Genomic DNA, 915070 nt, shown 5'->3' on the forward strand with positions numbered 1-915070 from the left:
TGGCCGAGCCTGCGGGCGGCGTCCACCATGGCCGCGATCGGCGTCAGGCCGTCCGACCATTCGCTGTGGCTGTGCAGATCGCCGCGCAGGGCCGCCCGCAGCGCCGAGGGACCCACCACGCCGGCCTTCTCGCGCAGCGTCGCCAGATACGCCGGCACCTCGCCGGCCAGCGCCTCCTGGATGACGCGGAACGTGGAATCGCCGATGCCCTTGCGCCGGCGCAGTCCCGGATCGCGCAGCTGCGCGTCGTCGAGCCCGGCGATGGCGTCGGCGGCGGAGCGGAAGGCCTTCGACTTGTACCGGCTGGAACGCTCGCGCTCGAGGAGATACGCGATCTCGGTGAGGGCGTCGAGCGGGTCCATGTCAGCCCGCCAGCTCCTGCGTGGTCCTCGCCCACTCGTCGAGCTTCGCCGCGGCCCGCCCGCCGTCGACCGCCGCCGCCGCCTCGTCGCGGGCCTCCGCCAGCCGCTCCACGATGGGGCGCTGTGCTTGGCCGGGGTCGCGGAACAGGCGATAGGCGACGATGCCCGCCGCGGCGTTGAGCAGCACGATGTCGCGGACCGGCCCGGCCTCTCCTCCGAAGACGCGCCGCACGATCCCGGCGTTGTGGGCCGGGTCTCCGCCGAGGAGATCGTCGATGTCGGCCAGCGAGATCCCGAGGTCGCGCGGATCGAGGTCGTGCTCGTGGACGTCGCCGAGGCTGATCTCCCACAGCCGGCTGTGGCCCGTCGTGGTCAGCTCGTCCAGCCCGTCGTCGCCGCGGAACACCAGGGCGGTCGCCCCCCGCGTCCGGAAGACGCCGGTGATGAGGGGGACGCGGTCGAGCGACGCGACGCCGACGGCGTTCGCCTCCGCACGGGCGGGGTTGCACAGCGGTCCGAGGAAATTGAAGACGGTGGGCACGCCGAGTTCGGCCCGCGTGGGTCCCGCGTGGCGGAAGCCCGGGTGGAAGGCCGTCGCGAAGGCGAAGGTGATGCCGGTGCGCGACAGGGTCTCGGCGACCGCCTCCGGGCCGAGGGTCAGATCGATGCCCAGCGCGGCGAGCACGTCCGACGAGCCGGAGGCGGAGCTGGCTGCCTTGTTGCCGTGCTTGACGACCGGGATCCCGGAGGCCGCGGCCACGACCGCGGCCATGCTGGAGATGTTCACGGTGCCGTAGCGATCGCCGCCCGTGCCGACGATGTCGAGCACCTCGGCGGGGACCGGAAGCGGCAGCGCCGCCTCGAGGATCGCGTCACGGAAGCCGACGATCTCGTCCACGGTCTCGCCCTTGGCGCGCAGGGCGATGAGGAAACCGCCCAGCTGCGAGGGGGTCGCCTCCCCGTTCATCACGCGCCTCATGGCCCACGTCGACTCCGAGACGCTGAGGTCCTGCCCCTCCAGCAAGGTCGTGAGAATCTCGGGCCACGCATACCGCTCCGCCATGGTGCGATCCTATCGAGCGGGCGCGAAGCGCCTCCGGCCGAACCCACTGGGCGACCTCGCGGCGGACTTCCCGGCGATTCTGAGACCCCACTTAGTTCGATGCCAGGGATATCGGGCAGGGCGTTGCCGAAAGGATGCCCCGGCATCGGCCATAATGGTTGGTGTGACGACGCCAGCGACTTACCCCCAGGCCCTCCGGTCCGTGAAACGGCCCGATCCGGTGGCCGTCGGCACCATCGTCTGGCTCGGCAGCGAAGTCATGTTCTTCGCGGGCCTGTTCGCGATCTACTTCACCCTGCGCAGCACATCACCCGAGCTGTGGGCCGAAGAGTCCTCGCTTCTGAACATCCCGTATGCCACGGTCAACACGATCATCCTCGTGCTGTCCTCGGTGACCTGCCAGATGGGTGTCTTCGCCGCCGAACGATTCCAGCCGTACCGCACCGGCGCGAGCCCGCTGAAGTGGGGAATGGTCGAGTGGTTCTTCCTCACCTTCGCCCTCGGCGCGATCTTCGTCTCGGGTCAGGTCTGGGAGTACGCGCAGCTGGTGGCCGAGGGCATGCCCATCACGGCCAACCCCTACGCATCCGCGTTCTACCTGACCACCGGCTTCCACGCCCTGCACGTGACCGGCGGCCTCATCGCGTTCCTTCTCGTCATCGGCCGCGCCTACGCGGTGAAGAACTTCGGACGCAAGGAGATGACCACCTCCATCGTGGTGTCGTACTACTGGCACTTCGTCGACGTGGTGTGGATCGCCCTGTTCCTCGTCATCTACTTCCTGAAATAGAGCGGAGCTGCACCTCGACATGGCACGTGAGAAGAAGCGTCGCTCCAACGGCCGCCGCAGTCCCCTGGCGGCCGCGGCCCTGATCGGCATCGGGCTGCTCCTGACCGGCGGCATCTACGCCGGCGCCACCGCCGCCATCGCGGCGACGGAGGACGAATCGTCCACCACCTCGACCCTGACGGCCGAAGACGGCAAGAAGCTGTTCCAGGCCAACTGCGCCACCTGTCACGGCCTCGACCTGCAGGGAACGGAGAGCGGCCCGTCGCTGTACGGCGTCGGCGAGCTGTCGGTGCACTTCCAGGTGTCCACCGGCCGCATGCCGCTGCAGGCTCAGGCGCCGCAGGCGCCGCAGAAGCCGGTGCAGTTCACCGACGAGCAGATCGAGGCCCTCGCCGCGTTCGTGCAGTCGACCGCTCCCGGACCGACCTTCCCCTCGGAAGAGGTCCTCGACGGCGAGGGCGACGTCGCCCACGGCGGCGAGCTGTTCCGCATCAACTGCGCGATGTGCCACAACGTCGCCGGCGCGGGCGGTGCGCTGACGGAGGGCAAGTACGCCCCCAACCTGCACACCACGAGCCCGCTCAACATGTACGCGGCGATGGTCACGGGTCCGCAGAACATGCCCGTGTTCAACGACCTCAACCTCACGCCCGAGGACAAGCGCGACGTCATCTCCTACCTGATGTTCCTGCAGGAGAGCGAATCGCCCGGCGGGTACGCGCTCGGCTCCCTGGGCCCCGTCTCGGAGGGTCTGTTCATCTGGATCTTCGGGATCGGCTCGCTCATCGCGCTGACCGTGTGGATCACGGCGAAATCCAACTGATCGACCGCCGACAACGGCATTCCGGAACGTACGAGGAGCACCATGGCACACGAGGACGACGCGCTCGAGCACGAGAGGGCTTCCTGGAAGCCGTCCTCCGGGCTCGCGGTCGCGGTGACCGACCCCGTGAAGAGCCCGGAGCTGCCGCCGCACCGTGAGCGCGTGACCGACAAGGACCCCCAGGCCATGCGCCGTGCGGTCCGCACCGTGTACACGCTGTTCTACCTCTCGGTCGCCGCCAGCGTCTGGGCGATCGCGGCATACATGATCTTCCCGATCGAGTCCGGCGCGCTGATCGACATCCGCTACAACAACCTCTTCATCGGCCTGGGCATCGCGCTCGCGCTGCTGGCGATCGGCGTGGGCGCGATCCACTGGTCCAAGGCCGTGATGAGCGACAAGGAGTTCATCGAGCCGCGTCACGCCACGCGCGGTCGCGATGAGACGCGAGCGGGCGCCGTGCAGGCGTTCGCCGCCGCCAACGAGGAGTCCGGCTTCGGCCGGCGGACGATGATCCGCAACTCGCTCTTCGCCGCGCTGGCCGCCTCGATCCTGCCGGGCATCACCCTCTTCCGCGGGCTGGCCCCGGAGAGCACGCCGGAGCACCCGCACGCCGGCGACCCGGTCTACCGCCTCGAGCACACCATGTGGAAGGAGGGCATGCGTCTCGCGCACGACCCTTCCGGCCGTCCCATCCGCGCGAGCGAGGTGACTCTCGGTTCGGCGTTCCACGTCATCCCCGAGGAGCTGGCGGGTATCACGCACCACGACGGCTACCTCGAGGAGAAGGCCAAGGCCATCGTGCTCCTCATGCGCCTGCTCCCCGAAGACCTCAACGAGCCCGAGGACAAGAAGGACTGGTCCTACGACGGCATCGTCGCCTACTCCAAGGTCTGCACGCACGTCGGATGCCCGGTCGCGCTGTACGAGCAGTTGACCCACCATCTCCTGTGCCCCTGCCACCAGTCGCAGTTCGACGTCGCCAACGGTGCGGCCGTCATCTTCGGCCCCGCCGCCCGTCCCCTGCCGCAGCTTCCGATCACCGTGGACGACGAGGGCTACCTCGTCGCACGCAGTGACTTCCACGAGCCCGTCGGCCCGAGCTTCTGGGAGCGCCATTGAGCACCGCGACTCATCCCACTGAGAACGTCACCTCCGAGCCGGCGTCGCACACCGACCCCGTCCCGGCCGGTCGCGACGGCAAGCCGCTGGGCGGACGTTTCGTCGGCGCTGCGGCGAACTACATCGACGAGCGCACCAGCATCTCCGGTTTCGTCAAGGAGCTCGGCCGCAAGATCTTCCCCGACCACTGGTCGTTCATGCTCGGCGAGATCGCGCTGTGGAGCTTCGTGGCAGTGCTGCTGTCGGGCACCTTCCTCACGTTCTTCTTCCAGGCGTCGATGGTCGAGACGCATTACGACGGCGCCTACGAGCCGATGCGCGGCGTCGCGATGTCGTCCGCCCTCGAATCGACGCTGCACATCTCCTTCGACCTCCGCGGTGGCCTCCTGGTCCGCCAGATCCACCACTGGGCGGCGCTGGTGTTCATCGCGGGGATCGGCGTGCACATGTTGCGCGTCTTCTTCACCGGGGCGTTCCGCAAGCCGCGCGAGCTCAACTGGGTGATCGGCTTCGTCCTGTTCATCCTCGCCATGGGCGAGGGCTTCACGGGCTACTCCCTCCCCGACGACCTGCTCTCCGGCAACGGCCTGCGCATCATCGACGGCATGATCAAGGGCATCCCCCTCATCGGCACGTGGACGTCGTTCCTGCTCTTCGGCGGCGAGTTCCCCGGCACCGCCATCGTCGGTCGCCTCTACACGCTGCACATCCTGCTGCTGCCGGCGATCCTCGTCGGGCTCCTCGTCGTGCACCTGATGCTGATGATCGTCAACAAGCACACGCAGTTCGCGGGGCCCGCCCGCACGAACAGCAACGTCGTGGGCTATCCGATGATGCCGGTGTACATGTCGAAGATGGGCGGGTTCTTCTTCATCACCTTCGGTGTGATCGTGCTGGTCGCCTCGCTGTTCACGATCAACCCGATCTGGAACTACGGCCCCTACGACCCCTCGCCGGTGTCGGCCGGTACCCAGCCCGACTGGTACATCGGCTTCGCCGACGGGATGCTGCGCCTCATCCCGCCGCACCTGGAGAGCGTGTTCTGGGACCGCACCTGGTCGTGGAACATCCTCATCCCCGTCGGCGTGCTGGTGCTGTTCATCCTGCTGGTCGCGATCTACCCCTTCATCGAGGCGTGGGTCACCGGCGACAAGCGCGAACACCACATCGCCCAGCGGCCGCGCAATGCCGCCACCCGCACGGCCATCGGCGCGGCCGGCGTGACGTTCTACGCCGTCATGTGGGCCGCGGCCTCGTCCGACATCATCGCCACGCACTTCTGGCTCACGATGGAGGGCGTCATCCACACGCTCCAGGCGCTTCTGATCGTCGGCCCGATCATCGCCTACTTCGTCACCAAGCGCATCTGCATCGCGCTGCAGAAGAAGGATCGTGAGATCGTCCTGCACGGATACGAGTCGGGCCGCATCGTCCGACTCCCCGGCGGCGAGTACATCGAGGTGCACCAGCCTGTCGACGAGTACGACCGCTGGAAGCTGGTCGACATCGACACCTACGAGCCTCTCGTCGTACGCCCGAACGCGCAGGGCCGCATCCCGTGGCACGAGCACCTGCGCGCGTCGCTGTCGCGCTGGTTCTTCGAAGACCGCCTGTCCCCGATCACGCAGTCCGAGCTCGACGCGGCCTCCGCTCACGCCCACCACGATCTCGAGCACGTCGAGCACGAGGCCGTGGCGGAGCTGGCGGCCTCCGACGAGCGCGCCGAGGCGGAGGGACGCCCCGTCGCCGCCGGGCACGACGAGCGCGCCGTGCCGGAGCCCCCGGCACCGAAGGGCCTCGAGGAGCGCAACCGCCCGACCGGCGGCGAGACCGCGTAGATCCGTCCATGTCACGCGAAAGAGCCCCGACCGCACGGTCGGGGCTCTTTCGCGAGATGGCAGGATTCGCGCGCCGGTAGGCCCGCGACCGGCTCGGCCGTATCCGGTGCCGGCCATAGCCTCGATGCATGAGCGAACTCGTGGACTTCTACCGCGCGCGGCTGGCCGCGGAGACCGACCCCTCCGACGTGTACGCCGCGCAGAAGGCGGGCGAGAGCCTGGTGCTCGTCGACGTCCGATCGGCGGAGGCCTGGGACCAAGGCCACATCGTCGGGGCCGTCCACCTGCCCTACCGGGAGATCGCCGAGCGCGCGCCGCAGGAGATCCCCGCCGACACGCCGGTGGTCGTCTACTGCTGGAGTCCCGGATGCAACGCCGGCGTGAAGGGGGCGCTGGAGTTCGCCCGGCTCGGCTACGCCGTGAAGGAGATGATCGGCGGCTACGAGTACTGGGTGCGGGAGGGACAGCCCGTCGAGAGCCTCGAGGGACCGCTCCCCCGCACCTTCGACCCGCTGACGATGGTCGTGCGGACCGATTCCGTACCGGCGTAACCCGCCGCGCCCTCGCTGTCCACCCCGTCGCCACCTCCCCCTCGGCGCCGGACCGTGGGGGGATGTCCCGCACGAACCGATCGACCCAATCGCCGGCCACCGTACCCGCGGGGAGTGCACCGTCGCGAGGACGGGTCCGCATCGCGTGGTCCGGCGTGCTGTTCGGCGTCGGCCTGATCGCCTTCCTCGATGAGGCGGTCTTCCATCAGCTGCTTTCCTGGCACCACTTCTACGACCGCGGTACGACCGCGATCGGGCTCGTGTCCGACGGGGTCTTCCACGCGTTCTCCTGGTTCGCCACCATCGCCGGCCTGTTCCTCCTCGCCGATCTGCGCCGTCGCGGGGCACTCCGGTGGGCACGCTGGTGGGGCGGTGCTCTGACGGGCGCGGGTGCCTTCCAGCTGTACGACGGGCTCATCAACCACAAGGTGCTGCGCGTCCACCAGATCCGCGCGTCGCACTGGCGGCCGCGTCGGTCGCCGGCCCCCTCGCATCCGCCGCCCACGACAGCTTCGCCGGGCACATGCACACCCACCTTCTCGCCGGCATGATCGCGCCCGTGCTCCTCGTGCTGGCGGCCCCCGCGACACTCGCCCTGCGAAGTCTGCCTGTCAGATCCGCCCGACGCTTGACCGCGGCGCTGCACTGGGCCCCCGTGCGGGCGCTGTCGTCACCGCTCTTCGCGGGGGCGCTCAGCGCCGGCGGCCTGTGGCTCCTGTACCTCACGCCGCTGTTCGCCCTCCTGCGGGAAGGCGCGTTCGCCCACGTGCTCGGAATGATCCACGTGCTCGCTGTGGGGTATCTCCTCACGTTCGCCCTCATCGGACGCGATCCCGCGCCGCGGCCGCGGCGCCGCCTGGTCGCCGCCGCGGTGCTCGTGGCGACGCTGGCCTCGCATGCCATCCTCGCGAAGTACCTGTACGCGAACCCTCCCGCCGGGGTGTCTCCCGCCGACGCGCGGGCGGGGGCGCAGTTCATGTACTACGCGGGAGCATGGGTGGAGGCCCTCGTGGTGTGCATCTTCTGCGCCGACGGGTACCGCTCGGCCGGCAGGCGCCTTTCCCGCCGCGTTCAGGCGGTGTCGACGTCCTCCGCGAAGTAGGACGCCGCCGACCCGGAGAACACCGGACCCGAGGGGGCGCCGGCATCGGCCATGACGTCGGTGACGACCGCGGTCACATTGTCAAGGGTGCCCGCCTCCACCGCCAGGGCGACGAGCGCGGCCGCCGCGTCGCGCGGCTCGTCCGTCTGCGCCAGCAGACGAGCGATGTCGGCCTCGGGCAGATAGTCGGTGACCCCGTCGCTGCACAGCAGCCAGCGGTCGCCCACGAGAGCGTCGCGCTCCGTCACCGAGACGATGTCGTCCTCGCCGCCTCCCAGCGACGCCGTGATGAGGTTTCGTCGCGGATGCGACGCCGCCGCCTCGGGCGCGAGGAGCCCGGAGTCCACGAGAGCCTGCACATACGAGTCGTCACGGGTCTCGCGGCTGAACCAGCCGTCGCGGAGCAGATACCCCCGCGAGTCCCCCGAGTGCGCCAGCAGCAGCGTCTGGCCGCGACCGCCGACGAACAGCCCGGTGAACGTCGTGGCCATGCCCTGCAGCGCCGGGTCGCGCCGGACGTGCGCGCCGAGGTCCCAGTTCGCCTCTCGGATGCGGACGAGCAGCTCCTCTGCATCGGGCGCCGTCTCGCCGCCGGCGACGAGCCGGTGCACGAGCGCCGCCGACGCGAGGTCGCCAGAGGGGCCACCCCCCACGCCGTCGGCCACGGCCGCGCCCCAGGACGCCGTGAAGGCGGCGTCCTGGTTCGTGCTGCGGTGCGGGCCGATGTCGGAGACCGCCGCCGCTCTCAGCCGGATCGGCACGCGAGGAGTCAGCGGGCGAAGTATCCGCGGTAGTACTCGTACACCCAGCCGACGATGGCGACGAGGAACACACCCAGGCCGATCGGCACCATCCAGGTGCCCACGGCCAGCCCGATGACTCCGAGGGCGGCAGAGAACGCGAGCACGATGGGCCACCACGACCACGGGCTGAACTCACCCATCTCGGGGTCGCCGTCGTCGATGTCGGCGGTCGCGATGTCTTCGGGCAGGTCGCCCCGCTGGGCCTTGTGCACACGCTGCACGTAGAACGCGATGAGCGCCGACATGAACGCCAAGAACAGCAGCGCGATGGAGCCGACCCACTCGATCCGCGTGACGATGTCACCGGTGTAGAAGATGATCGCCCACACGGTGTAGATCACCGCGACGACGAAGCTGAAGGCCGAGAGCAGCCACCACAGTCCGACGCTCGTGCGCATTACTTGACCTCTCCCTCAGCCGCGTCCACCACGGGCGCCTCGGGGGCGTCCTTCGCCGGCCCGACGCCCACCGGGATACCGGCCTCAGGATGATTGAGGTCGAAGGCCGGACGCTCGCTGCGGATGCGCGGGATCGAGGTGAAGTTGTGCCGCGGGGGCGGGCACGACGTCGCCCACTCCAGCGACGCGCCGTATCCCCACGGATCGTTCACGGTGATCTTCGGCGCCTTCCGCGCCGTGATCCACACGTTGAACAGGAACGGGATCATCGAGGCGCCGAGGATCATTGCACCGATCGTGGAGACCTGATTGCCCCACGTGAAGCCGTCCTCCGGCGAGTAGTCGGCGTACCGGCGCACCATGCCGTCGACGCCCAGCCAATGCTGGATGAGGAACGTCATGTGGAAGCCGATGAACAGCATCCAGAAGTGGATGTAGCCCAGGCGCTCGTTCAGCATCCGACCCGTCCACTTCGGCCACCAGAAGTAGAACCCCGCGAACATCGCGAACACGACCGTGCCGAAGACGACGTAGTGGAAGTGCGCCACGACGAAATAGCTGTCGGAGAGGTGGAAGTCCAGCGGCGGGGAGGCGAGGATCACGCCGGTGAGACCGCCGAAGACGAACGAGATGAGGAAGCCCAGCGCGAACACCATCGGGGTCTCGAAGGTGACCGACCCCCGCCACATCGTGCCGATCCAGTTGAAGATCTTCACGCCCGTGGGAACGGCGATCAGCATCGTCATGAGCGCGAAGAACGGCAGCAGGACGGCGCCGGTGACATACATGTGGTGGGCCCACACGGCCACCGAGAGGGCGGCGATGGCGATGGTCGCGTAGACCAGCGTCTTGTATCCGAAGATCGGCTTGCGGCTGAAGACCGGGAAGATCTCGGAGACGATGCCGAAGAACGGCAGGGCGATGATGTAGACCTCTGGATGACCGAAGAACCAGAACAGGTGCTGCCACAGCAGCACGCCGCCGGCAGCGGGGTCGTAGATGTGCGAACCCAGCACGCGGTCGGCGGCGGCGGCGAGGATCGCCGCGGCGAGCACCGGGAAGGCGAGCAGGATCAGGATGCTCGTGATCAGCGTGTTCCACGAGAAGATCGGCATGCGCCACATGGTCATGCCGGGCGCGCGCATCGTGATGATCGTCGTGATGAAGTTCACCGCGCCGAGGATCGTGCCGAAACCGCTCATGCCGAGCCCGAGCATCCAGAGGTTGCCGCCCACGCCGGGTGAGAACGTCGCGTTCGCAAGGGGTTGGTAGGCGAACCACCCGAACCCGGCGGCACCGGCGGGGGTCAGGAATCCGGCGACAGCGATCGTGGAGCCGAAGAGGAAGAGCCAGAACGCGAAGGCGTTCAGTCGCGGGAACGCGACATCCGGCGCGCCGATCTGCAGCGGCAGGATCGCGTTGGCGAAGCCCGCGAACAGCGGCGTCGCGAACATCAGCAGCATGATCGTGCCGTGCATCGTGAAGAGCTGGTTGTACTGCTCTTTCGTGGGCACGATCTGCATGCCCGGCTCGAACAGCTCTGCGCGGATGATGAGGGCCATGACGCCGCCGAGCATGAAGAACATGACGGAGGCGATCAGGTACATGTACCCGATGGTCTTGTGGTCGGTGGAGGTGATCCACTTGACGACGATGTTGCCCTTTTGCTCCACTCGGGACGAGCTCAGCAGAGCCGCCTGACGCGGGGGAAGCGTGGTCGGACGGCCGGGAGCCGTCTCCTGCGGGGGAACCGTGGTGGTCATCAGCCCTTGCCCTCCTCCGCACGGCCGAACCCAGTGTTCTTCTGGAGTCGGTCGTACGCTTCGTCGATGTCGCCGGTGTTTCCCTCTTCGCGCAGCGACTCGAGGTAGTTCTCGTACTCGTCCTCGCTGACGACCTTCACGTTGAACAGCATCGCGGAGTGGTACTCACCGCACAGCTCGGCGCACTTGCCGGCGTAGGTCCCCTCGCGGGTGGGCGTGAACGACCAGTAGTTGTCGCGCCCGAGGTACATGTCCTTCTTGTAGAGGAAGTCGATGATCCAGAAGGAGTGGATCACGTCGCGCGACTGCAGCTCGATCTGCACGGTCTTGTTGACCGGCAGGTAGAGGGTCGGAAGCGCTTCCTGGTCGACGGTGCCGTCACCGGCGGGCTCGGCCTGAACGCCCATGGTCCACACGGCGTCGGAGTTGTCCTCGTCCTCGCCGTTGTACTGGAAGTCCCACGCCCACTGCTTGCCGTAGGCGGTGATCGAGACGTCGGGATCCTCGTACTGCGTCTCGAGGATCTGCTGGTCGCGCGCCGTGAAGGCGAAGAATCCGACCACGAGGATCAGCGGCACGATCGTGTAGAAGATCTCGATCGGCATGTTGTAGCGCAACTGCACCGGGAGCCCGGTCTGTCCCTTGCGCCGGCGGTAGGCGATGACCGCCCACAGCATCAGGCCCCACGTGACAAGTCCCACCGCGAGCAGGACGATCCAGGAGTTGACCCAGAGGCCGGCGACCATGTCGACGCGGTCGGTCGCGGGGACGCCGTCCTCCTGGAAGCCGGGCAGGAAGCCGTGCAGCTGCGACGGGGTGCACCCGGCGAGCACTGCTGCCGTTGCGATCCCGACCGGGAGGATGGCCCAGCGGAGGCGGCGTTTCGAGGGCACGGTGCACCTTTCCGGGACAGAGATATTGCTCCCCCCAGTCTAGGGCAAGCTCTCATGCTTCTCAGGCCAAGCACTCAGCCGCGAGACAGCGAAAACCCGCGGGACGAGGCGAAATCCGCCCCGCGGCCCGCGGGTCTTGGCGTGTCGAGAAGGCTCAGTGGAACGAATCCCCGCACGCGCAGCTGCCTGCCGCGTTGGGGTTGTCGATCGTGAAGCCCTGCTCGGAGATCGTGTCCTTGAAGTCGATGGTGGCCCCGTCGAGGTAGGGCACGCTCATGTCATCGACGATGACCTCGACACCGTCGAAGTCGACGGCCTTGTCGCCGTCGAGGTAGCGCTCGTCGAAGTAGAGCTGGTAGATCAGTCCGGAGCATCCGCCGGGCTGGACGGCCACGCGCAGACGCAGGTCGTCGCGGCCTTCCTGGTTGAGCAGGTTCTTGACCTTCTCGGCGGCGGCGTCGGTGAGTGCGACGCCGTGTTCACGGACGGTCTGATCGGTCGTCAGCGCGGTGTCGGTCATGACATCCCCTCTCGGTCTGAAGTGTCGCACGCAGCGACGAGCCGATTCTACGCCGGTGCGGCCCCGGTCGGCTCCGTTGCGAGCGTCCGCGCGTCCAAAGCCTCCAACAGCAGCGCCTCGGATGCGATCGCGGCCCGGAAGGTGTCGAGGTGCAACGACTCGTTCGGGCTGTGCGCGCGGGAGTGCGGATCCTCGACGCCGGTGACGAGGATCTGCGCCTGGGGGAAGTCGCGCACCAGATCGGCGATGAACGGGATCGACCCGCCGACGCCTACGTCGACGGGATCGACGCCGTACCCCTCGGCGAAGGCGCGACGAACCTCGCCCACCGCCCAGCCCGCGGTGTCCACGAGGAAGCCGTCGCCGTTGTCGATGTCGGAGAACGTGAGCTCCGCCCCGAACGGCGCGTGCGCACGCAGGTGTCGTTCGATGGCGTCGTAGGCCTCGCGGGCGTCCTGACCCGGCGCGACGCGCGCGCTCACGACGACAGTGACCTCGGGCGCGAGGGTGTTGGAGGCGGCGTCGACGCTGGCGAAGTCGATGCCGGTGACCGTGATCGACGGCTGGTTCCAGATGCGGCTGAGGATCGTCCCCCGCCCGATCGGGCTGACCCCGTCGAGGAGCCCCGCTTCACTGCGGAGCGTCTCCTCGGTGTAATCCGGCGTCGCCGCGTCCCGCGCGGTGAGCCCGTCGACGGCGACCGCGCCGTCCTCGTCCCACAGGGTCGCGAGGAGCTTGATGGTGGCGAGCATCGCGTCGGGGACCGCTCCCCCGAACATCCCCGAATGGGATGCGTGCTCGAGTGTCCGTACGCCCAGCGTGAACCGGGCGTTCCCGCGGAGGGTCACCGTGAGCGCGGGCGTCCGCTCGTCCCAGTTCCCCGAGTCGGCCACCACGATGACATCCGCCCGCAGCGCGTCGGCGTGGTCGGCGAGGAACGAGGCGAAGGAGCGGGAGCCGTACTCCTCCTCACCCTCGATGAACACCGTCACCCCGAGATCGACGTCTCGCCCGAGGGCGTCGGTCAGCGCGCGCAGCGACGCGACGTGCGTCATCACCCCGGCTTTGTCGTCGGCGGCGCCGCGGCCGTAGAGCCGCCCGCCGCGGACCGTCGGCTCGAAGGGCGGCGACTCCCACAGCGACTCATCCCCGACCGGCTGCACATCATGGTGGGCGTACAGCACCACGGTGGGCCGCCCGTTGCGGGCCCGACGCGTCGCGAGGACCGCGGGCTGACCCTGCTCATCGGTGCCGGGGATCGCCGAGGACGTGACCTCGACGCTCTCGAAGAAGTCGAGCCCTCGGAGGAGGTCCGCCACCGCCTCGGCGCTTCGCCCCACCTGGGTCTGATCGAACGCCGGCCAGGCGATCGAGGGAATGCGCACCAGGGCGCCCAGGTCGGCGAGGGCGGCGGGCAGAACGGATGCCGCGGCAGCGCGCACAGCATCCCGGCGGGACGGGTCGGAGGTCATGCGGGTAATCTTAAAAGGCCCGCATCCGCTTGCTCTCGAGGTTCCCGTGGCCAAGACACCCGCTCCCGCACCCAACGACGCTCCCGTCGAGCCCTCCCGGCCCGGCAGCACCAAGGGACGCGCCACTCCGTCGCGTGCCGAGCAGGAGGCCGCCCGAAAGCGCCCCCTCGTCGCCGACACGAAAGAGGCGAAGGCCCGCGCTCGCGCGGAGCTCGCCGCCGCCCGGGAGAAGGCGCGCGCGGGGATGGCCGCCGGCGACGAGCGCTACCTCCCCGTCAAGGACAAGGGTCCGCAGCGCCGGTTCGCGCGGGACTTCGTCGACGCCGGCTGGCACCTCGGCGAGGGCGTCATGCCCTTCATGGTGATCGTCATCGTGGCCACCCTCATCCCGGTGCCCGAGTTCCAGTTCTGGGCCTTCATCGCGCTGTGGGTCTACATCCTCTTCGTCGTCGGCGACATGATCATCACGTCGATCCGGATCAAGCGCCTGGCGCGAGAGAAGTTCGGCGACGGGCGCATGGAGAAGGGCCTCGGCTGGTATGCCGCGATGCGCACCGTGCAGATGCGATTCATGCGCCTGCCCAAGGCTCAGGTCAAGCGCGGTCAGTACCCCGCCTGATCCGCGAAACGCCATCTCCGCCACGAGACAGCCGACGTCGTACGCTGTCTCGGCGCGCAGATGGAGTCTCGCGGTCGGCGCGAACCTCAGCGGCGGGCCAGCGCGCGGTTGATCTGCCGCGCCCACAGCGGACCGCGGTACAAGAACGCGGTATAGCCCTGCACGAGCGTCGCACCGGCGGCCAGCCGCTCCCCCACATCGGATGCGGTCTCCACGCCCCCCGCGGAGATCACGACGAAATCCGCCGGCACCGCTTCGCGAACCAGGCGCAGCACCGCCATCGCCCGCAGCTTCAGCGGCGCACCCGACAGCCCGCCGTCCCCCGCCGCCGCGACGATCGGGCCGGGGGTGCGCAGTCCCTCGCGTGAGACGGTGGTGTTCGTGGCGATGAGCCCCGACAGTCCGAGTTCGACGGCGAGCCGCGCGACGGCCTGGACGTCATCGTCGTCGAGGTCGGGCGCGATCTTCACCAGCAGCGGCGTCGCGCCCGCGGCGTCGCGCACGGCTTCCAGCAGCGGACGCAGGGTCTCGACCGCCTGGAGCCCCCGCAGCCCCGGCGTGTTCGGCGACGACACGTTGACGACGAGGTAGTCGGCGAGAGGCGCGAGCAGACGCGTGCTGCGGACATAGTCCGCGGTCGCCTCGGCGACCTCGACGACCCGGCTCTTGCCGATGTTGACGCCGATCACCGGGCGGATGCGGCGGCGGCGGAGACGCTGCAGCCGTGCGGCGGCCGCCTCGGCGCCGGCGTTGTTGAAACCCATCCGATTCACCACCGCGCGATCGGGGACGAGGCGGAACAGGCGCGGGCGCGGGTTCCCCGGCTGAGACAGCGCCGTGACGGTGCCGACCTCGACGTGCCCGAAGCCCAGCGCCCGCAGACCCCGCACCATCTTGACGTCCTTGTCGAAGCCCGCCGCGACGCCGAAGGGCGAGTCGAAGACGAGCCCGAGAGCCTCCGTGCGAGAGGCCGCGTCGGGGGATGTCAGCCGGCGAGCGGCCCAGGAGAAGGGCGGCACGCCGAGGAGCCGGATGACCGGGACGGCGAGATGGTGCGCCCGCTCGGGGTCGAGCCGCGAGAGAACCAGGCGGAACAGCAGCGGATACATCCCCGCCAGCCTAGGGGACGGCGCGAGGGCTACTCGGCGGCGTCGGCCAGGTCGGCGGGCTCCGGCCGGCGCTCGGAGTGGTCGGCGCGCAGCTGCCCGATGGCCGACTCGAAGTCCTCGAGGGACTCGAAGGCCTGGTACACGCTCGCGAAGCGCAGGAAGGCGACCTCGTCGAGCTCCCGCAGCGGTCCCAGGATCGCCAACCCGATCTCGTTCGCCTCCACTTGCGAGGCGCCGGTCTGGCGCACGGCCTCTTCGACGCTCTGAGCGAGCATCGCGAGATCGCCCTCGGTGACGGGCCGGCCCTGGCAGGCCTTGCGCACTCCCGACATCACCTTCTCGCGGCTGAAGGGCTCGATGACCCCCGACCGCTTGATGACGTTGAGGCTCGCCGTCTCCACCGTCGAGAACCGCCCACCGCACTCCGGACACTGACGGCGACGACGGATGCTGAGCCCGTCGTCGCTCGTGCGGGAGTCGATGACGCGGGAATCGGGGTGGCGGCAGAACGGGCAGTGCATGGCTCCGACAGACTACGCCTCGAATCGGGCGACCACGGCCTCGCCGTGGGCGGGGAGGGCCTCGGCGTCCGCGAGAGCGACGATGCCGTCGCGCACCTGGGCCAGAGCCGCGCGATCGTACGCGATCACCTGCTGCGGACGGAGGAAGGTCGCCGCCGACAGGCCCGGCGCGTACCTCGCCTGGCCGCCGGTCGGGAGCACGTGGTTGCTTCCGGCGAGGTAATCGCCCAGGCTCACGGGAGAGTACGGGCCGACGAACACCGCACCGGCGTGCACGAACATCTCCGGCTTCGGATCGCTCAGGTGGAGTTCGAGGTGCTCGGGGGCGTAGGCGTTGCTGAAGGCCGCGGCGGCGTCGAGGTCGTCCACGAGGACGATCGCCGATTGCGGCCCCCGGAGCGCTGCCGCCACCCGCTCGCTGTGCCGCGTTCGCGCCGCACGGTCGGCCACCGCATCCGTCACGGCCGTCGCGAGCGTCTCGGACGCGGTCACGAGCACGGCCGAGGCCTGCTCGTCGTGCTCGGCCTGGCTCACGAGGTCGGCGGCCACGAGGAAGGCGTCGGCGCTGTCGTCGGCGACGACGAGGATCTCGGTCGCGCCGGCCTCCGAGTCGGTTCCGACGCGGCCGGCGACGGCGCGCTTGGCGGCGGCGACGAAGTTGTTGCCCGGGCCGGTGACCACGTCGACGGGCTCGAGGCCGAGCGTGGCTACTCCCGCAGCGAAGGCACCGATCGCGCCGGCGCCGCCCATGGCGTAGACCTCCGTCACACCGAGGAGGGACGCCGCGGCGAGGATGACCGGATGCACGCGCCCCTCGAAGTCCCGCTGGGGCGGCGAGGCGAGTGCCACCTGCTCGACACCGGCCACCTGCGCCGGGACGACGTTCATCACGACGCTCGAGGGATACACCGCTTTGCCACCGGGCACGTACACGCCGACCCGCCGCACCGGCTGCCACCGCTGCGTGACCACGGCGCCGGGTGCGAGCTCGGTGGTCACCGGCGCGGGGACCTGGGCGGCGGAGGCGACGCGTACGCGTCGGATCGCCTCCTCGAGCGCCGCGCGGACGGCCGGATCCAGCGACGTGACGGCCTCCGCCAGGTGGGACGCCGGAACCCGGATGTCGTGCCCGACGGCCCCGTCGAAACGCTCGGCCTGCTCGCGCAGGGCGGTCTCGCCTCGCTCGGCGACATCGGCGACGATCTCAGCCGCTGTCGCGAGAGCTTCGGAGCGGGCAGCGGCGGCGCGGGGCACGGCGGCGAGCAATTCGGCCGTGCCCAGCGCGCGACCGCGCAGATCGATCGTGCGGAGCATGCTCCCAGGCTACCGGGGGGCCTCAGCCGCGCGTGACGCCGCTGGTGTCGTGCAGGTATCCGATACGGCCGTCCTCGTGGCGCACGACGAACACCTCGCCGCGGTCTTCGATCACGAGCGCCCACGCGGAGGGGCCGATGCGGAACAGCGGCGTGCCGTACTCGTCCACGACGTCGCGCTCGACCGGCACGAGCGCCCAGAACGCCTGCTGCGCGGGGGCGGGCGTCGCGGCGTGCGAACCCGAGAGCACGGTGTCTTCCAGGGGCTCGGCGTCCGCGACGGCGACATCGGCCGTGCGATCCCCTGTCAGCGGGGCGAAGACGTCCGTGCCGTACGCGCCCGTGTCGTCGGTCGCGCCGGGAGCTCCGCTCGGAACCGCGTACGCGGTCGTCTGCGGAGCCCCGACCTCGTCGGGGACGGCGGGGGCGGGGGCGCGACGCTCGCGGGGCGGGCGGGCGGTGACGGGGCGCACCGGGCGCGCGTTGCGGTGGGCGGGCACCTCGGGCCGACCCTGGAAGTCCTGCTCGAGCACCGGGATGATCGGGGCGAACACGGTCAGGACGACGCCGGCGAGCATGAGGACGACTTCGATCCACAGCACCCACGAGCGGGTCCAGAAGCCCGTCTCCAGGACGATGGCGACGGTGTCCCACAGCGACGACAACCACACCAGTGCCGCGACGGAGAACGCGACCGAGGCGAACTGATCGATCCCCAGCGAGCCGACACGGCGGATCCCCTGGGGCGACAGCCGGCGGAGGGCGAGGAGGAAGACCGCCACGGTGGGCAGGCCGATGGTCAGGATGAACGACAGCCCCGACACCCACACGTTGGCTCCGCCGAAGAGGGCGCGGGCGTTGCCGTCGACGACGTTCAGGGGCACGAAGGACAGCACGAAGGCGACGAGCCACACCGCACCGAGCGCCACCTCACGGATGGAGAACGGGCCGACGCCGTACTGCGGCGGGTCGTCGCGATCGGCGGGAGCTGCCGCATCCGTCGCGGAAGCCGCGTCGTCGGGGGTGCGGTCGACGAAACTGTCGTCGTGCAGTTCGGGGTTGGTCACGATGTTCCTCTCCAGGGGTGGGCGCGAACGATCCTACTCACGCCACCTCGGCGTCGCAGGGCGGCGACGCCGGTTGACAGACGATGACGGCGGAGCCGGCTACCCGAGGCAGTTCGGACCCAGGAGACCCTTCAGCTCGCCGTACAGATCGGCGGTGACCCGCACCGGATGCGGCACCTCGAAGACCTTCGCCGAACCGCCCTTGTGCAGCTTGAGCGTCACTTCGGTGTCGCCGCGGTGACGGTGGAGGGTCTGCAGAAGCTCGCCGACGAGGTCTTCGCTCGCCCGCTGCTCGGGCATGAGCAGCACAAGGGGCCCGGACTCGTCCATCGCGCCGAGATCGGGCGAGAAGGCCGACTGCGCATGCAGATTGAGACCGTCGTCGCGCCGGGACACGCGGCCGCGCACCACGAGGATCGCGTCGGCTTGCAACGCCGGGGAGAACTCCTGGTACGTCTTCCCCATGAACATCACTGTCACTTCGCCGTTGAAATCCTCGACGGTGATCATGCCGTACGGGTTGCCGCTCTGCTTCGCGACACGATGCTGCACGCTCGTGACGAGGCCGGCGATCGTGACCTGATCGCCGTCCTGCACGTCATCGGATGACAGCAGGTCGTGGATGTTCGTGGACGCGTGCTTGGCGAGGGGGACCTCGAGCCCCGCCAGCGGGTGATCGGAGACGTAGAGCCCGAGCATCTCCCGCTCGAACGCGAGCTTGTCCTTCTTCGTCCATTCCGGGCGTCGCGGGACCTTCGGGGGCGCGACCTCCTCGACGGCGTCGTACAAGCTGTCGAAGTCGAACCCGATGGCGCCCTGGGCCTCGTTGCGCTTGCGGTCCACCGCCGCCTCGGTGGCGTCCTCGTGGACCTCCAGCAGGGCGCGGCGGGTGTCGCCCGTCGAGTCGAACGCGCCGGCCTTGATCAGCGACTCGATCGTCCGCTTGTTGGCGACGTGCATCGGCACCTTGTCGAGGAAGTCGTGGAATGACGCGAAGGCGCCGGCCGCACGCGCCGTCACGATGCCGTCGACGACGTTCGCTCCGACGTTGCGGACCGCGCCCAGCCCGAAGCGGATGTCCTCGCCCACGGCCGCGAAGTACCGGATCGACTCGCTCACGTCGGGCGGCAGCACCCGGATGCCCATCCGGCGGCACTCGTTGAGGTACACCGCCATCTTGTCCTTCGAATCCCCGACGCTCGTCAGCAGCGCCGCCATGTACTCGGCCGGGTAGTGCGCCTTCAGATAGGCCGTCCAGTACGACACCAGCCCGTACGCGGCGGAGTGGGCCTTGTTGAACGCGTAGTCGGAGAACGGCAGCAGGATGTCCCACAGCGCCTTGATCGCCGCATCCCCGTACCCGCGCTCCTTCATCCCGCCGGAGAAGCCCTCGTACTGCTTGTCGAGCTCGGACTTCTTCTTCTTGCCCATGGCGCGGCGCAGGATGTCTGCCTGACCGAGGGAGAAGCCGGCGACACGCTGAGCGATCGCCATGACCTGCTCCTGGTAGATGATCAGGCCGTAGCTCGTGTCGAGGATGTCGCGCAGCGGCTCCTCGAGCTCGGGGTGGATCGGCGTGATCTCCTGCTGCCCGTTCTTGCGCAGCGCGTAGTTGATGTGCGAGTTCGCGCCCATGGGACCGGGCCGGTACAGCGCGATGACGGCGGAGATGTCCTCGAAGTTGTCGGGACGCAGGAGCCGGAGGAGCGAGCGCATCGGCCCGCCGTCGAGCTGGAAGACGCCGAGCGTGTCACCGCGGGTCAGCAGATCGTAGGCCGCGCGGTCGTCGAGCGCGAGGTGCTCGAGGTCGAGCTCTTCTCCCCGGTTCATGCGGATGTTGTCGAGGGCGTCGGAGATGATCGTGAGGTTGCGCAGCCCGAGGAAGTCCATCTTGATGAGGCCGAGCGCCTCGCACGAGGGGTAGTCGAACTGCGTGACGATCTGGCCGTCCTGCTCACGGCGCATGATCGGGATGATGTCCAGCAGCGGCTCGCTGGACATGATGACGCCCGCGGCGTGAACTCCCCACTGGCGCTTCAGTCCCTCCAGGCCCAGAGCCCGGTCGAAGACCGTCTTGGCCTCCTCATCGGTGTCGATGAGGCTGCGGAACTCGCTGGCCTCCTTGAACCGCGGGTGGTCCTTGTCGAACATGCCGGCCAGCGGCATGTCCTTCCCCATCACCGCCGGCGGCATCGCCTTGGTGAGCTTCTCCCCCATGCTGAAGGGGAAGCCGAGGACGCGCCCGGCGTCCTTGAGGGCCTGCTTCGACTTGATCGTGCCGTACGTGACGATCTGAGCGACCCGCTCCGAGCCGTACTTCTCGGTGACGTAGTCGATGACCTCGCCGCGACGGCGGTCGTCGAAGTCGACGTCGAAGTCGGGCATCGAGACGCGGTCGGGGTTGAGGAAGCGCTCGAAGATCAGCCCGTGCTCGAGCGGGTCGAGGTCGGTGATGCGCATCGCGTAGGCGACCATCGACCCGGCACCCGAGCCGCGTCCCGGCCCCACGCGGATTCCGTGGTCCTTCGCCCAGTTGATGAAGTCGGCGACGACGAGGAAGTACCCGGGGAAACCCATCTGCAGGATGATGCCGGTCTCGTACTCGGCCTGCTTGCGCACCCGGTCGGGGATGCCGTCGGGGTAGCGGTAGTGCAGACCCGCCTCGACCTCTTTGACGAGCCAGCTGTCCTCGGTCTCGCCCGCGGGGACCGGGAAGCGCGGCATGTAGTTCGCGCTCGTGTTGAACTCGACCTCGCAGCGCTCGGCGATGAGGAGCGTGTTGTCGCAGGCCTCCGGATGGTCGCGGAAGATCTGCCGCATCTCCTGCGCGGTCTTGACGTAATATCCGTCGCCGTCGAACTTGAATCGGTTGGGGTCGTCCAGCGTCGAGCCCGACTGCACGCACAGGAGAGCCGCGTGGGCGTCGGCTTCGTGCTGATGCGTGTAGTGCGAGTCGTTGGTCGCGACCAGCGGGATGGACAGGTCCTTGGCGAGGCGCAGCAGATCCGTCATCACGCGACGCTCGATCGACAGGCCGTGGTCCATGATCTCGGCGAAGTAGTTCTCCTTGCCGAAGATGTCCTGGAACTCCGCCGCCGCTGCGCGTGCCGCGTCGTACTGGCCGAGACGAAGTCGTGTCTGCACCTCCCCGGACGGACAGCCCGTCGTGGCGATGAGCCCCTTGCCGTAGGTCTCGAGCAGCTCCCGGTCCATGCGCGGCTTGAAGTAATAGCCCTCCATGCTCGACAGGGAGCTGAGCCGGAAGAGGTTATGCATCCCCTCGGTGCTCCGACTCCACATCGTCATGTGGGTGTACGCGCCGGAGCCCGAGACGTCGTCGCTCTTCTGCTCCGGCGTGCCCCACGCGACGCGGGACTTGTCGCTGCGGTGGGTGCCCGGTGTGACGTACGCCTCGAGCCCGATGATCGGCTTCACACCTGCGTTCTTGGCGGCGTTGTAGAACTCGAACGCCGCGAAGGTGTTGCCGTGGTCGGTGACGGCGATCGCGGGCATGCCGTATTCGGCGGCTGCTTGCGTCATCGCCCCGATCTTGGCGGCCCCGTCGAGCATCGAGTACTCGCTGTGGACGTGGAGGTGAACGAAGGAGTCGGAAGCCACGCATCGAGTCTAGGAACGAGCTCCGACGTTGCGGCCCGGCGATCCGCGCGTCCCCGGCGCGCCGCAGCGGAATCGCTTCACCTTCGACCTCAGGGTGAGACTCGACGCCTAGGGTGTCCCCATGCCCACGCCCGAATTCGTCCTGGAGCTGCGCCGCTTCGTCGGCACGCGCCCGCTGCCGCTGGTCGGCGTCACCGCCGTCATCGAGCGCGACGGTGCGGTACTGCTGGGCCGCCGCTCCGACAACGGCGCCCTCACCCCGGTCACGGGCATCGTCGACCCGGGCGAGGAGCCGGCGGATGCGGCGTGCCGGGAGGCGCTCGAGGAGGCCGGCGTTCTCGTGCGGGCGCTCCGGCTCGCGTGGGTCCACCAGATCCCGCGCATCACCTACGCCAACGGCGACCAGAGCGACTATCTCGATCTGACGTTCCGCTGCGCGTGGCTGTCGGGCGATCCCGTCCCGGTGGACGGCGAGATGACCGAGGTCGGCTGGTATCCGCTCGAGGACGCGCTTGCCCGCGTCGATGCCGACATGGCCGCCCGGATCCGCTCGGCGCTGTCCGACGGGCCCGCCGCATTCGAACAGCATCCCTGACCGCGCGGTCGGAGGGTCGGCGCCGGCTCCGGGGAAGGCGTCAGAGCGCGAGGCGCATGAGCACGCGCGGGAACCCGGCGAGCACGGAGGTGGTATCCGCGGCCTTGGTGAACCCCGCGCTCTCGAACAGCCGCCGCGTGCCGACGTAGGCCATGGTCAGATCCACCTTCGCGCCGGCGTTGTCCACGGGGTATCCCTCGATCGCCGGGACGCCGCGTTCGCGCGCATAGTCGACGGCGCCGGCGATGAGCGCATGCATGATGCCCTGTTTGCGGTGACCGGGCCTGACACGGAAGCACCACAGCAACCACACGTCGAGGTCGTCGATGCGGGGGATCTTGCGGTTCTTCGCGAACGACGTGGCGGCGCGCGGATGCAGGGCGGCCCAGCCCACGGGTTCGTCGGCGTCGTACGCGAGGACGCCCGGTGGCGGGTCTTGCGCGCACAGCTCCGCGACGCGCGCAGCGCGCGCCGGGCCCCGCAACGAGACGTTCTCCTTCGACCCGATGCGGTAGCTCAGGCAGAAGCACACGTTCGAGGCGGGGTTCTTCGAGCCGACGACGGCGGCGACGTCGTCGAAGACCACCGCCGGGCGCACCTGGATCACCATGCCCGCCATTGTGCCCGCTCCCGCCGACACGCGATGGATCAGTCGGCGCGGAGGACGTCGAGGGCGTGCTGCAGGTCGGCGGGGTAGGCCGACGAGAACGTCACCCAGTCGCCGGTGGCCGGATGCGCGAACGACAGCTCGCGCGCGTGCAGCCACTGGCGGGTGAGGCCCAGGCGCTCGGACAGGGTGGGATCAGCGCCGTACAAGGGGTCCCCCACACACGGATGCCGATGCGCGGCCATGTGCACGCGGATCTGATGCGTCCGGCCCGTCTCCAGGTGGATCTCCAGGAGGGAGGCGCCGGGAAACGCCTCGAGAGTCTCGTAGCGGGTGACCGAGTCCTTCCCGGCGGGCGTCACGGCGAACTTCCACGAGTGGGTGGGATGCCGCCCGATCGGGGCATCGATCGTCCCGGCGAGAGGATCGGGGTGCCCCTGCACGACCGCGTGGTAGATCTTGTCGACCTCGCGCTCCTTGAACGCCCGCTTGAGGAGCGTGTAGGCGTGCTCCGTCTTCGCCACGACCATGAGTCCGCTCGTGCCCACGTCGAGCCGGTGGACGACGCCGCGCCGTTCCGCGGCGCCCGACGTCGCGATCCGGAAGCCGCCGGCCGCGAGAGCGCCCAGCACCGTCGGCCCCTCCCACCCGACGGAGGGATGCGCGGCCACGCCGGACGGCTTGTCGACGACCACGATGTCGTCGTCGTCGTAGGCGATGCCGAGGTCGGGGACGGCGACCGGCACGATCTCCGGCTCGCGCTTGGCCGTCCAGGTGACGCTCAGCCATCCGCCCGCGCGCAGCCGGTCGGACTTGCCCACGACCCGGCCGTCGAGCTCGACACCGCCGGCATCGGCGATCTCGGCGGCGAAGGTGCGGGAGAACCCCAGCATCTTCGCCAGTGCGGCGTCGACGCGCGTGCCGTCCAGGCCGTCGGGAACGGGGAGGGTGCGAGACTCGCTCATCCGCGCGGCGGGGCCGCGTCGCCGGATGCGCCGTCCCCGGCGGGCGCACCGTCTCGGTCGGCCGACGCGTCGTGCTCGGGGTCGGCGATCGCATCCGGATCGTCATCGTCGTCGGCGGCACGCTTCTCGCGTGTGCCGTCCAGGCGGAGCCCCAGCAGGACCAGCAGCGCCACCGCGATCATCATCGTCACGATGAAGATGTCGGCGACGTTGTAGATGGCCGGCATCATCCACGGCGTGGAGATGAAGTCCACGACGTGCCCGACGGCGAATCCGGGCTCGCGGAAGAGCCGGTCGGTGAGGTTTCCGAGCACTCCGCCGAGGAGCAGCCCGAGGATCACGGCCCACGCGCGCGAGCTGACCCGTGTCACCCCGAGCCACACGATCACGGCGGCCACGACGGCCAACGCGATCGTGAAGATCCACGTGACGCCCTGCCCGAGGGAGAAGGCGGCCCCGGAGTTGCGGATGAGGAAGAACTGCAGCGCCTCGCCGACGATCGGCACCGCTTCCTCGGGCGGAAGACCCTGGATGGCGAGGAACTTCGTCAACTGGTCGGCGGCCAGCACCGTCACCGCGAGAAGCGCGATGAGGGTGCCGGCCGCCGCCTTGCGCAGGGGGGCTCGGCTGCCCACCGAGGCGGCCTAGAGGCCGATCGCCGAGACCGGGGTCGAACCCGACGGCGTGGCGGTGGTGTCGAGGTCGCGGAGCTTGCCCTCGATGTAGCTGCGCAGCTGAGCACGGTAGTCGCGCTCGAACGCGTTGAGCTCGGAGATGCGCGACTCCAGCGCGGCGCGCTCCTTCTCCAGGCGGGCGATCTCATCGCGACCCTTCGCCTCGGCCTCGGCCACGATGGCCGACGCGCGCGACTGCGCCTCGGAGATGAGCTGGTCGCGCTGCGCCTTGCCCTCGGCGACGTGCTCGTCGTGCAGGCGCTGAGCGAGCTCGATGATGCCGGCGGATGCGGCGGCCGGGTCGCCGACCGAGGTCGGAGCGGGCGCCGGGGCCGGGGTCTCGACGGGGGCGGGAGCATCGACCACGACCGGCTCGGCGGGAGCCTCCGCGGCGGCGGCCGGGGTCTCGCCGGATTCGTACGCGGCGAGCTTGGCCTTCAGCTCGTCGTTCTCGGCGATCGTCTTGCGCCACTCGACGACGATCTCGTCGAGGAAGTCGTCGACCTCGTCCGGATCGAAGCCCTCCTTGAACCGGACGTGCTGGAACTGCTTGGTGACGACGTCATCGGGAGTCAATGCCATGGTGGTTCCTCTTTCGAGAGCTGGTCGCGGACCGGGGTCCGGAGACATCCGGGGCGGTGTTGCTGCCAGCAAGCATAGCCGGGCGCTCCGGAGGCTGTCGAAGCCTCCTGCGCGTCGCGGCGTCGCTCACGCAGCGGCGAGAGTGCGCGTCACCCCGAGCAGGACGAAGCACAGCAGCATCGTCAGGGCGAAGGCGAAATCGATCGCAACCGGCCCCACGCGCAGCGGCGGGATGAACCGCCGGAAGAGCCGGATGGGCGGGTCGGTGACCGTGTAGACGAGCTCGGCCGCGACCAGCCCCGCTCCGCGCGGGCGCCACGAACGGTTGAACATGGGGATGTACTCGAGCACGAGTCGCACCAGCAGCACGAGCACGTACAGGAACAGGAGCGCGTTGAGGATCGAGGCGACGACGCTCAGCACGGCCACGATCGGTTACGGCTGGGCGAACGCGACGGACTCGGGGTCCGCCTGGGCCACCGCACCGTCGCCGGACACGGCGATGTTCTCCGGAGAGAGGAGGAACACCTTGCTCGTGACCCGCTCGATACGCCCGTACAGGCCCATCGACAGTCCGCTGGCGAAGTCGATCAGACGCCGCGCATCCGCATCGCTCATTTGCGACAGGTTGATGATCACCGGCACGCCCTCGCGGAAGTTCTCGGCGATGACCTGCGCGTCGCGATACTGCTTGGGGTGCACGGTGAGGATCTCGCTGATCGGCCCGGCAGCGGGCTGACGCACCACCGTGGGACGGTGGATCGGGGTGACCGGAGCCGCCTTCTCCACCGCCTGCGGGCGACGCCCGGCGGGCTGCGGTGCAGGCTCGTCGAAGGTCTCCTCCTCGTCGGCCAGACCCAGGTACACCATGGTCTTCTTGAGCGGGTTCGACATCGCTTTCTCCGTTCGCTCGTCTGTTCCGAGGCTAGCCGTGCACGGGCCGCGGGCCCGTGATTGCCGAGCCGATCCGCAGGTGTGTCGCGCCCATCGCGATCGCCTCCGGAAAATCTCCGGTCATGCCGGCTGAGATCCATGCCGCCTCGGGGGCGACCCTGCGTACAGCGTCGGCCGCTGTCCGCAGACGCTCGAACGCGCGCGCGGGCTCTTCGTCGAGGGGTGCGACGGCCATGACTCCGCGCAACTGCAGGCCGGCGCATCCGGCGATGTGCGCGGCCAGCGCCTCCGCGTCGGCGGGTCCAACTCCCCCGCGCCCGGCGTCGTCGGTGAGGTTCACCTGCACCAGCACGTCCAGCGGCTTCCCGCCGGCGGCCTCCAGCGCGTCCGCGAGCTTCGGCCGGTCCACGGAGTGCACGACGGATGCGGCGGCGCGGATCGCGCGCGCCTTGTTGGTCTGGGCCTGGCCGATGAAGTGCCAGCGGAGCCCTTCCAGACCGCTCAGCTCGTCCGCCTTCGCGGTGAGCTCCTGCTGGCGGTTCTCCCCGACGTCGCGCACCCCGAGCCGGTGCAGGTCGGTGACGAGGGATGCGGGGTGGAACTTCGTCACCACGATGCGCGTGATGCTCCCCGGATCGCGACCGGCCGCGCGCGCGGATGCGGCAATCCGCGCGTCCACGTCCGCCAGGCGATCGGCCAGTGCGCTGCTCACGGTGCTCCTTCATGCGGCCAGCGGCGGAACCGGGGCATGCCGGATCCGCCGCTGGCGGGTGTCTCCCGCTGTCGCCGGCCTACTTGAGGAAGTCGGGGATGTCGAGGTCGTCGTCGCCGAACGCGGAGTCGTACGCCGGCTCGGGAAGGCTTGCCGACACGGGGGCCGGCTCGCGCTTGTCCGTGCGCTCCTCGGGCTCCTCGGCGGCCGGAGCCTCGTCCCAGGATCCGTCGCGCGTGTCGAGGCTCGGGACCGGGGGCAGCCCGGGAAGCGTGGCAGGTCGCTGCGCGGCCCCCACGGCGTCCAGGCGGAGCGACGGCTCCCCGCCGTCGAAGCCCGCCGCGATCACCGTCACGCGCACCTCGTCGCCGAGGGTGTCGTCGATCACCGTTCCGAAGATGATGTTGGCCTCGGGGTGCGCAGCCTCCTTCACCAGCTGCGCGGCGTCGTTGATCTCGAAGATGCCCAGGTTCGACCCGCCCTGAATCGACAGCAGCACGCCATGAGCGCCCTCGATCGACGCCTCCAGAAGCGGCGACTCGACGGCCAGCTCGGCGGCCTTGATCGCCCGGTCGGCGCCGCGCGCCGATCCGATGCCCATGAGCGCCGATCCTGCTCCCTGCATGACCGACTTGACGTCGGCGAAGTCGAGGTTGATGAGTCCGGGAGTGGTGATGAGGTCGGTGATGCCCTGCACACCGGCCAGCAGCACCTGGTCGGCGGTGGCGAACGCCTCGATCATCGAGATGCCGCGGTCGCTGATCTCCAGGAGCCGGTCGTTGGGCACCACGATGAGGGTGTCGACCTCTTCCTTCAGCTTTCCGACGCCGGCCTCGGCCTGGCTCTGCCGGCGGCGGCCCTCGAAGGAGAACGGCTTGGTCACCACACCGATCGTGAGTGCTCCGATGGACTTCGCGATGCGTGCGACGACGGGCGCGCCGCCCGTGCCGGTTCCGCCGCCCTCGCCCGCCGTGACGAAGACCATGTCGGCGCCCGCGAGCGCCTCCTCGATCTCCTCCGCGTGGTCCTCCGCGGCGCGGCGGCCCACCTCGGGGTCGGCGCCCGCGCCGAGCCCCCGGGTCAGCTCGCGGCCGACGTCGAGCTTGACGTCGGCGTCGCTCATGAGCAGCGCCTGCGCGTCGGTGTTGATCGCGATGAACTCCACGCCGCGCAGACCCAGCTCGATCATGCGGTTGACGGCGTTCACGCCGCCCCCGCCGACACCGACGACCTTGATCACGGCGAGGTAGTTCTGGTTCTGGCTCATGCCGGCCTCCATGTTCGAACCGAAAACTTTAAACCTCATCTAGAGGGTTAAAGAATTGCTCGGTATGCAATTCCTGATCTGAAGGTAGGTCGCCCTCCGGCCCGCAGCCGGACCGACGCGGGCGTGTCGCCACATCCCCGGGAGAATCCGCCGCCCCGGCGCTAAGCGGACGACGATCGCCTTCGGGGACGACACGTCGTAGCTCACGACGTCGGCGGGCGGGCGGCTGATCATCGCGCGCTCGAGGACGACCGCCTTCTCGGCGGAATCCTCCGCACTCCCCCAGACGACTGTCGTGTCGGTGCCGCCGAGGGTGAGCGTCACGTCGTCCGCGGTGGTGGCCGAGACCGCGGTCACCTGGAGCCGGATCGGCTCGGGCAGTGAGCGCATCACCATCCCCGCCGCCGTGAAGGCGCGGGAGCCGACCCCTCCCTCGATCTGCAGCATCGGCTGCCCCGACGGCGCTTGCGCTGTCGTGGCGAGCGCCACGCCGGCGGCGTCCACGACGGTGAACCCGGCGCGGGTCTCGAGCACCCCCACCGGTGTGCGCTCGACGATCCGCACGAGGAGGCCGTGCGGCGGCTGGGCCTCCAGCGTGTACGACTCCACGAGCGGGAACTGCACGAGGGCGGCTTTGACCTCGCTCTCGTCGACGAGCGGGAGCGGCGTGCCGACCTGAGCCGCGAGGGCGTCGGTGACCGCCGCGGGGTCGAGCGTGCTCGTGCCGACGACCTCGATCCGCTCGACGGCGAAGAGCGGGCTGTACGCCGCGCCCACGGTCCCGAGGACGAGCAGCACCACGGCGGCGGCGATGCCGAGCCACAGCATCCGGCGGCGGCGCTGGCGGGCGGTGAAGCGGCGGACCTCGGCGCGGAGGGCGCGGCGGCGCGCCCGCGACGCGCGCCAGACGTCGCGCATTCCCACCGGCCCCACCGGCGGCTCGGCACGCGGCGGCTCGGGAGGCGTCGCCTGCGGGGCGGGGGCCGGGTCGATTCGCCGCTCGGGCAGAATCGGGACGACGGGCGCCGGGGCGGCGCCGTCGTCGCGTCCGGGCGCGGGGGGCGGCGGCAGCGGAGAGGGCCGGCGCATCCGGCTCAGCGCTCCGCGGGCTCGGCGCGGGGCGCGTCGGTGCGGGCGAGGGCGTCGAGCACCTGAGGGACGATGAGGTTCACGTTGCCGCAGCCGAGCGTGACGATGTAGTCGCCCTTGCGCGCGACGGATGCGGTGTAGTCGGCCGCGGCCTGCCAGTCGGCCTCGTAGTGCACGTGGCCGGGGTCCGCGAACGCACCGCTGACGAGTTCGCCCGTCACGCCGGGGACGGGGTCTTCCCGTGCGCCGTAGACGTCGAGCACGACGGTGTGATCCGCGTGGGATTCGAGCACGTCGGCGAACTCGCGGAACATCGCCTGCGTGCGGGAGTAGGTGTGCGGCTGGTGCAGCGCGATGATGCGACCCTCGCCGACCACCGTGCGCGCGGCGGCGAGGGCGGCGGCCACCTCGGTCGGGTGATGGGCGTAGTCGTCGTAGACGCTGACCCCGCGCCGCACGCCGTGCAGCTCGAACCGCCGGGCGGTGCCGCCGAACGGCTCGACGGCCGCGGCGGCGCCGGCGAGGTCGTAGCCGAGGGTCAGCAGCACGGCGATCGCACCGGCGGCGTTGACGGCGTTGTGCGCGCCGGGGACGCCCAGCCGCACAGCGGCGCTGACGCCGCGCGCGGTGACGGTGAAGGACACCGGGCCGTCGGTGCGGATGTCGGTCACGCGCACATCGGCAGCGGCATCCGTGCCGAACGTGATGATCCGCGCGTGTTCGAGGCGGTCGCGCACTCGGCGGGCACCGGCGTCGTCGGCGGAGATCACGACAGCTTCGCCGGCTCCCTCGGCGAAGCGCGCGAAGGCGGCATCGAACTCGTCGAACGAGCCGTAGTGGTCGAGATGGTCGGGGTCGACGTTCGTGATGAGCGCGATCGCGGTGTCGTACAGCAGGAACGTGCCGTCCGATTCATCGGCCTCGATCACGAACAGCTCGTCCGAGCCGGTCGCGCTGGACACGCCGTACTCGGCGAGGACGCCGCCGTTGACGAACGTCGGGTCGGCACCGAGCGCGCGCAGCGCCGTGACGATCATCCCCGTCGACGTCGTCTTGCCGTGGGCGCCGGCGACCGAGACGAGCCGCCGCCCGCCGATCAGCCAGTGGAGGGCCTGCGAGCGGTGGATGACGGCGAGGCCCCGCTCCTTGGCGGTGACGTATTCGGGGTTCTCGGGCCAGATCGCGCCGGTGTGGACGACAGTGTCGGCGTCGCCGAGGTGCGCCGCGTCGTGCCCCACGTGCACTGTCGCGCCGAGTTCGGCGAGGGCGCGCAGGCCCGGGCTGTCGGCCCGGTCGGAGCCGGAGACCCGGATGCCGCGCTCGAGGAACATGCGCGCGAGTCCCGACATCCCCGAACCGCCGATGCCGATGAAGTGGGCGGCCTCGATGTTCTCGGGGATGGGCAGGCTCAGGTCGGGGCGAATCATGGCTCGATCATCCTAGGTCGCCGTTCCTGGACGCCGGCTCCGGCACGCGGCACCGCCGCGCGGCCGCGCGCGGTTTGGGGCGCCGGATGTGCTTCGGGGCGACCGTTATGCGCCCCGAAGCACATCGAGCGCCCCGAACCGGGGTCAGCGAGCGGCGAGGACGTCGTCGATCATCGCGACGACGTTGTCGGTCCCGGCGCGCGTGCCGACGGAGGCCGCGGCGGCACGCATCGCGCCCAGGGCGCCGGCATCCCGCAGCAGCGGCACGATGTCGCGGCGGACCGCGTCGGACGTGAAAGCCGCATCCGGGACGAGGCGGGCCGCGCCGGCGGCGACCGCGGATGCGGCGTTGAGGCTCTGCTCGCCGTTGCCGACGGCGTACGGCACGTAGACCGCCGGGATCCCGAGCGCGCTGATCTCGCTCACCGTCGCCGACCCCGCGCGCGAGACGATCGCATCGGCCAGCGCGAAGGCGAGGTCCATCCGGTCGACGTAGCGGACGACCGCGTAGCCGGCGACCCCCGGATCGGGTAGCTCGGAGCGCTCCCCCGTCACGTGCAGCAGCTGCCAGCCGGCGTCGAGGACGTCGCGCCAGGCACCGGCGAACGCCTCGTTGAGCCGCTGCGCGCCCAGAGACCCGCCGAAGACGAGGAGCGTCGGACGGTCGGGGTCGAGTCCGAAGTGCGCGGCCGCCTCGCCGCGACGCGCCGGCACGTCCAGGTCGACGATCTCCCGGCGAAGCGGCATCCCGACCACGCGCGAGCCGCGCAGCGCCGTGCCGGCGAAGGCGACACCCACGCCGGCGGCCCGGCGCGCACCGAGGACGTTCGCCAGGCCCGGCCGGGCGTTGGCCTCGTGCACGACCACCGGCACGCGCTCCCGTCGCGCGGCGACGTAGGCCGGGGCGGATGCGTATCCGCCGAAGCCGACCACCACGTCGGCGGAGTGCTCCCTGATGTGCGCGCGCACCTGTGCGATCGCGCGGCGGAACCGGGCGGGGAACGCCGCGGACGCGCGGTCGAGGCGGCGCGGGAAGGGCACCTTGTCGACGATCAGCAGCTCGTAGCCCCGCTCGGGAACGAGCCGCGCCTCCAGCCCCTCCCGTGTGCCGAGCACCAGGACGGCGGCGTCGGCGTCGCGGTCGCGGAGCGCGTCGGCGACGGCGAGCAGCGGGTTGACATGCCCGGCCGTGCCGCCGCCGGCGAGAAGATACGTCGTCACCGTTCGACCCTAAGGCGTTGCCGCGCGCCCCGCGAAAGCACGGCCGCGCCCCGCCGCGGCGGACGCCCGGTCAGCGCGGCCGGCTCGACCCCCGCCGCATGCACGTACTCAGGCAGAACGCAGGCGCTACAGCCGACCCCCCGCGGAAACGCGCGGATGCGGCACCCGCGCACCGCGGCGGAGCCTGAGTACGTGCATGCACGCGGGAGGAGCGGACGACGCCACGCCTGCGCCCGCAGCCGTCCGCGCGCCTGGGCCAGAGGGCGAGTCCCGGCCGTCAGCGCGGCCGGACGGGCAGGGTACGGGCGAACGACAGCAGCACACCGCACGCGAGCAGCACCGACAGCAGGCTGGTGCCGCCCTGCGACATGAACGGCAGCGGAACGCCCAGCACCGGGAACACCCGCAGCACCACGCCGATGTTGATGAGGGCCTGCCCGACGATCCAGATCGTGATCGCGCCGGCGACCACTCGGATGAAGGGGTCATGCGTCTTGCGGACGATGTGAAAGGCGCCCACGGCGAACAGCGCGAAGAGCGCGAGCACGACCGCGCAGCCGATGAGCCCGAGCTCCTCGCCCACGATCGCGAAGATGTAGTCGTTCGCCGCGGCGGGGAGCCAGTCGTACTTCTCGCGGGAGTTGCCCAGGCCCAAGCCGAAGATGCCGCCGGACGCGAGCCCCCATACGCCGTGGAGCGACTGGTAGCAGGTGTCGTAGTAACAGTCGACGGTGTCGGGGTTGAGGAAGCTGAAGATGCGTGCGCGCCGGTTCTCGCTGCTGAGGGCCAGCGCCGCGACCGCGACGGCTGCGAGCAGGGCCGGGAGGATGAACATCCGCAGCCGCACCCCGGAGAAGAACAGGGCCGCGAGCACGACCAGGAACAGCACCATCGCCGTGCCCAGGTCGCGGCCGGCCAGCACGGTCGCGATGACGGCGCCGCCCACGGGCACGATCGGGATGAACACGTGCCCCCACGAGCGCAGCAGAGCCCGCTTGCGGTAGAGCACCGCCCCCATCCACAGGGCGAGGGCGAGCTTGAGGAATTCGGCCGGCTGGAACTGCAGACCCGCGATCGAGATCCAGTTGCGGTTCCCGTACGACTCGATGCCGAGCGGAGTGAACACCAGCAGCTGGAATGCGGTCGCGCCGATGAGCACGGGCCAGGCCATCCGCCGCCAGAAGGTCACCGGGAGGCGGCTGGCGACGAACATGAGGGGGATGCCGAGCACCGCGAACACGCCCTGCTTGAGAACGTGCTCGAACGGGTTCTGCGCTCCCCCGAGGGCCGAGGTCGCCGAGAGCACCATGACGAGGCCGAACCCCGTCAGCAGCAGCGCCGTCGAGGCGATGAGGAGGAACTCGCTCGGCACCGGCGTGAAGACACGACCGAGCGACACGCGCGCAGCGAGGCCGCGGCGCGCGGGTTCGGAGGGGTCAGGCGCCTGCGTCGGGGGCGGAGTCGTCGTCGTCACGCTCTCCCCCTTGCTCCCGGATCCGTTCCCGCACCGCGTCGGCGAAGCGCCGGCCGCGGTCGGCGTAGGACGTGAACTGGTCGAAGGATGCCGCCGCCGGTGCCAGAAGCACCACGTCTCCGTCGCGAGCGATCTCCAGCGCCAGGTCGACGACCCGTGCCATCACGTTCTCAGTCTCAGCGGCGTCGACCTCGAACACCGGAACCTCGGGCGCGTGTCGCGCGAACGCGGCGCGAACGGCCTCGCGGTCGGTGCCGAGGACGATCGCGGCCTTCACGCCCGACCCCCGCGCGGCGACGAGAGGACCGATGTCGGCGCCCTTGAGGAGACCACCGACGACCCACAGTGCGCCCGGGTACGCCGCCAGCGACGACGCCGCCGCGTGCGGGTTGGTCGCCTTGGAGTCATCTACCCAGGTGATACCGGCGGAGACGGCGACGACCTCGATGCGGTGGGGGTCGAGCGCGAAGTCGCGCAGCGCCGCGCGCAGAGCCGCGGGCGTCACATCCAGCGAGCGGGCGAGGGCGCTCGCGGCGAGGATGTTCGCGACGATGTGCGGGGCATCCAGACCCGCGGCCGCGAGATCGGCGACCGTGGTGATCTCCAGCGCCGACGTGTGCCGGTCGGCGAGGAACGCGCGGTCGACGAGGATCCCGTCGACCACCCCGAGATCGCTCGGCCCGGGCACGCCCAGGTCGAACCCGATGGCACGGGCCCCCTCCACGACATCGGCGTCCTCGACCATCTCGCGGGTTGCGGAGTCGGCCTTGTTGTACACGCAGGCGACCCGCGTGTGCTGGTACACGACGGCCTTGGCATCCCGGTAGGCCGCGAAGGAGCCGTGCCACTCGAGGTGGTCGTCAGCGAGATTCAGGCACACGGCCGCGTGCGGGGAGAGCGGCCGCGGACCCGATTGGAGTCCGAGGTACCACAGCTGATGGCTGGAGAGCTCGACGACGAGCACGTCGAAGCCGCCGGGATCGCGGACCGCGTCGAGCACGGGCGTGCCGATGTTGCCGCAGGGCGCCGCGCGCAGTCCCCCGGCGACGAGCATCGACGCCGTCAGGCGCGTCGTGGTCGTCTTGCCGTTCGTGCCGGTGACGAGCACCCAGTCGGCCGGCGTGCCGTCGGAGCGGAGCACCTTGTCGCGTACCCGCCACGCCAGCTCGATGTCGCCCCACAGGGCGATGCCGCTCGCGCGTGTCCATTCCACGATCGGATGCCGCGGCGAGAAGCCGGGCGAGGCGATCACGACGTCGGGGACGAAGGCCTCGAGCTCCGCGGGCACGGTCGCGAGCGATCCCGTCCACAACCGCGCACCGATGACGGGCAGGAGGCGCTCGTACTCCTCGTCGGCTGACTCGGTGACGACGAGGACGTCGGCCCCGAGCTCCGTCAGCGTGTCGGCGACGGAGAACCCGGTGACCGAGAGCCCCAGCACCGCGACGCGGAGCCCGCGCCAGTCGGCGTGCCAGCTGGTGAGGGCGTCCAGGCGCGAGGCGCTCATGCCCGCGAGAGCCACTCGACGTAGAAGAATCCGACGCCCGAGACGGCGAGCAACCCCGCGATGATCCACATGCGCACCACGATCGTGACCTCCGACCATCCGCGCATCTCGAGGTGGTGGTGGAAGGGACTCATGAGGAACAGGCGCTTGCCGCGCGTGATCTTGAAGTACCCGCGCTGCAGGATCACCGATCCGGGGCCGATCACGAAGACGCCGGCCACGAGCAGGAGGAGAAGCTCGGTGCGCGTGAGGATCGCCATGGCGGCGATGACGCCGCCGATGGCCATGGACCCGACGTCACCCATGAAGACCTTCGCCTTGGGGGCGTTCCACCACAGGAATCCGACGAGCGCCCCCACGAACGACGCCGAGACGATCGCGAGGTCGAACGGGTCGCGGGTGGCGTAGCAGGCGGGTTGGACGGCCTCGGCGACGTTGGTGCACACCTGCTGCACCTGCCAGAAGGCGATGAGGCTGTAGGCGCCGGTGACGAAGATCCCCGACCCCGCCGCCAGGCCGTCCAGGCCGTCGGTGAGGTTGACCGCGTTGCTCGCTGCCACCCCGATGAGGGAGATCCACGCGAGATACAGCAGCCAGCCGAGGATGGGGCCCAGGAAGAACAGCGACAGCAGCGGCAGGTCGCGGAACACCGAGATGTACTCCGACGCGGGCGTCTGGTTGACCCGGTTGGGGAACTGCAGGGCCACGATCCCGAACGGCACGGTCACGAGGATCTGCCCCACGATCTTGCGCCATCCCGTCAGACCGAGGCTCCGCTGACTGCGCACCTTCATGAAGTCGTCGATGAATCCGACGACGCCGAACCCGACCATCATCCACAGGACGAGAAGACCCGAGACGGTGGGCGGATTGTTGCCGGTGTAGCCGCCGACGAGGTAACCCACGATCGTGCCGACGATGAAGATCGTGCCGCCCATCGTGGGCGTGCCGCGCTTCGCGCCGTGCGAGGGGTTACGGATGTCCTCGGGGGTACGGATGACCTGGCCCCAGCCCCAGGCACGGAACAGGCGCAGGAACACCGGGGTCAGGAACAGCGTGAAGGCCAGGGAGATCGCCGCGGATGTCAGGAGGGATCTCACGAGAACGATTCTCCCAGACGATCGCCGAGGAACCGGAGGCCGGCGCTGTTCGACGATTTCACCAGCACGCGGTCGCCGTCGCGAAGCTCGGTGAGGAGGTAGTCGTAGGCGGCGTCGGCGTCGGGGAAGAAGACGGCCTCGCCGTCCCACGAGCCCTGCGCGATAGCTTCGAGGTACATCCGGCGGGCGTCGGCGCCCACCACGACGATGCGCTGGATACCCAGGCGCACCGCGAGCAGTCCGATACGGTCGTGCTCGTCGGCGGCGTACTCGCCGAGCTCGCTCATGGCACCGAGCACCGCGACCGTGCGTTCGTCCGGCCCGGTGATCTGCGCGAGGGTGCGAAGGGCCGCTGCCATGGAATCCGGGCTGGCGTTGTAGGCGTCGTTGAGGATGCGCACGCGATCCGAGCCGAGGGGCTGCATCCGCCACCGCTCGGCGATCTCGACCGTCTCCACGCGCGCGACGGCGTCCTCCGCCCGCACGCCCAGGGCCGTGGCCGCCGCGATCGCGGCCAGCGCGTTGGCGACATGGTGCTCGCCGAGCACCTGCAGGCGCAGCGTCATCCGCACGCCGTCCACCTCGAGCTCCGCGCGCGTCCCCGTCGCGGTGACCTCCACGTCGAGGGCGCGCACCTCGGCCGACGGGCCGCGGCCGAACCAGCGGACCTCCAGTCCGCGCTCGGCGGCGATCGGGGCCATGGCGATCACTCGCGGGTCGTCAGCGTTGAGGACGGCCAGTCCGCCGGGCCGCGCGGCGCGTACGAGCTCGGACTTCGCCGCGAACGTCGCCTCGATACCGCCGAATCCGCCGGCGTGGGCCATCCCGACCATCAGCACGACGGCGATGTCGGGCTCGACGAGAGCGGCCAGGCGCGCGATCTCCCCCGGCCCGCTCGCGCCGAACTCGTTCACGAGGAAGCGGGTGGTCGCCGTCGTGCGCAGCATCGTCAGCGGAGCGCCCACGGCGTTGTTGAACGACGCGCGCGGCGCGACGGTCTCCCCCTCGTCCTGCAGGATGCGGGTGAGGAGGTTCTTCGTGGTCGTCTTGCCGTTGGATCCGGTGATGCCCACGATGCGGAGGTCGCCGGCGACGCGCACGCGAGCGACGACGTCGCGGGCCAGGTCGGCGAGCGACCGGACGGCGTCGGCAACGACGATCTGGCTCACGGATGCGGCGACCGGCCGCTCGACGAGAGCCAGCGCCGCACCACGTTCGACGGCGGCATCGACGAATTCGTGCCCGTCGGTCACCTCGCCCGGCTTGGCGACGAAGATCCCGCCCGGCTCGACGAGGCGCGAGTCGGTCTCGACCACGCCGGAGACGACGGTCGTCGCGGTGTCATCGCCGGCGAGGCGGAGGGAGCCTCCGGCGGCATCGGATATCTGGGCGAGGGAGAGGGGAATCATGGCGGTGTACGGCCGCGGGTCAGCCGAACTTGGGCAGTTCGGGTGTCGTGGATCCGGAGGGCATGACCCGGTACGACTTCAGCACCTGGGTCATGGCCTTCTGGAACGCCTGCGCGTTGGCCGCTGACGACTTTACCGTCGTCGGCTCGTCGAGGGTGACCGCGACCACGTACTTCGGGTCGTCGGCCGGGGCGAACCCGATCATGGTCGTGTAGAACACGCCGTTCTTGTATCCGCCCATGCCGTCGGACTTCTCACCGGTTCCGGTCTTGATCGCGATGCGGTACCCGGGGACCTCGACCTGCTTCTTCAGGCTCCCCTGCGTCGCGACGTTCTCGAGCATGAGGGCGACATCGTCGGCCGCCTTCTCACTCACGACGCGCTCGCCGCCGGAAGCCGGGGCGTCGGTGACCGTGCCGTCCGGGGCGACGCACCCCTCGACGAGAGACAGCGGCAGGTGCACCCCGTCGTTGGCGATGGTCTGGTACGCGTTCACCAGCTCGGGGACGGTGGTGGTGAGGCCCTGACCGAAGTTGACGTTGTAGTACGTCTGCACATCCCACAGCGACGGGTCGCGCAGGTCGCCGCTCGCCTTGTCGCCGAAATCGATGGCGCTTCCCGAACCGATCCCGAACTTCCTCAGGTAGTCGTAACGGGTCTGGGCGTCGACGAGGTCGCCGAACTTGGCGATGCCGACGTTGGACGAGTCGATGAGCACGCCGGTGAGCGTGTAGTTGTTGACCGGGTGCCCGAACGGGTCGTTGACGCGGGCGCCGTTCGGGAAGGTCTCCTTAGACGCGGCGCTCACGGTCGAGGCGGGCGAAGCGCCCCCCGCGTCGATGGCGATGGCAGCGGTCAGCGCCTTGAACGTCGAGCCCGGCTCGAAAGAGCCGCTGAAGATGCGGCTGTAGCGGTCGTCGGGGCCTGCCGCGTCGACGTTGTTGGGGTCGACGGTGGGCCACTCCGCCATTGCACGCACCTTGCCCGTCTCGACCTCCACCACGGTGATGGTCCCCGACAGCGCGCCCATGTTCTGCGCCTGCTCACCGATCAGCTGCTGCAGGTACCACTGCAGATCGCGGTCGATCGTGAGCTGCAGCGTGCCCCCGTCCACCGCCGGCACCTCACTCGAGGTGCCCGGGATGGTGACGCCGTCCTTGCCGCGCTGGAACCGCAGGACGCCGTCGGTCGCGGCGAGACAGTCGTCGTCGATGAGCTCCAGACCGGCGAGCGGATCGTCGGTCCCCATGAAGCCGACCAGGTTCCCCGCGACCGCGCCGTCCGGGTAGGTGCGCGCCGGATGCGGGTCGAACGAGAGGAACGGGATGTCCAGGTCAGCCAGCGCGCGGTACTGGGCGGTGCTGAGCCCGCGCTGCAGGTAGGCGAAGCGGTTGTCGGGGTTCTCCGCGAGAGCGGCGGTGACGATGCCCTCCACCGCGGCCGGCTCCTGGCCCGTGATCGCGGCGATCTGGCCGGCCACCTCCGGCCAGGAGACCTCCACCCGCTCGCCGTCGTCGCCACGGCGGACGACGCCGCTCTGCGCGAGCTTAGGATCGAGCAGGCCGTCGTAACGGAGGATGCTGCCGGCGAGGGTCGCGCCATTCATGTCGACGATCGAGCCGCGCGTGCCGTAGAGCTTGCGCTCTCCCGCGAAGCCGAGCGAGAGCGAGTCGGCCACGTGCTCGCGGGCGTTGACGACCTGGATGTCGACGAGTCGCACCACGAGGGCCGCGATCATCGCGAGGACCACCGCGAGGGCGATCACCGTGCGGCGACGCGGGCTTCTCGTGCTGCGGGTGGTCATGGGGCTATCGTGTCGCGGGAGTCGGGAGACCCTCGGTGATCGGCGGGGGTGTCGCCGAACCGGTCTCCGGGGCGACCTGCTCTTCCGCCACCAGCGGAGCGCCCTGGATCGTCGCATCCGGCGCCGTCACGAGGGGGGTGTCGGTGATGAGGGAGTTCTGCACGGCCGGCCGGTTGAGTGCGTCGACTGTCGACGCCCACGCGGCAGCCTGGCTGGGCCCGAGGATCGCGCCGTCGCTGAGGCGCAGGTAGGACGGCGACTCGTTGATGACCATGCCGAGGGCGGCGGCGTTCGCGGCGAGGTACTGCGGGGAGCTCAGTCCGGCGAGTTCATCGGCGAGGATCTGCTTCTGGTAGGTCAGATCCCGCTGCTGCTGCGTGAGGGCGGCGACTTCGTACGTGCCCTGGGTCGTGAGGATCGACAGGCCCATCTGGGCGAGCGCGATCGCGACGGCGCCGCCGACGGCCACGATGCCGTAGGCCAGCTTCGGCCGGCGACGACGGGAGGGTTCCTCCACGACGCGCAGGCGCCGGTCGGGCGCCTCGGCGGGGAACCGGTGCGGAAGGGCACGAGCGAGATCGGTCACGCCGCCTCCCGGATGCGTTCGGCCGCGCGCAGTCGCACGGGGGTGGCTCGCGGATTGCGCGCGCGCTCGTCGTCGTCGGCGAGCTCGGCGCCCTTCACGAGAAGGCGGAAACGGGGGGCGTGCTCGGGAAGCTCCACGGGAAGCCCGGCCGGAGCGGTCGAGGTGGTCGCCGCAGCCAGCACGCGCTTGACGAATCGATCTTCGAGCGACTGGTACGACAGGACCACGATGCGTCCGCCCACGCGGAGGAGATCGAGCGCGGCCGGCAGCGCCCGGTCGAGCGCGGCGAGCTCACCGTTGACCTCGATCCGCAGGGCCTGGAAGACCCGCTTGGCCGGGTGGCCGGCGTGCGACAGCGCAGCAGGGGTGGCGTCGGTGAGGATCGCGACGAGCCGCCCCGACCGCTCGATCGGGGCCTCCGCGCGCGCGGCCACGATCGCGCGGGCGTAGCGACCGGCGAGCTTCTCCTCGCCGAAGCGTTCGAAGATGCGGCGGAGGTCGCCCTCGCCGTACGCGGCGAGCACGTCCGCCGCCGTCATCCCGCGGGATTGGTCCATGCGCATGTCCAGCGGCGCGTCCTGCGCGTACGCGAAGCCGCGATCGGCCACATCGAGTTGGAGCGAGGACACGCCCAGGTCGAACAGGATGCCGTCGACACGGTCGACCCCGGCGGATGCGACGGCCGCGCCGATGCCGTCGTAGACGGTGTGGAGCAAAGTGGAGCGGTTCCCGAAGCGGGCCAGCCGCTCCCCCGCGATGCGCAGCGCATCCGTGTCGCGATCCAGGCCGATCAGACGGAGGTCGCCGAACCGCTCCAAGAAGGCCTCGGAGTGCCCTCCCATCCCGAGCGTGGCGTCCACGAACACCGCGCCGGGTCGCTCGAGGGCGGGGGCGAGGAGCTCGACGCAACGATCGAGGAGGACGGGGGTGTGGATGTCGGAGCCGGTCATGATGCGGCGGTCCCGGTGATCCGGGGCTCTGATCCCCCTCCGCGTCGACCTGGCGCCGGGGAAGTGCGTCAGGGCGAGCGGCTGGGAATCACAGCCGAGGATCAGAACAGACCGGGGATCACCTCCTGCTCCATCTCGGCGTACGTGGTCTCGTTGCTCTCGGCGTAGGAGTTCCACGCCTCGGCGTTCCAGATCTCCGCGTGCGCTCCCACGCCCGTCACGACGAGCTCCTTCTCCAACCCGGCGTAGCTGCGCAGGGCGGGCGGGATGATGATGCGGTTCTGGCCGTCGGGTTTCTCCGCGCTCGCTCCGGAGAGGAACATCCGCAGGAAGTCGCGGGCCTGCTTGTTGCTCAGGGGCGCCTCACGGATGCGCTCGTGCACCCGCTCGAACTCCGACTCGCTGAAGACGTAGAGGCAGCGCTCCTGGCCTCGCGTGACGACCACGCCGCCGCCGAGGTCATCGCGGAACTTCGCGGGGAGGATGACCCGGCCTTTGTCGTCGAGCTTGGGGGTGTGCGTGCCGAGCAGCATCCGTGCACCCCCTTCGTCCCGGCCCTGCGAAGTACCCCCACTTTACTCCACTCTCCTCCACTTCACCATGCATTACGCGGGAAATCCGAGCGAAAGTGCCTATGGAGGCTCCGGGGACGCAAAAAAGCACCGACTCCGGAGAGTCGGTGCTTCAGTTCGAGCCGGGGGTGTCCCGGATCAGGGAGCGGTCGGTTAGCTGCCGCCCTGGCGGCGATCCCAGCGGTCGTTCATGCGGTCCATGAACGAGGAGCCGGCGCGCGACGCGGTGGCGCGAGGACCGGAGGAAGAGGTCGGAGACGGGACGGAACCCCGCATCGGCGTGACGGCGAGGATCACTCCACCCAGCATCACGACGAACCCCACGACGCCCAGGGTGATGCCGAGGGCGTTCATCCCGAGGGTCACTCCGAAGATCAGACCGCCCAGTCCGACGAGCACGAGAATCGCGCCGTAGACGATATTGCGGTAGCTCAGGGCGCGGCCCTGCGCGGAGACGACGTCGGCGTCGTTGCGCATGAGATGGCGCTCCATCTCATCCAGAAGGCGCTGCTCCTGTTCGGAGAGTGGCATGGAACCCCCTCGGGAATGCTTCGTCGCGACAATTCTACGCGTGCGGTCACTCACTAGGCTAGGCCCGTGTCGCCCTCCCCGGATCCCATTGAGGCTGTTTCTCAGCGACTGAACACCTTCGTCACGGCCCGGCGCGAGGAAACAGCCTCGTGGGGAGCGGAGGCGGAGCTGTTCGTGGCGGCGGCGGCCGATGCGCTCCAGGGAGGCAAACGCCTGCGGGCGCGCTTCTTCCTCACGGGGTGGCGCGCGATCTCGGGAGCGCGCGCCGACGCCCCCCTCACGGCGGAGGCGGTGGGCGGGGCGGCATCGCTGGAGATCTTCCACGCCGCGGCGCTCGTCCACGACGACCTGATCGACAACTCCGACACGCGCCGCGGTCGCCCGTCCTCTCATCGCGGACTCGAGGTGGCGCACGGCTTCCGGCACTGGGAGGGGGATGCCGCCGCCTTCGGGCGCTCCGGCGCGATCCTCCTCGGCGATCTCCTGGTCGCGTGGAGCGACGATCTCCTGGAAGAGGCCCTTCAGCGCGTCCCCGCAGACCGCGCCGCGGCGACCCGGCGCGCCTACGCCGAGATGCGCCGTGACGTGACCCTCGGCCAGTTCCTCGACGTCGCCGAGGAGTCCGCGTATGCGACGGAGCCCGACGCCGAGCACGCCGAGCGCGCGCTGCGGGTCGCGTCGCTGAAGTCGGCGCGGTACAGCATCCAGCAGCCGCTTCTCATCGGGGCATCCCTCGCCGGGGCGGATGCGGCGCAGCTCGATGCCCTCTCGGCGTTCGGGCATCCGGTGGGCATGGCGTTCCAGCTGCGAGACGACGTGCTCGGCGTCTTCGGCGACGCTGCGATCACCGGCAAGCCCTCCGGCGACGACCTGCGCGAGGGCAAGCGCACGGTTCTGGTCGCCTACGCCCGGGAGGCGATGCCGGCCGGTGCCCGCCGGATCTTCGACGAGATGCTGGGCGACCGGACGCTCGACGGAGACCAGATCGCATCCCTGCAGCGCACGATTGTCGACACCGGGGCGCTCGAGCGCGTCGAATCGCTCATCTCCGACTACGCACGGCAGGCCGATCGGGCCCTCTCCGGCGCACGGCTGGACAACGCCGCGGTCGGCGAACTGCGCGATCTCTCCCGCGCGGCCACGAGCCGCTCTGCGTGACGAACCCGCGGCGCGGGCGAGCGGGTTCAGCCCAGCGTTTGCGCCACGCGGCGCACTTCGCTCTTGCGTCCCGCGCGGAGAGCTTCCAGGGGCGCCATCCCGATCGACTCCTCCGGAGCGAACAGCCAGTCGATCGCCTCGTCGTCGGTGAAACCCGCGTCGCGCAGCACGAAGACGGTCCCCCGCAGGGAGGACAGCGGATGCCCGTCGACGAGGAAGGCCGCGGGGACCTTCAGCGGCCCATCCCGGCGTGAGCCGATCAGGTGGGAGTCGTCGATAAGGCGCCGCACGCGGCCGAGCGGCTCACCGATCTCTTCGACGAGTTCGGGGAGGGTCAACCAGGCGGTCGGGAGCGGTTCGGAGCCGGACACGATGCCACTATCTCATCCCTTCCGGCCACTCGCCGCATCGCTCCTGCGCCCCGTCGGTCACACTCTTCTCATATGCAACAACAACCTCATCTGTTGACATCTGTTGACAGCCGTACCCATCCGTGACAGCGTGACCGCACGAGAATGGAGCTTGAGATGCGACTTTCCGGGCGATCCCCCCGCGCCCGCTCGATGACCGCCAGCCTGCCTCTTGCGCTGGCCGGCTCCATCGCGCTGGCCCTCCCGTCCCCCGTCTCGGCGGCCCCCGCGGCCCGCCTGGCGCCGGTCCCGGCCGATGCCGAGGCCGCCACCCGCGCAACCCCGGCGGCGCCGCGCCCGGCCGCGCCGGCGTTCGCGGCGATGGCGCTGTCGGCGCCCGCCGACTATGTCGTCGCATCCGGAGACACCGTCAGCGCCATCGCGGGCAGATACGGCCTCCGGACGGCCGATGTCCTCGCCGCCAACGGACTGGGCTGGTCGTCGATCATCTACCCCGGGCAGGTGCTCCGGCTGGCTCCGCCGGTCGCGGCGGCACCTCCCGTCGCGCCGCCTCCCGCCCCCGCGCCGCCGGCGACGGCGTCGCACACCGTGGTCGCGGGCGACACCGTGAGCGCGATCGCGCAGGCGCACGGACTGAGCACGCAGGCGGTGCTGGATGCGAACGGGCTGACCCGGGCCTCCATCATCTATCCGGGCCAGTCGCTGGCGATCCCCGGGATGGCGGCGGCTGCCGCCGTCGCTCCCGCAGCACCGGCATCTCCGGCCCCACCCCCCGGCGTCGCCGGTCTCGACGCCGAGCAGGTCGCCAACGCGCAGCTCATCATCCGCGTCGGGCGCGAGCTCGGAGTCCCCGACCGCGGCATCACGATCGCGCTCGGAACGGCGATGGTCGAGTCGTGGTTGCGCAACCTCGACTGGGGCGACCGCGATTCGCTCGGCCTCTTCCAGCAGCGCCCGAGCACCGGTTGGGGCACTCCCGCCGAGATCCTCGATCCGGTGCGCTCCACTCGGGCGTTCTTCGGCGGCGGCGGCGACCCGAACGGAACCCGCACGCGGGGGCTGCTCGATATCACCGGGTGGGAGTCGCTCCCCTACGCGGCGGCGGCCCAGGCGGTGCAGATCTCCGCATTCCCCGACCGGTATGCACAGTGGGAGCAGCCCGCCTCCGCGTGGCTCGCCGCGCTCGGCTGACGCTCTGCTACGGCTGTGTAACGCAGGTGAGCCGCTCCCCGGGCTCACAGCACGCGCTCCGTAGACTCTGAGCGTGAGCACGAGTCAGCAGGCCGACCCGCTGATCGGACGTCTGGTCGACGGCCGATACCGGGTGCGCGCGCGCATCGCGCGCGGCGGCATGGCGACCGTGTACGTGGCGACCGACCTCCGTCTGGAACGCCGCGTGGCGCTCAAGGTGATGCACGGTCACCTCAGTGACGACACCGTGTTCCAGAGCCGCTTCATCCAGGAGGCGCGCGCGGCAGCACGACTGGCCGACCCGCACGTCGTGAACGTGTTCGACCAGGGCCAGGACGGCGACATGGCGTACCTCGTCATGGAGTACCTCCCCGGCATCACCCTGCGCGAGCTCATGCGCGAGAACCGCCGCCTGACGATCCCGCAGACGATCACGATCATGGATGCGGTGCTCTCGGGCCTGGCCGCCGCGCACCGCGCGGGAATCGTCCACCGTGATGTCAAGCCCGAGAACGTGCTCCTCGCCGAGGACGGCCGCATCAAGATCGGCGACTTCGGACTCGCTCGCGCGACGACCGCCAACACCGCATCGGGCCAGATGCTGATGGGCACGATCGCGTACCTCGCACCCGAGCTCGTCACCCGCGGCACCGCGGACGCGCGCAGCGACATCTACGCGCTGGGGATCATGCTGTACGAGATGCTCACCGGTGAGCAGCCGTACAAGGGCGAGCAGCCGATGCAGATCGCCTTCCAGCACGCCACCGACTCCGTGCCGCGACCGAGCGTCAAGAACCCGGGCGTCCCTGAGCAGCTGGACGAGCTCGTGCTGTGGTCGACGGAGAAGGTCCCCGACGACCGCCCGCTCGACGCCGACGTGATGCTCACGCGACTGCGGGAGATCGAGCGCGAGCTCGGGGTCGCCCCGCAGGTCGCCCGAGCGGTGTCGGTGGGCACGACCACCTCCGACGACGCCGTCGACTCCGGCGAGCTGACGAAAGTCCTGCCACAGCCGGTGACCGCCCCCACCCCGGTGGAAGACTCCGACAACGGCGCACGCCTGCGTGCCCGCACGAAACGCCGCACGGCGCGGGGCGCGTGGCTCGTGGTGCTCGTGCTGCTGCTGGCCGGTGCCGCCGGTGGCGCCGGCTGGTGGTTCGGTTCCGGGCCCGGTTCGCTCGTCGCTGTCCCGGACGTCGCGGGCACGGCCTCCTTCGCCGAGGCGCAGGCCCGACTTGCACAGGACTCCCTCGTCGCGACAGAGGAAGGGGTCTACGACCTCGACATCCCGGCCGGGACGGTCGTCGGCACCGATCCACCGGCCGGCTCGCGCCTGGAGCGCGACGCGACGGTCGTCGTCCACGTCTCCCTCGGCCCGCGGCCGCAGCAGATCGAGGCGCTCGCCGGCATGTCGGCGGACCAGGCCCGAGGCATCCTGCAGGGGATCAATCTCGAGGTGACCGACCCGGATGCCACGGAGTTCAGCGCCGACGTGCCATCGGGTGCCGTTCTGGCCGCCACGCTGACCCCGCGTGCGGGAGGCGACGCGCTGGACTGCTCGCCCGGATGCTCCGCGCTCGAGGGCGACACCGTCACCCTTCTCGTCTCCCTCGGCCCCGTGCCGGACGTCTCCGGCGACGGCGTGGACCGCGCGACCCAGCGGCTGACGGAGGTGGGCCTGCAGGTGGCCGGGAGCCTGCAGGAGGCCGCCAGCGACACCATCGACAAGGGCGACGTCGTCGGGATCGCCGCTCGCGACGGGGGCGGAAACTGGCGACCGGGCGAGACCGTCACGCTCATCGTGTCCACCGGTCCGCCGCTGTTCGCGGTCCCGAACGTCGTCGGCATGACGCGCGATCAGGCCAAGCGGGCGCTATCGGACGCCGGCTTCACGTGGGAGTACCTGCCCACGTGGGACATCTTCCCGGACGCCGCGACCGAGGTGGAATCACAAGACCCCAAGGCGAACACCATGGTCGTCAAGGGGACCCGTGTCTCCCTGCGCCTCAACGTCTCGGGCTAACCCCCTCCGCGAGAACGCGCAAACGCACACTCTTCACGTGCGCAGAGTGTGCGTCCATGGGTTCTCGCGGAGGGCGCGGGCGATACGCGCGATCAGGGCGCGAGGGTCTGGCCACAGGTCGTCGGTCACCTGGATGGTGCGGTACCCGGCATCCTCGAACAGCTGTAGCCGCGTGAGGTCCTCGCGCCACTGCGCGCGCGATGTGCGGTGGTGATCGCCCTGGTATTCGATCAGCAGACGCACGCCGGGGTAGCCCGGATCGCTGTGACGTCGACCCGCGACGGTGTCGACCGGCAGTTGCACCACCGGCTCCGGCAGACCGTGCAGGATGAGCGCCATCCGCGTGAGGGACTCCTTGGGTGACTGCGGCCCGGCGCGCACGAAGCTCAGTGCGAGCGTCAGCAGTTTCGCCCCGCGCTTGCCCGCTCGCCGGTGCACGGCGTCGATGAGGTCACGGCGCGTGCATAGCGCCGGATGTGCGCGATCTCCGGTGAGAAGGAAGTCGCCGATGGCGACGAGCCACTCCAGCCCGAACGCCCATGACTGCGGCCTCGGCAATGCCGACAGCTGGGCCCATACGTCCGCGGGCGCGACGACGGGGAGCCCCTGCCGTACCGCGCGCCGGAGGCCGCCGGGCTCTGTCTCCCACCCGACGACGCCGGGCCGGCGGACACGACCGCGCGCACCTTCCGAGAGCACATGCAGCGCGCTGTCCTTCGGCAGCCAGGGCAGCGGCATGCCCCACAGCCGGGCGGCAGTCAGGTGACGGAAGCAGTGACGCTCATCGAGCAGCGTCCACAGCGCCTCGCACCTCTCGACGACCGTGACCGCCGGGTCGCCGACCCGATACACGCCGTGGAAGGGATGCTGCATCCCGCGCCGCCGCACCACGCCGCGCGGGATGCCGCCGACTCGCAGGTCGGCGGGTGTGACGAGGCGTCCGGGACGGAGCAGGGGTTCGCGCATTCCCCCACCCTGCCGTCCGCCGCGGCCCGCCTCCCCGAGGTTTCCGGTTCTGTGGACCCCCGCCTCCCGGCGCACCCTGTGCAGAACCGCGAGAACGTACGAACGCACGGTTCCCGGCGCCCGGGACCGTGCGTTCGGGTGTTCTCGCGTGAGCGGAGGCGGGTCAGCGCTTCTCGAGCTCCTCGGCCACCAGGAACGCGAGCTCGAGGCTCTGCATGTGATTCAGGCGCGGGTCGCAGAGGCTCTCGTAGCGGGTCGCGAGGGTGGCCTCGTCGATCATCTCGGAGCCGCCCAGGCACTCGGTCACGTCATCGCCGGTGAGCTCGACGTGGATGCCGCCGGGGAACGTGCCCACGGCGCGGTGCGCCTCGAAGAACCCGCGCACCTCGTCCACGACGTCATCGAAGCGCCGGGTCTTGTACCCGGTCTGCGTCGTCATGCCGTTGCCGTGCATCGGGTCGGTGACCCACAGCGGGGTCGCCCCCGAGGCTTGCACGGCCTCCAGGAGCGGCGGCAGGGCGTCGCGAATCTTCCCCGCGCCCATCCGCGTGATGAAGGTGAGGCGCCCGGGCTCGCGCTCGGGGTCGAGCTTGTCGATGAGGGCGAGCGCGGTCTCGGGCGACGTGGTCGGGCCGAGCTTCACGCCGATGGGGTTGCGGATGCGCGAGAAGTAGTCGATGTGCGCGCCGTCGAGGTCGCGGGTGCGCTCCCCCACCCACAGGAAGTGCGCCGAGGTGTTGTAGGGCGTCCCGGTGCGCGAGTCGATGCGTGTCATCGGGCGCTCGTAGTCCATGAGGAGGCCCTCGTGCCCGGTGTAGAACTCGACGCGCTTGAGCTCGTCGAAGTCGGCGCCCGCGGCCTCCATGAACTTGATGGCGCGGTCGATGTCCGTCGCCAGGCGCTCGTACTGCTGGTTGGCGGGATTCTGCGCGAAGCCGCGGTTCCAGCTGTGCACCTCGCGGAGGTCGGCGAAGCCGCCCTGCGTGAACGCGCGGATGAGATTGATGGTCGACGCGGCGGTGTGGTAGCCCTTGAGCAACCGCGAGGCATCCGCCTTGCGCGACTCCTCCGTGAAGTCGTAGCCGTTGACGATGTCGCCCCGGTAGGCCGGCAGCGTGACCTCGCCGCGCGTCTCGGTGTCGCTGGAGCGCGGCTTGGCGAACTGACCCGCCATGCGGCCCATCTTCACCACCGGCATCGATGCCCCGTAGGTGAGCACCACCGCCATCTGGAGCACGGTCTTGATGCGGTTGCGGATCTGCTCGGCCGTCGCGCCGGCGAAGGTCTCTGCGCAATCGCCGCCCTGCAGCAGGAACGCCCGGCCGGATGCCGCGCGCGCGAGGCGGTCGCGCAGGTTGTCGACCTCGCCGGCGAACACGAGCGGCGGCAGGGTGGCGATCTCAGCGGATGCTGCCGCCACCGCGGACTCGTCATACCACTGGGGCTGCTGCTTGATGGGCAGAGTCCGCCAGTGATCGAGTCCGTCGAGGTGCTGAAGCATCCTCGAAGTCTATCGGCGCGCCGGACCCCGGGATGCCGCGCGGGTGGCCAGCAGACGGTCCTTCACCGTCGACGCGTACACGTCCTCGTACTCCTGCTCCCCGAGCCGCTGGAGGGCCACCATGATCTCGTCGGTGACCGAGCGCAGGATGTACCTATCGCTCTCCATTCCGGCGAAACGGGAGAAGTCGATCGGGTCGCCGATCACGACACCGACCCGCCCGATGCGCGGGATGCGCTTGCCGATCGGCTGGATGGCGTCGGTGTCGACCATGACCACCGGGATCACCGGCACGTGCGCCTCCAGCGCCATGCGGGCGATGCCGGTCCGCCCGCGGTAGAGCTTGCCGTCGGGGCTACGCGTCCCCTCGGGGTAGATCCCCAAGAGCTCGCCGCGCCCGAGGACGCCGAGCCCGGTGTTGAGCGAGGCCTCGGAGGCTTTGCCTCCCGTCCGGTCGATCGGCAGCTGACCCGTCGCCTTCAGGAAAACGCGGGTCGCCCATCCCTTCATCCCCTTGCCGGTGAAGTAGTCGCTCTTGGCGAGGAAGGCCACGCGCCGGTCGATCATGAGCGGGAGGAACACCGAATCGGCGAACGACAGATGGTTGCTGGCGAGGATGGCGGCGCCCTCCGTGGGGATGTTGCGCCGACCCACGATCCACGGCCGGAAGATCGCCTTGAGGAGAGGCCCGATCACGACGTACTTCATCAGCCAGTAGAACATGTCAGCTTCCCCCGCCCGCGAGGTCTGCCACACCGATCAACCCGGCGTCGTTGCCGAGCTGCGCGACCGCGAACTGCGCCACCGGCCGATCGCCGTAGCCGGGGAGCGACGTCTCGTATGCCAGTCGCACGGGCTCGAGGAGCACGTCCCCCAGCTGCGCCACGCCCCCGCCGATCACGAAAAGGTCGGGGTCGAGCACGGCTTGGAAGCCGCCGCACGCCTCGCCGAGCGCGGTCGACACCCGCCGCAGGGCCTCCAGCGCACCGGGGTCGCCGGCGAGCACGAGACGCGAGATCTCGCCGCCGGGAATGGCGCCCGAGGCGTCGCGCGCGGCGGCGAGCTCCCGCCCGATCGGCCTCTCATCCGCGACCGCGGCCGCTTCCCGCTGCAGGGCGCGGCCCGACGCATACTGCTCGAGGCATCCGTTCTGTCCGCATCCGCACGCCCGCCCGTTGCGCTCGAAGCGGGTATGGCCGAGTTCGGCGGCGATGCCGTGGCCGCCGCGATACAGCACGCCGTCGGTCACCACGGCGCCGCCGACGCCGGTTCCCATCGTGAGCATGACCATGTCGGTGGAGCGTTCTCCGGCGCCGAAGCGGAACTCGGCCCAGCCCGCGGCGTTGGCATCGTTCTCGATGAAGACGGGCATCCCCAGCCGTGCCTCCAGCGCCGCCTTCAGCGGTTCGTTCCGCCAGGCGATGTTGGGCGCATAGATGACCGTCGAGCGATCGTGGTCGATGAATCCGGGGGCCGCGACGCCGATCGCGGAGATGTCGTGCCGCGAGCGCAGCTGCACGGTCATGTCGACGACGGCATCCACGACGACGGTGGCGTCCGCCGGCGTGTTCACGCGCAGCTTCTCGACGATCGTGCCGTCCGCATCCACAACGCCGCCAGCGATCTTCGTCCCGCCGATGTCGATTCCGACGTTGAGCACTGCGCACCCTTCCGGCCGACGTCCGCCGACGGCGCCTGAAAGTCTAGTCACGGCGGGGACCGGGACGCGTACGCCTCTGCGGATAGAGTGGGAAGGGTACATTTCGACCTCCACCGGTACCGAAGGAGTTGCCGTGACCCAGTTCGAAGTCCCGCCGATCGTGCCCGCCGATCCGACGGCGAACATCGCCGATCTGCTTGCGATCCGCGTCGCCGAGACGCCCGAGCGACCCCTCTTCGCCGTGCCCGACGGGGACGGATGGCGCGACATCACCGCCGTCGAGTTCGAGCGGCAGGTCATCGCCCTTGCGAAGGGCTTCGTCGCGGCCGGCGTGCAGCCCGGTGACAAGGTCGGCTTCCTCGCCCGTACGACGTACGACTGGACGCTGGTGGACTTCGGCCTGTTCTATGCCGGTGCCGTCATGGTGCCGGTCTACGAGACGAGCTCGCCCGCGCAGATCCAGTGGATCCTTTCGGACTCGGGCGCCACCGCGTGCATCGTGGAGTCGCCCGATCACACCGCGCGCCTGGACGAAGTGCGCGCCGACGTGCCGCTCGTCCGCGAGGTGTGGGAGATGCACCGCGGCGATCTCGACAAGCTCGTCAGCGCCGGGGCGTCGGTGGAGGACGCCGAGATCGAGCGCCGCCGTCAGCTGGCCAACGGGGACGACATCGCCACCCTCATCTATACGTCCGGGTCGACGGGGCGCCCCAAGGGGTGCGTCCTGACCCACAGCAACTTCGTCGAGCTGTCACGCAACTCCGCGAAGGCGCTCCACGAGGTCGTGGAGACGCCGGGCGCCTCGACGCTGCTGTTCATCACGACCGCGCACGTGTTCGCGCGGTTCATCTCGATCCTCTCCGTGCATGCCGGCGTGAAGGTCGGCCACCAGCCCGACACGAAGAAGCTCCTCCCCGCGCTCGGCTCCTTCCAGCCGACCTTCCTTCTTGCGGTCCCGCGGGTCTTCGAGAAGGTCTACAACTCCGCCGAGCAGAAGGCGGAAGGCGGCGGGCGCGGCAAGATCTTCCGCGCCGCCGCCCACGTGGCGATCGAGCACTCGAAGCTCCTGCAGGAAGGCGGGAAGGTCCCGTTCGGGCTCAGGGTGCGCTTCGCCCTGTTCGACCGGCTGGTCTACAGCAAGCTGCGGGCGGCGATGGGCGGGCGCGTGCAGTACGCCGTGTCGGGCTCCGCTCCCCTCGGCGAGCGACTGGGCCACTTCTTCCACAGTCTGGGCGTGGTCATCCTCGAGGGGTACGGCCTCACCGAGACGACCGCCCCCGCGACGGTCAACCTCGCCACGAAGTCGAAGATCGGCACCGTCGGTCCGGCCCTGCCCGGGGTCGGCCTCCGTCTCGCCGACGACGGCGAGATCGAGGTGCGCGGCATCAACGTCTTCAAGGAGTACTGGCGCAACCCCGAGGCGACGGCCGAGGCCTTCTCCGGGGACTGGTTCAAGACCGGTGACATCGGGTCGTTCGACGCCGAGGGTTTCCTCTCGATCACCGGCCGCAAGAAAGAGATCCTCGTCACCGCCGGCGGCAAGAACGTCGCGCCGGCCGCGCTGGAGGACCCCATCCGCGCCAACCCCATCATCGGCCAGGTGGTGGTCGTCGGCGACCAGAAACCGTTCATCTCCGCACTCATCACGCTCGACTCCGAGATGCTGCCCACGTGGCTCGGCAACAACGGACTCCCGGCCGACCTGTCGTTGACCGACGCGGCGCAGAACGAGGCAGTCCGCGCCGAGGTGCAGCGCGCGATCGACCACGCCAACAAGGGCGTGTCTCGCGCGGAGTCGATCCGCAAGTTCACGATCCTCGACACCGAGTGGACCGAGGCGAGCGGTCACCTCACGCCGAAGCTGAGCATCAAGCGCAACGTGATCATGACGGACTTCGCCGATGCGATCGAGGAGCTCTACGCCGCGCCGGCGACGACCACCAACGTCACGCTGCCCTGACCCGGCTCCTCGCGAGAGTGCATCGACCCGCCGAAGCGGCACCGATTTCGGTGCACTCTCGGCGAGACGATGCACGTTCGGTGCGGCCTGGGGCTAGAACCAGTCGCTCTCGCGGATCTGGCGCATCGCCTCGCGGCGGGCGTCGGCCGGAAGCCGCGAGACGAACAGCATCCCGTCGAGGTGGTCGGTCTCGTGCTGCAGGGCCTGGGCCATGAGACCCTCGCCCTCGAGCACGAGCTCGTCGCCGTCGAGGTCGATCCCGACGACCCTGGCGTACGGGTGGCGGAGGGCGTCGTGCCAGACCCCCGGGATCGAGAGGCATCCCTCCCCCGTGGGCACGGGCTCACCCGCGGTCTCCACGAGCACGGGGTTGAGGATGTAGCCGATGACGCCGTCGACGTTGTAGCTGAACGCTCGCAGCCCCACGCCGATCTGCGGGGCGGCCACCCCCGCGCGGCCCGGGGGCTCGACGGTGTCGAGGAGGTCGCGTACGAGCGCGTGCACGCCGTCGTCGATCCGCTCGATCGGAGCGCTCGGCGCGCGAAGGACGGGGTCGCCGAAGAGGCGGATGTTGCGGACGCTCACGGGATCACGCGGCCGGAACCCCAGCGCGCAGACCCTCGACGACCGCCGCGGCGAGCTGCCGGGCCGCCTGACGGGTCCCGGGCTGCAGGTCGCGGAAGGAGATGTCGCTGCCGCCGCCGATGAGCGGGTCGTACGGCATCCGCACGACGGAACGCACACGCGTGCGGAAGTGCGCCTCGAGTTCGCTCTCGCGCACGAGCGGTGTGCCGGGGCGGGCGCTGTTGAGCACCACGACCGCCGCGCGCACCTGCTCGGCGTAGCCGTTCGTCTCCAGCCAGGTCAGCGTCTCGGACGCCAGGCGCGCCTCGTCCACGCTGAGCCCGGCCACCACGACGATCTGATCGGCCAGCTCGAGCGTCGCCCCTGTCACCGAATGGACGATGCCGGTGCCGGTGTCGGTGAGCACGATCGAGTAGTAGTGCGCTGCCACGGCGGCGACGTCGTGATAGTCACGGTCGCTGAAGGCTTCCGACACGCGGGGGTCCGAGTCCGAGGCGAGCACGTCCAGCCGCGTCGCGTCACGCGCCACGATCGTCGAGATGTCGTTGAATCCGGTCACATCGCCCCGACGGCGAGCGAGATCTCGAACGGTGCGCCCGCCGGTGCGGCCGATGCGATCGGCGAGGGTCCCGCGGTCGGGGTTCGCGTCGATCGCGATGACCCGGTCGTCCCGCGCGGCGGCGAGCGCCATTCCCAGGAGCGTCGTGACCGTGGTCTTCCCGACGCCGCCCTTGCGGGAGAGCACGGGGACGAATCGCGCCCCACCGGTGAGCGGCGCTGCGATCCGACGGTCGAGCTCCTTGCGCGCGCGCGCCTTGCGGCTGTCACCGAGGTTCACACGGTGGCGGGTGAGGGAGTAGACGAACTGCTGCCACAACCCCTCGGGTTCGGCGCCGCTGAGCTGACCGCGCTCGAGGAGCCGGTCGGCGGTGAGGAGGTCGGGCGTCTCGCGGTTCGCATCGAACTCCCCCAGCCGCTTGGAGGTGAGGGAGAGCTCGGGCTGCGGCGGATGCACCCGCTCCACGGCGTGCGCGCGTTCGCCACGACCGTGCTCGTCGGCGTGGTGCGCCTCCCGGCGCGTCGACGGGATCGCGCCCGTGAGCGGAACCGGCTCACCGACCGGCACGCGCTCCTGCGCCGTGCCGGCGGACGCGGGCGGGGCCGCGGCGGAACCGGCCGACGACTCGTCGCGGACCGGAGCCGAACCCGAGACGGTGCCCCCGGTCTCCGGCACACCCGACGCCGATGCGACGGGCTCGCCCTCGGACGACGCGGATGCGACAGCCTCGGGCTCGTCCGCGACGACATCGGCGTCGTGCACATCGGCCGAGAGCTCCTCGGGACCGGCCACGTCCTCGAGGATGATGTCGCCGGCGGCGATCTCCTCGATCGGGGCATCGTCGACGGCTTCGTCCTCAGCCGGGTCGTCGTCGTCGGCCGGGAGCGTCAGGCTCACCTGCGCTGTACGCGCGCCGAGGATGCCGATTCCGGCCGTATCCACGCTCGCAGCGTCGGCGAGCAATCCGTGTTCCGACTGCTCGTCGGGGTTGTCGTCGCGTCGATCGGGCGTCACTGCAGGTCTCCAAACGGGGGTCGGGCGCCGAGCGCCCATCCCTCGAGATTACTGCGCGGGGGTGATCACGACCAAAAGGTCACCTGCATCGACCTGCTGCGTGCCGCTGATCGCGATGCGCTCCACGACGCCGTCGACGGGGGCGGTGATGGCCGCCTCCATCTTCATCGCCTCGATCGAGGCGACAGGCTGCCCCGCGGTGACCCGGTCCCCCACCTCGGTCTTGATGGTCACGGCACCCGAGAACGGCGCCGCCACCTGACCGGGCTTGGACGTGTCGGCGCGCTCGGCCGACTTCGTCTCGACCGTGACCGAGCGGTCGCGCACGAACACCGGACGGAGCTGACCGTTGAGCGTGGTCATCACCGTGCGCATGCCCTTCTCGTCGGCGTCGCCGATCGCCTCCAGCCCGACGAACAGCTGCACGCCGCGCTCGATCTCGACGACGTGCTCGGAACCGGGCGCGAGTCCGTAGAGGTAGTCGGCGGTGTCAAGGATGCTGAGATCGCCGTACGCTTCGCGCGCCTCATGGAACGCCCGCGTCGGCGCCGGGAAGAGCAGCCGGTTCAGGCGGCCGCGGCGCTGGGCGGAGGTGCCGGCGAGGTCGGCGGCGTCGTCGTCGGTCAGCGCCGTCACACCGATCTTCACGTCGCGCCCCGCGAGCACCTTCGTGCGGAAGGGCTCGGGCCAGCCGCCCGGCAGGTCGCCGAGCTCGCCGGCCATGAAGGACACCACCGAGTCGGGCACGTCGTACTTGCCGGGGTTCTGCTCGAAGTCCGCGGGATCGGCCTTGACGGCGGCCAGGTGCAGCGCGAGGTCGCCGACCACCTTCGAGGAGGGGGTCACCTTCGGCACCCGCCCGAGGATCTTGTTCGCCGCGGCGTACATGTCCTCTATGAGCTCGAAGTCGTCGGAGAGTCCGAGCGCGATCGCCTGCTGGCGCAGGTTCGACAGCTGGCCGCCCGGGATCTCGTGCCGGTAGACGCGTCCCGTGGGGCCGGGAAGACCCGACTCGAACGGTGCGTACAGGTGCCGGACCGCCTCCCAGTAGGGTTCGAGGTCGGAGACGGCCGACAGGCTCAGGCCCGTGTCGCGCTCGGTGTGCGCGAGGGCGGCGACCAGCGCCGACAGCGAAGGCTGACTCGTGGTGCCCGACATGGGTGCGGAGGCTGCGTCCACCGCATCCGCCCCTGCCGCCGACGCGGCCAGCAGCGTCGCGAGCTGCCCGCCGGCGGTGTCGTGCGTGTGCACGTGCACCGGGAGGTCGAAGCGCTCCCGCAACGCCGTCACGAGCTGAGCGGCCGCCGCCGGGCGCAAGAGGCCGGCCATGTCCTTGATGGCAAGGACGTGCGCGCCGGCGTCGACGATCTGCTCCGCGAGGCGCAGGTAGTAGTCCAGCGTGTACAGGCTCTCACTCGGATCGAGGAGGTCGGCGGTGTAGCAGACCGCGACCTCGGCGACCGAGCGCCCCGTGGCGAGGACGGCATCGATGGCCGGGCGCATCTGGCTGACGTCGTTGAGGGCGTCGAAGATACGGAAGATGTCGATGCCGCTGTCGGAGGCCTCGGCGACGAACGCGTCAGTCACCTCGGTGGGATACGGCGTGTAGCCGACGGTGTTGCGCCCGCGCAGCAGCATCTGGATCGCGATGTTCGGAAGCGACGAGCGAAGGGCGTCGAGCCGCTCCCACGGGTCTTCGCCGAGGAAGCGCAGGGCGACGTCGTACGTCGCTCCGCCCCACGCCTCGACCGAGAGGAGCTGCGGCGTGAGGCGCGCGACGTAGGGAGCGGCCGTGACGAGGTCCTTGGTGCGCACCCGCGTGGCCAGGAGCGACTGGTGGGCGTCGCGGAAGGTGGTCTCGGTCACCGCGAGGGCGTTCTGCTCGCGGAGCACTCGCGCGAAGCCCTGCGGACCCAGCTCCTCGAGGCGCTGCCGCGACCCGGCCGGGGCGGGGGCGAGCACGTCGATGGCGGGGAGCTTCAAACGCGGGTTGACCGTCAGGGGGTTCTCGCCGTTCGGACGGTTGACCGTGGCGTCGACGAGCCAGCTGAGCACCTTGGTGCCGCGATCCTTCGACTCGCGCCCCTTCAGAAGCTCGGGGCGCTCGTCGATGAACGACGTGCTGACGTCGCCCGCGAGGAACGCCGGGTCATCGAGTACCGACTGAAGGAAGGGGATGTTCGTGGAAACGCCCCGGATGCGGAACTCCGCCAGCGCGCGGCGGGCACGCGCCACCGCGGCGGGGAAGTCGCGCCCGCGGCACGTGAGCTTGGCGAGCATCGAGTCGAAGTGCGGGCTGATCTGCGAGCCGGCGGCCGTCGTGCCGCCGTCCAGACGGATGCCGGCGCCGCCGGGTGAGCGATACGTGGTGATCTTGCCGGTGTCGGGGCGGAACCCGTGGGAGGGATCCTCGGTGGTGAGACGGCACTGCAGAGCCGCACCGCGCAGGTGGATGTCGTCCTGCCCGAGGTGCAGGTCGTCGAGGGTCTGCCCGGCCGCGATGCGCATCTGCGACTGGACGAGATCGACGTCGGTGACCTCCTCGGTGACCGTGTGCTCGACCTGGATGCGCGGGTTCATCTCGATGAAGACCACCTCGCCGGTGCGGGGGCCCGCCGTCTCGAGCAGGAACTCCACGGTGCCGGCGTTCTGGTAGCCGATCGATTTCGCGAAGGCGACGGCGTACCCGTGCAGGGCCTGCCGGATGTCGTCGGCCAGGTTCGGCGCGGGAGCGATCTCGATCACCTTCTGGTGTCGCCGCTGGAGGGAGCAGTCGCGCTCGAACAGGTGCACAGTGTGACCGGTGGAGTCGGCGAGGATCTGCACCTCGATGTGACGCGGGCGCTGAACGGCCTGCTCCAGGAACATGCGGGCGTCCCCGAACGCGCTTCCGGCCTCGCGCATCGCCTCGGCCAGCGCCGGCTCGAGCTCGGCCTTGGTCTCGACACGGCGCATTCCGCGGCCTCCGCCACCGGCGACCGCCTTGGCGAACAGCGGGAACCCGATGTCGTCCGCCTGCGCGACGAGGGCGTCGATGTCGTCGGATGCCTCCGTCGAGCGGAGCACCGGGACGCCGGCGGCGACGGCGTGCTGCTTCGCGGTGACCTTGTTGCCGGCCATCTCGAGCACCTTCGCCGGCGGACCGATGAAGGCGATGCCGTTGGCGGCGGCCTTCTCGGCGAGCTCGGGGTTCTCGGAGAGGAACCCGTATCCGGGGTAGATCGCGTCGGCGCCGGCTTCGCGCGCGACGCGGATGATCTCGTCGACGTCGAGGTAGGCCCGCACCGGGTGGCCGCGCTCGCCGATCTGATACGCCTCGTCCGCCTTCAGGCGGTGCAGCGAGAACCGATCTTCGTATGGATACACCGCGACGGTGCGCGCACCGACCTCGTATGCGGCGCGGAAAGCTCGGATCGCGATCTCTCCACGGTTGGCCACCAGGATCTTCTGGAACATGCACACCTCTTCGGGGGCGGCGGGCTGAGTGTGCTCTCAGCCTAGGGGACGGTAACGTAGACGACCGTGCACGTACTCTCGGTGAGCTCCCTCAAGGGCGGCGTCGGCAAGACGACCGTCACCCTCGGGCTCGCCTCGGCGGCCTTCGCCCGCGGGGTGCGGACCCTCGTGGTCGACCTCGACCCGCAGTCGGATGTCTCGACCGGCATGGATATCCAGGTCGCCGGCCGCTTGAACATCGCCGACGTGCTGGCCAATCCCCGCGAGAAGGTCGTCCGCCAGGCGATCACGACCAGCGGCTGGGCCAAGGTCCATCCGGGCACGATCGACGTGCTCATCGGCAGCCCGTCGGCGATCAACTTCGACGGACCGCATCCGAGCGTCCGCGATGTGTGGAAGCTCGAGGAGGCCCTCGCCACGATCGAGGCCGATTACGACCTCGTGCTCATCGACTGCGCTCCGTCGCTGAACGCGCTCACGCGCACCGCATGGGCGGCGAGCGACCGCGTCATCGTCGTGACCGAGCCCGGGCTCTTCTCCGTGGCCGCCGCCGACCGAGCCCTCCGCGCGATCGAGGAGATCCGCCGGGGCCTGTCGCCGCGTCTGCAGCCGCTCGGCGTGGTCGTCAACCGCGTGCGCCCACAGTCGATCGAGCACCAGTTCCGCATCAAGGAGCTGCGCGACATGTTCGGCCCGCTCGTGCTGAACCCCCAGCTGCCCGAGCGCACGTCGCTCCAGCAGGCGCAGGGCGCCGCCAAGCCGCTCCACGTCTGGCCGGGCGACTCCGCTCAGGAGCTCGCCGCCGATTTCGACGCCCTGCTGGACCGCGTGATGCGCACCGGCCGCATCCCGGTTCCCGGCGACTCGACAGCGCGCGTCTGATCCGACCGCTGCCGGATACAGGAACACCGCCCGGAACAGGAGTTCCGCTGCCGATCCGTCCTGTTCTCGGCGAATCGCCTGTTCTCGGCGCGCGCGGACGCTGAGCAACCGCCGCGACCTCCGGACGCTGAGCGAGCGCAGCGAGACGAAGCGGGAGGGAAACGCCCTACGCGGAGCGGCGCGACCGACGCGCGGCGAGCTCGTCCACCGGGTCGGGCGTCGTCGCGTCGAACTCGACGAGCGTCGACTCCACCTCGCGGAGCACCTTTCCCACGGCGATTCCGAAGACGCCCTGGCCGCGGCTGACGAGGTCGATGACCTCATCGTTCGACGTGCAGAGGTAGACGGATGCCCCGTCGCTCATGAGGGTCGTGCCGGCGAGGTCGCGGATGCCGGCGGCGCGCAGCTGCTCGACGGCCGTGCGGATCTGCTGAAGCGAGATGCCGGTGTCGAGGAGCCGCTTGACGAGCTTGAGCACGAGGATGTCGCGGAAGCCGTAGAGACGCTGCGACCCGGAGCCGCTGGCGCCGCGGACCGTGGGCTCGACGAGCTCGGTGCGCGCCCAGTAGTCGAGCTGGCGATAGGTGATGCCCGCGGCACGCGCGGCCTGTGCACCGCGATAGCCGACCTCGTCGTCCATCTGCGGGAGGCCGTCCGTGAACAGCAGGTCGGAGACGAACCGGGGTTCGCCGACAGCGTCGCCAGCGGTCATACCGGATGCCTCCTCACCGGATCGGTAACGTCCACGCTAGACGAGCGATCGCGGTCCGACAACGACATCCGGCTCGGGGCGTCGGCGTGTCGCCGAGTTCCCGAGAACGAGACGCGATCGCTCGAGACCCACAGGCGATCGTCGGCGCCGCTCACGAGAGCACGCGCTCGAGCGCCTCGCGCGTGAACACGGCACGCACGTCGTCGAGTCGGCGCGCCAGCTCGGGAGCGAGCTCGCCCGCGCGGCCGCGGGAGGCCGCATCCGTGCGTCGCAGGAGTGTCGCGAGGGCGGATTCGATGAGCGCTGCCTCGCGCTGCGCGCTCTGGCGGAGCGAGCGCAGGTGACGGGGCTCGATGCCGTGGCGATCGAGGGCCACGAGCGCGCGCAGGAGCGACACGGTCTGCTCGCTGTAAGACTCCGCGCCCGCGATCACCCCGGTGCTGATCGCATCGTTGAGCAGCTGCGGTGCAGCCCCCGCGGCGGAGAGGAGCTCTTCCCTGCGGTAGCGCCGCGGGGCCGGCACGATCGAGGGGACGGCGCTCGGCGGGGCGGGGTTGCGGCCGGCGTCGAGGTCTTCGAGGTACTCGCGGATGACGGTGAGAGGCAGGTAGTGATCGCGCTGCAGGGTGAGGGCGAGGCGCAGCCGGTCGAGGTCGGCCGCGCAGAACTTGCGGTAGCCGGAGTCGGTGCGGGTGGGCGAGACGATCCCCTGCACCTCGAGGAAGCGCAGCTTGCTGGAGGTCAGCGACGGGAACTCGGGTGTCAGCCGCGCGAGCACCTGGCCGATACTGAGCAGACCCGCGGACGTGGCACGACCGCGGGCGGATGATGCCGGCATCAGTCGTCTGCCGCCAGGGGCAGGTCGGCCGGCGAGACGAAGAAGGTCAGCCGGAACTTGCCGATGCGCACTTCGGCGCCGTTCGAGAGCGCTCCGCGGTCGACGCGCTCTCCGTTGAGGTAGGTGCCGTTGAGCGAGCGCTGGTCGACGAGGTCGAACCGCGTGCCTTCGCGCGTGATCTCGGCGTGCCGGCGCGACACCGTCACGTCGTCGAAGAAGATGTCGGCCTCGGGGTGACGCCCGACGGTCGTCACATCGGTGTCGAGCAGGTAGCGGGCACCCGCGGTCGGGCCGGAGCGCACGAGGAGCAGCGCCGCGCCCGACGGGAGGGCGCCGATGGCCTCGACCTCGGCCTCGTTGAGCTCGCTGCCGAACGGGACGAACGACAGGTCGGCGTCGTGGCCGAAGGTCTGCGTGGTGTCGTGCGTGCGCGCCGGCGTACCGGCATCGGCGCTGCGCCGGATGTCATCCGGCTCCGGTCGACGTGTCTCGTCCACGAGTCCTCCTTCCGCGTCCACCCTAGTCGATGGCCGCTCCCGCGTCGGGCCCGAGGGCCCCTCCCGCAACGCTTCGGCGCGGCCGGCGCATGTTGCGCCGTGTGTCGGCCGCCCGGGTCCGCGACGCCGACCCGGCTTAGCCTGGCGGGACTTCGAACCTACTGACAAGGAGTTCCCCGTGTCGAGCCCGTCCCGCCGTCGCCAGCCCCTCGAGGTGCGCGAGCGCGAGACGTGCATGTGCGCGAGCGGCGGACGCTGCACCTCCTTCGCCCGCGGGCACGCGCTGCACCTCATCCAGTTGCGCCTCGCGGCCGCCACGCCGTCGGAGTGGATCGACGCCGTCGTGGAAAGCGCCGACGACGCCACGGGCGAGATCGCGCTGCGCACCCTCGCGGAGGGCTCACCCCTCGTGGTCTGGCACGCCGCCGGAGTGGAGCTCGCGCCCGGCGAGCCTGTCGCGCTGCACCGACGCTACGCCGTGCTGTCGGCGCGCGGCGGCAGCCGAAACGTCGCCGTCCTCGACTGAGCGGCGCCTTTCAGGCAGCCGCCATCATCGAGTCCTTCAGCGCCAGGCAGGCGTCCGCGCACGCCCGGCAGGCCTGAGCGCACATCTCGCACACGGCACTGTGTCCGGCGTGCTCCAGGCACTCGTCCTCGCATGCCTCGCACATGGCGATGCAGGCGTCGAGCATCGACATCATCGCTGCCGGAGTCATCCCCTGCATCCGCAGCATGCTGCGGAGCATCGTGTTGCACATGTCGGCGCAGTTCATGCACGCCGGAGCGCACGACATCTCCTGCGTGGAGGACACCGTGCACGCCTGCTCGCAGGCCGCGCACGCGTCCATACACGCCTGCAACAGCTGTGAATCCATCGTCGACATGCCGGGCATCATCATGGTCTCGCCCGACATCGCGTCCATCATCCGCGCATCCATCCCGCACCTCCGTTTTCTCCGGCAGCGGGCAGGTCCACCCGCCTGCCGCCATGGTAGGGCCGTGGGGAGGCGTGGCATAAGAGGCGGATAGGCTCGAACGGTGACCGTTCCGCGCTCGTTCCCCCGTCTCGTGGCCGCGATCGCCGCCGCCGTCCTCCTCGCCTTCTGCGCCGTCTTCGCCGGGGCGCTACCGGCGACCGCGCACGACCAGCTGCTGGAGACCGACCCGGCCGACGGCGCCGCCGTCGACGCGCTCCCGGCGGAGCTCACCCTCACCTTCAGCGCCGAGCTGCTCAGCGACGGCGGCGGCAACGAGGTTCAGGTGACCGCCGCGGACGGCAGCGCGCTCACCGACGGGCCCGCCGTGGTGGACGGCACGACGCTGATCCAGCCGCTCCTGGCGAGCGAGGCATCCGGGGCGGTGTCGGTGCTGTGGCGCGTGGTCTCCAGCGACGGGCATCCGATCTCAGGCGAGTTCTCCTTCACCGTCGCGGGGGCGCCTGCGCCGACGACGAGCGCCTCGACGCCGTCAGCGGCCGCGTCGACCGAGCCCGAGGCCTCTCCCGAGCCGACGATGACCACCCTGGTCACCTCGGACGAGGAGGCGGGCATGCCGGTGTGGATCTGGGCCGTCCTCGGGGTCGTCGCCGTGGCCATCCTCGGAGCCGTCGTCGCCCTCCTCGTGGCCCGCGCCCGCGGCGACCGGCGCGGTCCCGACACCGGCGCCGAACGATAGGCTGGGAGTCATGCCTCATTACGACGTCGTCATCCTCGGCGCGGGCCCCGGCGGCTATGTCGCAGCGGTCCGCAGCGCACAGCTGGGCCTCTCGGTCGCGGTCATCGAAGAGAAGTACTGGGGCGGTGTGTGCCTGAACGTCGGCTGCATCCCCTCGAAGGCGCTCCTGCGCAACGCCGACCTCGCGCACACCTTCCACGCGCAGGCCGACCTCTTCGGAATCTCCGGCGACGTGGACTTCGACTTCGGCGTGGCGTGGGATCGCAGCCGCAAGGTCGCGGACACCCACGTCAAGGGCATCCACTACCTGATGAAGAAGAACAAGGTCACCGAGTACGAGGGCCGCGGATCGTTCGTCGACGCGAACTCGATCGATGTGACGAAGGCCGACGGCTCGGTCGAGCGTGTCACCTTCGACAACGCCATCATCTCGACCGGATCCACCGTGCGCCTTCTCCCGGGCGTCACCCTCAGCGAGAACGTCGTCACCTACGAGGAGCAGATCCTCAACCGCGAGCTGCCCGAGTCGATCGTCATCGTCGGTGCCGGCGCGATCGGCATGGAGTTCGCGTACGTGCTGGCGAACTACGGCGTGAAGGTCACGATCGTGGAGTTCCTCGACCGTGCCCTCCCGAACGAGGACGTCGAGGTCTCTAAGGAGATCCAGAAGCAGTACAAGAAGCTCGGCGTCGAGATCCTCACCTCCACCAAGGTCGAGAGCGTCGTGGACTCCGGCGACAAGGTCACCGTTACCTACTCCGCCCAGGACGGCACGAAGGGGTCCCTCGAGGCCGACCGCGTGCTGATGTCGATCGGCTTCGCCGCGCGCGTCGAGGGCTACGGCCTGGAGAACACCGGCGTCAAGCTCACCGAGCGCGGCGCCATCGACATCGACGACCACATGCGCACCAACGTGCCGCACATCTACGCGATCGGCGACGTCACGGCCAAGCTCCAGCTCGCCCACGTCGCCGAGGCGCAGGGCGTGGTCGCCGCGGAGACGATCGGCAAGGCCGAGACCCAGACCCTGGGCGACTACCGCATGATGCCGCGGGCCACGTTCTGCAACCCGCAGGTCGCGTCCTTCGGCCTCACCGAACAGCAGGCGCGCGACGCCGGCTACGACGTGAAGGTCGCGAAGTTCCCGTTCTCGGCCAACGGCAAGGCGAACGGCCTCGGCGAGCCCATCGGCTTCGTCAAGCTCGTCGCCGACGCCGAGCACCTCGAGCTCCTCGGCGGCCACCTCATCGGGCCCGATGTCTCCGAGCTCCTCCCCGAGCTCACGCTCGCGCAGAAGTGGGACCTCACGGCCCTCGAGGCCGCGCGCAACGTGCACACGCACCCGACGCTGTCGGAGGCGCTGCAGGAGGCGTTCCACGGCCTCGCGGGCCACATGATCAACATCTGATCCGCGCCTCGCGCTTCGTCTCGTCGCTTCGCTCCTCGCTCAGCGACCGGGGCTCGTCCTCACGCTCAGCGACCGGGGGTCGTCGCCACGCCCAGCGACCGGGGCTCGTCGCCACGCACAGCGACCGCGCCGTCATCCGGACGCTGAGCGAGCGAAGCGAGGCAGCGTCGAGCGCCGGTCAGCGACCGAGGGCGCGGGCGAGCTTGGAGTCGGATGCGGCGGGGCGGCCGCCCGCGGCGGCCACCGCGGCGTCGACGGCGGCGAAGAACGCCGCGCGACCCGCCTCGTCGGCCGGCGCGGCAGGTCCGAGCTCGACCTCCCATTCCCGCCACTCGCTGTCGCGGCCGCGGCGCTCGTTCCGCGCGCGCACGCGGTCGTCGACGAACTCGGCGACGAGGGCCCCCGCCGCGTCGAGGAGCGCGTAGGCCGTGCGGGTGTTGCGCAGGCGCGCGAGCGGCGTGAAGGGCGGTTCGGCCCAGCGGGCGACAGCGTCGACCACGTCCTCGGGGACGTCGTCCGCCTCACCGGCCTCGAGCGGCCACGCCCACTCGTGGCGGCCGTCGGGCGCCGACACCTTCACGTGCCACCCCTCGTCGGGGCCGCCGGTGCGCCGGCGAAGCGCGACACGTGCCCTCGCGAGCGCCGTGTCGCCGGTGTCGAGGTATCGCGCGTCGAGTTCGCGCACCTCGGCGGCACCGACGGACGCGACGCCGGGAAGCCCCGACCAGTCGGGCAGCGGCACGTCCGCGTCGACGTCGTACTTCCGCTCGACCTCGATCGAGCGTGCAGGCTCGGCGGAGCCGGTCAATCCAGCCGGCCCTCGGCATCGGGGTTGATGTCCTCGGTCTCCTCGCCGAACACGAAGGTGGCCTGGGAGGGGCCGTCCCCCTCGCCGGTGTGCTCCAGGACGCCCTGCCGCCGGTAGACCAGCTGCCCCTCGCCGTACGGGACGATGAGGGTGTCGTCGGTGTCGTCGTCCAGAGGGACGACCTGCCCGTCCAGCGGGCCGCCGCTCAGTCGTGCAATAGCCATTCCGACAGCGTAGTCCCGGCCCCCCGCGCCCGGTCCAGGTCGTGGTAACGGTCACATAGAATCGCTCGGGTGAAGGCCCTCCGAACGTTCACCGTCCGTCCTGTGCTCGCCGACTCGCTCGCTCCGCTGGACCGGCTGGCGTCGAATTGGCGATGGTCCTGGTCGCGCGCGACCCACGCCCTGTTCGCCTCGATGGACCCCGACCTGTGGGCTCGCGTCGAGGAGAACCCCTCGCGGATGCTGGGGGCGCTCGGGCAGGCGCGCCTGGACGAGCTTGCCCGCGACGAGGAGTTCGTCGCGCGGGTGCACGACGCGGACGCACGACTGGAGGCCTACCTCACCGGGGACCGGTGGTTCCAGCACCTCGAGGAGCCCAAGCCGCGCGCGATCGCGTACTTCTCCCCCGAGTTCGGCGTCGACGGGTCGCTCCCGCAGTACTCCGGCGGTCTCGGCATCCTGGCGGGCGACCATCTCAAGAGCGCCTCCGACCTCGGTGTCCCCCTCATCGGCGTCGGGTTGTTCTATCGCGCCGGATACTTCCGGCAGGCGATCGGCGAGGACGGCTGGCAGCGTGAGAGCTATCCCGTGCTCGACCCGTACGGGCTGGGCCTCGCCGTGCTGCGGGAGGCCGATGGCACGCCCGTCGAGATCTCGCTCGCCGTCACCGGCGACCGGACGCTCTCGGCCCGCGTGTGGATCGCCGACATCGGCCGCGTGCCGCTCCTGCTCCTGGACTCCGAGACGCCCTCAAACCCCGAAGACCTCCGCCGCGTCACCGACCGCCTGTACGGCGGCGGTGGGGAGCACCGCCTGCTGCAGGAGCTTCTGCTGGGTGTCGGCGGCGTGCGAGCGGTGCGCGCGTGGTGTCGCATCACCGGCGCGCCGGCACCCGACGTCTACCACACCAACGAGGGTCATGCCGGGTTCCAAGGACTCGAGCGCATGTCCGAGCTCATCGGCGAAGCGAGCGTGTCGTTCGACACCGCACTGGCACAGGTGCGCGCCTCCACCGTCTTCACCACACACACCCCGGTGCCCGCCGGCATCGACCGGTTCCCCCGGAGCCTCGTCGCCGACTACCTCGCCACGGGGCTCCTCGGCGGCCTCGACGCGCCGCGCGCGCTCGCCCTAGGGGTCGAGGACTATCCGGGCGGCGACCCCGACGTGTTCAACATGGCCGTCCTCGGCCTCTCCCTCGGGCAGCACGCGAACGGCGTCTCCCTCCTGCACGGGAAGGTCAGCCGGGCCATGTTCGGTGCGCTGTGGCCGGGGGTCGACACCGACGAGGTTCCGATCGGCTCCATCACCAACGGCGTCCACGGGCCCACATGGGTGCACCCGGCGCTCAAGGGACTCAGCGAACGGGCCTTCGGCGACGCCCTCACCACCGAGCACGACTGGCGCGACCGGGAGGTCGTCTCCGACGGCGAGCTGTGGGGCGTGCGGATGCAGATGAAGCAGGAACTCGTCGCCGAAGCGCGTCGGCGCCTGCAGGCCGCCGGCACCACCACCGGGGCGTGGGCCAAGGACGTGCTCGATCCCACCGTGCTCACGATCGGTTTCGCACGCCGCGTCCCGACCTACAAGCGCCTCACCCTGATGCTCCGCGACCCCGAGAGACTGACCCGCCTGCTCACCGACCCCGATCGGCCGGTGCAGCTCGTCATCGGCGGCAAGTCGCATCCGGCCGACGACTCCGGAAAGCTGCTCATCCAGGAGCTCGTCCGCTTCAGCCGCGACCCGCGCGTGCGCGATCGCATCGTCTTCCTCCCGGACTACGACATCACGCTCGCCAAGACCCTCTACCCGGGATGCGACGTCTGGCTCAACAACCCGCTCCGCCCCCTCGAGGCCTGCGGGACGTCGGGGATGAAGGCCGCCCTCAACGGCGCGCTGAACCTGTCGATCCTCGACGGCTGGTGGGACGAGTGGTACGACGGTGAGAACGGCTGGGCGATCCCCACCGCCGACACCGCCGACAACGACGAGGAGCGGGACGACTTCGAAGCCGCCGCGCTCTACGACCTCATCGAGCATCAGCTGGTGCCCGCGTTCTACGAGCGGGAGGGCGACATCCCGCGGGGCTGGCTCGACCGCGTGCGCCACACAATGACCGACCTCGGGACGAAGGCCACGAGCGACCGGATGGTGCGGGACTACGTCACCTCGCTCTACACCCCCGCGTCCATCCACGCCGCAGCTCTCGGTGCCGACGACTTCGCCGTCGCGACCGAACTCGCCTCGTACGTGTCGCGGGTGCGTGCGGGATGGGCGAACGTGCACATCCGCAGCGTCGACTACACCGGCGTTCCGCAGCAGGCACGCGCCGGCGACCGCCTGAGCGTGCGCGCCGAGGTGCAGCTGGGCGGTCTGTCACCGCAGGACGTCGCGGTGCAGCTGGTCTCGGGGCGCGCGGATGCCGACGGCGAGATCACCGGCGACCGGCCCCTCCTCCCCCTGTCCCCGGCCGGCGACGCCGGCGACGCGACGGTCTTCGAGGGGACCCTCGAACTCGACGTCACCGGTCCGTTCGGGTTCGCCGTCCGCGCCGTGCCGCAGCATCCGCATCTCGTCTCTCCGGTGGAGCTGGGGCTCGTCACCTTCGCGTCGTGAGACCGTTCGTCCTGCTGGCCACGCGCGCGGAAGACCTCCCCGCCGATGAGGAGTATGCGCTGTTCCTGCGGTACAGCGGGCTCCGGCCGGAGGAACTGCGGCGGGTGCGGCTCGAGGCCGAGCCGATGCCGCGCCTCGATCCGACGGAGATCTCCGGCATCATCGTCGGCGGCAGCCCGTTCAACGCCTCGGATGCGGCGGCGGACAAGTCGCCCGTGCAGCACCGCGTCGAAGCGGAGTTCGCCGCGCTGCTCGCGCGCGTGGTGGCCGAGGATGTCCCCTTCCTCGGTGCGTGCTACGGCGTGGGAACGCTCGGCACGCATCTGGGCGCGACGATCGACCGCCGGCACGCCGAGCCCATCAGCATCGTCCCCGTCACCCTCACCGACGCCGGCGCCACCGATCCGCTCCTGACCGGGCTGCCGCGCACCTTCGAGGCGTTCGTCGGGCACAAGGAGGCGATCAGCGTCCTCCCGGAGCCGGCGGTGCTGCTGGCATCGTCGCCGGCGTGCCCGGTGCAGATGTTCCGGGTCGGAGACAACGTCTACGCCACGCAGTTCCACCCGGAGCTCGACGTCGACGGGATCACGACGCGCATCCACGCGTACGCGTCGTACGGGTACTTCGCCGCCGACGAGCTCGACGTCACGCTCGAGGCCGTCCGCCGCGTGGCGGTGACCGAGCCGGGCCGCATCCTCCGCGCCTTCGTCGAGCGCTACGCCCGCTGACGCCTCGGAACGCGGACCACGCGGATCGGTCCGGTGACGGCGGGGTGCGAGCGCGCGAGGACGGGCGCCAGGCCGAGATCCACCAGATGTACCTCGCCGGCGAGCCGGGGGCCCTCGCCGCGGACGAGCCCGGCCTTGACGGCACCGAAGGTGACCGTGGTGACTGCCGGGAGCACGACATCGTCGGCCGCGCCGTCGTCCGGGTGCAGACCGCTCGGAAGGTCGACGGCGATCACCGCCGTCTCGGGGGCTCCAGCCAGCGGCAGGAGCGACTCCACGACGGCCCGCGCGACGCCGCGCAGGCGCGCATCGGCGGCGGCGCCGATCCCGAGGATGCCGTCGAGGACGACGGCGTACCCGCCCGGCTTCCGGCACACCTCCGACGCCGCGCGCAGCTGTGCGCCGGCGGACAGGGCGGCTGCGAGAGCCTCGCGGTGCACCCGGTCGGACGTGAGCACGACGTCGACCTCCTGGGCGGGGCCTGCGAGCTCGGCCGCGGCGTAGAGGGCGTCGCCGCCGTTGTCTCCGGCACCGGCGAGAACCAGCATGCGGCCCGGCGACCGCTCGAGACGTGCGCGCACGACGCCGGCCAGCGCCGCGGCGGCCTCCCGCATGAGGGGCTCGCCGGCGGCGAGGAGCGGCGCTTCGGCGGCGCGCACCGCCGCGGCGGTGTACGCCGACGTCAGCGCGGCCTCGGTCATGCCTTCTGCCGTTCCTCGGCCTCCGCCGCGCGCGCGCTGTTCAGCTCGTCACTCGCGGCGAGCACCCCGCGCTCGGCCTGCTGCACGCGGAACTGGGTCAGAGTGGTCGCGCCGTACCGCGCGCGCACGCGATCCTGATCCTCCTCGGCGCCGGTGACGATGAAGGCGGCCGCGAGGAGGATCACCTGGCTCGACAGGTTCAGCCACAGCAGCAGCGCGATGAGGGACGCGAAGGAGGCCAGCAGCGGATTGGACGTGGCGCCGCCCACGAAGAGTCCGGACAGCTGCTGGAGGACGGTGAGACCGAGGCCGCCCAGGGCGGCACCGGTCCACAGCGTCTTGGGGCGCGCTCGCACGCCCGACAGCAGCGCGAACGAGGCCGCGACGACGACGGTGTCGAGGATCAGCACGATGAGCGCCGAGACGAGCCAGGCGACGAAGCCGAGCGCCGGCTGATCCGCCGGGATCCCGAGCCAGTCGGTGAGGATCTCCAGCCCCGCCGTGGCGAGGAAGGTCGCGACGGCCGCGGCCGCGAGTCCCACGCCGATCCCGATGGCGAGCAGGAGGTTCCGCAGCAGCACCCAGATCCACAGCACATCGTCGGTGGCGAGTCCTGCGATGGAGCGCAGCGCATTGCGCAACGACCCGACGGCCCCGATCGCGGCGCCGACGAGACCGACGGCGGAGATGACCCCGGCGATGCTCAGGCCCGCCGGCGCCTGGATCTGGTCGAGGTCGACCAGGTCGAGCAGCCCGGGTATCGCCGCATCGAGCGCCTCCGTCAGTGCCTCCCACGCTTCTCGGTTCCCGGCCAGCCAGAGCGCCGCGACGGAGAACCCCAGAAGAACGCCCGCGAACAGGGAGAACAGCGTCCGGTAGGTGACCGAGTCGGCGAGCATGGGGCCGCGGGCACCGCTGTAGCGGAGGAAGGCGCGAACCAGTCGACGTCGGAGCGCCCAGGCGGTGACGCGGGAGAGAACCGTGCTCGGCATGCGGTCAGGCTACCGGCGGGGCCATCGGCAGCCGCGGGGGCTTGACGTGCATCATGCCTGTCGTCACCGGCCCGACAGCGGAGCCACCGCGGCGAAGAGGGCGAGCCAGGCACCCGCGAGCAGGAACGGGCCGAAAGCGAGGGCGGTGCCGGCGCGCGCCCGCCGGGTCACCACGAGAAGCACGCCGAACACCCCTCCGAGGACGAATCCGGCTGCCGCGCCCAGCAGCACGCTCTCCCACCCGAAGAACCCGAGGTACGCGCCCACGACCCCGGCCAGCTTGACGTCGCCGCCTCCCATGGCGCCCGGTCGGAGCATCCGGAGCAGCAGGTAGAACCCGAAGAGCGCCAGCGCGCCGCCGGCGACCGACCAGAGACGGCCGGGCGCCCCGCCCGCGAGGGCGGAGACGGTCAGCAGCACCGCCGCGATCGGATAGCCGGGCAGGACGTACCGATCGGGAAGGCGATGGGTGCGCACGTCCACGACGGCGAGGACGACCGTCTGCACCGCGAACGTCACGTAGGCGATCCCCGCGGAGACGGTGGCGACGATCAGACCCGGGTCCATGTCACGCGTCGAGCACGTCGAGGCCGATGCGGGCGGTCGTCCCCTCCTCGAGAGACTCCGCGTCGCGGACGGAGCGCTTGAGCGGAAGGGAGTACGCGCCGGAGGAGCCGGGGAAGATCGAGGTGCGCCACGTGGACCCGCCGATCTGCGCCTGCACCCGCACCGCCCCGAAACCTCGGGCGAAGGGCTCGGCGATCTCGCGGATGTCGGCGCTCAGCTCTTCGGGGACCTCCGCGAAGTACCAGGCGGAGTCCTGCCGCGCCTGCCAGCGATAGACCTCGGCGTCGAACTCGATGTGCACGCTACCTCCCGGGCTCCGCGGCGAGATCGCCGTCGTCGGGCCATGCGATGTCGGCTGCCCCGATCGCCGGCGCGCTCTCCTGTTCGCGTGCCCGGTACCACGGCGACCCCTCCGGCCAGCTCGCCGCGAACGTCGGAATCACGCGCCACACGCGGCGCCAGAGGGCGGATGGCCGGGCGAACGGCCGTGACGACACCGGCATCCGCAGGTCGGGGTCATAGCGCACGCCGTCGCTGGGGCGGAGCTGGATGGTCAGGTCGAGGTCGTCGTGGATGCCCGGGTTCGTACGGTCGACGCGGTCGCGGACACGCTCCCAGACGGCCGCGCGCATCGCGAAGTTCGACCCGAAGACCAGCGGTATCCCCAGCCACTGCCGCACCCAGAACGTGCCGCCACCGATGTACCAGTGCGCCCCGAGGTAGTGCACGAGCGGGGTGGCGCCGTAGAACTCCGCTCCCCCGGTGAGAACTCCCAGTCCCGGGTCGGCGACGAAGGCCTGGACGACACGGGAGACCCAGTCCGGATGCGGCCGGGAGTCGGCGTCCAGGCGCGCGATGATGTCGAAGTCGCGGGCCTCGTCGTATCCGCGCGCGGCGGCGGGCCAGATGCCGATGAGCGGCTCGGTCACCACGCTCGCGCCGGCGGCGCGGGCGAGGTCGGCGGAGCCGTCGCTGCTGTCGTTGTCCACCACGATGACGGCGTCGGGCTGCCGCGTCTGCGCCGCAAGCGCCGCCAGGCACGCATCGAGGAACTCGGCATCATTGCGGCACGGAATGACCACAGCGACGCGCGGGACGAGTGACACAGGGATACGCTACTCGCGCCCGGCGCCGGCGCCGGTGCGCCTCGCAGGTCAGCGGATGACGACGGGGGTGCCGGCGGGAACCTGCGCGAGGCGGTCGATGGCCTCGGCGGGGAGGCGCAGACAGCCGTTGGAGACGGGGCCGCTGTGGGTGTCGTGGTAGTGGAACGCTGTCACCGCCACGGAGGTGCCGCCGAACCCGTCGAGCGTCGGAGACTGCACCGACAGGTAGACCAGCGGATGCCCTCGGGTGTAGCCGAGCGACGGCTCGGCGCGCACCATCATCACGAAAGAGCGCCCCCGCGGGGTGGGGGTGGCGTCGGTGCCCCACGCGAAGTCGTCGGCGATCCGCTCGCGGGTGCCGTCGGCGCGGACGATGTCGACGGTGCGCGCGGTCAGGTCGGTCTCCACCGTCACGTCGGTCGGCGAGACTTCGACATCCGCCGCCCGCACCCACCCGGTGAGCTGGGCCGAGCTGCCCGTGGAGGGCACGGCGGCCCGCCCGGTCAGCAGCACGTGCACCCAGTTCTGCTGTCGCTCGATGATGGGGACGGTCGTGCCCTCGTAGAAGTGGTCCCGGGGCAGCGTGGCGACGGGCTCACCGGTGGGATCGGCGAAGACGGGGATCCGCTCGGCGGCGGCCCGCGCGACCTCGCCGGTGAGCGGGCCGTATGGATCGGCGTCGACCGGGAGTGCCGGGATGATCGCGAAGACCTCGACGACGGGGAGCGCATCCAGCGGGTACTCGGCGGTGTCGGCGGGGAACCCGGTCTCGGTGGGCGTCGCCGAGGGAGTCGGCGCGGAAGCGGACGGCGGGGCCGGCGACGGCGCCGGCGCGACGGCGCCGGGGCCGCGATCGGCGAACACCGCGACAGCGACCGCGCCGGTCACGACGATCGCCGCGGCGATCGCCATCGCGATCCAGGGGGCGCGTCGCCTGCGTGCGGAGGAGGGGGATGCCGTCACCGTCCCATGGTGCGTCGCTCGAGCGGACGTGGCAAGCCGAGGGTGTCAGTCGGGGGCGATCTCCACGCGTGCGATACGGTTGCCCACCAGTTCGAACGTGATCGGGCTCGCGCCGTTGTATCCGTCGCCGCTCACCGACAGGGTGACCACGTAGCTGTCCGGGGCGTCGCCGGCGGTGACGTCGACGACCTCGAAGTGCGATTTCTTTCCGATGTTGTCCGTGCGGTCCCACTCGGCGATGCCCTCGCGTCCGTGATACACCCGCCCCCAATCCGACAGCACCGCATCGTCGGTGAACGCCGCGACGAACGCGTCGCTGTCTGCCGCGTTGGTGGCGTCGACGAACGCCTGGATCGGCGCGGGCAGCGGATGCTCCGCCATGGCGGCCTCCTCGGTGGGGAAACGTGGTCCCTCACAGCGTGGCCCCGATCGGGCGACCCGAGCAACCCGCTATCGGATCATCGGATGAGCCCGGCCGCCCGCGCGGGTGCGGCGTAGGCCGCGGCGAGGGTCGCGACGGTGTCATGCGCGTTGAGTCCGCTCGGGTTCGGGACGACCCAGGTCGCAACGCCGCCGATCGCTGCTTCCTGCCGGCCCGCTGCCGCGCGCGGGTAGCCGAACCCCTGGCGGTAGGCGGTGACGCCGACCACCGCCACGACGCGCGGCTGCCATCGGGCGACGTCGGCGTCGACCCGCTCGGCACCGTCTCGAAGCTCCTGGCGGGAGAGCTCGTCGGCGCGCGCCGTGGCTCTGCGGACGAGGCTCGTCACCCCGATTCCCGCGTCGAGGATCATCGCGCGATCGTGCTCGTCGAATCCGCTGGAGAATGCCGGCACCCGCGGCAGGATGCCTGCCTCGGCCAGCGCCGGCCAGAACCGGTTCCCGGGGTGGGCGAACGGAGTCGCCGTAGCCGCCGTCCACAATCCCGGGTTGATGCCGACGAAGATCAGACGCGGATGCTCCGGCATCAGGTCGGGGATCGTCGCGTCTCGGAAGGAGTCCAACTCCGCTCGGGTGAAGCGCACGCCGAGGACCTCCCTCACCACTGCGGGTGGATCGTATCCCGCAGCCGTTCGTCGTACACGCGATGGACGGCCGCGTCGAAGTCGGCCAGGTCGGCGCGCCCGAGAAGATCGGCCGCGTCGGCGTTCGCCCTGGCCTGGTCGGGGTTTCGGGCGCCGGGGATGACGCTCGTGATCCCGGGCTGCGCGGCGATCCAGGCCAGCGTGGCGGCGGGAAGGCTCACGCCGTCGGGAAGGCTCGACGCCAGCTCGGCTGCTGCCTTCACGCCGGTCTCGAAATTCACTCCGGAGAAGGTCTCGCCGCGGTCGAACGCCTCGCCGTGGCGGTTGAAGGTGCGGTGGTCGTTGGCCGCGAACGTCGTCTCGGTCGTGTAGCGACCGGACAGCAGTCCCGAAGCAAGCGGCACCCGAGCGAAGATCGCGACCCCCGCAGCTGCCGCCGCGGGAAGCACCTCGTCGAGCGGCTTCAACCGGAAGGGGTTGACGATGATCTGCACGTTCGTCACGTTCGGGCGCGAGATCGCGGCGAGCGCCTGCGCCGCCGTCTCCACGGAGACGCCGTACGCGGCGATGGCTCCGGCGGCGACGAGTTCGTCGAGCGCCTGGTAGGTCGCGTCGTCCTCGATGACGGCGGTCGGCGGGCAGTGCAGCTGCACGAGGTCGAGCGTCTCGACGCCGAGATTGCGCCGGGAGCGCTCGGTCCATGCTCGGAAGTTCTCCGGCGTGTAGTTGCCCGGCTCCTGCGCGAGGCGGCGACCCATCTTCGTGGCGACGGTGATGCCGGAGTCCGCCCGCGCGGCGAGGAAGCGGCCGATGAGCGATTCGCTGCGGCCGTCGCCGTAGACGTCGGCGGTGTCCAAGAGCGTGACACTGGCGTCCGCGGAGGCCGTCAGCACCGCCAGCGCGTCGTCTTCGCCCACGTCGCCCCAGTCGGCGCCGAGTTGCCAAGTGCCCAGGCCTATCGCCGAGACGGAGCGGCCGGTGCGGCCGAGGGGGCGCTGCTGCATGGGGGATCCTTCCGAGAAGCGACGAGCGTCGCTACGACGATGTCACACCTGGCCGCGGGCGTCACTCGCTCGCGCCGGCCTCGACACGGCGGATGAGCGCGGTGATCTCGTCGCGCGCCTGCGAACGGGAGACGGGGAAGACGGCCGGGCCGTCGGCATCCGCGCCCCACGGCACCAGGACGTCGAACTCGACGTCGCGAAGGGTCCGCAGCGAATCGAGGTAGCTTGTCCGATCGCTCTCCCCCAGGAGCACCACCTGCCACCGGCCGCGGTGCACCCAGATCGTGTCTCCGACGAAGAGGAACCGGTGTGCACCGTCGTCCCACACGTAGGCCGTGGCGCCGTCGGTATGGCCGGGCGTCGGAACGACCTCGATGTCGTCGTCGAGCTTCGCCGGGCCGGCGAACGTGCCGGCGATGGGGAGGGCCCTGGCCGTTCGGGCCCGGTCGTCCTCATGCACCCAGATCGGTACCTCCAGCCGCGGAGCGGGGTACATCGCCTCGTGCCAGTGGTTGATGAGGAGTCGCTCCGGCGCGCCGGCGGCGGAGATGTCGGCGGATGCCGCGTCGATCCCCGGAGCGTTGTACACCAGGAGGTTCCCCCGAGGTCGCCGCAGGAGGAAGGAGCGTACGACGACGCCGGCGAGGAACGGCAGCGGCGCGGTGCCGGTGGCCGACAGACCGCCGAGAACGGGGGTGAGGCCACTCACAGCATCCGCCCCAGGGCGTCGGTGGTGTCGCGGAAAGGCAGGGGCGCAGGCGTGAGAGGTGAGGGGTCGCCGGAGGGCCGCGTGCCGTCGACCACGATCGTGGCGTACCGCCGCCACGCATCCGCGTCGCTGGCGCGGGTGGCGACGGCGACCGAGCCCACCATCACCGCCAGCACTGTCGTGTCCTGCCGCGTGAACCCTGGACGGAGCTCCCCGGCCGCGACGGCCGCGTCGATGAGCGCGTCGGCCGTCGTCGCGAGCTCGTCGAACCGCTCGGCGGAGAATCGCTCGTACCGGCCGGGTCCGAACAGCACGGTGGCCAGGCTCCGGTCCGAGGCGTGAAGCTCGATGATCCCGCGGAGGTACGCGCGGAAGGCCTCGCCCGGCGATCCGATCGCCGCCGCGTCGCGGACGACGCCGAGGATGCCGTCGATCTTGTCGTCGAAGAGCGCGTCGAGGAGCGCCTCCTTATCCGGGTACTTGCGGTAGATCGTGCCCACGCCCACACCGGCCGCGCGGGCGACGTCGTTGAGGGTCGCGCGGGGGCCGTGCTCGGCGAACACGCGCGTGGCGGCATCGAGGATGCGGCGGCGGTTGCGCTCGGCATCGGCGCGGGGACGGCGCTCGGGCGCGGCAGGAGGGCGGGTCATGGACTGATTCTCGCATAAAACGGATGCGGATATTCCGTTTCCGTTTATGCTGTCCTCTGCCGGCGCGCGCCGGTCCGGAAAACGGAGGAGCATCCCATGCCCACACTTCTGATCGTCGGATACGGACCCGGCAACTCCCACGCCCTCGCCCGACGGTTCGGCGCCGAGGGCTGGTCGATCGCCCTCGTCGCACGCAACGAGGAGCGCCTCCGAGACGGCGCCGCGCGGCTGCGCGCGGAGGGGATTTCGGCGCATCCGTTCCGAGCAGACGCCGCCGACCCGGCATCGCTGCGGGAGGCGGTCTCCCGCGTGCGCGACCAGCTGGGGCCGATCACCGCCGCCGCGCTCACCGCCTACCGCAACGTCGCCGTGAGCGATGTCCTCGTCGCGGAGCCGGAAGACCTCGGGGCCGCGATGCGCATCGGCGTCTCGGGACTGGCAACGCTCGTCCAGGCGTCCCTCGACGACCTGCGGGCGGTCGACGACGCGTCGGTGCTCGTCGTCAACGGCGGATTGGGCGCGCCCGGGCGCGACATCGACCGCTTCGCCGTCTCGTTCGACGGGGACGGCGTCGCCCTGGAGAGCGCCGCGAAATCCAAGCTCGTCGGTCTCCTCGCCGAGCGGCTGCGAGGCGACGGCATCTACGTCGGCGAGGTCGTGATCGCCGGCACGATGCAGGGGTCGCCGTACGCGGGCCCGACCGCCATCGACCCCGCCGAGGTCGCCGACCGGCTGTGGACCATGGCGCAGGAGCGCACCGAGGTACGCACCGTTCTCGCCGAGCGCGCCTCGGAGCGGGAATCGGCGCCACCCTCGGTGCGTTCCCTCCCGTGATGCGCATCTCCCTGCTCGACCGCTCCCGCACGCGCGCCGGCCAGTCCGACGCCGAGGCGGTGGCGAGCACGATCGAGCGGGCCGTGCGCGCCGACGAGCTCGGCTTCGACCGCTTCTGGACCGCCGAGCACCACGCCGTCCCGGGGATCGCCAGCGCCGCGCCGACCGTCATGCTCGCGGCGATCGGCGCACGAACGCACCGCATCCGCATCGGAACCGGCGGCGTGATGGTACCGAACCACGCTCCGCTCGTCGTCGCCGAGCAGGCGCTGCTGCTCGAGGCCCTGTACCCCGGTCGGGTGGATCTGGGCCTCGGCGGCTCGCTCGGCTTCACCCCCGCGGTCCGGCAGGCGCTGGGGCGGACGGCGCTTCGCGACGGGGAGTACGCCGCCGAGGTCGACGCCGTGCTGAGCTATCTGGAGGGTCGCGCAGCCATCACCGCGCGCCCGCGCGTGGCGCCGCCGGGGGTGTTCCTGCTCGCCATCCGGGACGGCCTGACGATCGCCGCGCAGCGGCGGCTTCCGGCGGTGGTCGGCGGGCCGCTCCTGAACGATCCGGAGGCGATCGCGCAATACCGGAGCGCGTTCCCCGATGGCGGGGCGCAGCTGATGGTCTCGGTCGACGTCGCCGTCGCCGACACCGCCGAGCGCGCCCGCGACCTGCTGCTTCCGGAGGCTTGGGCCCTCGCCCACTCGCGGCAGGTGGGCGAATTCCGCGCCCTGCAGCCCGTCTCGGAGGTGAAACGGATGCTCGCCGAGGCGCCACCGCGGACGACCGCGGGGGTGCGATCCTGGCTGGACGCTGCCGTGTTCGGCACGCCGGACGAGGTCGAGACCGCGCTACGAGCCCTCGTGGCGCGCACCGGCGCGACGGAGCTCCTCGCCACCGTCAGCACCTACGAACGCGAGGACACTGCCGCGATCGACCGGTTCCTCGCCTCGCTCCGGGAGGGCGGGCCAGCGCTCGTCAACGCGCCGGTCCGAAGTCGCTCCACGACTCGACGATGAACCCGAAGCCCTCGGTCGCACCCTGCCGCAGGCTCGCGAGTTTCTGGTACTCGTCCGAGTAGTACCAGGCCTTCGCCGCGTCGAGATCCTCCAGCTCCACGACCACGGTGAGCTGGATCGGGGGACCCTCGAGCGTCACGGTGTCCGGGCCGGCGAAGAACCGCAGGCCCTCCACCGCCTCCAGATGCGAGACGGCCTCATTCCGGTATGCGAGCAGCTGCTCGAAATCCTTGACCTCGGTGACGGCGAAGACGACGTACGCGGACATCAGAGGCTCCCCTGCGCCGCGGCGGCGGGAACCAGCCCCAGGGTCCGGGCGGCGTCGTCGGGCGACGCGATGGAGAGGTCGAGGGCCCGGGCGAGGGCGACCGCGCGGCGGACCAGAGGGGTGTTGCCCTCCACGGGCTCCCCCTTGCGCAGATAGAGCGTGTCCTCCATGCCGGCGCGCGCGTTCCCCCCGAGCGCGAGGCCGAGCGCCGTCAGCTGCAGGTTGGCCCGGCCGACGGGGATGATCTGCCAGATGGCGTCGTCGGGAAGCCGCTCGACCATCGTCTGCAGGTTCGCGGGCGTCGCCGCCGCACCCCCGCGGACGCCGAGGACGATGCTGAACTGCGGTCGCCCTGCGATCAGGCCCTCTTCGATCAGGCGCAGGCACAGCTCCACGTGGCCGGTGTCGTACACCTCGAGCTCGGGCTTGACGCCGAGTTCCTGCATCCGCGCGGCCAGCCGGCGCACGCCCGGGAAGGGGTTGCTGAACTCATGCTCGCCGAAGGTCATGCTCGCCGGATTCAGGGTGGCCATCTGTGGGCGAAGCTCCACCAGGCGGGCACGATCGTCGAAGTCGACCCCCAGCCCCACGCCCGTGGAGATCTGGATGAGGATGGGACACGCCTCGCGGACGAGCTCGACGGTGCGCTCGGCGATCCCGAGGTCGGCCGTCGGGAGGCCGTCCGCGTCACGGAAGTGCAGGTGCGCGACAGCGGCTCCTTCGGCGTACGCGGCGGCGACCGCATCCGCGATCTCCTCGGGGCTGGTCGGAAGCGTCGGGTTGTCGGCCTTCGTGGCGATGGGGCCGGTGGGAGCGACGGTGATGGTGACGGACATGTGAGACCTCCTTCTCTTCGTCGGTGCCGGGATCAGTCGGATGCTCCGGAGGCGAGGCCCCACACCGGCTCCCACGCACGGCGCATCGACGTGCCGTCGATGCGGGCGAAGCGCTCGTCGATGCCGTCGCGGGCGGTCTGCACCCGCTTCTCGAGCACCTTCCAGTCCTCCCCGACGAGGCGGCCGCCGCGCTTGCGTGCGACCCCGTCGACCCACACGTCCTCGACGTCGTGAGGGTTGGCGTAGAAGATCAGCGCCGACACCGCGTCACGCAGACCCGCCGTGTTCACCGCATCGAGGCGAGTGAGGACGATGTCGGCCTTCTTGCCGGGGGTGAGGCTGCCCACCTGGTCCTCCAGACCCATGCCGACCGCGCCGCCGAGGGTGGCGTACTTCAGCATGTCGGCCGCGGGATAGCGCGTCGTGAAGGGGACCGCGCCCGGGAAATCCCGTTCGTTGTCGCGGAAACGCTGCGCCTGCAGCATCAGGCGCATCTGCGTGAACATGTCGCCGGCGAAGGCAGACACGATGTCCACACCGAGCGAGGGGAGCTTTCCCGATGCCACGACGCGCTCGAGCACGGGGAAGGTTCCCGCCATCTGCAGCTCGGTGTCGGGGGTGCTCGAGACCCACCCTCCCTCACGGGCGAGCAGAGCGAGCTGCGAGTCGGTGAGGCTGTTGCCGTGCGAGAGCAGCAGATCGTCGCCGAGGGCTCCTGCCTCCGACAGATTCTCGATGATGTTGACGTCGTTGAGGCCGAATGCGGCGTGGAAAGTGATACGCGCGGGATCCAGCGTGCGGCTCCAGGCGAGCTCCTCCAGGATCGGCGCCATGTCGGTGAACGTGAAGAACTCGCTGCTGGCGAGCCCGAAGCGTACGAGCCCGTCGTTGTTCGCGAAGTGCTCCTCCCGCACGCGTGCCGCGTTGCGACGATGGAACTCCTCGATCGGTCCGGCGATCTCGGCGATGATCGACGACGGATCGATGTCGTCGCCCGGCGTGTACTTCGGGTTGCGGTACACGCCGTAGCCGAAGATCGCGCGGATCCCCGCGTCCTGCAGACCCTTCACCAGCCCGTCGGAGTGCTCCTCGGTGATCTGCAGGTGCGAGTGATCCATGATCGTGGTGACCCCGGCGTTGATCGCCTCGAGCGCGCCGTAATAGTTGCCGAGGTACGCATCGTCCGGTCCGTAGCAGACCGAGTACATCGTGCGCATCTGCACCACGTACTGGAAGAGGCTCCAGTTCGCTCCGACTCCGCGCAGCAGCGCCTGCCAGTTGTGGCGATGCGTGTCGACGAAGCCGGGACTGGCGACCATGCCCGTCGCGTCGACGACCTCGGCGTCATCGGTCTCGATGGACGGCGCGATGCGCGCGATCCGGTCGTCGACGATGAGGATGTCGCCGACGGGAAGGTCGGCGGTGTCGGGGTCGACAGTTGCCAGGAGGGCGTTCTTGATCAGCGTCTTCTTCATTGAATGGCCTTTCTTCGGGTGGTTCTCTCGGGTGGTGCTAGGAGGCGGATGCGGCGGCCCAGGTTCGTGGCCGGCGAGGGGTCGTGCGAGCCCGTGGCAGCTCGATCGGCTCCACGCCGGGGATGATCCGGCTGGAGAGCGTCCCGATGCCTTCGGCCACGAGGGTGACGACGTCGCCGGGGCGAAGGGGCGGCGGATCGTCTACGCCGGTCCTCCCCCAGTACTCGATGAGCGACCCGGCACCGCACGTGCCCGCTGCCAGGACGTCGCCGGGCTCGAGCTGGGCTCCTCGCGAGGCGTACGCGACGATCTCCTCGAACGACCACGACATGTTCTCGGAGCTGTCGCCGCCCGCGGGCAGGGGCACTCCATTGATCTCGGCGTGCATCTCCAGCGCGAGGCGATCGCCGCGCCGATACGGCTCGAGCTCGTCGGCCGTGACGATCCAGGGGCCGAGGGTGTTGGCGAAATCCTTGCCCTTGACCGGGCCGAGGCCGAGCGGGATGACCGGCGTCATCAGGTCGCGGGCCGACCAGTCGTTGAACAGCGTGTACCCGGCAATGTGATCCGCCGCCTGCTCGGGGGTGAGGTTCTTGCCGGGCTGGCCGATCACGGCCGCCAGTTCGAGCTCGAAGTCGAGGCGGTGCGATCCGGGCGGCACCTCCACCGCCGCATCCGGGCCGATCACCGCGTTCGTGTTGGAGAAGTAGAACACCGGCTGCTCGTACCAGGCGGGGTGCGGCGTCATGCCGAGCCCTCTCATGCTTCCCTCGAGGTGCTCCTCGAACGTGATGTAGTCGCGCAGGGTCTTCGGCAGCACGGGTGCGAGGAGGGTGACGGCGTCGAGCGGGATGGACGTCCCGATGGCGTGGCGCTCGACCAGCACCTCTCGCTCCTCCGGAGACGCCGCGAGGAGCTGCTCGACCTGTATCGCGGCCGCCAGCGGCTGCACGCGGGCGCCGTCGACGATCCCGACCGAGATCTCGCCGTCACGGGCGATCCGGGCGATCTTCATGAGTGTGCTCCCGTCGTCGCCGCGGAAGCGGCGTGGAAGAGGTGTGCCATGTGCGAGAACTGCTCGACACGCGTGGCGCGCGGCCGGTCGGGATCGAGGTGCTCGTAGACGGTGACGACGTTCGCGGCGATGCGCTCGTGCTCGGCCATGTCGGAGAACGGCGAGAGGTCGATCGAGGCGATCGCCTCCTCGACGTCGAGGCCGTCGGCGAAGCGCTGCGTCGCCTCGGTGTCGACGTACGCGAGATAGTCACGCACGCGCTCCACGCCGGTCTTGTCTGTGACGGGACCGTGACCGGGGACGATGGCGGTGACGTCGAGGTCGAGGAGCAGGTCGCACGCGGCGACGCTGCGAGACAGCGGCCCCTCCCACACCAGCGGAGCGGCGCCGACGAACAGGATGTCTCCGGTGTAGACCACGCGCGCGTCGGGCACATGGACGATCACGTCGCCGGGGGTGTGCGCGGGGCCGACTTCGACGAGGCGGACCTCGCGGCCGCCGACGTCCAGCGGAAGCGACCCGGTGAAGGTCCGCGTCGGCCCGGTGGCGGTGATTCCGGACGGGTCGAACCCGCCCGCGACGGTGCGCACGAAATCGCCCAGCGGACCGTCGAGCCGCCAGAGCTTCGCGAGCTCCTCGGCGGCGGCAGGCGTCATGGCGGCCGCCGCTGCCGCGGACGCGACGATCTCGACATCCGGACCGGCCACGAGCTGATTGCCGAACCAGTGGTCCCCGTCGGAGTGGGTGTTCACGAGTGTGCGGATCGGGCGCCCCGCGGTGAGCGCGCTGAAGGCCTCGAGCATCTCCCGGGTGTGGGCGAGGTCGAGGTGCGTGTCGATGAGGAGCGAGGCGTCGTCTCCCCGGACGAGTCCGACGTTGCTCCTCCCCCACTGGCCCTCGGGGATCAGCCAGGCGTGGCAGTCGTGCCCCAGATCGTGGGGTCCGTTCGGATAGGTTTTCATCGCGTCCGCATCTCCATCGATTTCGCGTGGGGATCATTAGCTGCACTTGAGTGCAGTAGATCGGGAATGAGTCTGCACCCGGATGCAGTTAATGTCAAGATCGACCGCGAAGAAGGGACAGACGCCGATGGTGGGGCAGAACCAGCCGGAGCGCCGAGCGGCCACGCGCGACGCCCTGTACGACGCCGCCGTGGCACTCTTCGCCGAGCGCGGCTACGAGAACACGACGATGGCGGACATCGCCGAGCGCGCGCGCACCTCGCGGCGGACGGCGTTCAACCACTTCCCCCGCAAGAGCGACATCCCGATGCTGTGGGTGCGGCGCCTGGCGGATGCCGCCCTCCTCGAGGCCGATCCGGCGATGATCGACACGACCGAGCGCGTGCGCGACTACTTCCGCCGCATCTCCCGCCGGGCGGAGGCGGACCCCGAGGTGTCGCGGCAGATGATGCTCGGCTGGATCAGTGCCGCCGGTCCGGTGGTCTACGAGCTGGAGCCGGTGGTCGACCTCGTTCGGCTGCTGTCGTCCGGCCAGGGCGAAGGTCAGATAGCCCGCGACGTCGATGTGGCAGTGGCGGCGGAGACTCTCAGCGACGCGCTGATGGGCTCGACACTGCGGTGGGTGCGCCTCGCCGGCGAACCCGTGTCCCTGGAGGAGATGGTGGACGCCGCCGTCCGCCTCGTCCTGAGGGGGATGCAGGCGCGCTAACGCGTCTCCGAGCCCGCCGATGCCCTCTTGCGTCGCCGCGGAGCGGCCGATCGTGGCGGCGCATCGCGCATGTGGTCGCGCGCGCGACCGAGGATGTCGGCCAGCGTCTCGATGTCGGAGCGCGAGAGCGACGCGAACAGCAGGTCGTCGAGGATCGCGATGTGCCCCGGGAACACTCGCGCGAGCACGGCACGGCCGTCCCCGGTGAGAGTGACGGTGACGCTGCGCTCATCCTCCGCCGACGACGACCGCGTCACCAGGCCGCGCTTCTCGAGCACCTGAGCCTGATAGGTGAGCCCGCTGCGACTGTAGACCACGCCGTCGGCGAGGTCGGTCATGCGCTGCGTCCCCTCCGGAGAGTCACCGAGGGTCGCCAGGAGCTGGAACTGCACGTAGCTGAGATCCCCCGCGTCGCGCAGCTGCTGCTCCACCGCGTGCTTGAGCAGGCTGCTCGCCTCGATGAGGGCGAAGTACGCGCCCAGCTGGGTGGCGTCGAGCGAGGGTGGCGGGGTGGTCATGTCGGAAGTCTATCAGTGCTTCACATTCGAAGCACTTGCTTCAGATTCGAAGCAGTGTTACGGTCTCCTCAGCTGCTTCGAATCCGAAGCACACGAGCGAAGGAAGACATCATGAAGGCAGTACGTTTCCACCAGTCCGGCGGGCCGGAGGTCCTCCGCTACGAGGACGCCGAGCAGCCCGTTCCGGGGCCCGGCGAGGCGCTCGTGCGGGTTGCGGGCTCGGCGTTCAACCCCGCCGATGCCGGTATCCGCGGCGGTTTCCTCCCCTTCCCGGTCACACTCCCCCACGTCCCGGGCTACGACGTCTCCGGCACCGTGGAGGCTCTCGGCGACGGCGTGGGCAACCTCGCCGTCGGCCAGCGAGTTGTCGGGTTCATCCCGATGGGCGCCGACGGCTCGGCCGCGGAGTTCGTGGTCGCCCCTGCGACCGACCTCGTGTCGGCCCCCGCGCGCATCCCTCTGCCGGATGCCGCCGGGTTGCCCTCGGTCGGGTTGACGGCGTGGCAGGCGCTGTTCGAGGCGGGTTCCGTCGAGGCCGGTCAGCGCGTGCTGATCAACGGGGCCGGCGGACCGGTCGGCGGGTACGCCGTGCAGCTGGCCAAGCGTGCCGGTGCGCACGTTCTCGCGACCGCCAGCCCCCGCAGCAGCGGGGCGGTGCGGGCCGCGGGCGCGGACGAGGTCATCGACCACACGGCGACATCGCTGCGGGCCGCGGTCACCGAACCCGTCGACGTGCTGCTCAACCTCGCCCCAATCACCCCGGAGGGGTTCGCGGCACTCGTTCCGCTGGTGCGCGACGGCGGAGCTGTCGTCTCGACGACGCCGGCCGTGCCGACACCGGGCGACGAGGCGCGAGGCGTGCGTGCAGTGACGATCTTCCTGCACCCGGATGCCGACGTTCTGACGCAGCTCGTCTCGCTCGTGGACGGCGGCGACCTCTCCGTCGACATCGCCGACCGCGTGCCGCTCAGCGAGCTGCCCGCGGTCCATCGGCGGGCGGAGGCGGGAGAGATCCGCGGCAAGGTCATCGCGGTGCCGACCGCCGAGTGAGACGAGCCTGCGCCAGGAACGCGGAAGGCCCGGAATCTTGCGAGAGATTCCGGGCCTTCCGCCGTTGCAGGTCAGCACATCTTCCCGCCGTCATGGCTCGCCCATCAGAGCCGCGGACGAGGACCCAGCCGCGCAAGGTCGCGCGATATCGCGCGAGAGATCGCCACGACCGCCGATTCCACCATATTTCCGTCGAGGGAGCCGCTTGTGCCGAGCACTGAAAGCGCCGCGACGCATTGGCCGACGCGATCGAATATCGGCGCCGCGATCGTGTCCACAGGTTCCGGATGCTCACGAGAGAATCTCCCGAACCCATCGACCACGACTTGGGCCAACAACTCCCGGGTCAGAGCTGGACTGACGGGGGTTCCCTCCGGAAGCATCTGGCGGGGCGAAGAAGTGTAGGCCGCCCGAAAGTCGGCGTCGGCATGCGCGAGAAGCACCGTGCCAAGACCAGAATGATGAAGCGGGACACGAGCGCCGACGTGGTAGAGCACGCGTCCCGCGCGGGGCGCAGAGAGACGCTCGACGATGACGACCGACTCTCCTTCACGGACTGCAAGCTGCACATGCTGTCTGGTAGCTCGGTGCAGGTCCTCCATGTACGGCAGAGCCAATGCACGCAACCCGTGCCCCCGTGGGGCAAGGGCCGCGTACTCGAGCATACGGATCCCTATTGCGTATCTGCCGTCGGGAAGACGCTCAAGCGCACCCGCCTTCACCAGCTGCCTGCACAATCGCAAGGTGGTGCTCGTGGGCAATCCCGAGGCGTGCGCAAGCCGACTCAGCGTGAGTGCGGGGTCCTCCGCGGTAAAGACATCGAGCAACCGGAATGCTCGCTCGATCACGGGAGGGCTCTGGGGCGGTCGCTGCCCTCGTTGATGCCCTCGAGGCGCGGCGCCGGGGATCGTCATGGCCGAAGATTGCCGTCCATTGGCAAAGAACGCAAGTGCATCGTGCATTCCGGGTCCAAGATGGGCGTCGACCACGATCCGAAGGAGCATCGATGTCAGACAACAATCCGATCCCCATCACTCTGTTAGACGGCGCAATGAGCGGTTTCGCTCAGCTGCCCGACAGCCCGAACGACCTCCCCCTGGTCGTGTTTCTCCACGGCGGCGCCTTCAATGCGCTCTCCACAATGATCCCGGGCAGATCACAGCTCGGTCTGGCAGTCGAGCACCGTTATCCGGCGTTCGCGCTCAATCGACCGGGTTACATGGAGAGCGCACCGCTGAACTTCGACGGAATCTCTGACGCCGGGTACTTCGCCGCGTCCGCGGAACGTCTCGACGACGCGCTCCGCGAATTGTGGGACCGATACGGGGACGGTCGGCCTGGAATCATCCTGCACGGCTGCTCGATCGGGGGCGCGGTGACGCTTACGCTTGCGGCACGCTGGAGCGATTCGCTCCGCGCTGGGACCGCGACGTGGCCGCTTCTGGGAGTCGCCGTGGTCGATGTCGGTCACGTCGCACCTTCTTATGTCGCAGCGGCATGGGACTCGTTGCCGGCCGGGGAATTCATCACAGCCGACCCCGACAAGATGTTGTCGGCCCTGCCATCCAGTCCCCCGGCTTGGACTTTGCCACCTTCAGGCGGCCCTTCTCTTCCTCCGCTCCGGGTACCGCGCAACGAACTCCTCGAGATCGCGGGGGGATGGACTCGCGACTGGGAGTCGACGGCGGCAAGGATCACGGTCCCCGTGCACTACCGGATCTCCGAATACGACGTGCTGTGGGACGTCACCCCCGAGATCGTGGACGAGATGGCGAGAGCACTCGAGACCGCATCGCCGTATGTCGACGCAGCGATCGTTCTCGGTGCGAGTCACCCCGTGCACGTCGGCCCGGTCGGACTCTCGTACAACTTCGAGATGATGTCGTTCTTCGAGTTCCTTCGGGCCGCTTCGTCCACTCCCCAGCTTCTGACTGAGCGACGGGATCTCGTCGAGTGACGACTCGGTCCGTGGCCAAGATCGGAGCCGCGGATCGGTGCGGCCGCGATCGCGTCGAGGACGATCGCGGCCGAGATGCAGCGCATCACGGGCGAGCGGATCGGAGTTCGGCTGGGGGTGAGTTGCCTTCTCACACGAATGCGGGCATACCGGTGATGGTTCGGGCGACGATGAGGGAGTTCATTTCATGAGTTCCTTCGAAGGTGTAGATCGCCTCGGCATCGCTGAAGTACCGCGCCACGCCGGTGTCGAGCTGTACGCCGTTTCCGCCCGTGATTTCCCTGCAAAGGGCAACTGTCGCTCGCATGCGGGCGGCTGAGAAGGCCTTGGTCATTGACGCGTGATGGTCCTCGAGGCGACGGGATTCGAGGAGCGCGCTCGCTCGCATGCAGAGGGCCAGCGAAGTGGTGATGTTGGTGGAGATGTCGGCGAACTTCTGCTGAACGAGCTGGAACGAGGCGATGGGGCGTCCGAACTGCTCACGTTCGCGCGCGTAGGCGAGCGCCGCGTCGAAAGCTCCCATCGACGTACCCACGGCGTGCCAGGCGGATTCGAGACGGGTGTGCTTGAGGATCCCCGCGACGTCGCGGAAGCCGTTCGCATGCTCCAGCCGATCATGCTCAGATACGACGACGCCGTCGAGCACGATGTCGGCGTTCTCCACCGCCCGCATGGAGATCTTGCGCTGGATTTTCGTCGCCGAGAACCCGACGGCCGGCGTACGGACGAGAAACCCCTTCACGGAGCCATCGGCGATATCACGCGCCCAGACGACGACGACGTCGGCGAACGTTCCGTTGCCGATCCATCGCTTCGCGCCATTGAGGATCCACTCGTCGCCTCTCCGCTCCGCAACGGTCTCGAGCCCCCGAGCGGTATCCGAGCCGTGCCCGGGCTCTGTGAGGCCGAAAGCTGCAATCTTCTGGCCGGAGGCGAGCAACGGCAACCATTCCGCTCGTTGCTCGTCCGACCCGGTCGCCGCGATCGCTCCCATCGCGAGGCCGGAGTGGACCCCGAAGAGCACGGCCGTGGACGGGTCACACCGAGCGATCTCGAGACTGAGCCAGCCGCGGAACGTCGCGCTGTTTTCGAACTGGCTCGTTTCGGCGAAGGCGCATCCGAAGATGCCCAGTTCGCCACCTCGCTTGAGGAGGTGCCGAGGGCTCTGGCCGCGTTCCCAGTAGTCATCGGCCTGCGGTCGCACCTCCACGTCGAGGAACTCACGCACCTCGGCGATTTTCTCGCTTTCCCGCTCGGTCAGCTCAGATTGGAAGCCGAAAAGATCGGCTTCGAGGAGGGCAGCGGTCGAGGGGGTCATGTCTTCTCCGTATTGATTGATTCGCGGAAGGAGGTGGCGCGTCGGGCAAACCAGTCGAGGGTCTGCGGGTTGACGACTGAGTCCCGGTCAAGCTCTGCCAAAGCCGTTCCGGCGAATAGTCGCTTAACGGCTATCTCGACTCGTTTTCCGGAATGTGTCGTCGGGATCGCCGGAGCGACGACGATCTCGTCGGGAACGTGCCTCGCCGACGCATGGCGTCGAATGGCGTCATTGATTCGTGCTCGGAGAGCGTCATCGAGGGTTGCAGCGTCTGCGAGGGTCACAAACAATGGGAGGTAGTAGCCACCGTTCGGCAGCTCCAACCCGATCACCAATGAATTTCTGACCTCCGGCACACCGGCGAGCGCGCCGTAGATCTCGGATGACCCTAGGCGAACCCCGCCGCGGTTGAGCGTCGCGTCTGCCCTTCCGAGCACTTCGCAGGTACCGTCGCTCGCCAGGAGCATCCAGTCGCCGTGGGTCCACACGTCGTGGTATTGCTCGAAGTAGGCGCCCCGGTAGCGCGAACCGGATCGGTCTCCCCACAATCGCACCGGCATGGCCGGCATCGGTCGCGTGATCACCATCTCTCCGACTGCATCCCGGATGGACTCGCCCGATGAATCGAGCACATCCAGACCGACTCCCAACAAGGCTCCCTGCATCCGCCCCAGACGCACTGGCTCCAAGGGATTGCCGCCGACGAACGCCGAGCACACCTCTGTCCCGCCGCTCGCGTCCGACAGTCGAATCCGGGTTCCGACGGAGCGATGCAGCCAGAGAGCTACGGCGTCCGGCAGCGTCGACCCCGTCGAAGCGACGATGCGCAGTCGCCTGAGGTCGAACGCCGCGCCCGGTTCGCACCCCAGATCATGGACCACCTTCAGGTAGGCAGCACCCGCACCGAAGATCGTGACGTCGTTCTGGGCGACGATTTCGAAGAGTCGATCGGCGCGCGGAAACTGAGGCGAACCGGCGTATGTCACCACGGACGCTCCTGTCATGAGGGCGGACAGAAGCGTGTTCCACACCATCCAAGACGTGTTGGCGGACACGAAATAGCGATCGTCACGGGTCATCTCCAGATGCAGCCCGTGGCTCTTCAGGGCTTCCAGCACCATCCCGCCATGACCATGCACGATGCCCTTTGGCGTGCCCGTCGTTCCTGACGTGAAGAGCACCCATAGCGGGTGGTCGAACGGTACGCGCTCGAAGGACGCGTCGGCTTCCTCCGACAGCAGATCCTCGAAAGCCATGCGACGGGACAGTCGAGGATTTCGAGGCTTGCCGACCTCGACGACGTGCACAACAGTGGGTAGCCCTGCTGCGATCTCTTCGAGGTGGTCCGCCCGATCGATCCATCGACCGTTGTACTGATAGCCCACCGATCCGACGAGGAGCACCGGTTCCAGTTGCGCCAGTCGCGCAAGCGTTGCGGTCGGCGATAGGTCCGGGGAACAGACAGACCAGACAGCCCCCACGCTGGCGACTGCCAACAGAAGGATGAGCGCTTCCGGAGTGTTCGGGAGCACGGCGGCGACGCGATCGCCGATACCCACCCCCAGCCCGCGCAGTCCTTTCGCGGCCGCAGCGACTCTTGCGCCCAGCTCGTGCCAGCTGAGGTCACGTCGAATTCCGCTTTCGTCCACGTCGACAATCGCCACATCGTTCGCAAAGGGACCGCTGGCCCGGCGGAGCAGGTTCTCCGCGTAGTTGATACGTGCGTCGGGGTACCACCGCGCCCCGGGCATCCGGTCGTCGGCGAGAACGGGGCCGGGAAATTCGCCGATGACGGCTGTGTAGCGGCGAAGGACATCCCAAAATGTACGGATGTCGGCGACCGACCATTCCAGCGCGTCGCGATATGAGGTGACGTCACACCCGATCTCTCGAGTGGCAGCCGCAAGGAACGCCGCCATGGGGCCCGGCGGAGCTGACGGGTCCGGCCGCCACAACACTGTTTCTCGATGACGATCGTTGGTCATGCGACGAAGGTGCTCGTGATGGTGCCGATCGGCTCGATCGTCGTCGTGAGCGTGTCGCCTGCCTGCAGTGCGACTCCGCGCGCGGCGCCCACGCCGGCAGGCGTGCCGGTGAAGATGAGATCACCGGGGTAAAGGGTGACCACTCTTGAGAGATCAGAGACTATCCGAGCCACCGAGAAGATCATGTCCGCCGTGTTGCCATCTTGAACCGTCCATCTGCCGTCGTGTTCCGAGGCCGTGGGGCCTTCGACGACAGCGGTGATACGCAGACGCGAGACATCGGAGATCTCGTCGGCTGACACGACGAAGGGGCCGAACGGAGAGAATCCGGGAAATGACTTGGCAAGCCCGAACTGGGGTGCTGGTCCTCTCAGTTGCATGTGACGTTCGCTGAGGTCCTGACCGACGGCGAAGCCGGCAATTGCGGTGTCCGCTTCGACCGCGTCGATGTCATGGACCTCGCGCCCGATCACCGCGACCAACTCCGCCTCCCAGTCCACCGCCCCACGCGGTAGCGCCACGGTCGAGACCGGACCAGCGAGTGAGGACACGAACTTGGTGAAGACGACCAGGGCGTCAGGATGCGCCAGGTTGGACTCCGCCGCATGATCGGCGTAGTTGAGCCCGATCGCGAAGATCTGGCGGGGGCTTGGTACCGGCGCGCCGAGCGCAGCGTAATCGAACTCGTCACCCCTGGGCAACTCGGCCCTGCGAGCCCAATCGAGCACGTCGCTCCACGATTCGAAGACGGATTGTGGATCCGGGCCGAACCTGCCGCTGCTTGCGCCGGCGATATCCACCGCACGACCGTCTGCGACGAGAACCGCTCTGCCCGCGAGGTTGGCGATCCGCAAGTCATGCCTCCTCGGTAGCGGGATATCCAACGCCGTCGAGGAGCGACGGATCGGATGCGATGCGCGAGGGCCACGGATCATCGAACGTCATCACCGTTCGCAGCTGGGCCGGTGGATACTCGCCGGCGTAAGCCCTGCGGTGGATCTCCTCGGGCGAAAGGCCCGCTGCCCGAGCCACCACCAGCGATTCTGGATCGAATTGCGGACCGACTTGGTCTTCAGCGAATTCCTGAGACGCCCACATCCATTCTTTCGACAGCCCCCCGTCACCGAAGACGTCGATCTGGATCTCCACCCCGTTGCCGTCAGGGTCGGCGTAGTACATCGACATCGTCATCCCATGGTCAAGACAAACGACGGGTCGAACGTCTGCGTCACGGAGACGGACGTAGTTGTCCAGCCACTGATCGAACGTCGGATATTCGAATGCGGTGTGGTGAAGGCCGGCGCTATGAGGCTTGTCGATAGGCGGATGGGTCCCCGGGATTCGGAGGAGCGCGATGCGGTGATTGGCTTCGTCATTGGTGAGCCACGCGGCGTGAGCTGCGTAGTACACCGGCTGCAGGCCGACTGCGAGTTCATACCATGCGACCATCGCATCGACATCCATGGTCATGAACGTCGCGTGGTGCAGCTTCGGAGGTTGAATCGGTCGCGGCTTCGGCGTCCGGAAGTACTGACTGTGCTCGAGCGTCATGAGTCTCTCCTTTAGTGAGCAGTAGAAGTGGTCGCACGCCAGCCGGCAGCGAGAGGTATGTCGATGTGAGCCGCCGTGCGCCCTCGACTTGCGATGTGCTGGTCGGGACGAACGAGCAGTATGTGATCCTGAAACGGATATCCGTCTGGCAGGACGACGATCTCGAGGGGGACGCCGTGAACGGCCGCAGATGCGATAAGCGGTTCCCGCTCGCTGTGGATGAGACCGCGGGGAACCAATGCCGTGAATCCCCGACCGAGGACGTCGTACAAAGATCGGCCGTCCGCCAACCGGATATGCGGCAGGCGCCCGCCTGGGTTCGTGGACGGACGGTAGTGAGTCACATCGGCGACGACATCGACCCCGGAAGCGACTACTGGCGAGTCCGCATACTGGTAGCCGAGCGTGAGTCCCAGGGAGTGGAACTCCTCGTTCTTGGCTATGTGAATCTGCCGAGCGCTGACCCCGCGCTGTGCGGCATTGGCAGCCAGGTTGGCCGCTGCCGAGGCGATAGTCACGGCTGCGATCTTCTTTCGCTCGCGCTCGTAGCTGTTGAGGAGTTCGGGGCCGCCCCATCCGTGAAGCAATGCCGCAATTTTCCATGCTGCATTCACAGCATCGCCAACGCAGGTATTGAAGCCATGGCCGCCGAACGGCGGATTCACATGAGCACTCTCGCCCACCAGCAAGACCGGTCCGCTTTGGAACTGATCAGCTGTGAGCATCCGCGCCTCCCACGGATCGACCGCCAGTACCTCGATCGGGGCGTCGTATCCGATCGCCGAATGGATTCGACCGACCAGTTCGGAATGAGGCGTGTCAGGTCCCAGGCCGGCGAACCCGATCCACCAAGTGCTCTCGAGATCGAGACGACCGGCCACCGTGAGGCCGGTCTCCCCGACGACCCAATATTGGACCGCGGGGCCGACTCGCTCGCCCAGCCCGGGCGCTTTGAAAACGGCGTTCAGGAACGGGACCTCCCACGCCGAGCCAATGAGCGTCGCTCCGATCGCGGTGCGGCTGGGGCTGCGTGATCCCTCGCATCCGAGCACGTATCGCGCGTCGATCTCGTAGGAGCCGTTCACTCCCGCGACCGACACGCGCGCAGCGTCCGGCTCCACCTCCACCATCGCCGTCCTGTCCCCGAGCCGAACGTCGATGAGCGGATGAGCGGCCGCCGCCTCCCTGAGAACCTCTTCGACCAGGTACTGAGGCACCTGTTGTCCGCGCTCAGCGACAAGGTCCTCGGGATGGGTGACGAGTCCGAACACGTCGTCGAAAGCAGTGATGGCGTCGCCCGTCAATGTCGAGCAGAACACGACACGATTCGACCAGTCGGGTGACAAGGGCGCCCGCCGACGAATCTCGTCGGCTACACCCCAACGGCGGAAGTGTTCCATCGTGCGAGGACTCGTCGTCTTGGCGCGCGGCCGACTGCGGTCCACGGTGGCTCGGGGCTCGATCAGGATGCTTGCGATGTTGTGATACGCGAGTTCCAGTGCTGCTGACAGCCCGGCTGGGCCGCCTCCGCTGACCACGACGGGGGCGTGTCGACGACGACCGTCGGTCATTCGGCGCATCCTCCGACGCGCGGATCGCGGCGTGATTCCCCAACGTCTCTGGCCATGAACGAACTCCCTTGTTCCAAGAACGCCTTCACATTCGCGGCGCGCTGAAGCGCATTGCGATCTTCCCGGCGGGTGACCGAATCGAATCGGCGCGTTGCCACTCAATGGCAAAGCGAATTCACAACCTGTGAGCTGCCAGCGGTTTATCGGCGGCGGAGGCGGGAGAGATCCACGGCAAGGTCATCGCGGTGCCGACCGCCGAGTGAGACGGTGAGGTCCTGGGCCCGGATGTTCAGCCGAGCTGGTCGGCTTCCGCGGCCCAGGCCACCCCGAGAGCGAAAAGGGTCGAGACGCCGTAGTGGTCCATGGCGGCGGCGACCCGGCGGCGCCCGGTCCTCGGATTCATGCCGAGTGTGCGCGAGGCCGAGTCGAGCGTGATGCCCTGGCGCATGAGCCGCAGGAGGGGCGTCCACGGGTGGACGGCGATTCCGATCGGCTCGGATCGGCGCCACAACTGATCGAAGAGGCTTCGCCCCATGGCGGCGAGCGCGGTGTTGCGCACCCCCAAGACACTCGTCGGCCATCCCTCCCCCCATTCGAACGGCAACGCGAGAGTGTCGCCGTCGATCCACAGCCAGCTCGGCAGATCGTCGGACAGCCGGAACTCCACACCGGAGGAGGCGTAGCGCTCCGACATCTCGACGAGTCGCGGATCCGTCAGCACGGACTTCGGCAGCAGCGCACGCACCGACTCCTTGCGGGAGAAGGCTTCGGCGAATCGCGCGGCGCGCTCGGGGTCGCTCGCCAGGTATCGCTCGACGTTCGGCAAGACCGCCCATGCGCTGGCGGTGGTCTCGCGCGCCACGTCGTACCAGAGGTCCTCGGCTGCGCGGGGGCCGTGTCGGGCGAAGACCGGCGCGAGATCCCCCGACAGCTCACCCACGGACCAGTGTCGGAGCATCGAGGGGAGCTCGGCGAGGATCCCCTCGATGCCCGCCGATGCCTGGGCCGACGACTCCCGGAGGGCGCGGGTGTGGTCTCCGACGACGCCCGCCGCCCAGGATGCCGGATGCGGGTAGCTGAGCATGCCGTCTCGCACCGAAAGGACGCCCTTCGCCTCCAGGCGCAGGACGCCGTCCGCCACGTCGGACTCATCGAGATGCGCGACGGTGGAGAGCTCGGCGATCGTGCCCGGCCGGCTGCGGTAGATCAGTTCGAGCAGTCCGCGATCATCCACGGCGTCACCTCCCGAGCGCTCTCCCCCATTGTGAAGCACGTGGCCGCATCCGGACGACCGGAAGAGGACATGACCGCAAGCGGGTCTTGTCCTGTCCTCTTGTGTCCATTCACACTGGAGCGTAGGGGCGAGGAAGCGTCGGCCCTGCCCGCCTGACTCCGGGGCCGAGCGGCATCGCGACCGCCTCTGCACATAGTCATCGCATCCTCTGACACCGGACGAGCGTCCCCGATCACACTTGGCGGTCCTCTCGTGACTCCTTCCTCTCGCGGCATCCGACGCACTCATCGCGCGACCCTGGCGCTCACCTCGGTGGCGGTGACGGCAGGCCTGCTCGCGGCCTGCGCCGGCCCGCCGGCCGCGGAACCGCCGACGCCGCGTTCGTCAGCGCCGGCCGTCGAGCGACCCGCGGCGCCCGACGGGGAATTGCCCGCCGAGCTGGTATCCGCACTGCAGAAGACGATGCAGGACACCATGGCCGAGTACGGCGTCCCCGGTGCCGCGGTGGGCGTGTGGATCCCCGGGGCGGGGTCGTGGACCGCGGTCGCCGGCGTCGCGGATGTCGAGAACAACGAGCCGGTGACGGCCGAGATGCAGTGGCCCATCCGCAGCATCACGAAGTCGTACACCGTCACGCTGCTCCTGCAGCTCGTGGACGAGGGAGTTGTGAGCCTCGACGACACGATCGACGAGTACGTCGACGGCATCACCGACGGCGACTCGATCACACTGCGCGAACTGGCGGATATGTCCAGCGGCAACTCGGACTACTTCACCGACGCGTTCGTGCAGGACTGGTTGGTGGATGACCCCGACCGGATCTTCACCCTCGACGAGCTGAACGGCTACGTCGTCGACCAGCCGGCGCAGTTCGCGCCGGGTACGGAGAAGATCTACACCAACGCCAACACGAACCTGCTCGGCAAAGTCGTCGAGGTCGCGACCGGCCAGGACTTCGCCGACGTCCTGCAAGAACGCATCCTCGACCCCCTCGGTCAGACCGAGACCGCATACATCACCGACGTGTCGACGTGGACCGAGCCCCACGCCCTCGGATATTCGCCCGCCGAGACCGGCAGCGGCCGCGAGGAGCAGATCGCCAATCTCTCGGTCCTCGGCCCCGCCGGCTCCATGATCACCTCGCTCGACGACGCGCGCGCCTGGGGCGAGATGCTCGCGACGGGCGCCTTCCTCACACCCGCGACCCAGGACGAACGGATGAAGGGCGCTCCGCTGGACGCCGGCCCGCCGTATGACATCTATGCCCTCGGCATGGGACAGACCGACGGATGGTGGGGCCACAACGGTGAGGGTCTCGGATACACCGCCGCGAACTTCCACAACAACGAAACCGGCGCGACCATCGCCGTCTTCTTCAACCTGTCGGACTACGAGCCGAAGGCGCATCCCGCCGATCAGCTCTTCCGCCGGCTCGCCGCGGTTATCGAGAGCGCCCCGTGAACCGGCGATCGGCCGCCGCCGCTTCCTCGCTGATCCTGGTCGCTGCGTCCCTCGCCGCCTGCACGGCGGATGCCGCCTCCGACGGGTCCGCGTCCGATGACCGCAGCGGCATCCCGGAGGCCGCCCTCACTGTCATGGACGAGGAGCGCTACGCGAACGCCCGCTGGCAGATCTACGTCGAGGATCTCGAGACCGGAGACGTTCTGGTCGACTATTTCGGCGACGCGATGGCCGAACCCGGTTCGTTCGTCAAGACGTACAGCGCCGCGGCGGCGTGGCTCGAGTTCGGATCCGACAGCACCGTCACGACCCCGGTCAAGGCGTCGGGGGACGTCGTCGACGGCACGCTCGCCGGTGACCTGATCCTCGTCGGCCAGGGCGACCTCACGATGGGCGGGCGCACGAAGCCCGACGGCACCGTTGATTTCACCAACCTCGATCACAACGACGCGAACCCCCTTCCCGGGGCGACGCTGACCACCGAAGACCCCCTCACCGGACTCGACGATCTCGCCGCGCAGGTCAAGGCCGCCGGCATCGATGCCGTCGGCGGCGAGGTGATCGTCGATGACCGCCTGTTCGTCGGTGAGCTGGCCGGGCAGCCGGTCACCCCCATCAACATCAATCAGAACCTCATCGACGTGCTGATCACGCCGGGCGCGGCCGCGGGCGACCCGGCGACGGGCGAGCTGATCCCCGCCGTCGCCCCCTGGACGCTGACCGTCGACGTCGAGACCGTCGAGGCCGGCGGGAAGACCCAGATCGCAGACCCCGTCGACACCGGCGAGGGGAAGCTGACCGTCACCGGGACGATCGCGGCCGACGCCGATCCGACCCTGAAGGTCTTCGTCTTCGACGACCCCGCGACCTACGCCCGGACCGCGTTCATCGAGGCCCTTCAGCGCGCCGGCGTCACGGTCACGGCTGATCCGATCGCGACGAACCCCGACGCCGCGCTACCGGCCGAGGAGTCGGTCGACGCACTTCCCGCCGTCGCCGAGCTCGAATCGCTTCCGCTGTCCGAGGAAGTGAAGTACGTCATGAAGATCAGCTACAACCGCGGCGCGCAGACGTTCGTCTGCCGACTCGCGGCCGCGCGCGGATCGAAGGACTGCGACGACGGCATGGCGATCGCCGGTGAGATCTGGCGGGAGGCGGGCCTGGACACGACGGGCGCCGCACTCATCGACGGCTCCGGTCTCCCGGGCAACTTCGTCACCGCCGAGAATGCCGCGCAGGTGCAGCGCATCCTCGCTGAGCGCCCGGATGGCGAGCTCTGGCGCGACACACTGCCCATCCTGGGCGTCGACGGTTCGCTGACCACCGTGCAGCCCGACAGCGATGCTGCCGGAAAGGTGTACGCCAAGACCGGGACGCTCGCGGCGTTCGACGATTTCAACACCCGTTTCCGCATCGTAACGAAGACCCTCGGCGGCGTGATCGACGCCGAGAGCGGGCGCACGCTGCTCTTCACGGTGATCATGAACAACGCATTCGCGAGCCCCGAGACCTACATTGACGCCGTCTTTCAAGCGAACGACGACGTGGGAGCGGTGGCGGCGGCCATCCAGCAGGAGTTCTGACCCCCGGCGATCCCTGGAATGACGAGAGGCCCGGATCGCTGCGCTTCTGCAGAAACCCGGGCCTCTCGTTCGACCTTCCGGTCGGGATGACAGGATTTGAACCTGCGACCCCTTGACCCCCAGTCAAGTGCGCTACCAAGCTGCGCCACATCCCGATGCCCGGCGAGCGGACAACTCCCCCATCCTAGCCTCTTCGCAAGAGCCCCGCGAACGGGCCCGTTACTCCCCCTCCCCAACGGCCCTGTCCCGGAGATTCTCCACCGCTTCCCGCAAATTCGAACAAATGTCCGAGGGTGGTGCTGGAATGGAGGTATGACAAGCCCCGTCGACGGACTCCTCGAGACGCTCATCGCGTTGCGGTCGGCGTGGGGCGAGGCGGTGCCGGCGGGCGACGAGCGCGCGATGACGGATGCCGCGCTCCTCGACGTCAACGAGCGACTCGCGGCAGCGCGGCGACTTCTCGACGCGCTGCACGCGCGCGTCGCGGCCGAGATGGCGCTCCGCTCCCGGCCAGAGCAGGGCAAGGACGGTCTTGCGCGACAGGCGGGATTCCGCACCCCGGCGAAGCTCATCGCCGCAGCCACCGGCGGTCACCCCGCTGACGCGGCCCGCCTGATCCAGGTCGGCGAAGCGACGCGCGAGCGCACCCTCCTCACCGGCGAAGCCGCCCCCTCCCGCCACCCGCACGTCGCCCACGCCCTTCGTATCGGCCGGATCAGCGTCCCCGCGGCGGCGGCGATCACCAGTCTGCTCGACCGGATCGAGCTGAGGGTGGAGGAAGAAAAGCGCGACAGCGCGGAACGATCGCTCGTCGTCCATGCGACACAGTTGTCGCTCGAGGAGTTGCAGGCCGTGCTCCGCCGCGCGGAAGCCGTCCTCGATCCCGACGGGCTGGAGCCGGCGGTGGCGGCCCTGCACGCGGAACGGTTCGCGAAGATCGTCGTGGAACCCTCCGGCGCGATCCTCCTCACCGCACGTCTCGATCCGGAGAGCGCCGCGCCCGTCGTGGCCGTGCTCGACGGCATCGTGACCCACCAGCTCCGCGCCTCCCGCGGGCGCAACACCCCCGACGGCGTCAGCGTCGACCGTGCCGGGGCGGCGATGCCCGAGAACCGCACGCTCCCGCAGATGCGCGCCGACGCGCTCGCCGCGATCTGCCGGCACGCCATCGGATGCGACACCGACCGGCTCCCCGGGTCCGCGGCCACCGTCGTCGTCCGGATGAACCTCAGCGACCTCGAGACGGGCACAGGCATCGCCACGATCGACGGCATGGAGCAACCTCTCGATGCCGGCAGCGCTCGCCGGATCGCCGCGGCATCCGGCATCATCCCCGCCGTCCTCGGCACCCGAAGCGAAGTCCTCGACCTCGGACGCACCGCCCGCCACTTCACCCGAGCCCAACGGCTCGCGCTCGTCGAGCGAGACGGCGGGTGCGCCGGGTGTCACCTCCCGCCCGGATACACCGAAGCCCATCACCTTCGCTGGTGGACGAGGGATGCCGGACGCACCGACCTGGTCGAGGGCATCCTTCTGTGCACCGCCTGCCATCACCGGGTCCACGAAGAGGGGTGGGAAATCCGCATCGACGCACCACCGGGCGGGTCGCCGCTCGCCGGCACCGTCTGGTTCGTCCCACCGCCGCACATCGACCCCGCGCGCACCCCGCGGCCGGGCGGGCGGAAACGCTACGACCCTCTCACGTGGGACCTTCTCGGCGAGGGCACCGCCCTGTCGGATGTCGCGACCGCGCGCTAACGTCCCGCTATGAACGTCCGCATCCTCCCCGCGACGACCGACCGCTTCGACGACGTCGAGATCACCCTCACCGGTGGCGGCGACGGCCCGTCCTGCCAGTGCCAATGGTGGACGTTGCCGGCGAAGGAGTTCCAAGCCCGCACCCGGGACGAGAAGGAGCAGCTCCTGCGGGACGAGGTGGGCGAGACCCCCTCCCCGGGACTGGTCGCCTACGTCGATGACGCCGCGGCCGGGTGGGTGCGGATCGGACCACGCACACGGCAACCCCGCCTCCTCCGCACGCGCCTGGTCACCGCCCACACCCGAGAACCACTCGATGACGCCGCCGTGTGGGCGGTGTCGTGCTTCTCGGTGCGCAAGGAGCACCGGCGGGCCGGCCTCATGGCGCCGCTTCTGAGCGCCGCGATCGACCACGCCCGCACGAACGGCGCCCGCGTGGTCGAGGCGTACCCGTTCGATCCGACCGTGAAGAAGCGACCGTCGAACGAGCTGTACCACGGCGTGCTCTCGACGTTCGTCGACGCCGGCTTCGACGTCGTCGCCCAGCCCACGCCCGACCGGGCGTTGGTGGCACTCACCCTCCGCGAGTGATGCCGCGGCCTACGATGGAGCGCGTGGGGGACGCAACGACACCGGCCGGCCGCTCGCGCGCCGTACCGAGGTGGACGTGGGGCTTCGCGCTCTACGCCCTCCTCTCCCTCGTTCACATCGTGGCCCTTGCCGCCGACGCCGACGAGATCGCCGGACCCACCAAGCTGCTGCTGATGCCGGCTCTGGCGATCGGCGTGCTGTGGGGCGGCCGGGGCACGCGCTGGGGCACCCCCGCGACCCTCCTGTTCGCAGCGATCGCCCTGTCGTGGCTCGGCGACGGCGCGTCGTGGTTCTTCCCGATGCTGCCCGAACTTCCCGTCATGCTCGCCTGCTTCGGTCTGGCGCACCTGGCCTACATCTGGCTGTTCTGGCGCGTCATCCCCCGCCGAGCCCTCCCGCCATGGACGCTCGTCTACGCCCTGTGGTGGGGCATCCTGCTCGCAGTCCTCTGGCCGCAGCTCGGCGCGCTCACGGTCGCGGTCGCGGCGTACGGCGTGGTGCTCGGCGGGACGGCGGCAGCGGCAGCGCGGGTCAGCCCGCTCGTGGCCACGGGCGGAGCGCTCTTCCTGGCCTCCGACACGCTCCTGGCCTTCCGCCTCTTCGTCGAGTCCACGCCCGACGCGGTGAGCCCCCTCGTCATGCTCACCTACACCGCGGGTCAAGGACTGATCGCCGCCGGCGTCCTCCAGGAGGTACGGCGACGATGACCTCCCCCTCCGTCCGTATCGACGCCTGGCTGTGGGCCGTCCGCATCTACAAGACCCGCTCCCTCGCCACCACCGCCTGCCGGGCCGGCCATGTCCGCCTCAACGGGGAACGCGTCAAGGCCTCGCAGCAGGTGCGCCCCGGCGACGAGATCCGCGTGAGGATCGCCGGTTTCGACCGCATCCTCGTCGTGCGCGAGACGCTCGCCAAACGCGTCGGGGCGCCACAGGCGGCGCTCGCCCTCGAAGAGCGCACCCCACCGCCGCCACCGCGCGACAGCATCCCCGCGTTCGCGCTCCGCGACCGCGGCACGGGGCGCCCCACCAAGCGAGAGCGCCGCGACATCGAACGCCTCCGCGGCCGCTGAGTCAGTCGAGAAGGTCCCGCAGCCATCCCGCGCCGCGGACCGTTGACCCGAGCGCCGACACGCGCTCGCGAAGCCCCCGGTCGCTTGTGACGACGATCGCCTGATCCGGATGCGGGAGTGCAGCCGTCTGCGCGACGATCTCGTCGTCACCCTCGGACGGGGCCGAGACGACCGTCACGCCGGGGGCCTCATCCGCTGACCGGGCAGCGCCCTCCAGCACGGCCACCAGCGGCGGAAACCAGCGCGTTCCGGGCAGCCCCAGCGCATCGGCCGGGATGCCTCCGCGCGCAAGGTCCGCCAGACGTGCGAGGAGCCGTCCGGCTGCTCCGGCACGATCCCGCCACCACCCGTCGGGAGTCGACCCCATCACGTTCGCGATGTCGACGACGATCGACGGGCGCGCCGGAAGCGCGTCTCGCAGCCGCGGCCAGGCGTCGGCGAACGCCGGATGCAGGGGCAGGTCGTCCACCTCGCCGATCGGCACCCACGCCAGCGCATGGCTCTCCGGATCGCTGATGATCGGCTCGAACGGCGCCACCACGTCGGCGACGAGGGTGCTGTACGTCCACACACCCACGTCCAGCACGCTCTCGAAGCGCGGCGTCACCGCCCCGTCGGGAACGCCCGCCTCCTCGGCAGCCTCGCGCAACGCCCCGTCGCGCGCCGATTCCCCCTCGTGGCGCGCACCTCCGGGGAGGGCCCACGTGTCGCCGAAGTGGCTCCACGACACCCGGTGCTGCAGGAGCACGCCGCGCTGCGGATCGAGCGCCAGAAGGCCCGCCGCCCCGAAGCGCCCCCAGTAGCGTTCGCCGGTGTCGGCCACGACCCACGCATCACCGGGATCACGCGGCCCGGAGGGGCGGCGCGGCTCGCCGGGAGAGGGCGGCTGAATCGTCACCAGCCCAGCCTGTCACAGCAGCCCGCGTCGTCGCGCTGTGCGGCGCACCGTTAAGGCGAGAATGAGCGGATGGAGTACGACCTCGATGACGACCCCCGCCGCCTCGACCGTGACGCCGTCTGGAAGTGGCTGTCGACCGACGCCTACTGGGGACGGTGGCGCACCCGCGATCACGTCGAGGCGCAGTTCGACTCCGCGTGGCGCGTCGTCGGCGCATATCGGCGCGACACCGGAGAGCAGGTGGCGGTGGCTCGAGCGGTCGGCGACGGCGTCGCCTTCGCCTACCTCGCCGACGTGTTCGTCGACGCCGCGCACCGCGGCGCCGGGCTCGGCACGCGCGTCGTGCGAGCGATGATCGACGACGGCCCGGGCGCTTCGTTTCGGTGGACGCTGTTCACGGCCGACGCGCACCCGCTCTACGAGCGGTTCGGGTTCGCTGCGCCGGACACCACGGCCATGGTGCGCCCCGCGGCCCCCGACATGCGCTGATCAGCGCTGACGACGCTCCCGCACGCGCATGTTGAGCACGATCGGCGTGCCCTCGAACCCGTAGATCTCCCGCAGACGCCGCTGGATGAATCGGCGGTAACCGGCGTCGAGGAACCCGGTCGTGAACAGGACGAACGTCGGCGGCCGGGTCGCGGCCTGCGTGCCGAAGAGGATGCGCGGCTGCTTGCCGCCCCGCAACGGATGCGGGTGCTCGGCGACGAGCTCGGAGAGGAACGCGTTGAACTTACCGGTGGGGATCCGCTGATCCCACGAGGTCAGCGCGGTCTCCAGCGCGGGGACGAGCTTCTCGAGGTGCCGACCCGTCCGCGCGGAGATGTTGACGCGCGGAGCCCACGCCACATGGGCGAGGTCCTGCTCGATCTCGCGCTCGAGATAGCGGCGTCGATCGGCGTTCTCGAGCTCGGGGGTGTTGAGCAGGTCCCACTTGTTGAAGGCGAGCACGAGGGCGCGCCCCGACTCCAGCACGAGGTCGATGATCCGCACATCCTGCTCGCTGAGCGACTGCGACACATCGAGCACGACGACGGCCACCTCGGCCTTCTCCAGTGCCGCCGAGGTGCGGAGGGACGCGTAGAAGTCAGCCCCCTGCTGCAGATGCACGCGGCGGCGGATGCCGGCGGTGTCGACGAAGCGCCAGAGCTTGCCGCCGACCTCCACGATCTCGTCGACGGGGTCGCGCGTCGTGCCGGCGAGCTCGTTGACGACGACCCGTTCCTGCCCTGCCGCTTTGTTGAGCAGCGACGACTTGCCCACGTTCGGGCGCCCGAGGATCGCCACGCGACGTGGCCCGCCGATCTCATGCTTGGCGACGGCCGACACGTCCGGCATCACCTTGAGCACCTCGTCGAGGAGGTCGGCGACGCCGCGACCATGGATCGCGGACACGGGGTGCGGCTCTCCGAGGCCGAGGTTCCACAGCGCCGCCGCCTCCGGCTCCTGGCGCGCGTCGTCGATCTTGTTCGCCACGAGGAAGACGGGCTTGCCGCTTCGCCGCAGAAGCCTCACGACGTGCTCATCGGTCGACGTCGCACCCACGCGCGCGTCGACGACGAACAAGACGATGTCGGCGAGGTCGATCGCGATCTCGGCCTGCAGGGCGACCGAGCGGTCGATGCCGCGCGCATCCGGCTCCCACCCGCCGGTGTCCACCAGCGAGAACCGGCGGTCCATCCACTCCGCCTTGTAGGTCACGCGATCGCGCGTGACGCCGGGAGTGTCCTCGACGACGGCTTCGCGCCGGCCGAGGATCCGGTTCACCAGCGCCGACTTGCCGACGTTCGGGCGACCGACGATCGCCACGACGGGCAGCGCCGGAAGGTACTCGATGCCGTCCTCGCCCTCGGCGAGACCGGCGAGGATCTCGGCGTCGTCCTCGTCGAGTTCGAAGTCGTCGAGACTCGCCCGGAGGGCGGCCGCTCGGGACTCGGCGAGCGTCTCGTCGAGATCGGCCATCTTCTCGGCGAGCGCGTCGGGCCCGCCTTCGTACTCGTCTTCAGCGCCCATCGCGGGCTCCCCTCGTGCGAGCGACCACCGCCAGGACGGCGTCGACAGTGTGTGCGAAGTCGAGGTCGCTCGAATCCACGACCTCCACCCCGGGTGCCGCGGTCAGGAAGTCCACCACGGCCGAATCGGATGCGTCGCGCCGGTGCAGCGCGGAGGCCACTGTCGCGGCGTCCTGCGTCGCCAGTTCGGCGCTGCGCCGCGCCGCCCGGATCTCCGCAGCGGCGGTGAGGAGGATGCGCACCGGCGCATCCGGGGCGACCACGGTCGTGATGTCGCGGCCCTCGACGACGACGCCGTCGCGCGCGCACGCGGCGATCAGGCGGCGAAACAGCGCGTTCACGGCCTCCCGCACGGCGGGGACCCGCGCGACGCCGCTGACGGCGTCGGTAACGCGCGGCTCGCGGATGGCGGCGGTCACGTCGGTGTCGCCCACGCACACCCGGTAGTCGTCGGGGTCGAGCGAGATCGCGTAGTCGAAGTCCCCGAGCACCTCCACGACGCCGGTCGCGTCGGACGTGTCGACGCCGCGCTCCAGGGCATGCCACGCGAGCGCGCGGTAGGCGGCGCCGGTGTCGAGGTAGCCGAAGTCCAGCCGACGCGCGACCTCCTTCGACACACTCGACTTGCCGCTCCCGGCCGGGCCGTCCACGGCCACGACGAAGACCTCAGTCATGCGTGCTCGCGATCCGCCAGCCGCGCGCGACCAGCCCCTCGGTCGCGCGTCGCACCGCGTCGGGCACGACGCTGATCTCCGCGAGACCGAACAGGGCGCCCGGCGAATGCTCCAGCCGCAGATCCTCCACGTTGACCGACAGCTCACCGAGCTCGCCGAACAGGCGCCCGAGCTGCCCCGGTGTGTCGTCGATCATCACGACGAAGGAATCGAACCGGCGGTTCTGCCCGTGCTTCCCCGGGAGACGCTCCACGCCATCGTTGCCGCGCCGGATAGTGTCGGCCACCGCGCGGCGTGCGCCCGGCGCATCCGGCGTGCGGAGGGCATCGGCGACGGCGGTGAGGTCGTGGGCCAGGGCGTCGAGCACGTCGACGACGGGCTCGGCATTGGCGCCGAGGATCTGCACCCAGAGCTCCGGTGCGGAGGCGGCGATGCGGGTGGTGTCGCGAACGCCCTGCCCCGCGAGGCCGAGCGCGGCGTCCGGAGCGTCGACGAAGCGCCCGGCCAGCAGGCTCGCCACGAGTTGCGGAACGTGGGAGACCAGAGCGACGGAGCGGTCGTGCTCCTCGGGTGACATCTCCAGCGGCACCGCGCCGAGCTCGAGGGCCAGCGCCTCGACCAGCGCGAGGTCATCCGCCGGGGTGTCGGCGTCGCGGCACACGACCCACGGCCGCCCGACGAAGAGGTCGGCGCGCGCCGAGATCGCCCCGCCCCGCTCACGCCCGGCGAGCGGGTGCGACCCGATGTAGTGCGTCAGATCGATCCTCAGGGCCTGCAGCTCACGGAGGGGTTGCAGCTTGACGCTCGCGACATCGGTGACGACAGCGCCGGGATGGGCGGCGAGCTCCCGCTCGATCACACCCGCCGTGACATCGGGCGGCACGGCCACGACGACGAGGGACGGCGCATCGTCGGGGCGCGCCGCGCGGCCGGCGCCGTAGTCCACGGCGAGGCGCAGTTGTGCGGGCGATGCGTCGTCGAGGGCGACATCCACGCCGCGGCCGGTGAGGGCGTGACCGATGCTCGATCCCAACAGGCCGGCGCCCACGATGCGCACCGTCCCTCGAACGCGCGAGGCCAGCGGTGCGGCCGCGCGTTCGGGAGAAGTCGTCGAGTCGCTCACGGGGTGTCGTCCGGTGCGTGCTCGCGACGCGAGAGGGTCAGGAGCGCACCGCGTTCCAGCTTAGTCAACTCCCGCGCCCGCCCGACCGGGAGGGTTCCCAGGTGAAGCGGCCCGAACTGGCGGCGCACGAGCTCGACGACCGGATGCCCCACCTCGGCCATCATGCGGCGCACGATCCGGTTGCGGCCGGAGTGCAGCGTGAGCTCGACGAGGCTCGACTCGCCCGACGCGTCCAGCAGCCGCGCCTTGTCGGCCGCGATGGGACCGTCCTCCAGTTCGATGCCGCGCGTCAGCCGCGCGATCGTCTGCGCCGTCACCCGGCCGTCCACCTTCGCGATGTACACCTTGGTCACCCCGAAGGAGGGGTGGGCGAGGACGTGCGCGAGATCCCCGTCGTTGGTGAGGACGAGCAGGCCGCTGGTGTCGGCATCCAGGCGTCCGACGTTGTAGAGGCGCTCCGGCCAGTCGCCGGTGAACTCCCGGAGGTCGCGGCGTCCCCGCTCGTCCTTCATCGTGCTGACGACGCCGGTCGGCTTGTTGAGCATCACGTACCGCTTGTCGGCGTCGAGCTGCACGGCGATCCCGTCGACATCGATCAGGTCGCTCTCGGGATCCACGCGGCTGCCGAGCTCCGTGACGACGGCGCCGTTCACGCGCACGCGCCCCTCGACGATCATCTCCTCCGCCACCCGTCGCGACGCGACACCCGCGTTCGCGAGGGCCTTCTGCAGCCGCACGCCGTCGCTCATCGCACGACCTCCGCGTCGAACCCGTCGGCACCGTCGTCCAGCAGCGGCGAGATGCGCGGAAGCTCGTCTAGGGAGTTGATGCCGAGGTTCACCAAGAGCGCGTCGGTCGTCCCGTAATGGATGGCTCCGGTGTCAGGGTCGGTGAAGACCTCGGTGACGAGCCCGCGAGCGAGGAGCGTCCGCACGACCGAGTCGACGTTGACCGCTCGGATCGACGCCACCTGTCCGCGGGTGACGGGCTGCTTGTAGGCGATGACCGCGAGGGTCTCCAGCGCCGCCTGCGAGAGGCGGGAGGGGGCCTGCGTGTTGACGAACTCCGAGACGAGATCGTCATGCTCCGCGCGCACGTACAGCCGCCAACCGCCGCCCACTTCACGCAGCTCGAATCCGCGTCGAGGTCCGCCGGCGCGGCCGTCGTAGTCGTCGACGAGCCCCTCGATGGCCTGGCGCACGGCGGCGACCGGCGCGCCGACCGCGGCAGCGAGGCTCACGAGGCTCTGGGGCTCCTCCACGATGAGCAGGATCGCCTCGAGGCGTCGGGCGACATCGGTGGACGGGTCATCGGTCATAGTCGGCTCCCAAGGTCGCGAGGTTCTCCTCCGACCAGCGTTCGGCGGTCCAGCGGAGCGTCAGCTCGCCGAGCGGCTCCACCTGTTCGAAGCTCAGGGCGGCGTGGCGGTACAGCTCCAGCACGGAGAGGAATCGGGCGACGACGACACCCGTCTGGGCGACGCCGGCGATGAGGTCGCGGAACGTCAGCGAGCCCGCGTTCCGCAGCAGCGTCACGACGACGGCTGCCTGCTCCCGGATGCTGACGAGTGGTGCATGCAGGTGGTCGAGGCCGACGTGCGGGATCTCCTTCGCAGCGAAGGCCAGCAGCGCGAGCGCGGCGAAGTCGTCGGCGCTGAGCGTCCACACCAGGTCGGGGGCGGCGTTGCGGTACTTCTCCTCGAGCCGCACCGCGCGCGTGTGACGCCGATCCTCCGACTGGAGTCGCTCGGCGAACCAGCTCGACACCTGCTTGAAGGCCCGGTACTGCAGCAGCCGTGCGAACAGCAGGTCGCGGGCCTCCAGCAGGGCGACCGATTCGGCGTCGACAAGCTCGCCCTGCGGCAGCAGCCCCACGACCTTCATGTCGAGGAGGGTGGCGGCCACGACCAGGAACTGCGATGTCTCGTCGAGGTGGGCGTCGGGCCCCAGCGCGCGCAGGTACGCGATGAACTCGTCGGTCACCGCACTCAGCGCGACCTCGGTGATGTCGAGCTCACGCTGCGAGATGAGACTCAGGAGCAGATCGAAGGGCCCGTCGAAGACGTCGAGGGAGACGCGGAACCCTTCGTCTCGGCCTTCGGCCTCGCTCAGGGACCGCCCTTCGTCGGACGATGACTCGTCAGGCGACGGCGCCACGGGCGACCAGCTCCCGGGCCAGGCGCAGGTACGCCTGGGCAGCGGCGTGCTCCGGGGCGAACTCGGTGATCGGCACGCCCGAGACCGAGGCATCCGGGAATTTGACGGTACGGCCGATGACGGTCTCGAGCACGTCGTCGCCGAAGGCCTCCACGACACGCTCGAGGACCTCGCGGGAGTGGAGCGTCCGCGGGTCGTACATCGTGGCGAGCACACCGTCGAGGGCGATCGCGGGGTTGAGGCGGTCGCGCACCTTGTCGATCGTCTCGATGAGGAGGGCGACACCGCGCAGGGCGAAGAACTCGCACTCCAGCGGGATGATCACGCCGTGGCTGGCCGTGAGGGCGTTGACGGTGAGCAGACCGAGCGAGGGCTGGCAGTCGACGAGGATGACGTCGTAGTCGTCGGCGACCTTGCGAAGCACCCGCGCGAGGATCGTCTCGCGGGCCACCTCGTTGACCAGGTGCACCTCCGCGGCGCTCAGGTCGATGTTCGCGGGGATGACGTCGAGACCCTCGACCGACGTCTGCACGATCGTCTCGTGCGGGTCGCGCTTGGAGTCCAGCAGCAGGTCGTAGATCGTCGGGATGTCGTGGGTCTGGATGCCCAGTCCCGCCGACAGCGCGCCCTGCGGGTCGAAGTCGATCGCGAGCACCTTGCGGCCGTAGCCTGCCAGCGCGGCGGCGAGGTTGATCGTCGTCGTCGTCTTGCCGACGCCGCCCTTCTGATTGCACAGCGCGATGATGCGCGCCGGTCCGTGACCGTCGAGCTTCGGCGGGGTGGGGAACCCGTGATAGGGGCGACCCGTCGGGCCGAGGGTCACCTCGTCGCCCGAGGACTTCCTCGTGCCCTTCGTCGAGCTGCCCGCCACCGACTCTCCTGACCTCGCCATAACGTGCACCGATTCTAGCCGCCGCATCCGGTCGTCCCCGGGATGCGCGCCGCGGGTCACCGCGCGCGCGGATGCGACGTGGCGTAGACGTCGCGGAGCGCATCGACGCTCACATGCGTGTAGATCTGGGTCGTCGCGACCGAGGCGTGCCCCAGGAGCTCCTGCACGACCCGCACGTCGGCGCCGCCCTGGAGCAGGTGCGTGGCGAAGGAGTGCCGCAGCGTGTGCGGGGACACGTGCGCGGTGAGTCCGGCGCGCTCGGCTGCCCGCTGCAGGATGAGCCACGCGCTCTGGCGTGAGAGCGGCCCGCCGCGCACGCCGAGGAAGAGGCGGGGGGTGGCATGCCCGCGGCGGGCGAGCTCGGGGCGGACGCGCGTGAGGTACGCGTCGACGGCGTCCCGTGCGTAGGAGCCGACAGGGACGATCCGCTCCTTCGAGCCCTTGCCCCGCACGCGCAGCACGTCGCCGGTGGCGAGGTCGTCGACGTCGAGCTGCACGATCTCCGAGACGCGCGCTCCCGTCGCGTAGAGCAGTTCGACGAGCGCCCGGTCGCGAAGACCCGCCAGGTCGCCGGGGACGGCGTCCTGCGGCGCAGGCCCGGCGGCGTCGAGAAGCTGCTCGACCTGGTCGATCGTGAGCGCCTTCGGGAGGCGCTGGGCGGCCTTGGGAGGACGGAGTCGGCGCGACGGGTCGTCGGCGACGATCCCCTCCCGGGCGAGGAAGCGGTGGAGCCCCCGCACCGAGGACTGCAGCCGCGCGAGACTGGCCGGCGCCGGGGCGGGGACGGCGGAGGCTCGCTCGGCCGCGAACGCCGAGACGAGGGCGGCGGTCACGGCATCCGTGTCGTCCGCACCGTGCTCGGCGAGCCACGACGCATATGCGCTCAGGTCGCGCCGGTAGGCCGCGACGGTGTGGTCGGACAGACCGCGCTCGAGAGAGATGTGACGCAGATAGGCGTCGACGGCGCGGTCGAGGTGCACCTCACGCCTCGCGGCGCAGCACCTCGGCCGCTGCGAGGGCTCCCGCGGTGAGGATGCCGTTGGTCAGGCGCCCGTCGAGGATGCCGTCGACGACCTCCGCGAGCGGCACCCGCTCGACGCGGATGTCGGCTTCCTCGTCCTCGCGCGCGAACCTCTCCGGTGCATCCGACAGTCCACGCGCGAGGAAGATGTGCACGACCTCGTCGTTCCCGCCCGGGCTCATCCGCGACGCCAGGAGCGGCTGCCACCGGTCGGCCACGAGGTCCACCTCCTCGGCCAGCTCGCGCTGGGCCGTCACGAGCGGCTCCTCCCCCTCGACGTCCAGCAGGCCCGCGGGAATCTCCCAGTCCCTCAGGCGCACGGGGTGGCGGTACTGCTGGATGAGGACGACGCGCTCGTCGTCGTCGATCGCCACGATGGCCGCAGCCCCCGGGTGATCGATGTACTGTCGCACGATCTCGCCGTCGTTGTACTGGACCGTGTCGGAGCGCACGTCCCACACGCGCCCCGAGTACACCAGGTCGCTGGAGAGGATCGTCGGCTCGACCGGTTCGTCGCGCAGCTGCGGCACGTCAGGCCTGCTCGACGTCGAACAGCTCGCTCGCGCGGTGGCGGTCCAAGGCGGCGCCGATGAGGCCGCGGAACAGCGGATGCGGCTCCGTCGGCCGCGACCGCAACTCCGGATGCGCCTGGGTGGCGATGTAGTACGGGTGCACGTCGCGCGGCAGCTCGACGTACTCGACGAGCCCGAACTCGGGGTTGAGCCCGGAGAACAGCAGTCCGGCGTCGCGCAGCTGGTCGAGGTAGGCGTTGTTGACCTCGTAGCGGTGGCGGTGGCGCTCCGACACGCGCGGTGCCTCGTACACCTCCTCCGCGATCGATCCGGCGAGCAGGTCGGCCGGGTACAGCCCCAGCCGCATCGTGCCGCCGAGGTCGCCGCCGGCGAGGATGTCGACCTGCTCGGCCATCGTGGCCACCACGGGGTGCGGGGTGTCGGGGTCGAACTCCGTCGAAGACGCCCCCTCGATCCCGGCCACCGTGCGGGCGTACTCGATCACGATGCACTGCAGGCCCAGGCAGATCCCGAGCGTCGGGATCCCCTGCTCGCGGGCGAACCTCAGGGCGCCGAGCTTGCCATCGATCCCCCGGATGCCGAAGCCACCGGGGATGACGATGCCGTCGAGGGCGCCGAGCGCTTTGGCCGCGCCCTCGGGCGTCTCGCAGAGGTCCGAGGGGATCCAGGTGATGTTCACGTGCGTCTCGTGAGCGAATCCGCCGGCCTTGAGCGCCTCGGTGACGGACAGGTAGGCGTCGGGCAGGTCGATGTATTTCCCGACGAGCCCGATGGTCACCTCGTGCTTCGGGTTGTGCACGGCCTGCAGCACCCGCTGCCAGCGCGACCAGTCGACGTCGCCGGCGCCGGCGAGGCCGAGAGCCCGGACGATGTACTCGTCGAGCCCCTGTTCGTTGAGCATCGAGGGGATGTCGTAGATGCTCGGCACGTCGACCGCGTTCACGACGGCGTCCTCGTCGACGTCGCACATGAGCGCGATCTTGCGCTTGTTCGACTCGGTGACGGGCCGGTCGCTGCGCAGCACCAGGGCGTCGGGCTGGATACCGATCGAGCGGAGCGCGGCGACGGAGTGCTGCGTGGGCTTGGTCTTCTGCTCGCCCGATGCGCCCATGAACGGCACGAGCGACACGTGGACGAAGAAGACGTTCTGACGTCCGAGCTCGTGGCGGATCTGCCGGGCCGACTCGATGAAGGGCTGGGACTCGATGTCGCCGACCGTGCCCCCGATCTCGGTGATGATGACGTCGGGGCGCGGCTCCTCGGTGGCCTGCAGCCGCATCCGCCGCTTGATCTCATCGGTGATGTGCGGGATCACCTGCACCGTGTCGCCGAGATACTCGCCGCGGCGCTCCTTCGCGATGACCTCGGAGTAGATCTGGCCGGTCGTGACGTTCGCGGCCTGGGTGAGCTCGATGTCGAGGAAGCGCTCGTAGTGACCGATGTCGAGGTCGGTCTCGGCGCCGTCGTCGGTGACGAAGACCTCGCCATGCTGGAACGGGTTCATGGTGCCCGGATCGACGTTCAGATACGGGTCCAGCTTCTGCATCACGACACGCAGTCCGCGCGCCGTGAGCAGGTTTCCCAGGCTCGCGGCGGTGAGGCCCTTGCCCAACGAGGAAACGACACCACCGGTCACGAAGATGTGCTTGGTGGTGTCGTTCGAACTGTCGCCGCGGGGAGAACCGGAAGTCTGCATCACGGGCTTCTATCCTATCAGCCGAGCGGGCGGGGAAGCGGAGGCGCTCGCGAGCAGTTCGCGCGCGTGGGTGATGGCGGCGTCGGAGTCGGGCATGCCCGAGAGGAGGCGCGCCATCTCGGCCTCGCGCTCGGCGCCGTCGAGCCGGCGCACGCTGGAGGCGGTGACGGCGCCGTCGGTGCCCTTCACGACCGACAGATGGTTGCCCGCGAAGGCGGCCACCTGCGCCAGATGGGTCACCGCGATCACCTGCGACGTCTCGGCGAGGCGGGCCAGGCGCCGGCCCACCTCGATGGCGGCCGCGCCGCCGATTCCGGCGTCGACCTCGTCGAAGACAAACGTGGGCACGGGGTCCACGCCCGCGAGGACGACCTCGATCGCCAGCATGACGCGGCTGAGCTCGCCGCCCGACGCGCCGCGCGCGACAGGTCTCGGCTCGGTTCCCGGATGCGGCGCCAGCAGGATCGTGACCTCATCGCGGCCGGTCGCGCTCGGCGGCGCGGGGGCGACCGCCACCCGGAGGGTGGCGTCCGGGAGTGCCAGCGCGTGGAGCTCCTTGGTGACGGCGGCGCCCAGGCGCACCGCCGCATCGACGCGCGCTGCCGTGAGCGCGCCGGCCGCCTGGTCGAGCACGGTCGTCGCCTCGGCGCGCGCGGCGGAGAGGCGCTCTGCCCGGTCGGAGTCGTCGTCGAGCTCGACCAGCCTCTCCGATCCGGTCTGCTGGAGGGCGAGGGCCGCCTCGATGCTCCCGTGAACGCGAACGAGCCCAGCGAGGACAGCTCGGCGCTCCTCGACGGCGGCGAGCTCGTGCGGGCCCGTCTCGTCGAGATCCGCGAGGTAGCCCGACAGCGCTGTGGCGAGGTCCGCGGCCCGGTACCCCAGATCGGCGGCGGCATCCGCGAGGGCCGCGAGGGCGGGATCGGCGCTCCCGGCGCGCTCGAGAGCACGTCGCGCGTCGCCGAGGAGAGCGGAGACGTCGGGAGCGCCGACCTCGGAGGACAGCGCCTCGTGCGCGGTGGCCGCCGCCAGCCGGAGTTCCTCGACGTTCGACAATCGCTCGGCGCGGGCCGCCAGCTCGACGTCCTCACCGGCCAGCGGCGCGGCCGCCTCGATCTCGGCCAGTCGGAGCCTCAGGTCCTCGGCCTCGCGCGCACGCTGATCCCGCTCCTCCTGCAGCGTCGCGATCTCGGCGTCCAGGGCCCGCCACGTCTCGAACGCTGCGCGATACCGCGTCAGCGCTTCGGCGACGACCGCGCCGCCGAAGCGGTCGAGCGCGTCACGCTGAGCGGACGCGGAGCGAAGCCGCAGCTGATCGGATTGCCCATGGACGACGACCAGGTCATCGGCGAGGTCGGCGAGGACACCGGCGGGGGCCGTGCGCCCCCCGACCGTCGCGCGGCCGCGTCCCTCGCTCGAGACGGTCCGTCCGAGGTACAGTTCCGCGCGCCCGGCTCCGATCGGCTCGACGTCGCCCCCTGCCTCCCGGACCCGCTCGACGACGGGGCCCGTCTCGGGGACGAGCCACACTCCCTCGACGGAGGCGGCGTCGGCGCCGGAGCGCACGGCGCCGGAGTCGGCGCGCTGGCCCAGCAGGAGCCCGAGACCGGTCACCACCATCGTCTTTCCGGCGCCGGTCTCCCCCGTGATGGCGGTGAAGCCGGGCCCGATCGGCAGCGTCGCGTCGGCGATGACGCCGAGGTCGCGAAGACGCATCTGCTCGATCATGACCGGGTGCCCTCGGGACCGCGCCACCCCTCCACAGGCAGGCGGAACTTCTGCACGAGCCGGTCGGTGAAGGCGGCCGGATGCAGCCGCGCCAGCCGCACCGGACGACTCGATCTCCGCACCACGACCCGGGCGCCGGGAGGGAGGTCGTGCGAGCGGCGCCCATCGCACCACAGGATCCCGCCGCCGCTCGTGCGCTCGAGCACTTCGATAGCGACGGATGCCTCGGGGTCGACGACGAGCGGTCGCGCGAAGAGGGCGTGCGCCGACAGCGGGACGAACGCGATAGCCTCCACGCTCGGCCAGATCACCGGGCCGCCGGCGGAGAAGTTGTACGCCGTGGAGCCCGTCGGGGTCGCGACGACGACGCCGTCGCATCCGAAGGACGACAACGGGCGCCCGTCGACCTCCATGACGACCTCGAGCATCCGCTCGCGACTGGCCTTCTCGACGGTGGCCTCGTTGAGAGCCCACGTCTCGTACACGACGGCGTTTCCGGCGTCCTTCACGCGGACGGCCAAGGCCATGCGCTCCTCGACCCGGTAGTCGCGCGCGATGACGCGGCGTACGGCGTCGTCCATGTCGTCGCGCTCGATCTCCGCGAGGAAGCCGACGTGTCCCATGTTGACCCCGAGGATCGGAGCCGTTCCGCCCCGGACGAGCTCCGCGGCGCGCAGAATCGTGCCGTCCCCACCGAGGACGATGGCCAGCTCGATGTCATCGAGGGGAACGTCCTCACCGAGCGTGCCGACGCCGCTGAGGTCGAGGACCGTCTCCAGCTGCACGCGGTCTTCGGCCGACAGCACGGGGTGCGCCGACGCCGAACGCAGCTCCGCGATCACGCGACCGGCGGCGTCGATCGTGTCGTCGCGGTGGGCGTGGACGACGAGCAGGATGTGTCGTTCGATCGAGGTCATCGGGTTCCGGCCACTTCGTTCACGGTGCTCGACCATTCTGAGGGATCCGCGCCGCGCAGGGCCGAGAGATGGACGAGGAACTCGCGGTTGCCGTGCGTGCCGAGAATCGGCGAGGGGAGGATTCCCACCGTACGCAATCCCGTGTCCCACGCCGACCACAGCACCCCGCTGACGGCGTCGGCGCGCACATCGGGATCGGTGACGAGGCCGCCGCGCACCGCCGTCCGACCGACCTCGAACTGCGGCTTGACCAGCAGCACCACATCGGCGTCGGCGTCGGCGACGCCGGCGAGGGCGGGCAGCACGTGGGTGAGGGAGATGAAGGACAGGTCTGCGGTGATGACCTGCGGCGCCGTGGCCACCCCGGTGGCGGCGGCGAGGTTCGCCGCGTCCATGTACCGCACGTTGTACCCCTCGACCGCGATCACGTCGGGATCGGCGGCGACAAGGGGCGAGAGCTGGGCGTGACCGACGTCGACGGCGAGGACGGGAGTCGCGCCGCGTTCGCGCAGCACCTGCGTAAAGCCTCCGGTGGAGGCACCCAGATCGAGCGCGGGCCGTCCGGCCACCTCGATGCCGAAGCCGTCGAGTGCCGCTATCAGCTTGTGCGCGCCCCGGCTGACGTAGGCGTCGTCACCGGACACCTCGATCTGCGCGCCCTCCGACACGGCCGTGGCGGGCTTGATGACCGGGGTTCCGTCCACGCTGACTCGACCGTCCGCGATGAGCCGGCTCGCGTGCGTGCGCGATCTCGCCAGCCCTCGCGCAGCCAGAGCGGCGTCGAGGCGAGGAGTCATCCTCGCGCGCCGCCGTCCAGGCTCGGTCCGGACTCGAGCCGGCGCGCGAGCTCGTCCGAAAGGGCGAGGTACGCCTCGGCGCGGTCGGCGAGCGGCTGCTCTTCGATCACCCGCAGGCGCGGGATGAGCTCGCGGTCGGCGTCATCCGCGGAGTCCGGGGCGTCGGGCATGCCGCCATCGTACCGAGCTATACGCGCCAGAACGGGTCGGCATACACGCGTTCGTCGATCCGGAAGCCGAAGATCGCTCGCCCTGAGCTCCAGATGGCCGCGGCGGCCGCGCGGACGAGGTCGATGGGACGCTCCCCCGCCGACACCACCCGCAGGTCGGGACCGTCGATCTCGATGGTCGCGCGTCCCACGCTGGTGCGAGCGCCGGACACGACGGTCGCCGGATACGGCTCGGAGAGCTCGCGCAGGTCGCTCAGGAGGAAATCGGGCCGTGAGTCCGGCGGGGCGGCAAGGACGTGCTTGGGGCGATCGATCCCCGTCAGAACCAGTGCCGAGCGGAGTCCGGCGCGCGATGCGCCCTGGATGTCGGTGTCGAGGCGGTCGCCGAGGAAGAGCGGTGAGGCCGCCCCGAACCGCGCGACCGCCTCGGTGAAGATTGGCGTCTCGGGCTTGCCCGCCACCGTTGCCAGGCGACCCACCGCGGTGTGCACCGCAGACACGAGCGTCCCGTTCCCCGGCGCGACGCCACGCGCCTGCGGAATCGTCCAGTCGGTGTTGGTCGCGATCCAGGGGATCCCGCCCTCCTCTTCGGGAAGCTGGAGCGCGTAGGCGGCCTCGGCCAGCTGCAACCACCCCACCTCGGGAGCGAACCCCTGCACGACCGCCGCCGGCGCGTCCTCGGCGCTGCGGGTGACGGTGTACCCCGCCTTCTGCACCTCGACGACGAGGCCCTCTCCGCCCACGACCAGGATCGTCGCGGGCGGCGGCACGATCTGCCGCAGCAACCGCATGGCGGCCTGAGGGCTCGTGACCACATTGTCGGCGCGCACCGACAGGCCGAGCGATGTGAGATGCTCGGCAACGGACGCATCCGTCCGCGAGGCGTTGTTCGTGATGAAACCGAGCCGCCGACCGTCGTTCGCGGCGGCGTTCAGGCTTTCGACCGCGTGAGGGATCGCGCCAGGGCCGGCGTATACGACGCCATCGAGGTCGGCGAGCACCACGTCGACGCCGTCGAGCGGCGCAGGAGCCGGCTCCGGCCGACGGCGGAGGATCACTCCGGTCGCTCCGGGGCGCCGGCGGCCTCGTCGGCGTCAAGGTCGTCGACGACGAGCGCCTCCTGAGCGGCGAGGCCGGACGCGGCGTCCAAGACGTCGCCGGCGATCTCGGCGCGGCGGTACCACTCGGCAGCCTCTTCGGCGCGTCCGAGCTCCTCGAGGACAGCGGCGCGCGCGTCGAACAGCGCAGGACTCCACTCGAACGCGCGGTCGGGATCGAGCTCGGGGATCTCGAGCTCCTGCAGAGCGCGCTCCGGCTCGCCGAGATCCAGACGCGCGCCGGACATCGCGATCGCCAGCTGTACGCGCACACCCGGCGGGAGAGTGCCACGGTCGACGGAACGGCCGACCTCCAACGCGCGATCCGGCCTGCCCACACCTCGCTCACTGTCCACGAGAAGAGGCAGCTGGTCGTCTCGACCGGAGATGCGGCGGTAGGTGCGAAGCTCCCGCAGCGCCAGGGCGAAGTCGCCCACGGCGTACGCGGTGATGGCTGTCGTCTCGCGCACGACCCCCACACGCCCCGCGCGCCGCGATGCGGCCAGAGCGTGCTCGTGGGCCAGCGCCGGGTCGTCGTCGATGAGTCGCGCGGCCATCGCAAGGTGACGCGCGACGGTGTCGGCATTCTCCTTGCTGAGCGTCTTCAGCTCGTTCCGCGCCGCCGGCGCGAGGTCACGGGCGGTGATCTCCTCGGGAAGGTCCGGCTCCGCCACCTTGGCGCGGCGGGTCTCGTCGTCGCGGGGAGGGCGTGACGCACGGCGGTCATCCGTACGCGCCTGCCCGGCGCCGCCGCGGAAGGGCGGTTTACCGCCGCGGGGGCGATCGGAGCGCTCGGGACGTGCCCCCCGTTCCGGACGAGCTCCTCGGTCGCCCGAGGGCTTACCGCCGGGCCGGCCCTGCGGGCGCTCTCGGCGATCCCGCCGCCCCTCGCCGTCGAACGCTGCCACGTCGTCGATCCCTCCTCGGAAATGTGTCCGTAAACGCGAAATGGCCACCCAGCACTGGGTGGCCATTTCTCGAAAGAAGTCCGGCGGTGTCCTACTCTCCCACAGGGTCCCCCCTGCAGTACCATCGGCGCTGAGAGGCTTAGCTTCCGGGTTCGGAATGGGACCGGGCGTTTCCCTCTCGCTATGGCCGCCGAAACACTATTGATGTTTCAGTCTGCACAACAAAAGTCATTGTCATGCGATTCCCGACCGTACATCGGGAACCACTCAGTGGACGCAAGCACCTCGCAAACGGAAGTGTTATCAAGTCATCGGCTTATTAGTACCAGTCAGCTGCATGCATTACTGCACTTCCACATCTGGCCTATCAACCCAGTAGTCTGGCTGGGAGCCTCTCGCCCGAAGGCATGGAAGTCTCATCTTGAGGCCGGCTTCCCGCTTAGATGCTTTCAGCGGTTATCCATCCCGAACGTAGCTAATCAGCGGTGCTCCTGGCGGAACAACTGACACACCAGAGGTTCGTCCAACCCGGTCCTCTCGTACTAGGGTCAGATCCTCTCAAACTTCCTACGCGCGCAGCGGATAGGGACCGAACTGTCTCACGACGTTCTAAACCCAGCTCGCGTACCGCTTTAATGGGCGAACAGCCCAACCCTTGGGACCTACTCCAGCCCCAGGATGCGACGAGCCGACATCGAGGTGCCAAACCATGCCGTCGATATGGACTCTTGGGCAAGATCAGCCTGTTATCCCCGAGGTACCTTTTATCCGTTGAGCGACAGCGCTTCCACAAGCCACTGCCGGATCACTAGTCCCGACTTTCGTCCCTGCTCGACCTGTCAGTCTCACAGTCAAGCTCCCTTGTGCACTTACACTCGCCACCTGATTGCCAACCAGGTTGAGGGAACCTTTGGGCGCCTCCGTTACTTTTTGGGAGGCAACCGCCCCAGTTAAACTACCCACCAGGCACTGTCCCTGAACCGGATTACGGTTCTAAGTTAGACATCCAGAGTGACCAGAGTGGTATTTCAACAATGACTCCACACGAACTGGCGTCCATGCTTCAAAGTCTCCCACCTATCCTACACAAGCCACACCGAACACCAATACCAAGCTGTAGTAAAGGTCACGGGGTCTTTCCGTCCTGCTGCGCGTAACGAGCATCTTTACTCGTAGTGCAATTTCGCCGAGTTCGCGGTTGAGACAGTTGGGAAGTCGTTACGCCATTCGTGCAGGTCGGAACTTACCCGACAAGGAATTTCGCTACCTTAGGATGGTTATAGTTACCACCGCCGTTTACTGGGGCTTAAATTCTCAGCTTCGCCTTGCGGCTAACCGGTCCTCTTAACCTTCCAGCACCGGGCAGGCGTCAGTCCGTATACATCGTCTTGCGACTTGGCACGGACCTGTGTTTTTAGTAAACAGTCGCTACCCACTAGTCTCTGCGGCCTCCAAACGCTTTCGGAGCAAGTCCTAATACGTCGAAGGCCCCCCTTCTCCCGAAGTTACGGGGGCATTTTGCCGAGTTCCTTAACCACGATTCTCTCGATCTCCTTGGTATTCTCTACCTGACCACCTGAGTCGGTTTGGGGTACGGGCGGCTTGAACCTCGCGTCGATGCTTTTCTTGGCAGCATAGGATCACCCACTTTTCATCCGCATCGTGTCTCAGCCTGTATGAGTGACGGATTTGCCTATCACTCGGCCTACGCACTTGCACCAGGACAACCATCGCCTGGCTTGGGCTACCTTCCTGCGTCACACCTGTTAATACGCTAACCGCACCAGCATGGGGTCGAGCGTTCGCCAAGACGGCTTCACCCCGAAGGGATCCGTCCATTCCTGGTTAGGACTCTTAGCACCACTGGATTAGCTTGGGCGGTTCTTCGCCGGTACGGGAATATCAACCCGTTGTCCATCGACTACGCCTGTCGGCCTCGCCTTAGGTCCCGACTTACCCAGGGAAGATTAGCTTGACCCTGGAACCCTTGGTCTTTCGGAGGACATGTTTCTCACATGTCTTTCGCTACTCATGCCTGCATTCTCACTCGTGTAGCCTCCACGGCTGGTTCACACCGCCGCTTCGCTGGCCACACGACGCTCTCCTACCCATCAACACGGCTGGACCACGAAGGCCTACCAATAATGTCAATGCCACAACTTCGGTGGCGTGCTTGAGCCCCGTTACATTGTCGGCGCGGAATCACTTGACCAGTGAGCTATTACGCACTCTTTCAAGGGTGGCTGCTTCTAAGCCAACCTCCTGGTTGTCAAGGCAACTCCACATCCTTTCCCACTTAGCACGCGCTTAGGGACCTTAGTTGGTGGTCTGGGTTGTTTCCCTCTCGACTATGAAGCTTATCCCCCACAGTCTCACTGCTGCGCTCTCACTTACCGGCATTCGGAGTTTGGCTGACGTCAGTAACCTTTTGGGGCCCATCGGCCATCCAGTAGCTCTACCTCCGGCAAGAAACACGCAACGCTGCACCTAAATGCATTTCGGAGAGAACCAGCTATCACGAAGTTTGATTGGCCTTTCACCCCTATCCACAGCTCATCCCCTCAGTTTTCAACCTAAGTGGGTTCGGTCCTCCACGACGTCTTACCGTCGCTTCAACCTGGCCATGGATAGATCACTTCGCTTCGGGTCTAGGACACGCGACTGAATCGCCCTATTCAGACTCGCTTTCGCTACGGCTACCCCACTCGGGTTAACCTCGCCACGTATCGCTAACTCGCAGGCTCATTCTTCAAAAGGCACGCTGTCACAGCTGCTATGGCTGCTCCAACGGTTTGTAAGCAAACGGTTTCAGGTACTATTTCACTCCCCTCCCGGGGTACTTTTCACCTTTCCCTCACGGTACTTGTCCGCTATCGGTCATCTGGGAGTATTTAGGCTTATCAGGTGGTCCTGACAGATTCACACGGGATTTCTCGGGCCCCGTGCTACTTGGGATACTCTTCGCGCCAAGGGAGGCATTTCGACTACGGGGTTCGCACCCTCTATGACCAGGCTTTCAATCCTGTTCGTCTATACCTTCTTGTAACGCCGGCTGCTCGGCAGAACAGCCAGAAAAGTCCCACAACCCCGAATACGCAACTCCTGCCGGATATCACACGTACTCGGTTTAGCCTGTTCCGGTTTCGCTCGCCACTACTAACGGAATCGCGGTTGCTTTCTCTTCCTGTGGGTACTGAGATGTTTCACTTCCCCACGTTCCCTCTACCCGCCCTATATATTCAGGCGGGAGTCACTAGGTCGGCACGCCGCCCAGCGGGGTTTCCCCATTCGGAAATCCTCGGATCAAAGTGTGCTTATCCACTCCCCGAGGCTTATCGCAGATTGCTACGTCCTTCTTCGGCTCCAGATGCCAAGGCATCCACCGTTTGCTCTTAAAGACTTGAAATCACATGAGTTTGAATCAGAATCGGATCCGGTAAACCGGATCAGAAATTGACTAATGATCTATAAAGATCATCTTGTGAAACGATCCGAAGATCGTCTCTAAGATGCTCGCGTCCACTGTGTAGTTCTCAAAGTACGGGCGGTACCTTCTCCGCGTGCCGCTGCTGCGACATCGAAAAAGGCCCTGAGGTTCAGCTGCGGTTTCCCGCATCCGGTCCCTCAGGACCCAACAGCGTGCATGTGCCGATCGTCTCACCAGGATCTCTTCCAGTCGCAAGCGACGTACTGGGATCCGGATGTTCCGAAAGGCACCTTGTCTAATGTTCCACCCATGAGCTCCCAGCGAAGAACGTGTGTCCTCGATCTGGGTTCTGGAAGGCCGAAGCCTTCAGATGCTCCTTAGAAAGGAGGTGATCCAGCCGCACCTTCCGGTACGGCTACCTTGTTACGACTTAGTCCTAATTACCGATCCCACCTTCGACGGCTCCCTCCACAAGGGTTGGGCCACCGGCTTCAGGTGTTACCGACTTTCATGACTTGACGGGCGGTGTGTACAAGACCCGGGAACGTATTCACCGCAGCGTTGCTGATCTGCGATTACTAGCGACTCCGACTTCATGAGGTCGAGTTGCAGACCTCAATCCGAACTGGGACCGGCTTTTTGGGATTCGCTCCACCTTACGGTATTGCAGCCCTTTGTACCGGCCATTGTAGCATGCGTGAAGCCCAAGACATAAGGGGCATGATGATTTGACGTCATCCCCACCTTCCTCCGAGTTGACCCCGGCAGTATCCCATGAGTTCCCACCATTACGTGCTGGCAACATAGAACGAGGGTTGCGCTCGTTGCGGGACTTAACCCAACATCTCACGACACGAGCTGACGACAACCATGCACCACCTGTATAGAGACCTTGCGGGGCGACTGTTTCCAGCCGTTTCCTCTATATGTCAAGCCTTGGTAAGGTTCTTCGCGTTGCATCGAATTAATCCGCATGCTCCGCCGCTTGTGCGGGTCCCCGTCAATTCCTTTGAGTTTTAGCCTTGCGGCCGTACTCCCCAGGCGGGGAACTTAATGCGTTAGCTGCGTCACGGAAACCGTGGAATGGTCCCCACAACTAGTTCCCAACGTTTACGGGGTGGACTACCAGGGTATCTAAGCCTGTTTGCTCCCCACCCTTTCGCTCCTCAGCGTCAGTTACGGCCCAGAGATCTGCCTTCGCCATCGGTGTTCCTCCTGATATCTGCGCATTCCACCGCTACACCAGGAATTCCAATCTCCCCTACCGCACTCTAGTCTGCCCGTACCCACTGCAGGCTGGAGGTTGAGCCTCCAGTTTTCACAGCAGACGCGACAAACCGCCTACGAGCTCTTTACGCCCAATAATTCCGGATAACGCTTGCACCCTACGTATTACCGCGGCTGCTGGCACGTAGTTAGCCGGTGCTTTTTCTGCAGGTACCGTCACTTTCGCTTCTTCCCTGCTAAAAGAGGTTTACAACCCGAAGGCCGTCGTCCCTCACGCGGCGTTGCTGCATCAGGCTTGCGCCCATTGTGCAATATTCCCCACTGCTGCCTCCCGTAGGAGTCTGGGCCGTGTCTCAGTCCCAGTGTGGCCGGTCACCCTCTCAGGCCGGCTACCCGTCGACGCCTTGGTGAGCCATTACCTCACCAACTAGCTGATAGGCCGCGAGCCGATCCCAGACCGAAGTTCTTTCCAGACGTTGAAGATGCCTTCACGTCTCGTATCCGGTATTAGCAGCTGTTTCCAGCTGTTATCCCAGAGTCTGGGGCACGTTGCTCACGTGTTACTCACCCGTTCGCCACTGATCCAGAGAGCAAGCTCTCTTTCACCGTTCGACTTGCATGTGTTAAGCACGCCGCCAGCGTTCATCCTGAGCCAGGATCAAACTCTCCGTAAAAGAATTTTGCTGCGATCGAACCGGAATGGGTTCGATCGAGCGAGTTTGATCTGACGATCGGATGTCATTACTGACATTTATCCGTTTAATCTCAAAAGAATCTCATCGGTCAGACAAGCTGACCGCGAGGTTTTTTGGCATTTGACAAGTGCACGCTGTTGAGTTCTCAAGGATCGGATGCTCCTGCTGCTCAGCCTCTCAGCTTCGCCCGCAGGGCAACTTCTCTACTGTATCCGATTCGCTCCGCTTGTCAAGTCGACGTTTTCACGCTCCGAATCGGAGCAGGGCGTCGGGGTGACATGGCCGGGGCGGCCGGAAACCCCATCCTAGACCCGGAGGTCGTTCACACTCAAGTGGGTGTGAGGTTGGGGGTGGTTCTCCGCTTGAGAGGAAGCGGGGCCTTTCGGCCTCTCCGCTCTCCCCTGTGGGGCGAACAAGTAATAAGTTACGTGGGATCCGCAGGACGGGCAAATCAGGGCGCATCCCGGGCGTGTCGCGGGCGAGAACCCCGAGATTCCGCGATTTCAGCCTCGAGGCCCGTTAGGCCCTCTGACGGGCGCGGAGGGCTTGTACGAGCACCGCCAGCAACAGGCTCGCGCCTCCCCACGCCGCGCAGGCCGGGGGCAGCACTCGATAGGCGAGGTGGGCGGCGGTGAACTCGTCCGAGAGGGAGCCGGCGACGGCCAGACCCCCCACCCAGGCGAGGATCAGGATCGCCGGCAGCGACACCCACCAGCTCACCCTGACCGCTGCCGGTAGGAGCCGCCTGACCGGCTCGACGGGGCGCCGCGTCAACCAGACGCCCGCCCACACCGCGAGCCCTGCGAGACCAAGCGCGCTGGACAGATGCTGCAGCCACCGGTATCCCGGCAGCGGTCCCCACATCTGGGCGAGCGCGGGAAGCAGGGTCACCCCGCCCCTCCCCTCGTGCGTGAAGAGGTCCCACGCGATATGCGTCACGATCCCCACGGCCAGGGAGACCAGCGTCAACCCGAGCGTCGTCGGGGAGAACCGTCCGCGCCCGACGCCGAGGGTCTCCCGGATCCCGTGTGCGGCACCGGCGTCCCATTCCGCCGGCAGCCGCGCCGCCAGTGCGGACGGGGCGAGTTCGCGGGTGGCCGGGCGCAGCGCGACCCGCCAGATCAGCAGAAGCGCGAGGGCCCAGACGAGGGTGAGCGGGAGCCATGCCAGGTCATGCGTTCGGCCGTAAGCCGGCACGATCGCCCGCACGAACAGCGGCAGATCGGGGGTCATCGCGCCGACGGCGATCGCCGCCGGAATCAGCGGCGTCCGCACGAACGCGAGAGCCACGACGGCGTGACTCGGAGTGAACGGCATGGGCGTTCAGGCGAGGAGGATCCCGGCGAGTGTCTTCTTGCCGCGACGCAGCACCGACACTCCCCCCGGGAGCGAACCGGTCACCACCGCGTCGTCGGCGGCGACCTTCTCGCCGTCGAGTGACACCCCGCCCTGCGAGATGGCGCGCCGCGCCTCACTGAGGCTCGAGACCAGACCCGTCTCCACGAGTGCCTCCACCACCGGCGTCCCCGCCGCCAGACGTGCGTTCGGGAGCTCCTCCAGGGCGCTGCGCAGCGTCGCGGCATCCAGCGCCGCCAGATCCCCTGCCCCGAAGAGCGCCTCGGATGCCGCCGCAACCGCCGCCGCCGCCTCCGGGCCATGCACGAAGGTCGTCACCTCGGCAGCCAGCCTTCGCTGCGCCGCACGCCGGAAGGGCTCCTCGGCCACCCGCCGTTCGTACTCCGCGATCTCGGCGCTCGGGAGGAACGTGAACACCTTCAGTCGTGCGATGACGTCGGCGTCCAGGGTGTTGAGCCAGAACTGGTAGAACGCGTAGGGGCTGCACATCTCGGCATCCAGCCAGATCGCGTTGCCCTCGCTCTTGCCGAACTTCGTCCCGTCCGCGTTGGTGATGAGGGGCGTACCGAGCGCGTGGACGGCTGCGCCCTCGACGCGGTGGATGAGATCCACACCGCTGGTGAGGTTCCCCCACTGATCGCTGCCACCGGTCTGCAGGACGCAGTCGTAGCTGCGGAACAGCTCGAGGTAGTCCAGGCCCTGAAGGATCTGGTAGCTGAACTCGGTGTAGCTGATCCCAGCTTCGGAATTCAACCGCGCTGCGACGGCGTCTTTCTTGAGCATCGTGCCCACGCGGTAGTGCTTACCGATCTCACGGAGGAAGTCGATGGCGCTGAGCGGCGCGGTCCAGTCGAGGTTGTTGACGATGCGCGCGGCGCTGTCGCCGTCGAAACTCAGGAACCGCTCCACCTGGGTGCGCAGCGACCCCACCCACTCCTCCACCGTCTCCCGCGTGTGAAGCGTGCGCTCCGCGGTGGGACGCGGATCGCCGATGAGCCCGGTCGACCCGCCGACTAGTCCCAGCGGACGGTGCCCCGCCAGCTGGAGCCGGCGCATCGTCAGCAGCTGGACGAGGTTCCCCAGGTGAAGGCTCGGCGCGGTCGGATCGAAGCCGCAGTAGAAGACGATCGAAGGCCCGCCCAGGAGCTCGCGCAGCGTCTCCGCGTCGGTGGAGACGTGGACGAGACCTCGCCACTCGAGTTCGTCCCACACGTTGCCGAAGGTGGGATCGTTCGCGGGCGCGAGCGCGTTCAGACCGCTGTCGGACGGGGAAACAGACACGCCTTTCAGGCTATCAGCGGGGTACGCGGCATCCCGCCACGGCTAGGACGCCGCGCCCCACCAGACGAGGAATGCCGCGCCGAGGGCGGCGACCCAGCTCACGAGGCTCCCGACGAGGAAGTACTCGGCCCGGTCGCCGCTCTCGCCGTCGCGCGAGATCTCGGGGAACCGGACGATGCCCTTCGCAGCGAGGACAGCGGCCAGCAGCGTGTAGGCGCCGGCCAGGGTCAGGGCGAAGACCAGCACGCGCTCGAGAGGGCCGATGAGCCGGCCGCCCTTGAGCCCTGACTCCGCCGGCGGGAGGGCCATCTCCCGTCGAAGCGCCGAGCGCACGAGGATGTTGCCCGATTCGAGGAGGAAGACGACGGCGCCCGTGGCTGCCACGAGCGTATCCAGCGGGACGGCGCCGAACGGGCCCGCGGGCTGCCACAGATCCGAGAGCGGCCCGGGTGCCGGCCGGGCGGGCGCCGCAAAGACGGCAGCGGCGCACACGACGGCAAGCACCGCTGCCGCCCAGATCCCCGCGCGCGACGTGCCGTCGGCCTTGACCACGAGCACCCACGCCGTCGCCGCCAGGGCACCGATCACCGCAGCGGGCACCGCATCGAGGGCGGCGGTCGCTCCGAGGAGGATCAGCCCCGCGATGAGGTACACCAGCCAGCGCCGCCGGCGCCCGGCGAACTGGCGCACGAGATCGGCCCCGCCGACACTGAGCAGCACAACGCCGGCGAGGATCATGCGCGCACCCCGTCGAGAGCGTGGAAGCCCTCGACGATCGCGCCGCCGCCGGCGGCGGCGAGCGCCTGCGAGACGGCGGATTGGGTGATGTCCTCGGCGGCGGCGAGGGAGCGCTGCGTTCGTCCGAGACACCGCCCGTAGACCAGACGCCGGGTGCGCTCGCTCATGGTTCCGACGAGCTGATCGCGTGTGAGCAGGTAGGCGTTGGCGAAGGCCACGATGGGTCCCATGGCGGCATTCTCCTCGGGGGCTGCGACCACGCGGACGCGGGCGCTCGGCGCGGCGCGCTGCTGCAGGGCGTGAACGGTCTCGATCGCGGCGCGGGCCGCCCACCACCCCGGCCCGTCGGTGAGATCGGGGGCGCGGGAGGGTATGGAGCCGATCTCCCCCCACCCGATGCCGAAACGGCACTCCACGTCGTCCGGGAGGGCGAGTTGTATCAGGAGCAGACCGGCCAGCGCGTCCTCGAGCGTGGGGTAGACCGCCTGCAGCTCGTCGCCTACGGTCGGAGCGAGCGGACGCTCGGCGCGGGGTTGCTCGGCCTCCACGCGTGCGATGGTCGCCTCCAGCACTTTCTGCGCGGCCCCGCGGTCGCCGAGTCGCCGTGAGCCGACGATGTCGGCGATCACCGCAGCAGAGGACGTCATGGAATAAGTATATAGCTGATCTTCTTCGATTATCAGCTATACCCTTATGTCCTACTCGAGGAGTTCGCGGGAGACGCTCTGCGCCCGCGCGATCAGAGCCCGCCGCTGCTCGGCCACCCGCATCGGCGCCGTGCCGCCCGCCCCCGCGCGGCTGGCGACGGAACCCTCGATCGTCAGCACGTCGCGAACCTCAGGGGTGAGCAAGGGCGACACGTCCGCCAGCACCGCATCCGGCGCATCCGACAGGCCGATCCCGCGTTCCTCGCACGCGCGCACGAGAGAGCCGGAGATCTCATGCGCATCGCGGAACGGCACGCCGCGACGCACGAGCCAGTCGGCCACGTCCGTCGCAAGCGAGAAACCCTCGGGCGCGAGCGCGGCCATCCGATCGGTGTCGAATCGCAAAGTGGCGATCATGCCGGCGAAAGCCGGCAGGACGAGCTCGAGGGAGCGGACGGAGTCGAAGACCGGCTCCTTGTCCTCCTGCAGGTCGCGGTTGTACGCCAGCGGCAGCCCCTTCAGCGTCGCGAGCAATCCGGTCAGATTGCCGATCAGCCTGCCCGCCTTGCCGCGGGCGAGCTCGGCGATGTCGGGGTTCTTCTTCTGCGGCATGATGCTCGACCCGGTCGAGTACGCGTCGTCGAGGGTGACGAAGCCGAACTCGCGCGTGTTCCACAGGATGACGTCTTCGGCGAAGCGGGAGAGGTCCACCGCGATCATCGCCGTGACGAAGGCGAACTCCGCGACGACGTCTCGCGAAGCCGTGCCGTCCAGCGAGTTCTCCGCCGGGCCCGACAGCCCCAGCTCGCGGGCGACCAGCGCCGGGTCCAGGCCCAGCGAGGAGCCCGCGAGCGCTCCCCCGCCGTACGGCGAGACCGCCGCACGTACCGACCAGTCGCGAAGCCGCTCGAGCCCGCGGACGAGCGTCCATCCGTAGGCCTGGAGGTGGTGGGCCAGCAGCACGGGCTGTGCGTGCTGCAGGTGCGTGCGGCCCGGCATGATCGCGTCGGGGTGCGCCTCGGCCTGTGACACGATCGCGTCGATGAGGCGCAGCAGTTCACGGGCAACGGTCCGCGAGTGGTCGCGCAGATAGAGCCGGATGAGGGTGGCGATCTGATCGTTGCGACTGCGGCCGGCGCGGAGCTTGCCGCCGAGGGCCGGCCCGACCTCCTCGATGAGCGCCGTCTCCAGGGCACCGTGGACGTCTTCGTCGTCGGGCCCCGCGACAAGGGTTCCGTCGGCGATGCGCTCGGCGAGGGCGTCGAGACCGGCGTGCATCCTCCGCGCCTCGTCGGCGTCCAGGTAGCCGGCGGCTTCCAGCGCCACGGCGTGCGCGTGCGAGCCGGCGATGTCGTAGAGCGCGAGATCCCAGTCGAAGGCCGTCGACCGGCTCAAAGCGGCGAGTTCGGGCGAAGGGCCACCCGCGAAACGAGCGCCCCACAGGGCACCCTCGTTCGTGCCGTGGCCGCTCGCGTCGCTCATGCACCCAGCCTATCGACGCGCCTCGGCAGGCCCCCGCACCACCGCTCGCGTCAGCCACGCCATCGCCGCCTCCAGCGGGCCGCGGCCGACGAGGATCACCCACAGGGTGCAGGCGGCCGTGATCCCGAGGGTCATCGGCCAGAACGGCTCCAGGCTCCGGAAGGCGTCCAGATGCTCCGTCGTCCCGAACACCGCGACAGCGGCGACCGCCCACACCACGAGCTGAGCCGTGTAGGCGGTCAGGGGCATCGCGCCCACGGCGCGCAGCGGCACCACGAGCCAGCGCAGGACCGTCCGGCACAGCAGGAGGCTGGCCCCGATGACCGCGAGCGCGAATCCTCCGGACCCGACGACCTCGAGAACGCCGCCGGAATGCGCACGCGCCGTCCACACGGCCGCAAGGAGGGAGAGGGGTTCGTCTGTTTCGCTCGATCCCGACCACGCGGCCAGACCGTAGCCTCCCGCAGCGAGCGCGGCTCCGGAGAGCAACAGGACGAACGCCACGCGGGCCGACCGCAGGTTCGTTCGCCCGACGGCCATCCCGGAGAGGAGGAAGGCGATCCAGAGGGGGAACGGGTAGGCCCACCCGATCAGGGCGCCCACGCTCGCACCCTCCGGGGTGTCCCAGAACGGCGATGCGTCCCACACCGCCTGCAGGAACGGCATGACCACCGCCACCGCAGCCGCGATGGCGAACAGCAGGGGCGGGCGCATCCCCAGGAAGGGCAGCGCGAGGAGGAAGAGGATCGCATAGGCCGGCAGGATCACATAGACCGGTACGCCCGTCGCGACCAGCAGGATGCCGAGCACCCACAGCCCACCCGCCCGCACCGCGAGCCGCGCGGATGCCCGCCCGCGCGCGGAGCCGCGCATCGGCGTGCGCCCGCCGGTCACGAGCGCGATGGACACACCGGCGAGGGTGGCGAACAGGATCGACGACCGCCCGTTGACGACGTCGATCCACGTCGCAGGATCGCCGAGGGCGAAGTCGTCGATCGCCACGAGGTGGGCCGCGAGCATCCCGACCACGGCGAGGCCGCGGGCGAGGTCGATGCCGCCCAGGCGCGAGGGCCCGTCGAACCGTCGCCAGCGCGTGAGGAGAGCGGCGTTCAGCCCTGGCGCAACAGCCACACCAGCAGCGCCTTCTGCGCGTGGAGCCGGTTCTCCGCCTCGTCCCAGACGACGCTCTGCGGTCCGTCGATCACCTCGGCGTCGACCTCGTATCCGCGGTCGGCGGGCAGGCAGTGGATGAAGGTGGCGTCGGGCCGCGCGAGGGACATGAGTTCCGTCGTGACCTTGTACGCACCCAGATCGCGCAGTCGCGCGAGCTTCTCCTCCTCCTTGCCCATCGACACCCACGTGTCGGTGACGACGACGTCGGCGCCGGCCGCGGCCTCGTTGGGGTCGGTGAGGAGGGTGACCGACCCACCCGTCCGGGCGGCGATGGCATCGGCATCGGCCACCACGTCCTCGCGCGGCGCATACGACTCCGGCGACGCGACGCGCACGTGCATCCCCGCGGTGACGCAGGCCAGCACGTAGGAGTGCGCCATGTTGCTGCGGCCGTCGCCGAAGAACGACAGCGTGAGGCCCTCGAGCTCGCCGCGGTGCTCCCGGATCGTGAGGAGATCGGCCAGCAGCTGACACGGGTGGAAGTCGTCGCTCAATGCGTTGACCACCGGTACCCGGGTGTCGCGGGCCATCTCTTCCAGCCCCGCCTGCGCGTAGGTGCGCCACACGATGGCCGCGACCTGCCGCTCCAGGACGCGGGCGGTGTCGGACGGCGTCTCCTTGCCGCCGAGCTGGCTGTTCGCGGTCGAGATGATGAGCGGCGACCCCCCGAGGTCCGCGATCCCCACCGCGAACGACACGCGCGTGCGCGTGGAGGACTTGTCGAAGATCACCGCGACGGTCTGGGGGCCCGCGAGCGGCTTGTGCGCCCAGCGGTCCTTCTTCAGCTCGATGGCCAGATCGAGGATCTCGGCCTGTTCGGCGGGGCTGAGGTCGTCGTCGCGCAGCAGGTGGCGGGTCATGCGGTCACTCCCTCGGGGGCGGCGGACTCGTCCAGCAGCAGCGAGTCGGACACGGTGGCCAGGGCCGCGGCGAACAGCTCGACGAACTCGGCGATCTCGGCGTCGCCGATGATCAGCGGCGGGACGAGCCGGATGGTGGCGTCATTGGGTGCATTGACGATGAGGCCGTGCTCCTGCGCGGCGGCGACGACGGCCTTGGCGACCGGATGCGCGAGCGCGACGCCCAGCAGCAGTCCGCGGCCGCGGATGCCGGTGACCAGCGGCGAACGGAGCCCCTCGATCGCTGCGCGAAGCTGCTCTCCGCGCACGCGCGCGTTCTCGACGAGCCCCGCGCGCTCGATCTCCGCGAGCACGGCACCGGCGACGGCGGTGCCGAGCGCATTGCCGCCGAAGGTCGATCCGTGGGTGCCGGGATAGAACAGCTCGCTGGCCGCGCCGAAGGTGATCAGCGCGCCGATCGGGAAGCCGCCGCCGATGCCCTTGGCGACGGTGATGGCGTCGGGGGTGATCCCGGCATGCTGGAAGGCGAACCACGCACCGGTGCGCCCGGCACCGGTCTGGATCTCATCGACGATGAGCAGTGCACCGGCGCGCTGCGTGAGCGCGCGGGTGGCCTCGAGGTAGCCCGCGGGCAGCTCGACCACCCCGGCCTCGCCGAGCACGGGCTCGACCACGAGGGCGGCGACCTGCTCGTCCAGCGCCGCCTCGAGCGCCTCGACCGTCGGGGCGATGTGCTCGACCCCGGGAACCATGGGGAGGAAATCCGCCTGGAGGGCGGGCTTGCCCGTCATCGCGAGAGTCCCCATGGTGCGACCGTGGAATCCTCCCTCCAGGGTGAGGATGCGCGAGCGGCCGCTGTCGCGGCCGTGCAGGCGTGCGAGCTTGAACGCCGCCTCGTTGGCCTCGGCCCCCGAGTTGCCGAAGTACACCCGCCCACCGGGGCCGGTGCCGGCCAGGCGCTTCAGCTGCGCGGCGAGCGCCAGCTGCGGCGGCGTGGCGAAGTAGTTGGAGACGTGCGCGAGGGTGGCTGCCTGCTCGGACACGGCGTTCACGAAGGCCGGGTGGGCGTGACCCAGGGCATCCACGGCGATCCCCGCGAGGAAGTCGAGGTAGCGCCGGCCCTGGCCGTCCTCGAGGTAGGCGCCTTCGCCGCGCACGAACAGCGCCATCCGGTCGCCGAAGCTGCGCACGAGATCGCGGCTCGCGTCGTCCTGCCAGGTGCCGATGTCGTTCATGCGACGACCTCCGTTCCTATCCCCTTGCTGGTGAACAGCTCGACGAGCACCGAGTGCGGGACCCGGCCGTCGATGATGGCCGCCGTGGGGACTCCGCCGTCGACGGCGTCCAGGCACGCCTGCATCTTCGGGATCATGCCCGACTCGAGCCGCGGCATCATCGCACGCAGTTCGGTCGAGGTGAGGTGGGAGACCAGCGAGTCCCGGTTCGGCCAATCGGCGTAGAGGCCGGGGACGTCGGTGAGGACGACGAGCTTCTCGGCTCGGAGCGCTGTCGCCAGAGCCGCAGCCGCCGCATCCGCGTTGACGTTGAGCGAATGGCCGGGGTTGTCGAGGTCGGGGGCGATGCTCGAGACGATCGGGATGCGCCCGGCGGCGAGGTGGTCGAGCACCGGCCGCGGGTCGACCGAGACCACGTCGCCGACGCGGCCGAGATCGTGCTCGACGCCGTCGACGACCACGCCCCGGCGTCGTCCGCCGAACAGACCGGCGTCCTCGCCGCTGAGTCCCGTCGCCAGCGGGCCGTGCGCATTGACCTTGGCCACCAGCTGCGGGTTGATCTGGCCCGTCAGCACCATTCGCACCACCGAGATCGCCTCGGTCGAGGTCACGCGATAGCCGCCCTTGAACTCGCTGGGGATCGCGAGGCGATCGAGCATCGACGAGATCTGCGGACCGCCGCCGTGGACGACGACGGGGAGGATGCCGACGTGACGGAGGTACGCGATGTCGGCGGCGAAGGCGTCCTGCAGCTCGTCGCTGACCATCGCGTTGCCGCCGTACTTGATGACGATCACCCTGTCGCGATAGCGGCGCAGCCACGGGAGCGAGTCGATGAGCGTCGCGGCCCATGAGCTGGCGGCGGCGGGATCGGTGTCCTGCAGGTCGATTCCGGTCATGACGAATAGGCGCTGTTCTCGTGGACGTAGTCGTGCGTGAGGTCGTTGGTCCGGATGGTGGCAGCCGCGTCGCCGACCCGGAGGTCGATCACCAGGTCGGTGGCGCGGGGCGTCAGGTCGACGTCCTCGCGGGGCCGGTCGGGGCCGCCCGCTGTGCACACGCGCACACCGTTCATCCACACGTCCACGTCGTACGGGTCGAACGCGGCATCCGTGGTGCCGATGGCCGCCAGGACGCGTCCCCAGTTCGGGTCGTTGCCGAAGATGGCCGCTTTGAAGAGGTTGTTGCGTGCAACGGAGCGGCCCACCGCGACGGCGTCGTCCTCGCTCGCGGCGGACACGACGCGGATGGTGATGTCGTGACTCGCGCCCTCGGCGTCGCCCTGCAGCTGCGCGGCGAGGTCGTCGCACACGGCGGTGAGCGCGACGGTGAAGTCCACCATTGCGGGCCGGACGCCGCTCGCGCCGCTGACCAGCAGCGTCACCTGGTCGTTGGTCGACATGCACCCGTCCGAGTCGAGTCGGTCGAAGCTCACCCGCGTGGCTGCGCGGAGCGCTGCGTCCGCCTCGGCCGCGTCGAGGACGGCGTCGGTCGTGATCACCACGAGCATGGTGGCCAGGCCCGGCGCGAGCATCCCGGCCCCCTTGGCCATGCCGCCGATCGTCCAGCCGTCGGCGCTTCGGACAGCGCGCTTGGGGCGGGAGTCGGTCGTCAGGATGGCCAGCGATGCGTCCACTCCCCCGTCGGGAGAGAGCGCGATGATCCCCTCCTCGACCCCGGCCAGCACTTTGCCGCGGAAGACCTCGTCGCCCGTGCCGATGAGGCCCGTGGAGCAGACGAGCACGTCCCCGGCGGAGACCCCCAACAACTCGGCGGTCTTTTCGGCGGTCTGATGCGTCGTCTGGAATCCGAACGACCCCGTGAAGCAGTTCGCCCCGCCGGAGTTGAGCACGATCGCCTCGACGACGCCGTCGCGGATGGCCTGCTCGGACCACAGGATCGGGTTGGCCTTGGCCCGGTTCGACGTGAAGACCGCGGCGCCGACCTTCAGCGGGCCGCGGTTGACGACGACGGCCACATCGGGCTTGCCGGTGGACTTCAGCCCGACGGCGACGCCCGCCGCCTCGAATCCGGCGGGGGCGGTGACGCTCACGGTGCCACTCCGTTCACGCTCAGCGCCCGGTCCTCGGGCAGCCCGAGCGCGATGTTCAATGACTGCACGGCCGCGCCGGCCGTCCCTTTCACGAGGTTGTCGACCGCGGCCACGACGACGACGCGGTTCGCGTCCCGATCGATCGCGAGGCCGAGCAGGGCAGTATTGGCACCGACGACGTCGGCCGTCCGGGGGAAAGAACCGGCCGGCAGCAGCTGCACGAACAGCTCCCCCGCGTACGCGCTCTCCCAGGCATCGCGGATCTGCGCGTCGCTGACACCGGGCGTGATCGGCGCGGACGTGGTGGCGAGGATGCCGCGTGCCATGGGGACGATCACCGGCGTGAACGAGATCCGCACCGCGGCCGCATCCGCCCCGGCCGCCACGAGGGCCTGCCGGATCTCGGGGATGTGCCGATGGCTGCCCCCGACGGCGTACGGATTCGCGGAACCGAGGATCTCGCTGGCGAGGAGGTTGGTCTTGAGGCTCTTGCCGGCGCCGCTCGGGCCGACGGCGAGGACGCTGACGATGTCGCTCGGGTCGATCACCCCGGCCGCCACCCCCGGCGCGACGCTCAGCGACACCGTCGAGGCGTTGCATCCGGGGGCGGCGATCCTCGTCGCGCCCCGCAGAGCCTCGCGTTGCTTGCCGCCGCCGACCGGCAGCTCGGGGACGCCGTAGGTCCACGCGCCGGAGTGGTCGCCGCCGTAGAAGCGGGCCCAATCCGCCGGGGACGTCAGCCGGTGGTCGGCGCCCGCATCGATCACGAGCGGCACGTCTGCGAGTGCGTCGGTGTATTGCGCGGACTGGCCGTGGGGCAGGGCGAGCACCACGATGTCGTGACCGGCGAGCACGTCGGGGGTCGTCTCCTGCAGAGTCAGGGCCGCGAGCGAGCGCAGGTGCGGCTGATGCTCGATGAGAGGCTGACCGGCGTTCGAGTGCGCGGTGACCGTGCGGATCTCGACGTCCGGATGGCCCGCGAGAATCCGCAGGATCTCGCCACCGGCATAGCCGGAGGCGCCGGAGACGGCGACCGAAGAGGGCATGACTTCCACCTTATTGTCTGGGACGACGGGGCCAGGAACGGCGACACCGGCCGCAGACGCGTCCCGGGGTCGCCTAGAGTCGGCGGCCGCCGCGCGCACCCGGGAAGCTCATGACGAGCACATCGGATGCGGAAGACATGCCGCGACCCTAGCCCCGCGACCCTCCCGCACGCAAATCCCCCGTTCCGCCGCATCGATCAGCGCACGGAGCATCGAGATTCCCGCGATCCGGTGCGGGTGAGCGGCTCAGGCAGTGCGGACCTGGGCGGCCCACGGCGGCAACTCGGCGTCCAAGGACGCCGGTTGCGCACCGTTGCCGAGCACGACCGGCGCGGCCGACCACTCGGCGAGCACGCCCGGCCAGACCGGCCGGCGCGGATCCGACGAGAGGTTCGCCACCACGAGCATCCGGTCGTCTTTCCAGCGTCGTTCGAACGCGAAGATCGCCGGGTCCCCGGCGTCGATCCGCGCGAAGGATCCGTGCGCGACGACCGGCATCTCGTGGCGGAGTCGCACGAGCGCGCGGTAGTGCGAGAAGACCGAGCGCGGGTCGTCGTACTGCGCGGCGGCGAAGATGCGGTCGGCGTTGGGGTTGACCGCGAGCCACGGGACGCCGGTCGTGAAACCGGCCTGCGGGGCGTCCTCCCACTGCACCGGGGTACGCGCGTTGTCACGGCTCTGCGACGACAGTCCGAGAAGCGCCTCGGCGGGCGAGGATCCGCGCGCGATCTCGTGCGCGAAGTGGTTCAACGATTCGACGTCGCGGAAATCCTCGATGGACGAGAAGACGGTGTTGGTCATCCCGATCTCCTCGCCCTGGTAGATGTAGGGCGTCCCCCGCTGCAGGTGCAGGATCGTCGCCAGCGCCGTCGCCGACTCCCGCCACCACCGGTCGTCGTCGCCGAAGCGACTCACCGGCCGGGCCTGATCATGATTGGCGAGGTAGAGGCTGTTCCATCCGACCTCGGCGAGCGCGTCCTGCCACGACGTGAACGACGCTGCCAGCTCCCCCGGCTCCAGCGTCCGCGTGTGGAACTTGCTCCCCGGTCCGTGGTCCAATCCGACGTGATCGAACTGGAACACCATGTCGACCTCGCGGCGGGCGGGATCGGTGAACAGCACAGCTTCGGACTGCGTGACCCCCGGCGTCTCGGCCACCGTGAGGAGACCGACGCGTCCCGCGAAGACCTCGCGGTGCATCTCCTGGAGGTATTCGTGCAGGCGCGGGCCGGCGGCGTAGTACGGGAAGCCGTCGCCGAACGCGCTGCCCGAGCGCACGGCGCCGTCGGGGAGATCCGGATGCTTCGAGATGAGGTTGATGACGTCCATCCGAAAGCCGTCGATCCCGCGATCGAGCCAGCGACGCATCATCGCGTACACCGCGTGCCGCACCTCGGGGTTCTCCCAGTTGAGGTCGGGCTGCTTGCGGTCGAACAGGTGCAGGTAGTACTCGCCGGTGGGCTCGTCCCACTGCCACGTGGGGCCGGAGAAGAACGATTCCCAGTTGGTCGGCTCGCTTCCTGGGCGGCCAGGCTCGGTGCCCGCACGGGCGGGCCGCCACCAGTACCAGTCCCGCTTGGGGTTGTCGCGACTCGATCGGGACTCCACGAACCAGGGGTGCTCGTCGGAGGTGTGATTGACCACGAGGTCCATCACGAGCTTCATGCCGCGCGCGTGCACGTCCTCGAGCAGCTCGTCGAAGTCGGCCAGCGTGCCGAAGGTCGGGTCGATGTCCTCGTAGTCGCTGATGTCGTACCCGTTGTCGGCCTGCGGCGACCGGTAGACGGGCGAGAGCCAGATCACGTCGACGCCCAGCATCTCCAGGTGGTCCAGGCGGCTGCGGATGCCGCGGAGATCGCCGACGCCGTCGCCGTCGGAATCCTGGAAACTGCGGGGGTAGACCTGGTACACCACGGCGCTGCGAAACCAGTCAGGCCGCTCGATCTCGGGGGGAGTCATCCCTCCCGAGCCTTGCACAGCGTTCGGCGGCTTGCCAGCGCGATGCCGCGTCAGTCGCGGATGCGGGCTCCGAGGCGCTCGGCCGCTACGGCCACCCCGGCGAGCTTGGCGTCGGTGGCCTCCGCCGCCGTGAGGGTGCGGTCGGGGGCGCGGAAGCGCAGCGCGAAGGTCAGGCTCTTGCTGTGTTCGGGGACGCCCGGGCCACGGTAGTCGTCGACGAGGCGCGCGTCCTCCAACAGCGGACCGGCGCCTTCCACGAGCGCGGCGCGCACGTCGGCGGCGGGTATGCCGTCGGTCACGACGAGCGAGACGTCCTGCGTCGCGGCCGGGAAGCCCGACAGCGACTCGGCCACGACGGCGCGGCCGGACAGCTCCAGCAGCCGATCCAGGTCGAGCTCGGCGACGAGGACGCGACCGGGAAGGTCGGCGGCCTGTGCGACGGAGGGCAGGAGTTCGCCGACGTATCCGACCTCGACATCGTCGACCCGCACGCTGCCGGTGCGGCCGGGGTGCAGCGCATGCCGCGCGCCCTGCAGCACATCGGCGCGCACCCCCGCACCCGCGGCGATCGTGCGGACCGCGTCCACGGCGTCGGCGAGATCGGCGGGGACGGCCGGCTGGCCGGGCTGCTTGGTCACGCGCATGCCCGCGAGAAGCACCGCCACGAAACGCCGTTGTCGCGGGATGGCCGCGTTGAGCTCGGCGAGGGTCGCCTCATCCGGTCGCTGGGCGAGGGGCGGAATCGTGTCGGTGCCGTAGACCACTCCCGGCTCGGGGAGGAACACCGTGCCGGTCTCGAACAGCGCCAGGTCGACCAGGCCCCGCGAGACATTGCGGTGAGCCGCGGCGAGCAGCCCGGGTATGAGCGAGCGCCGCAGGAACGGTGCCTGACCGTCGAGCGGGTTGGCGAGTTTCACGCTCGGCAGTGACTCCCCCGTCGCCGAGCCGTGCAGCGTGTTGAGCTCCTCGGTCGTGAACGGGAAGGACGGCGTCTCGACGTATCCCGCTGCGGCGAGCGCGTTCGAGACGCGCCGGCGCCCCTGCTGCGCGGCCGTGAAGCCGCGCCCGGACGGCGGGACGGGCAGCACCGAGGGGATGCGGTCGTAACCCTCGATACGCGCGACCTCTTCGGCCAGCGTCCATTTGTCGGTGAGGTCGGGCCGCCACGACGGCGGGACGGCTCGCCACGGGGACGCACTGTCGTCGACGTCGCATCCGACAAGTCGCAGGGCCGCCGAGACCTCTTCCGCCGTGTAGTCGACGCCGATGAGGCCGGCGACGAAACCGTCGGGGAGCGCGATCGCCTCGCGCTCGTAGGTCGTGCCGAGCGAAGCGCCGAGATCGGTGTCGAGGGTGCCGCCGGCGAGCTCGACCATCAGCTCGGCCACCCGCTCGGCCGCGACGAACGGAACGAGCGGGTCGACGCCGCGCTCGAAGCGGCGCGACGCCTCGGACGGCAGCTTGTGCCGTCGCGCAGTGCGGGCGATCGAGACGGTGTCGAAGGTCGCCGCCTCGATGAGCACGTTGCGGGTGGCGTCGCTCATCTCCGTCGTGCCACCCCCCATGACGCCGGCGAGACCGATGGGACCGGACTCGTCGGTGATGAGCAGGTCTTCCGGATCCAGCGTGCGCACCTGCCCGTCCAGGGTCTCCAGCTTCTCCCCCGCCTCGGCCCGCCGCACGGTGATGCCGCCAGTGAGCCGGTCGAGGTCGTAACCGTGGATCGGCTGGCCGAGCTCGAGCATGACGTAATTGGTGATGTCGATGAGCACCCCGAGGGAGCGGATGCCGCCGAGTGCCAGGCGCGCGGTCATCCACGGCGGGGTGGGGCGCGACGGGTCGACGTCGCGGACGATCCGCACGACGAACTCGCTCGCCCCCACACGGCCTCGGATGGGCAGGCGGTCGTCGACGACGATCGAGAAACCGGACGGCGTGCGGTCCGCGGCATCCGCGTGCCCGGCGCCGGGATCGCGGAAGTTCGCGCCGGTGGCGTGGGCGTACTCGCGCGCAACGCCACGCATCGACAGCGCGTAGCCGCGGTCGGGCGTGACGTTGATCTCCACTGCCACGTCGTCGAGCCCGAGGAGCGCGATCGCGTCGGTGCCGGGCTCGGCGTCGATCCCCAGCTCGGCCAGCCGCAGGATGCCGGAGTGCTCGTTGCCGAGGCCGAGCTCCTTCGCCGACGCGATCATGCCGTCGGAGACATGCCCGTACGTCTTGCGCGCCGCGATCGGGAAGGGCCCGGGAAGGACGGATCCGGGAAGGGTCACCACGACCAGGTCGCCCGCGAAGAAGTTGCCGGCGCCGCACACGATCCCGCGCGGGGCGTCCTCGCCGACGTCGACCTGGCACCAGCGGATGGTCTTTCCGTTGGACTGCGGCTCCTCGACGAACTCGAGCACGCGCCCGACGACGATGGGGCCCTGCAGCTCGAAGCGGTGCACGTCCTCCTCTTCGAAGCCCACCGACACCAGCGCCGCGAGGATGTCCTCGGGCGTCGCCTCCGCCGGGACGTCGACGAACTCGCGCAACCAAGACAGCGGGACGCGCATCAGACCACCATTCCGAACTGCTCGCTGAAACGCACATCACCCTCGGCCATGTCGCGCATGTCCTGCACGTCGCTGCGGAACATCAGGGTCCGCTCGATTCCCATGCCGAACGCGAAACCCGAGTACACCTCGGGGTCGATCCCCGCGGCGCGCAGCACGTTGGGGTTGACCATGCCGCATCCGCCCCACTCGATCCAGCGCGCGCCCCCCTTGAAGGTGGGGTGCCAGAGGTCCAGCTCGGCCGACGGCTCGGTGAAGGGGAAGAAGTTCGCGCGGAACCGCGTCTTGGCCTCCGGACCGAAGAGCACCTTGGCCGCGTGGTCGAGCGTTCCCTTGAGGTGCGCCATCGTGATGCCCTTGTCCACGACGAGCCCCTCGAACTGCGTGAAGACCGGCAGATGCGTCGCGTCGAACTCGTCGGTGCGGTACACCCGGCCCGGGCACAGCACGTAGATGGGCAGGTCGCGTTCGAGCATCGAGCGCACCTGCACGGGGCTCGTGTGCGTGCGCATGACGAGGTGCCGGGCGACGGGATCGACGAAGAACGTGTCCTGCATCTGGCGCGCGGGGTGATCCTCGTCGAAGTTCAGGGCGTCGAAGTTGAACCACTCGTGCTCGAGCTCGGGGCCCTCCGCGATCTCCCACCCCATGCCGACGAAGATGTCGGAGACCTGTTCCTGCAGGAGGGAGATCGGGTGCCGCGCCCCGACGCGGGCGCGCTGCGGGAGGGCGGTCACGTCGACGCGCTCGGCCTCCAGCCGCGCGGCGGTCTCGGACTCGGCGATCTCTCGCTCGCGCGCCGCCAGCGCTTGGTTGACCCGCCCGCGCGCCTGGCCGACGAGCTTGCCGAGCTCGGCCTTGCGCTCGGGGGCGACATCGCGCAGCTTCGCGTTGAGACGCGACAGCGGCGAGGACTCTCCGCTGTGCGCCGCACGGGCGGCCTTGAGCTCGGCGGTGCTGCCGGCCGCGGCGAACGCGGCGAGGGCCGCATCCACGGCGGAGTGGACCGCTGCTGCGCTGATCAACGGCGTGGTGATCTCGGGTGCGTCGGACACGAGAGACGAGTCTACCGAGGGGCGGATGCTCCGCCCGCCGGGTCAGACACTCGTGCTCGTGCCGTCGTGCTTGCCGAGTCCGCGCTGGGCGACGATCAGCTCGGTGTCGGTGACCTCCTGCGTGGGCTGGTTCGCACCCGCCACCCGCACGGTCCGCGGCGATCGGCGCAATCGTCGCTCCGCGAGCGTCGCGACGTAGGAGAGCATCAGGCACAGCGCGATGTAGATGGCGCCGGTGACGATGGTCGCCGGGATGATCGGCGAGCCGATGCTCGACTGCGAGCCGAGGTATTTGGCGTAGAAGAGCAGCTCGGGGTAGGTGATGATGAACCCGAGAGCGGTGTCCTTCAGCGTCACGACGAGCTGGGCGATGATCACGGGCATCATCGCGCGGATCGCCTGGGGAAGCAGGATCAGGCGCATGACACCCGACTTGCGGAGCCCGAGCGCGTATCCCGCCTCCTTCTGCCCCCGCGGAAGCGACTCGACGCCGGCGCGGAAGACCTCTGCGAGCACGGAGCCGTTGTACGCGATCAGCGCGATGACGACGGCCCAGTACGGCTCCATCCGCACCCCGACGACGGGGAGTCCGTAATAGAGCAGGAACATGAACACCAGGACCGGCACGGCGCGCAGCAGCTCGATGACGACGGTGAAAGGCGCCCGCACCCACGCGTGATCCGAGAGCCGTCCGATCGCCAGCAGGAATCCGAGAGCGAGGGCCCCGACGGCCGCGGCGGCGAAGGCGGCGAGCGTGCGAAGCGTCGCCTGGCCGATGTTGACCCACACGTTGGTGTAGGTGAAGGCCGCCCATTTCTGGGCCGTGAACTGCCCCGTCGCGGCAAGCCGCCACAGGAGGAATCCGATCACCGCGGCCACGACCAGCACCGTGAGAACACCGAGGATGCGGTTGCGGGCGATCGCCCGGGGACCGGGGACGTCGTACAGAACGCTGCTCATCGCGCCAGCCTCCAACGGTTCTCGAGACGTCGTTGCGCCCAGGACAGCAGCAGCACCAAGGCGATGAAGATCACCATGACCCACAGGATCACGACGAACTGGTTCTCGCCGCGCTCACTGAGGTAGCTGCGGATCGAGCCCAGGTTGATGACCGAGAACCCGGCGGCGACCGTCGTGTTCTTGAGTAGGGCGATGAATACGCTCATCATCGGAGGGATGACCGAGCGGAACGCCTGCGGCATCACGACCGACCCCATCACCTGCGCGAAGGTCAGCCCCAACGCGCGCGCCGCCTCGGCCTGACCGACGGGGACGGTGTTGATCCCCGACCGGATCGTCTCGGCGACGTAGGTGGCGGTGTAGACGCCCAGCGCGCAGATGGCCAGAGTGATCGAGACCGGCTCGGTCAGTCGCAACCCGAGCAGCGGCGGCAGCGCGAAGGAGAACGCGAAGAACACCAGCGTGAGCGGCGTGTTGCGGATCGTGTTCACGTAGAGCGTGCCGACCGCGCGTGCCACGGGGATCGGCGACACCCGCATCGCGCCGACGATCGTCCCCAGGACGAGGGCGAGCACGCCGCCTCCGGCGAACAGCAGAAGCGTCCCGAGGAGGAACGTCCCCCACAGGTCGAGGTTGTCGGTGATGACTCCCACGGCGGGTCCTTTCCGGGCTGTCGGCAATGGCAGGAAGCGGTGACGGGGACGGCGCGAGAGGCGCCGTCCCCGTCAGCTCACTCGTCGACGGCGGGCTGCTCGCCCTCGATGCCGGCCGGGGCGAGGTGCTGCTCGAACAGCGCGGTCCAGACATCTCCGCCGTCCGTGAACAGCGCGTTGATGTGATCCTTCAGCGCCGTGTCGCCCTTTTCCAGGCCGACGCCGTAGCGCTCCTCACTGAAGGGCTCGCCGGCGATCTTGAGCGCATCCGGCTCCTGTGCGACGTACCCCGCGAGGATCGCCTCATCCGTCGTGATGGCGTCGACCGAGCCCGCCTTGAGCTGCTCGACGCACTGCGAGTACGTGTCGTACTCGACCGTGTCGCCCGGGCTGTACTCATCGCGGATCCGCTGCAGGGGCGTGGAACCGGTGACCGAGCAGACGATCTTGCCCGCGAGATCCTCGGGTCCGCTGATCGAGTCGTCATCGGCGGCCACGAGGAGACCCTGACCGGTGAGGAAGTACGGCCCGGCGAAGTCGATCTGCTCCTTGCGGCCGTCGGTGATGGAGTAGGTGCCGACGTAGTAGTCCACGTCACCGTTGACGATCGCCTGCTCCCGGTTGTTGGAGGGGATCGTGACGTACTCGATCTGGTCCTCGTCGAAGCCCAGGGATGCCGCGATCCACCGGGCGATGTCGACGTCGAAACCGGTCCGCTCGCCGCTGACGGCGTCCTCATAGCCGAGACCGGGCTGGTCGTTCTTGACGCCCACGATGACGCCGTCCCGCTCGACCATGCGGTCGTAGGTCGGGCTGTCGGTGAGGTCGACCTCGGTGGCGACCTCCCACAGTGCTTCGTCGCCGCCGGTCTCCGTGCCGCCGGCGCCGGGGTCGGTGGGCGAGCCGCTGTTACAAGCGCTGAGAGTGATCATGGCGACGGCGGCGAGGCCGATGCCGGTGAGAATTCGGGACTTTCGCATTGGGGGATCTCCTTGTGCGGGAAGGGACGGTGGCGCGATCCGCTGAGCGGACCGGCGGGGGCGTCGAAAGGGTCTGGCGCGGCTCCTCTCCGGTGTCGGTGCTGTGCGGTCAGTGGGTGATGAGCTTGGAGAGGAAGTCCTTGGCGCGATCGGACTGCGGGTTCGTGAAGAACTGGTCCGGCGCGGCTTGCTCGACGATCTGGCCGTCGGCCATGAAGACGACGCGGTCGCCGGCCTTGCGCGCGAACCCCATCTCGTGAGTGACGACGATCATCGTCATCCCGTCGCGGGCGAGCCCGACCATGACGTCCAGGACCTCGTTGATCATCTCGGGATCCAGCGCGCTGGTCGGCTCGTCGAACAGCATGAGCTTCGGCCGCATCGCGAGGGCGCGGGCGATGGCTACGCGCTGCTGCTGACCGCCCGAGAGCTGCGCGGGAAGCTTGTCGGCCTGCGCGCCGACGCCCACCCGGTCCAGGAGCTGGCGCGCCTCGCGCTCGGCCTCGGCCTTCTTGACGCCGCGGACCTTCATCGGGCCGAGGGTGACGTTCTGCAGGATCGTGAGGTGGGCGAACAGGTTGAAGGACTGGAACACCATGCCCACGTCGGCTCGGAGCTCGGCGAGCGCCTTGCCCTCCTTGGGAAGCTCCTTCCCGTCGATCGTGATCGTGCCGGACGTGATGGTCTCGAGCCGGTTGATCGCGCGGCACAGCGTGGACTTGCCCGACCCCGACGGGCCGATCACGACGACGACCTCCCCGCGACCGACCGTCAGATCGATGTCTTTCAGGGCTTGAAAGTCGCCATAATGCTTCTGCACATCCGCGAGAACGACGAGGGGGTCGCCTGAAGCGCGGGAGCCGGGGTTCTCCATGGGTAAACCATAGGGATGCTCTCGGCCCGCGGCCAGGCATTGACCCGCGCCTTTACCGACTTGTGACAGCCGGTGCGGCGCGCGTCACGAACTCGCGCGCTGAGCGAAGGCAGTCTCGTAGAGGCAGACGCTGGCCGCCGTCGCGAGGTTCAGCGACTCCGCACGTCCGTAGATGGGGAGCCGGAGTGCCAGGTCCGCGTGGGCGAGGGCGGTCTCGTCCAGGCCGCGCGCCTCATTGCCGAAGAGCCACGCGGTGGCCTCGGCGAGGAGCTCCCGCGACGCGAGGAAATCGCTGCCGTCGACATCGGCGGCCACGACGCGCAGTCCCGCCTCGTGCGCGCGCTCGACGACGGCGGTCAGCTCCACCCCCACCGTCACCGGCAGGTGGAAGAGCGAGCCCGTGGTGGCGCGCACGACCTTCGGGTTGTACGGGTCGACCGTTCGACCGGTGAGGATCACGGCATCCGCACCCGCGGCGTCGGCCGCCCGGATGATGGTGCCGAGGTTTCCCGGATCGCGCACCTCTTCGCAGATCGCGACGAGCCGCGGGCCCGCGGCGAAGACGTCCTTCAGCGCCGTGGGCGCCTGCCGCGCGACGGCGACGATCCCCTGGGGCGTGACGGTGTCGGCCATCGCAGCCAGCACGTCCTCCGTCGTGAACTGCAGGTCGACGTCGGCGCTTCGCGCGGCATCGCGGATGTCGGTGTGCTTCTCCATCGCGGTGGGGGTGGCGAACAGCTCCACCACCGTGTCGGGGACGTACGAGAGCGCCTCACGGGCGGCCTGCGGGCCTTCGAGCAGGTACAGCCCGGTCTCGGCCCGGGCACTGCGCTTGCTCAGCTTCGCGACGGCGCGCACGCGTGGTGAACGCGGATTCTCCAGCACACGCTCAGTGTATTGACCGCGAGACTCCACGCCCGCCACGAAACAGCATCCGTCGCATGCAGTTTGGTGGTGCGGACGCCGTCTCGCCGAAATGCGAAAGGGGCGCCCTCCGAAGAGGACACCCCATTAAGCCGGATGCGGCGATTACGCGGTCTTCGCGGCGTTGACGTCGCCGGGCAGTGCGCTCTTGGCGGTTCCCACCAGCGACGCGAACACGGCGGGCTCGTTCACGGCGAGCTCGGCGAGGATGCGACGGTCCACCTGCACCCCGGCCAGGTTCAGACCCTGGATGAAGCGGTTGTAGGTGATGCCGTTCTGGCGGGCAGCGGCGTTGATGCGCTGGATCCACAGGCGGCGGAAGTCGCCCTTGCGCTTGCGGCGGTCCCGGTACGCGTAGACGAGCGAGTGGGTGACCTGCTCTTTCGCCTTGCGGTACAGACGCGAACGCTGACCGCGGTAGCCCTCGGCGCGCTCGAGGATGACGCGGCGCTTCTTGTGGGCGTTGACGGCCCGCTTGACTCTAGCCATTTCTTCTATTTCCTAACGTGCGAGGGCGCTCAGATACCGAGCAGCTTCTTGGCGACCTTGGCGTCACCGGGAGCAAGGATCTTGTCCGCGGAGAGGCGGCGGGTGCGCTTGGTGGGCTTGCCCTCGAAGTTGTGGCGGAGGTTCGCCTGCTGCTTCTTGATCTTTCCGCTGCCGGTGACCTTGAAACGCTTCTTGGCACCCGAGTGGGTCTTCTGCTTCGGCATTTCTCTTCCTTCGTTGTCTATCCCGCCGGGCGGGAGTCGTGGGGGCCTTACTCGGCCGGAGCCTCTGCGGGCGCTTCCGCCGCCGGGGCGTCGCCGCGCGCCGAACGCGCAGCTTCCTTGTTAGCGGCGCGCTGCGCGTCGCGCTGAGCGTTCTGCTCGGCCTTCGCGTCGGACTTGTTGCGGTGGGGAGCCACCACCATGACCATGTTGCGACCATCGATGGTCGGGTTCGACTCGACGGTGCCGAACTCGGCGACATCCTCGGCGAACTTGCGAAGCAGGCGCACACCCTGCTCGGGCCGGGACTGCTCCCGACCGCGGAACAGGATCATGGCCTTGACCTTGTCACCGGCCTGCAGGAAGCCCTCGGCGCGCTTGAGTTTGGTTATGTAGTCGTGAGCTTCGATCTTCAGACGGAACCGGACCTCCTTGAGGACCGTGTTGGCCTGGTTGCGGCGAGCTTCCTTCGCCTTCTGCGCAGCCTCGTACTTGAACTTGCCGTAGTCCATGATCTTGACCACGGGCGGCCGCGAATTGGGCGCAACCTCGACCAGGTCGAGGTCCGCCTCCTGAGCCAGACGCAACGCAGCCTCAATGCGGACGATGCCGACCTGTTCGCCGTTGGGTCCGACGAGTCGGACCTCCGGGACGCGGATGCGCTCGTTGGTGCGGGGATCGCTGATGCGGAACTCCTCTTTCTTCGGTGACGGCTCCTGCATCGCGGAAGCGATGGAGGCGGAAGAGGAGTCGCACGCCACCCGAGCACGACGCGAGCGCCGGCTTCTACGCCCGAACGACCCCGGCGAGCGGAGCGGAGCGTGTGGACCCGGTAGCCTGGAGCGGCAAGCGCGGGTGGGATGGAATCCTCTTTCGTTCGGAGGAGAACCCTCCGAAGCCCGCCATAGTCTAGCAGAGAGTACGACGTGGACACGATCTCCGGCGATTCCGCCGCCTCCTCCCCCGATGCCGAACGTCTGTCGCGCTGGGAGGACCAGGAGCGCGCCGCGTCATCCGCGTCCCGCGACATCGCCGACGTGCCGGCCGTCGAGGTGATCACGACCACGGCCGTGCACCTCCTCAGCGCCGCCGCGGTGAAGGTCGGCCTCGCCGACGACCCGGATCATCAGACCGACCTCGACGAGGCGCGCAAGATCATCAACGCCCTCGCCGGGCTCATCACCGCCGGCGCGCCGGAGATCAGCGACATGCACGCGCGGTCCTTGCGCGACGGCCTGCGCTCCGTGCAGCTGGCCTTCCGCGAGGCGTCGGTGATCCCGGATCCGATCGGCAAGGGTCCCGGCGAGAAGTGGACCGGTCCCGTCACCTGATCCTCCCCGTCGACTCGCCAACACACGTCGTGTCTTCGCGCGAAAGTCGACGTATTCTGGCGACTCGACGGGTGGTGGCTACGAGAGCTTCACCGTCAGGGAGTCCACGAGCACGGCGATGCGGTCGTCGGCGGCCCACCGGCGCGCGACGCGGGCGAGCACGGCGTCCAGCTCCTGCTGGTCGAGCCCCTGCATGAGCTGAAGGTGCACGATCAGCTCGGGGCCGCGGAGGCGGCCGGTGGGATCCCCCGGCTCCACGGCCAGATCGAGCACCGCGAGCTCGCCCGCCACGCTCTCCTGCAGGCCCGTGAAGACCTCGGCCGAGAGGTGGCTGGGTTCCCACGCGATCCCCTGGCCGATCGCCCACACCGCCGGGCGGCGCAGCACGAACTCCGTCGCGGAGCCCGGGTCGATCACGATGAGATCCGTGTCGTCGGATGCGGCGGCCAGCGCCGTCCGCACGCCGTCGGCCGGCACGGGCCGCGCCGCCGCATCCCACTGCGCCATCGTCGCCACCGATGTGAACACCGGCAGGACCTTGCGACCGTCGGGAGCGGCGACGGTGACGATCGACAGCTCCTGCGTCTTGTCGACCACCTGACCATGCGGCCCGATGCCCTCGTCGCCGCGGCCCGCGATGAGGGGGATGAGCAGTCGCGCCGACCGGTACGCCTCGACGACGGCCCGCGCGTCGGCGCCCCCCGAGCGGACGGCGAGCAGCGCCGCCTCCAGCGCGGGGTCGGCCGAGCCGTCGTCGGCCGAATGGGCGTTCGGTTCGAACCGGCGCCCCTCCCAGGGCACGCCCGCCGAATCAGCGCGCGCGTCGTCAGTCTCCGGCGACATCCAGCGCCTCGGCCAGCGTGAACGCGCCGGCGTACAGGGCCTTGCCGACGATCGCTCCCTCGACGCCGAGCGGAACCAGCTCGCGGAGCGCAGCGATGTCATCGAGGCTCGACACGCCGCCGGAGGCGATGATCGGTTTCGGCGTGCGCGCGGTCATCTCGCGCAGGAGTTCGATGTTGGGCCCCTGCAGCGTGCCGTCCTTGGTGACGTCGGTGACGACGTAGCGGCTGCATCCGGCGTCCTCGAGACGGTCGAGCACCGTCCACAGATCGCCACCCTCCCGGGTCCAGCCGCGCGCGGCCAGCGTCGTCCCGCGCACGTCGAGTCCGACCGCGATCGCCTCGCCGTACCGGCCGATGACGTCCGCTGCCCATTCCGGGTTCTCCAGCGCCGCGGTGCCGAGATTCACGCGGGCGGCACCGCTTTCCAGAGCGGCCTCGAGCGAGCGGTCGTCACGGATGCCGCCGGACAGCTCGACCTGCACGCCGCGCACCTGCTTGATGACCTTGCGCAGGATGCCGGTGTTGCTCCCCCGTCCGAAGGCCGCGTCGAGGTCGACGAGGTGGATCCACTTCGCTCCCTGCCGCGCCCACTGGGCGGCCGCGTCGACGGGGTCGCCGTAACTGGTCTCGGTGCCGGCCTCGCCCTGCGTGAGGCGGACCGCCTTGCCGTCGGCGATGTCCACCGCGGGAAGCAGGATCAGTTCGGGGGTCGACGCGAAATCGTTCATGGCTCCTCGTGTGCGCGCGGGCGGTCGCCGGCAGCGGGCACAAGCTCAGAGAGTAGCCGTGCCGAGGCCGTCGATCCAATTGGAGAGCAATCGGATGCCGGCCTCCCCCGACTTCTCGGGGTGGAACTGGGTCGCCGACAGCGGGCCGTTCTCCACCGCCGCCAGGAACGGCGTGCCGTGGGTGGCCCACGTCAGGGTCGGCGAGGGGAACGGGGGGTGGACGTCGAGGTCCCACGTGCGGGCTCCGAAGGAGTGGACGAAATAGAACCTCTCGTTCTCGATGCCCGCGAACAGACGCGACTTCTCCCCTACCTGCACCGTGTTCCAGCCCATGTGGGGCAGCACCGGCGCCTCGAGCTGCGTGACGGCACCCGGCCACTCGCCCAGACCCTCGGTGTCGACCCCGCGCTCGACGCCGTGATCGAAGAGCACCTGCATGCCCACGCAGATGCCCAGCACCGGCCGGCCTCCGGCGAGGCGTCGTCCGATCAGCTCGTCCCCGCGGCTGGCGCGCAACGCCTCCATCACCGCGCGGAACGCTCCGACACCGGGGACGACGAGGCCGTCGGCGTCCTGGATCAGTCCGCGATCGGCCGTGAGGCGCGCGTCGGCGCCGGCTGCGATCAGGGCCTTGACGGCGGAATGGACGTTGCCCGATCCGTAGTCCAGTACCGCGACGAGCGGTCTGTCGCTCACAGCGCTCCCTTGGTGCTCGGGATCCCCTCCACGAGCGGATCGAGGGCCTTCGCCTGCCGGAACGCACGCGCGAACGCCTTGTACTCCGCCTCGGCGATGTGGTGCGGGTCGCGGCCCTCGAGAACGCGGATGTGCACGGTGAGACCGGCGTGGAAGGCGATCGCCTCGAAAGTGTGACGTACGAGGGACCCCGTGAAATGACCGCCGATGAGGTGGTGCTCGTATCCGGCCGGCTCCCCGGTGTGCACGAGGTACGGCCGGCCGCTGACGTCGACGACGGCCTGGGCGAGCGCTTCGTCGAGCGGAACGAGCGCGTCGCCGAAGCGCGCGATGCCGGCCTTGTCGCCGAGCGCCTGGCGCAGGGCGTCACCCAGGACGATCGCCACGTCTTCGACGGTGTGGTGCGCGTCGATGTGGGTGTCGCCGGTGGCGCGCACGGTCAGGTCGGTGAGCGAGTGCTTCGCGAAGGCCGTCAGGAGGTGGTCGTAGAAGGGGACGCTCGTGGAGACGGAGCTTCGCCCGGTGCCGTCGAGGTCGAGTTCGAGCTCGACGCGCGACTCGCTCGTCTCGCGGCGAAGCGCGGCCGTGCGCGGTGCAGCAGATCCCCCGGTCATGCCCTCGATCCTACCGAGGCCAGGGCATCGAGGAACGCGGTCGTCTCCTCCTCGGTCCCGGCCGTGACGCGCAGCGCGTGCGGGATGTCGAGGTTGCGGATGAGCACGCCCCGGTCGTACAGCGCCTGCCAGGTCGCGTCGGGGTCGTCGACCCCGCCGAAGAGGACGAAGTTCGTCCAGGATTCGTACGGCTCGTAGCCGAGGGCGGCGACGGTCGCCGAGATGCGGTCGCGCTGGGCGACGATCTCGTCGACCATGGCCAGCATCGTCGGGGCGTGCGCGAGCGCTGCCAGCGCCGCCGCCTGCGTCAGCGCGCTGAGGTGGTAGGGCAGCCGAACGAGGCGCAGGGCGTCGACGAACGCGGGATCGGCGGCGAGATAACCGACGCGGGCGCCGGCGAACGCGAACGCCTTGCTCATCGTGCGCGACACCACGAGGCGCTCACGTCCGGGAAGCAGCGTCAACGCCGAGCGCTCTTCGCGCGGAGCGAACTCGTGATACGCCTCGTCGACGATCACGATCGCGTCCACGGCGTCATAGACCGCCGAGATGACGTCGAGGCTGAGCGGTGTCCCCGTCGGGTTGTTCGGTGAGCAGAGGAACACGACGTCCGGGCGGGCCTGCGTCACCTGTTCGACGGCGGACTCCGGCGAAAGGACGTAGTCGTGTCCGCGCTCACCCGCGATCCACCGTGCGCCCACTCCCCGGGTGAGGAGCGGGTACATCGAGTAGGTCGGGCCGAAGCTGAAGGCGGTGCGCCCGGGACCCGCGAAGGCCTGCAGGATGTGCTGCAGCACCTCGTTCGACCCGTTCCCCGCCCAGATCTGGTCCGCCGTCAGTCCGTGCCCCAGGTACTCGGCGAACGACTCGCGCAGCGCGGTGAACTCGCGGTCCGGGTAGCGGTTCACATCGCGCAGCGCACGGGCGAGGGAGTCGAGGATGTCGTCGGCGACCTCCTGCGGCACGGGGTGCGTGTTCTCGTTGACGTTCAAGGCGACAGGCAGCGGCGCCTGCGGTGCGCCGTAGGGCACCATTCCGCGGAGGTCGTCGCGTAACGGGAGATCGTCGAGCCGGGTCGTCATTCCTCCCATGCTACGGCGCGCGCGGTCACCGAGCGGGCGCGTACTCCGCCGGGATCGCGAGGCGCTGACCGGCCGACACCGTCGCGGACTCGAGCGCGTTGAGACGCGTGATCGCGTCGACGACCTCACGCGGGTCGGCATCGGGCGCGACGTCCTGCGCGATCGACCACAGCGATTCTCCCGACATGACAGTGAGTTCGGCGAACGTGCCGGCGGGCGCCCCGGCGTCCCCCGATGCCAGGGCGGCTCCTCCGCCGAGGACGGCCATGACGATCGCGACGACAGCCGGCAGAGCGGCCAGGCCCGCAAGGACGCGCCGGCCGCGCGCGGTCAGGCGCAGACGGATGGTGGGGGCGGTGCTTGCGAGAGTGGTCATGGCTCCTCCTTGTTCCGGCGTTGCTGCGCCGTAGGTTCGCATCCGGCTCTCGGCCGGGAGAGCCGGATGCGAACCTGTCTTCCGAATCTATCTTCGATACAATCGACGTGTCAACAGCATCCGAATCGGAAACAGATCGAACGCGACACGCGTCGCGCTCCGCGATTCCCGGCTTCGATCCGGATACGGTTTCGACATCGGAAGACCATCACGGACCTCCGACATTCGAAGACCGGTGCCATCGCCGGCACGGGAGGGGAGCACGACATGACCGACGCGACGGCCGACCTGAGCGCCATCTCGAAGCCGCAGACGCGTCGGCGCAAGAGCCTCAGCGACAAGCAGCTCGCCATCCTCGAGGTCATCCAGCGCTCCATCGCGCGTCACGGATACCCGCCGAGCATGCGCGAGATCGGCGACGCGGTGGGGCTGAAGTCGCTGTCGAGCGTCACGCACCAGCTGAACCAGCTCGAACTGAGCGGCTATCTCCGGCGCGATCCCGGCAAGACGCGCGCGATGGAGGTGCTCATCGACCTCCCCGGCACGGCCGCGGAGAATCCGGCCGACACCGCCCCCGCGCTCGGCGACGCGGCCCTGGTCCCCCTGGTGGGGCGGATCGCCGCGGGTGTGCCGATCACCGCCGACCAGCAGGTCGAGGAAATCTTCCCCCTCCCCCGTCAGCTCGTCGGCAGGGGCGAGCTCTTCATGCTCAAGGTCTCCGGCGACTCCATGATCGACGCCGCGATCTGCGACGGCGACTGGGTGGTGGTGCGCTCGCAGGCCGACGCCGAGAACGGCGAGATCGTGGCGGCGATGCTCGACGGAGAGGCGACGGTGAAGACGTTCCGCCGTCGCGACGGACACACCTGGCTGCTGCCGCGCAACTCGGCCTTCGAGCCGATCCTCGGCGACGAGGCCGTGGTCCTCGGTCGCGTGGTGGCCGTCCTCCGTGCCGTCTGACGTATCGCGCTAGCCCAGCGCGATACACGTGACCGCTGCGGCGGCTGCGACGAACCCGACGATCTGCAGCCCGCTGGCGCGCTCGCGCAATCCCACCTGGGCGAGCAGGACGGTCACCGCCGGATAGAGCGCGACGAGGACGGCGGTGATGATGAGGAGCCCCTGCCTGGTCGCCAGCAGGAACAGGATGTTCGCCCCCATGTCCGCCGCGCCCGCGACGATCACCGTGCCGATCGCCGCGCGTGCGGGAACGAGCGCGCGGCGGGCGAGGATGGCGACGACCAGCATGAGCCCGATCGATGCAGCGCGGGCGCCGGCCAGCGGCCACAGTCCGCTGTCGGAGCTCGATTGTGCCAGCAGCACGAAGAAGAGCCCGAAGAGAGCACCGGCCGCCAGCGCGCCGCCGGTCGTCCGGCTTCCGAGGAGCTCGCGCCATGCGGGGAGCCGTCCGCCCTCCGCGCTGACCAGCACGGCCGCGACGAGGGCGATCACGATGCCGACGACGGCCAGGAACGTGGTCCGCTCCCCCAGCACGACGCCGATGAGGACGGGGACGCCGGCGCTCCCGAGCGCGGTCAGCGGCGCCGCGACGCTCATGCTGCCCTCGGCGAGGCTGCGATAGAACAGCAGCAGCGCCACGCCGCCCGCGAGCCCCGCCGCGGCGCCCCACAGCAGCGAGTCGGCACGGAAGACCCCGGGGATCACGAGCAGACCGACCGCGAGCAGGAGCACGCCGAGCGCCTGCGACCACAGGATCACGGTCGTCGCCGGCGTGCGGCGCGCAGCGAGCCCACCGGCGAAGTCGCCCGCGCCGAACAGCACCGCGCTTCCCAGCGCGAGGAGGACGGCGATCATCCGCCCGCACCGCGGGCGGGGACACGATCGGCATCTGAGCGTCTGCGGGGGTGGTCGAACGCCTCCATCCCTGCACCGTATCTTCCGCAATCGAGCCGGGTGCCGCCCTTGACTTCCCGCTACGCGCGCGGATCGGCCCGACGCCGCGCTCCCGGGTGGGGAATCTGCGGCATCGGGCCGATGCGAGGCCCCGCGCGCGTCGTCAGGCCGAAACGGCGACGCGCTCGCGCGTGGCGCGTGTGGCCTCGATGATGTTCTTCAGCGATGCGACAGTCTCGTCATACCCGCGCGTCTTCAGGCCGCAGTCGGGGTTGACCCACACCTGCCGCAGCGGAAGCTCGGCGACGGCACGGTCCAGGAGCTCCCCCACCTCCGCCACGGACGGGACGCGGGGCGAGTGGATGTCGTATACACCCGGGCCGATGCCGTGGGCGAAGCCGGAGGTGCGGATGTCGCCGATCACCTCGCCGCGGCTTCGCGCGGCCTCGATCGAGGTCACGTCGGCATCGAGCGCGGCGATCGCGTCGATCACGACGGCGAACTCGGAGTAGCACAGGTGCGTGTGCACCTGGGTGGCGTCCCCGGCGCCGGCCGTCGCCAGCCGGAACGACCCGACCGACCAGTCGAGGTACGCCGGCTGCGCGTCGCGGTGGAGCGGCAGCAGCTCGCGCAGCGCCGGCTCGTCGACCTGGATGATCTGGATGCCGGCGCTCTCGAGGTCGGAGATCTCGTCGCGCAGCGCGAGCGCCACCTGGTTCGCGGTCTCCCCGAGCGGCTGGTCGTCGCGCACGAACGACCACGCCAGGATCGTCACCGGGCCCGTGAGCATGCCCTTGACCGGCAGCGAGGTCAGCGACTGCGCGTACGTCGCCCAGCGCACCGTGATCGGCGCAGGGCGCGAGACGTCGCCCCACAGGATCGACGGACGCGTCGCCCGCGATCCGTAGGACTGGACCCACCCGTTGCGGGTCACGGCGAAACCGTCGAGGTTCTCGGCGAAGTACTGCACCATGTCGTTGCGCTCCGGCTCGCCGTGCACGAGCACGTCGAGGCCCAGCTCCTCCTGCAGCGAGATGACACGGGCGATCTCCTCGCGCAGGAACCCCTCGTAGGCCGTCTCGTCGATCTCTCCGCGCGTGAAGCGGGCGCGGGCGCGGCGGATGTCGCCGGTCTGCGGGAACGAGCCGATCGTCGTCGTGGGAAGAACGGGAAGACCGAGCGCCTCCTGCTGCGCGGCGTCGCGGACGGCGTACTCGCCGCGCGAGAAGTCGGCGCTCCGCAGCGCCGTCGCGCGCTCGCGCACGGCGCCGTCACTCACTCCCGGAGCACTGCGGCGGTCCGCGAGGGCCGCGGATGCGGCGGCGATCTCGTCGGCGATCGCCTCGGCTCCTTCGCGCAGACCGCGCGCGAGGACGGCGACCTGGCCGATCTTCTGGTCGGCGAACGCCAGCCAGCTCACCAGTCGCGGATCCAGGTCGGGCTCGTCGCCGACGTCGTGCGGCACATGCTGGAGCGATGTCGAGGTGGCAACGGCCACCGCGGCGGCGCCGAGCGCGTCGAGCTCCTCCAGGCGTGCCTGTGCGGCACCGAGGTCGCCCCGCCAGACGTTGCGCCCGTCGATGACCCCGCCCACGAGCGTCTTCTGCTCGAGCCCGGCGGCACTTGAGGGGACGGCTCCGCGCGTGAGGTCGACCGCGAGCGCTTCCACGGGCGCGGCGGCCAGTGTCGCCCACGCGGCGTCGCTCAGCTGTGCATAGGGAGCGGCGACGAGGATCGACGGCCGGTCGGATGCAGCACCGAGCACGGCGTACGCGCGCTCGGCGGCCGCCGCCAGGGCCGCCGCATCCTCGGGCAGGCTCTCGCTGACCAGGGCGGGCTCGTCCAACTGCACCCACTCCGCACCCGCGGCGCGCAGGGTCGTGAGCAGCTCGGCGTACACCGGCAGGAGGTCGTCGAGCCGGTCGAGCGGGCGGAAGCCCTCAGGCGCACCGTCGGCGGGCTTGGCGAGGGCGAGCAGTGTCACGGGCCCGACCACGACGGGGCGGGTCGTGTACCCCTCGGCCCGCGCCTCCGACACGAGGCGGCCGTAGCGGTCGCTGGACAGGCTGAAGACGGTGTCGGGGGCGATCTCCGGGACGAGGTAGTGGTAGTTGGTGTCGAACCACTTCGTCATCTCCAGCGGCGGGTTCTCGCCCGCGCCGCGGGCCGCGGTGAAGTAGGCGGACAGCGGGATGCTGCCGTCGGCGCTGCGCAGGCTCGCGAAGCGCTCGGGCAGAGCCCCGACGGTGATCGCCGCATCCAGCACCTGGTCGTAGTACGAGAAGGTCTCGGGGATGGCGGAGTCGTCGCGTCCGAGGCCCAGCTCCGCGAGTCGCTCGCGCGTCGCGCGCCGCAGGCTCGCCGCCTGCGTCTCCAGCTCGGCCTCGTCGATCGCGCCGGTCCAGTGCGACTCGACGGCGCGCTTCAGTTCTCGGCGCCGCCCGATGCGGGGGTAGCCGAGGATCGTGCCGGTGGGGAATGCGGTCATCTCGCGGTCTCCTTGTGCGGGGTGAGGATGCCGGCGTCGCGGAGGACCGCGAGCACCGTGTCGTGGTTGTTGAAGGCGTAGAGGTGGATGCCGGGGGCTCCGCCGTCGACGACGGCACGCACGAGCTCGGCGGCATAGGCGACACCGACCGCGCGCTGTCCGTCGGCCGTCGGTTCGACCTCCAGGGCGATCGCGAGCTCGGACGGGAGCTCCTCGCCGGTCAGCTGCAGCACGCGCCGAAGCCGGGCCGGTGAGGTGATCGGCATGATGCCCGGGAGGATGGGGATCGTGACCCCCGCCGCGCGGGCGCGCGCGACGAAGCCGAGATAGTCGTCGGGATGGAAGAAGAGCTGCGTGATGGCCAGGGTCGCCCCGGCGGCCTGTTTCGCCAGCAGGGCGTCGATGTGCTCACGCGGATGACGCGAACGCGGGTGGCCGCTGGGGAACGCCGCCACCGCGATCTGCACGTGCGGGCGGCGATCCACCCGCGCGGCTCCCGGAATGCCGGGGATGCCCGACTCGGTGTAGGGCGCGCGTTCGGCCTGCACTCGGTCGATGAGCTGGACGAGCTGCGCCGCGCTTTCGAGATCGCCGAGCTCCACCTCTTCCTCGGGCACACCCGCCGGCGGGTCACCGCGCAGAGCGAGGAAGCTCTCGATCCCGGCGTCGAGGAACTCGCGGATGAGGGCGGCCGCCCCGGCGTAGGTGTTGCCGATGCACGTGAGGTGCGCGAGCGGCTCGACGTCGGTGGTGGTCCGGATGCGGCGCAGGACTTCGAGCGAGCGGCCGCCGGTGGACCCGCCGGCGCCGTAGGTGACCGAGAGGAAGTCGGGACCGGTCTCCGCCAGTCGCGCGATCGTCTCGTGCAGCGCCGCCTCCGAGCTCGCCGAGCGCGGCGGGTACAGCTCGAAGGAGAATGGCACGCGAGCGCGCGATTCGTCGGACATCTGTGGACTCTCGGGGTTTCGGGGCGGCATCCGCGACCGGATGCGGCGCGCACGGCGGCGCAGGCGAACACGGCCGTTTGCCCACGGTAGCCGCTCGCGCCCCCGCCGGGCAGATCGTGTGTCGCTCTGTTGCGCGTCGGCATCCGGAGTCGACGACCTAGGCTGACGGGCATGCGCCGCGCTCTCTCCCACGGTTCCTGGCCCTCGCCCCTCACCGCCGTCGACGTGGCCGCCGCCTCACCCCGGATCGACGGCGCACTGTTCGTCGGAGACGAGATCTGGTGGGGCCAGACGGTCCCAGAGGAGGCGGGCCGGACGACGGTGAAGCGCCGGCTTCCCGACGGCACGATCGACGACATCCTGCCCGCACCGGCGAGCGCCCGCTCACGCGTGCACGAATACGGCGGCGGCGCGTGGACGGCAACCGATGCGGGCGAACTCCTCTACGTGGAGAAGGGCGACCAGCGCGTCCGGGCACTGCGCCCCGGGACGGCGGCGCGACCTCTGACGCCCGACGCGCCAGGAGTACGCTACGGCGGGCTGCGGATGCAGGGCGATCGCCTGCTCGCCGTCCGCGAGAGCGAGGGCGACGCCGCCGTTCCGGTGCGCGACATCGTCGAGATCGACCTGGCCGGCACCGGCCAGGTGCGAAGCCTCGTCGGCGGAAGCGACTTCGTGGCCCAGCCGGCGCTCTCCCCCGACGGCACGCGCCTCGCGTGGATCGCCTGGAACCATCCCGACATGCCGTGGGATCGCACCGAGCTGCGAGTCGGCGAGCTCCGCGGCGGAGTCGTGACCTCGTGGACGGTCGTGGCAGGCGGCGAGGACCGCGCCCCGCTGCAGCCGGAGTGGACCAGCGATGACGAGCTCCTCTTCCTCGACGATCCCACCGGACGCTGGAACGTGTGGTCGGCGCGGGTCGGCGAGGAGCCGCGCCCCGTCGCACCGGCAGACGCCGACACCGGCGGCGGCCTGTGGGTGCTCGGCTCTCGCTGGTTCGCGCCGGTGGCCGGCGGCATCGTGGCCGTGCGCACTCACGGTGCCGATGAGGTCGTCGCGGTGGACGGCGACGGCGATCGCGTCCTCGCGGTGCCGGTCAGCTCCGGCGCGCTCATCGAGGACGCGCGAGGTCGGAACGTGCTCGTCTCCGGTGCGGGCGAGACCACCCCGGGCGGCCTGTGGCTCGTCGATCTCGACGCGGCCGAGGACGGCGCGGTGGTGGTGTCCGGTGGCGCGCCCGTGCTGCCGGGCGAGTGGATGCCGCGCGCTCGCGCCGTGACGGCCGAAGGCTCCCGCGGGCCCGTCCACGCCTTCGCCTACGACCCGAGAAACCCCGACGAGGGAGGTCCGGCGGATGAGCTGCCCCCGTATGTCGTGCTGGTGCACGGCGGACCGACGGCGCACGTCGGACCCGCCGCATCCGCGAAGGTCGCCTACTTCACCAGCCGCGGGATCGGGGTTCTCGACGTCAACTACGGCGGGTCCACCGGGTACGGGCGCGCCTACCGCGAGCGCCTTCGCGGCCAGTGGGGCGTCGTCGACGTCGAAGACGTCGCGGCGGCGGCCGCAGCGCTCGTCGCCGACGGGTCGGCCGACCCGCGGCGCCTCGCGATAGAGGGCGGGTCAGCGGGAGGGTGGACGGTCTTGGCCGCCCTCGTCGATACGGATGTCTTCGCCGCCGGTATAGCGCGCTACGCCGTCGGCGACGCGCGAGCCCTCGCCGCCGAGACGCACGACTTCGAGGCGCGCTACCTCGACGGTCTCATCGGCCCGCTCCCCGAGGCCGAGGACCTCTATCGGCAGCGCTCCCCTCTCCGTCGTCCCGAGCGCTTCCGCGTTCCGCTGCTGATCCTGCAGGGATCGGAGGACGCCGTCGTCCCGCCCGCGCAGGCCGAGGCCATCCGCGATGCCCTCGCCGCGCGCGGGGTCCCGCACGCGTATGTCCTCTACGAAGGCGAGGGACACGGCTTCCGCCGGGGGGACACGATCGTGCACTCGCTGGAGAGCGAGCTGGCCTTCCTCGGCGAGGTGTTCGGCTTCACCCCGCCCGGCGTCCCGCCGATCGTCCTCGCCTGACGTGCACGTCTTGCGTGAATCGGCTGCGAAACCCGCGGATTTGGCAGCCGATTCACGCAAATGGCGGGGGGGGTTTAGGAGACGAACGGCGACAGCTCGGCCGCCAGCCGCTCACCGACGTGCGCGTGCAGGTATGTGCCGTCGGCACGGTGCTCCTGCGCGAGGATGAGGCCGGACTCGTGCGCGGCCGACACGAGATCGCCCCGGTCGTACGGCACGACCGCGCGCACCTCGACGGCGGGCAGCGGGAGCGCCTCCTCGATCGCCGCGCGCAGCTCCTCGATCCCCTCGCCCGTGCGGCTGGAGGCGAACAGCGCCGTCGGCTCGAGGCCGCGCAGCACCAGTCGCGTGTCGGGGTCGATGAGGTCGGCCTTGTGGAAGACCACGAGCTCGCGCGTCGAGCGCGCGCCGACGTCACCCATCACATCGCGCACCGTCGCCAGCTGCGCGGCGGGGTCGGGATGCGACCCGTCCACGACGTGCACGATGACGTCCGCCCCGGCGACCTCTTCCAGCGTCGACCGGAACGCCTCGACGAGCTGATGGGGGAGGTTGCGCACGAAGCCGACAGTGTCGGTGAGCGTGTACACGCGACCGTCCGCGGTCAGCGAGCGGCGCACGGTGGCATCCAGCGTGGCGAACAGGGCGTTCTCCACGAGGACGCCCGCGCGCGTCAGGCGGTTGAGCAGACTCGACTTCCCCGCGTTCGTGTATCCGGCGATCGCGACGGCGGGGATCGTGTTCCGCTTGCGCTCGGCGCGCTTGGCATCACGGGCAGGTGCGAAATCACGGATCTGACGACGCAGCTGCGCCATGCGCGTGCGGATGCGACGGCGGTCGAGTTCGATCTTCGTCTCACCCGGGCCGCGCGAGCCCATGCCGGCCCCGCCCGCACCGACCTGGCCACCGGCCTGCCGGCTCATCGAGTCACCCCAGCCGCGCAGCCGCGGGAGGAGGTATTCGAGCTGGGCCAGCTCGACCTGGGCCTTGCCCTCGCGGCTCTTGGCGTGCTGACTGAAGATGTCGAGGATCACGGTGGTGCGGTCGATGACCTTCACCTTGACGACGTCCTCGAGTGCGCGCCGCTGGCTCGGAGCGAGTTCGGTGTCGGCGATGACGGTGTCGGCGCCGACGGCTGCGACGATGTCGCGCAGCTCCTGCGCCTTGCCGCGCCCGACGTAGGTGGCGGGGTCGGGGTGCGGGCGACGCTGCAGCACGCCGTCGAGCACGACGGCGCCCGCGGTCTCCGCGAGGGCGGCGAGCTCGCGGAGCGAGTTCTCGGCGTCTTCCTGCTCGCCCTGCGGGTGCACGCCCACGAGGACGACGTTCTCCAGCCGCAGCTGCCGATACTCGACCTCGGTGACGTCTTCGAGCTCTGTCGAGAGACCCGCCACGCGTCGGAGAGCGGCTCGTTCCTCACGATCCCACTGCTCGCCGTCGGTGTCGCCGTAGGCGACGGTGGTCTCGTCCTGCAGCGCCTGGGCGGCGCCGAAGACGCGAACCCCTGACCGCGCATCGGCGCGCGCGAGCACGCGGTCCACCGGGTCGACCGGGGATCCGGGGATGCTCGGGGCAGAGGTGTTCTGCCCGTCCTGGGGGGTGGTGTGTTCCGTCATTCGTTCCTTTCGTGATGCCGCCCGGGCGCACCCGGCCGCGGCATCCTTGCACTTTAGCCCTCCCCTGCGAAGGATGTCCTCCGCTACGCTTCCGGCATGGGGAGCGACCACTACTTCAGCGCGTCGCCATCAAGTCCCGCGCAACTGCGCCGCATCCGTGTCACGCTCGCTGGTCGCGACCGCGACGTGACGACGGCGTCGGGGGTCTTCAGTCCCGACAGACTCGACGCCGGCACCGCGGTCCTGCTGTCCAACACACCCCCGCCGCCGTCGGGGGGCCACTTCCTCGATCTCGGCTGCGGTTGGGGACCGATCACGCTGTCTCTCGCGCTGGACGCCCCGCGCGCCACCGTGTGGGCCGTGGATGTCAACGAGCGCGCCCTCGACCTCGTGCGACGCAACGCGGAGGAGTTCGGGCTCTCCAATGTCAACGCCGTGCGCCCCGAGGATGTTCCCGACGACGTCTCTTTTCGCACCATCCGGTCGAACCCGCCCATCCGCGTCGGCAAGAACGAGTTGCACGGGATGCTCGAGCGCTGGATCCCGCGGCTGGACGAGCGCAGCGACGCATGGCTGGTCGTGCAGCGCAACCTCGGATCGGACTCCCTTCAGCGCTGGCTCGCCGCCACGTTCCCCCGCGGCTTCAGCGTGCACCGCGCGGCAACCGGCCGCGGCTATCGCGTGTTGAAGGTCCGCCGACACGGGGCGGCCGAGACCGGAACGATCGCCGTCCCCTGACGCGCGGCGTGCCGCGGTTCAGGCGAGCGCGACCTCGCCGGTGTAGACGAGGCTCGCCGGTCCCGACAACAGCACCGACTCCCCCGACACTCGCACGCCCAGGCGCCCGCCGGGGACGTCGACGATCCACCGATCGGGGGCAGCCGCGCCTGCCCAGTGGCGCACCGCGAGGGCTGCGGCGGCCACACCGGTGCCGCAGCTGAGCGTCTCCCCCACGCCGCGCTCGAACACCCGCATCCGGATCGCGCCGACGCCGTCGCGGACGAGCGGGTCTTCGGGCACGACGAACTCGACGTTGGCCCCCGCGCGCGGCGCGGGATCGAGCAGAGGCTGGTAGGCCAGGTCGAGGTCGGCCAACTCGGAGACGGATGACAGCGCCACGACGACGTGCGGATTCCCGACATCGACCCCGACTCCGGGGCGCGCGACCGGCAGTCCGCGGGCGCGGACGAGCGTCTCGTCGGGAGCGATGGCGAACGGGCCGAGATCGACTTCGAACCCGTCGTCGGAGCGCGTCAGGCGCTTCACGCCCGCTCGCGTGCCGATCGAGAGTCCGTCGTCGATGCCGGCCAGCCCCGTCTCGAGCAGGTAGCGGGCGAAGACGCGTGTGCCGTTGCCGCACATCTCGGCTTTCGACCCGTCGGCGTTGCGGTAGTCCATGAACCACTCGGCCCCGGATGCGGCGGCCGCTGCCCCCTCGTCGATGGCGGTCGAGCGGACAACGCGCAGCATGCCGTCGGCACCGATGCCGAAGTGCCTGTCGCAGAGCGCGGCGACCTGGTCGTCGGTGAGGTCGAGCTCGCCGTCGGGGTCGGCGATCAGCACGAAGTCGTTGCCGGTGCCGTGGCCTTTGGTGAACGGGACGGTGCGCGGCATCCGCCCAGTCTACGGCGCCGTCGCGACCCGATCCCCGCCCTGCGAACCGGTGCGCTCAGCCCGGGAGCCGCGCGAGGTCGGCGGCCGAGGAGGCCCGGGCATCCACCCACGTGACACCGTCGTAACGGCGGAACCACGACACCTGTCGCCGCGCGTACCGGCGGGTGAGCGCCTGCGTCTGTGCGATCGCCTCGGCCTCGGTGACGTGACCGTGAAGCTGATCGAGCGCCTGTGCGTAGCCGATAGCGCGTCGCGCGGTGACGCCCTCCTCCAGCCCGCGTGCGCGCAGTGCAGCGGCCTCGGCGACGAGACCATCCGCCCACATGGTCTCGACCCGGGCGTCCAGGAGCGGCACGAGCTCGCGTCGTTCGATGACCGCCCCGATCATCGTCGTCCGCGGATGCCACCGCTGCGGCCGCTCGGGGAGCGCGGCGCGGTGCGTCGCGGCGCCCTGAGCGATCACCTCCAGCGCGCGCACGATGCGTCGCCCGTTCTTCGGATCGACGCGCGCCGCGGTCTCGGGATCGAGCCGTTCCAGCCGCCCGTAGAGCATCCCGGGGCCGTGCTGTGCAAGCTCGTCCTCGAGTCCGGCCCGCACGGCCGGGTCGCGCGGCGGGAAACGGAAGTCGTGCACGACGCTCGAGACATAGAGGCCGGAGCCGCCCACGAGGACCGCGTCGGCGCCGCGCGCGTGGATCGCCGTGATCGCTTCGCGCGCGGCGACCTGATAGTCGGCGACGGCGGCCTCGTCCGTCACCGCGAGCACGTCGAAGAGGTGATGCGCGATGCCCCGGCGCTCGGCGACGGGGACTTTCGCGGTGCCGATGTCCATGCCGCGATACATCTGCATGGCGTCGGCGTTGACGATCTCCGCTGGCCTGCCCGTGGCGATCAGCGTCTCCGCGAGGTCGAGCGAGAGGCGGGTCTTCCCGGTGCCCGTCGCCCCGACGATGACCCAGAGGCGCGCTGCGCTCACCCGAGACGAAGGGTCGGCAGCCCCAACGAGATCGAGCGGGGTGCGCCGGACTCGCCGACGGGCGCCGGCACCGCGCAGGAGTCGGCCTGCGCACGATCCCAGGCGTCCCCCGCGCGCGTGCGGCGGATGCGCAGCGCTCCGCCGTCGACGCTGTCGGCCAGGAGGTGGAAGGGAGCGGCGTGCGTGATCACGGCGGTCACCACGTCGCCCGGCCGCGGCGTCGGCGAGCCTTCCGGCACCTTCACATGCACGAGCCGGTTGTCCTCGGCGCGACCGGTCAGGCGCCGCGTCGCGGCATCCTTCTTGCCCTCGCCGCTGGAGACGAGCACGTGCACCTCGCGGCCCAGCTGACGCTGATTCTCTTCGAGACTGATGCGCTCTTGGAGCGCCAGGAGGCGCTCGTAGCGCTCCTGCACGATGTGCTTGGGGACCTGGTCCGGCATCGTCGCCGCCGGCGTGCCCTCCCGGATCGAGTACTGGAAGGTGAACGCGCTCGAGAACCGCGACGCCTCGACCACGCGCAGCGTGTCCTCGAAGTCCTCGTCGGTCTCGCCGGGGAACCCGACGATGATGTCGGTGGTGATGGCGGCGTGCGGGATGCGCTCGCGCACGCGGTCGAGGATGCCGAGGAACCGCTCGCTGCGGTACGACCGCCGCATCGCCTTGAGCACCCGGTCGCTCCCCGATTGCAGGGGCATATGCAGGGACGGCATCACCGCGGGCGTCTCGGCCATGGCGGCGATGACATCGTCGGTGAAGGCGGCCGGGTGGGGGCTCGTGAACCGGATGCGCTCCAACCCGTCGATCTCACCGGCGGCGCGCAGCAACTTGCCGAACGCCTGCCGGTCGCCGAACTCGACGCCGTACGAGTTGACGTTCTGACCGAGGAGGGTCACCTCGATCGCGCCGTCGTCCACGAGCAGCTTGATCTCACTGAGGATGTCGCCGGGGCGCCGGTCCTTCTCCTTGCCGCGCAGGCTCGGGACGATGCAGAACGTGCAGGTGTTGTTGCACCCCACGGAGATCGACACCCAGCCGCTCGAGGCGGAGTCGCGCTTGGTCGGGAGGGTCGACGGGAACACCTCGAGGGCCTCGAGGATCTCCAGCTCCGCCTCACCGTTGTGACGTGCGCGCTCGAGCATCCCGGGAAGGGATCCCATGTTGTGCGTGCCGAAGACGACGTCGACCCACGGCGCCTTGGTCAGCACCGTGTCCTTGTCCATCTGGGCCAGGCACCCGCCGACGGCGATCTGCATCCCCTCGCGGGCGTCCTTGCGGGACTTGAGGTGACCGAGCGTTCCGTACAGCTTGCCGGCGGCGTTGTCGCGCACGGCGCACGTGTTGATCACGACGACGTCGGCCTCGCTGCCGAGCTCCGCGCGCACGTAGCCCGCGCTCTCGAGCGAACCCGACAGCCGCTCGGAATCGTGCACGTTCATCTGACAGCCGAAGGTGCGCACCTCGTAGGTGCGACGCCGACCGTCGGCCGCGACGGCGGCGAGGGACGGCGCGATGGTCCGCGGCGATTCGGAGAGCAGAGTCATGATGCGTGCCATTCTACGTTCGCGTTCCCGCGCGGCGGTTCAGTCGAAACGCACGCCTCGGGGTCGCACGCGGGACTCTTCCAGGGCCTGCCTCGCCACGGACAGTGCCCTCGACCCGAACCCGCGGCGAGCCAGCTGACCCGCCAAACGGCGCAGAGCGACGTCGTGGTCGAGATCGGACAGCTGCGGCGCCTTCGCCCGCGCGAACTCCAGCGCGCGATCGACCTCGTCGTCCGGCAGCTCGTCGAGCGCGGCGTCGACGACGTCGCGCGGGATGCCGCGCTGCGCCAGTGTCTGGGCGATCGCCGAGCGACCCTGCGACTTGCGGGACAGCGCCTTGTCGATCAGCTGCTCGGCGAGGGCACGGTCATCGAGGTAGCCGAGCCCGACGAACCGGTCGAGGACCGCCTCGACCTGACCGGGCGCCAGATCGGCCTCCGCCAGGGCAGAGCGCGCTTCGCGCAACGACAACGAGCGCGTGCGGAGCTTGCGCAGCAGCGTCTTCTCCGCCGCGGCGATCAGATCGCTCGGCTCGGGGACCTCCTGCGGAGTGTCGGCGACCCAGGTGGCGTGCCAGCCAGGCACCTCGCCCTCATCCTGCGGCGGGGAGGCGGCGCCGAAGAGCGGGATCACGGGGGCGAGCGCGTCGCGCTCGCCCCCGTTGTGCGAGCTCATCTCAGGCGGGGCGGCGAGCGGCCAGCTCGTCATCCACGGCCACCGCAGCCTGCGGAGCGCCGATACCCAGCTTGTTCTTGATCTGGGTCTCGACCTCGGCGGCGACGTCGGCGTTCTTGAGGAGGAACGTCCGGGCATTCTCCTTGCCCTGGCCGAGCTGCTCGCCCTCGTACGTGTACCACGCTCCGGACTTCTTCACGATGCCGTGCTCGACGCCGAAGTCGATGAGGCTGCCTTCGCGCGAGATGCCGGTGCCGTACAGGATGTCGAACTCGGCCTGCTTGAAGGGCGGCGCCATCTTGTTCTTGACGACCTTGACGCGCGTCCGGTTGCCAACTGCGTCGGAGCCGTCCTTGAGCGTCTCGATACGCCGGATGTCCAGACGCACCGACGCGTAGAACTTCAGCGCCTTACCGCCGGCGGTCGTCTCGGGTGAACCGAAGAACACCCCGATCTTCTCGCGCAGCTGGTTGATGAAGATGGCCGTGGTCTTGGTCTGGTTCAGGCCACCGGTGAGCTTGCGCAGCGCCTGCGACATGAGGCGCGCCTGCAGACCGACGTGCGAGTCGCCCATCTCTCCCTTGATCTCGGCCTCGGGGACGAGGGCGGCGACGGAGTCGATGACCACGAGGTCGATCGCACCCGATCGGATCAGCATGTCGGCGATCTCGAGCGCCTGCTCACCCGTATCGGGCTGCGAGACCAGCAGCGCGTCGATGTCGACGCCCAGCTTCGCCGCGTAGTTCGGATCGAGCGCGTGCTCGGCGTCGATGAACGCCGCGATGCCGCCCGCGCGCTGCGCGTTCGCGATGGCGTGCAGAGTGAGCGTCGTCTTACCCGACGACTCCGGTCCGTAGATCTCGATGATGCGGCCGCGGGGCAGCCCGCCGATGCCGAGGGCGCTGTCGAGGGCGATGGAACCGGTGGGGATGACTTCGACCGGGGCGCGTTCGTCGCTGCCCAGCCGCATGACCGAGCCCTTCCCGAACTGCCGGTCGATCTGGGCGAGGGCCGACTCGAGGGCCTTCTCGCGCTCTGCGGGTGATGGCATGGCATGCTCCTTCAGCTGCACGGTTCCGTCGCCTGTAGGCTGTCGCGCTCCCCTCCGGCGGAGGGGATGCTGCGACAAGGCGTGAGGTGCTTTCCGACGCTTTCCACGGTAGGGAGGGCCTCCGACATTGCGGGGGAACCCGTCGGTCCCGTGGAGAGGACGCCATCGACACCTGCTGTGCAGGAGCCTACGTGGTTCTCGAACGAACGTTCGAAGACACGCCGAGTGAGTGGCGCCGTGTTGTGGAGCCCGTCGAAGAGTCGAGAATGCGCCGGCGCGTCGTCAGCGCCGCTTCGGCTCCACGCGCCCGACGCCGTAGCGCCGCGAGGCGGGCACATCCGTGGCAGCGCACAACGCGAGCCAGACGTCACGAGGCGGGGTGCCTGCCGCCAGCGCGTCGGCGGGAGTGCGACCGCCGAGCTCCGACAGCACCAGATCGCTGATCAGCGACGATCCTCGCGCTCCGAACTCATCCGCGACGGCGCGATCGAACTCCGATCGGCGCACCGTCAGTGAAGGGACAGCTCGGGTTCGACGGAGGCGACGAGGTCGTCGGGGACGACATCGGGGAACGTCTGCAGCCCCTCGAGAACCGAGATGCGGTCACCCACCTCGCGCATAATCGTGGAGATGGGGACGTCGAGGGCTTCGGCCACGGAGGCGAGGATCTCGCTCGACGCTTCCTTCTGTCCGCGCTCGACCTCGCTGAGGTAACCGAGCGCCACGCTCGCGCGGCCCGCCACCTGACGGAGGGTGCGACCCTTCTGCTGACGCAGGTCACGAAGGACTTCGCCGATCTCTTGACGTACCAGGATCATTTCGGGCCCCTCCTCACGCTTCCTCCGCCGTTCGCCGGGTGCACAACGGTACAACACCGACTGCTGCCAATCTAATCCCGCGCGCTGGGGAAAGGGTGGGAATCGCCGAATGTAACGGACACGAAACACCGGCTCTTCGGCCTCGGGTCGGGCGGTCAGAGAGCGACAAGCGCCCGCCTCACCGCGATCCGCGCGGCCTCCGAGCGGATCGCGTCCCGATCGCCGCTGAGGACCACCGAGTCGACCCTGGTGCCCAGCGGCGTCGACACGGCGATGTGCACGGTGCCGACCGGCTGCCCGTCGGGCGAGTCAGGGCCGGCGATGCCGGTGGTGGCGATGCCGATCTCCGCCGGTCGATCCTCCGCGCCGAGGACGTCGCGCACGCCCCTGGCCATCTGCCGCGCCACGCGCGGATGGACGGCGCCGTGCGCCTCCAGCAGTGCGGCGTCGACGCCGAGCACGCGGCGTTTGACGTCGGTGGCGTACGCCACGATCCCGCCGCGCACCACCCGGGAGGCGCCGGGGACGGCGATGAGCGACGCGACGACGAGGCCGCCGGTGAGGGATTCGGCGACGGCGAGGGTCCATCCCAGTTCGCCGACACGCTCGATGAGGTGCGCGGCGCTCTCCTGCGGGTCGCTGGCGAGCGTCTCCTCCAGATCGTCGGGCAACCCGTCGATCATGCGGCGCTCTTGCTTCGAGCGGCGCGGACCTCGGTGACGACGTAGTCGATCCCGCTGGCGATCGTGAGGAGGACCGCTGCCGTCATGGTGACGACGTTCACCCACCACACCGCGCCGTCCCAGACCGGGCTGTCCACGAGCGACGCCAGCGGGGCGAGGGCGAGAGAGAGCGCCACGGCCTGCGCCACGGTCTTGAGCTTGCCCATCCAGGCCGCGGCCAACACGTGATCGCTCACGACGACGAAGCGGTAGACGGTGATCCCGATCTCGCGGACGAGCACGACGATCGTCACCCACCAGGGCAGCTCGCCGAGGATCGACAGCCCCACGAAGGCCACACCGGTGAGGGCCTTGTCGGCGATCGGATCGAGGAGCTTGCCGAGATCGGTGACGATCTCGTATCGGCGTGCGAGGTAGCCGTCGACGCCGTCGGTGGCGATCGCCACGATGAACAGCACCGCCGCCCACCAGCGCAGCGGACCGTCGGTCCCGGCATCGGCGAGCAGCATCCACAGGAACACCGGCGCGCACAGGATGCGGACGATCGTGATGGCATTGGGCAGCTGCCGCGGTACCGCCATCAGTCACGCCCCGTCAGCTGCCACGCATCCTCGCCGCCCTCGTCGTCCTCCACCACGGGCAGGCCGGCGAACTGGGCATCGACGGGGTCGCCCTCGTAGCGGTCGTCGGCGGGAACGTCCTCGCCGCGCAGACGCGCGAGCACGGCGGGCAGCTGCTCGGCCGTGACCAGCACGTCGCGCGCCTTGGACCCCTCCGAGGGGCCGACGATCTCGCGCGATTCCAGCAGGTCCATGAGCCGGCCCGCCTTGGCGAAGCCGACGCGGAGCTTGCGCTGCAGCATCGACGTCGACCCGAACTGGGTGGACACGACGAGCTCGGCCGCCGCGAGCAGGAGCTCGAGATCGTCGCCGATGTCGGCGTCGATCTCCTTCTTCTCCGCGGCGGCGGCCACGTCGGAGCGGTACTCCGGGCGTGCCTGCTGCGTGACGTGGGCGACGACCTTCTCGATCTCGGCCTCGCTCACCCATGCGCCCTGGACGCGCAGCGCCTTGGACGAGCCCATCGGCAGGAAGAGCCCGTCGCCCTGGCCGATGAGGCGGTCGGCGCCGGGCTGATCGAGGATGACGCGGGAGTCGGTGACGCTCGTGACCGCGAAGGCGAGGCGCGAGGGCACATTGGCCTTGATGAGACCCGTCACGACGTCGACGGACGGCCGCTGCGTCGCGAGCACCAGGTGGATGCCGCTGGCCCGGGCGAGCTGTGTGATGCGGACGATCGAGTCCTCGACATCGCGGGGCGCCACCATCATGAGGTCGGCGAGCTCGTCGACCACCACCAGCAGGTACGGATAGGGCTTGAGGACCCGCTCGCTGCCGGCAGGCAGCTGGATCTCTCCGGCCACGACGGCTTTGTTGAAGTCGTCGATGTGGCGGAAGCCGAACGACGCGAGGTCGTCGTACCGCATGTCCATCTCCTTCACGACCCACTGGAGCGCCTCGGCGGCCTTCTTGGGGTTCGTGATGATGGGCGTGATGAGGTGCGGCACGCCGGCGTACGCCGTGAGCTCCACGCGCTTCGGGTCGACGAGCACCATCCGCACCTCGGAGGGTTTGGCACGCATCAGCAAACTCGTGATCATCGAGTTCACGAAGCTCGACTTCCCGGAGCCGGTCGAACCGGCCACGAGGAGGTGGGGCATTTTGGCGAGGTTGGCCACGACGTACCCGCCGCCGACGTCCTTGCCGACGCCGATGGTCATCGGATGCACCGACGACGTCGCCGCCTGGGAGCGCAGCACGTCGCCGAGCGTCACGATCTCGCGGTCGGTGTTGGGGATCTCGACGCCGATCGCGCTCTTGCCGGGGATCGGGGCGAGGATCCGCACCTCGTTGGAGGCGACGGCGTAGGCGATGTTGTTCGTCAGCGCCGTGATGCGTTCGACCTTGACGCCGGGGCCGAGGGCGATCTCGTACTGCGTGACGGTCGGGCCTCGGGAGAATCCGGTGACCCGGGCGTCGACGCTGAACTGCGACAGGACGCTCTCGATCGCCGCGACGACCGCATCGTTCGCCGCCGAGCGCTCCTTGTGGGGGGTTCCCGCGGCGAGGGCGTTCACGGACGGGAGCCGGTAGTTCGCCGCCGGCGGGAGCCCTTGCCCGTCTCCCCCGAGACCGGAGATCCCGGGCAGCTCGTCGTCGCCGGCGTCGGGCGCGTCGTCGCGCAGCGCGGTGCCACCACGGGCCGCTCCGGCAAGGGCCGCGGGGTCGAAGACCTCGGTCAGGGCGTCGGGGGCGGGCACCGGCGGCGGAGGCGGAGGGGTGGGGGTCGCGAACACCTGCTCGAACCCGCCCTCGGTCGTGCCGGGCGAGAGCAGCTCGGTGAGGTCCTGGGACCCGAGGCTGCCGTCGGCCTCCTCCTCACGGCCGGACTTGTTGCGCCGCCACCACGGCAGCGAGGGCTCCGCGTCGTCCGTGATCGCCGCATCCGCGTCGCCGGCTCCTGCGGGACGCTCGGCGCGCTCCATGCCGAACATCCAGTCGTACAGGTCGCCCAGGCGCCGGCCGATGCGGTTGGGCGGGGTCTTGGTGAGGATGAGGATGCTGAGGACCGCGACGAGCGCGAGGACGACACCGCCACCCACGGGCGTGAGAAGCGTCGCGAGCGGCTCGCCCACCATCCAGCCGAACAAACCGCCGGCGGTGCTCAGCTCCGGAAGACCGGCGCTGGGCTGCGGTCGCCCGCCGAGGACGTGGCAGAACCCCGCGACGGCGATCACGAACAGCGCGAACCCGATGCCGATCCGGCCGTTGTCGTGCACGGAGGCGGGATGGCGGAAGAGCCAGCCGGCCAGCAGCAGCAGAAGGACGGGGAAGACGAACGCCTCACGCCCGATGAGCCCTCCCACCGAGTAGGCGCTGATGTTCGCCGCGACGTCGGTGCCGATGAGGAACCACTCCACGACGGCCCCGGCGACGGCGAGCAGGACGAGCAGGAACGGGAAGCCGTCGCGACGCTGATCCTTCTCGAGCGTCTCGGGGCCGAAGGCGCGGAAGACGCCGCCGGCGGCGTGGGCGAGCCCCAGCCAGGCGCGGGCGATCACGGGCGGCTTCTCGGGCTCGCCGACGTACCGCTTGGGCGCGGGAGCCGGCTTGCGCGCGGAGCCCTTCGACGACGCGCGCCCGCTCGTGGACGTGGAAGTGCGGGGCATGCCTTCAACGGTATGCCGCCTCGCCGACGTTTCCGCGGATTGACGCGGGGCTCTCAGCGGAGGCGCTTGACCATGATGTCGCGGCCGATGCCGCTCTGGGTCACCGCGAAGCCCTCGGAGCGGTACAGCGTCGCGGCGAAATTGCCCCGCTCGACGCTCAGGCTGAGCCGGCCGAAGCCGGAGGCTCGCGCCGTGTCGCACAGCTCCTGGAGCAGCTGCCGGCCCACGCCGTGAGAGCGCCAGATGGGGCGGACGCCGATCGTGAGCTCGGGAACGCCGGTTCCCACGTATCCGAAGCCCGGATCGGTGCGCGGGAACATCCGGTACCAGGCCGCGCCGACCGCTTCGCCGCTCTCGATCGTCGCGACCGCTCCGGCGTCGCCGGGACGCATCCAGCCGGCGACGTACCTCTGGTAATCGGCGCCCGCCATCACCTCGTGACGCGGGCGCGCGGCGCCGGGGCGCCAGTTGGCCGCCTCGACGGCCATATCGGCGAGGAACGCCCCATCGGCCTGCGTGGCCGCGCGGACGAGGATCGCCGGCATGGCTACGCCTCGATCACCAGCGGGACGATCATCGGCCGACGGCGCAGGGTCTGGTTGACCCAGCGGCCGATCGTGCGCCGCACGATCTGGCTCAGCGCGTGGCTGTCGCGCACCCCCGACTGGGCGGCTTCGGCGAGCGCGGCGGCGATCTTCGGCTTGACGCTCTCGAAGACGCCGGCGTCCTCGGCGAAGCCCCGGGCGTGGACCTCCGGCCCGGTGATGACGCGTCCGGTGGCGGAATCCACCACGACGATGACGGAGATGAAGCCCTCTTCGCCGAGGATCCGTCGGTCCTTGAGGTCGGCCTCGGTGATCTCACCGACCGACGACCCGTCGACGTAGACGAACCCGAGGTCGAGTTTGCCGACGACCTCGGCGACGCCGTCGCGGAGGTCGACCACCGTGCCGTTCTCCCCGAGGATCGTCCGCTCGGCGGGGATGCCGGTGTCCTGCGCGAGGCGGGCGTTGGCCATGAGGTGACGATATTCGCCGTGGACGGGCAGGACGTTGCGCGGCTGGAGGATGTTGTAGCAGTACAGCAGCTCCCCCGCGGCGGCGTGCCCCGAGACGTGCACCTTGGCGTTGCCCTTGTGCACGACTGTCGCCCCGAGCTTGGTGAGGCCGTCGATGACGCGGTAGACGGCGTTCTCGTTGCCGGGGATGAGGCTCGAAGCCAGGATGACGGTGTCGCCGGGGCCCGGTTCGATCTCGTGGTCGTTGTTCGCCATCCGGGAGAGCACAGCCATCGGCTCGCCCTGCGACCCGGTGGACATGTAGACGATGCGGTCCTCGGGGAGGTCGCGCGCCTTCTTGTAGTCGATGAGCACGCCCGCGGGAACCTGGAGGTACCCCAGCTCCTCGGCGATGGTCATGTTCCGCACCATGCTGCGTCCGAGGAGAGCCACGCGGCGACCGTGCGCGTGCGCGGCGTCGAGCACCTGCTGCACGCGGTGCACGTGGCTGGAGAAGCTCGCCACGATGACACGTCGCGGTGCAGCGCCGATCACCTGCTCCAGAACCGGCCCGATGCTGCGCTCGGTGGGCGTGAATCCGGGGACGTCGGCGTTCGTCGAGTCGACGAGGAAGAGGTCGACCCCCTCCTCCCCCAGCCGGGCGAAGGCGCGCAGATCGGTGATGCGACCGTCCAACGGCAGCTGGTCCATCTTGAAGTCGCCGGTGGCCAGGGCCATGCCGGCAGGCGTGCGGATCGCCACGGCGAGCGCATCCGGGATGGAGTGGTTCACCGCGATGAACTCGAGATCGAACGGACCGAGTTTCTCGCGCTGCCCCTCGGCCACCGTGAGCGTGAACGGCCGGATGCGGTGCTCCTTGAGCTTGGCCTCCACCAGCGCGAGCGTGAGGCCCGAGCCCAGAAGCGGGATGTCGCTCTTGAGCTTGAGCAGATACGGCACGGCGCCGATGTGGTCCTCGTGCCCGTGGGTGAGGACGACACCGACGATGTCGTCGAGCCGATGCTTGATTGGCTCGAAGTCGGGCAGGATCAGGTCGACGCCGGGCTGGTGCTCCTCGGGGAACAGCACGCCGCAGTCGACGACGAGGAGCTTGCCGTCGTACTCGAAGACTGTCATGTTGCGGCCGACTTCGCCGAGGCCTCCCAGTGGAGTCACCCGGAGGGTGTTCGCGGGGAGCTCGGGCGGGTCGTAGACCAGGGTGGACATTCAAGCCTCCTCGGGATGCCGGAGCATCCGCGTAATCCCTCGCGAGCGCGAGGGTGATGTCAACGTGTGGTGCCGTGCACCTTCGGCAACGCTCCGCCTGCGGCAGCGTTGCGGTCGGGGCGGAAGTTGGAGAAGTCGGCGCCGGGGACCTCGGAGACGAGGGCGAGCTCGTCTTCGATGATCGCTGCTTCCCACTCCTCCGGACCGACCAGCGGAAGGCGCACGCGGGGGCTCGCGATGCGCCCCAGGCCGTGCAGGATGTACTTCGCCGCGACCGTGCCCGGCACGTGGGTCATGACCGCGCGCACGAGCGGCTCAACGCGCTGGTGCGCGGCGGTGGCGGCGGCGAGGTCGCCGCGGTTCACGGCATCCACGATCGTGCGGTACGGCGTCGCGGTGACGTTCGCGGTGACGCCGATGAGCCCGGTCGCCCCGATCGACAGGTGCGGCAGGACGTTCGCGTCGTCGCCGGAGAAATACATCAGGTCGGTCTGGTTGAGCACGCGGCTGACCTCGCTGAAGTCGCCCTTGGCGTCTTTGATCGCGAGGATGTTGGGGTGCTTCGCGAGGCGCAGGATCGTCTCGTACCTGATGGGGACGCCGGTGCGGCCGGGGATGTCGTAGAGGATCACCGGGAGGTCGGTGGCATCGGCCACCAGGCGGAAGTGGGTGAGGATCCCCGCCTGCGTGGGCTTGTTGTAGTACGGCGTGACGATCATGATGCCGTCTGCTCCGGCCTTCTCGCTGGCCTTGTACAGCTCGATCGCGTGCGCGGTCTCGTTGGAGCCGCCGCCGGTGATGATCTTCGCCCGGCCGGCCGCGACGTCCTTGCCGACCTCGACGAGGCGGAGCTTCTCGGGGTCGGTGAGGGTGCTGGTCTCGCCGGTGGTGCCGGTGACGACGATGCCGTCCGCTCCCGCGACGATGACATCGTCGATGTGCTTCTCGACGCCGGCCCAGTCGACCTCGCCGTCGGCCGTCATCGGAGTGACGAGCGCGACGAGCACCTGACCGAAGGGATTGCCGGAGTGCGTCATGGTTCCAGGTTATCGGTCGGAGGCAGCGCCCCGGGGCCCGGCCGAGGTCAGCGGCGCTCGCGGCCGCACCTGTGACCGAAAGACTGGCGACAGCGACGAATCGCCGCCGTGACTCCGGTCGCTCGGGGTGCCGGCTCGCGCGGCAGTCTTTTCGGAGGCCAATTCAGAAACCGGCGCGCACGCGACGGCCGAGATCCGATTCATGCAGGCCCCGACTGACGGCGGCCAGGATCGCGGCTTCGACGACCTCCCACTCGTGAAGGATCATCGCGGCGTCGAATCGCAGTGTCACGAACCCGTGGGACATCGCCACAGCATCGCGGATCAGGTCGCGGTGACGGCCATCGCCACCGTGAGTCTGGCCGTCCGCCTCGATGAGAAGACAGTCCCCCACCCCGAGATCCACGACCCCCACGCCCGGGACGGCGATCTGCGTGGCGCAATCGATCCCCCGCAGGTGAAGGCGCAGGCGTATCAGGGATTCCAGTCCGCTGTCGGCGTCGTCTCGAGCGAAATCGACGAGCCAGCGCAGCGGGTGCGGCACGCCTTCCCGGATGAGGCGCCGATCGGCGGCCGACAGCATCCGCTGGCGAAGGGCGGATTCCAGAGCGCAGAAGAACGGCTCACCGCCTCGGCACCACGCGATCTGTACGAGGCAGTGCGCAATACCCACGGTGACGAGATCGCTGTCAGAGCACGCCGCATCGCGGTGCCATGTGCATCCGCATTCGTCGTCGCCGGTGCGGTGGCGCTCGGGATCCGCCCACACGTGGGCGGGAGCATCCGCCCCGTCGTCGAGAGTCCACAATCCGAAGCGTCGTGCCGCGGTCACGCACGCGACCTTGCCGCGATGCGACACCGCCTCCCGGACGGCGGCGGGGGTATCGGGCAGTCCGTACACGCCCTGGCGGAGTCGCAGCAGCTGCCCGGAGGCTACGGCGTCTCTGAGCGCCGCCTTCGACAGACCGCTCGACATCAGCGTCGAGGTGCGGGCCACACCGCCGGCACCACGGCAGGCATCGACGGGACGGGGCGGCATGTCGCCACGCTGGTCCTCCTCGGCGGCCGGGGGCGCACATTCCCATAGATCTGTGGAGGACAGCGACCCCGGGCGGCCTGGGGAGGAACGGTTTCGATCCCGAAACACCGGTTTCTCGTCCGACACCCGACCCACACGGGTCGTGCCCCGGCGGGTCGCCCTCCGGCCAGTCTTTGGGAGAACGGATCGTGTCAGCGACCGCGCTCGGCGGCGCGGACCACCACGGAATCCGGCAGCACCCGCGACAGCGCGGCGAGCGCCTTGTAGCGCGCCGAGGGGATCGAGACGGAGCGGCCGCGGGCGAGGTCGCGCAGCGACTCGCGCACGACGAAGGGCGCATCGAGCCACATCCCGTCGGGGATGCCCTCCTGCCCGGGCGGCATGCCGAGCCGCTCGTGGAAGTTGGTGTGCACGAAGCCGGGGCACACGGCCGTGACGTTCACGCCGCGATCGCGATACTTCACGTTCGCCCAGCGGCTGAAGCTCACGAGCCACCCCTTGACGGCGCCGTAGGTCCCCCGTGGCATCAGCCCCGCGACGGATGCGACGTTCAGGATCTTGCCGCTCCCCCGCGCCAGCATGCCGGGAAGAGCGGCGTGGGCGAGTCGCATCGGGACCTCGACGTGGAGCTGTAGGTGTCGCACCTCGTCTTCGATGTCGTTGCGCTCGAAGGCCAGCGGTAGGCCGTAACCGGCGTTGTTCACAAGCAGGTCGACGGGACGTTCCGAGGTCAGCCGCGCGACCACCCGCTCCCGCTGCCGCGGCTGCAGGAGATCGGCGGCGAGCACCTCCGCCGTCACGCCCGTGTCGCGCCGGATCGACGCCGCCAGGCTCTCGAGCGCTCCCCGATCGCGCGCCACCAGGACCACGTCCATTCCGCGCCCCGCCAGCTGCCGCGCGTACTCGGCGCCCAGACCCGAGCTCGCTCCGGTGATCAATGCCGTCCGCGTCATGGCGTCAGCCTAGACACCGCGCGCGGCTACGGGGCGACCCGGCCGTTGGCGTTGAAGGCGGCGTGGGTGAGCGGCATGAGCTCAGTCCACAGCGCCTCCATCTTCTCCGCGCACATCTCGATCTCGCGCTGCGGGAACGAGGGGAAGTGCGTCCCCTCCACCTTCGTGCGCAGCGACAGGAAGTTCATCAGCGATCGGGCGTTCATCGTCACGTACATCGACGAGTAGATGTTCAGCGGCAGCACGATGCGCGCGACCTCGCGGGCGACGCCGGATGCCAGCATCCGCTGGTACGCGGAGAAGGCGAACTCCGCCGCATCCCGCGTCGCGGTGTCGACGACGGCGTGCTGCTCGGGGCTTCCGGGGAGGAACTCGTAGGCGCCGGGCTTTCCCACCTGGACGAGGTTGCGCTCGGGCGCGGGGACGTAGAAGACCGGGCGCAGCTCACGGTAGCGACCCGACTCCTCGTTGTAGGACGCGACGCGATGGCGCATGAACTCGCGGAAGACGAAGATCGGCGCCTGCACGTAGAACGTCATCGAGTTGTGCTCGAAGGGCGACCCGTGCCGGTCGCGCATGAGGTAGTTGATGAGGCCCCGATCGCGCGCCGTCGCCTCCTGGCCCGCCTGTGCGGACTCGAGCGTCTGCTCGCCCTGCGTGGACACGCGGGCGGCGAAGAGCACATCGGAATCCGAGGCGCTGGAGCGCACCAGCTCGACGGTGACATCACTGCGGAATTCGATCTCGGGGGCGGCGTCGGCGTCAGTCACGGTGCCACCCTACTGCGCACAACCGACGCCGATTGTTACGCGACGCCGCGTCATCTGCGCACTCGCGGCCCGGGGGGTGCCCGCGGATGGGTAGCCTGGTTCGCTGTGACGATTCTCGACGCCATCCTCGTGCTCGCGGCACTCCTCGTCGTCACGATCGTCGTCGGCCTCGTCGTCCGCCGCCAGAGCGCCCGTGTGCGCCGCCACATCCCGCACGAGGTCATCCAGCCCGAGCGGCTCGGCGCCGACGGCCTGGGCGAGACGGCCACCCTCCTGCAGTTCAGCACCGAGATGTGTGCCCGATGCCCGGGCGTGCACCGGATGCTGTCGGCCGTGGCCGCGGACTTCGACGGGGTGCGCCACCTCGACGTCGACCTCACCCACCGCCCCGACATCGCCAAGCACTTCCGCGTGCTGCAGACCCCCACGACGCTGATCCTCGACCACTCCGGCGCGGTGCAGTCGCGCATCGGCGGCGTCCCCGGGCGCGACATGCTCGAACTCGAACTCGTCCGCCTGACCGGAGAGGCAGCCCATGCCTGAGTCACGTGGCCCCCGCGGCATCGACCCCCGCGGACCGCGATTCGCCGCCGGGATCACCGCTGTGCTCCTGGCCGTCGACGTCGTGCTCGCGCTGACCGGCATCTCCACCGCCCGCTCGTTCGGCTGGTTCGCCTATCAGCCCCTGTCCGGCCAGACGTTCGGCGGCGACACGTGGGCACTGTCCGCCGCCTCGATCGGTGCCCGTGTCCTCGACCCGGCGTTCCTCCTGCTCCTCGTCATCGCGCTGCTGTTCCTGTGGGGCGTCGTGTCTCCCCGCACCGCGCCGTGGGGCGCGCTCTATCGCCGGCTCGTCCAGCCCCGCCTGAAGCCCCCGGCCGAGCTCGAAGACCCCCGCCCGCCGCGGTTCGCGCAGGGCGTCGGCCTGTTCGTGACCACGGTCGGTCTGCTGCTGCACCTCATCGGCGTGCCGTGGGCGCTCCCCATCGCCGCGGCGATGGCGTTCGTCGCAGCGTTCCTCAACTCGGTGTTCGGGCTGTGCCTGGGATGCCAGCTCTACCTGCTGCTGCAGCGCGCCGGGATCCTCGGTCGCGAGCGCTCCGCGACCGCGTGAGCGGATAGCATCCGGACCCTCCCCTGTCGAGGAGTGCCGGGCGTCGCCGGGGCCCGTTAGGCTCGCACCGACGCCGCCGCCGGCGGCGCGAAGTCGACCCGGGAGGTCCCTTATGTCCGTCACGAGCGAAGCCACCACCGCCTGGAAGGGAAGCCTGTTCGAAGGCTCCGGGCAGGTCGCCCTCACCACCTCTGGCGTCGGGACGTTCGATGTCAACTGGAAGGCGCGGAGCGAGGGATCCACGTCGGTCACGACCCCCGAGGAGCTGCTCGCCGCCGCCCACTCCGCGTGCTTCAGCATGGCGCTCTCGCACGCCCTGACGCAGAACGGCACCCCGCCGGAGTCCGTCGACGCCACCGCATCCGTGAGCTTCACCCCCGGCACCGGAATCACCGGCAGCCATCTGAACGTCAACGCGGTGGTGCCCGGGATCGACGCGGAGGCCTTCCAGCGGATCGCCGCAGACGCCAAGGCCAACTGCCCCGTGTCCCAGGCGCTCGCAGGCATCGAGATCACGCTCGAGGCCACGCTTGCCTGAGACCGGCAGAGTCGTCGTCGCGGGCGCGTCCGGCCTCATCGGACGCGCCCTCGTCGACAGCCTCCGCGCCGACGGCGTCGCCGTCACCACACTCGTACGCCGGCCCGCCGCCACCCCCGACGAGGTGGAGTGGCTGACCGACGCGACCCCGCTCGACCCCGACGTGCTCGCCGGCGCCGACGCGGTGGTGGGGCTCAACGGCGCGAGCATCGGCCGATTCCCCTGGAGCGCCTCGTACCGCAGCACGCTGCTGTGGTCGCGGATCACGCCCACCCGCACGCTCGCCGCCGCCGTGCGCGCCTTGGGCGCGGATGCTCCGCACTTCATCAGCTCGTCGGCGGTCGGATACTACGGATCGGTGCCGGGCAGGCGCCTTTCGGAGACGGCGCCGCGCGGGGACGGATTCCTCGCCGACGTGTGCGGCGAATGGGAGGCGGCCACCGCAGCCGCCGGCCCCGACGCGCGGATCACCCTTCTTCGCACCGCCCCCGTCGTGCATCGGCAGGGCGTCCTCAAGCCGTTGCTGCTGCTCACGCGGGCGGGGATCTCCGGCCCACTCGGCCGAGGCACGCAGGTATGGCCGTGGATCTCACTCGACGACGAGGTCGCCGGCATCCGTCACGTCATCGACCGCGGCCTCCTGGGCGCCGTGAATCTCTCCGGTCCCACTCGCGCGACCGCCAACGACCTCGGGTTCGCGCTGGCGCGGCGGATGAACCGCCCCTACGCCGTGCGGACGCCGCTGTGGGCCGTGCGGCTGCTTCTCGGTCGCGAGGCGACCGACGCCCTGCTCGCCTCCGACGCCGATGTCGTCCCCGAGGTGCTCGAGCGCTCGGGTTTCAGGTTCCGGCACGCCACGGTGCAAGACGCTGTGGCCGCGGCAGTTCCCGCGGGCTGATCAGGCGCGTCGACGCTCGGCGCTCTCGAGGCGGATCGCGCGGCGGATCGCGTCGCGCGCACGCCGCCGGTCGGACGCGGCGTCGTAGGCCAGGCCGAGGCGATACCAGGTTCGCCAGTCGGTGGGGCGCTCCTCAGCCTCGGCGCGATAGCGCGGGAACACCGCATCCGCGTCTTCCCGCTGCACGCGACCGCTCGGGCGGATCGCGACGTCGTCGTCCGGCAGCCCGCCTTCGCTCTCGAGCCGCGCGCCGAGGCGATCCGCCCGCCACCCGAACCACAGCTCGCGCCCCAGCGCCCACACCGCCAGGAGCGGCAACACGATGAGCGCCACCCCCAGGGCCACGCCGATCGGCTCGCCGCTGGTCAGCAGCAGCCATGCGCGCTGACCGACGAGGACGATGTACAGCAGCAGCGCCACCGCCATGACGGCGACGCCGATGCGCGCACTCATGCCTCGGTCGCCCGGGCGACCTGACCCGACACCGCGCCGTCCTCGATGGGGGGCTGCTCGCGCGGCGCGCGCGTGCGCAGCCCGATGTCGACGAAGCTGTCGAGCCCGACGATGACGCCTCGAGCGTCGCGCGCGGCGGTCAGGGCGAGCCGGATGCCGGGGGCATAGGCCTGTGCGGGGTCGACGGTGTCGTGGACGATCGTGAGAGACTCCCCCGGGCCCGAGAGCACGACCTCCTGCCGCGCCACCACACCGGGGCGGCGGAGGGAGTGGATCGGCACGCTGGCGACCTGCTGGCCGCGCGCCCGCTGGTCGACGTGGGGCGACTCGACCGGGCCTACGGCCGAGCGAGCCCCGGCGATCAGCTCCGCCGTGCGCACCGCCGTGCCGCTGGGCGAATCGATCTTGGTCTCGCGGTGCGCCTCGATGATCTCGATCGAGGGGAACAGAGGCGCCGCTGCGGCGGCCAGGGCGCTTCCCACCACCGAGCCGAGCGAGAAGTTCGGCACGAACACGGCTCCGGTCCCCGCAGCCTCGACGAGGGGCCGCACCAGCGCGATGCGTTCGCTCGACCACCCCGAGGTTCCGATCAGCACGTTGATCCCGCGCTCCACCGCGGCGCGCACGACGTCGATCGAGACGGCCGGGATCGAGGCGTCGACCACGAGGTCGGCGCCGCCGAGCTCGTCCAGGCTCGAGGAGGACGACAGGATCGCGGCGATCTCGAAGCCCGGCTCGTCCTCGATGACACGGCGGATGACGCTTCCCAGCTTGCCGGTTCCGCCTACCAGAGCCACGCGCGTCGTCATGGTTCCAGCCTAGGTGTCCTACCCTCGGAGCATGGTCAGCATCCGCCCGGTGCGCGTGGATTCCCCCGACGCGCACGGCCTCCTCGAGGAGTACTTCGCGCTGCGCGCTTCCGTCTTCCCGGGGGGCGGGTACCGCACGGTGTTCCCTGATCCAGCGGCGTTCGTCGAGCCCGACGGCGTCTTCCTCGTCCTGTACGACGGCGAGGAGCCGGCCGGATGCGCCGGCATCCGCCGCCTGGCCGACGCGTCATCCGGGCCGCGCTTCGAGGTCAAGCACCTCTACGTGTGCGACGCCGGGCGGGGGCGCGGATGGGGCCGGATGCTGCTGGAAGACCTCGAGCGCCGCGCACGCGAGGCCGGCGCCGCCGAGCTGGTGCTGGACACCCACCACACCCTCGATGCCGCGGGCGCCCTGTACGCGCGCTCGGGCTTCGAGGAGGTCGAGCCCTACAACGACAACTCCAACGCGACCCGGTGGTACCGCAAGGCGCTCGGCTGACAACGCACTCCGCGGATTCGGAGATCGACGCCGGATTCGGATGCTGACGCTGCAATCGTCCGAATCTGCGTGCCGTCGCCGAATCTGCGGACGGCGGATGCGGCGACTAGACCGGGCTCGGATCCGGCAGCCCCGTCCGCAGCTCGAACGGGAGGTGGGCCAGGTCGTTGTGGGCGAGCAGCGTCCACGGCCGGCCGGGTTTCTGCGCGATGACCGTGAGGCCGCAGTGCGCCTGATTGAGGGTCATCCAGCGCCAGTCCGGCGCCTGCAGCACCTCGCGCACGAACCATCCGATGACGAAGTTGTGGGTGATGAGGAGCTCGTGCACCTCGCCGGAGCGGCGCGAGAGGAACTCGTTCGTCGCATCCGACATCTGCGCGCGGCCGGCCTCGACCTCGGCCTCCGTGACGCTGCCGAAGAACGGCTCGAACGCCGCCGGCGTCTCCTCGGTCATGCCGGTCGGCACGCAGTCGAACAGCAGTGCCGTCGGCGTGGGAGACACGGCGGGGAGGCGCTCGGCGACCGCCACGGCCGTCTGCTCGGCACGCTGCAGCGGCGAATGCCACACCGCATCGAGCGGGACGCCCGAGAGGCGGTCGGCGACGGCCGCAGCCTGGCGATGCCCGCGCGGAGACAGTGGGCCATCCACCAGTCCGTGCTCCGCGTCGATGTGTTCGCCATGGCGCACGAGGTAGATGTAGTGCGTCACGTCAGCTCGCTTCGTCGTCGGTGGGCGTGCTCGGAAGCACCCTGCCAGCCTACGTCAGCGTCGCGACATCACGCCGTCGCGCGGGCGATGTCGGTCAGCTGCGCGCGGCTGAGCCGCACCCCGACGCCCTGCACGAGCTCTTCGACGTGCTCCGCGGCGAAGGCGTTCACGATCGGAGCGGTGATCACCCGCTGCGCCAGCAGCCAGGCGATCGCGACGGCCGCGACCGGCACGTTCAGCTCGGCCCCGATGGCATCCAGCGCGCGCAGGGTGCGGCTGCCCCGGCGCGTGAGGCTGGCGGCCATCTGCGCCCCCCGCACCGAACGCACTTCGCGGGGCCGGGTACGCTGCGCGCCGGCGAGGAAGCCGTGCTCGAGCGCGTGCGAGGGCGTCACCGCCATGCTCTGAGCGCCGGCGACCAGGCGCAGGTCGCCGTCGAACTCCGTGCGCCGCAGCACGTTGTACGGCACGTCGAGCACCGTGATGCGCGGGTACCCCGCCGAGGCGAGGATGCGGGCCTCGACCAACTGCGCCGCCGAGTATCCGTAGGCCCCGAGGGCACCCACCTTGCCGCTTTCCACGAGCCACTCCGCCGTGGCGAGCGTGTCTTCCAGCGGCACCGTGGCGTCGGACTTCGCGTCGAGGTAGAGCACGTCGATGCGCTCGCTCCCGAGCCGCGTGAGCGAGGCCTCCACCGCGCGGACGAGGTTCACCGCGCCGAGGCCCGGGTTGTCGGGGTGGCGGCCGATGCGCACCGCGACGACCATGCCGTCGCGGGTCCCCCGCGAGCGCATCCACTGCCCGATGATGTGCTCGCTGCGCCCGGCGGAGAAGCTGTCGGCGGTGTGGACCAAGTTGCCGCCGAGCTCGGCGTAGGTGTCGAGGATCGCGTGGCTGACCTCGACATCGACATTCCAGCCGAACTCCGCGCCGCCCAACGCGAGCGGGAACACCTCGAAGCCGGATTCGCCGAGCGGGACGCGCACGCCCTCGCCGATTCCCGGACCCTGCACGGGGATGGGGGCCGACGGATGCAGCGAGTGCTCCGCGCGCAGGCTCGCGGTCTGCTGACCGACGTTCGAGCCCGACATGAGTTGCCCCCCGCATACTGAGCCGGCCAACACGGTTCCTGCTGGAGCCGCGACCCCCGACGCGTACTTCCGAGGGTAAGGGGTCCCCGCCCGGCCCCCCGCGATTGAGACGGCTCGCCGGTAAATATTGGATAACGCTTTTTCCCACGACGAAGCCCGCCCCGCGGATACGGGACGGGCGTCGTCGAATGCGGGTCAGACTTCGGCGGGTGCCTCCGCGAGCTCCTCGGCGGGAGCGGCGGCCTCGGCCGCCTCTTCGCCCACGGGCTCGAGGGAGAGCTTGCCGCGGTCGTCGATCTTGGTGATGCGCACGAGCAGCTTCTGGCCGACCGAGAGCACGTCTTCGACGTTCTCGACGCGCTTGCCCCCGGCGAGCTTGCGAACCTCGCTCACATGGAGCAGGCCGTCCTTGCCCGGCAGCAGCGAGATGAACGCGCCGAAGGTCGCGATCTTCACGACCGTGCCCAGGAACTGCTCGCCCACCTCGGGGTTGGTCGGGTTGGCGATCGCGTTGACCTGGGCGCGGGCTGCCTCCGCGGAGGGCCCGTCCACCGCGCCGATGTACACGGTGCCGTTCTCCTCGATGGAGATGTCGGCGCCGGTGGCGTCCTGGATCGCGTTGATCGTCTTGCCCTTGGGGCCGATCAGCTCGCCGATCTTGTCGACCGGGATCTGCACGCTGATGACGCGCGGCGCCGTGGGCGCCATCTCGTCGGGCGCGTCGATCGCGGAGTTGAGCACGCCGAGGATCGTCAGCCGGGCCTCTCGGGCCTGGGTGAGCGCGGCGGCCAGCACCGACGACGGGATGCCGTCGAGCTTGGTGTCGAGCTGGATGGCGGTGACGAACTCGCTCGTGCCGGCGACCTTGAAGTCCATGTCGCCGAGGGCGTCTTCGGCGCCGAGGATGTCGGTCAGGGCGGCGTAGCGCGTCTGGCCGTCGACCTCATCGGAGACGAGGCCCATGGCGATGCCGGCGACGGGGGCGCGCAGCGGCACTCCCGCGTTCAGCAGCGACAGCGTCGACGCGCAGACGGAGCCCATCGACGTCGAGCCGTTGGAGCCGAGGGCCTCGGACACCTGACGGATCGCGTACGGGAACTCCTCACGGCTGGGCAGCACCGGCACAAGGGCGCGCTCGGCGAGGAAGCCGTGCCCGATCTCTCGTCGCTTGGGGCTGCCCACACGACCGGTCTCACCGGTCGAGTACGGCGGGAAGTTGTAGTGGTGCAGGTACCGCTTGTGGGTCACCGGCGACAGCGAGTCGATCTGCTGCTCCATCTTGAGCATGTTCAGCGTGGTGACACCCAGGATCTGGGTCTCACCGCGCTGGAAGATCGCCGAGCCGTGCACGCGCGGGATGACCTGCACCTCCGCGTCGAGCGGACGGATGTCGGCGAGACCCCGGCCGTCCATGCGCACGCCCTCGGTGAGGATGCGGCTGCGCACGATGAGCTTCGTGACGGCCTTGTACGCGGCCGAGAACTCCAGCGTCGCCACGGCCGGAAGCTCCCCCGCCTCGACGGCGGCGATGAGCTGCGCCTTGACCTCGTCCTTCAGCGCCTCGTCGGCGTCCTGTCGCGCGATCTTGTCGGCGATCTGGTAGATCGGCACGAGCTTGTCGTAGGCGCGACCGGCGACGAAATCGTAGGTCTCCTTGCTGTACGGCAGGAAGACCGGGAACTCCTTGATCTCCTTCGCCGCGGTGTTGGCCACGACGTTCTGCGCGGCCACGAGCTCCTTGAGGAACGGCTTGGCCGCCTCGAGACCCTCGGCGACGACCTGCTCGTTGGGCTTGGTCGCACCGCCCTGGATGAGGTTCCAGCTGCCCTCGGTCGCCTCGGCCTCGACCATCATGATCGCGACGTCGCCGTCGTCGAGCACGCGGCCGGCGACGATGAGGTCGAAGACGGCGTCCTCGAGCTGCGCGGCGGTCGGGAACGCGATCCACTGGTCGGCGGTGTCGCCGGAGCCGGGCATGAGCGCGAGACGCACACCCGCGATCGGGCCGGAGAACGGCAGGCCCGAGATCTGCGTCGACAGCGACGCGGCGTTGATCGCCAGCGCGTCGTAGAACTCGCCGGGCGCGATCGACAGAACCGTGACGACGATCTGCACCTCGTTGCGGAGGCCGTCGACGAACGACGGACGCAGCGGACGGTCGATGAGGCGGCAGACCAGGATCGCCTCGGTCGAGGGGCGACCCTCGCGACGGAAGAACGAGCCGGGGATCTTGCCGGCGGCGTACGAGCGCTCTTCGACGTCGACGGTCAGGGGGAAGAAGTCGAAGCCCTCACGCGGGTGCTTGCCCGCGCTCGTGGCCGACAGGAGCATGGTCTCCTCGTCGAGGTACGCCGCGACCGCGCCCTGCGCCTGCTGCGCGAGACGACCGGTTTCGAAGCGAACCGTACGAGTGCCGAACCGGCCGTTGTCCAAGACGGCTTCGGCGGCGGTGATTTCCGGACCTTCCAAGAGGTCCCTCCTTCTTTGTTTAGACTCGCGGGCGCGTTTCGCTCGCGAGATCGTGCGAAGGAGCAGGAACAGGCAGAAGGGCGCGCGCCGATGGATCGGCGTGGACACCGGGCGACTGGCCACCAGTAGACGACCACCATCCGTTCGAGGATGGGGATCCACCACAGGGGACCAGCGTCTGCCGGCCTGCTCCGCAGCTCATATGAAATTGAGCGAGTGCCGGGATCGGCAACCCGACCCAGCCTACCGCACCACTCCGACGGCAGCCGAGTGCGGATGGCGCGGCGCGGCGGACATCCTCTAACGTGACCTCATGCGTATCATTCGCCACTTCGGTCACATCGGCCTCGCCGGCGTGCTCGCGGTGGCGCTCGCTCTCCCCTCCGCCCCCGCCGCCACGGCGGCGGGACCCACCGTCGGCGACCTGCAGGCGCAGATCGCCGCCGCAGAGGAGGCAGCCGCCACGGCGTCCACCCGCGCGCTGGATGCCGCATCGGCGGCCGCCGCTGCTCGCACGCGCGCAGAGGCGGCGCAGGAGACGCTGGCGGGTCTCGCCGCGCAATCCGCGGAGGCGGCGGTCGCCTGGGACCGTGAGCGGGAACGCTTCGGCACGGTGGCGTCCGGTCTCTATCGCAGTGGCGCCGAAGGACCGCTGTGGGCCCGGCTGCTGACCTCCACCCACCCCGACATGCTCCTCGGCCGCCTGGGCGTGATCGAGCGGGTGGCCGAAGCATCCGCGCGATCGGCGACCGCCGCGCGCGAGGCGGCAGCCCTGCTGGCGTCCCTCGAGGCACAGGCGGAGGTCGCCGCAGCCGAGAGCGAGCGACTCGCCGCCGAGGCGCAGACCGCCGCCACCGCCGCCGCAACCGAGGCCGAGGATGAGAGCGCGGCGGTCGCGGCGGCTCGCGCCGCCCTGAACGACGCGTACGCTCGCCTCGCCGCCGCGAAGGGGACGAGCACCGCACGGGAGAAGCAGACCCACCTCGCCGAGCGCGCGGCCGCGGATGCCGGCGCGGCATCCGGGGCGGCAGGCGGGGGCGGGTCCACTCCGGCGCCGCCGGTGCCGCCGCCGACGACGCCGGTCCCGTCCGGCCCGGCGCTGTCACCGGCACAGGCGCAGGCCCACGCCGGCGGTGCGATCGGCGCGTACGGCTGGGGCGGCGATCAGTTCGCCTGTCTGGTGTCGCTGTGGAACCGCGAGTCGGGATGGCGGTGGGACGCCCTCAACCGTTCGAGCGGGGCGTACGGCATCCCACAGGCGCTGCCCGGCTCCAAGATGGTGTCGGCCGGGGCCGACTGGCGCACGAGCGCGCAGACGCAGATCGCGTGGGGTCTGGCGTACATCCAGGCCCGCTACGGGTCGCCGTGCGGCGCGTGGGATCACTCGCAGCGCACCGGGTGGTACTGACGCTTCGGACTGGCCTGGGTTCGTGGTGGCGCCTAGGGTGAGGGCATGAGTACCGACGACACGTCCGCAGGCGCCGCATCCGATGAGGTGAAGCGCAAGTTCCGCGAGGCGCTGGAGAAGAAGAACGCGACCCAGCGCAACGGGCAGGCCCACCTCGACGGCAACTCGGCGGTCTCCCACACCCATGGCGCGGCGTCGACCAAGCGCGAGTTCCGCCGCAAGAGCGGTTAGAGGACGATCATGACCTTCGATCCGACCTTCCACGAGATCGACGAGGAGGCCGCGGACCTGCCCGACCTCGACGGCGACCTCCCCGAGCCGCAGGACGCCGGCGATCTCCTGGCGGATCCCGAGGCCGACGACCTCCCCGCCGAGGGAGCCTGAGGTCAGACCGCGGCGACTTCGCCGCGCCGCGGCAGCGTGACATAGTCCGCGTGCTTGGCGTCGAGCCCGTCTCCTGCGGCGCGCCCGCGCAGACGTCGCCACACCCAGGGCAGCGCGTCACGCCGGATCCAGCGGACGGCGCCCCGCTCTCCGGCGTGCAACGCGGCATCCAGGTCGCCCAGGACGTCGGCGTCGGGGACGGCGAGGACATCCGCGGCCCGGTAGGCGACGAACCGGTGCCCGCTCGATCCCAGATGCACGCGGTCGTCCGCCCACAGCGGAAGCTCCCGGATCTCCGGCGTCGCCTCCAGGTCGAGCAGCAGGGCGCCGGTTCGCGCCGCGACGTCGCGCAGGCCGGAGTTGAAAGCGGCGAAGCGGGCGGCGAACAGTCTTGCTGCCCGTCGGCGCGGGAGGAACGGCGTCACCAGGAGCACATCGGCGTCGGCCTCGCGAAGCACCCGCACCGCCGCCTCCACGTCGGCCAGGAGCTGCGGGATCACCGGCCGCGGGCCCACGAGGTCGTTGGCGCCGATGAGGATCGACACGAGCTGTGGCTGGAGCTGCCGGGCTCTCGGCAGTTGCTCGGTGATGAGGTCGTGCACGCGACGGCTCCGCACCGCGAGATTGGCGTAGCGGAGCCCCGACGCGCTTCCCTGAGCCAGAAGCTCGGCGAGACGGTCGGCCCATCCGCGGTACTCCCCCGCGGGCATCCGTGACGTGTCGCACAGTCCCTCGGTGAGGGAATCGCCCAGGGCCACGTACCGGGTCCAGGAGCGCGGCGCGGCCGTCGCGACGGGGAGATCGGGGCGGCGCAGGGCGCGGGCGGGGAGCGCCTCGTCGATGCGACGCAGGGCGATCGCCTCACGGTAGTGGCCCAGGAGCTGCTGGCCGAGCGCCTCCCACGTGCGGCCGGCGACCCCCTCACGCGCCGCCGCGCCGAAGGCGCGCCGCTTGGCGTCGTCGCCGGCAAGGTCGGCGACCCGAGCGCGCAGGTCACCGAGGTCGCCCGGGCGATAGAGCCAGCCGTCGATGCTGCTGCGCACCAGGTCGACGGGCCCGCCGACCCCGGTGGCCACGACGGGCACGCCGCTGGACAGCGCCTCCTGGATGCTCTGGCCGAACGTCTCGCTCTCGCCGGGGTGGACGAACACGTCGAAGCCGGCGACCGCCCGTGCCAGCTCGGCGCCCTCGAGGTGACCGGCGAAGGAGGCCGTCGGCAGCATCCGTTCCAGCGCCGGGCGCGAAGGGCCGTCGCCGACGACCACGAGCCGGATGCCGGGGAGGTCGCCCAGCACGCGCAGGTCCTCGACCTGCTTCTCGGGCGCGAGACGCCCGACGTACCCGACGATGACGCCGTCCCCTCCGACGCGGCGCCGCCACGCCTCGTCGCGTCGCGTCGGCGCGAACCGGTCGGCGTCGACTCCTCTGCTCCAGCGGCGCACCCGATCGACGCCCAGCTGCTCCAGTTGACGCTCGGACGCCGACGAGGGCGCGAGGGTCATCGTCGCCCGCCGATGGAGCCTCGTGACGTGACGCGACACCACGGCGGTCGCCGAGGGGACGCCGTACCGGTGCGCATAGGCGATGACGTCGGTCTGGTAGACCGCGACGACCGGGACACCGAGGGCGTTCGCCGCTGCGATCCCCTGCCAGCCGAGGAGGAACGGAGAGGCGAGGTGCACGACGTCGGGGGCGAAGTCCCGCAGCAGCGCCCTCAGATGGGCGGCGCGCGCGAAGACCACGCGCACCTGCGGATACGACGGCAGCGGGACCGAGCGCAGCAGCGCGGTGTGCGCGCCGGAGAGATCCGCGTCGAACTCGCCGGCTCTTGGGGCGATCACGAGGGTCTCGTGCCCGGATGCGGCCAGGTGACGCAGGACATGGAGGACGGAGCCGGTGACCCCGTTCATGTGCGGGAGGAAGGATTCGGCCAGGAGTGCGACTCTCACGCTCCCAGGGTGGGCGCATCCGCAGCCCCCGGCGCGGTGCGACAGGAGGTGGCGCCGAGAGTTCACCCGCCGCATCCCGGCACGTCACCGGAGCAACCGCTCGGCTGCCCGCCGTTCACCCGCGGGTGCCAGGGTCGCGTCGTGATCGAAGACCTGCTCGCCGCGTTCGCGGCGACGCCGTGGGCGCTGCCGCTCCTGGCCCTCCTCGTGGTCGGCGACGCCTTTCTCGTCGTCGTCCCGGGGGAGGTGGCGGTGACCGCCCTCGGCGCCCTCGCGGTGAGCACCGGCTCTCCCGCTCTGGTCGCGGTCATCGTCGTGGCGGCGGCCGCCGCGGTCGCCGGCGATCTCGGATGCTACGCGCTCGGCCGGTGGGTCGGGCTCGATCGGTGGCGATGGATGCGGCGGCCTCGTGCGCAGGCGGCCTTCACCGCGGCCCGCCTCCGGCTCTCGCGGCGGATGGCGCTCGTGCTCTTCACGGCCCGCTTCATCCCGTTCGCGCGCCTCGCGGTGAATCTCTCGGCGGGTGCCTCACGGTTGCCGATGCCGCGCTACGCCGGTCTCGCCGGTCTGGCTGCGCTCGGCTGGGCGGCGTATCAAGCGATCCTGGGCGCGGCGGTGGCGGCGATCGTGCCGGGCGGCCCGGTCGTCGCCGTGCTCGTCTCCGTCGCGATCGCCGTCGGGCTGGGGCTCGCGCTGGATGCTGTCTTCAGCCGGCGCGCGCGCTGAGCGTCACGCCCCCCGTCCGCGCGGCTACTCCCCCGACAGACCGCCGAGGAGATGACCGAACGAGCGGCCCTCGCCGAGGTAGGACGAGGGGTCGTACGGGTCGGATTCGCGCGCCGGCGTGCGCGCAGCGATCGCGGCGGCGAGTTCGCGCGCACCCCGGGCCACCCGGCTGCCGAGCGGCGCCACCTCATCGGCGTGCGCACCCCAGTCGCTCGAGGCGGCGAAGACGCCGGTCGGCACCGGGTTGGCGTGGAGATACGTGAACAGCGGCCGCAGCGCGTAGTCGATGGCGAGCGAGTGCCGCGCGGTGCCCGCGTTCGCGCCGAGGAGCACCGGCACGCCGGCGAGCGCATCGGGGTCGAGGATGTCGACGAACGACTTGAACAGTCCCGAGTAGCTCGTCGAGAAGATCGGCGTGACCGCGATGACGGCGTCCGCCGAGACGACAGTGTTGATCATCGTCTCCAGCGCCGGCGGCGCGAACCCGGTGAGAAGGTTGTTGGTGATGTCGTGCGCGTAGTCGCGCAGCTCGAACACGTCGACCTCCGCGGCGATACCGTTCGGTTCGGCGGGCGTGGAGATCTCCTGCAGCGCCGACACCGTGGCGGCCGTCAGCCGGTCGGCGAGCATCCGCGTGGAGGACGGGTTCGACAACCCCGCCGATACCACGGCGATCCGACGGGCGGTCATCGCACGCCGCCCGTCAGCCCGAAGGCTGCGCCCGCGGGGGCCGGGGCGTCCTGGTACGGCGAGCCCGCGGTGAGGTTGTCGCCGCGGTTTGCGCCGGGCGTGGCCTGACGCGGCGCCGCGGCGCCGTACGTCTTGCGGACGAGGTTCGCGTGCGTGGGGGCATCCGGAACCTCGGCGGGACGGTTCTTGGCGAGCTCCCTGCGCAGCACCGGCACGACCTCTCCGCCGAGGATGTCGAGCTGCTCCAGGACCGTCTTCAGAGGCAGGCCCGCGTGGTCCAGGAGGAACAGTTGCCGCTGGTAGTCGCCGAAGGTGTCGCGCATCGCGGCGTAGCGGTCGATGACCTGCTGCGGCGAGCCCACCGTCAGCGGCGTCATCTCCGTGAAGTCCTCCATGGCCGGGCCGTGGCCGTACACGGGGGCGTTGTCGAAGTACGGCCGGAACTCGCGCACCGCGTCCTGCGAGTCGGCGCGCATGAACACCTGTCCGCCCAGGCCCACGATCGCCTGCTCGGGCGTGCCGTGACCGTAGTGGGCGAACCGCTCGCGATACAGCGTGATGAGGCGCTGGTAGTGCTCCTTGGGCCAGAAGATGTTGTTCGCGAAGAAGCCGTTGCCGTAGTAGGCGGCCTGCTCGGCGATCTCGGGGGTGCGGATCGACCCGTGCCACACGAACGGCGGAACCCCGTCGAGGGGTCGCGGTGTCGCGGTGAAGCCCTGCAGCGACGTGCGGAACTTCCCCTCCCAATCCACGACGTCCTCACGCCAGAGGCGGTGCAGCAGATCGTAGTTCTCGATCGTCAGCGGCAGACCCTGGCGGATGTCCTTGCCGAACCACGGGTACACCGGCCCGGTGTTGCCCCGCCCGAGCATGAGATCGGTGCGACCGCCCGACACGTGCTGCAGCATCGCGAAGTCCTCGGCGATCTTGACCGGGTCGTTCGTCGTGATGAGCGTCGTCGAGGTGGTGAGGATCAGCCGCTCGGTCTGGGCGGCGATGTAGGCGAGCGTCGTGGTCGGCGAAGACGACCAGAACGGCGGGTTGTGGTGCTCGCCCAGCGCGAAGACATCCAAACCCACCTCCTCGGCGTGCCGGGCGATCGTCAGGGTCGCCTGGATGCGCTCGGCCTCGCTGGGCGTTCGACCCGTCGTCGGATCCTCGGTGATGTCGCTCACCGTCATGATGCCGAACTGCATCCCGGGCCAGGTGTTGTCGTCCACGATCTCTCCGTCTCGCACGCCTGCGCAAATTCTATGCGCGTGAATGTAGTTGGGATAACGCGCCTGCGCCGAGGTTATTCCCGACCGGATGCGGCGAAAAGGGTGAGAAGATCGCGCACGAGCTGGTGCGGGGCGGTTTCGCAGGGGCTGTGCCCGGTGTCGTACACGGCGAGCCGGGCGCCGATGCGCGCGGCGTAGCCCGCGTGCTGGGCGACGGGCCACAGATCGTGGGAGCCCGTCGCCACGAGCAGGGGAACGCCGGCGTCGCGGACCGCGGAGGCGATGTCGGGCATCCGCATCATGAGCCCGACGATGTCGTCCACGCTCTCACGGCGCGTGAGCGCGAAGCGCTCCCGGACGAAGGCGAGTCGACGCGGCGGAACGCCGTTGAGGTTGTTGCGGATGCCCCACAGCATGAGTCCGGCCCCCTGCCGAGGCGACGCGAGGAAGCTGAATCGGCCGATGCGCTTGACGCCGCGGAAGACGTTGCCTGTCGCGGGCGGGGTGGACAGCAGCGTGAGCGAGGCGAACAGGTCGGGGCGGCGGGCGAGGGCCACCTCGGCGGCGAGCCCCGCGAAGGAGTATCCGAGCACGTGCGCCGGCGCGGAGCCGTCCGCCAGGAGGGCGATCAGGTCGTCGACGAACAGGTCGTAGTCGTAGTGGGCGCGGGGCGGCTGCAGCCGCTCGGGGCCGGCACGGTAGGACTCGTACTGGCCGGCGAGATCATACGACTCGACGCGATAGCCCGCCTCGGCCAGCAGCGGGAGCATGAGAGTGAAGTCCTCCTTCGACCCCGTCACCCCCGGGGCCAGCACGACCCGCCCCCGCTCCCCCGTGCCCATCGCGACGCGGGCGAGCCCGCCGCTCGGTGCAGCGAACACGTCGCTCTCGGCGCCGACCGGCAGCTCGCGCCAGTCGAGGTCCGACAGCGCCTGATCGCGGGCGACCGCATCGTCCAGGGTTGTCATCGGCCGTACACTATCGCCCGCCCGGATGCCGAGGGGTCGTCGGCACGCGAAGCGAGGGATAAGGTGGCGCCGATATGAGCGACGCCCCTCTCACCCGTGCATCCGGGCCCGCCGCATCCGACCCGGACGTCTCCGCCGGGGCCGCGGCGCGACCCCGGCGACGCGTGCCGTTCTGGGACAACGCGCGTTTCGCGTGCATCGTGCTGGTCGTCCTCGGTCATGCCGTGCAGCGTCTCACCTACGACTCGGACATCGCGCTCGGGCTGTATCTCGTCGTCTACGCGTTCCACATGCCGGCGTTCGCGATGATCTCGGGCTACTTCTCGAAGGCGGGCTCGCCCCCGCGACGCCAGATGGCCCGCGTGATCACCGACATCATCGTCCCCTATGTGATCTTCGAGGCCCTGTGGACCCTCACCAAGTGGCTCGTGGAGGGATCAGCCAATCCCAACCTCACGCAGCCGTCGTGGACGCTGTGGTTCCTCCTCGCCCTCGGGATCTTCCGCCTCGTGCTCCCCTACCTCGCGCTGCTGCGCTGGCCCCTGCTGTGGACGGTGGTCATCTCCGTCGGCGCCGGATACCTGCCCAACATCGACTCCACCTTCGCGCTGACGCGCACGCTCGGGCTGCTGCCGTTCTTCGCCCTCGGGTGGTGGCTGCGCGAGCACGACATCGTCGACCGCCTGCGGCTCCTCCGCCGGCGCCCGTGGTGGGTGTTCGCCGCGGCCGGCGCCGCTTTCGTCGCCGCCGGCCTCATCGCGTGGGCGTTCACCGACGTCTGGCGCGACGTCGACCTGCGCACCTGGCTCTTCTACGACGACGCCTACGCCGATCTCGTCGGCCCGCAGTGGTGGGCGGGGGCGGTGCGCCTGGCGCTGATGGCCGTGGCTCTCGTCCTGTGCACGGCGTTCTTCGCCCTCCTGCCGCGACGGCAGACCTGGTGGACGCACTTCGGGCAGTACACGATGTACGTCTACCTGCTCCACTCGTTCGTGCTGTACCCCTTCCGCGAGTCGGGGATGCTCCGCGACCTCGATCCCACGTGGATCTGGCTCCCGATCGTGGTGGTGGCGAGCGTTCTGATCGCACTCGCGCTCGCGACCCGCCCGGTGCGGCGGATCTTCCGGCCTCTCGTCGAGCCGCGCCCGGGGTGGCTGTTCTCCGACCCGACGCTGGCGGCACGCGAGGGCCGCCGCAACGACCCGACCGGCTCCCGTCGCCCCCGCGACGCGCCCCGATCCCCCGCTGATCCGCGCGGCTGAGAGGCGGGCATTCGACCGGCGCGGGTCGTCCGGCCCCGGATGCCCGCGCCCAGGCCGATGCCCGCGTCCGGTGCGCGCCGGATCAGGCGAACAGCGCCTCGCCGACGAACGACCCCGGCGCGATGCCGCCGGGAATCGCCCACACTCCCGAGCCGACGTGGCGGATGTACTCGTTGAGCGCGTCGGTCGACAGCGACCGCTGCAGCGTGACGAACTGCTCGGGGGTGCGCTGGTACGACAGGAAGAACAGCCCCGCGTCGAGGCGTCCGAGGTCGTTGTTGCCGTCGACGTAGTTGTATCCGCGACGGAGGATGCGGACACCGCCGTTGTGCGCCGGGTGCGCAAGACGCACGTGCGCGGCGTGGTCGATACGCGCCGCGCCCGCCGCATCCGTCGCCTCGAAGTCCGGCGAGGCGAACTCGTCGGAACCGCCGGACAGCGGTGCGCCCTCGGCCTTGTCCCGGCCGATGATGCGGTGCTGCTCGGCGAGGCGCTGACGGTCCCACAGCTCGATGATCATGGCGATCTTGCGGGCGACGAGGTATGAGCCGCCGGCCATCCACGCCGGTCGATCGGATGCCGCCACCCACACGCTCTCGTCGAGGGCGGCGCCGTCGCCGGCGAGGACGTTGGCGGTGCCGTCCTTGAAGCCGAAGAGGTTGCGCGGCGTCTCCTGGGCCGCTGTCGTCTTCGACGTGCGCCCGAAACCCAGCTGCGACCAGCGGATCCGCGCCCGACCGAAGGCGATGCGGCTGAGGTTGCGCACCGCGTGGACGGCGACCTGCGGGTCGTCGGCGCACGCCTGGATGCAGAGGTCGCCGTTGCTGGCCGCGGGGTCGAGGTCGTCGCCGAGGAACGCCGGCAGCCTCGACAGCTCGGGCGGACGCTGCGCCGCGACGCCGTAGCGGTCCACACCCTCGGTCGTCTCGAACAGCGTCGGGCCGAACCCGAAGGTGATCGTGAGCCCGCTGGGCGGCAGCCCGAGTGCTTCCCCGGTGTCGTCCGGCGGGGCTTCGGGATCGCCGCCGACCGCACCGGTCGCACTGACGTCGAGGCCGCGCGTCATCCGCGACGCCGCATAGGTCCAGTCCTGCAGCAGCGACACCAGGTCATCGCGACCGGTCCGGGCCATCATGTCGAACGAGGCGAAGTGCAGATGGTCCTGCACGGGCGTCGTGATCCCGGCTTGGTGCACCCCGAAGAAGTCGTCGGCGGATGCCCCGCCGATGCGCTCTCGAGCCCGCCCGACGGCGACCCCGGCTGTCGCGCCCGCTCCGGCACCGACGGCGAGGCCCGCCGCACCCGCGCCGAACGCGAGCCCGAGGAGACCGCGCCGACTCAGCCCGGCCGTTTCCTCGGACTCATCCGGGGTCGCCGTCGCGCCGGTGGGAGGCTCCGTGCTCGTGGTCACTCCAGAACGGTCGAGGTGAGCTGGGACAGCGGCTCGGCGAGCGCGTTGATGAGATCGGTGAACTCGCGCTTGTCGTCGTCGGTGAGCTCACGATAGTTCCCGAACCCGGCCTCGAGCGATCCGTGCGCGGCGAGCAACGCCTCCAGCTCGGCGTAGCCGGCGTCGATCTCCTCGACGAGCGCTTGGCCCTCTTCGCCCTTCGATGCGGCGAAGTCCCGCGCGAGCGAGAACGCCATCTTCGAGCCTTCGACGTTGGCGGCGAAGTCGAAGAGATCGGTGCCCGACCACCAGTCCTCCTCGCCGGAGATCTTCCCGGTGGCGACCTCGTCCAGGAGCGCGATCGCCCCGTTGGACAGCCCCGCGACGCCCTGCTCGTCCAGCGCGGTCTGGAAGTCGTCGGAGTGCACGTAGTCGTTGAGCTCTGCCACGTCCGCGACGAGCTGGTCGCCGAACGCCGCCCGCTCCTGCGGGGTCGACGGCGCCCAGTCCTGCCACGCCGGCGTCTCTCCGTCGGCGTTGAGCGCGTCCTGAGCCGGCACCCACAGATCCTTCTCGATGCGGTGGAACCCGGTCCAGTCGAGCCCCTCGGCGACCGCGTCGACCTCGCGATAGTCGATGCGCGGGTCGAGGTCGCCGAGCGCCTCGGCCACGGGCTCGATGCGCTCGTAGAACGCCCGCACCTGCGGGAACTGCTGCCGCGCCGCGGCGTCGTCACCGGACTCGTACGCGGTGACGAACTCGTCGGCGGCGGGGGCGAGCTGCTCGACCTGGTCTTTCACGAAGGCCGCGTACAGGTCGACGGCCTGCTGCTTCTGCTCGGCATCCGGTCCCTCGAGGGCGACCGCGTCACCCGACACGGTGAAGGCCGCGCGACCGACCCCCTCGCCGATCATCCCCGGCTTGCAGAGGGTGAAGTACTCGCCGGGCTGTGCGACGACGGTGAGGGTGCGGGAGGCACCGGGGGCGATGTTCTCCACTTCCCCCACGATGCGCAGGCCGTCCTCGGCCAGCAGATAGAACTCCGTGACATCGTCGCCCTCGTTCGCCACCTCGAACGCCAGCGTGCCGCTGGAGGCCGTGGCCGTGGAGACGCTGCAGGCATCGGCGGTCGACGACACCGTCAGCGCATCGGATGCGGCGACATCGGCCTTCGCGACGCAGCCCGCGAGGACGAGGGCTGCCGCGCCGACGGCGGTGAGAGAGGCGAGAGTGCGGGACGGGGTCATGCTGCTCCTTGCTGTGTGGGCACGACGGCGGGGCCGGCGGCGCGGGCATGCGCCGCCGGGCGGGACAGGACGCCGCGGGCGAAGAACGCGCCGACGACGAGAACGTAGACGAACCACGCGATGATCTGCAGCCACGACATCCTCGGCATGAAGCCGAGCGTCGCCTGGAGGACGGCGGCCAACGGGCTGCCGGGGGGGATGGCGGTGGACAGGTCGAACGCCCATCCGAAGGGGAAGGCGGTCCAGCCCACCGCGACGGCGCCGGTGTCGGCGCTCAGCGGCGCGGCCGCGGTGAAGGGTCCGGGAAAGGCACCGGCCTCCTGGAGGTCATGGACGGCGTACGCGAGCACCCCGGCCGCGACGACGACCAGGAAGGCCCCCGTCCACGCGAAGAACCGGCGGAGGTCGAGTCGGAGCATCCCGCGCGCCAGGAACCAGCCCAGCACGACGGCGGCGACCAGACCGAGAAGCGCCCCGAGGAGCGCCCCCGGCGCGTCGCCGAACGACTGCACCATCGACCACAGCAGGAGCGTCGTCTCGATACCCTCACGGGCGACGGAGACGAAGCCCAGCAGGACGAGGGCCCAGATCGTCCCCGAGCGCAGCGCCCGATCGATGCCGCCCTCGAGGGTGGCGCGAAGGGTGCGCGCGGCGCGTTGCATCCAGAAGACCATGGCGGTGACCATGGCGACGGCGACGAGCGACAGGATGCCGCCGATCAGCTCCTGGGCTTCGAAGGTCAGCGTGTACGCACCGAAGGTGAGGACCGCGCCGATCGCGAGGGAGAGGGCGATCGCCAGCGCCACGCCCGACCACAGTCGCGGGAGGGCGTCGCGGCGACCGAGTCGGGTCAGGTAGGCGACGAGGATGCCGACGACGAGCGCGGCTTCGAGGCCTTCACGCAGGCCGATGAGGAAGGTGGCGGGCACGCGGACGTTCCGAGTCGATGGCGGCGACGAGGGGCTCCTCGCCGGCGAGTGAGGTTAGGGTTACCTCACCAAACCGCCACAGTACGCTGTCGGGCTCCGCGCGTCCACTCGAGGCCCGCACCGGCGTCCGCGCCCTCGCGGGCGCCTGCTCATCGCGGTAACGTCCGGCAACATTCGTGCGCGCCCGGATGCGCCGACCTACTCTCGGGGCATGTCCGACCTGAACCTCCCCGTGCTCGACCTCTCCCTCCTGGACGCCGGCCCCGAAGCGGCCGAGCGGTTCCGGCAGGAGCTCCGCATCGCGACGCACGAGGTGGGGTTCTTCTATCTCGTCGGCACGGGCGTGACCCCCGAGCTCGAGGAGCGGCTCCTGGGTGCCGCGAAGCACTTCTTCGCACTCCCCGAGGCGGACAAGCTCGCGATCGAGAACGTCAAGAGCCCACACTTCCGCGGCTACACGCGCGTGGGCGGCGAGCGCACGCAGGGGAAGGTCGACTGGCGGGAGCAGATCGACATCGGACCCGAGCGCACGCCGGTCACCGACCTCGACGCCCCCGGTTATGCGCGGCTCATCGGCCCGAACCTGTGGCCGGCTGCGCAGCCCGAGCTGAAGGAGGTCGTCACCGAGTGGCACGACCACCTCACCGGCGTCGCCCGCAAGCTGCTGCGCGCGTGGGCCGTGTCGCTGGGCGCGGAGGAGTCGTACTTCGACCGGCACTTCGGCGAGCCGTCGACACTCATCAAGATCGTCCGCTACCCCGGCAAAGAAGACCCCACCCCTCAGCAGGGCGTCGGCGCCCACAAGGACTCCGGCGTCCTGACCCTGCTGTGGGTCGAGCCGGGAAAGGGCGGTCTCCAGGTGCAGCGCGACGGCGAATGGGTCGACGCTCCCCCGGTGCCCGGCGCGTTCGTGGTGAACATCGGCGAGCTGCTGGAGTACGCCACGCAGGGCTACCTCACGGCGACGAATCACCGTGTCATCTCGCCGCGCTACCCCGACGAGCGCATCTCCGTGCCGTTCTTCTTCAACCCGGCGCTCGACGCGCAGCTGCCCATCATCGACCTGCCTGCCGAGCTCGCCGCCGAGGCCCGCGGCGTCACGGACGACCCGGGAAACCCCATCCATGCGACCTACGGCGAGAACGCCCTGAAGTCGCGGCTGCGCGCGCATCCGGATGTCGCGGCGCTGCACCACGCCGATCTCCTCGCCGCGCGGTGAGCGAAGCTCGAGCCGAAAGACTGGTGAGGGTCCAGACACGCCGGGCCGCCGGCATCCGTAGCCGGCGTGTCGGAGAACAGGCCAGTCTTTTGGACATGTGAGGGGAAGGTCGCCCGACCCCTAGAACCACGAGATTCCGGGTACACCCGTCCGGGATGCCGGCTCCCCTGCCGACCCGAAAGACTGGTGAGGGTCCAAACACGCCGGGATGCGGCATCCGGAGACGGCGTGTCGGCCGAGGGACCAGTCTTTCGAGCGTCCGGGCACGGCCAGCACCCACTGAGAGGTGAAGGCCTCCCCACACCGTGGGGAGGCCTTCCAAGAATGTTTCGCGCGATTGAACGCTGGGTCGCTGCTCAGCGACGAAGACCGAGACGCTCGATGAGCGAGCGGTAACGGTTGATGTCGATGTCCTGGAGGTAGCCCAGGAGACGACGGCGCTGACCCACGAGCAGGAACAGACCACGACGCGAGTGGTGGTCGTGCTTGTGCTCCTTGAGGTGCTCGGTGAGGTCCTTGATGCGCTGCGTCAGCATTGCGACCTGCACCTCGGGGGATCCGGTGTCACCGGGGTGCGTCGCATACTCTTCGATGATCGCCTTCTTGACGTCTGATTCCAAAGCCATAGAGGGATCCCCTTCCTGCTTGTTGCGCGGCGCCGCACGGCGATTCCGTGGGCTCTCTTTCTCCGCGGCCGATCCAACGGCAACCGCATAAGCCTACCAGTCCTTCGTCCGGCGCCGCTCGCTCAGGCACCGGGGGCGCGCGGGTTAGCCTGGAGCGATGCGCCGCGACTCCCTCATGGATCTGCGGCCGCTGCGCACCCCGGCGTTCGCGCGCCTGTGGGTCGGTTCCACGCTCGCGGGGCTCGGCGGGCAGCTGACCGTCGTCGCGGTCATGCTCCACGTGTACGAGCTGACCGGCGACACTTTCGCGGTGTCGATGATCGCGGTGGCGGGCCTCCTCCCGATGATCGTGGCCGGCCTGTACGGCGGCATGCTGGCGGATGCGTTCGACCGCCGGATCGTCGCCCTGCTGGCCGCATCCGTGACCTTCGCCTCGACGCTCCTGCTGGCGGGACTCGCCTGGGCGGGTGGCGAGACGGTGTGGTGGCTGTACGCCCTGAGCATCGTGAACTCCGCCGCGAACTCCGTCGTCATGGCCAGCCGCGCGGCCATCGTGCCGCGCCTGATCCCCCGCGACCTGCTGCCGGCCGCCGCGGCGCTCCAGGGCATCTCCGCTGGCGTGATGGTCATGGCCGGGCCGGCTCTCGCGGGCGTGCTGGTGGCGTTCACCGGCTACGCCTGGACGTACACGATCGACGTCGTGCTGATGCTGGGCCTGTTCCTCGGACTGTGGACTCTGCCGCCGATCGCCCCGGAGGGCGCGGTGGTCAAGGCGGGGCTGGAATCCCTTCGCGACGGCTGGCGGTTCCTTCGGAAGGCGTCCAACATCCGCCTGCAGTTCGTCCTCGACATCACCGCGATGACCTTCGGTCAGCCACTGGCCCTGTTCCCGGCGATCGGGGCAGTGCTCCTCGGCGGCGGGGCGATCACCACCGGCGCCCTCACCGCGTCGATCGCCGGCGGAGTGCTGATCTCGAGTCTGTTCTCGGGGCCGATCGGACGCGTGCGCCGGCAGGGGCTCGGAATCGCTCGCGCCGTCCAGGCCTACGGCATCTCCATCCTCCTGTTCGGCGGCGTGCTCCTCGCGGCCGCGCTGGGGATGTTCGCCCCCGAGGTCGTGGATGCCGAATCCGCCAACGTGCCGCTGATCGTCGCGGCCATGGTCGCCCTCGCGGTCTCGGGCGGCTCGGACAACATCAGCGCCATCTACCGATCGACGATGCTGCAGGCCGCCGTTCCCGACAACATCCGCGGGCGGCTCCAGGGCGTCTTCATCGTGGTCGTCGCGGGCGGCCCGCGCGTCGGCGCGCTGTATGCCGGCACGCTCGCCACCCTCACGACACTGTGGTTCCCCCCGCTCCTGGGCGGGTTCGCGATCCTCGCGATCGTGGGCGTGCTCGTGCGCCTCAGCCCGCGGTTCCGCCGCTACGACGCCCTGCATCCGCAACCCTGAACGATCGGTTCACGCGCTGACCCCCGCCAGCGCGAGGTCCACCAATCGCTCCGCGAACGCGCCCGGGTCCTGCTGCGTCCGCGCACCGAGCGAGATGGCGTTGAGGTACGACGACGTCTTCGCGCGCTCGAGGGACGGCGCCCTCCGGATCGTCCGCCGCACGCTCCGGATGGTGTCGATGGTCGCGATCGGACCGAACCTCGCCGCCGAGCTCTGACGGTCGGCCGACGGACGATCATCGGCGGATTCCGGCCGTCGCATGGTCGGAACGCCACCGGCGTCCCACCCCGGAGCTATCGTCGGCGAGTGGCCTCCCCCGTACTCGCGCGCACCCCCTCGTCGCTGGCGATCGGCGTGCAGTTCGTCCTGACCGGGATCGTGTGGGGGTCGAGCTTCCTGTTCATCGCCGTCGCTCTGACGGGGATGAACCCGGCGCAGGTCGCGTGGTCGCGCTTGGTGTTCGGCGCTGTGTCGCTCGGGGCGATTGTGCTGCTGCGTCGCGAGCGCCTCCCCCGGTCCCCGCGGGTGTGGGCGCACCTCTCCGTGGTGGCCATGACCTTCTGCGTCGTGCCGTACCTGCTGTTCTCGTGGGCGCAGCAGCACGTCAGCTCGTCCCTCGCGAGCATCTTCAACGCCACCACCCCGATCATGACGGCGATCCTCGCGTGGGCGGTGTTCCGGGTCGAGCGTCTGACCGCCGGGCAGCTCGCCGGGATCGTCCTGGGGATCGCCGGTGTCGTGCTGATCATCGCCCCGGGTGCGGCGGTCGATCTGGGTGAGAGCCTGATCGCCCAGCTCGCGCTCTTGGGGGCCACGGCGAGCTACGGCTTCAGCCTCACGTACATGCGCCGGTTCCTCGCCGGCACGGGGCTCTCGGGTCTCGCCCTGGCCACCGGATACATCGGCGTCGGCGCCGCGATAATGCTCGCGCTCTCCCCGCTGATCTTCCTCGAGCCGGTGCGGTGGGATCCGTGGGTGCTCGGCAGCGTCGTGCTGCTCGGCGTGCTCGGCACCGGGCTGGCCTACGCGTGGAACCAGAACACGCTGGCCGCGTGGGGACCGACGCGCGCCTCCACCGTGACCTACATCACACCGGTGGTCGGGGTCCTCCTGGGCATCCTCGTGCTCGGCGAGACGCTCTCCTGGAACGAACCGGCCGGCGCAGTGGTCGTGCTGCTCGGCATCCTGCTCGTCCAGCAGCGCATCCGGTTCCGTCATCGCCGCGCCGGAGACGACGAAGCGGCGGATGCCGGAGCACCCGCCGCTTCGCGATGATCATGCCTGGAGCGAGCCCTGCAGCTCGAGCTCGAGGGTGACGTCTTTGCCGACGAGCACGCCGCCCGTCTCGAGCGCGGCGTTCCAGGTGAGACCGAAGTCCTCGCGGTTGATGACGCCCTTGGCTGTCGCACCCGCCTTGTAGTTGCCCCACGGGTCGGTGCCGAATCCGCCGAACTCGAAGGCGAAAGTGACCGGCTTCGTGATCCCGCGGATCGTCAGGTCACCGTCGACGAGGAACTCGCCGCCCTCGAGGCGCACACCGGTGGAGCGGAACTCCATCGTGGGGAAGTTCTCGGCGTCGAAGAAGTCGGCCGAGCGGAGGTGCTGGTCGCGGCCCTCGTCCTTCGTGTCGAGCGAGGTCACGTCCACGGATGCCTCGACGCGGGCGTCCAGGGGGTTCTCGGGGGCGATCAGCGTGGCGCTCTTCATGCCGAAGGTGCCGCGCACCTTCGAGATCATCATGTGGCGGACGGTGAAGGTGACCTCGCTGTGAGCGGGGTCGAGCACCCACGTACCGGCTCGGTAGCCGGGGACCTCGATCGGGGTGGCGGTGTCAGTCATGTCTCTCCTTGGAACGGGGACGAATCGTCACGGGGTCCAACGCCCCTTCGCCGGGTGTATTCCCCTGAATACGAAAAAGCCCGGCAGCGATCCGCTGCCGGGCCTCCGCGTCTCTCAGCCGACGGCGAGGAGATCGATGATGAAGATGAGGGTCTTGCCGCCGAGGAAGTGTCCGCCGGCAGGGCCGTAGGCGAGGTGAGGCGGGATCACGAGTTCGCGGCGTCCGCCGACCTTCATGCCCGGGATGCCGTCCTGCCACCCCTGGATGAGCCCGCGGAGGGGGAACTGAATGCTCTCCCCCCGGCCCCACGAGGAATCGAACTCCTCGCCCGAGTCGTATTCGACACCGGCATAGTGCACGGTGACGGTGTCACCGGGTTTTGCTTCGGCGCCGTCTCCGACGATGAGGTCGCGGATGACGAGGTCGGACGGAGCGGGGCCGCTGGGCGCGTCGAACTCAGGCTTGGTGCGATCGGTCATGACTCCATCCAAGCACGCGAGGGGCGCCCAGACGCCTCTTGACAGCCTCACGAACCAGGGGCATCCTAAAATCCAGAGACCAACTCAACGCCCGGGAGACACGCAGGCATCGCCGCGGCACCGGGCGTTGAGTATGTCCGCCGTGGGCGGGCCGGCGATCTCTAGGGGGCGAAGAGTCCGGCCCGGGCGGTCGCCGTCCGCTCCAGAAGGCTTCGCTCGGCCTCGGCCGCCTGGGCATCGCGCCCGCTGAGGGCTCGCTGACGCGCGGCGGCCAGGGCAGTGGCATCCGCGATGAACGTGCGCATGAGCGCGCGGCGATCCCCCCGAAGGCCCCGCGCCCACGTCATCGCCGCCCGGCGCCCCGGGCCGGTCGCCAGCATGTCCACCTCCTGCGTGGTGAACCACCCGGCGTGCGCGTACTCCCCCAGACGCGCGCGGGTCAGCCGTGCCTCCTCGCGGCGGAGCAGCACGATGCCGAGGATGAAGAGCACGAACAGCGGAACCTGCAGGAGGAAATACAGCGAGAAGAAGTCGGCGAAGACCGCCGACCCGTTCCAGAGGGCGTGCAGACCGATCGCACCGAGCAGCCCCACGAATCCGTAGCGGAGCGCACCGCCGGCTCCCAAGGATCGACGGGCGGCGAGCCCGATCGCGAAGCCGGTGAGGCTTGTGAACATGACGTGCGCGAAAGGCGAGAGGACCGCCCGCAGGAAGAACGTCATCGTGACATCCCCCACCCCGCCCTCCAGGAGGCTGACGGCGAAGTACTGGACGTTCTCGGTGAAGGCGAACCCGGCGCCGACCAGCGCACCGTAGACGACTCCGTCGACGGGACCATCGAACGCGCGGCGCGCGGCGACGAAGATGAGGAAGACTCCGAGCCCCTTCGCCGCCTCCTCCACGATCGGCGCCTGCACGACGGCCGAGAGCTCCTCGCCGGTGCCGCCCAGCACCACCGCGAGGACGAGATCCACGCCGAGAGCGATGCCGATCGCGGCGATCGCGCCCCACGCGAGGGCGAAGAGCACGAGGCCGCGGGGTTCCGGCTCCCAGCGGTCGACCAGGCGCACCGCCAGCCACACCCCGACGAACGGCACCGCGGCCAAGAGCACGCCGACCACCGAGGCGCCGGGGCCGAGGAACTGCAGGAAGTAGGCCACCAGCACGAGGAGGACCAGAACGAGGACCGCCCCGACCCAGATGAGTGCGGCGCCCGAGCCGCGGGGGCGCCGCGGCAGGGGCGGAACCGGCGGCGAGGCCGGGGCGGGAGGAATCAGAGCGCCCGACCCGGGGTGCGGCTGCGAGAGCGGTGAGGGGTACGCCATGCGCCCAGCCTAGAGGCGGGTGCGTCGGCGGAGGCGGGTGCTCCGGCTCTTGATGTCGTGGCGTGACATCTGTGTTACCGTCATGTCACGGAGCGACATCAGGTCGCTCCCCACTCTGAGGAGACGAACATGTCCGATCGCTTTCCAGGCCGGGTCGCCGTCATCACCGGCGGCGCCTCCGGCATCGGCCTCGCCGTCGCCACCCGGATCGCCGCCGAGGGAGGACGCGTCGCCCTGTGGGATGTCAACGCCGATGCACTCCACCGTGCCCAGGCATCCAGCGGCGCCGCCTTCACCGAGGTCGTCGACGTCACCGATGCCTCCGCGGTCGAGGAGGCCCATACGGCGACACTCGCCGCGCTCGGTCCGGTGGACATCCTGGTGACCTCCGCCGGCATCATCGGCCCGATGCGCCCCGTCGCCGATCTGCCGTTCGATCTGTGGCGGCACATCCACGCTGTCAACCTCGACGGCACATTCCTCAGCGCGAAGGCTGTCGTGCCCGGCATGCGCGAACGCGGCTACGGGCGTATCGCGACTGTCGCGTCGATCGCGGGAAAGGAGGGCGTGCCCGGCGGCGCCGCCTACGGCGCATCGAAGGCCGGCGTGATCAGTTTCACCAAGACCCTGGCCCGCGAGCTGGCTCCCGCGGGCGTGATCGTCAACACGATCGCTCCCGGTCCGACCGAGACCGGCATGGTGAACGACGTGCCGCCGGAGGCGATCGAGCGGATGCGGTCGATGGTCCCGCTCGGACGGATCGCCGCACCGCAGGAGATGGCCGACCTCATCTGCTTCATGGTGAGCGAGTCCTGCAGCTACACCACGGGTGCGGTGTTCGACGCGTCGGGCGGACGCGCCGACTACTGATAGGGGCCGATCCGCGGGTGGGGCATACCGCCGGCGGGCGTCCGAGCAGCGGAGGACGGCGGGTAGCGTGGAAGCCATGCGCTTCGCCCACATCGTCCCTCCCACATCGCCCGCACCCCGCCTCGTCGTGGTGCGCGAGGAGGAGTGCGCGTTCGTGGGGGATCTGTTCGCCGGGGCGCCCGAGACGCTCGACGCCCTCATCGCGGGCGGCGAGGAGCTGCTCGACCGCGTCCGCGAATCGAGCGCCTCCGCGGCGTGGCGGCCCCTGGCCTCGCCGGTGTTCGCCCCGGCGATCCTCACCCCTCCCGTCATTCTCGCCATCGGCTTGAATTACGCCGCGCACTCGGGCGAGCTCGGCCTGAAGACCGATGCCACGCCCACGGTGTTCGCGCTGTGGCCCAACTCCCTGAGTTCGCACGAGGCCACCACGACGTGGCCGCGGTCGCTCAGCGAGTCGGTCGACTACGAGGCGGAGCTCGGCGTTCTCATCGGCCGCCCCGCCCGCGACGTGGCGGAGGACTCCGCGCTGGACCACGTCTGGGGCTACACCGTCGTCAACGACATCACCGCCCGCGACATCCAGTTCTCCGAGGCGCAGTGGTCGCGCTGCAAGTCGTTCGACGGGTTCACCCCGACGGGCCCGTTCGTGGTGACCGCGGACGAGATCCCCGACCCGCAGTCGCTGCACATCTGGACCGTCGTCGATGGCCGGACCGTGCAGGATGCGACGACGGGCCAGATGGTGCGCCCGGTGTCGACCCTCATCGCCCACCTGTCACGGTCGGTGACGCTGCTGCCGGGCACGCTGATCTCGACGGGGAGCCCCGGTGGGGCCGGCTACTCCCGCGACCCGCAGATCTTCCTCCGCGACCGCTCGACCGTCACCGTCGGCGTCGACGGTATCGGCGAGCTCACGACGCACTGCCGCATTCTGGACTGAATCAGTCGTCCGCGGCGACGACGTTCTCCGCAGGGATGATCGGCAGGGCCTCGGTGATCGCCTCCAAGCCGGAGAGCCGCTTCGGCGACAGCTGCTTGCGCACTTCCTCGCGCGTCATCAGCTCGGCCTCGACCACGAGATCGGCGACGTTGCGGCCCGTGAGCAGCGCCGTCTTGGCCAGCGCGGCGGCGGCGGCGTAGCCGATGAAGGGGGTCAGCGCCGTGATGACGCCGACGGAGTTGCCCACCATCGCGCCGAGGCGCTCGCGGTTGGCCGTGATCCCCTCCACGCAGTTCACTCGCAGCGTCCACATCGCCTGCTGCATCCAGGTGATCGACTGGAAGATCGAATGCGCGATGAGCGGCTCGAACGCGTTCAGCTGGAGTTGGCCGCCCTCGACGGCCATCGTCACCGACAGGTCGGCGCCGGCCACCGAGAAGGCCACCTGATTGACGACCTCGGGGATGACCGGGTTGACCTTCCCCGGCATGATGCTCGAGCCGGCCTGGCGGGGCGGAAGGTTGATCTCCCCGAACCCGGCCTGCGGGCCGCTGGAGAGCAGCCGCAGATCGTTGCAGATCTTGGAGAGCTTGATGGCGTTGCGCTTGAGCGACGAGGAGAACGACATGAACGATCCCGTGTCGCTCGTGGACTCCACGAGGTCGGTCGCCGTCTCGAGGTCGAGGCCCGTGATCTCCCGCAGGTGACGGAGCACTCCGCGGCCGTAGCTCGGATGCGTCGTGATGCCCGTGCCGATCGCCGTGGCCCCCATGTTGATCTCGGTGAGGAGGTAGGCGTTCTCCGTGAGCCGGTTGTAGTCCTCGCCGAGCGTCGTGGCGAATCCGTGGAACTCCTGACCGAGTGTCATCGGCACGGCGTCCTGCAGCTGGGTGCGCCCGACCTTCAGCACGTCGTGGAACTCGCGGGCCTTGTCCAGGAACGCCTGGCGCAGCAGAGCCAGTTCGGACAGCAGGCTGTGGAGGTTCAACGACAGCCCCACCTTGATGGCCGTCGGGTAGACGTCGTTCGTCGACTGACTGCGATTGGTGTCGTCGATCGGCGACAGGAACGCGTAGTCGCCCTTTGCGCGCCCGGCCATCTCCAGCGCCACGTTGGTGAGGACCTCGTTGGCGTTCATGTTGGTCGACGTCCCCGCGCCGCCCTGGATCACCCCCACGACGAACTGGTCGTGGAACTCGCCGTCGATGACGCGCTGCGCGGCGGCATCGATCAGATCAGCCTTTGCGGGATCGAGCACCCCGATCTCGCGGTTGGCCCGGGCGGACGCCTGCTTCACCATCGCGAGGGCTCGCACCAGATCGGGGTACACCGAGATCGGTCGCTTCGAGATCGGGAAGTTCTCCAGCGCTCGGGCCGTGTGGATCCCCCAGTACGCGTCGGCGGGGATCTCCAGCGATCCCAGGGAGTCGGTCTCGGTTCGGGTGCGCATCGTCGCGTCCAGTGCCATGGGGGTCCTCGTGGGTGTGATCACGGCCGTCGGGGGATGCACCGAGCCTACCTCTCGGCGCCGGGTCGGCTGCTGGCCGTGACGTACGGCGATGCCCGGAGAAAGGACCCCGCGTACAGGTCAGCGCGCGGGCGGGCGCTTGCGGGAGAACGCCTCGAGGCGCCCCTCCGGGCTGAGCGCCGCCATCCGCTCGACCCACTCCGCGGAGAAGTACCCGGTCGGCTCGGTCTCGACGACCGGAACGACCGCGTGCGTGAGGGTGTCGTCGTAGACGTGCACCAGGTGGAAGGACTGACCGGCGTCCATGCCGTTGACCTCCACTCCCGGTCGCGCCAGGTCCATCGTGTAGCAGGTGGCCGCGGCCACGCTCACCGGAATGCCGGCGAACGTGCCGCTGGTGGAGTAGTGCAGATGCCCCGCGAGGATGGCGCGCACATCGGTGCCGGCGATCGCCGCGGCGAGTCCGGCCTGATCCCGCAGTTCGAGGATGTCGAAGAACGGGATGTGCGTCGGCAACGGCGGATGGTGAAGGGCGAGGACGGTGCCCAGCGGCGCCGGTTCGGCGAGCACCTCGCGCAGCCATCGCAGCTGGGCGTCGTCGAGATCGCCGTGATGCCAGCCCGGCACTGTCGAGTCCAACGCGACCAGCCGGAGACCGCCGAGGTCCCAGACACCCGTGATGGGCTCCTCGGTGGGCTCCCGATCGAGCAGATGCCGCCTCATCGCCGGGCGCTCGTCGTGGTTTCCCGCCACCCACACCACCGGTGCGCCCAGCCGCTCGGCGACCGGCTCGACGGCGGCGCGCAGCGCCCGGTAGGCTCCCGGCTCGCCGAGGTCGGTGAGGTCGCCGGTGAACACGATCGCGTCGGGGCGCACGCCCAGCGCCTCGACCGCCTCGAGCGTACGCGCGAGGTTCGCCGCGGTGTCGTACACGCCCGCCAGCCGCTCATCACCGGCGAGAAGGTGCGTGTCGCTAACGTGGACGAGGACGCGTCGGGCGGGGGGATGCTGACCGAACTGAACCGCGAGCATGGGACAACCCTAGAGCGGGCCCCCGACCGTCAGTGGCCGACGACGATGAGCACCAGGCCGCCGAGGACGGCCAGCGCACAGACCACGAAGCACCCGTAGGCCGCGAGAAGGGCGATGCCCTTCTGCGCGGGGGTGAGCGGGTTCTTCTTCGCCGCCTTCGCCGCCGCCTTGGCCGCGCGCTTGCGCTGCTTGTCGGTGACCACGGCGATCGCGTCGGTGAACTCCGCCGGCGCCACCACCGGCACCCGGCCGGCACGCACGAGCATGCGCAGCCCCAGCGCGTAGAAGAGGACGACGATCACCGCTCCCGAGAGCGCCGCGCCGAACACCTGCACGAAGGCGAGCCACTCGATGCTCATGCTCCGCTCCCCCGCTCGCCTTCGGCCGACGTCTTCTCCGCCTCGCGCGCCAGCCGCCGCTGGCGCCGTGTGGGCGGCGGATTGCGTTTGACCTTCACCGCCCGCCCCGACACGGCGACCTCGCTCATGGCATTGGACGAGTTGACCTGGTCGCGGCGAGACCGCCAGAAGAGGCCGAGGATGATGGCCAGGGCGAGCACCGCGTCGATCACGATGCCCCATGTCCCCAGCCACACCACGATCAGTGCCGCGAAGGCTCCGACGGCGCCGGCGGCGGGGAGGGTGAGCACCCAACCGATCGCGATCCGCCCGACGGTGCGCCAGCGCACGATCGACCCGCGGCGGCCGAGCCCCGAGCCGATGACCGAGCCGGATGCGACCTGGGTGGTGGACAGCGCGAATCCGAGGGCGCTGGAGGCGAGGATCGTCGAGGCGGTCGAGGTCTCCGCGGCGAAGCCCTGCGCGGGCTTCACCTCGGTGAGCCCCTTTCCGAGCGTACGGATGATGCGCCATCCGCCCATGTAGGTGCCCAGTGCGATCGTGAGCGCGCACGCGACGACCACCCACCACTCCGGCTCGGGATGGTTCTGCAGGCCCACCGTGATGAGGGCGAGGGTGATGACGCCCATCGTCTTCTGGGCGTCGTTGGTGCCGTGGGCGAGAGCCACGAGGCTCGAGGTGAAGATCTGGCCCCAGCGGAAGCCGTCTCGGCCGTCGGGCTTGGAATCGTAGCGGCGGGTGACCGCGTAGGCGATCTTCGTCACGGTGAAGGCGATGATGCCCGCGGTGAGGGGGGCGATGAGGGCGGGGAGGATCACCTTCGACATCACCACGCCGAAGTCGATCGCCGCGACACCGACGCCGACCAGCGTCGCCCCGATGAGCCCGCCGAACAGCGCGTGCGAAGAGCTGGAGGGAAGACCCAGCAGCCACGTGAGCATGTTCCAGGTGATCGCGCCGATGAGCCCGGCGAAGATGACGGCCGGGAAGACGGCCGCGGAGATCTGGTCCTCCCTCACGATCCCGCCGGAGATCGTCTTGGCGACCTCGGTCGACAGGAACGCTCCCACGAGGTTCAGCGAGGCCGCCAGCAGCACCGCGACCTTCGGCTTGAGGGCACCGGTGGCGATGGGCGTCGCCATCGCGTTGGCGGTGTCGTGGAACCCGTTGGTGAAGTCGAAGAACAGCGCCAGCAGGATCACCAGCACGATGACGATGAGGGTCGCGGTCTCCACTGTTCGCTTTCCGTGAGGGGTGGGGGATGCCGCGCGGGCGGCAGTGTGACGAACGAACAGTTCACCGGGTGGCCACGTCCGGTTAACCGGACGCCGGGGAAATCCTGACACCCCCGGGGGCCCCGGTCAACTCGCCCTCGCGCCGGACCCCGGAAGCGCTCGACTACCGTGGAACGGTGACCGAACCCGCCGCATCCGCCGTCGCACCGCGCGCTGTCCGCCGACCCACCCCCCGCAGCCACCATGGCGACACTTTCGACGACCCGTACGAGTGGCTCCGCGCCAAGGACGACGCCGAGGTGACCGCCCACCTCGAGGCCGAGAACGCCTACACCCGCGCGCGCACGGCCCACCTCGAGGGGCTCCGCGACCGGATCTTCGCGGAGATCAAGGGACGCACGCAGGAGAGCGACCTGTCCGTGCCGACGCGGCGCGGCGGATGGTGGTACTACGGCCGCACGCGCGAGGGGAGCCAGTACGGCATCCAGTGCCGCGCGCCGCTGACGTCGGCCGACGACTGGACGCCGCCCGAGCTGACCCCCGAGACCGTCGTGCCCGGGGAGCAGGTCCTCCTCGACGGCAACGTCGAGGCCGAAGGGCACGAGTTCTTCTCGCTCGGGAGCTTCGAAGTCTCCACCGACGGCACCCGGATGCTGTACGGCGTCGACGTCGCCGGGGACGAACGCTACACGCTGCGCGTGCGTGACCTCACGACCGGCGAGAACCTCCCTGACGAGATCCCCGACACCTTCTCCGGCGCGAGCTTCTCGCCCGACGGCCGGTTCGTCGTCTACACGACCGTCGACGACGCATGGCGGCCCGACACGGTCTGGCTCCACGAGATCGGCACTCCGGTCGCCAACGACGCAAAGCTGTTCACCGAGCCCGACGAGCGGTACTGGGTGGGCGCCGGCTTCACCCGCAGCGACCGCTACCTCGCGATCGGCGTGGGTTCATCGATCACGAGCGAGGAGTGGCTGGTCCCCGCCGACGATCTGCGCGCGGAGCCCCGCGTGGTGTGGCCGCGCCGCGAGGGCGTGGAATACTCCGCCTCCCACGCCGTCGTCGACGGCGAGGACGTGCTGTACATCCTGCACAACGACGACGCTCTCGACTTCGAGCTCGTGCGCGTGGCGGCATCCGACCCGCAGGGCGCGCGCGAGACGGTGCTTCCTCACGCCCCCGGGCGTCGGCTGCTCGACCTCGACACGTTCCGCGACTTCGCCGTGGCGGCGTACCGCAGGGACGGGCTCGAACGGCTCGCGATGCTCGACTACGCCGACGGATCGCTGCGAGAGTTGGCATTCGACGAGCCGCTCTACGCCGTCGGCACGGCGGGGAACCCGGAGTGGGCGCCGCCGCTGGTGCGGATCGGTTACGGCTCGTTCGTCACCCCCGGCACGATCTACGACTACAACGTCGCATCCGGCGATCTGCTGCTGCGCAAGCGCCAGCCCGTGCTCGGCGGCTACGACCCGGGCGACTACGGTCAGGCCCGGGTGTGGGCGACAGCGCAGGATGGCACGCAGGTGCCGATCTCGGTGGTGTGGAAGCGGTCGTTCGGGGATGCCGGCGTGGCTCCGCGTCCGCTGCATCTCTACGGGTACGGGTCGTACGAGCACTCGATCGACCCCGGATTCTCCGTCGCACGGCTCTCGGAGCTCGACCGCGGCGTCGTCTTCGCCGTCGCGCACGTGCGCGGCGGCGGCGAGATGGGGCGCCAGTGGTACGAGGACGGGAAGCTGGGCGCCAAGCGCAACACCTTCACCGACTTCGTCGACTGCGCCCTGCACCTCATCGACGCCGGGTACACCACGGCCGATCGGATGGTCGCCGAGGGCGGAAGTGCGGGCGGGCTGCTCATGGGCGCCGTGGCGAACCTCGCCCCGGAGCTGTTCGCCGGCGTCCTCGCCGACGTGCCGTTCGTCGATGCCCTCACGACGATCCTCGACCCGTCGCTGCCGCTGACGGTGATCGAGTGGGACGAGTGGGGCGATCCGCTCCACGACGCCGACGTCTACGCCTACATGAAGTCGTACTCGCCGTACGAGAACGTGCGCGAGGACGTGACGTATCCGCGCATCCTCGCTGTCACGTCCCTCAACGACACCCGGGTGCTGTACGTCGAGCCGGCGAAGTGGGTCGCGCGCCTGCGGGAGGTGGGGGCCGACGCGCTGCTGAAGTGCGAGATGGTCGCCGGACACGGCGGCGTCAGCGGCCGCTACAACGCGTGGCGGGAGCGGGCGTTCGAGCTGGCGTGGCTGCTCGACGTGCTCGGGGTCGCCGACGCCTGAGGCCCGCACGCCGCCCCGCGCAACGACGGGAGGGCATATCACCAGCGGAGGGTGGATGCGACGCATCCGGCACTCCGCTGGCGATATGCCCTCCGCTCGATGCCGCGGAATCGGCGGACGGGCTCAGCCGAAGAGCGCCGCGGCCTCTTCGTAGCGGTAGTACGGCACGGTGTTGAGCTCGCCGAGGGCCTCGGCGAACGGGACGCGCACGATGTCGGTGCCGCGCATCGCGACCATCTGCCCCCACGCGCCGTCCACGAGCGCGTCGGCCGCGTGCAGGCCGAGCCGCGTCGCCAGCACGCGGTCGAACGCCGAGGGCGAGCCGCCGCGCTGGATGTGGCCGAGCACCGTCGAGCGCGTCTCGATCCCGGTGAGCCGCTCGATCTCCGGAGCGAGGATCTCGCTGATGCCGCCCAGACGGGGCCGGTTGAAAGCATCGAGACCCTTGTCGCTGTAGGCCTCTTCCATCCCCTTGAGGGTGAATCCCTCCGACACCACGACCAGCGGCGCGCGGCCGCGATCGTGTGCCCGCGCCACCTGTGCGCAGATCTCCTCGATCGACATCGGCACCTCCGGGATGCAGATGACGTGTGCGCCCGCAGCGATCCCGGCGTGCAGGGCGATCCAGCCCACGTGACGGCCCATGACCTCTGCGACCATGCAGCGCTGGTGCGAGTCGCCCGTCGTGCGGAGGCGGTCCATCGCGTCGGTGGCGATGTTCACGGCGGTGTCGAAGCCGAACGAGTAGTCGGTGGCGCGGAGGTCGTTGTCGATCGTCTTGGGAACGCCCAGCACATTGATGCCGTCCTTCGACAGCCGGTCGGCCGCGGCCAGGGTCCCCTCTCCGCCGATGGCGATGATGCCGTCGATGCGGTGGCCGTAGAGGGTCTTGGAGATGTTCTCCGCTCCCCCGCGCGGGCCCTCGTAGGGGTTCGTGCGGCTGGTGCCGAGGATGGTTCCACCGACCTTGGACAGTCCCTTCACCTCGTGGCGGGTGAGGGGGAAGAAGTCGGCGTCGACGACGCCGCGCCATCCGTCGCGGATGCCGACGAACTCGATGTCGTAATTCGTCGCGCCCTTCAGCACGACGCCGCGGATGACGGCGTTGAGCCCGGGGCAGTCGCCGCCGCTGGTCAGGATGCCGATCTTCATAGCTGGGTCCTCGCTGTATCGGAGAAGGGAGCGGCGACGCTGCCACCCCGACCCTAGCGTCGGAGGGCAGCGGCTGCCAGCGAGCCTCTAGTCGGCGCCGAGCGCCCGGCGGAGCAGATGCGACAGCGCGCTCAACTGCACCGAGTCGCTCGATGTCGGATCGACGGCGACACCGTCGAGAGCCCGCAGCGCGAGGCCCTGCTTGGCGTCGATCAGCTCGGCGATCTTCGTGTCGATCGTGTGCGCCGCGATGATGCGCCACGCCGTCACCGGCTCGTCCTGACCGATGCGGTGCACGCGGTCGATCGCCTGCGTCTGTTCGGCCGCCGTCCAGCTGAGCTCGGCGAGCACGACGTTGGACGCGACCTGCATGTTCACTCCGACGCCGGCGGCCGTGAGGGAGCACACGGCGATCCCGACCGTGGGGTCGTTGTTGAACGCGTCGATCGCGTCCTGGCGCGCCGGAGTGGTCTGGTCACCGCGGATCGACACCGTGCGCACCCCGGATGCGGCGAAGTGGGCCTCGGCCGCATCCATGACGTCGATGTGCTTGGCGAAGAAGACGACCTTGCCCACCGAGCGCTGCAGCTGCACCGCGTAGTCGGCGGCGAGGTGGGCCTTGGCCTGGCCGATACGGCGCACCATCGAGAAGACGTTCTCGCTGCCGTTGCCGGAGGCCTTGGCCTCGTCGAGCTCGTTCTGCGCCACCAGGCGCACGATGTCGTCGTCGATCTCGCCGGGGGCCAGGCCCCGGTCGCCGCGCGCCTCGACGATGCGACGGTACCTCGCCGCGAGACGGTCGGCGAGCTCACGCTCCGCCGCGCGGATGGAGCGGCCGTCCTCGTCGTCGAGCTCGACCGGGAGGTCGGCGATGAGCTTGTCGGGGAGATCGGCGGCGACGTCCTTCTTCTTGCGTCGCACGATGCCCATCGAGATGACGGCGCCACGAGCCTCCGGGTAGAACGCCTTGTCGGCGGGAGTGAGCCCCGTCGCGTCGAGCTTCTCCATGAGCTGAGGGCCCGGCTTCTCGCCGTTGGTCCACCCGAGGAAGCGCCAGATCGCGTCGAAGTCCTCGACGTCGTTGATGAGCGGCGTCCCGGTGAGGGCGAGCAGCAGCGGGTCGCGCACCTGTTCACGGATCCGCGACGCCAGGGCCAGGACGTTCTGCGAACGCTGCGACGTGAGGTTCTTGATGAAGTGCGCCTCGTCGACGACCATGCCCTTCAGGCCGATCGAGCTCAGCCACGCCAGGTGGCGGTCGAGGATCTCGTAGTTGACGATGAAGACGTCGGCGAACGCGTCCATGCCCTCGCCGTCGCCGGAGATGACTGTCGCGCGGCGGTGCGGCGTCCACCGCTGCACTTCGCGCGCCCAGTTCATCTTCACGACGTTGGGGACGACCACCAGGAGCGGGTAGGCGTCGGCGACGGATGCGGCGAGCACCGACTCCGCGGTCTTTCCGAGGCCCGGCTCATCGGCGAGCAGGAACGTGCGGTGACCCTCGCGAACCGCCTCGACGAATCGCGACTGGTGCGGCATGACGTCGAGGCCGCGCGGCGACAGTCGATCGAACTCCGGTACGGGCGGCAGATCCATGGATGCCGCCGAGCCGCCGGCGCCCGTCTCGAACGCCTTGTACAGCGGACCCATGAGCTCCCAGCCGTCCAGACGGCGACGGGGGGTCGGGCCGGTGGAGCGCGCGGCCAGATCGGGGGCAAGGAAGGGGTTCGCCATCTTGCGCGCCTCGATGGCGGGCGGGATGACCTGGCGCTCGGCGAGCGCCGCCGGCACCACCGGTGCGCTCGCGGGGGTCGCGTCAGTGATGATGAGCTCGTCAGGCGGCAGCTCGGCACCGGATTCGAGAAGCCAGTCCCGTCGCATCCGTCGGGCGACCGGCGACGCCGCCTGGTCGGCCTCGAGCAGCTGGATGAGCGAGGTGTCCCGGGCCGCGGTCTTCGCGAGGATCGTCGCGACACCGTCGAGGCGCTTGAGCAGCTCGGCGCGCGCAGCGTCGGCGATCTCGGCGTCGGCCTTGACGCGGGCGCGCTCCTCGCGCACCAGGAACGCGATCACCTGGAACTTCACGCGGTTGGTGGGGCCCAGCTTTCCGCGCTGAGCCTTTGCCTCGACCTCGCGCACTTTGCGCGCGAGGATCGGGATGAGGGGTGCCTCGTCGTCGCGTCGGGCGGACGAGGACTTTCTGCGCCGCTGCACAGAGCCGGAAGCGGCGGTCGCCGTGGTCGGCATGCTCCTCCTGAGCGTGTCTTCCGCATCGCCTCAGGTACGGGCGATCCGGTGGGTTGCGATCCCGAAGGGCGGCAGAGCCGGAACTCCTTCGAGGAGGGTCCGGTACCGGTCGCACGTGCCTCGCGACAGCGAGCTGCGTCCTCGGGAAAGCGGACCCCGCGGCCCATTCTAGCGGTTCGCGGGCCGATCAGCCGCCGACGGTCGCCAGGATGTCCGTCGTGTAGCCCTCGGGGTCGACGTTGAGCCATGAGGTGGCGACCCACAGCCCGTCCCGCAGCGCGTGCGTCTCGCCGCGCGTGAACGGTTCGTCCTCGAGCGACACACCGCGCTGCTCGATCTCGCAGATCATGGCCCCCGAATCGGTCGCGCAGCCGAATCCTGACGCCGCCAGCGCGTCGGAGATCGTCGCGGACTGTTCGGCGTTCACCGCGGCGAGCGTCGTCGCCATGCCCACCTCGCCGGCGGCCCCCCACGTGCAGCGCAGGGAGGGGACGGAATCCAACAGCTCGAGGAGCGCCGCGTTCTGCGTGGAGTACATTGTGAGGCCCGGATCGTTCAGCGGCGGCACCTGGCTCTCGAGGGTGGCCCGCATGCCGGCGCTGTACACCGCGCCGCAATCGGTCGGCAGTGCCGCCGCGGAGGCAGACGGGGTCGGGGTCGATGAGCCGGCGGCACTCGGCGAGGACGACCCGGATGCGCTCGGCGCGGGCGAGTCCGAGATCTGCGGCTCCGGGACGCATCCTGCCAGCGCGATCGACAGCACCAGGGCGCCGAGCGCCGCCGCCGCGGTCAGAACGGATCGGGTCATTCGTACCTCCGAGATCGCTCGACCCTAACCCGGGGCGCGCGCGGCGCCCTGGCGCTCAGCGGGCGCGTCGCAGACGCAGGCTGTTGAGCACGACGAAAACACTCGAGAACGCCATCGCCGCCCCGGCGATCATCGGGTTGAGCAGGCCCAGGGCCGCCAGCGGGAGTGCCGCCACGTTGTAGGCGAAAGCCCAGAAGAGGTTGCCGCGGATGACGCCCATCGTGCGGCGACTGAGCCTGACCGCCGACACGATGGTCGCGGGGTCGCTGCGGACGAGGGTGATGTCGCTGGCGTGGATCGCGGCATCCGTCCCGCCGCCCATCGCGATCCCGAGGTCGGCGGTGGCCAGCGCCGCCGCATCGTTCACGCCGTCGCCGACCATGGCGACCGTCCGGCCGGCGGCGCGGAGGCGTTCGACGGCGGAGACCTTGTCTTCGGGGCTCGCTCCCGCCGAGACCTCGGCGATGCCCACCTCGTCGGCGACGCTTCGGGCGACTCGGGCGTTGTCGCCCGTGAGGAGGCGGACGTCCAGCCCCGCCGCCGCGAGCTCGCGAACCGCGACGGCGCTTTCCGGGCGTACCGCATCCGCGACGACGAAGACGCCCCGAGCCCGCATCGGCTCCGCGGCGTCGCTCCATCCGACGACCACGACAGTCCCGTCCTGCTCTCCCGCAGTCACCGCATCCCCGACGGCCGCCGAAACCTCGGCGCCGAGTTCGCGCGCGAAGCGCGGCGACCCGGCGAATGCGGGGCGCCCGTCGACGGTCCCCGTCACGCCCGCTCCGGCGGAGGAGCGGAAGCCCTCGACGACGGCGTCCCCCGCCGAAGCCGAGGCTACCGCGCGCGCCACCGGATGCTCGGACCGGCTCTCGAGAGCGGCGGCGACGCGACGCACCTCGGCCTCGTCATCGTCGGCGGGGACGCGGACGTCACGCAGGGTCATCGTGCCGGTGGTCACGGTGCCGGTCTTGTCGAGGACGATCGTGTCGATGCGGTCGGCGGACTCCAGCGCCTCGGGGCCGGTGATGAGGATCCCCAGCTGGGCACCGCGTCCTGTGCCGACGAGCAGGGCGATCGGGGTGGCGAGACCCAGCGCGCAGGGGCACGCGATGATGAGCACCGCCACGGCCGCGGTGAACCCGGCTTCCAGCGGTGAGCCGGCGAGGACCCAGACGGCGAGGGTGGCTACGGCCAGCGCGATCACCAGAGGCACGAAGACCGCGGAGATCCGGTCGGCCAGGCGCTGCACGCGGCTCTTGCCCGTCTGGGCGTTCTCGACGAGCCGCGCGATGTGCGCGAGGCGCGTGTCCGCCCCGACCGACGTCGCCCGGATGGTGAGGCGGCCGTCCACCGCGATCGTCCCCCCGGTGACCCTCGATCCCGGGGCGACCTCGACGGGGACCGACTCACCGGTGAGCATGCTCTCGTCCACGGCGGCGGAGCCGGTCACGACCACGCCGTCCGCCGCGATCGTCCCGCCGGGTCGCACGACGAAGATGTCGTCCACCGCGAGGTCCTCGATGCCGATCGTGCCGCCGTCCTCCCGCTCGACGGTCTTCACGCCGAGATCGAGGAGGGCGCGCAGCGCCGCGCCGGCCCGACGCTTCGAGCGCTGCTCGATGAAGCGGCCCAAAAGGAGGAACACCGTCACCGCCGCGGCGACCTCGAAGTACACCAGCGCGCTGGCGTCATGCACCGGCCCGAAGAGCACCACGTCGTGGCGGATGCCGATGCGCCCCGCCGAGCCGAAGAACAAGGCCCATACGCTCCAGAGGTAGGCGGCGAACGTCCCCAGGGTGATGAGCGTGTCCATCGTGGCCGCGCCGTGCCGCGCATTGGCGAAGCTGGCACGGTGGAACGGCCACCCGCCCCACAGCACGATGGGTGTCGCAAGCGCGAGCGAGACCCACTGCCAGCCCGCGAACTGCCACGCCGGCACCATCCCCAGCGCGACGACGGGCACGGCGAGCACGGCGGAGGTCAACAGGCGCGTGCGCAGCGACACGGCCCCCGGGCGGTCCTCGACGTCGTGGTCGTGGCCGCCGTGCCCGACGCCGGAGGCGGGGCGTTCATGCCGGGCCGCCCGGATGCGCGCGTCGTACCCGGCGTCCTTCACCGCCCGCAGGAGAGCGGCGGCCGGGACCGAGTCGGGGTAGCTCACTCGCGCCGACTCCGTCGCGAGGTTCACGGTGGCGTCGACGCCGTCGACGGCACGCAGACGCTTCTCCACGCGAGCGACACAGCTCGCGCACGTCATGCCGTCGATGTCGAGGGTCGCCTCGCGGCGGTCAGCGACGGGATGCTCGGTGTGGGTGGTCATGGTGCCTCCTCTCCGCCCGACAACCACGATACCCCCCTGGGGTATTCCGTCCGCATTCACCCCGGCGGGGTCCGTCCGGTTCTAGGGTGGTCGTCATGCCGACCGCGAAGATGACCCGCGACCAGCGGATGGTTCTGGGCATCGCGATCCTGGCGTCGTTCGTCTCGTTCCTCGACGGGACGGTCGTGACCGTCGCCCTGCCCGCGATCCAGGACGACCTCGGCGGTGGTCTGACGACGCAGCAGTGGGTCGTCGACGCCTACCTCGTCACCCTCGGGGCGCTCATCCTGGTGGCCGGATCCCTCAGCGACGTCCTGGGGCGCCTCCTGGTGCTGCGCGTCGGGTTGATCGGCTTCGGCATCACCTCTCTCGCCATCGCCGCGGCGCCCACGCCGGAATTCCTCATCGCCGCGCGAGCCCTGCAGGGGATCGCCGGCGCCCTCCTCGTGCCGAGTTCGCTCGCCTTAATCACCGCGAACTTCCGCGACGCCGCGCAATCCCGGGCGATCGGCATCTGGACGGCCGCGACGACGAGCGCGATGATCGCCGGGCCGGTGCTCGGCGGCGTCTTCGTGGACCTGCTGTCGTGGCGGCTCGTGTTCCTGATCAACGTCGTGCCGCTCGCCGTCACGCTGTGGCTGCTCGTCCGGCTGGGACATCCCGACGAGCGCCGTGCCGGAGCATCCGTCGACGTGTGGGGGGCCGTCCTGTGCGCGGTGGGTCTGGGCGCCACGGTGTTCGCCCTCATCGAGCAGCCGACCTTCGGATGGGGATCCCCGCTCATCTGGGGCACCCTCGTCTTCGGCGTGGCGTGCCTGGCCGGATTCCTGGTGCGCCAACGGGTGGCGAGGGCACCGATGATGCCCCTCGGGCTGTTCCGGGTGCGCAATTTCTGGACCGGCAACGTCGCCACGGCCTTCATCTACGCCGCCCTCTCGCTGAACGGATTCGTGCTCGGCGTCTACCTCCAGCAGGGCGCCGGGCTTCCCGCCACGCTGGCGGGGCTTGCGACCCTTCCGAGCACGGTGCTGATGATCCTCTTCAGCTCCCGGGTGGGGACGCTGGCCGGACGGTGGGGGCCGCGCCTTTTCATGACGGTCGGCCCGCTCCTCATGGCGGGGGGCGCTCTCCTGCTGCTCACGGTGTCGGCGGACTTCTCCTACTGGTGGCAGGTGCTTCCGAGCGTGCTGCTGTTCGGGATGGGGCTGACCCTCACCGTCTCGCCGCTGACCTCCGCCGTGCTCGGCTCGATCGACAGCGCCCGTTCGGGCATCGCGTCGGCGGTGAACAACGCGGTCGCCCGCGTGGCGGGCCTGCTCGCGATCGCGATGCTCGCCGCCGTCGTCGGGGGGTCGCTCGATCTCGACGGGTTCCATCGCGCCGCGATCGTGACCGCGGTGCTCCTGGCCACCGGCGGGGTGGTCTCCTACGCCGGGATCCGCAACACCCGCCACGCGTAGGCTGGGAGCATGCCCTCCCTCACCGAAGCCGAGCTGGCCGCCGCGATCGACCACGCGATCCTCAAGCCGGAGTTGACGCGCTCGGAGGTCGACGCGGAATTGGACGTCGCCGCGCAGTGGCGCGTGTTCAGCGTCTGCGTGCGGCCCTCCGACATCGCCCACGCTACCGAGCGTCTCCGGGGAACGGGTGTCGCGGTGGGCACCGTGATCGGCTTCCCGCATGGGACCACCTCCTCCGCGGCGAAGGCCGCGGAGGTCAGGCAGGCGCTCGCCGACGGCGCGAGCGAGGTGGACATGGTCCTGAACATCGGATTCCTGCGCTCCGGCCTCGACGCGGAGGTCGAAGCTGACATCCGCGCGGTCGTCGACGCCGCATCCGGGCACGTCACGAAGGTGATCCTCGAGACCTCCTACCTCGACGACGAGCAGATCGCCCGCGGCAGCCGCCTGGCCGAGCGCGCGGGCGCCACGTTCGTCAAGACCTCGACCGGGTTCGCCGGTGGTGGCGCCACGGTCGAGCACGTGCGGCTGATGCGCGCGAGCGTAGGCCCCGACGTGCAGGTGAAGGCGTCGGGCGGGGTGCGCGGGCTCGAGACCGCGCTCGCCATGCTCGACGCGGGCGCGACGCGCCTGGGCACGAGCGCGAGTGCCACGATCCTCGGGGAGATCCGCGCGATCGTCGCCGGCGAGAGCGCGACGGGCGCGCAGGACGACTCGTCCTACTGAGGTTCGCGCTCGGACGCCTCGACCAGCACCGCGCGTACGCGCTCGACGTCGTCCGCCATCTGGATCTTGAGCTGATCGACGCCCTCGAACGCGACCATGCCCCGCACGCGGGAGACGAAGCGCACTTCCACGCGGTGGCCGTACAGGTCCAGGTCCGTCTCGTCCAGGACGTACGCCTCGACCTGCCGCACCGGCACGTCGCCGAACGTCGGATTCACCCCCACGCTGATCGCGGCGGCGTACCGCACGCCCGGGCGGAGGCCGTCGGCTGACGCCTCGTCGATGAGCCACCCCGCGTAGATGCCGTCGGCGGGGACGAATCCCTCCAGGTCGGGTGAGAGGTTCGCCGTCGGGTACCCGAGTTCGCGTCCGCGCTTCTGGCCGTGCACCACCTCGCCCCACACCGACGGTGCGCGCCCGAGGAGCTTGCCCGCCGCGCTGACGTCGCCCTCGGCGAGCAGCTCGCGGATCCACGTCGACGACACTCGGCGATCGGCGTCGATGGCGCGGACGTCCTCGACGACATCGACGCGGAACCCGTACCGCTCCCCCATGCTGCGCAGCAGCTCCGGGTCGCCCACTCCGCCGCGCCCGAAGCGGAAGTCCTGCCCGACGAGGACCGTCCGCACCCCGAGCGCATCGACGAGAACGTGCTCGACGAACTCTTCGGCGGTGAGGCTCGCCAGTGCCTGATCGAAGGTCAGCAGGAGCGTGGCATCCACCCCCGACCGCTCGAGCAGGTCGAGCTTCTGATGCACGCCGATGAGCTCTGCCGGGCAGAGCTCGGGGCGCAGCACCGCGAGCGGATTGCGGTCGAACGTGACCGCTACGATCTTCGATCCTCCCGTGGCGTCCACGCGGGCGCGATCGATGACGGCGCGGTGTCCGGCGTGCACGCCGTCGAACTTGCCGATCGCGACGACCGAGGGGCCGAAGCCCGCGGGGATGTCTGCGGGATCGCGGAACACGATCACGAGGCCACCGCCGCCCGTGCGGGCACGGTGCGGTGCGCGACCAGCCACCACAGACCGAGGAACGGCAGCACCAACGGCACGAAGAGGTAGCCGATGCCGTACAGCGACCAGACGGTCGGATGCTGGAACAGTTCGGGCATCGTGAGGCTGAGCGTGCCGATGACGAGGACTCCGACGAGCTCGAAGCCGATCGCGATCCACGCCACGCGGTACCAGCCGGTGCGCGAGGCGAACACCAGGGCCAGCGTCGCGAGGATGTAGACGACGGCGCTCAGCGCCGACAGCGCGTAGGCGACCGGCGCCTCGTCGAACTCGCGCACGATCTGCACGAACGACCGGCCGGTGGCCGCGAGCGCCATGATGAGGTAGACGATGACCAGCACACGGCCGATCCCGGTCATCCGGCGAGGGTGAGATGTTGGCATGACCTGTTCATCCTAGGCCGGGCGGCGCGGGGTGCCCTGTCGACTCAGGCCAGCTGAACGGTCCAGATGGCGTGCATGCGCCACACCATGACGGCGACGGCGAGCGCGGCCACGCCCATGATGACGGTGCTCCAGCGGCTGCGCTCGACGAGCGCCCAGGCCACCCCTGCCGGGGGCAGCAGCGCCGCCGACACGAGGTAGACCCAGTACTCCAGGAGGCTCCCGGTCGGCGGGTTCCCGGCCAGCGGCGACACGATCCCGACGACGATCTGCGCGAGCAGGAGCACCTCGATGAGCGCGAGGCCGCCGACGGTGACGTCGCCGGGGCGACGGCCGGCGAGTCCGGCCACGATCGCCGCGACGCCGACCAGGCAGGCCAGCGCCACCTGCACGAGGGTGAACCACAGGATCATCCGCGAGCCTCCTCGGGCATGTTCATGATGCTCTTCACGTCGGCTCCCCGCGCCTCCACGACGCCGACGAGCTCGCCCGACGGGTCGATCGCCGCGGATCGGGCGCCCGGCAGCCGGACGGCTGCGCCGGCCAGACGCTTGCCGTGCCGGAGGTCGCGGGCCTCCTCCTCGGTGACGGCGAAGGCGCCGAGCGCGGCCCGCGCGACGAGCGCGGGCGCGCGGAGCCGCTCACGCGACAGATCGTCGACGCCGGTCGCGTCGGCGACAGAGAAGGGTCCCACCCGATCGCGGCGCAGCGCCGTGAGGTGGCCGCCGACACCGAGGGCGCCGCCGAGATCGCGCGCGAGCGCGCGGATGTACGTGCCGCTGGAGCAGTCGACGATCACGTCGAGGTCGATCGACCTCGTGTCGCGGCGGATGGCGAGGGTGTCGAACCGGGAGACGACCACCTCGCGCGGCTTCAGCTCCACAGCCTCGCCGGCGCGCGCGAGGTCGTACGCGCGGCGGCCCTGCACCTTGATCGCCGAGACGGTGCTCGGGATCTGGGCGATCGCGCCCGTGAGGGCGGCGATGCCTCGCCGGAGATCGGCCTCGTCCACCGCGGCCACCGCGTCCGCATCCGCTCGGCTCGTGACGACGCCGTCAGCGTCGTCGGAGTCGGTGCTCTCGCCGAGGCGGATCGTCGCACGATAGGTCTTGTCCGCACCCACGAGGAAGGTGAGCAGGCGCGTCGCGGCGTCCACGCCGAGAACGAGCAGACCGGTGGCCATCGGGTCGAGGGTGCCCGCGTGACCGATCTTGCGCGTGACGAGCGCGCGCCGCGCGCGGGAGACGACGTCGTGACTGGTGATCCCCGCCGGCTTGTCGACGAGGAGGATTCCGCCGGCGGGCATCAGCAGTAGTCCCCGAAGATGCGCGCGGGCACGGCGAGGTCGGAGTTGTCGACGATGGCGGATGCAGCGCGGCGGGGCTCTGCCTCCCGGCGGTAGAGCTCCTGCGCGCCGCGGAGGCGCCGGTTCGACGCGGCGTCCGGGTCGGGGTCGGTGCCGTCGCGCAGCGCCAGGCGCGCGAAGGCGACCGACGGGGGCACCTCCAGCCAGATCGACCAGTTCCACAGCCCCCGCAGTTCCGGTCGCAACAGGAACGCCCCGTCCAGGATGAGGACGGCATCGCGCGGAGCGGTCACCCACTGCGATTCCACGGGCGCATCCCGGCCGGAATCGAAGGCCGTCAGCTGGAAGCCCGTGCTCCCACCGATCCGGAACGGGTCCACCAGGACGCGGCGGAGCGTCGCGAGATCGAAGGTGTCGGCGTAGTAGCCCGCCGGCGACTCGGCTCCGCGGGCCAGGCGTTCGCGGCGGGGACGCGCGAAATCGACGAGCGACGCGCGGAAGGCCGCGGAGCCCTCCTCCGCGAACACCTCCGCGAGCCCGTCTGCGAAGAGCGTCTTCCCGGCGCCGTCGATCCCGTCGACGGCGAGGATGATGCGCCCTGCGGGGTAGAGGTGGCGCACCTCGTCGCGCAGCTCCCGCAGCAGGGCGGTCACGGGGGTGGTGGGAAGGCGCACCTTCCCAGCGTACGGCGCCTGCGCCCGTAGGCTGATCGGGTGCCCGAGCTCGTCGCCACCCTCTCCGGCTGGTACGCGCACGCTGCCCGGGACCTCCCCTGGCGCCGACTGGGCTTCGGAGCGTGGGGGACGCTCGTGAGCGAGTTCATGCTCCAGCAGACCCCCGTGAACCGGGTCATCCCGCATCTGCGCGCGTGGCTGGAGCGCTGGCCCACCCCCGCCGCCCTCGCCGCTTCCGCGCCCGCGGATGCGGTGCACCAGTGGGCGAACCTCGGCTACCCTCGGCGCGCCCTGTGGCTGCACCGCGCAGCCGGCGAGATCACCGAGCGCCATGGCGGCGTCGTCCCGCGCGACGTGGACGCGCTCCTGGCGCTCACGGGCATCGGCGATTACACAGCACGGGCGGTGGCGGTCTTCGCGTACGGCGAGCGCCACCCCGTGGTCGACACCAATACGCGACGAGTGCTGGCCCGGGCGCTGGGGGGTCGCTCTCAGCCGGGCCCGCCGTCGCGCCGCGACCTCGACGCGATGTCGGAGATCCTGCCGGAAGACACGGCAGCATCCGCGGTGTTCAACGCCGCCGCGATGGAGCTCGGGGCCACCGTCTGCACGGCCCGGCGGCCCCGCTGCGGGGAATGCCCGATCACGGCGCAGTGTGCCTGGCGGGCGGCGGGCTATCCCGAGACGGGCGACCTGCGTCGCCGTCAGGCGCGGTACGAGGGCAGCGACCGGCAGGCTCGCGGTGCGGCCCTGCGGATGCTGCGCGAGGCCGCGCCGTCGGCTGTCGCCCTCGACGCGGTGATCGCCGACTGGCCCGATGCCGCCCAGCGCGACCGCGCGATCCACTCCCTCATCGCCGACGGCCTCGCCGAGGCATCTGCCGGCTTCCTGCGCCTTCCCGGCGCCGCGTGAACAGGCGAATCGGTCGGACGCAGCACCCGTCGCCGGGTATTCTCCTGCATCCGGCCGATTCGCCCGATCTCAGCGGTCGGTGTCGTCGTCCGGTTCGGAGTCGTCGTCCGAGTCGGTCGCCTCCTCGTCGACCTCCTCGCGCGGCTTGAGGTACGGATCGGGGTCGCCGGCGTAGCTCCCGGATGCCGCCAGCGCGGCCACGGCCTCGTCCCGCTCCCGCGCCTCACGCAGGAGCGCCGCGATGTGGTCGGCGTTCTCGGGGATGGCGTCCAGGATGAACTCGAGCGACGGCGTCAGGCGCGTGTTCAGGTGCTTGCCCACCTCGGAGCGCAGCATCCCCGTCGCCGACTTCAGCGCGGCGGCCGTGTCGGCCCGCAGCGCCTCATCGCCCATGACGGTGTAGAACACCGACGCGTGCTGGAGGTCGCCGGTCACCTTGACGTCGGTGATGGTGACGAATCCGAGCCGCGGGTCGCGCAGGCCCTTCTCGAGCCGCTCGGCCAGCACCACGCGGATGCGGTCGGCGACGCGCGCTTGCCGTTCGCCTGCCATGATCTTCTCCCTCTGCGAAAGCGTGAGGGACGCCCGCAGGCGCCCCTCACGATCGATGCGGATCAGCCGCGGGGCTTCTCCACCATCTCCACGGTCTCGATCTCGTCGCCGATCTGGATGTCGTTGAACTTGCCCAATCCGATACCGGCCTCGAAGTCGGTGCGGACCTCGGTGACGTCATCCTTGAAGCGACGCAGCGACTCGATGGCGAGGCCATCGGCCAGCACCACGCCGTCGCGGATGACGCGAGCCTTGGCGTTGCGCGTGATCGTTCCCGACCGCACGATGACACCGGCGATGTTGCCGAATTTCGAGGAGCGGAACACCTCGCGGATCTCGGCCACACCCGACTGCACCTCTTCGAACTCCGGCTTGAGCAGGCCCTTGAGCGACTGCTCGACGTCGTCGATCGCGTTGTAGATGACGGAGTAGAACCGCACGTCCACACCCTCGCGGGCGGCACGCTCGCGGGCCTTGGTGTCGGGGCGGACGTTGAACCCGATGACGATCGCGTTGTCGATCGTCGCGAGGTTGATGTCGGACTCCGTGATCGCACCCACACCGCGGTGGATGATGCGCAGCTGCACGCTGTCGTCGACCTCGATCTTGAGGAGCGACTCCTCCAGCGCCTCGACGGCACCGGACACGTCGCCCTTGATGATGAGGTTGAGCGACTCGACCTTGCCCTCTTCGAGGGCGCGGGTGAAGTCCTCCAGCGAGATGCGCTTGCGCGCCTTGGCCAGGGCGGCGTTGCGCTCCGCGGCCTCACGCTTCTCGGCGATCTGGCGAGCCATGCGGTCCTCGTCGGTGACGATGAACACGTCACCGGCGCGCGGGACGGAGTTGAGCCCCTGCACCGACACGGGGCGGGAGGGGTAGGCCTCGGCCACCGCCTCGCCGTTCTCGTCGGTCATGGCCCGTACGCGCCCGTACGCGGTACCCGCGACGATCGCGTCGCCCACGCGCAGCGTTCCGGACTGGATGAGCACCGTGGCGATAGACCCGCGGCCCTTATCGAGCTTCGCCTCGATCGCGATACCGCGTGCCGCCTTGTTCGGGTTGGCCGTGAGGTCAAGGCCCGCGTCGGCGGTGAGCAGCACCGCATCCAGAAGCTCCTGGATGCCGATGTTGTTGCGCGCGGAGACGTCCACGAACAGAACGTCGCCGCCGTACTCCTCCGCGACCAGACCGTACTCGGTCAGCTGCTGGCGGACCTTGGCCGGGTTGGCCTCGGGCTTGTCGATCTTGTTCACCGCGACCACGATCGGCACACCGGCCGCCTGCGCGTGGTTGAGCGCCTCGACCGTCTGCGGCATGATGCCGTCGTCGGCGGCGACCACGAGGATCGCGAGGTCGGTGACCTGCGCACCACGGGCACGCATGGCGGTGAACGCCTCGTGACCCGGGGTGTCGATGAACGTGATGGCGCGCTCGACGCCCTCGTGCTCGGTCCAAACCTGGTACGCACCGATGTGCTGCGTGATGCCGCCGGCCTCGCCCGCCACGACGTTCGTCTGGCGGATGGCGTCGAGCAGTCGGGTCTTACCGTGGTCGACGTGACCCATGACGGTCACCACCGGCGGACGGATCTCGAGGTCTTCCTCGTTCTCGTCCTCGAGCTCCTGCTCCAGGTCGAGACCGAAGCCCTCGAGGAGCTCCTTGTCCTCGTCCTCGGGCGAGACCATCTGGATCTTGTAGCCCAGCTCCTCGCCGAGCACCTCGAACGTGGCCTCGTCGAGCGATTCGGTCGCCGTGGCCATCTCACCCAGGTTGAACAGGATGGTGACGAGCGTTCCGGGCTGCACGGTGTAGCCGCGCAGCGCCTCGAGCTTGTCCGCGAAGTCGGCGATCGAGGCACCACGGCGGAGACGGATGATCTCGCCGTTGCCCTTGGAGACGTTGACGCCGCCGACGACCGGCGCCGACCGCATCTCGAACTCTTGCCGCTTCGCCCGACGCGACTTGCGCTGCTTAGACTTGCCGCCGCCCTTACCGAAGGCACCCGCGGTGCCGCCGCCGGGGCCACGACCGCGACCGCCGCCGCCACCCGGACGACCGGCGAAACCGCCGCCCGCGGGGGCACCGGGACGACCGGCGAACCCGCCGCCGCCGCCGGGGCGACCGGGGCCGCCCGGACGCTGCTGGAACGGGGCTCCGGGACGACCGCCGCCACCGGGGCGACCCGCGCCACCGGGGCGAGGGGCACCCGGACGCGGGGCGCCCGGACGCGGCGCCTGCGGACGCGGGATGTTGCCCGGCGTCGGGCGCTGGCCCATGCCCTGAGCGCTCGCGAACGGGTTGTTCCCGGGGCGCGGGCCGGCGGGGCGCTGGCCCATGCCCTGCGCGGACGAGAACGGGTTGTTGCCGGGGCGCGGAGCGCCACCCGGGCGGGGTGCGGCCGGAGCCGCGGAGCCACCGGGGGCGGGGGCTGCGGGCTTGGACGGAGCGGGGGTCGCCGATGCGGCAGGGCGCGCCTCGCTCGGCGCGGGCGCCGGGGAGGCGGCCGGGGCCGGAGCCGCCTCGGGCGCGCGCGCCGGAGCGGGAGCAGCCGGGGCGGGAGCAGCCGGGGCGGGAGCGGACGCTGCCGGAGCGGGGGCCGCGGGGCGGGCCGGGCCCGGGCGTCCCGCGGGACGCGGAGCGGACGCTGCCGGCTGGTCTGACGGCTTCTTGGCCGTGCCGTCGGCCTCGAGCGCAGCCCGGAGCTTCCGGGCCACCGGAGGTTCGATGGTGGATGAGGGGCTCTTGACGAACTCGCCGAGCTCCTTCAGCTTCGCGAGGGCGACTTTACTGTCGACGCCGAGCTCGGAAGCGATCTCGTGCACGCGTGGTTTTGCCACAATTCTCCTGTCTGGGAGGCCTACCCCGGACAGGGCAGACCGCTAGTTGCGGACGGGTCTCATTTCGAGCCGTTCACTTTGTGTCCATAGCCGTTCAGCCGTTTCGCTGGAGGGTTTGTTGAAAGGTCTGCGTATCGAGCGGACTCGACACACGCAATGCTCGCACGAACGCGCGGCGCCGCAGAGCGGCATCCACGCACCCGTGCGTCTCGTGAACCCACGCGCCGCGCCCCGGCATCCTCGCGCGGTCATCGCGGACGAGGACCGAATCGACGGCCACCACCCGAAGGAGGGCGGCCCGGGGAGCACGCGTGCGGCATCCGACGCACGTTCGTACGGATTCCATTCTACACCTCGGGCCCGGGTCTCGACCGACGCGTCAGTCCTCGAGGATGCTGTCGGGCTGGATGTCGATCTTCGCGCCCGTCAGCTTGGCGGCCAGGCGGGCGTTCTGCCCTTCCTTGCCGATCGCCAGCGAGAGCTGATAGTCGGGAACCAGAGCGCGCACGGCCTTCGTGTTGGCGTCGAGGATGAAGCTCGAGGTCACCTTCGCGGGCGAGAGCGCGTTCGCGACGAACTTCGCCAGGCCCTCGTCGTAGTCGACGATGTCGATCTTCTCGCCACCGAGCTCCTCGGTGACGGCGCGCACGCGGCGTCCCAGCTCTCCGATGCAGGCCCCCTTGGCGTTGATCGTGGGGTCATTGGCCTTGACGGCGATCTTCGTGCGGTGGCCGGCCTCGCGCGCGAGCGACACGATCTCGACCAGACCGCCCGCGATCTCGGGGACCTCGAGTGCGAAGAGCTTGCGGACGAGACCGGGGTGGGTGCGGGAGACCGTGATCGACGGACCCTTAGTGCCCCGCGACACGGAGGTGACGTAGACGCGCAGCCGCGAGCCATGTGCGTAGCTCTCCCCCGGCACCTGCTCTTCGGGAGGGAGAATCGCCTCCACCGTGCCGAGGTCGACATGCACCATGCGCGGGTTCGGCCCCTGCTGGACGACGCCGGCGACGATGTCGCCCTCCTTGCCCCGGAACTCCCCCAGCACCGCGTCGTCGGCGATGTCGCGCAGTCGCTGGCTGATGACCTGCTTCGCGGCGAAAGCAGCGATGCGGCCGAAGTCCTCGGGCGTCTGCTCCTCTTCGCCGATGATGGCACCCTCCTCGTCGAGGACGGGGGTGAAGACGGCGACATGGCCGGACTTGCGGTCCATGTGCGCGCGAGCCCCCTCGGGAACGGCACCGCTGGGCGAGGTGTGCTTGCCGTAAGCGGTCAGGATGGCCTGCTCGATGATGCCGGCGAGCTCGTCGAAGGGGATCTCCTTCTCGCGCTCGATCGTCTTCAGCAGTGCCAGATCGATGTCCACGGTGGGCCTTTCGTATTCAACTGTGGTCGGCGTGGAGACGTGCCGACATCCCGGATACGTTACCGGATGCGCCTGCGCGCCGTCTCAGCCGTCGCTCAGCCGCAGGGCGCACTCGTCCAGACGCTGCGGAGCACGCTCGATCAGGCGCTCCGTCCAGTTCATCAGCACCGGCAGAAAGCGGGACCCGGGGAGGATCGGGCGTAGGTGGTCGTACCCGTGGTACGAGCGCCAGCGCACCTCCTGCCCCTGGTCGCACAGCCCGCGGATGTACCGGTCCTGCAGCTGCGTGGGGATCACCTCGTCGTCCTTGCCCCACACGATCAGCAGCGGCGACCCGGTCGGCCCGGTGGCGGCGTTCTCCGCGAGCCGGCGTCCCAGTGCGCCCTCCGTGAGATCCCCGGTGTACAGCGGCCGATCCTCCGACACGCCCAGCGCGGCGAGCACCGACACCACGACGCCCGGCTCCGTCGGGCAGCGCTGCGTCATCTCGCGCACGATCGATCGCGCGCCCGGGGCGACGTAGTCGTCGAGGTGCACATCGGGATACGTCTCGGCATAGGGGACGAGGACCCACGAGGTGAGCACCGAGAGCATGGCGTTCGCGTCGAAACGCAGCAGTTCGTCGGCCAGCGCGGCAGGGTCGGCGACGGGGGCGATGGCCGCCGTCCCGAGGACGGTGACGCCGGGCGTGTACTCCGGGGCCAGTTGCGTCGTCCACAACGCCGCGTGCCCGCCCTGCGAGTGACCCCACACCACCGTGTCGGGGGACAGAGTCAGGTCGGGCAGCTCCGCCGCCGCCAGCACCGCGTCCAGTGACGACCGGGCCTCGCCTTTGCCGATCAGATAGGGGAAGCGCCCGGGTGCGCCCTGCCCCGAGTAGTCGGATGCCACCACGACCCACCCGGCCGCGAGCGCCTCCTCCAGAGCGGGGATCGACCACCGCGTGGCCGACGCGTCGCGCAGGCTCGGCGCGCAGCCCTGCGCGACACCGGTCGTGCCGTGGTTCCACACGATCACCGGGCGTGGTCCCGGGGGCGGATCGTGGGGGACGATCACCAGCCCGCTTGCGACCGCGGAGCGGCTCACCGCATCCCGTGTCGTGTACAGGATGCGGTGGACATCGCCGTTCTGGGGCGCGCGGCCCTGATAGTCGTCCCAGCGGATCAGGCGGCCGTGACCGTCGGGCAGCCGGTCGGGCGGGTCGTAGAACGCGTCGATCACCGGGGCACCGTCGGCCAGCCAGTCATCGAGCCACCAGCCGGCACCGGCGGAGGCGAGCAGGAGCACCGCGAGCGTGTAACGGCCCGCAGCGCTCCACGCCGTGATGCGCCGAGCGCGCCGGAGATCGGGAGAGCGGGGAACGAGCGGCAGCCCGCGGCGCTCCCGCGCGGCCTCGCGCATCCCGCGTGCGCCGCGGACGACGAGCGACCCGCCGAACACGAGGGTGCGCACTCCGAAGACGAGAGCGACGACCAGCACCGTGACATCCGGCCAGGTGAGGGAGAGGACCCCGAAGGCGACCTGGGCGGCACCGGATGCGGCAGCCAGCACACGCTGACTCGGTCGCCCGCGCGCCGCGGCGTCGCCGAGCGAGGCGAGACCTCCGACGACCAGGAGAACGGCGAGCACGGCGGGAAGAAGATCGAGGCTCCGTCCGAGCCAGACGAGCACCAGGACACCCCCCGCGATCCAGGCCGCGGCGAAAACGCGTGTCCACCACGGCGACGACCGACGCTGGGCGATGAGCTCGACCACGCCGGCCGTGATCGCGCTCAGTCCGACGTAGACGCCCAAAAGCACCAGCGACGTGAGGGGCCGGGTGACGATGAGCGCACCGAGGACGACGACGACGATCCCCACGACCAGCAGCACGCGAGCTGGGGCGCGCGTCAGGAAGACCGGCAGCGCGCTCCAGCGCCGTGACAGCCGCCGAGGGGGGGACATCCGCCCCATGATAGGCGTCGTCGCCCTCGCGTTCGGACGCCGCCGCCGGCCGGTAGGGTTCCGGCATGGCCGACGAGGTACGTTCCGTCGCACGCAGCGCGGAGCACAGTCCGCTCCTGCGGGCGCTCGCTCGCGCGGGGTACGTCGCCAACGCGCTGGTGCACGCTCTCGTGGGAGTCGTCATCCTGGTGGCCTCGCTCGGAGGCGGGGGCGAGGCCGATCAGACGGGCGCCTTCCGGGCGGTCGCGGCGGCGCCGTGGGGCTTCGTCTTGCTGTGGGCGATCGCGATCGGTCTTCTCGCCCTGGCGCTGTGGCATGTGGCAGCGGCCATCGGGGCCCGGCGGGCGGACCGCGCGAAGAGGCTCGGGATCCTGGTGGCGGAGATCGGCCAGGCGAGCGCGTTCGCGGTGATCGGCGTGGTGGCCGCTGCCGTGGCGATCGGCGCACGTCCCAGCGCCGAGCAGACCGCCGAAGACGCCAGCCGCGGCATCCTCACCGTGCCGGGCGGGGCGGTCCTCCTCGGCGCCGCCGGAATCGGTGTGGCCGTCGCTGGCATCGTCTTCGTCGTGATGGGCGTGCGGCGCTCGTTCCGCAACAAGGTCGACTTCCCCGAGAGCGGATGGGGCCACGCGCTCAGCGCGGTGGGCGTGGTCGGATTCGTGGCCAAGGGCGTGGCCCTCGGCATCATCGGGGTGCTGCTGGTGATCGCCGCCGTCCGGGTCGACCCCGACACCGCCGGCGGTCTGGACGGCGCGGTGGAGGCGCTGCTGCGCCTCCCCTACGGTCCGCTGCTCGGCGCCGCTGTCGGCGTGGGATTCCTTTTCTACGCCGTCTTCACGGTCTTCCGGGCGCGGTTCGCCCGGCTGCGCATCTGACCTGCCGCGACCGCACCGAGGCGCGGGGAACGGCGGATACCGCGGACGTCAGGCGGTGAGGCGGGCGACCGCCTCGGCGACGGGGACGGTCTCCCGCTCCCCCGTGCGGCGGTCCCACAGCTCGACCTGACCGTCCGCCGCCGCGCGGCCGACGATGACGATCTGCGGGACCCCGACGAGCTCGGCGTCGCCGAACTTCACCCCGGGCGAAACCTTGGGACGGTCGTCGTACAGCACGTCGCGTCCCCCCGCCTCGAGGTCGGCGGCGAGGCGCTCCGCCAGCTCGTAGGCCACCGCATCCTTGCCGGTCGCCACGACGTGCACGTCGAAGGGCGCGACGGAGGCGGGCCAGATCAGACCCTTCTCGTCGTTGTTCAGCTCGGCGAGAATCGCGAGGATGCGGGTCACGCCGATGCCGTAGGAGCCCATGGTGACCGTCACCAGCTTGCCGTTCTCGTCGAGCACCTTCAGTCCGAGGGTCTCGGCGAAGAAGCGACCGAGCTGGAACACGTGGCCGATCTCCATGCCGCGGGCAAGCTCCACCGGGCCGGAACCGTCGGGGGCCGGGTCGCCGGCGCGGACGCTGGCGACCTCCACGAAACCGTCGGACGTGAAGTCGCGGCCGGCGACGAGAGAGTGCACGTGCTTCTGATCGACGTTGGCTCCCGTGATCCACGACGTGCCGTCGACGACCCGGGGGTCGAGGAGGTAGCGGATGTCGGTGGCCGAGTCCTCGCCGAGCACCGGTCCCGTCGGCGACCACGGACCGATGTACCCCTTCACCAGGAACGGGTGCCGTTCGAAGTCCGCCTCGGTCGCGGGTTCGACCTCGGCGGGCGCGAAGGCCACCTCGACGCGCTTGTCGTCGACATCGCGGTCGCCCGGGATCCCGACGATCACGAGCTCGCGGGTGCCGTCGATGTGGGTGAGCGCGAGCACGACGTTCTTGAGGGTGTCGGCGGCGGTGTACTCCCCCTCGAGCACGGCGTTGGCGTGGTCGACGAGGGTCTGGATGGTCGGGGTGTTCGGCGAGTCGAAGATCACCGGCTCGGGGAGCCCGTCGAATCCGATCGCCTCGGGGACCACCGTGGTGAAGGCCTCGACGTTCGCCGCGTACCCGCCGCCGGAGCGGACGAAGGTGTCTTCGCCGACCGTGATCGGGTGCAGGAACTCCTCCGACTTCGCGCCCCCCATGAGGCCGTTGTCGGCGTTGACGATGACGTACTCCAGGCCGAGGCGGGTGAAGATGCGCTCGTACGCGTCGCGCTGCGCCTGGTACGAGGCATCCAGCCCTTCGTCGGTGTAGTCGAAGGAGTACGCGTCCTTCATGGTGAACTCGCGCCCGCGCAGGAGGCCCGCGCGCGGCCGCGCCTCGTCGCGGTACTTGTCCTGGATCTGGTAGATCGTCAGCGGCAGGTCCTTGTACGACGAGTAGAGGTCCTTCACGAGAAGGGTGAACATCTCCTCGTGCGTCGGGGCGAGGAGATAGTCGGCGCCCTTGCGGTCCTGCAGCCGGAAGATCCCGTCGCCGTACGACTCCCAGCGCCCCGACTCCTCATACGGCTCCCGCGGCAGCAGCGCCGGGAAGTGCACCTCGAAGGCGCCGGCGTTCGCCATCTCCTCGCGGATGATGGCCTCGATCTTCGCCTTGACCTTCAGCCCCAGCGGCAGCCACGCGAAGATCCCCGGGGCGTTGCGCCGGATGTAGCCGGCGCGCACCAGCAGCCGGTGACTCGTGACCTCGGCATCGGCCGGGTCTTCGCGGAGGGTGCGGAGGAAGAAGGTGGAGAGACGTGTGACCACGAGCGTCAAGTCTAGGCGCGCGGCTGCCGCCCCTCAGCGCGCCGCCCGTCGGGGGCACGCGGCCCCCGCACCTCGCGAGGGGTCGCGTCCGGCGATTCCGGTGCACCCCATGCCGCATCCCAGGACCCTTCGCGGAGGTGGGTGGGTCACGCGTGCCCGATCGGGGGCGCGGAGGAACGATGCCACGACCCGCCGACCCGATCCCCCACAAGCTCCCCGCCCGCGGGCAGCGTGTGGACGACGCCGAGGGCGGCGTCGTTCCCGGTGAAGTGGAAGGTGCGCGCGCGCCCATTCCTCGAGACCGTCGCGGTGCTCGCCGCGGCCGCGGGTAAGGAGGGTGTCGCCTTCCGCGCGAGGGGTCGCGACACGCGGCTGCCGGCGCATCACAAACCGCCGTTTGCGACCCCTCGCGAGGGGCGCGATGGTCAGCGGCGACCCGTGTGAAGAAGGGTCCGGACGACGAGCCCTGCCACGAGCGCCCAGAAGGCGGCGCTGACCCCCGCGACGGCGATACCGGATGCCGCGACGAGAAAGGTCACGACCGCCGGCAGGCGCTCCCCCGGGTCGTCGATCGCCTGCTGCACGGCCGAACCGAAGGCGGCGAACAGCGCCACGCCCGCCACGGCCGGGATGACCGCCTCCGGCGCGACCACGACGAGCCCGACGAGCACCGCGGACAGCCCGCCGAGGACGATCGCCGACACGCCGGTCGACACGCCGGCCACCCAGCGCCGCTTCGGATCGGGGTCGGCGTCGGGTGCCGCGGCCAGCGCCGCGCTGATCGCGGCGAGATTGATGACGTGGCCGCCGGCGGGCGCCCCGATGGCGGAGCCGAGGCCCGTCACGAGCATCGACGCGCGCCATGGCACGGTGTAGCCGAAGCTGCGCATGATCGCGACGCCCGGGACGTTCTGCGACGCCATCGTGACGAGGAACAGCGGCAGCGCGAGGCCCACGATCGAGCCGAGCGTGAAGGTCGGCATGGTCAGCTCGATCCGCGGCACCAGCGCCGCGGGGTCGAGTCCGCCGCCGCGAACCGCCACGTGCACTCCGACGATCACGGCCGCCACGGCGAAGGCGACCGGCGCCGCCCATCGCGGCGCGAGGCGCATGCAGACGAGCCACGCGAGCAGGATCGGCGCGACCTCCCAGGGATTGGCGACCAGCCCCCCGATCGGCGCGAGACACAGGGGCAACAGCACTCCGGCGAGCATCGCCTGCGCGATCGACGGCGGGATGCGCGCGATGAGCCGGCCGAGCTGCGGCCACGCGGCGGTCAGCAGAATGAGCGCTGCCGTGACGAGGAACGCGCCGACGGCGGCGGGCCAGCCGCCCTCCACCGCGCCGGTGGCGGCGAGTACCGCGGCGCCGGGGGTCGACCACGCGACGGTGATCGGCATCCGGTATCGCCACGCCAGCGCGATGGATGCCACGCCCATCGTCACGCACAGCGCGAGCAGGCCGCTCGCCGCCTGGCCCGGGGTCGCGCCCACGGCATCCAGCGCCGTCAGCACGACCGCGAAGGTGCTGGTCACCCCGACGAGCGCCGTGACGATGCCGGCGACGATCGGCCGCGAGAGCGGCGCGGGAGGGAGCGGGGTGTCGGTCATGAGATTCCCGACGGTAGCGGATGCCCCGCATCGCCCCGGGATGCCACCGGCGAACGCGTGGCCATGCCCTCGCTGCACGCGACACGGCCGCCGCGTCGCAGGGGCCCCCGGGTCAGGCGGTGACGACCTGGGCGGTGCCGAGGGGGGCACCGGGGCCCATCTCGGCGGCGATGCGGTTCGCCTCTTCGATGAGCGTCGCCACGATCTCGGCCTCGGGCACGGTCTTGATGACCTGGCCCTTGACGAAGATCTGGCCCTTGCCGTTGCCGGAAGCCACGCCGAGGTCGGCCTCGCGAGCCTCGCCCGGGCCGTTCACGACGCAGCCCATGACGGCCACGCGCAGCGGCACGGTCATGTCCTTCAGTCCCTCGGTGACGTTGTCGGCGAGCGAGTAGACATCGACCTGCGCGCGCCCGCACGACGGGCACGACACGATCTCGAGCTTTCGTTCCCGCAGGTTGAGGGACTGCAGGATCTGGTGTCCGACCTTGACCTCTTCGGCCGGCGGCGCCGACAGCGACACCCGGATGGTGTCGCCGATGCCCTCCGACAGCAGGATGCCGAACGCCGTGGCGCTCTTGATCGTCCCCTGGAACGCCGGGCCGGCCTCGGTGACGCCGAGGTGGAGCGGCCAGTCGCCGCGCTCGGCGAGCAGCCGGTAGGCCTTCACCATGATGACGGGGTCATTGTGCTTGACCGAGATCTTGAAGTCATGGAAGTCGTGCTCTTCGAACAGCGAGGCCTCCCACACCGCGCTCTCCATGAGCGCCTCGGGGGTGGCTTTGCCGTACTTCTCCAGAAGACGCCTGTCGAGCGATCCGGCGTTGACGCCGATACGCAGCGACACCCCGGCCGCCTTCGCGGCAGCGGCGATCTCGCCCACCTTGTCGTCGAACTGCCGGATGTTGCCGGGGTTGACCCGCACGGCGGCGCAACCGGCGTCGATCGCCTGGAAGACGTACTTCGGCTGGAAGTGGATGTCGGCGATCACCGGGATCTGGCTCTTCGCCGCGATGATGTGGAGCACGTCCGCGTCATCCTGGGAGGGCACGGCGACGCGCACGATCTCGCACCCGGATGCGGTGAGCTCGGCGATCTGCTGCAGCGTCGCGTTGATGTTCGTGGTCGGCGTCGTCGTCATCGACTGGACGCTGACCGGGGCGTCGCCACCGACCAGGACCTTGCCGACTCGGATCTGCCGGCTCTTCCGCCGCGGGGCGAGGACTTCGGGGATCTTGGGCATCCCGATGTTCACAGCTGGCACGTCTGTCAGCCTACGCCGCCCGCCTGCGAGGAGGCTCGATACACCGATGTGGTAGGTTCGCCGCATGTCCGCGAACCGCACCTGGTGGCTCACCGTTTAGGCGGTGTGTTCGCGCGCGACAGACCGCCCTCGGGGCGGTCTTCTTCGTTGGGCCGCCCCCTTCGACGAAAGACCGACATGACCCGCCCCGACCCTGCCGCCCTCCTCCGTGAGCTCTCCGCCGGCGATGCGCCGTTCGCGCTGCTGGCCCGCGATGCCGACACCGTCGAGGTGCTCACCGGACGCACCGTGGACGTGGCGCTCCTGGCCGACATCCCGCTCACCGATGAGACCGGCCGTCCGCGTGAGGTCCTGGCGCTGGTGCCCTATCGACAGGTGCGCGAGCGCGGCTTCGTCAGCCACGACGACGGCGCACCGCTTCGCTGCCTCGTGGTCCAGGAGCATCACACTCTCCCGCGCGCAGAGGTCATGGCAGCCCTGCCCACGGCGCCGATCCCGCTCCAGGACGCCGGTTTCGACATCCCCGACGAGGTCTACGCCGACACCGTCCGGACGGTGATCGCGGACGAGATCGGCGGCGGCGAGGGCGCGAACTTCGTCATCCGCCGCGACTTCGTCGCCGGCGTCGATGCCGATCCGCGGCTGGCCGCACTGACGTGGTTCCGCGCGCTCCTCGAGCATGAACGAGGGGCTTACTGGACGTTCACGATCGTCACCGACGGGCATGTCGCCGTCGGCGCCAGCCCCGAAGCGCACGTCAGCGCGGCGAGCGCCGAGTCGGAGCATCCGGGCTTCAGCACCGTGACGATGAACCCGATCTCGGGCACCTTCCGTCACCCCGCCGGCGGCGCGACCGCCGCGACCCTCACCGAGTTCCTCCGCTCCACGAAGGAGACCGAGGAGCTCTTCATGGTCGTGGACGAGGAGCTGAAGATGATGTCGGCGGTGTGCTCCGACGGCGGGCGCATCACGGGGCCTCATCTGAAGGAGATGTCGCGCCTGACCCACACCGAGTACATGCTCCGGGGTCGCAGCCGCCTCGACCCTCGCGACATCCTCCGCGAGACGATGTTCGCGCCGACCGTCACCGGCTCCCCCATGCAGAACGCGTGCGTGGTGATCGCGCGTCACGAGACCACCCCGCGGGGCTACTACTCGGGCGTGGCAGCCCTCTTCACCCCCACCGCCGCCGGCACGCACGACCTCGATGCGCCGATCCTCATCCGCACGGCCTACCTCATGGACGGCCGCCTGCGGGTTCCCGTCGGCGCGACGCTGGTGCGCCACTCCGATCCGTACGGCGAGGTGAGCGAGACCCACGGGAAGGCGGCCGGCGTGCTCGGCGCGATCGGCGCCATCCCGCGCGAGATCCCCGCCTCCCCGGCCGAGGACCCGGATGCGCCGGGTGCCGCGCCGCGCGCCCTTGCCGACGACCCCGCCATCGCCGAGCTGCTCGCCTCGCGCAACACGCGCCTGGCGGCCTTCTGGATGCAGCCGCAGGACGTGACGGGCGAGGGCCCCTTCGCCGGACGCGACGCCCTCGTGGTCGACGCCGAGGACCGCTTCACCACGATGCTCGCCCACCAGTTGCGCCACCTCGGGTTCGCCGTCACCATCGCGCCGTGGTCGGAGGTCACCGACGCCCAGCTGGAGAACGCCGGCCTCGTCGTGTCGGGTCCTGGCCCGGGCGACCCGCGCGATCCGTCGAGCCCCCGGATGCAGCGCATGCGGGAGGTCGTCGCGCTGCGCCGCGCGTCGGGGCAGCCGCTCCTCGCGGTATGCCTCAGCCACCAGATCCTCGCCGACTCCCTCGGCATCGACCTCGCGCCGTTGGCGCGCCCGCATCAGGGGCTCCAGCTGAGCGTGGACGTCTTCGGGGAGCCCGCCTCGATCGGGTTCTACAACACCTTCACCGCGCGCCTCCCGGTCGGATCGACCGGGGTGGCCGGCGCGGAGGTCGCCGCCGATCCGGTCTCCGGTGACGTGTACGCCCTTCGCGGCGCGGGCTTCGCCTCGGTGCAGGGCCACCTGGAGTCGATCCTGTCACGCGACGGCATGCGCACGCTGGAGCGGCTCGTCGGCCACGCTCTCGGCTGAGGCTGAGGCTGAGGCTGAGGCCCGGCTCAGAGGATCGAGATCGGGTTGAACAGGTCGGCGAGGATCAGGATCCCGCCCATACCGATCAGCAGAACCACGACGACGAAGGTCACGGGGACCAGACGGGTGGCGTCCACCGGCCGCGCCACCCGGCCGCGCAGTCGCGCCCACCAGCGCTTGACCCCGTCCCACAGCGCCACCACGACGTGTCCGCCGTCCAGCGGCAGGAGCGGGATGAGGTTGAACACGAACAGCGCGATGTTCAGGGAGGCCAGCAGCGCGAGGAGGCTCGCGATGCGGTCGAGCACCGGAGCGTCGGTCGCCGCCACTTCGCCGGCCAGCCGCCCGGCGCCGACGACGCTGAGGGGCCCGTTGGGATCGCGCTCCTGCCCGGTGAACAGATCCACCGCCGTGTCCCACACGCGCACCGGAAGCTGAGCCATGATGCCGACGACGGCGCCGACGTTCTCGACAGCGGCCTGCGGGCCGGCCCAGATCGGCTGCGGCACGTTCGACACCTGCGCGCCGACGCCCACGAATCCCACTTCTTGCAGAATCGGCTCGCCGTCCTCGCCGACGACCGCGCGACCGTCGTCCCCGACAACGGCGCGCGTCGTCGCCACCGGGGTGAGCCGGATGCTGCGCTCTTCGCCGTCGCGGGTGAGCACGACGGGGATCGGGTCGGAGGGGTGCGCCTGGATGATCTCCGAGGCCTCCGCGAACGTCGAGACCGGCGTGCCGTCCACGGACACCAGGACATCGCCGGGAAGGATGCCGGCCTCGGCGGCGGGGGCTGTCGGATCGGAGGGGGCGCATTCGTCCCGCCCGGCGTCGGCGGGGATCACACACTCGCTCACGGAGGCGATGGTGGTGGTCGCGGTGGCCACGCCGATGCCGCTGAAGAGCACGGCGAAGAGCACCACGGCGAGCACGAGGTTCATCAGCGGCCCGCCGAGCATGATGATCACGCGCTTCCACACCGGCAGGCGGTAGAAGACGCGGGTGTCGTCGTCGCCCTCGAGGGTTTCGTCGTTGGCGGCGCGGGCGTCTTGCACCATGGTCGCGAAGAATCCGCCGCCGGCTCGGCCCGGGCGCTCGCCCGCCGCCACCGCGGCGCGCTCCTTCGGGGACGGCGGATACATGCCGGCCATCGAGATGTACCCGCCCACCGGCAGCGCCTTGACCCCGTACTCGGTCTCGCCGACGCGGCGCGACCACAGCGTCGGGCCGAAGCCGATCATGTACTGGCCGACACGCACCCCGAAGAGCTTGGCGGGGGCCAGGTGCCCGATCTCGTGCAGCGCGATGGAGATGGCGAGCCCGATCACGAGCACGACGACGCCCACGACGAACAGGAGAACGGTCACGGCGATCACGCTACCGCCGGGAGCCTTTGAGTTGGCCGTGGGGCGGCTCCGGACTGGCCTAGCCTGAGGGGGTGAGCACGCGGTCGACCCGGGCGGTGCGCGGAGCGGCCTTCGCCGCGGTCGCGACGGTCACCGCGGCGACCGCGCACACGCTGGCCGGCGGTGGTGCGCCCTCGCCGCTGTTCTGCGCGGTCCTGGCATGCCTGTTGCTCCCCGTGACGACGATCCTCGCCGGACGGCGGATCGCGCTGTGGCGGACGGCCCTCACCATCGGTGTCGCGCAGGCGATCTTCCACACCGTCTTCGCCGTGACCGGTGACCTGGGGACATGGCAGGCGACGGGCGGCCACGTTCATTCCGCGCCGGCGTGGATCCCGCACGCGGCCGCGCTCCTTCCGACCGCGGGCGCCCCGATGATCGCGGCGCACGCCGTCGCCGCCGTGCTCACCATCGCGGTCGTCGCTCGCGGGGAGCGGGTCGTCCGTGCCGTCGCGGCGTGGCTCCCGCGCGTCCTCGGACGCATCGGCGGGACTCCCGACGTCCCCGAGAGCGGGCCGGCAGGGGTCGCTGTCCTCCGCACGCCCGCGATCCGGCGCCTCCGCCCGCTCACCGGCACGGTGGCGCGACGCGGGCCACCGTCGATCCCCTCGCCGCTCGCGCCCGCATTCTGAGCGGGCGCCGCTCGGCGATGCCTGCCGAGCATCCGCCCGCATCTGCGCGGGCCCCGGTCGCGCGCCCGCGCGCCGCAGCATCCGTTCGAAAGAGATCGACAATGTCACCCACCCGTCCCTCCCCTCGTCCCTCCCGCGCCCGCCGGCGCGCGCGCGTCCTGCTGGGCGCGGCCGCCGGCCTCACGCTGGCGGTGGGCGCCCCTCTGGCCGCTTCGGCGCACATCCACGTCACCCCGTCATCGGCGGCCGCCGACTCGCCGACCACGCTCACTTTCGCGTTCAGCCACGGATGCGAGGACTCCCCCACCACCGGCATCGTCGTCGACATCCCCGACGGCGTCACCAACGTGGTGCCCGTCGCGGCAGGTGGCTGGACGATCGAGCGCACCCTGGCCGACAACGGCACCGTCACCGCTGTCGCCTTCACGGCCGAGACCCCCGTCGAATCGGGCCTCAAGGGCGAAGTCGCGCTCGACGTGCGCTTCGACGCTGCCCTCGCCGAGACCGATGTCGCCTTTCCGGTGACCCAGGAGTGCGTCACCGGCTCCACCGCCTGGACGCAGATCGCCGCCGAGGGCGAGGACGAGCCGGAATCGCCGGCGCCCGTCGTGTCGGTGGGTGCCGTCGCCCCCGAGGGCGACCATCACTCCGGCGGCGACGCCTCCACCACCGGTCATGAAGGTGGGCACGCCGACGACGCCGAGGCGTCTCCGACCGGCTCGGCCGACACCGCCGGCGGTACGGACGTGGCCGCGTTGTGGCTCGGCGGCGGCGGTCTCGCCCTCGGAGCAGCCGCCCTCGTGGTGGCGCTCGCTGCCCTTCGCCGGCGCCGTGTGTGACGCGTGCGCCGCGACCGTTCCCCGCGGTCGCGGCGCGCGCCGGTGCACGGACCCGCGCGGATGAGAGGATGGTTCGGCCATGCCGACTGACGCCGCCCCCTCGCTCCCGCCCGTGCTCCGTCCGGAGCGGCCGCCGCAGCGGCTCCTGACGGATCTGGTCGCCCGGTTCGCCACGCGCGTCGTCGGTGCTCCCGAGGGCGTGGTCCTCACCGGCATCACCCTCGCCACGGCCGACCTCCGCGCCGGCGAGGCCTTCGTCGCCATCCGCGGGGCGCTTCGCCACGGCGCCGAGTTCGCGCGGTCGGCGGCCGACGCCGGCGCCGCAGCGGTCATCACCGACGAGGCGGGCGCCCACCTCGCCGCCGACGCCGGGATCCCGATCATCGTCGTGGACGACCCCCGCGCGCTCCTGGGCGAGCTGTCGGCGTGGGTCTACGGCACCGGGCCCGACGACGACCTCCCGCTCCTGTTCGGCACGACGGGCACGAACGGCAAGACGAGCGTCTCTCATCTCCTCGAGGGGATCCTCGGGCAGCTCGGTGTCGTGACGGGTCTGTCGTCGACGGCCGAGCGGCACATCGCGGGGCAGGTGATCGTCTCACGGCTGACCACGCCCGAGGCGTCAGAGTTCCACGCGCTCCTCGCCCTCATGCGCGAGCGCGGCGTCGAAGCCGTCGCGGTGGAGGTGAGCGCGCAGGCGCTCAGCCGCCACCGCGTCGACGGACTGCTGTTCGACGTGGCCGCCTTCACCAATCTCAGTCACGATCATCTCGACGACTACGCCGACATGACCGAGTACTTCGAGGCCAAGCTGCCGCTGTTCCTGCCCGATCGGTCGCGTCGCGCCGTGGTGTCGCTGGATTCGGCGTCCGGTGCCGACGTCGTCGCCCGCGCACAGGTGCCGGTGGTGACCGTGGCCACCCCCGTCATCGCCGCCGACCCCGCCGCCGCCGCCGAGGCCGACTGGGTCGTCGAGATCCGCCACGAACGTCAGGACGGCACGGAGTTCACGCTGTCCGGTCCCGGCGGGCGGAGCCTCACGACCGTCGTCCCGGTCATCGGCCGGCACATGGCGTCGAACGCGGGCCTCGCCATCGTCATGCTGCTCGACGCCGGGTACGCGTGGGAGCGCCTCGCCTCGGCGCTGGACGGCGGGCGGATCGACGCCTATCTCCCCGGCCGCACGCAGCGAGTCTCCGGCGAGCGGGGTCCGGCCGTGTACGTCGACTTCGGCCACTCCCCCGACGCCTTCGAGAAGACCCTCGCGGCCGTCCGACGGGTGACGCCGGGACGCGTGCTCATGCTGTTCGGCGCCGACGGCGACCGCGACGCCACGAAGCGGCACGACATGGGCCGCACCGCCGTGGAGGGAAGCGACATCCTCGTCGTGACCGACCACCACCCGCGGTTCGAGGACCCCGATTCCATCCGCGCCACCCTCCTCGAGGGGGCCCGTCGCGCCCAGCCCGACGCGGAGATCCACGAATACTCGCCGCCCGAGCGTGCGATCGCCGAGGCCGTCGCCCTCGTCGGCGAGGGGGACGCCATCCTGTGGGCGGGCCCAGGACACCAGGACTACCGCGACATCCGCGGACGCCGCACGCCGTACTCCGCACGCGAGCTCGCCCGTCGAGCCCTCCGCGCGGCGGGGTGGCCCGTGCCCGAGCCGCAGTGGCCGGTGCCGTACCCCGAAGACGCCACTCCGTCATCGGATCCGCAGCGTCCGTTCGACTCGCCGCTCTGATCCGCGAGGGTGCATGCTCTCGCCGAAGCGGCACCGTAGCTCGCGCACTTTCGGCGAGGCGATGAACTCTCGGGGAGCGGGACTCAGGATGCGGCGGCGATGACCCGATCGGCGTCGCGGCGCGCATCCGCCTCCGCCGCCGCGAGGGACTCGCGCGTGAGCGCCGCGGGAGGGTCGTGCGCCTCGACGACCCGGGCGACGGTGTCGACGATGCCGAGGAAGGGCAGCCGCCCCTCGTGGAACGCATCGACGGCCTGTTCGTTGGCAGCGTTGAACACCGCGGGGTAGGTACCCCCCTGCCGTCCGACCTGCTTGGCGAGGGCGACGGCGGGAAACGCCGTGTCGTCGAGGGGCTCGAAGGTCCACGCGGATGCGACGGTCCAATCCAGCGGGCGGCCCACTCCGGGCACGCGACGCGGCCAGTCCAGGCCCAGCGAGATCGGCAGGCGCATGTCCGGCGGCGACGCCTGGGCGAGCGTTGACCCGTCGACGAACTCGACCATGGAGTGGACGATCGACTGCGGATGGACGACGACGTCGATGCGGTCGTAAGGGATGTCGAAGAGAAGATGCGCTTCGATCACCTCGAGGCCCTTGTTCACGAGGGTGGCCGAGTTCGTCGTGACCACCCGGCCCATGTCCCACGTCGGATGAGCGAGGGCATCCTCCGGCGTCACGTCGGCGAGCCGACTCCGCGACCGGCCGCGGAAGGGTCCGCCCGACGCCGTCAGCACGAGCCGGCGCACCTCCTCGTGCTCCCCCGCGCGCAGCGCCTGGGCGAGCGCGGAGTGCTCGGAGTCGACGGGGACGATCTGCCCGGGGCGGGCGAGGGAGGTCACCAGCTCACCCCCGACGATCAGGGATTCCTTGTTGGCCAGCGCCAGGGTGCGCCCGGCCTCCAGCGCGGCGAGGGTCGGGCCCAGTCCGACCGAGCCGGTGATGCCGTTGAGCACCACATCGGCCTCGACGTCTCGGACGAGCCGCTCGGCCTCGGCTGCGCCGACGGCGGTGTGCTCGACCCCGAACTGCGCCGCCTGCGCGCGCAGCGTCTCCCGGTCGTGACCGACGGCGAGGCCCACGACGGCGAAGCGGTCGCGGTGAGCGGCGACGACGTCCAGGGCCTGCGTGCCGATCGAGCCGGTGGACCCCAGAATCACGACGCGGCGCATCCGGTCAGCCTATCCGCCGGCGCCCGGGATCACTGGGCGGCGGGATGCTGCGTCGCGAGGATGTCCACGACGAAGACGAGGGTCGACCCGGCCGGGATCGCGCCCTGCGCCGTGTCGCCGTAGCCGGCTGCGGGGGGCACGACGACGAGCACCTGCGAGCCGACCGTCTGGCCCTCCAGCGCCTGCTGGAATCCGGGGACGACCTCGTTCGTGACGAAGCTGGCCGGGGCGCCGCGGCTCCAGCTGGAGTCGAACTCCGTGCCGTCGTCCCACAGCACGCCGCGGTACTGCACGAGCACCTTGTCGCCGGGGAGCACCTCCGGGCCATCGCCGAGCTTGAGAGTCTCCAGTTGCACCTCGGTCGGCGCCTCGGTGTCGGGCACGGTGATCGTGGGCGCGCCGTCGTCGTCGAGCTCGACCGTCGGGAAGCCGTCGACGGGTGCCTGGTCGGTGCCGGAGGCCTGCAGCGGGGTGATGCCCGTGACATCCATCACGTAGACGATCCCGGGCGACGAACCGTCGGTGGACGGCAGCGCCGCGACGACCCGGGTGCCGACCGTCGCACAGCCCAGCGACTGACCGAGGGGGCTTTCCGCGGCGATCTCCTGCGGCAGCAGCTCGCCCTCGGTGTACCCGAGCGCGCCGATCTGCTCGCCCGTGCTCGCGTCGTACGCGCTCAGAGCATAGGAGACGTAGTCCCCCGCGGCGACCTCGTCGCCCGATCCCTCTGTCACGACGGTGCGCTGCGCCTCGGTGATCTCCAGCGGCGCTTCGAACGTCGCCGTCGGTGCGGCTCCCTCGTCGCCCTCGACGGTGACCGCCTCGGAGACGTCGCCCGAAGGAGCGGCTGCAGCGCACAGATCGCCCGCGGTGCCGCTGGGGCTCGCCTCGGGCTGCGAGCCGCCGGCACAGCCGGCCAGCACGACGGTCGCGGCGGCGACGAGGGACAGGGTGACCAGCGGTCGGATGCGCACGGAGGAACCTCTCGAAAGATGGTGGGACTCTCCTATCCTGATGCATCCGCCTTTCAACCGCCTGAGTGCGGGGCCGCGGCCGAGCATGCCCGGGCGAGCATGAACACGGGAGTATCGTCTTCGCGTGACATCCGACGCCGCTCCCCCCGCGGTCGGAGGAGTGGACGCTCCCTCGACGACGAAGACCACCGGCGCCGCGTACGCGTTCGGGCGCGTCATCGTCGCCCCGCTGGCGCGCATGGTCTACCGCCCGCAGATCGAGGGGCGCTCCCTCGTCCCCCGTACCGGACCGGTGATCTTCGCCAGCAACCACCTGTCGTTCATCGACTCGATAGCGATCCCGGTCGCCGCCCCACGGCCGGTGCACTTCCTTGCGAAGGCGAGCTACTTCGACTCCTGGGGTTCGCGTCAGTTCTTCTCCGCTCTCGGCGCGATCCCCGTCGAACGCGGTGCCGGCCAAGCAGCCCTCGACGCCCTCGACCAGCAGCGCCGCATCCTCGAGGACGGCCGCGCGGTCGCCCTGTACCCCGAGGGGACGCGCTCCCTGGACGGCCGGCTGTACAAGGGTCGGACCGGCGTGGCGTTCCTCGCGCTGCAGACCGGGGCACCGGTCGTGCCGGTCGGTCTGGTGGGCACCGACGTCGTCATGCCCGTGGGAGCCCGCTTCCCCACGCTCCGGCAGCGGGTCACCGTGCGATTCGGCGAGCCGCTCGACCTCTCGCGCCATGGCGCGGCGTCCTCCGGCCGGGCGCGGCGCGCGGCGACCGACGAGATCATGGCTGCCATCCACGCACTGTCGGGCCAGGAACTCGCCGGCATCTACAACGAGGTGCCCGCCGCGACCCCCATCGAGCGCATCAGACAGGTGCTCCCGCACGAGCGGCTCTGACCGCCGGCGGGTCCATCCCTTGACAGTCCTGCGGCCCGGGAGGAGATTCTCCCTGAAGTCGCCGTCGAGGAGGACCCATGAAGAAGTTCATCAACGCACCCGCCGACGTCCTGGCAGAGTCGCTGCGCGGCGTGCAGGCCGCCCATCCCGAACTGCGCGTCGACACCGCCAACCGCGTCGTCCTGCGGGGTGAGCCGACGCGCGAGGGCAAGGTCGCCCTCGTCTCCGGGGGAGGCTCCGGCCACGAGCCCATGCACGGCGGGTTCGTGGGGACGGGGATGCTCGACGCCGCCTGCGCGGGCGAGGTCTTCACGTCACCCACGCCCGACCAAATTCTCGCCGCAACGCGCGCGGCCGACAGTGGCGCCGGCGTGCTCCACATCGTGAAGAACTACACCGGCGACGTGCTGAACTTCGAGATGGCGGCGGAGCTCGCCTCCGGCGAGGGCATCCGCGTCGAATCCGTCGTGGTCGCCGACGATGTGGCGGTGCAGGACTCCACCTGGACGGCCGGCCGGCGCGGCGTGGGCACGACCGTCGTGCTGGAGAAGATCGTCGGGGCGGCCGCGGAGGAGGGAGCCGACCTCGACGCCGTCCTCGCCCTCGCCCAGCGCGTGAGAGGGAACGGCCGCTCGATGGGCGTCGCCCTCACCAGTTGCACGGTCCCCGCGGCCGGCAAGCCCACCTTCGACCTGCCCGACGATCAGATGGAGGTCGGGGTGGGCATCCACGGCGAGCCGGGGCGCGAGCGCCGCACGCTCGCCTCCGCGCACGAGATCGCGCGGATGATGGTCGAGCCGATCCTGGCGGACGCCGACGCCACCGGCTCCGCGATCGTGCTGCTGTCGGGGCTCGGCGCGACACCCCTGATCGAGCTCTACCTGTTGTTCGGGGAGATCGCGCCCCTTCTGGCGGAGGCGGGCGTCGACGTGCGCCGGTCGCTGGTGGGCGACTACATCACGAGTCTCGACATGGCTGGCGCGTCACTGACGGTGGTGCGCGCCGACGACGAGATGATCCGGTTGTGGGATGCGCCCGTTGTGACGCCGGGCCTGCGGTGGGGGGCATGAAGCGGCCATGACGGGCGTCACCCCCGCGCAGCTGCGCGATTGGATCTCGCGGTTCGGCGCGCTCATCGATGAGCATCAGGCCGAGCTCACCGAGCTGGACTCCGAGATCGGCGACGCCGACCACGGTGCCAACATGGCCCGTGGCATGCACGCCGTCGTGGCAGCGCTCCAGAGCGATCCCCCCGAGACGCCCGCTGCGCTCGGGCGGAGTGTCGGCATGACGCTGGTCTCGACCGTGGGCGGGGCGAGCGGACCGCTGTACGGGACCTTCTTCCTTCGCCTGGGAACGGCTGCGGGGGATGCGACGACCCTGGATGCCGCCGCCCTGGGGGCGGCGCTGCGCGCCGGCGTGGATGGCATCATCGCCCGTGGCAAGGCCGCCCCGGGCGATAAGACGATGGTGGATGCACTGGTACCGGCCGTCGACGCGTGGGACGCCGCGGCGCCGGGCGGCGACCCCGTGGCAGCGGCGGATGCGGCCGTGGCCGCGGCATCCGCGGGACGGGACGCGACGATCCCGCTCGTGGCGCGCAAGGGCCGGGCAAGCTACCTCGGCGAGCGCAGCGCCGGACACCTCGACCCCGGCGCCGCGTCGGCGACCCTGCTCCTCGAGGCGCTGCGAGACGCGGTCGCCGCGTCATGATCGGCATCGTCGCGGTCTCCCACAGCGCTCCGCTCGCCGCAGCCGCCGTCGAGCTCGCCCTGCAGATGGCAGGCCACGCGCCGCCTCGCGTGGAGATCGCGGCCGGCACGTCCGACGGCGACCTCGGCACGGATGCCGTCGCCATCGCCGCGGCGATCGACCGGGCCGACTCCGGAGACGGCGTGCTGGTCTTCATGGATCTCGGCTCGGCCATCCTCAGCGCGGAGACGGCCCTGGAGTTCGGATCCACCGCGCGAGTGGTCCTCTCGCCGGCACCGTTCGTGGAGGGACTGGTCGCCGGCGTCGTCGGCGCCGCGGCCGGAGCGAGCCTCGACGACGTGGCGGCCGATGTCGGGCGGGCGCTCGAGCTCAAGCGTGCGCAGCTCGGCGACACCGCGCCCCCTCCCTCACGTCGCGAGCGGGACGACTCTTCCGTCGACGGCGGCGAGGCGTCGTTCGAGGCCGTGCTGACGAACCCCTCCGGACTGCACGCCCGCCCGGCGGCCTCCTTCGCACGAACGGCTGCCGACTTCGATGCCGCGGTCCTGGTCGCCGACCTCGACTCTGCTGCTCCCCCCGCGGCCGGGGACAGCGTCCTGGCGCTCATGGCACTGGGCGTCCGCCAGGGGAGCCGCATCCGCGTCACGGCCCGCGGCCGCCAGGCGGCGGAGGCGCGGGACACCCTGCGGGAGATGGTCGAGAGCGGGTTCGGCGAGACGTGAGTCAGCGTGCCGGGGTGACCTCCAGAAGGCGACGGGCCAGCGACTCCTCGACGACCAGCTCGGTGATGATCCCGGCGGCCAGCGCGCCGCGCAGGCTGTCGAGCTTCGACAGGCTCGACACGACGCAGAATCGCGTGGGGATCCGCCGCACCGCCTCGAGATCGGGGCCGCTGGACCGCTCGTTGAGGTCTATGCCGTCGCTGGAGCCGTCGAGGCGGTAGAACACCGTCGCGCAATCCCCCACGACGCCGTTGCGCTCGATCGTTCGACGGTCGGCGTCGTCGAAGTAGTCGCCCGAGTAGACGTGACTCGGGACGTCGGCGTGAGGAGAGCCCAGGCCGAAGACGAACATGCTGACCCGCTCCTGGATCTCCCGCACCGCTCGCACCGACCGCTCGCGCCACATCGCCTGCTTCGTCAGGGGATCGTCGAACAGCGCCGGCACCGGAAATTGGTGCACGGATGCCGACCAGGCGGCACCGAATCGCGACAGGATCTCTCCCGCGTAGGGGATGCCCGACGTCCGCACATTCGCCGCCCCGTTCATCTGCACCACCCGCGAATCATGCGTCCGCGTCGAGGGGAGGTGACGGGCCACCGCCGACAGCGTCGAACCCCACGCGATGCCCACCGTCATCGACGACTCCACGCGCTCGGCCAGGATGCGGGCGGCCGACAGCGCCGTACGCTCGAGCCGCTCGGCCTCGCTGATGCGGTCGGGAGTGGGGACGACGTGCGCGGTGACGCCGAACCGCCGCGCCACGCGGCTCTCGATGCGGCTGCGCGCGTCCTGCGGCGAGTGGATCGAGATCGTCACGAGCCCGCTGTCACGGGCATACGCCAGCAAACGCGACACGGATGACCGCGACACCCGCATCTCGTGGGCGATCGCCGCCATGGTGAGGTCCTGCAGGTAGTACAGCTGGGCGGCGCGTAATGCGTCCTGCGCGCGCGTCGGTGGCGAAGCCATGGTGCGTTCCTCCGTCGGTACCACAGTGTGCACGTTTGTGCATATCCCTTGCAACTCTGTTCAGGGCAGGGGAAGGCTGGAGTCGTCTCCACACGAAAGGTCTCATCGTGACGACGCCGGTCTCCCCCTCCCCCCTCCGCCCCGACGTGCAGACGCTGCGTGAGCGCGGCGAGGTCGACATCCTCATCGTCGGCGGGGGCATCAACGGGATCGCCACGTTCCGCGACCTCGCCCTGCAGGGAATCGACGTGGCGCTCGTCGAGCGCGACGACTTCGTCTCGGGTGCCTCATCGGCTTCGAGCCACATGGTGCACGGCGGCATCCGCTACCTCGAGAACGGCGAGTTCCGCCTCGTGCAGGAGGCGGTCACGGAGCGCAACGATCTGCTGCGCACGGCGCCTCACTACGTGCGGCCGCTGGAGACCACCATCCCGATCTTCAAGACCTTCTCGGGCGTGCTGTCGGCGCCCTTCCGTCTGCTCGTCACCCATGGCCGCGGAAAGCCCCGTGAGCGGGGTGCGCTGCTCATCAAGACCGGCCTCATGATCTACGACACCTTCTCCCGCGGCCGGGGATCCGTTCCGCGGCACCGGTTCCACGGACGGAAGAAGTCGCTCGCGGAGTTTCCCGACATGAACCCCGACGTCAAGTACACCGCGACGTACTACGACGCGTCGATGTGGGACCCCGAGCGTCTCGCGCTGGACGTGCTGCACGACGGGCTCACGATCGGCGGTCCGCGCGCGACCGCCGTCAACTACGTCTCGGCCATCGGGACTGATGCCGGTACCGTGCGGCTGCGCGACGAGGTCAGCGGCGAGGAGTTCCCCCTCCGCGCCAAGGTCGTCGTCAACGCCAGCGGCCCCTGGACCGACCTGACGAACGACGCCTTCGGCATGCCCACGCGCTTCATGGGCGGCACGAAGGGCTCGCACATCGTCCTGGACAACGACGAGCTGCTGGCGGCGACGAAGGGCCGCGAGATCTTCTTCGAGCACTCCGACGGCCGCATCGTGCTGATCTACCCCCTCAAGGGCCGCGTTCTCGTCGGCACGACCGACATCGACGCCGACCCGTCGAAGCCTGTCGTCTGCACGGACGAGGAGATCGACTACTTCTTCGACCTCGTAGCCCAGGTCTACCCCGACATCACTGTCGACCGGTCGCAGATCGTCTACACCTTCGCCGGCATCCGCCCTCTCCCCCGCCACGACGACACTGCCCCCGGCTTCGTCTCCCGCGACTACCGCATCGTCGACGACACCCACGAGGGGACGCCGATCCTCAGCCTCGTCGGCGGGAAATGGACGACGTTCCGCGCCCTCGCCGAGCACCTCAGCACCCGCGCGCTCTCGGTGCTGGGGCGCCCGCACCGCATCAGCACGGCCGGTCGACCGATCGGCGGCGGGCAGGGGTTCCCGCGCACCGACGCCGACCGCGCACGCTGGGTCGCCGAGCACGCCTCCGGGCATCCGCGCGACCTGGTCGAGCGGATGCTGACCCGCTATGGGACGCGCGCCGACGACGTGCTCGCGGCCATCCCCGTCGGTGCCGAGCCGCTCGAGCACACCGGGAGCTACTACCGCGAAGAGCTCGCGCACCTCGCGCGCACCGAGCGCGTGGTCCACCTCCTCGACGTGCTGCTGCGCCGTACGTCGATCGCGTTCGTGGGGGGAATGACGAACCAGACCCTGACGGAGGTCGCCGACGCCATCGCCGAGCCGCTCGGCTGGGATGACGACCGCCGCGACAGCGAGATCGTCCGCGCCGTCGAAGCCCTCCGCCTCGCCCACCGCGTCGAGTTCGAGGAGGTCGGCACCGCGAACCCGTGACATGCGCCGGCGCGAGTCAGCCGGCCCCCTCGCCAAGATGCCGCTCGACGTCGAGCGGCCCCTCCGCTTGAAAGGTCAATGTCGACATGCAAGATGAAATCAATCTCGGGTGGTATTTCCTGTCCGAGGTGGTCGGGACCGGTGTCCTGATCCTCCTCGGCACCGGCGTGGTCGCCAACGTCGCGCTCGCGAAGACGAAGGGCAACGGCGGCGGCTTCCTCATGGTGACGTGGGGCTGGGGCCTCGGCGTCTTCGCCGGCGTCGTCGTCGCGGCGTACTCGGGCGCGCAGCTGAACCCCGCTGTCTCGCTGGGCCTCCTCGTGCACCGGGACATCTCGATCATCGAGTTCCTGGTGGCCGTGACCGGTCAGTTCGTCGGCGCCTTCCTGGGCGCGGTGCTGTGCTGGCTGTCCTACAAGCGGCACTTCGACGAGGAAGGCGACCCCGCCGACAAGCTCGGTGTCTTCTCCACCGGTCCGGCGATCCGTTCGTACGGCTGGAACCTCGTCACCGAGATCATCGCGACCTTCGTCCTGGTGTTCGTCATCTTCGGCTTCCGCGACTACGGCGTGGCCGACATCGGCGTCCCCGGCGGACTCGGCGGCCTTGCGGCAGTCCCCGTCGCCCTGCTCGTGGTGGGCATCGGCGCGTCCCTGGGTGGACCCACGGGCTACGCCATCAACCCCGCCCGTGACCTCGGTCCCCGGATCGCCCACGCGATCCTCCCGATCCCCGGCAAGGGCGGCAGCGACTGGTCGTACTCCTGGGTGCCCGTCGTCGGGCCGCTCATCGGAGGCGCGCTGGCCGGCCTCCTCGCGCCGGTGCTCCTGGGGTTCGTGCACCTGAGCTGACCCCCGCATCCGCATCGATCCCCACCCACGCAATCCAGACAAGGAAGTCCACTAATGGCTGATTACGTCCTCGCCATCGACCAGGGCACGACATCGACCCGCGCGATGATCTTCGACAAGAAGGGAAGCGTCGTCTCCGTCGGGCAGAAGGAGCACGAGCAGATCTTCCCCAAGGCCGGTTGGGTCGAGCACGACCCCGCCGAGATCTGGAGGAACACGCAGGAGGTGATCGGCCTGGCCCTCAGTCGCGCCGACATCACCCGCCATGACATCGCCGCGATCGGCATCACCAACCAGCGCGAGACGGCGGTGGTGTGGGACAAGAACACCGGGAAGGCGGTGTACAACGCGATCGTCTGGCAGGACACGCGCACCCAGTCCATCGTCGACCGCCTCGCCGAGGACGGCGGGGTGGAGCGCTTCAAGGACATCGTGGGCCTGCCGCTGGCTACCTACTTCTCCGGAACGAAGATCATGTGGATCCTGGAGAACGTCGAGGGCGCGCGCGAGAAGGCGGAGGCCGGCGACCTGCTGTTCGGCACGACCGACTCGTGGGTGCTCTGGAACCTCACCGGCGGCACCGACGGCGGCGTGCACGCGACGGATGTCACGAACGCGAGCCGAACGCTCTTCATGGACCTCGAGACGCTCCAGTGGCGCGACGACATCCTCGAGGTGTTCGGCGTCCCCCGCTCGATGATGCCCGAGATCCGCTCCTCGTCCGAGGTGTACGGCACGGCGGAGTCGTCGTCGCTACTGCGTGAGACGCCGGTCGCCGGTATCCTGGGCGACCAGCAGGCGGCGACCTTCGGTCAGGCGGCGTACGACCCGGGTGAGAGCAAGAACACCTACGGCACCGGCAACTTCCTCATCTTCAACACCGGCGCGGAGATCGTGCACTCCAAGAACGGTCTGCTGACGACGCTCGGGTACAAGCTGGGCGACGCGCCGGCGCACTACGCGCTGGAGGGCTCGATCGCGGTGACGGGGTCGCTCATCCAGTGGCTGCGGGACCAGCTCGGGATCATCTCCTCGGCCCCCGACGTGGAGCAGCTCGCGAAGTCGGTCGACGACAACGGCGGCGTCTACTTCGTCCCGGCCTTCTCGGGTCTGTTCGCCCCCTACTGGCGACCCGACGCCCGCGGCGCGATCGTCGGCATGACGCGGTATGTCACCAAAGGGCACATCGCCCGTGCGGCACTGGAGGCCACCGCCTTCCAGACGCGCGAGGTGCTCGACGCGGTCAACGCCGACTCGGGTGTCGACCTGGAGGAGCTGAAGGTCGACGGCGGCATGACCGCCAACGACGCGCTCATGCAGTTCCAGGCCGACATCCTCGGCGTGCCCGTCATCCGCCCCGTCGTCGCCGAGACCACGGCGCTCGGGGCGGCCTACGCCGCCGGGCTCGCCGTCGGATTCTGGGAGGGGCTCGACGATCTGCGCGCGAACTGGCAGGAGGACAAGCGCTGGGAGCCGCAGATGGATCCCGACGAGCGCGATCGTCAGCTGCGGCTGTGGAAGAAGGCCGTGACGAAGTCGATGGACTGGGTCGACGACGACGTGAACTGACGCACCACCCCCGCGCCTTGCGTGAATCGGCTGCTATTTCTCGCGAAAAAGCAGCCGATTCACGCAAGTGGTCACGCGGCGACGAGGATCGTCGGCTCGTGACGCACGGGGAAGTTCACGGAGTTGGCGATGAAGCACCACTCGTGCGCGTTCGTGTGGGCCTCGCGCGCGGCGTCGACCATCGACGCATCCGCCACCGTCACGCGGGGGTGCAGCACCACCTCGAGGAAGCGGCCCCCCATACCCTCCACCACCATCGTGCCGATGGCCTCGTCCTCGTACGCGGTGACGACGACCCCGACCTGCACGCACGCGTGGAGATACGACAGCAGGTGGCACTCGACGAGGGCGGCGACCAGCAGATCCTCGGGATCCCACTTCTGCGAATCGCCCCGGAAGGGCTTGTCGGCCGACGCGAGGAGCTCGGGTTTCCCGTCGATGCGGAGAGTGACCGACCGGTCGTAATCGCGGTATCCGCTCGTGCCCGTGCCCCGGTCGCCGGTCCACTGCGCGCGGACCCGGTAGGAATGCTCGCCCGTCATACCGCCAGTCTGGCATCGCCGAGAGGCCCCGAGGGTGCCGGGCTAGGCTGGGAGCGTGCCGCTGACCTCTGCCGCCTCCGTCGAACTCGCCGTCGTCGAACGCAGCGGCTTCGCCGAATCGCGTCACAGCGGTGTCGCGATCGTCCTCGCCCCGGACGGCACCGTCGCCGAGGCCTTCGGGAACCCCCACGCGACGCTGCTTCCGCGATCGAGCATGAAGCCGCTTCAGGCGCTGGCCTGTCTCTCGGCCGGAGCCCCGCTCGAGGGCGAACGGCTCGCCGTGGCCACCGCGAGCCACTCCGGCACCGACCGGCACGTCTCCGTCGTCCGCGACATCCTCGCCGCTGGTGACCTCGGGGAGGATGCGCTCGGCTGTCCGCCGGCATGGCCCGGCGACACCGCCACGCGGGACGAGCTCATCCGGGAGCTCGGCCGGCCCGCGCGCATCCGCATGAACTGCTCCGGCAAGCACGCCGCGATGCTTCTCACGTGCGTGTCGAACGGGTGGCCGGTCGACGGCTACCTCGACCCGCAGCATCCGCTGCAGGCGCACATCCGCGAGGTGATCGAGCGCCTGATCGGCGAGAAGCCGGCGGCTACGGCGATCGACGGATGCGGCGCGCCGGTGTACGCCATGACCCTCCTCGGGCTCGCCCGCGCGATCCACCGCGTCGGCACCGCGTCGGAGCGCTCCCCGTTCGCGCTGCATCGCGGAGCGGGGACTCTCGTCCGCGCGGTGCGGGAGAACCCGTGGGCGATCGATGGCCCCGGCCGCCCCGACACGATCGTGATCGAACGCCTCGGGGTGTTCGCCAAGACCGGCGCCGAGGGCGTGATGGTCATGGTCGCCCCCGACGGCACCACCGTCGCGCTGAAGATGCTCGACGGCAGCGGGCGTGCCGCATCCGCCGTCGCCCTGCGGCTTCTCGAGCGCGCGGGTGCCCTCGCCGCTCCCGACGTCGCCGACGCGATGTCGCGCCTGCCGCTGACGGTGTCGGGCGGCGGCCGCGATGTGGGCAGCATCCGCCCGGTCCTCTAGCGCGCCACTTGCGTATATCGGCTGCTAAACCGGCCGGTTTAGCAGCCGATTCACGCAAGTGCGCGGGCTACTGCTCGCGAATTCCCCACGGCGAGCCGTAGCCGTCCGGCGCGGGCGCGGCCAGCAACTCCAGGAACGGCTGCGCGGGGAACGCCTCGGGGCCGAGCACGCCCGTGCCCGCCCACGCCCCGGATGCCAGCAGCTCGAGGGCGATGACCGGGTTGAAGGCGGTCTGCCACACCACCGCCTGCGAGCCGTACTCGGCCATGGTCTGCTCGTTGTCGGCGACGTGGTACAGGTACGTGGAGCGCGGCCGGCCGTCCTTGCCGGTGCCGGTCACCCACACTCCCGCGCACGTCTTGCCGCTCATCTTGTCGCCCAGGGTGGCGGGATCGGGCAGGATGGCGGCCACCACGTCGCGGGGCGAGACCTCGACGCCCTTCACGCTCACCTTGTCGGTACGATCCAGCCCGAGTTTGTTCAGGACCTTCAGCACCTCGATGAACTCGTCGCCGAGGCCGTACTTGAACGTCACGCGCTTCGCCTTGGTCCACCGCGGCATGAGGAGCACCTCCTCGTGCTCCACGTTCACGCACTCGACCGGCCCGATGCCCTCGGGGAAGTCGAAGACCTCCGGCTCGCTGAAGGGCTCCGTGGTGTACCAGCCGCGGTCCTCCTCATAGATCACAGGCGGATTCAGGCACTCCTCGATCGTCGTCCAGATCGAGAACGACGGTGCGAAGTCGTAACCGGCGACGACGAGATTCGCCCCGTCGCGCACGCCGAGCTCATCGATCTCCGCGAAGAGCTCGTCTTCGGCGTACCGGGCGAAAACGTCCGACAGTCCGGGTTCGACGCCGATGCCGACGAGGGCGAGCTGGCCCTTGCGCTCCCACGCGTCGGCGCGGGCGAACTGCTCGTCCCCGAGCTTCACGCCGGGGAGTTCGAACGGGCGCTGCGGATGCCGCGTCGACAGGCTCATCGCCATGTCGAGATAGGTCGCCCCCGCGGCGTAGCATCCGTCGAAGATCGGCAGAACGAACCGCGGATCGACGGCGTTGAGGACGTGGGTGATGTCGTGCTCGCGGATGAGGTCCGCCACCGATTCGGCGCTCGACGCGTCCACCTGCGCCGCCGTCAGGCGCTCGTCGCCCAGCTCCGCCACGAGCGCCTCAGGGCGAGCGGGGTCGTAGTCGGCGAGGACGAGCGCGTCGAAGAACGACCGGCGGACGGCGATGCGCGCCGCCGCGGAACCCACGCCGCCGGCGCCGACGATGAGAATACGCATACCGGATCCCCTTTCAGGCCAGGCCGCCGTCGACCGAGCGGCCGTACTCGGCCGGCTCGTCGGGCACCAGGACCTCGGTGTCGTGGTTGAGGCTCTCGCCACGGAAGAACGGCTTGGAGCGCGGGAAGAGGAACCACAGCAGCATCAGCAGCACGCCCACCGCGAGAGCGCCGATGCCGACGACGAAGGTGCCACCGATTCCGAACAGCACGGTGTAGCCGTAGTCGACGTCGTACATGTCGATCGCCGACTGCACGAACGCGTAGGTGAGCATGAGTGCGCCCAGCAGCGGCAGCACGAGGCGATACACGACGTTGCGGGCCGAGGTGAAGAGCTCGCGGCGGAAGTACCACACGCACGCGTAGCCGGTGATGGCGTAGTAGAACGCGATGGCGAGGCCGAGCGACAGGATGGAGTCCTGCAGGATGTTGTCGCTGATGAGTGTCATCCCCACGTAGTAGAGGCTCGCGACGACACCCATCACGATCGTGGAGAACGACGGCGTCTTGAACCGCGGATGCACCGTGGCGAACCTCTTCGGAAGCGCTTTGTACGCCGCCATCGCGAGGGTCCCCCGCGCCGTCGGGAGGATCGTGGTCTGCGTCGACGAGATCGCCGAGATGAGGACGGCGATCACGAGTATCCAGCCGAACGGCCCGAACAGCCCGTCCTTCAGCGCGAGGAACACGTCGTCGGCATTGGCCTCGTTGCCGAGGCCCGTGCCGCTGTCACCGAGGCCCGCGTACATCATGGCCGCCACGGTGACGCTCACGTACGTGAACAGCAGGATGACGGTGGTCAGCAGCGCCGCGCGGCCCGGGATCCGCTTGGGGTCCCTCGTCTCCTCGTTGAGGGCGAGGCACGTGTCCCAGCCCCAGTAGATGAAGAGGGCGAGCAGGATCGCCTCGGTGAACCCGCTCCAGTCGGTGAATCCGAACGGATTGAACCAGGCGAGGTCGAACGGGGTCGCGTCGGGGGCCGAGCCGTCGAAGAACTTCCACAGCGATGCCACCACGAAGATCGCGAGGACGAGGTACTGGATGCCGAGGAGGATGTTCTGGATCCGCTCGCCGATCTCCACTCCCCGCCAGCTCACCCACGTCATCGCGGCGATGAAGACGACGCCGGTCACCGTCACGAGGGGCACGTTCTCGGCGAGCGAGCCGTCACCGATGAGGGACCAGAGATAGATCCCGGCGATCTGCGCGAGGTTGGCGAGCACGACCATCCCGGCCACCGCGACGCCCCACCCGCCCATCCAGCCCACCCACGGACCGAACGCCTTCGTTCCCCACGTGAACGTGGTGCCGCAGTCGGGGACGGCGTTGTTCAGCTCGCGGTAGGCGAAGGCGATGAAGAGCATCGGGATGAAGGCGAGGACGAACGCGATCGGCGCTTGCGCTCCGACGGCGAGCACGACGAACCCCAGGGTCGCGACGAGCGAGTACACCGGTGCGGTGGAGGCCAGGCCGATGACGGTCGATCCCCACAACCCCAGCGTGCCCGCGGCCAGACCCTTGCCTGCCGTCCGTTCGAGTTCGGTGGTCACAAGCTGAACGTAGGGGTGCGCTCGTCGGCGGGTCAAGACCCGCTCGCCGACGATGGGGTCACCGCCACGCGGCGCGGGGCCGATCCAGGGGTGAGCAGCCACGCCCTTCCGCGCAACGGGTCGGCGAACGGCGGGAGGTCGCGCTCGCCGGTGAGGATGCGGAGGTCCCGCTGGCAGGCTGCGTCGATCACGAGCACGCCGGCGGCGCGCATCCGCTCGAGGAGGCGAGGGTGACCGAGCCACTGTTCCGGGTCACCGGTGACGAGCACCGCACCGCCCGGCTCGGGCTCCGTGGGATCGGGCGCGTCCACGGAGCGCACGCGCACCCCCGTGCGCTCCCAGCGCTCGATCGGGCCCGTCGCGCGTCGGGGCCCGATGTAGCCCGAGACGCCGACCGGCGGCTGCCACAGCGTCACCGGAGGGGATTGTTCCGGATGCTGACCCGCGGCGAAAGCGAACTGCACGGGATGGCGATCCGCCACCCCGCGGCCGGGGGGCGCCTCTGGCGCATAGTCGCCGGCCTCGCCGCCGGCCGCGACGTGCTCGGCGCGTGTCGGGGTGGCCAGCACGACGCGACGCGGGAACAGATCGGCGACCCGACCCGCGATCCCCGTGAGCCGCTGCGCGGTCGCGACGACGCGGAGGCCGAGGTGGCCGGCGTCGCGGATCAGGCCCTCGATCGCCGCGGTCGCGGCCCGGGCGTACTCGTCGGGGAACCGCCCGGCCAGGGCGTCGAGGTCGTCGATGAGGACGACGCTCCCGGGAGGACGCGGTACCATCGCCGCCCCGATGAGGGTGTCCCACGCCGCTTCCGGATCGGTGCCGATCCAGCAGGTCACCGGCGCCTGGGCCGCGATCGTGCGAAGCGCGGAGGTCTTGCCGCTCCCGGGCCCACCCACGATGAGGAGTCCGCGGTCGGTGGGCGGCAGAAGCCAGGGGACGTGACGCTGCTGCTCCGGCTCGTCGCGGAGGCCCAGCACGAGGCGCTCCGCATCGCCGGCGACGTCCTCGAGGGGAAGGAGGTGCGGGAGCTCGGGCATCCATGCCGCCCGCGGCCGGGGGCCTGCCCCGTGCGCTGCCGCGGCGATGTCGTCGGGGGTGGTCATCGCGATGCGGACGAGTCCCGCCCGCGCATCCGCGGCGCGGCGGATCAGGGCGACGCCGCGGCCCGCTTCGCCCCCGGGAATCGCGGCCGCGTCCGGTGAGCCGAGGACGGCGGAGCTGTCGGCAGGGTCGGCGACCCGCAGGCTGATCCGCAGCGGGCAGTTGGCCAGGAGCGCGTCGCGAAGGACTCCCCCTGCCCGCTGCGTGCCGAGCACGAGGTGCATGCCCAGCGCGCGCCCCCGCGCGGCGAGGTCGCTGAAGAGAGACTCCAGTTCGGGGTGGGTGTCGCGGAGCGCGGCGAACTCGTCGACGACGATCACGAGCCGAGGCACATCGACCGAGGCGACGTCGCGCTCCCCCGCCCGGGCCAAGAGCGCCTCGCGCGCGCGGATCTCGGCACGAAGACTCGTGATCGCCCGTGCCGCTCCCCGCGCGTCGAGATCAGTGAGCACCCCGGTCACGTGCGGAAGGTCGCGCAGCGGCTCGAACGCCGTGCCGCCCTTGAAATCCGCCAGCAGGAAGCACACGTCGGCGGTGGTGTACCGCGCGGACAGCGCCGTCACCCACGTGACGAGCAGCTCGCTCTTACCCGCCCCCGTCATGCCGGTGACGACGGCGTGGGGTCCGTCGGCGACGAGGTCGAGGACGAGCGGTGCGCCCTCGCGCGTGCCGACGACGACAGGGAGCCCGTGGCGATCCCTCGTCCGCTCCGATGCGCGGAGAGCGGTCAGGGCGACAGCTGCCGCGACCTCTCCCCCGTCGGCTGCGCGCTCCGACAGCTGCTGGGCGATGTGCCTCGCCTGAACGCGGCCGACGCCTTCCATCTCCACCTCCTCCGCCACGCCGTCGGCCTCCACGCGTGCTCGCGCGGGCGAGAGGAGCGACATCACGACACGGCAGTCCGGCGGCACGGCTTCACCCGGCCGCAGTTGCCGGAGCACGATCTCGGCGTCGTTCACCGCGCGGGTGCCGACGATCCAGCGCATCCGCCTCCGACCCGCAGCGCGCGAGTGCGGGAGCGTCGCCACCCACTCCTCGCCCTCGGGGGCACCCCCGCTCTCCCACTCCCCCGGCGGCAGGGCGCACGCCAGCTGGAGCACGAGGGCGCGTGCCACGGCCTGAGCGATGACCGGCGGCCCCACCACCGCCAACCCGCCCGCGAGCGAGAGCGCAAGCGGCGCATCCGAGAGCCTGCGTGATGCCGCGACGAGAGCGAGGTCGTCGGGATGTTCGGAGGCTCCGGTCACGCGCGCCGCGCTGGGTATCCGGCCGCGACCGACGACGACGTGCGTCTCGCGGTCGGGAGCGGCACGCCACACCCGCTCGGGCCGCTCCAGAAAACCTGCGACGTCGGGATGCCGCGAGTCCCACGCGGCACGTTCCGCGGCATGCTGAGCCGTCAGGCGCTCGCGGATCCGTTCGCGCGCTTGCGCCCCTTCGAGATCGGCGCGCCGTCGATCCCGATGAGCCGTGCGGACGCCGTCGGCGACGCTCGCGATCGCGATCACCGGACCCAGCAGGGCGAACCACAGGACGAACGCCGATCCCGTGAACGCCCAGAATCCGAGCGCCCCGACGACCGGGACGGCCGAGGCCAGCCACGGGACGCCCGGCCGCGCAGGCGGAGCCGGTCGCGTCGGCAGGACCAGGGGGGCGTCGTCGTCCGCCCGTGCGGGCGACGGGGCGAATCCGGTCGCGCTCATGTCACCAGTGCACACGCCGCGGGGGCACCGACTCCCCGCGCCTCGACGATCGGGGGAAAGCTCGCGTGTGAGGCGGCCTGTGGAGGAGGGTCAGTCCGCGACGCGGTGGACGTCCAGCACGACGATGGTGATGTTGTCGCGTCCGCCGTTCTCGAGGGCGGCGTCGAGCATCGACCGCACCGCGTCGGCAGGATCGGCGTTCTGCTCGAGGAAGTGGCGGATCCCGTAGTCCGTCAGCTCCTTCGTGAGGCCGTCGGAGCAGATGACGAAGCGGTCGCCGTCGAGGACGTCCAGGCGGACATAGTCGGGCTTGGCGTTCTCGCTGGGCCCCACGGCACGGGTGATGACATTGCCGTACGGATGGTTCTCCGCCTCTTCCGGACTCAGCCGGCCCGCGGCCACGAGCTCCTGCACCACCGAATGATCCGTCGTGATCTGGACCAGGTCCTCGTCGCGCAGGAGATACACCCGGGAATCACCGATGTTGAGCGTCACCCAGTGCGCCGGATGCTGCGACGTGTCGAGGAAGACGCCCGTCAGCGTCGTTCCGGTGCCCTCGTCGGTGGTCTCGGGGTGCGACAGGATGTCCTTCACCGCCCGGACGAGGGCCTTCTCGATGGCCTTCGGGGTCACCGCGCCGTCGGAGACCATGGCCCGGAGCCGGTCGACGGTGCTGGCGCTGGCGATCTCACCGCCGACGTGACCGCCCATGCCGTCCGCGACGACGAACAGCGGATAGCTGGTGAGAACGGCGTCCTGGTTGACCTCGCGGCGTTTGCCGGTGTCGGTGACCTCGGCCCACGACAGCTCGATCGTGCCGTCCTGCACGCGAACGGAGTGGGTGCTGGTGGTCACCTCGGGCACGCCACATCCTCCGGTCGCCGTTCAGGGCACCGCACGGGCGCGCGGCGTCCTCACATCCTAATGGACCGTGCGCCGACGGGTCCGGCCGGCCTCAGCCGGCCGCGGGGTCGGCCGGGAGCGGAAGGATGTCGTCGATCGCGGCGAGGTCTTCGGCCGTCGGCGTCCATGCCGCCGCCGCCGCGTTCGCCCGGATCTGTTCGGGGCTGGTCGCCCCGGCGATCACCGACGACACCGGCTCCTGGGCGAGGAGCCAGCCGATCGTCGCCTCCAGCATCGTGATGCCGCGGTCATCCGCGAACGCCCGGTAGGCCTCGAGCCGATCCCATGGCGCGTCACGCCACACCTGCGGACGCTGGCGCACGATGCGGCTGTCCTGCGGCCCGCCCTCCCGCGTGAACTTCCCCGTGAGCAGCCCGTTGTGGAGGGGGAAGAACGGGAAGAACCCGAGACCGAAGCGGCGCGCCGCGGGCAGCACCTCGCGTTCGGCCGCCCGCGCCAGCAGGCTGTACTGGTTCTGCGCGGAGATGAACCGGATGCTGTCACGCGCGCTCGCGTCGGCTTCGGCGACCTGCCATCCGGTGAAGTTCGAGTGGCCGAGGTAGCGCACCTTCCCCTCCCGGACGAGGTCGGCGAGGGCATCGAGAGTCTCCTCGATCGGCGTGGACGTGTCGGGCGTGTGGATCTGGTACAGATCGATCCAGTCGGTCTGCAAGCGCCGCAGCGACTGCTCCACGGACCTCCGGATGCTCGTGCGCGACCCCTTCGTACCCCCGACGGTCGCCGGCGCGAACTGCTCGTGGCCGAACTTCGTGGCGATCACGACGCGGTCGCGGCGGCCACGGAGCGCCTCTCCCAGGAGAGTCTCGGAGAGACCGAACTCCCTGCCGTACATGTCCGCCGTGTCGATGAAGGTCACCCCCGCGTCGATGGCGGCGTCCAGGACCGCGCGGGTCCCTTCGATCGTCTCGGTGCGGGTACCCGCGCGGCCGAAGTTGTTCCCTCCGAGACCGACGGCGGACACGAGCAGACCGGAGTCGCCGACCTGGCGAAGGGGAACGGGAGTCGTCATGCCTCAACGCTAGCGGCAACGCGACGAGCCCCCGTCGTCGGACGGGGGCTCGTCGGCGCATCACACGCGCGGCGGTTCTGCGGGCGGCGCCGGCGGCTCGGTCGGCGGTGCCGGCGGGTCTACGGGAGGCTGCCCGGCGGGAGGCGCCGGCGGCGCGGCAGGCGGCTGTGCGGGAGGAGCGGCGGGCGGCGCCGGGGGCGGCGTCGCCCCTCCCGGGGCGGGGTATCCCCCCGTCGGGGCGGGCGGGTATCCGCCGCCTGCGGGCGGGTAAGCGCCAGCCGGCGGCGGGGCGTATCCGCCGGCGGCGGACTGCACCGGAACGCCCTGCCATACGGTGTTGTCAGCGAGGAAGCTGTCCGCCCACGGTGCGCGCGGGATGTTCGAGTTCCAGCGCGAGCGGTCGAACGCCACGATGCCGAGCCAGACGATCCACAGGAAGATGGCGAGGATGATCCACGCCGTCTCCTTGCCGAGCTTTGTCTGCACTCGGTACGCCGCCATCAGCGTGTACACCGCCATGGCCACGTAGAGGATCCAGCCAAGGACCGTGCCGAGATACGGGATCCAGTTCAGCACGAACGCGGCGCCGACGAGCACGAGCAACCACCACGGGTTGAGGTCTCCGAGCTTGACGAAGATCATCTCGCGGTAGACGGGCACCCAGGCGCGCCACTTGCCCTCGACGCCGGCCTTCTCGAACAGCTTCATGAAGAAGAACGAGCTGACGACGTAGTAGATGAGGAAGATGAAGAAGAAGACGAAGGCGAAGATGGCAAAGAACGCCAGCAACCCGGCGGCTCCGTAGCCATCGTAGTTGTAGCTCATGTAAGGCCCTCCCGAATGGATCGTGCCCGTGGCACGGCGGGGAAATCCCCGCGGCACACATGCTAGCGATCCTGAGTGTTGGCTGAACAGCGCCACGTCGGGATGCCGCTCATCCGTGCTCGACGATGAGCTCGACTTCGCCGGGTTCCCCTGGACGCAGCGTCCACCCCGCACTATCCGCCCACCGGCGAAGCGCCGTGCCGCCGGAGATCCGCGGGCGCTCGACGGCCAGCGCCCGCACGAGCGCTCCCTTCGCGTGCTTGTTGAAGTGGTTGAGGGCTCGGCCGGTGGGGGTGACCACTCGGACGTAGGCGGATGCGACGCCTTCGGGCACGGGACCCAGGGCGGCGTAGGCCTCCGAGCGCAGGTCGAGAACGAACGAGGGCGCCGCCGCCGTCAGCGCCGCCGCCACCGCATCCGCCCATACCCGCCGCAGCGACGGCAGGCCGGGCAGCGACGTGCCGGCGGAAAGGCGATACGCCGGGATCGCATCGAGCGCGCCCACCGGCCCGAAGGGAGCGGAGTGGATCAGGGCGCGGGCGCCGAGCCAGCGACGGGCGGACGCGGGCAGCGACGCGGCATCCAGCGCGTCGTAGAGCACGCCGGTGTACCGGTCCACCGCCGGCAGGGTGGGCGCCGAGCGCAGCGCCGCGTTGGCGGCGATGTCGCCGCGCTGGCGGCCGCTCAGCTTCAGCACCCGAGCAGCCTCATCCTCGTCCGCCGCCAGCGCGATGAGGGCATCGGCCACCGCGGCGCGCTGCGGCCGAAGCGCGGGGAGCGCCAGCGCCTCCAGATCCAGCGGGGCGCCCTCGCCGCCCGCACGCTTGGTCTCGGACGGCGGAAGCAGGATCAGCATGGCGTCCTCACGCGCGAAGGGTCGCGACACGCGGTGCGCCACCGAGGTGGCACGGCGTGTCGCGACCCTTCGCGACCGGTGTCAGGAGACGAGAGCGGCGTTGCCCGCCACGATCGTCAGGTCGTCGCCTTCCATGGACAGGAACCCGTCCTGCGCGTTGGCGATCACCTTGGAGCCGTTGGTCTGGGTGATGCGCACCTGGCCCTCGGCGAGGATCGCCAGGACCGGCTCGTGGCCGGCCATGAAGCCGATCTCGCCCTCGACGGTCTTGGCCACCACGAGCGAAGCCTCACCCGTCCAGACCTCGGCGTCGGCCGAGACGAGGTGCACCTGGAGCGGCATGTCAGCCGTTCTCCTTCTGGATCTGCGCCCAGCGCGCCTCGACGTCGGCGATGCCGCCGACATTGAAGAACGCCTGCTCGGCGACGTGGTCGAACTCGCCCTTGACGATCGCGTCGAACGACTCGATGGTCTCCTTGATCGGGACGGTCGAGCCCTCGACACCGGTGAACTTCTTCGCCATGTAGGTGTTCTGCGAGAGGAACTGCTGGATGCGGCGCGCACGCGACACGACGATCTTGTCCTCTTCGGAGAGCTCGTCGACACCCAGGATCGCGATGATCTCCTGCAGCTCCTTGTTCTTCTGCAGGATCTGCTTCACCGCGGTGGCCACGCGGTAGTGGTCCTCACCGATGTAACGGGGGTCCAGGATGCGGCTGGTCGAGGTCAGCGGGTCGACGGCCGGGTACAGACCCTTCGACGCGATCTCACGCGAGAGCTCCGTCGTGGCGTCGAGGTGCGCGAAGGTCGTCGCCGGGGCCGGGTCGGTGTAGTCGTCGGCGGGGACGTAGATCGCCTGCAGGGACGTGATCGAGTGACCGCGCGTGGAGGTGATGCGCTCCTGGAGCACACCCATCTCGTCCGCGAGGTTCGGCTGGTAACCCACCGCGGAGGGCATGCGGCCCAGCAGCGTCGACACCTCGGATCCGGCCTGCGTGAACCGGAAGATGTTGTCGATGAACAGCAGCACGTCCTGGTTCTGCACGTCGCGGAAGTACTCCGCCATCGTCAGGGCCGAGAGGGCCACGCGAAGACGCGTCCCCGGCGGCTCGTCCATCTGGCCGAACACGAGGGCGGTCTTGTCGAAGACGCCGGCCTCTTCCATCTCATGGATGAGGTCGTTGCCCTCACGGGTGCGCTCGCCGACACCGGCGAACACCGACACACCACCGTGGTCCTGCGCGACGCGCTGGATCATCTCCTGGATGAGGACGGTCTTGCCGACGCCCGCGCCGCCGAACAGGCCGATCTTGCCGCCGAGCACGTACGGGGTGAGCAGGTCGATGACCTTGATGCCGGTCTCGAACATCTGCGTCTTCGACTCCAGCTGGTCGAAGTTCGGCGCCTTGCGGTGGATCGGCCACCGCTCGGTGACCTCGATCGTCTCGCCCGGCGCGCCGTTGAGGACATCGCCGGTCACGTTGAAGACCTTGCCCTTGGTGACGTCACCGACGGGCACCGTGATCTGCTCGCCGGTGTCGCGCACCTCCTGGCCGCGGACGACGCCGTCGGTGGGCTTGAGCGCGATGGCGCGGACGAGGTCGTCACCCAGGTGCTGGGCGACCTCGAGGGTGATCTCGGTCGACTCGTCGCCGATCGTGATCGTCGTCTTCAGCGCGTTGTAGATCTCCGGGATCGCATCGTGCGGGAACTCGATGTCGACGACCGGACCGGTGACGCGTGCGACGCGTCCGACACCGGCGGTCTGAGTCTGCTCGGCCTTCTCGGCAGTGAGGCTCATGGCTTCTTCTCTCCTTGTGAGGGCTTACTTGCCCGACGCGAGAGCGTCGGCGCCGCCGACGATCTCGGCGATCTGCTGCGTAATCTCCGCCTGACGCGCGTTGTTGCGCAGGCGGGTGTAGTCGGTGATGAGCTTGTCGGCGTTGTCGCTGGCGGATTTCATCGCCTTCTGGGTCGCGGCGTGCTTGGCCGCCGACGACTGCAGGAGGGCGTTGAACACACGGCTCTGGATGTACACCGGCAGGAGAGCGTCCAGCACCGTCTCCGCGTCGGGTTCGAACTCGTACAGCGGGTAGACCTGGGCCCCGGTGGGCTCCTCGGCCTCGACGACCTCGAGCGGGAGAAGGCGTACCGACTCCGGACTCTGGGTCATCATGCTGACGAAACGGTTGTACACGAGGTGGATCTCGTCCACGCCGCCTTCGGAACCGCCGCGGTTGTACGCGTCGATGAGCGTCGCGGAGATCTCCTCCGCCGTCCGGAACTGCGGGGTGTCGGTGTCGCCGGTCCACTCGGCCGCGGTGGCGAGCCGGCGGAACTGGAAGTAGCCGACAGCCTTGCGCCCGACGAGGTAAAACGCGACCTCCTTGCCCTGCGAGCGCAGGAGCTCGGCCAGCTCGAGACCCTCACGGAGGATCTGCGAGTTGAACGCACCGGCAAGGCCCCGGTCGGAGGCGAAGATGACCACGGCCGAGCGGCGGATGTTCTCCCGCTCGGTCGTCAGCGGGTGGTCGACGTTCGAGTGCGTCGCGACCGCCGAGACGGCGCGTGTCACCGCTCGCGCGAAGGGCGACGACGCGCGCACTCGCGCCATCGCCTTCTGGATGCGCGAAGCCGCGATGAGTTCCATCGCCTTCGTGATCTTCTTGGTGGTCTGCGCAGAATTGATCTTCTGCTTGTAGACCCGCAGTTGTGCGCCCATGGTCCTGTCTCCGTGCCGCTTTAGCGGCGGCCCTTGACGATCTTCTCCTGGTTGACGTCGTCGACCTCGGCCGCCTCCACCGACTCGGTGCCGGGGGCCCCGATGCTCTGGCCGTCGCCGGCCTGGAACTCCAGCACGAAGGCGTCGACGCGCTTCTCGAGCTCGGCGGCGGTGTCGTCATCGAGGACGTTGGTGTCGCGGAGCGTGTCGAGGATCGTCGTGTTCCGGCGGAGGTCGTCCAGCAGCTCGCGCTCGAAGCGCAGCACGTCGGACACCTCGATCGAGTCGAGCTTGCCGTTCGTGCCGGCCCAGATCGAGACGACCTGCTCCTCCACCGGGTACGGCGAGTACTGCGGCTGCTTGAGCAGCTCGGTCAGGCGCGCGCCACGGGCGAGCTGCCGCCGCGAGGCGGCATCCAGGTCGGACGCGAACATCGCGAAGGCCTCGAGCGAACGGTACTGCGCGAGCTCGAGCTTGAGCGTGCCGGAGACCTTCTTGATCGACTTGACCTGAGCGTCGCCGCCCACGCGTGACACCGAGATGCCCACGTCGACCGCGGGACGCTGGTTGGCGTTGAAGAGGTCGGACTGCAGGAAGATCTGGCCGTCGGTGATCGAGATCACGTTGGTCGGGATGTAGGCCGACACGTCGTTGGCCTTCGTCTCGATGATCGGCAGACCGGTCATCGAGCCTGCGCCCAACTCGTCCGACAGCTTCGCGCAACGCTCGAGCAGACGCGAGTGCAGGTAGAAGACATCACCCGGGTACGCCTCACGCCCCGGCGGGCGGCGCAGCAGCAGGGAGACGGCACGGTAGGCCTCGGCCTGCTTCGACAGGTCGTCGAAGATGATGAGGACGTGCTTGCCGCCGTACATCCAGTGCTGCCCGATGGCCGAACCGGTGTACGGAGCGAGGTACTTGAAGCCGGCCGGGTCGGAGGCAGGGGCCGCGACGATGGTGGTGTACTCCATCGCCCCGGCGTCCTCGAGCGCGCCCTTGACGGCGGCGATCGTCGAGCCCTTCTGGCCGATGGCGACGTAGATGCAGCGCACCTGCTTGTTCTCGTCGCCCGACTCCCAGTTGCTCTTCTGGTTGATGATCGTGTCGATCGCGATGGCCGTCTTGCCGGTCTGGCGGTCGCCGATGATCAGCTGACGCTGACCGCGGCCGACGGGGATCATGGCGTCGATGGCCTTGATGCCGGTCTGCAGGGGCTCGTGCACGCTCTTGCGCTGCATGACGCCCGGGGCCTGCAGCTCGAGAGCACGACGGCCCTCGGAAGCGACCTCGCCGAGACCGTCGATGGGGTTGCCGAGCGGGTCGACGACGCGGCCGAGGTACCCGTCGCCGACGGGGACCGAGAGCACCTCGCCGGTGCGGGCGACTTCCTGGCCCTCTTCGATGCCGGAGAACTCGCCGAGCACGACGACACCGATCTCGTGCTCGTCGAGGTTCTGCGCGAGGCCGAGGGTCCCGTTGGCGAAGCGTACGAGCTCGTTGGCCATGACGCCCGGAAGGCCCTCGACGTGAGCGATGCCGTCGGCCGCGTCGACCACCGTGCCGACCTCGGATGCGGCGGCACCGGTGGGCTCGTAGGCGGCGACGAAGTCCTTCAGCGCGTCACGGATGACGTCGGGGCTGATGGTGATATCTGCCATTGTCGTTCCTTCGTGTTGGGGGGATTTTCGGCCCCCAGATCTGCACCCGTGGCGGGCGCGAAGCGTGTGGAATTAGCCCGCCAGGCGCTGGCGGAGATCCGCGAGCCGGGTGGAGATGCTCGCGTCGATCACGTCGTCTGCGATCTGCACGCGCAGACCACCGACGACCGCGGGGTCGATGACGACGTTGAGGGCGACCTCTGCGCCGTACTTGGCCGCCAGCGCGGCCCGGAGGCGCTCGCGCTGCGCGTCGCCGAGCGCTACGGCCGTCACGACGGTGGCCACCGATCGTCCGCGCTGGTCGGCGACCAGACGCATGGCCCGGTTGAGAAGGCCGCGCACGCGGCGTTCGCGCGGCTGCTGCACCAGGGACGACACGATCAGCGTCGTGGCGGCGTTTGCCCGATCCCCCAGCAGCGTCGCGATCAGCGCGCCCTTGGCAGCCGCATCACCCAGCCGGCTGCCCAGCGCGAGCTCGAGCTCAGGGTTCTGCGCGACTGTCCGCGAGAAAGCGAACAGCTCGGCCTCGACGTCGTCGTTCGCTCCGGCGACGGCTGCGGCACGGACGGCGAGCTCCTCGATGCCGTCGAGCAGGTCGGAGGCACTCGACCAGCGCTGCCCGACGAGCGTCGTCAGCAGCGACACCGTGACGGGCTTGAGGGCCCGGCCGAAGACGTCTGCGACCACCTTCGTGCGCGCGGCGGGTGCCGCCGCCGAGTCGGCGAGGGCGCCGCTCAGCTGCGACGATCCGCCCACCGCGCGCGCCGCGGCGAACAGCTCGCTCGCCACCTCGAGGTCGACGCCCTGCGCCGACGCGAGGGCGGCCGTCGTGGCCTCGGTCGCCTGAGTGGTCGCGCTGCCCATTACTGAGCCGCCTTTTCGGATGCCTCGAGGTCGGCGAGGAACCGGTCGACGACGGCCTGGGCCTTCTGGTCGTCGGAGAGCGTCTCGCCGATGACGTTGCCGGCGAGATCGAGGGCAAGGGTGCCCACTTCGCTGCGCAGCGACACGAGCGCGGTCTGGCGCTCGGCCTCGATCTGCGTGTGCGCGGTGGCGGTGATGCGCGCAGCCTCCGCGGCCGCGGTGTCCTTGGCCTCGGCGACGATCTTCTTGCCGTCCTCACGGGCGGCCTCGCGGATCTCACCGGCTTCCTTGCGGGCCTCGGCCAGCTGCGCCGTGTACTGCTCGAGAGCAGCCTCGGCCTGGCGCTGCGCCTCGTCGGCCTTCGCGATGTTGCCCTCGATGGCCGCCCCGCGCTCGTCGAGCAGCTTCTGCATCCGCGGCAGCACGACGCGCCAGAACACGAAGAGGATGACGACGAAGCACACCGCCGACCAGATGATGTCGTACCAGGCCGGGATCAGCGGGCTCGGCGCCGCTTCTTCCGCGTGCTCCGCGGCGAATGCGACAAGAGCGTTCAGCATCCTGTCTCCTTACGTCGAGGGTGCGGGATCAGAAGCCGAAGATGAAGCCGGTCGCGATACCGATGAAGGCCAGAGCCTCGGTGAAGGCGATACCGATGAACATCAGGACCTGCAGGCGGCCGGCGAGCTCGGGCTGGCGAGCGACGCCCTCGATCGTCTTGCCGACGACGATGCCCACGCCGATGGCCGGACCGATGGCGGCGAGACCGTAGCCGACGGTCGCGATCGAACCGGAGACCTGGGCGAGAACCGTAGTTGCGTCCACGGGGTTTTTCCTTTCAATTGGGTGGCTCGGCGTGTGCCGGGCCGCTCAGTGCTCTTCCGCGACCGCGAGCTGGATGTAGACCGCGGTGAGGATCGTGAAGACGTACGCCTGGAGGAAGGCCACCAGGAGCTCGAACAGGGTGAAGGCGAAGCCGAAGGCGAGGGTGCCGGCGCCGAGGGCCGACCACCAGCCGCCGAGGCCGATGATGAAGAACTGGGTGGCGGCGAAGAACAGCACCAGCATGAGGTGCCCGACGATCATGTTCATCAGCAGACGCAGCGTCAGCGTGACGGGACGGATGATGAAGGTCGAGAGGAACTCGAGCGGGATGATGATGATGTACAGCGGCCACGGCACGCCCGAGGGCATGAGGGAGTTCTTGAAGAACTTGCCGGGGCTCTTGCGGACGCCCGCGTAGATGAAGGTGACGTAGGAGACGACCGCGAGCAGCAGCGGCACCGCGATGACGCTCGTCCCGGCGATGTTCAGGAACGGGATGACACCCGTGAGGTTCATGAACAGCACCATGAAGAAGATCGTCGTGAGGATCGGCAGGAACCGGTTGCCGTCCTTTCGCCCGAGGAGGTCGTGCGCGATGTTCACCCGCACGAAGTCCAGGCCCATCTCCACGACGCTCTGGAAGCGACCCGGCACGAGCTTCATGCGCCGCGTACCCACGAGGAAGAGGATCACGAGGACGGCCGTGGCCAGCATCTGGATGAGGTTGATGCGCGTGATCGCGAAGACGGTGCCCTCGAAGAAGATGGCGTCGGGGAAGAACTCGTTGATCGACGGCGGATGGAACTCCGCGTCAGCAGCGGACACGACGTTCGCGATCAGGGTCGCAGCTTGAGTGGACAGCGCTGGCTCCAGCTTCGGGGCATCGGTGTGAACCGTTGCGACGATGGTCGGTGATCGCACCCCAGAAGCGCTCGTAGAGCGGGCGGGCGCAAGACCACCCTACCAAATCCGCGGGGTTCCACCGACGCCGCAGGGCGATTCTCTCGATATCGAGAGAATCAGTCGCGTCGGTCGCCCGCGTCGGGGTCGGTCGGGAGCGTCGTGTCGCTGACAGCCGGCACCCGCATCCGCAACAGCACGACGACGTCGACCACCAGCGAGGCGACCACGCTGACCACCAGCGCCACGAAGAAGACGAGCGGGTCGATCCACTCCTGCCCCCGCAGGATGACCAGCGCGACGATGAAGAGCACGAGCTTGACGAGCCAGCCACCCAGCACGATGCCGAAGAAGATCGGCACGTAGAGCGGATCGGCGAACCAGCGGTTGGCGATGAGGATGCTGGCGGCCGTGACGGCCAGGAACAGCGCGCTCACGAGCACGCCGGCCAGAGCGCTGGCCAGGCCCGACGTCCCCCCGACCAGGAGGCCGACGATCGCGCCGACGACCGCCAGGATGCCGGCGACGATGCCGCCCCACATCAGGGCGGTGCGCAGCACCGGAGTGCTGGAGACGGGACTGGGGCTCATGCGGGCTCCTCGAGGGGGACGGCGCGCGCACGACGGCGCGACGGAAGGAACGTGACGACGAGGCAGGCCGCCACGCCGAGGACGCCGAACCCGGCGCCGAGGAGATAGTCGCCGGGCCACTCCTGCTGCGTGCCGATGTACATCAGCAGGAACGAGAAGCTGACCACGGCCGTCCACGCGTAGAAGATGAGCACGGCGTCGCGGTCGCTGTGGCCCATGTCGAGCATGCGGTGGTGCAGATGCTTGCGGTCGGGCGAGAACGGCGACTTGCCCGCCGCCATCCGCCGAATGACGGCCAGTCCGAAGTCGGCCAGCGGCAGCAGCACGACGACGATCGGCAGCAGGATCGGGATGAAGGCACCGAGCAGCTGCGAACGGCCGAGGGTGTCGGGGGCGATCGCCGCCGGATTGAGCACGCCGGTGATCGCGATCGCCGACGTCGCCATGAGGAGCCCCAGCATGAGCGCGCCGGAATCCCCCATGAAGATCTTCGCGGGCGTCCAGTTCAGCGGCAGGAATCCGATGCACGCGCCGACCATGACCGCCGCGAGGAACGAGGCGACGTTGAAGTACGTGCTCGTGCCGAAGTCCCGCACGAGGAGGTAGGAGTAGGCGAAGAACACGCCGTTGGCGATGAGGCACACACCGGCGACGAGGCCGTCCAATCCGTCGATGAAGTTGACGGCGTTCATGACGATCACGATCGCGAAGACCGTGAGCGTGAAGCTCATCCAGCTCGAACCGATCCACAGCCCCCCGAAGGGCAGCGAGTAGATCTGGAACTGGCCGAAGAACGCGATGATCGCCGCGGCGAGGAACTGGGCGCCCAGCTTGATCATCCAGTCGAGATCCCACAGGTCATCGAGCACCCCGACGACCACGATGACGAAGGTGGCGCTGAGCACGGCGAGCACGGGCGCGGGGTTGGCCCAGATGATCGCGAAGAACGAGTGCTGCGTCGAGGCGAGGAACGCGGCGGCGATGCCGAGGAACATCGCCACCCCGCCGAGACGGGGCGTGGGGGTCTTGTGAACGTCGCGCTCGCGGATGCCGGGGTACAGCTTGAACCGCAGACTCAGCCGCCACACCGCCCACGTCAGGACGAACGTGACCACGGCGGTGAAGACCACCAGCACGAGGTACAGCTTCACGCGCTGCTGCTCCCGTCGGCTGCATCCGCCGCGTCGGGCTCGAGCAGGTCGCCGAGGACGTCGCGAAGACGGTCGCGAGGGACGGCACCCTCCCTCAGCACCCGGATGACGGGCTCCGCTCCCCCCACCAGCGACGTCGCATCGACGATGGTCGAGGCGATGCCGGTCTCGCTCGGGCCGCCGTCGAGATACACCGCGACCGAGTCGCGCAGCATGTCGCGGGCGGCATCGATGGCGGTCGCGGCGGGGCGGCTGGTGAGGTTCGCGCTGGAGACGGCGAGGGGCCCGGTCTCCTCGAGAAGCTCGAGGGTGAGCGGATGCGCCGGCATCCGCACGGCGACGGTTCCGTGGGTCTCGCCGAGATCCCACGACAGCGAGGGCTGGGACGGCAGGACGATCGTGAGTCCCCCGGGCCAGAACTCCGCCACGAGCTTCTCGACCGCCTCGGGCACCTCGGCCACGAGGGCGCGGAGCGTCCCGATTCCCGCGACGAGCACCGGCGGCGGTTGCTGGCGCCCCCGGCCCTTGGCCTCGAGGAGCCCCGCAACCGCCCGCGCGTTGAACGCGTCGGCGGCGACGCCGTACACCGTGTCGGTGGGGAGGACGACGAGCTCGCCGCGGCCGATCGCGGAACGTGCGTGTCGCATGCCGGACGAGCGCTGCGCCTCGTTCCGGCAGTCGTAGACGGGTGACATGTCCCGCACAGTCTACGTGTGGGGTCCGGGGCGGCTGAGTGAGGCGCAGCGGATTCGGAGATCGCCTGCAGATTCGGATGCCGGCGGCCGAAGCATCCGAATCCGGCGACACGATCCGAATCCGCGGCGCGGGTCAGGGCCCGGGTCCGCGACGCGGGTCAGGGGCGAAGAGCCGTGGTGACGCGGTCGCGCATCGTCAGGTCGGGGTGCGTGGCCGCGGCGCGCCATCCGTCAGCCCCGAGGATGCCGCGGATCGCGGCGCCCTGCCATTCACCGTGCTCGATCACGATCGAGCCGCCGGCGTGAGCCAGACGCAGACCGACGCGGCTGAGGATGCGGACGACGTCGAGGCCGTCGGGGCCGCCGTACAGCGCGGCGGGCGGGTCGTACAGGCGCACCTCCGGGTCGCGCGGGATCGCGTCGTCCGGCACGTAGGGCGGATTGGACACGACGACAGACACGGTGCCGTCGAGCTCCGGGAAGGCGTGCTCGAGGTCGACCCGCGCGAGGCGGAGGTTCTCGGCGCCGACGCGCCGGGCGTTCTCGGTGGCCCACACGAAGGCGTCGACCGACTTCTCCGCGGCGAAGACCCGGGCGTGGGGCACTTCCGTCGCCAGCGCGAGCGCGATGGCGCCGCTTCCTGTGCCGAGATCCACCGCGACCGGGGCGGGCGAGGCGGAGGCGACGAGGGCGTCGATCGCGATCTGGGCGACGATCTCGGTCTCGGGGCGGGGCACGAACACCCCGGGCCCGACGGCGAGCTCGAGGTGGCGGAACGGCGCGGAACCGGTGAGGTGCTGGAGCGGGATGCGGGCGCTGCGACGCTCCACGAGCTCCTCGAACGCGTGCGCCGCAGCCTCGTCGAGGCCGTCGCCGCGGAGCATCGCGGCTTGCAGCTCGCCGCGGCCGACACCGAGGACGTGCGCCGCCAGGAGCTCGGCATCCACGACCGGGTCGGACACTCCGGCCGATGCCAGACGCTCCGCGGCGCTGCGCACGAGCGATGGGAGGGGGGCGGGGGCGGCGGGAGGCATCGGTCCCCCAGCCTAGGTGCCGCCGCCGCCGGCTCGTCACACGGGTTCGCGCGGGCAGCCCGCTCGGTAGGCTGTGGCTCTCAGCTTCCGACGGCGAAAGGCCCTGCCATGCCCGGCATCCACTCCGACATCACGTCCGCATTCGGCGACACCCCGATCGTGCGCCTGAACCGCGTCGCCGAGGGGGTGGATGCGAACATCCTCGCGAAGCTGGAGTTCTACAACCCCGCCGGCAGCGTCAAGGACCGCCTGGGGATCGCGATCGTCGACGCCGCCGAGGCATCCGGCGAGCTGCAGCCCGGCGGCACGATCGTCGAGTCCACGAGCGGCAACACCGGCATCGCCCTGGCGATGGTGGGTGCCGCCCGCGGGTACCGCGTCATCCTCACGATGCCCGCGTCGATGTCGAAGGAGCGGCGGCTGCTGCTGAAGGCCTTCGGCGCCGAGGTGCTCCTCACCGACCCCACCAAGGGCATGTCGTTCGCTGTGGAGGAGGCTCAGCGCATCGTCGCCGAGACTCCCGGCGCGATCTGGGCGCGGCAGTTCGAGAACGAGGCCAACCCCGAGATCCATCGGAAGACCACCGCCGAGGAGATCCTCCGCGACACCGACGGCAAGGTCGACTACTTCGTCGCCGGGATCGGCACGGGCGGCACCATCACCGGCGTCGGCCAGGTGCTCAAGGAGCGCGTCCCGGGCGTGAAGGTCGTCGCCGTGGAGCCGTCCGACTCCCCCGTGCTCACGAAGGGCCACCCCGGCCCGCACAAGATCCAGGGCATCGGGCCGAACTTCGTCCCCGCGATCCTCGACCGCGATGTCATCGACGAGGTGATCGACGTCGAGTTCGACGACGCCATCCGCCTCGCCCGCGAGACGGCGACGAAGGACGGCATCCTCGTCGGCATGTCGTCGGGGGCGGCCATCTGGGCGGCGCTGGAGATCGCGAAGCGCCCGGAGGCGGCGGGCAAGAACATCGTCGTCATCATCCCGTCCTTCGGCGAGCGGTACCTCTCCACGGCGCTCTACGAGCACCTCCGCGAGGACTGAGTGGGTCTCGTCTCCCGCGTTCGGGAGGACATCGCCGCCGCGAAGCTCCGTGACCCCGCCGCCCGGGGGTCGCTCGAGCTCGCCCTGCTGTATTCGGGGCTGCACGCGGTGTGGGCGCACCGGCTGAACCATCGGCTGTGGCGCCGCGGTTTCCGCTTTCTCGCGCGCCTGAACTCCCAACTGGTGCGGTGGGTGACCGGTATCGAGATCCACCCCGGCGCGGTGATCGGCCGACGCTTCTTCATCGACCACGGGATGGGCGTGGTGATCGGCGAGACCGCGGAGGTCGGCGACGACGTGCTGATCTACCACGGCGTCACGCTCGGCGGGCGCCAGCGCGAGGGAGGCAAGCGCCATCCGACCCTCGGCGACGGCGTCGCGGTGGGCGCCGGCGCGAAGATCCTCGGACCGGTGGTCATCGGCGACCGGTGCGTCGTCGGGGCGAACGCCGTCGTGACCACGGACGCCCCCGCCGACAGCGTGCTCGTGGGCGTCCCGGCGAAGCCGCGCCCGCGGCGGACCGCCGAAGACACGCGCGCCGTGCTGGCCGCCCCCGAGTACTCCATCTAGCCCGCGCCCCTTCCTTCGGGCCGGCGTGTCGCCACTTTCTCCGCCGTTGCGCGAGGGCTCAGGCGACGGGAACCGAGGCGCGCGGCTCGATACGATCGGAGAGGTGAGCGCACTGCATGAGCTGTCGGCCGTCGACCTGGCGCGGATGCTGCGGAGCCGCGAGATCTCGGTCGCCGAGGTCGCCGCGCACTTCCTCGCTCGCATCGCCGCGCGAGAGGACCTCGGGGCATTCGCCGAGGTGACGGCGGATGCGGCGATGCGGCGCGCGCGCGTCCTCGACGCCTCCGAGCCCTCCGGGGCGCTGTGGGGCCTCCCGCTCGCCGACAAGGATCTCGTCGCGCGCGCCGGCGTGCCCACCCGGTACGGCTCGCGGTCCCGCGCGCACCACGTGCCCGCGGCATCCGACCCCCTCGCCGCCGCGCTCGACGACGCGGGTGCGGTGAGCCTCGGCAAGACCGCGACCAGCGAATTCGGCCTCACCGGGTACACCGAGCCGCTCACCGGCCCCCCGGCGCGCGATCCATGGAACCCGCGCAACGGCGCCGGCGGGTCCAGCGGCGGCGCCGCGGTCGCCGTCGCGGCCGGCCTCCTGCCGTTCGCGCCGGCGTCGGACGGCGGCGGGTCGATCCGCATCCCGTCCGCGACGGTCGGCGTCGTGGGACTGAAACCCTCGCGCGGGCGCTTGCCGATCGGATCCGGCCTCGACTCCCCTGACGGACTATCGGTCGCGGGTCCTGTCGCGCGGTCGGTGGCGGATGCTGCGTTCCTTCTCGACGCGCTGTGCGCCCTCGCGCCCTACCCGTTCGCCGTGGGGGCCGCGGATGCCCCGCCCTTCTCCCCCGCCGGAACCGCCGATCCGCCGAGACTGCGCATCGGTGCGACGACGGTGTCGCCGTGGGACGACGACGTCGACATCGTCCTGGATGCGGGCGCCCGGGCCGCGTTCGAGCGGGCTGCAGCGACGCTCGGCGACCTCGGCCACGCGGTCGACGACGCCCGGTGGCATCCCGTGGGTTACGGGCCGCTCTTCCGCGTGCTGTGGCGCGCGAGCGCCGCGCGGCTCCCCCTCACCGAGGCCGAGCTCGAGCAGGTGGAGCCGATCACCGCCTGGCTCGTGCGGGAGGGCCGCGCACTTGACGCGCCCCGGGTGCTCTCCGCCCTGGCGGACGCGCGCGCGTTCGAGCGGGCGACGATCGCGGCGTTCGCGCCGTTCGACGTCGTGCTCACGCCGGCGCTGGCGATGTCCCCCCGGCCGATCGGGTGGTACGACACCGCCGACGCCGAGCGCGCGTTCGAGCAGCAGGTGCAGTACGCCCCGCACACGAGCTTCGTGAACGTCGCCGGGCTCCCGGCGATCTCGCTCCCGGTCAGCCTGGACGACACCGGTCATCCGGTCAGCGTTCAGCTCGTCGGGCGCCCCGGCGGCGAGCGGAGGCTGCTGGCGATCGCGGCCCAGCTCGAACGCGCCAGCGGGCCGCTGCCGCATCCGCCCGTGTGGTGACCGCAGAACCGCGAGACTGCATCTGCGCCACGAGACAGCGTCGTACGTACGCAGTCTGGTGGCGCGCCTGCAGTCTCGCGGAACGAAGGCAGTTTCGTGGGCGGATGGCGAGCCGGGCGGCGGACGCGGCCGTCAGGCGTCGCCGCCGAGCGCGGCCAGACGCGCCTCTTCGTCGGCGGCGATCGCCGAGTCGATGAGCGGGCCGAGGGCCCCGTCCATCACCTGATCGAGGTTGTACGCCTTGTAGCCCGTGCGGTGATCGGCGATGCGGTTCTCGGGGAAGTTGTAGGTGCGGATGCGCTCGGACCGGTCCATACCGCGGATCTGTGAGCGGCGCGCATCCGATGCCGCCGCATCCCGTTCCTCCTGCTGCTTCGCGAGGAGCCGGGCCCGGAGCACCCGCATCCCCGCCTCGCGGTTCTGCAGCTGCGACTTCTCGTTCTGCATCGACACGACGATCCCGGTGGGCACGTGCGTGATCCGCACTGCGGAGTCGGTCGTGTTGACCGACTGCCCGCCGGGGCCGGACGAGCGGAAGACGTCGATCTTGAGGTCGTTGGGGTCGATCGAGATCTCCTCGGGCTCGTCGACCTCGGGGAAGACGAGCACCCCCGTCGTGGACGTGTGGATGCGACCCTGCGACTCGGTCGCCGGCACGCGCTGCACGCGGTGCACGCCGCCCTCGTATTTCAGGTGCGCCCACACCCCCTGCGCCGGGTCGTTCGATGCGCCCTTGATGGCCACCTGCACGTCCTTGTAGCCGCCGAGGTCGGACTCGTTGCGCTCGAGCAGCTCGGTCTTCCAGCCTTTCGAGGCCGCGAACTGCAGGTACATGCGCAGGAGGTCCGCGGCGAACAGCGCCGACTCGGCGCCGCCCTCGCCCTGCTTGATCTCCATGATCACGTCGCGGGCGTCGTCGGGATCGCGCGGGATCAACAGGCGGCGGAGCTTCTCCTCGGCATCGGCGAACGACTCCTGCATCGCGGGGATCTCCCCCGCGATGGACTCGTCCTCGCGGGCGAGCTCCCGGGCAGCGTCGAGATCGTCGGATGCTGCCCGCCACGCCTCGTACGCGTGCACGATGCGATTGAGCTCGGCGTAGCGCCGGTTGACCCGCTTCGCGCGCGCAGCGTCCGCGTGCACGGCGGGATCGTTCAGCTCGAGTTCGATCCGTCCGTGCTCCTCGAGGAGCCCGCGGACCGAGTCGAGGATGCCCGACCCCTCGACAGGCTCAGGGACCACGACTCAGCGGATGCTGTTGTCGTGCCCGTGGCTGCCGTTGCCGCCGTGGGCGGGGGCAGGGATCGACTTCTGCATCTGCACGAGGAACTCGACGTTGGACTGCGTCTCCTTGAGCTTTCCGAGCACGACTTCCAGCGCCTGCTGGGGGTCGAGACCGGCGAGCGCGCGGCGCAGCTTCCAGGTGATCTTCACCTCGTCGGGCGACAGCAGCATCTCCTCGCGACGCGTCGACGAGGCATTCACGTCGACCGCGGGGAAGATGCGCTTGTCGGCGAGCTGACGGCTGAGGCGCAGTTCGCTGTTGCCGGTGCCCTTGAACTCCTCGAAGATCACGTCGTCCATCTTCGAGCCGGTCTCCACGAGCGCGGTCGCGAGGATCGTGAGCGACCCGCCGTTCTCGATGTTGCGCGCAGCACCGAAGAAGCGCTTGGGCGGGTACAGGGCGGATGCGTCCACACCGCCCGTGAGCACGCGACCCGAGGTCGGCGCCGAGATGTTGTACGCACGACCCAGTCTCGTGATCGAGTCCAGCAGCACGACGACGTCGCGACCCAGCTCCACGAGGCGCTTCGCGCGCTCGATGGCGAGCTCGGCCACCGTGGTGTGGTCTTCTGCCGGACGATCGAACGTCGAGGCCACGACCTCGCCGCGGACGGTCCGCTGCATGTCGGTGACCTCTTCGGGGCGCTCGTCGACGAGGACGACCATGAGGTGGACCTCGGGGTTGTTCTGCGCGATGGCGTTGGCGATCTGCTGCAGCACGATCGTCTTGCCCGCCTTGGGCGGCGCGACGATGAGACCGCGCTGTCCCTTGCCGATGGGCGCGACGAGATCGATGATGCGCTGCGTCAGCTTCTCCGGCGCGGTCTCGAGGCGGAGGCGCTCCTGCGGGTACAGCGGCGTGAGGTTGCCGAACTCGACGCGCGTCGCGGCATCCTCGACCGACAGGCCGTTGACCGAGTCGACCTTCACCAGCGCGTTGTACTTCTGGCGGCCCGACTGCTCGTTCTCCCGCGGCTGCTTGATCGCACCGACGACGGCGTCACCCTTGCGCAGGTTGTACTTCTTCACCTGTCCGAGCGAGACGTAGACGTCGCTGGGACCGGGGAGGTACCCGGTCGTGCGGACGAACGCGTAGTTGTCGAGCACGTCGAGGATGCCCGCGATCGGGATGAGGACGTCGTCCTCGCCGATCTCGGTCTCGAACTCGTCGGAGGGTCCGTTCTGCCCGCGACGCTTGTTGCGCTGGCGGTTGCGGCTGTTGCCGGAGGACGACTCGCCGTCGGCGTCGGCCGGCTGCTGCTGCGCCTGCGGCTGCTGGCGCTCGGCCTGCGGCTGCTGACGCTCCGTCTGGGGCTTCTCGGCCGGCTGCTCGCCGTTGGCGCCGCGGTTGCGGTTACGGTTGCGGTTGCGACCGCGGCTGCGACTGGAGCCCGAGCCTTCTTCGGACTGCTCGGCCTCCGCCGGTGCCGCGTCCGCGGTGGGCGCCTCGGCGGCGGCCTCGGATGCGGCGGCGGGCGCCTCGGTCGGAGCCTCGGCGTCGCCCGCGGGCTCAGCCGATGCGGGCTCGTCGCTCGACGGGCCGGCGGCCGGCACGCCAGCGGCGGCGGTCTCCTCGGCGGCCGGCGCCTCAGCGGCGGGCTCGTCAGCTGCGGCGGCGGGCGCAGCGTCGGCGGCGGGCGCGGCGTCGGCGGCGGCGGGCGCGGCTTCAGCGGCGGCGGGCGCGGCATCTGCGGCGGCAGGCGCCTCGGCGGCGGGCGCCTCGGCGGGAGCTGCATCCGTGCTCTTCGCACGGCGAGGGGCGCGCTTGCGGGGCGCCTTCACGGGCTTCTCCGGCTCGGCGGCGGGCGCAGCCTCGGCGGCGGGCGCCGCGTCTTCCGCAACCGGTGCGCCCTGATCGGGCGCGGGCGCCGCCTCTTCGGCGGCCGGCGCCGCCTCGTCGGCAGCGGGCGCGGGCGCTGCTTCCTCGCTCGGCGCGTCGGCCGCGGGCGGCGCCTCGGCCGCTGCAGCGTTGTCGGTGGTCGGCGTCTCGTCGCTCTCGGACGGCGCGTCGACGTGGATCTCGGAGATGGACTCCACGAGTACTCCCTTGTGAAACGGATATCAGACCGCGAACGCCGCCAGGATGGGCAGACGTCGACTCTGAGACGTGCTCAGGGTTTCGCTCCGCTGTTCATCGGCCGGATCGGCCGTTCGGGTTGCGGATGCGAGCGGTGGTGGTTCGCAGATTTGCGACGGGGGCCAGATTCACGTGCGTGACGTGGAACCCCCCGCGTACTCCCTCACTGTACCACCCTTGACGTCGACGGCGAGCATGAGCGCCTCCCACGGGGTGTCGACGGCCGACGCCACGAGATCGGCCGCCTCCAGCCGGCGACCCGGTCCGTCGGCGAGCACGAGCACGCTGGGGCCTGCCCCCGACACGACGGCTGCGAAGCCGTCCGCGCGCAGCGCCCGCACGAGCCGATCGGTCTCGGGCATCGCCTGCGCACGGTAGCTCTGATGAAGCTTGTCCTCGGTCGCCGCCATGAGCAGTTCGGGACTCTGCGTGAGTGCGGCGATGAGGAGCGCCGAGCGCGAGACGTTGAAGACGGCGTCTTCGCGGGGTACCTGCAGGGGCTGGAGGCTCCGCGCGACCTTCGTCGACATGGTGAACTCGGGGACGAACACCAGCGGCGCGACGCCTCGATGCACGATCAGCTGCTTGTGCTGCGGCCCGCTCTCGTCGATCCAGGCGATCGTCAGGCCCCCGAACAGCGCCGGAGCGACGTTGTCGGGGTGACCCTCGAGCTCCGTGGCCAGTCGCAGCAGTGTCTCCGGACCGAGCTCGACGTCGCCTTCGAGCAGTCCCTTGGCCGCCAGCAGCCCGGAGACGACGGCGGCGCCCGACGAACCCATACCGCGTCCGTGCGGGATGACGTTGTGCGCCTCGAGCCGGACGCCGGGCAGTTGCCGTCCTACGGCGGCGAAGGCGTACGCCATCGCGCGCACGACGAGGTTCGAGGCGTCTCGGGGGACGGATGCCGCACCCTCGCCGGCGACCTCGATCTCCAGCAGGCCCGGGTCGAGCTCCGTCACGACGAGCTCGTCGTACACGCTCAGCGCGAGCCCGAGCGTGTCGAAGCCCGGACCGAGGTTCGCGCTCGTGGCCGGCACGCGCACCTGCACGCGGCGACCGACGCTCATCGCTGAGCCGCGACCAGGCCCAGGACCGACGCGACCTCGCTCGTGGCCGCATCCACGACCGTCGGCTCGACGCTGGAGCCGTCGGCGTTGCGCAGCGCCCACTGCGGGTCCTTCAGGCCATGCCCGGTGACCGTGAGCACCACGCGCGACCCGGCGGGGACGACCCCGGCCTCGGCGCGGTCGAGGAGTCCGGCGACGCTGATCGCCGAGGCCGGCTCGACGAAGATCCCGACTTCGCTGGAGAGGAGCTTCTGCGCGGCGAGGATGCGCTCATCGTCGATCGCGCCGAAGTACCCGTCGGTCGCCTGGCGCGCCTCGAGAGCGAGCTCCCAGGAGGCCGGGTTGCCGATCCGGATCGCGCTGGCGACGGTCTCGGGATGCTTCACGACCTCGCCGTGGACGAGCGGGGCACTACCGGCGGCCTGGAATCCGAACATCCGCGGCACGCGCGTCGACACCCCGCGTTCCGCCTCCTCGCGGTAGCCGCGCGAGTACGCCGTGTAGTTGCCGGCGTTGCCGACGGGGATGAAGTGGAAGTCCGGCGCATCGCCGAGGACCTCGACGATCTCGTAGGCGGCGGTCTTCTGACCCTCGATGCGATCGGGGTTCACGGAGTTCACCAGATGAACGGGATACGAATCGGCGAGCTCCCGAGCGATCTCGAGGCAGTCGTCGAAGTTGCCGCGGATCTGAATGAGGCGTCCGTTGTGCGCGACGGCCTGGCTGAGCTTTCCCATCGCGATCTTGCCCTCGGGGACGAGGACGGCGGCGGTGATGCCGGCGTGCGCGGCGTATGCCGCGGCCGACGCGGAGGTGTTCCCCGTCGACGCGCAGATGACGGCCTTCGCGCTGTGCTCGACGGCGCGCGAGAGCGCCACCGTCATGCCGCGGTCCTTGAACGACCCGGTCGGGTTCATCCCCTCGAATTTGACCCAGACGTCCGCGCCGGTGCGGCGCGAGAGGGCGGGCGCGGGAAGCAGCGGGGTACCCCCCTCTCCCAGGGTCACGACGGTCGACGCGTCGGTGACGCCCAGTCGGTCGGCGTATTCGCGGAGCACTCCGCGCCAGACATGTGCCATTTCAGTCTCCCTCCACGCGCAGCACCGAGACGACGCGTTCGACCACGCCGCTCTCGGCGAGCCGCTGCACGGTCTCGCTCAGATCCTGCTCGCGCGCCTTGTGCGTGCCGATGACCAGTCGTGCGGTCGGGCCGGGCTGACCGGCGGCATCCGCGGGGTCGATGACCGTCTGTTCCACGGTGGCGATCGAGACGCGCCCGTCGCTCAGCGTGCCGGCCACCGTCGCGAGGACCCCGGGTCGATCGTCGACCTCGAGCGTGATCTGGTAGCGCGTGGTCACATGTCCGATCGACACGGTGGGGAGGTTCGCCCGCGTGGACTCCCCCACCCCGACTCCGCCGGCGATGTGCCGGCGCGCCGCGGAGACGACGTCGCCGAGCACGGCGGACGCCGTCTGCACGCCGCCGGCCCCGGCGCCGTAGAACATGAGGTTCCCGGCCGCTTCCGCCTGCACGAACACGGCGTTGTTGGCGCCGTGCACGCTCGCGAGCGGGTGGGCGCGGTCGACCAGCGCCGGATAGACGCGCACCGAGATCGCCTCCCAGCCGTCGTCGCCCGGGAGACGCTCGCACACCGCGAGGAGTTTGATGACGTAGCCGGCGTGGCGGGCGTCGTCGATCATCTGCTTGTCGATCGAGCGGATGCCCTCGCGGTGCACCGCCTCGAGCGGAACAGTCGTGTGGAAGGCGAGGCTGGCGAGGATCGCCGCCTTCTGCGCGGCGTCGTAGCCGTCGACATCCGCGGTCGGGTCGGCCTCGGCGTAACCGAGCGACTGCGCCTGGGCGAGCACATCGGAGAACTCGGCACCCTCGGTGTCCATGCGGTCGAGGATGTAGTTCGTCGTGCCGTTGACGATGCCCATGATCCGCTGCACCCGGTCGCCGGCCAGCGAGTCGCGGAGCGGCCGGATGATGGGGATCGCTCCCGCGGCGGCGGCCTCGTAGTAGACCTGGGCACCGACCTGATCGGCCGCCTCGAAGATCTCCGGGCCGTGGGTGGCCAGGAGCGCCTTGTTGGCCGTCACGACGTCGGCGCCGGCGTTGATGGCCTGCAGGAGGGACGTGCGCGCCGGCTCGATGCCCCCCATCAGCTCGATCACGATGTCCGAGCCGACGAGGAGCGGCTCGGGGTCGGTCGTGAACAACTCGCGCGGCAGGTCGACGTCGCGCGGCGCGTCGACGTCGCGCACGGCGATCCCGACGAGCTCGAGTGAAGCGCCGGCGCGGTCGGCGAGCTCATCGCCGTGCTTGAGCAGCAGGGCGGCCACCTGCGATCCCACGGCGCCGGCTCCCAGGAGCGCAACGCGCAGGCGTCGGTAGTCCGTCACTTGGTCTCGCTCCGTGCCGCCATGCTGATCCCTTCGTCGGAGTGCGCGCCGGTGTCCCGACGCAGCAGGTCTTCGATCGTCTCCCGCCGCACCAGCACGCGTGCCTCGCCCTCGCGCACGGCGACCACCGCGGGGCGGGGGGTGTAGTTGTACGTGCTGGAGAGCGAGAAGCAGTAGGCCCCCGTGGCCGGGACGGCCACGAGGTCGCCCGGGGCGACGTCGCCCGGCAGATACTCGGCGTCCACGACGATGTCACCCGACTCGCAGTGGTGACCGACGACGCGCACGAGGGCCGGGGGTTCATCGCTCACGCGGGAAGCCAGCCGGGCGGAGTACTGCGCGCCGTAGAGGGCCGGACGGGCGTTGTCGCTCATCCCGCCGTCGACGCTCACGTACACGCGCGTGAGATCGTCGGTGACGCGCACCGGCTTGATCGTGCCGGCCTCGTACAGCGTCACGCCCGCCTGGCCGACGATGGCCCGGCCCGGTTCGAATGCGAGCTCGGGAAGCCGGATGCCGCGCACCGCGCACTCGTCGGCGACGGCGTCGACGATGCCGGTCGCGATCTCCTCGATGGGGAGAGGGCGATCGGCGGCGGTGTACGCGATGCCGAACCCGCCTCCGAGGTTCAGGAGGGGGATGTCGCCACCGGCGAGCAGCTCGGCGTGCAGCTCGACCAGTCGCGCGGCGGAGGCCCGGAAGCCGTCGGCCTCGAAGATCTGCGAGCCGATGTGGGCGTGGAGGCCCGTGAAGTGCAGGCTGGGGAGCTCGCGGATGCGGGCGACGACGGGGGGCACGTCGTCGAGCGCGAATCCGAACTTCTGGTCCTCGTGGGCGGTGGCGAGGAACGCGTGGGTCTCGGCGTGGACCCCGGTACGCACGCGAACGAGGACGGGCTGCACGACGCCGCGGCGCTCGGCTACGGCGGACAGGCGCTCGATCTCGATGGCACTGTCGACGATGACGGAGCCGACTCCGGCGTCGACGGCTCGCTCGAGAGCGGGTCCGCTCTTGTTGTTGCCATGGAACCCGAGCAGGGCGGGGTCGGCGCCGGCGGCGAGCGCGACGGCGAGTTCGCCCGCGCTGCAGACATCCACCCGCAGTCCCTCCTCGAGGACCCACCGCACCACGTCGGTGGTCAGGAGCGCCTTGCCGGCGTAGTACACCCGCGCGCGGCCGCCGTGGCGCGCTGCGGCGTCGGAGAAGGCTGCGAGCGCGCGTCGTGCGTGCACGCGCACGTCGTCCTCGTCGAGCACGTACAGCGGCGTACCGAAGCGCTCACGCAACTGCAGCGCGGAGACACCGCCGATCTCGAGGGCGCCGTCGCCATCGCGGCGAGCCGAGCCAGGCCAGATGGCGCCGTCGAGCGCGTTCGCGTCCGACGGCGCGCGGAGCCACTCCGGCACGAGCGGGGCGGGCGAGGCTGACACAGGCGGAACCAATCGGGTGGGTACGGCGGTGCGACGATCTGCGGATGCGACGTCTCGGCGGGCGGAGGAACCCACGCCCGAGCGTGCTTGCAGTCTAGCGGGACCGGCGCTCGCGCCTGGCTGCGTCGTCATTTCGGGCACATCGGTCGAAGACAGCGGACCTCTCGCGATATCCGACGGTCTTGGGCCGATCGGCCTGTATCGAGCGACGTCAGCCGCACGCGCCTGTGGCGCGCAGGGCCGGATCCACGACCACGGCGCCGTCGATGTCGAAACGGGCGACGACCTGTGCCCCGTCGACGGCGACGTCGGTGAGGGCGAGGGCGGCGGGAAGGTGCTGCGCGATGCAGACGCTCCACTCACGCAGGACGCTGTCGGCCAGGCCGCCGAACTGCGCGCGCAGTGCGTCGGCGTCGACGACGGCGCCGCCGACGGTGAAGCTCGATGGGGACAGCGTGAGGTTTCCGCCGGAGGCCCCCGGCTGCAGTGCCACGCCGACGGGGATCCCCGCGCCGAAGAGCGACAGTTCGGTCGAGAGGGTGATGTCAGGGGCGGCGACCCCCACGGCGTCGGCCGGGAACCCCTCGACCGTCGCCAGAAGCGATTGCAGCTGCGTCTGGTCGAGCCGGACGGTGGCGGTGCCGGGGCCCGCCGCGGAGTTCGCCGCGATCGGCACGTCCGTGAGGGTCACGGTGACGTCGCCGGCGACAGGACCGAGCGCCACGTCCGGCGCGCCCACCTCGATCTCCCCCAGCCGGCCGCTCACCAGCTGCGGCAGGACGAGACCGGGGACGTGCACATCGACCTGCTGGTCGGCCGGCAGATCCAGCTGGGCCTTCACGAGCTGCCGGACGCCGCCCTCGACCGCTCCGCGGGTCAGCGCCTCCGCCCCCACCGCCGCTCCCAGCAACAGAGCCAGCACGACCGCGAGCGTGACGACCCACGGCCACACCCGCCGGCGACGGCGTGGAGCATCCGCGAACTCCTCGAAGCCGAAGGGCAGCGTCGAGCGGGCGTCGTTCACTACATCCGCTCCGGTGCGCCCACGCCCAGCAATCCGAGGCCGTTGCGCAGCACCTGCCCGGCGGCGTCGTTGAGCCACAGCCGCGTATGATGCACGGGCTCGACCGGCTGCTCGCCGAGCGGGATCACCCGGCAATTGTCGTACCAGCGGTGGTACAGCCCCGAGAGCTCCTCGAGATAGCGCGCGATACGGTGGGGCTCGCGCACCTCCGCGGCGAAGGCGACCACGCGGGGGAACTCCTGCAGAGCACCCAGGAGCGCCGACTCGGTCTCGTGGGAGAGCATCTCGGGAGCGAACTCCGAGCGGTCGACCCCGGATGCGGCGGCGTTGCGGGCGACGTTGTGCGTGCGGGCGTGTGCGTACTGCACGTAGAAGACGGGATTGTCGTTCGTGCGCTTCTGCAGCACGTCCAGGTCGACGTCGAGGTTGGAGTCGGCCGAGCTGCGCGTGAGGGCGTACCTCGCGGCATCCACGCCCACGATCTCGACGAGGTCCTCCATCGTCACCACGGTGCCGGCGCGCTTGGACATCCGCACCGGCTGACCGTCCTTGACGAGGTTCACGAGCTGACCGATGAGCACCTGCAGGTTGACGTAGGGCTCATCGCCGAACGCTGCGCACATCGCCATGAGCCGCTGGACGTAGCCGTGGTGGTCGGCGCCGAGCATGATGATGCAGCGGTTGAATCCGCGCTCGCGCTTGTCGAGGTAGTACGCGAGATCGCCGGAGATGTACGCCGCGTTGCCGTCGGACTTGATGACGACACGGTCCTTGTCGTCGCCGAACTCGCTCGAGCGCAGCCATGTCGCGCCCTCGGCCTCGTAGATGTGTCCGAGGTCGCGCAGGCGCTGGACGGCGCGCTCGACGGCGCCGGAGTCGTGCAGGTCGTTCTCGTGGAAGTAGACGTCGAAGTCGACGCCGAACTCGTGGAGGGACTTCTTGATCTCCTCGAACATGAAGCCGACGCCAAGCGCGCGGAACGCCTCCTGTTTGGCGCCGGGGTCGAGCGCGTCGATGTCGCCCTGATAGGCCAGCGCCACGCGGCGGGCGATATCGCCGATGTACTCGCCGCCGTAGCCGTCCTCCGGTGTCGGCGCGCCCTCGTGTGCGGCGACGAGGCTCCGGGCGAACCGGTCGATCTGCGCGCCGTGATCGTTGAAGTAGTACTCGCGCGTGACGTGCGCGCCCTGAGCGGTGAGGATCCGCGCGAGCGAGTCGCCGACCGCCGCCCACCGCGTGCCGCCCAGATGGATGGGGCCGGTGGGGTTGGCCGAGACGAACTCGAGGTTGATGACCTCGTCGGCGCGCGAGGTGTTCGTCCCGAACGCCGCGCCCGCATCGACGATCGTCTTGGCGAGAGCACCGGCGGTCGCCGCATCCAGGCGGATGTTGATGAACCCCGGCCCCGCGACCTCGACGCTCGCGACGCCGTCGACGGCGGCGAGTCCCTCGGCGATCTCGGCGGCGAACTCGCGCGGATTCGCGCCGACGGTCTTCGCGAGGCGGAGTGCGACGTTGGACGCCCAGTCGCCGTGGTCGCGGTTCTTCGGGCGCTCCAGCGGAAGGTCCGAGGCGGAGAGGGCTCCGGCGGAACCCTCGCGTCGCGCCTCCGCGATCGGCGTCACGACGGCAAGCAGAGCGGCGGAGAGGGCTTCGGGATCCATAGCCTCCCCATCCTACGTTCGCGCTCCTCCGTCTCCGTTGTCAGCGCAGCTGCACGAGGGCATCCGAGACGACGGTCGACGGGCCATCCTGGGGTGCGTCAGCGGCCGGAGTCCAGGCATCCACCCGCATCCGCTCCAGCAGCACGTTCCCGCCGTGGTAGCTCAAGAACGCGCAGTCGGCGGCATCCCGTCCCGTCGCGATGCGCACGAGAGAGGTCGGATGCGACAGTCCGGTGGCATCGAGGACATACCATCGGCCGTCGAGGTAGGCCTCCGCGACGGCGTGGAAGTCCATCGGCAACAGCCCCGGTGCGTAGCAGGCGGCATATCGGGCCGGGACGTCCATGGCGCGCAGCAGCGCGATCACCGCGTGGGCGTAGTCCCGGCAGACGCCCTGGCCGGTCTGCAGGGTCGTCACGGCACTGTCGGTGCCGAGGCTCAGCCCGGGCGAATAGGTGACGCTGGAGGAGACGAACGACGTCACCGCCGCCAGGAGCTCCCGGCCGGAGAGTCCGCGGAACCGCCGACGCGCCTGCGCGAACAGCTCGTCAGACTGGCAGTAGCGACTGGGCCGGAGGTACGCGATGGTCTCGAGCTCCGTCGCGGACGGCGGCGGTGCCTGCCCCGAGACCTTCGCGGTATAGCGCACCGTCAGGGGCCCGGGCTCGCCCCGGAAGCGGTGAAGCCGGTTGCCCGATTGGTCGACGAGCTCTTCGGGCCGGTAGGGACGATCGCCCTGCAGAAAGCTCAGCTGCTCTGCCGCCAGCGGCACATCACGCGCCGTCGCGACCTGGAACACGAGGTCGACGGATGCCGCGAGATCCAGGTCGATCTCGGCGGTCACGGAGCGATACACCGAAGCATCCTCGCACGCGGTTCCGCCGTTGCGGGCCGCCTGCGGACGGGCTCCCTCGAGGTGCGAGAATGCGGCGTCCGCTGGCGGCTTTCCGACGGATGCACCGATCGTGCCGCCGGTGACTTATGCTCTGCGCGTGACGTCGTCCGCGCGCTCCCGACCGCGCCGCCCGTTCTGGCCCTTCGCGGTGCTCGCGCTGGCGGTCGTCGCGGTGTGCGCTATGGCCGGATGGCGGCCCTGGTCCCCGGCCCCCGCGCCGGTGTCGGCTGCGGCCGGCGGCGATGCCGTGGTCGTCGCGCCGGCCGCGCTCGCCCTCCCCGAGCGCCCGCGCGTGCTGGTCTTCGGCGACTCGTGGACCTACGGATCGGCCGCCACTGATCCCACCCTCGGATACGCCTACCTCCTCGGTCGCGACGCGGGCTGGGAGACGATCGTCGACGGTGTGCGGGGCAGCGGATACCTCAAGCCGGGCCTGGACGGCGGATCGTTCGGGGAGCGGATCGCCGCTCTCGATCCGTCGCTGCGACCCGACCTCGTGATCATCGAGGGTTCCATCAACGACCGGCGCCTGCCCGCCTCGGGGTATCGCGGTGCCGTGAGCGCGGCGTGGGACGCGCTCACGGCGCTCTACCCCGACGCGACGATCGTCGTGCTGGGGCCAGCCCCCCAGGTCCTCCCCGTCGAGCCCGCGACGGCGCGGATCGACGCCGACCTGGCAGCCCTGGCCGCGGAACGCGGATGGTGGTACATCTCGCCCCTGGCCGATCGGTGGATCACCGAGGAGAACTACCTCGACGTTATCGACACGAGCGACATCGGCCGCGATCACCCCTCGACGAACGGTCACGCCTATCTGGCCGAGCGGGTGACCGAGGCACTCGCGACGATGGCGGCCCCCACCGATGTGATCGCCGACGCTCCCGAAGAGGGATCGGGCGGAGTCGTGGAGCCGGCGGCTCGATGACAGCGCCGCGTCAGCCGACCTGCTGCATCCGGATGAGGTTTCCCGCCGGGTCGCGGAACGCGCAGTCGCGCACACCGTAGGGCTGGTCGGTCGGCTCCTGCACGACCTCCGCCCCGGTGGCCTCGACAGTCGCGAACGCCTCGTCCACGTCTCGCGTCGCGAGGTTCACGCCGAAGTAGCTTCCCTTCGCGACGAGCTCGCCCAGCACGCGCTGTTCCTCGTCGGTGAGCCCCGGGCTCGCCGTTGGCGGATGCAGCACGATGCCGGTGTCGGGCTGGCCGGCCGGTCCGACGGTGATCCACCGCATCCCCTCGTACCCGACGTCACCGCGGACTTCGAATCCCAGCACGTCGCGGTAGAACGCCAGCGAGCTCTCCGGGTCGAGGTGCGGAAGGAAGGAGGTGTGAATCGTGATGTCCATGGCTCACACGTTAGGACGCCACGCCCACCGCCGCTTCTCGATTCCTGACCGGCCGCGTGACCTGCTTGGCGGTGCACGCCGGCATCCCGGCGGTCGCTTCCGCCGCTCGGTCCCGATAGACCCGCGGGGACACGCCGACCAGCTCGCGGAACCGCGTGCTGAAGGTGCCGAGCGACTGGCATCCCACGGCGAAGCAGACCTCGGTGACCGTCAGGTCGCCGCGTCGCAGCAGGGCCATGGCGCGCTCGATCCGCCGCGTCATGAGATAGGCGTAGGGCGACTCCCCGAACGCCGCGCGGAACTCCCGGCTCAGGTGGCCCGCCGACAGGTGCACGCCCAGAGCGAGTTCTTCCACATTCAGGGGCGACGCGTACTCCCGGTCGATGCGGTCGCGGACGCGGCGGAGCACCGCGAGGTCGCGGAGCCGCCGATCGCGTTCACCGAGCTGGTCGGCAACGGTCGGGTTCACCCTTCCGATGCTGCCACACCGCGTGCGGCAGCTCTCAGGTCTGGCGGCGGATCACCCGGATGAGCCACGCGATGATCGCGAGGACGAGGATGATGGCGCCCACCCACAGCAGGAACTTCACCGCTTCGACGAAGATCCCGAGAAGGAGCAGGACGACACCGACGATCAGGAGGATTACTGCGAGTCCGGCCATGGTCTCCACCCTGCCGCGGCGGCGGAGGTCGGCACGAGGGCTTGACAGCGGCTCCGAGGAGGCTCAGTCCGCGTCGGGTCGCGGCAGCACGACCCACACGCCCGTTCCCCCGAGCGTCGACGTCTCGATGCCGATACGGCCGCCGTGCGCCTCCGCGATCCGACGGCACGTGGACAGGCCGATCCCGAGCCCCGGGACATCCGCATCCGCCGCACGTTCCATGAGCTCGAACACGCGCTCGCGCTGCGCGGGCGGGATGCCGGGGCCGTTGTCCTCGACCGTGAGACGCCACCCGCCGAACAACTCGTCCGTACGCACACGCACGTCGGGACGCCTGCCTGAGGCGTCGGTGAACTTGATCGCGTTGGCGATGAGATTCTGCAGGAGGACGCGCAGGAGCGTCTCGTCGGCCTCCACGCGGGCCGCCCCGTGCACCGTCACCGCCGCGCCGGTCTGCTGTAGGGCCGCATCGAGGTCTTCGCGGACGGCCTCCACCACCCTCGCCACCTCGATCTCCTCGGTGCGCACAGCCGCGCCGCCGATGCGGGCGTAGTCGAGCAGGTCGCTGATCATCCGCGCCATCCGCGAGGCGGCCGACTCGGCGCGGGCGAGGGCGTAAGCGGCCCGCGGCGCGTTCGCCAGTTCCGGGCTGTCGGCGGCGAGCTCGATGAAGCCGGCGAGCGCGGTCAACGGGTTGCGCAGATCATGACTGACCTGGCCGGCGAAATGCTCGAGTTGGCTGTTGGCCTCGCCGAGTTCGCGGCTGATCCGGCGCAGCTCGAGCACGTCGACGACCTGGCCGGCCAGGAGCTGCAATCCCGCGCTCTTGTCGGCGGTAAGCTCACCCGGTTGCTCGTCGAACACGCACAGGGTGCCGATCGGAACGCCCGTCGGCGTGATGAGGGGGCTCGACGCGTAGAAGCGCACGTGGGCGATGACGCCGGTGACGAACGGATTGCCGGAGAATCGAGCGTCCTCGCGAGCGTCTCGCACCACGACGTGCCCGGGCTTCTGGAAGACCCGTGCGCACATCGAGTCCTCGCGCGAGCACACCGCCGGCTCGAGGCCGACCGCCGCGATCTGGTGCTGGAACCGATCGTCGATGATGTTGATGACCGCCGTGGACACGCCGCACACGGTGGCGGCGAGCTGCACGAGACCTTGCAGGTCGACGGTCGGTGGCTCCTCAATGAGCCGGTATTCGGCGATCGCCTCGAGACGCGTCACATCTTGCGCAGTCGTCACATCACTCCCCGCGAGTCTCCGAACGTCAGCAGCCTACCGATGCGCCGGGCATCGTCGCGGTGCGTACACCGGCGCGGCGGCGCTCACAAGCCCGCCGGTGATGTGGGCGCGGCGGCGGTAGCGTCGCGACGAGCGGAAGGAAGAAGGACACCATGACCGACTCCACACCGGCTCCGGACCAGCCCGACGACGGCGACGTCCCCCCGACCCAGGACGCCCCCACCGGCGGCGACGAGATGACCGAGGCGAACCTCCAGGCCGACAACGAGGCTGAAGAGGACATGCTGCGCGCGCTCGACCCCGAGGCGCCGACGGGATGAGTCAGCCCGTGGCCGACAGCGGCGGAGCCGACTCCGCCGGTGCGGTCACTTCATCCACCGCCGCTGCGACGCGCTCCAGGAAGGAGACGATCGCTTCGGCCTCTGTCTCGCTCACACCGGCGGTGGCAGCCATCATGCGTTCGTGCATGCTGCCGAGCGTGTCGCGGACCTCTTGCTCGGCGGCCGCGGTCGGACGGAGAGTGATGCTGCGGCGGTCCGACGCATGGCGGCCTCGGGTGAGATGCCCGGACCGCTCGAGTCGGTCCAGCAGCGTCGTCGTGGACGCCGTCGATATCCCGAGATAGCGCGCGACATCCGTGGGAGTGATCGATTCCCCGCGATTGTATGCGCGCAGGACATGCCGCAGGGCGAGAAGCTCGTTGTCCCCCATGCCCATCGCGTCACGTGTCCGGCGGCGCATCGCCATCTCGGCCGCGTGGTACATGCGCAAGGCGTGCAGCATCCTCCGTCCACGCTCCACATCGCCGTTGGTCGGATACCAGTAGGCGTCTGTGCGGCCGCTCTTTCCCATGTGCGTCCCTTTGACTTCTTGTTTGACTGATAGCTAGTCTAACTAGTAACGTGCGAGCCGAGCAAGCACGCTCTCGAGAGATGGGACGGGTCATGGGATACCTCTACTACGGCAACAGCAGCGAGCCGATCTCGATGCCGGATCGCCTGCTGGCGCACATCAAGGTCGTCGTGGCGACGAAGCTGCGCCGCAGCGAGAGCTTCACCCTGTCGTGGCGGCACCTCGAGAGTGAGGGCGGGCGAACGACGATCTGGATCCAGCCGGCCATCCCGCTGCGTTTCGTCTTCGCCTCCCCCGACCCCGAGATCCTCGATCAGGAGCTCCTCCGAGAGCTGGCCAACGCGGCGAACTCCTCGCGCGGACTGTCCGTCGACCTGTCCGACGAGGGCGAGCCGCGGGCCGAACCGGCCGCGCTGAGGGCAGCGTGATGTCCACAGCGCTTGCCCGATCTTCGGCACCGAAGGCGCTCCGGTGGAGCGAGGTCGAACGCGGTTTCCACGTCGCGTACCGCGGCGACGCGTTCGCCGGGTTCGTCGAGACGACGCCGGACGGGTCGTTCGTCGCCTTCGACGAGTTCTCGAGCCCCATCGGCCGCTACGGCACGCTCGCCCACGCGCGATCATCGCTGTCGACCACCACCTCGCCGGGAAACGACCGCCGGCGCCGTCGGATGCAGCGCGCTCGACGGGCGGTCGCCGCGCTCGCCGGCGGTGCCGCCGGGGCGCTCCTGCTCACCGCCGGAGTCCTCGCTCCGTACCTCTGAGTGCGCAGCGCGCTGCTGTCAAGAGCCCTGTCGACGACAGCGACGCGACCTAACGTCGAGGACACAGAAGGAGGCGATCATGGACGAACGCCCGCACGACGCTCGCGAAGGCGGCGAGTACACCGATTCCGATCCGCAGACGCCCGCCGGGGATGCCCGGGAGGACGGCGAGTACACCGACGTCGAGGAGGCGGACGGCAGCGCTTCTCGAAACGACGACGGCTCGGAGGGCGAATACACCGACGCCGAACGCTAAGAGCCGTATGACACCGGGACGCCCAGCCAGTCGGCCAGTTCGTCGATCTCGACGGCGACCATGTCGCGCTCTTCCCCCTCCCACGGCGCGATCTCGTGGACGGCGGCCACTCGGAGAACCTCATGCTCGCGGTCGAACTCGGCCTCGAGCAGGCCGAGAAAGCGATCGCCCACGAGGATCGGATGCGCGAAGTAGCCGAATCGCCGCTGAGCCTTGGGTTTGAACTGCTCCAGCACGTACTCGAAGCCGAAGATCTCTTTGAGCCGCGGCCTGTCGAAGAGCATCCCGTCATACGGGTTGAGCAGCGCGACCCGTCCCCCCGGGTCGTCGTCGAGGGCCGCGAGAGCGGCGGGGTCGACCCGCCACTTCGCGCGAGATCCTTCGACGACGGCGGGTTCCCCCGCGGAGCCCACGGGCGTCCAGGGCGACTTCTGTCGCGCGATCCCCGCGGCCGAGAGGCGACGTTCGTCGAGGAGAGCGGCCGCCTCCTCCGGTGGGTACTCCGGCAGATCCTGCGGATACACCCGCTCTGCGAGGTCCCACCGTCGGTGGCGCCCGTCGCGGCCCGCGACGGCGACGATCCCCTGCAGCTGAAGGAACTCCAGCAGGTGCACGACCTGGTTCGCGCCCGACCACCCGTCGGGCGGGCGGCGGATGTCCGCGGTGTCGGGGATCTGACGGGCGAGGAGCGGCCCCTCGGCGCGCAGACGCGCGAGGACGTCAGCCCGGAAGCGCGCATTGGCTTCGAGCCATTGTCGGCTGCTCTCGCGTTCCGGCCAACGCCGCATCTCCGGACGCAGAAGCGGCAGCAGGCTCATCGGACGGAAGGCTCCTGCGAACTCGAAGAGCAGCCGATCCCCCTCCGTCGATCTGGTGAGCTGACCCGGCTCGTAGGACCATCCCATGCGAGACCACAAGACCGTGTGCTCGCACGGCGCGATCGTCGCCGTCGGGTCTATCTTCACGGCTCCCAGCTGCTCGGCGACCTCCACGACGTCGCCGGGCCTGTCGGCGTCCAGCAGTTGCGCTCGCACGGCGATGCGCCGCGCCTGCTCGAGCGTGAGGCGGTGCGTCATCCCCCGAGGCTACTTCCCGCGCCTCAGTACCGGGCGGAGAAGCCGCCGTCCGCGTGGAGCAGCTGCCCGGACACCCATCGGCCCTCGTCGGAGAGCAGGAACGCCACGACACCGGCGACGTCCGAGGGGCGCCCGAGGCGTCCCAGAGGCTGCGCCGCAGTCAGAGAATCGCGGATGTCCGCGTCCATCCACCCCGTGTCGATGGGGCCCGGATTGACGACGTTCGCGGAGATCCCGCGCGGTCCGAACTCGCGCGCAGCCGAGATGACGATGCGGTCCAGCGCGCCCTTCGAGGCGCCGTAGGGCAGGTTGCCCGTGGTGTGATCGCTCGTGAGCGCCACGATCGCGCCGCCGTCACCCGGGCTCTGCCGCGCGAACGCGGCGATGAGCAGCAGGCTGGCGCGCGCGTTCACCGCGAGGTGCCGATCGAACTCGGCGACGGAGGTGTCGAGGATTCCCGATTCGACGTCGTGGGCGTGACTGAGGACGAGCCCGCACAGCGGCCCGTGTTCGGCGGCGACGCGATCGACGAGCGTGCCCGCCGCTTCCGCGTCAGCGAGGTCGCACGGGGCGTCGCCGCCGTCGAGGTCGCTCGTGACGACATGCCATCCGTCCACCCTCAGGCGCGAGGCGATGCCCCGGGCGATCCCGTCGGGGCGGGTGCCGGTGACGAGGACGGTGCGCATCCGTCGATGCTAACCGTGAGGCGCGCCCGGATGCGGAGGGCCGGCCGAGGCGCACATGGCGCTTGCTCGGCCGGCCGCTCATCCGGCTCAGTAGTCCTCGGGAGCGAGGTCGCCTTCGCCGTCGTCGCCGAGCTCGGCGATCTCCGGATCCTGTCCCTGCGTCTCCGGCTGCTGCCAATCGGCGGGGAGGTCCTCAGCCGGCACCTCATCGTCGGGACTCGGAATCTCGTCGGGGTCGGCCCCGGTCGCCGTCGCGGGGTCGAAATCGTCGAGCGACGCTCCCTCGTCGAGGGCGGTCGTCCGGTCCCACTCGGCCTGGGCCGGGTCGTCGGCAGGGTCGGCCTCCACCGACGTGTCTCCGTCGCGCAGCGGCTGGATTCCCGGGTCGCCGGCGTCGTCGATTCCGTCGCGGGTCGTATCGCTCATGAGGTTCCTTTCGTCCGTTCCATGCAACGCGATGCTCCCCCCGGCCACCGCCCCCTTGACAGGGCTCTCGTCATGCCGAGTCGATCCACGGCTGTCAACCCCAATGAAGATTGCCGCTGGATGCGGTCGCATCGATGGTCCAGACATCCCCAGGAGGCGCGAAATGGCCCAGCCCGCTCAGCAGCAGACAGTTCCCGGCAGCGACTTCGTGATGGAGCCGAGGCCCGACTACGGCCAGGACACCTACCGCGGCTCCGGGCGTCTCGAAGGCAAGGTCGCACTCATCACCGGCGGCGACAGCGGGATCGGCAAGGCCGTCGCCCTCGCCTACGCGCGGGAGGGTGCCGATGTGGCGATCAGCTACCTCAGCGAGCACGAGGATGCGGAGGAGGCTCGACGCTTCGTCGAAGACGCCGGACGACGCGTCGTGCTGTTCCCCGGAGACATCTCCGACCCCGCGCATTGCCGCTCCCTCATCGAGCGGACGGTCACCGAGCTCGGCGGCCTCGACATCCTCGTGAGCAACGCCGCGTTCCAGATGGACCGACCGAGCCTCGAAGAGATCCCGGACGAGGAGTGGGATTACACGTGGGCGGTGAACGTCAGCGCGTATTTCCATCTGGTGAAGGCGGCGCTGCCGCACCTGAAGCCCGGCGCCTCGATCATCGCGACCTCGTCGGTGCAGTCCGACCAGCCGTCGCCGAACCTGCTCCCCTACGCCGCGACCAAATCCGCGATGGCGAGCATCACGGCGTCGCTGGCGCAGATGCTCGGCGAGCGCGGCATCCGCGCCAACAGCGTGGCGCCGGGCCCGATCTGGACGCCGCTCATCCCCGCGACCATGCCGCCCGACGCGGTGGCGTCGTTCGGTGAGCAGACTCCGCTGGGTCGCCCTGGGCAGCCCGCCGAACTCGCTCCGGTGTACGTCATGCTCGCCTCCGACGAGGCAAGCTACGTCTCGGGCGCCCGCATCGCGGTGACCGGCGGAAAGCCCATCCTCTAGACCGAGGCGGCGGCGAAGCGGTCGAGGCCTCGCCGCCGTCTCACCTCAGCCGCCCACGGTCTCCTGCGGCCGCGCTCGTCGCGACGGGGAGAGCCCGCTTCAGGCACGCTTCAGCATCCGCACGCCAGACTGGTCGCGATGAGGATTCTCGTGGTGGACGACGAGGTGCGCCTCGCCGACGGTGTCCGACGGGGGCTGGAGGCGGAGGGCTTCGCCGTCGACGTCGCCCACAACGGCGTCGACGGACTGTGGCGCGCTCGCGGAACCCGCTACGACGCGATCGTGCTCGACCTGATGATGCCCGGGATGAGCGGATGGAAAGTGTGCGAGGCGCTTCGAGCGGAGGAGAACTGGACCCCGGTGCTCATGCTCACGGCCAAGGACGGCGAATGGGACCAGGTCGAAGCGCTCGAAAGCGGTGCGGACGACTACGTGACGAAGCCGTTCTCCTTCGCCGTGCTGGTCGCGCGCCTGCGCGCTCTTATCCGACGCGGCGGCGTCGAACGCCCCGTCGTGCTGACCGCCGGCGATCTCAGCCTCGACACCGGCGCCCGCCGCGTGTCCCGCGGCGACACGCCCATCCCGCTGACCTCACGCGAGTTCAGCGTCCTGGAACATCTCCTGCGTCACCGCGGGCAGGTGCTGTCCAAGCGCGACCTGCTCGCCGGGGTCTGGGACGACGATTTCGAGGGCGACCCCAACATCATCGAGGTGTACATCGGGCACCTGCGCCGCAAGATCGATCGCCCCTTCGGCCGGGAATCGCTCGAGACGGTGCGCGGAGCGGGGTACCGTCTGGCGGCCGACGGTGGCTGAGGCGCGGATGCGATCGCTGCGCACCCGGATCACGCTCCTGTCCGCGGTCATCGTCGCCGTCGTCCTCGTGGGCGGAGCGCTCGTTTTCTACGCCGTGCTGGCCGGCAGCATCCGGGACGCCGCGGCGCGATCGGCGGAGACGCGAGTCGAGGAACTCGCCGCGCGCGTCGAGGCGTCCGGTCCCGGCGCGGTCACCGCCCTCGAGGACGACCTCGCCCAGATCGTCGATGACGGCGCGGTGCTCACCGCGTCGGAGGAGGCGGGTAAAGAGCCCCTCCCCGACGTCCCCTCCGGATCGGTGGTCGATCACGACGGCGACTCCGTGCTCATCGTCCGGGAGAGCGTGGGCGGTGGACGCGACCTGCTCCTTGGGATCGCGCTCGATGACGATGCCGAGACGCTGTCGACGGTCGCCGCGCTCCTCGCCGTCTCGGTGCCCCTCGTGGTCGCCGTCGTCGCCGGGCTCACCTGGTGGGTGGTCGGTCGCGCGCTCGCCCCGGTCGCCCGCATCCGCACGGAGGTGGACGACATCACCGCCGACCGCCTCGATCGCCGGGTCGCGGTTCCGGGCTCACGGGATGAGATAGCCGCCCTGGCGACCACCATGAACCGGATGCTGACGCGTCTCGATGATGCCGCCGCCGCGCAGCGACAGTTCGTCTCCGACGCATCCCACGAGCTCCGCTCGCCGCTTGCCACGATCCGACAGCACGCCGAGCTCGCCCAGGCGCATCCCGAGGTGACGTCGGTGGGCGATCTGGCCGAGGTGGTCCACGACGAGGGCCTCCGGATGCAAGGACTCGTCGACTCGCTACTGCTGCTCGCGCGCCTCGACGAGGGCGCACGATCCCCCGCGGAGCCGGTCGACCTGGACGACCTCGCCCTGGCCGAGGCCGCTCGCCTGCGCGCGGCGGGTGGCGCGGTGGACGCCGCCGGCATCTCCGCGGCGCGCGTCGCCGGCGACGCGCGGCTCTTCGCCCAGCTCGTGCGGAACCTCGCCGACAACGCTGCCCGCCACGCTCGGTCGCGGGTGGCGCTGTCGACCCGCGCCGACGGCGGTCGCGCCTACCTCATGGTCGACGATGACGGCACCGGCATCGCGGAGCGCGATCGCGAGCGTGTCTTCGAGCGCTTCGTCCGCCTCGACGAGGCCCGCGCGCGCGACGCCGGGGGAAGCGGCTTGGGCCTGGCGATCGTCCGAGCGATCGCGAACGCGTCGGGAGGCTCGGTCGCGGTGTCCGACTCGCCGCTGGGCGGGGCGCGGTTCACGGTGCAGCTTCCCGCCGCGTCCTGAACGGTCCTTCAGGATGCTTCAGGGTCGCTTCAGCATCCGCGGGGCATCCTCGGGGACATGAGTGAAACACCTGCGACTCCCCAAGACCCGACGCTCCCTCTCGACCGCTCCCCCGAACCCGGGACGCACGAGCCCGTCAAGCGCTCCCGGGCCCGCGCACTGCTGATCGCGGGAGGCTCGGTGCTCGCCGCGGCCGTGCTGGCCGGCGGCGGCATCGCCATCGGTGCGGCGATCGCCGACGACAACGACGACGATCGCACGTCGAGCCGGACCGAGCTCGACGACGACCTGGCCGCCTCGACGCCGTCCGTCTCCCCCGGTGATTCCCGGTCCGATCGCGGGGCCACCTCCGCCGACCAGCTCGTCGACGCCGTCGCCGCGGCATCCGCGGCCGCCCCCGGCGACGCGGTCTCCATCGACGCCGAGGACGCCGGGGGGTGGGAGGTGAAGCTCCGCGGCGCAGACGGCACCGAATCGGAAGTGCGTGTGGACTCCGACGGCACGGCCACGGTGGTGTCCACGGCGGCGGACGACCGGACCCCGACGCGTGCGCTCGACGACGCGACGCTCCGCTCGCTCGTGACCGCGGCCCAGGCAGAGGTCGACGGCCGCATCGTCGAGATCGATGCCGATGACGACGCCGCCGCTTACGAGGTCAGCATCGCCTCCGGCACGGGGCGGACCGTCGACATCTCGGTCGACGAGAGCTTCACCGTCATCGCGATCGACGACTGACCCCCAGAAAACCAGCTTCCACGGAATATAGTTCCGTGGAAGCTGGTTTTCTTCGTCATGGATTTCTTCCTCGCTCTGGTCCGTTACGAAGTCACCCTCTGGAACGCCCTCGAGGCGCGGCTTCGCGGCAGCGGCGGCCTCAGCCTCGCACAGCTGCAGACCCTGGAGATCGTCGATCGATCGGACCGCACCGCTCGCGTGTACGACATCGCCGCGGCCATCGGCATCACGGTGGGCGCCGCGAGCAAACTGACCGATCGGCTCGAGCGCGACGGCCTTGTCGCTCGCCGGCCGAACCCCGACGATCGACGGTCGTCGCTCGTGAGCCTCACCACCAACGGTTCGGCCGCGCTGCGCGGCGCGCGCACCGTCGTCGCCGATTTCCTCGCGGCGGCGCTCGACGCCGACGATGTCGACGCCGCGGGGGCGGCGATCGGTCGGCTGTCGGTGCGGCTCGACTCCGTTCTCGGGGCAGGACAGCCGGCATGACGGCCACGATGCGCGCCGTCGTGGTCGACGGGCCCGGCGCCCCGGACGTTCTGCGGGTGCGCCGCGTGCCGATCGCCGAACCGGCTGCCGGTGAGGTGCTCATCCGCGTGCGAGCGTTCGGCCTGAACCGCTCGGAGCTGCATTTCCGCCGCGGTGTCGCCTACAGCGGGTCCTTCCCCCGCATCCCCGGCATCGAGGCCGTCGGGGTCGTCGAAGCTGCCCCCGGCGGCGAGTTCCGAGCCGGCACGCAGGCGGCGACCATGATGGGCGGGATGGGCCGCACGTTCGACGGCGGTTACGCGGAGTTCGTGACGGTTCCCGCAGCCCAGGTCATCCCGTTCCGCAGCGATCTGCCGTGGGAGGTGATCGGCGCCGTGCCGGAGATGCTGCAGACCGCCGCCGGTTCCCTGCGCGTGGGCGTGGGCGCCCACCGTGGAGACAGCCTCCTCATCCGAGGCGGGACCTCGTCGGTGGGACTGGCGCTCGCGGTGCTCGCCAAGCTCCAGGGCATGACGGTCTTCGCGACCTCTCGGCGTCCGCAGGCGCGCACCCTTCTGGAGGCCGTCGGGGTGGACCACGTCCTCGTCGACGACGGCTCGATCGCCGCGCAGGTCAGGGCGATCGCCCCCGCCGGCGTGGACGGCGCCGTGGAGCTCGTGGGGGTCGATGCGCTGCGCGACACGCTGCGGGCCGTCCGCCGGGGCGGCACCGTCTGCTTCACCGGGATGCTCTCGGACGAGTGGACGATTCCGGAGTTCTATCCGATGGACTGGCTGCCGAACGGCGTGCGCCTGACCGCCTACGCCGGCGAAGCCGACGACCTCGCGACAGCGGACCTGCAGGAGTTTCTCGACGCCGTAGCCGACGGCAGCGCGAAGGTTCCCCTCGGCCGGGTGTACCGGATGACCGACATCGTGCAGGCGCACCGCGACATGGAGGCCGGCACGGCGGGGGGCAAGGCGGTGGTGGTGCCGTGATGTGCCCGATCGAGGTGGCTCACGCGCAGTACCTCGCCCGGCGGCCGCCGTCCTCAGACGACGTCGAAATGCTCGACCGTCTCGTCGCGCGCGATGAGGAACCGATCGTCGTCGGGGTAGAAGACGGCGAGGCCGATGTCGTCGCCGGCGAACGCGACGATGTCTGACCGGTCCCGCCACAGGGACAGGGTCCGCACCTCGGTGCGTCCGTCGCCGGCGTCTCGCATGAGAGCGTATGCGCCGAGGTTCCCGGGGGTCGCCCGGTAGGCGTCCATTCCGGTCTTCTCCAGGTAGGCGGCATACGCATCGCGATCGGCCGTGCGGATCCATCCGGTCCAGCTGCGCAGCACGGCGGGGCGTTCGGGGCTCACAGACCCACCGTGGACGCCCGCCGCGGCGCCGCGCAACCCCCTGTCTCCTCGGCGCCGCATCCACTTCGGTGGGAAGACTGCCGCGAAGGCGGCCCCGAAGGAGGACGAACACCATGACCAACAGCACACCCGGCAACCAGCAGAACGACAGCCCCGCCGACGACGAGACCGCGGCGGGGACGGGATCGGAGTCGCCGCAGGAGGGCGCCGCGGCGGAGGACGCCGCAGAGGACGCGGTCGTGGAGGGCGACAGCCCCGCGACCTGAAGCGAGCCCCCTCCCTGTGGCACATCGGGGGCGCCGGGTCAACCCGCGCGGCGCTGGATCGAAAGCGACGTAGACCTGTCGGACTGCCCGGTCCCCCCGACCGGCCCGTTGAGAGGAACAACATGTCGCAAAGTTTCGGAGGCGAACCGACTGTCGGTTCGGATGCTGCGAACGGCGAGTTCTCCACACCTGCCGACACCGCATCGAGCGACTCGTCCGGCACGGTGGGAACCGCCGCGGCCGAAGGGCGCGAAGTCGTCGGCACTGCCGCTGAGGGTGCCGGCCGTGTGCTCGAGACCGCTCAGGCCGAGGCAGGTTCGGTGGCCGGCGAGGCCAAGAGCCAGATCAAGGACCTCTACGCCCAGACCCAGAGCGAGCTGAAGGAGCAGGCCGGCGTGCAGCAGCAGCGCGTCGCCGAGGGCCTGCGCTCCGTCGGCGACGAACTGACCGCGATGGCCGACTCATCCGAGAGCCCCGGGTTGGCCGCCGACGTGGTCCGGCAGGTGTCGAGCCGGCTCACCGGAGTGGCCGGCTGGGTCGCCGATCGCGACCCCGGGTCGCTTCTCACCGAGGTGAAGTCCTACGCGCGGCGCAAGCCCGGCACCTTCATCGCGATCGCCGCGCTCGCGGGGCTCGTCGCCGGCCGCCTCACCCGCGCGCTGGCCGAGAGCGCCGGCGACGACAGCGGCACGCCGTCCGCGGCATCCCCGCCGCCAGCCACGCCGGTCTCGGCCCCGTCGTCCGGCCCCGCAGCCACGGGAACGCTCGCGGCCGGCGCACCGGCCCCGGCGACGCCCGTGTACGACCAGGCACGCGCGTCCTTCGGCGGCGAAGGGAGCGGCGATGTCGGATCCCACACCGTCTGAGGAGAAGGCCGCTTCCACGTCGCTCGGCGAGCTGCTGGGAGAGGTCACGAGCGACCTGTCCACCCTCATGCGGCAGGAGCTGGAACTGGCCAAGGCGGAACTGCGCCAGTCGGCCACGCGCGCCGGTAAGGGGGCGGGGCTCCTCGGTGGCGCCGGGTACGCCGCCGCCATGGCGGTGTTCTTCCTGTCCATGGCGCTGTGGTGGGGGCTCGGCTTCCTCGTCGGGCTGGCGTGGTCGGCCGTGCTGGTGGCTGTCCTATGGGGCGTCATCGCCCTCGTGCTGTTCCTGAACGGGCGCACGCAGATGAAGAAGATCCAGGGGGCGCCCGAGACGGTCGATTCGCTCAAGCGCATCCCCGAAGCCGTGAAGAGAAACGAGGAGAACCGATGAGCGATTCACCGGAGGAGATCCGCGCGTCCATCGATCGCACGCGCAACGAACTGAGCTCGGACGTGGATGCGCTGGCCGACAAGGTCACGCCGTCCAAGATCGTGGAGCGGGAGAAGAACAAGATCAAGGGAGCATTCACCTCTGTCCGTGAGCGCGTCATGGGCGCGGCGGACGACGTGGGGAGCTCTCTCAAGGAAGGCGGGTCATCGGTGATGTCAGATGTGTCGGGAGCCGGATCGTCGGCCGTGTCCAAGGTCCAGGGGAACCCGCTGGCGGTCGGGCTCATCGCCTTCGGTGCCGGGCTGGTGCTGGCGTCCTTGATCCCCGCCTCCGAGAAGGAGAAGAACGTCGCGGCGTCGGTGAAGGAGCAGGCTCAACCGCTCGTGGACAAGGCGTCCAGCGCCGCACGCGAGGTCGCCGAGCACCTCAAGGAGCCGGCGCAGGAGGCCGCCGCGGCCGTCAAGGATCGCGCCAGCGAGGCCGTGGCCGAGGTGAAGGACGAAGCGTCCCACGTGACGTCGGATGTCACCGACCGCGCTGCTCAGGCGCGGGAGAACGTCAGCGACAGCTGACACCCGGCGGAAGGGGTACGGCGCGCGAGGTGCCGTGCCCCTTCTTCCGCCGTCAAGCCGTTGCCCCTGTTCCGTCGGCGGTGAGACGCTGCCACTTCATCCACACGAGGAGGCCGCCATGAGCGACGTCAGCGATCCGCAGCCGGAGAGCGAAGAAGAGCCGCGGGCCGACGAGCTCGAGGAACCGAGCACGGAGAAGGACCCGGGCGAGGAGCCCAAAGCGCCGGCCCCTCACGATCCCGAGCCCGACCACGAGGCCGTCGGCATCGGCATCATCGACGGCCCGGAGTCCGAAGAGCAGCACTGACGCCGCCCCGCGCCTCGAGCCGCGGTGACATGATGTGCCGATGAGGATCGTCGTGATCGGCGGCACCGGACGCATCGGCGCGCGCCTGGTCGCACGGCTCGGCGCGTTCGACGTGCTCGCCGCGGCGCCCTCGACCGGCGTCGACGCCACCACCGGAGCGGGGCTCGACGAGGCGCTGACAGGCGCCGACGTCGTGATCGACGTGACTCGGCCCCACTCCTACGCACCGCAGGAGGTGCACGCCTTCTTCGAGACGTCCACGCGTCATCTCCTGCGGGCGGCCGCAGCGGCGGGCGTCGCACACTATGTGGCTCTCACGATCGTCGGCACGGCAGACGCCCGGATCCCGTTCTACGAGGCGAAGGCCACCCAGGAGCGGCTGATCCGCGACAGTGGGCGACCGCACACGCTCGTGCACGCGACGCAGTTCTTCGAGTTCTTCGGCGGCATCGCCGACAGTGCCACCACGAGCGGCGTCGTGCGCCTCCCGGGTGCTCTCGTGCAGCCGATCGCCGCCGACGACGTGGCGCAGTCGCTGGCCGACGTCGCGGCGTCGCACCCGGCAGGCGATATCCAGATCGCCGGTCCCGAGCGGATGGCCCTGAACGAGTTCGTTGCGCGCGGGCTCGCCGCATCCGGTGATCCCCGGCTGGTCGTGCGCGACGACGAGGCGCTGTACTTCGGCGGATCCCTCGCCGAGCACGGGCTGCTCCCCGGGCCGGAGGCGCGCCTGTCTTCCACGAGGTTCGAGGACTGGCTCCGGACGCAGGGGTGACGAGGCACGAACGAGCCGCGACGATAGTCTCCTCATCGAGGAGGCACGGTGGCGGACCACGACTGGCCGTTCGAAAGCGCGGTGCACGTGTTCGCGCTCGCGACGCTTCTCCTCGCCGCCGTGGCCCCCACGGCGGCCATACTCATCGCCCGACCGTGGATGCGTCGCCCCGCGAGCGGATGGAAGCTGGCCTGCTTCGGGCTGGCCGCGGCCATCTTTCTTCTGGTGGCCGCTGCAGCGCTTCCTCTCCTCTTCGCTCGAGCGAGCGACACCCGCACGTCTCGAGCCTTCGTCGTGAACGCGACCCTGGAAGGCTTTCTCCGCGCCCTCGGGCCGGCGTGGTGGCTGGCACCCTCGGCGTACGTCTTGGTCGGCTTGGCCGTCGCCCTGGTGGTGGGAGGAGCACTTCGGGTGCCGTCGCTGGACTACTCGACGCTGCCACCGAGCGGCGTTCGGAAGGTGGTCGCACGTGGGCTGCCCCTCGAGCTTCTGAACGATCATCCGGACAAAGGCAGCCCGGCCTTCGTACGAGCCGCGGCGCTGGGATCGGCAGACGCTCAGGCCGCTCGTCTCCAGCAGCGCGTCATGCTCCACTACCGCGGCGTAGGTCAACTCGGCCGTGACGCGGTGCTGCTCCGGGTCCGTAGACTCCACGAGGTCGTGCGCTCCGCCGAAGATCCGGCTGCCACGCGAGCGCCGCTCCGAGAGATGCAGGAGATAGCCGCCACGCTGGACAGCGGCGTCAGTCTGCCAGCTCTGGCACGGCGGTGGAGACACGAGGCCCCCCGTTCCGGCACTTAATGGAACGGGCAGCGGGACGGTGCACCGGCCGGGCGCACGACACCTCCCGACGCGGGCTTCGTCGGCATCCGCCGCGGGTTCACCGCGAGTCCGCGGCCCGTGATCTCGACTCGACGGTCGCTGAGGGCGGCGACCGCGGTCGCGAGCCCGGCGATCGCCAGCTTCTCTCCCGGGCAGCGGTGGCCGGTGGCCGGCTCGGCGCCGCCGTGCGGGATGAACGCGGCGAGCTGCTCGTAGTCGTCGGCACCGCGGAAGCGCTCCGGATCGAACTCGTCCGCGCGATCCCATGAGCGGTCGTCGAGGTCGGTGCCGAGGATGTCGAGCACGACCCGCCCACCCGCCGCCATCCGCTGCCCGTCCAGCTCCACGTCGGTCACCGCCCACGCCGGGAGGACGGGGACGAACGGCGCCGTGCGGCGGATCTCCTGGGCGAACATCGTGGCGAGGGGGCCACCGGCGAGCGATCCGCGCTCCTCGGCCTCGGCGGCGATCCGCCCACGCCACTCCGGCCGGTCGTGCAGCTCCTTGGCCGCGAACGCCACGAAACGGGCGACGGCGATCATCGGGCGGATGCTGTTCTGCAGCTCGATCCCGGCGAGCCTCGCTGCGAGAAGAGCTCCGTCGCGACCGCGGTGCCACGCCCATTCGGAAAGAGCGGTGCCCGCCTCGGGATGCAGACGGCCGCCTCTCACCGCGTCGACCAGTCGCGCCGCGTGCCGGTCCGACCATCCGCGGTTCGCGATCGCGAGGAGGTACTCCGGCGAATACGGGACGCCGAACCCATCGACGATCTGCGCCAGGCGCCGCGCCCAGCGCGTCTTCGCCGCCGGCGTGCCCGGAAGCCCCGCCCAGCGCATGCTGGCCCGTCCGAAAGCGCCGACCGCGGCCTCGTACGCCGATCGCCGGCCACCCGATCTCCACGACTCGAGTTCGCCCTCCCACTCCTCGCCCAGCAACGGCGCCAGGCGCGCGACGTGCGCGTCCTCGTAAGCGACGTCGAGGAAGGTGGCCTTGCGGTGGCGGTGCTGGTCACCGTCGAGACTGTGCACGGAGCCGTTGCCGAACAGCGACTCCTGGATGAAGGCCGGCATCGCCCCGTGCCGGCGGATGCGCGACTCGTCGTAGAAGAGCGCGACGCCCTCGCTCCCCCGCACCAGGAGCGCATCGCGACCGAGGAGGCGGAACGGCACCGCGCGGGCACCGGCGCGGGCGCGTCGCCAGATGTGGGCACCGAAGCCGTAGCCGCGGATGAGGAGGGAGAGCGAGTCGTCACGAAGAGCAGCCGGGAAAGCCATGCCCGCCACGGTGCCTCCTGTCCGTCGGGATCTGAAGGGGGCCGACCTCATCCGACTGATGTGCTACGCGGCGCATACTTCACGCGGCCGCGCCATGCAAGCCGCCGCATCCGACGGTGGCGGGGAGGCAGAGTCGTAAACATGCGACGAATCAGCTATGCCGGAGAGGCCGTCATCACGACGGACGAGGTCGCCTCCGTGCTCGTCGACCTTTCGGCCGCGCTCGCCCGAATCGGTCAAGCAGAGGCGATCCGCATCCCGATCCTGACCGAGGGCGGCCCGGCGACGGCCGAGCTCGTCGTGGGCATCGGCAACGACGTGCTGTCGGTGCCGCACTCCTCGGACGATGCCGAGCCGGAGTTCACCCCCGAGTTGAAGGCGCTGCGCGCGCGGCTCGAGCGTGTCGCGCCGACGATCGAGGGTGACCTCGCGCCCCCTGCCGAGGAGCCTGACGCGTACGACCCGGATCTGGACATCTCACGGGGCTGAGGGCGCGTCCGCTCACCCGCTGGGCGGGAGGGACGCGTTACGGGGTTCAGGCGCACCCGGCATTCCGACCGGACGCCGTCAACCCCGTGGTCTTCGGAGAGCTCGGCAGCGGAGGATGAGAGTCGCATCGAGATGGCGCGAGCCAGCGGCGGTGCGGCACACCAGCAACGAAGGGTGCCTGGGTACGCATGCACGATATCTTCGCTGGCGGTGTGCGCCTGACAACCGCCGATGATGTCGCGGAGGCGCTGCTCGACTACCTCCGGATACTCCTGCAGGAGGGACGCGCGGAACTCGTCACGTTTCCCGCGGTCGTCGAAGGGGAAACGGCGCACGTCACACTCGCCGTCGGGGTGGGATCACCGATCGTGGCCTCGCAGACGATCAGCGAGATCGAACCGACCCTCGAAGGCACCGATCTCGCGGCGTGGAGCATCCGGCGACGCACATCGGTGCTCAGAGGAGAGCGACCGGACCTCGATTGGCGCGAGAACCCGGCGGAATGATCTAGTCCTCGGGCGGCCCGGCGTCAGGCTCCACCTGCTCCGGGATGAGCACGATACCGCCCGTCGAGTGTGCGGAGTTCGCGAGTTCTTCCAACCACGTCCGGCTCAACTTCTCCGGTTCCGCATCCTCGAACTCGAACCGCAGCGGAATCGACGGGTGCAACCACAAGGTGCTTCGGCCTCGCGGTTCGTCCTCCGGATGAGTCCAGCTCAGAGTGAAACTCTCCCCGCGGCGCAGTTTCGTCGCGATGACGACCTTCAAGTGCGCCAGCGCCCGATCACCGATCCGGATCGGAACGCCGCCTCCGCCGTAGTAGAGAACGCCCATGCCGTGATCATCCCACTACAACGCCGGCCCGTCTTGCATCTTTCACGGCGAGGGTCGCTCCCGGATGCCGCGCCACGCGGCGTGCTGGGTCAGTGCCCCCGACAGGAATCGAACCTGCGACCTTTGGTACCGGAAACCAACGCTCTATCCCCTGAGCTACGGAGGCATACCTGTCGAGGTTATCATCGGCGCACCTCGTCCTTGACCGGAGTCAAGGGTGGTTGATCGCCCACAGACTCCACACCGCGAACACCTGCAGCACGATGCAGCCGACCAGGAGTGCCACGCGACGCCGCGGAGTCGCGCTCAGTCGTTCGTCCCCCAGGAGCGGCGACAGCGGCACCAGGAGCCGGAAAGTGCTCCCCTGCGGCAGGAACACCGCGAAGAGGTAGAGCCCGTAGCTGGCCGCATACGCGACCACCACGAGCCCGAGACGCCGCACCGGCCGTGACCACAGCAGTAGCGCGAAGGCGACCACGAGCACGATGACGAGCGCGATCCCGACGGCACCGAGGTGCGTGCCGGCCTGCCGGAACCACGGTGTGAACGGAATGAAGGGGCCGTTACCCACCGACCCGATCCACCATCCGAGCTCGGTGCGGATGTAGGCGCCCTCGACGCCGGTGCGACGCTCGGCGATCACCGTCCACGCGAGCCCCGCCGTTGCCGTCGACAGACCCGCGACGAGGAGACCCACCATCTCACGCGGAAGGAACGGGTCGGAGCGATGCCGCAGCATCCGCGTCACGAAGACAATGCCGAGAGCCAGCGCCAGCGCGAGGGCGCCGGGCCGCGTGAAGGCCGCGATCACGCCCAGAGGGGCGATCCACAGGTAGCGGCGGTCGATCGCGAGGATCAGTGCGGCGAAGGTGAGCAGCAGCGCCAGGCCCTCGCTGTACCCGACGACGTAGATGAACGACAGCGGAGCGAAGGAGAAGAAGGTCACGCCCCACCACGCCGCACGGGGAGTCGTCACACGTCGCAGCAGCACGAACAGCATCCACGTCGCTCCGAGACCGGCCGCCAGGCTGATGCCGACCGCCACCAGCTGCCAGGGCAGGCCGGTGGCGTCGTGGAGAAAGCGCGTGAGGAAGGGGAAGACCGGGAGGAAAGCCCAGTTGTTCGGCATGATGTCGCCGAACTCGTTCACCGGGAGGCGATCGGGGTAGCCGAGCTGCGCGATCTGGCCGTACCGGTCGGCGTCCCAGCCCGTGAGGAAGTCGAGGAAGCCGCGCACGTGCTCGTCGTCCGGGCCGAATCCCCACCGCGCCGCGCGCGCGATCTGGAAGAACCCGAACAGCAGCGCGAGGTTGATCGCCCGCGCGGTCGCCCACAGCCCGACGATGCGCGCGAACTCGCGGTTCCGGATGGGCTCGATCCCGCGGGGCGCGCGCAGCAGGTCGGCGACGGCGAGACGCAGCATCCGGAGGCGGCGTTCCCGCGTGCGCAACCGGACCGGTGCATGGGTGGCAGCGGACGGGGTGCTCGGGGGTGCGCTCACACAGGACCTTTCGCAGGCGACGTGCGCATGCTCTCAGCGGCACGTGCCCGCGAGGTGAACCGGCGGTGGCGGGACGGTGACGCGCCCCCGGGTGCGTCACGCCCGGTGGGCAGCGGGTCAGACGAGGAAGATCGGCAGCGCGCCCGGATTGTGGGCGTGCACCAGGACCGCGAAGACGACGGCGTCGAAGAGGAGGTGCACGGTGACGACGTATCCCAGCGAGCGGGTACGCAGGAACAGGAACGCCTGCACGAGCGCGAACGGGATGGTGAGGACGGGACCCCACGCCTGGTATCCCAGCTCCCACAGGAACGAGACGAAGACGACCGACTGCAACACGATCGCCAGGGCGTCGGGAAAATGGCGACGGAGTAGCACGAAGACCGTGCAGATGAAGAACAGCTCGTCCCAGATGCCGACGGCCCCGACCCCCACGAACAGCCGCGCGATGAGGTCGGGGGTGTCCACGACCGGCCAGTTCATGTAGACGCCCGAGGTGATGAAGTAGAACGGCAGAATCAGCCACCCCAGGGCGAGCACCCCCACGAGCCACACCCACTGCCACCACGTCCACCGTCCGCCGCCGCGCCACGGGAACCGGATGGCGTGGTCGCGGTAGAGGTAGCGGGAGATCAGATACGGCGCGACCACCGCGCCCCCCAGGGCCAGACCGAACCGCAGCATCGCGAGATTGTCGAGCTCGGCCTTGAGGTCGATGGCGCTGACGATCAGCAGGCCGATCGCGATCAGCGACACGTCGCGCAACAGGCTGGGCGGCTCGTCGCCGCTTCGGCGCCGGATGCTGATCCGCCGTCCGTCCGCGAGCCACGCGCCGAACAGAGCGGCGGCGAGCAGAAGCCACCCCACCCACGGGACTCGCAGGACGAAGAACGCCGGCGCGGCGAGGCAGACCAGGAGCGCGGGCACGACACCCCACGACATCGTCCGCCCGGCCGTCACCGGTGGATGCGAGGCCACCCGGCGCTGCGCGCGCGTCATGCGATCCGCCGATAGGCGAGGTCGCGGATCGCCCGCCCTGCGCGCGATCCCTTGCGCTCGAAAGCGGTGAGGACACGCCCCTCGAAGCGCTCGGCCCACTCGCCGGCGAAGGCCCGCTCGAACAGCGGTGACTCATCCAGCACCGTCCGCATCTGGCGGGCGTAGTCCTCCCAGTCGGTGGCGAGGCGCAGGACCCCGCCCGGCTTCAACGCCCGCCCGGCGACCGGACCGAATTCCGGCGCGACGAGGCGGCGCTTGGTGTGCTTGTTCTTGTGCCACGGGTCGGGAAAGAACACCCACAGCTCGTCGACGGATGCGACGGGCAACAGATGCTCGAGCACCTCGGGGGCGTTCGCCTCTACGAGGCGGAGGTTTCGGACGCCTTCCCGCCCCGCGTCGAGCATGGTCCGCGCAAGGCCGGCTCGGAACACCTCGACGGCGAGGAAGTCGGTGTCGGGGTGGGCGGTCGCGGCAGAGATGATCGCGTGCCCCTGACCGGAGCCGATCTCCACCACGAGGCGGGCTGAGCGTCCGTAGACGGCCTCGGGGTCGATCTCGGAGCCGGCCCGCACACTTGTGGCCGCAGCATCCCTCGGCGCCTCGAGAAGGTAGAACGCCGAGTACTCCGCCCACGCCCGCTCCTGGCCGTCCGACATGCGGCCGCTTCGCCGCACGAACGACACCGGCCTCTCACGGAAGCGGGGGCCGTCGGTGTCTGAGGGCGCGTCGGGCATGCTCCCCAGGCTACGGGAGGCGCGTGCCGTTCCCCGGCTCGCTCACGTGACAGGAGGTGCCGCATCCGCGTCGCCGTAGCGGCACGTACTGCCACCTGAGCGTGCGCGCCTGCTGCACCCCGCACGCCCGCCCGACACGCGCAGCTCCTTGCTTGGGGCGGCCGATGTGCTTTGGGGCGACCATCGAGCGCCCCAAAGCACATCGAGGGCCCCAAACCCGGAGACCAGCGCAGAGTTCCGCATCCGTCCGAGCGCGCGAAGGGTACCCGCCCGGAGCGATCGAGGCAGCGGGCCGGACCTTGCGGAGGGCGTGCAGCGCACCTCCCCACCCCGAGGTGCGGCTAGGAGGCCGTGACGAAGTCGATCAGCTCCTCGACGCGGCCCAGGAGCGCCGGCTCGAGGTCCCGGTACGACGAGACCTTGCCGAGAATGTGCTGCCACGCGCGGGCGAGGTCCGCCTGGTCGCGCGCCGGCCAGGCGAGCGCGCGGCAGACCCCGACCTTCCATTCGACGCTCCGCGGCACCTCGGGCCACCGCGGGATCCCGACGGCCGCGGGGCGGACGCACTGCCACACGTCGACGAACGGGTGACCGACGATCCTCAGGTGCGCGCCGTGTTTTCCCCGCATCACCGACTCGGCGATCCGCGTCTCCTTCGATCCGGGCACCAGGTGGTCGACGAGCACGCCGTAGCGACGCTCGGCGCTGGGCGGCTCCGCGTCCAACACGTCCGCGAGAAGGTCCACCCCCTGCAAGAACTCGACGACGACGCCCTCCGCGCGAAGATCGTCGCCCCACACCTTCTCCACCAGCTCGGCGTCGTGCTTGCCCTCGACCAGGATGCGGCTGGCCCGCGCCACCCGGGCGCGCGTCTCGGGCGCGGCGAACGATCCGGATGCGGTGCGCTGTCGACCGGTCGAAGCGGCGGGCTTCGGGGCCGCGAGCTTCACGACCTCGCCGTCCACGAGGAAGCCGCCGCCGAGCGGAAAGACGCGCCGGCGCCCGAGCCGGTCCTCCAGCTCGACGGTGCCCGAGGCCACCTTGGTCACCGCGCCGACGAAGCCGTCATCCGCGACCTCGACCACGAGCTCGCGCTCAGCCGCCACCTCGGGAACGAGACGCCTCCCCTGATCGCGCCACCCGGCCGCGAGCACGTCGGTGCCGTATCGGTCGTCCATGGGCCCTCCCGTCGCCGAGTCTGTCGGAGCGTCCGACCCTAACCCGGAAGCCGCTCGCGTCGAGGCAGACCACGCCGGGCCCCGTGCGCAACGGCTAGAGGCGTTTCCGGCGGGCTGAATAGACTCGAACGGTGGCCGCTCGCATCTCGCTCCCCCGCCGGTCGCGCCAGGGCGCGCGGGCACTTCTCGCCCTCGTCGCCGCGCTCGCCCTCGTCTTCGCGGGGCCGGCGCTCACGGCCTCGGCGACCGGCCCGATCTCGCTGGGCGACGGCTACATCGCCGATGAAGTGGGCGCGCTGAGCCCGGCTGAGTCGGCGTCGTCGGAAGAGCGCCTCTCGGCGCTGTACGAGGCGACCGAGATCGATCTCTACGTCGCCATCGTCGACGACTTCACCGATCCCGCGAACTCTCAGCAGTGGGCCGACGCCACGGCCGCGCAGAACGGGCTCGGCGTCTCGCAGTATCTGCTGGCCATCGCCACCGATGGGCGGCAGTACTACATCTCCGCCGACAGCGCGGGCCCTCTCTCGAACGATCAGCTCGACGCGATCGAACGGGACATCCGGCCGGCGCTGTCCGCCGGCGACCTCGCGGGCGCCATCGACGCGGCTGCCGAAGCGATCCAGGGCACCTCCTCCTCCGGCGGCGGCGGAGGCGTGGGATCGTGGCTCACGTGGGCGCTCGTCCTCGTCGTGGCCCTCGTGATCGTGGTGCTGGTCGTGGTGCTCGTGCGACGCCGCCGGAAGCGGGTGCCGTCGACGGGCGACGGTGCGCAGCAACCGCAGGTTCCCACCGCGGAACTGCGCAAGCAGGCAGCATCCGCCCTCGTTGCGATGGATGACGCCCTGCGCACGAGCGAGCAGGAGCTCGGCTTCGCCGTGGCGCAGTACGGCGAGCAGGCCGCCGCGGAGTTCTCGGCGGCCCTCGCGAGCGCGCGTGAGAAGCTGACGGTCGCCTTCACCCTCCAACAGCAGCTCGACGACGGCACCCCCGACACCGAGGAGCAGGTGCGCGCCTGGAACATCCAGATCATCGAGCTGTGCAGCGAGGCGAGCGATGAACTCGACGAGAAGGCCGCGGCCTTCGACGAGCTTCGCAAGGTCGAACAGGACGCTCCCGCCGCCCTCGAGCGCGCTCGCGCCGCCCGGGAGGCCGCGGCGTCCGGGATCGACGCGGCCGGGGCGACGCTCGCCACGCTGCGCGCGACCTACGGCGCCGATGCCCTCGCCACCGTCGATGACAACGTCGACCAGGCTCGATCGCGTATCGCGTTCGCCGATGAGCAGCTCGCCGCGGCGCAGAGCGCCCTCGCCTCCGGGGACACCGGGCAGGCCGCCGTCGGCATCCGCGCCGCCGAGGAGGCGGTGGGTCAGGCTGACCTCCTCGAGAAGGCGATCGACGCCCTCGCCGCCGACCTGCCCAGAGCCGAGCAGCAGAGCGTCCAGCTGATCGCGGCGCTGGAGGAGGACGTCCGGGTCGCGCAGTCGCTGCCCGACCCCGACGGCCGCGTCGCGGCCGCGGTCGCTGCGACGCGCTCCCGTGTCGACGCGGCGCGCGCGGAGCTCACAACACCGCAGCGACGGCCGCTGCAGACGCTCCAGCAGCTGCAGGAGGCGGATCGCGCCATCGACGAGGTGGTGCAGTCGGCTCGGGACGCCGCGTCGCGGGCCCAGCGCCTCGCGCAGCAGCTCGACGCCGCCATCGGCCAGGCCCGGGCGCAGATCTCCGCGGCCGAGAGCTTCATCGCCGCGCGCCGCGGCGCTGTCGGGGTGGAGGCGCGTACGCGCGTCTCCGACGCATCCGCCGCCCTTGCGCGGGCCGAGCAGCTGCGCGCGACCGATCCGGATGCGGCGCTGCGCGACGCCGCGCGCGCCAACGAGCTCGCCGCGCGCGGAATCGAGTCGGCGCGGTCCGACGTCGGAGGATTCAGCATCCCCGACACCGGACGCGCCTCGGGCAGCGACAGCTTCTTCGGCGCTGTGCTGGGGGGCCTGATCAGCAACAGCCTCTCCGGCGGCTCCTCACGCTCGCGGAGCGGCGGGTGGTCGGGCGGATTCGGGGGCAGCGGGTGGAGCGGCTCCTCGGGCCGCGGTTCCTCGAGCGGGGGGCGCTCCAGCTTCCGCTCCGGCGGCTTCAGCGGCGGCGGATCGCGCGGCCGCCGAGGAGGTGGCCGCTTCTGACGCCGCAACCGCCCCCGTCACAGACAACTCGTAGCTAATCCCGACAGACTCGTAATCCGAGGCCCACAGGAAGGAACCCCGATGGCCAAGCAGTCCATCTTCGGTCGCATCTCCACGCTCATGCGCGCCAACATCAATGCTCTTCTCGACTCCGCCGAGGACCCGCAGAAGATGCTCGATCAGCTCGTGCGCGACTACACGAACTCCATCGCCGACGCGGAGTCGGCCATCGCCGAGACTATCGGCAACCTGCGCCTTCTCGAACGCGACCACCAGGAAGATGTCCAGGCCGCGGCCGAGTGGGGCAACAAGGCCCTCGCCGCCAGCCGCAAGGCTGACGAGCTGCGCACCGCGGGCAACACGGGCGAGGCCGACAAGTTCGACAACCTCGCGAAGATCGCTCTGCAGCGCCAGATCTCGAGCGAGAGCGAGGCGAAGACCGCCGAGCCGACCATCGCGTCGCAGACGGAGGTCGTCGACAAGCTCAAGGACGGTCTCAACGGCATGAAGGGCAAGCTCGAGCAGCTGAAGTCCAAGCGCAGTGAGCTGCTCGCCCGCGCCAAGGTCGCCGAGGCCCAGATCAAGGTGCACGATGCCGTCAAGTCGATCGACGTGCTCGACCCCACGAGCGAGCTCGGCCGGTTCGAGGACAAGATCCGTCGCGAGGAGGCTCTTGCCGCCGGAAAGCAGGAGCTGGCCGCGTCGTCGATCGACGCGCAGTTCAACCAGCTCGACGACGTCGGCGAGCTGGTCGAGGTCGAGGCGCGCCTGGCCGCCCTGAAGGCGGGCGGCTCCGCACAGCCGCAGCCCCAGGCGCTGCCGGCCAGCCCCGATACGGTCTGAGCGCGACATCGAGAGTGCGGGCGAGCGGCGAGAACCGCTCGCCCGCACTGTTTTGTCGTCACGCCCTCTCCAGCACGACAGAATGGTGCGGGTGAGCGGACCGGAGAGGAACAGCGGATGACGCGATTCGTGGTGGTGCCGCAGTGGCAGGGCTCTCCGGCTGCACGAGCCATGCTGCTCCGTGACGGTGCGGAGGCGATCGCAGGCGACCTCCCCCGCGCGGCGACGGTCGTCCTCGATGTGCCGCTGGAGGCGGGCGACGCTCAGGGAACGCGGATCCACCGACTCAGCGCCCTGCGGCGGATCGCCGCGTCCCTCGACGATGCCCTCGCCGGTTCCGCCGAGCGGGCCGTCGTCGTCGGCGGGGACTGCAGCGTCTCGATCCCCGCGGCCGCGCGTCACGCCGGCGACGACCTCGCGATCGTGTGGGTCGACGCCCACGCCGACATCAACGACGCCGAGACGTCGCCATCCGGATCCCTCGCCGGCATGGCGCTGCGCGCGCTCGTCGGGGGCGTTCCCGACGCGCTGCCGACCGCTGCCACGACCCCCGATCGCGTCGTGCTCGTCGGCGCACGCGATCGCGACGCCGCCGAGGATGCGTTCCTCACCTCCCACGGCGTGACGGATCTGTCCGTCGACGACCTCGCCGACCCCGAAGCCCTCGCCCGCGCCGTTCGCGCGACCGGCGCATCGCGGGTCTACGTGCACATCGACCTCGACGTGCTCGACCCGGCCGAGTTCACCGGGTCGGCCTGGGGCGTGCCGTTCGGGCTCGGCGTCGCGAACCTCGTCGCCGCCCTGCAAACGCTGCGTGCCGAGACCGAGATCGTCGGTGCCACCATCGCGGGCTTCGCCCCGGCGAGCCCGGCAGCCGCCGTCGACGACCTCGGGTCGATCCTCCGCCTGGTCGGGGCTGTCGCGTGAGCCCGATCCCCGCCCCGCCGGCAGGGTGGCGCGATCGCGCGGAACGAGCCGTGGAGCGCAGCCGCCGCATCGAGTCCCGCATCCCGGCGGCGCTGCTGGACTCCCCCCTCAGCTACCTCGGCTATCTCTACGGCACGACAGTCGGATTCGTGTGGGGGACGCTGTGGAGCACCGGACGCGTGGAGCGACGCGACGGCCTGTGGATCTTCCGCGGCATGCCGCGGTGGACCTTCCCGCGCGGCGGCGTCACCGCGGGGGGATGCTTCCTCACCGGCGACGCGCCCATAACCCGGGCGTTGCTTCGGCACGAGGCCGTCCATGCGCGCCAATGGCGCCGGTTCGGCTTCCTCATGCCGGTGCTGTACGGCATCTCGGGGCGTGATCCCCTGCGCAACCGCTTCGAGATCGAGGCGGGCCTCGCCGACGGCAACTACGTCCCGCGCGACGCCTGACCTCCGCAGCCGGCGGCCAGCGACCCGGTCGCGCCGCCGCGTCAGCGGGTGGGGATGTGGAAGCGCTCGGGCGTGTGGATCGCGTCGCGGGACATGCCCCGGCGCTCGACCAGCTCGTCGACGATGTCGGCGGTGCCGAGGTACCCGCCGAGGAGGATGACTCGGGTCGCGTCGGGTTCGTGGGCGTCGAGCATCTCGCCCGCCCATCCGGCCACGGCTCGCGCGACAGCCTCCCCCGCGGCGCAGCCGCGCCCCGTACCGGGCGCACCGCTCCGGCGGGAGCGGTCGAGCCACGTCACTGTCATACGCGGCGGGGCGCTCAGCGCACCGACCCACGACTCGTCGGGCACCTCGACGAACACCCGGCCCGTCGAGCACAGCGGCAGCGTCGCCAGCACGGCCTCGAGCTCGGCGAGCGAAGACTCGTCGGCGGTCACCAGATGCTGCACGCGTGTGTGACGCGGCGCGCGGCAGGCTGTCGGATTGTGCTCGGGCATCGGGGTCATGGCGGATTCCACTATACCCGAAGCATAGGGTTGCCTAACCTACTGTCTCGTCGTCGAGGGTTCTTCAGCCGAGATGAGGATGCGGCGCAGCTCCGTGATCTCGTCGTCGCCGAGCCCGTGCGCGCGGAGGTATTCGGTCGGCGAGCCGAAGACGGCGTCCAGGCGCTCCAGCAGCGCACGCATGACCGGCGCCGGCGAGCGCGTCGCCAGTTCTTCGAGGTGCACGGCCCCCGGGTGCATCTGCCGCAGTCGCGCGACGACCTGCGCATTGCGGGACGCCGGCAGCATCCGCTCGGTGCGCGCATAATCCTCGACCACGGCGTCGGTCTCGACGCCGGCGGCGGCGAGGGTGAGGGCGACGGTGACGCCCGTGCGGTCCTTACCCACCGTGCAGTGGACGAGGACGGGCTGATCGTGGACGATCCCCCGCACCACCTCGACCACCTTGTCGGAGGAGTCTTCGATGAGACTCGAGTAGAGCCCTTCCAATCCGACGTCGCGCTGGAAGAACGACTCGACGGAGCCGAGGAAGAGCGGAACCCGCTGCGTCACGACGTCGAGGCCGGTCAGCCGACTCGGCGCCCACCGCACTTCATCGTCGTCACGCAGGTCGATCACACGCCGCAGACCCAGCCCTCGCAGGGCAGCGGCGCCGGCATCGTCCACCGAGGCGAGGTTGCCCGAGCGGTAGAGGACCCCCGAACGCGTCCGGCCGCCGGCGGCGGGAAGGCCGCCGACGTCACGGAAGTTCATCGCCCCCGAGATGAGAGAGGGCAGGTCACTCATACGTCGATGTCCTCCAGCGGCGGAACGGGGTACCGCCCGGCGATCGCGAGGCGGTTGAAGGCGTTGATGGACACGAGGATCCAGCTCAGGGCGATGTATTCCTGCTCGCTGAGGGCCTCGCCGACCGCGGCGTAGACGTCGTCGGGGATTCCCGCCTCGGAGATGAAGGTGAACGCCTCGGCGAGCTCGAGCGCGGCGCGCTCGCGGCGGTCGAACACGCCGGACTCCCGCCAGACCGGGATCTGGGCGAGCGTGTCGGCCGTGACACCCGCGAGCAGTGCCCGCTTGGTGTGCACCCGCACGCAGTACGCGCAGCCGTTCAGCTGGGAGGCGTGGATCTGCACGATCTCCTTCAGCCGCGGCTCGATGCCGGCGTCCTCGGCCAGACCGCCGACGGTCTTGGACAATCCGCTGAGCGCCTGGTACGCCGGCGGCGCCGACTTCGACAGATGGATCCGGTGTTCAGCGCCCATGCCTCTCAGCGTAATGTCCCCCGCCGGAGAGGCGGCGGGGGCGAGAATGAGTGCGTTCCCGCCGCAGACCCGAGGATGCTTCATGACCGATGCTTTCGACGAATTCTCCTTCCTGCCCGAGCAGGCCGCCGACAACGGCATCCCCGGCCCCCTTCCGCGGGTGGAGAGGCTTTCGCTGACTCTCGACGACGGTCGCACCCTCAGCGCGCTCCGGTACGGCGATTCACCGCCGGAGGTCACCTTCCTCCACGGTGCCGGCTTGAACGCGCACACGTGGGACACCACGATCCTCGCGCTGGGACGCCCCGCGCTGTCGCTCGACCTCCCCGGACACGGCGACTCCTCGTGGCGTACGGATGCCGCGTACTCGGGCCGCACGCTCGCACCCGACGTGGTGCGGGGCCTGGGCGCATGGGCAGACCGCCCGCAACTCCTCGTGGGGCAGTCCCTGGGCGGCCTGACCGCCGCGTCGGTCGCCGCATCCGCCCCCGAGGCCGTCGCGCGCCTCGTGGTCATCGACATCACCCCGGGCGTGGACCCCAACGCCGGCCCGACGCAGATCCGCGAGTTCTTCGCCGGCCCGACCGATTGGGCTTCGCGAGACGAGCTCGTCGACCGTGCGCTGTCGTTCGGTCTGGGCGGGGGATCGCGGCGCACCGCCGAGCGTGGCGTGTTCCTCAACTCACGCGTGCGCCCCGACGGCCGCGTCGAGTGGAAGCACCATTTCGCTCATCTGGCGGCGGCGGCGGCGAACTCCGGATCGACCGCCCCCTCCCCCGACGACGCGGTGACCTCCTTGCTCTCGCGGGCGGGCTGGGACGACCTCCTCGCCGTCCGCGCGCCCCTCACGCTCTTGCGCGGCGAGCGCGGGTACGTCACTCCCGACAACGCCGCGGAGTTCACCCGCCGGCTCCCGGAGGCGGTGGTCGTGACCCTTCTCGGCGGCCACAACCTGCAAGAGGACGTGCCCCTCGAACTCGGCCGGCTCCTCCGGGATCTCGCGGATGTGCGGGAAGCCTGAACGCGGGAACGGCGTTGCGGTAACAGAGCGTCTTGGTACCTGGGCCGGCAATAGGCTGGATCGGCACTGAGTTGCCCTCCGAGGCATCCGACAGCATCGCGGATGCCTTCGTCCTGCGAAAGGAACACCCATGCCGCGACGCACCGCCCTTGCCGCGTCCGCCCTGATTCTCGCGGGGGCACTCGCCCTCGCGTCCTGCTCCGGCGGTGGCGCTTCGCCGTCACCCAGCACGAACGGCGATCCCGACCCGGATGCCACGCTCACGGTGGGCCTCGTGCTGGAGCCGACGAACCTCGACATCCGCCACACCAGCGGCGCCGCGCTCGAGCAGATCCTGATCGACAACGTGTACGAGGGGTTGGTGACGCGCACGCAGGAGAACGAGATCGTGGAGTCGCTCGCCAGCGCCTACACGGTCTCCGACGACGGCCTGACGTACACCTTCACGCTGAACGACGGCATCACCTTCCACGACGGCACGCCCCTGACGGCCGCCGACGTCGTCACGTCCCTGCAGCAGGTGAAGGACGACCCCGAGATCGTCGGCAACGCCGAGTTCGCCGGCGTCGCCTCCATCGCCGCGTCGGACGAGTCGACCGTCGTCATCACGCTCTCCGAGCCGAACCAGAACTTCCTGTTCACCCTCACCGGCCCCGCCGGGCTGGTCTTCAAGACCGGCGACACCACCGACATGCAGACCGCTGCGAACGGCACCGGTCCGTTCACCCTCAGCGCGTGGAACCGCGGGGACAGCATCGAGCTGACCCGCAACGACTCGTACTGGGGCGAAAAGGCCGGCGTCGCCGAGGTCGTCCTGCAGTACATTCCGGACTTCACGGCCGGAGTCAACGCCGCCCTGGACGGGAGCCTCGACGTGCTCACCGCCGTCCAGCCCGACCTGGCACCGCAGCTGGACGGCGTGGACGGATTCACGCTGACGGAGGGGCAGACCACCGACAAGGGCACGCTCGCGTTCAACAACCAGCGCGCGCCCCTGGACGACCCGCGTGTCCGCGAGGCGCTGCGCCTGGCCGTCGACCACGAGGCGCTGGCGGAGGCCCAGGGTGCTGCCGAGACGCTGTACGGCCCCATCCCGCCCCTGGACCCCGGCTACGAGGACCTCTCCGACGTCGTCTCCTACGACCCCGACCGGGCGCGCGAGCTGCTCGAGGAGGCCGGCGTCGAAGATTTGAGCCTGACGCTGACGGTGCCGTCGTTCTACGGCGCCACCGTGCCGCAGGTGCTGGTGTCGGCATACGACGAGATCGGCGTGAACCTCGAGGTGGACTCCGTCGAGTTCGCCGCCTGGCTGCAGGACGTCTACACGAACAAGGACTACGACCTGAGCTTCGTGCTGCACGTGGAGCCGCGTGACTTCGGCAACTTCGCCGACCCGGACTACTACTTCGGCTACGACAACCCGGAGGTGCAGGACCTGTACGCCCAAGCCCTTGCGTCCACCGACGAGGAGGAGTCCGACGCGCTCCTGGCCGAAGCGGCGCGGATCGTGTCCGAGGATTCCGCCGCCGACTGGCTGTACCTCGGTTCGACGATCACGGCCGTGGGCGCCGGGGTGTCGGGGTTCCCCGTGGACTCCCTCAACTCCCGGGTCGACCTGGCGGGCGTGACGGTCGCCGCGGACTGACGGTGCCCGAGGAGTGATCCGCTATACGCTGACCCGCCTGGCCCTGCTCGTCGTGGGGCTGGTCGTCGCCAGCATGCTGATCTTCCTCTCCCTGCGGGTGCTCCCCGGTGACGTCGCGCAGCTGATCGCGGGAACGGACTCCACGCCTACCCAGGTCGCGGCACTGCGGGAGCGGCTCGGTCTGACCGATCCGCTCCCGCAGCAGTACCTGGACTGGATCGGCGGACTGCTGCGCGGCGATCTCGGCACGTCCTTGCTCACCGGCGCATCCGTCAGCGGCGAGCTGCTGGAGAAGGCGCGCGTGACCGTCCCGCTCGGCATCCTGGCCCTGGTCATCGCCCTTCTCATCGCCGTGCCGCTGGGCGTCCTCTCGGCCCTTCGCCGCGGCCGCCCCGGCGGCGGAGCACTCAGCGTCTCCGCGCAGACGCTCGCCGCCGTTCCGGTGGTGTGGGCGGGCATGATGCTCGTCGTGGTCTTCGCCGTGTGGCTGGGGTGGCTCCCCGCGCAAGGGTTCCCGCGCGCCGGATGGTCCGACCCGGTCGCCGCGGCGCGCGCGCTCCTTCTTCCCGCCTTGACGATCGGGATCGTCGAGGGCGCGATGCTGCTGCGCTTCGTCCGCAGCGCCACCCTGCAGGCGATCGGGCAGGACTACGTGCGGACGGCGGCGGCGAAGGGGCTCACGCGTACGCAGGCGCTCCTTCGCCACGGTCTTCCGAACGTCGCGCTGTCGGTCATCACGGTGCTGGGCCTCCAGGTCGCCGGGATCATCGTCGGTGCGGTCGTGATCGAGCAGCTGTTCACGCTTCCCGGGATCGGGCGGATGCTGGTCGCCGACGTCGGAAGCCGAGACCTGCCGTCCGTGCAGGGCGAGCTGCTCGCACTGACCGGGTTCGTCCTTCTCGTCGGGTTCGTCGTGGACCTCGCGCACCGGTCGCTGGATCCGCGTCAGCGGGAGTCATCGTGAGCGCGCGCACCCGGGAGCGGTGGTTCCGCCGGTTGTGGCGACTGGGGACGGGGCGGTTCAGCGTGCTCGTCGTCTCCGTCATCGTCCTCACGGCCATCGTCGCGGCGTTTTGGACACCGTTCCCCCCGCAGCGCGTCGATCTCGCCGACGCCTGGGCGCCGCCGGGTTGGCCGCACCTGCTCGGAACGGACAACACCGGGCGCGACATCCTCAGCCTCCTCATGGCGGGCGCGCGCACGACTCTCATCGTCGCGGTGGGTGCGGGGGTCATCGCGACGCTCGTGGGACTCGCTCTTGCGGCGCTCGGCGCCCTCACCGCCCGGTGGCTGCGCGAGAGCATCGCCGTGCTCGTCGACATCCTCATCGCCTTCCCCGTCCTGCTGATCGCCATGATGATCTCGGCCGTGTGGGGCGGTTCGCTGTGGGTGGTCATCTGGTCGGTCGGAATCGGGTTCGGTGTCAACATCGCCCGCGTCACGCGCCCGGAGCTTCGGCGTGTGCTGCACAGCGACTTCGTGCTCGCCGGTCGCGCCTCGGGCCTCACGCCGCTGCAGAACCTCTGGCGCCATCTGCTGCCGAACGTCGCGCCGGTGTTCATCGTGCAGCTGTCGTGGAGCATGGCGGTGGCGGTGCTCGCCGAAGCGGGGCTTTCCTACCTCGGTTTCGGCGCCCCGCCGACCGATCCGTCCTGGGGTGTGCTGCTGGCCGACCTGCAGCGCTTCATCACCGTGCACCCGCTGTCGGTGGTGTGGCCGGGCCTTGCGATCACCTTCACCGTCCTCGGTCTCAACCTGCTCGGCGACGCGATGCGCGAAGCGACCGACCCCACCCTGTCGGCGCGCACACCCTCGGCACGACTGCACGTCCCGGCGGTGGTCTCATGAGCCTGGAGGTGGAGGACCTGGTCGTCGAGATCGGGGGGCGACGGGTCCTCGACGGCGTCTCGTTCGTCGTGCCTCACGGCGCGCGCATCGGGCTGATCGGCGAGTCGGGCTCGGGCAAGTCGGTGACGGCGCTGGCCGTCCTCGGGCTGCTGCCCGAGGGGGCGACCGCGACCGGCAGCATCCGGTGGCACGGTCAGGAGATCCTCGGGATGTCCGATCGGGATCTCGCGCGGCTGCGCGGCGATGACATCGGCATCGTCTTCCAGGAGCCTGCGACCGCCCTGAACCCGATCCGCACGGTCGGCCGTCAGATCGCCGAGTCGATCCGCATCCACGAGCACGTCTCCCGCGCCGAAGCCCGCGGCCGCGCGATCGCCGAGGCGGAGCGCGTCGCCCTCCCTGACCCCGAGGCGATCGTGTCGCGCTACCCGCATCAGCTCTCGGGCGGGCAGCGTCAGCGCGTCGCCATCGCCATGGCTCTGGCCTGCCGGCCGCGTCTGCTCATCGCCGACGAACCCACCACCGCCCTGGACGTCACGATCCAGGCGGGGATCCTGCGTCTTCTCGCCTCGCTCGTGAGCGACGCGGGGATGTCGCTGGTCTTCATCACGCACGACCTCGCCGTGCTCAGCCAGGTCGCCACCGACGCGGTGGTCCTCGAGCGGGGGCGGGTCGTGGAGGCCGGAGCACTCACGACGCTTCTCACCGCGCCGGCCTCCCCCGTGACCCAGGCCCTGCTCCGGGATGCCACAGCCACCCTGTGGCGCCCCGAGGACACCCGGTGGGGGGAACCGCATGACTGAGATCCTCCTCCGAGCCCGCGGGCTCACCCGCCGGTACCGCGGCCGGCGGACGAGTCTGTTCGGCACCGCGTCGGAGACCGTCGCCCTCTCCGACGCCGACGTCGACGTGAGCGCCGGCGCTGCTGTCGGGGTGATCGGCGAGTCGGGTTCGGGCAAGTCGACGCTCATGCGCCTGCTGCTGGCCCTCGACGCCCCCACGGCCGGCACCGTCGAGTTCGACGGGCGGCCGGTCGACGCGCGGGCCGGGGCCCGCGCGCTGCACTGGCTGCGGCGGGAAACGGGCATCGTGTTCCAGGATCCGTACGGCTCGCTCGATCCGCGGATGAGCGTCGGTCGCATCGTCGGCGAGCCGCTGTGGGCGCTCGACATCCGCGGTGATCGACGCGCCCGGGTTCGCGAGGTGCTGGCCGAGGTCGGGCTGGAGGCCGACATGGCGCAGCGCTACCCGCACGAGTTCTCCGGCGGTCAGCGACAGCGCATCGCGATCGCCCGCGCGATCGTGCACCGTCCGCGGCTGCTCGTCGGCGACGAGCCCCTCTCCGCGCTGGACGTGACAGTGCGCGCGCAGATCCTGCGCCTGCTCGCCGAGCTGCGCGAGCGCACCGGGCTCACGCTCCTCCTCGTGAGTCACGACATCGGGGTCGTGCAGAACCTCTGCGACGAGGTGCTCGTGCTCAAGGACGGGCGCGTCGTCGAGGAGGGGCCGACCGAGAAGGTGCTGCTGCAGCCGCAGGCCGCCTATACCCGCTCGCTCCTGGCCTCGATCCCGACCATCCGTCCCTGACCACGCGTGTCGGGGACGCGCACTAGGGTCGGGACATGGCCCCCGGCATCGTCCCTCCGTACCTGCTGTCCCGGCTGGCCGCGGCCGGCGAGCCGCACCTCGCCCGCGCCGCCGCCGCCGCGGCGCGCACGCTCGCGGCACCTCGCCCGCCCCGCCACCCCCGCACGCGGCTCCGGCTGTCGATCGAGGAGGGCGCTCTCGTGGCCGAGACGACGCCGGCCCCCGACCGGGTGGTGTCGGACGCCCGCAACACCGAGGAGCTCCCCGGCATCCGGGTGCGAGGAGAAGACGACGCCGCCACCGGCGACGCCGCCGCCGACGACGCGTTCGACGGTCTCGGGGCGACGTTCGATCTGTTCTGGGATGCGTTCGGGCGCAACGGGATCGACGGCGCCGGCAGCCCGCTGCTGGCGACGGTGCACTACGGCGTCGACTACGACAACGCCTTCTGGAACGGTGAGCGGATGGTGTTCGGAGACGGCGACGGCGAGGTCTTCACGGGATTCGCCCGGTCGCTGTCGGTGATCGCGCACGAGCTCGGACACGGCGTCGTCGACGCCGAGGGCGGGCTGGAGTACCAGGGCCAGTCGGGTGCGCTCAACGAGTCGATCAGCGACGTGTTCGGCGCTCTCGCCGAACAGCATCGTGACGGGGCTTCCGCGGCGGAGGCGTCCTGGCTCATCGGCGCGGGAATCTTCACCCCGGCCGTGCAGGGTGTCGCCCTGCGGTCGATGAAGGCCCCCGGCACGGCGTACGACGACGACGTGCTCGGCCGCGACCCGCAGCCCGCGCACATGGCGGACTACGTCGAGACGGCGGAGGACAACGGCGGCGTGCACATCAACTCCGGCATCCCCAACCGCGCCTTCTATCTCACCGCGACAGCGCTCGGAGGCCGCGCGTGGGAGCGGGCCGGGCGCATCTGGTACCGCACGATCCTCGGCGACCTGCCGGCCACGGTCGACTTCGCGGGCTTCGCGGAGGCCACCGTGCACAGCGCCGCGACGGAGTACGGTGAGAACTCGGAGGAGGTCGCCGCGGTCCGCGACGGATGGGCGGGCGTCGGCGTCATCGAGGATGGGACATCGAGAGCCTGACGCGAAGCCGAGCCGTCGCCCGCCGAAGAAGGGCACCGGCGCCTCGGTCGCAGCATCCGTCGTGGTGACTGTCGTCCGTTCGGGTGGCATCGCCGGAATGAGGCGGCAGTGGCAGGCGGCGCCCGACCCGGACGAGGCGCCGCGCTGGCGCGCGATGGTGGAGAGCTGCCCGTGGGATGACCCGGGCACCGACGCGGGCGGGGCCGACCGGTTCATCTGGTCGATCCGGGCCGACGACGGCGACGATGTCGCGAGGGAGGCGGAGGTGCCGGACTCGCACCTGGAGGGGCCGTGGCGAACGCTGGTCGACGCTGTCCGGGATGCGGCGGGATGATCAGCCGAAGAGCGATTTCTTCTTGCGCTTGGGGATGCTCTTCTGCAGGTACACGACGCCGAGCCACCGGTTGAATTTGAAGCCCACGCGGCCCATCCGCCCGACCTCGGTGAATCCGAGCTTCTCGTGGAGGGCGATCGACGCCTCGGCGCCCTTGTCGCTGATGGCGGCGACGATCTCCCGGATGCCGGCGTCCTGTGCCGCGTCGATGAGCGCTTCCAGGAGGGCGCGGCCGAGCCCTTTTCCGGTAGCCGCCTGCCCGAGGTAGACGGAGTTCTCGACGGTGTAGCGGTAGGCGGACTTCGGTTTCCACGGTTGCAGCAGCGCATACCCGAGGATCTGCCCGCTCGGGGACTCCGCGACGAGGAACGGCATGCCCAGCTTCTTCAGGTGGGCGAACTTCTCGCGCCACTGCGCGATCTTCCAGGGCTTCTCGTCGAACGTGACGACGGAGTTCGTGACGTAGTAGTTGTAGATCTCCCGGATGTCGGGGATGTCCCGTTCTTCGGCCGCCCGGATCGCGTAGGAGAAGGGCTGCTCCGCAGGTGGGGTCCGGCGCAGGTGCCGCGGCAGACGGCGGCGACTCTTGTCGTATTCGTCCTCCAGCACGCGCTCACTTTACGCGACGCACGCGCCGATCAGAGTGCGGGAAGACGCCAGTCGACGGGGGCGGCGCCCTGCTGCTCGAGCAACGCGTTCGCGGCCGAGAACGGCCGGGAGCCGAAGAAACCGCGGCTGGCCGACAGCGGCGACGGATGCGGCGACTCGATGATCGGCGTCGACCCGAGGAGCGGGCGGAGGTTGGCCGCATCGCGGCCCCACAGGATCGCGACGAGCGGGGCGTCGCGCGCGACGAGCGTGCGGATGGCATGCTCGGTGACCGCCTCCCACCCCCAGCCGCGATGCGATGCCGGCGCCCCCGGCGCGACGGTCAGGACGCGGTTGAGCAGGAGCACGCCCTGGTCGCTCCAGGCCGACAGGTCGCCGTGCGCGGCCGGCGGGATGCCGAGGTCGTCGTTCAGCTCGCGGTAGATGTTCGACAGGCTCCGCGGGAGCGGGCGGACGTGCGCGTCCACGGCGAAGGAGAGACCGATCGGATGACCGGGGGTGGGATACGGATCCTGCCCGACGATGAGCACCTTGACGCCGTCGAGGGGACGCGCGAACGCCCGGAGCACCCGGTCGCCGGCGGGGAGATAGCGCCGCCCCGCCGCGACCTCGGTCCGCAGCCTCTCCCCCAGCGCGGCGATCTGCGGCGCGACCGGCTGCAGCGCCGTCGCCCAGCCGGGGTCGAGAAGGCCCGCGTCGGCGAGTTCGGACAGCGACTGGGCCACGTCAGGCTGCCGCATCCTCGTCGCGCACCGACCCCCGGTGCGACCACGGGAAGTCGATCCACAGCGCCGTGTCCTTCCACGAGTAGTCCGGCTGCTCGATCGTGGTGGGCTTGGTGTAGATGACGACCGAGCGCAGGTCCGCTCCGCGCTCCCGCAGCATCCGGACGGCGAGGGCGAGCGTGCGCCCGCTGTCGGCCACGTCGTCGACGAGCAGCACGCGACGGCCGCTGAGGTAGTCGATGTCGAGGGCAGGCGGCAGCACCTCCGGGTCATCGAGCACGGTGCCGACGCCGGTGTAGAACTCGACGTTCAGTGCCCCGCAGTTCTTCACGCCGAGGCCGTAGGCGATGGCCCCGGCCGGAAGGAGTCCCCCGCGCGCGATGGCGACGACGACCTCCGGCTCGAACCCGTCGGCGAGGATCCGCCGCGCGAGGTCCCGGGAGGCCGCGCCGAACTGGTCCCACGTCAGCGTCTCGCGCTCTCCGATGCCCTCACCCACACGTCCTCCTCCGCCCGTGGGATCCACCCTACGGGCCGCCGCACGGACAACACTCCGGAGCACCGCCGCCGATCGGATGCGGAGAGCCGCCACGGGCTGCCCGCGACGCATCCGTCCGGAATGTTGTCCGGCGCGGTCCCATCACCGGCCGATAGTCTCAGCCCGTGACCCGAGCCTCCGCCGCCTCGCGCGTCCGCGGATCGGCTCTCGGCGTGACCGCCGGACTCATCGGCTGGTTCATCGTCGTCGAGCTCGTCAGCGGCATCCTGCAGGGCTACTACGTGCCCCTATTCAGCGACATCGTCGTGCACCTGGGAATCCGCGACGCCGACGTCAACTGGTTCGAGGCAGGGCAATTGCTGCTGTCGGCCCTGGTGCTGCCGATCCTCGCCAAGCTCGGCGACATGTTCGGCCATAAGAGGATCCTGCTGATCTCCGCCGTGCTCACCGCCGGCGCCAGCTGGTGGCTCGTGTTCGCCGACTCGTTCTGGAGCTTCCTGCTGGCGTGGTCGCTCCAGGGGTTCTACGTCGTGTGGCTGCCGCTGGAGATCGCCCTCATCTTCGAGCGCGGTCGCCGCCAGGCCCGCGGGGTGTCGCAGACACGCCGGGCGGCCGGCCTTCTCGTCGTGGGGCTCGAGGCCGGCGCGATCCTCGGCGCCCTCGCCGCGGGGCGCCTGTTCGCCGCCTCGGGCGAGAACCTGCAGCTCACGCTCATGATCCCCGCGATCGCGGTGTCGCTCGTGTCGTTGGTCATCTGGCTCGGCGTGCCGGAGTCGCAGCCGATTCCCGGTCGACGCTTGGATGTCGGCGGATTCGTCATCCTCGCCTTCGCGCTGCTGCTGATCACCGGTGGGCTGTCGTTCCTGCGCGTGCCGGCCGGGCCCGGACCGGGCGTCGTGTTGGCGCTCGTGGCGGCCGGGCTCATCGCCTTCGCGGTGTTCGTCTGGTACGAGCTGCGACAACCCGACCCGGCGATCGACATCCGCGTCCTCATCCGCCCGCAGATGTGGCCGGTGCAGGCCACCGCGTTCCTCGTCGGCATCAGCCTGCTCGGTGCGCAGGGGCCCCTCGCGACCTATGCGGGGACCGACTCCTCCCTCGGGTACGGGCTGGGGCTGGACGCCACCGACCGATCGAACGTCATCGGGGTGTACCTGGTGTCGCTCATCGTCGGAGCGGTGGCGTTCGCCGTCACCTCCAGACGCGCGAACCCACGCGTCATCCTCATCGGGGCAGCAGTGCTCGTCGGCGTCGGCTACGCCCTGTTCGTGCCCTTCCACCGCGAGCTGTGGCAGGTCCTGCTCAATCTCTCGATCGCCGGCATCGGCTCCGGTGCGCTCGTGGGCGCCATGCCCGCCGCCGCCGCAGCGGCCGCGCCGCGCGGCCAGACCGGCATCGCCTCGGCGCTGACGAACACCACCAAGACGATCGGCGGCACGTTCGCCTCGGCGGTCTTCGGGGTGGTGCTCGCCGGCGCGGCAGGCGCGGCGGTCGCCTCCACCGCGGCGCCCCTGGTGGGCTACCTCACGGTATGGATCGTGTGCGCCGCCGGGGGCTTCCTCGCCGCCGTGCTGCTGCTGTTCGTGCCGAAGGTCGCGTTCGCCGACTCCCTGCCGGAGGAGGCGGATGCCGCGGCGGGCTCCGCACAGGTCGTCTAGCCGCATCCCCGCCCCCGTGCGCCGCCGGTGGCGGTGCCGCGGTTCGGGGCCGTGGGCCGCGGTTCGGGCCGCCGCCGCCGTGGTGGCGGTGCGACGCGGTTTGGGGCGCGGGATGTGCTCTGGGGCGACCGATGAGCGCCCCGAAGCACATCGAGCGCCCCGAACACGGCGGCCGGGCCGAGAGGCACGACCGGAGGGCCCGCGGCGCGAGGCCGAGCCCGGACCCCGAGCCCGAGGCCCGAGCCCGAGCCCGAGGCCCGAGCCCGAGCCCGAGGCCCGAGCCCGAGACCGAGACCGAGCGCGGGGCTACTCGGCCAGGCGTGGCCGGAGCGGCCCCCGCGCGAGCAGATGCTGCGCGGACTGCGCCACCGGGCGCATCGTGATGAGGTCGAGGTTGACGTGCCCCGGCGCATCGAGGGCGTAGACGATGACGTCGGCGACGTCGCCGGCCGTGAGCGGATTCTCCACACCGTCGTAGATGCTCTCGGCCGCGCCACGATCACCGCGCAACCGGTTGAGCGAGAACTCCTCGGTCTGCACCATCCCCGGCGCGACCTGCGTGACGCGGATCGGCTCGCCGTTGAGCTCGAGGCGGAGGGCGCCGGCGAGCATCGCCTCGCCCGCCTTGGCCGCGTTGTATCCGCCGCCACCGGCGTAGGGCGTCTGCGCGGCCGTGGACGTGACGAACAGCGCATCCGCGTGCCCGTCCGCCGTCGCCGCGTGACGCAGCTGCGGCAGAAGCGTCGCGACCAGCATCTGCGCCGACAGGACGTTGACCTCGAACATCCACCGCCAGTCGTCGGGCTGTCCCTCCGCGACGGCGTCCACGCCGCGCGCACCGCCGGCGATGTGCACGAGGGCGTGCACGGGCCCGGAGGCCTCCAGCCATTCGGCGAGGGCTTCCACGTCTTCCGCGCGGGTGACATCGGCCGCGTACGCGACGACCCCCGTCTCCGCCTCGAGAGCCTGAAGCCGCTCCGCGCGACGAGCGACGCCGACGACGTCCCATCCGCGCGACCGCAGCAGCCGCGCCGTCGCCTCCCCGATTCCCGAGCTCGCTCCGGTCACCACCGCACGTCGTGTCATGCCTGCCACGCTACCCGGATGCTGTTACGTAACATTTCCCACCCGTTGTCCGTCCGGGGTGCGCTCCGTAGCCTCGCTTGCGGGAACGGCACCGGCCGTCCCGCCTGAACCACGAGGAGCATAGCCATGTCCGCACCCGAGAACTGGCGGTTCGAGACCAAGCAGATCCACTCGGGCGCTCAGCCCGACCCGGTCACGAAGGCTCGCGCCACCCCCATCTACCAGACCACTTCTTACGTCTTCGACAACGCCGAGCATGCGCAGAACCTCTTCGCGCTGGCGGAGTTCGGCAACATCTACACCCGCATCCAGAACCCGACGCAGGACGTCGTCGAGCAGCGGCTCGCCGCTCTCGAAGGGGGCACCGGCGCCCTCCTCGTCGCCAGCGGTCAGGCGGCGGAGACGTTCGCCGTGCTGAACATCGCCGAGGCAGGCGACCACATCGTCTCCTCCAGCTCCATCTACGGCGGCACGTACAACCTGTTCAAGTACACACTCGCCAAGCTCGGCATCCAGGTCACCTTCGTCGAGAACCAGGACGACCCCGAGGAGTGGCGCGCGGCGGTGCGTCCCAACACGAAGCTGTTCTTCGCCGAGACGATCGGCAACCCGAAGATCAACGTGCTCGACATCCGCACCGTCGCCGACGTCGCCCACGCCGCCGGTGTGCCGCTGATCGTCGACAACACGATCGCGACGCCCTATCTCATCCGGCCCTTCGAGCACGGTGCCGACATCGTCATCCACTCGGCGACGAAGTTCCTCGGCGGGCACGGGACCGTCATCGGTGGTGTCATCGTCGACGGCGGATCGTTCGCGTGGTCGCAGAACGTCGAGAAGTTCCCCGGCCTGACCGAACCCGACCCCTCGTACCACGGTGCGTCGTACACGGCGGCCGTCGGCGACGGGCTGGCGTACATCATCAAGGCGCGCGTGCAGCTGCTGCGCGACCTCGGCGCCGCCATCTCACCGCAGAGCGCGTGGCTGCTCATCCAGGGCATCGAGACCCTCTCGCTGCGCATCGAGCGTCACGTGCAGAACGCCCAGGAGATCGCCGAGTGGCTCGAAGGCCAGGACGATGTCGCCTCGGTGAACTACTCGGGTCTGCCGACCTCCCCCTGGTACGCCGCGGCCAACACCTACGCCCCGAAGGGCGTGGGCGCGGTGCTGTCCTTCGAGCTCAAGGGCGGCGTCGACGCCGGGCGCCGGTTCGTCGACGCGCTCAGCCTCTTCAGCCACCTCGCGAACATCGGCGACGTGCGCTCGCTCGTCATCCACCCCGCCTCGACGACGCACTCCCAGCTGACCCCCGAGCAGCAGCTCACCGCGGGTGTCACGCCCGGGCTCGTGCGTCTGTCGGTGGGCCTGGAGAACATCGACGACCTCAAGGCCGACCTCGCCCAGGCGCTCGCCGCCGCCCGCGAGACCGCCGCGACCGTCGGAGCCTGACGACGTCTCCGTCCGGATGCCCCGGCCCCCGCCACGGCGGGCCGGGGCATCCGCATTTCCGGTCCGCCGTAACACTGCGTGGGGAACGCGACAGCTCGGAGACAATGGGACGGATGGACCGGCAGACGTCTCCCGTCGCCGCACAGGCGGCCATCGGAGCAGCCCCGCCGCGGGACGAGAGGCACTAGTGGACTGGCAGACCTCTGAAGACACGGTGCCGTCGGCTCCCGTGACGGAGGCCGACGCCCGGATGCTGCTCGGCCGGCCCCCGGCCACCGGCGCGTGGCGCGACGGCGATCCCGTCGGCGACCGGCGCTTCGGGTCCTTCGGCGCCTTCCGCACCGAGAGCGGCGCCGAACTCCCCGCCTACCGGCTCGCGTACGAGACGTGGGGCGAGCTCTCCCCCGCCCGCGACAACGCCGTCCTGATCCTCCACGCCCTCACCGGCGACAGCCATGTGCGCGGGCCTGCGGGTCCGGGGCATCCGACCGCCGGGTGGTGGGACGATCTCGTCGGGCCCGGCGCGCCCATCGACACCGACCGCTGGTTCGTCGTGGCCCCCAACATGCTCGGCGGATGCCAGGGGTCGACGGGGCCCGCGAGCATCGCTCCGGACGGCTACGAGTGGGCGTCGCGCTTCCCGTATCTGACGATCCGCGATCAGGTCGCGGCGCAGCTGCGCCTGGCGGATGCGCTCGGCATCGACCGCTGGGAAGGCGTGATCGGCGGATCGATGGGCGGCATGCACGCGCTCGAGTGGGCCGTCGGCTACCCCGACCGCGTCGCGCGCGCCGGGATCCTCTCGGCCCCGCCGGTCAACACCGCCGACCAGATCGCCCTCAACTCGGTGCAGCTGGAGGCCATCCGCATCGACCCGCGGTTCGCGGGTGGGGAGTTCTACGACGCCGCCGACGGCCCCCATCGTGGTCTCGCCCTCGCCCGGCGCATGGCCCTGCTGAACTACCGCAGCCCCACCGAGCTCAACGCTCGCTTCTCCCGCAGCTGGCAATCGGGGGTCAGTCCGCTCGGCCGTGGCGGGCGGTTCGCGGTGGAGTCGTACCTCGACTTCCACGGCAACAAGTTCACGCGCCGCTTCGATGCGAACAGCTACCTCACGCTGGTCGAGGCGATGAACTCCCACGACGTCGGGCGCGATCGCGGTGGCGTCGAAGACGCGCTGGCTCGCGTCACCGCGACGACGCTGGTCCTCGGGATCGACAGCGACCGCCTCTTCCCGATCGACGGTCAGCACCGCATCGCGCGCGGCATCCGGACCACCCTCGACGGCGACGAGGCCATCGTGCTGGCGAGCGACTTCGGGCACGACGGGTTCCTCATCGAGACCCCCCGCGTGGGCGCGCACGTGCGGCGGCTGCTCGAGAGCTGATCTAGGGCCTTGCGCGCCTTTCGACGCGGAAGCCGAGGAGGGCGACGCCCACACCGAGAGCGGCAAGGCCCGCACCGACCCACGCGGGCGCGGTGAACCCCCAGCCCGCGGCGATGGCGACCCCGCCGAGGAACGCGCCGAGGCTGTTGCCGATGTTGAGCGACGAGTGGTTCAGTGCCGCGCCGATCGACTGGTTGTCCCCCGCGACGTCCATGAGCCGGGTCTGGATGCTGGGGGCCAGCGCCGTGCCGCTGAACGCCACCGCGAACGCGAACACGGCGAGGGCGGGGAGCCAGGCGGCGGTGAGCGCCAGCAACGCCGAACTCCCGGTCAAGGCGATCAGTCCGATCACGAGCCACTTCTTCAGGTTCCGGTCGGCCAGGCGCCCGCCCAGCAGGTTCCCCACCGTCATCCCCACGCCGATGAGGACGAGGACGATCGACACGACCCACTCCGGCGATCCCGCCACGTCGGTCACGAGCGGGGCGATGTAGCTGTACATGGCGAAGAATCCGCCGAATCCGATCGCGCCGGTGGCCAGGGCGAACCACACCTGCCCGATGCGGAACACCCGGAGTTCGTCCCGGAGACGACGCCCGGGCTCACCCGGATGCGGGGGCACGGTGATCGCGATCGCGGCGGTGGCCAGCGCGAACACGCCCGCGACGAGAAGGAAGGCAGCGCGCCATCCGATCTGCTGACCGAGGAGCGTCCCCAGCGGCACGCCGACGATGTTGGCCACGGTGAGACCGGTCAGCACGAAGGCGACGCCCTGTGCGCGCTTGTTCGGCCCGAGGAGGTCGGCGGCTACGAGGGCGCCGATGCCGAAGTACGCCCCGTGGGGGAGCCCGGCCAGAAGACGCGACACAGCCACGATCTCGAAGGTCGGGGCGATGACGGTGAGGGCGTTGAATACGGTCAGCGCCAGCGCCAACCCGATCATCACGCGATGCCGCGGGAAGCGGGCGACCGACCCGGCGATCGTCGGCGCGCCGATCACCACGCCGAGCGCGTAGAGCGAGACGAGCCATCCGGCCTGCGCGATGGCGTCCTCCTGGTCGACGCGCCACGTGCCGGGGAGCAGTTCCGCCGCGATGTTCGGCAGCAGCCCCATGATGACGAACTCGGTCATCCCGATGCCGAAGCTGCCGATCGCGAGCGACAGGAGGGCCCAGCGGGCAGCGCTGCGCGGTCGTGATCCCGTCATCACGACCGGATTCCGGCGGCGATCATCCGGCGTCGCGGAGAGCGGCTTCGAGGCGCTCGAGCTTTCCGTCGATCTCGCCGGTGTGCCCGGGGCGGATGTCGGCCTTCAGGACGAGCGAGACGCGCGAACCGAACGGTGCGACAGCCTCGGTGGCGCGACGGACGACGTCGAACACCTCGTCCCACTCCCCCTCGATCTCTGTGAACATCGAGCCGGTGCGGTTGGGCAGGCCCGATTCGCGGACGACCCGGACGGCGGCGGCGACGGCGTCATGCACCGACCCGTCCGCGTTGCCGGTTCCGGAGGGGGCGACGGAGAAGGCGACAAGCATGCTTCGACGCTACTCCGCCGCGAGCGGATGCGGCGACCGCCGGCGCGCGCCGGCGCGGGCCAGACGCACCCATGCCCACCCGAACAGCGCGACGAGGAGCAGGTTGCGCATCGTGAGGATCAGCACCGGCGTGAGCTGCGCCGCCAGAAGCGGGTCGTACAGCACCGGATAGACGAGCTGGGTGAGCCCCGACGCGAAGAGGACGACGGCGGCCGGGCCCGCCCAGCGCGCACGATCCAGGACCAGCCCGACCACGATCGGGGCGACGAGCCACGTGAGGTATTGGGGCGACCCCACCTTGTTCGTGACGATCAGCGCGAGCACCAGGGCCAGCGCGAGCGGGGGGAACACCGCCGCGAACCGCGCTCCGCGCCAGGTCCGGACCGCGCCGGTGGCGACGACCCCCAGCACGACGACCGCGAGTACGGAGGTCATCGCGGCCGCCACGGCATCCGCCCCCGGCCCGACGACCTCGAACGCGATGATGTCGGCGTTGAAGAAGATCGCCGCACCCGGCGCGCCGAGGTGGGTCATCCACACGTACGGCATGCTGACGGGTGCTTCGACCTGGAGACCCCGTGCTGTCTGGTCACCGACGAAACCGAGCGCGGATCCTGCGCCGCCGGCGAGCAGCACGACACCGAGGATCACGGCGGAAACGGCCGCGGCCCCTCCCGCCACCACGACGCGGCGCCGCATGGCGACGAACGCGGCGGCCAGCAGCGCGGCCGGCCACACCTTCACCCACATGGCGACCGTCAGCGCGATCGTGCCCCACCAGGGGCGCCCCGCCAGCCACAGGCATCCGGCGATCGCCAGCGGCACCGTGACGGCGTCGATCCGGTAGATCCCCACGGGCCCGAGGGCGAGGACGGCCGCCATCCAGAACCAGGCTGCCGCCCGGCGTCCGCGGGAGCGTCCGCGGCCGACCAGCAGCGCGAACCCGAGCGCGTTGCATCCGCTGACGAGCACCGCCCATCCCCACGTGTACGACCCGAGCCAGGCGAACATCCACGCGGCCATCATGGGAACAAGCGCGATCTGCGGATACACCCACGGCTCGGTGATCCCGACGATCCGCGCACCGCGCAGGGCATCGGCGGACCACGGCTCATAGACGTTGTAGACATCGCCCATGGGCTGGCTGGGGAACAGGAAGCCGGCGGCGATGACGGCCGCGTGCACGAGGACGAAGGCCGCCCACAGCGCTACGCGTCGGGACACCCGATCATCCTAGAGCGGCCGGATGCCGCCTCCCCGCTGCCGTGCCGTCATCCCGGGGTGACGTGGCGCCCGATGATCCCGGGCAGGGCATGCGCGACGTCGAGGGCGGTGATGGGTCCGCCGATGGGGCCGTGGACGGCGGCAGCCTGGGTGGCCGCCGAACCGTGGAGCCACGCCGCCGTCGCCGCGAGGGGCCCCAGGTCGTCGACGGTCGCGAGGGACCCCGTCGCGATCAGGGCGCCGAGCACGCCGCCGAGGACGTCACCCGTGCCGGCGGATGCCAGCCACGGGGTTCCCGAGGTGATGCGCCTCCCCCATCCCGACGGCGTCGCGGCGATCGTCGTCGCCCCTTTGACCAGCACCGTCGCGCCGAGCGCCGCTGCCGTCTCGAGGGCGGCTTCGCTGCGTGCGTCGGTGTCGGTCTCGTCCCCGAGCGGGGCGAGACCCGCCGCCTCGCGGAGGCGGTCGTGCTCGCGCCCGTGAGGAGTGACGACGAGCGGCGCGCTCGCGCCGGGGGCCAGGTCGAGCGCCCCGGCGTCGACGACGACGGGCACCTCCCCGGAGAGAAGCTTTCGCAGCGCCTGCTCCTCATCCGGTGTGCGGTGGGCGGGATCCGTCCCGGATCCGATGACCCACGCGTTCACGCGGCCCGCGCCGGCGACCGTCTCGGGGCGTCGCGCGAGCACGAGAGCGCTCGCCTTCTCGCCCCCGACATAGCGAACCATCCCGACGCCGGTGCGCCAGGCTCCCTCGACGCCGAGCACCGCCGCCCCCGGGTAGGCGTCCGAGCCGGTGCGCACACCCACCACGCCCCGGGAATACTTGTCGTCGGTCGTCGTTGGCATGCGGAGGACTCCGCGAACGTCAGAGACCGTCCATTCGTCGAGCGCGCGCATGCGCGTCACCCTACCGCCGAGGAGCACCCGGATGACCCGACTGTTCGACCCCTTGACGTTGCGCGGCACGACTGTCCGCAACCGGCTGTGGGTCTCGCCGATGTGTCAGTACAGCGCCCGTGACGGACTGCCAAACGAGTGGCACCACGTCCACCTGGCGCAGTTCGCCTCCGGCGGTGCGGGCCTGGTGATGACCGAGGCGACGGCCGTGTCGCCGGAGGGCCGGATCTCGCCCGCCGACACCGGCATTTGGAACGACGACCAGGTGGCCGCATGGCGGCCCATCGCCGAGGCCATCCGCTCTCGCGGGGCACTGCCGGGTCTGCAGCTCGCGCACGCCGGTCGCAAGGGATCGTCGGAGTCGCCGCTCAGCGGAGAGCGCGGCACCGTACCCGCTGAGCGCGGCGGGTGGACGACGGTGGCGCCGTCGGCCATCGCGTTCGACGGATTCGCCGAGCCCCGCGCCCTGGACGCCGCCGGCGTGGAAGCGGTCGTGGCCGATTTCGCCGCCGGGGCCCGCCGCGCCGTCGCCGCCGGGTTCGCCGCCGTCGAGGTGCACGCCGCGCACGGCTATCTCCTGCACCAGTTCCTGTCACCGCTGTCGAACACGCGCGACGACGAGTACGGCGGATCGCGGGACAACCGCATCCGGCTCCTTCGACGTGTGGTGCGGGCGGTCCGCGAGGCGGCGCCGGAGACGCTGCTCTTCGTGCGCCTGTCGGCCACCGACTGGGCCGAGGGCGGCTGGCAGCCGGATGACGCCGTCGCCGCCGCGGCCGCCGTGAAAGACGACGGGGCCGATCTCGTCGACGTCTCCAGCGGCGGCCTCGTCGCGCATCAACGCATCACGACCGGGCCGGGGTATCAGGCCGGGTTCGCGGCGACCGTGCGCGCCGAGGCATCCGTGCCGGTGAGTGCCGTCGGGATGATCGACGACGCGGTGCTGGCCGAAGGCCTCGTCTCCCGCGGCGAGGTCGACGCGGTCATGGCCGCGCGCGAGTGGCTCCGCGACCCGCACTACGCACTGCGGGCCGCGGCGGAGCTCGGCGCCGATGTGGCGTGGCCGCCGCAGTATCTGCGTGCCCGGCAGGCCTGAGCCGCCCCCGTAACCGCGAGGGTGCATCGGCTCGGCGAGCACGCACCGGATTCGGTGCCGCTTCGGCGAGCCGATGCACTCTCGAGGATCAGAAACGCCGTGCCGTGGCGTCCTGCACCTCGCCCACGAGCTCCTCGATCACGTCTTCGAGAAACAGCACGCCCGTCGTGCGACCGGCCTCGTCACGCACTTGCGCGAGGTGGCGGCCGGCGCGCCGCATCAGGGCGAGGGCGTCCTCGAGGTCGGTGGTCTCGGTGATCGGCAGCATGTGGTGGATGCGCTTGGGCGGGATCTGCCCGTTGAGACCGTCGTCGCCGCTCTCGGCGGCGCGAAGCACGTCTTTGAGGTGCACGTAGCCGATCGGGGCGCCGTCGGCATCCACGATCACGTAGCGCGAGTACCCGTGCTTGGCCACGGCCCGTTCGATGTCGTACGGGGTGGTGGATTCCGGGAGGGTCACCAGCTGATCCAGCGGCACCGCGATGTCGGCTGCCTTCTTGTCGGTGAACTCCACGACCGCGGCGACCGTTCCGGCGGCGTCGTCGAGGACGCCCTCGCGGCGCGACTGGTTCACGATGGTCGCGACCTCCTCGAGCGTGAACGTCGAAGCCGCCTCGTCTTTCGGCTCCACCCGGAAGAGCCGCACGACGTGGTTGGCGATCCAGTTCAGCGCCACGATGATCGGGTAGAACGCCTTCGACACCCACACGAGCGGCGTCGCCAACAGCAAGACGGCACGATCGGGGACCGAGAACGCGAGGTTCTTCGGCACCATCTCGCCGAACACGACGTGCAGGTACGACACCAGCAGCAGCGTGATGATGAAGGCGAGCACGTCGACCATGCCCTCCGCCAGCCCGGTGAGCCCGAGCGGCCCGGCCAGCAGATGGTGGATGGCCGGTTCGGAGACGTTCAGGATCAGCAGCGAGCAGATGGTGATGCCCAGCTGCGAGGTCGCGAGCATCAGGGTGGCGTGCTCCATGGCGTACAGCGCGACCTTCGCCGCCCGCGAGCCGCGCTCGGCGAGCGGTTCGATCTGCGAGCGCCGGGCGGAGATGACGGCGAACTCCGACCCGACGAAGAAGGCGTTGGCCACCAGCAAGACGACCAGCCACGCGAGACCTGCCCAGTCGTTCATCGCTGGTCACCGCCCTTCGCCGCGCGAACGAGGTCGTCCACATCGTCCTCCCGCGGGCTCGGTGTGAAGCGCACGCGGTCGACCCGCCGCCCGTCCATCCGCTGCACGTGAAGCACGCCCTCCCCTGTCGGCACCTCGTCACCCACGGCCGGGATCCGCTCGAGCACGCTCATGATGTAGCCGCCGACGGTGTCGTACACCTCGCCCTCCGGGACGCGCACGCCCGCACGATCGAGGGCCTCGTCCGGCCGGAGATCGCCCGGGAAGGCCACCGATCCCGGCGAGCGCACGACGCCGGCCCGGGAGCGATCGTGCTCGTCGAGCACCTCGCCGACGATCTCCTCGACCAGGTCTTCGAGGGTGAGCACCCCGGCCGTGCCGCCGTACTCGTCCACGACGACCGCCATCTGGTAGCCGCGGCCGCGCAGCTCGGACACGAGCGCGTCGAGATGGACCGTCTCCGGCACGCGCAACGGCTCGGTCGCGACGGCGGCTGCCGGGACATCCGCCCGCCGATCCCGCGGCACGCCGACGGCCGTCTTCAGATGCACGACGCCGATGATGTCGTCCATCGACTCCTGGTAAACGGGGAAGCGGCTGTGGCCGGTTCGCATCGCGAGCTGCACGACGTCGTCGACGCTGTCGTCGGCGGCGAGTGCGTGGACACTCGGTCGCGGCGTCATGACGTCGGCGGCGGTGAGGCGGGCGAAGGTGAGGCTGCGATCGAGGAGGGATGCCGTGTCCTCCTCGAGGACGCCGGCGCTGGCGGAGCGCCGCACGAGGCTCGACAGCTCCTCCGCGGTCCGGGCGCCGGAGAGCTCTTCCTTCGGCTCGATGCCGATCGAGCGGAGCACGCCGTTGGCACTGCCGTTGAGGACCGCGATCGCCGGGCGGAAGACGGTGGTGAAGGCCACCTGGAACGGCATGACGAGTTTGGCGGTCTGGCGCGGGATGGCCAGGGCGAAGTTCTTCGGCACCAGCTCGCCGAGGATCATGGACAAGATGGTGGCGAACGCGACGCCGATGAAGGTCGCCAGCGGAACGACGAGCCCCTCGGGCCAGCCCCATCCGGTGAACAGCGGGCGCAGCAGGTTCGAGATCGCCGGCTCCATGGTGTAACCGGTGAGGAGCGTGGTCAGCGTGATCCCCAACTGCGCACTCGACAGATGCGTCGAGGTGATGCGCAGCGCATCGATCGTGAGGGACAGACGCGACTCGCCGGCGGTACGCCGAGCCTCCAGGTCGGCGCGGTCGAGGTTCACCAGGGCGAACTCGCTCGCGACGAACAGTCCGGTTCCGACCGTGAGCAGGAGCCCCACGCCCAGCATGACGTAGTCCATCACGCATCACCCCCCATCGTGCGGGGTGCGGGTCGGTGGGGCGAGGGTCTACAACTAGGAGGGTCGTCCATCGTCCTGAGATTCTACGACAGCCACCCGAAGAGGAGATGCGCGGATCGGGGCAGCAGCTGGACGCTCGCTCGTCAAGCCCGTCGGCCCTCCGCGAGCGCTCGCGGATCATGCCGGGATGACTGGTCGCACCACAGCATCTGCAACGTCGGCGCCCGACCCGGAGGCATCCGGCAAACCCGACACTCCGCCGCAGATCGAGAAGAGATCGTGGAAGTACGTCGCGGGAAAGACCGTCCGGGAGTTCTCCTCCGATCAGTGCACCGACATCGCCGCCGCTCTCACCTATTTTTCCGTGCTCGCGCTGTTCCCCGGGCTGATCGCGGTCTTCTCCCTCCTGGCGCTGTTCGGGCAGCGTCAGGCGACGACCGATGCGATCGTCGAGATCGTCGGATCGGTCGCGCCGGATGCTGCGGAGGGGATCCGCGGACCGTTGGAGTCCGTGGCGGCCTCCCCCGCCGCCGGGTTCGCTCTCGTCACGGGCCTGGTTCTGGCGATCTGGTCGGCCTCGGGCTACGTCGGGGCCTTCAGCCGGGCCATGAACCGGATCTACGAGATCGAGGAGGGTCGCCCCTTCTGGAAGCTCAAGCCGTGGCAACTGCTCATCACCGTCATCGGCGTCGCCCTGGTGACGATCGCCGCGGTGCTGCTGGTCGTGTCGGGTCCCGTCGCGGAGGCGATCGGATCCGCCCTGGGGCTCGGCGAGGCAGCGACGATCGCGTGGTCGATCGGCAAGTGGCCGGTGCTGGCTCTGGTCGTGATCCTCATGGTGGCGATCCTGTACTACGCCACTCCCAACGCGAAGCAGCCGAAATTCCGGTGGCTGAGCCTCGGCGCGGTGCTCGCCATCGTGGTCCTGGCGATCGCCACCCTGGGCTTCGGCATCTACGTCAGCAACTTCTCCAACTACGACCGCACGTACGGACCGCTCGCCGGCGTCATCGTGTTCCTGCTGTGGCTGTGGATCGCCAACATCGCGCTCCTGCTCGGCGCGGAGTTCGACGCCGAGCTCGAGCGTGGGCGACAGCTCCAGGCGGGGATCGCCGCCGAGATCGACATCCAGCTTCCTCCGCGTGACACCCGCAAGAGCGACAAGGCCGCGGAGAAGGAACGCAAGGACGAGGAGGAGGGGCGCCGCATCCGGCGGTCGCACGAGCACGACCGGGACGACGGGGCTACCAGCTGACCGGGAGGGCCTTCCCCTCCTCGTAGCCCGCGGCGGACTGCAGACCCACCCGGGCGCGGTCGGCGAATTCCGGCACGCTCGAGGCGCCGGCGTACGTGAACGAGGAGCGGACGCCGGCGGTGATCATGTCCACGAGATCCTCGATGCTCGGTCGGAGCGGATCCACATAGATCTTCGACGACGAGATCCCCTCGGCGAACAGCTCTTTGCGGGCGCGTTCGTACGCGTCGAGCCGGCCGAACCGGCCTTGCACCGCCTTCGTCGAGGCCATCCCCCACGACTCCTTGTATGCGCGGCCGCGTTCGTCCACGAGCAGCTCGCCCGGCGCCTCGATGGTGCCGGCGAACCACGACCCGATCATGACGGATGCCGCACCGGCGGCCAGGGCGAGGGCCACATCGCGCGGATAGCGCACCCCGCCATCCGCCCAGACCGCCGCTCCTCGCTCGCGCGCGGCCTGCGCCGTCTCGAGCACGGCCGAGAACTGCGGGCGCCCCACGGCGGTCATCATGCGCGTGGTGCACATGGCGCCGGGACCGACCCCGACCTTGAGGATCGTCGCACCGGCGTCGACGAGGTCGGTCACGCCGTCCGCGGTGACGATGTTGCCGGCCACGAGAGGAAGCCCGAGCCGCAGCTCGGCGACGGCGGCGAGCGCTTTCAGCATGCCGTCCTGGTGCCCGTGCGCCGTGTCGAGGACGAGCACGTCGACACCGGCGGCGGCGAGGGCCCGTGCCTTCGAGCGCACGTCGCCGTTGATCCCGATGGCAGCGGCGACGGCCAGGCGCCCGTCGCCGTCCACGGCGGGGGCGTACAGCGTCGAACGCAGTGCGCTGCGCTGCGACAGCGTTCCCACGAGATGCCCGTGGTGCAGGACGCACACGGTCTCGGCGTCGGCGGCGACGAGCAGGTCGAACGCTGCGCGCGCCGTCTCGACGTCGTCCGCGTCGATCGACGCCGCGCCGCCGCGGGCGAGATCGCCCAGGCGCGCGTCGGGGAGGGCGGTGCCCAGCCTGCTGGCGGGGACCACCCCGGCGATCTGGTCGATCGTGAGCTGCTCCCCGGCCGCATCCGAGACGACGATGCCGTGGCCCTCGATGGCCGGGAGGAGCCGTGACGCGTCGGCGACCGTCGCGGTCGTCGGCAGGACGAGCGGGGTGTCCCACCGCACGGGTTGCGCCTTCACCCACCGGATGGCGGCGTCCAGCTCCTGCAACGGCATGTCCTGCGGCAGCACGCCCAGGCCGCCGCGACGGGCGAGGGTCGCGGCCAGCCGCGCGCCGGTGACCGAGTTCATGTTGGCCGAGACGAGCGGGAGCCGAGCTGGCGTGCCGTCGTGCGGGGTGAGGTCCACGTCGAGCCGGCTGGTCACCCCCGACCGCCGCGGGACCAGGAAGACGTCCGAGTACGTCAGGTCGACGTCGGGCTGCGAACCGTAGAACTCCATGCCTCCACGGTACCCAGCGGGGCTGAGGAGACCGCCGCAAGGGCGGTCGAGGGCGCGCCGAAAGGGGTTAGGCTGAAGGATGGTGCGCGGGAATCAGCATCTCGCGCCGATCTAGCGGTTTCTCAGCGAGGAAAGCAGGCGATCGACTGTGTCGAGCCAGGTGACGGGCGTCGGTACTTCCAGCGAAGGCGAGTTCGGAGCCAATGAATGGCTCGTCGACGAGATGTACGAACAGTACAAGGTCGATAAGAATTCCGTCGACAAGTCGTGGTGGCCGATTCTCGAGGCCTACCACCCGGTGGTGGACGACGCGCCGCCCGCCCCGCAGCCGGCCGCATCCGCTCCGACGGCATCCGCTCCGGTCGCGGAGCCCAAGCCGGTGACCGCGCCGATCCCCGTCGTCGGCTCCACCCCGGTGGCCCGCACGACCGCGAAGCCCGCCGCACCCCAGCCGATCCCCGCGCAGGCGCCGGACGCCGCGCCGGCGGAGAGCAAGGCGCTCGAAGAGGACAAGGTCACGCCGCTGCGCGGCATGCCCAAGACGCTCGCCGCCAACATGGACGAGTCGCTCACCGTTCCGACAGCCACGAGCGTCCGCACCGTGCCGGCGAAGCTGATGATCGACAACCGCATCGTCATCAACAACCACATGGCCCGCACGCGCGGCGGCAAGGTGAGCTTCACTCACCTCATCGGCTGGTCGATCATCCAGGCGCTGAAGGAATTCCCCAGTCAGAACGTCTTCTACGCCGAGGTCGACGGCAAGCCGTCGGTGGTCGCCCCCGCGCACATCAACCTCGGCATCGCGATCGACATCCCCAAGCCCGACGGCACCCGCGCGCTTCTCGTGCCGAGCATCAAGCGCGCCGAGTCGCTCACGTTCGGCGACTACCTGTCGGCCTACGAGGACCTGGTGCAGCGGGCGCGCACGAACAAGCTCACCGCGGGGGACTTCCAGGGGACGACGATCTCGCTGACGAACCCCGGCGGCATCGGCACCGTGCACTCGGTGCCCCGCCTGATGAAGGGCCAGGGATGCATCGTGGGCGCCGGCGCCCTCGAATACCCGGCCGAGTTCCAGGGCGCCAGCGACAAGACACTGAACGAGCTGGCGATCGGCAAGACGATCACCCTCACCAGCACGTACGACCACCGCGTCATCCAGGGCGCCGGGTCGGGTGAGTTCCTGAAGAAGGTCCACGAGCTGCTCATCGGTCAACGCGGCTTCTACGACGACATCTTCGCCGCGCTGCGCATCCCCTACGCTCCGATCCACTGGGCCGCCGACATCAACGTCGACATCTCCGAGCGCGTCAACAAGACCGCCCGCGTGCAGGAGCTGATCAACTCCTTCCGCGTGCGCGGCCACCTGATGGCCGACATCGACCCGCTCGAGTACGTGCAGCGCACGCATCCCGACCTCGAGATCGAGTCGCACGGCCTCACCTTCTGGGATCTCGACCGCGAGTTCGTCACCGGCGGCTTCGGGGGCAAGCGCACGATGAAGCTGCGCGACGTGCTCGGCGTGCTCCGCGACTCCTACTGCCGCACGATCGGCATCGAGTACATGCACATCGCCGATCCCGCGCAGCGCGCGTGGTTCCAGTCCAACGTCGAGGTGAAGTACACCAAGCCGGGCCACGACGAGCAGCTGCGCATCCTGTCCAAGCTGAACGAGGCCGAGGCGTTCGAGACGTTCCTGCAGACGAAGTACGTCGGGCAGAAGCGGTTCAGCCTCGAAGGCGGCGAGTCCCTCATCCCGCTCCTGGACGAGATCCTGCGCGGCGCCGCGTCCGCCGATCTCGACGGCGCTGCCATCGGCATGGCCCACCGCGGGCGGCTGAACGTGCTCACGAACATCGCGGGCAAGACGTACGGTCAGGTCTTCCGCGAGTTCGAGGGCTCGGTCGCCGTCGGCAGCAAGAAGGGCTCCGGCGACGTCAAGTACCACCTCGGCACCGAGGGCACCTTCGTGTCCGAGGACGGCGACGAGCTGCCGGTGCTGCTGGCGGCCAACCCGTCGCACCTCGAGACCGTCGACGGCGTGCTCGAGGGCATCGTGCGGGCCAAGCAGGACCGAAAGCCCATCGGCACGTTCTCGTGGCTCCCCGTCCTCGTCCACGGCGACGCCGCGTTCGCCGGTCAGGGTGTCGTCGTCGAGACGCTGCAGATGTCGCAGCTGCGCGGATACCGCACCGGCGGGACCATTCACGTGGTCGTCAACAACCAGGTCGGCTTCACCACCACGCCGACGGATGCCCGCACCTCGGTCTACGCCACCGACGTCGCCAAGTCGATCCAGGCGCCGATCTTCCACGTGAACGGCGACGACCCGGAGGCCGTCGTCCGCGTGGCCGAGCTAGCGTTCGCGTACCGCCAGGAGTTCAATCGCGACGTGGTCATCGACCTCGTCTGCTACCGCCGTCGCGGCCACAACGAGGGAGATGACCCCTCGATGACGCAGCCGCTCATGACGAACCTCATCGAGGCCAAGCGCTCCGTCCGCCGCCTGTACACCGAGGCCCTCGTCGGACGCGGCGACATCACCGAGGCCGAGTACGAAGAGGCCAAGCAGGACTTCCAGCGACGCCTCGAGGTGGCGTTCGCCGACACGCACGAGGCCGCCACCGGCGCGAACCCGGTGGCCGACGTCGAGGCGACGAGCGAGCCGGTCACCGGTGCGCCGGAGGTCACCGGTGTGCCCCGCGAGGTCGTGCACTCGATCGGCGACGCGTTCGTCAACAAGCCCGACGGCTTCACTGTGCACGCCAAGCTGCAGCAGCTGCTGGACAAGCGCCTCGACATGAGCCGCAACGGCAACATCGACTGGGGCTTCGGAGAGCTGCTCGCCTTCGGCTCGCTCCTGCTGGAAGGCACCCCCGTGCGCCTCGCCGGCCAGGACTCCCGCCGCGGCACGTTCGTGCAGCGGCACTCGGTGCTCCACGACCGCTCCAACGGCCAGGAGTGGATCCCGCTGACCAATCTCAGCGACAACCAGGGACGGTTCTACGTCTACGACTCCCTGCTGAGCGAGTACGCGGCGATGGCGTTCGAGTACGGCTACTCGGTGGAGCGCCCGGATGCGCTCGTGCTGTGGGAGGCGCAGTTCGGCGACTTCGCCAACGGCGCCCAGTCGGTGATCGACGAGTACATCTCCGCGGCCGATCAGAAGTGGGCGCAGCAGTCCAGCGTCGTGCTCCTCCTCCCCCACGGTTACGAGGGCCAGGGGCCCGACCACTCGTCGGCACGCATCGAGCGCTACCTCCAGCTGTGCGCGCAAGACAACATGACGGTCGCCCGCCCTTCGACGCCGGCGTCGTACTTCCACCTCCTGCGCCGCCAGGCGTACCAGCGCCCACGGCGTCCCCTCGTCGTCTTCACGCCGAAAGCGATGCTGCGCCTGCGCGGGGCGACGAGCCCCGTCGACGACTTCCTCACCGGGCGGTTCGAACCGGTGCTCGACGACTCCCGCGAGCTCGACCGGTCGGCGGTGAAGCGCGTGTTGCTGCACGCCGGGAAGATCCACTGGGATCTGCGCGGAGAGCTCGAGAAGAAGCCGAACCCGGAGATCGCCCTGGTGCGGCTCGAGCAGTACTATCCGGCGCCGATCGACGAGCTCAACGCGGTCCTCGACAGCTACCCCGAGGCCGAACTGGTGTGGGTTCAGGACGAGCCCGAGAACCAGGGCGCGTGGCCGTTCATCGCGCTCGAGGTGGTCAAGCACCTGCGTGGTCGCACGATTCGTCGGGTTTCGCGAGCCGCTGCCGCGTCGCCGGCCACCGGCTCGCCGAAGGTGCACGCGCACGAGCACGCGAAGCTCATGGAGAAGGCGCTCACCCTCTGATCCGCTGACGGTCGTGAGAACGGCCCGGGCTGCCCCGGGCCGTTCTCATGAGCGGATGCTCAGTACCACGTGCTCAGCGTCGGCGGCACGGCCGGTGCGAATGCCGTGTCGAACGCCGCCACGGCCGTCGCCTCGGCCGTCACCACCCCGGCCGCCGCGAGCGTGCGCGCCGAGACGCCACCGAGGAGGAGCGAGCCGAGCGCCGACACCGGGAGGACGAGGTCGGCGACTCCCTCGTGCGGCGTGACGGAGGGCGTGCCGGCGTCGTCGATCTCGAGACGCCAGGTGCCGTCGGCCGGCCCGAGCGGATCGACCACACGCACCGTGCACGACAGCGCCGCGGCATACGAACGCGCGCCGAGAGCGGCGGGCACGTCGAGGACGCGGAGCCAGTGGTGATCGGTGAGCGTCTCGCGCACGGCGCGGGAATCCGACACCGACCAGCGCAGCGCCGAATCGACCGGCTGGAGCGAGGCGGTGACTTTCGCAACGAGATCGTGCTCGAGTGCGAAGCGCCACAGCTCGGCGTAGGCGTCGTCATCGACGGCGAAGAGGGCATGGACCGACAGCTCTTGCCGCGTGTACCCGTCCTTGTCGCTCACCGTGTACACGAGGATCCCCGCGTCCGCGCCGGCGTCGCCCCGCACCGCGACCGCGCGGATCCGGCTCGCGTCCTCGGCGCCGGGACGGAGCCCGGCCATGCGCCGCCACAGCGCCGGCCACCCGGCGACCTGCCCGCCCCGTAGCATCCGCACCCGGTCGTGGAGAGCGGACAGCCTCTCGGGCAGGTCGGCCTGGTCGACGAACCCGAGCGGGCGGCGGGCCGGCCGGCCGCTCCAGCGCACCCGCGTCGCGTCCACGGTCACATCCGTCGCGAACGCGGCGGGCCCGAAGCCCCACCGGCCGTAGATCGTCGCCTCCGTGACGGTGAGGCCCGCGAGGGCGAGCCCGGCGGCCGCGGCCGCGCGCAGCTCGCCGGTGAGCATCGCCCGGGCGATACCGCGGCGACGATGGGTGGGAGCGACCGTGACGGCGCTGATCGCCCACATCGGGACGGTCCGCCCGGGCTCTGTGGTGAGTTCGGTGACCCAGGAGTCGACCGTGGCCACCGGCAGCGGCGAGGTGCCCTGCGGGTCGAAGACCCCGGTCAGGCGCCGCGCACGCAGCGCATCCCGCGAGTCTTCGATCTGCTCGGGCGTCGGCGCCGGGTCGAGGAACCCGCGGGCCACGGCGCGGAGGAACGGGGCGAAGCCGGGGCCCTCCACGTCGACGCGTTCGTAGGTCAGCCCCTCTGCCGCCAGAGCGTCTCGCGAGACCGGATCCAGGGGGAAGGCAGAGGAGTCGGAAGCCATGTCCTCAGACTAGAGGCCGCCCCCGACGATGGCGGGCTCGGTGCCGGATGCCGCGAACGCCTCCGCGACCGCCGCCGTCGACGCCGCGCGGTCGGCGGGCACGAGCCCGAGTCGCGTGCGCCGGTCGAGCACGTCATCGGTCGTGAGCGCGCCTTCCACCTCCACGGCCCAGCGCAGCTCCGCGCCGGTGACGCCGCGCGCGGCGGGGGCGGATGCGGCGAGGCCAGCCGCGAACGGAGCCTCTGCCCCGTAGCGGCGGACCAGCCGTGCGGGCGCGGGGATCTCCCGCAGCCGTCCGCGCGGCCAGGCGCCGACCAGCGGGATGTCGCGCGTCCGCGAGGGACGGGCGACGGGAAGTCCCCGCCGCACCGCCGCATCGACGGCGTCCTCCGCCATCCGGCGATACGTCGTGAGCTTGCCGCCGACGACGCTGAACACGCCGTCGTCGCCTTCGATCACCGCGTGCCGGCGTGAGAGGTCGCTCGTCTCGGCTCTCTCGGCCCCGGCGCGCGTCTCGGTGCCCACGAGGAGGGGCCGCAGTCCCGCGAACGTCGCGAGGACATCGGTGCGATCGAGAGGGCGCTGGAGCACCGTGTTCACCGTGTCGAGCAGGAAGTCGACCTCCGCCTCGGTCGCGACCGGCGCATCGAGGTCGCTTGCGGGGTCGGCGGCGACGTCGGTCAGCCCGATGTAGGTGCGGCCGTGGACGGCGGGCACCGTGAAGACGAATCGGCTCCGCGAGCCCGCCACCGCGGCGGCCAGCGAGACGTCGGCGCACCCCAGACGCGCGCTGTCGACCACGAGGTGCGTACCCCGGCTCGGGCGCAGTCGCACGGCGGCGGCGAGGTCACCGGCCCAGACTCCGGTGGCGTTGATCACCGCGCGGGCGGCGAGCTGCAGCTCGGACCCGGTGAGCGTGTCACGGACGACGGCGCCGCCGCCGGTGAGTTCGATCGCCTCCACGCGCGACAGGATATGGGCGCCGAAGCCGGCTGCCGTGCGGGCGACGGTGACGACGAGACGCGCATCGTCGATCAGCTGCCCGTCCCACCCCCGCACCCCGCCGTGGAGCCCCGCCGTCCGCACGGCGGGCGCGGCCGCCCTCACTCCGGCGGCGCCCAGGAGCGACGGCCGAGGGAGGACGTCGCCCGGCGTCCGGGAGGCACGGCGCAGCACGTCGCCCAGGCCGAACCCGAGACCCACCCAGGCTCGCCGGGAACAAAAGTCGGGCTCGTACAGCGGTGTGATCTGGGCCAGCGGGCGGGTGAGGTGAGGGGCGATCCGGGTGAGCAGGTGGTGTCGCTCCGCTGCGCTCTCGTAGGCGATGCCGACCCGACCAGAGGCGAGGTAGCGGAGGCCGCCGTGCACGAGCTTGGAACTCCAGCGGCTCGTTCCGAACGCGAGGTCGTGCCGCTCGACGAGCACCGTGCGAAGGCCCCGGCTGGCGGCATCGAGGGCCACCCCGGCGCCGGTGATGCCGCCCCCGACGACGAGGACGTCGATCTCCGCCCCGGCGGCGAGCCGCTCCCACGCCCGCGTCCGCTGCACCGCGTTCAAGGCGGTCGAGGAGGGGAAGGAACCGAGCCGTCGCACGTCAGCGCCGGAGGTAACCGGTGAGGGCTGCTCGGAGTTCTTCCCGCCACGCCTCGGGCGGCAGCCACTCCGCCACGAGCGGCTCCGATTGGACGGCGGACTGCACGAGCAGCAGCACGAGGGCGGCCAGGCGGGCGGGATCGCCCGCGCGCACGATCCCGCGTCCCTGCGCGTTCTGGAAGCGCTCGGTGAGGTGACCCAGGATCGCGCGCTGGCTCGTTCCCAGGCGCTCGAGGATGTAGCGGGCGAACAGCTCCGGGTCGGTCTCGCGCAGCCTCGCGAGGAGGGGCAGCGCCCGCATCCGATCGGCGATCGCAACGACGTCGTCGACGACCTCCGCGAGGTCCTCCGGCGTCGTCGCCGATGGCACCAGGACGAGCAGTTCGCGTGTCACCAGGGCCGCGAGGAGCGCCTGCAGATCCGGCCAGTAGCGATACAGCGTCTGCCGCGACACGCCGGCGCGGCGGGCGATGTCGGATGCGCTCGTGCGGCGGATCCCGTGCGCGAGCACTTCGGCGAGCGCGGCGTCGAGAAGGGCTCCCTCCGTGGCCACGGTGCGCCGGGGGGCGGCGAGTCGATCCGTCATGTGACAAAAGTACACCGTATGTCATACTGTCGCCATGGTCGCGTCGATGCCGCCGTCTTTTCCGGAGAGCCCCTCGCCACGTCCCCGCATGCAGTGGGACGCCTGGGGCGACGGCTCGCATCCCTCGCGACTGCCGGCGCCGGTTCGTGCGCTGCTGTCGACGCTGCTGCGCGGGCGTCCGCATCCGGTACCGCGGCTGGACCGGCCGGAGCTGGCGCCATCCCGCCTGGATGCGGTCGACCGCGCGGCGCTCGAGGAGGCGGCACCGGACGGTGTGTCTGATGACGACACGGAGCGCGCGCTCCACCTCGGCGGAAAGAGCACCCCCGATCTGCTGGCACGGCGCACACCGGGTCTGCAGGCGGCGCCGGATGCGGTGGTGCGACCGCGCTCGCACGACGAGGTGCGGGCGGTGCTCGCGGCGTGCGGGGCACGCGGCATCGCCGTGATCGCCTTCGGCGGGGGCACCAGTGTCGTGGGCGGCGTCGAGCCGGATGCCGGCGAGTTCTCCCGTGTCATCGCTCTCGACCTCGCCCGCACCGCCGGCCTTCTCGCCCTCGACGACACGTCGCTCGTCGCGACCTTCGGCGCGGGGACGACCGGCCCGCAGGCCGAGGAGCTCCTCGGCCGTCATGGGTTCACGCTCGGTCACTTTCCGCAGAGCTTCGAGTTCGCCTCGCTCGGCGGGTTCGCGGCGACGCGCTCGAGCGGGCAGGCCTCCCGCGGGTACGGGCGGTTCGACGATCTCGTGCACGCACTGCGCGTGGCCGCCCCCGCGGGGGAGCTCGACCTCGGTCGCGCACCGGCGAGCGCGGCAGGACCCGACCTACGCGAGCTCTTCCTGGGCTCGGAGGGCGCGTTCGGCGTGATCACCGAGGTCGCGGTGCGCGTCCGGCCCCTCCCGGCGGCGACGGCGTACGGCGCGTGGTCATTCCCCGACTTCGTCGCGGGCACGGCGGCCGTTCGGGCGCTGACGCAAGCCGGCATCCGGCCCACGGTCCTCCGACTGAGCGATGAGACGGAGACTCGCGTGAACGCCGCCCTCGGCGGTCATCTGACGCGGCTGCGCGGCTGCCTGGCGGTCGCCACGACCGAGGGTGCCGACGCGGCGGAGGCCGAGGCCGTCCTGGCACGCGTGGACGCGGCGGCCCTCGCGGCCGGCGGTAAGCCGCGGGGCGCCGATCCCGCTCGGTCCTGGGAGCGCGGCCGGTTCGCCTCCCCCGGCCTCCGCGACGCGCTCCTGGACGCCGGCATCCTCGCCGAGACGCTCGAGACCGCCGCCACCTGGTCGAACCTGCCCGTGGTCAAGGAAGCCGTCACCGCCGCCCTGACCGAGGCCCTCGGCGCCGAGGGCACGCCGCCGGTGCTGCTGTGTCACATCTCGCACGTGTACCCGTCAGGGGCTTCGTTGTATTTCACCGTGGTGGCCGCTGCCGCCGCCGATCCGCGCGTGCAGTGGTCGCGCGCGAAGGAGGCCGCCTCCCGCGCCATCGGTGCGGCGGGCGGCACGATCACGCACCACCATGCCGTCGGGCGCGACCATCTGCCGTACCTGGAAGCGGAGATCGGGGCGCTCGGGGTGGCCGTGCTGCGCGCGGTCAAGCACACGCTCGACCCGGCCGGCATCCTCAATCCCGGCGTCCTCGTTCCGCGATGAACGTCGTGGTGGTGGTGAACCCGGCGGCTCGCTCGGGCGAATCCCTGCGCATCGCCGAGCGGGCGACGCAGCGCCTTCGCGAGTTGGGCGTGCATGTCGCGACGGTGAGGGGCGCGAGCGCCTCCGAGTCGAGCGACCTCCTTCGCTCCGCCATCTCGCGCGGGCCGGATGCGGTCGTCGTCGCGGGGGGCGACGGCACGGCCCGTCTGGCCGTACAGGAGCTGGCCGGGACGGGCGTGCCCCTGGGTCTCGTACCCTGCGGCACGGGGAACGATCTGGCCGCCACGCTGGGGTTGCATCAGCTCGACGCCGACGCGGCCGACGCGGCCGCCGCGGTCGTCGCGGGCGGCCATCGGCGCCGCATCGACCTCGCGCGCGTCCGCGCCGACGACGGCACGGTCTCGTACTTCGCCACGGTGCTGGCGAGCGGTTTCGACTCGCGCGTGAACGACCGCGCGAACGCCATGAGCTGGCCGCGCGGGGGGTCGCGGTACACGCTCGCGCTCCTGCGGGAGTTCGCAGCCCTGCGGCCCTTTCCCTTCCATGTCCGCCTCGAAGGCGACGACGGGTCGGTCCGTGAACGGGAGGGCCCGCTCGTGATGGCCACGGTCGGCAACGGGCCCACCTACGGCGGCGGCATCCCCATCTGCCCCGGCGCCGATCCGGCGGACGGGGTCCTCGACGTCACGCTCGTGCGCCCGGCGGGGCGGATGCGGCTGCTCCGTCTCCTCCCGCGCGTGTACCGCGGCACCCACGGCGCGGTGCCGGAGGTCGAGATGCACCGGGTGCGCAGCATCCGTCTGGACTCGGCGGGGGTGACCGCCTACGCCGACGGGGATCCGATCGGCCCGCTCCCCGTCACCGTGGAGATCGCCCCGCGGGCCCTCGACGTGCTGGTGCCCTGACGGCCGACAGGTCGTGCGTCAGACGACCGGCTGGGCGCGCAGGCGCGCGATCACGAGGTCGCGCAGCTCCTCGGGCGCGCTCTCCTTGCACGCCCGCGCCACGACCTCCGTCAGCGTCCGGGCGAAGTGCGCCTCGTCGCGGCACCCCGGGCAGTGCGCCAGGTGCTCGGCGATCTCCTCATGCGAGGTCTTGCACACCTCGTTGCGCAGGTACTCCTCCAGGTCCCGTCGGGCCTGGTCGCAACCGCAGTCGCTCATGTCGTCTTCCTTCACTTCTGGGCGGGAGCCGCGGTGGCGATGCCGCGTTCCTGTGCGTATTCCGTCAGCAGCTCACGCAGCATCCGCCTGCCTCTATGCAGACGGGACATGACCGTGCCGATCGGCGTTTTCATGATGTCGGCGATCTCCTGGTAGGCGAAGCCCTCGACGTCGGCGAGGTACACCGCCAGCCGGAAATCCTCCGGGATCGACTGCAAGGCGTCTTTGACGACGGATGCGGGCATCCGATCGATCGCCTCTGCCTCGGCCGAGCGGGCGCTCGTCGCGGTCGTCGATTCCGCTCCCCCGAGTTGCCAGTCCTCGAGGTCGTCGATGGTGCCCTGATAGGGCTCACGCTGCTTCTTGCGGTACGTGTTGATGTAGGTGTTCGTGAGGATGCGGTACAACCACGCCTTGAGGTTCGTCCCCTGCGTGAACGTGCGCCACGATGCGAAAGCCTTGACGAAGGTCTCCTGCACGAGGTCGGCGGCATCGGCGGGATTGCGCGTCATACGCATCGCCGCCGCGTACAGCTGATCCATGAAGGGGAGAGCCTGCTCCTCGAACTGCGCGCGCGCGTCGACCACGGCATCGGCCTTGTCGTTCATCACGAGCCAGTCTACGTCCGGCGCCGACAGCACGACGGGGGCGGTGAGCACGGTCATCTTGGCCCTCCCTTCACTAGGGTGGAACCGATGACCCCCGACGGCTATTCCACGACCTTCCCGGACGCTGCGCCCCGCGGCGAATGGGAGGCGCCCGTGGCCGCCTCTGCGCTGCAGGCGACGATCACCGTGCCAGGGTCGAAGTCGCTCACCAACCGCGAGCTGATCCTCGCCGCGATCGCCGACGCGCCGAGCACCCTCCATGCGCCGCTGCACTCGGACGACTCCGCCCGAATGATCGACGCGTTGACGACTCTCGGAGTCGGCGTCGAGCGCGTCCCGGGCGATGCGGGGCAGAGCGAAGACCTGCGGATCACCCCCGTCTCCCCGTTTCGCGGCGATGTCGTCGTCGACTGCGGACAGGCCGGGACGGTCATGCGATTCGTCGCAGGGCTCGCGGGTCTCGCCTCCGGCGAGGTGACGCTCACGGCGCACGAGAGCGCGCTGCACCGGCCCATGGGCGTGCTCATCTCCGCGCTGCGAGAGATCGGTGTCGACATCGACGACGGCGGACGCTGGGCGCTGCCCTTCAGCGTCCGGGGCCACGGTCACGTGCGCGGCGGCGAAGTCGACATCGACGCCAGCGCGTCGAGCCAATTCGTCTCCGGCCTGCTGCTGGCCGCTCCCCGCTTCGACGTCGGGCTGCACCTGCGCCACGTCGGCGGCAGGCTGCCGAGCGTCCCGCACATCGACATGACCGTCGAGGCGCTCGGCCACCGGGGCATCCACGTCGAGCGCCCCCGCCCCGGCGAGTGGCTGGTGCCCGCCGGCCCGCTCCGCGGCAAGGACGTCGCCATCGAGCCGGATCTGTCCAACGCCGCTCCGTTCCTGGGCGCGGCGATGCTCGCCGGAGGGCACGTCACCGTCCCCGGCTGGCCACTGCACTCGACCCAGCCCGGTGCGCTGCTGTCGGAGATCCTCGCGGAGATGGGGGCGAAAGTGGTGCGCCGCTCCACGAACCTCACCGTGACCGCCGGTGAGCGGATCGAGGGCGTGGACCTCGATCTGTCGGCCGCCGGTGAGCTCGCGCCGACGCTCTTCGGCCTCGCCGCGTTCGCCGAGGCTCCCACCACCCTCTACGGCATCGGCCACATCCGCGGGCACGAGACCGATCGCATCGCCGCGCTCGTGGCGAACCTCCGCGCCCTGGGCGGTGAAGCGCACGAGATGCCCGACGGCATCCGCATCGTTCCCCGGCCGCTGACCGGAGGCGTCTGGAAAGCCCATCACGATCACCGGCTCGCGACGACGGGTGCGCTGATCGGCCTGCGGGTGCCCGGCGTGCGGGTCGACGACATCGGCACCACCGCCAAGACGCTCCCCCAGTTCGTCACGCTGTGGCAGCAGATGCTCGACGGACGCTGACGGGACAGAGCGCATGAGCTGGCTCGACGATCCCGACGACGACGAAGACGACGCCTACGACGAGAGCGACGTCCGGGTCCGCCCGAACCCGAAAGCCAACCGGCCCCGCACCAAGCGCCGCCCCGCCCACGCCGACGCCGTCATCGCCCGCGTCCTGGGCGTGGACCGCGGCCGGTACGCGGTGCTCGTCGACGAGGACGGACCGGATGAGCGACGCATCACCGCGACGCGGGCGCGCGAGCTGCGCAAGCAGGCCATCGTCAACGGCGACCGCGCACGCGTGGTCGGAGACACGTCGGGAGGCGAGGGCACGCTGGCCCGCATCGTCGGCATCGAGGAGCGCACATCGCTCCTGCGCCGTAGTGCCGACGACACCGACCAGGTCGAGCGCGTGATCGTCGCCAACGCCGACCAGATGCTCGTGGTCGTCGCCGCCGCCGACCCCGAGCCGCGCGCCCGGTTGGTCGACCGCTACCTCGTCGCGGCGCTGGACGCCCGCATCCGCCCGCTGCTCGTGGTGACCAAGACCGACCTCGCCGACCCCGCCCCCTTCCTCGCCCATTTCGAGGGACTCGATCTGCAGGTGTTCACCAGCTCCCGAGGCGACATGCCGCTGGAGCGGATCGGCGCCGCGCTCGTCGGCCACGCCACGGTGTTCGTCGGGCACTCGGGAGTCGGCAAGTCCACGCTCGTCAACGCGCTCACGGGCGCGGAACGCGCCACCGGGCACGTCAACGAGGTCACCGGTCGCGGCCGGCACACATCCTCGTCGACGGTGTCGTTCCGCTACCGCGGTCCGGACGGGTCGGGCTGGGTCATCGACACCCCCGGGGTGCGCTCGTTCGGGCTCGGGCACGTCGACCCCGCGAACATCCTCGGCGCATTCACCGACCTCGCCGAGGTCGCCGAGGACTGCCCGCGCGGCTGCACGCACCTCCCCGATGCTCCGGACTGCGCCATCATCCAGGCCGTCGCCGCGGGGCGGCTCGGTCCCGGGGGCGCCGCGCGACTGGACTCCCTGCAGCGCCTGCTCGCGACGTTCGCCGACCCGGCCGCTCACCGTAGGGTGGAAGGGTGAGCACCCTATCCGCCGGCGACGCCGCGCCCGATTTCACCCTGCTGGACCAGGACGAGCACCCCGTCTCGCTGCACGACTTCCGGGGCCGACGGGTGATCCTGTACTTCTACCCGGCCGCGATGACTCCCGGGTGCACGACGCAGGCCTGCGACTTCCGCGACAGCCTCGCCTCCCTCCAGGGCGCCGGATACACCGTGCTCGGGGTGTCCCGCGACCTCCCCGCCAAGCTGCGCGAGTTCCGCGAGCGGGACGGGCTGGTTTTCCCGCTCCTGAGCGACCCCGATCACGCCGTGCACGACGCCTATGGCGCCTGGGGTGAGAAGCAGAACTACGGCAAGACGATCCAGGGGGTCCTGCGCTCGACGTTCGTGCTCGACGAGGAGGGACGCGTGGAGCACGCGCTCTACAACGTCAAGGCCACCGGGCACGTCGCGCGCCTGCGGAAGACCCTCGGGGTCGACGCGGCCTGAGAAGAATCAGGATGCGCCGCGCCGGCGCCCCGCGTCTCGCGCCGCCAGCAGCAGCAGCGTGCCGCCGATGAGGGCAGGCAGAGCGATGAGTCCCGCTGCGGCGAGGTTGGGCGGGTCGCCCGTCAGCGCGCCGATCGCGACGGCGAGGATGAGCGCCTGCACGACGATGCCGCCGGAGCGACCCCAGGACTGTTCGCGCGCGGTCCCCCACGCGAAGCCCGCGACGGCAGCTGCGCCGACGAGTGTGAGAACCGCGAGCGCCACCGCACTGGAAAGGGACGCCACATCGCCGGTGACGATGGCGCCGATCTGGCCGACCAGCAGCACGATCACTCCGAGGGCTTCGAGCCCGAGAACCAGCGCCGCCGCGGTGCGCATGCGCATCCCGACTCCTTCCCTTCCGGGCAGCGGGAGCGATTAACCGGCCGGAAACATGCCCGTTACCTCTTGATCGCCGTCCGGGTACGTGGGACGATGGATCAAGCCGTGTGCTCCCACAGCGACGTGGGGCGAGTCATTCGACTCGCATCTCCCACCAGAGTATCGGACGCCCGATCCGGGCTCTGACCGCACGTACCCCGTTTCAAGGAGCACCACCATGGATTGGCGCGACAAAGCCGCCTGCCTGACCGTCGACCCCGAGTTGTTCTTCCCCGTGGGGAACACCGGGCCCGCCGTCGACCAGATCGAGAAGGCGAAGTCGGTCTGCGCCCGGTGCACCGTCACCGAGATCTGCCTGCAGTACGCCCTGGAGTCCGGTCAGGACTCGGGCGTGTGGGGCGGCTTGTCCGAAGACGAGCGCCGCGCCCTCAAGCGCCGCGCCGCGCGCGCCCGCCGCGCTTCTTGAGTCGGACTGGATCAATGCCGCGCGGCGACGTTGATGCGGTCGCGACTCAACGCTGAGCGAGGAGCGCCGCAGGCGCCCCGAGACGAAGCGCCAGCATCCGCATACGCTCAGCCCACCTCGCGTTCGATATAGCGCATCGGGATCTCGATCGTGACCTCGGTGCCGCTTCCCACCAGCGTGTGCCAGTCGATCGTGCCGCCGAGTTCCCCCTGGATGAGGGTGCGGACGATCTGCGTTCCGAGCCCGCGCCCCACCTGACCTTCCGGAAGCCCCACTCCGGTGTCGCGGACCCGCACCTCGAGGGTCTCCTCCGTGCGTTCGGCGGCGATCTCGACGTCGCCTTCCTGGCCTGCCAGGCCGTGCTCGACGGCGTTGGTGACCAGCTCGGTGAGGGCGAGCGCGAGCGGCGTCGCGTACTCGCTCGGGAGCGTCCCGAACTCCCCCGTCGAGCGGGTCTTCGCTCGCGTGTTGGGGGCGGCCGCGACCTCGGCGACGAGCTTCAGCACGCGCGCGAACACATCGTCGAAGTCGACGCTCTGGGTGAGCCCCTCCGACAGCGTGTCGTGGACCACCGCGATGGCCGACACGCGCCGCATCGCCTGCGTCAGTGCGTCGCGCGCCTCGTCCGAGTGCGTGCGCCGCGCCTGGATGCGCAGCAGCGAGGCGACCGTCTGCAGGTTGTTCTTGACGCGGTGGTGGATCTCCCGGATGGTGGCGTCCTTGGTGATGAGCTCCTGCTCCTGGTGGCGGATCTCGGTGACATCGCGGCAGAGCACGATCGCGCCGATGCGTGTGCCCCGATCGCGGAGCGGAATCGTCCGCAATGACACCTGCACACCGCGCGACTCGATGTCTGCGCGCCAGGGCGCGCGGCCCGACACGACGACGGGGAGAGACTCGTCCACCTGGCGGGTCATGGGGAGGATGCGCGTGACGACCTCCACGAGCGACTCCCCCTCGAGCTCGTCGTCGAACCCCATGCGGTTGAACGCCGAGAGCGCGTTGGGACTGGCGAACGTCGTCACGCCGTCCACGTCGAGGCGGATCAGTCCGTCGGAGGCGCGGGGGGCCCCGCGCCGAGGAGCGGTCGGGGCGGAGAGGTCGGGGAACTCCGCCGAGGCGATCATGCCGAACAGATCGTCGGCGCAGTCGTTGAACGTGATCTGCTGCCGTGAGGGGGTGCGGGTCTCTCCGAGGTTGGTGTGCCGGGTGATCACGCCGACCGTGATGGCGGGCGCCCCTGACGCACTCAGCTCGCGAACGATCGGCACCGCCCGCACGCGCGTCGGGGTCTCCTCGAACCAGTCGGGCGACGCCGAGTCGACGATGCGTCCGGTCTGGAAGGCCTCCTGCACCTGGGTGCGCCACTGCGGGCGGACGCGGTCGCTGACGATGTCGCGGTAGAACAGCGTCGCCGCACCGCTCGGACGCGTGTGCGCGACCGCCACGAAGGAGTCGTCGAGCGTGGGTACCCACAGCACGATGTCGGCGAACGCCAGGTCGGCCAGCAGCTGCCCGTCGCCGGCCAGACGGTGAAGCCACTCGACATCGGCGGCGGTGGAGCGGCCCTGGGCATAGACGAGATCGCTGAGGGTGGACACCCCTCCAGCCTAAGCGGCGGGAGGGTCGGCACCGCGTGCTCAGGCGCTGCGCGGCACGCGCACGGCGAGCGCGCGGCGCCGGCGAGGCCGCTCACGGGACGCCGCCGGCGGCGCCGGCTCGACCGCCTCGCCGACGACCCGCCGCACCGCCGAGGCCAGCGGGGAACGCGGCGAAAGGTCACCGATGGGGCGCGCGGCCAGCAGCGCCGCATCCGCCGATCGCGGATCCAGTGGCACGAACCACGCCTCCTCGATCTCCGCGAATCGCTCGAGCGTGCGTCGCACCTGACCGCGCGCGTCGATGCCCACGGTGCCGGCCCGAAGGCGATTGACCACCGTCACCACGGGTGTCGTGCCGACGGTGGCGCGCAGTTCGGCGTGGGCGCGGACGAAGCGGGACACACCCACGGGGTCGGCGGCGCACACCGCGACGACGAGGTCGGCCGATCGCAGCGCAGCGAGAGTCGCGGCGTTGCGTCGCGGACCGTCGAGGTCGCTCACGATCTCCTCGTCCCGCTCGAGGGAGGCGGCGACGTCCACGATCGTGGTCCCGGTCCAGCTGCGGGCGGCCTCGAGGACAGCGGCCACCCGGCCGTCGGACAGCTCGGGCCAGCGACCGGGCCGGTTGATCCCCGTCAGCACCTCCACCGTGCCACCGCTCGTGCGCAGCGGCACGCTGATGCGTTCGAGCTCGGCCGCGTCCAGACCGCCGAGCTCCGCTTGGCGACAGGCCGCCGCGAAGCCCGGCCCCTCGTCCGCGAGTCCGAGGGCCAGTGCCACGGAGGGAGCGTGCGCGTCGGCGTCGATGAGAGCGACACGCCGGCCACCGCGACACAGCTCCGCGGCCAGCTCGATCGCCAGGGTCGAGCGACCCGGGGCGCCGTGCGGACCCCACACCACGACGACCCGCCCGGCAGGGGCGGGGTGCTCCCGGGCGGGACGGCCGGCCGGGGCCCGGAGACTCTCGGCGAGCACCCAGCCCTCGACATCGAGCGGGAGGGGCGTGCTGAGGCCGTACCGCGCGGCGAGGCGACGGCCGGCCTCGTCCGCGCACAGCGGCGCGATGCGGATGCCGCGAGCGTCGCACTCCGCGACAAGGCGCGCGGTGGGATGGCCGGCCCCGGTCTCGAGGATCAGCACGTCGATGTCGTCGGCCAGGGCCGGTCCCGACGAGAGCTCCTCGGGGGACAGCACCGACCGCACCTCCACTCCCTCGTCGATCAGCTCGACACCGAGGGCGCGAGCCCGCGGGCCCCCGACCGCGACGACGACGCGCGTCACGACGCCGCCCCCGAGACGGGGACGACGGACAGAGCGGATCCGTCGGCGACGGCGGCGAGCGCGGCGGCCACATCGGCGCGGGGAATGACGAGTTCGAGCCCGGCCCCGGCGCTTCCGATCACCTCCTCCTCGCGCGCCACGCTCACGACGGTGGCGTCGGCGACGAGGATGCGCGGCTCGGCGAAAGTCCTCTGGTCCTCCGCCGGCGGCGCGAACCACAGCTCGACGCGGGAGCCGGCGGCGACGGCGGCGGGCACGTCGACGGCGGTGTCGATGACGATCGTGGTCACTCGCGCGTCATCGGCAGTGCCGAGTGCGCCGCTCGGGACGAGCTCGCCCTCCTGGATGGTGCGGATCGCGACCGCGCCCTCGGGGAGCGTGTCAGGGGCGAGATACGCCCCCTCCGAAGCCCCCAGGGCCACCTCGACGGGTCGCAGGTCTCCGGCGCCGATCACCTCACCCGGGACGATGGTGCGGGCGGCAGCGAGCACCGGGGCGGTCTGACGGGCGGCGGTGACGACCAGCCACACTCCCGCGATGGATGCCGCGATCAGCACGAGTCCGAGGACGAAACGCGTGTCGCCCCAGAACGGGCGGGCTCTCGCGCGGGGCGAGTCGACGGCGGCCATGCGGATATGGTGCTCCGTCACGGCCGAGGGCGTCGCCGTTTATCCACAGCGGCGGTGCGGCGCGGGGGCAGTCGGAAGGTGCCGGTCATAATGGGCACATGCCCGACCGTCCCCCGAACGGCGCTCGCCTGCTCGCCCCGTCGCAGGTGGCCGAGCTGCTGGCTGTGACCGTCGACGAGGTCGTCGATCTCGTGCACGAGGGCAGGCTGCGCGGAATGCGCGTGGGAAGCCCCGCGCGCTGGCGTGTCGAGGAGGACAGCGTCGAGGCGTACCTGGAGGATCAGGCCGAGGAGGCGCGCCGAATGGCTCTGTGGCGGCAGTCCAACGCCGCCAGCTTCCCCGAGCTGTGGGGCCGAGGGCGCGCACCGACGGGCGAGTGACCTCACGCCGGACGCGCAAGTCCCGCGTCGGCGGCGATCCACCCGATCGCCGTGAAGGGGACGAGCCGGTATCCCTGCACGTCGCCCGCCCGGCGGACGGCGCCCGGCTCGTGCAGGGCGAGATCGAGATGGTCGACGCCGGCGCGGTCGATCGTCCCGCTGAGCACTCGGGAGTCCAGGCCCTGCACACGGACGCCGACGCGGCGGCGCACGAGATCGCGAACGACGAATCCGAACGTGGCCCGGCGCGCGAGCGGTGAAGCGGCCGCCGCATCCGGGCGTGCCGATCGCAGCATGTCGGCGTGAGGCAGTGAGATCCCCGCGATGGCGCTGAACGGCACGAGCGCGGCACCCGAGCGCGATCCCCAGGGAGACGCGAGCAGCCAGTCGGTGCCGAGCCCGACGACGGGCGCGGTGAGCGTGGACCCGCCGTGCACCTCGATCCCCACCGCGGTCGGGTCGCCGTCGGCGGCGATGAGCGCTGCCAGGCGGTCGTGCAGGGTGACCCGCGAGAGGCGGAGCCGCTCGGCCTCGGTGTCGAGGGCCGCGCGCTCGGCCTCCCACTCCGACGCGAGCTGGTCCTCGATGTCTTCGAAGAAGCGGTCCCATCGCATGACGCGACGCTAGAGCACAGCCGGCTGCCGCACGTGAGAGTTTCCACATATACCTGCGAACACTGTTCCGTGCTGCGACGCTGTGCTCTACTGACTGGCGAGAATCCCCCCCGATTTTCGCCACATCCACTGTCAGTGATCCTGTCGAGATTGGCACGCCATGGCATCGATGCCCGCAGGTTCGGCCCGCGCATACCCGCTGACGGCGCGCGCCGTCGACGTGGATGAGTTCTTCGCCCCGCAGCGGACCCCCACCGCCGCCCTCCCCGACCCCGAGCCTCTCGTGCGCAACCTCACGCGCGGCGTGCTGGAGGTCCTGGCCGGCGTCCGCGAGATCGAGCAGCTCGCGCGCTGGCTCACGGAGGACGCCTACCGCGGGCTCCTGACCCGGGCGAATCTCGCCACGCGCGCGCGCAGCGCCCGGGGGGTGGCCGCGAGCCGCCCCGTCCACGCCATCACCTCGGTGCGCTCGTGCGTCCCGGCCGACGGCGTGTTCGAAGCGGTCGTCGTCGTGGCGACGCCGACGCGGACGCGGGCGGTCGCGCTGCGGCTGGAGGGCATGGACCGCCGGTGGCGGGCGACCTCGCTCGCGCTGCTCTGACCGGTCAGCTCCCGTCGATCAGCTCGAGGAGCGAACGCAGCGCGTCTCGGATCTCGTCGTGGTCGTACTGACCGGCGCGGCTCTCACCCGAGATCACCCCGGAGCGGTGCACCTTCGAGAAGTCCCCGAAGGGGAAGGAGTACGCACCCTTGGTCTCCCTGTTCGCGCTGTGATCGACGCCGAGATGCCAATGGGAGTATGCCGTCCACCCCTCCTTGTCGAGGAACGCGTTCTCGTCCGCGGCCGACGGAGCCGCCTCCGACCAGTCGTCGCGTTCGTCCTTCACGACCTTGCCGTCGCGGATCAGGGCGCGGGCGTGACGGAGCGCGGGTTGGTTCAGTTCGATCGCCATGCCGGCGACGATAATTCTCGGCTGACCGCCCGGGCGAGGGCTTGACTCCTGCGGCGGCACGGGCCGCCACAGCCTACGGCCGGTAGGACGCGAGGAAGTTGCCCAGTCGCTCGATGGCGTCGGTGAGCACCCGCGCCTCGGGGAGCGTCACGATGCGCAGGTGGTCGGGTGCGGGCCAGTTGAATCCGGTGCCCTGCACGAGCAGGACGTGCTCGGCGACGAGGAAGTCGTAGACGAACTGCGCGTCGTCACGGATCTCGTAGACCTCCGGATCGAGGCGGGGGAACGCGTAGAGCGCGCCCTCCGGTTTGACACAGCTGACACCGGGGATCGACTCGAGCGTCTGCCACGCCGCGTCGCGCTGCTCGTGTAGGCGTCCGGACGGCGCGATGAGGGCGTCGATGGATTGCACCCCCGACAGGGCCGCCTGAACGGCGTACTGCGCCGGGACGTTGGGGCACAGCCGCGTGGAGGCCAGGAGCGTGATGCCCTCGATGAATCCGCGCGCGTGCTCCTTCGGCCCGGTGATGACGAGCCATCCGGAGCGGTATCCGGCCACGCGATAGGTCTTGGAGAGTCCGTTGAAGGTGAGGCACAGAAGATCGGGCGCCACGGTGGCGAGCGGGATGTGCTGGGCCTCGTCGAAGAGGATGCGGTCGTAGATCTCGTCGGCCAGAAGGAGCAGGGAGTGCTCGCGGGCGACCTCGGCGATCCCCTCCAGCACCTGCCGGGAGTACACCGCGCCGGTCGGGTTGTTGGGGTTGATCACGACGATGGCCTTCGTGCGCGGGGTGACCTTGGAGCGGATGTCCTCGAGGTCGGGCTGCCACCCGTTCTGCTCGTCGCAGCGATAGTGCACCGGCGTTCCGCCGCCGAGGCTCGTCATCGCGGTCCAGAGCGGATAGTCCGGCGCGGGGATGAGGACCTCGTCGCCTTCATCGAGGAGCGCCTGCATCGTCATCGTGATGAGCTCGGAGACGCCGTTACCGAGGTACACGTCATCCGGGTCGAAGGCGGGGAAGCCCGGCACCTCCTCGTACCGCGACACGACGGCGCGACGGGCCGACATGATGCCGCGGCTGTCGCTGTACCCGTGCGCATGCGGGACGGCCTCGATCATGTCTCGCACGATCTGGAAGGGCGCTTCGAAACCGAACACCGCGGGGTTGCCGGTGTTGAGCTTGAGGATCGTGTGCCCCTCGGCCTCGAGGCGGTCTGCCTCCACCAGGGCCTGCCCTCGGATCTCGTAGAGGACGTCCTTCAGCTTGGACGACTGATCGAGGGGGCGAAGCGGGCTCATCGGATCAGAATATCGCCGCTGGACGCACCGGCCGGCCGCACCGGGGCAGGCCAATCCCGCCCCGGTGGCGTCGACTACTTCTTCTTGTCGGCCGCGCGCCGCTGGGCGCGGTTCAGGGCGGGAGCCTGCGCCGCCCCGTCGCCCACCCGCTGTCCGAACGCCCCCCGCGGCGCCTCGGGCTCGGGAGCCGGAGTCGGCGCGGCCGGGGTGGCGGCGGCTGCCGCGGCGGCCTGGCGCAGGCGGTTCGTCGCCGCCTGCTGCACCTGTCCGCGGTCGTTGCGCACCTCGACCTCGCCGGCATCGTTCGCGGCGGAGTACTCCAGACGCTGCGCTTCGGACGGGCCGACGGCGAGCCCCTTGGCGGCGACCTCGGCGGTCTGCTCCCCCTCGACCCGGCGCACCTCGACCTCGAGGTTGAAGAGGTAGCCGACCGATTCCTCCTTGATCTGCCCCATCATCGCCTGGAACATCTGGTACCCCTCGCGCTGGTACTCGATGAGCGGGTCGCGCTGTGCCATCGCGCGCAGGCCGATGCCGTCCTTCAGGTAGTCCATCTCGTAGAGGTGGTCGCGCCAGCGACGGTCCAGCACCTGCAGCACCACGCGGCGTTCGAGCTCGCGCACCGCCTGCTCACCCAGCTGCTCCTCGCGCTTGGCGTACGCGATACGGGCGTCGGAGAGGATCTCCCGCTTGAGGCCGTCCGCGGTGATGCGCCCCTTCGTGCCGGCATCCGCGACGACCTCGTCGATCGTCACTCCGACCGGGTAGAGCGTCTTGAGCTCGGTCCACAGCGCGTCGAAGTCCCAGCTCTCGGTGTGCCCGCTGCCGGTGTGGTCGTCGATGACGGCCGAGATGGCGTCCTCGATGAAGTGCTGGACGCGGTCGGCGATGTCATCGCCCTGCAGGATGTGGCGACGGTCGGCGTAGATCGCCTCACGCTGGCGGTTGAGGACGTCATCGTATTTCAGGACGTTCTTGCGCAGCTCGGCGTTGCGGGCCTCGACCTGGGTCTGCGCGCTCTTGATGGCACGGGACACCATCCCGGACTCGATGGCGACGTCGTCCGGGAAGTTCGCGCGGGACAGGATCGCCTCGGCGGCGCCGGACTGGAACAGGCGCATGAGGTCGTCGGTGAGAGACAGGTAGAACCGGCTCTCACCGGGGTCGCCCTGACGCCCGGAGCGGCCGCGCAGCTGGTTGTCGATGCGGCGCGACTCGTGGCGCTCGGTGCCGAGCACGTAGAGGCCGCCCGCGTCGACCACCTTCGTCGCCTCCTGGGCGACGGTGTCGCGCACGGCGGTGTACACCGTCTCCCACTCGGCCTCGTACGCATCCGGCGTCTCCACCGGGTCGAGCCCCTTGCCCTTCATGTCCTGCACCGCGAGGAACTCGGCGTTGCCGCCGAGCATGATGTCGGTGCCGCGCCCGGCCATGTTCGTCGCGACGGTGACGGCGCCCAGGCGCCCGGCACGTGCGACGATCTCCGCCTCTCGCGCGTGGTTCTTGGCGTTGAGCACCTCGTGCTTGACGCCCTTCTTGGCCAGCAGGCGCGAGAGGTACTCGCTCTTCTCGACGCTCGTGGTGCCGACGAGGACGGGCTGGCCGGACGCGTGGCGCTCCGCGATGTCTTCGACGACCTGGGCGAACTTGGCCGTCTCGTTCTTGTAGACCAGATCGGACTGGTCCTTGCGGATCATGGGCTTGTTCGTCGGGATCGGCACGACGCCGAGCTTGTAGGTCGACATGAACTCCGCCGCCTCGGTCTCGGCGGTGCCGGTCATGCCGGCGAGCTTGTCGTACAGGCGGAAGTAGTTCTGGAGGGTGACCGTCGCCAGCGTCTGGTTCTCGGCCTTCACCGGGACGTTCTCCTTGGCCTCGATGGCCTGATGGATGCCCTCGTTGTACCGGCGGCCGACCAGGATGCGGCCGGTGTGCTCATCGACGATCATCACCTCGTCGTTCATCACGACGTAGTCGGTGTCGCGTTTGAACAGCGCGAGTGCCTTGATGGAGTTGTTGAGGAACGAGATCAGCGGGGTGTTGGCGGACTCGTACAGGTTGTCGATGCCGAGGTAGTCCTCGACCTTCTCGATACCGGGCTCGAGCACGCCGATGGTGCGCTTCTTCTCGTCGACTTCGTAATCGACTCCGGCTTCGAGCGTGCGGGCGATCTTGGCGAACTCGGCGAACCAGCGGTTGGCCTCGCCGGACGAGGGGCCGGAGATGATCAGCGGCGTCCGCGCCTCGTCGATGAGGATCGAGTCGACCTCGTCCACGATCGCGAAGAAGTGGCCGCGCTGGACGAGGTCCTCCTTGCGCCATGCCATGTTGTCGCGGAGGTAGTCGAAGCCGAACTCGTTGTTCGTGCCGTACGTGATGTCGCAGTTGTACTGCTCGCGCCGCACATCCGGGGTCTGCCCCGACACGATGACACCGGTCGTCATGCCGAGGGCGCGGTAGACCCGACCCATCAGTTCTGCCTGATATCCCGCGAGGAAGTCGTTGACGGTGACGACGTGCACGCCCTCACCGGCGATGGCGTTGAGGTACACCGGCAGCGCCGCGGTGAGCGTCTTGCCCTCACCGGTCTTCATCTCCGCGATGTTGCCGAGGTGGAGGGCGGCGCCGCCCATGACCTGCACGTCGTAGGGCCGCTGGTCGAGGGTGCGCTTGGCGGCCTCGCGCACCGCCGCGAACGCCTCGGGCATGAGGCGGTCCAGGGTCTCCCCCGCCTCGTAGCGAGCGCGCAGCTCGGCGGTCTCACCGCGAAGCTCCTCGTCGGTGAGGTGCTCGTAGTCCTCCTCGAGCGCAGCGACGGCCTTGACGACCTGCTGCAGCCGGCGGAGGATGCGCCCCTCTCCGGCGCGGAGCAGTTTCTCGAGAGGATTGGCCACGAAGGATCTCCATCTGTCGGGTTCGGCGCCGCGGCGCCTGCCTGCACGCAGGCATACCGTGCCATGTTATCCGTTCGTGACCTCAGAAAGCCCTGCGAAAGCCTCTGGGGAAGCGGTCAGCGAACAGGCGGCATCCGGACTCCGCCCGACTCGTAGGATCGAGGCATGGCCGGATTCTGGGGCAAACGCAAGCGCGAAGAGCAAGATGCGGCCGACGCTGATCTCGCCCGTCGAGCGGAACTCGCGCTCGTGGCCGCTGACGAGCGCATCCGTCTCACCTCCGACGAGTTGGATTTCGCCGTCGCCGAGCTCGGCACCGGCCCCACGGCGGACCTGAAGTCGGCGCTGACGGCCGTGCGGACGCACATGAGCGAGGCCTTCTCGCTACACCAGCTCAATCACGACCACATCCCCGACACTCCCGAAGAGTTGCGCACCCGCAACGCGCGGATCATCCAGCTCTGCGAGTGGGCCGAAGACCTGCTCGAGGAGCGCACGATCGCCCTGCAGCCGGCGATCGAGAGGATCCGACGCGCGCCCGAGATCCTCGCGCGGGTGCGTTCCGACCGCGAGCGCCTGGAGACACGCGTCCCGCCCGCTCGGGAGGCACTGCTGCGCCTATCCCGCCGCTACAGTGCGGCCGCTCTGGCCCAGATCGCGGGCAATCCCGATGAAGCCGACCAGCTGCTGGACTTCGCCGTGCACACCGCCGATGTCTCCGAACGACGTCGGGAGGCCGGGCAGCGCGAGCAGGCCGGGGTGGCGCTGGAGGCGGCCACCGAAGCCGTGCGGCGCGCGGAGTCGCTTCTGGATGCGGTCGACGCGTTCGAGATCGAAGCGCTGCGGGCTGAGTCGACGCTGGCCGCCGTCATCGAGGACTCCCGCGGAGACCTCGTCGATGCGCGCTCAGGGCCGCAGACTCCCGCCGTTCGCACCGCGATGGCGGAGCTCGAGGCCGCACTGGCGGCGCTTCCCGCCTCCGCAGTGAAGGACGACCCGTTCGGCGCCCTGTCGCGGCTGCGCGTCGCCAACGCGGCGCTCGACACCGCGCGCGAGAAGGCGGCGCACCCGGCTCCCTCTGAGGCTCACGTGCGCCACACCGTCGACGATGCCGATCGCCAGATCGCTGTTGCCCGGAGCCTCATCGCCGGGCACCGCGGCTGGATCGGTGCCGACGCGCGCACCCGGTTCGCCGAGGCGGAGCGGCTGCGCGCGGAGATTCCGATCGGCCCGATCCCCGAGGACGACCGCGAGCAGGTTCAGGCGGTCGCGCGGCGCGCGAGCGCCCTCGCAAGCGAGGCGCTGCAGCTCGCGCAGCGCGACATCGACTCGTCGCGCCCCGATGAATGGGACGACGGCGGATGGGGCGGCCGCGGCCGCGGGCGTGGCATGGGCATGGGCGGCGGAGGCATGGGCGGCGGCATCCTGGGGGGCCTCGTGATCGGTTCGCTCCTCGGCGACATCTTCGACGGCTGACGCCTCCGCGCATCTGTCGAACTCATCCGCCCCGCGCCACACCCCCGTGCACGAACTCAGGCAGATCCGGCGCCCGCAGCCCCGACACGCCGCCATCCGGGCCCACCCACACCACACAGCCTGAATACGTGCGCCACTGAACACTGCACCTCGCCGCGACGCACGAATCCGTGCGCGTGGGAGGCGGGCCGCGAAGACGAGGACCCCCGCTTCGGCGGGGGTCCTCGTCTGTCGAGCCGGGATGCTACGACGCGACCTGCTCGGCCGGCTGGGCCTGGGTCACGAGCGAGATCACGCCGTAGTCCCAGCCCTTACGGCGGTAGACGACGCTCGGGTGGTCGGTGCGCGCGTCGATGAAGAGGAAGAAGTCGTGGCCCACCAGCTCCATGCGGTCCACGGCGTCCTCGACCGTCATCCACTCCGCGTCGAACTGCTTGGTGCGGATGACCACGGGGGTGTAGATCTCGTCATCCTCGTCCCCTGACACCACGGGGACCTCACCGGTGGCGACAGCGCGCAGCACGTCGACAGACGCGGGCTGCACATCGATGCCGGCGAGCTCTCCGCTCCCCTTCTCGAACTTCGCCCCCCGCGGATGGTTCCGATTGTCCACCCGCTTGTCTTTGGCTCGGCGTAACTGCTCGGCCATCTTGTCCACGGCCAGGTCGAGGGCAGCGAACTTGTCACCGTCGGTGGCTTCGGCCCGCACCACGGGCCCCTTGTTGGCCAGGGTCAACTCGACCGTGTCGTCTTCCATGCGGCCGTTGCGGTGAACCCGATGGGTCACCTTCACCTCGAGACCCTGCGCGCGCGGGCAGAGGTGTTCGATGCGAGCGGCCTTCTCTTCGACGACACTGCGAAAGCGATCGGTGATCCCGACTCCCACGCCGACGATGTTGGTGTCCATCCGTTACCTCCTTGTTCCGGGTCCGCCCTGTTCCGGGTTTCACGGTGCCAAGAACGGACTTCCGTCGCCTTGTGTCCCCCCACGCTAGCCCGGACCCCCCAGACTGTCACGCGGCAATCCGGGGGGTTGCGCCGAGACCCGGAATCCTCTTGGCCGTGGCGGCGACCGTGACCGCGCCGACCACCGTGGCTCCGTCGGCGCGGAGGGCTCGCGCCGCCTCTCGCAGCGTGGCGCCCGTGGTGACGACGTCGTCGACGAGAAGGATGCGGGCGCCCGCGGCTCCTCGCGCCCGCATGCTGTCCACCGTATTCGCGGCGCGCGCGTCGCGACCGAGGGCGCGCTGATCGGCGGTGCGGCGGACGGTCCGCAGCATCCGGTCGGGCCGCCATCCCGCCCGTCGGGCGAGCAGTTCGGCGACGCGGAACCCCCGGCGCCGCAGGGCGGCGGAGGACGTGGGCACCGCGACGACGATCAGCGACCCGGCGTCGAACCCGAGCGCGGCCGCCGTCAGTGCCGGCGCGAGGGCGCGGGCCAAGGACGTGCGTCCCTCCTGCTTGAGCGTGCGGATCACCCGCGCCGGGACGCCGTCGAACGACAGGCCGCTGCGCACTTCCAGCCCGTCGACCGTCTGCAGGCTGGGCGTCGGCGCCAGGCCGAGCCGGCAGGGCGGGCACAGCGACACGTCGGATGCTCCGCATCCGGCGCACTCCACCGGCAGGACGAAGGCCAGGGCCGACGCGCAGGCCGAGCGGACGGTCTCGAGGTCCATGGCTTCAGGATCGGCGCTCCGGGGCGGCGCCGACGACTCCCCGCATCGGTCGGGGGACAACCCGTCCGCACCCGCCGTGGTGCAGGAGGGGTCAGAGCATGCCCTGCTGACCGGCCAGCACCCGCACCTGATCGGTGATCGGAGCCCAGTTCGGACCCTGCCGGACGTAGACGGTGCCGTCGGCGGCGTGAAGCCGTGCGCTGGAGTTCCCGCCGACGAGCGACGTCACGCCGGCGGGCACGTCGGTGTCGACACCGGGGCCGCCCACCGCCTGCTCCCGGAGGGACACCTCCCCGGCCACATCCGTCAGCACCCCGAGCGTCGTGTCGTCGAGCCAGGCCAGGTCGATCGCGTCGCCGGTCAGCGAGGCGAGGACGCGCGTCTCTCCCAGCGCGAAGGCCGTGTCATCTTCGGCCCGGCGGATGCCTGCGACCCACACCTCGGTGTGACCGCCGACGGTGACCGCCGCGGCCATGCGCGCGCCATCCCGGGAGACGCGCATCGCGGAGACCTCGACGGCCGACGCCCACGCCCCGGTGACGGCGATCGGCTGTCCGTCGATGGGGCTCGCGCGTACCGCACCCGGCGAGGTACCGGGCACGCTCCACACCGTCCCCGACGGGTCGATCGTCGGATCGATGAGCCCTGGGCGTTCGTCCAGCGTCGCAAGGGCCCGGTTCGCCGCCGCGCGCAGCACGACGCCGGCCGAGGTCTTGACCGCCGCGACGTCGAGGGACGGGCCGGCCTCGACGGCGAGCGCGTCCACCGACTCGATCGCCTCGGAGAGGTCGGGCACCCCCTCGATCTCGTCGCCGTCGAGAAAACCGAACCTGCCGTCGGCGAGCTCGACGAGCGACTGCGACTCGACGCGCGTGGAGCGGACCGCGGCGGGCCTGGCGTCCAGCGGCGTCCCTCCCACCGTCATCCGCACGTTCGCGATGCCGGCGTCGCGCAAAGACGCCTCCAGTTGCGCCTGCATCCGGTCGAGCACCGCCTGACCGAGCGACAACGCTGCGCTGTCGAGCTCCACTTCGGCGACGCCGTTCGTGACGGGAACCGCGGCGGCGTCGAACGTGACCTCGTCGGGGAACGCCGTGAACACCGCCCCCTGCAACCACGGACTGGGTGCGCCCTCGATCAGGCCGGCGGCGACGTAGGTGGCGATGTTGCTGCTCGGATACCAGCGCACGTCCGGGACGAGGAACTGCCACGACGGGTCGAAGAACACCAGGGACACAGCCCGGAACACGCTGTCGAACTCCTCCTCGAACAGCACGATCCCGTCGGGCGCGGCGGCGATACGCCACTGTCCGCCCTCTTCGACGAGCGAGAAGCTGAGGGTCACCGTAGCGCCCCCCTGGGGGGCGTAGGCGCCCTCGCCGTCCACGAGCCCCGTCGGCGCGATCTGCACGGTGCTCACGCCGTCCACCGGCACCGTCGGCGACGAGCGGTCGGCCAGCCGGTCGATCGTCACGCTCGCGCGCGGATCCCACCGCCGCGCGAAATCGGCGGTGAGGAACTCCCGCGCGATCCTCCAGCCGTCCTGCGGGCCCGATCCGGCGCGGATGAAGCCGCTGACGATGTCCTCCGGGGAGGAACCCGGCTGCGGACCGTTCGGGATGAAACGGATGTCGGGGTCGCTTCCCGCCTCGACGGGCGAGAGCCCCGGATACACCGCCCCCGAAGTCGGAAGGCCCGTGCAGGCGGCCAGAAGAAGGGCGAGCACCGCCGCGGCGACGGCGGCCGCCGCGCGCCTCACGACGCCCCCCGTGACACGTCGATCGGCTGCGTGAGACCCAGCGCGTCGAACGTGCCCACGTCGTCGCTCGCGTCGAGCGGAATGGGAGAGCTCTCCACCGCCTGGCCGCTGCGGCGCGGCAGGGTCAGCACGAAATGCGATCCTCTGCCGAGCTCCGACCAGACTTCGAGGCGCCCGCCGTGCAGGCGCGCGTCGCCGAGCGCGATCGACAGTCCCAGGCCGGTGCCGCCGATCGTGCGGGTGCGCGACGGATCGGCCCGCCAGAACCGGTCGAAGACGTGCTCGACCTCTTCTGCGCGCATCCCCATGCCGTAATCGCGCACCCCGAGCGCCACGGCGTTCTGGTCGCTGTCGACCGTGACGACGATGGGTCGACCTTCGCCGTGCTCGATGGCGTTGCCGAGCAGATTGCGGACGATGCGGCGGATGCGGCGAGCATCCATCTCCACGAGGGAATGACCGCCCGGCGCGACCAGTCGCACGGACGAGCCGTGCTGCTCGGCGAGCTGATGCATGGACTCGATGACGTCCTCGGCGAGGTGGGCGAGGCTCGTCGGCTCGCGTTCGAGCTGCACCGAGCCGGCGTCGTACCGGCTGATCTCAAGCAGATCGGTCAGGAGCGTCTCGAAGCGCTGCACCTGCGCGTGCATGAGCTCCGCGGCGCGGGCCGTGACAGGGTCGAACGCCTCGCGCTGGTCGTTGAGCATGTCGGCGGCGAGCCGGATGGTCGTCAGCGGCGTGCGGAGCTCGTGCGACACATCCGACACGAAGCGCTGCTGCACGAGCGAGAGATCGGCCAGCTCCTTGATCTGCGACTCGATGCTGTCGGCCATCGCGTTGAACGACCGGCCGAGCACGGCGAGCTCGTCGTCGCCGCGGACCGGCAGCCGTACGCCCAGATCGCCGGATGCCAGCTGCGCGCTGGTCTCCGCGGCCTCGCCGATGGGCACCGTCACCGAGCGCAGCACGAACCACGTGATGCCGCCGATGAGGGCGACCAGTGCGAGACCGACCGTCCACAGCGTCGCCTGGACGAACGTGAGCGTCTGCGCGGCTCCGGAGAAGTCGTACGCGAGGTAGAGCTCGTAGGGTCCGACGCCGCGCACCTCGAGCTGCTGCCCGACCACGACCCCGGGCACCACCGCGCCGTCACCGCCTCGCAGCGCTGCCGACTGCCACCACTGCGTCTCGGCGTTCGAGCGCACCAGCTCGCGAAGCTCGGGGGTGACGAAGGCGCGATCGAAGCCGCCGGAGTCGATGTTCTGGGGCGCGATGGGCGACACGTCCGTGTCGATGCGGAAGGTCGCGAACGAGTCGGCGGCCGACTGCTGAGCGAGGGTCGTCAGGACGTTGCGCATGAGGTTCTGCACGGTGACGGGATCGTCGCTGGCGACGGCGGCGTCGAGGCGCTCCTGTGCGGCGACGGTCGCCTGCCGGGCGCCGATCTGCACCTGGCGCAGCCGCGACTGGAAGAGGTCGTTCTGGATGGCGATCGCCATCCAGACGCACGCGACCAGGATCGTCAGCGCGGTCAGGCCCAGGGTGACGAGGATCGTCCGGAACCGCAGCGATCGCCGCCACAGGGCGGCGATCCGGCCGGGCCACGACCGCCAGCCCTGCACGACGGTGGGAACGGCGCGGCGCGCCGGAGCCCCCGCCTGTGCGGTCATCTCCGCCCGCTCACGACACCGCTCCCGCCCGGTAGCCGACGCCGCGAACTGTCGTGACGATGCGCGGGTTGTCGGGGTCGGCCTCGACCTTGGCCCGCAGCCGCTGGACGTGCACGTTCACCAGGCGCGTGTCGGCCTTGTAGTGGTAGCCCCACACCTGCTCGAGCAGCATCTCGCGGGAGAACACCTGCTGCGGCTTGGAGGCGAGGGCCACGAGAAGCTCGAACTCCAGCGGCGTCAGCGCGATGACGGCTTCGCCGCGCCGCACCTCATGCGCGGCGACGTCGACCACCAGGTCGCCGATCCGCAACGTCTCGCCTCCGGCCGGCGACGAGGGACGCAGCCGCGTGCGGATGCGGGCGACGAGTTCCTTCGGGTTGAACGGCTTGACGATGTAGTCGTCGGCTCCCGACTCGAGACCCTTCACCACGTCGGCGGTGTCGGTGCGCGCCGTCAGCATGATGATCGGGACGCCGGACTCCGCACGCACCCGCGTGCACACCTCGATGCCGTCCATGCCGGGGAGCATCAGGTCGAGCAGGATCAGGTCGGGGCGCTCGCGCCGCCAGGCGTCCACGGCCTCGCTGCCGTCGGAGCAGAAGGCCGTGTCGAATCCCTCCGTGCGCAGCACGATGCCGATCATCTCGGCGAGTGCGGTGTCGTCGTCGACCACCAGGATCCGTGAAGTCATGTGCGCGTATGTCCTTACGTCCGGCCCGGTGCGCGGCGGGCACACGCAGCAACCGCCCCCGTGCGCTCCGAACAGCGTAATCCACAGCGCTGAACAAGCGCCGAGCACGTCCGGGGCGTGTGACACGATAGAACCAGCCGCAGCACGACGGGGCCCGGCGGCCCGAGGAGGCACATGACCGACTATCCGGCCTGGATGCCCGCTCCCCGCCCGGGAATCGTGCCGCTGCATCCGTTCGGGTTCGGCACCACGCTCGGCCGCTCGTTCTCGGCTCTCCGGCAGAACCCCGCGGTGCTCCTCGGCTTCGCCCTCGGCGTGCAGGCCCTCGCCTATCTCGTGCTGCTCGTCGCCGTCGGCGCCGTGGCCGTCGCGTCGTTCACGCGTCTGGACACCCTGACCCCGGGCACGGAGGACTTCCAGGCCGTGCTGGCCGGATCGATCGCCCTGACCGCGATCACCGGCATCGTGCTCGGCCTCGCCGCCGGAGCGCTCGGCGTGCTCGTCCAGGGGATCGTCGTGAGCGAGGTCGCCGCCGCGGTCGTGGCCGAAAAGCGCACCCTCGGCGACCTCTGGCGGCGTGTTCGACCCGTGGCGTGGCGACTGATCGGATACGCGGCGCTGCTTTCCGCCGCCGCCATCCTCGCGATCGCGCTCCTTGCGGCGGCGCTCTTCGCGCTCGGCTCGGTGGCCCTTCCCGCCGCGATCGCCATCGGGATCCTCCTCGTTCTCGGCGCCATACCGCTCGTGCTGTGGCTGAACACCAAGCTGCTCCTGGTCCCGGCCGTCATCATCCTCGAACGCGCGCCGATCCGCGCCGCCATCGGGCGCTCATGGCGCCTGACCCGCACACGCTTCTGGCCGACGCTCGGAATCCTCGTGATCATCTCGTTCACCTTCGGCGTGATCGGGCAGATCGTCGGCATCCCCTTGCAGTTCGTCTCGATGGGTCTGACGACCGTGATCTCGCCCACCGGCGACCCGGATGTCGGCGCCCTCATCGCCGTCCTCGTGATCGCGCTGATCACCCAGGTGCTGACGATCCTCGTGCAGTGCGTCGCGCTCATCGTGCAGTCCACGGCGGCGGCTCTGATCTACGTGGACTGCCGGATGCGGCACGAAGGCCTCGACCTCGACCTCTCGGCGTATGTCGATGCCCGCGACGCCGGCCGGCAAGATCTGCCCGACCCCTACCTCGCGCACATCGGACGTGTGCTGCCGCCGCGCGCGCCGGCATCCGTCGCCGGGTACGCCCCGCCTGCGTACCCGCCTCCCCCGTACGGCATGCCGCCGATGCCGCCCACTGCCGCGCCTGCGTACCCGCCATCCCCGTACGGCATGCCGCCGACCCCGCCCCCGGCGTCTCCGGCACCGCTGCCTCCCGCACCGCCGGCTGCCCCGGCGCCCGAGCGCACGACGTGGGCGGCCCCCGGTTCCCCCGACAGCGCCGGCCGCGCGTGACGTTTCCCGCACCCCGGGCGGGGACCGCGCCGCTCCTTCCCGACTCCGAGGACGCCCGCGAGTGGGTGCGCCGCGAGCTCTCCGACCCGGCGTACGACATCGCCGAGCCCACGTTCCTCGACCGGGCCGCGCGCGCCGTCGCCGAATTCTTCGAGCGGCTGCTCAATGCCCAGCTGTCCGGCGGGTGGGGGCCGGCGGTCGCCGTCGGTGCCACCGTCGTCGTCGTCGCGCTGCTCGTGGCCGCCATCGTGGTGTGGGGACGCCCGCGCGCTTCGGCGCGAGTGCGCCGAACGCCCGGCGCGGCGTTGTTCGGCGACGCCGACGCCCGCACCGCCGCGCAGCTGCGCGCGGATGCAGAGGCCGCTGCCGCCCGCGGCGACTGGGATGAAGCGATCGTTCTCCGCTTCCGTGCCCTGGCGCAGGGGTTGACCGAGCGCGCGATCGTCGAGCCGCCGCCCGGGCAGACGGCGCAGCGGTTCGCCCGCGACGCCGCGCGGGCGTTCCCGGCCCGGTCGAGCGAGCTTCTGGCCGCCGCATCCGCCTTCGACGACGTCCGCTACCTCCGCCGCCCCGGGACCGCCGCCCTGTACGACGCCGTCGCGCGGCTCGATGACGCGGTCGCCGTCGGTCGGCCCCACCTCGCGGGGGCGCCGCTGTGACCGACACCTCCGCGCCGCCGGCGGCACCGGCCTCCTCACGCCGGAGGCGCATCCTCGCGTGGGCGGGCCTCGCGGCCGCCGTGGTCGTCGTGGGCCTGATCGGCTCCGCGCTGGCGAACGGCGGTGCGACGCAACGCGACGCCCTCGACCCGGAGTCGGTCGGACCCGCCGGGACACGTGCCGTCGCGCGCGTCCTGGAGGAGCGCGGGATCGACGTGCGGATCGCTCGCGACCGCTCCGCGGCCCGGAGTGCACTCGAGTCGGGGAACGCCACCCTCGCCTTCGCCGACCCGGCGGGGCTGAGCGACAGCGCCCTCCGTGGCCTCGTCGCGGATGCCGCGGATGTGGTCCTGCTCGAACCCCGCACACGCACGCTGGGCCTGCTCCTGGACGGCTCGGAGCTCGCCGGCGCCTTCGCCGACGCCGAGCTCGCAGCCGAGTGCCGCGAACCCGTCGCGGCATCGGCCGGCGCGGTCGTCGTCGGCGAGCTGTACACGGCGGCGGCGGGAGTGGTCGGCTGCTATCCGTCCGACGGCGGCCATGGCCTCCTCGTCTCCCACAGCGGGAACCGGACGATCAGCGCCGTCGACGCGCGCACCCTCCTCGCCAACGACTCCCTCGACGAGGCGGGAAACGCGGCCCTCGCGCTCGGCCTGCTGGGAAGCCGCCCGACCCTCGTCTGGTACGTGCCGTCGCTCGCCGACGCCGATGCCGCACCGCCGACGCTCGGCGAGCTCACCCCCGCGTGGGTCAGCCCGGCCATCGTGCTGCTCCTGGCAGCGGGCATCGGCGCCGCCGTGTGGCGCGGGCGGCGATTCGGTCCGCTCGTGGCCGAGACCCTGCCCGTCACCGTCCGGGCCGCGGAGACGACGGTCGGACGCGGCCGGCTCTACGCCCGCAGCGGCGACGCGCCGCACGCCGCTGCACAGCTTCGCCGCGCGACCCTCGCCCGCGTCGGCCGCGCCCTGGGCCTCGGACCGCGAGTGCCCGCGGCGACGGTGGCCGACGCGGTGCTCTTCCGCACCGGGCTCGACGCTCCCGCGGTGCGGAGCCTCCTGCTGACCGAGATCCCCCGAACCGACGTCGAACTCGTGGAGTTCGACCGACGACTGCGCACCCTGGAGGCGGACGTTCGCGCCGCACTCCGATTCCCGAAGGAGAACCCATGAGCGACCCGGTGACCGACGGCGATCCCCTCCGCGACGCGATGCATCGCGTACGGCAGGAGATCGGCAAGGCTGTCGTGGGCCAGGACGGAACGGTGACCGGGCTCCTCATCGCGCTCCTCGCGCGCGGTCACGTGCTGCTGGAGGGCGTCCCAGGGGTCGCGAAGACCCTTCTCGTGCGCTCGTTTAGCCGCGCTCTCGGACTCGACACCAAGCGCATCCAGTTCACCCCCGACCTCATGCCGGGCGACGTCTCGGGGTCGCTCGTCTACGACGCGCGCACCGGGGAGTTCGAGTTCCGCGCCGGGCCGGTGTTCACCAACGTCGTTCTCGCCGACGAAATCAACCGCACCCCGCCGAAGACCCAGGCGGCGCTCCTGGAGGCGATGGAGGAGCGTCAGGTGTCGACCGACGGCGTGACGCGCCCCCTTCCGGAGCCCTTCCTCGTGGCCGCCACCCAGAACCCCGTCGAGCACGAGGGGACGTACACCCTCCCCGAGGCGCAGCTGGACCGGTTCCTGCTGAAGCTCGTCGTGGACGTCCCGGGGCGCGAGGCCGAACTCGATGTCCTCCGGCGGCACGCGGCAGGATTCGACCCGCGCGCTCTCGACGCGGCGGGCGTGACGCAGGCCACGACGGCGGCGGAGATCCTCGGGGCGCAGCGCGCCGCCGCATCCGTCTCCGTCGCCGACGACGTGCTGGGCTACGTCGTCGACCTCGCGCGCGCGACGCGGGAGAGCCCGTCGGTTCAGCTGGGTGTGAGCCCTCGCGCGACGACGGGGCTGCTCGCCGCCGCGAAGGCCTGGGCGTGGCTGAGCGGATACCCCGCCATCACGCCCGATCACGTGCAGACGATGCTGGTCCCGACGTGGCGCCACCGCATCCGGCTCCGCCCCGACGCGGAGATCGAGGGCGTCACCGTCGACGCGATCCTCGCCTCCGTCGTGCAGCAGACCCGCGTCCCGCTCTGACGTGTTCGTCACCGGCCGTTTTCCCCTCCTCGTCGCCGTCGGCGTGGTTCCCGTCGTGCTGCTGAGCGGAGCGGGGATCGATCCGTGGGCGGTCGCGGGCGGGTGGCTTCTGCTGTCGCTCGCGGTCGCCGCGGCGGATGCGGCGGCCGCCGCCGACCCGCGCACCGCGGTGATCGAGCGCCGTCTGCCGGCGCGCACCCTCCTGAACGAGCCGGCCGAGTCGCACGTGATCATCACCGCTCCCGGATCCCGCCGTCTCCGCGGGGTCCTCCGCGACGCCTGGCAGCCGACGGCCGGTGCCGAACCGTCCCGGTTGCGCGTCGACGTGCCCGCGGGCGAGCGGCGGATCCTCCGTCAGCGCCTGCTGCCCCGCCGCCGCGGCGAGCTGCGCAGCGCCTTCGTGGTCCTGAGGATCCCGGGCCCGCTCGGCATCGCCGGGCGTCAGGCACGCCGCGATGCCCCTGGGCGGGTTCGCGTGCTGCCGCCCTTCCGAGCGCGCCGCCACCTGCCCTCGCGCCTGGCCCGCCTGCGCGAGCTCGACGGCAATACGAGCGTGCAGGTGCGCGGCCAGGGAACGGAGTTCGACAGCCTCCGCGAATACGTGCGCGGCGACGACGTGCGCTCGATCGACTGGCGCGCCACCGCCCGTGCGGGCGCGACGATGCTGCGCACGTGGCGTCCCGAGCGCGACCGCCACGTGGTGCTGCTCGTCGACACCGGTCGCACGTCCGCCGCACGCGTGGGCGACGGGACGCGCCTGGATGCCGGCATGGAGGCGGCGCTCCTGGTCGCCGCCCTCGCCGCCCGCGCCGGCGATCACGTGCACCTGGTGATGTTCGACCGCACCGTCCGCGCGCGCGTCACCCGCATCGACGGCGCGGCGCTGCTGCCGGCGCTCGTCGACGCGATGGCGCCGGTGGAGCCGCGGCTGCTGGACACCGACTGGGATGCGGCGTTCGCGGCCGTCCGCGCTCTGACGACACGACCGAGCCTCCTCGTTCTCCTCACCGCGCACGACGAGCCCGAAGCCTCGCGCGGATTCCTCGGCTCGCTGCCCGCTCTCACCGGGCGCACGCGCGTGCTCGTGGCGACGGCGGCCGACGCGATCGAGGATGCGGCGCCGGGCAACGCCGCCGAGGTCTACGCCGCCGCGGCGGCCGCCCGCGCACGTTCCGACGCTGCGCGTGTGGCGGGCGCGATCGGGCGTGCCGGCGCGGAGGTCGTCGTCGCATCCGCCGACGATCTGCCCCCGCGCGTGGCCGATCACTACCTCGCGCTCAAGGCTGCCGGTCGCCTCTGACTCCGCACGTGCGGGCAGATCGGCCGAGATCAGGACGGATGCGGGCGAGGAGTTCCGCATCCGGCCCATTCGCCCGCACTCGCGCGGGCGGACACGGAAGGCCCGCCCCCGGCGTGGGGACGGGCCTTGCGGATGTGCGGCGGGTCAGACGAGGTCGAAGCGGTCGAGCTCGGTGACCTTGCGCCACGCGGCGACGAAGTCGCGCACGAACTTCTCCCTGGCGTCGTCGCTCGCGTAGACCTCGGCGAGTGCGCGGAGCTCGGAGTTCGACGCGAAGACGAGGTCCACTCGCGTGCCCACGCCGACGCGGTCGCCGGAGCCGTCCTTCACGCCCTGGAACGCGTGCTTGCCGTTGTCCAGCGGCGTCCAGGTCGTGCCGAGGTCGAGCAGGTTCACGAACACGTCGTTCGTGAGCGCGCCCGGCGTCGCGGTGAAGACGCCGTACTCGGAGCCGTCCCAGTTGGCGCCGATCGCTCGCAGGCCGCCGACCAGCACTGTCGTCTCGGGCGCGGTGAGGGTGAGCAGGTTCGCCCTGTCCAGCAGCAGATACTCCGCCGGGAGCTTCGCGTCGGGCGAGACGTAGTTGCGGAACCCGTCGGCGAGGGGCTCGAGGTGGCGGAAGGAGACCTCGTCGGTCTGCTCCGGCGTGGCGTCGGTGCGGCCCGGGGTGAAGGGCACCTCGACCTCGACACCGCCGGCCCGGGCTGCCTGCTCGACCCCCGCGTTGCCGGCGAGCACGATGAGATCGGCCAGGGAGACCTTCTTCCCATCGGCCTGCTGCGCGTCGAACTCGGCCTTCACGCGCTCGAGGACGCCGAGCACCGTCTGGAGCTGCTCCGGGTTGTTCACCGCCCAGTCCTTCTGGGGTGCGAGGCGGATGCGGGCGCCGTTGACGCCGCCGCGCTTGTCGCTCCCCCGGAAGGTGGAGGCCGCGGCCCACGTCGTGGATACGAGCTGCGGCACGCTCAGACCGCTGTCGAGGATCTGCTGCTTGAGCGCGGCAGCGTCGGCGGCGTCGATCAGCGGGTGGTCGACGGCCGGCAGCGGGTCCTGCCAGACGAGCTCCTCCTGCGGCACCTCGGGGCCGAGGTAGCGGGCCCTGGGACCCATGTCGCGGTGGGTGAGCTTGAACCACGCGCGGGCGAACGCGTCGCCGAACGCCACCGGGTCGTCCTTGAATCTCCGCGACACCTTGTCGTACTCGGGGTCCAGGCGAAGCGCCAGGTCGCTCGTCAGCATCCGCGGTTCGCGGCGCCCGTCCGAATGCGCGAGGGGCACCATGTCGGCACCCATCCCGTTCACCGGACGCCACTGGTTCGCGCCGGCGGGGCTCTGGAACAGCTCCCACTCGTACGCATACAGGATGTGGAAGAACTCGTTGTCCCAGCGCGTCGGGTGGTAGGTCCAGGTGACCTCCAGTCCGCTCGTGATGGTGTCGTCGCCCTTACCCGTGCCGTGCTCGTTCTTCCAGCCGAGGCCCTGCTCGTCGAGGTCGGCGGCCTCGGGGTTGGGGCCGACGGCGTCATCGGGCGCTGCGCCGTGCGTCTTGCCGAAGGTGTGGCCCCCGGCGATGAGCGCGACGGTCTCCTCGTCGTTCATGCCCATGCGAGCGAACGTCTCGCGGATGTCGCGCGCCGACAGGAGCGGATCGGGGTTGCCGTTCGGGCCCTCGGGGTTCACGTAGATGAGGCCCATCTGCACCGCGGCGAGCGGCTTCTCCAGCTCCCGGTTGCCGGTGTAGCGCTCGTCGCCGAGCCATGTGGTCTCCGGGCCCCAGTAGACGTCGTCATCCGGCTCCCACACGTCGGGGCGTCCGCCGCCGAAGCCGAACGTCGAGAAGCCCATGGACTCCAGAGCGACGTTGCCGGCGAGGATCATGAGGTCGGCCCACGAGATGGACTGGCCGTACTTCTTCTTCACGGGCCACAGCAGACGCCGCGCCTTGTCGAGGTTGACGTTGTCGGGCCAGCTGTTCAGCGGAGCGAAGCGCTGCATGCCGGCACCGCCACCGCCGCGACCGTCGGTCGCGCGGTAGGTGCCGGCGCTGTGCCACGCCATCCGGATCATGAGGGGGCCGTAGTGTCCGAAGTCAGCGGGCCACCAGTCCTGCGAGGTGGTCAGCACCTCCTCGATGTCCTTCTTGACCGCCGTCAGGTCCAGCGCCTCGAAGGCCGCCTTGTAGTCGAAGCCGGGGTCGAGCGGGTCGCGCTCGGCGCTGTTCTTGGCCAGGATCTTCACGTTGAGGCTGTTCGGCCACCAGACGCGGTTGGCCGAGCCGTTCGTCGGGTGCGGGAGGGGGCCGGCGGGCTCGCTGTCGGCGGGTGCCTCGCCGACGGGCAGGCGGTTGTCGTCAGGCGCTGCGCCATCGTGGAAGACGGGGCATCCGGGTGCGGCGGTGTCGCTCATTCAGGTCCTCTCAGTGCGTTCTTCACGAACGTCGTTCGGGTGTGACGGTTTCCGCTCGGCAGTTCGGGCACAGTCCCCAGAACGTCACCTCGGCGGTGCGGATGTCGTATCCGGCACTGTCGGGAACGTGCAGGCACGGCGCCTCACCCACGACGCAGTCGACGTCGTCGATGCGGCCGCAGGACGTGCAGACCATGTGGTGATGGTTGTCGTCGACCCGCAGCTCGTACATGCCGGGGCGACCGGCCGGTTCGATGCGACGGGCCAGCCCCGCCGCCACGAAATCCCCCAGGGCGTTGTACACCGACTGCACGCTCGTCCCGGGAAGGGCCGAGCGGATGCGGTCGAACACGTCGTCCGCCGAGGAATGCGGCATGCCGGTCAAGGCGTCCAGCACCGCGCTGCGTGTCGCGGTCACGCGCAGCCCTGCCGCGCGCAGGCGCGCATCCGAGGCCGTGTCGGAACCGTCGAGCATTCCTCGACTCTATCGATTGTTTTGAACGACTCAAAACAATCGAGATGCTCGGCGTGTCCTCGCTCGGCCCGGCCGCTGAGCGAGCCGCAGGCGAGACGAAGCGCGGGTCACCCCGCGACGAGCCGCGTCGTGCCCGCTTCGTACTCGGTCAGGTCGCCGCTCTCCCCTCGCCCGGCAGCACGACTGCCGAGTACCAGCATGTACGCCAGGAACGCCGCCAGCGCGAGCGCGCCGATCGCGATCTTGAGAGCGAGAGGCCATGGCGCCGGCGTGACGAAACCCTCGATCACGCCGGAGACGGCGAGCACGCCGATCAGCCCCAGAGCGATCGTCCCCAGTGAGCGGCCGGCGGATGCGAGCGCGTCGGCGCGGGGGCGGGGGCCCGGCGCCACCCACGCCCAGAAGATCTGCAGCCCCGCCGCCGCAGCAACCAGCACAGCGGTGATCTCGAGCATCCCGTGCGGGAGGATGAACGAGAAGAACACGTCGCCGCGGTCGAAGGTGAACATCACCGCCGCCGCCGTCCCGATACCCACCGCGTTCTGCACGAGCACCATGAGAGGCCAGATACCGGTGATGCCGAAGATCACGCACTGCGCGGCGATCCAGGCGTTGTTGGTCCAGACCGTCCCCGCGAACACCGCCGCCGGATTCTCGCTGTAGTACGACGTGAAGGCCTCCTCGGCGTACTGCTCGAGCTCCGCCTCGTCGCCGAGTGCGGCCACCGCGGCCGGGTTGGCGGCGATCCACGCCGCGACGAGCACCGAGACGAGCAGGAACCCGATCATCACGGCAAGCGTCGTCCATCTGACGCGGTACAGCGCCGCCGGAAGCTGCTGCACGACGAAGCGCGGGAGGGCGGCCGCGACGTTCTCCCGCACGCCGGTCAGCTGCAGACGCGTCCGCGCGAGGAGCGTGGAGACGGCATCTCCCTGCGCGGTGCGCCCGGCCGACGTCTTTATGTCGGCGAGATCGGCGGAGGCGGCGCGGTAGCGCGTGACCAGCTCGTCGACCTCGGTGCCGGTGAGGCGGCGCGCCCGGCTCAGCTGGTCCAGCCGAGCCCATTCGTCGCGACGCGCGGCCGTCAGCGCGTCGAGATCCATGTGCTTCACTGTACCCATGGCCCCCGACCTCGCCGTCGCGCGCATCGCGCAGGACGAGACGGTCACCGGGGAGGCTGTCGCTCTCGATGTGCAATCGGTCGGGTTCTTCCTGCGGGCCGTCGGCGCGCTGATCGACTTCGTGGTCGGAGTGGTGCTCCTCCTCGTCTTCGCGGGGGTCCTGTCGTGGCTGGTCTCGACCGGGGCAGCCGGTCCGGAGATCGTGCCGCCCGCCGCGATCACCCTGCTCGTCGTCGTCACCGTCGTCCTGCCGACGACCGTCGAGACGGCCACCCGCGGACGGAGCCTCGGCAAGCTCGCCGTCGGCGGCCGGATCGTCCGCGCCGATGGTGGTGCGATCGGCTTCCGGCACGCCTTCCTGCGGGCGCTGGCCGGCGTCCTGGAGATCTGGTTCACACTCGGCGCTCTCGCGGCGATCGTCGGCGGGTTCACGCCGCGCGCGCAGCGGATGGGTGACCTGCTGGCGGGCACCTACAGCGAGCGCACGCGCACCCCGTCGCTCCCTCCTCCCGCTCCCGGTGTGCCGCAACCGCTCGTCGCGTGGGCCGTCGTCGCCGACGTGGCCCGGCTCCCCGACCGGCTCGCCGCCCGGGTTGCGCGATTCGTACGATCGGCGCCCGATCTGGAACCCCGTGCCCGCGACCGACTCGCCGAGACCCTCGCCGCCGAGGTGCGCCCGTTCGTGGCGCCGGTTCCCGCGGTCGGCCCCGAGATCTTCCTCTTCGGCGTGGCGGCCGTCCGCCGGGACCGCGAATATCGTGCTCTCCTCAGTGCGGCCGACCGCGTCGCCCGTCTCGCTCCCGCCCCCGACTGAGCGGCACCAGCTCCTGCCTTCCCGGTTTGGGGCGCACATCGTGCTTCGGGGCGCTCATCGGTCGCCCCGAAGCACATCCAGCGCCCCGAACCCGCGGCACGCGCGCCCCGAACCCGCGAGCGCGCGGCATCGCGGCTCGGGCGCGGCGACTCAGACGCGAAGCGTCTCGTGGCGCACGACCACCCACCCGCGAGGAACGGAGAGCCGCTCGGTGTGGATGGCGCACAGGTCGTGCGCGTGGGGGTCTCCGGCCGCGCCGAGCGGGCCGAGCGCCGCCATCTGGTCGCCGTAGTCGTAGGTCAGCGTCGCCACCGCCTCGCGGGAGCACCCCACTTTCGAACAGAGTCTGTCGCGCACCGCGTCAGACTATCCGCGACGGCCGCTCGCCCGGCGCCGCCCCGCCGCGCCCGCCTAGGATGAAGACATGATCCGCCGTCGCGCCCGCGAGCACTCCGGCGCGCGACCGTCCCGCCACGGCCGACACGGCAGGCTCGACCGCAGCCCCGTCGTGAGACCGCCGCTCCCGCCGCTGGACACGCGGGCCGACCGCTTCGATCTCACCGTCGGCGCCGCCTCGGAGTTCCTTCGCTCGGCGTGGACCGAGTTGCGCGATGTCTCCTTCGAGATCGGAAATCTTCCCCCGCGCGCCGATGATGACGGGATCCCCCGCTGGAGCGTCCTCCGGGAGCAGAAGCGGATCATCCTGTACCGCGTCCCGATCGAGCGGCTCAGCCACCTGCACCGCAACGACGACCTCCATCGGCGGATGATGATCGAAGGCGCGGTGTTCCGCGCCGCGGCGGAGTACCTCGACCGGGATCCCTGGGACCTCGGCCCCGAGCGCTTCCGGTTCTTCTGAGGACGCCGCTCAGGGAAGGACGGTGACGGGGGCGGCTGTCGCATCCGCGCCCCACACGGGGTAGCCGGCCACGGCGCCCGCCGCCGAGAACGACACCGCGGCGTAGACCGCGGCCGACGGCTGCATCTCATAGACCCCGGCCCGAGGCGTCGGCACCTGCACCGCCGCATCGGCGGGCACGGTCACCTCGTCGCTCTGCCCCGCGGGGTCGGTCACCGTGACCGTCGTCTCCTCGGCGCCGGCCACGAGGGTGAGCGCGGCGCCGGCTCCGGCCGGGACCGCGAAAGCGCTGGGGAGCGTGACCTCGGGAGCGGCGGCGAACCACGCGAAGTCGGCGCCTTCGGCGAAGCCGGTGGTGCTCCACACGCCGGCCACGACCGCGGCATCCGCGGTCACCGTGACCGAGTAGACACCGGTCTCCGGCACCGCCAGCTCCAGCTCGCGGGGGACCCCCGCCGCCAGCGGCACGCTCACCGGCGCGCCCGCCTCACGGCCCTCGGAGTCGCGCAGCGTCACCTCGGCCGTGGTGTCTTCGCCGGGGGCGAGCAAGCGCGTCAGCGCACCGACATCCGGGGCGTCCGCGCCGAACGCGGTGGCCGAGACGCCGGGGATCACCTGCCGTGTCGAGGCCTCCGCCGCCGGGCTCACGCGGTCGACGCCGCCGGCGACGAGGGTGCGGACGAGGCTGGACTGCAGCGAGGCCACCACGGGCGCGCCGGTCGCCGTCACCCGTACGACCGGGCTCTGCTCCGACGGGAGCAGGCCCGCGAGCGGGACGACGACCTGCCGACCGGCCGGGACGACCCGATCGGCGCCGGGGGCGGTCACCGGGCCCGAGGCTCCGTACACGAGAAGCCGAACGCTCGCGGGGACCGTGCCGGGGTTCGAGAGCACGACCAGGTCGCTGGCTCCCGTCGTGGTCGCGCCGCCGACGAGCCACGACTCCAGGAGCGGCTGCCGGCACGCGGATGCCGCGAACCCGCGCAGGTCGGCGCTCTCGACGCTCGCCGAGCCGGCGCCGGCGTACAGCGGCGCGGCGCCATCGTCCGGCGTGACGGTGAACGATGCCGGCGCCGCGTCGCCCGGGCCCGACAGGGCGCGCTCGGACGCCTGCGCCTCCCGCGGCCCTGAGACCACCGTCTGATCGGCGGCGATGGAGAGGGACGCGGCGTCCTCCACGACCCGCGCCAGCGCGAGGAGCGGTCCGTCGCAGGTGAGGCTCGACTCCGCCGGCGCCGGGGTCGCGTCCACCGCCACGGGTGCGCGGGCGACCGTCGGCCAGGGGAAGGCGACGGCCACGATGACCGCGATCACCACGACGACGGCAGCGATGGCCCCGCCGAGCAGACGCGTACTCGTCGTGATCCACCGCATGAGGGGGCTCCGGGTCATCGCGCCTCCTTCGGGACCGGGCCGACCACACGGGGCGTCCGGCGGGCGCTGCGCCTGCTCGACGCGGTAGGAACGGCCAGCAGCAGGCAGATCGCCACGACGGCGATCTGCGCCCACCCCACGCCCTGCGCGATGCTCATGACACTGCGCGAAGGCTCGGCGCGCGGGGTCACATCGGTCTCCACGCGCCACAGCGTGCCGCGCCCGGTGTCGCCGACGGCGTCGAGCTGATCGCGCTGATCCAGCGACGCCGCGGCGGTGAGGCGCAGAGGACGCGCGGCATCCGCGTCGGCGTCTGCGGCAGCCAGGAGGAGCACGAACCCGATGCCCCGCTCGGCGAGGCCCGTCACCGCGGCCGGATCGGTGGTGGCGATCAGATCGGCGGTGAGGTCGGCCAGCTCACGGTCGGGGTGCGACGGGCGGATGCGGGTGGCCTGGGCGGTGCTCTGCCCGCCGAGGGTCTCGCTCCCACCCCACACCACTCGGGCGAGAACGCCGTCGCCACGAGGGTCGATCACGAGCGTGCCCAGGCGCACGTCGCCTCGTCCCTCCGCCGCGACGTAGGCCGGGAGGGTCGACGTCGGACCGTTGGTGAGAGCAGCGGTCTCGCGCAGGGGCGCGGTGAGCGCGGGGAGAGAGAGCACGGCGAGCACGACGAGGACAAGGAGTGCCACGGCGGGGCGGAGGGAGGCGATCCGCGACGGAACGCCGGCGTCGAGCGTCAGGACGGCGCCGCCGAGGGCCCCCGCCCACGCCAGCGACAGGGCCGCGCCCGGCCAGATCGACACGACCCCCGCGCCGGATGCCGAGACGGCGATCGCGGCGGCAGCGAACGCGGTGGCGATGCCCAGGAGCGTGATCGCGAGGAGGCTCGCCCCGGTCGGCCACCGCGGCGTCAGGAGCGCGAGGAGCGCGAGGACGGCGATCGGGGCGGTCAGGAGAGGTACCCACCACACCGGGGCGCCTCCGAGGAACCCGCCCCATCCGCCGGGGTCCGTCGTCGGGAAGCCCGCCGCCAGGAGGAGGCGCCCCGCCGCATCCGCGGGCACGGCGCCGCCCTCGGGACGGCCGGGGTCGGCGAGAAGGGCCAGCGCATTCCCCTCGAGGACGCGCTGCCAGATCAGCGGCGCGAAGAACACCGCCGTGGGGACGAGAAGCCACACGACCTTCGGCACGTCGCGACCCGAGCGCAGCAGGGCGGTCGCCAGGAGCATCGCCGCCCACAGGACGACGAATGCCGGCGCCAGCGAGGGAGCGCAGGCGATCACGCCGACCAGCAGCAGCGAGGCGCCGCCCGCCGCCGCCCATGAGCGGTGGGCCACGCTGCCGGTGTAGAACACCCAGGGCAGGAGCAGGTGCACGATCACGGCCGCCGGCCGCCCGTCGATCAGAGAGGCGAGGAAGGTCGGCGCCAGCGCCCAGCCCAGGCCGCCGAGGATCCGAAGGAGCGACCGTTCCGTCACACGCGTCGCCGCGAACCATCCACCGAGCACGGCGAACGGGAGGGCGAGGAGCCACAGCCACACCACCGCGCGCGACGGGTCGACTGGCGAGAGACTGCCGAGGAGGGCCACGACCGCGGCGAACGGGTCGGCCGGCCCCACCTCCGCTAGTCCGAGCGCGCGCTGTCCGAACGCGGCATCCGCCCACAGCTGGCCGACGGTCGCCCGAAGGGGAAGCAGCGCCCCGCCGCCGAGAGCCGGCCAGGCCAGCAGGGCCGGGAAGGCCGCGACCGAGACGACCAGCGCGCCGAGCACCGCCCACGCGCCGCCACCGGTGAAGAAGCGCAGATCGCTGCGAATGGGTGCGTCGGCTTCGGCGCCGTCGCCGTCCAGTCGCGTCCGCAACTCGGTGCGGCTGACCCGCAGCGGCGCCAATCGCGTCCAGCTCACCTTCCGCGTCGCGCGGATGCGGGTTCGCGCTCGCGCAACCACTCCCCAGCGCACCAGGGAGACGACAGTGGCCGCCCACTCCGGGCCGACGCGCGCGGGCTGCTTGGCCACGAGGTGCAGGATCGTCCGCCACACGGCCAGCGGGAGCAGAGAGAGCCAGTGCAGCGGCACCGCCAGGGCCGGCGCATAGGAGAGCCGGCGGTGCAGTGCAGCGCGGCGGACGGCGTAGTGACGCCGCGCGGAGCGTCGGCCGGTGGGAAGTCCCGCCGCACCGTCACCCGCGACGGCGACGAACGCCGTGGGGACGACCGTGACCCGCTCACCGGCGAGCCGCGCGCGCACCCCCAGATCCAGGCCCTCGTCGGCACCCGCGAGCGCGCCGTCGAGCCCCTCGAGCGTCCGCCAGACGTCCCGGCGCACCAGCACCCCGCGGACGTCGGCGCCCAGCACGTCCTCCGCGGCGTCGTGCTGGCCCTGGTCGAGCTCGTCCTCGGCGAGCTCGACGCTTCGGCCGAACCGCGACATGCTCACGCCGAGGGACACGATCTCGCTGGGCTGGTCCCACCGTACGAGCTTGGGCGCGGCGAAGGCGACGGATGCTGCGAGCTCCAGGGCTCCCGCCAGACGAGCGAGGGCGCGCGGCTCCGGCGCGGTGTCTTGAGCGAGCAGCCACACGGCGTCGCCGGTCAGCCTCGGAGTGGCCAACGCCGTCGCCGCGGCGAAGCCCGTCCCCGAGGGGGCGGTGATGACTCCCTCCGCGCCCGACCCCGCCGCGATGTCTCGCAGGGCCGCGTCGCCGCCGCAGAGGACGATCGTCAGAGCGTCGACGGGACGCGTCTGCGCATCGAGGGCGGCGAGCGTCGCGCGCAGGTGCGCACCGGCAGGCGTGCGGCCTTCCGGGCGCACGACGAGGATCGCGTGTACTCGAACGGGCATGGCGACCTCAGCCTAGGTCGCCCGGTTGCCGCAGCTCGGCGCACGCGCCGAGCGGAGCGCGATCGTGTCAGCCCGCGCGGCGCTTGAGCTTGCGACGCTCGCGCTCACTCAGACCGCCCCAGATCCCGAAGCGCTCGTCGTTGTGCAGCGCGTACTCGAGACACTGGTCGCGGACGTCGCACGTGGTGCAGATGCGCTTGGCATCCCGTGTCGACCCGCCCTTCTCCGGGAAGAAGGCTTCGGGATCCGTCTGCGCGCACAGCGCGTCGCTCTGCCAGGCGAGCGGGTTGTCCTCCACGACATCGATATCGCGGCGGACACCCGGTACTCCGAGCTGAACCGGATCCACGAACCAGTTGTCGGGTACGCCGGAGCGATACTGTGACCCCGTCATGTCGTCTCCCGCTTGATGTTGCCCCAGCTTGCCCCAGCCACGCCGGCCGCGTGTACGCATAATTACACCCGTGTCATTCGCTCGGGTCAAGTCGCGGATACTAAACCCTCAACGGCGGCTTCACAGTTGACGGCGCTCCCGCGGCGTGTCGCGCGTCAGACGGGCGACCCGGGCATGGCGACGAACGCCCTCCCCGCGCCCGCCACGCGCAGCGGGCTCTCCGTCGGCGACGCCAGCAGCGCCTGCCCCGGCTGGAGCGTCACGCGGTCGCCGCCCGCGCCCGTGACCTCGACGATCCCTTCGACGGCGAGGGCGATCGCCGCGCCCGAGAACGGCACGCTGAGCGCGCCCTCGCCGACGGTCACAGCGGTCAACGCGAAGTCGGTCACCCCCGCGTCGAACACCTCGATGCCGGGAGCGACACGGCGCGGGGGCAGGAGAGGCGCCGGCCCGGGGGTGGGGTCCAGCACGGCGAGCAGCTCGCCGGCATCCACGTGCTTGGGCGTCAAGCCGCCGCGCAGCACGTTGTCGCTCGCGGCCATGAGTTCCACGCCCAGTCCCGAGACGTAGGCGTGGAGCACGCCGGCGGGGACGAAGAGCGCCTCACCGCGCTCGATCGTCACGAGGTTCATCAGGAGCGCCACGACGACGCCGGGATCGTTCGGATGCTGCCGGGCAAGCTCCCGGGCGAGCCGAAGCTCCGCGTCGAACTCCGCCGACTCCGCGCCGGCGAGGACGGCGAGGATGTCGGCCACCTCAGCGCGGGCGTGCCCGCCGAGGAGCCACCCGATGGTGGCGCGCAACGCCTCAGCGGCGTCAGCGCCCTCGAGGTGCGCCGCCAGCGCCGCGGGTCCGCGTCCCGTCCCGAGCGTGGCGACGAGCCGGCGCGTCGACTCGAGCCGTCGGAGTCCCGCGAGCGCCTCGAACCTCTCCCCCACGGCCACGACCAGCTCGGGCTTGTGGTTGTCGTCGCGGTAGTTGCGATCGGCGGCGTCGCGCGGGATCCCCTCGGCCTCCTCGCGGGCGAACCCCGCCTCGGCCTGCGCCTTCGACGGGTGCGCCTGGATCGACAGGGGCGAGCCGGCGGCCAGCAGCTTGAGCAGGTACGGCAGCCGGGAGGGCGTGCCGAGTTCGCCGGCGCGATGCGGCAGCCAGCGGTCGAGAGTCACGCCGGGCGCGTCGTCGACGAGCGCGGGAGAACCGGGATGATCGCCGAACCACACCTCGGCCTCGGGCTCCCCGCTGGGCACGCGCCCCTCGAGCTCGGGGATCAGGGTCGACGACCCCCAGGCGTAGTTGCGGGGGGTGTTCGCAAGACGAACCAGCACGCGCCCAGCCTATGACGGGTGCGCGCGGTACCCTGAGTTGCCATGGCGATCCACACGAAGCATCCCGTGTCGGCGCCGCCCGCCGCCCCGATGCGGGAGAAGACGGCCCACCTCCTGCTGCGGGGATGGTGCGTCTTCGTGCTCGTCCTCGCTCTCGGCGGCACCGCCTGGGTGAACGCCGCCGGCGCGGCGGTGACCGGCGTCGTGACCGTGGCCTCCGGTGTCGTCTCCGCGATCGTCTGGCTGGTCGCTCGTCCCCCCCTTCAGGGCCGACGGATGCCGTGGCTCGCGCTCGGCTACGTCGCCTGGGCCGGTGCGTCGCTGGCATGGAGCACGTGGCTCGGCACGTCGGCGCTCACGTGGCTCCTCCTGGTCGTCACGACCGTGCAGGGCCTCTTCCTCGCGGCCGTCCTCGCGTGGCGGGAGATCGTGCGCGCGCTGGCATCGGCCCTGAAGTGGGTCATCGGCCTCAGCATCGCGTTCGAGCTGTGGGTGACGCTCTTCGTGCAGGGCCCCATCCTCCCCGGATGGCAGCGCCCCGATCCGGCCGTGGACTACGACCCCATCGTCTACTGGTCGCGCGACAACCTCTTCGACGGGGACGGGCGGATCCAGGGCATCTTCGGCAACTCCAACCTGCTCGCCGGCGTCATGGTGCTCGCCCTCATCGTCTTCGGCATCCGCTACGCCGCCCGCGCCCCGAGGCGCGGTCTGCTGCTGGCCTGGATGGCCGTCGCCGCGTTCCTCCTCGTTCGCGCGGGCTCGGCGACCTCCTACCTGGCCGTCGTCGCCGTCGCCGTCGTCCTTGGCACGGTGCTGCTGATGCGCACCGCCCGCCGACCCGGGGAGCGCACGCGCTGGTACGTCCTCTACGCCGTTGTCGGCCTCGGCGGCGCCACGGCGGTCTGGTTCGGTCGCGACCTCCTCTTCACCGCCCTCGGCCGCTCGGCGGATCTCACCGGCCGCGAGTCGATCTGGGAGCAGGTGCTCGAGCGCGCGTCGCAGCATCCGGTGATCGGATGGGGCTTCGCGACGCCGTGGCTGCCCTGGGACCCGCACTTCGACGGGTGGATCATCGACCACGGCGAGACAGTCATGCAGGCCCACAGCATGTGGCTGGATGCGTTCCTCCAGCTGGGCGTGGTGGGGGTGATCCTCCTGGCCGGCGCGTACCTCGCTTTCGTGTGGCGTGCGTGGTTCTTCGCGGTGGACCGGCCGCGCTTCGACCTGCGCGCCGATCGGCCCTACTCGCCGGTCACGCTCCTGCCGACGCTCGTCGCGACCCTCCTCCTCGTACAGGGTGTGACCGAATCGGGTCCGCTCCTGGTGTGGGGGTGGATGCTCTTCGTCCTGTTCGCCTTCAAGATCAAGCAGGCGCCGCTGGTCGGGGTAGGAAAAGCGGAGCAGCGACTCGCCATCGAGCGCGGCGAGCAGCCGCCGATCGCGGTTCCGTGAGCGAGCAGGCGCCGCATCCTGCGACGGGCCTCTCCGCCCTCCTCGCCTCGACACCGTTCGCGCGCGCCTACACCCACACCGCCCTCGCCGCGGTGTTCGCCGCCTTCGCCGTCGAGCGCATCGCCGGATCGGTCGCCCTGGCCACGATCCTCGGAGGGCTCGCCGTTCTCGGCGTCGGCATCCTCGTCGCGCGGCGCGCAGAGTACTCGCTGGTGCGCCTCGCGCCGACCACTCTGCTGATGTTCCTGGCGTGGACCCTCACGACGGTCGCCTGGACCGGCGACCGGGGACGCACCCTCGCCGGATGGGTCGCCCTCGCCGGGATCGCGCTGATCGCCGTGGTCGTCGCGCTCGTGCGGGACACGCTGCAGATCGTCCGCGCGCTCGGCGACGTCCTGCGGTGGCTGCTGTCGATCTCGCTGGGGATCGAGATCCTCTCGGGCGTCCTGCTCGACATCCCCATCCCGTTCCTCGGCATCCAGGGCAGGATCGCCGAGCTGGGGCCCATCCAGGGCATCTTCGGCACGCGCAACATGCTCGGGTTCGCCACCGTCATCGCCCTCATCACCTTCCTCATCGAGTACCGCACGCTCTCCGTGCGCACCGGGGTGGCCCTCTTCTCCGTGATCCTCGGCGGGGTCACCGCCGTCCTCACCGACTCGCCCACCGTGTTCGTCGTCGCCGTCGCGGTCGCCCTGGTCACCGCGGCGCTCGTCGTCGTCCGGAACGCTCCGCCCGAGCGGCGCAGAGTGCTGCAGTGGGTGCTCGGCGCGATCGTGGTCGTCGCCGGCGTCACCGGATACGCGCTGCGCAGCACGCTCATCGGCGTGATCGGCGCCGGCACCGATCTGTCGTTGCGGACCGACCTGTGGAGCACCCTCGTGCCGCTCGTGCGATTCCGGCCGGTGTACGGATGGGGATGGTTCGGCCCGTGGGCACCGGCGGAGTTCCCCTTCAACTACGTCAACGCCGTGCTGCGCGAATCTCACGCGTCCGCCCTGAACGCCTACCTCGACGTGCTCGTCCAGGCCGGCTGGGTCGGGCTCCTGCTCTTCCTGGCGTTCGCCGGCGTCGCCCTTCTTCGCTCCTGGCTCGACGCGAGCCAGCGACGCTCCGTGGTCTACGCCTGGACGCCGCTCATCCTCGTCGCGCTTCTGGTCGACTCGCTGTTCGAGAGCTTCACGCTGTCGGGTTTCGGCTGGTTCCTCCTCGTCCTGTGCGCCGTGCGCGCCGGTCAATCGCGATCGTGGCGTGAGCGGATGCGATCACTCGACGGTCCCCCCGGCGGGGTCGAGACCCTGCCGGCGGCGGGCGGCGTTCAGGGCCCCGACATCTCTCGCGGGTAGAATCTGCACCGACATGAGCGAATCCGAGCGCCCCTCTTCCCCGGCATCCGCCTTCGACCCCGCCTCCGCGACGATCACGATCGTCACGTACAACCGGTCGTCGCTGCTGTCACGGCTGCTGCAGAGCATCGCACGGATGGATCCGAAACCCGGGCACGTCGTCATCATCGACAACGCCTCCGTCGACGACACGGCGTCGGTCATCGACACCTTCCGCGACCGCATCGGCACCGAGATCGTCTATCGGCGTCTCGAGACCAACACCGGCGGCTCCGGCGGATTCAGCGAGGGCATGCGCGTCGCCTATGAGCTCGGGGCGGAGTGGATCTGGCTCATGGATGACGACGTCGAGGTGATCCCCGACGGCCTCGCGCGGATGGGCGCCTGGGCGCCGCGGTTCCGCAGCATCCAGGGCCGGCGCTACGACTACGACGGCAGCGAGTTCTACTGGCAGTACCGCATCGCCGAGAGCATGGGTATTCCGATCCCCTTCGCGCCGGCGGGCTTCGACCGATCGGGGTACAAGGAGATGAACTCCGGATGCTTCGAGGGGATGTTCATCCACCGCGACATCGTCGCGAAGATCGGCCTTCCCGACCCTCGCTTCTTCATCTACTGGGATGACCAGCTCTACGGGTGGCTCGCCTCGCGGCACACGACATCGGTCATCGTGAACGAGTTCGTCCTGCGGCGAACGCGCGAGATCAAGCAGTGGGACATGGGCATCCGCCACATGAACGCCTCGAGCGACGCGTACCGGTACTACATCATGCGCAACCGCGCGATCATCAAGCAGTACTACCGCTCGCTCGACGTGTACCGCCCGGCGCTCTTCGGCCTCGGCACCGCGCTCACGTTCGGCAAGGAGCTCATCCGCCTCCTCTTCGTCGAGCGCACCGTCCGCGGGACGTCGAACCTCTTCCGGGGACTGCGCGACGGGCGCCAGATCGCCCGGGACGACTCGTGGGCGCCGATGCCTCCGCTCGAGGCGGCCACGGCGCAGGCATGACTCCCCCGCCGCTGGCTGCGACGACATCGCACGGCAGATAACCGGTCAGCGGCTCCGCCTAGAATCGACCGAAGAGGACGCCGCATCGGTCTTCGATCACCATCGTTTTGACGACCATCAGGAAAGGCCGCCAGTGACGACCTCAGTCCCTCGCTCTGCCAAGCCCCTGTTCCTGCGACGCGCCGGCGCCGCCGCCGTCGGGGCGCTCGCTCTGTTGCTGGCCGCGTGCACCCCCTCGGCGCCGCAATATCCCGCGCAGCCGGACTTCGCGCCGATCCTCACGCCGGCGGACCACGTCCCCACGTCGGACTCCACGCCTGTCACCTTCACCGCGAACTACGCCGACACGGGTGCGGTGTACGACCCCGACCAGATCTTGAACGCCTCGCAGGGCGGCTACGCTCCGATGACGAACCCGCGCTGGTTCGTGGACCGGCTGCCTCAGCTCTCCGAGATGGGAATCCGGGAGGTGCGGATCGATCACATCCTCAACGACACGTTCTACCGCGTCGTCGACTCCGCACCCGACGGCTCCGTCACCTACGACTTCACCCGCCTGGACGCCGTGGTGCTCGAGATCATCGAGCAGGGCATGCAGCCGCTCCTCGCACTGTCGTACACGCCCTCGGCCTTCGGGAAGACGCACGATGTCCCGGAGCTCACCGGGTGGACGGCCGCGGTGACCGAGGTGGTCTCGCACTACGCGACCCTCGGCTACACCGGATGGACCTGGGAGGTGTGGAACGAGCCGGACCACGACGGGTGGACGGCGAAGCAGTACAACGCTCTGTACGCGGCCAGCGCGCCCGCCGTCAAGGCCGCCGATCCCACGGCGCGCATCGGCGGCGCCACCGCGGCCTACTTCACCTCCGAGGGCGACATCTCCGGGCGGTTCATCGAGTTCGCCGCCGCCAACCCGCAGATCCCCGTCGACTTCTTCTCCGTCCACAGTTACTCCAGCGACAACTGGGATGTCGTCGAGGACGCCGAGTCCGCTCTCGCCGACGCGGGTCTCGACATCCCGGTTCTCATCACGGAGTGGGCGCTCAACCCCACCATGAACACGGGACCCGGGTTCGGCTCCGACAGCAACTCCAGTCCGACCGGCGCGGCGTACGTGGCTCGGCGACTCGCGTTGGCTGCCGAGTCCTCGGCCGAGCGGATGTTCTATTTCTCGCCCGTCGAAGGGCTGACCTACTCGCTTCCGTACAACGGAGACCTGGGGCTCATCACGGTGGACGGCCATCGCAAGTCGGTGGGCAACGTCTTCGAGATGTACTCGCACCTCGGCGACACCACGATCCCCCTGACAGCGTCGGGTGCGGGAACCGACACCCGCGCCATCGGCGGTTTCGCCACGCGGGACAGTGCGTCGCTGGGCACGACCGTCCTGCTGTGGAACGCCACCGAGACGGATGCGGCGGCGACGGTGTCACTGGAAGACCTGCCGTACGCGGACAAGAACGTCCGCGTGACCCAGCGGGTGATCAGCGGAACGCAGGGCAACGGGTACGCCGACTCCTCCACCACCGTCATGCCGAGCTACCCGAGCGCGAACGAGAACGCGCCAGTGATCGCCGATGAGGTGATCGCGGCGACGAGCGAGTACTCCGGCGACATCACCGTCCCGGCTGCCGGCGTGGTCGAGCTGCGCATCGAGGAGACCGCCCTCGACGCCGGCACTCCGACGGTGAGCGCCGAGCCCGCCATCACCACGCTCGCATCCGCGGCATCCGGAGCAGTCGCCACCGGCTCGAGCTCCATCGAAGACCCGGCGAGGGGATGGTCGGTCGCCTCGGCGAACGACGGCCGCCGGTACGCCGTGGATGTCGACGAGAGCGTGGTCCGAGGGTGGAGCTCCGAGACGCACGCGGCCGCGGAGGCGACGGAGTCGCTCATGGTCGACCTCGGAGAGCCGCGTCCCGTCGACAGCGTCTCCCTGTGGCCCTACAGCACGCGCTCGCAGGAGAGTTCGGGGTATCCGGTCGCAGCGGAGATCAGCGGCTCCGTCGACGGCACCGAGTGGGAGCCTCTGGCGACACTGGCGGGAGACCCTTCCCACCCCCAGGTCTCCGGCGAGCAGACCTTCTCGTTCGAGCCGGTGGAGGTGCGCTATGTGAAGGTGACGGCGACCACCCTGGGCGCGGTGACGCGGGAGAAGGGCTCCTACGCGTTCCAGCTCGCGGAGATGGAAGTCTCCCGCACCGGCGTCCTCAACGGCGGGTTCGAGAGCGGAGAGCTGACCGGATGGACCTCGAAGGGCGGCGTCGCCATCACGGCGGACACCGTTCACCGTGGTCAGAGCGCGGCGAGCCTGGACGGCGGCGCGTCCGTCAGCACGGAGATCCGGGGTCTGCGACCGTCCACGACGTACACCGTCGGCGCCTATGTGAAGGCGTCCTCCGACGACGAGCCGGTGACCCTCAGCGCGACTCTCCCGGTGTCCGGGAGCAGCGAGACAGCGACGTCGACCTCCCACTGGCAGCACTGCTGGGTGACGTTCACCACGGACGCGCAGGAGACGAGCGTCACGATCACCGTGGCCAACGCGAAGGGCGCTGACGCCGCGTCGCTGGACGACGTGACAGTGTCCAGGGTCCCCTCGAAGAAGGAGTAGCGGCCCCGAGCGCGAAGCGCGCGCTCTAGTCGCGCGGAACGGACCCGCACGCCAGATCGGCCGTGCTCACCTTCGTCGGGGTGACCAGGGGCGTGACCTGCGCCTCGAAATCCCGGCTCGCGTCGCCGTCGAGGGAGAAGTAGTACGCGAGCGAGAGACGGCCTCCCGGCTGGACCTCGACGACGGTCTTGCCCACGGGGTAGTCCGTGTCATGCATGTCTTCGAGCGCGATGGGGGCACCATCGACCGTGGCCCCGACGATCCGCGCCCCGGGAGGCGCGTAGAGCCGGATGGTCATGCGATTGACGCCCACCCCCGCCCCCACGCGCGCCCACTCGCCGGTGATGTGGAACGGGAGCCCCGGCGCGACGGCGGCATCGAGCGTGTTGGTCAGGTCGAGGGCGACGCGGTAGTAGGTGCGCCCGTCGTCGAAGCACTGACCGTGGCTCAGGGTCAGGGACTGACGGAGGTAGAAGCTGAGCTTCGAACCGATGCTGTCCTGCAGGTACAGGCCGGCACGCACGGTGGAGTCGTCGGTGGCCGGCATCTCGCCGTTCAGGCCGAGATCGGCGATCTGCGTCTGCTCCTCGGGGTGCGCGCTCCAGAAGAGCACGCGCCGCTCCTCCCAGCCCTGGGCGAGCGCCGCCATGAGCTTCTTCGCATCCAGGTCACCGCCGGTCAGCGCCCCGAACACCGCCGACACGACTCTGGCATAGAGCGCGTCGTGTCTCGCGTTGGCGGCCCGGGGCGAGTAGTCGGCATAGCGCAGGTACACCCCGTTCAGCAGCAGCGGCACGAGGCTGTTCTCATCGAGGATGTCGCCCTTGCCGATCTTGATGGGGCCGGTGGCACGAAGCACATAGCCCAGCGCGATGGGGTCGATGGACAGGACGCCGTCCAGATCCTGTCCGAACTGCCGCTTCCATGTCTCGGTCACCATCTCGCCGGCTGTGGTGAAGCTGGGGCGGGCGGATGCCTCGGCGATGAAGGTGCCGAATTCGCCGGACGGGTACACCACCTCGGCGCCGTCCGGGATCGGTATCACCGATTCCGGGTACTTCGAGAACGACCCGGTGGATGCGGCGACGGTCTCTTTCAGGTTGAGCTTGCCGTTGTCCACCTCGATGAGCGTGAAGCTGAGCGCCGCACCGCCGAGCGCACGGGGCTCCGCGGGATTCTGGAACATCAGGGCGTAGTAGCGCGGGCCCTCGGCGCCCATCGCGGTCGGCAGGAGCGGCACGAGCTTGTCCATCGCGGCGAGGAGCGGGGAGATCTCGGTCAGCATCCCGACGATCTGCGCCCGGGCGTCACGCACCGGCCCGAGCGTGTCGCCGTCGGGGATCGCCTCCGCGCGTGTCACGACGCGCTGCATGCTCGCGTGAGCCCGTGCCACCGGCTCGGCAGCGGCGACGAAGGGGGCGAGATCGATGGCGCCGTCCTTGGGCTGGAGCGAGGCGGGGTCGATCACCGACACCACGGACAGAAGCGGGCGCACGACCCCGTCGATGGTCTCGTCGGTCACCGCGGCGAGCTCGCGCACCGCTGTCAGATTCGGTCCGAGAAAGGGGAAGAACTCGGCCGCCCGCCACACGGGATCGTCCGTGAGGCCGGCTGCGCGACTGGTGTGCGCGGCGATCGCATCCAGCGTGGACTGCGCACCCTGGACGTCGAACGCGAGCGCCTGCTTCTTGAGGGCACCGATCTGACTCTGGGCGCCTTCCAGATCGTTCTTCGCCATGAGACCGCGGATGCCGACCCAGCTGACAGCGGCGACGAGAACGACGACTGCGGCGACACCCACCCACCCCCAGCGGCTACGGGGAAGGAACCGGCGGAGGCGGCCACCCCTCGACCGCTCACGGCGGGTCGGCGAAGGCGGCGACGGGACAGACACTGCAAGATTCAACCACGGCGCTCATGGGAGCGCACTGAAGGACGACGTGTCGGCGCCGGATCACGTCCGCTCGAACCGGGACGCGCCGGGAAGGGCTGCCTCCAGCGCCCGGCCGATCCGGTCTCGGAGGTCGGCGTCGTCGGCGTCGCCGTTGTCGTTCAGGCACAGGAAGTGTCCTCGCGGCCGCGCGAGCTCGCGCTCGATAGCACCGATCGTCTCCCCGCGGATCTCGAAGAAGCGTCCGTACCGATCGGGAGAGACAGGCGTGAAACGCCCCGTGCACAGCTGCCAGTATCGGAAGACGAAGGGGATGACGCAGTCGAGCGACCGGAATGCGGCCTCGCTCGTCCGCTCCATCTCTCGAGGCGCAGCCTCGCGGACCTCCGCGAACGTGCGACGCTCCAGCGCCATCGGCAGGTGAGGCTCGAAGAAGCCGGTGAACGTGTCCCAGGGCAGCAGAGCGATGTTTCGCAGAAGATGCCGCCCGTATCGCGGTGAGAACCACTGCCCGGGGCGGCGGCGCATCACGGAGCGCTTGTCGAACGCGCGGTTGATGATGCCGAGAGCGTTCAGAACCCAATGGGACCAGGCACCCGACCCGGTGCCGGCGTTGTGGATGGCGAATCCCGCGGGCCGTCCGCGCGGGAAGACGTCTTCGCGCCGGGTCGGCCTCACGACGAGCATGTCGTCGTTGAAGTACAGGAAGCGCTCGGCCAGCCCCGGGATGCGATCCAGGTTCGCCTCGATCGCCATGGAGTTGAAGCTCGGCGAGTGACCGGCCGGCAGAATCGAATCCTGATCGACCACGACGACGCCGGCTTCCGTGTCGAGCCATTGCGGGGTCTGTCCCGGGGTCACCAGATGGATGCGGCGAACCCACGGGCAATGACGATCGATGCCGCGCAGCAGGTACCGCAGCATGTCCCACTCGTTCGTCGCGCCGACGTACTCCGCCGACTCGCGGCCGAGCGCCGCGGCGCGGCGCTCCTGCCACCCCTCGTCTGCCACGTCGACCCAGAGGATGACGACGTCGACGATCATCTCGGGTTCAGTGCGCACGTCTGCGTCCTCGCCATCGTCGCCGCAGGGTGCCGCTCACATCGGCGGGAGTCGAGAACCAGGCCACGCCGAGCCGATGCCCGATCCGCTGGAGCCGGGGCGAGTCGGGCGAGATGCGCGCGGCGTGGATGCGCCGCTTCAGCAGCCGCACCGCGCTGCGATCCATCCGCGGTCCGTGCACGGCGAGGAAGTGTTCCAGACCCTGCGCACGGCGTTCGCTCGCTGACGTCAGATGGCCGTCGCCGCGCCCCTCGTGGAACACGAGCCGCTCGGGCGCGGCTACCGCGGCGACGCCCCTCTCGCGCAGCCGCACGAAGAAGTCGACGTCGTTCATGACCCACATCCCGGTGTCGAAGCCCGACACGCTGTCGAACGCGTCCCGGGTGATCAGGAGGTTGGAGCCGCTCACCCCCGGCCGAAAACCGGCGAAGGCCTCCGGCGACGGCTGCGCCCATTCCTCGGCGACACCGTCCACGACCATCCAGCTGGGCGTGACGACGAGGTCCGCGTTGCGGCGGGCACGGGCCGCCGTCGCCTGCTCGAGGTAGCGCTCATCCCACCAGTCGTCGTCGTCGAGGAACGCGATCAGCCGCTGCGAGGCGACGGCGACCCCCGCATTGCGGGACGCCGACGCGCCGGCGGTGCGAGCAGGGTCCACGGGAAGGTAGACCAGGGTGTGCGGATGCTCCTGCATCAGCAGCCGCACGACGCGCTCTGTCGCCGCGTCGCGCGCGTCATCGACGACGATGACCTCGGCGGGAGGCGCCGTCTGCGAGAACGCCGATGTGATCGCTCGTCCGACCAGATCGGCGCGCTGATGGGTCGGTATCACGACGGAGACGTCGACGCTCACATCCCCTCCCTCTCGCCGCGGCACCCCGAGAATAGTGGATGCGTCGACGGCAGGGCCGCGCTCCGGCCCTCACGCATCCGGTGCCCCACCGTGCGGAGCCGCCTCCCGGACCACCTCGTCGTACAGCGCGACGAGATCCTCCGTGCGTGATTCGATGTCGAATTCCGCGCGCACGCGCTCCTGCGCGGCGCGTCCCATCTCCTCCCGCGCTCCGGCGTCGGTGAGCAGCGTCTCGATCGATGACGCGAGGCCCTCGATGTCGCCCTCCTCGGCGAGGAGGCCGGTCACGTCGTGGACGACTGCCTCCGGGACACCGCCGTGCCGGTACGCGATGGCGGGGAGGCCTGCGAGCGCGGCTTCGAGGTAGACCATCCCGAAGCCCTCCGCGTCACCGTCGGGTGCCGTCCGGGAGGGAGCCACGAAGACCTTGGACTCCCGCAGAGTCGTCGCAACGCCGTCGGGGGGCAGGTGCCCGAGAAAATCCACCGCGAGCCCGCGAGACGACACGACCTCCTCGAGAGTCGCTCGCAGCGGCCCGTCCCCCGCGATTGCGAGGGTCGGGCGGAGCCCTCGCCCGGCCAGCAGCGACAGCGCGTCCAGCAGATCCGAGACACCCTTCTTCTCGACGAGCCGCCCGACGAAGGCGAGGTCGTGTGTCGGGTGGGTGGGACCGGGGCCGGGGCGAACCGGAATACCGATCGGCAGCACACGGATGCGCTCCGGGTCGACGCCGAAGGCGGCGGTGGTCTGGGCAGCGATGAAATCGGAGACCGCGACGACGCGACTGGCGGCCTGCAGCGCGCGTCGCATCCGACGGGCGTTACGCGCGCCCCGCCGCCCGCGCCGCATCTCATGATTGGTGACGTCGAAGCCGTGGACGGTGACGATGAGCGGCAGACCCAGGCGGCGTGCGGTGTCTGCGACGGCGGTGGCGCTGGTTGCGAAGTGGGCATGGATGAGGGATGCGCCGTGCCGCCGGATGAGCCGGTCCAACCGCGCCGATCGCCCCGTCAGGAGAAAGAGCCGGCGACGCACGCGTTCGGTGCGGGCGCTGCCGAAGAGGATCTCGTCGGTCGCGGCGGAGACCACCGACTCCCGTCGGCGCGCGCCGACGAGGATGGCACGCCATCCGCGAGTGGCGTCGACCTGGTTCCGGATGAACGTCTCCGACGCGTGCAGCACGTCGTTGCGCCATACGAGCGCGACGCGCGGCACCGACGGCTCCCCCACGGTCACCGGTTCTCGCGCGCCCGGCGCCGGCGCCAGGCGACCCCCGCGGGATAGCCGGCCATCTTCGCCACGTCGCCCACGACGACGACGAGCGGCGCGGCGAGCACGGCGGCCGCCGCGGCGGGCGCACGGAACAGCGCTCGTCGTTCCCAGACGCGTCGCAGCGATGTGCGGATGTAGGCGGCGAAGCCGATGGCGCCGAGGAGGAAGAGCCAGGGCGAGATCCACCAGGCGGACAGGGCGAACGCGTAGGCCCCGTACCGGAGGCCGTGGCGTCGCGGGAACAGACCCGCTTTGCCGTCGCCCCGCGCATACCGGTAGTACTGCTTGGCGAACGCGAGAAGATTCGGCCTGCCGACCCAGGCGACGACCGCGTCGGGTGCGAAGGTGAATCGTCGACCGGCCTCGCGCACCGTCAGGTCGAACACGAGGTCTTCGCAGTAGTCGAGCCACTCCGGGTAGCCCCCGACCTCTCGCCACACGGCGCGGGGGAATGCGACCGACCGGCTCGATGGCTGGAAACTCCGCGGATCGATCTCTCCCCGAGTGGGGGTGATGACGGCCCCGATCGCGCGAGACCAGAAGGTGTTCCCGGCGGGAGCGAAGAAGCCGGCGATCACCGCATCCGGGTCGTGGTCCCAGGGCGCGGTCAGGGTGGCGAACCAGTCGTCCTGCGGCACGGTGCCGGCATCGGTGACCACCACCTGCTCGTGGGACGCGCGGGCGATGGCGAGATTGCGACCGGCCGAGATCCCCGCACCCGGGGCAGCGTGCACGACCACCCGACACCCGCAGGACGGCGTCCATGCCCGCAGGTGCTGCACCGTCGAATCGCTCGATCCACCGTCCACGACGACGATCTCGGCCGGATGGACGGTCTGCGCCTCCAGACTCGCGAGGAAGGCGGGGAGCGAGGATTCCTCGTTGAGCACCGTCGCGATCAGCGACGTGTTCTCCCTGGCGTCATGCCCGGTCATCGCGCCTGCCCTGCCCGGTCATGTCGCCGTACACGCCCGCGAACGCGAGCGGATGTGCACGTCGACTCGCGCGCGTGCCGAGGAGGAACTCCGGATACCGGGCGTAGAACTTCGCCATCGAGGCGATCTCGCGCCGCCACGGCGCCCACCGCAGCGACGTGGTCTCCCGCGCCCATCCGTGCTTCCACCGTGCCGTGGGCACCAGCAGCACAGGGACGTCGGCCTTCCAGGCCCGAAGGCCGATGTCCTTGTCTTCGTAGTAGAGGAAGAAGCGGTCGTCCCAACCACCGAGCCGCTCGAAGACGGCGCGATCGCCCAGGATCGCCGCGCCCATCACCCAGCAGACCGCTCGCGGCTTCCCGTTGTCCGAGCGCAGGAGATAGGCCGGGTCGCCGCCGCGAAGTCGATGACGCACCTTGGCGATGAGCAGCGGGAATCCCCGGCCGTTGGGCTGCTCCGTGCCGTCGGCGTTGAGAAGCTGTGGCGCGACCAGGGCCCCGCACTCGCGCGCGACGGCCTGGAGACCGGACAGCTCGCCGAACTCGACGACGACATCCGGATTCACGAACCCGATGAAGCTCCCTCTCGCGTGCGCCAGGCCCAGATTGTTGGCCGCGGAGAACCCGAGGTTTCGTCCCGCGTCGATCACCTTCGCCCCCAGCTCACGAGCCGCGGCGACGCTGTCGTCGCTGGACGCGTTGTCGACGACGATCCACTCCACGCTCTCCGGCAGCGACGCGGAGCCCCAGCAGCGGCGCAGAGTCTCGGCACTGTTGTGGCTCACGGTGATCAGAGACACCGTCACGGCCGCCGGCGCGGTTCGCGGGGTCATGTTCACACCGCCCCTTCGCCGGGGGCGATGACGGCTTTCACCGTGCGGAAGAGGATCTGGAGGTCCTGCATGAACGACCAGTTCTCGACGTAGTAGAGATCGAGCCGGATGGCGTCCTCCCACGAGAGCGAGGAGCGTCCACTGACCTGCCAGAGCCCGCTCATGCCCGGCTTGACGAGCAGACGCCGCTCGGCGGCGTCGTCGTAGAGGATCACTTCGGCTTCCCGTTGCGGCCGCGGTCCGACGAGGCTCATGGTGCCCATGAAGACGTTGAACAATTGGGGCAGTTCGTCGATCGAGTGTCGCCGGATGACGCGACCCACGCGGGTGATGCGCGGATCGTCGACGACTTTGTGCAGCGGTCGGTCGCTCGTCCCCTGCAGATCCAGCAGGCTCGCGAGCTCGTCGTCGGCGTCGGCCGTCATCGAACGGAACTTGATCATCCCGAAGGGCGTACCGCTACGACCGATGCGCACCTGCCGGTAGAGGATCGGCCCCGGCCCCTCCATCCGGATCGCGATCGCCGTCGCGATCATGATCGGCGATGCGATCACGATGAGCAGGAACGAGCCCACGATGTCGAAGGCGCGCTTGATGAAGCGGCGATAACCCTCGAGGGCGGGGAAATCGACGTGGACGAGGGGCAGCCCGGCGACGGCGCGGGAATGGATCCTCGGACCGGCCACATCCGTGAGTTCCGGCGCGACCACGAGGTTCGCGTCCCTGTCGGCGACGGCCCATCCCAGGCGCCGCAAGGCGAACGGGTCGAGGTCGGCGGCTCCCGCGACGATCACGGTGTCGGCGTCCACGGCATCCATCGCGTGCACGGCGGTGGAGAGGCCGCCGACGACCGGAACGCCGCGGATGAACCGCTCGCTGCGGGTGTTCGAGACGACCCCGACGATCTCGAACCCGGTCGCGGGGGTGCGTTGAATGGCCGCGACGACGTGACCCGCCTTGGTCGGGTCTCCCAGAACCACGGCGCGATAGACGTACTTCGAGCGTTTCTGCTGGCGACGCAACCACTGCCGCCACGCCCACCGGGACGCAATCAGCAGCAGCGCGCCGAGAGGAAGCGCGACGAGGAGAAGCAGGCGTGACACATCGATGCGGAAGAAGAACGCGAACGACACCAGGACGGCGAACAGGGCCACTGTCGCGTTGGCGATGCGCGCATACTCGATCGTGCCGCTTCCGACGATGTGCCGGTCGCGGGTGTCGAAGACGCTGAGGGCGGCCAGCCACAACACGGCGACGAGCAGAAGGAGCACGACGTACGGGAACTGCGGGCCTTCCTCCCACGACACCTCGACCGCGTACGGCGGCATGCCGAGCATGCGAAAGGCGACGAGGACGACGACGATCACGGCCAGGTCGCTGTAGACGAGACGGCTCCCGTATCGTGCTGGCCAGTCGCGCGACGATCGCCGAGGCTTGACCAGCCGGGAGGCCCGGCCCACTCGGGAGTAGCCCCGTAGCATCATCTCCCACGCTCTGCTCAGGCGTTCAAACGTCTCACAGACTATCCGACGCCGCCGGAGGGAGCGGGCGGACGACTCCGGACGGCGGGAGAGTCGGTCGCGCGGCGCGCCGCGAGTAGGATTGCGGCCGATGACGTCGACACCACTCCTCTCCGTCGTGGTGCCGCTGTTCAACGACCAGGACACCATCGCCGCGGCCCTCGAGAGCTGCCTCGCGCAGACGCTGCGGGAGATCGAAGTGATCTGCGTCGACGACGCCTCGACCGACCAGACAGTTCAGGTCGTCGAGCGCTACCAGGCTCTCGACCCCAGGATTCGACTTCTTCGGCACAGCACGAATCGCTCGGCGTTGCAGGCGAGGCGCACGGGGATTCTCGCCGCGTCCGCGGCGCACGTCCTCTTCATGGACGGCGACGACGAGCTGGAGCGCGACGCCGCACGCACGGCGCTGGCTCACGCCGGCAGCTCGCGCGCCGACATCGTCGGGTTCGGTGTGACCGTCATCGGGCAGGACGGTCGAACGGGCGGAGCGTACGAGCAACGGCTGCAGCCCACGCGCCGGTCGCTCGAGGGGGCGGACGTGCTGCGCGGCCTCTTTCCCGTCGGCGAACGGGCGCAGGGCCAGCTGTGGCGGCATCTGTATTCGACGAAGGTGCTGCGGGACGCCTATGCGCTGCTGCCCGAAGACCTCGTGCTGACCCGCGTGAACGACCTGCCTCTCGCCTTTCTGGTGGCGGCGCTCGCGACGCGCTACGTCTCGACGCCGAAGCGGCTCTATCGCTACCACCTCGGGCGCGGAGGAAGCGGCCATCGCGTGGACAGCATCGAGCGCGCGCGGTTCTACGCGGGCGCGATCGGCTCGGTCGAGAGCATTCGACCAGCGGTGCACACCCTCGCCCGTGGACATACGGACGAGGCCCTGATCCTGGACTCCTACGAGTCCGTGCGCCAGTCGATCGTCGCGTACGTGTGCCAGCAGGTGCTCACGCGCGGTGACGATCACGTGGTGCGGGATGCTCTCGGGGAGGTGTACGCGCAGTCGTCGCTGCAGGACGTCGTCCGCGCGACGGCCCGCTTCCACCCTGAAGCGCTGACGGTGCTGGCACGGATCACGCCGCACGCTCCCCTGGGGACGCGGCCGGTGCGCAGTGTCCTCCTCGCCACCGCATCGCTGCTGGGGGCGGGAGGGGTGACAGGAGTACTGCTGGCTCAGGCGCGGTACCTGATCGATGCCGGCCATCGTGTCACGATCGTGGCGCGAAAGCCGGGGAGCGATCGCACGGCGATTCCCCCCGGCGTGGATCTCGTCGAGCTCAGCGACCGCGGGCTGAGCGCCCAACTGGCGGAATGGGCGGAGATCTGCAGCTCGCGCTCGGTCGACGTGGTCATCGACCACCAGGTGCTGTACACGCCGCATTGGCCGGCGTTCGCCCTCGTGGCCCAGGCGGAGGAGACCGCGACGATCGGGTGGGTCCACAATTTCGTCGCCCGTCCCGTCTACGAGGGGACGGACCGGCTCGCGCTGCTCGAACAGTGCAGCGGCGCGCTCGCGCTCCTCGTGGTCCTGTCACCACTGGATGTGAGCTACTTCAAGCTTCGCGGCGTGCGCAACGTGGCCCACATCCCCAACCCCCCGTCCTCCTTGATGCTCGCTTCCGGGGCGACCCCGGCCCCGCGGTCGGCGCCGCGGGATCCCGTCTCGTTGGTGTGGTGGGGCAGGCTGGAGGAGCCGACCAAACGCATCAGCGAGCTGCTCACCGTCTCTGAGAGGCTGCGCGACCTCGGGGTGGACTTCCGCTTGACGGTGATCGGTCCGGATTGGAACGGGACCACCGCCCGGCGGGTCAACGCCGACGCGCGCAGACGCGGTCTCGCCGACCGGGTGAAGGCCGTGGGCCCGTTGCACGGCCCGCCGCTGGCGGCGGCCATCGACGCCGCCGACATCTTCTTGTCCACAAGCATCATCGAGGGCTACCAGCTCACGATCGCGGAGGCGCAGTCGCGCGGATTGCCCGTCGCGATGTACGCGCTGCCATGGCTCACGCTTGTGCAGGGCAACGACGGCGTGCTGACGGCGCCGCAGGGCGATGCTGCGTCGCTCGCACGACAGATCGCGCAGCTCATCGGCGACCCCGACCGCTACGCGGCGCTTTCCCGGGCGTCTCTGGAGGCCTCGCACCGCGCGCGCGACATAGATCTGGCCAGAGTCTACGGCGAGCTCCTCACCGGTGACCTGCCGGCCGAATACTCGCCCGAGCCGACGCCGGCGGATGCCGCCCTGCTTCTGCAGCTCCTGACCTTCTACGCCGAGCGCGGCGTCGCACGGGCGCGTTCGAGCGCGCGCCGGCGGCGAGGAGCGAACGCGAAAGCTCGTGCGCGCGCGGCCGTGCTGGCGGTACCCGGGGCGCGGCGGGTCGCTCGGCGCGTGCGGCGCTGGCTAGGTCGCGGACGAGACTAGGGGGCGGCGGGCGGAGCCGGTGTCGCCGAGGGATCGACGGGGTCGGGCGGCGGCGTCTGCGAGGGCGAGGTCGGCTCGGGCGTGGGCTCCGGCGTCGGTTCCGCGGTCGGCTCCGGAACCGGCGGAGGAGTGACCACCGGCACGGGGCCAGGATCCACGACGACTCCCCCACCGCCGGTATCGGTTCCGACCGAGCCACCGGGGTTGCCACCGCCGTTGCCCGACTGACCTCCCCCGGTGTTGCGCCTCGGCGCCTCCGTCGGCGTCGGGGTGGGTTTCGGCGTGCGCGCAATCGTCCTCGACACGATCACGACAGTGCTCACACGCCCGCCGTCGGCGGACTCCGCCATGAGCGTGTACGCGCGTGACGCCTGCTCGCACGGGTAGGACACGAGGAACGTGGAGGCCTCGGCGGGGAGGTCGTCGTGCAACGGCTTCTTGAAGGCGTCGACCTCTTTCGGCGCGGAGGCGATCGCGATGCGGGAGGCACCGTCGATCTTCCAGTTCAACGGGACCTGCGTCTCACCCTCCGGGGTGATGCACACCGCTGACGCAGCGCCCGACGTGAATCTCTCGATCGTGGGCGCATCCCCGGCCGCACCGGGTGTCACGCGCACGTCCGGGACCTCGGATGTACGCGGCGCGGCGATCGCGGCGACGGCGCCGAGGGCGATGAGCACCGCACCGGCGGTGGCGGCCACCGCCAGGACGCGACGACGATAGCCCGCTTCGACCGAACGGCGGAAGCGCCCGCGGCGAAGGGCCGTCTCCTCCTTCTCGGGCGGCACCGGGAGAGGCGCCGTGGAACCTGCGGCCACGGTTGCCGTGGCCGCTGTCGCCCGTGCGGCGGCTCCCGCGGAGGCTCCTCGCGATTTCACGACGCTGGCGGCACCGACCGCGCCGCCAGGCTTTTTCGTCCAAGCGATGTAGTCGTCGATCACGGCATCGGTCGGTCCATCGGCGACCAACTCGCCCTTGTGGATCCACATCACTCGATCGCAGGTGTCGCGCAGCGATCCCACCGAGTGACTCACGATCATCACGAGACCGGCGGAATCGCGAAGTGCTCGGATGCGCTCCTCGCTCTTGGTTCTGAACCGTCGATCTCCCACCGAGAGCGCCTCGTCGATGAGGAGGATCGAGTGCGGTTTCGCCGATGCGATGGCGAACCGCAGACGGGCCGCCATGCCGGACGAGTAGGTGCGCATCGGGTGGTAGAGGAATTCGTTGAGCTCGGCGAAGTCGGCGATCTCGTCGACGCTCGCGGCCGCCTCCTCGGTGCTGAAACCCATGGCGAGCAGACCGAGCTTGATGTTGTTCTCACCCGAGAGATCGGGGACGAGCGCCGCGTTCACGCCGAGCAACACGGGTCGCTCCGCCGCCCAGATGGCTCCCTGCGATGGCGGTATGAGGCCGGTCATCGCCCGGAACAGTGTCGACTTGCCCGATCCGTTGTGACCGACGACGCCGATCGTCTCCCCCTCCGACGCCGTGAAGCTCACGCCTCGGAGAGCGTGGACGGAATGAAGTCCGCGACCACCCCGCAGGGCGTTGACGCTGAAGACCGAGTCGCGCGCGCTCAGCCGCTTACCCGACGCGTACACCCGATAGGTGACGTGCGCATCCTCAGCCACGATCATCGCGCGCGCAGATGCGGCGGGCGATGGCTCGATCCGTTCGGATTCGTCTCCCGTCACCGAGGCTCGACCTCGCCTCGCGGCAGCGTCAGCAACGGGTCCCGGGCATCGGGCAGCGGCGCGACGGACATGTCGACGATGCGGTCCTCTCGCCAGTCGGGATGCTGAGGGGTGTGCTCCGCAGGGAGAACGCGGGCGCTCACCATCCGATTCTATCGCTGCGGACGGGATTTCCCGGACCGGGCCCGGCGCACGGCGACGATGCCCTTCACTCGCTGAGGCCGTATCGGGCCTCGGCCCTCCAGAAGTACACGACGCCGACGACGAGGGCGAACACCGCCCAGAGCGGCGCCAACACCACGGCGAGCAGCGGCGCCGGGTGGTCGACGAGCATCACCCCGCGCACCAGAGCGATGAAGTCGTACGTCGGGATGCTGTGAGCGATCGTGAGCAGCACGGGGTTGTCGGCAAACACGAGATCGACCTGGAAGAACACGCTGCTCACGTAGAACAGCACGCGGTTGACGATGGGGATGAACTGCTGCACATCGCGGGTCCACACCGACATCCGGGCGACGATGAGCGCGACACCGAAGTTGAAGATCGCCATCAGCGCGAGGATCGGGATGACCAGCAGCCACGACCAGCTGATCGGGACGCCGAAGACGAGGAGGAGTATGCCCAGCAGCAGCATCGTCGGAACAGCGCGCATCGCCTGCTCGATGACCACCGCGGACGGCAGGAGGATGCGGGGAAACCCGAGGCTCTGGACGAGTCGTGCGTTGCCCGTGATGGAGCGCGCACCGCTGGAGAAGCAGCCGGTGAAGAACTCGAAGACGAACACTCCGGTGAGGACGTAGGGCACGAAGTCCGCCGGCCGCGCGGAATGCGAGAGGACGAGCCCGAAGATCGTGCCGTAGATCGTCGCGGTCAGGACCGGCCGGAGCACGATCCACAGCACACCGAGCCGATTCTGGATCAGCCCGCCGATGAGGCGATAACCCGCGAGCGTCAGGGCGAAGCTCCGACGTCGCCACGCCTCCGCGATGTAGGCACCGAACGCGGGGCGCCGACCTACCTCGTAGAGCCCGTCTGCGGGGGCGAGGCGTCGTGCATCCACCAAGGAACTCACTACCTCTCCTACCGCCTCGTACCTGTTCGACCGTCCCGCGCGCACAGGCCGTCCGATCATTCTGCCTCACGTCGGCCACGCCCGCCCGCCGCTCGCCTCGGCGGCCGGGCGGGAAGCGCCACGACCTGATATGGTGACCCACCGTTCCCGACATGGTCGCGCACCGCGCGACGCATCCGCTTCGCGAACTCGTCGCCGACCATCCGCACCCACGGAGCTCTATGCACCCCGCGCCCCGCGTCTCGATCGTGATGGCCGTTTTCAACGATGAGGCGACGATCGCCGCGGCTCTGGAAAGCTGCCTGGCGCAGACTCTCGCCGACGTGGAGGTCATCTGCGTCGACGACGCCTCGACCGATGGCACGGCGGCGGTCATCGACAGCTTCCGCACACGAGACCCGCGTGTCCGGGTCATCCGCCAGGAGCGCAACCTGTCCGCCTTCCAGGCTCGGCGGGCCGGCATCCTGGCGGCGTCGGCCGGTCACGTGCTGTTCCTCGACGGTGACGACGAGCTCAAGCCCGATGCGGCCGAGAAGGCACTCGGCGTCGCCCAGCAGAAGAACGCGGACCTCGTCGGATTCGGCGTCGAGGTCGTGGATTCTCTGGGGCGGGTCATGGTCGGGTATCAATCCCGCCTGGGCCCGAAGCATAAGGCTCTCGACGGCCAGGGCGTCCTGCCGGGACTGTTCCCGCTCGACCAGCCCGCGCAGGGCCAGTTGTGGCGGATGCTGTTTCGCACTCAGCTGCTGCGCGACGCGTATGCGCTGCTGCCCGCCGACCTCGTCCTTCCGCGCGTGAACGACTTGCCGCTCATGTACCTCGTGGCGGCGCTGGCCACCCGATACGTCTCGATCCCCGAGCACCTCTACCGCTATCACTTCGGGCGGGGCGGCAGCGGTCGCGGGGTCCGCAGTATCGAAGAGGCCCGCTTCCACACCGAGGCCATTCGGTCGGTGGAGAGCATCGCGCCGGCCGTCCGCGCGCTCGCGCGAGAGAGCAGTGAGCCGGAGATACTGCTGGACAACTACGAGTCGGTACGGCTGTCGATCGTCGGCTACATCTGCTCGTATCTGCTCACGCACGCGGATCGCGACCAGCGTGCGGCCGTGCTCGAGCACCTCCACACGTGTGCGTCGGCGACCGATATCATCGTCGCCGCCGCGCGGTTCTACCCGGACTCCCTCTCGGCTCTGAAGCGCCACAGCGAGGGCATATCGCTCCAGCGGAAGGTTCCGCGGAGCATCCTCCTGACGACCCGCTTCCTCACGACGGGCGGCGTCTCGGGAGTCCTTCTCGCGCAGGCCGACTTCCTCCTGAAAGCCGGCTACCGGGTGACGATCGTCGCCCGGCGGCACGGCAGCGATCGCGGCGCTGTTCCGACGGGCGCGTCCTTCATCGAGATGTCGGGCCGCGGGCTTCCCGAGCGCCTCGTCGAGTGGGCCGAGATCTGTCGCGCCCACGACATCGACGTGATCCTCGACCACCAGGTGCTCTACAGCAGGGATTGGCCCGAGTACGCGCTCATCGCACGCACGGTCGGCGTCCCGACCATCGGCTGGCTCCACAGTTTCGCGGGCCGCCCGCTCTACGATCTCAACGGCCTGCATGCATTACTGACCGAGAACGCACCCCTGCTGGCGACGTTGATCTCGCTGTCGCCGCTCGACGCGGCGTTCTGGAAGCTGCGCGGGGTCTCCCACTCCGCCTATGTCCCCAACCCGCCGTCGCCTCTCCTGCTGCAATCCGCCGATGTCTCCGATGCGAAGAAGGCGCCCGAGGGGCCGCCGCAGCTCATCTGGTGGGGCAGGCTCGAGGAGCGGACGAAGAAGATCAGCGAGCTTCTCGACGTCGCCGACCACCTGCGGGCGCGGGTTCCGAGCTTCCGACTCACGGTGATCGGCCCGGACTGGGGCGAGTGGACGGCCGAGCGGTTCAACTCGCTCGCTCGTGAGCGGCGCCTGGACGGGTACATCGAAGCCGTCGGCCCGCGCCGAGGACAGGAGCTGATGAAGGCGATCGACGCGGCGGACGCGTTCGTCAACACGAGCATCATCGAGGGATACCCCTTGACGATCCCGGAGGCGCAAGCGCGCGGACTCCCGGTGTTCATGTACGAGCTCCCATGGCTCGCTGTGGTGCAGGACAACGGCGGCATCGTCTCCGTTGCGCAAGGCGACGCCGCCGGTCTCGCCGCGCAGATCGCCGATGCGCTCGCGTCACCAGAGCGCTATAAGGAGCTGTCACGGTCGTCGTTGCTCGCCGCTCACCGCGAGCGCTCACGCGACTTCGCCCGCATCTACGAGCAGGTGGTGACCGGAGAGCTCCCCGCCGACTCGTTCCCTGAGCCGACCCTCGGCGACGCCCGGCAACTCCTCGACCTGATGATCTTCTTCGCAGAGCAGAACTCGGGCCTGCGTTCCCTCGTCGACGCCGCACGGGATCTTCCTGGCAGAACCAGTGCCCCCCGAGGCGGGGTGCGCCGCGTCGGGCCTTCGCTCGGGCGCCGCGCATGGCAGAGGGCGGCGCCCTGGGGTCGCACCCTCGTGCAGATCTTCCCGGCGCTGCGGCCTCTCGCTGACCGCGCCAAGCTCGCGCTCGCACGGCGGAACTGAGCGTCTGCGCCGCGGAGCCGGCTCGACTACTGCTTCACGATCTCGCCCATCGCGTGGCGGATGCGCTCGGCGAGCGCCGCCAGGTCGCGTCGCCCTGAGGCGACCGCGCCCGCGAGACCGGGAAGCACCGCGCCGAAGATACCGACACGTTCGGCCAGCTCATCGTGGACGCCGGTCATCTCTCCCAAGCCGACGACGTCGAGCAACCGCCGGATCTTCTGCGCGTCCGCCGCAGAACCGACCGGATACGCCCCCTCTGTGGCCCCGATGATGAGGGCGTGCGCGCGGTCGCTGACCACCGCCACAGACCGGGCGTAGACCGACCGGACGTGCACGTCGAGGTCGTCGTGTGCGGTGCTGGGTGCGACGAGGTACTCGCCCCCCAGTGCCCGGGCCAGCTGCACGGCACGCGGCGCGTCGCGCGCGACCTGCGCGACCGTCACGATGCGGGTGGATGTCTGCGCGGCGAACCGGCGGACCATGCCGAGCCATTGGTCACCCGGCCAGGGCCGGTCGAACCGCAGCGTCACGGCGACAAGCTCCCGGTCGTCGGCCCGGGCCCACTGCGACGGATCCGATCCGAGCGCGAAACCCCAGTCGGGAGCGACTGCGCCGACGCCCGCCGCGGCGCGAGAGGGGTCGTCCCGCCACGAGACCACCGCGGCATCCCGCAGAACGCGGTCATACCTGACCTCGCCTGCCGAAGCCGGATCCTTGAACCCGATCCCCGCAGCGACCACGACACCACCGCGGCTCAGCACCACCCGCGCCTCGGCCACGCGCGCAGGTGGCGGGAAGGGAAGCCCCGGCTGCGGATTGACCTCACCCGCGTTCAGGACCAGGACAGCGCCTCGCGTCTTCTCCATCGACTCGACCCAGGCCTTCCGCGCCGGGTAGAGAACGGAGTCGCCGTCGAGCGGCAGGGCGGCGAGGTAATCGGTGGACTGCTCTTCGAGCAGCAGATGAAGCCGCCTGCCGTCGCCCCGGAGGGCTCGGAGCAGTCCGACGCGAAGGGCCGAATCCCCGAGATTGTCATCCTGGCCGGACGGGTGAATGAAGACATCCTGCACAGATCCGACCTCCTGGCGCCCAAACCTAGTATGGAGAAGTGAGCCCCGCTAATCGGCCGACCGACGCCCGGCCGAGCCTCGTCGTCCTCGAGACGGGTCGCCCTCCCGCCCCCGTTCTCCGGTATGTCGACCAGGTGGTGGGCTCCCCGACCGCGGTCGAGTTCCGCTTCTCGCGCGGGGTGCTAGCGACGTTCGATGTCGATGTCGTGCACGTCGCCGACCCCGAGCTGGATCTCCTGCTGGGGACGCGCGGGGCGAGCGCCGCCCGCCGCCTGCTCGCCGCGGTCGCCCTCGCGCGAAACCTCCGCCGCCACCGCATCGCGCTCGTCAGGACGCTCTACTCGCGCGCCGGGGAGCCGCGGGTCGGTCGCGCGAGGCGGTGGGCCAACCGGGTGCTCGATCGGGCGACGACCACCTTCGTGGCCCTCGACCACTCGACCCGCACTCCGGATGCGGCGCGCACCATCGTGATCGCCCATCCGCACTTCCGGGATCGCTACGTGGGCTACCCGCGCGCCGAGATGGTGCCCGGCCGCATCCTGTGCGTGGCCGCGGGGGACCTCCCCGATGAGGCCGGGCACCTCCTTGCGATCCCGCGCGTCGCGCGTACCGAGAACCTCTCGCTCCGACTCGCCGGGACCGTTTCCCGCCCGCTGGAGCAGAACGTGCGTTCGGCCGTCGCACGGCACGCGGCCATGATCTCGGCGCGGCTCGAACGCGTCTCGGACGGTGCGCAGGTCCAGGAGATCGCCTCGGCCGAACTCGTCGTGGTGCCGAGGATCGACACGATGAGCGATCTGCAGCTCGTCTTCCTTGTGCTGTCGCTCGACCGCCCCGTCCTCGTGCCCCGCACGGAAGCGATGTCGCACCTGGCGGCAGAGGTGGGGGCCGGCTGGCTGCAGGTGAGCGAGGGCCCGATCACCGCTCGCGTCGTGGACGACGCGTTCGCCGCCATCCGCGGTGCGCGGGAATCCGATCGTCCCGCCCTCGCCGATCGCGGCCTCGCCACCACGCACGCCGCCTATGAGGCCGCGTTCCGCACCGCCGCCGCGTCCGTCCGGGGCCGCTCGTACGCCTCGCCGAACGGCGGGGTCGATCAGTAGCGACGGGGAGCGGCCGTCGTCGTGAGGCCCTTGTCAAGCGCCGCAGCGGGCCGACGTCGCCCCGGTATGGTGGCGACGTGAGCCGCGGCACCGACACCAGCGCGGACTCCGCGGACGACTCGGAGTCTCGCCCCACGACCTGGCGATCGCGCCTGGGATGGGGTGCTCGCGCAGAACGAGACGATGCGAGATCGGAGCGGGACGCCCTCCGGGAGGAACTGGCGCGCGCACACGAGGAGCGCGACGCGCTGCGGGACGAGCTCTCGCGCGAACGCGCCGACGGAAGGCGCGCCGAGATCGAGCGCGACGCGAGTCTGCTGCGCGCGACGAACGCCGTAGGCAAGGAAGTCAGCGAGCTCCACCGGCTGGAGAAGGCGACGAGTCGGCAGGTGCGGCTCCTCCATCGCGAGCTGATGACCGACATCCAAGCCTTGCAGCAACTACTGACCCGGTATTCTCCCGAGGCCCGATTGCCCCCCGTCGGAGGCTGGGCACTGAGCCCCAGCGGTCTTCTGGCTCTCGTGGACGCCATCGAAACCAAGGGGGCGACGATGGTCGTCGAATGCGGGAGCGGGACCTCGACCCTGTGGATCGGATACGCGCTGAAGCGGCTAGGCCGTGGCCGAGTGGTGTCTCTCGACCACCTGCCCGAGTACGCGGGAAAGACGCGCGCCGTCGTGGCCGCCCATGGACTGGACGACTTCGTCGACGTCCGTCTGGCGCCGCTCTCGCTCCGCCAGACGCCGCGCGGCGCGTTCCCCTGGTACTCATTCGACCCCGCCGACCTCTCGGATCCGATCGATGCGCTCGTCGTCGACGGCCCGCCTCAATCGACCGGGCACCACGCGCGTTACCCCGCCCTCCCGCTCCTGGCCGACAGTCTCGCCGCGGGCGCCATCATCGTGGCGGACGACGCGGACCGGCCGGATGAGACGGAGATGCTGGAGTTCTGGCTCGAGGAGGAGCCGCGGCTGCGCCGCACCGAGTCCGTCGGGTTCGGCATCGAGGTCCTCACGTTCGGCGACTAACGCGCGGCGAGAGCGCGTCGGTCATTCGGGTCCTCGGCGGTCGGCTATGCTCAGCGACGCGAATCAGTGCTGCTGCACTGCCTCGCCACCTCGCCCTCGCCCCGCCACGCCACGCACGCAGGAGTATTCATGTCCGCCGATGTCGTCATTCTGGGGCTGGGTTACGTCGGTCTTCCTCTGGCACACGAAGCATCCAAAGCCGGCCTCGCGGTGGTCGGATTCGACGTCAACGCCCAGGTCATCGAGGGGCTGAACAACGGCAGGTCCCACGTGGACGACCTCGACGGGGCGGCGATCGACGAGATGCTCGCCGCGGGGTTCCGCGCGACCTCCGACGAAGCCGCCATCCAGAACGCGACGACGGCGGTGATCTGCGTGCCCACACCCCTGTCCGACGACGGCGGGCCGGACCTCGGTGCGGTGATGTCGGCCACGCGAACCATCGGGCGCAACCTCCGCCCCGGCATGCTGGTGATCCTCGAGTCCACCACATACCCCGGCACGACGGAAGAGGTCATCGCCCCCCTTCTGGAAGAACTCAGCGGGCTCACCGCGGGCCAGGACTTCGAGGTGGCGTTCTCACCCGAGCGGATCGACCCCGGTAACGCCATCTACGGCATGAAGAACACTCCGAAGGTGGTCGGAGGCCTCACCCCTCTCGCCACCGAGAAGGCGGCCGCCTTCTATCGACGATTCGTCGATACGGTCGTTCCTGCGCGCGGCGCTCGCGAAGCCGAGACCGCCAAGCTGCTGGAGAACACCTACCGACACATCAACATCGCCCTCGTCAACGAGATGGCCCGCTTCTGCCACGAGCTCGGCATCGACCTGTGGGATGTGATCCGGCTCGCCAAGACCAAGCCGTTCGGCTTCCAGGCGTTCTACCCCGGGCCGGGCGTCGGCGGCCACTGCATCCCGATCGATCCGAACTACCTGAGCCACAACGTCCGGTCCAGGCTCGGCTACCCGTTCCGCTTCGTGGAGCTCGCGCAGGAGATCAACGCGACGATGCCCGCCTACGTGGCCCGGCGGGCGCAGGACATCCTCAATGACGACGCCAAGGCGCTGCGGGGCTCGACGATCCTCCTTCTCGGTGTGACCTACAAGCCGGATATCGCGGATCAACGCGAGTCGCCGGCGGTCCCCCTCGCCCTCTCGCTCCTCGCGCAGGGCGCGAACGTCGTCTTCCACGATCCGAACGTCGAGCAATGGCGGGTCGGCGACGCGACGCTGCACCGTGTGGCAGACCTCGGCCAGTCCGTCACGACGGCCGACCTGGTGATCCTGGTGCAGAACCACCGGTCCTACGACGCCGAGGCGATCGCGGAAGGGTCGCAGCGCTTCTTCGACACCCGTGGTGTGACGACGTCCGCGCACGCTGTTCGCCTATGAGCGATCTCCTCCGCGAGGATCTCGGCTGATGGCCGACCCCGTCGCGCCGACTCGGGCGGCTGCGCCGGCGCACGCCGCGGAACGTGGAGCGAGAAAGCGCGCCGGTACGCACTTCAGACCGGACATCGAAGGACTACGGGCGGTCGCGGTCGGCACTGTCCTTCTGTATCACGCGGGCATCCAGTTCATCCCGGGCGGATTCGTCGGCGTCGACATCTTCTTCGTGATCTCCGGCTTCCTCATCACAGGCCTCCTCGTGCGCGAGGTGGAACGGACGGGCCGCGTTTCGATGGCGCGGTTCTACGCGCGCCGAGCCCGTCGGCTGCTCCCCGCTGCCGTCTTGGTGCTGGTCGTCAGCGCCGCGCTCACATGGGTGACGGCGTCCCCGGTCGACTGGAGCACCTCGGGCACCGACATCGTGGCTGCCGCACTCTACGTGGAGAACTGGGTGCTGGCCGCGCGGTCCGTCGACTACCTCGCCGAAGGACTCGCGGCCTCCCCCGTCCAGCACTACTGGTCGCTGTCCGTCGAGGAGCAGTTCTACGTCGTCTGGCCGCTCGTGCTGCTGATCGTCGTCCTCATCGTCCGCAAATCGGGATGGAACCTCCGCACCGTGATGGGTGCGGCGCTGACCCTCATCGTCGTGCCCTCCTTGGCCTGGTCGGTCATCGCGACGGACTCGACGCCGGAGACGGCCTACTTCGTGACGACGACGCGGCTGTGGGAGCTCGGGGTCGGCGCCCTCGTGGCGGTGAGTGTCGGGCTATGGGCGAAGCTGCCGGCGATCGCGGCACGTGTGGTCGGATGGGCCGGACTGGCCGCCATCCTCGCCTCGGTGCTGCTGATCGACGAATCTGCGCGCTGGCCAGGCTCGCTGGCGTTGCTCCCGGTGCTCGGCACCGCCGCGGTGATCGTCGCCGGCACCGCCGATCAGGGTGGAGCCGCCCGATTGCTCGGCCTCCGCCCGATGGTGTGGGTGGGTGGCCTGTCGTACTCGCTGTACCTGTGGCACTGGCCGCTCCTGATCGCCGCGGGAAACCTGTTCGGCCCCCCGGGCGAGAAGATCGGGCTGGCGGTGATCGTGATCTCTTTCGTCCTGGCGTGGCTCAGCAACCGCTTCGTGGAGAATCCCGTCCGATTCTCCAAGCGCTTGTCGCGATCGTCGGCGATGTCACTGTCGGTCGCGCTGAACCTCACCGCCGTCGCGGTGGTCTCGGGACTCCTTCTGATCCTCGCTGTTCCTTCGGCCGCGGCGCCCTCGACCGAAGCGATCGCCTCCCGAGGCGGCGCGACACTTACCTTCGACGCGGACTCGATCCAGGGGGTGATGCTCGAGGGGGCGCTGTCGACCATGATCCCCGCCCCCGCCGCCGCGACCAAAGATGTTCCGAAGTCATCCGTGGACGGGTGCAATCGCGGCTTCGACGCTGTCGATCCGGAACCGTGCTCGATCGGCGCGGCGGACGGCGACGTGACGATCGCCGTCGTCGGCGACTCGAAGATCCAGCAGTGGGCGGACGTTCTCGGCGACATCGCCCGCGAGCACCAGTGGCGAATGCTCCTGGCGACGAAGTCCGGCTGCGGGTTCTCGGACGGTCTCAGAGAACTTCCGGACGGCGTGCCGTACGTGGCCTGCCCGCAGTACAACCAAGCGCTCACCGAGCAGCTGATCGAGCTCGCCCCTGACGTCGTCATCACCTCGCAGCGCCATAGCTCCGCGTTCCTGCCGGGGACGACGGAGTACTCCCGGGATGAGATGCGCGACGCGCTGGTGCGGACATGGACCGCTCTCGAGGATCACGGCATCGACGTCATCACCGTCCTCGATAATCCTTCTCCGTCCGATGTGGAGCCGGGCGGGGGCGAGGTCTACAAGTGCGTGACCGAGGTCGACGACCTGGCGGATTGCGCGTTCGATCGGCAGGTCGGGCTCGACAGAAGCGGATCGGTCGCGCTGCTTGCGGCTGCACGGAAGGTCCCCGCGATCGATGTCGTGGACCTGACCGATGCGTTCTGCGACGAAACGTCGTGCCCTCCGGTCATCGGCGACGTTCTCGTCTATCGGCAGGGCTCGCACCTCACCAACACGTACGTCCGCTCTCTCGAACCGATTCTCGACGCACGCTTGGAACCTCTGGTGAAGGCGGCCGCAGGATGAGCGGGAGGATTCCGCAACAGGGCGGTCGCGAGGTCGATTCCCGCAACCGGGCCGTGGCTCGCGCCGTTGTGGAATCCGACGCGGCGGCGGTGGTGCTCTCTCCGGCGAGACTCGATGCGTTCGTGCGGACCGCGCTGCGCCTGCGCGCGCGGGATGCACGGAGAGTGATCGCATATGGCCTCGATCCCGACATCTCGCTCGAGGAACTGTTGGCAGAGGTCCGCTCCGCCAGCGCGGATCGCATCGCCGCGGGTGCCCTGGCACGTCGGTCGCCGCTCGTCGCGCCCGCGACAGTCGGCGCCTGGTGGCGGGCGCTGGGGCGTGTCGTCGCGCTGCAGGGTCTCGATGAGACCGACGCGGCCGACGGTCTCCGCCTTCACGACATCGCCCGCGTGATGCTCCCGGTGAGATCCTGGGCGCCCGTCGACGCACTCACCTATGCGCAGCTGGTCTGGACCACCGGGGACGGCGCTCGATTGCGTCAGGACGAGGATCTTCTCGCCGCTCTGGATCTCATCGACCGGCGAGCGCTCGAAGTCGACCTGGCTGCGGACGCGGACGGGGTCGGCAGCACGACGTGGAACGACGCGCTGGCTCGGATGCTGGGCGGAGTTCCCGGAGTGACGGTGCATGCCGATGCCCCGACTCCGTTCGACGGGCTTCGCCCGCTCAGCATCCCGAACCCGGTCGACGGCCCGCTCGTGAGCGTCATCATGTCGGCGTACCACCCGGGGCCCGAGATACTCGCATCCGTGCGCTCGATCCTCGGTCAGTCCTGGACCAACCTGGAGCTGCTGGTGGTGGATGATGCGTCGGGACCGGAGTACGCCGGCATCCTCGACCGTGTCGCGGCACTGGACCCGCGGGTCCGCGTGCTGATCCAGCCGGAGAATCGCGGCACGTATGGAGCGCGCAATCGCGCACTCCCGGAGGCGCGAGGCGACTTCGTCACGTTTCAGGACTCGGACGACTGGTCGCATCCGGAGCGGATCGCACGCCAAGCCCGGCGATTGCTGGACGATCCGACCCTTCCGGCCATCATGAGCCGTTCCCTGCGGTGCACGCCGGATCTGAAGCTTCAGCTGCTCGGCTACCGAACAACGCGGCCGAACGTGTCGTCGATCATGCTGCGGCGCTCGACGATCGAGGCGCTCGGGTCCTTCGACCTCGTCCGCAAGGGAGCGGACTCCGAGTATCAGTTCCGGATCGCTGCGCACTACGGCCGAGGCGTCCCCGTCATGCCCGACCTGCTGGCCTTCGTCAGGCTGGATCCCGACTCTCTCTCCCGATCGGACTTCAAGCCGGGATGGTGGCATCCGGCACGACATGCGTATCGCGACGGCTACCGGAGCTGGCATCGAGCCATCTCAAGTGGCACGTCACCCTGGCTGTCCCCGTCCTCGGAGATCCGGGCGTTTCCGGCGCCGCGCGCCTTCCTCCGGGGGACGGGTCGGCAGCCTGACGATCGGCCCTTCGACCTCCTGTTCGCGGCCGACTGGCGCGAGCTCGGCAGCGCGCAGACTGCGCTACTCCAGCACCTCCGCGCGGCCGTGGCGCGTGGACGGCGCGTCGCGGTCATGCATCTCGAATCGCCGCGGGCGCTCGACACCGTGAGCGAGACGATCTGCCGGGACATCGGCGACCTCGTGTACGAGGGGGCTGTCGCGCGCCTGCTGCCCGACGATCCGGCCCTGGTCGGGCGGCTCGTGCTCGGCGATCCGGCTCTACTGAACTATGTGTCCGATCAACTGCCGGCTGTCCGAGCTCGCGAGGTCGTCATCGTTGCGGCTTCCCCGCCGCGGGACCCTTCGACGAATCTCCACCGGTACGACGCGACTTCGGTGAATGCGACGGTGAAGGATCTTTGGGGGGTCACTCCGGTGTGGCTTCCGGGCCGCGAACACGTGCGAAACGTGCTCGCGGATATCGAGGGCGTGCACGTCGGCGCAGCAGACTTCCCGGTCGGGTGCGCCTGGGAGTTCGTCACCCCCCGCGGCCGGCGCCGCGCCCTTCCCATCATCGGCGCGGTGATCGGCGCAGCCGAGGACGAGATCCCCTCGACCTCCCGGCAGCTGCTGGCCCTTCATTCGGAGGATCAGAGGTTCGACGTGCGTCTCGTCGGCGCGTCGGCGCGAGTAGCGTCCCTTCTCGAAGACGTCCCCCGCCACTGGCTGGTGTACCGACCCGACGACATCACCCATCGCGCCTTCTATCGGCAAATCGACTTCTTCGTCTCGTCTACCGGCGATCTTGACGCCGGTCAGGTCGTCCCGCGGGTGATCGACGCCGTGTCCGCCGGCGCTGTCGCGGTGGTCCCCCCCTCGTTCACGCCGGTCCTCGCAGATGCGGCCGTCTATGCCGCGGCCGACGAGGTGCCCGACGTGGTGGGACGCCTGTTCGCCGACCCGGACGAGTACGCCGCTGTCGTCGCGCGTGCCCAGGCCTCGGTGCGGGAAGCGTTCGCGATCGTCCCTTTGGACGAGGCTCTTCCCCCGCTGCCTCAGATCGAGGCGAGGCAGTTGTGATGGACGTGACGCACGAGTCTCTCCAGGCCCGCGCTGCCGAGCTGGTGGCCGCGCGTATCCCCGCCAGCATCGTGGGCGGGGTCGCCCACCGCACCGCATCCTCCCGAGCACAGGCCCTGCTCGACCTCGTCGCCGAGCAGACCGGCGAGCCGGGCTGGCTCGCGGCAGCCGGCTACGAACGAGGAACGCGCGCGACCACGTCCGAGGAGGTCCGTCTCGCGACGTCGCAGCTGATGCGCGCGGTGGAATCGGCCAGGCTCCCCGCTCGCTACCAGGTGCTGCTTGCCGAACTGCTCATCCTCCTCGGGGACGACGCACGAATCTCACGCCTCCTCAGGGCTGGGAAGCTGCGTGGGCTCGGCAGCACACGGGAGCGGATGCTCGACGCTGATCTGGCCAATCCCTTCCGCACGCCGGGACTGCCGGAGCAGAAGTGGCTGCAAACGGTTCAGGCTCTCTTCGGCGACCTCGCACCTCTCGCGCTGACACCGGTGCCCGAGGGCGACGGTTACGAGCCGATCGACCGGCTCACGACGCAGTTGGAGCCCGGCACCGTGGGCGGTGATCTCGTGTCGGTCATCATCAGCTCCTACCGCCCGGATAGCGCACTCGACACCGCTGTCCGTTCGATCTTGGCTCAGACCTGGGCCGATCTCGAGGTCCTCGTGGTCGATGACGCCTCGGGCCCGGAGTTCTCGCACGTGTTCGCGCGGGTCGCGGCGCTCGATGAGCGGGTACGCGTCATCCACCAGCCTCGGAACGGCGGCACTTATGTCGCCCGCAACACCGCCATCGACCAGGCGCGCGGCACGTACGTGACGTTCCAGGACGCTGACGACTGGTCTCACCCGGAGCGAATCGAACGCCAGACGGCTGTCTTCGAGCGCGATCCGCTGGTGCATTCCGTGCGCGCACAGTCTTTGCGCACCTCCGGATCGCTGGTCTTCTCGCGGCAGGGAACGGCTGTGCGAGCGCCGGCCGCCGCGACCATCATGTTCCGGCGTGACCGGGTCTGGCCTGTCCTCGGCGGGTATGACGAGGTGCGCAAGGCTGCCGATACCGAGTTTCATGAACGAATGGTTGCGGCGCTTCCCGGCTACACCATCGACCTCGACATTCCCCTGATGTGGGTTCGGCTCGGGGAAGGATCGTTGTCCCGGAGCGAGTTCCGCGCATCCTGGAAGCATCCTGCACGATTCCTCTACCGGTCCGCCTTCACGCATTGGCATGACCAGATCCGGCGCGGCGCTTCACCCCGACTCGACCGTGCAGTGCGGAGCTTCCCTGCTCCGCGCAGATTTCATCTCGACCAGGCTGTGCCTCCCGAGGAATTCGATCTGGTCGTGCTGGGAGACTGGCGCGGCGACGGAAGCGCCGCTCTCGACGCGATCGAGTGGATCCGACTCCTGGCAGCGGACGGGATACGCGTCGCGCTCGTCCACGCCGAGAGCCTGAACTTTGAGGGGCGACGGGCGCCCGGGCTGATGGCGCCGGTGCAGGAGCTGGTGGCTGCGGGCACCGTCAAGGCCGTCCCCTGGGACGAGTCTGTAACAACCAGCAGCATCGTGGTCCTTGAGCCGGAGGTTCTCGAGTACCTCCCCGACACCGAACCGGGCGCGAACGCTCCGGCGCTGGTCGTCCTCTGGGATGCGACCTCTCGGCCCACCCACGCGATCGGCACCGCAGAGGCCCTCGTCCGGCGCCGATGGGGGGTGCCAACGGTGTGGAGTCCGCGCGGAGCCGCGGCGGAGGCGGCTCTGCGGCACGCGAGCGGCGAGGTGCTCGACCGACCCTTCCCGCCCATCATCCCTCGAGAAGTTCGACGGCCGCTCCATCGTCCGAGACCCGTCGTCGTCGTCGCACCTCTCGGCATCGCCCCCGATGTGCTGGATGAGACCGCGAGGCTGAGCTCCGCGCTCGCCGCAGCCGGGCTGGATGTCCGCGTGCCGCTGGCAGAGGGTGCGCGAGTGGCCGTCCGCCGTCGCGGCGGAGCGCAGTCGCCCGCAGTGCTCTGGAGGATATCGCCAGCCGAGGCCGCCGCGACCGCCGCCGCGATCGCCACGGATCTGGTCATCGTCGGTCCCGCGAGCGGCATCGAATTCGATCGGCTGGTGGATGACGCGCGGGTCTGGGGCGTGCGCACGCACCTCCCAGGACCAGGACATCATCCGGAGGCTGCCGGCGGGCGCGGGTACGAGGACCTCATCAAGCGGATCCTCACGCCGGCGCCCATCCCGAGCGACATCCTCGACCCGAACGACCAGGCGGCGACAGAAGCAGCCGTCAGATCGTGGTTCGAGAAAGTGTCCACACTCGCCTGACGCGTGGACCGCCGCTCACTGCACGTCCACGGAAGCGCGGTGGCGCTCGGCGGCCTCGACTCTCGCGGACTCCACAGAAGCGACGACGCGACGCTGCATCGCGTCGACTAACGTCTCGATGCGCTGAACCTGATCAGTCATCCGGTTGACCGACCGGCGAGTCTGGCCGGCCGCCGCCTGAGTACGGCGCTCCAGGATCAGCAGCAGCACGGCCATCGCGGCGAGGCCGACCCCGAGGAGTGCGATGGCGAGCGCGATCGCGCCGAGAGCTGCCGCCGTCGCCGCCCCCAGACCGAGCGCCACCACGACACTCACGACGAGCACACGGATCGCGACGAACTTGCGCATCGGGGGTTCTCCTCGGGAACATGGGCGTCGACCGCCTCGTCAACAGGCTAACGGAATTCCCGACCCCCTCGCGGAGGGGCCAGCGCGTCAACCCGCCGTGTAGTCGGCGTTGTAGCGATCGAGGACATCGTCGATGCGTCCATCCATCGCCAGGCGGCCCTTGTCGAGATAAAGACCGCGCGTGCAGAAGCGGCGAAGGTCGCGCTCGCTGTGGCTGACGAAGAAGAGCGTGCGGCCGTCTTCGAGAAGCTCGTCGATGCGCCGGTAGCACTTCTCCCGGAACGCCTTGTCGCCGACGGCGAGCACTTCGTCGACGAGCAGGATCGGCTCCTCGAGCTGGGACACGACGGAGAAGGCCAGGCGCACCTTCATCCCGTTGCTCAGGTGCTTGTACGGGGTGTCGACGAAGTCCGCGAGCTCAGCGAAGTCGATGATGCCGTCGAAGCGGCGCGCGACCTCGGCCTTCGACATCCCATGCAGCCCCGAGGTCAGACGGACGTTCTCCCGCACCGTGAGGTCGCCGACGAAGCCGCCCGTGATCTCGATGAGCGGTGCGACGCCGCCGTGAACGGTGACGCGTCCCTCGTCCGGGAGGAGCACTCTCGCGACGAGCTTGAGGAGCGTGGACTTGCCCTGGCCGTTGCGCCCGACCACGCCGATGGATTCCCCCGGCCGTACCGCGAACGAGACATCGCGAAGTGCCCAGAACTCCCCCGGTCGGGAACGCCTAGAGGAGTCGGCGAAGAGGTCTTTGAGGTTGCGTCTGCCGCGCCGGTTCCGTCGGAACCGAACGCCGAGGTCACGCACCTCGATCGCAAGATCGGCGGCCATCACAGCTCCTTGAGCATGGGGCGTTCCATGCGCCGGAAGACGGCGATGCCCAGGCCCAGTGCCGCGAAGCTCAGCACGACGGCTGTCACCACCGACAGCGTGTCCCACTGGTCGGGGAAGAATCCCATGCGGAAGAGGGTGAAGATCCCTGACAGCGGGTTGAGCGCTGCGAGCTGCGGGAAAATCCCGGGAAGGTCGTTCACCCCGTAGATGATCGGCGACGCATAGAAGAGCGCACGCAGGATGAGGCGCGTCGTACGCTCCAAATCGCCCCAGAGCACGCACAGCGGCGCCACGAGAAGCCCAAGTCCCACCAGCAGCATCGTCTGCAAGACCATCGCCACCGGGAACCAGAGGAGACCCCAACCGACGCTCGTTCCGCCGGCGAAGAGCGCGAACACCGCGAGGACGGGCAGCGAGAAGAGGAACTCGACGCCTTTGCTGAGCACGATCCGGTTGACCCAGATGGTGCGCGGGATGGCCGTGGAGCGAACGAGCCGGGCGTCCTTGCTGAAGGCTTTGGTGAAGTCCCCCAGGGCCGCGTTGAACCAGACCCATGGCAGCAGTGCGGTGATGAGGAAGACGATGTACGGCTGCTCCCCCACCGACCGATCGAACACCTGCGTGAAGACGAACCAGTAGATGAGGCTCATCACGAGCGGATCGAGCACCGACCACAGGTATCCCAGCGCGCTGGTGGCGTATCGCACCCGGAGGTCGCGGGCGGACAGGAGCCACAGTGAGTGCAGATACCGCCGGGGCGATCCGGGGACGCCGACGGCGGCTGCACTCACGCGTCGAGTCTATTGCGCACCGTCAGGCGAGCTGGTTGTTCCACATCGACAGGGCGGCGCCGATGGCCATGTGCATGTCGAGGTACTGGTAGGTGCCGAGGCGGCCGCCGAACAGCACGCCGTCCTCGCCCTTCGCGCGCTCGCGATACGAGAGCAGTCGCTCACGGTCCGCCGCGGTGTTCACGGGGTAGTACGGCTCGTCGTCCCGCGTCGCGAACCGCGAGTACTCCCGCACGATGACTGTCCTGTCGTCCGGGTATCGATCGGCTCGCTCGGGATGGAAGTGCTTGAACTCGTGGATGCGGGTGTACGGGGTCTGCGCATCCGCGTAGTTCATCACCGCGGTCCCCTGGAAGTCGCCGACGTCGAGGACCTCCTGCTGGAAGTCGAGCGTGCGCCACGACAGCGCACCGTCGGCGTAGCCGAAGTAGCGGTCAACGGGGCCGGTGTAGACGATGGGCAGCTGCCCCACGGCAGAGCCCTTGCTCAGCGGCTGGGACTCGTCGAAGAAGTCGGTGTCGAGGCGGACCTCGATGTTCTTGTGATCCGCCATCCTCTCGAGCCAGGCGGTATACCCCTCGACCGGCAGACCCTCCCACGTGTCGTTGAAATAGCGGTTGTCGTAGGTGTAGCGAACCGGCAGCCGGCTGATGACCTCCGCCGGCAGATCCTTCGGGTCGGTCTGCCATTGCTTGGCCGTGTAGTCGCGGATGAAGGCCTCGTAGAGCGGCCGTCCGATCAGCGCGATGCCCTTCTCCTCCAGGTTCGCCGCTTCCTTGGCATCGAACTCGCCGGCGAGCTCGTGCACGAGCTCTCTGGCCTGCGTCGGCGAGTACGCCGCCCCGAAGAACTGGTTGATCGTGCCGAGGTTGATCGGCAGCGGGTACACGACGCCCGCGTGGTTGGTGTACACGCGGTGCACGTAGCTCGTGAAGGCCGTGAACCGGTTGACGTACGCCCAGACGGCGGGATTCGACGTGTGGAACAGGTGCGCGCCGTACCGGTGGACCTCGATGCCCGTCGAGGGCTCGTCGTGGCTGTAGGCGTTCCCGCCGATGTGCGCGCGACGGTCGATGACGGTGACCTTGCGACCGGACGCCGCAGCCCGCTCGGCGATCGTGAGGCCGAAGAACCCGGAACCGACGACGAGGAGATCCATGCGACCCACGCTACCTTTCACCGGGCACGCACGCCTGAGCGCCCCCGCCTCGATGCGGCACCCAGGCTGATCTCATAGGCTCGTCGCGTCATGACACACGAGATCTTCGTTCCGTTCTGGGGCGACCCCGGGCTGCTCTATTCAACCGTCGAGTCCGTTCGCGCCCAGCGCGATCCCGACTGGCGCCTCATCGTCATCGACGACTGCTACCCCGATGAGAGCGTCGCCGCATGGTTCGCGCAGCTGCAGGACGACCGCGTGGAGTACCGGCGCAACGAGGTGAACCTCGGCATCACGGAGAATTACCGGGAGGCCATCCGCCGGGCAACGTCCGAGTACATCACGATCCTCGGATGCGACGACCTGATGCACCCCAACTACCTCGAGGTCGTGCGGGCGACCATCGCGGCGGTCCCCGACGCCGACGTGATACAGCCCGGCGTCGAAGTGATCGACGAGCACGGAGCCGTCGTGCGGCCGCTCGTGGACCGCGTCAAGACCGGAGTCCTCGCACCGCGCCACGGGCACGGCATCGCCGTGCTGCGGGCGGAGGCGATGGCGACCAGCCTGATCAGGGGCGACTGGCTCTACTGGCCCTCGCTCACATTCCGTACCGAGACGATGCAGCGGATCGACTTCCGGGAGGGGCTCCCGATCATCCAGGATCTCGCGCTCCTCATGGACATCGCCTTCCAGGGCGGTTGCCTCGCGTACAACCCGACGCTCGCCTTCTCGTACCGGCGTCACGGCGCCAGCGCCTCGCAGAAGACGCTGCTCGACGGGCGCCGGTTCCGGGATGAGCGCACCTACTACGCGCAGGCACGCTCCCTCGCGGAGTCGAAGGGCTGGCGCCGGACGGCGACCACGGCCCGGCTGCGCGCGATGTCCCGCCTCCACGCCGTGGCAGAGCTTCCCGGCGTGATCAGGCACGGAACGAGCGCCGGGCTACAATCTACGCTGGCGCACATCTTCGCCATCTAGCGCACGGCTGCGTTTCGAACAGCGCGTACCCCTCTTGGAGTTGACGATGCCCGACCACGTGCTCATCACCGGCGGCGCAGGCTTCATCGGCACGCGTCTGGCGCGACGGTTCGCGGACGCGGGCCACCGCGTCACGGTCCTGGACTCCCTGTTGCCCCAGGTGCACGGCGACGACCCGCGCACCACGTCGGCCCTGCTGCGCTCGCTCGAGGGCGTGGCCACGGTCATCGAGGGGACGGTCACCTCCCGAGACGACCTGCGCACGGCTCTCGCGGGTGCGCAGATCGTGGTCCATCTCGCCGCCGAGACCGGCACCGGCCAGTCCATGTACGAGATCGACCGGTACGTCGAGGCCAACGTCGGCGGCACGGCGAAGATGCTCGACCTTCTCACCAATGAACCGCACTCCGTGAAGCGCCTCGTGATCGCCTCGTCGCGCTCGATCTACGGCGAGGGCGCATACCGCACCGCGGACGGACGGATCGTCTATCCGCCGCATCGCGCCGACGCCGACATGGCGGCAGGCGATTTCGACGTGCACCTGCCCGGCGAAGGCGACATCGAGATGATCCCGACGGACGAGTCGGCGAAGCTGCATCCGTCGTCGGTGTACGGCATCACCAAGCAGATGCAGGAATCCCTCGTCATGACGGTCGCACCGACGATCGGCATCGAGCCCGTCGCGCTCAGGTACCAGAACGTCTACGGGCCGGGTCAGTCGCTGAAGAACCCCTACACGGGCATCCTGTCGATCTTTTCGACCCTCATCCGTCAGGGCAAGAAGATCAACATCTTCGAGGACGGTCTCGAGAGCCGTGACTTCGTCTACATCGACGACGTCGTCGAGTCCACCTTCCGCGCGTCGACGCTCGCGTCGGCGGCCGGACACACCATCAATGTCGGCAGCGGTGTCGCCACGACCGTCGACGAGGTGGTGGCCGCGCTGTTCGCGGCCTTCGACTCGCAGGTGCCGACGGAGGTGACAGGCAATTACCGCCTGGGCGACATCCGTCACAACGTCGCGGACATCACGCGCCTGCGAGACGTGCTCGCGTACGAGCCGCAGACAGACTTCCGCACCGGCGTCGCGCGCTTCGCAGAGTGGGTGCTGACAGAGCCGGTGGAAGAGAGCGGCTACGAGCGTTCGCTGCAGGAGATGGCCGAGCGGAGCCTGCTCAAGTAATGGTCACCGCCCCGACCTCGAGCCGCGCCTTCCCGCACAGCCGCAACAGCCTCAATCTCTTCCGGCTGGTCCTGGCAGCTCTGGTCCTGTTCGCACACGCCTTCTACATCACGGGCAACGGCACGGGCCCGATGCTTCACGGGGAGAATCTCGGCGGATGGGCCGTCGCAGGATTCTTCGTGCTCAGCGGATTCCTCATCACCGGCAGCCGATTGCGCCATTCGACCGGCGAGTTCCTCGTCCACCGCATCGCGCGCATCTACCCCGCCTTCCTCGTCGTGCTGGTGGTGACCGCGCTGGTGTTCGCGCCGATCGCGGCCCTGCTGGAACGCGGCGACCTCGGCGGCTTCTGGACGACCCCGGTGACGCCGCTGGAGTACATCTGGGGCAATCTCGGTCTGGAAGTGCACTCCTACACGATCTCGTGGACGCTGCAGACGGTCCCGTATGCCAACGCGTGGAACGGCTCGCTCTGGACGCTCTACTTCGAGTTCTTCTGCTACATCATCGTGTGGACCCTGGGGTTCCTCGCCATCTTCCGCAAGACGGTGTGGTTCCCGGTGGTCCTGTGGGCGCTGTCGCTCGGCGTCCACGCGACCATGGGGTTCTGGGGCCGACTCGGTCTTGACGGAAACTTCGCGCTGCTGTTCAAACTGCTGCCGTTCTTCCTGGGCGGGGTCGTGGCGTACGTTGTCTTCGATCGGTGGGGCATGCGCACCCCGATCGGGATCGCGTGTCTCGCCGGAGCCTTCCTCCCCATCTTCCTCGTCCCGGGGTTCGGCGGGCAGCTGGCCGCCCCACTGCTGGCCTACGGCCTGCTGTGGCTGAGCACGGTGATTCCTCAGCCGCGGCTGATCGCGAAGCATGACATCTCCTACGGGTTCTACATCTACGCCTGGCCGACGGCTCAGCTCCTCGTCCTGGTCGGTGCCGCTGCCGCGGGGGTGTGGGTGTTCATCGGCGTCAACATCCTCGTGACGGTCGTCTTCGCCGCCGCGAGCTGGCTCCTCATCGAGCGCCCGATTATGCGGGCCACGCGTCGTGACCGATCGCGGCCGGCCGTCCTCGCCCCTGCCTCGCGACCCGACGCCGCCTGACCCGGCCGGCGCTGTCGCGCGCTCAGGGCACGGAGGGCCCCTTGGTAGACTCGTCGCCATGCCCCGAGTGCTCGTCGATCTTCTGTCGTACTCGGGCACCAAGGGCGGTATGGAGGTCTACGCGCGCGAGCTGTACCGGAAGCTCGGCGAGATCGCGCCGGACTGGGAGTTCATCGGCTACTTCAGCCGCGAGGGCTACGGGCTGGATCGGTCATGGTTTCCGGGTGAGACTCTCGACTCCGGAATCAGCGGCGAGAATCGTTTCGCCTGGGCGTACGGAGAGTTGTTCTCCGTCGCACGGCAGGCTCGCAAGCGCCGGGTCGACCTGGTGCATTCGCCGGCGACGCTCGGTCCGCGCCGCACGGCGATGCCGACGGTGGTCACGATCCACGACATGCTCTATTGGAGCCATCCGGAGTTCATGTCGACCCCGCTGTACACCGAGCCCGTGAAATGGATGGAGCGGCAGGTCGCGCGAAACGCCGCCCACATCATCACCGACAGTCCCGGCTCGGAATCCGAGATCCACAAGTACCTCACGGTCGACCCGGCGCAAGTGCACGTCGTCCCTCTCGCCGGCGGCCACCCCGAGGGCGTGGACCGTTCGCTCGCGAACTCCGAGGGGCCACTCATCATCGCGATGGGCAACCGCCGGCCCCACAAGAACTGGGATGCCCTCCCGCGAGCCATCGCGCTGCTCCCGGCCGAACGCCGCCCCCGCGTCGTCATCACCGGCGGACGCGGGGATGATCCGCTCGCACCGCTGGTGGAAGAGCTCGGGGTGCAGCAGTGGGTGGAGCTTCGTGGATGGGTCAGCGACGAAGAGGTCGCACACCTCTACTCGACCGCGACGGCGCTGGCGATCCCCTCGCTGGCGGAAGGATTCTCCCTCCCGACGTTGGAGGCGATGAGTGCGGGCGTTCCCGTACTGCTGAGCGACATCGACGTGCATCGGTATGTCGGCGGCGATGCCGCCCGCTTCTTTCCCACGCGGAACGTCGACGCGCTCTCAGCGCTCATCGACGAGGTCGTCGGCGATCCCGCTCTGCAGGCCCGCATGACGACCGCCGGGTACGCGCAGGAACGTTTGTTCACGTGGGATAGGACGGCGCGCGAGACGCTCGCCGTCTTCGAGCGCGCGCTCGCCCTGCACTGACGCCGCAGTCACCGCCCGGCGGTGGCTTCAGCCTTCGAGCCGAGAAAAGGACGCACATGTCAACACGTAAGCGGGCGCTGGTCACGGGCGTGACCGGTCAGGACGGCGGGCACCTCACCGAGCTCCTCCTCGCCGAAGGCTACGAGGTCTTCGGGCTGGTGCGGGGTCAGAACAACCCCCGGCGAGCTGTGATCGAGGCCGAGTTCCCGAGCCTCACGATCATCGAGGGCGACCTCACCGACCCCGCGTCGCTGGTGCGCGCCGTGGAGCGGTCGAACCCCGACGAGGTCTACAATCTGGCCGCCGTCAGCCACGTCGGGTTCTCGTTCGCCAACCCGACGCTCACCGCGGATGTGACGGGGAAGGGCGTGCTGAATCTCCTCGAAGCGCTCCGCATCACCGGCCGTGCCGAGAGCAGCCGTTTCTACCAGGCCTCCACCAGCGAGATGTTCGGTGGACTGGACTACAACCGGCCAGGAAGCGGCTACAACGAGGACTCGCTGTTCCATCCGCGCAGCCCCTACGGCGTCGCGAAGCTGTACGGCCACTGGATCGCGAAGAACTATCGCGAGAGCTACGGCATGTTCGTGTCCTGCGGCATCCTCTTCAATCACGAGGGCGAGCGTCGCGGCAAGGAGTTCGTGACGCGGAAGATCACCGACGCGGTCGCACGGATCAGCCTGGGCAGACAGGACGACATCAAGCTCGGAAGCCTCTGGCCCAAGCGCGACTGGGGCTACGCGGGCGACTACGTCCGCGGCATGTGGCAGATGCTCCAGCACGACACCCCCGACGACTTCGTCCTGGCCACCGGCGAGACGCACTCGATCGAGGACTTCCTGACCCTCGCCTTCGCCGAGATCGGCGTGGACGACTGGCGGCCCTACGTTCAGCAGGATGCCGCGCAGCTGCGCCCGGCAGAGGTCGACATCCTCTTGGGCGATCCCGCCAAGGCGGAGTCGGTCCTGGGCTGGCGTCGCGACGTCGACTTCCCCGGCCTGGTCTCACGCATGGTGGCTTCCGACATCGCTGTCCAGGAAGGCAGTGCAGGCGGTCCGACGTCGTGAGCTCGCCGACGCTCGTCGTGACCGGTGCGACCGGGTTCGTCGGACGCCACCTCGTCCGCGTCGCGCACGACGCGGGATACCGTGTCTGGGCCGTCGGTCGTGAGGCGGCCGCGCCGGCGGAGATCGCGGCATACCTGCACGAGTACTCCGAGGCGGACCTCACCCGCGAATGGCCCGTCGACGCCGCCGTCGACGCCGTGATCCACCTCGCCGGCCTGGCGGCCGTCGGACCGTCCTTCGACGCACCGCAGCGCTATCTCGAGGCGAACAGCAGGATGGTCACGACCATGTGCGAGGCGATCCTCGCGGCGGGGCACCCCACCCGCCTCCTCGCCGTCAGCTCTGGCGCCGTCTACGCTCCGCGCCCCGACGGCGCCGCCCTCGCGGAGTCCTCTCCGACGGGGGCGACGTCGCCGTACGCCGTCGCGAAGCTGCTCGTCGAGGCGCAGGCCGCGTACTATGCCCACCGGGGCCTCGACATCGCCGTCGCGCGGCCGTTCAATCACATCGGCCCCGGCCAGGAGCCAGGATTCATCGTCCCCGACCTCACGCGCGCGCTCCGCGCACTCGGCGAGAGAGAAGAGCTGCACGTCGGCAATCTCGACACGGCACGCGACTACACCGACGTCCGCGATGTCGCGCGCGCGTACGTCGCGATCGTTCAGGCCGATCGTCGTGCCGACGCCATCTACAACGTCGCCTCCGGCGCGAGCCGCACGGGACGGGAGATCCTCACCGCGATCTGCGAGAGCCTGGGCCGGCCCGTCCCGCCGCTGGTCGTCGACTCCGCGCGTCTGCGCCCCGGCGACCCGGAGCGCATCACCGGCTCGGCCGAGCGGCTTCGCGCCGAGTTCCGCTGGGCGCCCGGGATCGACTGGCGTCAGTCGATCGCCGAGTTCGTCGCGTCCGATGCGGCCGGCGACGACCGCTAGGCCGAAGTCCCCGACCCGGTCGCGGGCAGCTCCTCCGGATGCCGCCACACGGCGACCACGTGCACGCTCAGGCCCACCGCCGGAGGCACCAGCAGCGCCAGGGTCAGCCGGACCTCGAACGGCAGCGGGACGAACATCGCCGCCACGGTCAGCAGGGCGGCGAGAACCCAGCCCGCCGTGTAGGGAACGTGCCTGCTGCGGCCGACGAGGGCGGGGCCGGTGATGCACATCATCCCGACGAGGCCGGCGCCCGCGGTGATCGTCGCCATCATCCAGGGCGACACGGAATATTGTCCGCGCGAGATCAGATAGATCGCCCACGGACCCACCACCCACGCCAGCGCGGCGAGCACGGCGACGACCACCCCGGCGGCGGCGAGTGCCAGCAGGATCCGGCGCATCAGCGCGCGCCCTCCCTCGCGGAAGACCGAGATCAAGAAGCTCTGCAGCGCCAGCAGCGGGACGACCAGCGGCGCCCGCGTGAGAGTGATGGTGAGGATCAGGCCCGCCAGAACGACCGGGTCGGTGTCGGCGGCGGCGATTCCCAGCAGCAACGGCATCCCGTTCATCATGAGACCGAGCGCGGCGGCGGCGAGGACCGTGCCGGCGGTGTTGGCGAGCAACCGGCCGAGGCGCACATCCAAGCGGAACGCCCCCACCACCCTCCGCCGCATGCGCAGCCACACCAGCAGGAACGCCAGTCCGAACGGCAGGGACACCGCCAGTGCGATCCACTCGGGAGCCCATCCCGCCGCGAACCCGATCAGTACGAGCAGCGCACGAAAACCCGCGTCGATGATGGTCAGCCAGGCCACGGCGGTCCACAGCCGGAGCCCGTACAGCACTCCCCCGAGAACGGCGACGAGCACGTAGCCGACGAGTCCCACACCCAACGCGGCGGCCAGCGCGGCCGTCGCCCCCGGGAACACCACCGGACCGACCAGGAGCGCCACGAGCGTGACGGCGACGAGCACGATGGCAATGAGGGTCACCGCGAAAGAACGCACCGTTGCATTGGGCGGCGACTCGTCGGCAGGACGGGATGCACGGGTCACCTCCTGCTGCACGCCGGAGAGCGCCGCGACGCACAGGTAGAGGGTCGACCAGTAGATCGAGAAGGTGACGTACGCCGATCCGTCGGGGAGGAGGGCGGGAGCCAGCAGCTGGATCGCGTAGCCCAGCACCCCCGCCACCGCGGTGGCGATGAGGATGCTGCGCAGACCGGCGCGGGCGTCCTCAGCCTTCATCGCCGAGGCGGCGGTCGGTCTCCGGTCGCTCCTCCGCGTCACCGGCCGCCGAGGTCGAGGGCGCGGTCGTGTGGCCGGACCCGACGATCGCGCGCAGTTCTTCGACCTCGGCGCGCACGATGGCCACGTCCTCCGCCACCCGCCGCACCTCATCCTCGGCCTGCGACAGCTCCCATGAGAGGTGAAGGGTCACCCCGATCAGCAGCACGAGCGCGAGGGCGAAGAGGAGATTGGACGGGACCGCGACGCCGAGGGCGTTGGAGAGGCCGAGCAGCAGCCCGGGGAAGATCGCGAGGATGAGGATGACGATCCCGATCAGCAGCCACAGCGTGGCGTACTTCTCGCGCAGTCTGCGGCGCAGCAGCAGCGAGATGATGATCGCCAGCACGAGCAGCGCCAGGGCGATTCCGGCGATGACGATCATGCGCTGACCTCCAGCGAGCGGCGCCGGCCGCGCATCAGCGCGAGAGACAGCGCGAACACGGACCGGAGCAGGTAGATGGTCGAGCCGATCGGGTTCTGGCTCGGCTTGCCGTGGACGCGCGGGCGCATCGCGACCGGGACCTGGGTGACCGTGAGCCCGGAGTGGATCGCGCTCACCAACGAGTCGACGGTGTCGCCGAGGTACTCCGCGGGGTAGTAGTGGACGTACTGGTCGATGGCTCGCCGGTTCGCAGCCCGGAAGCCGCTCGTGACGTCGGTGAGCTTCGTCTTGGCCACTCGCGACAGCACGCGGGCCAGGAACACCATGGCCCAGCGCCGCGGGCCCTTCGCCTGGTAGTCGCCCACCTGCGCGAACCGGGCCCCGATCGAGATGTCGGCCCGTTCCAGGCCGGCCAGGACGACGGAGATGTCGCGGGGGTTGTGCTGCCCGTCGGCGTCGACCTGAATGGCCCGCTCGTATCCGTGACGCTGAGCGAAGGTGAAGCCCGTGCGCATCGCTCCGCCCACGCCCATGTTGAACGGCAGGATCAGCACGCGGGCGCCCGCGTCGCGCGCCACCTGGGCGGTGTCGTCGGTCGACCCGTCGTCGACGACGACGACGTCGAAGCCGGCGTCCTGTTGCAGGATCTCCCGCACCGTGTTGCCGACGTTTCGCGATTCGTTCCATGCGGGCACGATGATGAGCGTGCGCTCGGAGTGCTCAGGCATGGTGCAGCCATCCTATCAATCGAGTGCGAGGAGACCCGCGGCGCTCAGGGGGCGAAGACCACCGGCCCGAGCTCGGGGCACGCCTCCTGGGCTCGCGTCACGATGGACTCGTCGGCGGTCTCGACCGTGACAGGAGCGCCGATGAGCTTCCGGACTGTGCAGAGGTCGTCCATCGACTGGCCGTCGTGGTAGTACGCATACGTCCGCAAGGCGACGTCGTCGACACCGGTGGAGGACAGCTGGACGACCCAGAACATGATGGAGTCCTCGTCCGGATCGGTGGACTCCCACAGGATGGTGCGCTCCTGCGACCCCATGAGCTCGACGATCCGATCGAAGATCCTGTCGTCTCCTCCGACGGAGAAGAAGTCGCCGACCAGTATGCGGGTGAGAGGATCCCTCACCACCTGCGCGTCCTCGCTGAACGTCGGCACCGTGGCGCGCGCGAACTCCCCCGCACCGACGACCGTCGCCATCGTGACCACCACCGTGAGGGCGCAGTACACGCTCCTGGTCGATATCGCCGCCGCGAGCGTGAGTCCGGCCGCGACGCCCACGATCAGCAGCATCGCGAGGAAGAACCAGAGGAACTTCAGCTGGTAGTAGCTCCACAGCGTGTCCTCGTTTCGCCGCAGCCAGAGGAGAAACGCCAGGCACAGTCCGCCGCCGCCCACGAGAGCGGTCAGGACCCAGACCAGGTCGAGCGATCTCGTGGCGCGGGCGAGGAGGAGTCCGCTCGCGACCGCCAGCAGAAGGGCCGCGAGCACGATCACCTTCCGGAACTCGAAGACGGCGCCGAGTGCCTCCTCCAGCAGATCCCCCTGCCCGATCAGCGCGGGCACCGACAGCGCGAAGAAGACCGCCACGGGCTGAGCCACGGCGGCGAGCGCGAGCAGGAGCCGGCCTCGCCGCAGGCTCCATACGGCTTTGCGCTGAACGACGAGCAGGACGAGGAAGGCCACACCCGGTATCCCCGCCAGCGGGGCCCACAGCGCGAGGGTGAGCGCGATCGCGAGCGCGAGAGTGACCAGCGACGTCAACACTGCCCGCCCCGAGTGGACGAGGGTGATGAGGGTCGCGACCAGGACGGCGAGCGTGAGGTGGAAGTTGACGAACCCGAGCGCGATCGGGCCGGCGAGCATGATCCAGGTGAGGGGAAGCACGGAGGTGACGGCCGCCGCGATCAGCGACATGGTCGAGCGGGCCTTGGCGAACTCGAGCGCGAGGGCGCCGCACAACAGGCACGACACGATGATGCCGAAGGACCACATCTCGGCCAGCGCGACGATCTGCGCCCCCGCGGAGGGCACCCCCGCCCACGCGGCGGGCAACGTGAAGAACGCGATCAGCGCGGCCGTGAGCGGCACCGGGTTCTCTCCGCTCCCCAGACCGACGCCGCCCTGCTGGAGCACCTCCCGGGCGAACAGGACGTTGTTCGCCGCGTCGCCCGACATCGCCCACGACAGCGGCGAGCCGCCGGGCAGGATCGCCGCGCCGAGGATCACGCCGCACCACACCAGGGCGCCGACGGCCGCGAACCCGAGCTGGGTCCCGTCGATCCGGGTGAACGCCGAACCACGCCGCTGAAGCCGGATGGCGCAGAACGCGCCCGCTGCCGCCCCGACGGCGATCGCCATCCCGAGGGCGGGGATCCCCGTGTAGCGGGCGGCCACCATGATCACGAGGACCATCCAGGCTAGGACGACGAACACCAGCGCCAGGCTCGCGCTCACGGACATCCGCGAGCGCAGGAGCAGGACCGCCGGGGCGACCACCAGGGATATCAGCACGAGGAGCGAACCGCCCACGAGCGGCAGCAGGCACGCGCCGACGAGAAGCACGAGGTACGCGCCCAGCATGATCACACGCGGGCGCGATCCCACAGCTCGCAGCATCCCGGTTCTCCTCCATCGACGCGGATCGACCCAGCGAGAAGCGCCGTCTGAACAATAGCCCGTGGAAGCCGGGGAAGCCGGGCTCACCACACCCCTGCGGGTACGATGCTGAGGTGACACGCCGCACCGGATCGCCTCGCCGCACGCTGGTCGTCTCGATCCTGATCCCGTTACTGGCGTTCCTGTCGCTCGGCGCCTGGTCGCTCTCGTCGCCGGTCGGTGCGTCGCCGGACGACGACTTCCACCTCGCGTCGATCTGGTGCGGTCTGGGTGATCGGGACGGGCTGTGCGAGAACCGCGACGACGACGCCGTCGAGCGATACGTGCCCACGCCGGTGACGACGGCCACGTGCTACGCCTACAACAACGGCGCCAGTGCCGACTGCTGGAACGGCGAGGCCCAAGGACTGTCGAAGGTTCAGCGCGCCAACGTCGACCGCCTGTACCCTCCCCTCTTCTACGGCGCCATGTCGGTGTTCGCTAGCCCGAATGTGGCGGCGTCGGTGCTCGTCATGAAGCTCGTCAACAGCGCCCTCGTCGTCGGCGTCCTCGCCGGGGCCTTCTTCGCGCTCCCCCGCCGGCTTCGCCCCGCGCTGCTGATCTCGGTCATCGTCACCGCCGTCCCGCTGGGGATGTTCGTCTACGGGTCGACGAACCCGTCCTCCTGGGCGCTGCTGTCCGCGGCGGTCGTCTGGATCACGCTGTACGGCGCACTCCAGACCGACGGCCGACGCAGGTGGATCCTCGCCGGCCTCGCGGTCCTCGGCACCGTGCTCGGGGCCGGAGCGCGCGCCGATTCCGCGGTCTACGCGGTGTTCGGCGTGGGAATGGCGCTCGTGCTGGGTCTGCGGTGGAAACGCCCTCCCCTGGTCCCCACCGTTACCGCGGCGGTCATCGTGGTGCTGAGCGTCGCTTTCTATCTGAGTGCCTGGCAGGGATCGTCGATCGTCGGCGGCATCGACAGCGACCGCCCTCCGCTGTCCGGTTCTCAGCACCTCTCGAACCTGCTCTCCGCTCCGACGCTCTGGGCCGGAGCTCAGGGCGGATGGGGACTCGGCTGGCTCGACACCCCGATGCCGGCGGTGGTGATGGTGCTCGCAGGCGCGGTGTTCTGGGGGGCCTTCTTCGTCGGCGGGGGACGCGCGTCGGTGCGGCGTGGTGTGGCGATCGCCCTCGGGGTGGCGGCGATGTGGCTCGTTCCGGTCGTCCTGCTCGGCCAGTCCCGCATGCTCGTCGGCGAGCTCATCCAGCCGCGCTACCTCTTGCCGCTCATGATCGTCACGATCGGCGTCGCCTCCGCTCGACTCGACATCGCTCGCGCCTGGGCCGGGTTCCGCGCGTGGGCCGTGGTCGCTGCCCTCGCGCTGGCGAACGTCGTCGCGCTGCACACCAACATCCAGCGCTACACCACCGGTCTCGACCGGTTCACGGCCGACCCCGGCGCCGACGCGGAGTGGTGGTGGGCCTGGATGCCCAGCCCCCTCTTCGTCTGGGTCGGAGGCGGGCTGGCGTTCGCCGCCGTTCTCGCCCTTCTCGCGCTGCGACTGCCGGCCGAGAGTGCGGCCGACGAGACCCCGATCCGGGTGAGCGCGGCAACCGACGCCGAGAGCGCGACGACGCGGTGACGCCGGGAACTGCGGCGGCGCGCACGCGCGTCCTGATCATCACGGGCGACCTCATCGGCGAGCGCATGGCGGGGCCGGCGATCCGCGTGTGGCATATGGCCGAGGCGCTGTCGGCCGCGTGCGACGTGCGGATCGTCTCGTGGAATCGCATCGAACGCTCGTCCGACCGGTTCGAGACGGCGCACGTGCGCGAGGCGGACGATCGTCGGATGCGCGACCATGAGCAGTGGGCGGACGTCATCATCGTGCAGGGCACATCGTTTCGGACCTTTCCGAGCGTCGCGCAGACACAGAAGATCGTCGTCGCCGACCTGTACGACCCGTTCCAGCTCGAGCAGCTGGAGATGAACAAGTATGCGCCGGCCGCGGAATGGGCCGACGAGGTCACCAAGGCGGTGTCGTTGCTGAACGAGCAGCTCAGCAGGGCCGATTCGTTCCTGTGCGCCTCCGAGGCGCAGCGCGACCTGTGGCTCGGCGGACTGTCGTCGATGGGCCGACTGAATCCGACGACCTACGCCGTCGATCCCACCTTCGAGTCGCTGGTGCGGCTCGTGCCGTTCGGCCTCTCCGACGACCCTCCCGTCCAGCGGCGACACGGCATCAAGGGCACGGTCCCCGGGATCGGCGCCGACGACAAGGTGCTGATCTGGGGCGGAGGCATCTACAACTGGTTCGATCCGGCGACCCTGGTGGAGGCCATGGGCTTGCTCGCGCACGAGCACCCCGAGATCAAGCTCTTCTTCCTCAGCGCGCGCCACTTCAATCCCGACATCCCGGAGATGCAGGCTCTCACCGACACCGTGGCGACGGCCGAGCGCCTCGACCTGATAGACCGCACCGTGTTCTTCAACGACACCTGGGTCGACTACGAGCGCCGCGCCGACTATCTGCTCGACGCCGATGTCGGGGTGAGCACCCACGTCCTGCACGCCGAGACGCGGTTCGCCTTCCGAACCCGCATCCTCGACTACCTGTGGGCGCAACTCCCGATCGTCGCCACCGACGGCGACAGCTTCGCCACCCTCATCCGGGAGCGAGGCATCGGGCGTGTCGTCCCGCCTCGCGACGCCCCCGCGCTGGCATCGGCGATCGTCGAGATGGTGAGCGACGGCTCGGCGCGCGAGGCGGCGCTGCGCAGCCTGCAGACCGTGCGGGAGGAGTTCACCTGGTCCCGGGCCCTGGCTCCCCTGATCGAGTTCTGCATCGACCCTCGTCCGGCCCCCGATCGCGAGCTCGTGCTGCGCAGGGTGGCGGCGGGCGGAACGTCATTCGAGAAGATCCTCGCAATGCCGCGCGGACTGCGCCGCGACGTCGCGCTGTTGCGCCACTACTGGAAGCAGGGCGGGCCCGCCCTCGTGCGCAGCAAGATGCTGACCCGCAGGGAACGCCTCCAGAGAGACTGAAGCCGCGCGCTGTGCGAGCCTCGTGTCCTCCGCTCCGTCGACGCGGGCTCAGGCCCGCTCGTCGGAGCTGCGAGGGCTCGACCCCGGCTCGGCGTTCCCCGCGCCGGTGCCGGATTGCTCGAACACCTCGCGCCAGGTCGCGGGCGAGGCCAGATCCGCCGCGGCCGCGCGATACTCGCGTGCAAGCCGCGGCCAGCGCGCCCAGAGACGGGCACGGAGGCTGGCCGCGCTCCACAGCAGCCGAGCGGACCGTCGCGGGTCGCGACGCGCGATGAAGGCACCACGCCCGGTCGCACTCTCGACCGTCGCGCTGTCCACCAGCCCGAGCGCCCACCACTTGCCGCCGGCGCGCGGAAGCGCGACCTCCACCGACCCGCTCGCAGGGCGGGCCGGTGTGAGTTGGTGCGCCGCGACGCGGAGAAGGCGTCGCACGCTCGCCAGGCGTCCGGCCGGCGGGGTCGGTGCCGCCTCGCCACGGGCGCGGGGAAGGTCGGCGTCGGGGACGACAGTCTGACCGGCGCGCTCCATCAGGGAGCGCATGTCGGGGGTGCGACGCGCGATCGTGCGGGTCAGATGACCAGGGCCGCGCAGCACATCGTGAACGGCGACGCGGCGCGCGGCTGCCGATCCGTATTGCAGGCAGAGCAGGTGGTTGACGTCCTGCGCAAAGGACGAGGACAGCACCCCACCGCCCCGCCGCGCGGGTGAGTGGATCAGCGCCGCGACGAGGCGATTGCGCAACTGGTAATACGCCTGCCAGTCCAGGCCGTCATCTTTGCCGGTCCACGGCATGTGCCAGATCGCAGCACCCGGGAGGGTCACCGTCGGCACGCCGTCCGCGCGGGCTCGGAGGCCGAACTCGGCATCGTCCCACTTGATGAACAGCGGAAGGGACGCACCCACCCGTCGGATGAGGTCCAGCGGCAGGAGACACATCCACCACCCGTTGAAATCCACGTCGTGCCGGGCGCGAAGACGCGGAGTGTCCTCGAGCGTCGCCGACGCGACGTCGATAGGCGCCAGGTCCGGCTCGACCGAGGTCCACCAGAACCTCCGCTTCTCGATCCGCTCGCCGACGGAGTGCAGGAGCGTTCTGTCCGTGAGGCTCAGCATCTGCGCGCCCACGATCCGCTCCCCCGACGACCGCGCCGCGAAGGCGAGCATGCGCCGAAGGGACTCCGGCTCGAGCAGCACGTCGTCATCGAGCAGCAGGACATGACTCGCGTCCTCTGCGAGCGACTCGATCATGCCCCTGCTGAATCCGCCGGATCCCCCCAGGTTCGCTTGTTCGATCAGCCTCAGCCGCTCACCGAGGACGAGGGAGGCCTCGGCGAAGCCGGGCGCCTCGCGCACCGGGCGATCGCCCTGGTCGACCACGATGACCCGGGCCACATGCTCGGCGACGCTCTCGTCCGCGGCCAGGCGTCGAAGCACATCGACGCAGTCCGCTCCGTGATTGTGCGTCGTGATGCAGACCGTCGTCGTCGCGGCGGCCGCCTCCCCCGCGAACCACGCGCCGTCGCGCAGTGTCGTTCCTTCGGCGCCGGCGTCGATCTCGAGCCAGAACCAGGCGCCGTCGCTGATGGCGACGCTCCACGAGAACGAGCCGTCCGCAGCCACGGTCGCCAGCACACGGCGCCCGATCCGATCATCGGCGGCGCACACCCGCACCGTCGCCGGGCGGTCGAGCTGGGCCTCGACGGTGATCTGCGCCACACTCGTGTGCGCCCGCCAGTATCCGGCGGGGAAGGCGCCGAAATACGTCGCCAGGGATGCCGTGGCGCCGCCCGCGATCGTGAGGCTCGACCGGTCCCACGAGACCGCATCCGGCTGGGCGCGGACGTAGAGACCGCGAGCGGCCTCGTCTCCCGGCTGCGGGAACAGGATGCGCTGGACGCTCCGCCCGCGCGAGCCTGCCGGCATCGGCGGACTACTTCTCGGTGACGCGGATGGCGGCCGCGACGGGACCGATCGTTCTCTGCTGCCCGTCCACCTCGAACTGCGCACCCTGCATGAGCGAGTGCGAAGCGCTGACGCTGATGCCGGAGACGTTCGCATTGACGACGTAGCGACCCGGACTGAGTTGCGCGCCGTCCACCGCGATGTCCACCGAGGTCTCGCCGTCGAGGGGGTCGAGCTGCAACTCGAGCAGGTCCGTGTTGGAGGCGAGGGCCATCTGCCCCATGGCCGTGTCGATGCTGAAGCCGATCGCCCACTCGCGCACGGGAAGGTACGACTTGACGCGCACCCGCATGACGAAAGGCTCGCCCACGGAGAGCGTCGGCCGCGCCGATCCGTCCGCGCCCAGGACCTCGATGCCCTGGATGGCCATCGCGGTGCTGATCTCATCCGGCCGGGCCTGACCGACCGCGTTGTCGGCGAGGAGTTCTCGGAAGCGCTCGATGGCGGTGGCGGGGATGCCGTCGTAGACCATCTGTCCGCGGTTCAGGAGGATGACGCGGTCGCAGAGTGCCGCGATCTGGTCGAGGGCGTGGCTCACGATGATGATCGTGCGGCCCTCCGACTGGAACTCGCTGATCTTGTCGAGGCACTTCCGCTGGAATTGCTCGTCACCGACGGCGAGCACCTCGTCGACGAGAAGGATGTCGGGATCGGTGTGCACGGCGATCGCGAACGCGAGGCGCACGTACATCCCCGACGAGTAGAACTTGATCTGCGTGTCGATGAACTCACCGACGCCGGAGAACTCGAGGATGGCGTCGAACTGCGCTGCCGTCTCCTCGGCGCTCAGTCCGAGCACCGACGCATTGAGGAACACGTTCTCCCGCCCGGTGAGGTCGGGATGGAAGCCGGCTCCGAGCTCGAGGAGCGCCGCGATCCGACCCCGCTGCTCGACGGAACCCGACGTCGGCTGGATGATTCCGCCGATCACCTTCAGCAGCGTGCTCTTGCCGGAGCCGTTGTGCCCGATGAGACCGATCGTGTTGCCCGCGCGGATGTCGAGGCTGACGTCGCTGAGCGCCCAGAAATCCTGTTTGTGCGCACGGCCGGCCCTGCCGAGAGTGACGATGCGCTCCTTGAGGGAGGAGTCCTTGCGCACCGTGAAACGCTTCGAGACGTTGCTGATGCGCACGACCTCTGGTCGGGTGTGCGCGAGAGAAGAGGCCGGAGAGGTGGTGGTCATGCTCACAGCTCCTGTGCGAAATCGCCCTGCAGGCGCAGGAAGACGCGATGGCTGATCACCAGCAGGACGAGCCCGATCACGAGCGCGATCGCGAGTCGGAGGAGCAAGTGGGACGGATGCGCCATGTCCTCACCCGCGACCCAGAAAGCGCGCTGGAAGCCGAGCACGGCCAGCGTCAGCGGATTGTCGGTGTAGACCTCGAGCAGGATCGGGTTCGTGATGATCGACGCCACCATCTGCCATGAGTAGACGATCGGCGACATCCAGAACAGCAGCATCGTCGCCACCTCGACGAGATACTGGATGTCGCGCAAGTAGACGTTGAACGCCGAGAACAGCAGCGCGAAGGCGAGCGCGTAGACGAGCAGGACGGCCAGCGACGGGATGGCGTAGAAGAAGTCGAGGGTGATCGGCGGCTTCGCCACGAGCAGGGTCGCGATGAGGAGCACGATGATCTGCACGCCGAAGTTGAACAGCGCCGACCCCGCACTGGCAAGCGGGAACACCTCGCGCGGCATGTAGACCTTCTTGACGAGGCCCGAGTTGGCGATGATCGACCCGGTGCCGCCGACGGCGATCTCCTGGAACAGCCCCATGGCGGTCAGGCCCGCGAAGACGTAGACCGCGAAGTCCGGGATCCCCCGAGCGGCGCCCAGGAAGTGCCCCAGCACCACGTAGTAGATGGCGAGCTGGACGAGGGGGCGCGCCAGCGCCCACAGGAACCCGAGCGCCGAGTCCTTGTACCGCGCCTTCAGGTCGCGGCGGACCAGCAGTCCGAGCATCTCGCGGTGCGCGAAGATCTCGCGGACCGGACGCGCGAAGGCCTCCCACCCCGATCCCGGCGCGCCGACGCTGCGCATGGGCAGCCCGTCGAGGCGGGCGAAGCGCGCTTCAGCGGCGGAGACGTATTCGGGCATGACCGGTTCATCGTAGCCGTGTCCCGCTGAGACACTCATCAACGCCGCGGGAGTCGTCGCCGGGCAGCGGCCCGGACCCGACCTACCGCGCGTCGCACCCTCAGGATCCGCTCCGCGGCGCGCACGAGGGTCTCCTCTGCGGCCGGTCGGCGCAACCGTGCGAACATCCGGGCGAAGTCCGTCAGCGTCGCGTACTCCAGGGGCCCGGCCGCGCGCAGCATCTGGATCTGCTCCATCGTGCTGTCGCGCAGTGTGCTCGAGAATTGATCGAGGTTGTAATCCAGCGCGGCGTAGCTGGAGGCGATGTACTCCGTGTTGGCGACCGTGCGGCTGTGATATCCCCGCTCCCCGGCCGCGTACACCGGCATCCTCTCGAGCACGTGCGCCAGTCCGCCGTCCTGGTAGGCGGCCTCTCCCCCGAACTGCGGATACGTCCACTCGCGCTCGACCAGGAGCCGGAGTGCGGCGGGGCGCGCGATGAACATCGATCCGAAGGGGGCCAACGGCGAGATGTCGTCGATCGGGACCCGGATGCCGAGGTCGCGGGCGAGGGCTTCGAACGCCGGCTTGTTCGCCCACCACCCATGACCGAGGCTGGGGTAGCCCAGATGGATCGTCGGCGGGAACACCAGCCCGAGACCGCGCTCACGCTGGAAGAGTCCGACGAGATTGGCGGCGTACCCGGGACTGTTCAGCAAGTTCGTCAACTGCTGCCGCTTGAAATGCCGGCCCACGTTGTGCGCATCCTGGGGGGTCTTCTTGGAGTGGAGCTTGACCACCAGGTCGTACTCGTCGCTCAGCAGCACGTCGCGGCATCCGATGAGGAACGCCGACTGATCGCGTCCGTCGTTGGAATCGACGACGCGCACCTCGACCGATCCCCGCGCCGTCCTGACCGCGATGGCCTCCCGGATCCGCAGCGCCCTCTCGTCGTCCGACGTGGTCACGACGAGATCGTAGGCACCGGGCAGCATGTCGACACGGTCGAGCAGCTCGTCGGTCATCTCGGGGTAGAAAATGTGGACGATCGCGACGGTGCGAAGCGGCGCTTCCCGGTCGTAGGCGGTCTCCGCGTCGGGCAGGACCTCGAGCATGGCGGCGTCGGCGTTGAGGGTGCGCGGCTCGACGTTGCGCGCCAGATCGGCGTAGATCAGCTCGATCGGGTAGCCGTACTCCTCGACGGCGTCCAGCGTCCATCGGCCGATGACCGCGAGGTGATCGAGGTACGCGGGCCACTGGAAGAACGGACGCCGCTTGAGGGTCGGGCACCCTGCCCGGATCAGCTGCTCGGCGTAGAGGACCGCGTGGTTCTCCACCCTGTCGGTGAGGGTGGGAAAGGCCACCTCACCCACGTAGCCGCGATCGGTGAAGTGCTCGGTGAACACGCCCTCGTGCCGCACGACAGCGTCGGCGTACGTCTCCATCGGTGGCAGATCGCGCCAGTACTCGATCCAGTCCGGCGACAGGAACATGTCGCGCCGCACCGCCAGCCAGTAGGACTGCAGGTGATACGGCAGGTATCCGGTGTTCGTGAACGGATTCGGCTCGACCCGCACGTGATCGGTCATCCCCCAGAAGTGGAGCGCGCTGCGATCCATCCTCTCGAAGAGGGGCCCGAACGGCCGGATGGGGCCGAACCACGTGTCGTTGGCGAGCACCACCTCGTCGTAGTCGGCGATGCCCTCGCCCACGGCATCCAGCCCGGCCTTGTAGCCCCAGATGTCGTACCCGCGATTGTCTCGGACGATGATCTCGTCCGAGAACGGCTCCAGGCGCGCGCGGCCGACCTCCGTCAGCACGCCGTTGGCGACGATCATGATGTGGTCGCAATGCTCTCGCAATCCCGCGAGAGCATAGGGGATGTACTCCTCCACGTCGCCTCGGACGTCGTAGACGACGTAGATCAGGAGGCGTCGCCCGCCGGGCGGGAACTCACCGGCGTCCCTGGACGGAAAAGTGATCAGTTCCGCGGTCTTCATCGTCCACCCTCCGGCGTGCGCCCTCGCATGACGATCGCGAGGATGCGCGCGCCTCGACGTACGTACTTGAGGACGACCACGGCGCGCAGCGCCATCTCGAAAAGCGGCATGGTGACTCGAGCCACGCGCGGGTGATTCACCCTGATGTACATGCGCACGAGGGCGACGGTCCCCAAGTGCCCCGCATCGCCGGCGCGCTGCATGAGGGCGATCTGCTCGACCGGCCAGCCCCGGGTGGTCGAGAACAGGTTGTCGATCTTGGACTCCAGGATGGTGTGGCTGATCGACGCGTGCTCGCGAGTCAGCACCGTCCGCGCGTGATAGCCCAGCTCGGCACCGGCATAGGCGATGAGCCGCTCCTGGACGCGCGCAAGATTGCGGTAGGGCTGGCCGGCCCGCTTGGCATAGTCCCGGAACATCCATCGCCTGCGCAGCAGTGGCGCGAGCGCCTCGGGCCGGCCGATCCACATCCCGCCGAACGGGGCCAGAGGGGAGACGGCGTCGAAGGGCACGGTGATCCCCACCTCCTGCGCCAGGGATTCCGCCGTATCGCGCAAGCCGGCCCAGCCGTGGCCCATCGTGGAGTAGCCGATGTGCATCATCGGGGGGAACACCACACCCAGGCCGGGCTCCTTCTGGAACAGGGCCAGCAGGTTGGCGACGTAACCGCGGCTGTGCAGCAGGTTGTCGTACTGGTAGCGCCGGAAGTATCGGCGCACGTTGACGGTCTTCGCGCGCGTCCGACGCGCGTGGACCTTGACCACCAGGTCGAAGTCCCCGCTGAGCAGCACGTCCCGGCATCCCACGAAGAAGTCGCTCATGTCACGCCCGCGGCTGGCAGGAGTGACCCGCACATCGAACGAGGTCAGATGAGGATCCCCCAGGCGCTCGAGCAGTCTCTGGAGCTTCGCCGCACGCTTGCCGTCGGTCGTGGTGACGTAGAGGTGGTACGGCGAGGGGAGATACGCGAGCCGGGAGAACAGATCCTGCACCGAGACGAGGTCGCTCACGTGCACGATCGCCGCGATCCGCAGCGGAGCTGCGTGGTCGTAGGCGACGTCGACGTCCGGCAGCACCTCCACCATGCCCCCGATCGCGTAGAGCGCCTTCGGCTGGACGGTGCGGGCCAGGTTCTGCCACACCATGCCCATCGGGAAGCCGAGATCGTCCAGATGCTGGAGGATCTCCCGTCCGATGACGGCGAACCGATCGAGGAAGGGCGGGTACTGCAGGAACAGGGCTCGGAGGACGAACGGGCATCCGTCGTCCAGCAAGAGGCTCGGAGTGAACAGCGCCGGATCGGCGCTCGGGTACGCTGCCGCCGGGAACGCGAACGACGGCTCGCTCCCGGCGCGCTCGAAATGACGGAGGAACGCCGCCTCCTCCTCGGGCCCGCCGCCCGCGGGCCGCTCGGCCCAATAGCGATGCCACTGACCGGACGCGAAAGCGGCCGCTCTCACCGCCGTCCACGCCCAGGGCAGGACGGGACGGGCGAAGCCGGCGTCGGGGAAGGTCTCCGGCGGTCCACCGGCGTTCTGGATCATCGCCCACACGACTGCGGGATCATCGGCCATGCGCGTGAGCACGGAAGCGACGTCGGAGACCGGACCGAACCACGAGTCTCCGGTGAGCACGACCTCGCTGTATCGGGAGGGGTTCGATTCGGTCTCGACCGCGTGCGCGTACCAGCCCGCGTCGAATCCGGTAGCCGCAACGGTGACGAGGTGATCGGCGACGGCGCGGAGCCGATCGCGCTCGGCATCGGGAGCGTCCTCAGACACGACGACCACGAGCCGCGTCGCGTGCGGGCGCAGCGCCGCCAGCGCGTGGAGCACGAAGTCGTCCGCCCGGCCGTCCGCGCGACCGAGCGCGTAGACGATGAGCCGGGAGCCTCCGGCGGGAGCCGGCGTGGTACTCGAATGTTCGGACGTCATCGACACCTCGGCGGCGTTCAGCGCAGCCCCTGCTGCAGCGCCTTCAGGAGATACGCCCCGTAGCCGCTCTTTACCAGCGGCTCGGCGCGCTGACGCAGCTCGTCGTCGGTCAGGAAGCCCATACGCCACGCGACCTCTTCGGGGCACCCGATGGAAAGCCCCTGCCGCTTCTCGACCGTGCGGACGAAGTCGGTCGCTTCGCTCAGGGAGTCGAACGTGCCCGTGTCGAGCCACGCCGTCCCGCGGGGCAGCAGCTCAACCTTCAGGTCGCCGCGCTCCAGGTAGGCCTTGTTGACGTCGGTGATCTCGAGCTCGCCCCGCGGAGACGGGGTGAGGTTCTTCGCGATCTCTACGACATCGTTGTCGTAGAAGTAGAGCCCGGGGACGGCATAGTTGCTCTTCGGCGCCAGCGGCTTCTCCTCGAGCGAGACGACGTTGCCGTCGCGGTCGAACTCGACGACGCCGTAGGCGGTCGGGTCGTCGACCCAATAGCCGAACACGACGCCGCCGGACAGCTCGGTGTACTGGCGCAGTCGCGTCCCCATCCCCTGCCCGTAGAAGATGTTGTCACCGAGCACCAGCGCCGCCGATTCGTCGCCGATGTGCTCCTCCCCGAGGATGAACGCCTGCGCCAGCCCATCCGGGGACGGCTGCGACTTGTAGGTGATCGAGACGCCGAATCGGCTGCCGTCGCCGAGCAGACGCTGGAACTGCTCGGAATCCTGAGGCGTGGTGATGATCAGGATGTCGCGGATGCCGGCCAGGATGAGCGTCGACAGCGGATAGAAGATCATCGGCTTGTCGTACACCGGCACGAGCTGCTTCGATATTCCGAGGGTGATCGGGTGCAGTCGAGAGCCGGTGCCGCCTGCCAGGATGATGCCACGCATGTCTCTAGTCTCTGGCATGCCCGGATGAGCGCCAAACCTCGCAGCAGCAGCGCAGTATCCTGGAACGATGCGCAGGCTCCTCGTCACTGGCGGTGCCGGTTTCATCGGCTCGAACTTCGTCCACCACGTCCTCGAGCACACCGATGACCACGTCACCGTCCTGGACAAGCTGACGTACGCCGGCAACCTCGCCTCGCTCGAGGGCCTCTCGCCCGACCGCTTCACCTTCGTCCACGGCGACATCACGGATGCCGCACTCGTGGACGACCTCTTCTCCCGCGTCGACGCCGTGGTCCATTACGCCGCCGAGTCGCACAACGACAACTCCCTGCACGAGCCACGGCCGTTCCTCGACACCAACATCGTCGGCACCTACACGCTGCTGGAGGCCGCCCGCCGGCACGACCGCCGTTTCCATCACATCTCGACCGACGAGGTGTACGGGGATCTCGAACTCGACGACCCGGCACGGTTCACCGAGCAGACGCCCTACAACCCCTCCTCGCCCTACTCGTCCACGAAGGCCGGGAGTGATCTCCTGGTCCGCGCGTGGGTGCGCTCGTTCGCCGTCCGCGCGACGATCTCCAACTGCTCGAACAACTACGGCCCCTACCAGCACGTGGAGAAGTTCATCCCCCGCCAGATCACGAACGTTCTCCGCGGCGTCCGCCCGAAGCTGTACGGGGCCGGGGTGAACGTGCGCGACTGGATACACGCGGAGGACCACTCCTCGGCGGTGCTCGCCATCCTGGAGCGGGGCGAGATCGGCGAGACGTATCTCATCGGCGCCGACGGCGAGAAAAACAACAAGGAGGTCGTCGAGACGATCCTCACGCTCATGGGCGAGCCCGCGGACGCGTACGACCACGTCACCGACCGCGCGGGACACGACCTCCGCTACGCGATCGACTCGACGAAGCTGCGCGCAGAACTGGGCTGGCAGCCCGCCTATCAGGACTTCGAAGCCGGCCTCGCCGCCACGATCCAGTGGTACCGCGATCACGAGGCGTGGTGGGCGCCCGCCAAGGACGGCGTCGAGGCGTTCTACGCGTCGAAGGGGCAGTGATGACGTCGTTCGGAAAGGCCCTGGCCCGCACGGAGACGAACATCCCCGGTCTCGTCGTGTTCGACCTCCCCGTGCACGGGGATTCGCGGGGCTGGTTCAAGGAGAACTGGCAGCGCGAGAAGATGATCGCTCTCGGCCTCCCCGACTTCGGCCCGGTCCAGAACAACATCTCGTTCAACGACGCCGTGGGCACGACGCGCGGCATCCATGCCGAACCGTGGGACAAGTGGGTGTCGGTGGCCGCCGGGCGTATCTTCGGCGCCTGGGTCGACCTGCGCGATGGACCGTCGTTCGGTCAGGTCTTCACGACCGAGCTCGACCCGTCCCGCGCGATCTTCGTGCCGAGAGGAGTGGGCAACTCCTACCAGACGCTCGAGGCGGATACCGCCTACACCTACCTCGTGAACGACCACTGGTCGCCCGACGCGGAGTACGCGTTCCTGAACCTGGCCGACGAGACCGCGGCGATCGCGTGGCCGATCCCCCTCTCGGACGTCGAGATCTCCGCGAAGGATCTCGCCCACCCGCGACTGGCGGATGTCACGCCCATCGCGCCGCGTAAGGTGCTCGTGCTCGGGGCAGGCGGCCAGCTGGGACGTGCGCTTCATGCGGAGTTCGGCGACGCGCCTCACGTCGAGTACGCCACCCGGGCCGACCTGGATCTCACCGACCGCGAGCTGGACTCGGCGCGTCGCTGGCGCGAGTACGGAGCGATCGTCAACGCCGCGGCGTACACCGCCGTCGATCTCGCGGAGACACCGGACGGTCGGCGTGACGCGTGGGCGGCCAACACGACGGCGGTCGCCGCGCTGGCGCGTATCGCCGCGACGTATGGGATCACGCTCGTCCACGTCTCGAGCGACTACGTGTTCGACGGCACCGCGGACCGTCCCTACACCGAGGACGACGCCGTGGCCCCCCTCGGCGTGTACGGCCAGACCAAGGCCGCCGGCGACGCCGCGGCAGCGACGGCGCCGCGTCACTACATCGTGCGCACGAGCTGGGTCATCGGCGACGGGAAGAACTTCGTCGCCACGATGGCCTCGTTGGCCGAACGCGGAGTGGACCCGAAGGTCGTCGACGATCAGCGCGGACGACTGACCTTCACCTCCGAGATCGCCCGGGGAATCACCCACCTCCTCGAATCGGACGCAGCGTTCGGCACGTACAACCTCACCTGCGACGGGGAGAGCCTCACCTGGGCGGACGTCGCCGCGGAGGTCTTCGCGCTCACCGGCCACGATCGCTCACGAGTGAGCGGGGTGAGCACCGAGGAGTACTTCGCGGCCGCGAGCGGGCCGGTCGCACCGCGCCCGCGGAGCAGCGTGCTCGACCTGGCCAAGATCCGTGCCACGGGATTCGAGCCTGCCTACGCGGCGACGATGCTCAGGCGATATCTCACGACGTGACGACCGGCGGCTGCGTGCCGCGGAGGTGAGAGCCTACGGGACGGTGACGCTCCGGCATCCGATCGTCGTGTTGACGCCCCCACTGGCATCGATCGCGTAGACGCAGACCGTGCGGACACCGGATGCCGCCGGTATCGACGCGACGAACCCGTGCGGCTGTCCGGCGGCGGGGAAAGCCGCCGCGACGTCGGGACGGTTCAGGTTCGCGGGGTATGCGCGACCGACGCCGTCGACGTAGACGTGCACCTCGATGGGGCTGGCCGTGTCGGGGTCGATCGCCCATCCCGAGGCCGAGATCGTCCCCGCCGCGGCAGACACCCCTTCGAAATTGCCGATCGGTGCCCGGTTCGCCGAGGGCGGCGGCGTGGGCGTGGGCGTCGGCGTGGGCGTGGGTGTCGGCGTCGGCTTGGGCGTCGGTGCCGGTGCGGCTCCCGACACCGTCGCGGAACGGCAGCCGAGGTTGGGGTTGGCGCCGCCGGCATTGTCGATCGCATACACGCACACCTGATGCGTGCCCGGCGATGCCGGCACCTGGATCACGAAGCCGTGCTTGTCGCCGTAGCCCGGATACGCCGCCGCGATGTCCGGACGCGACACGTTAGCGGTGTACGCCCTGCCGACGCCGTTCACGTAGACATGCACCTCGATCGGGCTCGTCACGTTCGCATCGAGCGCCCATCCCGAGGCGGTGATCGTGCCCGCCGCCGCCGACAAGCCCTCGAAGTTGCCCACCGGCGCTCTGTTCGCCGTCGGCAACGTCGGCGTGGGCGTCGGCTTGGGAGTCGGCTTCGGCGTCGCTGTCGGCGTCGGCGTCGGCTTGGGAGTCGCGGAAGCCGTCGGCTTGGGAGTCGGCTTGGGCGTCGGCGTCGTCCCCGAGACCGTCGCGGACCGGCAACCGAGGGTCGGGTTGTCCCCACCGGCGTTGTCGATCGCATACACGCACACCTGATGCGCCCCCGGCGACGCCGGCACCTGGATCACGAAGCCGTGCTTGTCGCCGTAGCCCGGATACGCCGCCGCGATATCCGGACGCGACACGTTCGCGGTATACGCCTTGCCGACGCCGTCCACGTACACGTGCACCGAGATCGGGCTGGCCACATTCGGGTCGAGCGCCCAGCCACCGATGCTCAGCATCCCCGCCGACGTGCCCAACGACTCGAAGTGCCCGATCGGGGCCTTCGGCGCGGTCGGCAACGGCGGAGCGACGGTGACCGCACGGCAGCCGATCTCCTTGTCCCCGCCCACTCCGTTGTTGATGGCGGTGACGCACACGTTCGAGGTGCCGACCGGAAGGGCGACCTTGGTGGAGAAGCCGTGTTTGGCACCGGCATTCGGGTACTGCGCCGCGACGTCGGGGCGGCTCACGTCAGCAAGCACCTGGGTCGTCTTGCCGCCGACCGAGACACGCACGGAGATCGGCTTCGCGGTGTCCGGATCGAGCGCCCAGCCGCGAACGGTCGCCGTGCTGCCCGACGCCGTCACCGAGTCGAGGGCGCCGACGGGAACGCGTGCACGATCGATGGTGCCGGTGACCGTGACCGTGCCGCAGGCGATCAGCCGGTTCGTTCCCGTGCCGACGTTGATCGCGTAGCTGCACACGGTGTGCGCGCCGGCGGCCGGAACGGCCACCCTGACGTCGAAGCCGTGTTTCGAGCCGACGGACGGATACGCCGCGCCCACATCGGGACGTTCGAGCGATGCCGTGAACGCCTTCCCCACGCTTCCCACGTAGACATGGACCTCGATGGGGTTCTTCGTGTCGGGGTCGGCCGCCCATCCGGTGACGCGGATGGCGCCGGCGACGCTCTGGAGCGACTCCACATTCCCGAAGGGGTCTCCCCCGCCCTGCGTGGGGCCGAACCAATCGGTGAAGTACTGGTAGAAGTTGCGGTTGCCGTAGCTCGAGCATCCGTCGCCCGTCCCGTATCCGGCGCGCAGCGCCGCGGCATTGGGCTGATACGGCGTGTAGTAGTACAGGCTCGCCGTCGCCTGGTTCTCGATGTAGACCGCCCCGCTGCCGCAGCGCGCGGCGTCAGGATGCCACAGCACGTTCCAGGTGCGCCCGGGAGCGAACCAGTTGAAGTAGTTGCTCGTCCCCGGGGGATTGGAGTAGCGCTTCAGCTGCCAGGCTCCGCCGTAGATCTGCGTCGCGAATCCCATGCCGTTGGCGGTGCATCCGGTCGTATCCGGGCAGTTGTAGCCCAGCGCGAAGTTGAAGTTGTAGTCGGAGGGAGCCGACGAGGTCACCAGACCCTGCTCCTTCTGGAGCATGACGAGGATGGCCTGGGGGTTGAGGCCGCACGCGCGCGACACCTTGTAGATGAGGGAGGCCGCCGTTTCCGACGGCGCGCCCTGGAACGCCGAGCACATGGGGTTCGCGGGCTTGGACTCGGACGGACCCCGCCATGTCTTCAGGCAGGTCCTGCCTGAAGCGCAGTTCGGGCCCTTGGAGTTGATGAACGCGGCGATCTGCGCTTCGGTCATCGACGCGCTGTTGTAGAACACCTGGTCGCTGATGATGTTGCCGGCGCGGAACTGCGACAGATCAGCCGCATCGGCGGTGTCGCTCGCACTGACGGCGACCGTCACTCCGAGCACGAGACCGAGGACAGCGAGGAACGTGGCCGCGCGCGTCTTCGCCTTCTTCCACCGCACATGCATGTCACCAGTGTGACGGATGCGGCTCGCGATACCCGGGCTACGCCGCGTAAGCGCCCGGCGTGTCGGACTTGCCGGGCGCCTCGCTCGCGCTCACAGCTCGGCGTGCAGCTGCCACACGCGTTCGCCCGCGTCGCGCCAGGAGAACGTCTTCCCGCGGTCGGCAGCGAGCACGCGGAGACGCTCGGCGCCGTCCCCGATCGCTCGCGCGGCCGCGGCCGACAGACCGCTCGGCTCGGTCAGCAGCGCCGCATCGGCGAGCACCTCGCGATGCACGGCCGCGTCGACGGCGACGACGGGCACGCCGAGCGCGAGCGCCTCCACGACGCGCCAGGGCCAGCTCGCCGCCGGGGATGCCGCGAGGAGCAGCGCGGCCGCCCCCCACACGGCGGCGCGATCCGCCGGCTCCATCGGGCCGAGGACGCGCACCCGTTCTTCGGCCACCCCGCCGGCTGCGGCGACATCCCGCACGGCGGATTCCTCCCCTTCGGGCACGTCCATGACGACGACCTGTTGCGGCATACCTCTCAGCGCGGCCATGCCGTCGGCGAGGGAGCCGTCCGTCGGCGACGCGCTCAGAACCACATAGGTCGACGGCAGTCCGAGGGATCGGCGCCTCCCCACCGCATCCGTCGGCTCGCGAAAGCCCTCCGGCGGCGCACCGGCGACGACACGGATGCGTCCGGCGAGCTTCGGGGCGATCTCGGTGAGCCGCTCCGCCATCGCGTGCGCGGGCACGACGACAGCGTCGGCGTGCTTCTCGGCGCGCTTGAGCATCGCCCTGTGCCAGAGCACGTCGCTGCGTGGCATCGACGGATGCGCGTCCCAGGCGCGCAGATCCCACAGGGTCACGACGATCTGGTGCGTCTCGTGCACGCGGTCGTGCCGCACGAGAGGAGCCAGCAGGGTCGGCGAGTGGATCATGCCCTTGCCGACGCCGGCCACGACGCCCAGTTGCCAGGAGGCGGCCAGTTCGCGCCGGCCGAGGGCCAGCCGCACCACATCGGCGAGTCCGTCCAGGGCGACGTCCCCGCCGCGCGGGACGATGGCGGCGACATCCGCCCCCTTCGGTGCGGCGGCGATGAGGGCGCGCGTCAGTTCTCCGGATGCTTCGGCGATATCGGGCTGCGTCGGGGCGACGAGCTGATCGAGGACGACGCGCAGCGTCGCCGTCACGTCCCGGGCTCCGCGGTCGGAGTCGGCGGGTGAAGGGTCGTCCGGATCATCTCCTGGATGTACGCGTAGTCGGGGGCGTACTCGTCGATCCCTCCCGCGGGCGTCAGCTCGATGGGCGTGACGGGGAGCTCCTGAGCCTTCAGCGCGAGATCCAGCAGGGTGGGGATCAGCGGCTGCGGCACATCGGTCTCGACGATGGCTGTCCCCGCAGCCGCGACATCCTGGAACCGGGTGAGCACGTTCGACGGGGTGAACTGAGCGAGCATCGCCTCCTGCAGCTGACGCTGGCGCGCCATGCGGTCGAAGTCGCTCGTCGTATAGCGCGACCGGGCATACCACTGGGCGGTGTCGCCGTCCATGTGCTGCGGGCCGGGCTCGATCCAGCCGATCGCCCACTCCTCGGCAGGCTGGCCGGAGTATGCCGGTCCGCCGCCCTTCGGCAGCCGCTCCGCGACGGTGATGTCGACGCCGCCGAGCGCATCCACGAGCGCGGCGAAGCCGTGCATGTCGATGAAGACGTAGTACGGGATCTCGATGCCCAGAATGCCCTCGGCGGCGTCTTTGGTCGCCTCGATGGCGGGGCTCGACCCGTTCGTCACCGCATCCGGGTACAGGGCGTTGCCGTCCTGGCACACCTCCACCTCGGTGCGGAGCTGGTTGATCCCGCTCCCCCAGCCGCAGCTGGGGTCGGAATGACTTTCGTGGCCGTTGGGGTACTTGTCCTGCATCGGTCCGGGCGCGAAGGGGAAGTTCGGCATGTCGCGCGGGATGCCGGTGATCGTCGTCGCCCCGGTCGTCGCGTTGACAGAGACGACGGAGATGCTGTCGAAGCGCATGGAGTCGCGCCCCTCGCCGCTGTCGGCGCCCAGAAGCAGCACGTTGTAGTAGCCGTCCGACGGCGGAACGACCGGACCGGATTGACCGAAGATCGCGCCGAGGGTGTCGCGCACCGTCCCGGCCGTCTGCACGGCCCACGCGGCACCTGATCCGACGCCCACCAGGAGCAGGATGCTGACGGCGGCGATGCCGAAGCGCGCGAGCGAGCCGGTTCGGACGAGGCGCACGAGCCTCAGGGTGTCGACCGTGAGCACGACCCACAGCACCACGTACCCGACGATCACGAGCTGCACGAGCGTGAGCGGCAGCCACCGGAGCCACGCCAGCCACTCCGGGATCCACACGCCCGTGACGAGAACGCCCAATTGCGTCGGCCACAGGAGCGCCAGCACCCCCACGAGGACCAGGGCGATCCACAGGGTCAGGGTGGCGGCGAGGCCGAATCGACCGAGACGGCGGTTGCCGGCCAGGATCTGCGCGGATCCCGGGATGAGCACGTTCAGCAGAACGAGCCACCAGCCGCGACGCGTCATGACCTGGCGCGAGGCGGTGTCGGGGTTGCGCAACGGCCGCGTCTCCACCACCGCCCGCGGTCGCGTGCGGGGGCGCGGCGGCACCGTCGCGCTCACAGCGAGTCCTTCAAACGGCGGTTCTTCTCCTCGACCTGACCCTCGAGGTCGCGCGCATACTGCTCGATCCGGTCACCGAGTGCGGCGTCAGAGACGCCGAGGATGCGTGCGGCCAGAAGCCCCGCGTTCTTCGCGCCGTTGATGGAGACCGTGGCGACGGGGATCCCGCCGGGCATCTGCACGATGCTGAGCAGTGAGTCGAGTCCGTCGAGGGTGGCCAGCTGCACCGGGACGCCGATGACCGGAAGCGCCGTCACGGACGCCAGCATCCCCGGGAGGTGTGCGGCACCGCCGGCGCCGGCGATGATGACCCGCAGCCCTCGGCCGCGGGCCTCTCGCCCGTAGCGGAGGAGCTTGTCCGGCGTGCGGTGGGCGGAGACGACCTCGACCTCGTGAGGCACGCCGAGTTCGGTGAGCGCCTGGGAGGCGTCGCTCATGACCCGCCAGTCCGAGTCGGAGCCCATGACGACGCCGACCACGGGCGTCTCGGAAGAGTGCAGCGGCCGGGTCACCCGACCAGGCTAGGGCGCACGGCTGCGAGAACGCCGGAACGGCGCGGCTCAGTCGGAGAAGTACGCCGCCGCCGCGCGCGCCTCGTAGACGACGTCGTCGAGGTCGTCGCCTGCGACATTCACGTGCCCGACCTTGCGTCCCGGCCGTGGGGCCTTGCCATACGTGTGGATCTTGGCGCGCGGATGCTCCGCCATGGCCGGCGCGAAGCGCTCGCCCAGTCCGCCGTTCGCCGGGCCGCCGAGGATGTTGATCATCGCGGTCCAGGGGGCTGCCGCATCCGGAGTGCCCAGCGGCAGGTCGAGCACGGCCCGCAGGTGCTGCTCGAACTGGCTCGTGACGGCGCCGTCCTGCGTCCAGTGACCGCTGTTGTGCGGACGCATCGCGAGCTCGTTGACGAGGATGCGCTCGTCGGCCGTCTCGAACAGTTCGACGGCCAGCATGCCCGTGACCCCGAGGCCTTCGGCGATCTGCACGCCGAGTTCAGCCGCTGCGCGCGCGAGTCGGCCCTCGGCGCGCGGCGCGGGCGCGATCACCTCGGCGCAGACCCCGTCTCGTTGCACGGTCTCCACGACGGGGTAGACGGCCACATCACCGGACGGGCGCCGGGCGACCTGCTGGGCGAGCTCGCGGGAGAAGTCCACGAGCTCCTCGACGAGCAGCTGCCCGCCCCGCGCGTCCTCGGCGAGGGTCGCGAACCAGTCCTGGGCCTGAGATGCCGCGCTCACGACACGCACGCCTTTTCCGTCGTATCCACCGCGCGGGGTCTTCACGACGGCGCGGCCGCCGTGGGCGTCGAGGAAGTCCTGCAGCTCGGCCTCGTCCGCCACGGCGGCCCACTCGGGCTGCGGAGCGCCGAGCTCCGCCATCCGATGCCGCAGCACGAGCTTGTCCTGGGCGACGGCGAGCGCGTCGGGGCCGGGGTGCACACGGACGCCGGCCCCGACCAGCGCGGCGAGCACGTCCTGCGGCACGTGCTCGTGATCGAACGTGATCACGTCGACCTCGCGGGCGAAGGCCAGGACGGTGTCGGGGCTCCGGTAGTCTCCGACCGCCGTCGCGGCAAGCGCCGCCGACATCCCCGGCTCCTCGGCGAGGACGCGCACATCCAGTCCCAGTTCGACCGCCGGCGCGATCATCATCCGCGCCAGCTGACCGCCGCCGATGATTCCGACTCGCAACGCCATGTCGCCCCTTTCGTCGGTCCATCTTCTCGCAGACCGACCGAAACGTCAGGACGGGGAGAGGGGGACGGAGGGCGGTTGCGAGTCCCGGTGGGCGAGGATCTGATTGACCTCCACCTGATCGACGAGCACCTCGTGCACCAGTTCGGCACTGGGGACGTTGCGCAGCCGGAGCGGTGCGTCCACGCCGTTGGACAAGATCAGCGTGCCGGCCCCCCACATCCGCTGGATCGGTCCGCGGCGCAGCTGGATCGTGTACCCGCGCACGTGCGTGAGCTCGCTGCGGCGGCGGCGGAACAGCCCGCCGCGCTCGATCACGCGTCGCGTGGTGATCGTGTAGCTGTGCGACCACCACACCGCCCACGGCAGGACGACGAGCAGCAGCACCACCGCCGCGGCAGCTGTCAGCAGCATCCAGTTCTCCAGCGGCGGACGCAGATTGCCGTAGAAGTATCCGACGGCCGCAGCGACGGCGACCAGCACGACAGCCGACCAGAACAGCCGCCGGGCGTGGGGTCGCAGGCGCGCCACCCGCAGCTCGGGCGTCGGAGCACCCGGCGCCGGCATGAGCGGGCGCCCTCCGTATGTCGTCGGCTGCGTCACGATCTCATTGTGGCGCCCACGGCCGACATCGGAGTGCGCACACGCGGTTCAGCGCACGTGCACGACGTCGCCGGCCGAGACGGGCACCTCGTCGGTCCCGGTGTCGACGACGAGTCGTCCGTCTGGATCGATCCGCTGTGCGCGCCCTCCCAGGCTCGTGCCATCGGGCAGCGCCACCGTGACGTCGGCGCCGACAGTGGCGCATAGCGCCTCCACTTCGCCGAGCACGCCGGATGCCGCAGCGTCGCCGCGAGCGGCCGTCAGTGCGGCGAGCAGCTCGTCGAGGGCCTCGAGATAGTCGGCGATGAGCCGATCGTCATCGCACTCCAGGCCGAGCGCGGCGAACGAGATCGCGGTGGTCACGGGCAGGTCTACCCGCTGCATCCGCGTGTTGACGCCTGCTCCGATCACGACGGCGTGCGTGTCGTCCGGCACGACCTCGGCGAGGATGCCGCAGACCTTGGCACCGTCGATGAGCACGTCGTTCGGCCACTTCAGCTGCGCGGTGTTGCCGGTCCCGGTCAGCTGGGCGGCGACGGCGCGGGTCATCGCCGCGCCGGCGACGAGGGGGATCCAGCCGCGCCGGTGCGTCGGAAGCGCCTCGACGCGTACGAGCACCGAGAGGGCCAGGGCCGTCCCGGGCGGGGCGACCCACGTGCGGTCCAGACGCCCGCGACCGGCCCGCTGGTCGGTCGTGACGAGGGCCGACAGGTGCGGCCAGGCGCCGGGATCTTCGCCGGCGGCCGCCAGGACGTCGGCGTTCGTGGAATCGGTGGTCTCCACCACCTGCAGGCGTGGGCTCACTCCCGCCGCGCGGGGGTAGCCCTCTTCCGGGATCGGCATGTCCTCACCCTAGGACCCACCACGGCTACGCACCCGGTCTTGACATCCCGCATCCGTCGGGTCGCAGCGTGGGGTGGCAGCTGGTGCCGCATAGCCGCTCCCGGAGACGGCGAATTCCGCCACCTGAGTACGGAGCCCTCGGGCTCACGGGGCAGCTGCTGCCGCTTGCTGGCACCGGATGCGTCTCCACCTGCCACCCGAACGCCCCGCGCCCCACAGCCATCCGGGCGCGGGCTCACCGTGCGCGGCGAACCGGGCCGAGCAGGACGAGGGCGACAGCGAACGCGCTGAGGTGTTGTGAACACCCTCCAAGGCCGAAGACAGCCCCGCAGATAGGGTGGAACGCGTGACCGAGCAGCACGATCTCTCTACGACCGCCGGCAAGATCGCGGACCTCCGCAGCAGGTACCAGGAGGCCGTCGTCGACGCCGAGGAGGCTGCGCGCGTCAAGCAGCATGCCAAGGGCAAGATGACGGCGCGCGAGCGCATCGAGCTGCTGGTCGACCCCGGCTCGTTCGTCGAGCTCGACGAGTACGTGCGCCACCGCACCACGGCGTTCGGCATGGACCGCTCCCGCCCGTACGGCGACTCGGTCGTGACGGGGACCGGCACCATTCACGGCCGCACTGTCGCGGTGTACGCCCAGGACTTCTCCACGTTCGGCGGCTCGCTCGGCGAAGCCGCCGGCGACAAGATCGTGAAGGTCATGGAGTTCGCCCTGCGCGGAGGGATGCCGATCATCGGCATCCTCGACTCCGGCGGTGCCCGCATCCAGGAGGGCGTCGTCGCCCTCGGCAAGTACGGCGAGATCTTCCGCCTCAACACGCGGGCGTCGGGCGTCATCCCGCAGATCTCGATCGTCATGGGCCCGGCCGCCGGCGGCGCGGTGTACTCCCCCGCTCTCACCGACTTCGTCATCATGGTCGACAAGACCAGCCAGATGTTCGTCACCGGCCCCGACGTCATCAAGACCGTCACCGGTGAGGACGTCGGCATGGACGAGCTCGGCGGCGCACACACGCACAACACCCGTTCCGGTGTCGCGCACTACCTCGCCGAGGACGAGGACGACGCGATCGACTACGCGCGCTCGCTCCTCGGTTTCCTCCCCGACAACAACCTCGACGAGGTCCCCGTCTACGAGACGGCTTTCGAGTTCGAGACGACGGATGCGGACCGCTTCCTGAACACCGTCGTGCCCGACTCGGCGAACCAGCCGTACGACATCCACCAGGTCATCAGCCACCTGGTCGATCGCGGCGACTTCCTCGAAGTGCAGCCGCTGTTCGCGCCGAACATCGTGATCGGATTCGGTCGCGTCGAGGGCCGCACCGTCGGCATCATCGCCAACCAGCCGTCGCAGATGGCCGGCACCCTCAACATCGACGCCGGAGAGAAGGCGAGCCGCTTCGTGCGGTTCTGCGACGCGTTCTCGATCCCCATCGTCACGCTCGTCGACGTCCCCGGGTATCTGCCCGGCACCGACCAGGAGTGGACGGGCGTCATCCGCCGGGGCGCGAAGCTGCTGTACGCCTACGCCGAGGCGACCGTGCCGCTGGTGACGGTGATCCTCCGGAAGGCCTACGGGGGCGCCTACATCGTCATGGGCTCCAAGCAGCTCGGCGCCGACATCAACCTCGCCTGGCCGACGGCCGAGATCGCCGTCATGGGCGGCCAAGGAGCGGTCAACATCCTCTTCCGCGGCGAGATCAAGCGTGCCGAGGACGCCGGCGAAGACGTCGCGGCTGTGCGCACCCGCCTGGCGAACGAGTACACGTACAACGTCGCGTCGCCCTTCCTGGCCGCCGAACGCGGGGAGCTCGACGGCATCATCGAGCCCGCCCAGACCCGTGTCGCCATCGCGAAGGCGCTGCGGTCCCTGCGCGGCAAGCGCGCCAGCCTGCCGGCGAAGAAGCACGGGAACATCCCGCTGTGAGCGACGTCGATCCGGCGCCCGACGTCGCCGTGGACGTGCGTCGCGGGAACCCGACCGAGGAGGAGCTCGCGGCCCTCGTCGCGGTCGTCAGCGAGGCGTTCGCAGAGGAGTCGGCCGCGGCCACCGCACCGGATGCTCCGCGGCGCTCATCGTGGCAGCTGACGGCCCGCGGACTGCGGCAGCCGCTCGCGCGGGAGCGCGGCTGGTCGGGAGCCGATCGCTGACGCATCGCCCGCAGCTGTCCCCCGAAATACCTACAGACGGAGGGGTTGCACGCGCCGCATACTGATGGAGCTGGAACGCTTCGTGCGTTCGGCCGGACCGCTCTCCAGCCGGTTCCGGTCACGCGGATGGTTTTCGGGTAACCGTCCGCCGGCGAGGGGCGGGCGGCTTCGCCGCCCCTCGCCTCTCCTCTCGACTCGCCGATCCGGACTCCCCCCAAACCGGATCGGCGGGTCGGGAATCATCGTCGGGATGCCCCGGCGCCGGTGGCGGTCACGCTCGCTGTGGTGCGGTGCCGATCGCGGCCTCGCCGACGAATCGAGCGACGGCCTCGTCGAGCAGTTCCGGAACGGATGAGCGCGGCACCACGCCGCAGTTCACCAGGGCGGCCAGTCCCTGAAGCGCCGCGAGGAAGAGTGTCGCCCGCGTCTCAGCGCTGCCGGCCGGCACCCGCCCCTCGGCCTCGGCACGCTGGAAGACGTCCACGAGCGGCGCGAACGCCGTCTGTGCGGCCTGGCCGATGGCGCCCTCGTCGCGCTCGGAGTCGTGCCGGAACATGACGCCCGCGAGGTGGGCCCGATCGACCGTGAAGGAGACATAGACGAGCGCGACCCGCCCTGCCTGCACCTCGGCGGGACCCGCGGATGCGGCGGCGTCGACGATCTGGGCGGCCAACTGCTCGAATCCCGCCACCGCCACCGCGTCCAGCAGCGCCGAGCGGTCGGCGAAGTGCCGCGCCGGGGCGGCGTGGGAGACGCCGGCGTCGCGGGCGAGCTCGCGCAGCGACAGGGCGCCCGCGCCGCGATCGTGCACCACCACCAGCGCCCGGTCGAGGAGGACGTCGCGAAGAGAGCTGCGCCGATACCGGACCCCGTCCATGCGTCCAGCGTATCTGACGTGTGGACATTGACAACAATGTAGACACTGCCTACAGTCGGCGTCATGCCCGCTCTTTCCTCTGCCGCGTCCCTCCCCGACCAATCCGCGCGCGTCGCGATCATCACCGGCGGCAACAGCGGCCTGGGCTTCGCGACCGCGTCAGCCCTGGCGGCGCGCGGGGCCCGGGTCATCCTGGCCTCCCGCGACGAGGGCAAGGCCGCCTCGGCGGCGGCCGCCATCGGTGATCGCGCGCACGCCCGCCACCTCGACCTGGCCTCGCTGGCCTCGGTGCGCGATTTCGCCGCGGGCATCGACGAACCGGTCGACTATCTCGTCAACAACGCCGGCGCGATGTCGGCCACGCGCGAGCTCACCGTCGACGGCTTCGAAAGGCAGTTCGGCGTCAATCACCTCGGGCACTTCGCGTTGACCAATCTGCTTCTCGATCGCCTCACCGGGCGCGTTGTGACGCTGACCTCCAGCGCGCATCGCTCCGCGTCGATCAATATGGACGACCTCCAGTGGGAGCGGCGCGCCTACAGTCCTTTCGGCGCCTACGGGCAGTCGAAGCTGGCGAATCTCCTGTTCACCGCCGAGCTGCAGCGGCGACTCGCGGCCGCGGGGTCTGCGGTGCTGTCGACGGCCGCGCATCCGGGATGGGCGTCGACCGGTTTCCGGATCGCCAGCGGCAACCGGGTGCTCGATCGCGTCAGCGCGATGGTCACTCCGCTCCTGGCTCAGGGACCTGACGCCGGCGCGCTACCCACGCTGCTCGCCGCGACCGGCGATGTTCCCGGCGGCTCGCTGTCCGGCCCCCGCCGCTGGGGCGTGCGCGGGCCGGCGGCGCTGACCGATCCGTCGCCGGCGGCCACCGACCGCGAACTGGCCGGGCTCCTGTGGCGGGTCTCCGAAGAGCTCACCCGCACCGCCTTCCCGCTGCGCACGACGGCGGCGGGCTGAACGGGACGGCGGATTCAGCGGACCCGCGGGATCTCGTGCCAGAGCTCGACGCTGTCCTCGTCCGACAGGCCGTCGCCGTCGCCGGACCGGCCGACGATCGTGACGGCGGTCTGATGGTGCGGTGAAGTACGGATGATGAGCCGCCGGGAAGACGCGGACTCCAGTATCCGAGCGAGCTCCTCGCGGATGGTCACGAGCTCGGGCTCCGACAGACCCTCCAGTCCGCCCTCGTCGAGCATCGTGACCGTGATGCCGCGCCGGCGCGCCGATTCGAGCTCGGCGCGCACGATGTCATCGAGGAGGCGCGGTCCACGCAGCTCGTCCCGCAGTCGACCCTCCGCCAGGCGTGCCTCGAGGCGTTCGGGCGGGCGGAGGTTGCCGCCCGTCTCGATCGTGCGGCCGAGGATGGGCCCGGCCGCCTGCAGCGCGCGCTGCACCTGCACGCGGCGCTCGCGCTGGCGTCCGGCCTGCGAGGCCTGCCATGCGGATGCCGCCTGCTGCAGTTCGGCCAGCTGCACGGTGTCGCGCGCGGCGCTGTCCAAAGCGATCATGAGAAGCTGCGCCGCAGCCACCCAGACGATCGATCCCACCAGCCCGAGGCTGAGCGCGGGGAGGATGCCGATCCACAGCGACACCGACGCGGCAGCGAGAGCGAGCCCGATCCACGCCACCCAGGGACGACGGCGCACCATGACGATCGTCATGAGGGCGCCCACTCCGCCGATGACCCACGTCGCGAACGGCTGGGTCCGCGACGACGGCGCGACGGCGAAGAGCACGGCGTTCGGCACGATGACCGCCACGGCCAGCGCGAGGGCCGCGGCCCACAGCGGCGGCGACGACTGCCGCGCGGGGACGGCGCCGCGCGGCGCCTTGGCGGGGCGACGCGCGCCCCACGCCACCCACAGCCACGTCACGACGAGGTACAGCGGCAGCGCCAGGAAGATGATCCACGGGTGGTCCACGTCGCCGCGGGGCCACCACAGCCCGCGCGCGGCGAGGTACGCCGTGAAGGCGACGGCGATGGCGGAGACGATCGACCGGACGGTCACCAGCGGTCCCCGCTCTCCCACTCGAGCGTCACCGTGGTGCCGGCGGGCCCCGACTCGATCTCGGTGCGACCGCCGACCGCGGTGACGCGTGCGAGGATCGACCCGCGGATGCCGAGGCGATCCTCCGGGATCCTCTCGACGTCGAACCCGGGGCCGCTGTCGCGCACGCGCACGCGCACCCGGCCCGGGTCGGCGGCGCCGCGCAGCTCCACCGCCAGCCCCTGCGCGTTCGCGTGCTGCACGGCATTGGCCACGGCTTGGAGCGCCGCCAGCACGAGCGCCCGCGCGACACGACCGGGCACCCTCGGCGTGTCGGGATCGATGCTGCGCGCCACCCGCAGGCGCACCCCCATCTCCTTCGACGCGGCCTCCAGGTCGTCGGCCAGCTGATCGGCGTCGACGGGCTCGTCGCTGCCCTCCCACGCGTCCTTCTCGGCGTTGGCGAGCCGCGTCAGCGCCTCCCGCGCCATGCTCACCGCGAGGGTCCGCTCGCGCGGGGTCGTGGCGCGCTCGGCGGCCAGGAGGGCGCCCAGCACGCTGTCGTGCATGAGGGCGGCCACCGCGACCCGCTCGCGTTCGGTCGCCGCTGCCGCGGCCGCATCCGCGTAGCTCGCCACGGCGCGTGCGCGCGTCTCGTCGACGTTGGCCGCCACCGAGCGGTACGTCCACCCGAGCACGACCAGCACGCTTCCGAGAATGATCGCGAACGAGACGTCGAGTCCGACGGGCAGCCAGAAGGTCTCCGCGAACCCCGCCTGGATGAGACGGACGGCCCCGAACAGCAGCGGCGTCACGATCGTCCACACGATCTGCAGGAGCAACGGGAACGCCACGACCGTGGCGACGGTCGCGACGTTGATCAGGTAGAAGATCCACGGCTCCTCGGTGGGAACGGGCTGCGAACCCACCGTGACGAAGGGCCACGCCACCAGCGCGATCACGTACACGACAGCGAAGACGCCGCTGAAGACCCGGGCGAATCGCCCCCACACGCAGGCGATGATCATCGCCACGAGCGGGAGGAACACCACCAGCACGAGCGGCACATGCCATCCCGCGCGCTCGTCGCCCGGGCCGAACGCCGCGACGAGCGCCTGAGCGCCGAGCGCGAGGCATCCGGGGCCCACGAGCAGCGTGATCACCCGCTCGATGCGGGTGCGCGTGAAGGCGCCGAGCGTCTCCGTCGCCTCACGCGACTGCGGGATATGGCCCCACGCGGCCTCGAGAACCGACCGGCCGCCGTCAGCCATGTCCGTCGTCGTTCTCGGACTGCTGCAGGATGCCATCCTCCATCGCCCGCCGCAGCAGGTCGACCTTGGTGGGGGCGGGGCGGCCGACTTCGACGTATTTCACCCGCACGCGGGTGATGTTCTCCTTGGCGGTGGAGTAGGCCACTCCGAGGCGATCGGCGACGGCCTTCAGCGGCAGGCCCGCGGCATACAGCCGCAGCACCTCGCGCTCGCGGGCGGACAGCTGCGCGTCGGCGAACTCGCGATCGGCTTCGACGGCGCTCGCCCATTCGACGTTGTTGAGCGGCTCTCCCCGGGCGACCGTCCGCACGGCGGCGAGCACCTCGTCGATGGGCGAGGCCTTGCTGACGATGCCCGCCGCCCCCGCCGACAACGCCTCGCGCACGGCGGCCGGGCGGTCGGCGACGCTGTGGATCAGCACGCTCGACCCGTCGGCCACCAGGCGCCCGACGTTCTCGATGACGGTCGTGCCGTCCCCGAGGGTGAGGTCGAGCACGATCACGTCTGCGGGCGCCTCGCCGGAGGTGCTCCGCCACGCCAGGTACTCGGTGACGTTGCTGCCGGAGAAGACCACGGCGGTGCTGTCCTCGCGGGCGCACGCCGCCTCGAGACCGAGACGCACCGACTCGTGATCGTCGATCAGGGCGACGCGGGTCATAGCCGCCATCGTATCGGTGTCATCGGCTGAGCACCGCGACCACCTCGAGATGATGCGAGTGAGGGAAGAGGTCGACGCCGCGGACGCCGCCCACGACGCGGTAGCCGGCGTCGCGGAAAGTGCCGAGATCGCGGGCGAGGGCGACCGGATCGCAGGCGACGTAGACGACGGTGCGCGGGGAGAGGGCGACGATCCCGGCCACCACGTCCCGGCCGGCACCCGCGCGGGGCGGATCCAGCAGCACGACCCCGCGTGCGAGCCTCTCGCGCTCGTGAGCGGAGGCGGAGGCGACGCGCTCGGCGAGGAAGCGTTCCACACGCGCCGTCTCCGCCCGGGCACCGACCCATTCGGCCAGATTCTCCCCCGCGTGCTCGGTGGCACGCGGGTCGGACTCGACCGATGTGATGCGGGTGGCGGGCCCGCCGAGCTCGGCGAGGGTGGCGGCGAACAGGCCCACGCCCCCGTAGAGATCGAGGTGGGCGGCATCCGGGTCGACGGGAAGCTCGGGGTCGGCGGCACGCAGTTGCTCGGTCACGACGCGTGTGAGAGACGAGGCGGCGAGTCGGTGCACCTGCCAGAACCCACGGGCGTCCACTCGGAACTCCCGGCCGGCGACCTGCTCGGTGAGGATCTCCGGCGCCGGGAGGCGACGCCGATCGGCGTCGTCCGGTCGCGGCAGGACGCGGACGCGGCCGTCGGCGGGCTGCACGAGATCGACCCGCCCCGCCGCCTGCCCCCGCACGCGGGCGGCGGCGCGGGCCACGGCATCCGTGGCCAGCGGGAGGTCGGGGACCTCGATGACGCGGTGGCTGCGCGCCGCGAACGGGCCGATCCGTCCCGCGTCGTCGACGTGCAGGCTGACCCGCGTCCGCCAGCCCGTTCCATCCGGGCTCTCCGCGGCGGCGACAGCCCCGGATGCGTCGGAGACCGCGAGCGCCGGCTCCACTCCGGCGTCGACATCGACCTTGCCGATGCGCTGAAGCGCGTCCCGCAGCACCGCGAGCTTGAGTTCCCGCTGGTGATCGAGCGCGATGTGCCCGAACTCTGCTCCCCCGGGGCGGTCTTCGGGTGCGACGGCGACGTCGGCTGCCGCCCAGACGTGCGGACGTCGATGCGGCGATGCCGTCAGCACCTCGACCGTCTCGGCGCGCCAGAACGAGGTCTTGCGGGTGTCGGTCAGGCGCGCGCGGACCCGTTCGCCGGGGATCGCGTCCGCGACGAAGACCACGCGGCCGTCGAGCCGGCTCACGAACACCCCGCCGTGCGCCACGTCGGTGATGTCCAGCTCGACGAGCTTCCCGTCATCCATCCCTCCACCCTCGCACGGCTAGCGTGAGGGGATGCGCGTCTGCCTTGCATCCACGTCCCCCGCGCGGCTCCAGCTGCTGCGCCAGGCCGGCATCGAACCCGACACTGTCGCGCCCGACGTCGACGAGGAGGCGGTGATCGCGGCCGTGGAGGAACGGGAACGCCGCCGCCTTCCCGCACCGGAGCACGTCCTTGTCCTGGCCCGGCGCAAGGCCGCCGAGGTCGCGGCGCGCCTGGGAACCGTCTACGACGGGTTCGTCCTCGGGGGCGACTCGATGTTCGAGATCGACGGCGAGATCCTGGGAAAGCCGCACACCGCGGAGGCCGCGACCGCGCGGTGGCGGGCCATGCGCGGGCGCACGGGGGTCCTCCATTCCGGGCACAGCGTGATCCGGCTCTCCCCGGGTCTGCCCGCGCGCGAGGCCGCTGCCGTCGCCGAGGCCTCCGTGACCTTCACCGCCGACGTCACGGATGCCGAGATCGACGCGTATGTCGCCACGGGCGAGCCGCTCGCAGTCGCAGGCGCGTTCACGGTCGACAGCCTGGGCGGCCCGTTCATCGAGAGCGTCACGGGGGACCCGTCGACGGTGGTGGGGATGTCGCTGTCGACCATCCGTCACCTCGTGCGGGAGCTCGGCGGCGACTGGCCGGCGCTCTGGAACCGCGCCGAGGCTTCGTAGACTCCCACACACCTTTTTCGGCGTTTCTTGTGCAGGGTGCTCAAAAGCGGGACCCCTGCCCTGGGTAGGCTGGCACCCATGCCGGAAATCGCCAAGGTCCTGGTCGCGAATCGCGGCGAGATCGCCGTCCGAATCATCCGCGCGGCTCGCGACTCCGGTCGCGGAAGCGTCGCGGTGTACGCCGACCAGGATCGCGATGCGCTTCACGCCCGGCTCGCCGACGAGGCGTACGCACTCGAAGGCGCCACGAGCGCCGACACGTACCTGTCGATCGACAAGATCCTCTCCGTCGCCCGTCGCTCCGGCGCCGATGCGGTGCATCCGGGATACGGCTTCCTCGCCGAGAACGCCGAGTTCGCCCGTGCCGTGATCGCGGCGGGGCTCGTGTGGATCGGCCCCTCGCCGGAGGCGATCGAAGCGCTCGGCGACAAGGTCACGGCTCGGCACGTCGCCGAGAAGGTCGGCGCACCGCTGGCCCCCGGCACCCCTGGCCCGGTCTCCGGCGCCGACGAGGTCGTCGCCTTCGCGGAGGAGGTCGGTCTTCCGATCGCCATCAAGGCCGCCTACGGCGGCGGCGGGCGCGGTTTGAAGGTCGCCCGGACGATCGAGGAGATTCCCGAGCTGTTCGACTCCGCCACGCGCGAGGCCGTCACGGCGTTCGGGCGCGGGGAGTGCTTCGTGGAGAAGTACCTCGACCGCCCCCGTCACGTCGAGACGCAATGCCTGGCGGATGCCGCCGGCAACGTCGTGGTCGTCTCGACGCGCGACTGCTCGCTGCAGCGCCGGCACCAGAAGCTCGTCGAGGAGGCCCCCGCCCCGTTCCTCACCGACGAGCAGAACGACATCCTCTACACCGCGTCCAAGGCGATCCTCCGCGAGGTGGGTTACGTCGGCGCGGGCACGTGCGAGTTCCTCATCGGCGCCGACGGCACGATCTCGTTCCTCGAGGTGAACACGCGCCTGCAGGTGGAGCATCCGGTCTCGGAGGAGGTCACCGGGCTCGATCTCGTGCGCGAGCAGTTCCGCCTGGCTGAGGGCGAGGAGCTCGGCTACGACGACCCGGCGCCGTCGGGGCACTCGATCGAGTTCCGCATCAACGGCGAGGATCCGGGCCGCGGCTTCCTCCCGCAACCCGGGCCCATCCACGTCTTCAAGACCTTCGGGGGCCCCGGCATCCGGCTCGATTCGGGGGTGACGGCGGGTGACAGCGTCTCGGGCGCCTTCGACTCGCTGCTCGCGAAGATCATCGTCACCGGCCGCGACCGCGCCGAGGCGCTGCAGCGCGCGCGCCGCGCCCTCGACGAGTTCGAGGTGGCCGGCCTTCCCACCGTGCTGCCGTTTCACCGCAAGCTCGTGCGCGAGCCCGCCTTCACCGCCGAGGACGGCGGATTCGGCGTGTACACACGGTGGATCGAGACCGAGTTCGACAACGACATCCCCGCGTGGGACGGCGAGCTCGACGCACCGGCGGCTCCGGCCGCGCGCCACACCGTGGTCGTCGAGGTCGGCGGCAAGCGCCTCGAAGTGAGCCTTCCCGAGCGCATCGCCACCACGTCGAGCACGTCGGGCCGCCCGGCCGCCGTACCGCCCTCGCGCCGCTCGCACGCCGCCTCCGCCGTGGCGGGGGCCACCGGTGACGCGGTCAAGGCGCCGATGCAGGCGACGATCGTCAAGCTCGCCGTCGCGGACGGTCAGGCCGTCGTGAAGGGCGATCTCGTCGTGGTGCTCGAGGCGATGAAGATGGAGCAGCCGATCCAGGCGCACAAGGACGGCGTCATCGGCGCGATCGACGCGACGCCCGGCACGACGGTGTCGGCGGGCCATCAGCTCCTGACGATCTCCTGAGGTCTCGCGCTTCGTCTCGGTTGCTCCGCTCCCTCGCTCAGCGGCCGGGCGGCGTCAGATCCGGACGCTGAGCGAGCGCAGCGAGACGAAGCGTCAGGGCGCGGGGGCGTCGTCGCTGCGGTCGACGATGTGCATCGCGCGGGTGGCGTCCGTGATGCTCGCCGATAGCGACGGGTAGACCGCGAACACGCGCGAGACCTGGTCGACCGTGAGGCGCCGCTCCACGGCGATCGCGAGCGGATAGATCAGCTCCGACGCGCGCGGTCCGACGATGACGCCGCCGATCACGGTGCCGCTCCCCTGCCGTGCGATGACCTTCACGAAGCCGTCCTTGATGCCCTGCATCTTGGCGCGCGGGTTGGCGGAGAGCGGGAGCTTGCGCACCACGCCGTCGATCACGCCGCCGGCGATGTCGTGCTCCTGCCATCCGACCGTCGCGATCTCCGGCGCCGTGAAGATGTTCGCCGCGATCCGGCGGCGCTCGAGCGGAATGACGACATCGCCGAGCGCGTGGAAGACCGCGGTGCGCCCCTGCATGGACGCGACGGATGCCAGCGGCACGAACGTGGTGCAGTCCCCGGCGGCGTAGATATTCGGCACCGACGTCCGCGCGACGCGGTTGACGCGGATGTGGCCGGAGTCGGTCAGCTGCACCCCCGCCTCCTCGAGCCCGATGCCGGCGGTGTTGGGGACGGCCCCGACGGCCATGAGGCAGTGGCTCCCCTCCACGGTCCGCCCGTCGGCGAGCGTCACGACCACACCCTCGCCGGTGTTGACGACGCTGTCCGCGCGCGCCTTCGACAGCAGCGTCATGCCGCCCCGCTTGAAGACCTTCTCCAGCACCGCCGCCGCATCCGGATCTTCACCGGGGAGCACCTGGTCGCGACTGGAGATGAGCGTGACCTCGGAGCCGAGGTTCATGTACGCCGAAGCGAACTCGGCCCCCGTGACACCGGAACCGACGACGATGAGGTGCTTGGGAAGCGCCTTCATGTCGTACAGCTGCTTCCACGTGAGGATGCGTTCCCCGTCGGGCCGGGCCGACGCCAGCTCGCGCGGTGACGCGCCGACCGATACGACGAGCGTGTCGGCTTCGACCCGGTCGAAGTCGATGCCGCCCTGCTCGGTGGAGACGATCACGGCGGAGTCGCCGTCCAGGCGCCCCTGCCCCGAGATGATGCGGACGCCTGCCTCCACGAGCGCGGCGCGCATGTCGTCGGACTGCTGCCGGGCCAGCGACAGCACGCGCTTGTTGACCGCGGCGATGTTCACCGCCACCTGCGGACGCAGCGGCCGGCCGTCGTCGGTGCGGGCGAACAGCTCGACCCCGAGATCGCTCGCCCCCGCGATCGCCACAGCGGCGTCGGCGGTGGCGATGAGGGTCTTGGAGGGGACGACGTCGGTGATGACGGCGGAGCCGCCCACACCGGCGCGCTCGACGAGGGTCACCTCGGCGCCGAGCTGGGCGGCGGCGATGGCCGCCTCGTAACCGCCGGGGCCGCCGCCGAGGATGGCGACGGTCTGAGTGCGCTCGAAGCTGAGGGACATGGCATCCATTCTTCCGGACGCGCCCGGCGAATCAGGCCGTGTGGCACCGGGAGCCCCTGCTTCCTAGAGTGGAGGGATGCCACACACCCTCGCGAACCCGCTCGACGACCCCGCGGCCGATCCGTTCGAGGTCGCCGCGCAGGCCGCTGCCGACATCGCGCGCCTGACCGGGGTCCCGCAGCACGACGTCGCCGTGACGCTGGGAAGCGGATGGGGCCGCGCCGCCGAGCTCGTCGGCGAGACGGTCGCGACGGTGCCGGCGATCGAGGTCACCGGCTTCAGCAAGCCCGCGCTCGAGGGCCACGTGGGAACGCTCCGCAGCGTCCGGACGCCCGCGGGCCGCCGCATCCTGGTCATCGGAGCACGCACCCACTTCTACGAGGGGCACGGCGTGCGGCGGGTCGTCCACAGCGTCCGGACCGCGGCGGCCACGGGCGCGGGGACGATGATCCTCACGAACGGGGCGGGCGGCATCCGCGAGACGTGGCGCCCGGGGCAGCCGGTGCTCATCAGCGACCACCTCAACCTCACCGCGGCGTCGCCGCTGGAGGGCGCGACCTTCATCGACCTCACCGACCTGTACTCCCGGCGACTGCGCGATCTCGCTCGCTCCGTCGATCCGACTCTCGACGAAGGCGTGTACTGCCAGTTCCGCGGCCCCCACTACGAGACCCCCGCCGAGGTGCAGATGGCGAAGATCCTCGGAGGGCACATCGTCGGGATGTCCACCGCGCTCGAGGCGATCGCCGCGCGCCAGGCCGGCATGGAGATCCTCGGCATGTCGCTCATCACGAACCTCGCCGCCGGCATCCAGTCCACGCCGCTCAGTCACGAAGAAGTGCTCGAGGCCGGTCGCGAGGCGGAGCCGGTCATCTCCGCCCTCCTCGCCCGGATCATCGAGGCACTGTGAGCGAGCTGCCGGACGCCGTGCGCGCCGCCGCGGAGGCGTGGCTGGCGCAGGACCCGGATGCCCACACCCGCGCAGAGCTCAGCGATCTGCTGACCCGGGTCGACGAGGGGGACGAGACGGCCCGCGCCGACGTCTCCGATCGGTTCTCGCGCCGGCTCGCGTTCGGCACGGCCGGCCTCCGGGGGGCGCTGGGCGCGGGTCCCAACCGCATGAACCGCGTGCTGGTGGCGCAGGCGGCCGCGGGACTCGCGGCGTACCTGCTCGAGCGCGCCGAGCCGGGAAAGACCCCGAGCGTCGTCATCGGATACGACGGCCGGCGCAACTCCGACGTCTTCGCCCGCGATTCGGCCGAGATCTTCGCCGGCGCCGGCCTCTCCGCGATCCTCCTGCCGCGCCTGCTTCCCACTCCCGTGCTCGCGTTCGCGGTGCGACACCTCGGTGCCTCCGCCGGCGTCATGGTGACCGCGAGCCACAACCCGCCCGACGACAACGGCTACAAGGTGTACCTCGGCGGAGCGGATGAGGGCGCGCAGATCGTCTCGCCCGCCGACGCCGAGATCGCCGCGGCCATCCAGGTGGTGGCCGATCGGGGCGACATCGGGGAGATCCCCCGTTCGGTGGGGTACCGCAACGCCCCCGAGTCGGTGATCGATGCGTACGTCGCGGCCACCGCGGCCGTGGCGCCGGCCCCGGCGGGCGCTGCGGGCCTGAGGTGGGCGTACACCGCCATGCACGGCGTCGGGTGGGAGACGCTCCGCCGCATCCTCGCGGAGGCCGGGTACCCCGAGCCCACGACGGTGAGCGCGCAGATCGACCCGGATGGCACGTTCCCCACGGTGGCGTTCCCGAACCCCGAAGAGCCCGGGGCGATGGACCTGGCGTTCCAGACGGCGCGGGCATCCGGTGCCGAGCTGGTCCTCGCGAACGACCCCGACGCCGACCGTCTCGCCGTCGCCGTGCCCGACGCCGAGGTCGAAGGCGGGTGGCGCCAGCTCAGCGGAAACGAGGTCGGACTCCTCCTCGGCTGGCGTGCAGCCCGCGCGGCCGCCGGCTCCGCGGAGGCCACGCTGGCGTGCTCGTTGGTGTCCTCCCCGGGCCTGCAGGCGATCGCGGAGCACTACGGCCTGGGCTTCACCGCGACCCTCACGGGGTTCAAGTGGATCTCGCGCGCACCCGGCATCGTCTACGGCTTCGAAGAGGCCCTCGGCTATCTCGTCAACCCCGAGACGGTGCGCGACAAGGACGGCATCTCCGCGGCGGTGGCGTTGCTCGGTCTCGCGGCGGAGGCCCGCGAGCGCGGTACCGACGTCGCGGGACTCCTCCGGGAGCTGCGCGACACGTTCGGTGCCTACGCGAGCGACCAGATCTCGATCCGCGTGTCGGAGGTGGCGCAGATCGGCTCGATCATGACGTCGCTGCGCGCGCGGCCGCCCGCCGAGGTCGGCGGCATCGGCGTGTCGCGGATCGACGACCTCCTCGAGGGCGTCGACGGCCTCCCACCCGGCGACGTGCTGCGCATCTGGCTCGACGACGGCTCCCGATTGGTCGTCCGCCCGAGCGGCACGGAGCCGAAGCTCAAGATGTACCTCGACGTGCGCGGCGACTCCGACGACGAGGCGCGCCGACGCCTCGCGACCCTGCGGGATGGGGCACGACAGCTCCTCGACAGCATCCGCTGACCCCCTCCGGCGCGTCCCGCTCGCCCCTCGGCTCCTCCGCGGGTTTGGGGCGCTCGATGTGCTTTGGGGCGACCCATGAGCGCCCCGAAGCACATCCCGCGCCCCAAAACCTGTGGGAGGTACGCGCGGCCACCCGGCGCTAATCCTCCTCCCCAGGCGGTTCGCCGCGCGGGTCGTCCCCAGGTCGCCGACGCCGGCCCCGGATGCTGTCCGCCGAGGCCGAGCATGGGGCGATGCGCACAGCCGGACGGGTCACGCTTCTCCGACGAGACGATCTCGCCGCAGAGGGACTCGACTCGCGCGCGATCCGCCGCCAGGTGGCGCAGCGCCGCCTCTTCGCGGTGCGGCCCGGCGTCTACGCGCGTCCGGTCGACGGCGCCGCGCTGACGCCGGAGGAGCGGATGCGGGCACGCGCGGTCGCGTGGGACGAGACGGCGTCGCATCCGCCGGTGTTCTCCCATACGACGGCGGCCGCGCTGCACGATCTGCCGCTGTGGCGGCCGACCGATTCGCGGACGCATGTCATCGTGCCCGACGCGCGACCGGGCGCCGCCGACGGGCTGGTCCGCCACCGCGGCATGCTCGGCACCGCCGACATCGTCGAGATCGACGGCGTGCGGGTGACGAGCCTCGCCCGCACGGTCGCCGATGTCGCGCGCACCTCCGACTTCGACAGGGCCGTCGCCGTCGCCGACGCCGCCGTCCGCCAGGTGTCCCACGTCCGCAACGGCGTGTACCTCCAGGACCGCGCCGAGGAGTTCCTGCACACCGCGGAGGAGATCGCGCACCGCAGCGCGCACGGCAGGCGCCGGGCCACGCTCGTTCTCGATTTCGCCGACGGTCGCGCGCAGCTTCCCGGCGAGAGCGTCAGCCGCGTGCGGTTGGTCGCGCTCGGCTTCGCCCCGCCGCGCCTGCAAGTGCGGGTCGCCGGTCCGGATGGCGCGGATTACTGGGTCGACTTCGGTCTCGACGACGTCGCGTCCTTCGGCGAGTTCGACGGCAAAGGCAAGTACCGCGACCTGCTGCTGCGGCACGGCCTGTCGATGGAGCAGGTGCTGGAGCGGGAGAAGCAGCGCGAGGACTGGATCCGGGGCACGACACAGCGTCGTCTCGCCCGGTGGGGTTCGGAGCACATCGCCACCGCGCAGGCCCTCGGCGATCGCCTGGCGTCCTTCGGGATCACCCCGCCGCGGCGTCCCCGGGCCTGACCACGCGCTTCGGGGCGCGCGATGTGGTTTGGGGTGACCGATGAGCGCCCCGGCCCACATCCGCCGCCCCGAAACGGCGGCCCCGGCCCACATCCGCCCCCGCCGCCCCTCTCCGCGGGTTCGGGGCGCTCGATGTGGTTTGGGGCGACCGATGAGCGCCCCGGCCCACATCCGCCGCCCCGAAACGGCGGCCCCGGCCCACATCCGCCCCCCGCCCCGAACGGCGGGACGCGCGCGGGCGCCGTAGGCTCGGCGCCATGAACCTCGCCGAACCGGTCGTGCTCGAAAGCCCGCACGTGCGCCTGGAGCCGCTCGAGACGCGCCATGCCGCCGGGCTCGCCGCGGCTGCCGTCGGCTTGGAGCACGCGTGGTACACCTCCGTCCCCGCCCCGGATGCGGTCGCAGACGACATCGCCGCCCGACGGGCCGAGCAGTCAGCGGGCACGATGAACCCCTGGGCGATCCTCGTGGCGGGCGCGGTGGTCGGCGAGACGACGTTCTGCAACATCGCGCAGGCCGACCGTCACGTCGAGATCGGCGGCACGTGGCTCGCGCCGGCAGCCCAGCGCACCGCCGTCAACACCGCCGCGAAGCTGCTGCTGCTCTCGCACGCCTTCGAGGCGTGCGACGCGATCGCGGTGGAGTTCCGCACGCACTGGCACAACCGGCAGTCCCGTGCCGCCATCGAGCGGCTGGGCGCGAAGCAGGACGGCGTGCTGCGCAATCACCGGATCGGCCCCGACGGCATCCTGCGTGACAGCGTCGTCTACTCGATCCTGCCCGGCGAGTGGCCCGCCGTGCGGCGGGGTCTGCAGGCCCGGCTCGCGCGCACGGTGTGACGCTACGTGCGGGGGTTCCCGCCCCGCATCCCGTACACGACGATGCCCGCGATCGGGACGAGGAGCCAGAAGATCCAGCTCCACGACCAGAAGCCGAGGAATCCGAAGACGAGGAAGAGCACCAGCGCGACGATCGGGGTGATCGAGACGATCGCGACGCCCACCGGCCCGCCCAGGGGCTTGGAGCGCTCGAGCGGATTGCGGAACGGATCGTTTCCGGTGTCGGAGCTCATCGCGGCGCCTCTCGGTCGGGTGGGCGTTTTCGCGCCGACTCTACTCCCGCGCCCGTCAGCCGTCGATGACCGCCACGAGCTCGTCGAGGAACGCGGGGAAATCCGTCGCCCGGCGCACGATGCGCTGCACGCTCTCGCGTTCGGAGAAGACCTCGACGAACTGCTCGAACACGGTCTGGAAAGCCTCGCGATCGGCCTCGGAGAACGCCACCAGCGCGACCACCTGCACCCGGCCCTCCCCCCACGGGATGGAGGGGTCGGCGATGCCGATCGCGATCTGCGTGCGCGTCGCGGTCATGCCGATCGCGTGCGGCACGGCGAGCGCATCGGTGAAGGCCGTCGACGAGAGCGCCTCGCGCTCGATCGCACGCTCGATGTAGTCCTCGTCGATGACGCCCTGGGCGACCAGCAAGCCGCCCAGGCGACGGATGATGGCGGACTCGCCGCCCTCGACGTCGAGGCCGCGCACGAACGCCGACGCGTCGACGTAGCGCTCCAGCTCCGCGCGCAGGCGCGCGAGGCGTCGTCCGCGCCGGATGCGGGCGGCCGCCGCCTGCACCCGGTCGACGTCGGCGTCGGTGAGGAACGGCTGGATCCGCACGATCCGCTCCCCCGGCACCGGCGGATCGATCGTCGTCAGGATCAGGTCGGTGTCGATCGATGCCCAGTCGGGGTCGACGCGTGTCTCGACCCCGACGACCTCGATGGCCTGCCCCAGGGAGCGATCGACGCTCGAGCGCAGCAGTTCGTGCAACTCGTAGTAGCCCGGGCACACGATGGTCGCGGTGAGGAGCTGGTCGGCACGCCGACTGCGCTCCAGACGCCCGCCGACGTGCATCGCGATGTAGGCGATCTCGTCGTCGAGGATGGGGATGTCCAGGCTCCGGTGCAGGCCGCTCGCGATGTAGACGGCGACTTCGAAGATCATCGGATACGACGACTTCAGCGAGCGTGTGAGAGGGTTGCGCGACCACGCCTGCTCACGCGCGCGGTGCTGCAGGTTCTGCACGTGGAGCGCTAGGCGCAGGATGAAATCCTCGTGCGCGATGTCGACGAGGAACTCGGATGCCGCGCTTTCGACGACCTCGCGGACGGCCCGCTCCACCGCGGGGTCGAGCCGCGCGCGCACGTCGTCGGCGGCGGGGGCACCCGGCGCCACGACGCGCGTGAGCACCAGTGTGGCCAGGTGCTGCCGGTCGCCGGCGCCCAGTCGCACGCCGAGGTGGGCGAGCGTCAGCCGGTCCAGCAACGCCGCGAGGTCTTCGTGGGCCGCCGACATCTCCCCCGCCGCCGTCTCCAGCGCGCGCTCCCGCGCGATGCGGTCGGCGGCGATCGCGATGTGCATGACGACGTCGCCGATGCCGTACTCGTTGACGAAGTACCCGCGCGCGCCGAGCTCGGACACCAGTTCGGCCTTGAACGGACCGAACGCCTGCGCGCCGACCGATTCGGCACCCAGTGTGCGCCGGAGCGCCTCGAGGTCGAATGAGCCGGCGTCCATCTCGTCGTGGGCGAGCCGGCTGAGCAGCCTCCGCTGCGCCATCTCGGTGCCGCGGAGGCGAGCGGTCGAGGCGGATCTCTCGAGGGTCAGCTCGGTGCCGCCGAGGAGGCTCCGGACGCGTCCCAGGTCGGCTTCGAGGGTCGCGGGGCTGACATGCAGCGCCTCGGCCGTCACGAAGACGTCGACGCCGTCGTCGCTGTCGAGCAGCCGCCGCACCAGCGTGTGCAGGCGGTCTCGGGGCGTGCCGTTCTCCATCGAGCTCGCCGCTCGAAGCGCGGCCGCGGCATCCGGCCCCGCCCGGTACCCCTGCGGACCCGATTCGACGGCGGCGCCGGAGGGGACCCGCGCGTTGAGCGACGTGACATACGACCGGATGCTCCGCGGCGTCACACCGAGGACGTCGGCCAGCGAGGCTGCCGTCGCCCACTCGCCGTCCCGGGTCAGGAGGCCGAGGAGGCGGTCCTGGCGCGCTCTCGTCATGATTGCCGCTCCGGTGATTCACCGCGGCCGGATCGGTGCGGCCGCGCGTCCAGTCAATCACGGGGCGGATGCCTCGGACCCGCCGGCGCATGCGCGCCGCACGTCCCCGCGCCCCCAGCGACTGCCTCCCTGCAGGGTGAGCGCGAGTGGATTCGCCCGCGGCGACGTTCCGGGGGGTGGGAAACAGACGTGGTTGTCCGCTCTCAGGGAACTCACAACAATGGCGGAAGGGAGGCGGGTCGATGAGGATCCTGGTGGTGTGCGGTGCTGGCGCGTCCAGCACGTTCGTCGCCCAGCGCGTGCGCCGGGCAGCGTCCGAGCGCGGCCTGCCGTACGCGGCGGTGGCCGGGACGACCTCGTCGCTGGAGATCGATCTCGACTCCGCCGACCTCGTGCTCGTCGGCCCGCACCTCGCCGGGCAGCGCGAGCACATCGAGCGCACGGCCGCAGCACACGGCGCCGCGGTCGTCGTCCTCCCCGACGACGTCTTCACCGACCTCACCGGAGAGCGCACGCTCGACCTCGTGGTCGCTGCCGTCGGTCCCGCCGCGATCGTCCCCGATACCCCCGCCGAGAGATAGAAAGCAGGAGCGACATGCCCCAGGTCACCCGCACCGTCAGGATCGGATCGTCACACGGTCTGCACGCCCGGCCCGCGAAGCTGTTCGCGCAGGCGGCGAAGGAGTCTGGCATCCCCGTCACCATCGCCAAGGACGCCGGCTCGCCGGTGAACGCCGCGAGCATCCTGGGCGTCATCGCCCTCGGCATCGAGCAGGGCGACTACGTCACCCTCACGGCCGACGGCGACGCCGCCGACGCGACGCTCGACACCCTCGCGGAGCTTCTGACGACCGACCACGACGCCGCATGAGCGCCGGATCGGACGAGGGAGCGCGCGCATGACGGAGTTCCGTGGAGTCGGCATCGGACTGGGCGTCGCCCAGGGCCCGGTGGCGCGCATGGCCGAACCCCTCCCTGCGCCCAGCGACGCCCCCAGCACCGCGACCCCCGAGGAGGAGACCGCACGGGTGCGCGAAGCCGTCGCCGCCGTGGCGCGCGAGCTCGAAGAGCGCGGTGCTGCCGCGGGCGGTTCGGCCCGCGACGTGCTGGAGGCGCAGGCCATGATGGCCGAGGACCCGACCCTCGAGACCGAGGTCGACACGCGCCTCCAGGCGGGGAAGACCGGCGAGTGGGCCGTATTCGACGCGTTCGCGTCGTTCCGGGAGCAGCTGACCGCGCTCGGCGGCTACCTCGGCGAGCGCGCCGCCGACCTCGACGACGTCGCCCAGCGGGTGATCGCACGCCTGCGAGGCGTGCCCGCCCCCGGCATCCCCGATCCGGGCCATCCGTTCGTGCTGGTGGCGAAAGACCTCGCGCCCGCCGACACCGCCCTCCTCGACCTCGACAAGGTGCTCGGTCTCATCACGACCGAGGGCGGACCGACCTCGCACACCGCGATCCTGGCACGCGAGAAGTCGATCGTCGCCGTCGTGGGCGCCGCCGCCGCGAAGGATCTCCCGGACGGCACCACGGTGATCGTCGACGCCGCCGCGGGGGTGGTCACGGTCGATCCGACCGCCGACGAGCTGGACCGGGCTCAGCATCGCGCCGACGAGCGTCGGTCGGCCTCATCCGCCCCCCTCACTCCGGGGGCCCTCGCCGACGGCACGCCGGTGCCGCTGCTGGCGAACCTCGGCAAGCCGGGCGGCGCCGCGCAGGCCGTCGAGCTGGGGGCCGAGGGTGTCGGACTCTTCCGTACCGAGTTCCTCTTCCTCAGCGCGAGCTCCGCGCCGACGGTGGCGGAGCAGCGTACGGCGTACACCGAGCTGCTCTCGGCCTTCCCGGGGAAGAAGGTCGTCGTCCGCGTGCTCGACGCCGGAGCCGACAAGCCCCTCCCGTTCCTCAACGACGCGCACGAAGAGAATCCGGCCCTCGGGCTCCGGGGCCTGCGGGCGCTGCGGGCGAGCGAAGACATCCTGCGCGAGCAGCTCACGGCGCTGGCCGAGGCGGATGCGGCGACGAGGGCGAACCCGGAGGGCCCGGCCGACCTGTGGGTGATGGCGCCGATGGTCTCCACCGTCGAGGAGACGGAGTACTTCGTCGCCCTCGCGCGCGACTACGGGATCAAGACGGCCGGGGTGATGGTGGAGGTGCCGTCGTCGGCGCTCCTGGCCGACCGCATCCTCGCGCATGCCGACTTCGCGTCGATCGGCACCAACGACCTCACGCAGTACACCCTCGCCGCCGACCGCCTCCTGGGGTCGGTGGCATCGTTCCAAGACCCGTGGCACCCCGCGGTGCTGCGCCTGGTGCGCGAGGTCGGTGCCGCCGGCGCCGACCTCGGCAAACCCGTCGGCATCTGCGGTGAGGCCGCGGCCGACCCCCTCCTGGCCGTCGTGCTCGTCGGTCTGGGAGCCACCACCCTGTCCATGGCGCCCACCGCCCTCGCGGATGTGCGCGCCACCCTCCTCACCCACACTCTCGACGACGCGCGACGCATCGCCGAGGCAGCCCTGGCCGCGGATGACGCGGCTTCCGCACGTACCGCGGCACAGAACGCCGCGGCCCGAAAGAAGGAGACACAGCCATGACAACGGCGTCAGCCACAAAGCAGCCGGGAGGTGCCCGGGTCGCGGTCCAGCGATTCGGAACATTCCTCTCCGGCATGATCATGCCGAACATCGCGGCGTTCATCGCGTGGGGCTTCATCACCATGCTGTTCATCGCGGTCGGATGGCTCGGGTTCTGGGATCCCGTGGCACCGCTGCTCGGCGGCTTCGGCAATGCCGAGCTCATCAACTGGCCGGGCGCGATGACCGCGCTGGCCCAGGATGCCGACGGCAACACGTTCCCGCAGTTCGTCGGCCTCGTCGGCCCGATGATCACCTACCTGCTGCCCCTCCTCATCGCGAACACCGCCGGCCGCATGGTCTACGGCGAGCGCGGCGGCGTCGTGGCCACCATCGCGACGATGGGTGTCATCGTCGGCACGAACATCCCGATGTTCCTCGGCGCGATGATCATGGGTCCCTTCGCGGGCTGGGTCACGAAGCGGATGGACAGGCTCTGGGACGGCAAGATCAAGCCCGGATTCGAGATGCTGGTGAACAACTTCTCCGCCGGCATCCTGGGCATGCTCCTGGCGATCCTCGGGTTCTTCGTCTTCGGCCCGGTGATCATCTGGATCAGCGACATCCTCGGTGGTGCGGTCGGTTGGCTCGTCTCGCTGAACCTCCTGCCGCTCGTGTCGATCATCGTCGAGCCGGCGAAGGTGCTGTTCCTCAACAACGCCATCAACCACGGCGTGTTCACGCCGCTGGGTATCGAACAGGCGGCGGAGACCGGCAAGAGCATCCTGTTCCTCATCGAGGCGAACCCCGGCCCCGGTCTCGGCTTGCTGCTGGCGTTCTCGTTCTTCGGCATCGGCGCGGCGAAGGCGTCGGCTCCCGGCGCGGCGATCATCCAGTTCGTCGGCGGCATCCACGAGATCTACTTCCCGTACGCGCTGAGCAAGCCGATGACGATCCTGGCGCTCATCGCCGGTGGCGCCACCGGCGTGACGACCAACATGGTGCTCGGCGGGGGTCTCGCCTTCCCGGCCGCTCCCGGCAGCATCATCGCCGTGACGGCCGCCGGGTCCAGCCCCGCCGCGGGCGGGTTCGGCAACCTCCTCGTGGTGTACCTGTCGGTGCTCCTCGCGGCCGTCGTCACCTTCCTCATCACGGCGGTCATCCTGCGGGCCTCGCGTCGTCGCGACCTGCTGGCCGAGGGCGACCAGTTCGGCGCGGCCATCGCGCAGACGGAGGCGAACAAGGGCAAGGCCTCGGCGGCCATGGACGCCCTGCGCACCTCCGCCGGCAACGACCGCACCGCCCTCCGCGACGCGGACGAGACGCTCGACAAGCTCGAGACCGAACGGGAGACCAACGGGCAGGCCGGCGGTGGCCTCCTCACCACCAAGCAGGTGCGCAACATCGTGTTCGCGTGCGATGCCGGCATGGGCTCCTCCGCGATGGGCGCGAGCGTGCTGCGCAACAAGATCAAGAAGGCGGGCATCGAAGACGTCACGGTCACCAACAAGGCGATCGCGAACCTCGACGGCTCCGCCGATCTGATCATCACGCAGAACCAGCTCACCGAGCGCGCGCGCCAGAAGTCCCCCGGCGCCGTGCACGTGTCCGTGGACAACTTCATGAACTCGCCGAAGTACGACGAGGTCGTGGAGCTGGTGCGCGACCAGCACACCGGCGAGTGAACGACCGCCGCGGGGCCGGGCAGGCGAGACGCCCCCGGCCCCGCGGCCTTCCCGTCCGGCCTGTCGTTTGGGAGGCTGGACCCAGCAGTTCGACGAAAGGCGAGATCCCATGGCACGTGACGTCCTCAGCATCGGGCAGGTCCGCATCCACTCCGGCGGCGCGACGCGCGAGGAGGCGATGAAGGAGGCCGCCGACATCCTCGAGGCCGCCGGCGCCGTCACCAGCGCGTACTTCGATGCGATGCAGCAGCGTGAGGAGACGGTGTCGACCTACATGGGCAACGAGCTCGCCATCCCCCACGGCACCAACGAGACCAAGCAGGCGATCCTCGAGTCGGGGCTGTCGGTGGTCCGGTACGACGGGGGCGTGGACTGGGGCGGCGAGCCGGTGACGTTCGTCGTCGGCATCGCGGGCCGCGGCGACGAGCACCTGGAGATCCTGTCGCAGATCGCCATCCTCTTCTCCGACGAGGACGAGGTCGAGCGTCTCAAGGCCGCCGAGACGCCGGAGGAGTTGTTCTCGGCCCTCTCCGCGGTCAACTCGTGAGCACCGCGGTCCACTTCGGCGCCGGCAACATCGGCCGCGGATTCGTCGGGCTCCTCCTTCATCAGGGCGGCTACGACCTGGTCTTCTCCGACGTCGCCGCCCCGCTCGTCGACGCGATCAACACCGCATCCGCATACACCGTGCGCGAGGTGGGGGAAGGCGGGGTCGACACCGTCGTCACCGGCTTCCGCGCGATCAACAGCGCCACCGACGCCGCGGCGCTGGTCGATGAGATCTCCCGGGCGGCCGTCGTGACCACCGCCGTCGGCCCGACGATCCTGAAGTTCGTCGCCCCGCACATCGTCGCAGGGCTCGGCCTTCGCGAACCGTCGCTGCCGCCGCTGCAGGTCATGGCCTGCGAGAACGCGATCGGCGCGACGGACACGCTCCGCGACGAGATGGCAGCCGTCGCCGGCGACGGCTGGGAGGCGGTGTCGGCCCGTGCCGTCTTCGCGAACACCGCGGTCGACCGCATCGTGCCGGCGCAAGCCCCCGGCGGCGGCATCGACGTCACCGTCGAGCCGTTCTACGAGTGGGCGATCGAGCGGGGGCCGTTCGGCGACGCCCCGCCGAACATTCCGGGCGCGCACTTCGTCGACGACCTGGAGCCGTACATCGAGCGCAAGCTCTTCACTGTCAACACCGGGCACGCCACGACCGCGTACTTCGGAGCGGCAGCCGGGATCGAGCGGATCTCCGACGCACTGGCCGACCCCGGCATCGCGCAGAAGGTCGAGGCGGCGCTCCTGGAGACGTCGCACCTGCTCATCGAGAAGCACGAGCTCGACGCGGACACGCAGCACGAGTACCGCGCGACGATCCTCCGGCGGTTCCGGAACCCGGCACTCCCCGACACCGTGTGGCGCGTCGGCCGCCAGCCGCTTCGCAAGCTCTCCCGACACGAGCGGTTCGTGGGCCCCGCCGCCGAGGCGATCGAGCGCGGGCTGCCCGTGCACGCGCTCGTGGCGGCCATCGGCGCCGCGCTGACCTTCGACGACCCCGAGGACGCGCAATCGGTGGACCTGCAGCGGATGCTGCGCGAGCAGTCGGCCGAGGAGTTCACCGCCGCGGTGACCGGCCTCGAGCCGCAGCATCCGCTCTTCTCGCGCGTGCAGCGCGTCGTCGAGCAGCGGCAGTCCGAGTTCTGACAGCTGCGCAACTCCTCAAGGTCGCGCACGCAAAGGCAGTTTGCGGGGTTTCCGGCCCGGATGCGGCGGTTCTTGAGGAGTACCGCAGCGGGCCATCCTCTCCTCCCCAGCCACGCCTCGGGCAGATCCATCCTCCGATCGCGCCTCGCGCCCCCAGCGGATCGCGCCGCCCCGGTGGAGTGGATGGATGGCTGCTGTGGACATCCTCGCCGCGCGCTACTGGCGCACGATCGACCTGCTCGCGGACGGGTGGACCCGTCATCAGGTGCGCATGCTCGTGGCCGCCGGCCGGGTGGTGCGCGTGCGGAAGGGCCGCTATACGATCCCCGATCTTGCGCCCGAGCTGCTCGAAGCGGCACGGCTGGGTGGTCGGCTGGACTGCCTCAGCCTCCTGTCGCTCCTGGGGGTGTTCGTCCGCACGCTCACCGGTCTGCACGTGCAGTTCGATCACGGGGCGAGCCGGCTGCCGCGGCGCGCGGCGGAGGTCGTCCCCCACTGGCGCCCGCCCGGTGAGGATTCCCGGACACTGTGTGCCGGCGTCGTCGGGGCGCTGGCACAGGCCGTCCGCTGTCAGTCGCCCCGCGACGCGGTGGCCACGCTCGACAGCGCCTGGCACCTCGGGCTGGTCGGCGAAGGAGAGCTCGCCGCCGTCTTCGCGCTTCTCCCCCGGCGCTATCGAGCACTGCGCCCGCTCCTGAACAGGCGCAGCGAATCCGGCCCGGAGACCCTGCTCCGGCTGATGCTGCGGGCCTTCGGATGCGACGTGGAGGTGCAAGTCGATGTGCCAGGCGTGGGCCGGGTCGATCTGATCGTGGACGGCTGGCTCATCATCGAATGCGACAGCCGCGCCTTCCACGAGGGATGGAAGGCGCAGGTGCGCGATCGGCGTCGAGACCTTGCCGCCGCCGCGCTCGGCTACACCACCATTCGGCCGCTCGCCGAGGACATCCTGTACCGCCATGACGACACGGTCGTCGCGCTGCGGGGCGTCGTGGCCACGCGGCCACCTGCGAAACTCCTCAAGTAATCGCGGCGGCAGAGCCGGATACGGCGCGGCGGCCCGGATTCGCGTCGTTCTTGAGGAGTTCGGCAGCCGGGGGTGCCGTCGAGCTCAGCGGCGCGCGAACCCGTCCGCGATGAGGTCGATGAGCTCCTCGCGCTCCTCCAGCGGCAGGAAGGCGCCCGCGGCGGCGTTCACCTGGAACGCCTCGATGTCGTCGAGGCCGTAGTCGAACGCCTCCACGAGGAGCGCCAGCTCACGCGTCAGAGAGGTGCGGCTCATCGTGCGGTTGTCGACGTTCACGGTGACCGAGAAGCCGAGCTGGTAGAGCAGATCGAACGGGTGGTCCTCGAGCGTCGTCCCCCACGCGGCGATGGCGCCGGTCTGCAGGTTCGACGACGGCGACAGCTCGAGCGCGATCTCGCGGTCGCGCACCCACCGCGCCAGGTCCCCGAGGTGCACGCGCACCTCGTCGCCCTCCCGCGAGATGACGTCGAGGTCTTCGGCGATGCGCACGCCGTGCCCCAGGCGGAGGGCTCGTCCGTCCAGGAGCGCCGAGCGGATGCTGTCGACCCCGGCCGCCTCGCCGGCGTGGACGGTGACGGGGATGAACTCCTCCGCAAGGTGATCGAACGCACGGCGATGCCGCGCGGCGGGGAAACCCGCCTCCGGCCCGGCGATGTCGAAGCCGGCGACGCCGCGACCGCGCCACTGCACCGCCAGTCGCGCGATCTCCAGCGATCGGTCCGCGTGCCGCATCGCGGTGAGAATCTGCCCGACCCGGATGTCGTTGCCCGCGTCCTGCGCGGCGTCCTCACCCTCGTCGATGCCGTCCTGCACCGCCTCGACCGCCTCGTCGAGCGTGAGCCCCCGCATCAGATGCTGCTCGGGAGCCCACCGCAGCTCGCCGTACACGACGCCGTCGGCGGCGAGGTCCTCGACCGCCTCGCGGGCGACGCGGGTGAGTGCCTCACGGGACTGCAGCACCTGCCCCACCAGGTCGAAGGTCGCGAGGTAGCCTTCCAGCGAGCCCGAGTCCGCCTGGGTGGCGAACCAGTCCGCGAGGCCGCGGGCGTCGGTGGCGGGGACGTCGATGCCGTCCTCGCCGGCCAGCTCCAGCACGGTGGCCGGCCGGACGCCGCCGTCGAGATGATCGTGCAACGACACCTTCGGCAGCGCGCGCAGCGACCGCCCCTGGATGCGGATGTCTCCGGTGGCATCGATGGCCATGAGTGCTCCCTGTCGGACGGCGGACTTCAGGCGGTGATGCGCTCGCGCACGAGGGCGAGCGGGACGGGGGCGTCCGCCCCGATCTCCCAGGCTCCCACGACGGCGTCGAGCGCGCGGCCGAATCGCGCTCCATCATCGGCGCGAAGGGTGAACAGCGGGGAACCGGCCGATACGGCGTCACCGGGCTTGACGTGCAGGTCGATGCCGGCGGCGTGGATGACAGGATCCTGCGCACGTGCGCGCCCTGCGCCCAGTCGCCAGGCCGCCACCCCGAAGGGCAGGGCGTCCACGCGCGTGATGATGCCCGCGCGGTCGGCCGTCACGGTGTGGGTCTCGCGCGGCTGCGGGAGCGCCGCATCCGGATCGCCGTCCTGAGCGCGGATCATCCGCCGCCAGAGGTCCATGGCACGCCCGTCGGCGAGCGCCGCCTCGACGTCGACGTCGGGGCGCCCGGCGGAGGCGAGCATCTCCCGGGCGAGGGCGACGGTGAGCTCGACGACGTCGGCCGGCCCCCCGCCCGCGAGCACGTCGACCGACTCCTGCACCTCGTTGGCATTGCCGATGGCGAGCCCCAGAGGCGTGTTCATGTCGGTGAGGAGCGCCGTGGTCTTCACACCAGAGTCGGTTCCGAGCGCCACCATCGTGCGTGCGAGGTCCCGCGCCCGGTCGATGTCCTGCATGAACGCGCCGGAGCCGAACTTCACGTCGAGCACGAGCGAGTCGGTGCCCTCGGCGATCTTCTTGGACATGATGCTCGACGCGATGAGCGGGATCGCCTCGACCGTGCCGGTCACATCGCGCAGCGCATAGAGCTTCTTGTCGGCGGGTGCCAGACCCGAGCCGGCCGCGCAGATGACGGCGCCGACCGAGTCGAGCTGCGCGAGGATCTCGTCGTTCGAGAGCGCGGCGCGCCATCCGGGGATCGACTCGAGCTTGTCGAGGGTGCCGCCGGTGTGCCCGAGCCCGCGGCCCGACAGCTGCGGCACGGCCACCCCGAACGAGGCGACCAGCGGCGCCAGCGGCAAGGTGATCTTGTCACCCACTCCGCCGGTCGAGTGCTTGTCGACCGTGGGCTTGCGCAGTGAGGAGAAGTCCATCCGCTCACCCGAGTCGATCATCGCGTCGGTGAGCACGCGGATCTCGTCCCGGTCCATCCCGTTGAGCAGCACCGCCATCGTGAAGGCCGACATCTGCGGGTCGGTGACGTAGCCGCGCGTGTACGCGTCGACCATCCAGCGCAGCGCCGGCTCATCTACGCGTCTCCCGTCCCGCTTGGCGCGGATGACGTCGACGGCGTCGTGCGATTCGATCGAGCCGGAGTCGGATGAGGAGACCGTCATCGCGACGCGGCTTCCAGATCGCGAGGCCCGAAGGCGTCGGGGAGCACCTCGTCGATGGTGCGGATGCCCGAGACGGTCTCCAGCAGCATCCCCGGGATCGCGTGCTCGAACAGCAGCTGACGGCACCGCCCGCACGGCATGATCGTCTGGCCCTCGCCGTTGACGCACACGAACGCGACGAGCCGGCCACCGCCGGACATGTGCAGGTCGGAGACGAGACCGCACTCCGCGCAGAGCCCGACGCCGTAGGAGGCGTTCTCGACGTTGCATCCCGACACGATGCGGCCGTCGCTGACGAGGGCCGCGGCACCCACCTTGTAGCGGGAGTACGGCGCGTACGCGCGGTGCATGGCCTCGGTGGCGGTGGAACGCAGCACGTCCCAGTCGATATCGGTCATGACTCCTTCTCAGCCCTTGATATACGGTTTGCCGGCGGCCGCGGGGCCCCGGATCTGCCCCGCGAACCCGGCAACCGCGATGATCGTCACGAGGTAGGGCAGCATCAGCATGAATTCGCTCGGGATGGGGGTGCCGAGCACGGTCAGGAGGTTCTGCAGGTTCGTCGCGAAGCCGAAGAGCAGAGCGGCGAGGGTCGCGCGGATGGGGTCCCAGCGGCCGAAGATCACGGCGGCCAGCGCGATGAACCCGAGGCCCGCCGTCATCTCCTTGGTGAACTGACCGACCGACACCAGCGTGAAGTACGCGCCGCCGATCCCGGCGATCGCGCCGGCGAGCGATACGTTCCAGAAGCGCGACGTGTTGACCTTGATGCCGACGGTGTCCGCGGCTTGCGGATGCTCCCCCACCGCGCGCAGGCGCAGGCCCCAGCGCGTGCGGTAGAGACCCCACGCGACGACGGCCACCGTGATGTAGGCCAGATAGACGATGAAGGTCTGATTGAACAGCACCGGCCCGATGATCGGGATGTCGCTGAGGAGCGGGATCTCCCACCGCGTGAAGCGGACGGGCCGGTTCAGCGCCTCCTCGTTGGGGACGAGCAGCGCACCGTAGAGGAACCCGGTCAGACCGGTGACGAGCACGTTCAAGACGACGCCGACGATCACCTGGTCGACGAGGTACTTGATCGAGAAGGCGGCGAGGACGAAGGCCACGAGGACGCCGCCGGCCATCGCGCCGAGGAGGCCGACGAACGGGTTCCTCGTGATGCTCGACAGCAGCGCCGCACTGAACGCCCCGAGGAGGAACTGTCCCTCGATCGCGACGTTGACGACGCCGACGCGCTCCCCGATGACGCCGCCGAGTGCGCCGAAGATCAGCGGCACGGCCAGCGAGACCGACCCGAAGAGCAGCCCCGTGACGGGGACGAGTCCCCCCGACGCCGCCCAGACGAGGAACGCGAAGACGGCGAGGATGCCGTAAACGATCGGCAGCCACAGGATGCTGCGGCGGTAGGCCCAGGCATCCCACAGCGCCCACGCCGTCAGGACGACCAGGGCGGCCAGGAGGATCCAGCATGTCGCGAGGGTCGGCATCTCGACGTTCGGCAGGGCGATCGTCGAGGTCGGGTCGCCCAGGCGGAAGGTGCTCACACCGTCGCGGGGCGCGAAGACGAAGAGCGCACCGAGCAGCACCGTCGCCAACGACAGCGTGACGGCGAGCTTCCATGAGCGCACACGCACCGTCGCGAGCTGGATCGTGCCGCCGGGGATGGCGGGAGCGAGCGCGGTCATGACGTCACCGCCTTCTTCGCCGCCTTGGCTCGCGCCTTCGCGGCCTTCTCAGCGTCGGTCTTCGGCAGGAAGAAGATCGTGCGGATGAGCGGCGGCGCCGCGATGAACAGGACGATGAGAGCCTGAACGACCAGCACGATGTCCACCGGAATGCCCTCGGAGGCCTGCATCGTGAAGCTGCCGGATTTGAGGGCGCCGAAGAGGAGGCCGGCGGCGAGCACCCCCCACGCGCGGCTGCGACCCAGCAGAGCGACCGTGATCGCGTCGAAACCGATGCCGGCGTCGATGAGCCCGTCGAACCCCGAGTTGACCGCCCCCTGGATCTGATTCATGCCCGCGAGGCCCGCGAGACCGCCGGCGAACAGCATGGCGTAGATGTACATGCGCTGCACCGAGATGCCCGCCGCGCGCGCAGCGTGCGGATTCTCCCCCACCGCGCGCAGCCGGAAGCCGAGGCTCGAGCGCTCGACGAGCCACCACACGAACACGGTCGCCGCCAGGACGACGAGGAAGCCCCAGTCCAGGAGCGGGAAGCGCGGCCCGAGCAGTTCCGGGAAGCGCGCGCTCTCGGGCGTCGGCCCGGAGATGGGCTGGTCGCCCGCGGCGCGCTGTAGCAGGCCCGGCGTGCGCACCATCCACGTCACGAGATAGAACGCGACGTAGTTGAGCATGATGGTGAGGATCACCTCGTGGGCCCCGGTGCGCGCCTTCAGGAGCCCGACGATGCCGCCCCACAGCGCACCGCCGGCGATACCGGCGGCCAGAGTGAGCGGCAGATGCAGGAACCAGGGGAGGTCGAGGGAGAAAGTCAGCAGCGCAGCGGTGGCGCAGGCGATCAGGATCTGACCGCGGCCGCCGATGTTGAACAGACCGACCCGGAACGCCACGGCGACCCCGAGGCCGGCGGCGATGAGCGGCGCGGCGAACCCGAGGGTGTTGGTGAGCGGGCGGATCTGGGTGGCGAAGTCGTTGGCGCGCGGATTGAACACGGCGCCGCGGAAGAGGGCCTCGTACCCGCCGTAGACCGCGTTCCAGACGGCGGCGAGCGTGTCGCCGGGGCGGGCGAAGAAGTATTCCGCCGCCTCCTGCACTTCGTCGTTGGTGATGGCCATCAGGATGCCGCCGACGACCATCGCGACGACGATCGCGAGGATCGTCGTCACCGCGTTGCCGCGGAGGAGCTCCTGGATGAAGACGTTCTGCCGCGGGGCCGGCTCGGGCGTCCCCGTGAGAGGGCCAGAGACGGGGGGCAGCTGCTCGGGCGGGAGGCCCTTGATCGCCTCGTCGCCGCCCGCGGGGGTTCCGCCGCTCACGCCACGGCCTCGCTTCCGGTGTTCTCGCCCGCCATCATCAGGCCGAGGACGTCGCGCGCGGTGTCCCCGGGGACGATCCCCACGATGCCGCCGCGGTACATCACCACGATGCGGTCGGCCAGGGCTGCGACCTCGTCGAGCTCGGTGGAGACGACCAGCACGGGCACGCCGGCGTCGCGGGTCTGGATGATGCGGGTGTGGATGAACTCGATGGATCCGACGTCCACGCCGCGGGTGGGCTGAGCGGCCACGAGCAGGCGCAGTTCGCGGCTCATCTCGCGCGCGATGACGACCTTCTGCTGGTTGCCGCCGGAGAGGGTCCCCGCGGGCACGTCCGCGCCGCGGGTGCGCACGTCGTACTCCGCGATCCGCGCGCGGGCGAACTCCTCGAGCACGCCGCGACGGATGGTCGCGCCCGTGACGAAGGCGGGGTCGGAGGATCGATCCAGGATGAGGTTCTCCGCCACGGAGAATGCGCCCACGAGCCCGTCCTCGGTGCGGTCCTCGGGGACGTAGCCCACGCCCTGGTCGAGGATGGCACGCACACTCTTGCCGACGAGCTCCTCGCCGTCGAGGCGGACCGAGCCCGTGACGCGGTCGGCGAGTCCGACGATCGCCTCCACGAGCTCGGTCTGGCCGTTGCCCTGGACACCGGCGATCGCGACCACCTCCCCCGGTCGCACGTCGAACGTGACGTCGTCGACGACGACCGTGCCCGTGGGCGTCAGCACGCGGAGGTTCTCCACCGTCAGCCCGGTGCCGGAGCCGATGCGCGGGGCATCCTTGTGGACGGTGAGCTCGACGGCGCGACCCACCATGAGGGAGGCGAGCTCGGCGTTGGACGCGCGGGGCTCGGCCTCGCCGACGACCTTCCCGAGCCGGATCACCGTGATGCGGTCGGCGACCTCGCGCACCTCGCGCAGCTTGTGGGTGATGAAGACGATCGATGTGCCCTCGTCGCGCAGCTGGCGCATGATCCCCATGAGCTCATCGGTCTCCTGAGGAGTCAGCACGGCGGTGGGCTCGTCGAAGACGAGCACCTTGGCGTCCCGCGACAGCGCCTTGATGATCTCCACCCGCTGCTGCACGCCGACGGGAAGGTCTCCGACGACGGCGTCGGGGTCGACCTCGAAACCGAAGCGGTCGGCCACCTCGCGAACGTGGCGTCGTGCCGAGGCGAGATCCAGCGCGCCCAGGGCCCGGGTGTTCTCGTGGCCCAGCATGACGTTCTCGGCGACGGTGAAGACGGGAATGAGCATGAAGTGCTGATGCACCATGCCGATGCCCGCGGCCATGGCGTCGCCGGGACCGCGGAAGCGCTGGACGACGTCGTCCAGGAGGATCTCGCCCTCGTCCGCCTGGTACAGGCCGTACAGGACGTTCATGAGCGTGGACTTGCCCGCGCCGTTCTCGCCGAGGAGGGCGTGGATCTCCCCCGGTTGGACCACGAGGTCGATGTGGTCGTTGGCGACGAGGGGCCCGAAGCGCTTCGTGATCCCACGTAGCTCGAGCTTCATACTGTGCACCCTATCCAGTCGGGTTTCGGGGGGAAAGGAAGCGACCGGCCGGACGCGAGTCCGGCCGGTCGCGGGGACCAACGCCGTGCGATTACGGCGAGCTGGGCGAGACGACCTCGAGCTCGCCGGAGATGATCTGCTCCTGGAGCGCGGCGAGCTCGTCGACCAGGCCCTCCGGCAGCTCGGCCTCGAAGGCGCCGAAGCCCGAGAGGCCCACGCCCTCGTTCTCGAGCGTGCCCACGTACGGCTCGACGTCGAAGTCGCCCTCGGACGCCTCGATGGTGGCCTGGTAGACCGCCTCGTCGATGCGCTTGAGGATCGACACGAGCACCTTGTCGGCGACCGACGGGTCGGCCTCGGCCAGGTCGGAGTCGACACCGAGGATCACGGCGTCGGAGCCGGCGTCGTCGATCGCGGCGGCAGCCGACTGGTAGATCGGACCACCCACGGGGAGGAGCACGTCGACGCCCTGGTCGAGCACGCCCTGCATGGCCTGCTTCGCGGTGTCGTTCGCGGCGAATCCACCGGTGAACGAGCCGTCCTGAGCCTCGACGTCCCACCCGAAGGTCGCGACTGTCGCACCCTTGTCCTCGTTGTACTTGTCCACGCCCTCGACGAAGCCGTCCATGAAGATCTTCACGGGCGGGATCGGGATGCCGCCGACGGTGCCGACCTTGTTGACACCGGACTGCGCCGACCAGCCGGCCGCGGCGTATCCACCGAGGTAGGCGGCCTGGACGGTGTCGAACATGAGGGGCTTGATGTTCGGGGCGTCGGTCACGCCGTCGCCGATCGGGTTGCCCTCATCGTCCTCGGCGCCGGTGTTGTCGGCCCAGTCGTCGATGATCGCGTAGTTGATGTCGGGGTTGGCGTTGGCGGACTCGATGGTGTCGGCCGACAGCTTGAACCCGACGGAGACGATGAATGTGCAGCCCTCGGAGACGAGCGTCTCCAGGTTCGGCGCGTAGTCGTTGGCGGAGGTCGACTCCACCTCGATGGGCTCGACGCCCAGCTCCTCGGCGGCACGGTCCATGCCGATCTTCGCCGACTCGTTGAACGACTTGTCGTTCCAGCCGCCCTCGTCCGAGATGAGGCAGGGAAGGAAGTCGCCGGCAGCGTCCTCGCCGCCGGAGCCGTTGTCCTGCGGCGCGGATCCGCAGCCGGCCAGCAGTGCGGCCGCTCCGACCATCGCCAGACCGCTGAAGGCGGCCTTCTTTGTCAGCTTCACGTAGTCCTCCAAGACGGGTGTTCCCCACGAACGGGGGATGGATGCAGTCACGTTACCTACTGTGACGAGACACTTGCGACGCGGATGCGGAGCATTCGGGCAATGGTTACAAAGCCGCAATAGAGGATGACACGCGATGCCGGCGGCGGCGACACGGCGTCCTAGAGGACGTCTCCGTGCCCGGTGAGCTTGAGGGCGTCGACGACGCCCTTCACCCGCTGGGCGTGCTCGCTCGTGGTGACCAGGAGCGCGTCCTCGGTGTCGACCACGACGATGTCCTGCACACCGATGACGCTGATCACGCGCTTGGTCTGGGAGACGACGATCCCGCTGGAGGCGTCGGCGAGCACGCGCGCGCGGCTGCCGAGGATCGCGAGCTCGTTCTTGCCGCCGTGGGAATTGAGCTTGGCGAGACTGGCGAAATCGCCCACGTCGTCCCAGTCGAAGTGGCCCGGGATGACGGCCAGCTTGCCCTTGTCGGCGGCGGGCTCGGCGACGGAGTAGTCGATGGCGATCTTCTTCAGCCGCGGCCAGATGCGGTCGACGGCAGGACCCCGCCGCTCGCGGTCGTCCCACGCCTCTGCCAGCTCGACCAGGCCCGCGTGCAGCTCCGGCTCGTTGGCGGCGAGCTCCGCCAGCAGCACGTCGGCGCGGCTGATGAACATGCCGGCGTTCCACAGGTAGGCACGGTCGGCGTAGTACTGGCGCGCGGTGTCGAGGTCGGGCTTCTCCACGAAGCGCTCCACCATCGCCGCCTCAGGGGCACCGTCGACGTCGAGCTCGCCGTCCTTGCGGATGTAGCCGAACCCCACGGACGGCTCGGTCGGCTGGATGCCGATCGTGCAGATGTACCCCGCACGGGCCACGGCGACCGCCTGCTGCACGGCGAACTCGAACGTACGGGTGCCGCGGATGACGTGATCGGCGGCGAAGGAGCCGATGATCACGTCGGGGTCGCGGCGGTGGAGGATGGCCGCGGCCAAGCCGATGGCCGCCGAGGAGTCGCGCGGCTCCGACTCGAGGAACACGTTGTGATCGGCGACGCCCGGCAGCTCCTTCTCCACGGCAGCGCGATGCGCTCGCCCTGTCACCACCGAGATCCGATCGCGACCGGCGAGGGGCTCCAGCCGGTTCCACGTGTCGCGCAGCAGGGTCTGCCCGGATCCGGTGAGGTCGTGCAGGAATTTCGGGGCCTCGGCGCGGGAGAGCGGCCACAACCGGCTCCCGATCCCCCCGGCGGGGATGACAGCGTAGAAGTCGGCAATCGGCTCGGACATGCCGACAAGGCTAACGGGCCGACTCCGCCGCATCCGGATATCTCGATGTCGAGACAGTTAGGCGGGCCTAATCCCCGGAATTCCGACCCTCGACGTAGCATGGTGCAGCGCCCTTGTGACGCCCGGAGCCCTGCGCTCCACGGGGCAACGGATCGCCCCGCACACCGTGTTCGATCAGGGAGGACGATCGTGTCTGCACCAGCGCGCGTCACACCGACCGTGGCTCAGACCACTTCGAGAGTGCCCCGAGGCACGCTCTACCGCGGCCGCGAGGGCATGTGGTCATGGGTCCTTCACCGCATCACCGGCGTGGCGATCTTCTTCTTCCTCCTCGTGCACATCCTGGACACGGCGCTCATCCGCGTCTCCCCCGAGGCGTACAACGCCGTCATCGGCACCTACAAGAACCCGATCATGGGCCTGGGCGAGGTCGCCCTCGTCGGCGCGATCGCGTACCACGCCTTCAACGGGCTGCGGATCATCGCCGTCGACATGTGGTCGTGGGCCACGCGCCACCAGCGCCAGCTGTGGTGGGGGGTCCTCGGCCTGTGGGTGGTGACGATGCTCGGCTTCACCCCGCGTCATCTGATCAACGTCTTCTCGTCGGTGGGGGGTCACTGATGACCGCGCAGGCTGCCGCGACGATCCCCGCTCCCCGCACGCGCAACCGGGGTTCGAACCTGGAGAAGTGGGGCTGGATCTACATGCGCGCCTCGGGCGTGGTGCTGATCGTGCTCATCTTCGGACACCTCTTCGTCAATCTCCTGCAGGGCGAGGGCATCCACCAGGTCGACTTCGCGTTCGTCGCCGGCAAGCTCGCCGACCCGTTCTGGCAGTGGTGGGACGTCGCGATGCTGTGGCTCGCCCTCATCCACGGCGCCAACGGCATGCGCACGATCGTGAACGACTACGTCGCCCACCGCACCGCGCGCCGCGTCCTGGTGTGGGCGCTGTGGCTGGCCGCCGGCTTCCTCATCGTGCTCGGCACCCTCGTCGTCTTCACCTTCGACCCGTGCATCGGCGTCACCGAGTCCAGCTCCCTGTGGGGCCTGTGCCAGGGCGCCTGACCGTCACGACCAACAAGTAGAGGCATCGATTTCGTGAGCACTTCGACCAGCGCAGATTCCGTCGTCCGCGACGGCGTGCACTACCACCAGTTCGACATCGTGATCGTCGGCGCCGGCGGCGCCGGCATGCGCGCGGCGATCGAGGCGGGGCCTGGCGCGAAGACCGCCGTGATCTCCAAGCTCTACCCGACCCGCTCCCACACCGGCGCGGCGCAGGGCGGCATGGCCGCAGCCCTCGCCAACGTCGAAGAGGACTCCTGGGAGTGGCACACGTTCGACACCGTCAAGGGCGGGGACTACCTCGTCGATCAGGATGCGGCGGAGATCCTCGCGAAGGAGGCCATCGACGCGGTCATCGATCTCGAGAATATGGGCCTGCCCTTCAACCGCACGCCGGAGGGCAAGATCGACCAGCGCCGCTTCGGCGGCCACACCGCCGACCACGGCAAGACCCCCGTGCGCCGCGCCTGCTATGCCGCCGACCGCACCGGCCACATGATCCTGCAGACGCTGTTCCAGAACTGCGTGAAGCTGGGCATCAACTTCTTCAACGAGTTCTACGTGCTCGACCTCATCACGGTGAAGGATGACGCAGGCAACACCCAGGTCGCCGGCGTGGTGGCGTACGAGCTGGCCACCGGCGACCTGCACGTCTTCCAGTCCAAGGCCGTCATCTTCGCCACCGGCGGGTTCGGAAAGATCTTCAAGACCACCTCCAACGCCCACACCCTCACCGGTGACGGCGTCGGCATCGTGTGGCGCAAGGGCCTGCCGCTGGAGGACATGGAGTTCTTCCAGTTCCACCCGACCGGCCTCGCCGGGCTCGGGATACTCCTCACCGAGGGCGCCCGCGGCGAGGGCGCCATCCTCCGCAACGCCAGCGGCGAGCGCTTCATGGAGCGCTACGCCCCCACGATCAAGGACCTCGCCCCGCGTGACATCGTCGCCCGCTGCATGGTGCAGGAGGTGGCCGAAGGCCGAGGCGCGGGTCCGCACCGCGACTACGTGCTGCTGGACTGCACGCACCTGGGCGCCGAGGTGCTGGAGACGAAGCTCCCCGACATCACGGAGTTCGCCCGCACGTACCTCGGCGTCGACCCGGTCGTGGAGCCCGTGCCCGTGATGCCCACCGCGCACTACGCCATGGGCGGCATCCCCACCAACAACGACGCCGAGGTGCTGAGCAACAACACCACTGTCGTCCCCGGTCTCTACGCCGCCGGCGAGTGCGCCTGCGTGTCGGTGCACGGCTCGAACCGCCTCGGCACCAACTCGCTCCTGGACATCAACGTGTTCGGCAAGCGCGCCGGCCGCAACGCCGTGAAGTACGTGCAGACCGCCGATTTCGTGGCCCTGCCCGAAGACCCCACCCGCGAGATCCGTGAGATGTTCGAGCGCCTGCGGGCCAACCCGGGGACCGAGCGCATCGCGGTCCTGCGCAAGACGCTGCAGGACGAGATGGACCGCGGCGCCCAGGTGTTCCGCACCGAGGAGTCCCTCGCCCACGTCCTGGACGTCATCGCCGACCTCCGCGAGCGGTACCTCAACGTGCACGTCGACGACAAGGGCAAGCGCTACAACACCGACCTGCTCGAAGCCGTCGAGCTCGGCTTCCTCCTCGACCTCGCCGAGGTCGTGGTGTACGCCGCCCAGAACCGCAAGGAGAGCCGCGGCGGCCACATGCGCGACGACTACCCCAAGCGCGACGACGAGAACTACATGCAGCACACGATGGCCTACCTGACGGGAGACCCCCACTCGTCGCATCCGGCCGACCACATCGAGCTCGACTGGAAACCCGTCGTGATCACGCGCTACCAGCCGATGGAGAGGAAGTACTGAGATGACCTCGACCGTCTTGGAGACCACGGACGCCCCCGCCGACATCGAGCAGTCCCCGGCGGAGACCGGCATCCAGTCGTTCATCGTCACGTTCAACATCCGCCGGTTCGACCCCGAGGTCGACGAGGAGCCGCGCTGGGTGGACTACGACGTGGAGCTGTACCCCACCGACCGCGTGCTCGACGCGCTGCACAAGATCAAGTGGGAGGTCGACGGGTCGCTGTCGTTCCGCCGCTCCTGCGCGCACGGCATCTGCGGCTCCGACGCGATGCGCATCAACGGGCGCAACCGCCTGGCGTGCAAGACCCTGATCAAGGATCTCGACATCTCGCAGCCGATCTACGTCGAGGCGATCAAGGGCCTGCCGCTGGAGAAGGACCTCATCGTCGACATGGAGCCCTTCTTCGCGTCGTACCGCGAGGTGCAGCCGTTCCTCATCGCCAGCTCCAAGCCCGAGGCGGGCAAGGAGCGCGTGCAGTCGATCGTGGACCGGGAGGTCTTCGATGACACCACCAAGTGCATCCTGTGCGCCGCGTGCACGTCGTCGTGCCCGATCTTCTGGACCGACGGGCAGTACTTCGGTCCCGCCGCGATCGTCAACGCGCACCGCTTCATCTTCGACTCGCGCGACGACGCCGCCGACGTGCGGCTGGACATCCTCAACGACAAGGAGGGCGTGTGGCGGTGCCGCACGACCTTCAACTGCACCGAGGCGTGCCCCCGCGGCATCGAGGTGACCAAGGCCATCGCCGAGGTGAAGCAGGCGGTCCTCTCCGGCAAGCGCTGACGCGCCGTTGCAGCGTCGGCACCGGTCCGCTCCGCCCGGAACGCGCTAGCCTTCCCCCGAGGAGGGCGGATGCGGCGACGCGCACGGGCTGCGGTGACCGCGGCGTACGCCGCGCAGGGGCTCGGCTACGCCGTGGTGGTGACATCGCTGCCCGCGCTCAAGGAGCGCCAGCACATCGACGACACGATCGTCTCGCTCATCGTCCTCGGGGTGTGCGTCGCCGCAGCCGGCGGATCGTTCCTCGCCAATGCGGTGGCCGTGCGCGCCGGAAGCCGCGCGGCACTGGTCGTCGGGCTGGCCTGTCAGGCCCTCGCGCTCCCCCTCATCGCCGTCCCCCTGCCGCCGGTGGTCTTCCTCGCCGCGTTCGCGCTGTACGGGATCGGGCTCGGCGCCGTAGACGCCGCATCCGCGATGCAGGGCGTGATGCTGCAGCGCGCGCACGGCTCCCCCCTCCTCGGCGGCTTCTTCGCCGGCTACACCGCCGCCGCCATCGTCGGTGCCCTCCTCGTCGCCGGCGCCACCGCCCTGCTGCCGCTTGCGGTCGCCGCGGGTGCGGCGCTGGGGCTGGCCGCGGTGTGGGCGGCGACCGTCGCGGTTCTGGGCGCCCGCCTCTTCGCGCCCGACGCCCCCGCCCTCGCCGACGAGGGCCGGTCCGGTGAGCGCCTCCCCACCCGAGGGATCTGGACGTTCGGCTTCGTCATCCTGGCGGTCTTCGTTCTCGACTCCGCCGTGAGCACGTGGAGCACCGTGTACCTCCACGACACGCTCGCCGTCGCCGCGTGGGTCGCCCCGCTCGGCTACGGCGCCTACCAGGTGGCCGTGCTCGCCACCCGCCTCGCCACCGATCGTCTCCTGCGGGTGACGGGTCCGCGGACGGTGGTCGTCGCAGCGGTGGTGATCGCCGTCGTGGGATGCGTCGGGGTGGCCGCGCTCCCCTGGGCCGCTGCCGCGATCGCGGGCTTCGCGCTGGCGGGTGTCGCCACCGGCGCACTGGTGCCGGTGGCATTCGGCGCGGCAGGCGACCTCGCCCCCGCTCGCAGCGACCAGGTGATCGCACGCGTCAACGTCTTCAACTACGTCGGCGCGGTGATCGGCGCCGTCGCCGTCGGCCTCCTCGCTGACGGCCCGGGGCTCGGGATCGCCTTCCTCATCCCGGCCGCGCTGGTGGCCGCCGTGCTGTCGGTCGCGCGAGCCTTCCGTCCCCGCACGGCTCACGCGGCCGCTCGCTAGTCTGGTCGCGTGACCGATCGCCCCGACGCGCAGTCGACGCCTGCGCCGCTTCCGGGGACGCTCCGGCGGCGCCTGGACCAGCCGATCGAGCGCGCGACAGAGCTCACCCGCCGGACGCTCGCGTGGTTCCCCATCCGCGTGTGGCGGCACTTCCTGCAGCACAACGGATTCCTCCTGGCCGCGGGGATCTCCTATCAGTCGCTCTTCGCGATCTTCGGCGTCATCTACCTCACGTTCGCGACCGTCGGTGTGTGGCTGGGAGGCAGCCAGACCGCCGTGACGGCGCTCATCGAGCTCGTCAACCACTACATCCCCGACCTCATCAGCGACACCGGCCTGGTCAAACCCGAGCAGGTGCAGGCCGTGGCATCCGGGAGCAGCGGTTTGCTGACGATCACGGGGCTCATCGCGGCCGTCGTGGTCATCTGGACCGCGATCGGGTTCGTCACGTACGCCCGCCGAGCTGTCCGGGACACGTTCGGGCTCCCCTTCGACCGCCGCAACTACGTCGTGCTGAAGGCGCGGGACCTCCTCGCCGCCGCCCTTTTCGGACTGGCGCTGCTCGTCGGCGCGGCGCTCGGCTCGATCGTCACCGGCGCCGTCGACCTGCTCTTCTCGGTGCTCGGTCTGAGCACCACCGACACGCGCTGGGCCGACATCCTCACCCGCGCCGGCTCGCTCCTGGTCGCGTTCGGATTGAACACGCTGGCCCTCGGCGGACTGTTCCGCTTCCTCACCGGCGCCTCCCTCGGGTGGCGCCGGATCTGGCCCGGCGCGCTCCTGGGCGCCGGCGCCATGGTGGTGCTGCAGATCGGTGCCGGCTTCCTCTTCGTGTACACACCGTCCAATCCGCTGCTCGCGACCTTCGCGATCTTCATCGGGTTCCTGCTGTGGTTCCGCCTCAACGGCATCGTCATCCTCGTGGCCGCCGCATGGATCGCCGTCTCGGCGGCCGATCGCGACGAGAACCTCGAGACCGAGGCCGACGCCGAGGCCGCGGAACGAACCGCCCTGCTTATCGCGTCGCGGGTGAGACTGCGCGAAGCACGGCACGACGCCGCAGACGCCCCGTGGTACCGCCGTCGGTCGGCCCGGCGCCGCGTCGCCGAAGCCGAGCGCGCCGTGGCCGAGGCGGAGGCGGCCGAGGCGGCCGTCACGCGGCCGTCGCTGCCGTGGGACTGAGCGGCGTGTCGGCGGTGCTGGCTAGGCTCGAACGGTGCCCCGTCGAGTTCGCATCGTGTCCATCAACGTCAACGGCATCCGCGCCGCCACCCGCAAGGGGATGACCGCCTGGCTCGAGGAGGCCGACGCCGACATCCTCGCGATCCAGGAGGTGCGCGCGAGCGCCGACGAGTTGCGCGCCGCCCTCCCCGGATGGGAGGTCGTCAACGATGAGGCCCTCGCGAAGGGCCGCGCCGGCGTCGCGATCGCCAGCCGCCTGCCGCACGTGAGGATGAGCACCGTGCTCGGCCCCGAGCCGCTGGACTCGGCGGGCCGGTGGATCGAGGCCGACTTCGACATCGACGGCGAGAGCATCGCGATCGTGAGCGCCTACGTCCACACCGGAGAAGCCGACACACCGCGTCAGGACGCCAAGTGGGCGTTCCTGGATGCGATGGAGCGGCGCCTGCCCGAGCTGCAGGCCGAGCACCCGCTGGCGCTGGTGATGGGCGACCTCAACGTGGGGCATCGCGAGTTCGACATCCGCAACTGGAAGGGCAATCGCAAGAAGGCCGGATTCCTGCCGCGAGAGCGCGCGTACTTCGACCGCTTCCTCGGGGAGGCGGGCGCCGAGGTGACGGGCGTCGACGGCAGCGTCGGCGCCGGGCTCGGATGGGTGGACATCGGGCGTCGGCATGCCGGCGAGGTCGATGGGCCGTACACCTGGTGGTCGATGCGCGGTCGCGCCTTCGACACCGACACCGGGTGGCGCATCGACTACCACCTCGCCACCCCGGCTCTGGCCGAGCGGGTGGCCGACTATCGCGTCGTCCGCGCTCCGTCGTGGGACACCCGCTGGAGCGACCACGCTCCGGTGGTCGCGGACTACACGCTCGGCCGCTGACCCTCGCGCCGCTTCCCCGGCCCGTGGGTGAACCCTCGAGTCCGGGCGGCGCGAACGTCGCTCGGCGCGCGGGCTCGCGGCGCCGCATCGCGCGTCGCGCCCGGGATACCCGCGCCGATAGAGTCGGCCGTGTGACGGGGCAGGGGCACTCCACGGATCGGCGCGCACGCGCGGGGGCTCGACCGGTGTGGACGGCGGTGCTGGCCGCCGCCGTCCTCGTGACGACGGGGTGCATGCCGCTCGCCTCGGACGAGGGACCCGGCTGGCACGGATCTGTCGCCCCCGTCGTCGACGGCGTCGACGCGGGAGGCTGGGCCGTGACGGCCTGGCGGATCGGCGACGGCGACGCGGAGCGGATCGCCTCGGCGACCTCCGGGGCCGACGGCGGCTTCCGCCTCGACGTGTCAGAGTCGGATGCCGAGGGGGTGGTGCTGGTCGAGGCGACGCCCGCGGGCGGTCTCCGTCCCCTGCTCGCGGCCGTCACCGTCGCGGCCGCGCCCGAGGGCACAGTGACCCTCAACGAGCGCACGACCGTCGCTGCCGGATACGGCCTGGCGCAGTTCTTCGGCGATGCCCTGCCCTCCGGACCCGAGCCGGGGCTGCCCAACGCCGCCGCGATGGCGGCCAATCTCGCCGATCCGGCCGGCGGCGGCTACGGGGCGACGCTGACGTCGTCCCCGAACGGCTCCGAGACGTCGACGCTCGCGGCCTTCACGTCCCTGGCGAACATCCTCGGCGCCTGCCTGACCGACGACCTGGTGTGCCAGCGACTGGACGAGGCGATCGCCGACGACGCGGTGTCGGCGGCCGCGCAGTTCGCCGCGATCGCCCGCGACCCCTCCGCATCCGCCGACGAGCTGTTCGACCTGGCCATCACCGACGCCTCCGACCGTCCCGGCCTCTCCGACGCCCCCGCAGCGTGGACGCTGCCGCTGCGCTTCGACGGTGGCGGCGGGCTTCTCGCCGGCCCCGGGAACTTCGCGATCGACCCCGAGGGTCATGTGTGGGTCAACAACAACTACGAGTTCGACGCCGATCCGAAGGCGCCGGTGTGCGGCAGCGACGAGGTCTTCGAGTTCGCGGCGAACGGCGAGCTGCTCGCGACGTACGCCGGCGGCGGCCTCAGCGGCTCGGGGTACGGCATCGACTTCGCGCCGGGGGGCGATGTGTGGCTCAGCAACTTCGGCTTCGCCGCTCCGGCGCCGGGATGCCCCGAGGACGAGCAGCCACCGCACGACAGCATGTCGCTGTTCACCCCCGACGGCGAGGCTCTGTCTCCCGACACCGGCTACACGCAGGGTGGCCTCAGCTGGCCGCAGGGGATCGAAGTGACCGGCGACGGCGACGTGTGGATCGCGAACTGCGGCAACGACACCGTCGCCGTCTACCGGGGCGGCGATCCCGATGAGGCGGAGAACCTCGGGGGGTTCGGTCTCCAGCAGCCGTTCGACGTCGTGGACAACGGCCAGGCGCTGTTCATCACGGGCACCGTCAACAGCGCCGTGGCCGTGGTCGACCCGGATGGCACGCCGCGGGCGGGCTCCCCTCTCAGCGGATGGTTCGACCGGCCGATGGGCGTGGCATCCGACGCCGACGGCAACGTGTGGGTCGCCAATTCCGGGGGGATCACGCTCCCCTGCCCCGAGCGGACCGAGGAGGGTCGCGGCACCCCGTCGGTGGCGCTCCTCTCGCCCGACGGGTCGGAGGTCACCGGCCCCTTCACCGGCGGCGGCGTGACGCTCCCGTGGGGGATCGCCACCGACGGCGACGGCAACGTGTGGGTCGCGAACTTCGAGGGTCAGCGCCTCTCCGCATTCTGCGGCGCCGACGCGGCGACGTGCCCGCGCGGCCTCACCACGGGTGAGCCGATCTCTCCCGACGACCAGGGCTACTTCTTCGACGGATTCACGCGCAGCACCGGCGTGGCGGTGGACCCGTCGGGCAACGTGTGGGTGACGAACAACTGGGAGGAGATCCCTCTCCCGACGAACCCCGGGGGGCACCAGATCGTCGCGTTCGTCGGTGCCGCCGCCCCCGTCGCCGTCGCCCCGTTCTCCTGAACCCGTCGTCGCCTCGTCGTGGTGCACGATGCCACGACGGCGGCGAAGAGGCGACGGGTGAGCGGCGAGGGGCCCGCGAGCCGGGCGACGGCGGGAGCCGCATCCGCCGGGCGAAGCAGCATTCGTGCGCCCCTAAAATAGGCGAGTGACCAAGCCTCGCCTGTACTCCGGCATGCAGCCCTCCGCCGACTCGCTCCAGATCGGCAACTACATCGGGGCCCTCATGCAGTGGCGGGAGCTGCAGGAGTCGTACGACGCGTTCTTCTCGGTGGTCGACCTGCACGCGCTGACCCAGCCCAACGATCCGTCGGAGCTGCGCGAGAAGACCCGCCGCACCGCCGCGCAGTACATCGCCGCGGGCATCGAGCCGTCGCGCTCGACGCTGTACGTGCAGTCGCACGTGCCTGCGCACGCGGAGCTGGCGTGGATCCTCTCGACCATCACCGGCTTCGGCGAGGCCGGGCGGATGACGCAGTTCAAGGACAAGTCCGCCCGCTACGGCACCGATGCGACGAACGTGGGCCTCTTCACCTACCCCGTGCTCATGGCCGCCGACATCCTGCTGTACCAGACCGACGTCGTACCCGTCGGCGACGACCAGAAGCAGCACATCGAGCTGACCCGCGACCTCGCCGAGCGGTTCAACGCGCGCTACGGCCACACCTTCACCGTGCCGAAGCCGGTCATCCAGGGCGACACCGCGCGCATCTACGACCTCCAGAATCCCACGGCGAAGATGTCGAAGTCGGCGGAGTCGGATGCCGGCGTCCTCTGGCTGCTGGACGAGCCGTCGGTGACCGCGAAGAAGATCATGCGGGCCGTCACCGACAGCGAGGGCGCCGTGCGCTTCGACCGCGAGACGAAGCCCGGCGTCTCGAACCTGCTCGTGATCTACGCCGCCCTCAGCGGCCGGGCGATCGCCGAGATCGAGGACGAGTACGCCGGCCGCGGCTACGGCGACTTCAAGAAGGGGCTCGCCGAGGTCGTCGTGAGCGAGTTCGGTCCGGTGCGCGAGCGCGCGCTGGCCATGCTCGACGACCCCGCCGAGCTCGACCGTGTGCTCGCGGTGAACGCCGGCCGCGCCGCATCCGTCGCCGACCGCACGCTCTCCGACGTGTACGACGGCGTCGGCCTGCTGCGCCGCTCCTGACGCCCGCCGCGCGTACTGGCGGCCGCCCCGTTGCACGTACTCAGGCAGCGGGCAGCATCGCGCGGTCTCTCGCGCGCGGAATTCCGAGGACGCAGTGCGCGGCCGAGCAAGCGGAGCCTGAGTTCGTGCAGCGGGAGGGGCCGTAGGGCCTGGGCTCGGAGGCGCGGCGCCTCACTCGGGTGCGCGGTCGGGCCTGGTTGCGAGAAGACCCCGCACGGCGTCGAGAACGAACTCCGGATCGTTCATGATCATCGCGGCCGTCGGTCGGATGCAGGTGAATCCGCGCGCTGCGAGCCGGAGGTCGCGCTCGCGATCCTTCGCCTGGGCCTGCCAGCCGGCGTGGAACTCCTTGCTGTCGCACTCGATCACAAGCCAGCCGTCGACGACCAGATCCACGCGGCCGACGCCCTCGATCTGCACTTGAACCGCGACGGAGCAGCCGAGAGCGCGCAGCATGAGGCGCATCAGCGTCTCGGGTCCTGACTCGGCCCGGCCGTCCACAAGCGGGCGCAACACCGCGAATCGCGCGGGCAGCCGCGCAAACACCTCACCCAGGTCTGCGAGGGAAATCACGGCTCGATACAGCGCGCTGTCAAGCGACGCGATCGCGGCTCGAGGCGCCTGACACAGCACGCTGTGTACGAGAGCATCGATGACGGAGACGGTCGCGCTGTGCCCCGGAGGGTCGTGCAAGGGCGACCAATGGAGGCGCACCCCGCGCACGGACCGATCTTCGAGCCGCTGCCGGCGATCGTGCGGAGAACGCATCCGGCTCGCAGTCCGCACCATGTGCACGTGGAGATGGCTGCTGACCTGAACGAAGACGCCGAGCAGCTGTAGCACCGAGAGGCACGTGAGCCGACCGCCGACACGGACGGCCCGCACCAGTCGGTCGTCCGTGTCGCCGGGGAGGTAGTGATCGCGCCGTGCCCGAACGAGCGCCCCCGAGTGCACGGCCGCAGCGATGTCGCTCCGGCTCATTCCGTCGAGGACGAGCTCCGCGCGGTGAAGGAATTCAACGAACATGCCGCCCAGGGTGACGCCGGCGAGCAGCGGCGGCGTCACTGCTCGCCGCAGATGTGGACGAAGAGCAGAGATGAAGGCCTGGGGAGGAAGAGTCGGATGCACGAACTCAGGCAATGCGCGCCGACCCGGATGAGGGCGGCCGCGGTTCTTCGCGGGGCCGCAGGGACGGAACGTCCCGCGAGCCTGAGTTCGTGCATCGGGGCGGAGGTGTGCCGGCCCGGGTTGCGGCCGGACCCCTGTCTCGGCGCCTCGTTCCGCGCCAGTAAGGTGGCGGAATGGAGCCGGTGGAGCTGCGGACGCCGCGCGCGCTGCTGAGCACACCCACCGAGGCCGACGCCGAGGCGATCTTCGTGGCCTGTCAGGACGCCGACATCCAGCGCTTCACCACGGTGCCGTCCCCCTACCTCCGCGAGCACGCCGCGCAGTTCGTCGTGCAGTCGGGCCAGCGGTGGGCCGACGACGTCGAGGCCACGTGGGTCATCCGCAGCGACGACGAGGTCACCGGGATGATCGGCCTGCACCGCCTGTCGGGCGGATCCCCCGAGATCGGGTACTGGATGGCGCGACCGCACCGGGGCCGGGGACTGCTCACCGAGTCCGCGCGGGCCGTCATCGACTGGGGCTTCTGGCCGGGCGGGCTGGGTGCGGCACGCATCGAATGGCGCGCGGTGGTGGGGAACCGTTCCTCCGCCCGGGTCGCGCGCGCCGTCGGCTTCCGGTACGAGGGGACGCTCCGCCAGGCGCTGTCGAACTCGTTCGGTCGTGACGACGCCTGGGTCGCAGGATTGCTGGCGAGCGACGATCGGACGCCGCAGGCGTGGAGCGTGCTCGAGGCCTGACATCCGGTATCCGTGGCAGGATGCTGGCATGCCCGAGATGCCCGAGGTGCAGGGGCTCGTCGACTTCCTGCGCGGCCGTGTCGTCGGCCACGCCATCACTCGCGCCACCGTCACCGCGATCGCGGCGCTGAAGACCTACGACCCGCCCATCACCGCCCTCCAGGGCGTCACCGTCACCGACGTGCAGCGCGCGGGGAAGTTCCTCGATCTGGCCACGGACGGCGGAACCCACCTCGTCTTCCATCTCGCAAAGGCCGGATGGCTGCGGTGGTACGACGCCGTGCCGGCGACGGTGCTGAAGCCGGGCAAGACTCCCATCGCCTTGCGCGTCGTCTTCGACGACGGCGCGGGGTTCGACCTCACCGAGGCGGGGACGAAGAAGTCGCTCGCCGTGTACGTCGTGCGCGATCCGTCCGAGGTGCCGGGGATCGCGCGCCTCGGACCCGACCCGCTCGATGCCGACTTCTCCCGCGACACGCTCGCCGGGCTCCTCGCGGGGCGCCGCACGCAGATCAAGGGTGTGCTGCGCGATCAGTCGATCCTCGCCGGGGTGGGGAACGCGTACTCCGACGAGATCCTCCACGCCGCGAAGATGTCGCCGTACGCCCTGGCCTCCACGCTCGACGACGCCGACATCGACCGCCTGTACGCCGCCCTGACCGAGACGCTCGCCGAAGCCCTCGCCGAGGCATCCGGCAAGCCGCCCGCCGACCTGAAGGACGCCAAGCGCCGCGGGATGCGCGTGCACGGCCGGCGCGGGGAGACCTGCCCCGTGTGCGGCGACACCGTCCGCAGCGTCTTCTTCGCCGACAACTCCCTGGAGTACTGCCCCACCTGCCAGACGGGCGGCAAGATCCTCGCCGATCGCCGGCTCTCGCGCCTGCTGAAGTGACGCACGATGTCCGGGAATGAATCGCGCGCCGGCGCGTTGGCTAGTATCGATCACATCAACGTGCTCCGGGGTCGGTGAGAATCCGAACCGGCGGTGAGAGTCCGCGAGTCTGAGCCCGACCTGTCGGGCCCGGATCGATCCGGTGGAATTCCGGAACCGACGGTGATGCGACGGTCCGCCGTCGTGTAGTCCGGATGGGAGGCAGCACGGACGGCGCCTGGCGCCGTCCTGCCGAGACGACCCCGGACCCGACCGGAGGTTCGACATGGCGGATGCGGCAGAGCGCGACGCGATGCGTCGTGCGCTCGAGCTGGCCCGGCGCGGCCCGCGCGGGGTGAACCCGCAGGTCGGCGCCCTCATCCTCTCGCCGACCGGAGACGTGCTCGCCGAGGGCTGGCACCGGGGCGCGGGCACCGCGCACGCCGAGGTCGACGCGCTGTCGAGGCTGGCACCGGATGCTGCGCGCGGCGCCACCGCGGTGGTGACCCTCGAGCCCTGCAACCACACCGGCCGCACCGGCCCGTGCGCCGTCGCGCTCCTGGAGGCGGGCGTCAGCCGCGTCGTCTACGCGCTCGACGACCCCACCGCCGTCGCCTCCGGCGGCGCGGAGCGACTCCGTGCCGGCGGTGCTGCGGTCGAAGCCGGCGTGCTCGCCGACGAGGCGCACGATCTCCTCGACAGCTGGCTCACGGTGCAGCAGCTCGGAAGGCCCTTCGTCACCGTCAAGTGGGCCCAGAGCCTCGACGGCCGCGCGGCCGCGGACGACGGCACCAGCCAGTGGATCACCGGCCCCGCCGCCCGCGCCGACGTGCACCGCCGCCGCGCCGAGGCCGACGCCATCGCCGTCGGCACGGGAACGCTCCTCGGGGACGACCCGTCGCTGACCGCGCGGTACGACGACGGCTCGCTGTACGAGAGCCAGCCGGCCCCAGTGGTCATCGGCCGCTCCGCCGTCCCGGCCGACGCGGCGGTGCGGCGCCACCCGCGTCCGCTGTCGATCTTCCCGACCCACGACCTCGCCGCGATCCTGGCGGAGCTTCGCGCCGCCGGCGCCCACCGTGTCTTCGTGGAGGGCGGCCCGACCCTGGCCAGCGCGTTCCTGGCGGCGGGGTTGACCGACGAGCTGCTCGTGTACGTGGCCCCCGTGCTCCTGGGTGGCCGCCGCCTGGCGCTCGGCGACATCGGCGTCGGCACCATCGCCTCGGCGCGGCGCCTGAGCGTGACATCCCTCGACACCCTCGGCGACGACCTCCTCGTCGTCGCCTCCCCCCGGAATGGAGACCACTGATGTTCACCGGAATCATCGAGGAGCAGGGTTCGCTCACCGCCGTCGAACCGTCGGGTGACGGCGTCCGCGTGACGGTGCGCGCTCCCCTGGCGGTCACGGATGCCGGCCACGGCGACTCGATCTCGGTCAGCGGGGTGTGCCTCACCGTCGTCGATCAGGGTGAGGACTGGTTCACCGCCGACGTCATGCGCCAGACCCTCGATCTGTCGACACTCGACGACGCGCAGCCGGGGCGAGCCGTCAACATCGAGCGAGCCACGGCCGCCCACGGACGCCTCGGCGGCCACATCGTGCAGGGGCACATCGACGGCACCGGCACGATCGCCGAGATCCGTCCGGGCGACCGGTGGCAAGTCGTCCGCATCGGCATCCCCGCGCGCCTGGCGCCGCTGGTCGTCGACAAGGGGTCGATCGCGATCGACGGCATCTCGCTCACCGTCAGCGCGGTGAGCGACGCGGATGCGGCGGAGCCGTGGCTCGAGGTCTCCCTCATCCCCGAGACCCTGGAGGCGACGACGCTCGGCGCCGCCGCCGTCGGCGACCGCGTCAACCTCGAGACCGACATCCTCGCCCGCCACGTACGGCGCCTGCTGGCCTTTCCCCTCTCCCCCACCGAAGAAGGAGGCTCCGAATGAGCCTTTCCCCCATCCCCGTCGCCCTCGACGCGCTGCGCGCGGGGCGCCCGGTGATCGTCGCCGACGACGAGGACCGCGAGAACGAGGGCGACGTCATCCTGTCGGCCGAGCTCGCCACCCCCGAGTGGATCGCCTGGACCGTCCGCTGGTCCAGCGGCTTCCTCTGCGCCCCCATGCCCGCCGAATGGGCGGATCGCCTGGATCTGCCGCCGATGGTCGCGGTGAACGAAGACGCGCGCGGGACGGCGTACACCGTCAGCGTCGACGCCGCCGACCGCATCAGCACCGGCATCAGCGCCTCCGACCGTGCGCACACCCTCAACGTGCTGGCGAACCCCGGCTCCGGCCCCGCCAGCCTCATCCGGCCGGGGCACGTGCTGCCCCTCCGAGCGGTCGATGGCGGCGTGCGCGAGCGCGGGGGTCACACCGAGGCCGCCGTGGAGCTCATGAAGCTCGCGGGACTCCAGCCCGTCGGGGCGATCGCCGAAGTCGTCGCGGAGGACGGCAGCATGATGCGCCTCCCCGGGCTCCTCGAGCTCGGCGCGCAGACCGACATCCCCGTCATCACGATCGAACAGCTCATCGGCTACCTCGACGAGGTCGACCCGCGCCCCGTCGCTCCCGCCGCGGATCGCGCCACCCGCCGCGTGAGCCTTCGCGCCGAAGCATCCGTTCCCACGGCGCACGGCGGGTTCCGGTTCCTCGCCTACAAGGACCGGGTCACCGGGACCGACCACCTCGCCGTCGTGTCGGGCGAGCTCAGCGGTGACGCGCCGCTGGTGCGCGTGCACTCCGAGTGCCTGACCGGTGAGGCCTTCGGCTCGCTCAAGTGCGAATGCGGACCTCAGCTCGACGCCGCGCTCGATGCCATCGAGCAGGATGGCGGGGTGGTGATCTACATGCGCGGGCACGAGGGGCGCGGCATCGGGCTCATCAACAAGCTCCGCGCCTACAGCCTGCAGGAACAGGGCCTCGACACCGTCGACGCGAACCTGGCGCTGGGGCTCCCCGCCGACGCGCGCGACTACGCCGCCGCCGCGGGGATCCTCGCCGACCTCGGGGTGTCGCGCGTGCGCCTCCTGACGAACAACACCGACAAGGTCACGCAGCTGCGCGAACTCGGTCTCGACATCGTCGAGCAGGTTCCGCTGCTCGTGGGGATCGGCCCGAACAACCACCAGTATCTGCAGACCAAGCGCGACCGGATGGGTCACATCATCGCCGAGCAGGACCTCGCCGATGCGCTGGCCGAGATGAAAGAGGGCGAACGATGAGCGGCAAGGGCGCACCCGAGGCGTCGGCGGTCGATGCGGCAGGTCTGCGCGTCGTCGTCGTCGCCGGACAGTGGCACGACACCATCACCGACGGCCTGATCGCCGGCGCCCGGCGCACCCTCGACGCATCCGGGGCCTCCTGGCAGCTCGTGCGCGTTCCCGGGGCCTTCGAGCTCGCCGTCGCTGCCAAGGCGGCGCTGGAGGCGGGGGCCGATGCGGTGGTGGCGCTGGGCGTCATCATCCGAGGGGGCACGCCACACTTCGAGTACGTCTCCGCCGCGGCCACCGACGGACTCACCCGCGTCGCGCTCGACACGGGGCGACCGGTCGGCTTCGGCGTGCTGACCCTCGACGACGAGCAGCAGGGTCTGGACCGCGCCGGTCTCCCGGGTTCGAAAGAGGACAAGGGCGCCGAGGCGGCGGATGCGGCGCTGCGCACGGCCCTGCTCCTTCGCCAGCTGCGCGGCTGATCTCCACTCCGCCCGGCGCGGCCGCGGGGAAGGCGCGCCTTCCTGGCGCGTGGGCGGCGGCGCCTCTAGCGTGGAGCCATGGAGATCCTGCGCCACGTCGTCGTTCTGATTCACCTCGTCGGATTCGCGACGCTCTTCGGCGCGTGGGTCGTAGAGGCCGTCGCGCGCCGCATCCGCGTCACGCGTGTGATGGACTACGGCCTGCTGATCGCCGGTGTGGCCGGCCTGATCCTCGCCGCGCCGTGGGGGCTCGATCACGAGCTGAACTACGTGAAGATCGCCATCAAGCTCGTGATCCTCCTGGTGATCGGTGCCCTCCTCGGCATCGGATCGGCGCGGCAGCGCAGGACGGGATCGCTGCCTCCGATCCTGTTCTGGCTTGTGGGGATCCTGACCCTGACGAACGCCGCCCTCGCCGTCCTCTGGTAAAAGCCGCCCGACCATGACTCCTCCCCCCGCCGTCACCGCCCCTGCCAACCCACGCTCGCGCGTCATCACCGCCAGCCTCATCGGCACGACGATCGAGTTCTACGACTTCTACGCGTACGCCACGGCCGCCGTCCTGGTCTTCCCGGCGCTCTTCTTCCCCACCGGGAATGACACGACCTCCCTCCTGGCGTCGTTCGGCGTCTTCGGCGCGGCGATGATCGCCCGCCCGCTGGGCGCCGTCGTCTTCGGTCATTTCGGCGACCGGTTCGGCCGCAAGGCGACGCTGGTCACGTCGCTGCTGACGATGGGCATCGCGACCTTCCTCATCGGATGCCTGCCCACGTTCAACGAGATCGGGGTGTGGGCGGCGCTGCTGCTGCTCCTCATGCGCCTCGCGCAGGGCTTCGCCCTCGGCGGGGAGTGGTCGGGCGCCGCGCTGGTCGCCACCGAGAACGCGCCCGCCGGCAAACGCGCGTGGTACGGCACGTTCCCGCAGCTGGGCGCGCCGCTCGGATTCATCATCGCCAACGGCATCTTCCTCGTGATCAATTTCGCGCTCCCCCACCCCGAAGGCGCAGCTCAGCGCTCGGCGGACTTCCTGGCGTGGGGATGGCGCGTGCCCTTCCTCTTCTCCGCCGTGATGGTGATCGTGGGCCTGTGGGTGCGCCTGCGCCTGGTCGAATCACAGACGTTCGTCAAGGCCGAGGAGAAGGGCGCCATCCGCAAGTACCCCATCGGCACCGTCTTCCGCCGGTACCCGAAGCAGCTCGTCCTCGGCACGTTCATCATGCTCGCCACCTACGTGCTCTTCTACCTGATGACGCAGTTCACCCTCTCCTACGGCACCAAGCCGGCCGACCTCGAGACCGCTGCGGCCGCGGCGCAGGCCGCAGCGGACCGCGGCGGACCGGCGTACGACGCCACAGCATTCGCGGCGCAGTTCTACCCCGGCCTGGGGTTCGCCTTCACCGACTTCGTCATCATGCAGATCGTCGGTGTGGTGTTCTTCGGGGTCTTCACGCTGCTGTCGGGTCCTCTCGCCGACTCGATCGGACGGCGGAAGCTCCTCCTGTGGGTCACCGGCCTCATCATCGTGTTCGGTCTGTCCTTCACCGTGTTCCTGCTGCCGCACGCCGATCCGAAGTTCACCGGCGCCCTGACACAGGCGTTCCTGGTGTTCGGGTTCGTCCTCATGGGCGCGACGTTCGGCCCGATGGGCGCCGTGCTGCCTGAGCTCTTCCCCACCAACGTGCGGTACTCGGGCTCGGCCATCTCGTACAACGTGTCGTCGATCCTCGGCGCCGCCGTCGCGCCGATCATCGCGCTGTGGCTCTGGCAGTTGGGCGACGGGAACCCGTGGCTGGTGGGGGTGTACCTCTCCGCGATGGGCGTGCTCACCTTCATCGCCCTGTTGCTGTCGCCGGAGACGAAGAACGTCGACTACGACGAAGACATCGGCGTCGGCGCGACCGGCTCCCTCTGACAGCCGTCATCCGCGAGACGGCATCCGCGCCACGAGACAGCGGCCGACGGATGCTGTCTCGTGGCGCGCGTGGAGTCTCGCGGGGGACTGTCAACCGAGGTTGACACAATCGCGCGATGTCAACTACGGTTGACGACGCCGGACGAACGCGAACGGCGAAGCGCAGAAGGGGGCAGCGACATGAGCGGCGATGATATCCGGACGGCGATCGGGGCGATCCCCGACCCCGAGCCGATCGCCGAGCTGCATCGACTCGCCGCCGTCCGCCGCGAGCTGGCGCGCGCCGAAGAGGTACAGGTGCGCCGTGCCCGCCTGCAGGGCTACTCCTGGCAGGCCATCGCCGCAGCCCTCGGCGTGACGAAACAGGCCGTGCACAAGAAGTACGGTCGAAGGTGACCCATCACAGCGAGGAAACCCGCATGTCCTCTCCCTCCCCCGCTCGCTCCCGCCGAGGGCGTCGCCCCCAGCCCGAGGGCCCGCGCGCGACCTTCCGGCAGCTCCTGCCGTTCCTGTTCGAGCACCGCGCGACTTTGGTCGTCGTGGCGATCCTCAGCATCCTCGGCGCGATCGCGACACTCGCCCAACCCGTCGTCGTCGGGGAGCTGATCACCCGGGTGCAGAACGGACTCGACCTGGGTGTCCTGGTGTGGCTGGTCGTGGGCCTCGTCGTGGTGTCCTCCGTGATCTCGGGCTACCAGCACTACCTCCTCCAGCGCACCGGCACGGCCGTCGTCTACTCCAGCCGGCGCCGCCTCATCGCCCGGATCCTGCACCTGCCGATCAGCGAGTTCGACGCACGGCGCACCGGCGACCTCGTCTCCCGCGTCGGCACCGACACGACGCTCCTCTACGCCGTACTCACGCAGGGGCTCGCCGATGCCGTGGGCAACGCCCTCATCTTCGTCGGCGCCCTGGTGGCCATGGCGATCATCGATCCTGTGCTTCTCGCGCTGATCGTGCTGGTCCTCGGAGTGTCGCTCGTGACGGTCGTGCTCCTCAGCCGCCGCATCCGTACCGCCTCCACCGAGCAACAGACCAAGGTCGGCGAGCTGGCATCGGCCGTCGAGCGCGCCGTGGGGTCCATCCGCACGGTCCGCGCATCAGGCGCCACCGAGCGCGAGACCACGGCGGTGACGGCGCTGGCAACCGACGCGTACGGCGTCGGGGTGCGGATCGCCCGCGTGTCGGCGCTCGTCGTCCCGGTCGCGGGCATCGCGCTGCAGGTCTCGCTTCTCGTCGTCCTCGGCGTCGGCGGCCTGCGCGTCGCATCCGGCGCGATCGAGATCGCGAGCCTCGTGACCTTCATCATCTTCCTGTTCCTCCTCATCGCCCCCCTCGGGTCGACCATCGGGGCGATCACCTCGGTCAACCAGGCGCTCGGAGCGCTCGGGCGCATCCAGGAGATCCTCGACCTCCCGACCGAGACTCAGGGCGACAGCCCGGATGCCACGGCATCCGTCGACCCGGCAGCGCCGGCGATCGCGTTCCGCGACGTGCGCTTCCGCTACCCCGAGCACGTCGTGCAGGCACGGGAGGCCGCCGCGAAAGAGGCGCGTGCAGTGCTCGAGCAAGCGCATCTCGAGCGCGCCGCCGAGGAGGCCGCGACAGAAGCCGACGCCGACTCGGACGTGCTGCGCGGAGTGACGTTCGACGTGCCGCGCGGCGCCCGCGTCGCACTCGTCGGGCCGAGCGGCGCCGGCAAGAGCACCATCCTCTCCCTCGTCGAGCGCTTCTACGACCCGACGGGCGGCGAGATCCTGCTCGACGGCGTCGACGCGCGGCGGCTGGACCGCGCCGCGCTCCGCGCCCGCTTCGGCTACGTCGAGCAGGACGCGCCGACCCTGGCCGGAACGATCGCCGACAACCTCCGCCTGGCATCGCCGGATGCCACCGACGCGGAGTGCGAGCGGGTCCTCCGGGAGGTCAACCTCGGCGACGTGGTCGGGCGCAGCCCGCTCGGAATCGACGCGCCCGTGGGCGAGGACGGCGTCATGCTCTCGGGCGGCGAGCGTCAGCGCCTGGCCATCGCCCGGGCGCTGCTCGCGGCACCCCCGGTGCTGCTCCTGGACGAGTCGACATCATCCCTCGACGGCGTCAACGAGCAGCGCATGCGAAACGCCATCGACGCCGTCGCCAGCGGCCGGACACTCCTCGTGATCGCCCACCGCCTCTCGACCGTCGTCGACAGCGACCTCATCGTCGTGCTCGAGGCCGGCCGGGTCGTCGGGCAGGGGACACACTCGGAGCTCGTCGCCTCGACGCCGCTCTACCGCGAGCTCGCGCGGCACCAGCTGCTCGTCTGAGACGCGCCCGCCGCACGTCCCGGTCCTGAGCGAGGAGCGCAGCGACGAGACGAAGGGCAGGGACGGGACCCTTCCGCTTCGTCTCGCTGCGCTCGCTCAGCGTCCGGGACGTGCGCGGGCGGCGGCGTCAGGCCTTCGCGAGCTTCAAGCGGTAGCGCAGCGACGCCAGCTCGGCGTTCAGCGCGGCGGGGATGCGTCCGCCGAAGGTGCCGTAGAACTCCTCGGTGAGGTCGGCCTCCTGCAGCCACGAGTCGGGGTCGATCGCGAAGATCTCCTCGAGGTCGGACGCCGGGACGTCGATGCCGTCGAGATTGAGGTCCGCGACGCGCGGGATGCGGCCGATGGGAGTGTCCACCGCCGCCACATCGCCCGTGATCCGCCGGATGATCCAGTCGATCACGCGCGAGTTCTCGCCGAAGCCCGGCCAGAGGAAGCGGCCGTCGGCGCCCTTGCGGAACCAGTTGACCTGGAAGATCCGCGGTGCGCGGTCGAACCGGAGGTTCTGACCGACCTTCAGCCAGTGCCCGAAGTAGTCGGCCATGTTGTATCCGCAGAACGGCAGCATCGCGAAGGGGTCGCGGCGGAGCTCGCCGACGGTCCCCTCGGCCGCAGCCGTCTTCTCCGACGAGATGGTCGATCCGAGGAAGACGCCGTGCGTCCAGTCGGTCGCCTCCACGACGAGCGGGACGTTCGTCGCCCGTCGGCCGCCGAACAGGATGACATCCAGCGGCACGCCCTGCGGCGCATCCCAGTCGGACGCGATCTGCGGGCATTGGGCGGCGTTCACGGTGAAGCGGGAGTTCGGGTGCGCGGCGGGCCGGCCGGAGTCGGGCGTCCACGCGTTGCCCTCCCAGTCGGTCAGCTGCGGCGGAGCCTCGTCGGTCAGGCCCTCCCACCACACGTCGCCGTCGGGGCGCAGCGCGACGTTCGTGAAGATCGTGTTGCCCCACAGGGTCTCGACGGCGGTGACGTTGGTCGACTCGCCCGTGCCCGGCGCGACACCGAAGAACCCGGCCTCCGGGTTGATCGCCCACAGCCGCCCGTCTTCGCCGGGGCGGATCCAGGCGATGTCGTCGCCCAGCGTCTCCACGCGCCAGCCGGGGATCGTGGGACGGAGCATGGCGAGGTTCGTCTTGCCGCAGGCCGACGGGAACGCGGCAGCGACATGGTAGGCCTTGCCTGCCGGGTCGATGACTCGGATGAGGAGCATGTGCTCGGCGAGCCAGCCCTCGTCACGCCCGATGACGGAGGCGATCCGCAGGGCGAAGCACTTCTTCGCGAGGATCGCGTTGCCGCCGTATCCGGAGCCGAACGACCACACCTCGAGGGTGTCGGGGAAGTGCACGATGTACTTCTCGTCGTTGCACGGCCACGGCTCGTCCTTCTGACCCGGCGCCAGCGGCGCACCCACCGAGTGCACCGTCTTGACCCACGGGTCGCCGTCGGCGATGCGCTGCAGCACCTCGGTTCCCACGCGCGTCATGATGCTGATGGACGTCACCGCGTAGGCCGAATCGGTGACCTGCACGCCGATGTGGGAGAGCGGACCGCCGACCGCACCCATCGAGAACGGCACGACGTACATCGTGCGGCCACGCATCGAACCGCGGAAGAACCCCTCGAGCGTGCCTCGGATCTCGGCCGGCGCGATCCAGTTGTTCGTCGGCCCGGCGTCTTCCTCGAGCTCGGAGGCGATGAACGTGCGCGACTCCAGGCGTGCCACGTCACCGGGGTGCGAGCGCGCCAGGTACGACCCCGGCCGCCACTCCGGGTTGAGCTTGATGAGCTTGCCCTCGTCCACCTGCTGACGCAGGAGCGCGTCATTCTCAGCGCGCGAGCCGTCGACCCAGTGGATGCTATCGGGCTGCGTCAGCGCGGCGATCTCGGCGACCCACGCCTCCAGCGCCTCCATGCCGGGCCCTGCCACGTCGGGGCGGACCCCGAAGCGACGCGGTGCGCCGTCGAGAGAGGCGATGGCGCCGGGGCGGGCGGTGTGAATCTCGGCGAGAGCCATTGGACGCTCCTTGAATTCGGCGATAACGGGTGTCCGGTTCCACTTTCGCGCGAAGATCGCCGCGTTTGGAGCCGGACTTCGTGTCAAAAGTCGCGATTCTTTAGATAGCATCAAGGAATGCCATCCGCAGCGATCGAGCTCGCCACCCTCGGCCACCGCATCCGGCACCACCGTATCGGCGCCGGTCTCACCCTCGACGAGCTCGGCGCCCTGGTGGGTGTCGCCGGGAGCCAGCTGAGTCTCATCGAGAACGGCAAGCGCGAGCCGAAGCTCTCGCTGCTGCAGGAGGTCGCCCGGGCGACCGACACCGATCTGTCCGAGCTGCTCTCCCCCGAACCCCCCAATCGGCGCGCCGCCCTGGAGATCGAGCTCGAACGCGCGCAGGCAGGTTCGGTGTTCCGCCAGCTCGGCATCGCGCCGATCAAGGTCACGAAGGGCATCAGCGACGAGACGCTCGAGGCTGTGCTCGGGCTGCACCGCGAACTCCAGCGTCGCGAGCGCGAAGCCATCGCCACCCCCGAGGAGGCGCGACGGGCCAACACCGAACTGCGCCTGCGGATGCGGGCGCAGGACAACTACCTCCCTGACATCGAGCGCCTAGCCGAGAAGCAGCTCAAGGCCGCGGGGCATGTCGCCGGTGCGCTCACGCACCGCACGGTGAGCATCATGGCCGAGCAGCTGGGCTTCGAGCTCATCTACGCCAACGACCTCCCGCACTCGGCCCGCTCGGTGACCGACCTCGAGAACGGCCGCATCTACCTGCCGCCCGCCTCGATCCCCGGCGGGCACGGTCTGCGCTCGATGGCGCTGCAGGCGATGGCGCACCGCCTGCTCGAGCACGAGCGCCCGTCGGACTACGCCGATTTCCTGCAGCAGCGGCTGGAGATCAACTACTACGCCGCCTGCTGTCTCATGCCGGAGACCAACGCCGTCGCGTTCCTCCAGCAGGCGAAGAAGGACCGCGACATCGCCGTCGAAGACTTCCGCGACGCATTCGGGGTGACGCACGAGGCGGCCGGGATGCGGCTGACGAACCTCGCGACCCACCATCTCGGCATCCGCCTGCACTTCCTCCGCGTCGACGGGTCGGGAGCGATCTCCCGCGTCTACGAGAACGACGATCTGCCCCTCCCCGTCGATGTCACCGGTTCCATCGAAGGCCAGGTCGCGTGCCGCCGGTTCTCCGCGCGCCGCGCGTTCTCGGAGCAGAACCGCACCACCGAGCACTATCAGTACACCGACACTCCCGCGGGCACCTTCTGGTGTTCGACCCAGACCGGAAGCACCTCCGAGGGGGACTTCTCGATCACCGTCGGCGTGCCCTTCGACGACGCCAAGTGGTTCCGTGGACGGGAGACGCAGCAGCGCGCCACCTCGCGCTGCCCCGACGAGTCGTGCTGCCGCCGGCCCCCGGCGGATGCCGCCGCACGCTGGGCAGGCAAGGCGTGGCCGAGCGCGCGCGTGCACATGCACATGTTCTCTCCGCTGCCCCGCGGGGACTTCCCCGGCGTCGACGACAACGAGGTCTACGAGTTCCTCGACCGTCACGCGGAGAACTGACTCACTCCCCGGCGGTCGCCGTCACCAGCAGGCGCACGCCCGCGCGCAGCTGCGGGGCCGGGACACCGGCGCGCGCCTGCAACGCGAGCGTCGCGAACTGACCGAGGTAGACCTGGGTCCGGGCCGCCTCGTCGCGCACCGTCGCACCCCGCGCGACGGCCTCGCGGATGCGGACGGCGATCTCGCGTTCGATGCCGGCGAGCACGCCGGCGAGTTTCTCCCGGATGTCGTCGTCGTGAGCGGCCTCCGCGGGCGCCGTTGAGAGCACGAGGCATCCGCGGGCCTCCCCGCTGCAGTACAGATCGATCACCGCGTCGAAGAACGCGATCGTCGTGGCGTCGAGATCGGGCCCGGCCTCCTGCCCGGCATCGGTGAGTGTCTGCTGCATCCGCTCGGCGAAGGTGTCCAGCGCCGCGAGATCCATCCTGGTTCGACCAGATCGACACGTCCGGCGCACTGCAGGAGGGCGAAGAGGTCATGGCCGCACCCATCCGGCCGTCGCGCCTGACTCCCCGGCGAGGTCGCCGCCGGATCACCCCGTGACGAACGCGGCATAGCGCGCCAGCGCCGCGGTCACGGCATCGGGGGCGACCGGGCCGAAGATGTGCGCTTCCGGATGCTGCGTGTCGCGGCCTCGCGCGACGGAGTGCCGCCACACCCCCGCGATCCTGCCGCGATCCAGCACGATCGGCTGCACGATGCCGTTGGCGCTGGGGCCGACCGTCGCGAGGTGCTCGGGCGCGCATGCTGCCGAGCGATCCGCGTAGGAGAGGTAGTACTCGTCGAACGGGGGCAGGGCCAGCACGCCCGGGGCCGCCGGGGCGCGGCGGGGCGCGGGCTCCACCGCGAGGTACGCGGCATCCGGGCCGTTCCCCACCGGAGTGATCTGCCCCGCGGCCGCCGCGATGCCCTCGCGGGCGAGGCCGAGCGGGAGGCCGGCCCACCACGCCAGATCGCGCGCGCCGGCGGGTCCGTGCGAGGCCACGAAGCGCACAGCCAGCTCGCCCAGCGGCGCGGGCGGCGCGGGCACGCCGTCGATCCATTCCTCGGTGAGCACGACGTGCTGCTCGCGCGTCATCGCGCCCACCCGCGCGACGACGGGGCCCAGGACGACGACGCCGCGGAAGGCGAGCGCCTGCAGCACGTGAAGGCCGCGCTGGCCCGCCGGATCGACCCCGCCGGACGCGAGCGCGTCGCCGAGCTCCGCTCGCCGGAGGCGGTTGCCGCCCCGCAGCGCCGCGCGGACGATCCGCTCGGCGCGGACCAGCGCGGCGGCATCGATCCCGAGCCGACGATGCTGAGGCGCGGCCCCCCGCAGCTGCCGCTCGCCGGTGACGCCCAGCATCCAGGCGAGATCCCGCGACGGGAGGATATGGAGCGTCCCGCGTTGCGTCCACGCGCGGACGATGTCTCCGCGATCGAGCGCGGCGTCCACGTCGCGGAACGTGGCGGCGCCGCGGGTGCGGATGCCCAGCGCCCACCGTCCGCCGAGGAAGTCCTGCGACTGCACGGCCAGCATGTGGGTCGCCGCGTCGAGGACGGAGGCGGCGGGCGCGACGAGCCGGTGCGAGCGCAGGCGCCGCTCGATCACCCGCTCGACCTTCATCCGCTCAGTCTGCCGTCCCCCGCGGACACGGCGTGTCCGCACGGGCGTCGTGGTGCCGAAGGGGCCGCTCGGGAGGCAGCTCGGGTCGCCACCCGGGGCCGGATGCGGCGGCACCCGCCACCCGAGCCCGCTCGGACCCGCCGGACCCCGTCCGGCCGGACAACATTCCGGACCACTTGACCCCCGCCTACCCGGACACCCCGGAGAAACCGCGCCGCACCGATCCGTCCGGAATGTTGACCGACGGCGCCACGCCGCACCGGCGCGGTGGGTTCAGGGGGCGACTCAGGTCGCAATCCGCGGCCGGATGCGGCGGCACCCGCCACCCGAGCCAGCTCCAAACCCGCGGAACCCGCCCCGAACCCGCCGAACCCGGCCCGACGAGCCCCAAACAGCCCAAACCCGCCCAGCCGATCCCGCCACCCGGACCCGCTCGGACCGCGGCCGGCCGGACAAAATTCCGGACCACTCCACCCCGGCCCACCCGGACACCCCGGAGAAACCCGCGCCGCGCCCATCCGTCCGGAATGTTGACCGACGGCGCACGGGCGCGGGGGGCTCAGGGGGCGGCTCGGGTCGCAACCCGCGGCCGGATGCGGCGGCACCGGCCACCCGGAGCCGCTCGGACCGCGGCCGGCCGGACGACATTCCGGACCACTCGACCCCGGCCCACCCGGACACCCCGGAGAAACCCGCGCCGCGCCCATTCGTCCGGAATGTCGACCGACGGCGCGAAGGGGACGGGATCAGGAGGCGGCGGCGAGGTCCTGCTGCGCCAGCATGCTGCCCGCGAAGAAACGGGTGAGCTCGTCGCGCGCAGTGAGCGGCAGGATGTGCGCGACGTACTGGTCGGGACGCACCACCACCAGGCATCCGCCGCGGTCGATGCCGCGCTCGTCGAAGATGTCGGGCTGATCGGCGTCGACGGCGTACACCTTCTCGTAGTCGATCACGGCGAAGGGGCCGACGCGCGGACGGAAGATCTCAGGGACATCGCCGAACTCCACGCCGTCGAGGGTCTGCTGGTAGACGACCTTGACATCGAACACGCTGTCGACGTCGGCGCCGGCCGGCGTGAACGTCGCGACCGGCGAGTCCGGCGAGGTGGCCATCCACTCTGCCCACTCGCCGAGCGCCGACGGCTGCCCGGCAGCCGGCGCGTCGGCGAAGGCGTAGATGCGCCAGCGACCATCGGCGCGGTGGTGGTGACCGAGGTGCACGGGGTTGGCATCGCCGATGCGCATCGCGTGCGCGGATTTGAACCGCTTGCCGATCGGAAACCCTGCCGCGAGCGCCTGGTGCTCGTCGGTTCCGATGAGGATCGACGGTGCGTACTGCGTCATGAATCCCGCGGGGAACTCCGCGGTGTCGACGTAGAACTGCGCCAGCGCGTCGGGGCTGTCGAACTCCTCGGGCTTGCGCGCCATCATCGACGACCACTCCCGGTCGAAGTCGATGAGGTTCTGCGCGATGACCTGCCGCTCGGCCGAATACGTGCTCAGGAGCGACGCGGGGCTGCGCCCTTCGAGGACCTGCGCGAGCTTCCACCCCAGGTTGAAGCCGTCCTGCATGGAGACGTTCATGCCCTGCCCGGCCTTGGCGCTGTGGGTGTGGCAGGCGTCGCCGGCGATGAAGACCCGCGGGTCCTGCCGACCGGTCAGCTCGACGGGCACATCGTCGAACTTGTCGGTGACGCGATGACCGACCTCGTACACGCTGTGCCACGCGACGTCGCGCACCTCGAGCGTGTACGGGTTCATGATGCGGTTGGCCTGGGCGACGATCTGCTCGAGGCTCGTCTGCCGCACCGCCCCGTTGTCGCCCTCGGGAACCTCGCCCAGGTCGACGTACATGCGGAACAGGTAGCCACCCTCGCGGGGGATGTGCAGGATGCTGCCGTGTTCGTGCGACTGGATCGCGCACTTGGTGCGGATGTCGGGGAAGTCGGTTTCGGCGAGGATGTCCATGACCCCCCACGCGTGCTGCGCGTGCGCGCCGATGTGCTTGCGGCCGATCGCCTCGCGGACGCGACTGCGCGCGCCGTCGCATCCGACGACGTACTTGGCCCGGACGATCCGCTCGGTGCCCTCGTCGTCGCCTGCGCTCCGGCGGAGGGTGACGCTCACGGGGTACTCGCCCTCGGTGCCGACCTCGAGACCGACGAACTCCCAGCCGAAGTCCGGACGCACGCGGGCCGGGCCGTTGGCGGCGTACTCGGCGAAGTAGTCCAGCACGCGCGCCTGGTTCACGATGAGGTGCTTGAACTCGCTGATGCCGTGCGGGTCGTCCTTCGTCCGCTGCCCGCGGACGATGTGCGAGGGATTCTGCGGGTCGGGGGCCCAGAAGTTCATCGCCGTCAGCCAGTACGCCTCCGCGACGATGCGCTCGGCGAAGCCGAAGGCCTGAAACGTCTCGACGCTGCGGGCCTGGATCCCATCCGCCTGGCCGATCTCCAGTCGTCCGGCGCGACGCTCGACCAGGCGCGTCGTGAGCGAGGGGAACATCGACAGCTGGGCGGCGAGCAGCATGCCGGCGGGACCCGATCCGACGATGAGGACATCCATCTCCTCGGGAAGCTCGGCCGGCCGGTCGATCCCGGTGCCGGCTGCGCGGAGGACGCGAGGGTCGCCGGAGACATACCCGTGGTGGTGGAACTGCATCGTCGTCGATTCCTTCCGTGACGGCATCGTCGAGAGACCGGATGAGGCGCTTGTTCTATAATCGAACCTGTGATTCAATTATCGATCATGCGATAGTACCGCCCTCCCCGTCGCACGTACACCCCCGCCCGGAAGGATCGTGGTCATGACCGACACCCTCACCGAATCGGGCACCGTTCCGCCGTCGCAGACGCTCAGCAGGGGTCTGCGCATCCTCGAGCATGTGGCGGATGCGGCGGGGCCCCTCACGACCGACGACATCGCCCGCAGCATCGGCGTCCACCGCTCGATCGCCTACCGTCTCATCCGCACGCTCGAGCTGCACGGGATGCTGACGCGGGACGACGCCGGCCGCTTCGACCTGGGCGTGCGCCTGTCGGCCCTCGCGGCCGGCGTATCGCGCGACCTCCACTCGGCGTCCCTCCCCGAGCTCACCGACATCGCCAACGAGCTGGGAATGACGGCGTTCATCGGCGTGCTCGAGGGCGCCGAGTGCGTCACGCTGACCTCGGTCGAACCCCGTGGCGCCGTCGCCTCCATGGCGCAGCATCCGGGCGCGCATCACCCGGCCTCGCGCGGGGCGACCGGCAAGGCCCTGCTCGCCCTGGTCCCCTCCAGCCAGTGGCCCGTCGAGGCGACACCGTCGCTGATCGCCGAGGTGGCCGCCATCCGCGACAGAGGGTACGCCACGAGCTCCGATGAGGTCATCCCGACGGTGCGCGCGGTGGCGGTTCCACTGCCTCTCCGGCGCCACCGCCCCGCGACGATCGCCGTGATCTACGTTGGCGAGGTCGCCGACGCCGCGGCCGTGGCGGCACGCCTGCAGCGCGCGGTCGACGCGCTGCAGGACGCACTGGACGGCTGAGGCGGCTCCTCGAGCGAACGAGTCCGCGCCGAGGCGACGTCTACGCGAACGGGTTCGCGGTGAGGGTGTACTTCGTCTGCAGGTACTCGTGGATGCCCTCGGCCCCGCCCTCGCGTCCCAGGCCCGACATCTTCCACCCGCCGAAAGGTGCCGCGGCGTTGGAGACGACACCGACGTTCAGCCCCATCATCCCGGTCTCGAGGCGCTCGATCATGCGCTGGCCGCGAGCGAGATTCCCGGTGAAGACGTACGAGACCAGCCCATACTCGGTGTCGTTGGCGATGCGCACCGCGTCGTCCTCGGTGTCGAACGGCACGATCGCCAGGACGGGTCCGAAGATCTCTTCGCGGAGGATCTCGCTGCCCGGCTGCACATCGGCGACGACCGTGGGCTGATAGAACGTCCCCGGGCCGTCGACGACGGAGCCGCCCGTCGTGACGGTGGCCCCGCGCGTGACGGCGTCGCCGACGAGCGATTCGGCCTTGGCCACCGCGCGGTCGTCGATGAGCGGACCGATCTGCACGCCGTCCTCGGTGCCGCGTCCGATCCGCATCTGCTTCACGCGCTCGGTGACGCGGCGGGTGAACTCCTCGACCACGCTCCGCTGCACGATGAAGCGGTTCGCCGCGGTGCAGGCCTGCCCGATGTTGCGGAACTTCGCGAGCATGGCGCCGTCGACCGCCTTGTCGAGGTCGGCGTCGTCGAACACGACGAACGGTGCGTTGCCGCCGAGCTCCATCGAGGTGCGCAGCACATTCCCGGCGGCCTGCTCCAGGAGGCGCTGACCCACCGGCGTCGACCCGGTGAACGACAGCTTCCGCAGGCGCGGGTCGCGGATGATGCCCTCCGACACCGGGCCCGTCGTGCTCGTCGTGAGGACGTTCACGACACCGGCCGGGACGCCCGCCTCCTCGAGGATCGCGGCGAAGAACAGTGTCGTGAGCGGGGTCAGCGAGGCCGGCTTGATGATCACCGTGCAGCCCGCCGCGAGCGCCGGCGCGATCTTGCGCGTGGCCATCGCGAGGGGGAAGTTCCACGGGGTGATGAGGAACGCCGGGCCCACCGGATGCTGCGTCACGATCATGCGCCCGGTGCCCTCGGGATTCGCCCCGTAGCGCCCCTGCACGTGCGCGGCCTCCTCGCTGAACCAGCGGAGGAACTCACCGCCGTACGCCACCTCGCCCCGCGCCTCGGCGACGGGCTTGCCCATCTCGAGGGTCATCAGCAGAGCGGCCTCTTCTTTGCGCGCCTGAAGCAGGTCGAAGGCGCGGCGGAGGATCTCGGCACGCTCGCGGACGGGCGTCGCCGCCCACGCGGGGAAGGCGCCCGCGGCGGCATCCATCGCCGCCGCGCCGTCGGCGACCGACGCATCCGCGATGGAGCGGATGACGGCACCGGTCGCCGGGTCGTAGACGTCCAGCGTCTTGCCGCCCTCGGCAGGCCGCCACTGGCCGCCGATGAACAGGCCGTCGGGAACGGATGCCAGCAGTTCGGTCTCGCGTGCGTCGCTCATGGGGTTCCTCCGCAGATAGGCTCGCCCCCATTCTGACGAGCGGTCAGCTCGAGGTGGATATACACGATGTACAGATCATCGCATCCATCTCGACACCGCGGAGGGATGCGCAGCGTCGCCCTATACTGTCGTCGTCCGGTGCCCCCGCGCCGGTGCTCGAAAAAGGGGCACGCAGCCCGCTCCGCGGAGCGCGCGAGACACATACGGTCCGAACCGTTCCCGTCTCACGAAAGGCTTCGCCATGCCCTCCGTCTCCGCCCACGTCGCCACGACCCTGGCCCGCTTCGTCGACACCGTCTTCGGGGTGATGGGAAACGGGAACGCCTATTTCCTCGACGCCCTCGACCGGGACACGACAGCCGGTTTCGTCGCCGTGCGGCATGAGGCGGCGGGCGTGGTCGCCGCCGACGCGCATTTCCGCGCATCGGGCCGGATCGCCGCCGCCACCGCCACCTACGGCGCCGGATTCACCAACACCCTCACCGCCCTGGCCGAGGCCGTGCAGGCTCGCACTCCCCTCGTGCTCATCGTCGGCGACGAGCCGACCTCCGGCCCCCGGCCGTGGGGGGTCGATCAGATCGCCCTCGCCTCGGCCGTCGGGGCGCGCACCTACACCGTCGGGCACCGGGATGCCGCGGCCACTGTCGTCATCGCCCTCGAACACGCGCGCACCTACCGGCTGCCGGTCGTGCTGGGCATCCCGTACGACGTCGCCACGCGCGAAGCCGGCGCGATCCCTGTCGCGTTCGAGCCCGAGTCGGTGCCGGAGCATCCGGCCCTCACGTCGTTCGGAGGGGGCGTTCTCGCGACCCTCGTCGACGCGCTCGCGTCCGCCGAGCGCCCCGTGCTCCTCGGCGGACGCGGCGCCTGGCTGGCCGGCGCCGGTCCTCTCCTCGATGAGCTGGCAGCCGTCACCGGGGCGCTCACGGCGACGACCGCGCTCGGCCGCGGGCTGTTCTCCGACCCCCGCTCCGATCTGGGCGTGGCCGGCGGCTTCGGTGCGCCGGGAGCCATGGGGCTCGTCGCCGAGGCCGACGTCGCGGTCGTTTTCGGGGCAGGGCTGAACCAGTTCACGATGAGGTTCGGCGAGCTCTTCTCCCCCGGAACGCGGCTCTTCCAGGTGGATCTCTCCCCGACCGCGACGCATCCGAACGTGGGCGGGTACGTCCGCGGCGACGCCGCCGAGGTGGCGGCGGAGATCGTGCGCCGGCTGCGCGAGCGGGGCGCGGCACCGTCGAGGTGGCGCGAAAGCGTCGATGTCGAGGCGGCGCGTCGCCAGGAGACCGGCGACGACCGCGGACCGGACGGGCGGATGGATCCCCGCGCCGCCGCCGTCCGCATCGCCGAGCTCCTCCCCCAGGACCGCGTGGTCGTCTCCGACGGTGGCCATTTCCTCGGGTGGCCCAACATGTACTGGCCCGTGGCCTCGCCCGACCGCATGATCATGGTCGGGACCGCCTACCAGTCCATCGGCCTGGGCTTTCCGAGCGTCCCCGGCGCGGCCGTCGCGCGTCCTGATTCGACCATCGTGCTGGCCACCGGCGACGGCGGCGGACTCATGGCCCTCGCCGACCTCGAGACGGCCGTCCGCGTCGCCGGCGGACGAGGGATCGCGACGGTCTGGAACGACGCCCAGTACGGCGCGGAGGTGCTCAACTACGGCAGAAAGGGTCTCGCGCGGGAGCCGATGCTGATCCCGGAGATCGATTTCGCCGCCGTGGCGAGCGGCCTCGGCGCGCAGGGGATCGTGGTGCGTGAGGTCGGCGATCTCGACGCTCTCGCGGCCTGGACCTCCCGCCGCGCGGAGGAGCGGCCCTTCCTGCTGCTGGACCTCCGCGTGAGCGGCGCCGTGATCGCGCCGTACTGGGAGGAGATCGCACGCCTCGGATGACGCCGGCGCCGTCCGCCCCGACCCGACGGTCGGAACGGACGGCGAGCCGGGTCAGCGGTCGGCGAAGGACGCCACGCAGTCCAGCGTCGCGTCGTCGTACTCCGCATCCGCGTAGCGCTCGAGCCCGGCGATGTACCCGTCGAGCACGCCCTCGGCGTCCTCGAGGCCCTGACCGGTAGCGAGCTCCACCCACTTCTGCGTGCCGCTGTCGCCCACCGACTTCTCCCACTCGTCCGTCGCCGACTCGCTCCATCCGGAGAGATCCTCGACCGTGGGCGACTCGAGCATCTCGCTGCACTGCCCGGCTGCGGACTCGTTGAACGCGGCGATCCCCTCGCCGGTGTTGAGCTCCTCCACCACCGAGTCGAACGACTCCCTCAGGTCGTCGGGAAGCGCGTCGTACGCGTCCTTCGACACCCACATGCCGAAGGTGGAGTACTGCCCGACGCCCGGATCCGCCCAGTACGGCAGAAGCTCCATGATCTTGTAGTTCACGGGGAAGTCGATGGCGCCGCCGATCACGTTGACGACGCCGCGCTCGACGGATTCGTAGGTCTCGGATGCCGTGATCGCGACGATGTTCGCGCCGGCCGTGCCGAGCACCTGCTGGATGATCGGCCCCGACGCCCGCATCTGCGTGCCGGCGAGCCCGGCCGGGTCGGTGATCGGCTGCTCGCTGCCGATGAGGAACCGGCCCACCGGCCACGTGGCGACGTGGTGCAGGTTGTTGTTGTCCATGATCGCCTGCGCGGCGTCGTCCTCGACGTGCAGGTCGTAGATCGACTGCATCACGGCCTGGGAGTTCTGGCTGAGGAAGGGGATGCTGACCATGCTGGTCGAGGGGAAATACTGCGGCGTGTAGTCGGGCACTGTCACGCCGATCTGCGCGCGGCCGTCCCGGACGCAGTCGGCCACCTCGTTGGCCTTGCACAGCGCCTCGGTGGCGGTGCGTTCGAACGAGATACGCCCGTCGGTGACCTCCTCGACGCGATCGAGGAACCAGTCCTGGACGGCGGCGTTCGGGGTGCCGGCGGTGGCGCCGGTCACGAGGGTGAACACCACCGACTCGCCGTCGGCGGCATCGGCGTCACCGCCCGGGGAGTTCTGGATGCCGGAGCACCCGGCGAGGGCGAGAACGGCCGCCGCCAGAGCGCCCGCGGCAGCCAGGCGGCGGCGAGGAGGGGTGAGCGATGAGAACATCGTCGTCCTTTCGTAGAGCCCGAGCGCCAGCGGCGTCGAGCTGATCTCAGTGTTCAGGGTCGGAGGGCGAACCCCCATGGCGGGAGCCGCAGACGCATCCGTCAGCGGCGCACGGTCGTTCAGCCGGCTCCCTGCGCCGTGAGGGAGGGGAGCCAGAGCGTGATCGCGGGCACGAAGAAGAGCACGGCGCACACGACGAGGTCCATGAGCATGAGCGGCAGGACGCCGCGGAAGACCGTCTCGGTCGGCACCCCCGTCGTCCCCGAGACGACGAAGCACGTCATCCCCACCGGCGGGGTCACCATCCCGAGAGCCGTGAGCTTCACGATCATCAGTCCGAGCCACACGCCGCTGAAGCCGAGCTCCATGGCGATCGGGTAGATGATCGGCACCGTGATGATGAGCACGGAGATCTCATCCAGCGCCGTCCCCAGCGGCAGCAGGAGCAGGAGCAGGAGGCCGATCGTCAGCAGCGGCGGGACGTCGAGCGCCGCGATCCACGCGGTGATCGTGTCGGGGACGTGAGCGGCGATGAGGAAGGTCGAGAAGATGCTCGATCCGACGAGGATCATGAACACCATCGACGTCGTCTGGGCGGTGTCCAGGAGCGCGCCCTTCACGTTCGACCACATCGCGGTGATCCCCGAGCGACGGAACTCCCACAGCAGGATGAGGAGGGCGGCGAAGGCCGCGATCGCCGCGGACTCCGTGGAGGTGAAGACTCCGGAGAACATCCCGCCGAGGATGATCACGAAGATGAGGCCGAGGCGTACGAGCCCCCGCCACGGCAGCGTACGGAGGGTGAGACCGTACGTCTGGCGCACCGTCGCGGTGTCGGGGACGGTGTGCAGAGCCGCGTCGACGGAGGCCGATGCGACCGGCGCGTCGTCCGCACCGCCGCGGGCGGCCACGGCGGCACGCGTGCGCGCTTCGACCACGACGTCAGCCAGCTGCGTGTTGTCGCGCACGATCTGGCGGTGACCGAGGACGAGGATGTAGACGATGTAGCCGGCGGCCGACAGCAGCCCCGGGATGATGCCCGCCGCGAGCATCTGGGCGACCGACTCACCGGTCATGATGGCGTACAGCACCAGGAACGTGCTCGGCGGGATGATGACGCCGAGCGTCCCGGCGATGGCGACGATGCCGGTGGCCAGGGCGGCGGGATACCCGTAGGCGCGCATCTGCCCGACCGACAGCTTGGACATGGTCGCGGCGGTGCCGATGCTCGACCCGGACACCGCGGAGAATCCCGCGCACGCCATGACGGTCGCGACTCCCAGACCACCGGGGAATCGGCTGACGAAGAAGTTGGCGATGGCGAACACATGCTCGGCGATCCGAGCGCGCATGGCCAGCATGCCCATGAGGATGAACATCGGGATGATGGTCAGCGAAAAGCTCGCGGTCGCGGTGAAGGGCACAGAGCCCAGTACATTCGTGGCGTAAGCGGTCCCCTGCAGGATGCTGAGCCCCAGCGCTCCCGACAGGGCCAGTGAGAGGGCCACCGGCATCCGCGCCATCAGCAGCACGATGAGCAGCACGACCATGGCGAGGACGATCATCGTCACCAGCATGAAATCACTTCCTTCTCTCTGCCGACGTCACACGTCGGCGGGGGCGTCGGCGTCATCGCCGTACGCCGGGGCACCCCGCAGGGTGCGGAGGACGTTGGCCAGGGCGACCACGAGCCACAGCGCCAGGCCGAGGGCGATGACCCATCGCAGCGGCCAGACCGGCCACTGCACGAGGCCGAACCTCGTCTCGTGGAGCGAGGTGGCCTGCAGTGCCCGGGCGACGGAGGCGTAGGTCATCCAGCCCAGCAGCGCGGCGTTGAGCAGCCAGATGACGACGGACACCGCCCGCGCCAGCGGCGGCTTCAGCCGATCGGTGACGACCGACACCGCGACGTGGCCACCCTGCATCGACGTCCACGCGAGGCCGAGGAACACGGACACCACGAGCGCCGACTCGGCGACCTCGAGCATGCCGGGGACGCTGGCACGGGCAATCCATCGCACGAGGACGTCGATCACCGTGGCGAGCATGAGCACCAGGAGCGCTGCGGCGGCGATGACCCCAAGCACGGCGCTCTGGCGTCGCAGGTAGGTCTCGAAGACCGAGGCCCGCGGATGCCCGGGTGCCGCCGTGGTCATCGTGCGCTCCAGAACTCGAACGCGCGGGTGTGGTCGACGTTCCCGAGCGCATCCAGCGCGTCGCCGAGGGCGGCGGTCACGGCGTCGCACACCGGAGCGGCGTGCTCGCTCGCCTGCTGTACCTTCTGCGCGATCCGCACGTCCTTCGTCATGAGCGGAAGGGCGAAACCCGATGCGAACTCGCCGCCCACCACGTGGGTGGGGAGGACGTGCGTCGTGACGAAGCTCTGACCGGTCGAGACGTTGAAGATGTCGACCATCACCGCGGGGTCGAGGCCGAAACGCGCGCCGGCGACGAGCGCCTCACTGGCGGCGGTGAAGGCGGCTGCGGCGACGAAGTTGTTGAGCGCTTTCATCGCATGACCGGTGCCGAGGCCGCCGGTGCGGAAGATCGTCGAGCTCATGGTCTCGATCACGGGGACCGCCCGGGTGGCGGCATCCTCGTCGTCTGCGCCGAGCATGATGGCCAGGGTCCCGGTGACGGCCCGCTCACGTGCACCCGAGACCGGCGCGTCGACGAGGTGGATCCCGGCCGCGGCGAGCATCCGGCCGGTCTCGACGGTCTCGGTGGGGTCGGACGAGCTCATATCGACGACGACCGCTCCCGGGGCCAGGGGGATGCGCGGCGATCCGTCCTCGCCCACCAGCACCGAGCGGACGATGGCGCTCGTCGGCAGCATCAGGACGATGACGTCGCAGGCCGCCAGGTCAGCGACGGAGGCGGCGGACCTCGCGCCGATGCGAGCGGCCAACTCCTCGGCGCGCACCGCGTCGACGTCGTGGACGAGCACGTCGGCGAACCGCTCCGACGCGGCGATGTTGCTCACCATCGGGTCGCCCATGGTGCCGAGGCCGATGAATCCCACCCGCTCGACGGCGCGGCGCTCTGTGGTGGCGTCGGTCATCGCGTCTCCTTCCCGGCCGGCACGGCGGATGCGGACTCGTCGTCCACCGTGGACGGGAGTCCTCGTTCGATCAGGATCTCCTCGAGCGCCCGGAGGCCCTCGACGGCTGCGGGGATGCCGCAGTACAGGGTCGAGTGCACGATCACCTCTCGCAGCTCGAGCACCGACACGCCGTTGGCCAGCGCGCCGCGCACGTGGATGCGCAGCTCGTGGGACTTGCCCTGTGCGATGAGCATCGCGAGGGTCACCTTGCTGCGATCCGTGAGCGAGAGGCCGTCCCGCTGCCAGATGTCGCCGAAGCAGTACCGCGTGACGTAGTCCTGGATCTTGTCATTCAGGTCGGTGGTGTGCTCGACCTGGCCCTCCGCACCCTCGGGACCGAACATGTCCCGCCGTTGACGGAGGCCGACGTCGTACAGATGGTCACGGATCACGGAGAGCTCCCTTGCGGTCGGAACGGGGCCGGGGAGGCCCGCCGAATCAGTGTGCGCGACGCGAGCGCCGCCCGTCTTGTGCGCCGACGCACGCCGCATGGCCAGACGCGCACGCCCCCCGACGCACGGATGCGGCCTCTCGCGCCCGCGCATAGGCTGTCGGAACAGACCGGCATCACTGCGAGGAGGCAGGCGGTGGAGGCGAACGACCAGACCGCACGCGCGATGGAGAATCACGACGGCGTGAGCTTCGACGAGTGGATCCAGCTCGTCGGAAACCGCTTCGTGCCGCTGACGGTGTCGACGATCGACCCGGACGGCTTCAGCGGGAGCCTTCGCACGCGGGTGGTCGACGGGACGTGCGTGACCGACATCGCGGCGTCCTCGCACAGCGTGCATCGCCTCCCCGAAGCCATCAGCGACGATGATCCGCACCATCTGAAGCTCAGCATGCAGCTCGAGGGCACCGGCCTCGTGATGCAGGACGGGCGAAGCGCTCACCTCACGGCCGGCGACGTCGCCATCTACGACACTGCACGCCCGTACACGCTCGAATACGACGGCCCGATGCGATCGCTGGTGATGATCTTCCCCCACAGCATGCTGGGCCTGTCGGCCAACCTCGTCCACACCGTCACGGCGGTGCGCCTGCGCGGTGACACCGGCATCGGCCGCGTCATCTGTCCGTTCATGCAGCACATGGCGGAGGAGATGCATCTGCTGGACGGCGTCTCGGGGGCGCGCATCATGCGCAGCGCCTTCGACCTCATCACCGCGCTGCTGTCGGCGGAGCTGCACGACTCCGCCACGCGCGAGCCGTGGCGGGTGACGCTCGACGCCGTGGCGCATTACATCGACGCGCACCTGGAGGACGCAGCCCTCAACACAGACAGCCTGGCCCGCGCCCACTTCATCTCGTCGCGTCAGCTGCAGTACCTCTTCCAGGAGGAGGGGCTGACCGTCTCCGGCTACATCCGCCAGCGACGACTCGAGCGCTGCCGGCTCGACCTGGAAGACCCCGCCCTCGCTTCGCGCTCGATCGTGCAGATCGGGCAGAGCTGGGGGTTCGTCGACCCGAGCCACTTCAGCAAGCTCTTCAAGGCCACCTACGGCCGGAGTCCGCGCGATCACCGGCTGGCCTTCGTCGACGCGGACGTCCTCCCGGCCTGATCGGCCACCCCCGCTCCGTTCGCGCGCGGACATGAAGCGTGCGCCGCTGCCCGAGAGCGAGCGCGCCTTCGCGGCTTGACTGGGGGAACCGATCTGCTCAGGGAGGAACAGATGACCCACACAGAGGTGGCTGAGCCACACACCGCCGGGCTGCTCGACGAGATCACCGTCGCCGCCGCATCCGGACGCGCGATCCCCGACGCCGCCACGGGCGAGACGATCGGGCATGCACCGGTGCACACCGTCGACGACCTGAATGCCGCCATCGACGCCGCACGGGCCGCGCAGCCGGCGTGGGCCGCGCTCTCGCACGCGGAACGGTCCCGCATCCTGCACCGCGCCGCCGATGAGATCGAGGCGCACGCCGAGGAGCTCGCACAGATCATCGCCAGGGAGCAGGGCAAGCCCCTCAACGGCCCGGGCGCGCGCTTCGAGGCCGGCGGCTGCGCGGCCTGGGTGCGCCAGGCCGCCGACACCGTTCTCGAGCCGGAGGTCCTGTTCGAGGCGGAGGGGACGCGCTCGGAGCTGCACTACGCGCCGCTGGGCGTCGTCGGAGCGATCGGACCCTGGAACTGGCCCGCCCTGATCGCCATCTGGCAGATCGCCCCGTCCCTGCGCATGGGCAACACCGTCGTGACCAAGCCCAGCGAGTACACGCCCCTGAGCGTCCTCGCCGTCGCCGCCCTCCTCAACCGTCACCTGCCCCCAGGGGTGCTGACGGTGGTGTCTGGCGGCCGGGACGTGGGCGAGGCCTTGGCGGCGCATCCGGGCCTGGACAAGATCATGTTCACCGGGTCCACGGCGACCGGGCGCCGCATCGTGGAGAGCTCGGCACACAACCTCGCCCGGCTCACCCTGGAACTCGGCGGGAACGACGCGGGGATCGTGCTCCCCGGCACCGACGTCCCGGCCATCGCGCAGAACCTCTTCTGGGGGATCTTCATCAACACCGGACAGACGTGCGCCGCGCTGAAGCGGCTCTACGTCCATGACTCCCTGTACGACGATGTCGTACAGGCCCTCGCCGAGCTCGCCGAGACGACGCCGATGGGTCCGGGAACCGACGAGGGCAGTGCCCTCGGCCCGCTGTCGACGCGGCAGCAGTTCGACGTCGTGTCGCGGCTGGTCGAGGAGGCCCGCGCGGCGGGCGCTCGCGTCGTCACCGGCGGCAAGCCGGCACCTGAGCTCGGCGCCCACTTCTACCGCCCCACCGTCGTCGCCGATATCACCGACGGCGTCGGGCTCGTCGACGAGGAGCAGTTCGGCCCCGTGATACCCGTCATCCGGTACAGCGATCTCGAGGACGCCGTCGCGCGCGCCAATGCGTCGGCGCAGGGCCTCGGCGCATCGGTGTGGTCGGCTGATGTCGACGAGGCCCTCGCCGTGGCCGCCCGTCTGGAGGCGGGCACGGTCTGGATCAACCAGCACGGCACCCTCAACCCGCAGGTGCCCTTCGGCGGCGTGAAGGGCTCGGGGTACGGCATGGAGTTCGGCCGCGAGGGACTGAAGGCCGTCTCGGCACCGAAGGTCATCACACGCTGAACCGCCCGCGTACCGGCGGGGACTCCGCGGCGCGTGCCCCGGAGTCCCCGTGCCGGCCGCGATCAGCCCCGAGAGGTGCCGTAGATGGGGCTGTCGTCCTCGCGATCGGCGCTCATGCCGAGCGGGACGTTGGTGCGGTCGCGCAGCACCAGCGTGGCGACGAAGGCGACCACCATGACGCCGGCGATGTACCACGCCACCGCCCACGACGTGCCGGTCTCCTGCACGAGCCACGTCGAGATGAGCGGTGCGAACGCGCCACCGAGGATGGCGCCGATGGCGTACGCGATGGACACGCCGGAGTACCGGATGGCGGCGGGGAACAGCTCCGTGAAGTAGGCCGCCTGCGGCCCGTACGTGAGGCCGTTGCCGATCGTGAACAGGGCGATGCCGACGAAGAACAGCCACGCGTTGCCGGTGTTGACGAACGGGAAGAGCAGCCACACGGTGATCAGGAAGACGATCCAGCCGAGAATGTAGGTGTTGCGTCGTCCGATGCGGTCGGAGAGAGCGCCGCCGATCCAGGTGAACAGCAGCCACACCAGCGCCGAGGCCGACACCGCCAGCAGCACGGGGGTGCGGTCCATTCCCACGAAACCGCCCTCATCGACGGGCGTCGTGGCGTAGTTCTGCAAGAAGCCGCCGGTGGTCATGTATCCCGCCGCGTTGTTGCCCGCGAAGGTGAGAGCGGCCAGGATCACCAGCAGCCAGTGCTTGCGGAACAGCTGGACGATCGGCATCCGCGTGCGCTCGCGCTTGACGGCCATCTCGGTGAAGACCGGGCTCTCGTCGACGGTGCGCCGCACGATGAAGCCGACGACGATGAGGACGAAGCTCAGCAGGAAGGGGATGCGCCAGCCCCACTCCAGGAACGCGTCACCGGGCGAGATGACACCGGTCATGAGCGCGAGGACACCGGATGCCAGCAGCATGCCCAGCGGCACACCCATCTGGGGGAACGCGCCCATCCGGCCGCGCCGTCCCTCGGGAGCATGCTCGACGGCCATGAGCACGGCACCGCCCCACTCGCCGCCGGTCGACAGCCCCTGCAGGATGCGCAGCGCCACGAGGAGGATCGGCGCCAGGATGCCGACCTGAGCGTAGGTGGGCAGGACGCCGATGAGCGTCGTCGCGCCGCCCATGAGGACGAGCGTCCACACGAGCATCGCCTTGCGGCCGACGCGGTCGCCGAAGTGCCCTGCCAGGAAGGCGCCGAGAGGGCGGAACAGGAAGCTGACCCCCACCGTGGCGAAGGACAGCAGCACGGCGGCCTGCGGGCCGGCCGGCTGGAAGAACAGCGTCGCGAAGACGAGGCCTGCGGCGTTGGCGTAGAGGAAGAAGTCGTACCACTCGATCGTGGTGCCGATGATGGTCGCGACCGCGACCTTCTTCATGTCCGAGCCGGTGGCGACGGTCTTGGTGAAGGGGGATGCGCTCATGCGCGGACTCCTTTGTCGAACGGGGGGATGTCGGCGGTCCGTTGCCGTCGTTCGGTCCGATGATATACGATTTCAAATACGACGAGAAGAGCAAGGGGGCTCATGAGCAACGCAGAACCGACCACCTCTCCCGCATCCGTCCTTCCGACGAGGCCCGGGAAGATCGTCGCCGTCCACCTCAGCTACGCCTCGCGCGCCGACCAGCGCGGCCGCCGACCGGCGCACCCGTCCTACTTCTTCAAACCGTCGAGCTCGCTCGCGCCCAGCGGTGCCGAGATCGAGCGCCCGCACGGCACCGAGCTGCTCGCGTTCGAGGGCGAGATCGCCCTGGTCATCGGCGCCCCCGCACGCCGCGTCGGCGTCGACGACGCGTGGGCCCACGTGAGTGCTGTGACCGCGGCCAACGACTTCGGCCTCTACGACCTGCGCGCGAACGACAAGGGCAGCAACGTCCGCTCCAAGGGCGGCGACGGGTACACGCCGATCGGGCCGGCCCTGCTGGACGCGCGGGCGATCGACCCCGCGTCGCTGCGGCTTCGCACGTGGGTCAACGGCGAGATCGTGCAGGACGACACCACGGCCGGCCTGATCTTCCCCCTCGCCCAGATCGTCGCCGACCTCTCCCAGCACTTCACCCTGGAGACCGGAGACGTCATCCTCACCGGCACCCCGGCCGGTTCCAGCGTCGTCGTCCCGGGCGACCGCGTCGAGGTACAGGTCGACGCCGGTGCCGCCTCGACGGGACGGCTCGTGACGACCGTCGTCCAGGGCGCGCACGCCTTCGACGGATCGATCGGCTCGCTCCCCGCCGTCGACGACCATCAGCGCGCCGAGGCGTGGGGCTCGCGCGAGGCCGCGGGCCTCCCCGCCGAGACGCACGGAGGCCTCACCTCCGCGCTGCGCGAGAAGCTCGAGCGCACGCCCGTCGCGGGGCTCTCGGGGCAGTTGCGCAAGCGAGGACTCGACAACGTCACCATCGACGGCGTACGCCCGATGCATCCGGGGACCAAGATCGTCGGAACCGCACGGACGCTGCGGTTCCTCCCGAATCGCGAAGACCTCTTCGCGTCGCGCGGCGGCGGCTACAACGCGCAGAAGCGCGCGTTCGATGCCGTGGAAGAGGGCGAGATCATCGTCATCGAGGCCCGCGGCGAAACCGGCTCCGGCACCCTCGGCGACGTCCTGGCCCTGCGTGCGCAGGCACGGGGAGCGGCCGGGATCATCACCGACGGCGGCGTCCGCGACTACGACGCGGTCGCCGAGATCGGGATCCCGGTGTTCTCGGCCGGGGCCCATCCCGCGGTGCTCGGGCGCAAGCACGTGCCGTGGGAGCACGACGTGGCAGTCGGATGCGGAGGAACCACCGTCGAGCCGGGAGACATCCTCGTCGGCGACTCCGACGGCGTGATCGTCATCCCGCCGGGTCTCGTGGAGGAGGTCGTGGACGCGGCCCTCGCTCAGGAGGACGAGGACGCGTGGGTCGCCGCGCAGGTCAAGGCGGGGCATCCGGTCGACGGACTGTTCCCGATGAACGCCGAGTGGCGTTCCCGCTACGAGGCCGAGCGGACCGGGCGATGACCCTCTCGGAGCCGGCGACGCGGAGCAAGTCGCAACTGGCCTACGCGTGGATCAAGGAGCGGATCGCCGGGCAGCAGTTCTCCCCCGGGTACCGCCTGGTGCTCGGCGCGCTCGCATCGGAGCTCGACATGAGCGTGGTACCCGTCCGGGAGGCCATCCGCCAGCTCGAGGCCGAGGGGCTGGTGACCTTCGAGCGCAATGTCGGTGCGCGGGTGTCGATGGTCGATGACTCGCAGTACCGCTTCAGCATGCAGGCGCTCAGCATCCTCGAGGGCGCGGCGACGGCGCTGTCGGCACGCGCCCTCACCGTTGAAGACGTCAGACGCGCGCGCGACGTCAATAAGCGCATGATCGAGACCCTCGACCACTTCGATCCCCGCGCGTTCACGGCGCTGAACCAGGAGTTCCACGCGACGCTGTTCGAGCGCTGCGCGAACCCGCGCATGCTCGACCTCGTCCGCGCGGAATGGGCCCGCCTGGGGCACCTGCGCGAGTCGACCTTCAGCTTCGTCCCCGGCCGCGCCGCCGAATCCGTGCGCGAACACGAGCACATCCTGCACCTCATCGAGACGAGCGCCCCGCTGTCCGAGATCGAGATCGCCTCGCGCCGGCACCGTTCGGCGACCCTCGACGCCTATCTGACCCACGAGCACCCCGGCGAGGCCCTGGGCCTCCCGACGTTCTGAACAGGAGCACGCACCATGACCGACGTTTCCACGACGCCGCGGCACATCCCCGCCGATCTCCCCACGCGGATCCAGCACTACATCGACGGCGAGTTCGTCGACTCCGCCGACGGCGACACCTTCGACGTGCTCGATCCGGTGACGAACGAGACCTACCTGCAGGCCGCCGCCGGCAAGAAGGCCGACATCGACCGCGCCGTCGCCTCCGCCCGCCGCGCGTTCACCGAGGGTCCGTGGCCCCGGATGTTGCCGCGCGAGCGCTCGCGCATCCTCCACCGCATCGCCGATCTCGTCGAGTCCCGCGATGCGCGCCTCGCGGAGCTGGAGTCGTTCGACTCCGGGCTGCCGATCACCCAGGCCCTCGGGCAAGCCCGGCGTGCGGCCGAGAACTTCCGCTTCTTCGCCGACCTGATCGTCGCGCAGGCCGACGACACCTTCAAAGTGCCGGGGCGTCAGATCAACTACGTCAACCGCAAGCCGATCGGCGTCGCCGGGCTCATCACACCGTGGAACACCCCGTTCATGCTCGAGTCGTGGAAGCTCGGCCCGGCGCTGGCCACCGGTAACACCGTCGTGCTGAAGCCGGCGGAGTTCACGCCGCTGTCGGCGTCGCTGTGGGCCGGCATCTTCGAGGAGGCGGGCCTCCCCCAGGGGGTGTTCAACCTCGTGAACGGTCTCGGTGAAGACGCCGGCGACGCCCTGGTGAAGCATCCGGACGTGCCCCTCATCTCGTTCACGGGCGAAAGCCGCACCGGACAGATCATCTTCGGCAACGCCGCTCCGTTCCTGAAGGGCCTATCGATGGAGCTCGGCGGCAAGTCGCCGGCGGTCGTCTTCGCCGACGCCGATCTCGACGCGGCGATCGATGCGACGATCTTCGGCGTCTTCTCCCTCAACGGTGAGCGCTGCACGGCAGGCAGCCGCATCCTCGTCCAGCGTGAGGTGTACGACGACTTCGTCGAGCGCTACGCCGCGCAGGCGAAGCGCGTCGTCGTCGGCGACCCGCAAGACCCGAAGACCGAGGTCGGCGCACTCGTGCACCCCGAGCACTACGACAAGGTGATGGGCTACATCGAGATCGGCAAGACCGAGGGTCGCCTCATCGCCGGGGGCGGACGTCCCGAGGGCTTCGACACCGGCAACTACGTCGCCCCGACGGTGTTCGCCGACGTCGCCCCCGACGCGCGCATCTTCCAGGAAGAGATCTTCGGACCCGTCGTGGCCATCACCCCCTTCGACACCGACGAAGAGGCACTCGCGCTGGCGAACAACACCAAGTACGGCCTCGCCGCATATGTGTGGACGAACGATCTGAAGCGCGCGCACAACTTCTCCCAGGCCATCGAGGCCGGGATGGTGTGGCTCAACTCCAACAACGTGCGAGACCTCCGTACCCCGTTCGGCGGCGTGAAGGCTTCGGGCCTGGGGCACGAGGGCGGGTATCGCTCGATCGACTTCTACACCGATCAGCAGGCCGTGCACATCACCCTCGGCAAGGTGCACAACCCCACCTTCGGCAAGAACTGACCCGATCCAGACTCACGCTAGGACGCTGACATGACGCACCGCGAAGATATGACCCTGACTTCCTCCGGCTTCTACGTCTCGCAGGAAGCTCCCATCGAGACGGGCAACCCCGTCCCGACGCCCTCCGTCCCGGCCCCCGACATCCTGCGCTGCGCCTACATGGAGCTCGTGGTCACCGACCTCGCCGCCTCTCGCACGTTCTACGTGGATGTGCTCGGGCTGTACGTGACCGAGGAGGACGAGAACACGATCTACCTCCGCTCCACCGAGGAGTTCATCCACCACAACCTGGTGCTGCGCAAGGGCGACGTCGCCGCCGTGGCGGTGTTCTCCTACCGCGTGCGCTCGAGCGACGACCTCGACAAGGCGGTCGCTTTCTACTCCGAGCTCGGATGCCGCGTCGAGCGCCGCGCCGAGGGCTTCACGAAGGGCATCGGCGACTCGGTGCGCGTGGAGGATCCGCTCGGGTTCCCCTACGAATTCTTCTACGACACCCAGCACGTCGAGCGTCTCGCGTGGCGCTACGACCTGCACACGCCCGGTGAGCTCGTGCGTCTGGACCACTTCAACCAGGTGACCCCCGACGTGCCTCGCGCGGTGAAGTTTATGCAGGATCTGGGCTTCCGCGTGACCGAGGACATCCAGGACGACGAAGGCACCGTCTATGCCGCGTGGATGCGCCGAAAGCCCACCGTGCACGACACGGCTATGACCGGCGGCGACGGCCCGCGCATGCACCACGTCGCCTTCGCCACGCACGAGAAGCACAACATCCTCGCCATCTGCGACAAGCTCGGTGCCCTGCGCCGCTCCGACGCGATCGAGCGGGGACCGGGCCGCCACGGCGTCTCGAACGCGTTCTACCTGTACCTGCGCGATCCCGACGGGCACCGCGTGGAGATCTACACGCAGGACTACTACACCGGCGACCCCGACAACCCCGTCATCACGTGGGACGTGCACGACAATCAGCGTCGCGACTGGTGGGGAAACCCGGTGGTCCCCTCGTGGTACACCGAGGCTTCGCTCGTGCTGGATCTGGACGGCAACCCGAAGGATGTCGTCGCCCGCACCGACTCGTCGGAGATGGCGGTGACGATCGGCGCCGACGGCTTCTCGTACACGCGCGCGGGTGAGGAGTCGATGCCGGAGTACAAGCAGGGCGAGTACAAGCTCGGGCACCAGCTCTGATGCTGACGCCCGAGCAGATCGCGGAGATCGCGGCGGAACTGGCGGAGGCCGATCGCACCCACAGCGTGATCCCGCGCATCACGGCGCGGTACCCGGATGCGACGGTCGAGGACTCGTACGCCATCCAGGGCGTGTGGCGCGACACCAACATCGCCGCCGGGCGCAAGCTCGTCGGGCGCAAGATCGGGCTGACCTCGAAGGCGATGCAGGCGGCGACGGGGATCACCGAGCCCGACTACGGCGTCATGTTCGACGACACGGTGTACAACAGCGGCGCCCAGATCCCGGTCGATCTCTTCTCGAACGTGCGGATCGAGGTCGAGCTCGCCTTCGTGCTGAAGGCGCCGCTCGACGGACCCGAGTGCACACTCGAGGACGCCCTGGAGGCGATCGATTACGCCGTGCCGGCGCTGGAGATCCTCAACTCGCACATCGAGCTCGAGGGCCGGACGATCGTCGACACCATCAGCGACAACGCCGCCTACGGCGCGATGGTACTCGGCGACGTGCGCAAGCGACCCGACGAGATCGACCTGCGGTGGGTTCCGGGCCTGCTGTACCGCAACGACGAGATCACCGAGACCGGTGTCGCGGCGGGGGTGCTGGATCATCCGGCCACCGGCGTCGCGTGGCTGGCGAACAAGTTCGCCGCCCACGGTGCACGGTTGGAAGCAGGCGAGATCATCCTCGCCGGGTCGTTCACCCGCCCGATGTGGGTCGAGCGCGGCGACGTCGTACGCTGCGACTACGGACCGATGGGAGAGATCACGTGCCGCTTCATCTAGCCCCGACCCTCCGCGACCGCCTTGCCGGAACCGACCGGGCGCTCGCCGGCATCTGGGTGTGCTCGGGCAGCGCCCTCGTGGCCGAGATCTGCGCCGGCGCGGGCCTGGATTGGACGCTCATCGACATGGAGCACTCCGCCAACGGGCTCGAGGGCGTGCTCGCCCAGCTGCAGGCGGTGGCGGCGTATCCCACCACCCCCGTCGTGCGGGTGCCCGTCGGCGACACCGTCGCGATCAAGCAGGTGCTCGACCTCGGTGCGCAGAGCATCCTCGTGCCCATGGTCTCCTCTGCCGCGCAGGCGCGCGAGCTCGTGCGCGCGGTGCGCTACCCCCCGCGCGGCGTGCGGGGGGTGGGCTCGGCCCTCGCGCGCTCGGCGCGGTGGAATCGGGTGGACGACTACCTCGCGCGCGGCGACGATCTCGTGTCGCTGTTCGTTCAGGTGGAGTCGATCGAGGCCGTCGACGCCGCGGGCGAGATCGCTGCGGTCGACGGCGTCGACGGGGTGTTCGTCGGCCCGAGCGACCTCGCCGCATCCATGGGTCTTCTCGGCCAGCAGACGCACCCGGATGTCGTCGCCGCGGTGCAGCGCGTCTTCGACGCGGTGCGCGCCACCGGCACTCCGGTAGGCGTCAACGCCTTCGACCCGCCCGCCGCGCAGGGCTACATCGACGCCGGCGCGACCTTCGTGCTCGTCGCCGCCGACGTGTCGCTCCTGGCTCGGGGCTCCGAGGCCCTCGCCGCCCGCTGGGTCCCGTCCGCCGACGACACCGCCCGCGCCGGCTACTGACCGGCGCCGCTCCGACACAACTCCTCAAGGTCGGGGGCGGCAGAGTCCCCGCGGCGCCCGCTCGCGCGATCTTGAGGAGTTGTGTCGCCGTCGAGGCCGTCAGCGCGACGCGAGCTCGCGCGCGCCGACCTCGGCGATCACGCCCTCCGCCCACTCCCGTGCGACCTCGATCGCGTCGATGGGCCCGCCCGCGTCGTGCCGCCCGTACGCGCCGACGCGCGCGGCACCGCATGCGGCGAGCGCCTCGTCCAGCAGCTCACTCCCCCGCGAGTACGTGCGCGTGTAGCTGCGGTCCCCCATGCCGAAGACGGCATACGAGATCCCCGACAGGCCGGGCCGCTCGGCGAGGAGCCGCTCGCGCAGCGGACGCACCGGCGTGGGCAGCTCGCCGTCTCCGTAGGTGGAGCACACGATGAGGTGCAGGTGCGCCGGATCGAGGTCGCCGGGGTCGAGGTCGCCCAGGTCGGCCGTGCGCACCGTCCCCCGCTCGCCCAGCGCTCGCGCCAGATCATCGGCGACCAGCTCGGCGTTGCCCGATTCGGTGCCGAACAGCACAGTGACCGGCATCGGGAGCTCCGCACCGCCGGGCCCGCCGTCGGTCGATTCCGGCAGGCGGATGCTGAGGTCGGTCGCGGCCTCGAGGAGCTCTGGCAGCGTGCGCAGCTTCGCGCGCACGCGGCCGGGAGCGGCGCCCAGCGTCTCGCGGACGTCGATCCGGCGCCATCCCTCGAAGTCGACGGCGGCGTCGATGCCGGCAAGCGCGGCGATCCCCGGGGCGGACCAGCCGACAGACCCCGCGGCCACGTCGTCGGCGAGCGCGCGGGCGAGGCTTCGCGCGTCGGTGCGCTGATCGGGGATGGTGCCGCGCGGCCCCCGCCGGAGCCATCCGGCCACGTACAACCCCGGCTCCACCCGCCCGTCCGGATGGGCGGCGGGCTCGACGAGGCAGCTGTCATCGGCGGTGAAGCCGACAGCGGTGATCACGGCCTCGGTTTCCAGGCGCACGTCGCCGTCCGCGCCGCTGAACACCGCCGCCTGCACGGCGCCTTCTCCTTCGACCCGCACCGGTGTGTACCCGAACCACCAGTGGATGCGGATGCGGGGGTCGGGCGACGAGCTCGCCACGAGCGCGCGGACGGCGTCGGCGCGCGCATCGGTGCCGTGCGGCAGCGCGTCGAGGTCGACGCCGTGCACCTCGTGCGCGAGGCCGGGGAGCGCTGCGAGCTCGCGCAGCATCACAGGGTCGAACTTGGCCGCCGTGGGCGCCGAGCGCCCGACGACGGAGAGCGTGCGGACGCCGGCGGCCAGCGCCGCGTGGCGATCGTCGTCGACATCGCTCCCCTCGAGCTCGCCGGACGTACGCGCGAGGAGGCGCACGACATCCAGGGCGACGTTCCCGTGCCCGACGACGACCGGGGAGGCGCCGAGCTCGGGGGTTCCCGGCGCTTCGGCGGGGTGGGTGTTCAGCATCCGCGTGATCGCGCCGGCACCGTGGACCCCCGGCAGGTCGGCGCCGGGCACGGGAAGCGCCGCGTCGGCGGACAGGCCGGTCGCGAGCACGACGGCGTCGAAGGCGCTCCGCATCTCCGCCAGCGACACGTCCGCGCCGACGTCGACACCGCCGTGGAAGCGCACGCCGTCGGAGAGGAACAGCCTGTCGAACTGGCGCGCGACCGATTTCGTGCCCTGGTGATCGGCTGCGACGCCGAAGCGCACGAGGCCGTACGGCACGGGCATCCGGTCGAACACGTCGATCTGCGCCGCCGGGAACGTCCGGCGGATGGCCTGGGCCGTGAAGCACCCGGCCGGCCCGGAGCCGACGATCGCCACGCGAGGCGCGGGACCCGCCGCCTGCGCGGGCGCCGTCGGAGGCGCGGATGCGGGGGCTGCGCCGTCCCACGTCACCGGGAGGTCGAGCATCCCGCGGAACACCCAGCCGCCGATGCGGGCGGGTCGGTCGGGGTGCAGATCGAGGCCGCGCAGGCGCGAGAACAGGGCGGGCAAGCCGACGGTCGCGACCTCCGCCTTGGCGACCCACGCTCCCAGGCACACGTGCACGCCCTTGCTGAACGCCAGGTGTGGCTTGACCTCGCGGCGTAGGTCGAACGCCTCGGGGTCGTCCCACACCTGCGGGTCACGGTTCGCGGAGAGGATGCAGATGCCCAGCCGCGCCCCCGCGGGAAGCTGCACGCCCTCCAGCACCGTGTCGCGGGTCACCTGACGGGAATAGAGCCCGATCGGCGCGATCCAGCGGATGGCCTCGTCGAACACCGTCGGCCACATCGAGGGGTCGGCCTCGACCGCGCGTCGCTGCTCGGGGTGGGTCAGGAGCGCCCAGGCCGCCACCCCGAGAGCGTCGCGCGGCTCGTTGAGCCCGCCGCCGATGGTCATCTTGATGTTCGCCCGGATCTTCTCCAGCGGCATCTCGTAGTCGGGTATGCGCAGCAGCTGCGAGATGAGGGAGGCGTCGGGGTGATCGCGATGCCACACCAGCATCTCGTCGAGCGCGGCGTCGACCTCGTCGAACGATCGACGGCCCTTCGCCCACACCTCCGGGTCGTCGGCATAGTTCCCGGTCGCGTCGATGAGTGTCTGCGACCACCGCTGCAGATCCTCCTGGTGCACGTTGTGGAACCCGAGGATCTCGCGGAGGTTCTCGGCGGCGTAGGGTGCGGCGAAGTCCCAGATGATGTCGGCGCCCGGCCCCTTCGCCATCATCTCGTCGAGGTAGCGGTGCGCGTTGCGCTCGAACACGCCGGTCCAGGTGCGCTTGACGACGCCCGGGCGCAGCACGGGCTGCCACGCCTTGCGCTCGGGGTAGTGCTCCGGGTCGTCCCGGCGGAGCATCGAATGTCCCATCGCGCGGATCTGCAGCGACCCCTCCTCGTTGGCCGAGAAGGTGTCCTGGTCGAACTCGGTGGTGTGCACCGCGTCGTAGCTGGTGAGAAGGTACCGCCCGACGCTCGGGACCCAGTGCACTCCGCCCTCGGCGCGCAGGCGCTCGTAGATCGGGAAGGGATCGCGATACAGGTCGGGGATCGTGACCCAGTCGGCCACCGGTGCGGGTCGGCTCATGCTGCACTTCCTCGTGTCGGAGTCGGACTCCTTCCAGTGTGCGCGGGACGATACCGCGAGAAAAGCGGATTAATCAGTCGAATATCTCCGATCCAGGAGAGGATAGGGTCATGATCGCCGTTCCGCCCTTCACACTGCGGCAGCTGGTCTACCTGGTGACCGTCGCCGACGCCGGCACCATCGCCGAGGCCGCTCAGCGCGTGCACATCTCTGCGTCCGCGCTCTCCGACGCCCTCGCCGAGCTCGACCGCGCGTTCGGCATGGCGCTCACGGTGCGCCGCCGCGCCCACGGCGTGACCTTGACCAGCGCCGGAACCGCCGTGGTGGAGCGCGCACGTCCGCTGCTCCTGGCCTCGGGCGAGCTGGCGACCCAGCTGCGCGGAGAGCCGGGCGAGCTCGTCGGGCCGATCACGATCGGGTGTTACCCGACGCTCGCACCCACGGTGCTGCCGCCGCTGCTCCACGACTTCGGCGAGGCGCATCCGCGCGTGGAGCTGAACATCGTCGAGGCGACCTCCGACCAGCTGGAAGGCCGAATCGAATCGGGCGAGATCGACGTCGCCTTCGTCTACGACACGCTCATCCCCGGACACCCCCGGCGCGAACAGCTGTTCGCCCTCCCCGCGCACGTCCTGCTGGCCGCCGACGATCCCCTGGCCGAGCGCTCGAGCGTGACGCTCGAGGAGGTGGTGGATCGCGACCTCATCCTCTTGGACGCTCCCCCCTCCAGCGCCCACACGCTGTCGCTGTTCGACGCGCGGGGTCTCATCCCCCGCATCCGCCATCGCACCACCAGCTACGAAGCGGTCCGCACCCTCGTCGGGCGAGGTCTCGGATACGGCATCCTCGTGCAGCGTCCGGCGAACCCCGCCAGCTACGAGGGCTACCCTGTCGCCATGAAGGAGATCTCCCCCGCCGTGCCACCCGTGGGCATCGACGTCATCTGGTCGGCGACGCTCCCGCCTCCGCCGCGTCTGCAGGCGCTCATCGCCTTCGCCCGCTCGATCCGCTGGCCGGGCCAGCCGTGAGCGCGCTGGTGTGGGGCGTCAAGCAGTCGCTGCTGGCGTACGTGCGCTCGATGGAGGACGGGGTGGTCGCCACCGACGGCGGCGCGACGGCGTCGCCCGCCGGGTTCGTCTTCCCCGGCGACGGCCTCGAGTTCGCCGGGTCGGTCACGCTGACCGGTCATGGCGGCATGATGCGGGTGACTCTCGCCGATCCGCGGCTGGTGGAAGCCGACGGACGCTGGGTGCTCGAGATCGCCGATCCCGATGACCCCGGCGTGCGCCTCCCCTTCGCCCTGGTCGCGACGTTCGACGGCGTCGACGGCACCGGCGTCACCCTCACCGCCGACGGCGCGGATCTCTTCTTCGGGCCCTACGGGGCCGGCACGGCACTGGACGATCTGAGCGTGCGCGGATGAGGACGTCGCGGTGTGCGACGCTGTGGTCATGAGACGCGACGTCACGAGCTCGATCGGCCTGGATGTGACGGCGGACGCCGACCTGGTCTTCGCCGTCGCGGTCGCTGCGGCGTATCACCCCGAGAGCGAGCGGCTGACGGCGACCCTCGAGGGTCGAGAGGTCGAGATCGCGGAGATTCCCGACGCGCACGGCACCCGCCTCCACCGCATCCGGTGCGGGACGGGGCGTCTCGAGGTGCGGTACGAGGCCGCGGTCGCCGAGCCGGCCGACACGCTCACCACGACGGCGACGGATCTCCTGACGTACACCCGCCCGAGCCGCTACGCGGAGTCGGATGCGCTCGCCCCGACGGGGCTGGCGGAGTTCGGCGGAATCGATGACACCGCCCAGCTCCTCGCGGCGGTGTCTTCGTGGGTGGGCACCGAGCTGGCCTACGTCTCGGGGTCGAGCCTGCCCACCGATGGCGCGGTGCGGACGCTGCTGAACCGACGCGGGGTCTGCCGCGACTACGCGCACCTGTGCGTCGCGCTGCTGCGCGCGCGGGACGTGCCCGCGCGACTGGTATCGGTGTACGCCCCTGGTCTGAACCCCATGGACTTCCACGCGGTCGCCGAGGCCTGGGTCGACGGCGCGTGGCGGGTGGTGGACGCCACGACTCTGGCGCCGCGGTCATCGCTCGTGCGGATCGCCACCGGGCGCGACGCGGCCGACACGGCGTTCCTCACGATCGTCGCCGGCCGCGCGACGCTCGCCGCCCTCGAGGTGACCGCCGTGGTCGACTCTCTCCCCTCGGACGACGTGACCGAGCTCGTGTCGCTGGAGTGACCCGCGCCGGCGGTCCGGCGGTGGAAGCACGGCATCGGGTGTGTGAGGCTGGATGCATGAGGGCCTGGATCATCCGCTTCGCTTCGCTGTACGTGTTCGACGTCGTCGTGCTTCTGCTCATCGGAGGTTTCACCCCGGGGGTGCGCGTGGGGGTGTCTGCGTTCTGGGCGGGACTGCTCCTCACCGCCGCGACGCTGTGGCTCAAGCCGCTGATCCACCGGTGGTTCCAGTCGATGGCCGCGCGCTCGGCGGCCGGACGATCGAAACTCCGCGAGAAGCTCGTGCAGTACCTGCTCGTCCTCGCCGTGGCCGCGATCATCTGGGTGCTCCTCATCGTGCTGCGCGGAGTGCACGTCGGCGGCTTCTTCTTCGTGTGGGGCTGGATCGCGCCGCCCGTGGCCCTCACGATCGCGTGGGCCATCTACGACCTGCTCGACGACCGTGTCGAGGCATCCGCGGGACGGCTGTACGACAGAGCGACCGGCAGGCGCGAGACGACGGAGGCGGCATCAGCCTCCGCTCCCCCGATCCCGCCGGCGGGGGGTTACCCCGGCGGGTCCACCCCATCCCGCCGCGACGACGGTCTCACGGACGAGCAGCGGCGGATGCTCGACGAGCTCTAGGCCCTGAGGTGTCGATCGGCGGGCAGCACGATCGTCATCGAGGTGTCGCACGAACCGAAAGGACGACACCATGCGCTACGCACTCCTCCTCCATTACCCCGAGATGACCGCCGACGACCTCGGCCCCGACGCCCTGGCAGAGGGCATGCGCGCGTTCGCCGACTACGCCACGGCGCTCGACGCCGCCGGCGTCCTCATCAGCGCCGAGGTGCTGCAGCCCTCGCCGCTCACCACGACGGTGACGGCCGTCGACGGCGCACTGCGGGTGCAGGACGGCCCGTTCGCCGATACCAAGGAGCAGCTCGGCGGCACCTTCGTGATCGAGGTGGCCGACCTGGACGAGGCCATCGGATGGGCCGGCAAGGCGCCGTCCGTGTCGTGGGGCGCGGTGGAGATCCGCCCCTCGGGCACCCACTTCGTCGACGGCGCCTGGACGACGTTTTCCTACCGATGAGCGCTGAGCCCCCCTCCCGCGCGGCTGCCGAGCGCGCCGCGCGGGAGTCGTACGGGAGGCTGCTGGCGCTGCTGGCCGCGTCGACGTCCGACGTCGCGCTGGCCGAGGACGCGCTGGCCGACGCGTTCGAGCAGGCGCTGCGCACCTGGCCCGTCGGCGGCGTTCCCGACAATCCGGAGGGGTGGCTGATGACCGTCTCGCGAAACCGGCTCCGCGATGTCTGGGGGTCCGCGGCCCGGCGGACGGCGGTGCCGATGACCGACGACCTCGCGGCGATCCTCGCCGACGACTCCGCCGAGGCCGCCGCGCCGCTCGATCGAGGCGACGCCATCCCGGATCGCCGGCTCGAGCTGCTGTTCGCGTGCGCGCATCCGGCGATCGACGGCGCCGTCCGGACACCGCTGATGTTGCAGACCGTGCTCGGCCTGGATGCCGCGCGGATCGCGGCGGCCTTCGGCGTGAGCGCGGCGACGATGGCGCAGCGGCTCGTGCGGGCCAAACGCCGTATCCGCGGGGCGGGCATCCCGTTCCGCATCCCTGGCCGCGTCGAGATGCCGGTCCGACTGCCGAGCGTCCTGGAGGCGATCTACGGCGCCTACGCGATCACATGGCTCGACGCCGGCTCCGAAGACGCGACCTCCCTCGCCGACGAGGCGCGATGGCTCGCCGTCTTGGCGGCGGCGCTCCTTCCGGACGAGCCCGAGGCGTGGGGACTGGCGGCCCTTCTCACGTACGCGCAGTCGCGGGCGCCGGCGCGGGCACGACGCCCGTGGCCTCCCCTGGACGAGCAGGACCCCGACGAATGGGACGCGGACCTCATCGCGGAGGGCGACGCACTGCTGCGGCGAGCCGCCCGGCTCGGCCGTCCGCTCGGGCGCTTCCAGTTGGAGGCCGCGATCCAGGCCGTGCACTGCGACCGCGTGCGCACCGGGCGGCTCGACGTCGCGACGCTCGTGAGCCTCTACCGAGGCCTCGTCGCCGTCGCGCCCACCGACGGCGCACGAGCAGCCCTCGCCGCCGCAGAGCGCCGGCTCGCATAGCGCCGCAGACGACTGTCGCGAGCGGTCGCCGCGCTCAGACGGCCGCGCGCTCGGCGGCCTCGACGACGTTGGTCATCAGCAGCGCCACGGTCATCGGACCCACGCCCCCCGGGTTGGGCGAAAGCCACCCGGCGACCTCGGCCACGGCCGGATCGACATCGCCGTACACGCGGCTCTTTCCGGTCTCGGGGTCGGCTTCTCGCGTCACCCCGACATCGAGCACGGCCGCGCCGGGCTTCACGTCCTCCGCCCGGACGATGTGCTTGACGCCCGCCGCCGCGACGATGACATCCGCCTCCCGCAGATGACGCGACAGATCGGTCGTCCCGGTATGCGTAAGGGTCACCGTCGCGTTGATCTCGCGGCGCGTCAGCAGCAGCCCGATCGAACGCCCGATCGTGACGCCTCGCCCGACGACGACCACGTCCTTGCCCTTCAGGTCGTAGTCGTTGCGCAGGAGGAGCTCGATCACGCCGCGGGGCGTGCACGGCAGCGGCGTCGTGATCGGCGCGTTGACGTTCAGCACCAGCCGGCCGAGGTTGGTCGGATGCAGTCCGTCGGCGTCCTTCGCGGGATCGATGCGCTCGAGGATCGCGTCGGTGTCGAGGTGCTTCGGAAGCGGCAGCTGCACGATGTAGCCATGGCACGCCGGGTCGGCGTTGAGCTCGTCGATCACCGCTTCGACCTCGTCCTGCGTCGCCTCCGCCGGAAGCTCGACCTGGATCGAGTTCATGCCGATGGCCTCCGACTCGCGGTGCTTCATCCCCACGTACAGCTGCGATGCCGGGTCGGCGCCGACGAGCACGGTGGCGATGCCCGGCACGATGCCGCGTTCGCGCAGCGCCGCGACACGGTCGGCGAGCTCGGCCTTGATGTCGGCGGCGGCGGCCTTGCCGTCCAGTCGGATCGCGGTCATCCGTTCGTCCTTCCGTCGTGCTTGGCGAGAGAGCATCAGCGCCACGAGACAGCAGCCGACGGATGCTGTCTCGTGGCGGCCATGCAGTCTCGCGGTCTGGGGCGGCTACTGCTCGAGGCCGGGGTACAGCGGGAACGCCGCCGTGAGCGCCGCGACGCGCGTGCGGAGCGCCTCGACGTCGGCGCCGGGCTGCAGAGCGAGGGCGATGACGTCGGCGACCTCGGTGAACTCGGCGTCGCCGAAGCCGCGCGTGGCGAGCGCCGGAGTGCCGATGCGCAGACCCGACGTGACCATCGGCGGTCGCGGATCGTTCGGGACCGCGTTGCGGTTCACGGTGATGTGGATCTCGTGCAGCAGATCCTCGGCCTGCTTGCCGTCGATCTCGGCGTTGCGGAGGTCGACCAGCACGAGGTGCACGTCGGTGCCGCCGGAGCGCACGGTGATGCCGGCGTCCGCGACGTCGGCCTGGGTCAGGCGGTCGGCGATGATCGCGGCGCCGCGGACGGTGCGCTCCTGGCGCTCCCGGAACTCCGGGGTGGCCGCAAGCTTGAACGCCGTCGCCTTCGCCGCGATCACGTGCATGAGCGGACCACCCTGCTGGCCCGGGAAGACGGCGGAGTTGATCTTCTTGGCGATGTCGGCATCGTTGGTGAGGATGAATCCCGAGCGCGGACCGCCGATCGTCTTGTGGACCGTCGAGGAGACCACGTGCGCGTGCGGCACCGGATTCGGGTGCACGCCCGCGGCGACGAGACCGGCGAAATGGGCCATGTCGACCCACAGGAGCGCCCCGACCTCGTCGGCGATCTCGCGGAAGCGGGCGAAGTCCAGCTGTCGCGGGTAGGCCGACCAGCCGGCGATGATGACCTTCGGCGAGTGCTCGCGAGCCAGTCGCGCGACCTCGTCCATGTCGATGACGGACGTCTCGGGGTCCACGCCGTAGGCGACGATGTTGTAGAGACGCCCGGAGAAGTTGATCTTCATGCCGTGCGTGAGGTGCCCGCCCTGATCGAGCGAGAGGCCGAGCAGGGTGTCGCCCGGACGGGCGATCGCATGCAGGACGGCGGCGTTGGCCGTCGCGCCGGAGTGCGGCTGCACGTTGGCGAACTCCGCGCCGAACAGCGACTTCGCGCGGGCGATCGCGAGCTCTTCGGCGACGTCGACCTCTTCGCATCCGCCGTAGTAGCGGCGACCCGGGTAACCCTCGGCGTACTTGTTCGTCAGCACGGAGCCCTGCGACTGCAGCACCGACACGGGCACGAAGTTCTCGGAGGCGATCATCTCGAGGTAACCGCGCTGACGCTCGAGCTCGCGCTCGAGCACCTGGGCGATCTCGGGATCTACCTCGGAGAGGGGGGCGTTGAAGGACGGGTCGGACACAGTGGTCTCCTCGGACGTCGGCAGAAATTCTGCGGTTGTTGAGCAGCTCGGGGCGAGCTGACGAAACACCTACATCGGCCCAGGCGTGCGGTCGAATGCCGTCGTACGGTCGCTTCCCGGTGGTGTCCCACCTCAACGCCAGTCGCGACGTCCCCACCCTAGCGCGTCCGACGATAGAGTGGGCGCCATAACCGGTTTGTAAAGAGTCTTTACAGAACTCGCCGCACCGTCGGAAGAAACGTCATGATCCCGCCGCCGCTCGTCCCCTACCCCGCCGCCGTCCGCGTGTGCAGCGACGGGCCCTTCGTGCTCGCCGGCTCCACCGTGTCCGGAGACGCGGATGCGGCGGCCGAGCTCAGTCGGCTTCTGACCGCGCGCACCGGCGAGGCTACCGCGGCAGGCGACGAGCGCACCATCCGGCTCGAGCGCGGCGCGGGTGCTCCCGAGTCGTACGCCCTCGCCGTCGACGCGGCATCCGTCGTCGTCCGGGGCGCGGATGCCGCGGGTCTCTTCTACGGCGTGCAGACGCTCGCTCAGCTCGCGGTCCATGAGGACGGGCGATGGATCCTTCCGGCGATCGAGGTCGACGACGCCCCGCGTTTCGCGTACCGCGGCGCCATGCTCGACGTCGCGCGACACTTCTTCGCCGTCGACGACGTCACGGCCTATATCGACCGCATCTCCTCGCTCAAGATCAACCACCTCCACCTGCACCTGAGCGACGACCAGGGGTGGCGCCTCGAGCTGCGCGCGCGTCCCGAGCTCACCGCCCGCGCCTCGGGTTCGGCCGTGGACGGCGACCCCGGCGGGTTCTACACGCGGGAGGACTACGCCCGCATCGTCGACTACGCCGCCGCGCGCCACGTCACCGTCGTCCCCGAGATCGACGTGCCGGGGCACACGCATGCCGTGGGGCTGGCCTACCCCGCGATCGCCGCCGACCCGGTTCTGAGTGACGAGCTGCGCGCCGCCGGCGGCGTGCCGGTCGCCGGCCGGCACTATCCGGGCATCGCCGTCGGGTTCTCGTCGTTGCGCATCGATGAGGAGCGCACCTACGAGTTCCTCGCCGACGTCTTCGGCGAGCTGGCCGCCCTCACGCCCGGGCCGTTCCTGCACCTGGGCGGGGACGAGGCCCTCGGCACGACGTCGGAGGATTACGCCACCTTCGTCTCCCGCGCCGTCGACATCGTCGCCGCGACCGGGAAGACGCCCCTCGTGTGGCACGAGGCCGCGGCCGTGCCCGGTCTCCCCGTCGACGTCGTCGCGCAGTACTGGGCCTACACCCGCCCCTCCGCCGACCCCGGGCGGGAGCAATGGCAGGCGGATGCCGTGGCCGCCGCCGAGCGCGCGGCATCCGTGATCCTCTCGCCCGCCGACGTCGCCTACCTCGACATGAAGCCCGAGCCCGGCTTCCGCATCGGCCTCGAGTGGGCGGAGGGACCGACGAGCGTCGCCGCCGCGTACGGATGGGAGCCGCGCGACGTCGTCGCGTCGCTCGGCGACGACGACATCCTCGGCGTCGAGGCACCGCTGTGGAGCGAGACGGTCCGCACGCTCGCCGACATCGACGCCCTGGCCTTCCCCCGCGTGGCCGCCGTGGCCGAGATCGCCTGGTCGCCGGCGCCCGACGCGTCGACCGAGCGCACGTGGGACTCCTTCCGCGACAGGGTCGCACGGCTCGGCGGCCTGTGGTCCGCCCTCGGGATCGGGTACCACCGCAGCCGCGAGATCCCCTGGCGCTGACGCCGTCCGCCGCCGTGCGGCGCCGCGCTCCGGTGCCGCGCACCCGCCGCGCACAACAGCGGAGATCGGCCACAACACGCCGTCACCCGGCCCGGGGACGCGGCGTGCCGCCCACAGCATCCGCCGTCGTGCAGGCGAGCGGCCGCCCGGCGGGCCCGCCGTAGACTCGAAGCCATGACCGATACGCCGCACGTGCGCGCCGAAGCACCCCCTGCACCCGGCACCCGCCGCGCGCTGACGGCCGTCGACATCGTGACCGTCCTGTCCGGTCTCTTCGCGTTCGCCACGCTCGCGATCTGGGGTTTTCTCGGGTGGGAGTTCCCGCTCAACGTCGTCTTCGGCATCGGCGCCCCCGTCGTCGCGATCCTCGTGTGGGCGCTGTTCGTCTCTCCCCGCGCCGTCTTCGCCGTGCATCCCTTCGTACGCGCGGTCGTCGAGCTGCTCGTCTACCTCGCAGCGACCATCGCGTGGTGGGGCATGGGCCAGCCGTGGATCGGCGTCGGCTATGCCGTGATCGCGGTGACCTTCGGGCTGATCGCCGGACGCCGGCGCCTGGCGTGAGCCGCGACGTCGCCGCGCGCCTGGTCGCCGCCCTCGGCGACAGCGTCGACACCAGCACCGCCTCCCGCGAGGCCGCACGCGCCGACAAGTCCGGTCACGCCGCCGAGGGCCTCCCGATCGCGGTCGTCCACGCGGCATCCGTCGCCGACGTGCAGGAGACCCTGCGGATCGCGACCGCCACGAGCACCCCCGTCGTCCCCCGCGGCGCCGGCACGGGCCTGGCCGGCGCGGCCAACACCGGCCACGGCGAGATCTCGCTGTCGCTGCGCGGGATGAACCGGATCCTCGAGGTGCGCCCCGACGACCTGCTCGCCGTCGTCGAACCGGGAATCCTCAACGCCGACCTCAACGCCGCACTCGCCGAGCACGGGCTGTGGTGGGCGCCCGACCCCGCGAGCCGGGCGATCTCCACCGTCGGAGGCAACATCGCCACCGGCGCAGGCGGCCTCCTCTGCGCGAAGTACGGGGTCGTCCGCGACGCGGTGCTCGGCGTCGACCTCGTCCTCGCCGACGGCCGGCTCCTGCGCCTCGGGCACCGCAGCGTCAAGGGAGTGACGGGGCTCGACCTGACGTCGCTCGTGATCGGGTCCGAGGGCGTTCTCGGCGTGGTCGTCGCGGCGACTCTGAAGCTCCGCCGTCTCATCCCGGGCGAGGTGCGCACCCTCTCGGCGACCTTCGCCGACGTGCGCTCCGCGGCGGCCGCATCCGCCGCCGTCACGGCATCCGGCGTGCAGCCGGCGATTCAGGAGCTGATGGATGCGGCGAGCCTCGCCCGCACGCACGCATTCCTCGGTCTGCCCCCGGTGCCGCCGGGATCGGCCCAGCTGCTGCTGCAGACCGACGGTCCGGCGGCGACCGCCGAGGCGGAAGCCATCGCCGCCGTCCTCACCGCTGCGGGCGGCGTCGTGACGCTTGCTCGCGGCGACGCCGAGTCCGAGCAGCTGCTCCTGATCCGCCGGTCGATGCACCCGGCGTGGGAGCAGGCGGGGACGACCCTCATCGAAGACGTCTCGGTGCCCCGCAGCGCCCTGCCGGCGATGTTCGACGCGATCGCCGATCTCGAGCGCCGGTACGGCATCGCGATCCCCACCGTCGCGCACGCCGGCGACGGCAACCTGCATCCGAACTTCGTCTTCGACGGACCCGAGGTGCCCGAGGAGATCTGGCGGGCAGCCGGCGAGCTGTTCCAGGCGGCTCTGGCCCTCGGAGGCACGCTGACGGGCGAGCACGGCGTGGGCGTCCTCAAGCGCCGGTGGCTCGCCGACGAGCTCGGCGAAGACCAATGGGAGCTGCAGCGGCAGATCGCGCGCGTGTTCGACCCCGCGGGGATCCTCAATCCCGGCAAGGTCTTCACCCCCTGAGCATCGCCCCCGCGACCGCGGCGTGCCGCCGGCCGCCGCGTGACGGCGGGTCCGGCGGCACCTGACCGCGACAGCGCGCGTTAAGCGTGAGCGAGCTCCGGGGCAGCGACCCGCTCCGCCCCCTCGGCGACCTCGTGCGGCGCCACGACGTAGTGGACCGCCATGGGACGGGTGACGCTGTCGATGGCGTGCACTCCCCCGATGGCCCCCATGCCGCTGACGCCCGCCGGCTCGACGAGCCGGCCGAGGTCACCGAGCTGCCAGCCGTTGAGCCACAGGATGCCGGTGGGGATCGTCCGCGCCAGGCGCTGGTGCTCTTCGTCGGAGGTGTACACGACGGCGCCGAGCCCGAATTCGGTCCGCTTGGCCTCCTCGACGCCCGCCTCGAACGAAGGCACCACCTGCACCGCGGCGACAGGACCGAACGTCTCCTCGGTCATCAGCTCCATGTCCTCGGTCACGTCGACCACGACGGTGGGCGGATAGTAGAAGCCCGGGCCGTCGGGGATCTCGCCGCCGACGAGCACCCGCGCACCCGCGGCGACGGCGGCGCGCACGTGGCGGTCGACGTGCTGACGCTGGCCGGCGTCGACCATCGGGCCGATCTCGGTGTCCGCCCGGGTGGGGTCCCCCACGATCCGTCGGTGCGTGGCCGCGACGAGCGCGTCGATGAACTCCGCCGCGATGTCCTGGTGCACGTAGATGCGCTCCATGGCCGTGCAGATCTGCCCGCTGTTGAGGTACGAGCCCAGGGCGACCTCCTCGGCGACGGCCTCCACATCGATATCCGCATCGATCACGACGGGATCCTTGCCGCCGAGCTCGAGGAGGGCACGGTTCAGGTTGGCGGCCGCCGCCACACCGACCGAGCGGCCGGTGCGCACCGATCCCGTGAATTGCACGAGGTCGATCCCGGGGTGCCCGGCGAGGGGCGTGCCGGCGTGGAAGTCCCCGAGCACGAGGTTCAGCACTCCGGCCGGTATCCCTGACTGCTCGACCATCTCGAAGAAGCCGACGGCCGACAGCGACGCCTTCTCGGAGGGCTTCACGACCACGGTGTTGCCCGCGGCCAGGGCGGCGCCCAGCGCCATCAGGATCGTGGTGACGGTGAAGTTCCACGGCACGATCACACCGACCACACCCACCGGGAATCGCTGGACGTCCGTTGCCAGACCGTCGACGACCTCGACGCGGGAGGCGAACGGATAGGTCTCCGCCTCGTGCAGAGCCTTGCGATACGTCGAGAGCCCGGCGTGGATGAACTGCGTTCCGATCTTGTGGGGCTTTCCCATCTCGTCGGCTTCGAGTCCGACGAGGTAGTCGAGGTTCCGCTCGATCTCGTCCGCAAGGCGGGCCAGTCTGTCGAGGCGCTGCCGAAGGCTGAGCGATGCCCACTCGGGCTGCGCTCGGCGAGCCGCATCGACTGCAGCATCGACGTCCGCGGCTGTTCCGGCGGGGAGGGTGGCGACGGGCTTCTCGTCGTGCGGGTTGACGCAGGTGAGCACGTCACCCCCGGAGGAGTCGACCCATTGCCCATTGATGAAGTTGCGCAGAGTTCGCATGGTGGGACCTTTCTGAGAAATGGATGGAGCGTTCAGGAGACGGTGTGCGCCTGAGGCACGGGGATCACGCCGCCGATCTTGGCGAGCTTCTCGCCGTAGGTGTTCCGCAGTGCGTCGAGGACCTCCGGTGAGGCGGTGCTGGGGTGCCCGGAGTTGAACGGCGGCTCCGGGTTGTACTCGATGTAGAGCTGCAGCATCTGCGCGTAGGTGTCCCCCGCGACCTCGGCCGCCACCATGAGCGCGAAGTCGATGCTCGCCGACACCCCGCCACCGCTCATGTACTTCCCGTCACGCACCGTGCGCGCGGGGTCGGGAATGATTCCGTACCGCGGCAGCTCCTGGAGGAAGGCCCAGTGGGTGGCGCTGCGCCGACCCTCCAGGACACCGGCCATCCCCAGGATCAGCGACCCCGTGCAGACCGAGGTGACGTACGTTGCATCCTCGGCCAGACGCGCCAGCTCGCGGAGCATCCCTGGAGTGGTCGCGGCGGTCATGTCGGCGGTCCCCGGGACGAAGAGCAGATCGCACCGCTCGATGTCGCCGAGCCGCTCCACGTCACGCAGCTTCAGGCCGAGCGCGGCGTCGAGGTCGCCACCCTCCTCGCTGGCGATCCGGATGTTCGCACCCGGCAGATGGGCGAAGATCTCCCAGGCACCGAGGAAGTCCAGCTGAGCGACTTTGGGCCAGACCGCGATGACGATATCGAATGATGTGGACACGTGAACTCCTTCGTACGTGAGGGATGAGCCGTCAGAAGGCGCGCGGCCCGGCAGAGGCCAGCGCGGATCCCACTCGGTTGACAGCGCTGCGGGGCGCCTCGCCGCGAAGAATTCGCGCCGACTCCTCGACCACCTTCTGCTTCAGCTCGGAAAGCGCTTCCTCGCTCCAGTGCGCCGCGTGGGGTGTGAGGATCGCCGTCTTGCAGCCCAGCAGGGGATTGTCGGTGCCCGTCGGCTCGGACTCGAAGACGTCGATACCCGCGCCGAAGAGGTGGCCCGATTGCAGCGCATCGGCGAGTGCCGCCTCGTCGATGAGTCCGCCGCGCGACACGTTGATGAGAACCGCACCCTTCTTCATCTGCGCGAGCGCATCCCGGTCGATCAGGTTGCGCGTCGACTCCAGAAGGGGCACGTGCAGCGACAGCACGTCGGACTGTGCCAGGAGCGCATCGCGGCCGACGAGGTGCACGCCGAGCGCCTTGGCATCCGGCGCGGAGACGGCGGGATCGTGTGCCAGGACGGTGTAGCCGAGGGCGGCGGCGACCGTGGCGACGCGCGTGCCGATGCGGCCCAGTCCGTACAGACCGAAGATCTGCGCCTCGGGCCGGTGCACCCCGGGAACGAACCAGTTTCCCCATCCTGATTCGCGCATCTCGGCATCCAGCGCGGGGAGCCTGCGCTGGACGGCCAGCGCCAGGGCGATCGCGTGCACCGCGACCTCCCGGTAGTTCGCATCCGGGACATTGCTCACCCAGATGCCCCGCTCGGCCGCCGCCTCGATATCCACGACGTCGTACCCGATCCCGCAGCGCACGATGGTGCGGCATCGAGTAAGACCCTCGATCACGGTGCGGTTGATGTCCTCCTCGACGACGATCAGGGCGTCGGCGTCGGCGGTTCCCGCCAGAAGCGCGGCCTCGTCGCGGCCGTCGATGACCTGGAAGTCGATATCGAGGTCGCCATAGGCACTCAGCTCGTCTTCGCCGAAGGCGATCAGCGTGCTCGTGCACACCACCTTCATGAGATCACCTCTTTCGGATGCGGGGACTGGGTCGGCCGAGTGGACGGCATGTACTGCTCCTTGATGTTCGATGGGACGATCACGAGTTCGGGCGGAATCCCTTGAAGGCCGGGGTGTTCGCGCGCTCGGCAGCGGTGGAGAACGGGCGACCGATCAGGACGGCGACCAGCGTCAGCACCTGAGCCGCGCCCAGAACGACGGCGACCAGCCACGGCTCGCCGTTCGTCCAGCCGACGAGCAGCGTGGCCAACAGCGGAGCGGGTCCGGCGATGAGCGCACCCTGCAACTCACGTGAGGAGAAGAGTCCCGCGGAGCGGTAGTCCGGGCGGAACAGCGCCGGCATGAACACGGTGTGAGCCGCGGTGCCTGCAGCCCATCCGAAGAAGTTCATCAGCACGCTCGCGATGATGATCGGCACGATGGCCGCCGTTTTCAGGATCGCCACATAGGGGAGCGCGAAGAGCAGGGCACCCACGATCCCGATGAAGAAGACACGACGAACGCCGATGATGTCACCGAGCCGGCCGAAGAACAGCAAGCCGAGGAACCCGGTGCCGTAGACGAGAACGGTCATCAGCAGCGCCTGACTGCGCGGGAGTTCGAGCTGCGCGGTGACGTAGCCGATGGCGAAGGCGCTGGTGACATAGCTGGTGACGTTCAGTCCCGAGGGGACCAGGAATCCGGCGATCCAGTTGCGGGGGCTCTTCTTGATGGCGTTGAACGTCGCCGCGAGCGGGTTGACCTTCGCCGGTGCCAGCTCGCCGAGCTCGCGCTCACGCTGCACCTCGACGAACTCGGGCGACTCCAGCATCGTGCGACGCAGGAGGATCCCGAAGATCGTGAAAACCGCGCTCATCACGAACGGGATGCGCCACCCCCAGCTGAGGAAGGCCTCCGGGGACATCACGCCGCTGACCACGGCGAACAGCACGGCCGCCGTGAGAACTCCGATCGTGCCACCCGCCATGGCGAGCGAGGACAGGAAGCCCTTACGCCGGGGCGTCGCGCTCTCGTTGGCGATCGTGATGGCGCCGGCCATCTCGGCGCCGGCTCCGAAGCCCTGCGTGACGCGCATGAGCATCAGCAGGATCGGCGCCCAGATGCCGATCGTCTCGTACGACGGCAGAAGCCCGATGACGGTGGTCGCCCCGCCGACGAGGATGAGGGAGAAGATCAGGACCGGGCGGCGCCCGAAGCGGTCGGATGCCGCGCCGAGCACGATCCCGCCGATCGGCCGGGCGAGAAAGCCGACCGCGAAAGCGCCGAAAGTGGCGAGGAGGGCCACCTGAGGATCTCCGCCGGGGAAGAAGACTGTGGCGATGACCAGCCCCGCGGCGATCGTATAAAGGCCGTAGTCGTACCATTCGATCGCGGTACCCACGCCGGCGGCGATCGCGGTGCGCGCTCCGGTGCGAGAAGGAGTCGTGGTCACCGGGGCAGCCGTGGTGGTCGTCGAGTTCGGGCCTTGGGGTGTGTGTGGATCGGAGATCATCAGTGAGCTCCATTCTTTTTGAGAGTGGTCGGATGTGCGGTGCGGATCAAGCTACTGCAATTTCTGAATTCTGTCGACAGAATCCAGAAATTTGCCGACTGGCCGCAGCATACGGCATACACCGGGTCTAGGATCGGCCCATGACACAGGTGCCCAACGCGGAGGCAGAGTTCGAGCGCATCCAGGTCGGTTCCCTGGTCGATCAGGCGCGAGATCAGATCCGTCGCAACATCCTGACCGGTCAGCTGCGCCCCGGCGAGCGCATCCGGGACTCGGTGCTGGCTGAGGGCATGGGGGTCAGTCGCTCACCGGTGCGGGAGGCTCTGCGACTCCTCGAACAAGCGGGCCTGGTCGAGAAGACCAACAACCGTTCCTATCGGATCCCGGAATTCGCCCCGGAAGACGTCAACGAGCTGGCCGCGCTGCGGGCTGCCGATGAGATCCTCGCCGTGCGCGTGATCGCGACCAAACGGCCGCCTCTCGACACGCTTGCGCAAGCCATCGCGGTCATGGTCGAAGCCGGCGACGACCCGGCGCGAGGTCTGGCCGCCGATGCCGCGTTCCATGCCGAGGTGGTGCGTCTTGCCGGCCTCCCTCGGTTGATGGAGCGATACCGAGGGCTGACCGACCAGATCCGCCTCGTCCTGCGAGCGAACGAGGCGGAGACGTGGAACCGATCCCCCACGATCGTCGACTCGCACACCGAGTTGCTCGAGGCGCTGCGCGCCGCGCTCGACGGAGGGGACACGGCCGACCTGATCCGTCTGTGGGAGAACCATGTCCTCCGCGGCATGGCGGCACCGCACATGCTGAACCCGCTCTGACGGCCCTCAGCGCTGTGGCGTCGCCGCGGCGCTTGCGCGACGGATGCGGTCGATGGCGGCGATATCCGTCGCCGCCCCCTGGCTGACGTACCCGATGTCGGTGCTGAACAGCACGAAATCGGCGCCGTGCTCGACCATCCGCTGCGCGACATCGGCGGTGAAGACATACGCGCCGTAGTGCTTGCCGAGCCTCTTGCTGACCTCGCCCAGTGTCTCGAACGCCTCCCAGACGCGAGGGTCCTCGATTCCGGCCTTCAGATCGGCGCCCAGCGTCAACGACAGATCCGAAGGACCCATCACGGCGCCGTCGATACCGTCGACCGAGAGGATCGCCTCGGCGTTCGCCAGCGCGAGCGGAGTCTCGATCATCACCAGGAGCAGCACGTCGGCATCCGATTCCGCGGGCGAGGAATGCAGGGGCGGCGCTCCCCAGGAACGACGCCCGAGCGGGGGGAACCGCACGTTGTCCCGCACCATCTCCGCCTCGGCGCGCGTGTTGACCATGGGGGCGATGACCCCCCGGGCACCGAGGTCGAGGGCTCGCTGCAGACCGATCGGATCGTTCTCCCCGACCCTCACCATCCCCGTGCTGCCGCCCAGCTCGATCGCGTGCAGCAGAGCGGGGATCTTGTCCTCCGTCACGTAGGCGTGCTGCTGCTCGACGATGACCCAGTCGAACCCCGCACCGCTCATCGCCCGGGCGGTCGAGATCGCAGGGATCCCCAGCATGGCTCCGAAGGCGGTCTCGTTGTCCCGCCAGCGCCGGCGGACGATGTTCTCGATCATGAGGACCAGGCTAGCCGAAAAACTGTATTCTGTCGACAAAATACTCTGACGGTGAGCGAAGAGCGTTACAGCCCCTGCCAGGAGGGCTTGTGGGCGTACGTCTCCCGGTAGTACTCCGCCCAGCGCAGGCGCGACGCGGCGGCCTCGTCGACCACGACGGTCACGTGCGGGTGCAGCTGGATCGCCGAGCCCGGAAGAGACGCGGTGACCGGGCCTTCCACGGCGCCGGCGATGGCGTCGGCCTTGGCCTCTCCGAAGGCCAGCAGCACGAGGTGCCGCGCCTCGAGGATGGTGCCGAGGCCCTGCGTGATGCAGTGCCGCGGAACCTCGTCGATCGAGGCGAAGAAGCGGGCGTTGTCTTCGCGGGTCTGCCGCGTGAGGGTCTTCACGCGCGTGCGCGAGGCGAAGGATGATCCCGGCTCGTTGAAGCCGATGTGTCCGTCCGTGCCGATGCCCAGCAGCTGCAGGTCCACGCCGCCCGCGATGGCGATGGCCCTGTCGTACTCCTCCCCCGCCGTCTCGATGCGTGCGCTCGCCCCGTCGGGCACGTGCACCCGCGCGGGGTCGAGGCCGAGCGGTTCGACCACCTCACGAGCGATCACCGAGCGGTAGCTCTGCGGATGCTGCGGATCGAGGCCGACGTACTCGTCGAGGGCGAATCCGCGGACGTGCGACACGTCCACCCCGGCGAGGGCCCGCTTCGCGGCGGCGTACACCGGAAGCGGCGTCGACCCCGTCGCCAGCCCCAAGACGACGTCGGCGCGCCCGCGCACCAGCCGGGCGATCTCCGCCGCGACGAGTTCACCCGCCGCCACGCGGTCGGAGACGATCACGACCTCAGCCACGGCTGAGGATCCCGTTCGACCCCGACCCGGCACCGACCAGCGCCGCGCCCACGGCGGCCGCCGCCGAGCCGGGAGGCAGCAGCTCCACGCGGTCGGCCAGGCGCAGCGAGCGCAGGAACGGGGAGGCGGCGGCGCTGTGCTCGAGGACGCGCGCGACGTCGTTCGTCAGGCGCGGGGCGAGCGCGGTTAGCCCGCCGCCGATCACGACCGCGTCGACATCGGTCGTGAGGACGAGCACCCGCACGGCGGCGGCGACGCCCCGGGCCATGTCGTTGCGGAGGAGGCGCGCGGCGGCGTCGCCGGCGTCGGCGGCATCGAAGACGTCGCGCACCGGAAGGGCGCCGGGCCGCCCCCACCGCTGCGCGATCGCGCGACCGCCGGCGAGCGCCTCGATGCAGCCCCGCTGGCCGCAAGGACAGAGAGGGCCGGCGGGATCGATGGAGATGTGACCGACCTCCCCCGCGGTGCCGCGGGCACCCCGCCACAGCTCACCGTCGACGACGACGCCCGCTGCCACACCGGTTCCGAGGTTGAGGTAGGCCGTCGCCCCCGAGCCGCCGTGGAGCACGAACGCGCCGAGCGCGGCCGCCTTGACGTCGTTCTCGACGCGCACGGGTGCTCCCAGCTTCGCCTCGAGCGCCTCGGCGACGTCCAATCGCTCGATGCCGAGGTTCACCGCGTGCACGATCCGCGAACCGCCGGGCTCGACCTGCCCCGGCATGCCGATGCCGACGGCGGCCGCCGTCGCTCCCGCCAAGCCGGGCTCCCGCAACAGGTCGCCGACCGTGTCGCAGATGTCGCGGACGACGGCCTCGGCGCCCCATCCGGTGGGTCGTCTCACGCGTGCACGTACCGTGCCATCCCGGTCGAGGGCGACGGCGTCGGTCTTGGTGCCGCCCACGTCGAGGCCGACGCGGACGCGTCCGTCCACGGAGTCGGGGCCGGCCATCAGCCCTTGACCGCCCCGGCGACCAGGCCACTCGTCATGCGGTGCTGCACGATCAGGAAGAACACCACGACAGGGACGGCCACAAGGGTCGAGCCTGCCATGAGCTCGGCCCAGTTGATGCCGCCGTTGGGGTCGAGGAACGTGCGCAGCCACACCGGCAGCGTCATCGCCTCCGGGCGCGGGTTGAGGACCAGAGCGAAGACGAACTCGTTCCATGCCTGGATGAAGCCGAACACCCCGGTCGCGACGAGGCCGGGCGCCAGCAGCGGGAATGTCACGCGCCAGAACGCCTGCGAGCGGCTGAGACCGTCGATCATGGCGGCCTCCTCGAGCTCGACAGGGATGCCCTGCACGAACCCGCGGAGCGTCCAGATCGTGAAGGGCAGCACTGTCGCCACGTAGACGGCTGTGAGGCCGAGGATCGAGTTGAGGAGGTGCCATCCGTCGACGAGGCGGAAGATCGAGATGATCATGGCCTCAGCGGGGATCATCTGGATGATGAGGATCGTCACGAGGAACGCCCCGCGCGAGCGGAAACGGAAACGTGACACCGCCAGGGCGGCGAGGAATGCGAAGACGAGCGCGACGAGCACCGTGAGGAGCGTCACCGCGAGCGAGTTGCCCAGCGCCGGCAGGAACGGCGCGCGGTCGGCGCGGAAGATCACGCCGAGGTAGTTCTCCAGCGTGGCGTTCTCGGGCCAGAAGTGCAGTTCGCTCCCGCGCACCTGACTATTGGGCTGAAGGGACGTGTTCACCATCCAGTACACCGGGAAGACGGATGCGACGAACACGACGAGTGCGGCGAGGGCGGCGAGGGCGGAGCCGAGACGTCGGCGGGCGAACGGGCTCATAGCGTGTCCTCCCGCACCGTGCGGCGAACGTAGAAGGCGGACAGGGCCACCAGGAGCAGCACGACGATCACGGAGATCGCCCCGCCGACGCCGAAGTCGCCGGAGCCGAGGGAGACGCGGTAGATGTACACGCCGAGCGTGTTGGTCTGCTCGGCGATGCCGCCGATGGACTGCAGCGAGTAGATCTGCGTGAACACCCGCAGATCCCAGATGACCTGCAGAATCGTGACAATCGTGAGGATCGGGCGGATGTAGGGGACCACGACGAGGAAGAAGCGCTTCGCTCCGCCCGCGCCGTCCAGCTGCGCGGCCTCCATCACCTCGTCGGGCACCTGCGTGAGACCGGCGTACACGGTGAAGGCGACGAACGGCACCGCTCCCCACACGATGATCACTGTCGCGACGAGGAAGAAGCTCCAGGGCTCGAGGAGCCACGAGTGCCCCTCGAAGGGCAGTCCGAACCAGGCGCTCAGGATGTGGTTGAGCACGCCGTACTGCGTGTCGAAGATCCACCCCCACACGATGGTCGCAGACAGCGGCGGCATGGCCCACGCCAGGAGCAGACCGAGCGACACGAGCGTGCGCAGAGTCCGACCGAGCCGGCGCATGAGGAGCGCGACGAGCGTGCCCAGGACCATCGTCAGCACGACGCATACGGCAGCGAAGACGAGGGATCGCGAGAGCACCTGCCAGAACGCCGGGTCGGTGAGCACCTCGACGTAGTTCCCGAACCCGATGAATTCCGGGGGTTGCCCGAACACCTGTGCGCGTCCGAACTTCTGGAACGACATCACGAGCAGCTGCAGCAGCGGCCACGCCGACAGCAGGGCGAGAACGATCAGCGCCGGCACCAGCAGGCCGTAGGGCGTCAGACCGCCGCGACGGCGCCGGCCGCGAGCGGGCGGATCGGGCGGCGCGACCAGTCGCTCGCCGTCGATCCCGCTCACGGCGGGGGCGACGGTGTCGTTGCGCACAGAGGACATGATTCTCCCGTGGAGTGGCCTGCGCGAGAGCGGCGGGCACGCCGCTCTCGCGCAGGACGGATCAGCCGTTGAGGATGGCTTCGATCTTCTCGTCGACCTCCGCCGCGAGCGTGGGCAGGTCGCCGCCCTGCGCCACCTGCACGAAGAAGTCCTCGAGCACACGGGACGCCTCGACCTCGGCCCAGTTCGGCGACGCCGGGGTGAGCTTGGCGTTGGCTGCCGCGGCGGTGAACGCCTCGGCCTCCGGTGTGTCTCCGAGGGTCGACGCGAGCGACTGCTTCGCCGGGATGAGGCCGTTCTCGCCGTAGATCGTCTGGAACTCGTCGCTGAGGATGATCTCCAGCGCGCTCTTGGCGAGGTCGGGGTGAGCGGACTTCGCGGAGATGCCGATGTTCGACCCGCCCGCGAACGCCTGCGCCACGCCGCCGTCCAGCCCCGGCAGCGCGTAGACGAACGGGGCGGCCGGCGGGGTGGCGGTCTCGCACGCACTGGCGAGTCCGAGCGCCCAGTTCGGCGCGGAGAACTGGATGGCGGCACCCTCGCAGTACGGCGTCCACGGCTCGGCGTTGTCGCCGTCCTTGGGAGCGAGGGATGCCGTGGTCATGAGGTCCTGCACCTGGGCGAGACCGGCGAGGGACTCGGACGAGGAGAACTGCGCGTCCCACTCCTCCCCGTCCTGCACGGCGATCTCGCCGCCGTTCTCCCAGATGAAGGGAAGGGCGTTGTACCAGTCCTGACCCGCGAAATAGACGCCGCTCTTGCCGGGGTTGGCTGCGGCGAGATCCTTGCCCTGGGTCACGTAGTCGCCGAGCGTCGCGGGAGCCGCCGACACGAACGCCGGGTCGGCGAAGACGACACGAGCCCCTGAGTACAGCGGCGGCGCGTAGAACGCGCCGTCGTACGATCCCGCCTCGACGAAGCCCGGCAGCAGGTCGTCCCCGCCGAGGTCTTCATAGATGTCGGAGATGTCCAGGAGCGCCCCCACCGAGGTGAAGGCCGGCGCCTGCGTGTTGCCGAACTCCACGATGTCGGGGCTGTCGGAACTGGACAGGCTCGTCGTGAGCTTGTCGACGAGGCCGTCCCAGGTCTGCTCCTCGATGACGAGGGTCGAGCCGGGGTTGTCCTCTTCGAAGGTCTCGACGAGGTAGTCGCGGGCCTCCTGCGGGGTGTCGGTGCCGACCAGCCAGACGCGGATCTCGGCGCCGTCGCCGTCTCCGCCGGCACTGCCGCCGCCGGCACAGCCGGCCAGCGCCACCGCCGACGCGCCGAGGAGCGCGAGGGAAGCGAGCTTCTTGTTCATGGTGCCTTCCTTACTTGTGTGTGCGGGATTACTGCTGTGGGACAGGAGCGAGAGCTCCTCGGGATCGGTCGGATCAGGACACTCCCAGCCGACCGGAGAGGACCATGACTGCTGCGCCGCGCAGGACGATGTCCTGCCCGTGCGCGGTCATCCGCAACTGGACGCCGTCCGAGAACTCGGCCAACGTCCGCGCGCGCAGCGTGTGGACCGCCGATTCCGCGAGCGGTCCGTCCAGGAGCGCGGGAGGGCCGGAAAGCACGATCTCCGACAGGTCCAGCGCGCCCACGATCGGCGCCAGCGCGATGCCGAGTCGCTCCCCGGCATCGCGGAGGATGCCCGGGCGCTCGGCGGCGGGGGCGGCGTCGAGGCGGGCCGAGAGCGCGGGGACGGCCAACCAGGCTTCCAGGCATCCGACCTTGCCGCAGGCGCATCGCGGGCCGCCGTCGGTGCCGATCGTGACGTGTCCGATCTCGCCCGCGGCGAAGCGGCTGCCGCGCATCGGCCGCCCGCCGGCGAGAAGCCCCGACCCCACTCCGCGACCGACCTTGATGAGCATGATGTCCTGGCCGGAGCCGCCGAATGTGTACTCCGCCAGCACCCCGGCGTCGGCGTCGTTCGCCACGAGGACGGGGAGGCCGAGCTCCTGCGACAGGATGCCCTCGAGATCGAAGCGCTCCCATCCGAAATTCGGCGCGGTGAGCACGACGCCGGCGTCATCCACGACACCCGGGGTGCCGACCCCGACGCCGAGGACCGGCGCGGAGGACGTTGCCACCAGGGTTCGCACGAGGTCGGCGACCACGCCCACGACGTCGTCGTTTCGCGCGGGGACCGGAACGTCGTGCCGGGCGACGATCTCGCCGTCGAGCGTGAGCACCGCGCCGAGGAACGAGTCACTCCCTGACAGGTCGACACCGATGATGCGGTGCCCGGAGCGATCGACGTCGACGAGGATGGCGGGCTTGCCGGGGCGCGAGCTCTCCCGCACGCCCTTCTCGAGCACGAAGCCCTCGGCGATGAGGGAGGCGACGAGGTCGGAGATGGTGACCCGCGTGAGCCCTGTCTCGCGGGCCAGGTCGGCGCGGCTCATCGCGCCGCCGCGATAGAGGGTCTGCAGGACGAGCGCCCGGTTGTGCGCGCGGGCCTCTTCGGGGAGCACTTTTGCGGATGGCCGGAGGGCACGGTCGGCTCCGAACGTGCGGGCGGGCGACACCGCGCCGGAAGGGGTCATGTTTGTTAGTAGACCTTACGAACTAATTATCCGCAAGAGGATTTCCCGGCGCCGTGACCGGAACGTTGTGATGGACTGCCCGAGGAGGGCGGCCGCTCCCTTACCATGTAAAGACGAGAAGGGGTGCCACGACATGACGGATCTCGCGACGAGACCCGACGCCGGGGAGGACGACGCACGCGATGCGACGTCCTCCGGTGACGGCGACGTTCCTTCCTACGCCTGGGCTACGCCCGAGGCCGCCCCCCGCAAACGGCGTGCGGCGCTGTGGATCGGGATCCCCGCCGGCGCCACCGCCGTGGCGCTCGTAGCAGCGTCCCTCGTCCTCATCGCACCGGGCACCGCGGTCGCCGGCGTGGAGGTCGGCGGGCTGACCGCGGGAGCCGCGGCCGACGCCATCAGCACCCGGCTCGCGCAGACGACCCTCGTGATCGAGGGGCCCGGCGGCGATTTCCGCGTCACCGGCGCTGACCTGGGAGCCTCCGTCGACGCCCAGGCTGCCGCCGAGAGCGCGTTCGCCGCACACCCGCTGTGGAACCCGTCCAGCTGGTTCCCCGGCGAGATCGAGGCGCCCATCGCTCTCGACGAGACGCGCGCCATCGAGGCACTGCGCACCGTTGCGGGAGACCTGTTCGTGGATCCGGTGGACGCCGCCGTCGCCTTCGACGCCGCCTCCGCCACCTTCGTCGTGACCGACGCGGTCGCCGGCGAGGGCATCGACGTGGACACCGTGCAGGGCGCACTCCAGGGTGCCTTCGAGTCGGGCGAGCTCACCCGCACGATCGAGGCGAGCATCGTCCCCGTCGAGGCCGCCGCCACGACGGATGAGGCGACCGCGACCGCGGGGATGCTCAACGGCATGCTCGATACCGTCGGCTTCTACATCGGCGAGGAGCGCACGGTGCCCGTCGCCCGCGACGTCGCCGCGACGTGGGTCACGGTCACCGTCGAGGACGGCGACTTCGCCATCTCGGCCGACCCCGCTGCCATCCAGCCGGTCGTCGACGGCCTCGCCGGCGCCGTGGACCGCGCGCCGGTGAACGCCACCGTCGTCACCGACACCGCGGGCGAGGTGCTCCGCGAGGAGACAGCCGGTGTCACGGGCCGCGCGCTCGAGAGCACCGACGGGATCGCCAACCGCTTCGCCGATCTTCTCGAGGGCGGGAATGCGGCGTTCCCGCTGACGGTCACCGAGACACCGTTCACCACCACCACCCTCGTCCGCCGCATCGAGGTGAACCTCAGCAGCCAGCGGGTCTTCCTGTTCGAGAACGACCAGGTCGTGCAGTCATGGGCGGCCTCGTCCGGTCTGGCGAGCTCCCCCACCCTGGCGGGAAACTTCCGCATCGGGTGGAAGACGCCGATGCAGGACATGGGATGCTTCCCGGGCGCGACGTACTGCACCGAGAACGTGCCGTGGGTGGCGTACTTCAACGGCGACCAGGGTTTCCACGGCGCGTACTGGCACAACAACTTCGGGCGTCAGATGAGCCACGGATGCGTGAACCTCCCCGTCAGCTCGGCCAAGTTCCTCTACGACTGGGCTCCCAAGGGCACGCAGGTCTCGGTCCACTACTGAGCACGCGGCGCTCCCCGCCGGAGCGCCGTCGCCAGGACGACCGCCAGCCACGCGGTCGCACCGATCACCACTATCCCGGCGCCGGTCGCGATCACGTCGCCCGGCGGAGCGGTGACGGTCGCGCCGATGAGCGCACGGGCGGAAGAGGTCGGCAGCACCGCGGCGACGGACTGCACCCATGGCGCCACCGTCGAGGTCAGCTCAGCCGCGAAGAAGGCGGGCGCGCCGCGCGAACCGGCAAGAGCGCGCGTGCCGCACTCCGCATCCGATTCGGCTGCGACGACGCGCCCCGCGCTATCGTGACGGAGTGCCGCGCTTCGATCTGCCCCTGAACGAGCTCGAGGATTACCGGCCCGGGGTCGCCGAGCCAGACGACTTCGACGACTTCTGGCGGCGGACGCTGGCCGACGCCCGCGCCGTGCGCGCGGAGGCGCTCCTGCGGCCGATGCCCACCGTGCTGCGCACCGTCGACGTATGGGACGTCACCTTCCCCGGCTTCGCCGGCGACCCCGTGAAGGCCTGGTATCTGCGCCCGGCCGGACGCACCGAGCCGCTTCCCGTCGTGGTGGAGTACCTCGGCTACGGCGGCGGGCGCGGCCTGCCCGTCGACCGGCTCGCCTGGTCGGCCGCCGGGTACGGGCACCTCATCATGGACACGCGCGGGCAGGGCTCGGGGTGGGGGTCGGGTGGCCACACGCCTGACCCGCACGGTTCGGGACCGGCCGGCCCCGGCTTCTTGACCCGCGGTATCGACGACCCCGTCGACGCCTACTACCGCCGTGTCTTCACCGACGGCGTCCGCGCGGTCGATGCTGCCCGGACGCTTCCGGGTGCCGACGCGGATCGCATCGTCGTCACCGGCGGGAGCCAGGGCGGCGGGATCACGCTCGCCGTCGCCGGCCTCGTTCCAGGACTGGCGGCAGCCATGCCCGATGTGCCGTTCCTCTGCCACTTCGAGCGCGCCGTCGGGCTGACCGACCGCGACCCGTACGCGGAGGTCGTCCGCTACCTCGCCGTGCACCGAGGTGCGGACAAGCGCGTGTTCCGCACGCTGTCATACCTCGATGGGGTGAACTTCGCCCGGCGAGCGGATGCCCCGGCGCTGTTCTCGACGGCGCTCATGGACCTGACGTGCCCGCCGTCGACCGTGTTCGCCGCGTTCCACGCGTACGCCGGCCCGAGGGAGATCGACGTCTTCCCCCACAACGATCACGAGGGCGGGCAGTCGTATCAGCTGACCCGTCAGGCCGAGTGGCTGGCTGAGCAGCTGGCCTGACCCCGCCCGCTCGGACCCTCGGTTCACAACTCCTCAGATCCGGGCGGTTTCGGCCCGCCCGGGCCGCCGCGGAACCGGAGTTGAGGAGTTGTGTCGCCCCGACTCCGACACCGACAGGACGAGAGTCAGCCGATCCCGTCGATCACGGCGTTGAGCGTCGCCGACGGACGCATCACGGCCGTAACCTTCTCGGCATCCGGGTGGTAGTACCCGCCGATGTCGACTGGGGAACCCTGCACGGCGGCGAGCTCCTCCACGATCGTCTGCTCCTGCGCCGCGAGCGCCTCGGCGACGGGCGCGAACACCGCGGCGAGCTCGGCGTCTGCCGTCTGCCGCGCGAGCTCCTGCGCCCAGTAGAGCGCGAGGTAGAAGTGGCTGCCCCGGTTGTCAATGGTGCCCAGCGCCCGCCCGGGCGACTTGTCGTTCTCGAGGAACGTTCCCGTCGCCGCGTCCAGCGTGTCGGCGAGGACCTGAGCCTTCGGGTTGCCGGCGAACTCCGACAGGTGCTCGAGCGAGGCGGCGAGCGCGAAGAACTCGCCCAGCGAGTCCCAGCGCAGGTAGTCCTCGGCCAGGAGCTGCTGCACGTGCTTGGGCGCCGACCCACCGGCGCCCGTCTCGAACAGGCCGCCGCCGGCCAGCAGCGGGACGATCGAGAGCATCTTGGCGCTCGTGCCGACCTCGAGGATCGGGAAGAGGTCGGTGAGGTAGTCGCGCAGCACGTTGCCGGTCACCGAGATGGTGTCCTGGCCCTTGCGCATGCGCGCGAGAGTGTACTTCGTGGCCTCGGTCGGGGGCAGGATGACGATCTCGACGCCCTTGGTGTCGACGCCGGCGAGCGCCTGGTGCACCTTGGCGATGAGCTGCGCGTCGTGCGCGCGGTTCAGGTCGAGCCAGAACACCGCCGGGACGCCGGTGGCGCGGGCGCGCGTGACGGCGAGCTTCACCCAGTCCACGATCGGGATGTGCTTGGTCTGGGTCGCACGCCAGATGTCACCGGTCTCGACCTCGTGCTGCAGCAGCACCTCGCCGGCACCGTCGACGATCTGCACGACGCCGTCGCTCGGGACCTCGAAGGTCTTGTCGTGGCTGCCGTACTCCTCGGCCGCCTGCGCCATGAGACCGACGTTTGGCACCGTGCCGATGATGGCGGGATCGAGCGGGCCGTTCGCGTTCACGTCGTCGAGAACCGCCTGGTACACGCCGGCGTAAGACGAGTCGGGGATGACCGCGATCGTGTCGTCCTCCGCGCCCGAGGCGTCCCACAGCTTGCCGCCGTTGCGCACGAGCGCCGGCATCGAGGCGTCCACGATGACGTCGGAGGGGACGTGCAGGTTGGTGATGCCCTTGTCGGAGTTGACGTACGACAGGCGGGGACCGTTGTGGATCCCTTGCTCGAACGCGGCGGCGATCTCGGCCCCGCCCTCGATCTCGGAGAGTCCGGAGAGGATGGCGCCGAGGCCGTCGTTCCCCGTCAGACCGGCCTCGGCGAGCTTCTCGCCGTAGGTGTCGAAGATCTCGGCGAAGAACGCACGTACGACGTGGCCGAAGATGATCGGGTCGCTGACCTTCATCATCGTCGCCTTGAGGTGCACGGAGTACAGCACGTCGTTCTTCCGGGCTTCGGCGATCGTCTCGGCGAGGAAGGCGTCGAGAGCCTTCGCCGACAGGAAGGTGGCGTCGATGATCTCGCGCGGGAGCACCTTGAGACCCTGCTTGAGGACCGTGACCGACCCATCCGCCGCGACGTGCTGGATCGTGAGGACGTCGTCATGCGCCGCCACCCACGACTTCTCGTTGCTCTTGAAGTCGTCGTGGCCCATCGTCGCGACGCGCGTCTTCGATCCGGCGGGGAAGGCCTTGTTGCGGTGCGGGTGCTTGCGGGCGTAGTTCTTCACCGACAGCGGCGCGCGCCGGTCGCTGTTGCCCTCGCGGAGCACCGGGTTGACGGCCGACCCCTTGATGCGGTCGTAACGGGCCCGGATGTCCTTCTCCTCGAGCGAGGACGGCTCGTCGGGGTAGTCCGGGATGTCGTAGCCCTGGCTCTGCAGCTCCGCGATCGCGCCCTTGAGCTGCGGGATCGACGCCGAGATGTTCGGCAGCTTGATGATGTTCGCCTCGGGCAGGGTCGCGAGCCCGCCGAGCTCCGCCAGCGCATCACCCACCTGCTGCTCGGGGGTCAGCTTCTGCGGAAAGGCCGCGAGCACGCGTCCCGCGAGCGAGATGTCGCGCGTTTCGACCTCCACCCCCGCCTGCCGGGTGACCGCCTGCACGATCGGCAGAAATGACGCGGTGGCCAGGGCCGGCGCCTCGTCGGTGTGGGTGTAGATGATGGTCGCTTCAGACACGTCAGTACTCTCCGGAAAAAGGCGGTGGGGGGTGGATTCAGCCTATCGCACGCGGCGAATTGTCTTGACGTCGAGATACCTTCGCCGCGCTGCGTAACCAGCCTCCCGTCGTCGCCGCATCCCGGCTAGCCTGTGCTCATGGCCGCCCTCCGCCTCGTCGAACTGTCCGCCGCGACGATCGTCGCCGTGAACACGCTGTCGCTCAAGCCCGGGCAGGAGCAGTTCCTCGCTCCGCTGAGCTACGGGATCGCCGCGACCGTGGTGAATCCGCAGACCACGTGGCAGCGGGTCATCCTCGCCGACGATGAGGTCGTCGGGTTCGTCAGCGCCAACTTCGATCCGGATGCCCCGCAGGAGCACTTCCGCTCGGTGCTGTGGCGCATCAACGTCGACGCCGATGACCAGGGCCGAGGTATCGGCCGCTTCGCGCTGGAGAGCCTGCTGGCCGAAGCGCGCGAGCGCGGCATGGACCACGTCGACGTCATCTACGAGCCGGGCGAAGAGGGGCCGGAGGCGTTCTTCCTCGCGGTCGGCTTCACGCCGGTCGGCGAGACCGAGTACGGCGAGGTCATCGCCGAGATCCGCCTCTAGCCCTCACCGCGGCCGCCCGTCGTCGGAGAATCACCCCGTCGTCGGACGATCCGGCCGCAATCCTCCGACGGTGGGCCCATTCTCCGGCGATGGCCGGGGCGGAGGCCGTGACCCACTCCTCCTTCCCAAGCCGGCGCGGCCTGTGATCATCCACCGAACGCCCGCGGATGGCCGCGTCCGGCGTGCGGAGCGTCGCAGAGTGGGCGGATGAATGGGCTCGAGGAGTGGTTGGCGGCACGCGGGGGCATCGCCCACCGCGCGGAGGCTCTCGACGCCGGGTTCTCGCCGGGGTGGTTGCAGCGCGCGACCCGGCGCGGGTCGCGGATCGAGCGGGTGCGCCGCTGGTGGCTGGTCCTGAACACCGCACCCGCCGACGCGGTCGCAGCCGTGCGATCGGGCGGGCGCCTCGCGTGCGTGACCATCGCGCGACGGCGGGGATGGTGGCAGCCGGAGGGGATGGACCGGCGGTTGCACCTGTCGTTGCTGCCGGGAGCGCGGTCGGACGGCCTCGGCGAGGAGTTCGACGGGGTCGCGCACTGGAGCAAGCCGGTGGCCCCGGTCTCGAGGTACGACCTCTGCGAATCGGTGGAGGACGCGCTCGGCCACATCGCGCTGTGCCTCTCCCGGCCCGAAGCCCTGGCCGTGTGGGAGTCGGCCTCCCGGCGGGAGGGGCTGAGCCCGCTCGCCCTCCGAGCGGTCCGCTGGAACACGCAGGCCGCCGCATGGTGCGCCGAGCACGTCACCGGGCTCGTGGACTCCGGCCTGGAGTCGTACTTCGTCTACCGCCTGCGCCCGTGGGGCGTGCCCTTTCGGCTTCAGGTGCGGATCGCCGGGCATCTCGTCGACGTGCTCATCGGGGAACGCCTCGTCGCCCAGGTCGACGGGTACGCTCACCACTCGTCATCGTCTGATCGCACGCGCGACGTCGCGCACGACGCCGAGCTGCGGCTGCGCGGCTATACGGTGCTGCGCTTCACCTATGCGCAGGTGATCCACGACTGGCCCGCCGTCGCCCGCGTCATCTCCCGCGCCATGGCGGCCGGCGCGCACCTCGCGGCGTAGCCGTCGTCGGAGCATCCGCCCGTCGTCGGAGGATCGCGCCGAGATCCTCCGACGACAGGCCGATCGTCCGACGACGAGTGACGGTCAGACCAGGGACTCGCGCCAGGAGGCGTGGAGCTGCGCGAAGCGGCCTGTGCCGGCGATGAGCGTGTCGGGGGCGTCGTCCTCGATGATGCGGCCCTGCTCCATGACGAGCACGCGGTCGGCGATCGCGACCGTCGAGAGGCGGTGGGCGATGATGATGGCGGTGCGGTCCGCCAGGAGCGTCTGCAGCGCCTCCTGGATCAGCCGCTCGCTGGGGATGTCGAGCGAGGCCGTGGCCTCGTCGAGGATCAGCACCGCCGGATCGGCGAGGAACGCCCGCGCGAACGAGATGAGCTGCCGCTGCCCGGCCGAGACACGCCCGCCGCGCTTGTTCACATCGGTGCCGTACCCGTCGGGCAGCTCCTCGATGAACTCGTGCGCCCCGACCGCGCGGGCCGCGCCCTTGATCTCGTCGAGCGTCGCGTCGGGCTTTCCGAGCGCGATGTTGTCGGCGACGGTCCCCGAGAACAGGTACGCCTCCTGCGTCACCATGACGATCGCGCGGCGGAGGTCTTTCGGATGCAGGGCCCGGAGGTCCACGCCGTCGAGCGTGACGCGCCCCGACGACGGGTCGTAGAACCGCGCGACGAGCTTGGCGAGCGTGGACTTGCCGGCCCCCGTGGTCCCCACGAGCGCGATCGTCTGCCCGGCCGGGATGTCGAGGGAGAAGTCGGGCAGGATGACCCGGTCCTCCGTGTACGCGAACTCGACGTCTTCGAACCGCAGATGTCCGCGCGCGTGCCAGAGATCGATCGGCTTCGTGGGGTCGGGCACGGTCGGCCGCTCCTCCAGCACGCCCGACACCTTCTCGAGCGCCGCGGTGGCCGACTGATACGAGTTCAGGAAGAACGCCACCTCCTGCATCGGCGCGAAGAAGTTCCGCACGTACAGCACCGCCGACAAGAGGAACCCGAGCGAGAGGGCGCCGTCGAGCACGCGCAGCCCACCCCACACCACCACGAGGGCGAGGGCGAGGGATGCCACTGCCATGAGGCCCGGTTCGAACGTGCCGAACAGCCGGATGGAGCGCATGTTGACGTCGCGGTAGTCGCGAGCGAGCTTCCCGAACTCCTCGTCGTTGCGCGGCTCCTTGCGGAAGGCCTTCACCGCACGGATGCCGGTCATCGTCTCGACGAACTTGACGATCACCTGCGCGCTGATGACGCGGGATTCGCGATAAACCACCTGGGAGCGCAGGTAGAACCAGCGCATCAGGAAGAACAGCGGAATGGCCATGACGAACAGGATGACGCCCGACTGCCAGTCCAGCAGCAGCAGCGCGAGAAGCGTGAACCCGCCGAACAGCAGCCCCGAGACCAGCTCGTTGAGCCCGCCGTCCAGGAGCTCCCGGATGGTGTCCAGGTCGCTGGTCTGGCGCGAGATGATGCGCCCCGACGTGTACGACTCGTGGAACTCCAGGCTCAGCCGCTGCGTGTGCAGGAAGATGCGCTTGCGCAGGTCCAGCATGATCGCCTGCGTGAGCCGTGCCGCGACGACCGCGTACCAGCCGATGAGCGCCGCCCCGCCGGCTCCGGAGACGAGGTAGACCACGACGACGAGGATCGTCGGCATCCAATCGAGGCGGTCGACGACGGCCGGCAGCGCGTTGGCGATCCCCCAGCCGACGAGGGCAGGGCCGGCCACACGCAGCGCGGTCGAGATGACGAGGACGACGGCGGCGAGCACGAGCTGCCAGCGCAGCGGCGACACGAGTGAGCCGAGGAGGCGGAGCGAGCGGCGACGGATGACGCGGCTCTCTTCGCGCGTGTAGTCGGAGCGGTCTTCGCCGCTGGTTCCGGTGACGGTGCTGCTCATCGGGCCACCTCCTTCTCGCTCTCGGCGCGCCCGGGTTCTTGCGCACGGCGGATCTCCTCGGCCTCGAGGCTGGAGATGACGTGCCGGTAGTGGTCGTTCGTGCGCAGCAGCTCCGAGTGCGTGCCGACGGCGGTGATGCGGCCGCCCTGGAGGAGCGCCACCCGGTCGGCGAGGGTCACCGTCGAGGGCCGATGCGCGACGACGAGCGCCGTGGTGTCGGCGAGCACCCTGCGGAGTGCCTCTTCGACGAGGGCCTCGGTGTCGACGTCGAGAGCCGACAGCGGGTCGTCCAGGACGAGCACGGCCGGGCGCGCCGCCACCGCACGGGCGAGGGCGAGCCGCTGGCGCTGGCCGCCCGAGAGGCTGAGCCCCTCCTCGCCGATCACGGTGTCGAGTCCCTTCGGCAGCTCGAAGGCGAAACCGGCCTGCGCGACCTGGAGTGCCTCGTGAAGCACCTCCTCGGCCTCGGGAGACCCGGGCTCGAGGTCTTCACGGCCGAGCAGCACGTTCTCCCGCACGGTGGCCGAGAACAGGGTCGCGTCCTCGAACGCCATGCCGACGTGACGACGGAGCTCGCTCAGCGCGAGGTCGCGGACGTCGACGCCGTCGAGCGTGACGCGCCCGCCGGTGACGTCGTAGAGCCGCCCGGGGAGGGTGGTCAGCGTCGTCTTGCCCGAGCCGGTGAGGCCGACCAGGGCCATCGTCTCACCGGGACGGAGCACCAGGTCGATGCCGTCGAGAAGGTCGCGGGCCGAGGCCGGGGCATCCTGATACCGGAACCGTGCCCCCTCGAACGCCAGCTCGCCGCGGGCCTCGCCGAGCACGCGCGGCTCGTCGGGATCGGTGATGGTGTTCTGCTCGTCGAACACCTCGAAAAGGCGATCGGTCGCGGTGCGCGCGTCGACGAGGAACGAGAACAGGAAGCCGATCGACTCGACCGGCCAGCGCAGGATCGTCGCCATCGCGAAGAACGCGATGAGCTGGGCGACCTCGAGCTGCCCGAGGGCGACGAGGTAGATTCCCGCGCCCAGGCACAGCGCGAAGGCGATATCGGGGAGGAGCACGAGCCAGAACCAGATCCAGCCGACCGCGCGGGCCTTGGCGAGCTCGGTCTCCCGCAGCGTCTCGGCCTGCCGGGAGAACTTCCGCAGCGCGTGCTTTCCCCGGCCGAAGGCCTTGAGCACGCGGATGCCGTGGACGCTCTCCTCCACGGAGGTCGCAAGGTCGCCGGCCTGATCCTGGCTCTGACGCGACAGCATCCCGTAGCGCTTCTCGAAGAGGTAGCCGGCGATCCACAGCGGCGCCGAGCAGACGACGAAGACCACGCCGAGCACCCAGTGCCACGTGAAGAGGATGGCCGACCCCGCCACGATCGTGAGGAGATTCACCAGCAGCAGGATGAGGCCGAACGCGAGCCAGCGGCGGATGAGGCCGATGTCCTGCATCATGCGGCTGAGGAGCTGACCCGACTGCCACCGGTCGTGGAAGGCCACGGGAAGGCGCTGAAGACGCGAGTAGAACTGCGAGCGCAGATCGAACTCGACCTTCGTCGCCGGGGAGAGGACGAACCAGCGGCGCGCCCACACCATGAGCGCTTCGAGCAGGCCCAGGACGAGCACGGCGAGCGCACCGAGGGCGACCAGGCCCGGGTCACCGGCGGCGATCGGCCCGTTCTCTCCGACGATGACCTCGAGGATGAGCGGGATGCCGAGGGCCAGCAGGCTCGCGACGAGCGCGCTGGCCGCGCCCAGGATGAGGCGACCCATCACCGGACGAGCGAAGGGCAGGAGCCGCGCGAGCGCGCGAAGGGTGGACGGAGAGCGGGAATCGCGAGTCATGATCCTCGGAGGGTTGGAGCAGAGCGCCGTCTCGGGCGCGTCGAGGGGAGGACGGCGGAGCCGTCGGGTCCCTGAAAGAGGGGAACGTGAAAGGCGGCGGTGTTATGCCGTCGCCGCGGTGTACCGCTCCATGCGCCCACGAGCCGGGATGCGCACGAAGACCGGCTGTGCAGCGAGAACAGTCGTGTTCATGGCATCCTCCTCAGGTTCGGGGCGTCGCGTGACGCGACAGCCCTCCAGCCTAATCTGAGTGTTTGCTGATTGGCAACTGCTCACGCGATCTCGCGCGCGAGCAGGCTCCGCTTCACATCGAGGCCCCACGCGAATCCGCCGAGCGTGCCGTCGGTGCGGAGCACGCGGTGGCACGGCACGAACAACGCCGGCGCGTTGCGCGCGCAGATCGAGGCGGCTGCGCGGACGGCCGAGGGTTGTCCGAGCGCGGCGGCGAAGCCGGTGTAGGTGAGCGGCTCGCCCGGGCGGATGCGGCGGAGGGCTTCCCAGCCGGTGCGCTGCAGCGGTGTTCCGAACTGCCGCACCACGACGCGATCGATCGCGGCGATGTCGCCGTCGTAGTACGCCTCGGCGGCGGAGGCCGCATCCGTCTCCCCCTCCCCGATGTCGCCGGGTCGGGAGGCCGCGGGGATGCGCGCGAGAATGGCGGCCGGGTCACTCGTCCATCCGGAGGAGAGCACGGCCCCATCGCCGTCGGCCAGGATCGTGAACGGGCCGTCGGGGGTGTCGATCGTCTGAAGGATCGCGCTCATGCGGGGACCTCCTGGGTTCGGGCGACGCCTGCACGATCGCGGGGGCGGATGGTGTCGGAAGGAACGGATGCAGCGGCTCGACGGGCGCGCGTCGTACGAACGCGCACCGGCGCCGCCTTCCAGAGGTGCGCCATGAGGTAGCTTCGCCACGGCGCCGCGCGCACGGCCCACGCGGGGAGCCCGCTCGGGGTGCCCGGAATGCCCGCCGCTGCAGCCCCGGCCCGCGCGGCGACGTCGCCCGGGAGCAGCACGTCGGGGTCGGCGAGCACGCGCATGCGCACGTAGTCGGCCGTCCACGGTCCGACGCCGGGGAGGGCGAGCAGCCGCTCTCGCTGTGCGACCCGGTCGTCTCCGGTCGTGAGCGTCAGCTCGCCGGATGCCAGCGCCGCGGCGGCGCCCGTGAGAGCCCGGATGCGCGCGGCCGGACCGCGCAGCACGTCGGCGCCGTGCTCGGCGATCGCGGCCATGGACGGGAACAGCAGGGAGGTGCCCTCGATCTCCGGTACCCGCTCGCCGAGCGCGGCCGCGAGGCCGGTGAGCGCCGTCCGCGCCGCGGCGACCGTGATCTGCTGCCCGACCATCGCACGGACGAGCATCTCGTGCGGGTCGGCCGCACCGGGCACGCGGATGCCGGGAGTCGCGGCGACCAGCGGCGCGACCTCGGGGTGGCTCGCCAGCGCCTCATCGATCGCGAGGGGATCCGCGTCGAGGTCGAACAGACGCCGCGCGCGGGTGACGAGGGCGGAGAGGTCGGCGGGAGTCGCGACGCGGGCGCGCATCCGGACGCGTCCGGTGGCGTCGACGCGCAGTGCGAACCAGCCGGGTCCGCCGGGAAGCTGCAGCGCACGGGCGAAGTGCGTGGCATCCGCGGTCTCGACCCCCGGGATCGCCCGTGCCGCCATCCAGGCGAACAGGCCCGGTGCGTCGAGCGGGCCGCGGTGCGGCAGCACGAGGTCGATCGCTCCGGCGACGACTTCGCCGCTGCGCCGCCGTGCCCGCAGTTGCAGCGGCGGCATGCCGAAGACCTCGCCGATCGTCTCGGTGAACTGGCGGATGCTGGAGAACCCGGCGGCGAAGGCGACCTCGGATGCTGGCAGATCGGTGCCGACCAGCAGCATCCGCGCCGTGTGCGCACGGTGCGCCCGGCTGAGGGCGAGAGGACCGGCGCCGAGCTCGGCCGTGAGGAGCCGGGTGAGGTGGCGCGGCGAGTAGCCGAGCCGGCGCGCGAGACCGGGGACCCCCTCGCGGTCGACCACGCCGTCGGCGATGAGCCGCATCGCCCGTGCGGTGACGTCGCCGCGGATGTTCCACTCCGGCGACCCGGGCGCGGCCTCGGGGAGACACCGCTTGCACGCGCGGTAGCCCGCCTCGTGCGCCGCGGCGGAGGTGGCGAAGAACGACACGTTCGCCGCCTTCGGCGTGCGGGCGGGGCAGCTGGGGCGGCAGTAGATGCCGGTGGAGCGGACAGCCGTGACGAACTGCCCGTCGAAGCGGCGGTCGCGCGACGAGATGACGCGGTACCGCTCGTCGAACGTCATCCCCGGGCTCATGCCTCTAGCCTGCCACCCCCGCCGCGCGGCCACTGGCGGTTTTCGGACACGGGGGTGCCGCGCGATCCGCAGCCTCGCCCGCGCGGGGCTACGGCGTGCGCTCGAGCAGGGCGACGCCGATCTTGGAGTCGGCCATGCCGTAGAACACGAAGTGCCGCCCGTCGATCTCTTCGATCGCCGTCGGGAAGACCACGTTGGGCACGACTCCGCTCCGCTCGTCGTCGGTCTCGGGGGCGAGCAGCGGCTCGGGGGTGCGAGAGATCACGCGCGAGGGGTCGTCGGCATCCAGCAGCAGCGCGCCGGCGGCGTAGTTGACCTTCTGCTGCTGGGCGAAGGCGTTGTCGATCACGCCCGTGACGCCGTGGTGCAGCACGAGCCACCCCTCGGGGACGCGCAGCGGCGGCGGCCCGCCGCCAATCTTCACGGCCTCGAAGGGAAACTCCGGGCCCGCGACGAACCGATGCTGCTCCCACAGCACGAGATTCGCGAGGTCGTCGCGGACGGCTGCGAGCGGCACGTAGCTGATCCAGATCGACTGCCGCTCGTCCTCGATGCCGGCGGGGAGGCGTACCCCCTGGCCGGGCTTCGTCTCGCCCAGGTCCCACATGGGTCGGTGGAGCACGGCGAGGGACTCCGTGCCATCCGGTGCGGTCACCGGCTCGGGGAAGAAGACCGTGTCCTTGTTGTGGAAGAGGTTCAGATCCATGTCGAGGTCTTCCTGGTATCGGAAGAGCGCCGGTCCGAGCCGCCGCCACGACCGCAGATCCTCCGAGACCGCGATCGCGGTCCGGGGGCCCAGCGGACCGTACGCGACGTAGGTCATGACGTGGAGCCCGAGCGCCTCGATCCACGTCGTGCGGGGATCTTCGACGCCGGCGTTGTCGGCGCCCCGCTCCCAGCCGCGATCGGGGGCGAGCACGACGCCCTCCCGTTCCACGGCGACGGGCACGCCGTCGTCGATCACGACGCGGGCCAGGCCCACGCGCGAGACGTTGCCTGCCGCCACGAGTCGCGGCAGCAGGTACAGCGTGCCATCCGGCCCGCGACCGGATGCGGGGTTCAGAACGCCTTCCGCTTCGAGCGGGTCGCCCGGCGCCGGCGTCATCACGATGCCCATGCGGGTGAGGCGGTACGGGAGGGGGGGATACGACATGTCAGCCTTTCACTCCGGATCCGAGGTCGTTGGAGGTGAAGTACCGCTGGAACAGCAGGAACAGCACCACGGCGGGGGCGGCGAGGACCACCGCGCCGGCCATCATCGCGCCGAACGGGTTCGACGTCGACGCGGCGATGTTGGAGATGAAGTTGGCCAGCGAGACGGCCAGCGGCTGCATCGAAGCCTCCTTCGTGATGAGGAAGGGCCAGAGGAACTCGTTCCACGGGCCGATGAAGGTGAGGAGCACGACAGTCAGGAGCGCCGGGCGCACGAGCGGCAGCGCGACCGACCACAGCAGCCGGAACTCCCCCGCCCCGTCGATGCGCGCGGCGTCGAAGAGCTCGCGGGGCAGCTGCAGGAAGTACTGCCGGAAGATCACGACAGCCGTGGAGTTGATGAAGAACGGCAGGATCATCCCGAGGTAGTTGTCGGCCAGCCCGAAGTCGCGCGCGATCATCACGTACAGCGGGATCATGAGCAGTTGGAACGGGATGACCTGCACCAGCAGCGCCAGCGCGAAGGTCGCGCCCCTCCCCCGCCACTGCAGGACGGCGAGCGCGTAACCGGCGAGCACGCCGAACACCGCCGTGCCGATGATCACGCCGCCGGCGAAGATGCCGGAGTTCGCCAGCCCCTGAAGGAGGTTGATGCGTTCGTTGATCGCGACGTAGTTCTCCGCGGTGAGGTTGGCGGGATTCGGGAAGGCACCCGCCACAGTCGGATCGACATCCGTCTGCAGCGATCCGACCACCATGTAGTAGAAGGGGAAGAGGAACATCACCGCGCCGAGCGACAGCACGACGTACAGGGCGATCTTCGAGCCCAGGACGCGTCTCACCGGTTCTCACCTCCCACGAAGCGGCGCTGCACCGCAGCGAGGATCAGGACGAACACGATGAGGATCACGCCGATCGCGGCGGCCTGATCGGGGTTCTGCTGCTCGATGCCCTTCTGGTAGATCAGCAGCACCGGCGACGTCGAGGCTCCGTTGGGCCCGCCGCCGCCGGTGAGCAGGTACGGCTCGGTGAAGAGGTTCGCCCCGGTGATCGTCGACAGCAGCACGACGAGGAACGTCGCGGGGCGGACCCCCGGCACCGTCACGGAGAAGAACTGGCGGATGCGGCCGCCGCCGTCGACGGAGACAGCTTCGTAGAGCTCCTTCCCGACGTTCTGCAGCGCCGCCAGGTAGAGCAGGATGTAGAACCCGAGGCCCTTCCACGTGACGAACAGGGCGATCGTCGGCATCGCCAGCGCGGAGTTGACGAGCCACGACGGGTCGGGGGCGAGCGGCCCGAGGATGTTGTTGACCAGGCCGTTCTGCGAGAACAGGAAGAGCCATACCGCCACGATCGCCACGGACGCGGTGACGTACGGCACGTAGTAGCTGACGCGGAAGAAGGTGCGCGCGCGCACGACACGGTCCAGCGCCGTCGCGAGCAGAAGCGACAGCGCCACCGTGAGCGGCACGTTGATGAGCAGGAAGATGCCGACGTTGCCGAACGAGCGCCATACCGCGGGGTCGCTGAGGACGGCGGCGTAGTTCTCGAAACCGACGAACGGGCGGTCGACCTGCGCGCCCGGCGCGGCGAAGAAGTAGTCCTGGAAGCTCATCCACACCGCGAAGACGATCGGGTAGGCGAAGACCACCAGTACGAACACCAGATACGGCGCGGACAGCAGGATGCCCAGGGGCTGAGCCCCCAGCATCCGCCCCCGCCGGCGGCGAGGCTTCTCGTCCTCGCCGCCGGCGGATGCGGCGCGCGTGCCGGGCGGCACCGCGGTGGTGGTCATGTCAGTTCCCCGCCGCAAGCTCGTCGATCTCTGCCGCCGCATCCGAGAGGAACGTGTCGATGTCCTCCTCGCCGAAGATGACGGCGCGCGAGTAACCGTCGCGGAAGGCCTGCCAGATCTCGATCGAGCTCGGCACGTTGGGCACCTCGACGGTGCGGGCTGCCTGGTCGCCGAACTGCTCGTAGGCGGGGTTGGCCGCGAAGTAATCGGGGTAGGTCTCGGTGAGGTTCTGACGCAGCGGCATCTGCCCCGTCTCCTCGAGCCACACGCCGTCCTGCTCCTCACTGGTGGCGAACTTCAGCACGTCCCACGCGGTGGCCTTGTTCTCGCACGCGGTGAACAGGCCGACGTTCTTGGCGTCGCTGAAGGTCCATGTCTCGGCGGGGTCGGTTCCGCTCTGGGTGGGCACCGGCACCGCGCCCCAGTTGATGTCGTCGCCGTAGACGTCGATCGCCCACGGGCCGACGATCGCCATGGCGGCGTACGCATCCGCGAAGGCGTCGCCCTGGTACTGCTCGTTGCCGGCGAGCTGCTCGTCGTAGAGCGTGCGCCAGAACTCCGCGACCGCGGTGCCGTTCTCGTCGTCGAAGGTGGCCTTGCCGCCTTCGACGAGCTGGGTGCCGCCGGTCTGGGCCGCATACAGCGGATAGAAGTCGAACCACGACTGGAAGAACTCGCTCGTGGGCGCGGGGTTGATCGCGAACGGTGCGACGCCGGCGTCTTTCAGGGTGCGGGCTGTCTGCAAGAACTCGTCGTACGTCGACAGCGACGGGTTCTCCGGGTCGAGCCCGGCCGCGGCGAAGAGGTCCTTGTTGTAGAAGATCATGACGGGGTTGGACTTCCACGGCATCTGGTAGAAGTCGCCGTCCTCCGACCGGTACTGCTCGGCGATGTCGCCGCTGCGCTCGGTGATGTAGTCGTCGCCGTCTTCGAAGTCCGACAGGTCGACGAGGCCGCCCTGCCGCTGGAAGCCGGGGACGGCGGCCGGTGACGTGTTGAAGATCAGACAGGGGGCGTTGCCGGCGGTGATGGCGGCGCCGATCGTCTCCTCGCTGGAGGCGCCGGCGGGGATCTCCTGAGCCTTGATCTGCTCATCGGGGTGGTCGGCGTTCCACGCCTCGACCATCTGCTTCCCCCACGCGATCTCGGACTCGTTGTTGGAGTACCAGATCGTGATGTCGCCGCGGCTGTCCATCCCGCCGCCACCGCCCCCGCCGCCGCCGCCGCTGCAGGCGGTCAGGGCGAGCACGACGGCCGCGCCGGCGGCCGGGATGAGGATGCGTCGTCGCATGTCAGTCTCCTTCGGGGGGTGCGGCCGCAGCCGCGGTGGCGGGTGGAGCGGTGGAGCTCCGGATGCTGAGTCGAGGGTCGTCGAGGACGAGATGCTGCGGGGCTCCGCCGGCGATGGCGGCCAGGAGGGTGCGCGCGGCCACGACGCCCCATCCGCGTGCGTCGGTGGCCACGCTCGTGAGGGAGGGGTGCACGTGCCGGCCCATCTCGGTGTCGTCGAACCCGGTGATCGAGAGGTCGCGAGGCACGACGAGGCCGCGGCGCTGCGCGACGCCGATCCCGGCGACTGCCATGTTGTCGTTGGAGTACACGATCGCCGTCGGCCGGTCGGGCAGGTCGAGGAGGGCGGCGGTCGCCCGGGCACCGTCCGCCGCGGAGAAGTCGGTCTCGACGACGCGGGAGCGCAGGCCGGCGGCGGATGCGGCGGCCTGGAAGGCGTCCCGCCGATGGGCGGCGTGCAGCATCCCCTCCGGGCCTGCGACGTGCGCGAGGTCACGGTGACCGAGGCCTGCCAGGTGCTCGACGGCGAGGCGGATCCCGGCGCCGTCGTCGGACGACACCGACGAGAACGCCGCACCCCCCTCGGGGACGCCGAGGGTGACCGCGGCGAGGCCGAGCTCGGCGACGAGCGGGAGGCGGGGGTCGCCGGCGCGGAGGTCGGTGAGGATGACGCCGTCCACGCGCCGGTCGGCGGCGAGCCCGCGGTAGGTCTCGGCCTCCTGACGGCCCGGGTTCGCCACGGCGAGGACGAGGACCTGCCCGGAGACGGAGAACTCGTCCTCGAGTCCCGCGATGAAGGAGGGGAAGAACGGATCGGCGGCGATGACGTCGGGGCTCCGCCCGATGACGAGACCGCACGCGAAGGCGCGACCGACGCTGAGCGAGCGCGCCCGGAGGCTGGGCGACCAGCCGAGCTCGTCGGCGACGTCGAGGATGCGCCGCCGTGTCTCGGGTGCGACGCCGGGCCGGTCGTTGAGCGCGAACGACACCAGGCCCTTGCTCACGCCGGCACGCTGAGCGACATCGGCGATCGTCGGTCGGTCTCGCGGCGGCATCCGCACTCCTTCGTGGCGTGTCCGGGAGGACGTTGTCCAGCTAAACCGGTTCAGGTTGCGCGCCGATAGGCCTTGACATCCCATCTATCCACCGCTATCGCGTGCGCCGGTACCGTACTCAGTCTGAGCGAGCGGCGCCGCGCGCCGCGCCCGCGGAATTCCACGACCTCGCGACGCCGCACGGCGACGGAGACTGAGTACGGCCCGGCGGGTGCGGACGCCCGCCGGTTCGAACAGCTCCGGCGTCACCCGCGCACGGCCGACCGGCGAAGACGCGGGGCGCAAGTGACACCGGAACAGCCCGGGCCCGGTGTCAGCGCGAGTAGCGTGTGGCCATGAGTGCGCGCGAGTACGACGTCATCGTGATCGGAGCGGGGCCGGTGGGCGAGAACGTCGCCGATCGAGCGGTGCAATCGGGCCTGTCGGCCGTCATCGTCGAGGCCGAGCTGGTCGGCGGCGAATGCTCGTACTGGGCCTGCATGCCGTCCAAGGCCCTGCTGCGCAGCGGCGCCGCGCTCCGGGCCGCCCGCGCTGTGGACGGCGCGAAGCAGGCCGTCACGGGCGACCTCGACGTCGCCGCGGTGTTCGCACGCCGCAACCGGATCACGCACGACTGGACGGACGACGGCCAGGTCAAGTGGCTCCACGGCGCCGGTATCGACCTCGTCCGTGGCCACGGCGCGCTGACGGGCGAGAAGACCGTTCGCGTCACAGCGCCCGACGGCTCGACCACTGACCTCGTCGCGCGGCACGCCGTCGCGGTGGCCACCGGCACCGCGGCGCTCCTTCCCGACATCCCCGGCCTCCGCGACATCGCTCCGTGGACGAGCCGCGAGGCGACGGCCGCGCAATCCGCGCCCGCGTCGCTCGCGATCATCGGCGGCGGCGTCGTCGGCGTCGAGATGGCCACGGCCTACGCGAGCTTCGGTACGAAGGTCACGCTGCTCGTCCGCTCGGGTCTCCTCGCGAACGAGGAGCCGTTCGCCGGCGAGATGGTCGCCGATGCCCTCCGCGCCGACGGCGTCGACATCCGCACGGGCGTCGAGGTCGTCTCCGCCACCCGGGAGGGCACCGGCACCGCCGTGCTCGAGCTCTCGGATGGCTCGCACCTCGAGGCCGAGGAGGTGCTCGTGGCGATCGGGCGGACGCCGCGCACCACCGACCTGGGGCTGGAGACCGTCGGCCTCGAGCCCGGATCGTGGCTGCGGGTGGACGACACGATGCTCGTTTCCGGCACCGACTGGCTCTACGCCGTCGGCGACGTGAACCATCGCGTCCTCCTCACGCACCAGGGCAAGTATCAGGCGCGCGCCGCCGGCGACGTGATCGCGGCGCGGGCGAAGGGCGAGCCGGTGCAGGACGCCCCCTGGGGAGCCCATGTCGCCACCGCCGACCATGCCGCCGTGCCGCAGGTGACGTTCACCGACCCGGTCGTCGCCTCCGTGGGGCTGACCGCCGCCGCGGCCGAGAAGGCCGGGCTCCGCACCCGCGTGGTCGACTACGACCTGTCGTGGGTGGCCGGTGCGAGCGAATACTCGGACGACTACCGCGGTCAGGGTCGGGCCGTGATCGACGAGGACCGCGGCGTGATCGTCGGCGTCACGTTCGTGGGCCCGGATGTCGCGGAGCTGCTGCACTCCGCCACGATCGCCGTGGTCGCCGAGGTGCCGCTGTCGCGCCTGTGGCACGCCGTGCCGTCGTACCCGACGACGAGCGAGGTGTGGCTGCGCTTCCTCGAGGCGTACGGACGCGGGAGCGCGACGGCCTAGCCCCCGCGTCTGGTCTTTGCCGCGTCCCGGCGCGACCGAACTCCTCAGGGACGCGCGCGTTTCGCCCGACACGCCGTCGAAACCGGCGCGGCCGCGACGATTGTGAGGAGTTGCGCACTCCGCTCCGCGGCGGCGCGCTGAGCCCTACGCCTCGTCGCTGCGCTCCTCGCTCACGGACCGTTCCGTGCCCGGACGCTGAGCGAGCGCAGCGGAACGAAGCGCCGCCGCGTCAGTGGAAGAAGTGGCGCTCGCCGGTGAAGAACATCGTCACGTCGGCGGCCCGCGCAGCGTCGATGACCTCGCCGTCACGCACCGACCCGCCCGGCTGCACGATCGCGGACACGCCGGCGTCGATGAGCACCTGGGGGCCGTCGGCGAAGGGGAAGAACGCGTCGGATGCCGCGACAGAGCCGGCCGCGCGGTTTCCGGCCCGCTCCACCGCGAGGCGGCACGAGTCGACGCGATTGACCTGGCCCATGCCGATGCCGACGGTGGCCGACCCCTTCGCCAGGACGATGGCGTTCGACTTCACCGCGCGGCAGGCCTTCCACGCGAAGATGAGGTTCGTCATGTCGTCGTCGGCGGGGCGGCTGCCGGAGACGAGTTCCCAGTCCTTCGCGACCGATTCGATGTCATCCGGGAATCGGTCGGCGTCCTGCAGCAGCAGCCCGCCTGACACCAGCCGCACGTCCATCCGCTCCTGCTGCCAGTCGGCGGGCAGGCACAGCACGCGGAGGTTCTGCTTGAGCTTGAACACCTCGAGAGCCTCGGGCTCGAAGTCGGGCGCCACGATCACCTCGGTGAAGATGTCGCGCAGGTTCTCGGCCATCTTCAGCGTCACCGTGCGGTTCGCGGCGATCACTCCCCCGAACGCCGAGACCGGGTCGCACTCGTGCGCGCGCAGGTGGGCGCTGGCGATCTCGTCGAGGGCGTTGGGGGCTGCCACCGCGATGCCGCACGGGTTGGCGTGCTTGATGATCGCCACGGCCGGCTTGATCATGTCGAACGCCGCCCGCAGCGCCGCATCCGCGTCGACGTAGTTGTTGTACGACATCTCCTTGCCCTGGAGCTGGGTGGCCTGGGCGATGCCGTGGCCGCCCACGCGCGTGTAGATCGCCGCGCGCTGGTGCGAGTTCTCGCCGTAGCGCAGGGTGCTGAGGCGCTCGGCCTTGATCGTGAGGTGCGCGGGCAGGCCGTCTTCGACGAGGGTGCCCTCGGCGAACCACGTCGCGACGGCACTGTCATAGGCCGCGGTGTGCGAGAAGGCGCGCGCGGCGAGCTCCTTCCGCTGAGTGAGCGACGTGCCGCCCTGGGCGATGGCCTCGATGATCGCGGGGTAGGACTCGGGCGAGACGACGATGGCGACGTTGGCGTAGTTCTTCGCGGACGCCCGCACCATGGCCGGCCCGCCGATGTCGATCTGCTCGACGACGTCGTCACCGACGGCTCCGGATGCCACCGTCTCGACGAACGGGTACAGGTTCACCACGACGAGCTCGAACGCGCCGATGCCGAGGTCTTCCAGCTGCGACTCGTGGCTCTCCAGCCGCAGGTCGGCGAGGAGACCGGCGTGCACACCGGGGTGGAGGGTCTTCACCCGTCCGTCGAGCGACTCGGGAAAGCCGGTGACGGTCGAGACGTCGGTGACGGGGTGTCCGGCCTCGCGGATGGTGGCGGCGGTCGAGCCGGTCGACACGATCTCCACGTCCGCCGCGATCAGCGCCTCGGCCAGGCGCAGCAGGTCGGTCTTGTCGCTCACCGAGACGAGGGCGCGACGGACGGGCACGATGTCGCGGTCACGGTACAGGGACGGGTCGTGTCGAGGGCCGGCCATGGAGGCTCCTTGGATCAGCGGGTAGTGGCGTCGGGCGTGATGCGGGCGTCGTCGTCGGACGCGACGTCGCTCGTCTTGCGTGAATCGGCTGCTAAAGCGCGAGTTTTCGCCGCCGATTCACGCAAACGGGCGGATGATGCGGCGGCGAGGTCGAGGTCGCCGGTCGCGACCCGACGGACGACGTCGATGAGAAGGCGTCGCTCGACGGGCTTGATGCGCTCGTGGAGGGAGTGCTCGGTGTCGCCCGGGAGCACCGCGACCCGCTCCTGCGCGAGGATGGGGCCGGAGTCGACGCCGGTGTCGACGACGATGACGCTCGCGCCCGTCTCGCGCACGCCCGCGGCGAGCGCATCGCGCACGCCATGCGCGCCGGGGAACTCCGGCAGGAACGCGGGGTGGGTGTTGATGAGCCGCGGCGACCACTTCTCCACCACGGCGGCGGGGAGGAGCCGCATGAGACCGCTCAGCACGACCAGGTCGGGCGCCCAGACGTCGAGCTGCTCGTCCAGGGCCTCGCCCCACTCCTCGCGCGAGGGGAAGTGGCTCCACGGCACGAGGAATGTGGGGATCCCGAACGCCTCGGCGTGAGCGAACCCGTCGGCCTGCCGGTCGGCGCCGACGGCGATCACGCGCGCCGGGAAGTCCGGTGCGGCGGCGGCTTCGAGAAGAGCCCGGAGGTTCGATCCCGTGCCCGAGATGAGAACGGCGACCGTGAGCACCCGGTCAGTCTACCGACGGGGCGGCGCGCTCCTCGGCCTCGTCGTCCTCGCCGGGAGGCGGCTCCTCGACGGGCGGGTCGACGGCGAGAGCGCGCAGATCGAGCGGTTCGAGGGGCCCGGTCTCAGCATCGGGGTCGACCTCGGGCGCGGCGTCTTCCGGCGCCGCCGGCAGCTCGGCGTCGAGGTCGTCGTACGACGAGGGCGCGCCCACGCCGGCGGCGAAGGCGTGCACGGGGAGCGATGGCAGCGGGCTCGTGTCGAAGCTCGGCGCGCCGTCGATGCGCGACGGTGCATCGACGCTCAGCGCGGTTCGCGCACCATCCGCGTCGTCGGCGGCCGACGGCGCGCGCCGCCGGGGCGAGAGCAGCAGGATGGCGAGGCCTACGGCGATCTCCAACCCCACGGCGGCGGCGACGGGTCCCGGCTCGGGCCCCATCTCGGTCAGCCGGCCGGGTCCGAGCGATCCGCGCGCGCACACCGCCAGGAGCGCCGCGACGGCGGCCGTGAGCACGGTGGTGCCCGCGAGCACCGTCAGCCGCGGCCCGTAGGGTTCGACCCGCGGATGCTCCGCCGCCAGCCGGGAGCGCAGCATCCACCCGACTCCCGCGCCCACCGCGACGGGGACGAGCGCCAGCAGCAGCAGCCACGACGAGGACGATTCGGGCACGGCACCGAGCACGGGGATGCCCGGGAGCACGCCGAGCTGCGTCCCGGAGGGTGACACGGCGGTGCCGGTTCCGAGCGCGAAGCCCGGACCGGCGACGAACGACAGCGCCCACACGACGAGGGTCGGAAGGTACGCGAGCTGACCGAGCGCCAGAACGACCGCGCCGAGCGCGTCGACGTTGCCGGCCTCGAAGAGCGCGACGATCTGGCCGGCGCCGGCGAAGACGCCCACCGCGAGCACGATCGCGCCGACGGCGACGAGTCCGAGGACTGCCGACGCGGTGCCGCGTACGACGAGGCCGGGAACGGACGCCCAGGTGCCGAGCGCCTTCTCGACCCGCACGCGCACGACAGTCCGATCGGCGATCCAGGCGCCGGTGCCGGCGCCGAGCAGGCACGGCACCACGAACACGAGGGAGGGGAACAGGATCGCCTGCCACAGCTCGACCCGCGCGAGCGGCGCCGCACCCGTGAACGCCACCGCGGCCGAGATCGCGGCGAAGACGACCGAGGCCGACACGGCGCCCGTGGTCGCCTCCCCCGCCCGCGCGGCGCGCCCGCCGGAGCGGGCGGCGAACAGCGCCGTGAACGCTGCGAACCCCAGCGGCGCGAGCGAGAGCACGAACTCCGCGGCCGCCGGGTCGATGCCGGCAGCGGCGAGGTAGCCGTCGGGGAGGGCAACCGTCACCGGCACGAGGTGCCCGAACTGCCACAGCACGGCACTCGACGGCCACAGCGCCCCCCAGTCGGCGCCGCCCCCGATTCCGAACACCCACAGGAGGGTCAGAGGCGCGAGCGCCAGCGCGATGCCGCCCGCACCCGCCAGCACGGCGTCGAAGGCAGCCAGGAGGGCGACGAGGAGGCGGTTCATGCGCGATCGACCCTACCCGCGCGACCCCGCCCCTCCTGTGCGGCACTCCGCTCATGCCGAGGCGCACCGCACAACCGCGCGCATCGGCGCCGACACGCCGCCATCCGCACCCCCCAGCGGGGTGTCGCGCGCGATCTCCGCCGTTGTGCGGGACCGCGGATGCCGCGGCTCAGCGCGCGCTCCGCCACGCCCCCGAAAGCGGCGCCGTGCCGCCGAACAGCTGCGACACCGTGACAAGGCTGAACCCGCGGTCGTGCAGGCCGTCGATGACCGCGCCCACCGTGCGCGCGGTGACGGCGTGGATGTCGTGCTGGAGCACGATCGACCCGGCCCGGGCGCGGTCGACGGCCCGCGCGATCAGCTCGTCGTCGCCCGGGCCCAGGTAGTCGCTGGTGTCGACGTCCCACAGGATCGCGGGAAGCCCCGCCTCCGCCAGGACGGCGCCGCTGTACTCGCCGTACGGCGGGCGGAACATCGTCACCGGACGCCCAGTGGCCGCGGCGATCACGGCCGACGTGTCGCGGATCTGACGTCCGACCGCCTCCGGCGTCAGGAGCGGCAGGTGCGGGTGGTTCCACGTATGGTTCCCGACCTCATGGCCCTCGGCCACCATCCGCGCGAGCAGATCCTTCGCGCCGGCGGCTTTCTGACCCAGCACGAAGAACGTCGCCGAGGCGTGGCGCTGGGCGTAGGCATCGAGGATCCCCGCGGTGGACGACCCGGGGCCGTCGTCGTAGGTCACGGCGACGCACGGCACGAGTCGGCAGTCGGCGACCGGCACCCCGCCCTCGGGCGGCGTGAACGGCAGACCCTGCGCGACGGCGGCGACCACAGCCGACCCGAGCGGCGCCAGAAGGCCGGTCGACACCGCGGGCGGAACACCGACGACGCGTGCCTGCTCCTCGGCCTCGACGCCCAGTGCCGTGAGCTCCGGCGCCGTGAATCCCGGCGGGAGCGTCACGACGAGCGATCCGTCCGCGGCGGGCACGGCGGTGGTGAGGGCGGCCTGCAGCCCCGCGAGCGCTGCCTGATCCGGCGGCGCCACCGGCGCCAGGCTCAACGCCCCGGCGTCGCGCCGCACGGCGTCGACGAGAGCCTCCCACAGCGCCGCCGCCGCATCCGGGAGCCACAGTTCCGCAGCCGTCGCGACCTCCCCCGTCGCCAGGTCGGAGTACAGCACGACGGAGGCGTCAGCGCTGATCCCGCCCGCGTCGCCGGTGACCGTGCGGATCCGTTCGCCGAGCAACGAGCCGGCGGCGACGACGACGTCGCATACCACGGCCGTGCCGGCACCACCCGGCGCGCCGAGCGCGGGATCGGCGAGCAGTTCGGCGGCCGGCCGGAGCGTCGATCCCGCCGCGCACATGCGGTCGCCCATCCCTTCCCCGCGCGGGTGCGCCTCGGGTGCGAAGGCCACACCAGCGGCCTGGGCCCGGCCCGCGACGCCCTCCCGGACGATGGTGAGCACCCGCTCGTTCAGGGCGGCCCCGCCGGGGGCCAGCGCGACACGTGCCTGCACGCCGACGGCGTCGTTGCGCACCCGCATCCCGGAGAGGGCGGGGGGCGGATCCAGCGGCGCCGGCGCCGTGGTGACCCGGACGGAGGCGGGCGCCCAGTGGTCGGGTGTCCAGGTCGGGTCGGCGGCGACCGCGCAGCCGACCAGGACGATCGCGGCCGCGCAGACGGTGACGAGGCGGCCCGCGCGTCTCATCGCTCGACCCGCACCGTCTCGACCAGGGCGGCCAGCACGGCGCGGTACTCGGGCAGCGCTGCCTCCGATGTGCGCGCGAGAACGACGACGCTGGGCCCGGATGCCGAGCCCACCGCCGCCACGAGAGACCTGGCGTCGACGGCATCCGCGTGAACGATCTCGAGGCCGCTGGCCAGCCGCTCGGTCACGGCCGGCGCGAACGCCGTCGCCGCATCGAGCCCGGATGCGTCGTCCAAGGCCGTGTCCGGTGCACGGGGCTCAGGGCGAAGGTCACCGACAATCCGCCGTCGGGTGAGCGCACGACGAGCTCGTCGTCGTCGCCCCATCCGCGTTGACCCACCCACCCGGCGGGCACGGTCACCGCCGCCGACGCGCCGTCGGATGACAGGCGCTCCACGGTGTCCCGGGGAGCCACTCGCGCCTCGAGATTGGGGACCACACGGGGCGCGAGGTACAGCCCCAGGGCGACGAGGCCCGCCAGCACCGCCGCGCCGACGGCCACGACACCCAGCACGGTGCCGATGCTCGGGCGTCGTCGCGCGTGCACCATACCGGTTCCCCCCGGTTTCCCCTCCGGACGGCGCGAGTCTATGCGCGCGTCGGCGCAGGGGCGCGGCGGAACGCCGTGCGGTGCGTCAGTCGGCGACGGGCTCCAGGACGAACAGGGCGATGCGCCGCGTCGTCTTCTTCTGATACGCGGCGTAGTCGGGCCACGCCGCAAGGGCGCGCTGCCACCAGAGGTCGTACTCGACGCCGTCGGCTTCGTGCGCACGGTACTCGCGCTTGCGCTCGCCGTCCTGGAGTTCGACGAGCGGGTTCTTGCGCACGTTCCAGTACCAGGCGGGCGGAGTGGGCGAGCCGCCGCGGGAGGCGACGGCGAGGTACGAGCCGTCGTGCTCCACGCGCATGAGCGCGGTCTTGCGGAGCCCGCCGGTCTTCGCACCGACGCTGGTCAGCACGATGATCGGCTTGCCGCGCAGTTCATTGGCCTCGTGGCCCGACGTCGCTTCGAACGCCTCGGCCTGTGTGCGTGCCCATTCGCTCGTCCCGGGCAGATACTCTCCTGTGAGTGGCATGCGCCTACTTTAGAGCGCGCCCGTCTCCGTCCCGCCCCTTCCCCCGAGGTCTCATGAGCTCCAACGCGACCCGAACGTCCCCTGCCACGCCCGCCAACGGCATCGACCGCTTCTTCGAGATCAGCCGCCGCGGCTCGACGATCGGCGCCGAAGTGCGCGGAGGACTGGTCACCTTCGTGACGATGGCCTACATCGTCATCCTCAACCCGCTGATCCTGAGCACGCCGGATGTCGACGGCAACACCCTCGACGCTGCCGCGGTCGCCGCCTCGACGGCGCTGACCGCCGGGGTCATGACGATCCTCTTCGGCCTCGTCACGCGCTTGCCGTTCGCGTTCGCCGCGGGACTGGGCATCAACGCGTTCCTGGCGTTCTCGGTCGTGGGCGAGGTCACGTGGCCGGAGGCCATGGCGCTGGTGATCCTCAACGGCCTGATCATCGTGCTGCTGGCGGCCACGGGTCTGCGAAAGCTCATCTTCGACGCGGTTCCGGTGCAGCTGAAACTCGCCATCACGGTCGGGATCGGCCTGTTCATCGCCTTCATCGGATTCGTCAACGCCGGGTTCGTCACCGCCACCGGCAACGCGTCGCCCCCGCTCGACCTGGGGGTGGGCGGCTCGGTGGCCACGGTGCAGACTGTCATGTTCGTCGTCACGCTGTTCCTCTCCGGCATCCTCATCGCGCTGAAGGTGAAGGGCGGGCTTCTGCTCGGCCTCGTCGGCGGCACGGTCCTCGCGCACCTCGTGAATCTGATCTGGCCCTACGGTTTGAGCGTCGCCGGCTCCGGCGGCATCCTGGCCGTCCCCGACCTGAGCCTTCTCGGGCAGGTGAGCTTCGGATTCGACCTCGGCAAGGTCGGGTTCATCGCGCTGGTGATGATCGTCTTCACGCTCGTCTTCTCGAACTTCTTCGATGCCATGGGAACGATGACGGGACTGGCGAAGGAAGCCGACCTGGCCAACGCGAAAGGCGACTTCCCCCGCATCAAGTCGGCGCTCATCGTGGAGGGCCTCGGCGCCGTCGTCGGCGGCGCGACGTCGTCCTCGTCGTCGACGGTCTTCGTCGAGTCGGGCTCGGGCATCGGCGAGGGCGCCCGCACGGGACTGGCCAACGTCGTGACGGGGGTGATGTTCCTCCTGGCGATGTTCTTCACGCCGCTGACCTCGATCGTCCCGGGTGAGGTGGCCGCTGCCGCCCTCGTGCTCGTCGGCGCGATGATGCTCGCACAGATCAAGAACATCGACCTCACCGACTTCCGCGTGCTGCTGCCGGTGTTCCTGACGGCGACCGTGATGCCCCTGACCTACTCGATCGCCAACGGCATCGGCGCGGGCTTCATCAGCTGGGTCGTCGTCAGCGCGCTGTCGGGACGCGCCAAGCAGGTGCATCCGCTGCTGTGGGTCGTGGCCGCCGGATTCGTGATCTTCTTCGCCCGGGGCCCGATCCAGGCGCTCTTCGGCTGACGCACCCCTTCGCGCGCGTCTTGCGTGAATCGGCTGCTAAATCGCGCGTCTTAGCAGCCGATTCACGCAAGACGGGCGGCGCCCAGGAATGCGAAGGGGCCGGATGCTGCAGCATCCGGCCCCTCGTACGCCTCGCGTCAGAGGCTCTCGATGATCTCGCGCATCAGGGCGGCGGTCTCGGACGGCGTCTTGCCGACCTTCACGCCCGCGGCCTCGAGGGCCTCCTTCTTCGCCTGCGCGGTGCCGGCTGAGCCCGACACGATGGCGCCGGCGTGGCCCATGGTCTTGCCCTCGGGGGCGGTGAAGCCCGCGACGTAGCCGACGACCGGCTTGGTGACGTTCGCCTTGATGAAGTCGGCCGCGCGCTCCTCGGCGTCGCCGCCGATCTCGCCGATCATGACGATCGCCTTCGTCTCGGGGTCGGCCTCGAACGCCTCGAGCGCGTCGATGTGAGTGGTGCCGATGACCGGGTCGCCGCCGATGCCGATGGCGGTGGAGAAACCGAGGTCACGCAGCTCGAACATCATCTGGTACGTCAGGGTGCCCGACTTCGACACGAGGCCGATCGGGCCCTTGCCGGTGATGTTGGCCGGCGTGATGCCGACGAGCGACTCGCCCGGTGTGATGATTCCGGGGCAGTTCGGGCCGATGATGCGGGTCGTGCCCTTCGACTTCGCGTACGCCCATGCCTCGGCGGTGTCGCCGACCGGCACGCCCTCGGTGATCACGACGAGGAGCGGGATCTCGGCGTCGATAGCCTCGATCATGGCGTCCTTCGTGAAGGCCGGCGGCACGAACGCGATCGACACGTCGGCGCCGGTGGCCTCGATCGCCTCGGCGACGGAGGCGAAGACGGGCAGCTCGACGGGGTTGCCGTCCTTGTCGGTGTGCGACACGGTGGTGCCGGCCTTGCGGGCGTTGACGCCGCCGACGACCTGCGTGCCAGCCTTCAGCATCAGCGCGGTGTGCTTGGTGCCCTCGCCGCCGGTGATGCCCTGGACGATGACCTTGGAGTCCTTGTTGAGATAGATCGACATAGTCCTAGTTCCTTATCCGAAGCGCGCCGGTCAGGCGTTCGCCAGCTCGGCGGCCTTGTCGGCGCCCTCGTCCATGCTGGAGGCGAGCGTGACGAGCGGGTGGTTGGCGCCGGCGAGGATGGCTCGGCCTTCCTCGACCTGGTTGCCGTCGAGACGGACCACGAGCGGCTTCGTGGCCGCGTCGCCCAGGATCTCGAGGGCCTTGACGATGCCGTCGGCCACCGCGACGCACGAGGTGATGCCACCGAAGACGTTGACGAACACGCTCTTCACCTGCTGGTCGCCGAGGATGACGTCGAGCCCCGCCGCCATGACGGTGGCGGATGCTCCGCCGCCGATGTCGAGGAAGTTGGCCGGCTTCACGCCACCGTGCTTCTCACCGGCGTAGGCGACGACGTCCAGGGTCGACATGACCAGCCCCGCGCCGTTGCCGATGATGCCGACCTGACCGTCGAGCTTGACGTAGTTGAGGTCGTTCTCCTTGGCCTTGGCCTCGAGCGGGTCGGCCGCGGCCGCGTCTTCGAGGGCCTCGTGCTCCGGGTGACGGAAGGAGGCGTTCTCGTCGAGCGAGACCTTGCCGTCGAGGGCGATGATGTCGCCGTCCTCCGACTGGATGAGCGGGTTCACCTCGACGAGCGTGGCGTCCTCGCCCTTGTAGACGTCGAAGAGCTTGACGAAGACATCCGCGACCTTCGGGGCCAGTTCGTCGTCGAAGTTCGCCGCCTTCGCGATCTCGAGCGCCTTCTCGGGGGTGATGCCCTCGAGCGGGTCGACCTCGACGCGGGCGAGGGCCTCGGGACGCTCGACGGCGAGCTCCTCGATCTCCATGCCGCCTTCGACGGAGGCGAGCGAGAGGTACGAGCGGTTCGCGCGGTCCAGCAGCACGGAGAAGTAGAACTCCTTCGCGATGCGGGCCCCGGCGGCCACCATGACGCGCTGCACGACGTGCCCCTTGATGTCGAGGCCGAGGATCGCCTTCGCGGCCTCATACGCCTCATCCGCGTTCTTGGCGACCTTGACGCCGCCGGCCTTTCCGCGGCCGCCGGTCTTGACCTGGGCCTTCACCACGACGACGCCGCCGAGCTTCTCGGCCGCGGCCTTGGCTTCCTCGGGGGTGTCGGCGATGATGCCGGCGAGCACCGGCACCTCGTACTTCTCGAAAAGATCGCGTGCCTGATACTCGTACAGATCCACAGGGAATCCTCCGCTGGACGGGTCGGTGGGTGGGGCCGAATAAATCTTGATATCAAGAGATCCAGCCAATCCCCCACCCTACTACCCGCGGCTGGACGTTCCCGAACGGCGGCCGCGGCGCACGGGCTCAGATCCAGCCGCGCTCCCGTGCGAGGATCGCGGCCTGCTGACGCGTGGAGAGGTGGAGCTTGGCGAGGATGGACGAGACGTGATTGCGCACGGTCCCGGCCGACAGGTGCAGCGTCGCGGCGATCTGCGCGATGGGCTCGCCGCGCGCGCCGGCGCGCAAGACGTCGAGCTCGCGGTCGGTGAGCGGGCAGCGCTCGTCACTCAAAGCGTCGGCCGCGATCTCCGGGTCGACGTAGCGGCGGCCGGCGGCGACCTCGCGGATGACGGCCGCGAGGTCTTCCGCGCGGCGGGACTTGGGCACGAAGCCGTGGACGCCGGCGCTCAGCGCGCGCCGCAGCACACCGGGTCGCGCGTGACGGGTGACGACGATGCAGCGCGCGGGGACAAGGCGCAGGATGCGGGCGGCCGCGTCGACCCCGTCCAGGCCCGGCATCTCCAGGTCGAGCAGGCAGACATCGGGGCGCAGCCTGGTGGCCTCGGCGACGGCGCTCTCGCCGTCGCGGCACTCGGCGACCACGTCGAGATCGTCCTCGAGACGCAGGAGCGACGCGAGAGCGGAGCGGATCATGTCTTCGTCGTCGGCGATCAGCACGCGGATCATGAGCGCCTGTCTCCTTCGCGCACTGCGTCGACGGGAGACGCGGGCACCGAGACGACGACGACGAATCGCTCGACCGTGGGCTCCACCGCAACCTGCCCTCCCACCGCCTTGACCCTCTCCGCGATGCCCGTCAGGCCCGACCCGGCACCGACCGCGGACTCCCCCTGCGCGGGATCGTTGGCGATCTCCAGCATCCATCGGTCGCCCTGACGCCGCAGTGCCAGACGCGCCCACGCGCCGCCGCCGTGCTTGAGGACGTTGGTGGTGCTCTCGCGGATGATCGGTCCGAGAACCTCGGATGGCGCGTCGGCGGCGTCGCCCGCGACGTCGAGATCGACGCGCAGCCCGGCGGCGCGCAGCAGATCGGCGGCGTTGGCGAGCTCGTCGGGGAGGGGGACGCCGCGGAATCGTGCGGCGAGCTCGCGCGTGCCGCGACGGGCGTCGTCGACGCTGGCCCGGGCCGCGCGCACGTGCTCGCCCGCCGCGGCTGGGTCGCGGTCCATCGTCCGCTCGGCCAGCTCCAGCTGGAGCGCGATCACCTGCAGGTGGTGCCCTTGGAGGTCGTGAAGATCGCCGGCCAGCCGCAGGCGTTCCTGCGCGGCGGCCAGGCGGCCCTCGGCCACGCGCGCGCGGTCGAGCTCGCGCACGATGTCCCACCACCACAGCGACACCACGGTCAGCGGTGCGAGCGCGACGGCGAAGAACAGGAGGGGGATCCCCGACGCGAGGGGGCGATCGAGTCCGAAGACCTGAACCTCGATCACGGCGAGCGCGGTCAGCCCGAGCAGCAGCGCGACGGCCAGCCTGCCGCGCACCCCCGCCCGCCATCGCACCAGGCACAGCACGTACCCCGCGAGCGCTGCGCCGAAGAGCAGCGATTGCGCCGCGAGGCCCGTGAGCGCCGCCCCCAGCACGCCGATCACGACGATCCACGCCGTCCCGCGGGGCGCGTCGTCGTCGTCGCCGTAGCGGCGGTAGCGGATGAGGAGCACCACCGCGCTCGCGAGGGAGAGCGCCGACCCGGCCACGAAGGCGAGGGATCCCGCGACGGGCGGCAACCATCCGCCCCGAAGGATCGCGAAGCCACCCCACAGGAACAGCGTCGTGACGTGGAGGAAGACGACGGACGACGCCGTGTACCACCACGTCGCGCGCACGTCGCGAGCGTAGGAACCGCTCCGGGGAGACGGCGCGGGCGGAGGCGGGACGGACACACCGCCACAGTACGACCATGACTTTTGTCATGGTCGTACGCGCGGATCCTCCCGCCGACGAGTGACGCCGCGGCACTGCCGCCGACCGCGTCGCGCGGCTGGGATGGAACTCCCGCGGATCGTCCGCGGCATCCGCCCCTGGAGGAACCATGTCCAATCCCGTTTCCGATCTCGTGCTCGGGTTCCAGGACCTCGTCGCTCAGGTTCCCGTGTTCGTCCAGCCCGCGATCGTGGCACTCGCCGGGGCCGTCCCCTTCATCGAGGGTGAGGGAGCCGCGGCGATCGGCATCGTCGGGGGGATCAACCCGGTTCTCGCCGCCGTCGCGGCGATCATCGGCAACCTGGTGTGCGTCGCGATCGTCGTGCTCGTGAGCGCTCGGGTGCGCACCGCCGTCACCACGCGCGCCGGCTCCTCCCCCACGCCGGCGTCACCGCGCCGGGAGAAGTTCCAACGTGCATACGAGCGCTACGGCACGCCGGGTGTGAGCCTGCTCGGACCGCTCCTGCTTCCCACGCAGTTCACCGCTGCCGCACTGACAGCCACCGGTGTCTCGCCGGGCCGCGTCATCGCGTGGCAGGCGGCGGCCATCGTGCTGTGGACGACGGTCCTGACTCTGATCGTCACCGGGGTGCTCTTCGCCGTGCGCTGAGGTGCCGCGTCCTGATGCGGTCCCGATCGCGGTCCGCGTCAGGACAGGTGCGTGAGGTTGCGCGACGCCGGGCCCTCGATGCGCGTCCCGTTCGGCTCGAAACGGCTGGCGTGGAGCGGACAGTCCCACGTGCACTCCTCGTCGTTCCACGACAGCACGCCGCCCAGGTGCGGGCACACCGCGTCGATCGCGCGGGTGACCCCGTCGACCGTCGAGATGCCGACCGGGCGCCCGCCGCGCTGGGCGACCACGCCGGCACCCTCCGCCGGACGCGGCACGGGCACGGGCGTGCGCTCGGCTTCGACCCAGCCCTGCGCGGCGGCAGCGCCGACCTTGGCGTTCTCGGCCGCGCCGCGGGCGATGTCGGCCGGCACGGTCAAGCGCGTGCCGAGCATCGTCATCCACCGGGGCTTCTCGCGGTCGCCGCGGATCTCGGCGACGATGCGCTGCGCCGCAGCCGGTCCGTTCGTCAGCCCCCACTTGCCGTAGCCGGTCGCGAACCGGACGCGCCCGAGCGATCGCGGCATCGCCCCGACGAAGGGCACGAGATTGTGCGACTGATAATCCTGGGCGCTCCAGCGGTGCGTCTCCTCCGTGACGGGGAGGTATCGCCGCGCCCACGCGATGAGTTCCTCCACGCGCTCCCGCTCCGACGCGGCGCGACCGACAGGATGCCCCGACCCGCCGACGACGACACCCTCCCAGCCCTCCGGCCCGTCGCCGAGGCCGACCGGCCGGATCGAGCGCGACGGCGAGTCGGCTGACAGGTACATGCCCTCCGGCACCGAGCCGTCGGTACGGAACGCGACGCAGTACGACCTCTCTCCGTGCGTCTTCGCGAAGTAGGCGCCCCGGTCGAGAATCGGCGTGCCGGTACCCAGCACGATGCTGCCGCCGTACAGCCGTCCCTCGTCTGTCAGGACGTGCGGACGCCCCCGCACCTTCGCGCCGCGCACCGGCGTTCCGGTGTGGAGCACGGCGCCCGCGGCGACCGCAGCGCCTGCCAGCGCCGCCGCGAAGCGCGCCGGGTCGATCGCGATCTGGTCATCGAGCGCGATCGCCGAGGCCACCGGGAAGGGGATCGCCGCGAGCTCGGCGGCGGACGCGCGACGGACGCCCAGCCCCGCCTCCCGCGCAGCATCCTTCTCCGTCTCCACCGACGGCATGCCGGCGTCTTCCTGGGCGTACGTGAACGCCGTCCGTCTGCGATAGGGCACGGCGAGCGTCTCCGCGGTCGCGGCGAGCCAGTCCTGCCCCGATCTGTTCGATTCGACGTACGCCTTCACCAGAGCAGCCGGATGTCCGCGGCGAAGCGTCGAGAGCACCGTTCCCTGAAGCAGCGAGACCTTGCCGGTGTTGGCACCGGTGGCCAGCTGCGCCACCTCGCCGGCGTCGATGATCGCTACCGACATCCCCGACGTCGCGAGGGCGTACGCCGACGCCAGCCCCGTGATCCCGGCACCCACGACGACGACGTCGTACGAGGCATCGGGCTGAAACGGCACGCCCGCCACGGGCGCGAGATCCTGCTTCCAGAGGGGAGTCATGACCGAAGTCAAGCCCGCGCCGCCGTGCCGCACCCACCGCTTGACAGGGCCGCGCGCCCGAGGCAGGGCCGCCGCGCCGCGCGTGCGCAGGGGTACCCCACCGTCGTGTGCACAACTCCTCAAGAATCCGCGCCCTGCCCGCCGGCGGCCCCGGAATCCGCGGCGCCGGCCACGGGCCGAGCCCGATCTTGAGGAGTTGCGCACACGACGGCCGGAGCACCCCGCCGCGGCCGGGGCACGCCGCGCCCGGCCGCCACTCCCCCACCGGCAGCCGGCCGGCGCAGTATCCGGCTCGGGCGCCCGCGCCGCGCCTCCCCAACTCCTCAAGAACTCGGGCGGCAGCCGCCGGCGGCCCCGGGATCCCGCGGCGCCGGCCACGGGCCGAGCCCGATCTTGAGGAGTTGCGCACACGACGCCCGAAGCACCCGGCCGCAGAGCGACGGAGCCGGCGACGGTAAGCTTCCGCGCATGACCGATGCCGCTTCGCCGAGCACACCCGCCTCGGTCGTCGCAGCGGCCATCGAGCTGTTCGCCTCACAGGGGTTCGATGCGACCTCGGTGGAGCAGATCGCCCAGGCGGCGGGGGTGTCGCGCTCGACGTTCTTCCGCCAGTTCGGCGGGAAGGAAGACGTGGTCTTCGCCGACCACGAGGAGGTGCTCCGCTCGCTCGCGGCGTACCTCGATCGGCCGCATCCGAACCCCTGGGTCGCGGTGTGCGAGGCGTCGATGCGCGTCTACCGGCACTTCGCCGCCGACCCTGAGCTCGCCCGCCGTCGCTACGTGATCGTGCGTCAGGTGCCGGTGCTGCGCGAGCGCGAGATCCTCACGGTCTTCCGGTACGAGCGGGTCTTCGACGACTACCTCCGCCGCGCGCTCCCCGGCCTCGACCCGCTCGACGCCATCGGATTCGCCGCCCTCATCACGGCCGTGCACAACCACGTGCTGCGACGGCTCCTGCGTGGCGAGCGCGTTCCCCAGTCGGTGCTCCGCCGCGCGCTCGACGACGCCATGCGGCGGTTCGGTGTGCACCCCGACCCCGACTCGCCTGCCGAGGACGATGTGGCCGTGGCGATCTTTCCCCGCCGGATGCCGGCAGCCGAGGTCGCCCGCCGCCTCCGCGACACGCTCGGCTGACGCAGCACCGCGCGACCGTTGGGCTGCGCGATCACCTCCGGTGTTCTCCGGCGGGCGCAACCCCTCCCCCGCGGGTGGCGTTCGCGGGTTAGCGTCGGGGCATGGGACTGTTCCGACGTACGCCGACCCCGGTCAGGCTCGAGCCTTCGTCCGCCGTCGAGCTCGAATCGCACGAGCCGCCGCGGAGCCTCTGGGCCGACGGGTTCGGGCGCCTGTCCATCCGGGTGATCCAGGTCATCATCCTGGTGGCGCTGGCCACCGGGCTCATCTGGGGGCTGCGGCAGGTGACGGTCGTCGTCATCCCGCTGATCCTCGCCCTGATCTTCGCGTCGGCGTTCGCGCCGGTGATGTCGTTCCTGCGGCGGCGCGGCGTACCGGCGCTGGTCGCGACGCTCCTCACGCTGCTGGCCGTCGTGGCGATTCTCACCGGGTTGACGTGGCTCATCGTGTGGGCGGTGCGCGATCAGTGGAGCGACCTGTACGCCCAGGCGCAGGACGGCTTCCAGCAGCTGGTCGCCTGGATCAACACGCTGCCGTTCGCGCCGACATCCGCGCAGCTGGACGACTGGATGGCGTCGATCACCGACTTCCTCACGAGCGCGCAGTTCGGCACCGGCGCGCTTGCCGGTGTCGGCGCGGTGGCGAACTTCGTCACCGGGTTCGTGCTGCTCGTGGTGATCCTGTTCTTCTTCCTCAAGGACGGACCCCGCATGTGGGAGTTCGTCCTGCGGCCCTTCCGCGGCGGCAACTACGCGCGGGCGCGCCGCATCGGCGACAAGACCGTCTCGGTGCTCGGCTCGTACGTCCGCGGCACGGCGGCCGTCGCGTTCGTCGATGCCGTCGGCATCCTCATCGGCCTGCTGATCCTGCAGGTGCCTCTGGCCATCCCGCTCGCGGTGATCGTGTTCCTCTTCGCCTTCATCCCGATCGTCGGCGCTGTCGCCGCGGGTGTGCTGGCCGCGCTCGTCGCGCTCGTGGCGCAGGGTCCGTGGATCGCGCTCATCGTCGTCGGCATCGTGGTGCTCGTCAACCAGCTCGAGGGCAACTTCCTCCAGCCGGTGCTCATGGGCCGCTCGATGAAGCTGCACTCGTTCGTCATCCTGGTCGCGCTGGCCGGCGGCACCGCGATCGGCGGCATCCTCGGGACGCTCCTCGCCGTGCCCTTCACGGCGGTCGTCTGGGGCATCGTGCAGGTGTGGGACGGCGAGAACCTCCCTGCGCGCTGGGCCCGCCCCAAGAACCGCGAGCGGCGCAAGGCCGCCCCGGTCACCGTCGAGTGAAACGCACGGGAGCGGGCGGACGCGGTCGGCCGGTTTCCCGCGTCGGATGCAGCGGGCAGGATGAGAGCCATGCCGTATGAGATCCCCGCTCCCATGCTCGCGAAGTCCGTACCCGAGGTGCCCGACCCGGAGCGGATCGCGGGCGGGCTGAGCTACGAGCCGAAGTGGGACGGATTCCGCGCTCTGGTGTCGTGGGACGGCACGGATGTCGAGATCGGCAGCCGCGGCGCCAAGCCGCTGACCCGGTACTTCCCCGAGCTCGTCGAGGCGTTCGCGCGGCTGTTGCCCGAGCCGTGTCTCCTCGACGGCGAGGTCGTCGTCGCCACGGGGGAGCCGGGGGCGCAGCGGCTCGATTGGGAGGCGCTGTCGCAGCGCATCCACCCGGCCGCGTCGCGGGTCGCGTTGCTGTCGGAGCAGACCCCCGCGCAGTTCATCGCTTTCGACCTGCTCGCGCGAGGCGATCGCGACCTGCAGACCGAGCCCTTCGCCGAGCGACGCGCTCAGCTGGTGGAGCTGCTCGCCGACGTGCCGCATCCGGTGCACGTGACGCGCACGTCGGATGACCCGGACGTCGCGCGCCGCTGGCTCGCGGAGTTCGAGGGCGCCGGCCTCGACGGCGTCGTCGCGAAGCCCCTCGCCCAGCCGTATGCGCCGAACAAGCGCACGATGTTCAAGATCAAGCACGCTCGTACCGCCGACGTCGTGGCGCTCGGCTACCGCATCCACAAGTCGGGCCGGGGCGTCGGGTCGCTGCTCGTCGGGCTTTACGACGCATCCGGGCGCCTCCACGGCGTCGGGGGCGTCGCCGCGTGGAGCGATCAGCGCCGGCTCGAGCTGATCGACGAACTCGCACCGCTCGTCGAGCGAAACGAAGAGGGCGAAGCTGTCACGGGCGAGACCGACCGGTCGCGCTTCTCGGCCTCGAAGGACGTGTCGTTCGTGCGGCTGCGGCCCGAGCGCGTGCTCGAGGTGCGGTACGACCAGCTGGAGGGGATGCGCTTCCGCCACACCGTGCAGTTCGAGCGGTGGCGCCCCGACCGCGATGCCCGCTCGTGCACCTTCGACCAGCTCGAGGCCGTGACAGCCTACGACCTGGCCGCCGTGCTCGACTGACACCCTCCCCCTGCGCCGAACCCACCCGTTTCGCCCCAACCCACACATGTTGCTGCGCAGATCGCGCAGGTTGGGGGAAAGAGAGTGGGTTGGCGCCGCGTCAGGCGTCGGGCTTCGGCCAGTTGTCCGGATTGAGGCGGCTGGGCTGCACGCGCGGGGGCTCCCCGGGCATCTTCGGAAAGTCGGGCGGGAAGTTCAGCTCCCCGAGCCCGTCGGCGAGGTCCCGCTCCCACCAGCCCAGCAGCGTGTCGATGCGCCCGGGGTTGTCCTGCATCCCGGCCCAGGGGTCCCCGACGGATGCCAGCCGCTCGGGGATGCTACGAACCGTGAAAGTCGTGGGATCGACGCCGTCGAGCTCATCCCACGTCACCGGCGTCGACACCGTCGCGGCGGGAAGCGCCCGAGGCGAGTACGCCCCCGCCATCGTGCGGTCGCGGTTGGCCTGGTTGAAGTCGACGAAGATGCGCTCGCCGCGCTCCTCCTTCCACCACGCCGTCGTCACGCGGTCGGGCATGCGCCGCTCGAGTTCCCGTGCCGCGGCGATCACCGCGTGCCGCACGTCGAGGAACTCGTGCGTCGGCTCGATCGGACAGAAGACGTGCAGCCCGCGATTGCCGCTCGTCTTGATCCACGGCTCCAGGTCGGCCTCGCGCAGCACCTCGCGCAATCCGTGCGCGGCGGCCACCGCATCCGCGAATCCGGTGCCCGGTTGCGGGTCCAGGTCGATGCGCAATTCGACAGGGTGATCGGGGTTCGATGCGAGCGAGGCCCACGGGTGGAACACGATCGTGTTCATCTGCGCTGCCCACACCGCCGAGGCGATCTCGGTGAGCACGAGCTGCGGATGCCGGCGACCGCTGTTGTACGTGACCGTCACGGCCTCCACGTAGTCGGGGGCGCCCTTCGGCGGATTCTTCGAGAAGAAGCTTTCGCCGCCGACCGCATCCGGAAACCGCTCCAGCGACACCGGTCGGTCGCCGTTGGCCGCGAGGAACGGCTCGGCGACGGCGATGAAGTACTCGGCGAGCTCGCGCTTGGTGATGCCGGCCTCGGGCCAGATCACTCGGTCGGGGTTCGAGATGCCGATCTCCCGATCGCCGTGCGGACCCGGGACGGTGAGCGTGATGCGCGGTGACGCCATCCTCCGACGCTATCGGCGCCCGCCGACGCCGTCACCCCCGTTGCCACCTGCGCAACTCCTCAAGATCGAGCGGTCGGCGGGGATGCGGCGGCAGGAAAGCCCCGAAGCCGAGCAGCCGGGACTCCGGATTTGAGGAGTTGCGTCAGTCGGCCAGCGCCAACAGCGGCGCGAGGTCGCTGCGGGTCAGCCGGATCCACGGGCCGGCGGGATTCACCAGCACCCCCGCGAGGTTCTCGTCGCGCGCGAGCGCGGTCGCCAGCTGCACGGGCGTGATCGGCGCGGCGGAATCGCCACGGCCGAGCGCGACGGATTCGAGCGGATGCGAATACACCTCGAGGAACCGCTGCCCGTCGGCCGTGCGGCTCTCCGCCACGCCGAGAGGTCCGTCCTCCTCGGTGCGCTTGACCGCGATCCACAATGGCGCGTCCGGCAGCACCGCGACGATCTCCGACGCCGTGGCATCGGTGCGCGGCGCGGTGAGAAGGGTCTTGATGCGCAACTCCTCATCGGCGTCGCGGATGGCCCGTTCCAGCACCGCCCGCGGCAGCACGGCTCGCGCCGGCGCGGAGTTGTTGTCGAGGATGATCCCGTCGAAGTCGCCCGCGAGCACGTGACGGAGCACCCCCAGCACGGGCTGACCCAGGGCCGAGGTGCCCGCATCGCCGTCTGCCCGCAGGCTCGCCTGCAGCGCCGCGCCGCCGCTGTACGCCAGGACGTACCGCTTGTCGCCCACCGCCGCGGCCGACAGGGACAGCGGCTTGCCCTCCGCGAGCAGCGTCCGCGCGTCGCCCTGCACACGCATGAAGAGGTGCCCCTGCAGCAGCTGACGTACGACGTCGAGGAGCTCGGGAGCGGTCGGCGTCGCAGAGATCGCCGCCAGCGCCTGGACGAGCAGCGCGTTGTCACGCAGCCCGCCGGCGGATCCAGCGGCCTGCGGCGCCTCGGCGGGAACCTGCCGTCGCGCCGCCTCGGGCGACGGCGGCGAGGTCGCGGGCGGGGCCGGGTCCGACGGCGCGGCGACTCCGCGGAACGCCGAGACAGAAATCTGAACCTCGGGAGCCGCGTCCTCCTCCGGAGGCTCGACAGCGGTCTCTTCGACTTCCGGATGTGGCTCCGGAGCGGAGTCCTTGCGGCGCGAGAACAGACCCATTCTCACCACCCTAACGAGGCGTCGGGTACGCGTCAGCGCTTGGCGGCGCGGAATCCTGCTGCTACAGCCGCAGCCTCCGTCGAGAAACACGCCTCCGCCTTCGTGACCGCGTAGGACCGGCCACCGGGCAGGTGGTAGATCATCGAGGAGGCGTTGCCCTTGATGGGCGCCCAACTCGGGCACTCACCGGTGGTGAGCGGAGCGGTCTGGCCGGGGACGGCGGCGATCTTCGCCGTCGGGGCGGAGGTCTTGGCCGCGGTCACGTACCCGGCGAGCGTGCCCGTCACGCGCACGGTGATCGTTCGACCTCGGTGCGCGGCGGCGAGAACGAGCGATGTCTTCGTGGCGCCTGTGATCGCCGCGCCGTTCGCGAACCACTGGTACGCCAATGCCGACCCGGCAGTCCACGACCCGGGCGAGACCGTCAGCGTCTGTCCGACGTGCGTCGTGCCTCTTACCGTCGGCGTGCCCGCGGTCAATCTCTTCAGCACCGGCGCCGTCACCGCCGACGTCTTCACCACCGTCGTGAAGCCCGCCTTCGAACCCGTCACCCGAACCGAAAGCCTCTTACCCGCATCCGCCGCCACGGCCTTGTACGACGCCGCCGTCGCCTTCGCGATCACCACACCATTCGCCAACCACTGATACGCGAACGCCGTCCCCGACGTCCACGACCCCGGCGCCACACTCAACGTCGAACCCACCACCGCAGACCCCGACACCGTCGGCGTGCCCGCGCTCAGCGTCTTCAGCACCGGCGCCGTCACCGCCGATGTGTTGCTCTCGGAGCGGAAACCGGGCGTCGAACCGGTCACCGGGGTCACGGGCGGCACGGGTGTCGCACTCGACTCGGGCGGCTCCACGCCCGCGGACGGCTCGGCGGAAGCCCGCGGCACGGCGACGGCCTCCGAGGGCTGCGGTGCGGGTGTGCCGGCGGAGGTGTCCGCCGTGGCCAAGACCGGCGCCGCGGGCAGTGTCGGCGCGGGTATCGGCGCGACGGAGGTTTCCGGCGCCGGCGGGGAAGCCGGGTCCGCGGCGCTGCCGTCGGCAGGCGCCGGAGTCGCGCCGGTCGGCGCCGGCTCCGGCGGTGGTGCCGCGGCGGTGGCCGGGACAGCGCCTATCAGTGAAAAAGACACCGCACAGGCGGCGATCCACGCGCTCAGCTTCGTCGCACGCGATACGCGGGCAGCACTCATCGATTTCCCCCAAGCACGCGAACGCGCCCTCTTCGACGGAGACCCGCCGCGCTCCCGTCGACCCCCCGTGGACGTGATTATGTGTACCACATCTCGAACTCCAGCCCCATCGCGTAGAGCTCACCCGTGGCGCAGAAGACGTCGGGGCTTTGAGCGCGATTTCGAGCCAGCCGTCGGCAGGCCCGCGACGAGTCCCGGCCGGATTCCCGCATTCGCGTTGCCTTGCGAGCGGCATCCTCGGGATCGCTCATCGGGGCGAGGCCGATCGCAAGGTCGGGCGGGCGATGGCGTGCAGCGGCGTGCGGTAGCCCATCGCTTTCCCACGGATGCAGCCGCCCGGCCCAGCCTAACGACCCCGGCTGAACGGTGTCAGAGCTTGCTGATCGGCGCGATCTTGACCAGCAGCTTCTTGGCGCCGACCTTTTCGAACCGCACATGCGCGACCCGCTTGGCGCCCTCCCCCGTGATCGCGTCGACCTTGCCCTCGCCGAAATCGTCGTGCCGGATGCGGTCGCCCGGCGCGAGCTGCAGGTCGCCGTTGTCGCGCACCTTGGCCGGGATGCGGTTCGGGAACTTGTCGATCGCGGTCGACTTCGGCACGAGGTCGCCGCCGTACCGCCCCTCTCCGGGGCGCCGAGGCCGCGCGTTCAGCGCCCGCGACTGCATGCCGCCGCGCGAGTTGACGTCGCCGGGCGACTGCCGCCAGTCGATGAGCTCGGCGGGGATCTCCTGCAGGAACCGGCTCGGCATGGCGACGGTCACCTCGCCGAACTGCGCGCGCGTCATCGCAAGCGACACGTAGAGACGCTTGCGGGCGCGCGTGATGCCCACGTAGAACAGGCGCCGCTCCTCCTGCGGCCCGCCGGGCTCCCCCGCCGAGATGCGGTGCGGGATCAGGTCTTCCTCGACGCCGGTGAGGAAGACCGCGTCGTACTCGAGCCCCTTAGCCGTGTGGAGGGTCATGAGCGACACCGATCCGGTCGCGTCACTGAGGTCATCGGCATCCGAGACCAGCGCGACCTCGGTGAGGAAGTCGATGATCGTGCCCTCGGGGTTGTTGCGCGCGAACTCCCGCGCCACGGCGACGAGCTCGTCGAGGTTCTCCAGCCGCGCCTCGTCCTGGGGGTCTTTGCTCATGCGGAGGGCGTCGAAGTATCCGCTCTTGTTAAGCAGCAGCGTGAGCCCCTCGGCGACCGCGGTGGGGGGTGCGAGCTCGCCCGAGGCCGGCAGCATGACCTCGGATGCCTCGGCGAGCACCGCGTCGAGGTGCGCGATGGCCTGCTGCAGCTTCGGGCCGACCCCGAGCGCAGAGGCGTTCGCGAGCGCGTCGCGGAACGTGATGCCCTCATCGGCGGCGTAGCGCGCGATCGCCGTCTCGGTGACGTCGCCGATGCCGCGGCGGGGCTTGTTGAGGATGCGGCGGATCGCCATCTCGTCGGCCGGGTTCGCCACCGCCACGAGGTACGCGAGCGCGTCTTTGATCTCGGCGCGCTCGTAGAACTTCGTGCCGCCCATGATCTTGTACGGGATCGCGGACCGGATGAAGATCTCCTCCAGCGCCCGCGACTGCGAGTTCGTCCGGTAGAAGACCGCCATCGTGTTGTAGCCGACGCCGCTCTTTCGGAGGGCGTCGATCTCGTCGGCGACGAACTGCGCCTCGTCGTGCTGCGAGTAGCCGGTGAACCCGATGATCGGGTCGCCCGCACCGACGTCGGTCCACAGCTTCTTGTCCTTGCGGTCGAAGTTGTTGCTGATGACCGCGTTCGCCGCGCTGAGGATGTTCTGCGTCGAGCGGTAGTTCTGCTCGAGGAGCACGACCTTGGCACCCGGGTAGTCGCGCTCGAACTCCGTGATGTTCCGGATGTCTGCGCCCCGGAAGGCGTAGATCGACTGATCGGAGTCGCCCACGACCGTGAGCGAGGCCGCGGACTCCGCGGCCGGCTCGGCGTCGAAGATCATCATGCCGCCGCTCGACGCGATGGGGTCGGCATCCGTCCCCACGGGACGCGTCAGCTCATGGATGAGCGCGTACTGCGCGTGGTTGGTGTCCTGGTATTCGTCGACGAGGATGTGGCGGAATCGGCGCCGATACACGTCGGCGACCTTCGGGAACGCTCGGAACAGGTAGACGGTCTGCGCGATGAGGTCGTCGAAGTCGAACGCGTTGGCCCGCTGCAGCTCGCGCTGATACGCGCCGAAGATCTCGACGAAGACCCGCTCGACGGGGTCGTTCATGTTCGCCTGCCGGGCGTACGACTCCGCGTCCGCGAGCTCGTTCTTCAGCTTCGAGATGCGGCCCTGCGTTCCGGCCGGCGTGAGGCCGAAGGCATCCCCCTCATGCTCCTTCACCAGGCGCTTGATGAGCGCGCGGGAGTCGCCGGAATCGTAGATCGTGAAGGCCTTGGTGAACCCGAACTGCTGGGCCTCGCGGCGGAGGATGCGCACGCACGCGGAGTGGAAGGTCGAGATCCACATGCCGTCGGCGCGGTCACCGATGAGCGCGTGCACACGCTCGCGCATCTCGCCCGCGGCCTTGTTCGTGAACGTGATCGCGAGGATCTGGCTCGGCCATGCCTCACGCGAACGCAGCAGCGACGCGATGCGGTGCGTGAGCACGCGCGTCTTGCCCGACCCCGCACCCGCGACGATGAGCAGCGCGGGTCCGCGATAGGTCACGGCTTCGCGCTGCGGCGGATTGAGTCCCTCGAGCAGGTCGTCGTCGGGGCGCGGCATGCCGATCTGAGGACCGCGATCACCGCCGACGATGAGGGGCGTGGATGCGTCGGTCATGGCACGTCAAGTCTAGGCGGCGACGCCGACACCCGCCCCGGGCTGCCTCACCCCCGGACGCTGAGCGAGCGCAGCGAGACGAAGCGTCGGCCCCGCGCGACTCAGGAAGCAGGCGGCACCGGAGGTGCGGCGGGAGCTGCCGGAGCCGCGGGAGCCGCGCCGCTGTTGCCGAGGATCGACTGCGCGCGCAGCAGGTGCTCGGTGTCGACCATCACGTCCCAGCGTGCGGCTTCGAACTTCTGCACGGAGTTGAAGTCGCGCTGTCCGCGCGTGACGAAGTGCCCGACGAAGCCGAACACCGCGCCCCATACGGCGCCGAGCACGAGGCCCCACAGCAGAATCCACAGCCACGCGACACCGGGAGCGAACAGACCGAAGAGCAGACCGATGAACAGTCCGAACCAGGCACCGGTCGCAGCGCCGTAGGCCGCCGCGCGCCCGTTGGTCATGCGCCCGGTGACCTGCTCGACGATCTGCACGTCGTGCCCGATGATGGCGACGTTCTCGACCGGGAACCCCGCATCCGAAAGCTTGTCGACGGCGCTCTGCGCACCGGCGTACTCGGTGAAGCTCGACAGCAGGCGCCGTTCGGGCACCGCGCTCGTGAAATCGCTCATGACTCTCCCCTTTCGGGCCGGTCCCCCGGCTCTCGCCGTCAGTGTATTGCCGCCGATGCCTGTGCGTCGGAGAATGACGGATGCCGCGGCGCGGTGCCGTGCCGGCCGCTTGGCGGATCGGCAACGGCATCGCGGTGGATGAGGTCGCGAGACGGTGCGGCAGGTGACCAGGTGGGCACCCGTGCCCGTCGGCCGATCCACGACCCGGTCTTCCCGCGGGACTCGCGTGGTGTCACGCGCGGAGGCGCACGCGGAGGCTGCTCGCGAGCGCGAGCCCCACGGCCAGGATTCCCGCACCGAGCCCGGCAGCGGCCCACGCCGTCCATGCCGGGATGTCGAGGTAGACCGTGATCCCGAGGATGCGCGACAGGCCCCACGGCAGGAGGCCGAGCTGGTCGTTCCAGGCGGTGAGCGCGCGCTCGAGCCCGACCAGCCCGACGATCGCCGCCGGCAGCGCGAGCCCCGCGCCCACGCCGGCGAGCACCGTCCCGGTCGCGCGGCGCGCACCGACCTGCGCGGCCAGCGCCCACCCCGCCGCGACGAACACCCACACGAACAGCGCGAACGCGACGGCGATGTACGCGGTGCGGCGCACCGGGTCGGTCCAGAACGCGAACCAGTAGCCGCCGGGTCCGGTGAACGACAGGGCGGCGAGGGTCAGGATGCAGCGGAGCACGACCACGCCGCCCACCGCGGCGATCACCGGCCACGGGGAGCGCCGCCACAGGATCAGCCGCACGACGCAGACGAAGACGAGCCACGCGCCGAACACGACCGCGAGATGCACCCATCCGAGGAACGACGTCTGCACCGCGCGCGTGGCGACCAGTAGCGCGCCGGGGACCAGGAGCAGCAGCCAGCGGTCGAGCGGAAGCATCCCGAGCGTCGACTCGCGCGCACGCCACGGCCGCGTGGCCGCGAGCCACGCCGCCCGCGCGGCTGCCGCTCCGGGCCGGCCGACCAGCCGGGTGCGGGCCGACAGCATCCCGATCACGACCCACGCCACCGCGAGCGCCAGGAGGATCCGGGCGAGCCACGCCATCACCAGGTCGCGGTCAGTGCGCTCGATGCCGAGCTCGGCGGCGGTGAGGTTGAGCGGCGGATGCTGCACGTCGCCGTCGTACCGGTCGGCGTGTGCGGCGGTGAGCGCCGTGAACGCGTCGCGCGCCTGGGTCCACGCGGTGTGCGCAGCCGGGTCGAGGGTGTCGTGCCACTCCCCCTGCGCGAGGATCACCGCCCGGTACGCCCCGAGCACCCGCAGCGTGTCGACCTCGTAGTCCAGCGTCTCGACGAACGCCTCCCGCGCGTGCGGCGAGCGCCACGTCGACGGGTCGGTGGCGGCAACGAGGTCGCGCATCCGCTCAGCGGTGGTCACCGCATCCGCGCCGCCCTGCATCGCCGCCTCGGCGTCGTCTTTCACGAGCGTGTAGAGCACGTCGAGCACGGCGCTGTCGCCGGTGAGGATGTCCCACTCGAACAGCCACATCATCGGCGGAGGTTCGAGTCCGATCGCGAGTACGCGCTGCCGCGCGAACGGCTCGATGTACATGCCCTGGGCGATCGGCTCGCGCGAGAGCGCCATCGCCGCGGTGATCGCCTCCACCGTGACGGGGTCGGTGGAGAAGAACTCGCGCGCCCAGTCCTGCGTGACTTCGGCGACATCCGCGTCCGGGTCGCGCGCGAGGGCGAGCGCCAGCTGCGTGTTGAGTTGCGCGAACTGCCACTCTCCCACCTTCAGGTGCAGCGACATCGGCCCGGCGCGCCACGGCCCGCCATCCTGCGTCCACACCCACACGCCTTCGATGCGGTCGTTGCCCGCCAGCAGCGTCTGCAGGGCCTCTTGATATTCGGGCCCGAGGTCGTTGGGGAAGGCGCCGAAGTTCTCGAACTCGCGGCGGCTCTGAAACTCCACGATGCGTCGCTGCGTGCCTTCGAGCAAGGTGTCGTTCAGCGGCAGCCAGCTGTAGAAGTCGCCGAGGGTGTACTTCGTCGAGACGATGAGCGCGGGCGAGTCGATGCCGTCGAGAACTTCCCGGTACGAGTCCGCGTCGGTGTGCATGTCGCCGACGGCGCCCACCCCGACGCTCCAGCTGCGGAAGATCACCTCGCGACCGGATGCCTCGGCCTGCGCAGTGAGCGCCGTCAGCATCGCCCGCACGGAGTCCGCGTCGGTGACGGCGAGCTTCGAGTAGGCGTCCCACCCCTCGACGTCGTAGACGTCGCCGGCCTCGCCGATGCGCACGAGCACGCCGTCGAGCGCGGGCTCGGCGGCATAGAGTTCGTCGAGGCCTCGCCCGTAGACGTCCCAGAACTCGGGCGAGGTCGTCTCCAGGCTGCCGAACCGCTCGGTGAGATATGCCTCGAGCGGGTCGGTCAGCGCGAGCATGTCGGTGCGGAGATACACATCGACGCCGAGCTCGTCGGCCCGCTCCCACATCCGCCCGAACGCCTCGCGCAGCGCGAGCGCCCGCTGCCGGTGCCGGTCGCCGTCGGCGTACACCGGGGCGTCGTCGAACGTGACGAACTCGACGAAGCCGGGGAACGCGATCGCCGTGAACCCGTCCGCCAGCGAGCGCCGCAGGAACGTCTCGAAGTCGTCGTAGGCCGCGGCGAGCGCGTCCTCGTCGACGTAGGGAGCCTCCGGCCGCAGCACATCTGCGAACGCCCGCGACGCGTGGGAGTAGTCAGTGCCCGGCCGCCACTGCGCCGGATCCGAAGCCACGCCGACGGCGCCGAGGTCGGCCATCCGCAACGGCAGCCGCGAGCGCATTTCCACGCCGAGGTGCTCGGCGATGTCGCGCCCGGCACGCACCTGCGCGGCGAGGTCGTACACGCCACGGACGGCGCCGGCTTCGCTCACCGCCTCGATGCGAAGGGCCGCGGGAGCGCCGGTGAGGAGGTAGGTGTCGTCGGCCGCGTCGCCGGTACCTGCGGTGACGCTGAGGGTTGGCCCCGGGCTGACGGGGTCGACGGATGCGCCGGCTTCGCGCAGCGCGTCGAGCGCGACGCCCATCCGTTCGGTGTCCGGCGCGTCGACGCTCGCGAACTCCGGCGGGGCGACCGGCGCTGCGACGGGCGCCGGCGTGCCGGTCCGCGGCTCGAGCACCTCGGCTGCCTCGCTGCGGATGCCCAGCGCATCACCCACGGCGAACCCCGCACCGGCGCCAAGGGCGATCAACAGGATCGCGACGACAACGGCCAGCGCCCCCCGCCGCGTCGCCGTCGCCATTCAGCTACGTTATGGCATGGGGTGCGGCGCCAATTCCCTACCGCGTAAGCACGCGGTCTCGAGTCACGCCTCGCTCGTCCGGCACGTCAGCTCTGTCGCTCAGAGGTCCAGCCCACCGGATGCTTCACGACGGGGCGACGGTCAACGGCTACCTGGGCGAGCCGACGGGGTCACGTCCCTGCGACCGAGTCTCGCGGCGTTCCGGCGCGGTCGAGCCAGTCGGTCAGCAGCGCGGCCACGAGCGCGGGCCGCTCGTGCGGCAGCGCATGGCCGGCGCCGTCGACCGTGACCACCGTCGCGTGCGGGTACTGGTCGCCGAGCCGCTGTTGCCGCTGCCATCCCACCCAGGCATCGTGCCGACCGGAGGCGACGAGCACGGGCGCATCGATCGCGGCCGTATCGGGATTGACGCGATGAGGCCCCTGCCCGAGGGCGTTCTCGAGCGTCGCGTGGTCGACGGGGCCGGTGGCCGGCGCCACCACCCGCAGGAAGCGCTCGAGGGTGTCAGCCGCCCGCACGACGAAGTATCCCTCGAACGCCTCGCGCTGCGTCTCGTCGAGCTGCGCACCGACCCGTTCGTCCCGCACGACCACCGCCGGCGCCGCCTCCTGCTCGCCCGGCAGCATCGGACACAGCAGTGCGATCCCGGCGACCCGTTCGCCGTGACGGGCCGCCACGGCGCGGGCGACATGCCCGCCATAGGAGTGACCGAGCAGGAGGAACCTCTCGCCAGATGCTTCGGCAGCCAGCAGTTCGTCGAGCAGGTCGAGCATGTCGTCGGGCGTTCGCACTCCGCCCGACGGACGCGACTCGCCATGCCCGGGAAGGTCGACGTAGATGCGGCGGATCCGCCGTCCGTCCAGCATCGGCTCGAGGAATCCGCGCACCTCGGTCCGGGAGGAGTACGCACCGTGGAACGCGAGGAGCGGTGCACCCTCGCCGTGGACCTCGTACGCCAGCGACGCATCCGCTGTGGGCTGCACGCGAGGGGTCATGGCGCCTCCTTCCGCCCCGGCGACGCTACTCCCTCGCACGGTCGCGGCCCAGTGCCAGCCTCCGGCCACCTCGGGTCAGAACCCGCGGGCCGAGCCGTCCGCCGTGCATTCCGCGTTGTTTCGGGCGGCCAGCCGAAGGAGACCAAGGCAATGCCAGACGAGGCGAGCAGCGCCCTCCACCTGCGTCCTCGCCTCCCCAGGTGGGAGGCGACAAGAGCCTCGCCGGATTGCTGAGCGCCGATGCAGACGCCGCGAAGCGCAGGCGACACGCATCCGGCACCTCGGGCTCACTGGCCGCGGTGGCTCAGGAGCAGACGGAGCGCATGGTGTCGCGCAACTCGCCGAGCGCGAGATGCCGATGCGGTCACTGGCCGCGGAGGTGGGGTTCGCCACTCACATGCACGACGTCACCGCGCAGAAAGAGCTGGCTGACGCCTTCACCCTCGTGACGGAATTCGCGCCACCCTCGCCGCGATGGCGAGCGCAGGGATCTCGGCATGTCGAGGTGATCGTGGAGACAGCGCTCCCCGTCGCCGACGACGCGGTGCGCGCCGCGTGGGAGCGAGCCGTGCTCGACTACGCGGTTCGGGGCGATCCGCGCTCAGGTGCAGGCCGTGGTCCCCGTGCTCACCCTTCTCGGCACAGTGCTCGAGGTCGACCGATACACCGCCGCGGCCGACCAACGCCGCTTCCTGCGAGCCCGCGACCAGCATTGTCGAGGTTTCGGATGCCGACAACGGGCGCACCGGTGCCAGATCGACCACGATCGCGAACATCACGAGGGCGGTTCGACCGCGCTCGGCAACCTCGCCCACCTCTGCACCCGACATCACACCCTGAAATCCGAGACGGCGTGGACTGTCCGTCAGCTCTCGGATGGCAGCTCGAATTCACCAGCCTCCCCGGCGAGACCTCGCGCGCGCCGGTTGTGCACCCCGACCGGGAGCGCCACGCACGCCCGCGGCCGTTTGGGAAGCCCCTCCGGTGCGCGCCGATCTGCGCGTAGCGTTAGCGGCATGTGGACGGTCCTTCTCATCCTGCTCGTGGCTTGGGTGGTGCTGTCGATCGTGGGATTCGTATTCGAGGGCCTGCTCTGGCTGGCCATCATCGGAATCGTGCTGTTCGTAGGCACCATCATCTTCGGGATCCTGCGCCAGCGAGCGCGGGGCGCGAAGGCGTAGCCCCCGCCGCTCGGCTCACCCCGCGGTGCGCACGTGCAGCGCGCCCGGGCGGATGCTGATGCGCACGCGGGAGACGTACCCGAGGCTGTCGCCGTCAAGTTGCAGCAAGTGGGGCGTGTCGAAGCGCGCCTCGAACCGCGTGCCATGCGCATAGGCGAGTGAACGCAGCTCCGCAGAGCCCTCGAGCAGCCGCCCGGTGAAGCGGGAGCGACGGGCCCAACCCTGCAGGGTCAGTCGCGCGCCGATGCCGGCCCAGCCCCAGCGGCCCTTCGGGCGCATCATGACCACATCCAGCAGGCCGTCATCGATCACGGCAGCGGGAATCAGCAGCATGTTGCCGGCGAGTGTGCCGCAATTGCCGACGATCACGGTGTGCGCCCGCGTCGATCGGGCGCGCCCGCCATCCACCCGGTAATCGAGGTGGAACAGCCGATTGACGAGGATGGACCGGGCGATCGGGGTGATGTAAGCCAACCATCCGAGATGCTTCTTGGCGAGCGCGTGGGTGTTCTGTGCCATCTCCGCGTCTAGCCCCATGCCGGCCATCACGACGAAGACGTGCGTTCGCCGGGCTCCGGTGTCGTCCTCGAGCTCGGCGACCCCGACGTCGACGGCCCGGACCGCCCCGCTGAAAGCGGACGACACGCACGCCGAGATGTCGTCGAGCGGCGTGCGCAGCTCCCGGGCGAGCAGGTTGCCGGTGCCGGCGGGGATCACCGCGATCGCCACCCCCGTGCCGTGGATCACTTCGGCGACCGCACGGACCGTGCCGTCACCTCCGGCGACGAGGACCACTGCCGCGCCGTCCTCGAGCGCCTGCTGCGCAGCCGAACACCCGGAATCGTCGCTGCGGGTCTCGTACCAGCGTGTCCGCCCCCATCCGTGCAGTCGTTCCTCCTCCGCGACGGCGGGGCGGAGGCGGCCCAGCACGGCCTTGCGCGGATGGAAGACGACGGCTGCGTGCCGGCGCTCGCGGGGCGCCGAGACGGTCACGTCGCGGTGAGGACGCCGCGCTGCTCGACGAGCGGGCACGCGAACACGTCGCGCTCCCCCAGGCCGACGCGGTTGATGTAGCGCACCACGATCGCGTATGACGCGAACAGCCCCGTCTGCACGTACGGCACGTTGTGCTCGCGGCAGTACGCGGCGATGATAGGCGCGGCCTTGCGGAGGTGCGGGCGCGGCATGGAGGGGAAGAGGTGGTGCTCGATCTGATAGTTCAGTCCGCCCATGACGGTGTCGATCAGTCGGCTGCCGCGGATGTTGCGGCTCATCGTCGCCTGCCGGTGGAGGAAGTCGAACGACACATCGCGTGGCACGATCGGCATCCCCTTATGGTTCGGCGCGAACGAGAGGCCCATGTAGAGGCCGAAGAGCCCTAGTTGCACACCGAGGAAGACGAACGCGATCCCCGGCGAGAGCACGAGGAAGATGAGGACGGGGAATCCGGCGAGGCGGATGGCGAGGAACCCGATCTCCACCCAGCGCCGGCGCACTTCTCCGGGCGTGACGACGCGTCGCACACCGGATGCGTGGAGCGAGAGGCCCTCCAGCAGGAGGATCGGGAAGAAGAAGATGCCCTGATGCGCCCGCAACCAGCTCACGATCCTCCCCCGGGCAACCGGATGCTGCGGCGCTACGACGATGACCGGAAGCTCGATGTCGGGGTCGGAGCCGAGCTTGTTCGGATTGGCGTGGTGACGGGTGTGCTTGTGCTGCCACCATCCGTAGCTCATCCCGATGAGGAGGTTGCCGAGCACCAGGCTCACCCAGTCGTTCCACTTACCGGAGATGAAGATCTGCCGGTGGGCGGCATCATGTCCGAGGAACGCGATCTGCGTGAAGAGCACGGCGAGGAACGCCGCCGTGAACAGCTGCCACCACGTGTCGCCGATCCACACGAACGCCAGCAGCGCCGCGGCGAGCACGAGGGGGAGGCCTATGAGCTTCGACCAGTAGTAGCCGTACCGTCGGCGCAGCAGCCCGCGATCGCGGATCATCTGCGCCAGCGCGGTGAACTCGCTCGCGCCGCGGCTGCCAGCTCTGCGGGCCGGAGCCTTCGTGGTGGTGCGGACCTCGTTCATGATGCTCCTCGCATCCGACGATCAGACGCGCTCGATGCAGGCGTCGTCTCTCGTCGGTCCCCCGGACGTGGTGACGCGATGAGCCGGAGGGCAACAGTGGGTTTGCGTTCCTCGGTGAACCGTAAGCGCGGAATACGGGGGGTCCGCCGGGGTCGCCTAATCGTCACGAGAGGCGTACCATGCCGCGGTCGGCTCCGAAGGCCGCGGTCGGCTCACCGCGCGTGGCTCACCGCCCGTGACGGGGCTCCACCGGGCCGACGAGACGCTCGGCCGGCAGGAGAGCTCGTCCCCCCGGTCGAGTCTTCCGGCGTCGACGGCGCGTCCGCCCCGGCCGAGCATCACCGCATCCCCATCACCCGGAGCGGCGCATGCTCCGGATGCCCACCCACAGGCCGACCACGGCGAGAGCCAGCGCAGAGACCCACCCCCACAGCACGACAGACGCCCCGAGCTCGCCGGCGAACAGGGCGCGCTCGGCCTGCACGACCCAGTTGATCGGGTTCACCGTCGACACCGCCTTCATCCACCCGGGGGCGTCATCCAGCGGCAGCAGCATCCCCGACAGGATCAGCAGCGGGAAGATCAGCGTCTGCTGCACGCCCCAGAAGAGCCACTCGCGGTCCTTCGTCGCCAGGGCCAGCGCATACGACAGCGATCCGAGGCCGACGCCGAACATCGCCAGCAGTGCGAGGCCGGCGACGAGGCCCAGCGGGTGGATCGAGAAGCCGAAGGGCCACGCGATCAGCACGATCAGCAGCGACTGCACGAGGATGGGCACGATCTCCTTGAGCGCTCGCCCGACCAGCAGCGACGAGCGCACGAGCGGCGCGACGAGGGTGCGCTCGTGGGAGCCGGTCATCATCTCGTACTGCAGATTCGATCCGGTCGCTCCCGTGCCGAACAGCACGATCATGACGAGCACGCCGGGCACGAACCACTGCAGCGTCGCGGCGGCGGGCTCCCCCGACGAGCCGATGAGCAGCGGCGCGAACAGCCCGAGGAACACCAGCGGCTGCACGAGGCTGAAGATGAGCGTGAACGGGTCGCGCACGACCGGACGCATCTCGCGCGTGAGCACGTTCCAGGTGTCGCGAGCGGCGTTCGGGCGGACGGGGGTGGTGGCGGTCATCGGGAGGCTCCTGTCGGCTGGGCGGATGCGGTGGGTTCGGCAGCATCCGGGGTTTCGGTGTCGCCCTCGCCGGCCTCGCGGAGCGTGCGTCCGGTGAGGGCGAGGAAGACGTCGTCGAGGGTGGGCGGCACGCCCGTGGCGCGGGTGACGGCGATGTCCTCGGCATCCAGCGCGCGGATCGCCGCCGGGAGAAGCGCCTCCCCGTCGGGCGCCGTGAGGGTGACGGATGCGGCGTCCTGACGCCGCACCTCGCGGTCGGTGAGCGCGGCGATGACGGGCACAGCGGCGTCGGCATCCGCAGCCTCCGCGAACCCGAGGGTGAGCACGTCGCCGGCCAGCTCAGCCTTCAGGCGCGCAGCGGTGTCGTCGGCGATGACGCGGCCCTTGTCCATGACCATCACCCGCTCGGCGTAGCGATCGGCCTCCTCGAGGTAGTGCGTCGTGAGGAAGACGGTCGTACCGTGCTCGCGGCGGAGGTCTTGGATGTGCTGCCACAGGTTCGCGCGGCTCTGCGGGTCGAGGCCGGTCGAGGGTTCGTCGAGGAACAGCAGCGGCGGAGCGTGCATGAGGCCGAGGGCGATGTCGAGGCGCCGCTTCTGTCCGCCCGAGAGCTGCTGCACCGACCGCGTCGCGAACGGGGCGAGGTCGAGCGAGGCGATGAGCTCGTCGGCGCGGACGACGGATGCGGCCCGGCCCAGGCCGTAGAACGCGCCCTGGCTGAGCAGCTCGTCGCGCACGCGCTGCGAGAAACTGCCGCTCGTGAGCTGCCCGACGTACCCGATGCGGGCGCGGACGGCGGCGGGTTCGCGGAGGATGTCGTGCCCGACGACCTGCGCGGTGCCGGAGGTGGGCGGGAGAAGCGTCGTCAGCATACGGAGGCTGGTGGACTTGCCCGCGCCGTTGGGTCCGAGAAAGGCGACCAGCTCGCCCGGCGCGACGGCGAAGGAGAGGTCGGTCACCGCCTCGACGACCTTCTTCTTGACGGTGAAGCGCTTGGTGAGTCCGGATGCTTCGAGGATCGTATCGTTCGTCATGCCGGCAGGCTAGGAGCCTTTGCGGACACATTCGGTCCGCGTTGTCCGGCAGACTTCGGAACATGTCCGATACGACGACTCGTGCGCTGTCGCTGCTCAATCTGCTGCAGACGCACCGGCACTGGCCCGGCTCCGAGCTGGCACGGCGGATGGGCGTGACCGAGCGTACGGTGCGGCGCGACGTCGAGCGGCTGCGCGACCTCGGCTACCGCATCGAGTCGACGCCCGGCGCGGCCGGCGGATACCGCCTCGAAGCCGGGAGCGCGGTGCCGCCGTTGCTCTTGAACGACGACGAAGCCGTCGCGATGGCGATCGGGCTGCGGATCGCGGCGTCGCAGCGACTCGTCGGCGGCGACGAGACGGCCCTGACGGCCCTGGCGAAGCTCGAGCAGGTGTTGCCGTCGGCCCTCCGGCGACGGGTGAACGCGCTGGCGGATACCGTACGGCCGGTGGGAGTCGCGGCGGGCGAGGTCGTCTCGACCGCTGTGCTCGGCGAACTGGCGCTGGCGTGCCGCGACCGCGAGCGCGTGCGCTTCACCTACGCATCCGCATCCGGCGAGGTGACGCGACGCCGCGTCGAGCCGCACCATCTCGCCCCCGCCGACCGGCACTGGTACCTGTTGTGCTGGGACCTCGAACGCGACGACTGGCGCACGTTCCGCGTCGACCGCCTCGCCGACGTCGAGCACACGCGCGTGCTGTTCGAGCCGCATCCGCTCACTCCCGAGGAGGTCGAGGAGTTCATCCTCGTCGCGCGATCGTGGGTGCGCCAGCCGGTCGAGACCGACGTCGTGATGGACCTGCCGCTCTCCGAGATGCTCGACGCGTTCGGGCAGTGGGGTCAGGGCGCGACGGCCGAGGGGGTGGAACGGACTCGGTGGCCGGTGGGCGGGGGTGACTGGCGCGAGACGATGTACGGCATGTCGTGGGTCCCCGCCGGGGTGTCGTACATCACGGATCTGCCCGAACCGCACCGCTCCGAGATGCGCGAGGCGCTGGGGCGGATGCGAGCCGCGCTCGACGCCGCTCCTCCGCAGCCCCGCGCGTAGCCTCGCGCCCCGCGCCCCCGCGCCACGCGCCATCCGCGCCATCCGCGCCATCCGCGAGACTGCATCTGCGCCACGAGACTGCGTACGACGGCTGCAGTCTCGTGCCGCAGATGGAGTTTCGCGGGCGCGGGGCGTGCTATGCCGCGCGCCGGCGACGTAGCACGACGGCCGCCGCGCCGGCGACGAGCAGCAGACCGCCGGCGAGCGCGAGGCCGGCCGAGGTCGACTCACCCGTCGCGGCGAGCGCCGTGACGCGCAGCGGGGCCCAGCCGAGGAGGGTCCCGTCGGCGGCGTAGACCACGAGCCGGTGCTGCCCGGCAGGGGTCGAGGCCGGAATCGTCAGCGTGATGCGTCCCTGCGCGTCGAGCACTCCCGTGGCGATGCGCGCCGGCGTCGAGTACAGCCACACCTCGACCGCGGTGCCGGCGTGGGGCGCGCCGACGTCGAGGATGACGGATGCTCCGGCGGCGGCAGTGCGCGGCGCCATCACGCCGCCACGATTGGCGTCGGTGAGCGCCGAGGCCGGCAGCGGCGTCACTCTCCCGCCCGTTGACGGGAGCGACGGGGCGCCGGGCTCACCGGGGCCGCCGGGCTCACTGGGGCCGCCCGGCTCTCCCGGTCCTCCGGGCTCACCGGGTCCGCCGGGCTCACCCGGGCCGCCCGGCTCACCCGGGCCGCCCGGCTCACCGGGGCCGCCCGGCTCACCCGGACCGCCGGGCTCACCCGGGTCGACGGAGATCGCAGGGAGCGTGCCGAGGCGGAGCGCACCGGAGGCGGCGCCGTCCTGGAACCACCACGCCGCCCGCGTCGCGGTGCCGGGGATGGCGGTCGGGAGCGTCGCGAAGCCCTCGTTGTTGACGTTCGGCATGTTCGCCGGCCGCTCGATCTGCACGATGCCCGGGCTGGCGGTTCCGTCGAGCGTCACCTGCGCCGCGGCCCCGTCGCATCCGTCGTCGCAGACCGCCCACAGCAGACCCAGCGCCGCGTCCCAGTCCAGCGCCATCACACCGGCCAGGCCCGGGTCGATCGTCGAGACGAGCTCGGCGCCGTCCGCGCGCAGCGCGAAGGCGTACAGGTCGCCGGTGTCTTCGACGGCAACGAAGAAGAGGCCGTCGCCGTGCCCCGGGTCGCCGGCGGGGTCATAGGGCGCGGCCGACCTGTCGTCCCACAGCTTTCCGGCGAGGTCGTCATCGGCCACCCACTCGACCGCTTCGATGCCGAGGTTCGCGCCGACCGCGGGAAGGAGGGCCGTGAGATCCCACTCCTTCGTGCTGACGACGTCGGGGCCGGGAGCGTTCGGGTCGATCTTCAGCACGACGTTCCTGTTGATGTCCTTCGCGCTGTTGTCGCGCTCCGAAGCGAGATAGAGGTAGCCGTCTCCCGCGACAGTGATGCCCTCGGCATCCGGGCCGGCGGCCGCCGGGTTCGCCGCATCCTTCGCGAACCGCGCGCGCTTGCCGTCGGCCCATCCCGCAGACGGCGTCGCCGATCCGTCGGCCGCGAGGTCCAGTTTCCAGAACGTTCCCGTGCCGTTGTCGACGGCCCACAGCACCGCACCGTCGGCATCGAGGCCCGAGCTGTCTTCGAGGAAGGTGGGTGCCTCATCGAGCACGCGGGTGTCGGGCGAACCCGGCCAGGGCAGGGCCGGCGCGGCGCAGACGTTCGCGGCGCCCTTCGTGGCCGTGTGGGTCGCACCGAACGCGCCCGTGGCATCCGGGCACCGGCCCCACGTCGTCGCGGCGTGCACGGTCCACGTCGTCTCGTCGACGACCGCCTCGCCCTCGAACAGACGCACCGCGTCGGAACCGCCGAGGCCGAAGCCGAGCGTCGCACGCTCGAGCACGAGGTATCCGCCGGCGGCGAGGGTCGTTCCGGTGGGGATCGCGTAGGCGTTGGTGTCGTCACTGTCGCTCACGACGAGACCCGACGCGTCGACAGCGGATGCCGTGGGGTTGACCAGCTCGACCCAGTCGTCGGGAGATCCGGCATCGGACTCGACCTCGTTGATGCGAACGGGCGTGCCGCACGCGTTGGCGGCGCCGGGCGTCGAGAGAGCGACGTCGCGGAAGTCCCCCGTGCCATCCGGGCAGCGCGCCCAGACGCCGGCCGCATGGGTCGGGTAGGCGTACTCGGCCACGGTCTTCCCGGCGGCGTCGCGCACGGTCACCGTGTCGCCGTTTCCAAGCCCGAAGGAGAAGTGCGTGTTCTCGGCGAAGATGAAGTGGCCGCCGGGGGCGAGGATGCTCCCGGCCGGCAACGGCGTCACGTCGCCGGCATGCCCCATCGGGTCGTTGTCCATGACGGTCCAGCCCGAGATGTCGACGGGCGCCGCCTCGAGGTTGACGATCTCGGCCCAGTCGGTCGCGTCGCCGTTCGACTCGATCTCATTGATCGCGACTTTCGGCAGCACGCAGTCGTTGGCCGCTCCCGGCGTCGGGTGGGCGAGCCGGAATCCGCCCTCACCGTCAGGGCAGCGGGCGAGGGTCGCCGCCGCGGCATCGCCGTCGAGCGCGGCGTGGCTCGTCCACGGCAGGGTGTCGTCGAGGAGCGTGCCGGTGGGGTCGAAGAGGCGGATGCGGTCGGTGCTCCCGATGCCGATGGCGGCGGCGAAGGTGCCGCCCGTCGCACCGACGGATGCCTCGGTCACGACGAGGTACGCGCCGCCGGCGAGCGCCGACCCGGCCGGGAACGTCCAGCGGTGGTCGTCGGCGTTGTCGCGCAACTCGTAGCCGGAGAGGTCGAACGCCTCGGTCCCGGGGTTGTAGAGCTCGACCCAGTCCGCGGGCTGCGAGTCGATCTCGTTGAGGAGGACGGTGCCGGGCTGCGGCTCGGGCTCCGGGATGTCGAACGTGTTGGGCGCGCCCTTCGTAGCGGCGGTCGTCGCCTGCCAGTCCGGCGACGCGCCCTCGCGGAGGCCGTAGGTGTGCGGAGCGTGCTCGGTCCACGACCGTTCGTCGACGAGCGTGCCCTCCGGTGTGAACAGGCGCGCCGCATCCGCCTTCCCCAGCCCGAAGTCGAAGTTTCCGAAGCCGCCGCTCTGATCGAGGACGAGGTAGGCGCCCGCGGCGACCACGGTGTCGGCCGGAATCGCGAAGGTGCGGCTGTCGTCGTCGTCCTTGAAGAGGTAGCCGCTGACGTCGATCGCGGCGCCGGTGGGATTGTGCAACTCGACCCAGTCGCCGGGCGTGCCCCCGTCCGACTCGACTTCGTGGATGCGGATGCCGGGTTCGGCGGCGGAGGCGGGTAGGGGCAGCGCGACAGCGGCAGCGGCGCCGAGCGCGCACACCGCCATCGTCGCGAGCCCGCGGCGCAGGCGCGACATGGGTCTCCTCGGGTCAGGTGGCCACACTCCACCAGCGCCGGATGACGCGCGGCCGCCGCCGCGGTGTCCGCCCGGTGAACGCCGCCTATCGCGCGCGCGACGCCGCGAGTACACCTGACGCGCGCGCGACGCCGCGAGACCGCCTGACGCGCGCGCGACGCCGCGAGACCGCCTGACGCGCGCGCGGCGCCGCGAGACTGCATCCGCACCACGAGACTGCGGCCGACGGATGCTGTGTCGTGACGGCGGTGCAGTCTCGCGGAATGCGGGGCGGGTGCGGGTGCGGACGGTGCCCGGGCGCGGGCGGACTCAGGCCGCGAAGGCCCGGAGCGCCGCGTGCGTCGGGAGGTCGACGCGCAGCCGCATGCTGTCGGCGCGCGTGCCGGCGCCGTTCACGATGGCGGCGCCGCCGAGCGCGTCCAAGAGCGGCGCCATGTCGCGCGATACGCGCTCGGGGAGGTAGCCGACGCCGCGGCCGTTCGAGAACACCGCGATGCTCGTCGCATGCCGGTGCGAGCGCGGCTCCCGGCGCAGCACGTAGAGACGGCGATCCTGGTGGCGGCGTTCGCGGTCGTTCACGAGGAAATGCGTGCGTTCGACGGCCACTCGCCGCGAGGGCAGGTGCCGGAGATCGGGCAGGTCGTCGTGACTGCGTACGCGGCCGGTCGTGACGTGGAGCAGGTGCTCCCACCATGCGGGCATGAAGCCCCCTTCGCTCGGGTGGACATGCCATCGCCGAGCGGACACTCCCCCCACTCTTTCACGCCTCGGCTGTGCGGCCGCTGACCGGGCCGCCAGGTCGCGGCGACACTGCATCCGCGCCACCAGACTGCGGCCGCTGACCGCTGTCTCGTGGCGGGGGTGCAGTCTCGCGGCGCAGGTGCCGCGGCGCGGCGGCAGCACGAAGGACCGCGTCGGGATGGGCGAGTAGATCGAGAGCGGGCGGCGCCTCAGCTCGCGCCGACCGCCGGGCGATGCGGACGCCGCGCCGATCGGCGGAAGACCTCGACGCACCACCGGACGAGCGCGACCACCGCCGCGATCAGCACGTATAGCAGCACGAACAGCGCCGCCAGCAGGTGGAAGGCCACGAAGGCCAGGACGGAGAGGATGCGGCGAGGGACGGATGCGACGGTGTTCATGATCGTGCCTTTCGAGAGGGTGGAGTCCCGCACCGGCGGTGCGGACATGAGGGGGCGCTCGGCCGACCGGCGGTACGGGAGCCCCGAGCGGGGAGGAGCGAGCGGGACGGAGGGGGGAGGTCGTGGCCGCCGCCGGGCGACGACGCTGTCGCCGGTGCATCCGCCGTCGACGACGATCGCCTCGTCGGTCGGCCGGCCGGCCGGGCGGTCCTGCGCCGCACGGGTGGCGCGGGAGGAGGCGCGCGTCGTCGCGCACGGGGATGACGACCGACGCGCGGGCGGTCATGCCGCCACCGCCGCACGGGGGGCCGGAGCGACGGCTCTGAGGACCCGCGCCCACCAGTAGACGCCCTGCAGCAGACGTTGCGGCGCTGACAGGTACCAGCGGTGCACGTCGTGCACCTGGTAGGTGCGCTCGAAGCGCCTGGTGTACGAGCGGAAGGCGTCGGGCGCGGTCGAGAGGCGGCGTGCGGAGATCGCCGCGGTCATCCGGGGTACGTACGCGACCGCGATGCCGGCCTCGTGGAGATGCACGGAGAGGTCGATGTCCTCGTGCAGGATGTCGGCGTGGTCGAGGCAGGCCGACGACTCCACCGCATGCCACGCGCTCGCGCGCAGCGCCATGTTGCTGCCGAAGAGGAAAGGGTAGTCGCGTCCGAGGAAGCGCAGGGTCCGGCGGGCGACGTCATCCGAGAGGCGCATCCCGCCCACGAAGGGGAGGTCGTAGTACGACACCGGCCCCGACACCCCGCCGACGGACGGGTCCGCGAAGGCGCCGGCGACCCGGGCCACCCAGTCGCGATCGATGACCGTGTCGGCGTCGATGCGGCCGAGCACGTCGCCGGTGGCCACGGCGAACCCGAGGTTGCGGGTGGGGACGAGCCCCTGCATCCGGTGCTGCGAAAGCAGCCGCACGCCGGAGCCGGGATGCGCGTCGACGAAGCGCTCCACGATCGCGGCGGTGTCGTCGGTGGAGCGGTTGTCGATCACGAGGATCTCGTGCGCCGGCATGCTCTGATCGGCAGCGGCGTCGAGGCACCGCTGGATCATGTCCGCCTCGTTGTAGGCGGGGATCACGACCGACACCGTCAGCGGCGCACCGGCGGCGGTGGCCCGCGCGGGGTGTCGGGCGGCGAGAGGGGTGGTGCGCATGGTCGTTTCCTTTCCGGTGATGCCGGAAGGTTACGAACCGGATGCGATGCGGGGCATCGTCCTACGGTGCTGACCGACCCCTACCCGCGTACCGCTTTCCCGCGCTCGCGAGGGGTCGCGACACGCGGCACGCACGCGCCGCGATGCCGCATGATGCGACCCCTCGCGGATGCCATGTCGCAGGAAGCGACCCTTCGCGGCGAGGGCCGGTCGGGCGAGAGTTTGCTCAGTCGGCGGGGCGCAAGTGACGGGCCAGGATGACCGCCACGAGCGCGACGACGACGAGGCCGGCGAACACGGCGCTGAGGGGCCAGACCGAACCCCCGCCTGCCGCGAGCATGGCGCCGCCGAGGACGGGCGCGATGCCGCCGCCGATGCCACCGGCGATCTGGTACGACAGTGATCCGCCGGTGTACCGCACGGCGACGTCGTAGTGCTCGTTCGCGAACGCGCCGTACGGCCCGTAGGTCGGCGCCTGCACGAGGCAGGTCATCAGCACGAAGCCGGCGAACACGACCGGCAGCGCCGTGCTCCCGAGGAGCGCGAAGACGGGACCGAAGAGCACCCCGGCGACGACCAGCCCGATGAGCAACGTCGGGATGCGGCCGAACCTGTCGGACGCATGCGCGTACAGCGGGATCGCGATCGCCTGCAGGACGGATGCAGCGGTGAACAGCCACAGCACGGCGGTGGGATGGTTGCCGGCGCCAACGGAGTATCCGATTCCCACCGACTGAGTGAGCACCTGCACGAACAGGGGGACGATTCCCACCAGCGCGGTGAGCACGAGGGCGCGCCACGACGTCCGGAGCACGCGGGCCAGCGGCAGCCCCTTCGCCGTCTCACCGGCCTCGCGCGCGGCCACGAACGCCGGCGACTCGGTGACGCCGAGGCGCAGCAGCACGCCGACCACGACGAGCCCCGCCGACAGCAGGAACGGCACGCGCCATCCCCACGACGTGTAGGCCTCCTCGGGAAGGAGCGCCATCGCGCCCAGGATCAGTGTCGCGAGCACGGCACCGAGCGGGCCTCCCGCGAGCACCGCGGATGCGGCGAGCCCGCGACGCTTGACGGGTGCGCTCTCCATCGCCAACAGGGCCGCGCCCGCCCACTCGCCGCCGACCGCGATGCCCTGGAAGAGGCGCAGGAAGACCAGGATCACCGCGGCCGCGGGGCCGAGGACGGCCGCGGAGGGCAGGAGCCCGATGAGCACGGATGCGGTGCCCATGATGATGAGCGTGATCATCAGCATCGTCCGGCGTCCGACCCGGTCGCCGAAGTGCCCGAAGATCACCCCGCCGATCGGGCGGGCGAGATAGCCGATCCCGAGCGTGACGTAGGAGAGGAACAGTCCCAGCTCCGAAGAGACTCCGGAGAAGAACAGTGCCGGGAAGACCGTGCCCGACAGCGTCGCGTAAAGCACGAAGTCGTAGAACTCCAGCGTGGTGCCGATGGTGCTTGCCGCGATCGCCCGTCGACGCTGCCGACGCGTGGCGCCGACGACAGGGGCCGTCTGCGCGGTCGCGGTCTCTGTCGAGGGGGCTGGCGTGCTCATGAGTCTCCGTCGGGTCGGACGTCGCTGTCGTGCCGCGACACCATGGTCGGGCTCTCCTCTCACGCTAGAGCCCGTCAACCCTGAGGAAAATGACGAATACCGCGATGGATCCTTCGCAGTACGGCTATCGACGCCCCTCCGCCCCCTCGCGAGGGGTCGCGACACGCGGCACGCAGGCGCCGCCTGGCGCATAGCGCGACCCCTCGTGAAAGCGATGCCGCGTTATGCGACCCCTCGCGGCGATGGGCGATGGGCGATGGGCGATGGGCGATGGGCGGCGGGCGGCGGCGGGCGATGCCCGGGCGGCGGGCGATGCCCATGCAGCGGGCGGCGGCGCGGCGTCAGTCCCGGCGTGCGAGGTCGATCGCGACGTCCGGGATGACGTCCTCCTGACCCCCGATCAGGCCGCGAGCGCCGACCTCCATGAGGATGGCACGCGGCTCGACGCCGTACTGCGCTCCGACGCGCTCCGCGTGGCGGAGGAAGCTCGAGTAGACGCCGGCGTAGCCGAGGGTCAAGGTCTCGCGATCGACCTGCACGGGTCGGTCGTGGAGCGGACGCACGAGGTCGTCGGCGGCGTCCTGCAGCGCGAAGACGTCGGCGGAGACGTCCCACCCCTGGAGCTTCGCCACGGCGACGAAGGGCTCGATGGGCGTGTTCCCCGCGCCGGCGCCGTGGCCGGCCAGCGACGCGTCGACCCGGTACGCACCCTCCTCGACGGCGACGACGGAGTTCGCCACCGCCAGCGAGAGGTTCTGATGCGCGTGGATGCCGATCTCCGTCTCCGGGCGCAGCACGTCCCGGTAGGCCCGCACCCGCTCCCGCACGCCGTCCATCGTCAGCCGCCCAGCCGAGTCGGTGATGTAGACGCAGTCCGCGCCGTACGACTCCATGAGCTTCGCCTGCTGCGCGAGCGAACCGGGGTCGTTGAGGTGCGCCATCATGAGGAAGCCCGAGACATCCATGCCCCAGCTCTTGGCCGTCTCGATGTGCTGCTTGGCCACGTCGGCCTCCGTGCAGTGCGTCGCGATCCGCACGGACCGCACGCCCGCGTCGAACGCCGCGCGCAGATCGTGGAGGGTCCCGATGCCCGGGAGCAGCAATGTCGTGAGCACGGCGCGGTCGACGGCCTCGGCGACCGCCTCGATCCACGCGGCGTTGGAGTGCGAGCCGGCGCCGTAGGTGAGGGAGCTCCCCGCCAGGCCGTCGCCGTGCGCGACCTCGATCGCGTCGACCCCTGCGGCATCCAGGGCGCGCGCGATCTCGGCCGCCTTCTGCGGGGAGATGCGGTGGCGCAGGGCGTGCATCCCGTCCCGCAACGTGACGTCCTGCAGATAGATCCGGGCGCTCATGCGAGCACCGCCTTTCGTGCGGCGACGAGATGTTCCGCGGTGCGCAGGGCCGCCGAGGTCATGATGTCGAGGTTCCCGGCGTACTCGGGAAGGTACATGGCGGCGCCGGCCACCTCGAGGAACACGGTGACCTTCGTGTAGCTGCCGCTTCGCCGGTCCTCGGGGAGCAGCAGATCGAGTTCGTCGCCCTCGTCGGTGAACTGCACGTCCTGCTTGAGCCGGTATCCGGGCACGTATCCGGCGACGGCCTCGACCTGCGCGGCCACGGCTGCGGCGACCGCCTCGCGGGCGGCGTCGTCGAGCCGGTCGGTGACGACGAGCACGGTGTCGCGCATGATCATCGGCGGCTCGGCCGGGTTCAGGATGATGATCGCCTTGCCCCGTGCCGCCCCACCCACCTGCGAGATCGCGGCGGACGTGGTCTCGGTGAACTCGTCGATGTTCGCGCGCGTCCCCGGCCCGGCCGACTTCGACGCGATGGACGCGACGATCTCGGCGTAGTGCACGGGCACGACAGCGCTGACGGCCGCCACGATCGGGATCGTCGCCTGTCCTCCGCACGTCACCATGTTGACGTTCGAGGAGCTCTCCTGTTCGGCGAGGTTCACCACGGGCACGACGTACGGCCCGATCGCCGCGGGCGTGAGGTCGATCAGGAGCTTCCCGTGCGGGCGGAGGGCGGCGTCGTTGGCGCGGTGCGCCCCGGCGCTCGTGGCGTCGAAGACCACCTCGATGTCGTCGAACTGCGCGCTCGCCAGTAGCCCGTCGACGCCCTCGGCGGTGGTCTCGATGCCCAGGCGCTGCGCGCGGGCCAGCCCGTCGGAGGCGGGGTCGATCCCGACCATCACACCCATCTCGAGACTGTCGCTGAGGCGCATGACCTTGAACATGAGGTCGGTGCCGATGTTGCCCGATCCGATGATCGCGACCTTGGTCTTGGGCATGGTTCCTCCTCGGGGAAACGGATGTCAGGAAAAGCGGATGCCGACCGTGCCCAAGGGCCCGAAGTCGGCGGAGATGAGGTCGCCGGTCGATACCGGCGCCGCGGCGCAGACGCTGCCGGGCAGCACGATCGATCCGGCAGTGAGCGTCACGCCGTACTCGCCGAGCTTGTTCGCCAGCCACGTCAGCGCGTTCAGCGGAGAGCCCATGACGGCGGCACCGGTGCCCTCGGCGATCTTCTCGCCGTCGCGCGAGAGCGTGACGGTCAGCGCGGCGAGGTCGACATCCTCCACCGGCAGCCGCACACTCCCGATCACGGCGCCGGCGGAGCTGGCGTTGTCGGCGATCGTGTCGGGCAGCGTGATGCGCCAATCGGCGATGCGGGAGTCGATGATCTCGATCGACGCGACAACCGCCTCGACCGCCGCCCGGGCATCGTCGGCCGTGAGGCCGGGCCCGCGCAGGTCACGCCCGAGCACGAAGGCGATCTCGGGCTCGACGCGCGCGGCGAGGAAGTGGTCGAGAGCGACCTCGCCGCCATCCGGGTACGCCATGCCGTCGACGAGGAAGCCGTAGTCGGGCTGGTCGACGCCGAGCTGCTGCTGCATGGCGCGCGAGGTGAGCCCCACCTTGTAGCCCCAGATCGCGCGCCCCTCAGCGGTCCAGGCGGCGATCTGCGCCGACTGGATCGCGTAGGCGTCATCGACGGTCAGGCCCGGATACGTCTCGCTGAGCGGAGCGATCGCGGCTCCCGTCTCGTACGCGCTGAAGAGCGCGGCGGCGGCCTCGTGCACCTGGCTGTCATCGATCATCGGAAACCTCGTCGTCGGGATCGGGGAGCGGGCTCGACTCTAGGGAACCCCGCCCGCATACTCGGCATATGCGTTCCACTGAGCGGAATGGTCCGATCTCGGTGATCGGCCGCGTGTCGGCGATCATCGGATGCTTCGCCGAGACCGACACGACCCTCACGGTCGGCGAGATCGCCCGCCGCACGGGGATCGCCAAGACGACGGTGTGGCGGTTGAGCAGCGAGCTCGCCGAGCACGGTTTGCTCGACGCCAGCAGTGACGGCCTCTCCCTGGGTCTTCGCCTGTTCGAGCTCGGCGAGTCGACGTCGCGGCCGCGGTCGCTGCGCCGTCTGGCGCTGGCCCGGATGGAGGCGCTCCGCCAGCAGACCGGCCTGACCGTGCATCTGGCCGTCATCCGCGGCGTGGACGTGGTGTACATCGAGATCCTGCATGCGCGGGCCTCGCCGAAGATGCCGAGCCGGGTCGGCGGGCGGGTGCCCGCGCATGCCACCGGCGTCGGCAAGGCGCTGCTGGCCTTCTCTCCCGCGCCCGTCCTGGAGACGGTGCTGCAGCGCGGCCTCGAGGCTGTCGGGCCGCATACGATCACCGACCCGGACGCCCTTCGGGCAGAACTCGCCCGCGTGCGCGAGCGCGGCATCGCGACGGAGCGTGAGGAGTCCGCGGCGGGGGTGGCGTGCGTGGCGGTGCCGATCGTCCTCGCCGACGGCGCGGTCACGGCGGCCCTGTCGGTGTCGGGCCCGGCGGATGCCATCGACCCTGCGGCGCTGTCCCGCCCGCTGAGAGACGCGACGGAGGCGCTGCAATCCCAGGCCGAGCGCCTCTCCCGTCCTCGCGTGGCCATCTGAGACGCTCTGTCAGGCTGCGGCATCCGCCTCAAGACGCGCGGCGGCGTGGGGGAAGAGCCGCAGGAAGTTCCCGGCGAAGATCGCCTCGAGGTCGGCCTGCGCCATCGGGGAATACAGCAGCTCGTTCAGGATCGCCGGGTAGTTATACAGCAGGGGCTTGGCGTACGAGTCGGTGCCGAAGATCAGCCGCTCGGCACCGAAGCGCTCGACGAACGTGTCGATCGGTCGCATGAGTGGGAAGGCGATGGCGGTGTCGAAGAGCACATTCGGGCAGCGGGCCGCGATGTCTTCCATGTAGCGCACGTGAGTGGCGCTGGAGAAGCCGTCGAGGGCGACGATCGTGGCCGCGGGATGGGCAAGCGCCAGGTCCACGAGCATCCAGGGCGACTCCAGCCCCGACTCCGAGAACATGTGGACGTAGCAGGGACGCGCCCGGTCGGCGACGCGCTCGACGAGCTCGTGCATCCGCCGGTCCGACACCGCGACGCCCTGATATCGCGTGTGCCACGCGACGCCGTCGAGGGCGAGGTCGCCGAAGATGCGCTCGATCTCCTCCTCGTTGGCCCGCAGATCGTGCAGGGGCTCGAGGACGCCCAGGGCGACCGGGAAGTGGGAGGGGTCGGCGTCCCGGTACGCGGCGATCGCGTCGTTGACCCGCCGGGTGTCGGCGATCCCGTGCGTGCGCTCGTATTGGAAGCCCGGGATGACCGCCGCGGCGGTGATCCCGAAGTCCTCGAGCATCGCTCGGTGCTCGTCGGCCTTGCGCGCGACGACGGAGTCGACCGATTCCGTCTCCCTGCCCAGCGCGAGCTGGCCGACGTGGTGATGCGTGTCGATGATGCGGGCGACCTGGCGACGCTCGAGCATGGGACCTCCTCGTTCCGCAGCCACGCTAGGCGCGGGGGGGTGCCGACGACCATGTCGAATGCCGCGACGCACTGATCCCCGTGCGGGTATCAGTCCGCGGTCGCCGGCGCGCCGTAGCGCTCGATCATCGCCTCGCGGACGACGGTACGGAGGTTTCGCTGCAGAGCCGAGAACCGCTGCGCGGTGCGGTGCACCATGAACACCATGTCGTGCATGGCGGGCGCGTCGACCACCTCGATCTCACGCAGCACGCCGGCGGCGATCTCGTCGGCCACGCCGTTGCGCGACAGCAGCGCGACCCCGAGGTTCTCGATCACGGCGCTCTTGATCGCATCGGCGCTGCCGAGCTCGATCTCGACGCGGCGGTCGTGCACCCCGATCGCGGCCAGCGCGGCGTCTTGGCTCCGGCGGATGGCGAGCCCCTCCGGCGGCGCGACGAACGGCAGCGCGGCGAGGGCACCCACATCGATGCGGTCGGGGACGTCGCTGTTCGCGGCCGAGGCGATGACGACCAGGCGCGGTCGGGCGAGCAGCTCCGCGCGGAACGTGCGGCTGTCGAACACGCCGTCCCCCGCCACGACGGCGAAGTCGAGTCGCCCCGTGCGCACCCCCTCGAGGGCGGCTTCGGCCGGCGACATCTCGAGGCGGATGCGGGCACCCGGATGCTGCACCTTGTAGGCGATGATCGTGGGGGCGAGGACCGTGTTGCCCACGGTGATGGTGCAGCCCACCGAGGCCGAGCCTGCGGAACCGTTCGACAGGCTCGCGAGCTCCTTGTCGAGCTCGGTGCGGCCGCGCAGGACGTCGGTCGCCCACAGCAGCACGCGCTCCCCCGCCTCGGTGAGGACGATGCCCCGCCCGTCGCGCTGGAAGAGCTTCGCGCCGACGCGCTCCTGCAGCGAGCGGATGTGCGCGCTGACGACGGGCTGCGAGATGTAGAGCTCCTCGGCGGCGCGCCGCACCCCGCCCAGCTCGGCGACACGGCAGAACACCTCGAGCTTCTGGAGCGATATCCGGTTGTCGTCGGCCATGCCGGACCTCCTGCGATTGATATCCGAACGTCTATGCAAACGGGGAAAAGTTCGTCATAGACCTACTACACGGTCGAACCTAGCCTGATTGCGCTGGCAACGCTGCTCGTTTCGATCGGCGCGCTGCCCGCCCCCGCTGAGCCCCGAGAGAAGGTCCGCAACCGATGAGCAGTACCGAACGTCCGTATACGAGCGTGTGGTCGGATCTGGCGCAGGTCGAGTTCCGCCAGGGGTTCCTCGAGACCCCCCGCTACCGCACGCGGTACCTGCACGCGGGAACCCCGGGAAAGCCGGTGCTGCTCCTCCTCCACGGCATCACGGGTCACGCGGAGGCGTACGTGCGAAACCTCGCCTCCCACGCCGAGCACTTCGACGTGTGGGCGATCGACTTCATCGGCCACGGGTACTCCTCCAAGCCGGAGCATCCGCTGGAGATCCCGCACTATCTCGACCAGGTCACCGAGGTGCTCGATCACCTCGGCGCCGAGAAGGCCTTCTTCTCCGGCGAGAGCCTGGGCGGCTGGGTGGCGGCGCGGTTCGCCCAGCTGTACCCGGAGCGCGTCGAGCGGATCGTCCTCAACACGATGGGCGGCACGATGGCCAACCCGAAGGTGATGGAGCGGCTGTACACACTGTCGATGCAGGCGGCGGAGGACCCGTCGTGGGAGCGCGTGAAGGCGCGGCTGGAGTGGCTCATGGCCGACCCCGCGCTCGTCACCGACGACCTCATCCGCACGCGTCAGGCGATTTTCGAGCAGCCCGACTGGCTGATGGCATGCCGCATGAACATGGCCCTTCAAGATCCCGAGATCCGCGCCCGCAACATGCTCTCCGACGACGACCTGCGAGCCATCCAGGCTCCCGCACTGGTGATCTGGACGACGAAGGACCCCTCCGGTCCCGTCGACGAGGGCCGCCGCATCGCCGGGCTCATCCCTTCGGGGCGTCTTGCGGTCATCGAGAACGCCGGCCATTGGCCCCAGTACGAGCAGACCGAGACCTTCGACCGCATCCACCTCGACTTCCTCACCGGAAAGGACTGACCATGGCCCTGCAGGATCGCTACGACCCCGGCCCCTCGATCGCCCACATCGGCACCATCAATCTCGGAACCCCAGACCTGGAGAAGTCGCTGTGGTTCCACCGCGACGTGCTGGGGATGGAAGAGGTCGAGCGCGACGGCGACGTCGCCTATCTCCGCTGCTACATGGAGCGGGGACATCACTCGCTCGTCCTCACGCAGCAGGAGGAGAGCATCGTCAATTCCTACGGCTTCCGCGTCGGACGACCCCAGGACGTGGAGCTGTTCGCCGAAGAGCTGGCGCGGCAGGAGATCGAGACGGTCGAGGTCCCGTCGGGCACCGAGCGCGGGCGCGGCACCGCCGTGCGGTTCCAGCTGCCCGGCGGCACGCACCCGTTCGAGTTGTACTACGACGTGGATCGTCCCCTCGCCCCGGAGCATCTGCGCTCGAAGCTTCCCAGCAACTCCTCGCGGCGACGGGGCCTCGGCGCCCGGCGCATCGACCACTTCAACATCCAGGCCGATCCGGGCCGCATCAACCAGGCGGAGTCGTGGGTGCGCGAGAACCTGGGGTTCAAGCGCCGCGAGTTCGCCATGCTCCCCGACAACCCGACCACGGTCATGGCCTCGTGGATGTCCGTCACCTCGCAGGTGCACGACCTCGCCATCGTCGCCAACCGCAGCGAACTGAACGGGCAGCTGCACCACGTCGCATTCAACCTGGAGAATTTCTCCGATGCGCTGACGGCCGCCGACATCCTCGCCGACCTCGACGTCACCATCGGGGTCGGACCCGGAAAACACGGCATCGGGCAGGCGATGTACCTCTACGTCTTCGATCCCGGTTCGGGCCACCGCGTGGAGCTGTATGCCGGCGGCTACCAGATCTTCGATCCCGACTGGCAGGCGATCGAGTGGGCGCCGGTGGACTTCCCGGAGGGCATGACCTGGTACGGCGACCCCATCGACCTCGCACCCGGCTCATCCGGCCGCGTCACCACCGGCTCGGCGGGGCTGCACCTCCCGCAACGCGCCACCGCCTGACGGGAACGAGAGACCATGACCGGGATCGTCACCCCCACGGCGGGGAAGTGCCCCTTCCCCCACGAGACGTTGTCGTCGTTCGACCACCACGATCCCGCGCTCAGCGAGTCGCGGCTGTGGGAGAGCTACGAGGCGCTGCGCGCATCGGGGCGGGTCGCGCACTCCGACCGCTACGGCGGGTTCTGGATCCTGAGCTCCTACGACGACGTGCGCTCGGCACTGCGCGACCCCGGCGTCTTCTCCTCCGCGGGCGGTCACCGCATCCCGGAGGTGGCGGCCGCCCGCGCCATCCCCATCGACTACGACCCGCCCAAGCACACCGCGTACCGCGAGATCATGATGCGCGCGATCCGCCCGCAGCGGGTCAAAGAGCTCGACACGTTCCTGCGCGACACCATCCGGGGCCTGCTAGGGGGCTTCGCCGCGAAGGGGGGCGGCGACTTCATCGCGGATGTCGCCCTGCCGCTTCCGCTGGTGGTGCTCACCCAGATCGTCGGGTTCTCCCCCGAGACGGTGCAGCAGTTCCGCCGGCTCACGGAGCGGATCGCGGCGACCATCACCGACCAGGACACCCAGCTCGCCGCACGGGAGGAGTTCCGCGCGACCCTGCGCGGCGAGATCGATCGGCACCGTGAGGAGCGCCCTGACGACTACCTCACGAGCCTCCTCGACGCCCAGATCGACGGGCGCCCCCTCGACGATCGCGAGCTGCTGTCGATCCTCAACACCGTCGCCCTCGCCGGTCACGAGACCACGATGAACTCCGCGGGACATCTCTTCTGGCTGCTCGCGAACGATGCCGGTCTGCAGGAACGACTGCGCGCCGACCCGTCGGTCGCGCCGCGCTACGTCGAGGAGATGCTGCGGCTGCGCACGCCCGCCCAGATGTTCTCTCGACGCCTCACCCAGGACGTCACGATCGACGGCACCACGATGGCCGCCGGCGAGAGCGTCCTGCTCCTGTACGGATCGGCGAACCGCGACGACACGCAGTTCGACCACGCCGACGTCTTCGACATCGACCGCCCCGCACGCGGGCACCTCGCCTTCGGGTGGGGAATCCATCAGTGCATCGGCGCTCCCCTGGCCCGGGTGGAATTGCGGATGCTGCTGGAGGAGGCCCGCGCGCTGGCACCCTTCCGTCCGGGCGGCGAACCGGAGTTCGGCTCCATCGAGTCCGGCGTCCACTACGGGCTGCGCCGACTCCCGCTCACCTTCGACCGGGAGGTCACTCCATGACGCTGCACATCGACATCGACGAGACGAAGTGCGCCGGCTATGGCAACTGCATCGCCGATGCCCCCGACGTGTTCGACCTCGACCCCGAGACCAACGTCGCCTTCGTCCTGGACGGTCATCCGCAGCCCGGCGAAGACGACGACATCGAGCAGGCCGCCGCCGACTGCCCGGTACGCGCGATCCTCCTCACGCGGGCATGACCGACCACCGCCGCGTCGTCATCGTCGGTGCATCCGTCGCCGGGGTGCGGGTCGCCCAGGCCTTGCGAACACGTGGATTCACCGGTTCGGTCGCCCTCGTCGACGCCGACGAGCAGTGGCCGCACGACCGTCCCGGGGTGTCGAAGGATGCCCTCGGCGGCCCCGCCGGCGATGCCCTGCGCCTGCTCACGGCCGACGACCTCGAGCGCCTGGACGTGACTTTGCACCGCGGCGTCGCCGCGACCGGACTCGACACCCGGCGCCGGGCGCTGCGCACGACGGCCGGGGACCGGGAGTATGACGACCTCGTGCTCGCGACCGGCTCCTCGCCCCGGCGTCTGCCCGCGCTGGAGGGGCGTGACAACGTGCACTACCTCCGCACGCTGCGCGACGCCGAGCGCCTGCGCGCCGGCCTCGACGCCGGCGGCCGGGTGGTCGTGATCGGCGGGGGGTTCATCGGCGGCGAGGTTGCCTCAGCAGCACGCCGGCGTGGTCTGCCCGTGGACATGCTCGAGGCGTCCGACCGTCTCATCGCTCGCGCGGTCCCACCGGAGGTGTCCGAAGATCTCGCCCGTCGCCACCGCGATCACGGCGTTGATCTGCGTGTCCGAGCGCTCGTCGCCGACGTCGACGCGTCTGCCGCCCGCGTCCGCGCCGTCGTGCTCGCCACCGGCGAGACCATGCCCGGCGACCACTTCGTCGTCGGTGTCGGCGCCGGCCCCGACACCGCTTGGCTCGAGGACTCCGGCGTGCCCGTCGGCAACGGCATCCGGTGCGACAGCTCCCTGCGAGCGGACGGCGTCGAGGGCGTCTGGGCGGTGGGGGACGCCGCGGAGTGGCACAATCCGCGGTACGGCGTGCGTCAGCGGGTCGAGCACTGGACGACGGCGCGTGAGCAGGCCGCCCACGTCGCCGCATCGATCGTGACGGGCACCGCGACCCCGTTCGCCGCCGTCCCCTATGTCTGGTCCGATCAGCACGACGTGCGGCTGCAGCACGTCGGGGATCCGGATCTGTCGGGAGTCGACGTGGAGGTCGAGCGATGGGACGCCGGACGAGCGCTGTATCTCTACCGCCGCGACGGCGCCGTCGTCGGGGCGACCGGGTTCAACGCGCAGGCCCCCATCGCCCGGATCCGCCGCGACCTGCTCGCGTCTGCGTGAGCACCGGCCTCACGCGCGGGGCGGATTGCGGAAGACCGCGCGTGCGGTCATGAGGAGGCGCCCGTCGTCGGCGGTGAGCCGGCCGTCGACGAAGGTGAGGGTGCGCGTCGAGCTCTCCACCCGGGCCTCACCGAGGATCGTCTGGCCCTGACGCGCCGATCCCATGAGGCTCGAGGACAGTTGCACCGTGATCGGGTGACCGGCGGGATTCTCGCCGAGGAAGCTCTCGACGGTGGCGCCGAGGGTGATGTCCATGAGGGTGAACAGCACCCCGCCGTGCGCGTGACCGTTCGGATTCAGGTGATGCGTTGCCACCTCCAGGCGCACATCGGTGCGATCGTCCCTGCGATGCCACGTGATGCCGCCGACATGCCCCAGGAATGACGCGTCCTGGCCGAGCGGCGTGAACTCGGCGCTCATGCCCGACCCTCCACGACGAGCACGACCCAGTCGGCGATCATCACCGCGGCGCCGTCCTCCTTCTCGACCGTGCAAGCGAGGGTGAGCCGCGCCGGCGAACCGACGGGGCGGCTCAGGTCGCGGAGCACCAGTCGCAGCCGCACCGGCACCTCCGGCAGCAGCGGGGCGGTGAAGCGCACCCGCTCCAGCCCGTAATTGACCCAGCGCTCGGCCCGCTCGATGGCGTAGCACTCGTTGGCGAGCCCGGTCACGAGCGACAGTACGAAGAACCCGTGAGCGATCACGTCACCGAAGGGCGCCTCGGCCGCGGCGCGGACGCGATCGATGTGCAACCAGTGCCGGTCGCCGGTGAGTTCGGCGAACGCGGCGATGTCGCCGGTCGACAGCGTCACCGAGGAGGAGATGCCGAGCTCGGTGCCGACCAGCGGCTCGAGCTCGGCGACGGTGGAAACGGTGATCATCGGGCGTACTCCATTCGGGTGTAGGCGTCGTCGAGCATCTCGGCCCGGCGGGCCAGCACGACGTTCGGGCGCAGCTGGCCCTTCGGGCTCAGCTCCTCCGGATCGGGCTCGCCGAGGGTGACAGCGCCGCGCAGCACATTGGTCTGACCGCGACGACCCTCGGCGTGGCGGGCGACGAGGGCGTCGAGGTCGACCTCGGCGTCGTCGGCGGTCCACACCAGCGCGATCAGGTGGGGGCGGTCGGGGCCGGCGATCACGACGTCGCGCACGGTGCCGCCGCCGGCAGCGAGGATCTCGCCGCGCAGCCGCTGCGTGTTCACCCAGCTGCCGTTGGCGAGCTTGAAGTCCTCGGCGATGCGCCCGTCGAAGCGGAATCCCCGCTCCGGGCGATTCTCGTCCACGAGCACCCCGGCGTCCCCGGAGCGATAGAAGCCGTCGTCGTCGAAGATCTCGCGCGTGCGCGCCGGATCGCCCCAGTAGCCGGGCGTGACGGAGTGTCCCTTCACACGCAGTTCGAGCTTCTCGCCGACCGGCACCATCCGCACCGTCACACCCGGCAGCGGTTCACCGATCCAACCCGGTCGACTGGAGCGAGTGTGCACGATCGTGGCGCCTGGCCCGACCTCGGTGGAGCCCCAGCCGCTGAGCACGGGGATGGGAGTGTCTCGCACCGTCAGCGACGCCGCTCGGAGCCGCTCGAACGTGTCGGCGCTCATCGCCGCGCCCGCCGAGAACAGCGCCTGCGCACGCTGGAACAGGGCTGATCGGAACCGCTCGTCGCGCTCCAGGTGCGGCAGCATGTCAGCGAAGACGGCCGGCACCGCGGCGTAGTACGTGGGGCGGAATCGGATGATGTTGGCGATGGTCGTGCCGAGCGCACCGGGAAGGCCGCGGGCTTCGTCGACGTGGAGGACCCCTCCGCCGGCGAGGACGAGATTGAGGTTGGAGTTGCCGCCGAACGAGTGGTTCCATGGCAGCCAGTCCACGAGCACGGGCGGCTCGCGCAGGAAGAAGGGCCACACGTCGAGGGTCGCCTGCACGTTCGCCGCGATCGCGCCGTGCGTCTGGATGACCGCCTTCGGCACGCCCGTCGACCCCGAGGTCAGCAGCACCTTCGCCGGGTCGTCGGGTGAGATCTCCGCCAGCGTGGGCGCGGTACCGGTTGCGGTGGCACGCACGCGCGCGAGCCCGTCGTCTCCGACGAGAGCGGTGGCATCATCCGGTGCTCCCGGGGACTCGGCCCGGTCGTCGAGATACACCAGGGCCGGCTCGAGCGCATCGAGCACCCCGCGCAGCCGGGCCGGATCGGCGCCGGGTGCGGCGTACTGCGCGGCGACGGGGGCCCAGATCATGCCGGCCAGCATGGCGGCGTGTGCGAGCAGGAAGTGGCCGGGACCGTTGCGGGCGAGGATGACCACCCGATCCCCGCGTCGGTGCCCGAGCGCGCGCAGTCCGCCGGCGAGCGTCTGCACGTCGTGCCACGCCTCGCCGTAGGTGAGGGTGCGGCGAAGCCCGTCGGCCGCGCACCACGTGAGCACCGGCGCGGCCGGAGTGCTTCGAGCGGCGGCGCGCAGCCAGTGCAGCGTCGACGGCGGCGGCGGCGTGGGCTCGACGAGCGAGACCACCTCCCTCCCGCCACCGGGAAGCGCTGTCACGCGGACGCGGGCCGGGGCGAAGACCGCCTCGGCCGTCGTCACAGCAGTTCCCACAGATCGTGGCGGTCGAACGCCTCCCGATCGCCCTGGAACGCCTGCTCCCCGCCGCGGATGACGTGGATCTGATCGGCCGCGAGCAGGGTCGGCCGCGCCGTCTGCTCGACGACGATCGTCGCCATTCCGAGCGTGGACCGCAGCTCGGCGAGCTTGAAGAAGACGTCATCGACGATCTGCGGCGCGAGGCCCAGCGAAGGCTCGTCCATCAGCAGATACGACGGACTCTGCGTGAGGGCCATCGCGATGGCCAGCATGCGGCGCTGCCCACCGCTCAGCGTCCGCGCGCGGGCGTCGAGCTTCGCCTCGAGGTCGGGGAACCAGCCGAGCGCCTCGGCGATCAACGGCTGCCACTGGCGACGGCGGCGGCCGGGTACCGCCGTGGCCGCGACGACGAGGTTCTCGTGCACCGTCAGCCCGGGGATCACCGCACCCTCGGAGGGCACGAACGCGATCCCCCGCTGGATGCGACTGCGGGTGCCGGAGGCGAGCAGCTCCCCGTCGATGCGGACGGAGCCGGCATCGAGCGGCCGCGTGCCGTACAGGGCGTTCAGCAGCGTGGTCTTCCCCGCGCCGTTGTGACCCAGGATGAGCGCGAACTCGCCGGGCGCGACCGACAGCGAGACGTCGGTGACCACGTGCTGGCCGCGTCGGTAGCTGGCGGTGACGCCGGATGCTGTGAAGGTCATGGGATCTCCGCCTTGCCGAAGTAGGTCGCGAACGCCGCCGGATCCTGCCGGATCTGCTCGGGAGTGCCGTCGGCGACGATTCGTCCCTCGCCGAGAAGGACGACGCGATCGGCCGCCGCCCACACGAAGTCGAGGTTGTGCTCGACGAGGCAGATGACGCGCTCGGACGATCGCAGCTCGCGGACGTGCGCCGCGACATCCGCCGCGCTCTTGGCATCCAGGCCCGCGGCCAGCTCGTCGAAGAGCACGACCGTCGGCCCCCAGTACACCAGCGACGCCAGGATGAGCGTCTTGTGCTGCCCGTACGACAGATCGCTGAGACGGGTGTCGAGCTGGTCGGCGAGACCGTAGGGCTCCAGGGCGAGTCGGATCTCCTCCGTGAGGCCGTCGGGCACCAGCCGGCTGAGCAGTCGCATCGTGCCCGTCCGCCGTGTGTGGGCGGTGACCACCATGTACTCGTACACCGTGAAGGTCGAGAACATGCGGGCGTCCTGGAACGAGCGCGCCATGCCCATGCGGGCCAGCTCGTGCGGCCGCTTTCCGGTGAGCAGCTGCCCGCCCCATTCGACAGTGCCCGCGTCGGGCCGTTCCGCCCCGGCGATGATGTTGAAGAGGGTCGTCTTGCCCGCGCCGTTGGGCCCGAGGATGGCGGTGACCTCGTGAGGCCGGAGTTCGAGATCGATCCCCTTGAGCACCGACAGGCCGCCGAAGCTCTTGGTGATCCCCGACATGGTGACCGTGCCGGAGGGCGCGTCGGCGGGGCGCTCGGCCGTCGGCGCGGATCCTGCCGCCGGGGCCCCGGGGCGGCGGCCGCGCCGCGAGGGGACGTTCCGCTCGGGGAAGATCCCCTGCGGACGGAACATCACCACGAGCAGCAGCACGACGCTGTAGATGACCGGCTCGAGCTGATCGGCGGCCGACGATGTGGACGGCACGAACGAGAGCAGTTCCGGCACCGCCACCAGCAGGACCGCGCCGAAGGCGGCGCCCCACACATTCCCGAGCCCTCCGATGACGAGCATCGTCAGGATGAGGAGCGTCTGGTGCAGCGAGAACGAGCCCGGGTCGATGTACCCGACGAACCGTGCGTAGAGGCCACCGGCGACCCCGGCGAAGCCGGCGCTCAGCATCCACGCTGCCAGGCGCGGAGCTGCCGGGGCGATCCCGAACGACTGGGCGAGCGATGAGTCATCGCGAAGCGCCCGTGTCGACAGACCGGCTGAGCGGCGCAGATAAAGATGCAGCAGGAGGATCACGACCACGGCGACCACGACGGCCAGAATCGCGAAGGGAAGAGCCGTGGCGAAAGGCATGCCGAACAGCTGCGGCCGGGGGATCCCGTACAGACCCGAGCGACCACCCGTGACCGTCGCATTCACGAACACGCTCGAGAAGACCAGCTGCAAGGCGATCGTCGCGACGAGGACCGCCTCGCCGGGAAGGCGCCACAGCGGCAGCGACACCAACACTCCGATGACTGCCGCCGTCGCTCCGCCGAGAAGAAGGTCGAAGGGGAACGGCGTCTGGAAGGAGATGGCGGAGATGGATGCGGCGTAGGCGCCGATCCCGAAGAACGCCGCCTGCATCGAGGAGAACGCGCCGGCGGTTCCCATGACGAGGCTGTAGCTCGCAGCGAGCATCGCGAAGACGCTCGCGAAGCTGATGATCTGGGCCAGATAGTCGATCATGCGTGCACCAGTCCTCTCCGTCGCACGAGGCTCGGCACGACGATGACCAGGAAGAGCAGGAAGTAGGTGACGCCGTCCTGCCAGCTCGACGGGAACACCAGCAGCGACATTCCCTGGACGAGGCCGATGCCGACGCCGGCAGCGGCCACCGCGAGGACGCCGCGCGACCCGGCGACGAGGGTCGTCGCCGTGGCGATGAGCGCGTCGTGGAACCCCATCTCCGGGCGGAATCCGGTGGCCCAGCCCTGCAGGATCGCCGCCGGGACGGCGATCGCCGACCCCAGCACGAAGCTGACGAGGTAGACGCGGGGGATGTTCACTCCGCGCCGCTGCGCCGCCTCGGGTGCGTCGCCGACGGCCCGGAACCGGATTCCCCACGGCGAGCGCTTGAGGAAGATCGCCAGCGGAACGATGATGACGACCGCGACGATGATCGTCGTGAGCTGGGCGTTCGTCAGTGGTGCGCCGTCGAAGGCGGGCCGGACGGGCGCCGAGAAGCTCACCTGCGCGAGTCCGTAGGCCATCGTGATGAGTGCCGCGACGAGGGTGAGCACGCTCGCCGAGGCGATGAAGACGATGAGGTGCGACGCGGAGCGGCGGCGCAGCGTCCGGTAGACCAGCAGTTCGATGGCCACACCCAGGACCACCGCCACCACGATGGCGCCGAGCACGCCGATCGGGAGGGGAAGACCGAGCCGCTCGATGAAGGTGTAGGCGGCGTAGCCGGCGGCGACGATGACGGCGCCGTGCGCGAAGTGGAAGATCTTCGTCGGCGTGTAGATGACGGAGAAGCTCACGCCCAGCAGGGCGTACAGGCTTCCGATGGCGATGCCCAGCATCGCGGCGTTGAGCACGGCGCTCATGGGATGTCCTCTGGTCGATCGGGCAGTGCGAGGAGCGACGGTCGTGCGCCGTTTCCGCGCACGACCGCCGCATGCTCACTCGGCGGGCTCGATGAGCTCCTCGGTGACGAAGTCGCCGTTGTCGACCTTGCGCAAGGCGATCAGGCGGCTGACGGAGTGGTCGGGGAGGAAGGTCACCTCTCCGCCCTGGAGAATGTCCTCGAAGGTGGCGCCGGCGATGAGCTCGTTGAGCACCTTGCCCGAGCGGGGATCCTTGCCCTCTTCGATCGCGCGCTCCACGAGCGACTTGTACAGGTACACCGCCTCGTACCCGGAGCCGGAGTCCCACGCGGGCGCCTGCTCGCTCACGGCCGCGAAGCCGTCGCGGAAGGCCACAGCCGCCTCGCTGTCGAGCTCCGGATCCAGCGCCATGCTGACGTCCTGGAAGCCGTCCGCGTCGGCGCCGGCCGCCGCGAGCAGGCCGCCGGTCGCGAGCGGACCGCCCATCGGGACGTCGATGCCGGCACTGCGGGTCTGCTTGACGATGTTGCCGAGCACTTCGCCGACTCCGACCGCGAAGACGAAGTCCGGATCGGCCGACTTGATCTGCAGCAGCTGCGAGCTGTAGTCACCCCCGGTGGCGGAGTCGTAGTACTGCTCGGAGACGATCGTGCCGCCCAGCTCCTCCCAGTACGGCTTCAGCACGCCGAAGGCGCCCTCGCCGAACGGGTCGGCACCGCCCATGAAGCCGATGTCGCGGAACCCCTGATCCCACATCTCGTCGGCCAGCGACGGCACGAGGCGGGTGAGGTTGACGGCGTTGAGGTACAGGTACGGCAGGTTCAACAGCGCCGGGCTCACCGAGCCGACGCAGAGGATGACGGTCTCGGCCTGCGCCGCGGCGGGCTGCGCAGCCAGGGCGGGACCCGACGCGCTCACGAGCGCGAAGTCGACGTCACCGAGGTTGATGAGCTTGTTCATCGCGGTGACGCCGCCGTCGGCGGTGCCGGCGGTGTCCTCGACGGCGAGCTCGAGCGGCACGCCGTCGATGCCGCCGGCGGCGTTGATCTCCTCGACGGCGAGCTCGGCCGCCTCGCGGTACACCACGACGTTCGATGCCGTCGGGCCGGTGAGGGCGAGGGCGACGCCGAGCGTGTACGGCTCGGTGCTGCCGTCGTCGGTCTCCGGTGCGGCACCACCGCCGCCGGCGCACCCCGTCAGGGCGAGCACCGTCAGGGCGACGACGCCGATCTTCCACGGGCTGTGTTTCATCTTGTCCTCCGCTTTGAGTCAAGGGTTCGGGGTCTTCGGGCCCTCGTCCGCCGCCGGTGCACGGGTGCGCATCGGGTGGCCGGTGACGAGGTGAGATTCACGGTATCCCGCGGAAATTCATGGGTCTATGACGAAGTTTCCAGCAGACAGTTATGCATTCGACTATCAAACGAAGACCGCCGTCACCGAAGTGACGGCGGTCTCGTTGGCGGGGTCAGCGAGCGGTGTGCTCCCCCAGCTGGTCCATCCCGACGACGGCGCCCTCGCGGACGATGAGCGCCTTCTTGCGCAGGAATCGGAGGATCGCCGCGGGTCCCATCCGCGACCCGCCCATACCCGAGCCGGCGAAGGCGACCTTCTCGACATCGCGCATGATCCCGATGGTGAGGGAGGTGTCCTGCAGGCTGATCGCACCGGCGTTCAGACGCTCGCCGATGCGCACCGCCTCGTCCTCGTCGCCGGCGATGACCGCACCGGAGAGCCCGAACTCGCTGTCGTTCGCGAGGGCGATCGCCTCCTCGATGTCGCGGAAGGGCATGACGGGGATGACGGGACCGAAGGTCTCCTCCGTCATGAGGCGCATCGAATGATCCACGCCGACGACCACGGTCGGTCTCATGTACACACCGCCGTCGTGTTCTTCACTCGGCCCTCCGGTGACGATGGTCGCGCCCCGCTCGACGGCATCTCGGAGATGGTCGTCGACGATCTGCGGCTGCTTCTCGAAGATGAACGGCCCGAGGTGGCCCCGTCGGGGGTCGGGCCACGACAGCTCGAGACGCTCGGCCTGCGACACGAGGGCGTCCACGAAGGGGGCGAACGCTCTCTCGTCGACGTAGACGCGTTCGGTGGAGAAGCACAGCTGCCCGGTGTTGTGGACGGCGCCCTTCAGCACGGCCGCCGCCGCCGCATCCAGGTCGGCGGACGCGGTGACGATCGCCGCGTCCTTGCCGCCCAGCTCGAGGAACACGGGGATGAACCGGCGCGCGCACGTCTCGGCGACGATGCGCCCCGTGCTGACGCTGCCCGTGAAGCACAGGATGTCGACGTTGTCGATGAGCGCGCGGCCGACATCGGCGGCCCCCGGGATGTAACGCCAGACCTCGGCGAGGGCGGGCACTCGCGCGACGGCCCGCATGAGCGGCTCGATGAACCGCGGCGTCACCTCGCTCGGCTTCACCACAACCGCGGAGCCGGCGATGAGCGCGGGGATCGCGTCGGTCGCCGACAGGAGGAACGGATGATTCCACGGGCTGATGATGCCCACGAGCGGATACGGCTCGAGCCTTGTGGTGTACTTCACGTCGCTGAAGACGCTCGAGCGGCCCTCGAGGATGGCGGACTCCACGATGGCGGGCGCCTTGGCGCACCAGTCGCGCACCGCGGCCGCGACCATGTGCGGCACCTCGTGCGCCACCCGGTAACGGCCGGTGTCGGCTGCCTCGGCGTCACCGATCTCGTCCGCCATCGACTCGACGACGTCGGCGAACTGCGCAAGCACCGCAAGCCGCGCCTCCAGCCCCTGGGCCTGCCATCCGCTCTGGGCTGCACGCAGTCCCGCCGCGAGGGCGGCGACCTCCGCGGGCGCCGGAGTGGGGACCTCATAGTCGATCTCGCCGCTGCGAGGGTTCCGGGCGCGGAGAGGTTCCCCACTGAACCCCGAGGTGGCCGTCTGGATCGTCGCCGTGTCGCTCATAGTCGTCACGATACGTCGGACTCGCCCCGTTGGGTCTGACGAAGTTCGGGTGCCAACGATAGCCAAAGGGCTATGCCCTCACGCGAAAGCGGCTCCCGCGAGGGCCCGATACTCGGCGGCGCTGAGCGGGCGCGGCACGGTCTGGTTGAAGGCGGTGCCCGCGGCGATCTCGGCGGCGCGATCGAGGAAATCCTCCGGAACCCCCATGGCCGCAAGGCCAGCGGGAAGCCGCAGCGAGCGCGTGAATCGGGCGAGGTCGTCGGCCAGGGAGTCGGGTGTCGACGACAGGGCTCGTGCGACCCGATCCAGGCGATCCGCGGGGGCTGCGTCGCGCAGGTAGTCGATCGTGTGCGGGAGCAGCACCCCCACGAGCGTGCCGTGATGCAGACCGAGATCGTCGAACGGCATCGACAGCGCGTGAGTGGCGCCGAGCCCCTTCCATGTCGTCATGGCCGCCTCCGTCGCCCCCATCATCACCTCGGTGCGCGCCTGGAGGTCGGTGCCGTCGGCGACGGCCCGCGGCAGCCAGCGGTGGAGCCGCTCGATGGCATCGAGCGCGATCGCGTCGGCCGGCGGGTTGTACGCGGAGGAGAGGAACGCCTCGAACGCATGCGTGAAGGCGTCGATGCCGGTCGCGGCGGTCAGCCCCGGAGGGAGACCGATGGTGAGCTCCGGATCGCAGACGGCCGCGGCGGGCACGAGATGAGGGCTCAGGAACACCGCCTTCTCGCCGTCGTCGAGAGTGATCGCGGCGCCGCGACCGATCTCGCTCCCGGTGCCGGCCGTGGTCGGCACTCCGACGACGGGGGCGATGCGCCGGATGCGGGAGCTTCCTCCCGTCCGCGCCATGTAGTCCTCGAGCCGGCCGCCCTGCTCCGCCAGCAGCGCGACCGCCTTGGCCGTGTCCAGCACCGATCCGCCACCGACGGCGACGATACCGTCGCATCCGCGATCGCGATAGACGCGCAGCGCCGCGTGGACCACGCGCTCCGGGGGGTTTCCCGGCACGTCGACGAATCGCGGCAGCGCCCGGCCGTCGAACGATGCCAGCGCAGTGTCGAGGAGGCCGCTCCCGGCGAGACCGGGATCGGAGATCACGAGCGGCCGCTGGATGCCCGCCTCCTCGGCCTCCGCAGCGAGGGTCGCGCGCGCACCGACGCCGAACTGGATGCGGGCGAGGTACTGGATCAGGCTCACGTTCTCGTCCTCTCGAGGCTCCGGGGCCGGTCGACGTTCGGCGGGGGCCCCTCCATATCCTGCGGGCCGGGAGCGCGGGCGTCCATGAGTTATGTCGGAACCTCTGATCGTGAAACGGCTATCTATCTCCGGCTGAATTTGTCATGGTGCTATCGCTTTTCCGTTCATACCGTGGGACGCACACCTCGGGACCCCAGAGCGCAGGATGCGCCGCCCCGCCACGGAATGGATTCATCGACGATGCCGTCACCTCGAGAAAAGCACCAAGTCGTCATCGCCGGTGCCGGCCCGGTCGGCATGTCCCTCGCCCTCGACCTCGGTCGGCGCGGCATCGACGTCCTGATCGTCGATCCCGCCGCGAGCACGACCGAGAACCCCCGGTGCAACACGACCAACGCGCGCTCGATGGAGTATTTCCGGCGGCTCGGTCTGGCCGACCGCATCCGTCGCGCGGGTCTGCCGCTGGATCACCCGACCGACGTCGTCTACAAGACGACGCTGGACGGATACGAGCTGACGCGCTTCCGCTTCTCCTCTGCCCAGGACATCCTCGACGGCACGGCTCCCGAGTTCGAGGAGTGGCCGACGCCCGAACCGCAGCACCGGATCTCTCAGATCTTCCTCGAGCCGATCCTCGAGGATCGGCTGCGGGAGCTTCCCACGGTGGAGCTGCGCCGGGGGTGGGCGGCGACGGGGGTGTCCCAGACCGGCGCGTCGGCGATCGTATCCCTTCGCAATGCCCAGACCGGCGAGCAGATCGCCGTCGAGGCCGACTATGTCGCCGGGTGCGACGGGGGGACGAGCGTCATCCGCAAGGCCATCGGCGCTCGCCTGCAAGGCGACGCGACGGCGGCCGAGGAACGCCTCTCGGTCTACTTCCGCTCCGACGAGATGCGCGAGATCCTCGGACCCGACGCGGGGTGGATGTACTGGTGGTACGGCCCGCTGCACCGCGGGTCGTTCCTCCAGCTCGACGGGAAGGACCTCTTCCTGCTGCACGGCCGCGTGCCGGTCGGCATGGCGCCGGAGGACCTCGACCCCGACGAGGTTCTGCGCGCGGCCATCGGCCGGGACATCGCGCACGAGAAGATCCAGGTCATCCGCTGGACCCCGCGCCGACTCGTGTCCGACCGATTCGTGGATGGCCGGGTGGCCCTCGCCGGAGACGCGGCTCACCTGTGGCTGCCGCTCGGCGGCTTCGGGATGAACACCGGCATCGCCGACGCGATGGGCCTGAGCTGGCGCCTCGCCGCGCTGCTGGATGGCAGCGGCGGCGCGCGCCTGCTGGAGGACTACGAGACCGAGCGGCAGTCGGTCGGTGAGGCGACCTCTCGCGCCGCGCTGCGGATCGACCGCGATATGGCGGCGATCGGGCGAGACCCGGTGCTGCACGAGCCGAGCGACGCCGGCACGCAGCTGCGCTCGGAGGCGGGAAGGCTCATCCAGCAGATCGACCGCAAGCAGTGGTGGAGCCAGGGTGTGCAGTTCGGCTCGCGCTACCCCGACTCCCCCGGCATCGTCCTCGACGACGAGCATCGGGCCGAGGCCATCGCCGCGATCGACCACTACGAGCCGTCGACTCTCGCAGGCGGACGCCTGCCGCACACCTGGCTGCCCGGTCACCGCTCGCTCTTCGACGAGCTCGGACCGGAGTGGACCCTACTGGAGGCGGGCACCGTGGATGGGGATGGCGTTTTCGCCCGCGCCGCCGCCGAGCTGGGGGTCGATCTCGTCACCCTCCGCCTCTCCGGTCCGGAAGACCCGGTGCTCACGGGGCACCTGGTGCTGGTGCGACCCGACATGTTCATCGCCTGGAGCGCCGACTCGGCACCGCCCGACGCGTCGCCGATCCTGGCGGCGGCGCTGGGGCGCGTCGCCGTCGTGTCGTCGGCCGAGGCCTGACCGTCCGGCGCGGGCCTCATTCGCGAGGGGTCGCGACACGCGGCACGCGCGCGCCGTCGCGCCGCCGCATGCGACCCCTCGCGGTGATCTACGTCAGCAGGACGCCGACTCGAGCACCGGCTCGGGATCGGGGATGTGCCGGCGGCGCCGGGAGAGGATCCGGTCCACGACCAGGCCGGCGGTGAGGGCGATCGAGACGGCGATCGCGGTGCCGAGGAGCGGCTGGCTGCGGACGAGACCGCCGATGAGCACGGCGAGGGCCGCCGAACTGATCGCCCAGGCCGAGGCGCTGATCGCACTCAAGGCCGCGAACCGGGGATACGGCATGCGCATCGCGCCGGCCGTGACGTTGACGAGCACGCGGGCCACGGGGATGAAGCGTCCGGTGAGGATGATGCTGGCGGGGCGGCGCTCGAACTCTCCTCGCACGCGCTCCAGCGCCGCCGCACGGCGGCCGCTCCGCGCCCACCGCGACGACGTGATCCCCAGTCGCCGCCCCAGGAGGTAGGCGATTCCGTCCCCCATCCAGGCGCCGAGGGCGGCGACGGCGATCACGGGGAGGACTGCGGCGGGGTTGATGCCCCACGTGACCGTCGCCGCGGTGAGCAGGACGATCTCGCTCGGCACGGGCGGGAAGAAGCCGTCGATGATGCACACGGCGAGGAGGACGAGCAGCATCCACGGCGAGGCGACGGCGTCGATGAGGAACGCGTCGACGGTCGCCACCAGGTCGAAGATCCATTGCATGTCGCCACCCTAGGAATCGGGCGGCCGATGCCGCGTCACCCTGCGGGTGTAGGAGACCCCCACCGGGGTATGCAGTTGTCGCGCCGATGTCACCCCCTAGTACGACCCGATCGGCCCTCCCGGAGGTTCCGGCCGACCGAGGCCGGCGCTTACCGTCGCGGTATGAACGAATCCACGTCCGGCTCGTGCCCCGACGTACCGCCCGAGAACTCGTGGCGGAGGGTCGACGCCCGCCGCACTCCCGTCGTCTCGCTGCTGCTGCCTGCCGGAGAGCACGACCGCGATCTCGGCGCCCGACTGTCCGCCGCGCTGGGTCAGACGATGCGCGCCCACGAGATCCTCGTTCTCGACACCTCGCCCGACGGCCGCCACTTCGCGACCTTCTCCGCCTGGGCCGACCGGCCCGGTGGGCCGCTGCTGCGATACCTGCGCCTCCCCGGTGCGGACGCGCGCCAGGCGCGAGCGGCGGGCGGGCGTGTGGCGGCCGGCAACATCCGCCTCGTCGTCGCGCCGGGCCTCGAGCCCGCGACGTCGTGGCTCGAGCAGCTGGTCACGCGCGTGCGGCGCTGGCTGGCGGCATCCGGCGCCGCGGCGGTGCACTCTCTCGGGCGCACCCGCGGAGCCGGCGCGTCACTCGCGGCGGGGTGAACGGGTGAACGGATGCTGGCCGTCCGACGTCATTCCGCGAAACCAGCCGTCACACGCTCGCTCCGCCGATCACGCAACGATAGCGTGAGGGCGTCATCGCGGCGGTCCGGGCGGTCCCGGGCATCGGCTCATACCCGATCGCGTTGCGGGTTCGACTCCCGCCGCCGCGTCCACTCGCCGCATCGCCCGCCCGCCGAGCGCGAAGGGTCAGTCGATGCCGTCCGGGACCGGCTTCACGCGGCATGATGTGACCCCTCGCGGCCACGGAAGCGGCGCGGGCCGCGCCGTGGCGCGGCGCACATCGATAGGCTGAAACGGCGACCGGGCTTCCTGTCGCGATCGACCCCTCGCCGCTATGACGATCCTCGCCGTTCCGAGACTGCCGCCTCGCCTCGCCGCGCGCTCACGCCTCACCGAGCGCCTCGACGCGGCGGCGGCCGTCGTCGTGCTGCATGCGCCATCCGGGTTCGGAAAGACCGCGGCCCTCACGCAGTGGGCCACCGCGACCGACCGCCACGGCTTGTGGTTCCGCGTGCGCGAGGGGCTCGCCGAGCCCGCCGCATTCGTCCGCGACCTCTCCGCCGAGCTCGACGCGGTCGGGTTGCTCGAGGCCGACAATCCGCTGCGCACGGCGAGCGAGACCCTGAGCCTCGGAGAGGATCCCTGGCGCATGGTCGGCCGCGGGCTCCGGCGCATCCCCGGCACCTTCACGCTGGTGCTCGACGAGGCGGAGCACCTCGATGACGACACGGCCGCGGGCATCCTGCGCACGGTCGCCGAGAACCCCGACCTGTCGCTGCGCGTGGCCACCCGTCGGGCCGACCGCTTCACCGAGCCGGGCTTGGATGTCGCGCTCGAGGTCGAGCGCCTGGGGCCTGCCGACCTCGCCCTCACCGAGGCCGAGGTCGTGGAGATCCTCGGACCGGCCGCGTCCGCGCAGACTGTCGCGCACGTGCTGGAGCACGGCGCCAGCGCGGCGCTCGCGCGCGTCGTGGGCCTCTCCGGCCGCACCGACGCGACCGGCGCCGCCGACCCGGTGGCATCCCTCCTGCGCATGCGTGCGCCAGCGTGGGACGCGGCGTTCCGCACCTTCCTCGAGCGGATCTCCCTGTCCGAGGCCGTCGACGCCGACCTCGCCCGACAGCTCACGAACGATCCGGATGCGGTGGCGCTGCTCGATCGCGCGGAATCCGAGGGTCTCGGCTACTGGAGCTCCCCGCCGGCGCCCGACCGCGAGGGGACGCTGTTCATCCCCTCCCCGGTGTTCCGCCGCATCCTCGACGCCACCAGCCGGCGGCGGCTCCCGGCACGGCTCGTGCGCAGCCTCGACGCGCGGATCGCTCGGTGGAACCTCGATCACGGCCGCCCCTATCCCGCCCTCCAGGCCGCGGTGCACGCGCGGGACTGGGCGCTCGTCACCGACGTGGTGCGGCAGCACTGGTCCGACCTCTTCGCCGACGCGTCGGAGGTGCGCGAGCTCTTCCGCCGCGTGCCGCCGCTGACGCTGCGTGCGCAGCCGCTCGTGAGCATGCTGCTCGCCCTCCTCTACAACGCCCGCGCCGGCCATCGTCTGCGCGCCCTGGAGTTCTTCACCCTCGCCGCCTACGGCGCCCGCACGCAGCGCGCGACGGCGGCCCCGGCCGATCGGGCGCTGCTGGCGGCGGTCGAGTCGGCGGCCCACCGCGTCTCGGGGCGCGAAGCCCAGGCTCTGCGGGCCGCTGAGGCGGGGTTCGAGACGATGTCGGGGATGACGCCCGAAGAGCGCGACCGGCTCGGGCGGAACGCCCCCACGGTCGACAACCAGATCGGGCTGTCGCTGTACTACGGCGGGCGCACGGACGAGGCGCTCGCCGCCTTCCGGCGCTCCGAGGCGACCGCGGCGGAGCGGGGGCTGCACGGCGGCATCCAGGCTCTCGCCCACACCGCGGGCATCCTCGCGGCCTCCGGGGAGATCCGCGAGGCGACAGCGGTCGCCGACGCGGCGTTGTCCCGTCACTGGCCCGAAGGCTGGCTCACCGGCTATCCGGGATCGCTCCTGCGGGCGGCGCTGGCGTGGATCGCCCTGGAGAACGACGACCCGGATGCCGCGGAGGCCGAGATGGCGGTGCTCGCCCCCCACCGGCAGACCATCGAGCATTGGGCACTCTTGGAGGAGATCGATGTGCTCATCCGGATCCTGCGCGGCGACGTCGAGGACGCCGCGGCCCAGGCCGACCGGTCGGAGCAACGGCAGCAGGAACGCAAGGCCGTGGGCCCCAGCAGTCGGCGCCGGATGCAGCGGACGCGCGTACTGATCGAGGTCGCGCGCGGCGACCTTCCCGCGGCCGATCGGGCGGCGTCCGCGCTCCCTGCCGGTGCCGAGCGCGACATCGCCCGGGCCCGCATCCGCCTGGCCGCCGGCGACTCCGACGCCGCTCTGCAGATCCTGGCGACCGTTCCCGTCGGCGGGCCCGATGCGCGGCTCCGGGCCGAGCACCTGTCCCTCACCGCCGGGGCACTGGCCCTCCGAGCCGACGCGGACGAGACGTTGCGGGCGCTGCGGGCGCTCGCGGTGCATCTCGACCGGTGCGGCCTGACGCTTCCCCTGTCGCTCGTTCCCGTCGACGCGCTCGAGGCCGCGCGGGACGTGGTCGCGGGCACGGATCTCGACGATGTCCTCGGTCCGGCCCTGGAGCGCAGCATCGCGCGCCGGGCGATCGGGTCGCGCGCGCGAGGCCCCGAGTTCACCCCGCGTGAGCAGGTGGTCGCGCGCTCGCTCGCCAGCGGCGCCACGATCGCGCAGATCGCCGCCGACCTGTCGGTCTCGCCCAACACCGTGAAGTCGCAGGTCAAGTCGGTGTACCGCAAGCTCGGCGTCGCCTCCCGCGAAGAGGCCGTGCGGGCGCTCGCCCTGCACGCGGCCGACGGCGCACTGGGTGCGGAGCAGACCGCCGGATGACATCCGAGCCGCGGCCGGGTCAGTCCCGCACGCGCTCCCGGTCGTCGTCGCGCTCGGTCGGCTGGGTCTCCCGGGTCCCAGACAGGGCGCGGCCAAGGGCGGGGAGGGTTGCGAGACTGAGAAGGGCGAGGGCGGCCGCGGTGAGATACAGCGCGACGTAGTCGTCGCCCGGCCCGGCGATCGGGTCGGCTCCCCCGATGCGCAGCAGCAGAGCGGCCACGCCCGGTGCGATCACGCCGGGGACCGTCTCGGCGACATTGAGCATCCCGAGATACGAGCCGCCCCGCCCGGGCGGGAGCGTCCGCAGCGCCAGCGCGAGGTTCGCCGACAGATAGACGCCCATGGCCAGCCCTCCGACTCCGGCCGCCACCCATAAGAGGACGGGCGTGGCGGCGCCCGCACGGATGAGCGCCGCGACGGCGAGGCCCCCGGCTCCGAACACGAGGAACGGGAGGGAGCGGCCTCGCCGGGATGCCCACGCGCCGCCGACGAGCGCCCCGACGACGATCGCCCCGCCGCCGACGAGGGTCGCGAGCGTCGCGACGGGGGTCGCGGCCACCGCGTCGCCGGTCATGCGGTCGACGATGAGGTACAGCGTGAACGCGGTCGCCAGGGCGAAGGCCGACTGCATCGCGAGCCGCTGCACCCACACCGCCACGAAGGCGCGGGGAACGCGCACGCGAGCGGGACGCTCCCCGTGCCGCGGCGGACGCGCACCGCGATCGGGGAGGGCGAAGGAGGCCGCGGCGGCCACGAGGGCGAGTCCCGGCATCACGAACGACACCGCGGTCAGCTGCGAGGGGACCAGGGTCGCCAGCAGCAGCGGCGGGAGCGCCCCGACGAAGGCGCCGGCGGTGAACAGGCCCGAAGCCGACGCACGCTGCTCCTCAGGCACGAGGTCGGCGAGAAGGGCGGCGGATGCGGCCAGCACGGCGTTGTACGCCGCCTGGGCGAGCACCCACCAGGTCGTGAGCGCCGCGATCGAGTCCGCCGTTGCGAGACCTCCGATCGCGACCGCGCCGACGACGGCGCCGGCGATCAGCCACGGTCGTCGCCGCCCGAGCCGCCCGGGCGTGCGGTCGGAGAGCCAGCCGAAGACCGGGTTGGTGACGAGGGCGGTGAGCGACCCGAGGGCGAGGGCCGTCGCCAGCACCGTCGCGCGTTCACCGGCCGGCACGAGGGCGGCGAAGGCGACCGGCAGCCCCGCGACCGCCGGCGCCGTGAGAGAGCCGAGCGCAACCAGGTTGAGCGCCGCCAGCAGGAGGACCCGCCCAGGCGACAGCCGCGCCACCGGTTCAGCGTTCGTCATCAGCGATGCCCCTCCCGCCCACGAGCGTGCGGCTCCCCTCCGCACCGTCGACGAGGCTATCGGACGACGGCCGCGCTTCGGAGGCCGGGGGTCTCCTCCCCGGCCTCCGAAGCCTCACGTCGTGCGGCGCCGTCGGGCGACGAGAAGGAGCACGCCACCGAGGGCGAGCATCGTCCCCAGCGCGATCCACATCGCCGGCACGTCACCTCCTGTCGGCGGCAGCGGCTTCGCTGTCACGGCCGAGGTGGCCGTCGCCGACAACTGCGCGCCCGCGGTCTGCTCGGTCGGTGTGCGCACCGAGGCGGTGTTGCTCACCTCGGGGAACGCCGCGATCCCTACCGCCACGTCCAGCGTCACCGATACGGATGCTCCGACGGCGAGAGCATCGTCGAGCTCGCACGAGACGGTCCCCGCCGCGTCGGCGCAGGTGACGCCCGCACCGCCCGCGCCCTGCCAGATGAGCCCGGCGGGAAGCACGTCCTCGATCACGATGGGCCCCGGGTCTTCCGTGAGCCCGGTGTTCGTCAACGTGAGCGTGTACGAGCCGTTCTCGCCGACCTGGAGCGGGCCGTCGGCGACCTTCGTCAACACGAGTGCGGCCAGCGGCGGCACGACGACCTCGTCCTCATCGGTGTTGCCCGACGGGTCGGGGTCGGGCTGGGCCGCGGCGACCGCGGCGACGTTGGTGACCTCCGGATACGCGCCCACCAGCACGCGGGCGACGATCTCGAGGGGCGGCGCGACTGTCGCCGGTGCCAGGGCTCCATCGAGCGTCGCGGTGACCGTCGTGGTGCCGTCGGCCCCTGGGGGCGCCGCGACCACGCTCCACGCCGCATCCGAGCCGCCCTCGTCGACGTACGCGAGGCCGGCAGGGAGCGTGTCGGTCACCGTGACAGCGGACGCGGTCGAGGAACCGTCGCTCGTCACCTCGAGCTCGAACGTGACCTCGTCGTCGATGTGCACCTCGGCGGCGTCGTGCGACTTGACGATCGACAGATCCGCGGACTGCGCAATGGCCAGCGCCGCGTCGTCGGTGTTGTTCCCCGGCGTGGGATCGGTCGTGGCAGAAGTCACCGCCGCGACGTTGACCGACGTGCCGACCGGCTGCGCCGGGTCGATCGCGACGGTGATCACGAGGTCGGTGGCGGCAGCTCCCGCCGCCAAGCCCGACGGGTTCTCACACGCCAGCGCCGAGGCATCGGCCGGGTCGAGGGCGCAGGTCCACGCACTCGCCCCTTCCGCGACGGAGACGTACGAGAACCCGGCGGGCAGCGCGTCGGCGATCTGCAGCGGTCCCACCGCATCCGAGGGACCCACGTTGGTCACCTCGAGCAGGTAACGCACGTCCGTTCCCGCGACGGCAGTGGTGATCTCCACTCCCGCCGTGTCGACGGCGGTCTTGACGATCGCGAGGTCGGCGAGCGTCGTGACGGTCACCGTCTCGTCGTCGGTGACGGGCCCCGTCGGGTCGGGGGTCGACGAGGTGACTGTCGCGATGTTCGTCAGCGACGTGCCCTCGGCAACGGATGCGGCGATGGCGGCGGTGACCGTGACAGTCGACGTGCCGACCGGCAACTCCGGCAGCGTGCAGGTGGCGGTGGCCACGACGCACGTCCAGCCCGTGCCCGACATCGCGGTCACGGTCATGCCCGCGGGCACGGTGTCGACGAGCGACACATTGCGCGCCATCGACGGACCCGAGTTCGTGACGTCGACCGAGTACTGCGCTTCCTCGCCGGCGATGTACGATGCCGCGGACGCGGTCTTCGTCACCGACAGGTCGGCCGAGGCCGCCACGTCTGTCGGGTCGGTGTCGCTGTTATCCGAGGGGTCGGTGTCGTCCGGACCGTCGACCGAGCCGACGTTGTCGTACGTCCCCGCGGCCACGGCCTGGTCGATCGCGGCGGTGAAGTCGATCACGATCCCCGCGCTGTTCGCGAGTTCGAAATCGCCGTCGCCGATGGTCCACGTGAGGGTTTGACCCGACACGACCGGCGCCGTGGCGACTCCTGGACCGCCGGCGATGGAGACCGCCGCAGAACCCGCCAGCAGGGAGAAACCGGCGGGCAGCGTGTCGGTGATGACGATCGGTCCGGACGAGTACGACGGCCCTGCGTTGGTCACCGCGAGGCGGTATTCCAGCGTGCTTCCGGCGACGGCCGTGTCGGTGTGCGACTTCACGATGGTGAGATTCGCCGATCGCGTCGAGCCGGAGTCGGAGTCGGCACGCGGCGAGTTGGTCGAGTTCGCCGCGTCCGCCTCGACCCAGTTGACCACGTCCTCGTCGTACGAGGACGGGATGCTGAGCGTGATCCGCAACGACGCCGAAGCGGCGGGCGCGAGGTCGGCACCGAGGGTGAAGACCTGGTCGTCGCCCGCGGCAGTGCCGCCCACGCGGGTCCACGTCCCCGCCACGTCCTCGAACGAGGTGTACGTGAGGTAGTCGGGCACCTCGTCGGTGAGCGTCACGCCGCGCGCATCTGCCGTGCCCACGTTCGCGACAGTGAGCAGGTATGTCACGGGCGTGCCCGGCACCGTCTCATCCGTCGCCGTCGCGTCGCGCCACGCGCCGTTGTCGAACACCTGCCGCACCTTGGTCACCGACAGCGACGTATCCGCGGTCGGGGTGGTCGACGTCTCCGAGGAGTTGTTGGGCGTGACGGGGTCGGGGGTCGCGCCGGCGTCGACGACCGCGGTGTTCGCGATCGGGGTGCCCGGGACCAGCGACGGCGAGACCGTCCCGGTGAGGACGAACGCTGCCGACTGCGTCGGAGTCATCCGCTCGCCGGCCGCAAGAGTGAGCGTCACGGTGTCACCCGCGTTCCACGGGCCACTACCCGTCGCGCTCCACCCCGCCGGGAGGGTCCCGAGCGTCACGCCGTTCACCCCGGCCGGGATGGTGTCGGTGATGGTGATGGTGTTGCCGTCCCCGGTCGTACTGAGCGAGTCGGACGGGCCGTTGTTGGTCAGCGTCACCGTCCAGGCGATCGGTCCGCCGGCGTTCGGCGCGGTCGCCGGTCCGGTCTTCGTGATCGCCAGGTCGGCGTTCGCCGTGACGGGGACCTCGTCCTCATCCGAGTTGTTGTTCTCATCGGGGTCGAACGTCGTCGCCGTGACGGATGCCTCGTTGCCGACGGGCGAGTTCGCGAGATCGAAGCTCGCCGCGGCCTGCGCGGTGACGGTGATCGCCGGGAAGGATGCGTCGGCGGCGAGCGTGTCGGCGGCGTTGGTCCGCTCACACGTGAAGCCGCTCGCGCCTGGGGCGCCACACGTCCATCCGGTGCCCGCGACGCCGGTGACCGTGAAGCCGGCCGGGAGCGTGCCCCAGTCGTCGGTCACCTCGAAGGGACCCACCGCGGTGTCGGGACCGTCGTTGCGCACCTCGATCGTCCACGCCGGGGCGGCAGGACCACCAGCGACAAGGCCGGAGCCCGCCGTCTTGATGAGCTCGACATCGGCGGAGTGGATGAACGCGTCGGCGGTGTCCTCCGGACCGGTGTAGTCGCCGTCGGCGTTTCCGGTCGCATCCGACGTGTCGGTCGTGACCGCGTCGAGGGTGTTCACGTGCGGCACCCTCACGCCCTGGTCCGTCGTGACGCCCGCGTCGACCAGCGCTTCCTCGGTCGGCGTCGCCGTGAAGGTGATCACGATCGTCCGCTGCGCGGCGGTCGCTCCGCTCGCGGTGCCCGGAAGCGCCGGCGTCGTCGCCGAGACGGCATCGGCATCCCACGTGAGCGTCTGGACATCGTCCGGCTGGTCGATGTCGGGGTTCGCGAGCGCCACGGCGGCACCCGTTCCCACGCGGATCTGCGCAGAGCCGGCGTCGTACTCCCAGTTGTCCGGCAGCACGTCGGTGACCTCGATGGTCTCGGCCGGCCCGTCGCCGGTGTTCACCAGCGTGAGCGTCCATCCGAACGGCTGACCGGCGTAGGCGGTGTCACCTGCGGTCGGCGTCTTGGTCAGCGCCACGTTCGGGAACGCGGGATCGACGACCGCGGTGTCGCTGACGTTCGGCGTGTACACACGCCCGCCCTCGTCGAACGACTCCATGCGCGTCACGGTCGCAGTGTTGGTGAAGCTCTGCGCGTCACCGATGGTCGCGGAGGGCGCTAGCTCGGCCGAGTACGTCAGCACGATCGACCGCGGGTCTTCGGCGGACGACTGCGGATGCAGCGGGCCCGGCAGATCCGTGGCGTCCCATGTGATCGTGCCGCCGGTGCCGGCGAGCGCGCCGGAGCTCGGGAGCCCGCCGCGAGTGATGGATCCCTCTTGGATCACGATGCCCGCTGGAACCGTGTCGACGACCTCGAGGTTGTGCGCCGGGGTGTTACCGGTGTTGGTCACCGTCACCGTGTAGTCGAACTCCTCCCCCGGGTCGGGGGCGGCGTCGGACACGACCTTGTCGATGGCCGCGACCGGGTTCAGCACGGTCACGGTGGCGCTGTCGTCGATCGACGAGCGGGTGCCCCCGGCCGATCCGGCCCACGAGAACGCGGCGGTGTTGGGCACCGACGCCCCCGAGATGGCGTTCGTCAGGTCGACCCGGTACGTGAGGGTCAGCGTGCGCGGGGTGGTCGACGACGTGATGGGCTCGTCGTAGCTCCACGTCCAGGTGTTCGACGCGGCGTCGTGGGTCCGCGTCCAGGTGCCGTCGATGTCGGGGTCCGACGACACCGGCTCGACACCGGTGCTCTCGACGAGCACCGCGCCGGGGAGCAGGTCATCGACGATGCGCACGTCGTAGTAGTTGATGTTGGGGAGCAGCGTCGCCTCGACCTCGTACTCCATCGTCTCGCCGATGGGAGCCGACGCGGTGGGCGCGAAGTCGGCCGCACTGCTCGCGACGTGCACGCCCTTCTCGAGCTCCGCGGTGACGGCCTCGACGGTGGCGTCGTCGCTGTCCGTGCGCTCACCGCGACGGTCTTCGACATCGCCGCCGAGCGACAGAGGAAGCGTGTATCCCACGATCTCCGCCGTGTTGGTGTACGCGGTGCCCGCCCCCGTGTCGGGGCTGATGGTCGCGGTGTAGGTGAGGGTCGCCGACGCGGGGATCTCGGCGATGTTCCACACGATGTCGCCGCCGAGGCCGTCCTCGACCCCGGGTTCCACCGACGCCGGTGCGACGTTGAACGACGCAGGATCCACCTCGAGGCCCACGGGAACGGTATCGGTCACGAGGTTGTCGTAGCTCTTCACGCGACCCGGGTTCGACACCGTCAGCGTGTATTCGACGGGGGTACCGATCGCGATCTCTTCGGTCGGCGTCGCCGTCTTCACGATCTGCGGGTTCGGCTCGCGGTAGACGACCGTCGCCGTGGCGTTGCGGTCCCATGTCTCGCTGGTGAATTGCGCCTGGTTGGTCAGCGTGGTGTTGTTGCCGCCGGCGTCGCCGACGTAGCCGATGAGCGTGACGGTGAAGACCTGGTCGACGTTCGAGGAGTTCTGATAGGTCGTCGGGAAGGTCAGCACGCCGCGGGCGGTGCCGCTACCCGGTGCCACCTGGAAGGTGAAGTCGGATGCGACGGCGCCGGTGAGTGCCGAGGCGGTCCACGACCCGTCGGTTGCGGCGAAGGCGACATTGCCCGGCGTCAGCGTGCCGCGGTCGCGCAGCACGGCGTCTTCGACGGACGTGTGGGCGGGGATCGTCACGGAGTAGTCGTACGTGACGAGCTCGCCCTGCACGATCTGACCCTGGTCGTTGAAGGACGGGTCGAGGTTGTTGGTCGCCGGGCTCACCTCGGACGAGACGATGGCCTTGGTGACGGGCGCCTCGGGCGTGTAGACGTTCGAGTCGTCTCGCATCCCCGTGCCCGGGACGGTCTCGGCGCCGCCCGGCGGGGCCGCGTCGAGCGAATCGGTCGGATAGACGGTCGTCGCACCGCCGGCGTTCGAGGGCAGGTCGAACCGGGTGATCGACGCGGTGTTCTCGAAGGTGACGTTGACGAGCGCATCGTCCGGGATCGTCACGTCGTAGTCGAGTGTCAGCTCCTGCGCCGCGTCCAGGCTTAGTCCGGTCCACACGATCACCGAACGACCGGCGTAGGCGCTGGGCAGTTCGCCGGCGGGGTAGCCGCCGTCGCTCGGGTCCAGCGCCGTACCGCCGGCGGAGACAGCGGTGACGTCGTCCGCTGTGACCCCCTCGGGAAGCGCGTCCCATACGACGAGGTCCTCGACGGCGCTGGTCCCGCCCGTGAGGTCGACGCGGTAGGTAACCACGTCTCCCTGCACGACGGAGATCCCGTCGCGGTTGGATTCGAACACCGTACCGTCCGTATTCGCCTGCGAGCGCGCCGGGAGGCCGGCGTTGCCGTCGACGTCGCGCACGCCCTTGAGCAGCGTCGGGCCCTGGCCCGTCAGGATGGCCGAAGCGTCCCGATCGAAGAACACGTCGCCTTCGACGTCCTCCTGCTGGTACTTCATGAGGTTCTGCGGCTTGTCCAGCTCGGCCTCGTTGTTCGGCGTCCACGAAGTGACCCGGCCGAGGACGTGCAGGATCAGGCGGGCGCCCTGCGGGACGAACCGGTCGCCGTCGGCCCCGGGAGTGCCGACCTCCCAGTCGATGCGCTGACCGTCGACGTTCGCCGGGGCCACCGTCAGGCCGGGGGTCGTGCCGCCGGCGATGGTGGAGTCGAGGTAGCTCACGCCGGTCGGGAGGAAGTCGGTGACGAGCGGGTTTCTCACGTCGATCTGGGGCGCGTAGTTGACCACCAGCTCGTAGCACACGACGTCGCCGGGGACGAAGGGCTCGTCGGCCAGCGGGTCGATGTGGTCGGGCTGCCAGGCCGTGTCCCCCGTCGGGACGGCGCACGACGACGCCGCCGTCGGTGCGGCGGGGTCGGTTTCGATGACCGCTCCTCGAGAGAGGACGCGTTTGGCGATGGTGGAGAACTGCGAGACGATCTCCGCCGAGGAGTCGTCCCACACGTCGTCTTCCCCGAAGGCCGGGACGCCATCGCCGTTGTTCACGCCATCGAGTGCAGCGATGGAGGTGGTCCACCCCTCGACGTCGACCTCGTTGATCAGGGAGTCGCCGGAGCTGGTGTTCCCGACGTACTGCTCGTCGTCGGTATAGGAAGGCCGCATGAACGCGGTGTAGAAGATGTCGAGCGTCCCGTTCGCCGCGATCGCGTCCGGATCGGGGATGAAGGACACCGTGAACTGGCCTGTCTCCGCGTCATAGTCGATCGCACTGACCTCGGCATTGGTGAGCACGGCGCCCGCGCCTGGCCAGGGGTCGACGCAGTCCGCTGGCCACGTGCCGCTGACGGTGCCGCCGTGTGCGGGAAGCGCGGGGCAGAGGCCGTTCGGCAGAACGTCGGTCACGACCATACGGTCGGCACTCGTGTACTCGCTCGCATCCAATTCGAGACGGAAGGTGGCAAGCCCACCCGTGACGAAGTCGTTGTCATCGTCGCCCGCGCCGGTCGACACCGACTTCAGGATGCGCAGGTCCATGGCCTGGATCCGCTCGGTGTCGGTGTCGGAGGCCGGCACCGGGCTGGAGACGGGCGCGACCCCCGTGTAGGTCCCGCTGACCGTGGCGGAGTTGGTGTACTCGATGCCGTCGTTGAAGCCGGCCGCGAGTCCCTGGCGGGTGGACGCGCCGCTGTTGTTGTTGAGGTTCGAGCCCTGCTCACCGCTGACCGCCGAGGGCGTGCCGGCCCCATCGTCGCTGACGAACTCCATGGTGTTCTCGAAGAGCGGCACAGCGGCGAGGTAGGAGATCGTCGTCACACCGGGCGTGCCGGCGGTCCCGGGAAAGGTCTGTGCGGTGGCGCCTGCCAGCGGCGGAAGTTCCCACGTCACGCGCGTGTAGACGCCCGCGGGCAGGTCCGCGGGTAGCCCGCTGTCGACGGTCTCCACACTCACCGGCTCGAGACAGTCGTCCGGTGTCGCCCCCTCGAGGGTGTCTGCCCCCGGGTACTCTCGGTCGCTACCTGCGCCGTAGAGCAGCGAGGATGGCCGGGTATTGTCGGTCGTCCCGCATCCGAGGAACTCCAGGCCGGCGGGGAGGTGGTCCACGACGGTGACGCCATCCGTCACGCCCTGCGGGGTGTTCTCGATCGTGAGCGTGTACGTCGTCTGATGGTCGTGCACGCCGCGGAGCAGTTCGATCTCGGGACTCGGCTCGTCCTTGGTAAGGCGGAGCGCACGCACCGGCGCAGTGGTCGAGTCGTCACCCGACGAGGTCTCCAGCAGCGCTGCGGACCCGCCGACACCGGTGGAGCCGTCGAAGATCGGCTTGAGCGCGGGCTGGGAAGAGACGTACCCGGTGAGCGAGAACTGCGGCGCTGCGCCGACCGGGAAGACAGCGGCATTGGGGCGGACGGTGATGGTCGAGGCGTAGTCGGCCCTCGCGGGAAGGTCCGCGATGTCCTCGAAGACCCACAACTGCATTCCGGCCGGAACGGTGGGAAGGGGCGGCGTCTTGCTGCTGTTCGGCAGTTCGTCGCCGGGGCCATAGACGGTCGGCAAAGGCAGGCCGCCGCCGGTTGGTACGAAGTCGATCCCGACCGGGAGGGCGAGCGAGAACGCGATGTTGTATCCGTCAGCCGTCTCGGAGTTGTTGCTGAGGGAGACGTCGAAGGTCGCATCCTCTCCCGCGAGGATGAACGGCTTCGGGTCGGCGTCGCCGTAGGCGTCCCCGGTCTCCTGCAGGCCGATGGTCGCCGTGGGCGCCGGCAGCGGCGCGGCCGCCGCGGTCGTGGCGGTCCAGACCCCTGCGCCTATCACTCCGAGGACGAGTGCCGGGGTGAGGAGGAAGGAGAGGAGGCGCGTCCGGCGGATGCGGCGCTGCAGAGCGCGACGACGGGAGGCGCGGCCGTCGGAGACGGTGCGGGAGGCGTGCATTCAGACCCCTGAGAATGACGAGCGCGCACGACCACCTGGGGCGGCAGCATCCGCGACTCGGTGAGGAGCGGGATACGGACTCCGGGCAGCGCGCGGGAACGGTCAGATGCCGTTCTCGTCCACCGTGGCCGGTCAGCGCGCAGCTCACCGGTGGAAGCGCACGGATTTCACCCGCGGTATCACCCGCTCGGCCGCAGACCTCGGCGTCTTGGGGTGACATTCGGGCGGTCTTGCCCGCGGCCTCGGGCTTTCTTGCGGTTCGAGGGGCACAGTGAAGGGGTGAATCCGTCCTCTCCCGACTACTCGGATGCCGCCAGCACGTCCGCACCCGACGGACTGCTCGTCGTGCACGGGGAGCTCATGGCATCCAATGACTGGGAGCTGGTGGACGGAATCGGGGCGGGAGGCTCAGACTTCGGGCACGTCGCCGACGCGGATTTGGGGGATCTCGCGTGGGACGGCTGGGATCTTCCCGCCCCGGCACACCTCGACCGGCGGCCGGGCTGAGGCGCAGCGCTTCTCAGCGGCGCACGAACGCGCGCCGCAGCATCCGGAACACGACCCAGCCGCCGAGGATCCACGGACCCGCGACGATGATCGGGTCGATCCAGGCGTGCCGGATGTCGACGCGCCCGCGCCGTGACGATAGCGGACGCAGTCGCGGCTCGGCCAGGATCCCCGTCTCGGTGATCGGGTTGTCGGGGCGCAGCGTCAGCAGGGAGCGGAGGTGGGCACCCGTGGCCTCCACGCGGTCGCCGAGGACGAGCAGCAGCCAGTGCGCGGCGCGGCCCTCGCTGAAGCGGTCGTACGCGTACCGTCGAATGGCACCGGAGACGCCGTGCAGGGGCTGCGCGGTGCCGAACACCGGCGTCAGTCGCGCGTGCTCGATCGAGCGTTCGCGCGTGGGGTCGTCGCCCTGGGACTCCGGCATCTCCCAGTGGGCACCCGTGGCGTTGGGATCGTAGTGCTCCTTGGGGACCGACGGCCGGTCGGCCGGGTCGAGGTCGGCGCCCCACCCGGGGATCCGGGCGCGCAGCTCCTCGGCGCTCGGGGCGGTCTCGGGCTTCTTGGCGGTGTACGGCATGTCGGGTCCTCACGCGGCCGGAACGATCACGGGCTTGATGCAGTCGTCGAGCTTCGACGAGAACATGTGGTATCCCTCGGCGATGTGGTCGAGCGGGATGCGGTGGGTGATCATCTCGCTCGGCTTGATGTAGCCGGCCTGGATGTGCTCGAACAGCCGCGGCCACTGGCGCTTCACCGGGGCCTGGTTCATCCGCAGGGTCAGGCCCTTGTTGAGCGCATCGCCGAACTTGACCGCGCTGAACAGGGGCCCGTAGGCGCCCATCACCGAGATGTTGCCGCCTTTGCGGACGCCGTCGATCGCCCAGTTGAGAGCGACCGGTGACCCGCCCTGCAGCTTCAGCTTCGCAGAGGTGATGTGCTGCACGAGATTCCCGTCGGCCTCCGCTCCCACCGCATCGATCGCGACGTCGGCGCCGAGATAGCCGGTGAGCTTCTTCAGCAGCACCACGACGTCTTGGTGGTGGGTGAAGTTGTGCGTCTCAGCGAAGGCGAACTCCCGCGCCTTCTCGAGGCGGTAGTCGAGGTGGTCGATGACGATGACCCGCCCCGCGCCCATGAGCCACGACGACCGTGCGGCGGCAAGGCCCACGGGCCCGGCGCCGAAGACCACGACCGTGTCGCCCTCGGCGATGTCGCCGAGCTGCGCGCCGAAGTACCCGGTGGTGAAGGCATCCGTCAGCATCAGCGCGTCGTCGTCGTCCATCCACTCCGGGATGATGGTCGGCCCGACGTCGGCGAAGGGGACGCGGACGAGCTCCGCCTGTCCGCCGTCATACCCGCCGGTGGTGTGCGAGTACCCGTAGATGCCGCCCACCGCGGTCGCGTTGGCGTTGACGTTGTGGCAGTTGGAGTACAGCCCGCGCGAGCAGAAGAAGCACGTGCCGCAGAAGATGTTGAACGGCACCATCACGCGGTCGCCGACCTTCAGCGTCTGCACCGACGAGCCGACTTCCTCCACCCGGCCGATGAACTCGTGGCCGAACGTGTGGCCGATCCGCGTGTCGGGCATCATGCCGTGGTACAGGTGCAGGTCGGAACCGCAGATCGCCGCGAGTTCGACGCGAACGATCGCGTCGTTGGGATGCTCGATCCTGGGGTCGGGTTTCTCCTCCACGCGGACCTTGTACGGACCGCGGTACACCATCGCCTTCACGTCGTGTCGTCCTTCGGTCAGGGGCGGTCGTCGGCGTCGGTGTCGTCCGCGTCGCCGCCGGCATCCTGTGAGAGGTCGTCGTCGCCGACGTCGCCCTCGGCCTGGCTCGGGTGGTCGGGAATCGAGTCGCTCATGTCGGTCTCCTTCTCCTCGTGCGCGCCGGATGCGTGCCGTCCCACTCCAGCGCGTCGGCCGATTCGAATCAGGGGGGTTGACCCGGAGGCGTGCGCCGCGGAGGATGACGCGCCCGCGATGTTGGACGGCGTCGGAGAGAGGTTGCATACTGTGAGCGGCAGCATCCGCGGGTGCGCGGGGAGGGGGAGGGGACGACAGATGGCGTTCCTCAATATGGCGACGCTCGAGGAGTGGGTCGGCGACTTCCGCCGGTCGGGTCGGGAGATCCCGGGCACGGTGAACGTGATCACACAGGACGGCGCGGACGGCGCTGACACCGGCCTCGTTTCGGCCTCACTGGCGAGCGTGTCGACCGTGCTGTTCATCGAGCCGCGAGAGGTCGGGGCGGCGCAGTGGCGCATCACGTTCGAGCCGCGCGACACGTCGGCATCGATGGACGCCGACACGGTCCGAAGCCTCGCCGACGAGCTGTTGCTCATGGCGGATCTGTGCAGCTACCTGGAAGATCGCGCGCGCGAGCACGTCATCGCCGACGCGCCCTGAATCAGCGGGACCGCGCCGAGGTCGCCTCGACCAGGGCATCGAGCGCCGTGGCGAACCGCGACGATTCGTCGGCATCGCCCTCGCCGACGACGGCGTCGAAGTCGGTGTCGAACCTCGTGAGCGCCGACCACGGTTCGGTCGCGAGATCGACGGTCAACGACAGCCGGTTGACGCGCCGGTCTTCGGGGTCCACCTCACGGCGCACGGCGTTCCGCACGACGAGGCGGTCGACCAGCGTCGTCACTCCCGCCGACGTGATGCCCAGATAGTCGCGGAGCGCGGTCGGCCGGGTACCGGGGTTCGCCGCGATGAACAGCAGCGCCCGGGCATCCAGCTCGTTCACCCCGAGGACGCGCCGGGCTTCGAGGAGAGCCGCCTGGCGTGCATCGACGTAGCGGTGCAGGGCCCGTCGCAGCGGGGACGGGTCGGAAGCACGAGCAGTCACCGGGTCTCCTTCCCTACGCGACCTTCCGAACGATACTCGTATCGAACTATTTCACAAGCTTACCTAAGAATCTTAAATATCGAGTACAGTGAAGGCACTGGGGGACAACGAACGGAGGCCCGACATGGGACACCTGTACTACGGCGGAAGTGTCGAGCCGATCGTCATTCCCGACCGCCTGCTCGCGCACATCAAGGTCGTCCTCGCCACGAAGCTCCGCCGCAACGAGAGCTTCACCTTCTCGTGGCGCGACCAGGCTGTCGGCCGCTCCACCATCTGGGTCCAGCCCTCGATCGAACTCCGCTTCGTCTTCGGTTCGGCCGACCCCGAGGTCCTCGACCCGGAGCTCCTGCAGCAGCTGGCCCACGAGGCCGCCGGGACGGCCGGCATCACCGTGGACCTCAGCGCGGCGACGGAGATCCCCGCTCCCGCGTCATCCCGACGCTGACCGATCCGCGCCCGGAGCGCAACCCGGTGTCCTCCCGCCCGTCGCCCCGTTAGCGTGGCGGATCAGGAGGACACGAATGTCACGGAACACCCGAGAATTGCGCTGCACCCCGAGCGACGTCTTCCGCGTCCTCGAGAACGGCTGGCTGTTCCCCTCGTGGGTGGTCGGCGCCTCGCGCATGCGCGACGTCGCTCCGGACTGGCCCGCGGTCGGTTCTCGACTGCACCACTCCTTCGGAACATGGCCGGTCTTGATCGACGACTCGACAGAGGTGCTCGACTACGACCCGCCCCGCCGACTCGTGTTGAAGGCGCGCGGCTGGCCGATCGGCGAGGCTCGCGTCACCATCGACGTGAAGCCGCGCGGCGACGGATCGGTCGTGCGCATCCAGGAGGAGGCGATCAGCGGCCCGGGCGCCCTCATCCCGCAACCGCTCCTGGACGTGCCACTGTCGTGGCGCAACGCGGAGACTCTGCACCGGCTGGCGTATCTGGCCGAGGGCATCGCCGACAGCGGCGAGCGACGCACGACGGCGGAAGACGAGGATCCGGCCGCGCGAGCCGATCCCGATACCAGCTCGGCGGCATGACAGACCTCGACGCGATCGTCGTCGGCTCGGGACCCAACGGGCTGGCCGCCGCCGTCACGCTCGCCCGGGCAGGGCTGGCCGTCCGCGTGTACGAGCGTTCGGCCCGCATCGGCGGCGGTGCCGCCACGGCGGAGCTGACGCTCCCGGGCTTCCGTCACGACGTGTGCTCGGCGGTGCATCCGCTCGCCTTCGAGTCCCGCTTCTTCCGCGAGTTCGGGCTGGGCCGGCGCGTCGAGTTCGCCGTCCCGGATGCCTCGTACGCGCACCCGCTCGATGAACGACCTGCCGCGATCGCGTACCGCGACCTCGACCGCACCGCCGCAACGCTCGGGAGGGACGGCGACGCCTACGCGCGTCTCATGCGCCCCCTCGTGGAGCGTGCGAGCGCCGTGGCCGACTTCACCGGGAACTCGCTCCTGCGAGTGCCCCCCGACCCGCTCGCGGCCGTCGCCTTCGGGCTCCGGGCCCTCGAACAGGGAACGCCGCTGTGGAACGCGCGCTTCGTCGACGACGCCGCCCCTGCTCTGGTCACCGGTGTCGCGGCGCACACGATCCTGTCGCAGCCGAGCATCGCCGCCGCCGGCGCCGGTCTCGCCCTCGGCACGTACGCGCATGCGCGCGGCTGGCCGATCCCGGTCGGCGGGAGTCAGGCCATCGTCGACGCCATGGCGGCGGAGATCCACGCCTGCGGTGGCGAGATCGTCACCGAGGCCGAGATGGGCTCCCTGTCGGAGCTGCCATCCGCGCGCGTCGTCCTCCTCGATGTCACGCCGCGCGCGCTCGTCGAGATCGCGGGCGACGCTCTGCCACCGAGCTACCGGGCGGCGCTGGAGCGGTTCCGCTACGGGGCCGGAGTGGCCAAGGTCGACTTCGCGCTCTCGGCACCGGTGCCGTGGGCGGATGCCGCCGTCCGCGAGGCCGGTACGGTGCATGTCGGCGGCACGCGCGCCGAGGTGGCCGCATCGGAGAACCTCGTCGGCCGCGGCGGGCTGCCCGAGAGCCCGTATGTGCTCGTGTCGCAGCCGTCGCTCTTCGACGACTCGCGCGCGCCCGACGACGCCCACACCCTCTGGACGTACACGCACGTGCCCGCCGGGAGCGACGTCGACCGCGAGCAGGCGATCATCCGTCAGATCGAGCGGTTCGCTCCCGGCTTTCGCGACGTCATCCTCGCCTCACACTCCCGCACCGCGCTGCAGGTGGCCGACGAGAACCCGAACTACCCCGCCGGCGACATCTCCGCGGGTGCGCCGACGATGCCGCAGATGCTCCGCCGCCCCGTGCTCTCGCCCGATCCGTGGCGCACGCCCGCGCCCGGGGTGTACCTGTGCTCGGCGTCGACGAGTCCCGGCCCCGGTGTGCACGGCCTCGGCGGCTGGCATGCGGCGCTGAGCGCGCTGCGGCACGAGTTCGGCACGCGCGCGCTTCCCGACCTCTCTCCCCGCTGACCCCTCGCACGCGACGACCGCGGTTCGCGTGGCACTTCGTGCCGCATTCCGAGCGCGGATGCGGCAGGAGCTGCCACCCGAGCCCGGAGCCGCACCGGTCGGGGGTCACTTCGCGCCGCCTCTTGGGCGCGGATGCGGCATGAGCTGCCACCTCGCGGGTGCAGCGAACGGCGTCCGAGCGGGGGCAGGCTCGCCGGCGGAGCGCTACGTCGAAGCCGCCCCGCCGTCAAGCCCCTGGGTGCGGGAGGGCACCGCTTCTTACGTTTGCCCTCCCGCCCACTTCTCGGACGGAATTATCCGGAGGTGCACATGCGCGCGATCAGACGTTGGACAGCGGGCGCGGTGGTCGCCGGATTGGCAGCCGCGAGCCTTGCCGGATGCGCCGTGGGCACGGGTGGGGCCGACGATTCCGACGCGTCGTACGATGCGGATGCCACCCTCAGCGGGCCGCTGTCGGTGATGGGCTTCTCCGGCGTCGACGAGGTCGCCACCACTCGTATGGACATGACCGAGGACGAGCTCGGCGACGTGGACGTCAAGCTGATCGAGGGCGAGCTCGACCTCCAGCAGTTCCTGTCCGCCGTCGCCTCGGGCGAACCCCCGGCGATCGTGTACGCCGATCGCGACCAGATCGGCTCGCTCGCCGCCCGCGGTGCCATCCTGCCGCTGGATCGCTGCATCGAGGGTGAGGGGATAGACACGGCGGCGTACGTCCCGTCCGCCCTCGAGCAGGTGACCTTCGACGGCTCGGTCTACGGCATCCCCGAGTTCAACTCGATCGAGATCACCATGGCCAACGCCGATCTGCTCGCCGGTGCCGGCCTGACGATCGACGACGTCAACGGGTCGAGCTGGGAGGCCATGAGCGCCGCGAACGACGCCCTCACGCGGTCGGATGGCGGAAAGCTCAGCGTGATCGGGGTGGACAGCAAGCTGCCGGAGTTCCTGCCGCTGTGGGCTCAGGCCAACGGCGCCGACCTGCTCTCGGAAGACGGCCGCACGGCGCAGCTCGACGACCCGGCCGTGGTCGAAGCCCTCGAGTGGGCGGTGTCGATCTACGACGCGCAGGGCGGGTTCAGCGCCGTGAAGGCGTATCGCGACTCCGCGGACTTCTTCGGCGAGGGCAACCAGTTCGCCACCGGCGTGCTCGGCGCCATGCCGATGGAGCAGTGGTACGTCAACGTGCTCAACGACGTCTCCCCCGACGCACCGCTGGCCTTCGACACTGTCCGCTCGCGCGACGGCGCACCGCTCGCGTTCGCATCCGGGTCGGCGTGGGCGATCCCGTCAGGAAGCCCGAATCCCGAGGCGGCGTGCCGCTGGGCGCGCGTGATGACCTCCGTCGACGCGTGGGAGGCGGCCGCGAACGCGCGTCTGGAGCTGCGCACCGCCGACGGCAAGCCGTTCACCGGCATCCTCACCGGCAACGCCGAGGCCGATGAGCGGGTGCGGTCGATGATCACCCCCGGCGGCGAGCCGTGGGACAGCGCCGTGACCGCCATGTACGAGGCGAACGACGCCGCGTTCTCGCTTCCTGCCAACCCGGCCGATGCCGAGTTCACCAACGCGATGCAGGACGCCGTGAACGGCGTCCTCAACGGTCAGGCCGAGCCCGCGGCGGCGCTCGCGCAGGCGCAGGAGACTGCGCAGCAGGCGCTCGACGAGGCGTGGGCGAAGCTCGACGGCGATCAGTGACATGACAGTCGTCTCGGAGGCGACCGTCGACGAATCCCGTCGGCGGTCGCGCCGTCGTGCCCGTCGCCGCAACACCGGCGCGGCGCTGCTCTTCCTCGCGCCGTGGCTGATCGGCTTCGCGGTGTTCACAGCGTGGCCGCTCATCTACAGCGCGTATCTGTCCTTCACCGACTACGACGTCATCAACAGCCCGTCGTTCATCGGGTGGGAGAACTACGTCCGTCTGTTCGAAGATCCCAAGATCGCCCTCGCCCTCGGCAACACGTTCTTCTTCACGCTCGTGCAGGTCCCGCTCTACGTGATCGTGTCGCTCGCCCTCGCTCTCCTCCTCCAGCACGCCGGACGCTCATCCGGCTTCTTCCGCACGATGGTGTTCCTGCCGAAGATGACGCCTCCCGTGGCGATCGGCATCCTGTTCCTGCTGCTGTTCAACGGGCAGAACGGCGTGATCAACACTGTCCTCGGATGGTTCGGCATCGCCGGCCCCGCCTGGACGACCGACCCGGCCTGGGTGAAACCGGGCCTCATCATCATGAGCCTGTGGACGGTCGGCGCCTCGGTCATCATCCTGCTCACGGCGCTGCAGAACGTCCCGGAGGAACTCTACGAATCCGCTCGCATCGACGGCGCCGGGCGGTGGCGGCAACTGACGAACGTGACCATCCCGCTCATCAGCCCCGCGCTCTTCTTCCTCATCGTGGTGAACACGATCGCGGGCCTCCAGACGTTCGACGAGGCGTACACCGCCTTCTTCGGTTCGGGCAACACCACCTACAGCAACGACGCGGCGCTGTTCTACGTGATCTACCTCTTCCAGCAGGCGTTCGAGTTCCTCCACATGGGATACGCCTCGGCGATGGCGTGGATCCTCTTCTTCCTCATCATGGCCGTCACCGCGGTGCAGCTGCTCGTCTCGCGCCGCGTCGTCTACTACGAAGGCGAGGCGCCGAAATGACCGGCGTGCTCCCCGACGCTCCCCGCGCCGCGGCGGCGGATGCGACGCCACCGGTGGCGTCCGTCGCGGTCGCGGCGGCGGCGCCCACTCCGGGCCGTCGACGCCGGCTGACACCCGTGCGCGTCGTCGTCATCGTGCTGCTGAGCCTCATCACCCTCGCCTTCGCCTACCCCTTCATCTGGCTCGTCTCGGCGTCGTTCAAGCCCCGCGGCGAGGTCTTCGACAACGCGCTCATCCCCCGCACCTTCACCCTCGAGAACTACGTGCAGGTGTGGCAGGAGGCGCCCCTCGGGCTCTGGCTGTTCAACACCCTGCTCGTCACCGTCCTGGCCGCCGTCACCGTCACGATCTCCAGCTCCATGGTCGCGTGGGGCTTCGCCTACTTTCGCTTCCGCGGCCGCAACGCGCTCTTCGGCCTAGTGCTGGCGTCGATGATGCTCCCCGGCGCCGTCACGATGATCCCTACATTCCTCATCTGGAATGCACTCGGATTCGTCGGCACCCTCGTCCCGCTCTGGGCCGGCAACCTCTTCGCCAGCGCGTTCTACATCTTCCTGCTCCGGCAGTTCATGATGGGCCTGCCGCGCGAGCTGTTCGACGCGGCGCGCGTGGACGGCGCCACGCAATGGGGCGTGTTCTGGCGGATCGCGGTGCCTCTCCTGCGCCCGGCGCTCGCGGTGACCCTCGTCTTCGAGATCCAGGCGGTGTGGACCGACCTCATGCGGGCGCTCATCTATCTGCGCGACTCCTCGACGTTCACCATTCCCCGCGGGCTCAAGTCGCTCGTCGACGCCTTCGGCTTCGGCGGCGAGTGGCATTGGGAGCTCATCGTCACCGCGAGCGTCATCGCGACGGTGCCCATGATCATCGTCTTCTTCCTGGGGCAGAAGCAGATCATCCGCGGCATCAGCACGTCGGGGCTGAAGGGCTGAAGCCGCACGCCCGGAAATGTCAAGCCCCCTCAGCGGTGTCAGCCCTGGATCGTACGGTATGAGCATCCCGTCGGAAAGGAAGATCGATGACGATCGCTGACAACCTGGTAGCCCCCGGCGACAACGACTCCGCCTCGACCGGCGAACGCCTCCGGATGCTGCAGATCGGCGAAGAGGACTGGTTGATCCACGACCACGCGTTCCCGGAGAACGACGCCCGCCATCTGGTCGCGTGCGTGCGAGCGCGCGGCCTCGATCACGTCGATGTCATCTGGTTGCAGGGCCGTGGGCTGCCGCCGCGCTTCCCCCGCGTGCAGGACGCGCTGGAGGCCGCCGGCCGCGCGGTGTCCGCTCGCCCGTCGCTGTCACGGACCCGCGCCGAGAACTGGCTCGGCTGACACTTCGCCCCGGACAAGACCGCCTCGCCGGCCGCGCCGCCCCTCCCCCCATCCTGGTGGCCCCGCCCGCGGGGCGGTCGTTCGTTCTCAGGCGATCCGCGTTCCCGGTGGCAGCCGGCGCGCAGGAGTCCTGGTGCGCTGCCACCCCCACAGCATCAGGCCGGCGGTGAGCAGAAGCTGCACGAACAGCCCGACGAACCAGCTGGGCGCGGTGCCCTCGATCTGCTCCTGCGCCGTCGGTCCGCTCGTCTGCATGGTGGACGTATCGCACCAGTCGTTGCGCACCGGGGTCACGGGCCCCTTCTGGGCGACGCGAACACCGAACGAGATCTGCCCGAAGAGGTCCTCCGGGTAGCCGCCGCTTCCGTAGGTCGTCGGGGTCGCATCGGCGAGGATCACGAACGGGTTGGCGGCCAGCAGCCACCACACGTGGTCGGTGCGCGGCACCTCGTACGTGTGCGTGCGCCACGGTGTGCACTCCGCGGTCTCCGGATCGTCGAGGCATCCGGTCTCTTCCGGGCTCTCGCCCGGGCTGCAGACGTAGCCGCTCCCCTCGTAGGCGCGCTCGGTGACCGTCACCTCGGTGCGAGCCGTCGCCGTGCCCAAGCCGAAGGCGACGATCGTCCCGACCGCGAGCGCGGCGACGACGAGGTACGTCGCGGCGACCGAGAACAGCGGGCGCGCGATGATCGCGCTGAGGCCGACGCCGATCCCCGCGACCACCCCGACCTCGATCACCAGGATCACGAGCGAGGTGACGATCGTCGCCGGTTGCAGGTCGCCGGCGAGCGTCGCGAGAACCAGGAACGGCACCGCCACCACGAGGAACGCCAGCCCGGCGACCCACGCGGCGAGGAACTTCGCCAGCACGATCTCACCGGTCGTGGCGAGGGTCACCTGCAGCGGAGCCAGGGTGGCGGCATCCCGGTCGCCGTTGATGCTGTTGCCGCTGAGGGTGGGAGAGACCAGGAGCGCCAGGAGCAGCACGAGGAAGATCACCAGGGAGAAGAGCCAGCCGCCGCCGGCTGCGTCCATGGTCGACGCGGCGAGGGTCAGCGCCGTCACGATCAGGAGGATCAGGGCGAACACGCCGAGGAGGACGTACCACGCCACCGAGCGGAGGCGCTGGGTGAGCTCGAGGCGCACCAGGGCGCCCAGGCGGGAGCCGCTCATGCGTCGCCCCCTTTCCGCAGGTCGAGGAACGTATGCTCCAGGTCGCCGGTGGCCGGAGCGAACTCGGCGACCGCGAGCCCCGATGCCACGAGAGCTCCGAGGGCGGCGGCGGCCTCGGCCTCTGTTCCGAACGGCACCAGCACGTCGCGCCGGTCGGCGGTGAGGTCGCCGGGGTCGCGGCCGAGGGCCGATGCCATGCGGCCCAGGACGTCGGTCGCGCTCTGGTGCGCCGCATCCGGGTCGGCGGCGAGGCGGATGCGCCACGTCCGCGTGCGCGACGACGCCTGAGCGACGCGATCGGCCGCCACCGTCTCCCCCGCGACGAGGAACACCGCGTCGTCGACGACCTCCTCCAGTTCGCTCAGCACATGGCTCGAGACGAGCACGGTGCGCCCATCGGCGGCGAGACGCCGCAGGAGCTCGCGCAGATCCACGCGCGCCTGCGGGTCGAGCCCCGACGCCGGCTCGTCGAGCAGGAGGATGCGCGGGTCGTGCACCAGCGCACGCGCGAGAGCCAGGCGCTGCTTCTGCCCGCGCGAGAGCACCCGAGCGGGAGATGCGGCGAGCTCGGTGAGCCCCACCTCCTCCAGCAGCACGTCGGCGCGATATGCGGCGTCCGCGCGGGAGAGGTCGTACAGCCGCCCGGTCGCGACGAGCGTCTCGCGGGCGGTGAGGGTCGGCCACGCGCCCAGCGTGTCAGGCATCCAGCCCAGGCGCGCACGCACGGCAGCCGCGTCGGCCAGCGGGTCGAGACCATCGAGGCGGATCCGGCCCGCGTCGGGCTGGAGGAGCGATGCGAGCATGAGCAGCAGAGTGGTCTTCCCGGATCCGTTCGGTCCCACGAGCCCCGTGACGCGCCCCGCCTCCGCACGGAGGGTGACACCGCGCACCGCCTCGACCTGACCGAACGATCGCCGGACGCCGTCGACGGCGATCCCGAGATCGGACATGCCGTCAGCCTAGGTGGGGACGTCTCGACGATCCGCGGTGCGCCCCGGTCAGTCGCGAAAGAACTGCACGCCGAGGTCGGCATGGTCGACGAAGACCCCGTCGACTCCGGATGCGCGGAGCACCGCCCATTCGCCGGCGTAGTCACCGAACGCACCGGCGCCGTCCCGCGTGCGGAACCGCGGGAGAAGAAAGGCGTTCTCGGGGCGGCACGTCCAGGTGAACACCCGCAGACCGCGCTCGTGCGCGTCCGCGACGAGGCGGCTCGGGCCCGCGGTGCGGCCTCGGCGGTCAGGCGCGAGGATCATGCGCTTGTCGACGCTGATCCCGTCGACCGTGCCGACGAGTCGGTCCAGGCCCGCCGGCGCGGCCGTCGCGGCGTAGGTCGGAGCGGATCTGCCGGAGGCGGCGACGAGATCGTACGGACGACCCGCCGCCTCGAGCAGATAGATGAAGCTCGCCCGCAGGCCGGCTTCGCGCAGGCTCCGCAGCACGGTCGACTCGAACGACTCGACCACCAGCGGCAGCTCGCCCCGCGCCCACCCGGCATCGGCGAGCTCGGCGGCGACGAGCCTCGCGACGTCGAAGCCGAGGACGTCGAAGAAGGTCGCGTGCTTGATCTCCACCACGACGCCGATCTCTCGTCCCTGCTCGAGCGAGGCGTCTCGGACGAGATCGAGCACGTCGCGCAGCCGCAACACGGGCTGCGTGTCGTCGAACGAGGCGCTGGAGGGTCGCAGCTTCGGAAGCCGCTCGCGGCAGCGGAGCGTCGCGAGCTCGTCCCAGGTGAAGTCCTCGGTGAACCATCCGGTGAGCTCGGCGCCGTCGATCGTCTTCGTCGTACGGCGGTCGGCGAACTCCGGATGCTCCGCCACATCGGTCGTCGACCCGATCTCGTTCTCGTGCCGCACCACCAGGACGCCGTCGCGGGAGACGACGACATCGGGCTCCACCGCATCCGCCCCCATCGCGACGGCGAGGTCGTAAGAAGAACGGCTGTGCTCGGGGCGGTAGCCCGGAGCGCCGCGGTGGCCGATGACGAGGGGGGAGCGCCGGGTCACCGCTTCAGGCTACCCGCGCGCCGCGATCGCCCCGCGAGCCTGCGCGCGCTCATAGCGAACGCCCAGCGGCTCCCCGTCGCCGGCAACGGCGTGTCGGCTACTGTTGATCTACAGCACAGTGCTGTGATTCCGACTTTGGAGTGTGAGAGCAAGTGGCCCTCAACAACCCGGCCTTCAATACCCCGGCGTTCCAGGACCCCCGCGCAGTTCAGACGTACCCGGGCGGCGCGCAGGCGGGACGCCTCGGCGGTCAGACCCAGTACGCACCGCCTCCCGCCGCTGAGGCGGCGACCCTCGAGGGCAAGTTCGCCGCACCGTCGGCGGGCGCCCGCGAGACCGACCGCATGACGGTCGAGGACACCGTCTGGAAGACGGTCGGCCTCTTCGCCGTCCTTCTCGTCACGGCAGCCGTCGGCTGGATCTGGACGATGGCGGGCGTCTCCGTGGAGAACCCGACCAACGTCAACATGGCTCCGTGGCTGATCGGCGCGCTCGGCGGCTTCGTGCTGGCGATGGTCAACATCTTCAAGAAGAAGCCGTCGGTGCCCCTTATCATCGCGTACGCGGCGTTCGAGGGTCTGTTCATCGGTGGCATCTCGGCGTTCTTCGAGTTCATGTGGCCGGGCATCGTCATCCAGGCCACCCTCGCGACGGTCGCGGTCGTCGGTGTGACCCTCGCCCTGTTCGCCAGCGGCAAGGTGCGAGCGTCGAAGAAGGCCACGAAGATCTTCCTCGTCGCGATGGTCGGGTACATGGTCTACTCGCTGATCAACGTCGGCCTGATGCTCTTCGGCGTCACCGACGGCGCCTTCGGTCTGAGCAGCGCACCGAGCCCGCTCTTCGGGATCCCGTGGGGCGCGCTCATCGGCGTCCTCGTCGTCATCATGGCGGCGTACTCGCTCGTGCTCGACTTCGATCAGATCCAGCGCGGCGTCCGCAACGGCGCCCCGCGCGTCTACGGCTGGGTCGGCGCGTTCGGCATCATGGTCACCGTCGTGTGGCTCTACGTCGAGATCCTCCGCATCCTCGCCATCCTGCGCGGCAACAACTGACACCGCAGCGTCCGAAGGGGGTCGTCCAGCCGGGCGGCCCCCTTCGTCGTTCCGCGGACAACATTCCGGACGGATTCGTCGCGGCGCCCGCCCCGGCCCGACATCGGCCGCCGGGCGGCGATGGATCCGGAATGTTGTGCGGCGCAACCCGTTCCCACACGCTGCGGGCCGACGCTAGCGTCGCGGTATGAGCCCGTCCAAGACGCCCGCCGAGATCCTCGAGATCGACGGACACGAGGTATCGGTCACGAGCCCCGATCGCATCGTCTTCCCCGAACCCGGCCTGACGAAACTCGACATCGTGCGGTACTACGTCGCCGTCGCCGACGGGGCGCTCCGCGGCGCCGGCGGGCGACCGATGGTGCTCAAGCGCTTCGTAAAGGGCATCGGCGCCGAGGCGTTCTTCCAGAAGCGCGTGCCAGAGAACCATCCCGACTTCATCGACACCGCGACCCTGCACTACGCCCGCGGGACCGAGGCGGAGGAGACCGTGGTGCGAAACGCCGCCGGACTGGCGTGGGTCGCGAACCTCGGATGCCTCGACCTCAACCCGCACCCGGTGCGCGCCGAAGACCTCGACCACCCCGATGAGCTGCGCGTCGACCTCGACCCCATGCCGGGCGTGGACTGGTCGCAGATCGTCGACGTGGCGTTCATCGCCCGGGATGTGCTCGAGGAGCACGGCTTGGTCGGGTGGCCCAAGACGAGCGGCTCGCGGGGGCTGCACATCGTCGTGCGCATCGCGCCGGAGTGGGACTTCCGCGCCGTACGCTTAGCCGCGGAGACCCTGGCCCGCGAGGTGGAGAACCGCGCGCCGGGGCTCGCGACCGCGCGATGGTGGAAGGAGGAGCGCGGCGAGAGCGTGTTCGTCGACTTCAACCAGAACGCCAAGGACCGCACCGTCGCCTCTGCCTACAGCATCCGTCCGCTGCCGGATGCCCGCGTGTCGACGCCGCTGGAGTGGGACGAGGTGCGCGGGCGGCGGCCCGAGGAGTTCACCGTCGCGACGGTGCTCGAGCGGTTCGCCCACATCGGCGACCCGCACCGTGGCATCGACGACGCCGTCGGCGCCCTCGACGGGCTGCTGCTCCTGGCTGACGAGCTCGGCCCGGCCGAGAAGCCGCCGCGAGGCTCGGACGGATCTGGACGACGCGCCTCGGCGATGCCGCTGATCGAGATCGCACGCACGAAGACCAAGCCCGAGGCTCTGGAGTACCTCGAGCAGTGGAAGGCGGAGCATGCGGATGCGGCGGCGCAGCTTCATCCGGCCGACGTGCTGGTCGACGGCATGCGCGGATCGAGCTCGTTGTGGTACCGCGTGCGAGTGAACCTCCAGCACGTGCCCGAGGCGGAGCGCCCCGCACAGGGACCGCTTCTGGCCGACTACGACCCCTGGTCGCGGGGGTGAGCGTCAGAGGGCGGCGGTGAGCCGGGCGAGGCCGTAGTCGAAAGCCGCGTCGACGTCGCCGCCGAGACGGAACGCGCCGGCGAGCTCCATCATCAGGAAGCCCGTCGCCCAGGCTGTTACGAGGCGGGCGGCGTCGAGGGCGTGCTCCTCCCCCACAGCCGCGCGCGCCGCCGCGAGGATGGGGTCGGCGCCGCCGCCGAGCGCCTCACCGTCGGCCGGCCCGAGCAGCAGAAGACGAAACCCCTCGGGCTGATCGTGGGCGAACGCGCGATACGCGCGGCCGAGGCCGTCGAGAGAACCGGACGTCGCGTCCAGACGCGCGCGCAGGTCCGCGACCGTCTCCCGCACCACGAGCGCGAGGAGGGCATCTCGATCCCGCACGCGCTTGTAGAGCGACGGCGCGCGCACGCCGACGCGCTCGGCGACGGCCTGCATGGTGACGCGCGACGGACCGCCCTCCTCCAGCAGCGTGCGGGCCGCGGCGATGATCTCCTCCTGCGACGTGCGCTCCGGTGTCGGCATGTTCCCTCCCTCATGGCTATGGTTATAAGCTATCATGGCTACGAACCTTAGCCATCTCCCGAAATCGGATCGATCATGCAACTCGCCCCTCACCTTCATCGCATCGGCAACGACATCGTCGCGTTCTCGCTCCTCGTGACGCCGGAGGGGATCACGCTCGTCGACGCCGGCCTCCCCGGCCACTGGAACGATCTGCAGCACGAGTTGCGCTCGCTCGGCCGCTCGGTCTCCGACATCCGCGGTGTGATCCTCACGCACGGAGACAGCGACCACATCGGCTTCGCGGAGCGCTTGCGCGCCGAGCACGGCGTTCCCGTCTTCGTGCACGCGGCCGACGCCGACCGCGCCCGCGGCGGGGCCAAGCCGAAGAACGGCAAGCAGGAGATGAAGGTGGGGCCCACGCTGGGGTTCGGGATGTACAGCATCCGCAAGAACGGACTGCGTACGCACTACCTCACCGAGGTCGTCGAGGTGGCAGACGGCGACGTCCTCGACCTTCCCGGCGCCCCGCGTATCGTCTGCATGCCGGGGCACTCCCCCGGCAGCATCGCGGTGCACTCGCCGGTGGCGGATGCGGTGTTCGTCGGCGACGCGCTGACGACGCGCAACGTGCTGACCGGGCGCACCGGCGCCCAGCCTGCGCCGTTCACCGACGATCCGGCAGCGGCGCTCGCCTCACTCGACCGCCTCGCGGCGCTCCCGGCGTCGTGGGTGATCCCCGGCCACGGCGCCCCGTTCCACGGCTCCCCCGCCGACGCCGCTGCCGCCGTCCGCGCGGCGGCCTCTCGCTGAGGGCCTCCCCGCCGCGCGGGTGTCGCCGCCGCGGTGCTCTCGCTGAGCGCCTCCCCGCCACTCGCCCGCGCGCTGCTCGCGCCCGCGCGGGGTCGCTGCCCCGGTGCCGCACGCCGCGGTTTGGGGCGCTGGATGTGGTTCGGGGCGCACATCGGTCGCCCCAAAGCACATGGGTCGCCCCAAACCCGCGCCTCGCGCGGCCCAATCGCGGAACGGGCGGGCGAGCGGCGCGCCGGCCGGGCGAGCCGGCGGGTCCGCGACCGCGGCCGGCCGCTACCGCGCCGACCGGCGCGAGGGGCGAGCGAGCGCGTCCGATACTGCGGCCGAGAGCGCGGCCATGGCGCGTTGGGGAGACACCGCGGCGGATGCGGCGACCGCCTCCCCCGCGAGACGCTCGCGCAGCGCGGCGTCGGTGAGCACCCGCACCAGCGCGCCGGCGAGCGCCTCCTCATCCCCGTCCGGGACGAGGAGGCCGCCACCGGCGGCGAGCAGGTCGCGCGGCCCGTAACGCACGTCGAACGCCACGGCGGGGCATCCGCGGGCCAACGCCTCGGCGAGCGCGAGGCCCTGCCCCTCGAACGCCGAGGTCTGCAGGTACACCGCGGCCTCGTCGAGCACCGGGCCCGGGTCGCCGGTCGAGCCGCGAAGGCACACCGATCCTGCGAGTCCCAGATCGTCGACGAGGGTCTGCAGCCGCGCGCGATCGGCGCCTTCGCCGTAGACGTCGAGCCGCGCCTCCGGCACCGCGTCGAGCACGCGCGCGAAACTGCGGATGGCGGCGTCCACGCGCTTTCCGGGCGCAAGCCGACCGAGCATGACCACGCGCCTCCCGTCCCGTTCTGCGGCGGGGACGACGGATGCGGCGGCGGCGACACCGTTCGGAGCGACCACCGAGCCGCCGAACGCGCCGAACCGCGCCGTCACCTCGGCCCGCTGCGACGGCGTCGGCCACAGGATCGCGTCGAAGCGGTCGGCGACGGCGAACCATCGCGACCACAGGCTGTTCAGCGGAGCATCCGGGGTGAATGGCGGCTCGAGGTGGATCGTGTGGATCGCATGCACGAGCCGCACCTGCGGGTCGTCGAAGCCGGCGAGGAGCTCACCGAGCTGCCGCGACTCGACGAGGACCACGACCGGACGCTCCGCGACGGCGCGCCGTTCGGCCACCACATGCGCCAGCCACGCACGGTAGAGCGCGCCAAACCCGTCGAGCACGCCCGCGACGTCGCCCTGCGCATCCCGCAGCACGATCGGGGTGGTCGAGAGGTGCCAGTCGGGGTCTCCCGCGATCACCGGCAGGTCGACGACGGGCCGGCCCGCCGCATCCGTCACCCGGCGATACTCCGACTCCGGATGCGGCGCCCCCTCGTGCGCGGCATCGCGCAGCCATGCCGCCGCTCCCCCGCTCCCGTCGGCCGCCTCGTCGAACAGGTTCCGCATGCGCGCGGCGTCGGCCAGCGCGCCGCGACGGACGAACTCCTCGCGGTGCGCGGCGTGGTCCGCCGCCGGCGCCGGGTCGACCGTCAGCAGCAGCGGCCCCTGCCCGCCCGCGACGCCCGCGTCGGCCATCTGCCGCGCGCGGGCGAGGGTGGCGATCGTGTATCCGCCGTCGAGGTCGGGGATCAGCCGACTCGAGAGCACGATGTACCACGCGTCGGGAAAGTCGGTCACCTCTCGATCCTCTCAGGCCGCCCGGCGTCGCCCCGCGCTCTTCACGCCGCGGCGAACGACCTCAGGAAGTGTCCGACCAGACGCCGTGCCGCGAGTTCCGGCGCCGAAGACGCGAGATCGGCCGCCCCCGCGTTCGCCTCCATGAGCAGCACGATGTCGTCCCACCCGACGTCGGCGCGCACCGATCCGGCGCGCTTCGCGGTCTCCAGGATGCGCTCCACGGTCGCGCGCAGCACGCTCTTCTCCGCCTCGAAGCTCGTGCCCTGGAAGAAGGCGCGCACCACGAGGTCGGCGCAGACCTGGTCGCGAGCCTGCTCGACACAGGCCTGCTCGAGCAGATCCGACAGGGCTGCCCACGCGTCCGGGGCGCGCTCCAGCTCGGCGATCGCGTGCATCCACCAGCCGAGCTGACGCTCGAACACGGCGTCGATGAGCGCGTCCCTCGTCGGGAATCGGCGGGACAGCGTCGCCGCCCCGACTCCGGCGCGGCGGGCGATCTCCGACATCGGCGCGCTCAGCCCCTGCCGGGCGAACAGCTCCGCGGCGGCGTCGACGATCCGGTCGCGGTTCTCCCGCGCATCGATGCGAAGCGCCATAACCCCACGATAGCAAATGGAAGACCTCCCCCACTTGATGCTAGTGTGCACAAGTGGAAGACCCCTTTCATTTCGTACGGCGTCAGGAGAGATGTGAAGACGGCACAGTTCGCTCGATACGGCGACGAGGGCGTGATCGAGATCGTCGACGCGCCGATCCCTCGCCCGGGCCCGGCAGAGGTGCTTCTGCGCGTCACCGCATCCAGCGTCAACTCCGTCGACATCGCGCACCGCGCGGGCGCGATGGGTCTTGTGACCGGCAGGACCTTCCCGCAGGGACTCGGTGTGGACGCCGTCGGTCGCATCGAAAGCGTGGGGACCGACGTCTCCGGCTTCGCGCCTGGTGAGCGCGTCTGGGCCATCCGCGCCGGCGCCGCGGGGATGAAGAAGCCGACGGGGCTGGCCGCGGAGTTCGCGATCGTCGATGCCCGGCGCATGGCCCATGCGCCGGAGTCGCTCGACGACACTGCCGCCGCCGCCCTGGTCGTGAGCGGCTACACCGCGCTGCGGGCGCTGCGGGACGCGCTGCGGCTACAGCCTGGCGGGAGGGTCGTCATCCGAGGAGCGTCCGGCGGCGTGGGAAGCGCCGCGGTCTCGATCGCGGCGACGATGGGCGGCCGCGTCGTGGGTCTGGCCTCCGAACGCAACGTCGAGGTCGTTCGCGCGCTCGGCGCGCACGAGGTCTTCGACTACGCCTCGACGTCGCCGTCGGAGGTCGGTCCGGCCGACGCCGTCTTCGACACGGTGGGAACGCAGCTTCCCGCGTGGCAGCGAACCCTGCGCCGGGGCGGCCGCATGGCGACGGTCGCCCTCGCGTCCCCGGCGGCGCTGGCGTCGGTGGCGCTCTCGGCTGCCCAGGGCTCCCGGCGGATCCGCGCCTTCGTGGGCGAGCCTCCCGCGGGTCAGCTGGCCGCGCTCACCGCCTTCGTCGAGGCGCACGACATCCGCCCGCTCGTCCACGAGACGATCACCCTCGACGACATCGCGAGAGCCCATCGCGTGTTCGAGGGCCGCGGACTGGCGGGAAAGGTCGTCCTCACGGTCTGACGAGTGGGAGTTTCACTCCTCCTCGACCGCTCACGCGGCCGACTGCCACACAGCACCCGTCACGAGTGAGAGTTTCACTCCCCCTCGACCGCTCACGCGGCCGAGTGCCACACAGCGCCCGTCACGAGTGGGAGTTTCACTCCCCCTCGACCGCTCACGCGGCCGAGTGCCACACAGCGCCCGTCACGAGTGGGAGTTTCACTCCCACTCGATGGTCCCGGGCGGCTTCGACGTGACATCGAGCACGACCCGGTTGACCTCGCGCACCTCGTTCGTGATGCGGTTGGAGATCTTCGAGAGCACGTCGTAGGGCAGGCGCGTCCAGTCCGCGGTCATCGCGTCCTCGCTCGAGACCGGTCGCAGCACGATCGGATGTCCGTACGTGCGGCCGTCGCCCTGCACACCCACCGAGCGCACGTCGGCCAGCAGCACGACGGGGCACTGCCAGATCTCGGCGTCCAGGCCCGCCTTGGTCAGCTCGGCTCGGACGATCGCGTCGGCATCACGCAGAATCTCGAGGCGGTCAGCGGTGACCTCACCCACGATCCGGATGCCGAGGCCCGGCCCCGGAAACGGCTGCCGGGAGACGATCACCTCGGGAAGGCCCAGCTCGCGACCGATCGCCCGCACCTCGTCCTTGAAGAGGGTGCGCAGCGGCTCGACGAGCTCGAATTGCAGGTCTTCGGGAAGCCCACCGACGTTGTGGTGGCTCTTGATGTTGGCCGTCCCGCTGCCACCGCCGGATTCGACGACATCCGGATACAGCGTCCCCTGCACGAGGAAGCGGATGGGGTCGCCCTCGGCGGCCGCCTCGGCCACGAGGTCCTGCTGCACCTTCTCGAACGCGCGGATGAACTCGCGCCCGATGATCTTGCGCTTCTGCTCGGGATCGCGGACTCCCGCGAGCGCGTTCAGGAAGGTCTCGCGCGCGTCGACGGTGATGAGGCGCACGCCGGTCGAGGCGACGTAGTCGTTCTCCACCTGCTCGCGCTCGCCCTTGCGCAGAAGGCCGTGGTCGATGAACACCGCCGTCAGCTGATCGCCGACCGCCTTGTGCACCAGCGCCGTCGACACGGCGGAGTCGACCCCGCCCGACAGCGCGGAGAGAACCCGGCCGGACCCGACCTGCGCCCGGATCTTCTCGACCTGCTCGGCGATGACGTTGTCGCTGTTCCAGTCGGCCGGGAGCCCGGCGGCGCGGTGGAGGAAGTTCTCGAGCACCGCCTGCCCGTGATCGGTGTGCTTGACCTCGGGGTGCCACTGCACGCCGTAGAGCTTGCGGGCGTCGTTCGCGAACGCGGCGACCGGGGTGGCGGCGGTGCGCGCGAGCACGTCGAAACCCTCGGGCGCGCGGGCGACCTGGTCGCCGTGGCTCATCCACACGTTCTGCTCGGGCGGCTGACCCTGCAGGAGAGTCCCCTCGGTGACGACCGTCGCATCCGTCGCCCCGTATTCGCGAAGGCCGGTGTGCGCGACCTCGCCGCCGAGCGCCTGCGCCATGACCTGGAAGCCGTAGCAGATGCCGAGGGTCGGGACGCCGAGGTCGAAGACACCCGCGTCGAGCGCCGGGGCGCCCTCCTCGTACACCGACGAGGGGCCGCCGGAGAGGATGATCCCCACCGGGCTCCTCGCGGCGATCTCCTCGGCGCTGGCGGTGTGCGGCACGATCTCGCTGTACACGCCCGCCTCGCGCACGCGACGGGCGATCAGCTGCGCGTACTGCGCGCCGAAGTCGACGACGAGGACGGGCCGCTGAGAGGTCTCTGTCTGCTCGGTCAACGGGTTCCTTCCGGAGCGGGAACGGGTGCGGATGCCGCGGCGGCCTCGCGTTCGGCGAGGTAACCCCGCACGCGCCGGGCGGTGGCCGCCTCGAGGAAGAAGGAGAGGAACGGCACGACGCCGCCGAGGGCGAGGAGCAGGAAGCGGCGGAACGGCCAGCGCATCAGGCTCCACACCCGGAAGCACGAGACGAGGTACACGACGTAGAACCAGCCGTGCGCGACGAGGATGAACAGCGAGATGTTGAATCCGTCGCCGGTGGAGACCATCTCGCAGTCGTTCGTCATCGGCAGGAAGAGCGACCACCACTCGCACGTCGGTCCGGCGATGACGTCCGCGAACCACAGCGCCCCGCCCGTCCCCCCGGCGAACAGCTCGACGTGGAGGGGCGTGTACTTCAGGACCATCTCGGTCAGGAGCAGGAGCAGCCCGACGCCGGTGATGATCGAGCAGATCTGGTAGAAGGTGAGCGCTCCGCGAATCGCCGGGAAAGAGGCGAGCTTCGGGGCAGCGGGCATGCCCCCCAGTCTAGTCGCGGCCTCAGCGCGCGCCGACCCGGCCCGGGGCCGTGAAGGGTCGCGACACGCGGCAGCCACGCGCCGCCGGGCCGCCGTTTGCGACCCTTCGCGTGCCGGCGGATCAGACCGCTGGGTCGTCGAGCTCCTCGACCTCGCGCTCCCACGCATCGCGGGCGAGGCGGTACCAGAGATAGAACGCGAAGCCCGCGAAGACGGCCCACTCGACGGCGTAGAAGATGTTGAGCCAGTTGACGTTCGACCCCTCGGCGGGCGCTGGCGACGAGATCGTCTCGAGGTCGCCGGCGGCATCCGTCGACGCCAGATACGGGCGGTACACGTCGACGCCGTCGATGTCGTGCCAGCGCGAGAGCAAGGCGGGGGGCGACATCCGCGTGATCTCCTGCGGATCGGCGCCGGCCGGAGGCAGGGCCGGTCCTTCGTCGGAGATGAGACGCCCCGTGACAGCGACGATGTCATCGGGGGCGTCGGCGGCCGCCTCGGACAGGGCGGATGCCGCGGACTCGGCGCTCTCGCGGTCGGGGGCCCATCCCACCGCGACCGCGAGGGAGGTCGGGGTGGCGGTATCGTCCAGCCGCAGCTGACCAGTGACCCAGTAGCCTTCGACGCCGTCGTTGTAGCGCTGCGACACCACCACGAAGTCGCCCGGGATCCACCGGCCGGAGGTCTCGACCTTCTGGCCGACGAGCGGCTCGGGAAGATACTCGCCGGGACCTGCCACCTCCGGCAGCGGCCGCACGACCTCGGTCGCGCCCGGCGGGGCCGGCGACGTGTCGATCGCGCGCCCGAGCTGCCACTGCCCGAGCCACGCGAAGACCCCGGCGACGACGAGGCACAGGGCGAGCATCGCCAGCCACCGCGGACGCAGCATCACCTCGCGGAGCGTCGGCGGGAACACGTCGTCCCGCTGCGCCCGCTCACCGTCCGCAGGATCTGCGGTGTCCCCGGACCCGGGGCGAGGTGCGGAGCGACGAGACGAGGGGTCGGCGTCCGACATCAGCGGCCGTACGGCGCGACGACCACCTCGACGCGCTGGAACTCCTTCAAGTCCGAATAGCCGGTGGTCGCCATGGATTTGCGCAGCGCCCCGATGAGGTTCGCCGTGCCGTCCGACACCGGCGCGGGCCCGTAGAGGATCTCCTCGAGCGGACCGATCTGATCGACGTGCACGCGGCGGCCGCGGGGCAGCTGAGGGTGGTGGGCCTCGGGTCCCCAGTGGTATCCGCGGCCGGGTGCGTCGGTGGCGCGAGCCAGCGCGACACCCAGCATCACCGCATCCGCCCCCATCGCGAGCGCCTTGACGATGTCGCCGGAGGTGCCGACGCCGCCGTCGGCGATGACGTGCACGTAGCGTCCGCCCGACTCGTCGAGGTAGTCGCGGCGCGCGCCGGCCACATCGGCGACGGCCGTGGCCATCGGTGCGTGAAGGCCCAGCGTCGCGCGCGTGGTCGATGCCGCCCCGCCGCCGAATCCGACGAGCACGCCGGCCGCGCCGGTGCGCATGAGGTGCAGCGCGGCGGTGTAGGTGCCCGCTCCTCCGACGATCACGGGCACATCGAGGTCGTAGATGAACTTCTTGAGGTTCAGCGGCGCTGCGACGCTCGAGACGTGCTCCGCCGAGACCGTGGTGCCGCGGATGACGAACAGGTCGACGCCGGCGGCGACGACTGTCTCATAGAGCTCCTGCGTGCGCTGCGGCGTGAGGGCACCGGCGACCGTGACGCCACCCGCGCGGATCTCCTCGAGACGATCGCGCACGAGCTCGGGCTTGATCGGCTCGGCATACAGCTCCTGCATCCGGCGGGTCGCCTGGCCGTCGTCGAGCCGGGCGATCTCATCGAGCAGCGGCTCGGGGTCGTCGTAGCGGGTCCACAGCCCCTCGAGGTCGAGCACGCCCAGGCCGCCGAGCTGACCGAGCATGATGGCCGTGCGGGGGCTCACGACGCTGTCCATCGGGGCGCCGAGCACCGGGATCGAGAAGGGGAAGGCGTCGATGGTCCACGAGGTCGACACGTCCTCCGGGTTGCGCGTGCGCCGCGACGGCACGACGGCGATGTCGTCGAACGTGTAGGCGCGACGGGCGCGCTTGGCGCGGCCGAGCTCGATCTCCATACTCACCGCTCCAGCCTACCGGCGGCGATCACCACGGTTCGGAGATCCTCGGGGCTTGCGCGAGCGCGACGTCGACGTTCGCGGCGAAGCACTCATTCATCAGCGACCTGATCTGATCGTCGCTGTCGTAGTCCTCAGCGACGCGGAGCCCGATCAGCGTGTTGATCATCATGCCCTGCGCCAAGAACTGCTGCGCGTCGGCGGCGGGGAACCCCTCCGCCAGCAGATACCGCCACACGCGGGCGAAGCCGGCGCGCGCGGCCGGGCCGATGACGGGGTGGGCACCCAGGAGGAAGGCGTGCGACAGGATCTGGTGGAGGCCGCGCACCTCGAGGAGGCCGACGTACGCCGCGCCCATCGCGCGGGCCCGCTCCGCCTGGTCGCCGGAGGGGGGCACGGCGGCGAAGGCGGCGAAGAGGCGGTCCAGGGCGTCACCGATCGCCGCGAGGAAGAGCTTCTCCTTCGTGCCGAACAGGCGCACGACATAGGGCTGGGACACCGCGGCAGCCCGCGCGACGTCGTCGGTCGTCGTTCCGACGTAACCCTTGGCGCCGAAGACGGCGATGGCGGCTTCGATGATCTGCTCGCGTCGCTCGTCCGACGACATGCGTCGGGCAGCGTCCGCGACGGGGTCCGGAGTCATGGTTGACATGTTATCAGTCGATTACTACAGTCGCGGGGTACGGAGTTATCAGTCGATTACAACTTATGAGGAGTCGTCGTGTCCGCAGAGTCCCCCTCCCCGGGCGGCCGATCCTTCGCGGTGGTCACCGCGGCGGCATCCATCCCGATGTTCATGGCCACGCTCGACAACCTCGTGATGACGAACGCCCTCCCGGTGCTGCACACCGAACTCGGGGCGGGAGTCACCGAGCTGCAGTGGTTCGTCAACGCGTACACGCTCGCCTTCGCGGGTTTCATCCTGGTGGCCGCTGCCCTCGGTGACCGCTTCGGGCGTCGCACCGTCTTCGTCGGCGGCATCGCGGTGTTCGCCGTGGGATCGGCCCTGGCGGCACTGAGCGTTGACCCCGGGCAGCTGATCGCGGCGCGCGCGCTGCAGGGGCTGGGAGCAGCCGGAGTGCTTCCCCTCTCCCTCGCGCTCATCTCCGGCGGAGTGGCGCCCGAGCGCCGGCCGCTGGCGATCGGCATCTGGGGTGGGGTGTCGGGGCTCGGCGTCGCCGTGGGGCCGCTCGTGGGCGGTGCGGTCATGGAGGGGTGGAGCTGGCAGGCCATCTTCTGGATCAATCTCCCCGTGGCCGTCGTCGCCATCCCGTTCGCGCTGTGGGCCCTGCGCAACGACCGCGGCGAGCGCGCACGCATCGACATCGCGGGAGCGGTCCTCGCCGGGCTCGGGGTGCTGGCGCTCGTCCACGCCATCGTGCGCGGCAACGACGACGGCTGGGCCTCGGCGTCGGTCGTGGCGGAGCTGGTCGCCGGCGGAGGGCTCCTGGTCGCCTTCGTCCTGTGGCAGCGGCGCGCTGTCGCCCCGCTGGTGCCGCTGCGCCTCTTCCGCGACCGCTCCTTCTCGGTCACGAACATCGTCGGCTTCGCCTTCAGCTTCGGCACCTTCGGCGCGGTCTTCATCCTCATCCAGTACATGCAGGTCGTCCAGGGCTCCTCGCCGCTCGAAGCCGCCGTGCAGACCATCCCGTGGACGCTCGCGCCGATGTTCGTCGCGCCGCTCGCCGGGCTCGTGGCTCCGCGCGTCGGCACACGCGCCCTCCTGACGTCCGGTCTCGTCCTGCAGGGCGCGGCGCTGTCGTGGATCGCGGCCATCCTCTCGACCGACGTCGCGTACGCCCAGCTGATCGTGCCCTTCGCGCTGGCCGGCATCGGCATGGGCCTGGTCTTCGCCCCCTCCGCCACCGCGCTGCTGGCGACCCTCACCACCGCCGATCACGCCAAGGCGTCGGGCGTCAACTCGACGCTGCGCGAGATCGGGCTGGCGCTGGGCACCGCCGTGATGACGGCGATCTTCGTGGGGGCCGGCGGCGAGCTACGGCCGGACGTCTACGTCGAGGCGGCGCGCCCGGCCGTGATCACGGGTGCGGCCGTGCTGTTCGCGGCGTCCCTCGCCGCCCTCGCGCTCCCGTCCGGCCGCGGCCGCATTCCTCGAGCGGATGCGGCGCCGCAGCCGGAACTCGCCGCCGCGGGGTGACGCTCAGGATCGCGGCGCCGCGTCGCCGGCGGGGTGATCGTCGTCCTCCATCATCGGCCCGCCGCCGAGGAGTCGCGTGAGTGGCCCGTCGAGCAGGAAAAGCAGGAACGCGAAGGAGCCGAGCCAGGGCGCGGCGACGAGCACCGCCCCCGAGATGAGCAACGCGCTGAGCGACCCGCGACCCCAACGGCCGGCCTGCGCGGCGCTGATGTCGGGCATCATGGTCTCCCGCTGACGCGTCGCCCACTGCCACTGCAGCCACGAGCACGCGATCGCGAGGAAGAAGTTGGCCGGAAGCAGCAGCCTCCCGGCGAAGAACTGGGAGTACTCGGTCAGGAGGGACGAGGTGAAGGGCACCAGCACGATGAACAGCAGCCGGAGATTGTTGATCCAGATGCCGACGCCGTCGATCCGCGCGATGTGCTCGAACTGCGACACGTGGGTGACCCACATGAGGCTGAGGAGGAGGAAACTCAGCGCGAAGGTGAAGATCGGGCCGACCAGGCCCCCGAGGGCTTCCCAGAGCGCAGCGTCGCTCGTGGCTCCTTCCAGCGACCGCCCGGTGAGGTCGAGCACGAGCAGCGTCGCCGCGATCGCGAAGACGCCGTCGGTGTAGGCCTCCAGGCGCCGCGTCGACAGCGTCGAGTCGGGGTGTGACCGGCGGCGGATCATGCGCTCAGCGTATCCACCGCCCGCCCAACCCACACGATCGCGCCCAACCTACGCGATCTGCCGCGCATATCCGGTGGATTCGGCGCAGAACGGTGGGTTCGCGGGACGGAACGCGCGGGACGGTCAGCGCTTGTAGTTCGGGGCCTCGACCACGATCTGCACGTCGTGGGGGTGCGACTCCTTGAGACCCGCCGAGGTGATGCGGACGAACCTGCCCTTGGCCTTCAGCTCGTCGATCGTGCGCGCGCCGACGTAGAACATCGACTGACGGAGCCCGCCGACCAGCTGGTACGCCACGGCGGACAGCGGGCCGCGGTACGCGACCTGACCCTCGATCCCCTCGGGGATCAGCTTGTCGTCGTTGGGGACGTCGGCCTGGAAGTAGCGGTCCTTCGAGTACGACGTCTTCTTGCCGCGGGTCTGGAGGGCCCCCAGCGAACCCATGCCGCGGTACTGCTTGAACTGCTTGCCACCCTGGAAGACGATCTCGCCCGGCGACTCGTCGGTACCGGCCAGAAGCGAGCCCAGCATGACCGTGTCGGCACCGGCGACCAGCGCCTTCGCGATGTCTCCGGAGTACTGCAGCCCGCCGTCGGCGATCACCGGGATGCCGGCCTCGCGCGTGGCCTGGAACGCCTCCCAGATCGCGGTGATCTGCGGCACGCCCACGCCCGCGACGATGCGCGTGGTGCAGATGGAGCCCGGCCCGACACCGACCTTGACAGCATCCGCCCCCGCGTCGACGAGCGCCTGAGCACCCTCGCGGGTGGCGACGTTGCCGCCGATGACGTCGATGTGGGCGAACGTCGGATCGGCCTTGAGACGGCGGACCATGTCGATGACACCCGCCGACTGGCCGTTGGCCGTGTCGACGACGAGCACGTCGACCCCCGCGTCGCGAAGGGCCTCGGCGCGCTCCCACGCGTCGCCGAAGAATCCGATCGCAGCGCCCACGCGCAGCCGACCGTGCTCGTCCTTCGTGGCGAGCGGATACTTCTCGCTCTTGTCGAAGTCCTTGATCGTGATGAGACCGGCGAGCTTGCCGTCGTCATCGATCAACGGCAGCTTCTCGACGCGGTGCTGCGCGAACAGGGCGATGACCTCGTTGGCGCCGATGCCGACGCGACCCGTGATGAGGCCGTCGCTGGTCATGACGTCGCGCACCTTCGTGGTGCGGCGCTCGAAGCCGGAGACGAACCGCATGTCGCGGTTCGTGATGATGCCGAGGAGGCGCCCGTCCTCGTCGATGACCGGAAGCCCCGAGATGCGGTACTGCGCGCACAACGCGTCGACCTCTTCGATCGACGCGTCGGGCGTCGTGGTGATCGGGTCGGTGATCATCCCCGACTCGCTGCGCTTGACCCGGTCCACCATCGACGCCTGCTCCTCGATGGAGGCGTTGCGATGCAGGATGCCGAGGCCGCCTTCGCGCGCGATGGCGATCGCCAGGCGCGCCTCCGTCACCGTGTCCATGGCCGCCGACAGCAGCGGCGTCGCCACCGTGATGCGCCGCGTCACGCGCGAGGACGTATCGGCCTCGCTCGGGATGACGTCGGTGTGTCCGGGGAGGAGGAGGACATCGTCGTAGGTCAGACCGACGAAGCCGAAGGGGTCGTGATTCTCCATGTTTCTCCTGCGCACGCGGCGCGTTGCTCAAGTGACGACGACGGCCGGCGCGCGCACCCGCGCCGTACTCGATTCTAAGTCGGCGGGAGGACGGATTGTTCCCGCCTCGAGTACCCGAATCGGCGGCTGGAGGGAGCGAATTGTCCTCTCAAGTGCGCGTTCGCCTCGCGATGTGCGTAATATTCCGATCCGGTCACACGTCACATCCGTCGGGTGGGCGAAACACGACCGACACATTACGCTCGTACCGTCGTTCATCACCGTCGATACGACACGAAGCAATCGGCTGCCGCCGACTGGAGGATCTGTGAGTCCCACGACCACTGCGGCGCGTCGAACACGCGCGGGAACGCTCCCAGCACTGTTCGCGCTCCTTCTGACGCTCATCGGCGTCTTCGTCGGGGCGGCGCCCGCCGTCGCGGCGGAGGGCGATCCGTACCGCATCAGCGGCAACGTGCAACTGGACGGCGAGCCGCTGGAGGGCGTGGTCCTGACCGTCGACGGTCCCGGCGGCGAGCAGGAGGTGGAGACGGATGCCGACGGCCAATGGCGCGTGAGCGTGCCCGAGCGCGACGAGTACTCCATCACCCTCGACGAGTCCAGCCTCCCCGAGGGCATCGCGGTCGTCGACCCCGAGGACGACACCCCGAACGTCAAGGACGTCGAGGTCGGAGCGGGCGGGCGCGTGACCGTGAACTTCTTCATCGGTGAAGGCGAGCGCAACGTCACAAGCTTCGCCGACCAGCTGGTCCAGCGCGTCGTGCAGGGCCTCAGCTTCGGACTGATGCTGGCGCTGGCCGCCGTCGGGCTCTCGCTCGTGTTCGGCACGACCGGCATCTCGAACTTCGCCCACGGCGAGATGGTCACCTTCGGCGCTGTCGCGGCGCTGTTCCTCGTCGGGCCCGCCTCACTGTCCCTCCCCTGGTGGCTCGGCTACCCGGCGGCCGTCCTCCTCGGAGCCGTCCTCGGCCTCGTGATGGACATGGTCCTGTGGCGACCGCTGCGCAGGCGCCGCGTCGGCGTGGTGCAGCTGATGATCGTCAGCATCGGCCTTTCGCTGACCCTGCGATACCTCTACCAGTTCTTCATCGGCGGCGGCACGAGCCAGCTGCCGTACGCCAGCGCCCCCAAGATCCCGCTCTTCGGGGTCGTGCAGCTGAGCGTCATCGACATGGCGTCGATCGGGATCTCGATCGCGGTCATCGTCGCCTTCGCCCTGTGGCTGACGAAGTCGCGTCTGGGCAAGGCCACGCGTGCCATCTCGGACAACCCGTCGCTGGCGGCGGCATCCGGAATCGACGTCGACTTCGTCGTGCGCGTGGTGTGGATCGTCTCCGGCGCCATGGCGGCTCTCGCCGGCATCCTATACGCCTACTACCGCCCCGGTATCAAGTGGGACATGGGCGCGCAGGTGCTGCTGCTCATGTTCGCGGCGGTGACCCTCGGTGGTCTCGGCACGGCCTACGGTGCGCTGATCGGATCGATCATCGTGGGCCTCCTGGTCGAGGTGTCCACGCTCTTCGGCATCCCGTCCGACCTCAAGTACGCCGTGGCGCTGTTCATCCTCATCGTCATCCTGCTGTTCCGACCGCAGGGCATCCTCGGTCGGCGCGAGAGAATAGGTTAGGCGCGCAAAATGGACTTCCTTCCCATCCTCTCCAACACCGCATCCTCGATCCTGAGCCCGGCCACGATCGGTTACGCTCTGGCCGCTCTCGGCCTCGCGGTGCACTTCGGATACGCCGGCCTGATCAACATGGGCATCGCCGGCTTCATGGCCATCGGTGCGTACGGCTACGCCATCTCGATCCTCACGTTCGGACTCCCCTGGTGGGCCGGCGCGCTGATCGGCCTGGCCGCCGCGGCGGTGTTCGCCCTCATCCTCGGCATCCCGACGCTGCGCCTGCGCGGCGACTACCTCGCGATCGTCACGATCGCGGCCGCCGAGGTCGTTCGCCTGCTGTTCCTCACCACCGCGTTCGACGAGTTCACCGGATCGGCCGACGGGCTGAGCGGGTACCACACGAGCTTCCGCGCCTCCAATCCGCTGCCCGACGGCACGTACGGTCTCGGCCCGTGGACGTACAACGAGAACGGCTGGTGGGTCCGCATCATGGGCCTTCTGACGCTCGCGTTCGCGGTGCTGGTGGTGTGGATGCTGATGCGCAGTCCCTGGGGCCGTGTCCTCAAGGGCATCCGCGAAGACGAGGACGCCGTGCGCTCGCTCGGTAAGAACGTCTTCGCGTACAAGATGCAGTCGCTCGTGCTCGGCGGCGTGCTCGCCGCGGCCGGCGGTATCGTCTACGCCCTCCCCTCGGCGGTGAGCCCCGGCGTCTACGTCACGTCGCTGACGTTCTTCGTCTGGACGGCGCTCCTCCTCGGAGGCGCGGCGACGGTCTTCGGACCGCTCCTGGGCTCCCTCATCTTCTGGGTGCTGCAGACGTTCCTCTCCAACATCCTGCCCGCGCTCGTCGAGGCCGGGGTGCTGCCGTTCATGTCGCAGATCCAGGCGGGGACGCTCCGCTTCATCCTCGTGGGCGTGGCGCTCATGCTGCTCGTGATCTTCATGCCGCAGGGCCTCCTGGGCAACAAGAAGGAGCTGACCTTTGTCCGATAACGCAGCATCCGGCGACGCCTACGAGGCAGCCCCGCCCGCATCGCCGGTCCCCCGCGCGAAGGCCACCGGCCTCCACGTCGGCGAGGCCACCCCCGGCGTGAAGAAGGTCGACCCGATCATCGTCGCCGACGGCATCACCCGCTCGTTCGGCGGCGTGAACGCGGTCGATGTCGCGCACCTGGAGATCCCCCGGGGCGCCATCACGGCCCTCATCGGGCCCAACGGTGCCGGCAAGACGACGCTGTTCAACCTGCTGACCGGCTTCGACAAGCCCAACTCCGGCACCTGGACGTTCGAGGGCAAGTCGCTGTCGGGGATCCCTGCCTACAAGGTCGCCCGCATGGGCCTCGTGCGCACGTTCCAGCTGACCAAGGCGCTGGGGCTCCTCACCGTCATGGAGAACATGAAGCTGGGGGCCACCGGACAGCGCGGAGAGCGGTTCTGGCAGAGCCTCATCCCCGCCGCCTGGCGCGGTCAGGACGCTGCCATCGAGGAGCGCGCCCACGAGCTGCTGCAGAAGTTCAAGCTCGACGCCAAGGAGGACGACTTCGCCGCGTCGCTCTCGGGCGGGCAGCGCAAGCTCCTCGAGATGGCCCGCTCGCTCATGACCGAGCCGAAGCTCGTCATGCTCGACGAGCCGATGGCCGGGGTGAACCCGGCGCTGACCCAGTCGCTGCTGGACCACATCCTCGACCTCAAGGATCTCGGCATGACCGTGCTCTTCGTCGAGCACGACATGCACATGGTCCGCCACATCGCCGACTGGGTCGTCGTCATGGCCGAGGGACGGATCGTCGCCGAAGGCGACCCCACCTCGGTGATGAAGGACCCGGCGGTCATCGACGCCTACCTCGGTGCGCACCAGGAGCTCGACCTCGGGGTCGTCACCGGGCGCATCGACGTGGTGCACGCCGACCCGACGACGGATGCCGCGGCATCCGAGAGCGCCAGCGCCGCCGTCCTCGTGGACGAGGGCGTGGCCGAAGACGAGGAGAACCGCTCATGAGCACCGTCGCCACCGACACCGCAGTCGTCTTCGTCGACGACGTGCACGCGGGCTACCTGCCGGGTGTCAACATCCTCAACGGCTGCTCCCTCACGGCGTACCAGGGCGAGCTGATCGGCATCATCGGTCCCAACGGCGCGGGAAAGTCGACGCTCCTGAAGGCGATCTTCGGACAGGTCAACATCCGCTCCGGGCAGGTGCTGCTGGAGGGCGAGGAGATCACCGGGCTGAAGGCCAACAAGCTGGTCGGACGCGGCGTGGGGTTCATCCCCCAGACCAACAACGTCTTCCCGAGCCTGACGATCGAAGAGAACCTGCAGATGGGGCTGTACCAGAACCCCAAGATCTACAGGGACCGCCTCGAGTTCGTCACCGGCATCTTCGCGGAGCTCGGCAAGCGCCTCAAGCAGCGCGCCGGGTCGCTGTCGGGCGGTGAGCGCCAGATGGTCGCGATGAGCCGGGCGCTCATGATGGACCCGAAGGTGCTGCTGCTGGACGAGCCGTCGGCGGGCCTGTCGCCCGTGCGCCAGGACGAGGCGTTCATCCGGGTCTCGGAGATCAACAAGGCCGGCGTGACGTGCATCATGGTCGAGCAGAACGCGCGGCGCTGCCTGCAGATCTGCGACCGGGGATACGTCCTGGATCAGGGTCGCGACGCCTACACCGGCACGGGCCGCGAGCTGCTGAACGACCCCAAGGTCACCGAGCTCTACCTCGGCACCCTCGGCCAGTAGCGGCGCCCGCTAGGGTGGCATGCCGCTCGGCATCCCCCTTCGGCCTCGGCGGGTTCGCGTGACAGTTCGCCGCGTATCCATGTCAGCGGACAACATTCCGGACCGATCCACTTCGTTCTGCCGCCGGACGGGCCCGGCGCGGCGCAGAGGCCGATGCATCCGGAATGTTGTCCGTCCGCGGGCCGAGCCGCTCGAGCATCGCGACGATAGCGCGGCCGAGCGGAGCGGTGTCCGCGAAGATGTCGGCCGCGATCGGGCGGATGCAGGCGTATCCACGTTCGGCGATCAGGATGTCGCGGCGACGATCGGCGACGTGTGCCTCCCATCCGTCGTGGAAAGCTCTGCTGTCGCACTCGATGACGAGCCACCCCGCCACCAGGAAGTCCACACGTCCGACGCCGGCGATCCAGACTTGGCACTCGAACGACAGATCGAGCGTGCGCAGCAGCAAGCGGACGAAGGTCTCCGAGCCCGACTCCGCCCGCCCATGGATCAGCCCGCGCAGCACCCGGCGACGTCGCGGGAGTACCGCGAACAACTCGTCCAGGTCGCGCTCGTCCACCACACCCAGGTGCAATGCGCTGTCGAGCGTGGCGATGGCCGCACGCGGAGCCTGGCAGATGAGCGCCTGCAGGAGCGCGTCGAAGGTTCCCACCCGCATGTGCCGGCTGTCGGGTGGGCGGTGAAGCGGAGCCCAGTGGATGCGCGCCTCCTTCGGCGTTCGCAGTCTCGTCGCGTGGGTCGGCACATGCACGTGGGTCACCGCGCGGTCGAGCACGAACACCCCGTACTCGCGCAGCACCGTTGTGCACCCCACGAGGCCGCCGATGCGAGCGGCATCCACCACCTCGGCCGAGGACGCCGGGTGCAAGTAGACGCCCTGTCGCGGACGCAGCAGGTCATTCGAGCGCACCAGTTCGGTTATCCGCCCTTGTGACAGTCCCCAGCTCTTGAGGTCGGCGTGGAAGTAGGCCTGGTCCGGGCGCATGAGCATCCCCGCAGCCTGCCGATGCTCGGACGGGACGACGCCCTGGCGGAAGCCATCCTGGGGATACCCGCCGCCGCGCGGGGCCTGGGGAGGAAGAGTGGGGCGCGGACAACATTCCGGATCGATCCCGCCCCTGCCGCTGCGGCCCCGCCGAGCGGCGCGTATCCGCGGATTGGTCCGGAATGTTGTCCGCCGTGCCAGGCCGACCGCGGCTGCCACCCGAGCCGGCCCGGGCAACGGGAAGGGCCCCGGTCCGAAGACCGGGGCCCTTCGCGTGGATGCTGCGATCAGCCTTCGTATGCGGCGTAGTTGTTGTCCTCGCCGAACTGGTAGATGCCGATCGACGCCTCGGTCGGGTCGCCGACCTCGTCGAACGTGATCGGACCCGAGATGCCGTCGTAGTCGGCCGTTCCGCCACCGAGGATGATGTCGGCGCAGGCCTGGTACGAGTCGCAGGTCTCGCCGTCACCGGCTCCGCCGGAGACCTCGATCAGCTTTTCGGCGATCGCCTCGGAGTCGGTCGAGCCGGCGGCAAGCGACGCCAGCGCGAGCAGGATCGTCGCGTCGTAGGACTCGGCAGCGTAGCTGTAGTCCTCCAGCGCCGGGGTGCCCTCGGCCTCGAGGAACGCGTCGAGCTCGCCCGTGAAGTCCGAGATCGAGTCGATCGACAGACCGGGGAGCGTGCCCTTGGCGCCCGTGAGGGAGCCGGCCGGGAACGCGTCGCCGAAGTTCTTCAGGTTGCCGTCGACGAAGTACAGGCCTTCGGCGGGGAACTGTCCGAACAGGCTCGGCAGGATCGTGGAGACCTCGTCGAACGTGATCAGCGCGATCGCGTCGGGGTCGGCCGCCAGGACCTCGCTGATCTGGGCGTCGAACGTGGTGTCACCGGTGTTGTAGGTGGTCTCCGCGACGACCTCGCCACCGGCGGCCTCGAACGCCTCGGAGACGTACTTGGCGAGCCCGGTGCCGTAGGAGTCGTTCAGCACGATCAGACCGAGGGTCTGCGCGCCGTCCTCAGCGATGAGGTTTCCGAGCACCTCGCCCTGCAGCACGTCCGAGGGCGCGGTGCGGAAGTAGAGGCCGTTGTCCTCGTACGTGGTGAACGCGTCGGACGTGTTCGCCGGGGAGAACTGGATGACGCCGGCGCCGACGACCTGGTCGATGAACTGCAGCGACGTGCCCGATGACGCCGCGCCGATGATCGCCGAGACGTCCTCGCCCAGCAGGCGCGGGATCTCCGTCTCGTAGGCCTTGTTGTCGGTGTCGCCCGAGTCGCCGTAGGTGACCTCGAGGGTCAGGCCGGTCTCGTCCGAGATCTCGTTGATCTGCGACGTCGCGTAGGCGACGCCCGCCTCTTCGGGCGGGCCGAGGAAGGCCAGGGTGCCGGTCTGGGGAAGCGCCGTGCCGATCTTCAGATCGAGCTCGCCACCCACCTCCGACGAGCCACCGGTCTCAGCGGCATCGCCGCCGCCACCGGAACACCCGGCCAGGAAGAGTGCGCTGACACCGACCACGGCGATACCGCCGAGGACCTTGCCGGCACGCGAACGTGTGAAAACGCTCATGTTGCTCCTTGCTGTGTATGAACTGCGGGCCCGCTCGGGCGCCGACCCAGTGCCCTCACACTAATGCGCAGGATGCGTCCTCAGTATTGCCGTTCGTTAACGATCTGTAACGCGACCCAATCGTTATCTGGAAGCGATGCCATGCGCGCGATCACGGGGCGGAGCGCGGATGCCGCCGCCCTTCGCGTCAGGTCAGATCGGCTATGTCCGACGCCTCCGCGCGCCCGCGCCGGGCGGCGAGAACGGAGTCGACGGTCAGCACGGTGAGCGAGATCCAGACCAGACCGAAGCCGATCCACCGCTCGAGCGGCATCGGCTCCCCCAGCACCCACACACCGGCCGCGAATTGCAGGATGGGCGCGACGAACTGCAGCATCCCCATGACGGTCAGCGGCACCCGTCGCGAGCCCGCCGCGAACAGCAGCAACGGCGTCGCGGTGGCGACCCCGGCCAGCAGCAGCAGCGCGGCGTGCCCGGGACCCGCGGAGAACAGCGTCAGCCCCGAGGTGGCACCGACGAGCGCGAGCTGCACGATCGCGACGGGCAGGAGCCACGCCGACTCGAGGGTCAGTCCGCTCACCGCGTCGACGGCGGGGCCGATCTGCTTCTTGACCAGTCCGTAGAGGCCGAAAGAGAACGCCAGCCCCAGAGCGACCCAGGGGAAGGCGCGGTAGCCGACGACGATCACGACGACCGCCGCAGCGGCGATGCCGAGCGCGATCCACTGCACGGCGCGCACGCGCTCACGGAGCACCACGACTCCCAGCACCACCGTGACGATCGGATTGATGAAGTACCCGAGGCTCGTCTCCACGACGTGGCCCGACAACGCCGCGAGGACGAAGATCATCCAGTTTCCGTAGATGAGCACTCCGGCCAGCGCCGTCCAGCCGAGCAGGCGCGGCTGACGCACGATCGCGAGGAAGGGGCGCCAGGCGCGCGTGACGGCCAGCAGCAGGATGCAGAACACCAGCGACAGCGCGATGCGCCAGGCGACGAGCTCCCACGCCCCCGTCGGCGCCAGCGCCACGAAGTACAGCGGAAGGAAGCCCCACAGCAGGTAGGACAGGAACGCGTATCCGCCGCCGACCAGCCGCGTGCGCGCCTCACCCGGTTCGGATGCGGCGGAGGGACTGCGCACGGACCGACTCACCGCACTACTCTATGTCGCCCGGCCTCCCGCTCCGGCGACGCGAATGCGCGGGCCGACGGGCAACGCGAAGGCCCCGGATGCCGAAGCATCCGGGGCCTGGAGCGGGAAGCGTCGCGCGTCAGCGGACGACGACCGCGAGCACGTCGCGGGCCGAGAGCACAAGGTACTCGTCGGCGCCGAACTTGACCTCGGTGCCGCCGTACTTGCTGTAGATGACGCGGTCGCCCACGGCGACGTCGAGCGGAACGCGGTTGCCGTTGTCGTCGATGCGGCCGGGGCCCACGGCCACGACCTCGCCCTCCTGGGGCTTCTCCTTCGCGGTGTCGGGAATGACGAGACCACTGGAGGTGGTCTGCTCAGCCTCGACCTGCTGGATGACGATGCGGTCCTCGAGCGGCTTGATGGAAACCGACACGGTCTACCTCTTCTTTCTGAACGCTTCGGTACGGAAGACTCGTTAGCACCCACACGAGGAGAGTGCTAACGCCAGTGTAGGGAAACGCTGGCACTCATGCAACGCGAGTGCCAACCGGGCGTCGTCCGCAGCTCTCCCCGGCAGGGCTGCACGGAGGGCCCTTTCCATCCCCTGCGCTCTGTGCCAGAATCCGATCACGACGTCGGCTCGACAGGGGCACGGACCGACGCTGGGACATCATTGGGGATGCACCCACGCCTTCCCGATGAAACGTGCGGCGCGAGCACGGATCCTCTCCCGGGACCCCCTCGTGCCGGGGGGAAGAGATGAATGCTCCGTATTTCCTGGCGATCGACATCGGCACCACGCGCACGTCGGCGGCGACGGCGAGATCCGCACCGGACGGCAGTCTCCTGGCGACCGCCTTTCCGCTCGGTCGCGCCTGTGACAACGCACCCACCGTCGCCTTCGCAGCCGACGGCGATCTGCTGTTCGGCGACGCGGCCGAGCGGCGCGGGGGCACGCACCCTGAGAGGCTGATCCGCGAGTTCAAGCGCAGGATCGGCGACGACGTGCCGATCCTCGCGGCCGATCGGGCCTTCTCGCCCGAGGAGCTCTACGCGCGCATGGTGGACTGGACGGCACGCGCGGTCGTCGAGCGGGAGGGCGACACACCGGCCCGTCTCGCCGTCACGATCCCGGCCACGTGGGGCGAGTACCGCGCGGACGTCGTCCGTGCGGCGCTGGCCGAGCACGGCTGGCGGAACGTGGAGATCCTCACCGAGCCCGAGGCGGCCGCACGGCACTACGCCGCGTCGCATCCGCTGGCCGAAGGCGAGGCGCTGGCGATCTACGACTTCGGCGGTGGCACGTTCGACGCCGTCGTGCTGCGGGCGGGGAAAGACGGCGTGGTCCGTGCGGCCGGGGCACCGTCGGGCCTGGCAGACCTGGGCGGCGCGGATTTCGACGACACGATGCTGCGCCACGTGCTGCGCACCGCGCACATCGACGCCGTCGCACTCGTCGGCGAGCCGGCCGGGCGCGTCGCGCTCGCGGCGCTGCGACGGGAGTGCGTCGAGGCGAAGGAGTCGCTGTCGTTCGACTCCGAGGCGATCATCCCGGTGCTGGCGGCGGGCCAGCAGACGGCCGTGCGCATCAGCCGCGACGAGTTCGAGGCGATGATCGCCGACGACCTCGAACGAACGCTCGAGGCCTTCGAGACGGCGCTCGCGGACGCCGCCGTCGCCCCGGCGGACCTGGGGGCGATCCTGCTCACGGGTGGTTCTTCCCGCATCCCGCGGGTCGCCCAGCTGCTCTCCGAGCGCTTCGACCGGCCGATCGCCATCGACGCCGATCCGAAGGCCATCATCGCCCTGGGTGCCGCGCGCGCCGCCGCCGACGCGGCCGCCGCACTCTCTCTCGCTTCCGAGGGCGCTTCGGCGAGCTCGGAGGAGGCCCCGGCCGCTCTCGCGCTCGTGGATGCTCCCCGGAACGCGGTCGCCCCTCACCGCTGGTTCCGTCGAGCCCCGCGTACCGCTTGGGCGGCCGCGGGTTTCACCGTGCTCGCCACCGCCACCGCGCTGGCCGTCGCCCCCACCCTCGGTATGGGCATGGTGAGCGCCACGGAGCGCGCGGCGATGACCGCCGCCCCCGTCGCGGACGGCACGTCGGATGCGGCAGGCTCTGACACATCGACCGCCTCGACCCCCGCGGCGGAGACGCCGTCGGGGGGTGCGCCGCAGGACACGGATGCGGGGACGGCACCTCGGGGGCCGGGAAAGGCGCCGGGCGTCTCCCCGCCGGCGAGCACGACCCCGGGCGACGAAGCCCCCGGCACGGGCACGACCGCGCCGGCGGCCCAGACCGGAGCGGACGGGTCGACGCCGGCGGGCAGTCCGGCCGGATCGGTTCCGGCGCCCCGGGATCCCGGTCCCTCAGGTCAGGGCACGTCGACGCCCTCCCCTGCCCCGGTGGATCCGGTGCCGGTCGACCCCGACCCCGACCCCGACCCGGAAGCCCCCGAACCGACGCCCTCGCCCGACCCCTCGCCAGACCCGACGGCGTCGCCCGACCCCGTCCCGGCGGACCCGGACCCGACGCCGGACCCCGCCCCTTCCGATCCGGGGCCGACACCTGCCGGAGACCCGTCACCTCCGCCCTCGGAAACCCCCGCCGTCTGACGCGTCGCGATCATGGCGAATCCTTCCGCGCCTGCAAGCGCCGGCGCCCTCGGCGCCTCTCCCCTCCTCCTCCCGCGGCCCGTGCGCAATCACCTCGACGCACTGTCCCGTGAACCGGCCGCACCGCGGGTCCTCGTGGTCGGCCCCGCGGGCTCCGGCCGCAGCCGCGTGCTGCGCGAGATCGCGCGGCGGCTCGGCCGTGACGGGCGACCCGTGGTGACCGCGGATGCCGCAGCCACCGTCGACGCGGCGCCCGCGGAGGCCGTCGTGCTCGCCGACGACGTGCATACGAGCGCGGGCGAGCTCATCGCCGCGCTCGCTCGACGGGTGCAGACGCCCGGTGCCGGTGTCGTGGTTGCCTCGGCGCCGTGGCCGCTCCCCGATCCGGTGCGCGAGCTCGCCACCTCCCTCGAGAAGGCTCACCCGCCCCTCGTGCTCGGTCATGTCACGCGCGTCGACGTGCTGGACGCCTGTGCGGGAAGCGGGCGCTTCTGGGCGCCCCGCTGCATCGACGACATCCTGGAGCTCGCCGGTCACCTCGCCTGGCTCGTCGGCGAGGCGCTCGTCGTGCACGAGCAGGACTGCGAGGACGAGTCGGGCCATCCGGCTCTCCGAGAGGAGCTTCGTGATCTCATCGCCCACCGCATCGCGAGCCTCGAGCCGCCGCTCCTGGCCGCGATCGAGACGCTGTGCCTGTCGCCGGGCACGCTGCCGCTCGACGAGGACGCGCACTGGGCACTGGCCGGCCACGCGCGCGGGCTTCTGATGCGCAACGGCCACCCGGCGCCGGTCGTCCGCGATGCCGTGCGGGCCACGATCTCCGTCGACCGCCTCTTCGAGCTGTACGCCACCCCCGGACGGCTCCCTCCCGACGCGGAGATGCGGCGACTGCTCAGCGGGTTCTCCGACCCGCGGCTGGCCACCGCTCTGCTCCTGGACGGGGACGCTGCACTGGGGCGCGACCCCCGCCGCGCCGACGAGCTGTTCCGCGCGGCCGGCGAGGCGGGCGCCGACGGGCTGGCAGTGGCGACGCGGCGCGCGCGGGCGGCATGGAACGCCGGCGAGGTCGACACCGCCGGCGCGATCCTCGACCGCGCCGCCGTCGGCCCGGCGCATCCGTCGTTTCCGACGGCGACCGCCATCACGGGTGCGGTCTGGGCGGCGCGGGCCGACCTGCCGATGAGCTCTGCGGTCTTCACCCGCGCCGATGTCCCCTCCCCCGACCTCGTCGCGGCGGGGACGATCGCCGCCGTCGGGGCCGGCGACGCCGAGCGCCTGGTCGAGCTCGACGCCGCCCCGCCGGCGCGGGCTCTGCCGTCCACGCTCGTCGTGGCGCAGGAGCTGCTCGTGCGGGGCCTGCGTACGACGCTCGGCACCCGCGTGCCGACATGCCTGAGCGACCTCGTCCGTGCCACCGAGATGTACACCGCATCCGGCTGCGACGCCCCGGTCCCGGAGATCCCCGCCGTCCTCGCCACCGTCGCCGCGCTCTCGCTCGGCGACCTTCACGTCGCCGCGAACGTCATCTCCGACGCCGTGCGCTCCCGCCACGGCGGCGCATGGGCACAGCAGCGGCTGCTGCTGTGGCAGGCGTGGGTGGCGGTGCAGCGCGAGCGGCCCCACGACGCGGAGGCGGCACTCCGGGCCGCGGGGGTCGCGACGACGACTCCCGCGCGCGAGCGGGTCCTCGCGGATGCGGTGGCCATCGCGCTCACGCGTCGATACGCCGACCCGTCGGCGCTGCCGCCGGTGTGGCGTCGGGCGCGCGAGAGCATCCTCCGCGCGCGCTTCGACGTGTACTCGCTCATCCCGCTCGCCGAGTTCGCCGTCAGTGCCGCTCGCCTGGGCGACATGGACCGCGTGCAGCCGCATCTGGACGACGCTGCCGCCGCACTCGCGCGGCTCGGCGACCCGCCGGTGTGGTCGAGCCATCTGCACTGGGCGGGCTTGCACTGCAGCATCCACCTCAACCGCCCGCACGACCTCCGACCGCACGCCCGCGCGCTGCTGAGCGCCGCACCGCACACCCGGCTGGCCGCGACGATGGCCCAGGCGGGCCGGGTATGGACCGAGGTCCTCACGGGCAAGGTCGACGTCGACGCGATCGAGCACGCCGCTCTCGGGCTCGCGTCGGTGGGCTTGGCGTGGGACGGTGCCCGCCTCGCGGGCCATGGCGCGGGGCGCACCGACGACCGCCGGGCCATCGCACGACTGCTCGCCTGCGCGCGGCATCTGCACCCGCGGGAGGTGCTGGACCCGCCGGTGGGGCCGGTGCCGGAGGCGGGGCCGTCCGCGCGGGGCGCGGAGGTGCTGAGCGCGCGCGAGCGGGAGGTGGCGGCACTCGTCGTGCAGGGCAAGACCTACGCCGAGATCGGCGAGTCGATCTTCATCTCGCCCCGCACCGCCGAACATCACATCGCCCGCATCCGTCGGCGCCTCGAGGCCACGTCGCGCTCGGACCTGATCGCCAAGCTCCGGCTCGTGCTGGAGGACGCGACGATCCCCGGCGATCTGCGGCCGTCGCGGCGGGTCGAGAGAGCGTGAGCACCCCATGACTCCCCGCACCCTCCCCTCCGCACCCCCTACTACCCCGCACGGGGAGGGGGGAGAGTCCCCGACGCGGGGAGCTCGAGGACGCAATACCGTCGGAGGCACCGACACGGGAAGGAGACGGCCGTGAGCATGACGCTGGCGACGATCGCCGATGCTCTGATCGAATTCATCCTGAGCCTGCTGCGAGACCCTGCGGCTGCCGCGGAGTTCCAGGACGACCCGGAAGGGACGCTGGCTCATCGGGGGCTCGGCAACGCCAGCGCCGCCGACGTGTGCGCCGTCGCCCCGATCATCGCCGAGCGCCCGGAGGTCGCCGCGATCGCGATCCCCCGCCCGGCACCCCCCGACGCCCGGCCCGTCGTCCGCGAGATCACGGAGATCACCCGCAATTTCACGATGGTCGACGACCGGGACACCGTCGTGGACCAGTCGGTCAACCAGAACATCTGGGCGATGGGCGATGTCACGCAGGTGTTCGACCAGGAGGCCGTCGTGGCATCCGGAGACGAGTCGATGGCCGCCGGCGACGACGCCACGGTGGACAACGACATCGACCAGTCGACGACGATCGGCGCGGGCGACGACGTCGTGATCGACGGCGAGGTGACCGAGAACACCGCGACCGACTCGTACAACGAGACGACCGACACCACGACGACGACGGATGCTCCCGTCACGATCGCGGTGACCGATTCCGCGAATCAGACGACCACTCCCGAGACCACTCCCGAGACGGTTCCCGAGCCCGCCGCCGACGCCTACGAAGACAGCGCGGCCGGCTACACCGAGGCTCCGGTCGACAACGATGCGACGAGCGTGTTCGACTCGTCCGAGACTCCCGTCCTCGCCGACACCGCCGATGACGACTTCTGATCTCGAACGGCGCCCGGAGCCCGACAACGACGTCGGGCGCACGGGCGCCGCTTCGGAGCCCTCGGGGGAAGGGCGCGCGGCCCCTGCGCGCCCTTCCCTTGCCGACAAAGCGGCGGCGCCGGTGCTCGTGAAGAAGCCCGCGCCGGTGTCGGTGCGCGCCAGCCAGCTGGCGTGGGTACTCTCACTCGCCGCGGGAGCGGTGGCGGTGGTGTACCTCTTCATCATCCGCCAGCAGCAGCTTCCCGAGATCGTCACCGCCATCCGCGCCGTGGACGACACGCGGGCGGATGCGACCTACGACGCTGCCGCCGACATCGTGTTCTGGGTGGTCTTCGGCGCCTTCGTCGCGATGTGGCTCGTGCAGGTGACGCTGCTGGTGTCGTTCTCGAACCGGCGCCCGAACACCCGGTGGTGGCTACTGGGGACCGTGCTGTTCACCGGCTTGGCATTCCTGGCGTGCCGGGAGATGGTGGCGATCGGCGACCGCGGCGTGCCGCTGGTGCGCATCCTCCTCCTGCAGCTCGGGCTGGCGGTGCTGGGTCTGCTGCTGGCGGCGCTCCCCGGCGCTCTACGCTGGACCGCCCGAAAGCACGACGTCGCTCGCGCCCCGGGCAGCGCGCCCGGCGGCGGCCTCTGACGCCACCCCCTCGACGCTGCGGACGATCATGCGACACAGGTGCGCGGTGTAGCGGTCGCTGACGGGCGATTCGCTCAGCGCCCGCCACCGGGCGAGAAGTTCGTCGACGCGTGCGTCCCGCTCGGCAGGCGTCGCGGTGTCGCGAAGACCCAGCCGGGCCGTCACCGCCGTTCCCTCGCCGCCCAGGATCCGCTCCGCCTCGGCGACCTCACGGGGGCTCAGTGAGACGGTAGCGGTGCGGAGGTCGGCGAGGAGCGCGAGTTCGCGGAGGTCGTGACTGCGGGCGACGATCCGCTCGATTCCGCCGAGCACGGCATCGGCGCCGGGGCGCGGGCGTTCGCGGATGAGTTGCTCGACGCCCTGCAGCACGCCCCGCGCCTTGAGAGGAACCGCTCGCGCGCGGAAATGCGAGGCGAAGAACTCCTGCAGCGCCACCATCCCGCTCTGCTGCACGAGGCGGTCGGCGAGCGCCGACGAGGTCGACGCGCCGCCGCGGATGAGGGCGGCGGCGAGCCGCACTCCGAACAGCCCGAAGCGGGCCAGGAGGTTCTCGCGCACCGGGATGCTGAGCGACGTCGTCGCCGTGGGGCGGACGAACCGGTCGACCGAGACGAGCAGGGCCTCGCGCACCCTCCGGTCGAGCCGGGCGACCTCGCGGAGCGCGATGAACTCGCTCTCTCGCAGGGTACGGGCCCCCTCGGCGAGGAGGCCGGCGATGGGCAGCACGCCGAGGGCGAGCGCGCGCAGTTCGCCGTCCCGGCGGTACCGGTCGGCGATCGCGGCCGCCGAGACGAGCGAGTCGATGCGGCCGGAGCCGATCTCATCGGCGCGCGAGAGCACCGCGACGGCGTTGACGGTCTGGGAGGTGCCGGCTGCGGTGTCGCGGAACGCTTCCAGGAACCGCACGTCGGAGGAGTGCACATGGCGGAGGAGGTAGACGATGGCGTCAGCGGCGGAGGGCGTGTTCTCGGGGACCAGGAACTGCATCGCTCGTTGGGAGTTCTCCCGCGTGAGCGAGGCGATGCCCGGGGTGTCGATGAGGATCGTCGAGCGCAGGCTCTCCGAGGGCCAGCCCACGTCGATCCACGCGACGTCGTCGGCGCTCCGACCCTGCAGATCGAGGTCGAGGCGGCCTTCGACGCGGCGGACCGGCAGGCTCACGGTGCCGCCGTCCCGCAGATGCAGGGTGACATGCGCCGTCGAGGCGTGGCGGTACCACGTGATGGCACGCGTGCACTCGCCCGCATCCGTCGGCGCGATCCGCTCGCCGATGAGAGCGTTCAGGAGCGTCGACTTCCCGGCCTTGACGATGCCGGCGACGGCCACGCGCAGCGGCTCGCGGAGGCGTTGTGCGTAGCCGTCGAGAAGCTCCGAGGTCGCGGGCTCGTCGGCGTACAGCACCCGCGCGGCGTCGATCACGTCGGCGACCTCGCCGAGCGACGTGCGCATCACGCGAGCCGCCCCGTCGCCGCCGCTTCCCGTGCCGGGATCTGCGCGCGCAGAGTCTCGATCTGGCGCAGTCGCGCCTCCAGCTCCTTGACCCGGCCGTCGCGATCGGCGGTGAAGGTGGCCGCCGCCTGCTTGGCGGCGAGCATCGACTCGGAGAGCGAGCGGTGCAGCTCGTCGGCGATCGACCCGAAATGGTCGCGGGAGGCGCGCTGCACCAGCCGCAGCCGGTCCTTCAGCTGCTTGCCGACCTGGAAGACGACGTCTTCGATGTGACGCCGGAGGAGATTCTTCGCCTCCGCCTGACGACGCATCAGGCGCCCCGACATGTCTTCACGGTAGGCGCGGCGCCCGACGAGTACGCCCGCCAGCAGGGAGAGCGGGTTGATGAGCGACAGGCCGATGAGGCTCGTCGCCAGTCCCACCATCAGCACTCCGCCGTACGAGCCGCGCACGCCGATGTAGATCTTCTCCGCCGCCCCCATCTGGCCGGCGTCGAGCCTCTGCAGCTCCTCGACGGGGTCGAGCACCCCGGTGACGTCGCCGACGTCGGGGAGGGGGATGGCGGCCTCGCCCGCCAGGAACTCGTCGGCGACCCGCTCCGACAGCCAGCGGGAGCGCTCGTTCGTCCAGACGAAGGTCTCCGACACCGCCGCCGACACCCGCGAGTCCAGCCACTCGGCGATCTGCTCCCAGATCGGCCCGGGGTCGCCCTCGTCTATGGCGGACTCGCCGTCGCGCTGCACCTTGCGGAGGCGATCGCGCAGGTCGTGCTCGGTGTCGGCAATGAGGTCGGCGATGCCGTCGCTGAGCGTGACCTGCCAGCGTGCCGATCGGCCGCGGAACTCGTCGGCGCGCGCCTTGGCGTCCTCCAGTTCCGCGAGCATCCGCGGCGTGTCCTCCGGATGCAGCAGCGCGTTCAGCTCGGTGCGCACCGACATCGACAGCTGCTCGACGACCGTGATCAGGTCGTGCACGGCCGCACGGCGGTGAAGGGTCTCGGCGCGGCCCAGCACGTCGCGGCGGAGGTGGGCGACGAGGGCGGGGAAGCCCGACTCGGCGTTGAGGTCGCGGTCCTGGTGTTGCGCGGCCAGCAGGCGCAAGTCGCTGGAGACGGCGAAGATGGGCACGTCGCCGAGCGCGTCCAAACGCGAGCGGTCGATGGTCTCGATGTCGCGCCACTGCGGATAGATGTCGGTCTTGCTCAGGACGGCCGCGACGTTCGGCGAGATGCGCATCGCGTGCTGGAGGAAAGCCAGTTCGGGCTCGGTGTACTCCTGCGAGGCATCCGATACCAGGATGACCGCGTGCGCGGTCGAGAGGGCGGCGAGGGTCGCGAGGGCGCGGGTGGACTCCAGACCCCCGACGCCCGGGGAGTCCACGAGCCGGAGGCCGCCGCGGAGGATCTCCCGCGGCAGCAGCACCTCGGCACCCACGATCGATCGCCCCGCCACCGGCTCGGCACGATCGGAGACGTGGGCGTCGAGGTCGTCGAACGAGATCGGGATGCGCTCGACGGTGTCGTCGCCGCCTCCCTCGGGGCGGACGAACACCGCCGCCGACGGCTCGTCGGCGTACCCGACCGCCGTCGGCACAGCCGTGGCGACGTCGTCGTCGACCGCGCAGGCCGGCGCGTTGATGAGGGCGTTGACCAGCTTGCTCTTGCCCTGCTTGAACTGACCGACCACGATCACGCGAACCGACGGGTCGAGCAGCCGAGCGCGGGTGTCGTCAAGACGACGGGCCAGGTCGGTGCGGCCGAGCGCGCCGGAGAACGACTTGGTCTTCTCGACGAGGCGCACCAGCTCCGTCGCATCCGCGTCGGCCTGCGTCTCGGGGGGAGCGCCTCGCGAATCGATCCGGATGGTGGCGGGGCCGGCGTCGGGTGCGGTCACGGTGTTGCCTCCTCACTCCGCGGACACGCAAGCCGATGACCCCGGGTCGGGTGTTCCTCCCCCGGGGTCATCGAGCTCGTCGTATCGCGCGAGTCTCACAGGTCCAGATCGACGTCGACGTCATCAGCGACGACGGCCACGTCGCTGTCCCAGATGACGTTGGCATCGACGTCCCACGTGTCCGTCGAGGTCGACGTGAACTCGTCGTTGAACGAGTTGTCGATCTCGAGCGTGTGAGAGTACGAGTTCCCCACGTTCTCGATATCCCAGTCCTGCGAGTTGTCGACCGAGCTCACGTCGACATTGCTGGTGTTGTACGACCCCACCGCGGATTCGACGCTCTTGTCGCTGTCGATCAGCACGTCGCCCCCCGCGGCGATGTGCGTCGACCCGTCGAGGTTGTACTCGACGTCGATGTCGTCTCCCGCGACCATCGCCCCGCCGCTGCCCACGACCGCGGAGGTCGAGACGAACTGCGAGACGCCGCCGCCGGCGACGATGTTCGAGTTCAGGGACTGGTCGACGACGTTGGCCGAGGCGCTGACGGATCCTGCGCCACCGCCTCCCCCGCCGATGTTCCCGAACCCGGTGTTGTACTCGCGGTTTCCCGCGTTGATCGAATTGTCGTTGGTGGACGAATTCGAATGGTCGTCCGTCGAGTTGTCGGACAGGTCGACGGAGGAGTTGAACGAGTCGGTGTTGCCGGAGTCGTCCGTGCTGGTGCTCGTGTTGTGCGAGCCGTTGTGGAACGAGCCGTCCGCCTCGAACAGGGCGTTGCCGCTGCCGTTCGTGGAGTTGTCGGTGTTGCCGACGTTGTCCACGTCGGCTGCCAGACTCGCCGTGTTGGTCGTCGTGGTGTTGAACGAGTCGCGGACCCGTGTGTCCACGTCGGAGTCGACGTGAGTTTCATCGAAGGCCATGACGCGCTTCCTTTCTCAGAGGGTGACGTCGAAGTCGTCGCCGATGGCGGCGCCGGTCGATCCGACGATCGCGTTCACGTCGACGTCGACGTCGGTGCTGGACTCGAACAGGGCGGTGTCGTCGAACGAATCGACGATGTCGGTGCTGACGGTCGAGGTGTTCCACGAGTCGTCGATGTCGACGTCGATCGAGTTGTCCTCCGCCGACCACGTGAAGTTCGACGTGTTGTACGAGTCGATCGCCTCGGTGACCGTCTTGGAGCTGTCGATGAGGACGTCGCCCTCGGCGGAGATGCTCGTGCTCTGGTCGACGTTGTAGGTGACGCTCAGGTCGTCTCCCGCGACCATCGCGTCGCCGGATCCGACGACCGCGTCGCTGGAGACGTGCTGGAAGACCGGTCCGAACGCGGCGATGTTGCCGTTGACCGACTGATCCACCACGTTCGCGCTGGCGTTCACCGACATGTCGCCGTCGCCGCCCGCTGCCGCCGCCGCGCCGCCGACATCGCCGAAGCCGGTGTTGTAGGTGCGCACACCGGCGTTGATCGAGTTGTCGTTGGTCGAGGAGTCGGAGTGGTCGTCGACGGAATTGTCGGATGCGTCGAGCATCGAGTTGTACGACCCGGTGTTGTCGGAGTCATCCGTCTCGGTGCGGGTGTTGTGCGAGTCCTCGTGGAACGAGTCCGTCGCGGTCGCGGTGGTGTTGTCGCTGTCGTTGACGGAGTTGTCGGTGTTGCCCGAGTCGGCGACGGAGACGTCGACGTCGAGATCGTTGGCCGTGTCGTGGTTGAACGAGTCGTTCACTGTCGTGTTCAGCGTGGCGCTGTAGTTGTTCTCGTCGAAGGCCATGGTTCCTTCCCTTTCCCGGGGTGGTGGCCCCGCCGTGGTGATGACCTCACAGTACGAACGGCCGGACGCGTCCCACATCGGGGATGACTCCGGGGCTTTCGCGCCCGGGAGAGGGGATCCCCGCCCCCCAACCCCTAACCGCAGGGGGCGAGGCGCGGGCGACCTAGGGTGGGGAGGTGGACATCGCCGAGCTGACCGCGCTCCTCACCGCCGACGGACTGCGGCTGCTGGACGAGGTCGACGCGGGGACGAAGGACGATGTCGCGCGTGTCGTGTCGCGACTACGTGCGGCCGGTCATCCGCCGGAGCTCGTGTCGGCGGTCGTCGGGCAGGCCCGCCTGCGCGCGCGGGCGACGGGGAAGTTCGGCGCCTTCGCCGACCGGATGCTGTTCACCCGCGCGGGGCTGGAGCAGGCGACGCGCCTCTCGGTCGCCGCCCGTCACGCGGGCCGATTCCGCGCGGCGGGGGTGGCCGCCGTCGCCGACCTCGGATGCGGCATCGGCGGTGACGCGATGGGCATGGCCGCGCTCGGACTGCGCGTGCGGGCCGTGGAGGCTGACGAGGTCACAGCCGCGATCGCCGCCTACAACCTCGCGCCGTTCGGCGACGACGTCACGGTGGCCCACGCCGCGGCGGAGTCGGCGGACCTCGACGGCGTCGACGCGGTATGGCTCGACCCCGCACGCCGCACGGCCGGCCACACCGAGACGACCCGCGTGAGCGCGGCCGAGTACTCCCCGTCGCTGGAGTGGGCGTTCGAGCTGCTCGCGCGCCTTTCCGGCGGCATGAAGCTCGGACCGGGCTTCGACCGGGACGACCTGCCGGCCGATGCCGAGGCGCAATGGGTGAGCGCCGACGGGTCGACGATCGAGCTGGTGGTGTGGACCGGCGCGCTGGCGCGCCCGGGCGTGCGGCGGGCAGCGCTCGTGACCCGCGGGGACGACGCGTGGGAGCTGACGGCCCCGGCCGACGCCGAGGACGAGCCGGTGCGCGACCTCGGCGCGTTCGTGCACGAGCCGGAGGGCGCCGTCATCCGGGCGCGCCTGATCGGCGACGTCGCCCGAGCGCTGACGGCCGGGATGCTGGCGCCGGGGATGGCGTACCTGACGTCGGATGCGGCGGTCACGAGCCCGTTCGTGTCGTCGTTCCGGGTGCGCGAGGTCGTGCCGTTCGAAACGCGCGCCCTCGCGAAGGTGCTGCGCGCCCGCGGAATCGGCACGCTGGAGATCAAGAAGCGCGGCGTCGACGTCGACCCGGCCGTGCTGCGGACGAAGCTCGGGCTGCGCGGCGACGACGCCGCGACGCTGCTGCTGACGCGCGTGGGCTCCCGGCGGCTCGCGTTCCTCGCCGACCGGGTGGGCTGACCGCGGGCCCTCCCCCTTCGTCTCGGTCGCTGCGCTCCCTCGCTCAGGGTCCGCAAGCGCGTCCCGCCACGCAGCCGCCATCCGGACGCTGAGCGAGTCCTGCCGCCTTCCGGGCGCCGAGCGCGGGTCCCCCTTCGTCTCGGTCGCTGCGCTCCCTCGCTCAGGGTCCGCAAGCGCGTCCCGCCGCGCGGCCGCCTTCGGACGCTGAGCGAGCGCAGCGAGACGAAGCGTCAGAACCCGGGGAGCTGCGGTACCGCCCACAGCAGCCACCCGGCGCTGTAGACGAGCGAGAGCGCGGCGAGCACCAGCGACCACACGCCGACGGCGCGGGATTCGCCGGCGCGGCGCAGGGTCACGATGGCCGCGATGACGGCGGCTACGCCGAGGGGCAGCATCCACCCGACCAACAGCGACCCGGCGAGCGCGGCGATCGCGAGTCCGAGTGCCCAAGGGCCGATGCTCGCGCGGCGGGCCGGCGCGGGCTCCCACTCGACGTGCTCGCCCTCGACCGGGCCCTGCACCGACACGATCACCGGTGCGGTCGGCAGTTGGCGGAAGCCGTCGTGCGGCGAGCCGGGCACGCGTGAGGTCGCGGCCGCCCGCTCGACGTCGTCCGACGGAGGCTCGATGGAGGGCCGCGGCGCCGCGCGCGGCGGATCCAGCGCAGCGTCCACGCCGGCGAGGTCGGGCTTTCGGGAGTCGGTCACGCCGCCTCCTCGGCCGGGGCCTCGGCGACCTGGATCTCGGTCACCGGGAGCGTCGAGTCGGCACCGAAACCCAGGGTCGACGGACGGCGCCCGGAGGCGATCAGCTCGGCGGCCAGCGCGGCGATCATGGCGCCGTTGTCGGTGCACAGGCGCAGCGGCGGAATCCGCACCGCCACCCCTGCCGCCTCGCCCCGCTCGAGCGCGACGTCGCGCAGGCGCCGGTTCGCGACGACGCCGCCGCCGAGGAGAAGCCTCGGCACGCCGTACCGCTCGCACGCGTCGAGCGCCTTCGTGACGAGCACGTCGACGACCGACTCGCGGAACGACGCCGCGACGTCGGCCACGGGCAGCGACCAGTCCGCATCCGGTTCCTGAGCCTGCCGAAGGGCGCGCTCCTCGACCCACCGGGCGACGGATGTCTTGAGCCCCGAGAACGAGAAGTCGTACCGATGCCGCTGCATGTCGGAGGCGCGGGAGAGCCCGCGCGGGAAGCGGATGGCGTTCGGGTCGCCCGACGCGGCGGCACGGTCGATCTCGGGGCCGCCGGGGTAGGGCAGCCCGAGGAGCCGCGCCACCTTGTCGAACGCCTCGCCCGCCGCGTCATCCACGGTCTCACCGAGCAGCTCGACGTCGCCGGTGAGATCGCGCACGAGGAGGAGGGAGGTGTGCCCGCCGCTCACGAGCAGCGCGACGGTCGGGTACTCCAGGGGAGCCGCATCCGCGTCGAGGATGTCGGCGGCGATGTGCCCGACGAGGTGGTTGACGGCGTAGAGCGGCTTGCCGAGCGACACCGCGAGCGCCTTCGCGGCGCCGATCCCCACCATGAGGGCGCCGGCGAGGCCCGGGCCGCTCGTGACGGCGATGGCGTCGAGATCGGAGAGGCCGACGGATGCCTCGGCCAGCGCCGCCTCGATCGACGGCTGGAGCGCCTCGAGGTGGGCGCGCGCGGCGACCTCGGGGACGACGCCGCCGTAGCGCGCGTGCTCATCCATGCTCGAGGAGATGGTGTTGCTCAGGAGCGTGCGGCCGCGGACGATTCCGATGCCGGTCTCGTCGCAGCTCGTCTCGATGCCGAGCACGAGGGGTTCGCGCCTCACGTGCACCACCCCGTCCTCACGTCGCACGTGACGCCGTCGCCACCGAGCGGCGTGAGCGCGGGGGTCGCGGATTCGGAGATCGACGCCGGATTCGGATGCTGCAGCGCGGTTCGTCCGAATCCGCGGTCGATCTCCGAATCTGCGGCGGCGCGAGCGGAAGACCACGCCGGCAGATCGAGCTTCATCACGATCGCGTCGACATCGTCGGGCTGGTAATACCGTGGGCGGCGGCCGACCTCGGCGAACCCCTCCGATGCGTACAGCGCCTGGGCGACGGGGTTGTCGGCGCGCACCTCGAGAAAGACGTCCCGGATGCCGCGGCGCGCTGCCTCCGCGAGAAGAGCGGTCAGCAGCATCCGCCCCCGCCCGCGTCCGCGGAAGGACTCGGCGATCGTGATCGTCTGCACGTCGGCGTCGCGCCCGCCCCGTGGAGCGCGCAGCCCCGCGTATCCGGCGAGGCGTGCGGCCTCCTCGGCCACGACGTACCAACCGTGCGGCGAAGCGAGCTCTTCGCGCATCATCGCGTCGCTCCAGGCGTCGGTGGGAAACGAGGCGCGCTCGATCGTCATGATCGCGTCCAGATCGTCGGGCGTGGCGGGCCGGATCCTCATGCGCGCACCTTCTTCGGCACGGCACCGACGGTGACGTCGGGCGAGCGGAGGTACAGCGGCTCGTCAGGACCGATGACGCGGCCGGCGGCGACCGCGCGGGCGGCGGCGAGCGCGATCAGGGCGGCCGGGACGGATGCGGCGTCGCGACGCGCGGCGCCGATGTCGGCCAGGCGGGCATCGAGGTCGGCGCGCGGCGACAGGGCGGGCTCGCTCACGCGCACGGGAAGACCGTCGTCGTCGATGCCCTCGTACACGGTGAAGGCGAACTCCCGGCGGCGGGCGTCGGTGACGACGGCGAAGCGGGAAGGCTCTGCGGCGCCGGCGAGCGCGGCCTGCAGCAGCACGTCGAGGGCGACGGCGTCGTGGCTCACGACCGACACGACCGGCAGCCCGCGGCCGAGGGCGAAGGCGCGCGCGGCGGCGATCCCCACACGCAGGCCCGTGAAGGGCCCCGGCCCCATCCCCGCCGCGACGTGCGTCAGCCCGGGGTCGTCGACGCGGGCCAGCAGCTGGCCGATCACCTCGGCATGGCCGAGCGGATCGTCGGTGGAGGCCTCGGCGACGACGAAGCCGTCGCTCTCGACGACGGCCGCCGCCGTGCCGAGGGACGTGTCGATGCCGAGGAACACCCTTCCAGGGTAGTCCGGGGAAGCCTATGGACGGCGGGTGATCGTCACCGTGCGCGGGGCGTCGTCGTCGAGCGCCGCCGTGCGTGCCGAGATATCGCCGCACGCCGAGTCGGCGCCGCGGCCGCCGAGCTGGCGTTCGATCTCGATCTCCCAGCACGCATCCGCGAGGTGCTCGGCGCGATCGCGCCCCCACTCGACGACGACGACCGAGCGCGCTACGTCGATGTCGAGGTCGTCGAGCTCCATCGCCGAGCCGAGGCGGTAGGCATCCACGTGCACGAGCGGCGCGCCGCCGACCAGCGACGGATGCGTCCGGGCGAGCACGAACGTCGGGCTCTGCACGGGACCGCGGATGCCGAGGCCCTCGCCGATCCCGCGCGTCAGGGTCGTCTTGCCCGCGCCGAGTGGCCCGGTGAGCACGACGACGTCGCCGGGTTCGAGCGCGGCGCCGAGCCGTCTGCCGAGGTCCTCCATGTCGGCCGGCGAGGCGATTTCGCGCCGGCCGAGGAGGTCGTCGGGGACGCTCATCCGACGACCTGCCGGCGGGGCACCCGGGGTCCGACGCGGGTGACGATGTCGTAGTTGATCGTGCCCGCGGCATCCGCCCAGTCGGTGGCGGACGGGACGCCCAGCGTGGGGTCGCCGAAGAGCACGACCTCGTCGCCGACGGCCACGGAGCTCTCCCCCACGTCGACGACGAACTGGTCCATCGCGATGCGCCCGGCCACGCGGTATCGGCGTCCGCCTATCGTCACCGGTCCGGCGCCGGAGGCCTGGCGCGGTACTCCGTCGGCGTAGCCGAGGGGCACGAGCGCGAGGGTCGTCTCCCGCGGCGCCCGGAAGTCGTATCCGTACGACACCCCCTGACCGGCCGGCACGCGGCGGACGGCTGCGACCGAGGCGCGAAGCGTCATCGCGGGGCGGAGGCCGAGCTCGGCCGACGTGCGGTCGGCGAAGGGCGACAGGCCGTAGATCCCGATGCCGATGCGGACGCATCCCAGACGCGTGGCGGGGAGGGCGATCGCGGCGTGTGTGGCGGCGAGGTGACGAAGAGGCGGCGTGAGGCCGACGGATGCGGCGGTGATCACCGCTTCCTCGAAGACCCGGAGCGCGGCGAGGTCGTCGGCATCCGAGGTGTTCGACAGGTGCGAGAAGAGCCCCTCGACGCGCAAGCGCCCGATGCGCTCGAGACGGGCGGCCTCGGAGAAGACGACGCGGTAGTCGGCGGGGGCGATGCCGTTACGCGACAGCCCCGTGTCGATCTTGAGGTGCACGACGGCGGGGCGGTCGCCGCGGGCGGCGGCGGCGGCCTGCTGCAGCTGGTCGATGCCGGAGATGCCGAGCTCGATGTCCCCGGCGACCGCCTCGTCGAAGGCGACCCCTGGCGCGTGCAGCCACGCCAGGATCGGGCCGCGGATGCCGGCTCGTCGGAGGTGCAGCGCCTCGGCGATGTCGGCGACCCCCAGCCGTGACGCGCCGCCCTGGAGCGCCGCGACGGCGGTGCGGAAGGCGCCGTGCCCGTATCCGTCGGCCTTCACGACGGCGATGATCTCGGAGCCGGTGAGACGTCGGAAGTGCCGCACGTTGTCCGCGATCGCCTCGACGTCGATCGCGGCCTCGCGCATCACCCCTCCTCCGACGGTCGAGTCGCCAACACATGTCGCGTTTCGGCCGAAAATGCGACATTTCTTGGCGAGTCGACGGACTCGAGGATCACATAGGCCGCGGCCAACCCGGCATCGTGGGTCAGCGACAGGTGCAGCACGTCGATACCCCGCTCCGCGGTGGCCGCGGCGGTCGTGCCGGAGAGCCGGAAGCGCGGGCGGCCGGATGCCTCGGACACGACCTCGATCTCCGTCCAGTGCACGCCCTCCGAGCCCCCGAGCGCCTTGATGAGCGCCTCCTTCGCGGCGTAGCGCGCGGCGAGCGAGCGCGGTTTCAGCATCCGCTCGCTCGGGGAGAACAGGCGCGGAAGCAGGCGCGGCGTGCGCGCCAGCGACGCCTCGAAACGCGGGATGTCGACGAGGTCGACACCGATCCCGACGATCATGCGCTTCCTTCTGATCGGCTTCCAGCGACTACTCGACGGTGACCGACTTGGCAAGGTTCCGCGGCTGGTCGACGTCGAGTCCCTTCGCCGTGGCGAGGCCCATCGCGAAGATGTGCAGCGGCACGACCGCCAGCAGCGGCTCGAAGAACGGACCGGCGAGCGGGATGCGCAGCACCTCGTCGGCCTTGGGCAGGACCGCGGCGTCGCCCTCCTCCGCGATCGCGATGACGCGGGCGCCGCGGGCGCGGATCTCCTCGATGCTCGAGATCACCTTGCGGTGCATATCGCCGCTCCCCCGCGGGGACGGCACCACGACGAACACCGGCTGTCCCGGCTCGATCAGCGCGATGGGGCCGTGCTTGAGCTCGCCGGCGGCGAAGCCCTCGGCGTGGATGTAGGCGAGCTCCTTGAGCTTCAGCGCCCCCTCGAGTGCGATCGGGTACCCGACGTGACGACCGAGGAACAGCACCGAGCGGGTGTCGCCCATCCAGTGCGCGAACTGCTCGACACGCTCCTGCTCGGTCTCGAGGATCCGCGCGATCTTTTCCGGCACGGCCTCGAGCTCGGCGACGTTCTCGGCGATGACGTCGGCGGGGAGCGAGCCGCGCAGCCGCGCGACGTGGAGCGCGAACACGTAGAGCGCGGTGATCTGCGCGACGAACGCCTTCGTGGACGCCACGGCTACCTCGGGTCCGGCGTGCGTGTAGACGATCGCATCCGATTCGCGCGGGATGGTGGCACCCTGCGTGTTGCAGATCGACAGCGTCTTCGCGCCCTGCTCGCGCGCGTACTTCACCGCCATGAGCGTGTCCATCGTCTCGCCCGACTGGCTGATCGACACCACGAGCGTCGACGGAGAGAGCACCGGATCGCGGTAGCGGAACTCGTGCGCGAGCTCGACGTCGACGGGGAGCCGCGTCCAGTTCTCCAGGGCGTACTTGCCGACCATCCCGGCGTAGGCAGCGGTGCCGCACGCGATGATGATGATGCGATCGATGCCGGTGAGGAGCTCGTCGAGGCCGTCGAGCTCCGGGATCACGATCTGCCCGTCGTGCACGCGACCGCGGAGGGTGTTGGCGACCGCCTCGGGCTCCTCGGAGACCTCCTTGGCCATGAAGGACGACCAGCCGCCCTTCTCCGCCGCGGCGGCGTCCCACGTCACCTCGAACGGCTCGACCTCGACGGTCTCTCCGAAGAAGTCGGTCACCTCGACGCCCATGGGCGTGATCACGACGATCTGGTCCTGGCCGATCGCCAGAGCGTTGCGGGTGTGCTCGACGAAGGCGGCGACATCCGAACCCAGGAAGTTCTCCCCGTCGCCCAGGCCGATGACCAATGGCGAGTTTCGCCGGGCGCCGACGACCGTTCCGGGGTGGTCCTCGTGCATGGCCAGGAGGGTGAAGGCGCCTTCCAACCGCGAGACGACGGCACGGAAAGCCTCGACGAGGTCGCCGGTGCGGCGGAATTCACGCCCGAGGAGCACGGCCGCGACCTCGGTGTCGGTCTCGCTGCGGAAGGTGAACCCTTCGGCGACGAGCTCGGACTTCAGGTCGGAGAAGTTCTCGATGATGCCGTTGTGGATCACGGCGAGCTTGTCGTCGTCGGCGAGGTGGGGGTGGGCGTTGCCATCGGTCGGCCCGCCGTGGGTGGCCCAGCGGGTGTGGCCGATCCCGGTGGTGCCGTCGAAGAGCGGCGTCTCCGACAGGTCGTCGCGGAGCACGGCCAGCTTGCCGGCGCGCTTGCGCATCCCGAGGTTGCCGTCCCCGTCGATCACGGCGATCCCCGCGGAGTCGTACCCGCGGTACTCCAACCGTGCCAGGCCCGCCAGGAGGATGTCCTGACTCTGACGAGGACCGACGTAACCGATGATTCCGCACATAGCTCAACATCCTATGGGCGCTTGGCTGAGCGCCGGCTCCGCGGCTCAGCGCACGCCGAGGGCCGCCTCGACACCGCTCAGCAGTCGAGAGGCGATCGCGGTCAATCGGGCCTTCTCGTCCGCGCTCAGCTTGTCGAGGACGAGCTCTCGCACCTGAGCGACGTGCGACGGAGCCGCCTGCCGGAGCGCGGCACGTCCCGTCTCGGTGAGCACCGGGCGTTGCGCGCGCCGGTCGGTCGCGCAGGTCGTGCGCTCCACCCAGCCGCGGGACGCGAGCGAATCGACGGCGTGGCTGAGCCGCGACGGGCTGAGTCCGGCGATTCGCGCGAGCTCGGTCATCGTGGGGGCGTCCTGCCCGGCCAGGGCGAGGCGGACGAGGATGGCGTAGTGCGCATGGTTGATGCCCGTCTCGTCGCGGAGCGTGCGGTCGAGGGCCTGCGGGAGCAGCTGCACCAGGCGGATGAAGGGGAGCCAGGTCGCGAGCTCGTCCTCCTCCATCCGGTGCGCCGGGCGCGGAGGCGACTGCTCGGTGTGGATCATGCCGCCGGGAGTTCGAGCGTGTGCGCGGTGTGGTCGCGCTTGGCGGTCAGGTAGCGCGCGTTCGCGGCGGACAGGTGAACACCCGTTCGCACCTTCTCCGCGACCGTCACCCCGAGCGCCTGGAGCTGCACGGCCTTGTCGGGGTTGTTGCTCAGCAGGCGGATGCGGTCGACCCCGACGGCTCGCAGCATCTGCGCGGCGGCGGTGTAGTCGCGCTCGTCCTCCCCGTGTCCGAGGGCGAGGTTGGCCTCGTACGTGTCCAGACCGGCATCCTGCAGCGCGTAGGCATCCAGCTTCGCGTACAGACCGATGCCGCGTCCCTCCTGGCGCAGGTACAGCAAGAACCCGCCCGATTCGCTGATGCGTTCGACGGCTTCGTGCAGTTGCGGGCCGCAGTCGCAGCGCTCCGACCCGAAGACGTCACCGGTGAGGCATTCGCTGTGTGGCCGCACGAGCGGGGCCTGACCACCGGCGCGCGAGCGCGCGAGAGCGCCGCGCCAGTCACCGAGCCCCAGCAGCAGGTGTTCCTTGCCGTCGACGAGTCCGTCGAACGTGTGCACGTCGGCGACCGTCCCGAACCCTTCGGCGAACCGCAGCGGTACCCGGACGGCGGTGCGGACGGATGCCTCGGCCGGCGGGGCGGACACGAGCTCGGGAGCGAACGAAGGTGACATGCCGATCCAAACGTGAAGTCTCAACAACTTCTCGGACCAACCCTGCCTCGGCGGCACCTATTCCCGAACGGGCGCGGGCCCTCTCGAGTCTTCCATTAGGGACTGGGTGACACGAGAGGGCCCACTACTCCGACACGAACCCGCAGACCGCTTGGGGAACGGCCTGGTCACGGCTGCTGGGGACAGCGGGGGCCCGTGCCGGAGGCGATGCCATAGTACCTCAGAGGTCGTTGCCATATCTTTACTATTCGGACACCGGCGTGTCCCCCTTATGGGGGACATTTTCAGCTTCCGCGCCCCTTGCGGGGCGTACTCTGAGATCTCGGTGGGATCGATCGCCGGGGGACTCGGACCGGGGGGAACGAGTGGCGATCCGCTGCCGACGCGAAATGGGCTGGGGGGTACCGATCGCGATCTCGACCCTGCGCGCTCGATCTCCCGATCGACGCGCGCAGGGTCGATACTCTTTCGGCACGCCCGCGACACCTCTTATATACGTCGCGTTTTCCAGACGTCCAGAAGAGGCGTCATCACTCCCGGCGCGCCGCCTTGTCCCCCATTTGGTGGACAAGGAATATCGCGGTATGTTGTGATCACAGGATGAGGCGCGCTGGGGGGAATCTATTTCTCGCGCCTCGTCTGTTGCGGTGACCGATTCTGGGGAAATGGCCCGCTGACAGACCGTGCGCGGAGAAGAGTGCTCTCGTGGGCTCTTCTACGCGCACGGTCGTGTCATATCCGGGCGTCCGCCGACCTCGTCGCTGCGCGGGCTCAGTCCCGACAGGCCGACCCCTGCAACGACGTGACGGCGACGGGAGTCAGCGTCGGCGTGTGCAGGAGCGTCTCGGACCCGGTGTCGGCGCCGGCCAGGACGAAGCGCATCTCCACCGACCCGGTCTGACCCGGAGCGACGACCACCCGCACCGCAGCGGTGGGGCGCCCCTCGTCCTCGGCGTTTGCGGAGGGGAGCGGTCCGGTGTCGTTGCTCGCTCCGGCGAAGGCGGACCCGCGCGGGCCGACGATCGCCACGTGTGTGGCGATGTCCCCCGGTGCCGTTCCCCACAGCCCTCCCCCGGTCATGCTGATCGGCCACCCGGCGGGGTCCTCGCCCTGCGGTGCGCCATTGGTCAGCGCGACACGGACGACCAGCTCGGATGCGCCGCCCTCGACGCAGGTCGTGGTACCGCTGGCGACCGACACGTCCAGGACGCTGTCCATCTTGCCGCCGGTGCCGTCGTTGAGATAGACGCCGTATGCCTCGTCGCCCGCGGCATCCAGGCGCACGCGCGGTCCTCCCACGGCCGAGGTGTGGAGCACCTCCTGCTCGGCGGGAACCGCGCTCCACACCGAGATCCTGCCTTCGGCGATCACCGGGGCCAACGCACGCGCCCACGTCACCGGATCGATACCGGCGATCAACGCCGTGAAGAGCGTCGAGGTGACCTCGCGCTGATACGTGGTCTGATCGTCCGAGGTCAGGTTCAGATAGGGGTCGATCAGCAGCCGCTGGAGGACGTCGTCGGCCACCAGTTGCGTGCCGTCCGGAAGGTCGACCGGGCCGTGGGCAGCCAGGAGCGCGCGCAGGACGACCGGATCGATCGCCACCACGGCGTCTGGTGCGACACCGAATGCCGACTCCCACCACGCGGAGGCAAGGCGCGCGGACAGCTCGAAATCGTCCGACATCGTCGAGTTCTGAACGAACCTCCCGGGGGCGTCGCCGTACAGCGCCGTCAGCGAGTCCGGAATCGGCACGATCGGCGCATCACGCTCGGGGAACGACGACGAGTCGGCTTGCCGCACCATCGAGATGCGTCCGCCCTCGGCGTGGAGCTGGACGTACGATCCCGTGATGCCGCCGCCGGTGCGCAACTCGGCGTTGTTCTGCAGCATGACCAGGATCTCCCGTGGGCCGTTCTGACCCAACAGCCCCGGCGCGACCGCGCTCGCATCGCTCAGGTCTTTCACCACCGGAGCGGCGGTGGACAGTGCCGATCGCAGTTGCTGCACACCTTCGCGCAGGGGCGGAAGGAGCGGCGCCACGTCGATCCCGTCCATCGCCGCCAGCGCCGAGCCGACGGCGTCATCCGCCCGCTCGAGCGGCTCGCGGGCCGCTTGGATCGCCAGCGGATCCGGGCTGTCGCCGATCGACGTGGCGAGCGCGATGAGCGGTTGCAGCGCGGACGTTCCCACCACGGCGAGCTGCGCGGACACGGTCCGCGCTGCTGCCAGGTTCGCCCCCACTCCGGGAACGATCTCGGCGGCGCGCCACAGCGGCGTGCTCGACAGCTCGGCGGCGTGATCCGCCGACGCCACGAACCGGGTCAGCGCCTCCTGCGCTCCCGCGACGTCCTCGCCGGACACCGCGGACGACAACTGCTCCGCGAGCGGCGCCAACGCCGTCAGTTCGTCCTTCACCTGCCACGCCTGCGAGCCCAGCCACACCGCAGCGGCGGAGACCGCCGCAAGCACGATCGCCCCTCCCCAGAGGCCACGGCGTCGCCACCGTCGCCCTGCAACGGATGCCACGGCCGTCAGACGCGACGGCGACGGCGGAGCACGCTCAGCAGCACGCCCGCCACGAGCACCACTGCGCCGCCGGCAGCGATAGCCGGAACCCAGGGGCTCTGCCCCGTCACCGCCAAGGCAGCGGCCGCCGGGTCTGCGGGGTCGCACGCCTCACCGGAGATCGGCACGGCCAACGGTGACGCGATCGACGGCTCCAGGCGCAGGGTCGCCACCGGAGCGGGGTCCTGCTGCGCGTCGCGCGGCCAGCGAACCTGGCCGGTGAGCTCGCCGGCACGAAGCGTGCCGAGCGGTACCGACACGGTGCGCGTGCCGGTGCCCAGCAGCAGCACGGCATCGGCGGCGATGTCGCCGCCGTCCGGAGCGGTCGCCACGACGCGATAGTTGATCCACGAGTCGCCCTGCAGGCACTCGGTATAGATCGCCGACCCCGTCAGCGTGGCCATCGCCGGATCGTCCGGCGTGTAGTTGTCAGAAACTGCGGTACCGACCATCGACGGCGCACTCAGTAGTGCCGTGATGGCGACCGCGCTTGCGAGCATTCGCATGCGGATTCGCCCCCCCAAAGAGCCAGCAGGCTCTCAACTCCCCAGCGGAGTGCCTGCGCGACGAACTGTACAGGGTTCCGCGGACATTACCAACCCCGCCCTCCGAACGGCCTCCGGAGGGGGCCTCGGCAGAGGCGCGACACGCCGGTGGCGATTCGCGCTTCCGTTCCGAGCCCACCTATGGATATGATCGACCCCGCACCAGGCATCGCGAGATGCTGAGGGTGCGTTGCCGAGGGGTCGGTGACGCACGAGCTTCCTGATCTGGGGTCGGGAGAAGGCAACCTCTGGTGCAATCAGCGGGATTGGGCCCGCTTACTGGGGAAAATTGGGGATTGACGTCCATGGGGAGACGTTGTTTGGCGTTCCCGCGCACCGATCGAGGTGCGCGGCTGCGCACACTCGTCGGTGCGCGGGTACGCGTAATCGCTGCTGACCACCGTTCGACCGGGGCACGATCGTGACCTCGCTCGCGACGACCGCCGTCGGCTGGCCCGTCGACACCGCGCCTGCGACGCTCGCGCCGGTCACGGCCTCACTTCCGCCGGCCCACACTCTGACCACCGCTCCGGCGGCGGCGCTCGCCGCCAAGCCGCGCGCCACGGCGTCGCTCGACAAGCGTTTGAGCTGGGAGCGCGAGCACAGCATCCGTCTGACGCTCGCGGACTCGACCATCGTTGTCGCGACCACTTTCGGCGTCGCGCTCCTGCAGCTCCTGTCGCGGTTCACGCTCGACGTCGCCGCCACCGATGTCTGGGGCTTCGCGCGCATCCCGCTGGCGACCGCCCTCGTGTGGCTTGTCGCCCTCGCCGGGCTCCGCACCCGCGATCGCCGCGCCACCGCACGGGCGAGCACCGAGTATCTGCGCGTGATCCACGCCTCCGCCGTCGCATTCGGCGTCGTGGCCATCGCCTTCGTGCTCTTCGAGTGGCATGGGCTTCGCGCACAGCTGTTGATCGCCCTGCCGCTGGGTCTGGCGGCCCTTCTGCTCATGCGCTGGATGCTCCGGCGGTGGGTGCAGGCGCAACGACGAGAGGGGCGCTTCCTCGCACGTGCGGTCGTCGTCGGGCGCGAGTTCGACGTGACAGCCGTCATCGCCCGCCTCCAAGAAGACGACCAGCTCGGCTACGACGTCGTAGGGACGACGTCCGACGCCACGTCGGCCGAGCTGGTCGTCGGAGGGCACGCGATCGCCAACCTCGGAGTCGTGGAGCGGACCGCGCAGGTCGCCCGCGATCTCGGAGCGGACACGGTGATCCTCGCGAGCAACAATGACGATCCCGACTTCGTGCGCCGCCTCGCGTGGCAGCTCGAGGGTACGGCCGCAGACCTCATCCTGTCGCACCGTTTGAGCGATGTGGCCAAGGATCGAGTGTGGCTCGGGCACACGCAGGGGCTGTCGCTTCTTCACGTGCGCATCCCGACGTTCACGGGCCCGCGTCACTTCTACAAGCGCCTGCTCGACGTCGTCGTCGCCACCGTCGCGCTCCTGCCGATCGCGCTGATCGCGCCCGTCCTCGCGCTCCTGATCAAGCTGGACTCTCCCGGCACGGTCTTCTTCCGTCAGCGTCGGGTCGGCGAGGACGGACGCGAGTTCGAGATGATCAAGTTCCGCACCATGCGCGCGACCGCCGAGCAGGAGCTCGTCGGCTTGACCGACAGCAACAACGGCGCGGGCCCTCTGTTCAAGCTGCACAATGATCCGCGGGTGACGCGGGTCGGAGCCATCCTCCGGAAGTACTCACTGGACGAGCTCCCGCAGTTCTGGAACGTGCTGCGCGGCGATATGAGCGTGGTCGGGCCTCGCCCGCCCCTGCCTCGCGAGGTCGTGAGCTATGACGCGCCCGCTTACCGGCGCCTCTACCTCCGTCCCGGCATCACCGGCCCCTGGCAGGTGAGCGGACGAAGCGATCTGTCCTGGGAGCAGAGCATCCGACTGGACCTGGACTATGTGGAGAACTGGTCTGTGGGCCGGGATCTCTCCATCATGCTGCGGACAGCCATGGTCATGATCCGCCCGAACGGTGCGTACTGATGCACGGTTCCTTACAGACTCGGGAGCCGTTGCCTCGGCGCGCTCCCGTTCAGACGGTGCCCTCGGCGCCAACGAGGTTGCAGTCCACGTTCGAGCCGAAGCGAGCGGTGCGGGTTACCCGTCGAGGGTCTCACGACCCTCTCCCCCGTATCGCTCGTGCCCCTCTCCCCCACAGAGCGTGACCTGCTAACCCGATGACATGTCCGTCCGTCTGCCTGCGTGCGACGGGCGGACATGTCTGGTTAGCCAGGATGATGCTAGCGGAGAACCACGGCGGCGCTTGACACGCGGCGACATCGGCGCGGCGGACGCGGGGACACATCGCGTGAGCGCGCGAACCGGGAGCAAGCGGGATGCGGCCGTCGGCCGGCGATCCGCCACCCTCGACGCGACCCGCGCCCACGATGTGCAGGCCCAGAGTCCCGGAATTCCGCGTGCTTCGGAGACCGCGGTCGGCGACGATCCGCGTGCGGATGTTACTTGCGGCCGCGCGCGAGCAGGAAGCGGGCGAGGAGGTAGCCGAGGAGCGCTCCGGCGACGTTGGCGAGGATGTCGCGCAGGCTCGGCACACGCGCCGGGAGGAGCATCTGCGCAGCTTCGATCAGCACCGAGAGCGTGCACGCGATCAGGAGGCCCAGGGCCGGCCGGCGCCGCATCGACAGCACGAGCAGGAACGACAGCACGACGAACATGACGATGTTCGCCGCGACTTCGACCCAGCCGTCGCGGACGAACCAGGCGCCCGCTTCGCGCAGCTGCCCGGCGACGGCGCGAACGACCGCCATCGGGCCTATGGGCAACAGGACGGATGCTCCGAGCAGCAGCAGGTAGGCGGCAAGAGCCACCCGCGCCCGCGTGACGCGTCGACGGACGGCGACCTCGGTCGCGGCATCCGCGGAACGGTCAGTCACCCGCGCCACCGCCGGTGCGAAGGACCCGGTTGGCACCGACGACGACGCTCCCGGCCGCAACATCCTTCGACACGGTAGCCCCCGCACCGATCACGGCGTCGTCGCCGATGACCACGCCGGGAAGGATCGTCGCGTTCGAGCCGATCGAGACACGGTTCCCGATCGTCGGCGGCTCGCAGACCCAGTCTGCGGCCCCCGACCGGGGATACCGCGAGTTCGCGGTCATGACGCCATGCCCGATGAAGACGTCGTCGCCGATCCGCATCCCTTCGCAGATCAGCGAGTGCGACTGGATGCGGACGTTGTCCCCGCAGACCACGTCGTTCTGCACCTCGGTGTACGGCCCGACGAAGCACCGGTCCCCGAAGGCCGCGCGGTAGACGTTCACCACGTCGGCTACGACGCAGTCCTCGCCGAACGTGCTGTCGCGCACTCCCGTCGCCAGAACGCGTGGCTCGCTCATCGCAGCTCCCGCAGGATCGCATCGGACGCCTCGAACACGGCGTCGATCTTGCCACACAGCACGGAGAGCAGCCGGTGGTGACGACGGACCTCCGTCACCCGGGAGTCCCCCATGTCGGTGCTCAGCTTGGTCTTGGCCGTCACCCACAACTCCTGCGGATCGTGGGTGAGGGTGAGATGTCGCTCCACGTCGCGGGCGATCGCCTGACCGACCTCCGCGCGCTCGGCGAGCTCGAAGCGCCGCGGATAGTCGCGCTCGAGGTCGTCGCGATCCGAGTATCGCCGCATCGGGGTGTGGGCGACCGAGGACAGCGTGTGCATCCCGCCGTAGGCGGGGTACACCGACACGAACGGTCCGTCCATGATCGTGATGGCCTGATCCGGAGCGAGGGAGGTCTTGGCCAGCACGAGCGCGGCGATCTCCCACTTCACGCCGAAGTGCTTCTCCTCGGGGAATCCGAGGTTCAGGTCGGTGTAGCTCGCGTTCACGATGTAGTCGAACGGTCCGAACAGATCGCTCCCGGAGCGCACATACCCGTTCTCGGCATCGACGTCGTCGACACGGGTGCTGACGTGGACCGTGCCGCTGAAGCGGTTTCCGAGCCGTTCGCGCAGAGCGGCGACGTCGATCGACTTCTCGGGTACCCGCAGCAACGCGCCGATCGCCTCGGGCTCGCGGAAGAGGTCGCCGGTGACGGGAACCGTCTCGTACGGCAGATGGAAGGAGTCCATGACGGCCATGTACTCATCGACCGTCACCAACCCGTCGTTGTGAACCGCATAGAGGTTGTCGGTGACGTCGTGGAGGAACTCGCCGTAGTCGGACACGAACCGGTCGAACCCCATGATGGACTGATAGATCGTGTACCCCGACCGCGGGTAGTGGAACCCCATGTGGAGGCGGCACTGGTTGGTTGTTCCCGCTCCCATCAGGGTCCGATCTTCGCGTTCGAAGATCTCGACGTCGGCCCCCGGAAAGAGGCGATGGACTTGCTGGGCGATGTGATATCCGAAGAATCCACCGCCGATGATGCCGATACGCACAGTTGTCTCCCCCAAGAGCCGGCGAACTGAAAAAAGAGGCTAAGAGCCGCTGGTCACCACGGTGAGCTGGTGGAAGGTGGCCTGCGGTGCGCCCGCGGTCGACCCTCCCACGTTGAACCCGATCCTCGCGTTCGCGATCGACCGCGTCGTCGAACCCACCGTGGTCCACGACGCACCACCGTCGGCGGAGAACGACCCCGTGATCACTCCCGACCCCGCATCCCGATCCAACCGGAACAGCACCCGCGTCGCCGTCGTGGCCACCCGCGGCGCCACCACAGGCACCGCCGACGACTCACTCACCAACGCCACGGAGTGTCCACCGGCGAACGAGTTGAACGCCCGCGTCAACTCGACATACTCATCGTCATTGCCGTACAACACGATCCCGGCATGCTGGAAGTCCGCCGTCGGAGCGAACGACACATCCGCCTCCACCCGCGTCCACGACGCCGGCACATCACGCAGCACCGTGTTACGCGTGTCGTTCATCCGCTCCCACAGATCACCCGACCCCGCCGCAACCCGAAGACCCGACGACGAATACGCCACCGCGCTGGACTGCTCCGTGTCCCGCACCGCACCCAACGCCGTCCGGCCCAAGAAGTCCCAGCCCGCGCCCACCAGCCCCGCACGATCGGCATGACCCATCGAATACACACTCGTCCCCGCAGTCGGAGTCGGCGTAGGAGTCGGAGTCGGCGTCGGCGTCGGAGTCGGCGTCGGCGTCGGAGTCGGAGTCGGCGTAGGAGTCGGAGTAGGCGTCGAACCCCCCGAGCCGCTGGTCACCACGGTGAGCTGGTGGAAGGTGGCCTGCGGTGCGCCCGCGGTCGACCCTCCCACGTTGAACCCGATCCTCGCGTTCGCGATCGACCGCGTCGTCGAACCCACCGTGGTCCACGACGCACCACCGTCGGCGGAGAACGACCCCGTGATCACTCCCGACCCCGCATCCCGATCCAACCGGAACAGCACCCGCGTCGCCGTCGTGGCCACCCGCGGCGCCACCACAGGCACCGCCGACGACTCACTCACCAACGCCACGGAGTGTCCACCGGCGAACGAGTTGAACGCCCGCGTCAACTCGACATACTCATCGTCATTGCCGTACAACACGATCCCGGCATGCTGGAAGTCCGCCGTCGGAGCGAACGACACATCCGCCTCCACCCGCGTCCACGACGCCGGCACATCACGCAGCACCGTGTTACGCGTGTCGTTCATCCGCTCCCACAGATCACCCGACCCCGCCGCAACCCGAAGACCCGACGACGAATACGCCACCGCGCTGGACTGCTCCGTGTCCCGCACCGCACCCAACGCCGTCCGGCCCAAGAAGTCCCAGCCCGCGCCCACCAGCCCCGCACGATCGGCATGACCCATCGAATACACACTCGTCCCCGCAGTCGGAGTCGGCGTAGGAGTCGGAGTCGGCGTAGGAGTCGGAGTCGGCGTAGGAGTCGGCGTCGGCGTCGGCGTCGGCGTCGGACCGCCCGAATCAGACACCACCGTGACCTGGTGGAAGGTGGCGAACGGCGAGCCCGAGGTGGACGAGCCGACGATCAGCGCTAGGCGCGGCGAGGCGATGCTGCGGGAGACCGAACCCACCGAGTGCCACGTCGACCCGGCGTCCGCGGAGTAGGAGGCGCCGATGGTTCCCCCCGCCGCGCTCCGCTCCAGGCGCAGCACCACACTCGCGGCGGCCTGCGGCACGGTCCGCGAGCCGTCCGGAGATCCGGAACGCTCATCGACCATCGATATCAGCTGTCCGCCGCCGTACCCGTTGTAGCCGCGCGTCAGGGCGACATAGTCGTCGTCACTGCCGTAGACGACGAATCCGGCCTGCTGATAGTCGGCGAAAGGCGCGAAGTTCAGCTCGAGGTCGACGCGCGTCCAGTCCTCCGGCAGGTCTCGCAGCAGAGTGTTGGTCGTGTTGTTCATCCCGGCCCACAGATCGCCGGCGTCGGCGGCTATGCGAAGGCCGCTCGAGGCATACACGAGGCCGGATGCGGCGCCCTCGGTGTCGCGGACGGCACCCGACGCCGTCCGGGCGTGGAAGTCCCAGCCGTCCGCGGTGAGCGCGGCCCGGTCCGCATAGTTCAGGCGCAGACGTTCCGTCCCCGGCGGGAGCACGGTGAGCGACACCTTCAGCACCCGATCGGCGGCGCCCGGCGCGCTGAACACGATGTCGCCCGAGTGCGATCCCGCCGGCAGGTCAGCTGCATCCGCCCGCACATCGACGGTGGCGGTGCCCGACCCCGACGCGGGCGTCACGTCCAGCCACTCGGCTGCCCCCGCCGCGACCTCCGCAGACCAGACGAGGGGTGCACCGGAAGCGCCGCTCACCGTCACCGCCGTCTGGGCGGAATCCCCGGCGGTCGCGGTCAGCTCGACCGAGGAACGCGACAGCACGATCGCCGGCACGGGGGTGGTGGAGGTGGCGACCTCGACGGTGCGAGGGCTCGTTCCGACCGGTGTGTTCACGAGCACGAACCGCTCGCCGTTCTCCTCGCGCACTTCGAAAGGCGCATCCTCGCCGGAGACCGAGACGGAACTCACGTAGGAGGCTGCGGGAAGGGCGACGCGGACGGTGATCGTGTCACCGGCGCCCACCGTCGCCTCGAAGTCGCGCACGGGCGAGGTCGGCAGCGCCAGTCGGCGGACGGTGAAGGATGTGCCGTTCGCTCCGGTGGAGAGGTTCTCCACGACGGTGCGATCGCGCTGGAGCATGTAGGTGACGACGTCACCCACCGGTGCGACCCAGAGATCCTTGGTGGTCGCGTAGTGGATGGCGCCATCGTCGTTGGTGAGACCGTGGAGGACGAGGTTGGCCCATCCGCCCTGGGACTGCGCGCTGTCCGCGATCTGCTTGAGATCGGCGGGCGGCAGCGGCTCGTGTTCATGCGAGTTGAACGACTTCAGGTTCTGGTAGTCGAAGGGCGTCGCGCTCTCGAGCTGATTGTGGTTGTACCCGCGCGCGGCGAGGAAGTAGTTCTGGGAGATGAGTCCGTACTTGGCCGAGCGGACGCCGCACGGCCACGCCAGGGTGGTGAGCTCGTCGATCGAACCGGTGGCCTCGACGATCCCCGCGATGTTCCCCTCGATGAGACCGCGCAACGCACTGTCGGTCTGCGGATCGCAGAAGTGGTACTGCAGGTGGGCGCCGATCTCCTGACCGGCGTCCGCCATCGCGGCGAAGCCCTGAGGAGCCGACCCTCCGTTCATGTAGAACGTCCCCGCGACGCCGTCGCTGCTCAGCTCGGCATATCCGGAGGTGTAGCTGTCGTCGGTCGAAGAGCTGAACGCACCCCGGTGACCGTCGCGCCACCGGGTCAGGCTCACGGTGGACGACGGGTTGATGACCACCGTCACCGGCACGGCGCCGGGCGACCCCGAGCCGGCCGTCGGAGACGAGACCGACACCGAGCCCTGGTGGACACCGATCGGCAGGGACGCGCAGTCCGCCGAGAGTGCGGGCTGGTCGGGAGTCGTGCCGCTGGACCGGTCCAGCGACAGCCAGGAGCGCGAGGTGCTCGCCGTCCACGTCATGTCGGCCGACCCCCAGGAGGCCACGCTCACGGCCTGGGGGGTCGAGCAGGGCTGACCCTGCACCGAGGAGAAGACGATCTCGGCGGGACCCACCGCGAGGATCGCGTTCGGGTCGGGCGCCGCGGCCGCCGCCGGCGCCTCGGTCGTCGGCGCCGCATCCGTGGTCGGTGCGGTGGTCTGGGCCTGCTCTCCGGTCTGCTCTTCCGGGGCGGGCTGCACGTCCGACGGCGTCGGTGTCGGCGTCGGCGACGCGGGCGTCTCCACGGGCGCGTCGGGCAGCAGGGTGGGCGTATCGATCGGCGGCGCCTCGAGCGGAGCGGCAGGTGTGGGCTCCGGGTCCGCAGCGAGTGCCGCGGAGCTCGATGTCAGCACGAGGCCGACCGCGATCATCCCCGCGAACCAGGCTTGTGGCGTGCGCACGCCCAGTTTTCGCGTGCGCTCCGTCGACCGTCGCATGTCTTCCCCGTCCCCCAGCGGGGCGACGGCATCGCGCAGCGAACTGCACGGCAGAACCGAAACCCCAAGTCAACGCGCTTCGTGCCGCCGGTTCCCCCACCGACCTTTGCACGAGCGCACACCCCAGAAGTGCAGTCACATGGTATCGGAGCGCGTGCTCCACGTCCATTCACAACAGTCCACCGAGACCGAGTTGCAACGCAATGTGCCCGCTTCGTTGCCGTCAGGCCGGGAAGCGCCTATTCTCGAACGCGGATGCATTGTCCGTCAAGAGCGCTGAGACGGATTGTGCCGGGGAGAGGCACCACACACACATCCGATCACAAGGGGTCCCCCGATGGCGCGTTTCACGCCACTCCGAAGCAGAAGCCTCCGCGCAACCGTTCCCGCCGCCCTCGCGGCTCTCATCGTCTCGCTGGGCATCGTGTCATCCACGGTCGCGGCCGGCGCTCCTCCAACGACCGTGTGGGGCGAGGGCACCCCGCAGGGCGTGTACCACGAGCACGACAGGCGCTCGGTCGAGATCGGTAGTCGCTTCACCGCCGAGAAGGACGCCGCCGCGACGGCCCTCCGCTACTACAAGGCCACGGCCGAGCTCGGCGAGGTCCGGGGGACGCTGTGGTCATCCTCCGGCGAGAGGCTCGCCACAGTGAGGTTCGAGGCCACCGACGGCACGGGCTGGCAGACCGCCGCGCTCAGCACGCCCGTGCGCCTGGAGGCGGGCGCGACCTACGTCGCGTCCTATCGGTCTCCCCAGGGCGCCGGTTTCGCCGTGACGCGCAACCATCAGTCGAATTCGCCCAACCCCGACGTCTCCGTCAGCGAGCGCAGCTCCGGGGTCTACACCTACGGGCCTCCCGGATCGATGCCCCGATGGAACTGGCGTGCCAGCCAGTACTGGGTGGATGTCGAGTTCGGTCCGTCCGAAGCGGCGCCGGCTCCGACTCCGACCCCGTCGGACACCGCCTCGCCCGAGCCGACGCCGACCGTTCCCGCGACGCCCGTGCCGACGCCGGAGCCGTCGTCCCCTGCTCCCGTTCCGGAGCAGCCGCAGCCCCCGCAGCCCGCACCGCCGGCGAGCGAGGAGCCGCCGGGCACCGAGGGCTTCCCCACGAAGGCCACCACGGGGGTCCCTGCCGGCTGGCAGCCCACGCGTGAGATCACCGGCGACTACACGGTCACGCAGGACAACGCCGTGCTCGAGGACGTCCGGATCACCGGTGGCGTGCTCTACGTCCGCGCGGCGAATGTGACGCTGCGCCGGGTAGAGCTCGTGAGCGCGCGCATCGTCAACGAGTACGCCGGCGTCTGCTACGGCGGCCTCAACATCGAGGACACCACGATCCTGCGCGGCAACCAGGACGTCTGGCAGCCCGTCATCCAATCCGGCGGGTACACGGCTACGCGCGTGCAGATCGACGGCGCCTCGGAAGGTTTCCGTGTCGCCGGCAAGGACGTCGGATGCGGCCCGGTGGTGATCCAGGAGTCCTGGGTGAACATCGACCCCGCGCAGGGATGCGACGCGCCCGGCGTGGACTGGCACGGCGACGGTCTGCAGGGGTACTGGGGCGTCGAGGTCACGGTGCGGGACTCCGTCATCATGATCGGCCGGACCGAACACTGCCAGGCCACGGCGGCGTTCTTCTACCCGAACCAGAACAACACCAGGGCCACGATCGACAACGTGCTGATGTCCGGGGGCGGCTACGTCTTCCGATTGGAGACGCCGGGCTCCGTCAGCGGACTGAAGATCGTGGACGATTCGTGGGAGTACGGTCCGCTCGACGTGACCAGCTGCGGTCAGGTGACATGGGGCGAGGGCAACGAGCTCGTGCGCATCGCCTCCGACGGCACACTGACGGCCGTGAGCCCGCTTCGCTGCCGACCCTGAGGATCGCTCACTCCGCTGGTGGCGTCACCCGCCGACGCCACCAGCGGAGTCGCTTCAACTTCATGGCCGGACGCTCCACGAGGAACCAGCTCGCGGCAGCGAACGGAACAGTCGCGGCGATCGCGATGACGACGAAGACGGCGACCGGCAACCCCGAGCCGATGAGGACCATCGCCAGCAGCTGTTGGACCGGGAAGGCGTAGACGTACATCCCGTACGAGATGTCGTTCACGGCGCCGACCCGGGGAAACGGCAGCACGACCCCGAGCCACATCATCAGATACGCGACGGGCAATCCGGCGAGGACCCGGAAGGTGGAGGTCGCGGCCGTTGCGACGATGAGCACGGCTGCGACGGCTGCGATCCAGCCGCGGAGCGGAATCCGGTCGCCGTAGATGAAGAGCGCGGCGCCTGCGGCGAAATAACCCCCGAGCGTCGCGGCGTTGAGAAGGGCCAGCGACGGCGTCCCGAGGGCGACGATCCCCAGCGCCGCGAGCGGTAGGGCGATCACGGCCACGATGATCGCCCTACCGAGCAGTCGTCGCGGGATGATGCTGGCCGCGAGGCCCAGGACGAGGTAGCAGAGGAACTCGTACCAGAGCGTCCACAGCGAGCCGTTCCACACCCCGGGGTACGGGACATCCTCGAGCGTGCCGGGGATGCCCATCTGCGTCACCCGGAGCGCGGCATCGCGCCAGACGTAGGAGAACGCCGAGGGCAGGTCCCACTCGCCCTGCCCTAGAACGAATACCGAGAAGGGAGCGAAGACGAACGCGACGACGATCAGCACGACGAGAAAGGCCGGGTAGATGCGGAGCACGCGGCGCCACAGATAGTCGCCCAGGCTCCGCGCGCGATCACGGCTCATGGTGATCAGATACCCCGAGATGCCGAAGAACCCGGCCACCGCCCACTCGCCCAGACTGAGGTCCCCGACACCCGGATCCGGTCCGTAGCCTCCGATGGGCCAGGAGTGGGAGACGATCACGAGGGTCGCCAGCACGAGCCTCAGCGCGTTCAGGCTGTTGCGCCTCGGATCGAATGCCTCGGATAGGGTGCGCGACACGCGCTCAGCGTAGTGGACCGCGGCGGCATCGAATGTCGGAGGTCGTCGCCGACACTACAATCCCGAGAGTGACCACTCCCGTGACGGCCGTCGTCGTGACCTACAACAGCGCCGCGGACATCACCGCACTCCTGGACAGCCTCCCGGCCGCCTTCGAGGGCTGCCCGCACGAGGTCGTCGTCGTGGACAACGGCTCCCGCGACGGAACCGCCGACCTCGTCGCCGCGCGCGGGGGCGTGACGCTCGTCCGCTCGGTCAACAACGGTTTCGCCGGAGGCGTGAACACCGGCGTGCGGGCGGGTGCGTCGGACGGCCCGATCTTCATCCTCAATCCCGATGCGACAGTTGCGCCCGGCGCCGTCGCTGCCATGCTCGAGGTGCTGGCGCAGCCGGGCGTCGGCATCGTCGCGCCGCTGATGCGCGAGGCGGACGGATCGCTCTCGCCCTCCATCCGGCGCGCACCGACGCTCCTGCGTGCGGGCGGACTGAGCTTCACCCGACTGCCCGCCTTCGCCGAGCGGGTCGAAGACCCCTCCCAGTACGAGAGCCAGCGCGACGTCGACTGGGCTGTGGGAGCGGCACTCCTGGTCTCTCGCGAGTGCTACGACGGCGTCGGGGGTCTGGACGAGAGCTACTTCCTGTACTCCGAGGAGACGGAGTTCTGCCTCCGCGCGCGCGATCTGGGATGGCGCACCGTCTTCACGCCGACGGCTGAGGTAACCCACATCGGCGGAGGCTCCGGCGAGTCCCCCACCACGCACGCCATGAAGATGGTCAACCGCGTGCGCCTCTACGCGCGTCGCCATGGCCGGATCGCCACGTCGATGTACTACGCCGTCGCTGTGCTGACGGAGGTCCGGCGCGGCATTCTCGGCCACACCGCCTCCTGGACCGCCCTGCGGGCGCTGGTGCGGCCCCGTTCGAGAGCCGTCGCCCTCGGCGCCGGCGGATCACTCATCCCGCGCTGAGAGCAGGATCACCGTGAAGCTCCTGCTGATCGCACCGCACGCCGACCGGGAGGCGACCGGCGAGTCGGCGCTCGCCTTCGAATGGGTCGCGCGGATGGCGCGGCGGCACGACGCCACCGTGCTCACCTACCGTCAGCGCAGCGGGCGGCGACTGTCCGAGCAGCTCCCGGATGTGCGGATCGTGGAGTGGCAGGATCCGCCGCTCATCGGCCGCAACGAGCGGTTCTCTGCGATGCTCAACCCCGGATATCCGCTGTTTCGTGCACGCGCTCGCCGCTGGATCAGGCGCGCACTGGCACGCGGAGAGCGCTTCGACGTCGCGCATCAGGTGACCCCCGTGTCCCTGCGTTATGCATCGCCGCTGAGCGGTCTCGGGGTGCCCTACGTGCTGGGGCCGCTCGGCGGAAGCCTCACGTCGCCCGAGGGCTTCGCCGCGGAGGAGGGCGGCGCCCCGTGGTTCACGGCGCTCCGCCGCCTCGACGGCATCCGCCTGCGCCGGAGCCGGGGGCTGCGGTCCTCGTTCGCCGACGCGGCGTGCGTCGTGGGCATCGCCCCCTACGTGGCCGAGCTCCTGAGCGACGTGCCGGTACGCGAACTGCGCATCATGAGCGACGTCGGCATCGACGAGTTGCCGGCGCCCGCGCGTCCCAGCCGGCGAACGACCGGCGTGCGATTCCTCTTCGTCGGGCGCGTCATCCGCACCAAGGGAGTGCGCGACGCGATCCGCGCACTCGCGCTCCTTCCCCCGGGCACGGCGGCGCTCGACATCGTCGGGGACGGCTACGACCGCGAGGGATGCCAGCAGCTCGTCGCCGAGCTCGGGCTCGGCGGTGCCGTCCGATTCCACGGTCACGTCGCGCACGACGAGGTGGCCGACTTCTACCGCGACGCCGACGTCTTCCTGTTCCCCAGCTATCGCGAGGCGGGCGGGATCGTCGTCCTGGAGGCGATGTCGTACGGTCTCCCGCTCATCGTGAGCGCGCGCGGCGGACCCGCAGCGGCGGTGGATTCTGCCAGCGGCATCCGGGTCGAGGCCCGCGACCCTGCCCAGTACGCGCGGGATCTCGCGGCGGCGATGGCCGAACTGGCCTCCTCCCCCGCGCGTCGACGCGCGATGGGCAGGTCGGCGCGGGCTCGCGTCGCCGAGGAGTTCTTGTGGGACCGCCGGGTGGCGACCATGGACGGCATCTACGCCGACGCCCGGGCACGGTTGTCGTCGGGTCAGCCGAGGTAGCGGGCGCGACGCCACCGCGACCACCGCGCGCGGTGCGCGACGGCGCGCCGGGCGCGTCGGACGGCGGCGCTCGCCGACGCTGCCGGACGGCCGGCGAGCCGGTCGTCGATGTCGCGCCAGAGCGGTGTGCCGACGACACCGGGATCGATCCCCACGGCCACCGCGCGCGCCTGGGCGACCACCTCCGGATCCTCTTCGCCGTGCTCGAGCCGGAGCAACGCCCCGGTCAGCGCCTCACGGGTGAGGTTGCGCTGCACGACCGGCCGCAGCCGGTCGGCGCGCGCCCGGTCGCTCCAGCCGGCGAGGAACTGCTCGTAGGCGCGCCAGCGCTCGGCGATGTCCTGGTAGATGCCGAACGCCGACGAATAGCTCGTGGGCTGCCGCCGGTAATACGCCTGGTCCACGCCGTTGATGTGGCCGACGTCGGAGATGGCGGCGATGCGCAGCCACATCTCGACGTCGAGTGTGTGCTTCAGGTCCGCGTCGTACAGGCCCGCCTCGTGCTGCACGCGGGTGCGGACGACGGCCTCCGGCGACGAGATGTTGCTCCACGACCGGCGCAGCTGCATCTCCGCCCAGTCGCCGCCGCGCCACGTCGTCCAACTCGGGAAGGGGTACGCGCGGCGGGGTACCGGCTGGTCCACGAACTTCTGAGCATGGCCGTACACGAGACCGACGGAGGGGTGACGCTCCATGAGCGCGGCGGCGCGCGTGAGCGCGCCGGGTGCGACGAGATCGTCGGCGGAGATGAGCAGCATGTAGTCGGAATCGACCTGGGCGATCCCCCGGTTGAACGTGCCCACCATGCCCAGGTTCGGCTGGTTGTGCAGGACCTTCACCCGGTGGTCCGCCTCGGCGAGCCCGTCCGCCACCGCGCCGGAGCCGTCAGGGGACGCGTCGTCCACGACGGTCACCCGCACGTCCAGTCCGGGCTGGCTGAGGATGCTGTGCACACACGCGGGGAGGAACGCGCCGTAGTTGTAGCAGGGTACGACCACCTCCATGCGAGGGAGTCGATCAGGGCCGATCGGGCGGGGCGGCGAAAGCTTCACCCGTTCTTTCCTTCCATGGGAGTCAGGACACGGTCGCACAGGCGACCGTAGGCGACGGCCAGCTCGTCCGGTGACGTCGCCAGTAGCTCCGTCACGACCGAGAGCGCTGCACGCCCGCCTCTGTAGACCTGACGGTCGTAGACGTCGCCGCGACGCAGCGAGTACAACCAGACCTTGTACCCCAGGTAGCGGCGGACCGCGCGCAGCGCCGCGGAGTCGTCCGGCATCACCTTCCGAGACGTGTAGGCGTAGTTGAGGATATGGAAGAACCCGTACTCGAACCCACCCGCGCGCTTTCCCGGGTGGACGTTGTGGAACACCCGGGCATCCTCCGCCACCGCGATCAGGAGGCCGTCGCGCAGCACCCGCAGAGCCATGTCCTTGTCCTCGTGGGTGCCGTACCCCACGCGCGACCCCAGGACCGGGTCGAACCGCAGCCGGCGCAGGACCTCGCTGCGGAAGGTCATCCGGTACCCGCCGAGCGTCCCCACGTAGCGGTGGGTCAGTCCCGCGGCGCGCGCAGCGACGGACAACTCGGCCACGCGTGCTCGGCCGTACAGCTCGAACGGCTGGGGGACGACGGCCGCCTCGACCGCGTTGCGCAGGCGCATGACGGCGGGCCGGTCGGTCAGGCGCGTGCGGCGCAACGGCGCTTCGGTGTCGTCGTCGCCGGGGGGCGAGTACGCGTCGACGGCTGTCACGGCGCCGTACCGCTCGCCGGGATCGGCTTCGTAGACCTCCAGGACGCGAGCGGCGGTGTCGGGGTACCACATCGAATCGTCGTCCGGGAGCATGGTCACCGCCGCGCCGACGCGATCGATCCCCTGATTGCGCTGGGCGGGGAGATTCGCGGCCTCGCCGAAGTGCACCTCGATGGGCACGTCCCCCTTGGACTCCACGATGCCGCACATCGCCCGCACCGCCTCGTGGTCGTCGCTGCGGTCGACGACGATGATCCGCCGTGGCGGGCGGGACTGCGCGGCGAACAACGGAAGCGTCGACCACAGCATCTCCAGCCGGTTGCGTGTCGCGACGACGACGTCGTAGTCAAGCATCGACGTTCCTTTCCTCAGGGGGCGCCGTCCGGATCGAACGCGGCAGAGCCCAGCGCAGGGGCGCCGCGAGACGGCGGGGCAGCATGGTGACCGTGTCGACGAACACGCGCACGCGCAGGAATCGGGTGACGGTCAGATACGAGACCAGCACGACGATGCCGCTGGCGGCGAGCGCCAGGATCTCTGGAGCACCGGAGAGGAGCTGCAGCAGGCCGAACCCGCAGGCGGCGGCGATCGCCGCCGGGATCACCGCGCCCAGCTGCGTACCTGCGATCGCGAACGGCGAGGCCTTGATGACCGGCGACAGGACGAACCAGCGGGCGACCGCCTCCGCGAAGGCGATGACGACCCACGCGATCAGAAGGGCCAGGAGTCCGTACCCCGCCGCGACGCCGAAGGACACCAGCGCGATGACGGAGCTGACCGTGACCAGGACGAACCAGCGGAGCGGACGTCCGATGCCGAGGTACAGGCCCTGGTCGATCGCCCAGGAGACGTTGAGCAGAACCACCGCCACGATGGCGGGGACCAGGTCGGCGCTGTGCTGTTTGTCGGTGCCGAAGAGGAAGGGCACCATCACCGGCGCCGCGACGCCGACGAAGACCATCAGCGGAGTCACCGCGGCGTAGCTGATCGCCGACGCGCGCAGATACGCGGAGCGCAGCCGCTCGGGCGTCAGCTTGAGACGGGCGAACGCCGCGGTCGCCACCGGCAGCAGCGCGGAGACCGACAGTTCCTGCGCCGTGAGCACGAGACGCTGGGCGATGATGATGAACCCCATCTCCCGCACCCCCAGCGCGGAGATGATGATCACCGTCTCCACCCATGCCCGGCTCATTCCCACCAGTCCGCTGCCGACGACGGGAAGGCCGAACCGGGCCATGCTGCGCAGCTCGCTCCATGCGAAGCCGCCGCCCGGCCGCCAGCGCGTGACCGCCCAGACGATGACGCCGTAGACCAGCTGCGAGGCAAGGACCTGCAGGACCAGCGCCCACGCTCCTGCGCCGGCGAACGCCGCAGCGATCGCGACGACCTGCGCACCGAGTGCGGAGGCCACCTCGACGATCGCGAGCGTGCGGAACTGCATCCGCCGCCGCAGCAGCGAGATCGGCACCGACGTGATCGCCACGATCACGATCGAGGTGGCCATGACCTGAACCAGCGGCGACACCCCGGGTTCTCCCAGCATGAGCGCCAGCAGGGGCGCCGCCAGCGCGATCGCTCCCGCCAGCAGCAGCCCGCACGTCACCGAGAACCAGAATGCGGTGTTCGTCGTCCGCCGGGTGAGGTCCGTGGCCTGGACGATGTAGGTCGAGAAGCCCATGTCGGCGATGACGTAGAGCACGGGGATGAGCGTGGTCGCCGCGCTCGCCAGACCGAAGTCCTCCGGCGCGAGGAGGCGGGTCAGGATCATGAGGGTGACCAGGGCGCCGATGCGGGTCGCCCACCGCTGCAGAGTCATCCACAGGATGCTGCTCGAGGTCCGCTCCGAGAGGGTCGCCTCCGGCGGTGCACCGTCCGCGGGGGCGTCCTCGCGCATCGCCATCACTCGTACTCGCTGGTCAGCAGGCCGACCGGGTCTGCTGCCATCAGCGCGGCCGCCGAGGCGATGGCATCCGGATCGAAGACGTCGGAGCGATACGTCGCGAACGCGTGTACGACGCCGTGAAGGATCAGGACGGTCCAGCTGATCTCGGATGGCGCGGGCCTGTCCGCGACGCTGAGCACGCTCACAGGCGCATCGCCCTGCCACGGCAGCGCCTGGTAGTCGCGGACGACGCCGAGGTGGCTCACCGCCACCGCCGCTGCGGTGCTCACCTCCGCCTCCCCCGTCGGGAGTCCGCCGCGCGGCGGGCGCATCGATCGGAGCGCCGTGGTGAACAGCGGTCGCCCGCTCTCGAGCGCGCGGTTCACCTCTTGAGCGAATCGGCCCAGCTCGAACGCGGGGCCGCCCGTGGTCACCCGGAGGCCCGTGATGAAGTTGCCGTTCGTGGTCGTTCCGGGTGGCAGGTACCGGCGCAGGTTCACCACGATCGTGCCGACCGGCTGGGGCTCGATCCCGACGCGCTTGAGGGCGGCCGTGGCCAGCAGCAGAATGGCGCCGGCGCCTCCGACGCCGTGCTTCGCTCCCCAGCGGCTCACGTCCCGGGACGCCTCGCGCCGCAGCAGGCACCACTCGTGTCGCAAGACCCGGGGAAGATCCTCGAGACGAATGGTCGTCGTTCCCTCGTCCGGCTGGGCCGCGCTGCCCGCGTCGTGAACGAGCGCCCGCCGGGCTCGCACGTCCCTGGCGAGCGCACGCCACCGTGAGGGCCGCAGGCCGAACGTGTGCCGCAGCGCCGCGGCGAGAGGCTTGTCCGTCTCGGCCGGAGGGGTGGGGACCGCGCCCCCGCGGGCGACATCGATCAGTACGCGCGGAAAGGCGGTGCTCACCGTGGCGTCGACGAGCGAGTGGTCGTACATCACCGCGAGTCGGTCGCCGGCGACGGCAGCCTGGACGGGCAGTCCGGGGATGAGCGAGCCGCGCAGCCAGGCGAGGGGATCCGAGCCGGCCGGCGCCTGCCGTACCAGGTCGTCGCGGCGGGCGCGGATCGTCTCCGGCGCGTAGACCCAGACATCCTCGTCGGCGAGCAGGCCCACCCGCGCGGCCGGGCCACTCGTGGCGATCCGCACGAACGCGTCGCGCAGTGCCTCCAACGACGGCAGATCCAGCCTGTCGAAGAGCTGCATGATGTGATTGTCGACCAGCGTTCGATCGATCGAACTTCGCCGGATGCGCTTTCCCCCGTCAGCCGTCGACGCGCGCGACGACGGCTGAGCCCCAACTCTTGCCCCCATGCGAGAACTGTAGCGGCACAACCTGAAGGCGAGAATGCGCTGGTCAGCGCGCAGCGCGCTTCGCGGCTTTCGGCCGCCGCGCATGCAGCTCGATGCTGCCGACCGCGAGCATCGTGAGCGCGGCGCCGAGGGCGAGGGTCATGGCCTGGGCACGGCGCCGTTCCCCGCTCATCTCCACCACGAGCGGCTGGCTCGGTACGACCTCGGTGGTGATGAGATTGCTCTCGGGCACATTCAGGTCGGTCTGCAGCCGATCGAGCTCGGCATCGATGCGGGTGAAGAGCCGCTCCTGCTCCCGGCGCACGGCCGCGATCGTCGGAGCGGCGACTTGCACATCGAGCTCCTGCCGGTTGTACGAGACCGACCACTGCCCGCCGTTGTCGGGCAGCTGCACGGAGGATCCCTCGCGGATGCCTCGACCGACGAGGGTGACCTGGGAATCTGCCGTACGCGTCATCGTGTCGGTGCCGTTCACTCGTTTTCCCACGACGCCGGCCGCGGTGACGAGATCCAGCGAGGCGACGCGGAGCACGTTCGGGTTCAACGTGCTCGAGGGTGCGAGGAAGTACACCTGTGCGCGGGAGAAGTACACGGGCTCCTGTACCTGGATGAAGGCGAGGACCCCGGCGGTGGCGAGAACGCCCGCCACGACGACGTACCACCGTCGCCGGAAGGCCACGAAGACGTCCCAGACCGTCATGCGCCCTCCCCTCATCCTGCGCAGGCACCATCATGACACGGCCGGGAATTCCCCCAGGTCGGCTCGTGTAGACTCGCCGCGCCAGTGCGGGGGCAGGGTAGAGGAGCGGGCATGGGCTTGGGGCAGACGTTGCGCGCGTTACAGCGGCGTTGGTATGTGTTGCTCGTCGGGCTGATCGTGACAGGGCTTCTGGGACTGTGGGCGTGGCAGGCGACGCCGCCGACGTATGTCGCACACGGCACGCAGTTGCTCCTGCCGCCGGCCGCGCAGGTGGAGGCGGGCACCCGCAATCCGCTGCTCGAGCTGAGCAGCCTCGACGCTCCGGCCTCGCTGATCATCGGCCAGCTCGACGGGCAGGCGGTGCGTGAGCAGGTGGTCGAGGAGTCGCCCGACGCGGAGTACGTCGTGGAGACCGACCCGTCGTTGCGTGGGCCGACGGTTCTCGTGACGATGTCGGACACCACGGCGAAAAAGGCTCTCGCCTCGCTGGAGTACGTCCTGAATCTCGTGCCCGGCACGCTGGAGCAGCTGCAGGCCGACCTCGAGGTTCCCGCTCCCGCGATCGTCACGTCGATGAGACTGACGACGGATCTGGAGCCCGAGCCCGAGTACAGCAACACTCTCCGCACCCTCGTGGTCGCGATCGGAGCGGGCCTGGTCGTCACCATCGTCCTCGCCGTGGCGCTCGACGGGCTGCTCCGCCGCCGCGCGGTGAAGCGGGCGAACGCCCCGGCGAAGAAGGCGCCGTCCGAGGCGCAAGAACCCGAACCCGACGAGGACGACGAGGAACAGGACGGCCTCGACCGTCTGTTCGACGGGGACAGCAGCCAGCGCTCGTCGCGATGAATCCCTTCGAGACCCCGAGACCCGACGCGGTCACCTGGCTGTTCGTCTACGTCATCGTCCTCTATGCCATCCCGTCGCGCCTGGTCATCGAGCAGCTCGGCAGCGCCGGGGCGCCGTCGATGCTGCTGGGTCTGGCGAGCTTCGGCGGCTGGGCGCTCTTCCAGCTCGGCCGCCCGACCGCGGATGCGGACCGGATGGCCCGGCGCCCGGTTCGGATCGCCGCGGTGGTGTTCCTCCTCCTGATCGCCACGAGCTACCTGGCCGGGATGATCCGCCCCATCGACACCGACGAGGTGAGCCCGGCCGACGTGGCGCTGCTGTCCGTGCTGTCGTGGACGGGCGCGCTGCTGGTGGCGAACGACGGGATCGTCTCGGTGGCGCGCCTGCGATCGCTGACGGGCCTGCTGGCGTGGGCGGGCGGCCTGCTCGCGGTCCTCGCCCTCCTGCAGTTCGTCACCAACGACATCCTCATCGACCGCATCTCCATCCCGGGCCTGCGAGATGCGCAGTTCGAGGTGTTCTCACGGGGCGATTTCGTCCGCCCGTCGGGCACGGCCACCCACCCCATCGAGTTCGGGCTGATCCTCACGATGCTGCTGCCGATCGCCTTGCACTTCGCGTACTTCAGCTCGGAGCGCGGCAGACTGCTGCGCTGGGCGCCCGTCCCCCTCCTCGCCGTCGCGATCGCGCTGACATTCTCGCGATCGGCCTACGTGAGCGTCTTCGTGGCGCTGGCCGTGCTGCTCATCGGATGGCCCCCGCAGCGACGACGCGGCTTCCTCATCGGGATGCTGGTGCTGGCGGCAGCGCTGTTCGCCGCGGTTCCCCGCTTGTTCGGCACGATCAGCTCCCTCTTCCGCAACGTCGGCAACGACCCGAGCATCACCTCGCGGACCGACAGCTACGAGCTCTTCTGGGAGTTCTTCGTCAACGCGCCGTTGCTGGGCCGAGGGCTCGGCACCTTCCTGCCGAAGTACCGGATTCTGGACAATCAGATCCTGATGCTCCTCCTGGGCGCGGGCCTGCTCGGCACCCTCGCCTTCCTGGGCCTCATCGCGGCGGGCATCTGGGTCGCCGTCCGCACGGCGCAGAAGGCGCACGAGTCCTCCTCCCGCGATCTCGCGCTGGCCGGCGCGGCATCCATCGCCGCCGGGGCGGTCGGGCTGACGACGTTCGACGGTTTCGCGTTCCCGATGACGATGGGCACCCTGTTCCTGATGCTCGGGATCGTGGGCGCTCTCTATCGGCTGACCGTGGTGCGCGAGCTCCCCGAACCCATGATCGAGCTCCCGCTCACGACGGCGCGGAGTCGCTGACCCGAAAGTTGATCATCGCGCTGTTGTCGTAGTCCTGGGCGATGACCCTTCCGGGATTGCCCGCGACGAGCGCTCGGGGCGGCACGTCGCGCGTGACGACGGCACCGGCGGAGATCGTCGCGCCGTCGCCGATCGAGATGTCACCGGTGATGATGGCCCCCGGTCCGATCCACACGTCGTCGCCGATGCGCGGAAGACCGTGATCACCGCGCGCGACGCGCTGGCCGATGGTGACGTTGTGGTGCAGGACGCTGTTACGACCGATGATGGCCGGACCGATGAGCACGCCGTGCCGGTGCATCAGGAGCAGCCCGGGGCCGATGCTCGCCCGCCGGTTGATGTCCGCATGGTGCACGTTCGTGTTCCACCGGTTCCACAACCGGTAAAGCGCCAGCGCCGCTGTGCCGCGCACCCGGTGCCGCTGCCTCAGGCGCTCTGCCCACTGCCCGAAGCGGTAGGCGGCGACGCAGTGCAGTTCTGCGTCGAACAGCCACAGGGAGATCAGCTCGCGCAGCCGCGGACGCTCGCCGGCGAAGGTGATCGCGGCGAGCTTTTCGTAGTCGACGCGGAACGCGCCACGGGTCATGGGCGTTTGCGTGCGACGAACGCGGTGATCCGGTCGACGGTGTCGAGATTGTCGGGGACCGTCTCATCGTCGCGCACGGTGATGCCGAAATCCTGCTCCAGGAACTCGATGAGCTCGAGGACGCCCGTCGAATCGATGACGCCCGACTCGATGAGCGAATCGTCGCGTGCCGGGACGCGCGACGCGTCACCGAGCAGCAGGGTCTCGAAGATGAACGACTCGACGCGTTCTGCGATGTCGGTCACGGACCGCCCCCTTGCATGACTCGCATCCGACATCCCGTTGAATGCCGGCGTGCCCTAGTCTGTTCTCGCTCGCGGGATTCCGTCAATTCGCCCGCGCAGGGGGGTCACAGGTGCGCGAGCTGTCACGCACCGTCGAGCAGGAGCTCACGGCGATTGCCGCTCGCGGCGGCGACCCCGTCCTGCGCGCGATCGAGCTGGCCGTGTACGCGGAGGAGGCGGCCGGGGTGGTCGTCCCCGCCGCGGTGTTCGATCTCGGCCCGCACGAGGCGGTGGCCGAGATCCGCCGTCTCATCCTGGGCTCGATCTGATGTGCGGAATCAGCGGCGAGAGGCGGTTCGGCTCCCGAGCGCCCGAGATCGGCACGCAGCTCGCCATGGTCGGCGAGTTGCAGCACCGCGGCCCCGACGGCAGCGGCGTCTACCGCGACGCCGACGTCGCGCTCGGTCACGCCCGCCTGACGATCATCGACGCTGCCGGCGGGACGCAGCCGATGTCCGACGAGTCCGGCGACGTCTGGATCACCTTCAACGGCGAGATCTTCAACTACCTCGAGCTCGCGGACGAGTTGCGCGGCCTCGGGCACCGGTTCCGCACGCGAAGCGACACCGAGGTGATCGTCCGTGCGTGGCTCGAATGGGGCATGGAATGCTTCGCCCGCTTCAACGGGCAGTGGGCGCTCGCGGTGTGGGATCGCCGCACGCGCCATCTGGTGCTGTCGCGGGACCGCGCCGGGATCCTGCCGCTGTTCCACACTCGGGTGGGCGATCGTCTCCTGTTCGCGTCCGAGCCCGCTGCGCTGTTCACCGACCCGGAGGTCCCCCGCGCTTTCGATCCGGCGGGCCTCCAGCAGACGTTCACCCTCTGGTCGACCGTCGCCCCCCGGACCGCCTTCCGCGGCGTGCGGCAAGTGGCGCCCGGCGAGTGCGTCGTCTTCGGTCAGGACGGCATCGAACAGGTCCGTCGCTTCGCCCGACCGGACTTCCCGTCCGCCGCGGACGAGCTGCGGTCCGATATCGCCACCAGCGCCGAGGTCGTGCGGGAGACACTCATCGAGGCCACTCGCCTGCGATTCCTCCGCAGTGACGTCCCCGTCGCCGCCTACCTGTCCGGGGGTATCGACTCCGCGGTCACCGCGGGGATCATCAGCCGGTACACGGACGCCGATCTCGACACCTTCTCGCTGCGATTCGCGGATGCGGAGTACGACGAGGGGGCTTACCAGCAGCTCGTGAGCGAGCGGCTGGGCACGCGCCACCACGCGATCACCGTGAGCGGCAGCGACATCGCCGCTGCGTTCCCCGCCGTGGTGGCCCGCGCGCAGACTCCGCTGTTGCGCACCGCCGCCGCCCCGATGTTCCTTCTGTCCCGTCACGTGAGCGAGAGCGGCTACCGCGTCGTCGTCACCGGTGAGGGAGCGGACGAAACCCTCGCCGGCTACGACCTGTTCCGCGAGGCGGCGGTGCGGCGGTTCTGGGCCCGGGACCCGCAGGCCACCGTGCGCTCGCGCGCCGTGGACGTGCTGTACCCGTGGATGCAGCGCTCCCCGGCACGCGCGCCCGCATTCGCGCGCAGCTTCTTCTCGCGAAACCTCGACCCGGACGACCCCTTCCTGTCGCACCGACCGCGGTGGGACTCCACCGCCGTCCTCACCGGCATGCTCACCGAGGCGTACCGCGCTCCCGGTGCGGGTGATCCGGTGGCGGCCGTGGCCGACCTGCTCCCGGCTGAGGCGGACTCGTGGCATCCGTTGTCGCGAGCACAGTGGCTGGAGATGACCACGCTCCTGCCGGGCTACCTCCTTTCGTCCCAAGGCGACCGCATGCTCATGGCGCACTCGGTCGAGGGGAGATTCCCCTTCCTCGACCCGCGGTTCGAGGCGGCCGCCGCGGCGCTGCCGGCGCGTCACAAGCTCTTCGGCCTCGACGAGAAGCACGTGCTCAAGGCGGCCTTCGCCGATCTCGTCCCGCCCGAGGTGCTCCGTCGCCCCAAACAGCCCTACCGAGCCCCCGATGCCGCGGCGTTCTTCGGAGCCGCCACGCCCGAGTGGCTCGAACAGGTCGTCGATCCCGAAGCCGTCACTCAGGCTGGCGTCTTCCGCCCCGAGATCGTGGCACGCCTCGTGGCCAAATGCCGATCGACCGGGGGCAGCGGGTTGGGCAACGTCGACAACATGCGGCTCGTGGCCGTGCTGTCGACGCAGCTGCTGCATCGCGACCTGATCGCCGGTCCCCCGCCCGGGGGTCGAGAGCCGGCAGAGCCGCTGGTCGTCGTCGACCGGCTCGACGTAATGGAGGCAGGATGAGTGCAGCGTTCGGAGCACACGTGTTCGACCTGGATGCGGAGGAGGAGACGGAGCGCATCGCCGCCACGATTCGCCGAGTCGTGGAGCGTTCGCGACGCAAAGGCGTCGTGGTCGCCGTCTCCGGCGGAATCGATTCGAGCGTGGTCGCGGCTCTCGCCGTGCGGGCGGTCGGGTCCTCCCGCGTCTTCGCGCTGCACCTCCCGGAGAACGAGTCAGCCTCCGAAACCCTTCCGCTCAGCACATCCCTGACGCAGTGGCTCGACGTGGACTCGGCCATCGAGGACATCTCGCCGGTCCTCATGGCCTTCGGATGCTACCGGCGGCGCGACGACGCGATCCGCCGCGTGGTGCCGGAATATGGCGAGGGGTGGCGTTCGAAGATCGTGCTGCCCAGCGTCGTCGACTCGGATGCTTACCGCCTGTACTCCGTCGTCGCCGAATCCCCCGACGGCGAGCGCATCACGCGACGGTTGACCCCCGACGCCTACCTCGAGATCGTCGCAGCATCCAACTTCAAGCAGCGCACCCGCAAGACGCTCGAGTACTTCCACGCCGACCGGCTCAACTACGTGGTGGCCGGGACGCCGAATCGACTGGAGTTCGACCAGGGCTTCTTCGTCAAGCTGGGCGACGGCGCCGCCGACGTGAAGCCGATCGCGCACCTGTACAAGACGCAGGTCTACGCTCTGGCGGCGCACCTGGGCGTGCCGGAGGAGATCCGCTCGCGGCCCTCGACCACGGACACCTACTCGCTGCCGCAGTCACAGGAGGAGTTCTACTTCTCCCTCCCCTACGACCGGATGGACCTGTGCCTCTACGCCCTCAACCACGGCATCGGTGCGGAGGAGGTCGCGGCGGCGACGGGGCTGACACCTGTCCAGGTGAAGCGGGTGTTCCGCGACATCGACCAGAAGAGGCGCTCAACGGCGTACCTGCACGCGGCCCCCGTTCTGGTCGAGCCCGTGGCGGAGGTTCCGCCGCGGGAATGAGTCAGTCGTCCGCGACGCTGAGGACGACTGTCGCGACGACGAGGTCACCCCGGGTGGCCACCGTCACGTGCAGCATCGCATCGGCGCCGGCGAGATCGGCGGCGAAGCCGTGGAGGCTCACGGCCGGTCCAGGCAGGCGGGTGTCGCCGGTTACCTCGATCTGCCGCCACGCCAGCGGCTGCGTCCAGCGGTCGGGCCCGAGCGCCTTCCACACCGCCTCTTTGACGGCGAAGTGCTCCGCGAAGCCGACGGCCGGTCGACGGCGGGCGCGGCACATCTCCACCTCCGCCGGTGAGAACCACCTGGTGGCGAAGCCGTCGCCGGAGCGCTCCAGGAGCCGGGAGAACCGCCGCACGTCGGCGATGTCGATCCCCACCCCCTGAATGCTCATCCGGCGGCGTGCCCGGCGACCACCCGCGCGAACTCGACGGCAGCGGCACGGGCTCCGGCGGCGTTGAGGTGGCCGGAATCGGCCGCGAAAGCCGGATGCAGAGACGGCGGCCCCGCCGCTGGCGCGGCGGAGGCGGTCTCGACGGCGGCGATGTCGAACAGGCGTCCTGTTGCGGCGTACTCCTGGCGCACGAGTTGGTTGAACCGGTCGCGGGCGGCGTTGTGCTCGTCGCCGAGACCGTCGTCTCGGCCGAGCCACGTCTTCACGGTGCTGACGAGGTCGCGCTGGGTCGTCAGCGGCACGGTGGCGGCGATGACCGAGACGTCCGGATGGCGCGACGCGACGGCCTCGAGCGCCTCGCTGTACAGCTCGAAGACGGCGTCCGGATCGGAGGCACCGGTGATGTCGGTGTAGCAGAGCTTCAGCACTGCCACATCGACGGCATCCGCCATCCCGGCGTCGAGGATCGCGGTGAACTCGTCCACCTTGCTCTGCGGGTCGCCGTTCACGCCTACCGACGCATGGGCGATCGTCCCCGCCGACACCGCGCCAGGGACGGTGGTCGCCACGATGCGCTCCTCGTCGGCGACCTCTGCGAGTCCTCCCAGGACGTTGCCGCCGACAGACTGATGAGCGAAGAAGACCCGGCGCTCGCCGAGCGCGTCGAGCTCCGCCGCCGTGAGCTCCTCGGGCAGCTCGGGGGCGGGCACGGCGAGTGAGCGCCAGATCAGGGTGGCAACGACGACGGCCAGCGCGGCGGCACCCCCCACCGCGACCATCCACCCGCGCGATCTCCGACGCGCTCTCTCAGCCCGCGCGGTCATCGTCGACTCCCTCCCGGCCGAGGACCCAGGAGCGGATCTCCCGTTTCACGACCTTCCCGTTCGCGTTCAGCGGCAGCTCGTCGACCATGAGGACCGTCGCGGGCACGGCGTACCTGGGCAGCAGCGCGCGACATCGTGCGATCACGTCGTCCTCGCTCACGTGCGCGCCGCGGCGGACCACGACCGCCAGCGCGACGCGTTCGCCTGCCGCCGCGTCCGGGACGCCGACTGCGGCCGCCGCCACGAGATCGCGGATCTCCATCGCCGCGGCCTCCACGTCCTGGCTCGCGATGCGGTGGCCCCATGATTTGACGAAGTCTTCGCTGCGGTCGATGACGAAGATGTAGCCGTCCTCGTCGACGGTCGCCAGGTCGCCGGTGTGGAGCTCACCCCCCGGCATCTTGCGGGCCGTCGCCTCGGCATCGTGGAGGTAGCCGGGCGACACGTTCTCGCCCCACGCTCTGATCTCGCCGACCTCTCCCGGGGCGACGTCGGCGCCCTGATCGTCCATGACGCGCAGGCGCACCCCGGGGATCCCTCGCCCGATGGAGCCGGGGCGCCGGCTCAGCTCATCCGGGTCCAGCGCCGAGAGCCGGGCGGTCGCTTCGGTCTGTCCGTACATCACGTGCAGGCGGGCGCCCGGGTGGGCCTCGGTCAGCTCGCGCAGGAGCGGTCGCGGGAGTCGTCCGCCGGCCTGCTGCACCATCCGCAGGTGCGGCAGCGCCCGGCGCGGGAACGAGCTGTTGCGCAGCAGCGTGTGGAAGACCGATGGCACTCCCGCGAAGACGGTGCAGCGGTGATCATCCAGCGCGTTCACCACCGTCTCCGGGTAGGCGGTGGAGCCGTGCAGCACCAGGCATGCCCCCGCCCGCAGGTGCGTGTGCAGGAGCGATGCCCCGAAGACGTAGCTGAACGGCAGCACCACGAGCGCCCGGTCGTCGGCCCGAAGGTCGAGGTATCCGAGGATGGAGGCGGTGTTGGCCACGATGTTGCGGTGGGTCAGCCGGACGGCGCGGGGCGTTCCCGTCGTCCCCGACGTGAAGAGGTACGCCGCATCGTCATCCGGCTGGACATCGGCGACGGGCCGGTCCCGCCATCGCACCACGCGCTCGGTCAGTGCGTCGGGGGTCAGCACGACGAACTCCGAACTCTCCTGCGCTCCGAGAGTCCGCGATGCGTTCGGGGCGACCATCGCGATGGAGGCCCCGGCCCAGTGCAGCCGAGCAGCCGCCTCCGCCGGTGGGATGCCGACGGGCAGGGGGACGACCGGCAGCCCCGCCTGCATCGCTCCCAGGTAGGCCGCCACCCAGAACAGTCCGTTGGGGGCGGAGAGCCCCACCGTCGTTCCCGACGCCGGGGCTGCCTCCCGCAGCCGGGCGGCCACCGTCGCCACCGCATCCCGCACCTCTCCATACGTGTGGGTGCGGTCGCCGTCGACCAGAGCGACGGCGTCGTCGGGCGCACCGCCCAGCAGCACCTCCGCGACGTTGGGAGAGGTGTCGGTCATCGCAGCCTCTTCACGATGCTGGCAGCGACGTTGCGGGCTTCGCGCGCGCCCACGCGGCGCTCGATGAGCGTGCGAACCGACGCGGCGTCGTCCCCGGCGGTCACGCTGTAGCGGGCCTGCAGCCACGACGATGCCCGGGCCGGGAACCGATCGCTCGAGAAGACCGCGCGGTATCCCGCCGTCCGCAGGGCCCGCAGTGTCGAGCGGTCATAGCGTCCGAGGGGGAACGCCGCCTCGGTGATCGGTCCGGCGCTGGCCTCCGCGAGCGCCTCACGCGCGTCGTAGAACTCCCGACGGATGTCGTTCGCCGACAATCCCCGCCAGGGCACGTGACTCCACCCGTGGGAACCGACACCCATATCGGCCGCGCGCAGCGATCGCAGCGCGGAGGCGTCGACGCTGTCGCCGTCATCCAGTCTTCCCGCCAGCGCGAAGAACGTCGCCGTCAGACCGCGCTCCTTCAGTTCGGGCAGCGCGATGTCGATGTCGGACCGGTTGCCGTCGTCGAAGCTGAGGCGGACGTTCGGGCGCTCGGCCACATCATCCAGGATGCGACGGAACGGATCGACCGCGATCCAGTAGCGCGCCTCGCCGGGCTCGCGTTCGCGGCTGCACACCCCCACGCCGTGGAAGCACAGGTTGATGATCATGAGGTCTCCTCTCCGAGGGGTGTCCGCGTGCTCGAGTCGCGCCCCCAGGATTCATCGGCGCGGCGTCCGCGGCGGGCCGCGAGGAGCGTCAGCACAACGTACGCGACGGCCGGCAGCGCCAACCAGGGGCGGGGCAGCACCACGTCACGGAGCCACGCCCAACGATCGGCCGGTCGCACACTCTCCCCCAGCACGGAGCGGAGTTGGGCGTTGCCGCGCCGGACTCTCGCGAGACGGTTGAGCAGATCGCGAGTGGTCCGAGGCGCCTCGACCACGACGGCGAAGGACGTGACGACCGTGCGCTCGTCCTCACCGAACTGCGCATCCAGGAACAGGTCGTCGGCGATGACCTCGGGGAAGCCATCGAAGCGCGCACGCCCCTCACGGGAGATCGCGATGACGCCGCGGCCGAAGAGTCCGCGCCGGAAGGCCGGCAGGCGGCTGTTGATCGCGACGTATGCGCGCACCGGCCAGGGCCGTCCGGTCACGTCCATCCGGCGGCTGGGGACCGCCACCAAGGCGCCCTCCTCCACCGCAGCGGCCAGCTCGGCGACCGCCCCCGTCGGCAGCACGATGTCGGCGTCGAGATAGATGCGGGGGAACCCCGTCGCCACGGCGTCACCCGCGTTCAAGGCCGCGGCCTTCCCCGGTGCGCTGCGGTCGACGACCGTCACGCCCGGCCTCGTCGCCCTCTCGACGGTGCGGTCGGTGCATCCGTTCGCGCTCACCACGATCTCGGGCCGGGGCTCCTGCGCGAGCAGTGCGTCGAGGCAGCGTCCGATGACGGCCTCCTCGTCGTGCGCGGCGATGACGATGCTGGTCATGGCCGATCCTCTCCTCGGTCAGCCTCTAGGCTGACGCCATGCCTGCCCGCCCGACCGTCCGCCCGATCGGCGAGGCCGATGTGCCCACCGTTGCGGAGTTCCTCCACCGTGAGCTCAACCCCCGCGTCTCCGTTGCGGCATGGGAGCAGCTGATGCGGCCGCCGTGGTCGGCCGACGCGCCGAACCGGGGTTTCGCGCTCTTCGACGACGCCGGCTCCGTCGTCGGCGCCTATGCGGCCGTGTACTCCGAGCGTCCCGCCCCCGGCGGCACGATCGCCGTGTGCAATCTGGCCGCCTTCTGCGTCCGTGAGGACGCCCGGGCGCACGGACTGCGGCTGATACGGGCACTGCTGGCGCAGAAGGGATACGTATTCACGGACCTCTCCCCCAGCGGCAATGTCGTCGCGCTGAACGAGCGCCTGGGCTTCCGGCGGCTCGACACGGCGACCTGGCTGGCGCCGAACCTGCCGTCGCGCAGACCCGCCGGCGTCCGGCTGTCGGAGGATCCCGACGCGATCGCGCAGGTGCTCACGGGGACGGATGCGTCGGTGTTCCGAGATCACCGACGGGCGGCCGCGGCGCGGCACCTCGTCGTTCAGCGCGGGCGGGACTACGCCTACGTGATCTATCGCCGCGATCGTCGCAAGCGGCTGCCGCTGTTTGCGACGGTGCTGTACGCGGGCGGCAGTGGAGAACTGCTCCGCGAGGCCTGGCCGGCGGTGCGCACGCGACTGGCGCGGCATGGACTGGCCGCAACGCTCGCCGAGCCGCGCCTCCTGGGCTTCGTGCCGTCGCCGGCTCGTGCGATCGCACAGCCGCGCGCCAAGATGGTGCGCGGCGACGGATGGGACGACGCGCAGGTCGACTACGTCTACAGCGAGCTCGCGCTCGTCGCCTGGTGACATCGCCGTCTGCCGCGGGGCACCGGGGATTAAGCGGTGCCGGTCTTGCCGGCGACGAAGTCGGTCAGGGTTCCGACCGTCTCGAAGAGCTCTGCGCCGAATTCGTCATCGTCGATGAGGATCCCCAAGCGGTCCTCCAGGGCGGCGACGAGCTGGACGACACCGAACGAGTCGAGCTCGGGCAGCGCGCCGAACAGGGGCGTGTCGCGGTCGAGTTCCTCGGGTCGCTGCGAGAGCTCGAGTGTCTCGATGAGGACGTCGCGGACGATGTCCACTGTCTGGGTGGTCACGGGTACTCCTTCTTTGCGTGTCGTGTGCGCCGTCGTTCCGGCGATCACACCAGGACTTCTGCGGGGGCGGGGTGGCCCAGGAAGGCCGTCGGGCTCGCCGTCAGACCGTAGGCGCCCGCCTGGAAGATGACGACGAGATCGTCGACGTCGGCGGAGGGGATGTCGACCTTGTCGCCGAGGAGGTCCAACGGCGTGCACAGGCAGCCAACCACCGTGGCGGTCTCGCTCTCGACGCCCAGGCGATCACCGACGGTGAGCGGATAGTTGCGGCGGATGGCCTGTCCGAAGTTCCCCGAAGCGGCCAGCTGATGGTGCATTCCGCCGTCGACGACGAGGAAGGTCGTTCCGCGGGAGACCTTGCGGTCAACGACCCGAGTGACGTACACGCCGCACTCTCCGACGAGGTAGCGGCCGAGTTCGATGACCGGCGTGGCCTCCGGCAGTCGCGCGGCGAATTCCCCGTCGACGAGCTCGTGCAGCGCCGCGGCCACGGCATCCAGGTCCAGCGGGCGGTCGCGATCCACGTAGGGGATGCCGAAGCCGCCGCCGAGGTTCACGTATCGCGGGGGCGTCCGGGAGTGTTCGGCCAGAGACGCGACGAGTTGCACCGTCTCGGCCTGTGCCCGCGCGATGACCTCCGCGTTCAAGTTCTGGGAACCGCCGAACACGTGGAAGCCGATCACATCGACCTCGGCGTCGGCGAAGTCCCGCAGCACCGTGGGGACCTGCTCGGCATCGATCCCGAACTGCTGGGGACCGCCGCCCATCCGCATGCCCGAGCCCTTGATCGCGAAGTCGGGATTGACGCGCACCGCGACAGTCGGGGTCACTCCCGCCGCCTCACCGGCGGCGACGAGGCGACGCAGCTCGCCCGATGACTCGACCTCGACGATGACGCCGGCGGCCACCGCTTGCGCGAGCTCGGCGGAAGTCTTGCCCGGCCCGGCGAAGCTGATCCGGTCGGGGCTCATGCCGGTGTCCAGCGCGACGAGCATCTCGAGAGAGGATGCGACGTCGATGCGGTCGACGCGGCGGGCGAGATGCTGCACGATCGCGGGCATCGGGTTCGCCTTCATCGCGTAGCTCAGTTCGACCCGCGAGGGCAGGGCCGCACGCAGCGTGTCGACCCGCTCGTCCAGCAGACCGCGGTCGTAGGCGAAGAACGGGGTCGACCCGACACGGGCCGCCAACCGGCGCAGCGGTACGCCGCCGACGACGAGCTGACCGTCCTGCACCCCGAAGCGCTCGATGTGCTCCTGCGGGCTCATGCCCCCACCTCCGACCGGATCGCCGCTCGATCGAACTTCCCGTTGGGCGAGCGCGGCAGCTCGTCGCGGACGTGCACGTGCGCGGGCACCATGTACAACGGCAGCACCTGCCGCAGCGCGGCCAGCAGGGCATCGACCTCGGGCGGCGCGTCGCTGCCGGCGACGACGAGCACGATGCGCTGCCCGAGAGCAGCGTCATCGACCCCGAAGGCGACGGCGTCGGCGACGAGGCCGGTGGCGTAGGTCGCCTCCTCGATCTCGGTGGGGCTCACGCGATATCCGGAGGTCTTGATCATCTCGTCCGCGCGGGCGACGAAGTACAGGTACCCGTCCTCGTCGGTCACGACCGTGTCGCCCGACCAGACGGCGCGCTCGGGCGCGCGCCACGGCTGGTCCTCGTGCGGGAACTGCCGGAACCGCTCGGCGGTCCGCTCGGCGTCGTTCCAGTAGCCCAGCGCGACCAGTGGCCCCCGGTGGACGAGCTCTCCCGGTTCTCCGGGGGCGCAGCGCTTACCGTCGGGGTCGAGGACGAGCACCTCCGCGTTCGGGATGGCCTTGCCGATGGAGTCAGGCCGCCGGTCCACCTCCGCCGGATCGAGGTAGGTGGAGCGGAACGCCTCCGTCAGGCCGTACATCAGGTACGGCGAGGCCGTCGGGAAGGTCGCCCGCAGCATGTCGAGGGTCATCTTCGGCATGCGGCCACCGGTGTTCGCCCAGTAGCGGATGCGCCGAGCCGTCTCCTCGGGCCACAGCACGCCGACCAGCTGGCGCCACAGCGGAGGCACGCAGGTCAGTCCGGTCACGCCGTACTGCTCGCAGATCCGCGGCACGTCCCGCGGCAGCAGGTAGTTCATCAGGACGCAGTGCGCGCCGACGGCGAACGACGTGGTCAGCTGACTGAGCCCGGCGTCGAAGCTGAGCGGGAGGACGCTCAGGATGACGTCCTCCGCGGTGTTGCGCAGATAGCTGCTCACGCTCTCCGCACCCACGACGAGGTTGCGGTGGCTGAGCACCACGCCCTTCGGCGGCCCGGTGCTCCCCGAGGTGTACAGGATCGCGGCGGGTTCGCTGTCGACCAGTTCCGGCGGGCGTCGCGCGGTGAAGCTCGCCGCGGAGGGCCACGGCTCCACCGTGCGCCCCTCGAGCGGACGCGGCGGCCCCCCGACGACGACCACGTCCGTGACGGCGGTGTCCGACAGGGCCTCGTCGAGCGGCCCGAGCCGGGCGGCGGAGGTCACGAGCAACCTCGCTCCGCTGTCGCGGAGGATGTGCGCCACCTGGCCGGGCTTGAGGACCGGGTTCACGGGCACGAAGACGGCGCCGGCCGCGGAGGCGCCGAAGATCGCGACGACCGTCTCCAGTCGCTTCTCCAGGTAGATCCCCACGCGATCGCCGCGGCCCACGCCGCGGTCGGCGAGGTGCGCGGCGAACGAGCGCACCTGCCTCCACAGCGTTCCGTACTCCACCGTCTCGTCCTGGAAGGACACCGCGGGAGAGCGCGGTCGCTCGGCGGCCATCCGGGCGAGGAGGTCGTGCATGCCGATGACGATGGTCATGCGCGTGCCCCCCGCTCCCGCAAGAAGCTGTCGAGCTCGGCGGCGTCGTCGAGATCCACGTACGGCCGTCCATGGTCGTCGGCGGTCTTGCGCTCCGTGGTCGGCGGCACCGCCGGACCGGGCTGCGACCAGCCCGTGAGCTCGTCGAAGACCGCGACGTACTTCTCGGCCTGCGGACGCCAGTCGAGTTCGCCGACGACCCGGGCGCGGGCCTGCCGGCCCATCGCCACGCGCAACTGCGGGTCGTCGATGAGACGCTCGACAGCATCCGCGAACGCCGCGATGTCGCCCGACGGCGCGTACAGGACGGTGTCGCCGCCCGACACCCGGGTCTCAGCGAGGTCGAAGGACACCGACGCGAGCCCGTACGCCATGTACTCCATCGTCTTGTTCATGGTCGACACGTCGTTCAAGGGCGTCTTGAGGTCGGGGCAGAGGCCGATGTCGGCGCGGCTCAGATACTCGGCGATCGCCGTTCGGTCCACGCGCCCGGTGAAGACGACCCTGTCGGCCAGTCCCAAGCGGACGCTCTCCTCACGCAACTCCTCCAGGCAGTCGCCGAAACCGAGCATGGTCGCACGGATCTCGGTGCGGCCCCGGCGGTGCACGAGCTCGTCGATGACGGCGAGCGCCCGGTCGACGCCGTCCTGCGGGCCCATGATGCCGAGGTACGCCAGAACGATCTCGTCCTTCGCGCGGGGGGTTTCCGGATGAATCGGTCGCATCTGTTCCGTGTCGGGCCCGCTGCGCACGACGGTCACTTCGCGCGGGTCGCGGTCGCCGCGCGCCACCGCTATCGCCTTGTACGACTCGTTCGTGGACAGGATCCGATGAGCCGCCCGGAAGGTGCGGCGCTCCAGCCAGAGCAGGCCACGGTACTGCAGTCGCGCCGGCAGGCTCTGGGGCGTGCCGAAACGTGAGAGGTACAGCTCGGGGTTCAGGTCGTGATGGTCGAACACGAACAGCACACCGCGAAGGCGCCACAGCAGGGCCAGGAGCCAGTACGTGTCGGGCGGGTTGCAGGCCTGCAGGACGTCGAAGCGCCCGCGGCGCCAGACCCGCAGCGACAGCAGTGCGGTCCGCACCCAGCTGTAGGCGAACTCCCACACGTACCCGAGCAGCCCGCGGGCTTCCGGGGCGGGACGATAGCGGTAGATGTCGACGCCGTCGAGGTGCTCGAACGCATCATCCTGCGGCCCGCGAGGGCAGATGACGCTCACCCGGTACCCGCGCGCGATCAGCGCCCGGCACTCCAGCCAGACCCGCCGGTCCAGCGGCACCGGCAGGTTCTGAACGATGATGAGGACGTGCGGTCCTCCGCCGCGCGCGCGGCCGCTCACGAGTTCACCGCCTGGTGCAGGGCGTCGACGACACGTTCCTGCTGCGCCTGGTCGAGGTGCGGGTGGATGGGCAGAGAGAGGATGCGCGCGGCGGCGTCCTCGGCCACAGGGCAGGTCCCCGCGCGGTAGCCGAGATGCTCATAGGCCGGCGACAGGTACCACGGCTGCGGGTAGTGCACCCCCGCCTCGATGTCGGCACGTCCCAGGGCGGCGCGTACGCCCTCCCGGTCGTCGACCCGGATCACGTACAGGTGCCACGCGTCCTCGTTGCCCGCCATGGTCTTCGGCAGCTGGAGGTGTTCCCCGCCCTCGATGAGCCGATCGTAACGCTCGGCGATCTCGCGCCGACGCGCGTTCCACGCGGGCAGGTGCCGCAGCTTCACCGTGAGCATGGCGGCCTGCACGGCGTCGAGGCGCGAGTTCATCCCGACGACCTCGTGGACGTACTTCTCGCGCGAGCCGTGATTGGCCGCGAGCCGCATGCGCGCGTCGACCTCGGCGTCGTCCGTGGTGATCGCACCGGCGTCGCCGTAGGCGCCGAGGTTCTTCCCGGGGTAGAGCGACGTGGCGGCGGCGAGGCCCCAGGCTCCCGCGCTGCGCCCGTTGCGGCGAGCGCCCTGCGCCTGGGCGGCGTCCTCCACGATCGGCAGTCCGTGTGCGGCGGCGATGGTGGTGAGCTGCTCCATGGGCGCCACCTGTCCGTAGAGGTGAACCGGCACGATCGCGCTCGTGCGCGGCGTCACGGCGGCGGCGACGGCATCCGGGTCGATCAGCAGGTGCACCGGGTCGACGTCGACGGGAACAGGTCGCGCACCGATACGCGACGCGGCTTCGGCGGTGGCGATGAAGGTGTTCCCGGGCACGAGAACCTCATCGCCCGCTTCCACACCGACCGCGCGCAGCGCGATCTCGATGGCGTCGGTGCCGTTGGCCACGCCCAAGCCGTGCGCGGTGCCGACGAAATCGGCGTAGGCGCGTTCGAAGGCGGCCACGTGCGGACCGCCGACGAGGTGCCCCGACCGGATCACGTCGAGGATGAGCGGCTCGAGCTCGGGAGCCAGCTCCGCGTGCTGTGCGGCGACGTCGACGAGCGGAATCCTCAACGCTCGTGTCCCGTCGTCACGCTGTCTTCGTCTCGCTGCCACGCGGTTCGTGCGCGGCACACGCCAAAAATCCCCATGTCGTCCCCCCAGACTCACTGCGCATCTCGCTGCGCGGTACGCACAGCAAGACACTCCCCAGCCGAAACAATAGCGTGCGCGGGCGGGAAACGCCAGCGCGCTCGCGTCTCTCCCACCCCCGGCCCGCGAACCCACCTTCTTCGCCCGAACCCGCCGCCCTGGGCGGCGAAAGTGCGCGGGTTGACGCAGGAGGTGTGGGTTCGGCGAGCGGGCGATGGCGCTACAGCTTCCGCAGCAGCACCCGCTCGACGGTGTGGTTGGCCGCCTTCTGTAGCACGAGCGACGCCCGGTGCCGGGTGGGGAGCACGTTCTCGACGAGGTTCGGCAGGTTGATTTCGCGCCAGAAGCGGAGGGCGCGTTCGACGGCGACCTCGTCGGTGATGTCGGCGAACACCTTGAAGTACGAGTTCGGGTTGCTGAACGCGGCCTTGCGCAACGCCAGGAACCGCTCGACGTACCACTGCTCGATGTGGCCGGCGTCGGCGTCGACGTAGATCGAGAAGTCGAAGAACTCGCTCACCGCGACGTCGTTCGGTGCGGGCGGCGGCTGCAGCACGTTGAGTCCCTCGACGATCACGACGTCGGGGCGGCGCACCGTCACGTGCGCGTCGGGCATGATGTCGTACCGCATGTGGGAGTAGAACGGCGCACGCGCCTCGGCCGCGCCGCTCTTGACCTCGCTGAGGAACTCCACGAGGGCCCGCCGGTCGTACGACTCGGGGAAGCCCTTGCGCTCCATCAGCCCGCGGCGCTCGAGCTCGTCGTTGGGGTAGAGGAAGCCGTCGGTGGTCACCAGTTCCACCCGAGGGGTGTCGGACCAGCGGCTCATGAGCTCGCGCAGCAGGCGCGCGATGGTGGATTTCCCCACGGCGACCGAGCCTGCCACCCCGATGACGAACGGGGTGGTCCCGTCGTCCTCGCCCAGGAAGGCGCTGGTGTCGGCACCGAGCCGCTGCGTGGCCTTGGCGTACAGGCTCAACAGCCGGCTGAGCGGCAGGTAGACCTCGCGCACCTCCTGCAGATCGAGCCGATCGCCGAGGCCTCTCAGCTGCACGACCTCGGTCTCGGTGAGCGGCTGCGGGATCCCCGATGCCATGCGGGCCCATTCGGCCCGATCGATGTCGCGGTACAGGCTCAGCACCTCGGCGGGCGCGGCGGTCTCGGCGGGCACGCGCCCATGCTACTCCCGGCGCTCCGCGCGGCCCTCCCGGCGCGGGGAGGCCCGCGCTATCCTGGCCTCGCGAGAATCCCAGCCCGGAGATGGCGACTATGGAGTCCGACCCGATCAGGACGCCCGACCAACGCCTCCGCGTCTTCGTCAGTTCGACCCTCGGGGAGTTGCAGCCCGAACGAGCGGCGGTACGCGAAGCGGTCGAGAGCCTGCGCCTCGCACCGGTGATGTTCGAGCTCGGCGCGCGGCCGCACCCGCCGCGCTCGCTCTACCGGGCGTACCTCGAGCAGAGCGACATCTTCGTCGGCATCTACTGGCAGAGCTACGGATGGGTCGCCCCCGACGAGCAGATCTCGGGACTCGAGGACGAGTACCGCCTTTCCGGCGACCTGCCGCTGCTCATCTACATCAAGGCGCCCGCTCCCGATCGCGAGGAGCGGCTGAAGGCGATGCTCGCCCGCATCCGCGACGACGACCGCGTGTCGTACAAGTCGTTCCGCGACGCCGCCGAGCTGCGTGAGCTCGTCGCGGGCGACCTCGCCACCCTCCTCGCCGATCGCTTCGACGCCGCCGCCCGCGCGAGCGCACCCGGCCGCGCGGGCGGGTCGAACACCACGCCCGGGAGCGCCATCCCGGCCGCCTACACGCCGATCATCGGCCGCGAGAGGGAGCGCGACGAGATCGTGCGGATGCTGCGCACCCCCGGCACGCGCATCGTCACGCTCGTCGGGCCCGGCGGTATCGGCAAGTCGCGCCTGGCCATCGAGGTCGCGACGACCCTGACGGCAGACACCGAGGTCGCGTTCGTGCTCCTGGAGTCGATCACGTCCCCGGATGACGTCCTCCCCGCCGTCGCGCGGGCGATCGGTGTGCGAGACGCCGGCGAGCGCCCGCTGGAGTCGGCGGTCCTCGCGGCCCTCGACGGCCGCGACCTGCTCCTCGTGCTGGACAACATGGAGCAGGTGCTCGACGCCGCCGACGTCCTCGTCCGGCTGATCACCGCCCTCCCCCTCCTCACCGTGCTCGTGACCAGTCGGTCGCCGCTGCGCCTGCGCGCCGAGCACGTCTACGCCGTGGCGCCCCTAGCCTCCCCCGGCGACGACGAGAGCGTGGCCGCGCTCGAGGCGACCGCATCCGTCGCCCTTTTCCTGGAGCGGACGACCGCCGTCCTCCCGGGCTTCCGGCTGACCCAGGCCGATGCCGCCACGATCGCCGCCATCTGCCGGGCGCTCGACGGTGTCCCGCTGGCCATCGAGCTGGCGGCGGCGCGGATGCGGTCGCACACGCCGCGCGAGATCCTCGAGAAGCTCGACTCGGCCCTGTCGCTGCTGGTCGACGGCGCGCGAGATCTGCCGGCACGACAGCGCACGATCCGCAGCACCATCGAGTGGAGCGCGCGCCTGCTCGACCCGTCGAGCCGTGTCGCCCTCGGCGCCCTCGCCGTGTTCGCGGGGCCGTTCACCCGCGCCGCCGCCGAGGCCACGCTCGCCGGGGCGGAAGGGGTGGACGCCGCGAGCGCCCTGGATGTGCTCGTGGAGGCGAGCCTCGTGCAGCAGCGCGAGCGGCGCGGCGAGCGGGTCTTCACCCTCCTCTCCCTCGTGCACGCGTACGCCGACGAGCTCGGCCGCGACGACGCGGTGCGAGAGCGGTGGTCGGAGCACTATCGCACGCTCAGCGAGACCGCGTCGCGCGACATGACCGGCTCGGAGCAGCTCGGGTGGCTGAACCGCCTCGTCGCCGAGTCGGAGAACCTCGACGCCGTGCTGCAGTTCCTCCTCGACGACCGCCGCGACGACGACCTGGCCCGGATGGCGTGGGCGCTCTATCTTTACGCGTGGCTGGCGGGGCTCCTGGGTAGCCAGCAGACCCGGATGTCGCAGATGCTGGAGCGCTGCGTGCGGGAGGGGATCCCGCTCCGACCGTGGACCGAGGCGGTCGCCCAGTACTACGCGCACGCGATCGAGTTCTGGCAGCATCCCGAGGTCGACGTCGTCCCGGGGCTCACGCGCAGCGCCGACCTCTTCGAGCGATCGGGCGACCCCGGCGGCGCCGCGCTCGCGCGCGTGTCGCTCGGACTGGCACTCCTCGCCCGGACGACCGGCCCCGACGTCCCCGCCGCGCGGGAGGTCCTCACGCGCGCCATCGACGGGTTCTCGTCCATCGGAGATCGCTGGGGCGAGGCCATGGCGCTGGTGACGATGGGCCGCGTGGACCTGCTGCTGGGCGACACCGACGGCGCCCTCACGCGGTTCGAGCGGAGCCTGCAACTGGCCACGGCCAACCGCGAGCGCCTCGGCATCGTGATCGCCGAACATCACCGCGGATGGGCGCGGCTGGCCCGGGGCGACATCGACGGCGCCGCATCCGACTTCCGCGAGGGGCTGCAGGCGTCGCTCGCGCTCGGGCACGACGAGGGCATCGCCTACGGCTTCGAAGGATGCGCCGGGGTCGCGGCGCTGCGCGGCGACGTCGAAGACGCGGGGCTGCTCCTCGGCGCCGCATCCGCCGTGCGACGGCGCATGGGCATGGTCGACAGCGGCCAGGCCGCCCTCTACGCGCCCGCTCTCGCGGCGCTCGACGACGGCGCGCGCGCCGAGCTCGACGCGGCGATCGTCCGGGGCACGGCGATGGCGCCGCAGGAGGTGCTGGATGCCGTGGCGCACTGAGGCTCGCGCCCCTGCCGGCGCGCGCGACGACGCGGTGCTGCGGACCACGCGAGGGGTGGCGCTGGCGATCCTGCCGTTCCTCGTCATCGCGGCGTGCCTGCTCTTCGTCTTCCCCGACCGCACCGGCGAGCTGTTCGCCTGGCCGATCACCCCGCCGCTGTCGGCCTATCTCCTGGCGTCGGCGTACGTGGGCGGCATCGGGTACTTCGCGTGGGTGGTGAGAGAGCGGCGGTGGCACCGCGTCGAGCACGGGTTCCCCGCGGTGGCGGTGTTCGCGGGGGCACTCCTCGGGGCCACCCTGCTGCATCTCGACCGGTTCTCGGCGAACCTGTCGTTCGCGGTGTGGATCGTGCTGTACGCGACGACGCCGTTCGTCGTGACGGCGCTGTGGATCGTGCAGCGGCGCCGTGCGCGCCGAGACGCCGAGCCCGGTGACGTCGTGGTCCCCGCATTCGCCGCGGTGGGGCTCACGGTGATCGGTGCGGCGGCGTTCGTCTTCGGCGCCGTCGTCTACCTCGCCCCGGTGTGGGCCGCCGCCGTGTGGCCGTGGGAGCTCACGCCGCTGACCGGGCGGGTCACCGGAGCCGTGCTGAGCCTCACCGGAGTCGTCAACGTCGCACTGCTGTGGGATCGCCGGTGGAGCGCGTTCCGCGCGCTGTTCTTCGCGCAGCTGCTGAGCCTTGCCGCGATCTGCCTCTCGCTTCTCGCGCGGGCGGCCGACCTCCGGTGGGAACGGCCGCTGACCGGCGTCTTCGTCGCGCTGGTCGCCGGAGCGCTGGCGGCCTACGGTGCCTTCACCGCGTGGTGTGAGACACGTCGCCTGCGTTCGTCGCGCCGCTGAGGGGCGCCGCACCGCTACGCTCTACCCGTGCGCCTCGGGGTTCTGGACATCGGCTCGAACACCGTCCATCTCCTGGTGGCCAACGTGCACGCGGGCGGGCGCCCGACGGCGACGACCAGCCAGCGCACCGTGCTGCGACTGATGCGCTACCTCGAGCCCGACGGGTCGATCTCCCGCGAGGGCGTCACCGGGCTCGTGGATGCGGTGGCGCAGGCACGTGAGACCGCCGCGGCCGAGGGTGTCGACGAGTTGCTGGCCACCGCCACCTCCGCCGTCCGCGACGCGACGAACGGCGAAGCGGTGATCGCCCGCATCGAGGCCGCGCTGGGGCAGCCGCTGCAGGTGCTCGGGGGCGAGACCGAGGCGCGGTACACATTCCTCGCGGTGCGACGCTGGTTCGGCTGGTCGGCGGGGCAGATCCTGCTGTTCGACATCGGCGGAGGATCGCTCGAGCTCGCCGGCGGAGCCGACGAGCTCCCCGACCTGGCCGAGTCGGTGCCGCTGGGAGCCGGCCGCATGACCGTGCAGTTCCTCCCCGACGACCCGCCGAACGACTTCGAGATCGAGGCGCTCCGCCGCCACGCGGCATCCGTCCTCGACCCGGTTGCCGCGCGCTTCGCCGGGCTTCCGCGCCCCGATCACGTCGTCGGATCGTCGAAGGCCATCCGCTCGCTCGCCAAGCTCGCCGGCTATCCGGTGCCCGGATGGTCGGGCATCGAGCGGATGGTGCTCCCCCGCCGCGAGCTGAAGGCCTGGATCCCGCGGCTGGCCCGCATCCCCGCCGCCACCCGGCAGGAGCTCCCCGGCATCACGCCCGACCGGACGTTCCAGATCGTCGCGGGCGCCGTCGTGCTGCACGCAGCGATGAAGGCGCTCGACGTCGAGGAGCTCGAGGTGTCGCCGTGGGCGCTGCGCGAGGGCGTGCTGCTGCGCTACATCGAGTCGCTCGATCGCTCGGTGTCGCCCTGACCCTCCCCCCTTGCGTGAATCGGCTGCTAAATCGACGCATTTAGCAGCCGATTCACGCAAGTCGAGCGGCGCGCCGCGGGCGAACGCATCCGAGGGAGTGCATCTCACGACGGGAGGTCCGGATGGCTCGCGCCCGCACTCCGCTCGTGGAACGCACTCCCCTCGCGCCAGCACTCCGCTCGTGGAACGCACTCCGCTCGTGACGCGGGTTCAGCTCGCGAGGTCTCGCAGGTGCCGGTACGCGCCCTTGAAGAACAGCAGCGGCTCGTGCCGATGCCACTCCGACGGGCTCATCTCGTTCACCTTGCCGATGACGATGTGGTGATCTCCCGCCTCGTGCTCCGCCCAGATGTCGCAGTCCAGCCACATCAACGAATCGTGGATGACCGGGTTCCCCTCGCGGGTCGGACTCCACTCGATCCCGGTCCACTTGTCGGAGCCCTTGCGGGCGAACTGGCTCGAGACGGTGTGCTGGTGGTGCGAGAGCACGTTCACGGCGAACCGTCCGGTGTCGCGGATGCGGGGGTAGGTCGTCGAGTTCGTCATGACGCTGAAAGAGATGAGCGGGGGATCCATCGACACGCTGTAGAACGACTGGCACGTGAACCCGATGGGCCCGTCCTCGTCGATGCCGCTGATGATCGTCACTCCGGAGGCGAAGTGGCCGAGCGCGTCGCGGTACGCGCGCTGGTCGAACGCGGTGCCGTGCTCGATCGTCACCGCGAGACCCCCTCGACCGTGCCGGCGTGCGCGGCCACGCGCGCCAGGCGGGAGAGGTTGCCGCGGTACTCCGCGGCCGCGGCGCTCACGAGCTCGTCGAGGCGGTCCATCTGGCTCGCGACGAAGTAGAGTCCGCGCCCCGGCACGATGGCGCCGAGCTCGGCCAGTAACGGCGCGAGCGAGTGCGTCGGACCCATGGAGTGCGTCTGGTCGGCCCCGGTGAGGAGCGGGATGGCGACGACCCCCGCGAGGCCGTTCGCCGGGTACCGGTCGAGGAAGGCCTTGAGGAGTCCGGTGTAGGTGGCCTTGTATGTCGGCGACGCGAAAACGGCCAGATCGCTCTCGGCGACACTGGCGTTCAGGGCCGCCATCTTCTCGGACGGCCACGCGAAGATGTCGGCCTCGTGGTCGGCCAGGTCGATGAGGGTCAGGTCGAAGGAGCCGGGGTCGAGCAGGTGCTCGACGAGCGCGGTCGCCACCTTCAGGGTGCGTGATGCCGGCTTGGGGTTGCCGACGACGACGGATACGTTCACGGTCATGTCAGTCTCACAATGAGCGGTTGGCAGGATGCAGAGACGCTGACGACGAGCGCGGCGCACGGCGCGCGGGACGAGCGGACGCCGACGTCTCTCATGTTCCACCGTGGTTTTTTGTCACGATGGCCCGCAACGGCTTACGTTGCAGCTCCACTATAGGCAGGCGACTGTTTCGCGGTCGTAACGAAGGTCACACTTCGATATTGCGCCGGAGCGCCCGGCCGAAACCCGGGCCCGCATGCGGCCGCGCGTCATCCGCCGACGTGGACCGACGCGCGCCCGGGGGCCGCGATGTCCCCCCGGAGCCGGCCCACCGGGCGCGCCATCAGGTCCCGGGACCCCCGAACACATCACGCGCGAGACGGCGCGCGATGGTTCACCCCAGGTGAACAAACCATACGTCCGCGGGGGCCGCCCCGCAAGAGATCACGGGATGTCGGACGCCGTGCAGAAAGGTCAGATAGCCAGGCGTTCTCGCACCACGGCCGCGATGCGGTCGGCGTGCGCATGGGCGGATTCCGCATCCGCCGCCTCGACCATCACCCTAACGAGTGACTCGGTTCCGGAGGCGCGCAGCAGCACGCGTCCGCTGTCGCCCAGCTCGGCGGTCACGGCGGCGACTTCGGCCTGCACGACCTCCTCGGTGGCCACGCGCGTGCGGTCGACGTCGCGCACGTTGACGAGCACCTGCGGATACACGGTCATCACCGACGCCAGCTCGGCGAGCGACTTCTGCTGCCGCGCCATCTCGGCCACGATGTGCAGGCCGGTGAGCAGGCCGTCGCCGGTCGTGGCGAACTCGCTCATGATGACGTGACCCGACTGCTCGCCGCCGAGCGCGTATCCGTGCGCGTTCATCGCCTCGAGCACGTACCGGTCGCCGACGGCGGTCTGCACGACCCGGATGCCGTGATCGGCCATCGCCCGGTGGAGGCCGAGGTTGCTCATCACCGTCGCCACGAGAGTGTCGTCGACGAGGTGCCCACGCTCCTTCATCGCGACCGCGAGGATCGCCATGATCTGGTCGCCGTCGACGATGTTGCCCTGCGCGTCGACCGCCAGGCACCGGTCGGCGTCGCCGTCGTGGGCGATCCCCACGTCGGCACCGACGGCGCGAACCTTCTCGGCGATCACGTCGAGGTGGGTCGAGCCCACGCCGTCGTTGATGTTGAGCCCGTCGGGATCGGCACCGATCACGGTCACCTGCGCGCCGGCGTCCTTGAACGTCTCGGGCGACACCCCGGCGGCAGCGCCGTGCGCGCAGTCCAGCACGACGTGGATGCCGTCGAGTCGGTGAGGGAGCGAGCCGAGCAGGTGCACGACGTAGCGGTCTTCGGCATCCGCGAACCGGCGGATGCGGCCGACGCCCGCGCCCGTGGGCTGGAGCTTGTCCCACTCCAGCGCCGCCTCGATGCGCTGCTCGACGAGGTCGGGGAGCTTCACGCCGCCGCGGGCGAAGATCTTGATGCCGTTGTCGGGGGCGGGGTTGTGGGAGGCCGAGACCATGACCCCGAAGTCGGCGTCGATGTCGCCGATGAGGAAGGCGGCGGCCGGCGTCGGGATGACACCGGCGTCGAGCACGTCCACGCCGGAGGAGGCGAGGCCGGCGGCCACGGCCGCGGTGAGGAACTCGCCGGAGACGCGCGGGTCGCGCGCGACGACGGCGGTGAGGCGCTTACCCGCCGCGCGGCGCGCGTCGGCGGTACGTCCCTGGCCCAGGACGACGGCGGTCGCCTGGGCCAGGTGCAGTGCGAGGTCGGCGGTGAGGGGGCCGTTGGCCAGCCCCCGCACCCCGTCCGTGCCGAAAAGCGGCATGGATGGAGCCGAACTCAGCGCTTCGAGTACTGAGGCGCCTTGCGGGCCTTCTTCAGACCGGCCTTCTTGCGCTCGATGACGCGCGCGTCACGAGAGAGGAAGCCGGCCTTCTTCAGCGTCGGGCGGTTGTTCTCCGCGTCGATCTGGTTGAGGGCGCGGGCGATGCCGAGGCGCAGCGCACCGGCCTGACCGGAGTCGCCGCCACCGGAGATGCGCGCGATGACGTCGTACGCGCCGGTGAGGTTGAGCACCGTGAAGGGGTCGGTCACGAGCTGCTGGTGCAGCTTGTTCGGGAAGTAGTCCTCGAACTCGCGACCGTTGATGGTGATGACGCCGGTGCCCGGCACCAGGCGCACGCGGGCGATGGCCTGCTTGCGGCGACCGACGGCGGCACCGGGGACGCTCAGGACGGGACGCTCGGCGGCGACGGCGGCCTGCTCGACCGGGGTCTCAGTGGAGTAGTTCTCGATGTTCGACACGAGTGAATCCTTAATCGGCGCTTACTGGGCGACCTGGTCGAAGGTGTACGTCTTGGGCTGCTGAGCGGCGTGCGGGTGCTCGGCACCGGCGTACACCTTGAGCTTGCCCAGCTGCTGACGGCCCAGGCTGTTCTTGGGGAGCATGCCGCGGATGGCCTTCTCGACCGCGCGGACGGGGTTCTTCTCCATGAGCTCCTCGTAGGAGACCTTCTTGAGGCCGCCCGGGTAACCCGAGTGGCGGTAGGCCATCTTCTTCTGGAGCTTCTGACCGGTCAGCGCCACCTTGTCGGCGTTGACGACGATCACGAAGTCGCCCGCGTCGATGTGGTTGGCGAAGGTCGCCTTGTGCTTGCCACGGAGCAGAGCGGCGGCGTGCGAGGCGAGACGGCCGAGAACGACGTCGGTCGCGTCGATCACAAGCCACTCGCGCTGGACTTCGCCGGCCTTGGGAGTAAAGGTGCGCGTCACAATAGTGCTGCTTTCTCATTCGAACGGAGGTGTTCGTGAATCCCGCTCCGGAGGGCTTCGCGCGGCGAAGAACACCAGTTGGAGGGCTCACGTTCGCGGTGTCGCCGGCAGGGCGGCAAGCACCAAAGAGTCAGCTTACGGCATGCTAGAGGCGAGGCCAAACCGCGCCTCGGCATCCGCGCACATCGGGGGTCGGTCATGCACAAGCGCGCATACGAGCGAGCCCACCCCGTCGACCCTGCCTTCCGGGCGGCCCAGCCGCCCGCGCCCGACGCCGCGGCCCCGATCGCCCCCGTCACGGCGCTTCCCTCGCTGACCACCGCATCCGACTGGGCGCACCAGGTCACATCCGTCGCGATCTATCGCCTCGACCCGAGCGGGCGCGTGCGCACCTGGAACGCCGGCGCCGAGCGCATCAAGGGATACAAGGCGCGCGAGATCATCGGGCAGTCGTTCGAACGGTTCTACCGCCCGCAGGAGCGCGCGCAGCACAAACCGGCGCGGCTGTTGGAGCTCGCCGCTCGCGACGGCACCGCCGAAGACACCGGATGGCGCGTCCGCGCTGACGGCTCGACGTTCTGGGCCGCGGTCATCCTGACCGCCGTGCGCGACGAGCGCGGCGTGCTCACCGGGTACGCCAAGATCACCCGAGACCTCACCGCGATGAAGCGTCAGGAGGAGGAGCGGGCGGCGTTCCTGCGCGCCTTCGCCCATGACTTCCTCTCCCCCATCACGGCGCTGCGGGGCTACGTCGATCTGCTGCAGGAGGCCGCGCCCGAGCACAGCGAGCTCGTCGACCGCGTGGCGACGGTGAGCGATCACCTCGTGGCGATGATGGACGAGCTCTCCCAGCACATCCGCGGCGGCGCCGGCGAGCCGCTGGCCCCGGTGCACATCGCCGCCCTGGTTCGCGAGGCGGGCGAGCTCATGCTCCCCGGCGAGGCGTTCCAGCGCCTGCAGATCTCGGGCGACGAGTCGACGACCGTGCGCACCAACGGCGCGGTGCTGCGGCGAGCTGTGGCGAACCTCATCGACAACGCCGCGAAGTATTCCGACGGCGACATCCGCATCGAGATCACCGACACCCACTCCGAGGTCGCGGTGAAGATCGCCGACTCCGGCCGCGGCATCGCCCCCGAGGATCTTCCGACCATCTTCGACATGCACGCGCGCGGTCGCCTCGCCGATCCCGCCGACGGCGGCAGCGGCGTGGGGCTGGCGAGCGTGCGCGAGATCGTCGAGCGGCTCGGCGGCGAGGTGGCGATCACCTCGACGTTGGGCGGAGGCACCACCGTCACGCTGTTGCTGCCGCCCGCGGCCTCGCTCAGCCGCTGACCCGCCCGCGGGGGCGCCGGATTCGGCGAGGAGCGGCCGCGACCACAGCGGCGATTTCACCCGCGGATTCACCCTGTGGATTGCGGCGCGGGCCCCCGGGCGAGTCCTATGCTGACATCAGAACCCGATGCATTCCCGACGCAACGGCACCTGCGACGGCTGGTTCCGCCCCTTCCCGGCTTCGCCGGCGAAGGGGCTTTCTCTTTTCCTCATCGCCGCGAGAGCGCATCAGGTCGTACCCCCGCGTGAACGAGGCGACCGGATGCGGAATGCGTCTATGGTTGCCGGATGCTGCGCCCCGCCCGCCCGCTCACACGCGGCGTCGTGCTGACGCTCCTCGGCGGCTACGCGGTGGCCCTTGCCTTCATCGTGTTCTGGCCGACCCCCGTCGACGAGGGCGCGGGCCCGATCCTCGATCGGGTGGAGAGCCTGTTCCCCTGGGCCACCTACCGCCGCGTCGAGTTCACGGCGAACATCGCCCTGTTCGCCCCGCTCGGCTTCCTGTTGACCCTGCTGCTGCGCCGCTGGGCGTGGTGCGCGGTCATCGGCGTGGCAGCCAGCGGCGCGATCGAGGTCATCCAGGCCGTCGCTCTCCCCGGTCGCACCGCAACGCCATGGGACGTGCTCGCCAACGGCCTCGGCACGATCACGGGCGTCGCGATCGGACTCATCTGGCTCTCGTCGACGCAGCGCACACGCGGCGAGCGATCCGTCAGCCGAGCTGGACGCTCGTTCCCGCGCCGCCCATGAGTGTGCCGATCGTCGCAAGGGCGACCCATATCCCGTTGTAGACGACGTGCACGAGCACCGCGCCCCAGATGCGGCCGGTCAGCAGCACGAGCAGGCTGTTGACGATGCCCACCAGTCCGAGGGCGAGCGCCGCGTCCCACGGAATGGGCGCGAGGAGCGCGTGGGCGAGAACGAAGAGCCCGGTCGAGACCAGCACCGCCGCGAAACCGGCCATGCCTCGCCCGGCCAGCCGGCGCACCCCGGTGTACACGGCCACCAGAACGAGCCCGCGGAAGAAGAACTCCTCCAGCACGGGCGCGATGACCACCGCGCCCAGCAGCTGCTCGAACAGCCAGTCGCCCGGCAGCGCACCACCGATGGAGGGGTACGACGGCCACGCGCCGTCGCCGCCCGCCGCCATCTCGAGCCATCCCTGCACGACGCGCAGGATCAGGCCGAGCGCGACGCCGTAGAGCACGTCGACGGCACGGAAGGTCAGCAGCATCCGGGGTCGCGAGCGCGCGAAGGCGAAGATCACCGGCACCGCGAAGGCGACCCAGACGACCACGAGCGACAGCGGCGCGCCGAGGGGTGCGGCGACGAACTCGTTGAGAGCCGCGGCACCGACGAGCCCTGCCCCGAGGCCGAGGACTGCCCACCCGAGCAGTTCCCAGCCCCAGTGCTGCACCGAGGTGCCGCCCTCGAGCCAGGTGCGACGCCGTCGCGGCGAGCGGCGACGCGACGAACGCGTGGGCTGCTCGTCGCCCCCGGACTCCGGCTCGAGGGGCGGGAGACCCAGCTCGAAGCGGTCGGGGGCGTCGGTAGACTCGGTCATCAGCGCCCACGTTACCGGCGGGCAGCGCCGACACCACAGCGGGAGCCCGATGCTCGACCTGGATCTGAGCGGCCTCTTCTCGCCGCAGCCGGATGCGTCGGGGGCGCCGACCGTGCAGATCCTCACCGTGTGCACGGGCAACGTGTGCCGCTCCCCGCTGGCCGAGCAGCTGCTGCGCACGCGTCTCGCGCCGCTCGACGTCGCCGTGTCGAGCGCCGGCACCCGGGCCTTGATCGACCGGCCGATGGATGCGGATGCCGTGCGCCTCGCCGCGCTCCTCGGGGTGCCGGCCGACGACAGCGCCGCCCACCGGGGCCGCTGGCTGAGCGAGACCGAGCTCGTCTCTCCCGATCTCGTGCTGGCCATGGCGCGGGAGCATCGCGCCGGTGTCGTCGAGCTCGCGCCGGCCCGCACTCGATCGACCTTCACGGTGCGCGAGTTCGCCCGGCTGGCGGCCGATGTTCCCGACGCGCAGGTGCGGGAGGCCGCGGATGCCGCGGGCACCGATCCGCACGCGCGGATGCGGGCGACGCTGGCGCTGCTGGCGGAGCGCCGAGGCGTCGTCGCTCCCCCGTCCGCGGCATCCGGCGACGACGTCGTCGACCCGTACCGCCGCTCGTGGGAGACGTACCAGCTCTCGGCCGCGCAGCTGATGCCCGCGGTGGAGCAGGTGCTGCGCGTGCTCCGCGCGACCCTCGCGTGACCGCTCGCGGGTGGTCGAGTCAGTCTGAAAAGTCGAGGCGGTCCAGCGGCCAGCGGGCCTTCTCGAGGAGCCGCTCCTGGGACGCGACGAGCCGATTGCGCACGCCGACGAGATCGACGTCCACCATTTCGCCGCCCCACTTGCGGAAGCGGCCGTCGACCATCACCGCCGAGACGACCCCGGGATGCGCCGCCTGCGCGACGCTCGCGTACACATTGTTGATCGGCGTGAGGCGCAGGCCGGCGGGATCGAGAACCAGGAGGTCGGCCACGCGCCCGGGAGCCAGGGAACCGGTGACCGCCCCCAGCCCGAGGTTGTCGGCTCCTCGCGTCGTGGCCGCGGCGAGGATCTCTCGCAGGGTCGTCTCCGGCTCGCGTCCTTCGCGAAAGCGCTGCGCGCGTGTGTGGTTGTAGAGCACCTGCATCTCGGCGAACATGTCGACGGCATACGTCGCCGGGTTGTCGTTGCTGATACCGGGCAGCACCCCCATCTCCGTCCACTCGAGGTAGGGGATCTCGCCGCGACGGAACTGGGTCTCGATCCTGGGGCACACGTTCACCCGTGAGCCGGCGTCTCGAAAGAGCGCTCGCTGCTCGACATCGAGAAAGCTGCCGTGGTTGAGCGTCACCCGGTCGTCGAGCTCACCGGAGCCGTACAGCTCGCGCAGCGGCAGAGTCTCCAGGCCACTGTCGAACGACACCCACAGATCCAGCTCACGGCGCACGCGGAGGATGTCGCGCACCTCGGCGGGGTCGTCGCGTCCGAGCGCGTACATCCGCATCGTGACGAGTTGATCCGCCGAGGAGAAGTACCGCTCGCGCAGTCGCGCCGCGTTGTCGAGGAACGCGGGATCGTAAGAGCCCACCCTCGGGCGTCCCGAGGCATGCACGCCGCGGAGGCCGGAGTCGATTAGCGCCTCGACCGAGGCGACGGAATGCTCCAGCGAGCGGGAGTTGTGCATGTTGTCGCCCACCGACGTGATGCCGCTTTCCAGGGCGGTCAGCAGTGTCGCGAGCGTGCCGATGTAGATGTCCTCCGGCTCGTAGAGCGGCGCGAACCGGTGGTGCAGCACGGTGAAGTACGCTCGCGTGTCGTCCGACCCGTCGCGCACCACCTCCGGCAGTCCGTCGGCCTCGGGCGTCGAGGCGTTGTTCGGGATCAGACGGCCGAGCGCTCCCTCCCACGCGTGGATGTGAGGGTCGCAGAAGCCCGGCAGGACGATGGCCCCCTCGAGGTCGACGACGAAGGCGTCCGCCTCGATCGAGGGAGCGATGTCGATGATGCTGCCGTCCGCGACGAGGATGTCCCCTCGCGGGAGGTCTCCTCGCGTGGGGTCCATCGTGAGGACGGTCGCGCCACGGAGGATCATCCGCTCGGCGCGGGGCACGTCAGGATGCGGGATACGCATGATGTCAGTCCTTGTCTGCGTGAATTGCGGCGAGCGCTTCGAGGTTCAGGCCGTATTCGAGCACCTGGAGGAGTTGCAGCTTGAGAAGCTGCGTCAGCGCGAGCCGGGTGTGCCTCCGTACGACGTCGCGCCGTGCGGCGAGCTCCCGGGCGACCTCCCAGGCCCGGTCGAGCACGGCCTCCGGGGGGACCACCTCCGCGACCAGTCCGAGCGCCAGAGCCTCATCCGCATGGATCTCCCGGCCGGTGTAGAGGAAGTGCCGTCCGCGGTTGAATCCGAGGAGGAGCGGCATCACCACATGCATGCCGTCGCCCGGCACCACATCGTTGGCGAAGTGCGCAGAGTCCTGGAACAGCGCCGTCTCCGACGCGATGACGATGTCGGACAGGAGGGGGATCTCCGCGTGCCGCCGGGCAGGGCCGTTGACGGCAGCCACGACCGGCACCTCGACATCCAGCAGGTTCATGAGGAGGTCTTTACCCCCGCTGCGGAACCTGTCCCACTCGTCCGGCGTGCGGGACCCGATGTGATTGGATCCGACGCTGTTGGCCTCGGGACCGGAGAAATCGGTGCCGCAACCCGTGAGGATCACGACGCGGTTGTCTCGGTCCTGCGCGATCTCGCGGAACAGCTGCTCGTACTCGCGGTGCACCGCGGTCATCCACTGCAGGGATCCCCCGTCGGTGTGGAGGGTGACCTCGAGGATGCCGTCCTGCCGGCGCAGTCGGGCGCGGGAGAAGGCGGTGAAGTAGGCGGGCGATCGTGTCTGCGTGCTCATGCCCGCTCCACCTCCCGGTAGGTTTCGCGACCCGCGATGAGCTTGTGGCCGTAGGCCGACGGCTCGAATCGGATCATGTCGGCGAAGATCGCTGCTTCATCGAGCGCGACGCCGGCTTCAGCGCCTGCCGCCTCCGCCATGGCCCGATGGAGGTTCAGCACGATCCGCTCCGGGTTGACCCACGCCGCGAACTCACCGAGGTCCAGCCCGCGTGCTGCCGCGAGCGGTGTCTCTCCTCGGTCCAGGGCACGCGCGGCCGCATCGGCGACGAAGTCGAAGTACGACCGCCAATGCTGAATCTGGGCGACGCCCGCCAGAGCTCCGTGGCCCGGCACGATCACACTCGGCTGCAGCGACTCCATGAGATCGAGAGCGGCGCGAGAGCCCGCGAGCGAGCCCGCCATGAGGATCGGAGTGCCCTCGGTGAACAGCACGTCGCCGGTGAAGAGCACGCGCTTCTCGGGCAGCCACACGATGACGTCTTCTCGCGTGTGGGCCGGCCCGACGTGGATGAGGTGAACCTCCGTCGCTCCCACGTGCAGCGTCAGCCGTCCCTCGAACGCCACCTCGGGAGGCCGCAGTCGGATCTCGCCCCACGGCACGAAAGGATCGCGGCCCATCGGCGAGAGCCCGGTGGCGATCACCGCCTCGCGGCACCCCGCGTGAGCGATGATCGTGGCGTCATCGAACACGAAGTTGCCGAACGTGTGGTCGCTGTGATGGTGCGTGTTGATGAGGAACCGCACATCGTCCTGCCCCGTTTCCCGCCGGATGTCCTCGCGGAACCGCCGCGTGCGGCTTTCGGTGAGCAGCGTGTCGACGACGCACACCTCGCCGTCGTCCACGAGGAACCCGGCGTTGCTGAGCCCCCAGCTGCCGTCGGGCTGGAGAGTGGCGAAGACCCCGGGCGCGACCTCGTGCGTCTCGGCGGGCGGCACGAAGCCGCGGTAGAGGTGATCCAGGTCGGGTGCTGCGCTCACGCGTCCCGCTCCGCATTGGTGAGCGGCGCCGGACGCGAGCCGGCATCCGTGGCGAAGTCAGCCTCGATGTCTTCGAGCGGGCGGTTGCGCCCCTCCTTGAAGACCCATCCCATGAGCGCCAGGATCGCGAAGAGGACAGCGGCTCCGAACGCCAGCGGCGAGTATCCCCACACGGGGTACACCGCCGCGGCGATGAGCGGCGGGAAGAACGACAGGCCGCGGCCCACCTGCAGTGCCGTCCCGACGCCGAGGGAGCGCACGCGCGTGGGGAACTGCTCGGCGAAGACCACGCCGAACAGTGCCGCGCCGCTCGTGCCGAAGTAGGTGAGGAAGACGGCGGCGAGGCTCCACAGGCTGATCACGACCGATTGGAAGAGCACGCCGAGGATCGCGCACCCGAGGGTTGCGAAGATCGCCCACACCGTCCACGCCAGCCGACGGCCGATCCGGTCGGCGACCCAGCCGGAGGTGATCGAGCCGATGGTGATGGCGGCGCCGACGATGACGCTGTACCAGGCTGCGGTGGCGAAGCTGAAGCCCTGCACGGTGATGAGGTAGGTCGGGAGGAAAGCCGCGATGCCGTAGAAGCCGAAGAACGAGATGGAGCACGCGATGATCGACAGGATCAGCGGACGCAGGAACTTCGCCGATCGCACGAGCGGCCAGTCGATCTTCGCGCCGGTGTGCCGCGAGCCGTCTTCGGCGAACTTCTCCCACTTGTCGGACTCTGGGACCGTGAACCGCGCCACGAGGGCGAGGATCACAGGGAAGCAGGAGACGGCGAAGACCCACCGCCATCCGATCTCGGGGAGCAGATAACCGCCCACCAGCGCCGCCCCCGCGAGCCCGATGCCCGCGCCGCTGTAGAGGGCCGCGCCCCAGCGACCCCGCTTGGGAGCCGGCACCACCTCGCTCACGAGCGACTGCCCCACGCCGAACTCCCCGCCGAGCCCGATCGCCGCGATCACCCCGAAGAGGAGGAGGATCTCGTAGTTCGGCGCGAAGGCGCGGGCGAGGGTGAAGGCGCCGAAGAGAGCAATCGTGATGATGAGCACGCGCCGGCGTCCGATGCGATCGCCGAGGTACCCGAAGAAGACGCCGCCGACGGCGATGCCGAGCAGCTGCATCGACAGCAGGAGTGCGGTCTGCCCGCCCTCCAGTCCCATGTCGACCGCTATGGGCACGATGAGGAACGTCATCAGAGCGATCTCGTAGTAGTCGAAGACCCACCCCGCGAAGGCGGTGAGCCACGCCAGGAATTGCGGGCGGGTGAGCTTGTCGGGTGCGGCCGGAGTGGCGACGGCGGTGCCGTCTCTGCGGACGTCGTCGATCATGGACGTTCTCCTTATGGTGTCGTCGCGCCCGGGGGGCGGCGGGAAAGCGAGCGGATAGAGCCGCCTCGCGTCGTCGCGGGGCGGATGGGCGGCGGACTGGGCCTCAGCCCGGGGAGGACAGAGCGGTGCTCAGGACGTCGGTCAGGCCGGCATCGGCGCCCGGCGGCGGGCAGCCGCCGTCTTCCAGCAGCGCACGGAAGGCTCGGGTGCCGGGGAGATCGGGGATCGGGGTGTAGACGTAGACGCGCTGCCCGGGGACTCCCGAGATGGCGAGCGCATCGAACTGCAAGTGCAGCTCGCCGGCGAGCGGGTGGTGGAACAGCTCTTGCGCCTCGATGCGCGGGCGCACCTCGTGCTCGGCCCAGAGGCTCGCGAAGCGCGTCGACTCCATCGAGAGCTCCCCGATCACCTCTCCCACGCGCGGCTCGCGGGGGAACTGCGTGGACGCGGCACGGAGATTCGCCACCGACGCGCGGGCCACCGCGTCCCAGTCGTCGTAGAACTCCGAAGCGGCGGAGTCGAGGAACACCATCATGGCGAGGTTGTCCACGCGCGCGAACGCGCTGTACAGGGCGGCCGCTTGCGCGTTGAGCGCGAGGATGTCGGATGCGGGGCCCACGACCATCGCGGGGGCGATGATCGAGTGGTCCAGCATCAGCCGAACCCCGTCGCTCACGTCGGGAGGGCTGGCCTCCTCATGCCACGCCGGCGCCACGATCTCGAAGAGGTGCCGTGTGGCATGAGCGTCGAGTTGCAGCGCGCGGCTGAGCGCCGTGAGGACCTGGTGCGACGGATGCCGCTCCCGGCCCTGCTCGAGCCGACGGTAATAGTCCTCGCTCACCCCGGCGCGCCGCGCCACTTCCTCGCGACGAAGCCCGGTCACTCGACGATCGCCCCCCGCGTCGATGCCGGCCTGCTCCGGAGCCAGGTTCTGACGACGGGCGCGCAGGAATTGAGCGAGATCACCACTCAGAACTACTTCGTCCATGAGGGTTACGGTACGCGCGCGTCCCCGCCGTGTGCAGGGGTGGGGTTCTCCCCCCTGCGCGTGCTCCGCGGAGCCTCGCGGGAGGAATTGGGCGGGTGGGGCCACGGCCCCTGCCGCCCCACCCGCCGTCGAGCGAGGGTGCGCTCGACTTCCCCTGAATCCCCGGTCATAGCCCGGATGTGCGTGAGGCGGCATCGGAGAAATTCCGCCTCCGACAGGGGATCCTCGTCAGCCTAGGCAGCGGCACCCGGAAAGGATCCCCCCAGCATCAGGGGTTATCAGTGCACGCCCTGCACGACTCCGGCGGCATCCAGGAGGGTCCGCGAGCCGCCGCCCTCGCCGTCGCTGCGCACGACGGTGACCGCACCCGCCTCGTCCGCCGCACGGATCGTCACCGCACCCTCGGGCACGTCGCTGACGAGAGCCGCGATGGCTTCGAGCAGGTGCGGATGCGGCGCCTCCCCCGGCCCCTCGAGCCACAGCATCGATACACGCACACCCCGTCGCCGCGCATCGGCGATGGCGGTGGCGAGCGTCTCGCTGCGCACCCGGGGCGAACGCAGCTCGTCGCGGATCGCTCCTTCCAGCACGCGCACCTCGACGAGCTCGGCCTCGCTCAGCGCCGGCCCGTCGGCGATGCGCCGGAGGAGGGCGGAGGCTTCGTCGCGGATGCGGTGCAGTTGCGCCGCATACTCGTCGGCGGCGCGGGCGGATGCCTCCGCGGCGACCGCCGCCCGCGCCTCGGCACTGCGGTGTGCGCGTTCGGCCCGCACGACGAAACCGAGCCCGACGCGCCACAGCACGCACAGGCACAGCGCGATGACCGGAAGCGCCAGGTTTGCCGCGGCATCGCCGACGGTGCCGCCGCGCACCGCGGTCGCCGCGCCCACCGCGGCGAGCACGAGCGCACCGGCGACCGCTCCGGCGGCGATGTTGCCGCGCGCGATGAGGGCGGCGGCGAGATAGGCGGGCAGGTCGACCGTCCACGGCTCGATGGGTCCGTCGACGCCCAGGCGCAGCACGGCCGCGACGACGGCGGCGGCGGCGGTCGCGACAGCAGCGCGGCGAGAGAGGATGGCCGCCGACCGCTCCGTCACCAGCACCACACCGCAGAATTCCAGCAGCACCGCGACACCGAACGCGAAGCTCCCCGAGGCGCCGGCGACCTGCCCGCCCAGCACCGCCTGCGCGGTGCTCACGGCCCACGTGAACAGCAGGGCCCAGCGCGCCACCGGCATCCCGAGGCCCCCGGCGCCGGTGTCGGACGCGACGGTCAGGCGTGCCATGCGAGACGCACCTCCGTGCCACGGCCGGGGGCGGTGTCGATCTCGGCGGCGCCGCCGGGAAGCGCCGTCATCCGTCCGACGATGCTCTCGCGAAGACCGAGCCGTGCCGGGTCGACCGCCGACGGGTCGAAGCCCCCGCCGTCATCGGTCACGGCGACGCCGACGGCGCCGTCGGCGATCCGCACGCCCACGCGCCGGGTGGCGCCGGGCCGGGCGTGGCGCACGCTGTTGCGCACCGCCTCCGCGGTCGCGGCGGCAAGGGCCTCGACCGCGTCGGCGGGCACGCGCGTGTCGTCGGCGTCCACCTCGACGACGCATCCGGAGTCGGCGTCGCGCGCCGCGTGCACGAGCCGCTCCACCGCATCCGCCGCCGTCACGACCGTGCCCGCCGACGAGCTGCCGACCCGCTCGAGTGTGGCGAGGGCGGATGCGGCCTCCCGGCGCAGCTCGGGCGGCATCGCCCCGCCCAGCTGAACCGCCGCGGTGAAGACGGCGAGCACTTCGTCGTGCACGATGCGCGTGAGCGCGCGCTGGCGCTCGATCGCGGCCTCGCGTTCTGCTTGCCGGAGCGTCGCGGCCTGCGCGACGGCCTCGGAGCGCTGCAGCTCGCCCAGCCGGTCGCGGAGGGCCAGCAGGATCAGCACGAGGGTCACGACCGCGAGGTGCACGGCAGTCACCTCGGCCAGCGACGGCGAGACCGCGCCGATGACGAGGAGCGACGACACGACCGGCGCGAGCGAGGCGACCACCGCCGCTGCGACGGCGAGCGGAATCGGCGCGATGAGCGTGAGGGCGGCGAGCGCTGCCGGATCCAGCGCCCACACCCAGATGCGCAGGTGCGCGACATCACCGCCCTGGTAGGCGGCGAACGAGGTCAGCTCGAGCACGATGCACAGCGGCGCGAGCGCGTACCAGCAGACCGCCAGCAGGCGAAGCGGGGCATGAAGGCTCCCCGCCAGCAGCACCGCGAACAGCGCGAGCACCACGACGCATCCGGCCGTCCAGACCGGAGCCCAGTCGGAGGAGCGCAGCAGCGCCGGCAGCCCGGAGAAGAGCAAGAGCACGACCGCGGCGAGCGCGATCACCAGGCTCAGTCGCCGGAGGCTGCGTTCCGCGCCCTTCTCGGCGAGCGCGAGCTCAATGCTCGTCGACAAGCCCGTCCTCCACGGCCCGGCGGTAGAGGTCGACCTTCGTGGGCGCCGGGCGATCGACGCCGGCGTACTTGGCGCGGATGCGGCGGATGTGGTCGATCACGGTCTCGCGGGAGATGAACAGTGCCGCCGCGACGCGCTCGGCCGTCTCCCCCGCCGCGTAGAGGGCGAGCACCTCGCGCTCGCGATCGGTGAGGCGAGCCGACACGAACGACTCGTCGTGCTCGAGCGCGGCGGCCCAGTCCGACCCGGCGGCGACGCCCTCCCGGAGCACCGCCCGCACCGCGTCGGCGATCACCTCGGCGCGTTCAGTCTTGCGGACGGCTCCGGATGCTCCGGCACGCGCCGCGCGCCGCAGCAGCGCCGGCTGCTCGGCCCCGGTGTAGGCGAGAACCGGGATCCCCGCCTCCCGAAGCTCCGCCACGTTGTCTTCGACCGACGAGCCGTCTGCCAGCGACAGGTCGAGCAGCACCAGGTCGAGCGCCTCCCCGCCGTCGAGCACTTCCGACACCGTCGCCCCGGCGCGCGCGACACGCATGTCGGGTTGCGCGTTGAGCACGCTGGCGGCGCCGAGCAGCACGGCGGGGTGATCGTCGACCAGGCCCAGGCGCAATTTCACGTCGTCTCCCGAGGGGTGGCGAGCGGTGCTCGGGCGCATCGCGTCGCGCTTGATCACGCTACCGGCCCCGCGACCTCACGGCCTGCTGCGCCGCCCGCAGCCACTCCCCCATATACGGGGGATTCCGCACCCGGTCCCCTCACTCGCCCCTCATCGCTCGCGCATGCTGCCTCTCGACGCTGACGCCGCCCCGCGCTCCGGGCCCGAAAGGGCCTGTGTGGCAGGATGAGGGCGTACTTCCACCCCCGAAAGGCGTCATGGAGCTCAGCGACTACATTCGCATCCTGCGTAAGAACTGGCTGGTGATCGTCGCGACGACTCTGATCGGAATCGCGGTCGCCGCCGGGTACTCGCTCACCCGCACGCCGATGTTCGAAGCCTCCAGCCGCGTCTTCGTCTCGACGCAGGCCGGCGGCACGGTCGCCGAGCTGCAGCAGGGCGGCAGCTTCGCGCTGCAGCGCGTGGGCACGTACGTGCAGCTGGCCGAGACGCCGATCGTTCTCAACCCCGTCATCGCCGAGCTCGACCTCGACGGCACCGCCGACAGCCTCGCAGCCCAGATCACCGCATCCTCGCCGCTGAACTCGTTCCTCATCGACATCTCGGTGCAGGACGCCGATCCGGTGCAGGCTGCCGACCTCGCCAACGCCGTGGCCGCGAGCCTGACCGCCGCGGTCGAGCAGATCGAGATGCGCACCGACCAGCAGCAGAGCCCGGTGCAGCTCACGCGCGTCAAGGATGCGTTGGCCCCGACGAATCCCGTGAGCCCCAACGTCCCCCTCAACCTCGTGCTCGGTGCCCTCGTCGGTCTCGCGCTGGGCATCGGCATCGCCGTGCTCCGAGCCGTGCTCGACAACAAGGTGCGGTCCTCGCGCGACGTCGAGGCGATGACCGACCGCCCCGTCATCGGCGCGATCCCCTTCGACCCGAAGGCCAAGGAGCGGCCTCTCATCCTCGATGCCGACCCACACAACACCCGCTCCGAGGCCTTCCGCGCCCTGCGCACCAACCTGCAGTTCCTCGAGATGGACGGCGGCCACAGCTTCGTCGTCACCTCGAGCCTGCCGAGCGAGGGCAAGTCGACCACGGCGCTGAACCTCGCCCTGGCGCTGGCGGATGCCGGCAAGCGGGTGGCGCTCCTCGACACCGACCTGCGCAAGCCCAAGGTCGCCGAGTACCTCGGCATCGAGGGCGGTGCCGGCCTCACCGACGTCCTCATCGGGCGCGCGCGCGTGGCCGACGTGATGCTGCCGTGGGGCAAGCGTCCGTTGTACGTGCTCCCCGCCGGCAAGATCCCGCCGAACCCGAGCGAACTGCTCGGCTCGAAGCAGATGGGTCAGCTGCTCGACGCCCTCGGCAAGGAGTTCGACGTCGTGCTGTGCGATGCCCCGCCGCTTCTTCCGGTGACGGATGCCGCGATCCTCGGGCGTTCCACGACAGGCGCGATCGTCATCGTCTCGGCCGGACGCACGACCGTCAATCAGCTCGGCGGCGCCTTCGACGCCCTCGACACCGTGGGCGCGAAGATCGCCGGCGTGGTGCTGACGATGGTGCCCACGCGGGGTCCGGATGCCTACGGGTACGGCTATGGATACGGCTACGGCGGGTACGGCGACTACGCGGCGGCTGCGGCGGCCGACAAGCCCGCCCCTCCCAAGCCGGCGGCGCCGAAGGCAGGGCCGTCCCGGCGCGGCACCCAGCCCGGCGCCGCACCGGCGACCCCGGACGGTCCGCTTCTGTGACCTCTGCGTAGATCCCCCTGGCGAGTTCCCCGATGGAGGAGTGGCATGGCGAGTCGGCCCCCCGGCCCCCGCACCTCCGCGCGCTGGCTCGCGGGTGCGCTGGTCGCCGTCCTGGCGGTCGCGACGCTCGTGCTCGTCGCCGTCGCCATGAGCCGGGTCAGCGGTCCTGAGGCCGCACCGCAGCAATCGCCGGCGCCCTCCTTCACCTTCGGAGCATCCGCCTCTCCCCCCGCCACGACGGCCGCCCCCACCCCGACGACCGCGCGGGTCCGGCCTACCCGCGCGCCCAGGAGCGGTTCCTCTCCGTGGGCCCCGGAGCCATGTGGCGCGCGGTCGCCGGTGAGTGCGGCTCGGTCGCACCGCTCATGGAGCGCTCGACCGACGGTGGCCAGACGTGGCGCGAGGTGACTCCGCGCTATCTCGGCATCGGTCAGGTGATCACGCTCGACGCCTTCGCAGGCACCGAGGCCGAGTCTGTCGCGCGGATGGGCGCCGGGTGCGAGACACAGGCGCTCCGCACCTTCACCCAGGGTCGCTTCTGGGAGCCGTACCCCGAGGTGCTGGCCGCCTCCCGCTACCTCGATCCGGCGACGCCCGCAACGGTCATCACGCCCGATGGGCCGCTCGCGGCCCCGTGCGACGATCCGCGCAGCGCTCGCGCCGCCGGCTCCACGCTGGCGCTCGTGTGCGCGGGCACCCCGTTCGTCCTCGGCGGCGACCGCCAGTGGGTGCAGCTTCCGGTACCGGATGCCGCGGCGCTGAGCATCGTCGGCGACCGCATCCTCGTGGCGGCCCGCGCCGCCGGCTGCGACGGCCTCGCCGTCACCGCCCTGAGCGGATCGGGCTTCGCGGATGCGGCGTCCCTCGGCTGCGCGCCCGCCGACCCCGCCGCCCCCGTCGCCGTCGCCGCCTTCGACGACGGTGCCGTCGTCTGGTCGGGCGACGCCGTCACCCGCCTCGGCCCCTGAGCGAGCGCAGCGAGACGAAGGGCCACCCCACCGCACCCCGCCCGCCTCGGCCCCTGAGCGAGCGCAGCGAGACGAACGGCCGGTCCCGTACCGCGCTCAGAGAAGGCGGCGGGCGTTCACCCACGCGGTCAGCTCGTGCCGCGACGAGAGCTGCAGCTTGCGCAGCACCGACGACACGTGACTCTCCACCGTCTTGACCGACAAGAACAGCGCCGCAGCGATCTCCTTGTACGAGTGACCCCGCGCGATCAGCCTCATCACCTCCTGCTCGCGAGACGACAGTCGGTCGAGCTCGTCCGTCGCGACCGCGGTCTCGCCCGCGACCGCACCGAACGCGTCGAGCACGAATCCGGCGAGCCGCGGCGAGAAGACCGCGTCACCGCCGGCGACGGCGTGCACGGCCCGAGTCACCTCGGCGCCGGATGCGCCCTTCGTGATGTAGCCGCGAGCCCCCGCTCGGATGACGCGCACGACGTCTTCGGCCGCATCCGACACGCTCAGCGCGAGGAAGCGGGTCTCGCCCGCGATCGAAAGCGCCTCGCGCAGCACCGCCTCGCCGCCGGTGACGCCCTCCTCCGCTCCCGGCAGGTGGACATCGAGCAGCACCACGTCGGGCTGCGCGTCGGCGATGGTCGAGACGGCGGCGGCGACGTCGGCCGCCTCCCCGACCACCTCGATCGTCGCATCCACGTCGGCGCGCAGGCCCGACCGGAAGATCGAGTGATCATCGACGATCACCACCCGCACGATCCGCTCAGGCACCTGCCGTCTCCCCGCCGCCGAGGGTGAGGTGCACCTCGGTGCCCGCCCCTTCCACACCCCGGCCCACCGTCGCGGCACCGCCGGCCCGCCGCACGCGCCCGATGATGGATTCCCGCACCCCCAGTCGATCAGGCGGCACAGCATCGAGGTCGAAACCCGGCCCGCGGTCGCGCACGAACACGTCCACGCGTGATCCGGCGCCCTCGATGTACACCGACACGTCGCCACCCGCGTGCCGCGCCGCATTGAGCATCGCCTCGCGTGACGCGGCGGCGAGCTCGCCGCTGGCCCGTTCCACCGTCGTTCCGGCGGCGACGACCTCGATGTGCACGGGGTAGTCGAGTTCGAGCGCGGCGGCGTGGTCGCGCAGGTCTGTGGGAAGGTCGCTGTCGGCGGGCTCGTCGCCGTCGTAGAGCCAGCTGCGCAGCTCGCGCTCCTGCGCGCGCGCGATGCGCGCCACCTCGCTGGATGCCCCGGCGCGATTCTGGATCAGCGCGAGGGTCTGCAAGACCGAGTCGTGCAGGTGAGCCGCCATCTCACTGCGCTGCTCGTCGCGGATGCGCCGCACCCGCTCGCGCGAAAGGTCACGCCACCGCTCGAGAAGGGTCGACGAGTAGAGCGCTCCGATGCCGATGAGAGGCACGAGCGCCAGCAGGAGCGCCACCGCACGAGTCGCCCCGGGGGATCACACCACGACGACCGCCAGCACGACGAGCACCCCTGTCAGCACCGCGCGCACCGCGGTCGCGTGCCGGGGACCGCGTGCGGGGTCTCTGCCATCGAGAAGCGTCGCCCACAGCCCCGCGGCGAGAGCGAGACCGGTGACGACGACGACCCCGCCGGCCGCCCGCGCGAGAGCGGAAACCGAGAACACCTCGCCGCGCGGGGTCCACACCGAGATCAACGTGATGGCAAGAGCGAGCACCGCGAGCGCCGTCAGCATCCATGCGGCGGGAGCCCGCCGGGTGGGCGCGGCTCCGCTCGCGTCCGAGTCCGAGTCCGACGCGTCGGCCAGCGGCACGAAGGCCCACAGCCACAGGTACAGAAGCACCCCGGCGCCCCAGAGCAGAGAGGTCAGCACGAACAGCCAGCGCACCACGCTCACGCGCCATCCGAGGTGGTGCGCCAGCCCCGCAGACACCCCCGTGATCAGCATCGCCCGCGGCCGCAGCAACCTCGGCCGCTCCCGCGGCGGGGCGAGCGTCGAACCCCGGGCCGGAGCGTCGGCGAAGGTCGGCGTCGTCATGCGATCATCCAACCACCCGGCACCGCCGGGCCTGCGGCGTGGTCGCAGAGTTCGGGGACGAGTCAGGGTGTTCCCCGATGGTTGCGGCGAACCCGGTGGGCGAGGCTGGACCCATGACCGACACCGCTCCGAGCACTCTCCGCGAGCCCGGCCCTCCGCCTCCGCGCCCTCCGCGGGACGAGGCACCCTTCTTCTCGTGGCTGCGCGCCTTACGCGTCGTACGCGAACCGGGCTGGCTCGGCGGCGTATGCGCCGGCGTGGCGACGCGCATCGGCATCGACCCGGTCATCGTGCGCGGCGTCTTCGTCGTGACGGCCCTCATCGGTTTCCCGGCGCTCATCGTCTACGCACTCGGGTGGGCCCTGCTGCCCGATGCCGATGGCCGCATCCATGTCCAGGAGTGGGGCCGGGGGCGCTTCGATCCGGCGCTGATCGCGATCGCGACCATGGTCTTGCTGGGATGCCTTCCCGTGATGCAGTGGCTCTGGTCGTCGGTGTTCTGGCCGTACACCGGGATCCCCGCAGGGTGGGGCCCTGAGCCGAGCGCGATGTACGCCGTGTGGAACGGCATCGCCATCGCCCTTCTCGTCGCCGCCGTCGTCGCCCTCGCGGTCTGGTTCATCGTCTGGGCCGTGCGATACCCCGCCGGGACGAGACGCGGTCGTGTCGGTGCCGAGGCGTCGGGCCTTACTGCTTCGCCCGCGCCGGGAGACGACGCGGCGACGGCACTCGGCGAGGGATCCGCCACGGAGGGGGCCGGCGAAGCGCGGCCCACGGATGTGGCGCCGGTGGAGCCCCCGCCCCCGGATGCCGCGGCACCCGAAGACGCTCTGGCACAGTGGCGAGCGACGCATGAGCGCTGGCGCACGGAGCACGAGGCGTGGCGACGCAGCCAAGCCGCCGCCGACGTGGCGGCGCGGGAGCAGGAACGCCTCGAGAGAGCGGCCGCTTCTCGAGCCTTCGCCGCCGAGGTCGCCGAAAGGCGCCGAGTACGCCGCGCCACCAATCCGCGAGCCCACGCGATGTTCGTCCTCGCCGTCCTGGGCGCCGCCCTCGTGGGGGGAGCGCTGTGCGCGCTGGCGCTCGACGAACCGGCGCTGGCCGTCTCGGCCGGTTTGCTCGTGGCCGGCCTCGTCGCGTCAGCCGGGATGATCGTGGCGGGACTGGCGCGCAGGCGTAGCGGATTCCTCGCCCTCTGCGCCGCCACGCTGGTGCTCTCCGGCGCGGTGTCGGGGCTCGCCGGCGCTACCGGCCCGGTGGCATGGGGCGGGCTCATGATCGCGCAGGTCGGCTCGTCGGACCAGCGCTACCTGCAGCCGTTCGGCACGACAGAGATCCACGTCTTCGACGTCACCGCCGACTCGTCCGGCCGAGTGAACGAAGACGCCGGCCGAGTCGTCGCCGGGGAGATCGCCCTGCGAAAGGGATCGGGCGACACCACCATCTGGGTCCAGCCCGGCACCATGCTTCAGCTCGATGCGACCCTTCACGACGGTCCCGTCGACGTCGTACGTCACGACGACCGCACCGGAGACTGGCTCTCCACCGAGACCCTCGTCCCGACAGAAGGTCGCAGCAGCGGAGCTCACTACGCGCAGCGCCTCACGGGATCAGAGGGCCCCGACTTCGTCGGCACCGTCGTGCCGCTGCATCTCGAACAGAATTCGGGCACCGTGACCGTCATCGTGCAGATGACGGGGGAGGAATGACATGAGTGACGCACTGGGTTACGAGCCCGCGCAGGAGCGACGAGAAGACGCGCCGTCTCTTCCGCGCCCCCGCACACGCTGGGCGGCGGTCGTGTGGGGCGTCGCTCTGGGAGCGACCGCCGCGCTGGGATTGTGGATACTGCTCGATCCTTCTCGCCGATCCGGGATCGCCGACTGGACACTGGGGCTCACGCCTCTCTCGGCGTCCGCCTATCTGGTTCTCGCGATCGGCCTTCTCGTGCTCGTCACCGGCGTCGGCGGTCTCGCCCGCCGCGCTCAACGACGCCTCGCTCGCGACACCGAGGACTCGCGATGACTGCACCCGACCCCATCCGCCCCTGGGACCTCACGCTCCCCGCCACCGAGCCCCTCGACATCACATGGGCGCTCAACCCGCTCGATCCGTCCCAGACCGAAGCGCCGCCGCCTGCCTCGGCCCCCTGAGCGAGCGAAGCGGGACGAAGGGCCGCCCCGCGCCCGCTGAGCGGCATAGCGAAACGAAGCGACCAACCGAACCCCCGGCCGCTGAGTGAGCGCAGCGAGACAAAGCGCCCGCCCGCTCCCGGCCGCTGAGCGAGCACAGCGAGACGAAGCGCCCATCCCGCCATCCCGGCCGCACAGCGAGCACAGCGAGACGAAACACCCACCCGGACCCCCGGCCGCTCAGCGAGCACAGCGAGACGAAACACCCAGCCGAACCCCCGGCCGCTCAGCGAGCAAAGCGAGACGAAGCGCCCACCCGCACCCCGGCCGCTGAGCGAGCAAAGCGAGACGAAGCGCCCGACCCCGAGCACCCTGAAGGGCTAACCGCCCCCGAGGACCACCGATGTGGCCCGCTTGCTCCCGTACCCCGTCCAGCTCCGAAGCCTGCCGCTGCTCATCTTTCAACGCGTGTCCACGGGCGGCGCACGCGATAATGAAGAGCCGATCCGAGCGACCCGGCCTCCCTTATGCCCTTCATCCCATCTCGCCGCCGCGCGCTGCGCCGTACCCTTCTGATCGGTGCCTCAGCGCTGGTGGGGCTGACGTTGACCTGGTTTATCGGGGCGCTGATTCTCTTCGTCTTTCCACGTCAGCAGCCGCTGCAGAAGGCGGACGCGATCGTCTCGCTGTCGCCCCCGCGCGAGCGGCTCCCGGTGGCACTGCAAGCTGTCGAGGACGGCCTCGCGCCGCAGCTGTGGGTGTCGAATGTTCCCGCCGACATCACGCGCCAGGACCAATCGCTGATGACAGCCCTCTGCCGGGAAGGAGAATATGGCGACGCCAAGGTCTCCTGCTTTGCGCCGCTCACCGAAGACACGATCGGGGAGGCGGGAGCGGTCGCCGATCTCATCCAAGAGACAGGCGCGAAGAGCGTGATCGTGGTTACCAACGTGAGCCACTCCACCCGCGTGCGATACCTGTTCGAGCGCTGCCTCCCCGCGGGCACCCGGGTGCAGTTGCTCCTGGTAGACGAGCCAAACTCCCCGTCATTCCGCCTCCGGCGCGTGCTCTATGAGAGCGGCGCTTTCGTGAAGGCCGCCATCGAGTCGAGACGCTGCGAATAGTTCGCGAATCCGTATCTTGTCGTTTTCGGCGCGCAGGCCGGGCTGTGCGAGACTGTGCGCGGGAATTTGTGTCTAGAGGAGTTCCCGGTGCCCCCTCCGACCTGAAAGCAGTCGAGACTTCACATGAACAATGCTTCTGGCCCTGTCGTCGTCGTCGGGCAGGGCTATGTGGGCTTACCACTAGCCATGCGCGCTGTGGAGGTGGGCCACACCGTCGTAGGAATCGATCTGGACGTCACTCGCGCGCAAGCGCTCTCTCGGGGTGAGTCGTACGTTGAGGACGTGCCCGCGGAGGTCGTTCGGGACGCTTTGGACTCGGGGCGGTATTCCCCCACGAGCGATTACGCCGCGGCCGAAGGCTTCAGTATCGCCGTCATCACGGTGCCCACACCGTTGAAGGAGACCCTTCCCGACTTGTCGTTCATTGAGAGCGCCGCAAAGTCCCTAGCGGAGCGGTTACTTCCTGGCGCCACGGTGGTGCTGGAGTCGACAACCTATCCCGGCACTACCGAGGAGCTACTCGTCCCAATTCTTGAGAAAGGGTCGGGTCTGCAGGCTGGCCAAGACTTCTCGGTCGGCTATAGTCCTGAGCGCATCGACCCAGGGAACCAGACCTGGACGTTTGAGAATACTCCGAAAGTAGTGTCGGGTATCGACGAGGACTCACTTGAGCGCATAGACCGGTTCTATTCTTCGCTTGTGGAGCGGACGGTGCCAGTTTCTACTCCGAAGGAGGCCGAGTTGACGAAGCTCCTGGAGAACACATTCCGCCACGTCAATATCGCCCTCGTTAACGAACTAGCAATTTTTGCGCATGAACTGGGCGTGAACGTATGGGAGTCCATAGACGCGGCTTCCACGAAGCCGTTCGGGTTCATGAAGTTCACGCCTGGTCCAGGGGTCGGAGGCCACTGCTTGCCCGTGGATCCGAGCTACCTGTCATGGCAGGTAAAGCGGAAGCTGGGGCAGAACTTTCGTTTCGTGGAACTCGCAAACGATGTGAACGACCACATGCCGAACTATGTTCTGCAGCGCGCGGGTCGAGTGCTTAACGACCTGGGGCAACCGCTGCGGGGCTCTCGGGTGCTCCTTGTGGGACTCGCGTACAAGAGGGACACAGGCGACATCCGTGAGTCGCCTTCCCTACGCTTGATCGATCTGCTCCAGGAAAGCGGCGCTGTCGTCCTCGGGACTGACGATCACGTCGAAGATCATCGCTGGCCCATAGGTGTGGAGAGAGTCTCGTTTGACGCGGAGCAAGTCGGAGCAGCCGATCTGGTGATCCTGATTACGGACCACTCATCTTTCGACCTAGACGTTCTTCGGGACTCAGCTACTTCGGTACTGGATACGCGAAACCGCGCGCGCGGCGACAACGTCGCAGTGCTTTGATCACTTCATGCACGGGAACGGTGACTCGATTATCAATAGAGGATCCCTACGGTGCCAGATCACTCCCTGCCCGCTGTGGCACGGCGCCATCTTTGGGGGCTAGACGGGCTCCGAGGACTCGCCACGATAGCGGTCGTGGCCTATCACTTCCTCTATCGATCGGCGGAACGTTTCCCCGAGCTGGGCGAGCCCGAGAGCTGGATTGAGTGCAGTCGTGGCGCACGGGTTCGACCGCCCATCCGACAGCTGCTGCGGGCAAGATCCGACGGCCGTGGCACCGTCGGGCGGCTAGATGCTGCCGGCGTGCGTGAGGCGCCGGCCGAACCCGCACCTAACAGAAGGCCACTTCTTGCAGGCGCCTGGTCGCAAGGAGAGGGAGCCGAGTCGACCCAGAACTCCAGGTTAGGCTCGATTATGCAAGGTCGAGAGGCGCGGGGTTTCGGAGAAGCGAGTGACAGAGACAAAACACCCAACAGGCCTGGCCCACGGCCTGCGCCTTGAGAAAACGGAATGGCTATATGTCTGGGGCGGCCTCGATGGCGTCGGCGGGACCGAGTCGCGGATGGTTGCGGCTGTCGCGAGTCTCGAATCGCTGGGAATCCGAGTACGTTCAGTCGTCCGGACGCGTCAACCGGACACTGTCTTCCTGAAGTTTCTCGGCGATGCGGGCCTCTGCTTTCGCACTGCCCGGTCCTGGCTGAGCATCGTGAAGATCCTACTCAACAGCGAAGCCGAGGTTGTATGGACCTTTGGGCTCAAGCAGTCGCTGCTCGCGCGACTCGTGCGAATCGTGAACCGTCCGCGCGGCTTACTGGTCATGGCTCGGAACGGATTGGATTTCGGATGGCCGAGGTGGATGTTCCTTGCGGATCGAGCGACTCAGTCGCTCCTGGATGCATACGTGGTGAACTCGCAGAGGGCTCGCCAGCACCTCATCGAGCACGGTATCGCCCCCGAGAAAGTTCTTTGCGTGACCAGCGGCCTCGCTGACGAGTGGTCACAGGAGCGAGTACCAACAGCGAGTCGAGACGTGATTATGGTTGGAAACTCCCGGCCGGAAAAAAACCACGAACTAGCGGTGCGCGCCTTTCTCGCTTCCGGAATCGATGCGACTCTGCGCGTCTTCACCGACAACGCGGCCGCGATCCGCGCTGTTCTCCGGGGCTATCCTCCTGAGCTCCAAGCTCGAGTCGCTATCTCCGAGGGGGTACGGGTCACACGCAACGACTACGACGGCGCGGGCATCCTCCTCCATCCGTCGGCGAGCGAAAGCCTGCCTCTGACCGTGCTGGAAGCCACTGCGAGGGGTTGCTATGCGGTAGCCGGTGACACCGGCGACATCCGACATGTGTTGGATGGAGGATTTGGCGTGATCGTCGACGTCCACGACGAGAACGCGCTCGCGATCGCCCTTCGCAGCGCGCACGCTCTGGTCTCGTCGCCCGCGCGGGCGCGGGTCTTCGCTGACCATAAGACGGTGACAGAGTATGCCGCCGAGCTTGCTGAGTCGCTCGCCAGGCTCGCGACGTCAGGACGACGTCCGTGAGACACAGGATCGGTTCGACGCCGAGAAGCGTTCTGCTTGTCGCTGCGGTCGGGTTCTTGGCCGTCATTCTTGGAGTCTTATTGCGATTTCCTGGCGTGGCGATGCCTCTCGTGGCTGCAGTTGCAGTCGCCGTGGCGAGCGTTCTTCGTCCTGACCTCGTCCTATCCGCAGCCGTAGTTCTTGGCTTGGCGGGTGGGGCGTATGCGTCATGGAGCACGGTCGGTTACGTCCTCGCCACAGTTGGAGGAGCGGTAAGCCTGCTCATGGTGCTCTCGCGGAAGACGTGGCACCACCTAATTGCGGTCGTTCTGCTGCCTCTAATCACATTATCCTTATTGGCGATACGTTTCGTGCTCGCTGGCGACGATTACTTCCTTACCGTCGCGATGAGGTGCGCAGGAATAGTGTTCCTAACTATCTACGCTGTCGCCAGACGCGGGGATCCACTGCCTGCGCTCGCCCTCGCGAGTGTGGTGTTCATCGGGCTGACGCTGATCGTCGGGGATACGAGCGCAACGGGCATGCGGCTCTCGGGCTTCTCGGGAAATCCCAATCGGATGGTCTTCGGATGCTTGATATTGCTGCCGTTTCTGCTCGCCTTCCTATGGCGTCGCAAATCTGTTTTTCGGCACACACTAACCGCTGTCACTCTAGGCGTGAACGGGTATGTCCTATTTCTCAGCGGATCCAGCCAGGCTCTATTCGGGCTAGTAGTGCTATCGCTGGTTGTGATCGCCTACCTTCTTTCGAGCACTCATCCGCTTGCCCGGATGCTCCTGTGGATATATACCGTGGTTGCCCTGATCTTGGCACTGGCAACGATCGATCTCGAACCGTACCTAAGCGACGACCTGATCACTCTCTCAGGTCGTACAGACTTGTACTCCGCCGCATGGGACGAGTTCACGCGCAACCCCCTATTCGGGACCGGAATGACAAGCGTAAGCAGCGGCGATGTGATGGATCGGTCAGCGCACTCGAGTTGGCTCGGGCTCTTGGCAGCCGGTGGCCTCGTCGTCGGTATTCCATGGGCGATGATTCTGCTTCGAATCTGCGCGACGGGACTCTCGATGGTGTCTTCGAGAAACATCGCCGGAGCGGCCGCCGTCCTGTTTGTCGTTGAGCAGCTGGTCCAGTCCGTCGAGTACACGCAACTCGCCTGGTTCGTGGTCGCATACTTCTTCGTGCACACCAAGCTCCAAAAGATCGATACTGCGCCGGTACGCGGGGTTGCAGGCGCCGCCGTGCAGCGCCGTAGGCCCATGCTCGCCTCGCTAAGCCGGAGACGATGATGACCGACGTTGTTCTGGTGGCCGGCAGCTATCATCCTCGTGAGGGAGGGGCCGAGCGACAGATGCGCTCGCTTCTTCCCCGGTTAGTCGCGAGAAATCTGTCCGTCGCGGTGGTGACTCAAGTCTTGCCGGACCGAGCAGCACCCCGCCGAGAGGCACGGGACGGCTACGTGATCTACCGAGTGGGGTCTCGCGCCGCCTTCGCCTATGCTCCACGCTTCGGTCAGGCCACATTTTTCGTGGCCGCCGCCGTTCTCTCGATCATCCTCCGACCGCGAACCCTTACATCATTGCAGATGGGGAGCGCAAGCCTCGCCGCGGCTGCCGCCGCCCGATTCTGGCGCGCGCCACATATTCTCCGTCTCACCGGCGGCGGCACCTCGCAATACCGCAGCGAGCCGCTAGCCCGAGCAGCGTCGCGCGTCGGCCGCGTAGTGGCGAGGGCGTTCTGGCGACGACAAACGACGATCGTCGCTCCAGCACAGCATCTGCTGCAAGATTTCGAGATCGCCTTTCCAGGATTTCCCGGGCGCGCCGTCTGGATCGTGAATGGTGTGCGCCTGCCCCGTTCACACCCATCGAAGGAGAGGCAGGTAGTCTGGTACGGGCGAGCCGGGAGTGAGACGTCGGCCACCATATTGGTGGGGGTGGCCAATCTGATGCCGGATGTGACTTTCTCCGTCATCGGCAAGTTTTCGGACGTCTCGAAGCCAGGAAACGTCCGGGTACTGGGCTGGCAGGAACATCCCGAGGAAGTCATCGGCGACCATAAAGTGCTGCTCAACACGTCGGCGTCCGAGGGGATGCCGAACACAGTACTCCAAGCCATCGCGTGGGGATGCCGCGTAGTGGGATTTGACAATCCCGGCATGCGTGAAGTGGCTAACATGTATGCCTCTGCCGTCGCGCTAGCGCCACACGGCTCCCTCAAGGAAATCGTTCGGCTTCTGCAGGATGCTCTTGATGCGACCTCTCCCCCGCTTGTCGAACCCGTGACGTCAGTCGAGGAAGTAGAGTCATCCTGGTCCTCGTTGCTCACCGATGGGAGGGCCGTAGTGCCCGCAGGTACACGGCGATCGCCGAAACGGTTGCTCTGGTGGTTCATCTACGCAGCGTTTGCGTCGAGACTTCCCTCTTGGAGCAAGGCGGCCAAGCGCTTCCGAGTGTTCTGTGCGCGCCGCTTTTGCGCCGATGTGCATCCGACCGCGAATATCAATCGAGCCGCGCGCTTGAGTTGGCAGACAGTTATCGGGCCGCACGGCGGCGTCGGTGAGGATTGCGTGCTGAGTGGAAGAGTTGTCGTCGGGCCCCACGTGACGATGGGTCCAAATTGTCGGTTCATCACGGGAGACCACCCGGTACCACCGGATTACGGCTCGTTCCGGGACATGAAGCCAACTCACGCAGGCATCATCCTCGAAGAGGACGCTTTCCTGGGCGCAAGCGTAACCGTGCTCCCGGGTGTCACAATCGGGCGCGGAGCCGCTGTCGGAGCGGGCGCCGTAGTGGCGAAGGATGTCGCGCCCGGTGCAATCGTCGTCGGTAACCCGGCCCGTCAGATTCGCCAGCGTCTCGTCTGAAGGAGAGACAGCGACACGCCGAGGGTCTATCGGCACAGGCCGAATCGGGCCGAGGTTCGCAGCCCCTCTGACGCTTCCTACGAGGTCCACTTATGCGCCGGTTCTTCACGCATCCGATCGTCCTATCGAGCGGTCTACGAGTGGTGGCGCTCATCATGGGGGTCTTGGGCAGCGTCGTCATAGCTCGTGTTGGCGGTGCCGAGCTGAAAGGCATCTCCTCCACCTACGCGGCGGCGAATGCGATCGTGTTCGTGTTCCTGAACCTAGACGTCGCCCAGCAGGCACTGCGCCAATCCCGCGAGAGACGGGATCCAGCGCTCGTATGGACCGTCCTCGGCCGCGTTTGGGGGGCCTATCTAGCCCTGGGCGCAGCAGCCATCGTGATCGTAATCTTCGCGGATGCGGAGCCCGCATGGTTGATCTTGGGGGGAGTCGCGTTCACGCTGGGCATGCAAGGTGGCGTTGCTGCGGTTGGCCTTCGCGGGGCTCACATCGGGTCAATCGGAGCGGTGTTCCAGCAGGCGGCGCTGATCTGCGCGGTTCTCGCCACCTCCAGCTTGGGAGTCCTGGACAACTCTTCTATCAAGGTGGTCATCGTCGTCAGCTACCTGACACCCCTTGTGATCTACCTTCCCGCCGTACTCGCCCGGTCTCGTCGCCACGACCCGAACGTTCCCACCCGAGAGATTGCTGTCTGGATTTGGCGCGGGCTCCCCTGGCAGCTGGGACGGCTAATGCAAATTCTGCTGCAGAAGCTTGATGTCGTTTTCCTGTTGCTCGTGGCGGGAGCAGCAGCAGCTGGAATCTATTCAGTCTCGCTCTCGACGGCGATGCTCTGCACGATCGTTCCGGCGCAGGTTTCCAATCATGTACTCCACAAGACCGCCAACAGTCACGGTGACGTCCGGATCCTTCGCCAGCTATGCGTCGCTCTAATGGCCGGTGCCGTCCCAGCTGCTCTCCTCGGAGTCATCGGCGCGCCCCTCATTACACTCCTATACGGGCCTGGTTTCGCGGAGGCGTACGAGCCGATGCTCTTCTGCCTGCCGGGCGCAGTGGCCTACGGAGTTCTACAGGTTCAGACCAACTTCGTGCGAATTCGTGGGAGTTGGCGCACCTTCACCCTCACTGGGGCCCTGGCAGTTGCGATCATGCTGCTGTGCTTGTTCGCGTTCGTCCCTAGCTTGGGTGCGTCCGGGGCAGCCATCGCTTTCTCTGCGGGCACCATCGTCTGCGTGGTGCTCGGCCTCGTGTTCTTTCGGTCAATCTTTCGAGCGCTTTGACGCTCGAAGATCAGCGGACCGATGGGCATCCGCCTATGTCTCGAGTAGATGCCTCAGCCTTGACTCAAACGCCGCCTGGACAGCCGATCGCTCGAACCGTTCAGCGCGTAGGCGACCCGACTCTCCGAGCCGGCGCGCAAGCTGCGAATCTGTAAGGACCTTGATGAGGTTACGTGTCAAGGCATCGACATCACCGATGGGAGAGAGCAGGCCGTTCTCGCCGTCAGCCACCGGGTCGACTATCCCGGTCGCGGTTGTCGCTACTACCGGCACGCCCATGGCTGCCGCCTCCAGGGCGGCGTTGCTAAATCCCTCTCGCAGCGAGGGCAGACACAATGCGCTAAAGAGCGCAATGTACGGGGCGGGGTCCGGAATATGGCCAGTTACGACCACGGGGATGCCTGCTGCCCGAACGCGATCCATTTCTCGGGCGACCACGGCGTCCTCAGTAGCACCGACGACTAGCAATTGGCACGCGATACCACTCTGCCGAGATCGCAAGACGGCCGCGACGAGGGCGCCAATGCCCTTATCGTGCGTGATTCTCCCAACAAATCCGACCACGGGCGACGAAGCATCTAATCCGAGCCGGGACCGCAACTCGACGCGAACCTCTTCAGGAAAGCGCGACGGGTCGTACTGAGTGAGGTCGACCCCGTTGGAGCTCCCCTCGCCGATTACGGAGATAGCCCTTTTCCTCGCGATACCGCTCGCAACGGCCTTTCGTCTCAGGCTCTCGCTCACGGCGACGACGTCGGTGCTCGCTGCCACACTGATCATCTCGGTCGCCAGGAGGATGGGGCGTAACGGGCCGCGGGCGGTCTCGAGGCGAAGTCCGCGCAACACATATTGACGCGACGGCACCCTGGCGAGGCGCGCAGCCAGGAGGCCCAAGAGGCTCGCTTTCGGCGTGCCGACACTGAGCACATCAGGGCGAACTTCACGCAGTAAGCGGTACCACTGAATGATCGCCACCGCGTCGCGCAAGGGCGAAGGGTTCCGGCGCATAGCTATCGCATGCACGGTGACTCCCCTCGTCTCCGCAAGCTCCGACAATCTCGGTCCTCCCGACGAAACGACGTGCACATCCCAACCGCGGGCGACGAGCGCTTCGGGCAACCCCTTCATCAAGCTGAGGGACACGTCGATCGTGGTAGCGAGAACCACGCGTGGCGGCATTACTGCCAAGCGTCTTCGCCTTTGAACCATGCGACAGTAGATTCGATTCCCTCGCGGAGCGGCACCGGCTGGACCTCAGGAAGCAAGCCTCGCAGCAGGGAGCTGTCAGCCTGAGAGGCTCGGACGTCCCCCTTTCGCGGCTCTGCGTGCTCGACTCGCGGCGTAATTCCGAGCCGCTCGCCAATAATCTCGACCAATTCGACTAGCGTCGTGTTCGTCCCGAACGCCAGGTTCACTGGACTTTCAGATACCAGCCGGCGACTGACGGCCGAATAGAGTGCAGAGCAGACGGTTTTCACGTGGGTGAAATCGCGAGACTGGTGCCCGTCACCGTAGATCGTCAGTGGGCGGCCCGCCAGCGCCGCGTCGATAAATCGCGGGATAACAGCGGCATATGCGTGATCCGCCGCTTGGTAGGGTCCGTAGACATTGAAGAATCGAAACGCCAAACTGGAGAGTCCGTACGCGAATTGGTAGGCGATTACGTATCCCTCAGCTCCAAGCTTCGTAACCGCATACGGGCTCATGGGACGTGTCCATGCGTCCTCAGACTTCGGAAGTTGCGGATTCGCTCCGTAGACGGAGCTCGAGGAGGCGAAGACGACATAGGCGCCTTCTGCTCGTGCCGCCTCAAGGACCTCGAGCGTCCCGGTCAAGTTGGCGTGGTGGCTCGCCACCGGGTCCTTGATGGAACGCGGGACGCTCCCGAGTGCTCCGAGGTGAACGATTGCGTCGGCGCCATGCACAACCGCGCGAACAGTCGTCCTATCAGCCACTGACCCATCTACAAAGCGGATCGGAATCCCGGCCAAATTCTCCGGCTTACCGGTACTAAGGTCATCGAGCACGACGATCTCATTCTCCGGGTCGACTGACAGTGCATATCGAGCAAAGTTTGACCCAATGAAGCCGGCTCCTCCTGTAACAACGATTTTCATCCGGCGCTCCTCCTTTGATGCGGCATGGTTTCGGACCCAGTCGAGGACGTGCGTTGTCGCGATGCGAGGTCCTCGAGATAGTGCGCGGTAAGCAACCGTTCACACTGGGCCCCGGTCAGGAACCGGGCGAGCTGGGACGCCGACAACCGTCTGAAGCTGCTCAGTCGAGCGGGTAACGCAGGCACCAGCGCCGACTACTCCACCTCTACCGAGCCTCAGGCCTTGCAGAACTGTGGCGCCCGCCCCAACGAGGACGCCCGTCTCTACGGTGACGTCTCCAGAAATTATCGCTCCCGGGTTGATGGACACGAACTCGCCGACGTTGCTGTCATGCCCAACGATGCATCCGGGATTCAGGTGCGCGTGACGCCCGAGCCTGGTATTAGTCGACAACTGCACACCACCGCAAATCACAACCCCGGGTTCGATGCGTGCGCTCGACCCCACCACGGCTGATGGGTGCACAAGTGTCGCGGCCCGCCAGCCGCGCCGATCGAATTTACTCGCTATCCGTGCCCTAACATTCGGGTCCCCGATGCCGACCACGTAGGCGGCGGGCGCGAGGCCGACGAGGACGTCCGAAATGTCACCGAGGTGCCGGTATCCCCGCGCGATCAATCGGTCGAGATTGATGGGTTCGGGCCCATCGTCGACGACTCCGAGCACGTGCCATGCTGGGCCGGCACCTGCACGGTTAATGGCATCAACCACATCTAGTGTTTCGCGGCCGAATCCACCCGCGCCGACGACGACGATCGGCTCAGCCATCCGAACCTCCGAACTTGGTCATCGTGACATGACCTTCATGGCTGATGCCTCGCCGGGCGATGACAGCACTCATGGTCCGCGCGAGGATCTGGAAGTCCAGGGAAAAACTGCGACGCTCGACGTACTCGACATCGATCCGGAACTTGTCTTCCCATGTCAGGGAATTTCTCCCGCTCACCTGTGCGAGCCCAGTGACCCCGGGGCGCACCTCGTGCCGTCGCGCCTGCTCGGGCGTGTATTGAGCCAGGTACTCGACGAGAAGAGGACGAGGCCCGACGAGACTCATATCGCCTTTGAGCACGTTCCAAAGCGTCGGAAGTTCGTCGAGGCTCGTCGATCGAAGTAGCCGTCCGAATCGCGTGAGGCGTTGCTCGTCCGTCACCAACCCTCGCCGCTCGTCGGGGCGTCGCATGGAACGGAACTTGCAGAGCGTGAAGATGCGACCGTGAAGCCCAGGGCGTTCCTGTCGAAAGATGACCGGACGTCCCAGATTCGCTGCCACGAGAAGCGCGAGTACCGCCATGACCGGCGCCAGAGCAACGAGGCCGAGCGCCGATGCGAAGACGTCGATCAGCCTCTTAAGGAAGTCGAAGCTCAACAGGCGGCCGAAATTCATCTCAGGCGACCCTGCCAAGGAAGCTCCCGATGCGGTCGGTCACTCGCGCTCGCTGTTCGACAGTGAGCGCCGATCCGCTGGGCAGGGTGAGACCTGATCGGAAAAGCGACTCTGCCGCTCCGGAAATCTGCCCGCGGGCGCCCTGGAAGACCGGCTGCAAGTGCATGGGTTTCCAGAGCGGTCTCGACTCGATCTGGTCTTCCTGCAGGTGAGCGCTGAGATCATGCGCGCTCCACCCGGCGACCGCGCTGTCGACTAAGACCGAGGTGAGCCACACGTTGTCAGCGCCGTCGCCGTCGGCGCCGAAGACCTCGACGCCGTCAACCGCAGCGAACAGCTCTGAGTATCCTCGCCTGACGTTCCGTCGTCGCGCGATCATCTCATCGAGGCGCGAGAGCTGGGCCCTTCCGAGAGCGGCGAGCAGGTTGCTCATCCGGTAGTTGTAACCGATGTCGATGTGCTCGTAATGAACAACCGGTTGCCGAGCCTGCGTAGCGAGGTACCTCACGTGCGCGGCAAGATGCTCGTCGTCGGTCAGGAGCATGCCGCCGCCGGATGTCGTCATGATCTTGTTGCCGTTGAACGACACGATCGACGCGGCGCCGAAGCTTCCCGCCGCACGGCCGGCATGAGTCGCCCCGAGCGATTCGGCCGCATCCGCCAGCACCGGTACCTCGAATTCTTCGGCGATCGCGAGGATGCTGGTGTAGTCGACCGCCTTGCCAAGCAGATCGACCGGCACGATCGCCGCCACCTTTTCGCCCGCCGCACGCAGAGCCAACAGCGCCTCTCGCAGGAGGTCTGGGCTCATGTTCCCCGTGCTCGGGTCGCAATCGATGAAGTACGGCTCTGCGCCGGTGTAGACGATGGCGTTCGCAGTGGCGGCGAAGGTCATCGTCGAAGTCACGACCACATCGCCTGGTTTCACGCCGAGAGACAGCAGGCCGAGGTGCAGCGCAGCTGTACCCGAACTCAGAGCGACGCCGTGGGCAACGCCCAGGCGTTCCGCGAGCTCATTTTCGAACGCGTCGACTTCAGGCCCCAGCGGGGCGACCCATCCTGACCGCAGCGCGCGAACGACAGCCTCCTCTTCGAGGGGGCCCACGTCGGGGGGAGACATATAGATGCGTCCGGTCACGCCTTGTGTTCCTTCTCGCGGCGAAGCGAGTCGATCGCTGTCGTGTCGTTTCCGCGCGGATGCGCGAACATCTGCGCCATCCATCCGTCGCGGTTGAGTCGGACGGGCGGGATCGGATCCGCTGTTGTGTGAGAGATCATCGGGTGGAACGGTCGCTCGAGGTGCTCTCGCGCTCCGACGAGCTCTTCGTTGAGCTTCTCGCCCTCGCGCAGCCCGGTGAAAACGATCTCCACGTGCTTGCCCGACATCGCGATCATGCGCTTCGCGACATCGAGGATACGCACAGGCTCCCCCATGTCGAGGATGAGGATGTCTCCGGGCCGGCCGATGGCGCCGGCCTGGATGACGAGCTGGCACGCTTCGGGGATGGTCATGAAGTAACGGGTGACTTCGGGGTGCGTGACCGTCAGGGGACCACCGGCCTCGATCAACGACTGGAACGTCGGCAGCATGGACCCTCGACTGCCGATGACGTTGCCGAACCGCACGGAGAGATAACGAAGACCCGTGTCTTGGGCCGCCCAAGCCGTCAGCTTCTCCGCGACCCGTTTCGAATGCCCGAGCACACTCGTCGGGTTCGCCGCCTTATCGGTCGAGATGTTGATGAAGGTCTCAACCCCGGCGGCACGCGCGGCATTCAAGACGTTGAGCGTGCCCAGCACGTTCGTCTTCCACGCCTCGTCGGGATACTGCTCGAGCATCGGCAGATGCTTCAACGCCGCGGCGTGGAAGACGACCTCAGGACGACGGTCGCCGAATACCGCCGCGAGAGCATCGGCGTCGCGGATGTCGCACAGGACAACGTCCTTGGTGTCGAGCAGTCCGTGACCGGCCGTCACGATCTGCGAGTGCTGAAGGCCCGTCTCGTCTCGGTCGAGCATGGCGAGCTCCGCCGGGCCGAATGCGGCGAGCTGCTTGCACAGCTCGCTTCCGATCGAGCCTCCGGCGCCGGTCACGAGTACGCGACGGCCCGTGACGTACCCCGCGATCGTGGAGACGTCGGTGTCGACCGGGCGACGCCCGATCAAGTCTTCGATCGAGATGTCGCGCAGCTGACTGGCCCCGAACCGACCCGCGAGGATGTCGCCCAAAGGTGGCACGACCTTCACCGTCAGGTCGAGTTCGACGGCCGCATCCTGCACGCGCCGCATGAGGGCGGAGTCCGCACGCGGAACGGCGATGACGAGCGACTCGGCCTTCGTCCGCGCAACGACCCGCGGAAGACTCGCGAACGTCCCCAAGACACGGACATCCCGCACTTGCGTGTAGCGCTTCTCGGGATCGTCATCGATGAGACCCACCGGGCGGTAACCGGATTCGGGATCGCTGAGCATCTGCCGCACCAGCGCGCTGCCGAGCGCACCTGCCCCATAGACGAGGGTGGGGGTGGCCCCGCCCTTCGGCTTCAGCCGTTGCTCGATGACGATCCGCTTCGCGAACCGGACGAGAAACATTGCGACGAGGGCGAGCGGGGTCGCGATCAGGAAGATGCTGCGCGGGATGGCGAACCCGCTCCCGAAGAGGAGGACCGGAAGGCCCAGGAAGACGGCCGTGGCGATGACGGAGAGCGTGAGCGCGCGAACCTCCTCGAGGCTGCCGAAGGAGAAGCGGCCGCGGTAGAGCTCGAAGACGAAGCCGAAGACCAATTGGCCGAACAGCGTGACCAGGATCAGGATGAGGGCCGGCAGGAATGCGCCGTCCGGCACTTCGAATTCGTATCGGAACCAGATGGCGAGCCAGATGGCTGCGGTCCAAGCGAGCGCGTCAAGCGCGAACCTCGACCCGAAGCGCGCAAACGCGCGCCACGAGGCTGAGGTTCTGCTTCCGGCACCTGAAGCAACCACGCGAACAACGTACCGCATGGACCTCCGCGACCTGCCCGCGCTGACGCTGTTTGCAACACCCATCTCCTCGGTGTGAGGCGCCGCATCGGGCCCATGGTTCACGAGCCCCGGTGATACCGTGGCGTGGATGGCAGGCGAGGCGAGACGGCGCACGGTAGGACGCATTGTCGCTGTCTGCTTCGCCGCAGTTCTGGGGCTGATCGTCGTGTGCGCAGCATGGGTCGGCATCCGCGCCTACCTCGCGCAAGAGCACCTCCAGCAGGCACGCTCCATCGCTGCCGGCCTCTCACCGGAGGCTTTCGCCGGCGAGGGCGCTGCCCTCGATGCCACAGTGGCGGAGCTGTCGGCCGAGACGTCCGCCGCGAGGTCGCTGATGAGCGACCCGGTGTGGGCGGGCGCCAGTGCGTTGCCATGGATCGGACCGCAGCTTCGCGCGGTCAGCGCGGTGGCGACCGGGCTCGACGAGATCGTCTCGAGCTTGGAGCCACTGGCGGAGCAGCTGACGGCTGTCGGACTCGACGCCTTCGCCCCCCAGAACGGCGTTATCGACACGAACGCGTTCGTGCAACTGCAGGCCTCGGCTGCCCAGGCCGCTGCCGACTCCGCGCGTGCCGCGGAGTCGCTCGATGACCTCAATGGTGCAACGCTGCTCCCGCTCGTTCGCGCCCCTTTCGAGCAAGCGGTCGAGCTCACCGGGCAGGTCGCCGACGCGATGGACGCACTGGCTCGTGCGACGGTGCTGTTGCCCCCGATGCTGGGCTCCGAAGGCCCCCGCGACTACCTGGTGCTGTTCCAGAACAATGCCGAGTGGAGATCCCTGGGCGGGCTCGTCGGGTCGGTCGCTCTTCTGCACACTGAGGACGGCAGGTTCTCTCTCGCGGGCCAAGGCTCAGGAGGCGGCCTGGGGTATTACCCCGACCCTCCCATCCCGTTCGACGATGAAGTCTTGGGCATCTACGGAACCCGCCCCGGACGATACCCGGCCAACGTCACTCAACTGCCCGACTTCACACTCGGCGCCCCGCTCGCTCGCGAGTTCTGGAAGCAGAAGTACGGCCAAGAGGCGGCGGGTGCGATCGCCATCGATCCCGTGGCGCTGTCGTACCTGCTCGAGGTGGTCGGCCCGGTTCAACTGCCGACGGGCGACACCGTCACCGCCGAGAACGTCGTGCAGTTGGTACTGAACGACGTCTATCTTCGCTACGACGACCCGGTCGCGCAGAATCTCTTCTTCGACGCCGCCACCGCGGCGGTGTTCGACGCCATCTCGACGAGACCTCTCCAGCCGGCCGCGCTCCTCGCCGCCCTCGGCCGAGCAGCAGCCGAGAACCGGCTCTTCATCTGGAGCGCCGACCCCGAGGAGCAGGCGGTTCTTGACGGTACGACTCTGCAGGGCCGCCTCCCCGTCACCGATGCGGATGCCACGCGGTTCGGCGTCTACGTGAACGACGGCACCGGCTCGAAGCTCGACTATTACATGCGGCTGAACACCGGCGTCGCGTGGTGCACGGCCTACCCGGACGGAACCGGAGTCGCTCAGCTTCGCGTCAATCTCCGGAATGATGCCCCCGCCGACATCGCCGGCTACACCCCGTTCATCACCGGCGGCGGCAACTACGGCGTCGAACCTGGGACGACCCGCACCCTCACCTACGTCTATCTGCCCGAGGGAGCAGAACCCTTCTCCGTGACGAGCACCGACGGCAGCGGCGTCGGTGGCGGGATGCACCAGAACCGCATGGTGTACTCCTGGACGACCGACCTGCTGCCCGGCGAGAGCGTCAGTCTCGACGTCATCGTGCGCGCGGACAAGACGAAGATCCTCGACGTCGTCAAGACCGCCACGATCGACGAAAGCGCCGATCTCGGCGACATCTGTCACACCGACGGCTGAGACTCAACCTCATTCGCGGCACGCCGCATAGATAGACTGCCCGGGGTCTCGCGGCCATGTCACGACGATCGAGATATTGGAGAAGCATGCGACTGTCGGTTATTGGCTGTGGGTACCTCGGAGCCGTGCACGCGGCATCCATGGCGTCCCTCGGGCACGAGGTGGTCGGCGTAGACGTCGACGAGCGCAAGGTCGAGGCCCTGTCCAAAGGTGAGGCACCGTTCTTCGAGCCGGGACTGCAGGAGCTGCTGACAGAGAGCATCGCGTCAGGACGGCTGACGTTCACGACGGAGATGGCCGCGGTCCGAGGTTCGCAGGTGCACTTCGTGGGGGTCGGCACGCCGCAGCAGCGCGACGGCGATGCCGCCGACATGACCTTCGTCAACGCCGCGGTCGACGCGCTCCTGCCACACGTGTCACCCGGTGACATCGTCGCGGGGAAGTCGACCGTGCCCGTGGGCACCGCCGCCGGCCTGGCCGAACGCGTGGCAGCCACGGGCGCCACGTTGGTGTGGAATCCGGAGTTCCTCCGCGAGGGGTGGGCGGTGCAAGACACGATCGACCCCGATCGCCTCGTCGTCGGCGTCCCTTCGACGAGCGCCGGGGTCACCGTGGAGGGCGAGCGGGCGGCCGACATCCTGCGCGAGGTGTACCACCCTTCGGTCGCCAAGGGCACTCCGTTCATCGTCACCGACTACGCCACGGCCGAGCTCGTCAAGGTCTCAGCCAACGCCTTCCTCGCGACCAAGATCTCGTTCATCAACGCCATGGCGGAGATCGCCGAGGTGACGGGCGCCGACGTGACGACGCTCGCCGACGCCATCGGCCACGATGCGCGCATCGGCCGCCGCTTTCTCGGAGCGGGCATCGGGTTCGGGGGCGGATGTCTGCCGAAAGACATCCGCGCGTTCTCGGCGCGGGCCGAAGAGCTCGGCCGCGGAGAGTCGGTCGCCTTCCTTCGTGAGGTCGACGCCATCAACCTCCGCCGGCGCGGGCGCGCGGTCGATCTCGTCGTCGACGCGCTCGGCGGCTCGGTGTTCAAGAAGAACGTCACCGTACTCGGCGCCGCCTTCAAGCCGCACAGCGACGATGTGCGCGACTCCCCCGCCCTCGATGTCGCGGTGCGGCTGCACGGCCTCGGCGCGTGGGTGACGATCACCGACCCCGAGGCGATCGAGAACGCCCGCCGGCTCCATCCGCAGCTGAACTTCGTCGACGATCGCGACGAGGCGCTGCGAGGTGCGGATGCGGTGATCGTCGTCACGGAGTGGGACGAATACCGGCGCGAGCTGGCGCCGGAGCACGCCGGCTCGCTCGTGACGGGAAAGATCATCGTCGACGGCCGTAACTGCCTCGATGCCGCAGCGTGGCGGGCCGCGGGGTGGCAGTACTTCGGGATGGGTCGCCCCTAGGACTTGACCACGGATGCTGCGCGATGACGTCGCGCAGGTCTTCCACGGCGAGGTTGTATTCGAGCTCCGCGCGGTCGCGACTCCTCCTCCCCAACTGCGGATGACCGCGACTTCTCCACGGGTTGCTGCCGAGCCGGTTTGCATGTCGGAGGTAGGTGCGATAGTAGTCCTATGGAAGGTACTCCTCTTCTCGAAGATAGCGACGATGATCTGCGGCTCGCCGCGCTCGTCGATGGGCTGCGCCTGGCCGAAGAAGAGATCGCCGCGCTCGAGGCGGTGAAGGTCGCTCACCTGGCTGCCGCGATGCGTATCGCTTTGCGGCGGATGGAGGGTCAGTTCGCGACGCAGCGAGTGCGCGAGATGCAGTTGCGGTCGATCGCGGCGGAGATCGGCACGGCGGTGCGATGGAGCGACCGTGTCGCGCAATCCCGCATGGGCGATGCCCTCGATCTGGTCGAGCGCTTTCCCTCGACGATCGACGCGCTCGCTGCGGGGCGGATCACTGCGCGCCATGCCGCGGTGATCCAAGATGCCGGCTGCGTGCTGGCGGATGCGGACACGCGAGCCGCGTTCGAGACCGTCGTCCTCGAGTGGGCTGAGTGCGAGACCGTGACCCGCACCCGCGATTACGCCCGAGGCCTTGCCGAGCAGCTCCACCCCGAATCGATCACGACCCGATTCGACCGCGCCGAGCAGACCCGGGAGGTGACACTCGTCGACCTCGCCGACGGGATGGCGAAACTCGAGGTCATCGGTGCCGCTGCGCCCATCCACGGCATCTACAACCGCCTCACCACTCAAGCCCGCGCGATCCGCGCGGTCGCTGTGGAGGCATTGCACGACGCAGAAGCCGCCGTCGCGACGATCGAGCCGGAAGGGGTCGAGCCCGCGGCAGCGGATGCTGATATGCCAGTGGTCGATATCCGCACTATGAACCAGATCCGCGCCGACCTGGTCTGCGACATGCTTCTCACCGGGCAGCCCGGGATCGACCCGACGGGCGCCGGCCTCCCCGGTGGGCTCGGCGCGATCCGCGCGCAGGTGCAGGTCGTCGTTCCCGTGCTCACCGCGGCGGGCAAGAGCGATCGCGGTGCCAGCATCGACGGCACGACCCCGGTCGACGCAGACACCGCCCGGCAGCTGATGGCTCACTGCCCCGGATGGGACCGAATCCTCACCCATCCCGTCACCGGCGTCGTTCTCGCCGTCGACCGCTATCGCGCCGGTCATCATATGGACCGTTTTCTCGCCGCCCGCGACATCCACTGCCGCTTCCCCGGCTGCCGCATGCCGGCGAGACTCTGCGACCATGACCACAACCGCGATTGGGCCCTCGGCGGAGGCACCGACGTCTGCAACCTCGCCTGCCTGTGCAAACGACATCACACGTTGAAAACCGAGACCGAGTGGACCGCACGGCAAGAACCCGACGGCACCATCCGCTGGACGACGCCGCTCGGACGCGAGCACGTCGACAAGGTCCCCCCGCGTGTGATGTTCGTGCCCGCCGCCGACCCTGCACCCTTCTAGCCGGAGTATTCGTCCTTCTCGGCGGGAGTATTAGCGTGGCGGGATGAGAACCGTCCCCCTCGGAATCACCGACTCCCGCGTGCCTAATGTCGTCGCCGGAATGATGCGCATCTCCGACAAGAGCGACGCCGAGATCCGCGAGCTGGTCACCACCGCCCGCGACTGCGGCATCGACTTCTTCGATCACGCCGACATCTACGGCACCGACCTGCACCAGTGCGAGCGGCGATTCGCCGACGCGTTGCAGCTGTCGGCCTCCGAGCGCAGCGAGATCACGATCCAGACCAAAGCCGGCATCGTGAAGGACGGGCCGTACTTCGACTTCTCCTTCGAGCACCTGATCGAGTCGGTCGAAGGATCGCTGCGCGCTCTGCGCACCGACTACATCGACATCCTCCTGCTGCACCGTCCCGACGCGCTGGTGGAACCCGACGAGGTCGCACGCGCCTTCGACGAGCTGGAGGCGTCGGGCAAGGTGCGCGCGTTCGGCGTCTCGAATCACACCCCGCGGCAGATCGACCTCCTGAAGACCGCGGTGCGGCAACCCCTCGTGGCCAACCAGGTGCAGCTGTCGATCGCCCACGCCCCGGTCGTCACTCAGGGACTCACCGCGAACATGGCCATCGACCAGGGGATCACCCGCGACGCGGGCGGTCTGCTCGACTACTGCCGCGTCGAGGGCATCACACTGCAGGCCTGGTCGCCGTTCCAGGGTGCCGACGGCGTCTTCCTCGGCTCGTCCCGGTACGCCGAACTCAACGCCGTCATCGACGAACTCGCCGCACGATACGACGTTCCGCCGATCGCCGTTGCGACCGCATGGATCACCCGGCATCCCGCGGGCATCCAGGTCGTCCTCGGAACGACGACGCCGACGCGGGTCTCCGACGCCGCGCTCGGGTCCGACCTCGGGTTGACCCGGCCGGAGTGGTACGCGCTCCTTCGGGCCGCGGGCAACCTCGTGCCGTAGACAGCGATCGCAGAGCAACCGTCCACCCGCGCGTGATGGAATGTCGTCCATGGCGCGCCGGGCTACCCCTCGATCGAGTGGCACGCGCGCGTCGTCCGCGAGCACCGCTCCCCGTGGCGCCTCGTCCCGCAAGCGGCCGGCGACGCGAGGACCGCGCCGTCGGATGACGGCGGCGCAGCGCCGACGCGCCGCGGCGCGCGCACGCCGTCTGCGCATCGCCCTCGCGTCGGCCATCTCGGTCCTCGGCGTCGGAGCCGTGATCTGGGTCGCCGTGATGGTGAACGGTGCCGTGCAGTCCTTCGCCGCCGCAGACGCGTGGGACGCGCCATCCGAGGGAGCGATCGTCGCGCAACCGCCGGACGACCCTTTTCTCCGCTTCACCGCAGAACAGCTCGCCCACGCCCAGACGATCATGGCGGCCGGCCGCGACCTCGGCCTGCCGCTGCGCGACCAGGCCGTTGCCGTCATGACGGCGATGGGCGAGTCGTCGCTCCGCAACATCGACTATGGGGACTGGGAGACCAGCGGGGTCACCAACCCGGACGGCTCCCCCACGACGTCGATCGGTCTCTTCCAGCAGCAGGACGGCTGGGGCAGCCGCGAGCAGCGCCTCGATCCGTACACGGCCGCCACTCTCTTCTATCGCGCGATGGTCGCGCGCGTGCCCGACCCCGGACGGCAGCAGACCGAGCCCACGGAGATCGCGCACCGCACGCAGATCAACCGCGACCCGAATCACTACGCCCGGTACTGGCCGGCGGCGGTCACCGTCGTCGAGCGCTTGTCGGGCGGGAGCCTCGGACCGCTGCCGTAGCGCAACGGAGTGGCCGCGCCCACCATCAGCGCGGCCACTCCGTTTCCCGATCACACCTCGCGGCGTCGCATGGCCCAGACGGCTCCACCGGCGGTCACCAGGACGGCGCCCATCAGGCCGAGCACGAACGGCGCATCTCCACCCGTCGCGGCCAGGGCCGGTCCCGGGAAGTAGGAGAAGCCACCCGCGAGAGCGCCCGTCCCGCACGTGCCGGCGCCGACGACCGTCACCGTCACATCGCCCACCGTCGTACGAGCAGGCGTCGTGGCGCGGATCTGCGTGTCACTGACGACGGTGAAGCTCGGCGAAGCCGTGCCCCCGAACAGCACCGCGGTCGCCCCCGTGAAGCACTGTCCGGTGATCGTCACCACCGAGCCGCCGCCGGTCGGGCCGCTTCCGGGCGTGACGCCCGTCACCGTCGTGACCGGGGTGTACACGAAGCTCCCCGGGTCACTGACACCCGCGGGGCTGAACACCCGCACCTCCGCCGCGCCCGGCGCCCCCGCCGGCGTCGTCACACGCAGCTCGGTGTCGCTCACCACGACCAGGTTCGTGCCGTCCACGCCGTCGAAGGTGACGCGCGTGACACCGGTGAAGTTGACACCCGTGATGGTCACCACGGTCCCCCCGGTCTGCGGGCCGGTGCCCGGCGTGAGAGCGGCGATCACCGGGTCGTCGGTGTACTCGTAGGCGTCGGGCAGCGAGTCGGTGCCGCACGCGGCCGCACCCACGACCGTCACATCGACGACACCGGTCCCGGCCGGAGCGACCGCGGTGATCTGCGAGTCGCTGTCGACCGTGAACGAGGTAGCAGGCACGGCACCGAACAGCACGCCGGTCGCCCCGGTGAAGCACACGCCCGTGATCACGACCGCGTTGCCTCCGTCCAGCGGCCCGCCCGGAGGCGTGACCGCCGACACCTCGGTGCCCGCGACGTAGGTGAAGGCGAACGAGGGCGAGTTGCCGTTGGGGTGCCCCACCACCACCGGGACGGTCGCCGGCACGTGCGCCGGAGTCGTCGCGGTGATCTGCCCGTCGTTGTCGACCGTGAACGCCGTCGCGGGGACGCCGTCGAACGTCACGCTCGTCGCCCCGGTGAAGCCCTCACCGCTGATCACCACCACGGTTCCGCCGTCCTCCGGCCCCTGATCCGGGGTGATGCCGCTGATGCTCGGGATGTTGAGGTACGCGAAGTCCCCCGCATCCGCGTTTCCGCCCGGATGCAGCACCGTCACCTCGACGACCCCGGGAGCGTGAGCCGGGCTCACCGCCGTGATCTCGGTGTCGCTGACGATCTCGAACGACGTCGCAGGTACACCGTCGAAGGTCACGCCGGTGGTGCCCTCGAAGCCGGTGCCCGTGAGGGTCACCTCGGTGCCGCCGGTCTCAGGGCCCTCGGCCGGGTCGAGATCGGTGACGACAGGAGCAGCGAAGTACTCGTACGCATCCTCCGCCACGGCCTCGCCGCAGTCGCCGGCTCCGACCACCTCGATGTCGACGACGCCCTCGTCCGCGGATGCGGGGGCCACCGCCGTGATCTGCGTGTCGCTGTCCACGGTGAAGGCCGCCGCGACACCGTCGAAGAGCACCGCCGTGGCGCCGGTGAAGCAATCGCCCGTGATGATCACGGTGTTGCCTCCGGCGAGCGGCCCCGCATCGGGGTCGACCCCGGTGATCTCGGCGACATCGATGTATTCGAAGTCGAACGGCGCCGAGTCCCCTGACGGGTTCGTCACGACCACGTCAACCACGCCCGGAGCGTGAGGAGGCGTCGTGACGGTGATCTCGGTCCCGGCGGGGTTCACCTCGAAGGGAACCTCCACGCCGTCGATCGTGACCCCCGTGGCCTCTTCGAAGTCGTCACCGGAGATGGTGACCTCCGTGCCACCGGTCTCGGGTCCGCGTGGCGGGTCGAGGTCGTCGATCACCGGAGCGCCGGGTGCGACGTACAGGAACCCGTCCTCCTCGGTCGCCGTGCCGCAGTCCGCCGAACTCGTCACCACCGTGACATCGACCGGACCGGTCGTGCCCGTCGGCGCGACGACGGTGATCTCCGTATCGGTCACCGAGACGATCTCACCCGCCACGGCACCGAACAGCACCTCCGTCGCATCCGTGAAGCAGACGCCCGTGATCGTCACGGTCGTCTCTTCATCGGCGAACCCGAAATCGGGGGTGATGTCGTCGATCGCGGCGATCTCGAAGTACTCGAATGACAGCGAGGTGTCGGTGCCGTCGATGTTGGTGATACCCACCGTCGCGGGGCCCGCAGTGTTCGCCGGGGTCGTGACGGTGAGCGACGTCCCCGCCGGATTCACCGTGAGGGCGGTACCCGGCACGCCGTCGAAAGTCACCTCGCTCGTGCCCGTGAGGCCCGTCCCGGTGATCGTGACCGGAGTGCCGCCCGTGACCGGACCGCGAGGGGGCGTGATGCCGAGTGCGACGGGCGCGGCGAGCGGTATCGCTCGCACCGTCGCCGAGGCGAGGTCGAGCGTCACTACACCGCCGAGAAGCGGAGCGATCTCGACTCGCACGGCCCGCTGCGTAAAGAACCCGACGTCGGGGCCCGAGGGCTGCGAGCCTGCCTCCGGCGAGCCGAAGGTCCCGGGCGTTTCCTGCACGTTGACGGTGATGCGCACCACCGAGTCCAGAACGTCGACCAGGGGATCCAGTCCGGCCGCGACAGCTCCGAGGGCGTCGTCGATCGCGGCGAGCGGAACGTCTCCGAGCGCGTCGGCCACGTCGGGCAGCACGGCGGCGGTGACCTCGGCCTCGATCGCGTCGAGCTCGAGGAGGCCGAGGAGCGGGATGTCGGATGCGGCTGTCACGGTGACCGGCGGTTCGCCGGCGTTGCCCAGCAGCCCTCCCACCGTTCCGTCGACGGCGATGTCGATTCCCCCGGCGAGCGCACCGCCGTCGGTCACGTCAGCCGACACGTCGATCGAGAGAGGCGTCGAGTTCTGGATCGCGTCCTCGAGAACGGTGGGGAGGTTGTCGAGGAGAACGTCGTCGAGCGCCGCCTGCAGGGCCGCGCGCGCAGCCACGCCGTCGGGCGTGGCGCCGAAGAGCGTCGTGTTGGCGGGAAGGTCGTTGAGCGTGTACAGATTGCCGAGGTCGATGGAGATCGTTCCCGCGCCGGGAACGATCGTCACGGTGCCGTCGTCGCTGGAGATCGGATCGTCCAGCACATCCAGGACGGCGGCCAGATCGATCGGGCCTAGGTCGACGGCCACATCGGTGTCGAGGGCGGCAGCGGGGATCACATCATCCACGATTCCGAGGAGGCCGCCCAGGTCGGCGTCCACGTCGGCCTCGAGCCCGTCGGCGAGGACGTCGAGCTCCGCGTCGACGGCGGCGAGATCGTCGGCGAGCCCGTCGATCAGCGCGCCCAGAACAGGAGCCGTGAGCACGACTGTCCCCGTGCCGATGTTGTAGTCGCCGGTCGTGGTGACCGTCGCTGCGCGCGTGGCCTCGGCCTCGGCGCCCAGGGCGCTGAGCACAAGCTCTGCGGTGCTGATGGTGCCGGTCACGCCCAGGTCATCGAGGACCGGCGTGAGCGTCACCGTGGTGGCGGTTCCCGGTCCGCCGTCGCCGGCGACGATCGCGCCGTCGGGGCCGATGAGACCGGAGGAACCGAACGATCCTGCGGCGTCGGCTCGCGCGTACTGGTCGACGGCGCCGAGCTCGAGAGCGGAACTACCGCCGAACAGTGAGACGCCGAGTCCGAGGTCGACGGCGCCGAGCGCCGTGACATCGAGCGCCTCGCTCTGTCCTGCGTTCGCGGGAGGGAAGGCCGTGTAGTACCCGTCGAGCGCCGCGATCGCATCGAGATCAACCAGCGCGCTGCCGCCCCCGAGGAAACGCCCCTCGGCCTCCGAGCGGTCACCCTCCGCCGCGATCGCCGGGACCGTCCCGACGAGGACCAGCGCCGCCGTCAACCCCGCAGAGACCGACGCGAGCGCGGTCCGCCGGCGCTGTGCCGTGTCTCGTGCCCTCCGTGATCCACCGGTTGCACCCCTCAACAGCATGTCGCCCCCCTCTGTCTCGCGGGCGACCGTGACACACCGCACGTCAGCCGCCCCGCCGTCGTGATAGACCGCGAATCTAGGCCGATGAGAGAACTCTCATTTGACCGTTGACTCGGAGGCGTTGGTTAGGCCAAGCTGTGCCTTTCTGATCCTCCGGGGAGTTATAAACCGCTCAGCTGAACGCTCTGCACCGGGCCGACCGCGTCACCGGCGGCATAGCGCAAGCCCACTCGACCGTCGAGCAGCAGCACGAGGACTTCGGCCAGCGTGGGACGGATCTCCAGCGAGCCGGCGCCGTTGGCGTCGAGCACGGTGGTCGCGCGCACCCGGTCTGCGATGAGCGCCTGCACCGTCGCACCGGGCGCGCCCGACACGGTCAGGGAGACGCGGGTGATCAGCTCGTCGTCGATGTCCGTCGAAGAGCTCGTGGCCGTCGGGCTCCCCTCCGGCAACCCCGGAGGTGTCGGCGTCGGCGTCGGCGTCGGCGTCGGTGTGGGCGTCGGCGTCGGTGTGGGCGTCGGTGTGGGCGTGGGCGTCGGCGTCGGCGTCGGTGTGGGCGTCGGCGTCGGTGTCGGCGTCGGCGTCGGCGTAGGTGTCGGTGTGGCGCTCGGCGAGGGCGACTCGGTCGGCGTCGGCTCGGAGGGGGACGTCGGCTCGGGGGTCGGCGTCGGTGAGGCCGCAGGGGTCGAAGGCGCGACGGGAGGGGTGACCGGCGCGGGCTTCCTGCTCGGTGTCCCGTTCGGCGCCGACGTCGGAACAACGGATGTCTCGTCCTCGGCGGCGGTCGGAACCGGCAGCGGCAGGACGACCACCGGGGTCGGCAGAATGGTCGACTCGGCCTCGCGGGCAGACAGTGCGTCGGGGGCGGCAATCTCCGCCGCGGCCACCGGCTCTGCGGTGACCGCCGGCGGCGTGCCCTGCGAGGCGGCGAAAGAGATCCCCGCGACCACGGCGATGCTCGCCGCGAGCAGTCCGACAGCCCCGCCGACGCTCACCAGTGCGCCGCCCGACGCGGCGCCGGCGGCGGCCCCGGCAGCGGCCCCGCCAGCCGAGACGGCGGCGGCACCCGAGAGCGATGCGGCGCCGAGCGTGCCGCCGGCGCCCCCGCCCACCGAGCCGGTGGCAGCTGTTGCGGTGACGGTCGCCGGCATGGCGGCCGCCGCCACCGTCGCGGCGGCACCGTCGCGCAGGGCGGCGAGCGCTGCCCCCGCCGCGCCGGTGCCGACGATGATCGGCAGCAGCACGAAGGCCAGACGCCGCGAGAGGTCGCGGGCCTCTGCCGCGACCGCTGCACAGCTGTCGCACTCGTCGAGGTGCTGCTGCATCCGCTTGCGGTCTCGGGGTCCGAGATTTCCGCGCGCGTAGGTGCCCATCCGCTCGAGCGCCCACTGGCACTCCGGGCCGTTGCCGCTGTCGGCGATGTGCTCCTGGATCCACGCTTCGCGGAGCCCCTCGCGCGCACGGAAGGCGAGCTGCGCGACCGCCGTCGACTTGATGCCGAGAAGCGGGGCGATGTCGGCCGGCTTCAGCTGCTCGACCTCGGTGTACCAGAGCACCTCTTGCCAGCGGGCGGGAAGGGAGCGGAACGCCTTGCCGGTGAAGGAGCGATCGAGCGCCGCATCCGACGTGTGCGCTTCGGCGTCCGGATCGGCGACGGCCTCGAGATCTTCGACGGGGGTCTCGCTGCGATCGCGCCCCCATCCGGCGGCCGTGTTGCGGATGCTGGTGAACAGGTAGGCCCGGAACGACCCGGTCGGCCCGCCCCCACGCTGCACCGCTTGGAAGACGCGCGCGAACGCCTCTTGCACGAGGTCGTCGGCGTCGAGCGAGCTCGTCGCGCGCGCGACTGCGAGACCCGAGACGTAGTGGCGGCGCCACAACTCTCCGTACGCGTCGGTGTCGCCGGACCGGGTCAGCTCGACCAGTTCGGCATCGGACAACGGCTGGCCATCGGCGCCACGACGCACACGTATTCGTGTCATGTCTCCCCCAATACGCTCCCCCGAGCGTGCGACACTTGCGATTCCGCGCGTTGATCGGGATTTTCCCGCAGAATCGAGAGCCATTCTGCCGCACAAGAGGGGGTCGGCGCGCCTTCTTGACAGCGGATTTCAGCGCACTCCCAGATTTTGTTGGAGAACTCCCGTAATAGACCCCGTGGGAGCCCGTCTCATATGCGGGGAAACAGACCGCGCTCCCTCTGGGGATGGAGTGAGGTCACCGGTGCTCCTTTGGGGGCCACCGCGTGGTGGAGCATCGATCTGCGGGGCCCGACTCTCCCCCCGAAGGCGAGTCGGGCCCCGCGAACTCTCACATCGCGGCGGCGAGAGCGCGCAGCGCCCGCGGCGCGTCCGGGCGCGGCTGCACCTGCACGCACACGTGATCCGCTCCGGCGTCGAGGTGCGCTTGCACCGCCGCTTCGAGGTACGACACGTCGCCGTGCACGACGATGCGATCCACGAGCTCGTCGCTGCCCCCGTCGGCGATGTCGGCGTCGGTGAACCCCGCCTTCCGCATGGTGTTCGTGTAGTTCTCCAGCCGCAGATAGTGGCGGAGGAACGCCCGGGCGGCCGCCCGTGCCGCGTCCACGTCGTCGTCGAGCACCACCGTCTGCTCCGGCGCGACGAGCTTGCCCTCCCCCAGGGCTTCGCGCTGCTCGCGCGATTGCTCCGGCACCGTCAGGTACGGATGCGTGCCGGCGCTGCGTTCGCCCGCGAGCTGCAGCATCCGCGGGCCCATCGCGGAGAGGAGCCGGTCTTCGACGGGCACGCCGCGCTCGTCGAGCACATCGAGGTACGCCGACATCGCGGCGATCGGACGCGCACGCTCGGCGGTGGCCTCGCGGTGCCCCGAGCCGATCCCGAGCAGCAGACGGCCCGGATGCTTCCCCACGATGCGGTGGTACGAATCGGCCAGTTCCGCCGCATCCGCCTTCCAGATGTTCACGACGCCCGTGATCATCACGAGCGACTCGGTCACATCGAGAAGCCGCTCCACCGCCGTGAGGTCGGCGGGAGGGGAGCTCCCGAGCCACAGCGCCCGGAAGCCGAGATCCTCGATCTCCCGCGCCAGCTCGTCGCCCACGTCGTTCACGCCGCGCCACACGCCCACGGCGCCCAATCGTTCCGTCCAGGTCATGCGAGTGTCCTTCCGCGCGTTGTCAGAGCCAGTGCTTCCACCGGAACACGCCCCACAGCGTCGCCGAGGTCGCCACCATGAGCGCGATCGCCGCCGGGTACCCCCACTGCCAGTCGAGCTCGGGCATGTGCGTGAAGTTCATACCGTAGACGGTGCCCACCAGAGTCGGGCCGAACAGGATGGCCGCCCAGCCGGAGATCTTCTTCACCTGCTCGTTCTGGGTGAGAGCTGTCTCGGTCTGTCGCTGCGTGACCAGCGTGGCGTTGACGGTGAGGGCGTTCTCGAGGATCGCGCGCTGGGAGGCGAGCTTGTCGGCGATCCGCAGCGCGTGGTCGAGAACATCACGCAGCGCGCGTTGCAACTCGATATCGACCTGGTACTTGTCCGCACCGCCGAGAAGCGCATCCAGCATCCCTTGAAGCGGTTCGGTCGCACGCTGGAAGAGGATCACCTCGCGTGCCAGCTCGTAGATCCGCCGCGAGAGACCGGCGTCGGTGTCGGCAAACAGCTCGTCCTCGATCTCATCCACGTCGTTCTGCAATCCGGCGGCAACCGGCTGGTACTCGTCCACGACCTCGTCGAGGATGGCGTAGAGCACCGCCTCGGGACCGAGTCGCAGCAGCTCCGGAGTCGCCTCCATACGGCGACGCACGTGCGCAAGGTCGGGAGCCTCGGCGTGGCGCACCGTCACGACGAAGTCGGGCCCGACGAACACGTGCAGCTCGCCGAACTCGACGGTCTCCGTCTCCTCGACGTACCGCGCCGGCCGCAGGACCGTGAACAGGATGTCGCCGTAGCGCTCCAGCTTCGGACGCTGATGGCCTGAGAGGGCGTCTTCGACCGCGAGCGGATGCAGCGAGAACTCCGCCGCGACGCGCTCGATCTCGTCACGCGTCGGCCGGAAAAGCCCGATCCACGCCATGCCGTGGTTCGCCTGCATGTACTCGAACGTCTGATCCAGACTGTCGGGATTCTCGATCCGGCGGCCGGCGACGTACACGGCATTGTCGACGATGGGCACCGGGACATTCTCCCCCGCTGAGAGCTCGCCGGTGCCGACCAGGTGCAGGAGGGGATGGCGGCGGATGGCGGGAAGCGCCGGCGGACCCTGGCAGCGACGGCCGGGCCTGCCGCATCCGGGCCGCCTCCGCAACCCCCGCGACCGGCTCCGGCGCCGCTCGTATCGTGCGAGCATGACGCGATTCGGCTACACCCTCATGACCGAGCAGAGCGGGCCGCGCGAGCTCGTCGACTACGCGGTGAAGGCCGAGGCCGCCGGCTTCGACTTCCTCGTGTCCAGCGACCACTACTCGCCGTGGCTGACGACTCAGGGCCATTCCCCGTACGCATGGAGCGTGCTCGGTGCCGTCGCGTACGCCACGACGAACATCGGGTTGATGACCTACGTCACGTGCCCGACCATGCGCTACCACCCGGCCGTCGTGGCGCAGAAGGCCGCCACCCTGGAGCTGCTGTCGGAGGGGCGCTTCACGCTCGGGGTCGGCTCCGGCGAGAACCTCAACGAGCACGTCGTCGGCGAAGGATGGCCGGCCGTGCACGCGCGGCAGGACATGCTGGTCGAGGCACTGGAGATCATCCGCGAGCTCCACTCCGGCGATCTCGTGACCTACGACGGGCAGTACTTCCGCGTCGACTCCGCGCGCATCTGGGACTGCCCCGACGACGGCGTGCCCATCGGCGTCGCGGTGTCGGGCGACAGTTCCATCGACGGGTTCGCCGACCTTGCCGAGCACATGATCGCTGTCGAGCCCGACGCTGATCTCGTGGCGAAGTGGAACTCGGTCCATCCGCTCGGCGGATCGGAGTCGGGCGAGTCGCGCAAGATCGGCCAGATCCCGATCAGCTGGGACCCCGACCGGGAAGCGGCCGTCGCCCGCGCGCACGAGCAGTTCCGCTGGTTCGGGGGCGGCTGGGCCGTCAACGCTGATCTGCCGACCCCCGCCGGGTTCGCTGCGGCGTCGCAGTTCGTGCGCCCGGAGGATGTCGCCGAGTCGATCGCGAGCGGCCCCGACCTCGATGAGCTGGCCGAGAGCGTGCGTCCCTACCTCGAAGCCGGGTTCACCGACATCGCGGTCGTCCAGGTCGGCGACGAGCAGCAGGATCGCTTCGTCTCGGAGGTCGCCGAGCCGCTGCTGGAGAAGCTCCGCGCCCTGTGACAGCGCCCAGGTTTGGGGCGCGGGGTGTGCTTTGGGGCGCTCAACGGTCGCCCCAAAGCACGCTGGCCGCCCCAAACCGGCCGGATCAGCGTCCGAAAGTGAGGAAGGCCGCCACGACGAGCACGATCGTGCCGGCGGCGATGATCGACACCCCGATGATCAGCCAGATCGGCTGACGGTAGGGCGAGCGGATCGGTGCCCGGGAGCGGTGTCGTCCCCTGCTGCGTGCCATTCTCCGACCGTACTAGAACGCGGTTGCGCGCCGGTGAAGCACAACCACCGGATCTGTGGTCGGGTCACGCTCTTCCGCGGAGGATGAGGTGCCAATACACCCACGGCAGGATGCGGCGGTCGAAGAGCCACGACAGGCGCCGCTCTCGATAGAGGGTGCGCCAGAACGGCACGGTGGGTTCGAGGCGACCGTCGCGATCGAACTCCGCGAACACGACGGTGTGGCGGCTCACGGTGTACGGGCAGACACCGTATCCGTCGTAGCGTGCGACGGGGTCTCGGCCGTCGAGCGCGGCGAGCAGGTTCTTCACGAGCACCTTCGCCTGCGACCGGAGGCCCCCGCCGGACTTGTAGGAGTCGGTGTCGGCGGCATCTCCCAGAGCCCACACGTCCGGGAAGCGCCGATGCTGGAACGTCTCGGGGTCGACCTCCACCCATCCGCCCGACGAGGCCGGGGCCGCCAGCGGTGTGGCGGCGAGCCACGCGGGCGCCGACTGCGGCGGCGCGGCGTGCAGCACGTCGTAGGCGAGCGTCTCGGCCGAGTCGTCGTCGCCGATCGTGACAGTGCGCGCGTCGGGGTCGACGGCGAGGAGATGCGCGTCGTAGCGCACTTCGATGCCGTACTTGGCCACGCTCCGCTGCAGCTCGGCGTCGATCCCGGCGATGCCGTGCAGCGTCGGCTCCGGAAGCACGAGCACCACGCGGATGCTGTCGAGCAGGCCCTGCGCGCGCCACCAGTCGCACGCGAGGTACATCGGCTTCTGCGCGGCGCCGGCGCACGACGACGGCCCCGCCGCTTGCACGAACACCACCGTGCCCTCGCGCACGTCGCGCAGCAGCGGGGACGCTTTCGCGGCGAGCGCGAGGTCGTAGTTCGACACGCCGAAGGGCGTCTGCATCGCCTCGGCCAGGCCGGGCACCGCATCCCAGTTCATCTGGATACCCGGGCAGACGACGAGCTGGTCGTACTCGAGGGTGCGCCCCGACGCGAGCACGACCCGGTGCTCCTGCGGGCGGACGTCGGTCGCCGCATCCTGGATCCAGGACACCCCGGGAGGCGTCACCTCTCGCTGCGGGCGCACCGCCTCGCTCGCCCGGGCGACGCCGCCGGCGACGTGCGACTGCAGCGGGGCGAAGATGTGCGTGTCGCGCGGCTCGACGACGGTGACCTCCCCGACGCCCTTGCGATGCAACCGCCCCGCGATCGACAGTCCGGCGTTTCCGCCACCGATCACCAGCACCCGGGCATCCGTCATCCCTGCAGGCTAGGCGCGCCCGTGCTGCACGTCGGGGGGCTTGCATCGGTTACGCTGGGAGGGCAAGGGGAGTACTCCCACGCGGCGGACCCGTCAATACGGACTCGAAGAAGCGTCCCGGCCCGCCGGCCCATCCGGGTGGAAGAGACCTTGGCGTCATCCACGCCACCTCTCATCGGAGTACCCATGCACGTCACGCCCTTCATCTGGCTGCTCACCATCGCGGTGACGATCGCCTTCTTCGTCTTCGAGTTCTTCGCGCACGTGCGAAAGCCGCACGAGCCGACCGCGCGGGAATCGGCGCTGTGGTCGGCGTTCTACATCGGCCTGGCGCTGTTGTTCGGCGTCGGCATCGGGCTGGTCTCCGGATGGGGATACGGCGGGGAGTACTTCGCCGGATACCTCACCGAGAAGGCGCTCTCGATCGACAACCTCTTCGTCTTCCTCCTCGTCATGACCGGCTTCGCCGTGCCGAAGATCTATCAGCAGAAGGTGCTGCTCATCGGCATCGTCATCGCGCTGGTGATGCGCGGCATCTTCATCGCTGTGGGGGCGACGCTCATCGAGAACTTCTCCTGGGTCTTCTACCTCTTCGGTGCGCTGCTGCTGTTCCTTGCCTACCGTCAGGCCTTCGCTCACGGCGAAAGCAACCCCGCGGACGGCCGATTCATGCGCTGGGTGCGCCGCCATCTTCCCGTCACCGACGAGTACCGGGAAGACAAGCTCACGATCCGTCGGGGCGGCAAGCGCCTGGTCACGCCGATGTTCCTCGTCATCATCGCCATCGGCTTCGTCGATCTCATCTTCGCCGTCGACTCGATCCCCGCGATCTACGGGCTGACCGAGGAGGCGTACATCGTGTTCACGGCGAACGCGTTCGCGCTGATGGGCCTGCGCCAGCTCTACTTCCTGCTGGGCGGCCTGCTCGAGCGACTCGTCTACCTCGCCCAGGGGTTGGCGGTCATCCTCGCGTTCATCGGCGTCAAGCTGGTGCTCCACGCGCTGCACGTCAACGAGCTGCCCTTCATCAACGGCGGCGAGCCGGTGCTTTGGGCGCCGGAGATCCCGATCTGGTTCTCGCTGCTGTTCATCGCCGGAACGATCGCCGTCGCGACGATCGCGAGCCTCGCGAAGACGAGGTCGGATGCCGCGCGCGTGGATGCAGGGCGGAAATCATAGCGTTCGCGAAATGTTCTCGGGAAACACTCAGTTTTCTGCCAGGCTGAGAGGACCTAACACGTCTAAGAGGGGACACTCATGACTCAGCAGCCGGCTCCCGGTCAGGACTACCCGGGCAAGACGCTCGGAATCGTCGGCCTGATCGTCGCGATCTTCGCGAGCCTGATCGGCCTCATCATCTCGGCGATCGCCCTGAGCCAGTCGAAGAAGGCGGGATACAAGAACACCCCCGCCCTCGCCGGTGTGATCGTCGGTTCGATCCTTCTGGCCCTGACGATCATTTTCTGGATCATCTGGGCGGTCGTCATCGCCGCCGCCGTGGGCTCGGGAGCCTACGTCGGCTGACAATCGTCGTTCGAGGGCCGGGGCGCGCTGCGTCCCGGCCTTCGTCGTATGCCTGGCCGCGCTGATGAGCGGATGCTCCGGCGCCACGCCTGCCGGCGACCCCGACCTGCCTCCGACCACCGCGGGATTCGACTACCAGCTCGGCGGCGGATACGAGCCACCCGACGGCGTCGGGATCGTCGCACGCGACCGCACCGACGAACCTGCCGCCGGCGCATACTCCATCTGCTACGTCAACGGCTTCCAGACCCAGCCGGGAGAGCGTGGCCTGTGGCCCGTCGACGTGCTGCTCCACGCCGACGGCGCCCTCGTAACCGACCCGGAATGGCCCGACGAGGTCCTCCTCGACACGTCCACTCCGCGCAAGCGCGCCGTGATCGTCGACATCGTGGGCGAGTGGATACGCGGCTGCGCCGACGACGGCTTCGACGCGGTGGAGTTCGACAACCTCGACACCTTCACCCGCTCCGCCGGCGCGCTCAGCCCCGCCGACAACCTCGCGCTCGCGGCAGAACTGGTGTCCATCGCCCATGAGGCCGGACTCGCTGCGGCCCAGAAGAACGCCGCGGAGTTCGCCGCCGAGCTCGAGGACGATGCCGGGTTCGACTTCGCCATCGCCGAGGAGTGCGCCGTGTTCGACGAGTGCGCCCATTACACCGAGGTGTACGGCTCGTCCGTTCTCGACATCGAATACACGGATGCGCTCCCGCGGCCCTTCGATCGGGTGTGCGCCGATCCGCAGCAGCCGGCGGCGACGATCCTCCGCGATCGCGATCTCGTGATGCCAGGACACCCGGCCTACGTGTACGACAGCTGTTAGCGGGCCGATCCAGGGTCCGCGACGCCGTTCCCCAGGAAGCGCGACGCCCGGAACTGCGGAGAGCCCAGGACGCGCTCGATCGTCATCTCCAGCACGACGCGCTGCGGATTGACGCTCGGCTGCCGGTAGCGCGCCGCGTAGAGATCCACGGCGTGCGCCACCGCATCCGCGTCTTCGCGGACGACGGCCGGACCCTCGAAGCTGATCCACCGGCCGCGATCGACCGAGCACACCGAGGCGCGCCCCGATCGCTGGGCGTTGAGGAACTTCTGCGATCCGCGCGAGCCGATGACCCGCACGACCCCGTCCTCGACGGTGAAACCGACCGGCACGGCATGCACTCGACCGGATCGTCCCACGGTCGACAGCGTGGCGAGGTGGTATTCGGACAAGAACTCCAGGGCGGCATCGGTCAGCACCGCTCCACTTTCGCACGTACTGTCGCGCGGTGAAGCGGCGTCGACCGCCGCGGGTGCTCACGCGAGGGCGTGTTGAGCCCGCGGGTCCTTCGGTTCCTGATTCCGCTGGGCGGTCTGTTTCTCCGTCGTCGCTGGCTGGCTGCGGTGCAGCGGCGGGCGATGCGGAATCTCGACGGGGCGGCGCCAGGGTTCTTTCGAGGTGTGCATGGTGGTGCTCCGGCGGGGTGTGTCTTTCCCCGCGATCTAGAGTGCGTCCGCCTTCAGGTGCAGCACAGGCGCTTGACAATTCGACGCGCACGACCTACCGGCCCTCACGGACCACAGGCCATAAGCTGATGACCTTCCCGCACTCCGAAGGCGAGCATGAGCAGCGAACCCCCCGCGTCCGGCGACCAGTTTTCCGAGCCGTCAGCCGAGGAGACCACGCCCCCGAGCAGGCGCAGATTTCTCACCTATGCCGGCCTGGGCGCCGCCGGAGTCGCGGCGGCGGCGGGTGCCGCGTTCGGGCTCGGGAGATTGAACGATCCGGATGCCGCACCGACGGCGACGAGTGACCCCGTGCCCACGCCGACCGGGAGCCTGCCGCCCCGCCCGGGCGGGCCGGGCTTCGATCACCTCGTCGTGATCATGTTCGAGAACCGCTCGTTCGACAACCTCCTCGGCTGGCTCTACGCCGACGAGGCACCCCCGCGCGGCCAGACCTTCGAGGGGCTCCACGACGGGCTCTCGAACAAGACCCACGACGGCGAGGTCGTCGCCGCGCATCGGTACTCGGGCCCCACCGACGTCGTGATGTCGAGCCCGAACCCCGACCCGGGCGAGGAGTATCCGCACGTAAACACTCAGCTCTTCGGCACGGTGTCGCCGCCGGAGAACCGCGGCCGCGCCATCCCCGACATGCGCCCGCCGTTCAACGCCCCCGACGACGCATCGAAGCCCAGCATGTCGGGATTTCTGCAGGACTACATCGACAACTTCACGTCCGAGCACGACGGGCGAGCACCGACCCCCGAGGAGTATTCGGTGGTCATGGGGGCCTTCGACCCGCAGATGCTGCCGGTCTTCTCGACGCTCGCGAAGAACTTCGTCGTGTACGACAACTGGCATTGCGCCGTACCCTCTCAGACCTTCTGCAACCGCTCGTTCTTCCACGCCGAGACCTCGCACGGATACGTGACCAACGGGCACAACGGCGGCTATCACAAGTGGCTGAAAGAGGAGAACACCGCCCCGACGATCTTCAACCGGCTGACGGAGGCCGGTCTCGACTGGGCCATCTACTTCGACGACCTCACGCTGCTCTCCCTCACCGGCTTCATCCACGCCCCGGTGCTGGAGCCGTTCTTCCGCACCGATCACTTCCGCACGATGACGCGGTTCTACGAGGATGCGGCGAACGGCACGCTGCCGCCGTACGCGTTCATCGAGCCGCGCCTGCTGTACGACCACAACGACATGCACCCGCCCGTAGGCGCGCTCACCGAGACCGACGACGACGGCCGGGTCATCACGGGGTCATCGATCTCGGACGTGCGCGCGGGAGAGGCGCTGCTGCACCGCGTGTACTCGGCGGTGCGCGCCTCGAGCACCGTCGAAGGCTCCAACGCCATGAACACGATGCTGCTGGTGACCTTCGACGAGCACGGCGGCACGTACGATCATGTGCCTCCGCCCGCGGTGCCGGCCCCGAAGGAGGCGACGCCGAGCGTGGAGATGGGCTTCGGCTTCGATCGGCTGGGGGTCCGCGTCCCCGCGATCGCGATCTCGGCGTACACCGAGCGCGGGCACATCGTGCACGACCTGATGCATCACTCGGCCGTCATCCGCACCATCGAGGAGCAGCACCAGCTCGACCCGATCCCCGACCGGGCGCGCGACGTGCCGACCCTCACGAACGCGATCACCCTTCCGACGCCCCGCGACCCGCGCGACTGGCCGACGACCACTCCCGCCTACACGCCGGCGAACCCGGAGGCGGGCAAGCTCAAGCCCTACGACGACGACGCCGACGATCGGCCGCTGAGCCCTCCCGGGGTCGGCCTGATGGCGCTTCTCGTCGCGAAGTACGGCGAGAAGGGCGACAAGGTCCCCAAGACGTACCGCGAGGCGTACGAGATGGTCAACCGCCGGGGAAAGGGCATCTTCGGAGCGCCGCAGACGCCCGCCCCCTGAGCGGTTCCGGGACGGATCAGGCCGCGTGGGCCGGTACGCGCCCCTGACGCGCCGCCGAGGTGCGCGGATCGCCCTCGCCTTCGGGAACGGCCATGCCGAGGTCGATGGTTAGGCCGCCCGATGAATTCGCGCCGTTCGCGAGGTCCTTCAAGAACGCGGGGTTGAGGAGTTCGGGTTCCGGCGATGAGAAGACGAAGCGCAGCGGAATGGCCGGCTGCAGCCAGAGCGTCGAGCGTCCGCCCGGGAGATCCTCGGGGTGACGCCACGTGAGGGTGAAGCTCTCTCCGCGGCGGAGCTTGGTCGCGGTGACGACCTTGAGGTGCGCGAGCAGTCGATCGGGGATCTCTATGGGCTGCGACGCGGTGCCGTAGTACAGGTGACCCATGATGCTTTTCCTCTCCGCCCTGCTCGGGCATCCAGTAAGTCACTAGACACGTTACTAGGCAGACTAGCAATTTGGTAAACACATGACGGCGTTCTCATGAACACGCGAATGCAGGGCAGCACCGAGAAACTCACGTAGTGAGTAGCTGCCGCGCCTAACTACACTGGTTCCACCCGAGCGCACCACCAGTCAGAGGAGTGTGCAGTGACCACGACAGACCAGTCTCCGGCGATACTCGACGCCGCCCGAGCGGTCGAGCGATTGCGATTGTCCGAGGCACGCCTCGCGCGCCGGCGTCAGACCGACTGCGGACCGAGCGAGAATGCCCGAGCCGCCATGCGTTACATCCTCGAGCGCTCAGACGAGGGCGAAGCGGTGACCCCCACGGAGATCGCGCAGCACCTCAACGTCTCGACCGCGTCGGTGACCGGAATGCTCGACCGTCTGCACTCCGGCGGTCTCATCGCCTTCGAATCGAACCCGCGCGACCGCCGCAGCAAGCTCGTCGTCCCGTTCGACCGCGACACCGATCTCTCCGACGTGGATCCCCTCACCGCAGCCATCCGCGGATTCGCCGCCGAGCTGTCGGAGCGCGAAGCCGCGCACGTCGCCGAGTTCCTCACGCGCGTGCGCGAGGCCGTCGACAACGAGTGCGCCTGAACCGTCAGCCGCGCTCGGGCTCGCGAACCGCATCCGGATCGGGCTCGGTGACGATGAGAAGCCCATTCGGGCTGTTCGCCTCGCGCATGAGGTCGTCGATCCAGTGCCGGTTGAGCGCGGGCGGGCGACTGCCGTAGAAGTGGAAGACGAGCGGGATCGACGGGTGGATCCACAGACTCCGCGATCCGCTGCCGTCACCGACATTGTGGTGGAACATGAAGGGCTCGCCGCGACGGAGCTTGTTCATGAAGACCAGACGCAGGTGGGAGAGGGTGCGATCCTCGATGTCGAACGATGACCCGACCGCGTTGTAAACCAATTTCCCCACGGATCGAGCGTACTACGCGGGCGGGGCTAACTATCGCGGCAATCGGGTGTAAATCATCTCGCCCGAGAGGGCTTGTCCCCCAAACGGGGGACAAAACGCGTATGCTGGATGTGGCGACTAGGCACCAGTCGTCTGGCCTCCGCCGGCGTCGACTCCGATCCGCCGTCGGAGGCTCTCCCGCCTGACGGGGCGGACGTGGTCCGTCGGATAGAGTCCGGGGAATGGGAAATCGGTCGTCGCGCCCGGCTTCGCGCCGCCGGCTTCGCAGGGCGCTGCTGATCGGCGGCATATCGGTGGCCGCCCTGGCCCTCGTCGCGGCGATCGGATTCGTCGGTACCCACGCGCAGACGCTCGTGCAGATGCTCGCCGCGCATCCGCCTGCCGTCGGAACGGTCGTCGTCGTGCCCGACGAGTCGAAGGCGGCGCAGTGGGTCGCGAGTGGGTCGACCGCGCCGGCCGACGAGGCCGAGGCGACGGAGTACCTCGCCGAGCAGCCCACGGCGTATTGGCTCACGCCCGAGCTCGACCCGATCGACAAGGTCTGGGATCGCGTGGCGCACCTCGCCGCCCAGGCGCGTGAGCAGGACGCCGCACTGGCCATCGTCATCTACGGCCTTCCCGGGCGGGACTGCGGCAACCACTCCGCTGGTGGGCTCAGCCCCGAAGACTACGTCGAATGGACCGACCTCATCGGTCAGGCGCTGGACAACGCCTCCGACGTGCAGAAGATCGTCATCCTCGAGCCCGACAGCCTCGCGCTCGCCCCGGAGTGCGGCAACATCGACGAGCGTGTCGAGCAGCTCTCGGGCGCCGTGGAACGGCTGGGCGGCATCAACACCTGGATCTATCTCGACGGCGGCCATTCCCGCTGGCTCCCCGCCGAGCAGATGGCCGGCCTCATCCGCCAGGTCGGCGTGCTCGACCGTGTCCGCGGCTTCGCCACCAACGTGTCCAACTATCAGACGACAGCCGATGAGTTCGCCTACGCCCATGACGTCGCAGGCTTCCTGGACGGCGCCCACGCTGTCATCGACACCTCGCGAAACGGCGCGGGACCGGCCGGCGCCGAGTGGTGCAACCCGCCCGGCCGCCTGGTCGGCGATCCCGGTGGGGAGTACGGCGACGACGTGGTCGATACGAACGTCTGGATCAAGCCCCCCGGCGAAAGCGACGGCGAGTGCAATGGTGGTCCTGACGCGGGAGTGTGGTGGCCGGAAGCGGCAGTCGAACTGACGCGCGAGGTGCGGTGACGGGTCGGCCCCGACACCCGCCCCCAGTTGTGACGGGTGTGACAGAAGTGTGCGAGGATGTGGCACGACCAAGCGCTGACTCAGTGAGGCAACACGTATGAGCGACTCCGCGGACGCGCAGAAGACGGCCGTGATCGTCGAGGACGACCCCGACATCCGGCACCTCCTCGTCGAGGTGCTCGAATCGGCCGGATTCTCCACCGTGTCTGTCGGCAACGGAATCGACGGGGTGCGCGCGGTCATCGCCTACCAGCCGCTCGTCACGACGCTGGACGTCAACATGCCGGGTATCGACGGATTCGAAGCGGCCCGCCGCATCCGCGCCCAGTCCGACACGTACATCATCATGCTCACCGGCCTGGAGGACGAGGCCGACGTGGTGCTGGGCCTCGGCGCCGGCGCCGACGAGTACGTCGTGAAGCCGTTCCGCCCGCGTGAGCTCAGGGCGCGCATCGAGGCACTGCTGCGCCGCCCGCGCGCCGGCAGCCCGCAGATCGCGGGCGCCGCTCCGCGGCAGGGGCCGGTCGGCCCGTCCTTCCCGGGTGCGCGGCCCGCGACGCAGAGCATCCCGACCTCCCGGCCCGGCGAGGAGCAGCTTCCGCCGGCCGGCGCGACCCCCGCATACCCGGAGTACGAGGAGCATCCGCCCGCCGCGGCCATCCCCTCCGGCCCGATCATCGTGCCGTCGTCGCAGGGGCCCGATCCCCAGGCAGGTCCCGGCACCGACCTCGCCTCGCGGCCGGCCGGCGAGCTCGTGCCGGCCGGCGCCAACTGGCTCGAGCACCGCGACCTGCAGCTCGACCCCGACACGCGCATCGTGCTGCTGGGCGGGCGCGAACTCGAGCTGACGCGCACCGAGTTCGACCTGCTCGCCACGCTCCTCGAATCCAAGCGGCGCGTGCGCAGCAAGGCCGACCTCACCCTGGTGCTGCGCGGCGAGTCGTACGTCACGAGCTACTTCGTGGGCGAGGCCGACAAGCGCGCCATCGAGGCGCACATGACGAATCTGCGGCGGAAGCTCGGCGACAACCCGGCCAACCCCCGCTACATCGAGACGGTTCGCGGCGTCGGCTATCGCCTCACCTCGGAGCTTCTGGCCGCCCCGTAGCCCCGGGATCCCCGGCGCCTCGTCCCGACGTGGGCTGAATCGTCCGCTCCACGTAAGCCAGCGTGGCCCGGCGCGCACGATCGACGACCCCCTCGTCGGGGCGCTCCCCTCCTGCGACGAGGATGGCGAACCGAGACAGCTGGTCAGCGATCTCTACCAGCACGAGCTCGTCGAGGCCGTCACCGAGGAACCGGTAGCCGAGCCGCTCGATCTCCCATCGCACGCGGGCGCCGGTCGTCTGGTTTGCGAGCAGTTCTGCCTGACGGGCGGAGGGCGTCAGATGGTGGGTGAGCCACAGATCTCTCGCCGACCGATTCTCGAAGAAGGCGACATTCGCGTCGATCAGGCGATCCACCACCTCGGCGACGGACCGGCAGGGCGTGGCGTACGCGCGATCGATGATCTCGCCGATTCGGCTGGTCCATAGCAGACGGACGCACTCGACAACGGCGTCGAGGCTCTCAAAATAGTCGTAGAAGGTGCCCGAGGAGATCCCCGCATCTGCGAAGAGCGCCGCGGGATTCGCGACCAGCGCGTCGTAACCGTGAGCCTCCAGTATCCGCTCAGCCGCCGAAAGCACGCTCTCCACCTTCCGCCAGCTGCGGGTCTGTTCGGGAATGCGCCGCAGTTGCACGCCGATCGACGCGCGCGCTTGGTGGCTGTACGTCGGCACGCCGCTACCGGATCTCGCGACCGAGCGTCATCAGCGGCATTCGGTCAGCCTAGCGGCGGCGCCGTGACGGGATGAGCGCGCGGGTCGACGGTGCGACCCGTATCAGCGCCTCGCCAGCAGAGTGTCGACATAAGCGCGGGTCTGCCCCACCGCGTAACGCACGCCGGCATACTGCGCTCCGACGAGCATCATGGGCACCTCGCTGGCCACCGCCCACTCCTGCTCCGCGGGCGTCCAGGCCGGGTAGAGGAACGGCTTGCCGTGTGCACGAACAGCGTCGCGGCATCGATTGATGTCCGCCCAGTCCGCATCGGTCAAGCTCAGCGCACCCCGGCCGCTCAGGAGCGACAGATCGCCAGGACCCATCTGCACCCCGTCGACGTTGGGGAGCGCCGCAATACGCTCGATGTCGTCGACGGCACGGGGGTCTTCGATGAGAGGAAGGAACATCGTGGTCTCGTCGAGGTCAGCGATATGCGCATTCGTCCACGGTCCATAGCCGAACAGGCGACCCCCCGCCATTGAGCGAGCGCCTCGCGGCGGATACTTCGCGAAGGACGCGAGCTCCTCGACATGCTCGGCGCTCTTCACATGAGGAACGATGACCCCGTGCGCCCCGAGGTCCAAAGGCTGCTGGATGGCGGCCTGCGTCGGCTCCAGCACCTTTGCGAAGATCTGCAGACCCAACCCGCGAAGTACGGGGATGAAGGTGTTCAGCGTCTCGAGCCCGAACATCCCGTGCTCGAGGTCGAGAACGACGAAATCGTACTTCCAATCCGACACGATCTCCGCGGTGGCGATGTTCGAATCGGTCAGCCAATAGCCGATGCGTGTCATAAGGCGGCCTCCTCCCGCCACGCACGCTGGCGAAGCGGAGTCAAGTGCTCTTCTAGTGCGGCGAGCGCTCCTGGCGTATCAGCGGCCGAGATGCGGTCGAAGATCTCGCGGTGCTGTCGGTTCACCGCCTGGAGAAACTCCTGTGATGTCTCCGGTCCTCGAAGGGAGTCCCATTCGTGCAGCGGCCAGAGCGTGTCGTAGAACTGGGCGATCACAGAATTGCCTGCAGCGCGCACGTAGACGCTGTGGAACGTCTTGTCCAGAGCGATGTAGGTCGCGCGATCCGCAGGGCCCGAGAAACGGGAGAACCGCTCCATTTCGTTCAGGATGGGCGCCATCGCCTCTGCCACGTCGATCCCGCGCGCGAGGACATCCCTGATGGCAGCGCTTTCCACGAGCCAGCGGGCGCCGTAGGCCTCGATGACTTCGCGCGGGCTCACGTCCCGCACCTGGGCGCCCCGGCGCGGCACGAGTTGGATCACGCGTTCACCCGCCAGCCGCTGGAACGCCTCGCGCACCGGTGTGCGTGACACCCCAGCAGCCTCGCACACAGTGGCTTCGTCCACGAACGCGCCACTGGGCAGTTCCCCGGTCATGATCGCGGACCGCAACCACTCGTAGGCCCGGTTGGTCGCCGACGCACCCATACAGTTTCCGCCTCACGTAGTCGTGCACAGCATATGAGCGCGTGAACGGCGTCGATCACGATCCGCACACATTTAACATGTTCGTAACATGCGATGTGCATTTTCCATGCATACTCAAATCCGATTCGATCCGGATTTGGAGATCACTCGTGAAGATCGCACTGGCGCAATTTTCCGCTACCGCTGACAAACAGCAGAACCTGGACAGCATTCGGTCTTTCGTTCAGGAGGCCGCGCAGGCCGGAGCGGCATGGGTCGTTCTCCCGGAGGCGGCGATGTGCCTGCCACGCGACCTAACCCTGCTGAGGACCGAGGCGGAACCGCTCGAAGGTCCGTTCGTCAAGTCGGTAGCAGAATCGGCGGCTCTGCACAGGGTGGGCGTGATAGTCGGCATCTGGGAGCGCGCGGACGGCGTGGTCTACAACACCGTCGTCGTGATCTCGTCGGCGGGGGTTAGCCGGACGTCGTACCGAAAGGTGCACCTCTACGACGCCTTCCACTTTCGCGAGTCGGATTTCGTAACGACAGCACCCGAGCCGCGTGCTGTGGTCTTCGACGCAGAGCCGTTCCGGATCGGGGTCGCAACCTGTTACGACGTGCGATTTCCGGAGAGCGCACGTGCCCTCATCGACGATGGGGCCGACGTGATGGTTCTGCCGGCCGCGTGGGTGCCCGGGGCGCTCAAAGAAGACCACTGGCGCACGCTCACCCGAGCTCGCGCGATCGAGAACACCTCATACGTGGTGGCCGTGAACCAGACAGCACCCGTCGGCACCGGCTTGAGCGTCGTCGTCGATCCAGACGGGGTCATCGCGGCAGAGCTCGGGCTGGCGCCCGAACTCCGGGTCGTGGAACTGAGCCCCGCTCGGATCTCGGCAACCCGCCAGACGAATCCGTCGCTGGCAAACCGCCGCTACACCGTTCGTCCACTGGCCTGAGCGTTCTACCGCCCCACCCATCCGTAGGAGTCCTCATGTTCCGCATCGGGCAGACGCCCACCCCGCTCTCGCCGCACTCGACGAGCATCGCCTCGCGAGTCGACCCTTCGACGCTCGGCCATTGGCGTGACCGCGGCCTGGCGCACGGGATCAAGCCCCTGACCGCTGAGCGAACGTTCGTCGGCACCGCCTTCACCGTCCGGTTGTGCGACATGGACGCCACCGCGATCCACTATGCAGCTGATCTCCTCGAACCCGGTCACGTCCTGGTCGTTGACATGGGGGGTGACCGGGAGCGGGCATGCGTCGGATCGATACTCGCGTTCCTCGCTGCGCATCGGGGCGCCGCAGGCATCGTGGTCGACGGAATGGCCACCGATCTGGCGGACCTCGAGCGAGTCGGTCTGCCGGTCTTCGCTCGTGGCACGAGCGCGATGACCACGCGCGTCCTAGGCATCGAAGGCGACGTCAACGTCCCGGTGGTCATCGATGGCGTGGTGGTCTCCCCCGGCGACGTCGTCATCGGCACGGCCGACGGTCTCCTGTTCATCGACGAGCAGGACCTCCTCGAGTTGGCCGACCAGGCAATCGCGGCGCAACACAACGAACCAGAGATCATGCATTCGCTCACCGAGGGGACCCCACTCGCGTCTCTATCCGGAGCAGGTGCGGCCATGGAGCGCGCGGGGATCCTGCGCGTGTGATGTCCGGCACCGTTTCACCCCACACAGAAAGCGATCCATCATGACACGTTTGATCAAGCGATCCCTCGCCACAGCCATCCTCAGCCTGGGCGCAGCCGGGGTCCTCTCGGCCTGCGCCTCGGCGGGCGCCACCTCCGGAAGCGGGTCAGCGGCCCCGGCGAGCGGGTATGACTGCGCCTCGCCGAACGCGGACACCAGGACGACGGTTTCGGTATCCGCTCTGCCCATCCTCAGCACCGGAGCGCTGTACGCCGGCATCGAAGAGGGGTTCTTCGCCGAGCATGGTCTCGACCTCGGTATCGAATCGGTCAGCACCCTGCCGGCGGCGATCTCGGCGGTGCAGGGCGGCACTACCGATTTCGGGTTCGCCGGCACGCTGCCGCTCATGCAGGCCCTGCAGAACGGGATCCCCGTGCAGATCGTCGCGCCCTTCGCCGGCATCGCGCCGGGCTACTACGACAAGATGAAGGCGGGCGAGGAGGGGTACACGACGGAGGTCAGTGCGCTGCTCACGATGCGTGACAGCGGAATCGACTCCCCGGGAGACTTGGATGGCAAGACCGTCGCGGTGTCGGACGTGCAGGGTCAAGCCGAGCTGACCACCCGCTATGTCATCGATGAGAACGGCGGAGACTCCGAGTCCGTGACGTTTACGGTGCTCTCCCCGGCGGACGCGTACAACGCACTCCTTGCCGGACAAGTCGATGCCGCGTACTCGGCGGTGCCGATCATCCTGACGGCCGAGGAGGACGGCGCGCAAGTGATCTCGTGGCCCGGCGTCGAGGCGCTGAAGGAGGGGCCGACGTCTGTCATCGTCGCGACCGATCAGTTCGTCGCAGACAACCCCGAGATCGTGTCCCGCTTCAACTGCGCCATGCGTTCGGTAACGACCTTCGCGTCCGAGAATCCGGACGCCGTGCGGGCAGCGATGGCCGACGCGCTCGACGTCGACCCGGAGACGTATGCCTCGGCGGTGGTGCCGTACTTCTACAACTCCGTCGATGTCGCCGGCATCGAGAAGTTTCAGGACCTCATGCTCGACTACGGGTACCTCACCGGCCCGATCGATCTGAAGTCCGTCGTCGCCCCCGTCGCCCTCGACGAGTGATCGCCAGGAGTCTGCACTGATGAACAGGAGTGCGCGCCGCGCGCTGCTGGGACTCGTCGGGGTCGCAGCGTGGCTCGCCGTGTGGCAGTGGTCCACCACGGCGGGCCCGCTCGCCGGCATCTCCGGGCTCCCCTCGGCGTCTTCCTCGATAGAGGTGGCCGTGGCTCTGGGCAGCAGCAGAGGATTCTGGGGCGACATCCTGGTCACCTTTCTCATCGCACTGGGAGCCCTGTTGATTGCCCTGGTCATCGGACTGATCCTGGGGGTTCTCACGGGCACATCCGCCGTCGCCCACGCACTGATGGACCCGCTCGTGCAGTTCCTGCGCCCGCTCCCGCCGGTGGTGCTCCTGCCCCTGGCGCTGCTGCTTCTCGGTCCGTCGACGGAACTGGCTGTCTTCCTCGCCGTCTTCTCAGCGACGTGGCCGATCCTGGTCCAGGTTCAGGCGGGCGTGCACGCCGTCGACCCCGTAGCCCTCGAGACCGCGCGATCGATGACGCTCCCCTGGTGGCGCACACAGTGGTCGATCGTCATACCGAGTGCTCTTCCCTTCCTGGCCACGGGCGTGCGCATCGCTGCGGCCGCGTCGCTCATGCTCGCGGTGGGTGCGGGAATCCTGGCCGGTGCTCCTGGCATCGGTCGCACGATCGTCGTCGCGCAGGAGCTGGGCCAGGCACCCACCGTCTTCGCGATCATCCTCTGGAGCGGCCTGCTTGGGCTGGCATTTGCTCTCACGCTCGGAGCTGTCGAGCGCTCGCTGACGCGGAACTTCCGCGTATCGGAGGCTTCGTGATGCGCACGACAAGAAGAGTGGCCCTCGGGGCGATCCTCCCCCTGGTGCTGGTCGGGACGTACGCCATCTCGGCGTATCTGTCTCCGAGCCCGTTCTTCCCGCCGATCTCGAGAATCATGGAGATGTTCGTCAGCCAGTGGCTCTCGGGATGGGTGTTGACCGATATTGTCCCGAGCCTGAGCAATTTCGCCCTCGGATATCTCATCGCTGTCGTCACGGGCGTCTTGCTGGGCTTGGTGCTGGGCCGCCTGAGTGCCATCTCGGACCTGATGATGCCCGCCCTTCACTTCGCACGCAACGTCCCGCCTCTGATGCTCATCCCCCCGCTGGTCCTTCTCCTCGGCGTCGGAGATGCCTCCAAAGCGGCCATCATCGCTCTCGGTTCGTTCTTCCCGATCGCCCTCGCGACCATCGACGGGGTTCGGCAGACGGACCCGCATCTCAGAGACGCCGCGACCGCCATGAAGCTCACCCACCGCCAGCGGATCGTGCAGCTGTGGTTCCCGGCCGCGACCCCCTCGATGTTCGGAGGTCTGCAAACGGGTCTGCAGTTCGCTCTGGTGCTAATGGTCGCGAGCGAGATGCTCGCGGCGACCAGGGGTGTCGGGTACCGGGCGATGCAGGCACAGCTCACGTTCAACGCCGCCGGCGTATGGTCCGGGATCGTCCTGCTCGCCATCATCGGCTTCGCGATGAACGCGGCGTTCGTCCAGGTGCGCCGCCGCGTACTTCGTTGGCACATCGGCATGCGCGAGCAGTCGAGAGCCCAGTGACTCGCCCCCTAGGAACAGGATCACCATGACCGATCATCTTCCCGCACGGCTCCGCGTCGACAACCTGTCGAAAGAGTACGGCCGTGGCGCCTCGGCCAATCTCGTGCTGAAGGACATTTCGCTCGAGGTGCGCCAAGGCGAGTTCGTGTGTCTGGTCGGCCCGTCAGGGGCCGGAAAGACGACGCTTCTTCGCTGCCTCACAAGTCTCATGCGGCCGACTTCGGGAAGCGTCTCCCTGGACGGCGTGCGGCTGGACGGTCCGAGTGCCCAGATCTCGGTGGTCTTTCAGGAGTACACGCGGTCGCTCTTCCCTTGGCTGACGGTGGAACGGAACGTCGCGCTGCCGCTACGGGCGAGAGGAGTTCCGCGCGCGCTCGTACGCGATCTCGTCCGCGAGACCCTTGAGAGCGTCGGGTTGCCCGAGATCGAGAAGAAGCACCCGTGGCAGCTCTCCGGAGGCATGCAGCAGCGCGTCGCGATCGCTCGGGCGCTGGTCACAGAGCCCGAGGTCCTGGTGATGGACGAGCCTTTCGCATCGATCGACGCGCAGACCCGGCTCGAGCTCGAGGACTTGACGTTGTCCCTCCAGCGCACCCGCGCGATGTCTGTGGTGCTCGTCACCCACGACATCGACGAGGCCGTCTACCTCGCTGATCGGGTGGTCGTCCTGTCGAAGAACCCCGCGACGGTGCAGCGGGTGGTCGCGGTCTCACTGGGGAGCGAGCGCGACCAGATTGAGACGCGCGCCCGTCCGGAGTTCGCCGAGCACCGCGCCACGATCCTCGAGCTCATCCGCGAGTCGCAGCTGCGCGCTGCGGAGGCTCTCGCTGCACGACGCTCATCTCCCGCGTGATCGCGCGAGAGTCCGGGTGGGCGCAGATGTACGGATGCTCCGGCTCTCCCCAGAGCCGGAGCATCCGTGTTTCTGATGCGTCGGGTTCGCTATCAGACCTTGTATCCGTGCTGACGACGGAAAAGCTTGGTGACCATGAGCAGCGTCTGCAAGACGGTGACGACACCGACGATGGGCCAGCCGACCCACAGGATCGACGACTGCACGACCGGGCCGACCAGGTTCCACACCACGGTCATCGCGACGGCGACGGCGATGAGGACGACCAGAGGGGCCCAGTGGCCGAGGCCGCCGCCCCGCTCGGCCTTGGCCTGCATCGCCCAGTTGTCGACCTTCTTGCGGGAGAGGAACCGGCTCCAGGAGCGGACGAAGTGACTGAGGCGGACCCACATGAAGATCTCGGCGGGGAACACCAGCACGGCGAACAGCACGTCCCGTGAGTCGCAGTACTTCATCGTCCGCGCCATGCGGAGGTTCAGCAGCACCGCGACGGCGACCGGGACGAGCCACAGCGGCGAGAAGACGAAGGCGTTGATCGAGAGCGACCCGGCGAGGAGCGTCATGAAGGCGACGCGCACGAACAGGTTCGTGAGCATGCCGAAGTTCTCGAACCAGCGCAGCCGCAGGTTGGGGTGGAACGGCTGCCCCTTGGTGTCGCCGCGCTGACCCGGCCACATGAGCTCGATGGCGCCGTAGGTCCACTTGACCTGCTGCGCGTCGTAGCCCGACAGCGTGGTCATGCCGCCGACGTTGGCGCGGGCGTACGGGCTGATCTTGGTCAGGTAGCCGGCGCTCTTGATCTGCAGGGAGAGGAGCGAATCCTCGACCTCGGAGTCCTTCACCCACGGCGTCACCTGGTGGTTCTGCTTCATGGCGTCGCGGAGGGCGTTGGTGGAGAAGATCGAGAACTGCCCGCCGAGAACGGCCATGTTGCGACCGCGGAGGAGGTTCTGCAGGTTGAACGCCGCGAACTGTGCCCGCTGGCCGGTGATGAGGAACTTGCCGACCGCACCCTTGATCGGCCGGTCGTCGATCGAGTAGATCGCCGAGATGCCGCCGATGCGGGAGTCGGAGACGGCCTCGGTCTCGAGGTACTCCACGGCCTTGGTGTGCGCGATGGTGTCGCCGTCGACGCCGAGGAGGTAGTCGTACCCCTCGACGAGGGAGTAGCCGTAGTTGAGCGCACCGACCTTCTTGTCGGGGTTCTTGCCGATGTCGTGGACGAAGACCTCGGTGAACTGCTCGCCGAGCTCGTTGACGATCTCGTGCGGACCGCTGTACTCCGAGGCGATCTTCACGGTGCTGTCGGAGGTGTTGTTGACGACGACGTGGATGACGTCGGGGACGCGCGTCTGGTTGAGCAGGGCCTCGATCACCTCGGCGATCGACTCCTCCTCGTTGTACGCCGGGATGATGCATCCGATCGTGGAGCGGTGCCCGGTGGTGTTCTCCAGAACCGAGGCGAAGTCATCCGCGAATCCCGCGTCGGGAGTGGCCTGCACCGGCTCGTGCGTGTACGAGGCGGGCACATACGCCGCAGGGGCGAGTGTGTTGCGCGGATCGGTCACGGGTCACTTCCTTTTCAGCGGGGATGTCGGCGGTGCCGGCTGAGTCCAGATTGGTACGCTTCCCGCAGGGAATATCCCGGGTCCGAAGAGCGTCACCGCAAGGTTTGCTCAAGATTGTCCCGGGCCCTTCGAGGAGACGGAGCGGCCGTGACCGGGGTCAGCGATCTGCTCGCGTCGATAGCGGCGTCGCTGCTGGCGGTGGCGGGCCTGATTGCGGTGCGCGCGAGGCTGCGCCGCGATCGGGGACTCCGCGGCGAACTCGTGACCTACTTCGGCGGCGCCACCCTCGCCGCCATCGTCTGCGCGGTCATGAACATGCTCGAGGTCGTCGGCGGCGGATCCGTCCCCGCCGCAGTCGGCAACGCCACCAACGTGCTGGCGCCTGCGCTGCTGTGGACGGGAGCGCGTCGGCTGAACGGACGCGCCGTCGTGGGAACGGTGACCGCCTCCGCTTCGGCTCTGCTGATGTGCGCGGTCACGTTCGTCGTGCCTCTGGACGGCGCGACGCTGCTGAAGACCGGGGGGATCGTCGTGTTCTCGGCGCTCACCGCCCTCGAAGTGCGCCGCGCGGCGCTCGGCGGCATGCCCGGCACGCGCGTGATCGCCGCCGCCATGTGGTCGTTCGCCGCGTTCAACGCCGCCCGCATCCTCGTGGCAGCCACGGCCGGGATGCACTCGGACGTCTGGAACACGTTCGTCTCGGCCGAGATCACGTCGATCGTCAGCGCCGCGGTGATCCTTCTCGTCGGCTTCGGCGCGGTCCGGCTCGGCCGGCATCTGCTCGACGATCCGGAGCCGGGGACGCGCGCCCACGCCCGCGAGCAGTTCCGCGTGGCGGCGGACGCGCTTCTGACGGCGCATCCGTCGGTCGTCGGTCTTCGCGTGCGGATCCCCGAGCTCGACCTCATCCGCGTCGCCCATGGCGCGCAGCGCGCAGACGCCACTGTCGCCGCGCTCGTTGAGGCGGCTCGATCCGGTCTTCCCGGAGCGGTGACCGGCCTGCTCTCGCGCGACACGGTGGGGGCGATCCTCCCGGATGCCGACGACGATGTCGCGGGCGCCGTGCGGGCGCGATTCGCCCGCGCCGTCACGACGGCCGGCATCGACGACGTGCCGGAGCTGCGGATCTATCGCACGGGCATCGCCGAGGCAGGTCAGCTCGAGGCGTTCTTCGACTCGCGTCCCGCCCGCCGATGAGACGGGCTCTCAGCCGGCCGCGGCCGCCGTCGCATCGTAGATAGCGATAGGCACGTACTGGTACACCGTCTGCTGCCCGAACGACGTCTCCGAGTTCGCCGACCCTTCGACCGACACGTTCATCGAGAACTCCAGCGTGATGCCGTAGGTGTCGTTGGGCAGCTGGTGGATCGAGGTCTCGGGAACCAGCAGGCCGCCCTGGAAGGTGTTGAGCAGCAGCCCGCGGTCGGATCGGTTGGTATCGGCCGGGACCAGCGTGCGCGGATCGGCGCTGAACTGGAACGGCGACTGCACCTGACCGGAGGTCTGCGCGGTCTGCGAGGTGATGGAGATGTTCGAGAGGTAGACGCGACGCTTCTCGGCGAGAACCGCCTTCTCGTCGACGCGATGGTCCGTCACGTTGACGGCGAATCCGAACACCTTCGGCTGGTCGGCCGTCCACTCTTGGGTGCGCCTGGACTCGACGGCCCACACGTCGAGGGTGAGCTCCAGGTCGTCGGCGACCTCGGTCGTCAACGAAACCGAGCCGTCGTAGGTGAACTGGGAGTTGAACGCCATGGACTCGGTCGGCTGCGGAACCGGCGTCGACGCCCCGGCCGGCGCGTTGGACGAGTCGGTCGCCGGATTGCCGGAGAGCGTGTTGAAGGTCTCGACGATCTGGGCACAGCCGGTCAACGACGTGCCGGCGAGGATCAGAGCCGCGGCGAGGGCGGCAGCGCGGACGCGCCGCGAAAGACGGACGGACATAGCTCACTCCTGAGGAAAGTGATTCCCGCGCACGCGCGGATTCGGGTGGTGACCACCGCGCTGCGGGATGCAGGCCTCAGGGGGAGTCTGCCGGTCGACGATCCGGATCGGAGGGTCGGCGGAGCAGAGACAGGATGGGCGTCTTAGACAGTACACCACGGCGGCTAGACTTCGCGTATGGCGGCCGTCGACAGCTTTTCTGCTGCATCGTCGCCCGACGGCTCCGCCTCGGATGACGAGGCCGCCCCCTCCAGCCGCACCCGCTCGGTCTGGCTGCTGCAGCTGGTCCTGGCCGCAAGCATCGTGGTCACTGTCCTGGTGGTGCAGGCGCTGGAACCATCGCTGTTCTCGATCTGGACGTTCTCGGCCGGCGTGGCCATCGTCATCGCGCTGACCGCGGTCGCCCTCATCGTCCCGTGGCATCGCTTCCCCCGAGAAGCGATCATGCTCATCCCGTTCAGCGATCTCGTCGGCATCAGCCTCATGTCGTTCGGCAGCGACTTGCGGTTCGGCTTCTTCTGGGTGTTCCCCGTCACGTGGATCGCCACCCACTTCGCCCTGACCGCCCTCATCGTCGCCCTCGTCGCCATCGGCGGGGTGATCGTCCTGGATGCCACGGCGAACGGACCGACCGCCCTGTCCGCCCTGCGCCTGATGGTGGTGATGCTCTCCCTCACCTTCATCGGCCTGACGACCTACCTCACGGCCCGCCAGAACCGCGCCTTCAAGCACCTGCTGCGAAGACAGGCGAGCCGGCTCCAGGGCTCGCTGCAACGGGTGCAGGGCCAGGAGCGTCGCGTGTCGCAGATGCTCAACGGACTCGACACCGGCATCGCTCGCCTTTCGCGCGGCGGCGAGGTGCTCGCTCTCAACGACACCTACGTGTCGCTGTATGCGATCGACCGGGAAGACCCCAAGCGCCCTGGACGCTCGGTCGAGTACTCGTCGCTTCGGGGCGACCCCCTCCCCGAGGCCGAGCGGCCGTTCGCCCGCGCCGCGCGTGGTGAGATCTTCGAGGGCGAACGCGTGTGGCTGTTCGACGCCCAGGGCGAGTGGCACGCGCTGTCGGCCTCGACGCGCCCCCTCACGCCCACCAGCGACGAACCCGACAGCATCCTGCTGATCGTCCACGACATCACGGCGCTCATCGAAGCCGAACGCGCCCGCGAGCGCCTGGCCGCCGTGGTCTCGCACGAGCTGCGCAACCCTCTCACGGCGATCATGGGGCACGCGGAGCTGGCACTCGACGGGGACGGACTGCCCGCCAAGACCCGCGAACAGCTCGAGGTGATCGACAACGCCGCCGAGCGGATGCAGACGCTCATCTCCGAGATCCTCGCCGGGTCGCAGGCGGTCTCCCGCGAGTCGGTCCCCGTCTCCGAGGTCGATGCGCGGCGCGTCCTGGAGGCCTCCCTCGAGTCCTTCCGGCCCGCGGCCGAGAGCCGCCGGGTGCAGGTCAGCCTCGACGCCGCCGAGAGCCTTCCGCTGCGCGGCGACGCGTTCCGGCTGCGACAAGCGGTCGACAACATCCTCAGCAACGCCATCAAGTACACCCCCGGTGGCGGATCGGTCCGCATCGCCGCCACGGAGGAGCGCGGACGGCTGCGGATCGCGTTCGCCGACACCGGGATCGGCATCGCCGGCGATGACATCCCCCGCATCTTCGATCCCTACTTCCGCACCCGGGCCGCCCGCGAGAGCCCGATGACGGGGACCGGCCTCGGCATGGGCATCGTCCGCACGATCGTCGAGCAGCACCGCGGCACTCTCGAGGTCGAGAGCGAGCTGGGCACGGGTACGACGGTCACCATCGACCTGCCGTCCGACACGGAGGCATGACGGTTTCCATGGGATCGACCGCTCTGGCGAATCTCGGCATCGCGCAGGCGACCGTAGCGACGCTCGGCACGATGATGATCATCGGCCTCGGCTTCCTGCAGCGCCCGTCTCGCGCTTCGCTGCTGTGGTCGCTGGCGTTCGTGCTGGCGATGGTGAGCACGTGGGCGACGCTGGCGGGCGAGGCGATCGACGACGAGACCCTCCGCCGCGCAGGGCTCGGGGTGATGCTGGGGGCGCCCGCGCTCATCTGGTCGGGATTCCGCGCGCGCCGGCGCGCTCGCGCGTTCCCCTGGGTGTCGGCCCTGCAGTCCGTCGCCTCGGCGCTGGCCCTCGTCCTCGTCGGCGACAGCGCCTGGTACAACCTGACGTTCCGCAGCGTCTTCCTGGCGGCCGCGGTGTTCGCCGGGCTCACGCTGCTGGAGATCCGCCGCTCCGCCGACCGTCACGACAGGCTCGTGATTCCGCTGGCGATCGTGTCGGCGGTCTTCCTCGCGCTCGGCGCGTTCTCCTTCCTCGCGGGGCTGTTCGTCCCGGCCGGGGGCGACGATCTGTCGCTGACGCGCGTGCTCAACACGCTCGGGATGCTCGTCTATCTCGTCTGCGCGACGGTGACGCTGCTGTTCTTCACGTCGGTGTCGCCGGTGGGCGTTCAGACCGCCGCGTCGTGGCCGCAGTTCACGGTGACCGCGATCGACCGCCTCCGTCGCGCAGAGGCCGCCGGCGAGATCTCGTGGGCGCTTCTGGTCGTGCGCATCGACGACCCGGAGGACGTCCGCATGGCGGCGGGAGCCGCATCCTTCAGCCGGATCGTCGAGAAGTTCGAGCAGCTGGTACGCGCGGGCTTCCCCGCCGAAGCCGACATCGGACGCGAGGCCGGCGGACGTCTCGTCGTGCTCCTCGCCCGCCCCGGGCAGGTTCTGCGGGAGCACGTGCGCGCCCTGCTGCGCGAGGTCACCGAGATGGACGCGGGGCAGCAGATGACCGTGCAGCTGTCGGCGAGCGTCGGCTGGGCGCCGGCCGACATCGTCGGATACGACTTCGACGCACTCCTGGCGTCGGCCTCGCGCGCGTGCGACGCCGCGTCGGAGCAGGGCGGCGACCGGTGGGAGCGCCTGCGCACCTGACGGCCTCAGTCGTCGCCGTCGTCGCCCTTCTTCGTCCCGCCCCCCGCGATGGCGATGGTGAGGGTGTCGCTCGCGGTCTGCTTGGCATACTCAGCCGAGGTGGGGGTCGTCTGCACGAGGAAGTCGTACGTGAACTGCAACTGCACGAACGTCGCCTCGGCGGGGACCTCGCCGATGTTGAAGGTCTGCGAGTAGCTGTAGGGCGCGAGCACCAGGTAGCCGGGGCTGACCGATGACTGATCGGTCTGCGGCGCGAGAGGCGCGAACGACTCGGTCCCGTTGCCCGGCACCGCGATCATCGTCGCGCGCTGCAAGTACACCTGCTGCCCGTCGTCGGGGGTCACCGTCGTCACCATCGACAGGCTCACCGGCTTCAGGGCCGTGGGCGTCCACCGGTCCATTGACAGCGTCGACCAGTAGTTCACGGTCGCCCCGACCGCACCTGCCTGCAGCGTTCTCTCGGTCGCCCCGCTGGACAGGTCGTTCGGCACCGGCTGCGGCGCGGAGCTCGCCGTGCGCGACGGGCGCGGTGTGGGGTCGTCGCCGCCCCCGCCACCGACATTCCACGGCGCGGGGCCGCAGGCGGGGAGCGCCAGGAGGGCGACGAGCGCCGTCGCGATGCCGATTCCGGCGCGTCGTCGGGCTGAGCGGGCCATGGCGCACCTTCCGTTCGTCGCCGCCATTCTAGGGGCGTGCGCGTCGGCGGCCTGCCAGTGCCGCCGACTTGCCCGTCACGTGTACCTCCGGGAGAATGAGCGGAAGAGTCCTGCCCCTCTGGAACCGGTCCCGATGTCGAAGCTCCTCCCCCGTGCCGTCGCGGTGCTCGCTCTTGCCGCCGGCGCGCTGTTCGCAGTTCCCGTGGCCGCCGCGGCCTACCCCGCCGACGATGCCGCCAGCGTGTCCGACGCGGTCGTGCAGCCGGGCGGCACGGTGACCCTGACGGTGGCGGACGGCACGTTCGGTGCGAACGAGCCCGCGACGATCACCGTGACCGGTGAGAACGGCGCGCGCGTGACGTTCGGCATGGTGCGGGCCGCGGTCTCCACCGCGACGTACCGGGATGCCACGACCAACGCTGCCGGCGGGCTCGATCCCGTCCGTCTCACGTTCCCGTCCGACGCGCGCGGCGCGTACACGATCGCCGTGTTCACGTCGTCCTCCCCGGGCGACACCGTGACCGTCACGGTCAACGGCCTCAGCGCCACCGGCGCGGATCTGGGACCCTACCTCGGCCTCATGGTCGGCGGTGGCGCGCTGGCGCTGGCCGGCGGTGCCGTCGCCGTGGCGACCACGGTCGTCCGTCGCCGCCGCGACGCACTCTAGGGCTCAGGCCACCGAGCGCGCCCGCGCGGCGGAGACCTCCGCGGTGACGAGGATCGGCAGATGGTCGCTCGACCCCTGCGGCAGCGTCCTCACGCCCTGGATGTCGAAGCCGTTCGAGGTCGCGAAGTCGTAGTGGCCGCGGAAGAACCGGTAGCGCGTGTAGGTCCGGGAGTCGCTGAGGGTCAGCTCGTACCCCTGCGCACGCACCTTCTGGCCGAGGTTCTCCTTGAACACCGGATAGTTGTAGTCCCCCACCATGAGGGTCGGAAGACCCTCGCCGAGATCCTGCAGCTCGGCGAGCGCCGTGCGGATCTGGTGGCGCCGCAGGGAGTTCAGCGCCGTCAGCGGCGCGGCGTGGAACGAGGCGACGATGATCTCACGCCCCTGATCGATGTCGTGCAGGCGCACACCCAGCATCCGCTCTTCGGCCGGCTTCAGCACGTAGTCGTGCAGCGACTTCTTGAGAGCGAGCGCGCGCACCTCGACAGCACGGAACGTGTTCGTGCTGTAGTACACCGCGAGCCCGAGCCGGTTCCGCTGGGTGGCCTCGGCCAGGTGAAGACCCGAGATCTCCGCGGGCATGTCGGTGGTGTCGCACTCCTGGAGGCACAGCACGTCGGCGCTGTGGCGCTCGACGAGCGTTGCGAGCTCTCCAGCAGCGCGATGCTTGCGCAGGTTGTACGAGATGACCCTCATGACGATCCCACCCTGGCACAGCGCCCCGCGAGACGGAGCGGCTTGACACGGATGCTCAGCGATCCCATAGCCGTCCGGACGGCTCACTCCGCATCGCGACGATGGCGCGTCTGCTCGGCCCGGGAGGCGAGCAGATCGTCGGCCGGATACCCGACCTCGACGAGCGAAAGCCCGCGCGCGGCCAGCACCTTCGCCGCTGCGGTGCGCTCCCCGGCGTCGCGGATGGCGGCGACATCCTGGACGCCGAGGCGTCCCTCCCCCACGGCCGCGCACATGCCCACGAGAGCGCGCACCATGCTGTGGCAGAAGGCGTCGGCCTTCACATTGGCCACGAGCACGCCGTCGGAGTCGCGATGCCAGTCGAACTCGAGCAGGGTCCGGATGGTGCTGGCCTCCTCGCGCGCCTTGCAGTACGCGGCGAAGTCGTGGAGGCCCAGGAGCGAGCGGGCCGCGGCATCCATCGCCCGCTCGTCCAGGCGCGGACGCACCGTCGTGGTGTGATTCCGCTCCAGCGGGTCGTACGCGGTCGCCCCATCGGCGAGGCGGTAGCGGTATCGGCGCCATACGGCCGAGAACCGGGCGTCGAATCCCTCCGGGGCGAGACCCGTCCGCGTGACGGTGACGTCGGAGTAGGCACCGAGGACGCCCCGGATGCGGCCGGCGAGGGCCTCGATCGGCTCCTCCTCGCGGCGACCCCGCGGCAGACGTCGCCGCTGTTCCTCGTCGAGGTCGACGTGCGCGACCTGCCCCGACGCGTGCACCCCGGCGTCGGTGCGGCCGGCGACCACGAGACGAGGGCGCGAACCCAGGATGCGCGTCAACGCGTCTTCGAGGCTCCCCTGCACGGTGCGGAGCCCCGGCTGCGCCGCCCACCCGCGGAAGTGCGTGCCGTCGTAGGCGATGTCGAGGCGGATGCGCACCCCGCCAGCCTATTGCGGTCGATTCGTCTTCCCGGCTCGCTCGCTTAGACTGGCATGTCCCCCGGCCGCGACCCTCGATACGCCACCGATGACCTCTTCCTCCTCGCCTCCCGCTGCCCGCTATGCCGGGCTCGACGGGCTCCGCGCGATCGCGGTCGCGCTCGTGGTGGCTTATCACCTCTTCCCGACGTGGGTGTTCCCGGGCGGATTCGTCGGCGTCGACGTCTTCTTCGTTATCAGCGGCTTCCTCATCACGACACTGCTGCTGCGTGAGCACGAGGGATCCGGTCGCATCGCGCTCGGCCGCTTCTGGAAGCGGCGCGCCCGCCGCCTCCTTCCCGCCCTGGCGCTCGTGGTGACCGTCTGCGCGAGCGCCGCCTGGCTGATCGGCGGCGACGTGCTCGCACGCATCGGCGCGCAGATCGTCGGGGCGGCGACCTTCAGCTACAACTGGATCTCGATCGCCGACGGCAGAAGCTACTTCGACGCCGGCACGCCGGAGCTGTTCCGCAACCTCTGGTCGCTCGCGGTCGAGGAGCAGTTCTACGTGGTGTGGCCGCTGCTTCTGCCCCTCCTGCTCCTGCTGCCCTGGCGTGCGGCACGTGTTGCCGTCGTGCTCGTGGCGGCGGCCGCATCCGCGTGGTGGATGGCGACGCTCATCACCGACGACGGCGCCGCCACACGGGCGTACTTCGGCACCGAGTCGCACGCTTTCGGCATCCTCCTCGGCGTGGCCCTGGCGTTCGTCCTGCAGCGCGTCCTGGCCGACCCGCCGGCGTGGATGCGGACGCCGGCCGCGCGGACGGGGTCACTGGTCGCGGGCCTCCTCTCCCTCGCCGGGATCGTCCTCGTCGGCGCGCTTCCGGCGACCGACTCCGCAGCGACCTTCCCCGGCGCCCTTCTCCTCGCGAGCGTCTGCACGGCGGTCGCCATCACGGCCGGAGTGTGGCCACGATCGTGGTTCGGCCGCGCCATCGACGTCGCGCCGCTGCGCTGGGTGGGCGACCGTTCGTACGGCCTGTATCTGTGGCACTGGCCGCTCCTGGTCCTGTTCACGTCGGGACCGTTCGGCGCCGGTCCCGCCGGCGGCGTCCCCGTGTCGACAGGGGTCGTGGTGCTCGTCGTCACGATCGCCGTCGCCGAGCTCTCGTACCGTCTGGTCGAGACGCCGGTGCGCCGCTTCGGCTTCCGGGGCGCGCTCGGTCGCTGGGGCGCCGCTCTCGCCGCCGGCCCGATCCGGCGCCTGGGTGGCATCGCCGCCGTGGTCGGTGCCGCCCTCGTCCTCGGTGGCACCACGGCTGCCATCGCCAGCGCCCCCACGCAGTCCTCGGCGCAGAGCGTCGTCGCCGCAGGCCTGCGCGCCCTGGCGAACGAGGGCGATGCGCCCGCCGCGACCCCGACACCGTCCGAGCCGACGCCGGCGACACCGACGCCCTCTCCGTCGCCGACTCCCGTGCGCGGGGACGAGATCACGGCCATCGGCGACTCGGTGATGCTCGCATCCGCACCTGCCCTCATGGAGCGCTTCCCGGGCATCCAGGTCGACGCGACAGTGTCACGGTCGATGTATGCCGCACCCGGCATCCTCCAGCAGCTCGACGCAGCCGGACAGCTCCGCCACTACGTCGTGGTGGCGCTCGGAACGAACGGACCCATCGAGCGCGACACGCTCCAGCAGGTCGAAGACATCCTCGGGCCCGACCGCGAGCTGGTGCTCGTCACGGCGCACGCACCACGGGACTGGATACCGGGCGTCAACGACGTGCTCACGTCGTTCTCCCGCAGCGAGGGCGTCGAACTGGCCGATTGGGCCGGAGCGATCGCACCGCAGGAGAACCTCCTCGCGGGAGACCGCATCCATCCGGGTCAGGCCGGCGGGCGGATCTTCGCCGACACCGTCGCCGGCGCCGTCGACGCCATCGAGGCTGATCGCGCGCTGTGGGAGTACCGCCGCGAGGTGCGCGAGTCGGCGCCCCGGGGGCCCGAGCCGCAGTGACCGACGGAAGAGCCCCCGTCGAGGTGACGGGGGCTCTTCCGGAATATCGAGAGCGTTACTTCTTCGCGTCCTCGGCAGCGGCCTCGGCCGCTTCGCCCTCCTCGGGCGACTCGGCACCGGCGTCGGTCGACGCGTCGTCGGCAGCATCCGCCTCGGCGACCTCTTCGGTCGCCTCGGACTCGGCCGCGTCCTCGGCGGTCGCGTCGCTGGCGGGCTCCTCGGCGGCGGGCGCGGCGGCGGCCGGCGCGGCGGCCGACTTCGTCGACTTCGCCTTCGGGGTCACCGGCTCGAGGACGAGCTCGATGACGGCCAGCGGGGCGTTGTCGCCCTTGCGGTTGCCGATCTTCGTGATGCGGGTGTAGCCGCCCTCACGGTCGGCGACCAGCGGCGCGATCTCGGTGAAGAGGACGTGCACGACCTCCTTGTCACCGATCACGCTCAGCACCCGGCGGCGCGCGTGCAGGTCGCCGCGCTTGGCGAAGGTGATGAGGCGCTCGGCGAGCGGACGCAGGCGCTTGGCCTTGGTCTCGGTCGTCTTGATGGACTTGTGCGTGAACAGCGCCGCAGCGAGGTTGGCGAGAAGCAGACGCTCGTGGGCGGGGCCGCCGCCGAGGCGGGGACCCTTCGTGGGCTTGGGCATGTCTCAGTTACTCCAGAAAGTCGTGTCGGGAAGCCGCGGGTCAGACGGTCTCGTCGTCGTAGCCGCCGTAGAAGTGGGCGCCGTCGAAACCGGGCACCGAGTCCTTCAGCGACAGACCGAGCGAGACGAGCTTGTCGCGCACCTCGTCGACTGACTTCTGACCGAAGTTGCGGATGTTCATCAGCTGCGTCTCCGAGAGGGCGACGAGCTCCGACACCGTGTTGATGCCTTCACGCTTCAGGCAGTTGTACGAACGCACCGACAGATCGAGGTCCTCGATCGGCATGGCGAGCTCGTTGGAGAGGACCGTCTCGACCGGCGCGGGGCCGATCTCGATGCCTTCGGCCTCGACGTTGAGCTCACGGGCGAGTCCGAACAGCTCGGTGAGGGTGCGACCGGCCGAGGCGACCGCGTCGCGCGGCGCGATCGAGGGCTTGGACTCGACATCCAGGACGAGCTTGTCGAAGTCGGTGCGCTCACCGGCACGCGTGGCGTCCACGCGGTAGCTGACCTTGAGCACCGGCGAGTAGATCGAGTCGATCGGGATCTGGCCGGCCTCGGCGTACTCGTTGCGGTTCTGCGTCGCCGAGACGTAGCCGCGGCCGCGCTCGATGGTGAGCTCGAGCTCGAACTTCGCGGTGTCGTTCAGCGTCGCGATGACGAGCTCGGGGTTGTGCACCTCGACGCCCGCAGGGGCGGAGATGTCGGCGGCGGTGACCTCACCGGCGCCGGTCTTGCGCAGGTACGCGGTGATGGGCTCGTCGCGCTCGCTGGAGACGACCAGCTGCTTGATGTTGAGGATGATCTCGGTGACATCCTCCTTCACACCCGGGATGGTGCTGAACTCGTGAAGGACGCCGTCGATGCGGATGCTGGTGACGGCGGCACCGGGGATGGACGACAGGAGGCTGCGACGCAGCGCGTTGCCGATCGTGTAACCGAAGCCGGGTTCCAGCGGCTCGATGACGAAGCGGCTGCGGAACTCCCCGATCTTCTCCTCGGTCAGAGTGGGACGCTGTGCGATGAGCACTATGTGTTCCTTTCGATCACGTGCCCGCTATATGACACGTGCGGTGGGTGAGGTATTGAGTTGTGTTCGCGGATGCTGCGGCTCCCGCGAGACGCGGGGCCGCAGCATCCGATAAATGTGCGAAAGGTCAGACGCGGCGGCGCTTGGGCGGGCGGCAGCCGTTGTGCGCCTGCGGGGTGACGTCCTGGATCGAGCCGACCTCGAGGCCGGCGGCGGTGAGCGAGCGGATCGCGGTCTCGCGACCCGAACCCGGACCCTTCACGAAGACGTCGACCTTCTTGACGCCGTGCTCCTGCGCCTGGCGGGCAGCGGACTCGGCCGCCATGCCGGCGGCGTACGGCGTCGACTTGCGCGAGCCCTTGAAGCCCACGCCGCCCGAGGAGGCCCAGCTGATGACGGCGCCGGACGGGTCGGTGATCGAGACGATCGTGTTGTTGAACGTCGACTTGATGTGGGCCTGGCCCAGCGCGATGTTCTTCTTCTCCTTGCGGCGCGGCTTGCGCGCGGCGGACTTGGCCTGTGCCATGTGCGTGTTCTCCTAAACCCTGGGACCGCGCTTAGCGCGCCTTCTTCTTGCCGGCGACGGTGCGCTTCGGGCCCTTGCGGGTACGCGCGTTCGTCTTCGTGCGCTGCCCGCGCACGGGGAGGCCGCGGCGGTGGCGCAGGCCCTCGTAGGATCCGATCTCGACCTTGCGGCGGATGTCGGCGGCCACCTCGCGGCGAAGGTCACCCTCCACCTTGTAGTTGCCCTCGATGTAGTCACGGAGCGCGACGAGCTGGTCGTCGGTGAGGTCCTTGACGCGGACGTTCTCGTCGATCTCCGTCGCGGTGAGGATCTCGTTCGAGCGGGTACGGCCAACGCCGTAGATGTAGGTCAGGGCGATGACCACGCGCTTATCGCGCGGGATGTCGACGCCGGCAAGACGTGCCATGCGGCTCTCCTAGGAGTGTGATGGAGGTGTGGAGCAGGATCGGTGCCCGGGCCTCCGCCCGAGGTGTCCCCCTCGCGGGTTCTGATCCTGCCGGTGTGTATTCAGTTGTGAGTTCGCGGGCTGCGGCGAGCGCAGCATCCGGTCAGCCCTGGCGCTGCTTGTGACGCGGGTTGCTCTTGCAGATGACCATCACGCGCCCGTGGCGGCGGATGACCTTGCAGTGGTCGCAAATGGGCTTGACGGAGGGATTGACCTTCATGATTTCCTGTTTCGCTGTCTTCGCCGGGCAGGCCGGGGCCTGGGGCGTTACTTCTCGACCGGTCTAGCGGTAGCGGTACACGATGCGACCCCGGGTGAGGTCGTACGGGCTGAGTTCTACGACGACACGGTCCTCGGGGATGATGCGGATGTAGTTCTGTCGCATCTTGCCGGAGATCGTGGCGAGCACCTTGTGTCCGTTGGTGAGCTCAACGCGGAACATCGCGTTGGGCAACGCCTCGGAGATGACGCCCTCGATCTCGATGACACCGTCTTTCTTCGCCATATACTCGCTATCGCTTGCATGCAGACCGGTCGGTCTGCGGTGGATGGGGTTCGGTGCTTCGACACGCCAATAGAGGCGCAACGCACCAAAGAACAATCATACGTGGTATTGACCCGCCCGGCAAACGCGCCCCCTCCCGCACGCGCTCGTGGGCGAATCAACGCTCCTGCGCGTCACCCAACGCTCCCATGCTGCATCGCGGCGTGGGTTCATGCACGGATGCGTTGGCTGGTGGCGCGAACTCACAGGCCGCGGCCGGCGAACCCGGGCGGCAACGCGCCGGGCGCGCCGGGTGCGCGGATGCCGAAGCCGGCGAGCCGCGTGCTTAAGCTCTCGAGCGTCCCCAGATGCGCGGTCCCCGCCCGGACGACACGTCGCCCGGTGCGGCCGCGGATGTCGTCCTCCCGCCATTTCTCCGCGATGACGGCCTCCGCGGTCGTGCGCTCTCCGAGCATCTTCGGATCGGTGTACTTTCCGCTGCCGTCGATCTCGAGCCATGCGTCGACGTCGTCGAGCCCGATGTCGATCTCGTAGTACCCCGAGGCGTGCGCGAGCCGCACCTGCAGACGTGGCGGCGCGAACCCGAGCTGATGGAGGTAAAGCCGACTGAGACTCTCGATCGGCGACTGAGCGCGGCCATCCGCGAAGTCCACCACCCATCGACCCTGGACGCTGCCACGGGCACCCGCCTGAAGGGTGGCGGCCCCGAGGATGTGGTGCCGAAGGCCCTCCGCGACCTCCGGATGATAGCGGCGGCGCGTCTGCGGATTCCATGCCACCGCGTGGAGCGCGGCGTCAGCCAAAGCCACCGCTGCCGCCAACGGAATCCGTCCGACGGTGTCGGCCACCGTTCTCGCGAGCGACGTCACGGCCAGACCGTCCACCTCCGCGCGGTCGCCGTCGATGAGCGCGACATGCCGAGCGACGGCGTCGCCCTGCCGCGTGTTGCCGTTGCCTCCCGGTCCGGTGACATGCACGCGCCGAGGCGAGTAGCGGAAGAGCGGAAGCCCCCAAACGACCGCGGCGGAGGTGTGCGAGAGCACGACATCGCCCCCGCGCATCGAGCGGACCGCGGCGATCGCCGCGGCGGTGTGCCGCTCCTCCGTATGCCACTCGCTCCAGGCGGAGGACTCCGTGTACCAACCACGCCGGACGACGATCAGCTTCTTCGCCCGTACAAGTTCCTCGCGGCTGCTGCGCCCGATCCCCTGCGACCGCAGCGACGCGGCGGAGTGCAGGCGTGCGCCGATCTTCCACACGTCCATGCCGGAACTCTGCCGCGGCGCCGACGCCCGATTGCGCGTCCCCCGCGTCCTGTGGAATCCTGCTCGCGATCCGTCGCCTGGGGAGGAGTGCTCGCGCGCCACGTCGGCGCCCGTGAACCAACGCTCACGTGCGTCAACCAACGCTCACATGCTGCGCGGATGCGTGGGTTCACGCACGGGAGCGTGGGTTCGGTGCAGTCAGCGACCCTGAGACGCGTCAGCCGAGTCGACCGACGATGTCGACCTGCGGGTCGCCCGTCAGGTCCTGCTGGTTGTTCAGCACCTCGCCGTTGATGGCGATCGTCGGCGTGGCGATGCCGGACTGACCGGGCTGGACGGGCGTCTCCCGCGTCATCGCGTTCGCGAATCGCGTGTACGTGCCGTCGGCGATGCACGAGGCGACGGCCTCGGATGCTCCGGCCTGCTGCGCGATCGCAGCGATCTCGTCGTCGCTGAGGCCGGATGTCCCCTCGGCGGGCTGCCCGGCGAACATCGCCTGCACGAACGGCAGCACGGCGGCGGGCTCGTCCTCGGCGACGCAGTACGCCGCGCTCGCGGCGCGGGAGGAGTACTCCGTCCCCTGGGATTGCCGGTCCAGGATGCTGATGGGGTGGATGTTGAGCGTGATCGAGCCGTCGTTCACGAGCTCTTCCAGCGTCGGGCCGTACGCCTGCTCGAACTGGCCGCAGATCGGGCACATGAAGTCCACGTACGTGTCCACCGTGTCGGGGCCGTCTCCCACCGCGATCGCTCCGGTCTCGGAGTTGACGACGGAGCTGTCCGGCGCCTCACCGGCCGAGGTGGCGGCGGCGTTCCCCCACCAGACGGCCACGCCGATGCCGATGAGCACCACCACGACGGCGACGCTGATCCAGATGGCGAACCAGTTGGTCTTACGGGCGGTGGCAGCCATGGCTATGCGATCTCCTTCGGAACGACCCCGAACGGCGCCAGCTTCTCGGCGCCGCCATCGGGCGCCGTGAGCACCCAGATTCCTCCATCGTGCACGGCGACGCTATGTTCCCAATGTGAACCGTCCGACCCGTCGAGGGTCGACACCGTCCACTCGTCGTCCTCCACCCGCGTCGCCTGGTCACCGGCGACGACCATCGGCTCGATCGCGACGGCCAGCCCGGGTCGCACCTCGGCCCCGACGTCGGGCGTACGGTAGTTGAAGACACTCGGCGACTCGTGCATCTTGCGGCCGATCCCGTGGCCGACATAGTCGCGGAGGATGCCGTAGCCGCCCTCGGGGGCGTTCGCCTCGATGTACGACTCGATCGCGTCGCCGACCTCGCCGAGGTGCCGGGCGGATGCGAGGGTGGCGACGCCCGCCCACAGCGACCCCTCGGTCACATCGGAGAGGCGCTGCCGGGCGGCGACCACGTCGGCCGGCGCTTGGCCGGGAACGATGACGCTGATCGCGGAGTCGCCGTTCCAGCCACGCAGCTCCGCACCGGCGTCGATCGACACGAGGTCCCCCGCCTGCAGCATCCGCGCGCCGGGGATGCCGTGGACGACCTGCTCGTTCACCGATGCGCAGATCGTGTGGCGGTAGCCGCGCACGAGCTGGAAGTTCGACCGCGCACCGCGACCGCGGATGACGCGCGACGCTTCGGCGTCGAGCTCGAGCGTCGTGACGCCGGGCTCGATGAGCTCGCGCACCGCGTCCAGGGCCGCCGCGGTGATCAGCCCGGGCTCGACCATGGCGCGCAGCTGCGCGGGGGTCTTGTAGACCGAGGAGCGGAACACGACGTCAGGCGGAGGCGGCGGCAGAGGGTGCGAGCCCGCGCGCCTCGAGAGCGGCGAAGATGCGCTCGGTGACCTCGTCGAGCGTTCCGACGCCGTCGATCTCGTCCACGAGTCCTCGCGTGCCGTACACGCCGAGGATCGGCGCGGTCTCGGACTCGTAGATCGCCAGGCGGTTCGCGATGACCTCTTCGGTGTCATCCGCCCGACCCTGGTCGATCGCGCGGGCGCGGAGGCGCTCGATCGACTCGTCGCGCGGGACGACGAGGGCGAGCACGGCGCCGAGATGCTCGTCTCGTCCCTCGAGGAACTCGTCCAGGTGCATCACCTGCGCGAGGTTGCGCGGATAGCCGTCCAGGAGGAATCCGTCCGCGGCGTCCTCCTTCGAGAGGCGATCGCGCACGATCCGGCTCGTCAGCTCGTCAGAGACCAGCTGCCCGGCGTCGATGACCTCCTTCACCTGCAGACCCAGCTCGGTCCCCTCGGCGACATTGGCGCGGAAGACGTCGCCCGTCGAGACGACGGGGATGCCGAACGCCTCGGCGATGCGGACACCCTGCGTTCCCTTCCCTGAGCCTTGCGGACCGACGATGAGCAGACGAACGGGTGAGGCCATCAGCGGAGGAGCCCTTCGTAGTGACGCTGCTGCAGCTGGGCGTCGATCTGCTTCACCGTCTCCAGTCCCACGCCCACGATGATCAGGATCGACGCGCCACCGAACGGGAAGTTCTGGTTGGCGCCGACCGTCGCGAGCGCGATGAGCGGAAGGAGCGCGATGAGGCCCAGGTAGATCGAACCGGGCAGCGTGATGCGGGTGAGGACGTAATCGAGGTACTCGGCGGTGGGACGCCCCGCGCGGATGCCGGGGATGAAGCCGCCGTAGCGCTTCATGTTGTCGGCGACGTCGACGGGGTTGAAGGTGATGGCGACGTAGAAGTAGGTGAAGCCGATGATGAGGAGGAAGTACACGAGCATGTACAGCGGCGAATCACCGGTCGTGAAGTACTGCGAGATCCACACGACCCACGGCTGGGCCTCTTCCCCCGGCTGCGGCTGGTTGAACTGCGCGATGAGCGCGGGGATGTAGAGCAGCGACGAGGCGAAGATGACCGGCACGACGCCCGCCATGTTGACCTTGATGGGGATGTAGGTGTTGGTGCCGCCGTACGTGCGACGCCCCACCATCCGCTTGGCGTACTGCACCGGGATGCGGCGCTGGGACTGTTCGACGAACACCACCAGGCCGACCACCAGGATGCCGACCGCGAGCACGAGGAGGAAGATCTCGAAACCGCGCGCCTGCCAGATCGACCACATCGCGGCCGGGAAGGTCGCGGCGATCGAGGTGAAGATGAGGATCGACATGCCGTTGCCGACGCCGCGCTCGGTGACGAGCTCGGCGAACCACATGATGAGGCCGGTGCCCGCGGTCATCGTGATGATCATGAGCAGCTGCGCCCACCACACGTCGTTGGTGAGGAGGTTCTCGCACTCCGGGATGCCGACGCCCAGCAGCTGACCGCTGCGAGCGACCGTCACGAGCGTCGTCGACTGCAGCAGCGCCAGCGCGATCGTCAGGTAGCGGGTGTACTGCGTGAGCCGCGCCTGACCGGCCTGACCCTCCTTGTAGAGGGTCTCGAAGTGGGGGATGACCACGCGCAGCAGCTGCACGATGATCGTGGCGGTGATGTAGGGCATGACGCCCAGCGCGAAGATCGACAGCTGGAGGAGCGCCCCGCCGGAGAAGAGGTTGACCAGCGAGAGAAGGCCATCGGTGCCGCCGGAATCGGCCAGACAGGCTTGGACGTTCGGGAAGTCCACGAAGGGCGTCGGAACGTGAGCCCCGAAACGGTAGATGGCGATGATGCCCAGTGTGAAGGCGATCTTCCGCCGCAGGTCAGGCGTGCGGAAAACCCGCGCGATGGCGCTGAACAAGTGGATTCCTCCAGAACGGGTTGCGGCGCCTCCGGGCGCGCAGACAACCAGAGTAACCCAGAGGGCCGGGGGCTATCGCCTCCCGGCCCTCTGGGATACGGACGAGGTCAGTTGACCGAACCGCCCGCCGCGACGATCTTCTGCTCCGCAGAGCCGGAGACCTTGTCGACGGTCACGTTGAGCTTCACCGAGACGTCTCCGGTGCCGAGCACCTTGACCTTCTCGTTCTTGCGCACGGCGCCCTTGGCGACGAGGTCCGCCACCGTGACGTCTCCGCCCGACGGGTACAGCTCGGCGAGCTTGTCCAGGTTCACGACCTGGTACTCCACGCGGAACGGGTTCTTGAACCCGCGCAGCTTCGGGGTGCGCATGTGCAGCGGCATCTGGCCGCCCTCGAAGCCGATGCGCACCGAGTAGCGCGCCTTGGTGCCCTTGGTACCACGACCGGCCGTCTTACCCTTGGAACCCTCACCACGACCGACACGGGTCTTGGCGGTGTGGGCTCCGGGGACCGGACGCAGGTGGTGCACCTTGAGCACGCCGGGACGCGAGGCGGGCGCCTGCTTCTCCGCGGTCTTCGTCGCCTTGGCGGCGGCCGGCTTGCGCGCGGGAGCCTTCTTGGCGGGCTTGTCAGCCTCGACGCTTTCGTTCTCAGCCATCAGTCGATCTCCTCAACCTTCACGAGGTGAGCGACGGTCTGAACGTAGCCGCGCGTCTGCGCGTCGTCGGGACGGACGACGGAGTCGCCGATCCGCTTCAGACCGAGCGAGCGCAGCGTGTCACGCTGGTTCTGCTTCTCGCTCACCTTGGACTTGACCTGGGTCACCTTCAGCCTGCTGGCCATCAGACACCTGCCTTCGCCGCAGCGGCAGCCTTGGCTTCGTTGCGGATGATGATGCCGGGGACGACCGCGTCGTACTCGAGTCCGCGGCGCGCGGCCACGGCACGGGGTTCCTCGAGGCTCTTGAGCGCCTCGACTGTCGCGTGCACGATGTTGATGGTGTTCGACGAGCCGAGCGACTTCGAGAGCACATCGTGGATGCCGGCGCACTCGAGCACCGCACGCACCGGGCCACCGGCGATGACGCCGGTACCGGCGGCGGCGGGGCGGAGCAGCACGACACCGGCAGCGGCCTCACCCTGCACCGGGTGCGGGATGGTGGAGCCGACACGGGGCACGCGGAAGAAGTTGCGCTTGGCCTCTTCGACACCCTTCGAGATCGCTAGCGGCACCTCGCGGGCCTTGCCGTAGCCGACGCCGACGACGCCGTTGCCATCGCCCACGACGACGAGCGCCGTGAAGCTGAAGCGGCGACCGCCCTTGACGACCTTCGACACGCGGTTGATCGTGACGACGCGCTCGAGGAACTGGCTCTCGTTGCGGTCGCGGGATCCGCGGTCGCCACGGGTCTGGCTGCGCTCGCGGCCGCCGCGGCGGGCCTCGCGAGGCTCGCGGTTGGCGTCGGTCGAGCCGGCCGTGGCCGTCTCGGTCGTCGCCGGCGCGGTGTCGGTCACTTCGGTCTCCTGGTTATTGGTCACATCACTCACAGGTTCAGCCCTCCTTCGCGGGCGCCCTCGGCGATCGCGGCGACACGACCTGCGTAGCGGTTGCCACCTCGGTCGAAGACGACGTCGGTGACGCCGGCGGCCTTGGCGCGCTCGGCGACGAGCTCGCCGACCTTGCGGGCCTTGGCGGTCTTGTCACCGTCGAGCGTGCGGAGGTCCGCCTCGAGGGTGGATGCAGAGGCCACGGTGTGGCCCTTGCTGTCGTCGACGAGCTGGACGAACACGTGGCGTGCGGAGCGGGTCACGACCAGGCGAGGACGAACCTCGGTACCCACGACCTTCTTGCGAAGGCGGGCGTGACGCCGTGCGCGTGCGACGGACTTCGACTGCACAGCCATGGTTACTTACCAGCCTTTCCGGCCTTGCGGCGGACGACCTCGCCCGCGTAGCGCACACCCTTGCCCTTGTACGGCTCGGGCTTGCGGATCTTGCGGATGTTCGCGGCGGCCTCACCGACGGCCTGCTTGTCGATGCCGCTCACGGTCACTCGGTTGTTGCCCTCGACCGCGAACGTGATGCCGGCAGGGGGGTCGACGAGCACGGGGTGCGAGAAGCCGAGCGCGAACTCGATCGAGCCGCCGCGCTGGGCGACACGGTAGCCCGTGCCGACGACCTCGAGGCCCTTGGTGTAGCCCTGGGTGACGCCGATGATGTTGTTGTTGATGAGCGTGCGGGTCAGGCCGTGCAGCGACCGAGACTCGCGCTCGTCGTCGGGACGGGTGACGATCACCTGGTTGTCCTCGACCTTGACCTCGAGAGGACGCGCGACCGTGAGGTTCAGCTCGCCCTTCGGGCCCTTGACGGAGACATCCGAACCGGTCACCGAGACGGTGACGCCGGCCGGGATGTCGATGGGAAGACGTCCGATTCGCGACATGTCAGATCACCACACGTAGGCGAGGACTTCCCCGCCCACGCCCTTCTGCTCGGCCTGACGGTCCGTGAGGAGGCCAGAGGAGGTGGACAGGATGGCGACGCCGAGGCCGCCGAGAACCGTGGGGATCTCGGTCGACTTGGCGTAGACGCGGAGGCCGGGCTTCGACACGCGCTTGATGCCGGCGATCGACCGCTCGCGGTTCGGGCCGTACTTCAGCGTGAGCGTGAGGGTCTGGCCGACGCGTGCGTCCTCGACGCGCCACTCCGAGATGTAGCCCTCCTGCTGGAGGATCTCGGCGATGTGGGTCTTGAGCTTGGAGCTCGGCAGCGATACGGAGTCGTGGTGCGCCGAGTTCGCGTTGCGCAGACGGGTCAGCATGTCTGCGACCGGGTCTGTCATCGTCATGGGGTTCTTCTTTCGTTCATGAGGTATCGGCTGCCGTTACGCGACAGGCGACCTTCCATGGATGGGGGTGTTACGCCTGGGCGTCCTCGTTGCGGAACGGGAAGCCGAGCTGACGCAGCAGCGACCGGCCCTCGTCATCCGTCTTCGCCGTGGTGACGATCGTGATGTCGAAGCCGCGGACGCGGTCGATCTTGTCCTGGTCGATCTCGTGGAAGACCGACTGCTCCTGCAGGCCGAAGGTGTAGTTGCCGTGGCCGTCGAACTGGGCGCCCGACAGGCCGCGGAAGTCGCGGATGCGGGGAAGCGCCAGGTTGACGAGACGGTCGACGAACTCCCACGCGCGGTCACCGCGAAGGGTGACGTGCGCGCCGATGGCCTGACCCTCGCGGAGCTTGAACTGCGCGATGGACTTGCGGGCCTTGGTGACGATCGGCTTCTGCCCGGTGATCTTGGTGAGGTCGTCGACCGCACCATCGATCACCTTGCTGTCGCGCGCTGCCTCACCGACACCGGTGTTGACGACCACCTTGACCAGTCGAGGGGTCTGCATGACGTTCGCGTAGCCGAACTCCTCTTGCAGCGCCTTCTTGATCTCGGAGTTGTACTTCTGCTTCAGGCGGGGCTGGATCTTGCCAGCCTCCACGGCAGTGGTGCTCATGTTCAGAGGTCCTTGCCTGACTTCTTGGCGAAGCGCACGCGGACCGTGCGCTTCACGCCGTCCTTGACCTGCTCCTCGACGCGGTGACCGACGCGGGTCGGCTTCTTGGTCGAGGGGTCGACGAGGGCGACGTTGGAGATGTGGATGGGGGCTTCGTACGTCTCGATGCCACCGGTCTTGGTGCCGCGCTGGGTCTGGCCGACGCGGGTGTGCTTGGTGACGTAGTTCACGCCCTCGACGATCACGCGGTTCTGCTCGACGAGGACCTCGAGGACCTTGCCCTGCTTACCGCGGTCTCCGCCGCGCTCGGGCTTGGGGCCCGAGATGACCTGAACCAGGTCGCCCTTCTTGATCTTCGCCATGATCAAATGACCTCCGGGGCGAGCGAGACGATCTTCATGAACTTCTTGTCGCGAAGCTCACGGCCGACCGGTCCGAAGATGCGGGTGCCGCGGGGCTCCCCGTCGCTCTTCAGGATGACGGCGGCGTTCTCGTCGAACTTGATGTACGAGCCGTCGGGACGACGGGTCTGCTTGACGACGCGGACGACGACGGCCTTGACCACGTCACCCTTCTTGACGTTGCCGCCGGGGATCGCGTCCTTGACCGTGGCGACGATGACGTCGCCCAGGCCCGCGTAGCGGCGGTTGGAGCCGCCGAGCACGCGAATGGTGAGCAGCTCCTTGGCGCCGGTGTTGTCGGCGACCTTGAGGCGCGATTCGTTCTGGATCACTTGGCCTTCTCCACGATCTCGACCAGGCGCCAGCGCTTGGTGGCGCTGAGCGGGCGGGTCTCGTTGATGACAACCAGGTCGCCGATCCCGGCGGTGTTGCCCTCGTCGTGCGCCTTCACCTTGGAGGTGCGACGGATGACCTTCCCGTAGAGGGGGTGCTTCACGCGGTCCTCGACCTCGACGACGATCGTCTTGTCCATCTTGTCGCTCACGACGTAGCCACGGCGGGCCTTGCGATATCCGCGGGCGTCGGCGTCGCGCACGTCGTGCGCGGAGCTCTCGTGCCCCGCGGCCTGCGTGGGCTCGACGGCGGCGGCCTTCGCGGCGGTCGCCGTCTGGGCAGTCTTCGACGCCGGCTTGCGCGCCGGCGCCTTCTTCTCGGTGGTCTCAGCCATCACTCGGCCTCTTCCTTCGCGGCCTCGTCAGCGGCATCCGCCTTCTTGGCCTTGGTCTTCTTCGCCTTCGTCGCCGCGACGGGAGCGGGCGTGGCACGGATGCCGAGCTCGCGCTCACGGATCACGGTGTACAGCCGCGCGATGTCGCGCTTGACGGCGCGGATGCGGCCGTGGCTCTCGAGCTGGCCGGTGGCCGACTGGAAGCGCAGGTTGAACAGCTCTTCCTTGGCCTTGCGCAGCTCTTCGACGAGACGCTGGTCTTCGAACGTGTCGAGCTCGCTCGGAGCGAGCGTCTTGGTGCCGATCGCCATTACGCGTCGCCCTCCTCGCGCTTGATGATGCGTGCCTTGAGAGGCAGCTTGTGGATGGCACGGGTCAGTGCTTCACGAGCGAGTTCCTCGTTGACACCGGCGACCTCGAACAGGACGCGACCCGGCTTGACGTTTGCGACCCACCACTCCGGCGAACCCTTACCGGAACCCATGCGGGTTTCGGCCGGCTTCTTGGTGAGCGGACGGTCGGGGTAGATGTTGATCCACACCTTGCCGCCGCGCTTGATGTGACGGGTCATCGCGATACGAGCGGACTCGATCTGACGGTTCGTCACGTACGCGGGGGTCAGCGCCTGGATGCCGAACTCGCCGAAGGAGACCTTCGTGCCGCCGGTGGCCTGACCCGAGCGACCCGGGTGGTGCTGCTTGCGGTACTTGACCTTGCGGGGGATGAGCATTACGCCGACGCTCCTTCTGCCACGGGGGCCTCGTTGCGGGGGCCGCGACGACGGTCGCCACCGCGGTCGTCACGACCGCGGGACTTCGGCGCGTTGGCCTGCTCGCGTGCGAGCTCCTTGTTGGTGAGGTCGCCCTTGTAGATCCAGACCTTCACGCCGATGCGGCCGAAGGTTGTCTTCGCCTCGTAGAAGCCGTAGTCGATGTTCGCCCGCAGGGTGTGCAGGGGCACACGGCCTTCGCGGTAGAACTCCGAGCGGCTCATCTCGGCGCCGCCGAGACGGCCGGACACCTGGACGCGGACGCCCTTGGCACCGGCGCGCTGGGCACCCTGGAGGCCCTTGCGCATCGCGCGGCGGAACGCCACACGAGCCGAGAGCTGCTCCGCGATGCCCTGTGCCACCAGCTGGGCGTCGGCCTCGGGGTTCTTCACCTCGAGGATGTTCAGCTGGATCTGCTTGCCGGTGAGCTTCTCGAGGTCGGCGCGGATGCGCTCGGCCTCGGCGCCGCGGCGGCCGATCACGATGCCCGGGCGGGCGGTGTGGATGTCGACGCGGACGCGGTCACGCGTGCGCTCGATCTCGATGTTGCTGACGCCGGCCCGGTCGAGCTGGGTCTGCAGGAGCTTGCGGATCTTGATGTCCTCGGCCACGTAGTCGGCGTAACGCTGGCCCGGCTTCGTCGAGTCGGAGAACCAGCGCGACACGTGGTCCGTGGTGATGCCGAGGCGGAAGCCGTACGGGTTGACCTTCTGGCCCATTACTTGCTCGCCTTCTGGGTGGTCGGGGCGTCGGCAGCAGCATCCTCGGGCGTCGAGAGGACGACCGTGATGTGGCTGGTGCGCTTCTTGATCTGGAACGCGCGACCCTGCGCACGGGGCTGGAAGCGCTTGAGCGTCGTGCCCTCGTCGACGTACGCGTTCTTCACGTACAGGTCGGCGTCGTCCAGGTACTCGTTCGCGGCGTCGGACTTCACGCGAGCGTTCGCGATCGCCGAGGCGACGAGCTTGTAGATGGGCTCGCTCGCGCTCTGCGGCGCGAACTTCAGGATGGCCAGGGCCTCCTGGGCCTGCTTGCCCTTGATGAGGGCGACGACACGACGAGCCTTCTGAGGGGTCACGCGGATGTGTCGCACACGTGCGATGGACTCCACCATTTCTCTCTCCTCTCAGCGCCCCGCGTCAGCGGCGGCGGCCCTTCTTGTCGTCCTTCACGTGGCCGCGGAAGGTGCGGGTGGGGGCGAACTCGCCCAGCTTGTGGCCGACCATGGTCTCGGTCACGAACACAGGGATGTGCTTGCGTCCGTCGTGCACGGCGATCGTGTGGCCCAGCATGGCCGGGATGATCATCGAGCGACGTGACCAGGTCTTGATGACGTTCTTCGAACCCGCCTCGTTCTGCGACACGACCTTGCGAAGCAGGTGCTCGTCGACGAAGGGGCCCTTCTTGAGACTGCGTGGCATCTTCTGTTCCTACCTACTTGCGCTTCTTGCCGGCCGTGCGACGGCGGACGATGAGCTTGTCGCTTTCCTTGTTGGCGTGGCGGGTACGGCCCTCAGGCTGTCCCCACGGCGTCACCGGGTGACGTCCACCGGAGGTCTTGCCCTCACCACCACCGTGCGGGTGGTCGACCGGGTTCATCGCGACACCGCGGACGGTCGGGCGCACGCCCTTCCAGCGCTTGCGACCGGCCTTGCCCCAGTTGATGTTCGACTGCTCGGCGTTGCCGACCTCGCCGATCGTCGCGCGGCAGCGCGCGTCGACGTTGCGGATCTCGCCCGAGGGCAGACGAAGCTGCGCGTACGGGCCGTCCTTCGCCACGAGGCGAACCGACGCACCGGCCGAGCGCGCCATCTTCGCACCGCCGCCGGGGCGGAGCTCGATGGCGTGGATCACGGTACCGGTGGGGATGTTGCGCAGCGGCAGGTTGTTGCCGGGCTTGATGTCGGCGCCGGGGCCCGACTCCACCACATCGCCCTGCGACAGCTTGTTCGGCGCGAGGATGTAGCGCTTCTCGCCGTCGACGTAGTGCAGCAGCGCGATGCGCGCGGTGCGGTTGGGGTCGTACTCGATGTGAGCGACCTTGGCGTCGATGCCGTCCTTGTCGTTGCGACGGAAGTCGATCAGACGGTACTGACGCTTGTGACCGCCACCGATGTGACGGGTCGTGATGCGGCCCTGGTTGTTGCGACCACCGGTCTTGCTCAGCGGGCGCAGCAGCGACTTCTCGGGCGTCGATCGGGTGATCTCAGCGAAGTCCGCCACCGACGAACCGCGACGACCCGGGGTCGTGGGCTTGTACTTGCGAATAGCCATGTGTGTGAGTCCTCTGTCCCGACCGTCAGCCGACTGCCGTGAAGATGTCGATGGTGCCGGACTTCAGCGTGACGATCGCGCGCTTGGTGTCCTTGCGCTTGCCGGTGCCGAAGCGGGTGCGACGGGCCTTGCCCGGGCGGTTCAGCGTGTTCACCGCGGCGACCTTGACGCCGAAGATCTTCTCGATGGCGAGCTTGATCTCGGTCTTGGAGGCGCGGGTGTCGACGTAGAACGTGTACTTGCCCTCGTCGATGAGCCCGTAGCTCTTCTCGGAGACGACCGGCTTGAGGATGATGTCGCGCGGGTCCTTGTTCACGGCGGTCATGCCGAGACCTCCTCGGTGGTGGCGCTCTTGGACGCCACGAAGGCGTCGTAGGCGGCCTTGGTGAAGACGATGTCGTCGGAGACGAGCACGTCGTAGGCGTTCAGCTGGTCGAAGCTCAGCACGTGCACGTACGCGAGGTTGCGCACGCTCTTGACGGCGAGTTCGTCGCCGCGCTCGATCACCACGAGGACGTTGCGCTGCGCCGGGGCCAGGGCCGAGAGCACGGATGCGGCGGCCTTGGTGGACGGCGCGCCCTCGATGCCGAACGAGTCGATGACGTGCAGGCGGTCCCCGCGAGCGCGGTCGCTCAGAGCGCCGAGCAGCGCCGCCGCGATCATCTTCTTGGGAGTGCGCTGCGAGTAGTCACGCGGCTTCGGGCCGTGGACGATGCCACCGCCGGTCATGTGCGGCGCACGGATCGAACCCTGACGGGCGTTACCCGTGCCCTTCTGCTTGAAAGGCTTGCGGCCCGCGCCCGAGACCTCGCCGCGACGCTTGGTCGAGTGCGTGCCCTGGCGAGCCGCCGCGCGCTGCGCGACGACGACCTGGTGGATGAGCGGGATGTTCGTCTTGACGTCGAACAGGGCAGCGGGAAGCTCGACCGATCCGGCCTTCTTCCCGTCCGCCTGAACGACGGTGAGCGTGGAGTCAGCCATGTGGATCAGGCACCCTTCACTGCGTTGCGGACGTAGACGATGCGGCCGCGCGCGCCGGGCACGGCGCCCTTGACGAGCAGCAGACCCTTCTCGGCGTCGACGGCGTGCACCGTGAGGTTGAGGACGGTCACGCGCTCGCCACCCATACGGCCGGCCATGCGCATGCCCTTGAACACGCGGCTCGGCGTCGACGAGGCGCCGATCGAACCGGGCTTGCGGTGGTTGCGGTGCGAACCGTGCGAAGCGGAGACGCCCTTGAAGTTGTGGCGCTTCATGACACCCGCGGTGCCCTTGCCCTTGCTGGTGCCGACGACGTCGACCAGTTGGCCGGCCTCGAAGAGGCCCTCGACCGTGAGCTCCTGACCGAGTGAGTAGTCAGCAGCATCCGCGGTGCGAACCTCGGTGAGGTGGCGGCGGGGGGTGACGCCGGCTGCCTCGAAGTGGGCGGTCAGCGGCTTGTTCACCTTGCGGGGGTCGATCTGGCCGTAGGCGATCTGCACGGCGTTATAGCCGTCCTTCTCGGGCGTACGGACCTGGGTGACCACGTTGGGGGCGACCTCGATGACGGTGACGGGAACGAGCTTGCCGTTCGCGTCCCACACCTGGGTCATGCCGAGCTTGGTGCCCAGCAGGCCCTTGGAGACCTTGGAGTTGACCTGTTCTGAGTGTGACTGTGCCATGTCGGACCTCAGAGCTTGATCTCGATGTTGACGTCGGCCGGGAGGTCGAGACGCATCAGCGAGTCGACGGCCTTGGGCGTCGGGTCGATGATGTCGATGAGGCGCTTGTGGGTGCGCATCTCGAAGTGCTCGCGGCTGTCCTTGTACTTGTGGGGCGACCGGATGACGACGACGACGTTCTTCTCCGTCGGCAGCGGCACGGGGCCGACGACGGTGGCGCCGGCGCGGGTCACGGTGTCGACGATCTTGCGCGCGGAGCTGTCGAGCCCCGCGTGGTCGTACGACTTCAGGCGAATGCGGATCTTCTGTCCCGCCATTGTCTGCTCACTCTCTTTCTCGCGTCATACCCGGGTGGCATTGGACGCACGTGGCGCTCCCGCGCCTGGCACTTCGTCGCTCTGGCGAGCGAGGCGGCACCGCTGTTCTGCTGTCAGACCGCGCGCGGACGCGCGGCAGCCCCGTCCGAAGGTTGGGGTATTTGGCTGTTCTGCTGCCCGCGGCCTAGGCCTGTGCGCGTGAGCGCTGCCTATGCACTGCCCTGGCAGTGATCCGGAGCACACACGAAGCGGCTCCCGGAATGTGGAACTGGATTAGTCTACGTGTCGCCCGGGCGTGTCGCAAACCCGGGCGTGTCGCGATATCCGCGGGCGGCGCGGAGAACAGGCTCGGCTACTCGTTGCCGATGTGCTTGTCGACGTTCGCGCGCGTCTCGTCGACCTTCGCGCGGTGCTGCTCCGGCACGACCTTCTTCACGGCCTCGGCGGCACCGTCGAGGAAGCGATCGCTCACATCCTCGGCCTTCTCGCTCTTGAGGGCTTCGTCGATCTTGTCGCGGTTCTGCTCGAACAGCTGCTTGCCCTTGTTGACGATGTCGTCCACGCCCATGTCATCCTCCTCGGTGGGTTACCGGGCCATTGTGACCCGGCGCGCCGGGGTGACGGAAGGACTTGCCAAGCGCACGACGACGGCCCCCCGTCCGAAGACGAGGGGCCGCCGAGGAAAGCGGGTCAGGCCTGCTCGGCCTGGCGACGACGGATGACCGCGACGCTGGTGACCGCGATACCGGCGGCCAGGAGCGCGCCGCCGCCGATCCACACGCCGGTCATCGACGCCGCGTCGATACCGGTCGGGGGAAGGCCGCCGGCGACCGAGAAGGTCGTGGAGACGTTGGGGCTGACCGCGCCGTCGGCCGTCAGCGTGTAGGTGCCGCTGGCGTTGCTCGGAAGCACGACGCGGACGGTGACCGCACCGGAGCCGTCCGCTGCGCGGGTTCCCAGGTTGACGTTCGACTGGAACACCGCCTGCACGGCGGCGAGGCGCGCGCCGGAGGCGTTCTCACCGCTGAGGAAGAAGGTGACCTGCTCGTTCGGCTGGAATCCGCTGAACGCGACAGTGACGGTCCCGCCGGGGGCCACCGTGCTCGACCCGACCACGGCGCCGCCGGGGGCGGTCGTGACGGTGGGCGACGGCGAGGGCTGCGACGGCGGGTAGGCGTTGGCCGCCAGGGGGATGGCAGTCAGGGCGCCGGTGGCGACGAGCACCGCCGCGATCCTGAGGCGAAGGCTCTTCATGGGTGACTCCGATGCATTGGGTTTGTTCTGGGGAATGAAGCAGGATGCGATGATTCGTCCGCTGGGACCGGACGAGAAAGCGGCACCTTTCCCTGTCTTCCTTTGCCACGGTATCCGGGTTCTCAGCCAAATCACAACTCGCACACAAAATCTTTACCGAAACATTCGCCGTGGCGTAAGGGTGCGCCCGGACGCGAAAAAGGGGCCGAGCCCGAAGGCCCGACCCCTGATCCGTGGATGGAATTACTTGAGGATCTTCGTCACCGTGCCGGCGCCGACGGTGCGGCCACCCTCACGGATCGCGAAGCCGAGGCCCTCTTCCATGGCGATCGGCTGGATGAGCTCGACCGACATCTCCGTGGTGTCGCCGGGCATGACCATCTCGGTGCCCTCGGGCAGCGTGATGACGCCGGTGACGTCGGTGGTGCGGAAGTAGAACTGCGGGCGGTAGTTCGTGAAGAACGGGTTGTGACGGCCACCCTCGTCCTTGGACAGGATGTACGCCGTGCCCTCGAAGTTGGTGTGGGGCGTGACCGAACCGGGCTTCACGACGACCTGGCCGCGCTCGACGTCGTCACGCTTGGTGCCGCGAAGGAGCAGACCGCAGTTCTCGCCGGCCCACGCCTCGTCGAGCTGCTTGTGGAACATCTCGATACCGGTCACCGTGGTCTTCTGCGTCGGGCGGATGCCGACGATCTCGACCTCGGAGTTGATGGCCAGCGTGCCACGCTCGGCGCGGCCCGTGACGACGGTTCCACGACCGGTGATCGTGAAGACGTCCTCGATCGGCATCAGGAACGGCTTGTCCTTGTCGCGCACCGGGTCGGGGATCGACTCGTCGACGGCCTCCATGAGCTCGACGATCGAGTTCACCCACTTCTCGTCGCCCTCGAGAGCCTTGAGGCCCGAGACGCGGACGACGGGGGCGTTGTCACCGTCGAAGTCCTGGCTGGACAGCAGCTCGCGCACCTCCAGCTCGACGAGCTCGAGGATCTCCTCGTCGTCGACCATGTCGGCCTTGTTCAGCGCGACGAGCAGGTACGGCACGCCGACCTGCTTGGCGAGCAGAACGTGCTCACGGGTCTGAGCCATCGGGCCGTCGGTCGCCGCGACCACGAGGATCGCGCCGTCCATCTGAGCGGCACCGGTGATCATGTTCTTGATGTAGTCAGCGTGGCCCGGGGCGTCGACGTGGGCGTAGTGACGCTTCGGGGTCTCGTACTCGACGTGCGAGATGTTGATGGTGATACCGCGCTGGCGCTCTTCGGGCGCCGAGTCGATCGACGCGAAGTCGCGCTGAACGTTGGTGGCCGACGGGTACTTGTCGGCGAGCACCTTCGAGATCGCGGCGGTGAGCGTGGTCTTGCCGTGGTCGACGTGACCGATCGTTCCGATGTTCACGTGCGGCTTGGTCCGCTCGAACTTGGCCTTAGCCACTGGGTCCTCCTCAGGACGGTCGTGTAGAGGTTCCGGGCACTGGATTGCGACCGGTCGTCTACGGGGTTGGGTTCAGTCTAGTGAATGTGAAGTTATGTGTCAGAAGGGGCGATTACTCGCCCTTGGCCTTCTGGACGATCTCGTCGGCGACGTTGCGGGGAACCTCGGCGTAGCTGTCGAAGGTCATCGAGTACACGGCGCGGCCCGAGGTCTTCGACCGCAGGTCGCCGATGTAGCCGAACATCTCGGACAGCGGCACGTTGGCACGGACCACCTTCACGCCCGAGGCGTCCTCCATGGACTGGATCTGACCTCGGCGGCTGTTCAGGTCGCCGATGACGTCGCCCATGTACTCCTCCGGCGTGCGCACCTCCACGGCCATGATCGGCTCGAGGATCACCGGGTTCGCCTTGCGGAGGGCCTCCTTGAAGCCCATCGAACCCGCGATCTTGAACGCCATCTCCGAGGAGTCGACGTCGTGCGAGGCGCCGTCGAGGAGGATCGCCTTGACACCCACGATCGGGTATCCGGCGAGCACGCCGACGTTCATCGCGTCCTGGAAGCCCTGGTTGGTCGGCTCGATGTACTCGCGCGGGATGCGGCCACCGGTGACCTTGTTCTCGAACTCGTACGTCTTGTCGGCCGTGACCTCGAGAGGCTCGATCGCGAACTGGATCTTCGCGAACTGGCCGGACCCACCGGTCTGCTTCTTGTGCGTGTAGTCGTGACGCTCGACTGTCTTCTTGATCGTCTCGCGGTACGCCACCTGCGGCTTTCCGACGTTGGCCTCGACCTTGAACTCCCGCTTCATGCGGTCGACCATGATGTCGAGGTGCAGCTCGCCCATGCCCTTGATGACGGTCTGACCCGTCTCGTGGTTCTGCTCGACGCGGAAGGTCGGGTCCTCTTCGGCCAGCTTCTGGATCGCGATGCCCAGCTTCTCCTGATCGGCCTTGGTCTTCGGCTCGATCGCGACCTCGAGCACCGGGTCGGCGAACGTCATCGACTCGAGGACCACCTGGTTGGCGGAATCCGAGAGGGTGTCACCGGTGGTGGTGTCCTTGAGGCCGATCACGGCGTAGATGTGGCCCGCGGTGACGGAGTCGACCGGGTTCTCCTTGTTGGCGTGCATCTGGAAGATCTTCCCGATGCGCTCCTTCTTGCCCTTGGTCGAGTTGACGACCTGCGAGCCGGAGTCCAGGTGACCGGAGTACACGCGGATGTAGGTCAGACGGCCGAAGAAGGGGTGCGTGACGACCTTGAACGCCAGCGCCGCGAACGGCTCGTCGCGGTCGGCGTGACGCTGGATGATCGTCTCTTCGTTCTTCGGGTCGTGCGCCTCGATCGCCGGAACGTCCAGCGGGGTGGGCAGGTAGTCCACGACCGCGTCCAGCATGGGCTGCACGCCGCGGTTCTTGAACGCCGAGCCGCACAGGACCGGGTAGACCTCGGAGGCGATCGTCATCTTGCGGATCGCGCCCTTGATCTCCTCGGGCGTGAGCTCCTCGCCACCGAAGTACTTCTCGAGCAGCACCTCGTCGGACTCGGCGACGGTCTCGAGCAGCTTCTCGCGGTACTCGGCGGCCTTGTCGGCGAGGTCGGCGGGGATCTCCTGGATCTCGTACTTCGCACCCATGGTCACATCGCCCTTGGCATCGCCGGGCCACACGAGTGCGCGCATGTAGACGAGGTCGACGACCCCGATAAAGTCGTTCTCGGCGCCGATCGGGATCTGCAGCACGAGGGGCTTGGCCTTCAGCCGGTTGACGATCGTGTCGATCGTGAAGTAGAAGTCGGCGCCGAGCTTGTCCATCTTGTTGACGAAGCAGATGCGCGGGACGTTGTACTTGTCGGCCTGACGCCACACGGTCTCGGACTGGGGCTCCACGCCCTCCTTGCCGTCGAACACGGCGACGGCGCCGTCGAGCACGCGCAGCGACCGCTCCACCTCGACGGTGAAGTCGACGTGGCCGGGCGTGTCGATGATGTTGATCTGGGTGCCTTCCCAGAAGCACGTCACCGCGGCGGAGGTGATCGTGATGCCACGCTCCTGCTCCTGCTCCATCCAGTCGGTGGTGGCAGCGCCGTCGTGCGTTTCGCCGATCTTGTGGTTGACGCCCGTGTAGAAGAGGATGCGCTCGGTCGTCGTCGTCTTGCCGGCATCGATGTGCGCCATGATGCCGATGTTGCGGACCTTGTGGAGGTCGGTGAGCACTTCTTGTGCCACGGGGTTTCCTTACGTCTTGATGGCGCCCGGCGGGGAGGTCATCCCCACCGGGCGCCGGATGAGCTGATTTACCAGCGGTAGTGCGCGAAGGCGCGGTTCGACTCGGCCATCTTGTGGGTGTCCTCGCGGCGCTTCACCGCGGCACCGAGGCCGTTCGAGGCATCCAGGATCTCGTTCTGGAGGCGCTCCGTCATGGTCTTCTCACGACGACCCTTGGCGTAGCTGACGAGCCAGCGGAGGGCGAGGGTGTTGGCGCGGTGAGGCTTGACCTCGACCGGAACCTGGTAGGTCGAACCGCCGACGCGGCGCGACTTGACCTCGAGAGTGGGGCGGACGTTGTCCAGCGCCTTCTTGAGGGTGGCGACGGCATCCTGACCGTTCTTCGACTCGACGCCGCGGAGGGCGTCGTAGACGATCGACTCGGCCAGCGACTTCTTGCCGTCGATGAGGATCTTGTTGACCAGCTGCGTGACGACGGGAGCGCCGTACACCGGGTCGTTGACGACGGGACGCTTCGGGGCGGGACCCTTACGAGGCATGGTTCTCAGCCCTTCTTCGCGCCGTAGCGGCTGCGAGCCTGCTTACGGTTCTTCACGGCCTGGGTGTCCAGGGCGCCACGGACGATCTTGTAGCGGACACCGGGAAGGTCCTTCACACGGCCGCCGCGCACCAGCACGAGCGAGTGCTCCTGCAGGTTGTGGCCCTCACCGGGGATGTACGCGGTCACCTCGGTGCCGTTGCGCAGCTTCACACGAGCGACCTTGCGCATCGCCGAGTTCGGCTTCTTGGGCGTGGTGGTGTACACGCGGGTGCAGACGCCCGCCTGCTGCGGGTTCGACTTGAGGGCGGGCGCCTTGGTCTTCGCGACCTTCGGGGCGCGACCCTTGCGCACCAGCTGCTGAATGGTTGGCACGTTCTCTCCTTGATTGCGCTGCACGGTGACAGCGGTGTGGTTTCACCACAAACCCACCGGCGCGCCAGAAGACTGTCGCGTTTGTCGTGGTGGATATGCCGTGGGGGCGACCTGTTCGCAGGCCGGTCCCGTTCGATGTGCATGATTCCGCGTTCCCGCTTCGCACCGAGGCACGACGCAGGGCGCGCGTGTGCGCACACCCGATCAATGATACGCGCGTGCGGGAGGGGTGGCAAACGCGGGATTCAGCCCACAGCGAGCAGGAGCACGGTGATCGCCGCCGCGACCACGATCATCGCCGCGACCGCACCGACGATCCAGACGACGCGCGCTCGCGCCCCGCCGCTGCGGGCGGGCGCGACCGGATGCTGCGGCTCACGGACCGCGGGCGGTCGTCGTTCGACCATCGCCGGCTCCGCCGCGCGCGGGCGGTAGATCTCGTGCGCGTCCGCATCCGGGACCCGCGCTGTGCGCCGCCCGGGCCCCGCCCCGGCAACGGCCGGCTCGGTCGACCCGGGCCGCAGGCGCGCGATCGTCTCCTCATCGGGAAGACGCGTGGATCGGCGGCGCGTCTCCCGCCGCGCGACGCGCGTCGAGCCCTCCTCCACCTCGAGGTCCGCCTCGGCCTCCGGCAGCGCGTCGCTGCGAGGCGGGGCGGGCGCGCGCCGGGCGGCGATCGCCGTCGCGTCATCCACAGGCTCCGCCGACGGGGCTCCGGCAGGATCGACGCGCGGCTCCGGAGCCGGGGAACGCAGCCGCCCGGCCCACAGCGTGGGGGCATCCGGGTCTTCGTCGGGCGTGGACATGGACTCAGGAATCGCTTCTGCGCAGCCGCACCTCGGCGTCGCCGAGGAAGAACCGCTCCCCTGCCTCGAGTTCCTGGCCAGGCTGCGCCTCGACCTCGGTGCCCATCAGCGTCGCGAAGAGGACGCCGTTGGTGGAGCCGAGGTCGGTGACGTACCACGTGTCGGCGCGCAGCTCGAGGCGCGCGTGCGTCTTGGACACCGTGCGGGTCTCATCGGCGATGGCGATGAGCTGCGCGTTCGGGTAGGCCGGGTCGGGTGCCGGTCGCCGCCCGAGGATGACGACGTCGGCGACGATGTCGATCGGTGCGCCGGCCGGCGGGACGAGCCTCCACGCGGTGCGACGCCGTCGCGCGATGATCGTCTGGTCGAGCGCGTCGTCGTCGGATGCCGAGGGCGGCTGTTCGGGCGCTGCGCGGCGGGTGGCAGCCGATGCCGCCGCCGCTCCGCCGAGCGCCGGGGGGACCGGCTGCTCCTCGGCGGGGATCTCCGGCTGCGCGTAGAGCGCGGAGACCGATGACCGCGCCGAGCGGGGCGCGCCGGCGTCGGGAGCGCCGGCCACCGCCGAGACCGCCTCGGACGGCTCGGGGAATCCGTCGTCGTCTGCGGGGGAGGAGCGCAGGGGCGCCCACGCGAGGGCCTCCGGCGCTGGTTCAGGCGTCGGCTCCGGTTCCGGCTCGGGCTCGGGCTCGGGCTCGGGCGCCGGCTCGGGTTCGGGTGCCGATCGACGTCCCGGCTCCGGGGCCGGCCACGCGACGGGTGCCGGCCACACCTCGCGCGGCGCATCCGGCTGCGGCTCGACAGGCGGCTCGGGCTCGACGAGCGCCTCGGGCTCGACGGGCAGCTGCGGCGGAGGGCTCTGCGCGGAAGCGGGCGCGGCACCCGTCTCGGGCGGCGTGGCACGCACCCCCGGGACGAACGAGATCGGGGCGACCGTTTCCGCACCCGCTGCGGGGAACGCGGTGTCCGCAGGAGTGCCGGGTGCCGCGGGCGGAGCGAACGACGTCGCGACGGCAGGCGCCGCGACGTCGGGGACGCGATCCTCCGGGTCGACGGCACTGTCCTCGTCATCGTCGTCGAACAGACCGGAGAGGAGCCCGGCGCTCTCGCGGGGAGCGGGAGGAGGACCCCACGGCCCGAGGAGAGGGGCGGGCTCGGGCGGAGCGACGTCGCTGCGGGGCGCGGCCGACTCGGCGGCGGCCGGCTCCGCGCCGTAGCCGGGCACGCCCAGCGGCGTGGGCACCCAGCCGCCGACGAGGGAGGGGATCGGCGAGTCGGGCTGCGGGGTGCGCACCGGCCCGGCGACGGGGGCGCCGATCCACCGCGCCGACCCGAATCCGAGGACGCTCGCCCAGACCGGGAACAGCAGCGCGGCCAGCACCGTCATTCCCGCGCCGTAGCCGAAGTTCTGGTTGATGCGGTAGGCGGCGATGACCATGAGCACGTAGACGATCAGCTGCCCGACGCCGGGGATGAGGACCAGGAGGATGAGCCATGGCGAGAACCCGCCGATGCCCAGCACGGTCGCGGAGTTGACGAACGGGACCCAGCCCTTCCAGGCCTGCTCCCCCGCCTTGCGGAAGAGCATCGCGAGGGCCAGCGAGATCCATACGTAGACGAGCAGGACCAGCAGCAGCGAGATGATCGCCCCCGGGACCACTCCTGTGTAGTCGGGACTCATGACGTTGTGCGCCCGCGACCGGTGGTGCGGCGCCTCCCCCTCTCGACCATGCGCGACATCCGCTCCGACGCCTGCGGCGCCACGAGACGGACGAACGATTTCAACGATACGGCCGCCAGGATGCTGCGCCAGAGACCACGCCCGCGCGTCAACGCGTGCCGCTCGGTCTCCACGATGCGCCAGAACTCCGCCGCGTCATCCGTGCTGGTGCTCTCGGAGGAGAACACCGCGCGGTCCGCGACGGCGGCGAGCTGTGCGCCGGCGGGCGTCGCGAACGTCGCCGCCAACTCGGGGCGGGTGAAGGAGCGCGGGGCTTCGCGACCGGCATCCACCCCCGCGTCGACGTACTCCTCCCAGCCGCCGGCGATCGCGACGGCCGGTTCCGGGGCGCGGCGACGACTCCGGCGTCGCAGGGCCTTCGCCGCCACGACGGCGAAGAAGGGACCCAGCACGATGAGCAGGACCAGAAGCACGATGCCGGTGACGCGGAGGATCGGCCACAGCCACGCGAGGTCCCAGCCGCCGGCGTCGTCGCGGTCGTCGTCGGCCGCGGTGTCCTCCTGGGTGGGCTCCGGCGGGACGACCTCCTCCACCGTGTCGGGGCGCACCTCGGTGACGTTCTCCGGGTCGCGCTGCTCGGTGACGTCCAGACTCGGCGACTGGCTCCACTGCGGAGTCACGTCGATGGGCACCCACTGCCCGTCGTCGCCGCGGACCTCCGTCCACGCCGACAGGTCGCTGCTTCGGCACCGGCCGTCCTCGCACGTGGCCACGCCCGGGTCGCCCGAGGTCAGCCGCGCCCCCAGCACGACGCGCGCGGGAAAGCCCAGCTCTCCCGCGATGAGCGCGGTCGCGACGGCGAACTGCTCGTCGTCGCCGACGGCGGCGACATAGTTGCCGGATGCCTCGGCGCGCGGGTCGCTCTCGCGTTCGAGCAGCCGCTCGAACAGCTGATCGACGCGGGCGAGCGAGTGCCCCGCCGCGCTCGGCTGGAAGCTGTACCCGCCGAGGCCCTCCATCCACGACGGCGGATCGGCGGGGTCGACCTGCAGGGCATGGCTGAGATATCCCCGCTCGCGGAGGAGATCGACGAGGCCGGCGAGCGCCGCCCCGTCGGAGCCGGCGGCGTGCTCGTCGACCCACCGGGCGAGGTTGTCGGGCGCTTCCACGAGCGCGGTGTCGCCGCCGGGCGCCTTCACGCCGGCGAGATCGACCGGCCGCGGTTCGACCGCGCGGAGCCGGTACTCGTCGCCGGTCTCCCACCCGCCGTCGGCCGTCTCGACCCCGGCCTGCGCGGCGGCGCTGTAGTAGAAGCGGTCGGCCAGCGACGACGCGCGTGGTCCGCCGAAGTCGACGGAGGTGAGCCTGCCCGCCGTCGGCACCCAGATGCCGGAGAGCGCGTCGATCTCGACGGCGACGTCCACCGCGGTGCCGGCACCGCCGTCGAGCTGGGACGGGACGCGCACGAACGGCGTCGGGGCGTCGGCGTTGCCTCCGGCGCGGAAGGTTTCGCCGTCGTAGGTGTCGAGCACGGCGACGCGCACGCGCTCGGGCGCATCCCCCGTGATGCGGAACAGCACCTCGTCGGCGCGGTCGTCGGCGAACAGGGCGCGGTACTGCGCCAGCGGGCTGGCTGCTGCGGCGATGTCGCGTTCGGGACCCGCCGCCGATCGCAGCACGTCGCGGTCGGCGCCGCGCGCGGCCCACGGCACGACGACGAGGGCCGCTCCGAGGGCGACGACGACCATCGCCGCCCCGAGCACGGTCCGGCGTCGGTCGGTGCGGGAGGGGCGCCGCGAGATGCGGACGCCGCTGGCCACTCCCGCCCGCTGGAGCGCCCGCACGCGCTCGTCGTGCGTGCGCCACGCGAGCCACAGGACGGCCGCGAGCAGCCCCCCGGCACCGAGCACCGTCTCCACCGGCGCGTAGAGGGTGACCGGCCCGAGGCGCAGCGGCGCGCTGACCGACGTGCGGCCGAAGAAGAGTCCGAACCCGAGCATCGCGAAGCCCACCGCGACGGCGGCGACCGCCCACCGGTCGGTGCGCCACGACAGCAGCAGCGCCACGCAGGTGCCGACGAGGAAGATGACGAGGGCGGGCACGAGGAGGTTCCGGTAGGCGCCGACGGGCAGGTCGACGGTGACGAGGTCCTTCCAGCCCAGCGCGACGCCGGCGAACGCCTCGCCCAGCCCGCGGAGGATCTCGGGCGGGCCTCCGAGGCGCGAGGGCACGGCCAGCGGCACGGCCAGGAGGACGAACGCCCCGGCCAGGAGCGCGGCGACGACCCACGCGCCCCATCGCCGCCAGGTGACCACCGCAGCGATCCCCGCGCCGACGACGGCGCCCACGGCGGCGACGAGCGCGAACGACCCCGAGGCGTACACCGGCCAGGCGGCGACGGCGGCGGCCAGTGTCGTGACGCCGACGAACAGCGAGCCGCCGACGATCCGCCGGACCGTCACGAGGTCGCTCCCCGCAGGAGCAGCCCCGACAGGTCGTCGAGGGTGCCGATCGTGAGCACCGACACTCCGGCGAGGGTCTGCATCCGCGGGTGCGCACGCTCGTCGCAGACCACCGCCAGCACGCTCGTGTCAGCGGGGAAGGCGAGCGCCGCATGACGCAGCCGCGCGAGGCCGACGACCGAGCCCACGACGACCACGGCGATCGAGAGGCGCTCGTTCGCCTCCGACGCCAGGCGGCAGATCTCCTCCACGGCCATGGTGTTCTCCAGGCGCTCGACGGCGCTGAAGCCGTCGAGCATCGTGCGCGCCGAGACCGTCGGGATGTGCGAGATCGCGCGCAGCCGCCCGCGGACGACCCGCGGGATCTCGGAGCCGGTGACGATGTCGAGGTCGCGCGCGTCGCGCACGGCGCGAAGGCCCAGGGACGCCGCGGCGCTCACCGCCAGCTCGAACTCGTCGGCGTCGGAGTACTCCTGCTGGGCCGTGCCGAGGACCACGGCCATCCGGGAGCGCCGGGACTCCTCGTACTGGCGCACCATCAGCTGCCCGGTCTTGGCGGTGGACTTCCAGTGGATCTGGCGCTGCGCGTCGCCCGGGGTGTACTCGCGGATCGCGTGGAACGACATGTCGGCGTCGACGAGGCGCCGCGTGGGGTTCCCCTCGAGGTCGCGGATGAGGCCGGCGCTGGTGGAGGGCAGACCGACGGTGCGCGGATGCACGTACAGCTCGTGCACGTCGTCGAAGGCGTGCTCGCGGCGAAGGAGCCCGATCGGGTCGCTGCGCACCGTCGTCACGGGGCCGACCTGCACCACTCCGCGGGGAAGCGCGGGGATCTCCAGCGGCTGCGCGACGGTGTGGCCCGGGCGCAGCAGCGGCACACCGAACTCGACGAGGCCGCGTCCCACGGGGATGTCCAGGCGCCCGGGCAGCGCCATCCGCCGGCTTTCGTTCCGCACGACGATCTGGCCTTCGACGCTCTGCCCGGCGACGATGCGCTCGTGCGCAAGAGACAGCGAGACGTCGTACGCGCGCGCGCCGAAGAGGAACGGCACGCTCATGACGATCAGGAGAAGCGCCACCGCGCCCGCGACCATCCACTCCACCCACCCGAAGGTGATCCCGAGCACGAGCCCCGCGGTCGCGGCGACGGTCACGAGCGCGCCGGCCGGCCGCACCGTGCGCGCGCACCAGCGCACGGCGACGGTGAGCGCACGCACGAGCGCTCGCCACGCCAGAGTGGTCCACACGACCGCCCGCACGAGCCCGCGCCCGCGCCGCGCCGTCGTCGAGGTCGACGTCAGCGAGGTGCGGGACGACGTCGACCCGGCGGACGTCCGTGTGAGACGCGACTCCGTCAGACTCATACGGCCTCGCGCTGGGTGGGCGGCGCGACATCCAGCAGCACCTGGCCGATGACGGCCTCCTGCGTCACCCCGTCGAACTCGGCTTCGGGGTGCAGGATCAGCCGGTGCGACAGCACCGAGACGGCGAGCGCCTTCACATCGTCGGGGGTGGCGAACGTGCGCCCCTGCGACGCCGCGCGGGTGCGCGTGGCCCGCGTGAGGGCGAGGGCACCGCGGATGCTGACGCCCAGGCGCACCTCGTCGGCCGAGCGCGTGGCATCCACCAGGCGCGCGATGTAGTCGAGCACGAGCGCGTCGACATAGGTCTCCGCGGCGAGGTCGGCCATTCCGACGAGCGCCTGCGGCGTGATGATCGGGGTGAGCTCCGCCGTGTCCAGCGGCGCGCCGTCGAGGATGCGGACCGTCGCGGCGTGGTCGGGGTAGCCGAGCGAGGTGCGCATCATGAACCGGTCGAGCTGGGCCTCCGGAAGCCGGTACGTGCCGGCCTGCTCGACGGGGTTCTGCGTGGCGAGCACGAGGAACGGCACGCCCACCGGACGGGTGACGCCGTCGATCGTGACGCGGGCCTCCTCCATCACCTCCAGCAGCGCCGACTGGGTCTTCGGGCTCGCCCGGTTGATCTCGTCCGCCAGCACGATGTTGGCGAAGATCGGACCGGAGTGGAACTCGAACTGCCCGGTCTTCTGGTCGTACACCGTGATGCCGGTGATGTCGCCGGGGAGGAGGTCGGGGGTGAACTGGATGCGCGTGTTGGTGCCCTGCACCGACTGCCCGATCGCGCGGGCGAGCGACGTCTTGCCTGTCCCCGGGACGTCCTCCAGCAGCACGTGACCGTCGCTGAGCATCGCGGTGAGCACGAGCTCCACCACGCGGCGCTTGCCCAGGACGGCACGCTCGACGTTGTCGGCGATCTGCGCGAACGTCGACGCGAACCACGTCGCCTGCTCTTGGGTGGTCGTCATCGGGGAGGTCCTCCGGGTCGGTTCAGTGCGGGTCGGGGATGTCAGCCGGCGGCTTCGGGGGCCGGGTCGGGGTCGGCAGCGGGTGTGCAGTCGCCGCCGAAGGTGGCGGTGGCGTTGTTCAGTCCCCAGCCTTTCGCGCTCCAGTCCACGGTGACGCGGATGCCGGACACCGAGGCTGCCTCGGCAGGCACCTGGCGAGGGGCTTCCGCATTCGTGGGGAGGACGTCCCCGTTCGCGTCACGGTAGACCACGTTGGCGAAATCGAACGAGATGTTGGCGTCGCCGTTGCTCGAGGACCGGTCGACCTCCAGTGTTCCGCCGCCCTGGCACGACTGCAGCGACCAGCGGGCCTGCACCTGGTACGGCGCGCCGCCCGGGGCGGGCGTCACCGCCCCGCGGTCGGACTCGCTCCCCCACAAGCGGTGCTGGAAGAACACCCGGATCTGCGGATCCTGATCGAAGACCGAGGTCCCGGGGCCCCAGTTCTCGTAGCGCACCTCGTTGTTGCGGGGGGCAGGACTGCCCTCGTTGATCCGGTCGATCATCCACCGGGCCGTGCGATTCGACTCGTTCACCTGCGGGGCGGCCCCGACCTGGAAGGTGTATCCGCTCGGAGCGTTCCTGCGCTGCTCGGCACGCACCTCGCCCGCAGCCGTCACCTGCCCGAACGACTGGTCCCCGTACCAGGACTCGACGCAGACGGTGAAGCGGTAGGTCTCCCCGTCCGCGAAACCGGTGAAGGTCTCGCGGTCTCCACCGACGCGCGGAGCGCACCGCTGCCCCTCCTGCACGATCGCGAACCGCAGCTCGGAGTTCGTCCCGTTGGGCTGCGCGGTCGCGCTGGCGACGATCGTCGACGTGCCGTCGGCGCCGGGCGTCGACTGCAGGGACAGGGTCGGGTTCAGCGGTGCACCGACGCCGTTGGCCTGGACGACTGCCGCGTCGCCCGAGGGGCGCCCGCCCAGACCCGGCGGGAGGGAGTAGCGGGAGAATGGCGTGACGGTCACCGTCGTGGCGGCGTTGGTGCCGACGCGGTAGTTCCGCACCTCCGTCGAGTCCGCCCCCCGCGCGACGTCGACATCGGTCGTCTCGCCCGTCGCGCTCGCGATCTGCAGGTACCCGGTGTCGGCCGAGTCGATGCCCGCGATCGAGAGCCGGACGGTGCCGTCGCCCGTCGGCACGAAGGTCACCGACGTCGGGGTCGCGGGAGTGTCGTACGCCCACGCGGTGGTGCGGACACTTCCCCGTGACTCGCCGACGGCATTGACCGCCCACGCCTCGTACTCGCGTTGCTCACCGTTCGGTGCCGGGATCACCGGGCACGTCCCGTCGACGCCGCAGCGCGCGACCTCGGTGCCGTTCCACCGGACGACGAAGCCGCTCAGTCCGGGGTAGGCGAGCCGCGACTCGCCGGCGTCGACGCGCAGCGTCACCGCGCCGTCCGCGTAGGCGGTCTGGCGGATCGCGGCGGGCGCCTTGGGGTAGCCCTGCAGATCCAGCAGGATCCGGCCGTCGCGCTCGGATGCGGTGGTGCGGCCCTGCGCGTCGCGCACCGTGAAGGAGGCCGTGCAGGTCGCGCCCGGCGCATCCGGCGTCCAGGACGCCGCCACGGTCGTCGCCGAGGCGACGCGGAAGCTCACGCCGACGCACGCGCCGGTGGGCCGGACGTCGACGAGCTCGAGGGGGGTGCGCGGGAGGGGATTGACCTCGCCGCCGGCGCCGATCACGGGGATGGTGCATCCGCCGCCCGAGGCCTGGGAGCACTGCTGGGTGACCGATCCGCCCTGCGGGAGCGTCGAGGGCGCCGCTCCCACGCGCAGGAGGAGCCGCGCGGGGGCGACCGACGGATGACTGGTCACGCCGATCACGGCGGCCGATTCGCTGCCGGGGATCGCTCGGTCGGCCCCCACCACGGTGACCGTCGAGCCCGACTGGGTCACCTCGAACGCGGGGCCGGCGTACTCGACGCTGTACTGGATGGCTCCCCAGTCCTCGCGAGCGAGCTGCCACGTCGTCATGTTGCGCAGGTCGAACGTCGCGGTCTCCCCCGGGCCCACCGTGAGCGAGCCGGGCCGCAGCTCCGGCTGCGGGTCGCGCGCGATCACCGCGATCGGGACGGACAGGGTGGTCCACTCCTCGGTGCCGGCCAGCCGGACGGGCACCTGACATGCGTCGGTCCACGGCGCACCCGCGCCGGCGTCGTAGCGCAGCGTCGTCCCCGACTCGACGGCGCACGCGGCTTCCGGTCGCGCCCCCGAGGGCTTCACGCCCTCTCCGATCTCGATCTGGGAGCCGCGCCGCATCGCGACGAGGTCCGTCATGTCGAACGAGACCGACTCGAGTTCGGGCACCTCGCGCGGGGACGTGCCCGCGCGAAGCGCCAGCGACATGTCGTCCTCGCCGGGGACGCGGAGGAAGGCGTAGGTGGTGACCTCCTCCTCGCCCAGGGTGCCGGTCACCGCGAACGGGATGATGCGCGTGGTCGCGGGGAGCTCGCCGCGGAGCGTACGACCCTGGGCGGTCACGCCGTCCGGATCCCCCCACAGGCCCAGTTCGAGATCGTCGACATCCCCGCGGGACCACGTGGCCTTGCCCGAGAGCACGTCGACGCCGTCCGAGAACTCGTCGCGATTCTCCGCCGTGAGCACCGTGTCGGCCACGATCGGGTAGTCGGGGACGTTCTCGCGCACGACCTTGACGACGATGAGACCGCGACCGGTGTTGCCCGAGTCCGATTCGACGTCGTAGAGGAAGGACATCGTGCCGGGTAGGGTGCCGGCGGCGATCTCCACCCCCGTGTCGCTCACCGAGAGGATCTGGTCGTCGAGCCGGGCGTACTCGGGGTTCGCGCTCCCGTCCTCGACGAAGGTCTCGGGCAGATCGGGCCGCACACCGGTGATCGTGAGGCGACCCTGCGTCGGGTCGATGTCGTTGGCGAGGGGGCTGACGCGGATGCTGTTCTTCTCCCCCGCCTGCACCTGCACGTAGTCGGTGAAGGTCACGGGGCTGGGGTTGGCCTGCGCGTCGAGGATGCCCACCCGTGCCGTGCCCTCGCCGGCCGTGCCGGCGGCGTCGACGACGCGATAGCGGAACGACACCTGACCGCGGTCGCCGGGAAGCGCGGAGTAGACGATCGACTCGCCGTCGGCCGAGATGGTCGCCGACCCGCGGGCGGGCTGCTCCAGGATGCGGTCGAGCGTCACGACGTCGCCGTCGGGGTCCATGCCGAACCCGTCGAACTCGATCGTGGTGGTGCCGCCGCTGAGGACGCGCCCCTCCAGAGTGTCCGGGAGCGGCGCGCGGTTGGCCTCGTCGGCGAGCACCCGGATGCGGACTGTCGCGGTGTCCACGAGCGACGGCGACCCCGTCGTGTACACGCCGTAGTCCACGGCGTAGTCCCCGGGCTCGGTCGGCGCGAGGTACCGCAGCACGTCCCCGGAGGCGAACGCGAGCGCGTCGGCCGACGACGACGTGACCGTGGAGGGGTCCAGGCTCGGACGCCCGCCCGCGGGCGAGATGTCGTTGTCGAGCACCGGGACGTCTATCTGCGCCCCGGCGCGCACCGTGACGGTGTCGTCCACGGCGATGGGCGCGAGATCGGGCGCGGGCGGGAGGAGATAGACGGTCGCCTCGCCGTCGACACGGGCGCCGGCGTCTTCGGTCCCGTCGCTGACGGTATACGAGACGGTGCCCAGGCGCCCCGCGGCGCCCGTCGCGGTGGTGCCGGAGACCCGCAGGTTGTTCTGGCCGACGGCGTCGACCGAGAGCGTGGTCCCCTCGTCCGCGGTGGCGACGACGTCGCTGAGGAGCAGCACGCGGCGGGTCGGGTTCGACACGGCCGCGAACACGTCGAGGGTGGCATCCTCCTGCGGCCGCACGAACGCGACGACCGGGGACGTCGCAAGCTGAGCGGGGGCGTCGGGCGCGAGCATCGTCACGCGGACGGTCCCCGTCCCCTCCGAGATGCCGTCGGTCACCGTGAAGCCGACGTTGAAGCTGCCGGGCTCCCGCGCGGCGAAGTCGAACGTGGTGGTGTCGCCCACCACGGTGGCGCTCGCGGCGGCGTCGTCGAGCACCCGCACCGACGACAGCGACAGCGCCCCGGCGGTGCCGGTCACGTGGGGGGCGACGTCGATCGTGAGACCTGCGTCGATCGTGTCGACCACCGCGAAGGACTGCACCGTCAGCGCGGGGTTCGGCGACACGCGCACGACGAGCGATCTCGCCGAGGTCTGCCCCGCGGTGTCGGCCACGGTCACCGGCAGCTCGATCAGCTGTTCACCGCCGGAGCCGTCGTCGGCGTGCTGATAGACGACGTCCCCCGACGGCGTCGAGGCCACGGTCCCGATTCCGGAGGGGTTCTCCACGGACAGCAGCAGCAGCGGATCGCCGTCGGGGTCGACCCATCCGGGCAGCACCGGGACGGTCACTGTGCCGCCGCGCGCCACCTCGGGAGTGGGCCACGGGACCAGGCACTTCTCGACGCCGCACCACTGCGGCGCGCCGTCGCCGTCCGACACGGTCAGGGTGACGGTCGTGGGTTCGGAGCGGAGCCCGTCCGCGGCGGTGCCGTCGGTCACCGCGTACGAGAACGTGGCGCTCCCGGATGCGGCGGGGTCGATGCGCACCGCGAGGCGCTGCGCGTCGTCCGTCACGCTCACCGTGCCGAAGCCGGGGTCGAGGCCTGTCACCGACGTCGGGTCGACGCTGAGGACGTCTTCGTTCGGATCGTGGTCGTTCAGAAGCACCGGGAGGGTGGCCAGCCGGCCGGCGCGGACGCCGAACGCGTCGGGCTCGGCGATCGGCGGCTTCGGGTCGAGCACGACGCTGAGCTGTTCCTCGCTGGGGACCGCGGCGGGGTCGGTGCGGTCGTCGAGCGACCAGTCCTGACTCGAGGGGACGAGCTCCCCCTCCGGAACGGTCCACACCCACCCGCTGCGGGTCTCGTTGAGGATGACGGTGTCGGCGGTCGCGACGAAGACGGGCCGGCGGTCGTCGCCGAGTGTCTGGTCGGCGGCACCGTAGTCCAGCGGGGTCTCGCCGCTGCGCGAGCTCCAGAGCACCCCGCCGACGTCGCCGGCGGCGAGCCACGCGGCGAACACCTCCCCGTCGTGGACGATCGGGACGGCCGGCGCGCCGAGCGCGCTTCGAGCGACCTCGCTGACGGCGTCTCCCTCGGCGGTGACGCGGACGAGACCCGACTCCCCGGCCACGTAGACCGCGTCGGCATCGGCGTCGGCAGCGCTGACTGTCGCGTCGCCGGTGAGCTCGATCGCGACGGGCTCGTCGCGTCCGCGGAGCCGGACGAGACCCTCCTCGCGGTCCACGAGCGCCCACGTCTCCCCCGCGGCCGTCAGCGCAGGGCTCGCGACGTCGTCGGCGACGGCGTCGCGACCGACGACCTCGCCCGCGCCGACGTCGTAGCGCAGGACCGACCCGTCGGCCGAGGAGTAGGCGAAGAGCATCCCCTCCTCGTTCAGGGCGAGCGCCTCGGCGGTGTACTGCGGGGCGTCCTCGTCGTCTTCTTTCGCGAACGGCGACAGCTGATCGGCGCCTCCGGTCGAGAGCCTTCCGACGTACACCGCCGCGGTGTCGGTGCGGTAGGCGACGAAGTCGCCCGCCGTGACGACGTCGGTCGTGCCGGGCGGCGTGGAATCGGATGCCCGCAGCGTCTCCTCGTCGAGATCGATGGGGAGCGCTTCGTCGATGCGCGTGAGCTTGCTGTAGCTGTCGGAGAACAGGAAGGCGCCGGCCGGGGACTGGGCGACCGCGCTGGGGTTGCTGACGCTCCGGACGGTGTCCAGCTCGCCGATCGCGGTGTTGACCCGCGCGTATCGGCGCCCCTCCGAGGTCTGCAGCGCCCACACCGACGTGTCGACCTCGGGCGTGTCCTGCGCGTCGAGCCCCGGCCACACGACGCTGACGCCGATGAGGAGGGCGAGGGCTGCGACGCCCGCGGTCAGGCCCGCGATCGTGCGCCGGCGCATCACAGCACCCCCGTCAGGAAGAGCGCCGTGACGGCGACGGCACCGGCGGCGGCCAGCGCGACCCCGCCGAGGACCCAGGGCAGCGCGGCGCGGCGGCGGCGGTCGGAGCCGGAGATGTCGGTGTCCTCGTCGCGCGCGAGGCCCGCGACTCCCGTCGATGCCCGCACCTTCCGGCGGCCGCCGTGGTCGACGGTGGTGCGGGCGGGGCCCCGCAGCGACGCGTCGGAGAAGTCCACCGCGCCGGCCGGCGACCACTCGTCGGTCGCGACCTCGAGCGGGGTGGTCGGGAGGCCGAGTTCGCTCTGCACCGCCCGCAGCGCCTCGCCGACCTCGCGTGCGCTGGCGAAGCGGCTCCGGGGGTCACGGCTCATCGTGCGGGCAAGGAGCGCCTGCAGCGACGCCGGCACGTCCCCGCGGGGGATGTCGGTGTAGCTGGCCCGGGCGATCCGCCGGCGCAGCTGCTCGCGCGTGTTCTGTCCCCGCTCCCGGCGCTCGAAGGGGCTGTGCCCGGCCAGGAGGGAGTACACCGTCGCGCCGAGGCTCCACACCTCGCTCGAGATCGTTCCCGCAGTCTGTTCGGCGACGACCTCCGGCGCGCTCCAGGGCACGCTCATCGCGAGCACCTCGTCGGCGGTGGACCGCACGAGGGACGACGAGATGCCGAAGTCGGCGAGGACCGGGGCCCCGAAGGTCGTGATGAGGATGTTGCTGGGCTTGACGTCACGGTGGACGAGGCCGGCGCGGTGGGCGGATTCCAGCGCGCTGGCCATCTTCACGCCGATCGTCAGCACCTCGGGAACCGGGATGCGCTCCACGCGGTACCGCTGGGCGAGGGAGCCCGGGCAGTACTCCATGACGATGTAGGGGCGACCGTCGGCGGAGATTCCCGCCTGGTAGACCGTGACGATCGAAGGATGCGCGGAGAGGTGGGCCAGGACGTCGGCCTCGGCGTTGAACATCCGCAGGAGATCGGGGTCGCGCACGTCGCTCGGCAGCACCTTGACGGCGACGCTTCGGCGGGGCATGTCCTGCTCGTAGAGGAAGACGTCGGCGAAGCCGCCCGAGCCGAGCGGGCGGATGTAGGCCAGACCCGGAAGGATCGGAGGCGCGGCGGGCAGGCGTGTCGGCACCCGCATCCCCCCGTTCGATTCCCCTCCGTCGCGACGCGACGGACTCGATGTGAGCCCGGTCATGCTAACAAATGGACTGATGAGGGCCGTGATGCTTGACGCCGGACCGCTCCGCGCAGACGCCTCAGAGCGTGGGCAGGCCCGGATCGTTGGGATCGAAGGGCGCGTCGAGCGACCGCGTGAGCTCTTCCAGCATGGCGGTGATCTGCGGTTCGACGAACTCCGTCACGGCCGCCTGGATGCGCAGGCGGTGGTGGAGCAGGATGGCGCAGACCTCCCGGCCGATCATGTTGGCGTAGTCATCCGCCAGCCCGACCTCCTGCCGCAGCGCCGCCTTCGCCTCGTCGGAGAGGGGCGGGAGGGCGGGGATGTCGGCGTCCTCCTGAGCGGCGAGCCCCGAGACAGTGAAGAGGAACGGCGCCCCCGGCACGGGGTCGGGGTCCAGTGGAAGCCCCTCGAACTCCGGCTCGAGGCCCTCCGCGGGGCGGTAGCTGCGTGCCCGGTTGCGGGCGGCCTGCTGGTCGAGCTCGGCCTGCAGCATCGGGAGGTTCCGCGCGGTGTACTCCGCGACGGAGTGGTCGACGATCGTCTTCACGCGGGTAGAGAGTCCGTGCTGCACACCGTGCGGCACGTCGGCGCCCAGACCTGCTGCCGACAGCACCGGCGATCCGAAGCAGCGGCGGCACGGGGCGACGCGCCCCCGATGCGTCGAGGGCTCCCACCGGGGCAGCCACTTCAGCCAGGCGTCCACCGCCTGGCTGACCTGGGTCTCGAGCGACCGCTCCACACGTCCACGGTAGTGCGACACGCCGCGCCCCCCCAGCACCTGCGCGGGAAACACGCTCATTCCTCGTCGTCGCGCTCCCATGGCCAGCGCGGGCGGGACGCTCGCGTGCGGACCAGGGCGATCCCGCCCCACCCGGCCACGAGGGCCGCACCGGCGATCATGAGCCCCGGCCATCCGACCGCCACCCACCCTGCGGCAGCCCAGGCGGCAGCGGCATCGGCGCCGGTCAGAAGCGCACCTCCGACCACTCCGACGACCTCCCCGAGGTAGGCGGCGAGAGCGGTGAGGAGCGCCGTCCAGAACGACGGCTGCGGTGATCGCAGCCCCGCCCACAGGGCACCGGTGAAGGCGGCAGTGGCCAGCAGCATCCCGACCACCCCCGGGATCTGCCCGAGACCGGGGACGGCGATGACGTCGGAGTCCAGGACGAGACTCGACACGCCGAGGGCCGCGATGGCGAGCGCGAGGAACCCGACCACGGCGAACGCGAGCGCGAGGCCGGGAGGCACCGGCCCCCTGTTCCCGCCCGCGTCGCCGGTCATGTCGCGCTCAGGCGCGATGCAGCTGCGGACCCGCCTCGAGCGTGCGCTCGTACTCGCGCTGAGCCTCGTCGTTGAGCTCGGTGACCCGACGACCGCGCGCGGCGACCCAGGCGCCGAACCAGATCGTGAGCTCCCGGCCGAGGACGAAGGCCACGATCGCCAGCGGCGCGAGCACCTGCGCCTCCACGAGCTCGGCGCCCTCGCGGGCGGTGAGCAGCCAGAACGGCGCCTGGAAGAGCTGCCCCAGCAGGTGCCCGAGCCACGCGGCGATCCCGACGAGAAGGCCCCAGACGACCCAGTGGCCCCAGCGTCCGCGGTTGATGATCGCGCCGAGCAGCCAGAAGCCTATGAAGAACACGACGACCGGCACCCACAGCGACCACGTGGTCAGCGTCGCGAGCGTCGCCTCGAGCAGCTCCGGGACGGCGATGTCGCGATACAGCAGGCCGAACCCGAGGGTCGCGGCCAGGTACAGCACGGCGAAGACGGCGGCGGCCAGGAGGCCGATGGCGCCGGCCGCGCCGCGGTTGCCGCGGGGGCGGGGCGCCTCGGGAGCCTGGACGAAGATGGGCTGCGCGCCCCCGTACGCGGTGGGGGCCGGCGCGACGACCGGCTCACTCGGCGTGACGGCGGCCGGCGCCGCCACGGGGGCTGCCACCACCGTCGGGGTCTCATCGGCACGGGCGGCTGACTCGGCGGATGCCGCATAGGCGGCCCAGCGTGCGTCTTCATCGGAGTCGCCGTCGACGACCACTGTCTCGTTCACGACGGTCTCCTCGACGACGACAGTCTCCGGGGCATCCGAGACCTCGGGATCGCGGGCGACGGCCTCTTCGGGCACGTCGTTGCGGGCGGCCTCGGCCTCGGCGAGTCCCTCGTGGGCGCGGCCGACGACGTCCGCATCGCGGTCGGTCTCCTTCGGCTCGTCGACAGGGTCGCCGTACGACGATTGGGGATCAGTCATCGCCCGCACTCCTCACGCGGGGCCGGTCCCCGCCCAGCGAGGGTAACGCGGCGCGGGGGCCGGGAGAGGAAGCCTCGCCGTCGTGTGTCGGACTCCGCCCCGAAGCGGCGCGGGTTAGGGTGAGCGCATGTCCGCCCGCCGCCCCCGAGCCCGCCTCGCGGCGGCGATCGTCGCGGCCGCGCCGATGCTGGTCCCCCTCGCGGCGTGCGCCCCGGAAGCGGGGTCTTCCCCGACCCCCGACCGCTCGTCATCCGCATCTGCGTCCCCCTCCTCCAGCGGGTCCCCGACCGTGTCGCCCTCCGCCTCGCCGAGCACCACGCCGGCCGCCCTCCCCACCGACTGCAAGGCGATCCTCGCCGAGTCGGTGCTCGCCCAGCTCGCCGACGTGCCGCTGAACGACCCGGGTGCGGGCGAGGCCACCGGGGTGCAGCCGAACGGCACGCTGGTATGCCTGTGGCGCGACCCGCGGGCGGACACGACGTTCCTGCGCACCGAGATCTCGCGGATGAACCGCGGCCCCGCGCTGGACCTCCTCAACGAGCTCGCCGCCGGCGGGCAGTTCACCTGCTACACCCCCGACGGCGGCACGCGCTGCGAGGGCACGTGGCCGAACCCGACGTATCCGGTGACCGACGGGCGCACGCTGTTCTGGCGCGACGACGTGCTCGTGGATACGTCGTTCTCGAACCTGGCGCCGACCGGCTACACCAACAGCATCGTCGCGCACGTCTTCCCCTCGTCCTGACGCGCGCATCACGACCTCCGGCCCTCGCTCTTCGCGAGGGGATCGCTCAGCCGGGGAACGCCCGCGACGCCACCTGCGGACCGTATCCCTCGGGCGCCCATCCGGTGAGGACGCTCGAGACCCACAGGTCACCGCGCAGATCGTGGATCTCGCTCACGTCGCCCCGGGTCCGCTCACAGTGCACCGCATCCGTCTCCGCCGCGCAGGTGAAACCTTCGGCCGTCAGCGAGGCCTGCGCGATCGGTCCGCTGTCCGCGGGGACCGTGGCGAGCGTCGTGCTGATCGACCGCGCGCCTCCCTCCGCCCGCCAGCCGCACGTCAGCCGGACGGACGGGGCCAGGGCGGTGACGAGGGCCGTCGTGGTCGCCGGCGGGGCGAACGTCTGCGTCAGCAGGACGTCAGGGGTCCACACCAGCTCGGACCACAGGCGGTCGGGATACAGGCTGCGGCAATCCGTGATCGGCTCCGCGGCAGCCCCGCGCTGCTCCTCGCCGTCGGCCACGGGAGCGGAGGTGGAGCTTCGCAGCAGGTTTCCGGTGAACTCGATCGCGCCCGGCACGCCGGGAGCGGCGAGCCACACGAGCGCGACGACGACCGCGCCGCAGATCACCCCGATCGGCCACGCGATCCACAGGCTCCGCCCTGCCACCCGAGCCATGAGCACCCCTCCGCTGCCACGGTAAGCGGGCGGCGGCCGGGGCCCCGGATGCCACGCCCGCGAACGCCGGCGCAGACAGTCGCCGTCACTCCCCTCGGTCTGTCCCGCTCGAGTGTCAGCGCGTGCCGCACAGCATGTCCGGTCGCGGTACCACCCGCCTCAGCCCGCACCACACGCCCGGCATTCGCGTGGCAGCTCGTGCCTCCTCACGCGACCTGAAGCGGCACAACCCGCCACCCCCGCATTCGCGTGGCAGCTCGTGCCTCATCGCCCGACCTGAAGCGGCACTACCTGCCACTCCGACCCGCGCATACAGCCCCGGACGCCACGCCCGCGAACGCCGAAGGCCCCCGGTCCGCTCGGAACCGGGGGCCTTCAGGGATTCATGCCTCAGTTATACGTGCCGGGCGTGAAGTCGTCGGTGGAGAAGCTGTCGAAGTCGACGTAGCTCAGGTCGGCGTCGCTGTACGCGCCATCCGAAGCGAAGATGCGGTTGGGGTACCGCTCGCTCTTCGCCTCCTCCGTCGCCTCGACCGTGACATTGCGGTACTTCGCAAGCCCGGTTCCGGCGGGGATGAGCTTTCCGATGATGACGTTCTCCTTGAGGCCGACGAGCGGGTCGCTCTTGCCCTCCATGGCCGCCTGCGTCAGGACGCGGGTGGTCTCCTGGAACGACGCCGCCGACAGCCACGACTCCGTCGCGAGCGACGCCTTCGTGATACCCATCAGCTCGGGACGGCCCGACGCGGGGCGCTTGCCCTCGGCCACGGCCTCGCGGTTGATGCTCTGGTAGCGCTTGAAGTCCACCAGCTCACCCGGAAGCAGCGTCGTGTCGGCGTGGTCGACCACGGTGACCTTCCGCAGCATCTGGCGCACGATGACCTCGATGTGCTTGTCGTGGATCGGCACACCCTGGGAGCGGTACACACCCTGAACACCGTTGACGAGGTACTTCTGCACCTCGCGGGCGCCCATGACGCGCATGACCTCCTTGGGGTCGAGCGTTCCGACCAGGAGCGGCTGACCGACGGTGACGTGCTGGCCGTCCTCGACCAGGAGCGTCGCACGCTTCAGGACCGGGTACACGACCGGCTCGTCGCCGTTGTCGGGCGTGAGGATGACCTTCTTGGCCTTCTCGGTCTCGTCGATCGTGATGCGGCCGTCGGCCTCGGCGATCGGCGAGGCACCCTTGGGGGTGCGCGCCTCGAACAGCTCCTGCACACGGGGAAGACCCTGCGTGATGTCCTCGGCCGAGGCCGAGCCACCAGTGTGGAAGGTACGCATCGTCAGCTGCGTGCCGGGCTCACCGATCGACTGGGCGGCGATGATGCCGACGGCCTCGCCGATGTCCACGGTCTTACCCGTGGCCAGCGAGCGGCCGTAGCACTGCGCGCACACCCCGACAGCCGAGTCGCACGTGAGGACGGAGCGGACCTTGATGGTCTCGATCCCGCCCGCCACGAGCTTGTCGATCAGGACGTCGCCCACGTCGTCGCCGGCGGCGGCCAGCACCGTGCCCTGCGCGTCGACGACGTCGGCGGCGAGGGTACGGGCGAACACCGAGTTCTCGACGTTCGGGTCGCGGGTGAGGGTGCCGTCCGGGCCCACCGAGGCGATCGGGAGCTCGAGGCCCTTCGACGTGCCGCAGTCCTCCTCGCGGATGATGACATCCTGCGAGACGTCGACGAGTCGACGGGTCAGGTATCCCGAGTCCGCCGTACGGAGGGCCGTGTCGGCCAGACCCTTACGGGCACCGTGCGTCGCGATGAAGTACTCCGCCACCGACAGACCCTCGCGGTACGAGGAGATGATCGGGCGGGGGATGATCTCACCCTTGGGGTTGTTCACCAGGCCTCGCATACCGGCGATGTTCCGGATCTGCAGCCAGTTACCACGCGCTCCCGAGGACACCATGCGGTTGATGGTGTTGTCCTCCGGGAAGTTGTCGCGCATCGCCTTCTGGACCTCGTCGGTCGCCTCGGTCCAGATCTTGATGAGCTCCTGACGACGCTCGGCGTCGGTGGTGAGGCCCTTCTCGTACTGCGCCTGGACCTTCGCGGCCTGCTTCTCGTAGCCGCTGACGATCTCGGCCTTGTTCGGCGGGGTCAGGATGTCGCTGAGCGCCACGGTCACACCCGAACGCGTGGCCCAGTAGAAGCCGGCGTCCTTGATGCGGTCGAGGGTCGCGGCGACCTCCACCTTCGGGTATTCCTCGGCGAGCTTGTTGACGATCTGCGACAGTTTGCCCTTGTCGGCCTGCTCGCGCACGAACGGGTAGCCCTTGGGGAGCGTGTCGTTGAAGATCGCCTGGCCGAGCGACGTGTCCACGAGCCCGTGACGCTCGTACCCCTCGGGCGCCTGGCCCTCGAGGAACGTCAGGCCGGGAACGCGGATGCGGACCTTCGCCTGCAGGTCGAGGGTGCCCTCGTCCTTGGCGAGGATCGCCTCGCCGACCGAGCCGAACACGCGACCCTCGCCGGGCGCACCCTCCTTGAGGGTGGTCAGGTGGTGCAGGCCGATGATCATGTCCTGCGAGGGCAGGGTGACCGGGCGGCCGTCCGAGGGCTTCAGGATGTTGTTCGACGCCAGCATGAGGATGCGGGCCTCGGCCTGCGCCTCGACCGACAGCGGCAGGTGCACGGCCATCTGGTCACCGTCGAAGTCGGCGTTGAACGCCGCGCACACGAGCGGGTGCAGCTGGATGGCCTTGCCCTCCACGAGCTGAGGCTCGAACGCCTGGATGCCGAGGCGGTGAAGCGTCGGTGCACGGTTGAGCAGCACGGGGCGCTCGCGGATGATCTCCTCGAGCACGTCCCACACCTCGGGCCGCGTACGCTCGACGGCGCGCTTGGCGGCCTTGATGTTCTGCGAGTGACCCAGGTCGATCAGGCGCTTGATGACGAACGGCTTGAACAGCTCGAGCGCCATCTGCTTCGGCAGACCGCACTGGTGCAGCTTGAGCTGCGGGCCCACGACGATCACCGAACGCCCCGAGTAGTCCACGCGCTTGCCGAGCAGGTTCTGACGGAACCGGCCCTGCTTGCCCTTGAGCATGTCGGACAGCGACTTGAGTGCGCGGTTGCCGGTACCGGTGACGGGGCGACCGCGGCGACCGTTGTCGAACAGCGCGTCGACGGCCTCCTGCAGCATCCGCTTCTCGTTGTTGACGATGATCTCGGGGGCACCGAGGTCGATCAGGCGACGGAGACGGTTGTTGCGGTTGATCACGCGGCGGTACAGGTCGTTGAGGTCGCTGGTCGCGAAGCGGCCACCGTCCAGCTGCACCATCGGGCGCAGCTCCGGCGGGATCACCGGAACGACGTCGAGCACCATCGAGGCCGGGCTCATGCCGGTCTGCAGGAACGAGTTGACGACCTTCAGGCGCTTGATCGCGCGGATCTTGCGCTGGCCCTTGCCCTCCGAGATCTGCAGGTGCAGGCTCTCGGACTCGGCGGCGAGGTCGAAGGCCTCCAGGCGACGCTTGATCGACTCCGCACCCATGTGGGCCTCGAAGTACTGACCGAAGCGGTCCTGGAGCTCGTGGAACACGTCGTCCTCGGGCTTGAGCGCGCCCACCTCGAGCGTGCGGAAGTCCTCCCACACGCGCTCGAGCTTGGCGATCTGCTCGTCGGCGCCCTTGCGGATCTGCGCCATGTCCTTCTCGGCGGCGTCCTTGACCTTCTTCTTCTGGTCGGCCTTGGCACCTTCGGCCTCGAGGGCGGCGAGCTCCTCCTCCAGCTTGGCCAGGCGGGCGGCGATGCGGGAGTCGCGGCGGTCGCCGAGCGTCTTCAGCTCGAGGCGGATGTTGTTCTCCTGCGTCGGGAGGTCGCGGTGACGCGCCTCCTCGTCGACCGAGATGACCATGTACGCCGCGAAGTAGATGACCTTCTCGAGGTCCTTCGGCGCCATGTCCAGCAGGTACCCGAGGCGCGAGGGAACGCCCTTGAAGTACCAGATGTGGGTGACGGGGGCGGCGAGCTCGATGTGGCCCATGCGCTCACGACGCACGGAGGACTTGGTGACCTCCACGCCGCAGCGCTCGCACACGATGCCCTTGAAGCGGACGCGCTTGTACTTGCCGCACGCACACTCCCAGTCCCGTGAGGGGCCGAAGATCTGCTCGCCGAAGAGCCCGTCCTTCTCGGGCTTCAGCGTGCGGTAGTTGATCGTCTCGGGCTTCTTGACCTCGCCGTAGGACCAACGACGGATGTCGTCGGCGGTGGCCAGACCGATGCGGAGCTGGTCGAAAGTTGTTGATTCGAGCACTATTTCTCAGTTCTCCTGGGTAAAAGAATCGGCCGGGTCAGATCTCGTCGATCGACGAGGACTCGAAGCGGCTGGAGATGTTGATGCCGAGCTCTTCCGCTGCGCGGAAGGCGTCATCGTCGGTGTCGCGGAGGTTGACCGCCGTGCCGTCCGCCGAGAGCACCTCGACGTTCAGGCAGAGCGACTGCATCTCCTTCATGAGCACCTTGAACGACTCGGGGATGCCGGGCTCCTGGATGTTCTCGCCCTTGACGATCGCCTCGTAGACCTTCACGCGGCCGAGGATGTCGTCGGACTTGATCGTCAGGAGCTCCTGGAGGGCGTATGCGGCGCCGTACGCCTCGAGCGCCCACACCTCCATCTCACCGAAGCGCTGGCCACCGAACTGCGCCTTACCACCGAGCGGCTGCTGGGTGATCATCGAGTAGGGGCCCGTCGAGCGTGCGTGGATCTTGTCGTCCACGAGGTGGTGCAGCTTCAGGATGTACATGTAGCCGACCGAGACGGGAGCCGGGAACGGGTCGCCGGAGCGGCCGTCGAACAGCAGCGTCTTGCCCGAGGAGCCGATGAGCCGCTCGCCGTCGCGCGTGGGGAGTGTCGAGTCCAGCAGACCCGCGATCTCCTCCTCGCTCGCACCGTCGAACACCGGGGTGGCGACCTTGGTGCCCTTGGGGGCCTCGAAGGCCTCCTTCGGCAGACGCGCGGCCCACTCCGGGGTGCCCTCGACCTTCCAGCCCTGCTGGGCGATCCAGCCGAGGTGAAGCTCCAGCACCTGGCCGAAGTTCATGCGACCGGGGATGCCGAGCGGGTTGAGGACGACGTCGACCGGGGTGCCGTCCGCGAGGAACGGCATGTCCTCGACGGGGAGGATCTTCGCGATGACGCCCTTGTTGCCGTGACGGCCGGCGAGCTTGTCACCCTCGGTGATCTTGCGCTTCTGGGCGATGTAGACCACGACCCGGCGGTTGACGCCCGAGCCGAGCTCGTCGTCACCGTCTTCGGCGTTGAACTCCTTGACGGCGATGATCGTGCCCTGCTCGCCGTGGGGGACCTTCAGCGACGTGTCGCGCACCTCGCGGCTCTTCTCGTTGAAGATCGCGCGGAGCAGGCGCTCCTCGGCCGACAGCTCGGTCTCGCCCTTGGGCGTGACCTTGCCGACGAGGATGTCGCCGGGGCGCACCTCGGCGCCGATGCGGACGATGCCGCGCTCGTCGAGGTCCTTCAGCAGGTCGGGGCTCACGTTGGGGAGGTCCCGCGTGATCTCCTCCTTGCCGAGCTTGGTGTCACGGGCGTCGACCTCGTACTCCTCGATGTGGATCGAGGAGAGGGTGTCGTTCTTGACGAGCTCCTGGCTGAGGATGATCGCGTCCTCGAAGTTGTGACCCTCCCACGTCATGAACGCCACGAGGAGGTTCTTGCCGAGCGCGAGCTCGCCGTTCTCCGTCGCGGGTCCGTCGGCGATGACCTCGCCGACCTCGACGCGGTCGCCGGCCGAGACCACGACACGCTGGTTGTAAGACGTGCCCTGGTTGGAGCGGTCGAACTTGCGGAGGAAGTAGTCCTGCGTGCCGCCCTCATCGAGCTGCACGGTCACGACGTCGGCCGAGACCTCCATCACGACACCGGGCTTCTGCGCGGTGAGGACGTCGCCGGCGTCGATCGCGGCGTAGCCCTCCATACCGGTGCCGACGACGGGCGAGTCGCTGCGCACCAGCGGCACGGCCTGACGCTGCATGTTCGCACCCATGAGGGCGCGGTTGGCGTCGTCGTGCTCGAGGAAGGGGATGAGCGAGGTCGCGACCGACACCATCTGGCGGGGCGAGACGTCCATGTAGGCGATCTCGTCGGCCGGGTACAGGTCGACCTCGCCGCCCTGACCGCCACGGGCGAGGACGCGGTCCTCGGCGAAGTGACCGTCGGCCTTCAGCGGGGCGTTGGCCTGAGCGACGATGTGGTCGCTCTCCTCGCTCGCGGTGAGGTACGCGATGTCGTCGGTGACGCGGCCGTTCACGACCGTGCGGTACGGCGTCTCGATGAAGCCGAACGCGTTGATGCGCGCGAACGACGCGAGCGAGCCGATGAGGCCGATGTTCGGGCCTTCCGGCGTCTCGATCGGGCACATGCGGCCGTAGTGCGAGGGGTGCACGTCACGGACCTCGACACCGGCGCGCTCACGCGACAGGCCGCCGGGACCGAGGGCCGACAGGCGGCGCTTGTGGGTCAGGCCCGCGAGCGGGTTGTTCTGATCCATGAACTGCGACAGCTGCGACGTGCCGAAGAACTCCTTGATCGCGGCGACGACGGGGCGCACGTTGATCAGGGTCTGCGGCGTGATCGCCTCGATGTCCTGCGTGGTCATGCGCTCGCGGACGACGCGCTCCATGCGGGACAGGCCGGTGCGCACCTGGTTCTGGATGAGCTCGCCGACGGCGCGGATACGACGGTTGCCGAAGTTGTCGATGTCGTCGATGTCGAGGCGGATGTCGGCGGTCTTGCCGCCGCGCACTCCCTCGAAGGTCGCGTCGCCGCGGTGGAGGCGAACGAGGTACTTGATGGTCGCGACGATGTCGTCGACGGTCAGCACCGAGTCGCTCAGCGGCAGCTCGAGGCCCAGCTTCTGGTTGATCTTGTAGCGACCGACCTTCGCCAGGTCGTAGCGCTTGGCGTTGAAGTAGAAGTTGTCCAGCAGCGCGCGGGCGGCCTCGGCGGCGACCTGCTCGCCCGGACGGAGCTTGCGGTAGATGTCGCGGAGCGCGTCCTCCTTGGTGAGGATCGTGTCCTTGGACAGCGTGTCTTCGATCGAGTCGAAGCCGGCGAACTCCGCGAGGATGTCTTCGCTGGTGAGACCGAGGGCCTTGAGGAAGACGGTGACCGACTGCTTGCGCTTGCGGTCGATGCGCACGCCGACCTGGTCGCGCTTGTCGATCTCGAACTCCAGCCACGCGCCGCGGCTGGGGATGATGCGAGCCGACACGATGTCCTTGTCGGACGTCTTGTCGGGGGTCTTGTCGAAGTAGACGCCGGGCGAGCGCACGAGCTGCGACACCACGACACGCTCGGTGCCGTTGATGATGAACGTGCCCTTGTCGGTCTGGAGCGGGAAGTCGCCCATGAAGACCGTCTGCGTCTTGATCTCACCGGTCTGGTGGTTCATGAACTCGGCCTCGACGTACAGCGGCGCGGCGTAGGTCTTGCCGCGCTCCTTGCACTCCTCGATCGAGTACTTCTCCGGCTCCAGGTACGGGTTCGTGAACGAGAGCTGCATCGTCTCGCTGAGGTCTTCGATCGGAGAGATCTCCTCGAAGATCTCCTCGAGACCGCTGATCTCGGGCACGTCGGTGCGACCGGCGGCCTGAGCCTCCGCGACGCGTGCCTTCCACGCCTCGTTGCCGACGAGCCAGTCGAAAGACTCGGTCTGCAGCGCGAGAAGGTCAGGGACCGTCAGCGTGTCGGAGATCTTCGCGAACGAGAGGCGGGATGCGCCTCGGCCGTTCTTGGGGGTGGTGGTGGGGTTGGATGCGTTGGGCGCAGCAGCCAAGGGAATAACCTCCGCAGAGTCCGGGCAGGACTCGTGATTCCTTGTCGTCAGGGTGGAGTGCTCCCGGCCCCGAAACCTGACGTGTCGCACACCGCGAGAGCGGGGACGCGCAGGAACAGCCGACCACCATATGAGGGCAGGGGAAAGGGGAGCGCAAACAACAACTATACGTCGGATGGCGCATCGTGTCCAGCGGGATTCTTGACGACTCTACCCAGGTGCGGTATAACCGGCCGATGGACGACCGCAACGGCGCGCGAATCCGCACACCCGACCAGCGTTTGCGCATCTTCGTCTCCTCGACCCTGCGAGAGCTCGCCGAGGAGCGGCGAGCGGTGCGCGCGGCGGTGGAACGACTGCGCCTCGCCCCGGTGATGTTCGAGCTCGGCGCCCGCCCGCATCCGCCCCGCGAGCTCTACCGCGCCTACCTCGACCAGAGCGACGTGTTCGTCGGCATCTACGCCGACAGCTACGGCTGGGTCGCGCCCGGTGAGGAGATCTCCGGTCTCGAGGACGAGTATCGTCTCGCGCCGCGGGAGATGCCGAAGCTCATCTACATCAAGAAGCCGCAGGCGCGGGAGCCTCGGCTCGAAGAGCTCATCGGCCGCATCCGGGAGGACGACACCGCCGCCTACCTCCCCTTCGCCGACGCCGCCGAGCTCGAGGAGCAGGTGGCCGCCGATCTCGCGGTGCTGCTGGCCGAGCGTTTCGACTCCTCCCGCGCCGTCGATCCCACCGCCGCGGCCACAGTGGCCACGCGCCTGCCCGCCCCCTACACCGCCACGATCGGCCGCGAGGACGACATCGCCGCGGTGCACCAGCTCCTCGCCGCCGACGACGCGCGCGTCGTGACGCTCGTCGGCCCGGGCGGGATCGGCAAGAGCCGCCTCGCGATCGAGGTCGCTCAGGCCGGGGCGGCGCTGTTCCCCGACGGCGTCGCGTTCGTGCCGCTGGAGGGCGTGCTCGAACCCGGACTGCTCCTGCCGACCATCGCGTACGCGCTCGGCGTCCGCGACAACGGCGAGGCGGCGCTGGAGGATCGGATCGGGCTGTCGCTGGCCGAGCGGCACGTCCTCGTCGTGCTCGACAACTTCGAGCAGGTGGTGGAGGCCGCGCCCTTCCTCGTGCGCCTGTACGACCGGGCGCCCCGCACGCGCTTCCTCGTGACCAGCCGCGTGCTCCTGCGCATCCGCGGCGAGCGCGTCTTCGACGTCCGGGCACTGGGGGCCCCGGATGCCGGCGCACCGGCGACGCTGGAACGCGCGCAGCGATCGCCGGCGGTGGCGCTGTTCGTCGACCGGGCGCGCGCGGCCAAGCCCGACTTCGCGCTGACCGCCGACAACGCCGCCGACGTGTCGCGGTTGTGCGCGCACCTGGAGGGGCTGCCGCTGGCCATCGAGCTGGTCGCGGCGAAGGTGCGAACCCTCTCCCCCGCCGCCCTCGCGCGACGCATCGAGAAGAGCCTGCCGCTGCTGGCCGCATCCGCGCGCGACCTCCCCGACCGCCACCGCACCATGACGGCCGCGATCGACTGGAGCGTCGAGCTGCTCTCGCCCGCCCAGCGCGCGCTCCTGGAGGATCTGGGCGTCTTCGCCACGCGCTTCACGCTCGAGGCGGTCGAGGCGCTCGGGGCGGGCCGCGTGTGGGAGGGGCACGAGCTCGAGGCCCTGGAGGCGCTCGTGGACGCCTCGCTCGTGGCGCAGTCCGAGATCGAGGGCCGGCCGGTGTTCTCGCTGCTGGCCGTGGTTCGCGAGTACGCCCTGGACCGGTTGAAGAGCACCGGCGATGCGGCACGGATGCGCGCCGCCCACGCCGACTACTACCGCCAGCTGGTGAGCGATCTCGCGCCGGGACTGCGCGGCACGCACCAGGCCGACACGGTCGCGCTGCTGGGGCTGGAGCTGCCCAACCTGCGGGCGGCGGTGCGCCACCTCATCCATATCGACCGCCTCGACGATGCCGGCGACTTCGCGTGGAAGCTGCTCATCTACTGGTGGATCGCCGGCTTCTTCGCCGAGGTGCGCGTGTGGATGCTCGAGCTCCTCGGCAAGGACCAGCCGATCTCGCCCCACACTCGTGCGGTGGCGTGGTTCTTCGCGCTGTGGGGGGAGATGTGGCAGCACCCGTCCGAGGAGGTGGTCGCCGGGCTGGGCGAATGCCTGCGGCTGTTCACCGACGCCGGTGACGAGGACGCCGCCGCGATGGCCCTCGCCGCCCGCGCGACCGCGCGGCTGCAATTGCCCGTGCCCGACCTTGACACCGCCGACGGCGAGCTGCGCGACGCCGTCTCGCGGCTGCGGACCCTCGGCAACGGCTGGGCCGAGGCGATCACCGAGGTCGCCCTCGGTCGCCTGGAATGGCTGCGCGGCTCACCCGACGACGCACTCTCCCATTTCCACCGCGCGACCGACGTGGCCGAGGCGGGCGACGATCTGTTCACCGTGTCGGTGGCCGGTGACCACCTCGCCCGCATGCAGCTCGTGCGCGGGGCGATCGACGCGGCCGAGAGCCGCTGCATCCGCACGCTGGGGGTGTCGCTGCGGCTGCACTACGAGGAGGGCGTCGCGTACGGGCTCGAAGGGCTGTGCGCGGTCGCGGCCGCACGCGGCGACGGTGAGCGCGCCGGCACGCTGTGCGCGGCCGCGACGACCATCCGCCGCCGCATCGGCGTCTTCGACGTCGAGCCGTTCACGGTGCACGCGCCGCAGCTGGAGCTCGCGCGCCGCGCGGATCCGGCCGCCGTGGAGCGCGGCGAGGCCCACGGCGCCGCGCTCAGCGTCGCCGAGGCGGTGGAGCTCGCGCTTCCCGATGCCGAGCGCGCGGCCGTGGCGGACATCCTGGCGCGCTGGTGACGCGCCTCCCCGAACCCACCCCGTCAGGGCAGGAGGCGGGAGTGGCGGAAGCGGATGCGGGTGCCCGGTCGCGCCTGCGCGAGGGCGTCGAGCGAGGCATCCGTCACCACCGCGATGACGGGGTAGCCGCCGGTGACGGGGCCGTCGGCCAGGAGGATCGTGGGTCGCGCCGACGGCGGCACCTGCAGCGCGCCGGCCACCATGCCCTCACTCGGCAGCTCCCCGGGGCGCGTGCGTGCGAGTTCCGGGCCGTCCAGCCGCATGCCGACGCGGTCGGCCTCGGCCGACACCTTCCACCGCGCATCGAACAGGGCCGAGAGGGCGGATGCGGCGAACCAGTCGGCGCGCGGGCCCGGTGCCAGCTCCACCTCGAGCAGGGTGTCCTCCGGGGCGCCCCACGGCGCCAGGTCCGCAGGCGGAACGGGGCTGCGCGGCGCGGCGCCGACGGCGACCACGTCCCCGGGCCGCAGCGGCGCCGGTCCGAGCCCGGCGAGCACGTCGGTCGCCCGCGCCCCGACCACGGGTGCGACCGATATCCCCCCGCGGACGGCGAGATATGCCCGCGCTCCGCGCGCGAACCAGTCCACCTCCAGCTCGGCGCCGGCGGGCCATCGGGTCGCGACGTTCGGATCGATCCCGCGTCCGTCGATCCGGAGCGGGCCGGCGGCGCCGGTCACCGCGATCCACGCGTCGCGCTCGGCGACGGCGCGGAAGCCCCCGAGCG

At 70.3% G+C, this 915070-nt stretch carries 840 protein-coding genes, 3 tRNA genes, 3 rRNA genes, 1 pseudogene and 2 riboswitches (2 of these 849 only partly in view); of the genes and pseudogenes, 300 read left to right on the forward strand and 547 right to left on the reverse strand.

Annotation, left to right across the window (positions count from 1 at the left end; translation table 11 throughout):
* Together ACTU3I_RS09685 and trpD are read right to left on the reverse strand one after the other, a co-directional pair.
* A protein-coding gene (locus ACTU3I_RS09685) for a PHP domain-containing protein (protein ID WP_442925480.1) crosses the window boundary here: on the reverse strand, positions 1-362 show its 5' end (the start). Its footprint begins 631 nt before the window's first position; 362 of the gene's 993 nt are visible here — the first part of the coding sequence; its start codon is at positions 360-362; the stop codon falls past the left edge of the window.
* A gap of 1 nt (position 363) precedes the next feature.
* Positions 364-1425, reverse strand: coding sequence for an anthranilate phosphoribosyltransferase (trpD, locus tag ACTU3I_RS09690; RefSeq protein WP_442925481.1), 1062 nt, complete (start codon positions 1423-1425; stop codon positions 364-366).
* Between the two features lie 154 nt (positions 1426-1579).
* Between trpD and ctaE the strand changes: the two genes are divergently transcribed.
* The 7 genes from ctaE to ACTU3I_RS09725 all read left to right on the forward strand — a co-directional run bounded on the left by ctaE (position 1580) and on the right by ACTU3I_RS09725 (position 7651).
* Positions 1580-2215 (forward strand): aa3-type cytochrome oxidase subunit III, encoded by a 636-nt coding sequence (gene ctaE / locus ACTU3I_RS09695; RefSeq protein ID WP_442925482.1) that lies wholly within the window; start codon positions 1580-1582, stop codon positions 2213-2215.
* A 19-nt stretch (positions 2216-2234) separates the two neighbouring features.
* Entirely contained in the window at positions 2235-3038 is an 804-nt protein-coding gene (qcrC, locus tag ACTU3I_RS09700; protein WP_442925483.1) for a cytochrome bc1 complex diheme cytochrome c subunit, read from the forward strand.
* Between the two features lie 42 nt (positions 3039-3080).
* Entirely contained in the window at positions 3081-4160 is a 1080-nt protein-coding gene (gene qcrA / locus ACTU3I_RS09705) for a cytochrome bc1 complex Rieske iron-sulfur subunit (RefSeq protein ID WP_442925484.1), read from the forward strand.
* Positions 4157-5998 carry a cytochrome bc1 complex cytochrome b subunit gene (gene qcrB, locus ACTU3I_RS09710; protein ID WP_442925485.1) on the forward strand — a complete coding sequence of 614 codons (1842 nt, stop codon included), beginning with the start codon at positions 4157-4159 and terminating at the stop codon, positions 5996-5998. The genes qcrA and qcrB overlap by 4 nt, the downstream gene beginning before the upstream one ends.
* Positions 5999-6126: 128 nt before the next feature.
* The gene (locus ACTU3I_RS09715) at positions 6127-6549 is read left to right on the forward strand and encodes a rhodanese-like domain-containing protein (RefSeq protein WP_442925486.1); all 423 of its coding nucleotides are present in this window, start codon (positions 6127-6129) and stop codon (positions 6547-6549) included.
* Between the two features lie 62 nt (positions 6550-6611).
* Positions 6612-7100 carry a DUF2243 domain-containing protein gene (locus tag ACTU3I_RS09720; RefSeq protein WP_442925487.1) on the forward strand — a complete coding sequence of 163 codons (489 nt, stop codon included), beginning with the start codon at positions 6612-6614 and terminating at the stop codon, positions 7098-7100.
* Positions 7010-7651, forward strand: coding sequence for a cytochrome c oxidase assembly protein (locus tag ACTU3I_RS09725; RefSeq protein ID WP_442926390.1), 642 nt, complete (start codon positions 7010-7012; stop codon positions 7649-7651). Before ACTU3I_RS09720 ends, ACTU3I_RS09725 begins: the two co-directional genes overlap by 91 nt.
* Here the strand turns inward: ACTU3I_RS09725 and ACTU3I_RS09730 are convergent.
* From ACTU3I_RS09730 to ACTU3I_RS09755, 6 genes are all read right to left on the reverse strand, one after another.
* A complete protein-coding gene (locus tag ACTU3I_RS09730; protein WP_442925488.1) occupies positions 7621-8412 on the reverse strand; it encodes a PP2C family protein-serine/threonine phosphatase in 792 nt (263 codons plus the stop codon). The two genes, ACTU3I_RS09725 and ACTU3I_RS09730, sit on opposite strands and share 31 nt — an antisense overlap.
* Positions 8413-8420: 8 nt before the next feature.
* Positions 8421-8852, reverse strand: a complete 432-nt coding sequence (locus ACTU3I_RS09735) for a cytochrome c oxidase subunit 4 (RefSeq protein ID WP_442925489.1) — start codon at positions 8850-8852, stop codon at positions 8421-8423.
* Complete coding sequence (ctaD, locus tag ACTU3I_RS09740) at positions 8852-10615, reverse strand: aa3-type cytochrome oxidase subunit I (RefSeq protein WP_442925490.1); 1764 nt, start codon at positions 10613-10615, stop codon at positions 8852-8854. The genes ACTU3I_RS09735 and ctaD overlap by 1 nt, the downstream gene beginning before the upstream one ends.
* Positions 10615-11508, reverse strand: a complete 894-nt coding sequence (ctaC, locus tag ACTU3I_RS09745) for an aa3-type cytochrome oxidase subunit II (RefSeq protein ID WP_442925491.1) — start codon at positions 11506-11508, stop codon at positions 10615-10617. Before ctaC ends, ctaD begins: the two co-directional genes overlap by 1 nt.
* Positions 11509-11662: 154 nt before the next feature.
* Complete coding sequence (gene erpA / locus ACTU3I_RS09750; protein ID WP_442925492.1) at positions 11663-12028, reverse strand: iron-sulfur cluster insertion protein ErpA; 366 nt, start codon at positions 12026-12028, stop codon at positions 11663-11665.
* Positions 12029-12075: 47 nt separating this feature from the next.
* Positions 12076-13500, reverse strand: a complete 1425-nt coding sequence (locus tag ACTU3I_RS09755; RefSeq protein WP_442925493.1) for a dipeptidase — start codon at positions 13498-13500, stop codon at positions 12076-12078.
* 46 nt (positions 13501-13546) lie between these two features.
* On the opposite strand from ACTU3I_RS09755, the gene ACTU3I_RS09760 reads away from it, so the two are divergent.
* Positions 13547-14119, forward strand: a complete 573-nt coding sequence (locus ACTU3I_RS09760) for a DUF3043 domain-containing protein (protein WP_442925494.1) — start codon at positions 13547-13549, stop codon at positions 14117-14119.
* Positions 14120-14205: 86 nt separating this feature from the next.
* Here ACTU3I_RS09760 and ACTU3I_RS09765 read toward each other — a convergent pair whose 3' ends face one another.
* The 5 genes from ACTU3I_RS09765 to dnaE all read right to left on the reverse strand — a co-directional run bounded on the left by ACTU3I_RS09765 (position 14206) and on the right by dnaE (position 21699).
* Positions 14206-15228 (reverse strand): quinone-dependent dihydroorotate dehydrogenase, encoded by a 1023-nt coding sequence (locus tag ACTU3I_RS09765; protein ID WP_442925495.1) that lies wholly within the window; start codon positions 15226-15228, stop codon positions 14206-14208.
* Between the two features lie 29 nt (positions 15229-15257).
* A complete protein-coding gene (gene nrdR / locus ACTU3I_RS09770) occupies positions 15258-15749 on the reverse strand; it encodes a transcriptional regulator NrdR (RefSeq protein ID WP_442925496.1) in 492 nt (163 codons plus the stop codon).
* Positions 15750-15761: 12 nt separating this feature from the next.
* The gene (hisD, locus tag ACTU3I_RS09775) at positions 15762-17063 is read right to left on the reverse strand and encodes a histidinol dehydrogenase (RefSeq protein WP_442925497.1); all 1302 of its coding nucleotides are present in this window, start codon (positions 17061-17063) and stop codon (positions 15762-15764) included.
* Positions 17064-17085: 22 nt separating this feature from the next.
* Positions 17086-18129: a hypothetical protein gene (locus tag ACTU3I_RS09780; RefSeq protein WP_442925498.1), complete on the reverse strand. Its 1044-nt coding sequence runs from the start codon at positions 18127-18129 to the stop codon at positions 17086-17088.
* Between the two features lie 99 nt (positions 18130-18228).
* A complete protein-coding gene (dnaE, locus tag ACTU3I_RS09785; protein WP_442926391.1) occupies positions 18229-21699 on the reverse strand; it encodes a DNA polymerase III subunit alpha in 3471 nt (1156 codons plus the stop codon).
* Between the two features lie 169 nt (positions 21700-21868).
* Here dnaE and ACTU3I_RS09790 point away from each other — a divergent pair, with 169 nt between their 5' ends.
* Positions 21869-22342 (forward strand): NUDIX hydrolase, encoded by a 474-nt coding sequence (locus ACTU3I_RS09790; RefSeq protein WP_442925499.1) that lies wholly within the window; start codon positions 21869-21871, stop codon positions 22340-22342.
* Between the two features lie 40 nt (positions 22343-22382).
* On the opposite strand, the gene ACTU3I_RS09795 is transcribed toward ACTU3I_RS09790, so the two are convergent.
* From ACTU3I_RS09795 to ACTU3I_RS09890, 20 genes are all read right to left on the reverse strand, one after another.
* Complete coding sequence (locus ACTU3I_RS09795; RefSeq protein WP_442925500.1) at positions 22383-22952, reverse strand: GNAT family N-acetyltransferase; 570 nt, start codon at positions 22950-22952, stop codon at positions 22383-22385.
* Positions 22953-22990: 38 nt separating this feature from the next.
* On the reverse strand, positions 22991-23914 hold the full coding sequence (locus ACTU3I_RS09800) for an RluA family pseudouridine synthase (RefSeq protein WP_442925501.1): 924 nt from the start codon (positions 23912-23914) through the stop codon (positions 22991-22993).
* The gene (gene lspA, locus ACTU3I_RS09805; protein WP_442925502.1) at positions 23911-24549 is read right to left on the reverse strand and encodes a signal peptidase II; all 639 of its coding nucleotides are present in this window, start codon (positions 24547-24549) and stop codon (positions 23911-23913) included. Before lspA ends, ACTU3I_RS09800 begins: the two co-directional genes overlap by 4 nt.
* A 9-nt stretch (positions 24550-24558) precedes the next feature.
* Positions 24559-25170: a DivIVA domain-containing protein gene (locus tag ACTU3I_RS09810; RefSeq protein ID WP_442925503.1), complete on the reverse strand. Its 612-nt coding sequence runs from the start codon at positions 25168-25170 to the stop codon at positions 24559-24561.
* Between the two features lie 126 nt (positions 25171-25296).
* Positions 25297-25599 (reverse strand): YggT family protein, encoded by a 303-nt coding sequence (locus tag ACTU3I_RS09815; RefSeq protein ID WP_442925504.1) that lies wholly within the window; start codon positions 25597-25599, stop codon positions 25297-25299.
* A gap of 6 nt (positions 25600-25605) precedes the next feature.
* On the reverse strand, positions 25606-26064 hold the full coding sequence (locus tag ACTU3I_RS09820) for a cell division protein SepF (protein WP_442925505.1): 459 nt from the start codon (positions 26062-26064) through the stop codon (positions 25606-25608).
* A gap of 31 nt (positions 26065-26095) precedes the next feature.
* Positions 26096-26776, reverse strand: a complete 681-nt coding sequence (locus ACTU3I_RS09825) for a YggS family pyridoxal phosphate-dependent enzyme (RefSeq protein ID WP_442925506.1) — start codon at positions 26774-26776, stop codon at positions 26096-26098.
* A gap of 79 nt (positions 26777-26855) precedes the next feature.
* Complete coding sequence (gene ftsZ, locus ACTU3I_RS09830; protein ID WP_442925507.1) at positions 26856-28043, reverse strand: cell division protein FtsZ; 1188 nt, start codon at positions 28041-28043, stop codon at positions 26856-26858.
* 39 nt (positions 28044-28082) lie between these two features.
* A complete protein-coding gene (locus tag ACTU3I_RS09835) occupies positions 28083-29132 on the reverse strand; it encodes an FtsQ-type POTRA domain-containing protein (protein ID WP_442925508.1) in 1050 nt (349 codons plus the stop codon).
* Positions 29133-29137: 5 nt separating this feature from the next.
* Entirely contained in the window at positions 29138-30559 is a 1422-nt protein-coding gene (gene murC, locus ACTU3I_RS09840) for a UDP-N-acetylmuramate--L-alanine ligase (protein WP_442925509.1), read from the reverse strand.
* Between the two features lie 144 nt (positions 30560-30703).
* A complete protein-coding gene (locus tag ACTU3I_RS09845; RefSeq protein WP_442925510.1) occupies positions 30704-31780 on the reverse strand; it encodes a UDP-N-acetylglucosamine--N-acetylmuramyl-(pentapeptide) pyrophosphoryl-undecaprenol N-acetylglucosamine transferase in 1077 nt (358 codons plus the stop codon).
* Positions 31781-32057: 277 nt separating this feature from the next.
* Complete coding sequence (ftsW, locus tag ACTU3I_RS09850; RefSeq protein WP_442925511.1) at positions 32058-33254, reverse strand: putative lipid II flippase FtsW; 1197 nt, start codon at positions 33252-33254, stop codon at positions 32058-32060.
* Positions 33217-34761 carry a UDP-N-acetylmuramoyl-L-alanine--D-glutamate ligase gene (gene murD / locus ACTU3I_RS09855; protein WP_442925512.1) on the reverse strand — a complete coding sequence of 515 codons (1545 nt, stop codon included), beginning with the start codon at positions 34759-34761 and terminating at the stop codon, positions 33217-33219. The genes ftsW and murD overlap by 38 nt, the downstream gene beginning before the upstream one ends.
* Positions 34758-35861, reverse strand: a complete 1104-nt coding sequence (gene mraY, locus ACTU3I_RS09860; RefSeq protein WP_442925513.1) for a phospho-N-acetylmuramoyl-pentapeptide-transferase — start codon at positions 35859-35861, stop codon at positions 34758-34760. The genes murD and mraY overlap by 4 nt, the downstream gene beginning before the upstream one ends.
* Complete coding sequence (locus ACTU3I_RS09865) at positions 35858-37270, reverse strand: UDP-N-acetylmuramoyl-tripeptide--D-alanyl-D-alanine ligase (RefSeq protein WP_442925514.1); 1413 nt, start codon at positions 37268-37270, stop codon at positions 35858-35860. The genes mraY and ACTU3I_RS09865 overlap by 4 nt, the downstream gene beginning before the upstream one ends.
* Before the next feature lie 19 nt (positions 37271-37289).
* A complete protein-coding gene (locus ACTU3I_RS09870) occupies positions 37290-39074 on the reverse strand; it encodes a peptidoglycan D,D-transpeptidase FtsI family protein (RefSeq protein ID WP_442925515.1) in 1785 nt (594 codons plus the stop codon).
* Between the two features lie 4 nt (positions 39075-39078).
* On the reverse strand, positions 39079-39660 hold the full coding sequence (locus ACTU3I_RS09875; RefSeq protein WP_442925516.1) for a hypothetical protein: 582 nt from the start codon (positions 39658-39660) through the stop codon (positions 39079-39081).
* Positions 39657-40610, reverse strand: coding sequence for a 16S rRNA (cytosine(1402)-N(4))-methyltransferase RsmH (gene rsmH, locus ACTU3I_RS09880; RefSeq protein WP_442925517.1), 954 nt, complete (start codon positions 40608-40610; stop codon positions 39657-39659). Before rsmH ends, ACTU3I_RS09875 begins: the two co-directional genes overlap by 4 nt.
* Before the next feature lie 101 nt (positions 40611-40711).
* A complete protein-coding gene (gene mraZ, locus ACTU3I_RS09885) occupies positions 40712-41143 on the reverse strand; it encodes a division/cell wall cluster transcriptional repressor MraZ (protein ID WP_442925518.1) in 432 nt (143 codons plus the stop codon).
* A 192-nt stretch (positions 41144-41335) separates the two neighbouring features.
* Complete coding sequence (locus tag ACTU3I_RS09890; RefSeq protein ID WP_442925519.1) at positions 41336-41713, reverse strand: DUF3040 domain-containing protein; 378 nt, start codon at positions 41711-41713, stop codon at positions 41336-41338.
* Between the two features lie 66 nt (positions 41714-41779).
* Between ACTU3I_RS09890 and ACTU3I_RS09895 the strand changes: the two genes are divergently transcribed.
* Complete coding sequence (locus ACTU3I_RS09895; RefSeq protein ID WP_442925520.1) at positions 41780-42871, forward strand: polyprenyl synthetase family protein; 1092 nt, start codon at positions 41780-41782, stop codon at positions 42869-42871.
* 26 nt (positions 42872-42897) lie between these two features.
* Here ACTU3I_RS09895 and ACTU3I_RS09900 read toward each other — a convergent pair whose 3' ends face one another.
* Positions 42898-43242 carry an Rv2175c family DNA-binding protein gene (locus tag ACTU3I_RS09900; protein WP_442925521.1) on the reverse strand — a complete coding sequence of 115 codons (345 nt, stop codon included), beginning with the start codon at positions 43240-43242 and terminating at the stop codon, positions 42898-42900.
* A gap of 156 nt (positions 43243-43398) precedes the next feature.
* Between ACTU3I_RS09900 and ACTU3I_RS09905 the strand changes: the two genes are divergently transcribed.
* Entirely contained in the window at positions 43399-44433 is a 1035-nt protein-coding gene (locus tag ACTU3I_RS09905) for a LysM peptidoglycan-binding domain-containing protein (RefSeq protein ID WP_442925522.1), read from the forward strand.
* Positions 44434-44506: 73 nt separating this feature from the next.
* On the forward strand, positions 44507-46456 hold the full coding sequence (gene pknB, locus ACTU3I_RS09910; protein ID WP_442925523.1) for a Stk1 family PASTA domain-containing Ser/Thr kinase: 1950 nt from the start codon (positions 44507-44509) through the stop codon (positions 46454-46456).
* A 33-nt stretch (positions 46457-46489) separates the two neighbouring features.
* Here pknB and ACTU3I_RS09915 read toward each other — a convergent pair whose 3' ends face one another.
* The 4 genes from ACTU3I_RS09915 to ACTU3I_RS09930 all read right to left on the reverse strand — a co-directional run bounded on the left by ACTU3I_RS09915 (position 46490) and on the right by ACTU3I_RS09930 (position 50583).
* On the reverse strand, positions 46490-47422 hold the full coding sequence (locus ACTU3I_RS09915; RefSeq protein WP_442925524.1) for a hypothetical protein: 933 nt from the start codon (positions 47420-47422) through the stop codon (positions 46490-46492).
* Between the two features lie 163 nt (positions 47423-47585).
* The gene (locus tag ACTU3I_RS09920) at positions 47586-48923 is read right to left on the reverse strand and encodes a class II 3-deoxy-7-phosphoheptulonate synthase (protein WP_442925525.1); all 1338 of its coding nucleotides are present in this window, start codon (positions 48921-48923) and stop codon (positions 47586-47588) included.
* Positions 48924-48932: 9 nt separating this feature from the next.
* Positions 48933-49646: a lysophospholipid acyltransferase family protein gene (locus ACTU3I_RS09925; RefSeq protein WP_442925526.1), complete on the reverse strand. Its 714-nt coding sequence runs from the start codon at positions 49644-49646 to the stop codon at positions 48933-48935.
* Position 49647: 1 nt separating this feature from the next.
* A complete protein-coding gene (locus ACTU3I_RS09930) occupies positions 49648-50583 on the reverse strand; it encodes an ROK family protein (protein ID WP_442925527.1) in 936 nt (311 codons plus the stop codon).
* 133 nt (positions 50584-50716) lie between these two features.
* Between ACTU3I_RS09930 and ACTU3I_RS09935 the strand changes: the two genes are divergently transcribed.
* Entirely contained in the window at positions 50717-52543 is a 1827-nt protein-coding gene (locus ACTU3I_RS09935) for an AMP-dependent synthetase/ligase (RefSeq protein ID WP_442925528.1), read from the forward strand.
* Between the two features lie 93 nt (positions 52544-52636).
* Here ACTU3I_RS09935 and ACTU3I_RS09940 read toward each other — a convergent pair whose 3' ends face one another.
* Genes ACTU3I_RS09940 through ACTU3I_RS09950 form a run of 3 tightly spaced genes read right to left on the reverse strand, consistent with a single transcriptional unit; the run spans position 52637 to position 58157 of the window.
* Complete coding sequence (locus tag ACTU3I_RS09940) at positions 52637-53128, reverse strand: peptide deformylase (RefSeq protein ID WP_442925529.1); 492 nt, start codon at positions 53126-53128, stop codon at positions 52637-52639.
* A gap of 4 nt (positions 53129-53132) precedes the next feature.
* Complete coding sequence (locus ACTU3I_RS09945) at positions 53133-54701, reverse strand: MinD/ParA family ATP-binding protein (RefSeq protein WP_442925530.1); 1569 nt, start codon at positions 54699-54701, stop codon at positions 53133-53135.
* 48 nt (positions 54702-54749) lie between these two features.
* Positions 54750-58157: a pyruvate carboxylase gene (locus ACTU3I_RS09950; RefSeq protein ID WP_442925531.1), complete on the reverse strand. Its 3408-nt coding sequence runs from the start codon at positions 58155-58157 to the stop codon at positions 54750-54752.
* 66 nt (positions 58158-58223) lie between these two features.
* Here ACTU3I_RS09950 and ACTU3I_RS09955 point away from each other — a divergent pair, with 66 nt between their 5' ends.
* Positions 58224-59039 (forward strand): ParA family protein, encoded by an 816-nt coding sequence (locus tag ACTU3I_RS09955; protein ID WP_442925532.1) that lies wholly within the window; start codon positions 58224-58226, stop codon positions 59037-59039.
* A 166-nt stretch (positions 59040-59205) separates the two neighbouring features.
* Here ACTU3I_RS09955 and ACTU3I_RS09960 read toward each other — a convergent pair whose 3' ends face one another.
* From ACTU3I_RS09960 to ACTU3I_RS09970, 3 genes are all read right to left on the reverse strand, one after another.
* Positions 59206-59751, reverse strand: a complete 546-nt coding sequence (locus tag ACTU3I_RS09960; protein WP_442925533.1) for a MerR family transcriptional regulator — start codon at positions 59749-59751, stop codon at positions 59206-59208.
* Between the two features lie 151 nt (positions 59752-59902).
* The gene (gene ftsR / locus ACTU3I_RS09965) at positions 59903-60589 is read right to left on the reverse strand and encodes a transcriptional regulator FtsR (protein ID WP_442925534.1); all 687 of its coding nucleotides are present in this window, start codon (positions 60587-60589) and stop codon (positions 59903-59905) included.
* Positions 60589-61086 carry an FHA domain-containing protein gene (locus ACTU3I_RS09970; RefSeq protein WP_442925535.1) on the reverse strand — a complete coding sequence of 166 codons (498 nt, stop codon included), beginning with the start codon at positions 61084-61086 and terminating at the stop codon, positions 60589-60591. The genes ftsR and ACTU3I_RS09970 overlap by 1 nt, the downstream gene beginning before the upstream one ends.
* A gap of 178 nt (positions 61087-61264) precedes the next feature.
* Here ACTU3I_RS09970 and ACTU3I_RS09975 point away from each other — a divergent pair, with 178 nt between their 5' ends.
* Entirely contained in the window at positions 61265-61612 is a 348-nt protein-coding gene (locus ACTU3I_RS09975) for a hypothetical protein (RefSeq protein ID WP_442925536.1), read from the forward strand.
* 10 nt (positions 61613-61622) lie between these two features.
* On the opposite strand, the gene ACTU3I_RS09980 is transcribed toward ACTU3I_RS09975, so the two are convergent.
* Positions 61623-62024, reverse strand: coding sequence for a hypothetical protein (locus tag ACTU3I_RS09980; protein ID WP_442925537.1), 402 nt, complete (start codon positions 62022-62024; stop codon positions 61623-61625).
* 100 nt (positions 62025-62124) lie between these two features.
* On the opposite strand from ACTU3I_RS09980, the gene ACTU3I_RS09985 reads away from it, so the two are divergent.
* Both ACTU3I_RS09985 and lpdA read left to right on the forward strand, forming a co-directional pair.
* Positions 62125-62760: a copper resistance protein CopC gene (locus tag ACTU3I_RS09985; RefSeq protein ID WP_442925538.1), complete on the forward strand. Its 636-nt coding sequence runs from the start codon at positions 62125-62127 to the stop codon at positions 62758-62760.
* 10 nt (positions 62761-62770) lie between these two features.
* Positions 62771-64168, forward strand: a complete 1398-nt coding sequence (lpdA, locus tag ACTU3I_RS09990) for a dihydrolipoyl dehydrogenase (RefSeq protein ID WP_442925539.1) — start codon at positions 62771-62773, stop codon at positions 64166-64168.
* Between the two features lie 178 nt (positions 64169-64346).
* On the opposite strand, the gene ACTU3I_RS09995 is transcribed toward lpdA, so the two are convergent.
* Together ACTU3I_RS09995 and ACTU3I_RS10000 are read right to left on the reverse strand one after the other, a co-directional pair.
* Entirely contained in the window at positions 64347-64976 is a 630-nt protein-coding gene (locus tag ACTU3I_RS09995; protein ID WP_442925540.1) for a CYTH domain-containing protein, read from the reverse strand.
* Positions 64973-65200, reverse strand: a complete 228-nt coding sequence (locus tag ACTU3I_RS10000) for a response regulator (RefSeq protein WP_442925541.1) — start codon at positions 65198-65200, stop codon at positions 64973-64975. Before ACTU3I_RS10000 ends, ACTU3I_RS09995 begins: the two co-directional genes overlap by 4 nt.
* Positions 65201-65269: 69 nt before the next feature.
* Between ACTU3I_RS10000 and glgP the strand changes: the two genes are divergently transcribed.
* Together glgP and ACTU3I_RS10010 are read left to right on the forward strand one after the other, a co-directional pair.
* Positions 65270-67813: an alpha-glucan family phosphorylase gene (gene glgP, locus ACTU3I_RS10005; protein ID WP_442925542.1), complete on the forward strand. Its 2544-nt coding sequence runs from the start codon at positions 65270-65272 to the stop codon at positions 67811-67813.
* On the forward strand, positions 67810-68541 hold the full coding sequence (locus ACTU3I_RS10010; protein WP_442925543.1) for a glutamine amidotransferase: 732 nt from the start codon (positions 67810-67812) through the stop codon (positions 68539-68541). The genes glgP and ACTU3I_RS10010 overlap by 4 nt, the downstream gene beginning before the upstream one ends.
* Here ACTU3I_RS10010 and ACTU3I_RS10015 read toward each other — a convergent pair.
* From ACTU3I_RS10015 to ACTU3I_RS10065, 11 genes are all read right to left on the reverse strand, one after another.
* Positions 68529-69242, reverse strand: coding sequence for an NAD(P)H-hydrate epimerase (locus ACTU3I_RS10015; RefSeq protein WP_442925544.1), 714 nt, complete (start codon positions 69240-69242; stop codon positions 68529-68531). The two genes, ACTU3I_RS10010 and ACTU3I_RS10015, sit on opposite strands and share 13 nt — an antisense overlap.
* Entirely contained in the window at positions 69239-70234 is a 996-nt protein-coding gene (locus ACTU3I_RS10020) for a YihY/virulence factor BrkB family protein (protein ID WP_442925545.1), read from the reverse strand. Before ACTU3I_RS10020 ends, ACTU3I_RS10015 begins: the two co-directional genes overlap by 4 nt.
* A 63-nt stretch (positions 70235-70297) precedes the next feature.
* Positions 70298-70801: a prepilin peptidase gene (locus ACTU3I_RS10025; RefSeq protein WP_442925546.1), complete on the reverse strand. Its 504-nt coding sequence runs from the start codon at positions 70799-70801 to the stop codon at positions 70298-70300.
* Between the two features lies 1 nt (position 70802).
* Positions 70803-71102, reverse strand: coding sequence for a DUF1905 domain-containing protein (locus ACTU3I_RS10030; RefSeq protein WP_442925547.1), 300 nt, complete (start codon positions 71100-71102; stop codon positions 70803-70805).
* A 1-nt stretch (position 71103) separates the two neighbouring features.
* Positions 71104-71907: a glycosyltransferase gene (locus ACTU3I_RS10035; RefSeq protein WP_442925548.1), complete on the reverse strand. Its 804-nt coding sequence runs from the start codon at positions 71905-71907 to the stop codon at positions 71104-71106.
* 48 nt (positions 71908-71955) lie between these two features.
* Positions 71956-72870: a L,D-transpeptidase family protein gene (locus ACTU3I_RS10040; protein ID WP_442925549.1), complete on the reverse strand. Its 915-nt coding sequence runs from the start codon at positions 72868-72870 to the stop codon at positions 71956-71958.
* A 45-nt stretch (positions 72871-72915) separates the two neighbouring features.
* On the reverse strand, positions 72916-73251 hold the full coding sequence (locus ACTU3I_RS10045; RefSeq protein WP_442925550.1) for a nuclear transport factor 2 family protein: 336 nt from the start codon (positions 73249-73251) through the stop codon (positions 72916-72918).
* A 77-nt stretch (positions 73252-73328) separates the two neighbouring features.
* A complete protein-coding gene (locus ACTU3I_RS10050) occupies positions 73329-73895 on the reverse strand; it encodes a mismatch-specific DNA-glycosylase (protein ID WP_442926392.1) in 567 nt (188 codons plus the stop codon).
* A gap of 14 nt (positions 73896-73909) precedes the next feature.
* Positions 73910-74899: an aldo/keto reductase gene (locus tag ACTU3I_RS10055; RefSeq protein WP_442925551.1), complete on the reverse strand. Its 990-nt coding sequence runs from the start codon at positions 74897-74899 to the stop codon at positions 73910-73912.
* A gap of 61 nt (positions 74900-74960) precedes the next feature.
* A complete protein-coding gene (locus ACTU3I_RS10060) occupies positions 74961-75608 on the reverse strand; it encodes an MBL fold metallo-hydrolase (RefSeq protein WP_442925552.1) in 648 nt (215 codons plus the stop codon).
* On the reverse strand, positions 75605-76258 hold the full coding sequence (locus ACTU3I_RS10065) for a TetR/AcrR family transcriptional regulator (protein WP_442925553.1): 654 nt from the start codon (positions 76256-76258) through the stop codon (positions 75605-75607). The genes ACTU3I_RS10060 and ACTU3I_RS10065 overlap by 4 nt, the downstream gene beginning before the upstream one ends.
* A 96-nt stretch (positions 76259-76354) precedes the next feature.
* Between ACTU3I_RS10065 and ACTU3I_RS10070 the strand changes: the two genes are divergently transcribed.
* Complete coding sequence (locus ACTU3I_RS10070) at positions 76355-77092, forward strand: SDR family NAD(P)-dependent oxidoreductase (RefSeq protein ID WP_442925554.1); 738 nt, start codon at positions 76355-76357, stop codon at positions 77090-77092.
* On the forward strand, positions 77092-78099 hold the full coding sequence (locus tag ACTU3I_RS10075; RefSeq protein ID WP_442925555.1) for an MsnO8 family LLM class oxidoreductase: 1008 nt from the start codon (positions 77092-77094) through the stop codon (positions 78097-78099). The genes ACTU3I_RS10070 and ACTU3I_RS10075 overlap by 1 nt, the downstream gene beginning before the upstream one ends.
* On the opposite strand, the gene ACTU3I_RS10080 is transcribed toward ACTU3I_RS10075, so the two are convergent.
* Genes ACTU3I_RS10080 through ACTU3I_RS10100 form a run of 5 tightly spaced genes read right to left on the reverse strand, consistent with a single transcriptional unit; the run spans position 78059 to position 82655 of the window.
* Positions 78059-78367, reverse strand: a complete 309-nt coding sequence (locus tag ACTU3I_RS10080; protein WP_442925556.1) for a DUF1330 domain-containing protein — start codon at positions 78365-78367, stop codon at positions 78059-78061. The genes ACTU3I_RS10075 and ACTU3I_RS10080 overlap by 41 nt on opposite strands.
* Entirely contained in the window at positions 78367-79203 is an 837-nt protein-coding gene (locus ACTU3I_RS10085; RefSeq protein ID WP_442925557.1) for a 3-keto-5-aminohexanoate cleavage protein, read from the reverse strand. The genes ACTU3I_RS10080 and ACTU3I_RS10085 overlap by 1 nt, the downstream gene beginning before the upstream one ends.
* Positions 79204-79235: 32 nt before the next feature.
* Entirely contained in the window at positions 79236-80678 is a 1443-nt protein-coding gene (locus ACTU3I_RS10090) for an amidohydrolase family protein (RefSeq protein ID WP_442925558.1), read from the reverse strand.
* A 37-nt stretch (positions 80679-80715) separates the two neighbouring features.
* Positions 80716-81693 (reverse strand): fumarylacetoacetate hydrolase family protein, encoded by a 978-nt coding sequence (locus tag ACTU3I_RS10095; protein WP_442925559.1) that lies wholly within the window; start codon positions 81691-81693, stop codon positions 80716-80718.
* Entirely contained in the window at positions 81690-82655 is a 966-nt protein-coding gene (locus tag ACTU3I_RS10100) for an MBL fold metallo-hydrolase (RefSeq protein ID WP_442925560.1), read from the reverse strand. Before ACTU3I_RS10100 ends, ACTU3I_RS10095 begins: the two co-directional genes overlap by 4 nt.
* Positions 82656-82746: 91 nt before the next feature.
* Here ACTU3I_RS10100 and ACTU3I_RS10105 point away from each other — a divergent pair, with 91 nt between their 5' ends.
* Complete coding sequence (locus ACTU3I_RS10105; RefSeq protein WP_442925561.1) at positions 82747-83364, forward strand: TetR/AcrR family transcriptional regulator; 618 nt, start codon at positions 82747-82749, stop codon at positions 83362-83364.
* On the opposite strand, the gene ACTU3I_RS10110 is transcribed toward ACTU3I_RS10105, so the two are convergent.
* Positions 83361-83882, reverse strand: a complete 522-nt coding sequence (locus ACTU3I_RS10110) for a MarR family winged helix-turn-helix transcriptional regulator (protein WP_442925562.1) — start codon at positions 83880-83882, stop codon at positions 83361-83363. The two genes, ACTU3I_RS10105 and ACTU3I_RS10110, sit on opposite strands and share 4 nt — an antisense overlap.
* 111 nt (positions 83883-83993) lie before the next feature.
* Between ACTU3I_RS10110 and ACTU3I_RS10115 the strand changes: the two genes are divergently transcribed.
* Entirely contained in the window at positions 83994-84932 is a 939-nt protein-coding gene (locus ACTU3I_RS10115; RefSeq protein WP_442925563.1) for an NADP-dependent oxidoreductase, read from the forward strand.
* Between the two features lie 104 nt (positions 84933-85036).
* Here the strand turns inward: ACTU3I_RS10115 and ACTU3I_RS10120 are convergent, their stop codons facing one another.
* Complete coding sequence (locus ACTU3I_RS10120) at positions 85037-85780, reverse strand: IclR family transcriptional regulator (RefSeq protein WP_442925564.1); 744 nt, start codon at positions 85778-85780, stop codon at positions 85037-85039.
* 158 nt (positions 85781-85938) lie between these two features.
* Between ACTU3I_RS10120 and ACTU3I_RS10125 the strand changes: the two genes are divergently transcribed.
* Complete coding sequence (locus tag ACTU3I_RS10125) at positions 85939-86889, forward strand: alpha/beta fold hydrolase (RefSeq protein WP_442925565.1); 951 nt, start codon at positions 85939-85941, stop codon at positions 86887-86889.
* A gap of 130 nt (positions 86890-87019) precedes the next feature.
* Here ACTU3I_RS10125 and ACTU3I_RS10130 read toward each other — a convergent pair whose 3' ends face one another.
* The 6 genes from ACTU3I_RS10130 to ACTU3I_RS10155 form a co-directional block, all read right to left on the reverse strand.
* Positions 87020-88207 carry an acyl-CoA dehydrogenase family protein gene (locus tag ACTU3I_RS10130; RefSeq protein ID WP_442925566.1) on the reverse strand — a complete coding sequence of 396 codons (1188 nt, stop codon included), beginning with the start codon at positions 88205-88207 and terminating at the stop codon, positions 87020-87022.
* On the reverse strand, positions 88204-90192 hold the full coding sequence (locus tag ACTU3I_RS10135) for an acetoacetate--CoA ligase (RefSeq protein ID WP_442925567.1): 1989 nt from the start codon (positions 90190-90192) through the stop codon (positions 88204-88206). Before ACTU3I_RS10135 ends, ACTU3I_RS10130 begins: the two co-directional genes overlap by 4 nt.
* A complete protein-coding gene (locus ACTU3I_RS10140; RefSeq protein ID WP_442925568.1) occupies positions 90189-91046 on the reverse strand; it encodes a fumarylacetoacetate hydrolase family protein in 858 nt (285 codons plus the stop codon). Before ACTU3I_RS10140 ends, ACTU3I_RS10135 begins: the two co-directional genes overlap by 4 nt.
* A gap of 1 nt (position 91047) precedes the next feature.
* Complete coding sequence (locus ACTU3I_RS10145) at positions 91048-91743, reverse strand: VOC family protein (protein ID WP_442925569.1); 696 nt, start codon at positions 91741-91743, stop codon at positions 91048-91050.
* Between the two features lie 11 nt (positions 91744-91754).
* On the reverse strand, positions 91755-93314 hold the full coding sequence (locus tag ACTU3I_RS10150; RefSeq protein WP_442925570.1) for an FAD-dependent monooxygenase: 1560 nt from the start codon (positions 93312-93314) through the stop codon (positions 91755-91757).
* A 289-nt stretch (positions 93315-93603) separates the two neighbouring features.
* Positions 93604-94548, reverse strand: a complete 945-nt coding sequence (locus tag ACTU3I_RS10155) for a hypothetical protein (RefSeq protein ID WP_442925571.1) — start codon at positions 94546-94548, stop codon at positions 93604-93606.
* A 252-nt stretch (positions 94549-94800) separates the two neighbouring features.
* Between ACTU3I_RS10155 and ACTU3I_RS10160 the strand changes: the two genes are divergently transcribed.
* Together ACTU3I_RS10160 and dacB are read left to right on the forward strand one after the other, a co-directional pair.
* Positions 94801-96009, forward strand: a complete 1209-nt coding sequence (locus ACTU3I_RS10160; protein WP_442925572.1) for a serine hydrolase domain-containing protein — start codon at positions 94801-94803, stop codon at positions 96007-96009.
* Positions 96006-97592, forward strand: coding sequence for a D-alanyl-D-alanine carboxypeptidase/D-alanyl-D-alanine endopeptidase (dacB, locus tag ACTU3I_RS10165; RefSeq protein ID WP_442925573.1), 1587 nt, complete (start codon positions 96006-96008; stop codon positions 97590-97592). Before ACTU3I_RS10160 ends, dacB begins: the two co-directional genes overlap by 4 nt.
* Positions 97593-97673: 81 nt before the next feature.
* Here the strand turns inward: dacB and ACTU3I_RS10170 are convergent.
* A tRNA-Pro gene (locus ACTU3I_RS10170) sits at positions 97674-97747 on the reverse strand.
* A gap of 157 nt (positions 97748-97904) precedes the next feature.
* On the opposite strand from ACTU3I_RS10170, the gene ACTU3I_RS10175 reads away from it, so the two are divergent.
* From ACTU3I_RS10175 to ACTU3I_RS10190, 4 genes are read left to right on the forward strand one after another with little or no spacing between them, the layout of a single operon-like run.
* Complete coding sequence (locus tag ACTU3I_RS10175; protein WP_442925574.1) at positions 97905-99350, forward strand: DUF222 domain-containing protein; 1446 nt, start codon at positions 97905-97907, stop codon at positions 99348-99350.
* A 9-nt stretch (positions 99351-99359) separates the two neighbouring features.
* Entirely contained in the window at positions 99360-99941 is a 582-nt protein-coding gene (locus ACTU3I_RS10180) for a GNAT family N-acetyltransferase (RefSeq protein WP_442925575.1), read from the forward strand.
* A gap of 14 nt (positions 99942-99955) precedes the next feature.
* The gene (locus tag ACTU3I_RS10185) at positions 99956-100648 is read left to right on the forward strand and encodes a lysoplasmalogenase (protein ID WP_442926393.1); all 693 of its coding nucleotides are present in this window, start codon (positions 99956-99958) and stop codon (positions 100646-100648) included.
* A complete protein-coding gene (locus ACTU3I_RS10190; RefSeq protein ID WP_442925576.1) occupies positions 100645-101013 on the forward strand; it encodes an RNA-binding S4 domain-containing protein in 369 nt (122 codons plus the stop codon). The genes ACTU3I_RS10185 and ACTU3I_RS10190 overlap by 4 nt, the downstream gene beginning before the upstream one ends.
* A 1-nt stretch (position 101014) precedes the next feature.
* Here ACTU3I_RS10190 and ACTU3I_RS10195 read toward each other — a convergent pair whose 3' ends face one another.
* Positions 101015-101911 (reverse strand): NUDIX domain-containing protein, encoded by an 897-nt coding sequence (locus tag ACTU3I_RS10195; protein WP_442925577.1) that lies wholly within the window; start codon positions 101909-101911, stop codon positions 101015-101017.
* Between the two features lie 69 nt (positions 101912-101980).
* On the opposite strand from ACTU3I_RS10195, the gene ACTU3I_RS10200 reads away from it, so the two are divergent.
* Positions 101981-102400 carry a GNAT family N-acetyltransferase gene (locus ACTU3I_RS10200; protein ID WP_442925578.1) on the forward strand — a complete coding sequence of 140 codons (420 nt, stop codon included), beginning with the start codon at positions 101981-101983 and terminating at the stop codon, positions 102398-102400.
* On the opposite strand, the gene der is transcribed toward ACTU3I_RS10200, so the two are convergent.
* The 41 genes from der to infC form a co-directional block, all read right to left on the reverse strand.
* Complete coding sequence (gene der, locus ACTU3I_RS10205; RefSeq protein WP_442925579.1) at positions 102401-103924, reverse strand: ribosome biogenesis GTPase Der; 1524 nt, start codon at positions 103922-103924, stop codon at positions 102401-102403.
* A complete protein-coding gene (cmk, locus tag ACTU3I_RS10210) occupies positions 103914-104597 on the reverse strand; it encodes a (d)CMP kinase (RefSeq protein WP_442925580.1) in 684 nt (227 codons plus the stop codon). Before cmk ends, der begins: the two co-directional genes overlap by 11 nt.
* Positions 104590-105720, reverse strand: a complete 1131-nt coding sequence (locus ACTU3I_RS10215) for a prephenate dehydrogenase (RefSeq protein WP_442925581.1) — start codon at positions 105718-105720, stop codon at positions 104590-104592. Before ACTU3I_RS10215 ends, cmk begins: the two co-directional genes overlap by 8 nt.
* Complete coding sequence (locus tag ACTU3I_RS10220; RefSeq protein WP_442925582.1) at positions 105717-106469, reverse strand: pseudouridine synthase; 753 nt, start codon at positions 106467-106469, stop codon at positions 105717-105719. The genes ACTU3I_RS10215 and ACTU3I_RS10220 overlap by 4 nt, the downstream gene beginning before the upstream one ends.
* Positions 106466-107038 (reverse strand): SMC-Scp complex subunit ScpB, encoded by a 573-nt coding sequence (gene scpB / locus ACTU3I_RS10225; RefSeq protein WP_442925583.1) that lies wholly within the window; start codon positions 107036-107038, stop codon positions 106466-106468. The genes ACTU3I_RS10220 and scpB overlap by 4 nt, the downstream gene beginning before the upstream one ends.
* Entirely contained in the window at positions 107028-107876 is an 849-nt protein-coding gene (locus tag ACTU3I_RS10230) for a segregation and condensation protein A (protein WP_442925584.1), read from the reverse strand. Before ACTU3I_RS10230 ends, scpB begins: the two co-directional genes overlap by 11 nt.
* Positions 107860-108768 carry a ParA family protein gene (locus ACTU3I_RS10235; RefSeq protein ID WP_442925585.1) on the reverse strand — a complete coding sequence of 303 codons (909 nt, stop codon included), beginning with the start codon at positions 108766-108768 and terminating at the stop codon, positions 107860-107862. Before ACTU3I_RS10235 ends, ACTU3I_RS10230 begins: the two co-directional genes overlap by 17 nt.
* Positions 108769-108824: 56 nt before the next feature.
* Positions 108825-109748: a site-specific tyrosine recombinase XerD gene (gene xerD / locus ACTU3I_RS10240; RefSeq protein ID WP_442925586.1), complete on the reverse strand. Its 924-nt coding sequence runs from the start codon at positions 109746-109748 to the stop codon at positions 108825-108827.
* A gap of 1 nt (position 109749) precedes the next feature.
* Positions 109750-110319, reverse strand: a complete 570-nt coding sequence (locus ACTU3I_RS10245) for an NUDIX domain-containing protein (RefSeq protein ID WP_442925587.1) — start codon at positions 110317-110319, stop codon at positions 109750-109752.
* A 1-nt stretch (position 110320) separates the two neighbouring features.
* Positions 110321-112018, reverse strand: a complete 1698-nt coding sequence (locus ACTU3I_RS10250; protein ID WP_442925588.1) for a CTP synthase — start codon at positions 112016-112018, stop codon at positions 110321-110323.
* A 9-nt stretch (positions 112019-112027) separates the two neighbouring features.
* Complete coding sequence (gene recN, locus ACTU3I_RS10255) at positions 112028-113743, reverse strand: DNA repair protein RecN (RefSeq protein ID WP_442925589.1); 1716 nt, start codon at positions 113741-113743, stop codon at positions 112028-112030.
* Complete coding sequence (locus tag ACTU3I_RS10260) at positions 113740-114660, reverse strand: NAD kinase (protein ID WP_442925590.1); 921 nt, start codon at positions 114658-114660, stop codon at positions 113740-113742. Before ACTU3I_RS10260 ends, recN begins: the two co-directional genes overlap by 4 nt.
* Positions 114657-115457 carry a TlyA family RNA methyltransferase gene (locus ACTU3I_RS10265; protein WP_442925591.1) on the reverse strand — a complete coding sequence of 267 codons (801 nt, stop codon included), beginning with the start codon at positions 115455-115457 and terminating at the stop codon, positions 114657-114659. Before ACTU3I_RS10265 ends, ACTU3I_RS10260 begins: the two co-directional genes overlap by 4 nt.
* A complete protein-coding gene (locus tag ACTU3I_RS10270; protein ID WP_442925592.1) occupies positions 115454-115627 on the reverse strand; it encodes a hypothetical protein in 174 nt (57 codons plus the stop codon). The genes ACTU3I_RS10265 and ACTU3I_RS10270 overlap by 4 nt, the downstream gene beginning before the upstream one ends.
* Before the next feature lie 17 nt (positions 115628-115644).
* On the reverse strand, positions 115645-116685 hold the full coding sequence (locus tag ACTU3I_RS10275) for an HAD-IIA family hydrolase (protein ID WP_442925593.1): 1041 nt from the start codon (positions 116683-116685) through the stop codon (positions 115645-115647).
* Positions 116682-117398: a hypothetical protein gene (locus ACTU3I_RS10280; protein ID WP_442925594.1), complete on the reverse strand. Its 717-nt coding sequence runs from the start codon at positions 117396-117398 to the stop codon at positions 116682-116684. The genes ACTU3I_RS10275 and ACTU3I_RS10280 overlap by 4 nt, the downstream gene beginning before the upstream one ends.
* Positions 117399-117710: 312 nt before the next feature.
* Positions 117711-117827: ribosomal RNA gene (gene rrf / locus ACTU3I_RS10285) — 5S ribosomal RNA — on the reverse strand.
* Between the two features lie 104 nt (positions 117828-117931).
* Positions 117932-121038 (reverse strand): 23S ribosomal RNA (locus ACTU3I_RS10290).
* A 402-nt stretch (positions 121039-121440) separates the two neighbouring features.
* Positions 121441-122960, reverse strand: a 16S ribosomal RNA gene (locus ACTU3I_RS10295).
* Together the 16S, 23S and 5S rRNA genes form the textbook arrangement of a ribosomal RNA operon.
* Positions 122961-123500: 540 nt before the next feature.
* Complete coding sequence (locus tag ACTU3I_RS10300) at positions 123501-124298, reverse strand: DUF4184 family protein (RefSeq protein ID WP_442925595.1); 798 nt, start codon at positions 124296-124298, stop codon at positions 123501-123503.
* Between the two features lie 6 nt (positions 124299-124304).
* Positions 124305-125618 (reverse strand): tyrosine--tRNA ligase, encoded by a 1314-nt coding sequence (gene tyrS, locus ACTU3I_RS10305; RefSeq protein WP_442925596.1) that lies wholly within the window; start codon positions 125616-125618, stop codon positions 124305-124307.
* 42 nt (positions 125619-125660) lie between these two features.
* Positions 125661-126356, reverse strand: a complete 696-nt coding sequence (locus tag ACTU3I_RS10310) for a hypothetical protein (protein WP_442925597.1) — start codon at positions 126354-126356, stop codon at positions 125661-125663.
* Positions 126353-127003, reverse strand: coding sequence for a SatD family protein (locus ACTU3I_RS10315; protein WP_442925598.1), 651 nt, complete (start codon positions 127001-127003; stop codon positions 126353-126355). Before ACTU3I_RS10315 ends, ACTU3I_RS10310 begins: the two co-directional genes overlap by 4 nt.
* A gap of 51 nt (positions 127004-127054) precedes the next feature.
* Positions 127055-128485 (reverse strand): argininosuccinate lyase, encoded by a 1431-nt coding sequence (argH, locus tag ACTU3I_RS10320; protein ID WP_442925599.1) that lies wholly within the window; start codon positions 128483-128485, stop codon positions 127055-127057.
* Positions 128486-128494: 9 nt separating this feature from the next.
* Complete coding sequence (locus ACTU3I_RS10325; RefSeq protein ID WP_442925600.1) at positions 128495-129616, reverse strand: heparan-alpha-glucosaminide N-acetyltransferase domain-containing protein; 1122 nt, start codon at positions 129614-129616, stop codon at positions 128495-128497.
* Positions 129595-130518, reverse strand: a complete 924-nt coding sequence (argF, locus tag ACTU3I_RS10330; protein WP_442925601.1) for an ornithine carbamoyltransferase — start codon at positions 130516-130518, stop codon at positions 129595-129597. Before argF ends, ACTU3I_RS10325 begins: the two co-directional genes overlap by 22 nt.
* On the reverse strand, positions 130515-131753 hold the full coding sequence (locus ACTU3I_RS10335; RefSeq protein ID WP_442925602.1) for an acetylornithine transaminase: 1239 nt from the start codon (positions 131751-131753) through the stop codon (positions 130515-130517). The genes argF and ACTU3I_RS10335 overlap by 4 nt, the downstream gene beginning before the upstream one ends.
* A complete protein-coding gene (gene argB, locus ACTU3I_RS10340) occupies positions 131750-132652 on the reverse strand; it encodes an acetylglutamate kinase (protein ID WP_442925603.1) in 903 nt (300 codons plus the stop codon). Before argB ends, ACTU3I_RS10335 begins: the two co-directional genes overlap by 4 nt.
* A complete protein-coding gene (gene argJ, locus ACTU3I_RS10345) occupies positions 132649-133806 on the reverse strand; it encodes a bifunctional glutamate N-acetyltransferase/amino-acid acetyltransferase ArgJ (RefSeq protein ID WP_442925604.1) in 1158 nt (385 codons plus the stop codon). Before argJ ends, argB begins: the two co-directional genes overlap by 4 nt.
* Positions 133803-134852, reverse strand: a complete 1050-nt coding sequence (gene argC, locus ACTU3I_RS10350; RefSeq protein ID WP_442925605.1) for an N-acetyl-gamma-glutamyl-phosphate reductase — start codon at positions 134850-134852, stop codon at positions 133803-133805. The genes argJ and argC overlap by 4 nt, the downstream gene beginning before the upstream one ends.
* A 246-nt stretch (positions 134853-135098) precedes the next feature.
* Positions 135099-136811: an alpha-glucosidase gene (locus tag ACTU3I_RS10355; protein ID WP_442925606.1), complete on the reverse strand. Its 1713-nt coding sequence runs from the start codon at positions 136809-136811 to the stop codon at positions 135099-135101.
* 50 nt (positions 136812-136861) lie between these two features.
* Positions 136862-139366 (reverse strand): phenylalanine--tRNA ligase subunit beta, encoded by a 2505-nt coding sequence (gene pheT / locus ACTU3I_RS10360; RefSeq protein WP_442925607.1) that lies wholly within the window; start codon positions 139364-139366, stop codon positions 136862-136864.
* Complete coding sequence (gene pheS / locus ACTU3I_RS10365) at positions 139366-140421, reverse strand: phenylalanine--tRNA ligase subunit alpha (RefSeq protein WP_442925608.1); 1056 nt, start codon at positions 140419-140421, stop codon at positions 139366-139368. Before pheS ends, pheT begins: the two co-directional genes overlap by 1 nt.
* 42 nt (positions 140422-140463) lie before the next feature.
* Positions 140464-141381 carry an amino acid ABC transporter permease gene (locus ACTU3I_RS10370; RefSeq protein ID WP_442925609.1) on the reverse strand — a complete coding sequence of 306 codons (918 nt, stop codon included), beginning with the start codon at positions 141379-141381 and terminating at the stop codon, positions 140464-140466.
* Positions 141378-142034 (reverse strand): amino acid ABC transporter permease, encoded by a 657-nt coding sequence (locus tag ACTU3I_RS10375; protein WP_442925610.1) that lies wholly within the window; start codon positions 142032-142034, stop codon positions 141378-141380. Before ACTU3I_RS10375 ends, ACTU3I_RS10370 begins: the two co-directional genes overlap by 4 nt.
* Before the next feature lie 77 nt (positions 142035-142111).
* Complete coding sequence (locus tag ACTU3I_RS10380) at positions 142112-143014, reverse strand: glutamate ABC transporter substrate-binding protein (protein WP_442925611.1); 903 nt, start codon at positions 143012-143014, stop codon at positions 142112-142114.
* Between the two features lie 109 nt (positions 143015-143123).
* Complete coding sequence (locus tag ACTU3I_RS10385) at positions 143124-143888, reverse strand: amino acid ABC transporter ATP-binding protein (RefSeq protein ID WP_442925612.1); 765 nt, start codon at positions 143886-143888, stop codon at positions 143124-143126.
* A gap of 84 nt (positions 143889-143972) precedes the next feature.
* Positions 143973-144773: a TrmH family RNA methyltransferase gene (locus ACTU3I_RS10390; RefSeq protein WP_442925613.1), complete on the reverse strand. Its 801-nt coding sequence runs from the start codon at positions 144771-144773 to the stop codon at positions 143973-143975.
* A 144-nt stretch (positions 144774-144917) separates the two neighbouring features.
* Entirely contained in the window at positions 144918-145301 is a 384-nt protein-coding gene (gene rplT / locus ACTU3I_RS10395) for a 50S ribosomal protein L20 (protein WP_442925614.1), read from the reverse strand.
* Positions 145302-145330: 29 nt separating this feature from the next.
* Complete coding sequence (gene rpmI / locus ACTU3I_RS10400; RefSeq protein ID WP_005048908.1) at positions 145331-145525, reverse strand: 50S ribosomal protein L35; 195 nt, start codon at positions 145523-145525, stop codon at positions 145331-145333.
* Between the two features lie 47 nt (positions 145526-145572).
* Positions 145573-146244, reverse strand: a complete 672-nt coding sequence (gene infC / locus ACTU3I_RS10405) for a translation initiation factor IF-3 (RefSeq protein ID WP_442926394.1) — start codon at positions 146242-146244, stop codon at positions 145573-145575.
* A 204-nt stretch (positions 146245-146448) separates the two neighbouring features.
* On the opposite strand from infC, the gene ACTU3I_RS10410 reads away from it, so the two are divergent.
* Positions 146449-146853 carry a DUF1844 domain-containing protein gene (locus tag ACTU3I_RS10410; protein WP_442925615.1) on the forward strand — a complete coding sequence of 135 codons (405 nt, stop codon included), beginning with the start codon at positions 146449-146451 and terminating at the stop codon, positions 146851-146853.
* A 78-nt stretch (positions 146854-146931) separates the two neighbouring features.
* Here the strand turns inward: ACTU3I_RS10410 and ACTU3I_RS10415 are convergent, their stop codons facing one another.
* The 6 genes from ACTU3I_RS10415 to ACTU3I_RS10440 are packed head-to-tail and all read right to left on the reverse strand — an operon-like array spanning position 146932 to position 151194.
* Positions 146932-147696: an SseB family protein gene (locus ACTU3I_RS10415; protein ID WP_442925616.1), complete on the reverse strand. Its 765-nt coding sequence runs from the start codon at positions 147694-147696 to the stop codon at positions 146932-146934.
* Positions 147680-148426: a bifunctional 1-(5-phosphoribosyl)-5-((5-phosphoribosylamino)methylideneamino)imidazole-4-carboxamide isomerase/phosphoribosylanthranilate isomerase PriA gene (priA, locus tag ACTU3I_RS10420; protein WP_442925617.1), complete on the reverse strand. Its 747-nt coding sequence runs from the start codon at positions 148424-148426 to the stop codon at positions 147680-147682. The genes ACTU3I_RS10415 and priA overlap by 17 nt, the downstream gene beginning before the upstream one ends.
* A 45-nt stretch (positions 148427-148471) precedes the next feature.
* Entirely contained in the window at positions 148472-149122 is a 651-nt protein-coding gene (gene hisH, locus ACTU3I_RS10425; protein WP_442925618.1) for an imidazole glycerol phosphate synthase subunit HisH, read from the reverse strand.
* Positions 149119-149736: an imidazoleglycerol-phosphate dehydratase HisB gene (gene hisB, locus ACTU3I_RS10430; protein ID WP_442925619.1), complete on the reverse strand. Its 618-nt coding sequence runs from the start codon at positions 149734-149736 to the stop codon at positions 149119-149121. The genes hisH and hisB overlap by 4 nt, the downstream gene beginning before the upstream one ends.
* Positions 149733-150818 carry a histidinol-phosphate transaminase gene (locus ACTU3I_RS10435; protein ID WP_442925620.1) on the reverse strand — a complete coding sequence of 362 codons (1086 nt, stop codon included), beginning with the start codon at positions 150816-150818 and terminating at the stop codon, positions 149733-149735. The genes hisB and ACTU3I_RS10435 overlap by 4 nt, the downstream gene beginning before the upstream one ends.
* A gap of 25 nt (positions 150819-150843) precedes the next feature.
* Positions 150844-151194: a LysM peptidoglycan-binding domain-containing protein gene (locus ACTU3I_RS10440; RefSeq protein WP_442925621.1), complete on the reverse strand. Its 351-nt coding sequence runs from the start codon at positions 151192-151194 to the stop codon at positions 150844-150846.
* Between the two features lie 267 nt (positions 151195-151461).
* On the opposite strand from ACTU3I_RS10440, the gene lexA reads away from it, so the two are divergent.
* On the forward strand, positions 151462-152154 hold the full coding sequence (lexA, locus tag ACTU3I_RS10445) for a transcriptional repressor LexA (protein WP_442925622.1): 693 nt from the start codon (positions 151462-151464) through the stop codon (positions 152152-152154).
* Between the two features lie 9 nt (positions 152155-152163).
* Here the strand turns inward: lexA and ACTU3I_RS10450 are convergent, their stop codons facing one another.
* The 3 genes from ACTU3I_RS10450 to ACTU3I_RS10460 form a co-directional block, all read right to left on the reverse strand.
* Positions 152164-153009 carry an EamA family transporter gene (locus ACTU3I_RS10450; protein WP_442925623.1) on the reverse strand — a complete coding sequence of 282 codons (846 nt, stop codon included), beginning with the start codon at positions 153007-153009 and terminating at the stop codon, positions 152164-152166.
* A 202-nt stretch (positions 153010-153211) separates the two neighbouring features.
* Positions 153212-155536: a 5-methyltetrahydropteroyltriglutamate--homocysteine S-methyltransferase gene (metE, locus tag ACTU3I_RS10455; protein WP_442925624.1), complete on the reverse strand. Its 2325-nt coding sequence runs from the start codon at positions 155534-155536 to the stop codon at positions 153212-153214.
* On the reverse strand, positions 155533-156483 hold the full coding sequence (locus ACTU3I_RS10460) for a methylenetetrahydrofolate reductase (protein ID WP_442925625.1): 951 nt from the start codon (positions 156481-156483) through the stop codon (positions 155533-155535). The genes metE and ACTU3I_RS10460 overlap by 4 nt, the downstream gene beginning before the upstream one ends.
* 171 nt (positions 156484-156654) lie before the next feature.
* On the opposite strand from ACTU3I_RS10460, the gene ACTU3I_RS10465 reads away from it, so the two are divergent.
* A complete protein-coding gene (locus ACTU3I_RS10465) occupies positions 156655-158559 on the forward strand; it encodes a prolyl oligopeptidase family serine peptidase (protein ID WP_442925626.1) in 1905 nt (634 codons plus the stop codon).
* A gap of 74 nt (positions 158560-158633) precedes the next feature.
* Here ACTU3I_RS10465 and hflX read toward each other — a convergent pair whose 3' ends face one another.
* Complete coding sequence (hflX, locus tag ACTU3I_RS10470; RefSeq protein WP_442925627.1) at positions 158634-160175, reverse strand: GTPase HflX; 1542 nt, start codon at positions 160173-160175, stop codon at positions 158634-158636.
* A gap of 96 nt (positions 160176-160271) precedes the next feature.
* On the opposite strand from hflX, the gene ACTU3I_RS10475 reads away from it, so the two are divergent.
* A complete protein-coding gene (locus tag ACTU3I_RS10475; RefSeq protein ID WP_442925628.1) occupies positions 160272-160913 on the forward strand; it encodes a class I SAM-dependent methyltransferase in 642 nt (213 codons plus the stop codon).
* 18 nt (positions 160914-160931) lie between these two features.
* On the opposite strand, the gene dapF is transcribed toward ACTU3I_RS10475, so the two are convergent.
* From dapF to thyX, 16 genes are all read right to left on the reverse strand, one after another.
* Entirely contained in the window at positions 160932-161789 is an 858-nt protein-coding gene (dapF, locus tag ACTU3I_RS10480; RefSeq protein ID WP_442925629.1) for a diaminopimelate epimerase, read from the reverse strand.
* A gap of 55 nt (positions 161790-161844) precedes the next feature.
* Positions 161845-162765, reverse strand: coding sequence for a tRNA (adenosine(37)-N6)-dimethylallyltransferase MiaA (miaA, locus tag ACTU3I_RS10485; RefSeq protein ID WP_442925630.1), 921 nt, complete (start codon positions 162763-162765; stop codon positions 161845-161847).
* A complete protein-coding gene (gene miaB, locus ACTU3I_RS10490) occupies positions 162762-164309 on the reverse strand; it encodes a tRNA (N6-isopentenyl adenosine(37)-C2)-methylthiotransferase MiaB (RefSeq protein ID WP_442925631.1) in 1548 nt (515 codons plus the stop codon). The genes miaA and miaB overlap by 4 nt, the downstream gene beginning before the upstream one ends.
* A gap of 39 nt (positions 164310-164348) precedes the next feature.
* Positions 164349-165017: a regulatory protein RecX gene (locus ACTU3I_RS10495; RefSeq protein WP_442925632.1), complete on the reverse strand. Its 669-nt coding sequence runs from the start codon at positions 165015-165017 to the stop codon at positions 164349-164351.
* Positions 164986-166035, reverse strand: a complete 1050-nt coding sequence (recA, locus tag ACTU3I_RS10500; RefSeq protein WP_442925633.1) for a recombinase RecA — start codon at positions 166033-166035, stop codon at positions 164986-164988. The genes ACTU3I_RS10495 and recA overlap by 32 nt, the downstream gene beginning before the upstream one ends.
* A gap of 282 nt (positions 166036-166317) precedes the next feature.
* Positions 166318-166542: a DUF3046 domain-containing protein gene (locus tag ACTU3I_RS10505; protein ID WP_442925634.1), complete on the reverse strand. Its 225-nt coding sequence runs from the start codon at positions 166540-166542 to the stop codon at positions 166318-166320.
* 2 nt (positions 166543-166544) lie between these two features.
* Positions 166545-166853 (reverse strand): helix-turn-helix domain-containing protein, encoded by a 309-nt coding sequence (locus tag ACTU3I_RS10510; protein WP_442925635.1) that lies wholly within the window; start codon positions 166851-166853, stop codon positions 166545-166547.
* Between the two features lie 155 nt (positions 166854-167008).
* The gene (locus tag ACTU3I_RS10515; protein ID WP_442925636.1) at positions 167009-167536 is read right to left on the reverse strand and encodes a CinA family protein; all 528 of its coding nucleotides are present in this window, start codon (positions 167534-167536) and stop codon (positions 167009-167011) included.
* Complete coding sequence (gene pgsA / locus ACTU3I_RS10520) at positions 167533-168117, reverse strand: CDP-diacylglycerol--glycerol-3-phosphate 3-phosphatidyltransferase (RefSeq protein ID WP_442925637.1); 585 nt, start codon at positions 168115-168117, stop codon at positions 167533-167535. Before pgsA ends, ACTU3I_RS10515 begins: the two co-directional genes overlap by 4 nt.
* Positions 168117-170765 carry a DNA translocase FtsK 4TM domain-containing protein gene (locus ACTU3I_RS10525; RefSeq protein ID WP_442925638.1) on the reverse strand — a complete coding sequence of 883 codons (2649 nt, stop codon included), beginning with the start codon at positions 170763-170765 and terminating at the stop codon, positions 168117-168119. Before ACTU3I_RS10525 ends, pgsA begins: the two co-directional genes overlap by 1 nt.
* A gap of 53 nt (positions 170766-170818) precedes the next feature.
* Positions 170819-171310 carry a GNAT family N-acetyltransferase gene (locus ACTU3I_RS10530; protein WP_442925639.1) on the reverse strand — a complete coding sequence of 164 codons (492 nt, stop codon included), beginning with the start codon at positions 171308-171310 and terminating at the stop codon, positions 170819-170821.
* A 2-nt stretch (positions 171311-171312) separates the two neighbouring features.
* Positions 171313-172989 (reverse strand): ribonuclease J, encoded by a 1677-nt coding sequence (locus ACTU3I_RS10535; RefSeq protein ID WP_442925640.1) that lies wholly within the window; start codon positions 172987-172989, stop codon positions 171313-171315.
* 59 nt (positions 172990-173048) lie between these two features.
* Positions 173049-174026 carry a 4-hydroxy-tetrahydrodipicolinate synthase gene (dapA, locus tag ACTU3I_RS10540; protein WP_442925641.1) on the reverse strand — a complete coding sequence of 326 codons (978 nt, stop codon included), beginning with the start codon at positions 174024-174026 and terminating at the stop codon, positions 173049-173051.
* A gap of 163 nt (positions 174027-174189) precedes the next feature.
* Positions 174190-175065, reverse strand: coding sequence for a type IV toxin-antitoxin system AbiEi family antitoxin domain-containing protein (locus ACTU3I_RS10545; protein WP_442925642.1), 876 nt, complete (start codon positions 175063-175065; stop codon positions 174190-174192).
* A 191-nt stretch (positions 175066-175256) separates the two neighbouring features.
* A complete protein-coding gene (locus tag ACTU3I_RS10550; protein WP_442925643.1) occupies positions 175257-176018 on the reverse strand; it encodes an SDR family NAD(P)-dependent oxidoreductase in 762 nt (253 codons plus the stop codon).
* 26 nt (positions 176019-176044) lie between these two features.
* Positions 176045-176788: an FAD-dependent thymidylate synthase gene (gene thyX / locus ACTU3I_RS10555; RefSeq protein ID WP_442925644.1), complete on the reverse strand. Its 744-nt coding sequence runs from the start codon at positions 176786-176788 to the stop codon at positions 176045-176047.
* A gap of 105 nt (positions 176789-176893) precedes the next feature.
* On the opposite strand from thyX, the gene ACTU3I_RS10560 reads away from it, so the two are divergent.
* The 4 genes from ACTU3I_RS10560 to ACTU3I_RS10575 all read left to right on the forward strand — a co-directional run bounded on the left by ACTU3I_RS10560 (position 176894) and on the right by ACTU3I_RS10575 (position 179338).
* On the forward strand, positions 176894-177331 hold the full coding sequence (locus ACTU3I_RS10560) for a TlpA family protein disulfide reductase (protein ID WP_442925645.1): 438 nt from the start codon (positions 176894-176896) through the stop codon (positions 177329-177331).
* The gene (locus ACTU3I_RS10565; RefSeq protein WP_442925646.1) at positions 177324-177902 is read left to right on the forward strand and encodes a DUF4395 domain-containing protein; all 579 of its coding nucleotides are present in this window, start codon (positions 177324-177326) and stop codon (positions 177900-177902) included. Before ACTU3I_RS10560 ends, ACTU3I_RS10565 begins: the two co-directional genes overlap by 8 nt.
* A gap of 112 nt (positions 177903-178014) precedes the next feature.
* On the forward strand, positions 178015-178440 hold the full coding sequence (locus ACTU3I_RS10570; RefSeq protein WP_442925647.1) for an OsmC family peroxiredoxin: 426 nt from the start codon (positions 178015-178017) through the stop codon (positions 178438-178440).
* Positions 178433-179338 carry a TIGR01777 family oxidoreductase gene (locus ACTU3I_RS10575; RefSeq protein ID WP_442925648.1) on the forward strand — a complete coding sequence of 302 codons (906 nt, stop codon included), beginning with the start codon at positions 178433-178435 and terminating at the stop codon, positions 179336-179338. Before ACTU3I_RS10570 ends, ACTU3I_RS10575 begins: the two co-directional genes overlap by 8 nt.
* Here ACTU3I_RS10575 and ACTU3I_RS10580 read toward each other — a convergent pair whose 3' ends face one another.
* Together ACTU3I_RS10580 and dapB are read right to left on the reverse strand one after the other, a co-directional pair.
* Entirely contained in the window at positions 179339-179791 is a 453-nt protein-coding gene (locus ACTU3I_RS10580) for a hypothetical protein (RefSeq protein ID WP_442925649.1), read from the reverse strand.
* The gene (gene dapB / locus ACTU3I_RS10585) at positions 179788-180600 is read right to left on the reverse strand and encodes a 4-hydroxy-tetrahydrodipicolinate reductase (protein WP_442925650.1); all 813 of its coding nucleotides are present in this window, start codon (positions 180598-180600) and stop codon (positions 179788-179790) included. Before dapB ends, ACTU3I_RS10580 begins: the two co-directional genes overlap by 4 nt.
* 31 nt (positions 180601-180631) lie before the next feature.
* Between dapB and ACTU3I_RS10590 the strand changes: the two genes are divergently transcribed.
* Positions 180632-181099, forward strand: a complete 468-nt coding sequence (locus tag ACTU3I_RS10590) for a GNAT family N-acetyltransferase (protein WP_442925651.1) — start codon at positions 180632-180634, stop codon at positions 181097-181099.
* A gap of 106 nt (positions 181100-181205) precedes the next feature.
* Here ACTU3I_RS10590 and ACTU3I_RS10595 read toward each other — a convergent pair whose 3' ends face one another.
* From ACTU3I_RS10595 to ACTU3I_RS10605, 3 genes are all read right to left on the reverse strand, one after another.
* Positions 181206-181808, reverse strand: a complete 603-nt coding sequence (locus ACTU3I_RS10595; RefSeq protein WP_442925652.1) for a histidine phosphatase family protein — start codon at positions 181806-181808, stop codon at positions 181206-181208.
* A gap of 68 nt (positions 181809-181876) precedes the next feature.
* Positions 181877-182899: an aldo/keto reductase gene (locus tag ACTU3I_RS10600; protein ID WP_442925653.1), complete on the reverse strand. Its 1023-nt coding sequence runs from the start codon at positions 182897-182899 to the stop codon at positions 181877-181879.
* A gap of 195 nt (positions 182900-183094) precedes the next feature.
* Entirely contained in the window at positions 183095-185368 is a 2274-nt protein-coding gene (locus tag ACTU3I_RS10605; protein WP_442925654.1) for a polyribonucleotide nucleotidyltransferase, read from the reverse strand.
* Between the two features lie 313 nt (positions 185369-185681).
* Between ACTU3I_RS10605 and ACTU3I_RS10610 the strand changes: the two genes are divergently transcribed.
* From ACTU3I_RS10610 to ACTU3I_RS10620, 3 genes are read left to right on the forward strand one after another with little or no spacing between them, the layout of a single operon-like run.
* Complete coding sequence (locus tag ACTU3I_RS10610; protein WP_442925655.1) at positions 185682-186776, forward strand: hypothetical protein; 1095 nt, start codon at positions 185682-185684, stop codon at positions 186774-186776.
* Positions 186777-186821: 45 nt separating this feature from the next.
* On the forward strand, positions 186822-187007 hold the full coding sequence (locus ACTU3I_RS10615) for a DUF5302 domain-containing protein (protein WP_442925656.1): 186 nt from the start codon (positions 186822-186824) through the stop codon (positions 187005-187007).
* Positions 187008-187016: 9 nt separating this feature from the next.
* On the forward strand, positions 187017-187160 hold the full coding sequence (locus ACTU3I_RS10620; protein WP_442925657.1) for a hypothetical protein: 144 nt from the start codon (positions 187017-187019) through the stop codon (positions 187158-187160).
* 2 nt (positions 187161-187162) lie between these two features.
* Here ACTU3I_RS10620 and ACTU3I_RS10625 read toward each other — a convergent pair whose 3' ends face one another.
* Positions 187163-189109, reverse strand: a complete 1947-nt coding sequence (locus ACTU3I_RS10625; protein ID WP_442925658.1) for a glycosyltransferase — start codon at positions 189107-189109, stop codon at positions 187163-187165.
* Positions 189110-189250: 141 nt separating this feature from the next.
* Between ACTU3I_RS10625 and ACTU3I_RS10630 the strand changes: the two genes are divergently transcribed.
* Positions 189251-189835, forward strand: a complete 585-nt coding sequence (locus ACTU3I_RS10630) for a DedA family protein (RefSeq protein ID WP_442925659.1) — start codon at positions 189251-189253, stop codon at positions 189833-189835.
* Between the two features lie 24 nt (positions 189836-189859).
* Here the strand turns inward: ACTU3I_RS10630 and ACTU3I_RS10635 are convergent, their stop codons facing one another.
* The 3 genes from ACTU3I_RS10635 to ACTU3I_RS10645 form a co-directional block, all read right to left on the reverse strand.
* Positions 189860-190525 carry a CE1759 family FMN reductase gene (locus ACTU3I_RS10635; protein ID WP_442925660.1) on the reverse strand — a complete coding sequence of 222 codons (666 nt, stop codon included), beginning with the start codon at positions 190523-190525 and terminating at the stop codon, positions 189860-189862.
* Entirely contained in the window at positions 190522-191721 is a 1200-nt protein-coding gene (locus tag ACTU3I_RS10640; RefSeq protein WP_442926395.1) for an LLM class flavin-dependent oxidoreductase, read from the reverse strand. The genes ACTU3I_RS10635 and ACTU3I_RS10640 overlap by 4 nt, the downstream gene beginning before the upstream one ends.
* A 98-nt stretch (positions 191722-191819) precedes the next feature.
* On the reverse strand, positions 191820-192713 hold the full coding sequence (locus ACTU3I_RS10645) for an alpha/beta fold hydrolase (RefSeq protein ID WP_442925661.1): 894 nt from the start codon (positions 192711-192713) through the stop codon (positions 191820-191822).
* 74 nt (positions 192714-192787) lie between these two features.
* Between ACTU3I_RS10645 and ACTU3I_RS10650 the strand changes: the two genes are divergently transcribed.
* Positions 192788-193975, forward strand: coding sequence for an acyltransferase family protein (locus ACTU3I_RS10650; protein WP_442925662.1), 1188 nt, complete (start codon positions 192788-192790; stop codon positions 193973-193975).
* 82 nt (positions 193976-194057) lie between these two features.
* Here ACTU3I_RS10650 and efeB read toward each other — a convergent pair whose 3' ends face one another.
* The 3 genes from efeB to efeU are packed head-to-tail and all read right to left on the reverse strand — an operon-like array spanning position 194058 to position 197541.
* Positions 194058-195386, reverse strand: a complete 1329-nt coding sequence (gene efeB, locus ACTU3I_RS10655; protein WP_442925663.1) for an iron uptake transporter deferrochelatase/peroxidase subunit — start codon at positions 195384-195386, stop codon at positions 194058-194060.
* Positions 195383-196612 carry an iron uptake system protein EfeO gene (efeO, locus tag ACTU3I_RS10660; RefSeq protein ID WP_442925664.1) on the reverse strand — a complete coding sequence of 410 codons (1230 nt, stop codon included), beginning with the start codon at positions 196610-196612 and terminating at the stop codon, positions 195383-195385. Before efeO ends, efeB begins: the two co-directional genes overlap by 4 nt.
* Complete coding sequence (gene efeU, locus ACTU3I_RS10665) at positions 196609-197541, reverse strand: iron uptake transporter permease EfeU (protein WP_442925665.1); 933 nt, start codon at positions 197539-197541, stop codon at positions 196609-196611. The genes efeO and efeU overlap by 4 nt, the downstream gene beginning before the upstream one ends.
* A 211-nt stretch (positions 197542-197752) precedes the next feature.
* Here efeU and ACTU3I_RS10670 point away from each other — a divergent pair, with 211 nt between their 5' ends.
* Entirely contained in the window at positions 197753-198760 is a 1008-nt protein-coding gene (locus ACTU3I_RS10670; RefSeq protein WP_442925666.1) for an isopenicillin N synthase family dioxygenase, read from the forward strand.
* Between the two features lie 356 nt (positions 198761-199116).
* Here the strand turns inward: ACTU3I_RS10670 and rpsO are convergent, their stop codons facing one another.
* Entirely contained in the window at positions 199117-199386 is a 270-nt protein-coding gene (gene rpsO / locus ACTU3I_RS10675; protein WP_347978651.1) for a 30S ribosomal protein S15, read from the reverse strand.
* A gap of 157 nt (positions 199387-199543) precedes the next feature.
* Here rpsO and ACTU3I_RS10680 point away from each other — a divergent pair, with 157 nt between their 5' ends.
* Positions 199544-200839: an MFS transporter gene (locus tag ACTU3I_RS10680; RefSeq protein ID WP_442925667.1), complete on the forward strand. Its 1296-nt coding sequence runs from the start codon at positions 199544-199546 to the stop codon at positions 200837-200839.
* Between the two features lie 9 nt (positions 200840-200848).
* Here the strand turns inward: ACTU3I_RS10680 and ACTU3I_RS10685 are convergent, their stop codons facing one another.
* Positions 200849-201100 carry a hypothetical protein gene (locus ACTU3I_RS10685; protein ID WP_442925668.1) on the reverse strand — a complete coding sequence of 84 codons (252 nt, stop codon included), beginning with the start codon at positions 201098-201100 and terminating at the stop codon, positions 200849-200851.
* A 45-nt stretch (positions 201101-201145) separates the two neighbouring features.
* Between ACTU3I_RS10685 and ACTU3I_RS10690 the strand changes: the two genes are divergently transcribed.
* Positions 201146-202114, forward strand: coding sequence for a DMT family transporter (locus tag ACTU3I_RS10690; protein ID WP_442925669.1), 969 nt, complete (start codon positions 201146-201148; stop codon positions 202112-202114).
* Here the strand turns inward: ACTU3I_RS10690 and ACTU3I_RS10695 are convergent, their stop codons facing one another.
* The 3 genes from ACTU3I_RS10695 to ACTU3I_RS10705 all read right to left on the reverse strand — a co-directional run bounded on the left by ACTU3I_RS10695 (position 202115) and on the right by ACTU3I_RS10705 (position 204483).
* Complete coding sequence (locus ACTU3I_RS10695) at positions 202115-202678, reverse strand: YceI family protein (protein ID WP_442925670.1); 564 nt, start codon at positions 202676-202678, stop codon at positions 202115-202117. It lies immediately after the preceding gene.
* A gap of 114 nt (positions 202679-202792) precedes the next feature.
* The gene (locus ACTU3I_RS10700; RefSeq protein ID WP_442925671.1) at positions 202793-203158 is read right to left on the reverse strand and encodes an FKBP-type peptidyl-prolyl cis-trans isomerase; all 366 of its coding nucleotides are present in this window, start codon (positions 203156-203158) and stop codon (positions 202793-202795) included.
* Between the two features lie 161 nt (positions 203159-203319).
* Positions 203320-204483, reverse strand: a complete 1164-nt coding sequence (locus ACTU3I_RS10705) for a PrsW family intramembrane metalloprotease (RefSeq protein WP_442925672.1) — start codon at positions 204481-204483, stop codon at positions 203320-203322.
* 129 nt (positions 204484-204612) lie between these two features.
* Here ACTU3I_RS10705 and ACTU3I_RS10710 point away from each other — a divergent pair, with 129 nt between their 5' ends.
* On the forward strand, positions 204613-205353 hold the full coding sequence (locus tag ACTU3I_RS10710) for an SDR family NAD(P)-dependent oxidoreductase (protein WP_442925673.1): 741 nt from the start codon (positions 204613-204615) through the stop codon (positions 205351-205353).
* Between the two features lie 76 nt (positions 205354-205429).
* The gene (locus ACTU3I_RS10715; RefSeq protein WP_442925674.1) at positions 205430-206293 is read left to right on the forward strand and encodes a fumarylacetoacetate hydrolase family protein; all 864 of its coding nucleotides are present in this window, start codon (positions 205430-205432) and stop codon (positions 206291-206293) included.
* Between the two features lies 1 nt (position 206294).
* On the opposite strand, the gene ACTU3I_RS10720 is transcribed toward ACTU3I_RS10715, so the two are convergent.
* From ACTU3I_RS10720 to ACTU3I_RS10735, 4 genes are all read right to left on the reverse strand, one after another.
* Positions 206295-207761 carry an aspartate ammonia-lyase gene (locus tag ACTU3I_RS10720; protein WP_442925675.1) on the reverse strand — a complete coding sequence of 489 codons (1467 nt, stop codon included), beginning with the start codon at positions 207759-207761 and terminating at the stop codon, positions 206295-206297.
* Positions 207762-207881: 120 nt separating this feature from the next.
* The gene (locus ACTU3I_RS10725; RefSeq protein ID WP_442925676.1) at positions 207882-208793 is read right to left on the reverse strand and encodes a phosphodiesterase; all 912 of its coding nucleotides are present in this window, start codon (positions 208791-208793) and stop codon (positions 207882-207884) included.
* 29 nt (positions 208794-208822) lie between these two features.
* Positions 208823-209152, reverse strand: a complete 330-nt coding sequence (locus tag ACTU3I_RS10730) for a peptidase (protein ID WP_442925677.1) — start codon at positions 209150-209152, stop codon at positions 208823-208825.
* Complete coding sequence (locus tag ACTU3I_RS10735) at positions 209149-210387, reverse strand: inorganic phosphate transporter (RefSeq protein WP_442925678.1); 1239 nt, start codon at positions 210385-210387, stop codon at positions 209149-209151. The genes ACTU3I_RS10730 and ACTU3I_RS10735 overlap by 4 nt, the downstream gene beginning before the upstream one ends.
* 176 nt (positions 210388-210563) lie before the next feature.
* Between ACTU3I_RS10735 and ACTU3I_RS10740 the strand changes: the two genes are divergently transcribed.
* Entirely contained in the window at positions 210564-212681 is a 2118-nt protein-coding gene (locus ACTU3I_RS10740; protein WP_442925679.1) for a S9 family peptidase, read from the forward strand.
* A 123-nt stretch (positions 212682-212804) separates the two neighbouring features.
* Here the strand turns inward: ACTU3I_RS10740 and ACTU3I_RS10745 are convergent, their stop codons facing one another.
* The 4 genes from ACTU3I_RS10745 to ACTU3I_RS10760 all read right to left on the reverse strand — a co-directional run bounded on the left by ACTU3I_RS10745 (position 212805) and on the right by ACTU3I_RS10760 (position 219208).
* Complete coding sequence (locus ACTU3I_RS10745; protein WP_442925680.1) at positions 212805-213833, reverse strand: 6-phosphofructokinase; 1029 nt, start codon at positions 213831-213833, stop codon at positions 212805-212807.
* A gap of 87 nt (positions 213834-213920) precedes the next feature.
* Entirely contained in the window at positions 213921-216080 is a 2160-nt protein-coding gene (locus ACTU3I_RS10750; protein ID WP_442925681.1) for a DEAD/DEAH box helicase, read from the reverse strand.
* Between the two features lie 187 nt (positions 216081-216267).
* Positions 216268-216888, reverse strand: coding sequence for a hypothetical protein (locus ACTU3I_RS10755; RefSeq protein WP_442925682.1), 621 nt, complete (start codon positions 216886-216888; stop codon positions 216268-216270).
* Positions 216889-216943: 55 nt separating this feature from the next.
* Positions 216944-219208: a heavy metal translocating P-type ATPase gene (locus ACTU3I_RS10760; RefSeq protein ID WP_442925683.1), complete on the reverse strand. Its 2265-nt coding sequence runs from the start codon at positions 219206-219208 to the stop codon at positions 216944-216946.
* Positions 219209-219303: 95 nt separating this feature from the next.
* On the opposite strand from ACTU3I_RS10760, the gene ACTU3I_RS10765 reads away from it, so the two are divergent.
* A complete protein-coding gene (locus ACTU3I_RS10765; protein ID WP_442925684.1) occupies positions 219304-220668 on the forward strand; it encodes an MFS transporter in 1365 nt (454 codons plus the stop codon).
* A gap of 9 nt (positions 220669-220677) precedes the next feature.
* Positions 220678-221394, forward strand: coding sequence for a deoxyribose-phosphate aldolase (deoC, locus tag ACTU3I_RS10770; RefSeq protein ID WP_442925685.1), 717 nt, complete (start codon positions 220678-220680; stop codon positions 221392-221394).
* On the opposite strand, the gene ACTU3I_RS10775 is transcribed toward deoC, so the two are convergent.
* The 5 genes from ACTU3I_RS10775 to ACTU3I_RS10795 all read right to left on the reverse strand — a co-directional run bounded on the left by ACTU3I_RS10775 (position 221388) and on the right by ACTU3I_RS10795 (position 224773).
* Complete coding sequence (locus ACTU3I_RS10775) at positions 221388-222368, reverse strand: bifunctional riboflavin kinase/FAD synthetase (RefSeq protein WP_442925686.1); 981 nt, start codon at positions 222366-222368, stop codon at positions 221388-221390. The two genes, deoC and ACTU3I_RS10775, sit on opposite strands and share 7 nt — an antisense overlap.
* Positions 222365-222769, reverse strand: coding sequence for a hypothetical protein (locus ACTU3I_RS10780; protein ID WP_442925687.1), 405 nt, complete (start codon positions 222767-222769; stop codon positions 222365-222367). The genes ACTU3I_RS10775 and ACTU3I_RS10780 overlap by 4 nt, the downstream gene beginning before the upstream one ends.
* Positions 222770-222837: 68 nt before the next feature.
* Positions 222838-223206 (reverse strand): hypothetical protein, encoded by a 369-nt coding sequence (locus ACTU3I_RS10785; RefSeq protein WP_442925688.1) that lies wholly within the window; start codon positions 223204-223206, stop codon positions 222838-222840.
* Complete coding sequence (gene truB / locus ACTU3I_RS10790) at positions 223203-224099, reverse strand: tRNA pseudouridine(55) synthase TruB (RefSeq protein ID WP_442925689.1); 897 nt, start codon at positions 224097-224099, stop codon at positions 223203-223205. Before truB ends, ACTU3I_RS10785 begins: the two co-directional genes overlap by 4 nt.
* Positions 224099-224773, reverse strand: a complete 675-nt coding sequence (locus ACTU3I_RS10795) for a uridine kinase (protein WP_442925690.1) — start codon at positions 224771-224773, stop codon at positions 224099-224101. The genes truB and ACTU3I_RS10795 overlap by 1 nt, the downstream gene beginning before the upstream one ends.
* Before the next feature lie 39 nt (positions 224774-224812).
* Here ACTU3I_RS10795 and ACTU3I_RS10800 point away from each other — a divergent pair, with 39 nt between their 5' ends.
* Positions 224813-225685: an A/G-specific adenine glycosylase gene (locus ACTU3I_RS10800; protein ID WP_442925691.1), complete on the forward strand. Its 873-nt coding sequence runs from the start codon at positions 224813-224815 to the stop codon at positions 225683-225685.
* Positions 225686-225754: 69 nt separating this feature from the next.
* Here ACTU3I_RS10800 and rbfA read toward each other — a convergent pair whose 3' ends face one another.
* From rbfA to ACTU3I_RS10825, 5 genes are all read right to left on the reverse strand, one after another.
* On the reverse strand, positions 225755-226237 hold the full coding sequence (rbfA, locus tag ACTU3I_RS10805) for a 30S ribosome-binding factor RbfA (protein ID WP_442925692.1): 483 nt from the start codon (positions 226235-226237) through the stop codon (positions 225755-225757).
* Between the two features lie 62 nt (positions 226238-226299).
* On the reverse strand, positions 226300-229074 hold the full coding sequence (gene infB, locus ACTU3I_RS10810) for a translation initiation factor IF-2 (protein WP_442925693.1): 2775 nt from the start codon (positions 229072-229074) through the stop codon (positions 226300-226302).
* 94 nt (positions 229075-229168) lie between these two features.
* Positions 229169-229420 (reverse strand): YlxR family protein, encoded by a 252-nt coding sequence (locus tag ACTU3I_RS10815; protein ID WP_442925694.1) that lies wholly within the window; start codon positions 229418-229420, stop codon positions 229169-229171.
* Positions 229421-229453: 33 nt separating this feature from the next.
* A complete protein-coding gene (gene nusA, locus ACTU3I_RS10820) occupies positions 229454-230440 on the reverse strand; it encodes a transcription termination factor NusA (RefSeq protein ID WP_442925695.1) in 987 nt (328 codons plus the stop codon).
* 84 nt (positions 230441-230524) lie between these two features.
* Positions 230525-232384, reverse strand: coding sequence for a lipase family protein (locus tag ACTU3I_RS10825; protein WP_442925696.1), 1860 nt, complete (start codon positions 232382-232384; stop codon positions 230525-230527).
* A gap of 65 nt (positions 232385-232449) precedes the next feature.
* Between ACTU3I_RS10825 and ACTU3I_RS10830 the strand changes: the two genes are divergently transcribed.
* A complete protein-coding gene (locus tag ACTU3I_RS10830) occupies positions 232450-233259 on the forward strand; it encodes a DUF1206 domain-containing protein (protein ID WP_442925697.1) in 810 nt (269 codons plus the stop codon).
* Between the two features lie 48 nt (positions 233260-233307).
* Here the strand turns inward: ACTU3I_RS10830 and ACTU3I_RS10835 are convergent, their stop codons facing one another.
* The 3 genes from ACTU3I_RS10835 to ispG all read right to left on the reverse strand — a co-directional run bounded on the left by ACTU3I_RS10835 (position 233308) and on the right by ispG (position 237915).
* Complete coding sequence (locus ACTU3I_RS10835) at positions 233308-235062, reverse strand: proline--tRNA ligase (RefSeq protein ID WP_442925698.1); 1755 nt, start codon at positions 235060-235062, stop codon at positions 233308-233310.
* Positions 235063-235487: 425 nt separating this feature from the next.
* Entirely contained in the window at positions 235488-236672 is a 1185-nt protein-coding gene (locus ACTU3I_RS10840) for a benzoate/H(+) symporter BenE family transporter (protein ID WP_442925699.1), read from the reverse strand.
* Positions 236673-236784: 112 nt separating this feature from the next.
* A complete protein-coding gene (gene ispG / locus ACTU3I_RS10845; protein WP_442926396.1) occupies positions 236785-237915 on the reverse strand; it encodes a flavodoxin-dependent (E)-4-hydroxy-3-methylbut-2-enyl-diphosphate synthase in 1131 nt (376 codons plus the stop codon).
* Between the two features lie 198 nt (positions 237916-238113).
* Between ispG and ACTU3I_RS10850 the strand changes: the two genes are divergently transcribed.
* Positions 238114-240033, forward strand: coding sequence for an anthranilate synthase family protein (locus ACTU3I_RS10850; protein ID WP_442925700.1), 1920 nt, complete (start codon positions 238114-238116; stop codon positions 240031-240033).
* A gap of 26 nt (positions 240034-240059) precedes the next feature.
* On the opposite strand, the gene ACTU3I_RS10855 is transcribed toward ACTU3I_RS10850, so the two are convergent.
* Positions 240060-241400: a M50 family metallopeptidase gene (locus ACTU3I_RS10855; protein ID WP_442925701.1), complete on the reverse strand. Its 1341-nt coding sequence runs from the start codon at positions 241398-241400 to the stop codon at positions 240060-240062.
* 71 nt (positions 241401-241471) lie between these two features.
* On the opposite strand from ACTU3I_RS10855, the gene ACTU3I_RS10860 reads away from it, so the two are divergent.
* The 3 genes from ACTU3I_RS10860 to ACTU3I_RS10870 all read left to right on the forward strand — a co-directional run bounded on the left by ACTU3I_RS10860 (position 241472) and on the right by ACTU3I_RS10870 (position 244654).
* On the forward strand, positions 241472-242071 hold the full coding sequence (locus ACTU3I_RS10860) for a hypothetical protein (RefSeq protein WP_442925702.1): 600 nt from the start codon (positions 241472-241474) through the stop codon (positions 242069-242071).
* A gap of 101 nt (positions 242072-242172) precedes the next feature.
* A complete protein-coding gene (locus ACTU3I_RS10865) occupies positions 242173-242910 on the forward strand; it encodes a DUF1775 domain-containing protein (RefSeq protein WP_442925703.1) in 738 nt (245 codons plus the stop codon).
* 79 nt (positions 242911-242989) lie between these two features.
* A complete protein-coding gene (locus ACTU3I_RS10870) occupies positions 242990-244654 on the forward strand; it encodes a Mur ligase family protein (protein WP_442925704.1) in 1665 nt (554 codons plus the stop codon).
* 83 nt (positions 244655-244737) lie between these two features.
* On the opposite strand, the gene dxr is transcribed toward ACTU3I_RS10870, so the two are convergent.
* Positions 244738-245823: a 1-deoxy-D-xylulose-5-phosphate reductoisomerase gene (gene dxr, locus ACTU3I_RS10875; RefSeq protein WP_442925705.1), complete on the reverse strand. Its 1086-nt coding sequence runs from the start codon at positions 245821-245823 to the stop codon at positions 244738-244740.
* A gap of 29 nt (positions 245824-245852) precedes the next feature.
* Positions 245853-246797, reverse strand: a complete 945-nt coding sequence (locus tag ACTU3I_RS10880) for an FKBP-type peptidyl-prolyl cis-trans isomerase (protein WP_442925706.1) — start codon at positions 246795-246797, stop codon at positions 245853-245855.
* Positions 246798-246957: 160 nt separating this feature from the next.
* On the opposite strand from ACTU3I_RS10880, the gene ACTU3I_RS10885 reads away from it, so the two are divergent.
* The 4 genes from ACTU3I_RS10885 to dhaM all read left to right on the forward strand — a co-directional run bounded on the left by ACTU3I_RS10885 (position 246958) and on the right by dhaM (position 250121).
* Complete coding sequence (locus ACTU3I_RS10885; RefSeq protein ID WP_442926397.1) at positions 246958-247686, forward strand: lysophospholipid acyltransferase family protein; 729 nt, start codon at positions 246958-246960, stop codon at positions 247684-247686.
* Between the two features lie 77 nt (positions 247687-247763).
* Positions 247764-248756, forward strand: coding sequence for a dihydroxyacetone kinase subunit DhaK (gene dhaK, locus ACTU3I_RS10890; RefSeq protein WP_442925707.1), 993 nt, complete (start codon positions 247764-247766; stop codon positions 248754-248756).
* Positions 248757-248763: 7 nt separating this feature from the next.
* A complete protein-coding gene (dhaL, locus tag ACTU3I_RS10895; protein WP_442925708.1) occupies positions 248764-249399 on the forward strand; it encodes a dihydroxyacetone kinase subunit DhaL in 636 nt (211 codons plus the stop codon).
* Positions 249396-250121, forward strand: coding sequence for a dihydroxyacetone kinase phosphoryl donor subunit DhaM (gene dhaM, locus ACTU3I_RS10900; protein WP_442925709.1), 726 nt, complete (start codon positions 249396-249398; stop codon positions 250119-250121). The genes dhaL and dhaM overlap by 4 nt, the downstream gene beginning before the upstream one ends.
* 1 nt (position 250122) lies before the next feature.
* Here the strand turns inward: dhaM and ACTU3I_RS10905 are convergent, their stop codons facing one another.
* On the reverse strand, positions 250123-251091 hold the full coding sequence (locus ACTU3I_RS10905) for a sugar-binding transcriptional regulator (RefSeq protein WP_442925710.1): 969 nt from the start codon (positions 251089-251091) through the stop codon (positions 250123-250125).
* A gap of 107 nt (positions 251092-251198) precedes the next feature.
* On the opposite strand from ACTU3I_RS10905, the gene ACTU3I_RS10910 reads away from it, so the two are divergent.
* The 3 genes from ACTU3I_RS10910 (at position 251199) to glpK (ending at position 255343) form a co-directional block, all read left to right on the forward strand.
* The gene (locus tag ACTU3I_RS10910) at positions 251199-252923 is read left to right on the forward strand and encodes a glycerol-3-phosphate dehydrogenase/oxidase (protein WP_442925711.1); all 1725 of its coding nucleotides are present in this window, start codon (positions 251199-251201) and stop codon (positions 252921-252923) included.
* 86 nt (positions 252924-253009) lie between these two features.
* Entirely contained in the window at positions 253010-253774 is a 765-nt protein-coding gene (locus ACTU3I_RS10915; protein WP_442925712.1) for an MIP/aquaporin family protein, read from the forward strand.
* Between the two features lie 54 nt (positions 253775-253828).
* Positions 253829-255343, forward strand: coding sequence for a glycerol kinase GlpK (gene glpK / locus ACTU3I_RS10920; RefSeq protein ID WP_442925713.1), 1515 nt, complete (start codon positions 253829-253831; stop codon positions 255341-255343).
* Positions 255344-255414: 71 nt separating this feature from the next.
* Here glpK and ACTU3I_RS10925 read toward each other — a convergent pair whose 3' ends face one another.
* Positions 255415-255885 (reverse strand): OsmC family protein, encoded by a 471-nt coding sequence (locus ACTU3I_RS10925; RefSeq protein WP_442925714.1) that lies wholly within the window; start codon positions 255883-255885, stop codon positions 255415-255417.
* Positions 255886-255940: 55 nt separating this feature from the next.
* Here ACTU3I_RS10925 and ACTU3I_RS10930 point away from each other — a divergent pair, with 55 nt between their 5' ends.
* The gene (locus tag ACTU3I_RS10930) at positions 255941-256924 is read left to right on the forward strand and encodes an asparaginase (protein WP_442925715.1); all 984 of its coding nucleotides are present in this window, start codon (positions 255941-255943) and stop codon (positions 256922-256924) included.
* 67 nt (positions 256925-256991) lie between these two features.
* Here ACTU3I_RS10930 and ACTU3I_RS10935 read toward each other — a convergent pair whose 3' ends face one another.
* The 19 genes from ACTU3I_RS10935 to prmC all read right to left on the reverse strand — a co-directional run bounded on the left by ACTU3I_RS10935 (position 256992) and on the right by prmC (position 276621).
* Positions 256992-258212 (reverse strand): saccharopine dehydrogenase family protein, encoded by a 1221-nt coding sequence (locus ACTU3I_RS10935; protein ID WP_442925716.1) that lies wholly within the window; start codon positions 258210-258212, stop codon positions 256992-256994.
* 13 nt (positions 258213-258225) lie between these two features.
* Positions 258226-259761, reverse strand: coding sequence for an APC family permease (locus ACTU3I_RS10940; RefSeq protein WP_442925717.1), 1536 nt, complete (start codon positions 259759-259761; stop codon positions 258226-258228).
* Positions 259762-259793: 32 nt separating this feature from the next.
* Entirely contained in the window at positions 259794-262568 is a 2775-nt protein-coding gene (locus ACTU3I_RS10945) for an FtsK/SpoIIIE domain-containing protein (RefSeq protein WP_442925718.1), read from the reverse strand.
* A 90-nt stretch (positions 262569-262658) separates the two neighbouring features.
* Positions 262659-263432, reverse strand: coding sequence for a PP2C family protein-serine/threonine phosphatase (locus tag ACTU3I_RS10950; RefSeq protein WP_442925719.1), 774 nt, complete (start codon positions 263430-263432; stop codon positions 262659-262661).
* 91 nt (positions 263433-263523) lie between these two features.
* Positions 263524-264501, reverse strand: a complete 978-nt coding sequence (locus ACTU3I_RS10955) for an aldo/keto reductase (protein ID WP_442925720.1) — start codon at positions 264499-264501, stop codon at positions 263524-263526.
* 60 nt (positions 264502-264561) lie between these two features.
* Positions 264562-265326: a large exoprotein gene (locus ACTU3I_RS10960; RefSeq protein WP_442925721.1), complete on the reverse strand. Its 765-nt coding sequence runs from the start codon at positions 265324-265326 to the stop codon at positions 264562-264564.
* A gap of 109 nt (positions 265327-265435) precedes the next feature.
* Positions 265436-266182 (reverse strand): YaaA family protein, encoded by a 747-nt coding sequence (locus ACTU3I_RS10965; RefSeq protein ID WP_442925722.1) that lies wholly within the window; start codon positions 266180-266182, stop codon positions 265436-265438.
* An 81-nt stretch (positions 266183-266263) separates the two neighbouring features.
* On the reverse strand, positions 266264-266524 hold the full coding sequence (locus ACTU3I_RS10970) for a F0F1 ATP synthase subunit epsilon (protein WP_442925723.1): 261 nt from the start codon (positions 266522-266524) through the stop codon (positions 266264-266266).
* A gap of 1 nt (position 266525) precedes the next feature.
* Positions 266526-267983, reverse strand: a complete 1458-nt coding sequence (atpD, locus tag ACTU3I_RS10975) for a F0F1 ATP synthase subunit beta (protein ID WP_442925724.1) — start codon at positions 267981-267983, stop codon at positions 266526-266528.
* Between the two features lie 24 nt (positions 267984-268007).
* Positions 268008-268904, reverse strand: coding sequence for a F0F1 ATP synthase subunit gamma (locus ACTU3I_RS10980; RefSeq protein ID WP_442925725.1), 897 nt, complete (start codon positions 268902-268904; stop codon positions 268008-268010).
* 20 nt (positions 268905-268924) lie between these two features.
* Positions 268925-270562 carry a F0F1 ATP synthase subunit alpha gene (gene atpA, locus ACTU3I_RS10985; RefSeq protein ID WP_442925726.1) on the reverse strand — a complete coding sequence of 546 codons (1638 nt, stop codon included), beginning with the start codon at positions 270560-270562 and terminating at the stop codon, positions 268925-268927.
* Between the two features lie 72 nt (positions 270563-270634).
* Entirely contained in the window at positions 270635-271426 is a 792-nt protein-coding gene (locus ACTU3I_RS10990) for a F0F1 ATP synthase subunit delta (RefSeq protein WP_442925727.1), read from the reverse strand.
* Positions 271426-271986, reverse strand: a complete 561-nt coding sequence (locus ACTU3I_RS10995; protein ID WP_442925728.1) for a F0F1 ATP synthase subunit B — start codon at positions 271984-271986, stop codon at positions 271426-271428. Before ACTU3I_RS10995 ends, ACTU3I_RS10990 begins: the two co-directional genes overlap by 1 nt.
* A gap of 28 nt (positions 271987-272014) precedes the next feature.
* A complete protein-coding gene (gene atpE / locus ACTU3I_RS11000) occupies positions 272015-272251 on the reverse strand; it encodes a F0F1 ATP synthase subunit C (protein ID WP_047542583.1) in 237 nt (78 codons plus the stop codon).
* Between the two features lie 45 nt (positions 272252-272296).
* Entirely contained in the window at positions 272297-273112 is an 816-nt protein-coding gene (atpB, locus tag ACTU3I_RS11005) for a F0F1 ATP synthase subunit A (protein WP_442926398.1), read from the reverse strand.
* A 158-nt stretch (positions 273113-273270) separates the two neighbouring features.
* Positions 273271-273741, reverse strand: coding sequence for a hypothetical protein (locus tag ACTU3I_RS11010; RefSeq protein WP_442925729.1), 471 nt, complete (start codon positions 273739-273741; stop codon positions 273271-273273).
* Entirely contained in the window at positions 273738-274892 is a 1155-nt protein-coding gene (locus tag ACTU3I_RS11015; protein ID WP_442925730.1) for an MraY family glycosyltransferase, read from the reverse strand. The genes ACTU3I_RS11010 and ACTU3I_RS11015 overlap by 4 nt, the downstream gene beginning before the upstream one ends.
* Complete coding sequence (locus tag ACTU3I_RS11020) at positions 274889-275587, reverse strand: L-threonylcarbamoyladenylate synthase (RefSeq protein WP_442925731.1); 699 nt, start codon at positions 275585-275587, stop codon at positions 274889-274891. The genes ACTU3I_RS11015 and ACTU3I_RS11020 overlap by 4 nt, the downstream gene beginning before the upstream one ends.
* A 158-nt stretch (positions 275588-275745) precedes the next feature.
* The gene (gene prmC / locus ACTU3I_RS11025; protein ID WP_442925732.1) at positions 275746-276621 is read right to left on the reverse strand and encodes a peptide chain release factor N(5)-glutamine methyltransferase; all 876 of its coding nucleotides are present in this window, start codon (positions 276619-276621) and stop codon (positions 275746-275748) included.
* 108 nt (positions 276622-276729) lie between these two features.
* Here prmC and cysK point away from each other — a divergent pair, with 108 nt between their 5' ends.
* The 3 genes from cysK (at position 276730) to ACTU3I_RS11040 (ending at position 279739) form a co-directional block, all read left to right on the forward strand.
* The gene (cysK, locus tag ACTU3I_RS11030; protein ID WP_442925733.1) at positions 276730-277668 is read left to right on the forward strand and encodes a cysteine synthase A; all 939 of its coding nucleotides are present in this window, start codon (positions 276730-276732) and stop codon (positions 277666-277668) included.
* Entirely contained in the window at positions 277669-278238 is a 570-nt protein-coding gene (gene epsC, locus ACTU3I_RS11035; RefSeq protein ID WP_442925734.1) for a serine O-acetyltransferase EpsC, read from the forward strand.
* Between the two features lie 103 nt (positions 278239-278341).
* Positions 278342-279739 carry an amidase gene (locus tag ACTU3I_RS11040; RefSeq protein WP_442925735.1) on the forward strand — a complete coding sequence of 466 codons (1398 nt, stop codon included), beginning with the start codon at positions 278342-278344 and terminating at the stop codon, positions 279737-279739.
* Positions 279740-279871: 132 nt separating this feature from the next.
* On the opposite strand, the gene prfA is transcribed toward ACTU3I_RS11040, so the two are convergent.
* The 9 genes from prfA to ACTU3I_RS11085 all read right to left on the reverse strand — a co-directional run bounded on the left by prfA (position 279872) and on the right by ACTU3I_RS11085 (position 291547).
* Positions 279872-280951 (reverse strand): peptide chain release factor 1, encoded by a 1080-nt coding sequence (gene prfA / locus ACTU3I_RS11045; RefSeq protein WP_442926399.1) that lies wholly within the window; start codon positions 280949-280951, stop codon positions 279872-279874.
* 33 nt (positions 280952-280984) lie between these two features.
* Positions 280985-283060, reverse strand: coding sequence for a transcription termination factor Rho (gene rho / locus ACTU3I_RS11050; RefSeq protein ID WP_442925736.1), 2076 nt, complete (start codon positions 283058-283060; stop codon positions 280985-280987).
* A gap of 168 nt (positions 283061-283228) precedes the next feature.
* Positions 283229-284167, reverse strand: a complete 939-nt coding sequence (gene thrB, locus ACTU3I_RS11055; RefSeq protein WP_442925737.1) for a homoserine kinase — start codon at positions 284165-284167, stop codon at positions 283229-283231.
* Positions 284164-285246, reverse strand: a complete 1083-nt coding sequence (thrC, locus tag ACTU3I_RS11060; RefSeq protein WP_442925738.1) for a threonine synthase — start codon at positions 285244-285246, stop codon at positions 284164-284166. The genes thrB and thrC overlap by 4 nt, the downstream gene beginning before the upstream one ends.
* Position 285247: 1 nt before the next feature.
* Positions 285248-286573, reverse strand: a complete 1326-nt coding sequence (locus ACTU3I_RS11065; protein WP_442925739.1) for a homoserine dehydrogenase — start codon at positions 286571-286573, stop codon at positions 285248-285250.
* Positions 286570-288003, reverse strand: a complete 1434-nt coding sequence (gene lysA, locus ACTU3I_RS11070; protein WP_442925740.1) for a diaminopimelate decarboxylase — start codon at positions 288001-288003, stop codon at positions 286570-286572. Before lysA ends, ACTU3I_RS11065 begins: the two co-directional genes overlap by 4 nt.
* A 211-nt stretch (positions 288004-288214) precedes the next feature.
* The gene (locus ACTU3I_RS11075; protein WP_442925741.1) at positions 288215-289027 is read right to left on the reverse strand and encodes an LmeA family phospholipid-binding protein; all 813 of its coding nucleotides are present in this window, start codon (positions 289025-289027) and stop codon (positions 288215-288217) included.
* Positions 289027-290691: an arginine--tRNA ligase gene (gene argS / locus ACTU3I_RS11080; protein ID WP_442925742.1), complete on the reverse strand. Its 1665-nt coding sequence runs from the start codon at positions 290689-290691 to the stop codon at positions 289027-289029. Before argS ends, ACTU3I_RS11075 begins: the two co-directional genes overlap by 1 nt.
* Before the next feature lie 40 nt (positions 290692-290731).
* Complete coding sequence (locus tag ACTU3I_RS11085; protein ID WP_442925743.1) at positions 290732-291547, reverse strand: transglutaminase-like domain-containing protein; 816 nt, start codon at positions 291545-291547, stop codon at positions 290732-290734.
* A 136-nt stretch (positions 291548-291683) separates the two neighbouring features.
* On the opposite strand from ACTU3I_RS11085, the gene ACTU3I_RS11090 reads away from it, so the two are divergent.
* Positions 291684-292511, forward strand: coding sequence for an SGNH/GDSL hydrolase family protein (locus ACTU3I_RS11090; RefSeq protein ID WP_442925744.1), 828 nt, complete (start codon positions 291684-291686; stop codon positions 292509-292511).
* Between the two features lie 10 nt (positions 292512-292521).
* Here the strand turns inward: ACTU3I_RS11090 and ACTU3I_RS11095 are convergent, their stop codons facing one another.
* The 4 genes from ACTU3I_RS11095 to ACTU3I_RS11110 all read right to left on the reverse strand — a co-directional run bounded on the left by ACTU3I_RS11095 (position 292522) and on the right by ACTU3I_RS11110 (position 294839).
* A complete protein-coding gene (locus tag ACTU3I_RS11095) occupies positions 292522-292932 on the reverse strand; it encodes a VOC family protein (RefSeq protein ID WP_442925745.1) in 411 nt (136 codons plus the stop codon).
* Between the two features lie 10 nt (positions 292933-292942).
* The gene (locus ACTU3I_RS11100; protein WP_442925746.1) at positions 292943-293401 is read right to left on the reverse strand and encodes a helix-turn-helix transcriptional regulator; all 459 of its coding nucleotides are present in this window, start codon (positions 293399-293401) and stop codon (positions 292943-292945) included.
* A gap of 34 nt (positions 293402-293435) precedes the next feature.
* Complete coding sequence (locus tag ACTU3I_RS11105; protein WP_442925747.1) at positions 293436-293594, reverse strand: hypothetical protein; 159 nt, start codon at positions 293592-293594, stop codon at positions 293436-293438.
* 63 nt (positions 293595-293657) lie between these two features.
* Positions 293658-294839 (reverse strand): sensor histidine kinase, encoded by a 1182-nt coding sequence (locus ACTU3I_RS11110; RefSeq protein WP_442925748.1) that lies wholly within the window; start codon positions 294837-294839, stop codon positions 293658-293660.
* A gap of 152 nt (positions 294840-294991) precedes the next feature.
* Between ACTU3I_RS11110 and ACTU3I_RS11115 the strand changes: the two genes are divergently transcribed.
* Positions 294992-295159 carry a hypothetical protein gene (locus ACTU3I_RS11115; RefSeq protein WP_442925749.1) on the forward strand — a complete coding sequence of 56 codons (168 nt, stop codon included), beginning with the start codon at positions 294992-294994 and terminating at the stop codon, positions 295157-295159.
* Between the two features lies 1 nt (position 295160).
* Here the strand turns inward: ACTU3I_RS11115 and ACTU3I_RS11120 are convergent, their stop codons facing one another.
* A complete protein-coding gene (locus ACTU3I_RS11120; protein WP_442925750.1) occupies positions 295161-295691 on the reverse strand; it encodes a MarR family winged helix-turn-helix transcriptional regulator in 531 nt (176 codons plus the stop codon).
* A gap of 92 nt (positions 295692-295783) precedes the next feature.
* Here ACTU3I_RS11120 and ACTU3I_RS11125 point away from each other — a divergent pair, with 92 nt between their 5' ends.
* The 3 genes from ACTU3I_RS11125 (at position 295784) to ACTU3I_RS11135 (ending at position 296710) form a co-directional block, all read left to right on the forward strand.
* Positions 295784-296119 (forward strand): DUF7882 family protein, encoded by a 336-nt coding sequence (locus ACTU3I_RS11125; protein WP_442925751.1) that lies wholly within the window; start codon positions 295784-295786, stop codon positions 296117-296119.
* Positions 296119-296454, forward strand: a complete 336-nt coding sequence (locus ACTU3I_RS11130; RefSeq protein WP_442925752.1) for a hypothetical protein — start codon at positions 296119-296121, stop codon at positions 296452-296454. The genes ACTU3I_RS11125 and ACTU3I_RS11130 overlap by 1 nt, the downstream gene beginning before the upstream one ends.
* Before the next feature lie 79 nt (positions 296455-296533).
* Positions 296534-296710 carry a hypothetical protein gene (locus ACTU3I_RS11135; RefSeq protein ID WP_442925753.1) on the forward strand — a complete coding sequence of 59 codons (177 nt, stop codon included), beginning with the start codon at positions 296534-296536 and terminating at the stop codon, positions 296708-296710.
* Here ACTU3I_RS11135 and ACTU3I_RS11140 read toward each other — a convergent pair.
* The 3 genes from ACTU3I_RS11140 to ACTU3I_RS11150 form a co-directional block, all read right to left on the reverse strand.
* Positions 296707-297786, reverse strand: coding sequence for a DNA glycosylase AlkZ-like family protein (locus tag ACTU3I_RS11140; protein WP_442925754.1), 1080 nt, complete (start codon positions 297784-297786; stop codon positions 296707-296709). The two genes, ACTU3I_RS11135 and ACTU3I_RS11140, sit on opposite strands and share 4 nt — an antisense overlap.
* Positions 297787-297809: 23 nt before the next feature.
* Positions 297810-298472: an SDR family NAD(P)-dependent oxidoreductase gene (locus tag ACTU3I_RS11145; protein WP_442925755.1), complete on the reverse strand. Its 663-nt coding sequence runs from the start codon at positions 298470-298472 to the stop codon at positions 297810-297812.
* An 87-nt stretch (positions 298473-298559) separates the two neighbouring features.
* Entirely contained in the window at positions 298560-298898 is a 339-nt protein-coding gene (locus tag ACTU3I_RS11150) for a sugar ABC transporter ATPase (protein WP_442925756.1), read from the reverse strand.
* A 163-nt stretch (positions 298899-299061) separates the two neighbouring features.
* Here ACTU3I_RS11150 and ACTU3I_RS11155 point away from each other — a divergent pair, with 163 nt between their 5' ends.
* The 6 genes from ACTU3I_RS11155 to ACTU3I_RS11180 all read left to right on the forward strand — a co-directional run bounded on the left by ACTU3I_RS11155 (position 299062) and on the right by ACTU3I_RS11180 (position 304212).
* Complete coding sequence (locus tag ACTU3I_RS11155) at positions 299062-299901, forward strand: SDR family oxidoreductase (protein WP_442925757.1); 840 nt, start codon at positions 299062-299064, stop codon at positions 299899-299901.
* Positions 299902-300039: 138 nt separating this feature from the next.
* The gene (locus ACTU3I_RS11160; protein WP_442925758.1) at positions 300040-300717 is read left to right on the forward strand and encodes a response regulator transcription factor; all 678 of its coding nucleotides are present in this window, start codon (positions 300040-300042) and stop codon (positions 300715-300717) included.
* Entirely contained in the window at positions 300710-302011 is a 1302-nt protein-coding gene (locus ACTU3I_RS11165; RefSeq protein WP_442925759.1) for a sensor histidine kinase, read from the forward strand. The genes ACTU3I_RS11160 and ACTU3I_RS11165 overlap by 8 nt, the downstream gene beginning before the upstream one ends.
* Positions 302012-302068: 57 nt before the next feature.
* A complete protein-coding gene (locus ACTU3I_RS11170) occupies positions 302069-302746 on the forward strand; it encodes a PepSY domain-containing protein (RefSeq protein ID WP_442925760.1) in 678 nt (225 codons plus the stop codon).
* 57 nt (positions 302747-302803) lie between these two features.
* On the forward strand, positions 302804-303235 hold the full coding sequence (locus ACTU3I_RS11175; RefSeq protein ID WP_442925761.1) for a MarR family transcriptional regulator: 432 nt from the start codon (positions 302804-302806) through the stop codon (positions 303233-303235).
* Entirely contained in the window at positions 303232-304212 is a 981-nt protein-coding gene (locus ACTU3I_RS11180) for a zinc-binding dehydrogenase (RefSeq protein ID WP_442925762.1), read from the forward strand. The genes ACTU3I_RS11175 and ACTU3I_RS11180 overlap by 4 nt, the downstream gene beginning before the upstream one ends.
* A gap of 53 nt (positions 304213-304265) precedes the next feature.
* Here the strand turns inward: ACTU3I_RS11180 and ACTU3I_RS11185 are convergent, their stop codons facing one another.
* Positions 304266-304583 carry a hypothetical protein gene (locus ACTU3I_RS11185; protein ID WP_442925763.1) on the reverse strand — a complete coding sequence of 106 codons (318 nt, stop codon included), beginning with the start codon at positions 304581-304583 and terminating at the stop codon, positions 304266-304268.
* A 113-nt stretch (positions 304584-304696) separates the two neighbouring features.
* On the opposite strand from ACTU3I_RS11185, the gene ACTU3I_RS11190 reads away from it, so the two are divergent.
* The 7 genes from ACTU3I_RS11190 (at position 304697) to ACTU3I_RS11220 (ending at position 308561) form a co-directional block, all read left to right on the forward strand.
* Positions 304697-304849, forward strand: coding sequence for a hypothetical protein (locus tag ACTU3I_RS11190; protein WP_442925764.1), 153 nt, complete (start codon positions 304697-304699; stop codon positions 304847-304849).
* Between the two features lie 122 nt (positions 304850-304971).
* Positions 304972-305715 carry a hypothetical protein gene (locus ACTU3I_RS11195; protein WP_442925765.1) on the forward strand — a complete coding sequence of 248 codons (744 nt, stop codon included), beginning with the start codon at positions 304972-304974 and terminating at the stop codon, positions 305713-305715.
* Complete coding sequence (locus tag ACTU3I_RS11200; RefSeq protein ID WP_442925766.1) at positions 305693-306106, forward strand: phage holin family protein; 414 nt, start codon at positions 305693-305695, stop codon at positions 306104-306106. Before ACTU3I_RS11195 ends, ACTU3I_RS11200 begins: the two co-directional genes overlap by 23 nt.
* Complete coding sequence (locus ACTU3I_RS11205) at positions 306103-306678, forward strand: DUF3618 domain-containing protein (protein ID WP_442925767.1); 576 nt, start codon at positions 306103-306105, stop codon at positions 306676-306678. The genes ACTU3I_RS11200 and ACTU3I_RS11205 overlap by 4 nt, the downstream gene beginning before the upstream one ends.
* Before the next feature lie 118 nt (positions 306679-306796).
* Positions 306797-306985: a hypothetical protein gene (locus ACTU3I_RS11210; protein ID WP_442925768.1), complete on the forward strand. Its 189-nt coding sequence runs from the start codon at positions 306797-306799 to the stop codon at positions 306983-306985.
* 40 nt (positions 306986-307025) lie between these two features.
* Positions 307026-307760 (forward strand): SDR family oxidoreductase, encoded by a 735-nt coding sequence (locus ACTU3I_RS11215; protein ID WP_442925769.1) that lies wholly within the window; start codon positions 307026-307028, stop codon positions 307758-307760.
* 48 nt (positions 307761-307808) lie between these two features.
* Positions 307809-308561: a hypothetical protein gene (locus ACTU3I_RS11220; protein WP_442925770.1), complete on the forward strand. Its 753-nt coding sequence runs from the start codon at positions 307809-307811 to the stop codon at positions 308559-308561.
* Here ACTU3I_RS11220 and ACTU3I_RS11225 read toward each other — a convergent pair.
* Positions 308558-309856 carry a cytochrome P450 gene (locus ACTU3I_RS11225; protein WP_442925771.1) on the reverse strand — a complete coding sequence of 433 codons (1299 nt, stop codon included), beginning with the start codon at positions 309854-309856 and terminating at the stop codon, positions 308558-308560. The genes ACTU3I_RS11220 and ACTU3I_RS11225 overlap by 4 nt on opposite strands.
* A 141-nt stretch (positions 309857-309997) precedes the next feature.
* Between ACTU3I_RS11225 and ACTU3I_RS11230 the strand changes: the two genes are divergently transcribed.
* The gene (locus ACTU3I_RS11230) at positions 309998-310345 is read left to right on the forward strand and encodes a hypothetical protein (protein ID WP_442925772.1); all 348 of its coding nucleotides are present in this window, start codon (positions 309998-310000) and stop codon (positions 310343-310345) included.
* A gap of 188 nt (positions 310346-310533) precedes the next feature.
* The gene (locus ACTU3I_RS11235; protein WP_442925773.1) at positions 310534-310851 is read left to right on the forward strand and encodes a hypothetical protein; all 318 of its coding nucleotides are present in this window, start codon (positions 310534-310536) and stop codon (positions 310849-310851) included.
* A 1-nt stretch (position 310852) separates the two neighbouring features.
* On the opposite strand, the gene ACTU3I_RS11240 is transcribed toward ACTU3I_RS11235, so the two are convergent.
* The 6 genes from ACTU3I_RS11240 to ACTU3I_RS11265 all read right to left on the reverse strand — a co-directional run bounded on the left by ACTU3I_RS11240 (position 310853) and on the right by ACTU3I_RS11265 (position 315591).
* Positions 310853-311179, reverse strand: coding sequence for a DUF7882 family protein (locus ACTU3I_RS11240; RefSeq protein ID WP_442925774.1), 327 nt, complete (start codon positions 311177-311179; stop codon positions 310853-310855).
* Positions 311180-311272: 93 nt separating this feature from the next.
* Positions 311273-311345: transfer RNA gene (locus ACTU3I_RS11245), tRNA-Arg, on the reverse strand.
* Between the two features lie 45 nt (positions 311346-311390).
* Positions 311391-312680, reverse strand: a complete 1290-nt coding sequence (locus ACTU3I_RS11250; protein WP_442925775.1) for a hypothetical protein — start codon at positions 312678-312680, stop codon at positions 311391-311393.
* A 117-nt stretch (positions 312681-312797) separates the two neighbouring features.
* Positions 312798-313622 (reverse strand): CPBP family intramembrane glutamic endopeptidase, encoded by an 825-nt coding sequence (locus tag ACTU3I_RS11255; RefSeq protein ID WP_442926400.1) that lies wholly within the window; start codon positions 313620-313622, stop codon positions 312798-312800.
* Positions 313623-313675: 53 nt separating this feature from the next.
* Positions 313676-314413, reverse strand: a complete 738-nt coding sequence (gene trmB / locus ACTU3I_RS11260; RefSeq protein ID WP_442925776.1) for a tRNA (guanosine(46)-N7)-methyltransferase TrmB — start codon at positions 314411-314413, stop codon at positions 313676-313678.
* A 341-nt stretch (positions 314414-314754) separates the two neighbouring features.
* Entirely contained in the window at positions 314755-315591 is an 837-nt protein-coding gene (locus ACTU3I_RS11265) for a DUF3097 domain-containing protein (RefSeq protein ID WP_442925777.1), read from the reverse strand.
* 131 nt (positions 315592-315722) lie between these two features.
* Here ACTU3I_RS11265 and ACTU3I_RS11270 point away from each other — a divergent pair, with 131 nt between their 5' ends.
* From ACTU3I_RS11270 to ACTU3I_RS11285, 4 genes are all read left to right on the forward strand, one after another.
* Positions 315723-317771: a TPM domain-containing protein gene (locus ACTU3I_RS11270; RefSeq protein WP_442925778.1), complete on the forward strand. Its 2049-nt coding sequence runs from the start codon at positions 315723-315725 to the stop codon at positions 317769-317771.
* A gap of 81 nt (positions 317772-317852) precedes the next feature.
* On the forward strand, positions 317853-318614 hold the full coding sequence (locus ACTU3I_RS11275) for a PspA/IM30 family protein (protein WP_442925779.1): 762 nt from the start codon (positions 317853-317855) through the stop codon (positions 318612-318614).
* Between the two features lie 117 nt (positions 318615-318731).
* On the forward strand, positions 318732-319541 hold the full coding sequence (locus ACTU3I_RS11280) for an arginase family protein (RefSeq protein WP_442925780.1): 810 nt from the start codon (positions 318732-318734) through the stop codon (positions 319539-319541).
* Positions 319538-319993 (forward strand): Fe-S oxidoreductase, encoded by a 456-nt coding sequence (locus ACTU3I_RS11285; protein ID WP_442925781.1) that lies wholly within the window; start codon positions 319538-319540, stop codon positions 319991-319993. Before ACTU3I_RS11280 ends, ACTU3I_RS11285 begins: the two co-directional genes overlap by 4 nt.
* 41 nt (positions 319994-320034) lie before the next feature.
* Here ACTU3I_RS11285 and ACTU3I_RS11290 read toward each other — a convergent pair whose 3' ends face one another.
* The 3 genes from ACTU3I_RS11290 to ACTU3I_RS11300 are packed head-to-tail and all read right to left on the reverse strand — an operon-like array spanning position 320035 to position 321758.
* On the reverse strand, positions 320035-320499 hold the full coding sequence (locus ACTU3I_RS11290; protein WP_442925782.1) for an SIP domain-containing protein: 465 nt from the start codon (positions 320497-320499) through the stop codon (positions 320035-320037).
* A 39-nt stretch (positions 320500-320538) separates the two neighbouring features.
* Positions 320539-321285 carry a tyrosine-protein phosphatase gene (locus tag ACTU3I_RS11295; RefSeq protein WP_442925783.1) on the reverse strand — a complete coding sequence of 249 codons (747 nt, stop codon included), beginning with the start codon at positions 321283-321285 and terminating at the stop codon, positions 320539-320541.
* Positions 321282-321758, reverse strand: a complete 477-nt coding sequence (locus ACTU3I_RS11300; protein WP_442925784.1) for a carboxymuconolactone decarboxylase family protein — start codon at positions 321756-321758, stop codon at positions 321282-321284. Before ACTU3I_RS11300 ends, ACTU3I_RS11295 begins: the two co-directional genes overlap by 4 nt.
* An 82-nt stretch (positions 321759-321840) precedes the next feature.
* Here ACTU3I_RS11300 and ACTU3I_RS11305 point away from each other — a divergent pair, with 82 nt between their 5' ends.
* The 8 genes from ACTU3I_RS11305 to ACTU3I_RS11340 all read left to right on the forward strand — a co-directional run bounded on the left by ACTU3I_RS11305 (position 321841) and on the right by ACTU3I_RS11340 (position 329290).
* Positions 321841-322779 (forward strand): alpha/beta fold hydrolase, encoded by a 939-nt coding sequence (locus ACTU3I_RS11305; protein WP_442925785.1) that lies wholly within the window; start codon positions 321841-321843, stop codon positions 322777-322779.
* A 130-nt stretch (positions 322780-322909) separates the two neighbouring features.
* Positions 322910-324424 carry an ABC transporter substrate-binding protein gene (locus ACTU3I_RS11310; RefSeq protein WP_442925786.1) on the forward strand — a complete coding sequence of 505 codons (1515 nt, stop codon included), beginning with the start codon at positions 322910-322912 and terminating at the stop codon, positions 324422-324424.
* 13 nt (positions 324425-324437) lie between these two features.
* The gene (locus tag ACTU3I_RS11315) at positions 324438-325388 is read left to right on the forward strand and encodes an ABC transporter permease (RefSeq protein ID WP_442925787.1); all 951 of its coding nucleotides are present in this window, start codon (positions 324438-324440) and stop codon (positions 325386-325388) included.
* The gene (locus ACTU3I_RS11320) at positions 325385-326272 is read left to right on the forward strand and encodes an ABC transporter permease (RefSeq protein ID WP_442925788.1); all 888 of its coding nucleotides are present in this window, start codon (positions 325385-325387) and stop codon (positions 326270-326272) included. Before ACTU3I_RS11315 ends, ACTU3I_RS11320 begins: the two co-directional genes overlap by 4 nt.
* Positions 326269-327075: an ATP-binding cassette domain-containing protein gene (locus ACTU3I_RS11325; RefSeq protein WP_442925789.1), complete on the forward strand. Its 807-nt coding sequence runs from the start codon at positions 326269-326271 to the stop codon at positions 327073-327075. Before ACTU3I_RS11320 ends, ACTU3I_RS11325 begins: the two co-directional genes overlap by 4 nt.
* A complete protein-coding gene (locus tag ACTU3I_RS11330; RefSeq protein WP_442925790.1) occupies positions 327068-327859 on the forward strand; it encodes an ATP-binding cassette domain-containing protein in 792 nt (263 codons plus the stop codon). The genes ACTU3I_RS11325 and ACTU3I_RS11330 overlap by 8 nt, the downstream gene beginning before the upstream one ends.
* A gap of 35 nt (positions 327860-327894) precedes the next feature.
* Complete coding sequence (locus tag ACTU3I_RS11335) at positions 327895-328956, forward strand: M4 family metallopeptidase (protein ID WP_442925791.1); 1062 nt, start codon at positions 327895-327897, stop codon at positions 328954-328956.
* Positions 328937-329290, forward strand: a complete 354-nt coding sequence (locus ACTU3I_RS11340) for a protealysin inhibitor emfourin (RefSeq protein ID WP_442925792.1) — start codon at positions 328937-328939, stop codon at positions 329288-329290. Before ACTU3I_RS11335 ends, ACTU3I_RS11340 begins: the two co-directional genes overlap by 20 nt.
* On the opposite strand, the gene ACTU3I_RS11345 is transcribed toward ACTU3I_RS11340, so the two are convergent.
* The 3 genes from ACTU3I_RS11345 to ACTU3I_RS11355 are packed head-to-tail and all read right to left on the reverse strand — an operon-like array spanning position 329291 to position 331123.
* Positions 329291-329899, reverse strand: a complete 609-nt coding sequence (locus ACTU3I_RS11345) for a GNAT family N-acetyltransferase (RefSeq protein ID WP_442925793.1) — start codon at positions 329897-329899, stop codon at positions 329291-329293.
* 29 nt (positions 329900-329928) lie between these two features.
* On the reverse strand, positions 329929-330624 hold the full coding sequence (locus tag ACTU3I_RS11350) for a uracil-DNA glycosylase (protein WP_442925794.1): 696 nt from the start codon (positions 330622-330624) through the stop codon (positions 329929-329931).
* A gap of 1 nt (position 330625) precedes the next feature.
* Positions 330626-331123: a phosphoribosyltransferase gene (locus tag ACTU3I_RS11355; RefSeq protein ID WP_442925795.1), complete on the reverse strand. Its 498-nt coding sequence runs from the start codon at positions 331121-331123 to the stop codon at positions 330626-330628.
* Between the two features lie 164 nt (positions 331124-331287).
* Here ACTU3I_RS11355 and ACTU3I_RS11360 point away from each other — a divergent pair, with 164 nt between their 5' ends.
* Positions 331288-332781, forward strand: coding sequence for an MFS transporter (locus ACTU3I_RS11360; RefSeq protein WP_442925796.1), 1494 nt, complete (start codon positions 331288-331290; stop codon positions 332779-332781).
* Between the two features lie 306 nt (positions 332782-333087).
* Here the strand turns inward: ACTU3I_RS11360 and ACTU3I_RS11365 are convergent, their stop codons facing one another.
* A complete protein-coding gene (locus ACTU3I_RS11365; protein WP_442925797.1) occupies positions 333088-333867 on the reverse strand; it encodes an SDR family oxidoreductase in 780 nt (259 codons plus the stop codon).
* A gap of 126 nt (positions 333868-333993) precedes the next feature.
* Here ACTU3I_RS11365 and ACTU3I_RS11370 point away from each other — a divergent pair, with 126 nt between their 5' ends.
* Together ACTU3I_RS11370 and metX are read left to right on the forward strand one after the other, a co-directional pair.
* Positions 333994-335316 (forward strand): bifunctional o-acetylhomoserine/o-acetylserine sulfhydrylase, encoded by a 1323-nt coding sequence (locus tag ACTU3I_RS11370; protein ID WP_442925798.1) that lies wholly within the window; start codon positions 333994-333996, stop codon positions 335314-335316.
* 187 nt (positions 335317-335503) lie between these two features.
* Complete coding sequence (gene metX, locus ACTU3I_RS11375; protein WP_442925799.1) at positions 335504-336703, forward strand: homoserine O-acetyltransferase MetX; 1200 nt, start codon at positions 335504-335506, stop codon at positions 336701-336703.
* 1 nt (position 336704) lies between these two features.
* Here the strand turns inward: metX and ACTU3I_RS11380 are convergent, their stop codons facing one another.
* The 4 genes from ACTU3I_RS11380 to ACTU3I_RS11395 are packed head-to-tail and all read right to left on the reverse strand — an operon-like array spanning position 336705 to position 340310.
* Entirely contained in the window at positions 336705-337910 is a 1206-nt protein-coding gene (locus tag ACTU3I_RS11380; protein ID WP_442925800.1) for an MFS transporter, read from the reverse strand.
* Between the two features lie 22 nt (positions 337911-337932).
* Positions 337933-338241, reverse strand: coding sequence for a thiamine-binding protein (locus ACTU3I_RS11385; RefSeq protein ID WP_442925801.1), 309 nt, complete (start codon positions 338239-338241; stop codon positions 337933-337935).
* 9 nt (positions 338242-338250) lie between these two features.
* Positions 338251-339465 (reverse strand): hypothetical protein, encoded by a 1215-nt coding sequence (locus ACTU3I_RS11390; protein WP_442925802.1) that lies wholly within the window; start codon positions 339463-339465, stop codon positions 338251-338253.
* A 47-nt stretch (positions 339466-339512) separates the two neighbouring features.
* Positions 339513-340310, reverse strand: a complete 798-nt coding sequence (locus ACTU3I_RS11395; protein WP_442925803.1) for an ADP-dependent NAD(P)H-hydrate dehydratase — start codon at positions 340308-340310, stop codon at positions 339513-339515.
* An 82-nt stretch (positions 340311-340392) separates the two neighbouring features.
* Between ACTU3I_RS11395 and ACTU3I_RS11400 the strand changes: the two genes are divergently transcribed.
* Positions 340393-341457 carry an NADH:flavin oxidoreductase/NADH oxidase gene (locus tag ACTU3I_RS11400; protein ID WP_442925804.1) on the forward strand — a complete coding sequence of 355 codons (1065 nt, stop codon included), beginning with the start codon at positions 340393-340395 and terminating at the stop codon, positions 341455-341457.
* An 88-nt stretch (positions 341458-341545) separates the two neighbouring features.
* Here ACTU3I_RS11400 and ACTU3I_RS11405 read toward each other — a convergent pair whose 3' ends face one another.
* Together ACTU3I_RS11405 and ACTU3I_RS11410 are read right to left on the reverse strand one after the other, a co-directional pair.
* Positions 341546-342595, reverse strand: coding sequence for a hemolysin family protein (locus ACTU3I_RS11405; RefSeq protein WP_442925805.1), 1050 nt, complete (start codon positions 342593-342595; stop codon positions 341546-341548).
* A complete protein-coding gene (locus ACTU3I_RS11410) occupies positions 342592-343935 on the reverse strand; it encodes a hemolysin family protein (protein ID WP_442925806.1) in 1344 nt (447 codons plus the stop codon). Before ACTU3I_RS11410 ends, ACTU3I_RS11405 begins: the two co-directional genes overlap by 4 nt.
* 187 nt (positions 343936-344122) lie before the next feature.
* Between ACTU3I_RS11410 and ACTU3I_RS11415 the strand changes: the two genes are divergently transcribed.
* On the forward strand, positions 344123-345190 hold the full coding sequence (locus tag ACTU3I_RS11415; RefSeq protein WP_442925807.1) for a YihY/virulence factor BrkB family protein: 1068 nt from the start codon (positions 344123-344125) through the stop codon (positions 345188-345190).
* Here the strand turns inward: ACTU3I_RS11415 and ACTU3I_RS11420 are convergent.
* Positions 345180-346637 carry a GuaB1 family IMP dehydrogenase-related protein gene (locus ACTU3I_RS11420; RefSeq protein WP_442925808.1) on the reverse strand — a complete coding sequence of 486 codons (1458 nt, stop codon included), beginning with the start codon at positions 346635-346637 and terminating at the stop codon, positions 345180-345182. The two genes, ACTU3I_RS11415 and ACTU3I_RS11420, sit on opposite strands and share 11 nt — an antisense overlap.
* Positions 346638-346785: 148 nt before the next feature.
* Between ACTU3I_RS11420 and ACTU3I_RS11425 the strand changes: the two genes are divergently transcribed.
* Complete coding sequence (locus tag ACTU3I_RS11425; protein ID WP_442925809.1) at positions 346786-350481, forward strand: multifunctional oxoglutarate decarboxylase/oxoglutarate dehydrogenase thiamine pyrophosphate-binding subunit/dihydrolipoyllysine-residue succinyltransferase subunit; 3696 nt, start codon at positions 346786-346788, stop codon at positions 350479-350481.
* Between the two features lie 59 nt (positions 350482-350540).
* Here the strand turns inward: ACTU3I_RS11425 and ACTU3I_RS11430 are convergent, their stop codons facing one another.
* Genes ACTU3I_RS11430 through ACTU3I_RS11440 form a run of 3 tightly spaced genes read right to left on the reverse strand, consistent with a single transcriptional unit; the run spans position 350541 to position 354012 of the window.
* Positions 350541-351833, reverse strand: a complete 1293-nt coding sequence (locus tag ACTU3I_RS11430) for a GNAT family N-acetyltransferase (RefSeq protein ID WP_442925810.1) — start codon at positions 351831-351833, stop codon at positions 350541-350543.
* A gap of 9 nt (positions 351834-351842) precedes the next feature.
* Positions 351843-353426, reverse strand: coding sequence for an FAD-dependent oxidoreductase (locus ACTU3I_RS11435; protein WP_442925811.1), 1584 nt, complete (start codon positions 353424-353426; stop codon positions 351843-351845).
* Between the two features lies 1 nt (position 353427).
* The gene (locus ACTU3I_RS11440; protein WP_442925812.1) at positions 353428-354012 is read right to left on the reverse strand and encodes a TetR/AcrR family transcriptional regulator; all 585 of its coding nucleotides are present in this window, start codon (positions 354010-354012) and stop codon (positions 353428-353430) included.
* Between the two features lie 88 nt (positions 354013-354100).
* On the opposite strand from ACTU3I_RS11440, the gene ACTU3I_RS11445 reads away from it, so the two are divergent.
* Complete coding sequence (locus tag ACTU3I_RS11445; RefSeq protein ID WP_442925813.1) at positions 354101-355669, forward strand: FAD-binding oxidoreductase; 1569 nt, start codon at positions 354101-354103, stop codon at positions 355667-355669.
* Positions 355666-356574 (forward strand): diacylglycerol kinase, encoded by a 909-nt coding sequence (locus ACTU3I_RS11450; RefSeq protein WP_442925814.1) that lies wholly within the window; start codon positions 355666-355668, stop codon positions 356572-356574. The genes ACTU3I_RS11445 and ACTU3I_RS11450 overlap by 4 nt, the downstream gene beginning before the upstream one ends.
* Positions 356575-356592: 18 nt before the next feature.
* Here ACTU3I_RS11450 and ACTU3I_RS11455 read toward each other — a convergent pair whose 3' ends face one another.
* Together ACTU3I_RS11455 and ACTU3I_RS11460 are read right to left on the reverse strand one after the other, a co-directional pair.
* Entirely contained in the window at positions 356593-356832 is a 240-nt protein-coding gene (locus ACTU3I_RS11455; RefSeq protein WP_442925815.1) for a zf-HC2 domain-containing protein, read from the reverse strand.
* Positions 356833-356843: 11 nt separating this feature from the next.
* Positions 356844-357497 carry a sigma-70 family RNA polymerase sigma factor gene (locus ACTU3I_RS11460; protein WP_442925816.1) on the reverse strand — a complete coding sequence of 218 codons (654 nt, stop codon included), beginning with the start codon at positions 357495-357497 and terminating at the stop codon, positions 356844-356846.
* Positions 357498-357527: 30 nt separating this feature from the next.
* Between ACTU3I_RS11460 and aroA the strand changes: the two genes are divergently transcribed.
* Genes aroA through bcp form a run of 3 tightly spaced genes read left to right on the forward strand, consistent with a single transcriptional unit; the run spans position 357528 to position 360410 of the window.
* On the forward strand, positions 357528-358862 hold the full coding sequence (gene aroA / locus ACTU3I_RS11465; protein WP_442925817.1) for a 3-phosphoshikimate 1-carboxyvinyltransferase: 1335 nt from the start codon (positions 357528-357530) through the stop codon (positions 358860-358862).
* A 13-nt stretch (positions 358863-358875) separates the two neighbouring features.
* Positions 358876-359940, forward strand: coding sequence for a ribosome small subunit-dependent GTPase A (rsgA, locus tag ACTU3I_RS11470; protein ID WP_442925818.1), 1065 nt, complete (start codon positions 358876-358878; stop codon positions 359938-359940).
* Positions 359937-360410, forward strand: coding sequence for a thioredoxin-dependent thiol peroxidase (bcp, locus tag ACTU3I_RS11475; protein ID WP_442925819.1), 474 nt, complete (start codon positions 359937-359939; stop codon positions 360408-360410). The genes rsgA and bcp overlap by 4 nt, the downstream gene beginning before the upstream one ends.
* Before the next feature lie 6 nt (positions 360411-360416).
* Here bcp and ACTU3I_RS11480 read toward each other — a convergent pair whose 3' ends face one another.
* Entirely contained in the window at positions 360417-360794 is a 378-nt protein-coding gene (locus ACTU3I_RS11480) for a histidine kinase (RefSeq protein ID WP_442925820.1), read from the reverse strand.
* A gap of 214 nt (positions 360795-361008) precedes the next feature.
* On the opposite strand from ACTU3I_RS11480, the gene ACTU3I_RS11485 reads away from it, so the two are divergent.
* Entirely contained in the window at positions 361009-361257 is a 249-nt protein-coding gene (locus ACTU3I_RS11485) for a WhiB family transcriptional regulator (protein WP_019182239.1), read from the forward strand.
* 107 nt (positions 361258-361364) lie between these two features.
* On the opposite strand, the gene ACTU3I_RS11490 is transcribed toward ACTU3I_RS11485, so the two are convergent.
* Genes ACTU3I_RS11490 through ACTU3I_RS11500 form a run of 3 tightly spaced genes read right to left on the reverse strand, consistent with a single transcriptional unit; the run spans position 361365 to position 364768 of the window.
* Complete coding sequence (locus ACTU3I_RS11490; protein ID WP_442925821.1) at positions 361365-362858, reverse strand: sensor histidine kinase; 1494 nt, start codon at positions 362856-362858, stop codon at positions 361365-361367.
* Positions 362859-362897: 39 nt separating this feature from the next.
* On the reverse strand, positions 362898-364139 hold the full coding sequence (locus ACTU3I_RS11495) for an AAA family ATPase (protein ID WP_442925822.1): 1242 nt from the start codon (positions 364137-364139) through the stop codon (positions 362898-362900).
* The gene (locus ACTU3I_RS11500; protein ID WP_442925823.1) at positions 364136-364768 is read right to left on the reverse strand and encodes an SAF domain-containing protein; all 633 of its coding nucleotides are present in this window, start codon (positions 364766-364768) and stop codon (positions 364136-364138) included. Before ACTU3I_RS11500 ends, ACTU3I_RS11495 begins: the two co-directional genes overlap by 4 nt.
* 98 nt (positions 364769-364866) lie before the next feature.
* Between ACTU3I_RS11500 and ACTU3I_RS11505 the strand changes: the two genes are divergently transcribed.
* Positions 364867-365148: a helix-turn-helix domain-containing protein gene (locus tag ACTU3I_RS11505; protein ID WP_442925824.1), complete on the forward strand. Its 282-nt coding sequence runs from the start codon at positions 364867-364869 to the stop codon at positions 365146-365148.
* A gap of 2 nt (positions 365149-365150) precedes the next feature.
* On the opposite strand, the gene ACTU3I_RS11510 is transcribed toward ACTU3I_RS11505, so the two are convergent.
* Positions 365151-365762, reverse strand: a complete 612-nt coding sequence (locus ACTU3I_RS11510) for a hypothetical protein (RefSeq protein ID WP_442925825.1) — start codon at positions 365760-365762, stop codon at positions 365151-365153.
* A 160-nt stretch (positions 365763-365922) separates the two neighbouring features.
* Here ACTU3I_RS11510 and ACTU3I_RS11515 point away from each other — a divergent pair, with 160 nt between their 5' ends.
* Positions 365923-366363 (forward strand): Rv3235 family protein, encoded by a 441-nt coding sequence (locus ACTU3I_RS11515; RefSeq protein WP_442925826.1) that lies wholly within the window; start codon positions 365923-365925, stop codon positions 366361-366363.
* A gap of 4 nt (positions 366364-366367) precedes the next feature.
* Here ACTU3I_RS11515 and ACTU3I_RS11520 read toward each other — a convergent pair whose 3' ends face one another.
* The 3 genes from ACTU3I_RS11520 to secA all read right to left on the reverse strand — a co-directional run bounded on the left by ACTU3I_RS11520 (position 366368) and on the right by secA (position 370909).
* Positions 366368-366715 (reverse strand): hypothetical protein, encoded by a 348-nt coding sequence (locus tag ACTU3I_RS11520; RefSeq protein WP_442925827.1) that lies wholly within the window; start codon positions 366713-366715, stop codon positions 366368-366370.
* A gap of 73 nt (positions 366716-366788) precedes the next feature.
* The gene (locus ACTU3I_RS11525; protein WP_442925828.1) at positions 366789-368015 is read right to left on the reverse strand and encodes a pyridoxal phosphate-dependent aminotransferase; all 1227 of its coding nucleotides are present in this window, start codon (positions 368013-368015) and stop codon (positions 366789-366791) included.
* A gap of 74 nt (positions 368016-368089) precedes the next feature.
* Positions 368090-370909 carry a preprotein translocase subunit SecA gene (gene secA, locus ACTU3I_RS11530; protein WP_442925829.1) on the reverse strand — a complete coding sequence of 940 codons (2820 nt, stop codon included), beginning with the start codon at positions 370907-370909 and terminating at the stop codon, positions 368090-368092.
* Between the two features lie 165 nt (positions 370910-371074).
* Here secA and ACTU3I_RS11535 point away from each other — a divergent pair, with 165 nt between their 5' ends.
* Positions 371075-372385 (forward strand): hypothetical protein, encoded by a 1311-nt coding sequence (locus tag ACTU3I_RS11535; RefSeq protein ID WP_442925830.1) that lies wholly within the window; start codon positions 371075-371077, stop codon positions 372383-372385.
* 244 nt (positions 372386-372629) lie between these two features.
* Here the strand turns inward: ACTU3I_RS11535 and hpf are convergent, their stop codons facing one another.
* The 5 genes from hpf to mtrA all read right to left on the reverse strand — a co-directional run bounded on the left by hpf (position 372630) and on the right by mtrA (position 378181).
* Entirely contained in the window at positions 372630-373292 is a 663-nt protein-coding gene (gene hpf / locus ACTU3I_RS11540) for a ribosome hibernation-promoting factor, HPF/YfiA family (RefSeq protein ID WP_442925831.1), read from the reverse strand.
* Between the two features lie 106 nt (positions 373293-373398).
* Positions 373399-374061: a ComF family protein gene (locus ACTU3I_RS11545; protein ID WP_442925832.1), complete on the reverse strand. Its 663-nt coding sequence runs from the start codon at positions 374059-374061 to the stop codon at positions 373399-373401.
* A gap of 91 nt (positions 374062-374152) precedes the next feature.
* Positions 374153-375820 carry an LpqB family beta-propeller domain-containing protein gene (locus ACTU3I_RS11550; protein ID WP_442925833.1) on the reverse strand — a complete coding sequence of 556 codons (1668 nt, stop codon included), beginning with the start codon at positions 375818-375820 and terminating at the stop codon, positions 374153-374155.
* Positions 375817-377490 (reverse strand): MtrAB system histidine kinase MtrB, encoded by a 1674-nt coding sequence (gene mtrB, locus ACTU3I_RS11555; protein ID WP_442925834.1) that lies wholly within the window; start codon positions 377488-377490, stop codon positions 375817-375819. Before mtrB ends, ACTU3I_RS11550 begins: the two co-directional genes overlap by 4 nt.
* A 10-nt stretch (positions 377491-377500) precedes the next feature.
* Positions 377501-378181: an MtrAB system response regulator MtrA gene (mtrA, locus tag ACTU3I_RS11560; RefSeq protein WP_442925835.1), complete on the reverse strand. Its 681-nt coding sequence runs from the start codon at positions 378179-378181 to the stop codon at positions 377501-377503.
* A gap of 174 nt (positions 378182-378355) precedes the next feature.
* On the opposite strand from mtrA, the gene ACTU3I_RS11565 reads away from it, so the two are divergent.
* The 5 genes from ACTU3I_RS11565 to ACTU3I_RS11585 are packed head-to-tail and all read left to right on the forward strand — an operon-like array spanning position 378356 to position 383735.
* Positions 378356-379639 carry a glycerophosphoryl diester phosphodiesterase membrane domain-containing protein gene (locus ACTU3I_RS11565; RefSeq protein WP_442925836.1) on the forward strand — a complete coding sequence of 428 codons (1284 nt, stop codon included), beginning with the start codon at positions 378356-378358 and terminating at the stop codon, positions 379637-379639.
* Positions 379636-380298, forward strand: coding sequence for a DUF4129 domain-containing protein (locus ACTU3I_RS11570; protein WP_442925837.1), 663 nt, complete (start codon positions 379636-379638; stop codon positions 380296-380298). The genes ACTU3I_RS11565 and ACTU3I_RS11570 overlap by 4 nt, the downstream gene beginning before the upstream one ends.
* The gene (locus ACTU3I_RS11575) at positions 380295-381467 is read left to right on the forward strand and encodes a DUF4350 domain-containing protein (protein WP_442925838.1); all 1173 of its coding nucleotides are present in this window, start codon (positions 380295-380297) and stop codon (positions 381465-381467) included. The genes ACTU3I_RS11570 and ACTU3I_RS11575 overlap by 4 nt, the downstream gene beginning before the upstream one ends.
* A complete protein-coding gene (locus ACTU3I_RS11580) occupies positions 381464-382435 on the forward strand; it encodes an AAA family ATPase (protein ID WP_442925839.1) in 972 nt (323 codons plus the stop codon). The genes ACTU3I_RS11575 and ACTU3I_RS11580 overlap by 4 nt, the downstream gene beginning before the upstream one ends.
* Before the next feature lies 1 nt (position 382436).
* Positions 382437-383735: a DUF58 domain-containing protein gene (locus ACTU3I_RS11585; RefSeq protein ID WP_442925840.1), complete on the forward strand. Its 1299-nt coding sequence runs from the start codon at positions 382437-382439 to the stop codon at positions 383733-383735.
* A 144-nt stretch (positions 383736-383879) separates the two neighbouring features.
* Here ACTU3I_RS11585 and katG read toward each other — a convergent pair whose 3' ends face one another.
* From katG to ACTU3I_RS11600, 3 genes are all read right to left on the reverse strand, one after another.
* Entirely contained in the window at positions 383880-386141 is a 2262-nt protein-coding gene (gene katG, locus ACTU3I_RS11590; protein WP_442925841.1) for a catalase/peroxidase HPI, read from the reverse strand.
* A gap of 22 nt (positions 386142-386163) precedes the next feature.
* A complete protein-coding gene (locus ACTU3I_RS11595) occupies positions 386164-386616 on the reverse strand; it encodes a Fur family transcriptional regulator (protein ID WP_442925842.1) in 453 nt (150 codons plus the stop codon).
* Positions 386617-386723: 107 nt separating this feature from the next.
* Entirely contained in the window at positions 386724-387719 is a 996-nt protein-coding gene (locus ACTU3I_RS11600) for a stage II sporulation protein M (RefSeq protein ID WP_442925843.1), read from the reverse strand.
* A gap of 16 nt (positions 387720-387735) precedes the next feature.
* On the opposite strand from ACTU3I_RS11600, the gene ACTU3I_RS11605 reads away from it, so the two are divergent.
* Positions 387736-388551, forward strand: coding sequence for an RDD family protein (locus tag ACTU3I_RS11605; RefSeq protein ID WP_442925844.1), 816 nt, complete (start codon positions 387736-387738; stop codon positions 388549-388551).
* Between the two features lie 150 nt (positions 388552-388701).
* Here ACTU3I_RS11605 and ACTU3I_RS11610 read toward each other — a convergent pair whose 3' ends face one another.
* Entirely contained in the window at positions 388702-388908 is a 207-nt protein-coding gene (locus tag ACTU3I_RS11610; RefSeq protein ID WP_442925845.1) for a DUF3499 family protein, read from the reverse strand.
* Between the two features lie 67 nt (positions 388909-388975).
* Here ACTU3I_RS11610 and ACTU3I_RS11615 point away from each other — a divergent pair, with 67 nt between their 5' ends.
* Positions 388976-389410: a metallopeptidase family protein gene (locus ACTU3I_RS11615; RefSeq protein WP_442925846.1), complete on the forward strand. Its 435-nt coding sequence runs from the start codon at positions 388976-388978 to the stop codon at positions 389408-389410.
* 9 nt (positions 389411-389419) lie between these two features.
* Here ACTU3I_RS11615 and ACTU3I_RS11620 read toward each other — a convergent pair whose 3' ends face one another.
* From ACTU3I_RS11620 to manA, 4 genes are all read right to left on the reverse strand, one after another.
* A complete protein-coding gene (locus tag ACTU3I_RS11620) occupies positions 389420-390802 on the reverse strand; it encodes a DUF5719 family protein (protein WP_442925847.1) in 1383 nt (460 codons plus the stop codon).
* Positions 390799-393630, reverse strand: coding sequence for a glycosyltransferase (locus ACTU3I_RS11625; protein WP_442925848.1), 2832 nt, complete (start codon positions 393628-393630; stop codon positions 390799-390801). The genes ACTU3I_RS11620 and ACTU3I_RS11625 overlap by 4 nt, the downstream gene beginning before the upstream one ends.
* A 67-nt stretch (positions 393631-393697) precedes the next feature.
* The gene (locus tag ACTU3I_RS11630) at positions 393698-394024 is read right to left on the reverse strand and encodes a WhiB family transcriptional regulator (protein ID WP_442925849.1); all 327 of its coding nucleotides are present in this window, start codon (positions 394022-394024) and stop codon (positions 393698-393700) included.
* A gap of 155 nt (positions 394025-394179) precedes the next feature.
* Complete coding sequence (manA, locus tag ACTU3I_RS11635; RefSeq protein WP_442925850.1) at positions 394180-395352, reverse strand: mannose-6-phosphate isomerase, class I; 1173 nt, start codon at positions 395350-395352, stop codon at positions 394180-394182.
* Positions 395353-395394: 42 nt separating this feature from the next.
* On the opposite strand from manA, the gene ACTU3I_RS11640 reads away from it, so the two are divergent.
* The 4 genes from ACTU3I_RS11640 (at position 395395) to ACTU3I_RS11655 (ending at position 401779) form a co-directional block, all read left to right on the forward strand.
* A complete protein-coding gene (locus tag ACTU3I_RS11640) occupies positions 395395-396807 on the forward strand; it encodes an O-antigen ligase family protein (RefSeq protein ID WP_442925851.1) in 1413 nt (470 codons plus the stop codon).
* Positions 396804-398153: an O-antigen ligase family protein gene (locus ACTU3I_RS11645; protein ID WP_442925852.1), complete on the forward strand. Its 1350-nt coding sequence runs from the start codon at positions 396804-396806 to the stop codon at positions 398151-398153. The genes ACTU3I_RS11640 and ACTU3I_RS11645 overlap by 4 nt, the downstream gene beginning before the upstream one ends.
* 13 nt (positions 398154-398166) lie before the next feature.
* Complete coding sequence (locus ACTU3I_RS11650) at positions 398167-399162, forward strand: glycosyltransferase (RefSeq protein ID WP_442925853.1); 996 nt, start codon at positions 398167-398169, stop codon at positions 399160-399162.
* A 133-nt stretch (positions 399163-399295) separates the two neighbouring features.
* A complete protein-coding gene (locus tag ACTU3I_RS11655; RefSeq protein WP_442925854.1) occupies positions 399296-401779 on the forward strand; it encodes a GH39 family glycosyl hydrolase in 2484 nt (827 codons plus the stop codon).
* 25 nt (positions 401780-401804) lie between these two features.
* Here ACTU3I_RS11655 and ACTU3I_RS11660 read toward each other — a convergent pair whose 3' ends face one another.
* The 7 genes from ACTU3I_RS11660 to ACTU3I_RS11690 form a co-directional block, all read right to left on the reverse strand.
* Positions 401805-403580 (reverse strand): DUF4012 domain-containing protein, encoded by a 1776-nt coding sequence (locus tag ACTU3I_RS11660; RefSeq protein ID WP_442925855.1) that lies wholly within the window; start codon positions 403578-403580, stop codon positions 401805-401807.
* A 153-nt stretch (positions 403581-403733) separates the two neighbouring features.
* Positions 403734-404732, reverse strand: coding sequence for a hypothetical protein (locus ACTU3I_RS11665; RefSeq protein ID WP_442925856.1), 999 nt, complete (start codon positions 404730-404732; stop codon positions 403734-403736).
* A complete protein-coding gene (locus tag ACTU3I_RS11670) occupies positions 404722-405585 on the reverse strand; it encodes a glycosyltransferase family 2 protein (RefSeq protein ID WP_442925857.1) in 864 nt (287 codons plus the stop codon). The genes ACTU3I_RS11665 and ACTU3I_RS11670 overlap by 11 nt, the downstream gene beginning before the upstream one ends.
* Before the next feature lie 69 nt (positions 405586-405654).
* A complete protein-coding gene (locus ACTU3I_RS11675) occupies positions 405655-406821 on the reverse strand; it encodes a glycosyltransferase (protein ID WP_442925858.1) in 1167 nt (388 codons plus the stop codon).
* Complete coding sequence (locus ACTU3I_RS11680; RefSeq protein WP_442925859.1) at positions 406818-407792, reverse strand: glycosyltransferase; 975 nt, start codon at positions 407790-407792, stop codon at positions 406818-406820. The genes ACTU3I_RS11675 and ACTU3I_RS11680 overlap by 4 nt, the downstream gene beginning before the upstream one ends.
* The gene (locus tag ACTU3I_RS11685; RefSeq protein ID WP_442925860.1) at positions 407779-408624 is read right to left on the reverse strand and encodes a glycosyltransferase family 2 protein; all 846 of its coding nucleotides are present in this window, start codon (positions 408622-408624) and stop codon (positions 407779-407781) included. The genes ACTU3I_RS11680 and ACTU3I_RS11685 overlap by 14 nt, the downstream gene beginning before the upstream one ends.
* Positions 408625-408626: 2 nt before the next feature.
* Positions 408627-409991 carry a sugar transferase gene (locus tag ACTU3I_RS11690; protein ID WP_442925861.1) on the reverse strand — a complete coding sequence of 455 codons (1365 nt, stop codon included), beginning with the start codon at positions 409989-409991 and terminating at the stop codon, positions 408627-408629.
* A gap of 244 nt (positions 409992-410235) precedes the next feature.
* Here ACTU3I_RS11690 and ACTU3I_RS11695 point away from each other — a divergent pair, with 244 nt between their 5' ends.
* Positions 410236-412563: a glycosyltransferase gene (locus ACTU3I_RS11695; RefSeq protein ID WP_442925862.1), complete on the forward strand. Its 2328-nt coding sequence runs from the start codon at positions 410236-410238 to the stop codon at positions 412561-412563.
* Here ACTU3I_RS11695 and ACTU3I_RS11700 read toward each other — a convergent pair.
* The 3 genes from ACTU3I_RS11700 to ACTU3I_RS11710 all read right to left on the reverse strand — a co-directional run bounded on the left by ACTU3I_RS11700 (position 412560) and on the right by ACTU3I_RS11710 (position 415332).
* Positions 412560-414260 carry an ABC transporter ATP-binding protein gene (locus tag ACTU3I_RS11700; RefSeq protein WP_442925863.1) on the reverse strand — a complete coding sequence of 567 codons (1701 nt, stop codon included), beginning with the start codon at positions 414258-414260 and terminating at the stop codon, positions 412560-412562. The genes ACTU3I_RS11695 and ACTU3I_RS11700 overlap by 4 nt on opposite strands.
* Complete coding sequence (locus ACTU3I_RS11705) at positions 414257-414403, reverse strand: hypothetical protein (RefSeq protein WP_442925864.1); 147 nt, start codon at positions 414401-414403, stop codon at positions 414257-414259. The genes ACTU3I_RS11700 and ACTU3I_RS11705 overlap by 4 nt, the downstream gene beginning before the upstream one ends.
* A 65-nt stretch (positions 414404-414468) precedes the next feature.
* Entirely contained in the window at positions 414469-415332 is an 864-nt protein-coding gene (locus ACTU3I_RS11710; RefSeq protein WP_442925865.1) for an ABC transporter permease, read from the reverse strand.
* Positions 415333-415484: 152 nt separating this feature from the next.
* Here ACTU3I_RS11710 and ACTU3I_RS11715 point away from each other — a divergent pair, with 152 nt between their 5' ends.
* The gene (locus tag ACTU3I_RS11715) at positions 415485-417944 is read left to right on the forward strand and encodes a glycosyltransferase (protein ID WP_442925866.1); all 2460 of its coding nucleotides are present in this window, start codon (positions 415485-415487) and stop codon (positions 417942-417944) included.
* 26 nt (positions 417945-417970) lie between these two features.
* On the opposite strand, the gene ACTU3I_RS11720 is transcribed toward ACTU3I_RS11715, so the two are convergent.
* Positions 417971-419014 carry a polysaccharide pyruvyl transferase family protein gene (locus ACTU3I_RS11720; RefSeq protein WP_442925867.1) on the reverse strand — a complete coding sequence of 348 codons (1044 nt, stop codon included), beginning with the start codon at positions 419012-419014 and terminating at the stop codon, positions 417971-417973.
* A gap of 38 nt (positions 419015-419052) precedes the next feature.
* On the opposite strand from ACTU3I_RS11720, the gene ACTU3I_RS11725 reads away from it, so the two are divergent.
* The 6 genes from ACTU3I_RS11725 (at position 419053) to ACTU3I_RS11750 (ending at position 429541) form a co-directional block, all read left to right on the forward strand.
* Positions 419053-420117 carry a hypothetical protein gene (locus ACTU3I_RS11725; protein ID WP_442925868.1) on the forward strand — a complete coding sequence of 355 codons (1065 nt, stop codon included), beginning with the start codon at positions 419053-419055 and terminating at the stop codon, positions 420115-420117.
* Positions 420118-420194: 77 nt separating this feature from the next.
* Entirely contained in the window at positions 420195-421145 is a 951-nt protein-coding gene (locus tag ACTU3I_RS11730) for a class I SAM-dependent methyltransferase (RefSeq protein ID WP_442925869.1), read from the forward strand.
* Between the two features lie 129 nt (positions 421146-421274).
* A complete protein-coding gene (locus ACTU3I_RS11735) occupies positions 421275-422537 on the forward strand; it encodes a nucleotide sugar dehydrogenase (RefSeq protein WP_442925870.1) in 1263 nt (420 codons plus the stop codon).
* Between the two features lie 28 nt (positions 422538-422565).
* A complete protein-coding gene (locus ACTU3I_RS11740) occupies positions 422566-424695 on the forward strand; it encodes an acyltransferase family protein (RefSeq protein WP_442925871.1) in 2130 nt (709 codons plus the stop codon).
* A 164-nt stretch (positions 424696-424859) separates the two neighbouring features.
* Positions 424860-427220 (forward strand): glycosyltransferase family 2 protein, encoded by a 2361-nt coding sequence (locus ACTU3I_RS11745; protein ID WP_442925872.1) that lies wholly within the window; start codon positions 424860-424862, stop codon positions 427218-427220.
* Positions 427220-429541 carry a glycosyltransferase family 2 protein gene (locus ACTU3I_RS11750; protein ID WP_442925873.1) on the forward strand — a complete coding sequence of 774 codons (2322 nt, stop codon included), beginning with the start codon at positions 427220-427222 and terminating at the stop codon, positions 429539-429541. Before ACTU3I_RS11745 ends, ACTU3I_RS11750 begins: the two co-directional genes overlap by 1 nt.
* Before the next feature lie 15 nt (positions 429542-429556).
* Here ACTU3I_RS11750 and ACTU3I_RS11755 read toward each other — a convergent pair whose 3' ends face one another.
* The 4 genes from ACTU3I_RS11755 to glf all read right to left on the reverse strand — a co-directional run bounded on the left by ACTU3I_RS11755 (position 429557) and on the right by glf (position 432673).
* Entirely contained in the window at positions 429557-429889 is a 333-nt protein-coding gene (locus tag ACTU3I_RS11755) for a hypothetical protein (protein WP_442925874.1), read from the reverse strand.
* Positions 429890-429976: 87 nt separating this feature from the next.
* Positions 429977-430720: an ABC transporter ATP-binding protein gene (locus tag ACTU3I_RS11760; RefSeq protein WP_442925875.1), complete on the reverse strand. Its 744-nt coding sequence runs from the start codon at positions 430718-430720 to the stop codon at positions 429977-429979.
* Positions 430720-431514 (reverse strand): ABC transporter permease, encoded by a 795-nt coding sequence (locus ACTU3I_RS11765; protein ID WP_442925876.1) that lies wholly within the window; start codon positions 431512-431514, stop codon positions 430720-430722. Before ACTU3I_RS11765 ends, ACTU3I_RS11760 begins: the two co-directional genes overlap by 1 nt.
* A 22-nt stretch (positions 431515-431536) precedes the next feature.
* The gene (gene glf, locus ACTU3I_RS11770; RefSeq protein WP_442925877.1) at positions 431537-432673 is read right to left on the reverse strand and encodes a UDP-galactopyranose mutase; all 1137 of its coding nucleotides are present in this window, start codon (positions 432671-432673) and stop codon (positions 431537-431539) included.
* Positions 432674-432763: 90 nt separating this feature from the next.
* On the opposite strand from glf, the gene ACTU3I_RS11775 reads away from it, so the two are divergent.
* Genes ACTU3I_RS11775 through ACTU3I_RS11800 form a run of 6 tightly spaced genes read left to right on the forward strand, consistent with a single transcriptional unit; the run spans position 432764 to position 439089 of the window.
* Positions 432764-433654: a glycosyltransferase gene (locus ACTU3I_RS11775; protein ID WP_442925878.1), complete on the forward strand. Its 891-nt coding sequence runs from the start codon at positions 432764-432766 to the stop codon at positions 433652-433654.
* A 46-nt stretch (positions 433655-433700) separates the two neighbouring features.
* Complete coding sequence (locus tag ACTU3I_RS11780) at positions 433701-434837, forward strand: NAD-dependent epimerase/dehydratase family protein (protein ID WP_442925879.1); 1137 nt, start codon at positions 433701-433703, stop codon at positions 434835-434837.
* Positions 434837-435934 (forward strand): acyltransferase family protein, encoded by a 1098-nt coding sequence (locus ACTU3I_RS11785; protein WP_442925880.1) that lies wholly within the window; start codon positions 434837-434839, stop codon positions 435932-435934. Before ACTU3I_RS11780 ends, ACTU3I_RS11785 begins: the two co-directional genes overlap by 1 nt.
* Positions 435935-435992: 58 nt before the next feature.
* Positions 435993-437090 carry a glycosyltransferase family 4 protein gene (locus ACTU3I_RS11790; protein ID WP_442925881.1) on the forward strand — a complete coding sequence of 366 codons (1098 nt, stop codon included), beginning with the start codon at positions 435993-435995 and terminating at the stop codon, positions 437088-437090.
* A 56-nt stretch (positions 437091-437146) separates the two neighbouring features.
* Positions 437147-438157, forward strand: coding sequence for a GDP-mannose 4,6-dehydratase (locus tag ACTU3I_RS11795; RefSeq protein ID WP_442925882.1), 1011 nt, complete (start codon positions 437147-437149; stop codon positions 438155-438157).
* The gene (locus tag ACTU3I_RS11800) at positions 438154-439089 is read left to right on the forward strand and encodes an NAD-dependent epimerase/dehydratase family protein (RefSeq protein ID WP_442925883.1); all 936 of its coding nucleotides are present in this window, start codon (positions 438154-438156) and stop codon (positions 439087-439089) included. The genes ACTU3I_RS11795 and ACTU3I_RS11800 overlap by 4 nt, the downstream gene beginning before the upstream one ends.
* Here the strand turns inward: ACTU3I_RS11800 and ACTU3I_RS11805 are convergent.
* Genes ACTU3I_RS11805 through ACTU3I_RS11820 form a run of 4 tightly spaced genes read right to left on the reverse strand, consistent with a single transcriptional unit; the run spans position 439086 to position 443383 of the window.
* Entirely contained in the window at positions 439086-440336 is a 1251-nt protein-coding gene (locus ACTU3I_RS11805) for a hypothetical protein (protein WP_442925884.1), read from the reverse strand. The genes ACTU3I_RS11800 and ACTU3I_RS11805 overlap by 4 nt on opposite strands.
* Positions 440326-440760, reverse strand: a complete 435-nt coding sequence (locus tag ACTU3I_RS11810; protein ID WP_442925885.1) for a DUF2304 domain-containing protein — start codon at positions 440758-440760, stop codon at positions 440326-440328. Before ACTU3I_RS11810 ends, ACTU3I_RS11805 begins: the two co-directional genes overlap by 11 nt.
* A complete protein-coding gene (locus ACTU3I_RS11815; protein WP_442925886.1) occupies positions 440757-441488 on the reverse strand; it encodes a glycosyltransferase family 2 protein in 732 nt (243 codons plus the stop codon). The genes ACTU3I_RS11810 and ACTU3I_RS11815 overlap by 4 nt, the downstream gene beginning before the upstream one ends.
* 44 nt (positions 441489-441532) lie before the next feature.
* Positions 441533-443383: a hypothetical protein gene (locus ACTU3I_RS11820; protein ID WP_442925887.1), complete on the reverse strand. Its 1851-nt coding sequence runs from the start codon at positions 443381-443383 to the stop codon at positions 441533-441535.
* Between the two features lie 113 nt (positions 443384-443496).
* On the opposite strand from ACTU3I_RS11820, the gene ACTU3I_RS11825 reads away from it, so the two are divergent.
* Both ACTU3I_RS11825 and ACTU3I_RS11830 read left to right on the forward strand, forming a co-directional pair.
* On the forward strand, positions 443497-445008 hold the full coding sequence (locus ACTU3I_RS11825) for a DUF2142 domain-containing protein (RefSeq protein WP_442925888.1): 1512 nt from the start codon (positions 443497-443499) through the stop codon (positions 445006-445008).
* Positions 445005-446411: a glycosyltransferase gene (locus ACTU3I_RS11830; RefSeq protein WP_442925889.1), complete on the forward strand. Its 1407-nt coding sequence runs from the start codon at positions 445005-445007 to the stop codon at positions 446409-446411. The genes ACTU3I_RS11825 and ACTU3I_RS11830 overlap by 4 nt, the downstream gene beginning before the upstream one ends.
* A 48-nt stretch (positions 446412-446459) precedes the next feature.
* Here ACTU3I_RS11830 and ACTU3I_RS11835 read toward each other — a convergent pair whose 3' ends face one another.
* The 6 genes from ACTU3I_RS11835 to rfbA are packed head-to-tail and all read right to left on the reverse strand — an operon-like array spanning position 446460 to position 455276.
* On the reverse strand, positions 446460-448334 hold the full coding sequence (locus ACTU3I_RS11835) for a glycosyltransferase (protein WP_442925890.1): 1875 nt from the start codon (positions 448332-448334) through the stop codon (positions 446460-446462).
* Between the two features lie 7 nt (positions 448335-448341).
* A complete protein-coding gene (locus tag ACTU3I_RS11840) occupies positions 448342-449556 on the reverse strand; it encodes an ABC transporter ATP-binding protein (RefSeq protein WP_442925891.1) in 1215 nt (404 codons plus the stop codon).
* A gap of 2 nt (positions 449557-449558) precedes the next feature.
* Positions 449559-450473, reverse strand: a complete 915-nt coding sequence (locus ACTU3I_RS11845) for an ABC transporter permease (RefSeq protein ID WP_442925892.1) — start codon at positions 450471-450473, stop codon at positions 449559-449561.
* 38 nt (positions 450474-450511) lie between these two features.
* Positions 450512-452452: a rhamnan synthesis F family protein gene (locus ACTU3I_RS11850; protein WP_442925893.1), complete on the reverse strand. Its 1941-nt coding sequence runs from the start codon at positions 452450-452452 to the stop codon at positions 450512-450514.
* On the reverse strand, positions 452449-454386 hold the full coding sequence (locus ACTU3I_RS11855; protein ID WP_442925894.1) for a rhamnan synthesis F family protein: 1938 nt from the start codon (positions 454384-454386) through the stop codon (positions 452449-452451). The genes ACTU3I_RS11850 and ACTU3I_RS11855 overlap by 4 nt, the downstream gene beginning before the upstream one ends.
* Positions 454387-454403: 17 nt before the next feature.
* Complete coding sequence (rfbA, locus tag ACTU3I_RS11860) at positions 454404-455276, reverse strand: glucose-1-phosphate thymidylyltransferase RfbA (RefSeq protein WP_442925895.1); 873 nt, start codon at positions 455274-455276, stop codon at positions 454404-454406.
* 67 nt (positions 455277-455343) lie between these two features.
* Here rfbA and rfbB point away from each other — a divergent pair, with 67 nt between their 5' ends.
* Together rfbB and ACTU3I_RS11870 are read left to right on the forward strand one after the other, a co-directional pair.
* Entirely contained in the window at positions 455344-456342 is a 999-nt protein-coding gene (gene rfbB, locus ACTU3I_RS11865; RefSeq protein ID WP_442925896.1) for a dTDP-glucose 4,6-dehydratase, read from the forward strand.
* Positions 456342-457751 carry a sugar nucleotide-binding protein gene (locus tag ACTU3I_RS11870; protein WP_442925897.1) on the forward strand — a complete coding sequence of 470 codons (1410 nt, stop codon included), beginning with the start codon at positions 456342-456344 and terminating at the stop codon, positions 457749-457751. Before rfbB ends, ACTU3I_RS11870 begins: the two co-directional genes overlap by 1 nt.
* 33 nt (positions 457752-457784) lie before the next feature.
* Here ACTU3I_RS11870 and ACTU3I_RS11875 read toward each other — a convergent pair whose 3' ends face one another.
* The 7 genes from ACTU3I_RS11875 to ACTU3I_RS11905 form a co-directional block, all read right to left on the reverse strand.
* Positions 457785-460415: a hypothetical protein gene (locus ACTU3I_RS11875; RefSeq protein ID WP_442925898.1), complete on the reverse strand. Its 2631-nt coding sequence runs from the start codon at positions 460413-460415 to the stop codon at positions 457785-457787.
* A 90-nt stretch (positions 460416-460505) separates the two neighbouring features.
* A complete protein-coding gene (locus ACTU3I_RS11880; protein ID WP_442925899.1) occupies positions 460506-461588 on the reverse strand; it encodes a glycosyltransferase in 1083 nt (360 codons plus the stop codon).
* On the reverse strand, positions 461585-463054 hold the full coding sequence (locus ACTU3I_RS11885) for an LCP family protein (protein WP_442925900.1): 1470 nt from the start codon (positions 463052-463054) through the stop codon (positions 461585-461587). Before ACTU3I_RS11885 ends, ACTU3I_RS11880 begins: the two co-directional genes overlap by 4 nt.
* Positions 463051-463518, reverse strand: a complete 468-nt coding sequence (gene purE / locus ACTU3I_RS11890; protein ID WP_442926401.1) for a 5-(carboxyamino)imidazole ribonucleotide mutase — start codon at positions 463516-463518, stop codon at positions 463051-463053. Before purE ends, ACTU3I_RS11885 begins: the two co-directional genes overlap by 4 nt.
* Before the next feature lie 96 nt (positions 463519-463614).
* Positions 463615-464751 (reverse strand): 5-(carboxyamino)imidazole ribonucleotide synthase, encoded by a 1137-nt coding sequence (locus ACTU3I_RS11895; protein ID WP_442925901.1) that lies wholly within the window; start codon positions 464749-464751, stop codon positions 463615-463617.
* Between the two features lie 45 nt (positions 464752-464796).
* Positions 464797-465351, reverse strand: a complete 555-nt coding sequence (locus tag ACTU3I_RS11900) for a PH domain-containing protein (RefSeq protein WP_442925902.1) — start codon at positions 465349-465351, stop codon at positions 464797-464799.
* Between the two features lie 48 nt (positions 465352-465399).
* Positions 465400-466194, reverse strand: a complete 795-nt coding sequence (locus ACTU3I_RS11905; protein WP_442925903.1) for a biotin--[acetyl-CoA-carboxylase] ligase — start codon at positions 466192-466194, stop codon at positions 465400-465402.
* 346 nt (positions 466195-466540) lie between these two features.
* On the opposite strand from ACTU3I_RS11905, the gene ACTU3I_RS11910 reads away from it, so the two are divergent.
* A complete protein-coding gene (locus ACTU3I_RS11910; RefSeq protein WP_442925904.1) occupies positions 466541-468130 on the forward strand; it encodes an acyl-CoA carboxylase subunit beta in 1590 nt (529 codons plus the stop codon).
* Positions 468127-468354 carry an acyl-CoA carboxylase subunit epsilon gene (locus ACTU3I_RS11915; protein WP_442925905.1) on the forward strand — a complete coding sequence of 76 codons (228 nt, stop codon included), beginning with the start codon at positions 468127-468129 and terminating at the stop codon, positions 468352-468354. The genes ACTU3I_RS11910 and ACTU3I_RS11915 overlap by 4 nt, the downstream gene beginning before the upstream one ends.
* A 271-nt stretch (positions 468355-468625) precedes the next feature.
* Here ACTU3I_RS11915 and ACTU3I_RS11920 read toward each other — a convergent pair whose 3' ends face one another.
* Entirely contained in the window at positions 468626-469231 is a 606-nt protein-coding gene (locus ACTU3I_RS11920) for a TetR/AcrR family transcriptional regulator (RefSeq protein ID WP_442925906.1), read from the reverse strand.
* Between the two features lie 63 nt (positions 469232-469294).
* Between ACTU3I_RS11920 and ACTU3I_RS11925 the strand changes: the two genes are divergently transcribed.
* Positions 469295-470191 (forward strand): oxidoreductase, encoded by an 897-nt coding sequence (locus tag ACTU3I_RS11925; protein ID WP_442925907.1) that lies wholly within the window; start codon positions 469295-469297, stop codon positions 470189-470191.
* A 14-nt stretch (positions 470192-470205) separates the two neighbouring features.
* Here the strand turns inward: ACTU3I_RS11925 and ACTU3I_RS11930 are convergent, their stop codons facing one another.
* Genes ACTU3I_RS11930 through ACTU3I_RS11945 form a run of 4 tightly spaced genes read right to left on the reverse strand, consistent with a single transcriptional unit; the run spans position 470206 to position 474460 of the window.
* Positions 470206-471243 (reverse strand): hypothetical protein, encoded by a 1038-nt coding sequence (locus ACTU3I_RS11930; RefSeq protein WP_442925908.1) that lies wholly within the window; start codon positions 471241-471243, stop codon positions 470206-470208.
* Positions 471240-472493: a sensor histidine kinase gene (locus ACTU3I_RS11935; protein WP_442925909.1), complete on the reverse strand. Its 1254-nt coding sequence runs from the start codon at positions 472491-472493 to the stop codon at positions 471240-471242. The genes ACTU3I_RS11930 and ACTU3I_RS11935 overlap by 4 nt, the downstream gene beginning before the upstream one ends.
* Positions 472486-473151: a response regulator gene (locus ACTU3I_RS11940; RefSeq protein ID WP_442925910.1), complete on the reverse strand. Its 666-nt coding sequence runs from the start codon at positions 473149-473151 to the stop codon at positions 472486-472488. The genes ACTU3I_RS11935 and ACTU3I_RS11940 overlap by 8 nt, the downstream gene beginning before the upstream one ends.
* A 19-nt stretch (positions 473152-473170) precedes the next feature.
* The gene (locus tag ACTU3I_RS11945; RefSeq protein WP_442925911.1) at positions 473171-474460 is read right to left on the reverse strand and encodes a class I SAM-dependent RNA methyltransferase; all 1290 of its coding nucleotides are present in this window, start codon (positions 474458-474460) and stop codon (positions 473171-473173) included.
* A 31-nt stretch (positions 474461-474491) separates the two neighbouring features.
* Here ACTU3I_RS11945 and ACTU3I_RS11950 point away from each other — a divergent pair, with 31 nt between their 5' ends.
* Positions 474492-475139: a Maf family protein gene (locus ACTU3I_RS11950; protein ID WP_442925912.1), complete on the forward strand. Its 648-nt coding sequence runs from the start codon at positions 474492-474494 to the stop codon at positions 475137-475139.
* A 78-nt stretch (positions 475140-475217) separates the two neighbouring features.
* A complete protein-coding gene (locus ACTU3I_RS11955) occupies positions 475218-476984 on the forward strand; it encodes an ATP-binding protein (RefSeq protein ID WP_442925913.1) in 1767 nt (588 codons plus the stop codon).
* Between the two features lie 93 nt (positions 476985-477077).
* On the opposite strand, the gene ACTU3I_RS11960 is transcribed toward ACTU3I_RS11955, so the two are convergent.
* Positions 477078-478532 (reverse strand): NAD(P)H-quinone dehydrogenase, encoded by a 1455-nt coding sequence (locus ACTU3I_RS11960; protein ID WP_442925914.1) that lies wholly within the window; start codon positions 478530-478532, stop codon positions 477078-477080.
* Between the two features lie 76 nt (positions 478533-478608).
* Between ACTU3I_RS11960 and ACTU3I_RS11965 the strand changes: the two genes are divergently transcribed.
* The 4 genes from ACTU3I_RS11965 (at position 478609) to ACTU3I_RS11980 (ending at position 483168) form a co-directional block, all read left to right on the forward strand.
* Complete coding sequence (locus ACTU3I_RS11965; RefSeq protein WP_442925915.1) at positions 478609-479442, forward strand: purine-nucleoside phosphorylase; 834 nt, start codon at positions 478609-478611, stop codon at positions 479440-479442.
* A gap of 5 nt (positions 479443-479447) precedes the next feature.
* Positions 479448-481121, forward strand: a complete 1674-nt coding sequence (locus ACTU3I_RS11970; RefSeq protein ID WP_442926402.1) for a phospho-sugar mutase — start codon at positions 479448-479450, stop codon at positions 481119-481121.
* Positions 481122-481354: 233 nt separating this feature from the next.
* Positions 481355-482329 (forward strand): type IV toxin-antitoxin system AbiEi family antitoxin domain-containing protein, encoded by a 975-nt coding sequence (locus ACTU3I_RS11975; protein ID WP_442925916.1) that lies wholly within the window; start codon positions 481355-481357, stop codon positions 482327-482329.
* A gap of 257 nt (positions 482330-482586) precedes the next feature.
* A complete protein-coding gene (locus ACTU3I_RS11980; protein WP_442925917.1) occupies positions 482587-483168 on the forward strand; it encodes a GNAT family N-acetyltransferase in 582 nt (193 codons plus the stop codon).
* Between the two features lie 2 nt (positions 483169-483170).
* Here the strand turns inward: ACTU3I_RS11980 and ACTU3I_RS11985 are convergent, their stop codons facing one another.
* Positions 483171-483401, reverse strand: coding sequence for a hypothetical protein (locus tag ACTU3I_RS11985; protein WP_442925918.1), 231 nt, complete (start codon positions 483399-483401; stop codon positions 483171-483173).
* Between the two features lie 55 nt (positions 483402-483456).
* Positions 483457-485382 (reverse strand): BglG family transcription antiterminator, encoded by a 1926-nt coding sequence (locus ACTU3I_RS11990; RefSeq protein ID WP_442925919.1) that lies wholly within the window; start codon positions 485380-485382, stop codon positions 483457-483459.
* A gap of 242 nt (positions 485383-485624) precedes the next feature.
* Between ACTU3I_RS11990 and ACTU3I_RS11995 the strand changes: the two genes are divergently transcribed.
* From ACTU3I_RS11995 to ACTU3I_RS12025, 7 genes are all read left to right on the forward strand, one after another.
* Positions 485625-485963 (forward strand): PTS sugar transporter subunit IIB, encoded by a 339-nt coding sequence (locus tag ACTU3I_RS11995; RefSeq protein ID WP_442925920.1) that lies wholly within the window; start codon positions 485625-485627, stop codon positions 485961-485963.
* Between the two features lie 14 nt (positions 485964-485977).
* A complete protein-coding gene (locus tag ACTU3I_RS12000) occupies positions 485978-486253 on the forward strand; it encodes an HPr family phosphocarrier protein (protein WP_442925921.1) in 276 nt (91 codons plus the stop codon).
* 28 nt (positions 486254-486281) lie between these two features.
* On the forward strand, positions 486282-487973 hold the full coding sequence (gene ptsP, locus ACTU3I_RS12005) for a phosphoenolpyruvate--protein phosphotransferase (RefSeq protein ID WP_442925922.1): 1692 nt from the start codon (positions 486282-486284) through the stop codon (positions 487971-487973).
* Positions 487970-489637: a PTS mannitol transporter subunit IICB gene (locus tag ACTU3I_RS12010; protein WP_442925923.1), complete on the forward strand. Its 1668-nt coding sequence runs from the start codon at positions 487970-487972 to the stop codon at positions 489635-489637. The genes ptsP and ACTU3I_RS12010 overlap by 4 nt, the downstream gene beginning before the upstream one ends.
* Positions 489638-489746: 109 nt before the next feature.
* On the forward strand, positions 489747-490184 hold the full coding sequence (locus ACTU3I_RS12015) for a PTS sugar transporter subunit IIA (protein WP_442925924.1): 438 nt from the start codon (positions 489747-489749) through the stop codon (positions 490182-490184).
* Complete coding sequence (locus tag ACTU3I_RS12020) at positions 490181-491332, forward strand: mannitol-1-phosphate 5-dehydrogenase (protein ID WP_442925925.1); 1152 nt, start codon at positions 490181-490183, stop codon at positions 491330-491332. Before ACTU3I_RS12015 ends, ACTU3I_RS12020 begins: the two co-directional genes overlap by 4 nt.
* Positions 491333-491519: 187 nt before the next feature.
* A complete protein-coding gene (locus tag ACTU3I_RS12025) occupies positions 491520-492359 on the forward strand; it encodes an endonuclease domain-containing protein (RefSeq protein WP_442925926.1) in 840 nt (279 codons plus the stop codon).
* 84 nt (positions 492360-492443) lie between these two features.
* Here ACTU3I_RS12025 and ACTU3I_RS12030 read toward each other — a convergent pair whose 3' ends face one another.
* From ACTU3I_RS12030 to ACTU3I_RS12065, 8 genes are all read right to left on the reverse strand, one after another.
* Positions 492444-493562, reverse strand: a complete 1119-nt coding sequence (locus ACTU3I_RS12030; RefSeq protein ID WP_442925927.1) for an adenosine deaminase — start codon at positions 493560-493562, stop codon at positions 492444-492446.
* 26 nt (positions 493563-493588) lie between these two features.
* Positions 493589-494902: a thymidine phosphorylase gene (locus ACTU3I_RS12035; protein WP_442925928.1), complete on the reverse strand. Its 1314-nt coding sequence runs from the start codon at positions 494900-494902 to the stop codon at positions 493589-493591.
* Complete coding sequence (locus ACTU3I_RS12040; protein ID WP_442925929.1) at positions 494899-495300, reverse strand: cytidine deaminase; 402 nt, start codon at positions 495298-495300, stop codon at positions 494899-494901. The genes ACTU3I_RS12035 and ACTU3I_RS12040 overlap by 4 nt, the downstream gene beginning before the upstream one ends.
* A gap of 9 nt (positions 495301-495309) precedes the next feature.
* Positions 495310-496593 (reverse strand): ABC transporter permease, encoded by a 1284-nt coding sequence (locus tag ACTU3I_RS12045; protein WP_442925930.1) that lies wholly within the window; start codon positions 496591-496593, stop codon positions 495310-495312.
* The gene (locus tag ACTU3I_RS12050) at positions 496590-497906 is read right to left on the reverse strand and encodes an ABC transporter permease (RefSeq protein WP_442925931.1); all 1317 of its coding nucleotides are present in this window, start codon (positions 497904-497906) and stop codon (positions 496590-496592) included. The genes ACTU3I_RS12045 and ACTU3I_RS12050 overlap by 4 nt, the downstream gene beginning before the upstream one ends.
* Positions 497903-499423 (reverse strand): ABC transporter ATP-binding protein, encoded by a 1521-nt coding sequence (locus ACTU3I_RS12055; RefSeq protein WP_442925932.1) that lies wholly within the window; start codon positions 499421-499423, stop codon positions 497903-497905. Before ACTU3I_RS12055 ends, ACTU3I_RS12050 begins: the two co-directional genes overlap by 4 nt.
* Before the next feature lie 91 nt (positions 499424-499514).
* Positions 499515-500612: a BMP family lipoprotein gene (locus tag ACTU3I_RS12060; protein ID WP_442926403.1), complete on the reverse strand. Its 1098-nt coding sequence runs from the start codon at positions 500610-500612 to the stop codon at positions 499515-499517.
* A gap of 200 nt (positions 500613-500812) precedes the next feature.
* Positions 500813-501928 (reverse strand): mannose-1-phosphate guanylyltransferase, encoded by a 1116-nt coding sequence (locus tag ACTU3I_RS12065; RefSeq protein ID WP_442925933.1) that lies wholly within the window; start codon positions 501926-501928, stop codon positions 500813-500815.
* Between the two features lie 189 nt (positions 501929-502117).
* On the opposite strand from ACTU3I_RS12065, the gene sdhC reads away from it, so the two are divergent.
* The 9 genes from sdhC to trpS all read left to right on the forward strand — a co-directional run bounded on the left by sdhC (position 502118) and on the right by trpS (position 512129).
* Complete coding sequence (gene sdhC / locus ACTU3I_RS12070; RefSeq protein ID WP_442925934.1) at positions 502118-502549, forward strand: succinate dehydrogenase, cytochrome b556 subunit; 432 nt, start codon at positions 502118-502120, stop codon at positions 502547-502549.
* Positions 502549-502995 carry a succinate dehydrogenase hydrophobic membrane anchor subunit gene (locus ACTU3I_RS12075; RefSeq protein ID WP_442925935.1) on the forward strand — a complete coding sequence of 149 codons (447 nt, stop codon included), beginning with the start codon at positions 502549-502551 and terminating at the stop codon, positions 502993-502995. The genes sdhC and ACTU3I_RS12075 overlap by 1 nt, the downstream gene beginning before the upstream one ends.
* Positions 502996-503028: 33 nt before the next feature.
* Entirely contained in the window at positions 503029-504837 is a 1809-nt protein-coding gene (sdhA, locus tag ACTU3I_RS12080) for a succinate dehydrogenase flavoprotein subunit (protein ID WP_442925936.1), read from the forward strand.
* Position 504838: 1 nt separating this feature from the next.
* On the forward strand, positions 504839-505624 hold the full coding sequence (locus ACTU3I_RS12085) for a succinate dehydrogenase iron-sulfur subunit (RefSeq protein WP_442925937.1): 786 nt from the start codon (positions 504839-504841) through the stop codon (positions 505622-505624).
* Between the two features lie 69 nt (positions 505625-505693).
* Entirely contained in the window at positions 505694-506854 is a 1161-nt protein-coding gene (locus ACTU3I_RS12090) for an MFS transporter (RefSeq protein WP_442925938.1), read from the forward strand.
* Positions 506855-506863: 9 nt separating this feature from the next.
* Positions 506864-508036 (forward strand): YihY/virulence factor BrkB family protein, encoded by a 1173-nt coding sequence (locus ACTU3I_RS12095; protein ID WP_442925939.1) that lies wholly within the window; start codon positions 506864-506866, stop codon positions 508034-508036.
* A 34-nt stretch (positions 508037-508070) separates the two neighbouring features.
* Complete coding sequence (locus tag ACTU3I_RS12100; protein WP_442925940.1) at positions 508071-508919, forward strand: exodeoxyribonuclease III; 849 nt, start codon at positions 508071-508073, stop codon at positions 508917-508919.
* Between the two features lie 131 nt (positions 508920-509050).
* Positions 509051-510979: an NHL repeat-containing protein gene (locus ACTU3I_RS12105; protein WP_442925941.1), complete on the forward strand. Its 1929-nt coding sequence runs from the start codon at positions 509051-509053 to the stop codon at positions 510977-510979.
* 145 nt (positions 510980-511124) lie between these two features.
* Positions 511125-512129, forward strand: coding sequence for a tryptophan--tRNA ligase (gene trpS, locus ACTU3I_RS12110; RefSeq protein WP_442925942.1), 1005 nt, complete (start codon positions 511125-511127; stop codon positions 512127-512129).
* A 171-nt stretch (positions 512130-512300) separates the two neighbouring features.
* Here the strand turns inward: trpS and ACTU3I_RS12115 are convergent, their stop codons facing one another.
* Positions 512301-513257: an endonuclease domain-containing protein gene (locus tag ACTU3I_RS12115; protein ID WP_442925943.1), complete on the reverse strand. Its 957-nt coding sequence runs from the start codon at positions 513255-513257 to the stop codon at positions 512301-512303.
* A gap of 173 nt (positions 513258-513430) precedes the next feature.
* On the opposite strand from ACTU3I_RS12115, the gene ACTU3I_RS12120 reads away from it, so the two are divergent.
* The 10 genes from ACTU3I_RS12120 (at position 513431) to ACTU3I_RS12165 (ending at position 522768) form a co-directional block, all read left to right on the forward strand.
* On the forward strand, positions 513431-513994 hold the full coding sequence (locus tag ACTU3I_RS12120) for a GNAT family N-acetyltransferase (protein ID WP_442925944.1): 564 nt from the start codon (positions 513431-513433) through the stop codon (positions 513992-513994).
* A 28-nt stretch (positions 513995-514022) separates the two neighbouring features.
* Positions 514023-514886, forward strand: a complete 864-nt coding sequence (locus ACTU3I_RS12125) for an Fpg/Nei family DNA glycosylase (protein ID WP_442925945.1) — start codon at positions 514023-514025, stop codon at positions 514884-514886.
* A 57-nt stretch (positions 514887-514943) separates the two neighbouring features.
* A riboswitch (FMN riboswitch) is annotated at positions 514944-515097 on the forward strand.
* Between the two features lie 54 nt (positions 515098-515151).
* Entirely contained in the window at positions 515152-516174 is a 1023-nt protein-coding gene (ribD, locus tag ACTU3I_RS12130; protein WP_442925946.1) for a bifunctional diaminohydroxyphosphoribosylaminopyrimidine deaminase/5-amino-6-(5-phosphoribosylamino)uracil reductase RibD, read from the forward strand.
* Entirely contained in the window at positions 516174-516809 is a 636-nt protein-coding gene (locus tag ACTU3I_RS12135) for a riboflavin synthase (RefSeq protein ID WP_442925947.1), read from the forward strand. Before ribD ends, ACTU3I_RS12135 begins: the two co-directional genes overlap by 1 nt.
* Positions 516806-518083, forward strand: a complete 1278-nt coding sequence (ribA, locus tag ACTU3I_RS12140; RefSeq protein WP_442925948.1) for a GTP cyclohydrolase II — start codon at positions 516806-516808, stop codon at positions 518081-518083. The genes ACTU3I_RS12135 and ribA overlap by 4 nt, the downstream gene beginning before the upstream one ends.
* Positions 518080-518553, forward strand: a complete 474-nt coding sequence (gene ribH, locus ACTU3I_RS12145) for a 6,7-dimethyl-8-ribityllumazine synthase (RefSeq protein WP_442925949.1) — start codon at positions 518080-518082, stop codon at positions 518551-518553. The genes ribA and ribH overlap by 4 nt, the downstream gene beginning before the upstream one ends.
* A 78-nt stretch (positions 518554-518631) precedes the next feature.
* The gene (locus ACTU3I_RS12150) at positions 518632-518982 is read left to right on the forward strand and encodes a Fe-S protein (RefSeq protein ID WP_442925950.1); all 351 of its coding nucleotides are present in this window, start codon (positions 518632-518634) and stop codon (positions 518980-518982) included.
* 13 nt (positions 518983-518995) lie between these two features.
* Positions 518996-520465: an MFS transporter gene (locus ACTU3I_RS12155; protein WP_442925951.1), complete on the forward strand. Its 1470-nt coding sequence runs from the start codon at positions 518996-518998 to the stop codon at positions 520463-520465.
* Between the two features lie 180 nt (positions 520466-520645).
* On the forward strand, positions 520646-520861 hold the full coding sequence (locus tag ACTU3I_RS12160) for an AsnC family protein (RefSeq protein ID WP_442925952.1): 216 nt from the start codon (positions 520646-520648) through the stop codon (positions 520859-520861).
* A gap of 23 nt (positions 520862-520884) precedes the next feature.
* A complete protein-coding gene (locus ACTU3I_RS12165; protein WP_442925953.1) occupies positions 520885-522768 on the forward strand; it encodes an ABC transporter ATP-binding protein in 1884 nt (627 codons plus the stop codon).
* A 127-nt stretch (positions 522769-522895) separates the two neighbouring features.
* Here the strand turns inward: ACTU3I_RS12165 and ACTU3I_RS12170 are convergent, their stop codons facing one another.
* Positions 522896-524782: a phosphoenolpyruvate carboxykinase (GTP) gene (locus ACTU3I_RS12170; RefSeq protein WP_442925954.1), complete on the reverse strand. Its 1887-nt coding sequence runs from the start codon at positions 524780-524782 to the stop codon at positions 522896-522898.
* Positions 524783-524899: 117 nt separating this feature from the next.
* On the opposite strand from ACTU3I_RS12170, the gene ACTU3I_RS12175 reads away from it, so the two are divergent.
* The gene (locus ACTU3I_RS12175) at positions 524900-526342 is read left to right on the forward strand and encodes a helix-turn-helix domain-containing protein (RefSeq protein ID WP_442925955.1); all 1443 of its coding nucleotides are present in this window, start codon (positions 524900-524902) and stop codon (positions 526340-526342) included.
* 1 nt (position 526343) lies between these two features.
* Here the strand turns inward: ACTU3I_RS12175 and ACTU3I_RS12180 are convergent, their stop codons facing one another.
* The 3 genes from ACTU3I_RS12180 to ACTU3I_RS12190 form a co-directional block, all read right to left on the reverse strand.
* On the reverse strand, positions 526344-526766 hold the full coding sequence (locus ACTU3I_RS12180) for a hypothetical protein (RefSeq protein WP_442925956.1): 423 nt from the start codon (positions 526764-526766) through the stop codon (positions 526344-526346).
* 108 nt (positions 526767-526874) lie between these two features.
* A complete protein-coding gene (locus ACTU3I_RS12185) occupies positions 526875-527948 on the reverse strand; it encodes a winged helix DNA-binding domain-containing protein (protein WP_442925957.1) in 1074 nt (357 codons plus the stop codon).
* A gap of 746 nt (positions 527949-528694) precedes the next feature.
* Entirely contained in the window at positions 528695-530608 is a 1914-nt protein-coding gene (locus tag ACTU3I_RS12190; protein WP_442925958.1) for an FAD-binding monooxygenase, read from the reverse strand.
* 145 nt (positions 530609-530753) lie between these two features.
* Between ACTU3I_RS12190 and ACTU3I_RS12195 the strand changes: the two genes are divergently transcribed.
* A complete protein-coding gene (locus tag ACTU3I_RS12195) occupies positions 530754-531473 on the forward strand; it encodes an IclR family transcriptional regulator (RefSeq protein ID WP_442925959.1) in 720 nt (239 codons plus the stop codon).
* 40 nt (positions 531474-531513) lie between these two features.
* Here the strand turns inward: ACTU3I_RS12195 and ACTU3I_RS12200 are convergent, their stop codons facing one another.
* A complete protein-coding gene (locus ACTU3I_RS12200) occupies positions 531514-532986 on the reverse strand; it encodes an NAD-dependent succinate-semialdehyde dehydrogenase (RefSeq protein WP_442925960.1) in 1473 nt (490 codons plus the stop codon).
* Between the two features lie 241 nt (positions 532987-533227).
* Between ACTU3I_RS12200 and ACTU3I_RS12205 the strand changes: the two genes are divergently transcribed.
* Positions 533228-534877 carry a thiamine pyrophosphate-binding protein gene (locus ACTU3I_RS12205; RefSeq protein WP_442925961.1) on the forward strand — a complete coding sequence of 550 codons (1650 nt, stop codon included), beginning with the start codon at positions 533228-533230 and terminating at the stop codon, positions 534875-534877.
* Between the two features lie 51 nt (positions 534878-534928).
* On the opposite strand, the gene ACTU3I_RS12210 is transcribed toward ACTU3I_RS12205, so the two are convergent.
* The 5 genes from ACTU3I_RS12210 to ACTU3I_RS12230 are packed head-to-tail and all read right to left on the reverse strand — an operon-like array spanning position 534929 to position 539572.
* Positions 534929-536155, reverse strand: coding sequence for a TRAP transporter substrate-binding protein (locus ACTU3I_RS12210; protein ID WP_442925962.1), 1227 nt, complete (start codon positions 536153-536155; stop codon positions 534929-534931).
* Between the two features lie 41 nt (positions 536156-536196).
* Positions 536197-537654, reverse strand: a complete 1458-nt coding sequence (locus ACTU3I_RS12215; protein WP_442925963.1) for a TRAP transporter large permease — start codon at positions 537652-537654, stop codon at positions 536197-536199.
* A gap of 27 nt (positions 537655-537681) precedes the next feature.
* Positions 537682-538233 carry a TRAP transporter small permease gene (locus ACTU3I_RS12220; RefSeq protein WP_442925964.1) on the reverse strand — a complete coding sequence of 184 codons (552 nt, stop codon included), beginning with the start codon at positions 538231-538233 and terminating at the stop codon, positions 537682-537684.
* The gene (locus tag ACTU3I_RS12225) at positions 538230-539138 is read right to left on the reverse strand and encodes an NAD(P)-dependent oxidoreductase (RefSeq protein ID WP_442925965.1); all 909 of its coding nucleotides are present in this window, start codon (positions 539136-539138) and stop codon (positions 538230-538232) included. The genes ACTU3I_RS12220 and ACTU3I_RS12225 overlap by 4 nt, the downstream gene beginning before the upstream one ends.
* Positions 539135-539572, reverse strand: a complete 438-nt coding sequence (locus tag ACTU3I_RS12230) for a carboxymuconolactone decarboxylase family protein (protein ID WP_442925966.1) — start codon at positions 539570-539572, stop codon at positions 539135-539137. The genes ACTU3I_RS12225 and ACTU3I_RS12230 overlap by 4 nt, the downstream gene beginning before the upstream one ends.
* A gap of 195 nt (positions 539573-539767) precedes the next feature.
* Here ACTU3I_RS12230 and ACTU3I_RS12235 point away from each other — a divergent pair, with 195 nt between their 5' ends.
* Complete coding sequence (locus ACTU3I_RS12235) at positions 539768-540742, forward strand: helix-turn-helix domain-containing protein (RefSeq protein ID WP_442925967.1); 975 nt, start codon at positions 539768-539770, stop codon at positions 540740-540742.
* 111 nt (positions 540743-540853) lie between these two features.
* On the forward strand, positions 540854-542284 hold the full coding sequence (locus ACTU3I_RS12240; protein ID WP_442925968.1) for an aldehyde dehydrogenase family protein: 1431 nt from the start codon (positions 540854-540856) through the stop codon (positions 542282-542284).
* A gap of 62 nt (positions 542285-542346) precedes the next feature.
* Here ACTU3I_RS12240 and ACTU3I_RS12245 read toward each other — a convergent pair whose 3' ends face one another.
* Positions 542347-543723, reverse strand: coding sequence for an MFS transporter (locus ACTU3I_RS12245; RefSeq protein ID WP_442925969.1), 1377 nt, complete (start codon positions 543721-543723; stop codon positions 542347-542349).
* Between the two features lie 102 nt (positions 543724-543825).
* Here ACTU3I_RS12245 and ACTU3I_RS12250 point away from each other — a divergent pair, with 102 nt between their 5' ends.
* The 6 genes from ACTU3I_RS12250 to ACTU3I_RS12275 are packed head-to-tail and all read left to right on the forward strand — an operon-like array spanning position 543826 to position 550278.
* Entirely contained in the window at positions 543826-545301 is a 1476-nt protein-coding gene (locus ACTU3I_RS12250; protein ID WP_442925970.1) for a fumarylacetoacetate hydrolase family protein, read from the forward strand.
* Positions 545298-545987 carry a GntR family transcriptional regulator gene (locus tag ACTU3I_RS12255; RefSeq protein WP_442925971.1) on the forward strand — a complete coding sequence of 230 codons (690 nt, stop codon included), beginning with the start codon at positions 545298-545300 and terminating at the stop codon, positions 545985-545987. Before ACTU3I_RS12250 ends, ACTU3I_RS12255 begins: the two co-directional genes overlap by 4 nt.
* A gap of 15 nt (positions 545988-546002) precedes the next feature.
* Positions 546003-547514, forward strand: a complete 1512-nt coding sequence (gene hpaE, locus ACTU3I_RS12260; protein WP_442925972.1) for a 5-carboxymethyl-2-hydroxymuconate semialdehyde dehydrogenase — start codon at positions 546003-546005, stop codon at positions 547512-547514.
* Positions 547515-547544: 30 nt separating this feature from the next.
* Entirely contained in the window at positions 547545-548705 is a 1161-nt protein-coding gene (gene hpaD / locus ACTU3I_RS12265) for a 3,4-dihydroxyphenylacetate 2,3-dioxygenase (RefSeq protein ID WP_442925973.1), read from the forward strand.
* On the forward strand, positions 548705-549490 hold the full coding sequence (locus ACTU3I_RS12270; protein WP_442925974.1) for a fumarylacetoacetate hydrolase family protein: 786 nt from the start codon (positions 548705-548707) through the stop codon (positions 549488-549490). The genes hpaD and ACTU3I_RS12270 overlap by 1 nt, the downstream gene beginning before the upstream one ends.
* On the forward strand, positions 549475-550278 hold the full coding sequence (locus ACTU3I_RS12275) for an HpcH/HpaI aldolase family protein (protein ID WP_442925975.1): 804 nt from the start codon (positions 549475-549477) through the stop codon (positions 550276-550278). Before ACTU3I_RS12270 ends, ACTU3I_RS12275 begins: the two co-directional genes overlap by 16 nt.
* Positions 550279-550377: 99 nt before the next feature.
* On the opposite strand, the gene ACTU3I_RS12280 is transcribed toward ACTU3I_RS12275, so the two are convergent.
* Entirely contained in the window at positions 550378-553353 is a 2976-nt protein-coding gene (locus tag ACTU3I_RS12280) for a cytochrome P450 (RefSeq protein ID WP_442925976.1), read from the reverse strand.
* Positions 553354-553463: 110 nt separating this feature from the next.
* Here ACTU3I_RS12280 and ACTU3I_RS12285 point away from each other — a divergent pair, with 110 nt between their 5' ends.
* The 6 genes from ACTU3I_RS12285 to ACTU3I_RS12310 all read left to right on the forward strand — a co-directional run bounded on the left by ACTU3I_RS12285 (position 553464) and on the right by ACTU3I_RS12310 (position 557719).
* Positions 553464-554381: a LysR family transcriptional regulator gene (locus ACTU3I_RS12285; RefSeq protein WP_442925977.1), complete on the forward strand. Its 918-nt coding sequence runs from the start codon at positions 553464-553466 to the stop codon at positions 554379-554381.
* A complete protein-coding gene (locus ACTU3I_RS12290; RefSeq protein WP_442925978.1) occupies positions 554378-554776 on the forward strand; it encodes an HtaA domain-containing protein in 399 nt (132 codons plus the stop codon). Before ACTU3I_RS12285 ends, ACTU3I_RS12290 begins: the two co-directional genes overlap by 4 nt.
* Positions 554777-554804: 28 nt before the next feature.
* On the forward strand, positions 554805-555602 hold the full coding sequence (locus tag ACTU3I_RS12295; protein WP_442925979.1) for a transglutaminase-like domain-containing protein: 798 nt from the start codon (positions 554805-554807) through the stop codon (positions 555600-555602).
* Between the two features lie 56 nt (positions 555603-555658).
* A complete protein-coding gene (locus ACTU3I_RS12300; RefSeq protein WP_442925980.1) occupies positions 555659-556225 on the forward strand; it encodes a hypothetical protein in 567 nt (188 codons plus the stop codon).
* 70 nt (positions 556226-556295) lie between these two features.
* Positions 556296-556679, forward strand: a complete 384-nt coding sequence (locus ACTU3I_RS12305; protein WP_442925981.1) for a YciI family protein — start codon at positions 556296-556298, stop codon at positions 556677-556679.
* Positions 556676-557719: an RNA polymerase sigma factor gene (locus tag ACTU3I_RS12310; RefSeq protein WP_442925982.1), complete on the forward strand. Its 1044-nt coding sequence runs from the start codon at positions 556676-556678 to the stop codon at positions 557717-557719. The genes ACTU3I_RS12305 and ACTU3I_RS12310 overlap by 4 nt, the downstream gene beginning before the upstream one ends.
* 34 nt (positions 557720-557753) lie before the next feature.
* Here ACTU3I_RS12310 and ACTU3I_RS12315 read toward each other — a convergent pair whose 3' ends face one another.
* Positions 557754-558635, reverse strand: coding sequence for a bifunctional methylenetetrahydrofolate dehydrogenase/methenyltetrahydrofolate cyclohydrolase (locus ACTU3I_RS12315; protein WP_442925983.1), 882 nt, complete (start codon positions 558633-558635; stop codon positions 557754-557756).
* Positions 558636-558740: 105 nt separating this feature from the next.
* Entirely contained in the window at positions 558741-560015 is a 1275-nt protein-coding gene (glyA, locus tag ACTU3I_RS12320; RefSeq protein ID WP_442925984.1) for a serine hydroxymethyltransferase, read from the reverse strand.
* Positions 560016-560085: 70 nt separating this feature from the next.
* A riboswitch (ZMP/ZTP riboswitch) is annotated at positions 560086-560171 on the reverse strand.
* Between the two features lie 87 nt (positions 560172-560258).
* Between glyA and ACTU3I_RS12325 the strand changes: the two genes are divergently transcribed.
* The 3 genes from ACTU3I_RS12325 (at position 560259) to ACTU3I_RS12335 (ending at position 563680) form a co-directional block, all read left to right on the forward strand.
* Complete coding sequence (locus ACTU3I_RS12325) at positions 560259-561758, forward strand: beta-N-acetylhexosaminidase (RefSeq protein ID WP_442925985.1); 1500 nt, start codon at positions 560259-560261, stop codon at positions 561756-561758.
* A 174-nt stretch (positions 561759-561932) separates the two neighbouring features.
* Positions 561933-562319, forward strand: a complete 387-nt coding sequence (locus ACTU3I_RS12330; protein WP_442925986.1) for a YrdB family protein — start codon at positions 561933-561935, stop codon at positions 562317-562319.
* Positions 562316-563680 (forward strand): FAD-binding oxidoreductase, encoded by a 1365-nt coding sequence (locus ACTU3I_RS12335; protein ID WP_442925987.1) that lies wholly within the window; start codon positions 562316-562318, stop codon positions 563678-563680. Before ACTU3I_RS12330 ends, ACTU3I_RS12335 begins: the two co-directional genes overlap by 4 nt.
* Before the next feature lie 80 nt (positions 563681-563760).
* Here ACTU3I_RS12335 and ACTU3I_RS12340 read toward each other — a convergent pair whose 3' ends face one another.
* From ACTU3I_RS12340 to ACTU3I_RS12355, 4 genes are all read right to left on the reverse strand, one after another.
* The gene (locus ACTU3I_RS12340) at positions 563761-565242 is read right to left on the reverse strand and encodes an aldehyde dehydrogenase family protein (RefSeq protein ID WP_442925988.1); all 1482 of its coding nucleotides are present in this window, start codon (positions 565240-565242) and stop codon (positions 563761-563763) included.
* Between the two features lie 32 nt (positions 565243-565274).
* Complete coding sequence (locus ACTU3I_RS12345; RefSeq protein ID WP_442925989.1) at positions 565275-565961, reverse strand: DJ-1/PfpI family protein; 687 nt, start codon at positions 565959-565961, stop codon at positions 565275-565277.
* Positions 565962-565992: 31 nt separating this feature from the next.
* Entirely contained in the window at positions 565993-566982 is a 990-nt protein-coding gene (locus ACTU3I_RS12350) for a C-terminal binding protein (protein ID WP_442925990.1), read from the reverse strand.
* 79 nt (positions 566983-567061) lie between these two features.
* Positions 567062-568474 (reverse strand): MFS transporter, encoded by a 1413-nt coding sequence (locus tag ACTU3I_RS12355; protein WP_442925991.1) that lies wholly within the window; start codon positions 568472-568474, stop codon positions 567062-567064.
* 140 nt (positions 568475-568614) lie between these two features.
* Between ACTU3I_RS12355 and ACTU3I_RS12360 the strand changes: the two genes are divergently transcribed.
* Positions 568615-569298, forward strand: a complete 684-nt coding sequence (locus tag ACTU3I_RS12360; RefSeq protein WP_442925992.1) for a GntR family transcriptional regulator — start codon at positions 568615-568617, stop codon at positions 569296-569298.
* Positions 569299-569304: 6 nt separating this feature from the next.
* Here ACTU3I_RS12360 and ACTU3I_RS12365 read toward each other — a convergent pair whose 3' ends face one another.
* The 7 genes from ACTU3I_RS12365 to ACTU3I_RS12395 form a co-directional block, all read right to left on the reverse strand.
* Entirely contained in the window at positions 569305-570084 is a 780-nt protein-coding gene (locus tag ACTU3I_RS12365) for an HpcH/HpaI aldolase family protein (RefSeq protein WP_442925993.1), read from the reverse strand.
* Between the two features lie 65 nt (positions 570085-570149).
* Positions 570150-570929 carry a glucosamine-6-phosphate deaminase gene (locus tag ACTU3I_RS12370; RefSeq protein ID WP_442925994.1) on the reverse strand — a complete coding sequence of 260 codons (780 nt, stop codon included), beginning with the start codon at positions 570927-570929 and terminating at the stop codon, positions 570150-570152.
* Entirely contained in the window at positions 570922-571878 is a 957-nt protein-coding gene (locus ACTU3I_RS12375; protein ID WP_442925995.1) for an ROK family protein, read from the reverse strand. Before ACTU3I_RS12375 ends, ACTU3I_RS12370 begins: the two co-directional genes overlap by 8 nt.
* Complete coding sequence (locus ACTU3I_RS12380; RefSeq protein ID WP_442925996.1) at positions 571878-572729, reverse strand: carbohydrate ABC transporter permease; 852 nt, start codon at positions 572727-572729, stop codon at positions 571878-571880. The genes ACTU3I_RS12375 and ACTU3I_RS12380 overlap by 1 nt, the downstream gene beginning before the upstream one ends.
* Positions 572726-573712 (reverse strand): carbohydrate ABC transporter permease, encoded by a 987-nt coding sequence (locus tag ACTU3I_RS12385; protein ID WP_442925997.1) that lies wholly within the window; start codon positions 573710-573712, stop codon positions 572726-572728. The genes ACTU3I_RS12380 and ACTU3I_RS12385 overlap by 4 nt, the downstream gene beginning before the upstream one ends.
* A 61-nt stretch (positions 573713-573773) precedes the next feature.
* Positions 573774-575012: an extracellular solute-binding protein gene (locus tag ACTU3I_RS12390; RefSeq protein WP_442925998.1), complete on the reverse strand. Its 1239-nt coding sequence runs from the start codon at positions 575010-575012 to the stop codon at positions 573774-573776.
* Between the two features lie 73 nt (positions 575013-575085).
* Positions 575086-576243: an ROK family transcriptional regulator gene (locus ACTU3I_RS12395; protein WP_442925999.1), complete on the reverse strand. Its 1158-nt coding sequence runs from the start codon at positions 576241-576243 to the stop codon at positions 575086-575088.
* A gap of 133 nt (positions 576244-576376) precedes the next feature.
* Here ACTU3I_RS12395 and ACTU3I_RS12400 point away from each other — a divergent pair, with 133 nt between their 5' ends.
* Positions 576377-577822, forward strand: a complete 1446-nt coding sequence (locus ACTU3I_RS12400; protein WP_442926000.1) for a L,D-transpeptidase family protein — start codon at positions 576377-576379, stop codon at positions 577820-577822.
* On the opposite strand, the gene ACTU3I_RS12405 is transcribed toward ACTU3I_RS12400, so the two are convergent.
* Positions 577816-577998 (reverse strand): hypothetical protein, encoded by a 183-nt coding sequence (locus ACTU3I_RS12405; protein ID WP_442926001.1) that lies wholly within the window; start codon positions 577996-577998, stop codon positions 577816-577818. The two genes, ACTU3I_RS12400 and ACTU3I_RS12405, sit on opposite strands and share 7 nt — an antisense overlap.
* A gap of 131 nt (positions 577999-578129) precedes the next feature.
* On the opposite strand from ACTU3I_RS12405, the gene ACTU3I_RS12410 reads away from it, so the two are divergent.
* Positions 578130-579098, forward strand: a complete 969-nt coding sequence (locus tag ACTU3I_RS12410) for an acetylxylan esterase (protein ID WP_442926002.1) — start codon at positions 578130-578132, stop codon at positions 579096-579098.
* A gap of 125 nt (positions 579099-579223) precedes the next feature.
* Here ACTU3I_RS12410 and ACTU3I_RS12415 read toward each other — a convergent pair whose 3' ends face one another.
* Positions 579224-581443, reverse strand: coding sequence for an NADP-dependent isocitrate dehydrogenase (locus ACTU3I_RS12415; protein WP_442926003.1), 2220 nt, complete (start codon positions 581441-581443; stop codon positions 579224-579226).
* Positions 581444-581581: 138 nt separating this feature from the next.
* Here ACTU3I_RS12415 and ACTU3I_RS12420 point away from each other — a divergent pair, with 138 nt between their 5' ends.
* Together ACTU3I_RS12420 and ACTU3I_RS12425 are read left to right on the forward strand one after the other, a co-directional pair.
* Positions 581582-582034 (forward strand): GNAT family N-acetyltransferase, encoded by a 453-nt coding sequence (locus ACTU3I_RS12420; RefSeq protein WP_442926004.1) that lies wholly within the window; start codon positions 581582-581584, stop codon positions 582032-582034.
* 207 nt (positions 582035-582241) lie between these two features.
* The gene (locus tag ACTU3I_RS12425; protein WP_442926005.1) at positions 582242-583096 is read left to right on the forward strand and encodes an endonuclease domain-containing protein; all 855 of its coding nucleotides are present in this window, start codon (positions 582242-582244) and stop codon (positions 583094-583096) included.
* Between the two features lie 84 nt (positions 583097-583180).
* On the opposite strand, the gene ACTU3I_RS12430 is transcribed toward ACTU3I_RS12425, so the two are convergent.
* The 9 genes from ACTU3I_RS12430 to ACTU3I_RS12470 form a co-directional block, all read right to left on the reverse strand.
* Entirely contained in the window at positions 583181-584995 is a 1815-nt protein-coding gene (locus tag ACTU3I_RS12430; RefSeq protein ID WP_442926006.1) for an ABC transporter ATP-binding protein, read from the reverse strand.
* Positions 584992-586833 (reverse strand): ABC transporter ATP-binding protein, encoded by a 1842-nt coding sequence (locus ACTU3I_RS12435; protein ID WP_442926007.1) that lies wholly within the window; start codon positions 586831-586833, stop codon positions 584992-584994. The genes ACTU3I_RS12430 and ACTU3I_RS12435 overlap by 4 nt, the downstream gene beginning before the upstream one ends.
* A gap of 272 nt (positions 586834-587105) precedes the next feature.
* Positions 587106-587597 (reverse strand): methylated-DNA--[protein]-cysteine S-methyltransferase, encoded by a 492-nt coding sequence (locus ACTU3I_RS12440; protein ID WP_442926008.1) that lies wholly within the window; start codon positions 587595-587597, stop codon positions 587106-587108.
* Complete coding sequence (locus ACTU3I_RS12445) at positions 587594-589147, reverse strand: AlkA N-terminal domain-containing protein (RefSeq protein ID WP_442926009.1); 1554 nt, start codon at positions 589145-589147, stop codon at positions 587594-587596. The genes ACTU3I_RS12440 and ACTU3I_RS12445 overlap by 4 nt, the downstream gene beginning before the upstream one ends.
* A gap of 88 nt (positions 589148-589235) precedes the next feature.
* Positions 589236-590300, reverse strand: a complete 1065-nt coding sequence (locus ACTU3I_RS12450; protein WP_442926010.1) for a glycoside hydrolase family 130 protein — start codon at positions 590298-590300, stop codon at positions 589236-589238.
* Between the two features lies 1 nt (position 590301).
* Positions 590302-591141 carry a carbohydrate ABC transporter permease gene (locus ACTU3I_RS12455; RefSeq protein WP_442926011.1) on the reverse strand — a complete coding sequence of 280 codons (840 nt, stop codon included), beginning with the start codon at positions 591139-591141 and terminating at the stop codon, positions 590302-590304.
* Positions 591138-592094, reverse strand: a complete 957-nt coding sequence (locus ACTU3I_RS12460) for a carbohydrate ABC transporter permease (RefSeq protein WP_442926012.1) — start codon at positions 592092-592094, stop codon at positions 591138-591140. Before ACTU3I_RS12460 ends, ACTU3I_RS12455 begins: the two co-directional genes overlap by 4 nt.
* A 1-nt stretch (position 592095) precedes the next feature.
* Positions 592096-593385, reverse strand: coding sequence for an extracellular solute-binding protein (locus ACTU3I_RS12465; protein WP_442926013.1), 1290 nt, complete (start codon positions 593383-593385; stop codon positions 592096-592098).
* 1 nt (position 593386) lies between these two features.
* On the reverse strand, positions 593387-594439 hold the full coding sequence (locus tag ACTU3I_RS12470) for a LacI family DNA-binding transcriptional regulator (protein ID WP_442926014.1): 1053 nt from the start codon (positions 594437-594439) through the stop codon (positions 593387-593389).
* A 335-nt stretch (positions 594440-594774) separates the two neighbouring features.
* On the opposite strand from ACTU3I_RS12470, the gene ACTU3I_RS12475 reads away from it, so the two are divergent.
* Positions 594775-596208: a dihydrolipoyl dehydrogenase family protein gene (locus tag ACTU3I_RS12475; protein WP_442926015.1), complete on the forward strand. Its 1434-nt coding sequence runs from the start codon at positions 594775-594777 to the stop codon at positions 596206-596208.
* A gap of 229 nt (positions 596209-596437) precedes the next feature.
* On the opposite strand, the gene purH is transcribed toward ACTU3I_RS12475, so the two are convergent.
* From purH to ACTU3I_RS12510, 7 genes and pseudogenes are all read right to left on the reverse strand, one after another.
* The gene (gene purH / locus ACTU3I_RS12480; protein WP_442926016.1) at positions 596438-598042 is read right to left on the reverse strand and encodes a bifunctional phosphoribosylaminoimidazolecarboxamide formyltransferase/IMP cyclohydrolase; all 1605 of its coding nucleotides are present in this window, start codon (positions 598040-598042) and stop codon (positions 596438-596440) included.
* Between the two features lie 131 nt (positions 598043-598173).
* A pseudogene (purN, locus tag ACTU3I_RS12485) lies at positions 598174-598761 on the reverse strand (phosphoribosylglycinamide formyltransferase); the annotation flags it as partial.
* 4 nt (positions 598762-598765) lie between these two features.
* The gene (locus tag ACTU3I_RS12490; RefSeq protein WP_442926017.1) at positions 598766-600298 is read right to left on the reverse strand and encodes a cell division protein PerM; all 1533 of its coding nucleotides are present in this window, start codon (positions 600296-600298) and stop codon (positions 598766-598768) included.
* A gap of 169 nt (positions 600299-600467) precedes the next feature.
* Complete coding sequence (locus ACTU3I_RS12495) at positions 600468-602009, reverse strand: polysaccharide deacetylase family protein (protein WP_442926018.1); 1542 nt, start codon at positions 602007-602009, stop codon at positions 600468-600470.
* The gene (locus tag ACTU3I_RS12500; RefSeq protein WP_442926019.1) at positions 602006-602197 is read right to left on the reverse strand and encodes a hypothetical protein; all 192 of its coding nucleotides are present in this window, start codon (positions 602195-602197) and stop codon (positions 602006-602008) included. Before ACTU3I_RS12500 ends, ACTU3I_RS12495 begins: the two co-directional genes overlap by 4 nt.
* Positions 602194-602559: a hypothetical protein gene (locus tag ACTU3I_RS12505; protein ID WP_442926020.1), complete on the reverse strand. Its 366-nt coding sequence runs from the start codon at positions 602557-602559 to the stop codon at positions 602194-602196. The genes ACTU3I_RS12500 and ACTU3I_RS12505 overlap by 4 nt, the downstream gene beginning before the upstream one ends.
* 85 nt (positions 602560-602644) lie before the next feature.
* Positions 602645-603085, reverse strand: a complete 441-nt coding sequence (locus ACTU3I_RS12510; RefSeq protein WP_442926021.1) for a nitroreductase family deazaflavin-dependent oxidoreductase — start codon at positions 603083-603085, stop codon at positions 602645-602647.
* Between the two features lie 53 nt (positions 603086-603138).
* On the opposite strand from ACTU3I_RS12510, the gene ACTU3I_RS12515 reads away from it, so the two are divergent.
* Positions 603139-604548: an NCS2 family permease gene (locus tag ACTU3I_RS12515; RefSeq protein ID WP_442926022.1), complete on the forward strand. Its 1410-nt coding sequence runs from the start codon at positions 603139-603141 to the stop codon at positions 604546-604548.
* 137 nt (positions 604549-604685) lie between these two features.
* Here the strand turns inward: ACTU3I_RS12515 and sucD are convergent, their stop codons facing one another.
* The 4 genes from sucD to ACTU3I_RS12535 all read right to left on the reverse strand — a co-directional run bounded on the left by sucD (position 604686) and on the right by ACTU3I_RS12535 (position 608666).
* On the reverse strand, positions 604686-605585 hold the full coding sequence (gene sucD, locus ACTU3I_RS12520; protein WP_442926023.1) for a succinate--CoA ligase subunit alpha: 900 nt from the start codon (positions 605583-605585) through the stop codon (positions 604686-604688).
* A 30-nt stretch (positions 605586-605615) separates the two neighbouring features.
* Positions 605616-606779, reverse strand: coding sequence for an ADP-forming succinate--CoA ligase subunit beta (gene sucC / locus ACTU3I_RS12525; protein ID WP_442926024.1), 1164 nt, complete (start codon positions 606777-606779; stop codon positions 605616-605618).
* 127 nt (positions 606780-606906) lie between these two features.
* Positions 606907-607509, reverse strand: a complete 603-nt coding sequence (locus ACTU3I_RS12530; RefSeq protein WP_442926025.1) for a response regulator transcription factor — start codon at positions 607507-607509, stop codon at positions 606907-606909.
* Positions 607506-608666: a sensor histidine kinase gene (locus tag ACTU3I_RS12535; RefSeq protein WP_442926026.1), complete on the reverse strand. Its 1161-nt coding sequence runs from the start codon at positions 608664-608666 to the stop codon at positions 607506-607508. Before ACTU3I_RS12535 ends, ACTU3I_RS12530 begins: the two co-directional genes overlap by 4 nt.
* 206 nt (positions 608667-608872) lie before the next feature.
* On the opposite strand from ACTU3I_RS12535, the gene ACTU3I_RS12540 reads away from it, so the two are divergent.
* Positions 608873-609373 carry a small multidrug efflux protein gene (locus tag ACTU3I_RS12540; RefSeq protein WP_442926027.1) on the forward strand — a complete coding sequence of 167 codons (501 nt, stop codon included), beginning with the start codon at positions 608873-608875 and terminating at the stop codon, positions 609371-609373.
* Between the two features lie 38 nt (positions 609374-609411).
* Here the strand turns inward: ACTU3I_RS12540 and ACTU3I_RS12545 are convergent, their stop codons facing one another.
* Positions 609412-610920: an FAD-dependent oxidoreductase gene (locus ACTU3I_RS12545; protein ID WP_442926028.1), complete on the reverse strand. Its 1509-nt coding sequence runs from the start codon at positions 610918-610920 to the stop codon at positions 609412-609414.
* A gap of 468 nt (positions 610921-611388) precedes the next feature.
* Here ACTU3I_RS12545 and ACTU3I_RS12550 point away from each other — a divergent pair, with 468 nt between their 5' ends.
* From ACTU3I_RS12550 to ACTU3I_RS12560, 3 genes are all read left to right on the forward strand, one after another.
* A complete protein-coding gene (locus ACTU3I_RS12550; protein ID WP_442926029.1) occupies positions 611389-612054 on the forward strand; it encodes a TetR family transcriptional regulator in 666 nt (221 codons plus the stop codon).
* Positions 612055-612155: 101 nt separating this feature from the next.
* The gene (locus ACTU3I_RS12555) at positions 612156-613334 is read left to right on the forward strand and encodes an AI-2E family transporter (protein WP_442926030.1); all 1179 of its coding nucleotides are present in this window, start codon (positions 612156-612158) and stop codon (positions 613332-613334) included.
* Positions 613335-613403: 69 nt separating this feature from the next.
* Positions 613404-614447, forward strand: coding sequence for an ATP-dependent DNA ligase (locus ACTU3I_RS12560; RefSeq protein ID WP_442926031.1), 1044 nt, complete (start codon positions 613404-613406; stop codon positions 614445-614447).
* A 100-nt stretch (positions 614448-614547) separates the two neighbouring features.
* Here the strand turns inward: ACTU3I_RS12560 and ligD (ACTU3I_RS12565) are convergent, their stop codons facing one another.
* The 7 genes from ligD (ACTU3I_RS12565) to ACTU3I_RS12595 all read right to left on the reverse strand — a co-directional run bounded on the left by ligD (ACTU3I_RS12565) (position 614548) and on the right by ACTU3I_RS12595 (position 625565).
* The gene (gene ligD / locus ACTU3I_RS12565; RefSeq protein WP_442926032.1) at positions 614548-615588 is read right to left on the reverse strand and encodes a non-homologous end-joining DNA ligase; all 1041 of its coding nucleotides are present in this window, start codon (positions 615586-615588) and stop codon (positions 614548-614550) included.
* A 142-nt stretch (positions 615589-615730) separates the two neighbouring features.
* Positions 615731-616738: an SseB family protein gene (locus ACTU3I_RS12570; RefSeq protein WP_442926033.1), complete on the reverse strand. Its 1008-nt coding sequence runs from the start codon at positions 616736-616738 to the stop codon at positions 615731-615733.
* Between the two features lie 32 nt (positions 616739-616770).
* The gene (locus ACTU3I_RS12575) at positions 616771-617694 is read right to left on the reverse strand and encodes a sunset domain-containing protein (protein ID WP_442926034.1); all 924 of its coding nucleotides are present in this window, start codon (positions 617692-617694) and stop codon (positions 616771-616773) included.
* A 609-nt stretch (positions 617695-618303) separates the two neighbouring features.
* Positions 618304-620724: an ATP-dependent helicase gene (locus ACTU3I_RS12580; RefSeq protein WP_442926035.1), complete on the reverse strand. Its 2421-nt coding sequence runs from the start codon at positions 620722-620724 to the stop codon at positions 618304-618306.
* A gap of 101 nt (positions 620725-620825) precedes the next feature.
* Positions 620826-621341, reverse strand: coding sequence for a general stress protein (locus ACTU3I_RS12585; protein WP_442926036.1), 516 nt, complete (start codon positions 621339-621341; stop codon positions 620826-620828).
* A 232-nt stretch (positions 621342-621573) separates the two neighbouring features.
* Positions 621574-624570 carry a hypothetical protein gene (locus ACTU3I_RS12590; protein WP_442926037.1) on the reverse strand — a complete coding sequence of 999 codons (2997 nt, stop codon included), beginning with the start codon at positions 624568-624570 and terminating at the stop codon, positions 621574-621576.
* A gap of 170 nt (positions 624571-624740) precedes the next feature.
* On the reverse strand, positions 624741-625565 hold the full coding sequence (locus ACTU3I_RS12595) for an alpha/beta fold hydrolase (protein ID WP_442926038.1): 825 nt from the start codon (positions 625563-625565) through the stop codon (positions 624741-624743).
* A 1016-nt stretch (positions 625566-626581) separates the two neighbouring features.
* Here ACTU3I_RS12595 and ACTU3I_RS12600 point away from each other — a divergent pair.
* Entirely contained in the window at positions 626582-626746 is a 165-nt protein-coding gene (locus tag ACTU3I_RS12600) for a hypothetical protein (RefSeq protein WP_442926039.1), read from the forward strand.
* A 15-nt stretch (positions 626747-626761) separates the two neighbouring features.
* Here ACTU3I_RS12600 and ACTU3I_RS12605 read toward each other — a convergent pair whose 3' ends face one another.
* From ACTU3I_RS12605 to ACTU3I_RS12620, 4 genes are all read right to left on the reverse strand, one after another.
* On the reverse strand, positions 626762-627739 hold the full coding sequence (locus ACTU3I_RS12605; RefSeq protein WP_442926040.1) for a diacylglycerol/lipid kinase family protein: 978 nt from the start codon (positions 627737-627739) through the stop codon (positions 626762-626764).
* Positions 627736-628830, reverse strand: a complete 1095-nt coding sequence (locus tag ACTU3I_RS12610; protein WP_442926041.1) for a fatty acid desaturase family protein — start codon at positions 628828-628830, stop codon at positions 627736-627738. The genes ACTU3I_RS12605 and ACTU3I_RS12610 overlap by 4 nt, the downstream gene beginning before the upstream one ends.
* Before the next feature lie 352 nt (positions 628831-629182).
* Positions 629183-629959, reverse strand: a complete 777-nt coding sequence (locus ACTU3I_RS12615) for an ABC transporter permease (RefSeq protein WP_442926042.1) — start codon at positions 629957-629959, stop codon at positions 629183-629185.
* Positions 629956-630993, reverse strand: coding sequence for an ABC transporter ATP-binding protein (locus ACTU3I_RS12620; protein WP_442926043.1), 1038 nt, complete (start codon positions 630991-630993; stop codon positions 629956-629958). The genes ACTU3I_RS12615 and ACTU3I_RS12620 overlap by 4 nt, the downstream gene beginning before the upstream one ends.
* 62 nt (positions 630994-631055) lie before the next feature.
* Between ACTU3I_RS12620 and ACTU3I_RS12625 the strand changes: the two genes are divergently transcribed.
* Positions 631056-632042, forward strand: a complete 987-nt coding sequence (locus ACTU3I_RS12625) for a helix-turn-helix transcriptional regulator (protein ID WP_442926044.1) — start codon at positions 631056-631058, stop codon at positions 632040-632042.
* 136 nt (positions 632043-632178) lie between these two features.
* Here the strand turns inward: ACTU3I_RS12625 and ACTU3I_RS12630 are convergent, their stop codons facing one another.
* The 8 genes from ACTU3I_RS12630 to ACTU3I_RS12665 all read right to left on the reverse strand — a co-directional run bounded on the left by ACTU3I_RS12630 (position 632179) and on the right by ACTU3I_RS12665 (position 642319).
* Entirely contained in the window at positions 632179-635364 is a 3186-nt protein-coding gene (locus tag ACTU3I_RS12630) for a lamin tail domain-containing protein (protein ID WP_442926045.1), read from the reverse strand.
* Between the two features lie 309 nt (positions 635365-635673).
* The gene (locus ACTU3I_RS12635; RefSeq protein ID WP_442926046.1) at positions 635674-636066 is read right to left on the reverse strand and encodes an HIRAN domain-containing protein; all 393 of its coding nucleotides are present in this window, start codon (positions 636064-636066) and stop codon (positions 635674-635676) included.
* A gap of 248 nt (positions 636067-636314) precedes the next feature.
* Positions 636315-636554 carry a hypothetical protein gene (locus tag ACTU3I_RS12640; RefSeq protein ID WP_442926047.1) on the reverse strand — a complete coding sequence of 80 codons (240 nt, stop codon included), beginning with the start codon at positions 636552-636554 and terminating at the stop codon, positions 636315-636317.
* Between the two features lie 234 nt (positions 636555-636788).
* Positions 636789-637658 (reverse strand): glycosyltransferase, encoded by an 870-nt coding sequence (locus ACTU3I_RS12645; RefSeq protein ID WP_442926048.1) that lies wholly within the window; start codon positions 637656-637658, stop codon positions 636789-636791.
* Positions 637659-637884: 226 nt separating this feature from the next.
* Complete coding sequence (locus ACTU3I_RS12650; protein WP_442926049.1) at positions 637885-639213, reverse strand: MFS transporter; 1329 nt, start codon at positions 639211-639213, stop codon at positions 637885-637887.
* 341 nt (positions 639214-639554) lie between these two features.
* Positions 639555-640565, reverse strand: coding sequence for a 4-hydroxy-2-oxovalerate aldolase (gene dmpG / locus ACTU3I_RS12655; RefSeq protein ID WP_442926050.1), 1011 nt, complete (start codon positions 640563-640565; stop codon positions 639555-639557).
* On the reverse strand, positions 640562-641509 hold the full coding sequence (locus ACTU3I_RS12660; protein WP_442926051.1) for an acetaldehyde dehydrogenase (acetylating): 948 nt from the start codon (positions 641507-641509) through the stop codon (positions 640562-640564). Before ACTU3I_RS12660 ends, dmpG begins: the two co-directional genes overlap by 4 nt.
* A gap of 24 nt (positions 641510-641533) precedes the next feature.
* Positions 641534-642319 carry a 2-keto-4-pentenoate hydratase gene (locus tag ACTU3I_RS12665; protein ID WP_442926052.1) on the reverse strand — a complete coding sequence of 262 codons (786 nt, stop codon included), beginning with the start codon at positions 642317-642319 and terminating at the stop codon, positions 641534-641536.
* A 68-nt stretch (positions 642320-642387) separates the two neighbouring features.
* Here ACTU3I_RS12665 and ACTU3I_RS12670 point away from each other — a divergent pair, with 68 nt between their 5' ends.
* On the forward strand, positions 642388-643164 hold the full coding sequence (locus ACTU3I_RS12670; RefSeq protein WP_442926053.1) for an IclR family transcriptional regulator: 777 nt from the start codon (positions 642388-642390) through the stop codon (positions 643162-643164).
* Positions 643165-643173: 9 nt separating this feature from the next.
* Here the strand turns inward: ACTU3I_RS12670 and ACTU3I_RS12675 are convergent, their stop codons facing one another.
* Both ACTU3I_RS12675 and ACTU3I_RS12680 read right to left on the reverse strand, forming a co-directional pair.
* Entirely contained in the window at positions 643174-644031 is an 858-nt protein-coding gene (locus ACTU3I_RS12675; RefSeq protein WP_442926054.1) for an amidohydrolase family protein, read from the reverse strand.
* Between the two features lie 89 nt (positions 644032-644120).
* Positions 644121-645062 (reverse strand): LysR family transcriptional regulator, encoded by a 942-nt coding sequence (locus tag ACTU3I_RS12680; RefSeq protein ID WP_442926055.1) that lies wholly within the window; start codon positions 645060-645062, stop codon positions 644121-644123.
* Between the two features lie 164 nt (positions 645063-645226).
* On the opposite strand from ACTU3I_RS12680, the gene ACTU3I_RS12685 reads away from it, so the two are divergent.
* Genes ACTU3I_RS12685 through ACTU3I_RS12705 form a run of 5 tightly spaced genes read left to right on the forward strand, consistent with a single transcriptional unit; the run spans position 645227 to position 649729 of the window.
* A complete protein-coding gene (locus tag ACTU3I_RS12685; RefSeq protein ID WP_442926056.1) occupies positions 645227-646105 on the forward strand; it encodes an alpha/beta fold hydrolase in 879 nt (292 codons plus the stop codon).
* A 2-nt stretch (positions 646106-646107) separates the two neighbouring features.
* Entirely contained in the window at positions 646108-647127 is a 1020-nt protein-coding gene (locus tag ACTU3I_RS12690; protein ID WP_442926057.1) for a VOC family protein, read from the forward strand.
* Between the two features lie 15 nt (positions 647128-647142).
* A complete protein-coding gene (locus ACTU3I_RS12695) occupies positions 647143-648366 on the forward strand; it encodes a cytochrome P450 (RefSeq protein ID WP_442926058.1) in 1224 nt (407 codons plus the stop codon).
* Positions 648363-648566: a ferredoxin gene (locus ACTU3I_RS12700; protein WP_442926059.1), complete on the forward strand. Its 204-nt coding sequence runs from the start codon at positions 648363-648365 to the stop codon at positions 648564-648566. The genes ACTU3I_RS12695 and ACTU3I_RS12700 overlap by 4 nt, the downstream gene beginning before the upstream one ends.
* Positions 648563-649729 carry an NAD(P)/FAD-dependent oxidoreductase gene (locus tag ACTU3I_RS12705; protein WP_442926060.1) on the forward strand — a complete coding sequence of 389 codons (1167 nt, stop codon included), beginning with the start codon at positions 648563-648565 and terminating at the stop codon, positions 649727-649729. The genes ACTU3I_RS12700 and ACTU3I_RS12705 overlap by 4 nt, the downstream gene beginning before the upstream one ends.
* A 9-nt stretch (positions 649730-649738) precedes the next feature.
* Here the strand turns inward: ACTU3I_RS12705 and ACTU3I_RS12710 are convergent, their stop codons facing one another.
* The 9 genes from ACTU3I_RS12710 to ACTU3I_RS12750 all read right to left on the reverse strand — a co-directional run bounded on the left by ACTU3I_RS12710 (position 649739) and on the right by ACTU3I_RS12750 (position 659703).
* Positions 649739-650149, reverse strand: a complete 411-nt coding sequence (locus tag ACTU3I_RS12710) for a PaaI family thioesterase (protein ID WP_442926061.1) — start codon at positions 650147-650149, stop codon at positions 649739-649741.
* Positions 650146-650610: a MaoC/PaaZ C-terminal domain-containing protein gene (locus tag ACTU3I_RS12715; RefSeq protein ID WP_442926062.1), complete on the reverse strand. Its 465-nt coding sequence runs from the start codon at positions 650608-650610 to the stop codon at positions 650146-650148. Before ACTU3I_RS12715 ends, ACTU3I_RS12710 begins: the two co-directional genes overlap by 4 nt.
* Positions 650607-652307, reverse strand: coding sequence for an AMP-binding protein (locus ACTU3I_RS12720; protein ID WP_442926063.1), 1701 nt, complete (start codon positions 652305-652307; stop codon positions 650607-650609). The genes ACTU3I_RS12715 and ACTU3I_RS12720 overlap by 4 nt, the downstream gene beginning before the upstream one ends.
* The gene (locus ACTU3I_RS12725) at positions 652304-653008 is read right to left on the reverse strand and encodes an ABC transporter ATP-binding protein (protein ID WP_442926064.1); all 705 of its coding nucleotides are present in this window, start codon (positions 653006-653008) and stop codon (positions 652304-652306) included. The genes ACTU3I_RS12720 and ACTU3I_RS12725 overlap by 4 nt, the downstream gene beginning before the upstream one ends.
* Positions 653005-654696: a branched-chain amino acid ABC transporter ATP-binding protein/permease gene (locus ACTU3I_RS12730; protein ID WP_442926065.1), complete on the reverse strand. Its 1692-nt coding sequence runs from the start codon at positions 654694-654696 to the stop codon at positions 653005-653007. Before ACTU3I_RS12730 ends, ACTU3I_RS12725 begins: the two co-directional genes overlap by 4 nt.
* Entirely contained in the window at positions 654693-655559 is an 867-nt protein-coding gene (locus ACTU3I_RS12735; protein WP_442926066.1) for a branched-chain amino acid ABC transporter permease, read from the reverse strand. The genes ACTU3I_RS12730 and ACTU3I_RS12735 overlap by 4 nt, the downstream gene beginning before the upstream one ends.
* Before the next feature lie 75 nt (positions 655560-655634).
* The gene (locus ACTU3I_RS12740) at positions 655635-656810 is read right to left on the reverse strand and encodes an ABC transporter substrate-binding protein (protein ID WP_442926067.1); all 1176 of its coding nucleotides are present in this window, start codon (positions 656808-656810) and stop codon (positions 655635-655637) included.
* A 214-nt stretch (positions 656811-657024) separates the two neighbouring features.
* Positions 657025-658506, reverse strand: coding sequence for an aldehyde dehydrogenase family protein (locus tag ACTU3I_RS12745; RefSeq protein WP_442926068.1), 1482 nt, complete (start codon positions 658504-658506; stop codon positions 657025-657027).
* 78 nt (positions 658507-658584) lie between these two features.
* Entirely contained in the window at positions 658585-659703 is a 1119-nt protein-coding gene (locus ACTU3I_RS12750; RefSeq protein WP_442926069.1) for an iron-containing alcohol dehydrogenase, read from the reverse strand.
* A gap of 240 nt (positions 659704-659943) precedes the next feature.
* On the opposite strand from ACTU3I_RS12750, the gene ACTU3I_RS12755 reads away from it, so the two are divergent.
* Entirely contained in the window at positions 659944-661605 is a 1662-nt protein-coding gene (locus ACTU3I_RS12755) for an FAD-dependent monooxygenase (RefSeq protein ID WP_442926070.1), read from the forward strand.
* Between the two features lie 93 nt (positions 661606-661698).
* On the opposite strand, the gene ACTU3I_RS12760 is transcribed toward ACTU3I_RS12755, so the two are convergent.
* Positions 661699-662352, reverse strand: coding sequence for a DedA family protein (locus ACTU3I_RS12760; RefSeq protein WP_442926071.1), 654 nt, complete (start codon positions 662350-662352; stop codon positions 661699-661701).
* Between the two features lie 162 nt (positions 662353-662514).
* Between ACTU3I_RS12760 and ACTU3I_RS12765 the strand changes: the two genes are divergently transcribed.
* The 3 genes from ACTU3I_RS12765 (at position 662515) to ACTU3I_RS12775 (ending at position 665938) form a co-directional block, all read left to right on the forward strand.
* On the forward strand, positions 662515-663000 hold the full coding sequence (locus tag ACTU3I_RS12765; protein WP_442926072.1) for a hypothetical protein: 486 nt from the start codon (positions 662515-662517) through the stop codon (positions 662998-663000).
* A gap of 97 nt (positions 663001-663097) precedes the next feature.
* Positions 663098-663173, forward strand: a tRNA-Met gene (locus ACTU3I_RS12770).
* Positions 663174-663355: 182 nt separating this feature from the next.
* Complete coding sequence (locus ACTU3I_RS12775) at positions 663356-665938, forward strand: LuxR C-terminal-related transcriptional regulator (RefSeq protein ID WP_442926073.1); 2583 nt, start codon at positions 663356-663358, stop codon at positions 665936-665938.
* A gap of 19 nt (positions 665939-665957) precedes the next feature.
* Here ACTU3I_RS12775 and ACTU3I_RS12780 read toward each other — a convergent pair whose 3' ends face one another.
* Both ACTU3I_RS12780 and ACTU3I_RS12785 read right to left on the reverse strand, forming a co-directional pair.
* Entirely contained in the window at positions 665958-667247 is a 1290-nt protein-coding gene (locus ACTU3I_RS12780; protein WP_442926074.1) for an MFS transporter, read from the reverse strand.
* Between the two features lie 114 nt (positions 667248-667361).
* Complete coding sequence (locus ACTU3I_RS12785) at positions 667362-676097, reverse strand: isopeptide-forming domain-containing fimbrial protein (protein ID WP_442926075.1); 8736 nt, start codon at positions 676095-676097, stop codon at positions 667362-667364.
* Between the two features lie 279 nt (positions 676098-676376).
* On the opposite strand from ACTU3I_RS12785, the gene ACTU3I_RS12790 reads away from it, so the two are divergent.
* The gene (locus tag ACTU3I_RS12790) at positions 676377-676604 is read left to right on the forward strand and encodes a hypothetical protein (protein ID WP_442926076.1); all 228 of its coding nucleotides are present in this window, start codon (positions 676377-676379) and stop codon (positions 676602-676604) included.
* A gap of 13 nt (positions 676605-676617) precedes the next feature.
* On the opposite strand, the gene ACTU3I_RS12795 is transcribed toward ACTU3I_RS12790, so the two are convergent.
* On the reverse strand, positions 676618-677181 hold the full coding sequence (locus ACTU3I_RS12795; RefSeq protein WP_442926077.1) for a hypothetical protein: 564 nt from the start codon (positions 677179-677181) through the stop codon (positions 676618-676620).
* A 9-nt stretch (positions 677182-677190) separates the two neighbouring features.
* Complete coding sequence (locus tag ACTU3I_RS12800) at positions 677191-678336, reverse strand: zinc-dependent alcohol dehydrogenase (RefSeq protein ID WP_442926078.1); 1146 nt, start codon at positions 678334-678336, stop codon at positions 677191-677193.
* 333 nt (positions 678337-678669) lie between these two features.
* Here ACTU3I_RS12800 and ACTU3I_RS12805 point away from each other — a divergent pair, with 333 nt between their 5' ends.
* Entirely contained in the window at positions 678670-679014 is a 345-nt protein-coding gene (locus ACTU3I_RS12805; RefSeq protein WP_442926079.1) for a hypothetical protein, read from the forward strand.
* Position 679015: 1 nt separating this feature from the next.
* On the opposite strand, the gene ACTU3I_RS12810 is transcribed toward ACTU3I_RS12805, so the two are convergent.
* Entirely contained in the window at positions 679016-679459 is a 444-nt protein-coding gene (locus ACTU3I_RS12810; RefSeq protein WP_442926080.1) for a MarR family winged helix-turn-helix transcriptional regulator, read from the reverse strand.
* 124 nt (positions 679460-679583) lie between these two features.
* On the opposite strand from ACTU3I_RS12810, the gene ACTU3I_RS12815 reads away from it, so the two are divergent.
* The 7 genes from ACTU3I_RS12815 to ACTU3I_RS12845 all read left to right on the forward strand — a co-directional run bounded on the left by ACTU3I_RS12815 (position 679584) and on the right by ACTU3I_RS12845 (position 685924).
* Entirely contained in the window at positions 679584-679907 is a 324-nt protein-coding gene (locus ACTU3I_RS12815; RefSeq protein ID WP_442926081.1) for a DUF7882 family protein, read from the forward strand.
* Between the two features lie 76 nt (positions 679908-679983).
* Positions 679984-680496, forward strand: a complete 513-nt coding sequence (locus ACTU3I_RS12820) for an SRPBCC family protein (protein ID WP_442926082.1) — start codon at positions 679984-679986, stop codon at positions 680494-680496.
* Positions 680493-681944 carry a phytoene desaturase family protein gene (locus ACTU3I_RS12825; protein ID WP_442926083.1) on the forward strand — a complete coding sequence of 484 codons (1452 nt, stop codon included), beginning with the start codon at positions 680493-680495 and terminating at the stop codon, positions 681942-681944. The genes ACTU3I_RS12820 and ACTU3I_RS12825 overlap by 4 nt, the downstream gene beginning before the upstream one ends.
* Before the next feature lie 309 nt (positions 681945-682253).
* The gene (locus ACTU3I_RS12830) at positions 682254-683639 is read left to right on the forward strand and encodes an ABC transporter substrate-binding protein (protein ID WP_442926084.1); all 1386 of its coding nucleotides are present in this window, start codon (positions 682254-682256) and stop codon (positions 683637-683639) included.
* A 1-nt stretch (position 683640) separates the two neighbouring features.
* Positions 683641-684594, forward strand: coding sequence for a carbohydrate ABC transporter permease (locus tag ACTU3I_RS12835; protein WP_442926085.1), 954 nt, complete (start codon positions 683641-683643; stop codon positions 684592-684594).
* Positions 684591-685526 (forward strand): carbohydrate ABC transporter permease, encoded by a 936-nt coding sequence (locus tag ACTU3I_RS12840; RefSeq protein WP_442926086.1) that lies wholly within the window; start codon positions 684591-684593, stop codon positions 685524-685526. Before ACTU3I_RS12835 ends, ACTU3I_RS12840 begins: the two co-directional genes overlap by 4 nt.
* An 86-nt stretch (positions 685527-685612) precedes the next feature.
* Positions 685613-685924: a hypothetical protein gene (locus tag ACTU3I_RS12845; protein ID WP_442926087.1), complete on the forward strand. Its 312-nt coding sequence runs from the start codon at positions 685613-685615 to the stop codon at positions 685922-685924.
* An 87-nt stretch (positions 685925-686011) separates the two neighbouring features.
* On the opposite strand, the gene ACTU3I_RS12850 is transcribed toward ACTU3I_RS12845, so the two are convergent.
* Genes ACTU3I_RS12850 through ACTU3I_RS12860 form a run of 3 tightly spaced genes read right to left on the reverse strand, consistent with a single transcriptional unit; the run spans position 686012 to position 689106 of the window.
* Complete coding sequence (locus tag ACTU3I_RS12850; RefSeq protein ID WP_442926088.1) at positions 686012-687097, reverse strand: ABC transporter permease; 1086 nt, start codon at positions 687095-687097, stop codon at positions 686012-686014.
* Positions 687094-688047 (reverse strand): ABC transporter ATP-binding protein, encoded by a 954-nt coding sequence (locus tag ACTU3I_RS12855; RefSeq protein ID WP_442926089.1) that lies wholly within the window; start codon positions 688045-688047, stop codon positions 687094-687096. Before ACTU3I_RS12855 ends, ACTU3I_RS12850 begins: the two co-directional genes overlap by 4 nt.
* Before the next feature lie 48 nt (positions 688048-688095).
* Positions 688096-689106 (reverse strand): glycerophosphodiester phosphodiesterase family protein, encoded by a 1011-nt coding sequence (locus ACTU3I_RS12860; protein WP_442926090.1) that lies wholly within the window; start codon positions 689104-689106, stop codon positions 688096-688098.
* Positions 689107-689258: 152 nt separating this feature from the next.
* On the opposite strand from ACTU3I_RS12860, the gene ACTU3I_RS12865 reads away from it, so the two are divergent.
* Entirely contained in the window at positions 689259-690158 is a 900-nt protein-coding gene (locus ACTU3I_RS12865; protein WP_442926091.1) for a Bax inhibitor-1/YccA family protein, read from the forward strand.
* Between the two features lie 187 nt (positions 690159-690345).
* The gene (gene ligD, locus ACTU3I_RS12870) at positions 690346-691566 is read left to right on the forward strand and encodes a non-homologous end-joining DNA ligase (RefSeq protein WP_442926092.1); all 1221 of its coding nucleotides are present in this window, start codon (positions 690346-690348) and stop codon (positions 691564-691566) included.
* A 3-nt stretch (positions 691567-691569) separates the two neighbouring features.
* On the opposite strand, the gene ACTU3I_RS12875 is transcribed toward ligD (ACTU3I_RS12870), so the two are convergent.
* Complete coding sequence (locus ACTU3I_RS12875; RefSeq protein WP_442926093.1) at positions 691570-692088, reverse strand: TetR/AcrR family transcriptional regulator; 519 nt, start codon at positions 692086-692088, stop codon at positions 691570-691572.
* Between the two features lie 75 nt (positions 692089-692163).
* Here ACTU3I_RS12875 and ACTU3I_RS12880 point away from each other — a divergent pair, with 75 nt between their 5' ends.
* Positions 692164-692880, forward strand: a complete 717-nt coding sequence (locus tag ACTU3I_RS12880; protein WP_442926094.1) for an MBL fold metallo-hydrolase — start codon at positions 692164-692166, stop codon at positions 692878-692880.
* A 273-nt stretch (positions 692881-693153) separates the two neighbouring features.
* Here the strand turns inward: ACTU3I_RS12880 and ACTU3I_RS12885 are convergent, their stop codons facing one another.
* Complete coding sequence (locus ACTU3I_RS12885) at positions 693154-694551, reverse strand: glycosyltransferase (protein WP_442926095.1); 1398 nt, start codon at positions 694549-694551, stop codon at positions 693154-693156.
* A 41-nt stretch (positions 694552-694592) separates the two neighbouring features.
* On the reverse strand, positions 694593-695147 hold the full coding sequence (locus ACTU3I_RS12890) for a TetR/AcrR family transcriptional regulator (RefSeq protein WP_442926096.1): 555 nt from the start codon (positions 695145-695147) through the stop codon (positions 694593-694595).
* A 93-nt stretch (positions 695148-695240) separates the two neighbouring features.
* Between ACTU3I_RS12890 and ACTU3I_RS12895 the strand changes: the two genes are divergently transcribed.
* The gene (locus ACTU3I_RS12895; protein ID WP_442926097.1) at positions 695241-696194 is read left to right on the forward strand and encodes an NADP-dependent oxidoreductase; all 954 of its coding nucleotides are present in this window, start codon (positions 695241-695243) and stop codon (positions 696192-696194) included.
* Between the two features lie 198 nt (positions 696195-696392).
* Here the strand turns inward: ACTU3I_RS12895 and guaA are convergent, their stop codons facing one another.
* The 5 genes from guaA to ACTU3I_RS12920 form a co-directional block, all read right to left on the reverse strand.
* Positions 696393-697973, reverse strand: a complete 1581-nt coding sequence (guaA, locus tag ACTU3I_RS12900; RefSeq protein WP_442926098.1) for a glutamine-hydrolyzing GMP synthase — start codon at positions 697971-697973, stop codon at positions 696393-696395.
* Entirely contained in the window at positions 697970-698491 is a 522-nt protein-coding gene (locus tag ACTU3I_RS12905) for a DUF3817 domain-containing protein (RefSeq protein ID WP_442926099.1), read from the reverse strand. The genes guaA and ACTU3I_RS12905 overlap by 4 nt, the downstream gene beginning before the upstream one ends.
* A gap of 121 nt (positions 698492-698612) precedes the next feature.
* Positions 698613-699380: an SURF1 family protein gene (locus ACTU3I_RS12910; protein WP_442926404.1), complete on the reverse strand. Its 768-nt coding sequence runs from the start codon at positions 699378-699380 to the stop codon at positions 698613-698615.
* 125 nt (positions 699381-699505) lie between these two features.
* Positions 699506-700621, reverse strand: a complete 1116-nt coding sequence (locus ACTU3I_RS12915) for a GuaB3 family IMP dehydrogenase-related protein (RefSeq protein ID WP_442926405.1) — start codon at positions 700619-700621, stop codon at positions 699506-699508.
* A gap of 28 nt (positions 700622-700649) precedes the next feature.
* Positions 700650-701264 carry a TetR/AcrR family transcriptional regulator gene (locus tag ACTU3I_RS12920; RefSeq protein ID WP_442926100.1) on the reverse strand — a complete coding sequence of 205 codons (615 nt, stop codon included), beginning with the start codon at positions 701262-701264 and terminating at the stop codon, positions 700650-700652.
* Positions 701265-701342: 78 nt separating this feature from the next.
* Here ACTU3I_RS12920 and ACTU3I_RS12925 point away from each other — a divergent pair, with 78 nt between their 5' ends.
* Positions 701343-702779, forward strand: a complete 1437-nt coding sequence (locus tag ACTU3I_RS12925; RefSeq protein ID WP_442926101.1) for a DHA2 family efflux MFS transporter permease subunit — start codon at positions 701343-701345, stop codon at positions 702777-702779.
* A gap of 3 nt (positions 702780-702782) precedes the next feature.
* Here ACTU3I_RS12925 and ACTU3I_RS12930 read toward each other — a convergent pair whose 3' ends face one another.
* Positions 702783-703451: a TMEM175 family protein gene (locus tag ACTU3I_RS12930; protein ID WP_442926102.1), complete on the reverse strand. Its 669-nt coding sequence runs from the start codon at positions 703449-703451 to the stop codon at positions 702783-702785.
* Between the two features lie 123 nt (positions 703452-703574).
* Positions 703575-705077: an IMP dehydrogenase gene (gene guaB, locus ACTU3I_RS12935; RefSeq protein WP_442926103.1), complete on the reverse strand. Its 1503-nt coding sequence runs from the start codon at positions 705075-705077 to the stop codon at positions 703575-703577.
* Between the two features lie 307 nt (positions 705078-705384).
* On the opposite strand from guaB, the gene ACTU3I_RS12940 reads away from it, so the two are divergent.
* From ACTU3I_RS12940 to ACTU3I_RS12955, 4 genes are all read left to right on the forward strand, one after another.
* Positions 705385-706704, forward strand: coding sequence for an ABC transporter permease subunit (locus ACTU3I_RS12940; protein WP_442926104.1), 1320 nt, complete (start codon positions 705385-705387; stop codon positions 706702-706704).
* A 9-nt stretch (positions 706705-706713) separates the two neighbouring features.
* Positions 706714-707694: a branched-chain amino acid ABC transporter permease gene (locus ACTU3I_RS12945; RefSeq protein ID WP_442926105.1), complete on the forward strand. Its 981-nt coding sequence runs from the start codon at positions 706714-706716 to the stop codon at positions 707692-707694.
* A 97-nt stretch (positions 707695-707791) separates the two neighbouring features.
* On the forward strand, positions 707792-708700 hold the full coding sequence (locus tag ACTU3I_RS12950) for an ABC transporter ATP-binding protein (protein ID WP_442926406.1): 909 nt from the start codon (positions 707792-707794) through the stop codon (positions 708698-708700).
* Positions 708697-709434, forward strand: a complete 738-nt coding sequence (locus ACTU3I_RS12955) for an ABC transporter ATP-binding protein (protein WP_442926106.1) — start codon at positions 708697-708699, stop codon at positions 709432-709434. The genes ACTU3I_RS12950 and ACTU3I_RS12955 overlap by 4 nt, the downstream gene beginning before the upstream one ends.
* A gap of 82 nt (positions 709435-709516) precedes the next feature.
* Here ACTU3I_RS12955 and ACTU3I_RS12960 read toward each other — a convergent pair whose 3' ends face one another.
* The 4 genes from ACTU3I_RS12960 to groES form a co-directional block, all read right to left on the reverse strand.
* Entirely contained in the window at positions 709517-710428 is a 912-nt protein-coding gene (locus tag ACTU3I_RS12960; protein ID WP_442926107.1) for an endonuclease domain-containing protein, read from the reverse strand.
* Between the two features lie 281 nt (positions 710429-710709).
* Complete coding sequence (locus tag ACTU3I_RS12965) at positions 710710-711987, reverse strand: ABC transporter substrate-binding protein (RefSeq protein WP_442926108.1); 1278 nt, start codon at positions 711985-711987, stop codon at positions 710710-710712.
* 187 nt (positions 711988-712174) lie between these two features.
* Positions 712175-713140, reverse strand: coding sequence for an EamA family transporter RarD (gene rarD / locus ACTU3I_RS12970; RefSeq protein ID WP_442926109.1), 966 nt, complete (start codon positions 713138-713140; stop codon positions 712175-712177).
* A gap of 118 nt (positions 713141-713258) precedes the next feature.
* Positions 713259-713555, reverse strand: a complete 297-nt coding sequence (gene groES / locus ACTU3I_RS12975) for a co-chaperone GroES (RefSeq protein ID WP_135063578.1) — start codon at positions 713553-713555, stop codon at positions 713259-713261.
* Between the two features lie 326 nt (positions 713556-713881).
* Here groES and ACTU3I_RS12980 point away from each other — a divergent pair, with 326 nt between their 5' ends.
* From ACTU3I_RS12980 to ACTU3I_RS12995, 4 genes are all read left to right on the forward strand, one after another.
* Entirely contained in the window at positions 713882-715735 is a 1854-nt protein-coding gene (locus ACTU3I_RS12980) for an Hsp70 family protein (RefSeq protein ID WP_442926110.1), read from the forward strand.
* Between the two features lie 12 nt (positions 715736-715747).
* On the forward strand, positions 715748-718279 hold the full coding sequence (locus tag ACTU3I_RS12985; RefSeq protein ID WP_442926111.1) for a helix-turn-helix transcriptional regulator: 2532 nt from the start codon (positions 715748-715750) through the stop codon (positions 718277-718279).
* A 138-nt stretch (positions 718280-718417) separates the two neighbouring features.
* A complete protein-coding gene (locus tag ACTU3I_RS12990; RefSeq protein ID WP_442926407.1) occupies positions 718418-719161 on the forward strand; it encodes an IniB N-terminal domain-containing protein in 744 nt (247 codons plus the stop codon).
* Entirely contained in the window at positions 719148-719798 is a 651-nt protein-coding gene (locus ACTU3I_RS12995; RefSeq protein WP_442926112.1) for a hypothetical protein, read from the forward strand. The genes ACTU3I_RS12990 and ACTU3I_RS12995 overlap by 14 nt, the downstream gene beginning before the upstream one ends.
* Here the strand turns inward: ACTU3I_RS12995 and ACTU3I_RS13000 are convergent.
* From ACTU3I_RS13000 to ACTU3I_RS13015, 4 genes are all read right to left on the reverse strand, one after another.
* Positions 719730-721247 carry a dynamin family protein gene (locus tag ACTU3I_RS13000; RefSeq protein ID WP_442926113.1) on the reverse strand — a complete coding sequence of 506 codons (1518 nt, stop codon included), beginning with the start codon at positions 721245-721247 and terminating at the stop codon, positions 719730-719732. The two genes, ACTU3I_RS12995 and ACTU3I_RS13000, sit on opposite strands and share 69 nt — an antisense overlap.
* Complete coding sequence (locus ACTU3I_RS13005; RefSeq protein WP_442926114.1) at positions 721247-723139, reverse strand: dynamin family protein; 1893 nt, start codon at positions 723137-723139, stop codon at positions 721247-721249. The genes ACTU3I_RS13000 and ACTU3I_RS13005 overlap by 1 nt, the downstream gene beginning before the upstream one ends.
* A 95-nt stretch (positions 723140-723234) precedes the next feature.
* Positions 723235-724059 (reverse strand): hypothetical protein, encoded by an 825-nt coding sequence (locus ACTU3I_RS13010; RefSeq protein WP_442926115.1) that lies wholly within the window; start codon positions 724057-724059, stop codon positions 723235-723237.
* A gap of 15 nt (positions 724060-724074) precedes the next feature.
* Positions 724075-724908 (reverse strand): hypothetical protein, encoded by an 834-nt coding sequence (locus ACTU3I_RS13015; RefSeq protein ID WP_442926116.1) that lies wholly within the window; start codon positions 724906-724908, stop codon positions 724075-724077.
* A 176-nt stretch (positions 724909-725084) separates the two neighbouring features.
* Here ACTU3I_RS13015 and ACTU3I_RS13020 point away from each other — a divergent pair, with 176 nt between their 5' ends.
* Complete coding sequence (locus tag ACTU3I_RS13020; protein ID WP_442926117.1) at positions 725085-726272, forward strand: THUMP-like domain-containing protein; 1188 nt, start codon at positions 725085-725087, stop codon at positions 726270-726272.
* Positions 726273-726502: 230 nt separating this feature from the next.
* Here ACTU3I_RS13020 and ACTU3I_RS13025 read toward each other — a convergent pair whose 3' ends face one another.
* The 12 genes from ACTU3I_RS13025 to ACTU3I_RS13080 form a co-directional block, all read right to left on the reverse strand.
* Positions 726503-726979: a hypothetical protein gene (locus tag ACTU3I_RS13025; protein WP_442926118.1), complete on the reverse strand. Its 477-nt coding sequence runs from the start codon at positions 726977-726979 to the stop codon at positions 726503-726505.
* Positions 726976-728076 (reverse strand): tRNA (adenosine(37)-N6)-threonylcarbamoyltransferase complex transferase subunit TsaD, encoded by a 1101-nt coding sequence (gene tsaD, locus ACTU3I_RS13030; RefSeq protein ID WP_442926119.1) that lies wholly within the window; start codon positions 728074-728076, stop codon positions 726976-726978. The genes ACTU3I_RS13025 and tsaD overlap by 4 nt, the downstream gene beginning before the upstream one ends.
* On the reverse strand, positions 728073-728687 hold the full coding sequence (rimI, locus tag ACTU3I_RS13035; RefSeq protein WP_442926120.1) for a ribosomal protein S18-alanine N-acetyltransferase: 615 nt from the start codon (positions 728685-728687) through the stop codon (positions 728073-728075). The genes tsaD and rimI overlap by 4 nt, the downstream gene beginning before the upstream one ends.
* Positions 728684-729316 carry a tRNA (adenosine(37)-N6)-threonylcarbamoyltransferase complex dimerization subunit type 1 TsaB gene (tsaB, locus tag ACTU3I_RS13040; protein WP_442926121.1) on the reverse strand — a complete coding sequence of 211 codons (633 nt, stop codon included), beginning with the start codon at positions 729314-729316 and terminating at the stop codon, positions 728684-728686. The genes rimI and tsaB overlap by 4 nt, the downstream gene beginning before the upstream one ends.
* Positions 729317-729340: 24 nt before the next feature.
* Positions 729341-729844 (reverse strand): tRNA (adenosine(37)-N6)-threonylcarbamoyltransferase complex ATPase subunit type 1 TsaE, encoded by a 504-nt coding sequence (gene tsaE, locus ACTU3I_RS13045; protein ID WP_442926122.1) that lies wholly within the window; start codon positions 729842-729844, stop codon positions 729341-729343.
* Complete coding sequence (gene alr, locus ACTU3I_RS13050) at positions 729841-730941, reverse strand: alanine racemase (protein WP_442926123.1); 1101 nt, start codon at positions 730939-730941, stop codon at positions 729841-729843. Before alr ends, tsaE begins: the two co-directional genes overlap by 4 nt.
* Positions 730941-731366, reverse strand: coding sequence for a holo-ACP synthase (locus ACTU3I_RS13055; protein ID WP_442926124.1), 426 nt, complete (start codon positions 731364-731366; stop codon positions 730941-730943). The genes alr and ACTU3I_RS13055 overlap by 1 nt, the downstream gene beginning before the upstream one ends.
* 28 nt (positions 731367-731394) lie before the next feature.
* On the reverse strand, positions 731395-733245 hold the full coding sequence (glmS, locus tag ACTU3I_RS13060; protein WP_442926125.1) for a glutamine--fructose-6-phosphate transaminase (isomerizing): 1851 nt from the start codon (positions 733243-733245) through the stop codon (positions 731395-731397).
* 45 nt (positions 733246-733290) lie between these two features.
* Positions 733291-733785 (reverse strand): MarR family winged helix-turn-helix transcriptional regulator, encoded by a 495-nt coding sequence (locus tag ACTU3I_RS13065; protein WP_442926126.1) that lies wholly within the window; start codon positions 733783-733785, stop codon positions 733291-733293.
* Entirely contained in the window at positions 733782-734459 is a 678-nt protein-coding gene (locus tag ACTU3I_RS13070; protein WP_442926127.1) for a GTP cyclohydrolase II, read from the reverse strand. Before ACTU3I_RS13070 ends, ACTU3I_RS13065 begins: the two co-directional genes overlap by 4 nt.
* A gap of 771 nt (positions 734460-735230) precedes the next feature.
* Entirely contained in the window at positions 735231-736931 is a 1701-nt protein-coding gene (locus tag ACTU3I_RS13075; RefSeq protein WP_442926128.1) for a DUF4012 domain-containing protein, read from the reverse strand.
* Positions 736932-736993: 62 nt separating this feature from the next.
* Complete coding sequence (locus ACTU3I_RS13080) at positions 736994-737431, reverse strand: hypothetical protein (protein ID WP_442926129.1); 438 nt, start codon at positions 737429-737431, stop codon at positions 736994-736996.
* A 562-nt stretch (positions 737432-737993) separates the two neighbouring features.
* On the opposite strand from ACTU3I_RS13080, the gene ACTU3I_RS13085 reads away from it, so the two are divergent.
* Positions 737994-739568 carry a sugar transferase gene (locus tag ACTU3I_RS13085; protein WP_442926130.1) on the forward strand — a complete coding sequence of 525 codons (1575 nt, stop codon included), beginning with the start codon at positions 737994-737996 and terminating at the stop codon, positions 739566-739568.
* 476 nt (positions 739569-740044) lie between these two features.
* On the opposite strand, the gene ACTU3I_RS13090 is transcribed toward ACTU3I_RS13085, so the two are convergent.
* Genes ACTU3I_RS13090 through ACTU3I_RS13105 form a run of 4 tightly spaced genes read right to left on the reverse strand, consistent with a single transcriptional unit; the run spans position 740045 to position 745954 of the window.
* A complete protein-coding gene (locus tag ACTU3I_RS13090; protein WP_442926131.1) occupies positions 740045-740479 on the reverse strand; it encodes a VanZ family protein in 435 nt (144 codons plus the stop codon).
* Positions 740472-740942 carry an acyltransferase gene (locus ACTU3I_RS13095; RefSeq protein ID WP_442926132.1) on the reverse strand — a complete coding sequence of 157 codons (471 nt, stop codon included), beginning with the start codon at positions 740940-740942 and terminating at the stop codon, positions 740472-740474. Before ACTU3I_RS13095 ends, ACTU3I_RS13090 begins: the two co-directional genes overlap by 8 nt.
* The gene (locus tag ACTU3I_RS13100; protein ID WP_442926133.1) at positions 740939-741985 is read right to left on the reverse strand and encodes a hypothetical protein; all 1047 of its coding nucleotides are present in this window, start codon (positions 741983-741985) and stop codon (positions 740939-740941) included. Before ACTU3I_RS13100 ends, ACTU3I_RS13095 begins: the two co-directional genes overlap by 4 nt.
* 39 nt (positions 741986-742024) lie before the next feature.
* Complete coding sequence (locus tag ACTU3I_RS13105; RefSeq protein ID WP_442926134.1) at positions 742025-745954, reverse strand: BACON domain-containing protein; 3930 nt, start codon at positions 745952-745954, stop codon at positions 742025-742027.
* A gap of 373 nt (positions 745955-746327) precedes the next feature.
* Here ACTU3I_RS13105 and ACTU3I_RS13110 point away from each other — a divergent pair, with 373 nt between their 5' ends.
* Positions 746328-747881 carry a DUF4082 domain-containing protein gene (locus ACTU3I_RS13110; protein WP_442926135.1) on the forward strand — a complete coding sequence of 518 codons (1554 nt, stop codon included), beginning with the start codon at positions 746328-746330 and terminating at the stop codon, positions 747879-747881.
* 7 nt (positions 747882-747888) lie between these two features.
* Here ACTU3I_RS13110 and ACTU3I_RS13115 read toward each other — a convergent pair whose 3' ends face one another.
* Positions 747889-748947 (reverse strand): acyltransferase family protein, encoded by a 1059-nt coding sequence (locus ACTU3I_RS13115; protein ID WP_442926136.1) that lies wholly within the window; start codon positions 748945-748947, stop codon positions 747889-747891.
* A 68-nt stretch (positions 748948-749015) separates the two neighbouring features.
* Here ACTU3I_RS13115 and ACTU3I_RS13120 point away from each other — a divergent pair, with 68 nt between their 5' ends.
* On the forward strand, positions 749016-749915 hold the full coding sequence (locus ACTU3I_RS13120; protein ID WP_442926137.1) for a glycosyltransferase family 2 protein: 900 nt from the start codon (positions 749016-749018) through the stop codon (positions 749913-749915).
* A gap of 13 nt (positions 749916-749928) precedes the next feature.
* Entirely contained in the window at positions 749929-751149 is a 1221-nt protein-coding gene (locus ACTU3I_RS13125) for a glycosyltransferase family 4 protein (RefSeq protein ID WP_442926138.1), read from the forward strand.
* Here ACTU3I_RS13125 and ACTU3I_RS13130 read toward each other — a convergent pair.
* The 5 genes from ACTU3I_RS13130 to ACTU3I_RS13150 all read right to left on the reverse strand — a co-directional run bounded on the left by ACTU3I_RS13130 (position 751137) and on the right by ACTU3I_RS13150 (position 756794).
* A complete protein-coding gene (locus ACTU3I_RS13130) occupies positions 751137-752153 on the reverse strand; it encodes a glycosyltransferase family A protein (RefSeq protein WP_442926139.1) in 1017 nt (338 codons plus the stop codon). The genes ACTU3I_RS13125 and ACTU3I_RS13130 overlap by 13 nt on opposite strands.
* Before the next feature lie 44 nt (positions 752154-752197).
* Positions 752198-753256, reverse strand: coding sequence for a glycosyltransferase family 2 protein (locus ACTU3I_RS13135; protein WP_442926140.1), 1059 nt, complete (start codon positions 753254-753256; stop codon positions 752198-752200).
* Positions 753249-754802, reverse strand: coding sequence for an oligosaccharide flippase family protein (locus ACTU3I_RS13140; protein ID WP_442926141.1), 1554 nt, complete (start codon positions 754800-754802; stop codon positions 753249-753251). Before ACTU3I_RS13140 ends, ACTU3I_RS13135 begins: the two co-directional genes overlap by 8 nt.
* A complete protein-coding gene (locus ACTU3I_RS13145; RefSeq protein WP_442926142.1) occupies positions 754802-755986 on the reverse strand; it encodes a hypothetical protein in 1185 nt (394 codons plus the stop codon). Before ACTU3I_RS13145 ends, ACTU3I_RS13140 begins: the two co-directional genes overlap by 1 nt.
* Positions 755987-756137: 151 nt before the next feature.
* Positions 756138-756794: a hypothetical protein gene (locus tag ACTU3I_RS13150; protein ID WP_442926143.1), complete on the reverse strand. Its 657-nt coding sequence runs from the start codon at positions 756792-756794 to the stop codon at positions 756138-756140.
* A gap of 111 nt (positions 756795-756905) precedes the next feature.
* Here ACTU3I_RS13150 and ACTU3I_RS13155 point away from each other — a divergent pair, with 111 nt between their 5' ends.
* Positions 756906-757640: a hypothetical protein gene (locus ACTU3I_RS13155; protein ID WP_442926144.1), complete on the forward strand. Its 735-nt coding sequence runs from the start codon at positions 756906-756908 to the stop codon at positions 757638-757640.
* Positions 757637-758956 (forward strand): O-antigen ligase family protein, encoded by a 1320-nt coding sequence (locus tag ACTU3I_RS13160; RefSeq protein ID WP_442926145.1) that lies wholly within the window; start codon positions 757637-757639, stop codon positions 758954-758956. The genes ACTU3I_RS13155 and ACTU3I_RS13160 overlap by 4 nt, the downstream gene beginning before the upstream one ends.
* Here the strand turns inward: ACTU3I_RS13160 and ACTU3I_RS13165 are convergent.
* Positions 758934-759542, reverse strand: a complete 609-nt coding sequence (locus ACTU3I_RS13165; protein WP_442926146.1) for a serine O-acetyltransferase — start codon at positions 759540-759542, stop codon at positions 758934-758936. The two genes, ACTU3I_RS13160 and ACTU3I_RS13165, sit on opposite strands and share 23 nt — an antisense overlap.
* Positions 759539-759787 (reverse strand): hypothetical protein, encoded by a 249-nt coding sequence (locus ACTU3I_RS13170; protein WP_442926147.1) that lies wholly within the window; start codon positions 759785-759787, stop codon positions 759539-759541. The genes ACTU3I_RS13165 and ACTU3I_RS13170 overlap by 4 nt, the downstream gene beginning before the upstream one ends.
* A 110-nt stretch (positions 759788-759897) precedes the next feature.
* Here ACTU3I_RS13170 and ACTU3I_RS13175 point away from each other — a divergent pair, with 110 nt between their 5' ends.
* Genes ACTU3I_RS13175 through nadE form a run of 3 tightly spaced genes read left to right on the forward strand, consistent with a single transcriptional unit; the run spans position 759898 to position 763078 of the window.
* On the forward strand, positions 759898-760095 hold the full coding sequence (locus tag ACTU3I_RS13175) for a hypothetical protein (protein ID WP_442926148.1): 198 nt from the start codon (positions 759898-759900) through the stop codon (positions 760093-760095).
* Complete coding sequence (asnB, locus tag ACTU3I_RS13180; protein WP_442926149.1) at positions 760095-762089, forward strand: asparagine synthase (glutamine-hydrolyzing); 1995 nt, start codon at positions 760095-760097, stop codon at positions 762087-762089. The genes ACTU3I_RS13175 and asnB overlap by 1 nt, the downstream gene beginning before the upstream one ends.
* Positions 762086-763078: an NAD(+) synthase gene (gene nadE, locus ACTU3I_RS13185; RefSeq protein WP_442926150.1), complete on the forward strand. Its 993-nt coding sequence runs from the start codon at positions 762086-762088 to the stop codon at positions 763076-763078. Before asnB ends, nadE begins: the two co-directional genes overlap by 4 nt.
* Before the next feature lies 1 nt (position 763079).
* Here the strand turns inward: nadE and acpS are convergent, their stop codons facing one another.
* From acpS to ACTU3I_RS13210, 5 genes are read right to left on the reverse strand one after another with little or no spacing between them, the layout of a single operon-like run.
* Entirely contained in the window at positions 763080-763469 is a 390-nt protein-coding gene (gene acpS, locus ACTU3I_RS13190; RefSeq protein WP_442926151.1) for a holo-ACP synthase, read from the reverse strand.
* Positions 763466-764293 (reverse strand): hypothetical protein, encoded by an 828-nt coding sequence (locus tag ACTU3I_RS13195; RefSeq protein WP_442926152.1) that lies wholly within the window; start codon positions 764291-764293, stop codon positions 763466-763468. The genes acpS and ACTU3I_RS13195 overlap by 4 nt, the downstream gene beginning before the upstream one ends.
* Positions 764277-765800 (reverse strand): class I adenylate-forming enzyme family protein, encoded by a 1524-nt coding sequence (locus ACTU3I_RS13200; RefSeq protein WP_442926153.1) that lies wholly within the window; start codon positions 765798-765800, stop codon positions 764277-764279. Before ACTU3I_RS13200 ends, ACTU3I_RS13195 begins: the two co-directional genes overlap by 17 nt.
* Complete coding sequence (locus ACTU3I_RS13205; RefSeq protein WP_442926154.1) at positions 765797-766450, reverse strand: polysaccharide deacetylase family protein; 654 nt, start codon at positions 766448-766450, stop codon at positions 765797-765799. The genes ACTU3I_RS13200 and ACTU3I_RS13205 overlap by 4 nt, the downstream gene beginning before the upstream one ends.
* On the reverse strand, positions 766447-767274 hold the full coding sequence (locus tag ACTU3I_RS13210; RefSeq protein ID WP_442926155.1) for a glycosyltransferase: 828 nt from the start codon (positions 767272-767274) through the stop codon (positions 766447-766449). The genes ACTU3I_RS13205 and ACTU3I_RS13210 overlap by 4 nt, the downstream gene beginning before the upstream one ends.
* A 38-nt stretch (positions 767275-767312) precedes the next feature.
* Between ACTU3I_RS13210 and ACTU3I_RS13215 the strand changes: the two genes are divergently transcribed.
* Positions 767313-768176: a GNAT family N-acetyltransferase gene (locus ACTU3I_RS13215; RefSeq protein WP_442926156.1), complete on the forward strand. Its 864-nt coding sequence runs from the start codon at positions 767313-767315 to the stop codon at positions 768174-768176.
* A 29-nt stretch (positions 768177-768205) separates the two neighbouring features.
* On the opposite strand, the gene ACTU3I_RS13220 is transcribed toward ACTU3I_RS13215, so the two are convergent.
* The 6 genes from ACTU3I_RS13220 to coaA form a co-directional block, all read right to left on the reverse strand.
* Entirely contained in the window at positions 768206-768466 is a 261-nt protein-coding gene (locus tag ACTU3I_RS13220) for an acyl carrier protein (protein ID WP_442926157.1), read from the reverse strand.
* A 44-nt stretch (positions 768467-768510) separates the two neighbouring features.
* Positions 768511-769734: a pyridoxal-dependent decarboxylase, exosortase A system-associated gene (locus ACTU3I_RS13225; protein WP_442926158.1), complete on the reverse strand. Its 1224-nt coding sequence runs from the start codon at positions 769732-769734 to the stop codon at positions 768511-768513.
* The gene (locus ACTU3I_RS13230) at positions 769731-771290 is read right to left on the reverse strand and encodes an acyl-CoA ligase (AMP-forming), exosortase A system-associated (protein WP_442926159.1); all 1560 of its coding nucleotides are present in this window, start codon (positions 771288-771290) and stop codon (positions 769731-769733) included. The genes ACTU3I_RS13225 and ACTU3I_RS13230 overlap by 4 nt, the downstream gene beginning before the upstream one ends.
* Positions 771287-772630: a glycosyltransferase family 4 protein gene (locus tag ACTU3I_RS13235; RefSeq protein WP_442926160.1), complete on the reverse strand. Its 1344-nt coding sequence runs from the start codon at positions 772628-772630 to the stop codon at positions 771287-771289. The genes ACTU3I_RS13230 and ACTU3I_RS13235 overlap by 4 nt, the downstream gene beginning before the upstream one ends.
* Positions 772627-773733 (reverse strand): DegT/DnrJ/EryC1/StrS family aminotransferase, encoded by a 1107-nt coding sequence (locus tag ACTU3I_RS13240; RefSeq protein ID WP_442926161.1) that lies wholly within the window; start codon positions 773731-773733, stop codon positions 772627-772629. The genes ACTU3I_RS13235 and ACTU3I_RS13240 overlap by 4 nt, the downstream gene beginning before the upstream one ends.
* Positions 773734-774031: 298 nt before the next feature.
* Positions 774032-774982 (reverse strand): type I pantothenate kinase, encoded by a 951-nt coding sequence (gene coaA, locus ACTU3I_RS13245; RefSeq protein ID WP_442926162.1) that lies wholly within the window; start codon positions 774980-774982, stop codon positions 774032-774034.
* 98 nt (positions 774983-775080) lie between these two features.
* Here coaA and ACTU3I_RS13250 point away from each other — a divergent pair, with 98 nt between their 5' ends.
* The 3 genes from ACTU3I_RS13250 to ACTU3I_RS13260 are packed head-to-tail and all read left to right on the forward strand — an operon-like array spanning position 775081 to position 779458.
* Complete coding sequence (locus ACTU3I_RS13250; protein ID WP_442926163.1) at positions 775081-777648, forward strand: DUF4062 domain-containing protein; 2568 nt, start codon at positions 775081-775083, stop codon at positions 777646-777648.
* Positions 777632-778489 (forward strand): hypothetical protein, encoded by an 858-nt coding sequence (locus tag ACTU3I_RS13255; protein ID WP_442926164.1) that lies wholly within the window; start codon positions 777632-777634, stop codon positions 778487-778489. The genes ACTU3I_RS13250 and ACTU3I_RS13255 overlap by 17 nt, the downstream gene beginning before the upstream one ends.
* Positions 778490-778516: 27 nt before the next feature.
* Positions 778517-779458 (forward strand): Ppx/GppA phosphatase family protein, encoded by a 942-nt coding sequence (locus ACTU3I_RS13260; protein ID WP_442926165.1) that lies wholly within the window; start codon positions 778517-778519, stop codon positions 779456-779458.
* Positions 779459-779668: 210 nt separating this feature from the next.
* Here ACTU3I_RS13260 and ACTU3I_RS13265 read toward each other — a convergent pair whose 3' ends face one another.
* The 5 genes from ACTU3I_RS13265 to rplM all read right to left on the reverse strand — a co-directional run bounded on the left by ACTU3I_RS13265 (position 779669) and on the right by rplM (position 783476).
* Complete coding sequence (locus ACTU3I_RS13265) at positions 779669-780178, reverse strand: flavin reductase family protein (protein ID WP_442926166.1); 510 nt, start codon at positions 780176-780178, stop codon at positions 779669-779671.
* Positions 780175-780717 (reverse strand): NADPH-dependent FMN reductase, encoded by a 543-nt coding sequence (locus tag ACTU3I_RS13270; RefSeq protein ID WP_442926167.1) that lies wholly within the window; start codon positions 780715-780717, stop codon positions 780175-780177. The genes ACTU3I_RS13265 and ACTU3I_RS13270 overlap by 4 nt, the downstream gene beginning before the upstream one ends.
* A 453-nt stretch (positions 780718-781170) precedes the next feature.
* Complete coding sequence (gene glmM / locus ACTU3I_RS13275) at positions 781171-782529, reverse strand: phosphoglucosamine mutase (RefSeq protein WP_442926168.1); 1359 nt, start codon at positions 782527-782529, stop codon at positions 781171-781173.
* A gap of 14 nt (positions 782530-782543) precedes the next feature.
* Positions 782544-783008: a 30S ribosomal protein S9 gene (gene rpsI, locus ACTU3I_RS13280; protein WP_442926169.1), complete on the reverse strand. Its 465-nt coding sequence runs from the start codon at positions 783006-783008 to the stop codon at positions 782544-782546.
* Positions 783009-783029: 21 nt separating this feature from the next.
* Entirely contained in the window at positions 783030-783476 is a 447-nt protein-coding gene (rplM, locus tag ACTU3I_RS13285) for a 50S ribosomal protein L13 (RefSeq protein WP_442926170.1), read from the reverse strand.
* A gap of 198 nt (positions 783477-783674) precedes the next feature.
* Between rplM and ACTU3I_RS13290 the strand changes: the two genes are divergently transcribed.
* Positions 783675-784811: a PAS domain-containing sensor histidine kinase gene (locus ACTU3I_RS13290; protein ID WP_442926171.1), complete on the forward strand. Its 1137-nt coding sequence runs from the start codon at positions 783675-783677 to the stop codon at positions 784809-784811.
* 288 nt (positions 784812-785099) lie between these two features.
* Complete coding sequence (locus tag ACTU3I_RS13295) at positions 785100-785561, forward strand: VanZ family protein (RefSeq protein WP_442926172.1); 462 nt, start codon at positions 785100-785102, stop codon at positions 785559-785561.
* Here the strand turns inward: ACTU3I_RS13295 and ACTU3I_RS13300 are convergent.
* A complete protein-coding gene (locus ACTU3I_RS13300) occupies positions 785524-786375 on the reverse strand; it encodes a CPBP family intramembrane glutamic endopeptidase (protein ID WP_442926173.1) in 852 nt (283 codons plus the stop codon). The two genes, ACTU3I_RS13295 and ACTU3I_RS13300, sit on opposite strands and share 38 nt — an antisense overlap.
* A 49-nt stretch (positions 786376-786424) precedes the next feature.
* Here ACTU3I_RS13300 and ACTU3I_RS13305 point away from each other — a divergent pair, with 49 nt between their 5' ends.
* Positions 786425-787078 (forward strand): arsenate reductase/protein-tyrosine-phosphatase family protein, encoded by a 654-nt coding sequence (locus ACTU3I_RS13305; protein WP_442926174.1) that lies wholly within the window; start codon positions 786425-786427, stop codon positions 787076-787078.
* Between the two features lie 19 nt (positions 787079-787097).
* Here ACTU3I_RS13305 and ACTU3I_RS13310 read toward each other — a convergent pair whose 3' ends face one another.
* From ACTU3I_RS13310 to ACTU3I_RS13345, 8 genes are all read right to left on the reverse strand, one after another.
* Positions 787098-788486, reverse strand: a complete 1389-nt coding sequence (locus ACTU3I_RS13310; protein WP_442926175.1) for an amidohydrolase family protein — start codon at positions 788484-788486, stop codon at positions 787098-787100.
* A 4-nt stretch (positions 788487-788490) separates the two neighbouring features.
* Complete coding sequence (locus ACTU3I_RS13315; RefSeq protein ID WP_442926176.1) at positions 788491-789264, reverse strand: enoyl-CoA hydratase/isomerase family protein; 774 nt, start codon at positions 789262-789264, stop codon at positions 788491-788493.
* The gene (locus ACTU3I_RS13320; protein ID WP_442926177.1) at positions 789261-790244 is read right to left on the reverse strand and encodes an MBL fold metallo-hydrolase; all 984 of its coding nucleotides are present in this window, start codon (positions 790242-790244) and stop codon (positions 789261-789263) included. The genes ACTU3I_RS13315 and ACTU3I_RS13320 overlap by 4 nt, the downstream gene beginning before the upstream one ends.
* Entirely contained in the window at positions 790241-791578 is a 1338-nt protein-coding gene (locus ACTU3I_RS13325) for an MFS transporter (RefSeq protein ID WP_442926178.1), read from the reverse strand. The genes ACTU3I_RS13320 and ACTU3I_RS13325 overlap by 4 nt, the downstream gene beginning before the upstream one ends.
* Before the next feature lie 103 nt (positions 791579-791681).
* Entirely contained in the window at positions 791682-792566 is an 885-nt protein-coding gene (locus ACTU3I_RS13330; RefSeq protein ID WP_442926179.1) for a helix-turn-helix transcriptional regulator, read from the reverse strand.
* Positions 792567-792844: 278 nt separating this feature from the next.
* Positions 792845-793852 (reverse strand): hypothetical protein, encoded by a 1008-nt coding sequence (locus ACTU3I_RS13335; RefSeq protein ID WP_442926180.1) that lies wholly within the window; start codon positions 793850-793852, stop codon positions 792845-792847.
* A complete protein-coding gene (locus tag ACTU3I_RS13340) occupies positions 793840-795006 on the reverse strand; it encodes a sensor histidine kinase (RefSeq protein ID WP_442926181.1) in 1167 nt (388 codons plus the stop codon). Before ACTU3I_RS13340 ends, ACTU3I_RS13335 begins: the two co-directional genes overlap by 13 nt.
* Positions 794990-795622: a response regulator transcription factor gene (locus ACTU3I_RS13345; RefSeq protein ID WP_442926182.1), complete on the reverse strand. Its 633-nt coding sequence runs from the start codon at positions 795620-795622 to the stop codon at positions 794990-794992. Before ACTU3I_RS13345 ends, ACTU3I_RS13340 begins: the two co-directional genes overlap by 17 nt.
* A 257-nt stretch (positions 795623-795879) precedes the next feature.
* Between ACTU3I_RS13345 and ACTU3I_RS13350 the strand changes: the two genes are divergently transcribed.
* Positions 795880-797364: a polysaccharide biosynthesis tyrosine autokinase gene (locus ACTU3I_RS13350; protein ID WP_442926183.1), complete on the forward strand. Its 1485-nt coding sequence runs from the start codon at positions 795880-795882 to the stop codon at positions 797362-797364.
* 305 nt (positions 797365-797669) lie between these two features.
* Complete coding sequence (locus ACTU3I_RS13355; protein ID WP_442926184.1) at positions 797670-798332, forward strand: hypothetical protein; 663 nt, start codon at positions 797670-797672, stop codon at positions 798330-798332.
* 96 nt (positions 798333-798428) lie between these two features.
* Here the strand turns inward: ACTU3I_RS13355 and ACTU3I_RS13360 are convergent, their stop codons facing one another.
* Genes ACTU3I_RS13360 through ACTU3I_RS13370 form a run of 3 tightly spaced genes read right to left on the reverse strand, consistent with a single transcriptional unit; the run spans position 798429 to position 800340 of the window.
* Entirely contained in the window at positions 798429-799094 is a 666-nt protein-coding gene (locus tag ACTU3I_RS13360; protein ID WP_442926185.1) for a LuxR C-terminal-related transcriptional regulator, read from the reverse strand.
* The gene (locus ACTU3I_RS13365) at positions 799087-799758 is read right to left on the reverse strand and encodes a sensor histidine kinase (RefSeq protein WP_442926186.1); all 672 of its coding nucleotides are present in this window, start codon (positions 799756-799758) and stop codon (positions 799087-799089) included. Before ACTU3I_RS13365 ends, ACTU3I_RS13360 begins: the two co-directional genes overlap by 8 nt.
* Before the next feature lie 21 nt (positions 799759-799779).
* The gene (locus tag ACTU3I_RS13370) at positions 799780-800340 is read right to left on the reverse strand and encodes a PspC domain-containing protein (RefSeq protein ID WP_442926187.1); all 561 of its coding nucleotides are present in this window, start codon (positions 800338-800340) and stop codon (positions 799780-799782) included.
* Positions 800341-800453: 113 nt separating this feature from the next.
* Here ACTU3I_RS13370 and ACTU3I_RS13375 point away from each other — a divergent pair, with 113 nt between their 5' ends.
* From ACTU3I_RS13375 to ACTU3I_RS13415, 9 genes are all read left to right on the forward strand, one after another.
* The gene (locus ACTU3I_RS13375) at positions 800454-802049 is read left to right on the forward strand and encodes a PspC domain-containing protein (RefSeq protein WP_442926188.1); all 1596 of its coding nucleotides are present in this window, start codon (positions 800454-800456) and stop codon (positions 802047-802049) included.
* Between the two features lies 1 nt (position 802050).
* Complete coding sequence (locus tag ACTU3I_RS13380; RefSeq protein ID WP_442926189.1) at positions 802051-802365, forward strand: hypothetical protein; 315 nt, start codon at positions 802051-802053, stop codon at positions 802363-802365.
* A complete protein-coding gene (locus ACTU3I_RS13385) occupies positions 802362-802493 on the forward strand; it encodes a hypothetical protein (RefSeq protein WP_442926190.1) in 132 nt (43 codons plus the stop codon). Before ACTU3I_RS13380 ends, ACTU3I_RS13385 begins: the two co-directional genes overlap by 4 nt.
* Positions 802494-802999: 506 nt before the next feature.
* Positions 803000-803596 carry a YdcF family protein gene (locus tag ACTU3I_RS13390; protein WP_442926191.1) on the forward strand — a complete coding sequence of 199 codons (597 nt, stop codon included), beginning with the start codon at positions 803000-803002 and terminating at the stop codon, positions 803594-803596.
* A 123-nt stretch (positions 803597-803719) separates the two neighbouring features.
* The gene (locus tag ACTU3I_RS13395; protein WP_442926192.1) at positions 803720-804988 is read left to right on the forward strand and encodes a nucleotide sugar dehydrogenase; all 1269 of its coding nucleotides are present in this window, start codon (positions 803720-803722) and stop codon (positions 804986-804988) included.
* Positions 804989-805439: 451 nt separating this feature from the next.
* Entirely contained in the window at positions 805440-806534 is a 1095-nt protein-coding gene (locus ACTU3I_RS13400; RefSeq protein WP_442926193.1) for a glycosyltransferase family 4 protein, read from the forward strand.
* A complete protein-coding gene (locus tag ACTU3I_RS13405; protein WP_442926194.1) occupies positions 806531-807826 on the forward strand; it encodes an O-antigen ligase family protein in 1296 nt (431 codons plus the stop codon). Before ACTU3I_RS13400 ends, ACTU3I_RS13405 begins: the two co-directional genes overlap by 4 nt.
* Positions 807823-809406 carry a glycosyltransferase gene (locus tag ACTU3I_RS13410; protein ID WP_442926195.1) on the forward strand — a complete coding sequence of 528 codons (1584 nt, stop codon included), beginning with the start codon at positions 807823-807825 and terminating at the stop codon, positions 809404-809406. Before ACTU3I_RS13405 ends, ACTU3I_RS13410 begins: the two co-directional genes overlap by 4 nt.
* Positions 809407-809498: 92 nt before the next feature.
* Complete coding sequence (locus ACTU3I_RS13415; RefSeq protein WP_442926196.1) at positions 809499-810689, forward strand: lipopolysaccharide biosynthesis protein; 1191 nt, start codon at positions 809499-809501, stop codon at positions 810687-810689.
* 33 nt (positions 810690-810722) lie between these two features.
* Here the strand turns inward: ACTU3I_RS13415 and ACTU3I_RS13420 are convergent, their stop codons facing one another.
* From ACTU3I_RS13420 to ACTU3I_RS13445, 6 genes are all read right to left on the reverse strand, one after another.
* Entirely contained in the window at positions 810723-811898 is a 1176-nt protein-coding gene (locus tag ACTU3I_RS13420; protein WP_442926197.1) for a glycosyltransferase, read from the reverse strand.
* Complete coding sequence (locus ACTU3I_RS13425) at positions 811868-812806, reverse strand: NAD-dependent epimerase/dehydratase family protein (RefSeq protein WP_442926198.1); 939 nt, start codon at positions 812804-812806, stop codon at positions 811868-811870. Before ACTU3I_RS13425 ends, ACTU3I_RS13420 begins: the two co-directional genes overlap by 31 nt.
* A gap of 99 nt (positions 812807-812905) precedes the next feature.
* Positions 812906-813574 (reverse strand): NeuD/PglB/VioB family sugar acetyltransferase, encoded by a 669-nt coding sequence (locus ACTU3I_RS13430; protein ID WP_442926199.1) that lies wholly within the window; start codon positions 813572-813574, stop codon positions 812906-812908.
* A complete protein-coding gene (locus tag ACTU3I_RS13435) occupies positions 813567-814190 on the reverse strand; it encodes a sugar transferase (RefSeq protein WP_442926200.1) in 624 nt (207 codons plus the stop codon). Before ACTU3I_RS13435 ends, ACTU3I_RS13430 begins: the two co-directional genes overlap by 8 nt.
* 1 nt (position 814191) lies before the next feature.
* Positions 814192-815328: a DegT/DnrJ/EryC1/StrS family aminotransferase gene (locus tag ACTU3I_RS13440; protein WP_442926201.1), complete on the reverse strand. Its 1137-nt coding sequence runs from the start codon at positions 815326-815328 to the stop codon at positions 814192-814194.
* Entirely contained in the window at positions 815325-817034 is a 1710-nt protein-coding gene (locus ACTU3I_RS13445; protein ID WP_442926202.1) for a polysaccharide biosynthesis protein, read from the reverse strand. Before ACTU3I_RS13445 ends, ACTU3I_RS13440 begins: the two co-directional genes overlap by 4 nt.
* A 265-nt stretch (positions 817035-817299) precedes the next feature.
* On the opposite strand from ACTU3I_RS13445, the gene ACTU3I_RS13450 reads away from it, so the two are divergent.
* The 5 genes from ACTU3I_RS13450 to ACTU3I_RS13470 all read left to right on the forward strand — a co-directional run bounded on the left by ACTU3I_RS13450 (position 817300) and on the right by ACTU3I_RS13470 (position 823792).
* Positions 817300-819066: a DUF4012 domain-containing protein gene (locus ACTU3I_RS13450; RefSeq protein WP_442926203.1), complete on the forward strand. Its 1767-nt coding sequence runs from the start codon at positions 817300-817302 to the stop codon at positions 819064-819066.
* Between the two features lie 86 nt (positions 819067-819152).
* A complete protein-coding gene (locus ACTU3I_RS13455; RefSeq protein ID WP_442926204.1) occupies positions 819153-820478 on the forward strand; it encodes a UDP-glucose dehydrogenase family protein in 1326 nt (441 codons plus the stop codon).
* A 171-nt stretch (positions 820479-820649) separates the two neighbouring features.
* Complete coding sequence (locus ACTU3I_RS13460; protein ID WP_442926205.1) at positions 820650-822008, forward strand: DUF222 domain-containing protein; 1359 nt, start codon at positions 820650-820652, stop codon at positions 822006-822008.
* A 43-nt stretch (positions 822009-822051) separates the two neighbouring features.
* Positions 822052-822978 carry an aldo/keto reductase gene (locus ACTU3I_RS13465; RefSeq protein ID WP_442926206.1) on the forward strand — a complete coding sequence of 309 codons (927 nt, stop codon included), beginning with the start codon at positions 822052-822054 and terminating at the stop codon, positions 822976-822978.
* Positions 822979-823141: 163 nt separating this feature from the next.
* Positions 823142-823792: a peptidase M23 gene (locus ACTU3I_RS13470; RefSeq protein WP_442926207.1), complete on the forward strand. Its 651-nt coding sequence runs from the start codon at positions 823142-823144 to the stop codon at positions 823790-823792.
* 50 nt (positions 823793-823842) lie between these two features.
* Here ACTU3I_RS13470 and ACTU3I_RS13475 read toward each other — a convergent pair whose 3' ends face one another.
* From ACTU3I_RS13475 to ACTU3I_RS13490, 4 genes are all read right to left on the reverse strand, one after another.
* Entirely contained in the window at positions 823843-827730 is a 3888-nt protein-coding gene (locus tag ACTU3I_RS13475; protein WP_442926208.1) for an IPT/TIG domain-containing protein, read from the reverse strand.
* A 251-nt stretch (positions 827731-827981) separates the two neighbouring features.
* Entirely contained in the window at positions 827982-829802 is a 1821-nt protein-coding gene (locus tag ACTU3I_RS13480; RefSeq protein ID WP_442926209.1) for a sigma-70 family RNA polymerase sigma factor, read from the reverse strand.
* A gap of 328 nt (positions 829803-830130) precedes the next feature.
* Entirely contained in the window at positions 830131-830958 is an 828-nt protein-coding gene (locus ACTU3I_RS13485; protein WP_442926210.1) for a TIGR03620 family F420-dependent LLM class oxidoreductase, read from the reverse strand.
* 22 nt (positions 830959-830980) lie between these two features.
* The gene (locus ACTU3I_RS13490) at positions 830981-831979 is read right to left on the reverse strand and encodes a magnesium and cobalt transport protein CorA (protein WP_442926211.1); all 999 of its coding nucleotides are present in this window, start codon (positions 831977-831979) and stop codon (positions 830981-830983) included.
* 172 nt (positions 831980-832151) lie between these two features.
* Between ACTU3I_RS13490 and ACTU3I_RS13495 the strand changes: the two genes are divergently transcribed.
* Positions 832152-833135 (forward strand): TIGR03557 family F420-dependent LLM class oxidoreductase, encoded by a 984-nt coding sequence (locus ACTU3I_RS13495; RefSeq protein WP_442926212.1) that lies wholly within the window; start codon positions 832152-832154, stop codon positions 833133-833135.
* A gap of 85 nt (positions 833136-833220) precedes the next feature.
* Here the strand turns inward: ACTU3I_RS13495 and ACTU3I_RS13500 are convergent, their stop codons facing one another.
* A complete protein-coding gene (locus ACTU3I_RS13500) occupies positions 833221-833367 on the reverse strand; it encodes a hypothetical protein (RefSeq protein ID WP_442926213.1) in 147 nt (48 codons plus the stop codon).
* Between the two features lie 64 nt (positions 833368-833431).
* Positions 833432-834622: an NAD(P)/FAD-dependent oxidoreductase gene (locus ACTU3I_RS13505; RefSeq protein WP_442926214.1), complete on the reverse strand. Its 1191-nt coding sequence runs from the start codon at positions 834620-834622 to the stop codon at positions 833432-833434.
* A 186-nt stretch (positions 834623-834808) separates the two neighbouring features.
* On the opposite strand from ACTU3I_RS13505, the gene ACTU3I_RS13510 reads away from it, so the two are divergent.
* The 3 genes from ACTU3I_RS13510 to ACTU3I_RS13520 all read left to right on the forward strand — a co-directional run bounded on the left by ACTU3I_RS13510 (position 834809) and on the right by ACTU3I_RS13520 (position 836966).
* Positions 834809-835801 carry a TerC family protein gene (locus ACTU3I_RS13510; protein ID WP_442926215.1) on the forward strand — a complete coding sequence of 331 codons (993 nt, stop codon included), beginning with the start codon at positions 834809-834811 and terminating at the stop codon, positions 835799-835801.
* Between the two features lie 78 nt (positions 835802-835879).
* Positions 835880-836146: a hypothetical protein gene (locus tag ACTU3I_RS13515; protein WP_442926216.1), complete on the forward strand. Its 267-nt coding sequence runs from the start codon at positions 835880-835882 to the stop codon at positions 836144-836146.
* Between the two features lie 64 nt (positions 836147-836210).
* Positions 836211-836966: an endo alpha-1,4 polygalactosaminidase gene (locus ACTU3I_RS13520; RefSeq protein WP_442926217.1), complete on the forward strand. Its 756-nt coding sequence runs from the start codon at positions 836211-836213 to the stop codon at positions 836964-836966.
* Here ACTU3I_RS13520 and ACTU3I_RS13525 read toward each other — a convergent pair.
* A complete protein-coding gene (locus tag ACTU3I_RS13525) occupies positions 836963-837385 on the reverse strand; it encodes a PPOX class F420-dependent oxidoreductase (RefSeq protein ID WP_442926218.1) in 423 nt (140 codons plus the stop codon). The two genes, ACTU3I_RS13520 and ACTU3I_RS13525, sit on opposite strands and share 4 nt — an antisense overlap.
* A 363-nt stretch (positions 837386-837748) precedes the next feature.
* On the opposite strand from ACTU3I_RS13525, the gene ACTU3I_RS13530 reads away from it, so the two are divergent.
* A complete protein-coding gene (locus ACTU3I_RS13530; RefSeq protein ID WP_442926219.1) occupies positions 837749-839557 on the forward strand; it encodes an alkaline phosphatase family protein in 1809 nt (602 codons plus the stop codon).
* Between the two features lie 16 nt (positions 839558-839573).
* On the opposite strand, the gene ACTU3I_RS13535 is transcribed toward ACTU3I_RS13530, so the two are convergent.
* Positions 839574-839942, reverse strand: a complete 369-nt coding sequence (locus ACTU3I_RS13535) for a DUF7882 family protein (RefSeq protein WP_442926220.1) — start codon at positions 839940-839942, stop codon at positions 839574-839576.
* 336 nt (positions 839943-840278) lie between these two features.
* On the opposite strand from ACTU3I_RS13535, the gene ACTU3I_RS13540 reads away from it, so the two are divergent.
* On the forward strand, positions 840279-840602 hold the full coding sequence (locus ACTU3I_RS13540; protein ID WP_442926221.1) for a MarR family transcriptional regulator: 324 nt from the start codon (positions 840279-840281) through the stop codon (positions 840600-840602).
* Positions 840603-840606: 4 nt separating this feature from the next.
* Here the strand turns inward: ACTU3I_RS13540 and ACTU3I_RS13545 are convergent, their stop codons facing one another.
* Positions 840607-840930, reverse strand: a complete 324-nt coding sequence (locus ACTU3I_RS13545) for a DUF7882 family protein (protein ID WP_442926222.1) — start codon at positions 840928-840930, stop codon at positions 840607-840609.
* 221 nt (positions 840931-841151) lie between these two features.
* On the opposite strand from ACTU3I_RS13545, the gene ACTU3I_RS13550 reads away from it, so the two are divergent.
* Together ACTU3I_RS13550 and ACTU3I_RS13555 are read left to right on the forward strand one after the other, a co-directional pair.
* Positions 841152-842180 carry a glycoside hydrolase family 6 protein gene (locus tag ACTU3I_RS13550; protein WP_442926223.1) on the forward strand — a complete coding sequence of 343 codons (1029 nt, stop codon included), beginning with the start codon at positions 841152-841154 and terminating at the stop codon, positions 842178-842180.
* A gap of 97 nt (positions 842181-842277) precedes the next feature.
* A complete protein-coding gene (locus ACTU3I_RS13555; protein ID WP_442926224.1) occupies positions 842278-843288 on the forward strand; it encodes a response regulator in 1011 nt (336 codons plus the stop codon).
* On the opposite strand, the gene ACTU3I_RS13560 is transcribed toward ACTU3I_RS13555, so the two are convergent.
* From ACTU3I_RS13560 to ACTU3I_RS13570, 3 genes are all read right to left on the reverse strand, one after another.
* Positions 843260-843961, reverse strand: coding sequence for a TetR/AcrR family transcriptional regulator (locus ACTU3I_RS13560; protein ID WP_442926225.1), 702 nt, complete (start codon positions 843959-843961; stop codon positions 843260-843262). The genes ACTU3I_RS13555 and ACTU3I_RS13560 overlap by 29 nt on opposite strands.
* Before the next feature lie 102 nt (positions 843962-844063).
* Positions 844064-844798, reverse strand: a complete 735-nt coding sequence (locus tag ACTU3I_RS13565; protein ID WP_442926226.1) for an HpcH/HpaI aldolase family protein — start codon at positions 844796-844798, stop codon at positions 844064-844066.
* A complete protein-coding gene (locus ACTU3I_RS13570; protein ID WP_442926227.1) occupies positions 844795-845445 on the reverse strand; it encodes a GntR family transcriptional regulator in 651 nt (216 codons plus the stop codon). Before ACTU3I_RS13570 ends, ACTU3I_RS13565 begins: the two co-directional genes overlap by 4 nt.
* A gap of 149 nt (positions 845446-845594) precedes the next feature.
* Here ACTU3I_RS13570 and ACTU3I_RS13575 point away from each other — a divergent pair, with 149 nt between their 5' ends.
* The 6 genes from ACTU3I_RS13575 to ACTU3I_RS13600 are packed head-to-tail and all read left to right on the forward strand — an operon-like array spanning position 845595 to position 850614.
* Positions 845595-846383 carry a carbon-nitrogen hydrolase family protein gene (locus tag ACTU3I_RS13575; protein WP_442926228.1) on the forward strand — a complete coding sequence of 263 codons (789 nt, stop codon included), beginning with the start codon at positions 845595-845597 and terminating at the stop codon, positions 846381-846383.
* A gap of 35 nt (positions 846384-846418) precedes the next feature.
* The gene (locus tag ACTU3I_RS13580) at positions 846419-847087 is read left to right on the forward strand and encodes an RraA family protein (RefSeq protein WP_442926229.1); all 669 of its coding nucleotides are present in this window, start codon (positions 846419-846421) and stop codon (positions 847085-847087) included.
* A 40-nt stretch (positions 847088-847127) separates the two neighbouring features.
* Entirely contained in the window at positions 847128-848195 is a 1068-nt protein-coding gene (locus tag ACTU3I_RS13585; RefSeq protein ID WP_442926230.1) for an ABC transporter substrate-binding protein, read from the forward strand.
* A 19-nt stretch (positions 848196-848214) separates the two neighbouring features.
* On the forward strand, positions 848215-848988 hold the full coding sequence (locus tag ACTU3I_RS13590; RefSeq protein WP_442926231.1) for an ABC transporter permease: 774 nt from the start codon (positions 848215-848217) through the stop codon (positions 848986-848988).
* Positions 848988-849761, forward strand: coding sequence for an ABC transporter permease (locus ACTU3I_RS13595; RefSeq protein WP_442926408.1), 774 nt, complete (start codon positions 848988-848990; stop codon positions 849759-849761). Before ACTU3I_RS13590 ends, ACTU3I_RS13595 begins: the two co-directional genes overlap by 1 nt.
* Positions 849762-849786: 25 nt before the next feature.
* On the forward strand, positions 849787-850614 hold the full coding sequence (locus ACTU3I_RS13600; RefSeq protein WP_442926232.1) for an ABC transporter ATP-binding protein: 828 nt from the start codon (positions 849787-849789) through the stop codon (positions 850612-850614).
* Between the two features lie 92 nt (positions 850615-850706).
* Here the strand turns inward: ACTU3I_RS13600 and ACTU3I_RS13605 are convergent, their stop codons facing one another.
* A complete protein-coding gene (locus ACTU3I_RS13605) occupies positions 850707-852182 on the reverse strand; it encodes a glycosyltransferase family 2 protein (protein ID WP_442926233.1) in 1476 nt (491 codons plus the stop codon).
* Positions 852183-852329: 147 nt separating this feature from the next.
* Here ACTU3I_RS13605 and ACTU3I_RS13610 point away from each other — a divergent pair, with 147 nt between their 5' ends.
* Entirely contained in the window at positions 852330-853379 is a 1050-nt protein-coding gene (locus ACTU3I_RS13610; RefSeq protein ID WP_442926234.1) for a hypothetical protein, read from the forward strand.
* 9 nt (positions 853380-853388) lie between these two features.
* Here ACTU3I_RS13610 and ACTU3I_RS13615 read toward each other — a convergent pair whose 3' ends face one another.
* Positions 853389-854126 carry a fructose 1,6-bisphosphatase gene (locus tag ACTU3I_RS13615; RefSeq protein WP_442926235.1) on the reverse strand — a complete coding sequence of 246 codons (738 nt, stop codon included), beginning with the start codon at positions 854124-854126 and terminating at the stop codon, positions 853389-853391.
* 177 nt (positions 854127-854303) lie between these two features.
* On the opposite strand from ACTU3I_RS13615, the gene ACTU3I_RS13620 reads away from it, so the two are divergent.
* The gene (locus ACTU3I_RS13620) at positions 854304-855965 is read left to right on the forward strand and encodes an ATP-binding protein (protein WP_442926236.1); all 1662 of its coding nucleotides are present in this window, start codon (positions 854304-854306) and stop codon (positions 855963-855965) included.
* Positions 855962-857089, forward strand: a complete 1128-nt coding sequence (locus tag ACTU3I_RS13625; protein ID WP_442926237.1) for a hypothetical protein — start codon at positions 855962-855964, stop codon at positions 857087-857089. The genes ACTU3I_RS13620 and ACTU3I_RS13625 overlap by 4 nt, the downstream gene beginning before the upstream one ends.
* Before the next feature lie 5 nt (positions 857090-857094).
* On the opposite strand, the gene ACTU3I_RS13630 is transcribed toward ACTU3I_RS13625, so the two are convergent.
* Positions 857095-857745 carry a hypothetical protein gene (locus ACTU3I_RS13630; protein WP_442926238.1) on the reverse strand — a complete coding sequence of 217 codons (651 nt, stop codon included), beginning with the start codon at positions 857743-857745 and terminating at the stop codon, positions 857095-857097.
* A gap of 133 nt (positions 857746-857878) precedes the next feature.
* Between ACTU3I_RS13630 and ACTU3I_RS13635 the strand changes: the two genes are divergently transcribed.
* Complete coding sequence (locus ACTU3I_RS13635; RefSeq protein WP_442926239.1) at positions 857879-858412, forward strand: cell wall protein; 534 nt, start codon at positions 857879-857881, stop codon at positions 858410-858412.
* Positions 858413-858415: 3 nt separating this feature from the next.
* Here the strand turns inward: ACTU3I_RS13635 and ACTU3I_RS13640 are convergent, their stop codons facing one another.
* On the reverse strand, positions 858416-859108 hold the full coding sequence (locus ACTU3I_RS13640; protein ID WP_442926240.1) for an endonuclease/exonuclease/phosphatase family protein: 693 nt from the start codon (positions 859106-859108) through the stop codon (positions 858416-858418).
* Positions 859109-859191: 83 nt separating this feature from the next.
* The gene (truA, locus tag ACTU3I_RS13645; protein WP_442926241.1) at positions 859192-860028 is read right to left on the reverse strand and encodes a tRNA pseudouridine(38-40) synthase TruA; all 837 of its coding nucleotides are present in this window, start codon (positions 860026-860028) and stop codon (positions 859192-859194) included.
* An 88-nt stretch (positions 860029-860116) separates the two neighbouring features.
* Here truA and ACTU3I_RS13650 point away from each other — a divergent pair, with 88 nt between their 5' ends.
* Positions 860117-862024, forward strand: a complete 1908-nt coding sequence (locus ACTU3I_RS13650; protein WP_442926242.1) for an acyltransferase family protein — start codon at positions 860117-860119, stop codon at positions 862022-862024.
* Positions 862025-862079: 55 nt separating this feature from the next.
* Here ACTU3I_RS13650 and rplQ read toward each other — a convergent pair whose 3' ends face one another.
* The 47 genes from rplQ to ACTU3I_RS13885 form a co-directional block, all read right to left on the reverse strand.
* Entirely contained in the window at positions 862080-862664 is a 585-nt protein-coding gene (rplQ, locus tag ACTU3I_RS13655) for a 50S ribosomal protein L17 (RefSeq protein ID WP_442926243.1), read from the reverse strand.
* Positions 862665-862704: 40 nt separating this feature from the next.
* The gene (locus ACTU3I_RS13660) at positions 862705-863694 is read right to left on the reverse strand and encodes a DNA-directed RNA polymerase subunit alpha (protein ID WP_442926244.1); all 990 of its coding nucleotides are present in this window, start codon (positions 863692-863694) and stop codon (positions 862705-862707) included.
* A 127-nt stretch (positions 863695-863821) separates the two neighbouring features.
* Entirely contained in the window at positions 863822-864220 is a 399-nt protein-coding gene (rpsK, locus tag ACTU3I_RS13665) for a 30S ribosomal protein S11 (protein WP_018171470.1), read from the reverse strand.
* 31 nt (positions 864221-864251) lie between these two features.
* Complete coding sequence (gene rpsM, locus ACTU3I_RS13670; RefSeq protein ID WP_442926245.1) at positions 864252-864626, reverse strand: 30S ribosomal protein S13; 375 nt, start codon at positions 864624-864626, stop codon at positions 864252-864254.
* A gap of 142 nt (positions 864627-864768) precedes the next feature.
* Positions 864769-864885 (reverse strand): 50S ribosomal protein L36, encoded by a 117-nt coding sequence (gene rpmJ / locus ACTU3I_RS13675; RefSeq protein WP_005050492.1) that lies wholly within the window; start codon positions 864883-864885, stop codon positions 864769-864771.
* A gap of 63 nt (positions 864886-864948) precedes the next feature.
* Positions 864949-865170 (reverse strand): translation initiation factor IF-1, encoded by a 222-nt coding sequence (infA, locus tag ACTU3I_RS13680; RefSeq protein WP_028496510.1) that lies wholly within the window; start codon positions 865168-865170, stop codon positions 864949-864951.
* A 242-nt stretch (positions 865171-865412) separates the two neighbouring features.
* On the reverse strand, positions 865413-866435 hold the full coding sequence (locus ACTU3I_RS13685; RefSeq protein ID WP_442926246.1) for a hypothetical protein: 1023 nt from the start codon (positions 866433-866435) through the stop codon (positions 865413-865415).
* A gap of 217 nt (positions 866436-866652) precedes the next feature.
* Complete coding sequence (locus tag ACTU3I_RS13690; protein WP_442926247.1) at positions 866653-867348, reverse strand: DsbA family protein; 696 nt, start codon at positions 867346-867348, stop codon at positions 866653-866655.
* A gap of 2 nt (positions 867349-867350) precedes the next feature.
* Positions 867351-868187, reverse strand: coding sequence for a type I methionyl aminopeptidase (gene map, locus ACTU3I_RS13695; RefSeq protein ID WP_442926248.1), 837 nt, complete (start codon positions 868185-868187; stop codon positions 867351-867353).
* Positions 868188-868191: 4 nt separating this feature from the next.
* Positions 868192-868800 (reverse strand): adenylate kinase, encoded by a 609-nt coding sequence (locus ACTU3I_RS13700; RefSeq protein ID WP_442926249.1) that lies wholly within the window; start codon positions 868798-868800, stop codon positions 868192-868194.
* Entirely contained in the window at positions 868800-870119 is a 1320-nt protein-coding gene (gene secY / locus ACTU3I_RS13705) for a preprotein translocase subunit SecY (RefSeq protein ID WP_442926250.1), read from the reverse strand. Before secY ends, ACTU3I_RS13700 begins: the two co-directional genes overlap by 1 nt.
* A gap of 107 nt (positions 870120-870226) precedes the next feature.
* A complete protein-coding gene (gene rplO, locus ACTU3I_RS13710; protein ID WP_442926251.1) occupies positions 870227-870778 on the reverse strand; it encodes a 50S ribosomal protein L15 in 552 nt (183 codons plus the stop codon).
* Positions 870778-870963 (reverse strand): 50S ribosomal protein L30, encoded by a 186-nt coding sequence (rpmD, locus tag ACTU3I_RS13715; RefSeq protein ID WP_442926252.1) that lies wholly within the window; start codon positions 870961-870963, stop codon positions 870778-870780. Before rpmD ends, rplO begins: the two co-directional genes overlap by 1 nt.
* A complete protein-coding gene (gene rpsE / locus ACTU3I_RS13720) occupies positions 870963-871658 on the reverse strand; it encodes a 30S ribosomal protein S5 (protein ID WP_442926409.1) in 696 nt (231 codons plus the stop codon). Before rpsE ends, rpmD begins: the two co-directional genes overlap by 1 nt.
* A gap of 5 nt (positions 871659-871663) precedes the next feature.
* Positions 871664-872023, reverse strand: a complete 360-nt coding sequence (rplR, locus tag ACTU3I_RS13725; RefSeq protein ID WP_442926253.1) for a 50S ribosomal protein L18 — start codon at positions 872021-872023, stop codon at positions 871664-871666.
* Between the two features lie 2 nt (positions 872024-872025).
* Positions 872026-872562, reverse strand: coding sequence for a 50S ribosomal protein L6 (rplF, locus tag ACTU3I_RS13730; protein ID WP_442926254.1), 537 nt, complete (start codon positions 872560-872562; stop codon positions 872026-872028).
* A 6-nt stretch (positions 872563-872568) separates the two neighbouring features.
* Positions 872569-872967 (reverse strand): 30S ribosomal protein S8, encoded by a 399-nt coding sequence (gene rpsH / locus ACTU3I_RS13735; protein ID WP_442926255.1) that lies wholly within the window; start codon positions 872965-872967, stop codon positions 872569-872571.
* 70 nt (positions 872968-873037) lie between these two features.
* On the reverse strand, positions 873038-873625 hold the full coding sequence (rplE, locus tag ACTU3I_RS13740) for a 50S ribosomal protein L5 (RefSeq protein ID WP_442926256.1): 588 nt from the start codon (positions 873623-873625) through the stop codon (positions 873038-873040).
* 2 nt (positions 873626-873627) lie between these two features.
* Positions 873628-873987, reverse strand: coding sequence for a 50S ribosomal protein L24 (rplX, locus tag ACTU3I_RS13745; RefSeq protein WP_442926257.1), 360 nt, complete (start codon positions 873985-873987; stop codon positions 873628-873630).
* Positions 873988-873989: 2 nt separating this feature from the next.
* Positions 873990-874358: a 50S ribosomal protein L14 gene (gene rplN / locus ACTU3I_RS13750; RefSeq protein ID WP_055833708.1), complete on the reverse strand. Its 369-nt coding sequence runs from the start codon at positions 874356-874358 to the stop codon at positions 873990-873992.
* On the reverse strand, positions 874355-874621 hold the full coding sequence (gene rpsQ, locus ACTU3I_RS13755) for a 30S ribosomal protein S17 (protein WP_141940017.1): 267 nt from the start codon (positions 874619-874621) through the stop codon (positions 874355-874357). Before rpsQ ends, rplN begins: the two co-directional genes overlap by 4 nt.
* 131 nt (positions 874622-874752) lie before the next feature.
* On the reverse strand, positions 874753-875064 hold the full coding sequence (gene rpmC, locus ACTU3I_RS13760; protein ID WP_442926258.1) for a 50S ribosomal protein L29: 312 nt from the start codon (positions 875062-875064) through the stop codon (positions 874753-874755).
* The gene (rplP, locus tag ACTU3I_RS13765; RefSeq protein ID WP_018171451.1) at positions 875064-875483 is read right to left on the reverse strand and encodes a 50S ribosomal protein L16; all 420 of its coding nucleotides are present in this window, start codon (positions 875481-875483) and stop codon (positions 875064-875066) included. The genes rpmC and rplP overlap by 1 nt, the downstream gene beginning before the upstream one ends.
* Entirely contained in the window at positions 875483-876241 is a 759-nt protein-coding gene (gene rpsC, locus ACTU3I_RS13770; protein ID WP_442926259.1) for a 30S ribosomal protein S3, read from the reverse strand. Before rpsC ends, rplP begins: the two co-directional genes overlap by 1 nt.
* Complete coding sequence (rplV, locus tag ACTU3I_RS13775; protein WP_442926260.1) at positions 876241-876636, reverse strand: 50S ribosomal protein L22; 396 nt, start codon at positions 876634-876636, stop codon at positions 876241-876243. Before rplV ends, rpsC begins: the two co-directional genes overlap by 1 nt.
* A 25-nt stretch (positions 876637-876661) precedes the next feature.
* Positions 876662-876943: a 30S ribosomal protein S19 gene (gene rpsS, locus ACTU3I_RS13780; protein WP_135063327.1), complete on the reverse strand. Its 282-nt coding sequence runs from the start codon at positions 876941-876943 to the stop codon at positions 876662-876664.
* 13 nt (positions 876944-876956) lie between these two features.
* Positions 876957-877796, reverse strand: a complete 840-nt coding sequence (gene rplB / locus ACTU3I_RS13785; RefSeq protein ID WP_442926261.1) for a 50S ribosomal protein L2 — start codon at positions 877794-877796, stop codon at positions 876957-876959.
* 25 nt (positions 877797-877821) lie between these two features.
* A complete protein-coding gene (gene rplW, locus ACTU3I_RS13790) occupies positions 877822-878121 on the reverse strand; it encodes a 50S ribosomal protein L23 (protein WP_442926262.1) in 300 nt (99 codons plus the stop codon).
* Positions 878118-878777, reverse strand: a complete 660-nt coding sequence (gene rplD, locus ACTU3I_RS13795) for a 50S ribosomal protein L4 (protein WP_442926263.1) — start codon at positions 878775-878777, stop codon at positions 878118-878120. The genes rplW and rplD overlap by 4 nt, the downstream gene beginning before the upstream one ends.
* Before the next feature lie 5 nt (positions 878778-878782).
* Complete coding sequence (rplC, locus tag ACTU3I_RS13800; protein ID WP_442926264.1) at positions 878783-879457, reverse strand: 50S ribosomal protein L3; 675 nt, start codon at positions 879455-879457, stop codon at positions 878783-878785.
* 8 nt (positions 879458-879465) lie between these two features.
* Positions 879466-879774: a 30S ribosomal protein S10 gene (gene rpsJ / locus ACTU3I_RS13805; RefSeq protein ID WP_045246810.1), complete on the reverse strand. Its 309-nt coding sequence runs from the start codon at positions 879772-879774 to the stop codon at positions 879466-879468.
* Positions 879775-880126: 352 nt separating this feature from the next.
* The gene (locus ACTU3I_RS13810; RefSeq protein ID WP_442926265.1) at positions 880127-880342 is read right to left on the reverse strand and encodes a hypothetical protein; all 216 of its coding nucleotides are present in this window, start codon (positions 880340-880342) and stop codon (positions 880127-880129) included.
* A 122-nt stretch (positions 880343-880464) separates the two neighbouring features.
* Positions 880465-881028, reverse strand: coding sequence for a hypothetical protein (locus tag ACTU3I_RS13815; RefSeq protein ID WP_442926266.1), 564 nt, complete (start codon positions 881026-881028; stop codon positions 880465-880467).
* Positions 881029-881271: 243 nt separating this feature from the next.
* Positions 881272-882465, reverse strand: coding sequence for an elongation factor Tu (tuf, locus tag ACTU3I_RS13820; protein ID WP_135063311.1), 1194 nt, complete (start codon positions 882463-882465; stop codon positions 881272-881274).
* 112 nt (positions 882466-882577) lie between these two features.
* Positions 882578-884692 carry an elongation factor G gene (gene fusA, locus ACTU3I_RS13825; protein ID WP_442926267.1) on the reverse strand — a complete coding sequence of 705 codons (2115 nt, stop codon included), beginning with the start codon at positions 884690-884692 and terminating at the stop codon, positions 882578-882580.
* A gap of 68 nt (positions 884693-884760) precedes the next feature.
* Complete coding sequence (rpsG, locus tag ACTU3I_RS13830; protein ID WP_442926268.1) at positions 884761-885231, reverse strand: 30S ribosomal protein S7; 471 nt, start codon at positions 885229-885231, stop codon at positions 884761-884763.
* A 5-nt stretch (positions 885232-885236) separates the two neighbouring features.
* Positions 885237-885605 (reverse strand): 30S ribosomal protein S12, encoded by a 369-nt coding sequence (rpsL, locus tag ACTU3I_RS13835; RefSeq protein ID WP_442926269.1) that lies wholly within the window; start codon positions 885603-885605, stop codon positions 885237-885239.
* A 245-nt stretch (positions 885606-885850) separates the two neighbouring features.
* A complete protein-coding gene (locus ACTU3I_RS13840; protein ID WP_442926270.1) occupies positions 885851-886411 on the reverse strand; it encodes a hypothetical protein in 561 nt (186 codons plus the stop codon).
* Positions 886412-886415: 4 nt separating this feature from the next.
* Positions 886416-888089 carry a DUF5684 domain-containing protein gene (locus tag ACTU3I_RS13845; RefSeq protein ID WP_442926271.1) on the reverse strand — a complete coding sequence of 558 codons (1674 nt, stop codon included), beginning with the start codon at positions 888087-888089 and terminating at the stop codon, positions 886416-886418.
* Positions 888086-890551 (reverse strand): DUF3488 and transglutaminase-like domain-containing protein, encoded by a 2466-nt coding sequence (locus tag ACTU3I_RS13850; RefSeq protein ID WP_442926272.1) that lies wholly within the window; start codon positions 890549-890551, stop codon positions 888086-888088. The genes ACTU3I_RS13845 and ACTU3I_RS13850 overlap by 4 nt, the downstream gene beginning before the upstream one ends.
* Positions 890548-891915 carry a DUF58 domain-containing protein gene (locus tag ACTU3I_RS13855; RefSeq protein ID WP_442926273.1) on the reverse strand — a complete coding sequence of 456 codons (1368 nt, stop codon included), beginning with the start codon at positions 891913-891915 and terminating at the stop codon, positions 890548-890550. Before ACTU3I_RS13855 ends, ACTU3I_RS13850 begins: the two co-directional genes overlap by 4 nt.
* Entirely contained in the window at positions 891912-892877 is a 966-nt protein-coding gene (locus tag ACTU3I_RS13860; RefSeq protein WP_442926274.1) for an AAA family ATPase, read from the reverse strand. The genes ACTU3I_RS13855 and ACTU3I_RS13860 overlap by 4 nt, the downstream gene beginning before the upstream one ends.
* Positions 892878-892918: 41 nt before the next feature.
* Positions 892919-898864: an Ig-like domain-containing protein gene (locus tag ACTU3I_RS13865; RefSeq protein ID WP_442926275.1), complete on the reverse strand. Its 5946-nt coding sequence runs from the start codon at positions 898862-898864 to the stop codon at positions 892919-892921.
* Positions 898864-899994, reverse strand: coding sequence for a serine/threonine-protein kinase (locus ACTU3I_RS13870; protein WP_442926276.1), 1131 nt, complete (start codon positions 899992-899994; stop codon positions 898864-898866). The genes ACTU3I_RS13865 and ACTU3I_RS13870 overlap by 1 nt, the downstream gene beginning before the upstream one ends.
* 124 nt (positions 899995-900118) lie before the next feature.
* Positions 900119-900781, reverse strand: coding sequence for a spermidine/putrescine ABC transporter substrate-binding protein (locus tag ACTU3I_RS13875; protein WP_442926410.1), 663 nt, complete (start codon positions 900779-900781; stop codon positions 900119-900121).
* Between the two features lie 56 nt (positions 900782-900837).
* A complete protein-coding gene (locus ACTU3I_RS13880) occupies positions 900838-901290 on the reverse strand; it encodes a hypothetical protein (protein WP_442926277.1) in 453 nt (150 codons plus the stop codon).
* Between the two features lie 40 nt (positions 901291-901330).
* Positions 901331-902287 (reverse strand): ABC transporter, encoded by a 957-nt coding sequence (locus ACTU3I_RS13885; RefSeq protein ID WP_442926278.1) that lies wholly within the window; start codon positions 902285-902287, stop codon positions 901331-901333.
* Positions 902288-902414: 127 nt separating this feature from the next.
* On the opposite strand from ACTU3I_RS13885, the gene ACTU3I_RS13890 reads away from it, so the two are divergent.
* Positions 902415-903032, forward strand: coding sequence for a hypothetical protein (locus tag ACTU3I_RS13890; protein ID WP_442926279.1), 618 nt, complete (start codon positions 902415-902417; stop codon positions 903030-903032).
* Between the two features lie 46 nt (positions 903033-903078).
* Here the strand turns inward: ACTU3I_RS13890 and ACTU3I_RS13895 are convergent, their stop codons facing one another.
* The 3 genes from ACTU3I_RS13895 to rpoB all read right to left on the reverse strand — a co-directional run bounded on the left by ACTU3I_RS13895 (position 903079) and on the right by rpoB (position 911494).
* Positions 903079-903690: a hypothetical protein gene (locus ACTU3I_RS13895; protein ID WP_442926280.1), complete on the reverse strand. Its 612-nt coding sequence runs from the start codon at positions 903688-903690 to the stop codon at positions 903079-903081.
* A gap of 390 nt (positions 903691-904080) precedes the next feature.
* A complete protein-coding gene (rpoC, locus tag ACTU3I_RS13900) occupies positions 904081-907956 on the reverse strand; it encodes a DNA-directed RNA polymerase subunit beta' (RefSeq protein ID WP_442926281.1) in 3876 nt (1291 codons plus the stop codon).
* A gap of 37 nt (positions 907957-907993) precedes the next feature.
* On the reverse strand, positions 907994-911494 hold the full coding sequence (gene rpoB, locus ACTU3I_RS13905) for a DNA-directed RNA polymerase subunit beta (protein WP_442926282.1): 3501 nt from the start codon (positions 911492-911494) through the stop codon (positions 907994-907996).
* Positions 911495-911730: 236 nt separating this feature from the next.
* On the opposite strand from rpoB, the gene ACTU3I_RS13910 reads away from it, so the two are divergent.
* A complete protein-coding gene (locus ACTU3I_RS13910; protein WP_442926283.1) occupies positions 911731-914346 on the forward strand; it encodes an ATP-binding protein in 2616 nt (871 codons plus the stop codon).
* A 23-nt stretch (positions 914347-914369) separates the two neighbouring features.
* Here the strand turns inward: ACTU3I_RS13910 and ACTU3I_RS13915 are convergent, their stop codons facing one another.
* Positions 914370-915070, reverse strand: partial view of a 5-oxoprolinase/urea amidolyase family protein gene (locus tag ACTU3I_RS13915; RefSeq protein ID WP_442926284.1) — the 3' portion only. The gene runs 874 nt beyond the window's last position; 701 of the gene's 1575 nt are visible here — the last part of the coding sequence; its start codon lies off the right edge, out of view; its stop codon occupies positions 914370-914372.

It is taken from the genome of Microbacterium sp. RD1 (assembly GCF_052220165.1).
GTDB lineage: Bacteria > Actinomycetota > Actinomycetes > Actinomycetales > Microbacteriaceae > Microbacterium.

Coding starts and splice junctions, on each gene's coding strand:
- trpD (WP_442925481.1), bottom strand. CDS start 1,425: ATGGCGGAGCGGTATGCGTGGCCCGAGATTCTCACGACCTTGCTGGAG.
- ctaE (WP_442925482.1), top strand. CDS start 1,580: ATGGTTGGTGTGACGACGCCAGCGACTTACCCCCAGGCCCTCCGGTCC.
- qcrC (WP_442925483.1), top strand. CDS start 2,235: ATGGCACGTGAGAAGAAGCGTCGCTCCAACGGCCGCCGCAGTCCCCTG.
- qcrA (WP_442925484.1), top strand. CDS start 3,081: ATGGCACACGAGGACGACGCGCTCGAGCACGAGAGGGCTTCCTGGAAG.
- ACTU3I_RS09715 (WP_442925486.1), top strand. CDS start 6,127: ATGAGCGAACTCGTGGACTTCTACCGCGCGCGGCTGGCCGCGGAGACC.
- ACTU3I_RS09720 (WP_442925487.1), top strand. CDS start 6,612: ATGTCCCGCACGAACCGATCGACCCAATCGCCGGCCACCGTACCCGCG.
- ACTU3I_RS09735 (WP_442925489.1), bottom strand. CDS start 8,852: ATGCGCACGAGCGTCGGACTGTGGTGGCTGCTCTCGGCCTTCAGCTTC.
- ctaD (WP_442925490.1), bottom strand. CDS start 10,615: ATGACCACCACGGTTCCCCCGCAGGAGACGGCTCCCGGCCGTCCGACC.
- erpA (WP_442925492.1), bottom strand. CDS start 12,028: ATGACCGACACCGCGCTGACGACCGATCAGACCGTCCGTGAACACGGC.
- ACTU3I_RS09755 (WP_442925493.1), bottom strand. CDS start 13,500: ATGACCTCCGACCCGTCCCGCCGGGATGCTGTGCGCGCTGCCGCGGCA.
- ACTU3I_RS09765 (WP_442925495.1), bottom strand. CDS start 15,228: ATGTATCCGCTGCTGTTCCGCCTGGTTCTCTCGCGGCTCGACCCCGAG.
- nrdR (WP_442925496.1), bottom strand. CDS start 15,749: ATGCACTGCCCGTTCTGCCGCCACCCCGATTCCCGCGTCATCGACTCC.
- hisD (WP_442925497.1), bottom strand. CDS start 17,063: ATGCTCCGCACGATCGATCTGCGCGGTCGCGCGCTGGGCACGGCCGAA.
- dnaE (WP_442926391.1), bottom strand. CDS start 21,699: ATGCTCGACGGGGCCGCCAAGATCGGGGCGATGACGCAAGCAGCCGCC.
- ACTU3I_RS09790 (WP_442925499.1), top strand. CDS start 21,869: ATGCCCACGCCCGAATTCGTCCTGGAGCTGCGCCGCTTCGTCGGCACG.
- ACTU3I_RS09795 (WP_442925500.1), bottom strand. CDS start 22,952: ATGGTGATCCAGGTGCGCCCGGCGGTGGTCTTCGACGACGTCGCCGCC.
- ACTU3I_RS09800 (WP_442925501.1), bottom strand. CDS start 23,914: ATGAGCGAGTCTCGCACCCTCCCCGTTCCCGACGGCCTGGACGGCACG.
- ACTU3I_RS09810 (WP_442925503.1), bottom strand. CDS start 25,170: ATGGCATTGACTCCCGATGACGTCGTCACCAAGCAGTTCCAGCACGTC.
- ACTU3I_RS09820 (WP_442925505.1), bottom strand. CDS start 26,064: ATGTCGAACCCGCTCAAGAAGACCATGGTGTACCTGGGTCTGGCCGAC.
- ftsZ (WP_442925507.1), bottom strand. CDS start 28,043: ATGAGCCAGAACCAGAACTACCTCGCCGTGATCAAGGTCGTCGGTGTC.
- ACTU3I_RS09835 (WP_442925508.1), bottom strand. CDS start 29,132: ATGCGCCGGCCCTCTCCGCTGCCGCCGCCCCCCGCGCCCGGACGCGAC.
- murC (WP_442925509.1), bottom strand. CDS start 30,559: ATGATTCGCCCCGACCTGAGCCTGCCCATCCCCGAGAACATCGAGGCC.
- murD (WP_442925512.1), bottom strand. CDS start 34,761: ATGAGCGCCTCGCGCCTGGACGCCCTCACCAGCTGGCACGCCGACTGG.
- ACTU3I_RS09865 (WP_442925514.1), bottom strand. CDS start 37,270: ATGATTCCCCTCTCCCTCGCCCAGATATCCGATGCCGCCGGAGGCTCC.
- ACTU3I_RS09870 (WP_442925515.1), bottom strand. CDS start 39,074: ATGACCACCCGCAGCACGAGAAGCCCGCGTCGCCGCACGGTGATCGCC.
- rsmH (WP_442925517.1), bottom strand. CDS start 40,610: ATGACCGGCTCCGACATCCACACCCCCGTCCTCCTCGATCGTTGCGTC.
- mraZ (WP_442925518.1), bottom strand. CDS start 41,143: ATGCTGCTCGGCACGCACACCCCCAAGCTCGACGACAAAGGCCGGGTC.
- ACTU3I_RS09890 (WP_442925519.1), bottom strand. CDS start 41,713: ATGCCACTCTCCGAACAGGAGCAGCGCCTTCTGGATGAGATGGAGCGC.
- ACTU3I_RS09905 (WP_442925522.1), top strand. CDS start 43,399: ATGCGACTTTCCGGGCGATCCCCCCGCGCCCGCTCGATGACCGCCAGC.
- ACTU3I_RS09915 (WP_442925524.1), bottom strand. CDS start 47,422: ATGCGCGAACCCCTGCTCCGTCCCGGACGCCTCGTCACACCCGCCGAC.
- ACTU3I_RS09920 (WP_442925525.1), bottom strand. CDS start 48,923: ATGCTTCAGCACCTCGACGGACTCGATCACTGGCGGACTCTGCCCATC.
- ACTU3I_RS09925 (WP_442925526.1), bottom strand. CDS start 49,646: ATGTTCTACTGGCTGATGAAGTACGTCGTGATCGGGCCTCTCCTCAAG.
- ACTU3I_RS09950 (WP_442925531.1), bottom strand. CDS start 58,157: ATGTTCCAGAAGATCCTGGTGGCCAACCGTGGAGAGATCGCGATCCGA.
- ACTU3I_RS09960 (WP_442925533.1), bottom strand. CDS start 59,751: ATGACCGCTGGCGACGCTGTCGGCGAACCCCGGTTCGTCTCCGACCTG.
- ftsR (WP_442925534.1), bottom strand. CDS start 60,589: ATGCCGGCATCATCCGCCCGCGGTCGTGCCACGTCCGCGGGTCTGCTC.
- ACTU3I_RS09980 (WP_442925537.1), bottom strand. CDS start 62,024: ATGGATGCGCGGATGATGGACGCGATGTCGGGCGAGACCATGATGATG.
- lpdA (WP_442925539.1), top strand. CDS start 62,771: ATGCCTCATTACGACGTCGTCATCCTCGGCGCGGGCCCCGGCGGCTAT.
- ACTU3I_RS10000 (WP_442925541.1), bottom strand. CDS start 65,200: ATGGCTATTGCACGACTGAGCGGCGGCCCGCTGGACGGGCAGGTCGTC.
- ACTU3I_RS10015 (WP_442925544.1), bottom strand. CDS start 69,242: ATGACCGAGGCCGCGCTGACGTCGGCGTACACCGCCGCGGCGGTGCGC.
- ACTU3I_RS10020 (WP_442925545.1), bottom strand. CDS start 70,234: ATGCCGAGCACGGTTCTCTCCCGCGTCACCGCCTGGGCGCTCCGACGT.
- ACTU3I_RS10025 (WP_442925546.1), bottom strand. CDS start 70,801: ATGGACCCGGGTCTGATCGTCGCCACCGTCTCCGCGGGGATCGCCTAC.
- ACTU3I_RS10045 (WP_442925550.1), bottom strand. CDS start 73,251: ATGGCGGAGCATCCGCTGCCCGCGCCGATCCAGGCGTTCGTCGACGCC.
- ACTU3I_RS10055 (WP_442925551.1), bottom strand. CDS start 74,899: ATGCAGCAGCGCCCCCTCGGCCGCACCGGCCGCTCCGTCTCGGCGATA.
- ACTU3I_RS10065 (WP_442925553.1), bottom strand. CDS start 76,258: ATGACCCGCCCTCCTGCCGCGCCCGAGCGCCGTCCCCGCGCCGATGCC.
- ACTU3I_RS10070 (WP_442925554.1), top strand. CDS start 76,355: ATGCCCACACTTCTGATCGTCGGATACGGACCCGGCAACTCCCACGCC.
- ACTU3I_RS10075 (WP_442925555.1), top strand. CDS start 77,092: ATGCGCATCTCCCTGCTCGACCGCTCCCGCACGCGCGCCGGCCAGTCC.
- ACTU3I_RS10080 (WP_442925556.1), bottom strand. CDS start 78,367: ATGTCCGCGTACGTCGTCTTCGCCGTCACCGAGGTCAAGGATTTCGAG.
- ACTU3I_RS10085 (WP_442925557.1), bottom strand. CDS start 79,203: ATGTCCGTCACCATCACCGTCGCTCCCACCGGCCCCATCGCCACGAAG.
- ACTU3I_RS10090 (WP_442925558.1), bottom strand. CDS start 80,678: ATGAAGAAGACGCTGATCAAGAACGCCCTCCTGGCAACTGTCGACCCC.
- ACTU3I_RS10095 (WP_442925559.1), bottom strand. CDS start 81,693: ATGAAGATCGCCCGGATCGCCCGTGACGGCGAGATCTCGGTCGGGATC.
- ACTU3I_RS10100 (WP_442925560.1), bottom strand. CDS start 82,655: ATGAAAACCTATCCGAACGGACCCCACGATCTGGGGCACGACTGCCAC.
- ACTU3I_RS10105 (WP_442925561.1), top strand. CDS start 82,747: ATGTCAAGATCGACCGCGAAGAAGGGACAGACGCCGATGGTGGGGCAG.
- ACTU3I_RS10110 (WP_442925562.1), bottom strand. CDS start 83,882: ATGACCACCCCGCCACCCTCGCTCGACGCCACCCAGCTGGGCGCGTAC.
- ACTU3I_RS10115 (WP_442925563.1), top strand. CDS start 83,994: ATGAAGGCAGTACGTTTCCACCAGTCCGGCGGGCCGGAGGTCCTCCGC.
- ACTU3I_RS10125 (WP_442925565.1), top strand. CDS start 85,939: ATGTCAGACAACAATCCGATCCCCATCACTCTGTTAGACGGCGCAATG.
- ACTU3I_RS10130 (WP_442925566.1), bottom strand. CDS start 88,207: ATGACCCCCTCGACCGCTGCCCTCCTCGAAGCCGATCTTTTCGGCTTC.
- ACTU3I_RS10135 (WP_442925567.1), bottom strand. CDS start 90,192: ATGACCAACGATCGTCATCGAGAAACAGTGTTGTGGCGGCCGGACCCG.
- ACTU3I_RS10145 (WP_442925569.1), bottom strand. CDS start 91,743: ATGACGCTCGAGCACAGTCAGTACTTCCGGACGCCGAAGCCGCGACCG.
- ACTU3I_RS10150 (WP_442925570.1), bottom strand. CDS start 93,314: ATGACCGACGGTCGTCGTCGACACGCCCCCGTCGTGGTCAGCGGAGGC.
- ACTU3I_RS10175 (WP_442925574.1), top strand. CDS start 97,905: ATGACAAGCCCCGTCGACGGACTCCTCGAGACGCTCATCGCGTTGCGG.
- ACTU3I_RS10180 (WP_442925575.1), top strand. CDS start 99,360: ATGAACGTCCGCATCCTCCCCGCGACGACCGACCGCTTCGACGACGTC.
- ACTU3I_RS10185 (WP_442926393.1), top strand. CDS start 99,956: ATGGAGCGCGTGGGGGACGCAACGACACCGGCCGGCCGCTCGCGCGCC.
- ACTU3I_RS10190 (WP_442925576.1), top strand. CDS start 100,645: ATGACCTCCCCCTCCGTCCGTATCGACGCCTGGCTGTGGGCCGTCCGC.
- ACTU3I_RS10200 (WP_442925578.1), top strand. CDS start 101,981: ATGGAGTACGACCTCGATGACGACCCCCGCCGCCTCGACCGTGACGCC.
- der (WP_442925579.1), bottom strand. CDS start 103,924: ATGGGCGCTGAAGACGAGTACGAAGGCGGGCCCGACGCGCTCGCCGAG.
- cmk (WP_442925580.1), bottom strand. CDS start 104,597: ATGACTGAGGTCTTCGTCGTGGCCGTGGACGGCCCGGCCGGGAGCGGC.
- ACTU3I_RS10220 (WP_442925582.1), bottom strand. CDS start 106,469: ATGAGCGACGGCGTGCGGCTGCAGAAGGCCCTCGCGAACGCGGGTGTC.
- scpB (WP_442925583.1), bottom strand. CDS start 107,038: ATGACCGATGACCCGTCCACCGATGTCGCCCGACGCCTCGAGGCGATC.
- ACTU3I_RS10235 (WP_442925585.1), bottom strand. CDS start 108,768: ATGGCGAGGTCAGGAGAGTCGGTGGCGGGCAGCTCGACGAAGGGCACG.
- ACTU3I_RS10250 (WP_442925588.1), bottom strand. CDS start 112,018: ATGCAGACTTCCGGTTCTCCCCGCGGCGACAGTTCGAACGACACCACC.
- recN (WP_442925589.1), bottom strand. CDS start 113,743: ATGATCGAGCAGATGCGTCTTCGCGACCTCGGCGTCATCGCCGACGCG.
- ACTU3I_RS10260 (WP_442925590.1), bottom strand. CDS start 114,660: ATGACCTCGATCGAACGACACATCCTGCTCGTCGTCCACGCCCACCGC.
- ACTU3I_RS10265 (WP_442925591.1), bottom strand. CDS start 115,457: ATGACTCCTCGCCTCGACGCCGCTCTGGCTGCGCGAGGGCTGGCGAGA.
- ACTU3I_RS10270 (WP_442925592.1), bottom strand. CDS start 115,627: ATGCCCGACGCCCCGGACTCCGCGGATGACGCCGACCGCGAGCTCATC.
- ACTU3I_RS10300 (WP_442925595.1), bottom strand. CDS start 124,298: ATGCCGTTCACTCCGAGTCACGCCGTCGTGGCTCTCGCGTTCGTGCGG.
- ACTU3I_RS10310 (WP_442925597.1), bottom strand. CDS start 126,356: ATGATCCTCGCCGGCGTTGTGCTGCTCAGTGTCGGCGGGGCCGATCTC.
- ACTU3I_RS10315 (WP_442925598.1), bottom strand. CDS start 127,003: ATGACGTCCTCTGCTGCGGTGATCGCCGACATCGTCGGCTCACGGCGA.
- argH (WP_442925599.1), bottom strand. CDS start 128,485: ATGAGCGACGCGAGCGGCCACGGCACGAACGAGGGTGCCCTGTGGGGC.
- argF (WP_442925601.1), bottom strand. CDS start 130,518: ATGACCCGCCACCTGCTGCGCGACGACGACCTCAGCCCCGCCGAACAG.
- ACTU3I_RS10335 (WP_442925602.1), bottom strand. CDS start 131,753: ATGAACGACATCGGCACCTGGCAGGACGACGCGAGCCGCGATCTCGTG.
- argB (WP_442925603.1), bottom strand. CDS start 132,652: ATGACCGGAATCGACCTGCAGGACACCGATCCCGCCGCCGCCAGCTCA.
- argC (WP_442925605.1), bottom strand. CDS start 134,852: ATGCCCTCTTCGGTCGCCGTCTCCGGCGCCTCCGGCTATGCCGGTGGC.
- ACTU3I_RS10355 (WP_442925606.1), bottom strand. CDS start 136,811: ATGACTCCCCCCGAGATCGAGCGGCCTGACTGGTTTCGCAGCGCCGTG.
- pheT (WP_442925607.1), bottom strand. CDS start 139,366: ATGCGCGTCCCGCTGTCTTGGTTGCGCGAGTTCGTCGACGTCCCGGCG.
- ACTU3I_RS10370 (WP_442925609.1), bottom strand. CDS start 141,381: ATGAGCAGCGTTCTGTACGACGTCCCCGGTCCCCGGGCGATCGCCCGC.
- ACTU3I_RS10380 (WP_442925611.1), bottom strand. CDS start 143,014: ATGCGAAAGTCCCGAATTCTCACCGGCATCGGCCTCGCCGCCGTCGCC.
- ACTU3I_RS10385 (WP_442925612.1), bottom strand. CDS start 143,888: ATGGAGAACCCCGGCTCCCGCGCTTCAGGCGACCCCCTCGTCGTTCTC.
- rplT (WP_442925614.1), bottom strand. CDS start 145,301: ATGGCTAGAGTCAAGCGGGCCGTCAACGCCCACAAGAAGCGCCGCGTC.
- rpmI (WP_005048908.1), bottom strand. CDS start 145,525: ATGCCGAAGCAGAAGACCCACTCGGGTGCCAAGAAGCGTTTCAAGGTC.
- infC (WP_442926394.1), bottom strand. CDS start 146,244: ATGCAGGAGCCGTCACCGAAGAAAGAGGAGTTCCGCATCAGCGATCCC.
- ACTU3I_RS10415 (WP_442925616.1), bottom strand. CDS start 147,696: ATGTCGCCGGAGACTGACGACGCGCGCGCTGATTCGGCGGGCGTGCCC.
- priA (WP_442925617.1), bottom strand. CDS start 148,426: ATGAACGATTTCGCGTCGACCCCCGAACTGATCCTGCTTCCCGCGGTG.
- hisB (WP_442925619.1), bottom strand. CDS start 149,736: ATGACCGGGGGATCTGCTGCACCGCGCACGGCCGCGCTTCGCCGCGAG.
- ACTU3I_RS10435 (WP_442925620.1), bottom strand. CDS start 150,818: ATGACGACCCGGCTCGACGATCTCCCGTTACGCGACGACCTCCGCGGA.
- ACTU3I_RS10440 (WP_442925621.1), bottom strand. CDS start 151,194: ATGACCACTCTCGCAAGCACCGCCCCCACCATCCGTCTGCGCCTGACC.
- lexA (WP_442925622.1), top strand. CDS start 151,462: ATGACCGACGCGACGGCCGACCTGAGCGCCATCTCGAAGCCGCAGACG.
- ACTU3I_RS10450 (WP_442925623.1), bottom strand. CDS start 153,009: ATGATCGCCGTCCTCCTCGCGCTGGGAAGCGCGGTGCTGTTCGGCGCG.
- metE (WP_442925624.1), bottom strand. CDS start 155,536: ATGACCGCATTCCCCACCGGCACGATCCTCGGCTACCCCCGCATCGGG.
- ACTU3I_RS10460 (WP_442925625.1), bottom strand. CDS start 156,483: ATGTCCGACGAATCGCGCGCTCGCGTGCCATTCTCCTTCGAGCTGTAC.
- ACTU3I_RS10465 (WP_442925626.1), top strand. CDS start 156,655: ATGCGCCGCGCTCTCTCCCACGGTTCCTGGCCCTCGCCCCTCACCGCC.
- hflX (WP_442925627.1), bottom strand. CDS start 160,175: ATGACGGAACACACCACCCCCCAGGACGGGCAGAACACCTCTGCCCCG.
- ACTU3I_RS10475 (WP_442925628.1), top strand. CDS start 160,272: ATGGGGAGCGACCACTACTTCAGCGCGTCGCCATCAAGTCCCGCGCAA.
- dapF (WP_442925629.1), bottom strand. CDS start 161,789: ATGCCGCGCACCGTCCCGTTCACCAAAGGCCACGGCACCGGCAACGAC.
- miaB (WP_442925631.1), bottom strand. CDS start 164,309: ATGACTCTGCTCTCCGAATCGCCGCGGACCATCGCGCCGTCCCTCGCC.
- ACTU3I_RS10495 (WP_442925632.1), bottom strand. CDS start 165,017: ATGACGAGCTGGCCGCTCGCCGCCCCGCCTGAGATGAGCTCGCACAAC.
- recA (WP_442925633.1), bottom strand. CDS start 166,035: ATGCCATCACCCGCAGAGCGCGAGAAGGCCCTCGAGTCGGCCCTCGCC.
- ACTU3I_RS10510 (WP_442925635.1), bottom strand. CDS start 166,853: ATGATCCTGGTACGTCAAGAGATCGGCGAAGTCCTTCGTGACCTGCGT.
- ACTU3I_RS10515 (WP_442925636.1), bottom strand. CDS start 167,536: ATGATCGACGGGTTGCCCGACGATCTGGAGGAGACGCTCGCCAGCGAC.
- pgsA (WP_442925637.1), bottom strand. CDS start 168,117: ATGGCGGTACCGCGGCAGCTGCCCAATGCCATCACGATCGTCCGCATC.
- ACTU3I_RS10525 (WP_442925638.1), bottom strand. CDS start 170,765: ATGCCCCGCACTTCCACGTCCACGAGCGGGCGCGCGTCGTCGAAGGGC.
- ACTU3I_RS10530 (WP_442925639.1), bottom strand. CDS start 171,310: ATGCCGGCGATCCTCGTCCGCGCGGCCACGCAGGCCGATGGGGCGTTC.
- ACTU3I_RS10535 (WP_442925640.1), bottom strand. CDS start 172,989: ATGTCCACCCTGGTCTACGACCCGCCCGAGCTCCCCGCGAACACCCTC.
- dapA (WP_442925641.1), bottom strand. CDS start 174,026: ATGACGCACTCCGGCAATCCCTTCGGTCAGGTGCTCGTCGCGCTCGTC.
- ACTU3I_RS10545 (WP_442925642.1), bottom strand. CDS start 175,065: ATGCCGCCCCGTCCCGTCGATGCCTGCCGTGGTGCCGGCGGTGTGGCC.
- ACTU3I_RS10550 (WP_442925643.1), bottom strand. CDS start 176,018: ATGACGCGGACGGCATTGATCACCGGAGCGAGCTCGGGTCTGGGCGCC.
- ACTU3I_RS10565 (WP_442925646.1), top strand. CDS start 177,324: ATGCCTGAGTCACGTGGCCCCCGCGGCATCGACCCCCGCGGACCGCGA.
- ACTU3I_RS10570 (WP_442925647.1), top strand. CDS start 178,015: ATGTCCGTCACGAGCGAAGCCACCACCGCCTGGAAGGGAAGCCTGTTC.
- ACTU3I_RS10580 (WP_442925649.1), bottom strand. CDS start 179,791: ATGAGTGCGCGCATCGGCGTCGCCGTCATGGCGGTGGCGCTGCTGCTG.
- dapB (WP_442925650.1), bottom strand. CDS start 180,600: ATGACGACGCGCGTGGCTCTGGTAGGCGGAACCGGCAAGCTGGGAAGC.
- ACTU3I_RS10590 (WP_442925651.1), top strand. CDS start 180,632: ATGGTCAGCATCCGCCCGGTGCGCGTGGATTCCCCCGACGCGCACGGC.
- ACTU3I_RS10600 (WP_442925653.1), bottom strand. CDS start 182,899: ATGTCGGGCTCGAACGTCGGTCAGCAGACCGCGAGCCTGCGCGCGGAG.
- ACTU3I_RS10610 (WP_442925655.1), top strand. CDS start 185,682: ATGCGTATCATTCGCCACTTCGGTCACATCGGCCTCGCCGGCGTGCTC.
- ACTU3I_RS10615 (WP_442925656.1), top strand. CDS start 186,822: ATGAGTACCGACGACACGTCCGCAGGCGCCGCATCCGATGAGGTGAAG.
- ACTU3I_RS10620 (WP_442925657.1), top strand. CDS start 187,017: ATGACCTTCGATCCGACCTTCCACGAGATCGACGAGGAGGCCGCGGAC.
- ACTU3I_RS10635 (WP_442925660.1), bottom strand. CDS start 190,525: ATGACCGCCCGTCGGATCGCCGTGGTATCGGCGGGGTTGTCGAACCCG.
- ACTU3I_RS10640 (WP_442926395.1), bottom strand. CDS start 191,721: ATGCAGTTCGGCATCATGACGGTGAGCGACATCACCGAGGATCCGACG.
- ACTU3I_RS10645 (WP_442925661.1), bottom strand. CDS start 192,713: ATGACAACCCTGGACGATGCGGTCGCCCGCGATCAGGCGCTGTCGGAC.
- ACTU3I_RS10650 (WP_442925662.1), top strand. CDS start 192,788: ATGAGCGACGCCCCTCTCACCCGTGCATCCGGGCCCGCCGCATCCGAC.
- efeO (WP_442925664.1), bottom strand. CDS start 196,612: ATGACCCCGTCCCGCACTCTCGCCTCTCTCACCGCCGTCGGCGCGGCA.
- ACTU3I_RS10670 (WP_442925666.1), top strand. CDS start 197,753: ATGTCCGACCTGAACCTCCCCGTGCTCGACCTCTCCCTCCTGGACGCC.
- rpsO (WP_347978651.1), bottom strand. CDS start 199,386: ATGGCTTTGGAATCAGACGTCAAGAAGGCGATCATCGAAGAGTATGCG.
- ACTU3I_RS10680 (WP_442925667.1), top strand. CDS start 199,544: ATGCGCCGCGACTCCCTCATGGATCTGCGGCCGCTGCGCACCCCGGCG.
- ACTU3I_RS10685 (WP_442925668.1), bottom strand. CDS start 201,100: ATGCGACGGCCGGAATCCGCCGATGATCGTCCGTCGGCCGACCGTCAG.
- ACTU3I_RS10695 (WP_442925670.1), bottom strand. CDS start 202,678: ATGACTGACACCGCCACCCCGATCGAGGTCCCCGGCTACCGAGCCGGT.
- ACTU3I_RS10700 (WP_442925671.1), bottom strand. CDS start 203,158: ATGACCGATCGCACCAAGCCTGAGTTCGACGCGCCCAGCGGCCCCGCT.
- ACTU3I_RS10705 (WP_442925672.1), bottom strand. CDS start 204,483: ATGGCGTACCCCTCACCGCTCTCGCAGCCGCACCCCGGGTCGGGCGCT.
- ACTU3I_RS10710 (WP_442925673.1), top strand. CDS start 204,613: ATGTCCGATCGCTTTCCAGGCCGGGTCGCCGTCATCACCGGCGGCGCC.
- ACTU3I_RS10715 (WP_442925674.1), top strand. CDS start 205,430: ATGCGCTTCGCCCACATCGTCCCTCCCACATCGCCCGCACCCCGCCTC.
- ACTU3I_RS10720 (WP_442925675.1), bottom strand. CDS start 207,761: ATGGCACTGGACGCGACGATGCGCACCCGAACCGAGACCGACTCCCTG.
- ACTU3I_RS10725 (WP_442925676.1), bottom strand. CDS start 208,793: ATGCTCGCGGTTCAGTTCGGTCAGCATCCCCCCGCCCGACGCGTCCTC.
- ACTU3I_RS10730 (WP_442925677.1), bottom strand. CDS start 209,152: ATGAGCATCGAGTGGCTCGCCTTCGTGCAGGTGTTCGGCGCGGCGCTC.
- ACTU3I_RS10745 (WP_442925680.1), bottom strand. CDS start 213,833: ATGAAGATCGGCATCCTGACCAGCGGCGGCGACTGCCCCGGGCTCAAC.
- ACTU3I_RS10750 (WP_442925681.1), bottom strand. CDS start 216,080: ATGCCGACCACGGCGACCGCCGCTTCCGGCTCTGTGCAGCGGCGCAGA.
- ACTU3I_RS10755 (WP_442925682.1), bottom strand. CDS start 216,888: ATGACCCGATCCGTTCTGACCGCGGCGGCGGCGCTCGGCGCCCTGGTG.
- ACTU3I_RS10760 (WP_442925683.1), bottom strand. CDS start 219,208: ATGACCACCCACACCGAGCATCCCGTCGCTGACCGCCGCGAGGCGACC.
- ACTU3I_RS10765 (WP_442925684.1), top strand. CDS start 219,304: ATGCCGACCGCGAAGATGACCCGCGACCAGCGGATGGTTCTGGGCATC.
- deoC (WP_442925685.1), top strand. CDS start 220,678: ATGCCCTCCCTCACCGAAGCCGAGCTGGCCGCCGCGATCGACCACGCG.
- ACTU3I_RS10780 (WP_442925687.1), bottom strand. CDS start 222,769: ATGACCGGGATCGGCCGTGTGCTGGTCATCGTCTACCTCATCATGGCG.
- ACTU3I_RS10785 (WP_442925688.1), bottom strand. CDS start 223,206: ATGATCCTGTGGTTCACCCTCGTGCAGGTGGCGCTGGCCTGCCTGGTC.
- truB (WP_442925689.1), bottom strand. CDS start 224,099: ATGCCCGCCGGCGGAATCCTCCTCGTCGACAAGCCGGCGGGGATCACC.
- rbfA (WP_442925692.1), bottom strand. CDS start 226,237: ATGGCAGGCGAACGGCAAGCGCGCGTCGCCGACCGCATCCGCGTGGTG.
- ACTU3I_RS10815 (WP_442925694.1), bottom strand. CDS start 229,420: ATGGAATCCGTACGAACGTGCGTCGGATGCCGCACGCGTGCTCCCCGG.
- ACTU3I_RS10825 (WP_442925696.1), bottom strand. CDS start 232,384: ATGTCCCCCCCTCGGCGGCTGTCACGGCGCTGGAGCGCGCTGCCGGTC.
- ACTU3I_RS10830 (WP_442925697.1), top strand. CDS start 232,450: ATGGCCGACGAGGTACGTTCCGTCGCACGCAGCGCGGAGCACAGTCCG.
- ACTU3I_RS10840 (WP_442925699.1), bottom strand. CDS start 236,672: ATGACCGACACCCCGCTCCCTCCCGCGCCGCTCTCGCGGCCGATCGTC.
- ispG (WP_442926396.1), bottom strand. CDS start 237,915: ATGCCCAAGATCCCCGAAGTCCTCGCCCCGCGGCGGAAGAGCCGGCAG.
- ACTU3I_RS10850 (WP_442925700.1), top strand. CDS start 238,114: ATGACCCGCCCCGACCCTGCCGCCCTCCTCCGTGAGCTCTCCGCCGGC.
- ACTU3I_RS10865 (WP_442925703.1), top strand. CDS start 242,173: ATGTCACCCACCCGTCCCTCCCCTCGTCCCTCCCGCGCCCGCCGGCGC.
- ACTU3I_RS10870 (WP_442925704.1), top strand. CDS start 242,990: ATGCCGACTGACGCCGCCCCCTCGCTCCCGCCCGTGCTCCGTCCGGAG.
- dxr (WP_442925705.1), bottom strand. CDS start 245,823: ATGCGCCGCGTCGTGATTCTGGGGTCCACCGGCTCGATCGGCACGCAG.
- dhaK (WP_442925707.1), top strand. CDS start 247,764: ATGAAGAAGTTCATCAACGCACCCGCCGACGTCCTGGCAGAGTCGCTG.
- dhaL (WP_442925708.1), top strand. CDS start 248,764: ATGACGGGCGTCACCCCCGCGCAGCTGCGCGATTGGATCTCGCGGTTC.
- dhaM (WP_442925709.1), top strand. CDS start 249,396: ATGATCGGCATCGTCGCGGTCTCCCACAGCGCTCCGCTCGCCGCAGCC.
- ACTU3I_RS10905 (WP_442925710.1), bottom strand. CDS start 251,091: ATGGCTTCGCCACCGACGCGCGCGCAGGACGCATTACGCGCCGCCCAG.
- ACTU3I_RS10915 (WP_442925712.1), top strand. CDS start 253,010: ATGCAAGATGAAATCAATCTCGGGTGGTATTTCCTGTCCGAGGTGGTC.
- glpK (WP_442925713.1), top strand. CDS start 253,829: ATGGCTGATTACGTCCTCGCCATCGACCAGGGCACGACATCGACCCGC.
- ACTU3I_RS10925 (WP_442925714.1), bottom strand. CDS start 255,885: ATGACGGGCGAGCATTCCTACCGGGTCCGCGCGCAGTGGACCGGCGAC.
- ACTU3I_RS10935 (WP_442925716.1), bottom strand. CDS start 258,212: ATGCGTATTCTCATCGTCGGCGCCGGCGGCGTGGGTTCCGCGGCGGCG.
- ACTU3I_RS10945 (WP_442925718.1), bottom strand. CDS start 262,568: ATGAGCGCGACCGGATTCGCCCCGTCGCCCGCACGGGCGGACGACGAC.
- ACTU3I_RS10955 (WP_442925720.1), bottom strand. CDS start 264,501: ATGACGACTCCCGTTCCCCTTCGCCAGGTCGGCGACTCCGGTCTGCTC.
- ACTU3I_RS10960 (WP_442925721.1), bottom strand. CDS start 265,326: ATGAGCTACAACTACGATGGCTACGGAGCCGCCGGGTTGCTGGCGTTC.
- ACTU3I_RS10965 (WP_442925722.1), bottom strand. CDS start 266,182: ATGCTGATCCTGCTTCCGCCGTCCGAGACCAAGCGTGCGGGCGGCGAG.
- ACTU3I_RS10970 (WP_442925723.1), bottom strand. CDS start 266,524: ATGCCGCTCCAGGTGCACCTCGTCTCGGCCGACGCCGAGGTCTGGACG.
- atpD (WP_442925724.1), bottom strand. CDS start 267,983: ATGAGCCTCACTGCCGAGAAGGCCGAGCAGACTCAGACCGCCGGTGTC.
- ACTU3I_RS10980 (WP_442925725.1), bottom strand. CDS start 268,904: ATGGGCGCACAACTGCGGGTCTACAAGCAGAAGATCAATTCTGCGCAG.
- atpA (WP_442925726.1), bottom strand. CDS start 270,562: ATGGCAGATATCACCATCAGCCCCGACGTCATCCGTGACGCGCTGAAG.
- ACTU3I_RS10990 (WP_442925727.1), bottom strand. CDS start 271,426: ATGGGCAGCGCGACCACTCAGGCGACCGAGGCCACGACGGCCGCCCTC.
- ACTU3I_RS10995 (WP_442925728.1), bottom strand. CDS start 271,986: ATGCTGAACGCTCTTGTCGCATTCGCCGCGGAGCACGCGGAAGAAGCG.
- ACTU3I_RS11010 (WP_442925729.1), bottom strand. CDS start 273,741: ATGAGCCCCAGTCCCGTCTCCAGCACTCCGGTGCTGCGCACCGCCCTG.
- ACTU3I_RS11020 (WP_442925731.1), bottom strand. CDS start 275,587: ATGTCACCCGTCTACGACTGCCGGAACGAGGCGCAGCGCTCGTCCGGC.
- prmC (WP_442925732.1), bottom strand. CDS start 276,621: ATGCCTCCCGCCGCCCCCGCCCCCCTCCCATCGCTCGTGCGCAGCGCC.
- cysK (WP_442925733.1), top strand. CDS start 276,730: ATGCCCGGCATCCACTCCGACATCACGTCCGCATTCGGCGACACCCCG.
- thrB (WP_442925737.1), bottom strand. CDS start 284,167: ATGAGCGTCGGTCGCCGCGTGCAGGTGCGCGTGCCGGCCACGAGCGCG.
- thrC (WP_442925738.1), bottom strand. CDS start 285,246: ATGGCACATGTCTGGCGCGGAGTGCTCCGCGAATACGCCGACCGACTG.
- argS (WP_442925742.1), bottom strand. CDS start 290,691: ATGGATCCCGAAGCCCTCTCCGCCGCTCTGCTTGCCGTCGTGACGCCG.
- ACTU3I_RS11095 (WP_442925745.1), bottom strand. CDS start 292,932: ATGGACATCACGATTCACACCTCCTTCCTTCCGCACCTCGACCCGGAG.
- ACTU3I_RS11105 (WP_442925747.1), bottom strand. CDS start 293,594: ATGGCCGGACTCGCAGTAATCCTCCTGATCGTCGGTGTCGTCCTGCTC.
- ACTU3I_RS11115 (WP_442925749.1), top strand. CDS start 294,992: ATGACCGACTCCACACCGGCTCCGGACCAGCCCGACGACGGCGACGTC.
- ACTU3I_RS11120 (WP_442925750.1), bottom strand. CDS start 295,691: ATGGGAAAGAGCGGCCGCACAGACGCCTACTGGTATCCGACCAACGGC.
- ACTU3I_RS11125 (WP_442925751.1), top strand. CDS start 295,784: ATGGGATACCTCTACTACGGCAACAGCAGCGAGCCGATCTCGATGCCG.
- ACTU3I_RS11130 (WP_442925752.1), top strand. CDS start 296,119: ATGTCCACAGCGCTTGCCCGATCTTCGGCACCGAAGGCGCTCCGGTGG.
- ACTU3I_RS11135 (WP_442925753.1), top strand. CDS start 296,534: ATGGACGAACGCCCGCACGACGCTCGCGAAGGCGGCGAGTACACCGAT.
- ACTU3I_RS11140 (WP_442925754.1), bottom strand. CDS start 297,786: ATGACGCACCGCCTCACGCTCGAGCAGGCGCGGCGCATCGCCGTGCGA.
- ACTU3I_RS11145 (WP_442925755.1), bottom strand. CDS start 298,472: ATGCGCACCGTCCTCGTCACCGGCACCCGCCCCGACGGGATCGCCCGG.
- ACTU3I_RS11150 (WP_442925756.1), bottom strand. CDS start 298,898: ATGAGCGATACGACCCGCGACGGAATCGACGACGCCGGCGACCCGGGA.
- ACTU3I_RS11155 (WP_442925757.1), top strand. CDS start 299,062: ATGGCCCAGCCCGCTCAGCAGCAGACAGTTCCCGGCAGCGACTTCGTG.
- ACTU3I_RS11160 (WP_442925758.1), top strand. CDS start 300,040: ATGAGGATTCTCGTGGTGGACGACGAGGTGCGCCTCGCCGACGGTGTC.
- ACTU3I_RS11170 (WP_442925760.1), top strand. CDS start 302,069: ATGAGTGAAACACCTGCGACTCCCCAAGACCCGACGCTCCCTCTCGAC.
- ACTU3I_RS11175 (WP_442925761.1), top strand. CDS start 302,804: ATGGATTTCTTCCTCGCTCTGGTCCGTTACGAAGTCACCCTCTGGAAC.
- ACTU3I_RS11180 (WP_442925762.1), top strand. CDS start 303,232: ATGACGGCCACGATGCGCGCCGTCGTGGTCGACGGGCCCGGCGCCCCG.
- ACTU3I_RS11190 (WP_442925764.1), top strand. CDS start 304,697: ATGACCAACAGCACACCCGGCAACCAGCAGAACGACAGCCCCGCCGAC.
- ACTU3I_RS11195 (WP_442925765.1), top strand. CDS start 304,972: ATGTCGCAAAGTTTCGGAGGCGAACCGACTGTCGGTTCGGATGCTGCG.
- ACTU3I_RS11200 (WP_442925766.1), top strand. CDS start 305,693: ATGTCGGATCCCACACCGTCTGAGGAGAAGGCCGCTTCCACGTCGCTC.
- ACTU3I_RS11205 (WP_442925767.1), top strand. CDS start 306,103: ATGAGCGATTCACCGGAGGAGATCCGCGCGTCCATCGATCGCACGCGC.
- ACTU3I_RS11210 (WP_442925768.1), top strand. CDS start 306,797: ATGAGCGACGTCAGCGATCCGCAGCCGGAGAGCGAAGAAGAGCCGCGG.
- ACTU3I_RS11215 (WP_442925769.1), top strand. CDS start 307,026: ATGAGGATCGTCGTGATCGGCGGCACCGGACGCATCGGCGCGCGCCTG.
- ACTU3I_RS11225 (WP_442925771.1), bottom strand. CDS start 309,856: ATGGCTTTCCCGGCTGCTCTTCGTGACGACTCGCTCTCCCTCCTCATC.
- ACTU3I_RS11230 (WP_442925772.1), top strand. CDS start 309,998: ATGCGACGAATCAGCTATGCCGGAGAGGCCGTCATCACGACGGACGAG.
- ACTU3I_RS11235 (WP_442925773.1), top strand. CDS start 310,534: ATGCACGATATCTTCGCTGGCGGTGTGCGCCTGACAACCGCCGATGAT.
- ACTU3I_RS11240 (WP_442925774.1), bottom strand. CDS start 311,179: ATGGGCGTTCTCTACTACGGCGGAGGCGGCGTTCCGATCCGGATCGGT.
- ACTU3I_RS11255 (WP_442926400.1), bottom strand. CDS start 313,622: ATGTCGTGGGGTGTCGTGCCCGCGCTCCTGGTCTGCCTCGCCGCGCCG.
- trmB (WP_442925776.1), bottom strand. CDS start 314,413: ATGCCCGACGCGCCCTCAGACACCGACGGCCCCCGCTTCCGTGAGAGG.
- ACTU3I_RS11265 (WP_442925777.1), bottom strand. CDS start 315,591: ATGGACGACCGATACGGCACCGACGTGCTCGCGGCCGGGTGGCGCGAT.
- ACTU3I_RS11275 (WP_442925779.1), top strand. CDS start 317,853: ATGGCCAAGCAGTCCATCTTCGGTCGCATCTCCACGCTCATGCGCGCC.
- ACTU3I_RS11280 (WP_442925780.1), top strand. CDS start 318,732: ATGACGCGATTCGTGGTGGTGCCGCAGTGGCAGGGCTCTCCGGCTGCA.
- ACTU3I_RS11290 (WP_442925782.1), bottom strand. CDS start 320,499: ATGACCCCGATGCCCGAGCACAATCCGACAGCCTGCCGCGCGCCGCGT.
- ACTU3I_RS11295 (WP_442925783.1), bottom strand. CDS start 321,285: ATGAGTGACCTGCCCTCTCTCATCTCGGGGGCGATGAACTTCCGTGAC.
- ACTU3I_RS11300 (WP_442925784.1), bottom strand. CDS start 321,758: ATGGGCGCTGAACACCGGATCCATCTGTCGAAGTCGGCGCCGCCGGCG.
- ACTU3I_RS11305 (WP_442925785.1), top strand. CDS start 321,841: ATGACCGATGCTTTCGACGAATTCTCCTTCCTGCCCGAGCAGGCCGCC.
- ACTU3I_RS11310 (WP_442925786.1), top strand. CDS start 322,910: ATGCCGCGACGCACCGCCCTTGCCGCGTCCGCCCTGATTCTCGCGGGG.
- ACTU3I_RS11325 (WP_442925789.1), top strand. CDS start 326,269: ATGAGCCTGGAGGTGGAGGACCTGGTCGTCGAGATCGGGGGGCGACGG.
- ACTU3I_RS11330 (WP_442925790.1), top strand. CDS start 327,068: ATGACTGAGATCCTCCTCCGAGCCCGCGGGCTCACCCGCCGGTACCGC.
- ACTU3I_RS11335 (WP_442925791.1), top strand. CDS start 327,895: ATGGCCCCCGGCATCGTCCCTCCGTACCTGCTGTCCCGGCTGGCCGCG.
- ACTU3I_RS11340 (WP_442925792.1), top strand. CDS start 328,937: ATGGGACATCGAGAGCCTGACGCGAAGCCGAGCCGTCGCCCGCCGAAG.
- ACTU3I_RS11365 (WP_442925797.1), bottom strand. CDS start 333,867: ATGACACGACGTGCGGTGGTGACCGGAGCGAGCTCGGGAATCGGGGAG.
- ACTU3I_RS11370 (WP_442925798.1), top strand. CDS start 333,994: ATGTCCGCACCCGAGAACTGGCGGTTCGAGACCAAGCAGATCCACTCG.
- ACTU3I_RS11380 (WP_442925800.1), bottom strand. CDS start 337,910: ATGACGGGATCACGACCGCGCAGCGCTGCCCGCTGGGCCCTCCTGTCG.
- ACTU3I_RS11385 (WP_442925801.1), bottom strand. CDS start 338,241: ATGCTTGTCGCCTTCTCCGTCGCCCCCTCCGGAACCGGCAACGCGGAC.
- ACTU3I_RS11395 (WP_442925803.1), bottom strand. CDS start 340,310: ATGCCAACGACGACCGACGACAAGTATTCCCGGGGCGTGGTGGGTGTG.
- ACTU3I_RS11400 (WP_442925804.1), top strand. CDS start 340,393: ATGACCCGACTGTTCGACCCCTTGACGTTGCGCGGCACGACTGTCCGC.
- ACTU3I_RS11405 (WP_442925805.1), bottom strand. CDS start 342,595: ATGAACGACTGGGCAGGTCTCGCGTGGCTGGTCGTCTTGCTGGTGGCC.
- ACTU3I_RS11410 (WP_442925806.1), bottom strand. CDS start 343,935: ATGGACTACGTCATGCTGGGCGTGGGGCTCCTGCTCACGGTCGGAACC.
- ACTU3I_RS11415 (WP_442925807.1), top strand. CDS start 344,123: ATGACTGGTCGCACCACAGCATCTGCAACGTCGGCGCCCGACCCGGAG.
- ACTU3I_RS11420 (WP_442925808.1), bottom strand. CDS start 346,637: ATGGAGTTCTACGGTTCGCAGCCCGACGTCGACCTGACGTACTCGGAC.
- ACTU3I_RS11430 (WP_442925810.1), bottom strand. CDS start 351,833: ATGGCTTCCGACTCCTCTGCCTTCCCCCTGGATCCGGTCTCGCGAGAC.
- ACTU3I_RS11440 (WP_442925812.1), bottom strand. CDS start 354,012: ATGACGGATCGACTCGCCGCCCCCCGGCGCACCGTGGCCACGGAGGGA.
- ACTU3I_RS11445 (WP_442925813.1), top strand. CDS start 354,101: ATGCAGTGGGACGCCTGGGGCGACGGCTCGCATCCCTCGCGACTGCCG.
- ACTU3I_RS11450 (WP_442925814.1), top strand. CDS start 355,666: ATGAACGTCGTGGTGGTGGTGAACCCGGCGGCTCGCTCGGGCGAATCC.
- ACTU3I_RS11455 (WP_442925815.1), bottom strand. CDS start 356,832: ATGAGCGACTGCGGTTGCGACCAGGCCCGACGGGACCTGGAGGAGTAC.
- ACTU3I_RS11460 (WP_442925816.1), bottom strand. CDS start 357,497: ATGACCGTGCTCACCGCCCCCGTCGTGCTGTCGGCGCCGGACGTAGAC.
- aroA (WP_442925817.1), top strand. CDS start 357,528: ATGACCCCCGACGGCTATTCCACGACCTTCCCGGACGCTGCGCCCCGC.
- rsgA (WP_442925818.1), top strand. CDS start 358,876: ATGAGCTGGCTCGACGATCCCGACGACGACGAAGACGACGCCTACGAC.
- ACTU3I_RS11480 (WP_442925820.1), bottom strand. CDS start 360,794: ATGCGCATGCGCACCGCGGCGGCGCTGGTTCTCGGGCTCGAAGCCCTC.
- ACTU3I_RS11485 (WP_019182239.1), top strand. CDS start 361,009: ATGGATTGGCGCGACAAAGCCGCCTGCCTGACCGTCGACCCCGAGTTG.
- ACTU3I_RS11500 (WP_442925823.1), bottom strand. CDS start 364,768: ATGGCCGCCGTCGACTCGCCCCGCGCGAGAGCCCGCCCGTTCTGGGGC.
- ACTU3I_RS11505 (WP_442925824.1), top strand. CDS start 364,867: ATGCCCGACCGTCCCCCGAACGGCGCTCGCCTGCTCGCCCCGTCGCAG.
- ACTU3I_RS11510 (WP_442925825.1), bottom strand. CDS start 365,762: ATGCGATGGGACCGCTTCTTCGAAGACATCGAGGACCAGCTCGCGTCG.
- ACTU3I_RS11515 (WP_442925826.1), top strand. CDS start 365,923: ATGGCATCGATGCCCGCAGGTTCGGCCCGCGCATACCCGCTGACGGCG.
- ACTU3I_RS11520 (WP_442925827.1), bottom strand. CDS start 366,715: ATGGCGATCGAACTGAACCAACCCGCGCTCCGTCACGCCCGCGCCCTG.
- ACTU3I_RS11525 (WP_442925828.1), bottom strand. CDS start 368,015: ATGAGCCCGCTTCGCCCCCTCGATCAGTCGTCCAAGCTGAAGGACGTC.
- ACTU3I_RS11535 (WP_442925830.1), top strand. CDS start 371,075: ATGGCCGGATTCTGGGGCAAACGCAAGCGCGAAGAGCAAGATGCGGCC.
- hpf (WP_442925831.1), bottom strand. CDS start 373,292: ATGGACACCAACATCGTCGGCGTGGGAGTCGGGATCACCGATCGCTTT.
- ACTU3I_RS11545 (WP_442925832.1), bottom strand. CDS start 374,061: ATGGACCTCGAGACCGTCCGCTCGGCCTGCGCGTCGGCCCTGGCCTTC.
- mtrB (WP_442925834.1), bottom strand. CDS start 377,490: ATGACCGCACAGGCGGGGGCTCCGGCGCGCCGCGCCGTTCCCACCGTC.
- mtrA (WP_442925835.1), bottom strand. CDS start 378,181: ATGACTTCACGGATCCTGGTGGTCGACGACGACACCGCACTCGCCGAG.
- ACTU3I_RS11565 (WP_442925836.1), top strand. CDS start 378,356: ATGACCGACTATCCGGCCTGGATGCCCGCTCCCCGCCCGGGAATCGTG.
- ACTU3I_RS11580 (WP_442925839.1), top strand. CDS start 381,464: ATGAGCGACCCGGTGACCGACGGCGATCCCCTCCGCGACGCGATGCAT.
- katG (WP_442925841.1), bottom strand. CDS start 386,141: ATGAGCGACACCGCCGCACCCGGATGCCCCGTCTTCCACGATGGCGCA.
- ACTU3I_RS11595 (WP_442925842.1), bottom strand. CDS start 386,616: ATGCTCGACGGTTCCGACACGGCCTCGGATGCGCGCCTGCGCGCGGCA.
- ACTU3I_RS11600 (WP_442925843.1), bottom strand. CDS start 387,719: ATGGATCTCGACGCGCTGACGGCCGCGCGTCGCGACGAATGGGCTCGG.
- ACTU3I_RS11605 (WP_442925844.1), top strand. CDS start 387,736: ATGGCCCCCGACCTCGCCGTCGCGCGCATCGCGCAGGACGAGACGGTC.
- ACTU3I_RS11615 (WP_442925846.1), top strand. CDS start 388,976: ATGATCCGCCGTCGCGCCCGCGAGCACTCCGGCGCGCGACCGTCCCGC.
- ACTU3I_RS11620 (WP_442925847.1), bottom strand. CDS start 390,802: ATGACCCGGAGCCCCCTCATGCGGTGGATCACGACGAGTACGCGTCTG.
- ACTU3I_RS11625 (WP_442925848.1), bottom strand. CDS start 393,630: ATGCCCGTTCGAGTACACGCGATCCTCGTCGTGCGCCCGGAAGGCCGC.
- ACTU3I_RS11630 (WP_442925849.1), bottom strand. CDS start 394,024: ATGACGGGGTCACAGTATCGCTCCGGCGTACCCGACAACTGGTTCGTG.
- ACTU3I_RS11640 (WP_442925851.1), top strand. CDS start 395,395: ATGGCGATCCACACGAAGCATCCCGTGTCGGCGCCGCCCGCCGCCCCG.
- ACTU3I_RS11650 (WP_442925853.1), top strand. CDS start 398,167: ATGAGCGAATCCGAGCGCCCCTCTTCCCCGGCATCCGCCTTCGACCCC.
- ACTU3I_RS11680 (WP_442925859.1), bottom strand. CDS start 407,792: ATGACCGGGCATGACGCCAGGGAGAACACGTCGCTGATCGCGACGGTG.
- ACTU3I_RS11685 (WP_442925860.1), bottom strand. CDS start 408,624: ATGACCCCGCGAACCGCGCCGGCGGCCGTGACGGTGTCTCTGATCACC.
- ACTU3I_RS11695 (WP_442925862.1), top strand. CDS start 410,236: ATGACGTCGACACCACTCCTCTCCGTCGTGGTGCCGCTGTTCAACGAC.
- ACTU3I_RS11715 (WP_442925866.1), top strand. CDS start 415,485: ATGGTCGCGCACCGCGCGACGCATCCGCTTCGCGAACTCGTCGCCGAC.
- ACTU3I_RS11735 (WP_442925870.1), top strand. CDS start 421,275: ATGTCCGCCGATGTCGTCATTCTGGGGCTGGGTTACGTCGGTCTTCCT.
- ACTU3I_RS11740 (WP_442925871.1), top strand. CDS start 422,566: ATGGCCGACCCCGTCGCGCCGACTCGGGCGGCTGCGCCGGCGCACGCC.
- ACTU3I_RS11750 (WP_442925873.1), top strand. CDS start 427,220: ATGGACGTGACGCACGAGTCTCTCCAGGCCCGCGCTGCCGAGCTGGTG.
- ACTU3I_RS11755 (WP_442925874.1), bottom strand. CDS start 429,889: ATGCGCAAGTTCGTCGCGATCCGTGTGCTCGTCGTGAGTGTCGTGGTG.
- ACTU3I_RS11760 (WP_442925875.1), bottom strand. CDS start 430,720: ATGGCCGCCGATCTTGCGATCGAGGTGCGTGACCTCGGCGTTCGGTTC.
- glf (WP_442925877.1), bottom strand. CDS start 432,673: ATGGATCTCCTCGTCGTCGGTTCCGGGTTCTTCGGCCTCACGATCGCC.
- ACTU3I_RS11775 (WP_442925878.1), top strand. CDS start 432,764: ATGACACACGAGATCTTCGTTCCGTTCTGGGGCGACCCCGGGCTGCTC.
- ACTU3I_RS11780 (WP_442925879.1), top strand. CDS start 433,701: ATGCCCGACCACGTGCTCATCACCGGCGGCGCAGGCTTCATCGGCACG.
- ACTU3I_RS11785 (WP_442925880.1), top strand. CDS start 434,837: ATGGTCACCGCCCCGACCTCGAGCCGCGCCTTCCCGCACAGCCGCAAC.
- ACTU3I_RS11790 (WP_442925881.1), top strand. CDS start 435,993: ATGCCCCGAGTGCTCGTCGATCTTCTGTCGTACTCGGGCACCAAGGGC.
- ACTU3I_RS11795 (WP_442925882.1), top strand. CDS start 437,147: ATGTCAACACGTAAGCGGGCGCTGGTCACGGGCGTGACCGGTCAGGAC.
- ACTU3I_RS11805 (WP_442925884.1), bottom strand. CDS start 440,336: ATGAAGGCTGAGGACGCCCGCGCCGGTCTGCGCAGCATCCTCATCGCC.
- ACTU3I_RS11810 (WP_442925885.1), bottom strand. CDS start 440,760: ATGATCGTCATCGCCGGAATCGCCCTGGCGCTGCTCGTGCTGGCGATC.
- ACTU3I_RS11815 (WP_442925886.1), bottom strand. CDS start 441,488: ATGCCTGAGCACTCCGAGCGCACGCTCATCATCGTGCCCGCATGGAAC.
- ACTU3I_RS11820 (WP_442925887.1), bottom strand. CDS start 443,383: ATGCTGCGAGCTGTGGGATCGCGCCCGCGTGTGATCATGCTGGGCGCG.
- ACTU3I_RS11835 (WP_442925890.1), bottom strand. CDS start 448,334: ATGCCGGCAGGCTCGCGCGGGCGGAGCGTCCAGCGCATCCTGTTCCCG.
- ACTU3I_RS11840 (WP_442925891.1), bottom strand. CDS start 449,556: ATGACCACCACCTCTCCGGCCTCTTCTCTCGCGCACACCCGACCAGAG.
- ACTU3I_RS11845 (WP_442925892.1), bottom strand. CDS start 450,473: ATGCCCGAATACGTCTCCGCCGCTGAAGCGCGCTTCGCCCGCCTCGAC.
- ACTU3I_RS11850 (WP_442925893.1), bottom strand. CDS start 452,452: ATGAAGACCGCGGAACTGATCACTTTTCCGTCCAGGGACGCCGGTGAG.
- ACTU3I_RS11855 (WP_442925894.1), bottom strand. CDS start 454,386: ATGACGTCCGAACATTCGAGTACCACGCCGGCTCCCGCCGGAGGCTCC.
- rfbA (WP_442925895.1), bottom strand. CDS start 455,276: ATGCGTGGCATCATCCTGGCAGGCGGCACCGGCTCTCGACTGCACCCG.
- rfbB (WP_442925896.1), top strand. CDS start 455,344: ATGCGCAGGCTCCTCGTCACTGGCGGTGCCGGTTTCATCGGCTCGAAC.
- ACTU3I_RS11870 (WP_442925897.1), top strand. CDS start 456,342: ATGACGTCGTTCGGAAAGGCCCTGGCCCGCACGGAGACGAACATCCCC.
- ACTU3I_RS11875 (WP_442925898.1), bottom strand. CDS start 460,415: ATGCATGTGCGGTGGAAGAAGGCGAAGACGCGCGCGGCCACGTTCCTC.
- purE (WP_442926401.1), bottom strand. CDS start 463,518: ATGGGCTCCGACTCGGACTGGCGGGTCATGAGCGACGCCTCCCAGGCG.
- ACTU3I_RS11895 (WP_442925901.1), bottom strand. CDS start 464,751: ATGGCGTTGCGAGTCGGAATCATCGGCGGCGGTCAGCTGGCGCGGATG.
- ACTU3I_RS11905 (WP_442925903.1), bottom strand. CDS start 466,194: ATGCCGATCCCGGAAGAGGGCTACCCCCGCGCGGCGGGAGTGAGCCCA.
- ACTU3I_RS11920 (WP_442925906.1), bottom strand. CDS start 469,231: ATGGACGGGGTCCGGTATCGGCGCAGCTCTCTTCGCGACGTCCTCCTC.
- ACTU3I_RS11925 (WP_442925907.1), top strand. CDS start 469,295: ATGCCCGCTCTTTCCTCTGCCGCGTCCCTCCCCGACCAATCCGCGCGC.
- ACTU3I_RS11935 (WP_442925909.1), bottom strand. CDS start 472,493: ATGGCTGACGGCGGCCGGTCGGTTCTCGAGGCCGCGTGGGGCCATATC.
- ACTU3I_RS11940 (WP_442925910.1), bottom strand. CDS start 473,151: ATGACCCGCGTCGCCCTGATCGACGATCACGAGTCGGTGCGTCTCGGT.
- ACTU3I_RS11945 (WP_442925911.1), bottom strand. CDS start 474,460: ATGGATGACGGGAAGCTCGTCGAGCTGGACATCACCGACGTGGCGCAC.
- ACTU3I_RS11950 (WP_442925912.1), top strand. CDS start 474,492: ATGCGCGTCTGCCTTGCATCCACGTCCCCCGCGCGGCTCCAGCTGCTG.
- ACTU3I_RS11955 (WP_442925913.1), top strand. CDS start 475,218: ATGCCGGAAATCGCCAAGGTCCTGGTCGCGAATCGCGGCGAGATCGCC.
- ACTU3I_RS11960 (WP_442925914.1), bottom strand. CDS start 478,532: ATGTCCCTCAGCTTCGAGCGCACTCAGACCGTCGCCATCCTCGGCGGC.
- ACTU3I_RS11965 (WP_442925915.1), top strand. CDS start 478,609: ATGCCACACACCCTCGCGAACCCGCTCGACGACCCCGCGGCCGATCCG.
- ACTU3I_RS11975 (WP_442925916.1), top strand. CDS start 481,355: ATGCGCACAGCCGGACGGGTCACGCTTCTCCGACGAGACGATCTCGCC.
- ACTU3I_RS11980 (WP_442925917.1), top strand. CDS start 482,587: ATGAACCTCGCCGAACCGGTCGTGCTCGAAAGCCCGCACGTGCGCCTG.
- ACTU3I_RS11985 (WP_442925918.1), bottom strand. CDS start 483,401: ATGAGCTCCGACACCGGAAACGATCCGTTCCGCAATCCGCTCGAGCGC.
- ACTU3I_RS11990 (WP_442925919.1), bottom strand. CDS start 485,382: ATGACGAGAGCGCGCCAGGACCGCCTCCTCGGCCTCCTGACCCGGGAC.
- ACTU3I_RS11995 (WP_442925920.1), top strand. CDS start 485,625: ATGAGGATCCTGGTGGTGTGCGGTGCTGGCGCGTCCAGCACGTTCGTC.
- ACTU3I_RS12000 (WP_442925921.1), top strand. CDS start 485,978: ATGCCCCAGGTCACCCGCACCGTCAGGATCGGATCGTCACACGGTCTG.
- ptsP (WP_442925922.1), top strand. CDS start 486,282: ATGACGGAGTTCCGTGGAGTCGGCATCGGACTGGGCGTCGCCCAGGGC.
- ACTU3I_RS12010 (WP_442925923.1), top strand. CDS start 487,970: ATGACAACGGCGTCAGCCACAAAGCAGCCGGGAGGTGCCCGGGTCGCG.
- ACTU3I_RS12015 (WP_442925924.1), top strand. CDS start 489,747: ATGGCACGTGACGTCCTCAGCATCGGGCAGGTCCGCATCCACTCCGGC.
- ACTU3I_RS12025 (WP_442925926.1), top strand. CDS start 491,520: ATGGCTGCTGTGGACATCCTCGCCGCGCGCTACTGGCGCACGATCGAC.
- ACTU3I_RS12030 (WP_442925927.1), bottom strand. CDS start 493,562: ATGGCCATCGATGCCACCGGAGACATCCGCATCCAGGGGCGGTCGCTG.
- ACTU3I_RS12035 (WP_442925928.1), bottom strand. CDS start 494,902: ATGACGGTCTCCTCATCCGACTCCGGCTCGATCGAATCGCACGACGCC.
- ACTU3I_RS12040 (WP_442925929.1), bottom strand. CDS start 495,300: ATGACCGATATCGACTGGGACGTGCTGCGTTCCACCGCCACCGAGGCC.
- ACTU3I_RS12045 (WP_442925930.1), bottom strand. CDS start 496,593: ATGACCGCGCTCGCTCCCGCCATCCCCGGCGGCACGATCCAGCTCGCG.
- ACTU3I_RS12055 (WP_442925932.1), bottom strand. CDS start 499,423: ATGAAGCTCGAGCTACGTGGGATCACGAAGCGCTTCGGGCCCCTCGTC.
- ACTU3I_RS12060 (WP_442926403.1), bottom strand. CDS start 500,612: ATGGTCGGAGCGGCCGCACTGCTGGCCGGCTGCGGATCCGCGCCGCAG.
- ACTU3I_RS12065 (WP_442925933.1), bottom strand. CDS start 501,928: ATGTCCGAGCCGATTGCCGACTTCTACGCTGTCATCCCCGCCGGGGGG.
- ACTU3I_RS12075 (WP_442925935.1), top strand. CDS start 502,549: ATGACCGCGCAGGCTGCCGCGACGATCCCCGCTCCCCGCACGCGCAAC.
- ACTU3I_RS12085 (WP_442925937.1), top strand. CDS start 504,839: ATGACCTCGACCGTCTTGGAGACCACGGACGCCCCCGCCGACATCGAG.
- ACTU3I_RS12090 (WP_442925938.1), top strand. CDS start 505,694: ATGCGGCGACGCGCACGGGCTGCGGTGACCGCGGCGTACGCCGCGCAG.
- ACTU3I_RS12120 (WP_442925944.1), top strand. CDS start 513,431: ATGGAGCCGGTGGAGCTGCGGACGCCGCGCGCGCTGCTGAGCACACCC.
- ACTU3I_RS12125 (WP_442925945.1), top strand. CDS start 514,023: ATGCCCGAGATGCCCGAGGTGCAGGGGCTCGTCGACTTCCTGCGCGGC.
- ribD (WP_442925946.1), top strand. CDS start 515,152: ATGGCGGATGCGGCAGAGCGCGACGCGATGCGTCGTGCGCTCGAGCTG.
- ACTU3I_RS12135 (WP_442925947.1), top strand. CDS start 516,174: ATGTTCACCGGAATCATCGAGGAGCAGGGTTCGCTCACCGCCGTCGAA.
- ribA (WP_442925948.1), top strand. CDS start 516,806: ATGAGCCTTTCCCCCATCCCCGTCGCCCTCGACGCGCTGCGCGCGGGG.
- ribH (WP_442925949.1), top strand. CDS start 518,080: ATGAGCGGCAAGGGCGCACCCGAGGCGTCGGCGGTCGATGCGGCAGGT.
- ACTU3I_RS12150 (WP_442925950.1), top strand. CDS start 518,632: ATGGAGATCCTGCGCCACGTCGTCGTTCTGATTCACCTCGTCGGATTC.
- ACTU3I_RS12155 (WP_442925951.1), top strand. CDS start 518,996: ATGACTCCTCCCCCCGCCGTCACCGCCCCTGCCAACCCACGCTCGCGC.
- ACTU3I_RS12160 (WP_442925952.1), top strand. CDS start 520,646: ATGAGCGGCGATGATATCCGGACGGCGATCGGGGCGATCCCCGACCCC.
- ACTU3I_RS12165 (WP_442925953.1), top strand. CDS start 520,885: ATGTCCTCTCCCTCCCCCGCTCGCTCCCGCCGAGGGCGTCGCCCCCAG.
- ACTU3I_RS12170 (WP_442925954.1), bottom strand. CDS start 524,782: ATGGCTCTCGCCGAGATTCACACCGCCCGCCCCGGCGCCATCGCCTCT.
- ACTU3I_RS12175 (WP_442925955.1), top strand. CDS start 524,900: ATGCCATCCGCAGCGATCGAGCTCGCCACCCTCGGCCACCGCATCCGG.
- ACTU3I_RS12180 (WP_442925956.1), bottom strand. CDS start 526,766: ATGGATCTCGCGGCGCTGGACACCTTCGCCGAGCGGATGCAGCAGACA.
- ACTU3I_RS12185 (WP_442925957.1), bottom strand. CDS start 527,948: ATGAAGGTCGAGCGGGTGATCGAGCGGCGCCTGCGCTCGCACCGGCTC.
- ACTU3I_RS12190 (WP_442925958.1), bottom strand. CDS start 530,608: ATGCAGTTCCACCACCACGGGTATGTCTCCGGCGACCCTCGCGTCCTC.
- ACTU3I_RS12195 (WP_442925959.1), top strand. CDS start 530,754: ATGACCGACACCCTCACCGAATCGGGCACCGTTCCGCCGTCGCAGACG.
- ACTU3I_RS12200 (WP_442925960.1), bottom strand. CDS start 532,986: ATGAGCGACGCACGCGAGACCGAACTGCTGGCATCCGTTCCCGACGGC.
- ACTU3I_RS12205 (WP_442925961.1), top strand. CDS start 533,228: ATGCCCTCCGTCTCCGCCCACGTCGCCACGACCCTGGCCCGCTTCGTC.
- ACTU3I_RS12210 (WP_442925962.1), bottom strand. CDS start 536,155: ATGGGGGTTCGCCCTCCGACCCTGAACACTGAGATCAGCTCGACGCCG.
- ACTU3I_RS12215 (WP_442925963.1), bottom strand. CDS start 537,654: ATGCTGGTGACGATGATCGTCCTCGCCATGGTCGTGCTGCTCATCGTG.
- ACTU3I_RS12220 (WP_442925964.1), bottom strand. CDS start 538,233: ATGACCACGGCGGCACCCGGGCATCCGCGGGCCTCGGTCTTCGAGACC.
- ACTU3I_RS12225 (WP_442925965.1), bottom strand. CDS start 539,138: ATGACCGACGCCACCACAGAGCGCCGCGCCGTCGAGCGGGTGGGATTC.
- ACTU3I_RS12240 (WP_442925968.1), top strand. CDS start 540,854: ATGACCCACACAGAGGTGGCTGAGCCACACACCGCCGGGCTGCTCGAC.
- ACTU3I_RS12245 (WP_442925969.1), bottom strand. CDS start 543,723: ATGAGCGCATCCCCCTTCACCAAGACCGTCGCCACCGGCTCGGACATG.
- ACTU3I_RS12250 (WP_442925970.1), top strand. CDS start 543,826: ATGAGCAACGCAGAACCGACCACCTCTCCCGCATCCGTCCTTCCGACG.
- ACTU3I_RS12255 (WP_442925971.1), top strand. CDS start 545,298: ATGACCCTCTCGGAGCCGGCGACGCGGAGCAAGTCGCAACTGGCCTAC.
- hpaE (WP_442925972.1), top strand. CDS start 546,003: ATGACCGACGTTTCCACGACGCCGCGGCACATCCCCGCCGATCTCCCC.
- hpaD (WP_442925973.1), top strand. CDS start 547,545: ATGACGCACCGCGAAGATATGACCCTGACTTCCTCCGGCTTCTACGTC.
- ACTU3I_RS12270 (WP_442925974.1), top strand. CDS start 548,705: ATGCTGACGCCCGAGCAGATCGCGGAGATCGCGGCGGAACTGGCGGAG.
- ACTU3I_RS12280 (WP_442925976.1), bottom strand. CDS start 553,353: ATGAGCCGACCCGCACCGGTGGCCGACTGGGTCACGATCCCCGACCTG.
- ACTU3I_RS12285 (WP_442925977.1), top strand. CDS start 553,464: ATGATCGCCGTTCCGCCCTTCACACTGCGGCAGCTGGTCTACCTGGTG.
- ACTU3I_RS12295 (WP_442925979.1), top strand. CDS start 554,805: ATGAGACGCGACGTCACGAGCTCGATCGGCCTGGATGTGACGGCGGAC.
- ACTU3I_RS12300 (WP_442925980.1), top strand. CDS start 555,659: ATGAGGGCCTGGATCATCCGCTTCGCTTCGCTGTACGTGTTCGACGTC.
- ACTU3I_RS12305 (WP_442925981.1), top strand. CDS start 556,296: ATGCGCTACGCACTCCTCCTCCATTACCCCGAGATGACCGCCGACGAC.
- ACTU3I_RS12310 (WP_442925982.1), top strand. CDS start 556,676: ATGAGCGCTGAGCCCCCCTCCCGCGCGGCTGCCGAGCGCGCCGCGCGG.
- ACTU3I_RS12315 (WP_442925983.1), bottom strand. CDS start 558,635: ATGACCGCGATCCGACTGGACGGCAAGGCCGCCGCCGCCGACATCAAG.
- ACTU3I_RS12325 (WP_442925985.1), top strand. CDS start 560,259: ATGATCCCGCCGCCGCTCGTCCCCTACCCCGCCGCCGTCCGCGTGTGC.
- ACTU3I_RS12330 (WP_442925986.1), top strand. CDS start 561,933: ATGACCGATACGCCGCACGTGCGCGCCGAAGCACCCCCTGCACCCGGC.
- ACTU3I_RS12340 (WP_442925988.1), bottom strand. CDS start 565,242: ATGCGAACTCTGCGCAACTTCATCAATGGGCAATGGGTCGACTCCTCC.
- ACTU3I_RS12350 (WP_442925990.1), bottom strand. CDS start 566,982: ATGAAGGTGGTGTGCACGAGCACGCTGATCGCCTTCGGCGAAGACGAG.
- ACTU3I_RS12355 (WP_442925991.1), bottom strand. CDS start 568,474: ATGATCTCCGATCCACACACACCCCAAGGCCCGAACTCGACGACCACC.
- ACTU3I_RS12360 (WP_442925992.1), top strand. CDS start 568,615: ATGACACAGGTGCCCAACGCGGAGGCAGAGTTCGAGCGCATCCAGGTC.
- ACTU3I_RS12365 (WP_442925993.1), bottom strand. CDS start 570,084: ATGATCGAGAACATCGTCCGCCGGCGCTGGCGGGACAACGAGACCGCC.
- ACTU3I_RS12375 (WP_442925995.1), bottom strand. CDS start 571,878: ATGGCCGGCCCCGACTCCGTGGACGGACGCGTCCGCGTCGGCCTCGAC.
- ACTU3I_RS12380 (WP_442925996.1), bottom strand. CDS start 572,729: ATGAGCCCGTTCGCCCGCCGACGTCTCGGCTCCGCCCTCGCCGCCCTC.
- ACTU3I_RS12385 (WP_442925997.1), bottom strand. CDS start 573,712: ATGTCCTCTGTGCGCAACGACACCGTCGCCCCCGCCGTGAGCGGGATC.
- ACTU3I_RS12390 (WP_442925998.1), bottom strand. CDS start 575,012: ATGAACAAGAAGCTCGCTTCCCTCGCGCTCCTCGGCGCGTCGGCGGTG.
- ACTU3I_RS12395 (WP_442925999.1), bottom strand. CDS start 576,243: ATGACCCCTTCCGGCGCGGTGTCGCCCGCCCGCACGTTCGGAGCCGAC.
- ACTU3I_RS12400 (WP_442926000.1), top strand. CDS start 576,377: ATGACGGATCTCGCGACGAGACCCGACGCCGGGGAGGACGACGCACGC.
- ACTU3I_RS12420 (WP_442926004.1), top strand. CDS start 581,582: ATGGCCGCCCTCCGCCTCGTCGAACTGTCCGCCGCGACGATCGTCGCC.
- ACTU3I_RS12425 (WP_442926005.1), top strand. CDS start 582,242: ATGAATGGGCTCGAGGAGTGGTTGGCGGCACGCGGGGGCATCGCCCAC.
- ACTU3I_RS12430 (WP_442926006.1), bottom strand. CDS start 584,995: ATGAGCAGCACCGTCACCGGAACCAGCGGCGAAGACCGCTCCGACTAC.
- ACTU3I_RS12435 (WP_442926007.1), bottom strand. CDS start 586,833: ATGACTCGCGATTCCCGCTCTCCGTCCACCCTTCGCGCGCTCGCGCGG.
- ACTU3I_RS12440 (WP_442926008.1), bottom strand. CDS start 587,597: ATGAGCGCGATCCTTCAGACGATCGACACCCCCGACGGCCCGTTCACG.
- ACTU3I_RS12445 (WP_442926009.1), bottom strand. CDS start 589,147: ATGAGCCCGGGGATGACGTTCGACGAGCGGTACCGCGTCATCTCGTCG.
- ACTU3I_RS12450 (WP_442926010.1), bottom strand. CDS start 590,300: ATGTCGTATCCCCCCCTCCCGTACCGCCTCACCCGCATGGGCATCGTG.
- ACTU3I_RS12460 (WP_442926012.1), bottom strand. CDS start 592,094: ATGACCACCACCGCGGTGCCGCCCGGCACGCGCGCCGCATCCGCCGGC.
- ACTU3I_RS12465 (WP_442926013.1), bottom strand. CDS start 593,385: ATGCGACGACGCATCCTCATCCCGGCCGCCGGCGCGGCCGTCGTGCTC.
- ACTU3I_RS12470 (WP_442926014.1), bottom strand. CDS start 594,439: ATGCCGCCGCGAGACCGACCGACGATCGCCGATGTCGCTCAGCGTGCC.
- ACTU3I_RS12475 (WP_442926015.1), top strand. CDS start 594,775: ATGAGTGCGCGCGAGTACGACGTCATCGTGATCGGAGCGGGGCCGGTG.
- purH (WP_442926016.1), bottom strand. CDS start 598,042: ATGGCCGGCCCTCGACACGACCCGTCCCTGTACCGTGACCGCGACATC.
- ACTU3I_RS12490 (WP_442926017.1), bottom strand. CDS start 600,298: ATGAACCGCCTCCTCGTCGCCCTCCTGGCTGCCTTCGACGCCGTGCTG.
- ACTU3I_RS12495 (WP_442926018.1), bottom strand. CDS start 602,009: ATGAGACGCGCGGGCCGCCTCGTCACCGTCTGCGCGGCCGCGATCGTC.
- ACTU3I_RS12505 (WP_442926020.1), bottom strand. CDS start 602,559: ATGGTGCACGCGCGACGACGCCCGAGCATCGGCACCGTGCTGGGTGTC.
- ACTU3I_RS12510 (WP_442926021.1), bottom strand. CDS start 603,085: ATGCCACTCACAGGAGAGTATCTGCCCGGGACGAGCGAATGGGCACGC.
- ACTU3I_RS12515 (WP_442926022.1), top strand. CDS start 603,139: ATGAGCTCCAACGCGACCCGAACGTCCCCTGCCACGCCCGCCAACGGC.
- sucD (WP_442926023.1), bottom strand. CDS start 605,585: ATGTCGATCTATCTCAACAAGGACTCCAAGGTCATCGTCCAGGGCATC.
- ACTU3I_RS12530 (WP_442926025.1), bottom strand. CDS start 607,509: ATGATCCGCGTGCTGATCGCCGACGACGAAGACATGATCCGCTCCGCT.
- ACTU3I_RS12540 (WP_442926027.1), top strand. CDS start 608,873: ATGTCCAATCCCGTTTCCGATCTCGTGCTCGGGTTCCAGGACCTCGTC.
- ACTU3I_RS12545 (WP_442926028.1), bottom strand. CDS start 610,920: ATGACTCCCCTCTGGAAGCAGGATCTCGCGCCCGTGGCGGGCGTGCCG.
- ACTU3I_RS12550 (WP_442926029.1), top strand. CDS start 611,389: ATGACCGATGCCGCTTCGCCGAGCACACCCGCCTCGGTCGTCGCAGCG.
- ACTU3I_RS12555 (WP_442926030.1), top strand. CDS start 612,156: ATGGGACTGTTCCGACGTACGCCGACCCCGGTCAGGCTCGAGCCTTCG.
- ACTU3I_RS12560 (WP_442926031.1), top strand. CDS start 613,404: ATGCCGTATGAGATCCCCGCTCCCATGCTCGCGAAGTCCGTACCCGAG.
- ligD (WP_442926032.1), bottom strand. CDS start 615,588: ATGGCGTCACCGCGCATCACGCTCACCGTCCCGGGTCCGCACGGCGAT.
- ACTU3I_RS12570 (WP_442926033.1), bottom strand. CDS start 616,738: ATGGGTCTGTTCTCGCGCCGCAAGGACTCCGCTCCGGAGCCACATCCG.
- ACTU3I_RS12580 (WP_442926035.1), bottom strand. CDS start 620,724: ATGACCGACGCATCCACGCCCCTCATCGTCGGCGGTGATCGCGGTCCT.
- ACTU3I_RS12585 (WP_442926036.1), bottom strand. CDS start 621,341: ATGAGCGATTTCACGAGCGCGGTGCCCGAACGGCGCCTGCTGTCGAGC.
- ACTU3I_RS12590 (WP_442926037.1), bottom strand. CDS start 624,570: ATGGCGACGGCGACGCGGCGGGGGGCGCTGGCCGTTGTCGTCGCGATC.
- ACTU3I_RS12595 (WP_442926038.1), bottom strand. CDS start 625,565: ATGACCCCTCGCGTGCAGCCCACAGCGGATGCGTCGCTGGCGTACGAG.
- ACTU3I_RS12600 (WP_442926039.1), top strand. CDS start 626,582: ATGTGGACGGTCCTTCTCATCCTGCTCGTGGCTTGGGTGGTGCTGTCG.
- ACTU3I_RS12610 (WP_442926041.1), bottom strand. CDS start 628,830: ATGAACGAGGTCCGCACCACCACGAAGGCTCCGGCCCGCAGAGCTGGC.
- ACTU3I_RS12615 (WP_442926042.1), bottom strand. CDS start 629,959: ATGACCGCCACCACCCCCGTCCGCCCGAACGCCGCTCGCGACACCTGG.
- ACTU3I_RS12620 (WP_442926043.1), bottom strand. CDS start 630,993: ATGACGAACGATACGATCCTCGAAGCATCCGGACTCACCAAGCGCTTC.
- ACTU3I_RS12625 (WP_442926044.1), top strand. CDS start 631,056: ATGTCCGATACGACGACTCGTGCGCTGTCGCTGCTCAATCTGCTGCAG.
- ACTU3I_RS12630 (WP_442926045.1), bottom strand. CDS start 635,364: ATGTCGCGCCTGCGCCGCGGGCTCGCGACGATGGCGGTGTGCGCGCTC.
- ACTU3I_RS12635 (WP_442926046.1), bottom strand. CDS start 636,066: ATGCCCGCATGGTGGGAGCACCTGCTCCACGTCACGACCGGCCGCGTA.
- ACTU3I_RS12640 (WP_442926047.1), bottom strand. CDS start 636,554: ATGTCCGCACCGCCGGTGCGGGACTCCACCCTCTCGAAAGGCACGATC.
- ACTU3I_RS12645 (WP_442926048.1), bottom strand. CDS start 637,658: ATGCGCACCACCCCTCTCGCCGCCCGACACCCCGCGCGGGCCACCGCC.
- ACTU3I_RS12650 (WP_442926049.1), bottom strand. CDS start 639,213: ATGAGCACGCCAGCCCCCTCGACAGAGACCGCGACCGCGCAGACGGCC.
- dmpG (WP_442926050.1), bottom strand. CDS start 640,565: ATGAGCGCCCGGATCTATCTGCAGGACGTCACGTTGCGGGACGGGATG.
- ACTU3I_RS12660 (WP_442926051.1), bottom strand. CDS start 641,509: ATGCCCAAGACCAAGGTCGCGATCATCGGATCGGGCAACATCGGCACC.
- ACTU3I_RS12665 (WP_442926052.1), bottom strand. CDS start 642,319: ATGATCGATGACAGCCAGGTGCACGAGGCCGCCGCCGCGCTCTTCAGC.
- ACTU3I_RS12670 (WP_442926053.1), top strand. CDS start 642,388: ATGCGTTCCACTGAGCGGAATGGTCCGATCTCGGTGATCGGCCGCGTG.
- ACTU3I_RS12675 (WP_442926054.1), bottom strand. CDS start 644,031: ATGCTCGAGCGTCGCCAGGTCGCCCGCATCATCGACACGCATCACCAC.
- ACTU3I_RS12680 (WP_442926055.1), bottom strand. CDS start 645,062: ATGGCCGACGACAACCGGATATCGCTCCAGAAGCTCGAGGTGTTCTGC.
- ACTU3I_RS12685 (WP_442926056.1), top strand. CDS start 645,227: ATGAGCAGTACCGAACGTCCGTATACGAGCGTGTGGTCGGATCTGGCG.
- ACTU3I_RS12690 (WP_442926057.1), top strand. CDS start 646,108: ATGGCCCTGCAGGATCGCTACGACCCCGGCCCCTCGATCGCCCACATC.
- ACTU3I_RS12695 (WP_442926058.1), top strand. CDS start 647,143: ATGACCGGGATCGTCACCCCCACGGCGGGGAAGTGCCCCTTCCCCCAC.
- ACTU3I_RS12700 (WP_442926059.1), top strand. CDS start 648,363: ATGACGCTGCACATCGACATCGACGAGACGAAGTGCGCCGGCTATGGC.
- ACTU3I_RS12705 (WP_442926060.1), top strand. CDS start 648,563: ATGACCGACCACCGCCGCGTCGTCATCGTCGGTGCATCCGTCGCCGGG.
- ACTU3I_RS12710 (WP_442926061.1), bottom strand. CDS start 650,149: ATGAGCGCCGAGTTCACGCCGCTCGGCCAGGACGCGTCATTCCTGGGG.
- ACTU3I_RS12715 (WP_442926062.1), bottom strand. CDS start 650,610: ATGATCACCGTTTCCACCGTCGCCGAGCTCGAGCCGCTGGTCGGCACC.
- ACTU3I_RS12725 (WP_442926064.1), bottom strand. CDS start 653,008: ATGACCTTCACAGCATCCGGCGTCACCGCCAGCTACCGACGCGGCCAG.
- ACTU3I_RS12730 (WP_442926065.1), bottom strand. CDS start 654,696: ATGATCGACTATCTGGCCCAGATCATCAGCTTCGCGAGCGTCTTCGCG.
- ACTU3I_RS12735 (WP_442926066.1), bottom strand. CDS start 655,559: ATGAGCGCCGTGCTCAACGCCGCGATGCTGGGCATCGCCATCGGAAGC.
- ACTU3I_RS12740 (WP_442926067.1), bottom strand. CDS start 656,810: ATGAAACACAGCCCGTGGAAGATCGGCGTCGTCGCCCTGACGGTGCTC.
- ACTU3I_RS12745 (WP_442926068.1), bottom strand. CDS start 658,506: ATGAGCGACACGGCGACGATCCAGACGGCCACCTCGGGGTTCAGTGGG.
- ACTU3I_RS12755 (WP_442926070.1), top strand. CDS start 659,944: ATGCCGTCACCTCGAGAAAAGCACCAAGTCGTCATCGCCGGTGCCGGC.
- ACTU3I_RS12760 (WP_442926071.1), bottom strand. CDS start 662,352: ATGCAATGGATCTTCGACCTGGTGGCGACCGTCGACGCGTTCCTCATC.
- ACTU3I_RS12765 (WP_442926072.1), top strand. CDS start 662,515: ATGAACGAATCCACGTCCGGCTCGTGCCCCGACGTACCGCCCGAGAAC.
- ACTU3I_RS12775 (WP_442926073.1), top strand. CDS start 663,356: ATGACGATCCTCGCCGTTCCGAGACTGCCGCCTCGCCTCGCCGCGCGC.
- ACTU3I_RS12780 (WP_442926074.1), bottom strand. CDS start 667,247: ATGACGAACGCTGAACCGGTGGCGCGGCTGTCGCCTGGGCGGGTCCTC.
- ACTU3I_RS12785 (WP_442926075.1), bottom strand. CDS start 676,097: ATGCACGCCTCCCGCACCGTCTCCGACGGCCGCGCCTCCCGTCGTCGC.
- ACTU3I_RS12795 (WP_442926077.1), bottom strand. CDS start 677,181: ATGCCGTACACCGCCAAGAAGCCCGAGACCGCCCCGAGCGCCGAGGAG.
- ACTU3I_RS12805 (WP_442926079.1), top strand. CDS start 678,670: ATGGCGTTCCTCAATATGGCGACGCTCGAGGAGTGGGTCGGCGACTTC.
- ACTU3I_RS12815 (WP_442926081.1), top strand. CDS start 679,584: ATGGGACACCTGTACTACGGCGGAAGTGTCGAGCCGATCGTCATTCCC.
- ACTU3I_RS12820 (WP_442926082.1), top strand. CDS start 679,984: ATGTCACGGAACACCCGAGAATTGCGCTGCACCCCGAGCGACGTCTTC.
- ACTU3I_RS12825 (WP_442926083.1), top strand. CDS start 680,493: ATGACAGACCTCGACGCGATCGTCGTCGGCTCGGGACCCAACGGGCTG.
- ACTU3I_RS12830 (WP_442926084.1), top strand. CDS start 682,254: ATGCGCGCGATCAGACGTTGGACAGCGGGCGCGGTGGTCGCCGGATTG.
- ACTU3I_RS12835 (WP_442926085.1), top strand. CDS start 683,641: ATGACAGTCGTCTCGGAGGCGACCGTCGACGAATCCCGTCGGCGGTCG.
- ACTU3I_RS12840 (WP_442926086.1), top strand. CDS start 684,591: ATGACCGGCGTGCTCCCCGACGCTCCCCGCGCCGCGGCGGCGGATGCG.
- ACTU3I_RS12845 (WP_442926087.1), top strand. CDS start 685,613: ATGACGATCGCTGACAACCTGGTAGCCCCCGGCGACAACGACTCCGCC.
- ACTU3I_RS12850 (WP_442926088.1), bottom strand. CDS start 687,097: ATGAGCGGCTCCCGCCTGGGCGCCCTGGTGCGCCTCGAGCTCACCCAG.
- ACTU3I_RS12855 (WP_442926089.1), bottom strand. CDS start 688,047: ATGTCCGATCTCGGGATCGCCGTCGACGGCGTCCGGCGATCGTTCGGT.
- ligD (WP_442926092.1), top strand. CDS start 690,346: ATGAGCCCGTCCAAGACGCCCGCCGAGATCCTCGAGATCGACGGACAC.
- ACTU3I_RS12875 (WP_442926093.1), bottom strand. CDS start 692,088: ATGCCGACACCGGAGCGCACGTCGCAGGAGGAGATCATCGCCGCGGCC.
- ACTU3I_RS12880 (WP_442926094.1), top strand. CDS start 692,164: ATGCAACTCGCCCCTCACCTTCATCGCATCGGCAACGACATCGTCGCG.
- ACTU3I_RS12890 (WP_442926096.1), bottom strand. CDS start 695,147: ATGGCGCTTCGCATCGATGCGCGGGAGAACCGCGACCGGATCGTCGAC.
- ACTU3I_RS12905 (WP_442926099.1), bottom strand. CDS start 698,491: ATGCCCGCTGCCCCGAAGCTCGCCTCTTTCCCGGCGATTCGCGGAGCG.
- ACTU3I_RS12910 (WP_442926404.1), bottom strand. CDS start 699,380: ATGCTGCGTCCGCGGTGGCTGGCGATGCTCGCCCTGTGCCTCGTCGTC.
- ACTU3I_RS12915 (WP_442926405.1), bottom strand. CDS start 700,621: ATGGAGATCGAGCTCGGCCGCGCCAAGCGCGCCCGTCGCGCCTACACG.
- ACTU3I_RS12920 (WP_442926100.1), bottom strand. CDS start 701,264: ATGACTCCGGACCCCGTCGCGGACGCTGCCCGACGCATGTCGTCGGAC.
- ACTU3I_RS12930 (WP_442926102.1), bottom strand. CDS start 703,451: ATGATCCGCCGCCGGTCACACCCCGACTCGACGCTGTCGACGCGGCGC.
- guaB (WP_442926103.1), bottom strand. CDS start 705,077: ATGGAGAATCACGACCCCTTCGGCTTCGTCGGTCTGACCTACGACGAT.
- ACTU3I_RS12945 (WP_442926105.1), top strand. CDS start 706,714: ATGGACTTCCTTCCCATCCTCTCCAACACCGCATCCTCGATCCTGAGC.
- ACTU3I_RS12955 (WP_442926106.1), top strand. CDS start 708,697: ATGAGCACCGTCGCCACCGACACCGCAGTCGTCTTCGTCGACGACGTG.
- ACTU3I_RS12960 (WP_442926107.1), bottom strand. CDS start 710,428: ATGCTCATGCGCCCGGACCAGGCCTACTTCCACGCCGACCTCAAGAGC.
- ACTU3I_RS12965 (WP_442926108.1), bottom strand. CDS start 711,987: ATGAGCGTTTTCACACGTTCGCGTGCCGGCAAGGTCCTCGGCGGTATC.
- ACTU3I_RS12980 (WP_442926110.1), top strand. CDS start 713,882: ATGAATGCTCCGTATTTCCTGGCGATCGACATCGGCACCACGCGCACG.
- ACTU3I_RS12985 (WP_442926111.1), top strand. CDS start 715,748: ATGGCGAATCCTTCCGCGCCTGCAAGCGCCGGCGCCCTCGGCGCCTCT.
- ACTU3I_RS12990 (WP_442926407.1), top strand. CDS start 718,418: ATGACGCTGGCGACGATCGCCGATGCTCTGATCGAATTCATCCTGAGC.
- ACTU3I_RS12995 (WP_442926112.1), top strand. CDS start 719,148: ATGACGACTTCTGATCTCGAACGGCGCCCGGAGCCCGACAACGACGTC.
- ACTU3I_RS13000 (WP_442926113.1), bottom strand. CDS start 721,247: ATGCGCACGTCGCTCGGCGAGGTCGCCGACGTGATCGACGCCGCGCGG.
- ACTU3I_RS13010 (WP_442926115.1), bottom strand. CDS start 724,059: ATGGCCTTCGATGAAACTCACGTCGACTCCGACGTGGACACACGGGTC.
- ACTU3I_RS13015 (WP_442926116.1), bottom strand. CDS start 724,908: ATGGCCTTCGACGAGAACAACTACAGCGCCACGCTGAACACGACAGTG.
- rimI (WP_442926120.1), bottom strand. CDS start 728,687: ATGAGGATCCGGCCCGCCACGCCCGACGATCTGGACGCGATCATGACG.
- tsaE (WP_442926122.1), bottom strand. CDS start 729,844: ATGAGCGTCCCCGACGACCTCCTCGGCCGGCGCGAAATCGCCTCGCCG.
- alr (WP_442926123.1), bottom strand. CDS start 730,941: ATGCGCGAGGCCGCGATCGACGTCGAGGCGATCGCGGACAACGTGCGG.
- ACTU3I_RS13055 (WP_442926124.1), bottom strand. CDS start 731,366: ATGATCGTCGGGATCGGTGTCGACCTCGTCGACATCCCGCGTTTCGAG.
- glmS (WP_442926125.1), bottom strand. CDS start 733,245: ATGTGCGGAATCATCGGTTACGTCGGTCCTCGTCAGAGTCAGGACATC.
- ACTU3I_RS13065 (WP_442926126.1), bottom strand. CDS start 733,785: ATGATCCACACCGAGCAGTCGCCTCCGCGCCCGGCGCACCGGATGGAG.
- ACTU3I_RS13070 (WP_442926127.1), bottom strand. CDS start 734,459: ATGTCACCTTCGTTCGCTCCCGAGCTCGTGTCCGCCCCGCCGGCCGAG.
- ACTU3I_RS13080 (WP_442926129.1), bottom strand. CDS start 737,431: ATGGCCACGCTGACGGGGTCGGCGATCTATACCGAGTGCCTGCAGGGC.
- ACTU3I_RS13095 (WP_442926132.1), bottom strand. CDS start 740,942: ATGAGCGAGCCACGCGTTCTGGCGACGGGAGTGCGCGACAGCACGTTC.
- ACTU3I_RS13110 (WP_442926135.1), top strand. CDS start 746,328: ATGGCGCGTTTCACGCCACTCCGAAGCAGAAGCCTCCGCGCAACCGTT.
- ACTU3I_RS13130 (WP_442926139.1), bottom strand. CDS start 752,153: ATGGAGGTGGTCGTACCCTGCTACAACTACGGCGCGTTCCTCCCCGCG.
- ACTU3I_RS13135 (WP_442926140.1), bottom strand. CDS start 753,256: ATGCTTGACTACGACGTCGTCGTCGCGACACGCAACCGGCTGGAGATG.
- ACTU3I_RS13140 (WP_442926141.1), bottom strand. CDS start 754,802: ATGGCGATGCGCGAGGACGCCCCCGCGGACGGTGCACCGCCGGAGGCG.
- ACTU3I_RS13145 (WP_442926142.1), bottom strand. CDS start 755,986: ATGCAGCTCTTCGACAGGCTGGATCTGCCGTCGTTGGAGGCACTGCGC.
- ACTU3I_RS13150 (WP_442926143.1), bottom strand. CDS start 756,794: ATGACGGTCTGGGACGTCTTCGTGGCCTTCCGGCGACGGTGGTACGTC.
- ACTU3I_RS13155 (WP_442926144.1), top strand. CDS start 756,906: ATGGGCTTGGGGCAGACGTTGCGCGCGTTACAGCGGCGTTGGTATGTG.
- ACTU3I_RS13160 (WP_442926145.1), top strand. CDS start 757,637: ATGAATCCCTTCGAGACCCCGAGACCCGACGCGGTCACCTGGCTGTTC.
- ACTU3I_RS13165 (WP_442926146.1), bottom strand. CDS start 759,542: ATGACCCGTGGCGCGTTCCGCGTCGACTACGAAAAGCTCGCCGCGATC.
- asnB (WP_442926149.1), top strand. CDS start 760,095: ATGTGCGGAATCAGCGGCGAGAGGCGGTTCGGCTCCCGAGCGCCCGAG.
- nadE (WP_442926150.1), top strand. CDS start 762,086: ATGAGTGCAGCGTTCGGAGCACACGTGTTCGACCTGGATGCGGAGGAG.
- acpS (WP_442926151.1), bottom strand. CDS start 763,469: ATGAGCATTCAGGGGGTGGGGATCGACATCGCCGACGTGCGGCGGTTC.
- ACTU3I_RS13195 (WP_442926152.1), bottom strand. CDS start 764,293: ATGACCGCGCGGGCTGAGAGAGCGCGTCGGAGATCGCGCGGGTGGATG.
- ACTU3I_RS13200 (WP_442926153.1), bottom strand. CDS start 765,800: ATGACCGACACCTCTCCCAACGTCGCGGAGGTGCTGCTGGGCGGTGCG.
- ACTU3I_RS13205 (WP_442926154.1), bottom strand. CDS start 766,450: ATGATCATCAACCTGTGCTTCCACGGCGTGGGGGTGTGCAGCCGCGAA.
- ACTU3I_RS13210 (WP_442926155.1), bottom strand. CDS start 767,274: ATGACCAGCATCGTCATCGCCGCGCACGACGAGGAGGCCGTCATCGGA.
- ACTU3I_RS13215 (WP_442926156.1), top strand. CDS start 767,313: ATGCCTGCCCGCCCGACCGTCCGCCCGATCGGCGAGGCCGATGTGCCC.
- ACTU3I_RS13225 (WP_442926158.1), bottom strand. CDS start 769,734: ATGAGCCCGCAGGAGCACATCGAGCGCTTCGGGGTGCAGGACGGTCAG.
- ACTU3I_RS13230 (WP_442926159.1), bottom strand. CDS start 771,290: ATGACCATCGTCATCGGCATGCACGACCTCCTCGCCCGGATGGCCGCC.
- ACTU3I_RS13250 (WP_442926163.1), top strand. CDS start 775,081: ATGGAGTCCGACCCGATCAGGACGCCCGACCAACGCCTCCGCGTCTTC.
- ACTU3I_RS13255 (WP_442926164.1), top strand. CDS start 777,632: ATGCCGTGGCGCACTGAGGCTCGCGCCCCTGCCGGCGCGCGCGACGAC.
- ACTU3I_RS13270 (WP_442926167.1), bottom strand. CDS start 780,717: ATGACCGTGAACGTATCCGTCGTCGTCGGCAACCCCAAGCCGGCATCA.
- glmM (WP_442926168.1), bottom strand. CDS start 782,529: ATGCCGCTTTTCGGCACGGACGGGGTGCGGGGGCTGGCCAACGGCCCC.
- ACTU3I_RS13290 (WP_442926171.1), top strand. CDS start 783,675: ATGCACAAGCGCGCATACGAGCGAGCCCACCCCGTCGACCCTGCCTTC.
- ACTU3I_RS13295 (WP_442926172.1), top strand. CDS start 785,100: ATGCTGCGCCCCGCCCGCCCGCTCACACGCGGCGTCGTGCTGACGCTC.
- ACTU3I_RS13300 (WP_442926173.1), bottom strand. CDS start 786,375: ATGACCGAGTCTACCGACGCCCCCGACCGCTTCGAGCTGGGTCTCCCG.
- ACTU3I_RS13305 (WP_442926174.1), top strand. CDS start 786,425: ATGCTCGACCTGGATCTGAGCGGCCTCTTCTCGCCGCAGCCGGATGCG.
- ACTU3I_RS13310 (WP_442926175.1), bottom strand. CDS start 788,486: ATGCGTATCCCGCATCCTGACGTGCCCCGCGCCGAGCGGATGATCCTC.
- ACTU3I_RS13315 (WP_442926176.1), bottom strand. CDS start 789,264: ATGAGCACGCAGACACGATCGCCCGCCTACTTCACCGCCTTCTCCCGC.
- ACTU3I_RS13325 (WP_442926178.1), bottom strand. CDS start 791,578: ATGATCGACGACGTCCGCAGAGACGGCACCGCCGTCGCCACTCCGGCC.
- ACTU3I_RS13330 (WP_442926179.1), bottom strand. CDS start 792,566: ATGGACGAAGTAGTTCTGAGTGGTGATCTCGCTCAATTCCTGCGCGCC.
- ACTU3I_RS13335 (WP_442926180.1), bottom strand. CDS start 793,852: ATGGCACGCCTGACCGTCGCGTCCGACACCGGCGCCGGGGGCCTCGGG.
- ACTU3I_RS13350 (WP_442926183.1), top strand. CDS start 795,880: ATGGAGCTCAGCGACTACATTCGCATCCTGCGTAAGAACTGGCTGGTG.
- ACTU3I_RS13370 (WP_442926187.1), bottom strand. CDS start 800,340: ATGACGACGCCGACCTTCGCCGACGCTCCGGCCCGGGGTTCGACGCTC.
- ACTU3I_RS13375 (WP_442926188.1), top strand. CDS start 800,454: ATGACCGACACCGCTCCGAGCACTCTCCGCGAGCCCGGCCCTCCGCCT.
- ACTU3I_RS13380 (WP_442926189.1), top strand. CDS start 802,051: ATGAGTGACGCACTGGGTTACGAGCCCGCGCAGGAGCGACGAGAAGAC.
- ACTU3I_RS13385 (WP_442926190.1), top strand. CDS start 802,362: ATGACTGCACCCGACCCCATCCGCCCCTGGGACCTCACGCTCCCCGCC.
- ACTU3I_RS13390 (WP_442926191.1), top strand. CDS start 803,000: ATGCCCTTCATCCCATCTCGCCGCCGCGCGCTGCGCCGTACCCTTCTG.
- ACTU3I_RS13395 (WP_442926192.1), top strand. CDS start 803,720: ATGAACAATGCTTCTGGCCCTGTCGTCGTCGTCGGGCAGGGCTATGTG.
- ACTU3I_RS13410 (WP_442926195.1), top strand. CDS start 807,823: ATGATGACCGACGTTGTTCTGGTGGCCGGCAGCTATCATCCTCGTGAG.
- ACTU3I_RS13415 (WP_442926196.1), top strand. CDS start 809,499: ATGCGCCGGTTCTTCACGCATCCGATCGTCCTATCGAGCGGTCTACGA.
- ACTU3I_RS13420 (WP_442926197.1), bottom strand. CDS start 811,898: ATGGTTCAAAGGCGAAGACGCTTGGCAGTAATGCCGCCACGCGTGGTT.
- ACTU3I_RS13425 (WP_442926198.1), bottom strand. CDS start 812,806: ATGAAAATCGTTGTTACAGGAGGAGCCGGCTTCATTGGGTCAAACTTT.
- ACTU3I_RS13430 (WP_442926199.1), bottom strand. CDS start 813,574: ATGGCTGAGCCGATCGTCGTCGTCGGCGCGGGTGGATTCGGCCGCGAA.
- ACTU3I_RS13435 (WP_442926200.1), bottom strand. CDS start 814,190: ATGAATTTCGGCCGCCTGTTGAGCTTCGACTTCCTTAAGAGGCTGATC.
- ACTU3I_RS13450 (WP_442926203.1), top strand. CDS start 817,300: ATGGCAGGCGAGGCGAGACGGCGCACGGTAGGACGCATTGTCGCTGTC.
- ACTU3I_RS13455 (WP_442926204.1), top strand. CDS start 819,153: ATGCGACTGTCGGTTATTGGCTGTGGGTACCTCGGAGCCGTGCACGCG.
- ACTU3I_RS13460 (WP_442926205.1), top strand. CDS start 820,650: ATGGAAGGTACTCCTCTTCTCGAAGATAGCGACGATGATCTGCGGCTC.
- ACTU3I_RS13465 (WP_442926206.1), top strand. CDS start 822,052: ATGAGAACCGTCCCCCTCGGAATCACCGACTCCCGCGTGCCTAATGTC.
- ACTU3I_RS13470 (WP_442926207.1), top strand. CDS start 823,142: ATGACGGCGGCGCAGCGCCGACGCGCCGCGGCGCGCGCACGCCGTCTG.
- ACTU3I_RS13480 (WP_442926209.1), bottom strand. CDS start 829,802: ATGACACGAATACGTGTGCGTCGTGGCGCCGATGGCCAGCCGTTGTCC.
- ACTU3I_RS13485 (WP_442926210.1), bottom strand. CDS start 830,958: ATGACCTGGACGGAACGATTGGGCGCCGTGGGCGTGTGGCGCGGCGTG.
- ACTU3I_RS13495 (WP_442926212.1), top strand. CDS start 832,152: ATGACGCGATTCGGCTACACCCTCATGACCGAGCAGAGCGGGCCGCGC.
- ACTU3I_RS13500 (WP_442926213.1), bottom strand. CDS start 833,367: ATGGCACGCAGCAGGGGACGACACCGCTCCCGGGCACCGATCCGCTCG.
- ACTU3I_RS13505 (WP_442926214.1), bottom strand. CDS start 834,622: ATGACGGATGCCCGGGTGCTGGTGATCGGTGGCGGAAACGCCGGACTG.
- ACTU3I_RS13510 (WP_442926215.1), top strand. CDS start 834,809: ATGCACGTCACGCCCTTCATCTGGCTGCTCACCATCGCGGTGACGATC.
- ACTU3I_RS13515 (WP_442926216.1), top strand. CDS start 835,880: ATGACTCAGCAGCCGGCTCCCGGTCAGGACTACCCGGGCAAGACGCTC.
- ACTU3I_RS13520 (WP_442926217.1), top strand. CDS start 836,211: ATGAGCGGATGCTCCGGCGCCACGCCTGCCGGCGACCCCGACCTGCCT.
- ACTU3I_RS13530 (WP_442926219.1), top strand. CDS start 837,749: ATGAGCAGCGAACCCCCCGCGTCCGGCGACCAGTTTTCCGAGCCGTCA.
- ACTU3I_RS13535 (WP_442926220.1), bottom strand. CDS start 839,942: ATGGGTCACCTGTACTACGGCACCGCGTCGCAGCCCATAGAGATCCCC.
- ACTU3I_RS13540 (WP_442926221.1), top strand. CDS start 840,279: ATGCGTTACATCCTCGAGCGCTCAGACGAGGGCGAAGCGGTGACCCCC.
- ACTU3I_RS13550 (WP_442926223.1), top strand. CDS start 841,152: ATGGGAAATCGGTCGTCGCGCCCGGCTTCGCGCCGCCGGCTTCGCAGG.
- ACTU3I_RS13555 (WP_442926224.1), top strand. CDS start 842,278: ATGAGCGACTCCGCGGACGCGCAGAAGACGGCCGTGATCGTCGAGGAC.
- ACTU3I_RS13565 (WP_442926226.1), bottom strand. CDS start 844,798: ATGACACGCATCGGCTATTGGCTGACCGATTCGAACATCGCCACCGCG.
- ACTU3I_RS13570 (WP_442926227.1), bottom strand. CDS start 845,445: ATGGGTGCGTCGGCGACCAACCGGGCCTACGAGTGGTTGCGGTCCGCG.
- ACTU3I_RS13580 (WP_442926229.1), top strand. CDS start 846,419: ATGTTCCGCATCGGGCAGACGCCCACCCCGCTCTCGCCGCACTCGACG.
- ACTU3I_RS13585 (WP_442926230.1), top strand. CDS start 847,128: ATGACACGTTTGATCAAGCGATCCCTCGCCACAGCCATCCTCAGCCTG.
- ACTU3I_RS13590 (WP_442926231.1), top strand. CDS start 848,215: ATGAACAGGAGTGCGCGCCGCGCGCTGCTGGGACTCGTCGGGGTCGCA.
- ACTU3I_RS13595 (WP_442926408.1), top strand. CDS start 848,988: ATGCGCACGACAAGAAGAGTGGCCCTCGGGGCGATCCTCCCCCTGGTG.
- ACTU3I_RS13600 (WP_442926232.1), top strand. CDS start 849,787: ATGACCGATCATCTTCCCGCACGGCTCCGCGTCGACAACCTGTCGAAA.
- ACTU3I_RS13615 (WP_442926235.1), bottom strand. CDS start 854,126: ATGTCCGTCCGTCTTTCGCGGCGCGTCCGCGCTGCCGCCCTCGCCGCG.
- ACTU3I_RS13620 (WP_442926236.1), top strand. CDS start 854,304: ATGGCGGCCGTCGACAGCTTTTCTGCTGCATCGTCGCCCGACGGCTCC.
- ACTU3I_RS13625 (WP_442926237.1), top strand. CDS start 855,962: ATGACGGTTTCCATGGGATCGACCGCTCTGGCGAATCTCGGCATCGCG.
- ACTU3I_RS13630 (WP_442926238.1), bottom strand. CDS start 857,745: ATGGCCCGCTCAGCCCGACGACGCGCCGGAATCGGCATCGCGACGGCG.
- ACTU3I_RS13635 (WP_442926239.1), top strand. CDS start 857,879: ATGTCGAAGCTCCTCCCCCGTGCCGTCGCGGTGCTCGCTCTTGCCGCC.
- ACTU3I_RS13640 (WP_442926240.1), bottom strand. CDS start 859,108: ATGAGGGTCATCTCGTACAACCTGCGCAAGCATCGCGCTGCTGGAGAG.
- ACTU3I_RS13650 (WP_442926242.1), top strand. CDS start 860,117: ATGACCTCTTCCTCCTCGCCTCCCGCTGCCCGCTATGCCGGGCTCGAC.
- rplQ (WP_442926243.1), bottom strand. CDS start 862,664: ATGCCCAAGCCCACGAAGGGTCCCCGCCTCGGCGGCGGCCCCGCCCAC.
- rpsK (WP_018171470.1), bottom strand. CDS start 864,220: ATGGCACAGGCCAAGTCCGCCGCGCGCAAGCCGCGCCGCAAGGAGAAG.
- rpsM (WP_442926245.1), bottom strand. CDS start 864,626: ATGGCACGTCTTGCCGGCGTCGACATCCCGCGCGATAAGCGCGTGGTC.
- rpmJ (WP_005050492.1), bottom strand. CDS start 864,885: ATGAAGGTCAATCCCTCCGTCAAGCCCATTTGCGACCACTGCAAGGTC.
- infA (WP_028496510.1), bottom strand. CDS start 865,170: ATGGCGAAGAAAGACGGTGTCATCGAGATCGAGGGCGTCATCTCCGAG.
- ACTU3I_RS13685 (WP_442926246.1), bottom strand. CDS start 866,435: ATGGACGTGTGGAAGATCGGCGCACGCCTGCACTCCGCCGCGTCGCTG.
- ACTU3I_RS13690 (WP_442926247.1), bottom strand. CDS start 867,348: ATGGCTGCCACCGCCCGTAAGACCAACTGGTTCGCCATCTGGATCAGC.
- ACTU3I_RS13700 (WP_442926249.1), bottom strand. CDS start 868,800: ATGGCCTCACCCGTTCGTCTGCTCATCGTCGGTCCGCAAGGCTCAGGG.
- rplO (WP_442926251.1), bottom strand. CDS start 870,778: ATGGCTGAGAACGAAAGCGTCGAGGCTGACAAGCCCGCCAAGAAGGCT.
- rpmD (WP_442926252.1), bottom strand. CDS start 870,963: ATGGCCAGCAGGCTGAAGGTGACCCAGGTCAAGTCCAAGGTGAGCGAG.
- rplR (WP_442926253.1), bottom strand. CDS start 872,023: ATGGCTGTGCAGTCGAAGTCCGTCGCACGCGCACGGCGTCACGCCCGC.
- rplF (WP_442926254.1), bottom strand. CDS start 872,562: ATGTCGCGAATCGGACGTCTTCCCATCGACATCCCGGCCGGCGTCACC.
- rpsH (WP_442926255.1), bottom strand. CDS start 872,967: ATGACGATGACAGACCCGGTCGCAGACATGCTGACCCGTCTGCGCAAC.
- rplE (WP_442926256.1), bottom strand. CDS start 873,625: ATGAGCACCACTGCCGTGGAGGCTGGCAAGATCCAGCCCCGCCTGAAG.
- rplX (WP_442926257.1), bottom strand. CDS start 873,987: ATGGCGAAGATCAAGAAGGGCGACCTGGTTCAGGTCATCTCGGGCCCC.
- rpmC (WP_442926258.1), bottom strand. CDS start 875,064: ATGGCGATCGGCACCAAGACGCTCGCTCCGAGCGAGCTCGACACGTTC.
- rplP (WP_018171451.1), bottom strand. CDS start 875,483: ATGCTCATCCCCCGCAAGGTCAAGTACCGCAAGCAGCACCACCCGGGT.
- rpsC (WP_442926259.1), bottom strand. CDS start 876,241: ATGGGCCAGAAGGTCAACCCGTACGGCTTCCGCCTCGGCATCACCACG.
- rplV (WP_442926260.1), bottom strand. CDS start 876,636: ATGGTGGAGTCCATCGCACGTGTGCGACACATCCGCGTGACCCCTCAG.
- rpsS (WP_135063327.1), bottom strand. CDS start 876,943: ATGCCACGCAGTCTCAAGAAGGGCCCCTTCGTCGACGAGCACCTGCTT.
- rplB (WP_442926261.1), bottom strand. CDS start 877,796: ATGGCTATTCGCAAGTACAAGCCCACGACCCCGGGTCGTCGCGGTTCG.
- rplW (WP_442926262.1), bottom strand. CDS start 878,121: ATGACCGCCGTGAACAAGGACCCGCGCGACATCATCCTCAAGCCGGTC.
- rplD (WP_442926263.1), bottom strand. CDS start 878,777: ATGGCTGACTCCACGCTCACCGTCGTTCAGGCGGACGGGAAGAAGGCC.
- rplC (WP_442926264.1), bottom strand. CDS start 879,457: ATGGCACAGTCACACTCAGAACAGGTCAACTCCAAGGTCTCCAAGGGC.
- rpsJ (WP_045246810.1), bottom strand. CDS start 879,774: ATGGCGGGACAGAAGATCCGCATTCGCCTGAAGTCGTACGACCACGCG.
- ACTU3I_RS13810 (WP_442926265.1), bottom strand. CDS start 880,342: ATGGGCGTGGACGACATCGTCAACAAGGGCAAGCAGCTGTTCGAGCAG.
- ACTU3I_RS13815 (WP_442926266.1), bottom strand. CDS start 881,028: ATGAAGAGCCTTCGCCTCAGGATCGCGGCGGTGCTCGTCGCCACCGGC.
- rpsG (WP_442926268.1), bottom strand. CDS start 885,231: ATGCCTCGTAAGGGTCCCGCCCCGAAGCGTCCCGTCGTCAACGACCCG.
- ACTU3I_RS13840 (WP_442926270.1), bottom strand. CDS start 886,411: ATGTCCACGCCCGACGAAGACCCGGATGCCCCCACGCTGTGGGCCGGG.
- ACTU3I_RS13845 (WP_442926271.1), bottom strand. CDS start 888,089: ATGAGTCCCGACTACACAGGAGTGGTCCCGGGGGCGATCATCTCGCTG.
- ACTU3I_RS13855 (WP_442926273.1), bottom strand. CDS start 891,915: ATGAGTCTGACGGAGTCGCGTCTCACACGGACGTCCGCCGGGTCGACG.
- ACTU3I_RS13860 (WP_442926274.1), bottom strand. CDS start 892,877: ATGACGACCACCCAAGAGCAGGCGACGTGGTTCGCGTCGACGTTCGCG.
- ACTU3I_RS13865 (WP_442926275.1), bottom strand. CDS start 898,864: ATGCGCCGGCGCACGATCGCGGGCCTGACCGCGGGCGTCGCAGCCCTC.
- ACTU3I_RS13885 (WP_442926278.1), bottom strand. CDS start 902,287: ATGACTGATCCCCAATCGTCGTACGGCGACCCTGTCGACGAGCCGAAG.
- ACTU3I_RS13890 (WP_442926279.1), top strand. CDS start 902,415: ATGTCCGCCCGCCGCCCCCGAGCCCGCCTCGCGGCGGCGATCGTCGCG.
- ACTU3I_RS13895 (WP_442926280.1), bottom strand. CDS start 903,690: ATGGCTCGGGTGGCAGGGCGGAGCCTGTGGATCGCGTGGCCGATCGGG.
- ACTU3I_RS13910 (WP_442926283.1), top strand. CDS start 911,731: ATGGACGACCGCAACGGCGCGCGAATCCGCACACCCGACCAGCGTTTG.